This is a genomic window from Hamadaea sp. (assembly GCF_013362815.1).
Taxonomy (GTDB): Bacteria; Actinomycetota; Actinomycetes; order Mycobacteriales; family Micromonosporaceae; genus Hamadaea.
The window spans coordinates 1-651,253 of record NZ_JABFVK010000013.1; the positions used below are offsets into that span (position 1 = coordinate 1).

Here is a 651,253-nt window from a genome sequence, read left to right on the forward strand (position 1 = left end):
CCTGTTGTACATCGCGGTGGCGCAGCGCACTCATGAGCGCTCGCACGCGGCCTTTCAGCGTACGGCTCGTGCGGTGGAGGCCCATCGAATCCGGGAGGTCGCCGGATGACGACCCGTCCCGAAGAAGCTTCGGCGCGGCGGCCTGCCGAGCCGCAGAACCCTCACCAACGAACCCTTTACCGAGGAGACACCATGTCCCACACCAGCCTGAACCGCCGTACGGTCCTGCGCCGTGCCGCGGCCGCGGGTCTGCTGGCGACGCCGGCCGCCGGGTTCCTCGCGGCCTGCGCTTCCAGCGACAGCACCGGCGACGGCAACGGCGGCACCGCCGCCAAGACGAAGGACAACCCCTTCGGCGTCGACGCCAAGAAGAACCTCGACGCGGTCGTCTTCGACGGCGGCTTCGGCCAGGAGTACGCCAAGGGCTACGCCTCGCTCTACGAGCAGAAGTACAGCGGTTCCAAGGTCGGCATCACCTGGTCCAAGGAGATCCTGACCGACATGCAGCCCCGGTTCACGGGGAACACCGCGCCGGACGTCATCAACAACTCCTCGCCGAAGACGCTCGACCTGGCGACCATCGTGGACCAGCTCACCGACCTGACCGAGCTGTACGACGCGCCGAGCGTCGACGACCCCAACGTCAAGATCCGCGACACCCTGCTCGCCGGCACCATCGAGTCGGGCCTGTTCAACGACAAGCCCTACACGCTGAACGCCGCCTACACGGTGTACGGCTTCTTCCACGACCAGACCCTGTTCGACACCAAGGGCTGGAAGGTTCCGACCACGTGGGAGGAGTTCCTGGCGCTGGCCGAGAACGCCAAGAAGGAGGGCATCGCCGCCTTCACCCACCAGGGCAAGTACCCGTGGTACATGTACAACGTAATCACCGACTGGATCTGGAAGGTGGGCGGCAAGGAGGCGATCTTCGCGATCGACAACCTGGAGCCCAACGCCTGGACCTCCGACGCGGTGAAGACGGTCATCGACCACATCCACGAGATGCTGGGCAAGGGTTACGTCCAGGCCGGTGCGGCCGCGCTGGACCACACCACCACCCAGCAGGCGGTCATCGACCGCAAGGCGCTGTTCATCCCCTGCGGCACCTGGCTCGAGGGCGAGATGGCCAAGACCCTGCGCTCGGACACCAAGCTGGAGGTCAGCGCGCAGTGGAGCCTCACCGCGTCGGACAAGAGCCCCTACGGCACCGTACGCGCGGCCGCCGGTGAGGGCTGGATCGTCCCGAAGACCGGCAAGAACCCGGCCGGTGGCCTGGAGTTCCTGCGGATCATGCTGTCGAAGGCGGGCGCCCGTAAGTTCGCCGAGCTGACCAAGTCGCTGCCCGTCGTCAAGGGCGCGGCCGACGGACTGACCGGCTCGTCGCAGTTCGTCTCGGCGAACAAGGTCCTGGCCGCCGCCGGCACCAACGTCGTCAGCGTCCGCTTCGACGGCTGGTACAAGGACCTCTACACCGCCCTCGAGGGTGCGATCACCAACCTCATGTCGGGCAAGGGTGGCTCCGCGGAGTTCACCACGGCGATGCAGAAGGCGGCCGACAAGATCGCGGCCGACCCGAACGTCAAGAAGCAGCCCAAGCGGACTGCCTGACCATCGGCTGGATCAGGGTTCCGGGTCGGATCGTGACCCGTGATTCGACCCGGAACCCTGATCCAGCGCCGAAAAGGACCCGACCTAAGGAAATCGCCATGAACCACGGCAGAGCCCGCTTCATCGTGGGCTTCCTGTTCTTCCCCGTGCTGCTGTACGTGGTCTACGTGATCTGGCCGTACCTGCAGACCATCGGCTACTCGCTGACGGACTGGAACGGCTTCACGCCGGAGGTGCCGTACGCCGGCTTCGGCAACTACGCCGACCTGCTCAAGGACGAGACCTTCCTGCGGTCGCTTTACCACAACGCCGTGATCCTCGTGGTCTATCCGATCGTCACCATCCTGCTGGCACTGTTCTTCGCGTTCATGCTCAACGTTGGCGGCCGGGGGGACAAGGCGGGCGTACGCGGAGTGGCCGGATCCGGTCTGTACAAGACGATCTTCTTCTTCCCACAGCTGCTGTCGATCGCGATCGTGGCGATCCTGTGGAGCCGCATCTTCGAGAGTTCCACCGACACCGGCTTCCTCAACGCGCTGCTGGCGAAGGTCGGCATCGTCGACCCGCAGCGGCCGTTGCTGTTCCTCGGCGAGACGAACTCATGGCTGCTCCCGGGCATCCCGTTCGGCGACACCATCCTCGACGCGCCGGTCGTCCTCTGGTGTCTCATCGCGATCGCCGTCTGGGGCGGCGTCGGGTTCTACCTCGTGCTGTTCTCGGCCGGTATGCAGTCCATCCCCCGGGACATCTTCGAGGCGGCGCTGCTCGACGGTTCGACTCGCGGGCAGACGTTCTTCCGCATCACCCTGCCGCTGCTGTGGGAGCAGATCTCGGTCGCCTGGGTCTACCTGGGCATCGCGGCGCTGGACTTCTTCCTGCTCGCGTACGCGATCGCGCCGCCGAGCATGCAGGCGACCGGGGCCAGCCACGTGATGAGTTCGTGGATCTATCACACCGCCTTCGGCAGCAGCCGTTACGACAAGTTCGGGTACGCCTGCGCGATGGCGGTGGCGATGGCGGCGTTCACCTTCATCTTCGCGCTGATCCAGTTGCGGATCACGCGCCGGGAAAAGATCGAGTTCTAGGGCGGCCGCAGATGACGACGACAACTTCGAAGCACGAGCTGCCGACCGCGTCCGGGCCGGTCACGACGACGGAGAAGCGCAAGCCCGAGGGCCGCTTCCTCACCGGTTTCTCCCACGTGTTCCTCGCCGTGTGGGGTCTGATGGTCGGCGTACCGCTGATCTGGGCGACGGTCCAGTCGTTCCGGTCCGACGACGAGATCCTGCACCAGCCGCTGAGCCTGCCGACCTCGTGGCACATCGGCGCGTTCGGCCGGGCGTGGACCAAGGGGCACATCGGGGAGTACTTCTTCAACACCATCGTCGTGATGACGTTCAGCGTGACGCTGAGCATGCTGTTCGGCGCGATGGTCGCGTATGTGCTCGCCCGGTACCGCTTTCCCGGCAACCGGGCGATCTACTACCTGTTCTTCACCGGGCTGGTCATGCCGATCTTCCTCGGCCTGATCCCGCTCTACAAGACGGTGCAGAACCTGGCGGCCATGCTCGGGCTGTCCAGCGTCATCGGCCTGAACACCTACGGCGGGCTCATCCTCGTCTACATCGCGTACTCGTTGCCGTTCACGGTGTTCTTCCTGCACTCGTTCTTCCGTACGCTGTCCACCGACGTGGCCGAGGCGGGCCTGATCGACGGGGCGAGCCACACGACGCTGTTCTTCCGGGTGATGCTGCCGATGGCCAAGCCCGGCCTCGTCAGCATCGGCCTGTTCAACATCATCGGCCAGTGGAACCAGTTCATCCTGCCCAACCTGCTCATGAAGCCGCAGAGCGGCTTCGAGGAGGGCAAGTTCGTGCTGACCCAGGGCCTGCTGAACCTCGTGAACAACTCGAAGTACGAGACGGACTGGGCGCGCCTGTTCGCCGGCATGACGCTGGCCATGCTGCCGATCCTGGTCACGTACCTCGTCTTCAATCGCCAGATCCAGGCTGGGCTCACCGGCTCGATCACCAAGTAAGGCCCGCTGGGCCCGGCTCACAGGCTGGGCACAGCTTGCCCCTAGCGGGCACATACGCGCCTTGGGGATCCTCGACGGCGTGAAGACGAAGCGCTGGTCGGCCGACGCGGCCGGATTCGCCGCCGGGCTGACGATGATCGTCGTCGCCGCGCTGTGGGTCCGGCAGGGCGGCGTACTGGAGGTCGCGGGCGGCGGCTGGGCTGCGGTGGCCGCGATCGGGCGGCTGGCCGGGTTGTTCGCCTCCGACTTGATGCTGCTGCAGGTGCTGCTGCTCGCCCGGATCCCCTGGGTCGAGCGGGCGTTCGGCCAGGACCAGCTGGCCCGGTGGCATCGCTGGGTCGGATTCACCTCGTTCCACCTCATGCTGGCGCACATCGTCCTCATCACGCTCGGGTACGCCGGCCCGGTGCAGGACAACGTGCTGCACACCTTCTGGGACTTGATCACCAAGTATCCGGGGATGCTGCTGGCGGTGGCGGGAGCGGCGGCGATCGTCATGGTCGTGGTGACCTCGATCAAGGCGGCCCGGCGTCGGCTGCGCTACGAGTCGTGGCACCTGCTGCACCTTTATGCATACCTCGGGGTGGGGTTGGCGCTGCCGCATCAGTTGTGGACCGGCGCGGACTTCCTCGCCTCGCCGCTCGCGCGGGCGTACTGGTGGACGCTGTGGGCGGGGACGGCGGCGGCCATCGTGATCTTCCGGCTCGGGCTGCCCGCGTGGCGTACCGCCCGGCACCGGCTGGAGGTCGCCGAGGTGGTTCCCGAAGGACCGGGGCTGACCTCCGTCTATCTCAAGGGCCGCTTCCTCGACCGGCTGCCGGTCCACGCGGGGCAGTTCTTCCAGTGGCGGTTCCTCGACGGTCCGGGCTGGTCACGGGCCCATCCATACTCGTTGTCCGGGCCCCCGCGCAGGGACAGACTGCGGATCACCGTCAAGGATCTCGGCGACGGCAGCTCCCGCGTCGCGACCCTGCGGCCCGGCACCCGCGTCCTGGTCGAAGGCCCCTACGGCCGGCTCACCGGCGAGGTCTACGACGGTGGCCCGGTCACGATGATCGCTTGCGGTATCGGCATCACCCCACTGCTCGCGCTGCTGTGGGACCTGCCCTACCGCGACGGTGAAGCGACGCTCGTCTATCGCGCCCGGTCCGCGCAGGAGCTCGCCTTCCGGTCCGAGATCGAGTGGCTCGCCGCGCGACGCGGGGTCCGTGTCGTTCCGCTGCTCGGTCCGCGAGTCCAGGATTCGTGGTTGCCGCACGGGTACGCCGAAAGCAGCGGTCGATCGGGTGAGTTGGCAGCGCTGCGTCGCATCGTCCCGGATCTGCGGGGTCAGCACCTCTATGTCTGCGGCCCGGACGAGTGGACCGCCGGCGTGCGCCGGACGGCCGCCGAGGCCGGGGTCGCACCGGACCGGATCCACCTCGAACACTTCGCCTGGTAGCTCATCCGTAGCAAGCTCTGCAGAGAAAGGGAGACGATGCGGCGCATCACGCTGTGGCTGCTGTCCACTGTGGCTATTACGGTGCTGTTGTTCAGCTACCGCACCAGCACCATGGGGTCCGGCGGCGGCGACACGGTCGCGGTGACCCCCGCGAACAACAAGTCGAACAACGACTCGGGCGGCTCTACGGCCGGCTCGACCCAGACCGGCACTTCGACGGGGAACAGCACGGGGAGCAAGACCTATGAAGGATCGGTGGCGCAGACCCGGTGGGGTCCCGTGCAGGTGCGCATCACCGTGGCGAACGGCAAGATCACCGACGTCGAGGCGATCGAATACCCGACGGAGAACCACCGTGACCAGGAGATCAACCAGTACGCCCTCCCGATCCTGCACGACTCCGTGATCTCGAAGCAGAGCGCGCAGATCGACACCGTGTCGGGTGCGACGGTCACCAGTGAGGGGTACATCGAGTCGTTGCAGGCGGCCCTGGACTCCGCCCATTTGTCATGACGACCGCCAGGCAGAATCAGCGGGCCTGGGTCGAGCAGATCATGGGGCTGCCGATCAGCGTGAATCTGCGGGGACCTGGGCTGACGACTCCCGCCGTCGAGACGCGGGTCGCGGCGTACTTCGCCGAGTTGCGGCGGATCGACGAGATCTTCAGCACCTATCGACCCGACAGCGAGATCAGTCGATGGCAGCGCGGCGAGCTGACCCTGGCTGCCGCCGATCCGCTCCTCGGGCACGTACTCGCGTTGTGCGACCGCGCCTTTGTGCGTACCAGTGGATTCTTCGACGCGCGATCCTTGCCCGACCCACTGGGCGGAGCCACGCGGACCGATCCTTCCGGCCTGGTCAAAGGCTGGGCCGTGGAGCGAGCGACCCGGCAGCTGCCCGTGGGCCTGGGCTGGTGCGTGAACGCGGGCGGCGACGTGCTGGTCACCGCGGCGGACGGTCAGCCCGCGTGGCGTGTGGGGATCGAGGACCCGTCGCGGGACGGCAAAATCCTGCGGGCCGTGACCCTACGGCGGGGCGCGGTCGCGACCTCCGGGACCCGCCATCGCGGTACGCACATCGTCGACCCGCGCACCCGCCGCCCGCCTACGGGACTTCGCCAGGTCAGCGTGCTGGGGCCGGAGCTGCTCTGGGCGGACGTGTACGCCACGGCGGCGTTCGCGCGGGGCGGGAGTGCGCTGGAGTGGCTCGCGGAGCTGGACGGGTACGAGGGGCTGGTGGTGTCGGCGGACGGCCGGATCTCGAGTACGCCGGGCTGGCCGATCGCCTGAGCGGGTTTGACCGGCGGCGGCCGTGGAAAGGGGAGGGTATGACTAGTGTTCTGCCTGCTCCCAACGCCTCCGCAACCAGCACATCGGGTAGCACCCCGAGCGGCGCTTCGGGCAGCGCCGAGGCAGACGTGCGGGCGATGTTGCGACTGTGGACCACCGCCGAATACCGCGGCCTGGTCGACGTCGTCGAGGAACTGCTGACCGACGACTTCCTCGGGGTCGACCGCGCCGGGGAGGTGCTCGACAGACAAGACTGGCTCGCCCGGCGACGGGACGGGCGGCTGTTCCACACCACGTTCACCCTGAACGCCGTCGACGTGCGGGTGCACGACGACGCGGCGATCGCGGTGGGTGACCATGAATGCGCCGGTCACGACCAGGGCGAGACGTTCGGCCGGCACTGCCGGATCACTGCGGTCGGCGTACGCGACGGAAAGTTGTGGAAGCTCGCCTCGGTGCACATCAGCGAAGTGCCGGATCACTGATCGGAATCACCGCAAAAGTGTCGGGGCCTCCCCGGGCGGGTACAGCCTGGGGTGAACGGAGGCCCGACAATGGAAGAGATCCTGATGACGGGACCGCCGGCGGTCGATTCCCGGCCGGCGATCGCCGCCACCGGTCTGACGAGATACCTGACCCTCGACGGGCACGGCGCGCCCGACGCCTTCCCCGCGTACGCCGACGCGCTGCGGCGTGTCGCCACCGCGCTGAGACTGGCGGTGCACCCGACGGAGGCGTTGTGGTGGTCCGCCGACGGCGGCCCGATGCGCCCGGAACGGATGCACACCTGGCGGTGGACGCTGTTGCAGCAGGTGCCGCTGGAGACCTCGACGGCTGACGTGGCGCGGGCGTCGGCCACGCTGCGCGGCATCGTCCCCGACGGTCTGCTCTCCGAGATGGGCGTGACCAGTCTCGACGAGGGCACCGTCGCCCAGGTGCTCTACACCGGTTCGCTGCGGGACAAGGCGCCCGCCTTGCGGATGTTGCGGGATTTCGCCCGTACGCACGGCTATGCCGTCCAAGGGAAGTATCACGAGATCTATCTGGACGATCCGGGTCCGCATTCGCCACCGGACGCCCGGACGATCCTCCGGCTGCCCCTCGTCCGGACGGCCTGACTCGCGGCACGGCTCCCACCTGCCTCTCGTTGAGAGAGGGAAGGCTGTCTCATTCCCGCCGACAGCGTGGATGAGCAGTGCGAACGCGAATCAGGGAGGCCGTGATGGCTCGCAAACGACGCACGGCGGTGGCGGCCGCGGTCCCACCGCCGCCGGTCGAGCGGCATCCGGTGGTGGCGCCGGACAGTCCGCTGGCGGTGACCGCCCGGGAGCTGCTGGCAGCGCATACGCCGCCGGAGGGAAGCACGACGTGCCCGCGATGCGACGTGCCCGATCCGTGCCCGACGGCTCGGCACGCCAGCATCGTCTGCCTCGCCGCGCGGGATCCGGCCGAGGAGAACGCGCTGACTCCAGCCAGTGCCGGTTAGCGGTCCGGCCTCCCGCCCGCGCGGATAGTGGACCGCGGCTAGTGGACCGCAGCTAGTGGGCTCGGCCCGGGCTCGGCTGGCGAATGCCTTCCGGGCCGGGCTGTTTGGCCTCGCGATCGACCCGGGCTCGGAAGTCCAAGTCGGCGCAGTAGACGGCCAGCATCGCGCGCAGGCGGGAGGCGGGTGAGACGCCGTCGCCGAGGCGGAAGGCCTTCAACGCCAGATCCTCCTCGACGGTCAGCGTGACGCTCACCCGTTCGGGGCGTTTGGCGAGCGGCCGCGGTTCGCGTACCGCGCGGCGGGTCTGCGTCGCGTCGAGGAATCCCCGTTGGTAGTCGCGACCATGCCGGGCGGACAAGGCCCGCATCGCGTCACGGAGCAGGGTGGTTCCCCCACCGAGGCCGTGCCGCCAGCGGTGGCCGTCGTCCGTCTCCAGCCAGGCCCGCCCCATCCGGCTGCCGGCTTCGTACTCGTCGGTCGTCACGGAGAGCGCGCTACCCAATCCGGCGAGGATGAAACCCGCCTGCACTCGATAGTGGGACCACGCGGGACTACAGTCAAAACATCCATCGCCGTCCACTCCCCACGGACGGGCCCGGCTCCGCCCAGAGCCGCCGGACGGCGCGACCCGAAAGGATGTCCCGTGCGCGTGCCTCGTCTGAGGCGCGTGACCCTGCTGCGCTCCACGGTCATCGCGGCTGCCCTGCTCGTCGTCGGCTACGCCGGCGCCGCGCTCGCGCTGCCCGATCCGCCCGCGCCGGTCACCGCCAACGCCACCTGGTTCGATGCCCTCGGTTCGCCGTACGGCGGTTGCGGGCTGCCACAGGCCAATTTGGACAGTCAGAACTTCGTCGCCCTCAACGTGTTCAACACGCCCGGCGACTACGCGTACTCGACGCGGCCGGTGCCCGACGCCGCCAAGACCGGGATGTGGGAGAACGGGCACAACTGCGGCCGCTGGGTCCAGGTCTCGATCGCCGACTACTGCACCGGCGTCAACGACGGCGCACCGAACCAGCCGTTCTGCCGGAACGGTTCCTGGGTGAGCGACGCGTACAACGGCGGCACGCTCACCATGCTCGTCGCCGACAGCTGCGGTGACGGCAACGCGTGGTGCCGTGACGACCCGTATCACCTCGACCTCGCGAAGGGGTCGCTGAGCAAGTTCGTCAAGAACGGCACGACGCTGACCGACCTCTACCCGGACCACTGGAACAACCGGCACATCAGCTGGAAGTTCGTCCCCGCGCCCAACTACTCGGGGGACATCAACATCGGCTTCCTCCAGGGCGCTCAGCAGTGGTGGCCGGCGATCGCGGTCTCGCACCTGGCCAACGGCATCCACGGAGTCGAGTACCTGGCCGACGGAGCCTGGCACACCGCCACCATGAACAGCGACATGGGGCAGTCCTACATCATCGGCGGGCTCACCTCGGGTGCGACGAACTTCCAGATTCGCGTACGCGATGTCAACGACGCGCTGATCAACGGCGGGCGGGTGTACTCGTTCAGCCTGCCGTGCTCGTCGCAGTGCTCGGTGCCCTACACCGCGGCTGCGTACACGACGTCCCGCGGCGGCTCTGGATCGCCGTCGGCTTCCCCCTCGGCCTCCGTTTCGCCGTCCGCTTCCGCGTCGCCGTCTGCCTCGGTGTCCCCGTCTGCTTCGACGTCGCCGTCTTCATCGGGGGCGTGCTCGGCGGCGTACCGGATCACGAGCTCCTGGCCGGGCGGCTTCGGCGGTGAGGTCACCGTGACGGCGGGCAGCGCCCCGATCACGGGCTGGACCGTGAAATGGACGTACGCCAACGGGCAGGCGATCACCCAGCTGTGGAACGGCACGCTCACCACGAGCGGGTCGTCCGTCACCGTGAAGAACGTGTCCTACAACGGCTCGCTCGGTGCGGGCGGGACGGCGACGTTCGGCTTCAACGGCACCGCCGGCGGCACGAATGGCATTCCGACGTTGAGCTGCACCAGCCCCTGACGCGTTTTGGGCGCTGGATCAGGGTTCCGGGTCGAATCTTGCCCCATGATCCGACCCGGAACCCTGATCCAGCGCGCCACACATTGACGAAGGTGCGTGCTGAAATATTTAATAAAGCTTCCTTATAGGTTCCCCGGTCACTCTGCTGGAGGAGCGATGATGAAGCTAACGCGCATCACGGCGCTGGTCGCAGCCGCCGTTCTCTTGATCACGGCACCGGCGGCCCCCGCGATCGGGGCCGAGCTACTGTCCAACGGCGGCTTCGAGACGGGTGCGCTCAGCCCGTGGAGCTGTTCGGGCGGGCTGGGTAGCGTCGTCACCACGCCGGTGCGTACGGGGACGAAGGCGTTGCGCGGAGCGGCGTCCAGTTCGGACAACGCGAACTGCACGCAGACCGTTCCCGTCGTGTCCGGCACCTCCTACACCCTCACCGGCTGGGTTCGCGGCAGTTACGTCTACCTCGGCGTCACCGGGGGATCGTCGACGTGGACGCCGAGCGCCACGAACTGGACGCAGCTGACCGTCACCTTCACCGCGTCGAGCAGCAGCGTGCAGGTGTTCCTGCACGGCTGGTACGGCACCGGCGACTACTTCGCCGACGACGTGTCGTTGCAGGGCACGGCCGGGGCCGGCGTGCCCGGCGTCCCCGGTACGCCGGCCGCCGGGACGATCACGAACACCTCGGTCGCGCTGAGCTGGGCCGGGTCCACCGGGACGGTCACGGGTTACCGGGTGTACGAAGGCTCCACGGTGAAGTCGAGCGGCACCGGCACAACGGCGACGATCTCCGGGTTGACCGCCTGTACCAGCCACACCTACGACGTGACGGCGTACAACAGTGTCGGGGAGTCGGCGCACTCGGGGAGCGTCACGATCACCACGACCGGCTGCGGCACCGGAGTCCCGGGCACGCCCGGGAATGCGCGCGTGACGTCCACAGCGGATACTTCGCTCGGACTCGCCTGGGACGCGTCGAGTGGGACCGTCACCGGCTACCGGGTGTACGAAGGCACCACCGTGCGGGCGACTGTGACCGGCACGACGGCGACGATCTCCGGGCTGACCGCCTGCACAAGCCACACGTACGCCGTTCGCGCGTACAACGGCAGCGGTGAATCGGGCTCGGCGAGCGTGACCGGCACGACGACCGGATGCACCACGGGCACCTTGCCGAAACACCTGCTCACGGGCTACTGGCAGAACTTCACCAACGGCGCTACGCCGCTGCGGCTGTCGTCGGTCCCGACGACCTACGACATCGTGGCGATCGCATTCGCCAATGCCGACCCGAACTCGGCCGGCGGCGTGACCTTCGGCGTCGATTCCGGCCTGTCGAGCGCGCTCGGCGGTTATACCGACGCGCAGTTCAAGGCGGACGTCGCGACGCTGCACTCGCGCAACCAGAAGGTCATCCTCTCGGTCGGCGGCGAGAAGGGCACCGTCTCGGTCTCCAGCTCGACGGCGGCGACCAACTTCGCCAACAGCGTGTACGCGATCATGACCAGCTACGGGTTCGACGGCGTCGACATCGACCTGGAGAACGGGCTGAACGCGACCTACATGGAGCAGGCGTTGCGGTCGCTGCGGTCGAAGGCGGGCACGAACCTGATCATCACGATGGCGCCGCAGACGATCGACATGCAGTCGACCGGGTCGACGTACTTCGCGCTGGCCCTGAACATCCGCGACATCCTGACCATCGTGCACACGCAGTTCTACAACTCGGGCGGCATGCTGGGCTGCGACCAGATGTTCGCGTACGGGCAGGGCACGATCAACTTCCTGACCGCGCTCGCCTGCATCCAGCTGCAAAGCGCGCTGCGGCCGGACCAGGTGGCGCTCGGCCTGCCGTCGTCCACCTCGGCGGCGGGCGGCGGTTACGTCAGCCCCGGCGTGGTCAACAACGCGCTGGACTGCCTAGCCGCCGGGACGAGCTGCGGCAGCTTCGTTCCCCCGGCGAAGTGGCCGAGCATCCGTGGCGCCATGACGTGGTCGATCAACTGGGATGCGAGCAACGGGTACGCCTTCGCCAACACCGTCCACTCGCACCTCGTCGCCATGCCGTGACGCTGTGGGCGCACTGATCGCCGAAGCCTGGCGATCAGTGCGCCTCGCCTCGCCTGTGAGTGCTGTCGAACGCGCTGATCGTCGGAAGCCGACGATCTTGGAGGTTCGCGGTTCCTTGATCGTCGGCTTCCGACATTCGTGGCACGAATCGTGCACTGATCGTCGGCTTCCGACGATCATGGTGCGGCCGGCGAGCAGGCCACGGCCAGGCGTCAGGCCACGGCCAGGCGTCCGGCCACGGCCAGGCGTCAGGTCGCGGGTGGGAAAGCGGCCGCGCCCGGGCGAAGGGGCCGACGCGTCACTCAGCCGACGTGGCGGCGCGCTGGAGCCCGGCGTTCTCGGTCGCCAGTGCCTTGGCGAAAGTCTTGCCCAGCAACGTTCCGAGGAGCTTGGCACCCGGTCCGGCCAGCTCCAGGACGAGAGTGTTGCGGCACCCGTCGCCCTCGTCGGCGAGCAGATGCCGTCCGGTCATCGTCACCCCGAGCCGCCGCGTCTGCCAGGTGAACTCCCGTACCGGCGTCAGCCGTGTCACCGTCCAGATCGCCGGGGTCTGCGCCGGCTGCCAGATCTTGGCCTGGCTGCCTTCGTGGATCGGCCCGTCGTCGAGGCGTACGACCCGGCGCATGGTCGGCGTCACCGACGGCAGGTTCTCGACATCAGTGGTGAGGTCCCAGACGCGCTCGGTCGGCGCGTCGATGGTGACCGTGTTCTCCCAACGCATGACGTCAATGTACCATTCGGTACATGTCGAGTGCGCGGGCGGAGACGCTGGACCGGGTGATGGCGTACGCGGCCGCCAACGGCATCGGTGGCAAGAGTCTCCGGGAGATCGCCGACGGGATCGGCAGCAGTCATCGGATGCTCCTCTACCACTTCGGTACGCACGAAGGACTGCTCGCGGCGCTCGTCGAGGCGGTGGAACAGCAGCAGCGGGACCTGATGACGGAGTTGGCCGCGCGGCACCAGTCGGCCCAGGAGTTGATGCTCGCCCTGTGGGAGCGCGTCAGCAGTCCCGAGGTACGCCCCTTCGTCCGCCTGTTCTTCGAAGTGCTCGGCTTGGCGGCGCAAGGGGCGGCCGGAACGGACCGATTGCTGAGCGGGCTCACCGAACCGTGGCTGGACAGCGGAGCCGCGCTGGCGCCGGGCGTACGCCGGGAGGCGGTGCGGGTCGGTGTCGCAGTCGTCCGCGGACTGCTTCTCGATCTGGTCGCCGGAGCGGATCCGGCCGATGTGGACCGAGCCTATCGGCTGTTCGCGGGGTCCTTCGAAGACCTGACCCGGAACGGATGACGTCGATGCCAGTCAATTAGGTGACGGAGAGGAGTCATTCCCTCACTCCGGGCGTACGGTGCTTGCAACCCCAACGCCTTTCGCCAGAATCGAGGGTGCAATGAGCAACGTTCAGAAGTGGGGCTACGCCAGCTTCGGCGTCGGCCTGGTCCTCGCGGCGGGCTGCTACATCGGGTTCGCCGCCGCGTCCGGTGCAGGTGTCAAGACGACCCTCCTGGTCGCCGCCACCGTCTTCACCGTGGCCGCAGCGAACGGCCTCGGCGTCGGCATCGCCGACAGCGTCACGACCGGGAAATGGGTCGGCCTGATCGTCGGGGCGGTCGGCTTCGTCGCCTGGGGCATCGCCTGGCTCGCCACGAGCGGCGCGCTGAAGGATTCCTTCGGGTGGGCTGCCGTCTTCGCGGCGATCGCGGCGCTCGCCTCGATGCTTCCGGAACTGTTCGGCGGGAGCAGCGCACCCGCTACCACCAACTGACAGAGGAGACGTACGCCCGGCCCGGCGGCGAGAAATCGCGTGCCCGGCCGGGCGTACGCGCGTATCGTGGCCGCGTCTTGTGAAGCGACTACCTGATGAGGTGCATTGGATGACGGTTCAGGCAGCGTCGGCCCCGGTGGCCGGCCGACCCCACGGTTCTGTCCTGATCCCAGCCAATCCAAGGAGCATCCATCGTGGATCTTCCACGCCACTTCGTCATCCGCGAGAGCGGTCACCGCATTCACAACCCGTTCAGTCCTGAAAAACTCGCCATCCTCGGGCGGGCCCTGGGCCTGACGCCCGGGACCACCGCCCTGGACCTGGCCTCCGGCAGCGGCGAGATGCTGTGCACCTGGGCCCGGGACCACGGTCTCACCGGGACCGGAGTCGACATCAGCACCGTGTTCACCGCGGCCGCCCAGGCGCGCGCCGCCGACCTGGGCGTCGCCGACCGCGTACGCTTCGAGCACGGCGACGCGGCCGGACATGTCGCGGCCGAACCGGTCGACCTCGCCGCGTGCATCGGCGCGACCTGGATCGGCAACGGCGTCGCCGGCACGGTGGAGCTGCTGCAACGCAGCCTCCGTCCCGGTGGCCTGATGCTGATCGGCGAACCCTACTGGCGGATCGACCCGCCGGACCAGGAGACCGTCGAGGCCAATCACACGGCCAGCAAGGACGACTTCCGGGCGTTGCCGGAGTTGCTCGAACAGTTCGGCGACCTCGGCTACGACGTCGTCGAGATGGTGCTGGCCGACCAGGACAGCTGGGACCGTTACTCGGGGGCGCAGTGGCTTTCCATCCGCCGCTGGCTCGACGAGAACCCCGACGACGAGCTGGCCGAGTCGTTCCGCGCCGAACTGCGCGACGGACCGGCGAGGTACGCCCGCTTCCGGCGTGAGTACCTCGGCTGGGGCGTGTTCGCACTGATGCGCCGCTAACGCTGATCCCCGCGCTGGATCAGGGTTCTGGGCCGAATCATGAACGAAGATTCGACCGGGAACCCTGATCCAGCGCCCGCAGAGAAAGCGCCGTCGGTTGTAACGTGCGCGTCAGTGCGGTGAAAGGGCCGTGACAGGCGGTCCGCCGAATATTCTCGGCATGCAGAACACACTTACTCCCAGCGCCGCCGCCACTACGAAGGCCGCGCGCCCCAACCGTTTCGTCGAGCTCCTGCTCGCCGACCGCCACTCGATCCCGCTGTCGATCGCGCTGCATCTCGTGCCCGGCGCGCTGATCGTCGCCGCGTACTTCCTCCTCGCCGAACCGTTCGTCAAGGCGATCGATTATCCGATCTTCTTCGCCTGGGCGGTCGCCCTCGTGATCGTGCTCGTGCCGGTGCTCTTCGGCCTGTTGTGGCTGGGCCGGCGGCGTAACGGCCGGTTCTCACTGCGCGGGGTCGTCGGATACGCGGACAAGCCGATCCCGCGCCGGAAGGTCATCGGCATGATGGCGGGTCTGCTGGTGTGGATGACCGTGGTGTCGCTCGCCCTGACCCCGCTGGACAACTTCGTCTTCGACCACTTCTTCACGTGGGTTCCCTTCGAGGGAGCGGGCGGCAGCGCCACCACCTATCTCGACGGGTACTCGCATTCGCAGCTGGTCATCACGATGCTGGTGTGCTTGCCGCTGACGGGGTTCAGCCTGCCGCTGATCGAGGAGTTCTACTTCCGGGGCTTCCTGCTGCCGCGCATCTCCCACCTGCGCTGGGGCGCGCCGGTGCTCAACACGGTTCTGTTCTCGGTGTACCACTTCTGGGCGCCGTGGACGGTGCTGTCCAAGCTCGTCTTCCTGTTCCCCGGCATCTGGCTGGTCTGGCGCAAGCACGACATCCGGCTCTCGATCGGCATGCACCCCGGTTCCGCGCTGCTCATGGCTACGGTCGGGACCGTCTTGGTCGTGCTCGGCCTGGTCTGACGAAGACCGGTGATTTCGCCGATGCGCCCGGCGCACGCCATCCAAAACAATCGCACCTGTCAATGTTTTCCGACCCGGCCCGCCGTCGCTCCCTAGGCGGGCCGGGCTCGACTCCCGGGAGGACAGATGCACCTTCGCAGATCCCGGCTTCTGGCCACGTTGTCGCTCGCGCTTACTCTCGCGGTCGGCGCGGCCGTGGCGAGCCCGGCGCACGCGCTCAACCCGTACCAGCGGGGACCCAACCCGACGGCCGCGATCCTCGAGGCGGGCAGCGGGCCCTACGCGACCTCCTCGATCGGCGTCCCGTCGACCGTGCTCGGATTCGGCGGCGGCCGGATCTACTACCCGACGACCACAGCCGACGGGACGTTCGGCGGCATCGCCATCTCGCCCGGCTTCACCGCCACCTGGTCCAGTCTCGCCTGGCTCGGCCCGCGCCTGGCCTCGCACGGTTTCGTGGTGATCGGCATCGAGACCAACACCATCTACGACCAGCCCAGCAGCCGGGGCCAACAGCTCCTCTCGGCCCTCGACTACCTGGTCAACTCCAGCTCGGTGCGCAGCCGCGTCGACTCCTCCCGGCTCGCGGTGGCCGGTCATTCGATGGGCGGCGGCGGTACGCTTTGGGCAGCGAACGCCCGACCCTCGTTGCAGGCGGCGATCCCGCTCGCGCCGTGGAACACGGACAAGTCGTGGGGTGGCGTACAGGTGCCGACGATGATCATCGGTGGCCAGTCCGACACGGTCGCACCGGTCGCGACGCACTCGATCCCGTTCTACACCAGCATTCCGGCGTCGTCGGAGAAGGCGTACCTGGAATTGCGGGGGGCGAGCCACTTCTTCCCGCAGGCGGTGAACACGACCGTGGCGGTGTCGATGGTGTCCTGGCTCAAGCGATACGTCGACGACGACACCCGCTACGAACCTTGGTTGTGCCCGGCTCCGTCCGGGTTGGCCATCTCCGACTACCGCGACACGTGCCCCGCCTGATCTTCGGCGCACACCTGGGGTGGCCGTTCGCGGTCACCCCTTCCCATGTCGTTACCTGTGGGTAACACTGGACCGCATGGTATTTGCATCGACAGTGCATGTATCTAGGTTGCGCGGCCGGACCCGGGAGACCGAGGCCGTCGCGGCAGTGCTCGCCGGAGCCGCTGTCGGGCGGGGCGGGGCGCTGGTCTTCGCCGGCGAGCTCGGTCTCGGCAAGTCCGCGCTGCTTCAGCACGCTGTGCGTACGGCGACGGGGTTCCTCGTGTTGCAGACGGCGGGCGTGGCCGCCGAAGCTCATCTCGCGTACGCCGGACTCATCCGCCTGCTGGAACCGTTGGCCGACGGCGTACCCCGGTTGGCCGAGGAGCACCGACGCACCGTACGCCGAATGCTGAGTGGCCAGAGCTGCCCGGACGCCGATCGGCTCCCGCTCCGGCTCGCCGTGCTGGAGCTGCTCGGTTCGGCCGGTCGTCCGGTGCTGTGCTGTGTGGACGATGTGGACGCCGCTGATCCCGCGACGGCAGACGTGCTCGCGTTCGTCGCCCGGCGGGTGGCCGACCGGCCGGTCGCGATGCTGCTCACCGCCGGGGACGGCGTCGACGGCGTACGCACGCTCCAGCTTGAAGCGCTCGACTTCGCCGACAGCCGTGCGCTCGTCGCCGATCGGGCCGATCTCGTCGACGATGCCGTCGCCGCGCACCTCGCCGAGGTCGGCTGCGGCAATCCGCAGGCCCTCGTCGATCTGGCCGAATCGCTCACTCCCGGGCAACGGGCGGGCGCCGCACCGTTGCCGAACGGGTTGCCCGGGGCCAGTTCGCTGCGGCAGGCGTACCGGGCGAGGATCGCCGGACTGCCTACGGAGACTCGGGACCTGCTTCTTCTGACGGCGGCCGAGGCGGCGGCGACGGCGGAGTCCCTGCCCACCGCCATGCTCGCCCGGGTGGCCGAGGTACGCGATCTCGCGCTGGGCTCGCTGAGTCCGGCCGAACTGTCCGGCGTCGTACGCGTCGCCGACGGCGTGGTGTCCTTCGCGCAACCGCTCGTCCGGCAGACCGCGTACGAGCTCGTCCCGCTGGCCCGGCGACGGGCGGCGCACCGGCTCCTCGCCGAGCAGGCCGATCAGCCGGCTGACCGGCTGCGTCGCGTCCTGCACCTCGCGGCGGCCGGTGATGCGCCCGATCCGGTGTTGGCCGAGCGGCTGGCCGAGGTGGCGGCGGATGCCGTTCGGCCCGGTCCGGCGGCCATCGCCTTCGAAGCCGCGGCCGAGCTGGCCGGGGATTCGCAGACCGCCGCCGCGTACCTCATCGCCGCAGCTCGCTCCGGGTGGCTGGCCGGTCGTCCGGCGTACGCCCGCCGCCTCATCACCCGAGTCCGGCGTACGCTCGCCGACGTCCCGCGTACGCCCGAAGCAGACCGCGTCCTCGGCCAGACCGACCTGCTCCTCGGCGAGATCGAGCTGCGCTCCGGTGCGACCGCGGCCGCCCTGGACGCCCTGCTCGCGGCGGCCGACCGCCTCGCCCGACAGCACCGGGAGCTGGCCGTGAGTGTCCTCATGCGAGCGTCGGAGGCGGCCCGCTTCTCCGGCGAATACCCGCGGATAACCGAGGTGCGCGCTCGGGCGGAGGCGCTGCGGCGGCCGGGTGACTCGCTCCGGCTGCGCTTCGTGTTCGCCCAGATCGAGGGGTTCGCCGCGACCTTCACCGGCCGCTTCGACCAGGCGAAACCGGCTCTGCGGGAGGCGATCGCCCTCAGCGAGCGGCTCGGCGAACCGGGCGCGCTGACCGCCGCCGGAGCAGCTGCGTTACTGCTCGGCGACGATCACACCGCGTTGCGGGTGACCGAACGGGCCTGTGCCTCGGCCGACGCCGCCGGAGACCGGGCGGTCTTACCGGTGACGCTCGAACTGACGGCGTACGCCCAGTTCTGGCTCGGCCGCCATGACGCCGTCCGGCAGTCCTGTCTGGCCGGACTCCGGGCGGCCCGAGCCGGTGGGCAGGAGAACTACGCAGGCGACCATCTCGGTCTGCTCGCCGTGCTGGCCGCCGTACGCGGTGACGCCGACGAATGCCGATCGCAGCTGGCCCGGCTGCGTACGCCGATCGAGGCGGGCCGGGTCAGCCGGCCGCGTGTCCTGCGGGACTGGGCGCTCGGAGTGCTCGACTTGGCCGCGGGCCGGCCTGCCGAGGCGTTGAGCCGATTCGCGGGCATCGCCGATCCGGCCACCGGCCACGGGCACGTGGTCGTCCAGGTGCTGGCGACACCGTGGCTGGTCGAGGCGGCCGCTCGAAGTGGGGCCGGTGACCTGGCCCGGCCCGCCTGGCAGGCGTACGACCAGTGGGCGGAGCTCACCGGCGACCCAGTACGCCGTGCGCTGTCCCGGCGATGCCGAGCGCTGTTGGCGGAGCGGGGGAGTGCCGAGGCCGAACGGCATTTCCGGGTGGCGCTGGAGTTGCACGGTTCCTCGGACGCCGACTTCGAACACGCCCGTACGCAGCTGCTGCTCGGCCAGGACCTCCGGCGTACGCGGCGGCCCCGGGACGCCCGGGAGCATCTGCATCGGGCGGCCGACCTGTTCCAGTCCGCCGGCGCGGACTACTGGATCGACCAGGTCCGGGCCGAACTGCGGGCGGCGGGCGAACCGGTCGCGTCCCCCGGGCCGGACGCGACCGCCGCGCTGACGGCGCAACAGTTGCAGATCGCGCAACTGGTCGCCGACGGCTCGACCAATCGCGAGGTCGCGGCGCAGCTGTTCATCAGCACCCGGACCGTCGACCATCACATGCGCAACATCTTCCACCGGCTCGGCATCCGCTCGCGGACCGAGCTGGTACGCGCCCTGCGTTAGAACATGCCGTACGGGGTCTCCGACTCCGGCGGCACCGGCTGGACGACATCCCAGTGTTCGACGATCTTGCCGTCGGCCAGCCGCCAGATGTCGACCACCGCGAGCTCCTCGGTAGGCGTACTCATCCGGTAATGGAGGACGACGAGGTCGTTTTCGGCGATCACACGCTTGAGGTCGAGTTTCGCCCCCGCGACCGGCGCAGTCTTCATATACGCGACGAACGCGTCCCGGCCGGACGGATTGCCCGGGCTGTGCTCCACGAAGTCCTCGTGCAGCAGCGTATGCAGGATGTCGATGTTGCCGGCGGCGAACTCGGCGAAGCCGTTGAGGACGAGGTCCTTGTTGCTGTGCGTCATGTGGATCACGCTCGCAGCAAGCGCCTTGCCCGGTCTATTACCTCACAGGTAACGCGGAATAGGCCGCCGCCGATCGGCGTTGCAGCGCACGTTCCACCATCGAAGGGAGAGTGCGATGAAGGTTCGCAGCTCACTGCGGTCGCTCAAGCAGAAGCCGGGTTCGCGGGTCGTCCGCCGGCACGGCAAGCTGCTGGTGATCAACAAGCGGGATCCGCGGCTGAAGGCCCGCCAGGGCTGACGCGGCATTCGTGAGACAGTGGGGGTATGCCAGTCGCGGAGACCGCGGATCGGCTCGCCCCGGCGTACTTGCGGCATGCCGTCGGGATGTACCGCGGGTATCACTACAGTGGCCAGCAGCCGGGCGTACACCGCGGGCTGCCGTCACTGGGCGTCACCGTCGTCATCAGCCTCGATGCCCCGACCCTGGTCGCACTGGACGCGGGGGAACCCGCACTCGGCTACGCGTCGCTCGCCTCGGGGATGACAGTCGGTCCCGCTTACATTCCGCACGACGGCTCGCAGTACGGCGTACAACTTGAATTGACTCCGGCTGGAGCACGTGACCTGCTGGGGCTGCCCGCGGCCCCGCTGGCCGCTGCCGTCGTGCCGCTTCCGGACCTGCTGGGCCCGGACGCGCGCGAGCTGATCGATCGACTGGCCGCCGCGCCTGATTGGCCGCGACGGTTCGACGTGCTCGACGAAATCCTCACGCGGCGGCTGGATCGCGCTCCGCGGCGCGATCCAGCCGCGGAGGTCGCGCAAGCTTGGGACATTCTCGTCGCCCAGCAAGGAGTGGTACGCGTAGAGCAGCTGGCGAAGGCGGTCGGTTGGAGCAGACGCCACCTGTCAGCGCGATTCGCGGCCGAATTCGGCGTCTCGCCCAAAGACGCGGCCCGCATCGCCCGGTTCGACCGATCGCACCGGCTGCTTCGCGCCGACCGGAAGCTGTCGCTGGCCGACATCAGCGCGCGATGCGGCTACTACGACCAGCCCCACCTCGACCGCGAATGGCGAGCGTTGGCCGGAGCCGCGCCGACCACCTGGCTCGCCGAGGAGAACCTGCCGCTGCGCCCGCTCGATTGAGCTAAGCCACCGGTGGGTGGCCGAGCGCGTCGTCGACCACAGCCTCCCACGGATGCGGCTGCTTCCACGGCGGGGCCAGCCGTGGCCGCAGCCAGGCCAGCTGTTCGTGATCCAGGTGGGCGACGGCGTCGACGAAGTCGCTCCGGTCTTTCTCCCTGGCGTCCCTCGCCTTCAAGAGGAGCACAATCTCCGGTGTGAGGTAAGGGATTCCACCGGGGCTCCGCCGGATGAGGTCCGCCAGCGGCCAGCGGATCTTCCCGCCCCGATGGAAGATCCAGTCCGAGTCGTCGCTCGACGCGAAGAGCACCTGGACGTCGCCGCACTCCGGCGGCAGATCCTTGGTGAACGAGACGGTCATCCGGCCCGGCTCGATGTCGAAGCCCTGTTCGGCGGGCCGGCTCTCGTTCGTCTGCTCGTCGGTGACCACCGGCCCGAACGGCCGCATCACCTCGAGGAGATGGGCGAAGTCGGCGGCCAGGACCAGCACGTCGAGATCGGAATGGTCTCGGCGTACCGCACCGGTGAGGAAATCCACCGCCCAGCCGCCTGCGATTCCGTGGAGTCGCCGGTATCGAGTGAACAGCTCTTGGAATGCGGTGATCTGCGGATGCTCATCGGGATGCACGGTCGGATTCTGCGCCCGATTTCCCATTCGTCCAAGCCTTGGCGGTCGCGACGCGGGACCCTGAGGACATGAGCGAAATCAAGACGGCCGTTTGGCCGGTACTGCGGTATCAGGACGCCGCCGAGGCGATCCGGTTCCTCGTCGAGGCGTTCGGGTTCGTCGAGAAAGCGGTATACGCCCGTGACGGCGGAGGCGTCGACCACGCCGAGCTGACCTGGCCCAACGGCGGCGGAGTCATGCTGTCGAGCCGGTCGGCCGACGGTGACGAAGTGCGTACTGCGCCTGGAATGGGCTCGGTGTATCTGGTGACCGACGAGCCCGACCAGCTCCACGATCGGGCGGTCGCTGCGGGGGCGAAGATCGTGCGCGGACTGCGCGACGAGGACTACGGCTCGCGGGGTTTCACCGCTCGTGACCCGGAAGGCGTGGTGTGGAGCTTCGGCACGTACGCCGGAGAACCCGACTGATCATGGGCGGCCATGATCAGCGGAAGATTCGCGGTGCCATAACCCCGCATTTTCTCCGTTGATCTCCGCCAAGCACGTCGGACGCCGGACCGGCCCCGACAACCGGTGGCCGGGTCGGGACGATGCCACGCAAGCGCGATACTGGCCGGCATGACGGGTAGGAGACGAGGGCGTGGCGGCGTCAGCGAGCCGGTCGACTTCGGCACCGCGGATTTGATCCCCGACGCTGACCATCCGTCCAGTTGGACCCTGCTGTACGACGGTCGGCCTCAGTCACATGTCGATCTTGCGAATCCGGCCCGGCTGCACTTCGAGTACATGCGCCACCTCGCCGCGATAATCGACACGGCCTGGGCGCCGGGCCTCCCGTTGCGTGTGCTGCACCTCGGCGGCGGCGCGCTGTCGCTGCCGCGCTACGTGGCCGCGACTCGGTCCCGATCGGCGCAGCTCGTGATCGAGCGTGACGGCGCCTTGGTCGCGCTGGTTCGCGAGAACGCCCCGTTGCCGCCGAAATCCAGCATCCGGGTACGCATCGCCGATGCCGTCGCCGCCTTGCCCACCATCGCCGACGCCCGATTCGACCTCGTCATCGGTGACTTCCCCGGGCAGCCGGCCGAGCTTACTCCCGACATTGCCCGGGTGCTCGCACCGCAGGGTATCTACGCGGCCAACGTGATCGACGGCCCGCCCCTGCGCGAGACTCGGCAGCATGTGGTCGCGGCGAAGGCCGCCTTCGACGACGTCTGCCTGCTGGCGGACCGGGCGGTCCTGCGGCGTCGGCGGCCCGGCAACCTCGTGCTGGCCGCGAGCAAGGAGCGCCCGCTGCCCATGACCGAGCTCAACCGCCTGGCGGCCAAGGAGCCTCAGCCCGTCCAGCTCGTGCACGACTTCGGTGACGCCGACTTCTCCTTCGGATGATCACCGTCGTGGCGCTATCCTCCATGATCGTGACGGTGGCGGAGGACATTCTGGCTCGGGTGCTGGCCCGCCCGGCGGTGAACGGCGTACGCGTGATCGGGGTGGACGGCGGAGCCGGGGGCGGTAAGAGCACCCTCGCCCGGCAGCTCGCCGAGCTCTCCGGCGCAGGGCTGGTCGAGATCGACGACTTCGTCTCATGGGACGACTTCGCGGGCTGGTGGCCCCGGTTCGACGAGCAGGTGCTCGAACCGCTTCTGGCCGGCAAGGACGCCCACTACCAGGTACGCGACTGGATCAACGACTGGCGCGGTGGTTCGCTGGGCGGCTGGAAGACGCTGCCGTGGCAGCCGCTGGTCGTGATCGAGGGGGTCACCTGCACCCGGCTGGCGACCGAGGGGCGGCTCGCGTACGGGGTCTTCGTGGAAGCGCCCGCCGACGTGCGGATGGCGCGCGGACTGGCCCGCGGTCACGGGCAAGAGTATGACGTCCGGTGGCTGTGGGAACGGTGGCTCGTCGAGGAGGGCGAGTTCTTCGCCGCCGACCGTACGCGAGAACGCGCGGATGCGGTGCTGGACACCGGTTGCGACCCGGCCACGGTGACGTACCGAGTCTGACCGGTCCACCTACGGTTCCACCCAGGTTCCACCCGTGGGTGGCAGCCTTCCGACGCCGAGATCCCTAGCGTCGAGCGCATGAATTACGCGCAGATCCTGCTCATCGCCGCCCTCATCGTGTGGACCATGGTCCGCCGGATGGCCGGGCAGCCCGTCCAGAGCCGTCGCATGCTCATCATCCCGTTGGGCGTGACGGTCGCGGGCGTGGCCCAGCTGGACGCCGGTCATCTGGCCACAGTGGACTTGGCGATCCTCGTGGTGCAGGCGGCGCTGTCGATCGGCCTCGGTCTTGCCCGGGGCGCGTCGGTCCGGCTGTACCTGCGAGACGGGGTCGCATGGTCCCGGTACCGCTGGCTGACCATCGGACTCTGGGTCGCGACCATCGGCGTACGCGTCGTCTTCGCCGTGATGACCGGCGCGCTCCGCTCGGGCGCCGCTGCGAGCGCGATGCCGTCGCTGCTGATCGGGCTCGGCGTCGGGCTGCTGGCCGAGGCGGCGCTCGTGCTCTTCCGGGTCACCACGAGCGAGCTGCCGCTGGCTCCGGACGATCGGGCGGGGCGTACGAGCCGCCGTCAGCCCATCCTGTAGAACACAGATCATGTGGTTCACCACCATCCGTGGCCTGCTCGTTCTCGGGCTGGTCACGGTGGGCACCGTCAACAACGCCCCGGCGGGCCGGCTTCCGCTCACGGTCGGCCTGGTAGCCGTGGCGGCGTTGGGCTGGCTTGCCTGGTTGATCCGGCCGGACGACGACCACTGGCTGATCGCCGGATCGGCGGTGGTCGGCGTTGGCGGGGTGCTGCTGTGGGTCACGCCGAACGGGGTGGCTTTCGGATTCGTCGCCGCCGCCGCTGTTCGCGCTGCCCGCCGGCTGCGCCCGGCGTACTCGTTGATGGTGACGATGGGGCTCGCGGTCCTGTTCCTGATCGCGTGCCTGGTCACCGGGCGTGATCACGTGCTTTTGGGCGCGGGCCTGGGCGTGCTCGCGATCAGCGAGCTGGCGGGGCTGGCCCGGCGGCAGGCCGATCAGCTCCGCGAGCAGAGCCAGCTGGCCCAGGCCGAGCAGGCGCGGGCCGAGGCGCTCGCCCAGCGCGCCCAGCTCGCGCGCGAGGTGCACGACGTGCTCGCGCACTCGCTCGGCGCGCTCAGCGTGCAGCTCGAGTCGGCCGATGCGCTGCTCGAGCACGGCCGCGCGGAGCAGGCTCGCGTGGCGATCGGCCAGGCGGGACGTCTGGCCCGCGACGGCCTGGCCGAGACCCGGCGGGCGATCGGCGTGCTGCGCGGTGATTCCGTCCCGTTGTCTCAACTGGTACGCGATCTGGCCGCCGCGCACGAGGATCTCGTGACGGTACGCGTAGCGGGCGAAGAAGTCCTGCTGGACCCGCAGGTCTCGCTCGCGCTCTACCGGACGGTGCAGGAGTCGCTGACCAACGTCCGCAAGTACGCACCCGGCGCGACGGTGACAGTGCAGCTGACCTACGAGCCGAAGCAGGTCGGGATGACGGTCACCGACACCGGCCCGGTACGCCCGACCGGAGTGCTCGCCACGACCGGCGGCGGATTCGGGCTGACCGGGCTGCGGGAGCGGGCCGAGCTGCTCGGCGGCACCTTCACCGCAGGCCCTTCGGAGGGTCGCGACATCGGGTGGACGGTGAGTGTCAGGATTCCCCTGTGATCAAGGTGGTGGTGGCCGACGACCAGACGACGATCCGCGAGGCGCTCGCGCTGATGCTCGACCTGTTCGAGGACTTCGAAGTGGTCGGCACGGCGGCCGATGGTGACGAGGCGGTCCGGCTGGTGGTCGAGCGCGGAGCCGACGTCGTCCTGATGGACCTGCGGATGCCCGGGACCGACGGCGTCGCCGCCACCGCCCGCATCCGACGGGATCACCCCCAGACTCAGGTCGTGGTGCTGACGACGTACTCCGATGACGCCGATGTCCTCGCCGGGCTGCGCGCCGGTGCTCTCGGGTACCTGACCAAAGACGCCAACCGAAATCAGATCGCCCAGGCGATCCGGGCCGCCGCCGAAGGCACCTCGGTTCTCGATCCCGAGGTCAGCCGCAAGTTGCTGGCCGCCTTGGACTCACCGGCAGCTCCTCCCGGCGGCCCGCTGCCGGACGGGTTGAGTGCCCGGGAGGCCGAGGTGCTCACGTTGATCGCGGCGGGACTGGCCAACCGCGAGATCGCCGCACGGCTGTTCGTCACCGAGGCGACCGTGAAATCCCACATCAACCGGCTCTTCGCCAAGATCGGCGTGACCGACCGCGCGCAGGCGGTGCGGTATGCGTACCGGCACGGGTTGAAAACGCCCGGCTAGGGCTTTCGCCCCGGCCGGCTCGCTCGGTGGTACGCCATCGACGCTTCGGCGGTCCGGAGACGTCGACGGCGTACCACCGAGCGCGGCGGATCAGGCCGCACGAACCCCGCTAATCCTCGTAGGGATTCCGGGCGGGCACGTGGCGGAGCCACTCCGGGCGTACGCCGGTCGCTTCGGGGCGCTCACCCCATTCGCAGGCAGGCCCGACTTCTTCATTGATCTTGAGTGCCGACGTCGCGGGGTCGGCGGCGAAGCGTTCGAGGTCGTCGGCGTACCGGTGAAGGAGGTCTGTCCACGATGGAGCCAGAACGTCCCAGGTGCCGCACTCGGGATCGACCCGGACGACTTGGCCGGGCGTACCACCGGCGGGGGGATCCAGGTCGAGCAGCCACCACACGTCGCCGTTCATCGTGCCGACGACCACGCGGTTCTCGGCGCTCAGCGTCGGGCGTACGGGTCCACTGGCGCGCAGCTCGCCCTTGTCGATCAAGTACGCCAACACCCCGGGATCGGTCCAGAGTGGATCGTCGTCGGAGTTGTCCCGCCACATCCCGGTGGCCTCGACGATCTCCTCCGTCGAGTAGAGGTTGTCCAGCGGCACCGCGCTCGGTTGATACCCGGTCCCGTCGTGCACTCGGAGGCTGGCCCGGAAGTCAGCCGGCAGCGCCAGGCCCAACTCCGCCGCCACGGCGTCGATCGCCGCGTCGGTGGCGGGCGGGCGCAGCATCGGGACCGCCGCCGGCAGTACGCGGAACAGCGCGTACTCGACGCGTGTCCACGCCTCGGCGGCGGCCCGATCCAGGTCGGTGTCGATCACGCCAGGAGTCTACGAGCCCGGTCGCCGAACATCAGTGCGGCGCCGGTCGACAGCACGGCCAAGGCGAGGCACAGCCCGACGGTCACGCCGAGCGTCGTCCACGGGACCACCATCGGCACCGTCGCGCCGAGCTGGGCCGACAGCCCGCGGGCCAGCGCTGCCAACGCGGCTACTGCGACGCCGAGCCCGAGTCCGCCGCCGACGACCACGACCGTTGCCGTCTCCGCACTCAGCATGCCCAGCACCTGCGTGCGGGTGGCCCCCGACAACCGCAGCAGCCGCAGATCACCTGCCCGGGCGGCGCTCGCCATCATCGTGGTGTTGACCACGGCGAGCAGCCCGAAGCCGGCAGACACGGCGATCAGGATCACGGTGAACACCCAGACGAGCCGGTCGTCTTCGTCGGCGGTGCTCTGGGCGTACGCCGCACCGCTGAGTTCGCGCGCGCCGAGCCCGGTCAGCCCGCTCGCCCCGCTCGCGGTGCGGTAGACCGACGCCGTCAACGCAGACGAGTCGAGTTTGCGTACGGTGTCCCGGTCGAGCAGGACGCTCGCCGGGGTCGGCCCCTTCGTCACCACCGCCGCGACGAGCAAGGTGTACGCGCGTCCGTCCACTGCGGTCACCGGATGCGTACTGCCGAGTTGCCAGCCCGCCTGATCGGCGTACCAGTTGGTGACGGCGATGGGGATGCGCGGACCGGGACGGTGGATCGCGGTCAGGTCGCCGGAGCCGATCGTGAACAGCGAGTCCTCGGCGGCGCTGATTCCGGCCGCCGCCAAGGGTTCCGAGCCGGAATACACAGTGGTGGGCAATGTGGACAGTCCGGTGGCGGCAGTTACCGCGGCATCCGACAGACCCGGCACGCCGTCGGGCACGACGACCGCAGCGGCCCCGGCGGCGGCGACCCGACCGATGCCGTAGGACGCGGTCGACGTCTGGACCAGGCCGCCGACGAGGACCGCGAAGGCCACGCTGAGCAGGATCGGAGCGGCGGTCGAGGCGGTCCGGCGGGCGGCGGTCCGGGTGTGCTGCCGGACCAGGAGAACCGTCGCACCCCGATCGCGCGCGAACGGCGCGGTCAGCAGCCGCACGGCGAACGGCAGGATCGCCGGTGCCAGCAGGCTTCCCGCCGTCGTCAGGGCCATCGCCGCATACAGCGCGTACGTGCCGAGGTCCGCCCCCGAAGCGCTGGTCGCGGCCACGCCGAACAGCCCGGCCACGGCCACCGCGAGCAGCCCGGTCACCCAGCGCATCCGGCTCATCGGCCGATCGTCCAATGCGGACTCACGCAACGCGTCGAGCGGGCTCACCCGGGCCGCGCGCCAGGCCGCGGCGATCGCTCCGGCAAGGCTCACGAGCATTCCGGCGGCAATCGCGGCGATCGGCACCCACAACTGGTACGCGATGACGAAAGTCCTCGGTTCGAACCCGGTACGCACGAGCCACCGCCCGACGAGGGCGGCCGTCGCCAGCCCGAGCGGCGCTCCGGCCAGTCCACCGGCGAGGCCGACGAGCAGCACTTCACCGTGGATCATGCGCCGGATCTGCCGGGGCGCGGCCCCCAGCAGCCGTAGCAGCGCGAGTTCCCGATGCCGTCGGCGGGTGGCGAAGGCGAACGCCGAGGCGACGATGAACACCGAGACGAACGCGCCCAACGCCGAGACCGCCAGCAGCACCTGCATCCCGATCCAGCGCGTACGCGCGTCCGCCACCGGTTCCAGCGCAGCGCGCTGCGAACCGGTCAGCACCTCGCCGTCGGATCCGACGACGTCGGCGATCTTCGCCGGGTCCACCGATCTCGTGCCGAGCACACCGATGACGCGTACGCCGCCCGCCCGCTCCCGGGCCAGCGCGTCGCCCACCCAGAGACCCGGCCCGTCGGCGGTGCCCGACACCGTGAACGTCTCCGGCCCACGCGCGGTCAGCAGCGTGACGGCCGAGCCGGGAGCGATCCCGAGCCCGCTGTCCACCACGACTTCATCGGCCTTCTCCGGAATGCGCCCTGCGGTGACGGAGTACCCGCCGAGCGCGGCAGCCGACCAGCCGGACGCGTCCGCTACCTCACCGACGGGTTTGCCGTAGCGGATGAGCTGGGCGTAGAAGCGATGCTCGGGCACGACCCGGTCGACGCCCGTGATTCCGGTCAACTGGAGCGCCAGCGCATCGGCCTGATCGGCGGACCACGGGCGCGGCTCGGTGAACGCCTCCGGGTCGGTGGGCGGGATCGGGCGGACCAGGGCGGGGGCAGCGGCGTACCGGTCGGGCAGCACCGGCCCGGCCGAGGTGAGCAACAGACCGCAGATCGTCAGCAGCGCGACCGCGATGGCGAGCGTGACGGTGGTGCCGAGCAGGCTGCGCCACCGCTGCCGCAGGGAGGCCAACGCGATCATGCCCGCACCTCCGCCCGGACGAGACGGGCGGCGATCCGGGCCGGGTCGGCGCCGGTGATCTCGTCGACGATCTGCCCGTCCGCCAGCACGAGTACGCGGTCCGCAGCCGCCGCCGCGACCGCGTCGTGGGTCACCATCACGACGGTCTGCCCGTGGGTGTCGACCAACCCGCGCAGGGCCCGGAGCACCACGCCGGAGCTGGCGCTGTCGAGCGCGCCGGTCGGCTCGTCGGCGTACAGGACGGCCGGGCGGGTGATCAATGCCCGGGCCAGCGCCACCCGCTGCTGCTCGCCGCCGGACAGCTGAGCCGGGTAGTGCCCGGCGCGGTCGGCCAGCCCCACTTCGGCCAGCGCGCGGGTCACCTCCGCCGGATCGAGGGCGCGCCGGGCCAGGCGGTGGGGCAGCGCCACGTTCTGGGCGGCGGTCAGCGCCCCGACCAGGTTGTACGCCTGGAACACGAACCCGATCCGGTCGCGGCGCAGCAGCGTACGGCCGTGTTCGTTCAGCCCGGCCAGATCGGTGTCGCCGATCGTGACCGTGCCGCTGTCGGCGATGTCGAGCCCGGCCGCGCAGTGCAGCAGGGTCGACTTGCCCGAGCCGGACGCGCCCATCACGGCGGTGAAACTGCCGGCGGTGAACTCGGCGCTCACCCCGGCCAGGGCCGTCACCGCGGCGGGCGGAGTTCCATACGTCTTGCGGACCGCGGTCAAGCGGACCGTCACGGTGGATGTCATGGGGACAACTCCACCCGGCCGAGCGCCTCGGCACATTGGCGTGGGAGCGAGGATCGGAACTACACCTAGCACTACTGTGTGCCGCGTTTACGCAGGCTAGGGTCATTCCCGTGACTGCTCGCACCGCTCTGGCCGCCGCCGCGTCGCGACCATGGCGGCTCCTGCGGTCGGCCTGGCCCTGGCGGTCGCTGGCGTACCTGGTGACCGGGCTGATCCCGGCTGCGCTGCCGCTGGCGTTGCTCGGCGGCATCGAACTGCTCCGTCCGGAGCTGACGCCGCTGGTCGGGCTCCTGCTGGCCGCCCTGCTGATCGTGGTGGCCGCCGGTCCGGTGCTCGCCACGTTCGAGCGACGGCGGTTGCGACTGGTCGACGCCCGGCCGCTGCCCGCCCGGCCGCCCGTCCGGCTCGGCGAGCCCGGTCTGTGGCGGGAGATCGCGTGGGCGGTCCTCACCGCCTGCGTCGCCTGGTTCCTCGATCTCGCGGTGATCGCGTTGTCGCTGTTCCTGCCGCTGTTGCTGCTCTCGGCGCCGCTGCAGCCGGCCGACCCCGGCGCGGAGGTGCCGACCGCGTGGTGGGTACGCCTCGCACTCTTCACGATCGGGCTGGTGCTGCTGCCCTTCACGGCGTACCCGATCACCGCGTGGGCGGGTGCGCGGGCGGCGATCGCCCGGGCGGTGCTGGCCCCGGCCGATGCCGAGCTGGCCGACGAGCTCGTCGAGGTCCGGCGTTCCCGGGAGCGCCTGGTGGACGGGTTCGACTCCGAACGCCGCCGGATCGAGCGCGACCTGCACGACGGCGCGCAGCAGCGGCTCGTGGCGCTGAGCATGACGCTCGGGCTGACGCGATTGCAGCTCGCCGACGACCACCCGGCCGTGGCGTTGCTCGAGCAAGCCCGGGAGCAGACCGCGCTGGCCCAGGCGGAGCTGCGCGAACTCATCCGGGGCGTGCATCCGCAGATCCTCAGCGACCGCGGGCTCGCCGCCGCCCTCCGGGACGTCGCCGGGCGCTCGCCGATCCCGGTCGACCTGCGGTTGCGGCTCGACGGGCGGCTCCCCGCGCCGGTCGAGATCACGGCGTACTTCGCCGTCTCCGAGGCGCTGGCGAATCTGGCCCGGCACAGCGGAGCCGCGACCGGATCGGTGTCTGCCTCGGTGCAGGGGGACACGCTGGTCGTCGAGGTGTCCGATGACGGGACCGGGGGAGCCGATCCGGCTCGGGGCACCGGCCTGACCGGCCTGGCCGACCGGGCCGCCACCGTCGGCGGGCGGCTGCTGCTGGCCAGCCCGCCCGGCGGCCCGACGCTGCTGCGGGTGGAGCTGCCGTGCGCGCGCTGAGGATCGTGCTCGCCGAGGACTCGGTGTTGTTGCGCGAGGGGCTGACCAGCCTGTTACGCCACTTCGGCCACGACGTCGTGGCGGCGGTCGGCGACGCCGACGCGTTACGCCGGGAGACACCGGCCGCCGAGCCGGACATCGTCGTCACCGATGTACGCATGCCGCCCGCGTACGGGGACGAGGGCCTGCGGGCGGCTTTGGCGCTGCGGGTGGACCGTCCACAGTTGCCGATCCTCGTCCTCAGCCAATACGTCGAGCAGACGTACGCCACCGAGCTGATCGACGCGGGCCGGTCCGCGGGCACGGGTTACCTGCTCAAGGACCGGATCGGTGAGGTGGCCGAGTTCGTCGACGCGCTGGTGCGGGTGGCCGACGGGCATACCGTGATCGATCCGGAGGTCGTCCGTCAGCTGCTGGACCGCCGCCGTGATCCCGTGAGCCGGTTGACTCCCCGCGAACGGGAGGTGCTGGGACTGGTCGCCGAGGGCCGGTCCAACGCCGCCATCGCCCGGCGGCTCGTGGTGACCGAAGCCGCCGTCGCCAAACACATCGCGGGGATTCTGACCAAACTCGACCTGCCGCCGGATGCCGACGACCATCGGCGGGTGCTCGCGGTGCTGGCGTACCTGCGGGCCTGACGCGAACTCTTGACATGTGGACGTAGGTCTATCATTCTCTGCGAGAGAGCGCTCTCCAGCAAGATCCGCCGGTTTCCCACCGGCCGTCCCCGCACGCCCCGGTGGACGGCAGCGACGCCGCCGCCGGGCGTACCCGCACCCCCTGGAGATGCCCCATGAGCCTCCGCCCAGGCCTGCTCCGCCCACCCCGCATACGTCCACGCTGGACGATCCTGGCCGCGTCCGCCGTCCTCGTCGTGGCCACCTCGCTCGTCGGCGCGGCCCAGCCCGGCCACGCCGCCTCCGTCCTGCTGTCCCAGGGCAAGCCCGCGACCGCCGCCACCGCCGAGAACGCCGGAACTCCGGCGAGCGCCGCCGTCGACGGCGACACCGGCACCCGCTGGTCGAGCGCATTCAGTGATCCACAGTGGATTCAGGTCGACCTCGGCGCGACCGCGACGATCGATCAGGTGATCCTGCGCTGGGAGACGGCGTACGCGACCGCGTTCCAGATTCAGGTGTCGGCCGACGCCGCGACCTGGACGTCCATCTACTCCACGACCAGCGGCACCGGCGGGACCCAGACCCTCACAGTCGCCGGGACCGGTCGCTATGTCCGCATGTACGGCACGGTCCGGGCGACCGGCTACGGCTACTCCCTGTGGGAGTTCCAGGTCTACGGGTCCGCCGGTTCCGGCAGTTGCGGCACGACCAACGTGGCGCTGAACAAGACCGCGACCGCGTCCTCCGCGGAGAACGCCGGCACCCCGGCGTCGGCCGCCGTCGACGGCAACACCGGTACGCGCTGGTCCAGTGCGGCGAGCGATCCACAATGGCTCCGCATCGACCTCGGCTCGTCGCAGACCATCTGCAAAGTCGGGCTGAGCTGGGAAGCGGCGTACGCGACGGCGTTCCAGGTGCAAGTGTCGGCCGACGGTGCGACCTGGACGTCGATCTACTCGACGGCTACCGGAACCGGTGGTTCGCAGAGCCTCACCGTCACCGGAACCGGCCGCTACCTCCGCATGTACGGCACGGCGCGGGCGACCGGCTGGGGCTATTCGCTGTGGGAGTTCACGGTGAACACCACCGGCGGCGGTGACGGGGGCGGCGGGGGAGTCACCGGCCCGATCATCTCGCAGTACGCCCCGGTCAAGGCGTCCTCGTACGAGGGGGGCAACGCGCCCGCCGCCGCGCTCGACGGGCGTACGACGACGCGGTGGAGCAGCGCGTTCGGCAGTGATCCCCAATGGATCCAGGTCGATCTCGGGGGCACCGCGTCGATCACCGGCGTCGTGCTCAACTGGGAGTCGGCGTACGCGTCGGCGTACCGGGTCGAGGTGTCCGGCGATGCCATGACGTGGACGTCGATCTACTCCACGACTAGCGGGCACGGCGGGATCGAGAACCTCGGGATCACCGGCAGCGGCCGCTACCTGCGGCTGTACGGCACAGCTCGGGCGACCGGCTACGGCTATTCGCTCTGGGAGCTGGAAGTACACGGCACAGTGGACACGAGTGCCAGCACTCCGCCGATGCTGTCCGGGCCGACCAAGCCGCCCGCCACCACCGGTCAGTTCGCCCTGTCCGTCCCGGCCGACGCCGCGATGATCACCAGTACGCGTCGCCCGACGTTCGGCTGGGCGGCGGTCTCCGGCGCGGTGCGCTACCAGGTCTGGATCAACCTCAGCCGAACCGACTACGACTTCGCCGCCAGTGGGAGCCTCCTCGACCTCTACACCAAGGTCGCCGAGCCCACCGGCACCAGCTACACCCCGAACTGGGACATCCCCGACCGGTGGACCTACAAGTGGTACGTCACCTCGGTGTCCGGCAGCGGCGCGACCACCACGTCGGCCATCCGGACGTTCAGCGTCTACGTGCCGGTGCTCGCCTCCGGCGACGGCGTGAACCTCGTCAACGGCAGCCGGGACCTCAACAAGAACGGTTCCATCGAGCCGTACGAGGACTGGCGGTTGCCCGTCGCGACCCGGGTGGCCGATCTCCTGTCGCGGATGACGCTCGCGGAGAAGGCGTACCAGATGTTCTACAACGCCCAGACCTACCCGCAGTCGGGCTGGCACTTCGGCCCGGCGCAGGCCGCGGACCTGGACACCTATCTGCGGGCCTCGGCCACCACGCGCCTGGGCATTCCGTTCGTCAGCGCCGGGGACACGATCCACGGCTACCAGACGACGTATCCCACGCAGAGCGCGCTGGCCGCGAACCGCGACTACCTGCTGGATTACAAGCTCGGCGACGTGCAGCGCCGCGAGCAGCTCGAAGTCGGCACGCGCGGCGTCCTCGGCCCGCTGGCCGAGGTAGGTACGAAGGTCATCTATCCCCGCATTCAGGAGGGCAACGGGGAGAACGCGGAGGTGGCCGCGGCTCAGGTCCGCGCGCTGGTCGCCGGTCTCCAAGGCGGGCCCGAGCTCAACCCGAAGTCGGTCCTGGCCACGGTCAAGCACTGGCCCGGCGAGGGCGCGGGCGGTGAAGCGGGCATCACCTACGACGCCGTCACGATCAAGTACCACATGATTCCGTTCCGGGCCGCGATCGAGGCCGGCGCGGTCAACATCATGCCCGGGTACGCCGGAAGCTCGTTCCTGGATCCGGGCGGTCCCGGAGCCGGCAACAGCGCGCCGATCCTGAACTACTTGCGGACGAACCTCGGTTACACCGGCCTCATCACGACCGACTGGCTGCCCGCCGGGGACCCGTGGATCTCCGCCGCCAACGCCGGATCGGACGTGATGGGCGGAGCTGACCCGGGCGCGGCCGGCTTCTCGATGACCACGTTCACGTCGAGCGTCGCGGCGAGCCGGATCGACGACGCCGTACGCCGCATCCTGACCCTGAAGTTCAAACTGGGGGTGTTCGAGAACCCGTACGGCGACCCCGTCAACGGGCCCTATCGGATGCATCAGCCCGCGTACGCGCAGCTCGCCAACCAGGCCGCGCGGGAGTCGATGACCCTCCTGAAGAACACGGGAGCCGTCCTGCCGGTACGCCTCAACGCCGGAGACAACCTCGTCGTCGCCGGCGCTCGGGCGGCCGACGGGCTGGCCTGCTGCGTCTGGACGAGCTACTTCCATCAGGAGTACGGCTCGATGACGTTCTTCGACGCGATCAAGGCGAGGGGAGCGGCGGCTGGGATCAACGTCTACCAAGACTCCGCGCCGACGAAGCCGAAGCTGGCGATCGTGGCGGTCGGCGAACCTTCCTACACCCACGCCACCGCGTGGGCGAAGGAGCAGCCGTACCTCCCGGCGGATCAGGTGGCGCTGATCCAGAACTTCAAGAACCAGGGCATCCCGGTCGTCGTCCTGCTCGTCCTGCCCCGGCCCTATGTGATCAGCGACTGGAACGGCCTCGCCGACGCCATCGTGGTCACCTATCGGGGTGGCGAGGAGATGGGACCGGCCGCGGCGAGCCTGCTCTTCGGTGACTACACCCCGCGTGGGCGGCTGCCCTGGCAGCTTCCGCGTACGCTCGACCAGGTGCTCAAGCCGGGCGGCACGGATGTGCTCGCCGATGCGAACGAGCATTGGGACGTGCCCTATGACCTCGGTGCCACCGATGCCGAGGTGACGTCCATCCGCACGTATATCAACAATGGACAGACGGTGCCGACGACCTTCGGCAACCCGCTCTATCCCTACGGAGCCGGCCTGCAAGGCTGGTGACTTGCTGCCATGATCAGCGGAGGAAATGTGGGGTTATAACCCCACGAAATCTCCGCTGATCATGGCCGCCCATGATCATGCCCGCTGAGGGGCCAGGCGGAGAAAGCGGGCGAGGTCTTCGATCTCGTGCCGCACCTCGGCCGAGAGCTTCTTGGTGAAGGGCACATCCTGATGGATCGCGTCCACCCGGAACACGCCGCGTTTGTGGTCGGCGGTGGCGTCGACCTTGCCGACGAGCCGGTCGCCGTGCAGGATCGGCAGCGCGAAGTAGCCCCAGCGACGTTGCGCCACCGGCTTGTACATCTCCAGCTGATAGTCGAACTCGAACAACTCGGTCATCCGCTTGCGGTCGTAGACGAGCCGGTCCAGCGGCGACAGCAGCGCGGTGCGTCCCTCGAACGGCCGGCCGAGCTGCTCCGGATCGACCCGCCACTTTCCGCGTACGCCCTCGATCACGGCCGGCTCCCCGGCCACGTCCACATCGGCCGGCTCGATCTGATGCTCGGTGGACTTGCCCCGGGCGATGCCCAGCGATCGCAGCCGCTTGTCGTCGCGAAGCCGGCGCGCCTCCTCACGCGGCACGACCCGATCGTCCGGGTAGATGCGTTCCGCGAGGTCCCACAGCCGCTCCCGGCCCTGCCGTCCGGCCGTCGCCACCTCGCCACGCCGCTCCATGAATTCGAGCATCTTCATGACGTTCTTGTCATTCGTCCAGCCGCTCGACTGCCACGGCACGACACACGTGTCCGGAATCTCCCGCGCGGCCAGCGGTCCGTCGGAGCGCAGCCGCTCCAGGATGTCGTGCCGGCAACCCCGGTTCGCGTCGACCCAGTCGCGCTGATACTCCTGCCAGTCGCGCAGCGGCTCCGGCCCCGGCCAGGCCGCCATGTCCGCGCGGTACAGCGCCAGGTCCTCGCGCGGCCGGATCAGGCCGAACACCTCGACCAGCGTCTGATTCCCCAGGCCCGTCTCCAGATCTTTCGACTGGTACGCCGCGGAGCCGAGCCGGCTCCACAACACGAGATCGGCGTTGGGCGCGACGGCAGCCGTCAGATCGACCTGCAGCAGGGTCAGCTGCCGGACGACGTCCACCAGGTCATCCGGCCGGGGACGATCGAGCAGCTGGGCGCGTACGGCGATGCGCCGCGCCTCCAGCCGGGACAGCTCGTGGATCATCCGCCGAGGATATGCCCCAGGTATGACCGACGGGCCTCGTCAGCGCCGCTGCGGCCGGCAGTCTGTGGTCTCGTTCAACGGTTGGTACTGGTTCTTCGTGCAGATGAGGTCGACCTGAGTCACGCCTGTGGTCTGAAACGGCTGTCCGTGGTCGTCGATGGTAAAGGTTCCGGTCTCGCCTTGCGAACTCCAATCGAGGTCGATGACCCAGCGGCAGAGGCACTTCGTGGCGGTGCCGAACACGGTGAAGACCTCGGCGTCGCCGATGGCAACCGTGTACGGGAACTTCACCGGCCCCCGGCGTTGCGGCAGGTCGCCCTCCGGATCCAGGGATTCGTCGTAACGGGAGCTCAGCTTAGGCGTCGGCGGATCCAGATTGGCCGATATCCATCGGTAGACGCCGTCGCCGCCGCAAGCCAACCCGTACGCCGTGCCTTTTGCCGGGGCGAGCCGCTCGATGACGCGGATGTGCATCCCGAGGAGCACCACCTGGGCGGTCGACCGTCCCTGGACGGTGAAGTCAACGCCTGAAGTCGTCGGGATGGCATGTTGGGCAGCCGCCCAAGTACGCCACTGGTCGTCCTCGTCCATCCCGTCGCCCGGCTTGACCCCTTGTCCGGCGGGCAGAACCCAGCCGACGCCGCACGGCGTGGTCCGGTCCCGGACGGCCACCGTGAACGGCGTCTCGGCCGGGGACCTGCTCGGCGACGGCGTTGCGGCCGCTGTCGCGGTAGCGGTCGCCGAGGTCCCCGCTCGGGTGACGGGACCGGACGGCTCCGACTTGAACAGCTGCACGAGCGTGACGACGAGGCTGAGCGCGGCGAGGATGCCGCCGACGGCGGCCCACCATCCGGCACTGTGCCAGCGGGCCGGTGGTTTCGCCGCCACAGGTGTGTCCTTCGTGGGCGTAGGCCCGTTGGCAACGGCCGGCCGCCGACGTTTCGCCACGTCATACCTCGTCTCGTGTCGGGAGGACCCGGACTCGGCTCAGTCTGACGTGGACTCCGGCCCGCCGGAGTCGCCTACGCGGCAGATCAATGCGATCGAGGAGGCGGTCCGCCCGTTCGGGGGTGACCGGTCGGCCCGGCGTCACCCTCGCCCTCCCCCTTCGGCTGGGGCGCGTGGCGTACGCTCGGGGCCTTCGCGCTCACAGCCGCGGAACCACGGTTGTCAAGAGTGTGACGGGCTGGTGGTGGGAGCCCGTCCTCGGCGTGGGCCGCTCTCCGCTCTCGGCGGGGACCGGTCCACGCCGCTTCTTCGGCCGGGCGTCCTTGATCAGCGGAGTTTTCGCGGTGCCATGACCCCACGAAAACTCCGCTGATCAAGGACGCCGTTTGCCGCCGGGGGCGAAGGAGTTTGCCGAGCACGTCGGTGGGGTAGCCGTAAGACAACCGTCCGAGGGGAGACCCCCATGTTTACCCGTAGACATGATCGCACCGCGGAGTGGTGGCACAGCCTGTCCGAGGCCCTGTCCGACGCCCGCGACTCCGCATCCGACCGAGCCCACGACGTCGGCGGTAAGTTCGACGACGCGACGTCGGAGGCTCAGCGCCGCGCCGTACGCGCGTGGGCGGCGCTGTCGGGCAAGCCGGTTCGCCCGGCCTGGCCGATGATCGCGGCCGCGGTCGGCGCCGGAGTGGCGCTCGGCTGGCTGGGCGCGCAGGCGTACCGGCGGCCGCAGATTCGCCGGGCGCTGGCCTCGGCCGAGGAAACCGCCCAGGAACGCATGGAGGATCTCACTGCGGCCGCCGGCGAACGTGTCCGGCAGGCCAAGGCGACGTCCAACAGCCTCCTGGACAAGGCCCAGGGCCGGGTGTCCTGACGGACCGCGCGGGGTCGGGAGTGCATCCCGACCCCGCGCGCCGTGCAGTGGGTTACAGGGTCGCCTCTCCGGGGAGCCCGAAGAAGTCGTGCCACTTCACCCCGCCGTTGAACGAGCTACCGGTGGACAAGCCCACCCAGACGTCGTTCGTCGAGCCCTTGGTGAAGGTGATCGCGTCGGCTTTGCCGTCGCCGTTGTAGTCGCCGAGGAACGGGAACTCGCCGGACAGGCAGAAGTAGTCGCTCCACTTGACCCCGGTGCCGACGAAGGACGTCCCGTTCGACAGCGCGACGTACGCGTCCGCATTCGCGTCGCAGGTGAAGCTGACGATGTCGGCCTTGCCGTCCCCGTTGACATCACCGACGCGCGGCTGCTCGTTGCCGACCGCGAACAGGTCGTGCCACTTGCTCGACGCGGCGAACGAAGTGCCGGTGGACAGTGCCACCCAGACGTCGGCCAGGGTGTCGCCGGGCCCGCGGGTGAAGGTGATGATGTCGTCCTTCCCGTCGCCGTTCACGTCGGCCGAGGCGGGGATCTCGCCGGTCAGGGCGAAGAAGTCGTGCCACTTGGTGGACGCCGTGAACGAGGTGCCGGTCGACAGCGCTACCCATACGTCGCCCTCGGAGTTGTGGGTGAACGAGATGATGTCGTCCTTGCCGTCGCCGTTCACATCGCCGACCGCGGGCACCTCGGAGCCGGGCGCGAACCAATCGTCCCATTTGACGCCGCCGGCGAAGGACGTGCCGGTGGACAGTCCTACGTAGACGTCCCCGAGCGCGCCGCCGGTGAACGTGATCGCGTCGTCCTTGCCGTCGCCGTTGAAGTCCCCGGCCAGCAGGGTCTCGCCGGTCAGCCCGAAGTAGTCGTTCCACTTCACCGAGGTTCCGGAGAACGAGGAGCCGGTCGAGGTGGCCACGTACGCGTCGTTGAGCGTACCGAGGGTGAAGGTGACGATGTCGTCCTTGCCGTCGCCGGTGAAGTCGGTCGACGCCCCGGCCACCAGCTGGCCGCCGGAGTTGACCAGCGACATGTAGTAGTCCCAGTTCCAGTACGCGCCGGGGTCGGTGTGGTCGTTGCCCGGCATCTCGTTGTGACCCTTGATCGCGGTCCGGTTCTTCGGCAGGCCCCACTTGTCGGCCAGATACCGGGTCAGCGCGGCCGATGAGCGGTACATCGAGTCCGTGAACCATCCGGGATCGTCGATGTAGCCCTCGTGTTCGATGCCGAGCGCGTACGAGTTCGCGTCCCGTACGTGGTAGGCAGTGTCCTCCTCGCGCACCATCTGGGTGATGTCGCCGTCGCTCGAACGCACCACGTAATGCGCGCTGACCTGCGCCGACGGGTTCTGGAACCAGCTGATGGTTCCCGCGTACGAGCCCTGTGTCACGTGGATGACGATCGTCGTGATCGCCGACGAGCGGCCCGGCGAGTAGTTGCTGCCGCTCGCGGGCACCCAATGCGCCAGCGGATACTGCGGCACCGCTGCCGCCAGCGCTTGCGTCTGCCCGGTCGACAACTGCCCGGCCGGCGCGACGTCCGCGTACCGGCCCAGCTCCGGGCGCACCGGCTGCGGCGCAACGCGTACCGGTGCGGCGATGCCCTGCCGCAGCAGGTCGTAGACGTGATCGGCGGCCACCCGCGCGGTCGAGTCACTGCTCGCGCCCGCGAAGGCGGCCACGGCGGGATACCAGGCCGCGATCCGCTTCCGGTCACTGCGGCTCATTCCGTTTTCCTTGGCGTACGCCGAGAGCACGGCGGCCGCCCCCCGCACGTTGGCGGCGACGTCGGACTTGAGCCGGGCGACGCCGACGCCGGTGAGCGCGGCCGCCTTCGCCAGGCTGCGGTTGGCCGGGTTGTCGGCGAGGTGCATCACGCCGTATCCGTTGTCCTGACTGGGTTTCCCGGCATGATCGAGCAGCCGGGTCTCGCTGAAGCCGACGGCGACGAGCAGATCCCTGGGCACGTCGTACGCCGCCGCCGCGCGGGCGAACGTGGTGGCCAGGTCGGGTGCGGCCGGGGCGGCGACGGCGGGTGTCGCGGGAAGAAGCAGGATCGCCGCTCCCACGAGGACGGGTATGCGTTTCATCGAAGTCTCCTTTAGAGGGTGGTCTCGCCGGGGAGGCCGAAGAAGTCGTGCCACTTCACTCCGCCGAGGAATCCGGAGCCGGTGGACAGCCCAACCCAGACGTCATTGGTCGAGCCTTTGGTGAAGGTGACGGCGTCGTCTTTGCCGTCGCCGTTCACGTCGGCGAGATAGGGGAATTCGCCGCCGAGACAGAAGTAGTCGCTCCACTTCAGACCCGTACCGGTGAAGGAGGACCCGGTCGACAACGCGACGTACGCGTCCGCGTTCGCATCGCAGGTGAAGCTGACGATGTCGGCCATGCCGTCGCCGTCGACGTCACCCACCCGGGGCAGCTCGTTCCCGACCGCGAACAGGTCGTGCCACTTGGCCGAGGCGGCGAAAGTGGTGCCGGTCGACAAGGCAACGTAGACGTCGGCCGCAGTGTCGCCGGGTCCTTGGGTGAAGGTGACGATGTCGGCTTTGCCATCGCCATTCACATCCGCGACGGCCGGGTACTCGCCGGTCGGCGCGAACCAGTCGTGCCACTTCGTCGAGCCCGCGAAGGAGGTGCCGGTGGACAAGGCCACCCAGACGTCGCCGAGCCCGTCATGGGTGAACGAGACGATGTCGTCCTTGCCGTCGCCATTGACGTCACCCGTCGCCACCAGTTCGGCGTGCGGCGCGAAGAAGTCGTGCCACTTCGTCGAGCCCGCGAACGAGGTGCCCGTGGACAAGGCCACCCAGACGTCGGCGTCGTCGCCATGGGTGAAGGTGACGGCGTCGTCCTTGCCGTCGCCGTTGAAGTCGCCGGTCAGCGCGGTCTCGCCGCCGAGGGAGAAGTAGTCGTTCCACTTGACGGACGTCCCGGTGAACGTCGTGCCGGTCGACGTCGCCACGTACGCGTCGGCCAGCGACCCCTGCGTGAAGGTGACGATGTCGTCCTTGCCGTCGCCGGTGAAGTCGGTGGGGGAGCCCGCCGAAGTCTCGACGATCCGCCGAGCCGCCGCGAGCAGTTGCCGGGCGGTGCCCTCGGCCTGGTCATAGCGGTCGGGGAACCCGGATCCCTGCACGCATTGGGCGACCTGCCCCGCCGTGTACGCCGGATGATCCCGGTCGCAGCCGATCGCCCGGGTGAAGAACTGGGTCGAGGCGTATACGGGGTCCATGATCTGCTCGGGCGTGCCCCATCCGTAGTCGTAGCGCTGCTGGAAGACGCCGAGCGAGGTCTTGTCACCGCACGGCAGGTTGTTCATGTGCGACTCGACCCAGCCCGCCTCGAATCCGGCGAGCAGAGCCTTGTCCGAGACGTTCAGGTTCCGGCCGACGCGGTGCACGACGACAATCACCGCCGGGTCCGCAGTGGACGGAATCGAGGAACAGGTGGCGAACGCGGGGGTGGGATCGAGCACGGCCACGCCGCCGGCCGTGCCGAGGGCGCAGAGGATCGCGAGGAGACGTCGCATCGAAGCTCCTGGATGAAAGATGGGCGCACTCGTCCAAGGCGAGCGCGATGAGCAGGGAGTTCAGCGCGGCCGGGAAGACGGGGGCGCTGCGTCAGGCGTACACGGAATGGATGGAGGTCGAATTGTTGCGGGCGAAATTAGCAACCGCTCCGAAGTCGCGTCAAGTGACGAATTTTCGATCACCCGTGTTCACGCAGGCCGGACCGAGCTTTCCCGGATCTTGAGCTCGGTCTGCAAGGTCACCGTCGACGGAGGACGGCTCGGCTCGGCGATCCGCTCGGCCAAGAGCAGGGCCGCGGTGCGGCCGAGCTCGTACGTGGGCTGGACGACCGTGGTCAGCGATGGGCGTACCAGATGGGCCCAGGGAATGTCGTCGAAGCCCACGACGCCGAACCGGGCCGGGACCGAGACCCCCCGGTCCACCAGGCATTCCATCGCCCCGACGGTCATGAGGTTGTTCGCGCCGAAGACGGCGTCAGGCTCGGCGCCGGAGTCGAGCAGCGACGCCATCGCGGCGTAACCGCCCTCCTCGCGGTAGTCCGCGTGCCGGATGAGCTGGTCGTCGACCGGTCGCTTGTGGCGCTTGAGCGCGTTGGTGTAGCCGCGAAGCCGCTGCTGGGCGGTGGGCGTCTTGCGGGGGCCGGTGATGCAGGCGACCCGCTGGTAGCCGGCCCCGATGAGGTGCGATGTCGCGGCGTCCGCGCCGTGCTCGTTGTCGGACAGCACCGTGTCCACATTGGCGCCCCGGACCTGCCGGTCGATCGCGACCACGGGCGTGCCCGACTCGACGAGCCGGGTGATCGCCGCGAGCTTGCCACTGGAGGAGATGATCACGCCTGCCATCTGCTCGGCGAGCGCGGCGGTGACGTAGCGGTCCTCTTTGGTGGGATCTTCGTCGCTGTTGCAGAGGACCACGGAGTAGCCGGCCGCCTGGGCGACGTCCTCGACGCCGCGCACCAGCGAGGTGAAGAACGGGTTGCCGATGTCGGAGATGATCACGGCCCAGATGCTCGTCTGCTGGCGGCGCAGGTTACGGGCGACCGCGTTCGGGCGGTAATCGAGATCGCGCATCGCCTGGTGCACCCGGGCGGCGAGCGCGCCGTCAACCGTCGTACGCCCGTTGACGACGCGCGAGACCGTCGCGGCGGAGACGCCGGCATGCCGTGCCACGTCGTAGATCGTTGCCATGCGCCCTCGCCTTCACCTGCGAACCGGGTGAAGCCTAACAGGAGAAATCGATCCCCCGGACCGCAGCCCCGGCGGGGTTCGGAAATCGATATCGCCTTCGTTGACCAGGCATCTCGTCCGAGACATCCCCTGCTAACAGCGACGAAACGAGCTGTTGACAACCCTCGTTGCCGAGCCTAGTCTCTGGAAATCGATTTCTCGGCTGTACCTCAGAACCCCCGGTTAGGAGCACCGTGACGACGCAATCGGCGGACGGGCCCGCTCGCCTCGATCCCGGACTCGGCGATCCCGGCATCACTGCGGCCCGCCAGGCGCTGCGCCACGAGGCCGACGCGGTGGCCGCCCTCATCGGACGGCTCGGACCGCAGTTCAGCGCGGTCGTCGACGCGATCCTCGAATGCCGCGGGCGCGTGGTCGTCTCCGGTCTGGGCAAGTCCGGCATCATCGGCCGGAAGATCGCGGCGACGCTGGCGAGCACGGGAACGCCGACGGCGTTCGTGCACGCGGCGGAGGCGCTGCACGGCGACTCCGGCATGGTGGCGCCCGGCGATCTGGTGATCGCGTTGTCAGCCTCTGGCGAGACCGCCGAGGTCTGCGACTTCGCCGAGATGGTGACGGCGCGAGGCATACCGGTGGTCGCGTTGACCGGACGTCCCGAGTCCACCCTCGCGACACTGGCCAAGCACATCCTCGACGTGGCGGTCGAACGCGAGGCGGACCCGTTGAACGTCGCGCCGACGGCGTCCACCACGGCGACCCTGGCCATGGGCGACGCGCTCGCCTCGGCGTTGATGGTGCGCCGCGGGTTCACCTCGCAGGACTTCGCCGGCTTCCACCCGGGCGGATCACTCGGACGCCGCCTCACCGGGGGTGCCCGATGATCCCGCAGCAGACCTCCTCGGCCGGTGACCAGTTCGACGTTTGCGTCCTGGGCAGCTTCATGAAAGACCTGGTCACGCAGGCTCCCCGGCGACCGCGGCCGGGCGAGACGATCCGCGGCCGCGCCTTCGACGAGTACCTCGGCGGCAAGGGCTTCAACCAGGCGGTTGCGGCCACTCGGGCGGGAGCGCGTACGGCGATGATCGGTCGCGTCGGCGACGACCGGCACGGCGCGGAGTTCCTGGCGATGCTCGCCGACGAGGGCGTCGACTCGGCGTACGTGCGGCGCGACGCGGGCTGGGGAACCGGTGTCGGGCTGCCGGTCGTCGAGCCGGACGGGAGCAACTCCATCATCGTGGTGCCCCGGGCGAACGACGCCGTGACCGCCGACGACGTGCTGTCCGCCGCCCCGGTCATCCAGCGCAGCCGCGTACTGCTGGTGCAGCTGGAGGTGCCGATGCCGGCCGTGCTCACCGCGTTGCACCTGGCCCGGTCGGCCGGAGTGCTGACCGTCTTGAACCCGGCGCCTTCGGCGCCGCTGCCGGAGGACATCGGCGCGCTGGTCGATGTGGTGGTCCCGAACGAGGTCGAGGCCGAGAGCCTGACCGGCCTGCTCTGCCACGGCGACGCCGTCCTCGGCACCGCCCCGACGCTGCGGCGACGGCTGGCCCGGCGCGGTGCGATCGTCACTCTCGGCGGCCGCGGCGTCGTGGTGGTCGACCGGCGCGACGGCGACGAGGTGCCGCCGGACGCGGTCGACGAGTACGCCGGCTGGCGGACCAGCGTGCTGAACCCGATAGCGGTCGACACCATCGACACGGTCGGAGCCGGCGACGCGTTCTGCGGAGCGCTCGCCGCCCGCATCGCCGCCGGGGACGACCTGCTCAGCGCAGCCGAATACGCCAACGCGGCCGGCGCGCTCGCCACGACTCGCCGGGGAACCGCACCGGCCATGCCCCGCGCCGACGAAATCGACGCGCTGCTCACCCGTACGACCGTCTCCGGCGCCACCGTCGGAGAGCGTGCACTGTAACCCCGTTGGAGGTGGTGCTCGATGAAGACCCGGACCCTCTGCGCCGCGGCGACCGGCGTACTGCTGATGGCACAACTGGTCGCGGTCGCTCAACCGGCCGCGGCGACGACCGCGACGTCACCGGCGATCGTGGTGGCCAAGGTGACCGGCCCCGGGTCGGTCAGCTCGACCGACACGGCCTGGAACGTCAAGGCGACCGATCTCGGCATCATGTGGGACAACGGCGCGGGCGAGATCCTGACCGCGTTCGGCGACACCTTCGGCGCGGCGGCCACCCCGCCGGGCGCGAACGGCGACGACTGGCGCAGCCAGGTCCTGTTGCGCAGCAGCGATCACAACCTCTGGGACGGCATGTCCTTCAGCAGCGCGGCCACCGACGCCCCGGGGCACGCCAAGCAGCTCATCCCCAGCCAGAAGGTCGACAACTCCGAGATCACGGTCATCCCGACCGCGGGGGTCTCGGTCGGCTCGCGGCAATATCTCGCCTACATGTCGGTACGCCATTGGGGCGCGCCCGGTTACTGGGACACGAACTACGCCGCGATCGCGTACTCGGACGACAACGGGCAGAACTGGGTGACCTCGGGCGGTCCCCGCTGGGACAACCCCTCCGGCAACGACCACTTCCAGATGGCCGCGATGGTGCGCCGCTCGGGGTACGTCTACCTCTACGGCACCCCGAACGGCCGTAACGGCGCACTGTACCTGGCCCGGGTGCCGGAGGCGTCGGTGCTGACGAAGTCCGCGTACGAGTACTGGACGGGCAGCGCCTGGCAGACCGGCGCGGACACGCTGGCGACTGCGATCGTCGCCGCGCCGGTGTCCGAGCTGTCGGTGCAGTTCAACGCGTACACCGGCAAGTGGCTGATGACCTATCTGCAGGGCAGCGACATCGTGCTGCGTTCGGCGACCGCGCCGACCGGCCCGTGGAGCGGACCCAGTGTGCTGGCCTCGTCGGCGGACTATCCCGGGCTGTACGGCGGGTTCATGCACCCCTGGTCCAGCGGCTCCGACCTGTATCTGACGATGTCGGACTGGACGCCGTACAACGTGTATCTGATCCGCGTGACGCTGAACCCGGACGCCACGATCGGCAACTCGAACCTCGTCCGGGATCCGAGCTTCGAGCGGCAGACCAGCGGATCGGTCGCGTGGCCGTGGGCGGCCGTCGGCAACGGCGGGATCGACCACGATACCTGGAGCTTCACCGGCGACCGCAACGGATTCGTCCGGTACAACAGCGGTTGGCACGATCTGCACCAGGTGGTGAACGTCGCCGCGAACACGAACTACGTGCTGACCGGCTGGCTGCGTACCTCGGGCAACAACGACAACGGCTTCTTCGGCGTACGCAACGTCAACGGGCCGCCGTTCGCCGAGGTCAACTTCCACGCCGTGGGTTCGTGGACCCGCTTCACGGTGTCGTTCAACAGCGGCGGGCGTACGCAAGTCGAGGTGTTCGCCGGAATCTGGACCGACAACGGCGACATGTGGCTCCAGCACGACGACTTCGCCCTGGTCAAGGCATAGATCATCCTGCGATCATCGGATCGGTCCGCACGGCAGCGTCGCCGCCGGGGCCGCTAGAGAGGGGACAGCGTGAACTACGGTTCATACGGAAGCAGCCTTCGGGACCTGCCCCGGTTGCGGCCGCACCGCCGCCGGCGCGAGTCGAGCTGGGACCGCAGCGGCGGCAACGACGACCGAGTCACCGTCCACCCCGGTGAAACCGTCACGCTCGCCGACATCGAAGGCGCCGGCTCGATCAATCACATCTGGATGACCGTCGCCCCGCGGGACGCGGCCACGCCGGCCACTGCTGACCGGGACTTCCTGCGCAAGCTGGTCCTGCGGGTCTACTGGGACGACGCGGAGCACCCGAGCGTGCTCGTGCCGCTCGGCGACTTCTTCGGGGTCGGCCACGGCCGCACCGCCAACTTCGTTTCGGCGCCGCTCCAGATGAGCCCGCAGGACGGCAAGGCGTTCAACTGCTTCTTCCACATGCCCTTCGCGACCCGGGCCCGGTTCGAACTCACCAGTGAGTGCGAGTCGGAGGTCCTGTGGTTCTACTACTACATCGACTACGACCAGTTCGACGAGCTGGGCGCGGATCTGGGCCGATTCCATGCGCAATGGCGGCGGGAGTGCCCGACCGACGGCATCGAACAGGGCGAGCTGTCGAACTCTGACTGGCTCTTCTCGGGAAGCAACCTCGACGGCGCGGGCAACTACACGATCCTCGACGCCGAGGGGCGTGGTCACTATGTGGGCTGCGTGCTCAACGTGACCAACCTCCGCCAGACCGCCGACTGGAACTGGTACGGCGAGGGCGACGACATGATCTTCATCGACGGCGAGGCGTTCCCTCCGAGCCTGCACGGGACCGGGACCGAGGACTACTTCAACACCGCCTGGTGCCCGAGCGAGAGCTATCACGCGCCGTACCACGGGATCACGCTGCCGGGCGGGGAGAACTGGAGCGGGCAGATCTCGCTCTACCGCTTCCACATCGAAGATCCCGTGCCGTTCCGCAGCTCCATCCGGGTGACCATCGAGCACGGGCACGCCAACCGGCGCAACGACGACCTCTCCTCGGTCGCGTACTGGTATCAGGAGCTGCCCCACAAACCGTTCACGTTGCCGCCGGTCGGCCGGCGACTGCCCGGGCTGTGATCCGCCGAGCCCGAATGTCCGCTCTGCTCGCGGTGGCGCTGCTCGCCACCGGGTGCACGAGCTCGTCAGGAGAGACCGTGACCGTGCTGGACCCGCGTACCGACAAGCCGTTCGTGCTGACCGGCGTCGGCAACCTGACCGAGATCGGCCAGGTCACCGGTGTGCCCGGCGGCACTGACGCGTATGCGGTGCACGGGACCGATCTCGGCTCGGTCTTCACCGCCGGGGACACGACGTACCTGGTCTTCGGCGACACCTTCGGCGAACGGACAGCCGAGCAGACCGGCGCGGGCGGCAGCTTCTGGCGGTCGAACGTGCTCGGCTACACCACCGATCGCGACCTGTCCGACGGCGTACGCCTGACGGGCATGATCACCGACGAGACCGGGCTCGCCAAGGAACTGCTGGACAGCAAGAAGGTCGACGGCGTTGAGATGACCGTCATCCCCACTTACGGGTTTGCCGTCGGCCCGAACGCTCGAGCCGGGAGTGAGGACGAAGGGCCGACCAATGGCGGCACAGCGGGGAAGACCTTGTACCTCTATTACATGTCGGTGCGGCACTGGGGCGACCCGGGCCGCTGGGATGCCAACCACGCCGGGCTGGCCCGCTCCACCGACGGCGGGCAGAACTGGACCCGGCTGGAACAGACGACGTGGCCGGGTGACTCCGGATTCATCCAGGTCAGCGTCGCCCATGTCCTCGAAGACGGGGTGGACCAGCTCTACTTCTGGGCCATCCCGGCCGGCCGGTTCGGCGGCGTACGCCTCATGCGCGTACCCGCCGCGCAGGTGGAGGACCCGTCGGCCTACCGGTACTACGCCGGAGCCGACTCCACCGGTCCGATCTGGGCCGCCGAACGGGACCGGGCGGTCCTGATCGTCGACGACACCATCGGCGAGCTTTCGGTGGCGTACAACTCGTATCTCGACCGGTGGATCATGATGTATCTCCGCGAGGGCGACGGCGTCGTGCTGCGCGAGGGCATCACCCCCTGGGGGCCGTGGAGCGAGCCGCGGACCGTCGTGGACGCGGCCGGACATCCCGGGCTCTACGCGCCCTTTCAATACCCGGTGACCGGCGAAGACGGCCGCCGAATCTACTTCAACCTCTCCCTCTGGGGACCGTACAACGTGTTCCTCTACTCAATTGATCTTGAGAAATCCTAGGAGTCGCGATGAAGCGCAGAGCTCTGCTCGGCGGCCTGGCCGGCGCGGCCGCTCTCGCCGCCGCCGGATGCGGCAGCGGCAAGGACAGCGGATCGGGTGGCAAGACCGAGGTGACCATCTGGCAGCAGAAGTTCACCGACCAGGAGGACGCCTGGTACAAGAAGGCGGTCGCCGCGTACAACGCCGCTCAGGACAAGGTGAAGGTCGTGCACCAGATCGTGCCGGCCGACGCGTGGGACCAGAAGATGAAGGCCGCCCAGGCGGCGGGGAAGGCGCCCGACGTCTTCACCCTGAACTACAACAAGGTGCAGGGCTTCGCCCGGACGAGCCAGATCCAGGCGCTCGACGGCGTCATCGCCGCCGACAAATGGTCGGGCCTGCAGGATTCCGTGGTCGGCTCGATCACCTACAAGGGCAAGAAGTACGGCTACCCGATGCTCGTCGAACCGTCGGCCGTCCTCTACTACCGCAAGGACCTGTTCGCCAAGGCCGGGCTCGACCCGGAGAAGCCCCCGGCGAGCTGGGCCGAACTGATCGACTACGGCAAGAAGCTGACGACCAAGCAGGTCTCGGGCTTCTCGACGGCCGGCAACCAGATCGACATGGGCTGGTCCACCTGGGGCCTGCAGTGGAACGCCGCCGGACACCTGCCGATCAGCGACGACTGGTCGCAGCCCCGGGCCACCGACCCGGCGTACAAGCAGCTGCTGCAGGCGTACCAGGATCTGTACAAGCAGGGCGTCATGCCCAAGCAGCCGCTCGCCGCGTACGCCGACGCGACCCCCTTCGGTCAGGGCAAGGCGGCCATGATGGCCTGCGGTTCCTGGGCGGCCAGCGTGCTGCTGTCGGACTTCCCGAAGGTCGTGGGCAACGTGGCCGCCGCGCCGATGCCCTCGTTCGACGGCGACGCCACCAAGCCGACCGCCACCCTGGGCGGCTGGACCTGGGTGATCGACGGCAAGTCGACCAAGGCGCAGGCGGCGGCCGACTTCATCGCGTACGTGCTCGCCGGTGACCCGGCTCTGCTGGTCGACTACTTCAAGACGACCAAGTTCTCGAAGTACTCTCCCCGCACCGCGGTCGCCGACACGATCAGCAGCGACCCGGCCGCGAAGGAGAACCCGTGGGCGCAGACGATCCAGGACAAGGTGGTCAAGTACGCCAAGCCGGAGCCGACCTACGACTGGTCGATCAGCCTGGCGTTCGGCAAGGCGATCGAGAAGGCCCTCCAGGGCAAGGACATCGACACGGCGCTGAAGGAGGCCGACGCCGAGATCAAGGACATCATCGCGAAGAACAACCTGGCCGGACAGGGCACGACGTCATGACGACCACGGCCGGTGCTGCGACCTCGGTCGCAGCACCGGGCACCCGTGAAGTGTCCGGGGCACGGTCCCGGCGCCGGCGGCACGGCGACACCAAGGTGGCGTTTGTGATGCTCGCGCCACTGGTGGTGCTCCTGGCGATCTTCGTCATCTGGCCGCTGCTGCACGCCGTCTACATCAGCTTCTTCACCTGGAGCTTCTACGCCTCGTCAGAGTTCGTCGGGCTCGACAACTACGTGAACGTGCTGACCGACCAGGCGTTCCTTGCCTCGGTGCTGCGCGGACTCGGGTTCGCCGCGATGGTGGTCCCGGCGCAGCTGGTGATCGCCTTCGCGTTCGCCAACCTCGTGAAGTCGTTCAGCGGGCGCATGGCCGGTCTGCTCAAGGTGACGATCTACGTCCCGGCCGTGATCTCCGAGGTCATCGCCTCCATCATCTTCACCATCATCTACGCATACCGTGGGGGCATCCTGAACTGGGCCTTGAGCCTCGTCGGCCGCGACGACACCGCGTGGCTGGGCGAGACCGGGACCGCGTTGCCCGCGATCGCGGTGCCGGCGATCTGGATCGGGATGGGCATCGCCTCGCTGATCATGCTGGCCGGGCTGCTCGACATCCCCGAGGCCTACTACGAGGTGGCCTCGCTCGACGGGGCGGGCTGGTGGGCCAAGATGGTCCACATCACGCTGCCGCTGATGAAGAACATCTTCCTGTATCTGCTGGTCACCGGGTTCGCCGGGTCGTTGCAGTTCCTCGTGGTGCCGCTGGTGATGACCAACGGCGGGCCGCTGGAGTCGACCACGCTGCCGAACCTGTTCATCTTCCGGCACTTCACCAACGACCTGTACGCCGGTTATCCGATCGCCGCCGCCCTCCTCCTCTTCCTGGTGCTGGGTTCGGTCTCGGCGGTCATCTTCCGGCTGGTCCGCTCCGAGAAGGCGGTGGATGGATGACCCGGCTGCTCGTGACGATCGGCAAGGTGTTCCTCGCCGGGCTGTTCTTGCTCAGTGCCCTGTTCCCGCTGGCCTGGATGCTGATCGCGGGATTCAAGAGCAAGACGGAGGTAGTGCAGACCCCGTTCCAGTTCTTCCCCGAGGTCTGGCGCTGGGAGAACTACACTCAGATCCTCGAGGACCCGGCGTTCCTGCGCTCGATCGGCGTGACCTTCGTCGGTGCGCTGCTGTTCGCCGCACTGAGCCTGGTGGTCAACTCGCTCGGGGCGTACGCCTTCGCCCGGCTGGACTTCGCGTTCAAGCGCACCCTGTGGGTCGTCGTCATCACGACGATGTTCATCCCGGGGATCGCCATCATGCTGACCTCGTTCATCGTGGTGACGCAGCTGCACATGCTCGACACGATGGCGGTCCTGGTCGTTCCGGGTGCGGCGTCGGGCTTGCAGGTGTTCTTCCTGCGGCAGTACTACCTGGGGGTGCCGGTCGCGCTGGAGGAGGCGGCCCTCATCGACGGCGCCGGGCGCTGGCGGATCTTCCTGCACATCTTCACGCCGATTTCCAAGGGCGCGCTGGTGGTCGTCGGGGTCACCTCGTTCCTGGCGTTCTGGAACGCGTACGTGTGGCCGGTGCTCACCATCACCGATGCGAACCTGTTTCAGATCCAGCAGTATCTGGCGACCTTCCGATCCGACCGCTCCTCCGAGCTCGGCCTGCTCATGGCGGGCTCGACGCTCGCCGCGCTGCCCGTCATCCTGCTCTTCCTGGCCTTCCAGAAGCAGATCATCGGCGGCATCCGGATCTCGGGGATGAAATGAGTTCTCTCGAACGCGCGCGGCCGATCCGGCACGACGAAGGGCGCTTCGTCGCGCTGCCGATCGGCGGCATCGGCACCGGCGGGTTCGCGCTCGGCGCGGACGGCGGGCTGCGGCAGTGGCAGCTGCAGAACGTCGGCAACCATCGCGGGGAGTTGCCGGGCACGTTCTTCGCGCTGCGGGTCAGCCAGATCGAGCCGCCGCTCGACCGGACCGTCGTCCTGCAGGCACCGGTCGAGCCCGGCCCGCCCACGCCGCTGGTCAACGACGATCTCGTGCCCGATTGGCAGCGTGAGTTGTCGGCCACTTACCCGGGCGTGGAATCGACGACGTTCCGCGGGCTGTATCCGTTCGCCGAGATCGACTACCACGGGCTGCCGGTGGAGGTCCGGCTAACGGCGGTCAACCCGCTGATCCCGCTCGACGTCGAACGGTCCTCGCTGCCCGTGGGAATGTTCACCTTCACCGTCACCAATCCGTCTGATGTGGACGCTCACGTCTGGCTCGGGGCGGCGATGCAGAATCCGGTCGGCCACGACGGCACCACGCCGATCGACGGCGTCAACGGGCGCGGCTACGGCGGCAACACGAATCGCGTACGGCGGGAGAACGGCTGGACCTCGCTGGTCATGGACAACCACGCGATCGATCCACTCGCGCCCGGCGCCGGCCAGGCGGTGCTGTCGATCGACTCGCCGTCCGCGGCGACCCTGCCACAGTGGCAGGACGCCGATGAATTCCTCGGCTTCCTCGGCTCGCGAGCGTTCTATGTGGACACGTCGACCGTGGTCCCGCACGGCTTCGACTACCAGCCCAGTGGGCCCGCGCCGGCCTTCGGGCCGAGCGGCCCCGGCCGCACGTGGAACGGCGGGGTCGCGGCCGTCCTCGACCTCAAGCCGGGGGAGAGCGGCACCGTCCGCGTCCTGCTGGCCTGGCATTTTCCCAATCGGTACGCGAATTTCGTGCAGTTCGGTCCGCCGAACCCCCAGTGGGGGCCGACCCGGTTCTGGCTTGGCAACGCCTATGCGCAGCGGTACGCCGACGCCGTGTCCGTCGCGTCCCACGTCACCTCGTCGTGGGACGCCCTGGTCGCCGGTACGCACGCCTGGACCTCGGTGCTCGCCGAGAGCGACCTCGACGACGAAGCCGTCGAACATCTCGCCGCTCAGGCGGCGATCCTGCGCAGCCCGTCCTGCTTCGTCACCGCCGACGGCGCGTTCTTCGGGTTCGAGGGCGTCCTCGGGGCGTCGACGGTGATGTGGACCGGCGACGTCGGCGGATCGTGCCCGCTCAACTGCACCCACGTGTGGAACTACGCCCAGACCGTCGCGCGGCTGTTCCCCGAGCTCGAACGCAGCATGCGGCAGACCGAGTACGACGTGATGCAAGCGCCGGAGGGCTATCTGCCGCATCGGGTCATCTCGCCGACCTACCTGCCGCAATTGTGGGACAAGCCGATCGGCGGCCCCGTCGAGCCGGCCCTCGACGGGATGCTCGGCAGCGTCCTGAAGACTTATCGCGAGATACGCAACGGAGCCGGCCTCGACTGGCTACGCCGATACTGGCCCTCCGTGCAGCGGTTGCTGGACTACGTCCGCGAACGGTGGGATCCCTCCTCGACCGGGGTGCTGCGCGGCGTACAACCGTCCACACACGACATCGACTTGTGCGGCGTCAACAGCTTCATGGGGACGCTGTGGCTCGCCGCGTTGCGGGCTGCCGGCACCATGGCCGACCTGATGGGTTCTTCGCGGGACCAGTTCGACGAGCTGTTCGAGCGAGGCTCCGCAGCCTATGACAAGTTGCTGTTCAACGGCTCCTACTACGTCCAAGTCCTCGACGAGGGGGAGTCCACGGACTACCAGTGGCTGGACGGCTGCCTCGCCGACCAGCTCATCGGCCAGTGGTGGGCGCATCAGCTCGATCTCGGCTATCTGTTGCCGCGTGACCACGTCGTCAGCGCGCTGCGCTCGGTCGTGGCGAACAACCTCCGGACGGGATTCGACGGGTTCGACCACATCTACCGGGTCTTCGCCGACCGGGACGACACCGGGCTGCTCATGTGCACCTGGCCCGACGGCGGCCGTCCGGCGGTGCCGACGCGCTACTGCGACGAGGTGTGGACCGGTAGCGAATACCAGGTGGCGGCGCACTGCCTCTGGGAAGGACTCGACGACGAGGCGTACGCGATCCTCCGGGGGATCTGGGCTCGCTATGACGGGCGGCGGCGCAATCCCTACAACGAGATCGAGTGCGGCGACCACTACGTACGCGCGATGGCGGGCTGGTCAGTCGTCGACGCGTTGTCCTCGCGACCCGGGACGTGGCCGCTGATCACTCCGACCGGGTGGGGGACCGTCACTCGCTCCGCCGACGGCGTCGCCGTCTCGTGCCGCTACGGCGACCTTTCCTAAGCGGGAAGCCTGCAGATCACGGATATGCAGGCTTCCCGCGCTCTTTTAGCCTGCATATCCGTGATCCGGTGCCCGGCGGTCAGCCCGGGAGCGGCTCGGGAGCGGCCGGTCCATAGGGGACGCCCGCCTGCAGGATGACGTTGGCGTACGGAGTCACCTCGCCGGTGCGCACGATCGCCCGCGCCGTACGCGTGATCCGCTTGAACTCCTCGTGGCTGACCCGTCCGATCCGTTGCGCCGGAACGAGACCGGCGATGCCGTCGGCGATCGTGGCATCGGACAGCTCCTCGGCGATGGTGGCGTGTTCCACCACGAACTCGCCGAGGATCTGCCGGAGCACGGGAAGGAAGGCGGGTTCGCCGGACCGCCAGGCGAGGTGGACGACCTCCACTCCGGGCGGGGCGGGCAGTCCGGCGTCGCAGACGACGATCAGATCGGTGTGGCCTGCGCTCGTGAGGATCTCCAGCAGGCGTGGATGCCACAGACCGTCGTGCCGCATGTCTTCCTCCAGCTGCTCACCACACTCGGGAATTCGATTTCCCGGCAACGCTAAAGAATCGGCTTTCGCGTGTCAACCGGCGGGCGTCAGGGCCGCGACGATGCCCGGGACGTCCTCGCGGAAGTTGCGCGCCCAGTGCTCACCGGTATGCGTACCGGGGTAGTCGTGGAAGGCGTTGGGAATCCCGGCGTCGAGCAGGCGCTGGTGGAACGCCGCGTTCTGGTAATGCACCACCCGCTCCTGGACGTCGCTCATCCAGGCGTCCGGCGTCACGTCGGTCAGCCCGGCGTACAACGCGATTCGCTTGCCGCGGAAGCTTTCCACGCGATCCCACGGATTCTCGGCGGTCATGATGTCGTGCCGTTCGCCGATGCCGCCGTAGACCGCGCCGGGGAACTGCCCGTCGGCGGCCGGGGTCACGAAGATCCAGCTCTCGATGTCGGCTGCAAGGTTGTTCGACGGGCCTGAGTAGGACGACACCGCCGCGAACCGATCCGGGAACTCGGCGGCGTACTTCTGCGCGCCGTAGCCGCCCATCGACAGTCCGGCGACGGCACGCCCGGCAGCGCTCCCGGTGGTCCGCAGGTTGGCGTCGATCCACGGGATCAACTGGTAGATGTGGAAGTTCTTCCAGTTCAGCGGGCCGAGCAGCGGGCGGAGGTGATTCGCGTACCAGCCGATCTTGTAGCAGTCGGGCATGACCACGATGACCTCCAGCCCGGCGGTGGAATCCACCGCGCCGAGTTCCATGTGCCACTGGCGGAAGTCGGTGTTGCCGCCGTGCAGCAGGTAGAGCACCGGATAGCGGCGGGCCGGGTTGGCGTCGTAGCCGTCGGGCAGCAGGATGTTGACACCCGGATCGCGAGTCAGCTCGGTGCTGCGGAATCGCACGTACGCCAGGCGCGCGTCCCATCGCTGGTTGTCGAGCACGGTCAGCCCGAATCCGTTGCCGACCGGCAACCCCGCAGCATGTGCGGGCGAGCCGAGCTGCCCGGCGGCAGCCGTCGCGGCGACGGTGGCGGCGGTGCCGGTCAGCAGGCGACGGCGCGAAACGGTTGGTCGCATGAGTCCTCCCCAAGACGATGTGAGAAATCGATTGCAGGGACGCTCCATCGTGCCACAGGTATCGACGATGGCGAAAGCCTCAATCGCGTGGCGGCGGTCCACCCCCGCCACTACCGTTGGCCCATGATCCCGGTTACCTACCGTTCGGCGACCATGGCGGACGCGGCCCGGCTGGCCCGATTGCGGTCGGTCATCCGTGAGACGACCGGCCATGGCCGCCCCGCCACCGAGGCAGACGTGATCCGCGAGTTCACCGTGTACGCCGAACCCGAGGCGTTCCTGCTCGCCGAGGTGGACGGCGACCTCGTCGGCTGGGGATTCGCCGCGCCGGACAAGAACGGCGGACGCAGCTTCCTGGGCGGCGGCGTGCTGGCCGAGTACCGGGGCCGGGGCATCGGTCGGCATCTGCTGGGCTGGCAGCTCGACCAGTGCAGCCCAGCGGACCTGCCGATCGTGGGCTGCCGCAGCACCGACCAGGCGACGCAGTCGCTGGTGCGGCGGTTCGGCCTCGTTCTGGAGCGTGGCTTCATCTGGATGACCCGTGACGTGGCGTTGCCGACTGTCCCCGCGACGACCGACCTGCGGATCGCGGCGTACGCACCCGGCGACGAGTACGCGTTGTGGGTGGCGCACCAGGAAGGCTTCGGCGAGCACTTCGGATTCCATCCGACGCCGTTCGAGGAGTGGGCCGCTCGCTTCCCGCAGGACGAACGGTTCCGCCCCGACCTGTCGTACGCCGCCTGGGACGGCGACGAACTGGTCGCCTTCGCGCTGTGTTACGTGCCCTCGGTGACTCCGGAGCCGCCGAAGACCGTCGTCATCGAGCAGGTCGCGACGCGTACGCCGTGGCGGGGCCGCGGAGCGGCCGGTGCCCTGCTGGCGACGGTGATCGACGCGGCCCGGGCGGCCGGCGTACCGGAGTTGGCGTTGAACGTCGACGGGGAGAACCCGACCGGCGCGGTACGCCTCTACGAGAAAGCCGGGTTCGTCGAGTCATTCCTCCGGCTCCAGTTCAGCCGCCGGAACTAGGTCCACTCAGCGATAGATCGCCGACAACCACAACTGCGTCAGGGTGTCGACCAGGGTCTTTCGATCGTCGAAGGGCGGAACCCCACAGGCGGCCAGGTAGTAGAGCCGTTCGCCGGTCCACGTCAGCGTCGCGGCGAGCGCGCGTACGTCGACCCCGTCGAGCCGGGCCGCGACTGCCGGATCGGCCTGCCGATCGGCTTCGATCCGGCTGATCGTGGCGTCGGTGAACGTCTTCATCTGAGTGAGCCAGAGTTCGCGTAGCTGCGGATCGGAGGCCCAGTTCTCGACGATCGCGCGTAACACCGCCGCATTGGCGAGCCACAGTTCGGCTCCGGCGTCGATGCCCGACCGGAGTGTCTCGTGCGGACCGGCCTTGGCTTGGGTCCATGGTTCCGCCGCCTCGTGGCCGGCCCCAACTGCGCGTCGTACGAGTTCGGCCAGCACCGCCGGTTTGCCGGCGAAGTAGAAGTAGAAGCTGGCGCGGGAAACTCTGGCCGCAGCGATGATCTCCGCGACGCTGAGCGCGTCGAAAGCGCGGTCGGCTAGGAGGTCGCGGGTCGCGTCGAGAATGCGCTCGCGCAGGTCGGCGTCGTTTCCTTGAGGTTCGTCGCGTCTGGCCATCACGGTCGACAGCCTAGCGGACGTCGCGTCTAGACATGATGACCAGACACGCTGTATGGTCGCTCGCATGACACAGCTTGCCGTACATCTCGTAGTGAACGATCCCGACGCTGCGGCCGAGTGGTATGCCGAGGTACTCGGCGCGCGGGAGACCAGTAGAGTGCCGTTGCCGGATGGGCGGCCGCTGACGGTCGAGCTGATGATCGGCGACACTGTGCTGGCCATCGCAGGCGAGTGGCCCGATCGCGGGCTCCGGACGCCGGCCGCGCTCGGCGCGAGTCCGGCCGCCTTCCACCTGCCGGTGTCCGACGTCGACGCGGTTTACGAGCGTGCGATCGCCGCCGGAGCAACCTCGTTCGAGCCGCCGAACGACGCGTTCTGGGGCGATCGCACGGCGCAGTTCCTCGATCCGTCCGGACACCGGTGGGCGGTCGACCGCCACTTGCGCGACGTCTCCGCCGAGGAGCTCGCCGAGCGCGTCGCCGAGATGTTCGCCGGATAAGCCGAGATGTTCGCCGGATAGGCGACGTTCGGCGGGTCCCCGGCGATCCCGCCGGGGTGCTACGTTCCCGGACGTCACCACCATGGACCGTACGCAGGAGCGCCGATGAGCGACGACAACCTCGATCTCGACGTGGAAGTGGGGATCGTCGGCGAGCCTCACATGGTGAGTGACTTCCTGGTCTGGGCCCGGGAGAACTCCTGCTCGGTCCGGAGTCGCGCGAAGGCCGGCGACGGGTTCGAACGCGTCGTGATCGTCTATCGCGGCCCGGCGACCGGGGCCGAAGCGCAGCTGGCCGAGGAGAACCTCCATCGCCTCTGGCGTCGCCATGCCCGGCGGCCGGCCAAGATCCGGGTCAGCTTCGTGCCGAGTCCGGGTGAGGCGTGGCAGCAGAAGTACCCGCAGTCCTGGGCCGGCTAGCGCGGCGCATGAGCAGGTGCTCGGCGCCGAGCTGGCCGGTGATGACGGCCAGCACGATCAGGTCGACCGCCAGGATCGGCAGGCTGCCGACAGCCGCGAGGCCGAGCAGCGCGAGGCCGGCAGCGGCCCGGCTCCAGACGCGTAGGTCGCCGGACGGGCGCGTGACCGTCCAGCGGATCACCGCGAGCACGAGGAAGTAGGCGGCTGCGCCACCGCATAGGCACCACCGTGCGGCCACTTCGTGCGGCGGCTCCTGGCTGGCGAGCAGCACGCCCACCCCGTACGCCGTGATCGCGGGGAACAGCACGAGGTGTCCATAGACATAGGACTGTCCACTCACGAGCCAACGCTGGAGCGGCGTACCGTCGACGCAGTCGAAGTAGTGCCACCAGAGCGCGCCGACGCCGAGGAACCCGACTGCGGCCGCGACCAGCGTCGGGGCTCCCAGCGTACTGCCGCCGAGCCCGGCCACCCCGAGCGCGACCGCCTCGCCGAGCACGATGATGACGAACAGCCCGAACCGCTCGGGGATGTGCGACCGGTGGAACGCCACCCGGGAGATCGCCCGTGCCGACACCAGGGGCGTGGCCAGCTCGACGACGAAGCCCGCCACCCACAGCCAGTGCCGTTGCGGCAGCGATACGCCCGCCGAGCCCAGCCACAGCAGCAGCCCGATCGTGAAACCCAGCAGATATCGCCCGGTCAGCGGCCGGGCCGCCGGATCGGTCCGCCACGCTCGTGCGTACAAGATGATGAGCAGGAGCCGGACGGCGCTGTAGCTGAGCGCGAATCGGATGGAGCCACGGTCGCCGGTGAAGGCGTGCGGGATCGCGAGCGCGAGAAACGCGACCATCAGCATCGCGATGATCATCAGCGCCTTGTGCGGCGCGTCTTCGCGTTGCCAGCGGTCGGCGAAGAAGGTGTAGCCCACCCAGGCCCAGCAGACGGGCAGGAAGAGGGCCACATACCGCACGAAACCGTGCACGGTGGGGTGATGTTCGAGCGTGTTGGCGAGTTCCGCGACCGCCACCACGAAGATCAGGTCGAAGAACAACTCCAGCCAGGAGCCGTGCCGTTCCTCGGCGTCACCCGCCACCCCGAAGCGCAGTCGTCGCGTCACCGGGGAACGGTAGCGAAGATCAGCGGCGCGAAGCGAATCCCGTGCCCAGCGCCTCCGCGATCGGTCCACTGTAGAGACGATCGGGATCCATCTCCGGATCGTAGATGCCGACGTCGGCTCCGATCACCCGATCGTCTGCGGCCAGCCCGGCCAGCAGCTCGGTGAGCTGCGCGAAGTCCAGTCCCGGCGAGCCGGGGGAGTCGACGGCCGGCATGACGGCCGCGTCCAGGATGTCGACGTCGAGGTGCAGCCAGATCCGGTCCAGGCGGCGCTCGTCGAATCGCTCGATCGTGCGCGCGACGGTCGTCGCGATGCCGTGCGCGAGCATCTGCTGCGCGGTGAAGCACACGATCGCCGAGTCCTCGACCGCCGCCCAATGGGTCTGCGTGGCGGGCACGTCGGTCTCCCGGTCGCCCAGCTGCACGACGTCCGCGTCGGTCACGAGCGGCGTGCCGATGATCGGCCAGTGGGTCAGCAACGGCTCGCCGCGCCCGGTCGCCAGCGCCAGGTCCATGCCCGCGGCCGAGCCCAGCCGAGCCGCAGTGTCGTAGTTGTTCGGGTGGAAGAAGTCGTTGTGACCATCGAGGTGCGCCAGCCCGCAGCGCCCGTCGCGCCGCGCGCCGGCCAGGCTTCCGAGCAGATTCGAGCAATCGCCGCCGACCACCACCGGGAATCGGCCCGCCGCCAGGGCCGTGCCCACTACTTCTGCCAAGATCATCGAGTACGCACGCAGCCCGTGCCCGTTTCGTAGCCGAGTGAGGGGCTGGGCCTCGAAGTCATAGTCGGGATGCTCGAGGGTGACGACGTGGTGCGCCCCGAGCTGGTCGGCCAGCCCGGCGTCCAGCAGGACTTGCGGGGCCTGCCAGGCCCCGGGTTCGTGCCCGGGAGTGAGCGGACGCAGGCCGAGGCTGGACGGCGCGGTGATGAGCTCGATCATGCGGTCAGCGTACCAGTAAAACGCTGTTTACTGGTTGCATGATCGAGTATCCTCGGATCATGCAGGTGCGTGCGCACGACTTCCGGCCCCGGGATCTGGTCGCCGGCGACCTCGTGCTCGACTTCGTCAACACGGTCACCGCGCGCGACACCGAGCCGATCGACTGGCTCGACGCGTACGCCGCCCTGCTGTCCTGGGCCCGCTTGGCCGGGCTGCCGCCGGCCGCGCTCGCCGGGCTCGCCGCCGAAGCGCAGGCTCACCCGCGCCGGGCGGCTCGCGCGCTCGCCGACGCGAAGGTGCTCCGGGAAGCGCTGTGGGAGCTGCTCACCGCGCTGAGCGAAGAGGACACCCCGCCACCCGGAGCCCTCGTGCGCCTGACCGAATCGTGGCGCGCGGCAGCGGCCGCGGTCGTGCTCACTGACCTGGACGGTCGACTGGAAGCGACCGTCACGCCCGAGACCTCCGGACTGGCCTACCCGGAGCACTACGTCGCCCTGCGAGCGGTACGCCTCCTGGAGAACCTGCCGTCGCCACGCCTGCGGGTCTGCGGTGGCATTCACTGCGGCTGGCTGTTCCTCGACACCTCCAAGGCCGGTCGCCGCCGCTGGTGCGACATGGCGACCTGCGGAAACGCGGCCAAGACTCGTCGTCATCGATCTGTCGTACAGCCCTGACACGATCCGGAACCATGGAGATCATGAACGACGGACGGCACGACTTCGACTTCATCTTCGGCCGGTGGCAGGTGCTGAACCGCAAACTCGTGGATCCGCTCGATCCCGCTTGTGACGAATGGGTGGAGTTCGGCGCGCACGCGGTGGCCGAGCCGATTCTCGGCGGGCTCAGTCACGTCGACCGGATCTGGGCCGACGCACCGCCGGGCGGGACCGCGTTCGAGGGCTACACGCTGCGTCAGTTCGACCCCGAGGCGAAGGTCTGGCGGATCTGGTGGGCGTCCACCCGGCAGCCCGGCCACCTGGATCCGCCGGTCGAAGGTGCCTGGTCGGACGGTCGCGGCGTGTTCGAGTGCGACGACGTGCTCGGCGGGCGGCCCACGCGCGTCCGGTTCGTCTGGACGCACGACCGGCCCGACGAAGCCCGGTGGGAGCAGTCGTTCTCCGTCGACGGCGGAGCCTGGCGGAGGAACTGGGTCATGGAGTTGACCCGCGTGGCTTGACCCCTCGGGGCGAGATCATCAGGGCGCGACCAGGGGTTCCCCCGAGGTCGGCGGGGGCCGATCCGGACGACGATGGCAATAGAGATCACGTCGTACGGGAGGAACCGACATGGCTGCACAATGGACCGTTCCAGACGGGCTGCGGACCGCCCCGCCGAGGCTGCCGGTCGAGGGCGTGCTGCCGTCGTTCGCCGGTGCGCCCGCCGATCTGCGCGGTAAGGTGGTGCTGGTCAGCTTCTGGACCTACACCTGCGTCAACTGGCTGCGCCAACTGCCTTACCTGCGCGCCTGGGCGCACAAGTACGCCGCTCACGGCCTGGTCGTCGTCGGTGTGCATACGCCGGAGTTCGAGTTCGAGGCGTCGACCGGCAACCTGCGCCGGGCGGTGCGGGAGCTGGGCGTGGACTATCCGATCGTCGCCGACGACGACTACGCGATCTGGCGCGCGTTCGGCAACTCGGCCTGGCCCGCGCTCTACCTCGCCGACGCCGAGGGCCGCATCCGCCGCCATCACCTCGGTGAAGGGGAGTACCAGCAGACCGAGGCGGCCATTCAGGCGCTGCTGACCGAACGCGGCTCGGCGGGCTTCGACCCGGCCCCCGTCAAGGTCACTGCGCAGGGGATCGAGGCCCCGGCCGACTGGACGACCCTGCGGACGGCCGAGACCTACACCGGATACCAGCGGACGGCATACTTCGCTTCGCCGGGCGGGCTCGTTCCTCAGCGGCAGCACGGTTATCGCGTACCGGCCGACCTCGCGGTGGACTCGTGGGCGCTCGCCGGGGACTGGATCGCCCAACCGCAGGCCGTCGTGTCGGCCGCGCCCGGTGGGCGGATGGCGTACCGCTTCCATGCGCGCGATCTGCACCTGGTGCTGGCTCCGGCCACGCCGGGGGTGCCGCTGCGGTTCTGTGTACGCCTCGACGGCGAAGCGCCCGGTCCGGCGCACGGGCTCGACGTCGACGCCGAAGGCCATGGTGTCCTCGTCGAACCCCGGCTGTATCAGCTGATCCGGCAGCCCGGCGACATCGCCGACCGGACTTTCGACATCACCTTCGCCGACGCCGGTGCCGGGGCGTACGCCTTCACCTTCGGCTGAGCCCGGGCCCTTCGCGCCGGGCGGGTCTTGCGTTCGGCGGTCGGGTCTTCAGCGTTCGGGGTTCGCGTCTTCGGCGGTCCACGGCGCGAGTTTCTCCGGGTTGCGGACCGCCCACACGCGCCGGATCAGGTCGCCGGCCAGCTCGAACGCGAACACGGCCACGGTGACGCCGTCGCGCCGGCCGACCAGTCCGGGTTGGCCGTTGACCGTCCGCTCGACCAGCGTCAAGCCGGGTGCCTGCGTCGCGATGTAGAGGGCGAACTGAGCCACCTGCTCCGCGCCCTGCACCGGGCGTACCACCGTGTTCACCAGACCGCCGCCGTCGGCGACCACAGTCACGTCCGGATCCAGCAGCCCGACGAGGGCCGGGATGTCCTGAGCCTCCCAAGCCTGCTTGAACTCCCGGACGACGGTGGCCAAGTGGGTCGCCGGGGCGGGCGACGGCTGCGCCGAATCGAGCCTGCGGCGGGCCGCGGTGGCGAGCTGGCGGCAGGCAGCGGGCGTACGCCCGACGATGTCGGCGACTTCCGTGAACGGATACCGGAAGACGTCATGCAGGATGAAGGCGACTCGTTCGGCTGGCGTCATCGACTCCAGGACGACCAGAAACGCCATGCTCACCGACTCGTCGAGGGTGACTCGATCGGCGGGATCGGCCGGCGACTGATCCGGCAGCGGCTCCGGAATCCACTCCCCGACATAGCGCTCCCGGCGTACGCGGGCCGACCCGAGCACGTCGAGACAGATCCGGCTGGCCACCTTCGTCAGCCACGCGCCCGGCGACTCCACCACCGCCTGCTGCTCCGGCGACATGGCGTACCAGCGGGCGTACGTGTCCTGGACGACGTCCTCGGCGTCCGCCAGCGAACCCAGCATCCTGTACGCCAGATTGATCAGCTGGCGTCGTTCGGCCGCTACGGCGCTGATGTCGGGAGTGCTCATGTCAGTACCGACGATATAGCCGCCCGGAATGTGAGCCGCGCCTCCCTGCCTCACATTCCGGGCCGCCAGGTCGTCGGATCTGATGACAACATCCACGTCGACTGACAGGAAAGTCTGATGCGTAAGGTCTTCGCCGCCCTGGCCGGAATCCTCGTGCTCCTGGTGGTGGCCCAGTTCTTCTTCGCCGCGAGTGGCGGCTTCAGCACGCGCCCGGGCGAAGAGGCGTACCGGGGACACCACGCGCTCGGCTATGTGATCTTCCTGTGGCCGATCGTGATGATGATCGTCGCCGCCATCGGGCGTATGCCCGGCCGCCTCATCGGCCTGACCGCGGTGATCCCGGCACTGACCGCGTTCCAGGTGGTGGTCGCGAAGGTCGCCATCGGCATGAGCGACAGCGGCGGCAGTACGGCGTCGGAGCTCGTCTTCGGCCTGCACGGCATCGGCGGCCTGCTCACCGGGGTGTTCGCCGGGCTCATCCTGCGGCAGGCTCGGACGCTCGCCCGCCCGGCCCCGGTTTCTTGATCTGGTCTCTGCGCGGGGCGGGCAGGCGCGGCCTCCTCGCCCCGCTAGTTGTGGGCGTCGGTGCCGCGCTGGAATTCGAGGCAGTGGTCGCCCGGGTCGATCGCCTGGATCACCTGCGCGCCGATCTCGGCGAGCTGGCGGATCTGCTCCGGAGTGAGCGCGTCGAAGACGTACTTGCGAACAGCGGCGACGTGCCCGGGAGCGGTCTCCACCACCTTGTCCCATCCCGCGTCGGTGAGCAGTGCGAGGGTGAAGCGGCCGTCGTCGGGGTCGGGCGCCCGGCGGACCCAGCCACGCTTCTCGAGACGGCCGACGACATGGGACAGCCGTGACAGGGAGCCGTTGGCCAGCACGGCGAGGTCGCTCATCCGCATGCTGCGGCCCGGGCGCTCGGACAGCCCAGCGAGCACCTGATATTCGAAGTGGTTCAGCCCGGAATCTCGCTGCAGCTGAGTGTCCAGTGCGTACGGCAGCTTGATCATGACGGCGGTCAAGGCCAGCCAGCTGCGCGTCTCCTCGCTGGTCAGCCAGCGCGCCTCGGCCGGGGTACCCATGGGCACGATCGTACCCGGTAGCCCGATTTCGGACGGTTGACGCTTCAAGTAATTGCGGCTACGGTTCGCTTGAAGGTTCAAGTCATCGAAGAAACGGATCCCCATGAACGTCGTGCTCTGGATCGTGGCCGGCCTGCTTGCGCTGGCATTTCTCGGCTCCGGAATCATGAAGCTGAGCCAGCCGCCCGCGAAACTCGCGACGATGGGCCTCGCCTGGGCCGGTGACTTCCCGGCAACTGCAGTCAAGACCATCGGTGGGCTGGAGCTGCTGGCGGCTATCGGCCTGATCCTGCCGGCCGTCCTCGACATCGCCCCCGTGTTCGTCCCACTGGCCGCCCTCGGCCTCGTCCTCGTCATGATCGGCGCGATCGTGGTGCACGGCCGGCGTGGGGAACTGAAGCAGTCGCTGCCGATCAACCTGGTCTTCCTCGTGCTCGCCGCTGTCGTCGTCTGGGGCCGGTTCGGGCCGTACGCCTTCTGACCCGCTTCGCCGCGCGTTCGCTTCGTCGCGCTCGCGCGCGTTGACCGCGCTATCCGGGGATAGCGCGGCCTTTCTGCGCTGCGAGGGGACGTTATCCCGGGATAACGCGCACCGCCCGGGCGCGCCGCCCCTCGGCTGGGCGTTGGCCCGCGCTTCGCCGGGCGTCGGCCTGTTCGGTGCGTCCGTCCAAGCGTTCGCGCATCCGCCCACGCGTTATCCGGGGATATTGCGGCTATCTCGCGCCGGAAGGGGACGTTATCCCGGGATAACGCACACCGCCGGGCCGCCGCCGGGCCGCCGCCGGGCCGCCGCCCGAGCGTCGGCACTCCGGCGTACAACGCGGCCCCGTCGCGCAGGGAGATCACGCCCGTAGGATGCACCGTGTGCACCGGCTCTACACCGTAGTGGTGTTCGTGATCCTCGCCTCGCTGGACAACGTCGCCGCCGGGCTGGTGCCGCCGTTGTACAGCCCGATCAGCGCGGATCTCGGGGTGCCGGAGGCGGCGATCGCCGCGGTCACCGCGACCGGGTTCCTGGTCTCCGCGGTGGTGGCGGTCGGGTGGGCGTACGCCGGTGATCATTTCAATCGGCGTTGGCTGCTGATGGCCGGCACGACGATCTGGGCCGCGGGCACCTTCGGAACCGCGCAGGCGCAGAGTTATCCGGCGTTCTTCGCCGGGCAGCTGGTGGCGGCGGTGGGGCTCGGCGCGGTCGGTTCGGTGGGCTTCTCGGTCGTCAGCGACTTGATCTCGCCCCGCCGGCGGGGACTGATCATGAGCCTGTTCGGGCTTTCCCAAGGCGTCGGCACGCTCGCCGGGACGTTGATGGGCGGTGTGCTCGGCGCGGCCGACTGGCGTCGCCCGTTCACCCTGCTGGCGGTGATCGGCGTGGCCGCGACGGTGGCGTACCTGCCGACGGCGAGCATCCGGCGCGGCCAGAGCGAACCGGCGTTGCAAGAGGTGTTCGAGGCGGGTGGGGAATACGACTACCGGATCAGCCGCGCCGACCTGCCCCGGATTCTGTCCCGGCGGACCAACGTCTGGCTGGTGTTCCAGGGCCTGACGGCGCAGCTGACCTTCGGTTCGCTGGTCTGGCTGCCGCGGCTGTTGCAGGCGAAGGCGGAGGCGCAGGGGTACCCGCAGGAGACGGCGATCGTCGTCGGCACCATCTTCGCCACGATCTTCCAGCTCGGCGGAGCCTTGTCCATCATCGGCGGGCTCCTCGGCGACCGGCTGCAACGGCGTACGCCGAGGGGACGGGCGCTTGTCGCAGCGGTCGGCGTACTCGCTGGAATTCCGTTCTATGTGTTCCTGTTCTTCCTGCCGTTGCGGGTCGACATCGCGGCCGACGCCGGGGCGGGCGGGGTCACCACGAGCGTCCTGCGCAGCCTTGTGACCGAGCCGCTGATGGGTCTGTCGGCTCTGATGGCGCTGGTCGCGCTCGCGCTGACCTCGGCGAACTCGCCTAACTGGTTCGCTCTGATCGCCGACGTGAACCTGCCCGAGCATCGAGGAACCGTCTACAGTGTCGGGAACCTGGCCAACGGCGTCGGCCGGGCGGCCGGCAACAGCCTGGTCGGCGTGACCTTCAGCGCGCTGTCCCGGGCGCTGCCGCCGCCGTGGAACTACGCGACCGGGCTCGCACTGTTCCAGATCTTCTTCATCCCGACGGGCGTCATGTATTGGCTCGCCTCGAAGACCGCGCCGAAGGACATCGCCGAGGTGGATCACGTGCTCCACGAACGGGCCGAGGAACGGGTCAGCCTGGCGTGAAGCTGGTCCGCAGCCGATAGCGAGATCCGGCGTACGCGACGACGGAGAGCATGACCGGCTGCCCGGACGGCGCGACGATGACCTGATCGAGGTGCAGCACCGGCGAACCCTCGGCCACCTCCAGGTGCCCGGCCAGGTCGGCGTCGGCGGGCCGGGCCTCGATCGCGACGTCGGACCGGCCCAAGGCGACACCTCGGGCGGCGAGTTCGGTGAACAACGACGCCTCGGTGAAGTCCATTTCTTCCAGGCCGGGTGCAGCAGCGGCTGCCACCAGCGAAGAGTCCACGGCGACGCGTACGCCGTTGAGCAGCCGGACGCGGCGGAGGTGCAGCAACGGCGTACCGGCCGGAAGTTCGAGCGCCTCCGCCTCGTCGAGGGTGGCCGGGCGTACTTCCTGAGTCAGCACGAGGGAGCTGGCGGTCAGGTTCTTGCGGCGGGCCGTGGCGGTGAACGACTCCAGTTCCTGCGGCCAGTCGCGGGTGGCGGGCGGCGGCACGGCGACGAACCAGCCTCGTCCGTGCGACGGCGTCACCAAGCCCCGCTCGTCCAGCTCGACCAGCGCCTTGCGCAGGGTCACGCGGGAGACGTCGAGGCGCTCGCACAGCTCCCGCTCGGCGGGCAGCCGGTCACCTGGCCCGAGCCCGTCGCGGGCGATCTGGCCGAGAATCTGGTCCGCGGTCTGCGCCCAGAGAGGTGCGGCGGTCATGACGCCAGAGAATACCACTGCATACCAATCTTGACGATACGCAGACCACCGCATACCTTTGCCGGGTGCAGGTGCTCACCTCCCATCTCGGCTACCCGGCGTACGGCCCCAAATCGGCCGTCGTCCTGGGGACTCCGTCGACCGCCGAGTTGGTGGGTCCTCAGACGGAACCGCTCGTCATCGGCCCGGCCGAGCACGTCGACCGCTGGCATCTGGGCCCGTTCACTCGGATCGAGCTGCCGCTCCGGCTGGCTCCGGGCACCTATCGCGTCGTGGCCGACGGCGTCGAGTCCGAGCCGTTCGCCGTCGCCGCCGACCCGTTCCTCGCCACCTTGCCCGACGTCGTGGCGTACTTCCGCGCCATGCGCTCCAGTGGCGAGATCGACGCCAAGGACCGCCACGCCGAGCTGTGGGCGGACCCGCGCGGCAGCACCGTCGACGCGAGCGGCGGCTGGCTCGACGCGAGCGGCGACACCAGCAAGTTCCTCAGCCATCTCACCTACACGAGCACGATGAGTCCACAGCAGATTCCGTTGTGCGTCTGGGCGATGCTCGTGTCCTACGAGGAGACTGGCGATCCGGCGCTCCTCGAAGAAGCCTTGTGGGGAGCCGACTTCCTGCGGCGGTTCCGCTCGACCGAGGGCTACTTCTACACCGGAGTGTTCGACGCGCTGACGAAGCGGCTCGATGAGCGGTTCGTCACCGCGCCCCTGGCCGACTGTGTGCGTACGTCGCGGTATCAGGCCGGTTATCGGCAAGGCGGTGGTTTGGCGATTGCGGCGCTCGCCCGCGCGTCCACCTTCGACGCCGGTCTGCTGCCGATCGCGATCGAGGCGTTCGAGCACTTGGAGGCGCACAACCGGGAGTACTTGTTCGACGGTGAAGAGTCCATCGTGGATGACTACTGCGCGCTCCTCGCCGCGGCCGAGCTGATCGGCGCGGGTCATGCCGCAGCAGCGCCGGCCGCCGAACGTCGGGCCCGCTCGCTTCTCGCGCGCCACGCGGGTTGGTTCACTGTGGATAGACGCCCGTTCCATCACGCGGCCGAGTCCGGCCTTCCGGTCCTCGCGCTGCTGCGGTTCGCGGCGGTCCAGCCCGCCGCAACGTGGGCCCGTTCCGGTGCGCTGCAAGCGATGTCCGCGCTCCTGACGGGTACGCACAACGCAGTGAACCCGTTCGGTTATCCCCGGTTCGGCGCATTCTTCTTCCCTCATGTCAACGACACCGGCTATTGGTGGCAGGGGGAGAACGCGAACATCGCCTCCCTCGCGGCGGCGGCGTACGCCTGTGCCGGGCACGATTCGGACAATCGCGCCGAGCTGCTCGCCTTCGCCGAGGACCAACTGGCCTGGATCGCCGGGCGGAACCCGTTCGACGTCTGCATGATCCACGGCCAGGGCCGCAACAACGCCGTCTACTCGGTGGACTTCCCGCCGAAGCCGGGCGGGATCGTCAACGGGATCACCTCCGGCTGGACCGACGAACGGGACATCGCCTTCCTGCCACCGGATGCGCCGGAGGGCGACGCCTGGCGCTGGGCCGAGCAGTGGATCCCGCATTCCGCCTGGTATCTGCTGGCCGTTGCCACCGGAGCCGCCTTCCGAAAGGACACCCTCGCCTCATGACCCGGATTTCGTTCGCCGACGGCCGGGCCGCCCAGCCCGAGGCGCTCGACCGCATCGTCAGCCGCCTGCGCGACGCGCTCGACCTGCCCCCGGTACGCCGCCCGCTGTTCTGCGGCATCGGCGCCTCGTACGCAGCGCTCGCCGTACCGGTCGAGGCGCTCCGGCGTCGTGGCGTGCCGGCGTTTCGGGTGCAAGCGAGCGAGGTCGCCGAGTATCCCGAGGCATTCGACGCCGACGTCCTGATCGGAGTGTCCCAGGGCGGCAAGAGCTCGGAGACGATAGCCGCTTTCGAGCAGACCCGGGCCGCCACCGTCGCCCTCGTCAACGTCAGCGACTCACCGCTGGCCGTGCTCGCCGAGCACCTCGTGAGCCTGGGCGACGAGCCCGACTCGTACGCCTCGACGGTCGGGTTCACCGGCACGGTCGTCGCGCTCGACCTGATCGCCGCCGCCGTGGTCGGAGACATGGCCGCCGCCGGGAAGTGGGACGGGATCGCCGAACTCGTGCACAGCGTTGGGCGTATCCCTGAAGTGGGCTCTTTCGTGGCTGCGGACGTCGTGGCCGCCGGCGCGTCGCGAGCCTCGGCGGAGGAGGCGGCGCTGTTGTTGCGTGAGGTGCCGCGAGTGCCGGCCGCCGCTTCCACAACGCGCACGTATTTGCATGGCGAGATGGAATCGGCGGGGGACACGCTGCACCTAATCTTCGGCGCGGACCGGGAGATCGAGCTGGCCCGGACGCTTGCAGGCGCAGGCCATCGGACGGTGCTCGTCACGACGGCCGATGTGGACAGTGACGGCATGCTTTCCGTCGTGCGTCTGCCCGATGTGGACCCAGCGGTACGCGTGGTGCTGGAAACCGTTGTGGCGCAGAATCTGGCCGCGACGCTGGCGGAGGAGCGCGGCATCAAACCGGAGTCGTTCGTCTTCGCCAACCACGACACCAAGCTCGGCGGTGTCGATCCCGTGGACTTCGGAGGTACGCGATGATCGTCGGCGTCGACGTGGGCGGCACCAAGACGCACATCCGCTCGTCGTCCGGAGTGGACGTCGTTCTGCCGTCCTCCGGATGGTCGGTAGTGGACGGAGCGCGGTGGTTGCTGGAACGGCTTCCGGCGGGCGTGACCGCGCTCGCTGTCGGCGCGCACGGGGCGGAGGACCGTGCGCAATGTCAGGCGTTGCAGGAGGCGCTCGCCGCCGTCTTGCAGGTGCCGGTCGCGGTAGTGAACGACGGTGAGCTGCTGCTTCCGGCGGCGGGCCTGCGGTCGGGCGTCGCCGTCGTGGTCGGCACCGGCTCCATCGCGCTCCACGACGACGGGTCCGGGACGGTACGTCGCGCGGGCGGCTGGGGCTGGCTGCTCGGCGACGACGGCAGCGCCTCGGCCCTCGTACGCGAAGCGGCCCGCGCCGTCCTCGCCGCCGACGACCAGGGCTTGCCGCCTTCTCGCCTGGCCGAGGCGCTGACCGAGTCCTTCGCGGTCGCCACCGTCCTGGATCTGGCGTACGCCCTCGGCCTCGACCCGGACACGTGGGGCAGGCACTGCTCAGCCGTCTTCGCCGCGTACGCCGCCGGCTGTCCGCTCGCCGCTTCGGTAGTCCGCTCTGGTGCGTCCGCCTTGGTATCCCTTGTGGACGTCTTCATCCGGCGGGGGCTCGCCTTCTCGGACGTCGTCTTCGGTGGCGGGCTGGTCACGGGGGTTCCGGCGTACTGGGCGCTCATCCAGGACGCCACGCCCACCGGCGTACGCCTTCACCTGCTGACCGCTCCGCCGGTCTCGGGCGCGCTCGCCCTCGCCGCCCGCCTCGCACCCTGATCCGCCCCGTTGATCCGAGCGGCCGCCCGCGCCAGGGCCGCATCGCGCCGTTCCAAGATCGAGTTGCAGAATACTGTCGAGAACGGCCTCCCAGAACAGTATTCGCTCACTCGATCATGGAACGCCGCCTCGTGGGCGCGGCGGGCCGGCCCGTTCAGCTCTAACGGATGTAAAGCTCGCTTGACACTCGCGCGGGTGTCAAGCATGCTTGACACATGCACAATCTACTCTCGATGGTGCTGACCGCGGCGATCGCGGTCCAGCCCGCGACTCACCCCGTGAAAGACCTCGAGCAAGCGCTGCAATCGGTCCGCGACGCCGGTGCGCCGGCCGCGATGGTCCTGGTCCGCGACGATCATGTCGTACGCACCGCGACTGCCGGGGTGGCGGACACGGTCACCGGGCGTCCCGCGAACGCCGTGGATCACTTCCGCGCCGGGAGTGTCACGAAGACCTTCGTCGCCACCGTCGTCTTGCAGCTGGTCGCCGAGCGACGGCTCGCCCTCGACGACCGGCTCGGCACGCTGCTGCCGGGCGTACTGTCCTATGCGGACACCATCACCGTCCGCCAGCTGCTCAATCACACGAGCGGGGTGCCCGAGTTCCTCGGAATCGTCATCCAGAAGTACGCCGAGGAGCCGCAAAGCTGGTACCGCGAATGGTCCCCGGCCGAGCTGGTGGGGCTCATCGCCGACCAGCCGCCGCAGTTCCCGGCGGGCACCGACGGGCACTATTCCAACACCGGATACATCCTCCTCGGAATGATCGTCGAGAAGGTGACCGGCCGGTCGCTGGCCACCGAGATCCGCCACCGCATCAGTCAGCCCCTCGGCTTGCGTGGCACGTCGTTGGCGGAGCGCACGACCTTGCCCGCGCCCGCGATGCACGGGTACGCCCCGATGCCCGGAGCCGATCCCGTCGACGTCACGGAGTGGAACCCGTCGGCGGCCTGGGCGGCCGGTGCGCTGGTCAGCACGTTGTCCGACCTCGCCCGGTTCTATCGGGCCCTCCTCGGCGGCGCGTTGCTGCCCCGGCCGCTGTTGCGGCAGATGCTGACCACCACCGACGTCGACGGAATCGCGTACGGGCTCGGCATTTTCCAGGCGCAGACGCCGTGTGGTGTCGTGTGGGGCCACAACGGCGCGGTCTTCGGCTACATCACCGACGTGTTCACCAGCCCGGACGGCTCCCGCCAAGTGGTGCTGGCCGAGAACTACTACGACGAAGGGGCCTGGCGCGCCCAGGAATCCTTGATCGGGTCGCTGCTGTGCTCGAACTGACCGGCAACGACGTCCGGGAGCTGCGTACGCGGCGGCAGCTCTCGCAGGCCGAACTCGCCTCCGCCATGGGGGTTTCCCGCCAGACCGTCAACTCGATCGAAGTGGGCCGGTACACCCCGTCGTTGCCGCTGGCGATCGCGCTGGCCCGCTTCTTCGAGACCACTGTGGAGGAGATGTTCCATGTCAAGGAGCAGTAAGAGCGTCACCACGTATTGGGCGACCCCGGCGATCTGCGTCGTGGGCGGGCTTGCGTACCTGATCTCGGCGTGGATCGGCGGCCGGCCCGGGCTCGGCCTGCTGCTTCTGCTGATCATGCTCGGCTTCGGCGGCGTCGTGCTGCTCGCCGGGCGTAAGTCGGAGACCGTCCGGCATCTGCTCGACCGGCGGGACGAACGCATCACTGCGATCGACCTGCGGGCCAGCGCCGCAGCCGGGGGAGTCCTCATCGTCGCCGTGCTGATCGGCGCGTTCGTCGAACTCGGACGCGGGCACTCCGGCGAACCGTTCACCTGGCTCGCCGCCATCGCCGGAGTCGCCTACATCGTCGCGGTCATCCACGGTCGCGTACGCGGTTAGCCGGGTCAGTCCTGCTTGTCCCGGTGGTAGTCGGTCACCCGGGTCAGCAGGTCGATCAGCGTACGCCGGTCGGCGGCGGACAGGGGCGCCAGGTACGCGTCCTGCGCCGCGCCCAGCAGTTCGTCGAGCTGGGCGAGTTGCCGCCGGCCGGCCGAGGTCACGGAGACGATGTTGCGCCGCCGGTCCTCCGGGTCGGGGACGCGCTGGACGAGTCCCCGGTCGGCGAGGTCGTTGACGGTCGCGACCATGTCGCTGCGGTCGATGCCGGTGCGGCGGCCGAGTTCGGCCTGACTGGTCGGACCGGTCTCGTCGAGCGCCGCGAGCAGCGAATAGTGATATCGGCGTACGCCGACCTGGGCCAGCGCCTTGTCGACGATCCGGTTGGCCGTCAGCGCCGCCTGATTCGTCAGCCTGCTCGGCAGCGCTCGGAGCCGTCGCGGCGTCGCTTCTCCCGGGTTCACCAGGCGAATCTAGCAAACTGTTGGCAAGACCCACGATTGCCGATATGGTTGGCCGTACCAACGTTGGCGCAGCCAACGAAAGCGATGGGGAGAGCTGACATGCTGGACAACGACATTCGCGGACGCGTTCTCTACCCGGGCGACGAGGGGTTCGCCGACGCCGTCTCCGGGTTCCTGCTGACCGTCACGCATCGGCCCGCCGTGGTCGTGCTGCCGGCCGACGCGGGTGACGTCGCCACCGCCGTCCGGTTCGCGGTGGACACGGGGCGCCCCGTCGCCGTGCAGTCGACCGGGCACGGCAAGTCTGTCCCGGCCGATGACGCCGTCCTCATCGCGACCGCCGGTCTGCGCGAGCTGACGATCGACCCCGGTGCGCGTACCGCCCGGATCGGGGCGGGCCTGCGCTGGGGCGAGGTGGCCGCCGCCGCGGCCGAGCACGGTCTCGCGCCGCTGATGGGTTCGTCGCCGCAGGTCGGCGTCATGGGTTACCTGACCGGCGGCGGGCTGCCGCTGACCGGTCGGACCTTCGGGTTCGCCGCCGACTACGTCCGGTCGCTCGACGTCGTCACCGCCGACGGAGTGCTGCGGACGGTGTCGCCGACGGAGGAGCCGGACCTGTTCTGGGCGGCGCGCGGCGGCAAGAGCAACTTCGGCTGCGTGGTCGCCGCCGAGATCGACCTGGTTCCGTTGCGCACCGTCTACGGCGGCGAGCTCACCTTCGCGGGGGAGGATCCGGCGTACGCCGCCCGCGTGCTCGGCTCCTATGTGGAGTGGACTCGCCGGCAGCCGGAGGAGATGTCGTCGTCGGTGACGTTGCTGCGGTTCCCCGACGCTCCGCAGTTGCCCGCCGAGTTCCGTGGCCGATCCCTGATCCAGGTACGCGTCATCTACGCGGGCGAGCAGGAGCGGGGAGCGGAACTGCTGACGCCGTTGCGGGAGCTCGGGCCGGAGAAGGACACCACCGCCGAGGTTCCCTACGAGGAGATCACCGAGATCTATCAGGACCCCAAGAACCCCGTCCTGGCTCACCTGCGCAGCGCCTTGCTGCGTGACCTCGACGACGACGCCGTACGCGAACTCGTCGCGCTCATCGACCCGTCGTCGAGCGGCGGACCCTTCCCCGGCGTCGAGATCCGTCATCTGGGCGGAGCGCTGGACCGGGCTCCCCGGCGCGCACACGCCGTCAGTACGCAGGGCGCTGCGTTCCACCTGTGGTCGCGGATGCCGGCTCCGCCGGACCGGGCCGACGCCGTCCGTCAGGTCAGCGACGAGGTGCTGGCCCGGCTGGCGCCCTGGGACACCGGGGCGAAGCTGCCGGGATTCCTCTTCGACCACGACTCGGCTCCCGAGCTCGTGCGGCGGGCGTACACGGCGGAGAACTATCGGCGGCTCGCCGAGCTGAAGGCGAAGTACGACCCGGACCAGCTCTTCCGGATCAACCACAACATCCCGCCCGCCTGAGCGTGCGCAGTGGGGCGGGTGATGGCACCCGCCCCAAGCCCGCGTCGAGAACGTCAGGCGTCGCGCAGCCGGAACAGGATCGCTCCGGCGAGCACCGCCGCGGCGGCGTACGCCGAGAGCAGGCCGAGCCCTGCCCAGGGCCCGATGTGCGTCGTGACCGCGAAGTCCCTTGTGGACGTGATAGCCAGACCGGCGTCCATCGGCGAGAACCGGTGAATCCGGTGCTGCCACTTGGCGTCCGTCACGAACATGGCGATCAGCGGCGAGCCGTAGAAGAGCATCAGAACGGCCGCGACGGTGCCGCCGGTGTCCCGGATGACGAACCCGAGCCCGGCGCTGAGCACCGCGACCAGTCCCAAGTAGAGGATCGATCCCGCGTACGCCCGCAGGGTCAGGTGGTCCGACAACGACAGATCGGCGTACCCGTTGGCGGGGGTGAATCCCTTGTGAGGCAGGACCGCGCGGGCGGCCAGCAGCGAGCCGGCCACCCCCGCCATCCCGGCCAGCGCCGACAACCCGGTGACGACCGTCATCTTGCTCAGCAGCACCCGGAGACGTCCCGGCGTGGCGGTCAGCGTCGGCCGGATCGTGCGGGTGGCGTACTCGGAAGTGACGGCGAGGGCGGCCAGGATCGCCACCGCCGCCTGCCCGAGGCGTACCCCCATCAAGCTCATCCGGGTGAGGTCCTCGTGACACTCGTTGAGGCAGTGATCCGCGTCGAGTGAGCCGGTGACCGCGAAGCCGAGGGCGGCCGTGGCGACGACCACCGCGAGCAGCAGCCAGCCGGTGCTGGGCAGCGACCGCAACTTCGTCCACTCGGCCCGCACGGTCCTCACACGTCCCTCCGCCGCAGCGACCACCAGGCGAGACCCAGCGCGACGGCGGTGTACGCCGCGACCACGCTGAGGCCGGCCCACGGCCCGATGAGCGACCACGGTTCGGCGAGGGTCTGTGACGGCGGCTTGGCCCGCTGAGTCGCCATGCCCCCGGCGAGAGTGGCGTACATGAGCAGCTTCGGCAGCACCGTGCCGGGCAGAATCGAACCGACGATGATCGGCAGGATCACCAGCACGATCGTGAGCGTGATCGCCCCCGCGCTGTGCCGCAGCAGCAAGCCGACCGCCATCGCGAACACCGTGAGCAACGCCATGAACGCCGCCGACAACACCAGTACGCGGATCACCACGGGGTCGGTGATGGACTCGTCCGGGAAGGCAGGCGGGGCGAACCCGTTCTTGCGCAACGCCGGCCGGGCGATGAGATACCCCGCGACCACCCCGACGAGGCTGAGGACGAACGCCACGCCCCCGAGGACCACCGCTTTCGCGGCCAGCACCCGGCCCCGGCGCGGTTCGGCGGCGAAGGTGGTGCGGATCATGCCGCGCCGGTACTCGGAGGTGGCGAACAGGACTCCGACCGCGATCAGCGCCATGATTCCGGCGATGACGCCGAGCAGCGAGGACTCGACCGGATCGTCGCCGACGTCCTCCGGCCCGATCCGGCCGATCCCGGTGACGGTGTAGGTGCCGCCGGACTCGCTGAACGCGGTGACCTCGGGCATCCCCTTCTTCTGCAGGATCTCGTCGTCCTGGGGCTGTTTGACCGCCTCGGTCTGCCACGCCGCCGCAGTCGCGCCGGTCATCGTGACGTTGTCGAAGGTGCCCGTCGCCAGGGTTGTGCGCGCGGCTACCGACGACCCGCCGGCACCGCGGGAGACGTACAGCGTGGGGGAGGAGGAGACGTAGAACCCGATCTCGGCGGTGGCCGGCAGGTGGGCCGGCGTGACCTCGCCGATCTTCTGCCAGGAACCGCCGTCGGCCGACTGATACGCCGTCACGACGTTCCCGGTGCGGGTGAGTCGCAGCCATTGCGGGGCGGTCGAGGACTTTCCGGCGATGTCGGTGTGGAAGTCGGACTGGAGGCGTACGCCGTTCTCGGAGGAGACGGAGACCGCGGCGTAGGACGCGCCGGACTGCGTACCATCCTTGATCATGAGGCCGGCGAAGGCGCCCTTCCACGGTGACGGGTCCTTCAGCTTCGTCATCTTGCCGTCGCGCGAGTCCCGCTCATCCGGCTCGTCCTGAGGCACGAGCGAGCCGACCTTGACCGTGAGAGTCACGTCGCCGGTCACCGGCTGGTGGACGAAGGCGAACGCGTCGGCGACGGCGGTCCCGGCCGGCCCGATGACGAAGTTCGGCTTCTCGTTCACGTCGGTGCTGGACCCGTTCGCGCCCAGCAGGCTGATCCCGATGGTCAGCACGGCCGCGCCGAACAACGTCAGCAGCCAGCGGTTGACCGACCGCAGTTTGACCCATTCGGCCCGAAGCAGCCCACCGAACCCGCTCATGCGATCACCGTCCTACGGCCGGCGACCGCATGAGTGCGACTGTGCTTGCTGATGATCGACCTGCGGTCGCTCATGCTTCACCGCCAGCGGGAGCGGCGGTGAACTCCACCGACGAGCGGGTGAGTTCCATGTACGCCTCTTCCAGCGTGGCCCGGTGCCGCCGCAGTTCGCTGAACGGCACTCCGCCCTCGGTGAGCAGCCCGCCGATCCCCTCCGCCGCGAGTCCCTCGACGATCACGGTGTCCGCACCGGTGATCGACACGGTGGCTCCGGCGTTCGCAAGCACTGTCATAGCCTCCGTACGCTGCGTCGTGCGTACCTCGACGCGGTCCTTCGACGCGGCGGCGAGCAGCTTGGCGACGCTGGTGTCGGCGACGAGCTTCCCGCGTCCGATAATGATCAGATGGTCGGCGGTGTCCTCCAGCTCGCTCATCAGGTGACTGGAGACGAGCACGACTCGTCCCTCAGCCGCCAGCGACCGCAGTAGTCCCCGGATCCAGACGATGCCGTCCGGGTCCAGCCCGTTGACCGGCTCGTCGAGCAGCAGCACGGGCGGGTCGCCCAGCAGCGCGGCGGCGATGCCGAGCCGCTGCTGCATACCCAGGGAATAGGTGCCGGCCCGCCGTTTGGCCGCCGACGCCAGGCCGACCTGGTCGAGCACCTCGTCGACCCGTTTGCGGGGGATTCCGTTGCTGTGCGCCATCCACAGCAGGTGATCACGGCCACGCCGGCCCGGGTGCACCGCGCCCGGGTCGAGCAGCGCCCCGACATGGGTCAGCGGCGCGCGCAGGGTCCGGTAGTCGGCCCCGCCGACTCGCGCGGTGCCGCCGTCGGCCGCGTCCAGTCCCAGGATGAGCCGCATCGTCGTGGACTTGCCGGCTCCGTTCGGGCCGATGAAGCCGGTCACCTCGCCGGCTCGGACCGTGAACGACAGCCCGTCGACCGCTGTCGCGCCGCGATAACGCTTGCGCAGGTCGCGTACCTCGATGGAAGTTTCCATGCCGAGGACGCTAGGTCCGGCGGTGTGCGGAAGTCGTCACACGCTGACGTGGTCTTGTCATGGACGTCTCCCTCCCGTGGGGGACGCGCGCACCCCTGGCCAGGAGGACGACATTACCTCCAGCCGCAGGTAAGAATGGCTGCCGTGAGGTGGACGGCGAATCTGACGGCGGGCTGGCCGTGGCTCGGTGCGGTCGTGCTCGGGGTCGCCGCCGTCGCCGAGAGCGCCGTGCGTACCAGCGAGCATCCGGATGTCGCCAGCTTCGCGGCGCTGACCGCCCTGGCCATGGCCGCGCCGCTCGCGCTCGCCCGGCTCTGGCCCGGCATCGCGGCCGCCCTCTCCGGGTCCGCGTGCCTGCTCGGCCTGTTCCTGGGCGCGTTTCCGCCCGCCGCCGGGCTCGTGGCACTCACCGTCCTCTATCTCAATGCAGGGATACGCCGAGAGCCGTGGACGGGGCTCGTGCTCGTCCTGCCGTTCGCGGCGTACGCCGTCACGCCGGTGGCCGCCGACCGGCCCGGTGGGCGTACGCTCGCCGTCGTCCTCTTCGCGATCACCGCGCTCACCGTCGCCGGGGGAGCGGCGTACCGGGCTCGGGGTGAGGCGCAACGGCAGGCGGCGGCGAACCAGGCGGTCCAGGATTCGCTGCTCGAACACATCGCCCGGGGCGAACGGGCCCGCATCGCCCGGGAACTCCACGACGTCGTGGCGCACCACATCTCGCTGATCGCCGTGCAGGCCGAAGCGGCCCGGTTGACCACGCCCGGTATGCCGCCCGAGGGAGCCAAACGCCTGGTGGCCATCGGTGACACCGCCCGGACGGCGCTGACCGAGATGCGGCGGCTGCTCGGCGTACTGCGCGAGGACACCGCAACCGCGCCGGTGACCCCCGTACGCCGACCGCAGCCGACCCTGCAGAACCTGACCGAACTGCTGGACGAGGTACGCGACCTCGGCTCGGGGAGCGCCCGGCTCATCGTGTCCGGCCCGGTCGCCCCGTTGGATCAGGGGATCGAGCTCACGGCGTACCGCATAGTCCAAGAGGCGTTGACGAATGCCCGGCGGCATGCCGCGGGCGCCGCGGTCGACGTGGAGCTGCATTATCGACCGGACGCCCTGCTGGTCCGGGTACGCGACAGCGGGCCGGGACCATCGGTCGCCGCGCCGGGGCACGGTCTGGCGGGCATGCTGGAGCGGGCCGCGATGGCCGGCGGGCAGCTGATCGCCGGACCGGGACGTACCGGGGGTTTCGTGGTGGAAGCGGTCCTGCCGATCGCGAAAGGGGACCAGTGACAACGCGCATCGTCGTCGTGGACGACCAGGAGGTGGTGCGGGCGGCGTTCGCGGCGTTGCTGGCGACGCAGCCCGACTTCGCGGTGGTCGGCGCGGCGGCCGACGGTGCGCAGGCCGTCCGGGTCTGCCGGGAGCAGCGCCCGGACGTCGTCCTGATGGACGTACGCATGCCGGTGGTCGACGGGATCGAGGCGACCCGCCGCATCCTCGCCGATGCCGGGGACAGCCGGGTCGTCATCCTCACCACGTTCGACCTGGACGAACACGTCTACGACGCGCTGGAAGCGGGCGCCAGCGGGTTCCTCCTGAAGGACGTGACCGCCGAGCGTCTGTTCGACGCCGTCCGCGTGGTCGCGGCCGGGGACGCCCTCCTCGCCCCGGCGGTGACCCGCCGGCTCGTCGCCGAGTTCGCCCGGTTGCGCGTACGCCGTCCGACCGCCCCGTCGAGTCTGTCCACATTGACTCCCCGGGAGACGGAGGTGCTCCGGCTCATCGCGGAGGGATTGTCGAACCCGGAGATCGCCGCCCGCCTGGTCGTCGGCGAGGAGACCGTCAAGACGCATGTCAGCCGGGTGCTGGCCAAACTCGGTCTGCGCGACCGGACCCAGGCCGTCGTGCTGGCCTACGAGTCCGGCCTCATCGTCCCCGGAGATTCGCGTTGATCATGAACCTAAGGTCCGCTTCGGCGGCGTGTCACCGCCCCCGTGGTCGTGATCAACGCGGCGTCGCCGCCGCTGTTGATCACGACCCTAGGGGGCCGACGCGCCGCACAGGTGGGACCTTAGGTTCATGATCAACGCGGCAGCGCGGGGAGGTCAGGCGGCGAGGCCGCGTTCGACGGCGGCGATGATCTGCGGGCGCAGCTCCTCCGGCCGGATGATGGCGTCGACCGAGCCGACCTCGACCGCCCGCTGAATGCTGTGCACGCGGTCGAACTCCGCCGCCACCTCGCTCAGCTTCTCCGTGCGTACGCTCGCGCGTACCTCGGCGAGCTGGCTGATCAGCGCGGCCCGCTCGGCTCCGGCGGCGGCCGCGATCGCCTTCTCCAGATCGGTCACCCGTGGGTCCTTCGCCGTACGCCCGTTGACGTCGTTGACGAATACCACGGCCGCAGCCGGCGCGCCGCCGATGACCGAGGCGAACGAGCCGTCCACCGCGAGCACCGTCATCGACGGGTTGAGCGCCTTGGAGAAGACCACGAACGCTCCGCCGTGATAGCGGGAGATGACGGTGAAGACGATCGGACCCTGGAAGTTGACGATCGCCCGGCCGATCTCCGCGCCGTACTCCAGCTGGAGTTTGCGCATCGACTCCGGGGAACCGTCGAACCCGGACAGGTTCGCGAGCACCACCAGCGGCCGGTTGCCGCTGGCGGCGTTGATCGCCCGGGCGGCCTTCTTCGACGACTGCGGGAACAACGTGCCCGCCGTGTAGGTGTCGGGGCCGTCGGTGGGCGGGAAACCGCGCCGTGACACCGAACGGGACTCGATGCCGAGCAGGGTCACCGGGATGCCGCCCAGGTGGACGTCCTGCACGACGGCCGTCTCGGCGTCAGCCATGCCGGCCCAGCGCTCCAGGATGGCGTGATCCTGATCGGCCAAGGCCCGCATGAGCGTACGGATGTCGAAGGCCTTCTTCCGGTCGGGGTTGTGCTCCTTGGAGAAGATCTCCCCGACCGTCGTGAAGTCGCTGTCCGGCACCGAGTGCGGGTACGCCGAGACGTCGCGGTCGGCCGGGTCGCTGGTGACCGCCCGCCGTGGCCGGGTCTCCCCGGGAGCCACGTACGCGTGGTCGTAGTGCGCCATCAGCACGTCCCGCGCGCTGCGGAGGTCCGGAGCCCAGTACTGGGCCTGCCCGTTCGGGCCCATGACCCGGTCGTAGCCGCCGATGCCGAAGTTGTCCTCGGCCGAGACGCCGCCGGAGAAGTCGAGCGACTGCTTGCCGGTCAGCACCATCGCCGAGTCCGGCGTCATCACGAGGATGCCCTTGGTGTGCATGAGCATCGTCGCCTCGGCGTTCCAGTACGGCTGAGCGCCGACGGTGATGCCCGCGACCACGATGTTGATCTCGTGCCCGGCCTGGGTGAACTCGACGATCCGCTTGAGCGCGGCGGCCACCCAGTCCATGTTCTCGGTGCCCGAGTCCATCGAGATCCGGGCCCCGGCCGACAGGGCGAACCAGTCGAGCGGCACCTGCATCCGCTCGGCCAGGTCAAGCGCGGCGATGACCCGGGCGCACTCGGGTTCGGAGAGCGCGCCGAGCGCCTTCGTCGGATCGCCGAGCAGGACCACCCGGGTGACGCCCTCGGGATACCGCTCGGTCGGCGTACGCACGACGCCCGCGACGATGCCCGACTTGTTCTGCCCCTTCGGCCGGTCGACGGGCACCAGCGTGCCGGTGTCGTCCAGATCGTGCTCGACGAAGGTGCCCTCGGGCCCGGCGAGCATGTCGGTCAGTTCGTACGGATAGGTCGTGCCGCGCCGGCGAGCCGCCAAGACCTTCTGCCGGTAGTCGTCCAGCGGCTGGATCGGCTCGTTGGTCGGCTCGGCCGCCGAGATCTGCATACCCTGGTCGTAGGAGATCTTGACGGCGATCTCGATCAGCTCACCGGTCGCCTCGTCGCGCTGGCGGCCGATGAACAGGACCTCCTCCAGCCCCGCGCCCGCCGTGATCGGCAGTACGCGGTGTGCCACGTCGTTGAGCTCGGCGACGCTCAGCTCGATCGGCGGCCACACGTAGAGGGTGATCCGGTTGGTGTCGAACCGCTTCTTGGCCGGTCGCTGGGCCTGCGCCTTGCGGATGGCGTCGAGGCAGGCGTCGAGCGCGCCCTCGACGGCGGGCAGGGCGATGATGCGGCCCTCGCCGTCGCGTAGCGGGGTCAGGTCCCGGACCTGCGCCATCGCCGCGATCCGCTCGTCGGCCGGGTTGCCCGGCGCGACGCAGTGGAAGACGTAGACCTCTTCGTCGGCCGACGGCAACCGGGTCAGCGTGAAGTTCCGCAGACGCGGCAGTTGCAGGCGCTCGGCGATCAGCGGATGCAGCCCGCGGATCACCAGGTCCTCCCCGGTCCCCGGGCGGAAGGTGAAATGGTGGTGCATGGCCGCGCCGGTCGCCCCGGCGACGGTCATGGTGACCCGCTGGACGACCTGGAGCAGACCGGACTCGTCCAGGGCCTGCCGCAGGTTCGCCGCCATCGTGTCGGCGTCGGGCTGGTCGTCCCACATGACGTAGACGTCGGTCACAGTGTCGTTGTCGGACAGTGCGGCCACCGCGGCCAGCGTCGTGGCCAGGTCGGCGTGGTCCGTGGCGGTCGCCACCAGCCGGAACCGTTCGCCGTCGCGGTCGTATGCTGCGGTGAAGAACGCCCGATCGGTGCAGGTCGCTTCGACCAGTCCCCGGCTGCCGTAGTAGCGGCGGCTCAGCACCTCCAGCATCGGGCCGTGGTCGGCGCCGGTCCGGCCGATCCGCTGGCCGAGGAGCCGTACGAGGGGCTCCGGGGTGGCGACCATCTTGGCGATGCGCTCGGCGCGGTCGGCCGCGTCCGGGTGCTCGTCGAGGTAGCGCAGATGGCTGCGGACGTCGGCGTACACCTCGGCCCGCTTGCGGCGCAGCATCGGCTGGGCGGCCCAGCGGAAGACGATGCTGCGGGCCAGGTCGGCGACGGCCGGGAAGCGCAGCTGGGTGGCCGCGATCAGATGTTCCAGCGCCTGGCCGACCTGCTCGCGCAGGTTCTCCGGCGGCAGCGGCTCGGTCAGCCACTGCTGGAGGAAGGTGACGATGAGGGCGACGTCGGCCGACGCCCGCTGCTGCGCCAGGAAGATCCGGAAGACGGCGTCTTCCAGCTCCGGCGTACGCTCAAAGTCGTCGATGCCGTAGTGGGCGAGCGCCCGGCCCAGCCGGGTGCGGAAGGTCTCGGACAGCCCGGCCCGCTCGACGTCGAGGCTCTGCAGGTAAGTGTGGAAGTACTCGCGGGGGCTGTGCACCCGGGTGTCGGCCTTGTTCTCCTCCCCGGCCGGCCGGTTGCGGCTCAGCTCGGACAGGTCGGCGAAGACCTGCAGCAGCCCGGCTTCCCGGCGCAGCGGCCGGTAGCCCAGCTCGGTCCGGGCCGCCAGGTAACTCGACAGCGCCCGCCGCTCGTCGCGCGGATCGAGGTCGTATCCGAGCAGCAGGCTGGTCAGATCGGCGATCCCCCGGGTGACCCGCTCCTCGATGGTCCGGTCGGTCGGCTCCGGCGGCAGGTCAAGGTCGACCGCCTCCGATTCGGCTTCGGCCTCGGCGGCGTCGCCGATGGGCTCCAGTCGCAGCAGCGGCGCTCCGGTCTCGACCTGGCTGCCGACCGAGACGAGGCATTCCTTCACCCGTGCCTTGACCGGCGCTCGCAGCACCGTCTCCATCTTCATGCTCTCCAGGACGAGCACGGGCGCGCCCGCCTCGACCTCGTCGCCGACCGCCAGCGGCGTCGCGACGACCAGCGCCGGGGCGGGGGAGCGCAGCACGCCGCCCTCGTCGTGGCTGACCCGGTGGGTGACGCCGTCGACCTCGACCAGATGGATCGGCCCGTGCGTGTCGGTGACCAAGCGGTAACGGTGGCCGTTGACGACGATCCGGCCGGTGTGCTCGTCGAACCGCTCCAGCTCGACGTCCACAGTGGAGGAATCGCCGTCTCCGACGCAGACGCGGAACCGGCCCGGCCCGGTCTGGGCCACCGTCACCCGGTAGGTCGCGCCCCGCAGCTTCAGGTCGATCGGGCGGCCACTCTCGTGCTGCACCTGCGGACGGCCGCCGTGTGCGGTGGACAGCAACCGCTGCCGCTCGACCGCCGCCTCGTCCTCGTACGCCTCGATCGCGGCGGCGGCCAGCGCCACCCCGGAGTGCTGCGTCGACATGAGCCGGCCCTCGGCGCGTACCCGGTCGATCCAGCCGGTGTCGGCGCTGGCGTCGATCACCTCGGGCTCGCCGAGCAGGTCGAGCAGGAAGCTCTTGTTGGTCGCGCCGCCCTCGATGATGACCGTGGTCTCGGCGACCGCCCGGCGCAGCCGCGCCAGCGCCTCGTCGCGGGTCCGCCCGTACGCGATGATCTTGGCGATCATGGAGTCGAAGTCGGCCGGGATGACGTCGCCTTCGCTGACCCCGGTGTCGACCCGTACGCCGGGACCGGCGGGCAGGGTCAGCCGTTCGATCCGGCCGGGCGACGGCGCGAAGTCGCGATCGGGGTCCTCGGCGTTCAGCCGGGCTTCGACGGCGTGCCCGATCTCGGTCGGCGTACGCTCGCCGAGCCGCCCGCCGGAGGCCACGTGGATCTGCGCCTTGACCAGGTCGAAGTCGGTGGTCGCCTCGGTGATCGGGTGCTCCACCTGCAACCGGGTGTTGACCTCGAGGAAGGCGAACAGCTTCTCGCCGGGGTGGTAGAGGAACTCGACGGTCCCCGCACCCCGATACTCGACGGCGAGGGCCAGCCGCTCGGCCGCGCCCTTCAGCTCGGCGACCTGCTCGGGAGCGAGCAACGGCGAGGCGGATTCCTCGATCACCTTCTGGTTGCGCCGCTGCACCGAGCAGTCGCGTACGCCGAGCGCCCAAGCGGTGCCCTGACCGTCCGCGATGACCTGCACCTCGACGTGGCGAGCGCCGGTGACCAGGCGCTCCAGGAAGACGATGCCGCTGCCGAAGGCGCGTTCGGCCTCCAGGCTGGTCCGCTCGTACGCGTCGTCCAGCTCGTCGTCGCTGCGCACCACCCGGATGCCCCGGCCGCCGCCACCGGCGGTCGCCTTGAGCATGAGGGGGTAGCCGATCTCGGCCGCCGCGCGCTTGGCCGCTTCCAGCGTCTCGACCGCGCCACGGCTCCACGGCGCGACCGGTACGCCGACCTCCTCGGCGATCAGCTTCGAGCCGATCTTGTCGCCCAGTTTGCGCATCGCCTCCGGGCTCGGGCCGATGAAGGTGACCCCGATCTTCTCGCAGAGCTCGGCGAAGGCCGGGTCCTCGGCCACGAAGCCCCAGCCGACCCAGGCGGCGTCGGCGCGCGTCTCGATCAGCGCGCGCTCCAGGACGGCGTGGTCCAGGTACGGGCGGGCCGACGCGGGCCCGATGCAGAAGCTCTGGTCCGCCTCGCGGACGAAGGTCGCCGTGCGCTCGGCCTCGGTGTAGAGCGCGATGGTCTCGATCGGCCGGGTGCCCGGCTCGGCCTCGGCGTTGAGCTCGCGGACGGCGTGGATGAGCCGCATCGCGGCCTCTCCCCGGTTGACGATGGCGATACGGCTGAACACCGAGTAAGCCTCCCAAAGCTGCGTACGCCGATGGACGGGACCTCCCGGGTGTGGAGTTCCCTAGGTCAACCTTCGTGGTTACTCGTCAGTAGCGAATCGCTGGACTCGCCAGCTCGTCTCGGCGAAAGTTGTGGAGATCCTCCAACAGAAGGTGTGGGATTGGTCAGTCCGACCCCGGCGCGCATCCAAGACCGTCAAGCGCCTGTGCCTGGTGCGTACCGGTTGAGCAGGTCGTCAGCTCAGGAGGGTGGTCGCGGTCACCGGGGTCAGACCGCGGCGGCGCAGGGCCGCGACCAGCTCGGGCAACGCCTCGACGGTTCCGGGATGGCCGAGGTGCAGGCTCACGATCGATCCATTGTGTACGCCGTTGAGCACGTTCGCGACGATCGCGGCCGGACCCGGATCGGTGTAGTCGAGGGAGTCGACGTCGTACGCCAGGCAGGTCGGGTATCCCGCGCGCTGCGCCTGCTTCTGCACAGCGGCGGTCGCTCGGGGAGCCTGGGAAGGCCGGAACCAGCGCCCGGCCGAGCCGGTCAGCCGCCGGAGCACGGCGGCGCAGCGGCTGATCTCGGCGTACTGCCCGGCAGCGTCGAGGCTGCTGATGTCAGCGTGTGAGTAAGTGTGGTTGCCCAGCTCATGACCACCGTCGAGGATGGCGCGCGCCAACGCCGGAGACTGCTCCAGCCAGCTGCCGACCGCGAGGACGGTCACCGGCGCGGCCGACTGCGCCAGCACGGTCAGCGTTGTGCGTACCAGTCGATCATCGCCTTGGCCGTGGAAGGTGAGCGCGACTTGGGCGCGGTCGCGAGGGCCGTGAACCACCTCGGACGGCAAGTGGGAGGCGGACGGTGCGGCCGACGGACTCGGGCTGGGCGAGGCGGTGAGCTGGGCCTCGGTGCTGCACCCCGCGAGCGTGAGGGCGCCCGCCGCAAGGGCCGCACGGCGGGTGAGCTGCATGAACGCGAGCTTAGGCGGACCGGGTGGGGTGACCGGACCGGCACGCCGTCTACTTCGGAGGACGAACCCGCCCTTGCCGCGGGATTCACGATCGGCGAGGATAGGGCGACGGAACGTGACGGAGGCTGGGATGGTGATCGCGACGTCGGCTCAGCTCCGGCTGCCGCTGGACCACAGTGCCCCCGCGATCGCGCGGCACGGCGCTAAACCCGTCCTGATGAACTGGGGCTTCATCGATGAGCATTGGCTCGGTGACGCCGCCGTCGTGATCAGCGAACTCGTCTCCAATGCGATCATCCACGCCGACGGCTGCGTCGAGCTGAGCCTCGAACTGCGCCGCGGGCGGGTCTGGATCGGTGCGGCGGACCGCTCGTCAGCCGTTCCCCGGCGGCGGGCGGCGACCGTCGACGGCGGGCACGGGCTGGCCATCATCGCCGACCTCACCGTCCAGCTGCACGTTCAGCGGTATCACCGCGGCAAGCGCGTGTGGGCGGTGTTGCGGCCCTGCCCGGTCGCGGACTGACGCGACTCTCATCGTCTTCTCATGGAGCTCTGGGCAAAGTCTTCAGCGTGCCCGATACCCGCGACTCCCGGCGAAGGTCCACGGCCGAGCGCCGTCCCCCGGCGCGTGTGCCCTCAAGCGCGCGCTGGACGGCCCGGTTCGTCGCCCTCGCCGGCGTCGTCGACCTGCTGACCGTTCTGCTGCCGCCGGCCCGATACCGGCTGCACCTGCTCACCGAGGTTGTGCCCCTGACCGGGGTGCAGACCGCCCGGGCCGCCACCGCGGCCGTCGGCCTGCTGCTGATCTATCTCAGCGTCGGGCTGCGGCGACGCACTCGCGAGGCGTGGTTCCTGGCGGTCGCCCTGGCCGTGGTGAGCGCGGGACTGAACGTGCTGAAGGGACTGGATCTGGACGCGGCCGCCATCTCGGCGGGTCTGCTGGCCGCTCTGCTGAGCGGGCGGCGGGACTACTGCGCGGCCGCCGGGCGATCCAGCCGGTGGCGGGCACTTGCGGCACTGGCCGGGTTCGGTGGGGCGGGCCTGGCGTTCGGGGTGGCGGAGATCGCGGTCCGATCCCACGCCCTCGAACCCGGCCAGTCGCCGCGACTGTGGGTGGTGCACGCGGCGGAGGGGATGGTCGGCGTGACCGGGCCGCTGCGCTTCACCCGCCCGGCGGTGGCCGACGCGGTGTCGCTGACCACGGGGACGATGGGCCTGCTGGCGGCGGCCGTCGCCCTGGTGCTGCTGCTGCGCCCGCTCGGCCGCCGCCCGGGGCATACGCCGGACGACGTGCAGCGCATCGGACGGCTGCTCGCCTCGCACGGGCACCAGGACTCGCTAGGCTACTTCGCACTGCGGCCGGACAAGTCGGTGATCTGGTCGGCCACCGGCAAGGCCGGCGTGGCGTACCGGGTGATCTGGGGGGTCAGCCTCGCCTCGGGCGATCCGATCGGCGACCCCGAGGCGTGGCCGGGTGCGATCGAAGCATGGCTCGCGGACTGCCGGCTCAACCGGTGGACTCCGGCGGTGCTCGGCTGCGGCGAACGGGCCGGACTCGCGTACGCACGACAGGGGTTGAACGCCATCGAGCTCGGTGACGAGGCACTGGTGGACGTGGCGGGCTTCTCGCTGGAAGGCCGGCCGATGCGGGCGGTACGCCAAGCCGTCGGCCGGGTCGAACGGGCCGGCTACACCTGCCAGATCGCCCGGCAGAAGGACCTGCCGCCGGAGGTGCTCGCCGAGGCCCGGCGCGCCTGCCACCAGTTACGCGATGGCGACGTCGAGCGCGGCTTCTCGATGGCCCTGTCCCGCGTCGGCGACCCGGCCGATGGCGACTGCCTGCTGGTGCTCGCCCGGGACGTCGAGGGACGGCTGCGGGGCATGCTCCAATTCGTCCCGTGGGGCCCGGACGGGCTGTCGCTCGACGTGATGCGCCGCGACCGCGCGGCCGACAACGGGCTGATCGAGTACATGGTGGTCACGCTGCTCCGGCAGGCGGCCACGGTCGGCGTCGCGCGGGTGTCACTCAACTTCGCCGTGCTCCGATCGGTGTTCGCCCGGGGCGACCGGCTCGGCGCCGGACCGGTCCTGCGTCTTTGGTATCAGGTCCTGATGCTGGCCTCGCGGTACTGGCAGCTGGAGTCGCTCTACCGAGCGAACGCCAAATACCTGCCCACGTGGCTGCCTCGGTACCTCTGCTATCCGGCGCTCGCCGACCTGCCCCGGATCGGGCTCGTCGCGTTGCGCGCCGAGGCTTTCCTGACCGTGCCGCATTTTCGGGTTCGGCAGCGTACGGCTCCCACCCCGGCACCGTCCGTGGAACGGGTGACGGCGTGGGGCTGACGAGTCTGCTTCTGACCATCCTCGTCGCCCTCGGCACTGTCGCCGTACTCGCCGGTCTCGTGCTGCTGTGGCGGCGACTGCGCGGACCTCTGCTGCCGGTGCGGATCGTCGGCATCCTGCTCGCCGAGTCGCTGTTGCTCGTCGCCGTCGGCCTGACGATCAACCGGGCCGGCGACTTCTACCCCAACTGGGCGTCGCTGCTGGGCGAGACCACCCCGGTACGCCTGCCCGCGACCGAATCCGTACACCTGACTCCGCAACTGGCCGCGCAGGCATCGGCCGGACGGGAGAACGGCTTGGTGTTCCCTTGGCATCCGGCGGGGGAACGCGACTGGCGCCTGGCTGGGTCACCGGTCGCGTATCTCCCGCCGGAGTCCTTCCAACCGGCCGGTGCCGCCGTCCCGGCGATCGTGGTCGTGTCGACGGCCCCGCTTCCGGCGGCCAACGCGGTCTCCGAGCTGGCCAAGCTTGTGGGCGAACCTGTCGCGGTGGTGTTCGTCCGGCTGGCCAAGACGACTGCGATCCCGGTGCTGGCGACCGGGCTGGCCCGGGAACTCCCGGCGTCGTTACCGGTGCTGGGGCACGGCTGGGTGCTCGCGGGTTCCGGCCCAGCCGCGCTGAGCCTGTGGCAGGCCGCGCAGCAGCGCTTCGTCGCGCTCGCTCTCACGTCGCCCACGGACGGGGTGACTGTCCACAAAGCACGTTTTGCGGTGCGTACGCGGTTGTGGGTGGGGCCTGACCTGTCCAGTGCGCTGCGCTGGGCCGGTACGCAGACTCCGCCTCCACTCGCTCCGCCCGTCGCGCTGACACCGCTTTCGCCGTCGCCCACCGCACGGCCGGGCGTTCACGCCGGCCACGCTAGTTGATCACGGCGCTGAGGGACTGACCATGGTGCTGTGGACGCGACACTCCGGTCGAGCACGTCCGAAAGTTCATGATCGCGCAGAGAGAGGAGGTGGCGCGGAGTGGCGCCGGACGGTCGGCTGACCCAGTTCGCTGCGGTCACGGCGACGATCCTGGTGGCCGTCGCGACGGCGGTCGGCTGGGATCGCGTACGCGTCATCGCAATGCGGGTGATCGCAGTGGTGGCCTGCCTGGCGACGGCGTCGATGGCGGGCTTCGTCACCGTGGACCGCACCTTCGAGTTCTACGGAAGCTGGACCGACGTCCTCGGCCTGACCGCTTCGAACCAGCTGGCGATCCCGGCGAAGCAGGCGGTCGACTCCGCGCACAGCCAGATCGTGCCGTTCACCGTGACGGGCACCGCCAGCCACCTCGACCTGCCCGCGTACGCATACCTCCCAGCCGGGTATGCGAAGGAGACCCGGAAGCTCCCCGTGGTCGAGGCGCTCGACGGATTTCCGGGCAGTCCCCGGGTATGGCTGCGGTCGCTGCTGGCGCAGCAGGTGCTGGACCAGGAGATCGCGGCCCATCGCATACCGCCGATGGTCGTGGTCTTCCCGACGCAGACGGTGACCGCCCAACGGGACTCCGAGTGCGTCGACGCCGTCGGCGGGCCCGCGATGGACACCTTCCTCACGACCGACGTACCGGCCGCCGTCGAGCACCGGTTCCGCGTACGCACCGACGCCGCCGGTTGGGGGTTGATCGGATACTCGACCGGCGGTTTCTGCGCCGTCAACTTGGCATTGCGCCACCCCGACCGGTACGCCGCCGCAGCGAGCCTGTCCGGATACTTCTCCGCGATCACCGACCGCACCACCGGGGATCTCTACCGGGGTTCGCCGCAGACCCGGCTCGATAACTCACCACTGTGGAGGGTCACCTCGCTTCCCGTCCCGCCGCTGGCTCTTTACATCGCCACCGCACAGGACGATCGGCCCGGCTATCTGCAGTTACGCCGCTTCACCGACGCCGCCCGGCCGCCGCTGCGGGTGACGACCGCGACGATCCCCGTCGGCGGGCACAGCCGGAAGGTGTGGCGGCAGATGGCGGCCCCGGCCTTCGACTGGCTCGCGTCGTGGTTGGCCGGCCCCGAATGAGCTCAGCCCGTGCTGAAGCGGTAGCCGGCCCCGCGTACGGTCTGGATCGTGTCGCGGGCGAACGGCCGGTCGACCTTCTCGCGCAGGTACCGGATGTACACGTCGACCACATTGGACCCCGTGAGCTGGTCGCTGTCCCACAGCTTGTCGATCAGGTAAGTCCGCGTCAGCACCTGGTCCGGGTGCCGCATCAACTCGTGCAGCAGCGCGAACTCCCGGGCCGACAGCGCCACCGGCTGCCCGTCGCGGGTCACCGTCCGGCGCGCCGGGTCCAGGGCCACGCCCGCCAGCTCCAGCACCGCCGGTCGCTGGCTGGGCGCGCGCCGGGTCAGGGCTCGCGCTCGGGCGTACAGCTCCGCGAGCGCCACCGGCTTGACCAGGTAATCGTCCGCGCCGGCGTCGAGCGCGGTCACCCGGTCGGCCACGGCGTCGCGCGCGGTCAGCACCAGGATGGGGGTCCAGCGCTCCTCCGCCCGCAACGTCCGGGTCACGGTCACCCCGTCGGCGCCGGGGATCATCAGGTCCAGCACGATCAAGTCGTACGCGAATTCGCGCGCGGCCCACAGCGCTTCCATCCCGGAGACGGCGAGGTCGACGGCGTACCCCTCGCCGAGCAGTCCCCGCCGCAGCGCCCCGGCGAGCGTCGTGTCGTCCTCCACCAGTAGCAGCCGCACGGGGACTACCGTACGCCGAGTGAAGTCGCTGTTCCGGCGGTGGACGCCCGGCTCGCTACGCGGGCGGATCACGGCGGTGTACCTGGTCGCGCTCGTCGTCACCCTGACGGGGTTCGGTGTCGTGGGCTCGCTGCTGTTCGTCAGCGACCTGCGCCAGGGCGACACCGACGAGGTGACCGCGCGGGTGGGCGATCTCGCCGCGGCCGTCCGGGCGGGCGATCTCACGCCGGTCGAGCAGGACCCGTACGCCCAGGTCATCGACGGCCGGAAGGTGACCGTGCGGTCGTCGGCCGCTCCGGATTCGCCCGTCCTCGACGACGCGGAGTTGACCGCGGCGCGGCAGGAGAAACTCGTCGTGCACAAGAACGTCCCCGGGCTCGGTGACGACGCCGTGCTCGTGGCGACGCCGTTGCCGGGTGGGAAAGTGGCGGTCGCCGGGGCCAGCCTCGACACGGTGAACACGGCCGCCCGCCGGCTCATCACCGGACTGGCGCTCGGGCTGCCGATCCTGCTGCTGCTCCTGACCCTCGGCGTACGCCGTCTGCTGGGGTCGGCCCTGCGACCGGTCGCCGGGTTGACCGCGGAGGCGCAGGAGATCAGCACCGCCGACCCCGGACGGCGGTTGCCGGTGCCACCCGGGGAGGACGAGATCGCCTCCCTCGCGCGTACCCTCAATGGGATGCTCGACCGCATCGCGGCCGCGACGAAGCGGGAGCGCACGTTCCTGGACGCGGCCGCGCACGAACTGCGTACCCCTGTGGCGACCTTGCGCGCGGAGCTGGAACTGGGCCTCGCGGGCGGGGAAGAACAGGCCCAGGAGGCCTTGCGGGGCGCGTTGCGCGAAGCCGACCGGCTGGCCCGGCTGACCGCGGACATGCTGACTCTGGCCCGCGCGCGGGCCGGGCAGCTGCCGCTGGAGCGGATGCCGACCGACGTCACCGACCGGGTACGCGAGATCGCGCGCCGGGTCGCGGGGGTGTATCCGCTCAGCGTGCGAGTCGTGGGGGAAGAGCTCGTCGGCGACGTCGACCCGGTACGCCTCGACCAGGTGGTCACCAACCTCGTCGCGAACGCCGCCCAAGCCGGCGCGAGTCAAGTGACGGTCGGCGTACGCGGTGAGCCGCCCGCGACCGTGGTGATCACGGTCGACGACGACGGCCCCGGCTTCCCCGCCGCGATGCTGCCGGTGCAGTTCCCCGAACCCGGGTCGGTGCCGCGCCACGATTCGAGCGGCACCGGCCTCGGGCTCACGATCGTCGACATGATCGCCCGCGCGCACTCCGGATCGGTGCTGGCGGCCAACACCTCACCGCTCGGCGGTGCGCACGTCGAGGTACGCCTCTAGGTGGTCAGTCCACGTCGCGTAAGTACTCGGCGACCTTGTGACTGTGCTTGGAGCGGGAGTGCGCCACCTTGTCGGACGCGCTCAGCCCCTCCTCGTCAGCGGTACGCAAGCGCACCGAGCGCAGCACCTCGGGCAGGTTCTCGTAGGTCGCCAACGGGAGCCCGCGCAGCACGCGCCGGGTCTCCGGATCCGCCCCGGCCTGCTCGGCGTGGGCGGCGATCTCTTGCTTGGTCGCCGGATAGTGGAGGTCGGTCAGGGACTGCTTCAGCAGCTCGTACGGATCAGCCACGAGTGCCAATCTACGCCGAGTCCGACAATTCGCCAGGCGAACCGGGCTGCCGGTCTTGCTCTCGCGGCCCCCTTCAGGGCTGGATCAGGGTTCTGGGCCGAGTCTTGCCTCATGATTCGGCCCAGAACCCTGATCTTGCTCGGCCATTGAGCGGCCGCCGGCGGCACGTACCATCGGGCGATGATCACCTCCGCGGTCTCGATCGGCGTACTCGTTCCGTTGAGCCGTCCCGGTTGGGTCGAGGCGGGTGAACAGCTGCTCGCCGGGCTGGAGCTGGGCGTACGCGACGTCAACGAGGCGGGTGGAATCGGCGGAACGCCGCTCGAACTGGTGATACGAGACACCGCCGCCGATCCGCAACGGGCCGCCGAAGCGGTGGACGAACTCACCGCTCTCGGCGTGGCGGCGTTGGCAGGGGAGTACCACAGCGTCGTCGCCCGCGCTGCCGCCGACCGCGCGGATGCGCTCGGCGTACCGTTCCTGTGCTCGTCCGCGGTGCTCGACGAACTCACGGAGGTACCGACGAACTGGGTCGCCCGGCTCCCTCCGCCGCAGTCGCGCGGTTGGCAGGCGTACGCGGACTTCCTGCTCGACGTGGGTCACCGCTACGTCGCCGTCGTCCGTCAGCCGAGCGTCTATTGGGATTCCGGTACCCGCATTCTGCGGAAACACTTCGCTGCCCACGGCGGTTCGGTCGTCGACCTCAGTTTGACGACCGTTGCCGAGCTGTGCGACGACCTCGCCGAGACCGGCGCGACGGCGCTGTTGTTGCTCGTCGGGCACCCCGATCCGGCGGTACCGATCGTCCGCGCCGTCCGAAGCGATCGGCGGCTTTCGGAGCTCTTGATCGGTGCGCCTGCTGGACAGCCGGAACTCGCCTCCTGGGCGGCGGCTCTCGGCGACGACGGTGCTGGGATCCCGTTCCTTCGTTACCTGCCTTCGCGGTTGACTGCGGTCGGCGTACGCGTCGAGGCGGCATTGCGCGAGCAGTTCGGCGCAGAGCCGTCGTTCGTCGCCTTCGAGGGTTACGACACGATCGCCGTGCTCGCCGAGATCCTGCGTACGCCGTCGGATTGGTCGTCGGTCTCGGTGACTGGCACTCGTGGCGACATCGGCTTCTCGCGTACGCCGGGCGTCAGCGTCTGGCAGTGGGCCGGCGCGCCGATTCAGGTCGTCGATCGCGATCCCGCCGACACAGGCCGCTTCCGAGTCCGGTACGCCGTCAGCTGACCCGCAGTTTCCAGTCCGCCTGGATGTAGTCCGCATCGGTGACCGACGGATTGAGCTTGAGCAGCTCGCCCACTGTGGTGCCGTGCCGCTCGGCGATGCCGCTCAGCGTGTCACCGGAGACGACCGTGTAGTTCTTCACCGTCTTCTTGGGCGCGGCCGCGGTCTTCTTCTTCGCAGTCGCGGTCTTCTTCTTCGGGGCGGCGGCCTTCTTCGGCGGCGCCCCGGTCTTCTGCAGCTTCTGCAGCAGCTCGGTCGCCGCCTGGTGTGACATCGCCAGGTGCACGTGATTGAGGTGATCACCCGGCTCGTTGTAGAACCCGGCGTCGACGGACTTGCCGCGCTTGACATAGAAGCCGTTGTCGTCCGCGAACGGCGTGCTGTGGATCAGCTCGAGGTAGTACCCGCGCCACTGCCACAGCCACCGCGCGAACTCCCGCATGTTGCGGCTGCCCCGGTCGCCGTCGTACGCGTCGTAGAAGTCGACCGCGTTGCCGAAGTCGTGGTAGTCCGACGAGCCGTTGCGTTTGGTGCTCGACACCTTCATCTTCGGGCTGCCCGGGAAGTACTTGGCGATGTCGGTCATGACGCGGTACGCGTCGCCGTCGTTCGGCGGCCAGCCGGGATCGTAGACAGGCATCAGGCGCTCCCTATGCACGCATGGTGATCATGTCGGCGAAGTCGTCGAGGGTGCCGCGGAAGACGTTGGCGTCGCAGGTGTGCTGGCCGCCGATGACCGCGTCGGAGGCGTACTGGAGGATGTGGGGCTCCCGGCCGGACATCGCGGCGAAACCCTGGTTCGCGTCGTGGACCGCCACCCGGTCCCATTGGTCGCGGAAATGCGCCGGATCGCCGGAGCCCCGGTAGTCGCTGTTCCAGAGTGGACGGTCACCCGGCAGTCCGTCGCCGTACGCCCAGCGCGGCGCGTACAGGACGGCCCGGTGGCCGGTCAGCTGTTCGAGCTCGGTCGCCATCGCCTCGCCCAGCTCAGCTTCGACCTTGTCGTAGTCCCAGTGTTCGAGGTCGACCTGCCAGAAGAAGCCGCGGAACCCGTCCGGCGCTTCGAGCAGGAACGGGGCGTGCGTACGCACGAACTCCACAGCGGTGGCGGCCTGCTCCGTCGGCGCAACCCCGGTCCGGACCACGGCGTACGCCCCCAGAAATGGAATACCGGCCTCGCGGGCGGCGGTGATCTTCTCCCCGAAGTGGCGACTGGCGAACACGGTCTTCGGCGTCTGCTCGGTCGCCTTGTGCGTGAAGAAGCCGACGCCGTCGGCCGACGCCGCGTGCAGATGCTCGGCTCGCATCCCCCGCTCGTGGTCGTAGTCCGACGCGTCCCAGCCGAAGATCACTCTCCGAGGTTAACCGGACGATCCGTAGATCGAACCCGAAATCCGCAGCTCAGCCGGCAGTCCGAGGGTGATCACGGCGTCGGGGGATCGATCAGGGCGCTGCGGGCATGACACGCCGGGCGATCAAGACCACAGACCCGTCGGTAAAGGTTCGGGGCGCGCGCAAAGATCACGTGCCCGTGGTCTGCGATTTCGGGCCCGAATTGATGATCAAGTTCCCGTGGTCTGCGGAAATCGGCCTGCTGGCGCATACCACGGGCACATGTCGGCCGATGCGAGCCGGAAATCGCAGACCGAGGGAACATGATCATGCCCAAGTCCTGGGCGGCGCTCTGCTGGAGCTGGGTTGGAGCATGATCGTCGGAAGCCGACGATCAGCGCGCTAATTCTTCCAAGAACGTCGGAAGACGGCAGTCCGAAGGTGATCACGGCGTCGGGGGATCGATCAGGGCGCTGCGGGCATGACACGCCGGGCGATCAAGACCACAAGTTCATGATCGCGCGGCGGAAGTGATCGGGCGGCGGAAGCGATCGCGCAGCGGAAGCGATCGCGCAGCGAAGGCCGACCGCGTGGCATGGATCAGCCCGGGGTGAAGCTTTCGGCGATGTCGTCGCGCACAGCGGCGACTGCCCGGCCAACGAGGTCGTCCAGCTGCTCCCGCGCGCAGTCGCCGAGCACCGCGAGGTCCACCCGACTGCGAGCGTCCGGCAACGGCGTGATCACCAGGTTGGCGTACCAGGCGTCGCCGGAGTCGGTGGCGACGGGGAGCACGCGTTGGTGCCGCAGTCCCGGGTCACCGGTGCCGTCCGCGTCGGTGGTGTGCAGGCGTACGCGCAGCAGCCCGGGCCCGTCCTCGTCGAGTCGCAGCGGGGCGGGCAGCCATCGGGCGACCCGGCCCGGATCGGTCAGCGCCTCGAAGACGAGTTCCGGGACGACCCCGAAGTCGACGACGGCATGCGGGCGGGTCTGAACGGCCACGTTCACAGCTTGGCGCGTACCCGATCACTCGGGGACCGAAACGCCCGATTTCACCGGGCCGAGGAGGCGTTCGAGCAAGCGCGGCTCGCCCGGCCAGGCGGCCAGCAGGACGTCCCGAGGCACTTGGCGGCCGGCGTACCGGAGACAGAGGGCGACCACGACGATGTCGTCGAGCGGGCCGATGACCGGGATGAACTCGGGGATGAGGTCGATCGGGCTCGCCACCCAGAGCCCGGCGAACACGATAGCGATCTTGGCTTTGCGGGGGACGCGCGGATCTTTGCGCAGCCGGCGTACGGTCGTCACGCAGTCGGGGATGAACGCGGCGAGGTCGCGGAGGATGCCGGGCGGCAGTCGCCGGGCCAGCAGGATCAGGATGCCCCACGACGCGATGACGACGGCCACCGCGACACCGAGCCAGATCAGCCAATCGCGCACCTTCCCATGGTAGGGCCTCAGGATCCAAGATGATCAGCATGAATATCGACGCATCTCGCGGGGCGCTGCGGGTCGCGGCCGCGGGTGGGCTCGGCTTCGACCTGCTCTACGTCGTGCACCGGCTGCTGCAAGGCTTCGGGCCCGACGACGCCAGCCCCGCCGGCATCGCGGCCTACAGCGCCGCGCATCGCGGCCGGCTGCTCGGTAGCGAGGTCGCGCTCGGTCTCGCGCTCTTCGCGTTCGTCGGGCTGATCGCAGGTTTGACCCCGGTTGTACGCACAGCGGGGCAGGACGTGCTGGCGACTGCGGTCGCCGTGACCGGGGCCGTCTTCGTCGCCCTGGGATTTCTGTCCCAGGCGGCCGAGACCGCATTGACGAACGTGAGCGATCCGTCCGCTGTGCTGGCGTTGAACCAGCTCCAGGGGCGTACGCCGAACGTCTGGGCGATCACGGCGCTGACCGCGGTCATGTCGTCGGCCGCGTGGCGTACGCGCTTGGTGCCGAAGTGGCTGGCGATCGCCGGGTTCGTGGCGGCCGGGGTGTTCGCGCTCGGCGCGTTCTTCAGCGTCTTCGGCCGGGAAGTGGAGGGCAACTCGTCGCTGTTCGGCGTGGGGCTCTTCGTCGTCTGGCTGTTCGTCGTGGCGGTGTTCCTGCTGCGCGGCAGCTCAGAAGCCCGCGAGGAACAGTAAGCCGGACACGACGAGTCCGGCCTCCACGAGCAGGACGAAGAGCCGGTCGCTGACCCGCGTCAGGATCTTCTTCCCCGTCCACGCTCCGGCGAGCACAGCCGGAGTGAGGGCCAGTCCGTAGACCAGCACGGTTCGAGTGAGCAGGTCGCCCGTCCCGTACGCCGTGAGCTTGGCGAGGTGCATGGTCAGCGCGCTCGCCGCCTCCGTCCCGATGTACGCCGCCCGGGTCAGCCCATACGCGAGGAAGAACGGCGCGGTCAGCGGTCCGACCGAGCCGAGCAGTGCCGACCCGAACCCGGACGCTGCGCCGACGGCGGCGAACGCCGGGTCCTTCGGCTTGCCCGGCCGGGGGCGTACGCGCCGCCAGACCACCAGGCCGATGAGGAAGACCCCGAGGACTCGCTTCAGCGGACTGAGTGGGGCATGAGCGAGCAGGATGCCGCCCGCGATCGCGAAAGGGACCGCACCCAGCGCGAACCAGCCGATGAGCCGCCAGTTCAGATCGTGGCGGTTGAGCCAGACCCGCGCGCCGTTGCTCGACAGCTGCGTCAGGGTCAGCATCGGCACGGCGACCCGCAGCCCGAACAGCGCGCTGAACACCGGGAGCAGCAGTACGCCGCCGCCGAACCCGGCCACGGCCGACAACAGCGCGAGCGCGTACGCCGCAACGGACGCGCCGAGCAGCATCGGCCAGTGATCGATCGGCATCCGGCCACGATGCCACAGCGGCCGGATGCCGATGAACCGTCAGACGGTGAATCCGCCGTCGACGTTGACGGACGCGCCGGTCAGGTAGCGGCTGTCGGGGCGGGCGAGGAACGCGATCGCCGCCGCGATGTCGGCGGGGTCGGCGTAGTGGCCGGTGGCGGTGAACCCGGTGACGACTGTCGCGTTAGGACCGTCAGCCGGATTCAGCTCCGTGTCCGTCGCGCCCGGGTGCACCAGGTTCACCGTGATGCCGCGCGGGCCCAGTTCCCGGCCGAGCGCCTTCGTGAGCCCGGTCAGCGCCGTCTTGCTCAGCGAGTACAGCGAGAAGCCCGGAAACACCACGCGCTCCGCCGCGTTGCTGCCGATCATGATGATGCGACCGCCGCCGGTCAGATGCCGAAGCGCTGCCTGACTGGCCACGAACGGCGCGCGTACGTTGACCGCGACGGTCTGCTCGAAGTCGGCGAGCGACAGGTCCTCGATCGGGCCCAGGCGGAACTCGCCCGCGTTGTTCACGAGGATGTCGAGCCGGCCGAAGTCGGCTGCGGTCGCATCGACGGCGGCGACGACCTCGGCCGGGTTCGCGCTGTCCGCGCGGTGTGCGACCGCCCGGCGGCCGAGCGCCTCGATCTCCTTCACGACGTTCTCGGCGGCCTGCGCGTCCCGCTGGTAGGTGATCGCGACGTCCGCGCCGTCTTGCGCGAGCCGCAGCGCGATCGCCGCGCCGATCCCGCGCCCTCCGCCGGTCACCAGGGCTGCCTTGCTGTCCAGTGCAAAGTTCATGATCACTACACTGGTACGCCGAAAGCCGAGCGTCTGGCGGAGATCGGACGGGACAGTTCAGCTGAGAAGGACGGGGAGGGACTCGACCCCGTACACAATGGACGCGGGACGGAAGCGGAGATCGCCGGGTTCCACGGCGAGCCGCATCTCCGGGAAGCGCCGGACGAGCGCCGGGTATGCCGCCCGCAGCTCCATCTTCGCCAGCTCCGCGCCGATGCAGCGATGGAGGCCGTGCCCGAAGGCTAGGTGGGAGACCGGCTTCCGGGTGGGATCGGGGTGTTCGAGGTCCGGGCCGAGCGCCGGATCGCGGTTGGCCCCCGACAGCGACACGATCACCACGTCGCCGCGGCTGATCGGCGTACCGGCGATGACGAGGTCGTCGCGAGCGAAGCGGGGGAAGGCGACCTGCACGACGGCCAGATGCCGGAGCACCTCCTCGACGAAGGGCGCTGCCGCTTCGTCCGTTGTGCGTACCAGTTGAAATGCTTGTGGATCTTGAAGCAGGACCAGTGCGCCCAGCGCGAGCATGCTCGCGGTCGTCTCGAAGCCCCCGGTCAGCACGCCGTCCGCGAGCCCCGCGAGTTCTTCGTCGGTGACCTCGTCGCCGTGCTCGCGGATGATCATGCCGATGAGCCCGTCGCCGGGTTCGCGCCGCTGAGCCTCGACCACGGTACGCAGATAGGCGAGCGACTCGCTGATCGCGCCGAGCGGTGCGCCCGCACCCGCGAAGACGTCGAACCGGGCCATGGCCAGGCGCTGGAAGTCGGCGCGGTCGGCATAGGGCACGCCGAGCAGCTCGCAGATGACCAGCGACGGGATCGGCAGCGCGAACTCGGCGACCAGATCGACCGGGCCGGGTGCCGCGGCCATCGCGTCGAGCCGGTCGGTGACGATCGCGTGGATGCGCGGCGTGAGGCGGGCCAGCCGGCGCATCGTGAACTCGGGCGTGAGCAGTTTGCGCAGCCGGGTGTGCTCGGGCGGGTCGGCGAAGCCCAGACCGCCGGGGCCCGCGATGTCCGGCGCGAGGTTGGCGAAGTCGGTCGAGAAGCCGTCGCCGTCGGCGAGCACCTGTTTGGCGGCCTCATAGCCGGTGACCAGCCAGACCCGCAGGCCGAACGGCACCGGCAGCCGGGAAACCGGCGCCTGATCGCGGATCTCGCCCAGCGTGGGCACCGGATCGATGCCCACCCGCCGCAACGGGACCAGCGTCCGGTCGGGCAGCATGCCGACCTTGGCCAGGTCGAACCCGCCCTTGCGGCCCAGATAGCGCCGGGCGGCCGCGGCCACGATGCGCGACGTCAGCTGCCTCACCCGCGCGACGGTACTGGACATCCGTCCTGTTCGGGAACCTGATCGTTGGATTCGCAATAGCGGGGAACTTTCCCGCGCCCCGTGGCGACTACCTGTGGTTAGAGCCAGTCCCGCTTCCGGAACAGGATGTAGAGGCCGACCGAGAGCACGGCGATGACGGCGCTCGACACGAGGAAACCCGACAGATGCCCGAAACCGGGATAGGGCACGTTCTGGCCGTAGAAGCCGGTCACGGCGGTCGGCACGGCGATGATGGCGGCCCAGCTCGTCACCTGCTTCATGATCACGTTGAGCCGGTTGCCGCGCAACGTCAGCTGTGTCTCCAGAATCGTGCTGACCAGCTCCCGGAGCGTGTCCGTACGCTCGACGGCCCGCCGGGCGTGGTCGTAGACGTCTTCGTAGTAAGGCTCCATCGCCTCGTCGAACGCGCGCCCCTCCCGGCGTAGCCCGTCGACCAGCTCCTGCGTCGGCACGACGACGTGGCGGAGGCGTACGAGGCTCTTGCGCAGCTCGTACGTACGCTTCTGCATGTCCCGCGTCTGAGTGGGCTTGTCGGCGAACAGAGCGTCCTCGAGATCCTCGATCTGCTCGTCCAGCGCCTCGCTCGCGTCGCTGATGGTGTCCACCACGTAGTCGATCAGCCCGTGCAGCAGGTACGCGACCCCATGCTTGGCCAGCTGCGGCAGCAGGTCCCAGCGGCCGGTCACCTCGGCGATGTCGAACGAGTCGTCCGGCCGGATCGTCACGAGCGCATTCGGGGTCACGAACGCGTTCACCGTGGCCTTGGTCAGCTCGCCGGTCTGCACGTCCAGCGTCACCGCGTACGCCGTGACGAACAGATGGGAGGCGTACCGGTCGATCTTGGGGCGCTGATGCTCCGTGAGCGCGTCCTCGACCGCCAGCGGATGCAGGCCCAGCTCCTCGCTGACCGAGTGCAGCTCGTCCGGGGTCGGCCGCAGCAGATCGAACCACACCGTGTTCGCCGAGTCGGCCAGCCGGTCGGAGACCTCGGCGATCGGGAAGCCCTGCGCGGCGAGTACGCCGTCGCGGTAGAGGCGGGTCAGCGGCATGATCCCACCTTCCCACACGGTGCTCCCTCGTGGTGTTCTGCTTTTGTCCGATTCCTACGGGTTCTCTCCGTGATCTTGGCTGATTTCGGTTGCTATGGCAGCCGAAACTCGCCAAGGTCAACTTTGTCCGTGTCGGATGCTCCGTGCTTCCGCCGCGCTTGCGACTCTGCCCGTCGGGAGTGGACGATTCGCGCGTGGATATTCTCGTGATCGGCGGCAGCGGTCTCATCGGCTCCCATATCGTCGACGTGCTCCGTGAACGCGGGCACGCCGCCCGGCCGGTCGCGCGTACGCCGGGCCCGGACGTCGAGCACGTCGCCGACCTTGCGACGGCCACCGTCGACGAGCTGCGCCCGATGCTGCGAACCTGCGACGGGGTGGTGTTCGCCGCGCGTACCGATGAGCAGAAGCCCGTCAAGAAGCCGCTATATCCGGTGTTTCGTCGCGATCTCGTCGACCCCGTCGTCCGCCTGTTCACCGCCGCCCGCGAGGAAGGTCTCACCCGCGGCGCGATCATGGGTTCGTACTACACCTACTTCCACCGTATGCATCCAGAATGGACGCTTCCGGAGTGCCACGCGTACGTCCGCTGCCGCCTGGAGCAGGCCGCCGAGGCGCGCGCGGCAGCCGGGCCGGACCTGCCGGTGACCGTGATCGAGTTGCCGTTCGTGTTCGGCGTGGGCGGCGGCCGCCGGCCCAACTGGTCGGGGCCGCTGGACCGCTGGGCCCGCTCCGCCTGGCCGCTGCTCATGCCGGACGGCGGCACGGCTGCCACGACCGCCCGGCACGTCGCCGAGACCACCGTCGATGCGCTGGAAAACCGCGCCGCCGAGGACCTTCCGATCGCCGACGAGAACCTCACCTGGCGCGACATGCTCGCGCGCATCGCGGAAAGCGTCGGACGGCCTCGTCGCGTACGCCGGCTGCCGATCGGCCTCGCCCGCGGGGCCATGCGGCTCGGCGGAGCACTGCAAGCCTTGGGCGGCAAGGAGACCGGCATCAACCTGCGCCACCTCGACCGGCTGATACTCAGCGAGCTCTTCGTCGAGCCGCTCTCCGGCCGCCCGCTGGGAGACGCGGTCGCGGCAACCTTCCCGGCCCGGCAGCCGTGACGGTTGAGCCCGTCTGTCAGTCGAACTTCCGCCATCGTCCTTCGGAGACCACCTCGACGGAGCCGTCGACGACCTTGATGGCGGTCTGTTCGTCGATGGCATAGGCCGGGACCCCGATGTCGGCGGCCCACCGCTCGGCGTCGGCCATGGTGTTCGTGGGGAAAGCGTCGAGGTGCGGGAAGATCGAGAAGTCGACGACGCCTAAGGTGCGGTCGTCCGGCGCCGACGGCCACTCGACGAAGTCCGCGCCGATCCGAGGCGTCATCACCATGCTGCCGGCGCTGACTCCCGTCCAGACCTTCTCCGGCAATGAAGGCAGCAGATCGGCCAGGCCGGACTCCCGCATCCAGTGACAGAGGTAGGTCGCGTCGCCGCCGTCGACCAGGAGGACGTCGGCCTCCTGGACCCACGGGACCCATCGTTCCGCGCCGATGGTGGGCAGCGCAGTGAGTTCGAGGACCCCGAGCGACGCCCAGCCCAGGCCGGAATGGTGCTGCCACGTGGACTCGGCGGCGATGAATCCGCGCACCGATTTCGGGCCGCACATCGGATGACCCCATTGGGCCGTCGGTACGCACAGGGCGTGGCACTCGGCGATCGGTTTGCCGAGAAGCTCCACGAGTGCGGAGTGGATGCTGGGGTTCGTGACTCCGCCCGACGTGAGCAAGAGCTTCAAGGTTCCTCCAAGAATCGTGCGCGGGCCAGGTCGCCTTGCTTCACAGTCGGTAGGTGGTCTGGCTGAACGGGCCGCCTTTGGCGAAGGCGTACGCCTTGTCCAAGGCCACCTCGAAGACGACGAGCTGGACGCCGGGCGTACGGGAAACCACGGCGCCGTCGTGGACGTCGAGGTGCCAGCGGCCGTCCCAGCGATCGCGGTACAGCACGGAGAGCCGAGTCAGCAGGGCGTCGTCGGACACCGCGACGGCGGTCCCCTCGACGGCCACGTCCAGGCCACGGTCCCAGGCAGTGTCGCCGGTCAGCATCAGCACGTGCGGATTGGCTTGGAGGTTCGCGTACTTCACCTCGTTGCTGCCCGTGTGGAAGTACACCGTCCGCTCATGGACGAGAGGAACCACGGGCGTCGCATGGGGACGGCCGTCGGGCCGTACGGTCACGAGCCAGGCGACCTGTGCCGCGGTCAGCCTGGCTTCGGTCTCGCTCCAGGGGATCGCCTCGGCTTCTTCGTCGCTGTAGCGACGGTCGAGGTGTTCGCGTACCGGTTGCATCGTGCCTCCTCGTGAAGAGCGTTCATCACCACAACGAAGCACTCGCGCCGGATCCGACACTCTCCAGCAAAGTTTTCTGACGCTGATGCGTGCGCCGGCCGGCCCCCGTCGGTCCGACCGGGAGTCCCCTCGACACGTTATCCGGGGATATCGCGGCTTCGGCGCGCTCGGGTTCAAGGGGACGTTATCCCGGGATAACGCGCCCAGCGCGGCCGGGTGTGTTAGCCCGGTCACGCGACCTGACAGTTCGGTGAGGTGCGCCGTCGATGGAGGCGAGACCACATCGAGGAGGCACCACCATGGACCTGCAGACCGTCGCCGACCGAGTCGAGATCGAGGCGCTGCGCGGCGAGTTCACCGACGCGGCGATGATGCGCAACCGGCCGCGTCTCGCTGCGCTGTTCACCGAGGACGGCGTACTGCGGATGCCGAACGTCCCGGTCGAGTTCACCGGGCGGGAGGCGATCCTGGCCGGCGGCGAGAAGCTGCAGGCGCAGTGGGACTTCTTCGTCCAGAACACGCATCCGGGGAGCATCCAGCTGGCCGGTGACAGCGCGACCGGGCGGACCTACATGCACGAAGTCGTGCGTACGCTCACCGGCCACGAAGGGATCAACTTCGCGATCTACCACGACCGCTACCAGCGGACCGCCGACGGCTGGAGGTTCGCCGAGCGGGTGTATGAGGTCCGTTACCTCGACCCCTCCCCGCTGGCGGGCGGCGCTCCCGAGGCTAAGCCGAGCGAACCAGGATTCGCCGTCGCCGCAACGGATGCGGCTCTCGATCGCACTGTCGCTGCGTTGACGGCGAACGGCTTCACCGCCGAGATCGTCGACGATCTGCCGGCTGCGCGTACGCGGGTCGCCGAGCTGATTCCGGCCGGAGCCAGCGTCTTCACCAGCGCCAGCGAGACGCTCCGGCTGTCGGGGATCGACGACGACATCAACCGGGGCGATGCGTACGACCCGGTGAAGCCCCGGCTGTACGCGATCGACCGGGCGACGGGAGCCGACGAGATCCGGCGGCTCATGTCCATCCCGGACGTCGTGGTGGGCAGCGTCGCGGCGGTCACCGAAACCGGGTCGCTCGTCGTCGCCTCCGCCACCGGGAGCCAGCTTCCGGCGTACGCGGGCGGGGCGGCGAAGGCCATCTGGATCGTCGGAGCGCAGAAGGTGGTGCCGGATCTGAGCACCGCGCTGCGCCGGGTCGAGGAGCACGCACTGCCGCTGGAGGACGCGCGGGCCAAGCTCGTGTACGGCAAGTCGAGCGCGATCAACCGGCTGCTCGTGCTGAACGCGGAGAACCCTGGTCGCGGCACGGTGGTGCTGGTCAGGGAGGCGGTCGGCTTCTGAACCGGCGTCAGGGCGGGCGGATCGTCATCCCGGTTGGACGAGGAGCCCGCCCATCGCCGGAGCCGAATCCGTGACGAGGTCCCAGAGCAACGGATCGCCGAGCGCGACGAGCGCGACGAGCGGATCGGTCTGCCGCAGGTACGCCAGGTGGCGGCAGGCGTGCGCCGCCACGTCCGCGACGTCGACGTCCGTCGATGCCGGAGCGAGTGGATCTGCGGCGTACGGGAGTGGCCGCGACGGGTCGAGCGGCAGCGCCCCCGACGGATCGGGATCGGGCAGGGCGGCGTAGGTCAAGATGACGCGGCCGCCGTCGAAGCGCCAGGACGTCGAGTGCAGCAGGCCGTCGGCCAGGCCGGTCAGGGTCCGGGCGAGGGCGTCGGGATGTGCCCCGTGCGGCAGGTCGGCGCGGCGGGTCCGGAAGCGCAGCCGGCCGTCTGGGGCGCTGAGCAGGACGGTCTCGACGACGGTCGAGGAAGTCATGGGATTCCTTCGGGCGTGCGGCGGATCGAGTTCAACGAGGGCGAAGTCGATCAGCGACAACACAGGGCGGCGGCCACGCGCCCGAAGTCGACGTGGCCGCGCCGGGTCAGCATGATCCGCACGGGCACCCCGAAACTGTATCCGACGAGGCGGCCGACCGGAAGCACCGGCGGTTGACAGCGCTCCTAGGGCGCGGCATGATGCAAATCCGTCAATGTTTGATGCGATCATCGCGTCAAGCCCGCGCGTTCCGGGTGCGCAGCGGATCCTCACCTCCACGGAAGGACACCGCCCATGCCCGGAAGTCATCCCTCGCGCCGCCCTGCGCTCATCGCCGCGTACACGTTGGTTCTGCTGGTCTTCGGCCTGCCGATGTCGGCGACGGCCCGGCCCGCCCCCGAGAAGACGTGCGGCGCGGGCCTGCAGGCCATCGTCACGACCGCGCACGTCGTCTGCACCCACGGACCCGACGCGGCCCCGCCCGGCCTCGACATCCACCGGCCGGTCGCGCCGCTCGCAGCCTCGCTCACCGTCTCGGCCCTGCCCGTCTGCGAGGGCGACGGGGTCACCGGCAAGCGGGTCGAGGTGCTCTACGTGCACGGCTCCACCAGCCGGTACGCACAATATCTGGAAACCTTCCGGACGTTGGCCGAAGGCGTGGACGCGATCTACAACGCGAGCGCGGCCGAGACCGGCGGCGAGCGGCACGTCCGCTTCGTCACCGAGACCGTCAACGGGCAGTGCCGCCCGGTGGTACGCGACGTGCAGATCGCCGATTCCGCGCTCAACGCCAACGACTGGGCGCCGTTGCTCAACGCGGTGCAGGCGGCCGGTTACACGCGGACGGACCGGAAGTATCTGCAGTTCGTGGACGCGACCGTCTACTGCGGAATCGGCGGCTTCGCCGGGGACACCACCAAGAGCGACAGCAACCGGTCCAACGTCGGACCCGAGTACGCCCGGGCCGACAGCGGCTGCTGGAACGCCGGTGTCGCCTCGCATGAGCTCGGCCACACCCTCGGCGCGGTGAACAACAACGCGCCCAACGCCTCGGGCAACGCGCACTGCGTCGACGAGTGGGACGTCATGTGTTACAAGGACGCCGACAACGTGACGCTGGTCTACCGCTGCACCGACCAGTCCCACGACAACCGGCTCGACTGCAACCACGACGACTACTACAACACCAACCCGCCCGCGGGCAGTTACCTGGCGAACAACTACAACGTCGCCGACAACCTGTTCCTGATCAAGGGTGGCGGCGGCACCACGCCTCCGCCGTCGACGACGTTCAAGCTGACGAACGGGGCTTCGGGCACCTGCCTCGACGATCCCGGCGGCAGCACGACGAACGGCGTACAGCTGATCCTGTGGACCTGCAACGGCGGCACCAACCAGACCGTCACCCAGAGCGGGGCTGCGCTGCAGATCCTGGGCAAGTGCATCGACGCGTACGGGGCCGGGACGGCCAACGGCACGAAGGTCATCCTGTGGACGTGCAACGGCGCGACGAACCAGCAGTGGACGCTGCGCTCCGACGGCTCGATCGCCGGGGTGCAGTCCGGCCGCTGCGTCTCGCCGCTCAACGGCGCGACTGCGAACAACACGCAGCTCGTCTTGTTCGACTGCAACGGTCAGGCGTACCAGCGCTGGACGCGTAGCTGACCCGACGCCCGGCCCGCCCGCCGCGTGTGGGCGGGTCGGGGAGTCAGGCTTGGCCGGTGGCGATCTGGCCGATCTTGCCGTCGACGATCGTGAACCGCCACCGCGTACGCATCTCGCCCCAGGTGTCGTTGCGATACCGGGCGGTCAGCGCCAGCCCGTCGTCGTCCTGCTCCTGGATCTCCAGGTGCCCGTTGACGGTGAAGATCTCGCGGTCGATCCACTCCTCGAGGTCCTGCTGAGTGCCGTCGTCGGACAGCGTGGCGTCCGGCGTCAGCGCCGACAGGAACCGCGGCCGGTCGCCGGAGTTGATCGCGTCGACCAGCTCGCGGACGACCGGGTGGATGGCTGTCTCGCTCACCTTCGCATCGTAGGCAGGCCGCCTGGCACCCCGCCCGAGGTTGCGAGATTCCGACCGGCCGGCGGTGATCGAGTACCCGTGGTCAGCGATTTCCGCCCGGTTTACAAGGTCAAGTACCCGTGGTCAGCGCAAAACCAGGGCTTGAGCGCTGACAGGGGGTACTTGATCTTCGAAATCGAGCCTTGAGCGCTGACCCGGGGCACTTGATCTTGAAGCAAGGCCTCGGGTGGGAGAGGCCCGGATGGTCGACCCTCGAAAGTGGACGGTCAGGCGGCGTCGCGGGCGCGGGCACGCAGGGCGCGTACGACGCCGTCGCGGCCGTCCATGACGACGCGGCGCAGTGCGGCCGGCCGGTCGGATCCGGCGAGCCAGGCGTCGGACGCTTCGAGGGTCGCGGCCGAGATCTGGAGGCTCGGATAGGTCGCGTTGGCGAACCAGAGGCCCATCTGCGCGTCGAAGGTCGCGTACGCGTCCTGCACCTCGGCGAAGTAGCGGTCGGCGTACGGCGCGGTCACGTCTTCCTGGCCGGTGTGCTGGAAACCGCTGCCGAGGCTCATGACCTCCCAGTTCGCCCGGCCAGGTCGGGTCAGCCGCTCCCACGCGTCCGCCTTCGCCGCCGCGGTGGGCAGCAGCGCTCCGGAGTGAGCGGCGTGCTGACGGCCGCTCGCGGTCGAGTCGCGTTCCAGTTCGGCGGCGATCCCGGGGGAGTCGATCGCGCCGAGGGCGGCCAGCGCCTTGACGACGTGCCAGCGCAGGTCGACGCCGAGGACCAACCCGTCCGGTACGCCGTCTCCGCGCAGCCAGCCGAGGAGTACCGCGATCTCGGCGGGCGTGCGGGCCGAGTCGGCGTACGTGCGCGCCCACACCTGCTGCAGGTCGCTGCCCGGCTCGGCTCGATCGAGCGCCGTCCGGGTCGCGGAGTGCAGCGTCGCCCAGCCGGTCGGCTGCCACCCGGGGTCGGTGAACCGGGCCAGTGCCCGGCGCGCCTTGGTGAGCACGGCCGAAGCGAGGTTGGCGTCGGACTCGGCGGGCAGGTTCGCCGCGACCTGACCCACGTACGCGCGGGCGGGCAGTTCGGCGTCGCAGACCATGTCCCAGGCGGCCGACCAGGCGAGCGCGCGCTGCATCGGGTGCGGAAACGCCGACAAGTGCCGGAGCAGCGTGGACGCCGACCGGTCGTCCAGCCGGACCTTGGCGTACGCGAGGTCGTCGTCGTTGAGCAGCAACACGTCGGGCTGCTGCTGACCACGGAGGTCGGCGACGTCGGTGCGGTCGCCGGTGACGTCGGCCTCGATCCGCGTACGCCGGACGAGCCGGCCGTCGGTCAGGTCGTAGAGGCCGATCGCAATGCGATGGTCGCGTAGCGTCGGGTGGCTCTCCGGGGTCTCCTGCCGGATGACGACCGCGCGATACGCGCCGTCGGCGTCCACCTCGATCTCGGGCCGCAACGTGTTCACCTCGGCCGTACGCAGCCAGCGGCGCGCGTACTCGCCGAGATCCCGGCCGCCGGCCTGTTCGAGGGCCCGCAGCAGGTCGGCGAAGGTGGCGTTGCCCCAGGCGTGCTCGGTGAGATGGGCGCGCACGGCGGCCAGGAACGTCTCCTCGCCCACGTACGCGACGAGCTGCTTGAGGACGCTCGCGCCCTTCGAGTAGGTGATCGCGTCGAAGTTGCTCTCGGTGGCGAGCGTGTCGGGCACTTCGGTGTAGATCGGGTGCGTGGAGGAGAGCTGATCCTGCCGGTACGCCTCAGCCTTGGCGGTGGCGAGGAAGGTGGCCCAGGCTCCGGTATGCCGGGTGACGCTCGTGACGGCCCAGTAGCCGGCCCAGTCGGCGAACGACTCGTTCAGCCACAGGTCGTCCCACCAGCGCAGGGTGACCAGGTCACCGAACCACATGTGGGCCATCTCGTGCATGATGACCATCGCCCGCCACTCGTACTCGACATCGGTGGCCTTGGATCGGAACAGGCACAAGTCCTCGGAGAACGTGACGCAGCCGAAGTTCTCCATCGCGCCCATGTTGTACTCGGGCAGCAGGAGCTGGTCGTACTTGGGCAGCGGATAACGGATGCCGAACGCGCCCTGGAAATGGTCCAGACCCCGCTTGGTCACCTCGAGGAACTCGGCCGGGTCGAGGTGCTCGGCGACCGACGCCCGGCAGTACAGGCCCAGGTCGATGCCGTCGTGCTCGTCGCGTACCTCGTGGAACGGGCCGGCGCAGACGGCGGCGACATAGCTGCTCATCCGCGGCGAACGCTGGAAATGCACGACTTTGGCACCGTCGTCGAGCGGCGTGATCTCGGCGACCGGCATGGTGGAGGTGACCAGCCAGTGGCCGGGGACGGTGACGTGCCAGGTGAACTCGGCCTTGAGATCGGGCTGGTCGAAGCAGGCGTACGCCCGCTGGCTCTCGGCCGGGCAGAACGAGGAGTAGACGTAGACCTCGCCGTCGACCGGGTCGACCGCGCGATGCAGGCCCTGCCCGCTCGACGAGTACGCGAACTCGCCCTCGACGACCAGGACGTTGCTGCCGAACTCGGTCGGCAGCGGGTATCCCTTCACGGAATCCAGATCCAGCGGCTGCGGCTGCCCGTTGAGGGTGACCTCGATCAGCCGCTCGGCGGCGATGTCGATGGCCGTCTCGGTGCCGTGGCACAGGAAGGTGACCTCGGTCCGGGAGCGGAAGGTGCCTTCGCCCGGCCCGCCGTCGCCGTCGGTCAGATCCAGCTGGATGTCGTAATGCGCCACCTCCACGGTGGCGGCCCGCTCGACGGCCTCCGTCTGCGTGATGTTGCGAATCGCGGCCACGTCGCCTCCCCCGTCCGGTTGCTCCCAACCTAGTTGATCGGCCGCGATCATGGGAGGGCCCCGCGCCTCGTCGAAGCGCGGGGCCCAGCGGCGACGCCGTTACGAGGTGAAGGCCTTCACCTCCAGCAAGCCGAGCGACGCACTGCCGGTCGAGGTCAGCACGACGCGTAGGCGGGTGGTCGAGACTCCGGTGAAGGTGACCGTGTTGTACGCGTTTTTGGTGAGCGTGTACGCGCTCGGCCCCGGCACGTCCACGTACGCCGAACCGTTCCAGTACTGCAGCTTCCACGCCGACGGCATGTCGATGCCCTGATCGTCGTCGAAGAAGTAGACCTGGGCGCGGCTGACCGACTGGGCGGCCGGCCACTGGAGTTCGGCCCACTGCGTACCGGTCTCGGGCCAGGTGCCCCATCGGTTGCCCTGGTTGGTGCCGCCGTAGTTCGAACTGGTCGGCTCGTCCCCGTTGTTGACGGCCGCACAGCTTTCCCAAGACGACGTGTAACTGCACACGGGGGTTGCCGACAAGGCGAGGTTGGAATTCGGCGGCGGCTGCGTACCACCGCGGTTGAAGATCTTGATCTCGGTGAGGCCCGTCTTGGCGCCGGACGCGTTCGTCGCCAGTACGCGTACCCGTTGGGCACTGATGGCCGGGAAGGTCACCAGGTTGTAGTTGGCGCGGGGAGCGCCCGGCGACTTGGCCTGGCTGGGGACGCTGACCCAGGCGGACCCGTTGTAGTACTGGATGTCGTAGGACGACGGCGCGCGATAGGTCGACGAAGCCGGTCTGCTGTCTTTGAAGTAGAGCCGGACCTCGTTGAGCGTGCGCGCGGTGCCGAAGTTGACCTCGTACCAGTCCTGGCTGTTCGGCGAGCCGCCCGCGCCCCAGAAGGGCTCGTTGATCGGGAAGCCGTCGACGGCGGCCGAGGTGCTGGTGCCGGAGCCGTTGTAGGAGGCGCTGACCGTCGCGCCGCTGGCGAGGTTGGTCAGGGCCGGGAGGGTGGTGTCGACGCCGGCCTTGGCCAGCTCGTCGAGCACCCGGGCGTCGCTCTGGACGACCTGGTTGGGGGCCTGGAGCGACGAGTAGGAGGTGTTGTAGCCGACGCTGCCGGAGGTGGTGACCGCGCCGGTCGCCGGGTCCCAGGTGAAGGGGACCAGCGAGTTGACGGTGGCGACCCGCGAGCCGTTGATGAAGATCGAGTAGCCCTCGGGTACGCCGGGGTACCGCACCACGCCGTCGGCCGGGTCGTCCCAGACGATGCTCAGGTCGGCGTTGCGGTAGCGGATGTTGTTGACGGTGAAGTAGCTCCAGCCGATGTTGATCGGCGACAGCTCGACCTTGGCGTCGTTGCGCGGCCGCAGCCCGGCGACGTCCTCGATCATCGTCCAGTTGCCGCTGCCCAGGATGTTGTGGTGGATCCAGGAGCGGTAGGTGATCGACGAACCGTTCCAGTTCGCCCAGAACTCGTTGGCGTCCGGGTACGCCGTGTTGCCGTTGACGTATTGGGCGTACGTGTTCCAGTACAGGAGCTTCTTGTACCAGTCAGCGGTGATCCACGAGTTCGGGTAGTTGCGCAGCACCGAGCTGATCAGCCGGAACTGGACGGTCGAGTTGATGGTGGAGAAGTTGTTGCTGCCCGTGCCCGCAGCCGCCTTGTCGGCCTGGTTCGCGGTGTAGAACGGGAAGATCGGGTACTGGTTCGGGTCGTCGAACAGCCGCAGCGCCTGCTTGTAGGTGGTCGTGTTCGGGATCGCGCCGACCGCGAACGGGTAGTAGATGTTGATCTCCTTCCAGGGGTTGAACGCCCCGTCGGAGACCATCCGGTTCTCGAACAGGTTGTGGCTGGGGTTCCACAACACGTTCACGATCGCGTTGCCGATGTCGGCGGCGAGCTGGCGCATCTCGGCCGCCTTGGCGGTGTTGCCGGCCGCCTCGTACGCCTGCGCCGCGGCGAGCGCCCCGCTGTACTGATACGCCGCCTCACCCCGGTCCATCCGGCCGGAGCGCCAGTCGAACGACACCGCGTCGGCGTCGTTGCCCGTCAGCGCGCCCCAGTCGTACTCGATGAGCTTGTTGTTGTTGGTGTCGTAGTAGGACAGCTGGCCCTTGACGTCGCCCTCGGCGTACTTGGCGAGGTTCGCCGCGATCGCCGGCTGGCCGCCGTGGATCTGGTAACTCTTCCAGGCAGCCTCGGCGATGTACTGGGTGTAGCTGTTGGACCAGTTCTCCGGGTCACCCGGATTGTCGACGAACCGGCCGCTCTTGCTGACCTGCCCGGCCGACAGCCAATCCCCGTACGCGTACAGGGGTGTGCGGAGGTACTTCAGGTCGTCGATGTGCATCGGCTGGGTCAGCACGATCGCGTTGTTGTAGCCGAGCGCGCCCTCGACGGAGATCGGGAACTGATAGGTCTGCCCCGGGATGTCCGCGTCGAGGTTGTTGAAGCGCATCAACCACCAGCGGTAGTAGTAGTTCTTCTTCAGCGCCGGTTCGGGCGAGTCGAAGTACGGGATGTTGTCCGCCCACCACTTGTTGTACGCCCGCACGTGGGTGGCGAACGCGGTGGCGTTGGAGTACCCGGCGTACGCGGTGTACTCCGACGACGACTCGGGGATCTCGTTGGCGATGAACCCCATGACGACCTTCGCCGTGGCGGTGGCCCCGGCTCCGATCGTGATCGAGCGGTTCAACCCTCCACTAGAGACGGTGAACCCGTCGCCGGTCAGCTTCGTGGTCAGGTTCGTCAGGCTGTTCTTGACCCCGGTCGAACCGGTGAGCTCGCTCCCGCTGCCGCTCGTGGCGTACGGGGAGACCGCTCGCAGGGTCAGCGTCGTGGACGCCGATCCGGAGTTGGTGATCGACAGGTTCGTCACCGCGACGTTGTTGTTGGTGATGAACTTCTGCTGGGTGATCGTGATCGAGCCGCTGGTGAAGACGTTCTTCGAGTACGAAGGGGCCTGCCAGCGCTGTGACGGCTGCTCCGAGAACGTCCCCGGGCTCGCCGTGATCGTGTACGCGTTGTTGTCGCTGATGCTCTCCCAGTACGCGACGTGCCCGGCGAAGCCCATCGTGCCCGGGGTGTACGTCTTCATGAACAGGGCCCGGCCCCGCGTCATGAGGATCGCGCCGTCGGCGTCGGCCGGGTCGCTGCCGCCGCTGCGCGACAGCAGCCGATCCATCCAGAAGTCGGTGCCGCCGCTCTCCGCGTTGTAGATCGCCTGCATCATGTTGCCGGTGGTGTAACCGACCGGGGCGGCCGGGATCGCCGGTCCGGTGAAGGTCGGCAGTCCGATGGTCTGGGCGGCGTAGCTCGGCGTGGCCTGCGCGGTGAGCAGCGCCGCGCCTAGCGTCGCTACTGTTAATGCCGCGACGCGGCGCCGGAAGGTGGTGCCGGTGGAGCCCATGCGCGTCACCTCCTGATGACGTCGTTGGTGGGGGTTGTCGTGCGTGGATGACCGGCGGGCGGCGGCGGGATGCCGGGTACATCCCGCCACCGCCCGCCGGGGCTCAGGTGCCCGACGTGTACAGCGCGGCGATCTCGCTCGCGCTCAGGGCACGGCTGTAGAGGCGCAGTCCGTCGACCGCGCCGTCGAGGTACGGGTCGGCGTACTGCGAGCGGCCGATCCGGTTGGCGGTGGTGCTGCCCAGACTCGCCGGGGTCAGGGTCAGCCCCGTGCTGCGGGCGACTTCCGCGCCGTTGACGTAGAGGATGCCGACGGATCCGTTGAGCGTCACCGCGACGTGCGTCCAGGCACCGGTGGGCAGTGCGGCGGGCGCGTTGATGCGCTGCTCGCCGCCGGAACCACTCGTCGTGATGGCGAACCGGGCGGTGCCGGAGCTGCTGCGCGGAGTCAGGAACATGTTGACCGACGTGCTGCTGCCGAAGTCGAACAGCCGGGACCAGGTCGTCAGCGTGTCGATGCGGACCCAGGTCGCGATCGTCGCGGCGGCCGCACCGGCGAGGATGCCGGAGGGCAGCGTGACATGGCCGGTCGAGCCGTTGAGATCCACCGCGTTGCCGCTGCGCCCGGCCACCCAGGCGGTGCCGCCGGACAGCGTCGCCGTCTTGCCGTTGCCGGTCGCGTCGGCCGCCGAGGTGCCGCTGGTCTCGTCGAACTTGTACCAGGCCACGAACTCGGGCAACGGCTGCGTCGAGCTGACGTTCCAGTACACGGTGTACCGCTGGTGGTGCATCTTGTAGAACGGCAGCAGCGTTACCGTGCCGGTGCTCGCGGTCGCCATGTACTGCAACGGCGTCGAGGTCGCGGTGATGGTCGACGGGTTCAGCGTCGGCAGCGCCGACAGGTTGCTGGTGCCGTAAGCGCCCGCGAGCACGATCGGCCCGATCTTCACCGCCTGCGTGGTCGCGCTGTCCGGCGCGGCCGACCGGGTCAAGGCCATCGGCATCGTCATCGCCACGACGTCGCCGGTGGTCCAGGCCCGCGTGATGACGACCTGGGTTCCGGGGGTGGCCGCGACCGCGGTTCCGTTCAAGGTCACCGTCGCTCCGGTCGCCCATGAGGGTACGCGCAGCTTCAGCGTGAAGGAGGCGTCCCCGGTGACGGTCAGGCGCGTCGTGTTGGACTCCGGGAAGGTGGTGTCCTGGCGGATCGTCACGCCCTTCGCGGCCCAGTTCACAGTGGACGCAACGAACAGGTTGACGAAGATGGTGTTCGCGTTGTCGTGGAAGTAGATCGTGTCGGCGAACTTCGTGTGCGTCTCCATGCCGGTGCCGTGGTCGCACGTGAAGTCGTTGTAGTCGTTGCTGTAGGTCTTGATGCCGCCGGCGCGCAACGGCGTGTAGTAGGTGACGAAGCCGTGCGCGGAGTCGGGGTCCTGCTCGCCGAGCATCTGGTTCCACAGCGTCCGCTCGTAGTACTCGAGGTAGTCCAGCCGCGCCGGGTTGGTGAAGTACAGCTGCCGGGTCAGCTTGAGCATGTTGTAGGAGTTGCAGACCTCGCAGGTGGAGTCGGAGAGCTGGCCGGCGATCCGGTCCGGGGCCTTGAAGTACTCGCCGTCGGAGTTGCCGCCGATGACGTAGGTGTGGTGGCCGACCACGATGTCCCAGAAGTTGACCGCGATGTCGCGGTACCGGGTCGTGCCGGTCGCGTGGTACTCGCGGATCGCGCCGATCGCCTTCGGGATCTGCGTGTTGGCGTGATAGCCGTTGAGCGCGTCGGTGTTGCTCGCCAGCGGGTCGAAGATCTCCGCGTGGTCGAAGTACTGGGCGGTCGTCAGATGGTTGGCGTCGCCGGTGACCTGATACAGGTTGGCCAGCACCTCGTTCATGCCGCCGAACTCGGTGTCTAGCATGTTCTGCCGCTGGGTCTGGGTGAGCCGGTCCATCCGGAACTTCACCCAGGCCGCCATCGCGGTGAGCACCGTCAGCGCTTGCGCGTTGCCGGCCAGCAGGTGCATGTCCAACAGCCCGGCCATGATCTTGTGCAAGGTGTAGTAGGGCGCCCACACGGACTGCCGGGCCTCGACGCGGTCGATGAAGCTCTCGGGGTACGCCGACAGGAAGCCGGTGTTGAAGCCGGCCGTCGTGGCCCGCGCCTGGCATTGGGCGAGTACGCCGACGATGTAGTCGCCCTTGGTCTTGAACGCCGAGTCACCGGTGTTGGCGTACGACTGGGCGAGTCCGGTCAGCAGATGACCGGTGGAGTGGCCGCGCAGCTCGGTCGTCGGCGACTCCCAGCCGCCGCACGCGGTGGCGGTCGAGGAGAGCCCGTAGTTGAGCCGGAAGGTGTGCAGCAATCGGTCGGCGTCCACGAACTTCAGGTACGCCTGCGTACGGCCCTGGTTGTTCAAGAAGGGGCCGGCGAGCAGGGTGACGGCCGACAGCGGGAACGCGTACGCGGAGACGCCGGTGTCGGGCCGGGCCGCGTACGCCGCATCCCCGGAGAACAGGGGTGCCGTGGTCGCGGCGACACCGGCCGCGACGCCGGTGGCGAGCAGGGTACGCCGGGTGACGGGGGAGTCGTGCATGTGCCTCACCTTTCGTTGGGCGAAACGACGAGGGATTTCCGTTGCCGTGGCGCACCCGGAACGCCACGGCATCGGGCGGGGTCAGCCTTTCAACGCGCCAGAGGCGAACCCGCGGACGTAGCTGCGTTGCATGAACGCGAACAACAACAGGCAGGGGACGGCCATGAAGACCACTCCCGCCTCCAGCGCCGCGTAGTCGATGGAACCGTGACTGGCGGTACGCATGTTGACCACCGCCAGCGTGGTGGTGAACTTGTCGGTCGAGTTGAGCAGGATCAGCGGGGCGAAGAATTCGTTCCACGAGGCGAGGAAGGCGAACAGGCCGACGGTGATGAGCCCGGGGCGTACCGCCGGGAGCATGATGCGCAGCAGCGTGGAGAAGCTGTTGCAGCCGTCGACCTGCGCCGACTCCTCGAGTTCCCGGGGCACCGCCTCGAACGAGTTGCGCATCATGAACAGCGAGAACGGCAGCTGGAACATGATGAGCACCAGGCTCAGCCCGATCAGGCTGTCCTGCAGGCCCAGCCAGCCGAGCAGCACGTAGAGCGCGATCAGGATCGTCGCGTACGGCACCATCAGGATCGCCAGCGTGAGCAGGAACAGCGCGTCCCGGCCGGGAAAGCGGAACCGGCCGAAGGCGTACCCGCCGAGCGTGGCGACGACCAGCGTGCCCCCGACGGTGAGCGCGCTGACCGTGAAGCTGTTGACCACGTGATGCAGGCGGATGCCATTGTCGGAGGTGAACAGCCGGTCGTAGTTCTCGAGGCCGAAGCCGCTGTTGGTGCGCAGCGACGCGTAGCCGCTCCACAGCAGCGGGAACAGGAAGAGGATCGCGAGCGCGCCGCCCGTCACGCCGTACCCGGCTTTACCCCAGATCTTCATGGGTCAGCCCCCTCAGTGAGAACGCCGGCGCAGGACGCCGAGCTGGACGACGTTGACGATGACGAGGACCGCGAGCAGGGCGACCGACAGCGCGGCGGCCGATCCGAGATCGAGCCGGATGAACGCCTCCCGGTAGATCACCATCACCAGCGAGGTGGTGCTGTTGTCGGGGCCGCCCCGGGTGAGGATCCAGAACTGGTCGAAGGCGAGGATCGAACCGGTGATCATCAGCGTCAGGACCAGGGCGATCGTCGGCCGCAGGAGAGGCAGCGTGATGCGCCGGAAGGTCTGCCAGCGGCTGGCCCCGTCGATGCGCGCGGCCTCGTAGACCTCCAGCGGGATTGCCTGGAGACCGGTGAGCATGATCAGCATGTTGAAGCCGGCGAACCGCCACAGCACCAGCACGACCGTCGAGCCGAGCGCGGAGTTCGCGCTGCCGGACGTCCAGGAGACGTAGCCGTCGACGAGCCCGACCGCCCGCAACGCGTCGCTCACCGGGCCGACCTCGTCGGAGAGCAGACCGAGGAAGAGCAGCGACGCGCTGGCGAACCCGACCGCCATGGGCAGGAAGAACGCGGTACGCAGAAAGCCCACCCCGCGACGGCGGTTCTGCACCAGCAGCGCCAGGCCGAGGGCCAGCGAGAAGAGCAGGACCGTCATGATCACGGTGTACTTCAGGGTGAACCAGACAGCCGAGCCGACGAGCTGGTTGTCGCCGATGCCGGCGTAGTTGTCGGGCAGGTTGAACGTCGGCTGGCCCAGCAGCGGCCACTTGTGCAGCGACATCCACACGACGAGCAGCAGTGGCGTCACGAAGAACAGCCCGACCATGACCGCCGTGGGGGCGGCGTACGCGGCGCCGATCAGGCTCCGCGTGCGGGTCCGGCGGTTGGTGGGAGCGCGGCGCGGCGCCGGTCCCTGTGCCGGCGGCGCCGGGCGCTGCATCGTCATGGACATCAGTTCTCCGCTACTCGGCTCGGGACCCGGCCGTCCGGTGTGGACGGCCGGGCCGGACTGGTCAGCCTTGCTGAAGCGACTTGGTGATCGCGGCGTTTCCGTCGGCGAGCGAGGAGGCCGCGTCGCCGAACATCGCCCCGCGTACCGTTTGCAGCCACGGGCTCTGCGGGTCGTTGAACGAGGCGTTGAAGTTCTTCGCGTACGGCGTCTTGCCCTTCGCGACGAGGCTGTTGATCGTCACGATGCGCGGGTCGGCCGAGGAGTACTTGTTCGAGGCGAGGTCGGTGCGGATCGGGACGCCCTTGTTCTTGGCGATCACCTCGACCTGGGCGGCCTCGGACATCGTCCAGTTCAGGAAGTCCCAGGCCTGCGCCTGCTTGGTGCTGGTCGCGCCGATGCCGATCGAGTCGCCGCCGATGAAGGTGGACTCGCCGCCGTCGAGGCCGGTGATCGGGGCGACGCCCATCTTCACGCCCTTCTCCTCGATCATGCCGAGCCACACCGACGGCCCGGGTGCGATACCGATCTTGCCGCTCTGGAGCGCGCCGAGCCAGGTCGGACCGGCCTCGTCCTTGGACGCCGGCGCGGCCACGCCCTCGTCGTAGAGCGAACGGTAGAGGGCGAAGACGTCCGCCATCTCCTTCGAGTCGATCTTCGCGGCGGTGCCCTTGTCGTCGAGCACGTTGCCGCCGGACGCCCAGACCGACGGCCAGAAGGTGAACTCGACGCACCCGCCGCAGTTCCCGCCGAAGTAGGTGCCGTTGACGTCCCCGCCCAGCTTGTCGATCTTCCGAGCCTGCTCGGCGAACTCCTTCAGAGTCGTCGGCGGCTTCTCCGGGTCGAGCCCGGCCTTGGCGTACAGGTCCTTGTTGTAGAGCATGACCGACATGTCGACGGTGTGCGGCACGGCGTAGGTCTTGCCTTCCCAGGTGCCGGCGCGGACGTGGCCGGGGGAGACCTTGTCCTTCACCCCGCTGGCGTTGAACCGGTCGGTGATGTCGGCCCACAGCCCCTGCGAGGCGTACTGCGGCGCGAAGACGACGTCGGTGGCGAACAGGTCGGGCAGCGCCTTGGCGCCGGCCGCCGAGGCCAGCTTCGCCGGGTACTCCTCGTTCGGGTACGCCGTCACGGTCACCTTGTTCTTGTGACCGGCGTTGTACGCGTCGGCGTACGCCTTGGACACCGACTCGGTGGCGGCCCGCGTCCACAGCGTCAGCTGTGCGCCGTCGTCGACGCCGGCGGTGGAGTCCCCGCCGGTCGCCTTGTCATCGCTGCACGCCCCGAGGACGGCGGTCAGCAGGACCGCGACCGCCACGGCGGCCGGGGCTCTCAATGATCTCACGATCTCTCCTTCGATTCGGGATACAGCGGCTCGGGCGGCCGGGGTCGGTCAGGTCTTGGGCAGCCAGATCCGCATCGTGGCCGGTCCCTGGCGGCCCCAGCGGTGATAGGGAATCAGTCGCAGCGTCGTCGGGGTCCGGGCTCCGCCCGCCGCCGCGTCGCCGTAGGGCCACGCGGCGGGAGCGGTCTGTTCGAGCACGGCGGAGACGGAGACCGTGCTCTGCTCGGGGTTCTTCTCGTGCTCCGCCGGGGAGACGGCGGCGTAGTCCGCCGGGAGAACGGCGGTGTCGACCCGCACCCGGTCCAGGTCGAGCTGCGCGTCGAGCGACTCGGCGCACAGGACGATCGGGCCGCGTTCGACCGCGACACAGTCGCGCACGGCGTCGATGCGAGGGTCGGGGTGCGTGAACCGGGGGTGGATCGGCAGCCAGAGGACGATCTCGTCGCCCGCCCGGAACTGCCGCCGGACGACCACGCGGCCTACTGAACCGACAGCATCGCCCGATACGGGCTGCGGAACTCCGTTGACCGTGAGGGTGGCCCCGCTACCGGCCCAGTTCGGCAGCCGCAGGCCCACCCCCCATTCGCCGCCGGAGGTCTCGGTGACCCGGATCCGGACGCCCCCGCTGTCCGGGTACGCGGTCGTCACCGAGAGTCCCACCGGCCGCCCGTCGGCCAACCGCGTACGCACCTCGGCGTCGCCGTATTGCAGGAGGTGCACTTCGTCGTCGGTGGCCGCGGCGAAGTACGCCGACAGGCTGGCGATCAGCCGCGCGGTGTTGCCGAGGCAGCAGGACACCTCGAACCAGGGCGCGCGGGGACCGCCGCCGAAGCCGAGTTGTTCCTGGTCGTCCGGCACCACCGCGGTCGGCGTACGCTGATGCAGCGTGTTGGCGTAGAAGAAGGACCGGCCGTCGTCGCCCAGCGAGGTCGCGACCACGTTGTACAGCACGCGTTCGATGACGTCGGCGTACCGGGACCGGCCGGTGGCGAGCAGCAGCCGCCAGGCGAGCATGACGGTGGCGACGCCGGCGCAGGTCTCGGAGTAGGCGCGGTCCGACGGCAGGACGAAGTCGTCGCCGAAGGCCTCGTCTTCGTGCCGCGAGCCCATGCCGCCCGTCAGATACGTACGCCGGGCCAGCGTGTGGTCGAACTGCTCGATGATCGCGCCCAGCAGGTCGTCGTCGCCGGTCTCGACCGCCACGTCCACCGCGCCGGCGGCGAGGTAGAGCGCGCGGACGGCGTGACCGCGGAAGGTGTGCGCCTGCCGGATCGGCACGTCGTCGCTGAAGTAGGACCAGCCGAACTGATGCGGCGGCAGGCTGCGGTGGCCCCGGCGGCGCAGGAACAACGCAGCCTGGTCCAGGTATCGCTGCTCGCTGGTGACCCGGGCGAGCTCGGCCAGGGCCGGCTCGATCTCGGGGTGTCCACACACGACGGCCGGACCGTCCGGGCCGAAGGTCTCGCAGACGTGGTCGGCGGCCCGCTGAGCGACGGTCAGCAGATCGTCCCCGCCGGTCGTACGCGTCCGCGCCACGGCCGCCTGCAGGAGGTGCCCGGTGCAGTAGAGCTCGTGCCCCCAGGACAGGTCGCTGTAGCGGGCGCGCTGCCCGGGGCCGCCGAACGCGGTGTGCAGGTAGCCGTCGGCGGCCTGAGCCCCCGCGAACAAGGTCGTCAGCTCGGCGATCTCGCGGTCGCGGCCGGGCGTCGGCTGCCGTCCGTTCTCCCAGGACATCGCCTCGACGAGCTTGTACACCTCGGAGTCGGTGAACTCCCGGCCCCGGCGGTCGGCGTTGGCGTCCCCGTCGCGCAGGAACGATCCCGTCCAGCCGAGCTTGTCCATCCACACTCGACCGTGGTCGAGCGTCGCACTGCCGATCAGGTGCTGCCGCCGGCTCCAGAAGCCCCCGGTGATCCGCACCTCGGCCAGGCCGAGCGGGCGCAGCGCGCCGCGTGACGGCACGACAGGCCGCCCTCCCGTGAGGTCGGCGGGGCGGGCCGTCACCGTCATCGTGGCCTCCTTGGCGTCTTCGGCGGTCAGGTGTGTAGGACACGATGCGCGCCGAAAACCTTTTCGGCAATACGTCCCCCGCGTTACGAACTGATAACGGCACATCGAGCGATCACAGGGATTGACAACGTCGTTACGCTGACCGCAACGTCGAAATCAATTCGAAAGGCTTTCGATGGGCAGACGGCGGTCGCAACAGGTGACCCTCACCGACGTGGCGCAGCTGGCGGGCGTCTCGGTCGCCACCGCATCCAAGGCGCTCAACGCCAAGGGCGAAGTCGCGCCGGACACGAGGCAACGCGTACTGCAGGCCGCCGAGCAGTTGGCGTTCCAGCCGAACGTGCTGGCGCGCGGGCTGATCTCGGGGCGTACGCGGACCATCGGACTGCTCACCGACGAGCTCGCCGGCCGGTTCTCCATCCCCATCCTGCTGGGCGCGGAGAACGCCCTCGGCAACGAACAGATGTCGGTGCTGCTCTGCGACGCCCGCGGCGATGCCATCCGCCGCCGGCACTACATCCGTACGCTGGTCGCACGCCAGGTCGACGGGTTCATCGTGGTCGGCGACAGCAACGACGTGACCCCGTCGCTGGGCCGGGAGATCCCGGTCCCGGTCGTGTACGTCTACGGCCAGTCGACCGATCCCGACGACCTGTCGCTGCTGGCCGACGACGAGGGCGGCGCGCGCCTGGTCGTGGAGCACCTGATCGCCCAGCGCCGCCGCCGCATCGGGCACATCACGGGACCGGAGACCTACCGCGCCGCCCGGGACCGGGTGACCGGCGCCCGGGCCGTGCTCGCCGAGCACGGTCTGAGTCTGGTGGGCGGCGAGCCGCTCTACGGCGAGTGGTCCCAGCGCTGGGGTCGGCACGCCACCCGGCAATTGCTGACCGCGCATCCGGAGACCGACGCCTTGTTCTGCGGCAACGACCAGATCGCCGTGGGCGCTCTGCAAGTGCTGCAGGAGATGGACCGCCGCGTTCCGGACGACGTCGCCGTGGTCGGCTACGACAACTGGGAGGTCCTGGCGGCCGACTGCCGGCCGCCGTTGACCACAGTGGACTTGAATCTGGAACAGCTCGGCGCGACCGCCGTCCGGCATCTGTTCGCCGCCCTCGACGGCAAGCCGACCACCGGGGTGCTCCGGCAGCCCTGCCGTCTCGTCGTACGCGAGTCGACCGGTCCCGCGCCGGCCTGATCTAGATCGCGGAAATCATGACCACGATGAATTTCAGGGTTTCCCGGAGCCAGCCGGGCGTGTCCGGCGAGCCGATGATGGAGGCGACGGCGAGCCCCGCTGTAGTCCACACGGGTATGAAGGTCAGCTCTGCGGCGCCTCTGAGGCGCAGGTACCGAGGGTCCTTTTCGCCGAGCTCCTTACGCCGGCGCGAGGTGACGCGGCAGAGCTGGATGAACCCGAGGACGACGACCAGTGCGAAACAGCGTAGATCCGGTTTGCCGAGCAGTTTCCACAACGAGTAGGGGAAGGCCATCACAATCGCGAGGAGCAGCAGGTACAACAGCCCGTAGAGGCCGCGGGCCAGCACCGAGTACACGCCGTGGCCGCTCTGGTACTCGACCTCGTCTGCCGCCTCCGGTAGAAGGATCATGACGGGAAGCATCAGGAACTGCATCGCGAGGAAGGCGACCGCGACGTCGATCCGCAGGAGGCCGAAGGCGGCCAGGGCCAAGGCGACCGCCGCCGCCGCGACCAGGTTCGCAGCGAGTTCGATGGAGATGGTCCGGGCGAGCCGCGCGGTGCGATCCGCGTGCCGTCGGGAGGCCCGGACGTCGACCGTCACCAAGACGGCCAGTGCGGCGGCCGGAAGAAGCACGCCCGCCACCGCCGCGACGGTTATCGGCAGGCTGCTCGCCACCGAGCCGTCCGCCACGGCGATCAGCCACGAACCGCTCAGCACGACGACGGTGCTCAGTAGATTGACGCCGACGTCGCGAGCGAACTTGAACCAGATCAGCAGGGGGAGCGCCAAGATCAGCGCGGCCGCGATGACCATCTCCGGACCCGGCCCGATTCGGCCGGTGACCAGCAGGAGCAGCCAGACCAAGGCGGCGGCGAACAGGTTCGCGACGACGTTGACGCCGAGGTCGCGCAGCTTGCCCAGCAGAGGGTCGCTCTCCCACCAGGTGATGAGGACGGCCGCCCCGATGGCGCTGACGACGGCGACCGTCACTGCGATGGCGGCGATGCCGGTGGAACGGGGAAGGTGTGCCAGTCCACGATCGGCGGCGATCAGCCAGCCGCCGACGAGCATGGCGAGGGTGCCCGACGCGTTGAGGACCACGTCGCGAGTCAGTGGTGCTCCGTCAGCGCGGAGCCGTTGCAGTACGCCGGATGCCACGCGTTAAGAGATGCCATGCCGAGTGGCTTCACGTCTAGTCGGTTCGTACGCCGGGGCGGCCGCGATATCGGTATCGATACCGATCTGTCGACAGCACTTGAAGTTGTCGAAAGCTTGTGGCAATGTCGTCGATACGTTCAATGTGAACGTTAACATCCATGGCCGTGGGTCGCCCACGAAGCGGCCGCAGCCCCGTCCCCCTCCGCACGAACATCCACGGCGGGATCGATCCACTGTGACCGGTCCCGGGCGCCCGATCCGCCCAGATCGACGCCCGAACCCTCAAGGAGCACCCATGGGACTCCATGCTGCCCGCAGCACCTTCGGCAAGCCCCGTGCTTCCCGGAGAACCCGCTTGATCGCGATCTCGTCGGCCGCCGCTGGACTGGCCGTTCTCGCCGCCGCCGTCTTCGGCCCCGGCCTCGCCCAGGCGGCCAGCACCCTCGGCGCCCAGGCGGCGCAGTCCGGCCGCTACTTCGGCACCGCCGTCGCAGCTTTCAAGCTCAGCGACACGACCTACTCGTCCATCCTCGACCGCGAGTTCAACATGATCACGCCGGAGAACGAGATGAAGTGGGACGCCACCGAGCCGTCCCGCGGAAACTTCAGCTTCGGCTCGGCGGATCAGATCGTCAATCACGCCTTGTCGCACAACCAGCGCATGCGCGGTCACACCACGGTGTGGCATCAGCAACTGCCGTCCTGGGTCAGCTCGATCACCGACGCCAACACCCTGCGTAGCGTGATGAACAACCACATCACGACGGTGATGACCCACTTCAAGGGCAAGATCTACGCCTGGGACGTCGTCAACGAGGCGTTCGCCGACGGGTCGACGCAGCACCGCAGCTCGGTGTTCCAGAACCTCCTCGGCAACGGGTTCATCGAGGAGGCGTTCCGCACCGCCCGGGCGGCCGATCCGGCCGCCAAGCTCTGCTACAACGACTACAACATCGAGAACTGGTCCGACGCCAAGACTCAAGGCGTCTACTCGATGGTGCGCGACTTCAAGTCGCGGGGCGTACCGATCGACTGCGTCGGCTTCCAGAGCCACTTCGGCACCGGCGGACCGCCGTCGAGTTTCCAGACGACGCTGTCGAACTTCGCCGCGCTCGGGGTGGACGTGCAGCTCACCGAGCTGGACATCGCCGGAGCCTCCGCAACCGCATACGCGAACACCGTCAAGGCCTGCATGAACGTGTCCCGCTGCACGGGGATCACGGTGTGGGGCATCCGGGACAGCGACTCCTGGCGTACCGGGCAGAACCCGCTGCTGTTCGACAACAACGGGAACAAGAAGGCGGCCTACGACGCGGTCCTCACCGCGCTGGGCAGCGGTACGTCCACCAGTCCCTCCGCTTCGGCGTCGGCGAGCCGCAGTCCGAGTTCCAGCCCGAGCGCCAGCCCGAGTTCGAGCGCCAGTGCCAGCCCGAGCGCTTCGACGCCCGGACCGGGGAAGTCCTGTTCGGCGGCGTACGCCATCACGAATCAATGGCAGGGCGGCTTCCAGGCGGCCGTGACCGTGACCGCCGGATCGTCGGCGATCACCTCGTGGACCGTGACCTGGCAGTTCGCCAACGGCCAGACGGTCACCCAGTTCTGGAGCACCGACATCACCAGCAGCGGCGCGGCCGTGACCGCCCGGAACGTGAGCTACAACGGCTCGCTGGCGGCCGGCGCGAACACCCAGTTCGGTTTCCTCGGCAGCTGGAACGCGACCAATTCCGTGCCGTCCCTCAGCTGCTCTGCGGCCTGATCCCGGGTATTGACCACAAAGGACTGACATGACTTCGCTCAGACTCCCACATCGACTGATCATCGCCACCACGGCGGCCGTCACAGTGGCCGCGGCCGGAGTGGCCGTCGCGACCTCCGCATCAGCGGCGGCCGGCTGCCAGGTCGCGTACGCGATCACCAACCAGTGGCCGAGCGGCTTCGGTGCGAACGTGACGATCACCAACCTCGGCGACGCGGTGAACGGCTGGCGGCTCACCTGGTCGTTCACCGCCGGGCAGACGGTGACCCAGCTGTGGAGCGGCTCCTACACCCAGTCGGGTTCGCAGGTCACCGTGACCAACGCCGACTGGAACGGCGGCATCCCCACCAACGGCACGGCGAGCTTCGGGTTCAACGGAAGCTGGAACAACTCCAGCAACCCGGTGCCGGCGTCGTTCGCGCTCAACGGCGTCACCTGCACCGGCGGCACGAACCCGTCGCCGACGGGGTCCGGTACGCCGACCTCCACCCCGACGTCGACGCCGAGCTCCAGCCCGAGTTCGAGCCCCAGCTCGAGTCCGAGTTCGACGCCGACGAGCACTCCACCGCCGACCTGCAGCCTGCCGTCGACCTACCGCTGGACCTCGACGGGTTCGCTCGCGAACCCGAAGTCGGGCTGGGTCTCGCTCAAGGACTTCACGACGGTGCCCTACAACGGCAAGCACCTGGTGTACGCGACTACGCATGACACCGGAAGCAGCTGGGGCTCGATGAACTTCAGCCTCGTCACCAACTGGTCGGACCTGGCTACGGCCAGCCAGAACGGGATGTCCTCGGGCACCGTCGCGCCGACGCTGTTCTACTTCGCCCCCAAGAACATCTGGGTGCTCACCTACCAGTGGGGTGCGACGGCCTTCTCCTATCGGACGTCGAGCGATCCCACCAACGCCAACGGCTGGTCAGCGGCGCAGCCGCTCTTCTCGGGAAGCATCACCGGATCGGGCACCGGGCCGATCGACCAGACGCTCATCGCCGACGACACCACGATGTACCTGTTCTTCGCCGGCGACAACGGCAAGATCTACCGAGCCAGCATGCCGATCGGCAACTTCCCGGGCAGCTTCGGCAGCTCGTACACGACCATCATGAGCGACACGACGGCCAACCTCTTCGAAGCGCCGCAGGTCTACAAGGTCAAGGGGCAGAACCAGTACCTCATGATCGTCGAGGCGATGGGGAACAACGGCCGGTACTTCCGCTCGTTCACGGCTACCAGCCTGGGCGGATCGTGGACGCCGCAAGCGGCCACCGAGGCCAATCCCTTCGCGGGCAAGGCGAACAGCGGCGCGACCTGGACCAACGACATCAGCCACGGCGATCTGGTCCGCAGCACCGCCGATCAGACGATGACGATCGATCCCTGCAACCTTCAGCTGCTGTACCAGGGACGGTCGCCCAGTTCCGGCGGTGACTACGGGCTGCTCCCGTATCGGCCGGGCGTCCTGACCCTTCAGCGGTAGGAGAGACCGCAATGGAACGGGGCCGCACCCCCCGAGGGTGCGGCCCCGTGACTACCGGATCAGGACAGCTTGTACACCGCCATTCCGTGCGGCTCGTTGCCTGACAGGTAGAGTCCGCCGCCAGACATCTCGGTGACCGTGTCGAGTCCGATCATGTCCTGGTTCAGGCCGATCACCTCGTCCACGCCGTCACCGTCGAGGTCGATGATCACGGCCACGCCGGTGGTGTAGGTCGCGTCGCTGATCAGTGGGCTCGGGTAGCTCGCCGGGCCGGTCAGGATCGAGACGTCCCAGCCGGTCACGTCGGATTCGTTGCCGGATACCACCAAAGACTGCCCGCCGACGCCGCGGGCGAAGCCGCCCGAGTACGGCATGGGCAGTTGGTTGCGGTGATACACCGTGCCGTCGGGCGCGACGAGGGTGAACGCCGCGTTGCGGAACTGCAGCAACCCGGCCGGGCCGGACGCCCACGCGTGATGGGTGAAGGTGCCACCGTCGGTGAACGTCTTCACCACGCCGCCGTTCCGGGCGTCCACCAGGTCGACCTGAGTCGGCCCGACGAGTGACCCAGGTGGCGCGGTCAGCCAGGTGAGCGCCACCGTACGCCCTTCGGCGAGGGTCAGCGTCGGCGCGGCGGCGACACCCTGCCAGAGCTGAGCGCCCTTGATCGTTCGGCCGTCCGCTCCGGACGGAGTGGTCGACCACCGGACGTCACCGGTGTCCGCCTTCACTGCAATCGCGCCGACCGCCGAGCTGGCGAGCTGAATGCTGTCGGCGGTGTTGTAGGTGGCGATCACCGCCCCGTCCGCGACGACCGCGTTCGAGAGGCGTACGCCGTCAGCCGGACGCTGGGTCCACAGGCGGGTGCCGTCACCGGCGTACGCCCGCAGCGCGTCGGTCGGCACGACGAGTTCGGCACCGGCCTTGCCGTCGAGGTCGGCCGTGGTGACCGTCCAGACGTAGTCCCCGCCGATCGTCGTACGCACGCCGCCGGTGCGCGGATCGAGCACCTGAGCGGCGTCCGTCGCCGCAACGACGACCTCCGGTACGCCGTCCCCGGTGACGTCGGCGAGCTGCAGCTGGTGCACCGCACCCGCAGTCACCTGCCGCCACAGCACCTTGGGGTTCTCCGCTGAAGCCGGAGAGGTGCCGAGCGAAGCGCCGTCGAGTGCGAAGACGCCCCGGGATTCGCCGCCGACGATGAGGTCGCTGACCCCGTCGCCGTTGACGTCGGTGGCCACCGCCGCCGACAGGTCACCCAGCAGCGGCGTGGTCTGCGCGACCTGACCGCCACCGGCGGCGTACCGGTAGAGCGTCTGGTTCTGCGCGATCCCCACGACCTGACCGTTTTGCGCGGTCAGCACGAGCGGCTGGCCGACGTCGCCGGTGGCGCTCCACCGCACGCCGCCGTTCGGGCCGTCCATCGCGATGATCGAGGTGAACCGGTCACCGGTCCGGTTGCTCGCGGTGCCGAGCTTCTTCGGCTCCCACTGCCCGGCGATCACCGTACGCCCGGAGGTGGTCAGGCCCAGCGAGATCGGGCCGTCACCGGCCGACGCCGTCCGCTTGACCGTCCGCGCCCACAGCTGCGTGGAGCCGTCGTCGCCGTCCACCGCTCGCGTTTGAGTGGTATTGGCGGCCATCGTTGTGTCGAAGAACGTCTCGTTGACGACGTACTCCGGTGCGGCCGATCCGGCGACGTCGGCGACCACGATGTTGGTCGGCAACGCGTTGACCCGGCTGCTGCGCAGGGTCCGAGCGCCGTTCGCCAGGTCGTAGGTGGCCAGGTCGTACTGGCCACTGACGGCGTACGCGTCTTGGGTGCCGACCAGCTGCTCTAGCGCCACCAGCCGATTGCGGCCGGCGTCCAGCCGCAGGAACCGGGCGAATGCCGGGTTGGCCACATCCCACCGGACCGCGCCGGTGGCGCTGTCGACCAGCACCGTGTGACTGACCACGGTGGCTCCGCGGTACGACTCGATCCACGCCGCCGCGACCTGACCCGGTCCGGCCGTCTCCAGCGTCGAGAAGACCGCCGTCCGCGAGCCGGTCGAGACCGTCCACTCACGATCCACGGCCATTCCGGCGGTGAACCGCCAGCCGTGCAGTTCGGTCTTCTGCGCGGCCGGAGTCTGCGTGTTCGTCCCGGCGATCACCGTCGCGACGAGTGTGCCGTCGGAGATCGCCACCTGGTAGGCGTCCGGCAGCAGAGTCGACCAGGTGGTCGCCCCGGTCTGTCCGTTCAGGACGGTCAGGAAGGTGCCGGTGTTCAGGCTCGATCCGGGCACGGTGATCGGCCGATACGGCGTCACTCCGACCTGCGCGAGGAACGCCACCTCGGGGATTCCGTCGCCGGTCAGGTCGCCTACGGCGTACGACTTGGAATCGATCGTGGAGAGCGGACCGTAACCGAGGAAGATGCGCGAGACGTTGGGCGCGACCTGCCAGGGCCGGACCGGCTTGGCCTGCCAGTCGGCGTGCATGGACATGGTGCCGCGCCGCCAGACGGTCTCGCCGGCCGCGGTCATCCGCGCGACCGAGCCGCTGCTGTGCACGACGAGCAGGTCACCGCCGGGCAGCGCGCTGGTCACCGCGGTCCCGCGCACCGTCTCGACCAGTCCGGTTGCCTTCATGCCGGTGGTCGTGGTCGCGGCCGTCGCCTCGGTCGCCGCAGAGGTCTCGGCGGTGGTCTCGGTCGCGTCCAGACGCCGGGCCGCCGCGGCCACCTCGGCCTCGCTCGGGCCGGTCGGGTCCGTCGCGTCCGTCACGGTGGTCGCGCCGAGCGGGGCGGTGAAGGTGATCGCCTGGTCGCCCTTCAGGACTACCTCGTTATACGCGTAACGCAGCCCGTCGGTGCCCGCGACGTTCTCCAGACCGATCGTCGCCCCACCACCCCGGGCGGCGGCGGACCCGCCGACCTGGTGGTACTGCAGGGTGATGTCGCCGTTCTCGGCGAACACGACCTCGGCGCTGACCCGAGTACGCCCATCGGACGCGAGCAGCGCGTCGTCCCACTCGACGACGAACCGGCGATCCCCGGTCCGCCCGAGCAGCGCGGTCTGCACCTTGGCCCGGTCGTCGATGATCAGGTCGTCCCAGAACGCCGCGATGACACCGTTCGGGTTGCCCAAGCCGGGCAGGATCGTGTTGTTGTAGTCGCCCAGCCGGGGCTCGGCGAAGTTGACGAGCCCGTTGGTCGTCACGTACGCCGTCTTCCGCTCGACGCCGTAGAAGGTCACCGGGAACGGCAGCGTGACGGCGGTGACGTCCTCGTCGCCCTTCAGCGGCAGCCGGTCGTGCGCGTCGATCCAGTCCACACGCGACGGTGTGCAGGTGTAGCCGTAGCGGTCGCTGCGGTTGGGCAGCGCGAAGTCGAGCGATGCGTCCGCGCCGACGGTCAGCGACCGCGACATGGGCGCGTTGCAGAGCACCGGCGCGGCCGGGCTCGCCACGACGTCGTACGCGCCCTCCGCCACGGCGGCGAAGGCGTACCGGCCGTCGGCGTCGGTGGTCGCCTCGTCGAGCGGGGTGTTCGCCACGCGTACGGCGGCTCCGGCGAGCGGACGGCCGAGGACGTCGTAGACCCGGCCCGACAGCGCGTGCGACGGCGCGGCGGCGAGGGCGAAGTCCCGGCGGGTCGCCGTGTTGGCGGTGATGGCGACTCCGGTGGCCTGGGCGTCCACCCGGCCGTAGAGGTGCGCCGAAACCGTGTACTCACCGGCGGGCAGGTAGATGAGATAGGAACCGTCGGCCAGCGTACGCACCGAGCGCGTGGTCCCGTTGGACGTCGCGGTGACGGTGACACCCGTCAGCGGGCTGCCCGTGGCCGGGTCGGTGACGGTGCCCGTCGCGGTGCCGACCTCCCGGCGTGGCGCGGCGGTGACCGCGGCGTACACGTCGAGGCGGCCCTCGCCGAACACGTTGTTCTTCGCGGCGGTGCCGCCACAGGTGAGGTTGGCGGTGTCGATCGCCGTCGAGTCGAGCAGCTGTTGCGTCTGCGTGAGGTCACCGACCAGCGACGGCGCAGCCGACCACAGCAACGCGATGGCGCCCGCCACATGCGGCGCGGCCATCGAGGTGCCGTTCATCGCGGTGTAGCCGTTGCCCGGGTACGCCGACCGGATGTTGGAGCCGGGGGCGGCGATGTTCGGCTTGGCCAGCCCGGCGACCGACGGGCCCCGGCTGGAGAAGCTGGAAATCGCGTTCGTCGAGGTGAACGAGCCGACGGCGTACGCGTCCGCGTTGTCACCCGGCGAGTTCGCGGTGCCACAGGCCGGCCCGCTGTTGCCGGCGGAGAACACGGGGAAGATCCCGGCCGCCCGCCACGCGGCGATCATGTCGGCGTACCAGAGGTCGTTCTGCCCGCCGCCCCACGAGTTGTTGACGATGTTCGGGGCGAGGTCGGGCCGGGGGTTGGCCCCGGTGCTGTCGGTCGGCGCGAGAATCCACTGGCCTGCGAGCAGCAGCGACGACTCCGAGCAGGAGTCGGTCTCGCAACCCTTGGCGGCGATCCACTTCGCGCCGGGTGCGACGCCGATGCCGCCCGCTCCGACCATCGTGCCCATGGTGTGGGTGCCGTGACCGGCGTTGTCGCAGGGCGCGACGGTCGGGCAGATCCCGGCCGGGTCGTACCAGTTGTAGTCGTGCGAGTAGCGGCCGCCGCCGAGCGTGCCACGGTACGCACCGGCGAGCGCCGGGTGGTCGAACTGCACGCCGGAGTCGATGCTCGCCACGACGACGCCCTCACCGGTCGTGCCGTACTCGCTCCACACCTGCGGCGCCCGGATGCGGTCGATGCCCCACTCGACGGCGGTGGTGCTCGCGGTCGCGTCCACGGCGGCGGTGTCGGGCAGCTGGAAGACCTTCTCAGCGGTGATCGACTCGACGTCGGGCCGGGCCGCGATCGCCGCGAGGACGTCCGCGTCTCCGGTCACGCGGACTTCGTCGGTGATCCAGAACGCCGTGTACTTGGCCTTCGCCTTGTCCAGCTGCTCCCGCAGTCCCTTCTGGCTGTTGTCGGCGTGCTCGGTCAGCGCCCGGTACGCCGCCTTCGCCTTGCCGGCGTGCGTACGCTCGGCCTGGGCGTCCGAGAGGTCGGCGGAACCCTTGAGGCGTACCAGGAACGTGGCCTGGCCGTCGGCGGCGAGGTCGGCCTGGACGGCCGGGTCGACGGTGGCGGTCGAGGCGGCGGCGGTCGCCGGTATGGACCCGGACGCGACCGCGCCGGCCGTCGTGAGCAGGGCTACGGCGACCGGCAACGCCCATCGCCGTAGGAGCTTTCGTGACATGAGGAGTGTCCCTTCCCGGCCGCTGGGGGGTTCGCGGCATGGTGGGACTATTCGCCCTCGGCGGGAAGATCCGCTAGGGGCTGGGATGGCCGATCCCCGCCAATGACCGGTGTCGGCCAGTTCCCTGATAGGACGGTCAGACCCAGCCCCGTCGACTGGCTTGAATGCCCGCCTGGAACCGGCTCGTCGCACTCAGCCGATCCAAGAGGCGGGTGATCCGCCGCCCGAGCGTACGCGCGCTGACGCCGAGCTGCCGGGCCATCGCCTCGTCCTTGAGTCCCGAGCCGAGCAGCGTCAGCAGCGCCCGGTCGATGTCATCGAGGTCGTCGGGCAGCCCCGAGGCGTCCGTACGCAACGGCGCAGCCCGCTCCCACAACGACTCGAACAACGCCGCCAGCGCCGAGGCGAGCAACGACGGATGCACCACGATGACGCTGTGGATGCGGCCCTCCCGCACCGACAGCGGCAGCAGCGCCCGTTCGCCGTCGACGACGATCAGCTTCAACGGAACGTCCGCCACGGTCCGGGCCTGCTCACCCGAGCGGATCGCCGCCATGATCACGTCGTACCGGCCCGGCAATTCCAACGCGGCCGTCGCGTAGATGGCCCGGTTGCGGATGTTCCGCGCGAAGGCCGACTCCTCAGCCTTCGCCGACGCGTCGTGATCCACGTACGGCGGCGCGTCCAGCACCGCCACCTCCCGAGTCGCCGACCCGACCAACTCCATCATCATGTCGACGGCCGCCCGTTCGCCGTCGACGACTTCGGCCAACCGGCTCGGCTCGCCGCGGGCGATGCCTTCGGCGTACTCGGCGGCCAGCGCGGACGCCGTCTGCAGGGCGTGCTCCAACGCCTCCTGCCGACCCCGGACCAAGGCGGCGATCCCGACTTTGGGATCGCGAGCCCGATGACCACCGTCGCCGAGTTCCACCAACTCGGCATCGATCAGCTCACCGACCAACTCGGCCAGCCGCGCTCCGGGTATCCCGACCTCCTCGGCCAACCCGCCGTCGACCGGACGACCCGGCGACCGCAGCATCGCGCGATAGACGCGTACGGCGGCCGCCGAGACACCGACCGCGTCCAGCGGCCCGTCAGAGGTGATCATCGCGACAGGCTAGCCGCTGCCAGTGGCTCGGTGGGCCCCGCTCCACCGCACCACGACGGGCGAGAGCATCGCGATCGCGACATGGAAGGCGGGCATCCCACCTGGCTTGGTGGTGTCCAGCTCCTCGCAGAACGTGAGTCGCTACCGGGACAGTCGCCAGCGCGGCACGGGGGCCTTTCCCCGGGCCGGCCTCCGCCCGAACGACTTCGAACATCTCCGAACGCCGTCCTATGTCGACACGCGGATACCCACGTGTTTCGATGCCTGAAGATCTAGGCCTGATCTCCTATGACCTCCCTCGACGTAAGGCGAAACCGTGAACATGAAGCACGTCACGTTCCTATCCGTGGTGAGCGCGATCCTCGCCGCCGGACTCGCGGCACCCGCAGTCGCCGCACCGGACAGTCACGGCATCGCTGCCGCCGGCACCCAGTGCTATCCGAACACGAAGACCTTCAAGCGGGGCACCACGCAGCGCACGGTAACGATCAACCTGTGCGTGCAACGGATCGGCTCGAGCACGTTGCGCGCCTATGCCGACATCTCCATGGGCAAGAAGTCAGGCACTCCGGACATCGTCTACGATGCCACGCTCAACGTCCGGCTCGAACACAACGACGATCCCATCGAAAGCACCGCAGACAGCATGGGCTACGAGATCAATGACGAGTCCGCTTCAGCGTGGGGCTGGATCGTCTCCACCGACGAGTTCTCTTCCACGGTGGTGGGTGGATGGTCCGCCGACGGTGTCGTCTACTACGACCTCGTCGGCGACGGTCTCGGCACACAAGCCTGGGAGCTACACGGCTCACCCACGATCTAGTAGCCAGATGACCTGGGATATCGGCGGTTGCTGCCCGATCACGGGCAGCAACCGCCCGGGTGGACTCCGTCGGCCGCGCGGGCCCGATGGACCGCGAGCCGGGAATCGGACATTTTGGTACTGGCCGTCTGTGGCAACAGGCAACGTCGGCGGTGACTGATCAGCCGCGCCTGTCGGTTGCTGGGGCGAGTCTGGCCAGCCTTTGCGGATCGGCCACTATGTCGATGTGCAAGATTCTTTCGTCGGCGGTGACGGTTAGGAGCAGGATCAATGCCAGTCGCCCGCCCGGGGCCACCTCGATTGCGGGTTCGCCGTCGATCAGCGCGATATGGGCGTAGGCGGCTTGGTGGGAGAATGCCAGCGCATGCCGTGCTACCGAGTCGGGACCGCGCACCGTTACGGGCACGTTGTTCGGTGCTGCTGTGGCGTCGGCGCGTGCGGTGACCTCCGGGTCGAGCAGGTCTAGTAGATCCTGGTAGTCGCCGTTGCGGGAGGCGGCAAGAAACGCCTCGACGACCCTGACCCGCCCGGCCAGATCGGTGTCCGACGGCGCAGGGTGGCGCACGCGGTGGCGTGCCCGGCTGGCCAGCATCTTGGTGGCCGGTATCGAGCGGTCCAGAATCTGCGCGACCTCCGCGAACGGCACCACGAACAGGTCATGCAACACGAAGGCCAGCCGCTCGGCCGGGGACAGCTTGTTCAGGACGACCATGAGGGCCTCGCCAACGGTGTCGGCCAGCGTGACTTCCTGCTCCGGACCGGGCACGTCAGCCGGCATGGCCGCGTCGAGGGAGACCTCGGCATGGGTGGCGCGTGCTCGCAGCATGTCCAGGCAGATCCGCGCGACCACGGTGGTCAGCCAGGCACGGGCATTGCGCACGTCGCCGCCATCGGCCCGGGCAAGACGCAGCCACGCCTCCTGGAGCGCGTCGTCGACGTCGCTGGCCGACCCCAATATCCGGTACGCCACCGCACGCAGATGTTCGCGGTGCGTGCTGAATTCCTCGGACAGATCCACGCGTTACCTTCCGTGCCCGGTGCCCGTCTTCCATGGTGACGCCCGACGGCCCGTCAAGGTAACAAGGAGGAACTGATGTCTGCTCTCGTATCCACGATCGAGATCGACTGCCCGCCGGACAAGGTCTTCGCCGTTGCCACCGACCCGCACCGGTATGCCGATTGGCAGCGTGACGTGGTCGGCGTACGCATGACCGGCGTGAGCACCTTCGTGACGACCCGGCGGTTCGCCGGCGCGAAGCGGGCCATGACGCAGGAGGTCACCCGCAACGAGCCGCCATGTAGCTTCGCTGTGCGGGGTGTGGACGGCCCGGTTCGGGCGCACGCTTCGATCGAAGTCGAACCGCTCGACGAGGGCACCCGATCGCGGGTGACGTTCACCCTCGATTTCGACGGTCACGGCGTCGGCACGGCGTTGATCCCTCTGGTGCGCCGGCAGGCCGCCAGGGGAGCCCCGGTCAGCTACGCCAACCTCAAGCGCCTTCTCGAACAGAGCCCATAGCCGCCACCGTAGCCATTTATGGACGCAGACCGGCGCGGCGCAGGACACGGCGTATTCTGCTAGCGCCGCCGCATCGGCCGCCTGACACGATCATGCGTGCGGGGGCCAGACGGTCACTTCCATCTTCGTTCCGCTGACGAACTTGATGAACACGATCTTCCCTGGATCGGTACGCATACAGAACCGCGCGCCCTTGTAGTACGTGGGTGCCTTCCCGCCGGTGTCATGGCCCTCGCGATTGACCAAGCCGGCGCACTGTTCCTGGGTGGGATCGGCGGTCTCGGTCCAGTCGGCGATCCGGGAGGCGCTGCTGGTGGCGATCTTGCCGCCGGCGTCGTAGGCGTCGGAGCCGTCGTCGGGGTGCACGATCGGCTCCGGCTCATGGTCGAAGTCGACGCCGTTGTTCGTGAACAACAAAGTGGTCTTCGACAGGTACGCGACTCCACCACCGGACGGCGCACTCGGACTCGGCGACGTGCCCGTGGACCCCTGCGACTGGGTGACCTGGTTGGCCGAGGCGGAGTTCCCGGCGACGGCGGGGGAGTCGTCCTTGCCCGAGCCGGCGATCTGATAGATGAAGGTACCGACGCCGACGAGGGCGGTCAGCAGGCCGGCGACGGCGGTGAGCAGACCGGGCAGCGACGTCCAGAAGGACGAGCCCTTGGCCTGCTCCGGCGGGGACGAGGGTTCTACGCTCACGAGCTTCGGACTCCCAGGACACGGCGATGTGAAGGCTATACTGGTCTAGGCCGATACCGGCCCGGGCTGATTCTGCCATGCCGATCGATCGCCCCGCCGAGGGCCGTCAGTCCACCCACGTGACGATCGGCTCCCGAGCGGCCGCCGCGGCTTGGAAGAAAGTGACGAGCAGCCGGTAGTATTCCTCCAAGTAGGACAGTGCCTCGGGCTGCCCCCAGATGTCGGGCGTCACCCCGGCAGCCGACATCTTCGCGGGCGAATAGCGCCGGGCGAGCACCTTGAACGGTGTCTTGGCCAGGAAACGGGCCGCCGTGGCCACATCGTCGACCGGGAACAGGTGCAGAAGTTCGTCCAACGGCTCGCCGCCACCGATCACGTCGACCGGCGGCCGCGTCTTGCGCAGGAGCCACCACAGGCCGTCCCACGCCTTGTCGAGGTCGATCCCGCGCGACGAGATCTCCTCGTCGAGGTCACCCAGCCGCAGGTCCGCGGCGTACGCGTGGGCTGCGCGCGGCTGGGTAGCCAGCAGCCGCCGCAGTTCGGCAAGTTCCTGTGGCCGCAGCCGTGCGTACTCCAGAACCGTGCTCACGAACCTCATCGTGCCGCAGAGCGGCATCCACCGCTCGCTTGTGGCACGAAGCTGATCCCGGTCATGATCAGCGGAAGTTTCGCGGTGCCATAACCCCACGAAACCTCCGCTGATCAAGGCGCTCCATACGGCCGCAGGGCTAGGAAGCAGGCTCACCCGACGGAGCGGTGAGCGTCACCCCGAGCCCGACCGGCGTGCCGAAGTTCGGCGTACCGTCGGCGTTCCAGGAGATCTTCTGCGCCCGGGTGGACCGGTTCATGTCGCAGCCACCGGAGACGGAGCTGTTGGCGTGGTAGACGACCCAGTCTTCGGTGCCGTCGGGAGACTTGAAGAATCCGTTGTGGCCGGGACCGAAGACGCCGGCGCCGTCGTTGCGGGTGAAGATCGGGTTCGGCGACTTGATCCAGGAGGACGAGTTCAGCGGGTCGCCGCCGTTCCAGGTCAGCAGGCCGAGCTTGTAGTCCGGGGTCGAGCAGTGGCTGGCGGAGAAGACGATGAAGGTCTTGCCGCCGTGCTGGAGGACTTCCGCGCCCTCGTTGACCGCGCCGCCGACCGTCTCCCAGCTGTAGGTGGGTGTGGACAGCAGATGCCGCGTGCCTGCGGCGGTCCACGGGTTGCTCAGCTGGCGGATGAAGTTCGGCTGGGATCCGTTGTAGTAGGTGCCCAGCAGGTAGAGGTTGCCGTTGAGCTGCAGGATGCTCGGGTCGAGTTCCCAGGTGTTGTCCGAGGTCGGGTCGAGCAGGTCGGCCTTGAAGGTGTAGGGGCCCATCGGGTCGAGACCCGAGCTCTCCAGGACGTGGATACGCTGGGTGCCGAGGTCGTAAGGCTCGCGCCCGGCGACGTAGTACAGGTACCAGCGTTGCCCGTTGGGACCGTTGAGCAGATGGAACTCGGGCGCCCACATGGTGCCGGCCCCGTTGGGGTTGGTCAGGTTGAAGATGACCTGGTCGGTGGCGCTGGCCAGGCCGCGCAGGGTCGTCGCCTTGCGCATGGTGATGGTGCGGTTCCACGTTGTCGTGGCCAGGTAGTAGTACCCGTTGTAGTACTGGAGCCAGGGGTCCGGGCCTTGCGCCTTCAGCGGGTTGGCGAAAGTCCCCGGGGTGGGCGTCGTGCCGCCATTGAATCCGGCGAGCCGCCAGACCCGGCTGGTGGCGGTGCTGCACGGCAGCTGGACGAGGCCCGTGTTGGCGGCGGACGAGCCGCCGCTCGGCACGATGCACTTGCCGGAGCTGACCGAGACCACGTTGTACGTCTTGTCGGTGCCGCTTACCGTCACGGCGGTCAAGCGCCATTGCTGGTTGGTGCCGCTGTGGCAGGTCCACTGGATGATGGTGGCATTGTCCGCAGTGGACGCGCCGTAGACGTCGACGCACTTGCCGGCGTTGAGGGTGTTGATGGTGTAGCGGTCCGTGGTTCCCGACACCGGGGTGAAGGTGAAGGTCTGATTGGTGCCGGAGTTGCAGCCGTACTGCAACAGCTGCACTCCATTCGTGGCGGAGCCGTTGGGCACGTCCATGCAGTTGCCGCCGTTCTGGTTCACGGCGGAGCTGCTGAACGTCACGATCGCCTGGGCGGGCGTCGGGAATCCCAGGCACGCCAGCACCATCAACGGTACGGCGAGCAGGGACAAGCGGCGGGGACTTCGCATCGGTCCACATCCTTCGGGCGGGTAGGCGGAAGCTGACAGCCTCGCGGTGAAAGGCTGCCGAAACCGGCCGCCTACCCGGACACCGCTGTGGTCGTCCCACTATATCAGTGAATCAACTGATATCGAACTGATCTGTCGCGTTGACCATGAGGTTCGGGGCGTCGACACGCCGTCAGACGGGACCCTAGGTTCATGATCAACGGGGGGGCAACGCGGGTGGGGTCGACGCCCCGAGGGTCGGGGGATCAACGGGGGCGGGGGGAGCGGGCGGCGATGAGCCGCTGCAACAGGATGAACACGAATAGCAGGATGCCGATGACCATCTTGGTCCACCACGAGGAGAGCGTCCCCTCGAAGGTGATGATGGTCTGGATCAGCCCCAGCGACAGCACGCCGAGCATGGTGCCCCAGACGTACCCGGTGCCGCCGGTGAGCAGCGTACCGCCGATGACGACGGCCGCGATCACGGTCAGCTCCATGCCGATGGCGTGCAGGCTGTTGCCGGACGGGAGGTAGAAGGTGAACAGGACCCCGCCCAGCGCCGAGCACAGCCCGCTGATGGTGTAGACGGCGATCCGCGTACGCCCGACGGGCAGGCCCATGAGCAGCGCGGACTGCGGGTTCCCGCCGACGGCGTACGCGTCGCGCCCGAGCTTGGTGAACGCCAGCACGAGCGCGGCGATGATGACCACCGCGACCGAGATGAGCACGCTCCAGGTCACCTTCAGCGAGCCGAACTTCAGCGACGTCCCCATGTACGTCCAGAAAGGATCGTTGATGGGGATGGACGATGTGCTGATGGCGTAGCAGATGCCCCGGGCGAGGAACATCCCGGCGAGGGTCACGATGAAGGGCTGGATTTCGAAGAAGTGGATGATGCAGCCCATGCCGAAGCCGAGCGCCGCCCCGGCCAGCAGCCCGGTCAGGATCACCAGCGGCACCGGCCAGTGCGCCCGTTCGAGCAGCACCGCCGTCAGCATCGTGGTCAGGGCGACGACCGAGCCGACCGACAGGTCGATGCCGCCGGTCAGGATCACGAACGTCATCCCGACCGCGACCACGAGGATGAACGCGTTGTCGATGAAGACGTTCAGGATGATCTGCGGGTCGTTGAAACCGATGTAGCGCAACGATCCCAGGCCGTACATCAGGGCCAGCAGGCCGAGCGTCGCGAGCACCGGGATGTGCCGTTCCTGCGGCCGCCAGCGAGATCGGACGGGCATCGTGGTCATGCGGGCACCTCGATCTTGGCCGGTTCGGCCGGGGTCGTCGGGGTCGGTCGCGGGCGTCTGCCGAAGACCTTCGCTCGGAACGCGGGGGACTGGATCAGGCAGACGACGGTCACGACGACCGCCTTGAACAGCATCGTCGTCTCCGGCGGGATGCCCACGGTGTAGACGGTGGTCGACAGCGCCTGGATGATCAGCGCGCCGAGCACGGTCCCGCCCAGCGAGAACCGGCCGCCGCCGAGCGACGTCCCGCCGATCACGACCGCGAGGATCGCGTCCAGCTCGTACCACAGGCCCGCGTTGTTGCCGTCCGCGCTGTGCACGTTCGAGCTGATCATCAGGCCCGCGATGCCTGCGCACAGACCGCAGAACAGATAGACCATGACCATGATGCCGCGGGCCCGGATGCCCGCGAGCCGGCTGGCCTCCGCGTTTCCTCCGGTCGCTTCGATGAGTACGCCTAAAGCAGTGCGCCGGGCCAGGAAAGCGGTGAGGGCGATCATGACGACGGCGACGAGCACCGAGAACGGGAAGGTGGCGAGGTAACCGCCGCCGATGAGCTCATAGGGATCGCTGTTGATCGTGATGATCTGCCCGTCGGTGATGAGCTGGGCGATGCCGCGTCCGCCGACCATGAGGATCAGCGTGGCGATGATGGGCTGGATGCCGATCCCGGCGACGAGGAAGCCGTTCCACAGGCCGAGCACCAGGGACAACGCCAGCGCCAGCCCGACGGCGACCAGTACGCCGCCGACCGAGTTCTGGTCGCCGGAGTCGCTGATCACGAGACAGGCCAGCGCGCCGCTGATGGCGATGGTCGAGCCGACCGACAGGTCGATGCCCCGCGTGGCGATGACGACGGTCATCCCGAGCGAGACGACGACCAGGGGCGCGCCCAGCCGGAGGATGTCGATGAGGCTGCCGTAGAGGTGGCCGTTGCGTACCTCGATGTGCAGGAAGTTGGGCGTGAACGCCACATTGCCCAGCACGAGGACGGCGAGCACGGCGGCCGGCCAGAACAGGCGATGGGTCACGGCGGTCCGCGCCGCCGCGGTGAAGCGGGTCATGATGCGGCTCCTGATGCTGCGTCTGATCCGTGTGCGATCGTCTGCAACACGCGATCGGCGTCGAGGTCGTCGGTGTTGGCCAGCTGGGCGACGAGCCGGCGGTCCCGCAGCACCCCGACCTTGTGGCTCAACCGCAGCACCTCCTCGAGTTCGGCCGAGATGAACAGCACCGCGAGCCCGTCGCGGGACAGCCCGGCGACGAGCTTCTGGATCTCGGCCTTCGCGCCGACGTCGATGCCGCGGGTCGGCTCGTCGAGGATCAGCAGCTTGGGTTCGGTGATGAGCCAGCGGGCCAGCAGGACCTTCTGCTGATTGCCGCCGGACAGGTTGCGCACCGGCAGATCGGGATCGGCCGGCCGGATCTGCAACGCCGAGATGTACTTGGCGACCAGTTCGTCCTGTACGCGTCGCGGAATCGGGCGCGTCCATCCGCGTACCGCTTGAAGTGCAAGAACGATGTTCTCGCGGACCGTGAGCTCCTCCACGAGCCCTTCGGTGCGACGGTTCTCGGAGCAGTACGCGATCGCGTGCGCCATCGCCGCACGGGGAGTGCGCAGGGCGACCGCCTCGCCGTCGAGCAGGACCCGGCCGTGATCGGCGCGGTCGGCGCCGAACAGCAGCCGCGCGACCTCGGTACGCCCGGAGCCGAGCAGACCGGCCAGGCCGACCACCTCGCCCGGGTGAATGGTGAGGTCGAACGGTGCGATGGAGCCCTTGCGGCCGAGCTCGACGGTCTCGACGAACGGGCTGCCGGACTCCAGGGCGGACAGCTCGGGGCGCTGCTCCTCCTCCAGCTGTTCGAGGGTGGACAGCTCCTTGCCGATCATCGCGGTGACGAGGTCCACATGGGACATCTCGGCCGTCGGATACTCGCCGACGAGGCGGCCGTTGCGCAGCACCGTGATCCGGTCGGCGATCTCGTAGACCTGATCCAGGAAGTGCGTGACGAACAGGATCGCGACGCCCTCGTCCTTGAGCTCCCGCATGACGTCGAACAGCTGCTGCACCTCGGTCGCGTCGAGGCTGGAGGTGGGCTCGTCGAGGATGAGCACCTTGGCCTCGATGTCGATCGCCCGGGCGATCGCGACCATCTGCTGCACCGCCAGCGAGTACGTGCCCAGCGCGGCGGTCACGTCGATGTCCAGCCGCAGCCGCCGGAGCAGGTCCCGCGAGCGCCGCCGGATGGCCGCCCAGTCGATCCGGCCGAACCGGCGCGGCTGGCGGCCGATGAAGATGTTCTCGGCGACGGACAGGTTGGCGCAGAGGTTGATCTCCTGGTAGACCGGGCTGACCCCGGCCTGCTGCGCCTGCAACGGGCTGCCGAAGCGCACCGGGTGCCCGGCGAGCGTGATGTCGCCGGAGTCGATGCTGTACGCGCCGGTCAGCACCTTGATCAAGGTGGACTTGCCGGCGCCGTTCTCCCCCATGAGGGCGTGCACTTCACCGGGGAACAGCCGGAAGTCGACTCCGTCGAGGGCGCGTACACCCGGGAACTGCTTGCCTATCCCGGTCATGGTGAGGACCGGTTCGCTCATGTCCGCCATTCCAATCTCCGGTACGCGGGCGGGGCGTCACCGCCCCACCCGCGTAGTCCGATCAGTACTTGCGCTCCGGGAGCACGGCCTTGGCCTTGTCCTGGGTGAAGGTGGTCTCGTTGGTGACGATGCGCTTCTCGACGCTCTCGCCGGCCTTGACCTTCTTGACGAGCTCCATCAGCTGCGGGCCGAGCAACGGGCTGCACTCCGCGATGAAGTTGATCTTCCCGTCGGCCAGGGCCTGCATGCCGTCGTGGACGGCGTCGATCGTGATGATCTTGATGTCGACGCCCGGCTTCTTGCCGGCCGCCTCGATCGCCTCGATCGCGCCGAGACCCATGTCGTCGTTGTGCGCGAAGAGCACGTCGATGTCCTGGTGGGCCTTGAGGAAGGCCTCCATGACCTCCTTGCCCTTGGCGCGGGTGAAGTCACCGGTCTGCGAGGCGATGATCTTGAACTTCGGGTCCTTCGAGATGACGTCGCCGAAGCCCTTCTTGCGGTCGTTGGCCGGAGCCGAACCGGTGGTGCCCTGCAACTCGACGATGTTCACCGGGTCGTTCTTGCCCTCGTACTGCTTGGCCAGCCACTCGCCGGCGAGGGTGCCTTCCTTGATGAAGTCGGAGCCCAGGAAGGTCTGGTAGAGCGAGGTGTCCGGGGAGTCGATCGCCCGGTCGGTGAGGATGACCGGGATCTTCGCCTCCTTCGCCTCGTTGAGTACCGCGTCCCAGCCGGACTCGACCACCGGCGAGAAGGCGATGACGTCGACCTTCTGCGCGATGAACGAGCGGATCGCCTGGATCTGGTTCTCCTGCTTCTGCTGGGCGTCGGAGAACTTCAGGTCGATCCCCGCGGCGGTCGCCGCCTCCTGGATCGACTTCGTGTTCGCCGTACGCCATCCGCTTTCGGCGCCCACCTGGGAGAAGCCGAGGGTGATCTTGCCGTCGTTCGCGGAGCCGCCGCCCGGTTCCTTCTTCGAGCAGCCGGCCAGCGCGCCGACCGCGATCACGGCGGCTAGCAGGACGGTTGTAGACTTCCTTAACACTGTTCACTCTCCTTCAAGGCCGGACCCGGTCGGCAAACCGGGCCGCCGAAACAGGCTGACCTTTGTCCTTTGTGGAGCCGTGTCCGCTGGAGCGGTGTGCGGTGGTACGCGGCCGGCGGGTTCAGCGCCGGCCGCTCTTTCCTTGCTCGCCGCCTGTGCCAACTGCCGGTGGCGGCGCGTCTTCGGGTGGTGCGGGGCGAGCCGGTGGTCCGGGCCGCCGGAACGGTCAGGTGGGCGTCGACTCCCACACCGACCGCCGTCCCCTCCGGCGGCCCGGCCCACACGGCGGCTGAAGGCTGCCGGAACAGCGGTGCTCGATGTTAGCGCTCTCATTCATCGGGACGAGTCTCCTGCGTCGCGCGGAACTGGGGAGTCAGCGCAGGTCGCGCGTACTGTCGCGGACCTGCAACGTGGGGGTGAGCAGGATCTGCCCATGCGGGCGATCGCCGGTGGCGAGTTCCACCAGCAGTTGCATGCTGCGCCGGCCGACCTCGCCGAAGTCCTGCTGGACGGTGGTCAGCGGCGGGATCATGAACGGCGCCTCGGGGATGTCGTCGAAGCCGACCACGCTGACCTCCTCAGGCACCCGGCGCCCCGCCTCGTGCAACGCGCGCAGCAGACCGAGCGCCATATGGTCGTTGGCGCAGAACACCGCGGTCACCGACCGATCGGCGGCCAGCCGCCGGCCGGCTTCGTAGCCCGACCGGGAACTCCAGTCGCCGTCGAGCGCCTCGGGTTCGGGCGCACCGGCTTCGGCCAGCGCCTCCCGCCAGCCCGCCCGGCGCTCCCGGGCTTCCGGCCATCCGGCCGGTCCGGCGATGTGATGCACGGTGGTATGCCCCAGGGCGAGCAGATGGCGAGTCGCCGTCGCCGCCCCGGCGGTGTTGTCCACGCCGACCATCGGCACCCCGGAGGTGTGTCCGATGCCGACCCCGACCAGCGAGATGCCCGCCGGGACCGCGTCGAGCGCCTCCGCGGCCGAGTCCTTCGGCACGATCGCGACGATGCCCTCGACCGACTGCTCGCGCAGCCGGTTGATGGCGTCGAGGACCGTACGCCGGCCGAGCGCGTTGATGCTCGCGATGCTGACGAAGTAGCCCGCCGCCCGAGCGGCCTGCTCGATGCCGTAGACCATCGAGGCCGGGCCGAACAGCGTGCTGTCGAAGGTGACGATGCCCAACGTGTTGGAACGCTTGGTCACCAGGGTCCGGGCGGCCGAGTTGGGCTGATAGTCGAGCTGCCGCATCGCCTCGAGGACCCGCTCGCGGGTCTCGGGACGCACCTTGGTGTGATCGTTGAGCACCCGGGAGACGGTCTGATGGGAGACCCCGGCCAGCCGCGCGACATCCGTCATCACCGCGGAACGCGGCTGACTGGAACGGGCGCGGGCCATGGCTTTCCCCTCGGGTGAACGACGTGTTGCGGGGGTGTTGCGCCCATAGTGTTAACGCTCACATCGGGTGTCGTCAACCCAAGTGGATCTTCCGTTACCGTCCCGTTCCCGGACCCGTGAAGTTCGCCTGATCTTGGTGCGGACGTCAACCTCCGTTGCGACGGGCGGACGAGATTGCCGTGACATGGGACTTGGACATCACCATCACGATCACGCACACGGTCACTCGCACGACTTCGCGGTGACCGGATCGGACCTGCCGGCCGCGCTCGATCTGAGCGTTCCGGATTCGGAGCTGTCGCCGTCGGACACCTCTCGGCGTACGTTCCTGCGCGGGGCGGGCCTGCTCGGCGCGGGTGCGGCCGTGGGCGGCCTCGTCGGCGCGCCCGCCTTCGCCGAAGGCGGTGACCGCGTCGAGACGTCGGCAGCGGCGTACAACCAGCACGAAGGTGCGGCGGGCGATCTCGTCTGGCTCGCCGGCGACCACCACATCCACACCCAGCACAGTTCGGACGCGCAGTACCGGGTTATCGACCACGTGAAGCACGCCCACGCGTACGGGCTCGGCTGGATGGTCATCACCGACCACGGCAGCGTCGCGCATGCGAAGATCGGCGTCGAGAAGGTCAACCCGGACATCCGCGCCGCCCGCGACCAGGTGGACGACATCCTCGTCTTCCAGGGGCTGGAGTGGAACATCCCGGCCGCCGAGCACGGCACGGTCTTCGTGCACCCCGGCCGGAACGAGGTAGCCGTCCTCAAGGAGTTCGAGAACGCCTTCGACGGCGTGGTCACCAACACCACCGGGTCGACCTCGGCCAACGAGGCGCTCGCCATTGCGGGCCTGAACTTCCTCAACGACGCGGTCACGAAGAAGCGCGTACAAGACGCGATGTTCTTCGCCAACCACCCGGCCCGCAAGGGAATCGACTCGCCGCACGAGATCCGGGGCTGGCGGGACGCGGCTCCGCGCGTCGCGTTGGGCTTCGAGGGCGCGCCGGGCCACCAGGCCGCGGGCATCGCCGCACCGCTGGGACCGGGCTCCGGCCGGGGGTACTACGACAATTCGCCGTCGTCCGCGTCGTTCCCCGGCTACCCGTTGGAGAGCTACCGGACCTGGGGCGGCTTCGACTGGATGACCTCGACGGTCGGCGGCCTGTGGGACAGCCTGCTGGCCGAGGGCAAGCCGTGGTGGATCACCGCGAACTCCGACTCGCACTCGGTCTACGGCGACACCGTCGTCAACGGCGGCGGCGACTTCGCCGCCAACGGCCGCTACGACGACCCGGTCTACAAAGGACCGGCGATCCTCACCAACGGCGACTTCTGGCCCGGTTACTACAGCCGTACGCACGTCGGCGCGACTCGCCCGTCGTACGCGGCGGTCATGGCCGGTCTGCGGGCGGGCCGGGTCTGGGTCGACCACGGCGGCCTGATCGACGGGATCGACGTACGCGTCGGCACCGCCACCCTCGGTGGCACGTACGCCGTGCGTACCGGGCACGACGTCCAGGTGAAGATCAAGATCAAGCTGGCGAGCGGTTCCAACTGGGCGCAGTTCGTCCCGAAGCTGGCCCGGGTCGACCTCATCGCCGGCGAGATCACCGGACCGGCCGCCGACAAGGATGTCTTCAGCACGCCGAAGACCAAGGTCGTCAAGTCCTTCGACGTCTCCTCGTCGACCGGCACGGTCACCCTGACGTACACCTTCCCCGACGTCGAGAAGCCGTTCTACCTGCGGCTCCGCGGCACCGACGGGAAGCGTACGGCGGTGGGTCTCAACGGGGCCACGGTGGACCCGGTCGGCCCCGCGATGGACGTCGTCGGCGCCGCCGACCCGTGGCAGGACCTGTGGTTCTACACGAACCCGATCTTCGTCCTCCCGCTGGGCCGATGATCTCGGGCCTCGACCTGGGGCACGCGAGCGTCACGGAGGCCGAGCACTGGCTGCGGGAGACCGCGGCCGGGCTCGGCCTCGCCGACCTCGTCGCCTGCACCCACCTCGTCCATGGCGACCATCCCCGCGTCGCCGTCTCGCTGTCTGCCGCCGGTTCCTGGCCACTTCCCGTCGACGTGGAGGTCGCCGTGCAGGTGGCCGCGCTCCACGAGACCCGGCAAGGCGGCCGGGCGGTCCTCTATCCAGGGGTGGACGCGCTGGTCGGGACTCTTCCGGTCGCGGAGCTGCTCGCGGTCAGTGCGATTCAGGAGGTACGCGTACTGGGCGGGCCGGTTTCGCAGCCCGAGCCGCAGACCCTGGTCGACACCAGGGACTTCGTCCGCCCCCAGTACGCCGACGGCCGCCTGGTCCTGATGGCGATGCCGGCCCCGGACGGGCGGATTGCGCCTTTCGAAGTGCCCAACCCCACGCCGTGCTGCGCGTTCCACTGACGCGCCCTTCGACCGCCGGGCTCCGGCTCCGGTGGGATCTTTCGCCCTGACGATGTCGTCAGCGGGCCCTGACGACATCAGGAGGGCGAAAGTCAGAGACGCTCGTAGTCGGCTTCGGTCGCTTTGCGTACGCCGGTCGGCGGGGCCACCTCGACCTTGGTCCCGAAGTCCTTGAAGCGCATGCTCAGGTTCATCCGGCAGACGGCTTGGCCGCACATCAGGTACGCATCCGACAGCGTGAAGTCCAGGATGCGCTTCTCGTCGTCGACGTGGACGACGAAGGTCGCCGGGGAGGGTGAGGTCTTCATCCCCGTGATCGCGGCGTCGTAGAAGTCCGCCAGCCAGGGCGTCATCTGCACCATCTCCATGATGCGGCGGGCCTTCGCGAAGTCGATGGTGCCGCGGAACGTGCCCGGAATGGTCTGCTTCACGTCGGCCGCCCCGTCCAGCAGGCCGAGATTCACCGTCGGGTCGACCGCCAGGCGGAGCGGGCTGGCCACGAAGGCCAGCTGATCGAGGTCGATCTGGGCGTACTGCCGATCGGCTGGGGTCCACTTCACGTAGGGCTGGTTGTCGACGACCAGGATCTCCACGTCATCGGTCACGCGCGTCTGCGACAACTGCAGCCGGGCGTTGTGCTTGCCGCCGTCCAGTACGCCGGTGACCTGCGTGTTGATCCAGAGGCGGCCGCCCGAAACGTTCTGCTGGATGTAGACGGACGACGATTGGTGTGACGACCAGGCCAGTGCCGCCACGAGTTGGAAGGAGTCGGAGGGTGGCGTGGCGGTCGGCTTCGCAGCGCTCCCCGTGGGTCCGCCGGAGCAGCCCGACAGCGCCAGCGTGGCCGCCGCCAGTAAAGCAGCAACCGTCCGCCGAGCGCGTCTCAATACCGATCGATCATCCATCGCAACCCCCGTGAGCAGGCAAGCACCGGGCCCGACCCGGCTTGCGATGGATCATGAAACGCTATCGCCGGCCGCTCGTCAAGCCTGGGGGAGTGCGGCGTCCGGCACGTCGTTGCGCAGGCCGACCTGGCAAAGTGGTTCGCCCGCCAGCATCACCGTGTGAATTGTGCGATAGCCGTCCCGTGCATCCCGGCTGATCAGGAAGACCGGGTTGCCGTCGCCGACCGACTTGATCCCGGGCAGCTCGGACTCGATGAGCGAATTCCAGGCGACGATGTCCTGAAAGGACGGTTCGGCGACCGCGTAATCGGTGTGGTGTTTACGGAGCCAGGTCGCCGCCTCGGAGGAGCACGATCCCCAGTACTCACCCTCGTAGGAGTGGTGCGCCTGCGCGTACCCGCCGACGACCGGGCTGAAATAGGCGTACTCGTAGGGATAGATCCGGAGACTGGACACCACGGCCTCGGCCTGCCCGAGGACGGCGAGCCCGACGAGCGCCGCCGCCAGGACCCGGCGCCCGGAGCCGGCCAGGGCCCGGACCGCCGCGAGCAGGACGCCCGTGGCGATCAGAATGATGCCGGGGACGATGTAGAGGAACTGGCGCAACGAGTTGTAGAGCGTGGGGCGGAGCACGATCAGCAACAGCAACGGAACCGCCACGTACGCGGCGAGCACGAGATAGCGCCCGTCGGATCGCTCGCGTCGCCACAGGACCGCCGCAGCCGACGCGATCACGAACAGGATCACCGGCAGCGGCGAGCCGATGATGAGCCACACCGGCGCGTAGTGCCACGGCAAGTCCGGCGCGAAAACCATCTCGCCGCGATAGAGGATCTCGTGGTTCCACTGGTACTTCGTCATCGAGGCGATCGAGTCCAACGCGCCGGAGATCGGCCGGACGAGCAGGTAAGGCCAGGTCAGCGACATGACGAGATAGCAGGTGGAGCCGATGAGCAACAGCGAGCCCAGCTGCCGGGAGATTTCCGTCCGGATGGCCGCCGCACCCTCGGGCCGACGCCGCACCCAGTACGCGATGAGCAGCACGGCGATGATGGCGAACCAGGCGAGCGCGTTGATCCGGATCGCCGCCGCAAGGCCGATCGCCGAGCCGAGCGCGGCATCCCAATAGAGGTCGAACCGGCGCTCGGTGTCGTTCCAGCGGCGTACCGTCCGCAGAACCAGCCACAGCACGACGATCATCGCGACCGTGAACGGGATGTCCTTGGAGTTGTTGAAGATCGAGCCGGTGTACCGCGGGTAGAGGGCGAGCCCGGTGGCTGCGACGAACGCACCCCACGGTCCGGCGACCTCCCGGCCACACAGCGCCATCGCGAGAATGCCGATCACCCCGGTGATGCCGCCGACCACCGACCGCGTATGCCATTTCTCGCCGGTCAACTTCTGAATCGCCGAGACGAGCAGCTCGTACGCCGAACCGTGCTGCGGCATGTACAGCTCGGGCTGCATCTCGAGGAACGACCGGTCCTGGCCGCCGCTCAGGTAGAAGGCCAGCACCCGCTGGCCGTAGTCGTCCTGCATCCATTCGTCGAAGGTCCGGCCGTGCACGGCATACTGCGTCGCGACGAACAACGTCAGCAGTGTGAACAGCAATGCCAGCAATAGGTACGGCAGGCGTGCGTACCGGCTGACAGCAATCCCCGTCGATGATGTCACCCGAACTGTCTACGGTAGTACCCGCCGGTCAGGAAGTTCCGTCCCACTTCGTAGACGATTCCGAGCAGACAGTGGGACGCGGAAGGGTCACGGATGCTCGCTGATCAGCCGGGTCAGCGAGAGCCGGAAATGGTGAGCGCTCGTCGCGCCTTCGACTCGTACGATCCAGCTGTCGACGCCGTGCTCGAAGATGCGCCGCCCCCGGTCCGACCACGGGTGCTTCGGCTGATAGGTCCGAGCGAGCTGAAGCGCGCCGGCGACCGCCTCGTCTCGATCCAGGCCGAGGTCGTACATGTTCGTCAGCTTCCAGTTGGCGTACTGACCGGTGCTGGTGGTCTCCTCGATCAGCCCGTACCACCGGCCGACCTCCATCAGGACACCGTCTCGAGGACGGCCACCGTGACCCGGAAGTGCCAGGTGCTCATCGCGCCCTCGACCACCACGACCCAGGTGTCGTCGCCGATCCGGAAGACCTGGCGGCCCTTCTCCTGTGCGGGGTGCACCGGTCGATGGGTCGCCGCCGTCTCGGCCGCCAGCTCCAGCGCGCCGGCCCGCTCCGGGCCGAGCACTCGGGTCTTCGTCAGCCGCCATTTGGCGGAGTCGCCGCCACCGGAGTTCTCCTCGATCAGTGCGTACCAGTTGCCCGGGGTCCCATGCATGCGACCGATGATCGCATCGTCTCGCAAACTCAGTCGAGCAGTGCGGCGGCAACCGCGTGGGCGAAGCCGTCCACGTTGTCGATCATGATGTTGTGCCCGCAGTCGGGAATCGGCACGACCCGAACACCCGCCGCCGCAAGACGGTCGGCGTCCGATCGGAGCCCGTCGCTCGCCGGATACAACAGCGTACGCGGAATGCTCACCGATTCGAGGTGTTCCCGGGCGGTCGGATCGCCGCCGCTCAACGCGCTCATCGCGGTCCGGTAGAGCGCCCGCGGATCGCCTAAACGCATGGTGGCCGCCCAGTCCGGGCCGACGTGCGCCAAGGTCTCGGCCCAACCGTGGTCGAGGAACTCCGCCTCGGTCCGGTAGACCCCGATGCCCGAACTCCCCGGGCGCTTGACGGTCGGCAGCGGGTGCACCGGATCCAGCGCCGGATCGACCAGCACCAGTCGGCGTACCAGTTGGGGATGACGGCCCGCGAGCACACTCGCGACCGCGCCGCCCACGCTGTGCGCGACCACATCGGCCGGGCCGGTCACCGCTTGTTCCAGCACGCGGGCCACCAGGTCCGCGTGCATTTCCAAGGTGTACGCCTGATCGGCGGGCCGGTCGCTGATGCCGAAGCCGAGGAGATCCAGCAGTAGGGAACGGTGACCGGCGAGCGCCCGGGAGACGCTGACCGAACTGGACCGGCTCAGCGCCCGGCTGTAGCGAAGTCGCGCTCTTCGGCGCGTGCCTCGACCTCCGGTGGCCGGGGCGGGTACACCCACGCAACCATCACCACCGAGATGATCATCAACAGGAACCAGGAGCCGAGCTTGCTCGGTGACACGAGATGCCAGCCGGCCGTCTGACTCGGATACGACCAGGCGTGCGACCACGTCGCGATGTTCTCGGCGAGCCAGATGAACACCGCCACCAGCCCGAATCCCACCAGCAACGGCATACGCAGCCGACGCCGGAAGATCCGGAAATGCATCACGCATCGGCCGAACACCAACGCCACCACGGCGGTGATCACCCACCGGAGGTCGGCGATGTAGTGGTGGCTGAAGAAGTTCACGTAGATCGCGACGGCCACCCCGACCGTCACCCATTGCCGTGGATAACGGACGAATCGCAGGTCGAACAGGCGATATACGCGTACCAGATAGGAGCCGACCGCGGCGTACATGAAGCCGGAGAAGAGGGGGACGTGACCGAGCCGCAGCACGCCCGCCTCCTCGTACGCCCACGACCCGACCGCGGTCTTGAACAGCTCCATGCCGGTGCCCACGACGTGGAAGAGGATGACGACGCGCAGCTCACGCAGTGTCTCCAGGCGAGCCGCGACCATCACGATCTGAATGACCACGGCGGCGAGGGTGAGCGCGTCGTTGCGGGCGAGCGGCGCCGACTCGGGCCACCAGAGCCGGGCGGCGAAGATCACCGCGAGCATGGCCGCGCCGAAGACGCAGGCCCACGCCTGTTTGGCGGTGAACGCGACGAACTCGACCAGCCAGCTGTCTCGGGAGCGATCCAGCCAGCCGTGGGCTCGGCGATCGAGGGCGCTTTCGGCGCTGGTCAGCGGGGGTTCGAGCACCCGACGGAGTCTAGCCGCCCTTTTTTGTGCTGGATCAGGGTTCTCGGTCGAATCTTGGCCGGAATACGACCCAAATCCCTGATCCAGCGCGGGCGAGCGCCGTTATCGGACGCCGTTATTGGACCCAGAGGCGGTAGCTGCCCGGGTGGCCGAGCGCCATGTTCGCGGGAGTCACGGTCTCGCAGTACCACTGGGACCACTGGTGATTGGTGACGCCGGCCTGGCCGTAGTAGGAACACTGGTCGGGCCAGCCGTACAGGCCGGCCTGCGTCCAGGTCCCGGCGACGGCGGCGGTGGCGGCCGCGAAGATCATGGTGGCGGAGAGGGCCGCGACGGCGGCCACGCGGGCGAACGAAGTACGCATGGCAGGAACTTAGCCATTTCAGTAAAGAAACAGATCAGTTTCTTGGCTGTCGATGTAAGACCGGGTGGAGGATTCCGGGATAGGTCGGCGGTGGCCGGGCGTCTGAAAGGGTGGAAGGAGGTCGCATGGATGAGCACGATCGGTTCGCCGAGTTCGCGCGGGTGCGTACGCCCGCGTTGATTCGGGCGGCGTACCTGCTCACCGGGGATCAGCATGCCGCCGAGGACCTGGTGCAGTCGGCACTGACCAAGACGTACGCGCGCTGGGGCCGGGTCCGCCACGAGGATCCCGAGGCCTATGTGCGTACGGCGATGTATCGCGAACAGGTCAGCTGGTGGCGTCGCCGGTCGCGGCAGCGGCAGCTCGCGCCGACGTGGGCGACGCCGGAGCGGCAGGCCGATCCGGCCGATCACACCGGACTGCGGCTGGCGATGCAAGAGGCGTTGCTGCAACTGCCCCAGCCGCAACGAGCGGTGATCGTCCTGCGCTACTACGAGGACCTTTCGGAGACCCAGGTCGCCGAGATCCTGGGCTGCTCGGTCGGGACCGTCCGCAGCCGGGCCAACCGTGCCGTCCACCGACTGCGCGCGTCGCTGCCGGCGTTCGAACCGCTCCTGGAGGTGCGGGCATGAACCGTTTCGACGACTTCCTCCGGTCCACCCTGTCCGAGATCGCCGAGGAGGCAGTCCCAGTGAACCTCACCCAGCGGGCCGTAGGCGCGGCCCGGCGCAAGCGCGTCACGACTCTCACGGTCGCGGGAGTCGCGGTCGCCGCAATTCTCATTGGTACGCCGATAGCAGTGGCCGCCGCTGGTGGCGGGTCGACGCCCGGAACGCCGGCCCCGTCGCCTTCGCCTTCGGTTGCCGTGCCTTCCCCTTCTCCTTCGGTGAGTGCGCCGGTCCCTTCGCCCTCGCCGACGAAGGGCGCCCCGACGCCTTCCCCGTCGCCGTCGAAGCCGAAGACGTCCGGACTGCCCGACAACCCGACGCCGACGCCGACCTCGGCGTACCCGTCGAACTATCCGAGCCCGTCGCCGTCGCGCTGAACCGTCGGTGTGACGTTGCGCAGGTATCGCGCCCCGAGATACCTGCGCAACGTCACAGTCGACTACAGGCCCACCCGTCCGAGGTACGCGAGCAGTCGCCGGTGGGCCGGAGCCTTGTCGTCGGCCGGTTGTGCCGGACCGAAGGCGCCCATCCGCCGGAACGGTTCGATGTCCATGCCCTGCATCGTGGTCAGCAGCTGCTCGCACGCCTCGTCGTCGACGAGCTCCGTTCGGCTGCTCGCCACGGCGAGATCGGCTCCGTGCACGAGCACCTCGGTCAGGTGGATCAACGCGGCGACCGGCCCGGGCGTCGGCCCAAAGGACAGCAGTACCGTCCGCTCCAACGCATCCGGCTGCCACCACGCGGCTCGGTCGAGTGCGGCAGCGGTGGCGTACGCGGTCAGGTGGTCGTCGCCGAGCCAGTCGTCGTGGTGATCACCGCCGGCCGGGGTTCCGGTGAGCTCGGCGGCGAAGATCCGCATACCGCCGACGAGGTGATTCAGTTCGTGGCGGAGGTCCCAACCGGCACACGGTGACGGACCGTCGAGCTGCGCAGCGGTTATTCCACGGACGATGCCGCCGGCCATGCCGATGGCGGCGTCGATCCGGTCGATCACAGTCATGTGCCACTCCTAACGCAGCCGTTCACTGCTTTAGGACGTTAGGCGGGCCGGATTGCTAACGCAAGTGTGAGCTGCGTTAAGATCGGACCATGGCGGAGAAGGCGCGGCGACCCGGCGGCCGGAGCGCACGCGTACGCACAGCGGTGCACCAGGCGGTGACCGAGCTGGCCGCCGAACGGGGCTATGGCGCATTCACCATCGGTGAGGTCGCCGCGCGGGCGCAGGTCGCCGACACCAGCATCTACCGGCGATGGGGCACCTTGGAGGCGCTCACCGCCGACGTCGCGCTCGACTGGCTCACCGCCTCGTCACCCATCCCGAACACGGGAAGCCTGCGCGACGATCTGCGGGCGTACGCGACGGGGGTGACCCGGGACGTCAGCGGTCCGGCCGGGCTGGCCGTGCTGCGCCTCGTCATCGCCTTGTCGTCCGCCGGTGATGCCGGAGTGGCCGCCCGCGACCGGTTCATCGCCGAACGGGGCGGCCAGCTGCAACAGATGCTGGATCGGGCAGTTTCCCGGGGCGAGGAGGTGCCGTCCACACTGGACATAGTCGATCACGTCCTCGCGCCGCTGTATGTTCGCGTGCTGTTCGGGCTTGGCCCACTGACCCCGGCGTACGCCGAAAGCCTCGTGGACCGGCTACTCAAGGGCACAGGTCCAGGCCTAGAGTCCGGGTCATGACCCGATCCCGGATCGCCTTCGGATCCTGGGTCGCCAGTTCGAAGCTGAGGACCCGTCCGTCGACGGCGCTGTCGGTGATCTGGATGCCAGGCACTCCACCCATCGAGCTGAAGGTGTTCATCGCGGCCGACCGCCCGTCCCGGTTCGCCTTGGCGGTGTGCTCGTCCGTGAAGGCCAGGGCGTCGAATCCCGCCGTGCCGGTCGGCGTGGTCACCGCCGTGAGCTGCGCCTGAGGAGTGGTGAATGTGCCGGGGAACTTTGCGCGTACCGCCTGGATCATTTCGGGAGTGGCTCGGCCCTTGCTGATCACGTCGGCAAGCTGCACGCAGGTCGCCGATCCGACGGTGATCGCGGCGGTGACCACGCGACGGGATTGGGCCGCGGCCAGCAGGGGAGTCAGAGCTTCCGCGCGGCTGAGCGGGTGCGGCGTGGCCGTGAGCATGGACCGGACGAGCTTTTCGTCGGTTCCCACAACGAGCCGGTGGCGGCCCGGGTCGGTCCCGATGAAGCGGGCACCGATCGTCCACAAGCGACTCTCATCGATCTTGCCGGTGTAGACGGAGCCGTCGGCGTGGTAGCCGAACCGGGCGAGTCTGCCGGGCAGACCGCTCAGATCGAGATCGGCGAACTGCAGCACGGCCGTCGAGGCCTTGCCGGGCTGCCACACCTCCAGTTCCCATTCCGCGTCGGTGGGGTGGAATCCCAGGTCGCGCTGCACTTGGTCATCGATGTCGACAAGTTTGGCGGCGAACACATCGGAACGCTGATGCCCGTACGCCGCCCAGTCGGTGAACATGACCGTGCCGTCAGCCAGCTCGGGAAGGCCGTCGAGTGCGGTGACCAGCGTCGAATCGGTGTCCACTCGCGACTTCGGCGCGGCGGTGGACGAGCAAGCGCTGATCGTCATAGCGAGCGCGCTCGCGAGCAGAAGCCGTCGAACGGAAGCCATCCCCAAGACCCTAAACGGTGTCGCTTCCGCGCGCCTGCCCGCCAGTCGATCTCGTGGGTGGAACGTTTCGGGGCCTGTGGAGATTCGCCCACCCCGCAAACGTTCCACCCACCAGGTTCAGCTCCGGGTCAGGCCGTGACCTCGGCTCGGGTCCAGCGCGGCGACTCCGGGCCGATCGGGTGGACCGGCCCGACGAGCTCCGTGCGTACCTGGACGTGCCGGTCGCTGCTGGTGCCGACCCACAGGTCGACCGCACCGGGTTCGACCACCCGCCGATAGCTGCGATCGGAGAACGCGAGCCGGGTGGTGGGCACCATGAACCGTACGGTCGCCGACTCGCCGGCCGCCAGGCGTACGCGTTGATAGCCGAGCAGCTGCGCGACCGGGCGCGTCACCGAGCCGGTGAGATCGCGGGCGTACAACTGGACGACGTCGTTGCCCGCGATCGGTCCGGTGTTGGCCACCCGCACGACGACCGGCAGGTACCCGTCGGTGGGCACCTGTTCCGGTGCGGTCAGGTCGGCGTACGCGAAGGTCGTGTAGGACAGCCCGAAGCCGAACGGGGCGGCCGGCGTGGACGACAGGCTGGTGACCTCGTCGCCTTCGCCCAACGCGACGTGCAGATACGAGTACGGCTGTGCGCCGGCCGAGCGAGGGACGCTGACCGGCAGCCGGCCGGACGGGTTGATCCGTCCCGACAGGACGCCCGCGACTGCTCCCGCGCCTTCCTCGCCGGGGAAGAACGCCTGCACGACTGCGGCGCACCGCTGCATCGCCCAGTCGACGGCGTACGGGCGGCCGGTGATCAGCACCAGCACGGTCGGAGTGCCGGTGGCGAGAACCGCTTCGACGAGTTCCCGCTGAACGCCCGGCAACTCCAGGTCGTCGCGGTCGCAGCCTTCGCCGACCGTGCCCCGCCCGAACAGCCCCGCGTGGTCGCCCATGACGAGCACCGCGACGTCTGCCTCGGTCGCAGCTGCGACTGCGTCGGCGAATCCGGAGCGGTCGTCGTCGTCGACCGCGCAGGCGGCGGCGTACGCGACGTCGCCGAACTCCTCTCGAAGCGCTTCGAGGACGGTCGGCGCGACGACCCCCGGATCGGTACCGGGATGTTGCGGCAGCACGTGATTGACGAACGAGTAGCAGCCGAACAGTGCACCCATGCGGTCGGCGTTCGGCCCCAGGACGGCGATCCGGCGCCCGGCCGGCAACGGCAGCGTGCCGTCGTTGTGCAGCAACACCACCGACTGCTCGGCGAGTTCCCGGGCCAGCGCCCGATGCCGGGGCGAGTCGAGGTCCACCCCGGTCGGCGGTTCGTCGGAGAACTTGGCGTCGAGCAGGCCCAACTCCAGCTTCTCGGCCAGCACGCGCAAGACCGCCCGGTCGACGTACGCCTCGTCCACCTTCCCGGAGCGGACGGCTTCGGCGAGCGGGGCGGCGTACGCGTCGCCGGTGGGCAGCTCGACGTCGAGCCCTGCGGTCAACGCCTGAACCGCGGCGTCACCGAGGTCGCTTGCGATGTGGTGCAGCAGGTGCAGGAACGCGACGCCGTAGTAGTCGGCGACCACGGTGCCTTCGAAGCCCCACTGGTCGCGCAGCGTACCGGTGAGCAGCGTGGGGTCGGCGGCCACCGGGACGCCGTCGATTTCGGCGTACGAGTGCATGACCGAACGCGCGTTGCCGTCGAGGACGGCCATCTCGAACGGCGGCAGCAACACGTCCGCGACTTCCCGCGGACCGGCGTGGACCGGGGCGAAGTTGCGCCCGGCGCGCGAGTTCGAGTAGCCGACGAAGTGCTTGAGCGTCGCGTGGACGCCCTGCGCCTGCAGGCCCTGAACGTAGGAGGTGCCGATGGTGCCGACGAGATAGGGGTCCTCGGCGATGCATTCGTCGACGCGTCCCCAGCGCGGATCGCGGATCACGTCGAGCACCGGCGCGAGCCCCTGGTGTACGCCCAGCGCCCGCATGGATTCGCCGATCGACGCCGCCATCTCCTGGACGAGGCCGGGATTGAACGCCGCGCCCCAGGCGAGGGGAGTGGGGAAGGTCGCGGCCTTCCAGACGGACAGCCCGGTGAGGCACTCCTCGTGCACGATGGCGGGTATGCCGAGCCGGGTGTTGGCGACCAGGCCGCGCTGGAACTCCCACAGCCACCGAGCCCGTTCGTCGGCGTCGACCGGTTTGGTCCCGTACGCCCGCGTGAGGTGGCCGAGCCCGTGCCGGGCGAAGCTGTCCAAGGTGGGTGGTTCGCCGAAGTCGCCTTGCAGCGGGGCGACCGCGTCGCCGTCGTCCTTCTCCCAGAAGCCGACGATCTGGGCCAGCTTCTCCTCCAGGGTCATCTGGGCGAGGAGGGCGAGGAGGCGTTGCCGCGGTTGCGGGCCGACGTCGGCCAAGGCCGAGACCTCGGTCATGTTGTGCTCCTTCGTACCTTGTGGCGCAAGAACTTTCGGGACACGGGAACGTTGCAGGGCACTAGCCCTTCACCGCGCCCTGGAGCCCGCCGACGATCTGCCGTTCGGCGAGGCTGAAGAAGAGGAGCGCGGGCATCATCGCCAGCGAGGTGAACGCGAGGATTCCGGCGGTGTCCTGGCTGTGCTCGGCCGAGAAGTTCTGCACGCCCAGCGGAAGGGTGTGCATGCTCTCGTTCTGCAGCACGAGCAGCGGCAGCAGGAACGAGTTCCAGCTGGCCACGAAGGCGAGCACGGCGACGGTGACGAGCGCGGGCCTGGACAGCGGCAGCAGGATGCGCCAGAAGAAACCGAGCCGGTCCGCGCCGTCGATCGAGGCGGCGTCTTCGAGCTCGGCCGGGAAGGCGGCCAGGAACGGGCGCAGGATCACGATCGTGATCGGCAGCTGGAAGGCCACCTGCGGGATTATCACGCCGAGATACGAGTTGGCCAGATCGAGGTCGCGCAACAGCAGGTAGAGGGGCAGAATCCCGGCCGCGGCCGGGAACAGCAGCCCGATCGTGAAGTACGTGTACAGGGCCTCGCGCCCGCGGAACTTGTACCGCGAGAGCACGAAGGCCGCGCACACCCCGAGGACCACTACGCCGAGCGTCGTGCCCACGGCGATGAGCGTGCTGTTCAGCACCTCGGCCCAGAACTTGGACTGGCGGATCACGTTGGCGTACGTGCTCCAGACCCAGGGATCGGGCAGGGCGGCGGGTTCGGCCGCGATCTGGCCGGTGGTGCGGAATCCGCCGAGGATCACGTAGATGACCGGGGCGAAGGAGATCGCCGCGACGGCCAGCGCGAGCGCATAGGTGAGGGGATTGCCCCACGAGAACGGCCGCCGCTGGCTCGGTTGCGGCATCGTGGTGGTGACCATGGCCGATGTCATCCCTTCCGGGTGGTCAGGGCGCCCTCGACGTCACGACGGAGCACGAATCGCTGGAACACCACGGCGGCGACGAACGAGATGACGAACAGGATCACCGCGACGGCGTTGCCGTAGCCCCATTCGCGCGAGTTGAAGCCGTGGTCGACCATGTAGGTGGCCATCGTGTTGGAGGCGCCGAGCGAGCGGACGGCCGGCGACGACGCGACCCAGATGACGTCGAAGACCTGCAACGACCCGATCATCGACAGGAAGATCCAGATGCGGATCGTCGAGCCGAGCATCGGGAGGGTGACGTGCCGCTGGGTCTGCCACCAGCTCGCCCCGTCGATCGCCGCCGCCTCGGTGAGCTCCGGCGGGACGTTCGCCAGCCCGGCCAGGAACAAGATCAGGGCGAACCCGGTGTACTTCCAGGTCAGGATGAACAGCATCGTCCAGATGACCACGGACGGATCGGCCAGCCAGCCGGTGACCAGGTCGCCGAGGCCGAGACTCTGCAGAACCGAGTCGGCCGTGCCGTCCCGCAGCAGGATCAGCTGCCACATGATGCCGACGGTGACCTCGGACAGCACGTAGGGCACGAAGACGAGCAGCCGGAAGACGGATCGTCCCCGGAAGTTCCGGTTGAGCAGCAATGCGATGCCCAGCGCCAGCGGTCCCTGGATCACCAGCGACCCGACCAGGATGATCGCGTTGTTGCGCAATGCGTCGAGGAAGATCGGATCCTTGAACGCGCCGTACTCGCCGAAGTAGTTGTCGAGTCCCTTGAACTCCGTCGGCCAGCCGTAACCGCTCCAGCGGTAGAGGCTGTAGTAGACGGCGAACGCCATCGGTGCCAGGACGAACACCGTGAAGACGATCACCGCCGGCCCGGTGAGACCGATGATCTCGTACCACTTGCGGCGGGTCCGGGCGGCGCGGCTGGTCCCAGTGGGACGGGGCCTCGCCGGCCGCGCGTCAGCGCGACCGGCGAGAACCGTTGGTCCGGTGGTCGTCACCGGGCTGTGGCCTTCTTCAACGCGTCGACGACACCCTGCGGCGTGCCCTTGTCGGCGAAGATCGCGATGATCGCGTCGTTCATCGCGGTGCCCGCCTTCGCGCCGAACGCCGTGTCCAGCCAGAGCTGCGTTCCCTCGGCCGACTGCGTGGCCTGCGCGATGGTCTGCATCACCGGGTCGGCCAGGCCGCTCTCGGCGCCCTTGACGGTGGGGATGCCGGAGCCGGTGCCTGCGAAGCCCTTCTGCACATCCAGGCTCACGATGTACTTCAGGAACTCGACGCACTCGGCCGGGGCCTTCTTGGTGCAGGCGAAGCCGTCACCGCCGCCCATCATGGTCTTCTGGCTGCCGCCCGCGCCGGGGACCGACGGGAACGGGAACCAGCCGAGGAACTTCGGCTCCTTCTGGTCCGGGGTCAGCGTCTGCATGGTGCCGCCGTTCCAGTGGCCCATCAGCTCCATGCCCGCCTTGCCGTTGGCGAGCAGACCAGCCGAGCTGGTCGCGCCGACCTGGCCGGAGGTCGCCAGGAAGTCCTTCTGGAACGGGGACGTCGCCAGGAAGGTCTTCAGGTCCTCGCCGGCCTTGACGAAGCACGGGTCGTCGAACTTGGCGTCGCTGGACGCGGCCGCCAACGCGGTGGCGGGGCACTCGCGTACGGCGAAGTTGTACCACCAGTGCGCGGCCGGCCACTTGTCACCGGCGCCGACCGCGATCGGCGTGGCGTTGACCGCCTTGAGCTTGGTGACCGCCGCGTTCAGCTCGTCCAGGGTGGTGGGGGGAGCGGAGATGCCCGCCTTGGTGAAGAGGTCCTTGTTGTACCAGAAGCCCTCGATGCCGAACGAGAACGGCAGACCGTACTGCTTGCCATTCACCGACCAGATCTTGGTCGCGGGGCCGATGCTGTCGACCTCGGCCTTGGTCTCGGCGGTGATGTCCTTCAGATAGTCGGACTTCACCTGCTCGACCATCTCGCCGCCGCCCCAGGCCTGCATGATCTCGGGCGGGCTGCTGCTCAGCAGCGCGGCCGGGATCCGGTTGCGCTGCAGTTCGTTGGTCTCGATCGCCGTGATCTTGATCGTCACGGTCGGGTGGAGCTTGTGGAAGTCGTCGGCGACCTTCTGCCAGTACGTCTGGAGCGGACCGGCCTGGTTCGCGTTGTGCCACCAGTTCAGCGTGACGGGGTTCTTGTACAGCTCACCGCTACCGGACGAGCCGTCGTCGTCTGCGCTGGAACACCCGCTGGCAGCCAGGCCCACCGTCGCGACCAGCGCGAAGATGACGCCTGTGCGGCGCTTGGTTCTCATGGGATCTCCCTAAAGGTCGTCCTGAGGCGCTCATGTGGGCAAGAGTTTTACAGTCCCGAAACGGACTGTCAATCGATGTCGATAACGTTTTCTCAACGGGCGCGAACATCTATGATCCCTTGCGTGGAGATCCGCCAGCGCGTGAAGATGTCGGACGTGGCCCGAACGGCCGGCGTCTCGGTAGCCACCGTGTCCAAGGTCGTGAACGGGCGCTGGGGCGTCTCGCAGTCGACCGTGGACCGGGTTCAGCAGGTCATCGAAAGCCTCGGCTACGAGGCCAGCCTCGGTGCGCAAAGCCTGCGCAGTCATCGGACGCACGTCCTCGGCATCCTCGTCGCCGAGTTCGAGCCGTTCTCCACCGAGCTGCTCAAGGGCGCTTCGGCGGCGGCCGAGCAGACCGACTACGAGCTGCTCGCGTACGCCGCGGGCACGCGCGGGTCGAAAGTCGGCTGGGAACGGCGATCGCTGGCCCGGTTGTCGGGCACCCTGATCGACGGCGCGATCCTCGTGACGCCGACGGTGCTCGAGGCGAAGCAAGGGGTCCACGTGGTCGCCATCGACCCGCACACCGGGCCGTCGGGCATGCCCACGATCGACTCCGACAACTTCGCCGGAGCCCAGCTCGCGACCAACCACCTGCTCGAACTCGGCCATCGGCGGATCGGGTTCATCGGCGGCCGGCCCGATCTCGAGTCCGCCCGGCTCCGCGAGGTCGGCTTCCGGCAGGCGATGGCCGCGGCCGGGATCACCGTGGACGAATCGCTCGTCCGCGTCGGCGGCTACCGCATCGAGACGGCGGAGGGCCCGGCCCGGGAGGTGCTCAGCCAGCCCAATCGGCCGACCGCGGTGTTCGCCGCGAACGACTTGTCCGCGATCGCGACCGTGCACGCGGCCAACAGCCTCGGCCTCAGCGTCCCCGGCGACCTGTCGGTGATCGGCTTCGACAACGTCCCCGAGTCCGCGATGGCCTCACCGCCGCTGACCACCATCAAGCAGCCGCTGCAACAGATGGGCGCGGAGGCGTTGAGCCTGCTGGTCGACCTCATCGCGGGCGTCGAGCGCGACATCCACGTGCGGCTGCCCACTGAACTCGTCGTCCGCGCGAGCTGCCGCCGGCTGGATTAGGCGTCAGGCCCCGCGCCCGGTGCTTCCGCAGGCGAGCGGATCATGGGACGCTCACGCCATGAAGATCTTCGTCTCGCTGGACCTGGAGGGTGTCGCGGGCATCGTCGACTGGCAGCAGTGCGTCGCCGCCGGCGACGACTACGCGGTCGGCCGCGACCTTGCGCTCGGCGAAGTCAACGCGGCGATCGAGGGCATCATCGCGGCCGGGAAGATTTCGTCGGCCGGTGGGACTTCGCCGGCCGGTGGGCCTTCGTCGGTCGGTGGGACGTCGCCGGTCAGTGGGACCGAGATTCTGATCAACGACGCCCATTCGGTGATGCGCAACCTGCCGCCGTCGTTGCTGGCCGGTCGGGCGGCGTACCTGTCCGGGCGGTTCAAGCCGCTCTACATGATGCAGGGCCTCGACTCCTCGTTCGACGCGATCGTCTTCCTCGGCTATCACTCGGCCGCCGGAACGCCGGGGATCCTCTCGCACACCTACAACCCCAAGGCCATCGCCGACGTGCGTCTCGACGGCGTATCGACCGGCGAAGCGGGATTGAACGCGCTCGTCGCACAGCATTTCGGGGTTCCGGTCGCGGTAATCACCGGTGATCAGTACGTCGGCCCGGAAGCCGAGCCGTTCTGCCCCGGCGTGACCACCATCGTCGTCAAGGAGTCGATCAGCCGGTACGCCGCCGTCAGCGTCCACCCGGAGACGGCTCGTGAGTTGGTACGCGACGGCGTACGCGAGGCATTGGCTCAGCGAGGCGGATTGGTCGCGCCCCAGATCGCCATGCCCGCCACCCTCGAGGTGCGGTTCACCTCGCCGGACATGGCCGAGCAGGCGACCTGGATCCAAGGCGTCCGCCGCTTGGACCACGTCACGGTGGCGCTTACCGGCGACGAGCCGCTGGCCCTCTACCAGGCCTTCATCGCGCTTGTGTACCTCACCCGGTCCCTGGTCGAGAACTGACTTCGGCCCGCGTCCGTCCGGTGCCTACGGCCGAAGCGATTCCAGCCACGCGTGCAGGCGCGTGCCCTCGCGCGTCATCACCTCCGGCTCGCGCAACGCGTTCGCCATCAAGCTCATGCCTTGGTACGCAGAGACCAGAGTGAGTGCGTGGCCGGCTGGATCGGGTACCTGAGCGGCAGTGAACTGCTTCTCACACCAGTCCAGCAAAAGCCGCATGACGCGGCCGGCCTCGGCGTCGAGGTCTCCCTCGTCGCGCTTGTCGATCTCGGTGGCCAGCGAGCCGGTCGGGCACCCGTAGCGGGCGGCGATCTCGCGCTGACTGATCCAGGCGTCGATCAGCCCGTGCAACCGGTCGATCGGGTCCGCCGTCTCCTCCAACACCGCCGTCAGCTCGGCGAGCGTCTGCGCCTGCTCGGCGAGGGCGGCGTGGACCAGGTCGTCCTTGGTCTTGAAGTAGTAGTAGACGTTGCCGACCGGAACGTCGGCGGCGCGGGCGATGTCGGCGATCGTCGTGCGTTCGACGCCGCGCTGGTGCAGCACCTGGGCGGCGGCCGCGGACAGCCGGCGGCGCTTAGCAGACGATCGCGCCTGGGGCATTTCTGAGTTAGCCATCTCACTTAGCGTATCGCGATCTTCGTGTGATTCGGTAGCGTCCTCCTCAAGTGAGTCAGCCAACTAACTTAGGAGTACGAGATGATCGTCATCACCGGAGCCACCGGCAACGTCGGCCGCACCCTCGTCCGCCTGGTCGCCTCAAGCGGCCAAGCCGTCACCGCGGTGTCCCGGGGCATCCAGCCTGCCGACGTGCCGGCGGGCGTCCGAGCGGTCGCGGCCGATCTGGCCGACCCCGCGAGCCTGCGACCGGCACTCGACGGCGCGGACACCCTGTTCCTGCTGGTGGCAGGGGAGGACCCGGAGGGCATCGTCGCCGAGGCGAAGGCGGCGGGCGTACGGCGCATCGTGTTGCTGTCCTCGCAGGGCGCGGGCACCCGGCCGGGTGCGTACGCCCACGCGGTCGCCTTCGAGAACGCGGTCACCGGATCGGGCCTCGACTGGACTCTGCTGCGTTCGGGTGGGCTCGCCTCCAACGCGTACGCCTGGGTGCAGCCGATCAAGACCGCCCGGGTCGCCCCGGCCCCGTTCGGCGACGTCGGCCTGCCCTTCATCGACCCGGACGACGTCGCCGCCACCGCCGCAGCGGTGCTGATCTCGACCGGCCCGGCCGCTGATGTCCATAAGGGACAGACCTACGTCCTCACCGGACCGGCCATCACCACTCCGCGCCAGCGAGCCGAGGCCATCGCCGAGGCGCTCGGCGAACCCGTCGAGTTCGTCGAGCAGACCCGCGACGAGGCGTACGCCCAGATGACGCAGTTCATGCCGGCGCCGGTCGCCGAAGGGACGCTCGCCATCCTCGGTGCGCCGACCGAGGAGGAGCAGCAGATCAGCCCGGACGTCGAAAGCATCCTCGGTCGCCCCGGTACGCCGTTCGCCGAGTGGGCGCATCGCAACGCCCCTGCGTTCCGCTGAAATCGCTTGTCGGACCGTCTTCCGAAGGCCTACCTTCCGTACTCGTGGAGGAGGCCTTCGGAAGATTCGTCAACGTCGTCGACGTCGAGGCGACGTGCTGGACCGGTCAGCCGCCGCCCGGCGAGACGAACGAGATCATCGAGATCGGCGTATGCGTCGTCGACACCGCCGACTGGCGGCGTACCGAACGGCATCGCATCATCGTCCGGCCCCGCCGCTCGCGGGTGAGCCCATTCTGCACGGAACTGACCGGGCTGACCCAGGCCGAGGTCGACCGGGGAGTGGACTTCGCGACGGCGTGCGCGCAGCTCGACGGCGAGCTTCTCGGCCGCTTCCGCACCTGGGCCAGCTGGGGCGACTACGACCGCCACCAGTTCGAGCGCCAATGCGGTCCGGGTGGGGCCGCGTACCCGTTCGGCAGCCGCCACATCAACATCAAGCAGCATTTCGCCGACGCGTTCGGGCTGCGTCGCGGCATCGGCATGAGCCAGGCGCTCGACAAAGCGGGACTGCCGTTGGAAGGCCGTCATCATCGAGGCGACGACGACGCCTGGAACATCGGCGCGCTGGTGATCGAACTGGCCCGGCTCGGCCACCCGATCACCGCCGCGACGACGACGAAAGCGGACTTCACCTCTTGACGTTCTTTCCACCCTGGCGGGCGGAAATCCCCTCCGCCCCGCGCAGTTTCGCGCGCAGGGCCCGGGCGGAAACCTGCTTCGCAGCGCGGTGCCGGTACGGGTACCGGTCTTACCTGCGCTCCACGGGCGTTTGACTTGTCCCAGCTTCCCTGGGCCAATACGTTCAATGCCGCGTTAAGGTCGCGGTCGTGGGTGACACCGCACAGGCAAGTCCACGTTCGGACGGAAAGCGGTTTGGGGCCATCGAGCCGACCACATGCCGAGCACCTCTGAGACGTAATGGCCTCGACCTGGCCCGAATCGAAGGCCTGCGCCTCTAGCGCCGGGGCAACGCCTTGCTGGCGAAGCCCACATCGTAGGGTGAGCGCCGTGACGCAAGCCGAGCCCGCTGAATCCCCATGGACGCAGGTTGCACTGACTAGTCGCAGGTCGGCGGCGGTCGAGCGGCTCATGGCTGTCCTGATCGTCCTCACGGGAGTCGGGATCGCCGCCGGGTTCGGCGTCGCCCAGCGCGACCGGTGGTGGCTGGTCGCGCTCCTGGCCTTCGCTGCCGTTGTCTGCGTCGCCCTCGGCGTCGTCATCTGGCTGGGAGCCGGAGCGAACGCCGATGCGACGAAGCAGTTGCAGAGCACCGGGACGCGGATGTCCCTACCGGTGGTCGCGGGAACCGAGACCACCGAAGACTCGATCAGGTATCTGCTCGAGTTGCAGATCACGCCGCCCGGACAGCAGACCGTACTGGTCGAGCATGCGTGTGGGCACGGCACCTGCGTCGCGGCCGCGCGGACCGCGCCGGACTCCCAGGTGCCGGCGATCGTCGACGTCCAGGGTCGGGCGTGGGGAGTCGTCCACGACTGACCAGGCCCGCTCAGGCGATGCCGGGCAGGTCGAGAGTCGCCAGCCGGGCCGGATCGACGATGGCCGTGATGCCGGTGATCCGGCCGTCGGCGACGGTGAAGGACAGCAGTGACATCGGGCTGCCGTCCGCGCGCCAGGTGAGCATGCCGAGCAGTCCGTTGACGAAGACCGCGCGGCCGGCCGCGGCGGATCCGCCGCCCCAGCGGGCCCCGGCGGCGACCTTGGTGGCGCCGAGGACGACGATCTCGCCGTCCGGGCCGTCGACGGTCAGCCGGACCTCGGGATCGAGTACGCGCAACAGCCCGTCGAAGTCGCCGTCCCGGGCCGCCGCCAGGAAGGCGTTGACCACCTCGCGCTGTTCGGGACCGGCCGCCGTGTCGCGGTCGTGCGAGCGCACCTTCCGGCGAGCCCGGCTGGCCAGCATCTTCGTCGCGTCGGCCGATTTGCCCAGAATGCGGGCGATCTCGTCGAACGGGACGGCGAACATGTCGTGCAGCACGAACGCCAGGCGCTCGTTCGGTCCGAGCGAGTCGAGGACGACCAGCAGTGCCAATCCGACCGAGTCGGCCAGTGCCACGTCATCCTCGACATCCTGACCGTCGTCGGGCACGACGATGAGGTCGTAGGAGGCCTCGGGATGAGCCCGGCGCGACCGCAGCAGGTCGAGGCTGATCCGGCCGACGACCGTGGTCAGCCAGGCCGCCAAGTTGTCGATCGTCGCCGGATCTTGGCGGGAGAGCCGAAGCCAGGCTTCCTGGACGACATCCTCGGCGTCGGCGCGCGACCCCAGCATGCGGTACGCCACCCCGCGCAGCCGCTCGCGTTCGGCCTCGAACGCCGCCGCCGTCGGATCCGGGCTCGTGTCGGACATCTTGTTACCTTTCTCGGGACTGCTCCGTCATGGGTGACGACGAGCCCGACCGGGCGAAGGTAACCGAAGAAGGAGCACAAACTGATGGAAGCACGGCTGACCGGCGCGCCCAACGTCGATGTGATGACCGCCATCCAGCATCTCCACAAGGCGATCCAGGCCGGCGGGGTCGACCAGGGCGTACTCGAACTGGTTCATCTGCGGGCCAGCCAGATCAACGGCTGCAGCGTATGCGTGTTCTCCGGGGTCGCCTCGGCGAAGAAGCACGGGGAGACCGACGACCGACTCCACGGAGTCGCCGCTTGGCGGGAGATGCCGTTCTTCACCGACGCGGAGCGCGCGGCACTGGCCTTGACCGAGGCGGCAACCCGGATCCAGGACGGTGAACCGGGCGTCAGCGACGAGATCTGGGCCGAGGCGGCTGCTCACTTCGAGGACCAGCAGTTGTCGGCGATCGTGTTGAACATCGCGCTGACGAACTTCTTCAACCGCATCAACCGTACGGTGAAGGAACCCGCCGGCCGGACTTGGTGAGTCACGGTCTTGATCATGGTCATTTCCGGGCTGTGATGGCGACCTGGAAATGACCATTCCGCGTTGCGGACCGCTACCTCGCGGAACGGTGGTCCGCGGTGGTCTCCTTGTGTTCGACAGCGATCGATCGAATCGTCGCGCGAAGCTACGCAAGTGGAAGGAGCCCGCCATGTTCCGGGTGACCGCGGCTGTGGCCGCAATCGTGCTGGGAGTGGCCATGCTGGCACTACCCGGGCCCGCGTACGCACAGGACTTGATCGTCTGCAGCGGATCAGTGACCGTGCACTATGCTCCGCCGCTCGGTCCGCTGCCGCAGTCGACCACACAGGAAGTCACCGAGCGGCTGGGCGCGGACGATGACGGCAGCTGCACCGGGCCGTTCGCCGGAGGAATCGCCAGCACCGTGTTCGTCCAGCAAGTCAGCTGCCTGGCCCAGGGACTCGGCGACACGCTCGTGGCGAACGTCGTCACCTACAACTGGCACAACGGGCAGTTCAGCACCATCACCTACACGGTGACGACCGTCGTCCACGCCGCCAACCAGCTGATCGTGACTTCTACGGGCACCGTGACCAGCGGATACGGTCAAGGGCGGCTGTCGGAGCGGATCGCGGTCTACCTCGACCTCGACGTGCTCAGCTGCCTCGCGTCGAGCGTCGACCAGCAGACTGGAACCCTGTCGGTGACCATCGCCTGACCCGGTGAGCCACCGGCCTTGATCATGGTCATTTCCCCGTCGCTATCACGACCCGGAAATGACCATGATCATGCGAGCAAGGCGCTAGGAGTACACCGAAATCTCCGCCTGGTTCGCGCGCAACTGAACCTCCGTGACCGTCTGCCGCCAGTGTCCGACTTCAATCACGTAGACGCCGCGCCCGCCGGGGATGCCGTCGATCGCATACGTCTGACGACAACCGGTGTCAGGAGGTCCCGGACTGGTCAGGATCTTGCCCGCCGCGAGCTCGGTGCCCTCGGTGGTCAGGATCTTGATGGGGTCGCCCACCGTGAACCACCCTCCGGCGGAACCGCTGCATTCGCCGCTGATGGTCCAGCCGCCGCCGGTGAACGTCGCGACCGGCGGGGGAGTGGGCTCACCGGGGCCGCGGGCGATCCAGCCGATCAGCCCGGCCACCGCCGCCACTGCGACGAATGCGCTCGTCAACGCGATGATCTTCCAGCGCCGGAGCTCGCCCGGCCCGTCCCCCGCTGTCATGGGCGGCACGATAACGCATGCCGGCTAGCCTCGGTGCTAGCTGAGGGTGGGGGAAGGCGGGCTGGCCAAGGTGGCCCGCAGCTCGCTGTGACCGCCTTCGGAATCGAGTTTTCGCTCGGCGCGGGCGATGCGGGCATCGCTGGGATAAACGGCCCCGAAGAACAAGATCACGCTGACGGCGCCGCAGATCAAGTACGGCACCATGCTTTCCTCGACGAAGCTGCCCGCTAGGGCGGCGAGAGCGGGTGCTTGGGCTCCGGCCATCTGCCGGAACATGGCGACGACAAAGGCGTTCCGGGCGTCATTGCGTGCCTTGGCGTCCGAGACTCCTATGGGCAGCGGCTTGAGGCGGCCGAGCAGCGGTACTGCGCCGATCGAGATCACCGACAACGCAAGCGGGAGGTACAAACCTGGCCCACCGGTCCAACGCAGGGGCAGTACAAGGGCGACTACGACCGCGAAAAGGACCAACGAGATGCCGACGTTACGCATCATGCGCCGTAACGACTGGAGCTGATCGGTACCGGTGACCGCCATAGGCGTCAGGGTATCTCTATGTGTCACGCTAATCTGCAACCGCGGCGACCGCCTGCGTCATAAGGCTGCTCAGCGCGCTCTCAGCTGGGCAAACGCTATCGTTGTCGAAATGCGCGCCCCCGAAGTCGACTCGTCTAATCGTTCCCCGGCCCGTGCGGATGGCGGTCTTCGGCGGCGTGACGGTGGTCGGGCGGCGCGCCGCCTAGCCGTGGCGGCGGTCGTTGCGTACGTCTTGTCCGGCTGTTCGGGCGGCCCGGCCCGCCCGGAAGCAGGCAAGCCGACACAAATCCCTACTGCTTCGTCGACCGCGTCTGCCGAGTCTCGAAGCCCTGAGCCCAGCCGGATCGGCAATGCCACCGCCGCACCGTCCTGGCTGGGAACGCGAGTGCTCCCGGTAGGGCCGCAAGGGTTCGCCGCAGCCCGGCCGACGCCGTCCGAATTGCGTAATCGCTCGATCATCACCGTCGACGACCTGCCACCACCGGCGGACGGCCGGTTTCATGCAACCATCCAGGCGGTGCCGGCCGGCGTACTCGCTCGATCGAGCTGGACCAAGGACTGCCCGGTCACTGCCGCAGACCTGCGCTATCTCACGGTCAGCTTCCGCGGCTTCGACGGCCACGCCCACACCGGTGAGTTGCTGGCCAACTCCCGGGTGGCAGACGACCTGGTCACCGTGTTCAAGCGACTGTTCGCCGCAGGCTTCCCGATCGAGCGTATGCGGATCTCCAGCACCGAAGAACTGAACGCAGCGCCGACGGGCGACGGCAACACCACCGAGGCGTTCGCCTGCCGACCGGTACGCGGCCAAACGGGGTGGTCGCAACACGCGTACGGCCTCGCCGTGGATCTCGACCCGTTCCAGAACCCGTACCACAAGGGTGAGGTCGTCCTGCCGGAGCTCGCCACCGCCTACCTCGACCGAGCCGACGCACGACCCGGAATGGTGCGACCCGCCGGGCCGGCTGTCCGGGCGTTCGCTGCCATCGGCTGGAAGTGGGGCGGCGACTATCGATCGCTGAAGGACTACATGCATTTCTCCGCCACCGGCGGCTAGCCCGGTCCACGCCCGAGCCGTGGGAAGAAATCGACGCCGTGATGCCACTGTGGAATCATCGCCTTGGACAGGGCGCAGCGGGGGAGGCACGGTTTGCTCGGGAGGACGTTGCGCGAGCGGCGTGCACTGTCGGGTTTGTCCCAGGATGACCTGGCGCGGGCGGCCGGCATCGACGTCAAGACCATCCGCAACATCGAAGCCGGGCGGAACAAGCCTCGACCGTCGACCCTGCGCCTGCTCGCCGACGCGCTCGGCATCGAGGGCAAGGACCGGGACCGGTTGTTCGCCGCTGCGGCTCCGATCCGGTCGGCCGTCGCGCAGACGACAGTTCCGACGCCCGCGCAGCTGCCCGCTGACGTGCGATTCTTCGCTGGCCGCGACGCGCACTTGGCGACTATCCACGCAGCGCTGGACGTTGCGGCGACTGGCGGCAGCAGCACTGCTGCAGTCCCCATCGTCGCCATCTCGGGTAGCGCCGGCGTCGGCAAGACCGCACTCGCGGTGCATTGGGCCCACCGCGTCCGGGACAGGTTTCCCGGCGGCCAGCTCTACGTCAACCTTCGCGGGTTCGGCCCGTTCGGCTCGGCCGTTCAGCCGGCTGAGGCGATCCGCGGCTTTCTCGACGCGCTCGGCGTGCCGCCGCAGCGGCTGCCGGTCGACCTCGACGCGCAGGCAGCGCTCTATCGCAGCGTGCTGGCCGGCAAGCGGATGCTGATCGTGCTGGACAACGCGAGGGATGCCGAGCAGATCCGCCCGTTGCTGCCGGGCGTGGCCGGCTGCGCGGTGGTCGTGACCAGCCGCCGGGCGCTGGTCGGGCTCGTCGCGGCCGACGGTGCACATCCGGTCGTGCTGGATCTGTTCACGCACGCGGAGGCGCGCGAACTGCTGACCGCTCGGCTCGGCGACCGCCGGATCTCGGCGGAACCCGCCAGCGTCGACGAGCTCATCGACCGGTGTGCCCGGCTGCCGTTGGCGCTCGTCGTCGCGGCCGCCCGGTTGGCCACTCGACCAGACCTGCCGCTCACCTCGCTCGTGGAGCACCTTCGGCAGGCCAAGGCGGGGCTGGACGCATGGGCCGCCGACGATGCGCCGACCGACGTCCGGACGGTGTTCTCCTGGTCTTACCGGCAGCTCAGCATGCCCGCGGCACGACTGTTCCGGCTGTTGGGCCTGCATCCCGGGCCGAGCCTGTCCGCATCGGCTGCGGCCAGCCTCGCCGGAGTCGGGCTCGACGAAGTCCGGCGATCGCTGCGCGAGCTGACCGGCATGCATCTGCTCGCTGAATACACACCGGGCCGGTACGCGTTCCACGACTTGCTCCGTGCGTACGCGGCTGAACTGGTGAACGCCGACGACGAGGACGGCGACCGGGATCCGGCAGTACGTCGCGTACTCGACCACTACGTGCACAACGCATTCGCTGCGGCTCGGCTGCTCAGCCCGCATCGTGATCCGATCGGCGTACCGGGGTCGTCCGAGCACGTCCTCCTGGAAACGCTCGGCGATGGTCCGCAGGCGATGCGCTGGTTCGCCGCGGAGCACCAGGTACTCCTGAGCGCACTGGATCTCGCGATCCACCGTGGACTTGACGCGTACGCCGAACCCTTCGCCTGGTCGGTGACCGACTACCTGCAGCGCAAAGGACATTGGCAGGACCAGGCGGCGGTGCACATCACCGCTCTGGCCGCCACGCGGCGACTTGATGATCGCAGGGGGCAGGCGCGGGCGCACCGTCACCTGTCTCGCGCCTTCATCTTGATGGGCCGGCTGGACGACGCGTACGCACACTGCCAGCAGGCGCTGGAGCTCGCCGAGCAGGTCGGTGACGTCCCCGGCCAGGCGCACATGCACCTCAACGCCGCCAACCTGCTTGAGCAGCGGGGGGACCTGCCGGAGGCGCTCGTCCACGCGCAACGAGGTCTCGAACTGTTCGCCACGGTCGAGAACAAGTCCGGCCAGGCGAGAGCCCGCAACATGGTCGGCTGGTTCCACGCCCGGCTCGGCCGTTACCGTGACGCGCTGACTCATTGCGAGCTCGCGTTGACCGAACTGCTGGACATCAACGACAAGCAGGGCCAGATCTTCACCTGGGACAGCATGGGCTACATCCACCATCATCTCGGCCGGCACGAGCAGGCCGTCCTCTGTTTCCAGCACGCCCTCGGTCTGGCTCAGCAGTCCGGCGACCAGCATTCGGCTGCGGTCGTCCTCAACCACCTCGGCGACAATCACGAGTCGGCGGGCGATCTCGTGTCGGCACGTGACGTCTGGCAAGAGGCCCTCGACATCTTCACCGAGTTGAGCCACGCGGACGCCGACGAGATGCGCGCCAAACTCGCACGCCTAGGCACATCGAGCACTCCTCTCTGACCGGGTCGGGTCACGGATCGACCCGGCAGCTCCCCGGGCGGAAGCCGCCCAAGTGGACCCTGCCGACGACGGCTTCGCCGTGCGCTCGATGCTACGGGCCGCCAAGCGCCAGGCGGCCGACTACTCGCGTAGTTCCCGGCTAATTGCCGGTCAGTGCCCTCGTCCCGGCCGCCGCGGCAGTGGATCCTCACAAATCAGCGATTGGAAATGGATCCGCTCGATCTCAACTCCGCCATGGGATTGGAGACCTCGTGTCGCACGGCGATGAACGATGTGTGGTGCCCCTGATCAGGCCGCCGGGCAGGCGACAACCCTCGCGGTTGGCAGCAGTCCTGAGCCTGGTGACGTTCCTGCTGCTCGGGTTCGCCATGTCCGCACAAGCCAAGCCGCCTACCACCGAGCCACCGGCCGGCACATCGACGACCGTGAACCAGCCCGGTGGCGTGGACCGGTCAACCGTCGCGCCGGCCGACCGCGACCGGATCTTGCCGCCTCGTTGGCGCAGCTCGAAAGACCTCGCCTGGACCACATCCGGCGATGCGACCGGCTTTCATCTGCTGGTCGCCGAGGCGAGCACCGGCTACACCTGGCGGACCGTGGCGAGCCTGGCCGAACCGGGATTCGAGACCGACCGCTGGATCGGCAACGTCTGCTTCACGGGTTCGGGCAATCGGGCCATCGTGGTCTACGCGCCACGGCAGTTCACCAACCGAGACGACTTGTTCACGCGCGGCGGTTTCGCCGCCATCGTCGACGTCCGAACAGGCAAGGTCACCAAGCTCGCCATCACCGCGAGTCTGGCCTATTACAACCCTGGATGCGGCACGGCGGAGACCGGCGTACTAACGCAATCCGGCTATGCGCAGTTCGGCAAGACGCGCCTCTACGTCGCCGACGCAGCGACCGGCGCAATCGTCCGCAGCCACGAACTGCCCGGCCAGATCACGTCGGCCGTGCCGACCGGAGACGGCATAGTCGCAGCCGGCGGCCACGGCCTTATCGAGATCTCCCCGACCGGACGGCAGCGTACCGTCGCCACGACCGCAGGCGCCCCGTTCGCGTTGCACTCGGGCAGCAACGGCGTCACCTTCCTGGAGGCGCGCGGCGACACCGACGCCGTCGTGTCCACCATGGAGGGCGGCCGGGTGAAGGAGCTCGCCACCGGCCGCCTGACGGGCATCGGTCTCGCGTCGGGAACCGAAGGACGGGTGTTCATCACCGGGACGGCAACGGCGACGTCCGCGCTTCCGTCCGGAGTGCGGCTGCTCCCCGTACCGGCCAATGCCGAGATCTCCACCCACGGAGACGTCTCACTGACCCATGTCGCCGTCACCGGTGCGCAGGGCCAGGCGATCACCGCGCTCACGCCCGTCGCGCCGGACGCGGCCCAGCCGGTCGGGCTCCGCATGAGCGTGGACCGTACAAAGGCCACCGTCGATTTCCGAGTCGTACCTGGACAGCGAGCCCCGGCCACCATCGCTCAAGGGGGCGTCGAGGGACCCGCGATCAAGCCCGCGCAGCCCACGGCATACGGGGTCACCGCGGACTACAGCGGTACCACCACCGACCCGGACCGCACGTGCGCTGTGGCGCGCAACGACGTCGCAAGCCAGGTGTACCAACCGTCCTGGACCCAGGTCGAGTGGGCGGCCGACCTGGCGGTGCAAGGGGCGTTGACCGTCCAGCGTCCAGGCAACTGGCGCTACTCGCAGCTCGCGGCATGGTCGCCGCAGGCGATGTTCCCCCGCCGTGGACTCGTCAGCGGGTCTCAAGACCGGGTTCCGGCTCCGATCCTGCTCGGTGTGCTGGCCCAGGAGTCCAACCTGTGGCAGGCCTCCAACCACATTCTCGAAGGTGACGCCGGCAATCCGCTCGTCGGCAACTTCTACGGCCGGGCGCGCTCGTCCGACGGCGGCGCCGACACCTGGGCGATCCACTGGGCGGACGCCGATTGCGGATACGGCGTCGCACAGGTGACCGACGGCATGCGCCAATCCGACACGTCGCGAACCACCGCGCAGAAGCGTGCCATCGCGCTCGACTACGCCAGCAACATCGCCGCCGGACTGCAGATCCTGGAGGAGAAGTTCAACCAGACCTGGTCGTACAACATCAAGGTCAACAGCGGTAATCCGAAGTGGATTGAGAGCTGGTTCGCCGCGCTCTGGGCGTACAACACCGGGCTGCAACCACGCGATGCGGCCTCCGGCAACCCCGGTTGCCCGCCCGGGCCGACGTGCACCGACCCGGACGGCAATTGGGGCCTCGGCTGGGCCAACAACCCCATCAACCCGGACTACCCGGCCAACCGGCCGGCCTTCCTCGACGGCAACCAGTACGACCAAGCTCGCTACCCGCAGCAATGGCCGTATCCGGAGAAGGTGATGGGCTGGGCCGCGTACCCGATCGTCAAGAGCGACCCGTGGACCGGCGCGAACTATGCCGGGTACAAGCAGGCATGGTGGACCGACGCCTACTTCCGTACGCAGGTCAAGCCGCCGCGCAGCTTGTTCTGCAACATCGGTGCCAACCACTGCGATCCCAGCAGCGCCAACCCGTGCCAGCTCGCCAACTTCCACTGCTGGTGGCACGAGACCGCGATCTACAAGCCGTCCTGCCTGGGCCAGCTACCCGGCAGCACCACCACGCAGGTGTCCTGCGGGCAGGAGAGCATCACGTTCAAGCCGGGCGACCCGGAGCCTGCCGAAAAGCGGGACTGGTACCGGCCGGACTGCTCGCTCTCCGGCGTCCCGAGCGGCGCGTACATCATCGACGACGTCCCCGACTACGTCCCGGCGATCCACGACACGACCTGCTCGCCCAAGCCGTATACCAGCAGCGGCAGTATTCAGTTCAATTTCCAGTCGGACAACGCCGGCCTTTACCGATCCAAGGTCGACTTCCATCAGGTGGGCGGCGGCTTCGGCGGTCATTTCTGGTTCGCCTCCTCGCAGGTGCTCCTCGGCAGCGAGGAGTTCCGGGTGACCGGCACGTGGACGCTGAACCGGCAGCTGCTCGACACCTGGGCCCGGGTCCTGGTCTACATCCCGGACCACGGCTCCCGGACCCAACAGGCCCAGTATTACGTCAATCTCGGCGACGGCAGCGCCCCGAGACTGCGAGTGGTCAACGCCAAGAACTATTGGCAGACCAAGAAGGGACGATGGGTCCCGCTGGGTGCGTTCCACTTCAACGGAACCCCCTCGGTCAGCCTGAGCAACGGCATCAAGGACGAAAGCGGAAGCAAGAAGATCGCCTGGGACGCGATCGCGATCCAGCCGCTGCCGTCCAAACCGAAGAACTTCGTCGTGTCGATGGGGGACTCGTACTCCTCTGGCGAGGGGGCGACCAACGACCTCGTCACCGGGGCGGACTACTTCCGCGAAACCGATGCCGACGGCGACAGCGTGCTGGAGCAGAACGCCTGCCATCGCTCCAAGCTGTCGTGGACCCGCAAGGCGACCCTCAAGGACATGCCGGAGATCCCGATCGGATCCCGGGCCGACACACTGGACGCCGACCTGGACTTCCATGAGGTCGCCTGCTCAGGCGCGCTCAGCCACAATCTGCTTCCCTACGGCGAGACCAACGCCTTCGGGCGTACCTCGACGGGCCAATACAGCGAGGTCCCTCAGATGTCGGCGGGATATCTCGACGAGAACACCACCCTGGTCACGTTCTCCATCGGAGGCAACGACGTCCGCTTCTCCGACGTGCTCCAGCAATGCATCACCAGCATCACCGACTGCCAATACACCACCCTGTCCGGGGACACGGAACCCTTGGCGCAGGCGGAGAACCGGCTGATCTACGACCGGTACATGCCGAGCCTGCAGAAGGTGATCCAGCGGGTCCACGACCTCGCCCCCAACGCCAAGATCATGGTGATGGGCTACCCGGAACTCATCTCCAACGGTGGCACCTGTCTCAGCCCTCTCACGGTCCACGACCCCGATACGGGACTTCCGATAGGCACCGCCGGCATCAGCCCGACCGAGACCCAGTGGATCAGCAGCATGGCGGGCACCCTCGCCGAGGCCGAGCGTTCGGTGGCGGTCACCGAGTGGAACCTGCGCTACATCCCCGTCAAATACATCGATCCCCGGCAGTACTTCGCCGGTGAAGGCGTCTGCGGCGATCCCCACGAGTCGATCCACGGCCTGGTCTTCAGTTACACCCCCGGGGAGAGTCCACAGGTCCACCTGCCCGAGAACCCATGGTGGCGCATCGGCATATCCCAACAGTCCTTCCACCCGAATCCCGACGGCACCACCGACTACGCGAACGCGCTGATCACCACGCTGCGCCTTCCCGAGGTCGACCAATAATCCCGCCCAACTGTTCAGGAGGAACAATGCGCAAACTCGCCGCACGCACACTAGTCAGCGCGCTCATAGTGGCACTGATGGCAACTCTCGGAGTGACGGTCACCGCCGCCCCGGCGTCCGCGTCCACCAGCATCTCCTTCCAGAATCCGGGAGGCGACGTCTGGGGCACCGTGACGTTCTACAACGGACACAGCGTCAGCATCAGCGGCCACGTCTACGGCTGGAGCGCCGGTCCCGGCTACGAGACCCAGGGCATCTACTGGGTGGGAAACGGCCGGTACGGCTGCACGTCGACCCCGCTGCACCGCAACTACTCCGACGGCATCACCCGCTCTTACTCGGAGAGCATGAACTGTAGTTACGCCAACATCCAGGCCGTCTTCATCATGTATTACCTGTACAGCGGAGTCTTCACCACGCAGTACATCTACAACCCCTACGCATAACGCATCCCGGCTGCTGTGGATGGTGCGATGCGGCACCATCCACAGCGCCTTGCGTGGCAGTCGTCAGAGCCGCGACGGCTTCCGATCGTCCGGCGCCTCATCCCTCCGCTCGGCGTCGGTGCCAGTCCTCGGCCGCCGCGAGCATCGTCGTGCCCAGATAATCGAGGAGATCGCTGGTGTCGCTCAGGCGCGCTCCGGCCGGGGTCTCCGGGCCTAGGACGGCCGCACCCTGAGCGGCGAATCGGGCCAGCGCGATGTTCTGCTGTGCGCTGGCGATCCACGACTTGTGCCAGACATCGCCGTTGACGTGATACCGATCGTGCCGGGCACCGGGTTCGCGTTCACGCCGAGTGAGTTGCGCCTGCTCCAGATCGCCGATCGCCTTGGAGATCGTGGCTGGGCTGACACTGAGCTGGGCGACGAGCTCGGCGGCAGTGAGACTGCCGCTGTCGGTCGTGTACAGACAGGCCAGGATTCCGGCAGCCACGCGGCTCAACCCGGTTTGCATGCTCACCTCGGTGAGTTGTTGGCGGAAGGCACGGACCGCCTCGGGGTCGCGCCCGAACGACGTCGCATCCGCGTTCGGCGCCTGTGGCGTACTTGCGGATCGCCGTTTGGCGCGAGTGCCGGCCGTGCGGTGCGCCTGATCGGCTCGGTACGCGCGAGCGCCACCGTTGCGTTGCACTTCTCGCGTGACCGTCGAAGTCGGACGATGCAGCTCGCGGGCGATTTCTGCGAATCCCTGGCGGCTGGCGAGGCCGGCTGCGATCCGGCGCCGATCCTGCAGAGTGAGCCGTTCTCCGGGCATGCGGAAAAGTATGCCCTCGCAGTCGAGTGATAGCAACGCCGTCGATGCATTAGGCGGCATGTCGTTGCAACGATTAAACATAGGCACGCTGCTGATATGTTGCACAGTGGACGATTCAGCATTGCCTGAAGGCTGAACGCAACCTACCTTGTGAGACATGAACGCATCGACACCCTTCCGCACCTGGCACCGTCCACTGATGATCAACGTGACCCTCATGCTCGGGCTTGTCGCCGTTTCCGTCGCCGGTCTGGTCATCGATGACCGGGTGCTGCTGGGCGAGTCGGTCTGGGTGAAGCCGCTGAAGTTCGGGCTGGCGTTCACCCTGTACTCCGGCGTGCTGGCCTGGCTGCTGACCAAGCTGCACAAGGCCCGTCGGCTCGGCTGGTGGACCGGGACCGTCTTCGCGATCGCTGCGACACTGGAGGTCGCGGGCATCACGGTGCAAGCCGCGCGGGGAACCTTCAGCCATTTCAACGCCAACTTCGCCGACTCCGTGACCGTGGCGATGACTCAGCTGTTCACCTACGGTGTCGCGGCGATCCTCATCGCCCAGCTGGTCATCGCCGGGGTAGTGCTGGCGCAGCGTTCCCTCAGCAAGCCGCTCACCCGAGCAGTCCGGTACGGAATCGGCCTCGCCACGGTCGGCATGCTCGTCCCGGTCTGGTGGATGATCACCAACGTGCGCCAGCGCATCGTCGTCGACGCCAACGGCGACGAAATCACCATGTATCAAGGACACGGGATCGGCGATCTCGACGGCCACGGGATGTTCCTGACCAACTGGAGCGTCACCGGCGGCGACTTCCGCGTACCGCATTTCGTCGGCCTCCACGGAATCCACGTCCTGCTGCTGACCGCCTTCCTCGTCGGCCGGCTCGCCCGCAAGGTTCCCGCCTTGCGAGACGAGCTCGTGCAGGGGCGGCTGCTGACCGTCGCCGGGCTGGCGTACGCCGGACTGCTCGCGGTCCTGATCTGGCAGGCCGGGCGGGGACAGTCGCTGATCCATCCGGACGCCGCGACACTGCTGGGCTTCGGAACGGTCGCCGTCATCGCAATCGTCGGCGCCGCAACGGTATTGGCCGTCGCGCGCCATCGGCAGCTGGTCCTCCTACCGCCTACCGCCCGCGGGTGATCCCTCGTACTCGAGCGCGGACGTCGACTGCGACGTCCGCGCTCCCGTCCGCTTCACAGCTGCGAAGGGTGTCAAACCGCTTCGTTGAGCCAGGTCGGCAGCGGTTCCCGCGCCGACAGCCAGTCGGCCGGAATACCGTCGACTCCCGTGTAGGACGCGACGACGCCACCCGCGATCGCGGCGGTCGTGTCGATGTCGCCGCCGACGCGTACGCAGGTGCGGATCGTCTCGGCGTAATCGTCGAGGTGCTTCGCCGCCGCCCACAACGTGAAAGGCACGGTGTCCTGCGCGGTCACCAAATTGCCGTTGCCGAGCTCGTAAGCGACCTCGTCCGGCGACAGGTGCAGCATGCGCCTCGCTCGCGCGATGCCTTTGCGTACCGTGCTTTCCGGGGTCAGCGCCAGCACCGCGTCCAGGAACGGGCCCGGCTTCGTGCGTACCCCTGAAACTCGACCGGAGGCCGCGACACTCGCGGCCACCGCGACCGCGACGGCCCCAGCCACCCCCTCGGCGTGCGCGTGGGTGACTTCCGCGGACAGCGCGGCCTGCGCGGCGGCTCGCTCCGGTTCACCCACGTGGTACGCACCCAGCGGCGCGACCCGCATCGCTGCGCCGTTGCCGCACGAACCTTGACCGTCGAAGGCCGCCGCCGCGGCATCTCGCCACGGCACCCCCTTGCGAATGCTGTGCAGGATGACGAACGCGCCGACGCCGTAGCCGCGATTGGGTTCGCAGCGTTCGGCGAAGACCTCGGCGAGCAGATCCTGATCGATCTGCTGCTTCTCCTGCAGCAGCCAGAAGACGGAGCACGCCATCTCGGTGTCGTCGGTCCATTCCCAGACCGGAGGCGGCGTGATGCCGTTCAGCAGATCGTCGACCCGGCGGCCGACCATGAAAAACTGGGCTCCAAGCGCATCGCCGACCGAAAGGCCGGCCAAACTGTCTGCGGCGTAATTGAGCCGCGTCCCCTCGTGTAGAACAACTCTCATCGTGCCGACCATCCTGGCCGGAAACGTCGGCCGGGGCAACCGAACTATCAGCCGATCCAGCCCCGGCGCGCGGCTTCGTGACCTAGCTGGAAGCGAGTCACCGCGCCGGTCCGCTCCATGAGGCTGCCGATGCGGCGTTGCACGGTACGCAGAGACTTGCCGAGCTGGCTGCCGATGGCCTGGTCGGTGATCCCGGCGAGGAGCAGCCCGAGGATGCGGGCGTCGGTTTCGTCGATGTCCTGGGCGGCGAGTTCGGTGATGCCGGTGGGGCTGGGCAGGATCTCGTTCGCCTGGGCCCAGACCAGCTCGAACAAGGTGATCAGGGCATCCAGAAGCCCGCTCGGATGGATCAGCAACGCCCCCGATTCGCGCTGCCCGGCTCCGGTGAGCAGCGGCAGCAACGCCAACGAGTGGTCGGCGATCACCATGCGTAGCGGGACTTCGCCGGTGACGCGGATCGTTTCGCCGAGGCGGAGGGAGTCGGCGGCGCGCTCGACGAACCGGGGGTCGGCGAAGGCGGCCCGGTCGACGACGACGCGGTAGCGTACGCCGCGTTCGAGGGCGATGTCCTCGTCGGTGTTCTCCTCGGCGGAGACGACCGCTTCGGCCGGTTTGAGCAGTGCGCGTACCTCGGTCTTGGCCGAGCGCTGGAGCTGGGCGAAGCGCTGGGCGATGGCCTGCCGTCCGCGTACGACGTCCACCACGTCGACGTCCGAGCGGGCGGCTGCCTCGGTCCGGTACTGCTCGGCCAGGCGCATGATCTCCAGCTGGGCGCGCCCGATGTCGTCCTGCCGCTGGACGATGAGCGAACCGAGGGCGACGTCGGGTGGTGCGGCGACATAGTGGCTGGGCGTCGCGGTGGACCGGGCGACCAGCCCCTTTTCTTCCAGCAGGGTGAGTGCCTCGCCGACGGCGGCCGGGTCCGCCTGAATCGCTGTGGCCAGGTGGTCCGATGCCGCCGAGGCCAGTGCGAGCAGGCGGCGGTACGCACGCTCCTCGAGCGACGACAGGCCCAGGACATCGAACATCGGCACCTTCCCGGTGATCAGGAAAATGGCGGAGATGTGTCATGGCACGTATCCGCCATTGAGCAGCGTACGCCGGACGTGAAAGCGTCTTGCCGACCCGGTGGTTCCCCTCGAAAGGCAAGGGCATGTCCAGATTCCCGCGAGCGTGGTCGTTCGGCTTCGCCGCGCTCATGGCCGCCGCGGCCCTCGCCGCCCCGGGTACGCCCGCAGCCGGCGACCCGGAAACGCCCGCGCTCGCGACAACGGAGGCGAGCACGGTGACCCTGGTGACCGGTGACGTCGTGAGGGTGACGACGCTGGCCGGTGGCGCGCAGACGGCGGAGATCACCCGGCCGGACGGGGCGACCGGCGGCGTACGCCTCCAGCAGCTCGACGACGACCTCTACGTGCTCCCCGACGAGGCGGTGCCCCTGATCGACGCGGGCCGGCTCGACCGGCGGCTGTTCGACGTCAGCGACCTGATCGAGATGGGCTACGACGACGCGCACACGGTCGAAGTTCCGCTGATCGCGGCGTACGCGCCGACGCCAGCGGCTCTAACCGCCGGCAAAGCGAGCACCGACACGAGCCGGGGAGCGCCGAAGGGCAGCCGCCTCGTCCGCCAGCTGCCCAGCGTCAGCGGTGCTGCGTTGGCCGCCCCGAAGTCGCAGACGCGCGCGTTCTGGACGGCGATCGCCGGTGACGGTGTGCTGAAGGGCGGGCTGGCCAAGGTCTGGCTGGACGGCCGCGTACAAGCGGATCTGAAGGAGAGCGTGCCGCAGATCGGCGCGCCGACCGCGTGGGCCGCCGGGTACGACGGCAAGGGCGTCAAGGTCGCCGTGCTCGATACCGGTGTCGACGTGACCCACCCGGACCTCGCCGGTCAGATCGACGAGAAGGTCAGCTTCGTGCCGGGCGAGGACACCTCGGACGTCAACGGCCACGGCACGCACGTCGTGTCGACCATCGTCGGCACCGGAGCCGCCTCGGGCGGTGTCTACAAGGGAGTCGCGCCGGGCGCAGACCTGATCTTCGGCAAGGTTCTCGGCGGGGCCGAAGGCTTCGGGCAGGACTCCTGGGTCATCGCGGGTATGCAGTGGGCCGCCGAGTCGGGCGCGGACGTCGTCAGCATGAGCCTGGGCGACTCGCTGCCCTCGGACGGTTCCGATCCGATGTCCATGGCGGTGAACACGCTGACCGAGCAGTACGGCAGCCTGTTCGTCATCGCGTCGGGCAACGCCGGGCCCGAGACCATCGCCGCCCCGGGCGCGGCCGCCGCCGCGCTCACCGTCGGCGCGGTCGACAAGAAGGACCGCCTCGCGAGCTTCTCCAGCACTGGTCCGCTCACGATCACGGGAGCCATCAAGCCGGATATTTCCGCGCCCGGCGTCGACATCACCGCTGCCCGTTCGCAGCAGATGACCTCCGGCAGCGGCTGGTACCGCACGATCAGCGGCACGTCGATGGCCACTCCGCACGTCGCCGGGGCGGCCGCGATCCTGGCCCAGCGTCATCCGGACTGGTCGGCCGCCCGGCTCAAGGACGCGCTGATGAGCAGCAGCAAGGGGCTGGCGTACTCGCCGTATCAGGTGGGGACCGGCCGGGTCGACGTCGCCGCCGCGATCACGCGTACGGTCCAGGCCACCGGATCGGTGTTCCTCGACAACTTCACCTGGCCTCACGAAAGCTCCGACGCGCCGGTGGGCAAACCGGTCACCTTCACCAACTCCGGCGACACCGATGTCACTCTCACGCTAGCCATCGCCGGGACCACGCCCTACTCGATCAGCAGCCCGTCCGTGACCGTCCCCGCCGGGGGCTCGGCGTCCGTCACCGTCACCGGCGACCCACAGGCGGCAGGGGTCGGCACGACCAACGGCGCTTACCTCGTCGGCACCGATGCGTCGACCGGGATCGCCGTCACGCGTACCAGTCTGGCCTTGCTCAAAGAGGCTGAGCGATATGACCTGAAGCTGAAGGTCATCGGCCGGGACGGACGGCCGGTCTCTTCCTACGTGGTCCTCAACAAGGCCGGCGGGACATCGCCGGGCAGCTATCTGGTCGACGGTGAGCGGACCTTGCGCCTCGCGCCGGGCACCTACACCGCGGAGACGTATCTCGATGTTCCAGGTGAGGCGCCGGACCGGCTCGGCAAGGTCTTGATGGTCGCGCCGGAGGTCTCGCTGACCGCGTCGGCCGAGGTGGTGCTGGACGCGCGGACCGCGCGGCTGGTCGACGCGCACGCGCCGCAGCAGACCGCGAACCGTCAGCGCCGCCTCGACTACCAGGTGCGTTACGGCGAGGGCGGCCAGTTCCGCGAGTCGTTCCTCACCGCCGCCACGGTCGACGACCTCTACCTGACGCCCACGCCCGCGACCAGCAGGGCCGCGTTCACCCTCGCCACCCGCTGGCGGCAGGGCGAACCGCAGGTCACGCTCGCGGCCTCGGGCGTGCCGGGCATCGAGGCCACGATCCAGTCGGGCAGCACGCTCTCCGCGAGTCAGGCAAATCTTCCCATCTTGTACGCACACCGCGGCGCGTCCGCCGACTACGCCGGCCTCGACGTCACCGGCAAGGCGGCGATTGTCGACCGCACCGACGCGGTCACGCCGGCTGCTCGCGTCGCAGCGGCCGCAGCCGCCGGAGCGAAGCTGCTCGTGGTCGTCAACGACGGGGTCGGAAACCTGAATGAGAGCGTCGGCGCGTCACCGATCCCGGTCGTCGTGGTGCATCGCGACACCGGCGCGGCGCTGATTCGTCTCGCGGAGGCGGGAACGCTGCGGCTGAACGTCAAGCTGACGCCGTACGCGAGTTACGTCTACGACCTGCTGCGCACGTACGCCGGGCAGGTGCCGGACCGGGATCTCACGTACGCGCCGACGCAGGACGAGCTGGCCCGCATCGACGCCCGCTACCACGCCGTGGCGGACGTGCTCGGCCAGGGATTCCGGTACGACATGACGTTCACGCCGTCGGCCGGACTCGAGGAGCGCGAGTACTACCCGGGCACCCGCACCGAATGGGTGACACCCGCCGTGACCTGGCACGAGGGGCACACCCAGGCGGGAGTCTGGGAAGACCGCGCCAACCTCAACGCGTACGCCCAGGGGACGCGGACGGTGCTCGACTGGTTCAAACCGGCTGTGCACCCGTCGTTCGGGCAGGGCTTCTCGGTCCGCAACGCCCGGACCGTGGACCGCATGACCTTCAACGTCCAAGCTTGGACGGCATCGGGGGAGGTCATCGACCACGGCGGCACCCTGGGCGGGACGGTTCCGGAGAGCCTGAAGCTCTATCAGGGCGACACCCTGATCCGGCAGTCCTCGTCGAGCGCGCTGCAGAACGTCACCGTTCCGTCCGGCGTACGCGCCTTCCGGCTGGTGCACGACGCGTCCCGCCCGGCCGACATCTGGCGGCTGTCGACGCGTACGCACACCGAGTGGTCCTTCACCTCCGGCACGACGACCGCCAATACGCCGTTGGCGCTGCCGGAGCTCGATTACGACCTGCCTGCCGACCTGCACGGCGACGTCAACGCGGGCAGTACGCAGCACATCCGGCTGGAAGCAGGTCCGCAGCTCGGCGGGGGAGTCGACGGTGGCCCCGTGACGACGGTGACGCTTCAGGTGTCCTACGACGACGGTGCCACCTGGACACCGGTCACGTTGACCCAGCGGTCCGGCGGTTGGGAGGGCGACCTCAAACTGCCGAAGCAGGCGGGATTCGTCTCGCTGCGGACGGCGGCGACTACTGCGGACGGCTGGACCGTCGCGCAGGACGTCATCCGCGCGTACGGGGTTCGGTAGGGGCCGTTCTCGCCGGGGCCGGTTGCCCCCTCAACCGGCCCCGGCTCACGGACGCGCACCTACGTCTGCCGCTCCAGGCAGGTGACCGAGACGGGAGTCAGCGCGATGCCGGAGAGCAGGCTCTCCGGCGTCCCGCAGAAGAACTTCTCGGTGTCGCGCCCGTGAACGGTGAACTCGCCGGCGACTGTGCCTACCGCCGGAGCTCCGTTCAGCGGTACGCAGTTCCCGGCTCCGGTGCCCGTCGATCCGAGGACCGTCACGGTGTCGCAGAGATAGTCGCGCAGGGCCGCATGGGCCGGTGCCGCGATGAAGACGGCGCTTGCGGCCGTGGCCAGCGCCGCCGCGAGCGTGAGGCGTACTGTGCGCTGTCTGGTGGATCCCATGGGCTACTCCTTCAGGTTGCTCGAAACATCGACGTAAACACCCGGCTCAATGTGCGGCAAGACGTCGTTCCGGGTCACGGAACGGCGTCTTAAGGAACTCTCAGTAGTTGGCCGATTACGAATTGTAGTTTCGCCAGCGTGTTATGCCCGGGATGCCGGGCCGGGGTCTGGTAGATCATCTACGTGTCCTTGCGTTTCCTACGTCCGGCCGTCCGGGCTGCTCTTGCTTTCGGCCTGCTGCTCTCCGTCATTCCGATGGTTCCGGCGTCGGCGGCCTCGTCCCGCCACGGGCGGGTCGCCCGCGCGGCCGGTACGCCCGGCGTACCGCAGGACCCGATCGTCATGTACGCCGAGGACTTCGAGCACGATCCGGCCGACACCCCGATCCGGCTCACCGCGTACACCGGAGCCGCGCCGCTGAGCCAGACCTACACGGCGGACGCCGGCTGGCTCAAGGGGTGCAACGGCTGGGTGCTGGACGACAGCTCGACTTCGGACGCGTACAAGCCGGGCATCGCCGACTGCGGCAACAGCACGAAGTTCTGGAACCAGATTCGCGATTTGGCGGACGTGCTGGGCGAGTTCAACGGTTCGGCCGACTCGAACGCCAATCACGCGGTTGCCGCGTTCACCTGGACCGCGCCCGCGGCCGGCAGCGTGGAGTTCGAGACCGACAAGCCCATCCCGCTCACTGCGTCGAACCGGTTCCTGACGTTCTCGGTCAATTCCGTCGCGGTCAACTGCTCGGTGTCTGCGCCGAAGTTGAGCTTCTCGTTGCTGAACGGCTCCGCCGCGACGTCGGTGACCGCCAAGCCGGTGAACCCGTGCACCGACCCTGATGCCAAGAGCTACACCTCCGACGTCGCCGGGACGGCGAAGGCCGTGCGCGGGTACGCCGACAAGCCACTATTGTTCACCGGGAACGAAGTCGGCATCCGGATGACGAACGGCAACGGCAGCGGCACCGGCAACGACGCGGCGTTCGACGACATCGAGCTGGTGGACGTCACGCCGCAGATCGACAAGGCGTTCAGCCCGGCGGCGGTCGCCTCCGGCGGGACCACCACGCTGACCTTCACGATCACGAACACCTCGGACCTGCTGGCCAAGCCCGGCTGGTCGTTCACCGACGCGCTGCCCGCCGGGATGACCGTGGCCGCGCCCCTGACCACCTCGACGACCTGCGCCAACGGGAAGGTGACGGCGACCGCCGGGGGAGCGTCGGTCGGGCTGGCCGGGGATCTGAAGGAGGACCAGGCGTCGTGCACGCTGAGCGTCGGCGTCACCGCGCCGAAGGGCACTTATCGCAACTGTGCCGCCAACACGTCCGAGCTCGTCGGGGTGAATCCGCCCGACTGCGCGACGGTGCTGTTCGACGATCCTTCGTACGCCATCAGCAAGGTTTCCTCCCCGCCGTCGGGAACCGCCGTGCAGCCGGGGGAGAAGGTCACCTACACCGTGACGGTCACCAACACCGGGCGGGTGCCGGTCGACGCCACGGTGGCCGATGACCTGTCCGGCGTACTGGACGACGCGTCTTACAACGGGGACGCGGTCGCTGGAACGGGGAAGCCCGCGTACGCCGAACCGAAGCTGCTCTGGGCGCACACGTTGCCGGTCGGCGGCTCCACCACGATCACGTACTCCATCACCCTGCACGATCCCGGCAGCGGGGACGGCGTACTGACCAATCAGGTGACCGGATCGGACGAGTCGAACTGTCCTACTGGGACCGAGCCGGGCTGCACCACGACCGTCGGCCCGGCGAAGCTGAAGATCGTCAAGACCGCCGACGCCACGACACCGGTCCAGCCGGGGCAGAAGATCACCTACACGCTGACCGTCACGAACACCGGGATCGGCACCGCCACCGCGGTGACCGTCACCGACGACCTGGGCGGCGTACTCGACGATGCGGCCTTCTCCAGTGCCGCCGCCTCGGGTGGTGCGGTCGGCTTTGACAGCCCGACGTTGACTTGGAAGGGCGACGTCACCGCCGGTACCCCGGTCACGATCACGTACTCGGTCGTCGTCAACGCGACCGGTGGCGACCGTACGCTGAAGAACGTGGTGACCGGGCCACCCGGCTCGAACTGCGAGCCCGGCTCGGACGATCCACAGTGCACGGTGTCGCTCGGCGTGCCGCGACTGGACGTCCGCAAGTCGGCCACGGCGTCAGCGACACCCGTGATCCCCGGAACGACCGTCACCTACCAGGTCACCATCGCCAACACCGGCGGAGTGGACTATGCGAAGACGACGGTCACCGACGACCTGTCCGGCGTACTGGACGACGCCTCCTACAACGGCGACGCCGTCGTCTCGTCGGGCGAGGCCACGTTCGCGAGCCCGGTTCTGTCGTGGACTGGGGACGTCGCCGTCGACGCGACCGTCACGATCACCTACACCGTGACGGTGAAGAATCCGCTCAGCGGCGACGGCAAGCTGGGCAACGTCGTGACCGGCCCGCCCGGCTCGAACTGCCTGCCGGGCTCGGCCGATCCGGCCTGCTCCGCCCAGCCGAAAGCCGCGGCACTGACGATCCACAAGTCGGCGAACACCACCACCGCGAAGCCCGGCGACGTCGTCACGTACACGGTCACCGTGACCAACACCGGGGCAGCCTATCCCGACGCGCAGGTCACCGACAACCTCAGCGGCGTCCTCGACGACGCGGTCTACAACGGCGACGTGACCGCCGACAGCGGGAAGACGGCGTACGAGCAGCCCACGCTGACCTGGACCGGCGACGTGCTCGCCGGTGCGACCGTGACCGTCAAGTACTCCGTCAAGGTCCGGCAGCCGGTCCCCGGGGACCATGTGCTCGGCAATATCGTGACCGGGCCGCCCGGGTCCAACTGCCCGGCGGAGCCTGCCGACCCCGCCTGTTCCACCACGGTGAACGTCGCCGACCTCGTGGTCGGCAAGTCGGCCCATGCATCGGCGACTCCGCTGACGCCGGGGGCGACCGTCACCTACACGATCACCGTGGCCAACCCCGGCACCGCGGCGTACGCCGGAGCTGCGGTAACGGACGACCTGAGCCGAGTGCTCGACGACGCCGGCTACAACGGCGACGTGACCGCCGACGGCGGCAAGGCCGCGTACGAACGGCCCACCCTGAGCTGGTCGGGTGACGTGGCGGCGGGTGCGACGGTGACGATCACGTACAGCGTAACGGTCACCGGCGGCGGGGACGGTCTCCTGGCCAACGGCGTGGTGGGTCCCGGCCCGTCGAACTGCGCGCAGAACTCCCTCTGCGGTACGCCGAACCTCCCCGTCGCCGAACTGCGCATCGCGAAGTCGAGCGACGGCCCGGCGCTCGGCCCGCTCGACCCCGGAGGCATCGTCAAGTACACCGTGACGATCAGCAACATCGGCACGGCTGCGTACCCGGCGGCCGAAGTCGCCGACGACCTCACGAACGTGCTCGACGACGCGGCGTACAACGGCGACGTGGCTGCCGACGCCGGGAAGGTCGCCTTCGAAGCGCCGACGCTGACCTGGACGGGCGACGTCGCGGCGGGCGCTACGGTCACGATCACCTACTCGGTGACCGTCGATGACCCGGATGCCGGTGATCGCATACTGACCAATGTGGTCACTGGACCGCCGGGATCCAACTGCGCCAACGGTTCCAGTGATCCGGCGTGCCGGGAACGAGTGCCACGGGCCGACGTCGCGGTGGCCAAGACCGCCGACCGTACGCACGCCGGTCCCGGCCAGATCGTCACCTACACCGTGCGCATCACCAATTCCGGCAAGGCCGCCTATCCCGCGTACGCGATCTCCGACGACCTGTCCGGCGTACTCGACGACGCGGTCTACGACGACGACGCCTCCGCAGATTCGGGGCATGCTTCCTATGCCCAGCCGACCTTGTCGTGGACCGGTGATGTCCCGGCCGGGTCGACGATCACCGTCACGTACTCCGTGACCGTCGGCAACCCGCTGCCCGCCGGGGACGACAAGCTGATCAACGCGGTCACCGGCCCGCCCGGCTCCGGCTGCGCGCCGGCCGACCCCGGTGACGGCTGCACCACAGTGGTCGACGCGCCGCGCCTGGACTTCGGCGATCAGCCCGACAGCTACCAGACGACTCGGGCCACTGGTGGGGCGTACCACCGGATCGTCGCGACCTTGCGCCTGGGCGCGGGCATCACGGCAGACTCCGATGGCCGACCGTCGGTGCAGGCCGACGGCGATCAGGACGACGGTGTCGTGGCGGTACGCGGCGCGACCGCGGGCAGTGACCAGCTGAGCGTGGACGTCCGTGCCACCAACCTTGCGTCGACCGAGGCGGTCCTGGCCGGTTGGGTGGACTTCGACGCGGACACCGACCTGGATAGCGTCGAGGCGCAGCAGGTCGTCGTCCCCGCCGGAACGAGTGCCGCGACCTTCACGCTGACCTGGCCCACGCACATCACAGGTGGGCAGGTGCTCCGGCTGCGGCTGCGGTTGTTCGGCGACCTGCCTTCGGTCGAGTCGATGGCGCGGCTGGAGCTGACTCCGGCGATCAGCCCGATCGGCTTCGGCGGGGCGGGTGAAGTCGAGGATTACGTCTGGGACATCCCCGGCACGCCGCCGTCCCAGTACGCGGACCGGCCCGACCAGTTGAGCGACACCGGTGACGACGTCCTCGGCCTCGCGCAGTCCGGAGCCGCCCTGATCCTGGTCGGAGCCTTCCTCGCCGCAATTGGTCGACGGCGTTGTGCCGCTAGCTGAGCACGATGGACACGGCGCCGGACGGAACCCGACACCTGCGGTGAAGGTGAAGTGGGACGGGCTGGTGCCGCTGTTGGTCCAGTCGATGCCGCCCGAGCCGGACGAGGACTCGGTCCGCGACGCGGAACGACATCACGCGCGCATTCGCCCGCGCGGCCGCGGCGTTCCGTAGCGTGGCACGGCACCTGGACGAGCCGACCGAAGGCCACCAGGCTCCGACGGTAACCGGCATCGATGTCGTTTCTCGCTGAGTCGATACGTGGCTCAGTGCCGAAAGGAGAAACTGGATATGGCATTCACTCCGCGCCGGGCGTGGTCCCGGCTGGCTGTCGCGGCTGCGGCCGCCGCTCTGGTGGTCACCGGTCTGGCGGTGCCCGCCTCGGCGAACACGACGGTCATAAACTGCACCGGCGAAGTCGAACTCGCCTTCTCGCCCGGTCTGACGTACAGCGACCAGACGGTGTCCTACACCGGCGAGGACCGTGCGACCTCCTGCATCAGCGTGACCCACCCGTACCTGCACTCGTTCGTCGGCCCGTTCAGCGGCACCGCGACCCAGTCCTGCGGAACCCTGCTGGACGACGGCGTCGGCACCGAGGTTCTCTATTGGAACGGCGGCACCACGCTGACCAGCACGTGGACCTACAGTTACGTCGCGCAGCAGCTGGCCAGCGTCGTCGTCTTCACCGTCACCGGCACCGTCACGAGCGGCGTCGCCGCAGGTGCTGTGCTGAACCAAGTCAACGTCATCCCGCTCGCCGACTTCCTGGCCTGTTCGCAGCCTGGCGGGTTGCAGGGCTACACGGGTGCGTCCACCTGGGTCTTCACCGGCTGAGACTGCTGTTTCGTCGGCCGGGGAGCAGCCGGATGCGACAGCCCCTGTATCAGGCAGCCCGGATCCCGGCTGGCGACGAGTCGGACCACAGGGATGGTGGTCCGACCCGTCGCCGTTTGGCGTTCGGCGTTTGGCGTCGAGGATCAGGCGACCGTTCCGGGCTGGGCGGACAGGAGGTATTGGGTCCAGCCGGAGGTGTCGACGGCACCTGCGCCGGTGATGTCGGATCCGCTGCCGTTGAACGGGTTGGTATCGATGTAGCGGAACAATGAGCCCTCCGGTCGGTGCCCGAAATAGACACCACCGCCGGGCGAGAGCAGGTTGTCGAAGACATTCCACGTGGAGGACTTCAACTCGTAGCCCTTCCAGCTCCCCGCGCCGTTGATCTTGTAGGAGAGGAGGCGGCCGTCGCTCGCGGTGCCGAGGATCCAGTCCGGTCCGGTCGTGGTAAGGGTCTTGAGGGTGAAGCCGCTGTCGATTTTGGTGTTGTTCGTGATGTCACCGGCCTCGGGTTTGGCGGCGCTGACTGTGTAGCGCCGAAGGACGCCGTCGGCGATGCCGAACAACGACCCGTCACCGTCGTAGGCCAGCAGGTCGTGCGTCCAGCCGGAACCCAGATACGCCGGTCTCTCGAACACGAGCTCGTCGTTGTTGGTGATCACGTTGATCCGGTACAGGTTTCCGAAGTTGCTCGTGACCAAGACGGTGCTGAAGTTGAGCGTCGCCATGGCCTTGGGTGCGAAACCGATCGAACTCGCGGAGACGACGGCACCGTGCGTTCGATCACCGCTCGCCACGTCAACCGCGGTGTACGTCATCTTGCCATCGCTGAGGAAGCCGTAGATCTTGGCAGTGCCGCGTGGTTGCCCGCCCCATTGGCCGAAGTCCGTGGAGCGCGCCTCGTTGCGGTCGCAGTCGGCGCCGTCGACGGTGATGCCGTTCTGCACCTGGCGTAACTGTGCCCGGCTGTCCCAGCTGCCGCCGGACCAGGCGTAGGTCTGCCAGCCCCAGGTGATCTTGCCGGCGTCGAAGAGACGGTCGATGACGTAGTAACCGCCGTAGGCGCCGGTGCGGCTGCGACCGAGCACCGAGGCCACACCGTCGAAGTAGGAGTTGATGGCGGACTGCTGCGCCTCGGTGGCGTCGAAGTCGACACTGAAGTAGATCGGCCGGTCCGCCGGCATGCCGCAGGCGATCGCCTGGCGCTGCGCCTCCTTGGCGTTCTCGAGGCCGGCGGAGTACCCGTTCAGCGCCTCGTTCGCCGAGTACTCCCAGTTGACGACGATGTCGAGACCAGCAGCGCGTAGTGCGTCGGCCTCGCTACGGGTGAGGTTCTTGCCGGTGGTGCTCCAGCTGACATAGCGGCAGACGAAGGAGTATCCGGCGGCGGCGATGGCGCTGGGATCGGGGCGGCCCCAGGAGTAGTCGATGCCTTGCCGTGTCGCGGCGTGGGCTGGCGAAGCCAACGACAATCCCGTTACGGTGCCGAGTGCGGTCGCCCCAGCGGCACCCAGCAGCGCTCGGCGAGAGATGTGTGTCATCGCCGTCAGCCCTCTACCAGGCGGGTGGAAGGGAGCATTGGGGCTCTGCCAGTGTGGTCGACGGCGCCGGCCGCAGCAGCGACCGCCACCATGCCCGGCAAACGCGAATGGAGGTTCGGTGTCATGCCAGGCAGAGTCGGGTACGAGGCTTGAATCGTCCTTGAACAATTCTTGAATGCCCTGAGTGCGGGACGGCAGGCTGGAGGCGGAACCGCTGTCCCAGGTATCCATCGAGCTGGGTCTACTTGACGGCGACCTCGTCGCGTACTCCCGAGGGCATGGCGTCGCAGTTCTCCCGCCTCGTGCCGTGGGTGGACGCAGCCAGGCAGGTTGCCGCGGCGAACGCGCGCCAGGGCTGTCCTGGGACATCTACAACTTCTACGACGACAACGCCAGCCTCACCGACAACGAGACGATGGCCGAACACCAGCTGCGCCGCCCGAGTCTCGCCACGACGCTGGCCCGAGGCAAGCAGTTCGCGATCAGTGAGCGGTGCAAGATCTACGATGCGAACGACGTGCTCGTACTGAAGCCCGCCACGGCGGCATTCACTACAGCCCCCTAACCCATCCCCCCAGCGTCCCCTCACCGCCTGCGGGGCTGCGAGGGGACGCTGGTGGATGGTTAGGACAGCTTCACGATGCCGGGAAGACCCTTCTCCACGTAGTAGATGTCGCTGAAGTACACCCGGCAGTTGCCGTCGGTGGCGTTTCCTCCGGCGTGGACCCCTCGCGCGATGACCGACGACGAGCCCGTCTTGATCGTGTACACCGGAGCGCCGGAGTCCCCACCGCGCGTACATTTGCCGGTGCTGTTGCCGCGCATGGCGTTGCGCATGGTGGTGCCGTCGGACCAGCGCACGACGAGGCCGTAGCTGGTGACGGTGAACCCGCAGACCTCGCCTTGGGTCTTACCGCTGACGCAGAACTTGGTGCCCATGCTGGTCGGGACCGTGCTGCGGCCGACGACCGCGCGTGTCGTGCTCGAGGTCGGCCCGCCACTGAACACGCGTGGCGATGAGCTGTAGGAGGAGTAGAGCTTCACGAGCGACGCGTCGCCGACGTAGTAGCTCTGGCCGTGCACGCGGACCGATCCGGTGGAGTTGTTCCAGGTGTCCTCGACGACTGTGCCCACGTGGTAGCTCCATGTCCAGCCCTCGCCGTTCAGGGAGGTGCAGTGTCCGGCGGTGAGGATGTAGGAGACCCCTTCGTGCGTCCAGGAGAAGCCGGTGCTGCAGACCTCGGCTCCCGAGAAGTAGCCGCCGCCCTTGAATGGGCTGCTGTCGTACTGGCGGCTCTCCCGTTCCGGTGCGACGAGCCCGGGAACCAGCTGGATCGCGATCGCGCTCGTTCCGTACGCAGTGGCCAGGCCCTCGCGCAGCGCTTCGTCGACCGCGGCCGCCGTCACCACGACGCGGTTCTTGTCCGGCTGCAGGTACGCCTCGCGCAGCAGATCCCACGACGGAATGTCGCGCCGATCGAGCACGGTGTCGAGGATGCCGTCCAAGGCGGCGTGACTGTGCGCCACCCGATACACCGACGGGTAGACGAAAACCATGGTCGGCGTACCAGCATTGGTCTCGTCGAGCGGCGAGCTGTCGATGGACATGGCCTGGCTGGCCTTGTCCATGGTGGTGGCGCTGGCGGCGTAGCTGAGGGGAACCGCCAAGTAGCCGGAGTTGGAGATGTAGGGCGTCGCGTATTCGGTCGGGTTCGCCCGTGCCCGATCCATCGCGATGTCCCACGCCCGCTGGACCTCAGGGGCGACGGTGGACTGATCGACGTAAGGATCGGTGGTGAAGACCTCGACCGCGGTCGAGGTGGCGGGCTGATCGCCGGCGGCAGCGGCCGGAGCGGACCAGGTGGGGACCGTGAACACAGCCATGGCGAGCGCCACGGCCAGACCGTACGGGAGAGATTTCCGCATCGGCTGAGCATGCCTGACGATTTGGCTCAAGATCTACACGGGCGGGTGCGCGCATTTTCGGTCACCCGTCCCCGCAGCAGAAGGATCCGCCCTCCTCGGAAGCGGCCACCTGAGCGCACTTCTCAGGTGGCCGCTGGAACTACCGGAACTAGAGGTCGTACTCGGCGCGGATCACCTTGACCAACGCCGGAAATGATTCCTGGTCGCCCCCGACCATACGGTTGTGGGTGAAGGCGAAGGCGAATCGGCGTTCCGGGTCGGCGAATCCGACCGAGCCGCCGGAGCCGTTCATACCGTAGATCGTCGTTCGGGTGCCCCAGTCGGAGAACGGGTTGCCGAGGAAGAACCCGTACGCCTTCGGGATCGGCGCGCCGAAGACTTGGTCCGGGGCAGCGGTGCGCTGCCGAGTGGCCCGTTCGACGACGCCCGGGGAGGTCAGCTCGCCCGTCATGAACTTGGCGTACAGCGTGGCCAGGCCGTGGGCGGTCACCGTGCCGGAGGCCGGCAGGCATGCGCTGCGTACGAGCTCGCGGTTGGTCAGCTCGGCCACCGGTAGCACCAAACGGGGCGCGACGCGATGGAAGTTCGGGGGCAGGCCAGGCAACATCGCAGCCCAGTTGCCCTCGTAGAGGGTGGCGGCCGGGACATCTGCGGGAAGGCCGAAATAGAGTTCGCCGGACACGCCCGCCGACGCGGCGACGTCGCGTAGAACGTCCTCGATGGAACATCCGGCGGCCCGTTGCACGATTTCGGCGGTCAGATGCCCGTAGGTCCAGCCGTGGTATCCAGTGGCGGTGCCAGGCTCCCATTCCGGCGTCTGTCCGGCCAGCCAGGCGGCGACCGAGCGTACGTCGACGAGCTGTTCGGCTGTGATGTCTGCGGGCAGGTACGGCACACCGGCCTGGTGGCTGAGCACATGTCCGAGCGTGGTAGAGCCCTTGCCGTTGGCGGCGTACTCCGGCCAGAACTTGGCCACCGGGTCGTCGTAGTCCAGGACTCCGCGATCGACGAGGGTGGCCACGACAATCGCCGCTGCGCCCTTACCGGCCGAATGCGACGGAAACAGTGTGCGGGTGTCGACCGGTGTTCGGGTGTCGAGATCTGTGACACCCGCGGCTGCGTTGACGACGAGCTGTCCGTCCACATAGGCGGCGACCTGTACGCCGATCTCCTGGCCGGAAGCGACGAGCTCGTCGAGGTGGTTCTGGATCGACATGATGGTTCCTCCCCTGATCTTGTACTAAGACGAATATTAGACTGAGTACAAGATATTCGCAAGGTTGGCCGCGGGGTTCGTCGCGCTGGAAGGGCTCAGCAACTGGACAGTCGCACCGCCGGCTCGATCTCCGCGCTTGTGAGCGTGGAACGACAGAGCCAGGCAGGTCTGCGGTACGGAGAACTTGAGCTCTCGGTGTCCATTGCGGAGACGGCTCTCGATGTCTATGAGTCGGACGTCGCGCACCGCGCTACGCCGGTGCCGACCGGCAGCCGGGTGGCCGTCGGGCTGTCCATCGTCGTGCCCTGGGACGAGTATTCCTTCCCGCCACGTCCCGTCGCCTCTTCACCGGACCCGACAAGGGAGGCGTTCTGCGGCAAGCCGTGGATCGCCTCGGCCCCGGATCCCACACAGCCACGGTCTGGCGTCTTCACGTGGAACAAGCCGATCGAGGTCACGGTGCGTACCGGCGCGCCGATCGAACTTGACGTGTTCGTCGGCGACAGACTCCTCACGACCTGCCGGAGCTGGACCTATGCCGAGTTCGCATGCGCCTTCGACATCGGGCCGAACAATTGGGCAGCCTCGGCCGGATTGACCCCCGGCGTCGGCGTCCAAGTGACCGTCACCGTGGTTCCCCGGCACGCCACCGATCCGTGGGCGATGTACTTGATGGGAAGCGCGCCACCGTCTCGCTGATCCGGCGGTGCATTCCTGCCCGGGGTGTGCGCGAGCCGCCGGACGAGGCAAATCAGCTGATCGCGGCATATCGGGCTCGTCCTCGTCGCATAATCGGGTTCCGTGGCAGCGGCGGTCGCGCCGCATGAAGGGCGCGGCGGCGCGTCCGGAGGGAGTCCGATCGTGGCAGCCGTCGACGCCGCGGCCGTCGAGCGCATGACGACCAACCTCTACATTCGGCGGCCCTGGAACAGCCCGAGCTCGACCCGGTTCTGGGTGTTGCTGATCTTGGCGTCGATCATCGCCACCGCCGGAGTGGTCGCCGACTCGACCGCCACCGTGATCGGCGCGATGATCGTCGCGCCGCTGATGACGCCGATTCTCGGCACGGCGCTCGCGCTGGTGCTGGCGGACCGATGCCGTCTCGTACGCAACGTGCTGCTGGTGCTGGCGGGTGCTGCCGCCGTGGTGGTCATCGGGTACCTCATCGGATTCCTCGCTGCCCCGCCCGACGCGTTCGCGACCAACAGCCAGGTGTCGTCCCGGATCAGCCCGAAGCTCATCGACCTGCTCGCCGCCCTGGCCACCGGCACGGTCGGCGCGTTCGCACTGGTGCGCACGGACATCTCCGACGCGCTGCCGGGCGTGGCGATCGCCATCTCGCTGGTGCCGCCGTTGGCTGTCACCGGTCTGCTGATCAACGTCGGCCGGTATCACGACGCGTCCGAATCGGCGCTGCTGTTCGGCACCAACGTTGCGGCGATCATCGCCACCGGCACCGTCGTGTTCCTGCTCTATCGCGTACGCGGAGCGGCCGAAGCCGCGGGACGCCCGGTCGGACGGCTCCGGGGGCCGACCCTCGCCGTCGTCTGCCTGCTGATTCTCCTCGTCGCCGTCCCGTTGACGGCGGGCAGTCTGGCCGTGGCGCGCGACGAACGACTCGAAGCCGAGGTCAAGCCGCTCGCGGCGAGCTGGGCCCAGGCGGCCGACTGGCAGATCGCGTCGGTCGACGCCCGCAACGGCGTCGTCACCGTGACCGCGCTCGGCCTGCCGCCCGAACTGGACGCCGCGACACTGCGTCAGGCCATGGACGACGCCGGACTGGCCGGCACCGATCTGCGTATCCGTCTCGTCGGCGGCAACACTCGATTGTGCTCGGCCCGGCAGACAACGTGCGTGATCGTCGCCGGTTCGTAGTCCGAGGATCGGATCCGTCTGATCTCCACATCGAAGTCCAGGAACGGGCTATCGCCTGCTGCTCGCAATGAGGCGGTCCTCGGGCGGGCGTATGCCCCTTGGGCTCAGTCGACGCTCCGCGTATTGAGGCGCGTTCTTGATCCGCCTGGTATGGAGAATTTGCAGTTCTCCCACCTGGTCCAAGCGAGGTACGTGATTCTGAACTGAGCATCGCCGTGTCCGAGTGCAGACGGTGGCTCGGCGGTGGACATTGTCGCGGGGGCGGGTGGTGTTCGGTGGCGGACGAGGCGGGTCCGGCGTGGCAGGCGGACTGGGTGCCGGTGGAGCGGCGGTGGCTCGGCCTTGATCGGCGTACGCTGCTGCCCGCTGGGCTGGTGGTCTTGCTGGTGCTGATCGCTGGTTGGATCGTGCCGGCGATCAACAAGTCGGTGCAGGTCGACGACCCGATCCAGGCGGGCGAGATCGTGCAGGTCGGGCCGGGGGTGCAGTTCACGCCGGTGGCGGGGGCCAACCTTGCCGCGGGGCTGCGCCAGAGCCCGGACACTCCCGCTGGGGAGTATCCGAAGACGGCGGCGGTGACCTATCAGGGTCTGGTGTTCGAGGTCGTCACCGACACCTACCACGGCACGCCCACCCAACTCCTGGAACAGATCAAGACCAACGCCAAGGGCTTGCGGGGTGCGGCGGCCGGTTTCCAGGTCACCAGCGATCCGATCATCATCGCCAACTCGGCGGGCCAGCATGGGGTCGCCGCGCACTATGACGGCCTGGGCCAGACCGGTCTCGTCGCCGCGTTCGTGTTCGGCGACACCGGTGTGGAGATTCAGCTCTACGGCCCGCCGAACTTGCCGGACACGCTCAGCCAGCCGGTCGCGGCGATGCTGCAGTCTGTACGCCCCGTCGACAGGAGCGGATCATGACGGCCGTTTCGCAACCCACGGCGGCGGTCGCCGCCCGCAAGGCGGCGATCGATCAGACCGGTTGGGGCCGGCCCGTGTCGCTGTGGCAACCGCGCAACGCCTGCACGTGGGTCTACCTCATCGGTGTCAGCTACGGCGTATGGACGCTGATCGGCCTGCTCAATCAGCGCATCCGGCTCTATGCACCGGCTCTGACCGTCAGCGCTGTGGTATTCGCCTGCTACGCGGTGCTGTTCTGGTGGTTCACCGCCCGCATCGACCGCTACTCCCGTCAGCCCCTCGTACTCGTCGTGGCCGCCTTCGTATGGGGCGGGTTCGCCGCGACGTGGGGGATCGCGCTGTCGGGCAACGGTGCGCTGCTCGACCTCTACGGCAAACTGTTCGGCCCGACGTTTCAGCAGAACTGGGGCGCGGGGCTGGCTGCGCCGATCTTCGAGGAGTTCGGCAAAGCCGCCGGAATCCTGCTGCTGATGTTCATCGCCCCCCGTGTGGTCCGCACCGCCTACGACGGGTTCATCCTCGGCGCATTCTGTGGCCTCGGGTTCGAAATCATCGAAGACATCTACTACGGTCTGAATGCCGGAGCGGAGGAGTTCGGCTCCCAACAGGTGTCCACCGCCCTGCATGTCGTCGTGCTGCGGCTGCTGACCGGCTTCACCTCCCACATCCTGTACTCGGCCATCGCCGGAGCCGGAGTCGTGTACCTCGTCGGCACCGTCGCCCAACGCCGCCGCATCGGCCTGGGCATCGGGCTCGTCGCGACCGCGATGATTCTGCACGGTGTGTGGGACGCCAACTCCGGACTCAGTGGTGGCAACGGCGGTCTGATGATCGCGCTGCTGATCATCGAGATCATCGTGGCGTTCGTGATCGTGATCGCCGTGTTCCACCTGACCGTCAAACCCGAACGCGAAGCCATGCGCGCCGTCATGAGACCCGAAGCCGACAGCGGCGTGATCACCGCCGAGGAACTCGACGCTCTGTCCGGCGGCTGGAAACAACGCCGTGCTTATCGCAAGGCCGCAATGGGCCGCGCGAACCGTCGTGCCCGGCGTCACCGGCTCGAAGCCGCCCACGACCTCGCCGACCAACTCGGCGCCGCCGCGGGTACCGACAGCGAACAGGTTCTGTTCGCCCGAGCCGAGCTCCAACGACTCCCATTCGGCGTACCGTCTGGAACGACACCTACGGGCCACTCGTAGTAGTAGGCGGGGTCGGCGTGAAGCCAGTGTGGTTGCGCATGCCCGGGCTGATTCCTTTCCCAGGGATGGATCAGGGTAGTCCCTGGTTGCCTGGCACTCGTCGATCGTGGTTGCGTTGGCGGATGCTCAAGAGCTTTGGTAAGGCGTCGGGGTTCCTCGTCGCGGCCGTGGCCTCGATGGTGATCGCGGCCGTCGTCGTCGGGATGTTCGCCCCGGCGTGGGCATCGCGCGACGGGCAGCCGTGGCCGGTGATGGCGGTGGGTGCCTCGCTGATCCTTGGCGTGACCGCACTGTGCCTTCGCCTCGAGCGGCGCGGCTGGGCGACCGTGGGACTGCGACCGGGGTGGGCGTGGCTGCGTCAGTTCGCGTTGGGGCTGTTCATTGGTGCCGGGCTTGTCGGCGGGCTCGCGTGGCTGCTCATGCTCGGCGGCGGCCTTTATTGGCAGCCGAATCGGCCGTTCACGACAGGACTGATGCTGTCCGGCACGACGTATTTCGGGTTCGCGGTGCTGGTCGAGGAGCTTGTCTTTCGCGGTTACGCGTTGCGGCGTCTCGCTGAAGGCATCGGCGAGGTCAAGGCGATCGTGGTCATGGCGGCCCTATTCGGTGGTTACCATGTCCTGAGCATCGGTTCGAGCATGTCGGTGAAAAGCGGCGGCAGCGAATTGGTGTGGACGGCGGTGGGTCCGCTGGCCGGCGCGATTGTCTTCGGCGTGGCCGCGTTGCGTACCGGCGGCATCGCGCTCCCGCTCGGACTCCATCTGAGCTGGAACTGGACGCAGTGGCATTTCTTCACCTTCCCAGGCGACGACAATCCGATCGGGCTGTGGAACCCGATCGTCACCGCGCGCTATGCGGACCACCCGGCGGTGTTTCGCGTCGGCTATCTCTCGGCGATGACCGTGGCGCTGCTGGTGGTCCTGGCCCTCACTCGTAAGAAGCAGGGCTTTCGGGCGCCGACGCTAGGGGTAGCCGGTCTGGGTTGAGCGATGGTCTGACGCGTGTGCTCAACACGGTCTGTCGCAGTCTTGTGACGATGGTGAGATTCATTGACCATTCTCGACGCTGACGTGCGCCCTGGCCGGCGTATGCCCTGGGACTGTGCGCACCAGCGCTGACAGGTCGATGACGCCGGTCGGTCGACCTCGAAACAGGTGTTCGGCGCGGCAGACCCACCTCCCGGCAATGCCGCGGCCCGCCGCGCGGTCAACGCGTTCGTACCGGCCGCGCAGCGGTCGGAAGGGAGGCGGAACCTCAACCACAACCGACAGCCCGGCTCACTTGCGGGGAGGCCATACGCTGCATTCGAAAATAGCCATCTGACGATCTTTGACGAGGACTTCGCCCATGTTCCTGTTCATGATGATCGCTGCGTGCTACGGCGTGCTCCAGCTCGCCGTGCTGGGGTCGCCGACGCGATCGGTTCGGATCGCCAACCTACTACTGGCCGTCACGGTCGGGCTCTACGGTTGCGGCGCGGTCGCCGTCGTCCTGCAGTTGCTGTACACCCGCAGTGTCGCGGCGCTGACGAGTACGCCGGTCGGCGAGGTGGTACGCACGGCTAGTTTCACGATGGACCCGATCATCGAGGAGGTCGTGAAGGTCCTCCCGCTGCTGATCCTGGTGCTGTCCCGTCGTATCCGGGCGCAGTGGAGCCTTACCGACTACCTGCTGATCGGGGCGGCCACCGGGGCGGGCTTCGCGCTCGTCGAGGCCACCATGCGCTGGAGCCACCGGGCCGGCCAAGCCGTCGGCGACGTGTTCCACGGCTACACCGTTGGCGCGGGCCTCTTCGGCGGTGGCCAGCACATTCCCGGCCCGCTCAGCACGCTGCTGTCCTGGCTGCCCGCGCCGGTCGGTGACGCCGAGGCGTACCTGCTCAACGGCTCGTTGACGACTAACCTGCATCTGGCCTGGAGCGCACTGGCCGGGTTCGGCGTCGGGCTGCTCGTCCGCGGCCGCGGCTGGCAGCGCTGGCTCGGCGTACTCCCGTGGGCGTTCGCCGCGCTCGATCACATGGCGTTCAACCATGAGCTGGTCCACCCGGGTGAGGGCGGGATCTGGTTCTTCGTCGGCGGGGTACGCCTGCTGGAGCATGTGCTGTGGTTGCTTCCGCTGGCCTTGCTCGCGGTCGCGGTGGTGGTGGACTGGCAACAGTTGCGGGCTGGCAAGGCCGCACTGCCCGACGTGTTGTTGCCCGGGGAGCGGACGGGACAGCCGAGTCTGGCCGTATTGGGCAGGTTCGCCACCGTCGGCCTGCCCTGGACGCCTTTCATCGCGATGCGTTTCGTGCTCGTACGCCGAGCCCTTGTGTACGCCCACGCACGCGACACGACAGTCGCCGACGGACTGCTCGGGCAGGTACGCGCGGTGCGGGAGCAGATGGAGCGGGCAAGTGACGCGGCGGTCTGGCGTGCGATGGCGGCCCGCCGGGCACAGGCCGCCCCGGCGCGCCCGCGAGGGAGTCTGCTCGGCCGCTACTGGAAGGTCGGCGTGTCGCTGATCCTCGCGGTGCCGTCCGTATTCTTTCTGGTCCTCGGCGGGTTCCCGGCGACCTCGGGCATCCAGAAGCTGATGGCGACCGAGGTGGTATTCGCCGTACTGACGATCTTCTCGATCGCCGCGCTCGCCATGGTGGCGTGGAGCGTGTTCGTGACGGCTCGCCGGATGCCCGCCGCCTTCCGGGAGGCGTACGCCGACCCGGCCGTCAGCACCTCGTTCCGCACGGGGGTAGGGGCAGGCTCCCTCGGTGTGGGCCTGCTGGGCATGTCGAAGGTCATCGGCGGAGCCGGGGCGACCGGGCACCCGGTATCCAATGTGCACATCCTCGACGCGATCAGCCAGATGACCAACATTCTGGCGTTGGGCCTGCTTGCACTGTCCCTGTTGGCACTGTTCGCGGCCTTCATGGGTGGCACTGGTGGGCTCGGCGGCGCGCTCGTCATGGCGGCTGCCCGGATCAGCATGCTGGAACTGCTGCAGATGATCGCCATCGCCGGCATGAGCGTCATGGGCGCGCTCGGTCTCATCCTCGCCATGGCTGCCGGCGGTGGTTCGGGCACTGGCTCCGGCGAAGGCGAAGGCTCCGGAGAAGGGGAGGGTGAGGGCGAGGGCGAGTCGGAAAGCGAACGCCAAGCCCGCGAACAACGCGAACGCCGACAGGAGTACGAGGACAAGTACGGCGAGGAATACGGCGAAGAGCCGGGCGGTGACCAGCGCATCAGCGACGGCAACAAGATGGAGCTGGAAGACTCCGGCTGGCTCAAGGACGAGGTGCCGAACCCCGACGTACGCCGCAGGTTCATGGACTGGCTGCAGCGTGGCCACGAAGTCGGCGAGGAACACGTCCACCTGCGACCCGGATCCCGGGAAGCCGCTCAGGCTCTGGAGGAGTTCTTCCAGGAGTTCCCGGAGCTGCGGCCGTGAGCGTCATCCTGAGGTGTACGGGGACGAAATGCCGCGGGCACGGGCCGGGCCGTGCTCACGGAGCATGGCCAGGAGCCCGGGGAAGCGTTGTTCCACCTCGTCGTAACGTAGCGTCACCAGCCGACGGATGCCGTCGACGCGCGTGCGGATGAGGCCGGCATCGCGCAGCACCTTGATGTGGTGCGACAGGGTGGACTTACCGATGGTGACGCCGGTTTCTCTGAGGACGTCGCTGCCGCAGGTCCAGTCCCCGGCCGCGTCGAGTGCTCGCACGAAGGTGAGCCGTACGGGGTCGGCGAGCGCGCTGAGCACGACGTCGATCGTCACGGTCTCGATGGCGGGTTCGGTCACCTCGGTCACGAGACGAAGCGTAGCCGCCTCTTGCGTAAAGTTCGACTGAGGTCGTACGGTACGATGCAGATCGAACCGTACGACGCAAATCGAACATTGGACGGATCATGAAGGCGATCATCTACCGCGACAACGGCGGCCCCGACGTTCTCCAACTCGTCGAACGTGACCAACCCACACCGCAGCCCGGCACAGTCCGCGTCCGGGTCGCCGTGTCCGGGGTCAACCCAACCGACTGGCAGGCCCGCTCCGGCACCGCCCACCGCAAGCTCTTCCCCGAGATCACCCCGCACCTCGACGGCGCAGGCGTGATCGACGCCGTCGGTGAGGGCGTCGATGTCGGCCGGGTCGGGCAGCGCGTGTGGCTGTTCATGGCCGCCGCCGGGAGACCCACCGGCACGGCCGCCGAGTTCACCGTCGTGCCCGCCGAGCAGGCCGTGCCGCTGCCCGACGAAGCCGGCTTCGACGTCGGTGCGTCGCTCGGCGTACCCGCGCTCACCGCACACCGTGCACTGACCGTCGCCGAGGACGGGCCGCGCCGCCTGCACCCCGGCGCGCTCGACGGCAGGGTGGTGCTCGCCGCCGGCGGGGCCGGTGCGGTCGGGCACGCGGTCATCCAGCTCGCCCGATGGGCAGGCGCCACCGTGATCAGCACGGTCAGCGGCCCGGAGAAGGCAAAGCTGGCCACCGCGGCCGGCGCCCATCATGTGATCAATTATCGCGAGACCGACCCGGCCGCCGCCATCCGTGCGATCGCCCCCCACGGCGTCGACATCGTCGCCGAGGTGGCGCTGGGCGCGAACCTCGCCCTGGACCTGGCCGTGCTGCGTACACGCGGCACGATCGCGACCTACGCCAACGAGGGCGGACAACCGGTCGAGCTGAACGTGGGGCAAAACATGGTGCTGAACACCCGCTTGCAATTCCTCGTGCTCTACACGGCCGGCCCGCAAGCGCGCGCCACAGCCGTCGAGGACGTCGCCGCAGCGGTCCACGACGGTGCCCTGCCGGTCGGCAAGGAGCACGGCCTGCCACTAATCCGCTTCCCGCTGCATCGCACCGCCGACGCCCATCGGGCAGTGGAGACCGGCACGGTCGGCAAGGTGCTGGTGGACGTCACACCCTGAGATTCAGCCAGTAGCCGCAGCTCCGACGTCGGCGTTCGAGCCGACGATCAGTCAGGGGCTTACCGACCCCGCTGGCAATCGCCGGTGAGGACCTGGGATCGTGTCACACATGATCATGCTGGATGCCTTCCGGGCTGCTGCCCAGCAGCAGGCGATGCCACACGATGACATCGAGTGGTGGCTGCGACTCGCGCGCCCCTGCCTGTACCTGAGCCGTGATGGGTCCGGCCCGGTGGTCGGATATTTCGGCGGCCGCCCGGCGCTGCCCGCCACGGTCGTCTGGCCTGAGGGAATGGTTCACCTGGCTACGCTCGACCTGGCCGCAGTCCCACACGGCTCGACGGACCTCGATCTTCCCGCTGACGGCGCCCTGCTGTTCTTCGCCGCGCCGAGCATGACCTCCACTGTCGGTCGCGTCATCCACGTGCCGGCCGGTGCTGCGGTCGTCGAAGCCGAGCCACCCGGCTCCACTGTGTACGACCGCTTCCCCCTGCACGCCAACGCGGACTGGAGCTTGCCGGGGGATCCCACCGACAGCCCCGAGTACCGACACGATCGACCGGACGAGGACGAGTACATCGACATCGTGTGGTATCTCGACCGGCCCGAGGCGGCGTTGATCCTCGGTGGGTACGGCACTTCGAACACCGGTGGATTGGGCGTTCCGGTCCGGTCTCCGGAAATCGAGGTGTTGCTGGCTCAGTTCTATCTGGGTGAGGTCGAGGTCGGCGAGGACTTCGAGACCGACCTCGCCACCGTCTTCTACGTGATCGGTCGGGACGATCTCGCCGCTGCTCTGTTCGATCGAGTTTCCATGTCCACCGACTTCCACGGGTGAGCAGAACGGAATCGGTGTGATCATCAGCCGCCGGCGGGCTGAAACAACTCGATCAGATTGAGGGCCGGGTCGGCGAGCAGGATCTGTCGCCCGCCCGGTCCGGACACCAGGTCGCTGCTGAACGCGACGCCTGCCGTTCGCAGCCTTTCGACCTCGGCGTCCAGGTCCTCGACGACCAGGTGGATGCGGTTACGGCCGGGAGTCGCATGGTCGGCGGGCGTGGCGCGGGCGCCAGAGCTGGCCGGGCCCGAGACAAGCAGCCGCAGCGAACCCCGAATGACGTCGGCGAACGCAGACCCGGCACTCGTGTTCTCCCGGAATCCCAGATGCGTGGTGTAGAACTCGACGGCGGCCTGCACGTCGTCAACGATGTAACGGACACTGACGTACTTATCCGCTTCGGACATGGGGACCTCCTCGGGCGGGCTCTGGCGGCCTGTACCCGCGGTCCCGCGCGCATAACCCGGCCGGTCGGCGGCTGACCGGCGCACGCCGGTCGTCGCGGCGTCGGCCGGGATGTCGGGGGTGGTGGAGGCGGCATTCACCATGGGCGACCTGCCGCCTCGCACCCACCGGAAGGAACCTCAGCGCTCCGCAGACCGCGTACGCCGCCGGGCCGCCACGCCGAGCAAGACGACACCGGCGAGCACCAGCCCGATCGCCCACCACAGCACGCGGCCGACCTGATCGCCGGTGTTGGCCAGGGTCGGACCGGTCGGCGAGACCGACGGCGCGGGCGAGAAGGTGTTGGTGATCGTGACCGTCGCGTCCTCGTCGAGTTCGAACTCGGGGTACTGGGCGCTCGGCTGGCCGTCGCCGACGGTGTAGGCGACCGTCCACCCGGCGGGCAGGGAGGCGTTGTCCTCCTGGACGGCGCACGTCGAACCGACCGCGATGTCGGAGACCTGGACGGTGCCGCCGGCAGCGACGTCGACAACCTGCGGGGTGACCTGCCCGTTGATCTCGCCGGTCGGGTCGCCGTGGTCGTCCTCGCAGGTGATGCCCACGGTGAAGCCGGCCGGGACGGTCGTGCCCGTCGCGTCGACCACCTTGGTGACGTTCAGGCTGGTCTTCTCCACGTCGATCTTGGAGTAGTTGTTGACGACGACCGCGACGAGCGGGTCGTCGCCCTTGACCACACCGGTCGTCGCCGCGCTGGCCGGGATGTAGGTGACGGTGCTGCCGTCGGGGAAGGTGTCCGTGTTCTGTTCGGCGACGGTGCATACGGTGCCGTCGGGGATCAGGTCCAGCTTCTCCTGCCCGGCGATCGCCGCGCCACCACCGGAGTTGAAGGTGACGTCGAACGGCGGGAAACCGGTGCAGCTGACCGTCACGGTGTAGGTGGTCGGCAAGTCCTCGACCGGTACGCCGGGGGGCGGGATCACGACCTTGCTCAGGACGGCGTGCTCGTTCGTGCCGGGCTGTTCCTCGAGGTGGTAGCAGACGAACCAGTGACTGATGTCGGGGACGTTGCCGCCGTTGGTCAGCGGCGACTGGTAGTTCTGGTCCGGCGGCAGCGTCGGCGGCACATACGGCGCGCGGTAGACGTTGTAGCCGTCGCCGCCCTTGACGACCACGGCGTCGACGACCACGCCCGCCGCGGTGCCGGCCGGGGTGATGGCGACGTTGACGTACTTGCCGCCGGAGGTCGTCCCAACCACGTACTGGTCCTGGGCGCCGGCGTCGCCCTGCCCGCCGACCTGGATGTCGTCGTCCGGTACGCCGGTCAGAGCCGCGCACGTGGTCACGTTGCCGTCGTGGAATTCGGCGCGGCTGTCCGACGGCTGGGCGTACACCTTCGGCGGCTGGAAGCCGGGGGCCTGAGCAGTTGCCCCGGTCGGCAGGGCCAACGCGGCCGCCAGCGCCAGGATTCCGATGCCGATGGCGCGTCCTCGGCGTGTCGTCATGTGAAAGTTCCCCTTGATTCGGATCTCGGCGGCTTCTCCGCGATGTGACCAGCGGGAATGCTCGACAACGCGACCAGCCGGAGTGTGCTGGGGCGCGACCGGCGGATGTTCGGCAGCGCAACCAGCCGGACAATACCGGCATAGGATGCCTATATGGAGGTTCTGCCTCGGTGAGTCGCGCCGCGAAACCGCCGACATGAGATGTTTTGCGCGCTTATCCTGGCGGAACGTCGCCCTAGATGTCGGCGCGACAGGATGCGGGGGAGGGCGCTGGCTCATGAGACCGCGGCTGGGCCGTCCACGCCCCGGCGACGTCGGAGCCGGGCTGGTGACCGGGCTGTTCAGCATCCCGGAGGGCATGGCGTACGCCTCGATCGCGGGTTTCAATCCGATCGCTGGGCTGTTCGCGGGAGTGGTGCCCGCCGTCGTCGGCTCGCTGACCGCCCGGACCGTCCTCATGGTCACCACGCTGACCAGCGCGATCGCGCTCACCGCCAACAGCGTGCTCACCGACGCCCGGCTGGAGTTCACCGCCGGGAACATCGCCGCGCTCGCGGTGCTCACCGGCCTCGTGATGCTCCTGCTAGGACTGTTGCGGCTCGGCGTCGTGCTCAATTTCGTCTCGCACGCTGTCATGACCGGCTTCTCGCTCGGCATCGCGGTGCAGATCATCGTGGGGGTCCTCAAGGACGCGACCGGCTACCACCCGCAAGGCGGCAACAAGCTGGTCCAGCTCGCCGACGCGCTCACTCACATCGGCTCCTGGCAGGCCGCGGCGGTCGCGGTCAGCGCCGGCACCGTCGTGGTCTGGGCCGTTGCTCATCTGGTACGCCGACTGCAAACCGTCGCCCTCCTGGCCGCGATGGTCGTCGTGACCGCGGTCGTGGCAATCCTCGGTACGCACGTCGAGCTCGTCTCCGACATCGCCGACATCCCCGCCGCCCTGCCGAAGCTGAGCCTCCCCGACTGGGGCAGTATGCCGACCCTGGCCGGGGGAGCAGTGGCGGTCGCCTTGGTCGCGCTCGCGCAGGCGGCCAGCATCGCACCCAGTGTGCCGAACCCCGACCGATCGCGTACTGACACCAATAGCGACTTCGTCAGCCAAGGGTTGGCCAACGTGGCGGGCGGGCTGTTCCAGGCGCTGCCGGTCGGTGGGTCGTTGTCGCGTACCGGGGTGTCGGTGTCCGCTGGGGCGAAGACGCGCTGGGCCGGCATCTTCTCCGGCGTCTGGCTGGCCCTCATCGTGCTCGCCTTCGCGCCGCTCGCCGAGCGCATCCCGATGCCGGTCATCGGCGGACTCATCATGGTGGTCGGAGCGGAGATCATCTACGGGCGGCGGCGCGACGTCGCACTGGTCTGGCGTACCTCGAAATTGTCGACCGCGGCGATGGTGGTGACCTTCCTCGCCACCACCGGCCTGCCGCTCCAGCGGGCGATCATCCTCGGCGCAGTGCTGTCGCTGCTGCTCTACTGCGTGCAAGCCGCCCGCCAAGCTCACTTGGTCGCCCTTGTCCAGCAACGGGATGGCAAATGGCGTACCAGTGAAGTTCCGAAGAGATTGCCCGGACGAGCCGTGACCGTCTTGCACTACGGCGGCGCGAGTCTGTTCGCGGAGCTGCCGGGCATCGACCAGCAGTGGCCCGATCCCGAGCCGGCCTCGGCGTCGCCGGGAGCGGGACCGGTGGTCGTGCTGTCGTTCCGCGGCCTGCCCGACGTGCCCTCGGCGACCATGATCAAGGTTCTCCATCGCCGAGCCGATCAGCTGCGCGAAGCGGGCGGCCGGCTCATGATCGCGGGCGCGACTCCGTTGCTCGCGAAGACCCTGGAGGCCTCGCAGCTGACCGACGCGCTGGGGCCTGACTCGGTGTTCGTCGCGGACGAGACGATCTTCGCGGCCCTCGACCACGCGGTCGCCGGCGCGACCACCTGGCTGCAGCACCCGGCACAATGACGGTGTGATCACGCGGGTGAGGTGGCTGACAAAGGGCCTTCGATCACAAGGTTCAGTGACTGCCGTCCGGACTTGATCCCTCCGCAATCCGCCCAGACGTGAAAATCGGTCTCAAAGCGCAACCCCTGCGGATCGGTGTGCTGAACGCCTTCGAGGTTGAACGTCACGACGGTTCCCGCGTTGATGGCGGTTGGAGCGCCCACCAGCCCACGGCCGAGGTCGGACTCGGCGATACAGGACACGGCGTCGTCGCTGCCGCGATTGACGACATCGAACCAGACCTTCACCTCCTGATCGCCCGTCCGGCTGACCGACCCCACCTTGTCGACGTGGGCCTCGGTGACTTCGAGGACCACGTCTGGACTCGCCTGGAGCGACCGCATGACGACTGCCGCCGCAAAGAGGAGCACAGTGCAAGCCGAGGTGGCGATCAGGACGCGTACGCCGGTCGACATTGCAACCTCCGAGTGCGCGGGTGGCACGAACCGTAGCACCACGGCGCACCTTCGACGCTGCTGTTCCGCGGGACAGCCCTCCTTCGCGGGAGATGCCGACGCCGGTGGTACGCCATCGACGTTTCCGGAGCCCGGAGACGTCGATGGCGTACCACCCGAGCGGAGCCCGACCTCGGCCGGCGCGTTCGAGACGGGAACGCCCAACGCGGAAGCGGCTATGGTGGCCCCCATGAATCGGGGAGAACTCACTGCCAACGGCGTACGACTGTCCTTTTTGGAGGAAGGTGACGCAGGCGAGCCAGTAGTACTCCTATTGCACGGGTTGCCGAGCGACGCGACCACGTGGGAGCACACCATGTCCGGGCTCGCGCCGACGCACCACGCGTACGCGCTGGATCAACGAGGCCAGGGACGCAGTGATTGGCCGGGGGAGTACTCGTTCGAGCTCATGCGCGACGATGTGCTCGGCTTCGCTGACGGGCTCGGGCTGCGGGAGGTGACGCTGGTCGGTCACTCCGCTGGTGGGACCGTCGCGTGCCTGGTCGCGCAGGAGCGCCCGTCGTGGCTGGCGCGGCTGGTCGTGGAGGACTCGCCGCCGCCGCGTCCGGGTGCATTCGTCATCCCGGTGCCGGATCGGCCCGAGCACGAGCTGGACTACGACTGGCCGGTGATGCCGAGCCTGCTCAGGCAGCTCAACGAGCCAGATCCGGCCTGGTGGGAGCGGCTGGCGGAGATCGCCGTGCCCACCCTGCTGATCAGCGGAGGCGCAACGAGCCCGCTGCCGGTTGGGCTGGCTGCCGAAGCGGTGGCGCGGATTCCCGACGCCAAGCTGGTCACCATCGAGGCGGGACACCAAGTGCACCGCGTACGCCCGGAGGAGTTCCTGGCCGAATTGCGGGCGTTCCTGCCGCTGTGATCGGCGTACGATCTTCGGTCATCTGATGGTCCTGCCCGAGCGCCGGAAGCTGAGTGAGTAGCGGCGGGGTCAGCGCGGTTGCACGTCGCTCAACGGCACTGACGCATCGGCGAGTACGCCGAGGTCAACCGGCTGGCGAGTGCGGATCAGCCGCTGGATGTCGTCGGTGACGTCCCAGACGTTGACGTTCATCCCGGCGAGCACCCGCCCACTCCGCGTCCAGAATGCGACGAACTCGCGCCGATCGAGGTCGCCCCGGATCACCAGTTCGTCGGCGTCGCCGGGCGCGGCGAATCCGGCGTACTCCGCGCCGAGGTCGTATTGGTCGGTGAAGAAGAACGGCAGCCGATCGCCGGGCACCGGCAGGCCGAGCATCGCGCGCGCCGCCTCGGGTCCGCCGTCGAGCGCGTTGGCCCAATGCTCGGTGCGGATGTGACGGCCGAAGACGGGATGGAACGCACACGCGACGTCGCCCGCGGCGAAGATGTCCGGGTCGGAGGTGCGGTGTTGCGAGTCGACGACGACACCGTTGCCGACGTCGAGGCCCGCGCGTACGGCGAGGTCGTCGTTCGGGCGCGCGCCGACGCCGACCACCACGACGTCCGCGGGCAGCGTAGTGCCGTCCGCGAGCACGACCGATCGCACGCTGCCGTCGCCGTCGAACCGGCTGACCTGCGCGTCGAAATGGAATCGCACGCCGTTCGCGCGATGCAGGTCCGCGAAGACGCGCGCCAGGTCAGCGCCCAGCACGCCGAGCAGCGGCAGGCTCGCGGTCTCCACGACCGTCACGTCGGCGCCGCGCGTGCGGGCCGCCGCGGCGATCTCCAGGCCGATCCAGCCCGCTCCCACGATCAGCACGTGTACGCCGTCAAGCAGTGCACTGGATATGCGATCACTGTCAGCCAGAGTGCGCAGATAGCGCACGCCGTCCAGGTCGGCTCCGGGTACGCCCAGCCGCCGCGGGCTGGAGCCCGTCGCCAGCAGCAGTTTGTCGTAGCCGAGCTGGTCACCGGCCTCGGTCGTGATCCGGTGCGCGTTGCGGTCGATGTCGACCACGGTCGTCGCTGTCCGGACCTGGACGCTGCTTTCGGCGTACCAGTTGGATTTGTGCACGTAGATCTCGTCGCGCGGCGTCGAGCCCAGCAGGAGGCCCTTGGACAGCGGCGGCCGTTCGTAGGGCAGTTCGGCCTCGGTGCCGATCAGCGTGATGTCGCCGTCGAAGCCCTCGTCGCGGAGGGTTTGCGCGGCCTTGGCCCCGGCGAGCCCGGCGCCGATGATGACGTGTCGCATGTGGACGTCCTTTCGAGACGGTCAGCGGGGCTGAGTCAGCGCGAGGAATTCGGCGCGGGAGCGGGCGTCGTCGCGCAGCGCGCCGAGCAAGGTGGAGGTGACGGTGGTGGCCCCGGTCGCCTGGACGCCGCGCAGCGTCATGCAGAGATGCTCGGCCTGGATGACCACCCCGACGCCCTTGGGAGCCAGCTGCCCGGACAGCCAGTCGGCGATCTGTTTGGTGAGGCGTTCCTGCACCTGCGGGCCGTGCGCGAACAGTTCGACGACGCGGGCGAGTTTGGACAGCCCGATGATGCGCTCGCCCGGCAGGTAGCCGACGTGCGCGACGCCGACGAACGGCAGCAGATGGTGTTCGCACACGGATCGGATCGGGATGTCGCGGGCGAGCACGAGTTCGTCGTAGCCCTCGTCGTTGGGGAATGTCGTCGGCCGGAACGGGCGGGGGCTGAGCAGGTCGGCGTAGGCGCGGGCCATCCGGGCCGGCGTCTCGCGCATGCTCTCCGAGTCGACGTCCAGCCCGAGCGCCGTCAGGAACGCGGTCGCCGCCACCTCGGCGGCGACGAGGTCACGGTCCGCCCGCGGCCGCACGGCAGTCAGCTGCATGATCACTCCCATGTTTTCGCCAACTGGAGTTGGTCTTAATCGCATCCTGCATCCGGAGCGCCGTTATTTCAATAGCCGACACTGGTGATATTCTGTCGGCGTGGCGGAACAGGTGTGGCAGTCGGTGTCGGCGCTGGCCGACCCGGTCCGGCGCGCCCTGTTCGACCACGTACGCCGTCAGCACCGCCCGGTGACGCGGGAGGAGGCCGCCGACGCCTGCGGCGTCTCACGCAACCTCGCCGCGTTCCACCTCGACAAACTCGCCGAGACCGGACTGCTGCGCACGGCGTACGAGGCACCCGCGGATCGGCCTCGGGGCCGGGGGCGGACCCCGAAGGTCTACTCGGCCGGGGACGACTTCGAAGTCGTGATCCCGCCCCGTCGCTACGAACTCATCGCCAGCGTCCTCGCCGCTGCGGTCGCCCGGCAGCCGGCCGACGCCGGCCAGGCCGCCCGGGAAGAGGCGTACGCCCGCGGCCAGCTGCGCAGCAGTTCGGTCAAAGGCCTCGACGCGGCCGCACAGACGCTGGACGACCTCGGCTTCGAACCGGCGCTCGAATCCGGCGAGACCGACCGGCTGATCCTGCGCAACTGCCCGTTCCACGCGCTGGCCGCCGAGCAGACCGACCTCGTCTGCGGGCTGAACCATGCGTACGTCGAGGGACTGCTGTCGAACGATCCGTCGCTCACCGCGCGGTTGGCTCCCCGGCCGGACGCGTGCTGCGTCGAGATCTGCGGCCGTTCGGGTACTTAGAGCCTGTTGATAGGGCCATGATCAGCGGAAGATTCGCGGTGCCATGACCCCACATTTTCTCCGTTGATCTCCGTCAAGAACGTCGGACGCCGAGCGTGGCTCCGGCCGACGCGGCCACGACGGACAACACGGCGATCCACTGGGACCAGTCCAGTGACTCCTGCAGCACGACGAGGCCGATCAGCGCGGCCACCGCCGGTTCCAGGCTCATGAGGATGCCGAAGACGCTCGGCGGGATCCGGCGCAGCGCCTCGAGATCCAGGGTGTAGGGGATCACCGAGGACAGCAGCGCGACGCCGACGCCCGCGATCAGCACCCAGGGCTGCAGCAACGAGGTCCCCGCATCGACGACGCCGAACGGCACCGCGATGCCGGCTGCGATCGCCATGCCCAGGGCCAGCCCGTTGCCTTCGGTCGTATGCCGACCCAGCGCCGCGCCGATGAGGATGTACAGACCCCACAGTGTTCCGGCGGCCAGCGCGAACAGGAAACCGGCGAGGTTCAAGCCCCCGCCGCCCTCCATCAGCAGGACCACCCCGCCGCCTGCGAGCGCGACCCAGACGACGTCGAGCCAGCGCCGTGATCCGGCCAGCGCCACCGCCAGCGGCCCGAGGAATTCGACGGTCACCGCGATGCCGAGCGGGATCCGGGCCAGGGCCAGGTAGAAGCACAGGTTCATCAGGCCGAGGATCACGCCGTAGCCGAGCACGATCGTCCAGGCCCGGCGGCTCAGGCGTACCGAGGGTCGCCAGACGAGCAACAGCACCGCCGCCGCGAAGAACAGGCGCAGCGCCACCGTCCCGAAGCTGCCCACCGCGGGAAACAGGTGCTTGGCGACGGCCGAGCCCAGCTGGACGCTGACGATGCCGAGGAGCACCAGCACCGTGGGCGGAACCGCGCCGAAGACGCGGCTGCTCGGCGACGGATTCGGATCAGGCACGGCTCGACGATAATCGGATCATGGAGGAACTTGCTGAGCAGGTCACGCCGACCGAGGTGTTCCACCGCCTCGTTCACGCGGTGTGCGACGAGCGCTGGGACGATGCGATCGCCCTGTACGCCGACCGCACGCACGTGTCGCATCCGTTCGCGGAGGATCCGGGGCCGATGCTGAGTCAGGAGGAGCTCCGGCACCATTTCACGCCACCGCCGGGCTGGGTCTCGCCGATCCGGCGGCAGCCCGCCGACATTCTCGTACACGAGACGGCGGATCCCGAGGTCATCGTCGCCGAATTCGCGTACCGGGGCGTCAATGTCGCCAGCGGTCAGCCGTTCGCCATCCCGTGTGTGTTCGTCATGCGTGTGCGCGACGGACTGATCGTCGAGTCCCGCGACTACATCGACCATGTTCGGTCGGCTCGGGCCCGATCCTGAGCTGTCCCGTTCTGTTCCGTACTGCCCCGATTCACAGTGTGCTGTATTCAGCAAGTGCTGTACTGTCATCGATGTGAGGACCCTCGACGAAGCCATCCCCGTGGCCACCCGTGGGCAGGTGCTGGCCCGGTTCGGCCACGCCCTGTCCGACCCGACCCGGGCCCGGCTGCTGCTGGCGTTGCGGGAGGGCCCGGCGTACCCGTCGGACCTGGCCGACCTGCTCGGGGTGTCGCGGCAGAGCCTGTCCAACCACCTCGCCTGCCTGCGCGGCTGCGGGCTGGTCGTCGCGGTCGCCGAGGGTCGCCGCTCCCGTTATGAGCTGTCGGACCAGCGGCTGGCGCACGCCCTCGGCGACCTGCTCGGCCTGGTGCTGGCGGTCGACCCGACGGTCTGCCCCTGACCTTTCCACTGATCGCACACCCATCCGGTGATCTTGGCGAGAAACGGCTGTCCTGACCGCCATTTCTCGCCAAGGTCACCTCGCACGCGACCCGGGCGGCTTCAGCCCTGTCGGGTTCCGCAGTGGCAGGTCTCGCACTGGTTCCGGCAATGATCAGGCGTTTCAGCTACGCCCGGTAAGCTGCGTCCGCTCTTGACCTTGCTTGCTGGATCTGACTTGAGGTGACGTGAACGGTGCCGCCGATGCGTGATCGTCTCGCCGGTTGGCCGGCCCGCCTGCTGCTGCGAGTCCTGGTCGTCGTCGCTGCGTCGGCCGGTGTGGTGTGGCCGGCGTCGGCGGCGCAGGCGCACGAGGTGGCCGGGGCCGGGGCGACCAACTTCCGCACGACGTTGTCTGCGCTCGCTCCGGCGGTCAGCGGAGTCAGCCTCTCTGTGGTGGAGAACGGATCGCGGCTGCAGGCGGTCAACGTGACCGGCGAGGACCTGATCGTCCAGGGCTACACCGGTGAGCCGTACGCCAAGATCGGCCCGGACGGCGTGTTCGTCAACGACAACTCACCGGCCACCTACCTCAACACCGACCGGTACGCGACGACGGTGGTTCCGTCCGGAGTGGACGGCAAGGGCGAGCCGCGCTGGCGGAAGGTGTCGAGCGAAAACGTCTACCGATGGCACGATCACCGCATCCACTGGATGCTCAAGACGCTCCCCGCGCCGGTGGCCGCCGATCCGTCGGCCGAGCATCGGGTGAGCGACTGGACGGTGGCGCTCGACTACGGCGGCCAGACGTTGACGGCGACCGGATCGCTGGACTGGGTGCCCGGCCCGTCGCCGACGCTGTGGCTGCTTCTCGCCATGGCCATTGCGATCCTCGTCGGCGCGGGCGGGATTCTGCCGCGTGGCGGCTACCGGTTGCTCGCGGCCGGAACAGGTCTGCTGCTCGCCGCCGACCTGCTGCACTCGGCCGGAGTCGCGGTCGCCGAGACGGGCAGTCTGGCGCAACGCCTCGGCGCCCTCTTCGGAGCCGACGCCATCGCGCTGTTCGTCTGGCCGTTCGGCATCCTGGCTGCTTGGCGGCTCGCGTACGCGTCCCGCTTCGCCGCGGTTGTGGCCGCGTGCGTCGGAACACTGCTCGGCTTCTCGATGGCGTTGGACGACGCCCCGGTGTGGTGGCGCTCCTCCGCGCCGACCGGACTCAGCATGACGGTCGACCGGGTGACCGTCGCGGTCGTGATCGGGGCGAGCGCCGGGCTGATCATCGCCGTCGCCGCGCTCGGCTTGCGGTCGGCTCTTCGGCGCGCCGCGGCGGTCACTGCCGCTGAGGCGGCCGCTGCTGTGGCGCGCTCGGGCACGGCGACTGGTGAGTCCGATGTGGACGCGGCGACGCAGCCGGCGAGCGAGCCCGTCGGGTCTCTTTCCCGCGATGACGGCGACGAGGGCGGCGACACCGGCCGTGGGGCGGCTAGCGACGGCGGTGGCAGGGAGGGCGATGTCGTCGCCGTCGGAGAGAGCGGGCCGTCCGGGGTCGCGCGGCGCAGCGTCGCAGGTTATCTGGCGGCCAGTGGCGTAGGCGTCGTCGCGGGTGCAGCGGTCGGAATCGGGCTGCGTACGGGGGATGCTCCGGTTTCGGCGTCCACCTCCACAACCGGTCCGGCGCTGTCTGACGTCGGTGCGGCGCGAGTGGCGTACCACGGATTGCGTCAGGCGGGCATCGCGGTGCCGGTCCGGCCGCAGGCGCACAGCTGGGTGGCCGCGTTCGACCTCGTCGACGGCGTCGACGCCAAGGCGTTGCAAGGCCTGCTTCGGCAGTGGTCGGCGGCTGCCGCCCGGCTCGCCGACGGGCAGGGTGTCGGCCAACCCGACGATCACCTGGTCACCGGCTCGGGACCCTGCGCGCTGACGGTCACCTTCGGGTTCGGGCCGAGCTTGTTCGGCAAGGCAGGCATACCGGAGACGGCGCGACCGGTTGCGCTCGCTCCGCTGCCCGCGTTCACCGGCGAGCGGCTCGATCCGGGGGCGAGCGACGGTGACCTCGGCGTCGTCGTGGCGGCCGACGATCCGCTGGTGGTCTTTCACGCGGCGCGGGTGCTGGAGCGCATCGCCGCGCCGGTCGCACGGGTGCGCTGGCGGCAGACGGGGTTCGCCGCGACGCCGGGCGCGACCGCGCTGGGCAGCACCGGCCGCAATCTCATGGGCCAGGTGGACGGCACTAACAATCCGAAACCCGCGGACCCAGACTTCGCCGCCAAGGTGTTCGTCACCGGCGACGATCAGCCGGCCTGGCTGCGCCAGGGCTCCTACCTGGTCGTACGCCGCATCCGGATGCTGCTCGACGACTGGGATCGGCTGACCCTGGACGCGCAGCAGAAGGTCATCGGCCGACGCAAGGACACCGGCGCGCCGCTGTCCGGTGGACAGGAGACCACCCCGGCCAACTACGGGACTACCCAGGCCGACGGTTCACCAGTGATCCCGGTGAACGCCCACATCCGGATGGCGGCACCGGCGTTCAACAACGGCGCGGCCATGCTGCGACGAGGCTGGTCGTACGCCGACGGCGACCGGGCCGGGTTGCTCTTCTTGGCGTACCAGGCTGATCCGAGACGTGGCTTCATCCCGGTCCAGCAACGGCTGGCCGGCAACGACGCGCTGTCGAGGTTCATCCGGCACGAGGCGAGTGCCTTGTTCGCCGTTCCGGGTGGCGTACCGGACGGCGGATTCGTCGGCCAAGACCTGTTCGGGAAGGACGCGGCATGATCCGGCGGCTGGTCGCTCTCCTCACGGTGGTGAGCCTGTCCGGATGTGCGATCTGGGGCACCGAGGGCGGTCCCAGTGGTGCCGGAGCGGCGAAGCCGACTGCCACGGCGGAGGCGTCGTCCGTGCCGGTGACCGCTTCGCGAGGGGCGGACGGCGTACAGCGCATCGAGATCACCATCGGTGACGACCTGCGACTGCGACCCGACACCGTACGCGCGACCACCGGCACGATCGAGATCACCTTCCGGAACAGCGGTGTCACGCCGCACGACATCAGCGTCGACACCGTTCCCGCGGTGGACGGCGGGAACGTCAACGGCGGGGACACCCGGACGGTCACCGTCACCGTGACGCAGCCCGGCACCTATCCGATGCCGTGTGCGTACCACGTGACGTCGGGCATGCAGGGCACGCTTGAGATCGTCGATCCGTCCTAGCGGCGGCCGGTCAGTCTCGCCCGGGCCGCGGCGTACGCGTCGTCGTCGATCTCGCCGCGCGCGTAGCGGCGGTCGAGGATCTCCAGCGGGGATTCCCGGCGGGCGCGCACTCGCACGGCTTCCTGGCGGGGGAGCAGTCGCGCGATCGCCCAGATGCCGGCGGCGACCAGCGCGATCCATACCAGCGGCATCAGCATCATCCAGCCGCTGCCGAGCCCATATCCGCTCATCATGGCCCTGCCTCCCAACCGCCGATCCGTCTGGACCTACCTCCAGGGTGGCCCGGACGAACGCCGGGTGCAAGGGGACAAAGTCCCGCCGTATGCGTATCCTGGCGCGGTGCGGATGATCGACAAGGCGCGCCCGGCTCTGCCGCTGCGGTTGCTGCTGATCATCCTGCTGCTCGTCGGGCTCGCGTACGCGACGGGGCGGCACTGCGCCGAAGACCACGCGCTCGGCGTTCCCGCGACGACGGCGGCGACGGTGGATCACCTCCCGGGTCTGCACACCGATTCACACCATCCGGCGACGCCCGGTGAACTGCTCGGACTTTGCCTCACCATGCTGGCCGGGATCGCGGGCGCGATGGTGCTCCTCACCGCCCCGGCCCGCCGGTGGGCCGGACTAGGCGTGCCACGCGCTGTTCGGGTCGTCCGGATGGCGGCCGATCGATCTCCGGTTCTGGCGCAACTAGGCATCTCGCGCACGTAGGAGCGGCGCGTCACGGCGTTCCCATACGCGGAACGCGACGCTGCCTGCCGTCCGCTGCCGTTGATCCCTTCAGAACCCCGCGTACTCCCGCGGAAACGGAGACCCCCGTAATGCATCGACTTCTGCGTGCCATCCTCACACTTACCGCCCTGGTCGCCGCCACGATCGGCCTGGGTGGCCCGGCCGCCGCCGCACCGTCCGTCGCTGAACTCGAGCGGCAGATCGACGCCGCCTGGAACAAGCTCGAGCCGATCATCGAGCAGTACGACATGATCCACGGACAACTGACCGCGAACCGGGCCAAGGTCGCCACGCTCAACAAGCAGCTCGGCCCGCTCGAACTGCAGATCCACTTGTCCGCGGCGGGACTGAACGACGCGGCGGCCACCATGTACATGGGTGGCCAGATGTCACGGCTCAACGCGCTGTTGTCCGCGCCCGATCCGGGCGACTTCGCCGACAAGATGACCACGCTGGAACTGCTCGCCCAGTCCGAGCGGCAGCAGATCGCAGGCGTCGTCGTGATGCGCGACAAGTACGCCGCCGACAAGGCGAGACTGGACGCGCTCGTAGCCGAGCTGGCGGGCCAGGACACCGCGTTGGCGGCGCAGAAGAAGACGATCGAGAAGCAGATCTCGGCGTTGCAGAAGTTGCGCCAGCAGGTGTACGGCTCATCCGGCGCGGTCGGCAAACTCAAGCCCGTCGCGTGCCCGGTCGACTATCTCGGCGGCCCGGGCGGCACCGCGGCCAAGAAGGCGTGCAGCCTCATCGGCAAGCCCTACATCTGGGGCGCGGCCGGGCCGAGCGGCTACGACTGCTCCGGTCTGACGCTTACCGCATGGAAGGCGGCCGGCGTCACTCTGCGTCACTACACGAAGTGGCAGTGGGAGGACAACAAGCCGGTCTCCCGGGCCGACCTCCGCCCCGGCGACCTCGTGTTCTTCTTCTCCGACCTGCACCACATGGGCATCTACGTCGGCGGCGGCTGGATGGTCCACGCACCTACCACCGGCGATTTCGTCCGCATGGCGAAGATCGACAGCGCGTACCTGCCCATCGCGGGCTATCGGCGGGTGCCGGTGTGACGCAACCGTACTTGAACGTGTTCAACTCTGCACTCTAAGCTCGGCTCGTGACCGTTCTGGTGAACATCGTTTCGGCTTTCGGCGTACTCGTTGTGCTGCCTTTGGGCTTGGCACTGATCGAGGCGCCGGGCCTGATGCCGCTGCGACGCTGGTGGCTGGTGGGCGCGATACCTGGTGCCGCGTCCGTCTGGCTGCCGCGCGGTGGCGTCGCGGTGCTGCTCGCGGCGGCTTACCTGGTGCCGGCCGCGTGGCTGGCGGTGTGCGCGGGGCGTCGCTTCGCGCGCGATCGGCGAGTGACTGTGCTCGATGTCGCGGCGCTGACGGCGCTGGTCACACCGCTGGCCGGGGCGATCGCGCTGGTTGCGGAGCGGGGCGGCGTGCGGCTGTTCGGCTTCAGCCTGGGGATCTTGGCGCTGACGCTGCCGCACCTGCATTTCGCCGGTTTCGCGGCGGCGCTGATCGCGGGCCTGACCAGCCGCGCCGCCGGGGACGGGCGAATGCCGACGCTGTCCGCGCTGGCGGTTCCGGTCGGCACGCTGCTGGTCCTGGCCGGATACTTCGTGAACGACGCCGCCGAGCTCGCGGGCGCGATCGTGCTCACGGCCGGCTTGTGGACGACGGCGTGGTTGCTGTGGCGCTCAGGCGTCGCGCGGATCGCGGCCGTCACGGTCGCGGTCACGATGGCGCTCGCGCTGAGCTGGGCGATGGGGGAGGCGACCGGGCTGCCCCACCCGTCGATCCAGTGGATGGCCGCCACGCACGGGCTGGCCAACGCCGTCGGCTTCGCGCTGTGCGCGCTGCTCGCGTACCGGTCACGCCAGGTGGGTCCACTGTGAACCTGACATATGCCGAGGTCGGAGGATCGCTCCAGGAGGAGCTTCCCGCTCACTACAATCACCTTCGAGTACGCGTACCGGTCGGGCCGCCGCAGGTGTATGCGAACGCGGTGCAGGCGGTGCTCTCCTGGCGGATGCACAGCCGAGCCGGATTGTTCGTCGACGCCGAGATCGCCCGGCCCGGACTGCGCGTGACCGGCCGGCTCGGCCATCCGAGATTCGGGATGCCGGTCGTGTGCGAAGTCGTCGCGGTCGTCGACGAACCGAATCGCGCCGGATTCGCGTACGGGACGGTGGCGGGGCATCCCGAATGCGGCGAGGAGGCGTTCCTCGTGGTCGTCCGAGACGGGCAGACGTGGCTGGAAGTCGTCGCGTTCAGCCGCCCGGCCGCGTGGTACGCCCGTCTCGCCGGTCCGGTCGTACCCCTGATTCAGCGGGCGTACGCCCGGCGGCTCGGCCGGGTGCTGCGCGCCCTCGTCGCCGAGCGGTGAGCGTGCCCGTCCCGCGCTCGACTGCGCCGGCCCCGCGCTCGGCTGCGCCGGCTCCGCGCTCGACTGCGCCCGTCCCGCGCTCGACTGCGCCGGATCACGGATAACGGTCGAATCATGGCCCAAGATTCGACCCAGAACCGTGATCCAGCGCGAAACGGCCAGCGCGAAACGGCCAGCGCCAAACGGCCAGCGCCAAACGGAGCGTGCCAGCGCGGTCGACTAGGGCGAGCGCTGGCGGCGCTTACGCTCGGTTGATCAGGCCGTTGGGGAGTTGATCAGGGTGCTGGGGGCGCGACACGCCGGACGAGCGGGACCATAGGTTCATGATCAACGCGACGGCGCGCGGAGGGCGGCGGCGACAAGGGCTTCGGCCTCGGCGGCGGAGGGAAGTCCGTCGGTGTCGCCCGGTCGCGCGACGATCGCGGCGGCGAACTGCCCGGCCAGCCACGCGGCTCCGGCCGGGTTCGCGCCCCGCGCCCGTCCGGCCAGGTAGGCGCCCGCGAACGCGTCACCGGCGCCGACCGGGTCCACCACCGACGTGGCCGCGCTGGGCAGGTGGGCGGGCGCGTCGCCGTCGGCGTACCAGCACCCTTCGGGTCCCGCTTTCAGCACCGTCTCGGCCACGCCCGCCGCCCGCGCCGCCCGGAAGACCGCCGCCGGGTCCGACGTTCCGAACAACGGCTCGGCCTCGTCCGCGCCGATCAGCAACATCGAGACGTGGGGGAGCAGGTCACGCGCTTCGGCGATCTGCGCGTCCAGGTCACCCAGCGCCGGACGAAGGTTCGGATCATAAGCCACTTGTACGCCGAAAGCCCTGGCCTGCGCCAGCAGGGTGCGTACGGCCTCCCGGGCGGAGTCGCTCAACGCCGAGGTGATGCCGGAGACCGCCACCATCCGGGGACGCGCCGCCAAGGCGCGCTGGACATCCTGTGTGGACAGAGCGGAGGCGGCCGAACCGCGCCGGTAGTAGTGCACGCGGCGTACGCCGTCGGGCCGGACGTCTTTGAGGAACAGCCCGGTCGGCCGGTCGGCGTCGGTGGTCACCAGATCGGTCGCGATCCCGAACGACGCGGCGTGGTCGAGGACCTTCTCGCCGAGCGGGTCGGCCCCCACCCGACTGCAGTACGCGGTCCGCAGCCCGGCGCGGGCTGCCGCAGCGCACAGGTTGAGCTCCGCTCCCGCCACGTGCACGGTCGCGTGCGTCGCCGTACGCAGTGCGCCGTCGGGTTGGAAGAGCACCATCGCCTCCCCGAACCCGACGAGATCGAATCTGCTCATAGCCACCGTTCGCGGAGGTCGTCGCGCAGGAACGCCGCCGGGGAGGCGATCGACAGGCCACCGTCGACCGGCAGCACGACGCCGGTGACGAACCCGGCTCCGGCCAGGAAGTGCACGGCGTCGGCGACTTCGGCGGGCCGGCCCGTGCGGCCGAGCGGATAGCCCGCCGCCTTCGCCGGATCGGAGCCGTCGTCGATGAACCCGGGCGCGACTGCGTTGACGCGTACGCCGCGGGGGCCGAAGTCCAAGGCGAGCTGGCGGACCAGTCCTTCGAGACCTGCCTTGGCGGCCGCGTACGCCGGAAGCCCGGGTGCGGCGAGGGTGGCGTTCACGGAGCTGACCGCGACGATCGCCCCGCCCGGCGACAGGATCGGCAACACCGCCCGGCATACGGCGAACGCGGTGCCCAGGATCGCGTCGAACGCGGACTGCCATTGGGCGTCGGTCGTCGTGGTGATCGGCGCGACCGGCATGACGGCGGCGGCCAGGACCACGACGTCGAGCGAGCCCGCTCGGTCGACGACCGTCTGCACTGCCGCCGCAGCACCGGCCGCCGTCGAGCAGTCGGCCACCAGATCGGCCGGTTCGTCGAGCGCCACTCCGACGACGGTGTCCCCGGCGAACCGGGTCTGGATCGCCTGGCCGATCGGCGAACTGGAACCGACGACCAATACCCCGCGACCCTGCGGCGATGCGGGGTTCACGCCACAAGTCCCAGGTCGCGGAGGATGTCGTCGAGCCACGCCAGGGTCTGCGCGTCGGCGTCCACCGCCGGTGGCCGCACTGCGGACGACGTGATCAGCTCTCGGCGTACCAGCACATGCTTGTGAATGGACCACGCGATGCCCGGCTGCAGGCCGAAGCGGATGAGCGGCAGGAGCCGGGCGAAGGACCCGCGAGCCGCCGCCGTCTCGCCGGCGTGCCACTGGCGCAGGACCGGTGCGAGCAGGTCGGGGAACTCGCAGGCGGGCATGGTGCCCTCGGCCCCGCGCGCGTATTCCTCCAGGACGAACAGGGCGTTCTGACCGCCGAGGACCACGAAGTCGGCGGCGGTCGCCTCGCGGACCGCGCCCACCTTGGGCGTGGTCGGCTGCGGCTCGATCTTGACCGAGTCGACACCGTCCAGCTTGGACAGTTCGGCGATCAGCGGCACGGGCATCGTGACGCCCGTGGAGCCGGGGGCGTCCTGGATCATGACGGGCAGACCGCCTTCGGCGGCTACGCGGCCGTAGAAGTCGACGAGCTGCGCCGGGCTGGGCTTGACCATGAACGGCGGCACGACCATCACCACGCTCGCGCCGTTGTCGGCAGCCGCCCGGACCTGGTCGATCGCCTCCTGCGTGCCGGTGGCCGCGACCCCGGCGACGACCGGCAGCTCGGGCCCGGCGGCCGCGGTGACGGTACGCAGAATGTCCGCGCGATCAGCCGCGGTGAGCGAGAACCCTTCGCTGGCGAATCCGAACACGGCGACCCCGTCCACCCCGGCGGCGATCTGGAACTCGACCAGCCGGTTCAGCGACGCGGCGTCGAGGTCGCCGGTCGCCGTGAACGGCGTGGCCAGCACCGGGATCAAGCCGCGGACGTCGGACGAGCGGGTCATTCTTCCTCCTGAAGGGTGGTGGGGTCGACCTCGACGCCGAGGCCGGGACTCTGTGGTAGGGCGAAGCTCACCGGACCGCCGACCAGCGGTGCGGTGAGGATGCGATTGGCGACGGTCATGGTGGTGGGCTGGAACTCGAACGCGGGCATCGCCTCGATCGCCGCGCTGACGTGCAGACCGGCCGCGACGGCGACGCCAAGGCCGACGGAGTGGTGCGGTGCGACCGGAATGTGGTGCGCCGCCGCGATCTCGGCGATCGCCATGGCCTCGGTGATCCCGGTACGCCCGACGTCCGGCTGGCACAAGTCGACCGCTCGGGCTTCGAGCCAGGCGCGGAACTCGAATCGGTGCCGCATCGCCTCGCCGACGGCGACCGGGGTTCGCAGGGCGGCGGCGAGTTCCCGGTGCGCGGCGAGATCCTCGGGGACGAGGGGCGCTTCGAGGAACCACGCGCCTCGCTCGTCCAGTCCCTGGCCGAGCCGCAGCGCGTCGGCGAGGGCGTACGCCCAATGCGCGTCGACGGCCACCTTCAGTTCGGGATGCACACTCTGCACGGCGTCGAAGGTTGCGAGGTCTTCGTCCACTCCATTGCCGAGGTGGAGCTTGATCGCGCGTACGCCCTTCGACACCCACTCGCTGGCCAGCTCGGCGCGTTCGCCGTCGGTCGAGCGGGGCAGTCCCGAGACATACGTGGGGATGTCGTCCCGGTACGCCCCACCCAGCAACGCATGCACCGGTACGCCGTACGCCTTGCCCGCGAGGTCCCAGAGCGCGATGTCGACGGCGGCCAGCGCATCGGCCTGATGCCCGCCGAGGTGACCGCGTTCGCGCATGAGCCCGGTCAGCGTGGTCCACAACGGGCGTACACGGCGCGGGTCTTGTCCGATCAGGACAGGTGTGACGAGCCGGTCGACCACCGCTTGGGCGATCTCGGGCGCGACCGGGGCCAGCGCCTCACCCCAGCCGGTGATGCCGTCGTCGCAGGTCACTCGCACGATCAGCGTCTCGAAGCGGTCGGAGTACAGGCTGCGCCACGGTGGGCGTACGTAATAGCTGTCGCCGTTCGCGCTGCTGGGACGCACGCCGAGGTATGCCTCCGGTGGGCGGAGCTTGACGACATAGGACTCTACGGCCACTACTTTCACAAGCTTCTCCCGTTCACTGGTTGACCGCTTGCAACATGCGGGATATCTTGCCGTATCACGCAAGCGAAATCCAGAGAGGGTGGAACCCGATGGCTTCGGAAACCGGCACGCAGAGCGTCGAACGAGCGCTCGGTGTGCTGCGCGTCTTCACCGCCGGCCGCTCTGAGCTGCGGGTCTCCGACGTCGCCAGTGCGGTCGGGCTGTCGCTGTCGACCGCGAGCCGGTTGCTGCAGACGCTGGAGGCGGCCGGCTTCGTCGACCGCGATCCGGTCAGCGGCCTCTACCGGCTGGGACTGGACATGGTGTCGTTCGGCGGTGCCGTCCTCAACAGCCACCCCGTGCATCGGGAGGCCCGGCAGGTGGCGCAGAACCTCGCCGCCGAGTTGGGCCTGGGCGCCAACGTCGCGGTACGCCGTGGCGACGAGCTGTTCTACCTGCTCAACTTCGAAGGCCGGCTCGCGCCGCGCCCGTTCGTGCTGGCCGGGCAGCGCAATCCGTTGCACGCCACCGGTCTGGGCAAGGCACTGCTGTCCGGGCTCAGCCCGACCGAGCGGCGGGTGCTGGTCGAGGACCTGCACGCGTACACGCCACGGACGATCGTCACGCATGACAAGCTCGACGACGCCATCGCGCTCGCCGTCGCCCGGGGGTACGCCACTGAGGTGGAGGAACTCGCGCTCGGCCGGGCCTGCGTCGCCGCGCCGATCCGTGACGCGTCCGGCGCGGTGGTCGCCGGGTTGTCCGTCTCCGGGCCGCTGTCGGCGATCGACCTGCCGAACCGGGAAGCCACGCTGGCCAGCGCCGTCATCGAGGCGGCCGACTCGATCAGCATCGGGCTCGGGTATCACGGGCCGGCTCGCGTACCTCTGCAATCGGCGGTGTCGGAATGACTCTGGCGTCTTCCGCACGGCCCGGTTCTTCCGCGCGTCATCCGGGAAAACGTCCCCTTCCGGCGGGCGGAGACCGCGATATGCCGGATAACGCGCGGCAACCAAAGCACCTGTCGGACCGTACGTTCGGGTTCCTGCTGACACTGCCCGCAGTGGTGCTGTTCGCCGCGATCGTGCTCTACCCGCTGATCGGGTCGCTGACGACGAGCCTGTTCCAGCAGAGCCTCGTGATCCCCGGGCGCAGCTTCGTCGGGCTGGACAACTTCCGCCACGTGCTCGACGACCAGTTCTGGCCAGTGCTCCAGAACACCCTGGTCTTCACGGTGTTCAGCACGGCATGCCCCTTCATCCTCGGCTTCGCCCTGGCTCTGGCGTTGAACACGCGCCTGCCGGGCCGGGCCGTCCTCCGGGGAGCGTTCCTGTTCCCGTGGGTCATCCCCGGGGTGGTCGTCTCGTTCGCCTGGCTCTGGATCTTCAACGCGAACTACGGGCTGCTCAACGGCGTACTCGTGCAGCTGGGGCTGATCGACGCGCCGGTCAGCTGGCTCGGCGACCCGACGACCGCGATGCTCGCCGTCATCGTGGCCAAGACCTGGGCCAGCTTCCCCTGGATCATGGTGATGCTGCTGGCCGGGCTCCAGACGGTGCCGGCCACGTTGCACGAGGCGGCCGCGATGGACGGCGCGGGCACGCTGCGCCGGTTCTGGCACATCACCCTGCCGCACCTGCGCGGCATCATCGGCATCGTCGTGCTGCTGGAAGTCATCTGGAACTTCCAGCACTTCGACATGATCTACGTGCTCACCGGCGGCGGGCCCGCCGGAGCCACGACCACGTTCGCCGTGGCCGTCTACGAGACCGCGTTCAAGGGCTTCGACCTCGGCCGGGCCGGCGCGCTCGGCGCACTTTGGCTGCTGCTGCTCCTCGTGCTGGTCGTCGGCTACGTACGCCTCGCCGAGCGGGAGGAGAAGCGATGACGACCCTGACAGTTGCCGCGCCGCCGCAGACACGGAAACCGCGCAAACCCCGGCCGTGGCTGGCGATGATCGCCGTGATCGTGATCGGGCTGTTCGCCTTCGGCCCGGTGTATTGGCTGATCGTCACCGCGCTGACGCCCAGTGGCGACGCCTTCCAATTCCCGCCCCGGTTGTGGCCGCGTACGGTCACCTTCGAGCACTTCGCCAACCTGGCCGACAATCCCGTGCTCGGCCGGTACCTGGTCAACTCCCTGATCGTGTCGTCGCTGACCGCCGTGCTGACGGTGCTCGTCTCGGCGTACACGGCGTACTCGTTCAGCAAGTTCCGCTACCGCGGCCGCCGATCGCTGATGTCGCTGATCCTGGCCTCGCAGATGTTCCCGCAAGCGCTCCTGCTCATCACGCTCTACCTGCTGTTCAGCGCCTTCGGACTGCTCAACTCCTACCTGGCGCTGGTCCTGTCGTTCACCACGTTCACGTTGCCGCTGTGCGTCTGGATGCTCAAGGGATTCTTCGACACGATCCCCGACGAGCTGCTGGAGGCGGCCAAGGTGGACGGAGCCGGCCAGGGCAGCGTCATCCACCGCATCCTGTTGCCGGTCAGCCTGCCCGGCCTCGTCGCCACCGGCCTGTTCGCGTTCATCCGAGGCTGGAACGACTTCATCTTCGCCCTCACCCTCGCCGGTCCGGAGAAGCAGACCCTGCCGCCCGGCCTGGTCAACACGTACCTCGGCGAATTCCAGGCCGCCTGGCCCGACCTGATGGCCGCCTCGCTGGTGGTCTCGCTCCCCGTCGTCGGCGGATTCGTCATCCTGCAGCGCTACCTCGTCGCCGGACTTGTCAGCGGCGCGGTCAAGGGCTGACCCCTCCCACCTCTTCAGGAGTACGCCATGTCCCACCCGATTACTCGCCGTGACCTCGGCAAATTCTTCGGTCTGGCGGCCGGCGCCACCGTCCTCGGCGCATGTGCCCCCGGCACCAGCAGCCCCTCGAAGTCGTCCGGCGATCCGTTCGCCGACAACGGCGTCAAGGACTTCAGCTTCACCGCGTGGTCGCTGAACGAAGCGTCCACCAAGGACGTGCTCACCACCATGGTCAACGCGTACGCCGGCAGCGCCGGGGCGAAGGTGACCACGGCGTCGTATCCCTACAACGACTACCTGAACCAGCTCCTGCTCCAAGTACGCGGCGGCACCCTGACCGGCGTGATCCAGACCGACGTCGCCTGGCTGGCCACCCTCGCCGCCACCGGCAAGCTCGTCGACCTGGGCCCGATCGCGGGCAAGGGCGGCTACACCGACGCAGCGCTCGGCATCGCGAAGGCGAGCGGCAAGCAGTACGGACTGCCGTGGACCACCGCGGGCATCGGCCTGATCGGCAACAAGGAACTGCTGGAGCGGGCCGGCGTCGCCCAGGCGCCCACGACGATCGCCGACTTCGAGAACGCGCTGCGAGCATTGAAGGGCCTCGGCGGCGGGGTCGTGCCATGGGCCGCGATGACCAAGGTGGACCAGCTCAAGGACTTCATCCCGTGGATGTGGGTCTTCGGTTCGCCGGTCGTGGACAACGGCACGATCACCGTCGGCGACGACGCCAGCGTCGAGGCGCTGACCTGGTACAAGAAGCTCTACGACGAGAAGCTCATCGCGCCGGACGTCAACCGGTTCGACGCGCGGGCGCTGTTCGCCCAGGGCAAGGTCGGCTACTACGAGGACGCGATCGGCGGACGCGGCGCGGTCACGAAGGCCTCGGCCGACAAGTCGCTCGGCGACAAACTCATGCCGATCTCGCGGCCGGTCAAGAACTCCGGCGACAAGTCGCGCCACCTCGCCTGGGGCCACGCGCTCGCGGTCCTGCAAGGCGACAGCTCGGCCGCCGCGGCCAAGTTCGTCAGCGCGATGACCAGCGACCCGACCTACACCACGCAGTGGTACAAGGGCGCCGGGCTGCCGCCGACCACCACGGCCGGGCTCGCCAGCGCCGAGGTCAAGGCGGATCCGTTCGTAACGGCGTTCACCAGCGCGATCGGCGCGCACGCCACGCCGGACCCGTTCTGGATCTACCCCAAGTTCGCGCAGATCGAGACCGCGCTCGCCAACGCGGTCCAGTCGGCGCTGATCGGCAAGGCCAGCCCGAAGGACGCGCTCGCCACCGCGAAGTCGCAGATGGCGGCGCTCACCTCATGACCAGCGCCGGGGAGGCTCTCGGCCGAGCCGCCAGAAGTGCGGTCAGCTTCGGCCGGGTCATCGCCATCATCCGGCTGCCGTCGGCTGAAGGTGCGGCCCGCGTCGGGGAGATCCTGGCCGACGCGGGACTGCCCGCGGTCGAGGTCACGCTCACGACACCCGGCGCGCTGTCCGCGATCCGCGAGCTGCGCGCCGCGGTGTCAGGCGCGTGTCTTGTCGGAGCGGGAAGTGTACGCACAGCGGAGCAGGCGGTCTCGGCGCATGAGGCCGGCGCACAGTTCCTCGTCACCCCAACGGTTCGGCCGGCCGTCCTGTCGGCGACCGACCTGCCGGTGGTGTGCGGGGCACTGACGCCGACCGAGATCGAGACCGCCGCCCTGGCCGGAGCGGCGTTGGTGAAAGTGTTCCCGGCCAGCGCCTTCGGGCCGGGGTACGTTCGCGAACTGCTGGCCCCGATGCCGGAGCTGCGGCTCGCCCCGACCGGCGGGATCACCGCCGACTCGGTCGCGGCGTACGCCGCCGCCGGCGCGGTGGCGGTCGGGGTCGGCAGCGCTCTCGTCGACCCCCGTCTCGTCGCCGCCGGCGATTGGGGCGCGCTGCGCTCGCGCGCCGCCGGCTTCCTCGCCGCCGCCACCTCCGCCTTTCCCGTTGATCATGAACCCAGGGTTCCATCTGACGGCGTGTCGCCGCCCCCAACCTCATGATCAACTGACCGCACCGAGGCGGCCCGAACCACTTTGTGAGGACACATGCGCCTGATGCGCGTAGGCCCGTTGGGCGGGGAACGTCCCGCCGTGATGGACGCCGACGGCGTGGTCTACGACCTGTCGCCGCTGACCGCCGACATCGACGAAGACTTCCTCGGCGCGAACGGCGTCGTCGCCGTCGAGCGGGCGCTCGCTGCGGAAGCGCTGCCACGTCGTGCCATCACCGGTGAACGGATCGGCGCGCCGGTCGCCCGGCCGGGCAAGGTCATCTGCGTCGGCCCGAACTATCGCAAGCCGCCCCCATTCGAGCCGCCGGTGGAACCTGCACTGTTCCTGAAGGCTCCGGACACCGTCGTCGGTGCGTACGACCAAGTTTTGATTCCCCGTGGCGGCACCGCCGTGGACTGGGAGATCGAGCTGGCCGTGGTCGTCGGCGCGACCGCCCGCTATCTGGACGGGCCCGCGGACGCCAAGGCGGTCATCGCCGGGTACGCGATCTCGCACGACGTCTCCGAACGCGCCTTCCAGCACGAACGCGGCGGAACCATCGACAAGGGCAAGTGCTGCGAGACCTTCAACCCACTCGGACCCTGGCTCGTCACCCCGGACGAGCTGAGCGATCCCACCGACCTGCGGCTGAGGCTGTGGGTCGACGGCGAGGTACGCCAAGACGCGTCCACTCGCGACATGATCTTCGATCCCGCGCAGCTGGTCTGGTACGCCAGCCAGTTCATGGTCCTTCGTCCCGGCGACATCCTCAACACGGGCACTCCGCCCGGCTGCGCGATCGGCCTGCCCGGCCGTCCTTATCTGCGGGCGGGTCAGATCGTGGAGCTGGAGGTCACCGGGCTGGGCCGGCAGCGCCAGGTCATCGGCACGGCATAGCACTCCTTCCATCCACAAAGGAGAGACATGCGCAGACCCCTCGCCCTGCTGACGGCGGCGGTCCTGCTGCTCCCGGCGACGCCCGCCGCCGCAGCCGCCTCCCTCACCCTCGTCCCGTACGCGATCGACTCGTCGAACCAAGCCGGCTGGTGGTCTCCGCTGGAGACCTATTACAGCGGCAACGAGTACGCGTACCTGGCCTTCAACGAGCCCGGCTCCACCGCGGGCACACACAAGGTCGCCATCGCCCGGCGCGACAACGCCGGAAACTGGACGCGCCTGCCCGCGCTGAACGGCACGACGCAACCGGAGTTCACCGACGACATCGGCCACAACCAGCCCTCGATGGCCCGCGACGGCAGTGGACGCTTCCACGTCTTCGCGTCCATGCACAACAACACCTGGCGGTACTTCCGCTCGGACACGACCGGCGGCGTACCGCAATGGCACGCCGCCGACCTGCCGGATCAAGGCATCGGCGTCACGTATCCGGTGGTGACGACGGCGCCGAACGGGGACCTCTACCTCATCGCCCGGCTGGACGGCACTACCGCTCGCTCGGGCCGGCTGTACCGATGGGACAACGCGGCCTCGACGTGGAGCCGGGTGGCGATCTTCGCCCAGTCCGACAACCGCGCGGTCTACCCGGACGACCTGCAGTTCGACTCGGCCGGCAACCTGCACATCCTGTGGGAGTGGGGGATCTACCCGGCGACCACCTATCGGCACGAACTCAGCTACCTGCTGTATTCGCCGTCCTCCGGGACGTTCCGCGACCACACCGGCGCGGCCGTCACGACCCCGGTCACGACGGCGACCGCCGACGTCATCCAGCCCCTGATCTCGGGGGAGGCGTACGGGAACGACACCGGGCCGTCGGTGCAGAGCGCCAAGCTGACCGTCGACGGCACCAGCCCGAAGGTGGTCTACCGATTCCGGCAGGCCACGAACTTCGACGTCTGGTACGCGTACCTCTCGGGCAGTTCGTGGGTTCGGGACGTCGTCTACAACGGCGGGCAGACCACCGCCGCCGTCGACATCACCTGGCATCCCACCGACGGCAAGCGGATCTACTACGTCACGAGCACCGGCACCGATCGGGCATTCGTGGCCACCAAACCCGATACGGCGTGGACGGCCACGTCTCTTGCGCCGGGCGTACCGGTCGAACGGCTCGCCGTCGAACGCGACGGGGCCGGCGTCGACATCCTCTATCTCGTCGACCTCACCAATCTGCGCCTCTACTACGGGAGGAACTGATGCGTCGCTCAACACTCGCACTCGTCGCGCTTTCGCTGACGGTGGCCCTGATTCCGGCTCCTGCTCACGCCGATCCGGTCGGCGGCACCGGCTGGACGCTCGCCTTCAGCGACGACTTCTCCGGCACCGCGGTCGACACCGCCAAGTGGAACTACCGCACCGACGTCAAGGCGTACAGCGCGCAGCGGCCCGAGAACGTGTCGGTCGCCGATGGGCTCATGACCATCAACCTCAAGCAGGAGGCGTACGCCGGCAAGAGCTTCACCGGCGGCGGCCTGATCAGCAAGCAGAGCTTCCGGTACGGGTACTACGAGACGCGCGCGAAGATCAACGACGGGGTCGGCTGGCACAGCTCGTTCTGGTTGATGTCCGGTGATGGCAGCACGACGTACTCGGCGACCGCGCGTACGGAGATCGACGGGTTCGAGATCGACTCGAAGTCGTCGCCGACCGCCCTGACAGGCAGCCACTCCGGCGTCCTCACGTGGAAGGGCAACGGCGTCGCCGGTCCCTACAGCTCCGGCTCGAACTACAACACGGGCCTCGATCTGCGGCAGTGGCATGTCTACGGCATCGACTGGGCGGAGACGTCGGTCAAGTTCTATGTGGACGGTCTGCTCAAGTACACCGCCCCGTACACGCCGAGCCAGTGGACCCACGATTACACCAACATCTGGCTGACCTCGATCGGCTACGGCACCTCGCCGGATCCGGCGTTCCTGCCGTCGGCGGTGCAGTTCGACTACATCCGCTACTGGCAGAAGGACTATTACGTCGACAACGACGGACCGGCCGCGTACGGCTACAGCGAGACCGGCACGTGGTACGACTCGTCGCTGACCGGCTGGACCTACGCCTCGCCGACTCGGTACGCCGCGTGCGGCGTCGCCGGGGCGACCGCCACCTGGCGGCCGAACATCGGCGCGGCAGGCACGTACCAGGTGTACGCCCACAAGATCGTGGCCGCCAACAGCGACGCCAACGCGCGGTATGACGTCGCTGGAACGACCACCTACGTGAACGGCACCACGGGTACTTCGGGCTGGGTGTCGCTGGGCAGCTTCAGCCTGCCCGCCGGAACCTCGACCGCGGTGAAGCTCACGTCCAGCGGCACCGGCTGCGCCCGCGCGGACGCGGTGAAGTTCGTCCGGATCTGACGTGCTGCTCGCCGGGTGCTACACACCACCCCGAGGGGAGGGCGCGGGCGTCGTCCGCGTCCTCCCCGATCGGCGCGTACGCCTCCTCGCCGGGCTGCCGTCGCCGTCGTTCCTGGCCCCGCACCCGAGCCTGCCGATCGTCTACGCCACTGACCCCGACTCCTGTCACCTCGCGGTGGTCGGCGACCACCTCATGACCGCGCAATACTCGGCCGGAACCGTCCGAGTGCATCCGTTGACGGCCGACGGCACGATCGGTCCGCCGTCCCGGGTGCTCGACGGGTTCGTGCACCCGCACATGATCTCCGCATACGCCAGCGAAGTGCTGGTCAGCGACCTCGGGCGCGACGTCGTCGGGAGTTTTTCCTTGGACGGTGATTCGCTGACGATGCTGGGGGAGTACGCCGTCCCCGGTGGCCCCCGGCACTTCCGGCGGCTCGGCGACACCTGGTTCATCACCTGCGAACGAGACGGCGCGGTGGCGTCCTTCGACGCGCAATGGCGACCGATCGCCCGGTACGCCGGCCTGACCCGACCGTCCGAAGTGGCCGGATATCGGGACCGCTTCCTCTACGTCGCCGATAGAGGACCGGATGTGGTCGCCGTGCTTACTCCGCAGGATCTGCGGCTGGTGGCGGAGTTTCCCAGCGGCGGCGCCTGGCCACGGCACCTCGCGGTCGACGGCGACCTGTTGTACGTGGCGCATCAGCACTCCGGGGACATCACGACGTTCCGGCTCGATCCCGAGACCGGGTTGCCCCGGCGACTCCGATCTGCGTCCGTTCCCGGTGCTTCCTGCGTGCTGCCGCTTTCGCGCGTACGCCGGGCGAGTCAGCTACGCGTACTAGCGCCGGTCATCGGCGGGGACTGACGCCAAGCGCTCGCGGCTGAGATAACGAACCGGCTTGCCAAGCGACTCTGCGTAGGCGATCTCCCGTCGGGTCGACTCACCCACATAGCCGCCCGGATCCACGATGTACACCTCGTCGGCCATACGAATCTTCTGGAAGTGCAAGGCGCCAAGCCGTTCCTTCAGGTCCGAGCTGTCTGCCGCCCAGCCGCAGTCCGCCGGATCGGGGAGGCTGAACATCCCGAGGCTGATGACGACGCAACCTTCCAACGTCAGCCTCTGGCTCACCTTCGCGAAGTCAGTCTCAAACCTGGTCGAGCCGCACAGCGTGACGACCTTCGCCTCGCCCTCCGCCGACTGCGGTGCCTGCTGGTTCTCCCTCATGTCGCGAGCATAAGAGCCTGTTGGCAAAGCATGAGAGGCCATGATCGTCGGTTCCCGACAGTTTGGTGGATCGCGCGCGGATGATCGTCGGCTTGCGACGTTCTTGGCGGAGATCAACGGAGAAAATGTGGGGTCATGGCACCGCGAATCTTCCGCTGATCATGAAGCTCGGACAATTCGGCAACGGCGAACAGGCTCTATGCGTCTCCATGCCGAGTCATCGGCGGATGATCCCCAGATCGGCTGCGCTCGCGACAGCCGCCGTACGCGACTCCACGCCGAGTTTGGTGTAAACGCGCGCTAGGTGTGACTTGACGGTGCCCTCGGTGAGGTGCAGCCGACTGGCTATGCCCTGATTGGACAGACCATCGGCGACGAGGGTGAGGACTTCGATCTCGCGTCGGGTAAGAGTGACGGCGGGGGAGCGGAGCCGGCTCAGGAGCCGGTCGGCAACGGTCGGCGCCAACGTCGTACGCCCAGCGGCTGCGGTGCGTACGGCGGCGGCGAGGTCTTCCGGCTCGGCGTCTTTGAGCAGGTAACCGCTCGCGCCGGCTTCGATGGCAGGCAGGGTGTCGGCGTCGGTGTCGAAGGTGGTCACGATGACGACGCGGGGCGCGCTCGGCTGCGCGGTGATGGCGGCGGTGGCTTCCGCGCCGGTCATGCCCTTGCCGAACTGGAGATCCATGAGGACTACGTCGACGTCGCCTTGACTCGCGCGGGCTACCGCCGCTTCTGCGGTGGCGGCTTCGGCCACGACGACCAGGTCCGGCTCGGTTTCGAGGACTGCCCGTAGTCCCGCCCGCACGACGGGGTGGTCGTCGGCCAGGAGGAGCCGGATGCGCGGGTCGCTCACCGGCGTCCGCCCTTGGCTACGGGCGCTGCGGGCGCTGTGTCCGGGATGGGCGCAGGCGCTGGATCAGGGATGTGGGTCGAATCTTCGGCCAAGATACGACCGTGAACCGTGATCCGGCGCGGTCCGCCGGATGCGCCCGGGGCCAAAGCGGGCGGTCCGCCGAATGCGCCCGGCGCCAATGCGGGCGGTCCGCCGAATGCGCCCGGCGCCAAAGCGGGCGGTCGATCGGCGGCACCCGGCGCAGAAGAGTGCGCGTCGGTGGAGCCGAGGGGCAGCGCGGCGGTCAGGACGGTGCCGCGTCCGGAGGCGGACTCGACAGCGAAGGTTCCGCCGAGAGCCTCGGCGCGGGAGCGCATCGTGGTCAGCCCGAATCCGTCGCTTAACTGCGCCAGGTCGAAGCCGCGTCCGTCGTCGGTGACGACGAGGGCGACGTGGCCGTCGCGAAAGCAGAGCGCCAGCTCGACGAAGGTCGCCTCGGCATGCTGGACCGTGTTGGCGATGGCCGACTGCGCGATGCGGAGCAAGGCGACCTCGCGTCCGGTGGGCAGCGGAACCGGCTCGCCCACGACGCGGAAGCGTACGGCGATCTTGTGCTGGCTGCCGGTGGTGGCACAGAGCCGTTCCAAGGCGGCCGCCAGCGTCGCGTCGTCCAGCGCAGGTGGGGCCAGCGCCGCGACGAACCGCCGAGCCTCGCCGAGATTGTCGGCGGCAGCCTGCCGGGCCTGCCCGAGGTAGCGAGCGGCGCTGTCCGGGGTGCTCAGCAGCGCCCGTTCGGCCGCGCGGAGCAGCAACTGGATGCTGGACAGGCCCTGGGCCAGCGTGTCGTGGATCTCCCGGGCCAGGCGCTCCCGTTCAGCGAGTACGCCCGCCTTGTGCTGAGCAGCGGCGAGATCGGCCCGGGTTGCGGTCAGCTCCTCGATCAGCCGCCGTCGCTGTTCGCTCTCTCGATAGAGCGCCTGATAGCCCCACGCGACGGCGACGGCGACCGCCGCACCGAGAACCGGCCCGATGACGATCGCCACGCTCATCGAGCCCTGGTGGGCGGCGTACCCGCCGACTGCGAGCGCAGCCGTGGCGGCGACGGCGGCCAGTCCCGCTCGCCGTGGCAGCAGATGCAGTTGAAGGAAGTACAGCGGGAAGGCCAGCCACACCGCGTCGGCGGTGAGCATCAGGAGCAGCAGCCATGCGACGCCTAATCCGATGATCCAGGCGACGGCGGCCCGGCGCGTACGCATTCTCCGGAGCAGTAGGGGCCCCGTGGCGTACACGATGAGACAGACGGCGGCCATGGCGACGACCGGGGTGCCGATCGCGCGGACGGCGACCACCGCCAGCAGCCCGAAGACCAGAAGGTGCAGACACCACGCCAAGATCCCGGTGGTGGGCGTCAGGGCGCGAGTTTCGGTGTTCATGGCCCTACCAGCGTAGACAGCTCCGGCCGGGACGGCTTGTGTCGAAAGTTAGAACCCGAATCCAGTCGTACGCCAGACGCGGTTGAGCGCGCTGCCGAGCACCGTGGAGAACGTGTTTGTTGCCTGGAGAGACCTGAGGTTCGCGAAGGGGCGTTTCGTCCTGATCGGGCTGGTCATCGTGTTGATCACCTTGCTGGTGGGATTGCTGTCGGGGCTGACCGCCGGACTCGGCCGGCAGAACGTGTCGGCCATCATGGGTCTGCCTGCCGACAAGATTGCCTTCAATGCTCCGTCCGCCGGGCAGAGTCTGTCCTTCGCCAACTCCGTCGTCACCGAGGCGCAGTGGCAGCGGTGGGCCGCCACCCCCGGCGTACGCAGTGCGCAGCCGCTGGGGATCGCGACGACGAAGGCGACTGCCGGCGACCGCAACGTGGCGGTTTCCGTGTTCGGCGTGCTGCCCGGTTCTGGCCTGGCTCCGGCCGGTGACCGGATCGGGGATCGCGCCGTGGTGCTGTCGGATGCGGCCGCCGCCGATCTCGGCGTCACGACCGGCGACTCCGTCACCCTCTCCGGGCAGACCGTGACGGTCGCGGCGGTCAGCGGCGACGCCTCGTTCAGCCACACCCCGGTCCTCTGGGCCGACCTCGACCTGTGGCGGCAGCTCGCGCCACCGACCGGGTCGTCGGCGAGCCAGACCGCCACCGTGATCGCCCTGACCGTCGGCGACGGCACGGATCTTCGAGCCGTCGACAGCGAGGCCGGCACCAAGACCGTCGACCGGGCCGACGCGCTCTCGGCGATCGGCTCCTACACCTCCGAGAACGGGTCGCTTCAGCTGATGAGAGGCTTCCTGTTCGCGATCTCCGCGCTGGTCATCGGGGCCTTCTTCACCGTCTGGACCATCCAGCGCAGCGGCGACGTGGCGATCCTCAAGGCGCTGGGCGCGCCCACCCGAAGGCTGCTGACCGACGCGCTCGGCCAAGCAGTAGTGCTGCTGGGATTCGGCACGTTGATCGGCACCGGTCTGGCCGCCGGGTTCGGCGCGTTGATCGCCGGGACGAAGATCCCGTTCGAGCTGACGCCCGCCACCGTCCTGGTTCCCGCCGCCGTCATGATCGCCCTCGGCGCGGTCGGCGCGGCGCTGCCACTACGCCGCATCGCCTCCATCGACCCGCTGATCGCTCTGGGAAGTGCCCGATGAGCCTGTCTTTGACCGACGTCACCCTCACCTACCCGGACGGCGACGGCCGGTTGACCGCGCTGGACTCGGTCAGCCTCGACGTGCCGCGGGGTAGTCTCACCGCCGTGGTCGGGCCGTCCGGCTCCGGCAAATCGAGCCTGCTCGCGGTGGCGGCCACCCTGATCACCCCGGACACAGGCACGGTCGTCATCGACGGCACCACCGTCCCGGGGCTGTCCCGGGCGGCATTGACCGAGCTGCGCCGCCACAAGATCGGCATCGTCTTCCAGCAGCCGAACCTGCTGCCTTCGCTGACCGCCACCGAACAGCTGCAGGTCATGGCACACATCGACGGCCGCTCCGCGACATCGGCCCGCCGCCGTGCCGGCGAATTGCTCGACGCGGTCGGGCTGACCGCCGAGGCGAACCGCCGCCCACATCAACTCTCCGGCGGCCAGCGTCAGCGGGTCAACATCGCCCGCGCGCTCATGAACGACCCGACCCTTCTGCTGGTCGACGAGCCCACCAGCGCGCTGGACCACGATCGCGGCGCAGCCGTCATCGACCTCATCGCCCGCCTCACCCGGCAACGGGCAACCGCGACAGTGCTCGTCACGCACGACCACACGCATCTCGAAGCGGCCGACCAAGTGGTCGGTGTCCACGATGGACGACTGCGCGTACCGGCCCAGAGCTCGTGATCCCGGGCTTCAGGCCAGGGCGAACGAGCGTACGGTCACCCAGGGCTGGGAGCCGGAGGCTCCTTGCAGAAGGCGTACCTCGGTTGCGTCGACGGTGATCGGCAGGTGCGGGGCGACCGCCTGCTCGGCGGCGTCCAAGGCTTCCCGCCCGGCGTCGTGCCCGATCGTGAGATGGGGGACCACGTCGTCGAACGTCCCGCCATAGGGCGGCGCCTGCGGGAACCGTCGCCACAGCGCATCGGTCAAGTCGCGGAACGGCTGGTCGGGCTCCGGAGCCAGCCACACCACGGCGTCGCCGAACCAGCGGACGCTCGCCAGCTTCGTCGTGAACCGTGGGGTCGCTGCGCATACCTCGGCCACCGCCGCGAGCGCATCGTCGGTGAGCTGCTCCGGCGGCAGGAACGGGTACAGCACCGTGATGTGGGCCGGCACGCCCCAGGCCGCGCTGCTGTCCAGCCGCGCGCGCAGCGCGCCGACCGCCGGTTCCGCTTCGGGTATCGGCACGATCAGGGCGGTCTCCAGCTCGGTCATTGCCGCAGCGTACCCGTCATCTTCCGGGTGGTTTCATCACTTGTACGCAGCGCGCGTCGTCGAAGGCTCGCGCGTCTGTACCGTTCCGGTCGTGTGGGCGCGCGAACACCGTCGCGAAGAAGCACAGGATCCAGCCGGCGCCGGTGCGATGGTGGGGCAGTGTCAGGCTGAGCATGCGGTGGTGGTGCCGATCGGGGACGGCGGCGAAGGCCAGCATCTCGGCTCGCTTCTCGTCGTCGGCCGGCTCGATGATCAGGGGGTCGTATGCCATGGCGTGCAACTGCATAGCCTGGACCCCGCCGAACAACACCGAGTAGCTCTCAGGTTCGCCGGTTCTGGCGTACGAGTGCAGGATCAGCCTTCCGTGGCCGACCCCGAAGTGCCAGAGGCGGAAGGGCCGTTCCATCGTCCATCGCTCCACCCGACCCATGGTGCGCCGGGGAAACCCTTTCGGCCAGGCTCGCGTACGCCACTGAATGTCGGTCCCGGCTGCGATGATGTCCTCATGGCGTACGACGAAGATCTGGCCGAACGCGTGCGCGAATTCGCGCAGAGTGAGCCGGGCTGGTCCGAGAAGCGCATGTTCGGCGGGCTGGCCACGCTGATCGACGGCAAGCTGGCCGTCGCGGTCAGTACGCACGGCGGCCTGCTGGTCAACGTCCCGGCCGCTGAAGCCGAGGCCGCGCTCGAGGAGCCGGGAGCCGAGCTCGCGATCATGGGGGGCCGTGAGATGCGCGGCTGGGTGCGAGTCGACGAGTCGGTCTGCGCCGACGACGCCGCCCTGGAACGATGGGTCGGGCGCGGAGTCGCCGCAGCGCGCAACCGCAAGAAGTCCTGACCGGAGGTCAGACCGGGCATTCACCGCTGCGCCAGTTCGCGACCATCCACCGGTAGACCAGTTCGAGCGCCTCGACCTGTGCCTCCGAGAGTGGTGGCATCTGTCGTTCCGCGTGGGTCTGCCGGACGCGCCGCCGCTGCGGGAGGCGGAACGAGCCGTCGGCGGGTATGCGATTCATGGTGCGGCTCCTTCCGAGGAGTGTCGCTTGCGGCAACCGTACTGAGTGGATCTACAACAGTTCTACAACCGCACGATGCTGCGACCGTCGCCCCAATGGGGCGCTCGCGTTGGCGAGGTGCTCGCGGGGCGCTTGCGCTGGCGGGATGTTCGCGTTATCCGGGGATATCGCGGCCTCAGCGGCGACGATAACCGCGATATCCCGGGATAACGCGCGCGATCATGAGCGGGACAGCCCGCGACCATTAACGGGAAAACCGGTCAGCGCGAACCCCAGGGCGACGATCCGCCGCTGCTCGCCCCGGCGGAGGTCAGGTCGGCGAAGGTGCCGCTGGTACTGGTCTTCCAGTCACTGGACCAGGGAGTCGCCTCCGGCTCGGACTCCGACCGCCAGCGCTTGCCGCTGAACACCGCCATCAGCAGCGCAGCTCCGAGGATCGCGATGACACCCGAGGTCAGCGGGCTCAGGAGGGACACGTCGTGACCGAAGAGATCTTTGCGTACGCGGTCGAAGACGTCGAGGCCGTTCTTCGGGGAGAAGATCAGCAAAGCGGTGCTGGCCAGGTAGAACACGGAGATCACCAGCGGACCGACGGGCGAGATCCGCAGGCAGGCGAGCGTGCCCACGACGAGTCCGACAGCTGCGAACGCAGCCCCGGCGAGCACGAGTTTGCTCGACTGGCCGGTGAGCGGACCGGCGGTGACGGCGTCGTGGATGACGGCCTGACCGAAAGCGATGACTGCCCAGCCGAGCGGGGCGATCACGACACCGGCTAACAGGCTCCAGAGATGACGCATGCGAAATCCTCCAATGCGGCCGCATGATCTTCGCCGGTCATCCTGCCGGAGGGTGCAATCCCCGTCAACGCGACAATTATGGACGCAACCGTGACGCGGCCACGACAGAGGGCGATCGCGCGACGTCAGCCGTATGACGCGCCGGGAGGAAAGCGCGTGTGACGCGCCATAAGGCGGCTACTTGAAAACCAGAGCGAAGTACTCCGTCAGAACGGTCGCGTCCGCGATCGATGCCAGCCCCCACTCCGCGAGGTGCGGCTCGTATATCGCCCGATGCACTCGCCGCCAGTGCTCGAGCGACAGGTCGCCTTCGCCTTCGGCCACGGCGATCTCTGGCGGCACGTCGTAGAACTTGTGCTCCACGATCTTCTCGGTCCGCAGGAGACAGCCCGGCTCCTCGCGGCTGTTCAGCAGGATCCAGAAGTTTCCGACCTTTGGCAACGGGTCGCCCGCAGCGATGAAGTCTTCCTTGATGCTGCTGCCCGCGGTCTTGCGCCCCGTCAGATACAAGCTGAGGAGCTCGTCCGTCGACTCCCGGGGCCCGGCGAAGGACGCCTCGACGAAGGGCTCGGCCGGTCGGCTCTCCGGCGGGAGAGTCTGCAGGTAGGCCTGCCAGAACAACAGCTCCGGCTCGTTCAAATGCCTCATATCAGGCGGTCCAGACTCGGTCGGCGTACGCGAGGAAGTTGCGGCCCATGATCTTCTCGATCCGGTCGCTGCTGAAGCCACGCCGTTCCAGGAGTCCGATGAGTGTGCGGAACTGGTCGACGCCACGGAGGTCGACGACGAACGGATAGGTGTCGGCCCGTTCCCCGGCTGCGCCGACGCCGGCCGCCTTCCGCTGGGCGACGTGCTCGGCCAGCCGGGCCCGGTACGCGTCCAGGTCGTCGATCGACGTGACGGTGCCGTCGGTGCCGATGCCGACGTGGTCTTCGCCGCAGACGTTCACGGCGTGCACGATGTGCTCGACGACGTCGTCGGCTCGGGCGTGACCGGTCGGGTGGACGAACGGCATGAAGTAGATGCCGACGAACCCGCCCGCCTCGGCGACGAGGCGCAGCTCCTCGTCGGTCTTGTTGCGGGGCAGGTCGACCAGCGCCCGGCAACCGGTGTGGTTGATCGACACCGGCAGCTTCGCGTGGCGGATCGCATCCAGGCAGGTGTTCTCGCCGCTATGCGACAGGTCCACCATGATGTGGCTGTCGCACAACGCTTCGACGGCTTCCCGGCCGAACGGGGTCAAGCCGCCGTTGGCGGGGGCCATCGCGCCGTCGCCGAGGTGGTTGGCCTGGTTGTAGGTGAGCTGGATGACGCGTACGCCGAGATCGCGGAACTGGTGCACCCGGCTCAGGTCGTAGCCGAGGGCGACGGTGTTCTGGAAGCCGTAGACCACGCCGATGCGGCCGTCCCGCTCGGCGGCGCGGATGTCGTCCGGCGTACGCACCTGCACAAGGTCGGGGTGCGAGGCGATGATCCGGTCCCACACCTCGATCTCGTGCAAGGTATGCGAGTAGGGCTCGGCGTCGCCGATCGTGTACCCGAGGGTGATCGTGACGGCGGTGAGCCCGGAGGCGTGCGCGTCGGCGAGCGTACGCGCGTCGATCGTCAGGTCTTCGCTGTCCTGCACGAGCTTGTGCGCGGCGGAGAGTGAGCCCGCCGCGTTGGGGTTATCCAGGATGCCGAGCGCGTTGATGATCATGCTCGCCCCTCGACCGAGAAGAAGGAGTCGCGGTCGAACCGTCGGCCACGTTTGACCGTGAACACGACCTGACCGAGACGGGAGATGTCGGCGATCGGGTCGGCGGCGAGGACGACGAAGTTGGCGAGCTTGCCCGGTTCGACCGTCCCCATGACGTCGGACGCGCCCATGCTCGCCGCCCCGATCGCGGTGGCACTGCGGATCGCGTCGGCCGCCGGAATGCCGCACCGGTTCACCAAGTACGCCAATTCACTGTGCAACGCGGGAAGCGGCTCGGCCGGATCGTTCTCGTAGTCGGTCCCGGCGCTGATCGGCACCCCGGCCCGGAACGCGTCGGCAGTCAGCTTCGCCGACAACCGGTCGTTGGCCAGCGCCCGTTCCTTGGCTTCGGCGTCGTCGGCCTGATCGGCGACCCACAACCACATCCCGGCGGTCGCGTCGAGGACCGTTCCTCGGCGACCGAGTTCTGCATACAGCGCGTCGAGGCGGGGATCACCCGACTCGATCAACCGCTCGATGTCGAGCAGCGGCTTGGTCTTGTACGACGACAGCGGCTCGTCAGCCGTCTGCTGAGCCAGCAAGGTCACATGGGAGACCGCGTCCACCCCGGCGTCGATCACCTCGGCCGGGCTCGCCGGGAACACCGCGGCGTGCGCCCACACCTGAATGCCCTGGCGGTGCGCCTCGGCGACGACGGCCGCCACGGTCTCACCCGGCAGGTCGGCGTACACCTTGATTGCTGTGGCGTGTGTCCCGCGCGCCATCGCGACCGCGAGCGGCAGATCGGTGCCCTGGTCCACGGCCTGCATCCACGGGACGTGACCGGGCGTCTCGCCTTGGGAGACCTGCCAGGTGCGCGGGTCGTCGAAGAAGCCCGGACCGGCCATGAGCGCCGCGTAGTGGATGTCGGGCCCGGCGATCTCGCCCACGCGCGTCGCCCGCGCCAGGTCGCCGATCTGGCGCAGGTCGTCGGCCATGTCGCGGATCGCGGTGACGCCCGAGTAGACCTGGCGGCGCAGCGCGGCCTCGGCGACCGGCCGGTTGGGCGGCGTCGCGAGATGCTGATGGGAGTCGATGAGCCCCGGAATCACGAACCGGCCCGCCAGGTCCACGACCTGCGCGCCCTCCGGCGTGGCCAGCTGCTCGTCCGGCCCGACGCTCGCGATCACAGCGCCGTCGACAACCACGGTGGTACGCGGACGCGGCGCGCTCTGGGTGCCGTCGATCAGCGTCCCACCGCGATAGACGGTGACCGAACCCGAGGCGGGCGGTGCGTACGGGGTCGGCGCGGGTTCGTCCATCGAGCGACTCCTCGGTCCAGCCGTGTTACAACAGACGTAACATGTGTATCGTTTAACGCAACGCGAGAACTGTACCGCAGGAGGCCGCCCGTGCCGAGATCCGCCAGCTCCGCGGTCGACAAAGCGCTCGACCTCGTCGAGGCGGTGGCGCGCGCCGACCGCCCTCAGCGCTTGGCCGAACTCGCGCAGACCGCCGGACTGCATCGGGCGACGGCGTACCGGGTCCTGCTCGATCTGGTCCGCCGCGGCTGGGTGATGCGAGTCGGCGAGCACTACCTGCCCGGTCCCACCGCCATCGGGCTGTCCGCCGCCGCGACGAACCACTCGCTGACCGCGCTGTGCCGCCCGACGCTGATCGACCTGGCCGAACGGACGGAGATGATGGTGAACCTGCAAGTCCTGGAGACCGACCGGTCGCGCGTCATCGACGTCGTCCGGCCCAGCCGCCTCGGCATGATCAGCGACTTGCTCGGCGAGCAACTTCCGGTGCACCGCTTCGCCGGTCCACTCGCCCTCGTCGCCGCGCTCGACGGCCCCGCTCGGGATCCGTATGTGGCGGTCGCCCAAGCGCAAGGCCACGATCCGGCGGACATCGCCGCCGACCTCGATCGCGTACGCGCCGACGGATTCGCCGTGGAACACGGGCGCAACGACAAACTCATCGCCTCCATCAGCCGGGCCGTCGTCGCTGCCAACGGCCGTCCGCTCTGCGCGGCGACGATCGTCGGCCCCGACGCCGAGTTCACCCAGACCCGGTTGCGTCAGCTCCGGCGTGAACTCACCGCCGCCACCGCTCAGGTCTCCACGGTCCTCGGCGAGGTGGCCGAACGATGAGGGTCCTCGACGCCGCGCAGACCCGGGCCGCGCTCGACCCGCAGCGCGTACTCGACGCGGTGGCGCTCGCCCTGATCGCGCTCAGCCGCGGCGAAGTCTCAGCTCCGCCTCGCATCGCGGCTCTCGCTCCGGCCGGCCTGCTCGGCGCGATGCCCGCGTACGTGCCCGGTCTCGGGCTCGCCGCCAAGCTCGTCTCGGTCTTCGCCGACCCCGCGAAACCCGGTCGCAGCAGCCATCGCGGCCTGGTCGCGCTGTTCGACGAACACGACGGCCGCCCACTGTCCGTGGTGGACGCCGAGCCTCTCACGGCGGTACGCACAGCGGCGTCGGCGACGTTGAGTCTGCGCGTACGCGGACGGCAGCCGGACTGCATTGCCATCGTCGGCACCGGCGTGCAAGCGACCGCACAGCTCGCCATGTTGGCCGTCACTCGACCGCAGACGCCCGTCATCGTGGCGGGACGCGACCCCGAGCGCGCCCGCGACTTGGCCCGCCTTCATCCTCACGCCGACTCAGCGTCCATTGAGGACGCCGTACGCGCATCCGACGCGGTGTTCTGCTGCACGGGTGCGCGCGAACCGGTGCTGCGGCGCTCCTGGCTGCGTGCGTACGCCCACGTCAGCTCGGTCGGCGGATCACATGGGCACGAACTGGACGCCGAGACGATCCACGACGGACTCCTGTACGCCGAATGGCTAGGCGCGGCCACGTCGGCCCCGCCGGCCGGGGCGTACGAGCTGCAAGGCATCGACCCGGCGCGGATCGTAATGTTGGGCGCGGTCCTTGCCGGCGACCACCCGGTCGTCGACGACCGCCTGACCGTGTTCAAGTCGACCGGCCACGGCGCGTTGGACGTCGCCGCGGCCGCCGTCGTCGACGCCTCGTTCTGACTGCATCGCAGCCCCGGATAACATTGCGCCCACGTATGAGGAAGCGATGCGGCTGCGCCTCGCGCGGGGAGGGAAGGGGCTGGCTGTGCCTCGGGCGACAGCGATGGATGCACCCGAGTGGGCCACGATCGTTGATCCGTCCGCGAAGTTCGAGCCAGAAGAGCTGAACCGGGTGGTACGCGAGTCTGCGTCGATCGAGCTGGCGCGGCGCGAGCGGGACGAGCGCCGGTCGTGGTTCGGCAAGTTCCTGGTCGCGGCGTCATACGTGGTGATGATCTGCGGGCTGGTCGTGTCTGGCATCGCATTTCTGATGGTTCTCCGGGTGCGGCCCGAGGAGTTCGAGGCAGGCTTGCAGATCTTCTGCGCCGCCGGCTTCCTCATGGGTTGCCTCACGGTTCTGCACTGGTGGGTCGACTGGCTGACCACGCCGTACCGGCAGTGGAGCAGGACGATCCTCGGGATCGCTGCGATGGAAGGTGCGTGTGCTGTCGGTTCGCTAGCCGCCCTGTACGCAAGGCTCCCCGAGCTGTCCGACCGCTGGTTGCTGATGATTCCCATGTGGCTGCTTCTGCTGCTTGCCATCGCATCTGTGCCACTGGTATTTCGCTGCACCTACTACGGGAAGCCGCCAGCGGTGGAGCTTGAGTCCCTGACGCCGACGCAGATCGAATACCTCATTGCGTATCGACGTAAAGCGCTGAAGGTGCTCAGGTCTCGGAGCATCGTCAGCTACGTCCTGTTCAACGAGCTAGACCAAAGCCCCTTGACCTAACCTTCTCGGCTGCGGCGCCGTCGTCGTTGCGATCCACGGCGGACTCCTGTAGGGCGTTCGCGCTGCGAGGCATCGACCCGGCGCGGATCGTTCTGTTGGCCGCGGTCCTCGCCGGTGATCACCCGGTCGTCCGCGCCTCGTCATGACCGACCGTTCGGGGATCAAGATCAAGTGCCCTGGGCCAGCGGAAACGCGGCCATTCTGGTGATCAAGTTCCCATGGTCTGCGCATAACCATGCCCTCCGCGCTGATGGTGGGCACATGATCTTCGAAATCGGCTGCGAAACGCTGGCCACGGGTACTCGAGCTTGCCAGACGACTCCGCATCGACCTCGCGGATCGTCCTGCTGGCTGCGGTAGTCGCTTGCCCAAACTGGATTCACCTGCCGGATTCGGACGAGTCCGTTTTGTGATCTTGACGGTGGGCCATGCTGAGCCCGATGCAATGCTCCGGCATTGCCGTCTGACTTTGTCGAGGTGTGTCGGATGTTCACGGGGGATCGATCGGTTGTCAGCGTGCCCGCACGCAGGTTTGGCCTGCGTGGTGGTGTCGCCCGCCTGCTGACCGTAACGCTGGTCGCGGGCTTGGTCGGGGTGCTGCCTGCCAATCCGGCTTTGGCACAGTCGGCGACGGCATCGTCGTCGGACAAGTCGGTCGCGGTGGCGAATATGTCGGCGAATGCGACGCCGAAGGCGCAGGCGATGCCGGCGTGGCAGGCGCAGACGCCGGTGTGGCCGACCGCCGCTTCGGCGGTGGTTGACCTGCCAGTGGCGACGGATGGTCTGACGCGATCGGCTACCTCGACGACGGTGGGTGGACTGCCGGTTCGGGTCGAGCCGGTGATCCCGGCTGCGGGCGATGTCGCTGCGGCTGATCGTGCCGCTGCGGTGGCGGCGGCGCCGGCCCGGGTCCGGGTGGAGGTCGCGCCCCTGGATAAGGCATCGGCGGCTGCGGTGTCGCTGGTATTGCGGGTTTCGCGTGCCGATGGGGTGGCGTCGTCGGCGCGGGTGAAGGTCACCGCTGGTTATGGCGCGTTCGCCGATGCGTACGGAGCGGACTGGAAATATCGGCTGCAACTGGTGCAGCTTCGAGCGTGTGCGCTGACGACGCCAGACGTGCCCGAGTGCGTCGCACGCACGCCGTTGAACGCGGTCAACAACGCAGCCGATCGTACGGTCTCCGCGGAGCTGGACCTCGCTTCGGCGGACGCCGCTGTTTCGGCCGATGATGCCGGAACTGCAACTGCGCAGACCGAGTCGGCCGAAGCCGTCGACGCTTCGGAGACGGTCGTGGCGACCGATTGTCGAGTTCGAATATGGGGGGAGTACCTACCGAATGGCGCTTACGACAGGGAGCAATGGGTACATCGTGGGAGCGAACTTCCGGTCATGAAATCAGTCAAAGTGATGCCAGAGTATGGATGCTATCCTCTTTGGCTGAACGGAGTGGATATTTCTCCCCATGATTTTCCGCTTTCTACCGAGCTAAGGGATGAGCTGCTTTCCTGGTCGGAGGAATATGATTCCACCTTGGATATTGATAATCCGGCTGATTCGGGCTTCGTCACCGTGGGACAGAAGGTTGATTTTGCTGAACGAGGCAAACGTCTCGCTGAACGAGTAAAAGAGGAGCTCGGTCTCGATTGGCGCGTAGTTTATTTTGACGAAATACATCAGGTTGATTATGAGATTCGGTGATCGAGCAGAAGGATATCGACGACGTTGGCACTGCCCCGTAACCCGTCCCACTACGACTTCGGCGACGATCCATCCATGAGTGCTTCCGGCCGTCCGCGACGCGTCCCGTCCCGTCCCGGACCCGTCACTCTGCGGGGCGGGACGCTTCACGTCCGACTGCGCTCGGACCGGCGTTCGCCTGCGATGTAGGCCATCCGTTGAGGGAGCGTCGATTGCGCGGCCGCCGGTCGGGCATCATGATCACTCCTGTCTTCGTCAACTCCGTCACGATGGCGGTGCGGAAATCGGCCGCCGCCATCACGATGTCGGATGCGATCTCGAGGTCGCTGCGATCCAATGGCCGGCTGTCGCCGATCGCTCGGAGCGCGATGCTCACCGCCGCCGCATCAGTGCGGATCCACAGCGCGGGTGGGTCGTCTCCCTGGTCGGCACCGATCCGTGTCTCCGGTGACAGCTGCAGGCTGATCTCGATCGCCGACCGGGCGTCCGCACCGCCTGGCTCAGTTGCGAACGACGGCCACAACCACTCGGCCGAGACCCCGAGGACATCGGCCACCCGCTGCGCCCGCTGCCGACGAGGCACGCGGCCTTCGTTGCACCATCGCTGAGCGGTCTTGAGATTGCAGCCAACTCTGGTCGCCAGAGCTAGGTAGGTCAGACCAGCGGCCTTCATCGCGTTGCGCAGCCGTTGGTTTCTCCGTTCGTCCATCGCCCCTCCCACTGTGAGGGCTGACGCAGCCCCGGCGCATATTGGCGTTCCGCGAAACGCCCCGCCGCGACGATAGGGATCGCACGTGGGACGTTGGAACGCCCATTGGGACGTCTGTTCGGACACTTCAACGGTCTCGAAACGTCCCGCCTGCGTCCGCTACCGTGGACAGCGTGAGTCCGCGCCTGCGTACGGCGATGCTGAGAGCCCAGTTCGACTCCGCTGGGCTCGCCTCTGCCGTGTCGGTTGACGTCAAGACAGTCAACCGATGGCTGGCCGGACGCGTCCCACACCAGCGAACCCGGATCGCCGTCGCCGTGGTCCTCGGCGAGAGCGAGGCCGATCTCTGGCCGCAGTCCCGGCCGGACCTCGCGCCTGGCGGCAACGTCTTGGGAGAGGTGGTCGGCGCGTACGCCCACCGCGCCGACATCCCACAGGCGCTCTGGGCGACGTTGCTGTCGGGCGCGGGCGACCGTGTCGACCTGCTCGGCTACGCCTACCCGTTCATCGTGGAGACCATGCCCGAAGCCGTTCCCCTGCTCACCGCCAAGTGTCAGGCTGGAATGCGACTGCGGATGGCGTTCGCCGACCCTGACTGCGCGCACGTCGCCGAACGCGACCAGCTCGAACAGATGGGCGGCACTTTGCCCGGCCGCATCCGCAACGCCCTGAACTTCTTCGGCCCGCTCCTCGACGTCAGCGGCGTTCAGGTCGGCCTGCACACGGTTCACCTGTACAACGCGGTGTTCCGCTTCGACACACAGATGATCGTCACCCCGTACCTGTACCGGGCACGCGGCTACCAGCACACCGCGCTGCACCTGCGCGAGCTGTCCCCGCACGGAATCTTCGCCTCGTACGCCGACCAGTTCGAGCAGATCTGGCAAACCGTCACCCCGTACCCGCCACGGGCAGGCACATCTTGACCGGCCGACGCGACTACTACCACGACCCGAACGCCCCCCAGGCGACGACCATCGTTGCTGGCGGCTCGGCCATCGTCACCGATCAACTAGGCCGCATTCTGCTCCAACGCCGAGCCGACTCCGGCAACTGGGCGCTACCCGGCGGGGTCATGGACATCGGCGAAACGCTCGAACAGTGCGTCATCCGGGAAGTACGCGAAGAGACCGGCCTCGACATTGAGATCACCGGCCTGGTCGGCATCTACACCGACCCCGCCCACGTGATCGCGTACGACGACGGAGAGGTCCGGCAGCAGTTCAACATCACTTTCACCGGCACGGTCACCGGCGGCGAACTCCAACGCAGCAACGAGTCCACCGATGTTCGCTTCGTCCACCCCGCAGACCTCGACGCCCTGCCCATGCACGAGACAATCCGGCTCCGACTGCGTCACTTCGCCGAACGACGCTCGACTCCATACCTAGGCTGAACAGCGCGACCCGGCGTATCCGGCCGACCCGGTGCCGCCGTACCAGGTCGGCTTCGGCTTGGCCGGGTCACATGGCGAGGCCGGACTCCTGTCGGTCGGCGGATCGCGTCTCCGACATCGGCGGGATCACGCCGACCTGGGTCAGCGCGCCGAGCAGGTCGTAGTTGACCCATTCCTCGACGATCCGGTCGCCTTCCCACTTGTCCATGGTCAGGCCGGTCATCACGTAGCTCTTGCCGGTCGGCGGAAGCCCCCGGAACTCGTTGCGCGCGGTGCCGCCGCACGTCCAGCGGGCGCAGGTCAGGTCACCGTCCATGATCACTTCTTGGACGTCCATGTGCAGGTCGGGCTGAGCCGCCCGAAGTTCACTGACCTGTTGTTTCATCCCGGCTACGCCGTCGATCGGGAAGCTCGGGTCGTGGAACGAACAGTTGCTGGCGAACATGTCGTCGCAGATCTCGAGGTTGCCCTTGTTCCAGAGCTCGTCGGTCATCCGCCGGATCATGTCCTTGTGATCCATCGAAGCCATTGCGTGCCCCCTCACGCTGTGCTCGACGTCCCGGTGGTGGACGCCATAACACCAGCTCAGACCCATTACGGCTGCGCGTCAAGGGTCCATTGGGCCAATTGCGGGCCCCGCGCCGGGCGGGCGAGCGGCATACAGTGACGGCATGGCCGAACCGGTTCGCGTGATGCTCGAACAGGGCAAGAAGAAGCGGCTGGTCGCGTGCGCGTTCGACTGGCCGGGCTGGGACCGGAGCGCCCGGATCGGTGCGGATGCGCTCGCCGTCCTCGCCACCTATCGGCCCCGGTACGCCCGAGTCGCCGAACTGGCCGGGTATGGCGCCGAGTTCACGGCCACGGGCGATTTCGAGGTGATCGAGCAGCTCGACGGAATCGGGATGACCGACTACTACGGTGTCTCCGGCCGGGCGGCGACCCCGGAGACCGAACCGATGACCGACGCCGAGTGTGAGCGGAAGATCGCGTTGCTACGGGCGTCGTGGATCCTGTTCGACACCGTCGCCGCACGGGTCTCGGCCGAACTCCGCAAAGGTCCACGGGGTGGCGGCCGGGAGCGAGACGAGATCATCTGGCATGTCAACGGCGCGGAGATCGGCGAGTTCGCGCCGAAGGTCGGCGTGAAGGTGCCGCGGGAGACGATCGGCGGCGCGGAGGCTCTTCGTGCGTACCGGATGGAATTTGTCGAGGAGATCCGGGAGCATCACCGCAGCGGCGAGCCGGCGCGATCGTGGGCGCTGCAATTCCTGATCCGGCGGTGCACCTGGCACATGCTCGACCACGCGTGGGAGCTGGAGGACCGGGATCTGACTCTCACTGATTGAGCAGATGACCAGACCGGACGCCACTTGCGACGGGCTGCCGCCACACTGAATTCATGAGCACTGCGACGCGGCACCCGTTCGGCACGACTCCCGAAGGCACGGAGGTCGGCCGGTGGCGGCTGGACAATGGGCACGGCGTGACGGCCGACATCCTCACCTTCGGTGCGACGTTGCACGGGTTCGCGGTCGACGGGGCGCCGCTTGTGCTGGCGCTACAGGACATCGACGCGTACGCCGGACGGCACCCGTATCTCGGTGCGGTCGTCGGCCGCTACGCCAATCGCATCGCTCGTGGTCGCTTCGAGCTCGACGGTCAGGCGTACGCGGTGGCCGCCAACGAAGGCGACACCACGCTGCACGGCGGGCCGGACGGCTTCGACCGTCGCATCTGGACAGACGAGGCGCTGGACGGCGCTGTGGTGCGGCTGACGTTGACGAGTCCCGACGGCGACCAGGGATTCCCCGGTACGCTCACCGCCTCCGTCACGTACTCGCTCGACGAGCACGGTGTTCTGGCGCTCGACTACGAAGCGCGTACGGATCGGCCGACCGTGGTGAACCTGACCAACCACGCGTACTTCAACTTGGCCGGGTCCGACTCCGTGCTCGGCCACGAACTCGTGGTGGACTCCGAGGCGTACCTCGCGATCGACGAGGCGGCCATCCCGTTCGGCCCGTCCACCCCGGTCGCCGGTACGCCCTTCGACTTGCGCGTACCGCAGCTCATCGGCGACGCCCTGAAGGCCGACGATCCGCAGTTGGCCGTCGCGGGCGGGTTCGACCACTGCTGGCTGCTGCCGGCGACCGGCCGGCCGCGCCGGGCCGCCCGGCTGGCCGACCCGGTCAGCGGTCGTTGGCTGGAAGTGTGGACGACCGAGCCCGGAATCCAGGTTTACACGGGCAACCGGCTCGACGGCGAGCTCTTTCCCCAGTACGCCGGGATCTGCCTGGAGACGCAGCGACTGCCGAACTCGCCCAACGAACCGGCGTACCCGAGTGCGACGCTGCGGCCCGGCGAGGACTATCGCAGCCGCACGGAACTGCGAGTCGGCTGACCTCGCGGAGTCGGGCTTGCACGTGGCCGGCGATCAGGCAGCCGCGCTCTTCCCATCGAGAGGCTGCCCTGACTCCCCGGGAGGATGCGCGACACCGGTCCAGCATGCGAATTCGAAGGTCTTAGTGTTCGCCCAGAACCGCATCTTCTGTCCATACCAGGCGAACCCGATGGCTATGAAGGCGGAGAGCACCGTGCAAGTCATGGCGAGAAGGTGCCGCGGTCCCGCGATGGATTCCACCATCGCGACGGTCGTCGCCGCGGCCATCGGTACTACCGCGCTGCGGAGCATGAGTCCTGTCGCGCGGAACCTACTGATCTCAGCTGCAGCATCGAGGTGGCTCAACTGGATTCGGGCGAGCAGCAACATGACGTCCATCCGTGGTACCGCCGGTGCACCTGCTCGCTGTGCGGCACCAGCAACCTTCTCCCACGCGTCCGATGCGTCCTTGCGAAACCCGAACGTCGTCACGCGGTCCACTAATCCACTCACCACGTAGGTGGTGTGGCCAAGAAGGTAACTGGCGATCAGTACGGCCGCGAGCTGCAGAACACCGGACGCCGAGGTGATCTGAGACCAATCGACAAGGTCGAGTCGGACGGCGAGGTACAGCAGGACCGCGAGTTGCATCGCGCCGGGAATCGCATAGGTGAACAGCTCGAAGATCCCGAGTGCGAACGTCATGCATCAATCCTCGGGCATGACGTCAAACCACGAGGGTGCGATGGGCCCGAGTCCGTCATGACGCATTTCGGCCGCTACGCCGAAAACCAGGGGCGTCGTCGATGATCGTTCCGCGATAATGGCCGTCGTGGATGAGGTTCAGGTCGTCGTAGCGCATTCCGAGCGCGCGACCCTGCGCGTCGGCGACGTGTTCCTGAAGGTCGACGCCGATCAGACGCGTATCGACGTCGAGGTCGAGGCGATGGCCTTGGCGCCGGTCCCGACGCCGACGGTGCTGTGGCGCAAGCCGCCCGTGCTCGCGCTCGCGGCGGTGCGGGGGACTGCTCTGGGCCGCCTCGGCGAGCCGTCGCCCGCGTCGCCGTCCGACTGGGCCGCGGCGGGTGCGGCGATACGGGCGTTGCACGATGCGCCGTTGCCGCCCTGGCCTGGGAAGAATCTCGACCAGCTTGTCGCTCGGCTGGACAGCGAATGCGAGTTGCTCCTGGCGGACGGCGTCCTTCCCGCCGATCTAGTCATGCGCAACCGCGAGGTCGCTGCGGCGGCGTTGCGGCCCTGGAAACCGGTGTTCATACACGGCGACCTGCAGATCACCCACGTGTTCGTCGAGAACGACGCGGTTACCGGTGTGATCGACTGGTCGGAGGCCGCTCAGGGCGACGCCATGTACGACCTCGCCGTTCTGACGCTCGGGCACGAGGAATGCCTGGACGATCTGCTCGGCGGCTACGGCACCGATGCCGACCCTGACGTGATCCGCGGATGGTGGTCGTGGCGCAGCCTGGTGGCATCTCGCTGGCTGATCGAGCACGGCTTCGACCCCGACTCGCCCGGCTGCGAGTTCGACGTGCTGCGCGCCCGGATGTGACTCGCTGGAGGCAGGTCAGGAAGCGGACTCGATGACCTCGTCCAGCACGTGGCGGAGACGGACACTACATCGCCGGCACGACGCTTGCGGTCGACGGCGGCTACACCGTCTGACCCGTCAGAAGGGGTTGCTGCACACCTTCCAGGCGTCGCCCTCCTTGGTCAGGACGATGATCGTCTGCTTGGTGCTGCCGTCGGCGAGCGTCAGGGTCGCGGTGACGGTTCCCGAGGTCTTGCCGTTGGTCGAGTTGACGGAGACACCGGTGATCTTGTGATCCTTGGTTCGTCCGCGCTGCTCGATGCGCGACTCGAACTGGCTCTCGGTAGCGATCTGCTTCATCGAGTCGCAGAACATGGCGTACGCCCCGGCGTCGTCGCCGGCTTCGACGTCGTCCAGGAACGCCGCGGCGGCGTCGCGCGCCGGGGTGACCGCATCTCGGACAGTGTCGAACAGCTTGTAGCCGCCGAGCGCGAGACCGCCGCAACAAAGGACTACGACGATGCCGACCGCGATCAGAATCTTCGGAAGGGTGAAGAAACGCTTCTTCGCCGGTGGGGCCGGCGGCATCGGAGAACCGTAGGGAGGCGGCGGTGGAACAGTCATGAGGTCAGCCTAGGTGGCGGGGCCAAACGACTGCCTTCGCGGCACCACGGCATGTCGCGTGCGGAGTAGCGTGCGTACGTGTTCGCTGACATCGCCGTTCAGTTCGCGACCGTCTTTCTGGGGGCTTACCTGGCCTTCGCGGCGGAGGAGTACCGCCAGCGGCGGCAGACCCGGCATTGGGCTCGAACGCATCTGCGGCAGTTGTCGGTGCTGTTCCACGCCGAGACTGATTCGTCGCACCTGGCGGACGGCGTGCTGGGCGAGCAGATGGTCGCGTTGGACGTCTGGCTCGCTGCGCGTACCCCTGAAGATGTGACCGAGACCCAGTGGGTGGCCGCGGTGAACACGGTCAGTGCCCGCGGCTTGGATTTGAGCTCTTTGTTGCGCGGCGAGCCGGTGGCGCTGCTGCCGCCGGACCTCGCGCTGGCGCTGGCGGCGGTCGAGCGTGTGGGCCGTGAGCTGGAGCTGGCGTTCGGGACGGTCAGTTCGCAGCGCGAGCGGGTGATCTCGCTATGGGCCGAGCGCCGGGTGCCGCTGGCCGACGCCGACCGGCGGCTGGTCGAGCTTTACCGGAGCTCGGTGGCGGATTACGCGGTCGTGATCGAGCGGGCGGTCGCGGCCGTGCGGGTGGCGGTCGGGCAGATCGACGCGTGGGTGGGACAAGCGCGTTGACGCAGCACACGGGGTTGTTCACGCCGCGGACGGCCTGGAGCGATTCGCCTGTGCCGCTGCGGGCGGCTGTGTCCGAGGCGCTCGGCAGCGCGATCGTCGGTCATCGGGATCTGCACGGCGGGATGTCGCCGGGTCCGGCCGCCGCGTTGGAGCTGGCCGACGGGAGACGTGTGTTCGCCAAGGCGATCTCGTCCGAGGTCCGGGCGCACAACCACATGCTGCTTCATCGCGAGTCGGCCGTCCTCGACGCACTGCCTAAAACGGTGCCGGCCGCGCGCCGCCTTGCGACCGTCGAATGGGGAAGCTGGGTCGCGCTCGTGACGACATGGGTGGACGGAACGTTCAACGGGCCGTGGACCGACGAGTCGATCAAGGCGGTAGTGAGAGCGTGCCGGATCGTCGGCGAACATCGAGCGCCGAACGTGTTGCGGCCGGTCGTCGAGCGGATCTTCGACTTCGACGGCTGGGAGCGGGTGCTCGCGTTGGGACCGGCGGACGATTGGGAAGCCGAATACGCGGGCCGCGCCGCCGAGGTGGTGGCCGGCTGGGAACGGTGGACCTCCGGCGACGCGCTGGTCCATCGCGACCTGCGTGCCGACAACACCGCGGTGGACGCGAAGACTGGTTCGGCGACCTTGCTGGATTGGGCGTACGCGGCTGCCGGCTCGCCCTGGCTGGACCTCGCCCAGTTGGCCGCCGACATCGTCGGCACCGGTCACATCCACGGTCCGCAGGTGGCGACCGATCGCGCGTACGCGCTGATCCAGATGTTGCCAGTCGACGCGGCGCGGTTCGTGGTGGCGCAGAGCGGCGTGTGGCGCATCAGAGCGGCGACGATTCCGGACACCGTCATGCCGATGATCTCGACGTGGCGGCGCGAACGGGTGCAGGCACTGCGGCCGCTGGTCACGAGGTTGATCCGTTCGCTCTGAGGTGGCATTCGCCGGGCGCGCCTTACTCGCGGGCGCGCCTTACTCGCCGGTCGCGCCGTCGATGCGCTGCCGGAGCAGATCGGCGTGGCCGTTGTGTCGGGCGTACTCCTCGATCAGGTGCGCCAGCACGTAGCGCAGGGACACCTCATCACCGTCGCTGTATCGAAGGACCTTGTCGAGGTCGTGCGCTGCGACGATGCGCCGTGATTCGACGACCTGGGCCTGCCAAGCCGCCAGAGCGGCCGCCACGTCGGCGGTGTCCACCTCGTCGAAGGACGCCCCGCCGGTGCCGTAGATCATCGTCGGCTCGCGGTCGTCCCATTCGGCCAGCCAGCCGTCCTCGACTCCGGTCAGGTGACGGACGAGGCCGATCAGCGAGAGCGTCGCCGGTTCCACCGATCGCAGCCGAAGCTGCTCGTCGGTCAGCCCCGAGCATTTCCACATCAGCGTGGCGCGATGGTTGTCCAGCATGGTGGTCAGCAGGTCGCGCTCGCCGAGCTGGTACATGGCGTCGGGTTTCACCCGATCGGAGGTCATCTCTGCTCTGTCCTGCTTCCTGGTCAAGATCGACATCCGGTTTCGTGTCATCAACGGAGCCTTCTGTGACACTTTTCGGGCTGTCGATCATGCGGCGTGTCCGTGCATGAGGGCGCTCAGGGCCGGTCGAGGGGCCGGGCGAAGCCCAGCAGGTCCCGTAGGGCGCATCGAGTGGTCGCCCAGATCGACAGGTCGCCTCGGGTGTCTCGGATGGCCATCAGCGACAGGCTGGTCAGGAGCAGGCCATAGAGGATCAACACGAACCCTGCCAGCACCGTGACCAGGGCGGTCACGAGGTGGCCGACTTCGCCGAGCACGGCCGAGACGCCGCAGGTGAGAATGCCGGACAGCGCGAGCCGTAGCCCGGCCAGGTGCAGCCGGTACTGCCTGGTGCGTCTCACCTCGGACGACATGGGGCCAACAGTAGGCCAACCCACCGACACCGCGTACGGCACCTGCCTTCACACCTGCACCCTCCTCGGCCACCACGTCCTGGGACCGAGATCGAGCGCGAGCGCCGGCACGAGGAGAGTGCGGACGACGAAGGTGTCGACGAGGACCCCGGCTGCGACGAGGATGCCGATCTGCAGGTTGAGAACGACCGGTGTGGCGATCAGAACCGAGAAGGTGGCTGCGAGCACGAGCCCTGCGCTGGTGATGACGCCACCCGTGCCGACGAGCGCCTGCCGCACGCCTTGGCGGTGCCCGGCTGACTCGGCCTCCTGCCGGGCTCGGCTCATCAGGAAGATCGCATAATCCGCGCCTAGCGCCACGAGGAAGATGAAGCCGAGGAGCAGCGCGGCCGGGTCGACGACGGGGTGGCCGATCGCGGCGAGCACCAGGCCGGCGATGCCGAGGCCGGCTCCGGCCGACGACAGGACACAGCCGACCAGGACCGCGGCGGCGACCGGGGTCCGCAAGAGCAGGGCCAGGACGATCGCGATGCCGAGAATCGTCAACGGCACCACCGTCCGCAGGTCAGCGATCATGGCCTCGTTCTGGTCGAGGGTGGCTGCTGTCCGGCCGCCGACGACCGCGTCCGGCGTGATCTCCGCCGTCATCGCGCGCAATTGGCGGATGGTACGCCGAGCGGCGGTCGAACCCGGATCGTCGGCCAGTACCACCGTGATCCGTGTCCATGAACCATTCGGAGAGACCTCTGAGTCGGTCACCTCTGCGACGCCGGGGACACCGGTGACAGCGGGCCGAATGCGGTCGGCGTACGCGGTGGGCGCGAAGATCTGGGCTGGTGACACGGAACCGGACGGGAAATGCCGGGCCAGGATCTGCTGCCCGGCGACGAACTCCGGCGTACGCGTGAACGCCTGCGCACCTTGCGGCGCAGCGATCGTGAGCAGCAGCGCGCCGAAGGAGAGCGCTCCGAGCGCGAGCGCGGACGTCGTCCACACCTTGCGTGGGTTGCGGTCGAGTGACTCGGCGAGGCGCTGCCACCCGCCGCTGGAACGGGCTGATGCCTTGCGGGGCCAGAAGGCCAGCCGCCCGAACAGGAGCAGCACGGCCGGCAGCAACGTCGTCATCACGGCCATCGCGCAGAGCACCCCGATCAGCACTATCGGCGCGAGACTGCGCGTCGAATTCATCCGGGCGAGCAGGAGTGCGAGCGAGGCCGCGATCACCGTGGCGGCTGCCCCGAGCACGGTCGGCACGGTGTTGACCGTGGTTCGGGCCATCGCAGCGGGCCGATCCGGCTCGATCGCCTGCTCCCGCCGATAGCGGGAGATCATCAGCAGCGCATAGTCCGTTCCCACCCCGAGGATCAGAACTTCCAGCAGCACCAGACTGCTGCCGTTGACGTTCAGTCCGGCGTACCGGGCGAGGGTCGCCACCAGGGCCTGGGCTGTGACGCTGGCGAGGGCGACGCAGACGAGCGGCACGACGACGAGTATCGGGCTGCGGTATGTCGCCGCAAGAATCAGTGCGACGAGTGCCAGCGTCACGATCAGGAGCCCGGTCTCCACCGTGCCCGACGCCCGCGTCGTGTCCGCCCGTGACGCGGCGGGACCAGTGGTGAGGACGGTGAGCCCATCGCGGGCAGAGCCGGCCAGCACGTCCCGAGCGGCATCCACAATGGACTCCACCTCGCCGGTCTCCAGCGTGGAGCTCGCGATCGGAACGGTGATCAGGAGCGCCCTCCCGTCCGATGAGCGCGTCACCGGACCGATCGGCGTGTCCGCGTACGCCGTCAGCCGACTTCGATCGGCCTGTGCTGTCGCCAGGTCCCCGCTCGTCAGCCCGGATGCCCGTTCGTACACGACGAGCAGGTCGGCGGGGTCGGCTGCGGGGAACTCGGTCTTCTGAATGTCGACGGCCCGGGTCGACTGCGCGCTCCTGGGCAGCCAACTGCGCTCGTCGTTGGCCATGATCTGGCCGATCGTCCCCGCTACCGGCGTCGCCGTGGCAGTTGCCGCCAGCCACGCCGCCACGACGATCCATTTTCCGGGCCGGTGGGACGGCACCAGACCGATTCGCTGCCACAGAGTTCGCATGCGTCGAGGGTGTGCCGCCGGCGCACCTACGTCGTCAACGTGGGGTGGGTCTTCGGCTGCACACTGCGCCGAGCAGCGTTTCAGATCTCGGGGATCGGCAATCCGCCCCGGTACGCGCGTACGACCAGCTGCGCACGGTCCCGCGCACCCGTCTTGGCCAGCGCGCGGCTGATGTGCGTACGCACCGTCGCCTCCGAGACGACCAGCCGGGCGGCGATCTCGTCGTTGGACAGCCCGACCGCGAGCAGACCCACGACCTGCCGTTCCCGCTCCGTGAGGGTCGACAGGGCCGGATCAGGGCGGGACGTCCCGCCGTGGGCCGCCAGCCGACGGATCACAGTACGCGTCACCTGCGGCGACAGTAGCGCGTCGCCCGCGGCGGCGACCCGGACGGCTCGTAGGAGCTCGGCTGGTTCGGCGTCCTTGAGCACGAAGCCGCAGGCTCCCGCGCTCAGTGCGTCCAGGACGTACTCGTCGAGATCGAAGGTGGTGAGCACGACGACGCGTACTGCCGCCAACTCGGCGTCGGCCGCCAACCGGCGAATCGCCTCGATCCCGTCCATCCCCGGCATACGGATGTCCATCAGGACGACGTCCGGGCGTTCCTGCCGGATCATTCGCAGCGCCTGCGCGCCGTCGGCTGCCTCACCCACCAGCTCCAGATCTGATTCCGTCGACAGCAACACCCGCAACCCCATGCGGAGCACCGACTGATCGTCGACGACGGCAACCCTGATGGTCATCGCTGTGCCTCCACGTCGTCGGTGCGAGTGCCGGTGGTGCTGTTCACGGGCGCACCTCGTAGGGCAAGGTGGCCCGCACGGCGAACCCGCCGCCCTCCTGTGGCCCGGCCGACAGCGTCCCGCCGAGTGACGACGCGCGTTCCCGCATTCCGGCCAGCCCGCGGCCTTCGAGGAAGGCGACTTCGGCGGTGCCGTCGTCACAGATCGACAGGGTCAGCTCGGTCGGCGCGAACGCGATGCCCACCTCGGCGCGGGTCGCCTGGGAGTGCCGCAACACGTTCGTCAGCGCTTCCTGAATGATCCGGTACGCCGCCTGATCCACCGGTTCGGCGACGCGAGCGGCGGTGCCGGTGAGCGTGAGGTTGACGGTCAGACCGCCGCCGGACACGTTGCGTACCAACGTCGGCAGCGAGCCAAGTCCACCCTGTCGACTCGCGGCGGCCGAGGGAAAGGCTGCCAACGTCGCTCGAAGCTCGGCCAGCGTCTGGCCGCTCACCTCTCTGATCACCCGCAGCGCCGCTTCGGCCTCCTCCGGCCGGTCGGCGAGCACGTGCAACGCGACGCCGGCCCGCATGCTGATCACCGAGAGACTGTGCCCGACGGCATCGTGCACTTCCGTCGCCATCGCGAGCCGTTCCCCGGCGGCCGCCGCCAGGCGCTGACCCCGGACCAGCTCGTCGCGTACTCGTCGGTATGCGCGTACGGCGACGCCTAGGCCCCACGGTAGGGCCAGCCAACCCAGGAGGAACAGGAACAGGGCGGAATCCCCCCGCGCCAGAATCAGAGCGCCGCCCACCGCCAAGAGGCAGGCTGCTGCCGACGTCTTCAGCGGACGCCAGGCGGCGACGGTGTAGAGCGCGAACCCCGGCAGCTGCACGACAGGGCCGGGTGGCAGCCCTACGCTCAAGTACGCAGCGGCCGCGCCGTAGGTGACCGCCAGAACCGCCATCGGCCACTGTCGGCGTACGGCCAACGTCCCCGCCGCCACCACGACCAGGGCGACGGCGAGAGTGTGCTCCGCGGCGGTCCGGCCCGCGCCGCCGACCGCCGACGACGTCAGCACCGAGACGCCGGCCACGGTCGCGATGGCGCCGTCGACCGCGACCGGGTGCGCGGCGGCGAGTCCGCGTACGCGGTCACTCAGCCGGGCCGCCCAGCCCTCCACACTCCGTGCCGCCGCCTCGCTCACATCTCGACGATACGAGCAACCGACCGCCCCGGACGTGCACTCCATGCGTACGCCGTGTCCACACCTCGCGTACCTAGTGACTGGCTACGGGCAGTCGCGGGAAGCGGTAGATGCCAAGACCTGACCGCGACGCAGTGCGTCTTCTCGATCATGCCTTCAGCCTGCGCCTTCTCCCGAGGGTCACGCCTGCCCCAGGAGAGCGGCCACCATCCCTGCACGAGGGAGGCGCACACGCTCCGGCCCTGACGGTTTGCAGATCTGGATCATCGATCTCACCGCGATGGTCAGCCGGTGAAGGACTCGGGACCGAACCGGCCCCAGGCAAGGAAAATGGCAAGCGCGAGGTAGATCAGGTCGGGTGTGACGGTCGCTCGTTCGCCGCGGCGGAGCCGCATGGTCACGGCCCCGGCGAAGAGCGCTGCCACGCATGTGGCCGTGATGGGTACCAGGATCGGGGCGATGTTGAGTGCCGCGGGCAGGATCAGTCCCGCTGCGGCCAGGAGTTCGAGCGAGGCGATGGTCCGGAGCGCGGTGGGGCTGAAGTCCAAGACCCATTGCGCGGCGGTACCGCCCACAGCGGCGATCTTCTCCCGGGGAATAAACATTTTGGACGTGCTGACCAGCAGGATCGCGGCCAGCAAGCCGGCGAAGATCCATAGGGTTGTGTTCATCGGCGTGCCCTTTCATGGTTGTCTGGCTTCGCGTGGCAGGGACGCGCTCCGTTCCTGCTCACCAACAGAGACGAAGCGGCCTTGGACCCTATGAACGGCAGTCGGCCAGGTCACACAGCGCTGCGGCCTGGCAGGAGTCTGCGCAGGCGGCAGCCCGAGCAGGTCATGTGACGGGGGTTCTGGCGCAGCAGGTTCTGCTCGCCTAGCTTGCCCAAGAATCCGGCGACACCGCGGATGCGCTCCTGCTGGCCACCGACGTGCGGAGGTGGGCGGCGGTGATCGGTGCGACTCGACTGGTTGCCGAGGCCGACTCATTCCCTTCGAAAACCGGTGCGCCTCACGCCGGGCCGTGATGGGCGAGAGCCACGGACAGCGTGCCTACCGCGAGGGCGAAGAAGATCGCCCAATTGATCCAGTTGTTCAGGTTGGTGTCGTGGACCCGAAAGTGAGCCACCGCCGCACCGGTGAAGTAGAGAACCAGGCCGCAGGCGGCGACCGTGCCCAGGGCCGGGATGACGAATCCGGCCACCAGGCCGAGGGATCCGGCCGCCAGTGCGGCACCGAGCGGAACCATCCACGACGTCGGCACTCGGACGGCCTCGGCAGTTCGAATCACGGACGGGTGGCCGGTGATGCTCAGGACGGCGGCACAGGCGAAGACGATCGCTGCCGCGACGGTGATCACAACATATGCAACCAGCATGGGAGGTGCTCCTCTCGCCGCTTTGCGTGACGTCACCGCCCATTTTCGAACGGGCGGCGGGTGCCGCGCTGGACACCTTCCGGCTCAGCATCGCCGACTTCGATGTCCTGAATACGCTGCACCGCATCGGCAGTCCTGACGGCAGCAAGCCGACCGACCTGGCTCGTGCCGCGCTCATCACCACGGGGGCCATGACCGCTCGACTGGACCGGCTCGAGCGGGCCGGACTCATCCGTCGCCGGGCCGACCCGGCTGACCGCCGCGGATCGCTGGTCAGGCTCACCGCGAAGGGTGGCAAGGTCGCCGACCGAGCGCTCCGCGCGTTGATCGACGTCAACGAGTCGTATCTTGAGCCGTTGTCAGCTGGGCAGCGTGACGCCCTGGCGTCGACGCTGAGGATCTTGTTACTACGGCAAGAGCGCGTACTCGGCTGATGGGGTGGCCCAATCTTGGAGGTGTCGTGAAGACAGTCGTCATCGGAGCCAGTGCCGGCCGGACCAGGGACGAGATCATGGCGGTCTATCCGCGGCACAAGCAGCTCGTCGAAGAATTCCAGAACCGTGGCGAGATCATCGGCATCGGCCCGTTCACGGACGGCGGCAACATGGCGATCTTCCGCCACCGCGCGGCGGCCGAGGAGTTCGCCGAGCGAGACCCGTTCGCGCTGGAAGGCTTGGTCTCGTCCTACGAGCTGAAGGATTGGGCGGACGAGATGCTCTCGTGATGCCTGCGCTTTAGTCCACCGTCGAGTCGTCAACCGGCAAACTCATCAGCCGGGTCAACCGGCGCGCAGCGGCGGGCTGGTGGACGGCCGCTGCCAGCGCCCAGTTGCTGACCGCGAAGCGCGCTGAGTCGCGGTCGCCGTTTGCTCCGTGGAGCCGGTGCCGGTGGCGACGACCGCGGCAGCGGCAGCGGCCGCCGGTGTACGGTGCGCGCCGAACACGACGACCGTGCCCCATCGGTGTGACGATCCGATGACGAATCGCAGGTCGCCGGGGGAGGACCTGGTTAGAAGGTCGTCAGCAAGGCGTCGCGCATACGGTGCGCCAGCCAGCGCCGGAAAGTGTCCTCGGCCCACCCACGCTGAAGCACGAGCGCGGCGTACAGGGCGGGATCGTTGAACACCCACAAGGCGTCTGCCGCCGTGTCGGTGTCGAGCCCGGGCGCCAGATCGCCCAGTGTCCGGACATGGTCGACGACCATCTTCGCGCCGATTCGACGGTTGCGCTGCAGGGTGGTCCAAAGCTCCGCGACTTCTGGCCCGTCGTCGGCCGCTTGCCTGACGACTTCGAACAGGCGGGCGGCTCGGCCGCCGATGAGGACGCAGACCTCCGCGTACGCGTCGAGCACAGCGCCCGGCGTCGTAGCGTCCCAGACGGGTCGGTACCAGGGGCGATCGGCGACGGCTACGGGCTCGTCATCGCCGGCGAGCGCCTGGTCGAGTACCTGACGTAGCAGCGCCGGCTTGGAACCGAACGAGGCGAACACGGTAGGTCGCGCGACCCCGGCGACGGTCGCGATGTCCGAGAGCGACGTGGCGGCGTACCCACGTTCGGTGAACAGCTCGGCCGCCGTGGTCACGATGGCCTGCCGGGTGCGCCGGGCTCCTTCGTCACGGGTGGGGGATCGATAGCTCCGCCGCTTCTTGGCGCTGTTGACATCACTCATGCTTCTGCCATACTAGCAACATATTCACTAGACGGCAGTACGATGAATTGGGAGCAGATCATGATCCAGTCTGAATCGGTTCGTCCCTATGTGCTGCGCGACGGCGAGGGCGAGGCGCTCTGGTTCTCCGGCAGCTTGATGACGGTCAAGGCGACCGGCGCCGAAACGCACGGTGCGCTCACGGTCGTCGAGTTCGTCAATCCGCCCGGATTCGCCCCGCCGCTGCACCGGCATCTGAAGGAGGACGAGCTGTTCTACGTCGTGTCCGGCACCGCCGAGTTCCGGTGTGACGGCGAAGCGTTCTCGGCCGGGCCCGGCGACTTCGTCCTGCTGCCCGCCCTGCTGCCGCATACCTTCATCGTCGGGGCCGGGGAACCGTTGCGGGTCCTGCAGATCACCACGCCACCCGGCTTCGAGCAGTTCGCCGCCGAAGCCGGTGAACCGGCGAAGACGCGGCAGATACCGGAACCCGGCCCGATCGACCCCATCGCGCTCGGCCACGCCGCGGCACGGCACGCGATCGAGCTGCTGGGTCCGCCGCCTACTCACTGAGGCGTCGAAACCGTGATCTGCTGGCGAGACGGGTAGTTAATAGTCCACGCCAGCGAGATAGTCCCGGGCGCGGTGGGCGGTGTCGCGGGCGATCGCCGACGCGAGCCCGGTATGCGCAGTGGGGGCGAGCAGCCGGCGTAGGCGCGCCGGGTCGAGATGTCCGGTCACGCGAGGATCGTGGCCGAGGACGTCGAGGAAGTCGCCGCCGACGAGGACCGCTTTCGTCGCGTCGTCGTGCACGATGGTGTGGGCGTGGTCCCGGCCCACGAACTCGGCCAGCTTGATCATGACCGCCTCGGAGGAGATGAGCCCACCGGTCAGGCGGAGGTTGTCCCGCATGCGATCGGGGAAGATCTCCAGCCCGGTGAGGATGTGGCGCAGCCGCACCAGGAGGTCTCCCGTCGCGATGAGCGACCGTTCGAGGATGTCGGTCATGAGCGCGGTGGCCGCCCCGTCGGCCTCGCTCGGCCGGACGAGCATCTCCAGCGCGGCTGGGGTGAGCGCACGGATCTCGGCCGACAACTGGATGACGTCATAGGTGAGCTTCGGATTGCGCTTGTGCGGCATCGTGGAACTGCCGACGGACGCGTCGGGGACGGGCTCGCTAAGTTCACCGAACTCGGTCTGCATGAGGGTGGCGATGTCGGCGCAGATCCGGGCGCCGGCCGCCGAGGCGATCGCCAGCGCGGTGGCGTACCCGGCGAAGGGGTCGAGCAGCGCGCGCGACGGCACCGGCATCGCGTCGAGCCCGAGATCCTCGGCGATCAGCTCCTGAATCTGGGGACCCGGCTCGCCGAGCGCGGCGAACGTCCCGACTGCGCCGCCCATCATCACGGTCAGACAAGGCCGGACAGCCGCTTCGGTACGCCGATGGGCGCGGACGAGCTCGTCGAGCCAGCCCGCCGCCTTGAAGCCGAACGTGATCGGCACCGCGTGCTGGCCGTGCGTCCGGCCGGCCATCAGCACCTCCGCGTTGTCCTCGGCCAGATCCGCCACGCAGGCGATGACCTCGCGATGCAGTCCGGAGACGATGGCATGCGCCCGCCGGAGGAGCAGCGCGTGCCCGGTCTGCATGATGTTCTGCGAGGTCGCTCCCCAATGGACGTAGCCGCCCGCGGGATCACCGGCGACCCGGGCCAACTCGGAGATCAGCGGCATCAGGGGATGCTCTTGTTCGGCCAGCGTCCGGCGTACTCGTCGGGTGTCGATGCGGCTCAGCTGAGCCGCCTCCTCGATGATCGCGGCCTGCTCGGCCGGGACGAGGCCGACCTTCGCCTGGGCGCGCGCGAGAGCCGCCTCGACATCGAGCCACGCCTGCCAGACGCTGTCGGTCGTGAACAGCGGGCGGATTCCCGCGTCCGGGAGGTTGTAGTCGGTGAACCGGGTGGCTTTGCCCGCGACTTCGGCGATGGTCGGTGCGGTCGTGTGGGATCTGTCAGTTGTGGAGCCCGCCGTCATCTATCCTCGAACCCCCATGCGGCGTAGGCGTCGGCGACCGTGTTCGAGCCGGTTGGAGACGACCAGAATGATGAAGATCAAGACGACCTGGAGCGTGCCGTACGCCGACGCGGTGCCGAAGTCGGCCGCATAGATCCGCTGATAGATCGCGACCGACAGGGGAGCGAAGCCGACCGGGTAGACGATTACCGACGCGACGTATTCACCGACTCCTTCGACGAAGGCGAGCAGGGCGCCTGCGATGACACCCTTCGCGATCAACGGAAGCACGACGGTACGCAGAGCCCGTAGCGGCGACGCGCCCAAGGATTGCGCTGCCTCGTCGACGGAGGGGTCCACCTGAGCGATGGCCGCACCGGTGGAGCGGAACACGAGCGGCATGAACCGCACGAAATACGCCACCGGCAAGATCGCGATCGAGCCGACCAGGACGAGCCCGAGCGACCACGGCGACTCCCCGCTGAAGGCGGTCACCAGGTTGATGCCGATGACCGTGCCCGGCAGCGCCCACGGCACCATGACCGCCAGATCCAGCAGCGAGCCGCCTCGGCGAGCCGGCCACCGGGCGATGATCCAGGCCGCCGTCACGCCGATGACCAAGGCCACCCCGGTGGCGATGAGGCTGGTCTGAACGCTGACGTTGATGGGAAGCAGGCTGCCCGGATCGGTGAAGATCCGCGCGTAGTTGCCGACCGTGTAATCGGGCGGGAGCACCTGGATCGTCCAGGTACGGTCGACCGAGAACGACACGAGCACGATCACCGCGATCGGGGCCAGCAACACCAGGCTCAACGCGACGCTGCCCGCTAGAGCCAGTCCGGAACGCCAGCCTCTGGTGGTGGTACGCGATCGCTGGATCCCCTTGGACAGGCTGCGGTGAATGCGTCGGCCCTGGTACCACCGCATCAGCAGCAGGAAGCCGATCGAAACCACGGCCAGCACGGTCGACTGCGCCGCGGCGAGCTCATACATGCCACCGGTACGCGTCGCGACGATCTGCATCGTGAGGGTCTGGACGTTGTAGAGCTGCGGTGCGGTGAACGAGCCCATCGACCGCATGAAGGTCAGCAGACCGCCCGAGACCAGAGCCGGGGTGAGCATCGGCAGGACGACGGTCGCCCATACCTTCCATCGCGAAGCGCCGAGGTTCTGCGCCGCCTCCTCCAGCGACGGGTCCAGACCGGCGAGACCGGCCGCGACCGTGAGATAGAAGTAGGGGTACATCGTGAACGTATGCACGAGCAGCACCCCGGCGACGCCGGTGACCGAGACGCTTCCGGCGCTGACGCCGAGCAGTTCGTGCGCCGCGCGGGGCACGATGCCCGTCTCGCTGAACAGCAGGACGAACGAGACCGCGCCGATCAGCGGCGGCAACGCCATCGGCAGCACGGCCAGCACCTCGAGCGCCCGGCGGCCCGGGAAGTCGAACCTCGTCAGCAGTACCGCGAGACCGGTGCCGACGAGGGCGCACAGGACGACCGAGCCGAGCGAGGTTCCGATGGACAGCATCAGCGCCGTACGCGCGCTGCCCGAAAGGAATGTCCCGTAGTTCCCGGACAGCCCCTTGCCTTCTGCGCTCATCGCCGCGGTATGCAGCATGGGCACCACGACGAAGAACGCGATCACCAGGAAGACGGGCAGCGTCAGGAGGTAGATGAATCGGTCACCCGCGGTCGTCCGTCGCCGTGATCTTCGCGGTGCCGGTCCGGCCGCGGTCGCCGTGGCCGCGGTGGGGGGCGAGGTCTCAACGTCGGTCGTCATTGCGGAATCAGCCAGGTGTCGTTCTCGTCGACGGCCAGGCCCACCCGTTCACCCGGTTGGGGTGCGGTCTGCCGTTCGGGAGCTGACACGACGACGGTCGTCGTGCCAAGGTCGACGGTGGCGGTCACGGTCGCGCCCAGGTACTCGACGCGCTTCACCTCGCCGTGTAACTGCGCTTCGGACTCGGCCACCAGCTTCAGCGCCTGGGGGCGTACCGACAGCTGTGCCGTGGCCCCGGCGGCGACGGTCATGGCGGGTGAGCGCGGCACGGTGAGGGCCGGGCCGTCCTCGGACAGCGAGACGGAGGCGGTGTCGTCGCCGACGGCGGCCACCCGGACCGGGAGAACGTTGCTACGGCCGATGAATCGGGCCACGAACGACGTCGCCGGTCGGCGGTAGATGAGGCGTGGTTCGTCGATCTGGTGTGCCCGCCCGTCGGCGAGCACGGCGATGCGGTCGCTGACCGCCATCGCCTCCGCCTGGTCGTGGGTCACGTAGACCGTCGTGATGCCGCTGCGTTCTTGGACCTCGCGGATCTGGGTGCGGGTCTCCTCGCGCAGCTTTGCGTCCAGGTTGGACAGTGGCTCGTCGAGCAGCAGCAGATCCGGCTGGATGACCACCGCCCGGGCGAGCGCGACCCGCTGCTGCTGGCCCCCGGAGAGCTGGTCGATGCTCCGATCACCCAAGCCGTCCAGCCCGACCATCGACAGCGCCGAAGCCACCTGGGCGTGGCGGAGGTCCTTCGCGGTACGCCGCATCTTCAGCCCGTACGCGACGTTCTCGGCGACCGACAGGTGCGGGAACAGCGCGTAGTTCTGGAAGACCATCCCGATCCCGCGTTTGTGCGGTGCGAGCCGGGTGACCTCGCGGTCGCCGAACCAGATGGAGCCGCTCGTCGGCGCGATGAATCCGGCGACCATTCTGAGCAGGGTCGACTTGCCGCAGCCCGACGGGCCGAGGAGGGTGAAGAACTCCCCGGCCCGGATCGTCAGATCCGCCGAGATGGTGGGCTCGGCCGCCGCCAACGCGGCGTAGGTCTTGCTCACCCGGTCGAGCCGGATGGGGATCATGGGTGCTCCCTCAAACCTGGCGAACGCGACCGGCGTCAGCCGCGGTTCTTGATGTTGTCGATCCAGTACTGGATCCACGTCTCGGAGTTGGCGGCGATCACCTTGCTGTCGACCGGCAGCTCCGTGTACGTGAGCTGAGCCAGCCAGTCCGGCTTCTCGGCGATCGCGGCCGTGGGGATCTGGAAGGCGTTCTTCGCCAGCCACGCCTGAGTCTTGTCTGAAAGCAGGAAGCCGGCGAACGCGTCCGCCCCGGCGGCGTTCGGGCCGCCCTTGACCTTCGCCAAGCCGTCGAGATTGATCGGAGCGCCGGAGGCCGGAACCTTGATCGAGAAGGGCGCGCCCTTGGCCGCCTGGGCGAGGATGTCCTGCTGATTCCAGATCGTCAGCGCCGCTTCCTGCCGTTGCAGGCGCAGATAGAGGTCGGACGGGTTCGCCGCATAGTCCTTGGTGTTGGCGTCCAGCTTCTTCAGGAAGTCATATCCCGCCTGCGGCGAAGAGGTCTTCGCGTACTGCTGGTAGATGAGGGCGGAGAAGACGCTGCGCATCGTGCCCGAGGGCGCGACGTCGCGGATGAGGATCTTGTCCTTGTACTGCGGCAGGATCAGGTCGGCCCAGTCGCCGGGGACGTCCGATTCCTTGAGCATGTCGTGGTTGTACGCGATGAGCTGCAGCTGCTGCTGTTCGGCCAGCCAGGCGTCGCCGCTGCCGTGGAACTTGGCCGGCACCCGGGACAGCACGTCTGCGCCGAACGGGGTGAGCAGTCCCTTGGCGGTGGCGCCCTCGAACTGCGTAGGCGTGCCGCCCCACCAGATGTCGGCCTGGGGACGGCCCTTCTCGGCGTTGACCCGGTCGGCGACCTCCTGTGCACCGAGGGTCAGCAGCTGCACCTTGTACTCGGGGTGGGCCGCCTGGAATTCCTTGACCACGTAGTCGGTGATGGTGCTCGGACGAGGGGAGTAGACGGTGACCGTGGTCTGGCCCGGGGACTGCGCCGTGCCGTCGGACAAGCCGCAGCCGGCCGTCGTGAACGCTGCCACTGCCACCAGCGCGGACAGGGCGGTGAATCTGTACGCTAGGCGCCTCATGCCTGCCTCCTTCACCTCGTCAGGACGTGCTGTCGACATCGGGTGGTGACCGGGTCCGCGATTGGTGGATCGATTCACCACGTCGGGCACGAGGTAACCAGGCGGATCAGTTCGTGTCAAGAGCGTTGCCGGGATGCTGCGGGCATCAGCTGCGTCTTACCTCGTCGGCGCGTCCTCGCCGGAGTGGTCGCCGCAGGATTCCCGGACGATCAGCCGGGGCTCCGTCAGGTGCGACCGCACGGCGGGCTCCACGCCGGAGATGACTGCGAGCAACGCCCGCGCGGCCGTCTCACCGAGGAGGCGGCCGTTGGTCGCGACGCTCGTGAGCGACGGCACCGACGCCTGAGCGGCGGCGACGTCGTCGTAGCCGATGATCCGGGTCGCTCCTGAGCGACCGGCGTCGAACAGGGCCCGGGCGAGCCCCATCGCGATGCTGTCGTTGTGGCAGATGATGCCGTCCGGCAGCTCGCGGCGGGCAAGTTCTTGTCCGGCCCGGATGCCGGCCTCCACGGTGGACTCGCTGGTCAGGTCGACGAGGCTCACCTCGGACCGGGACTCGGCCAGCGCCCGGCGTACGCCGTCGAGCCGGTCGATCCGCGCGACGCCCCGCTTCGGCCCGCCGAGATAGGTGATCGATCGGCAGCGGTGCGCGCGGACGAGGTGCTCCGCCGCCAGATATCCACCCCGGACCTCGTCGGAGCCGACATAGGGCTCGGCCGCCCCGGCGATGTAGCGGCTCAGGAACACCGTGGGCACATCCCATGAGCGGAGGTCGTCGACCAGGTCATGATCGCTGCCCGTGGCCGGGATGATGGCCAGTGCCGCCACCTGGTGCTCCCGCAACATCCGCAGCAAACGCGCTTGCTGGTCGAGCTGATCGCGGGTCGACACCATCAGCGACATGTAGCCGCTCTCGGTGAAGGTCGACTCCACCCCGATCAGAACCTCGCCGAAGAACGGGCGGTCGATGTTGGGGACGACGACGCCGATGGTCCGGCCTTTGCGCCGCAGCGACGCCGCGCCCTCGTTGTACACATACCCGAGTGTGTCGATCGACGCCAGCACCCGCTCCCGGGTGGCCGCCGACACCCGGCCCGTGCCGGTGATGACATACGAGGCAGTAGTCCGGGACACTCCCGCGTGCCGAGCGACGTCGATCAAGGTCACCCGTCTGCCCATGCGATCACGCTAGCAGGCACGGCGCAAGACGGGGTCGAAGGGCGGACGACCGCCGACCTTCGACCCCGCATCTACCGGAAGTGCTTGTCGTGCGTCAGACTGCGCGGACGTGGAAGATGGCTAGCCGGGCGTTGTGCGAGTCGACGTTCATGTCGATCGTCTTGGTGGTGTTCAAGGTGATCTGCACCGAACCGTCGCCGGGCAGCCAGTGCAGGCGATCGATGCCGGTGCCGAACGCCTTCTGCTCCGCCGCCAGGTCCGAGGCGGTGCCGAAGTCCGGGCGGTTGGTGTCGGCGCCCCAGATCACCAGCCGGCCAGCGTTGTGGTGCGCGAGCGCCCGGGCCTTGTGGACATCCCGCATCAGCCACCACTCGTCGCGCAGATCCGTGCGCTGATCGCCGTTGAACGCGTTCGCGATGTAGTGGGTGTTGAGCACCGCGAACTCGACGGCCGAATAGTCCTGGTGCCGGACGACGACCTCGTTGAACCATCGCGGTGGGGTCACGCCGGTGATGCCGCCGTGCACGAAAGTGGTCTTGGCGGACACGACGATCCACGGCCGCCCGACGCAGATCGGGATCCGGAACGACGTCTCGTGGCGCAGGAACGCCTTGGTGTAGAGCGGCCCGAAGTAGTGGTCGATCATGTCTTCTTCGCCGGTGTCGCCCTCGCTGATCTCTTGGAAGCAGACCAGCGGCCGGTTGTCGCCGTCGGAGTTGCGAATGGCGTCGAACGCGGCGTCCCGGGCGCCGAGGTTGTCGCGGCCGATGTTCGCCGTGATCACCGGCAGCCGAAACCAATCGGTAGCCGCCGATGCGCTGCCCGCGCCCGCGAGGGCGCCGGCGAGCGCGCCGCCGCCGAGGGCGAGCGCCTTACGCCTGCTCATGTTGCTGTTCATGGTGAGACTCCCGTCAATTACGTGGTTGGACACGAGGGGCAAGAAGGGTCGCCGGTCTGTCACTCGACGTAGAAGCCACTGGAGTCGAGCTTGAGCTCGCCGATGATCGGGTGGCGCTTGCCGGTCGCCGTGTCGTACCAGGCCCAGACGACGCACCTGCGGTTGCCTTCGGTGTAGAACGCCGCCATGGCACCGGGGCCGGTGTGGTTGCCGGGCAGACCCCGGTACGGCCCGAGCCCTCCGCTGCCGGTGTAACCGAAGTAGGGCTGGTTGGCGCCGTCCTTCAGCAGGGTGCATCGGCCGGACGGGATCGGGCTCGTCCCGCAGTCGGCGATGCCGGTCGCGTACCGGGCGCTGTTCCAGTTGTTCCCGGAAAAGAGCAGGTAGTAGTGGCTCGCTCCGCCGACGAAGATCGACGGATTCTCGATGACGTGGGTCTCGCCGGAGTCGTTGACGGTGTCCCAGACCAGGTCGGTGCTCTTCAGCGCGTCGCGGCGGGTGCTCCAGAGGGCGAAGCCGTCGGAACCCACCTGCACGATGGAGATGCCGGTCTCCGGGTAGGAGGTGATCGCGTCGTCGCGATAGGCGACGTAGAGCTTGCCGTTCGCGACGAACGGGTTCGGGTCGATGGCCCACCGGCCGCCGCTCGGGCAGGCCCATTCGCCCTTGTTCGTGAAGGGGCTCTTGGCTCCGCCGGAGGTGGCCAGCCCGATGCACTTCTGGCTGGTGCCGGCCTTCGTCGCCGCGTAGTACATGTAGTACGTGCCGTTGAACTCGGCTACACCGGGCGCCCAGACGGCGCCGTTGTCGACTGCCCACGAGCCCGGCCCCGAGGGGAGCGCGTCGCCCGCGACGCAGTCGGACATCCCGACCGTGTCACCCGATCCGTGGTTGAGGAACGGCACGTACAACGTCACGCCGCTCGCCGCGCCGCAACGGGGTCCGGCACCTGAGCCGACGGTGGTGCCGTAGGTGACGTAGGTGCCGTCGTGGGCTTGCACGGTGCTCGGGTCGGCCAGGCTGAACGACGATGATCCGGTGGACGCCAAGGCCGCAGCCGGCCCGTCGGGTGCGCCCAACGCCACCGCTCCCGTGGCTGCCAGCACCACCGCCAATGCGGCTGCGAGCAGCGGATTCTTCCGTGATCTGGTCATAGATCCTCCCTCTTCGAACCCGGGGGTCCTCGTCCCGGGACGCGAAAATCCGTCACATCTTGACCGACGCCGATGAAAAATGGAACCAGGTTGGGCGACTTTCCATCAAACGATGGAAATTTTTCGAGGTTTACCCAGGTCCCGGCGAGTGACGGATGCCGGAGTGCATTCTGCCCCTTGCTTAATCGATTCATCAACCGCTAACTTTCTCTCGAACTCCGTCCGGGTGCCCGCGTTCGAGAGGAGTCCGTTATGGACCGTCGTCACCGCCGTGTGCTGGTCGGCCTGCTGCTCACCGTGTCGATGCTGCTGGTCAGCGCCATGCCGCAACCGGCGACCGTCTTCGGTCCGGTGGATCTGGAGGTGAGCTGGCTGTGGTCGTGGCTGACCGCGCCGTCGGCCTTCGCCGGCGGCAAGCCGATCGGTCCCGGGCAGGAGAGCGGCTCAGCTGCGGGGAAGAGCCACTACGCCGCGTACGCCGAAACGAAGGCGACCGGCGGGGCGGGCCGGGCCCCCGACAAGGGACCCGCCGAACGGCAGGACGGCAAAGTCCAGCAACTGACCACACCGGACATCAAGGGCTTCGAACCCGGCCGGAGCGTACGCAGCGCGAAGGACTCGAACGCGGGATCCGACCTGTTCGCCAACCCGGACGGCTCCTACACCCGGGAGGTGTCCCAGGGCACCGTCAACTTCCGGGATGCCAAGGGCGACTGGCAGAAGATCGACGCGCGCGTCACGTCGGCGGGGGAGCGGCTCGGCCAGCGGGCGAACCGGCTGGGACTGCAGTTCGCCCGCCGAGGCGACGATCAGCGGCTGGTATCGGCGTCGTTCGACGGAGTCGGATTCGGCTACTCACTGCGCGGCGCGGCCGGTGTTCCGGCGCAGACCGGGGCGTACTCGGTGACCTATGCCGGGGTGCTGCCGGGGACGGACCTCGTCGTGGAGTCGCGGGAGAGCGGGGTCAAGGAGTCGATCGTGCTTCAGCAGCGCGGGGCGCGGCACGAATGGGTCTTCCCGCTCCGGCTGGACGGGCTCCTTCCCGCGCTCGACACCAGCGGCGGCGTCGTGCTCACCGACGCCCAGGGCACCGTGAAGGGCCGCATCCCGCCGGGCCTGATGCACGACTCCAAGTTCGACACCGCCAGCGGCGAGTTCACCACGTCGAACGCCGTCCGTTACGAACTGGTCGAGGTCGACGGTGGCATCGGCCTGAAGGTGATCGCCGACGAGCAGTGGCTCGCCGCGCCCGAGCGGGTCTACCCGGTGACGGTCGACCCGACCGCGGAGTTCATGAACACGTCCGACACCTACGTGTACTACGGCAACGACGTGGACCACTCCGGTGAGGACAACCTCGCGGTCGGCACCTGGGACGCCGGTACGCACCGAGGCAAGGCGCTGATGGCGTTCTCCGGTTTCGCCGGCACGTTCAACGGGCTGCGGATCACGTCGGCCCGCCTGTACCTGTTCCTCACCTGGCAGGGCAGCTGCACCGCGCAGCCGTACTCGGTGCACCGGGTCAACGAGTCGTGGTCGCAGAGCACCGTCCGCTACGGCACCGTCGACTACTCCGGCCCTGCCTACAGCGCGGAGATCGGGCGGCAGACGCCGACGAGCTATTCGCAGGCGTGTGCCAACACCGGCGGTGATCGGACGGTCGGCGAGTGGACGAGCGTGGCTTTGGACAAGGCGACGCTCGACGGCTGGCTCAACGGCACGATTCCCAACTACGGCCTGCTGGTGAGCGCCAACCCCACCCAGACGACCGACTTCAAACGGTTCACGTCGCGCAACGGCCCGTCCGGTGCGGTGTGCGACAGTCACACGTGCGCGCCGTTCCTGTCGGTGTCCTACACGCCGAACATCGCGCCGCAGATCGACGCGCAGTACCCGCCGCGCGACTACCAGGCGACGTCGCTGACGCCGGAGTTGCTGGCCCGCGGCCACGATCCGGACGTGTGGCCGAAGGCGATGCAGTACAACTTCAAGGTCAACGACGCGTCCGGGGCTCTCGTCGCCACCTCGGGCTGGACGAGCTCGTCGAGCTGGACGGTGCCGGCCGGCAAGTTGCAGTGGTCGAAGACGTACTACTGGTGGGTCGTGTCCTACGACGGCTGGGCCACCAGTCCTGATCCGCTGAACGTCGCGTACTACTTCCCGCTGTCGACGCCACCACCGCAGCCCCTCGTGACCTCGGGCCTGTCGCAGGACGACGGCGGGCGCGGCTTCGAGCCGAGCGTCGGCAACTACACGACGGAGGCGATGGACGCCCAGGTCGCCACCGTCGGCCCGGCGCTGGCGATCCAGCGGTCGTACAACAGCCGCGATCCGCGTACCGGGTCGGCGTTCGGCGCGGGCTGGTCGACCGTGGTGGACGCAACCGTCGTCGAGCGGTTCACGTCGGCGAACGCGAAGACGGCCGTGATCACCTATCCGACGGGCACCGAGGTGGCCTTCGGGCGGAACGCCGATGGGAGCTTCACCCCGCCGTCCGGCCGGTTCTCCGTGCTCACCGCCGTGACGGGCGGGTATTCGTTGCTGGACAAGGACGGCACGACCTATCTGTTCACCCGGCGAGTGTCGGGCACAGCGGGCAGCACCGCGGCGTACGGGCTCACCTCGATCAAGGATTCGGCAGGCCGGGCGCTGACTTTGGCGTACGACGCGGCGGGCCAGGTCGAGACCATGACGTCCGCCTCCGGCCGCGCGCTGCATCTGACGTGGTCGACGCCTGCGGGCGCGAGCGAGGCCCACGTCGCCACGGTCGCGACCGACCCGGCCGTCGCGGGCGACTCCAGCTCCGTCTCCCTCTGGTCGTACGCGTACAGCGGCGACCAGCTCACGAAGGTGTGCCCGCCGACCGACGCCACGCACTGCACGACCTACGAATACGGGACGGGATCGCAGTATCCGACGGCGTTGCTCGACGCGGGTCCACGCTCGTACTGGCGGTTGGCGGAGGCGGCAGGAGCGGCCAAGGCGACCAGCACCGTGCTGGACAACGCCGGAACCGATGCCGCGACATACAAGAACGTGACACTGAGCCAGCCGGGATCGCTGCCCGGGTCGTCGGCGACGGCGGCCGGGTTCAACGGCACGTCCTCCTACGTCGAAATGCCGGCCAAACTGGTGACCGCGGCGAGCTACCAGTCGCTGAGCATGTGGTTCAAGACCACGACGCCCGAAGGCGTGCTGTTCAGCTATCAGAAGGACCCGATCACCAACGGCACCAGCTCCGCCAACTACGTTCCGGCTCTATACGTCGGCACGAGCGGAAAGCTGCACGCGGAATTCTGGAACGGCGCGTCCGCCAGCGCGATGAGCTCGCCGAACGCCGTCACCGACGGTGCCTGGCACCACGTGGTGCTGGCGGCGGCCGGCGACACCCAGACGCTCTACCTCGACGGGACTGCGGTCGGCACCGTGGCCGGGCTGATCAAACTGGCCGACGCGAGCAGCACGGCGCACGAATACGTCGGAGCCGGGTACATCGGCGGCAGCTGGCCCGATCAGCCTCATCCGGGCGAGGCCGTCGCGACGTACTTCGCCGGCTCGATCTCGGATGTGGCGCTGTTCGACCGAACGCTGACCGCGGCTGACGTGGCGAGTTTGCGGGGTACGGCTTCGGCGGCCGCTCATCCGCTGACGAAGATCGTACGGCCGTCTGGGGCGACGGCGACGCAGATCTCCTACGACCCGGTCAGCGGCGTCGTGACTCAAGTGATCGACGAGCACAACGGCACCTGGAAGATCAGCACCCCGGCAGTGGCCGGATCGTCGCAGATCTACGCCGCGTCGGTGCTGTCCGGCGGCCCGGCCGACTACCTGCGGATGAACGAGACCGGTGTCTCCGAGGCGGTCAACGAGGTCAACGGCGGAGTGGCGACCTACAACACGGTGACCCTCGGCTCGCCGGGCCCGTTCGCCGACGCGACGGCGGCCAAGTTCAACGGGACCACCTCCTACCTGCAACTGGCGGCGACCGAGATCCCCGGGACTGCGCCGGACTCGGTCTCGATGTGGTTCACCATGCCGTCCGGATCGACCAAGGGCGGCGTGCTTTACGCGTACCAGAGCATGTCCATGGAGGACGTGGACGCGGCCGGGAGCTGGGTTCCGGCGCTGTATGTGGGCGTGGACGGCAAGCTGCGCGGTGGTTTCTGGACCGGAACCGCCGCGAACGTCTTGACCACCGCGGCCTCGGTGGCCGACGGCAAGTGGCACCACGTGGCGTTGGCCGCGAGCAGCAGCAGCCAGTCCCTCTACCTGGACGGGACGCTGGTCGGCACTCGCAGCGCGACCCGGGTCGCACCCTCCACCGCGCCCGCGTACGCCTACCTCGGCGCGGGCAAATGGTCGTCAGTGTGGGCGGGCTACGACGGGGACTCGTCCGGCTACTTCCCGGGGTCGATCGGCGAATTCGCGTTCTTCACCTCGCAGTTGACGGCCGCTCAGGTCGCCGACCAGGTGGCAGCGGGCAAGAACGCCTCGGCCAACGCGGCGGGCGCGGCGTTGGCCAAGAAGATCGTGGTGACCGATCCCCTCAACGCGACGACGACTTACCTGTACGACGTGGACAACGGCAGCCGTCAGGTGGCGGAGATCTGGGCCGACGGCGGCTCCGAGCGGCAGACGACGTACGGCTACAAGGACGGTTTCCTGCGTACGGTGACCGACCCGAACGGCAATGTGACCACCAGTGAGTACGACGCGCGGGGCAACACGATCTCGGAGCAGACCTGCCAGGACCGGTCGGCCGGGAAGTGTTCAACGGTTTATTACTCGTACTTCCTGAACACTGCCTCCGCCCTCGATCCTCGCAACGACCAGTTGACCGAGGTACGCGACGGCCGGTCGGCCGGCGCGACCGACAACACATACCTCACCAAGTTCGAGTACGACGCGTTGGGCAACAAGACGAAGACGACCGACGCGTTGGGCCGGATCGCCAAGACCGACTACACCGACGGTACGACGATTGCGGCAGCCGACGGCGGGTTCGCCCCGGCCGGACTGCCGTGGCGTACGACGTCACCGGGTGGTCAGGTGCAGACGATCACGTATTTCGCCAACGGTGACGTGGCGCAGGTGACCGATCCGGCCGGGCTGGTGACGAAGCTTGCCTATGACGGCCAGGGTCGGGTGGTCTCGAAGACGGAGATCTCCGACGGGTATCCGAACGGTGTCGTGACACAGGTTGTCTACGACAAGCTCGGCCGGATCGTTCGGCAGACCGATCCGGCGACGACCAACCGGGTGACGGGCGCGGTCCACACTGCGGTGACCACCACGACGTACAACTTCGACGGGCAGATCACCCAGCAGACGATCAGCGACGCGACCGGCGGGGACGCTGCGCGTACGTTGAAGAACGGTTATGACGCCCTCGGCCACATCGCCTCTGCGACCGACGAGACCGGCAAGGTGACGACGTTCGGGTATGACCTGTACGGCAACATGACCAAGGAGGTCGACGAGACCGGCGTCGAGACCCGCTACACGTATGATGCGAACGGGCACCTGCTGACCACCACGCTCATCGGCTACACCGGCGACCCGAACAATCCGTCGCCCGCGGCCGATCGAGTCACCGAGTCGCGGGCGTACGACCCGGCCGGGCGGCTCGCCTCGATCACCGACGCGATGGGCTTCGTCACCGCGTTCACCTACACCGACAACAACCTCGAAGTCGCTGTCATCCAGCGCAACGCGGACGGCAGCCAGTCGTTCATCGCCGAGCAGACCGAGTACGACGCGGCCGGCAACGTGATCCGCGAGCTGGACAACAACAACGTCACCGAGACCAAGTACACCGTGGACGCGGTCGGCCGAGTCACCGACGAGACGCTCGACCCCAACGGCGTCGCACGTAAAACGCAGTACAAATATGACAACGACGACAACGTGACGATGAAATGGAACGGCGACTACACCGGCTACTTCAGCGCGGCGGGCGCCACGTTCGACACCGCGGGCCGGATGACGTCGGACTTCGTCCGGTCGTCGGGCCCGCTCTCGCCGACCGGCTGGTGGAAGCTCAACGCGACCAAGGGCACCGAGGTGGTCGACAGTTCCGACCACGACTTCACGGCGGCGGCGACGAGTGGTGTGACCTGGTCCGGCGGTGCGGCCGCATTCAACGGCAGCACGGGCTGGGCCACCACAGCCGAGCCCGTCCTGAACACCACGCAGAGCTTCACCGTCATGGCCTGGGTCAAGCTCGCGGCGAATTCCGCGGTCCAATCCGTCGTGTCGCAGGACGCGAACGTCAATTCCGGCTTCGAGCTGCAGTATCTGAAGACGGAGAACCGCTGGTCGTTCAGCCGGAACCTGACCGATGCGACTGCGGCGCCCACCGCGACGGCGCAGTCCACCGCCGCACCGACTCTCAACACCTGGACCCACCTCGCCGGCGTCTACAACGCCGCCGACGGCAAGATGACGCTCTACGTCAACGGCATCGCGCAGGGCACGGCCACCGACACCACGCCGATCGCCTCCACCGGATCGCTGGCGATCGGCCGCTCCAAGTACAACGGGGCGACCGAAGCACCGTTCACCGGGTCGATCGCCCAGGTGCAGGTCTACCAGCGGCCGGTGTCGGCGTCGGACGTGTCCATGCTGTACGGCCGGGGATGGTCGGAGGTCCGGGCCCTCGGCGACGTCATCAGCAGCACGAGCTACACCTACGACCAGCGTGGCCTGCCGCTGTCGGAGACCGACCCGCTGGGCAATACCGAATACTACGAATACGACGAGTCCGGCAACCTGGCCGTGACCACCGGCGTACCGGTCAACGCGGAGACCAACGGCGGCACTCCGGTGTCGGCCCGGCCGGTCACCATCACCGGGTACGACACGTTCGGCGACGAGGTGGAACTGCGCGACCCGGACGGCAGCATCACCATGGTCAGCCGGGATGCGGCGGGCCGGCCGCTCGCCACGAGGCTGCCCTCCTACACGCCTCCGGGTGGCACGGCGATCACCGGCGCCACCGTGTCGCGGACGTACGACGGCTCGGGCAACGTCACCTCGACCACCGACCCGCTGGGCTTCGTCAGCAGCTATGTCTACGACCAGTTCGGGCGGCTGGCCAAGACGACCGAGCCGAACGGCGCGGTGACGACCTACGCGTACGACCTCAACGACGATCTGCTCAAGACCGTCGACCCGCGGGGTGCGTACACCCAGTCGACCTTCGACTATCTCGGGCGCAAGGTCACCGACTCGTCTTTCGAGCGGGCAACGTCCAGCACTTTCACCAACTTGTATGCGTACAGCAGCGCCGGTTTCCTGCAGAAGGTGACGCAGCCCTCCGGGTCCTACGTCAGCTACGCCACCAACGCAGCCGGTGATCTGATCACGCAGACCGACGCGGCCGGCAACGCGACACAGTTCAAGTACGACTATCTCGGGCGCCCGGTCGGCGTCATCGCACCGGACGGCTCCAAGCGCACCACGGTCTACGACGAGCCGGGCAACAACATCGCGACGAAGGCGTACGCAAGCACCGGTGCGCTGATCTCGAAGATCTCGGCTGGATATGACGTAAACGGGAACCTGCTGTCCTCGACCGACTCGTTCGGGCATACGACGTCGTTCGCCTATGACGCGACCGGGATGGTGACAGGGGAGACGCAGCCGATCTCGGCGACCGCCTCGATCACCACGTCGTTCGGGTACGACCTGGAGGGCCGCCGGACGCGGTACACCGACGGGCGTGGGAACAAGCACATCTCGACCTACAACTCGTGGGGTTTGCTGGAGTCGCAGATCGAGCCGGCGACGACGGCGAATCCGAACGACCGCACGTGGACGATCTCTTACGATGCGGCCGGGCGGGCGGTCAAGCAGAACCTGCCCGGTGGGGTGGTGGTCGACAACAGCTATGACGCCGTCGGCAACCTCACCGCGCAGACAGGTGCCGGGGCCGAGGCGGCGACGGTGCAGCGGACCTTCGGCTACGACCTGGCCGGGCAGCTGACGTCGATGAAGGCCGGCCCGGGGACGGACACGTTCGCGTACAACGATCGCGGCTTGCTGACCTCGGCGACCGGCCCGTCGGGAAGCTCGTCGTTCGGGTACACCCCGGACGGTCTGGTCGCCTCGCGCACGGACGCCGCGGGGACGAGCACCTACTCGTACGACACAGTGGACCGGTTGTCGGGGGTTACGGACTCGTCGACGGGGCAGACGGTGGCGTACACGTATGACGGCTTGTCCCGCGTGACGAAGCTGGCCTACGGCGCGGGCGACTATCGCAGCTTCGGTTACGACAGCGCGAGCCGGTTGGCGTCGGACACCTTGAAGACTTCGGCGGGCGCGACGGTGGCGTCGATCTCGTACGGCTATGACGTGGAGGGGCGGGAGACGTCGAAGACGACGGCCGGGTTCGCCGGTTCGGCGGCGAACACCTACGGCTATGACTGGGCTGGTCGCCTGACATCGTGGAACAACGGCACGACGATCACGAATTACGCCTATGACGCGGCGGGCAACCGTACGCAGATCGGCGCGAAGACCATGGTCTACGACGAGCGTGATCAGCTGGTCGGGGACGGCTCGACGACCTACACCTACACGGCGCGGGGAACGCTGAGGTCCACCCAGACCGGGTCGGGCACGCAGACTCTGACCAGCGACGCATTCGGCCAGCAGGTCAGCGTCGGTACGCAGGCCTACACCTACGACAGCCTCGGCCGGGTGCTCACCGCCGGGTCGACGACGCTGGCGTACTCAGGCCAGGGCAACGACGTGGCCGCAGACGGCACGGCCACCTACAGCCGTGACCCCGACGGTGACGTCCTCGGCGTCAAACCCACCTCCGGCGCAGGAGTGTTCGCCTGGGCCGATCTGCACACCGACCAGGTCGGGCAGTTCACCGCGACCGGGACGGCGCTGGCCGGGTCGGTGACCTACGACCCGTTCGGCACGGTGACGGCCAATGTGGGCAAGGTTGGCAGCCTGGGCTATCAGTCGGAGTGGACCGACAGCGTCGCCAACCGGGTGAACATGCACGCGCGCTGGTACAACCCGGCGACCGGCCAGTTCGACAACCGCGACACCGTCGACAACGACCCGATCCCGGACTCTATCGACGCGAACCACTACCAGTACGGCGACGGCGACCCGCTGCAGACGATCGACCCGACCGGGCACTGGGGCTGGCATCCGATCAAGTGGGCGAAGAAGGCCTACAAGAAGGCGAAGCAGGTCAAGCGTACGGTCTTCCACACCGCCATAAGCCTCGGCAGGTCCTTCTATCACACGACGAAGCGGTTGGTGCACTTCGGCAAGAAGTTGGGGCATGCCGCCAAGAAGAGCGCCTACAAGGCCTACCGAGGGATCAAGCACACCGTCAGCCGGGGCTACCACTATGCGAAGAAGAAGTACAGAACAGCAGTAACCAAGGTCAAGCGCACCTACCACCGGGTGAAGCACAGCGTCGCCAAGCAGATCAACTACGTCAAGCACAAGGTCAAGAAGGCGTACCACCGAGTCAAGCAGGCCGGTCAGCGGATCGTCCACAAGGTCACCAAGACCGTCAAACAGGTCGCCAACAAGGTCAAGGACGCCTACCACGCCACCGCGAAGTGGGTGAAGGAGCACAAGGACACCCTCATCCAGATCGGCGCGATCGTCGCCGGGGTGGCGGCCGGGCTGGCCTGCACCGCGGTCACGGCCGGAGCCGCCGCAGTCGCCTGTGTCGTCGGAGCGATGGCGGTGATCAACCTCGGCAAGGACGCCGCTCAGGGCAACATCCACGGCTTCAAGGATGCGTTGGGTTCACTCGGCCAAGGCGCGCTCCAAGGCGGCATCAGCATCGTCACCGGCGGCGTCGGCGGCGTAGTCGCCGGCAAGATCGCCGGAGCGCTGGGCGGATTCGCCGCCAAGGTCGGCGGCCGGATGATCGCCGGGTCCGTCGACGGCGCGGTCAGCGAAGCCGGTAGCCAGTTGATCACCACCCGACGTGTCGACGTGGTCGACGTTGCCCTCTCCGCAGGTGAAGGTGCGCTGACCGGCGTAATCCGAATCCGCCGCCGCGGTGCCGACGACGGTCCGTCTCCGGCCTGCCGGGACTGCGTGGACAGAACGAGGATCGACAACGATCGCGAATCGCGTTCGAAGGACGGTCTGCCTGAAGAAATCTACGATGAGTCCAAGAAAAGGACAGAGCGTAAGACGGCCGGGCAAAGCATGACCAAGACCGTCACGGAGCTTTCGTACAAGTCAACCAGCGATCAGTTCTTCGCGCACACCGCCCCCGTGGACCCCGGGCAGAGTCTGGCCCTCATCCCGGCGGCCGTCGTCTTCGCCGGCAGCACGGCGATCCGCGCGTGGAGACGGCGGTAAAGGATGCGTCGTTGTGATCAACTGTTACGAATACGTGATCGCTGTCGGCGACCACTTCGGACGGATCTTGAGTAACCTTCGCGTGGATTGCACCTCTCAGGAAGAAAGGCGGAGTTGTCCATGTCGCGCATGAAGAAGGCGCTGTTCGTCGCCACCGTCGCCGTCGCAGGGGCCGTCGCACTGCCGACCTCGGCCAGTGCTGGGATCTACACGTGGAAGTACGCCGGGAGCTACCCGTCGTCGGCGGCGTGCCAGAGCGCCGGCCCTGACGCCGCCGCAGCGCAGGACGCCGACGCGTGGCGGTGCTCGGCAACCAGCACCGGCGCGAACCTCTACCTCGGATACATCTGGTAGGGACAACAGGTGCGTGAGGGTGCCCTTGTCGGCACCCTCACGCACCACTGCCCGACCTAGCGACCTGACTGCAGTGTCAGCTCCTGCAAGGCGAGCCGGGCGTCATCGGCCTCCGGACGACCGAGATCGTCGAGGATCGTGATCGCCTCGGTCAGAGATCGGGCGGCCGTGCCGGGATCGCCGAGCGCCTGGTAGCACGCGCCGAGCTGGATGAGCGTCTGGGCTTCGGCGAACCGGTCGCCGTTGTCCCGGTGCAGGGAAAGCGCCTCGCCGCAACAGTCGATCGCCCGCCCCGGTACGCCTAGGCGCAGGTGGATGACGCTGAGGCTGTCCAAGGTTCCCGCTTCGCCGTAACGATCGCCGGTCTTGCGTTGCAGGATCAACGCCTCCTCGCAGGTGGCCAGCCCGGCGTCGGGTTCACCCAGCTGGGCTTGGCACCAGCCCACCGCGTTCAGAGCGGTGGACACGCCGTGAACGTCATCGATACTGCGGAAGACGGCAAGCGCCTGGAGTGCGTACGCGTGCGCGGAGGCGAAGTCACCTTGCATCTCGTGGATCTGCCCTAGCGAGAGGTGTGCGTGCGCCGCGCCGGCCTCATCGCCGAGTTCGATGAACAGCGGCAAGGCTTGACTCAGCTGCTCGCGCGCGTCCGCGAAACGACCGAGTTCGCGGTACGCCCGAGCCAGGCCCCGGTGAGCCCAGGCGATCTCCAGCCGATCACCGAGTCGTCGGACGGCCCGTAGTGCCGTGAGCCGATTGTCGGCCCATTCACTGCGCCGGCCGCTGCGAGCCAGGTAGCCGTCGATCGCCCACGCGAGCTGGATGGCCTGATCGTCCAGTCCGGACCGCACCATGGCGGCCAGGGTGCCTCTCAGCACCTGGTGTTCGGCCGCCAGCCAGGCGAGGGCCTGCCCGGTGTCGCCTGGACTCTCGGGAATCACGCCGACTGGCAGTTCAGCGCGGCTCGTGCGTCGTCCCGGCTGGTGGACACGATGCGGATTGAGCTGATGGCCCGCCGTCAGTGCACTGTGCAGATAATGGCAGTACATCCGCTGTACAGAGCATTGACGCTCCGTCGCCGGCTCTTCGGCGTTGACCAGTTCCACGGCGTACGCACGAAGCAGGTCGTGGAAGGCGTATCGGCTGGGACTGATCTCGGTCAGCAAGTGCAGCTGCGACAACTCTGCCAGCGTCGCTCGCGCCTGGGTCTTGCCGACCCCGGCGAGGCTGGCCGCCGCCGCAGTCGACACCTCCGGGCCCGGATGCAGTCCGAGCAGCCGGAACATTCGTGCCGCCGCAGTGCTGAGCGTCCGATAGGAACAACCGAGCACCGTACGCAGATCGGTCACCTCGTCGGTGCCGGCCAGCGCATCCAGCCGGTGTGGTGGTTCCGCCAATTCGGCGGCCAGCGCCGCCAGCGGGAACTTCGGGCGGACGGCTGCCCTGGCCGCGACGATGCTCAGCGCGAGAGGCAGCCGGCCGCAGCTGGCGATGATGTCCTCGGCCGCCCTCGGTTCGGCGGCCACCCGGTCGGCGCCCAACCGTCCGACGAGTACGCGGCGGGCTTCCCGGCTGGACAGCAGATCGAGCATCAGCGGCCGGGCCGCCTCGGCCGCGACCAGTCCGGTGAGTTCGTTGCGGCTGGTCACCACGACGAGGCAGGACGGACTGCCCGGAAGCAGCGGCCGAACCTGCTCGGCGTCCCGTGCGTTGTCGAGGAGGATCAGCATCCGCCGGTCGGCCAGCACCGACCGGTACAACGCCACCTGGGCGTCGAGGGTGGACGGAATGCGTTGCGGCGGCACGTCGAGCGCTTCGAGGAACCCGCGGAGGGCGTCGGACGCCGTCATCACTTGGCCCAACGGATGGAACCCGCACAGATTGACGAACAGTTGACCGTCGGGAAAGCGGTCGGCCACCCGGTGGGCCCAATGGACCGCCAGTGTGGTCTTGCCTACCCCGGCCATCCCGTCGACGACGATGCTCGTCGCCGGGCTCACACCGCAGAGCCGATTGAGGTCTGCGAGTTCGCGCGCTCGGCCGACGAAAGGCGCTACCTCGGCGGGCAGCTGACGCGGGACAGCCGAACTATGCGACAGGGCACGGCTGGAAGCACCCGGATCGCTCGACCCGGTCAGGATCTGGTGATGCAGCCGCTGAACTGCATGCCCGGGTTCGATGCCGAGTTCGTCGGCGAGCATCCGGTAGAGCCGTTGATAGGCGGCCAAGGCGTCTGCCTGCCTGCCCCCGCGATCGAGCGCGGTCATGAGCTGACCCCACAGACGCTCCCGCAGGGGATGCCGGGCGGTCAGATCCTGAAGCTCGGCGACGAGTTCTGCCGCTGCATCCGACTCGAGATCGAGGTCGATGCGCCGCTCCACCGCGGCCAGATACCGTTCCGTCAAACGGACCGATTCGACGGCCGCCAGCCAGGACGATTGCAGGCCGTCGAACGGAATTCCGCGCCACAACGCCAACGCCCGTACCAGGCTCGCGCGCTCGGCCGCGGGATCATCGGGGTTCGGCGGAATATCGAGAAAGCGCTCGAACGCAACGGCGTCCACCCGCTGGGGATCGACGGCCAACCGGTAGCCGACCGGAGACGTCACGATGGCTTGCGGTCCGAGTACCTGACGCAACCGGGTCACATAGGTCTGCACCGTACGCCGGACATGGGCGGGTGGTCGCTCATCCCAGACGATGCCGGCCAGCCGGTCGACCGACACCACTTCATCGGCTGACAACGCCAACGCCACCAACAGCGTGCGCAGGCGAGCGGCAGTGATCTCCACCGGCCGACCGTCCACGGACACCGACAGCGGGCCGAGGACCCTGATGGTCAGACTCATGTCCCGATACCGGTGTGCATCATGCCTCCCGTGGCCGACGATCCCGGCCGTACGCGGCGCGGGCCACGACGGCTGATCGGCTATCGAGCGTACCGGTCGGGGCAATGCGCAGAGGTCGCGCCGAACGCTTGACGCCGCGCTCGACAATGGCGCTGTGCCCGCCTCCTTGGATGTCGATGCTCTGATCGCTGGTCTCCGGCGAAACCGCCTGGCCGAGGAAGTCGTCGGCACGGTCTGGTCTCCGCTAGTTGCCGCCCTGCGAGACGTGTACGCCCACCCTGCGCTGCTCGCGTTGCCGGACGCTGCGCGGGTCGATCGAATCGTGGCGGGCTGGGCAGTCGCCTGGTGCCAGGTGGAGGTAGGCGTATTCCCCTGGGGGAGTGGCATCGTTCTCGCCGAAGACCTTGCCCGCCGACCGGACGGAAGTCGCGAGCAGACACGAGAAGCCATGCTCGACTGCCTGGCCCAGATCGCTGAGGACCCGGCGACCAGCGTCGAAGCACGGTCGCTCATCAGCTATGTCCTCGTCGCCGAGAAACGGAAGCCTGAGTCGGATCTGGTGCGGCTGCCCGACACCCGCTCCGCGGCGATCACACCCGGCCGGATCGTGCCGGAGCCGCAGGACAGCCAGCCGTCGCACTTCGTCCGGCGACTCGCCCGGCGTCGGCCCGGCGAGCTGGCTGACCGTCTGCGCGGCGAGATTCCAGCGCCGGGCGTCGTGCTGATCGACTGGCTCGGATATTCCGAGCTCTGGGCGGACAAGCACTCCTGGGCCGTCGCCGTCACGCTCGATCGGGCGGCGGTGCCGAACGCCGACGACCCGGGCCGGCTGCCGGCCGTGATGCCGGCCGTCCGCTTCCGGCCCTCGATCGAGGCGTACCTCGCCGGGGTGCTCACCTCCGTGAGTCGTCGCCATGCCTCCGGGCTGGGTGCGTACGACAGCCGTTTGACAGCGGAGACCGTGGCGCGTGACGCCGTGCTGTTCCGCTTCGCCTACCTGCTGGCGGCTTGGGCCCGGACGGAACGGCTTCGCGCGGCCGCGAACATCCTGATCCACCTGACGGTTCCCGTCGTCAAGCTCATGAACCCCCGGGGCGCCGACCCGGGCGCGGCCATCGCGGCGGCGGCCGCGACCGCCCGGCGGGCCCGTCGGCGATTCCTCGCCTTGCTGCCCCTCATCCCGATCGTGGCGCTCGCCGCCGGAGCGGTCCAGCATCTGTTGCCAGAAGTCGTGGCCGGGGTGGTCTTCCCCGTGACCTTGGCCGGATCGATCCAGCTCGTCCGGCGATGGTCCGGGTTCCGTGACTGGCTGGGCTGGCGGATCTCCGTGGCGGCGGCGTTGGTCGTGGGGGTGGCCTACATCGGCGGACAGCTGACCGCGGCGTCGTCCACGACCGGTGCTGTCCTGATCGCGGCCGGGCTCACCGCGCTAGCGAGCGTGATCTCACTGCGATCACCGTGGACTCGCGCCTCGTTGCCGGAACCGTCGGAGTTCCTGCCGGACGACGTGCTGCCCTCGGACGTCACCGACGCGCTGGACGATCTCGCCGAACGTCGGTGATCCGTGTCGCGTTCACCCAGCACGCCCTGGGGCGCGAGGATGTGGGCATGAGCGCATCGCAACCCGAAGATCAGCGTTATCTGCTCGACAACGCCCGGGTGGAGGCGGGCGAGCGGTTCACCTGGCTCGCCGAGCTGTTCGACGGCGTCACTCGGGGGCATTTCGACCGGCTCGGTGTCCAGGCGGGATCGCGTTGCTGGGAAGTCGGCGCCGGCGGTTCCAGCATTCCCGAGGCGCTCGCGACGGCTGTCGGGCCGACCGGCCATGTGCTGGCCACGGACATCAATCCGGCCTGGCTGGACGCCCAGGCAGGCTATGAGGTGCTCCGGCACGACGTCGTCACCGACGCGCCACCGGAGCCGGGCACATTCGACCTGGTACACGCGCGGCTCCTGCTCGTTCACGTGCCCGACCGCGCCCGCGCATTGGCGACGATGGTGGCCGCGCTGCGGCCAGGCGGGTGGCTGCTGATCGAGGACGCCGACACCGAGTTGCAGCCGCTGGCGTGCCTCGATGAAGTCGGCCCGGCCCAGGAACGCGCCAACCGCCTGCGGCGGGCCGTGCGGGAGCTGATGACTCGCCGTGGCGCGGACATGCGCTATGGCCGTACGCTTCCGCGCGCGTTGCGGGCCGCGGGACTGGACGAAGTGTCCGCGTCCGGCTTCTTCCCGGTCGGCGGGACGGCCTGTGATCGCCTGGAAGCCGCGACGGTACGCATGGTCCGCCCCGAACTTCTCGCCGCCGGACTGGCCGACGACGCCGAGATCGACGCGCACCTCGCCGCCGTCGACGCCGGCGTTCTCGATCTCACGCTCGCGCCGCTGATCTCGGCTTGGGGACGCCGCCCGAGCTGAGCGGCCGCCGGCGGACCCCAGTCAAGATGATCTATTGACTGGGGTAAGATCTTCCGATACTTTTCCGGTAAAGCAAGCGTGAAGACCGCGTGGTGAAGCCGGGCCGTTGAGCCCGCGGTCGTTTCCCAACCATCACTGGTGGAGGAAGACATGGTTCCCTTGGCCCGGCGTCACATCCCTGGCCGGCAGACAGCCGCCACGGTCGAAGCGATCCTGTCATCGCGTCCGAGTTCGCTCACCCACGCGAATTCCTCCTGCTGATCATTTTCCGCTGAGCCCGAGTTCCGGGCGCTCGGCTCAGACCCGCTCGCATCGGCAGAAGGGTCGATTCCGCATGTCCTCGAAACCCAGGCGGCTGCTCGCGCTCGGGGTGGTCGCCGCGCTGATCGCGCTGATCGCCGGCCCGCCACCGGCGTACGCCGCCCCGGTCACCTTCAGCAGCACGCTCGTCAACCAGAACAGTCACACCTGCGCCGACCTGCCCAACGGCTCCACGGCCAACGGCACCCAGCTGATCCTGTGGTCGTGCTGGGGCGGCACCAACCAGAACTTCACGTTCACGCCGGTCACCGGCACCACCGACCAGTACGCCATTCACACCGCCACCAACGGCAGTTGCGTCGACGTCAACGGAGCCTCCACTGCCGACAATGCGGCGGTCATCCAATGGACCTGCCATACGGCGAACAACCAGCGATTCCGTCTCCAGGCTGTCTCCGGAGGATTCAACGTCGTCGCCGTGCACTCCAGCAAATGCATCGTGCCTAGTGGCGACGGCACCGCCAACAACACCGGCCTCGTGCAGTTGCCGTGCAGTACGGCCGCCAGCCGCACCTGGCAGATCCCGGGATACGACCCGGGGAGCAGCGGCTCGGCGTACACCAACCCGATCGTCTGGCAGGACTTCGCCGACGGCGACATCATCCGCGTCGGCGACGTCTACTACTACACGGCGTCCACCATGCATTACTCGCCGGGCGCGCCCATCCTGCGCTCCTACGACCTCGTCCACTGGGAGTACGCCGGACACGCGGTGCCTTCATTGGACTTCGGCTCGAACGCCTACAACCTGATCGGCGGCCGGGCGTACGTCAAAGGCATCTGGGCTTCGGCGTTCAACTACCGCGCCAGCAACAGCACCTACTACTGGCTCGGCTGTGTCGAGTTCAACCGGACCTACGTCTACACGGCGTCCGCAGTGGACGGCAGCTGGACGAAGCGCTCGCAGATCAACAACTGCTACTACGACGCGGGCCTGCTCGTGGACGACAACGACACCATGTATGTCGCGTACGGCAATACCAACATCAGCGTGGCCCAACTGTCGGCGGACGGCCTGAGCCAGGTACGCACACAGCAGGTCTACAGCTCGCCGTCGAACATCGGGACCCTCGAGGGATCCCGGTTCTACAAGCGCAACGGCTCGTACTACATCTTCGTGACCAAGCCGGCGAACGGCCAGTACATCCTCAAGTCCAGCAGCCCTTGGGGGCCCTACGAGGTCCACCAGGTGCTGCTGAACATGCCCGGGCCGGTGTCCGGCGGCGGGGTGCCCCATCAGGGCGGACTCGTCCAGACGCAGAACGGCGACTGGTACTACATGGCGTTCGTCGACGCGTACCCGGGCGGCCGGATCCCGGTGATGGCGCCGATCACGTGGACCGCCGACGGATGGCCCGTCATCACCACCGTGAACGGCGGCTGGGGCAGCTCCTACCCGTCGCCGAACCTGCCCACGCCGCCGCGCACGGTGAACCCGATGATCGGCAGCGACTCGTTCACGACCGCCACCCTCGGCCCGCAGTACGAGTGGAACCACAATCCCGACAACACGAAGTGGTCCACCGGCAGCGGCCTTCACCTGTCCACCGCCACGGTCACCAACGACTTGTACGCGGCCCGCGACACCCTGACTCATCGCATTCAAGGTCCGACCTCCACGGCCACGATCGTCCTCAACTACGGGGGTATGCGAGACGGCGACCGAGCCGGACTGGCGATGCTCCGCGACTCGTCGGCGTGGATCGGAGTCAAGCGGGACAACGGCGCGACCCGGGTCGTCATGACCAGCGGCTTGACCATGGACGGCAACTGGAACACCACAAGCACCGGGACGGAGGTAGCGGGAGCGGCCGTCTCCGGCGGTCGTATCTGGCTCCGCGTCAGTGCCGACGTCAATCCCGGATCGGGCCGGCAGGCGCGCTTCGCGTACAGCACCGACGGCGTCACCTTCCAGTCGCTCGGGACCGGCTTCACGTTGAACAACGCCTGGCAGTTCTTCATGGGCTACCGCTACGGCGTCTTCAACTACGCCACCCAAGCGCTCGGTGGCGCGGTCACCGTGGAGCGCCTCGACATCACCACCCCGTGAGCACAGGAGATCTCATGACACGCCTCTTGAGCCGGCTTCGGCCTGCTCGCACACCGATCCGCCTGTTAGTGGCGGCCGGGGCGACGCTCGCCACGATCGTGGCGGGCATGGCTGCCAGCGCAGTCCTCGGCTCCGCCTCAGCTGCCGACGTCCCCGCGCTCGCCGCGGCGACCGCCGGTTGCGGACGCAATCCCACCCTTGTCAACGGAACCAACACCATCTCCGTCGGCGGCGTCAACCGCACCTTCATCCTGCGCATCCCGGCGAACTACAACAACGCCAATCCCTATCGGCTGATCTTCGCCTACCACTGGCGCGGCGGCACCATGAACGACGTAGCCTCCGGCGGAACCAGCGGGGCCTCTTGGGCGTACTACGGCATGCAGGAGCAGTCGAACAACTCGGCGATCCTCGTGGCGCCGCAAGGCTTCGGCAACGGCTGGGCCAACAACAACGGCGAAGACCTCGCCTTCACCGACGCCATGGTCAGCCGGATCCAGGGCGACCTCTGCGTTGACACCGCCCAGCTGTACGCCATGGGCTTCAGCTACGGCGGCGGGATGAGCTATGCGGTCGCCTGTGCCCGGGCGAGCGTGTTCCGGGCAGTCGTCGTCTACTCCGGCGCGCAACTGAGCGGCTGTAGCGGCGGTACGCAGCCGATCGCGTACTTCGGCATCCACGGCGTCTCCGACAACGTGCTCAACATCTCGCTCGGACGATCGCTGCGCGACACGTTCCTGCGGAACAACGGATGCGCCGCGCAGAACGCCCCCGAGCCTGCCGCGGGCAGCGGAACCCACATCACGACCAAGTACTCCTGCCGGGCCGGATACCCGGTGCAGTGGGCGGCCTTCGACGGCGGTCACGGCCCGGGGCCGGTCGACGGCTGCTCGGGCTGCGAGGACGGCACCCGTACCTGGACCAAGGGCGAGGCCTGGCGATTCATCTCGCAGTTCGGCAGTGATTCGGGGAGTCCGTCGCCGTCGCCGTCGGTGACGTCGTCGGGTGGCAGCCGGCAGAACGTGATGGTCGTGGGTGGGGCGTCGGGCCGGTGTGTCGATGTGCCGGGTTCTTCGACTGCCAACGGTACGCAGGTGCAGTTGTGGGATTGTCACGGCAACACCAACCAGCGGTGGACCTACACGGCGAGTCGTCAGTTGACGGTGTACGGCAACAAGTGTCTGGATGCGTCTGGTCAGGGCACGTCCAATGGGACTGCGGCGATCATCTGGGATTGCAACGGTCAGGCGAATCAGCAGTGGAATCTGAACGTCAACGGCACGATCACCGGTGTTCAGTCGGGGTTGTGCTTGGACGCGGCGGGGACTGCGACGGCCAACGGCACCAAGATCCAGCTCTGGTCCTGCACCGGTGGCACCAACCAGCAATGGACCACCCGAAGCTGACACTCCTCGCCGGTGGCAGGCGGCCTGGGCGGGCCGCCTGCCCCCGGCCCTTCACGAAAGGGATCGATGGTGCGACGTAGCATCCGGCTGCGACTAGCAGCGAGCTTGTCGGCGGCTCTAGTAGCCGCCGTGGCCACAGTGGCACTCCTGTCCACGCAAAGCGCGCAGGCGTTGGAGAACGGCGTAGGGCGTACTCCGCCGATGGGCTGGAACAGCTGGAACACCTTCGGCTGCAACATCAACGAGTCGCTGATCCATCAGGTCGTCGACGCCATGGCGGCCAACGGCATGCGCGACGCCGGATACCAGTACGTGGTCATCGACGACTGCTGGTTCAACCCCAACCGCGACGGCAACGGCAACCTGCAAGGCGACTCGAGCCGCTTCCCGAGCGGCATGAAGGCACTGGGCGACTACATCCACGCCAAAGGCCTGAAGTTCGGCCTCTATGAGGCCCCGTTGACCAAGACCTGTGCGCAGTACTTCAACTCCTGGCCCGGATCGACCGGCAGCCAAGGTCACGAAGCTCAGGACGCCCGGCAGTTCGCCGCCTGGGGCGTCGACTATCTCAAGTACGACTGGTGCTCGCCGACCGGGACGATCGACGACCAGGTGCGAACCTTCTCGATCATGCGCGACGCGCTGGCCGCCGCCGGTCGGCCGATCTTGTACAGCATCAACTCCAACAGCATCCACTCCAAGACCGGTCCGCAGCGCAACTGGGGTGACGTCGCGAACATCTGGCGTACGACCGAGGACATCACCAACGCCTGGGACACCGGTCAGACCAACGGCTATCCCATGGGCATTCAGAACATCGTCAACGTCAACGTTCCGCTCGCCGGGTACGCCGGGCCCGGGCACTTCAACGACCCGGACATGATGGAGGTCGGCCGGGGCGGCATGACCGACACCGAGATGCGTACGCACTTCGCCCTGTGGTCGATGATGGCCTCGCCGCTGATCGCCGGAAACGACGTGCGTTCGATGGACGCCGCCACCCGGACCATCCTGCTGAACGCCAACCTCATCGCGATCAACCAGGACACCGTGGGGCAGCAGGCCAATCAGGTCTCCTTCGACGGCACCCGGCGGGTACTCGCCAAGCGGCTGTCCAACGGCGACGTCGCCGTGGCCTTGTTCAATCAGGGAAGCTCCGCGACGACCATCACCACCAGCGCAGCGGCGATCGGAAAGTCCGGCAGCTCGTTCACACTGCGCGACGCCTGGTCGAACTCGACGAGCACCACCACCGGGGCGATCTCCGCGAGCGTGCCGGGCCACGGCGCGGTCGTCTACCGAGTCAGCGGCGGCGGGACCTCGTCTCCTTCGCCGAGCGGGTCCTCGTCTCCTTCGCCGAGCGGGACCGTCACCGCCACCGTGGTGAGCGCCGCGTCGGGTCGGTGCCTGGACATTCCCAACAGCAACACCGCCAACGGCACCCAGCCGGTCATCTGGGACTGCAACGGTCAGGCGAACCAGCGGTGGACGTTCGACGGCCTGACGATTCGCGGCCTGGGCAAGTGTCTGGACGCTCCGCTCAACGCGACGGCCGGCGCCAAGGCGCAGATCTGGGACTGCAACGGCCAGTCCAACCAGCAGTGGAACGTCAACGCCAACGGCTCGATCAGCGGCGTCCAATCCGGACTCTGCCTCGACGTCAACGGCGGCAGCACCAGCAACGGCACTGCCGTGATCCTCTGGACCTGCCACGGTGGATCGAATCAGACCTGGACCCGTCGATAGCCCCGACAGGAGTACGCGCATGAGAAAGAAACTCTGGCGATCGGCGACGGCGACGCTGTCGCTCGCGGTCGCCTTCCTAGCCGTGCCGTCCGGTCCGGCGTACGCGGAGTCCAACGGCGGCGTCCGGGTCATGCCGCTGGGCGACTCGATCACCGAGGGCACCCAGGTGCCGGGTGGGTACCGGATCGGTCTGTGGCAACGACTGGCCACCGGCCGCTACACGGTCGACTTCGTCGGCTCGCAGTACAACGGCCCGTCGAGCCTGGGCGACCACGACCACGAAGGGCATCCCGGCTGGCGGATCGACCAGATCGACGCGAACATCACCGGCTGGCTGAACACGTATCAGCCGCATACCGTGCTGCTGCACATCGGCACCAACGACGTGCTGCAGAACTACAACGTGAGCACCGCGCCGAACCGGCTCTCCACACTCATCGACCACATAACGAACACCGCGCCGAATGCCGAGGTCTTCGTCGCGCAGATCATCCCGCTGGCCAACAGCGGTCAGGAATCCGCGGTACGCACCTTCAACGCCGCGATTCCGGGCATCGTCCAGAGCAAGGTGAACGCGGGCAAGCACGTGCACCTCGTAGACATGCACAGTGCGCTGACGACGGCGGATCTGACCGACGGCGTACATCCGACCGCCACGGGTTACGACAAGATGGCGGCGGTCTGGTACCAGGCGTTGCTCTCGGCCTCGGGCAGTATCGGTTCTCCGGGCACCGGCGGTGGCACGTCGAACGTGGAGATCGTCGGAACCGCCTCCTCCCGGTGTGTCGACGTGCCTGGATCCACTACGACCAACGGAACCCAGACGCAGCTGTGGGACTGTCACGGCGGAACCAACCAGCGCTGGACGTACACGTCGAGTAAGCAGCTGACGGTCTACGGCAACAAGTGCCTGGACGCGAGCGGCCACGGGACGACCAACGGCACTGCTGTGATCATCTGGGACTGCAACGGCCAGACCAACCAGCAATGGAACGTCAACGCCAACGGCACCATCAGCGGTGTGCAGTCCGGGCTCTGTCTGGACGCGAGTGGAGCCGCCACCGCCAACGGGACGAAGCTCCAGTTGTATGCCTGCTGGACCGGCACGAACCAGCAGTGGAGTCTGCGAAGCTGAACCACACCTGCACAGCAACGAGGGGGGCGTGCGAGGCACGCCCCCCTCGTTCGGCTAGCTCAGCGGGGTGTGAAGTCCTGGTTCGTTGCGGGTGCGTTCTTGCATTGCCATTGATCGAGTTGCTGGCCGAGCGTGCTGTTGGCGCCGTAGACGTCCAGGCACAGCCCGCTGTTCTGGTTCTTGAACGAGTAGGAACCGTCGGACTGCTGCACGGGCAGCCAAAGGCTGTTCGGCGCGCTGTTCGGCGCCTGCTGGACGATGTTCGGCGTACCAGCCGCCGTCGAGCTGTTGGCGACGGCCACGTCATAGCCGGAATGCTGCGCCTGCAACCGGCCGTAGCCGCCGGACACCGGGACGAACTGGAACTGCTGGTTGGTCTGCCCGCTGCACGTGTATTGCGTCACGGCCGCGCCGGCCGCGGTCGAGGCCCCGCTCACGTCGAGGCACAGGCTGTTGTTGCCGATCACGAGCGGGTGATACCCGGTCGGATACCCACCACCGGACGGTCCACTGGCGAACTGCCACCAGTTCAGGTTGAACAGGTACCCGCTGCCGCCGGTGAACCGTAGATACAGGTCGTGCGTACCGGTCGCTCCGTTGGTAGCGCAGGTGACCGTGGACCACGTTTGCCAGCCGCCGGTACCCGGGACGGCGCACGTCCCGACGACCGTGCCGGTGGCGCTGTCCAGCCGCAGCTCGATGGAGCCACCGCTGGTTCCGGACGCGACGCGGGCCGAGAAGGAGGACGCGCCCGTACCGAACCCGACGCCCTTCACCTTGATCCAGTCACCGCTCTGAATCCACCCGACGTTCATCCCGCCCTCGCTCGCGGGTTCGGTCTCGACACCCGACTCCCACGCGATGGTCTCGGCCTCCTGCCGCACGTACGGGTCCAGCACGCCGACCTGGGGCGCGCCCGTCGTCGTCATGTTGATCGTCGGGATCGTCCCGTCGGCGTTGTAACTGAACTTCTCCACTGCGACGGACCGTGTGTATCCACCGCCGCCGGACAGCGCGCCATTGTGGTAGAAGAAGTACGAACCGCCGTTGAAATCGACGAGTCCGGGATGGTTGGTGAAGCTGCTGCCCTGGGTCGGCATGATCGTTCCGCGGTAGGTCCAGGGTCCGGTGGGCCCAGGCGCGGTGGAGTACGCGATGAACTCCGAACAGCACTTGGCCGCGAACACCATGTAATACAGGCCGCCGCGCTTGTAGAACCACGGCCCTTCCTCATACAACGTGGGGCGGTTGGCGTCGCCGGTCCGGGTGCCGAACCCCGCTGTGGTGAGCGGGATCTGCGTCGGGCTGCCCGAGTAGGAGATCATGTCGGCGTTCAGCCGCACGTACCACAGATGCGGATTGCCGTAATAGAGATAGGCCTGGCCGTCGTCGTCGATGTAGACCGTCGGATCGATCTCGGCGTTCTGGATCAGCGGGTGGCCGAGGGCGTCCCGGAAGGGTCCGGTGGGGGAGTCGGCGACGCCCACGCCGATGGCCTGCGATCCGTTGGACATCCTTACGGGGACGTACCAGTAGAACTTGCCGTTGCGGTAGACCGCTTGGCCGGCCCACGCGTCGGAGCTTGCCCAGCTGAACGTGGACAGACTCATGGGTGAGCCGTGGTCGGTCCAGTTCACCATGTCCGCCGACGACCAGACGCGCCAATTGCGCATCGTGAAGTAGGTCGAGCCGTCCTCGTCATGTCCGGTGTAGAGGTAGACCCGGCCGTTGTAGACGAGCGGCGCGGGGTCGGCCGTGTAGATGGTTTGAACGATGGGATTGTCGGCCCGAGCCGGGCCGGGAACCAGCACGACGCCGACCAGCAACGTCGCGATCACAAATCTGAGGATCTTCCTCATCGAAGCCGCCTTGAGTCGAAGAGTCGAAAGGCCGTGAGCGTAGGGACGAGGGCACGGGACGTCCCTACGCTCACGGGTCTGCGGGATCGGTCAGCTACGAGTGCTCCATTGCTGGTTGGTGCCACCGGTGCAGGACCAGAGCTGGATCTTGGTGCCGTTGGCCGTAGCGGTCCCCGCCGCGTCCAGGCACAACCCCGACTGAACACCGGTGATCGTGCCGTTGGCGTTCAGATTCCACTGCTGATTCGCCTGACCGTTGCAATCCCAGATGATCGCCGCAGTCCCATTGGACGTGCCCTGACCGGACGCATCCAGACACTTGTTGCCGTACACCGTCAACTGACGGCTCGCCGTGTAGGTCCACCGCTGGTTGGTGTTGCCGTGGCAATCCCACAACTGCACCTGCGTACCGTTGGCAGTCGAAGAACCCGGCACATCGACACACCGGCCCGACGCCCCACCCACGACCATCACGTTCTGCCGGCTGCCACCCGACGACGTCACCGACGGCGACGGCGACGGACTCCCGGTGCCACTACCGAACTGGGTGAAGAACTTCCACACTTCGGGCTTGACCCAGCTGCGGGCGCCGCTTTCGCAGCCCGAGCATCCGTCGACCGGGCCCTGCTGGTGGCCGCCGTCGAAGGCGGCCCAGACCACCGGGTACCCGGCTCGGCATCCGGAGTACGTCGTGATGATGTGGGTCAGGCTTCCGGCCGCCGGCTCCGGTGCGTTCTGCGCCGTGCAGCCGTTGTTCCGGACGAACGTGTCACGCAGAGCGCGCCCGTTCTGGATGTTGTCACTGACACCGTGAATGCCCATGTACGCGATCGGCTGCGTACCACCGCTGCACCCGCTGATGGCTCCGGGAGCGGCGATGGCCGCGACCGCCCGGAACACCGTGGCGCGAGCACACGCCAGGGCGTAGCTCATGGCTCCGCCGTAGCTGAAGCCGACGGAGAACAACTGCGTGGTGTCGACGCACAAGTCGTTCTCGATGAGCCGGATCATGTCGTCGGTGAAGGTGACGTCCTCGCCGTTGCTGTTGCCCCAACCGTTGTTGAGGCCTTGCGGCGCAACGAAGATCGTCGTGTGGTTGGTGTCCTGCGACAGCATGCCGTAATAGGCCCACGCGTACCCGTCGGTTCCGCCGCCGGCCACCTGATCCATCGTGCCGCCGAGCCAGTGGAAGCCGAAGGCCAGGCGGTGCGGGGAGGTGTTGTCGTAGCCGTCGGGGATCTTGAGGATGAAGCTGCGGTTCTTGCCACCGCTGGAAATGGTGCGGGTGCCGCTCGTCAGCGTGGGCGTCTTGCCACAGCCGCTACTGGCGGCGGCGAGCGACGCGTCGGCCGCCAGTGCCGTGTGAGTGATCGTGGCGGCGAAGGCCGTGGCGGCCACTGCGGCGACGAGCGCTATCAGCGCGGCGAGCCACCGGGCGCGGGGCCGCCGCTCTTGGGCGGAGTCGGTCATGGTCGGATTCCTTTCGTGGCGTCCGTGGAGACGGTTGTGCCGAAGCCGGGGGCCCGGAGCCCGGCCGATTTCACCCCGTTGTCCGGGGCGCTATGAGGAGTCGCTGACCGTCCTGTCACGACGGTCAGCGACTCGGGGGATCAGCTACGCAGGGTCCATTGCTGGTTGGTGCCGCCGGTGCAGGCCCAGAGCTGGATCTTGGTGCCGTTGGCCGTAGCGGTTCCGGCCGCGTCCAGGCACAACCCGGACTGCACTCCGGTGATCGTGCCGTTGGCGTTCAGATTCCACTGCTGGTTCGGCTGTCCGTTGCAGTCCCAGATGATCGCCGCAGTGCCATTGGACGTGCCCTGACCAGACGCATCCAGACACTTGTTGCCGTACACCATCAACTGTCGGCTCGACGAGTACGACCACCGCTGGTTCGAACCACCGTTGCAGTCCCAGAGCTGAATCTGCGTACCGTTGGTCGTGCTCGCACTGGGCACGTCGACGCAGCGGCTGGACTGCGTGCCGACGAGGGTTCCCTGCCGGCTGCCGTCACTGCCCGGCGGCGGTGGCGTCACCAGCGCCGGGGCGGCGGACACGACCATGGCGCGGTCGAGTGCGACCGCTCCGTCGCCGACGACGCGTACCCGGAGGGTGTGCGTACCCGGCGTGAGAGTGCCGCTGGTGTAGAGCGCCACGTTGGTCCGGCGCGCCGAAGCCCGGAAGCCGATCGTCTGCTCCGGTCCACCGTCGACGGAGACGGCTGCTGAGCCGTGCGTAGGATCTTGGATGCCGTACAGGACGACCCGGTTGCCGGTGAAGCTCAGCGTCGCCGTGTCGCCTGCGGTCGAGCTCCAGGTGTTGTCCTTGCTGAACGCCTGGTTGTCGGTGCCCGCCTGCCAGGTTCCGGCGTACGCGAAGCGTTGCCGGTCGTTGACGTCGGTCGGGAAGCCGAACGTGTAGGCGCTCCCGCCCGGGACCACCGCGTCGGTGAACGCGTTGACGTTCACATTCGCGTTCGCCGAGGTCAGGCCGGGCGACGAGGCGGTGAGCGTGAGCGCGCCGGTCTGCCCCAGGGTGCTCTTGAGGTAGACCGCTCCGGTGCCGGCCTCCAAGGTCAACGGGCTCTCGCCCACGACCGCACCGGGACCGGTGAGCGCGAACGTGACCGGGGAACTGTTCGTCGGGACGACCTGGTTGTTGCTGTCCAGGGCCCGGACGACCACCCGGGTCATGTCTGAGCCGTCGGCCTTGATCGCCGAGTCGTCGGCCACCAGCGCCAGGTGGGTCGCCGCGCCCGGGGTGTACCGCGTGTCGGTCGCCGCGATCTGGCCGCCGATCCAGCAGTCTGCCCGCAGTTGCCCGGCAGCCACTGTCAGGCCGGTGAACTGGAACAGCGGATGCGGCAGGCTTGTGTAAGCGTTCGGGTTGATCCGCCCGCGAGACACTCCGTTGGCGAACAGCTCCACCTGCTGGCAGTTGCCCGCCACCTGGATGGTGCTGCTGGAGACGCCCGGCTGCCAGTAGCTGAGGATCGAGACGTACGCCCCGTACAGCGCCGGATCGCGCTGGGAGGCGAAGGCCGCAGCGTCGAGCTTCGGAATCCGGAAGATGTCCGAGACGCCGTGGTAGCACGTGTAGTCGACGCAGGACGGTGGCGTGGCGAACGTGGTGTTGTAGTCGAACGCCGCCCAGCCCATCGCGCCCGAGATGTTCGACTTGCTGGCGGCGGTGTTCTGCACGTTCAGGTGTACGCGCATGGTCCCCAACAGCGCCGACTCCGAATCCCAGGACCGGACGGGGGCAGTGTGGCCGACCGATTCGGTGATCAGCCAGGGCAGGACCGTCGGATCGCTGGCGGTGCCGGAGAAGTCGTTGTAGGTGTAGACGTCTTCGAGGAACTCGCTGCCCTTGAAGTTGCGTACGCCGCCGGTCGGCCGTGACGGGTCGAGCTGGTGGGCCAGATCGTTCGTACGCGTGTAGAACCCGTGGTTGTCGCCGGATTCGTTGATGCGTACGCCCCACAGCACGATGGACGCGTGGTGACGATCGCGGGTGATCATCTCGCGTACGTTCTCCACCGCGAGGTCTTGCCAGGCGGTGTTGCCGATGTACTGCCAGCCCGGGATCTCCTCCATGACGAGCAGACCGATCTCGTCCGCCCGGTCGAGGAACTCCGGATCCTGCGGATAATGCGACGTACGCACGATGTTGACGCCGAGCTCGTTCTTCAGGATGTCGGCGTCTTTGACCTGCAGCCGGTTAGGAGCGGCCCGGCCGATGTAGGGGTAGGACTCGTGCCGATCGAGGCCACGCAGCTTCAGCGGCTGCCCGTTGAGGTAGAACTTGCCGTCGCTGCGACTGAACTGGATGGTGCGGATGCCCAGCCGGGTCTTGTGCTCGTCGACGTACGCCGTCCCGTCGCGTACCTGCGTGTAGATCGTGTACAGGTACGGGTGATCCGGATGCCAGGTGTTCGGGTTGCTGATGCTGCTGGTGTTGTAGGAGAACTCCGCGGCCGACTGCCCGGCGATGGTCTGAGTGCCGGTGCCGGTCGCGACGACGTTGTTGGCGGCGTCGACGACCTGCGTCACCACGGTGACCGACTTGGCGGCCGAGCTGTCATTGCGTACGCGAGTCCGCGCGTTGACGGTGTTGAGGGTCGGCGTTGTGGCGAAGACCCAGTCGACGTGCACCGGATCGGTGATGATCATGTTGACGTCGCGGACGATCCCGCCCCAGACGTAGTAATCGATGGAACCACCCTCGGGTGGGATGTCGTTACGCGTCATGGAATCGACCTTCACGGCGATGACGTTGTCCGCGCCGCCGACGGTGACGTACTGCGTGATGTCGTAGGTGAACGAGGTGTACGCGCCTTTGTGCTGGCCGATGAGGGTGCCGTTGACGTAGACCTCGGCGACCTTGGCGACGCCCTGGAACTCGACGGCGATCCGGCGGCCCGCGTACTGACTGGGCAGGGTGAAGTGTCGGCGGTACCAGGAGGCCGGCACTTCGAAGTCGCCCTTGGGGAAACCTTTGTGGGGGTGAGTCCGGAAGTAAGGCAGGCTGACCGGGACGAAGACGCTCTCGTCGAGGTTCGTCGCCTGTCCGGCTCCGTTGGGCACGTCGCCGGCGAACAGCCATTGAGTGTTGAAGTTGAGCACGGAACGGTTCGAGTTCTGGGCTACGTAGGGCGCGGCGGCGGCCGGTCGCGGCAATGCGGCCAAACCCACCACGGCGACGCACAGCGCTGTCAGCGCAGCGGCGAGCCTTCGCATGGTGACTCCCGATGAGGTGATCGGACGGGCAGGTTTGCTCAGCTGCGCAGGGTCCACTTCTGGTTGGTGCCGCCGGTGCAGGACCACAGCTGGATCTTCGTGCCGTTCGCGGTCGCGGTTCCGGCCGCGTCCAGGCAGAGCCCGGACTGCACGCCGGTGATCGTGCCGTTGGCGTTGACGTTCCACTGCTGGTTCGGCTGACCGTTGCAATCCCAGATGATCGCTGCGGTGCCGTTCGAGGTCCCTTGACCGCTGGCGTCCAGACACTTGTTGCCGTACACCGTCAATTGGCGGCTCGACGTGTACGTCCAGCGCTGGTTGGTGTTCCCGTGGCAGTCCCACAGCTGCACCTGCGTGCCGTTGGTGGTGCTGGAACTCGGCACGTCGACGCACCGGGAAGACGCAGTGCCGACGATCGTCACGTTCTGCTGGCTGTTGCCGCCGTCGGGCTGGACACCGGCCGACGCCATGACCGACTGGGCGCCGGCGGGCCAGGCGCCGTTGCTGACCTGGACGTTGCCGGAGACGGTGTTGCTGTGCCCGGGGTCGGTCAAGTTGGTGCTACCGCCGTCGTACCAGTTGTTGGTCAGCGTGACCGTGCCGGTGTTGCTGTTGCAGCAGTAGTTCATGGTCGCCCAGTGGTAGCCGACGTTGGTGGAGAAGACGTTGGAGGTGGCCGTGAAGTAGCGCGAGCCCTCGTCGAAGTACACCCCGAAGTAGCCGTGCAGACGCAGGCAATAGTTGTCGCGGATCACGCCGTTCGGATTCGCCGACAACGTGTAGATGCAACCGCCGTCGTTCATCGACTGCATGATGTCGTGAATGTAGTTTCCGGTCACCTGGTAGTTCGACGCTGTGGTGGCCGTGGTGTAGCGGGGCTGGTAGTTGTACAGGCCGCGGTTGGCGTAGTCGTTGCTGCCGCCCGCGTCGTTGGCGCCCCACCCGTAGCCGACGGTCAGCCCGGAGTAGGGCATGTTGTAGATCTCGTTGTGCGTGATGGTGGCGTTGGTGACGTAGGTGGGCAGGAACGAGGAGATCCCGCGGTAGTCCAGCCCCATGTCGTGGACGACGTTGTTGCTGAAGGTGAGGTCACGATTGGTCATGCGCGAGTCGCTGGGGTGATGCGCGTTGGCCTGGACACCGCCTGCGACGACGCCACCAGCCGCGCCACCGGCGAACGTCGACCGGGTGACCGTGATCGAAGCCGCTCCGAGACCGACACCACTGGCATGGGCATTCGGGTCGTTGCCGATGCCGAGGGCGGTCTGCCCCAGGTTGACGAACTGGTCCTGGCTGAAGGTGACGTTGTTCGCCGCGGACACCTGCACGGCTGCCGGCATCTGCCGCCAGGCCGGCCGGGTGGCCTCGAACTGCGTACAACCCGAGGTGCAGGATCCGAAGCCCGGCCAAGACCAGTTCCCGGCGATGTAGGAGCCGGTCTGCTGGTCGGCGTACCCCTGGTTGCTACTGGCCCCCAGCCAGCTCGTGCCGGTGAAGGTGATGCCCGAGAAGGCGAGGTGATGGGCCGGAGCGTCATACGTGCCGGCCACCTGGACCAGCGAATCGAGCCCGGGCAGCTCGACGCTCGCGCTGCTCATGCTCTCGCCGGATCGCGGGATGTAGTAGAGCGTGCCGGAGCCGGTGTCGAGGTACCACTCACCGGCCGCGTCCAGGAACTCGTACGCGTTCTCGATGTACAGCGGGCCGGCCCGGAATGGGCTCCAGAAGGTGTCATAGCCGAAGTTGTTGTTGTTCCACGCCGGTTGCTGCATGGTGATGAAGTTCCCGGCGATGTTCTGCACGGGCACGTACCGGTCGGTGAACGATCCGATGCTCTCCAGTTCGACCCGGGTCTTGTTGGCCAGGCTGTTCAAGTAGGTCAGCGCGCCGTTGCTGAAGGACAGGCCGCTGCCGTTAGCCGTGAAGTCCGAGCGGTTGAGCGTCGTACGCGCCCGGACCGCAGCTGACCCGTTCACGTAGAGGTGGCGGCTGTCGATCCCGGTGCCGACGTTGGCGCGCCAGATGTTGCGGCCGGAGTCGGCCAGCGTCCATCCGGTGACGGAACGAGCGCCGGTGATCACCGGTCGAGCGGAGGCGGCTGCCTGCCATCGCACGGTGTGGCCGTTGGTTCCCGAGTCGGCGGCGGTGAACCGCAGCGGCGCCGACAGCCGATAGGTGCCGTCGGCCAGCTGGACCACGATGTCGTCGGTCATGGCGCCGCTGATCGAGCGGACCGCCGTCTGGGCGGCGGTCAGCGAGCACGGTTGTGTTGCGGAACAAGCGGTTCCCGTGCCGGTCGGTGCGGCATAGAGGGTCGTGACGGCGGCGGATGCCGGGCTTGCGCCGGCGACTGCGGCGATGACTCCGGCCGCGGCGGCCACCGAGAGGGCGAGGATTCTGCCTATGGAGCGTACGGGATGGGACATGGGAGCTCCTCGATCGCATGGGCGTGCGTCCAGCGACGCGCCCGAGGAGCCGGGCAGAACCCCGGGCACGTCGATGCCCGAAAACATAAGTCGTATGACGTATGCTGTCAATCGGAGGACATAAAAAGGTAAGTTTGTAGATGTCGATGCGGCCGGAGCCGCCGGTGTGACGCCCCCACGTCCGGAAGATCGGGCACTACAGTCCAGCCATGGCTGAATCGTGGATCGCGCACACACCAGGCGGTGCCGTCGTCGTACGCCGGGTGGACGGGGAGCTCGTCGTCGACCTTCCTCGCGACGAGGTCTTCCGGGCTCCGTTGACGCCGATCGAGCCGCCGCCCACCGACTTCCGGCGCCACGTCGGCTGGTATGCCGTCGGCGACCGCACGGTCCTGGTCACGCAGTATCCGGAGCCGTTCTTCGGCGAGCCCATGCTGATGTGCTGCGACGGCGACGCCGTCACCCGGCTCTACCCGGTTGCGGACGGAACGCTGATGGGCGAGGACGGCAGCGTCCTGGACCTTTCGAAGGTTGTCCGATCGAGCGCCTACGTCGAGCACGACTTCGGCACTGGCACTCTGATCCTGCCCACCGGGCCCGGTCCGCACGCCGTCGCTATCCAGGTGCACGGTGCGGCCATCGTCAGCCGTGACTTCAACCGCCTGTTCGCCCAGCCGTTCCTCGACGCCGGGATCGGCGTCTACGTCTACGACAAGGCTCCCGAGGGCACGATCTTCAGCTGGGCCGACGGCGTCGAGGCTGCCATCGATCAACTCGCCGCATCGCCCCTGGTGGACGCGGCCCGAGTCGGCCTTGCGGGGTTCAGCAACGGCATGTGGTCGGTGCCGATCGTCGCCGCGCGGCGGGAGGTCGCGTTCATCGCCGGGATCGGCGCACCGGGCGTCTCCATGGCGGGTTCGGAAACGCACCGACGCATCAAACTGCTGCGAGATGCGGGCGTCAGCGCAGAGTCCGCGGAGGTGGTCGGCACCGCTTGGCGCCTCGTCTTCGCGATCGCCGGCGCTGGATCCGCCACGCCCGAGCAGACCGCGCAGCTGTCCGCGGCGCTGGCTGCCGTGACCCGGCTGCCCGACCTCGACCGCTACGTCGCGCCGGAGTACGTGCGTAACAACCCGATGCTCTCTCCGCTGCCGCCGTCGTATGACGCCGGTGAACTCATCGGATTCCTCACTGGACCCGGCGATCCGGAACTCAATCATGACCCCGCCGCCGACTACGCGCAGCTGCGCTGCCCGATCTATCTCCAGTACGGCGAGTTCGACACCTCCGTGCCCGTGGCTGATTCCGTCGCGAGGATCAGCGCCGCCAATCTGGCTGTCGCGGTCTCGGTCTACCCAGGTCTCGAGCACATGCTCAACCGGCTGCCCGCCACGCTGCCCGCCGCGCTTGCGGGCACTTCCATCGGCGGTTTCCACGGCTTCCGGTTCGGCGAAGGCGTACGCGCCGACCTCACGGCGTGGCTCAAGAAGAACGTCAGCTGACCCCGGCCTCCCGCGCGTGGCCTGGCCGGTGACCGTGAAGCTCCGGTGAAGCTGATCTGAAGCAGCCGATCTCCATGCTTCGGCAATGAGGAGACTGAATCGGAGGCTGCGCCGCTTGGCGGCCGCGGTCTGCACCTTTCTGTCGGCGTCGACGACTTCGGTCGTGGTGATCGCCGGCGCAGCGGGGCCGGCCGCGGCCGGCGTTCCCGCCGGGGGGATGACGGCCGCTCAGGTGAGCTCCATGTTCACCGAATACGGGAACGCGGGCGGGCATTGGACCGGCGGGGACAGCACGGTGTCGGTGCTGTTGCCCGACGGTCGCGTGGTGTGGCTGTTCTCGGACACGTTCCTCGGCACGGTGAACGCCGACAGCACCCGGCCGGACAACGCGCCGATGGTGAACAACAGCATGGTGATTCAGGACGGCACCACGCTGACCGAGACACTGCACGGTGGGTCGGCCGCCTTTCCGGAGGCGCTGGTGAAACCCGCGTCGGAAGGCGAGTTCGCCTGGGTCGCCGACGCGGTCGTGGAGTCCGGTGCGTTGAAGGTGCTGTACAACCGCTTCCGCCGGTTCGGCGCCGGCAGCCTCGATGTCGAGCTGATGGGCACGTCGCTGGCCACCTTCGCGCTGCCCGGCCTCACCCAGACCGCGCTGATCGATCTGCCGGTGGGCCGGTCGATCCAGTGGGGTTCGGCGCTGCTCGGCGACGGCTCGTACACCTACATCTACGGCACGTCTTCCGGGCTGGCCGGAATGAAGTTCGCGCACATCGCCCGTGCTCCGGTCGGCAGCTTGGGCGCAGCCTGGCAGTACTGGACGGGGACTGGGTGGTCCGGGTCCGAAGCCGAGGCCAAACGTGTGATGAGCGGCGTCGGCAACTCCTTCGCGGTGCAGAAGGTCGGCAGCCAGTACGTGCTGGTGACGCAGGAGACCAACGCGGTGTTCGACCCGCAGTTCGTGGCATACACGGCGACCTCGCCGACCGGCTCGTTCGCTGGGCCGGTACAGCTGCTGACCGCGCCGGAACAGCAGGCCGGTACGCAGAAGATCGTGTACACCGCACGGCTGCATCCCGACCTGGCCCGTTCGGGAAAGCTGCTGATGTCGTACGACGTCAACAGTCTCGACAGCGCCGACAATTACGCGGACGCCCGCCTCTACCGGCCGCGGTTCGTCGAACTGGATTGGCCCCGGCCCCAGCCGGATCCCTCCGCATTGCCGGCGGCACCCCTTGGGCTGACCGCCACCTCCGACGCCGCTGGCGTCGTCCACCTCACGTGGCCCGCGGTAAACGGGGCCACCAAGTATTTCGTCCACCGGCGCGACGTGACCAACGGTCAGACGCACGCGGCTCGCCAGCCGCAGCCGGTGACGCAGCCGTCGGCTGACGTCACTGGGCTGATCAGCGGCCACCGATACGAATTCACGGTCACCGCCGCGAACTCGGTCGGTGAGGGACCGTTCTCGGTCACAGTCGCGGTCGTGCCACAAGCGCAACGCGACGCCACTGCGATCCGGCTGGCGAACCTGCCCGAATCGCTGCCGGGCCGCTACATCGTCGGGCTCAAGACCAGCGCCGCAGCACGCGGGCGTGGGGTGGAGGCCGTGGCTCGTGAGCTGGTGGCGCAGACCGGGGGCACGGTGAGCGATTTCTTCCCCGACCGGTCCCTGGTGTTCAGCGCGACCTTGACCGAGCGGCAGGCGATCGACCTCGCCGGGTATCCGGACGTCGAGGACGTCGAACAGGACCGCGAGATCGAACTGGCCGCCAGCGCGGGAGGCGAACAGCAGGGCGCGCCGTGGGGTCTGGATCACATCGATCAACGGACGCTGCCGCTGGACGGCCGATACCGCTATCCGAACGTCGCCACCGGGGTGCACGCGTACGTGCTCGACACGGGGATCAGGTCGACGCAGGCCGACTTCGGCGGACGCATCGGCAATGGCATCAACACGACAGGGATTCCCTCCACGACGGACACCGAGGACTGCTCGGGCCACGGTACGCACGTCGCGGGGATCATCGGCGGTACGCAGTGGGGCGTCGCGAAAGACGTTCAGCTGCATCCGGTGCGGGTGTTCTACTGCTATGTCGACCCGTTGGACGGCAAGTTCAAGGTAAAGTCCACCGCGTCCTCAGTCGAACGCGGCGGGCGGTGGGTCATCGCCTCCGTTCAGCGGCCGGCAGTGATCAACATGAGCCTCGGGGCGTTCGCCGGTTCGGGCCGCACCAGCATGGATCGGGCGGTACGCGACGCCACCGCCAGCGGCATTCCGGTCGTCGTCGCGGCCGGCAACCGCCGCCCCGGGCAGCAGGCAGCCGACGACGCATGCGACGTGGCACCCGCGCACGCCGACAAGGTCAATCAGTCGGACGAGGTCATCACCGTCGGCAACATGAACAAACTCCAGTCGCGTGACCCCTCGAGCAACTACGGGGCCTGCATCGACATCTGGGCGCCGGGGACCGACATTCCATCGGCGGACTACGCCACGGACGCGCTCTTCCCGCCGAAGGTGCTCACCGGCACGTCGATGGCGGCACCGCATGTGGCCGGCGTCGTCGCGCTCATCCTCGACGCTCACCCGGCGTACACGATCGCCGAGATTCAGGAAGCCTTGCGGCTGGCGGCGACGCGGGACCGGCTGACGGATCTCGGTGGCGCCCCCAACCTGTCGGTGTTCGTCGAGCAGCGCCCCGCGAATGCGCCCACCGCGCTGGCGGCCACTTCGCTCGACGACGGCACGATCAAGCTGGCCTGGACGGCAGTGCCCGAGCCGGACGTCCGGTATCTGATCTCGCAACGTGATGTGAGCGAGGGCGAGACCACCTTCACCCGGCGCAGCGAGAAGATCTCCGGCACCACCGCCATCGCCAAAGACCTGCAGGAAGGACACACGTACGAGTTCACCGTGGCGGCGTTCACCAGCACCGGCATCGGCCCGGACTCGACGCCGGCCGGCGCGGCCGCCCGGACCCAGCCGCCCGCCCCGCCGACCGGCCTGACCGCCACCGCGAACCCGGACGGAACCATCAAGCTCGACTGGCATCCCCCCGCGCCCGACGTCTGGTACCAGGTCTACCAGCGTGACGTCACCGCAGGCGAGAGCGCCTTCCCCCAGTTGCCGGCTCCGGTCGTGCAGTGCTGCACGATGACGGCCCAGTACCTGATGCACGGGCATGAGTACGAGTTCCAGGTGTCGGCCACCAACCGCGGCGGCGAGAGCCCACCGTCGAACACCGCGCGGGCCGTCTCAACGTATCCGGTCCCGCAGCCACCCACGGGACTCACCGCGGCCGCAGGCGACGGCATGGTGACCCTGACGTGGACGGCCAGCCCGACTCCGTACGTCTGGTATCGGGTGTATCGGCGCAACGTGACCGCAGGCGAGACTGCGGCCAGCCCGCTGCCCTGGCCGGTAGCCGATTGCTGCACCGTGTCGATCGGATATCTCGACAACGGTGACGAGTACGAGTTCACCCTCACCACGACCGGCCAGGGTGGCGAGTCGGCGCCGGCCAACCTCGTGCGCGCAACTCCGCAGAAGCCGTTGCCGGGCAAGGTGACCGGGCTGACCGCGACGCCGAAGCCGGACGGCACGATCGTCCTCACCTGGAACGAGCCGGCCAACGGACCCCACTGGTACGACGTCTATCAGCGGGACGTGACGGCGGGCGAGACATCGTTCACGAAGATCGGGCTGCCGGTGACGACATGTTGCACCTTCACGGTCAGCTACCTGACCCATAACAGCCGGTACGAGTTCAAGGTGGGCGCCACCAACGGCCGACCCGGTCCGCTGTCCGACCCGGTCCAGGCGGTCTCCGCGTACGCCCCGCCGGCCGCGCCCCGCAACCTCACCGGCCAGGCCGCCGGGGACGGCTACGTCGACCTGGACTGGGATCCGCCCGCCGAGGGAAACTTCTACTACTGGGCCTATTACCGCGACGTGACGGCCGGGCAGGCCGGATTCATCAAACTCGGTCTGCCGACCGAGAAGACGTCGGTGTCGATCGGCCCACTCGTCCACGACCACGAATACGAGTTCAAAGTCACCGCGTCCAATCAGGGCGGTGAAGGACCGGCTTCGGCCATCATCCAGGTGAGGTCGATCGGTGGGCTGCCGCTGGCTCCGAGCGGGCTGACCGCCCAGGCCGGTGACGGCAAGGTCACACTGCGCTGGGCCGCAAGTCCCACCCCCAGCGTCTGGTACCTCATCGAGTACCGCCCGGTCGGCGGTGCGTGGCGGCGGATCAGCGTGCCCAACACGACCTGCTGCACCAGTACGGTGTCGCTGCTCGACAACGGCACGACGTATGAGTTCCGCATACGGGCCACCAACGCCTCGGGCAACAGTTCGGCGTCGAACGTGGCGACGGCGCGGCCGATGCCGCCGTTGCCGCAGCCGCCGAGCGGTCTGACCGCGCAGGCGGGGGACGGGCGGGTGACGTTGCGGTGGACGGCCAGCCCGACGCCGAACGTGTACTACTGGATCGAGTACCGGGCCAACGGCGGCGCGTGGCGGCGGATCAGTATTCCCGTCACCACCTGCTGCACCAACACCGTGTCGTTGCTGACCAATGGAGTCACTTACGACTTCCGGTTGCGGGCGACCAACATCACCGGCGATTCGACGCCCTCGAACGTGGCGACGGCGCGGCCGATGCCGCCGTTGCCGCAGCCGCCGAGCGGTCTGACCGCGCAGGCGGGGGACGGGCGGGTGACGATGCGGTGGACGGCCAGCCCGACGCCGAACGTGTACTACTGGATCGAGTACCGGGCCAACGGCGGCGCGTGGCAGCGGATCAGCATTCCCGTCACCACCTGCTGCACCAACACCGTGTCGTTGCTGACCAACGGAGTCACCTACGACTTCCGGTTGCGGGCGACCAACCTGTCCGGGGACTCCGCCCCTTCGAATGTCGCCACGGCACGTCCGCTGCCGCCGACCCCCGCGCCACCGTCCAACCTCGTGGCGGCTGCGAGGTACAACTCGGTCAGCCTGAGCTGGAAACGCAGCCCATCAGCGAATGTCATGTACTACGTTTACTACCGCAATGTGGACCGCAACGGACCATGGCTCAGGACGATGTACCCGACGCCGTCGACGTGGATCACGCTGAACTACCTCAACATTCACACGACCTACGACTTCCGGGTCACCGCGGCCAACTCCTGGTTCGAGAGCGCCCCGTCCAACACCGCACGGGCCACGACCCACACCGGCGGTTGCACGACGATCGCAAGCACTCCGAGTTTCCGGGAACTGAGCGGGGAGACTTACCTGATCTCCGCCACCAACACCGCGAGTTGCCGCGGAGTGGTGTTCAACGTCCAGGTGATCGTGCGGATCCTGGGAATGCTCGACATCGACTTCATCGAGTGGACCTGGTGGGAGATGAACATCGAGAACTGGGGAACCGTCGGGGACTACCGGGCCGGCACGAGCACCGCGCAGCTGAAGTTGCTCTACGACCAATGCAGGGCTTTCCTCACCCACGCCACCACGAGGTGGACGGACGGGTATGGGAACTGGATCGAGACATCCGCGTACTCACCAGAGGTGAGAAAGGTGCTGTGTCAGTGATCTCCGGTCATACGATGGCTCCCATCCGGGCGAGCAGCCCGGGTGGGAGCCGCCCCGCGCCGTTTTGGGCGACGCCGGCCCGATTCGGCTAGCGCTGGAGGCGTACCGGATCGCCGGATGCGGCTCTGCGGACCAGCCACGCCTCGGTGATGTGCCGGAAGACCGCGTCGGAGGCGCCCGCCGGATCGTGTGCGGCGATGCGTTCGTAGATGCGCCGATGTCCCTGGTTCGACGCCACGCACAGCTCGCGTGCGGTCCGGCCGGTGTACCGGGCGGTGTTGATGACCTGGCTCTCCAGCGACCGCACGACGGCACGGGCGATGCGGTTGCCGGAGGTCTGCATGACCACGTCGTGGAAGGCGCGATCGTAGTCGGCGTACTTCACGGGGTCGCTGACGAGCTCGTCCATCTGATCCACGAGTACGCGCAGCCGCTCGACCACGTCCGCGTCGGCCAGCTTGGCCGCCATGTGGGCCATGTCCGACTCCAGCAGGCGCCGGGTGACGACGACATCGTCGAGGATGGCCAGCGTGTCGTCGACGGCGATGGTCGCCGCCAGGACCAGTTCGTCGAGCATGTTCCAGCCGGTCTGCGGGGTGATGACGGTGCCCGCACCTTGGCGAACCTGAACCAGCCCCTTCTCCTGCAGCATCTTCACCGCTTCGCGGACGACGGTGCGGCTCACTCCGAACGTTTCGCACAGGGCGGGCTCGGGTGGCAGGGGAGAGCCGGACGGGTGCCGGCCCTGGACGATGCGCTCGACGAGTTCGGCGGCCAGCGCATGGGCGAGGTTGGCGGGCCGTTGCACCCAGGCCGGCGGCTGTGGCGTACTGGCTGTCGGTCGCGCTGCCCTCATGATGTCCCTCCGGTCCGGCGCTTCGAGCCGTGCCCAAAGTCGTCGGTAGTCTACCCGCCCACGGTGTTGACATCATACATCATACGACTTACGTTTGGACATCCGTCCATCCGGCCGGGACGCACGGCCTTTTCGAGAGTGAGAGCCATGAGTCAGCGAGCAGTGTGGCCCGCGCTGCTGACAGCCCTGTTGGTCGTAGCAGGCTGTGGCAGCGCGTCGGGAACGGGTTCCTCCTCCGGCCAGCCGAGCGGCAAGCTCGTGGTCTGGGACTGGAAGTCCGGCGACAAGGCAGCCAGTGGTTATGTGCAACAAGCGAAGGCGGACTTCGCCAAGAAGCATCCCGGCGTCACCGTGGAGTTCGTCGCGCAGCCGTTCGACCAGTACTACACCTTGCTCGGCGCGGCAGTCCAAGCCGGCAAGGGGCCTGACGTCGTCCTGTTCAACGGCGGTGGGCAGATCCGCGATCGCGCGGCTTCGCTGTCGCCGCTCGACCAGTACGTCGCGCAAGACAAGACGCGGCTGGCGGGCTGGGACGCCTTCAGCAAGGAAGGCAAGATCTACGCGGCACCGGTGACCCTGCAGGGACACCCGATCTACTACAACAAAGCGTTGTACGCCAAGGCCGGACTCGACCCGGAACACCCGGCCGCTACGTGGGCCGATTTCGTGGCCGGATGCGGGGCCATCAAGAAGGCGACCGGCGCGAGTTGTCTCAGCCTGGGCAACAAGGAAGGCTACGGAATCCAGTTCTTCATGTCGGGGCTGGGCTCGGGCATCCTGACGCCGGGGGAGTACGACGACTGGATCGCCGGTAAGCGGGACTGGCAGTCCCCGAACGTCAAGCGGATCTTCCAGCTGTGGAAGGAGGCCAACGACGCCGGCCTGAACAACAAGGGTCCCAACTCGACGGCGATGTTCAACGACTCCTTCTCCCTGTTCGAGTCGGGCAAGGCCGCCACGGTCATCGGCCTGATGTCCGACATCGGGCACTGGAAGGACTTCGGCGAGTTCCTCAAGCCGGAGAATGTCGGGGCAACCCTCGCGCCGGTCGTGACTCAGGGCGCGGTGCCCAGCCTCGCGTACGACGGCGGCATCGGCTACGGGATCATGAAGTGGACGAAGGACCCGGCCCTCGCCGCCGACCTCGTACGCTCGTTGACCTCGACGGATGCGCTGAAGGCCTTCTACACCGGAGCCGGGGCCATCGTGTCGGACACCACCATCGACGCCTCGGGCAGCGGACCCGCCGCGGCCAAGATCGTGGCGGCCATCAAGACCGGCAAGCCCGCGCTGCACGTGGCGCTCTCGGCCAAGACGCTGGATCTCATGGGGCGGTTGTCCCAGCAGCTCCTCGCCGGCTCGGTCACGGTCGACGCGGCGATGAGCCAGCTCGCGGCGTCCGACAAATCGAGCTGAGGCCGATCGATGACAGGCGCACGGCTGCTGGTCCGTTCGGAGAGCGGGCGGACCAGCAGCTCCACCTCCATCAACCGTGCGCGACGCGTACGCCCGGAGCGGCTGGCCGCCTATGTGCTGGTCGCTCCGTCCGTCCTCGTGATCGTCGGTCTCCGGCTCTGGCCGCTGTTGCTCGGTGTGAACTTCTCGTTCACCGGTGACGGCGATCGCGACGGCCTGGCGGTCGGTCTGGACAACTACGCCGAACTGCTGCGAGATCCCGTGTTCCGGATCGCCTTGCGCAACGTCGGGTTGCTGGTGTTGCTGCTGCCGGTGGCGGTCGCGATCCCCGGTCTGCTCGCCACCTTCCTCTATCTGCGGGTACCTGGGGCACGGTTGTACCGGGCGGTCTACTTCTTCCCGGCGGTGTTGTCGCCGGTGATCGTGGGCTCCATCTTCACCTTGCTTCTGGCGTACGACGGGCCGGTGAACGCGGCGCTGAAGACCGTGGGGCTGGAACCGGTGGACTGGCTCGGCGATCCGGGCGTCGCGATGTTCACCGTTGCGGCCGTGCACATCTGGGCCACCTTCGGCATGGCATTGGTGGTGTTCCTGGCCGGGTTCGCCACTCTCGACTCCACGCTGATCGACGCCGCGCGAACGGACGGCGCAGCACTACGCCAGGTGATCTGGCACGTCATCGTTCCCGGGCTGTCGCGCACCATCCAGTTCGTCTTCGTCACCACCATGATCGGGATGCTGACCTCGATGTTCGGCCTGCTCTACGTGATGACCAGCGGCGGACCGGGCGGCGCCACGTATCTGCCCGAGTACTACATCTGGATCCAGCAGGGCCAGATGAACCGGCCCGCCCTCGCTTCGGCCGCCTCGACGGTGCTGTTCCTGGTGATGCTCGTCGTCGGCCTGGCGCAGATCGCCCTGCTTCGCAAAGCCACGAGGGAGGACTGATGCGGACGGCTCGAACCACCCGCTGGCTGGCGACTGTGCCCATGGCGGCCCTCGCCGTCGCAACCGTGTATCCGCTCGTGTTCACGACCAACGTCGCGCTCAAGACCCGGCACGACTACATCCTCGACAGGTTCGCGCCGACCCCGGCCGCGCACTGGGACAACTTCGCGGAGGCCTGGGCGAACGCCGGAGTCTCGCAGTACTTCGTCAACTCGCTCATCGCGGTGACTTGTGCTGTCGTGCTCCTGCTCCTGCTCGGATCGATGGCCGGGTTCGCCTTGAGCCACCTGCCGTTCCGTGGCTCGCGGGCGTTGTTCCTCGCCTGTCTGGCCGCGCTGTTCATCCCGTTCCAGGTCATCATGGTGCCGCTCGCTCGCACCATGACCGGCATGGGGCTGATCGACACCTATCCGGGGCTCATCCTCGCCTATGTCGCGCAGTTCCTCCCGTTCACGATCTACTTGATGACCAGCTATTACAGTGGGATTCCCGCCGACATCGTCGACGCCGCCCGCATCGACGGCAGCAGCGTCTACGGGGTCTACCGGCGCATCATGCTTCCGCTCGGCGCTCCGGCCTTGCTGTCGGTGGGCGTACTCGACGCGTTGTTCTGCTGGAACGACGTGCTCATCGCCTTGCTGCTGATGCCGTCGGCGCAGCATCGCACGCTCATGGTCGGCATCACCTCGCTCCGCGGGCAGTACTCCGACGACATCCCCACATTCGCCGCGGGCGTGCTCATCGCGGCTGTTCCGATCCTGGTCGTCTATCTGGTGTTCCAGCGCCAGATCGCCGACGCCGTCACCGCCGGTGCCACGAAGGGCTGACATGCGCATCACCGGATACCGCACCATGTTCACCGTTCAGGATTGGGGCAGAGTCGTCGGGGACGTCAACGGCGTGTTCGACAAGGGAACCACGACCGTGCCGATCGTCGTCATCGACACCGATGAGGGAATCTCAGGCGTGGGCCTCGGCCCGCACACCGACATCGAGGCGGTCTTCAGCGCCATCGACGGTGAAGACCCCAGGGCGGTCACGTCGCTCTACGACCGCATGCTGCGGCGAACCTTCAAAGCCGGTCACGCCGGGGCGGTGTTCGGCACCATCGGCGCCGTCGACACCGCACTGTGGGACATCAAGGCGAAGGCGGCCGGCCAGCCGTTGTGGCGGCTGCTCGGCGGTCGGGACCGGCGGGTTCCGGCGTACGCGTCCGGGCTCGACTTCGGGCTGACCGACGACGAGCTGCTGACTGCGTACCAGTTGTATGCCGAACGTGGCTTGCGTGCCGCGAAGCTGAAGGGTGGCGCGGACGTCGACCGCGACCGTGATCGGCTGCTCTTGGTCCGAGACGTGCTCGCCGCCGCCGGAAGGGGCGCCCGGCCTGGGCTGATGCTCGACGCGAACGAGTCGTGGAACCGCAAGCAGGCGGTGCGGCACGTCGCGGAGCTGGAGCGGCACGTGGACCTCGTGTGGGTCGAGGAGCCGGTACGCCGCTGGGACGCCGACGGACTGGCCGCGGTGGGGCGCGGAGTTCGTGCCGCGGTCGCGAGCGGGGAGAACCTGACGGGGCTCGAACAGTTCCGGCCGCTGCTCGCCGCGTCCGCGCTGGACATCGTCCAAACCGCGGCCGTCTGGGGCGTGACGCACTTCCTGCGCGTCGCGACGCTGGCGCACTCGCACGACCTGCCGGTCAGTCCGATCGGCACCACGCCGATCGGACTGGTGCACGCGGCCACCTCGATCCCGAATCACATCGGCAGCGAGTTGCAGGACCTCCAGCCGCCGATGGGCCTGTCGCTTGACATGTCCATCGAGGACGGCGCGTTCGTCCTCGGGGACTCGCCAGGCCTCGGCGTCGAACTCGACGAAGACGCGATCACGGCGCTCGCCCACCGGCCCGAAGCGACCGGCAAAGGGCCGCACATCAGGCCGGAGCGGGCTGGGCAGCGGCTCGTCGCGGACAGCGGATGAGGGTGCTTCTTGAGGAGTTCGAGCTGGTCACCGAGGCTGTCGTTCAGCGATGGCCGCCCAGTCGTCGTCGCCGCGCCCGTCGGCGATCGACTGGGCGAAAACCTCGCGCAGCAACTCGCCGATCGGGAGCGGGACCCGATGATCGGCGGCGGCGTCGAGCGCCAGGTGCAGATCCTTGCGGCCGAGGACGGTGGTGAATCCGGCGGGCTGGTAGCGCCGCTCGGCGATAGCCGAACCGTAACCTGCGTAGACGGGCCCCGGGAACAGCGTCGCCGACAGGAGCTCGATGAGCGCTCCGGCGTCGATCGCGGCGGCCTCGGCGAGGCTGACGGCTTCGCCGAGCGACTGGATCGCGCAGGCGATCAGGTAATTGCCGAGAATCTTCACGAGGTTGGCCTGCTCAGGCCGTTCGCCCATGCGCCAGGTCCGAGTGCCGATCACGTCGAAGTAGGGCTGCACCCGGTCGATCAGGTCCGGCTCGCCCGCCGCGAGGATGTTCAGCGCACCCGCCTCGGCCACGGGAACCCGGCCGAAGACCGGTGCCGAGAGGTACCCGACTTCGTGTTCGGCGTGCGCGGCCGCAGCTCGGTGCGCCAGGCCGGGACTCACCGTGGCGAGGTTGACGTGCACGGTTCCGGACGGCGCGTGGGCGAGAACGCCGGAGTCGAGGAACGTCTCGGTCACGGCCTGGTCGTTGGAGAGCACGGAGAACACGACCGGCGCTTGCATGGCCTCCGGCACCGACGCCGCGCGCTGCGCCCCCGCCGCGGCGAGTTCGTCCATCGCCGCGGCGCTGCGGTTCCAGACCAAGACGTCGTGACCTGCCGCGACGAGATTGCGCGCGATGGGCCGGCCCATCGCTCCCAGCCCGATGACCGCGATGTCGCTCATGGAACTCCCTCAGTGAATCGGCTGAGACGCCGGTGGTGCAGTGCTGCCCCGCACGACAAGTGTCGTGGCGAGCTCGACGCGGGTCCGCTTCGGGGTCTCCCCGGCGGCCAAGGCGACGGCGAACTTCGCGGCGGCGGCGCCCATCGCCGCGAACGGCTGCCGCACCGTGGTCAGCGGCGGTGCGCACCAGGCGGCTTGTTCGACGTCGTCGAACCCGACGACGCTGAGCTGGTCCGGTATGCACCGGCCGGCGAGCCGGGCGGCCTCGTAGACGCCCAGCGCCTGCAGATCGTCGCCGCAGACGACGGCGGTCGGCGGCTCCGGCAGCCGCAGGAGTTCGATCGCGAGGTCGCGTCCCTGCTCGAAGGTGAACAGTCCATGTCGGAGAAGCTGCTTGTCGAGCGGTACGCCCGCTGCGTCCATCGCCGCCCGGAAGCCGTCGAGGCGAGCACGGGAGGCGAGGTCCTTGACCGGTCCGGCGAGCACTCCGATGCGCCGATGGCCGAGGTCGAGCAGGTGCCGGGTGGCGTTGAGCGCGCCGCTCCAGTTCGTCGAACCGATCGAGGGCGTGCTGTGCAGGTCGCTGGTGGGGTCGAGGGCGACCAGCGGGATGCCGTTGCCCACCAGGGTCTCACGGTGCTCCGGAGTGACGGCGGAGGAGACCGCGATCACCGCTGCGGGCTGCCGGATCAGCAATGTGTCCACCCACAGCGAGCCCGTTCTGCCTCGCCGGTGCACGTCGAGGTAGCCGAAGGTCATGTCGTGGGCGGTGGCGACTTCTTCGATGCCACGCATGATCTCCATGGCGATCGAGCTCAGCATGCCGTGGAACACGACCTCGAGGTGGCGCGACGACGGGGCGGATCCGGAGTTGCGGAAGCCGTGGTCTCGCAGCAGGGCCTCCACGCGCCGACGGGTCTCCTCGCTGACGCCGGCCCGGCCGTTGAGCACTTTGGACACGGTCGGCGCGGAGACGCCGGCGAGTTCGGCGATCGCGGTCACGGGCAGGTCGCCACCGCGCCGTCGCCGGTGGGGACCGGGGCTCTCCGACATGGCAGCGAGTGTACGCACGAACGCGCTGAGCATCCGGCCTGAGGGAGGCAGTTCACGAAATTTCTGTTCCGGCTGTTCCGGGCGGCCGCTCTCGGGTTCGGTTGCTGACCAGCTTCTCGACAGTGATCGGCCTGGTCGGCTTCGGTCGCGTCGCCGAACGGATCGCCTGTCGCCACTTGAATGTTTCGAAATGGTCTGGCAACCTCACGGTCCTGAAACGCGAGCGCCACCGCCGGTTGGCTGCATTCTCCGAAACCCCGATGCCCAGGGGCCGAAACTTCCGAAGAACGTTAACGCACACATTTCTGGTAGCCATCGACGTCAGGCCCGACTTTCTTCACGGCCTGATGCCTATCTGCCTGCTCTTTTGTGGACCGCCACGGTTCCAAATTTGTTTCCGGAACTTTTCCGAAAACTCTTGCCTGAAACGAGGGGCGGTGGCAGCATTGGCGCGAATAAATCTCTCGACAAGGACGTCCCAGCCGTCTCGCTGAGCCGGCTCGGACGCTGGCCAATGAGGAGGCCAAGGTGGCTATCAGCCCCTCCGTCCACCATGGTGAGAGCCGACGGCCGAGAACGCTCATCGTCAGAGCGCTCGTCGCCGGTGTGGTCAGTGTCGTGGCAGTGGCCACGGCTGCGGTGATGATGCCGTCGGCCGACGCTGCGGAGACCACGCTCGGTGCTGCGGCTGCGCAGTCGGGCCGGTATTTCGGCACGGCGATCGCGGGTGGCCGGCTCGGTGATTCGGCGTACACGACGATCGCGGCTCGTGAGTTCAACATGGTGACGGCCGAGAACGAGATGAAGATCGACGCGACGGAGCCGCAGCGTGGGCAGTTCACGTTCAGCGCCGGTGACAACATCTACAACTGGGCCACCCAACGCGGAATCAAAATGCGTGGCCACACCCTGGCCTGGCACTCCCAACAGCCCGGCTGGATGCAAAGCCTGTCCGGCTCCACCCTCCGTCAGGCGATGATCGATCACATCAACGGTGTGATGGCGCATTACAAGGGCAAGCTGGCCGCGTGGGACGTGGTGAACGAGGCGTTCAACGAGGACGGCAGCCGCCGTCAGTCGAATCTGCAGGGCACCGGCAACGACTGGATCGAGGTGGCGTTCCGCACGGCTCGTAACGCCGATCCGTCGGTGAAGTTGTGTTACAACGACTACAACATCGAGAACTGGTCGTACGCCAAGACGCAGGGCGTGTATCGGATGATCCAGGACTTCAAGTCCCGGGGCGTGCCGATCGACTGCGTCGGTCTGCAGACGCACTTCACCGGCGGCAGCTCGCTGCCGAGCAACTTCCAGACGACCCTGTCGAGCTTCGCCGCGCTCGGCGTGGACGTGGCGTTGACCGAGGTCGACGTCACCAACGCGTCCACGTCGCAGTACGCCGGGTTGACCCAGGCGTGCATGAACGTCGCACGGTGCATCGGGATCACGGTCTGGGGCGTACGCGACAGCGACTCGTGGCGTTCCAGCGAGAGCCCGCTGCTGTTCGACGGCGGCGGCAACAAGAAGGCCGCGTACACGTCGGTCCTGAACGCCCTCAACGCGGTCAACCCGACCACCTCGCCGTCGTCGAGCCAGCAACCCAGCGGATCCGGCACGATCGTCGGGGTTCAATCCAACCGGTGCATCGACGTACCCAACGCCACACAGACCAACGGCACGCGGGTGCAGCTCTACGACTGCAACAACCAGGCGAACCAGAAGTGGACCTACACCGCCAGCAAGCAGCTGACCGTCTACGGCAACAAGTGCCTCGACGCGAACGGGGCGGCCACCGCCAACGGTACGGCGATCATCATCTGGGACTGCAACGGCGGATCGAACCAGCAGTGGAACATCAACTCCAACGGCACCATCAGCGGCGTACAGTCCGGCCGGTGCCTGGACGTGTGGGGGACCGGCAACGGGCAGCAGATCCAGCTGTACGACTGCCACGGGCAGGCCAACCAGCAGTGGCGTACGCAGTTCGGCAGCACCTCGCCGTCGCCGTCCTCGTCGACGTCGACCGGCTGCACCCTGCCGTCGACGTACCGCTGGACTTCGACCGGCGCGCTGACGAATCCGCAGAACGGGTGGGTCTCGCTCAAGGACTTCACCAACGTCGTCTACAACGGCAAGCACCTCGTCTACGGGTCGAACGTCAACAGCAGCGGACAGTACGGCTCGATGAACTTCAGCACGTTCACGAACTGGTCCGACATGGCCTCGGCCACCCAGACCGGAATGAGCCAGGGGACCGTGGCCCCGACGCTGATCTACTTCGCGCCCAAGAACGTCTGGGTGCTGGCGTACCAGTGGGGTCCGAACTCGTTCAACTACAAGACCTCCAGCGACCCGACCAACGCCAACGGCTGGTCCTCGGCGCAGGCGCTGTCCACCGCAACCCTTTCCGACGCTCCGTACGGCGTGATCGACCAGACGCTCATCGGCGACGACCAGAACATGTACCTGTTCTTCGCCGGGGACAACGGCAAGATCTACCGGCAGAGCATGCCGATCGGGAACTTCCCGGGCAGTTTCGGCTCCAGCTACACGACCGTCATGACCGACTCCACGAACAACCTGTTCGAGGCGGTCGAGGTCTACAAGGTTCAGGGTCAGAGCCAGTACCTGATGATCGTCGAGGCGATCGGCTCGAACGGGCGCTACTTCCGCTCGTTCACCGCCAACAGCCTCAGCGGTTCGTGGACTCCGCAGGCCGCCAGCGAGAGCAACCCCTTCGCGGGCAAGGCCAACAGCGGTGCGACCTGGACCAACGACATCAGTCACGGCGACTTGGTCCGCACCAACCCGGATCAGACCAAGACCGTCGACCCGTGCAACCTTCAGCTCCTCTACCAGGGCAAGAACCCCAGCGCCGGCGGTGACTACAACCTGCTGCCGTGGCGGCCGGGCGTGCTGACCCTGCAGCGCTAAGCGACGGACGGCCGCCCAGCGGCCGCTCCGTTCGCCCACCGCTCGGGCGTGTCCGGCTTCGGCCCGGGCCGGACACGCCCGTTGTCGCTCCGCTCCGCTCACGACGACCTTCGGAGGACCGTGTGAAGCGCCTCATCACAACCGCAGCCATCGTCGCCACGGCCATGCTCTTGGTCACCGGCTGTTCGCCGGGATCGGGCGGCGGTGGGTCCGGCGATTCGAAATCGTTCGAGTTCTGGTCGTTCACCGGGATCAACCAGAAGGCCGACGTCGAGGTCTACAAGAAGGCCCATCCGGACGTGGAGATCAAGCTCACCGAGGTGGGCAGCACGACGGAGACGGCTCAGGCGCTCACCACCGCGTTGGCCGGCGGGAAGGTGCCCGACCTCGTGCTGATCCAGGGTGACGACCTGCCGAAGTTCATGCAGTCCGCCGACAACTTCGTCGATCTGGCCAGCCTGGGCGCAGACCAGCGGAAGGGGGATTACCTCGACTGGGTCATGAAGCAGTCGGTGACCCAGGACGGCAAGATCATCGGCATTCCGACGGACGTCGGCGGCATGGCGATCGCGTACCGGACGGATCTGTTCAAGGCCGCCGGCCTGCCCACCGACCGGGACCAGGTGTCCCAGTTGTGGCCCACCTGGGACGGGTTCCTGGAGACGGGCAAGAAGTACGTCCAGGCCACCGGCAAGCCCTTCCTGGACAACACGTCGACGAGCGTCTTCTTCCAAGCGGTCAACCAGGGGACCGAGCGTTACTACGACGCGGACCACAAGCTGTCCTATGACAAGAACCCCCAGGTCAAGGCGGCCTTCGACCTGGCGCTGAAGATTCACAAGGCGGGCATCACCTCCAAGATCACCTCGTGGTCGACCGGCTGGACGGCCGGCATGGGCAAGGGCGACTTCGCGGTGGTCTCCGCGCCGTCGTGGATGCTCAACGCCATCCACACCAACGCTCCCAACACCGCGGGAAAGTGGGACGTCGCCGCCATTCCCGGGGGCTCGGGGAACTGGGGCGGCAGCTACCTCGCCATCCCCAAGCGGGCGAAGAACCCCAAGGCGGCCTGGGCGTACATCGCCGAGATGCAGTCGCCGAGCGGCCAGCTCGCTCACTTCCTCCAGCAGGGCGCACTGCCGACGACCCCGTCGGTCTACTCAGACCCACAACTTGTCGCCAAGACCGATCCGTTCTTCTCCAACGCGCCGATCGGCAAGATCTACACCCAGTCCGTGCTGGGCATCAAACCGTTCTACATCGGACCGGAAGATGCCACGGTCGGCTCGGAGATGCTCAACACCCTGGTCAGTGTCGAGCAAGGCAAGGTCGCCCCAGACGACGCGTGGAACACGGCGTTGACCAACGTCAAGAACGCTCTTCGCGGTTGAGACGACTGATGCCGAGCGGCCGGGACCTCCCGGCCGCTCCATCGGGAAGGTGCCCGTAGTGACGACCATGCTCAACCCGGCCCCGACCGCCGGTGCGACCGCTCCGCCGCTGCGGAACCGTCGCATCCGGCAGGGCGTACGCGAGAGACTGGCGCCGTACGCCTACGTGGCGCCGTTCTTCGTGCTGTTCCTCGTCTTCGGGCTCTTCCCATTGCTGTTCACGTTCTACGTCGCCCTCTTCGACTGGAACCCCATCGGCGAGCACCATTACGTGGGACTTGAGAACTTCAGACAGCTCGTGGACGACCCGCGGTTCTGGGGCGCGCTGCGCAACACGGTCAGCATCTGGTTGCTGTCGACGATCCCGCAGCTGTTCGTCGCGCTATTGCTCGCGCATGTGCTCAACCACCTGCGGCTGCGGGCGGCGACGCTGTTCCGGATGTCGGTTCTCGTCCCCTACATCACCTCCGTGGCGGCGACGACGATCGTGTTCGCCCAGCTCTTCGACCGCGACTACGGCATGCTCAACTGGTTTCTCCAGCTGCTCGGGTTCGATCACGTCGACTTCACGGCGTCGGTGTGGGGCAGCCACCTCATGATCGCCACGATGATCATGTGGCGGTGGACCGGCTACAACACGTTGCTCTATCTCGCCTCGCTCCAAGCGGTCCCGCGCGAGCTGTTCGAGGCGGCCGCCGCCGACGGCGCGAACGGCTGGAAGCAGTTCCGCCACATCACCATCCCCTCGCTGCGGCCGATCATCGTGTTCACCGTCGTCACGTCGACCATCTACGGACTACAGGTCTTCACCGAGCCGCTGCTGGCCAACTCGGTGGGCGGGCTCACCTGTGGCGCGGCCAGGCAATGTCAGACCCTCACGCTCTTCCTCTACGAGCAAGGCTTCGGCCGATTCCACTTCGGCTACGGCGCGGCCATCGGCGTCGCGCTCTTCGTCATGGTCGTGATCGCCGCCGCGCTCAACTACCTGCTGGTCACCCGAATCCGCTCGGAGCGCCCTTGACATTCTCTCCTCCCCAATGGGAGGCGAATCCAGCGGTCACCCGCTGGGTTTCCTGTTTCACTGCCGACTGCCCCGTCCGGGAGGACTCCCGTTGAGGTCTTACACCGGCTCCACAGGCCGACACCGCCTGCCCGGCGGCCAGAATGTTCTTCGCGGCGTTCACATCGCGTTCGTGCCGTGCGCCGCAGTCTGCGCACGTCCACGAACGTATGTGCAAGGGCAGCTTTCCGTGGACCGTCCCGCAGGCTCCGCACAGCTTGCTGGACGGGAACCATCGATCGACAACCACGAGTTCGCGCCCGTACCAGGAGCACTTGTACTCCAACTGATGTCGCAACTCGCCCCAGCCGCAGTCGCTGATGGCACGTGCCAGGGAACGATTTTTAACCATGTTGGACACGGAAAGGTCCTCGATCACGATCGTTTGGTTCTCACGAACGAGCCGAGTCGTCAGCTTATGCAGGTAATCCCGTCTGCGGTCGCTTATCCGCGAGTGCACGCGAGCGACCTTGAACTTGGCCTTCTCCCAGTTCTTCGAACCCTTCGCCTTGCGGGCCAATGTCCGTTGAGCCGCGGCGAGCCGGGCGCGGTCGGCACGCTCATGCCTGGGGTTTGCAATTGTCTCGCCGGTGGAGAGCGTCACCAGGTCGGTCACACCGACGTCCACGCCGACCGCTCGGTCAATCCGGCGGAGCGGAGTGACGCTCTCCTCGACCAGCAGGGAGACGAACCATCTCCCGGTCGCGTCTCGCGACACGGTCACCGTGGACGGGTCCGCGCCCTCAGGGAGTGGCCGCGACCACACGATAGCCAAGGGAGTGTTCATCTTGGCCAGCGTCAACTGCCCGTCCCGATACCGGAATGCGGACCGGGTGTACTCGGCACACGCACGAGACTTCTTCCTGCTTTTGAAGCGTGGATACCTCGCTGTGCCGGCGAAGAAGCTCGCGAACGCGCTTTGCAAGTGCCGCAATGCCTGCTGGAGCGGCACGGACGACACTTCGGAAAGGAACGCCAAGCCGTCGGTCTTCTTCCATGCGGTGAGCGCGGCAGACGACTGGGTGTAAGAAACGCGGCGTTTCTCCTCATTCCATGCGCGGGAACGTTCCTCCAGGGCCATGTTGTACACCAGGCGGACACAGCCAAACGTGCGGGCGAGCTCGGCCACCTGCTCGTCCGTGGGATAGAAGCGGAACTTGTAGGCCCGCTTCACCGGCTGCGCCACATCGCACAGCCTACCCAACCCCTAGGACGTCCGTGGGCTACCAACGGCGAACACCGAATCGCCCTCAGGCCACAGCTGGGGATAGAGAAGGAGCGCTCATGAACCGCAGGCCTTCCATCGCCACAAGGCCACCGCGACGTCGGCGCGGCGTCAACCGCGCGTCCTTTTGGGCGTACGCGTTGCTGGGCATCATGGTGTTCGTCAGTGTGTTCCCGCTCTACTGGATGTTCGTTGTGGCCACGACGGACTCCGCCGCGGCCACGAGCTTGCCTCCGCACGTCGTGCCCGGTGACAACTTCCTGCATCTGGCCGGGCTCGTGTTCGACACCGTGCCTTTCGTGCAGGCGCTCCTCAACAGCCTGTTCGTCGCGACCGCCATCGGCGTGGGCCAGGCGGTGCTGTGCGCGCTGGCCGGGTTCGCCTTCGCCAAACTGTCCTTCCCCGGCCGCGACATCCTGTTCCTCATCGTCGTGCTGACCATGACGGTGCCGGCTCAGCTGGCGGTCATCCCGCAGTACCTGATCATGTCGGAGCTCGGCTGGGTGGACACCCTTCAGGCGGTGATCGTCCCCGGGCTGGTGAGCGCGTTCGGCATCTTCTGGATGCGCCAGCACATCGGCAGCGCCATCGACGACGAGCTGATGCACGCCGCCCGGGTGGACGGCGCGACGACGTGGCAGGTGTTCTGGCGTATCGCCTTCCCGCTCGTCCGTCCGGTCGCGTTGGTCCTCGGCCTGTTCGGCTTCGTCAACGCCTGGAACGACTTCCTGTGGCCGTTCATCGTGCTGAAGTCGCCGGAGCGGTACACCGTCCAGATCGCCATCAAGGCCCTGCAGAACAACCGGGACATCGACCTCGGACTGGCGATGTCCGGCTCGTTCCTTGCCACCGTGCCGTTGCTGATCCTGTTCGTCTTCGTCGGCCGGCGTCTCGTGCAGGGCATCATGGAAGGGGCGTTCAAGGGATGACCCGCGCCGACTCCGCGCCGCTGCTGATCGCCGGAACTCGGCGTCCGGACGCGGACCCGGCGTCTCCTTCGGACTGACCTCACCCGTCGCATCCGAGCGACCTGGGAATGTGCCACGTTCGACGAAGAGTCTTGACGACTATATTGAAACGTTTTAACTTTGCTTGAGGTTGAGACGGCCAGAGTTGTCTCAGCTGTCCCTTCTGGAGCCGGAGATTCGCCAGCGCCCACTGGCCCGGCCAGCCACCCATGTCGTGCAGGAGCCCACGGATGCACCGATTTCCCAGCTCGCCGCGCCCGCCGGATCGCGGGTGACCGTCGTAGCCGACGGTCCACAACTCTCGCCCTGATGATCTAGGGCTTCTTCGCCACCTCCAGAGCTCCTCTGGAGCACTGACGCCTGCCGTCAACCGTGAGCGCTCACGACTCATCCCGCACCATCGACCTCCGAGGAGTTCCATCGTGCTTTCGCTGAGACAACGGGCTGCCCTGGCTTCGGCCGGCGCCGTCACAACCATGGCCGCGGTGATCGTGGTCATGACGGCGGACGCGTCCGCCGCCGGCACGCGCTACGAAGCGGAGACTTCGCCCGCGGTGTGCACGGGCACCATCGACTCGAACTGGTCCGGCTTCTCCGGTTCCGGGTTCTGCAACGGCACCAACGCCGTCGGTGCGTACGCGCAGTTCACCGTGACGGCGGCCGCGGCGGGAACGGCGACCGTCGACGTCCGGTACGCCAACGGCGCCACCGCCAGCCGCCCGGCCGACGTGCTGGTGAACGGTGTGACCCGGGTGGCCGCCGTTGCGTTCGACCCGACCGGCGGTTGGAGCACATGGGTGACGAAGACCGTCACGGTGCCCGTGAACGCCGGTTCGAACACCATCCGATTGAGCCCGACGACGAGCAACGGGTTGCCCAACGTGGACTATCTCGACCTCGGCCCCGGTGCTTCGCCCTCGGCGAGCGCGACCCCGCCCGGCCGCCCGCCGCAGTGCACGGGCAGCGCCCCGATCACCTGCCACTTCGACGTCAACCCGGGCAACTACACGGTCACCGCGTGGATCGGCGACCAGGCGTCGGCTGGGAACACCTCGATGTCGGTGGAGGCACGGCGGCGGATCCTGTCCGCCGTCACCACCGCGGCCGGGACCATCACGCAGTACGTCTTCACCGTCAACGTTCGGCAGCCGGAGGGCCAGCCGACCGGACAGGGCGGCACCGGTACACCGGGGTTGGACGTCACGTTCGCCGGGTCGTCGCCGCGGCTGTCCGGACTGACCGTCCAACCGGCGAGCAGTCCGCTGGTGGTCTACCTCGCCGGCGACTCCACGGTCTGCGACCAGCCGACCGCTCCGTACACCGGCTGGGGTCAGATCCTGCCGACGCACGTCTCGGCCGGGGCCGTCGTCGCCAACTACGCCGACTCGGGGGAGAGCTCCGGCAGCTTCCTGAGCAACTCGGCGCTGTTCCCGACGATGAAGCCGCTGATCAAGCCGAACGACCTGGTGTTCATCCAGTTCGGGCACAACGACAAGACCACCACGGCGTCGACCTTCCGCAGCAACCTGACCTCGATGATCAACCAGGTACGCGAGAAGCGCGGCGTACCGGTCCTGATGACGCCGCCGGTGCGGCGGTTGTTCAGCGGCAGCCAGCTCACCGACACCGCGCTGCACGTCAACAGCGTCGGGGTCAACCTCCCCGCCGAGATCCGCAGTCTCGGATCGTCGCTCGGGGTGCCGGTGATCGACCTGACCGCCAAGAGCGAAGCGCTGGTGGAGTCGCTCGGCCCGACCGCCTCCGCCGCGCTCTATCTGCAGCAGTCGGTCGACGGCGTCACCGACAACACGCACTTCTCCGAGTACGGCGCAGGCAGGATGGCCGACCTCGTAGTGCAAGGCATCCGCGAACGCAACCTGTCGCTCGTCGGTTACCTGCGCTGACCGATCGAGCCGCCTGGTCTCGGCCGCGCCGGGGGCGCGGCGCGGCCGACCCTCTTGCTTCACACCAACCACACCAGAAAGGCACGTCATGACCACAAGATCAAGTTCGATGTCGAAACGATGGGCGGTGCTGATCGGGGCGGCGCTGTTCGTGTCAATGGCCGCGCCGGCGTCTGCGAGCACAGTGGCCACTGATTCCCGGGCTCCGCTCCAAGCGGCGTCTACCGACAGCCTCGGCCAACTGTACGGCCGCGTCTCCGGATACCGAGCAGAAGACTTCACGGCGGGATCCTGGGCCGCGTTCTCCGCGAGCAGAGACGCCACCGGCACGTTGCTACGTGCGACAAGCGACCAGCGCGCAACTGCAGAAGCCGGCCTCCGGGTCGCCACCGGCGGGCTGGTGATGGTACGCGGCCTGAAGACCCTGGTCGCCGACTATGCGGCCCGCCGCCCGGGGGACTACTCCGAAAAGTCGTGGGCACCGTTCGCCAAGGCGCTGACGACTGCGACTACTGTGGCCGCGGATCCTTCGGCGACCACCTCTGATGTGGCAGCGGCGAAGACCGCTCTCGTGAGTGCCGCGGGGGACCTGGCACCGCTCGCCGCTGGGACGTTCGAGACGATCACCAACGACACGTTCTGGAACGACACCAGCGGAAACCCCATCTACTCGCAGGGTGGGGGAGTCTTCAAGTTCGGTGACACGTACTACTGGTACGGCGTGCACTACACCGGTGCCGAGTACTACCGGGCCAACCCGACGAAGTCGTACAGCGGCGACGTGTCGTTCGTGTCCATCCCGGTCTACACCTCCAAGGACCTCGTCCATTGGACCTTCGCCAACAACGTGGCCACCCGGTCGACCGCTTTGGCGAACGGGGCGACTCTCGGCCAGGCCGGTTGGGTCGGGCGTCTCGGCGTCTCCTACAACGAAACGACCGGCAAGTACGTGCTCGTCGTCCAGGTGTACCTGCCGTCGCTCGGCGGGGACGGCAACGGCGTGCTCTTCTTGCGAGGCGATTCGCCCACCGACAATTTCGACTACGGCTATTACCAGAACCAGATCGTCAATTCGCCCACCACCGGCACCGGCGACCAGACGGTCTTCACCGACGACGACGGCAAGGACTACCTGATCTTCTCCAACCGGTCGGGTCGTGCCCGCTCGTTCGTTTCGAAGCTGCGCGACTCGGACTCCCTGCGAGCCGAACCGGCTGTGCAGATCGGCTACAACGCCGCTGGCCGCGAAGGCAACGCAATGTTCAAACTCGACGGGAAGTACTACCAGGCGACCTCGGATCTGCACGGCTGGAACAGCTCCGTCGCGCACGTCGTCGAGTCGACGTCGAGCAACATCCAGGGCACCTACAGCAGTGAGTACACGATGGCCGGCACCGAGATGGACTACAGCCACGTGACGCAGACCGGATTCTTCGTGACGGTCAAGGGAACCGTGCAGACCACGGTGATCTTCGCCGGTGACCGCTGGTCGGACTTCGCGTGGAACGGCATCGGATACAACCAGTGGATGCCGGTGACCAAGCCGGGGTCGCGGCCGCAGATGAGCTCGGTGAGCCAGTGGGAGTTCAACGCCACCACCGGCGAATGGCGGGTCGGGCCGCAGAACAACTACATCCTCAACCCGGATTTCCAAGCCGACCGCGTCACCGTCTCGACGCTGACCGGTTGGATCAACACCGGCGGGACCGTGACCAACGTCAGCCCCGGCGCGAACGGCAGCCGTTTCGCGCTGCAGCTCGGCTCCGGTTCGGCCGGCGTGCGCCAGCAGGTCACCATCCCGGCCGGGACCTACACGCTGTCGGCGTCCACCAAGACCGCCGGCACGATCAGCGGAGCTGAGGTGTCGATCACGGATGCCGGCGGCGCTACGCGTACGCTTAGCATCCCGTCGTCCAGCAGCTGGACTCGTCGCGAACTCGCGGGCATCTCGCTGGCCGCCGGAACTGCGACCGTCACCGTCCGGACCGGTGGCGGAACCCTCACCGTCGACGGTCTCTCGCTAGTCAAGACCTCCGGCGGGACGCCGTCGACCCGATACGAGGCCGAGACCGCGCCGGCGGTATGCCAAGGCACGATCGACTCCAACTACTCCGGATACTCCGGCACCGGCTTCTGCAACGGCGACAACGCCATCGGTGCGTACGCCCAGTTCACCGCCAACGTGTCGGCAGCAGGCACGGCAACGCTGGCGATCCGCTTCGCCAACGGCACGACCAGTGCCCGGCCCGTGAACCTGGTCGTCAACGGTTCGACGGTGACGACCCTTTCGTTCGAGCCGACCGGAGCGTGGTCGACCTGGGCCACGAAGACAGTGACCGTTCCGCTCAGCAGCGGCGCCAACACCATCCGGCTCGATCCGACCAGCACGACCGGCACGCCGAACGTGGACTACCTCGACGTCACCACCACCCCCTGACCGCCGATCAGTCTGGAAACCTTTGCCCGGTCGCGCTTCCCGCGTGGCCGGGCTCCACGGAGGATGTGATTCATGCGACGGATGGCTGCGATCGCGGCTCTTGGCGCCGCCCTGGTGGGGTCGGCATCCTGTAGTGCCGACCGCCCGGCATCGGTTCCAACTGCCGTGACTCACCGCGCCGGAGAGGTGAAAGAGGTATCGCCGGAGAAGAAGGCCACCTGCGACTCCTTCACCGCCGCCGAGGCTCAGACCACTGCGGCCGTCCGTCCGGTGGTGGATCGGCTGATGCACCAGCTGTCCGATCCGGCAGGCACCCCGACCGCGGTCGACGAACTGAAGGCTGTGCTCACGGCGTACGAGCGGAAGCTCGTCCCGATCGCCGACGCGGCCACCGATCCGCAGCTGCAAGCGACGATGCGGCTAGAGGTGGAGCAAGTACGCACGGCCCGGGCAGACCTCGACGCGGCGAAGGGAGACCGGGTGAAGCTGGCGGAGCTCGCGGACAAGATCGTCGAGAAGCGCATGGACACCGCCGACACGGTGCAGAATCTCTGCCACCTGTGACCCACCGGCGAGGGTACGCCTGCCTGCGGCGCTCGAGACGACTACAGTCGGAACCGGCCTACCAGACCCACTCGTGCCGGAGTGCCCGTGCCCCAGGTGTTCGACGTCGACGACATCCTGCCCGACCGGGCGGCCGAAGCCGTCCGGCTGCCGCGCAGTCAGGAGGGCTCGCCGCAGGGCTTGACCATCACGTTGATCGCCGACTACACGTTGAGCCGGCGCGCCTGGCTCCCCTCGGCGGCCATCGTCGACCTGCTCGGGCAATTCGGCGTGACCAGCAGCGCCGCCAGGGTGACCATCAGCAGACTGGCTCGAAGGGGAGTCCTGGAGGGCCGGCGGGACGGCAGGCGTAGCGCCTATCGCCTGACCGCGCCAGTGGCGGCCAGTCTCGCGATCGGCGGCGTCGAAGTCGCGGCGTTCGGGGGAGAGCCGGATTCCTGGGACGGAATGTGGACCGTCGTAGCTTTCTCGATGCCTCAGGAAGAAGGCAACCAGCGGCGCGCGATCCGGGACTATCTGCGGTGGCACGGATTCGCACCGCTCTATGACGGGGTGTGGGTCTCGCCTCGCCCGATGAGCCCGGAGCGGCAGGGCAAGCTGGCCGCGAACGCCTCCAGCGCCATCACCTTCATGCGTAGTAGCTGTCTGGAACTGCCGACCTCGGCGAACCGGACGCCGATCGAAGCCTGGGACCTCGCGGCGATCGCCGAGCGCTACCAGGACTTCATCCGGCAATGGAGCCGCCTCGCGTCAGCGTCCGCTGTCCGCCGTGTCTCCGGCGTCGCCGCCGTCCAGGCGCGTACCGAGGTGATGGACGCGTATCGCAGATTCCCCGGCCTCGACCCACTGCTGCCCCTGGAGCTGCTGCCGGCCGGCTGGCCACGTCTACGCGCACGTCAGGTGTTCGTCTCCGTGTATGACGGGTTGGCCCAGTCCGCCACGAGACACATCCGAGAGGTGGTCCGCCGGACTGACGACGGCGACTGGTCCGACATCCGGGCCCACAGCGTCGCCGAGATGGCCGCCGGAGTCGGTGAGCAAGCCCCGGCGGCGATTGGGAAGTAGGTCATCCCTTCAATCCTGAGCTGACGATTCCCCGGATGAAATAGCGCTGGGCGAACAGGAAGACCGCCAGCACCGGAACCACGTAGAGGGCCGCTGCGGCCGCCTGCACGGTGTCGTCGGGATTTCCATGGGGATCGAGGTAGAACGCGGAGATGGCGACCGCCAGCGTGGTGTGGTCCGGGTCCAGGAACAGGGCCGGTGCGATGTAATCGCCCCAGATCCAGGTGAATGAGAGCACGAAGGACGTCAGCAGCACCGGCTTGGACAACGGCAGGAAGATCCGCAGGAAGATGCGGGCGTACCCGCAGCCGTCGATGATCGCCGCGTCCTCGAGTTCGGTGGGGATCGCGGCGAAGAACTGCCGGAACAGGAACACCAGATAAGGGGATCCGGCTAGGCCCCACAAGACCCAGGGCCAGTAGGTGTTGACCAGTCCGGCGCGGGCGAACAGAACGTACGTGGGAATCAGGGTGAGGATCTGGGGCAGCATCATCGTCGACAGCAGCACCACGAACAGGGGCCGTTTGCCGAACCCCCGTAGGCGGGCGAAGCCGAACCCGACTGCCGCGCTGGACAGGGTCACCAGGGTCGCGTACAGGAACGACAGGAACAGCGAGTTGCCGAGGTACGCCGGGAAGTTGATCTCGGTGAGGGCCGCCGTGAAGTTGTCCCAGCGTGGGGTCTCGGGGAGCATCTTCGCCGGAATCGCCACCCACTCGGTCTTCGTCTTCAACGCCGCCAGCACAAGCCAGGCGAACGGGCCGGCGAACACCACGGCGAGCGTCATCAGCAGCAGATAGGTGCCCGTGACGCCGGCCGTAGGCCGCGGTCGCCGCGTGAGGGTCATCGGTCCGCCTCGCCGTCTACCTCGTAGTACACCCATAGCCGGCTGGACCGCAGGACGACGAGCGTGACCGCCAGGATGACGAGGAAGAACATCCACAGCATCGCAGAGCCGTATCCGTATCGGTTGCCGGAGAAGAACTCCTGATACACCTGCACCATGAACAGATGGGTGCTCTGTGGCACCTCCGCGACCCGGCCGACCTGGTTGGTCTGGGCCAGCAGCAGCGGCTGGATGATGACCTGGAACGATGCGATGACGCCGGTGACGACCTGGAAGAAGATGACCGGGGAGATCATCGGCACGGTGATGTGCCGGAACACGCGCCACCGGCTGGCCCCGTCGACGAGCGCCGCCTCCTCCAGTTCGGACGGTACGCCTTGCAGCGCGGCGAGCATGATCACCATGCCGCCGCCGAGTCCCCACAAGGTGAGGATGATCAGCGCGTAGAACGCGTTCGGATCGACCAGCCAGGAGATCGGGGTGACGCTGATCTTCTCCAGGATTGCGTTGAGAATTCCGGCGTCCCGGTTGAAGATCAGCTTCCACATGATCGCCATGGCGACCACGGGGACGACCGAGGGCAGGAAGAAGATCGTCCGGAAGAGGCCGACCGCCTTGAGCCGCCGGTTCAGCAGCACTGCCAAGCCGAGCCCGCCGCCTACGGTGAGCGGCACCGCGATGGCAGTGTAGGCGAGGGTGCGGAGCAGACTCGCGATGGCGTCGGTGTCGCCGAGCAGCTCGGCGTAGTTGCGCAGGCCCACCCAGCGCCACCGGTCGCTGACACCGTTGAAGTTGGTCAGGCTGATCCCCAACGCGTACACGAGCGGCAGGGCAGTGAGCAGGCCGAAGCCGAGAACCCAGGGCGCGACGAACAGGTAGAAGGTGCGGCTGGAGTACCGCCTCCAGCCGCGCCTCGTCGCGGGCGATGCTGTCGCGACCATCAGCCGATCTGGTCCTTGCCCTGCTTAAGCAGCTTGTTCATGTCGTCGGTGATCGCCTTCCCGGCCGCCTCAACGGTGATCTCGTTCTTGATAGCGCGTTGAAGGTGCTTGTCGAGCACGGGATTCCACGCCCCGGCAGCGCCCACGTAAGGCGAATCGGGCAGCTGCCCGGCGTACTGCAGCTCGGCCTGCTGCGTCTGGTAGACCTGCTTCTGGTACGCCAGCTGCTGCGGCATCAGGGAAAGCTGTGACTTCAGCGCCGGAATGCCCCAGCCGCTCTTGGCGCGCTCCTCCGACGGCGGTCCGGCCATGAAGTACTCCATGAGCTTCCACGCCTCGTCCTTGTGCTTGGCCTTCGCCGGGATGTACGCGCCCCAGCCCGCGTACGTGGGGCTGATCCGTTTGTCGCCCATCACCGGCGCGGGGGCCATGGCGATGGAATTCCTGACCGCGTCGGACTCCTTGGCGAAGTTGCCCCCGTACCAGTAGCCGTCCTGGGTGATCGCCATGCGCTGGGCGAGGAACAGCGACAGGTCCGCCCCGTCCGGAGCCGGATCGAGCGAGGTCGGCCCGACGCCGGCGCGCGCGAACTCGACGTACCACCGCAGCGCCCGCACCGCCTGGGGTGTGGTCATGTCAGTCTCGGTCTGATCCGTGTTGTAGAGCAGGCCACCCTGCTGGACGATCATCATCGAGATGGGCGCCCACAGGTTCCAGGCCCATTCCACGCCGAGTCCGTAGACCTGTGTCTTGCCGCCGGTCTTCTTCGTCAGCTTCTTGCCGATCTCCAGCAGTTCGTCGTAGGAGATCGGCTCGGTGGTGCTGAGCATCTTGATCTTGGCTTCCGCGAACAGCGCCTGGTTGTACCAGAGCGTGGCGTCCTGGCTCCAGTCCTTGACGATGCCGTAGTACGGTCCCTGGCCGATCTGTTTGCCGTCCCACCGGAAGCTGTCGTTGGCCGGAAGCAGGTCGTCCTTCTTCAGCACGGAGCTCTTGTCCAGATACGGATCCAGGTTGGTGGCCAGCTTCTGCGCGTTGCCGCTCGCACTGCCGACCGCCGCTCCGCGAACGAAATCGGGTGGCTCGTTGGAGGCGAGCATCGCGTTGAGCCGTGTGCCGTCGTACTCGATTAAATCGATCTTGATGCCTGGGTTCTTGGCCTCGAAGCCGGCGACGTGCTCCTTGGTCAGCTCGTTGTTCTTGTACATCACGGTCAGCGTCACCGTCTTGCCGTCGCCGTGCGAGCCGCCGGAACCGGCGTCGCACGCCGCCATCAACGGCGCTGCCACAGCGCTGCCCGCAACTAAAGCGGTACCAGACAGCAGGCCGCGACGGCTGAGGGGTCTATCGAGCATCACGGGTCTCCTAATCGGGGGAGTGGAAGACGTTCTGTGAGCGCTCACAGATTCACTCAAGGTCTTATATGTGTCAAGTGCGTACTCGGGCGCGTTGATAACTGTTATACGTCGTGCTAAGCCGGTCGCACGTCGAGATAGTCCACGTTGGGCAGTCCGGCCGCCGTCGTCGGATCGAGCCGGACGGTGTTTCCGCCGCTGGTCAGCGGAACTGTCAGGGTCTTCGTGAGCCAGGCCGCCCAGCTGCCGGTCGGCTCGAACACCACCGTGGTGATAGTGGACCCGTTGACGGACAGGTTGACGGATCGGCCGGCGGTGGATCCGTTCGCGAATCCGATCGTCAGTGTCGCCGTGCCCGTGGCTGAGGCGTTCACCGCGAACTGGGCGTACGCGCCGACGGCGTTGCTGCCGTTGCAGAATCCGCTGCCGGAGAAGCCGGCGTAGTTGGAGTCGATGGTGCCGTGGCAGGTCGCCGGGGCGGTTTCCGCCTCGTAGCGTTGCGATGCGGTGCTGGTCGCCGTCTCGAAGGCGCCGAGATCGGGCGCGGCCCCGGTGTACGGCAGGCCGACGTTCGTGCCTTTGTCGATCATTGTGCTGCTGGCGGCCAGCCGCAGGTGGGGGAGTCCGGGCAGGCTGCCGTCCGCCTGGCGGGGTGCGTCCCAGCCGGAGGTCGACACGCTCTGGAATTGGGAGTCGGACAGGGCGATGCCCAGATCCCAGGAGTTGTACGCCGAGCTGGTGCCGGTCATGTTCGACGTCAGCGTGCCGGTGTACGCGATGTTGTTGCGCAGATTCCCGCGTCCGACGGCTGCGCCGTTCGAGTCGACACCCAGCATGTCGAAACTGGGGTGGTTGCCGAAGCCGGTGTTGTTGAAGTAGTCGTTGGCCACGGGATGGTGGTTGGAGTAGAAACCGGCCGCCTTGTTTCCGAACGCGACCGAGAAGCGGACGGTGTGTTTGACCGCGCCGGCGTCGTAGGCGCCGCCGAAGCCGCCCATCTTGAAGCCGTTGCCGTTGCCGGAGCTCGTCGTCGTCCCCGGGATGTAGCCGTTCCGCCACGCCCATGAGTTCTCGATGATCACCGAGGAATACGTGTGGATGAGATCGAAGCCGTCGTCGGAGTTCCACCAGGCACGGCAGCCTCGGAACACGTTCGGCGCCTGCCCGGCCGGGGTGTAGTGCGAGCCGAACCCGTCCGCGCTCTCGCCCGCGCCGTTGGAACTGCGGGAGTCGAAGTTGTCGTGGGAGTCCGAGTTGAGGACGAGGTTTGCGGCTCCGCCGCTGATGAAAAGCCCCGGTCCCATGTGGTGATGGGTGTTGATCAGCTCGAAGACGTTGTTGTTCCCGGAGATCCAGATCCCCCAGGATTCGTGGTTCAGATCGTTGTTCTGGCGCACCCCGGTGACCTCGAGGCCCTTGAGATGAAGGTAGCTCCCGGTCACGTCGAATCCCTTGATCCGGCAGTCGTCGCGTACACCGGAGAAGTCGAAGACGGGCCGTTCGCCCGGGTACGCCCAATAGCGGATCGGGCTGCCGGAGGTGCCGCTCTTGTTCAGGGTGATCGCGTCGACTCTGGCGGTCTGACTTGTGCAGCTGCTGTTGGCGCGGACGTACGCATAGGTGCCGCCGCGGAAGTAGACCGTGTCACCGGGCTGCGCGACCGCCTGCGCATGGGCGATCGATGCCCACGGGGCGGACTGCGTGCCGGCAGCGCCGTCGTTGCCGCTGGGTGACACGTAATAGAGCTGGCCGGCCGCCTGGGCCGGCGACGCGAACGCTCCGGCCGCGCCGATCATGACGATCGCCAAGGACAAGGCCGTCGAGCGGGGGTTGATCCGTAGACCGCGACGCGGAAGCAGGTTCATGAGCACTCCACTCAGGAAGGGGTGTGCAAACGCTTTAACATTTCTGCCATCAGGAAGGTAGATCTCGACATAGGTCGATGTCAACAAGAAGGTCTTGACGCTGCCGCCGGGGAGCACCATCCTTTCTGTATCCGTTTTCGGAAACTTTCTGCGGCAGGGCTGATGATGCGGCGCGCGAGCCAACCCGAGGGCAGCCGGCGATCGACCATCCGTGAGGTGGCCGCCCTGGCCGGGGTATCGGTCGCGACCGTCTCCCGAATCCTCACCGGCACCTATCCGGCTTCGCCTGCTACACGGGCCCGGGTACTACGGGCGGCGGAAGAGCTGGACTACGTCGCCAACGCACATGCCCGCAGCCTCGCCGGAACTGCCAGCAGATCCGTGGCCATCGTGATCAACTCGGTGATCTCGCCGCACTACGCCCACGTCGCTCAGGGTGTGGAGGCGCAGGCGACCGCCGAAGGCAGACTGTGCCTGATCGGCACGACGGGCGGCGACCCGAAACGCGAGCTCGCGATGGTCAAGCACATGCGTGAGCAGAACGCCGAAGCCGTCATCCTCGTGGGCAACGTCGTGGCCGACGACGACTATCGAGACCGGATGCGCCAGTACGCGCAGGCGCTCAGCGCCGTGGGTTCACGGCTCGTCCTGTGTGGACGTCGGCCGCTCGGCCCGGACGTGCCCGCGGTCGTTGTGGAGTACGACAACGCCGGTGGTGCGTTCGCGGCCACCAGCCACCTGCTGTCCGCTGGCCACGAGCGCATCTTGTTTCTGGGCCGCCGCCCGGGCTACACCACCGCCGAAGGACGGCTCGACGGGTATCGCAAGGCCCTCACGGCGTACGGGCTGCCGCTGGATCCCGGACTCGAGGTCGAGGGCATGATGGAGTGGAACGAGGGCTACCGCATGATGAAGCAACGGCTGCTCGCCGGGCCGCCCGACTTCACCGCCGTCTTCGCCATCAACGATCTCATCGCCGGTGGCGCTCACCGGGCGATGGCCGAGCACGGCATACAGGTTCCACGCGACGTGTCGATGGTCGGGTTCGACGATCTGCCGCCGTCGCCGGACATCGGGCTGACCACCGTGCACCTGCCGCACGAGGAGATCGGCCGGATCGCCGTGCGTCTCGCACTGGAACACGCGGGCCAGGGCGGCGAGCCGCCGCATGTCGTCCTCGGTACGCACCTGGTCATCCGCGACTCGGTCCGGCCGCGCGTGCAGTGAAACCGGGCGGATCGCCGAACCGGCGGGGCCCGATTTCGAATGCCTAATTGAAACGATCCAAGGTGGCAGGGGCCTTCAAGCGGGCGTGATCTCCCGGCGATCCGGGGTGCTGTCGCGCAGAACGACCTGCGTCGCAACCGCCACGGCTCCGTGCTCCTGACCGGACAGCGCCATCTGCAACGCTTGGAGCCCCACTTCGCGCAGCGGTACGCGTACCGTCGACAGCGCGGGCGAGACGTCGAGCGCCGAGCCGATGTCGTCGAATCCGGCTACGCCGATGTCGGTTCCCGGGATGCGCCCGGCGTCACGCAGCGCCGTCATCGCGCCGATCGCCATCATGTCGTTGGCCGCGAAGATCACTTCGACGTCGTCCAGGCCGCGCCGCGCCAATTCGCGTACGCCCTCGATTCCCCCTTCGCGAGTGAAAGCGACCTCGATCGACCGATCGGCGTCCACCGTTAGACCGGCCTCCCGCAGTCCATCGGTGAACCCGGTGCGGCGGTCGTGCGAGGTGCGAATGGCGTCGGCGGCGTGCAGCATGGCGAATCTGTGGTAGCCGCGTTCGGCCAGCGCGATGGCGAGGCTACGAGCGCCGCCGCGGTTGTCGATCGCCAGGGTGTCGAACGGCAGGTCGTCTTGGCTGATCACCACCACCCGCCCACCAGCCGCCTGATACGCCATCAGTTCCTCGATGAGCGCCGCCCGGGTGTCGGTCCCCGCTATGCGGCTCCCGGCGATGAGGACGGCTCGGGGTCGCTGGCCGCGCAGTGTCCGCACGATCTGCAGCTCGAGGTCGGGCGACCGGTCGGCGACGGCCATCGTCACGATGAGGCCGGTGGCCTCGGCTGCCTCGGTCACTCCGGCCGCGATCGAGGAGAAGTACGGATCCTCGACGTCGCTGACCACCAGTGCGACGGTGCTGGTCGAGCCACGTGCGATCGCCTGGGCGGACAGATGCGGCGCGTACCCCAGCTTCTGCGCGGCGGCCTTGACCCGGTCGGCGTACTCGGCGCGGACGACGCGATCGCTGCCGTTGAGCGCCCGGGACGCGGTCGCATAGGACACGCCCGCCTCGCGCGCGACGTCGTGCAGCGTCACACGCCGGCGGCCCACCGCTGGCGGGGCTGCGTCCTCCACGCCGCCATTGTGCCATCGGCGGCTGGCTGGTTTGACGCCGTCCGAGGCGATGCTGGAAACGTTTGTCGCCGGCTCTCCGGCGTGCGGATATTCTTTGCGCGTGCCGCATCCATCCAGGCCGACGGTCACCTTGCACGACGTGGCGGCTGCCGCCGGCGTCTCGCTGGCCACCGCCTCGCGTGTGCTGGGTGGCAGCTCTCGCCGGGTCGCGCCGGAATACGAGCGTAAGGTGCTCGCGGCGGCGGCCTCGCTGCGGTACGTGTCGGATTTGTCCGCCCGCGCGATGCGACGCGAGACCGACACCGTCGCGCTGGTCGCCGACGACCTCACGACCCCGTCGATCGGCCTGGTGGTCGCGGCGATGGAGCGCCAGGCGCGGACCGTCGGCGCGTTCGTGACGGTCTCCTCGACCCGGGGAACCCCGGAGCGGCAGTACGAGACCGTCCGGACGCTGTGCGCCTTCCGTCCGCGCGCTCTGGTGCTGACCTCGGCGCGGATCCTGGCGCAGTCGGCCGGGGGCCGGCTGCTCGACGAGTTGCTCGCGTACCAGCAGCAAGGTGGCCGGGTGGTGATCTTCGGGGTCACCGACATGCCGTTCGACTCGATCAGCGTCGATGACCGGGGATCGGCCCGGCTCATGGGCGAGCACGTGGCGGCGACCGGTCACCGCCGGGTCGTGGTCCTCGCCGGGGCTCGCGACCGGATGAACGTGTCGTCGCGTACGTCGGGATTCGTGGAAGGCCTGCTGGCCGGAGGCCTCGACATCCAGGACATCCGCATCGAGAACTGCGAGGTCAGCCGGCAAGGCGGTCTGGACGCTGTGAGGCTGCTGCTGGAGCGAGGCCTGGGCGATACCGACGCGATCGTCGCCGCGAACGACCTCATCGCGATCGGCGCGTTGACCGCTTTGCGGGCGGCGGGCGTCGATGTGCCCGCGCGGCTGTCGCTGACGGGCTTCGACGACATCCCGCTCGCCGAAGACCTCACCCCGCGGCTGACCACGATCGCCCTGCCGTTGGCCGACATCGGCGCGGAGTCGATTCGGATGGCGCTCGCGCCGTCGCCTGGCGGCCCGGTCCGCCAGACCGTGGGCGGCACGCTCGTAGTCCGCGAGAGCACCGTCAGTCGCTGAATCGGCGGAACCGGCCCGAGCGCATCGGGGTCTTGACGCCGCAGCCGTCGGCATGCAGACTCCGGAATACGTTTTCCCACTCGCGGGAATCCACCTTAGGAGGGCTGGGTGTCAGGCCTGAACACGCCTCGGCTTCGAGCGCCCGCGCGCCCGCGGCGCAACCGGGACGACAAGTCGTTTCGAACGCCCGCGCGCTCGCGGCGCAACCGTGACAACAAGGCGGCGGCGCTGTTCCTGCTGCCGTGGTTCGCCGGCCTCGTGCTCATCACCCTCGGCCCGATCGCCGCCTCGCTGGCGCTGGGCTTCACCGACTACAACCTGATTCAGCCGGCCAAGTTCAGCGGCCTGCACAACTTCAGCCGGATGCTGTCCGACGAGCGGCTGCACCAGGCGCTCGGTGTGACCTTCACGTACGTTCTGGTGTCGGTGCCGCTGCAACTGGGCTGCGCGCTCGGTCTAGCGCTGCTGCTCGACCGGGGACTGCGCGGGCTGGCCTTCTACCGTTCGGCGTTCTACCTGCCGTCGCTGCTGGGCTCCAGCGTCGCGATCGCGGTCCTGTGGCGGCAGATCTTCGGTGCCGAGGGAATGGTCAACCAGGTGTTGGACCTGGTCGGAGTGCAAGGACGCGGCTGGATCTCCGACCCGAGCACCGCGTTGTCCACGCTGATCGTGCTGAACGTCTGGACGTTCGGCGCGCCGATGGTGATCTTCCTGGCCGGGCTGCGGCAGATCCCCGTCATGTACTACGAAGCGGCCTCCGTCGACGGCGCCACCAGGTGGATGCAGTTCCGCAAGATCACTCTGCCGCTGTTGTCACCCATCGTCTTCTTCAATCTGGTGCTGCAGATCATCCACGCGTTCCAGTCGTTCACCCAGGCGTTCGTGGTATCCGGCGGCAGCGGCGGACCGTCGGACTCCACTCTGTTCTTCACGCTCTACCTCTATCAGCGCGGCTTCAACAACTTCGACATGGGCTACGCCTCGGCGCTGGCCTGGCTGCTGCTGATCATCATCGCCGGGTTCTCCGGCATCAACTTCTGGGCCGCCAAGTATTGGGTCTTCTACCATGACTGAACTTTCCCTGCGGCGATCGACGAACAGCCCTGGTCGCGTGCGTACGGTCGTCAAGCATGCCTCTCTGATCCTGATCGCGCTGATCATGCTCTATCCGGTGCTGTGGATGGTGGTCAGCTCGCTGCGGCCGAACAACGAGATCTTCCGCAGTCCCGGTCTCGAACTGGACGGGCTCCAGGTCCACAACTACACCGACGGCTGGACTGCGCTGTCCTCGCCCTTCGGGCACTATCTGCTCAACTCGGCGATCGTCGTGCTCGGCGCCATCATCGGCAACCTGGTGTCGTGCTCCATGGCGGCGTACGCCTTCGCCCGGCTGGAGTTCACCGGCAAACGCTGGTGGTTCGCGATCATGCTCGGCACGATCATGCTGCCGATCCACGTGATCATCGTCCCGCAGTACATCATGTTCTCGCAGGTCGGCTGGGTGAACACGTTCCTGCCGCTGATCGTGCCGAAGATGCTGGCGACCGATGCGTTCTTCGTGTTCCTCATGGTCCAGTTCATCCGGGGCCTGCCCCGCGAACTGGACGAGGCGGCCCGCATCGACGGCGCCGGCCACCCCCGCATCTTCCTGCGGATCATCCTGCCGCTGATGCTCCCGGCCCTGGCCACGACGACCATCTTCACGTTCATCTGGACCTGGAACGACTTCTTCAGTCAGTTGATCTACCTCACCGATCCGAACATGTACACCGTCCCCGTCGCGCTGCGTTCCTTCGTGGACTCCACGGTCGACTCGTCGTGGGGCTCGATGTTCGCGATGAGCGTCGTCTCGCTGGTGCCGATCTTCCTTGCCTTCCTCATCGGCCAGCGTTACCTGGTCAAGGGCATCGCCACGACCGGGATCAAGTAAGTCGCACACCCTCTTCCGCTCACCTGCCCCGTCCCCGAAAGGACGCGAGATGCCTTACAGACCCACCCGCCGCGAACTGCTCGCGCTCGCCCTCGCACTGCCCACCGTGGCCGCCCTCGACGCCTGCGGCACCGGCGGCGACTCCGGCTCGGAACTGTCCAAAGACCCGGTCACGCTCCGCTTCACCTGGTGGGGATCGGACGCCCGCCATCAGCGTACGCAGAAGGTCATCGAAGCGTTCCAGAAGGCGCACTCGACCATCACCGTCAAAGGCGAGTTCAAGGAGTGGAACGGCTACTGGGACAGCCTGGCCACCACCGTCGCCGCCAACGACGCACCCGACATCATCCAGATGGACGAGCTCTACCTCGCCTCGTACGCACAACGTGGCGCCCTGCTCGATCTGGGAACGACGGGCAAGTACCTCAAGACCGCCGACTTCGACGCGAACGCCCTGGCGACCGGGGCGATCGACGGCAAACAGTACGCGCTGCCGGTCGGCCTCGGCACGTACTCCATGGTGGTCAACACCGACCTGCTGACGCAGCTCAACATCCCGATGCCCGACGACGCCACCTGGACCTGGGAGGACCTCAAGACGATCGGCAAGCAGATCTCCCAAACCGGCGGCGGCAAGATCACCGGCGTGCAGTCGTGGGGCTTCGACGCCGGCGGCGTCAACATCTGGGCCCGGCAGGCCGGCGCGTCGCTGTACGACGACAAGGGCAACGTCGCGATCCCACCGCAGGTGCTCGCCGACTACTGGAGATACTTGCTGGACTTGGCCAAGAGCGGTGCCGCCCCGCAACCGTCGGTGACCATCGAGCGCGCCGGCGCGGGACTCGACCAGTCCGGGACCGCCACCAACACGTCGGTCTTCGGCACCTGGTGGAACACCCAGATCACCTCGCTGACCAAGGCCAGCGGCAAGAGCCTGAAGCTGCTCCGGCTGCCCGGCGAGGCCAAGTCCGCCGCCCCGGCCGCCTATTACAAGCCGTCCATGTTCTGGTCGATCTCCTCCCGGTCCAAGCACGCCGCCGAGGCCGCGTTGTTCGTCGACTTCCTCGCCAACAGCCAGGAGGCCGCCGACATCCTGCTCACCGACCGGGGCGTACCGGCCAACACCACGATCCGCACCTCGATCAAGTCGAAGCTCACCGGCACCGACAAGGCGGCGGCCGATTTCCTCGACGCAGTCAAGGTCAGCAAGCCGCCACGGGTCACGCCGAACGGCGCGAGCACCATCGAGGCCATCCTCAAGCGGCACACCGAGGAAGTCTTGTTCGAGCGCGCAACCCCCCAGCAAGCGGCGGACAAGTTCATCGCCGAGCTGCAAGCCGAGATCAAGGCCGCTTCCTAACCGCAAGAACCCGGGTGCGCCGGCAACGGGGGCCGGTGCACCCGTCGCACCGAACGAAGGAGCTCCACACACTCATGCCACAGCCGAGATACCGGACTGCCATCGTGGGGACCGGCGCGATCGCGACCGCCCACGCTCAGGCGGTGCGCGTACACGATGATCGGGCCGAACTGACCGCGGTCGTCGATGTAGACCGCGACCGCGCGGCCGCGTTCGCCGCGACCTGGGACGGACCCCAGGTGTACGCGAACTTGACCGACCTGCTCAGCGACCAAGCGGTGGACCTGGTGCACGTCTGCACGCCCCCGGCGTCGCACGCGGCGCTGGCGCAGGAGTGCCTGAAGGCGGGCGTCACGGTCCTGCTCGAGAAGCCGCCGACCCTGTCGCTCGCGGAGCTTGACGCACTCGCGACGGCGTCAGAGGCGTCCGGAGCCCATGTCGCGACCGTCTTCCAGCACCGGTTCGGCGCGGGCGCGGCCCGGCTGCGGCAGCTGGCGGGAGCGGGTGAGCTGGGCCGGTCGCTGCTGGCGACATGCGAGACGCAGTGGTACCGCGACGCGGCCTACTTCGAGGTGCCGTGGCGTGGGCGGTGGGAGACCGAGGGGGGCGGGCCCACGATGGGGCACGGCATCCACCAGTTCGACCTGCTGTTGTCGATCCTCGGCCCGTGGGAGACGGTGACGGCGGTGGCCGCGCGCCGCGCGAGGCAGGTCGACACCGAAGACGTGTCGATGGCGTTGGTCACCTTCGCCGACGGCACGGTCGCCTCTGTCGTCAACTCGGTCGTGTCGCCGCGCCAGACGTCCCGGCTGCGCTTCGACTACGAATACGCCACGGTCGAGCTCGACCACCTCTACGGGTATTCCGACGCCGACTGGACGGTCACGGCCGCCCCGGGCCACGCCGCCGTCGAGCAGCAGTGGTCGGCCGCCCTGTCCGACGAGACGAGCGGCCACACGGGGCAGCTCACCGTCGTCTACGACGCGCTCGACGCGGGGGTCGCGCCGCCGGTCACCCTCGCCGACACCCGCCGGACCATGGAGTTCGTCGCCGCCCTCTACGCGTCGGCCTTCACCGGCCAGCGCGTTCACGCCGGTCAGATCGGCCCCGACCATCCCTTCGCCCAGCAGATGAACGGAAACCGGACCCTATGACCCTGCTCCTGCATCACGCGCTTGGCCGTTCGGTCACCGTCCGCGCTGGTGAAGTTCCGCTTTTCACCTATGTGTACGCACCCAGCACCGACCGGATCGAGTCGCCCAAGCCCTACCTCCACCCGATCCACACGCTGGCCGGTGACCTCGTGTCGTTGTTCCGCCCGCACGACCACGTGTGGCACAAAGGCATCGCCTGGTCGTTGCCACACGTCGGCGAGCACAACTTCTGGGGCGGTCCCACCTACGTGCACGGGCAGTTCTACGTGCAGCTGGACAACAACGGCAGCGCCGTGCACCGGGAGATGACGGCTCTGTCGGCCGACGGTGGCCGAGCCGACGCCGCGCACCGGCTCGACTGGATCTCCCAAGCCGGGCAGAAGGTCATCGAGGAGCAGCGGGCCCTCACCGCCACCGTCCTCGACGACGTCAGCTGGGCGCTGATCTTCGACACCGCCATGACGAACGTGTCCGGCGACACGCTGGACTTCGGTTCGCCGACCACCAAAGGCCGGGAGAACGCCGGCTACGGGGGCCTGTTCTGGCGCGGACCGCGTTCGTTCACCGGTGGCGTCGCCCAGTCGCCGCACGGCGTCGGCTCCGACGACCTGCGGGGTACGCGAGCCGACTGGTTCGCGTACCGGGGCCGCCACGACGAATCGGGCCGCTCCTCGACGATCGTCATGATCGACGACGCCGACAATCCGCAGCATCCGCCGCAATGGTTCACCCGCAGCGAGGAGTTCGCCTGCCTGTGCCCGGCGCCGTTCTTCAGCGAGGAGCTGAGCCTGGAGCACGGGCGTACCCTGCGGTTCCGGTACGCCGTCGTCGTCGCCACCGGCGATCACGGCGTAGGCGGCACGATCTCCCTGGCCGAGCAGGGTCGATCGGTGCTCGCGGCAACCGTGCCGGCGTCGCCGAGCGGGGGAGTGGTCGCGTGACCGGGTTCCCGGGCGGCACGTCGATCTCGCGGCTGTCCGTCTACGAAGGACAGTGTGCCGACGGGCTCGCCGGGGGAACGCCGCATCTGCATACCGCGTCCACCGAGGCGTACGTGGTCGTAGCCGGGGCTGGTGAGCTGCACACGCTGGACGCCTCGGGGTTCACGGCGACACCGTTGCGGGCCGGTTCGACCGTCTGGTTCACCCCCGGCACGATTCACCGGGCGATCAACCACGACCGCCTGCACGTCGTGGTCATCATGCAGAACGCCGGACTGCCCGAGGCCGGCGACGCGGTGATGACCTTCCCGACCGAGGTCGTCGCCGACCCGTCGGCGTACGCCCAAGCCGCGGCGTTGCCGCTCGACGCCGATCCCACCACGATCTCCGACGCCGTCTACCGGCGGCGCGACCTCGCTGTCGAAGGCTTCACCCAGCTGGTCACCGCCGCCCAGCAAGGTGACTTGACCCCACTGCACGACCTGTACGCCGCCGCCGTCGCCCTCGTCCGCCCGAAGATCGCCGGCTGGCGCGAGACCTGGACGGCGACCGTCGAACGGGAGACCCACCGCACCGATCAACTGCTCGACGCGCTCGCTCGCGGGAACGGCGAGCATCTGCGTCACTCGGTGCTCTACGAGTCACCGTCCACCGACCCGCCGCGCTGGGGGATGTGCGGTCGCCTCGGCGCCCACGACGTCACCCACCCGACGGTCCTTTCAGGAGTCCCATCACCCTGACTCATCTCACCCGAGGAGCACGCCCATGTTCCGAACCTGCGCCCGGCGGCTCGCCACCGGGGCCGTTCTCGCTCTCGTCAGCACGGGTATCGTCACCGCGATGCACACTCCGGCGCTGGCGGCGAACACGACGTACTACGTCGACGCCTCGGCCGGCGCCGACGCCAACAGCGGCCTCGACCAGAGCCATCCCTGGAAGAGTCTCAGCAAGATCAACGCCACGACCTTCGGCGCCGGCGACAAGATCCTGCTCAAGGCCGGCAGCGTCTGGACCGGCCAGCTGTGGCCGAAAGGCTCCGGCGCGGCCGGTTCGCCGATCGTCATCGACTCCTACGGCACCGGCAGCAAACCCCGGATCAACGGTGCGGGCACGGTCGCCGACGCCGTACGCCTGTTCAATCAGGAGTACTGGACGATCCGCAACCTCGAGGTGACCAACACCGTGCCGCCCACCGGAACGCCCGGCGCGAACCTCGGCGACTTCCGCGGCATCCACGTCAGCGGCGACAACAGCCAGACACTCGACGGATTCGTCATCGACGCAGTCACCGTCCACGACGTCACCGGCCAGGTCAACTGGATCGGCGGCGACACTGCGGACAACCAGCCCGGCATCACCTTCCAGACCGGCTGGGACAAGTCGAAGCGTACGGGCGGGATCGTCTTCGACACCACCGTGCCCAACATCGCGGCCCCACCGAGTACGCCGACGATCCTCAACGGCATCACGGTGCAGAACTCGTCGATCTCGAACACGTCGTTCGCCGGCATCGTCGTCAAGCAGTACACCGGATCCAGCTCCGGCGCGGTCGCCACCGGCTGGGGAACCCGCACCGGCGCCAGCGACACGACGTTCAAGCCGCACACCAACGTGACGATTCGCAACAACTACATCACGCAAGCTGCGACGGCGTACGGCTGCAACGGCATCTACCTCACCGACGTCCGCGGCGGCACCATCGAACGCAACGTCGTCGACAAGACCGGCACCTCCGGCATCGAGACCTACTTCGCCGACAACGTGACGATCCAGTTCAACGAGGTCTTCGGCACGTCGCAGAAGGCCGGAGGCGCCGACTCCAACGGCATCGACACCGACAAGGGCACAACTGGCCAAGTCGTCCAGTACAACTACGTCCACGGCAACGGCGACGGCATCCTGCTGTGCCAGTTCGCCTTCGGCAACGTCGTCCTGCGCTACAACGTGATCACCAGCAACACCCGCTACCAGATCTACCTGCACTCCGACCCGGCGGCGCGGGCCCAGATCTACAACAACACCCTGTACAACGACGCCAGCAACTATCTGATCTACGGCTACGGCACCTACCTGACCTCTGTTTACGCGATCAGCAACAACATCCTCTACTCCACCCGGGCCAACGCCACCATCTCGACGGGCTCCACCATCACCTACAGCCACAACTTGTACGGCGGCGCGACCCTGACCGTGCCCAGCGGCGACACCGGAGCCGTGGTGGCGAACCCGCAGTTCGTCTCAGCCCCGATCAACGCCCCGTCCGGTACGCAGGCCACCGGCCCGGCGCTCGCAGCTGCGTACGAGCTGAAGGTGTCGGCGGGCTCGCCCGCGGTCAACGGCGGTGTCACGATCTCCGGCAACGGCGGCCGCGACTACGAAGGCAACACCCTCTACATCGGCGCCGCCGACATCGGCGCGTTCGAGCAGCCCACCGGCTCGACCACCCGATACGAAGCCGAAACCGCTCCGGCGGTCTGCACCGGAACGATCGACTCGAACTGGTCGGGGTACTCGGGTTCGGGATTCTGCAACGGTGACAACGCCGTCGGTGCGTACGCCCAGTTCACGGTCAGCACCCCGGCGGCCGGCACGGCCACGTTGAGGGTGCGATTCGCCATCGGCGGCACGACCGGCCGCTCCGCCGACGTGATCGTGAACGGGTCCACGGCGGCCACTGTGTCGTTCGAGGCCACCGGCGGATGGAGTACCTGGGCCACCAAGACGCTGACCGTCTCGCTCAACGCCGGAAGCAACACGATCCGGTTCAACCCGACCACCTCCAACGGCCTGGCCAACCTCGACTACCTCGAAGTCGCGACCACGCCATAGCGCCTGCTCCACGGACGAGAACAGGGCCCGGCTGCGTTGGTACGCAGCCGGGCCCTCCTGCATTACGCCGCCCCTCGTCGTCGCTCCGCTGATCACGCCGTGGCGGACCGGCGGAGTAGCGCCCCGGTCAGCACGGGCACATAGAACTCGGTCATGCCCCCGAGGTTTGGATGCGTGCCGGTGCCGCCGGTGCCTGGGAAACCGTTGACGAGGCTGTCGAACGTGTAGGCAACTCGTTGAGCATCGACGCGGGTGTCGAGCGTCGTGTCCGCGAAGACGTCGGCTACGACCACATTCCACTTCTGCGCGGCCTGCAGAGTCACCTGACGGAGCGGCAGTTGAGTGTCCCAGTCTCGCGAGCCCAGCTTGTGGACGGCCACGTAGACGATCTGGGCGGCCGGCCACTTCTGCTTCATCGCATAGATGGTGGCCTCGAGCGAACCGGCGTACGTCCGGGTGTCGAAGGTCGCCGGATCTTGGGACGGGCTGACCACGCCGATCACGTACGTGTGCTGATCATGGATCTCGATGGCGTCGTTGGTTCCGCCGTCGAACACCACGAACGCCGGCGATACGGTGCTGGCGTTTCGCACCTGCGTGATGATCTGCCCGCCAGAAGCGGTGGACGGTCCGATGGTCGCCCCGTTCCTGGCGTACTTGGTCAGCGTCATCTTCTCCCGTTCCGCGACGAGATTGACAAAGCTGCGCGGATACTGATGCCCGTAGACGATGCTGTCGCCGAACGCGTAGACCGACGACCCGGCCAGTGAACCGTTGGCGGCGTACGCGGGACGGGTCAACCGGAAGTTGTCGATCGACTGCACGCCGGATCCGTAGTAGTTGCAAGCGACGACCCGGGCGAGGTTGGTCCCGGTGATGGTCGCCGTCGCCGAGGCGATCACCCGTGGTGAAGTCCCTTTGCTGGTGATCGTGTACTGGATCCGTCGGAGGGTGAGGTGAAGATCGACGGTGTACCACTTGGTGCGGTCGAAGCTCGTCCTGATCCACGTCGGGTTGAGCGAATCGGGAGCCGAGGTGGAGGCTGAGTCCGGTCCGGCCACCGCATAGCGGAGCTCCGAGGCGGTCGCCGCGATGGCGAAGACGAGATGCCCGTTGCCGTCGCGGAACTCGACGCCGGTCTTCATTGCATCGCTAGTGATCGCCGTCTTCCAGTCGAACCGCAGGTCGAGCGTCCGCTCGGTCAGGATCGACGCCGACAGCGGGCGTACCGAGGTCGTGTAGTTCTTCATGCCTTGCGTGACGTTCAGTACGCCGTTGCTGATGCTGGCTCCGATGGGGAACCCGAAGTTCGGCGGATCGGTCTGAGCAGCGAATGTTTCGTACATCAACACTGTGCCCGTGGCGTCGGAGGCCGAGGCGTCATCCGGCACGACGGCCGGGCAGAACGCGACGATCCCCGCGACGACGAGCCTGGTCCATATTACGAGCTGGCTTCCGGTTCTGCGAATGACGATAGGCATGCGAGGGGCTCCTCTGACGACGCGGGGATCTGTGGCGCTATTTGCGCTCGAGGGCCCAGACGGTGGTGCTGTCGGTCGACCCGGTGTTCCACTTCAGCTCGCCGCCCGCGGTGGCGTACATGTAGTCGCGGTCGGAGCGGCTGTTGTTGAGGCGGTAGCCGCCAGTGGCCGGTTCCAAGCCCCAGAGCGAATCGGCGATCACTTCGCCGGAGTTCCAGAGGACGGCGTTGTTGGCGCCGTCGGTGTCCAGGTAGTACCGCCCGGTCCTGACGTTGCGGATCGTCCACGCGCCTGAGGGGTCCTGGGTCACGACCCAGTCTTGGTCGTCATAGGAGCTCGCTGGCGCGACCGTCATGACGCCACTGGCCTCGGAGTCCAGATATCTGCCAGTCGCCACATTCCGGATCTTGTACGTGGCGCCACTGACGACGCCGCCTGTGTCGGCGCGCTTGTACGCGCGAAAGTAGTCGACGACGAATTCCTTCGGCTGAGTCGCGTTCGGATCCACGGTGCCGGTCCAGCCGGCGTTCTCATAGATGCCCAGCAGGAACACCGACGGGTACGCGGGGGACGCGTTGATGGTGTCCTTCAGGACGTTGTCCACGTAGAGCTTGATCTGGGTGGGGTTCCATTCGAGGGCGTAGATGTGAAAGTCGGCGGTCATGTCGAAGCCGACGGACACCGTGTTCCCGGCTTCGGGAAGGTTCGGGTCGGACCACTTGTGGAGGTTGTAGTAGAAGCTCTGCAGCCCGTGTACGCCCGGCGCGTGCTCGACGACGTCGATCTCGGCCCGCTGCGTCGAGGTGTCCTGCTTGCCGACCGTCCAGAACGCAGTGTGAATACCGGTACGCGCGGACGACTTCGCGCGGATCTCGAAGTATCCGTACTGGGGCGCGTACTTCATGACCGTGGGAATCGAGTGATCGAACGGCGACGTCTGATGCAAGCCGGTCCGCTGTCCCGTCTGGATGCTGGAGACCTTCATCGGATTGTCGGCGTAGTAGGTCGGCTGGTCATTGTCGATCCGCAGGACGAGAGCGTTGTCCCGGAAGCCGTAACGCGCCCGGGAACGCCACTCCGGCGTTCGCGATTCGAGATAGTTCGTGACCCACAGCCCGGTGTCGAGGCTGCCGTCGAACTCGTCATGCCGATCGAGAATCCAGCCAGGCTTGTCCAGCGGATTCGGTTGGACGCCGGCTGCTTGGAGCGGTTGAGCACCGGTCATGGCTACCACCAGGCCCGAGGTGAGCAACGAGAGTGCGGCCGCCAGCGCCGTACGCCGGCGGACATCGGTCTTCGCATTCATGACGATTCGCGGTCTCCTTTAACTATGAGCACCCTGAGCGACTTCTGGGCGCGTGGCAGCGCGGGCGGCGGATGGCCATGTGCCGATGGCCGGTCCTCCGTCCTTGGTCACGGAGCAGCAGCATGGGGCTCGTGCCGAACCCCATGTCGGAAAACGTATTCCGTAGTCTGGTGACACATTTCGATCGTGTCAAGGGTCGATGTCTGGAGGACCGGACCTGCAGATGCGTGGGCGAGCGATCGGCGCTCCGGTGGAGTGTCGCAAGGGGACGGCAGGCCGGGGATCTGGCGGCGTCTGCTCACGCTGACCTGCGGTCGCAGTCTGGTGTGCCGCGGGCGCCGGCACTGATGGGCCAGACGGGCATTGCCATCGACGTCTCGCCGAACTTGGTGCCCGTCATCTCCTTGATGGGCGCAGCCGACAGGGGAGTGACCCCGACGGGTGCTCCTCCGGTTGGAGCAAAAAGCGGAGAACTTCGATTGACACTTAAATGAGCGTAGGGCAATCTATCTGTTGCATATCCGATTCGGGCCGACAGCGGGAAACCCGCCCCGCGTCGGCGAGGGTGCCGCCGCCCTTTCAGATCCGCACCGGACCGGACGGTAAACAGCTGTCAGCTGTCCGCTGTCGCTGGGCGGACCGCGCACGGTCCGTGGGCTTTCGCGGGTCGCCCCTTTGCCATGCCCACCGAGAGATCAGTCGGTCCCACACACCTCAACTACCGCAGGACGCCAGGAGGCATCGTGTCCATGCAACGACGAACCGTCCTCAAGCTCGCAACCACGGCAGCAGCCGGAACAGGTCTGTCTCTACTCGGAGCCGGCCAGGGCTACGCCGACCCCGCCCCGGCGACGCCCTTCGCCGTCGGCGTGCGCCAATACAGCTGGACCCGCGGCAGTCGCCAGATCACCACCTACGTGTACTACCCGGCCACTGGAACCCCCGGGGGCAGCCCGGTCACCAACGCCCCGGTCGCTCCCGGCGTCTTCCCCGTCTACAACTTCACCCACGGATACAGCAGCAGCCCCCAGAACTCCCTGTTCGTGATCCGCCCGCTGGCGGCCGCAGGTTTCATCGTGCCCGCCCCGTACTTTCCCAACATCAACATCAACGACGTCTACAACGGCAACATGTCGATGGATGTCTCGGAAGTCCTCACGCGAACGCTGGCACTGAACACCTCCAGCGACGCTCTCGCGGGACACATCAACACCGGCATCGGGGTGGGCGTATCAGGTCACTCCATGGGCGGCATGACCACCCACGGTCTGCTGACGGCCTGGCCGGACTCCCGGATCGTGTCCGCCAACCCGCAGTCGTGCGTCGACATGGGCAATCCGTCCACCAGCGTGCACGCCAAAGTCCTGTTCGTCCACGGCGACAAGGACACCACCTGCGCCTACAGCTCCGCCCGGCAGGCGTACTCGGAACTGCCCGCGCCCAGGGGATTCCTTACCTTCGTCGGCGGAAGCCACACCAGCTTCTGGAGCGACACCAAGTTCCCGAACACCGTCGTGGACTGGGCACGGTGGAGCATGTATGGCGACACCACGGCCCGGGACCGGCTCGCCGGTGATGCCACCTCCTCCTCCACCCGATGGGAGTTCGTGGACGGCAGCACACCCCCGGGTACCACCTACTACAACCTGGTCGCCCAGCACAGCGGCAAGCTCGCCGACATCAACTCGGCATCCACTTCCGCCGGCGCGCTGCTCATCCAGTGGCCGTCCACTGGACGCACCAACCAGCAGTTCGAGTTCGCCGACACCGGTGACGGTTACGTGCGTGTCAAGGCCCGCCACAGTGGGCTCGTGCTGCAGGTCGCCGGCAACTCCTCCGGGGCTGACGTCACCCAGCAGCCGGTCGGCACCGCCGCGAGCCAGCAATGGCGCCTCGTCGACCAGGGCAGCGGCGTCATCAGCCTGATCAACCGGCAGTCCGGATTGGCTCTGGACGTGTGGGAGGCCTCCACCGCCGACGGAGCGCGGATCTCGCAGTACGCGTACAACGGCAACGCCAATCAGCGGTTCGCGCGCCGGGCCGTTTGACCCCGTCGCAATCGGCATGACGGCACCATCGGCACCTGTCGGCCCGCGATCGTAACGGCGGGCCGACAGGTCGGCGTCACGCGTCAGGCGTAGATGAACCAGTAGCCTGAGGGGTAGCTTCCGCCGGTCGGGTACCAGACGCACTGCAGCGGTCCGGTCCAGCCGTAGTTCTCGATGCCGTAATTTCCGATCCGGACGCATTCTGAGTAGTCGTAGACGACGCCGCGAAGACTCGTCGCGGCGTGTGCTGGCGTGGCCCCGACGAACACCGTCGAACCGGCCAGGATCGTCGCCACGACCGCCATCTTGACTCTGCGCATACTACCTCCATCGATAGAACGATGTGCATGATAATAGATATAGGTCGATCAGAGGGGATCGTCCGATTCGGCGACATGTTTCGGCAAACCATTGGCCTGATTCGACTTTAGGCGGTGTGCGCCTCCAAATGGACGCCGCCGGGTCCGTCGAGCTGAATCCGCGCGATCTCGGTCACGGCCCGATACAGCGGGTAGCCCTCGACCGCGTCGCCGTGGCGTACCTGGCACGCGCCGCTCGGATGGGCCACGCCGTCGCGGTCGATGACGGTCATCCGATACTCGCCGTCGGTGGGCGCACCGGCCAAACTGACCAACAGCCACGACGGTTCGCCCTGGTAGAGGAACACGGTTCCGGTTCGGACGCCGGTGCTGCTGAGGATCGGCAAGGCTTTCAGATACCGGCCGCCGGCCACGCTCAGCGTCTGGCGATGTTCGGCGGCCAGTCGCCGGTCCGTCGCCGTCGCCTGCCAGACCACCGCGCCGGTGAGCACTGCCGCCACCAGCACCGCGCATACGACGGCCAAGTGGCGGGTCCAGCTCCGCTTCGACATGGGGGTACGCCGTGCGGGGCGGGCTTCGTGAAGCCGGTTGAGCACGGCGGATTCGAAGCCGGTCGGCGGCTCGTGAGCCGGGGCGAGCAGGAGCAGCTCGTCGGCGGCCTTGGCCAGCCCGGCCAGCTCGGTGCGGCAGGCGTCGCAGGTCGCAGTGTGCAACAGGACGGCCGCGCGTTCGGGGCCGGTGGCGGCTCCGGTCGCGACCTCGGCCAGCAGCGGCCGTACGCCTTCGCAGTCCGGGCGGTCAGTCATCGGTCACCTCGAGCTGGTCGCGCAGCCGGATCAGACCGAGCCTGATCCGGGTCTTGGCGGTGCCGAGCGGGATGTCCTCCCGTTCGGCGATCTCCCGGGCGGTGAGCCCGTAGAACGTGGCGAGCACGACGGCGACGGCCTGCTCATGGGGCAGGCCGTGCAGGGCTGTGCGGACCCGGTCGGCGTCGGGCCAGCCTTCGAGCGGCCGTTCGGCTTGCGGATCGAGCAGCCCGAGCAGAGTGTCCGGCTCGTAGGGCCGTTCGTGGCTGACGCGTACGACATCGATGGCGGCGTTCCGGGTGATCGTGAGCAGCCAAGACGCGACGGCTCCGCGGCGCGGGTCGTAGCCGCCCGCGTACCGCCAGGCCCGCAGGAACGCCTCTTGGGCGACCTCCTCGGCGGTCGCCGGGACGCCGACGATCGTGAGCGCCAGACCGAAGACGCGCGCCTGATATCGGCGTACGAAGGCCGCGGCCGCCTGGGAGTCGCCGGCCGCCATTCCGGCGACCAGTCCCTCGTCTGTCACCGCCATGCAAGGTACTACGGCTACGGGCCGTCCGCAGATTTCTCCGCCGCCGAGAAATCTCCATCGAGCGGCCAGGCCGTAGAACTTGTATGAACCGACGTGAGGTGAGCAAGTTCGGCGTCACCGCGCTGGTGGCGATCATGACAGCGGCGTTGCCGGCCGCGTGCGGCTCCGACGGCGACGCCGGAACGATGTCTTTGTCGGTACGCGAACCGGCGGCGGACGCGACGGTCACGGTGCCGTTCGCGGTCGCCTTCGACAGCAGCGTCCCGCTCGGCGACGAAGCCTCCGGCCTGCACCACGTGCATCTGTACTTCGACGACAACAGCAACGACTACCTGATCGTGGAGTCGACGAGTGTGCAGGTCACGAACGCTCCGCCCGGCCGGCATGTGATGCACCTTTCCTTGCGCAACGCCAACCACTCGGCGGCCGGAGTGGAGACCCAGGTGACTCTGATCGTCTCCGGCACCCCTGGGCCGTCCAGCCCCGCACCCCAACCGAGTGCCTCTTCCGACGGCGGGGGGTACGGCTACTGATGGCCTTCATCGAGCGCTACTCCCGGCGTACCAGATGGTTCCATGCGGGCATCTATGTCGCGGTGCTGGTGCTGCTCGCGACCGGATGGTGGCTGGCCCTGGGCCGGGAGGGGCGCCCGAGCCCGCTGGCCCGCGTGACCGGCCTGGCCGACACCACCGTGCACCTGTGGACGGGCTGGGGTTTGGCGGGGCTGGCGGGCGTGGCGGTGACCGTGGGGGTACGCGCGGCCGGGACGTTCCTCGTCGAGTCGGTCCGCTTCCGCCGAGGCGACCTCCGCTGGTTCGTACGCTGGCCCGCGGCAGTTTGGACGGGCCGTTTCGCGTCGCACGACGGCCATTTCGACCCCGGGCAGCGCGTGGCGAACCTGGTGCTGACGGGATGCCTCGCCGTGCTCATCGGCAGTGGAGTCGGTCTGGCCTTCATCGACGGCGGAATCGGATTCGTCGTGCTGCGCCAGATTCACCGCTGGGCGACGTTCGCACTCACCCCGGTCGTGGTCGGACACATCGTGATCGCCAGCGGCATCCTGCCCGGCTATCGAGGCGTCGCCCGATCCATGCACGGCGGCCGTCTCCGTGTCGAGACTGCTAAACGAGTCTGGCCCGGCTGGCTGCACCGGACGCAGAACCGCTGACTTGCTGTCGGCCGGAACGCACGCGAGGGAGACAGGCCCTAGGGTTTGAGGAGGACCGCGACGAGCTCATGCCGGCTTCGCACGCCTGTCTTCGCGAAGATCGATTTGAGGTGGTCGCGGACGGTGTGCGGGGACAGGTACAAGCTGTCAGCCATCTGCGCCGTGGACCGGCCCCGGAGAACCAGCTCGGTGATCTGACGCTCGCGCGGCGACAGCCCGTGATTTTCGAGCACAGCCTCGCCAGCCTTGTCGGAGTGCCTGCTTCCGATGGAGACGCCGACACGCACCGGCCCGTCGAGCCGCCAGGCGTGGAAGGTCGCCCACCGCCTCGTGCGGGTAGGCACCCGCACCGCCATGGGCGCGGAGCCCGCCGTTTCGCTGACAGCCGCGGCCAGTGCGTACACGACCGCAGGCAAAAGTGGTTGTGTCGCGCCACGCTCCACAAGTTCGGCCAACAACGTCTCCGTGCCGGCCGACATGGAAACGATCTGGTAGCCCTCGTCCAGGAGCAGCAGTCCTGGAGACGCAGACAAGGAGCCCGCACCGGTTTGCGATCGGAGCAGACTCCGGCGTACGCCTCTTGCCAGCACGCGGCCGAGACTCGTCACGAACCGGCTGTCGGTCTGCGTGAACGGCGGTGACGCCGGTTCCCGGAGAAAAACGAATCCGCCCCACGCCCTTGCCTGGTCGAGCAGGACCATGCGCAGTTCGTGTGCGTACCCGGAGGGTTTGAGGATCTCGTGGAAGCGTTCGCTGGATCGGTGATCGGTGAGGATCGCCGCCGGGCGGCCGGTGCGGGCCAAGTCGACGAACCTGGTGGAGTCACCGGGCCGGTACTCCAGAGTGGCGAGGTGGCCGAAGAGCGCCGGAGACAGGCCGGCCTCGTGCACACCGGCCGTCTTGACCAGCATGTCTGGATCGAGGGTGAAGCCACACCAGCCTTCGGCGGGTACCGCGCGGCGGATGACCTTGCCTGCGGCCGACAACAGCTCGTCCACATCGGAGGTCGACTCGGCGATCCGTTGCACTTGCGTACGGACAGTTCGGGCCGTGATCGTGTTCACCGGCTCAACGGTATCCCTCGTCTGCGGGGTACTGGCGCGATCGCGGGTAAACCTATGGTCGCGGTCATGACCCTCGCACAAACACCGCAGCAACTACACGAGCTCTTCCTGGAAGGCGTCAACAACAGCGACGTCGATGCACTGCTTGACCTCTATGAGGTGGACTCCCTGACGGTGAACCTCGACGGCAGCCGGGTCCACGGCGAAGCGGCCCTGCGTACGATGCTGACCGAGTTCGTCACCGCGGTCGACAAGCTCGAAGGCGGCACCCGCAAGGTCGTCGCGCACGGAGACATCGCCCTGATGTCGGCCACATTCTCCGGAAACGGCGGCGCAGTCGCCGGTATCACCGGCGAGATCGCCCGTCGCCAGCCGGACGGCGGTTGGCGGTTCCTCATCGACGACCCGACTTTCGGCGTGGTGTCCTCGTAGGCGGATGTAGGACGCGCGGACCGGGCCATCGTGCGGTGACCCGGTCCGTCCTGGGTGAACCATCGGCAGGTAGCTGCCGTGCAGCGTGGCGACCCTTGCGTCTGACGTCGTGTGCCTGGCCGATCGCATTGCAGAACTTCGGTATGTTGGCGCGGGGCACCACAGGGCAGGGGAGGGCCGGTGGCACAGGTCGTCGATGGTCTGACAGTCGCCGTTCTGGGACCGCTGCAGGTCTCGGTAGCCGGCCAGCCGGTGGAGCTGACCGCCGGTCGGCTGCGCACACTGCTGGTGGTGCTCGCGCTGTCGGCCGGCAGGACGGTGTCGGTCGACCGGATGGCGGCCGGGTTGTGGGGCGAGGAACCGCCGACCAATGCCCGCCGTGCGATCCATACCTACGTCACCCGGTTACGCGGTGCGATCGGCACCGACTTGATCGCGACCGAACCGTCGGGATACCACCTGCGGGTCGAATCGAACCGGGTTGACGCCCTCCGGCTGAACCACTTGCTGGAGACTGCCACGCGGACATCGGACCCGGCCACCGAAAGGGACCTGCTGGATGAGGCGATCGACCTTTGGCGAGGCGACCCGTTCGACGGGCTGGACTCCGACTGGCTGGCCGGGTCGGAGGGGCCACGCCTGGTCGAGCGATATCTCGCGGCGATCGAGCGCCGAACCGACCTGGAGCTGGCGAACAGGGGGTCCGTCGACCGTGCCGGCGACCTTGCCGCCGAGCTTCGGAAGCTGACAGTCCGGTACCCGCTACGGGAATCGCTCTGGGTTCGGCTGATGGCCGTTCTCGACCGTGGTGGCCGGCCGGCGGAGGCGCTCGAGCGGTACGAGATCATCCGGCTCCGGCTCGCCGAGGAGTTGGGCACCGATCCGGGACCGGAGCTGCGCCAGGCGTACGCGGGACTGCTGGCGGGCCGGCCGCTCCCGCAGTCTGCTCCCGCCGCGTCGGTGCCCCGGCAGCTGCCCGCCGACGTCGACGGCTTCGTCGGCCGGGCGGACGCCCTCAAGCTGCTTGACGCGTACGCGGACGAACTGGACGGCCGCACCGCTCGGGCGACCGTGATCGCCGCGATCGGCGGGGCCGCCGGAGTCGGCAAGACGACGCTGGCGGTGCACTGGGCGCATCGGGTGACCGAACGATTCCCCGACGGTCAGCTTTACGTCAACCTGCGCGGCTTCGACGCGTCCGCGCCGACGATGGCGGCAGCGGACGCCGTTCGTGCTTTCCTCGAAGCCCTCGACACTCCGCCGCAGCGGATGCCGTCCACGGTCGACGCGCAGGTGGCACTGTATCGGTCGCTGATGGCCGACCGGCGGATGCTGATCCTGCTTGACAACGCCCGCGACGCCGAACAAGTCCGGCCGCTGCTGCCCGGAAGCTCGTCCTGTCTGGTCCTGGTGACCAGCCGCAACCGGCTTACCGGTCTCGTCGCCGCGGAAGCCGCCCGGCCGGTGCACCTCGATCTGCTGTCCAGTGACGAATCTCGGCGGATGCTGGCGCGCCGCCTGGGCGCGGATCGGCTGGCCGCCGAACCGGAGGCGACGGACGACATCGTCACGCGCTGCGCCCGGCTGCCGTTGGCGCTGGCGATCGCGGCAGCCCGGGCAGCCACCCATCCGCATTTCTCCCTGTCGTCGATCGCCGATCAGCTCCGGGACGCGCTCGGCGCGCTGAGCGGCGAGGAAGCGGCGACCGACGTCCGGGCCGTGTTCTCCTGGTCGTATCGGGCACTGCCGGAAGACGCGGCGCGACTGTTCCGCTTGCTCGGGCTGCATCCCGGGCCGGACGTGACCGTCGCGGCCGCGGCGGACCTGGCGGGCGTACGCCGGTCGCGGGCTGCTCATCTGCTGGGCGAGCTGACCCGCGTGCAGTTGCTCACCGAGCACGTCCCGGGCCGGTTTGCGGGTCATGACCTGCTGCGGGCGTACGCCGCCGAGCTGGCCGAACCGGCTGAGAGCGGTCCGGCCCGGCAGCGGCTGTTGGACCACTACCTGCAGACAAGCCGGGCCGCCGCGTACCTGGTCAATCCGCACCGGGATCCCATCACGCCGACGCCGCCGCTACCGGGGATCAGACCGGACCGGCTCGGCGACAGTGAACAGGCGTTCGCCTGGTACGCCGCTGAGCACGCCGTCCTACCGGCGGTGCTCGCGGACGCGGCCGCCACCGGTTTCGACCGTCACGCGTGGCAGCTCGCCTGGAGCATGGAGGAGGTCCTGTTCCGGCGCGGCTATTGGCAGGAGTGGTACGCCTCGCAGCAGACCGCCCTCGACGCCGCCCGTCGCTGGGGTGATCGGCGGGCGCAGGCGTTGTCGCTGCGCAGCATCGCCAACGCCGCCGGCCGGCTGGGTCGCTACGAGGACTCGCTGACCCATCTGGAACAGGCGCTGGAGCTGTTCCGCGCGCTGGAGGACAAGGTCTTGCAGGCGCATACTCATCTGGCGTTCTCATCTGCGCTGAGCCCGCTGGGCCGGCTGGCGGAGGCGAGTGGCCATCGGAATCAGGCGCTCGCGTTGTACGCCGAGTCGGGCGACCGGCTCGGGCAGGCCCGGGTGCTCAACAGCAACGGCTGGTACCACGCCGAGCAGGGCCGGTACACCGCCGCGCTCGTCGAGTGCCGGCGAGCCTTGACGCTGTTCCAGGAGGTCGGCGAGCGTTCCGGGGAGGCGGAGACCTGGGACAGCCTCGGCTATGCGTACCACCGGCTCGGCGAGCACGCCCAGGCGATCAGCTGCTACTCGACGGCGGTGGCGATGTTCGAGGAGATGAACGCGTCCTACTTCCTCGCGGAGAAGCTGATCAACCTCGGGGATGCCTACCTGGCCGCTCAGGACCCGGCCAACGCCCGGACGGTCTGGCGCCGGGCGTTGACCATCTTCCAGGCGGCGGGCCAGCCGGAGGCCCACGGGGTCCTCGATCGGCTGGCCCGCCTCGATCAGCGGTGACGCATCAGCAGTGACTGGTTCCGTGGCATTGGTTGGTCATGACGTTCCACGCGAGGTTGTCGGCGAAGCTCTGCCAATTGTGCTGCGCGATCGTCTTGTTCACGACGTCGGGCACCGCCGAGCTCTGAACCCACGCCGTCACGCGTAGTTGCAGCCGTCCGTCGCTGCCGTTCTGGAACTGGAACCGGATGACCGATCCGGGCGCGTCGAAGTGTCCCTTCTGGGCGATGAAGTAATACCCGTCGTTGATGGCGTACGCGCGGACCGGCGCGCCTTTGCAGAGGGCGGTGAGACACGCGTTGAGCGGGATGAACTCGCCCGTGCCCGGGAAGTGCCCAGGGGCGTTGTCGATCGGGAAGCTGCAGTTGAAGCAGCGGTTGAGCTCGTTCATCGCGTCCAGCGGAGAGGCGTACAGCGGGTCGAGGGTCTGGGGGTAGCCTCCGGCCTTGTCGGTGTCTTGGGAGATGTCGTGCGGGGTGCCGACGTCGAACGTGATGTCGTAGAACAGCGGCAGGTCGCCTGCGGCCTGGGTGAACCGCTGCTGGTTGCGGGCGCGCCCGCGGGCTTGAGCGTCGGCCATCTGCTGATCGCGGTCGTGCTGCCAGGCGCGCCGGGTCGCGGCCCGGGTCGCCCGGAGCTGCCGCTGCCACTTGTCGTACATCGGTTTGTACATCGCGATGCGCTTCTGCACCCGCTTCATCGCGGCCGATGTCATGTGCTTGGCGCTCGGTGCCTCGATGTAGCCTCCGGCGTCGACGAAGTACCGCCGACCGTCCGGGTCGCTCATCGAGGTGGGGTTGTTGTTGGCGTACGCGTAGGAGTTCATCTGCTGTGGATCGGCGGGGTCGACCACCGGGTCGACGGAGATGAACTTGCCCAGCGTCGGGTCGTACTCCCGCGCGCCGAGCCGGGTCAGTCCGGTCGCCTCGTTCGCCGTTCCGCCGACGAAGCCTCGATCGCCGCCCGGCCAGCCGGCGCCCGCGGTCAGCGCGCCCGCCGTGAGCCCGGCAGTCGAGCGCGGGTTGCCGAACAGGTCGAGCCGTCGCTGAGTGGGGGCGAGGGTGGCGCTGTCGATCGCGGTCTGCGACGTGCCGTGCTGGTCGGCGACCAGCCAGGTCAGGCCGCTGCCGGTGCGGCTGCCGACGCCGTCGTACTGCCGGGTGCCGGTCTTGCCGCCGGTCGCCGTGTCCAGGGTGATCTCGTCGGAACCGAGGAAGAGCGTGACCTTGCCCGGATCCCGGCGGAGCAGCTGTACTCCATTGGCGTCATAGACGTACGAGGTGCGGCCGTCTGCCGAGGCACCCGCCTGGATCGAGCCGAGTAGCCCGTCGTCGGTCCAGGTCAGGGTCTGCGTAGCCGCCGAGCCGTCCGGCGCCGGGCGACTGATCGTGTTCCCGGCCGCGTCGTAGCCATAACTGTCTACATCGGATCCCGTCTGGATGCTGGTGACCGCATGCGGCCGATCGACTCCGGCACCCCCGGTGGGGTACGCGTACGTGCTCGTCCGGTCGGCTGTGCCGGCGAAGCCCTTGGCCGTCATCGACGTGCGGTTTCCGACGGCGTCGTAGGCGTACTGAGTCCAGTAGGGCGCCGGTCCACCGATGAGGCCGGCCGCCGGCATGGTCGCGGCACAGCCGTCGGTCGGCGTCCAGGCGGCCTGGACTCGGCGTAGGTAGTCGTAGGTGAAGCACTGGGCGTCGGCGGCGGAGCCGGCCGCCCGTTCGGCGATCTTGGTGACGTTGCCGGTCGGGTCGTACGCGTACGAAAGGTCGTCGACCATGACGCCACCGGCCTGTTCCCGCTCGGTGAGGACTTCGGTGACCCGCCGGGTGCCCTCCTCGCGGTAAGTGGTCTGCCACAGCCGTTTGCCGGTGACGCCGAGTTCCAGCTGGGTCGGTTCACCCAGCGCGGTGTACTCGGTGTCGGTGATGTAGGTGGTCGCGCCGGTGACCGTGTCGGGCAGCCCGAGATCGTCGTAGCCGTAGACGAGTGTCTCGGCCGGGACGTCGGCGCCCAGCGCGGGCAGCTTCTTGGTCGCGACACTGCCGTCCACCGTGTATGTCAGCTCTGTCGGGTATGCGCCCGCCAGGGCGCCCTCGACGCCGGGCAGGCTGATCGTCTCGCCGGTCGGATTCCCGGCGGCGTCGTAACCGCCGACCGTCCGGGTGTAGGCGTCATCGCCGACGAACCGGGTGGAGGAGGTGAGCGAGCCCTTGGCCAGTGTGTCGAAGACCGTCCGGGTCAGCAGGTGGCCGTCCTCGGCGGCCAGCCGGGTCTCGGTCTTGCGGCCGAGGGCGTCGTATCGGGCGTACACCGTCTTCTGCCGGGCATCAGTGGCTGTGATCAATTGTCCCGCGTCGTCGTAGGTCATGGTGGTGAGCCCCTGGTCGGGGCTGTCGGCAGTGAGCTGGCGGCCCTGTACGTCGTAGGTGTACCGCCAGACGTTGCCGGCCGGGTCGGTGGTCGTGGCCAACTGCCCCCGCTTGGTGTACGCGTACGTGGTCGTGTCGGCCGTTCCGGTCGGCGGCCCGCTCTGCGGACGCTGCCGATACTGCAGCAGGCGGGTGGTGTGCCCACGAGCGTCCACATAGGTCGTCGTGGCGGTGCTGCCGATGGGCGGTACGACGCTGGTGTAATCACCGCCGTAGTAGGTCCGCGTGCGCCATTTCTCGGAGTTGAGCCGGAGGAAGATCGCGTCGGTCGGCCGCTCCGCGCCGTCGTACACGGTCACCATGGCTTGCGGAACCGCCCCGGCGTCGGGCAGGAATAGCGAGGTGCCCGCCGGACTGTCCGCGTTGTAGTACGCCGCGCGAGTGATCGCGAGCAGGCCCCGCGAGTCGTAGATCTTGTCGGTGAGGATGCGGCCCCCGGCCGGGCTGGGCGCTTGGGTCTGCCGTTCCCGGAGGAAGCCGTCGTACAGGGTGTAGGTCGCCACAGCGTTGCCGTTGGCCTTGAGGGTGTCGGTGCGGAGATAGCTCGGCGCGGTCGCCCGGATCTGATACGTGTAGCGCAGATGTGGGCTGTCGCCGTTGTCCGGGCTGCGGCCGGGCAGCCAGGCCTTGACGAGCCGGCCCAGCCCGTCCCGGTCCAGCCGGGTCACTCGCTGATTGGGGTCGACGATCCGGGTCGGTTCGCCCCAGGCGGGGTCCATCGTCGTCGTGGTGACGTGGTTCAGCGCGTTCGTGGTCGTGGTGGTCGTGGTCAGTCCGTTCGTCTCGGTGTACGCCGTCGTGGTCGGGCGGCCGAGCGCGTCCTTGGCGATCAGGACCCGGCCGTATCTGTCGTACGTCGCGGTGCTGTCCTGGAGATAGGCCGGCGTGCTGCCGGAGTAGCCCCTGACGGTTTCGGTGCTGGTCACATCGCCCTTGTCCGGCGCACTGTCCAGGCCGCCGCCGTCGTAGTAGGTGTGCGTCACGGTGATCGCGTCCGACGGATAAGACGGCGTGGCGCCGCAGGCCACCGCGACGGTGGTGACCGTGCGCGGAAGGTTCACGAGCAGCGTGGCCGGATCCTGGGCGTACGCCGTGGTCGTGCACTGGTTGTCAGCGGCGTCGGCGAGGTCGCCAGCGTCGTCGACCTGGGTGGCGTTGCCGTAGTGGTCGTAGGCGGTGTCGATCTGGGTGGTGCGGAACGTTCCGGCGGCCAGCCGCGTGCGGCTGAGTACGCGTGACGTCTCCACCTGGTAGGCGGTCAACCCGTCGCGAGTGGCCGTCGTCCGGGTCCACGGCGTACGGATCTCCCCGGTCACCTCGGTTCCGCCGACGCCGTCACGGGTGATGGTCTCCCGCAGGAAACCGGCTAGCGGTTCAGCGTCGGCGACCGCAGCACCGGTGGAGTCGGTGACGGTGACCGTCTTCGTCCCACCGCCGGCGAGCCGGTCGCCGTTCATGCCCCGGAAGTACTGGAACTGCGTCCACGACTCCGGCTTGTTCAAGTCGTTGACCGGATCGCCGCTGCGGACGACGACCTTCTCGTAGCCGCGCCACTGCGACCAGGTCCGCTTGGCCGGTTCGATCAGTGGGTTGTCGTCGTACGCCCACGCGCCGTCGCCCGCGTACTCGTAGGTGGTCACCTCGTCCTTGTTGCCGCCGACGGTGTCGTCGGCGACGACCTTCGCGACCACGTACCGGTGGAACCAATCCTCTCGGACGGTCGGCGACGGCGGCAACGCCCAGCGCACCGGGAAGCACCGCTTGGGGTTGCGGTCGACCGGCGGGGCGGCCGCGCCGTCGGCGCAGTCGGGCTCGGCGTAGGTGACGCTGATCGCGCCGCCGGATTCGTTGTGGATGCCGGTGAGCCGGTATTTGTTGAGCTTGGGCAGTCCGTCGGCGGCGGCGTTCACGCGGTTCTGCTTCATCGTCCCGTCGAAGGTGACGTCGGGCAGCGTCGCCGCCGTGGTGGCGGCGAGCCCGGCGTGGCCGATGCGGCTCAGCCACAGGCTCGCGGTCGTGCCGTCTCCCGGCACGGGGAACGCATGGGTGAACGTCCATTGCTCGACGTTGCGATAGTTGCCGTTTCCGGTGGACACCTGGGTCGTGATCTTCGCCAACCGTTGGGTCGACCAGAAGGTCGGCGCGATCTGGGTCGAACAGGTTCCGGACAGGCATTGCTGGTCCCAGGGCACGTCGGGCCAACTGGTCGCCGTATGCGTGGCGCAATTGGCCAGGCAGCGGTCGGCCACGTCGAACCAGACCCGGGCCGGCGCCTGGCCACTTTCGCCTTCGCGGGTGCCGTACTCGATGCGCTCCAGCGTTCCGCCGCGGGTGTAGGCGGCGGTCCGCTTGGCCAGGTTCACGCCATAGTTGTTGGTCTCTTCGCGGTAGAAGTAGCTCATCGAGTTGCCATGCCGGTCGACGACGTGGTCGAGGTTCCACCGGTACGCCTGGTCGCAGCTCGACGCGTCGAAGGTGGATTTGTTGCAGGGTTCGTCGGCGTCGTTGCCGAACACCGGCACGGTCCACGTCGAGTCAGCGCGTCGGCCGAGGAAGTATTGGGTCCCGTCGGTCGTCGTGATCTTCCAGTACTCGGAGTTGTCGTCGCCGTTGGCCGCGCCGATCAGATGTTCGATCCTGGTTCCATCGTCGTCTTTGAGCCGCCACGTACCGTTGGCGTTCCATGTGCCATCGACGAGGACTAGCTGACCGGAGTGTCCGTCCAGGGACATCGTCGCGTTGTCGGTCTCCCAGCACAGGTCGCCGGTCTTGGTGGTGGCGTTGTTGCCGCCCAGGTCCTCACCGCAGCTCTTGTAGGAGCGCTCGATGAAGCCCGGCCACATGGACCAGCCTTCGCCGAGCCAGGACGGTTGGCTGTTGGTGGACACGGTGTGCCCGTCGACCGTGTTCGAGTTGTATGCGGCGGTCAGCGTCGGCTGCAACCCGCCTGGGACCGGCGGCGTACGCATCTCGTAGGACCAGCTGAACGCGCCGGTCTGGGCGGACACCTGCCACGATCCGGACGGTGCCAACGAGGTGGCGCGATAGCTGCCGGTCGACCCCTCCGCGTCTGCCGCCACCGCGAACGTGGCCTCGCTCGATCCCACCGCGACGTCGGCGGACAGCAGGCTCGCCGCCAGGTCGTTGCGCAGCCCCGTGACCGGGGATCCGTCCTGGGCTACGACCCGCAGGCGGGCGGCCCAGTCACCTCCGTACTGATCCTTGAAGCGCGAATAGTCGATGGTCAGCCGTAGCGGCCCTTTCGTCGCCGAGCCGTCGGTCCGGCGTAGCCCCAGGAACAGGCTGTCCGTTCGCGCGGCCGCGCCTGCCGGACGTTCAAGGACCCGCACGTCGACGGTGGCCGGGGCGGCGCCGGTCGTGGCCTGGACCCAGACCGGCAACGCGCCTGCACGGGCTGCGGTGGACCGCTGAACGCCGACCGTCGCCGCGCCCGCCGTCGGCCAGGTGACCGCGGCCGGCCGGGGGGCTGGGAAGTCGGTCTTCACCGTGGCGACCGGCGGCGCGGCGTGGCCGCTGACGGATTTGACCACGTCGGGCCGGCTCGGCAAGACAGCCGGGGCGGCGAACGCCCGGACGGGTACCGCGGCCGACACGGCGATCATGACGAGGGTGCTGGTCGCGGCGGCCCACCGCCGCGCGCGTTTCGTCGGATGGCGCATCAGGTTCCCTTCAGACTCGATTGAGGAGATAGCCCAGCGATCGGTCGAACGTCTGCCGTTCGCAGCCCGGATCGCGTGAATCGAAGCGGTCGCCCGCGGCCGTGCGGCAGCGGAACAACTCGGCGGCCGAAGTCCCTTCCGGCGGCGTGGTCCAGACGTATCCGGTCCAGCGCACGACTGTCGCGCCTTCGCAGTCGGCCTGGGTGGACGAGAAGGTCTCCGTGCCCGTGCGGCAGGTCCACAACGCCGTCGCGCCGGACCGCGAGGTGAGCGCGACAAGGCCGAGCGAGCCTTCCGCCCGGTACTGCGCCCCCGTGATGAAGTTGCTGCTCAGGTGGTCCCCGTCAGGTGACGAGTAGCTGCGCACGAGGTAGCCGTAGGCCCGCGTGTAACCGAGCAGCCCCTCGGTCGTCCGGCCTTCGCACGCCGGGTCGGGCGACGCGAAATGGCTGTGCCCTGGGATGTTGCAGCGGTACACCGGCATCGCGCCGTCGGCGGGCGGATTGACGTAGAAGGCGCCGGCCGTGCCCAGTTTCGTGAAGCCTTCGCAGGTCGCCACCGTCGCCAGGAAGTAGTCGTCGGCACCGAGGCGGCAGGCGTACACCACCCGGGTCCCCGGCGTGCCGATCGGCGCGGTCAGGCCGAGGCCACGCTCGAAGTGATAGCCATTGGGTACGCGTTCGGTCGTGACGATGTGGTGGCCGTCGGCGCTGACGTACCGGCTGAGCTGGTCGCCGCCGTAGAGGGGTACCCGGCGCGTGGCCGGTTTGAGGTACTCGTTACGGATCTCGTCACCGGTGCGTACGCCGCTCCAGACGTGGACGTCGTCGACCACGCCCGCGAACATCGCGGCGGTCGTCTGGTCGCGCCCGACCCGGAACGGTCCGGCGGCGTTCCAGCCCGAGTACGCCGTGACCTCCGGGCCGGCCAGCGCGCCGTTGACGTACAGCCGGATCTTGCGGCTGCCCGCGTCGTACACCGCCGCCAGATGCGTCCATTCCCCGTCGAACGCGCCGTCGGCCGCGTTCACCGTGGCGGCTTGGCCGGCGTCGGTGGCGGACTGGTTCAACCCGAACGACCATGTCCCGTTGCGGTACCGCAGAACGAAACCGCTGTACTGGACGCCGTCTTGGCTGAGGACGGTCTGCGTACGCCCGTCGGCGGCGTCGAGCAGCGCCCAGGCGGTCACGGTGAAGCTGTTGTCCGTACGCACCACGGGCCCGGTCGTTCGTGCTGCGCCGGTCGTGCCGTCCAGCCGCAGCGCGCCGTCGCCGACGCGTCCGGTCGTCCACGTTGCCGCGCCCTCGACGACGGCCGGCCGGTAGATCCCCGACATGTCCAGCGCGGTCGGCGTGTCGGCACCGTCCCGGGCGCCGTCGTCGAGCGGCAGGAACAGCTCCTCCGTCGCAGGCAGCCCGGCGAGGTCGTGGATCTCCTCGACCGACAGTGCCCGGTCGTAGGCGCGTACCTCGTCGACGCCGCCGGTCCAGAAGTCGGACGGGGCTCCGTTCCACCGGGAGCGGCCGATGGTCAGCGGACCGGTCGCCCGCCAGCCCGCGGCCTTGGCACCGGTCGCGGCCAGCGCGCCGTTGACGTAGAGCCGCATCTCGCTGCGCCCCGCGTCGTAGACGCCGACCAGGTGCGTCCACGCACCGGTGGTGGCCGGCGTGGCCGACACGATGCGGCTGTGGACCGAGCCGCCGCCCGCCACGTCGGCGGCGAACATGGCGAACGCCCAGTTCCCCGAGGGCGAGGCCTGTAGCTGGAATCCTGGGGATTGGACGCCGTCTTCGGACACGACTGCCGGATAGCCGCCGACGTGGTCCAGCCATGCCCAGGCGGACACGCTGAATGTGCGGGAGGTGTCCACTGCCGGCCCCTTCCCGGTGACGACCGCCGCGTCGGCGGTGCCGTCGAGCCACAACGCGTCCCCCAGCCGGCCGGCCCGCCACTCGGCCGGTCCGATGACCGTCGTGCCGTCGTGGTGGCGTTGCTCGTCGCGGACCTCCGGCTCGCGCAGCCCTTCCATCCGCCAGCGCGAGACCGGCGGCGATCCCGCGCCGACGATGAAGTGATACCGCTGGATCGGGCCGACGTTGCCGGCCCGGTCGACGCTGCGCGCGTACAGATCCATCGGACCGTCTTCCGGCGGCGTCACCAGCCCCTGCGCTACGCCGTTGACCGCGGCGACGTAGGTGGCGGGCTGGTCGTGCAGGTCGTAGCGGAAGCCCGCGACGTCGGCCGTGCCGTTCGCCGTCAAGGTGAACGCGCCGGTCCGCCCGATGCCGCCCCCAGTCGGGCACGGATCGTAGTCCGGCGGGGCGCATTCCGGATAGGTCGTGGAGCTCACGCCGGGCAGGGTGGCCGGTGCGGTCCGGTCGATGGTGACGTCGCAGTACGCGCTCCAGGGTCCCCAGTCGACGCCGTCGTACCCGATGGAGCGGTAGGACAGCTTCGCGCCGTCGGTCGCGTACTGGGCCGGGATCGACGCGCGGAAGGTGGACCCGGAGCCCTTCGCGGCCGTGTTGACGCCGCCGAGGCGTACGTGGTCGCGGGTGTACCACTCGAACCCGCCGATGACGTTGCCGCCGTCGTAGTCGGAGATGACCGAAGCCAGCTCGGGCCCACGCGATCCCTTCGCCGGATCGTTGTCCACGTACGGGTTCACGTAGGGCTCGTTCGGCTGCCCGGCGCACGGCTTGCCCTCCACAGTGGGCAGCGACGGTGCGTTCGGGTAGGAGTTGTAGTGCACGGTCAGCGTCGGGTTGGTCGCGAACTTCTTCCACCCGTAGTCGTCGGCCTCGTTCTCGGCCCGCAGCATGATCGTGGTGGCGGTCTTGCCCAGGCCGACCGACCAGTTCACGATCGGGGCGGCGTCCCAGCCCACCCAGTCGGCCGGGCAACCCGACCGCCCATACGCGACGGTCCGGGTGCCCAGCGCGATGCCGGTGCCCGGCCACCACGGCTGATTGCTCCACGTGGTTCCGGTCCCGACCGTGTCCGTACCCCACGCCTGGACGGGCTTGGCGGTGCACGACGCGGACCAGGTCTCCAACGCGTTGAACTCGGCGCCCAGAATGTGCCGGCCCACCAGGAAACCCGTAGAGAACTGGAAGTAGGAACGGGCGTCGCCGATGCCGTTGCAGAAGCCGTCCAGGCTCGTCGGGCATTGGCCGACCTTGGCGATGCCGTCCCCGTCACCGCCCCAGAAGGACTGCCCGGCGTAGGCGGCGCCGGAGAAGACCAGCGCCCAGCCCGCCCCGCCGGCCGGGAAGTCGGGGTCGAGGTAGACCGGGAAGACCGCCGCCGGATCGGTCAGCAGCGCCCGATTCGGCCGCAGGACCAGGGCATCGTCGTCAAGCCGCAGGCCACCGGTGGTACGCCGCCCGCCGGAGTCCCACATCATCGGCGCGCCGGTGCCGAAGACCTGCTTGCCCGCCGCATCGGCGAAACCGATCGCACCGTGGTCGTCCGTACGCGCGGACAGCCCGTCGGTCGTCACCGGGAACCTGATCTCGGTCAGACGATCGGCGGCGTCCCGGTTCTTGACGACGAGCACCTTGGCGAAACCGTCGGCGGTGGCCTTCATCCGCAGGTCGACGCCCGGAAACACGTCCGGGTAGGTCGCGGTGTCGCCGCTCAGGCTGGGCACCGGCAGGCGGCCCGGCCAGCGCAGGATCACGCGGTGGCCGTCCTTCGCGACGGTGACCAGCGGCTGGTCGCCGCCCCCGGAGAACACCACCGACCGGGTAGTCGCCGCCGGGGCGACACTGCCGTCCGCCTGGCGGCTCAGGGTCGCGTCGATCGGCACCCAGCGACCGTCCTTACGAGCGCGTACCGGGACGGTATGCAGCACCGATGTGAAGGAGCCGTCCGGCTCGGCATACACGTCGCGTGCCTCGTCCAAATCATTGAGCACCTCGACGCGATGACCGAGACGCCGTGCTTCCGCACTCGCATCACTGGCGTTCGCCCGCTCGCCGCCGTTCGTGCCGGCGGCCGGTTCGGGATCGCTGATCGAAAAGGCCAAGCCAGCGACCATCACCGCGAGCAAGCCGGAAACCACACGCCGGACGTGCACCGAACCTCCATGGGGAATACCGGAAGTCCCGTCCGGCTGCGAACCGGTCAGGCCGCCTCGAACCGAGGCGTACCACCGAATATCGCGGCATGCTGTTTCAGATCGCCTTCATGGTGCCTTCACGCAGTTCCAAGGCGCTCTGGTCCTCGTGCAGGTTGGCGAGCTGCGGCACAAGTGGCGGCGTACCGATGATTCCGGCGTGTCAGGCGGGCCACGTCCCCGTGCGAGACTGCTGACATGGTTGCTCCCGTACGCCCGACTGGTGCACCTCGCGACGTCGCAGGTCTGCGCATGAATCGGCTTCCCAGTACGAGTTCCGGTGCGGCGGTCGGTCGCGTCGACGCGCGGCGGCGGATCGGCCGTCCATCATGAGTGGAATCGTGTGGGAGCCCCGCGACGACGGTCTGCTTCTGCGATGCGGTCGTCTCGCCATTCGCGCGTCCTGGCAGGCGCCAGGGATCCTGCGGATCGCTGCGCTCCCGGCCGGCGTCGGGGAGCCGGGACTCGCTGACGGGCCGATGCTCGATCCTCGGCGGGTACGCGGGCACGTCCGCTTCGATCTGCATCAGTCATCGGACGAGCTGGTGATGTCCGATGGAATCTTGAGCCTGCATGTCAACGGCGCGACGGGTGCCTTCGCGTACCGCAATGCCCGGGGAGAAGTGCTGTTCCAAGAGCCCGAGGGTGGCGGAAAGCTCCTGATGCCACGGCGCGACGAGCTCACGGCGAATGGCTATCGCACGCAGCTGGACTTCCAGTTCTCGCCAGGGGAGTCGCTGTACGGGCTTGGTCAGCATGAAGACGGCAAGCTCGACTATCGCGGCCGATCGCAATATCTGTACCAGCACAATCTCAAGGTCGCGGTGCCGTTGCTGGTCTCCTCGCGCGGATGGGGGCTGCTGTGGAACGGCTACTCGGCGATGACCTTCCGCGACGACTCGTCCGGCTCCTGCCTGCGGGCCGAGTACGCCGAACAGATGGATTACTTCGTCATCGCAGGCGACGGTCTCGACGACATCATCCGAGGCTACCGACACCTGACCGGGGCAGCACCCATCCCGCCGCGATGGGCGTTCGGATTCGTCCAGTCGAAGGAGCGCTACCAGGATCAGGAAGAGGTGCTCGACGTCGCCCGCCGATACGCCCAGCTCGGCCTACCGCCGGAGTGCATCGTCCTGGACTGGCAGTACTGGCCGGACGGCCAGTGGGGTCAGAAGTCGTTCGATCCGCCGCGCTTTCCTGATCCCGAAGCGATGAGCGGGGAGCTTCACGACATGGGCACACGGCTGATGGTGTCGGTCTGGCCGCATCTGCACAACGATGGTGCCGACCGACTGGAGTTCGCGGCCGCAGGCAAGCTACTCGGCAACGATTTCACCTATGACGCCTTCGACCCCGACGCCCGGGCCATGTTCTGGAACCAGGCCGAGCGAGGCTTGTTCGCCAACGGAGTCGACGCCTGGTGGTGCGACTGCTCGGAACCGTTCGAGGCGGACTGGACCGGCTCCGACCGGCCGTCGGATGAGGAACGGTGGCGGGTCAACGTCGAAATGGCCGAGCGGTACCTCGGCCCGCAGTGGGCCAACGCCTATTCGCTGGCGCACAGCCAGGGCGTGTGGGAGGGGCAGCGTGCGTCGGGCAGTCCCAAGCGGGTGCTCAATCTGACCCGCTCCGCGTGGGCCGGGCAGCAGCGCTACGGCACTTTCGCCTGGTCTGGCGACGTCAACGCATCCTGGGAGACCCTGCGCCGCCAGGTGCCCGAGGGGCTGAACTTCTGCGCTTCCGGCCTCCCATATTGGACCACAGACGTCGGTGGCTTCTTCGCCGCTTCACGAGAACCGTGGTTCTGGCGCGGTGACTTCGACGCAGGGGTCGCCGACCTCGGCTACCGCGAGCTGTTCCTGCGCTGGTTCCAATACGCGACGTTCCTGCCCATGCTCCGGGCCCACGGCAGCGACACCCCGCGCGAGATCTGGCATTTCGGCGAACCGGGCAGCCCGATCTACGACACGCTCGTGCGATTCATCCGGCTACGCAAAGCCCTAGTGCCATACCTGTACGCGGTTGCCGGTGCCGTCCACCTCGACGGATACACGATGATGCGCCCGCTGGTCTTCGATTTCGCGCACGACGCCGAGGCGCTGCGAATCGAAGACCAGTTCATGCTCGGCCCGGCGCTGCTCGTCTGCCCCATCACCACCGCCCAGAAGTTCGGGCCGAACTCTGTTCCCATACACGGCGCGTCGACAACCCGGCCGGTGTACCTTCCGACCGGCGGGCCGTGGGTCGACGTGTGGGACGGAACCGTGCATCACGGTGGCACCCACATCGACGCCGCCGCACCCCTGGACACCATTCCCATCTACGCGCGGGCCGGATCCATCGTTCCCCTCGCCCCCGCCCAGGGCGAGTCCGCTGATCTAGATCTGCTGGTGTTCCCAGGAGCCGACGGTTCCTTCGTCCTGTACGAAGATGAGGGCGACGGTTGGCACTACGAAGCGGGCAGCTACGCGCGCACTGAACTACGCTGGATCGACGCAACCAGAACGCTCATCATCGGCGCCCGCAACGGCTCATACCCCGCAATGCCGCTACAGCGAACCATCCGCGCGAGACTCGTAGCCGCCGGATCAAGCTGGCAAAACGATCCCGCCGCCGAATGGGCGTCCGTCCGGCACCGAGGCGACGAACTGCGCCTCCAGCTCTGATCAGAGCGTGGTCTAGTGCCTATGGGCGCTGTCGGTGAGGCCGATCCGGACGGCGAGGATGGCGAGCTGAACCCGGTTGGCGCTTCCGGTCTTGGTCATGAGGTTGGCGACGTGGGTCTTGACGGTGGTGACGGCGAGCCGGAGCCGTTCGGCGATCTCGGCGTTGGACAGTCCCGCGCCGAGCAGGGCGAGCACGTCTTGTTCGCGTTCGGTGACGTCCACGGCCGCGATGCTGGGCCTGGTGGTCGGGCTGGCCCGGGAGGTCAGAGCCTGTTGGACGACGCGGCGTAGCACGTCGGGGCTGAAGGGGTTCTCGTCGCGGGCTGCCCGCCGGATGCCGTCGAGAAGTTCACCCGGGGTCGCGTCCTTGACCAGGAACCCGCACGCGCCCACGCCGAGCGCCGGGTACAGATGATCGTCGTCGTCGAATGTGGTCAGTATGACGATCCTGGCAAGTGGGCGGCGCGCCAGGATGGCCGTCGTCGCGGTGATGCCGTCCATGCGTGGCATGCGCAGATCCATCAGGACGACGTCGGGGGCGAGCCGATCGGCGAGGCGGACGGCTTCCTGACCGTCGGCCGCCTCGCCGACGACCTCGATGTCTTCCTCGGCCGCACACAGAGCGCGCAGGCCGGCGCGCACAAGGCGCTGGTCGTCGACGAGCAGTACGCGGATGGTCACGCGGCCACCGTCAGCCGAACGCGGGCGGGCAGGACGGCCAGCAGACGCCAGCCCGTCCGACCTGGCCCGGCCTCCAGACGGCCGCCGAGCAAGGTCATTCGCTCGTGCAGGCCCATCAGACCGTGACCGCCACTGGGGATGAGCCCGTTGCCGGCCGGGCCGCCGTCATCCGTGATCTCCACTTCGACCTCTCCTTGCGCGGTCGCGGCGACCCGTAACGTCGCCGTCGCGCCGGCTCCGGCGTGTTTCACAACGTTGATCAAGCCCTCCTGGGCGACGCGGAGCACGGCAAGGCCGCGTACGGCATCGAGGTGAGTCAACGCGTCATCGATGACCACGGTGACCGGGAGGCCGGCTTGGCGGATCCGGTTCACCGCCTGGTCCAGGGAGTCGGGAAGGTCGGCTGGGTCGAGCACCGGTGCGTGCGGGTCGTCACCGGCGGCGATGGGGTCGCGCAGCACGGCCACGAGGCGGCGCAAGTCGTCGAGAACGGCCGTGCCGGTGGCGTGGACGTCGTCGAGGGCCGCCTTCGTCTCTTCGCTGTCCTTGCCACCGAGATGCCGCGCGACTCCGACGCGCAACACGATCGAGGCTACGTGATGCACGACGATGTCGTGCAGTTCGCGGGCGATGGCCGTCCGTTCGACGGCCCGCGCCGCTGCGGTCTCCGCCTCCTGCCTGCGTTCCAGGTCCAAGGCTCGCTCAGCGGCCTCGGTGGCGATGCGACGGGCGGTCGCCAGCCGCATTCCGAACAACACCGGCGCACCCACGAGGCAGCAGAACACCACAGCGGTGATGGGATAGAAGGGCGTCGGCAGCTCGGTGAGCGGCACGTCGATGACCGACACGAACATGCCGGCCGTGGCCACGGACACGCCGAGGGCCAGCCGCCAGCCGCGCCGGGCCAGCGACAAGTCGATCAGGCCGATCATCGTTGCCAGGAGCACAACGAAGTCAGCCTGCGTACCCAGGTAGTCGGTGAGGATCAGCAGGCCCGTCAGGCCGCAGATGGCGACGAACGGCATCCTGCGGCCGGCCAGGGGCAGGGCAGCTGCCGATAGTCCGGCCACCCAGGCCCAGCCGTCGACGGGCTGTCCCGGCTGGCCGGCGACCGACAGATAGCACACCGCGAACGCGACAGGCAGTAGCCGGACGAGCGCTGACCGCGGAATGCGGCGGACGGTAACCCTCACGCCACGATGGTAGAAGCCCTGCGACCTGGCCGTATCCTTCCTTGGGAGGAGGCGCTCGTGCCATCGGCCGCCTGGATCAGGCTCGCAATGATGAGGCGGCGTAGCGGCGTACGCAGCAAGCTGATCTTCGTGACGATGAAGACCAGCGACCTGCTCACCTTCCTGGGCGTGGCCACCCGCCACCCGCGCACTGTGGGTGCCATCGCGCCGAGCGCCCGTGCCCTCTGCCGCCGTCTCGCCCAGATCGTTCCGAGCGTACGCCCATCGACGGTTGTGGAGCTCGGCGCCGGAACGGGGGCGGTCAGCGATGCGATCAGGCAACGCCTTCAGCCCGGTTCCCGCCACATCGCCCTGGAGATCGACAAGGAGTTCGCCACGCGCCTGCGCCGCAGCCGACCCGACCTGGAGGTCATCAACGCCGATGCCACCAGCCTCGGGTCCATCCTCGAAGACCGTGGTGTCCACCAAGTGGACGCGATTGTCAGTGGTTTGCCCTGGTCGTTGTTTCCGCCCGCACAGCAGCGGAAGATCCTCAACGATGTCGGGTGGCTCCTCGCGCCCGATGCCGCCTTCACGACTTTCGCGTACCTCCACGCGTTGCAGCTTTCCGGCGCGCGCCGGTTGCGGCGAAACCTGCACGAGTCCTTCGACGAGGTCATCACGAGCCGGAGCGTCTGGTGGAACGCCCCGCCTGCGCTGACCTACGTCTGCCGGCGGCCGCGTCAGCGGGCTTGGCGCGGCGCGCGTGTGTAACCGAGCATGGCGACGGCGCTGGGTTACAGATCGCCGCCAAACCGGGACTCGGCTTGCGCCTCGATCTGCTCACGAGTCACGATGCTTTCCGCGAGCTGGAGTGGGACAAGTCTGGTGGCGGCCGGAACCATCCAGGTGTCGCCATTCTCTGCGGTGCAGTGCAGCCACAGCCGGATTGGATTGGTGTATCTCTCCCATTCCTCCGTGGACGCGGCTCGCATGTAGAGGGTTTCATCTCCGCCGGGATGCAGCCGGAACGTCTCGGTGTCGATGGGACCGTCGTAGTAGGGGCTGTCGTCATCCCAGACATATGGCCCGAAGTCCGCCTCGGTATCGGTGCGGCCAAAGACGCGAGGCCGAACTGAGGCGATGACATCGACCCAGGCGAGTGACCTCGAGTCGGTCAAGGTGATGCTGCAGGCGGCCAGCCGGTTGTCCATGACCAGGCCCTCACACTCCAGCTGAAACTCCGGGCGGTTCTCGGCGTGCCACCGTGCCTTCTCAATCTCCGTCAACACGGCAGTCGCGTCCGCAGCATTCTGCGCAGCCCGCCAGGAGAAGTAGGCGACGATTGCGGCAATGACAGCCACAGCGACACTGGCAAGCGAACCGATTGCACTGACGAGATCGGCGTCCACGACCCACCCTAACCCGGTCGGGTGATCTTGGCGGCTACGCTGGGCGGATGGACGAGAGCCTGGCCCGCGCCTGGGTGGACGGATGGGTGCTGTCGCGGGGAGCGGCCCCGCCGCAGGAAGTCGACGGCGGTCTGTTCATCGACGTCGGCCTGACGACGCACGTCGGGCGCTACGTTCTGTTCGACGCCGACGAGGCTCGCGTACGCCGGCTCACCGAGACGGTCACCGCGCCGAACACGTGGATCAAGACCTTCCTCGAACCGGAGACCATCGGCTCCTGGATCGCCGACGGGACGGCCTGGCGCGTCGACGATCCGGTCTTTCTCATGAGCACCGAACTCGACGCCCATCGCGACCGGCCTGCGCCGGCAGGGTACGAGCTGCGACTGTGGACCCGAAACGGGATCACCAAGGCGCTGATCGTCACCGAAGACGGCTCCTTCGCGGCGCGCGCACAGACTGCTGCGGCCGATGAGGCGTACACGGTGGTCTTCGACATGGTGGAGACGGCGGCCGAGCATCAGCGTCGTGGCCTAGGCCGATGGGCCATGACCGCACTCGCGGAGGCTGCGGTCGCCCGGGGAGCGCGAGCGGGCGTGCTGGCCGCGACCGTCGAGGGGCGTGCGTTGTATGAAGCGCTGGGATGGTCCGTGGCCGCGCCGTTCGGCGGCCTGGTCTTGTAGCGGAACCCGCGGACAGCGACGCCGCCCGCGGGTTCGGGCTGTCAGGCGTTGACGCCCTTCCAATCGGTGCAGTTCTTGAGCTCGCCGTCGATGTAGCGGCAGGCCTTGAAGCTCAGCAGACTGCCTTCGTGGTAGTCCTTGTTACAGGTGCCCCAGTGCCCGGCCGTCAGCTTGTTGATGCAGATGCCCTGGCGGTAGAACTCGCCGTTGTAGTGGTTCTGCCAGTACACGACGCTCGGGTAGCCGTCGGACTCCATGTCCTTGACGAACCAGATGTCGCCGTCCTTGCGGAAGCACGCCTGGGCGTAGGTGTTGAGCATGCATCCGTCGGTGACCGGGTCCATGCCGTAGGACACGGCCTCGTTCCACTCGGTGGGCGGGGGAACGACGGCTGAGGCGGGCGTCGCCACGGCGGTGACCGCGGTGAGCACCCCGATCACGACGATGGCGATTCGTTTGGCGATACGCATCGGGGTAGCATGCCAGACTTCAACATCAACTGGCCATCTTGGACGATCATTTTCTGGTACGCCCCCGGGGCCCGAGCTGGTAGCCCACGTCGCTGGTGGGGCCGAGGTGCCGCAGCTTCTCCGGATTGACGACCGAGTGGATCGACCGGATCTGTCCGTCGGCGATGTCCAGCCCGATGGCTGCGACGATGTGGTCCTGCGGATCGAACAGCAGCGCACCGGGCTGACCGTTGACGGTGGCCGGCTGGACGCGTACGCCGAACGGGGCGAGCGTCGACAGACCGAGCACCAGCACCCGGGCGACGTGTTCGCGGCCGGTGACCGGGCGGCCCATGGCGGGTACCTTGCCGCCGCCGTCGCCGTGCAACGCCGCGTCTGTGGCGAGCAGTTCCTCCAGCTCGTGCAGGTCGCCCTGCTCCGCTGCGGCGAAGAAGCGCCTGGTCAGCTCCTCATGCTCGCGAGCGGACGCGTGGTATCGCGGTCGCCGCTGCTCAAGATGGGCACGCGCCTTCGCGACGAGGTGCCGGGTGGTGTCGACGTCGGTTCCGATGATCTCGGCGACATCGGCGTACGGGTAGTCGAAGACCTCCCGGAGCAGGAAGGCCGCCCGTTGCGGCGGGGTCAGGTTCTCCAGCAACACCAGGAAGGCCAACGACAGGGAGTCCGCGGTTTCGGCCTGATCGGCCGGAGACGGATCGGTGACCAGTGGCTCGGGCAGCCACTCGCCGACGTACTGCTCCCGGCGTACGCGGGCCGACCGGAGCTGGTCGATCGCCTGCCGGGTGACGAGGGTGGCGATGTACGCGCGCGGCGAGGCGATCGGCTCGTGCCGCCCCAGCGTCTGGTGCATCCGCAGGAACGCCTCCTGCACCACGTCCTCGGCGTCGGCGACGCTCCCGAGCATCCGGTACGCGATGGCGAACGCGCGGGGCCGCAGCTCGCTGTACAGATCCGTCTCCGTGGTCACGGTTCAGCCCAGTCCTTCGCGGAATCCCGTACGCCAGCTGGGGTAACGCAGCGTCCAGCCCAACTCTCGTTTGGCCTTCTCGCTGGAGATGCCGCACGCCTTCGTCATGAGGTGCACCGGAGCCTCCCCGGCGACCAGGCGAACCAGCCAGCCCGGTATGCGTCGCGGCGGCTTCGCCCCGAGTGCCCGGGCAAGTTCCGGCAGCCACACCGCGACCGGCGCTGGGTCGTCGTCGGCGACGTGATAGATACCGGCCGTGCCCCGTTCGATGGCCGCCACGGTCGCGGTCGCCGCGTCGTGGATGTGCACCATCGACCACACGCCGGAGCCGCCCCCGACGATCGGGAACTTGCGACGGTGTATCTGCTCGGCCATGGGAGCGCCGGGTTCGCTGCTGAGGCCGGTGCCCGGACCATAGAACCCACCGTACCGAAGGGCGATGCCGTCGGCCCAGGTGATGCCGGTGACGGCGTCCTCGACATGTCGCAGCGCGTCGACCGCCTCGCGAGCGTTTGCCGGTGGGTTCGGCTCGATCCGGGCGGTCTCGTCGGCGATCGGGCCGTCGTTCACGTCGCACCACAATCCGTTGCTCTGCGCCACGAAGGCGCGTACGCCGACCGCCCGGGCCGCGGCGAGCAGATTGTCGGTGCCCTCGGTACGCAGCCGGTCGGTCGCGAGCGCCATCTGCTTGGTGTGCCGGAAGTCGAGCGGTCCGCTCAACGCCGTCATCTGGTGCACCACGACCTCCGGTTCGGCCTTGGCGACCGCATCGGCCACAGACTCCGGATCGAGCGCGTCGACGACGACGGGTTCGGCCCCCAACTCCCGCAAGGCGCGCAGCTTTGCGGGCGTACGCGTAGTGCCGACGACCTCATGGCCCCGAGCCACGAGCTGGGTGACGAGATGGCTGCCGATCGCGCCGGACGCTCCGGCCAGGAAGATCTTCATACAAGGGAGACGAGACAGCCCAGCCGGCTATGAACAGCGGTAACCCAGGTCACACCAACCTCAGCCGGGCATCCCGTAGTGATCCGGGTCCTTGGCCTCTGTCCGCAGCACGGCCCAGCTGGTTGGCTGAGACGAGTATCCGTGATCGAGGTGATCGTCATGACGCTGTCCACTCAGCCTCGTGCCAAGACGGCCACGGAAGGCATCCGGGTTCGGTCGGGACTGCCGCGGCTCGCCGCTGCGGCCGCAGCGGCGTCTGCGGTGCTGCTTCCGATCCAGGTCGGAGTCTTCCTGGTGTGGCCACCGCCCCTGGACGGCACCGCGGCCGACTGGTTCGCGTTGCTCGCTGACAACCGTCTTGCCGGAATGGTGGATCTGGATCTGCTCCTTGTCCTGGACAATGTTCTCCTCGTGCCCATTCTGCTGGCGCTGTTCGTCGTCTTGCGGCGGCTCCGGGAACCGATGATGTTGATCGCGACCGCGGCGGGTTTCCTCGGCGTGATCATGTTCATCGCGATGAACCCGGCAGTCCAGATGGTCGGGTTCAGCGAGGACTATGCCGCAGCGACGTCCGACGCGGCGCGGGCCAATGCCGTCGCGGCCGGCGAGGCGGTGCTGGCGAATTGGCAGGGGACCGCGTTTCACGTCGGCTACCTGCTCGGATCGCTCGCCGGCATCCTGATCGGCGTCGTCATGCTTGGCAGCTCGGTGTTCGGCCGGGTCACGGCTTGGCTGGCGATTCTGGCGAACACCGCCGGGTTGGGTCTGTACCTGCCGGGCGTCGGCGTGTACGTGGCAGTCTTCTCGGTCCTGTTCTTGGAGATCTGGTACTTGCTGGTGTCGAGGGCGTTGTGGCGGTTCGCCCGGGACGGCGTACGCCCGACGGCGTGAAGCTGAAGCCGAGATTCCGTCACCGGGGCTTGCCGACTGTTCGAGATGCCAAGGACCGGATCCACCGGGACTTTCGCCCCTGCCGTCGGCGAGCCAGGTGAGGTGCCATGGGGGCATGGTGGTACTGACCGGCTTGACCGAGCTCGTCGCGCGGCTGCGCGCCGAGGGTTACCGCGTCGTCGGCCCCACTGTCCGGGACGACGCGATAGTGCTCGACGAGATCCAATCCGCCGATGAGCTTCCCTACGGATACGGTGTGGACGCCGCGCCCGGTCGTTACCGGCTGCGCCGCAGGGGAGATGCGGCCGCCTTCGGGCACTCGGCGGGACCGCAGTCGTGGAAGCAGTTCCTTCATCCGCCGCGCCGTCAGCTCTGGACAGCTGATCGGGACGGCGGGTCCTTCACGGTGACAGAACCGGCGAATCCGGATGAACGGCTCGCACTGTTGGGCGTACGCCCATGCGACCTGGCCGCCATCGCCGTCCAGCGCCGGGTGTTCGGCGAGGACAGCGACTATGCCCGGCGGATCGATCAGGCCTTCGTCATCGCGGTCAACTGCACGGAACCGGCCGAAGTCTGCTTCTGCGTATCCGCCGGGGGAGGACCGCGCGCCGACACCGGATACGACCTCGCGCTGACCGAACTCGCCAATTCGCGTTATCTCGTCGAGATCGGGAGCGAGACAGGCTCGGCCCTGCTGAGCCAGGTGGTGTACGCACCGGCCGAGCCCGGCGACATCGCGACCGCGAACGATCAGATTCGCACAGCGGAGAACCGGATGAGCCGGGCGCTCCCCGACACCGACCTGCCGGGTCTGCTGCGCCGCGCGGCCGAGTCGCCGCACTGGGACGACGTCGCGTCCCGCTGCCTGACCTGCGGCAACTGCACGATGGTATGCCCGACGTGCTTCTGCACGTCCGTGGTGGACACCACCGACGTCACCGGCGACCATGCCGAACGGTGGCAGGGGTGGGCGTCCTGCTTCGACCTCGACTATTCCGAGTTGCACGGCGGGCAGGTGCGGACATCGGGGGCGAGCCGTTACCGGCAGTGGCTGACGCACAAGTTCGGTACTTGGCACGCTCAGTTCGGCCAATCCGGCTGTGTCGGATGTGGGCGCTGCGTCGCGTGGTGCCCGGTCGGCATCGACGTCACCGCCGAACTGACCGCGCTGGCCGCGACCTCTGACATAGATCAGCCAGTGCCGTCATGACCACCACGCCGTACACCATGACGCCGCTGCGCTATCGCGTCGTGGCGCGTCGGCCAGACACCGCTGACGTGGTCACCCTCGACCTCGATCCGCTGGGTTCGCCGGTGCAGTCCTGGGCACCCGGCCAATTCACCATGGTGTACGCCTTCGGTGTCGGCGAAGTTCCCCTCTCGGTCAGCGGCGGCGAGGGGCACCGGATCGTCCACACCGTACGGTCGGTCGGCGCGGTCACCGCCGCGATCTGTGTGGCTCCGGTCGGAACGGTGCTCGGCGTACGCGGGCCGTTCGGCCACGGCTGGAGTCTGCCCGACCGCGGCGACCTGGTCCTGGTGGGTGGCGGCATCGGGCTGGCGCCGCTGCGACCGCTGGTGCGTACGGTGATGGCCCGACGACACCGGTTCGGCGAGGTCGACTTGCTCGTCGGCGCGCGTACGCCGGACGACCTGCTGTTCACCGACGAGTACGACCGCTGGCGGGAGTCGGGCATCAGTGTGCACGTCATCGTAGATCGAGCTGGTAGGCACTGGTCCGGACAGGTCGGCGTGGTCACGAGTCTGCTCGACCGGCTGCGGCTGGATCCCGAGATCACGACCTCGTTCCTGTGCGGGCCGGAGATCATGATGCGAGTAATCGCCCGGAACCTGACCGATCGAGGACTGACCGCGGGTCAGGTCCAGGTCTCGCTGGAGCGCAACATGCGCTGCGGCTACGGAGTTTGCGGGCATTGCCAGTACGGCCCCTTGATGGTCTGCCGGGACGGTCCGGTCACCGACTACGCCACGGCCGAGCCGCTGATGGCAGTCCGGGAGCTGTGATGAACACCCCCGAGGAGCGACCCACGTTGGCGGTCTGGAAATTCGCCTCCTGCGACGGCTGCCAGCTGGCTCTGCTCGACTGCGAGGACGAGTTGCTGACGCTGGCGGACCGCGTGCAGATCGCCCATTTCACCGAGGCCACCCGGGCGACGGTCGCCGGACCCTACGACGTTTCGCTGGTCGAAGGCTCGATCACCACACCGGCCGATCGCGACCGGATCATGCGCATCCGTCAGAACTCCCGCCTGCTGGTCACCATCGGAGCCTGCGCCAGCGCCGGCGGCATTCAAGCGTTGCGCAACTTCGCCGACGTCAGCGAGTTCCGGTCGATCGTCTACGCGCGTCCGGACTACATCGAGACGCTGGACCGGTCATTGCCGATCGGTGAGGTCGTGCCGGTCGACGCCGAACTGCGTGGCTGCCCGATCGACCGCGGCCAGCTGCTGGACCTGCTGACCGCGATGCTGGCCGGTCGCCGCCCGCATCTTCCGGACCGGCCGGTGTGCGGCGAATGCAAACTGCGCGGTACCAGTTGCCTGCTCGTCACCGGGCGGGCGCCCTGCCTGGGGCCCGTCACCCGGGCGGGCTGCGGCGCGATCTGCCCGGCCGCGAACCGCGGCTGTTTCGGCTGCTACGGGCCCATCGGCGACCCCAACACCGCAGCGCTCATCCCGGCGCTGCGGGCGGCCGGGCTCGACGAGGACGGCGTACGCCGGATCTTCCGCACGTTCAACGCCGCGGCGCCCGCGTTCGCCGACGCGGCTCGAGGCGAGGAAGGCGAACAACGATGACGCATCGGCATGATCGGGTGCTTCGAGTCGACGCCCTGGCCCGAGTCGAGGGCGAAGGCGCGCTGCACATCCACGTACGCGACGGCAAAGTCGGCGAAGTCCAGCTCGAGATCTATGAACCGCCCCGGTTCTTCGAGGCGTTTCTGGCCGGGCGGGACTACGCCGAAGCCCCCGACATCACCGCCCGGATCTGCGGGATCTGCCCGGTCGCATACCAGATGTCGGCCTGCCAGGCGATGGAGGACGCCGTCGGGATCACCGTCGGTGGAGCCATCGGGAAACTGCGGCGGCTGCTGTACTGCGGCGAGTGGATCTCCAGCCACGCTCTGCACATCTACCTGTTGCACGCGCCGGACTTCCTGGGCTTCGACGGGGCGATCGACATGGCTGCGCGGCACCGGGATCTGGTCGAACGCGGCCTGCGGCTGAAGAAGACGGGCAACCAGCTCATGACGGCGGTCGGCGGACGGGCCATCCATCCGATCAACGTTCGCGTTGGCGGCTTCTACCGGGCACCGGCGCCGTCAGAGTTGTCCGCGTTGCTCGACCCGTTGCGGCAGGCCCTGGACGACGCGATCGCCACCGTCGGCTGGGTCGCCGGTTTCGACTTCCCCGACTTCGAACACGACCACGAGTTGCTGGCGCTCGTCCGCGAGGGAACCTACGCGATCGAGCACGGCGTTCCGCACACCGACCGGGGACTCGTGTTCCCGGTGTCCGAACTCGACCACCTGGTGCTGGAACATCAGGTGCCACACTCGACGGCCTTGCACGCGACATTGGCCGGCCGGGACCGATACCTGACCGGGCCGGTCGCCCGGTACGCGCTCAGCGGGCGATGGCTGTCCCCGCTCGCCCGCCAGGCCGCCGCCGAAGCGGGGTTGCCGGCGGTGTGCCGCAACCCGTTCCAGAGCATCGTCGTGCGCGCGGTCGAACTCGTCTACGCCATCGAGGAGGCGATCGCCCTGATCGAGGCGTACGAGCCGCCGCATCCGCCCGTCGTCCACGTCGATCCGGCAGCCGGCGTCGGCTACGGAGCCACCGAGGCGCCCCGCGGCACTCTGTTCCACCGGTACGACCTCGACGATCGCGGCGTGATCCGCAGCGTACGGATCGTGCCGCCGACATCGCAGAACCAGGCATCGATCGAAGACGACCTACTGCGGTTCGTCGCCACGCGGCTCGACTACGACGACGCCCGCCTGACGAGCGTCTGCGAGCAGGTCATCCGTAACTACGACCCGTGCATCTCGTGCGCGACGCACTTTCTCACGCTCGACATCCACGAGGGGGAGCTGCCATGAACACCGTGGTCATCGGCATCGGTGACGCGTATCGGCACGACGACGGCGTCGGGCTGATCGTCGCCAAGCGGCTGCGCGACCTTCGCCCGCGGGCGGTCGACTTCGTCGAAAGCGACGGGGAGCCGACCGGACTCATCGACGCGTGGGACGGGGCTCCGTTGGCCATCGTCATCGACGCCGTAGACGCCGGCGAGGGCGTCGTACCAGGCCGGATCTATCGGCTCGGCCTGCATCATCCGGCGCTGTCCGGCGGCGGCGGACCAGCCGGCTCCCACGGCGTACCCCTTGGTGATGCCGTAGCGCTCGCGCGGGCCCTGGACCGGATGCCCCGGCGGATGTTGCTGTTCGGCGTGCAGGTCGCGGACGTGAGCCAGGGTGTGGGTCTGTCTCCGCAGGTCGAATGGGCCGCGGGGCTGGTGGTGGAGGAGATCGCGGAGCTGCTCGTCACCCAGCGATGGGCGGCCCGCTGATGTGCACCGGCCTGCCCGCCCGAGTTCTGCACTCTGGGGCCGAGGTGGCCGAGGTCGAGGTCGACGGCCGGGTTCGGCTCGTCTCGCTCGCGGTCCTCGACGAAGCGGTGACAGACGGTGAGTGGCTGCTGATCCACGCGGGCGTCGCGCTGCGCCGCTTGACCGACGACGATGCCCGGCTGCTTCAGCTGGTGAGAGGTGAGCGAAGATGAATCGGACTTCCGCCCGCGGCGCGGTGACGGCGGCGTTCGTCGCTGCGGCGATCAGCGGCCTCGCGGTCTTTCTCAACGGCTACGGCGTGCGCGCGGTGCCCGACGCCACCGTCTACACCACGGCGAAAAACCTGGTGGCCGCCGCGATACTCGGCCTTATCGGCCTGGTCGCGGCCGTTGTGGCCCGTTCTCGGCCCCAAGTGGTACGCACGACGCACCGCCCGGTCGCGTGGCTTGGTCTGGCCGCCCTGGGCCTGATCGGCGGGAGCATCCCGTTCGTGCTGTTCTTCGAAGGTCTCGCGCGGGCATCGTCGACCCATGCCGCTTTCCTGCAGAAGAGCCTGGTCGTCTGGGTGGCCGTGCTAGCGGTGCCCATGTTGGGGGAGCGGCTGCGGGTGACTCATGTGGTGGCGCTACTGCTCCTGCTCGGTGGCCTGGTCGTGCTGGACAGCGGCCTCGTGGGCTTCGGCTTCGGCCCGGGCGAGGGTCTCATCCTGGTGGCGACGCTGCTCTGGGCGGTCGAGGTGGTCCTGGCCAAGCGCCTGCTGCGCGGGTTCTCCCCGCAGACGGTGGCGATCGCGCGAATGGGGCTCGGCGTGCTGGTGCTGCTCGGCTGGGTCGCCGTCAGCGGCCGGTGGCATGCGCTGACCGCGCTGTCCGCCGAAGGCTGGCGATGGGCGATGGTGACCGGAGTGATTCTGGCGGCATACGTCGGAATCTGGTTCACCGCCCTGGCTCGGGGCGCTGCGATCGACGTGACCGCCGTCCTGGTCGCCGGGGCCGTCGTCACGGGCGCATTGAACGTCGCGGTCAAAGGCATCACGTTGGCACCGGTCAACCTGCTGGCGTTGGCAGCGTTGCTCGGTGGCGCGATCATCGTCGGAGTCGGGGCAGCACGGCGCCCGCAACCTGTGCTGGCGGACCGGCGATGACCGCGTCGGGTCCGGTGTTGTTCGCCCGGTACGCGTACCCGCCGAACGCGCTCGGCTACTGCGGCCCGGGTGACAGCCGGGCTCTGCTGGAATACGCCGACGCCGAGACGACCGACGGTGGACTCGTAGAGCTGGCACGCCGATTCGAGGGCGCTTGGCCGTATCTGGCGCTGATCGCCGGGGCGGCCGGCCGGGCCGACCCGCTCGACCGGGCCGTCGTCGAGGCGTACTGGATCGGCGGGACGCTGCTCGACGCGGTCCCACCACGGCTCTTGGCCGCGAGCCTGGAAGAGCGCTTCCGGCCCCAGTTGGGCTCGGCCGCGGACGACTTGGCGGCGATGGCGATCCGCGGTGGCCGCCCGCAGCACAGCTTCCACGTGTTCGCCGTGTATCCGTGGGTCGGCATGCTGCGCGCCGGTTACTCCCTCGAGCCGCTACGGGTTCTGGACTCATGCCGGATCCGCTGGGGCGCGGTCGTCGACGCCGACCTGGAGTACGCCGTCGTGCGTACCCGGCCGTTGCGGTGGACCGGTAGTGAGCTCGTCCTGGACCCGCCACGGGCGGAACGTGTCCGGCTTCGCGAGGACGGCTACGGGCTCGCCTGCGGCGTGCGGCGTGGAGCATTGGTGAGCATCCACTGGGACTGGATCTGCGACGTCCTGACTGAGGCGCAGGCCACGACGCTGGCCCGGTCGACGATGCAGGACTTGGCGTTGGTCAATGCGGTTCCGCAGAGGGTCGGGCCGCTCTGCGGGTGAGGAGACGACGATGGCCGAGACGACGTTCGACCTGTTGAAGCGGCATCCCTTCCTCGAAGGCATGCCCGACGAGCACCTCCATCGGCTGTCGGTGTGGGCGCACGGGTCCATCCTGCACGGCGGCGCGCGGGTTCTGGACGAAGGCAGCCGCGCCGACCGGTTCTGGCTGATCCTCGACGGCCACGTACGCCTGGAGACGCACCTGCCCGGACCTGGCGACGTCACTGTGGAAACCCTCGGTCCCGGCACGGTGCTCGGCTGGTCCTGGATGTTCCCGCCCTATCGTTGGCACTTCTCGGCGACCGCCGTCGATCTCGTCCACGCCGTCGTCGTCGACGGTGGCGGAGTCCGCCGCCTGTGCGAGGAGGACCCCGCCTTCGGATACGAGCTGACTCGGCGGTTCATGGAGGTCGTCGTGGACCGCCTGCAAAAGACACGGATGCGGCTGCTTGACCTCTACGCGCCGCCCGACTGGCTCATCGGAGGCACCCCATGACCGTGCTCATCATCTACGAGTCGATGTACGGCAACACCGAGTCGATCGCCCGGGCGATCGCCGGCGGGTTCGGACCCCAGGCGGGCGTACGCCTCGTCGAGGTGTCCCAGGCACCCGTCGACCTTCCTGACGACGTAGAACTCGTCGTCGTGGGGGCACCTACGCATGGGCACGGGCTGAGCCGCCCGCAGTCGCGGGCGGGCGCCGCCAAGGAGAAGCCGGTGATCTCGGCCGAAACAGGAGTCCGCGAATGGGCCGCAGCCGTCGGCATCTCCAGCCGGAGGCCGGCGATGGCCACCTTCGACACTCGCTTCGACAAGCCGCGATGGCTCACCGGATCGGCAGCCGCGAGCCTCGCCAAACTGCTGCGTCGCCGCGGATTCGCAGTGCAGGAGCCGCCACAGAGTTTCTTCGTCGAACACACCCTCGGCCCGTTGCGCGACGGCGAGATGAATCGTGCCCACGCGTGGGCCGCGACCCTGGCCGCCGACCTGCGCTCGGCTGGAAAGGAGCCCCTATGACAACCACGATTTCGCCGCTCGGGCTGCACGACCTGCGCGAGCTCGTCCGGCCGACGACGCCCGTCGCCTCCGTCTACTGGGGACCGCACAGCGACCCGGCTGACGACGGGGACCTGGAGTTCCTGCTGCGCCGCCGGGCCATCGCCCGCCAGCTCGGCGACCAGGGCGCGGACAACGCGACCGTCGACGCCGTCGGCGGCCACCTGGCCCGAATGCCCGAGTACGCCGGTGGCTGCGCCGTCTTCGCCCGGGGCGCCGACATACTGCTGTCTCAGGCGATGCCCGACACGAGCGTCCCTGACCTGGCGGCATACGGTGTTCCGCCTCGGGTCGTCCCGTTGCTGGCCTGGCTGCACCGGCATCCGGCGCACGTCCAGGTAGTCGCCGACCGCGCAGGAGCAGAACTAGTGGCGTACCCGGCCGGAAGCATGGTCGGGCTCCCACGGACCGTGACCGGTCCCGACGACGACATCCGCCGTCGCTTTCCCGGTGGCGGTCAGCAGCCACGTCTACAGCGGCGAGCCGAGGATTCATGGCGGCACAACGCGCTCGCCATCGCGAGCGCCTGCCAGGAGGAACTGGCTCGCGTGCACGCCGAGCTGTTGCTGATCAGCGGTGACCCGCGGATCGTGCAGTTGGTCAGCGATCGGCTCCGGAGCGGTGGACGTCCGCCGGCCCTGCGATACCTGCCGGGTGGCGGATCCGGCGACACGTCCGCCGTCACCGAAGCGCTCACCGCGTACGCGGCCGCCCGTTCGGCCGCGCTCGTGGAGCACGTGGTGGACCACGGCGGACCGTGCGGAGACGCGGTTCGAGGCGCGATTCGGACCGCCGCGGCATTGGCCGAAGGCCGCCTCGGGACCCTCCTGGTTGTCGACCATAGCGGCGACAGCCGGCTCGGCTGGTTCAGCCCCGAGCTATTGTGCGCCGTCGATAAGCCCGCACCACCTCTGCTGGAAGGCCATCCGAAGGCAGGTCGCCTCGTCGACGTCGCCGTCCGGGCGGCGCTGCTGTCCCGAGCCGAGATCAGGGTGCTGACCCCGGCTCAGGGAAGCCGACTGCAGGACGGCATCGGGGGACTGGTGCGGCATGTCTGAACCTAGGCCGCAGCGCTGTCAGCCAACGAGCGGGCCGCGCCTTCGCGCGATGCCCGCTCGGCAGCGGACGACGGCCGGCGGACGATCATCACGGGGCAATGCGCCATCCTGATCAGTGCCTGCCCGACGGATCCGAATAGGTACCCCGTCAGCGCGCCCCGGCCCCGGCTGCCTACCACGACCAGGCACGCCTGGCGGGAGAAGCCCAGCAGGGCCGCCCGTGGATCGACCTCCACCGGCACTCGGCGCAGGGCGACGCCCGAGAGCAGCTCGTCATCGGCGAGCGGTCCGCTGTGCAACGGATCCGGGGTCCGGTCCGAATAAGCCGACTCGCGCATCGTCGCATGCACCGCGATCAGCGGCGCCGAGCGTAGCCTCGCCTCGGCGATGGCTGCCGTGGCGGCGGCTTCCGAGCTGGGCGTGCCGTCGACGCCCACCACCACCGATCGGGCTGATCGCTGGGAGAACTCTGGCAGGCCCGGCACGCGAACAACCAGCAGCGGTACCGTCAACGTCGGTAGCAGGTGCAGTGCCACGGAATGACGCATACCTGCCAGCTCGCCCCGGCCACGGTTGCCCAACACGAGCAGTCCGCAGTCCGCGGTGTAACTCCGCAGAACCTCGTCCGGATTGCCCAGACCAAGCACGGTGGACACGGGTACGTCGGGCTGCCGACGGCGTACGCGCTCCGCGGCCGTCGTGAGCAGGTCGAAGCCGTTCGATGGGCCGAGCGGCCGATCCGGGTCCAGCGCGTACACCAGGCGCAATGGCCAACCGCGCAGCTTCGCCTCCTCGGCGGCCCGGTCGGCCGCGAGGAGGCTGTTGCCGGTGCCGTCGATGCCGGCGACGACGAAGAGGCGTTCATCCATACCTCGAGCCTGGTCTCGCGAGGTGTCGCCAGCCAGGGACCAAAGACCTCCACCTGGCTGCCGCCGGACCCGTGACGGGCCCAGGCCAGCGCTCCTACCGTGAGGGCATGAACGCGAAACTCGGTGATCGGCTGATCCTGGAAGGCACGCATGTCGGCGACCGGCGGCGCGTCGGGATAGTGATCGAGTTGCGGCACCAGGACGGTACACCGCCGTACGTCGTGCGGTGGCTCGACGACGGACACGAGGCGCTGGTGTTCCCCGGCAGCGATGCCCGGATCGAAACCGCGCACAGCGCGGTCTGACGGCCTTCACCGGACCCGGCCGCGAATGTGGCCGGGCTCGATGTGCAGTTCGGGCCCGAGGTCGACGACGACCGTCGTTCCGCCGCCCGGTGTCGGTCCGACGGTCAGCCGCCCGCCGGCCGCGCTCGCCGTCCGGCGGGCGATGTCGAGGCCCAGTCCGGTAGAGCCGTCGCCGCTGGCCCCGCGCTGCAGCGGGAGTGTCGCCGGGATGCCGGGGCCGTGGTCGGTGATGGTCAAGCCCACCCGTCCAGAACGGTCGTCTCGGACCAGCTCGGCTCGAAGCGACGTGCCTTCGCGCGTGTGAGCGAAGACGTTTCCCAGCAAGGCGTCGACGCATACGCCCAGCTCGTCGGCGGAAAGTCCGATCATCATCGGGCCGGTTGGCAGCACCACGTCGAAGCCGCGTTGTTCCTCCTCGGCAAGCGGCGACCAGAACTCCATCCGATCCCGGACCTCGCGTACGGCGTCGCAAGAACCGGAATCGGTCGGTAGAACGGGCCGGCGCGCCAGCCGGATGACATCGTCGACCGCCTTCTCCAAGGCGGCCGTGTCGGCCGCGATACGAGCGCGTTCGGCCGGATCGGCAAGCGCCTCGGCGTCGATGCGCAGGGCCGTCAGCGGGGTTCGGAGGCGATGGGACAGATCCGCCGCCGCCTCCCGTTCGTGAGTCACGAGGTCCCCGATCCGGGCTGCCATCCGGTTCAGGCCCAGGGCGACCTGGCGTACCTCGCGGGCACCGGTGACCTCGCCGCGTGCCGTCAGGTCGCCGGTCGCCAGACGCTCGGCCAGCCGCCCGACCCCGGCCAACGGCCGCACCAGGGCGTTGGCCAGACGATCGGCCACGACGACGCTGACGAGCAGCACGCCCAAGCCCAATCCACCCAATACGAGCCACGACTGCGCGACGCCGTTCGTGAGCTCGTCGTCCGCCACGTACGCGCGGATCACGGCCGTGCCGTCGGCTCGGCCCTGCACCGCGACGAGCACCTCGCGGCCACCCGGCACGTCGCCGGTCAGGCTGCGTCCCGAGGAGGCTTCGGCGACTGCGGCCGTGCGGACCGCCGGCACGCCGAGCGTGGCTCCATCCGGCAGGAACACCGTCAGTGGATGTGCGGCCGAGACATTGGCTTGATCGAGAGCTTGGCGGATCGTCTCGTCGGTGCCGGCGGCGACGGTCGGGACGAACGTCTGGGCCTCCAAGGAGGTGGCCGCCACGGCGCGGTCGGCGGCCGCCGACCGGACGAGCAGCGCGAGCGGCACGAGAAACCCGACCAGCACCAGCGAGCTGGTGGCCACGGCCAGGAGGATCAGGCGTACGCGCATCTACCGGTCAGTCCTCGTCGCCGGGTGCGGTCAGCCTGACGCCGACGCCCCGCACGGTATGCAGGTAGCGCGGCGCGGCCGCCTGCTCTCCCAGTTTGCGCCGGAGCCATGACACGTGCACGTCGACGGTCTTGTCGGCCGAGCCGAACGGCTGACGCCAGACCTCGGTGAGCAACTCGCGCTTGGTGACCACGGCTCCGGGGCGCTGAATGAGGTAGCTGAGCAGATCGAACTCGCGTGGCGTCAGCTCCACCGCCCGGCCGTCGATCGAGACCTCACGAGTGACCGGGTCGAGTACCAGACCACCGACGGCGATCGGGCCACGGGTGGCCGCCGAACCGCCCCGCCGCAGCACGGCTCGAATACGAGCGTCCAGCTGTGCTGCTCCGAAGGGCTTGTGCACGTAGTCGTCAGCGCCGAGGTCCAGGGCTTCCACGACGGCCGGCTCGCCGTCGCGTGCGGTGGCCACGATCACCGGAACGTCGCTGACCGATCGCAGCATGCGCAGCACGTCGCGGCCGTCGACGTCCGGCAATCCCAGATCCAGGACGATCAGGTCAGGGCGGCTGTCGACGGCGGCCTGCAGCGCGGCGAAACCGCTGGCCGCGCTCGCGACGGAGTGACCCCGGTCCGACAACGCGCGGATCAGCGCGCGGCGGATCTCCGGGTCGTCCTCGACCAGCAGCAGATGGGCCACGCAGCCACACTAGTGGCCGGGCCGTCGGCCACCTAGCGCGGCGGAAATCTATGTCGTGCTTAACCGCGCCTTATCCGACGATGTGTCATCGTTGCCGGTATGCGATGGAGGCCGAGCCGCGCTGTCGGCGGGGTGCTCGCCTGGGGCGCCGGTGCGGTCACGGCGATCGCTGTGGGGGTGCTCGCCCTGTCACTTATCGGCAGCTCGCTCGTCGACCGGCGATTGCCCCCGACCACGATGCGGCTCGACCCCGCTGGATCCGCGTCATCGCCGTCGATCGTACCCACCATCGACCCAGCCCCGACCGCGGTGGAGCGCACGCTGACGACAGCCGCGGGCTCGGTGGTGGCTCGATGCGCGAACGGTCACGCTTACCTGGTGTCATGGAGCCCGGCCCAAGGCTATCGCGCCGAGAATGTGCGCCGGGGCCCGGCACAGACCGCTCGGGTCGAGTTCGAGTCCCGGTCGGAGGCGGCCGTGCTCCGGGTGACTTGCGCGGGCGGTACGCCGCAAGTAGCCGTGGGCCACGATGACGAACACGATCACTGATAGCTGGCGTCGACGACCGGCAGACCCGCTGAAACGTATGCGTGTCCGTCCGCGGTGATCGCCGCGGACTCGTAGCCGTCGAGCGCGCCCAGCCAGGCCAAGCCCTTGTGGCCCATCGCCACCGCCGCTGTGGCGTACGCGTCGGCCGTGGCCAGGTCCGCGCCCACGACTGTGACGGATACGAGTTCGTCGGCTCCGCGGCCGGTGAACGGGTCGATCACGTGCAGGCCTCGTTCATATGTGCCCGATGTCGCCACGGCGGTGCCGGTGAGCTCGAGGACCCAGGCCACCTGATCCTTCTCCCAGGGGTGTTGAATACCCACACGCCACGGTTGCCCGGAGCCGGCGTGGCCTCTGGCGTAGACGTCACCGCCGGCGTTGACGCAATGGTTGGGGGCGCCTGCGGCGGCGAGCGCGTCGGACGCGACCTGAACCGACCAACCCTTGACATAGCCGGACGGGTCGAGCCGCCCGGGGGCGAAGACGTCGAAGTAGCCGCCGGTGACCCGCCACAGCCGGTGGCATTCGTCCAGGACGTGCCGCAGCGGTAGCGAACGGTCGTCCGACCTGATCTCGCCGCGGTGCACCCGGCAGATCTCGCTGTCAGATTTGTAGGTGCTGAACCGCGCGTCGACCTCCCGGAACCAGTCGAACGCCGCCGTCACCAGATCGTGCGCGAGGTCGCCCGCCAGCGGGTCGGCGATCTCGATACTGATGGCGGTGCCCATGATCTGCTCGACGCGGTGCACGCCGGTGTGCGTATCCCTGCTCATGCGCGGGCCTGGTTGATCGCGGCCGCAAGCGACTGCTTGTAGGCCGAGCTGGTGTAGGTCGCGCCGGAAACGGACTGGATGCTGGCGCTTTGCGCCGTCAGCACGCGGGCGTTGAGCTTGCCGATGGCGTTGGAGCTGATCGACGCGGACTCGCCCTCGCAGGGATTGGTGCAGGTGGCCGAGGCGTTGGTGATCCTTCCGCCGCTGACGACGATCGTCACCTTGATCACGCCGTAGCGTTCGGTGACCCCGGCACCCGCGAAAGTGCCGTTTCGCAGGCCGGTTGCGGCCGTCGTGGCAGGCGTTGCCGGTCGTGTCGGCGAAGCGGCCGGGCGAACGCTCGTCGTCGCGGACGGTGGGGCCGCGCCGGGGCTGGACTTCGTGGGCAGCGGCGATCCCGACGGGAGTGCCGACGGGGTGGTCTCGGCGCTCGCCGACTGGGTCGCGAGCGTGCCATCCGCTGGGGCGAGCACGTCCGCGGGCAGGTCGTCGGGCTCGTCAGCGTGATGGCCCAGCTTGGCCCCGATCATCAACATGGTGCCCAGCACGGTGGCGAAGATCGCCGCGACTCCTCGGCGCATGTGCGCTTCTCCTGACTTGGCCGGTGTGGTTGCGGATGCTCAGAATTCGAACGGGTCGAGGTGAATCTGCCGACGCGGAACGCGCAGTCGCCGCAGAGTCTCCAGCGACGCGCCCACCAGGCCCGGCGGCCCGCACAGGAAGACGTCGCGCCGGGTGACGTCCGGGATGAGCTTTTTCATGCCAACCGGAGTGAAAAGGTGCCTGGGGCCCGGTTCGTCGCGACCGCCGATGACGTACCAGACCTCGGCTCCCCGTTCGCTGGCCAGCCAATTCAGCTCCCGCCGGAAGACCACGTCGGCGGGTGTGCTCGCGCGATAGAGCATGATCGTGCCCGGCGGAAGGTCCTCCAGTAACGCGCGGATCGGCGCGATGCCACTTCCGCCGGCGATGAGCAGTGCCCGGCGTTTGACCCTGCGGTCCGCGGTGAACACCCCCGACGGACCCTCGGCGAGGACTCGGACCCCGGGCTCCAGGTACTGCAGCTCTTCGGTATGGTCGCCGACCACCTTCACCGTGAGCCGCAGCCACTCGTGGTTCGGCGCCGCCGACAGCGAGAACGGATGCGCCTGCCACCAGCAGCCGCGGGCCAGGAAACGCCACCGGAAGAACTGGCCGGCGCGGGCGTTGATCCGGTCGAGCCGCCGGCCGCCGATGTAGATCGAGATCATGTCCTGGCCCTCGGGGACCACCCCGGTGACGCGCAGACGATGGCGGGCGTTCAACGCCAAGGGAGCCAGCAGTCGACCCCACGCCAGGTTGGCCAGTACGAAGACGTACAGGGCGATCCAATAGGAACGCGCGAAGCCGGGCATCGAGAGCTCTTGGCCGGTCGCGAACTGGTGCCCGTAGCCGAGGATCAAGATCAGATAGCTGGCCAGGTGCAGGTAATACCACGTCTCGTAGCGCATCAACCGGCGTATCGCCCGGATCGCCAGCAAGCCGATCGCGACCAGGATGCCCGTCGCCGCGGTCGCGCTCAGCATGTCCTCGTAGGTGGTGACCATCGTCCAGGTCTCGTGAAGCACCGGCTGGTGGCTGAGCAAGGCGTACCCGACGATCGTGGCGGCGACGTGGGCGAGGATCGCGAACAGCAGATAGCCGCCGAGGGCACGGTGCCAGATCAGGAGATCGTGCGCGCCGATCCAGCGCTCCAGCCAGCCGGCGCGGCTCATCGTGAGCACCTGGAACAGCAGAATGAAGCCGCCGGCCAGGCCGGTGATGCGTCCGGTCGCGATCCAGACGTCAGCCGGGCTGGTGAGCGAGCGCGCCGGGGTGTCCAGCCACCACAGCTCCAGGCTCGTCATCAGTGTGAACCAGAACATGATCTGGAAGAACGACCGGCCCGATCGGCTCGACGACCCTGAAGGCTGTTCCGGAGGGCCGGATCGCTGGGTGGGAACGGCGCGCGACGCGGGGGCTGAGCGCACCCGTTCGCCCTGGTCGAGAGCTTCGGTGGGCCTGGAGGGGAGCGTCGCGAGGGTCGTCGTCGGAGCCAGCCCGAGCCAGTCGCGCATCGACTCGGGGTCAGGCTCCCGTGACCACCCTTGGTCGGACCAGCGGGCGTCGAAGCTGTGCGGTTCGGTAGGGCGACGATCCGCCCGGGCCGTGTCGAGCGGTCCGGGCGAGGCGCGGTGCAGCGATCGGGTGTTGTCCATCGCCTTCGGTCCTACCAACCGCCGTCGGCGCTCACAACGGCTGAACGGAAGCCTTGTAGGAGCATTAACCCTGTCTTGAGAGTGGCGGCCCCCCCTCGGGAGGGGTGCTCAGGCGCAAGCCCAGACCGGGGACGGTGTGCAAGTAGTACGGCGAGGCCGGCGACTCGCCCAGTTTCCGGCGCAGCCGGGAGACGTGCACGTCGATGGTGCGGTCGTCGGAGCCGACGGGGCGTTGCCAGACCCGGGTCAACAGCTCACGTCTGGTCACCACCGTGTCCGGACGCCGCATCAGGTAACCGAGCAGATCGAATTCCCGGGGCGTCAGGTCGAGCGGCCGGCCGTCCAAGGTGACCTCGCGTAGCGTCCGATCGAGGATCAGGCCGCCGAAGGTGATCACCGGATACGAGTCGACGCCTTTTCCGGACTGCGTCCGCCGTGCGGTCGGCAGAGCGGAGAACTGGGCCGTCGTCGCCCGGACGGTCGCCCAGACGATCTTGCCGTCCGCGACCGCACGCATGCCCCACGCAGTGGCGGCTGCCGCAACCCGCTGAAGCCCAGCTGAAGCCCATGAGCGTGCTGCTGTTCCCAATCCCGGATCGAAATGGTCGGGCGCAAGACGGGCATCCGGACGCTGTGGTCGTGTACGCGGATTCGGAGGAGGTCCGATTGCAGCGAGACGGTGAGTTCCGCGCCGTCCCCGGCGTGGGCGATCGCGTTGGCGACCAGCTCGGTCGTGATGCGCCGAGCGGCGTCCTGGAGCCAGGGCACGTCCCAGTTCAAGCAGGCCGCGCCAGCCTGATTGCGGGCGTAGTTGACGGTTTCGGGATGCGGCTCCAGCGCGAGATGGAGCCAACGGTGGGGCGTGATCCTGGTGGCGACGAACCGAGCCGCGGCGACGGTGGGAGAAGTGGTCAGACGCCGGCCGACCGGGGTGCGAGCCAGCTCGTCTTCCGGCAGCACCACGACCAGAAGGACGCCGTGGCGAGCAACCCAGCGTTGCTCGGTGGCGAGCGCGACCGGCATCAGCGCATCGGCCGTCGGCGTCACGCCGGTGACGTCGACGACGATCGCGGCGGGGTCGTCTGCGAGGCATTTGCGAATCAGCCGCCGTAGGTCGGCGTGGCCGGCGCGGTCGTAGTCACCGGTCAGCGTCGCCAGCCAGACGCCCTCCTGCCAGTCGTGCTCGATGGACGAGGTGAGCACGGTTCCAACGTTACGCTCCACGGCCATCGCGGGAGCGTCTGGACGGACTATGTCTTGTCGGGCCTCCGGGACGGCAGGCCACCTGCACCGAATCACCTCGTTTGGGGCTTGCGGGGACGGATGGTCCCATGGGGGTCGCCAGTCACCGGACGTCGGCGATTTCGGCGATCGAGACCTCGTGCGTGGCTAGGAACGGCCATACTTGCCGGACACGAATCCGGTCCGGCGAGTTCTTCGCCGACACCCAGTACTCGTTCGTTCCGGTGATCCGGGTGATCAGCGGATCGGTCCAGCCGTAAACCTGCCTCGCGTACGCGGCGACGACCGAACTGCGCCACGGCATATGACCCTCGTCGAACGCCGATTGCACCGCCTTGGCCTGGGCCAGGCTGGTGTCCGGCCACATCCGCCACAGTGGCTGGTGCGCGACGTCGATCACAAGCCGGTCCGGCGACGCCAGCCTCGTGACGGTGAATCCGGCGACCCGGTCGAGGCCCACCCCGAAGCTGAGCACGTTCTCGTAATCCCCGGAGATCGTGATCTGCTTCAAGGTCGCGTACGCCGGCGTCGCGCTGTCGGGACCACTGAAGTGCGGACTCTGGCCGCCCCAGCGGGCGTACGCGTCATGGACGGTCACCTGAAGGAACGCGTTGCCCGTCAGCGGTACGGTCGCATCCGAGGGATCGGCGTGCACGACCGGCACGTACGCCACCCGTACCGAACCGAAATGTCCGGTGAAATCGAAGACTACACGGTCGTAGGTTTCGTGCCGGCCGGTCCGGACGGCGGTCAGCGCAGGCGCCTTCGTCGGGGTCGAAGCGGTGAGAGTCCGGATGTCCAACGGCCATACCGGCCCGCTTGGGGCTGTGGTCGCCGTGCTGGGTGTGGGGGTCGGCGAGATCGAGGGACTCGCCGTGGCCGTTTGCGATGCCGTTGGACTGGGCGACGGCGTGCCATCCGCTCCGGTTTGGTGGCGTGCGCATGCCGCTGCGAAGAAAGTAAGACTGAAGCTCGCGACGACGATCAGCAGTCGCGAGCGTGACGATGTGTTCATCGAGTTTCGCCTCCTGGCCGCGCGGACACGCGGCTCCACCTTCGACGGTCCGCTTTCCGGTGCCGGCTCGGCAGGGGCGAACGTACTCATGGAGGAGAGTCGATCGGCATCACTTCGGTGCTCGTCGGCCTGCTCGGGTGGCTCGGCCGGCTCGGATAGCGAGGCGGGTACTGGGCGGGACCTTATGCCCTGGTCCGGCTTGGCATGGCGGGTCAGGGTGGAAATGGGGTTCTGTGACAGGAGGTGAGACCCATGGTCGTCATGGGAACTCGTCATCCCGCCCGGTCGCGGTGGAAGGTCTGGAACGCCTTCACCGTCTGGATCCTGCATTCGCCGAGGCTCCACCGGCTCGCCGATCGTCAGGTGTGCGAGCTGCGCTTCCGAGCTCGGCGTAGCCGTAGGGAGATCGCGCTGCCGGTCATGTACGCCCAGCACGGCGACACCCTGGTCATCCTCGTCGGCCGGCCGGATGCCAAGCGGTGGTGGCGAAACTTCCGGCAACCGCATCGGACGGAGGTGCTTCTGCGGGGCGTCGTGCGTACCGGAACGGGCCGAATCGTCGGTGTCGATGCACCGCAACGGAGCGACGCCGCCCGCATCTACGCTTCGCGGTTTCCGGATCTCGCCGTCGAAGACGACCCGCTGGTGGTCATCGACCTAGATCCGGCCACATCATGAGCCCGGAGGGTCACGTCCGACCGATGTGACGCCTTCGTCGCGAAAGACGGGGCCCCACGGCGGACCGTCGAAGGACTTTGGGCCCTGCTGCTCGGCTTGTCGCGTGTGGCTCACTGGGACCGGCGGTCATTCCGCCGGAAGCCGGCAGAGAACGGCGGTGGCCTGATGCTGTACGTATTGTTGATCTTCGCAATGGTGTACCTCATCGCCTTCGCCTTGACGAGTGCGATCGGGCGGGTATATCGAGTGCCGGCCCGCGATGACACGCCGGTTGAGGCCCCGCCGATCAGTGAGGACGAGGCCGCCGAACTCGCCGAGGGGCTGCTCACTCGCCGGCTGCTCGACGGAGCGTTGACGCAAGGAATGTATCGGCACGCGTTGGAGAGGCTGGCATCGCGGGATGAGGCCCGACACCCGTTGCGCATGTAGCAGCCGGGCGGACTCCGCAGCCCGCCCGGCCCATGGTGCGCCATCACGGTGTTCTGGTCGGTGTTCTAGTCAGGGCATGTTCGGAGGGCTGCCGCGAGGCGGTTCGCGGCCGGACCGCGCGCATCAACCGCGCGCTCACGACGGCCAACGCGATGATGAGAACGCCCGTGATCGCCAGCGTGGCGGGAACGCCGAGCTGGTCGCCGAAGTAGCGGATCACCACGGCGGTGACATAGCCGAAGGTCGCCAATGTCCCCAGCCCGAGGAAGAGCGGGTTGCGGGTGGGTACGCTCAACGCCATGACCGCCGCCGAGCTAGTGATCGCGACGGCATACAGCCAACCGTGGTCGGCGACTCCGATGCTGGGCGCCGTCAGCGCAAGCACTGTTCCCAGCGGTAGCCCGGTCCAGAGCGGCTCGATGACGTGCCGCCACGCGAGCACGGCCCATCCGGTGCCGAACGCCCACAACGCCAAGACGAACGATGGCGACGGAGGAGTGTCGCCGACCGCGACGAGGTTCACGCCGACGATGGTCACGACGAACGCGGTGAACAGGGCGGCATTCTGCAGCGCGGCGCGATGGATCAACCAGAGGACGGCCGCGTACGCCGAGGTCGCCAGTCCTACCGAGAGCGTTGTGGTTTCCGCCGTCCAGCCGGCGACCTGATATGCGGCGAATCCGACCGCGCCGGCGACTCCGGCTGTCGAGAGCAGCCAGACCACGCCGATTACGCGCTGCACAGCGGGCTCGCGTACCCGCCTGACAAGCAGTCCGATGATGAGGAAGAACAACGCCGCTCCGGTGAAGACGGCGACGTGACCCCAGTCGGTCATGTCGTCCCAGCGTTGGCCGACCGCGGTGATCGCGCCGGCGAGCACCAGGATGGACCCGACGTAGGCCATAGCCTCGGTGATCAACGAGATGCGCCGTCCGCCGGTGGATGCGGATGACCCTGGCGTGGCGGAGCGATCACGACGTCGCTGCGCCCAGTAGTAGAAACCGCCAATGATCAGCGCGACGACGATTACCGGCGGCAGAAGTCCCAGCATGGCAACCTCCTTGGTATTGCGGGGTTTCAGTTCGCGGCGAAACGCTCGACGACCTCGGTTGTCGCCTGAGACTGCGGATGCGGCGCGGGGACGACCACGACCGGTCGGAGGGAGCGGCGGACGCAGAACTCGGCGACCGAACCCAGCACCGCTGAATGCAGGCGACCTCGCCCGTGACTGCCGACGACGAGAAGGTCCGCGTCGGCGGCCGCCTCGCTCAGCTTGCGGCCCGGTGAGCCCAAAACGGCCTCGGCTGCGATGGCCACGTCCGGGAACTCTTGCCGCACATCTGCGACTGCGGCATTGACGATGTCCTCGGCCCGCCGCCGCTCGCCATCGGGCCCGAGCCCCGCCAACAACGCGGCCTCGGTTCCGGCCCAGTCGTAGACAGACATCGCCTGCACGGTTCCGTGATGTACGCGCGCCTGCTCTGCGGCCCAGTGAAGAGCTCGAGCGCCGCTGGGTGAGCCGTCGACGCCGACGACGATGCGGTACGTCTTCATGACAAGCCTCCTCGGCGTGCCGCGATCACTCGCGGACGATCATCAGCGGGCAGTCGGTGTGACGCATGAGGTGCAACCCGACGGAGCCCAGGAGCAGACCGGTGAAACCGCCGCGCCCGCGGTGACCGACGACCACGAGCTGGGCGCGCTCGGCCGCGGCGATCAAGGCTGAACCGGCTGACCCGGCGACCAGACGCAGACCGACCGAGACATCCGGATACTGCTTCGCCAGTGGGTCGACCCGGCTGTGCATGACTTCTCGTTCGGCACTCTCGATCTCGGCGATCTCCTCAGCCCGCCACGGTTCGCTCGTGCGCGGACGCGGCAACGGCGGGCGCCATGCGTGCACCACCGTCAACGGAGCCCGGCGTACGGCTGCCTCGACGAGGGCCCGTTTGACGGCCGACAGTGCGTGGGCCGACTCGTCGAATCCGGCCACCACCGGCAGCGAAAGGCCTTCCGGCAATCGCCGGATCAAGACGACCGAACACGCGGCATGCGTGGCGACGGCGACGGCGACCGAGCCCGCGAGCATGCCGGTGAAGCCGCCGAGCCCACGGGATCCGAGAACGATCAGACCCGACTCCGCCGATAGTTCACGCAGAACCGTGATCGGATCGCCGACGATCACCTCGGCGGTGATGGACAGCCGCGGACTGCGTTCCACCGTCTCCGCCCGAGCCAGCTCGACCATGCGAGTCGCCGGATCGATCAACTCAACCTGCCATGCCGCCGGGTCGTAAGGCGGCGGCAGAACGTGGACCAACCGCACCGGATCGCCGGTACGCAACGACTCGTCGGCCGCCCAGCGGAGCGCCCGATCGGCGTACGCGGATCCGTCGTAGCCCACCACGATTGCTTGATGGACATTCGTCTCCATGGTCTTACCTTCGCTGCCGCACTGTGCGCCAGGTAGGGCCGATGGTGCCTCCCGTCAGGGCTTTGTACCTGGGCCGGTGCCGGATCAGCCGACGGGACGAAGGTCCGCGCAGGACATGCCGCAAGGCCGTGGACGAAGCGATGAGCATCGGCGATCCTAGATGTAGGCACCCGCCGACGAAGAAGGCGACAGTGGCCACAACGGACCGAGATCAGCAGTCGACCTGCAAGATCCACCATCATCAAGATGGGATAGCCGTCGGACACACTGCTCGTCTTCACCGCGCCGACGGGTGCCTTCGCCGTGGCTTGCCGAAGCAGCGAACGGCGGCCGTCGCGGCCGCCGTTCGCGTCAGTCTTCGCGGTCTCACCCAGCGATCGGGCCGGTCGCCCGCAGTAGTCCGAGGACATTGCCGCTCGGGTCGGCGAACATCGCGAACGAAGCGGTCGGATTGATCTCGGTGGGCGTCACGATCGTGTGCCCACCGAGCTCGGAGATCTCGGCGAGCTTCGCGTCGAGATCATCCACCTGGGTGTAGATCGTCACGTACGACGGCATGCCGGCGCGCGTCTGCATGATGCCCCCGCCCAGGCCGTTCTCGGCCGCCGGGACCATGGTGTATTCGGGCCCGGCGTCGGTCATCGTCCAGCCGAAGGCCTTCGCGTAGAACTCTCGTGCGGCCGCTGCGTCGTCGGTGCCGATCTCCCAATGCACGACTGGATGCGCCATGACGGCCTCCTTCCTCTGTTCGGCGCTTCGGCGGTGGACCGAAGCCTCCTCTCACTGAGCGTTGTCCGGCCATGCTCAGCGCACCAGAGATCTGGTCCTCCTTCGCGGGGACGTTGGTCCCGCCCGCGCTGTCAGCTGCTGTCCGGTTTGGGACGTCCGATCCGGCGAATACGGGCCGGCCGGTACAGCGGACACGGGACCTCAGCGCCTAGGACGCCCGACGAGGACGGCGTGGAATTGCAGGTAAGCGTTCAAAGAGCTGCCGGAGGAAATCATGTTCACCCAGATCACAACCCAAGTCATGACGATGACACGCGAAGAGGCGACAACCACCATGGCGAAGGCGCCGGCGAGCGGGCCGGCCACCCAGCCCGGCTGCTGCCCCGACCGTCGCCGCGCGCGTCGGTCCACCGGCCGATCGGCGCGGTGGATGCGCTGTCCGAGGCGTTAGGTAGGAGGAGACCATGACGATCTTCGTGCAAGCCCCGGAAGCGGCCCCCAAGGTGGAGGACGAGCAGTCGCCCATCCACCAGTCGGCTGCCGAGATGGCCGCGTACGCCTATTTCGTGGCGGTCCGCGCGACAACACAATTCGTCAACGCGCTGCCAGGTACGCCGACCAAGGCGGACCTCGCGCAGTACACGAGCCTGCTCGAGCGGGAGAACATCGCCTGGCAACGGCGGCGCGAGGCGTTCGCCGCCCTCGGCCTGCATCACGAGCCGGAATCGGTCTACGAAGAAGGCGCGTGACCTTCTGCCCTGTCGTGACGGCCGGTAGCCTCGTGACACCCGGTGTCTCAGGGGATGAGCTGAAGGCATGACCGGCAACGTCGCGGTGCTCGCGGTGCTCCGAAGCCCGCTCCACACATTTCTAGACAGTCGCCTCTGCGCCCTGCGCTACCTCGGACCGCAGACCGGACGGCTCCACACGTTCCCCGTTCAGTACGTCACCGAAGGCGAAGGCGCGGTTCTTGTGGCCGCCGGACATGCCGACCGCAAGTCTTGGTGGCGGATCATGGGTTCACCCTGGCCGGTGCAACTGCTGTTGGACGGGCGTTGGCACGACGGTGTCGCGCAGCTGGTGACGGGTGCACAGGCAGCCGCCGCTCGCGCGGCGTACCGGCGGGTGTTCCGGCGTACGCCGGATGGCGTCCCGGTGGTCAGAATCGTCTTCGTGGTGGGCGCCGCGCCGCGTCTCACCGAGTCGGCCGCGGATACGACGCCAGCGTACGCAGATAGTTAGCCCGCTCGTACGCCGTCGGATCGGCCGTACCTGGGCGGCTGACGCTGCCGCGGGCCTGGCCGACGGTCTGAAAGTCCTGCTGGATCAGCCACGCCTCGAGCTCGGATTCGATCCGGGCGAGATAACGCGGCCCGTGCCGGAGGAGGACCGAGGCCATCATGACCGCGTCGGCACCGGCCAGGATCGCCTTCGCCGCGTCGAAGCCGCTGTGCACCCCCGTCGTGGCGGCGAGTCCCACGCCGGGCAGTTGAGCCCGGATGATCGCGAGCCAGCGCAACGGCAGGCGAAGCTCGGCCGGCTGCGACAACTCGATCTTCGGGCGCACTTCTCGGGTGCTGAGGTCGATGTCGGGCTGGTAGAAGCGGTTGAACAGCACGACCGCGTCCGCCCCGGCGGTGGCGGCCCGGCGGGCGAAGTGGGCGGTCGCGGAGAAGAACGGGCTGAGCTTGACCGCCAGTGGCACGTCGACCCGGCTGCGGACCAGCTCGATCACCTTCAGATAGTCCTCCTCGACCTGTACGCCGGACCGATGCGCGTCAGCGGCGACCGCGTACAGGTTGAGCTCGATCGCGTCGGCTCCGGCGTCGGCCAGCGTCTCGGCGTACCGGGTCCAGCCGCCGGGGGTGACGCCGTTGACGCTGGCGATGACCGGCACGTGCACGGCGTCCTTCGCCGCGCCGAGCAGTTTGACGTGCCCGTGCACCCCGGAGTCGCCGAAGTCGAAGTCGGGGAAGAACCCGGAGGCTTCGGCGAAGGAGTCGGTGTGGGTGTCGAGGAGATGGTGCAGGCGCCAGGCTTCGGCCTCCACCTCCTCTTCGAACAGCGACGGGAGGACGACGGCGGACGCGCCCGCCTCCACGAGTTCGATCAGCGTGTCGATGCGACCGGTGAGCGGTGAGGCGGAGGCGATCAACGGCGTACGCAGTCGCAGTCCCAAGTACATGGTGGTCAAGTCGGTCATCACGGCTCCCCGGTGGTCGGCAGCGACCGTTCCTCGGCCGCCAGCTGTTCGTAGTAGTGCCACCGCTCGTCGACGTCGGCCTGGGCCAGCCGCATCAAGTGATCGGCCCGATCAGGGTCGCTTCGTTCGAGCATGCTGAACCGCGCCTCGTCGCGGGTGAAGTCGACCAGCGGCATCGTGGGCCGCTTCGCGTCCAGCTGGAAGGGACGAGCACCCTCGGCCGGGCTGGGGTGGTATCGGTAAAGCGGCCAATAGCCGCTGGCCACGGCGGTCTTCTGGTGACTCATCGAGGTGGCCATGTCGATGCCGTGCGCGATGCAGGTGCTGTAGGCGATGACGAGCGAGGGCCCCGGCCAGGCCTCGGCTTCGCGCAGCGCGCGTACCGTCTGCATCTGGTTGGCTCCCAAGGCGATCTGGGCGACGTAGACGTCGCCGTACGCGCGGGCGATCGCGCCGAGGTCCTTCTTCGGGGTGGCTTTGCCGGAGGACGCGAACTTGGCGGCCGCTCCACGGGGAGTCGCCTTGGACGCCTGGCCACCGGTGTTCGAGTAGACCTCGGTGTCGAGCACCAGCAGGTTGACGTCGCGCCCGCTGCCCAGCACATGATCCAGGCCGCCGAAGCCGATGTCGTACGCCCAGCCGTCTCCGCCGACGATCCAGAACGTCTTGCGTACCAAGGCGTCAGCGAGTTCGAGCAGCCGCTGGACGTCGTCGCCGGGCTCGCGCGCCGCCAGCCGGTCCCGCACCTGCGTGACGCGTTCGCGCTGGGCCGCGAGGCCGGCCTCGGTCGTCTGGTCGGCGTCGAGGATCGCCCGGACGAGGTCCGCGCCCACGGTGGGCGTGAGCTGAGCCAGCAGCCGGTGCGCCTCGTCGACCTGCTGTTCGTAGCCCAGCCGCAGGCCGAGGCCGAACTCGGCGTTGTCCTCGAAGAGCGAGTTGGCCCAGGCCGGGCCGCGTCCAGCTTGGTCGCGCGCCCACGGCGTGGTGGGCAGGTTCCCGCCGTAGATCGAGGAGCAGCCGGTGGCGTTGGCGACGATCAGCCGGTCGCCGAACAGCTGCGTCAGCAGCTTGAGGTAGGGCGTCTCGCCGCATCCGGCGCACGCGCCGGAGAACTCCAGCAACGGCTGGAGCAGCTGAGATCCCTTGACCGTGTCGGATCGCACGGCGGCCCGGTCCACCTCGGGAATCCGCTCGAAGAACTCCCAGGCCGGGCGTTCGCGGTCCCGATGCTCCAGCGCGGACGCGAGGTTGATCGATTTGTGGGAGGAGTCCGACTTGCTGATCGCCGGACAGACGTCGACGCAGATCCCGCAACCGGTGCAGTCGTCCGGCGCGACTTGCACCGTCAGCAGGGAACCCTTGAGCTCAGGCCCGCTGAAGTTCTTGTGCGGGAAGCCCTCGGGAGCACCGTCCAGACCCGACGGATCGTAGACCTTCACGCGGATCGCGGCGTGCGGGCAGACGATCGCGCACTTGCCGCAGTCGATGCAGATGCTCGGGTCCCAGATCGGAATCTCCTGAGCCAGCGCGCGCTTCTCGTACCGCGCGGTCCCACTCGGAAAGGCGCCGTCGACCGGCAGCGCGCTCACCGGCAGCAGATCGCCCTCGCCGGCCAGCAGACGCCGGGTCACCCTCCGCACGAAGTTCGGCTCCAGATCCGGCTCCGGCAATGCGCCGGGTTCAGCTTCCTTCTCAACTGGTACGCACAACGGTGTGAGTTCGGCCAGCGCGCGATCGATTGCGGCCTGATTGCGTTCGACGATCGGCTCGCCGCGTTTTGCGTACTCGGTGGCGACGGCCGCCTTCAGCACGGGTGCGACCTCCTCCGCAGGAAGGATCCGGGCGAGGGCGAAGAAGCAGGACTGCATGACGGTGTTGATGCGCCCGCCCAACCCGACCTCCCGGGCGATCCGGTACGCGTCCACGACGTGACAGTCGAGGCCCTTCTCCTGAATCTGGCGTCGCACCTCGGGTGGCAGCCGTCGCCAGGTGTCCTCGGCGGGGTACGGGCTGTTCAGCAGGAAGGTAGCGCCGGGGCGGGCGACGTCGAGGACCTTCATCCGGTCCAGGAGGCTGAACTGGTGGCAGGCGACGAAGTCCGCCGTGTCCACTAGGTACGCCGATCGGATGGGGTCGGGCCCGAACCGCAGATGCGAGACGGTGACGGCGCCGGCCTTGCGGGAGTCGTAGACGAAGTACCCCTGCACGTGCTGCCCGGTATGCCGGCCGATCAGTTTGATCCCGACCTTGTTCGCGCCGACCGTTCCGTCGCTGCCGAGTCCGAAGAAGACCGCCTGGGTAGCTCGTGTCGGCACGCGGAACGACTGGTCCGGGACGATGTGCGTACCGGTGACGTCGTCGACGATGCCGACGGTGACGTGTCGCCGGGGCAAGGGCTGCGTCAGCTCGTCGAACAGGCCTCGCACCATCGGCGGAGTGAACTCCTTGCTGGCCAGCCCGTAGCGCCCCCCGATCACCTCGATGCCGGTCCGGCCGTGTTCGGCCAGCGCGGCGAGCACGTCGAGGTACAGCGGTTCGCCGGCGGACCCCGGCTCCTTGGTGCGGTCCAGCACGGCGATCCGGCGGACGGTCGACGGCAGCGCCGCGACCAGCTGCGCCGCCGGGAAGGGCCGGAAGAGGCGCAGCGTCACGACACCCGTCCGCTCGCCGATGCGATTCAGCTCCTCGACCGTCTCGGTCGCAGCCCCCACGCCGGATCCCATGAGGATCACCACCCGGTCGGCGTCGGGCGCGCCGGCGTACTCGACGAGGTCGTATCGGCGGCCGGTCAGCGAAGCCAGCTCGTCGAACACGTCGGCGACAGCGGTCGGAACCGCTTCGTAATACGGGTTGGCGGCCTCGCGGGCCTGGAAGAAGACGTCGGGATTCTGCGCCGAACCTCGCAGCGTGGGGTGGTCGGGCGACAGTCTCCGCCGTCGGTGGGCGAGCACGTCGTCCTCCCGGACAAGGTTCCGAAGATCATCCCGGCTGAGCGGGTCGATCCGGCCGATCTCATGGGAGGTGCGAAAGCCGTCGAAGAAGTGGACGAACGGCACCCGCGTACGCAGAGTGGCCGCATGGGCGACGAGCGCGAAGTCGTGGGCTTCCTGGACGGTGCCCGAGCACAGCATCGCCCAGCCGGTCGCGCGGGCCGCCATGACGTCACTGTGATCGCCGAAGATCGACAGCGCGTGTGTGGCCACGGCCCGTGCCGCCACGTGAAGCACGGCTGGGGAGAGTTCACCGGCGATTTTGAACATGTTGGGCAGCATCAGCAACAGCCCTTGCGACGCCGTGAACGATGTGCCCAAGGAACCGGACATCACCGCGCCGTGCAACGCTCCGGCCGCACCTGCCTCGGACTGCATTTCGACCACGCGGGGGACCGAGCCCCAGAGATTCGGCCGTCCGGCGGCGCTCCAGGCGTCGGCGAACTCGCCCATCGGTGAGGCGGGGGTGATCGGATAGATGGCGACGACCTCGGAGAGCGCGTACGCGATTCGCGCGGCCGCCTCGTTGCCGTCGACGAGCGCATACTCATCGTCCATTCTTCGACGCTAGGTCCGGCCGGGCCACAGTCGTAGAGCCGGAACGCACCGGTGGCAAGGGTCTTTCGGCCCGCACCAGCCCACCACCCCGGGCCACCGTCACGGATCCAGTGTGGTCAGCGCTCGCGGGTCGCCGCGGCCGGGGTGTTCTGCCACACGGCTTTCGCGCCGGAGTCTCCGATCCGATAGACCTGGACGAGGTTCGCGATGGCGATGGCGATGGCCAGCACGGCGAAGGTCGCCGCCGCGGCTTTGCCGGCAGCCGGGCGTGCGACCGCATCGTCGGATGTGGACTGACGGCGGCGGCTCGTCCAGTACAACGCGATGGCGATCGCCAGCAGGGGCAGGGCGAACCAGATCAACGAGTCGCCGAGTTCGGCGTGTACGCCGGGCCGGCCGACCTGGCGCTCGAGGTTTTCGCCGCTCTCGGTGGCCAGCGGGATGGTGAGGCTCGCCCCGAGTGTCACGAGGGCGACCAGGCCGGCGTACTTGCTTCGCCAGGCGGGCCGGGCTGCTACGGCGATGACGCCGAGGGCGGCCAGCGGCAGCAAGACGACGACGGCGTGTACGACGAGCGGATGCAGCGGCAGCCCGTTGACGGTCTCCGGCACGGCGGAACCTCCCTATGTCGGTTACCGCCGATCCTGGCCGTGAATCTTTGGAGTTCTCTTGGACGCCGCCTCAGGGCACAGGCTTTGCCAGCGGGATCCGCAGGGTCAGTGTCGCGCCGTCGCCGAGGTTCGCGGCGCCGACCGAGCCGCCGTGCCGGTCCGCGATCTCCGCGACGAGTGCGAGGCCCAGCCCATAGCGACGTTCTCTCGCCTCACCGGAGGAGGCGAATCGGTCGAAGATCCGCTCGGTCATCGTCGGGTCGATTCCCGGACCGTCGTCGCTCACCTCGACGATCGCGTCACGGCCGTCGGTGCCGGTCGTCACGAGGACGCGACTTCGCGCATGGCGTACCGCATTGTCGATGAGCGAGGCCAGCGCCCGATGAAGACCGCCTGCGGTGCCACGGACGGGAACTACCTGGTTCGGTGATCGGTGCTCGATGACGACTGCCTCGCGAGCGTCGGCCCGCGCGGCCTCGCACGCCCGCAGCACTGGTTCCCGCAGGTCTAGCAGTCGAGTCGGAGTGTCGCCGCGAGGGTCGGCGGCGACGAGCAGATCGTCGAGGATGTCGGCGAGCCGGCTGCTGTCGTCGACCAGGGCGTCGAGGTCCGCATCGGCCCGGGGATCGAGATCCGCCCCGGTCCTCATGCGCCGCCGAAGCAACTGCGCCCGCGTATGCAGCAAGGTGAGCGGAGTGCGCAGCTCATGGCCGGCGTCGGCGACGAACCTGCGCTGGAGTGCGGCAGCGGTGGCCAAAGGCTGGACGGCCCGATGCCCGAGCCAGGCCCCGCCCGCGGCAGCCAGAATCAGCGCCAGCACGCCGCACAGCAGGAGCGCGTCGAGCAGCGTACGCCGCTCGGTGTGGTCGGTGCTCAAATCGAGTGCGGCCTGCCGGACGGTGGTGCCGTCTCGTTCGGTGAGAACCCGGTACTCGACTCCACCCACGTGCAGGTCGTCGAAGCCGCGTCCGGCGGCGGTCAGCGCGGCCTGCGCCGGGAGGTCGGGAAGTCCGGGAGGCAAGCCGGGTGTCGCCGACCGCCCGCCAGGTGTGTCGATGACGACCCATACGCCGTTCGGCGGATCGGCGACGTCTTCGGCCCGGGTCAGCGCACTGGTGAGCAGCTGGTCGGCCGCGGCGTGCTGGGCGCGTACCACCACGAGGGTGGCGACACCGGCCAGCAATGCGACGATCACTGCGACCGTCGCGGCGGCTTGCAGTCCTAGCCGTACTGCGGTGCGGCGGAGTAGTGCCCGTTCTCGGCCGCTCACGCGCGGCCGAGCCGGTAGCCGCGTCCGCGGACTGTAGTGATGACCTCCGGTCCCAGCTTTCGGCGGAGGTAGTGCACGTAGGTGTCGACCGCCACGTCGCTCTCGGCGTCGACGAAGACGGCGGAGCGCAGCTCAGCTCGGCTGACGACCCGCGACGGCCGGGTGGCCAGGTACGCCAGAAGCGAGCTTTCCCGGTCGGACAGCCGCACCGGGTCGCCGGGCGACGAGGAGCAGACCTCCCGGCTGTCGAGATTCAGCCGCCGATCGCCGATGCGCACGATTCGGGCCTTCTCGAGGTGCCTGCGCCGTAGCGCCCGCAGCCGTGCCAGCAACTCGTCGATGTCGAACGGCTTGGCCAGGTAGTCCTCGGCCCCGGCGTCGAGGCCCTCCACCCGGTCGGCTGGATTGCCCAACGCTGACAAGACCAGAACCGGGCAGGTGACGCCGTTGTGGCGCAGCCGGGCGAGGAGATCCAGGCCCTCCAGCGCGGGCAGCCCGCGATCCAGGATCAGAACGTCATAGGCGTACGTCAGTCCGAGGTGAAGCCCACGTTGCCCGTCGAGGGCGACCTCCACCGCGTAGCCTTCGTCGGTCAGGAGCTCCGCAAGCATGGCAGCCAGGCGAGAGTCGTCTTCGACGATGAGGACCGAGGGTGCGGGCGTGGAGTGCACGACATCCATGATGCCTCGCCTTCGAGCCGGCACCCTTGGGACCTTCGGCACTGTGCAGGCCTCGTGCCCGGCTGGCAGCGTTGGTGGAGATCTTCGGGCCGAGGAGGTGACCGGCATTGCCTGACCTGGCCGGGAAGTCCGGTGCCGTCCGGTTGTGGGCGGTCCGCGACAGCCTGCTGTTCGGCCTGACGGTCGTCCTTCTCCTCGGCGGTGTCGTCGCCGTCGTCCTCGGCGCACACGACCTGGCCACCGGTCTGTGGATCGCCGCGACCCTGGTCGGGCTGGCGTATTCCTCGGTGACGATCGCGGTGTCCCTGCGCCGCCGTCAGCCGTCGGTGGACGTGATCGCCTGGCTGGCGCTGATCGGAGCCTTGCTCGTCGGCGAGCCGGTCGCTGGAGCCGTCATCGCGGTCATGCTGTTCACCGGCGGTGTGCTGGAGGCGCGGGCGTCCGCGCGCGCCCGCCGCGAGCTGAGCTCTCTGGCAGCGCGGGCGCCGCGATCCGCTCGTCGCCAAGAACACGACTCGATCCAGGAGATCCCCGTCGAGCAGGTCGTGGTGGGAGATCGGCTGCTGGTCGGCGCTGGGGAGATCGTGCCCGTCGACGGACGCCTGATCGGCTCGGGGGTGTTCGACGAGTCCGCGTTGTCCGGGGAGGCGAATCCGGTCGACCGGCAGGCAGGCGAGGACGTGCGAAGTGGCGTTGTCAACGTTGGTTCGGCCGTCGGTGTCATCGCCACGCAGAGTGCCGCCGAGTCCACGTACGCCGGGGTCGTGCGCCTGGTCGAGCAGGCGCAAGCCGGTAGCGCGCCGTTCGTGCGGCTCGCCGACCGGTTCGCTTTGGCATTCGTGCCCCTGACGCTGGCGGTGGCCGGTTTGGCCTGGGCCGTCACCGCCGATCCGGTCCGCGCCGTCGCCGTACTAGTAGTCGCCACTCCGTGCCCACTGCTCCTGGCCGCTCCGATAGCGATCATGTCCGGGTTGTCGCGCGCGGCGCGGCATGGCGTGATTCTCAAGGGAGGGTCCGCGCTGGAACGTCTCGCAGCCGGGCGGGTACTACTGTTCGACAAGACGGGCACCTTGACCCGCGGATGGCCGGCTCTGACCGGCATCATCACCGCAGGCACCGAACCGCCGGAGGAGATCCTCCGCCTGGCGGCCTGCGTCGATCAGGCGTCCGCGCACGTGCTCGCGGCGACCATCGTCACCGCCGCCCGCGATCGTGGCCTCGAACTGATCGCCGCGTCAGGCGTGCGGGAAAGACACGGTTATGGCATCGAGGGCACGGTCGGCGGCCGGGCGGTGCGGCTCGGCAAAGCCGCCTGGATCGTGGACGGTCCGATTCCCGGCTGGGTACGCCAAGCCCGGCGTCGAGCCGCGTTGGACGGCTCCCTGACGGTGTTCGTGGCCGTCGACGGCCGGCCGGCCGGAGTGCTTCTGCTGACCGATCCGCTGCGGCCGGACGCCCCCCGCATGATGCGCGCACTGCGTCAGGCGGGCATCCGGCGTACGGTCCTGGTCACCGGCGACCGTGCCGACATCGCGGAAAGCATCGGCCGCATCGTCGGTGTGGACACCGTGTTCGCCGACCGGGACCCGGCCGAGAAGCTGGCCATCGTACGTGCTGAACAGCAGGCCGCCCCGACGGTCATGGTGGGCGACGGCATCAACGACGCGCCCGCGTTGGCCGCCGCCGGAGTCGGCGTCGCGTTGGCCGCCCGGGGAGCGACCGCGTCAGCCGAGGCGGCCGACGTCGTGCTGACGGCAGACCGGGTCGACGGCCTCGCCGACGCCATCCTCATAGCCCGGCGCAGCCATGGCATCGCTCGTCTCGCCGCCGGGATCGGCATGGCACTCTCTCTGGCGGCGATGATCCCGGCCGCCGCCGGGTTGTTGTCACCGACCGCAGGCGCCATCCTCCAGGAGGTCATCGATGTCGCCGCGATCGCCATCGCGCTGACGGCGCTGCTTCCGACGCGGACGCATACGGTCACGCTTTCGCGAGCCGACCTGGCCATCACCCGCCAGTTGTACGCTCAGCACGCAGCGACCCGTCCGCTGGTCGAACGGCTTCGCACGGTCGCCGATGATCTGGGCGGCGACAAACTTGACTTGACGATGGTGCGCGAGCTGGTGGACCGGTTGGACCGCGTCTTGCTCCCCCACGAGCAGGCTGAAGAGCAGGATCTTCTGCCGATCCTCGATCGTGCTCTGGGGCCTGATCCGACGGCCGCGCTCAGCCGTACCCATGCCGAGATCGAGCACCAGGTACGCCGCCTCCGCCGCGCCTGCGAAGACCTGGGCGATCAGGCCGACCCGGACGAGATCACGGAGATCCGCGCCATGCTCTACGGCCTGTACGCGATCCTCAACCTGCACAACGCGCAGGAGGAGGAGAACGCGTTCAGCCTCATGCCGAGTTGACGGGCGTCGTGCGGCAGACGTGCACATGGCGAGCCGCTGCGACGGCCAGAACGGCACATCCCGCGCCGAGGACGAGGCGACCGCTGAGGGTGCCCGCGAGGGCATGGCGCACCGCCGCCGGCGCTTGTTCCAGCAGGACCGAGGCGGCCATGACGACCAGAAACCAGCCGAAGCCGGTCCGCAGCAACCGCGCGGGAATCCGGGTGCCCAGTCGGGCGCCGACCACGGCACCGGCGACAGCCAATGTGGTGACGATCCCGGTGAGCGTCCAGTCGATTGTGGCGTGCTGCAGCTGCCCGGCGAGGCCGGCGGCGGCCTGCAGCGTGATGACTAGCAGCGATGTCCCGACAGCTGTCGCCATGGGCAGACCCGCGACCAGCACCAGTACGGGAACGATGACGAAGCCACCACCGGCGCCGATGAGACCGGTGACCAGCCCGACTGTGCAGCCGAGCGTGAGGAGCGCTGGTAGCCGGCCAGTGTGCGAGCGCACCCGTAACGGCCGGCGGCAGGAGCGGATCATCAGTGTGGCGGCGGTCGCCATGAGCAGCCCGAACCCGGTCAACAGCATGGTCGGGGGAAGATGTGCCGCCAGCCGTCCGCCGGCGTACGCCCCGGCCAAGCCTGCGGTGCCGAGCACGAGGCCGGTGCGCCACTCCAGACGCTGGGCGCGCGCGTGCGGGACGAGTGCTGCGGCGCTGGTGACCGCGACGACGAAGAGCGACGCGGGGATGGCGGCATCCGGTTGCTGCCCGGCCAGATAGACGAGCACGGGCACGGTGAGGATGGAACCGCCGCCGCCGAGCAGGCCGAGCAGCAGGCCGACGACGACGGCTGCGGCGAGAACCACGGCGAAGGTCACCTCAAGCCCCTATGCCATGGCCTGGCGGAAATCGTCATCGACGTGCACGACGTTGCGCCCGGCCGCCGAGAGCATCGAGGAGGCGATCGAAGCGCGATAGCCGGAGGCGCAATGGATCCACAGCTCTCCGTCCGGGATCTCGGCGATGCGCTGCGGCAGGTCGTGCAGCGGGATGTGGATCGCGCCTGGCAGATGTGCCTGCTTCCACTCCAGGGCACGCCGGACATCGAGAACCACGACCGGCCGGTGGTGCCGGACCTGCGCGAGCTCGGCGAACGTCGCTCGCGGATAACTAGCCAAGGGCCGGCCGTCGACCCAGCCGGTCGGATCGCCGGTCGCCTGGGCCACCGGCCGGTCGATGCCGATGCGCACCAGTTCCCGCTGAGCCTCGGCCACTTGACCAGGTGTCGCACCGAGCAACGTGACCGGGGTGCCCCACGGGATGAGCCAGCCTAGGTAGGTGGCGAAGCTGCCGTCGAGGCCGAAGTTGAGTGTGCCGGCGACGTGACCGGCGGCGAACGCGACTCGGTTGCGGAGGTCGATTACCCACTCGCCGTCGGCGACACGCCGTCGTAGCTCGTCGGCGTCGGCGTCTTCGGGCGGCGACAGGTCGGGTGCGGTCGCCCCCGCCGTGTTGGCCGTGGCCATGTGGGCGTAGTACGCGGGCCAGGCGTCCAGCCCGGCCAGGATGGCGTCGATGAAGCCCTGTTCGTCGTTGGTCAAGACCGGATTGCTCGCCGACTCGTACGCCACAGTGGAGGCGGCGGCATCCGACTGGGTGGCGGAACAGAAGCTGCCGAAGCCGTGCGTCGGGTAGACGGCCGTTTCCCCGGGCAGATCGGCGGCGAGCCGGTGAGCCGACGCGTACTGATGGCGTACCAGTTGGTCGGTTTGATCGGGGCCGAGCAGGTCGGGGCGGCCCACTGAGCCGTAGAGCAACGAGCCGCCGGTGAACACCGCGACCTGGCGGTCGCCTTCGGACAGGGCGTAGGCCAGATGGGTGAAGGTGTGACCGGGCGTCGCCAGGACGGTGACCCGCATGCGGTCACCGACCTCGATCTGGTCGCCGTCGGAGACCGGTACGCGCTCGAAGGCCACGGGGTCCGCCGCGTTGACGTGGTACGCCGCGCCGGTGGCCTCGGCGAGGGCGAACCCCCCGGTGACGTAGTCGTTGTGGATGTGCGTCTCGAAGACGTGGGTGATCTGCACGCCGGCCTCGGCGGCCAGGGCGAGCACTCGGTCGATGTCGCGCTGCGGATCGACGACGAATGCAGCCTGCCCGTCGTGGACGAGATAGCTGCGATCGCCCAAGGTCGGGGTGTCGATGGGCACGATGTGCATCACAGGGAGTCCTCTCGGAGCTGTCAGACGGCGGTGGGGCGTGGACCGAGGACGACGGCTCGGCCGGCTCGCTGCCACGCGTTCGTGCCGCCGGCGACGGAGACCGCGTCGTGGCCGGCGCGGGCGAGGACGTTCGCCCCAGCCAGACTGCGATTGCCGGACGCGCAGATCACGTAGATCCGTTCGCCGCGTGGCAGCTCGTTCAGCTGCTCGGGCAAGCGGCCCAACGGGATCAGGCGAGCTCCGGGCACGTGCCCGGCGACGTACTCGGCCGGCTCTCGGACGTCGACGACCGTTGCACCTTCGGTCTGGGCGGCGACGAACGCCAGCTGATCGATTTCGCGCATCAGTGCTCCCTTCAAGATACCCCCGGGGGTATCCTTCATCTACGGCCCAATACCTAGGGGGGTATCGGATCACCTCCACCATAGCCCGGCGATCCGGGGGATCGTCAAGCCGGGAACAAGGCTGGGACCTCGTCGGACAGGTCACACGAGCGGCTGGAATGCATACCCCCGGGTGTATGTTGAACCCGACGTCCAACGACTGGGGGGAGCCCGTCATGCAGATCGAAGCCGACGCCGTGGGCGATGTCGTACGCCGCTTGCGGCGCGCCGAGGGCCAGATCCGCGGCGTCATCGCGATGCTTGAGGACGGCCGCGACTGCGCCGACGTGGTCACGCAGCTGGCCGCGGTATCCCGGGCGCTGGACCGCGCCGGATTCAAGATCGTCGCCAGTGGCCTGCAGCAGTGCATGACAGCCAAGAACGCAGGCGAGGACCAGACGGCCAACCTGGAACAGATGGAGAAGCTGTTCCTGTCCCTGGCCTGATCCGCAAGCTTGGCGCCGGCCATGCCTGGCGCGTTTTCAGATTTCATCAGAAGGGAGCCGCGCATGTGCCGGCAAGTCACCTGTCGCACCTGTGGAAAGGCCACGTACGCCGGCTGCGGAATGCACGTCGAGCAAGTCCTCGCCGGGGTGCCGCAAAGCCGGCGGTGTGACTGTGCCGCGGCCGCCGACAAGCCGGCCCGTGGCCTGCTGTCTTGGTTTCGGCGACGCTGAAACAGCCGTCAGGCGACCAGCCGGGTGACGCGTTTGGCCATCTCGTTGACGCCGACGTACGCCACGGTCAGGCCGGCGAGTGCGGCCAGCAGCGCGGCCGGCGGCGGAGTCAGCCCGAGCGCGTCGGCGAGTACCGGCAGATAGGGCAACGCCAGCGTCACCGCCATCACGACCGCGCTGGACAGCAGCAGCAAAGTGGACGGACGGCTGCGCGAGATCGGGCGGGCCGAGCGCAGTACGAGCATGACCACCAGTTCGGTGGCCGTGGACTCGATGAACCAGCCGGTCCGGAACAATTCGGGTCCGGCCGAGAAGCCCCACCGCAGGACGGCGAAGGTGGCCAGGTCGAACAGGGAACTGAGCAGTCCGAACACGATCATGAAAGTGCGGATGCCGGCCAGGTCCCACCGTCGGGGCGACGCGAGTTGTTCGGCGTCCACGCTGTCGGTGGCGATCGTGGTGCCCGGCACGTCGGTGAGCAGGTTCAGCAGCAGGATCTGCCGGGGGAGCAGGGGAAGGAACGGCAGGAACGCCGAGGCGGCGGCCATCGACAGCATGTTTCCGAAGTTGGCGCTCACGGTCACTCTCACGTACTTGAGGGTGTTCGCGAAGGTCCGCCGCCCCTGGCGTACGCCGTCGGCGATCACCCGCAGATCCTTCTCCAGCAGCACTATCGACGCGGCCTGCTTGGCGACGTCCACGGCGCTGTCGACGGAGATGCCGACGTCGGCGGCGTGGAGCGCGGGCGCGTCGTTGATCCCGTCTCCCAGAAAGCCGACGACTTCGCCCCGAGCCCGGAGCGCTCGCACGACACGTTCCTTGTGCAGCGGCTCGACTTCGGCGAAAACGTGCACGTCGGCGATTTTCTCGGCCAGTTCGGCGTCGCCGAGTGAGTCGATCTCCGATCCGACGAGCATCTGGCCACGCAACCCGACCGCTTCCGCGATGTGCCCGGCCGCCAGCCGGTTGTCCCCGGTCACCAGGCGGGTGGAGACGCCGAGCGCGGAAAGGTCGCGGACCGCGTCGGCCGCGTCGGCCTTCACGGGATCGTGGAACGCCAACAGCCCGTCGAGGATCAGCCCGGTCTCGTCGGCCGGGCCGATGTCGTGCCGGTTCGGCATCGCCCGGCTGGCGATGGCCACAACCCGATAGCCGTGTGCACTCAGCTGCGCCAGGCGCTCTTCGACGTCACGCCGGACGAGGTCCAGTGGTACGACTCCGTGAGCGGTCCGGGCCTGGCCACACGTCGACAGAACACCGGAGACCGCGCCTTTGCAGATCATCAGGGGGCCATCGGCGTCATCGACCAGGACTGACAATCGCTTGCGCGTGAAGTCGTAGGGTGCTTCGTCGATCAGCTTGACACGCGATGGCAGCGGTTCCGCCGCCGTGACGATGGCCTCGTCCATCGGATTGGCGAAGCCGCGTTGCAGTCCGGCGTTCAGCGCCGCGAGCCGCAGGACCGCCGGACTGTCGGCGCCGTCGAGGCTGATCGCCCGGTCCAGCCGGACCGAACCGGCCGTCAGCGTGCCGGTCTTGTCGGTGCACAGCACGGTCATGCCGCCGAAGTCCTCGATCGCGTCGAGGCGCTTGACGATGACCTTCTCCGCGGCCATCAAGCGGGCGCCCGCGGCCAAGCTGAGCGCCACAATCGCGGGGAGCAGCTGTGGTGTCAATCCGACCGCCAAAGCCAGCGAGAACAACACAGCGTCCAAGGCCGGTCGGCCGAGCAAGAGATTCACGACAAGGATCACCGTGACGAGCACCGCCATCGCGCGTACGAGCAGAAGACCGAAGCGGGTCATGCCCCGCTCGAAGCTGGTCGTGACGTCGCGCCCGGCAAGTCGCTCGTAGACCGCCGCGAACTCGGTGGCGCGGCCGGTTTGCGCGACCACCGCGGATCCCGCGCCGCTGATCACATGGGTGCCCATGAACAGCGCGTCCGTGCGCTGCGCCAGCTCGGCCTGCGGGTCCGCGGGCCGGTCGGACTTCTCGACGGGAAACGACTCGCCGGTGAGCGCCGACTCGTCCACGAGGAGGTTGCGCGAGGTCAGCACCCGGCAATCGGCGGGCACAATGTCGCCGGCCCGCAGCACCACGACGTCGCCGACGACGACCTCCTCCAGCGCCACGGGCCGCTCACGACCGTCGCGCAGCACGTCGGCATGCACTTGTACGCGAGCAAGCAGTGCGTCGACAGCGCGACCGGCGCGGTGGTCCTGCCAGAAGCCGAGTGTCCCACTGGCGGCGATGATGGCAAGGATGATCACGCCGTCGGTCAGGTCGCCGAGAAGCATCGCCAGGACGGTCGCGGCGACGAGGATCAGGATGATCGGATTGGTGAACTGAGCCAGCAACAGCCGGACACCCTGCTTGCGAGGAGCACCGGCGATGCGATTGGGACCGTACGCAGCGAGCCGGCGCGAGGCCTCTGCCGAGGTCAAGCCGTCGGCGGTCGCGCCCGCGTCCGCCAGCGCCGCCGCGGTCGAACCGGCCCAGAACGCGCGGTTTGCCATCCCATCACCCCTCCCGGCAAGTCTGGAGGTTCGACGCCGGACTGGTCAGCGGCGCAATGCCCCGGCAGACCGGGCCTTTGGTCCCGGTGGCCGGGCATCAGAGCCGGCGGCTCGCCGGTCGTAGCCACCAGGAGAGCATCGTCAGCCCGGCGAACGACAGCGGCGCGAGGATGTTCGTCCAGCCGGTGCCGGCTGGAGTGCTTCCCGCCCAGGTTCAGGGGTCAATCCCAGCGCGGTGGCATCTCGGCGCATCGCCGACAACAGGATGGGCAGATCCGGATAGCCGTCGGCATCGGCCTGCACGGCGATGGTCAGCCGCCCGGCGTACGAGAGGGCCAGAAAGCCGATGCTGATATTGCCCACCACGGTGCCGATCGGGACGACCTCGACGATCGTCGTCCCCAGCAACCGAACGTCGTCAGGCGGTCCGGCGACGTTGCTCTCCACAAAGTGGATCATGCGCTGATGGCGGCTGAACCACCTGAGCAGACCGAGCCGGGACAAGCCGATCAGCAGACCGTTGCTGGCCGTCGGCAGCTGACGTGCTTTCGCCTGAGCGCTCCGCCAGGCTATGTCGGCCAGCCGATCGTGGACGTCGGCCGACAACGGCACCCGTACTGCGACGCCGCCCGTGCGGTTGCCGTTCGCCGTGTCCGCCGTGTGTTCGGTGTCCCGCAAGGACATGGCGACGGTCGCGTGCAGGTCCACGTCGTCGACCACCTCGCCTCGCGTACGCAACAGCCCGCGTAATCCGCCTGCAGCCAGGGCCAGCACGACATCGTTGACCTTGCCACCGTGCCGATGCGCCGCGGCCTTCGCCTCCTGGAGATCCACGGTCACGGTGTCCAGACGGCGCCGCACCCCGACCGGAGCGGTCAGCGACGTCCGCTGCGCGTGCCGCAACGCCGCCATCTGACGCCACTGCGAGACGTCCGGCAGGCGGACCGCCCGCAATGCCGCCAACCGGCGAGCGAGGTTGTCCTGGGCCAGCGTCGCCCAGCCCGGCCGAGGCGTCGGCGTCGGCGTCGGCAGGGGGCGAGCCCCGTCCGCGAGCGCGCTGAACAGGCGTACAGTCGTCAGCCCGTCAGCGACCACATGATGCATCGCGAACACCACCGCTGCCCGGTCGCCCCCGGTCAGGCCGGTGACCAGCCAGACACGCCACAGCGGGCGGCCGGGGTCGAGCGGCTCGTTCGTCAGGCGTACCGCGAGATCAGTCAGCCGCTCGGTTCCGGGCAGGGCGATCTGCCGTACGTGATAGGCGAGGTCGACCTCCGGCGCGTCTATCCAGATCGGCCGGCCGGCGAACCACCGCGGCCGGTAGACGACCTGCCGCAACCGGGGAACTCGCGGCGCGCGCTCGGCGATCCGCGTACGCAACTCGTCCAGCGAAGGCGTACCGTCCAGCAGCGCCAGCGCGCCGACCCGGGCCGGCGCCGCGGGCGTCTCGACGTACACGTTGATCAGATCGGTGGGCGTCAGCCGCTCGATCGCCGTCATGTCTCCAGCCTTCGCGGGACCGATGGGCTCCGGCCAGGGCCGTTCGACCCTGATGGGTCCCGTTGTCGCCCCCCTAACGTCAGCCCCATGGGACACGCACGCACGCGGCCGCTGTACCGGCTGAAGAGATGGATGTACCCCCACAACCGGCCGAACTGGCTCGCCCGGGCATTGAACAACGTGTCGGTCGCCCAGTTCCGCTCCGGTGTGCTCGCGAACCGCCGATGGGTCGTCATGGAGGTGCCCGGGTTCCGGTCCGGCCGAACGGTCTCGTGTCCCCTGGTCGTCGCTCCGGTGGCGGGTCATCGATACCTGGTGTCGATGCTGGGTCCCGACTCGAATTGGGTGCGCAACGTGCGCGCCGCCGACGGGCATGTCGTACTGCGGCATCGCGACCGGGAGACGGTTCAGCTCGTCGAGGTCCCGGTCGCGGACCGGGCTCGCATCATCAAGCGCTACCTGGACTTCGCGCCTGGCGCACGGCCGCACATCCCGGTCGATCGCCACGCCCCGCTGGAGGAGTTCGAGAAGATCGCCGACCGCATCCCCGTCTTCCGCATCACCGCCGACGCTGCGGTCGACGCCGCGGCTCGGCGGATGCCGGCGATCTCAAGGTGAAGGAGGACCGTGATGGCCCGCATGACGATACGCCACCTCGACGGTGACGCGTTCTCCGTCGACATCCGGCAGCACCGGCTGTTCGTCGACCAGCGTACGGGGACGGGCGCCGAGCGGGGACCGACTCCGGTGGAGCTGTTCGTCGCCAGTCTGGCCGGCTGCGCCGCCTACTATGCCCATCGCTACCTGCTGGAGCAGGGCTGGCCGGACGAGAAGCTGACGGTCGAGTGCGACTGGCTCATGAGAGCCGGGACACCGCATGCCGTCGGCAGTGTCCGGCTGCGCGTGACGACTCCCGGCCCGATCCCGGCGACGCTCCGGCACGGTCTGCTGAGCGCGATCGACGCCTGCACCGTCCAGAACTCGATCCGGCCGCCCCTGCCGGCTGTCTCCGTGGAGTTGGCCGACGGCACCGCCGACCCCATCAGCGTCCAGGACATCCTGCACCACCAGGCGAACGCCGTTTGAGCGGTGTGGCCCTGCCGGGCGGGACCATCGCCTCTGCTCGTCGCCGAGGCCACAGGCGCAGCCTCAGATCACAGCACATTTGCCAAGGAGGTTGACATGAACTTCGGCATCGTCGTCGGCGTCGACGGCTCTGAAGCCGGTCGGCGTGCGTTGCGCTGGGCGGCCACCGAGGCCGAGGCTCGGGGTGGCACCGTTCACGCGGTCATCGTCTGGACATGGGACGGCACCGGAACCTTCGCGCCGATGGCCACTTCGCCTGACGAGGAACGTGAGCGCGCGGAGACTGTGCTCGCCAGGGACATCGCCCCCATAATCAACGACTTCCCGACGATCACCATCGCCGCCGACGTGATCGAGGGCCGCCCCGCTCGTGAGCTGACTCGGGCCGCTCGCGAGGCGGACTTGCTCGCCGTCGGCAGCCACGGTCACAGCCATCTACACCAGGCGGTGCTCGGCTCAGTCAGCGAGGAGTGCGTACGCGCGGCCACCTGCCCGGTCGTGGTGGTGCCCGCGGCGCGTGCGGAGGCCATAGCGAAGCCGGAAGCGCTGGTCAGTGCCCGGTGAACCGTGAGCCGACCGGCCACCGGGCCGGTCGGCTGAGCTCGCTGGAGACGGTAGGCGATCGAGGGGAAGGGGACAGCCATGGTGAACAAGCCCGTAGTCGTCGGGGTCGACGGATCGCCGGAGAGTCTGGGCGCGGCCGAAGCTGCCGCGCGTGAGGCCGTTCTGCGGCGAGTGCCGCTCGATGTCGTGCATGGATTCATCTGGCCCTACATGCGTACTGTCCCGCTTGGTCCGTCCGATCTGGGCCCGATCCAGGGCGGCCTGGAAAACGAGGCACGTCAGCTGGTCGACGACGCCGTCGCCCGAAGCCGGAAGGCCGTTCCCGGGGCGGAGATCACGGGCCGGGTGGTCACCGGCTCCGCTGCGCAAGTGCTGATCGCCGCTGCCCATGAGGCGTCCCTGGTCGTCGTGGGCGACCGGGGGCTGGGCGCGTTCACCGGGCTGCTCGCCGGTTCCGTCGCCGTCCACGTCGCTGCTCACGCCGCGTGCCCGGTCCTGGTCGTACGCGGAGACGCCGACCCGGTCGCGCCAGTGCTGCTGGCGACCGACGGCTCTCCGTCGGCGGATCCTGCCGTGGGCTTCGCGTTCGAGGAGGCGTCCTTGCGTGGCACGGCCTTGATCGCTCTCCACGCCTGGCGGCATCCGATGTCGGCCCGGCCGGGCGACATGCAACCCCTCGTCTACGACGAGGCCGTCGGCCGGGAGGAAGAGGAGCGTGTCCTCGCTGAGGCGCTGGCCGGATGGCGGGAAAAGTTCCCCGACGTCGTGGTTCGCCAGCAGGTGACGCACGGTCGGATCCGCCGCACGATCATCGACGCGACCGCCGCCGCCCAGCTCGTCGTGCTCGGCAGCCGTGGCCACGGCGGCTTCACCGGTTTGCTGCTCGGCTCGGTCAGCCAGGCCGTCTTGCACCACTCGGCTTGCCCGGTCGTCATCGTTCCCAGTGCCGTCCGGCATTGACTTCTCAGGGAGGTCGTCATGACCAGCACCTATCGCATCGTCGTCGGCGTCGACGGGTCACCGGCCTCCGTCGCCGCTCTCCGCTGGGCCTTCCGACAGGCGTACGCCCGCCGGGGCAGCGTGCTGGCGGTCTGCGTCTGGCCCTGGGATCCCCGGCGGGAGGTCACTCACGCTGAAGCGACGCACGCGCAATGTGAGGCGTTGCTGAGCGAGGCCATCACGGTCGCGCTGGCCGACAACCCCAGAGTGCCGGTCAGCGGCCGGGTGGTCGTCGGCCGGGCTGCGTACGAGCTGGTCAAGGTGGCTCGGGTAGCGGATCTGCTGGTGCTCGGCAGCCACGGCCGTGGCCGAGTCAGCCGCGCGATGCTCGGATCGGTCACCGAAGCCTGCGTCCGGCTTTCGACGGTTCCAGTCGTGGTTCTGCCCCACCGGGCGCCGGTGCCCGCTACGCAGCCCGCGCGGGCTCTCACCGCCGCAACGGTCTGATCGCATTGCTTGCCAAACCGTCGGCTGACCTGACGGCACAGCATGACCCGCGCACGACACGGCCGCCGGAATCGCCTCGGCGGCCGTGTCGTGCCGGTCACCGCGTAGCTTGCGCCAGTTCGTCCGCTACGGCCGCCGCGAATGCTTTCACCTGGGCCGGATTGCGCCAGTCGCCCGCCCTCGTCTTCGCCATCGCTGACGCGACGAGACCCTTGGCGTCACGGGCGAGCCGTCCGCCGAACGTCATCGAGCCTCGGGCCCCGACAACCGCGGCGGCCTTCGCCACCTGGGACACGGGCGGCAACGTTCCCTGGTTCGCGGAGTCGTCGAGCGGTCCGCTCGCGATCAACCACACCGGAATCGACTGCAGGGCGGAACGGAACCGGTTGACGAATCGGCGAGCGTCGCGATGCCAGCGGCTGTTGTACAGCGCTCCGGCGACGATGACGCCCTTGTAGCCGTCGACAGAGAGGATCCTGGCTGCCGGTCGGACGTCGACGCGCAGCCCGTGCGCGATGAGCTCGGCGCCGATCATGTCGGCCAAGCCGGCGGTGCCGCCGCGTTTCGAACCGTACGCGATCAAGATGGGTCATCCTACGTTCTCCTCTCGAAGCCTTACCGTCAGCGTTCGGCCGAGCTCAGGCGATGGCGAAGCCAGCGCAGGGCCAGGTCGGTGGCCAGATGTCGCTCGCTCGGGTCATCCAGCGGCCGAGCCGACGCGATGACGTCGAGCAGGACCGGGCAGCGCAGACGTCGTTGTGCCACGCGGTTGGCATCGAGGAGTTGAGTGTCGGAGACGCCCGCCACCAGCAGCGTCGGGGCGCGCACGGCGCGAAGGCGCTCGGGCGCGAGTGCGACCTGGCCGTTCACCGAGACGATGGCCGCAACGTCGGCTCCCGGCTCCCCGGCGGCCCACAAGGCTGCGGCCGCGCCGGATCCGGTTCCACACCATCCGATGGGCGTCGCCGCCGACCAATGCCGACGGCGCAGCCATTGGTCGGCGGCGGCCAAGCGGGTGGCCATGAGTTCGATGTCGTGTGCAGGCGCGCGTTCCAGATCCTCAGCCGGCGTCAGCAGATCGAGTAGGACCGTTCCCAGCCCGGCGTCGTTGAAGCGTCGTGCCGCCAGGACGTTGCCGGCGTCGTACCGTCCGCCGGAGGACGCGAGCGCGAAGATCACCAGGCCGTCGGGCGGCAGCGGAGTGAAAAGATCGCCTGTCAGTGTCACGCCGCACACGTCGATCGTGAGCGACGAGCGCAGCCGAGCCGGACTGTCCGGAACCGCCGTACGCACACTAGTCATCGCTGTCTCCCGGAACATCGGTTTGGTCGCCTCCAGCACATCGCGGAAAGCCGAGCCCGCACAGTGTCGGCAGTCCCGCCGAGGACCCGCCGAAGGTCCCGACCGGCCGGATGCCCCCTGCGCCCCTGGATGCACACGCGCCCCAACCGTGCGCGTGACCCGGCCGGTCGGGCTCCGCCGGCGGGACTTTCGTCCCGATCGCCAGGTCTGCCGCCTGGTGCGCCGGGGGACACGGCTCGGCGAGCCTGTAGGTGGAGGTGGCCATCGTGTACGTGACCTTCTTGGGCGCCGCCGGTACCGTGACCGGCAGCCGGTTTCTGGTGGAGCAGGGCGAGACCCAGCTCCTGGTCGACTGCGGGATGTTTCAGGGCGAGCGTGAGTTGCGCCGGCGCAACTGGGACGCGTTTCCCATCGCGCCCAGCGGGCTGGCGGCCGTCGTGGTGAGCCATGCGCATCTGGATCACATCGGCTGGTTGCCGCGGCTGGTCGCCGAGGGGTTCACCGGGTCGGTGCTGCTCACCCCGGACACCGGGCGGCTCGGCTCGATCGTGCTGAGAGACGCGGCTCACTTGCAGGAGGAGGATGCCGAGTACGCGCGGCGAGCCGGGTATTCCAAGCATCGTCCGCCGCTTCCGCTGTTCGACTCGGCCGCCGCCGAGAAGGCGATCGCGTTGTTCCGGCCGATCGATCACGGTCGGCGTACGCAGGTAGCCCCAGGCGTCGATGTCATGCTGCGCCGAGCCGGTCACATCCTCGGGTCGGCGACCATCGAGGTTCGGGCCGGCGGACGATCGGTGGTGTTCAGCGGCGACCTCGGCAACCCGGATCATCCACTGCTCCGGCCACCGGAACCGCCCCCAGCGGCCGACGCGATCGTCGTCGAGTCGACCTACGGTGATCGAGACCGCCCGCCACGCGACCTCGGCGACTTCGCGGCCGCATTGACCAAGACGCTCGGTCGAGGCGGAGTGGTGCTCATCCCCGCGTTCGCCGTGGACCGCACCGCAGTCCTGCTCACCGAGCTGCGCTCGCTCATGCTCAGCGGCCGGATCCCGAATGCGCCGATCTATGTGGACAGCCCGATGGCGTTGGCCGCGCTGGACGTGTATCGCCGGGCGCTCACGAACGGCGGGCCACAGATGAGGCCTCAACCGGCAACCGGTGACCCGTTCGAGACGGGCACGCTCCACGCGTGCCGGACCGTGGACGAGTCCAAGGCACTCAACGAGACGCGGATGCCGTGCATCATCATCTCGGCGTCCGGCATGGCGACCGGCGGCCGGGTCGTCCATCACCTCGCCGGGCTGGCGCCCGATCCGCGCAACCTGATCGCCCTGGTCGGCTTCCAGGTCGCCGGCACCCGCGGCCGGGCGCTGCTGGACGGCGCGCATGTCATCAAAGCCCATGGCCGCTACATCCCGGTGCGGGCGCAGGTCGAGGGCTTCGACGAGTTCTCGTGCCACGCCGACGCCGACGAACTCCTCGCGTGGCTGGCCGCCGCGCCGCGACCGCCGCAAACCTGCTTCGCCGTCCATGGTGAGGTTCATGCGGCTCAGGAGCTGGCCTCCCGAGTGGACCAGGAGCTGGGCTGGTGCGCAGTCGTGCCGCGGCCGGGCGAGCGGGTCCGGATCTGACGCGGCCAGGGGATCCCGGTTCATTCACGGCGTGTCCGGCGTGCGCGTACCGTCTTCGCGATCGCGTCCGCGGCCAGCACGGCGGGTATCGCGAGCGAGGCCATCGCCCAACCGAGCGCGCTCGGCCAGGATCCGCCGAGCAGCTCCGCGACCCACGGCACGCCGAGGAAGCCGACCAGCAGCACCAATTCGACCCCGATCGCCCCCAGCAGCAACGGATTGTGTCCCCGATCCAGCCGCCAGGGCGGGCGACTCTCACTGCGGCAGGCCAGCGCGTTCGCCAGCTGGCCCAGCACGATCGCCGCGAAGGCGGTGCCGGAGGCGACCGTCTGGAGCTCGGTCGGTGGCGTCTGCCCCCAGCGCCAGCCACCGGCCAGCAGGACCACGGCGAACGCCGCCATGGAGGTGAGCACCTCCGTCGGCCCGAGTACGCCGAAGGACCGGATCAGAACCTTGCGATCGAGCAGGCGGCCCTGGCTGGCTCCTCGGCGGAGGGCCCGGCGCCCCGGCGGCTCCGCGCCCAGCGCCAGTGCCGGCAGCAGGTCGGTGCCGATGTCCAGCGCGAGCACCTGCAGAACACCGATCGCCAGCGGGAACATGCCACCGGTCAAGGCCCACAGCACGAACGGCGCCAGTTCCGCCACATTGTCCGTCAGATGGTAGGTGAGGAACCGGCGGAGGTTGGCGAAGGTTGCCCGGCCCAGCTCGACCGCGGCCACGATGGTGCCGAAGTGGTCGTCGAGCAGCACCAGGTCAGCAGCCTCGCGGGCGACGTCGGTCCCAGTGGCGCCCATCGCGACACCGATGTCGGCGACCCTGAGGGCTGGGGCGTCGTTGACCCCGTCGCCGGTCATCGCCACGACATGACCCCGGCCTTGCAGCGCCTGGGTGATCCGCAGCTTGTCCTCGGGGCGTACGCGGGCGACCACGACCCCGTCGCGGTCGAGCAGTTCCGCCAAGGCCCGTTCGTCGGCGGGCAGATCGGCTCCCGTGAGCACGAGCCCGTCCGAGCCGAGCAGGCCCACGTGGTCGGCGACAGCACGGGCCGTACCCGGATGATCGCCGGTGATCATTGCGATCCGGATGCCGGCCGTCCGGCATTCCGCGATCGCCTCGGCGACGTCGCTGCGCGGCGGATCCAGCAAACCCACCACCCCGAGCAGCGTCAGTTTCGCCTCGGCGGTCTCCGGCGCGTTCACCGGTCCAGACAAGGCGCGCGCCGCCACTGCCAGCGTACGCAAACCCCGGCGGTTCATTTCGGCGGCCGCCAGACCGGCCTGTTCAAGGGGCTGGCCGGCCGAACAGCGCGCCAGGACCGCTTCGGGCGCACCCTTGACGTAGAGCTCCGTACCCGCGACGGCCGATGCCAGTAGACGGCGGTGATCGAACGGATACCGCTGGATGGTCGGCTCATTGAGCTTCTGGGTCGACAGGTCGATCCCGGCTCGCGCCGCCAGGACGTAGAGCGCGACCTCCGTCGGATCTCCAGCGGGCACCAGCCGCCCGTCGATCCGCCGGAGGTGACCGGTTGACGCCCGCGCTGCCGCGTACGCCAAGCGGCGTACGGCCGCCATCACGGGGATGTCTGCGGAGATGTCACCGACGGGTTCGTAGCCCACGCCGGCGACCCGGGCGACGCCGATCGGCGTCCACACCTCTACGGCTGACATCTCATTGCGAGTGAGGGTGCCGGTCTTGTCGGTGCAGATGAAGGTGACCGAGCCGAGCGTTTCGACCGACTCCAGCCGTTTGACCAGCGCCTTGCGCTCGGCCATCCGGCGGGCGCCCCACGCGAGCGACAACGTGACGGTCGGCAGCAGTCCTTCCGGCACTAATGCGACGGTGACCCCCAATGCGAGCAGGAAGCCGTCCATGGGCGCCATCCCCAGCAGGACGGCAAGTGCGAAGAAGACGATTCCGGCGACGACGGCCACTGCCGCGATGACGCGGACCACCGTGTTCAGCCGTAGAGCCAATGGGCTCGGGGGACGGCGGGTGCGGCGGGTCAGTGCCGCGATCCCGGCCAGCCGGGTTTGGCTGCCCGTCGCGACGACTTCTGCCTCACCGGCTCCTTCGACGATGAAGGTGCCGGCGTACATCAGCGCCGACTCCGCATCGGCCGGGTTCACCCGGCGAGGGACGCTCTCCCCGGTCAAGGTGGACTCGTCGACGGACAAGCCGTGCCCGGCATACGTCCGCATGTCGGCGCTGACTTGGTCTCCGGCCTCCAACAGGACGATGTCGCCCGGAACCAGGTCGATCGCCGGGACCGGCTGCCGGCGGCCGTCCCGGCGAACCGCGACGGACACCGGCAACAGGTCGCGTAGCCGGTCGGCGGCTCGATCGGCTCGATATTCCTGGATGAAGGCGAAGATCCCGTTGACGACGATGACCAGCGCGATCGCCACCGACAGCTGGGGCAAGCCGGCCAGCCACGCCAGACCCACGGCCGCCCAGAGCAGCAGGGCGAAGAAGTGGACGACCTGCTTGATCAGGAGAAGCGGCGCCGACGGGCGACGCGCGGTCGGCAGAGAGTTGGCGCCGGTCTCGGCCAGTCTTTCAGCGGCCTCGGCGGAGCTGAGTCCTTTCCGATCGCCCATCACGGCTGGCGCGACGACAACGCTCACTCTCTGACCTTGCACAGCGGTTCACCCGATCGGACAGTGCCGACCTGCCGTCTCTGCCCGGACCTTGGACCCTGGGCGGAACCCGACAACGGGCGCAGGCTGGTCGATGTCCCCCCCGCGTGACGGTCACCCCTCGGCACGCGGTTGCCTTCGACAGCCGTGAGGTGATCCCGATGGCCGAAGTCGTCATCGCCGAACTCAGCAAGGTCTTCCCCGGCGGAAGCGTCGCCCTGGACCATGTCGACCTGACCGTCGCAGACGGCGAATTCCTCGTCCTGGTCGGCCCGTCGGGCTGCGGCAAGTCCACGCTGCTGCGGGTGGTCGCCGGCCTCGAGGATCCGACCGAAGGCACCGTCAGCATCGGCGGCAAGATCGTCAACGACCTGCCGCCGAAGGCACGCGACATCGCGATGGTCTTCCAGAACTACGCCCTCTATCCGCACATGAACGTCGCCGAGAACATGGCGTTCAGCCTCAAGATCTCCCATACCCCGCGGGACGACATCCGCCGCCAGGTGCACGAGGTCGCCGAGACCCTCGCCCTGGAGCCGTTGCTGGAACGTAAGCCGAAGGCGCTGTCCGGTGGTCAGCGCCAGCGGGTCGCCATGGGCCGGGCGATGGTCCGACGGCCGAAGGTCTTCCTCATGGACGAACCGTTGTCCAATTTGGATGCCAAGCTACGGGTCGCGATGCGAGGCGAGCTCATCCGTCTGCACCAGGAGTCCGGGACGACCACGATCTATGTCACGCACGACCAGGTCGAAGCGATGACTTTGGGCGACCGTATCGCCGTGCTCAACGAGGGCCGGCTTCAGCAGGTCGGCACGCCGGACGAGCTCTACCGGCATCCAGTCAACGTCTTCGTCGCCGGATTCATCGGTTCGCCCGCGATGAACCTCGCCCACGCGCGGATCGAGTCGGTCGGCGACGCTGTCGAGCTGATCGTCGGCGATCATCGCTGGCTGGTTCCGGAGGCCGTGCTGAACCGACTTCCCGATCTCCGGCACCTATCCGGACATCGAGTCGTCGTCGGACTGCGCCCGGGCGCGCTGGGGTTGCTCGGTCCGGTCGACGACATCGACGTACCCCGGATCAGCGTTGCCGCAGTCAGCGTCGAGTCGCTCGGCGACGAGAAGAACGTCCTGTTCCTGCCCCCCTTCGAGGTTCCGGAGGTGGTGGCACGGCACAACGAGACCGAGACCGAGCTGACATCGATGTGGACGGCACGGGTTGAACCGGACGCCGCCGTCTTCACCGGACAGGAAGTCACCCTCCGGCTTGACCTGGCGCAGGCCTACTTCTTCGATGCCGACTCCGGGCAAGCCTTCGCGTCGGAAGCGTCGGCTCGGGCCGACGGGACCTTGGTCCCCTGATCACAGGCCCGCGCACCCTGTCACCTCACGTCGGCCGGGTCGATTGTGAAGGCATGAACACTCTGTATGCCACACGTCCGGTCGTCGTCGGCGTCGACGGATCGCCGTCGAGCCTGGCGGCTGTCGCCTTCGCGGCCCGGGACGCCGTATGGCGGGGTGTGCCGCTCCGTCTGGTGTATGCGCACGAGTCACCGCTGTACGGATATCTGCCGGTCGGCATGGTGTCGTACTCCATCGCCGAGGCCGAGCATTTCCAGGAACAGGTCGCCAAGCTGCTCGCCGACACGGTCGAGCGGATTCAGCGACAGTACCCGGCGTTGACCGCAGTCGAATCGAAGGAGATCGCCGGAGTTCCCGCGGGCGTCCTGATCGAAGAATCGCGTAAGGCCGCCCTGACGGTCGTCGGCTCACGCGGGGTCGGCGGCTTCACGGAACTGCTGCTGGGCTCGGTGTCTGCCCAGGTCGCCGCGCACGCCCACGGCCCCGTGGTCGTGGTCCGCCCGCCGGAGAGCGACGTCGAACCTGGACCAGAACAGCCGCCGCCTTCCGCCGGCCCCGAAGCACCCGTCCTAGTGGGGTACGACGAATCGGTTGCCGCGCGCGCGGCGCTGGTCTTCGCCGTCGACGAGGCCCGCCGCCGTGACGCTCCGCTGATCGTCATGAACGCGTGCGTGCCCAGCGAGCAGACCGATGCTGCGAAGATGCTCGCGAACGCCGTCGCCGCGTACGCAGAAGGCGGCATCACGGTGCAGACTCGGGTGAAGGTCACCGGCAACGTCGAAAAGGCGATGGTCGACGCCTCGGCCGACGCGGCATTGACGGTCGTTGGATGCCGGGGCCGCGGTGGCTTCGCGGGGCTGCTGCTCGGCTCGGTCAGCCGCGCACTGGTTCATCACGCCCACCACCCGGTCGCCGTGATCCACCCGTCCGAAGACTGACCGGGTCCCAGTGACTGTCGGGGGTTCAGCGCGCCGACCGAGCGCATTCGTCAGCGCACGATCGTGATCACCTCGCTGCAGGGGCGGCGAGCTGTCGGCCGGAGTTCTCCGCCACTCGCGTTCAGCCCGAACCGCACGGTCAGCTGCGGAAACTCCGCGGGGGCGACGACTGCGCGAAGCAGCGCTCTGGCCCCGGGCACCTCGACGACCTCACTCAACACCGATGAGGCGATGCCCAGCGTCGTTGCTGTCAACAACATGGCGCTGACCGCTTCGCCGGTGCGTAACCAGTCCCATCGGGTGTCGGTGTCTGTGGCCAGGGCGAGATAGGTCGTGTACCGGTCGTCACCCGGCCCAGGCTCCAGCAGCGGTACGCTGTCCGGCGCGAAGTCGCGCACCGGGACAGGACGAGGCACCTGCGGCACCGCCGCTGTGGGTGGAACGCCGTCGCGCTGAGCGGGATCTCGATACGTGGTCCAGGCCGCCATCTCCTCGCGGTAGGAATCGCTCTTGGCGTGAATGTGAGCCGCCGCCTGCGCGGCGTGTCCCAGTAGGCCGATTTCCGCGGGATCGAAAACATGGGTGCTTACCTCGAACGGCACCGCCGACTGGCGCAGCAGGTCGACTATCGCGTCCGGCAGCGGCCGGATTCCCCGGAAGGGCCGGCGATCGGTGCGCCGGATGCGTAGGGCGTGATGCATTCTCATGTCCTCGGCACTGACCCGCCGCGAGCCGGTCAACACCAGCCGTGCCAGCAGGGCGGGATCCGACGGGTCGTCGACTCGTTCGATGGTCGCCGCTGCCCCCAATGCCGCGAGAGCCACGGAGGCGTGATGCAGCAACGCCCCGCAACTCGTCACCATCAGTTGGCCGTGCGGGTCCGCGACCGGCAGCTGCCGTGACTGGTCGCACCGCAACTCGAGGACATCGCCGTCGATGCGCCACAGCCACGGCTGCGAGTTCGCGATCGACGGCGCACGACATGCCACGCAAGCTACTTCGAAGAGCAGGTCCTGCGGCGAGATCGTCATCGGCTCGGCGCCGAGCATGTCAACTCCAGCGGATGAACTGTGTCGCTGGCAATCCGCGACGTTTGCCAAATGATACGCGAATCATAATAAACGGCTCCAGGCGCGATGTATCTGACTTTCGCCTCCTTGAATACGACAATTGGCAGCTGAGGGCGCCGGATCAGCGGCTAACCTCGCGTCTGCTCGGCGGTAAGTCGCCTTAGCGGGACGCTGTTGTATTGCTCAAGAGGCTGTCAAGACCAGGTGATCACTTGCCGACGTTCGAGGATGCGGGATTGGAGCGCGTCGGAGTCGATGTCCTGCACATCGATCTGCTTGGCGAGGGCCTGTACCGCGGCGACTGCGGCGGATTCGGCCAGTACGCAGAACACGGGCTCCATCCGGGTGGCGGCGTAGCCGACGTGGGTGGCGGAAAGGCAGACGGGGACCAGGAGATTGCCGCAGTCGGACCGCTTCGGTGTGATCGCCCGGTAGGAGATCGGATACGGCGTGCCGGTGCCCATGTGCCCGCCGATGAACATGTCGCCTTCGGTCGCCACGCCGAGCTGCCCGGTACGCGGATGGCGATGGGGAATCCGCCGGGTCGGATAGATGTCGACCCCGAAAAGCGCGAGACCGACGCTGTCGGCGGGATCTGTGTGGTTCAGCACGTCAGCGTGCGTGACCGTGTATTGGCCGTGGAGCCGGCGCGACACCCGTACGTACAGCTGAGGCGGCCAGCCGTAGGTGTCTGGGAACACGGACGCGTCGAGCCCGTACGCGGCGGTCTCGGCCCGGAATTCGGTGGGGACGGCCGGATCGGTCGACAGGAAGTGGTGCAGGCCGCGGAGATAGTCGATGTGGAGTCGCCAGATCCGCGATCGTTCATCCCAGTCGCCGTCCTGGTAGGCCCGGCTCAGGCCGAGGGGAGCGTTGCTGAACAGGGAAGCCCGCTGGTAGTTGTACTCGCCCGAATTGAGCCAGCCGGGGAAGACGCCGCGCAGTGCCTCCAGGTCATCGCCCTGGTGGCGGACGTATCGCCGGATCAGCTCGTAATCGGCGGGGTCGTAATCGGCGGGTGGGGTGAATTCGGCTCGCCTCGCGGGATCGGTGGTGGCGTACCAGCGGAAGTTGTACGCCTGCGTGTACTCGTCGGCGGCACCGACGGGTCGCCCGTGATCTGCTTCGAGGTGGGGGAGCAGCCCACTGCCGCTGTCGCCGGGCACGGCGTACGGGTCGATGGGGGTCCAATTCGTGACCGGGCACACCCCGGCGACCTGTTCGCCGAAGGCATCCCGCGATTCGCGCCCGGTGCGGTAGGGCACACCGGCCAAGGCCATCACGTCGCCCTCGTACGAGGCGTCGATGAAGACGGAAGCCGCCACGACGACGTCGGCGACCGACTCGGAGGCGGGTAACGGCACACCCCACCGGTCGGGCTGGGAGGTTTCGAGCTGGAGGGCGACGATGCGGTTGCCGTCTCGGCGTACCGAGCGGACGCGACGCTCGAAGATCACGGGGAGGCCGGCGCCGGCGATCCATTCGTGGAAACCGCGCAAGATGTCGCGCGGGTCTTCGCCGAGCTCCAGGATGACGTCGCGGGTCAGGCCCCCGACCGCCGCCGGAACCGGGCAGTCCTGTCGCGGCTTGATGCCGGCGCTGAGCATGCCGCCGAGCCACCGGCTCGGCTCGATGAGGATGACGGACGCGCCCTCCTGATGGGCGGTCATCGCGGCAACGCAACCCGCCGGTGTGCCTCCGTAGACGCAAACGTCGGCCGTCTTCGTCGAAGTCATGGCATGTACTTTCGCTGAGCGAAGCATTCCCTGTACATAGCGACTTTGAGCATGAGCATGTACTTTCTTGCCATGATCGAGCTGGACGGTTACCTGCTGGCTCCGGTTCGGGACCGGTTCAGCCGAGCCGTCGACACCTACGAGACCTGGTGTCTGCTGCTGGCCCGGACCGGGTCGTTCGCCTTCGAACTGTCGACGGGTGGGCAGGGTGTGGCGCAAAGCCACGACGTCGTCGTCTGCCCGCCCGGCGGAACACTCCGGCGGCGGATGCTGACACCGACATCCTTATTCCACGCTCGCTTCCGCACGGAGCTGGAGCCGCCGAGCGGGCTCACCCGCGTACGGGATCTCGATCGGCTCCGCGTCGATCTCCGGATGCTCGAAGCGGCCCGGGCGCACGCCGATCTGGTGGCGGCTCACGTCGTCGCCGACCTCGTCCTGATGGTGCTCGGCCAGTCCGAAGCGCCCGAGGACGACCTGGTCCGCCAGGCGACGGCGTACCTGCTGGATCAGTTCGCCCGGCCGGATCTATCGCTCAACCGGCTCGCCGCCGAGCTCGGGATCAGCCCGGCGCAGCTCTCGCGGCGGTTCCGGGCCGTACGTGGCGTCACCCCGGCGGCGTATCTGCGCGGGGTCCGGCTGCAGAAAGCCCGTGAGCTGCTGGTGGAGACCGACGACACCCTGCAGGCGATCGCCGAGCGGTGCGGATACCGCAGCGCGTTCTACCTCAGCCGGGTCGTCAGCGCGCGTACCGGGCAATCACCGTCGCGATACCGGGAAGACAGCCGAGTGTGAGCGGCGGCGGACCGTCCCGCCGCCGCTCAGCAGCCATGTCAGGGACAGATGAGTGGTGGGTACGGCACCCGCCGGACCTGGTACGCCGGCCGCCCGTCGGCATCCACCACCGAGGCGTCGACGGTCACCTTCCCCGCCGAAAGCGCGACCGATCCGGCCATGAATGTCTGAGTGGCGCGCGTACCGGGCGCGACGTCGCGGAATTCCTTCGTGCCCCACGGCGTGGTGACGCGTACCGTCGCCGGTGACTTCTCGCGGTTCGTCGCCTCCACGGTGACGGCACTGCCGGAGGTCTGGCAGACCGAGAGCGCACGGGTGGACAGGTCGACCTCGTCCCCGCCGGGCGGCATGAGCCGCAAGGCGTGGAACAGGCTCGGGTTCTTCGACTCGGCGACGCCCTTGCCCCAACTGCTCCAGCCTCGGCGGCCGGAGCCGTCGTTCTCGTTGACGGCGACGGTCGCGGCCATGACCCGGTCGGCCGGGTCGACGCCGAGTGCGGCCCACGTCGCTGCGAGCTCGTAGGTGGTCGTCTTCGCCGCCTCGTCCCGCTTCACCATGGCGGTGAGGCCGGTCGTGCCGCCGCTGACCGGTAGCCAGCGGGTGAGGTCGACCGGTCCGGCGTCGGTCAACGCGGTGCCGATCTCACCCACCGGCGAGATGCCCTCGCCGGGCCAGCCGGGTGACGAACCGAGCTGGAGGCTGTCGCCTTGCCAGATGGAGGCATCGCGCGCCGGCTGCGTGTGGACGTCGTCGGTGATCCGGGCGGTGATGTAGAGGCGGTCGTCGTCATGGGTGATCCACAGGCTTCCGCTCATGTCGGATAGCCCGCCCCAGCCGGTGATCGTCTGCTCGGCCGCGCCGAGGGTCTGGGCGGGCAGGTTCGCCAGCGCGGAGTCCACGACTCCGTCGACCGTGACAGCCTGGTAGGGCACGTCCACCGCGGCGGCGCCGGCCGGCACGACGACGCCGGTCGCCGTATCAGTTGACGGCCCGGCGACGGTCGCCGACCAGGTTCCGAAGGTCGTCAGCGGAATGTCTTGCACGGCAGTGGCTCGGCCGTCGATCTGCGTCCCGGCGAGCACTGTTCCGCTGGTTCCGCCGACGTTCCAGGCGACGCCGTCAAGGCGTACGGCGTGGCTGCTGCGGTTGAGGACCTTGAGTCGCAGCACGTCAGCACCAGTCGCCGAGAGCGCGTGCGTGCCGGTCAGTTGTAACGCGGGCTGGACCTGCGCAGTCGCCGCCAGTACGCCGATGGTGTGCCCGCCTTCCTGAACGACCGCGGCCCACGTACGCGTACCGACCGAGGACGGCGCCAACTGAGCCGGCACGTCCTGCGTCGTCGCGGCGGGCACGGTGGCCGTCGTCGTGAGCCCGTCCGAGACGAGCGACAGGCTACGGGCGGAGCTACCCGGGTTGGCGATGCGCCAGGTCGCGTCGGGTGCGACCCCACCGACCGCTTCGGTGACGGTCAGCGAGAACGGTGAGGCGGTCGCGACCTGACCCAGCGCGCCCTGCAGGTAGACCGGCTCGGGACCGACCGAGACGTGTACGCGCCCGTCGGCGTCCGGCTCGACGACCGCGGCGCTGCCATAGAGGCTGGTGACGCTGACCGGACCGGTCGCCTGAACGCTCCAGGTCTGCGGGGTCAACGCCCACAGCGCCTGCATCCGCGTCGCGCTCGGTTCCCCCGTACGCGGGCCGAACTCGACGCCGTACCGGCCGGTGCCCACGGACAGCACACTGCGTACCGCGCGGTCGGCGGTCTGACGAGTGAGCACGCCTTGTGCGGTGAACGCCGGCTTCGGGGCGTACGCCCCCCGCGCGTCACTCTGGTTGCGGATCATCCCGAAGTTGTGCTCGGGATCGGTCGGGCTGGTGCCGTCGTCCTTGAAGTCGTAGACGGTGTACCGGCCGATGCCATTGCCGAGGGCCAGCAACTGGGCTCGGGCGAGGTTGCGGGCTTGGACCCCCGCTGTCACACCGGGCGGGGTGGCAGTCGTGTACCAGCCCTGCTCGGTGAACCAGATCGGCATGTCCGCATGGCCGGCCGCGGCGAACTTCTGCCGCAGGATCGCCACGTGCGCTTCGAAAGCCTCGGGCTCGGCGGTGAAGTTGTAGGGGTGGGTGGTGGAAGCGTCGATGTAGTCCAGTCCGCCTGCGGCGATGAAGCCGTCGAGCCAGCTCTGCCAGTCGTTCATCGGCGCGAGCGCGGGACCGGCGATGATCGCGTCGGGATGCGCGGCCTTCACCTTGGTGGCGGTGGCGGCCAGCAGCGCGACGTAGTTCTGCGGTGTGGCCCCGGCGGGGCCGGTGGCGTCGCGGATGTTCCACTCGTTCCACACCTCGTACGCGGCGTGGGTAGTGCCGAAGTGGTCGGCTGAAGCGAGGGCGTACCCGGCGAATCCGGCGCGCCCGGCGTCGGTCGCCGGTGCTTCGCCGGAGTGGTAGAGGGCGTTGCCGTAGTCGAGGATCTGCAGGGAGTCGACGTCGTTCGCGCGCAGCGCCGTAACGGCGTTGTCGACTCGAGCCGGGAAGGCGTAGACGCCCTTGGTCTGCTCGACCTCCGACCAGTACGCCTCATCCCGTGCGAAGCCGAGACCGGCTTCGCCGAGCAACGGGGCGGACGCGGCCGGCCAGGTTCCGCCGTAGTGGGCGGATGCGCCGATGCGCCGTTCGCGCAGCGTACTGGCGGGCAACACCGAGATGTCGGTGCCGCCGGTGACGGTGCTGCCGTCGGGCTGGACGGCAGCGATGGCGACCGTGTACCAGCCGGTCGGCAGCGTGCCCAGGGTGATGGTGTTGCCGAGCTGGGCGGGAGTGCCCGAACCCGAAGCGACGACCGCTCCGTACGCGTCGCGCGCCGTCCAGCTGAGCGACGTGGCGGCGGTGTCGACGCCGAAGGCCACGGTGTCGCCGGTGGAGAAGGCGTTGCCGAGCGTCGTCGGCCGGATGGCCAGGGCCGGCGGCGGTCCTTGGACCACGACGTCATCGACGTCCAGCGTCACCGTCGGGCCGGGCTTGATCCGGAAAGCGTCGATGAGCAGGGAGATCTGGGTCAGGGGACCGTGCCAGACGCCGTCGTTGGCGCCGCCCCAGTGCCCGTACTGCAGCCCTCCGGCGAAGGTGGTGATCGAGAGCTTCTGCCACTGCGTGCCGGGGGAGAGCGTGAGGGTCTGCTGATGCGCCTGCCCGGTGCTGTCGGTCAGGCGCAGCACGAGCCCGGTGAGCTCGGCACTGCGTACGGACAGGTCGAGTCGCTGCAGGTCGAGGGAGGCGACCGAGCGCGCCATCTCGACGGTTCCGGTCGGCGCGTTCGCCTGTATGCGAGCCGAGGCGTTGCCGCCGGCCGGGGAGTCGGTGGTGGTGCCGAGGGTCGCAGTAGCACCACTCGAGGTGACGGGGAACCAGGGACTGGTGCCGTTTTCGAAGTCGCCGATGACGACCGGGCCGGTGGCCGCGGCGGCGGGCTGGGGCGGCGCCGCCAGCGCGAGGACAGCGGCCAAGCACGACAGCAAGGCCAGCTTCGGACGAGGGCGAGGTAGTCGGACGGGGACAGGCATGGGCACTCCTCAATGAGCGTCGGACGAGCGCGTTGCTGAGGGTGATGAGGCTGCGAAAGCGGTTTCGCGCTGGGGCGATTTTGCGCGGGTGCCCGCACCGCTGTCAACGGCTTCGCGTCGGTATGCTTCCGATATGCCGTCGGACCGCAACATCCGGTTGAGCGACATCGCGGCGATCGCCGGGGTGTCGCTGTCCACCGCGTCGAAAGCCCTGAACGGGGGCGATCGCATCTCGGAGGAGACCCGGGCACGCGTACGCGAGATCGCCGAACGGCTCGATTTCCAACCGAACGCGCTGGCCCGTTCGTTCGCGCTCGGGCGCAGCCGCACGATCGGCGTGCTGACCTACCGGGCGGCCAGCACGTTCGCCGGGCCGGTCCTCATCGGGGCGGTGCTCCAGCTCGGCGAACTCCAGCAGGCCTCACTGGTGTTCGACGAGGACCTGCTCGTGCCTCGCGAGATCACGAACAGCATCCGTGAGCTGCAGGCGCGTCGCATCGACGGTCTGCTCGTCGTCGGCGACGGCCACGAGCGGGTCTCGCCCTCGGTGACCCATCATTTCAGCGTACCGGTCACCTACGCGTTCGCCGCGTCCGACCATCTCGACGACGTCGTCTACCTTCCTGACAACGAGGGGGCCGGGCGGCGTGCGACCCGGCATCTGATCGAGCGGGGCCGCACCCGCATCGCACACATCACCGGGACGGCCGGCAGCATCGCGGTCCAGCTCCGCGAGCGGGGGATGCGCGCGGAACTCACGGCAGCCGGGCTCCAGCAGGCCGGGCCGACCCGGTTCGGGACCTGGGCCAGCGACTCCGGCGCCGATGCCATGTCCGCGTTGCTCGACTCGGGCGCTGAAATCGACGCCGTGTTCTGCGGCAACGACCACATCGGGCTGGGCGTACTGGGCGTCTGCCAAGCTCGGGGCCTCCGGGTGCCCGAGGACGTCGCCGTGGTCGGCGTCGACAACTGGGAAGGCGTGGTCCTCGACCAGAGCACCCGCCGGCTCACCACCGTCGACCTGGAACTGCACCGGCTCGGGCGGCTGGCCGCGGCCGACGTGCTCGCGCCCGATCGCACGCCGGGCGAACATCTCGTGCCGCCGACGCTGGTGCTCGGCCCCTCTTCCTGACGCGACGCCCCTCTTCCTGACGCGACGCCCCTCTTCCTGACGCGACGCCCCTCTTCCTGACGCGACGCCCGTCTTCCTGACGCGACGTCCGTCCCGCCAGATCACGGATCTGGGTCGTATTCCGGCCAAGATTCGACCTGGAACCCTGATCCAGCGCCGAAGCGGGGCCGCGCATGACCGTCCTACCAGGACGGTCATTTTCTTGTGCGCCGGTCGTAACCGGGTGTTGACATTGCCGAAGGACGTGTGTTTCTCTGCTGCGAAAGCAGTTTCGCAAAATCCATCTCGACTGTGAGGTTGACGCGCGTGCCGAAGCTCATCCCACCCGCCCGGGTGTTGGTCACCGGCGCCGACGGGACGCTCGGTCGGCCCACGGTGGAGGCGCTCGCCGATCGCGGCGTCGCGGTCACCGGGCTGTCTCGCACCTGGTCCGCGCCCACCCGGGCGGACCGGGTCGTCACCGGCGACGCCGCCGACGAAGACCTGGTACGCGAGGCGCTGGCCGACGTCGACGCCGTCGTCCACCTCGCGGCGACGGCCCATCCGAGCCTCGACACGCCCCGGGCGGTGTTCGTCGGCAACACCTCGGCCACCTTCACCGTCCTCGCGGCGGCCGGTGAGGCGGGCGTACGCCGGGCGGTCATCGCCAGCTCGATCAACGCGTTCGGCGTACCGATGAACCGGCACGACGTCAAACCGGCGTACTACCCGCTGGACGAGGCTTCACCGGAGGCGCACGACGACGCGTACTCGCTGTCCAAGTGGGTGGACGAGCGCATCGGCGCGTACGCCGCCAGCCGCTGGGACATGACCGTCGTCGCGCTCCGTTTCCCGCTGGTGCGAGAGCTGGACGTCCTCCGCAAGACGGTGCCGCAAATGCTCGCCGCCCCCGGTGAGGCCGCCCGCCTCGCCCGGGAGGGCTGGGCGTACCTGGAGATGACGGACGCCGTGGACGCCATCCTCCGCGGTCTGACCGAGCCGGTCGCCGGGATGCACACCTTGCTCGTCACGGCGGCGGACACGATCATGGCCGAACCCACTGAAGACCTGCTAGACCGGTATGCCGACGGTGTCGAACGCCGCCGGACCTTCGCCGGGCGGCAGGCGCCGGTCGACACGTCGGCCGCGCGCCGGGTCCTCGGCTGGGCCCCCACCATCTCGATAAACGCCCCCACCATCTCGATAGACGCCCCCACCATCTCGATCGACGACAGCCAGACCCTGGAGGCATCCGCATGAGTACGCAGCCGGTGCTGCCCGCCTTCGCCCAGCCCTGGGAGGCGCCCGACGACGTGCGCATCACCCGGGTGCGGGCGATCGCGACCGCCCCCGAAGGGATTCCGCTGCTGGTCGTGAAGGTCGAGACCAGCGACGACGGCCTGTACGGGCTGGGCTGCGCCACCTTCACGCAACGCTGGAAGGCCGTCGCCGCCTACGTCGAGGAGCACCTGGCCCGGCTGGTCGTCGGGCGGTATCCCGGCGACATCGAGGACCTGATCCGGCTCGCGCGGTTCTCCTCGTACTGGCGCGAGGGACCGGTCGGCAACAACGCCATCTCCGGTCTCGACCAGGCGCTCTGGGACATCGCGGGCAAGCGCGCCGGGCGTCCCGTGCACGAGCTCCTCGGCGGCAAGGTACGCGCGGCCGCCGACACCTACTTGCACGCCGCCGGGGCGACTGTGGCGGAGACCCTCGATCACGCCGAACGGCTTCGTGAGCAGGGTCTGCGGCACATCCGCCTGCAAACCGGACAGGCAGGCACCGGTCACTACGGCGCACCTGCCCTCCCGTCGACCGCCTCCGACTACGCGTACGCCGATGGTTGGGACGTCGAGGAATACCTCCGGCGTACGCCGGAACTGTTCGCGGCCGCCCGGGATCGGCTGGGACCCGACATCGCCCTGCTGCACGACGTGCATTCGCGGCTTACTCCGAAACAGGCTGTCGTCCTCGCGCGCTCGCTTGAGGCGTACCGCTTGTTCTTCTTGGAAGACGTCGTCGCGCCGGAGCACTGGGACCGGCTGCCGGAAGTCCGCGCGGCCTCGCCGGTGCCCCTGGCCGTGGGTGAACTGACCACCTCGCTCACCGATGCGGCCCGGCTGGTGCTCGGCGGCGGGGTGGACTTCATCCGTTCGCACATCTCGGGCATCGGTGGGCTCACCGCGGCCCGGAAGATCGCGGCCGCCGCGGAACTGGTCGGCGTCCGCACCGCCTGGCATGCGCCGGGTGACACGTCGCCGATCGGCGCGGCGGCCAACGTCGCCTTGGATGTGACGAGCCCGGCGTTCGGCATCCAAGAGGGGCACGTGTACGCCGATGCCGTCCACGAGGTCTTCCCCGGCACGCTGCGCATCGAGCGTGGCTGGCTGCGTCCCCACGAAACGCCGGGCTGGGGCATCGACCTCGACGAGACGGCCGCCGCCCGCTATCCGGCCGGTCTGGCCGGTCATGACGCCTGGGCCGCGCGCGTGCGCGGCCGAGACGGGGCGCTCATCGCGCCCTGATCCACGCACCGCTCCCACGGGGATCCAGCCCAACGAATTCTGCGAGGAGACTCATGAGAAGCACCAGAAGACGGATTCTCGCGCCGGCAGTCCTCGCCGTCGCGGCCCTCGCCCTGGCCGCCGGCTGCAGCGGGTCGGACAACGAGAAATCCGGACCAGTATCGATCACCGTCGCCGGCATGCCGACGGCCCAGCAGCCGAAGCAGCTGGACGCCTTCAAGCGCAAGATCACCGACTTCACCGCGGCCAACCCCGACATCAAAGTCGTCGGCGACGAAGCCGTCTTCGACATCCGCACCTTCCAGGCCCAGCTCGCCGGGGGCAAGCTGCCGACCGTCTTCTACGTTCCGTTCACCGAGATGCAGGGCCTGATCGCCCGCAAGCAGATCGCCGACATCACCAGCGCGCTGCCCGCCGACTCGGCGGTCAGCCGGATCAACCCGGCCATCCTCAAGGTGACCAAGGACTCCTCCGACCACATCTACGGCGTGCCGATCCAGGCGTACAGCATGGGTCTGCTCTACAACCGCGACCTGTTCAAGAAGGCCGGCCTGGACCCGGACAAGCCCCCGACCACCTGGGACGAAGTGCGGTCCGCGGCCAAGGCGATCCAGACGGCGACCGGTGTGCAGGGCTTCGCCAGCATGACGAAGGACAACACGGGCGGCTGGGTGCTCACCACGATGAGCTACGCCAACGGCAGCACCATCCAAACGGTGGACGGCAAGAAGGCCACTGTGGACAATGACGCCACTCGCAGTGCCTTGCAGTTCTACCGATCGCTGCGCTGGGACGACAACACGTTCGGCTCGAACTTCCTGCTCGGCTACAACGACGCCATGAAGGCGTTCGCCGGTGGCAAGGTCGGCATGTTCGTGCAAGGTGCGGACGCGTACTCGATGGTTGTGTCGAACATGGGCATGAAGCCCGACGACTTCGGTCTCGCGCCGCTGCCGCAAGCCACCAACGGCCTGGGCACGCTTGGCGGCGGCACGGTGGCGATCATCAATCCGCGGGCGTCGGCGAACGAGGTCAAGGCCGCGATCAAGTGGCTGGAGTTCGACAACTTCCGCAAGTACAGCAGCGAGCAGGAGGCCGTCGCCGACGCCAAGGCGAAGGCCGCGGACAAGCAGCCGGTCGGCGCGCCCGCGCTGCCGCTGTTCGACCAGGCCACCACCGACAAGTACCTCGCCTGGGTCAAGGACTACGTCAACGTTCCGCGCCAGAACTACGCCTCGTTCTTCGCCACCGCGCAGAGCGTGGCTCTCGTCCCCGAGCCGCCAGTCAAGGCTCAGGAAACCTACGGCACCCTCGACACGGTGATCCAGGCCGTTCTCACCCGCAAGGACGCCGACATCAACGCCCTGCTGGCTGACGCCCAGCGCAAGGTCCAGGCGATCATCGACGCTGGCTGACCATCGACCGCTCAGTCGCCGCGCCGCGTGAATCCGCGGCGCGGCGACACACCGAGACACGAGGTGATTGCCCTGACCGCTCCGACTCGGTCCCGCCCGCGCGGTCCCCTTCAATGGGTACGCCGAGGGGGGCTGTCCACACTGGTCTTCTTCTTGCCCATGCTCATGGCGTTCGGATTGTTCTCCTGGTGGCCGATTCTGCGGTCGCTGCCGCTGAGCGTTCAGCGCACCAACTTCCTGACGACCGAATGGGTCGGCCTGGACAACTTCAGCCGGGTCTTGCAGGATCCGCTGCTGATCACGGCGTCGCTGAACACCCTGTGGTTCGCGGTCCTGGCGTTGGTGATCGGCTTCCCGGTGCCGATCCTGTTCGCGGTGGTCATCGCCGAGCTGCGGCGTACTCGCGGACTGGCCTCGGTCCTGGTCTACCTCCCGGTGATCTTCCCGCCGGTCGTGGCCGTCCTGCTCTGGAAGGCGTTCTTCGACCCCAGCCCCACCGGCGTGCTCAACACCGCGCTCGGGTGGTTCGGGCTCGGGCCGCTGGCCTGGCTCAACGACGGCGATCTCGCGATGCCGTCCATCGTGCTGCAGGCCACCTGGGCGTCGTTCGGCACGGCGACCATCATCTATCTCGCCACTCTCATGGGTGTACAGACCGAGCTATACGACGCCGCCGAGACCGACGGCGCCGGTGCGTTCCGCCGGTTCTGGCACGTCACTCTGCCGCAGATGCGCGGCGTACTGCTCGTCATGCTGTTGCTGCAGCTGATCGGCACCTTCCAGGTGTTCACCGAGCCGTACATCATGACCAACGGCGGTCCCGAGAACCACACCGTCACCATCCTCATGCTGATCTACCGGTACGCCTTCGTATCCGGCGACTACGGGCGCGCGACCGCGCTGAGCCTGCTGCTGGCGGCCGCGTTGTCGGCGTTGTCCTGGATCTACCTGCGGGCGACCAAGCGATGGAGCACGTCATGAGCGCCGAAACCGAACGCAGCATCCTGTCCCGCCTCGACCGGCGGCGACCCGGCGTACGCGTCGCGCTCGGCGTCGTCCGAGTGCTGGTGTTCACCGTGCTCGTCGTGCTGTGCGTCGGGCCGCTGTTCTGGCTGTTCAAGGCGGCCACCTCCACGTCGACTGAGACGCTGTCCGCGCCGTTCTCGCTGTGGCCGAGCGGCGTTCACTGGGGCACCTTTGCCGAGGTGTGGACGAAGGTCGACTTCGCCCGCTACTTCGTCAACACCCTGTGGCTCATGGCCGGATCCCTGTTCTTCGGACTGCTGGTCGCGACGACGGGCGGCTACGGGCTGGCCGTCCTCAAACCCCGGTACGCCAAAGCGGTCTACGCTGCGATCCTCGCCACCCTGTTCATCCCCGGCGTCATTTCACTGGTCTCGCTCTACCTGACCGTGATGGACGTGCCGTTCCTGCACACCAACCTGATCGGCACCCTGTGGGCGGTTTGGCTGCCCGCCTCGGCCAACGCGGTCAACGTCCTGCTCATGCAGCGCTTCTTCGCCGCCATCCCGGGCGACCTGTTCGAGGCCGCCCGGATCGACGGCGCCGGCCCATTCCGGATCTTCGTCTCGCTCGTCCTGCCGATGTCCCGGCCGATCCTGGGCGTGGTGAGCCTGCTGACGCTTGTCGGCGCGTATAAGGAGTTCCTGTGGCCGCTGCTGGTGCTGCCGAACCCGGAGGATCAGCCGATCTCGGTGGCGCTGCCGCGCCTGGAGACCTCCGGGGACTTCGCGCAGTTCATGGCGGCGCTGTTCATCTCCGTGATCATCCCGGTGGCGTTGTTCCTCGTTTTCCAGCGGCAGTTCCTGCGAGCGGCCGGCAACTCGGGAGCGCTGAAGGGGTGAGCGTCCGGATCGGAACGGACCGGCTGGACGCTGAGATCCTCGCCGACGGCGGGTGTATCTCCTCAATCCGCGCCTCCGGTCGTGAATTGCTGCTGCGTACGCCGTGGGCCGGGCTCGACGACGGGCCGCCGATGGCCGGTTCGGCAGCCGAATGGCACCGGCGTTACCGGGGCGGATGGCACCTGCTGCTGCCCCGTCCACTCGGCCCGGCAACGGTCGGCACCATCGCGCAGCCGTTCCACGGCGAGGCGGCCTGGCGGAGGTGGCGACTCGAGCCGGTCTCGGCCACTGGCTGCCGCGCGTCGGTGCTTCTGCGTACCGTGCCGCTGTCCATCGACCGCGCGATCGAGGTCAGGCCCGGCGCTGTGCGGGTCACCACGACGGTACGGAACGTTGGTCCGGCCGAGGTCCGCTTCGGCTGGGCCGAACATCCGTCCTTCGACGCCGCAATCTTCGACGGCGGGCAGGTGGAGCTCGACGACACGAAGGTGGCCGTCGTCCCGCTCGGAACCGGCGCCTTCGAGGATCGGCCCGTCGCGACAGGCCACGCGCGCATTCTCGGTTCGAGCGGCGTCTGCGTCGAACTCGACTGGGACGTCGGGCTGCTCGGGCGGGCGTACGTGTGGCAAGAACGCCGCGCCACCACCGGATTCCCCTGGTACGCCGCCGCCGACGCGCTCGCGGTGGAACCGGCCTCCCAACGTTACGACCATCCCGCCGACGAGCTGGGAACGGTGACGCTCGCCCCCGCGGCCGTCGTCACCTCGACGGTCACCCTCACTGTCCATACCGGACGCTACTGAACGGAAAGCCATGCCCCGCTTCGACTTTAGCCTCGACGAGCTTCGCGCGTACCGGCCTGACATCCGCCAGCCCGCCGACTTCGACGAGTTCTGGACGCGTACGCTCGCCGTGGCGCGCGCCGGCGGTGACGAACCGGCGTTCACGCCCGTCGGCACGCCGCTGACCGCCTGTCGCGTCTTCGACGTCCGGTTCTCCGGGTACGCCGGTGAGCCGATCGCCGGATGGCTGCTGATCCCGTCCGGCGCAGACGGTCCGGTGCCGGTCGTCGTGCAGTACCTCGGCTACGGCTCGGGCCGTGGTCTGCCCCACGAATGGCTTCCGTGGGTGGCGGCGGGTTCCGCGTGCTTCGTCATGGACACCCGGGGCCAGGGCGCGATGTGGGGCGTCGGCGGGGTCACTCCGGACCCGCACGGCAGTGGACCGGCGGCCAGCGGTGTCATGACTCGGGGGATCGACGACCATGAAGGTGGTGCGGCGAGTCAATGGCCTCTGCAGGCCGAGTTCGTCGCCGCCCGGGTGGCGTCGTGACCGAGCTCCGTTACGGCGTCAACTACCTGCCCAGCCGCAACTGGTGGTACGCCTGGGTCGACTGGAACGACCGCGACATCGCCGAGGACCTGGACGTGATCCGGGAGATGGGCTTCGACCACATCCGCATCCAGTGCCTGTGGCCGCTGTTCCAGCCGAACCCGGCGTACGTGTCTCCGGTGATGCTGACCCGGCTCGTCCAGCTGCTCGATCTCGCCCACGAACGCGGGCTCGCCGTCTGCCCGACCGTGCTCGACGGCTGGCTGAGCGGATTCGACTTCCGGCCCGCCTGGCTGCGGCACAACGACCCGTTCACCGACCCCGTCGCCGTTGAGGCGGCCGCGTCCCTCGTGTCGGAAGTCGGCCGGACCGTCGCCGGACACCCCGCCCTGTGGTGCCTCGACGTCGGCAACGAACCCAACGTCCTCATGCGACAAGCGAACCTGCCGCCTGGTAGCTGCGACGATTGGGCGCATCGCATGCTTGCCGCCGCCCGCGGCGGGGCTCTCGGCGTACCAATGACTGTCGGCGTGGATCATGAGCCTTGGCTGACGGGTGATTGCGCGCTCACCGCGGATGCCGTCGTGGCGGGGTCGGACCTGGTGGCGATCCACGCGTGGCCGTATTTCACCGGGGCCTTGCGCCGCTTCGGTGAGCTGGAGCACGGCGCGTGGGCGATCCCCGACTACCTTGCGCAGGTCGCACTGGCCGCTATGGACGGAACGCGCAAACCTCTGTGGGTGCAGGAAGTCGGCGTGTCCGAGCTGTGGCTCGAGCATTCCACCGTGCCGGACTTCGCCGAGCGGATGCTGCGCCGGATCGCCTCGATCCCCGAAGTCGAGGCGGTGACCTGGTGGGCGTCGCATGACATCGACCGCCGCTTCACCGGTTTCGACGAGCTGGAATACGGCCTGGGCCTGATCGACGCGACGAACAGGGTCAAGCCAGTCGGCGCACGCGTCCGCGACGTCATCGCCGACCTGCGCACCCGGGACACGCGGGTGGGTCCCGGGCCGGAAGCTTTGGTGCTGCCCTTCGACACGGTCCCGGACCTGGACTTCGCAGAGCAGTGGTTCGCACAGCTGCGCAGCGACGCCGGGCCGCGCATCGTACGCGAGAAGGCGAGCGCCGCATGAGTTCCGAACTGCATGCCGAAGTTCTGATCGTCGGCGGGGGAGTGGGCGGTGTCGCCGCCGCCCTCGCTGCGGCCAAGCTGGGCCGTACCGTGATCCTCACCGAGCCCACCGAGTGGCTCGGCGGCCAGCTGACCAGCCAGGCGGTGCCACCAGACGAGAACACCTGGATCGAAACCCCACTCACCGCCGCCGGGTACGCCGACTTCCGGCGCCGCATCCGCCGCTATTATCGCGACAACTATCCGTTGACCGCTCACGCAGCCGCCGATCCGCACCTCAACCCAGGCCTCGGGCACGTGAGCCGGCTCTGCCACGAGCCCCGGGCCGCCGTGGCCGTCATCTACCAGATGCTCGCGCCGTGGCGTTCTGCCGGTCGCGTGACGGTTCTGCTCCGCCACGAACCGACGGCAGCCGAAACTGCCGGAGACCGGATCACCGCCGTCACCCTGCGCCGCCCCGACGGTACGCCCATCATCGTCACGGCCGACTACATCCTCGATGCCACGGAACTCGGTGACGTGCTTGCCCTCGCGGAGGTCGAGCACGTCATCGGTGCGGAAGGGCAGGACACCACCGGCGAACCACATGCACCAGCCGTCGCCGATCCGCTCGACCAGCAGGCGATCTCCTGGTGCTTCGCGATCGAACACCGACCGGGCGAAGACCACACCATCGACCGCCCCACCGGATACGACTTCTGGCGTACGGAGATGGCTCCGTTCTGGCCCGGACCACAGCTGTCCTGGACCGACGTCGAACCGATAAGCCTCCGGACCCGTCACCGGCCACTGTTCGTCGGTACGCCGGGCGGCGACGACCTGTGGCACTACCGGCGCATCCTGGCCGCCGGCCAGCTCACCGGCCCGGAATTCACTGACATCACATTGGTCAACTGGCCACAGATCGACTATTGGCAGAAACCTCTGCTCGGCGTCGACGAAGCAACGCGCACAGCCGCGCTCGACGGCGCACGCGACCTGTCGCTGTCCTTCCTCCACTGGATGCAAACCGAAGCCGGCTACCCCGGCCTGCGGCTGCGCAGCGACGTCACGGGCACCTCCGACGGACTTGCACTCGCCCCATACATCCGCGAATCGCGCCGCATCCACGCCGAATTCACCATCCTGGAGCAACATGTCGGGGTCACCGCCCGCCCACCCGGCGCGGGCAGCGAAATCTTCGCCGACAGCGTCGGCATCGGCCACTACCGCATCGACCTGCACCCCAGCACCGCCGGGCGAACGTACGTCGACATCGAGTCCTACCCGTTCCAAATCCCGCTCGGCGCACTCATCCCCCGCCGAGTCGACAACCTCATCGCCGCCGGAAAGTGCATCGGCACCACCCACATCACCAACGGCTGCTACCGCCTGCACCCGGTCGAGTGGAGCGTCGGTGAGGCGGCCGGGGCGCTTGCGGCGTACTGCCTCGACCGGAAGACGGCTCCTCGGGCGGTTCGCTCCGATGTCATCGAACTCCGGGAATACCAGCGGGTTCTTACCGGGGTTCTGGGCGTGACGCTGTCGTGGCCCGAGGATGTCCGCACCCACCGGGTGTATTGACGGTGTAGGCCGAAGGTCCCAACGGCGGAGGCAGGCAGACACTGGGTTCGGGCCATTCCGTGCGCGCACCCTGGAATCGTGAGCCAATGGGAAGTCCACCACGCCGTGCGTGACGATTGGACGGTCGCGGCATTCAGCGACCAGCGGCATGCCGAGCGAGGTGTGGAGGAATGTCTACCAGCGGTAGATGGCCTCAGTCGACAAGAACTCATTCATACCCATCTCCCTCTTGCTCGTCGGCTCGCCGCTCGATTCCGGCAGCGAGGTGAGGAGATGGACGACCTGACTCAGGTCGCGGTCGTCGGCTTGATCACTGCGGCTAATCGGTTCGACCCGGGATTGGGCAGGCCATTCGTCGCGTTCGCGGTCCCCACCATCGTGGGCGCCCTGCGCCGTCACTTTCGCGATCATGGCTGGATGTTGCATGTGAGCCGTGGTCCCAAGGAACACTACGTGGCGATATCTGCCGCTTTCCCGGACATATGCCAGCGGCTGCAACATACGCCGACCGCTGCGGAGATCGGCGCGCAACTCCACCTTTCGTCGGCAGAAGTCCGGGAGGCGATGCAGTGCGCGTCTGCCTACACGGTCCACTCGATAGACGCCCCGACGCAACCTGGCGGCGGGTATCTCCTCCGCGAAGTGCTCGGGCATCCCGACCCAGCGATCGAGCAAATGCTTGACCGGCAGGTACTCCGCCAGGCAGTAGCCAGCCTCCGGCCACGCGACCAGGAGATCCTGCGGCTTAGGTTCATCGAGCACATGACACAGCGGCAGATCGCCGACCGGATCGGGGTCAACCACATGCAGATCTCACGGCGGCTCTCCCGGATTCTTGCGACGTTACGCGGCCAGTTCGCTGACGGATGACCCCGAACCGCCTCCGGGCGGTTCGGAGGGCGCCGCCGTGCGTACGGCGGCGCCCTCCTCGGCGGACTTGACGGGCCGGTGAACGTCAGCGGGTCAGGACGACCTTGAGCGCACCTGAAGTCGCGGCATCGCCGAAGACCTCGTACGCCTGGGGGAATTCGTCGAGCGTGAACCGGTGCGTGACCATGCGCTCGACGTCGAGCTGTCCGGCTTCGAGCATCGTGAGCAGAGCCGGAGTCGAGTAGGTGTCGACCAGTCCGGTGGTGATGGTGACGTTGCGGATCCAGAGGTCCTCCAGATGCAAGGTGGCCGCCTTGCCGTGTACGCCGATGTTCGCCACGTGTCCGCCAGGGCGCACGAGGCTGGTGCACAGCTCGAAGGTCTCCGGGATGCCGACTGCCTCCACGACCACGTCTGCGCCGAGGCCGCTGGTGATCGAGCGCAGCACCTCCAGCGGGTCGCCGTCCGGGCGTACGGTGATGTCCGCGCCGAACTGCTTGGCCGCCTGTAGACGGCTGTAAGCCTTGTCGACGACGACGATGTGACTCGGTGAGAACAACTTGGCGGTGAGCACCGCGGCGAGCCCGATCGGTCCCGCGCCGACGATGGCGACGACGTCGCCGGGCCGCACCTTGCCGTTTAGGACACCCACCTCGTAGGAGGTCGGGAGTATGTCGGCCAGCATCACGGCCGCCTCGTCGGAGACCTGCGCCGGCAGCTTGTAGGTGGAGAGGTCCGCGAACGGCAGGCGGGCGTACTGCGCCTGAACGCCGTCGACTTTGTGTCCGAGAATCCAGCCGCCTCCGCCGAGGCACTGGCCGTAGCTGCCCTGACGGCAGTAATGGCAGGTCCCGCAGGCGGAGATGCACGAGGCCAGAACCCTGTCCCCTTCGGTTAGGCCGGTGATCCCGCTGCCGACGTCGACGACGGTGCCCACTGCTTCGTGGCCGAGGACTCGGCCGGGCTCGACGGCGGGGACGTCGCCCTTGAGAATGTGCAGATCGGTGCCGCAGATGGTGACCGCGTCGATCCGGATGATCGCGTCGCGCGGATCCTGGACGACCGGGTCCGGGACCTGGGTCCAGCTCTTCTCTCCGGGGCCGCCGAAGACGAGCGCCTTCATGTCCAACCTCCTCGATTGGTGTGGATCTTCTGCTCCTCTAGCGTTTCGCTTCGGCCAGGCGGCGATGAGGGGCGAAGAGGATACACCTGCGGGCCGAAGGTCCTGCTCACACCGCGACGAGCCCGGCCGCTTCGAACTGCCGGCGTACGCGATCCACGACCTCGGCCGGGGGCGGAGCGACCTCGGCGAGCGGGAATCGCAGGCCCAGGCGCGCGTACTTGGGCGCACCCAAACGATGGAACGGCAACACGTCGACGCGTTCGACGTTTCCCAGCGAGGCTGCGAACTCGGCGATCCCATCGACCTGCGCGGCGTCGTCTGTCCAGCCGGGCACCACCACGAAGCGGATCCACACCGGCTTGCGAGCCGCAGCGAGCCGCCGGGCGAATGTGAGCGTCGGAGTCAGCGCGGCGCTCGTGAGCGCGCGGTAGGTCTGTGGCTGCCAAGCCTTGATGTCCAGCAGTACCAGATCCGTCGCGTCAAGCAATGCTTCGTCGGCGCGTGCACCCAGGAAGCCCGAGGTGTCCAAAGCGGTACGCAGACCCAGCTCCCGGGCGCCGGTCAACAGCGCTCGAGTGAGGGCCGGTTGCAGGAGCGGTTCGCCGCCGCTGACGGTGAACCCGCCCCCGCTCACCTCGATGAACCGGCGGAATGGGGCGGCCCGGTCGATCAGTTCGCCCGCACTCGCCGGTACGCCGTCGCGCAGTCGCCAGGTCTCGGGATTGTGGCAGTACAAGCAGCGCAGCGGGCAACCCGCGGTGAACACGACGAATCGCGTACCGGGGCCGTCTACACCGGTGGAGATGTCCCACGAGTGCACCTTGCCCTCGACCGTCCGCCACGCCGCCATGACTGCCTCACATCGACTGGTGGAAGGTCCGGCTGAGCACGTCGCGCTGCTGCTCCGGAGTGAGCCGCACGAAGTTCACGGCGTACCCGGACACGCGGATCGTCAGCTGGGGGTACTTGTCCGGATGCGCCATCGCGTCGAGCAGCGTCTCGCGGCGCAGAACGTTGACGTTCATGTGATAGCCACCGGTGTCGGCGTACGCGTCGAGGACGCCCGCGAGATTGGCCACCCGCTCGTCCGGCGTACGCCCGAGGCTGTCCGGAATCACCGTCGTGGTAAGGGAAATCCCGTCGCGGGCGTGGTCGAACGGCAGCTTGGCCACCGACAGCGCCGAGGCGACGACACCGTGCCGATCGCGCCCGTTCATCGGGTTCGCCCCGGGCGCGAACGGCTCGCCGGCCCGCCGCCCGTCCGGGGTGTTGCCGGTGTGCTTGCCGTACACCACGTTGGAGGTGATGGTGAGCACCGACAGCGTCGGGATCGAGGCCCGGTAGGTGGGCTGGCGGCGTACTTTCGCCATGAACGCCTCGACCAGCTGAACGGCGAGGTCGTCGGCTCGGTCGTCGTTGTTGCCGTACGCGGGGAAGTCGCCCGTGACCATGTAGTCGACGACGAGGCCGGTCTCATCGCGGACGGGGCTGACCTTCGCGTACCGGATCGCCGAAAGGCTGTCGACGGCGACGGAGAGCCCGGCGATCCCGGTGGCCAGGAAACGCCGAACCGGGTAGTCGTGCAGCGCCATCTGGACGCGCTCGTAGGCGTACTTGTCGTGCATGTAGTGGATGGTGTTCAGCGCGTCCACATAGGTCTCCGCCAGCCAGTCGAGCACCTGGTCGTACGCCTGCCACACCTCCTCGAACCCGAGCACCTCCCCGGTCACCGGGGGAGTCGGCGGGGCGACTTGCGCTCCGGTCATCTCATCGCGACCGCCGTTGATCGCGTACAACAAGGCCTTGGCGAGATTGGCGCGTGCGCCGAAGAATTGCATGTCCTTGCCCACCCGCATACCCGAGACGCAGCAGGCGATGGCGGTGTCGTCGCCGAGGTACGGGCGTAGCAGCTCGTCGTTTTCGTACTGGATGGCGCTGGTGTCGAGTGAGACCTGCGCGCAGAACTGCTTGAACGCCTCGGGAAGCCGCGGCGACCACAGCACCGTGAGGTTGGGTTCGGGGGCCGGGCCGAGGTTGTACAGCGTCTGCAGGAAGCGGAACGAGGTGCGGGTGACCAGCGTGCGACCGTCCTCGGCCATCCCGCCGAGGCATTCGGTGACCCAGGTCGGGTCGCCGGAGAACAGCTGGTCGTATTCGGGTGTCCGCAGGAATCGGATGATGCGCAGTTTGATGACGAAATCGTCGATCAGCTCCTGGGCCGCGGATTCGCTCAGACGGCCCTCGGCGATGTCGCGTTCCAGGTAGACGTCGAGGAAGCTCGAGGTGCGGCCGAGCGACATCGCCGCGCCGTTCTGCTCCTTGGCAGCCGCGAGGAAGCCGAAGTACAGCCACTGCACCGCCTCCCGGGCCGTCTGCGCCGGGCCGGAGATGTCGCAACCGTACGCGGCGGCCATGCGCTTAAGCTCGTCGAGCGCACGGATCTGCTCGGCCAGCTCCTCCCGATCGCGGATCACGTCGGCGCTCGCGCGTCGAGGGTCCAGGCGCGCCCTCTCCGCCCGCTTGGCCTCGGCCAAGGCGTCGACGCCGTAGTGCGCGACGCGGCGGTAATCGCCGATGATGCGACCCCGGCCGTACGCGTCCGGCAGGCCGGTGATGACGCCGGCCTTGCGGGCGGCCAGGATCTGCGGCGTGTACGCGTCGAAGACGCCGTCGTTGTGGGTCTTGCGATACTTTGTGAAGATCTCGCGTACCTTCGGGTCCGGCCAATAGCCGTACGCCCGCAGCCCGGCCTCGACCATGCGGTATCCACCGTTCGGCATGATGGCCCGGCGCAGCGGTGCGTCGGTCTGCAGGCCGACGATCAGTTCGAGATCGGCGTCGATGTAGCCCGGCGCGTGCGCGGTGATGGACGCGGGGGTGCTCGCGTCGACGTCGTAGAGGCCGCGGCGGCGTTCCTCCGCGAACAGCCCGGTCAGCTTGTGCCACAGCGTCGTGGTGCGCTCGGTTGGCCCGGCGAGGAAGGCGCCGTCGCCTTCGTACGGCCGCATGTTCTCCCGGATGAATCCGGCGACGTCGATCTGGTCGCGCCAGGCGCCGCCGCGGAAACCGCGCCAGGCGGCAGTCGCTTCGACGCCATCCCCGGCAGGCCATTGCGTTCTGGTGATGAGGCTCATCTTCGATCCCTTCTCGGGTCCGCGCTCAGCGTCGCAACTGAGGGCTACGCCGGGTAGGGACCAAGGTCATCGGCGCGGTGTGAGCCTCACCGCGGCTCGGGACCTTAGGCCCGCAGCGGGGGACCGGTGTCTCTGACCGGCTCCCGGGAGTGCTCGTAGCTTCAGATGTAGGGACGCGCGGCGGCAGGAGGCCGCCGGGGCCCGCCAGTACAGGAGGGTGATCATGCGCGATCTGGTCATCCTTGGCGCCGGCACCGCCGGCACCATGGTCGCCAACCGCCTGCGTCGACGTCTTCCCCGACGCGAGTGGCGGATCACGGTCGTCGATCATGAGGTGGCCCACCTGTACCAGCCCGGCCTGCTGTTCGTGCCGTTCGGCGGCGGGAAGGCGCAGAAGCTGGTCAAGCCACGGAGACGCTCGCTGGATTCCGGCGTGGACTTCGTGGTCGGCGACGTGGACCGGATCGAACCGGCAGCTCGCCTAGTCCACCTGGCCGACGGCCATCGGCTCGACTACGACTTCCTCGTCATCGCCAGCGGCACCCAGCCGCGTCCCGACCAGACTCCCGGCATGCTCGGAGATCTTTGGCGCAAGTCGATCCACGAGTTCTACACGTACGACGGGGCGATCGCGTTGCGCGAGGCACTGGAGGGCTTCGCGCGTACCGGCGGCCGCCTCGTCGTGCACATCGTGGACATGCCCATCAAGTGCCCGGTCGCTCCGCTGGAGTTCGCGTTCCTCGCCGACGCCCACCTTCGCGCGCTTGGCATACGCGACGAGGTCGAGATCACCTACGTGACTCCGTTGCCGGACGCCTTCACCAAGCCGGTGGCGGCGGCGACGCTCGGATCGATGCTGACGGACCGCAAGATCCTCCTGGAGACCGATTTCCTCGTCGAGCACATCGACGGCGAAGCCCGCGAACTCGTCTCCTACGACGAGCGTCGTATCCCGTTCGACTTGCTGGTGACGGTTCCGCTGAACATGGGCGCGGACTTCGTGGCTCGCAGCGGCCTCGGTGACGAGCTGAACTACGTGCCGGTCGACCGGCATACGCTGCGGTCCAAGGCGTACGACACGATCTTCGCCATCGGCGATGCCGCCGACCTGCCGACCTCGAAGGCGGGCTCGGTCGCCCACTTCGCCGCCGACGTCTTCGTTGCGAACTTCGTCCGGCTCGCCCGAGGCGATCCGATGACCGAGTCCTTCGACGGACATGCCAACTGCTTCGTCGAGGCCGGTGACGACAAGGCGCTGCTCATCGACTTCAACTACGACACCGAGCCGCTACCGGGCACGTATCCACTGCCCGCCGTCGGGCCGCTGCGCCTGTTGCGCGCCACCCGACTGAACCACTGGGGCAAGCTCGCGTTCGCCTGGCTCTACTGGCACGTTCTCCTGCCCGGCCGGCCGCTGCCGCTGCCGGCGGAGATGTCGATGGCAGGCAAGCGCCGCCCGAAGGAGGAATGAGATGTCCGTCGCCACCATCAACGGCACTGAGTTCCATGTCGACGCCGAAGGCTTCCTGACCGATTACGACCAGTGGGATCAGGCGCTCGCCGAGGACCTGGCCCAGGCGATCGGGATCGAGCTGACCCCGCGCCATTGGGAGATCATCGCCTTCCTTCGCGAGGACTACCTCGCTGAAGGCGAGACGCCGACGTTGCGCCGTACTGCGGCCGGGACCGGCATCTCCATCAAGCAGCTGTTCGAGCTGTTCCCCGGCAAGCCCGGCAAGAAGATGGCCTACATCGCCGGACTGCCCAAGCCTCGCGGCTGCGTCTGACGCCGCGTCCGACCCACGTGAGGGGAGACCGTCATGATCACAGTTGAGCGGAACGTCCCGTCGATCGTCCCCGACTTCGGCGACACGAAGCCGACGACGCGTAAGCTGGCCATCATCTGTTCCAAAGGGACGCTCGACATGGCGTACCCGGGCCTCATTCTCGCCAACGCGGCACTTGGCGAAGGGGTCGAGACCCATCTGTTCTTCACCTTCTGGGGCTTCGACATCATCACCAAAGCCCGTCTGGACCATCTGAAGTTCACCCTGCTGGGCAACACCGCGACGCATGTGCCGCAAGGCTTCGGCGGGCTGCCCGGGATGACCGCGATGACGACGCACCAGATGAAGAAGCAGATCGCCGACGTCGGCGTGCCCGACATCCGCGAGATGCTCGGCCAGATCGTCGACTCCGGCGGCCACCTCTGGGGTTGCCGCATGTCCGCCGACATGATGCACATCGACGAGAACGACCTCTACGAGCCGGTCGAGGGCATCATCAGCGCCGCCGATTTCATCGAGAAGACCGAAGGCGCGCAACTGCTGTTCATCTAGCTCCGTTCGGGGAGCACACATCCGTCAAGGAGGCTGACATGAACTTCCGCATCGTCGTCGGCGTCGACGGCTCCGAAGCCGGCCGCCGCGCGCTGCGCTGGGCCGCGACTGAGGCCGAGGCCCGGGGCGGCACGGTCCAGGCCATCACCGTCTGGAACTGGGACGGCACGGGCTCCTTCGCTCCCATGGCCACATCCCCGGCCGAGGAACGCGATCGCGCGCAGGCGGTGCTCGCGCGCGAGATCGATCCCGTCGTCACCGACTTCCCCACCGTGACCATCGCGGCCGACATCATCGAGGGCCACCCCGCTCGTGAACTGACCCGGGCCGCGCGCGACGCCGACCTGCTCGCGCTGGGCAGCCACGGGCACAGCCGGTTGCACCAGGCCGTCCTCGGCTCGATCAGCGACGAGTGCGTACGCGTGGCGACCTGCCCCGTCGTGGTGCTCCCCGCGCCGCGGACACAGCCGATCGCACCCGCCGAAGCCCTCGCCCCCACCAAGTGAGAACCGAGCCGGCCGGCCTGTGGGCCGCCGGCTCGGCCGTCCGCTAGAACAAAGCGCAGGAGAGTGACGTCATGAAGACCACTGTCGCCCGGCGTACTCGGCTGACAGACCAGCGAGTCGCCTCGATCATGTCTCGCCCGGCCGTCGCCGTCCGGCAGTACGCGACGCTGAGTGATGCCCTCACCGCGTTCGCCGTCTCCGGCCTTCGCCACCTCGTCGTAGTAGACGCGGAGGGACGCTGTCTGGGATTGCTCAGCGACCGGCTGGTCGCCGGCGCGTGGGCGGCGAATCCGACGTGCTTCGACGAGGTACGCGTCACCGAGTTGCTGACGGTCGATCAGCCGCTGATCCTCTCGACGGGGACGATCGGCCAGGCAGCCCAGGAAATGCATCGGCTCGGCACCGACGCCGTGGTGCTCGTCGACGCCGTCGCCGAGCCGGTGGGCGTACTCACTGCCGCCGACCTCATCGCGTTACTGGCCAAGCCAGACCACCAGGACTGATCGGTTCCCATCATCACGCCGCCTTCTGATCGCTGTGGGTGCGGGTGAGGTCGGTTGAGCGTTGCCACTGGTTCCACCACATCGGATCGGGTAGTTCTCCCGCGATGGTGGCCAGCCGTTCCGCTGTGGCGGCGAACGTTTCGGCGTCCGGCACGCCGGTTGCGGCCACGAGGTCGGACAGCAGTTGCCGGCGCAACGTCATTGCCTGCCCGACGAGGTCCTTGCCCGCGTCGGTGAGCGCCACCCAGACCACGCGCCGGTCGGTGTCGTCGGGCTGGCGGCGGACCAGGCCGCGTGCCACGAGCCGGTCGCACATCCGGCTGACGGTCGAGGGCCGCACGCTGACCTCGCGGGCCAGGTCGGCGGTGCGCTGCGGGCCTTGCGATGCCAGCACGATCAGCGTGCGGTACTGGGTCAGCGTGACGTCGGTGCCGAGCTCGTTGAGGGACCGCACGGTGAGTGCGACCATCGCGCGGCTCAGCGCCATCAGAGCGTCGACGGCCGGTTGCGGTGGGGTGCTGGCGCGACGACCGCGCGACGAGTAACGTGCCACCTGGTAATAGTTGCATACTAGCAACGATTCGGCTACCGGTGTCGGCGGTTTCTGCGCCGAGGCCGCGGGAGCGCTGATGGAGGTGACCATGCAGCAGACGCCGATTCGGCTGCGCGGGCTGACGAAGCGGTTCGGCTCGCTGACCGCGGTCGACAACGTCGACCTCGACGTGCCCGCCGGGGCGATCATGGGATTCCTCGGGCCCAACGGCGCGGGTAAGACCACGACCATGCGGCTGCTCATCGGCGCGCTGCGCCCCACGTCGGGCACGGCGCAGGTACTCGGAGCCGACCTGGCCGCCGACGTCACGTCCCGTCGCCGGGTCGGCTACCTGCCCGGTGACCTGCGGGTCGACCCGAAGCTGACCGGGATGCAACTGTTCGCCTGGTACGGCAAGCTCCGCGGCGGGCTCGACACCCGGCGGGTCGTCGACCTGATCGAACGACTCGACCTGGACCCTGACCGGCCGTTCGGCACCCTGTCGAAGGGCAACCGGCAGAAGGTCGGCATCATCCAAGCTTTGCAGCACGACCCGGACGTGCTGATCCTCGACGAACCCACCACCGGCCTGGATCCGCTCGCACAGCGGGAATTCCTCACCCTCCTCCGTGAGGCGGCCGCCCGTGGGACGGCGGTGCTGTTCTCCTCGCATGTGCTGCCGGAGGTCGAACGCATCGCCGACACGGTGGCCATCATCCGCGCCGGCCAGATCGTGACCCGGTCCACCATCGACGAACTACTCGACCGGGCTCGTCGCCGCCTGGAACTGCGCTTCGCCGAGCCGATCGCTGCGGGCGTCTTCGACGGCGTACCCGGTGTCGTCGACGTGCAGATCGACGACCACACCGCCACGCTGACTGTCGAAGGCGCAGTCGGCCCGGCCCTGCACGCGGCCACCAGCCACGCTCTGCTCGTGCGCATCAATCCGGCCGGCGACGACCTGGAAGACCTGTTCGTCTCCCTCTACGGCACACCCACCCCGACCCAGGAGCGGTGAAGACATGCTCAGCGTCTGGATCCACATGCTGCGCCGGCGCACCACCGCCGCCATCTGGTGGGCGGTGAGCCTGGCAGCCCTTGGCGCGCTGTTGGCCGTCGCCTATCCCACCGTGCGCGGCAACAGCGAACTGGACAAGACCTTCGCCGACCTGCCGCCGTCGGTGGCCGCCTTGCTCGGCCTGTCCGACGGAAACCTGCTCACCTCACCGGCCGGCTATCTGGACAGCCAGTTCTACGCCAACATCCTGCCGCTGACCCTGCTCATCTTCGCCGTCGGCGCGGCGGCGTGGACGATCGCCGGCGACGAGGCCGGCGGCACCCTCGAACTGCTCACCACCAATCCGATCAGCCGCACCCGCATCGCCGTGGCCCGCTACGGCGCGCTGCTCACCCTCCTGACCGTCCTCGCCGTGGTCTGCTGGGCCGCGGTCGCCGCACTCGCCCCGTCCACCGGACTGACCGCCGGACTCGGCATCGTCCGGCTCGCCGCGGCGACACTTGCCTGCGCCCTGCTCGCGCTCGTGTTCGCCACTATCGCGTACGCCGTCGGCGCGGCCACCGGCAGCAAACCCGCCGCCACTGCGGTGGCCGCCGGGCTGGCCGTCGCCGGCTACGTCGCAGAAGGACTGTCCCACCAGGTCACCGCCCTGCGCGCGGTGAGATACGCCAACCCGTGGCACTGGCTGCTCGACGCCGACCCGCTGCGCAACGGCCTGACCTGGCAATCCACCGTACTACCGGTCGCGGTCAGCGCCATCCTGGTGATCGTGGGCCTGGCTGTGTTCCGCCGACGCGACCTTCGCTGACACCAAACGCACCGGTAACCGGGCAGCCGAAAGTGCTGCCGCGCATTCTCCCGGGTGCACAGGTTGTGTAGATGGTCGCCTCTGCTTCTCCAGGTCGAAGCCCGGCTGACTTCGCCGGCCCGGCTTTGCCGACCTTCGGAAACGTCGTCTCATGCGGCCAACAACAGCGGCAGCGTGACCAGGTAGACGACCAGCAGCACTGCGCCTTCGGTACGCGTGAGCCGCAGCCGGCGAGCCAGCAGCGCCCACGCCAGGAGCGTCGCGCCGAGCATCGCCGCCACCAGCACGATCGACGCCCGCGCGGTATGCGTACCCGCCGCGACGCCGATCAGCGCACCTCCGGCGAGGCTGTTGAACAGGTTGCTGCCGAACAGGTTGCCTACCACGAGTTCGGTCTCGCCGCGTCGTTGTGCTTGGACGGTGGTGACGAGCTCGGGCAGCGACGTGCCGAGCGCCACCAAGGTGAAGCCGATGATGATCTGAGGTACGCCGAGATCTTCGGCGATCGCCGAGGCGTTGGCGACCAGCAACTGGGCACCGCCGAGCACTCCGGCCAGGCCGAGCACGGTCCGCACGGGTTCGAGCCACGGCCTGGTCTGGCGGGCGGGTGGGGCGACGACCGCGCCGCCTTCGGCAGTGAAGTCGGCGACGTCGGCGGCCAATCGCTGGTTGCCCATGGAACGGGCCCATCGGAGAAGCATCACCAACGCGGCGGCGAGGCCTGCGGCGAGCACGGCACCCGTGATCGGTGACAAGCCGATGGTGGCCAGGACAGCGAACGCGAGCACGGAAGCGACGGCGAGTGGGACCTCACGCCGAATGACGGTGGAACCGACGGCGAACGGGGTGACAAGCGCGGCGACGCCCAGGATCAGGGTCAGGTTGAGGATGTTCGACCCGACGATGTTGCCGACGGCGATGCCGGTGTCGCCGCGTCCGGCGGCCAGGGCCGAGACGAGGAACTCCGGGGCGCTGGTGCCGAGACCGATGACGACGACGCCGACCACGACTGGACTGACGTGCAGGCGTTCGGCCAGCCGGGACGAACCGAGGACGAGGTGGTCGGCTGCCACTGTCAGCAGGCCGAGTCCGGCGAGGGCGAGCAGGATCTGCACGAGCATGTCGGGCCTCCAGGAGGGGAGCCGGGCCGCCGGAACGGCCGGGCCTGGTGGTCAGAAGAAGCGCAGGTACAGGTAGGGCACGCAGATCGCGACCGTGATGACGGTGACGATCAGCCCGTACTTGGTGAACTGCCAGAACGAGATCGGTTTGCCCGAGCGTTCGGCGATGCCGAGCATGACGACGTTGGCCGACGCACCGATGGCCGTCGCGTTTCCACCGAGGTCCGCGCCCAAGGCGAGCGCCCACCACAAGACGTTGCCTCTCGGGCTGCCGTCGGCGTGCACGAGGTCGGCGACGATCGGGCTCATCGTGGCAACATAGGGAATGTTGTCGATGATCGCCGAGAGCGCCGCCGAAGCCCACAGTAGGAGCATGGTCGCTCCCCACAGCCGGCCCTCGACCGCTTCGGTAGCGGCGTGCGAGACGGTGTCGATGACCCCGGTGTTGACCAGCGCACCCACCATGACGAACAGTCCGGCGAAGAAGATCAGCGTATGCCACTCGACGTCGCGGGCGACCTCGTCGGGGTCCAACCGCGATGCGGCGAGCAGAATCAGCCCGCCGACGATCGCGACCACCGAAGGTTCGAGGTGCACCACCGAGTGAAGCAGGAAAGCGGTCAGCACGATGGCCAGCACGGCCAGGCTCACGGTCAGCAGACGCGGATCCCGGATCGCCTCCCGTTCGCGCATCGCCATCACGGACGCGACGCGGCTGCTGTCGGCCCGGAACGCGTCGCGGAACAGCCACCGGCACAGGACGAGGAACACCACCAGCAGGATCAGGACGATCGGCGCCAGCACCGACAGGAAGTCATTGAACGTCAGCCCGGATCGGCTGGCGATGATGATGTTCGGGGGGTCGCCGATCAGGGTCGCCGTGCCGCCGATGTTCGACGCCATGACTTCGGCGATCAGGAACGGCGCGGCGGGCAAGCCGAGCCGGTCGCACACGAACAGCGTCACCGGGGCCACGAGCAGAATCGTGGTCACGTTGTCCAGGCCCGCCGAAGCGATGCCGGTGATCAGCACCAAGATGACCATCACCGGGTACGGCCGGCCGCGAGCGCGTTTGACCGCCCAGATGGCCAAGTACTCGAACAGGCCGGTGCGGCGCAGCACGGCCACGATCAGCATCATGCCGACCAAGAGGAAGATCACGTTCCAGTCGATGCCGGACTCGGGGGAGAAGAACGCCTCCTCGGCGTTCGTGGCCCCGATGAGCAGCATCGCGATGGCCCCGCCGAGCGCGGCGGCGACCCGGTGGACCCATTCGGTGGCGATCAGGACATACGCTGCGGCGAAGACGGCCACCGCCAGCCAGGCCTGAACGCTCATGCGGGCAGCACCCGGTCCAGCAGCGCGTGCAGGGTGACCGCGCCCAGCAGTTCGCCGTCCACGACCGCCACCAAGGGGCTGCGCGTACGGGCCATCAGGGCGGCGATCTCCAATGCGGTCGCCTGCGGGCGTACCACCGGCAGCTCGTGCGGCTGGGGCGGCAGCAACTCCCGCACGGTGCGCTCGCCGAGCTCACGGATGAACACGTCGGCCGCCGCCTCGTCAACCATGCGCGCCAGCGGGGGATCGTCCTGACAGTAGGACGGCACCGCCATTCGGAGCACCTGCGTACCGGGTAAGACGGCGAACGGCTTGCCCTTGTCGTCGAGGACTATGAGTCCGGGCAGATCGGCGTCAGCCAACGTCCGGGCGGCTTCGATCGCCGGAGTCGAGAGAGTGACCGTCGGGTACGGCTGAACGAGGTCGGCTGCGCGCACGGGAATCTCCAAGGGTCGGCGAACACTGTGCCGACCAGACTTCCCGGCGCTCCGGTGATCATCCTATCGGTTGCGTGACGCGTATGCGACTTGCCGTGTTCGTGGCGCGAGATCTTACCGACCGATTACCTGGGCAATACCGACCTATTGCGCAAATAGCCGAGGACGGTCGGCGGCCGGAACATGAACGTAAGCGGTCTTCTCGTGGTTGGAGGAAACCATGCGTCTACTCGATCCGCTCAACAGCCTGGCTCCCGCCGCCGTCGCCACCGGCGGTCCCGGATCACGCCGCATCGACTTGTTCTTCACCGTCCCCGAACTCGCCCAGCTGGGTCGGCCCAACCTCTGGCATCGCTGGTGGATCGAGGGCAGCGGCTGGCACCCGTCCGGCGGGTGGCGGCAACGCGGTGGCCTCTGGGCGTCGGCCGTCAGCGCGACGGCGTACACCGGCGGCCGGATCGACCTGTTCGGCCTCGGTCGCAGCCACCGGCTGTATCAGGCCGTCGGCAGCGGAGACCTCGACGCCCGAGGCGAATGGCCACGTACCAATCACGGCCGGCCCGGCGACCGGGACATCATCTCTGCGCCCGCTGCGCTCGCCAGCGGTCCCGGCAGAACAATCGTCGCCCTGCGTACCGTCCGGGTTGTCGAGGACGGTCCCGACGTCCGCGGTGTGTGGTTCCGGGTGCTCGACGTGCCGATCGAATCCATCCCGACCACGTCCGATCCCTGGCGGTGGCGCCGGCAGCTCGCGCCCGGCTGGCCGGCGAGCCGCGCCTCGCTGCGAGCCGCGCCCGGGCTCGCCTCGCGCGCACCGGGGTCGCTCGACCTGTTCGGGTTGACCCAGGGCTACGGGCTGCAGCGCACCTGGATCGGCGGCGACCAGGCCCACGCCTGGGAGACCTTCGACGAGCCCGGCGAAGGCTTCCTCACGAGTACGCCGTCGGTCGCTGTGTGGCAGAACCACGAACGGCCGGAGCTCAGTGCGATGCATGTCGCCTGCTGCTATGGGCCGTTCGGCCCGCTACCGGGAGCCGTGGCGATGAAGAGCTGGCTGGGCCGTCATTGGAACAAGCAGCACCTCATCTACGTCGACGGCAGCACCGACGGCCGTGGCGTCGCCGGGCCACCGGTGCTGGTGTCCTGGGGCAAGCCGCGTCTTGACGTGTTCTTCCTTTCGCAGGCCAACCTCGTGGGTGCCGGCCTGGGCATCACGCACGGTGTCAGCGAGGACGGCCATAGCTGGGACTTCAGCGAGATCCTGCCGGTTCCCGATCTGGTTTGACACCGCCCGGGGCGTTACGAGCAGCTCCGTGGATCTACGCTCGTCATCATGTCGACAGTGCTCATCAGCGGCGCTGGCGTGGCCGGGCCGACCCTCGCGTACTGGTTGGCCCGCGCCGGATGGCGTCCGACGGTGGTCGAGCGCGCGGCCGGCCAGCGCTCCAGCGGCAGCCCGGTCGACGTGCGAGGCCCGGCTCTTCCGGTGGTCGAGGCGATGGGTGTGGTCGACGAGCTGCGCGCTTCGGCCACCCAGGCGACCGGCATACGGTTCGTCGATTCGGCGGGCCGGCTGAGCCGCCCCAGGTCGATGCCGGTCAGCCGCAGTGCAGCCGGTACGCGCGAGATGGAGGTGCCGCGTACAGATCTGGCTCGGATCCTGTGCGCGGCGGTTCGTGACGACGCGGAATTCGTCTACGACGACACGATCACCCGTCTCGATCAGGACGACAGCGGAGTGGACGTCTGCTTCGAACGTGGTCCGGCACGACGATTCGATCTCGTCGTCGGTGCGGACGGACTGCATTCGACGACGCGGCGGCTCGCCTTCGGTCCCGAGCACGACTTCGTCTGTCACCTCGGCATCTACATCGCGACCACACCGCTCGGCGAGGCGCCCGAGTATCCGCACGACGTGCTGTTGCACAACACACCCGGACGGCTCGTGGCGATGCATCCGGTACGCGGTGAGGCGGGGGTCGCGTTCATCTTCCGTCGCCCGGCGGTGCCGGGATTCGACCATCGTGACACCGCCCAACATCGCCGGATTCTCGCCGAGGCGTACGCCGGACAGGCCGGCTGGCGAGTGCCCGAGCTGCTGAGCCGGGCGCTCGACGCCGATGACCTCTACTTCGACGCGGTCAGCAAGGTCGCTCTCCCGTCGTGGTCAGCCGGGCGAGTCGTGCTCCTCGGTGATGCGGCGGCGTCGGTGTCGCTGTTCGGTGACGGCTCGAGCCTCGCCATCGCGGGTGCTCGGGTGCTGGCCGATGCGATCGCCGACAGTGACCACGTCACGGCGTTCCGGCGCTACGAGACCGAGCACCGCCGTCATACCGCCGCCCGGGCCCGGGGAGCGGGGCTGGTGGCGGGCCTGTTGGTTCCCAAGACTCGCCTGGGCATCCTCGCGCGCAACGCGGCAGCCAGACTCCTCCCGCGAGCGACGGTTGCTTGATACGCGCGATTGGGCGTGCGGCGGCTGGAGCTGCGCAATGGCGTCGGGTGCTCAAGACCTGGCGGCGGCAGGTTCATGCGCGGGCGGACAGCCACTCCTCCAGCAGGTCGGCTGCCTGATGGGCCGCCCGTTCGGCAGTCTGGACGGTTGCGCCAGCCAGGTGTGGTGTGAGCACGACGTTGGGTGCGCTCCGCAGGGGGGATCCGGCGGGCAGCGGTTCGACGTCGAACACGTCGAACGCGGCTGCGCGCAGGTGTCTCGTGTGCAGGGCGTCGGCGACAGCGTCGTAGTCGAGCAGGCCGCCCCGCGCCGAGTTGACCAGGACCGCCCCGGGCCGCATCCGGGCGATCTCCTTGGCGCCGATCATGCCCCGTGTCTCGGGAGTCAGCCGGGCGTGCAGGCTGATCACGTCGCTGCGGTGCAGGATCTCCTCAAGGGTCACCGGTTCCGTGCCGTCGAGGGTCGCCGGATCGGCGTAGGGGTCGTGGATCAGGACGGTTGCGCCGAACGCGCGGAGGATGCGGGCCACCTGGCGACCGATCGCGCCGTAACCGATCAGGCCGACGGTCGCGCCGCCGAGTTCCGAGCCGACCTCGTCGAGCGCATACAGGTCGGACCGCCACTGTCCGGCGAGGACGGATGCGTGGGTGCTGGGGATGGCGCGCATTGCGGCGAGCAGCAAGGCGATCGTGTGCTCGGCAGCGGCCGGGGCGTTGCGGCCGGGGGTGCTCTTGATCTCGATGCCACGCGCCTGGGCGGCGTCGGAGTTGACGTTCACGGGGCCGCCGCGAGTCACGATGACGAGTCTGAGGTCGTCGGCGGCGGCGAGCACCCGCTCGGTAAGCGGCGCCATCTGGGTGATCAGCACTTCCACACCGGGGAGTCGGCTGATGAGCTCGTCCTCGATGTCGGAGGCTTCGTCGACCTCACCGACGGGACCGAACGGCGTACGCGGCCAGGGCCCGAGGTGAGTGCGTACATCGAGCTCGCCGAGTCGGCCGCGGCGAGCCTCGAGCGCGGCGGTGACGAGGCCGGGAGTGACGAAGTGGTCGCCGGCGACGAGCACACGGGTCATGGTGATGTCCTCCAGGTGGTGCGAGCATGGGTGACGGTGTCGAGGTAGGCGGCATATCGGTCCTCGTACGCATCGGCGCGTGCGGGCTCGACCACGGTCGGTCGGGCCGCAGTCGGCATCGGTGGGACTCCGATTGCCTGAAGCGCCGCCTGTGCCGCGCCCCGCGCACCGGCCTCGTCGCCGGTCAGGATCCGGATTGGCCGGCCCAGCACGTCGGCGAAGATCTGCGCCCAGGCGGTGGTGCGCATCCCTCCGCCGCAGGCGGTCAACTCCCCGGTCAGGCCGGCGGCGCTCAGGCAATGCCGAGCGCTGAAGGCGATGGCCTCGCAGGTGGCGCGAACGATGTCGGCCCGGCCGACGCCGGTGTGCAGGCCGTCGATGCGGGCCCGGGCGGTCGGCGCGACGAATGGTGCGCGCTCACCGCCCTCGGCGAAGAACGGCAGTACCGACAGCCCTTCGGAACGGCCTTGGACGAGTAGCGACGGCAGGTCTTCGATCCGAGCGCCGACGAGGTCCAGAATCCAGTCGATGGTCGCGGTGCCGACCATGGCGGGCATGGCGCGCAGCCACCGGCCCGGCTGCCACGTGCTCAGGGTGAACCCCGCGGGTTCGCCGACTCCGATTCGATCGGTCATCACCTGACAGGCCAGCGTGGTCCCGACGATCAGCAGGCCGTCACCGAGTTCGTCGACGTCCGCGCCCCAGGCGGTGGCGGGCAGGTCATAGGGGGCGGCCACGACGGGCGTACCGCTCGGCAGGCTTCCGACGCTCGTGCGCAGGTGCCCGGTGGGTGCGGATTGGACGCTCGGCAGCAGGTCCCGACGGTGAGCGAGCCCAGCGGCGGTGATGAGTCCGGCGTCGTAGTCGCGGGTGCGTGGATCGAGAAAGGGCACGGACGCGTCGGAGACGTCGGTCGCCCGTAGCCCGGTCAGCTGCTGTACCACGACGTCCTTGCACCGCGCGGCGGTCGCGGCCTTGTCGAGGCTGCCGGGCTCATACCGGTCCAGCCACGCCAGCAACGGTCCGGTGTTGCCTGCGTACGGCAGGCTGCCGGTTCGCTCGAAGAGAGTCTCGAGTAGTCCCGCCGCCTCCCATTCGGCGACGATGTCCGCGGCCCGGCCGTCGAGCCAGGAGATCGCCGGGCGAATCGGCTCGCCATCGCGGTCGACGAGCCACAGCCCGTCTCCCTGGCCGGTGACACCGACGGCGATGGCCGGTCCCGGGTCCAGTTCGGCGAGCACTTCGCACACCGACCGGAAGACGGTGCGGACGTCCTGCTCGTACCGCCCCGGGCCGTCGCGGTCGACGACCGTCGGCCGGGCGGCCCGGCGCAGCGGGGTGCCGTCCGCCGCGTACACCACGGCTTTGGTGAGCGTGGTGCCGACGTCGACGCCGACGACGTAGGGGAGGGTCTGGCTAGGCGATTTCATATCGCACGCCGTTCTCACGCATCTCCACGAGGGATTCGGGGGAGGCCTGACTGTCGGTGATGACGAGATCGATGTCCGACAGGGGGGCCAGGCGATGCAGCGCGACGCGTCCCATCTTCGTGTGGTCGACCATCAACACCGAGCGCTGCGCCGCGCGGATCATCGCCCGCTTGACAAGCACGATCTCCTGTTCCTGGTGGTACGTGTAGCCGCCGGAGACCGCCGACGTGGAGGCGAAGAGCATGTCCACACGGAGCGCCTCGATGGCGTCGATGCAGGGCACGCCGAGGAATGAGTCGTGCGTCGGAAAGTAGTCGCCGCCGAGGGCGAGCAGCCGTACGCCGCGGATCGTGCTGAGCAACTTGATGGTCTCCAGGAAGTTGGTCATCACGGTGATCGGTGCCGCGTCCTCCAGCAGACGCGCGAGCTCTAGCGTCGTGGTGGAGTCGTCGAGCATGATCGCCATGCCCGGTTCGATGAGCTGTCGCGCCTTCTGGGCGATGGCGATCTTCTCGGCCCGGGCCGCGCGTAGCCGATAGGACACGTTGCTTTCGAAGACGCTAGACGGCTGGGCGCTGACGCCGCCGCGGTGTTTGCGGACGACGCCCTGGCGCTCGAGCTCGTCCAGGTCGCGATGAATGGTCATCAGACTGACATGGAACAGCTCCGCCAGCTCGTTGGCGGAGACAGAGCCGTGCTGCAACACATGCTCGAAGATCTCAGCCTGGCGCTGGGCCGGGCGGCTACGTTCGGTCGGATCGCTAGTCATAGCAGCCATCTTCCTATTGCCGCCCGTCATGACCGGCCGTTGTAGGCGAGTAGAGCGGAAGGTGTGCCGTCGTCGGACAGCCCTAGGACGACCGTTCCGGTCGGCGCCAAGCTCGGCAGCCGGCGACGGTACTCGGCGAGCGGCAAGCCGAGGGCGGCGCAGACGACCAGTCTGATGATGGTGCTGTGGCAGACGACCAGGGCGGTGCCCTGGGCCGCCGCCGTGACGTCGGCCAGTCCGGACTGGAACCTGCGGACCGCGTCGGCTGGGTGTTCCCCATGCGGGAGGTGGTGAGCGACGGGGTCACGGCGGAAGGCCGCGGCGACGTCGGGGTCCATCTCGTCCAGAGTCGCCCCTTCCGCGTCACCGAAGTCCAGCTCACGCAGCCGCGGATCAGTACGCAGATGCAGGCCCGTGGCGGCCGCTACCGGCATCGCGGTGGCGACCGCACGGACGAGGTCGGAGGCGGCCAGTGCGGTGAAACCTCGGCCGGTCGCCCACCGGGCCAGCGCTGTGGCCTGCTGCTCGCCGACCTCGTCGAGCGGAATGTCGCTCCGGCCGGTATAGCGATTGGGATGGTGCCACGCGGTGCGGCCGTGACGGACGAGTACGACTGTCTTCACGCGAACTCCAAGGCATTCCGGGACAGGTCTTCGTCGATCCAGCCGCGGGTCGTCAACGCGGCGACGAAGTCCGCGTACGCGGAACTGAACCGGTCGCCGGCTGCTGGACGCGGCGGAACAAGGGTGCCGGGCTGGATCATGCGGCGGGCGGTGGCGTTGAGCGGGCCGTCCCCGGCTGCGGCCAGCACGGCCATGCCGAAGGCCGGTTCGGCGGAAAAGGGCAGTTCGAGGGGAACACCGAGAATGTCGGCGCGAAGCTGATTCCAATATCGGCTTCGGGTCGCTCCACCGGTGATGTAGTGCCGGCCGTCGGTGGCTGCGCCGAGTCGGCGCAGATGGGCGTACGTCAGTTTCTCGACGTAGGCAACCGCCTGAAGAACCGCGGCGTAGCGGTCGTCGTCGTCGGTGAAATGACCGGAATGGAAGGCTGCCGCGTCGGGTCGAACGAAGGGGAACCGTTCGCCTCGTCCCGCCAGCGGATACAGGATCCCGCCGGCGGGCTCGTACTTGGCGGCGGAGGCATCGCTCAGCTCGTGGTTGATGCCAGGGAACCATTGTTCGATCACGCCGGCCCCGACGCTGGAGGCACCGCCGGGCAACCAGCCTTGGTCGGGATGACGATGGCTGTAGACGACCCCCGCCGGGTCGGTGAGGGGCTGCTGGCTGACGCCCTTGACGACCAGTGTCGTGCCAAGGACGGAGTTCCAGGAGCCGGGATCGAGGGCGCCGGCGGCGATCTGGGCGGCACAACCGTCGGTCATTCCCGCGCGTATCGGGGTTCCCGCCACGAATGCGCTGTGCTCTGCCCCGGCTAGGCCGACGCTGCCGATGGTGCTTCCGGGTCGCACGACCTCGGGCAAAAACCGCTCCGGCAGACCGAGGAGGTCCAGTGGGCCGGTCGCCCAAGCCTGCTTACCGGCGTCATAGCCGGTTTTCAAGGCATGACTCCAGTCGGTGGCCACGCGATGCCCGGTCAGGCGCTCGGCGATGTAGTCGCCGCAATGACGTAGGCCGAGCTGTCCTGCGCCCATCTCCCGACGAAGCTCCGGCGATCCATGTTCCAGCAGCCAGGCGAGCCGCGGGAGCGGCCACGTCGGCTGGGCCGGATGCCCGACGGAACGCCACCGGTCGGCATCGAAGTCAGCGGCCGCCCGAGCGTCGTCGTACATCAGACCCGTCGTCTGCGGTCGTCCGCTGGCATCGGCGAGCAGAAAGGTGCCCGACGTGGCGCAGATGGCGAGGGCGCGAACGCGCTGTGCGGCAGGTCTTCCAGCCGAATCGGCTTCCTGCAGGGCCGCTCGGCTGGCCTCGCAGAACACCAGCCACCACTGCTCTGGGTCTTGTTCATGCCGGGTCCCGGCGCGAGAGCTGCTCAGCTGCCCCGCCCCGCGTCCGACGACGTTTCCGTGCTCGTCGCACAGCATGACGCGAATGCTCTGCGTCCCGACGTCGACGCCGGCCCACAGGTCTGGGCCGGTTGGATGCTGTGTTCCCATGCGCGCCGCAGCTTCCGTTCGTTGTTAAGAGAACAACCTTGAGCGTTATGATAACATCGACTTAACGTCGGCGCTAGCTGGTGTCATCGGATAGTCGTTCCCCTGCAGGCAATTCGCTAGCCCGGCCCTTCGGCCGCGCGGCCACCGTGCTTCGTGAGATTTGACATTGCCGATGTAATCTTCACATCGCGGAGGTCAGGTGTCGTTCACTTCGGTCGCCGTCTTGGGCATCGCTGCACTGTTCGCCACCTTCGCAGGTTTCAACGACGCCGGCGTCCTGGTCGGCATCGGCAGCGGGATACGAGGACTGCGTCCTTTCGCCGCGCTGATGCTGTTGACCGCGGCCGTGATCGGCACGCCCTTGATCGTCGGAACGGCGGTTGCCGCCACGCTGGACGGCCGGCTGGTGCCGTCCGGTTCGGACGATGGACCGGCGCGCGCGCAGATGCTCTGCGGCATCGTCGCTGCGGTTGCGGTCACCGTGTCGCTGGCGGCTCGACGGCTGCCGACCAGCCTCACGCTCGCCCTCATCGGCGGCATCGCCGGTGCCGGGCTCGGGGGACGGATGGCGGGAGCGGACGCCGGCTCGGCCGACTGGGCGGTCGTAGGACGGGTCCTCTGCCTCGCGGCGGCGGCGCCGTTGGCCGGAGCGGCGTTAGCCGTCGCGGTGGGCCGGCTGCTGGCGGTGGTCCCGCCGGCTGTCCACGGCCGGGCTGGCCGAGATGGCGCAGGACGTCGGCTGCAGTGGTTGCACATGGGCGGCTTCGGCGCGATCTGCCTGGCCTACGGCGCGAACGACGGCCAGAAGATGCTGGCGGTGTACGCCGCCTTGCTGGGCGGGGAGCCCGACCGGTACGCGCGCTCGCCGCTGGCGGCGGGCCTGATCGCGGGATGTTTTCTGCTCGGCGGCGCGGTCGGCCTGCGCAGGTTGGGGCCGTTGGGCGGCGGGCTCGCCGTTGCCCGGCAGGACGGCGTCGTGCTGACGGAGCTGTCCAGCGCCGGTGTCGTACTGGGCACCGCGGCCGTCGGCGCGCCGGTGAGCATGACGCAGTCCATGTCGGGAGCACTGGTGGGAACGGGATTGCGCCGAGGAACGAGGAGAGTGCGATGGGCGAGAGTCGTAGGTTTGGGTTGGGCGTGGATGCTGACGTTGCCGATGGCGTTTCTCGCTGGTGGCGTAGGCGCCGTGATCGTGGTGTCGGTGGCGTTCTGAGCCGGGTTCCGGGCTTGGTCAGGCAGCTGTCCGGCGGCAACGACCGCCTGCTGGTCGGGCACGTCAGCGATCAGATCGGGTGCGCCGGCCGAGGTGTCGACCTGGCGCGGCGGTTGGCGGACGGCCAGGTGCCATCGGGCCAGGCCCGGCAGATCATCGCCGAGATCGAGCACGAGGGCGACGCGCGTCGTAGCGACCTCATCGGACGGCTGCGAGGCAGCGTGACCTCTCCGGTGGACCGCGAGGACCTGTTCCGCGTGTCGCGGGGAGTCGACGACGTGCTCGACGCGGTCCGCGATTTCGTCCGCGAGTTCGATCTGTTCGACGCGGTGCCGCTTCCGTTGTACGGACCGGTCCTGGACCGGCTGGCGGATGCCCTGGTGCGGCTCGACGCGGCGGTGGCGTTGCTGGTGGCCGGCCCGCGGGAGGCGGCGCTGGCAGCGGTGGCCGCCAAGAAGCCCGGTGTCCGGGCGGCGTATCAGGTGGCCCTCGCCGATGCGCTGGCCGAGCCCGTCGTCGCCAGGCAGGTGGCGACAGTGTTGCTGCTCGGACGGCTCGACGTAGCCGGCCAGCGGTTGGCGGCAGCGGCGGACGCGTTGGCGGACGGTGTGATGAAGCGGTTTCAGTGATGCGATGTTCGCATAATGTATGTGCAATTCTCACTGCCCCGAGGCGATCTTGCGGTGCGGGTTCCGTGCCGTTACGGTCGCTTAACCTCGGCTTTTTGTTTCCGCCAAGTTCTCCAATGATGAGAGTCTTGTGAAAACAACGTTCTGGATGTTAAATCTCACATGTGCCGCTCACCCCGATCGCGGGCCCTCGCCGCGACGTAGCGGTCTATCTGGAGGAGACCCATGTTGCATAGACGCCACCTCGCTGCGGCCCTGGCCGCGGTGACCGTGTTCGGCCTCGGCGCGTGTGGCGGCGGGGAGGACGACGCCGCCGACGGAATGCAGACCGTGACCTTCTGGCACTCCATGGCCGGGGCGAACGGCGAGGCCGTCAATCACCTCGTCGACCAGTTCAACCAGCAGCACAGCGGGAAGATCAAGGTTGAGGCGACGTTCCAGGGCAAGTACAACGACTCCCTTACCAAGCTCAAGGCATCGGTGCAGTCACGGCAGACGCCCAACCTGGTGCAGGTCTTCGAGATCGGCACTCAGCTCATGGTCGACACCAAGGCCACCGTGCCGTTCGCGGACATGGCGTCGCAAGCCGGCATCGCCATCGAAACGATCGAGCCGGGCATCGCCAAGTACTACACGATTGGTGGGAAGCTGCAATCTCTGCCCTTCAACGCGTCGGCGCCGGTCCTGTTCTACAACAAGACCGCCTTCAAGAATGCCGGGCTGGACCCGGCCAAGCCGCCGACGACCATGAGCGAGCTGGCTGAGGCGGCCAAGAAGCTGACCGTCAGCTCCGGCGGCAAGGTCAGCCAGTACGGCGTGGTGGCTTCGATCGACGGCTGGCTGGTTGAGCAGATGCTCGCCGCGGGCGGCGTCCAGTACTGCGACCAAGACAACGGCCGTACGGGCCGGGCGACCGGCGTGACTTGGAACAACGAGCAGCTGCGCAGCGTGGTCACCACCTGGGCCGGGCTCGTCAAGGAGGGCAACCTGCTCAACGTCGGACGAAACAACACCGATGCGTCGGCGGCGTTCCAAGCGGGCCGTGCGGCGATGCTGCCCTTCACCTCGGCCAACTTGCGCGACATCATCAAGGGCTCGAAGTTCGAGGTGGGGGTCGCCAACTACATCCGGCCGGACGGCACCCAGCCCAGTGGCGTGTTCAACGGCGGCGCGTCGGTCTGGACGATGGCCGGGCACCCGAAGGCCCAGCAGACCGCGGCCGGTGAGTTCCTCAAGTACCTCGCCTCGCCGGAGGCACAGGGCTACTGGGCCGCGCATACCGGCTACATCCCGGTGGTGACGGCTGCGGCGCAGACCAAGGAATTCACCGACGTCCTAACGACCTACCCGGACTTCGCCAAGCCGGGCGCCGAACTGCGCGACGCCGCCACGACCCCGGCGAGCAGCGGCTGCCTCATGGGTGTCATGCCGCAGGCCCGGGACAAGATGAACGACGTCGTCGAGTCGGTCATCCTCGGCAAGGCCACGGCGGACAAGGCCATCACCGACGCTCAGGCGGCCATGACGGACGTGATCGCCGCCTACAACAAGTCCGTCGGCAGCTGAAGGAGCGCAACGTGACGACATTGGTCGGACACCGGGGCGCTCCGACGCTCCGGACGGAGAACACTCTCGCTTCTCTGCGACTGGTAGGCGGCCTCGGGGCCGACGCTGTGGAGTTCGACGTCCGCTCCAGCCGCGACGGTACGCCGATCCTGCTGCACGACCGGACTCTCGAACGCTTCTGGGGGGTGCCCCGGTTGCCCGGCGAGTTGACGCTCGACGAGCTGCGGCAGTTGCGTACTGGCGCCCCGGACGAGCGCATCGCGACGCTCGCCGAGGTTGCCGAGAGTGTGCCGATCGGCCTGGTCGTCGACAACAAGGAGCCGGATCTCGTGCCGGCCGTGACGGCTGTCCTGCGCGCCGGCGGTGCGTTGGAAAGATCCCTGTTCATCGGCGAGTGGCAGGTGCTGACGGTGGTCCGTGAGCACCTGCCCGAAGCCGAGATCGTGCTTTCGTGGGTGGGCCCCGAGCTGCCGCCGGCGCAGTTGCTGCGATCGGTCCGGCCGCAGGCGGTCAATCTACGGTTCGACAGCCTGACGGAACGATCGGTGGAACAGGCTACTGAGCTGGGCCTTCGCATGTGGACGTACTGCGTGGACGACTCCGCCGCGGCCGGTCGCGCGCTGGACTGGGGTGTCGACGGTCTGATCAGCAACGACCTGGCCGCGGTGCGGCCTTCCCTGACGAATGCGAATCGATCATGAACAGTCTCGTCGAGTTGCATGATTTCGCCGTCGGCCTAGCCCAGACGGCGATGACGATGATGGCCGCCGCCCGACCACGGCCGGACGACGCCGCGACCAAGAAGGACCCGGCAGACTGGGTGACTCCGTTCGACCAGGCTATCGAGCGTCATGTCCGGCAGCAGATCGCCGAGTGCCATCCCCGGCATCGGGTGATCGGCGAGGAGTACGGAGTCACCGACGACCCGCCGGAGGCGACGTTCACCTGGTATGTCGATCCGATCGACGGCACCACGAACTTCGTCCACGGGCTGCCATGGGCGTCGTTCAGCCTGGCCGGCTGCGATGAACAGGGTGTGGCCGTCGGCGTAGTGGCCGACGCCGCTCGTGCGCAGGTGCTCAGCGCCGTGCGCGGTGGTGGCACGTGGATCGACGGCGAGCCGGCCCGATGCGCGCCCGGCACCGGCTTGGCCGGCGGCATCCTGCTGACCGAATGGTCCGGCGGGCAGCCGTGGCCGGGCATGTTCGACGTGCTGACCGGCGTGTCGGCCCGATTCGGCGCAACGCGCATCATGGGCTCCTGCGCGCTCGCTCTGGCCAGCGTCGGCGTGGGCCGGGCCACCGCAGCGCTGCTGCCGGGTCGATACAACATGTGGGACGTCGCCGCGGGAGCCCTGATCGCCCGCGAAGGCGGTGCGCAGATCTGCGGCCGGGGCGGCCTGGACGACGCGGTGCCGGCCGACGGCATGCTGGCCGCCGTGCCAGGAGTGACGGAGGAAGTCTTCGGCCTGTGGCGGGCCGCCGCCTTCCCGGCACCGGTCGGTGCGCCATGACCGCGGTGCTCGAGCCGACGACGACGGCCAGGTTGACGCCAGCGCGGCGCCGACCGCGGTATCGACCGGCGGAGATCGGGATCGCCGCCGCGTTCCTCGTGCCCTCCACAGTCGTGTTCGCTTTGTTCGTTTTCTATCCGCTGGGCCGGACCATCTGGCTGAGCGTGCACGGCAGCGATATCTTCGGCAACGCCACCGGTTTCGTCGGCCTCGAGCGATACCTCGACTTCCTCAGCGATCCGCAGTTGCGCGCGGTCCTGCCGGTGACGTTGTTGTTCGCGCTGTGCACCGTGGTGCCGACCGTGGTCATCGGACTCGGGCTGGCGGTGGCACTGCAGGCCAAGGTCAAAGGCGTCGGATTCTTCCGAACCCTGATGGCTACGCCGTTCGCGTTCTCGGCGGCGTCGGCAGCGGTCGTGTTCGACGCGTTCTACAGCCCGAGCCTGGGTGTGTTCAACGGCATCTTGAGTCACGTCGGCGTGTCCGGGGTCGACTGGCTCACCGATCCGGCCACCGCTCTGCCTGCAGTGGCGGCGGTGTCGGTGTGGCGCGACCTCGGCTACGCCGTGCTGGTCTTCTCCGCGGGTCTGCAGGCGATCCCCGAGGAACTGCTGGAAGCCGCCCGACTCGACGGCGCCGGCCGGTGGCGCATCCTGCGCGGCATCATCCTGCCGCTGCTGACACCGACCATCTTCTTCATGCTGGTCGTTTCGACGATCGGCTCCCTGCAGACGTTCGGGGAGATCAACATCATGACCGGCGGCGGTCCGGACGGTGCAACCACCACGCTGGTCTACGGGCTGTACAAGTCGGCGTTCGCGTTCGGCGCCTCCGATTTCGGCCTGGCCTCCGTTCAGGGCGTCGTGCTGCTGCTTCTGGTCACATCCATCACCGCCATCCAGTTCCGGGTGCTGCAACGGAAGGTGTTCTACTCGTGATCCGGCTGCGCCGCGCCGGTACCGTCGCCGGTCTCGCCGTTCTCGTGGCCGTGGTCGTCTTCCCGCTGTATTACGCGGTGGCCGGCTCGGTCATGAGCCGCGACGATCTCACACGGTTTCCGCCCGCTCTGTTCCCGACGAGCCTGCACTCGGGCAGCTTCGCCGATGTGCTGCACGCGATCCCCCTGGCTCGCCAGTACGCCAACAGCATTCTGGTGTCGTTGGTGATCGTCGGCGGCGTGCTGATCACATCGGTGTTGTCGGGCTACGTGTTCGCGTTCTTGAACTTCCCGCTCAAGAAACTCGCATTCGGCATGTTCCTGGCGACGATGGCGGTGCCCGCCGAGTCCATGATCATCCCGAACTATCTGACGATGGCCGACTGGGGTCTGATGAACACGTTCCCCGCGCTCTTCCTACCCTTCCTCGCGGCCGGCTTCGGCACCTTCCTCATGCGGCAGTTCTTCTTGAGCTTCCCGCGGGAGGTGTACGAGGCGGCCAAGGTCGAAGGCTGCGGGCATCTGCGGTTCCTCTGGCAGATTCTGGTGCCGCTGTCGCGTCCCGCCCTGGGCACGCTGGCCATCCACGCGTTCATCAGCAGCTACAACCACTACTTCTGGCCGTTGCTGGTCACCAGCACGCCGAAGATGCAGACCCTGCAGATCGGGTTGGCCCAGCTCAACTCCGTCGAGGAGCGGGCACCCGACGTCATTTTCGCCGGCGTCGTGCTGGCCATCATCCCGATGCTGATCATGATCTACGTCTTCCAGCGCCACCTCGTGCGTGGACTGACGGCCGGAGCAGTGCGATGACCGTCGAGCGTACGCTGGCCGCCGGAGCGGTCGTCGGCGTCGGCACCGCCGCCCCGTACCACCAGCTGCGGTACGCCGCAGGCGAGATCCATTCGACGCGGACCGACTTCGTGGCGGGACCGGCGCCGCAGCGCGGTCAGACGCACATCGCCACTCTCGGGCATCTCACCGATCTGCACATCGTCGATCCGGGCACCCCGGCGCGCCTCGACTTCGCCATGCGGACTGGTGCCGGTACGCCGGGCTGGGGAGGCCTTGTCGATTGGGTCTTCCGTCCACAGGAGACCCTCGCGCCGCATGCGGCCGCGGCGATGATCCGGACTTTGGCCGAGCTCGACCTCGACGTCTGCGTCGTCACCGGCGACAACATCGACAACGCTCAGGTCAACGAGCTCACCGCGTACCTGGCGTTGCTCGACGGCGGACGAGTCGAGCTGAGCTCGCACGGCTATCACGGGCCCCAGCGCCTGGACTGGGCCGACCCCTGGTACTGGCGGCCGGACCCCGGCGATGATCGGTACAAGGACTTGTGGGGCTTTCCCACTCATCCGGGTCTGCTGGAGGCGGCGGCGGCCGAATTCACCGCACCCGGGCTGGGTCATCCTTGGCTGGCTTGTCTGGGAAATCACGACCTGCTCGTCGGTGGCACCGCCGCGACCGGACCGGATCGGGCTGATCTCTCGGCGCTGGCCGTGGGGGACAGCAAACCGGTCGCGCTGCCTGGTCGGCACCATCCGCAAGCACTACAGCAGTTCCTGGCCGATCCGGCGGCGTTGCTGTCCGGCCCCTCCCGGCCGGTTCCAGCAGTGCCCGGCCGCCGGTTCACCTCCGTCGCCGACTTCGTCTTGGCCCATAGTCATGCCCATGCCCGACCGGCCGGACACGGCTTCACTGCGGCCAACCACCAGAACGGGACGGCCTATTACACCTACGATCCTGTGCCAGGCCTGCGGCTCGTCGTGCTGAACACCGACAACCCGCACGGCCACTGGGACGGCAGCATCGACCGGCCGCAACTGGACTGGCTCGCCGACCAGCTGCGTGCTCAGGGCCCGGACGACCCGCTGATCGTCTTGGCTTCACATCACGCCACGAGCTCGCTCCGCAACGGCTACGGAGTCTGCCCGGACCATCCCGGTGAGCGCGCGTACGCCGACGAGTTGCTCCGGTTGGCGACGGGATGCCCCAACGTGATTCTGTGGCTCAACGGCCACCACCACGCCAACCGGGTCGTGGCGCATCATCGCGGCGATGGCGGCGGACTCTACGAGGTGACGACCGCGGCGATCGCCGACTGGCCGGTACAGGCCCGCACACTGCAGATCGCCCGCGAATCCGGCGGTGGCCTCTGCATCACCAGCACCCTGATAGACCACCTAGCGCCGGCCGCGCCGGGCCCCGACCGTCACACGTCCCCCTGGCTGGCCGCGCTTCATCGCGAGCTGGCCTACAACGACGCCGTCCGCGCCGGGCGCACCGGGGCGGTCGGTGGCGCGCTGGACCGAAACGTCCGGCTGCGCCTGCCAGCACGTTCCACCTAGGGCACCGTCCACCCTCGAAGGGAGCTCCATGCGCCGCCCCCTCCTGGCACTGGCTCTGGTGGTCCTGACCGCGACGAGTTCCGGGATTCTCAGCCCGGGCCTCGCAGCGGCCAGCACCGTCACCGTCACCAGCGGTTCCACCAAGGTCCTCTTCCTGCGGCCCAACCTCGATCCCGCGCCTGACTCCGCGTACGCCACGCCCGACCCGTACAAGACCGGTTCGCAGTTCACCCCCTATCAGACGACCGGGCTCCGCGATGAGATCGACGCGCTAGTGCAGGCGTCATCGGCGGGTTCCACGCTTTACGCGTCCCTGTACACCTTCACCGATCAGCCGATCACCGACCATCTGCTGGCGGCGCACGCCCGCGGAGTCAAGGTGCGGCTGCTCGTGGAGGCATGCCTCGACGGCGACCCGCTGGACTGCGACCAGTCGGCCCAAGCCGACTCGCTGGTCGCCGGACTTCCGGCGTATACCAGCGGGGCCACCGGCTCTTGGGTGAAGCAGTGCTACGCCTCGTGCGCCGGCGGTGGCGTGGGCATCGACCACAACAAATTCTGGGTCTTCAGCGCATTGTCTGACGGCCGTACCGAAGTCACGGTCGTCGGGTCGTACAACCCGACCAATCCGCAGCAGCAGATGTTCCAGAACATGGTCGAGGTCTCCGGCAACGCGGCACTGGCCACTGCCTACCGTGACTACGCCGGACGCAAGGCCGCCAACACCGGGACCACCAAGGTCTACGAGACCGGGCACGTGGACGCCGGCGCCTTTCGGATCTGGTTCTCGCCGCGCAACTCGCCCAGCACGGCCGAGGACACCGAGATCACCTCGTCGTTCAACCCGCAGAGCACGCGGCACGACGTGTTCGCGGCCGCCATCGACGACGTCCAGTGCTCCACCACCGCCACCGACGACGTGATCCGCATGGTGATGTGGAGCTTCCGGGCCGCCCGCCCGGAGGTCATCGATGCTCTGGGCGACAAGGCCGACGCCGGATGCACCGTCGAGGTGGCGACCGGTGAGCATCAAGACGCCATCGCCGGTCTGGCCGCTCGGGGCATCCGGGTCTACTCCATGGATCCGGGCGGCTGTCGGCAGTCGTTCTTCGCTGTCGGCTCCGGCGTCAACAGCGAATGCTCCGACGGCAGCGCCCATTCGAAGTACCTGCTCACCCAGGGCGTGTCACGTAAGGACAATGCGACCCATTCCTACGTCTACACCGGCTCGCACAACCTGACCAACGGTGCGCTGAAGAAGAACGACGAAACCCTGATCCGCGTCGACGACGTCGCCGTCTACAACGGGTTCGTCGCCGACTACGACGCGATCAAGACCGCCGTCATCGACATCTCCCCGTCGCGCTACCCCGACAGCCTGTTCTCCACCGCCAACGCCAGCGCCACCGGTGACCAGTTCGAGCCGGCGGTCGCGTCCTACCGGGGCGCGGACGGGCACACCACCAGCTTGGTCGCGTTCAGCTCCGGCCTCCTGACCGGCACGGGTAATGAGATCCGTCTCGGCCGGTTCGTCGACGGGGTACGCCAATCCGAGGTCGTGGTCCGGACCGGCGGCACCACCGGCTGGAACTACAAGACACCCGACGTCGGGCTGGCGTCCAACGGCGACGCAGTGGTGGTCTGGGCCGACGACAGCAACGGCAACGGCGGCTACGAGATTCGATCCCGGCGGGTGCATCCCGACGGCACGATGACGTCGATCGTCAACGTCAACAGCCTGGCCGACGGCGACCAGAGCCGGCCGTCGGTGTCCGTGCTGCCGGACGGCCGGTTCGCCGTCGCTTGGGAAGACCTGTCCACCGCCGGGTCGAGTTCCATCCGCTACGCGGCGTTCTCCGCGGCCGACGCGCGGTTGTCGGCGGTCACCGGCGGATATGACGTCGCGGTGCAGGCCGTCGCCGGTGGCACCTACCACAAGCCGGACGTTGCCGTGAACTCGTCCGGCACCGCCGTGCTGGCCTGGGAAGACGACGAGGACGGCAACGGCGGTTACAGCATCCGCGGCATCACCGGCACCCTCACCGGGGTCTTCGGCTCCATCGTCGCGGTGCACACCGGCGACCTGTCCGATGGCCAGCAGTGGGATCCCGCCGTCGCCATCGGCTCCACCGGAACCTGGTACACCACCTGGACCGACGACTACACCGGCCGGACAGGCTCCGACGGCAACCCGCAGCAGCTGATCTATGTGCGGGGATTCACCGGCGGCACCGCGGCGTTCGCGGCTCGCCCTGTCAGCGGGCCCGTCTATCAGTGGACCGTGGACACCGCTGGCGCTTACGCGGTGACCACGCAGACGGCGTACCAGTCCGACCGGGTCGGTCGCCAGACGCACTCCGACGTCGCCGTGGACGGCTCCGGCAACGCCGTGGTCAGTTGGCAAGAGACCGGACAGGCAACGGGACTCACGAGCGCAAACAGTGGGTCCGAAGTGTGGGCGCGTGGCATCGGAGCAACCGGCACGACGACGAACCTGTTCCCCGAAAGCCGACTGAGCGTCTTCACCGCCAACCGCCAGGACGACGCCGCGATCGGCGTCGACCAGAACGGAACCGTCACAGTGGTCTACGTCGACGACTGGGACGGCAACGGCGGAACACAGCTCTATCTCCGCTACGGGCTGCGTAACTGCGCGCAGACCTGCTAGCCCGGCAGCACGCAGCAATCCGGCCCGGCGACGCTTGTGCGTCACCGGGCCGGATCGGGTCGGCTCACTTCACCGAGGCCTTCTCCCGTTCGGGCTCGACGACGGCGAAGCCGGTCGTCTTCGGGGTGGTGAACGCGTGGGCCAGACCGGCCAGGGCCAGCAGAAGCATCAGGGCGGCCGCGCCGTACGCCACGAGGGCGGCCTGAGCGGCCTTGGCGCCGAACTCACTGAAGCCGTAGCTGGTCAGCAGCAGACCTCGCAGGGTCTCACCCTTGAACACCGTCTCGCGTTGCTGGGTGACGTCGGCCAACTGCTTGGTCAGGTCGTCGACCTTGGCCTGGTCGACCGGGGTCGCCTTCTGCGCCTCGGTGAGCTGGTTCTTCAGCTGCGTCTGGGGGATGCCGAGGTCGGCGTAGGTCTGGCCGTTGGCGATGGACTTCAGGTGCAGTCCGATGAATTCGTTCGCGTAGCACTCGGCCTGCTTGCCGGTGGTCATCGGCTGGCCGGCGTACTCGGTCAGGCAGGGGGCCTTCTTCTCTTCGCCGGTGAGGGTGTCGGCGGTTTTGAAGGTGATGTGCTGGGCGGCGAGCTGGTCGTGGACGTAGTTGTTGGCGAAGCTGGCGTTGGCGCTCAGAACGATGCCGGCGACCAGGAGGAGGGCGGCGATGGCGAGTCCGCCGATGCTGAACAGGATGTCGAGGGTGCGGCGCTTCATGGTGTGCTCCTTGAGGAGGGGAGAGAAACACTTCGTTGCCCTCACAGCATCGGCTCGGGGCGAGCGACGTGGCAGAGACCGAGTTCCCGGATTCGGTGGGACCAAAGACACCGACCACGCGGGACCGAACGGCCCTCGGCCCGGGAATGCAAAGTGCGGTGTGGTCCTCGAAGGACCACACCGCCACGTCCGGCGTACGGCTGACCCGCATTCCCACGCGGGTGTCCGCCCAGGCCCTCCTCGCGGGAAGCCGTCGTCCGGACCAGTCCATCAGACCGCATCGGTCCGGCCTTCGGGCAGAGCACAAAGTCCCCGCCGACCAACCCGCACGGCCCTGGCCCGTCGAACCGTCTGCGGCGACCGTGGAGGGATGAGAACGGCAATCTTCGCCGAATGCCTGAACGCCGCGGTCGCGGCTCCGTCCATTCACAACACGCAACCGTGGCGGTTCCTGCCGCGCGAACATGCCATCGACGTGTACGCCGACCGCAGCCGGCGACTGGCGGTGATCGACCCGGACGGCCGGGAACTGACGATCTCGATCGGCGCTGCGGTCCTGAATCTGCGCGTCGCGTTGCTGGCGCGTGGATACGAAGCGCTCTACGCGCTGTTGCCCGACAGGTCGCAGCCGGACCTGATGGCGAGGTTCACCATCGGCGGGCGAATCCGGCCCACCTACCTGGCCCGGCGGCTGGCGGGCGCCATTCCGCGTAGACATACCAACCGCCGGCCGTTCCGGACCGCCGAGCTACCGGACGTCGTCCTCGAAGAACTCGGCCAGGCGGCCCGGGCAGAGGACTGTCATCTACTGATCGCCGATCCGCCGTTGCGCGACGGAATACTGGGGGTGGTCCGCCGGGCCGAGACCCTCCGCCGGGCCGACCCGGAGTACCTGGTGGAGCTGGCCGAATGGACGGCTCCCGCGCCCGGTCGCCGGGAGGGCGTGCCGGCGGTGGCGTACGCCGCGTCAGACCCCGACGAGCGCATCCCCTTGCGGGACTTCGGGCTCGCCCGTCCGGCGCGGTACGCCTGGCCTGCCGTCTTCGAAGACGATCCCACTGTGGCGGTGCTCTACAGCACCGGCGACTCGCCGTACGCATGGCTGCGGGCCGGGCAGGCACTGGAGCGCGTACTGCTGACGGCGACCGCGAACGGCGTTCAGAGCACGCTGATGACTCAGCCGCTCGAGTACGCCGACCTACGGGCATTGTTCGACGACAGTGCGCAGGGCCGGGTGGCGCAGGCGATCATCCGGCTCGGCTACGCCCATGAGGCACCGCCGTCGCCCCGCCGGGCGCTGGCCGACTGCGTCATGGAAGGCGTGGAGGACAGCGGCCTGCCGGACGTGTCCGGCTGATCGGCCGTGGATTCAGGCGGGCTCCACGATTTCGATCACCTGGTCGGCCGAGAGCCGGGGGGTGTGCGGAGGCAGCCGGTGCTCCGGATCGGTCGCACCCAGCCGGAGCACGAGATACGGGTGGCCCAGACCGGACAGGACTCTCGCCGCCAGCGTTTCGCGTACCGGTGCGACCTCGACGACCGAGCTGAACGGCAACACTGACAGGCCGAGTTCGGTCGCCTTCAGCCAGGCCGAGGCCAGCGCCTGTCCGGCCCGCAGCCAGTCGGCCGGACCGTCGCCCGGCCCGAACAGCATCAGATAGGTGGCGTACGCGTCGTTGCCGTCGGCCGGGTCGAGACGGCCGGCCCGGACGTAGTCCCGGCCGGGAACCGGACCGGCGGTCGGCTCAGACGGAACGACATCTAGGGGAACCCCAGTCGAGTCGGGGTGGTCACCGCCGACCCAGTACGCCAGCTCGGCCCGCTGCCGAGGATCGAGAAGCTCGCTGTGATCGGCGTGCGCGGCGGCCACTCCGAGTTCGGATACCTGCTCGGGTCGCAGCAGGTGCACGTCGACGCCGGGCATCGTGCCCGCCCGGCGTACTTCGGCGATGGCGCTCGGTTCGGCGGCGGCGGAGACCGGTCGCCGGTCGGTATGCCGTAGACGCATGTCCTGGACTGTCCGCATGGCCTGGCCGGTCACCTCCTGGCGCCCCGCGACGCGTACGCGGGCGAGCAGATCGTCGTCGGCGACGAGTTCGACGTCGGCCGTGACGCCTTCGGCCGCGAGCGCCAGAACCGCGTGCTGCAACGCCGCTCCGCAGCTGATGGTGAGCAGCCGCCCTTCGGGGTCGACCGCCCGCATCTGCCGCGCCCGATCGGCGTAGAGCTCCAAGACGTCGCCTAATACGCGCCAGCGCCAGGGTTGCGTGTTGAGGATGGACGGCGCGTAACCGGCGGCGGCCGCCGCCTTGGCGAGTAGCGCCGCAGGTTCGGAGCGGGTGATGTCCACGACGATCTCCTCCGGATGAGACGGCCGCATGCTGAGCCGGTTCGGTCTCAGCATGCGGCGAATCTGGTGATCAGCGGGTGACTTTCTCGCGATCGATCAGGTCGTGCAGATCGCGGTCGGTGATCCGGGGACGCGACTGAGTCAGGTGGCGTACCGTCGCCGCGACCCACAAACCCGCCGTCGTCGCGACCAGGGCCATGAGCGCTATCGACGAGCCGCCGATAAGGGCGACACCGGCGGCGATGACCGCCGCGGCCGCGAGCGTGCCGACCCACCGGCCGTAGGTCGCCGACGCGGCGTCGAGAGGCCAAGCCGCGATGACGCAGGCCAGCACGCCGAGCCCGACGACGACTCCGGCGACCGGCCGGACGGCGTGCAGGCCGGGCAGCCCGGGTCCGGCGGCCTGGGCGAGATACACCCCGACGGCAGTTCCGACGAGCAGCGTGGCGACCGTGTCCCGCCAAGGGATCCTCATGATGATCACTTCTCCTCTCCGGCAGGCCGAGGCCGGCGTACGCGGACGCCGGCCTCGGGTGGGTTGGTCACTTCAGCCACGGCAGACGCTGGACCAGTGAGGTTCGAGACCACCAGGCGCCGAACCCGAGGGTGTCGCCCGCCGAGATGAGGGCGAGCCCCACCAGGACGCCCGCCTGGATGAGGTGGTCGTCGAGGAACGGGTTGGTCGCCGGGTGCAGCACGACACTCCACATGAGAACGTAGAGCACGGTGCCGGCGACGGCGGCGATCCGCATGCCGATGCCCAGGATCAGGGCCAGGCCGATGCCGAGCAGTCCGGCCATGAACAGCCAGTCGGCCCACCAGGTGCCGGCGGCGTTGTGCCACAGATCGGTGAACGGGCCGGTGGCGGACTTGCCGAGGAATCCGGCGGTCGGGTGGCCCCCGTTGATCCAGGCGTTCTTGTCCGGTGTCGAGATCCCGAGACCGAACAGCTTGTCGAGGAACGCCCAGAGGAACGTCCAGCCGATGCCGATCCGCACACCGGCGAAGACGTAGCGGGCGGCCTTGTGCGCACCGGTCTCGGCGACCGGGCGGTGTGGGCCGGCGGTAGGCGCCGTGGCGCTGGGCCGGCTGGCGAGCGTGGTCATTGTCGTCTCCTTCGCGAGACACTTGATGCCTGCACTCACCATCGCTCCGGGCCGCCGACCGCCGTCAGTGCCGGGCGGCCCCGTTCGGGCGGCCGAAGGTCCCGTCAGCCGAGTGGCACCGACCACACGATGCGGGTGCCTTCGCCCAGCGGAGAGGTCAAGGACAGTTCGCCACCCCGCTGCCGGGCCCGTTCCCGGGCGTTGACCAGCCCGCTGGCCTCCCTGGCCCCACCTTGACCGTTGTCGTACACGGTGATCGTCAATCGTCCGGATCGGATCGCGACAGCCATCTCCACCTCGGTCGCCTGCGCATGGCGTACCACATTGGACAAAGCCTCGTTGATCACGGCCAGCACATCACCGTGGAGCTCGACCGGCACTGCGGAGTCGATGGGCCCGTCGAGCCGCAGCGCCGGACGGAAGCCGAGACCTTCGGCCGCGCGCTCGGCCAGGCCGCGGATCTCGGCCCGCAGCGAGGTGGAGGCCGGGGCGCGCAGCTCGAAGATCGCGCCGCGGATGTCGCGGATGGTGGCGTCGAGGTCGTCGACGGATTGATGGATGCGGGTCGCGACCTCGGGTTTCGTGGCCAGCGCGGCCACCGTCTGGAGCTGGAGGCCGGTCGCGAAGAGCCGTTGGATGACCACGTCGTGCAGATCCCGGGCGATGCGCTCCCGATCGGAAAGCAGCAGCAACTGCTCGCGGTCGAGGTGCGCCTGAGCGCGGTCGAGCGCCAGTGCGGCCTGGCTCGCGAACAGTCCGACGAGCCGCAATTCCTCGGTCTCGCGGGGCTCGCCGGCGTAGGCGACGATGAGCGCGCCACGCGAGTGCCCGAACGGAGAGATCGACGCGCGCAACTCTGGAACTGCGACGGGCCAGCTGGCGGCCTTGCCGACGTGCTCGACTTCGAGCTGCTCGCCGCGGGTGATCGCAGCCTCGACCGACGAGCCTTCCAACGCGATCGTGGCCCCGGCGAGGCCGTCGAGCGGATCGATGGAGTCGCACGCCGCGATCGTCAGGCTTTCGCCGTCGTCGTCGAGCAGGACTACGGTCGTGAACACCGCGTCGGCCGCCTCGCGGGCCTTGCGGACGACGATGGCCAGCGGATCCTCCGCGTCGTCCACGTCAGCGATCGCGGCCGCCACCTCGGCGGTGGCCTGCAACCAGCGTTGCCGACGCCCGGCCAGGGCGTAAAGGCGCGCGTTCTCGATCGCGGCTCCGGCGGCGGCGGCGAGGGCGACCATGATCTCCTCGTCGTCGTCGGAGAACTCGGGCGCGCCCTGCTTCTCGGACAGGTACAGGTTGCCGAAGATGTGGTCGCGTACGCGGATCGGCACGCCGAGGAAGCTGTGCATCGGCGGATGGTTGGGCGGGAACCCCGCCGACTGCGGATGGCGGGTGATGTCCGGCAGGCGTACCGGGCGAGGGTCGCCGATGAGCAGACCGAGCACTCCCTTACCGGTCGGCGGATTTCCGATCCGGGCATGCGTCTTCGGGTCCATGCCGTGCGTGATGAACTCGATGAGCTGCCGGTCGCCGCCGATCACGCCGAGCGCGCCGTACTTGGCGTCGGCCAGATGGCAGGCCGACACGACGATCCGCTCCAAGGTGGCGTGCAGATCTAGATCAGTGCCGATGCCGACCACCGCGTCGAGGAGGCTGCGCAGTCGCTCCCGGCTGTTCATCACGTCGCCTACGCGGTCCAGCAGCTCCTGAAGCAGCTCGTCCAGGCGTACGCGGGACAGCGGGGACAGACCGAGTGAACTCCACTGCTGTTCCACAGATGAATGGTACGGCCGTCCGGCGGCCGAGGAGCAGCCGCCGGACGGAGGGGATGGTCGTCACTTGGCGGGAATGGCGACCGGGATCTGACGGCTGGTCGGCTTGGGCTCCGTCAGCGGAACCTTCACCTCGAGGATGCCGTCGGCGTACTTCGCGGAGATCTTCTCCTCCTTGACGGCGCCGGGCAGCCGGATCGCCCGCTGGAGCACGCCGTACCGGAATTCGGTCCGGTCGTGCGCCTGCTTCTGCTCCTCACGGGTGCACCGGATGGTGAGCAGCCCGTGGTCGACGCCGACCTGGATGTCCTTCTGCGGGTCGCAGCCGGGCAGCTCGGCCCGGACCAGGTACTCGGTCTCGGTCAGCCGATCCTCGACCCGGATCAGCTGGCCCGGGCGAGTCAGCGTGTCCGGGTCGAACCAGTCGAACAGCTCTCCGAAGAATCTCGGCATCAGAGTGGTCATGGAACACCTCCCTTTTCTCTTCCATCCCATCGCTGCTCAGCGGCCTCAACCATGGACAGAAGTCCCGAGAACCCCGGCATCCGGCAGGGCCTTTGGTCACCCGAGCAGAGGCCGGCGCGCCCTGTCGCAGACGACCGGGCCGATCGATCGTCAGAACATGAGCACCGCCTTTGGCACTCGACCGGGGGTCGACCGGCCATGGTGACCCGCCGGGTTCTTCTCACCGCTGGACTGTCCACGGTCGGCGCAGGACTTACCGGCTGTGGGCCCCGGCGATCGAACGCACTGGTGTCACCGTCGAGCAGCCAAGTCGCTGCGGCCGAGTCGGCCCGGCGTCCCGGGCCGGAACACCTCGTCGTCCTCGAGGCATCGCCAACCGAGGTGGATCTCGGTGGTCTGACCGTGCCCGCGTGGGCCTACGGCGGGCGGCTGGCCGGACCGGCGCTCCGGTTGCGTGCCGGTGAGCAGCTCGTTGCGACGGTGCGAAACCGGCTGCCCGCGGAGACGACGGTGCACTGGCACGGCGTCACGTTGCGTAACGACGCGGACGGCGTACCGCATGTCACGCAGGAGCCCATCCCGGCCGGAGGTGAGTTCGTCTACCGATTCACCGTCCCCGCCCCAGGAACCTACTGGTTCCATCCGCATAGTGGACTGCAGCTCGACCGAGGGCTGTCCGGCCCGTTGATCGTCGACGACCCACAGGAGCCGCTGGCCTACGACCACGAGTGGATCGTCGTCCTCGACGACTGGCTCGATCGCACGCCCGAGGCGATCTACGCCGAGCTGATCCGCACCGGCGGCAGGACGGGTCCGGGCGGGATGATGGGCCGCGGGGTCATGGGCACGGTCGCCTACCCGCATCACCTGATCAACGGACGGTTGCCGGCCGACCCCGACGTGCTGCACGCGCGGCCGGGCGACCGGATCCGGCTCCGGCTGATCAACGCCGGCGGTGACACGGCGTACCGGGTGGTGCTGGGTGGTCATCGAATGACCGTCACGCATACCGATGGGCTGCCGATCCGGCCCGTCCCGGCCGACACGTTGCTGATCGGGATGGGGGAGCGCTACGACGTCCTGGTCACCGCCGCAGACGGCGTCTTCCCGCTCGTCGCTCTGGCCGACGGCAAGAACGGCGGTGGACTGGCGCTGCTGCGTACCGGCGGAGGGATGCCGCCGCCTGCGGGCGTACGCCCCGGCGAACTCGGCGGGCTGCTCCCGGCGTACGAGCAGATGAAAGCCGACGACAAGACGGCGCTGACGGACCGGGACGGGGCGCGGACCCTGCGCACGCGCCTGACGGGCGGCATGATGCGTTTCGAGTGGGGGTTCGACGGCCGGGTGTTCGACCATGACCGAGTGGACCTCGTGCTGTCTGCCGGCGAGCGGATACGTCTGGAGATCGCCAACACCACGATGATGTGGCATCCCGTTCACTTGCACGGTCACAGCTTCGCCGTGGGCGATCCTTCCGGTCCGCGCAAGGACACCGTCGGCGTGTTTCCCGGGCGCACCGTGGTCCTGCTGTTCGACGCGGACAATCCCGGCCGGTGGATGCTGCACTGTCACAACGCTTACCACGCGGAGGCGGGGATGATGACCTTGCTCGGTTACCGGGCCTAAAGACCCGGCGGTCGCGGGACCGGCGGCACTGCCACCGATCGGCTGGCGGCCGGAGGCTGAAGGTATGGCGACCAAGGAAGCTGACCGCGAAACCGCAGCCGCCGAGCCGGAGCGGCCCCGGAAGTCACAGGAGCACCTTCTCCGGTATCTGCGCGGCGTGGTCTACCACGATGACGAGGAAGAAGCGCGGTCCGAGACGACTGGCCGGCGGCCCCGGTGACCGCGACGGCTGCGCCGATCACCGGGTTGAGCAGTGCCGAGGCGACCGCCCGGCGCGATCGGGAGGGTCCGAACGAGGTCAGCCGGCCGCGCCCTCGTCACCTGGTGTCGCGAATCCTGGACCAGCTGCGTGATCCACTCGTGCTGTTGCTGCTCGCCGCGGTCGTCGTCACGATCGCCCTCGGCGATCTGCCCGACACGGCGATCATCGCTCTGGTCGTGGTGCTCAACACGGCCATCGGCGTGGTCCAGCAGGTCCGCGCCGATCATGCGATCGCGGCCCTGGACACGCTGACCGCGCCGACTGCGCGAGTGGTCCGCGACGGCCACGACCTGGTCGTTCCCGCAGCCCAGCTGGTACGCGAGGACTGGGTCCGCCTGGAAGCGGGCGACATCGTCCCGGCCGACGTGAGCATCGTGTACGCCCATCGGTGCCAAGCCGACGAGGCGGTGCTGACTGGTGAATCGCTGCCGGTCGTCCGAGAGCCCGGTGACGAGCTCCTGTCGGGCACGGTGCTGGTCACCGGCCGGGCCGAAGGACCGGTGCTGCGCATCGGCGGAGACAGCGCGCTCGGCCGGATCGCCTCGCTGGCCCGGGGAGCCAAGGCGGGACCGACGCCGCTGCAACGGCGGCTGGCCGGGCTAGGGAAGATCCTCGGCGCGGCGATCGTGACCGTGAGCGTCGTCGTGGGGGTCCTGGGTGTTCTCGCGGGTCGGCCGATCGTCACGATGGCGCTCGTCGCGGTCAGCCTCGTCGTGGCGGCCGTGCCGGAGTCGCTGCCTGCCGTGGTCACGTTGGCACTGGCACTCGGTGCCCGGCGCATCGCCCGGCACCAGGCCATCCCGCGGAATCTGCACGCGGTCGAAACGCTCGGTTCGGTGACCGTCCTGGCCTCGGACAAGACCGGTACCGTCACCGAAGGGCGCATGACCGTACGCCGGGCGGTCAGCGAAGGCGTCGCCTACGAGGTGCATGGCGCCGGGTATGAGCCGGTGGGTGTGGTCGTTCCCGAAGCGGAGCCTCCGTTGCGGGAGCTCGCGTTGGCCGGGATGCTGTGCTCCGACGCGGTGCTGCTTCCGCCGGATGACGACCACCCACAGTGGTACGCAGTGGGGGATCCCGTCGAGGCTGCGCTCGTCGCCTTCGCCGCCCGCTGCGGCCTCGATCCGCAGCCGGAGCGCACGGCGTGCCCACGGATCGCAGAGCGCCCCTTCGACCAGGCCACCCGTCGGATGACGACCGTCCACAAGCGAGGCACGGGGTACTACGCCGTCTGCAAGGGTGCGCCGGAGACAGTCTTCACGCCGCCGGTGGTCACGGGGGACGTCGAGGAACTGCGCCGAGCCGCCGCCGCGCTGGCCGCCGAAGGGCTCCGCGTGGTCGCTGTCGCGGCCGCGAGCGCCGATACTCCGATCGACCCTGCTGATCCACGGGGGCTGTGGCCGCTGGGGGTCATCGGCATCGGCGATCCGTTGCGGGCCGGAGCCGGCCGCAGCGCCGACGCGTTCGGGCAGGCGGGCGTACGCATGATGCTGATCACGGGGGATCATCCGAACACCGCGGCCGCAATCGCCGGACAGTTGGGCATCTGGCACGACGGTGACGGCGTCGGCACCGGCGACCATCCCGAGCGGGCGCACGATGTGCGGGTCTTCGCGCGTACGCGGCCGGAGCAGAAACTGGACATCATCGCGGCGCTTCAAAGCCGCGGCGAGGTCGTCGCGATGACCGGCGACGGCGTGAACGACGCGCCGGCGCTGCGCCGGGCCGACATCGGCGTGGCGATGGGCGGCGGGACCGAGGTCGCCCGGCAGGCTGCCGACCTCGTGCTGGTCGACGACAACCTGGACACGGTGACCGCCGCGATCGGCGAGGGCCGGCGCGTCTACGACAATATTCGTCGCTTTCTGCGCTATGCCCTGGCCGGTGGCGTGGCCGAATTGCTGGTCATGCTGGCGGGGCCGTTCCTCGGGTTGCCGGTGCCGCTACTGCCCGGTCAGATTCTGTGGATCAACCTGCTGACTCACGGGCTGCCTGGAGTCGCACTCGGCGCGGAGCCGGCCGAACCCGACGTGCTCAGGCGTCCACCGCGCGCGCCGGGGGAACAGGTGCTCGGCGGCGGACTGGGGCGCACGATCCTAGGCGTCGGCACCCTCGTGGCGTCGGTGTCGGCCGGACTCGCCGCGGTCGCTGCGAGCACCGGGCTGCCTTGGCAGAGCATGTTGTTCGTGACGCTGGGCCTGGCCCAGCTCGGCGTCGCGCTGGCGGTACGCGCCCGGCGCGACCGCGCCGATCGCTGGGCGAATCCGGGTTAGCTGCTGGCGGTAGCACTCTCCGCGATCGCACAGGCCGGCGCGGTGCTGGCCGAACCGCTGCGGGCGCTCCTGCGTACGGAGTCCCTCACCGGCAGCCAATTGCTGGTGTGTGCCGCTGTGGCCGCGTTGCCCGGCCTACTGCTGTGGGCCGTGAGCCGCCGCTGAGCGGCTCAGCTGACGCCGTTAGCGGGCTCGGCTTCGATGGAGCGTTCGGTGGAGAGCTCCGTGGCGAGCAGCCGCGCCCGGGTGTGCCGAAGCCGCTCGGCGATCACACCGGTGAACCGGCGCATCAACTCGTAGCCCAGTTCGGGATCGGCGGCGCAGAGTTCCCGTACGCCGGGGCCGTCCAACGCGACGGCGTGCACCAGGTCTTCGGCGGTGCCGGTGAACTGCCACCGATAGGGCGCGAACAGCCAGGACCAGCCGATGACCGAGCCGGGGCCGAGGGTCTCCACGACGACCTCGCCTCGACCCGGCAGGATGGTGCTCAGCTCGACGTGCCCGCCGTCGACCAGCCAGAAGCGATCAGCGCGTCCGCCCTCGGTGAACAGCCGGCTGCCCCGGTGGAAGATCGTGGTGTAGCCCCACATGGACAGGCGGTCGAGCTGCCGGTCCGACAGACCGGTCAGGAACGGGTGGGACCTCAGGGTCTGAAACGTCGTCTCGATCATGATGAACACCTCCACTGTTCACGACTGTTCACGGTGCGAATGACAGTGGCGTGACAGGCCCGGCGGACCATGTCACGCCACTGATCGGCCGGGTCAGGCCGATGGATCGGCGGATCCGGACCATTTCCAGTCGCGGATCCAGGGGTGGTCCTCGCCGTAGCGGCGGGTGTAGTCGCGGCAGATCTGGCGGGCGTCGGTCATCTGCTGGCGTAACGCGGCCGCGCCGACCGACAGGCCGGGCACCCGGTCGATCACGTCGGTGACCAGGTGGAACCGGTCGAGGTCGTTGAGCATGACCATGTCGAACGGGGTGGTCGTGGTGCCCTCTTCCTTGTAGCCGCGCACGTGGATGTTGTGGTGGTTGTGCCGCCGGTAGGTCAGCCGGTGGATGAGCGTCGGATACCCGTGGTAGGCGAACACGACCGGCTTGTCGAGGGTGAAGATCGCGTCGAACTGGCCGTCGGGCAGCCCGTGCGGGTGTTCGGTGTCCGGTTGCAGGCGCATGAGGTCCACGACGTTGACGACGCGGACCTTCAACTCGGGCAGATGCCGGCGCAGCAGGTCGGCCGCGGCCAGGGTCTCCAGGGTGGGCACGTCTCCGGCGCAGGCGAGCACGACGTCGGGTTCGCCCGTCCCGGCGGTGCCGGCCCAGTCCCAGATGCCCAGCCCGCGGCGGCAGTGCAGCTTGGCGTCGTCCATGGTCAGCCAGTTCGGCGCGGGTTGTTTCCCGGCGACGACGACGTTGATGTAGTGCCGGCTGCGCAGGCAGTGGTCCATCGTGGACAGCAGCGTGTTGGTGTCCGGTGGCAGATAGACCCGCACGACCTCGGCCTTCTTGTTCACCACGTGGTCGATGAAACCGGGGTCCTGGTGGGAGAAGCCGTTGTGGTCTTGGCGCCACACATGGCTTGACAGCAGGTACGTCAGCGACGCCAGGGGCTGCCGCCAGCCGATCTCGCGGGTGGTCTTGAGCCATTTCGCATGCTGGTTGACCATCGAATCGACGATGTGGATGAACGCCTCGTAGCTGGTCAGCAGCCCGTGCCGGCCGGTGAGCAGGTAGCCCTCCAGGAATCCCTGGCACAGATGCTCACTGAGCACCTCGATCACCCGCCCGCTGGGCGCGAGGTGATCGTCGCCGGGCACGATCCGGCCGGTGAACGCCCGGTCGGTCACCTCGAACACCGCGTTGAGCCGGTTCGAGGCGACCTCATCCGGGCCGAACAGCCGGAACCGATCCGGGTTCGCCCGGATCACCTCCGCCAGCCACGCTCCGGTGAACCGGGTGGCCTCCGCCGTCGTGCCACCCGGTGCGGGGACTTCGGCGGCGTACTCGTCGATCTCGGGGATGGCCAGGTCGCGTACCAGCGCACCGCCGTTGGTATGCGGATTCGCCGACATGCGCCGGGAGCCCTTCGGCGCGTTCCCCGCCAGCTTGACGGCGGGTACGCCGTTCGGGCCGAACAACTCGTCCGGCCGATAGGAACGCAGCCACTGCTCCAGCTGCTTCCGGTGCTCTTCGTTCTCGCGTACGCCGGGCAGGGGCACCTGATGCGCCCGGAACGTGCCTTCGACCGGTACGCCGTCCACCTCCACCGGACCCGTCCAGCCTTTCGGCGTACGCAGAACGATCATCGGCCACCGCGGCCGGCTGCCGTCCTCCCCCTTTCTCGCCCGCTGCTGGAGGCGCGAAATCTCGTCGAGCGCCCAGTCGAGCGCGCGTGCCATCTCATGGTGCACGGTCTCCGGATCGTTTCCGGCGACCACGACGGGCTGGTAGCCGTAGCCGCGCATGACCTGCAGCAGGTCTTCCTCCGGAATCCGGGCGAACAGCGTCGGGTTGGCGATCTTGTATCCGTTCAGTTGGAGGATCGGCAGGACCGCTCCGTCGGTGACGGGGTTGAGGAAGACGTTGCCGAGCCAGCTCGCGGCCAGCGGACCGGTCTCGGCCTCGCCGTCGCCCACGACGCACGCCACCACCAGGTCGGGGTTGTCGAACGCCGCCCCGTACGCGTGCATCAGCGAATAGCCGAGTTCGCCACCCTCGTGGATCGACCCGGGGACTTCGGGGGCGACGTGGCTGGGGATGCCGCCGGGGAACGAGAACTGGCGGAAGAGCTTCGCCAGGCCTTCCTCGTCTCGCCCGATGCTGGTGTAGACCTCGCTGTAGGTGCCCTCGAGCCAGGTGTTCGCGACGATGGCCGGGCCGCCGTGGCCCGGGCCGGTGACGAACAGCGCGTCGAGGTCGCGCGCCACGATCGCCCGGTTGAAATGCGCCCACAACAGGTTGAGCCCGGGACTGGTCCCCCAGTGCCCCAGCAGCCGGGGTTTGATGTGCTCGGCCGACAGCGGCTCCCGGAGCAACGGATTGCCCATCAGGTAGATCTGCCCGACGGTCAGATAGTTGGCTGCTCGCCACCAGGCGTCGACGGTGTCCAGCTCCTCGGCGGTGAGGTAGGTGGCGACGTCTTCGAAAGTCATCGTCATAGCCCGATCTTCGCGGGCCCGGCGGCCTGAGGTCAGTGCCGAAATGTGGACGGTGACGGGACCAAAGACCCGTCGGCGAACTGAAACCCGGCGCAAGGGAGAGCCGCCGGCCCGAAGCGCCGACGGCCCTCTGGTGGGACGGCTGGGGTTACTCGACGGGGTGAATGACGGCGACCGGCCCGTGCGCGTGATGGACGAGGGCACGGCTGACCGAGCCGAGGAGCAGGCCGGCGAAGCCGCCGCCGCCACGGCTTCCGACGACGGTGAGACCCGCCCGGATCGTCTGGTCGATCATCGCCTTCTCGACGTTCTGCGCCGCTATGGTCCGGGTCTCGATGTCGACGCCAGGCTGGTGGAGCCAGGGGCTGACCGCGTCGAACAGGATCTGCTCGGCGGCTGCCTCGTCCTGGCGTACCTCGTTGTAGGGCTCACCGCGGCCGATGGGGAAGGCATACACGGCGATGATCGCGGCGTTCCGGAGACGGGCTTCTTCGACGGCCCACTTCAGCGCGATCTGGGCGCCGGTGGAGCTGTCGACGCCCACGACGATCGGCCCGTCCAGCGGAGGGGGCATCGGCGGCTGCTCGGGACCGGATCCGACCGTGATCGGCGGCCGCACGACGACGACCGGCCCGTGGGCGTGTGCGGCGACCTGTGCCGACACCGATCCGAGTAGGAGCTCGGTGAAGCCGCCGAGTCCCCGGCACCCCACGACGGTGACCTGAGCGTGCCGCGATTCTTCGAGCAGTACCGCAGCGGCACCGCCGGACACCGCCCGGGCGCTGATGTCGCCCACAGCCGGGTGGTCCTCCGTCAGCTGTTTGACCACCGAAGCCAGCATGGTGTCGGCGTCGGCCCGCATGGCCTGGTCGTCCACGGCGTACCGGTCGGCGACCCCGATCGGCAGGTATCCGTATGCGGGGATCTGCAGACCGTAGACGAGCGACAGCGGCGCGTCGCGGAGCTCGGCCAGGTGGGCGGCATACCGGGCGGCGGCCAGGCTAGCGGGAGAGCCGTCGACGCCGGCGACGACCGGCCGACGGGCAATTTGGCGGGACATCGAAGCCTCCTACAGCTCGACATAGTGGGACGACTACAGCTCGACAGAGAAAGTGGGACGACTGGACGGCGACCGGGTGCGTCGTGTCAGCCCGTCAGGTTGACGACTTCGCCCAGCCGGCGCCGTGGGCTGGCCGGTGGCGTGCCGGCCGGCGGGTAACCGATCCGCAGGGCCAGCTGAGGCGCGCCGATTCCCGCCAGGACGTGGCGCAGGCGTTCCCGGGTCAGGGTGTGTTCGGTGACGTCGCTGATCGGCGAGCCGGCCAAGCCGGCGGCGGTGGCGGCGAGCAGCAAGGCCGACAAGGCCTGCCCAGCTCGAAGCCACGCGGCTGGGCCATCCTCGTCGGAGAACAGCACGGCGTAGAGCGTTCCGGCGTCGGTGCCGTCGCCTGGATCGAGAGTCGGAAGGCCCGGTGGGGCGAACTCCCGGATCGGAACTCGGCGCGGCGAGGGTGACACGGCTGTCTCGGCCGGTACGCCGGAGCCGTTGGCCGGAGCGTTCGGCGCAGCCGTCCAGGCCGCCAGCTCGTGCCGGTACGCCGGATCGGCGAACTGCAACTCCGCCGCCCGCGCGGCGAGGATAGCCAGGTCGTCGATTTCGCCGCCCCGGAGGACCGCCAAGTGGGTGCCTTCCCGTTCGGCCAGCGCGATCAATCGCTGGACAACCAGGACGGGGACGGGTTCTCCGGTGAACGCCCGGCGGTCGGTGCGCCGTTGTGAGATGGCCGCGTACGCCGCGCGCTCATCGGACGTGGGCTCGTGGTCAGGCCCGATGCGGACTTCGGCGAGCAAGTCAGGCTCCGCGGGATCGGGCATCAGCTGGACGTCGGCGGTATGACCGGCGACAGCCAGTGCCACCTTGGCGTGATGCAGCGCGGCGCCGCAGCTCACCGTCAGCAGGCGACCGTCGGGATCGGCGACCAGCAGCTGCCGGGCGCGATCGGCCCACAGCTGCATCGACTGCTCCTCGACGACCCACCGCCATGGCTGCGTATTGAAGATCGACGGGGCGTTGAGCGCGACTTGTGCCGCGACCCGGAGGGTACGGCCGGTCGCCGGTCCGTTCGTGGTCATGAGATCACGATGCGCTCGACGTCAGCTCCGGGGTCAGAGCCACCAGGGGTAACCCCATAGGCATCTTGTCCCCTTCGATCATGGGACTAAAGTCCCTGTGCGGACCGGCCCGGACGCTGGCAGACTGAGTGAATGATCCGCGTCTTCCTCCTCGACGATCACGAAGTCGTCCGTCGTGGCCTACGTGAGCTGCTGGAGGCCCAGGGTGACATCGAGGTGATCGGCGAGGCCGGTCTCGCGACCGAGGCCGCGCACCGGGCTCCGGCGTTGCGGCCCGACGTCGCGATCTTGGATGCACGGCTGCCCGACGGCAGCGGCATCGACGCGGCCCGGGAGATCCGCTCGGTCGACCCCGGCATCCAGGTGCTCATCTTGACCTCCTATGAGGATGATGAGGCACTGTTCGCGGCGATCATGGCCGGAGCCGCAGGCTATGTGCTCAAACAGATCAAGGGCACGGATCTGGTCGACGCGGTCCGCCGGGTGGCGGAAGGCCAGTCGCTGTTGGACCCGGCGGTCACCGCACGGGTGCTCGATCGCATCCGTAATCCTCAGCGCGAGCCGGCGCAATTGCGTGGGCTGACCGAGCAGGAACGCAAGATCCTCGACTACATCGCCGACGGCTTGACGAACCGCCAGATCGCGGCGCAGATGTTCCTCGCGGAGAAGACCGTCAAGAACTACGTGTCGAGCCTGCTCGCCAAGCTTGGCCTGGAGCGGCGAACGCAGGCTGCCGTGTTGGCGACCAAGCTGCGCGAGAGCCGCTGACTCACCGCAACCGGAACAGGTAAGGGTCCGGTTCGTCGCCGACCGTTGCCAAGCGCAGCTTCGCGTCGACGACGACCAGGCCGTCCGGTCCCGCGACGACCGGATTGAGATCCAGTTCCGCGACCTGCGGAAGATCCGCGGCGAGCCGGCCGAGCCGGTGGACCAGTTCCTCGACCGCCGCCGTGTCGACGCCCGGCGCGCCGCGATAGCCGGTCAGCAACCTGGCCGCGCGCAGCGACCGCCACATCAGTCGTCCGTCGCGGTCCGACATCGGCGTCAACCGGTAGACCCGGTCGTCCAGCAGGTCCGTGAGCACACCGCCCAAACCCAGCATGACGAGCGAACCGAACAGAGGGTCATGCACGACGCCCGCCGCCAGCTCCACCGGGCCGAGGGCCATCGGCTGCACGAGCACCGGCGGCTGCGCTGTGTCCAAGGCCGTGGCGATCAGCTGGTACGCCTGACGCACTGCCCGGGCGTCGGTGAGGTTGAGCCGGACCGCCCCGACATCGGTCTTGTGCACGAGGTCGGGGACGGCGGCCTTGACCACCACCGGGTAACCGAGCTCATCCGCCGCTGCGACCGCCGCATCCTCGCTGATCGCGGTGGCCTGAGCGATCTGCGGGATGCCGTAGCAGCGCAGCAGGTCGGCGACTACGTCAGCCGGTTGCCAGCCCTCGCCAGCCGCGGCGACCGCGGCTTCGGCGGCGGGGGCGTCGACACCGTCGAGAATCGGCGGACCGCCCAGGGGTTCCCGAAGCCAGGCGGCGTACCGGGCTGCGTGCCCGATCGCCCGGATGGCTCGTTCCGGCAGGTCGTACGCCGGACGTTCCGGGCAGGCGGCCACATGAGACACGTCCCACCGGCCGACGACGACGCCGGCGGCGGGCAGATCGGGGTGGGCGTCGAAGACCTCTCCGGCCGCAGTGAGCATCCCGGGCACATCGTTGGCCCGAGTCGCGGCGGCGACGACGACGATCGCGTCGACCTCGCCGGATTCGGCGAAGGCCGTGAGCGCGGCCTGCAACGTCTGGGGAGTCGCCTCGGCGCCGAGGTCGAGCGGGTTCTGCCCGGCCGGGCCGAGCCGGGCGGCCAGCTCCGGGCTCACCGCCGGCACCGCCAGCTCGACGGCCTCGGCCGCGTCTACTGCCAGCACGTTGACCCCGCCGGCGTTGCCCACGACGGCGATCCGGTTGCCTGCCGGGAGCGGCTGGCCGACGAGCATCCGCGCGGCGTCGATCAGCTCACCCAGGTCGTCACACCGGATGACACCCGCCTGGGCGAACAGACTGTCCACCGCCACGTCCGGGGCGGCAGCGGCCGCCGTGTGCGACGCCCCGGCCCGCTGTCCAGCCGCCGACCGGCCGCTTTTCACGGCGAGCACCGGCTTTCTGCGGCTCAGGTCCCGAACGATGCGGGCGAACCGGCGCGGGTTGCCGAACGATTCCAGATACAGGGCGACCGCCTTCGTGGCCGGGTCGTCGTACCAGTAGGCCAGCAGGTCGTTTCCGCTGATGTCAGCCTTGTTCCCGAGCGACACGAACGACGAGACCCCGCATCCGCTGCGGGCCAGATGATCGAGCAGACTGATGCCGACTGCCCCGGACTGCGAGGCGACGCCGAGCCCGCCCGGTACGGGGGGAGCACCCGCGAAGGTGGCGTTGAGGCGTACCGATCGATCGGTGTTGAGCAGCCCCAAGCAGTTCGGGCCGAGCAGGCGCATGCTGTGTTCGCGCGCGACGCGTACGGCCTCGGCCTGGAGGGCCTGGCCGTGTTCTCCTGCCTCACCGAAGCCGGAGCTCAGCACGATGGCGGCACGTACGCCGGACTCGCCGGCCTCACGCAGCGCCTCCGGCACTACGGCAGCCGGCACTGCGATGATCGCCAGATCGACGAGTCCCGGGAGTTTGCGCAGCGACTTGACCGACGGGACCCCGGCGACGCTGTCGGCGTGGGGGTTCACCGCGAACAGGGTGCCGTTGAAGCCGTACTCGGCTAGCGCCCGCAGAGTCTGATGGCCGACCCCGCCGGTGCGGCTCGCACCCACGACGGCGACCGACCGCGGAGCGAGCAACGGCCGCAGTGAGAGCCGTTCGGCCGTCCGATGCCGCTGATCCGCCGCGCTGATCGCGGCTGCCCGGGCACCCGTCGGCAGATCCACATCCACTACCTGCGCCTCGTCGTCGGTACGCGCGTGCGCCGCCATGTCGCGGGCGACCCGCAGCATCGAGGAGTTCACGGGCAGCACTTCACCCGACAGCTCGCTGACGCCGTTCATCTTGGCCAACGCGGCCAGGTGTTCCAGAAGCACGGTCCCGACGCCGCGGCCTCGTTGATCTTCGGCGACGAAGACCGCGAACTCGGCTGCTGACGGGTCAGGTCCGCATTCATACGACGCCACGCCGACGATGCGACCGACCTCCACCGCGACGAGTGCTGCGTGATCGGCCGATCGCGGTCTGGTCAGCCGGGCCACTTCGGTCGCGACGACGGCCGGTCCCGGGACGGCGAAGAACCGCAACCGCAACGCGTCGGCGGAACTCGTCTGGAACATGGCGGCCAGCTCATCCCGGTCGGCTGCGGCGGCCGAACGGAGGTGAACGATGCGGCCGTCGGCTAGCAGCGCGTCGGCCACGGTCGTGCCGGGCCGGTCGGCGGTAGTCGTCATGGTCTCAGGCTTCGGCATGGCAACACGGCGCGGTAAGTGCCGCTCAGCCCGATCGGCTGGGACCTTCGTCCGTGTCAGGACGTCAGCGTCCACGCGAGTGCCGTGGTGGGGAACCGGCGGGTCCACGTGATGGGAGCCGTCGCATAGTCGGCTTTCAGGTGTTCGACCGGGTCGACCACGAGCGTGCCGCTACTGATCGACTCCGGTACCTCGAACAGCAGCGGCTGGCTGGTGATCAAGGCCGACGCAGCCGGGCGTGGGAGGGGAGCCGAGCGGCCACCGGCGTACGTCAGCGCGAACATCGCAACACGGTCGGGGACGTATTGGAAGGTCAGCAACGTCGCCAAGAGCAGCCGGTCGTCGATCTCCCTTGCGTTGTCCGTGTACACGCGGCCCTGGACGTCTGCTTTCGGGATGTAGAGCCAGAGATGCCCCTTCGCCGCCCAGCCGATGTCCGGCAGCCAGGGCTCCAGTGTGCCGCCGTTGTCGCCCAGGCTGACCGTCACCGTGGCGACCAGCCGCGCCGCCCGGTAGCGGCTGGCGGCCGAGCCCTGATACGACGACGGTGTGAAGCTCACGCGCTGCGGCCGGTAATACGCCTCGATCGCGTCCGTCCCGCGTTCGCCCGTACGTAGGTTGAGCGACTGCGTACGGGCCTCGTCGGTGATCTGAAGATAGGCGTCGTGTCCTAACGGGACACTCGCGCTCACCCCGAGGTACGGGACCTGGGGCAGCTCCCGGCGTACGCCGTCGACCACGATCACGGCCTTAGGGACGGAATCGGCGGTCGCGAATCTCGGCGGGATCAGGTCGAGTTCGGCGTAGAGCGTCACCAGCTCGTAGCCCTTCGCGGCGTACCGATAGTCGTTCGTGTGATCGCTGACCTCGCCGCTCGTGTAGCGCACCTCGAAGTGCGGCCCGACCAACCTCGCGGCGTCGGCGTCGACCGGTTTGCCGCCGCCCAGGTCGCCATACGCCGCGCCGACGTAGTCCGCGGGGAGCCGGTCGTCCTGGTCGGAATTCCGGCAGCCCGTCGCGCCGAGCATCAGCAGCCCGGTCATGACCGTCGCGAGAATCCTCGAAGTCCTTGTCACGCTGGGCAACGCTACGGCGATCCCCGGCGGCTCCGAGGGCCCGGACAGCGCGCGGACAGCGTTCGGTGAGTGGCGTACGGCAGGCTCCGACGCCGGACCGGCAAGGCGCGAAGGTCCACATCGAACGAGGGGGAGGCGGTCCGATGATCAAGCTTTGGGTGATCGTGTTGTTCGTGCCGATGTTCTTGGTCACCGGTGTGCTCATGAACGTGACATCGATGCCGAGAGGATGGGCGTTGGTGACCGCGGCCTGGATCACCTTCGCGGTGTATCTCCCGATCGACTACCGCAATGTGCGGACCGGGCCGTTCAGCACCGCTTTCTCGCAGGTCACGGTCACGATGGCGGGAATTCCGTTTCTCGGCCTGGCGATCTGGGTCGGCTATCTGCTCAACGGCGCGGGGCTCGGCAAGGGCTGGGTGATCATGCTGACCATAGTGACGCTGGCCGCCGAGGCGGTCGTGCTGTTCGCCGTCGTGATTCCGCTGTGGCAGCGGGTCGCCGACAGGGTGCGAGCCCGGCGGCAAGCGTCGTGAGCAGGGCGCTGAACCGGCGCAGCCCGGTCGTCGGGCTCCTCGTCGCCCTGCTCCTGGTGCTTGTCGGCACGCCCGTTCTCGGCGCGCCGACGCCGACGGCATCGCCGGCGCGGGTGGAAGTTCCGCTGCCGCCGCTGACCGGACGGGAGACCTCGCCGCCGAGGCTGGTGCCGTATATGTACTTCTACGACTCGATCGAGGCGTACCGGACGGAGATTCCGTGGAACAGCCCCGAGCTCGCATGGTCCAACGTCGACCGGAGCACTCCACCGTGGAAGCCGTTCAAGGAGCGCGGAACGCTCAACTCATTGCTGCATGCGTGGAAACTCAAAGTCCTTGACGAGCAAGCCAAGGGAAACAACTTCTACGGATCGCAAATGAGCGACGAAGACAAGAAGGAGATGTGGGACAAGTTACTGGACAAATTCATCTACGGGGTGGACAGCAACGAACGGGGCGCAGCCTTTGAGAGGGCGTATGCCGACTACTTTCATTTGAAGGATCTCGGCTACACGCTCGGTGCAAAGTACCCAGACTCCGGCTTCGAGGTCGACGCGTACGTCATCGGTCAGGTGGCTCTGGAGATGAAGTCGGGCCCGTTGCCTAAGGACGGCCAGCCCGAAAGATACGCCGGACTGATGCGTCAGGTGCCGACCCTTCGGGTGATTCACATCTTCGGACAGCGACCTGACAGCGACACGCTCGACGCCCTCGACAGGCTCCACATCGAATATCGCTACTGGCCCTCGTTCGCCATACGTCGGCGCCATCCGAACATGCCGCCGCCCGGTTCACTCGGGACACCGGGCGGGGGCACGGTAAGTATCCCGATCCCGTCCGGACCGGTCGGCCCCAAGTCCTCGTCAGGCGCCATTCCCGCGCCCGCCGGATCGCTCGCCGCGTCCGGCCAGAACGTCGAGCCGAGCGCTTCGACCGACGCCATCGCCGAGTCGCCGAGTTCGCCCGAGGACAAGGCCGAGCGGGACGAGATGGTGACCGACATCGCCCGGGACATGGGGTACGAAGATCCGGCCGACGCGCCGGGCGCGGCCGGCGATCTCGGTGGCGTGGACTTCTCGACGCTGGAGCTGAGGTACGTCTCCGACACCTACCGCTCGAGCCTGGGCACCGGCGTCCAGTACGCGTACAAGGTCGACGCCAAGCCGGGCGAAAAGGTCGCCTACGGTGGACGAGAGGCCGCACAACTCGCCGCGGATTCATTCTTCACGTGGCTGGTACTGCCGGCGTCCAGCTTCACCGTCAATCTCAATCCCGACGAACCCGACCGCATCATCGACGACCGGCTCGGCAAGACGGACGCCGGTCGGGTGCTGCTCGAAGCCGACCTGCAGATGAAGAAGTCGGTCGGCCGGTTGATCCATCCGGATACCCCGCTCGGCAAATCGTTCTGGGGACTGCTGCACGGCGACCAGAAATGCATGTCGATGCGGCAGTGGATCGTCCCGCGTCCGGCGGTCGTCCGGGAGAGCGGCAACGAGCTGTACATCCTCCAGGCCCCGCTCGAGGTCAAGATGGAATCGGAGTACCTGGCCACGGAGGGGGTTTCCCGAGGCTTCGGTTGTGAGAAACAGAATGCCGCCGACACGGCGTACAACGAGGAGATCTATCGCCGCCGGATCCTGCCGGAACTGGAGAAGGCGGTGAACACCGCGTCGGCCTACGCCGATCTGCGGCGGGTGTACGCGAGCCGCATCGCGGCCGAGTGGTACCGCCAGCGGAGCAAGACCAAGACGACGGCGTACAGCGGGCTGGTCGACTCGGGCGACGCCAGCGCCTGGCCGGCGCGGGTGCCGTGGAGTCCCCAGGGGGTGTTCGCGCGCTACCTGAAGTCCTACCGCGACGGTGAGTTCCGAGTCGAGCACCGTACGCGTCAGGGCAACTACACCGTGACCATCGTCTACGTGTACGGCGGAGTCGACCTCACGAACATACCCAGGAAGCTGATCAGCGCGGCCCAGTTCGCCCGGGAGCACCCGAGGCTGGATTCGACCGTCCACGAGGCCGCGCAGTCGCCGATTCTTGGCGACGGTGATGCGCTGACCTGGTTCGGGGGAACTTCGGCGGAGTTGCCGATAACGTCACCGAGGTCGTTGCCGGGGTCGCCACTACGGACTCCACAGTTCTGGGGTCTGGCCGGGTTCCCGATCGTGTTGTGGCTCGCGCTCGGCGCGTTCATGGTGCGGCAGCGCCGAACGGAGGTGACCGGGCGATGATCGCACCAAGCCGGCCGGGCATCCTGCTCTACGCGCTCTACCTGTACTGGGGAGCGGCGGCCCTGTGGCTCACCTCAGCCATCGGTGCCCTGTTCGCGATCCCGCAGTATCGCGTCTACTACGCCGACCTGCATCAAGATCCGCGCGGCGGCTCGCTGCCTGCGCTGCTGCTCGCCGGTGTGGCAGTCGTGGCCTCGACCGGCGGCGCGGTGATCGTCTTGTGCACGGTGCTCGATGCGTACGGCTGGCCGATCGCGCGCTGGCTCACCTGGACCTACAGCGTGTTCGCCGCGGCGATCGCGGGCATCGTTCTGCTCGTGAACTCGCGGGCGGTGATTCCGTGGCATCGCTGGTCGATCACGGTGACGGCCGTGCTCAGCCTGTTCGCCGTGGCCGGCGGGTCCATTCTGTTGGCGCAGCCCGCTTCCGGGCGGTTCTTCTCGGACTGCCAAGCCCGCCGGCGCGGAGCCGCCCGGCAGCGTGCCGTCGCATGGCAGCAGCGCCGGATGATGGCGAGATCCCGATGAAGCGGTATGCGCTCCTCATCGCCGGGCTGCTCATCCTCGCCATCTGTGGCATCGCCGAGCTGCAACGCTTCGAGCCACCCGCCGAACCGACCTGCGACGGCAAGACCATGGAGCCGGGAGATACCTGCGACATCTACGTAGTGGGCGGGGGTGATTTCCGGAAGGACGACACTCGGGATTACTACGAGCAGCAAGAAGCGCAGCGTGTGCTGCCACCATTATCCTCACTGGACGGAGTGTGCCCGGCGATCGGGCTGGTGCTCGTGGGGGCAGGGGTGTGGGTCATTCGCCGGAGGAGATCGGCGTGACCGTCGAGACACGCGCTTGCCGTTCGAGCTCCCGATATCCGTGCGCCCGCGCGAGTTCCGCCGCCTCCCGGGCGCATTCGGTGGCCGCGTCGGGCTTGCCGGTACGCGTACGCACTATGGCGAGCCCGATCAACGCCTGTGCGATCCGCCAGGGTGAGCCGATCGCGCGCGCATCCTCGATGGCCAGCGTGTACGCCGTCTCCGCTTCGGTTGCCCGGCCGGTCAGCTCATCGAGGGTCGCCAACGCGTGATGGCCCTCCGAGCGCAGACTCATGCGGCCCGTTTCATCGGCGCGATCGATGACCTCCGTGAGGAGCGCACGGGCCTCGTCGTGCCGGCCGAGGTCGCACAGGGCCAGGCCAAGTTCCAGCTTCGCAGAGTCGGCATGACGGGAGCCGCCGACGCGCAGGGCGATCTCGCGCGCCTCGACGGCGAGGTCCCGGGCGGTGCTCGGGTCACCGGCCAGCCGAGTCGTGCGGGCGAGATGGGTGAGCGCCGACGCCTCGCCCGTCATCGCACCGATCGTCCGGTACGCCGAAAGCGCGTCGTTCTGCGCCTGCGCCGCCGGAGCGAGATCTCCGATCATCACGTATGCGTATCCGATGTTGATGGAGTTGACGGCGACTCCGTCGAGCCATCCGTGACGGCGATTGATGGCCAGTGCCTCCCGTAGCCGTCGTAATCCTTCGGCTGGTTGGTTCTCGCAGTAGATCCCGCCGATGTTGCCGAGAATCGCCGCCTCGGCCTTGTCCCAGCCGGCACGGCGGGCCTCTTCGAGGGCGGTTTCGCCGTGCCGGAGGGCGTCGGTGAGATCGCCTCGGGCGGTGCTGACCAGCATCCGGCTCAGCAGTGCCACCGTCCGGCCCTCGGGTGCGTCGAGCGCGTCGGCGGCGACCAGGGCGGCGTCAGCGATCTCGCCCCACTGCGGAAGCAACGGCCGGGCGTTGAACTGACCGCGCAAGGCGTCCGTGAGCCGCCAGAGGAGCGGATCGGGGCCACGCTCGGCCTGGTCCCGGATCCACGCGACGACGTTCGGCAGCTCGGTCGCGAGCCGGTCACGCGCCGTCGACGCGCTCTCGGCAGTGGGCGGGGACGGCTGGTGCGGCAGGCGTAGGCGTTCCGGGTAGAGCAGCCGGTCCGCAGTGTCCACAGTATTCAGGTACCAGGCTCCTAGCGCCCGGTACGCCGCGGTCCGATCCGACGGCGACAGTTCCGCCTGGCACCGTTCGCCGGCGAAGGCTCGAACGAGATCGTGCAGGTGGAAGCGGCCGGATCGGCGTACCTCGACCAGATGCAGCGCGACGAGGCGGTCGAGGTGCTCCGCGGTGGCGGCTGCGGGCGTACCCGCGAGTGCGGTGGCGGCATCCAGCGGGAAGTCCGCGCCCGGCACGAGACTGAGCAGGCTGAGCAGTCGTCGGGAGTCGGCGGCGATCGCCTGGTACGACCGGGCCAGGGCCAGCCGGACGCCGATGGACTCACCGGGCAACGACAACGCGTCCAGTCTGCCGTCGCGCAACCGGTCGACCTGGTCGGCGATCCGCTGGTGGGGCTGATCCGCGAGTTGCGCGCCGACGACGCGCAATGCGAGCGGGAGGCGGTCGCAGGCTTCGGCGAGCTCGACGACGGCGGCTGGTTCGGCCGCGACCCGGTCGCCTCCGACGATCGCGGTGAGCAGATCTCGTGCCTCGTCTGCATCGAGCCCGGCAAGCGTCACCCGGTGAGCGGCGTACGCGGCGACGAGGCCGGTCATCCGATCGCGGCTCGTGACGAGGACGAGAGATTCGCCCGCTCCGGGGAGCAGCGGAACCACCTGGTCGGCGGACTTGGCGTTGTCCAGCAGGACGAGCACACGCCGGTCGGCAAGTACCGATCGGTACAGTTTGGCGGCGTCATCCACCGAGGACGGAACCCGTTCGCCGGCGACGCCGAGCGACTGGAGCAGCTCGGTCAACGCCCGGATCGGCGGAGTGGGCGCGGTGCCGTCATAACCGTGGAGGTTGACGTAGAGCTGTCCGCCGGGATAGCGATGGGTGACGCCGTGCGCCCAGCGAAGGGCCAGCGCCGTCTTGCCGACGCCACCCGAGCCGCAGATCACGGTGACGACGGCCGGCGCGACCGCGTCCAGCGAACGGAGTTCTTCGTGGCGGGCGACGAAATCGGGGGGAGCGGCCGGAAGCTCACGCGGCACGACTGCGGCTTTCGGCGTACCAGTGGAAACCGACGGTGATGGTGAGTCGCGGAGCGCACGCACATGCGCGGCCTGGACCTCCGGCCCGGGATCGGTGCCGAGCTCGTCGGCGAACCGGCGGCGGATCGCGGCGTGGTGGCGCAGCGCTTCGGCCCGCCGCCCGGACGCGGCCAGCAGATCGATGAGCCGTGCCTGCAACGGCTCGTCGTAGGGCGAACCGGCGAGTAGCGCGGCGACATGCGGCAGCACAGCGGCCGCATTGGGACCTGGCTCGGCCAGATCCGCAGCATCGAGGACGGCGCTGCGCCGGGCTTGGCGCAGCGCGGCCGCCGCGGGCAGATCCCGCAGCTCGGCCAGATCCGCGAGCACCTCGCCGCGCCACAGGGCCAGCGCGTCGAGCAGAGCGCTGCGGCGGGACGGGGGAGTAGCGGCGCAGAGCTGATGGAATCGCACAACATCGATCTGCGCTGTTCCCGCGTGAAGCACGTAGCCCGCCGGCGTCAGCGTCACGCTGACGTCACCGCCGATGTCGGACAGCCAGCCGCGCAACCGGGACACGACCATCTGCACCGAGCCCTTGGACCCCGCGCCGATCAGCTCGGCGACAGTCTCGACCGGGACCGGCTGCCCGGGGGTCAGGAGCAGGGCGCCGAGGAGACGACGGACCGTCCACCGGGTGATCTCGACCGGCTCGCCGTCTACCCGGACGCTGAGCGGTCCCAAAGCTCCCAGCCAGACTCCGGTCACAATGCCCCCCACATCGCCCGCGATCTTAACGAGATTTCCCCGGGCGCGGGCTGTCGATTCCCGCTTCCTCGCCCGACGTAATGGTGAGTACGCCCGAAGGCGGCGTACCAGGCGAAGGGAACACCTCATGAGCCAGGTCGCGACGGCGATGCCGGACATCGTCTCGGCGGACGAATGGGCGAAGGCACGCGAGGAACTGCTGATCGCGGAGAAGGCGGCGACCCGGGAACTCGACGCGCTGGCCGCTCGGCGGCGTCGCCTGCCGATGGTCGAGTTCGACAACGAATACGTCTTCGCCACCCCGAACGGCCCGCGTACGCTGCTGGAGCTGTTCGAGGGCCGTTCGCAGCTCGCCCTCTATCAATTCATGGACCGGGGGCCGGACGAGTTCTGTCAGGGCTGCACGGCGTTCGCCGACAACGTCCCGGCCGCCGGGCCGCGCCGGCTCGCCGTCCGGGACGTCACCTGGGCGATGGCGTCGGACATGCCCCTGGCGCAGATCGAGGCGTACAAGGAACGGATGGGCTGGACGGCGACCTTCGTGTCTTCGCACGGCAGCACGTTCACCCGGGACTGCGGGGTCGGCGAGGGGTTCCTGCTCAGCGTCTTCCTCCGCGACGGCGAGCGCGTCTTCCGCACCTACACGACGACCTCGCGAGGGGTCGACCGGATCCTGTGGGGCCACAACATCCTCGACCTCACCCCCTACGGGCGGCAGCAACCATGGGAGGACTCGCCCGCAGGCTGGCCGCAGGCATTCTGACGGCACACGATCATGCTGAGCATGGCGTACGCGGTGCTGGCGGTGCGCTTCACGGCCACGGCACTGCGACCGGGGGTCGGCGGCCAGCGCGTCGGCCCCCTCCTCCACTTGCTGATGTGCGCCGACATGGCCATCATGGCGGCGGCCGGTCCGCTGCCCGACCCGCTGGGCCTGCAAGCCGCCGCCTTCCTGCTCGCGTCCGGCTGGTGGCTGCTGCGGGCGCTGCCCGTCCGGCCGGCGACCGGGCACGACCGGATGGGCTGTGTCCAGCATGGGTTCGGCGCGGCCGTCGCTGTTTGGATGACGTTCCCGCATTCTCATCTGGATCATCCCCATGGATCGGCGTCGGGCATCGTGCCCGTGCTCTGCGTCGGGCTTGTGATCAGCGCCGGTTGGTGGCTTCGGGAGGCCTGCTGGCTTCGCAGCTGCGGAACCGACCGCCCCGCTCCGAATCTCTCCACCGCCATGAAGCGCGCGGTCTCCGGTCCGGCCGCGGGGGCCGTGGCACACGCTGCGATGTCCGTCGGGATGGCGGTCATGCTGCTTTGACTCACCGGCATCGCCACACCATCGCCGCGGACGCCAGCGAGTCGGCTGGGTCGTAGCGGGTGCCGACCACCACCGTGCCGTCGTCACTCACCCCCACCGCCTCGTCGAACCTGCTCGCGGTCGGCAGCGGCAGGCGTATCAGCGCGCCCGCGGTCAGCAACACCGGCCCGTCGGCGCCACGGCCTGCCCGCCAGCCGCGCGCGTTGACGACCTCTCCCGGTCCGATCTGGTCGCTCAAGGAGACCTCCTTGGTACGCAGATTCCACAGCACGGCATACATGGCGTCGCCGCGGGCGGTCCGGATTCGGGCGGTGCCACTCACCCAGCCGTTGCGGACGGAGGTGGCCCACGCGCTCGTGACCGGACCGGCGTCGGAGTGGGGGATCGGCAGAACCTGGGCGGTGCCGTCCGGACTCCACGCGTACGCCCAGGCGACGGCCTCGTCACCGGCGTGGGCGCCCGGTGTCGTGACCGAACCGACGACGGTCCCGTCCTCGTCGATCCCCCGCGCGTCACCGAACACGGTGACGTTCGGCACCGGAAGACGCTGCGCCGCAGTCGAACCGGACCGCCAGACCACCGGCCGATCGCCGGCCGTTCCGGCTACGTCGCCGCGCTCGTTGACTGTTGTGGCGGCGGCGTCCTGCTCCGGCAGCCGGACGAAGACGCCGTTCTCATACCGGTATGCCCGGCTGCGTCCGCCGTCGTAGCTGCTGCCGACGGCGAGGCCGTAGGTCGTCACGTCCCGCAGCTCGTCGCCGCTCCCGGGAAGCTCCACAACGGATGGTCTGCCGTCCGTCCACATCACCATCCGGGCCTGACCGGATTCGTAGGCCCGGCCGAGCACGAAGCGTCCGGACGGATCGCCGCCGATCGCGACACTGCGCCCGGCGAAGCCGGATGGAACCGGCAGCACACTGCCCACGCACGCCGACGGGCCGACGACCGACCCCGAATCGGTCGGGGAAGCGCCGACGGGGGCGGTGGCGACCGGTCCGGACGGCCGCACGCTGGGACCCGGCTCCGGACCGGCGGCGGCGTACCCGGCACCGAGGACGGTCACCACGCCGACGGTCGCCAGCGTCGATCCCACGCGCCGGTGACGCCGCCGACGTCGTAGCCCCTCGGCGATGGCCTTGTCGAGCACCGTGTACGGGCGCGACTCCGCCGCCAGTTCCATCAACGCCCGTCTGACCTGATTCATCGCACTCCCGCCCCGTCCAGCCACAGGTGCTCGAGTTCTGGGGCAACTTGCCGCAACTTGGCCAGCGCCCGATGCGTCTGGCTCTTGATCGTGCCGAGCGTGCAGCCGAGGATGCGGGCCGACTCCTCCTCGGTCAGGTCCTCGAAATAGCGCAGGACGACGACGGCCCGTTGCTTGGGAGTCAACCGAGCCAGCGCCTGCTGGATCACCAGGCGGCGCACGACATGGGCCGCCTCGTCCCGCCCCGACGCGTACGCCGACAGATCCTCCTCGGCGTACGCGGTGATGCGGCGTCGGCGTCTCCGCCAGAGGGAGACATGCTCGTTGTAAAGCACCCGCCACACGTAGTGCCCGGGATCGCGGAGTTCATGGATCCGCGGCCAGCGGGCGGTGACCTTGACCAGCGCAGCCTGGAGCAAGTCCTCGGCGTCGTGATGGTTGCCCGTCAACAGGTACGCCGTCGCCGACAAGCGATCGAGGCGAGCCGCCAGAAACTCGCGTAGCTCGTCGTCATGGGCCATCTGGTATCCCCCGGGGTGTCGGACCGCAACCTCTACAAACGCCCCCGAGGTGGAGAAGGTTGGCGGAGTCCGGCGACTTTCCAGATCGCGCCTTCGCGCGGGTCTCGCGCGTTGTGCGGCCTAACGCGTTGTGCGGCCACGCGCGCTTTGCGGCCGCGCGTAATGCGGCGTCGCGCGTTATGCCGGATAACGCGGCCTCCCAGTCTCGGAAGGCCGCGTTATCCGCGGATAACGCGAGGACGTCAGCGTAAGACGTCAGGGAGGATCAGCCGGCGGCCTTCACGAAGTCGGTCGTGAAGGTCTTGCTCAGGTCGATGGAGCCGGCCTTCTGAACGTCGGGGTTGGACTCCTTGAGCACGTCGAGCACGGTCTGCGGGCCGTCGGCCGGCATGACGCCGTCGGCGGTGAACATGCCCTTGGAGTCGTTGATCGACTGCTCGTACAGCTTCACGTCGCCACCGGCGTAGTCGGCGGGCATCTTCGCGGCGATCTCGGCGGCGGTGTGCGTGTTGATGAAGTTCAGCGTCTTGACGAACGCCGTCGCCATCTTCTGGATGGCCTCCTTGTGCGAGGACACGTAGTCACACGGCATGTACAGCGACGCACCCGGGTAGAGCCCGCCGAGGGCCGCCTTGGTGCCCTCCTCGGTACGCAGGTCGATGATGACCTTGCCCTTGCCGGTGCTGACCAGCTTGGCGATGGTCGGGTCGGTGGTCATCCCGGCGTCGATGCCGCCGTTGTCGATCGCTGCGATGAAGGTGGCTCCGGCACCCGCCTTGACCGTGGTGTACTGCGACTTCTGCACGCCGTTGCGTACGGCCAGGGCCTGGGTGAGCATGTCGGTCGAGGAGCCGGGGCTGGTCACACCGAGCTTCTTGCCCGCGAAGTCCTTGGCGGACGACAACGTCGCGGCCTTGCTCGTGGCGACGACCTCCGCCTCGCCCGGCACGTCGGCGAACTGCACGACGCTTTCGACGCACTTGCCCTTGGCCTGCAGGTGGACGGTGTGGTCGTAGAAGCCGACGACGCCGTCGACCTGGCCGGCGAGCATCATCGTCTCGGCGTCCGCGCCGGACGGTTCGCTCTTGAGTTCGACGTTGACGCCCGCGTCCTTGAAGTAGCCGAGCTGCTCGGTGAGCTTGGCGGGCAGGTAGATCACCTTGTCGAGGCCGCCGACCATGATCGTGATCGTCTGGGTCGAGCCGCCGTCGGAGGAGGCCGCCGGGGACTGGCCGCGGCAGGCCGACAGGCCCAGCGCGAGGGCCGGGACGGCCAGCAGTGCGATGGATTTACGCATGAGTGGTCCAATCTCGAAAGGAGGGAGGGGTTCAGCGAGGCTGCCAGCGGGTCAGCCGGCGCTCGACGAGGGTGAGGACCGCCTCGGCGAGCAGCGCCAGCGCGGTCATGATGATCATGGCGGCGTAGATGCCGGCCGAGTCGAAGGTGCCCTGCGAGTGCGCGATGAGCATGCCGAGGCCCTTGTCGGCTCCGGTGTACTCGCCGACGATCGCGCCGATCAGGGCGAAGCCGAACGCGGTGTGCAGACTGGCGAGAATCCACGAGGTGGCGCTCGGCAGCACGACCGTACGCATCATCTGCAGCCGGGAAGCGCCGAGGATGCGGCTGTTGTCGTCGATGACCTTGGGCACCTCCCGCGCGCCTTGGAAGGCGTTGAAGAAGACGCCGAAGAAGACCAGGACGAACGCGGTGGCGACCTTCGAGCTCATCCCGAACCCGAACCAGATGACGAACAGCGAGGCCAGCACGATGCGGGGGATGGCGTTGGCCGCCTTGATGAACGGCGCGAGCACGTCGGACAGGAACCTTGAGCGGCCCAGGACGACGCCGAGCACGACGCCGACGATCGCGCCGAGCGCGAAGCCGTACACCGCCTCCTGGAGGGTGTAGCTGATCTGGAGCCAGATGCTGCCGTACGAGGTGCCCTCGGTGAACCAGTCGACCAGCTTCTGCCAGATCAAGCTCGGCTTGGAGTAGAAGAACGGATCGATCCAGTAGGTCCCGGCGACCTCCCACGAGCCGAGCCACAACGCGACCAGGACGAGGCGGCCGGCGTACACCCGCCAGCGGCGCTCCTTCAGAGGCTGGAGAGTGATCTCGGCGGGACGGTTGTCCACCATTGCGATACCGACGTCAGCCACGGCGGGCACCCCTCTCGCGGGCGATCTCGACCTCTTCGCGCAGGGAGTCCCAGACCTCGCGGTAGAGATCCAGGAAGGCGGGGTCCAGCCGGATCGCCTCGACGTCCCTCGGGCGGGGCAGCGTCACCGGGACGATGCTCTTGATCGTCGCCGGGGCGGCGGTCATCACGACGACCCGGTCGGCCAGCGCGATCGCCTCGGTCAGGTCGTGGGTCACGAAGACGACCGCGGCTCCCGTGCCGGCCCACAGCCGCAGCAGCTCTGCCTGCATCAGCTCGCGCGTCTGCACATCGAGCGCGCCGAACGGCTCGTCCAGCAGCAGGATCTGCGGCTCGGTGATCAACGTCTGCGCCATCGCGACGCGTTTGCGCATACCGCCCGACAACTGGTGCGGGTAGTACTTCTCGAAGCCACGCAGGCCGACGCGGTCGACCCACTCCTGGGCCCGTTCGCGCGCCTCGGCCTTCGGCACCCCGCGATAGCGCAGGCCGAGGGCCACGTTGTCGACGACCGTCCGCCACGGCAGCGTCGCGTCCTGCTGGAACATGTAGCCGACGTTTCCGGGGATGCCGGTGACCGGCGTACCGGCGACGGCCACTTCACCGGCGCTCGCCGGTTCCAGCCCGGAGATCAACGCCAGCGTGGTGGACTTGCCGCAGCCGGTCGGGCCGACCACGGTGACGAACTCGCCCGGCGCGACGTCGAGGGTGACCTCGCGCATGGCGGTGAAGGTGCCGCCCCCGGCCGCGGGGAACACCTTGGTCGCCCGTTGCAGCCGGATGGCGGATGTGGTCTGGGTCATAGCGGCAGACCGTAAAGGTGGCCGGAAGGTTTCCGCGCGGTTTCGTCCATTGCGCGGCCAAGTTACGTAGATGGCGTTCTGCTCATTCTGCTCACCGCGTTTTCCCAGGTACTTTGACTGGCATGAGCCGCCGCCCCCTCCGCCTGGCCACGCAGACGATGCTGCTGCAAGTGGTCGTGGTCGCCATCGTGGCGGCGGCCGGATTCACCCTCGCCGTGCTGTTGCTGCGGCATGAGATCGAGCAGCAGTACGAGGAGCGAGCCCTCGCCGTCGCCCGGTCGGTGGCGCAGGAGCCGGGGCTCGGCGATCAGGTCCGTTCCAGTCGGCCCGATGTCGATGGGCCGGTCCAGGTCTATGCCGAGCGGGTCCGGGCCGCGAACAAGGCGTTGTTCGTCGTGATCACCGACGTCGACGGCATCCGCTTCTCGCACAAGGAACCGGACCGTATCGGCCAGCGGGTCAGCACCGATCCGACCGGTCCGCTCCAGGGTCGCGAGGAAGTCAACATCGAGCGCGGCACGTTGGGCCTGTCGGCGCGCGGCAAGGTCCCGCTGCGCGATTCGACCGGCGCGATCGTGGGCGAGGTCAGCGTCGGCATCCACGCCGACGACATCGGCAATCGCCTCGATCAGATCCTGCCGTGGGCCATCGGCTTCACGGTGCTCTCGCTCGCCGTCGGCATCGGGGGAGCGGCTCTGCTCGCGGTCCGGCTCAAGCGGCGCACGTTCGGCCTCGAGCCCGCCGATCTGGCTGATCTGGTACGCGAACAAGTGGCGGTTCTGGAGGGCGTACGCGACGGGGTGCTGGCAGTCGACGTCAGTGGCCGGGTCGGCGTATGCACGGAGCAGGCCGCCCGGCTTCTGACGCAACCGGTCGCCTCCGGATCACCGGCCACCGACGAGATCCGTGCCCTCCTCGAAGACCGGTCGCCGCTGACGAGCGGACTGCGCATGCTGGGTGAACGGGTGGTGGTGGTGACCCGCCGGCCGGTCCAGCGGGGCGGCCAGGATCTCGGCACCGTGCTGACCCTGCGCGACCACACCAACCTCGACGACATGGCCCGGGAGCTCGAAGCCACCCGGGCGCTGACCGATGCCCTGCGCGCGCAGGCCCATGAGCACACGAATCGGCTGCATACGCTCGACGGGCTGTTGCAACTCGGCGAGACCGACCGGGCGCGGGCGTACATGCGGGAGCTGTCGGCGACCGCAGCCGCCGGAGCGCCGCCGGGGCAGGTCGGCGATCCGTACCTGGACGGGCTGCTCGCGGCGAAGGGTGCCGTGGCCTCCGAGGCGGGTGTGACTCTGCGGGTGGGCGAGGACACCTGGATCCCCGGCCGGCTCACCTCACCGCTGGACGTCGTGACCGTCTTGGGCAACCTCGTGGACAACGCGATCCGGGCCGCCGCGCTGGGCTCCCGGGAACCCGCTTGGGTGGAGGTCAGTCTGCTCGCCCACGACGAAGACCTGCACGTCTACGTGGCCGACAGCGGCGACGGCGTCACCCTGCCCGACCCCTTCGCGCCGGGCGCCTCGACCAAGGACTCCCCGGGGAGCGGCCTCGGGCTGGCGCTGGCTCGCCGCACGGCTCGTCACCACGGCGGCGACGTACGCCTCGGCCCGCCCGGCGACGGCGGTGGCGCGGTCTTCGTCGCCGAGTTGCCCGGAGTGCTCAGTCCGGCGGCCGCCCTCACGTGGCAGGCGCCATGATCGGCGTACTGGTCGTCGACGACGACTTCCGGGTCGCGGCGCTCCACTCTTCCTTTGTGGACAAGGTGCCGGGATTCCGCTCGGTCGGCGTCGCGCATACGGCCGCCGCCGCGGTGGCCGAGTGTGATCGGCTGCGCCCCGATCTCGTGCTGCTGGACCAGTATCTGCCCGACGGGCTGGGCACGGGCGTCGTCCGGCGGCTCGACGCCGACGTCATCATGCTCACCGCCGCGGGCGATGCCGCCACCGTCCGATCCGCCCTCTCGACGGGTGCGCTGAACTACCTCGTGAAGCCGTTCACCGCCGCCCAGCTCTGGGAACGGCTCTTGGCGTACGCGCGATTCCGTGGCCATCTGGCCGGGGACCGCGAGCTGGACCAGGCCGAGATCGACCGGGCGGTGGCGATGCTCCACGACGCCGACGCGCCCACGGGCGCGCTGCCGAAGGGCCGATCGGCCGTGACCGCGCAGCGCATCCTCGAGGCGCTACGCGCCGCGCCGGGACCGGTGACGGCGATCGACGTGGCCGACGTGACCGGGGTTTCGCGGGCGACGGCCCAGCGGTATCTCGCGGACCTCGCCCACAGCGGGCGGATCGAGCTGGATCTGCGGTACGGATCGACCGGCCGCCCCGAGCACCTCTATCGATGGCGGGGCGGACGCGTCGGCTGATTACGCGATCTGCGCGCGGCGGCTCAGCAGGAACACGCTGAGCAGCAGTACGCCACACGCCGCCTGCTCGATCTTCAGCCACATCGGGAACAGCCCCGGCAGCGCGACGATCACGATGATGGCGACCGTCATCGCAGCGGACAGGATGCGCAGTCGGCGGAGTGCGCCGACCGATCCCTGGGCGGCGCGTACCGCGAAGAGGGTCACGAGGATCGAACTGGCGACGACGATGCCAGTACGCACCCAGACGGCGTCGGTGACGATGTCGGCGTGGTGGCGCAGCAGGATGACGGCGGCGAAGGTGAGGACGCTGAGACCGAGGTAGCCGGCCGCGAGAAGTTTGACAGTACGCATACCCAGAAGCGTGCCGTCGCGCGCCGTTCCGGTCTTCGGCGTCGGAGTGGACCTTCGTCTCCACCCGTGGGTGGAGGAGCCGGACTCAGCGGCCCAAGGTGCTCTCCCGAGCCTGCAAGGTGAAGTCGGCGGGCACCTCGACGGGCTCGGTGGTGTCGCCGTCGAGACGGTTGGCCAGCAGTTCCACCGCCAGGCGGGCGATCTGCTCCTTGTCCGGGCTGATCGTGCTGAGGCTCGGCGTACTGTAGCGGCCGTCTTCGATGTCGTCGAAGCCGATGATCGCGATGTCCTCCGGTACGCGTACGCCGTGCTGCAACGCCGTCCGTAAAGCGCCCAGGGCCAGCAGATCGTTGTAGCAGAACACGGCGTCGGGCGGGTCGGCCAAGGCGAGCAGTTCCGCCATGGCGGCCGCCCCGTCGGCGCGGTGGAAGAACGACGTGGACCTGAGGAGGACCGGGTCCACTCGCAGCCCCGCCTCCGTGACCGCCTGCCGGAAGCCGAGCGTACGCAGCCGGGCGGTCTGCCGGGTCTCGTCGTTCTGGTCGCCGATGGCGGCGATGCGCGTACGCCCCAGCTCGATCAGGTGCCGGGTGGCCAGTCCGGCCGCCGTCACGTTGTCGATCATGACGTGGTCGAGGCCGACGGCGCTCGCCCGTTCGCCGAGCAGCACGACCGGGGTGGTGACGGTGCGGTCGCGGAGGTCTGCGCCGCCCAGCGCGATCGGGCTGAAGATGACGCCGTCGAACAGGTTGGCGGTGGTGCCGTTCATGATGAGCTCGCGTTCGCGGGTGGGGTCGCCGTCGGTCTGGTCGACGACCACCGTGTAGCCACGGGCGGCCGCGTGTTCGATGACGAACCGGGTCAGCTCGGCGAAGTACGGGACGTCCAGTTCGGGGACGACGAGGGCGAGCATGCGGCTGCGGCCCTGGCGCAACGAGCGGGCGACCGTGTTCGGGCGGTAGCCGAGTTCGGCGACCACCTGCTCGACCCGGGCGCGGGTCGCGGGCGCGACGTGGGCGAAGCCGTTGACGACGTTGGAGACGGTCCGGATGGAGACACCGGCTCGTTCAGCGACGTCGCGCAGCGTGGGGGACAAATCGCGCCGCCCTTCCCTCAAATCCGAGGCAACTTTCGCCGACCATGGTATTGCATCGTTGCAAACTAGTGTGCATCATGGGCTTGCAACGTTGCAAACTTGCTCGACCTGGCAAGCTAGCCCCCTCGACAGCACGGAGTACGCCCAGCTCCGGCCCGCCCCAAGGGATTGAATGATCATGAAGGATGACCGTCTTCTCTCGCGCCGCACGATGTTGCGGGGCATAGGTGCGGCCGCGCTCGCCGGTGGCACCGTCGGCGGTGCGGCCGCCCTCGCCGGGTGCGCCCCGTCCGCCAGCACCAACCAGCAGCCGCTGGGTACGCCGAGCTTCTCCGCCCCGCCCGCCGGCGAAGTGACGATCTGGGACCGCTCCGGCGACCTGTACAAGGTGTTCGACAAGGCGATCGCGTCGTTCACGGCGAAGTACCCCCAGGTCAAGGTCAATCACCTGGCCGTCGACATCAACGCCAAGCTGCCCAGCACGCTGATCTCCGGAGCCGAAGTGCCCGACGGCGCGTTCTACGACGACGCCCTCATCCCCGGCATCGCACCGCAGCTGTTCGACCTCAGTACGCTCATCGAGCCCTACAAGAAGGACATCGCGCCGTACAAGCTGGGCGTGGTCACGGTCGAGGGCCGGGTGGTGGCCGTGCCGTGGGACCTCGACCCGGGTCTGCTGTTCTACCGGGCCGACCTCGTCGAGCAGGCGGGCGTCGACCCCGCGAAGATCGCCACCTACGACGATCTGCTCGCCGCCGCGCGGACGGTGAAGGGCAAGTTCCCGGCGAGCAAGCCGCTCCACCTCGAGGCGAACGAGTACCTGAGTCAGCTCTGGCTGGACATGTTCGTCAACCAACAGGGTGCGGCCATTGTGGACAGCGCGGGGAAGCTGGCGGTGGACACGACGCCTTACCGAACCGCGTTGACCTGGCTGGACAAGGTACGCGCCGAAGATCTCGGGACGCTCGCGAAATACTTCGAGCCGACCGACGTCAACACCCTCGACAACGGTACGCAGGTCTTCGTGCCGTGGGCGCAATGGTTCGTCTTCGGCCCGCAACAGCTGCTCAAGCAGACCAAGGGCAAGTGGCGGGCGACCGCGTTGCCCGCTTGGCAGGCCGGTGGCGCCCGCGGCGGCGTCATGGGCGGCTCGTCGTTCGTGATCCCCGCCAAGGCCAAGAACCCGCAGCTCGCCTGGCTGCTGTACGAGCACTTGACGTTCAGCAAGACGGGGTACACCGCCGTCTACGGGCCCAACGACGTCTACCCGGGTGGCATCAACACCTCGGTGCCGTCGTACCTGCCGGCGCTGTCGGGCGAGGCGTTGTTCAAGCCGGTCGCCGAGCTCGGCGGGCAGGACCTCTGGAAGGTCGCGACCGACGCCGCCAAGCAGGTGCCCGGCGGCTACACGATCCCGGTCTGGTGGGGCAAGGCGGTCGACTACCTCGGCGTCAACCTGCAGCGCATGCTCAACGGGCAGATGAGCCCGGACGACGTGCTCTCCACGTCGGCCCAGCAGATCCAGAAGAACCTCGTCGACCGCCCATGAACATGCGCCGCCGGCGTCGAGTGCCGCTCGCGCCGTACCTGTTCGTGCTGCCGTTCCTGGCGATCTTCGTCGGGTTCGCGCTCTATCCGATGGGCTTCGCGCTGCGCCTGAGCTTCACGAACTGGCGCGGCGCGGGCCTGCTGGAATCGGTCGGCCTGGCCAACTACCGCTACCTGTTGACCAGCGAGGACTTCTGGGGTTCGCTGGGCGTCTCGGCGGTGCTGTGGCTGCTCGTGGTTCCGCTGCAGGTCGTGCTGGCGCTGGCGATCGCGGTCGCGCTCAACCGCGCCCGGCTGCGCGGGCTGTTCATCGGGGCGCTGGTCGCGCCGTTCGTCACCCCGCTCGTGGCGATGTCGCAGGTCTGGATCGTGTTGTTCGACAAGGACTTCGGCGCGGTCAACAGCGCGCTCACGGCCGCGGGACTCCCGGCCGTGGGCTGGCTCACCGACCCCACCTGGGCCAAGCCCACGCTCGCGCTGCTCGTCCTCTGGAGAACCACAGGGTACGCCGTCGTGCTGCTCCTGGCCGGGTTGCAATCGATACCACCGGAGGTCTACGAGGCGGCTCGCCTGGACGGGGCCGGGGCATGGACCCAGTTCTGGCGGGTCACCCTCCCGCTGGCGATGCGCACGATCAGCTTCTACGTCGTCATCGCCACGCTGACGGTGTTCCAGCTGTTCGCCGAGCCGTACGTGGTCACCGACGGCGGCCCGTTCAACAGCACCCGCACCGCCGGGCTCTACCTCTACGGCCACATCACGAACTCCGACCTGGGGCTTGGCGCGGCCAACTCGTTCCTGCTGGTGATCCTGGTCTTCGGCCTGTCGCTGGCGTCCATCCGCATCCTGCGCCCCCGGGAGGACTCGTGAAACGACTGGGGAGTGCCGGCCGGTACGCGTTTCTCGTCGTCGCCGCGCTGGCGAGCCTGGCGCCCTTGCTGTGGATGGTCGCGTCGGCGTTCAAGCCGGGGGCGAGCATCATCACCGACCCGTTCACCTTCGATCCGCGTACGGCGACGCTGGGCAACTTCCGGGAGATGCTCGACACCGTCCCGATCGGGGTGGGGTTCCGCAACACCGCGATCGTCGTGGCGGTCAAGGGCGCGATCACGATGCTGTTCTGCCCGCTGGCCGGGTTCGCCTTCGCCAAGTACTCGTTCCCAGGCAAGCGGCTGTTGTTCGGCGCGGTCCTGATCACCCTGATGCTGCCCACGCTCGTCCTGCTGGTGCCGTTGCTGTTGCAGATGAGCGAACTCGGCTGGGTCAACACCTTCTCGGCGCTGATCCTGCCGGGCGCGGTCGACGCCTTCGGGGTGTTCTGGATGCGGCAGGTCATCGCGGCGATCCCCGACGACCTGCTCGACGCGGCCCGCATCGACGGCTGCGGCGATCTGCGGCTGTTCGGGTCGATCGTGCTGCCGGTCATCCGGCCCGGGCTGGCGGCGCTCGGCGTACTGACCTTCATCAACATCTACAACGACTTCGTCTGGCCCGTCGTGGCCGTCAACGACCAGCAGCACCAGACCCTGCAAGTCATGCTCGCCACCCTCGGCCAGAGCATCACCAGCCATCAGCTCGGCGCGGACTGGGCCAGTGTCTGGGGCCAACTGCTGGCCGCCAGCACGCTCGCCGCCCTGCCCGTGTTCGTGATCTTCATCGTCCTGCAACGCCAGCTCATCAAGGGCGTCATGGCCGGCAGCCTCAAAGGCTGACGCCGCCGGCACTGCACAGCCCGCACAAACGATCCGCCCGCAACGCACCTGGGAGTCCACTCGTGACCACGCCTCGCCCCGAGTACCCGCGACCGCACTTCGACCGTTCAGCCGCCTGGCTGAGCCTCAACGGGACCTGGGACTTCTCCGAAGAACCATCGGCCGACTCGCAGGCCGATTGGGGGACCGTCATCGTGCCGTTCCCGTGGGAGCACCCGGCTTCCGGCGTCGGGCGGCACTGGCAATCCGTCGGCTGGTACCGGCGGGAGATCCGCCGCCCGGCCGAGTGGGCCGGTCAGCGTACGATCCTGCACTTCGGCGCGGTCCATCATCGGGCCGAGGTGTGGGTCAACGACGTGCCGGTGGTCTCGCACGAAGGCGGCTATCTGCCGTTCGAGGCGGACATCACCGACGCGCTCGACACGGCGGGTGCCGGAGTTCTCGTCGTACGCGTCGAGGCCCCGGTCGACAAGCTCCGGATTCCCCACGGCAAGCAGCGCAGTCTGCCCGCCGACGACTACGACGGGTGCGCCTTCGGCGCGTCCAGCGGCATCTGGCAGCCGGTCTGGCTGGAGCCCCGCCCGGCGACCCACCTGGTGCGGCTGGATCTGACGCCCACCCCGGACCTCGACGGCATCGAGGTCATCCTCGCCCTAGCCGGTCCGGAGGCCGACGCCGCCACCATCACGCTCGCCTGGGCGGACCAGACGGTCACCGTCGACGATCCGGCGAGTCCGATCACCCTGCCGATCGCGGAGCCTCGCTTGTGGACGGTCGAGGATCCGCACCTGTATTTCGTCACGGCCACGGTCACCAGTCCATCCGGTGTGGACACCGTGACGGCGTACGCGGGTCTGCGGAGCGTCGGCTGGCACGACCGGCTGCTGCATCTCAACGGCGTACCGGTGTTCCTGCGGGGCGTGCTCGACCAGGGCTTCTGGCCGGAGGGCGGGCACACCGCCCCCGACGACGACGCCTTCCGGCGCGATTTGGAACTGGCCAAGGCGGCCGGCTTCAACCTGGTCCGCAAGCACCTCAAGGCCGAAGATCCCCGCTGGCTCTACTGGGCCGACCGGCTCGGCGTACTGGTCTGGGCCGAACCGGCCTCCACCGGGCGGTTCCACGCTGACGCGGTCGCCGCCTTCGAAGACGGCCTCACCGGGATGATCCGCCGGGACCGGAACCACCCGAGCATCGTCATCTGGGGCGCGTACAACGAGGAATGGGGCCTCGACTGGGACGTGCCGGGCGACACCGCCAAACAAGACGCGGTGCGCCGCGCGTACAAGCTGGTGAAAGACCTGGACCTGACGCGGCCGGTAGTGGACAACTCGGGCTGGACCCACGTCGAGACCGATCTGGTCGACTGGCATTACTACGACGACGACGCGGTGTCGTGGGCGCGGACACTGACCCGGCTGGTGTCGGGCGCGGACCCGGGTTTCCCGGTACGCCTCGGCCCGGACCACGTCGTGACGAAGCTGATCAACGTGCCGGGATTCGACGAGAGCGGCCGCCCGTGGCTCAACGGCGAGTACGGCGGCGGCGCGACCAGTGTGGAGCGTGGCTGGCACCAGCGCTGGCAGACGCAGGAGCTGCGGCGGCACGAGCGCGTCGCCGGATACATCTACACCGAGCTCTACGACATCGAGCACGAGACGGTCGGGGTCTACACCTATGACCGGCGCACCAAGGACCTGGGCGGCGTCGACCCGGCCGACGTCCACGCCGACACGGTGCTGATCGCCGACGTCGAACCGCAACGCCCTGGCCGCGATCTCGTCGTTGCCGGGCCGACCCAGATCGCCGTACGCGTCTCGCACCACGGCGGCGAAGCGGTCGACGGGACGCTGCGGCTGGCCTGGACCCCGCGCTTCGGTGACGCTCCCGCGCCCGGATCGCCCGCCTGGCAAACCACCGGTACCTCCACGCACGTCAAGCCGTACCAGCTGAGCGAGCCGGTCACAGTCCTCGTGAACCTGCCCGACGGCTGGGCCGACGGCCGCCTGCACCTGCTCTTCGAGGCGGCCGGTCGCACCGCCGCCCGGACCGCGATCGACGTCGTCGTCGACTCGGCCCCGGCGGACTGAACCCCGTCCCCATCGACGTGAGGAGCACGCCTGATGTCTGTCCGCATCGGACGGATCGGGCTCGCCGTCGCGATGGTTCTCGCCACGCTCGCCGTGGCGGGAACCATCGGCGCGACCCGATCCGCACCCGCCTTCGCCGCCCCGGCGGGGCAGGTGCTGTACGCGCCCAACCTCACCACCTATCCGCAGGGCGACGCGAGCTACCCGCGCGCCGTCCGCCTCGACCACGACGGCAGCTCCGGCGCCACCATGCTGGCCACGTTCGCCCGCCGCAACCACGGCGGCCCGACGACGCTGCCGATCTACCGCAGCACCGACGGCGGTCAGAGTTGGACCGCCGCACCGATCTCCAGCATCTCCTCGCACACCGCGGGCTGGTCCATCGAAGCCCCCGTGCTCTACGAGGTACCCCGCACCGTCACCGGACTGAACGCCGGTGACCTGCTCGCCGCCGGGACCGCCTGGGTGCCCGGTAACTACACGACGCAGAAGATCGAGGTCTTCAAGAGCACCGACCATGGGCTGACCTGGCAGTACCTGTCGAACTGCACGCAGACCAGCGGCCTTCCGAACACCTGGGGCCACGGCATCTGGGAGCCGTGGTTCCTGCTCACCCCGAGCAACACGCTGGCCTGCTTCATCTCCGACGAGCGTCCGGCCAATACGGCGACGAACAACCAGATCATCGGGCACTACACGTCGACGAACGGCGGTGCATCCTGGAGCGGCTCGATCACGCAGGACGTGGCGCTCGCCGACAACCTCGCCCGGCCCGGCATGTCCATCGTCGTCCCACTGCCCAACGGGACGTTCCTGATGGCGTACGAGTTGTGCCGGGACGCGACCGATCCCGACCACGCCTGCGAGGTCTACGTCAAGACGAGCAGCGACGGGCTGTCGTGGAATCCGTCCAGCGCGGGAACGCTGGTGCAGACCACCGACGGCCGGGAGTTGCTGCACACGCCGTACGTGACGTGGGTGCCGGGCGGCGGGTCCAACGGAACCCTGCTGCTCTCCGGTCAACGGGTCGTCGCCGGGCCGACCGGCGACAAGACCGTCCTGGTCGAGTCGGGCACCGTGCTGTTCGCCAACACGAACCTCGGCGTCGGGGCGTGGCACGAGATCGAAGCGCCGGTGGCGATCAACCCCACCGGCGGGTACGCAGCGGGCGTGCCGTCGTGTCCCGGGTACAGTTCCCCGATCGTCGGCCGGGCGGACGGCACCTCGGTGCTGTACCTGGCGGCGACGCAGCTCACCGGCAACCAGTGTCAGGTCCGGTTCGGCACCGGTACGCTCGGCGGCCCGGTCGGGCAGATCACCGGCCCGGCAGGCTACGGCAAGTGCGTGGACGTCGACACCAACACCGCCGTCAACGGCAACAAGGTGCAGCTGTGGGACTGCGGGATCGCCACCGGCCAACGCTGGTCGATCCGGGCCGACGGCACCGTTCGCGCGTACGGCAAGTGCCTGGACATCAACGGCAACGGCACCGCCGCCGGGACCAAGGTCATCCTCTGGGAGTGCAACGGCGTCGGCGGCCAGCAGTGGCGACCGCAGGCCAACGGGTCGCTGCTGAATCCGCAGTCCGGCCGTTGCCTCGACAGCCCGGCGGGCTCCACCTCCAACGGCGCGTGGCTGCAGATCTGGGACTGCAACGGTCTCTACCCGCAGGTTTGGAACCTCCCCGGCTATCCGACCGGGCCGATCGGCGGCCCCGACACCGCCGGCAAGTGCGTCGACGTCGACACCAACACCCCCGTGAGCGGGAACAAGGTGCAGCTGTGGACGTGCAGCGGCGTACCGGGGCAGCAGTGGGAGATGCGGGCCGACGGCACGGCCCGCTCGTTCGGCAAGTGCCTGGACGTCGTCGGCAACGTGACGGCCAACGGCAGCAAGGTCCAGTTGTGGGACTGCAACGGCGTCGGCGGCCAGCAATGGGTGCCGCAGGCGAACGGGTCGCTGCTGAATCCGCAGTCCGGACGCTGCCTCGACAGCCCGAACGGGTCGACCGCCGACGCCGCTTGGCTCCAGATCTGGGATTGCAACGGGACCGCGGCGCAACGCTGGAAGGTGCCGGTCTAGCCCCGTCTCCTCGGGATCGCCGGGCCGCGCTTGCGCAGCCCGGCGATCCGCTTGTGGTGGCCCGCCCGCTTGTGGTGGCCCGCCCGCTGGTGGTGGCCCGCCCGCTTGTGGTGGCCAGCCGACGCGCGCCGTATGGTCGACTCGTGGTGACGCCGTCCACCTTCGACGACTCGCTGCGCCGGGAGGAACCGGTGCTGCGCTGGCTCCGGCTCCTGGTGCCGGCGGTGCTGCTCGTCGTCGTCTGGACCGTCGCCGCCGCCATGCCGAGACTGGGCCTCAACCTGACGGGCCTGGCGTTCGTGGTTCTCGTCGCCGGGAGCGTGGGCGTCGTGGCGACCCTCTGGCGGCCGAAGCCGGTCCCGCTCGTGTTCGTGGTCGCACTGCTGGCCGCCTCGGTCACCCTGACGTGGCTGCACGCGGGAGTGGCGATCGCCGGGATCTTCGTCGGGATCTCGATGCTGGGACCTCGCCTGCGCGGTCGCACCCCGGCGCTGCTCGCCGTCCTCGGGCTCGTCTGTCTCGGTCTGCTCGCGACGACCGTCCTGCACCGCTCGATCGCCGAAGGAGTGCTCAACGCGGTCTTGATCGGCGCGTTCTACGGCATGTTCTTCCTCGCATTGCGGCTCAACGAGGCGAACCGGCGCTCCGCGCGGCTCCTCGCCGAGCTGGAGAGCAGCCGAGCCGGTGAGGCACGCGCGGCCGGGCTGGCCGAACGCCAGCGCCTCGCCCGCGAGATGCACGACGTGCTGGCCCATTCGCTGTCCGGCCTCATCCTGCAGCTCGAAGGCGCGCGGATGCTGGCCGCCGGGGACCCCGCCGATCCGCGTCTGCCGCAGGCGGTCGACCGGGCGCATCACCTGGCGAAGTCCGGGCTCGACGAGGCTCGCCGGGCGATCGGGATGCTGCGCGGTGACGAACTGCCGGGCCCGGAGGGGCTCGCCGGGCTCGCCGCCGGATTCACCGAGGCGTACGGGATTCCTTGTCAGTACACCGTTTCCGGGCAGGCCCGTCCGCTCGGCACGGAGGCGAGAGTCGCCGTGTACCGGGTCGCCCAGGAGTCGCTGACGAACATCACCCGGCATGCCCGCCCGGAGCGGGTCGCCATCACGTTGACGTACGAGGAGACGTCGGCGCGGCTCGTAGTCGAGGACGTCGGCTCGCCACCACCGGCTGACGCACAACCCCGTCCGGGGGAGGGCTACGGCCTCACCGGGATGCGAGAACGAGCCGAACTTCTCGGCGGCTCGCTGACGGCCGGGTCGACGCCGGCGGGCTTCCGGGTCGAACTAGGGGTGCCCGCATGATCCGAGTCCTGGTCGCCGACGATCAACGGGTAGTCCGCGAGGGACTGTCCCTGGTGCTCGGCCTGCTGCCGGACGTCGAGGTCGTCGGCACGGCCGCCGACGGGGACGAAGCAGTCGCGCTCGCCGCCGAGCTGGCTCCCGACATCGTGCTCATGGACCTGCGGATGCCCCGCTGCGACGGCGTCGAGGCGACCCGGCGGCTGCGGGAGGCGTACCCGGAGATCAAGGTGGTCGTGCTGACGACCTACTCCGACGACCGCTCGGTCCTGGAGGCGCTGCGGGCCGGGGCGAGGGGCTACCTCACCAAGGACGCCGGTGGCACGGAGATCCATGCCGCCCTCCGACGCGTACGCGACAACCAGGCGGTCCTCGATCCGGCCGTCCAGCACCACCTCGTGTCGGCGGTGGCCGCACCCGTGCCCAGCCCGCTCACGCCCCGGGAGACGGAAGTGCTCACCCTCATCGCCGAGGGGCTGTCCAACGCCGAGATCGCAGCTCGCCTCTACATCTCCGAGGCGACGGTGAAGACCCACATCAACCACCTGCTCGCCAAGATCGGGGTACGCGATCGGGCCCAGGCGGTCGGGTACGCGTACCAGCAGGGGCTCATTTCCGCACGCTAGAGCGGCCGTAGAGTAGGCACATGGCCCACACCGGCGCCCGTGTATCGACTCGATCCGCCGACGACCGCAGCGGACCGGGCCCGTTCGCCACCTGGCGACGCCGGCCGGCCGGCGTGCCCTGGTCCGTCCTGGGTGTGATCTCACTCGGCGGCGTTCTGGGGGCTTCCGCGCGGTTTGGGCTCACTGGGGTGTTTCCTGGGCCGCCCGGCGGCTTCCCGTGGACGGTCTTCGCCATCAACGTCACCGGTTGCCTGCTCATCGGCGCGCTCACGGTCGCCGTCACCGACGTCTGGCCTGCTCAACGCCTCGTGCGGCCGTTCCTCGGCACGGGTGTCCTCGGCGGCTACACGACGTTTTCCACCTACGTCGTCGACGCCCAGCACCTCATCGACCGCGGGCGGCCCGGCACCGCATTGGCGTACCTCGGGCTGACGCTGATCGCCGCCCTGCTCGCGACCTGGGCCGGTGTGACCGTCACCCGCACACTCACCGCCCGCCGCCGCACAGGGGAGCACGCATGAAGATCGAAGGACCCGCCGTCCGGCTGACCATCTTCATCGGCGAGGACGACCAGTGGCACCACCGGCCGCTCTACACCGAGATCGTTCACCGGGCCCATCAGTACGGCCTGGCCGGGGCGAGCGTGCTGCGGGGGATCGAAGGCTACGGCGCTTCGTCGCGCGTACACACCACGCGGCTGCTGTCGCTGTCGGAGGATCTGCCGATCGCGATCGTCATCGTCGACAACGAGGAACGAGTCCGCGGCTTCCTGCCGCAGCTGGACGAACTGGTCGCCGAAGGCCTGGTCATCATCGACCCCGTCGAGGTGATCCGCTACGTCGGCCGCCCCGGAGACAAAGCATGACCGGCCGCAGGCTGGTCATCGGGCAGCTCAGTCTTGATCATGCGGGCGCCGGCCGCAGGTCGGTGATCGCATGACCTGGTTGCTTGTGGCGCTGGGGGCCGCCGTCGGCGCGCCGTTGCGCTATCTCACCGACCGCATGGTCCAGGCGCGACACGACTCGGTGTTCCCGTGGGGCACCTTCGCGGTCAACATCACCGGAAGTTTCATCCTCGGCCTGATCACGGCGAGTACGCTGCACGCCTCCGCGCCGGTGCTGGCCCTGGTGGGGACCGGACTGTGTGGAGCGCTCACCACCTACAGCACCTTCGGCTACGAGACCTTGCGACTGTTCCAGGAGAAGGCCCGATCGCTCGCCGTCCTCAACGCGGTCGCGAGCGTCGTCGCCGGGTTGGGTGCGGCGTACGCCGGAGCGGCGGTCGCCCAGGCGCTCGGCGGCTGACGGTCCACTGGCGACGGTCGCCTACGGGGTGCTGAGACGGCGGCGCAGCTCTTGTTCGAAGCCCTCGTACGCCGGGAGCACGTCCTCGAGGTCCAGCTGCGGCGGCAGATCGTCGGCGCGTTGGCGGGCCAGCAGGAAGTCGATGGTCTCCTCGACCACCCGCACCGTGGGTACGCCGTCCGGCGCGAGCTGCGCGACGGCGGCGGGCGAAGCGCGTACTAGAACTTCGACCGGGCCTTCGTCGAAGGGGATCTCGACGAGATGGCGCTCGTCGTCGATCGCTTCGATCTTCACCTGGGTCACCTCCTCAGCCGCGGGCGGCTACGGATCATGCTATGCCCGCTCATTTCTCGGCGGCGAGCCGGGCGAGGACGCGGCGGAAGATCGTCCAGTCGTGGTCGCCGATCTCGTCCCGCCAGCGTTGCTCGGTTCCGGCGAAGATCTCCAGGATTCGCTGCTGCATCCGCAGACCCTTGGCGGTGGGGCGCACGATCCGGGCCCGCCCGTCTGCCGGATCCGGACTGACGTCGAGGAAGCCCGCCTTCTGCATGCTCGCCACGAACTCACCGAGCGACTGCTTCGTCATGCCCATGACCCCGGCCAGCTCGGTCGGCCGGATGCCGTCGGCCGGCGTCAGCGACAGCAGACGCAGGTGCGAACCGCGGAGGTGCTGAGGTTCGTCCGCGACTTCGGCCTCCATCTGCCGCCTGGCCACTGTGAGAGCGGCGCCGAGCAGGTCGAACACGTGGCCTCGGGACTCGTCGTTGACGGAGGTCATCAGGCTACCTTACTATCTCGAAGTAGTCAGGTTGCCTTACTAGCGGGGAGCGGGCTCATGGACGTCACAGCCGCCGATGTCGCCCAGGTCGCGGCGCAGATCTTCGGCGAGCCCGTGGTGGTGGCGACGTGGCAGGGCCGGCCGGTCGCGTACGAGTCCGGGTCGCCCGCCACCGGCGGTCTGGTGCGGGTGAACGGCAGCACCGCCGACGGGCGTACCTTCCGGGTCTTCGTCAAGCTGGTGCAGCACGCGCGGCACTGGCCGCGGCTCGGGCAGTTGCCGCCGCAGTTCCGCGACGCCTTCACCGCGCAGTTCCCGTGGCGGCAGGAGCTGGCCGCCTGGGACCACGATTTCGCCGGGCGGCTGCCGGACGGCCTGCGCGTGCCCGTCCTCTACCGGATCGCCGACCTAGGCGACGACCGGCTCATGGTCTACATGGAAGACGTCGACGCCTGCGCCGACAGCACCTGGGATCTCGCGCGGTACCGGCGCGCCGCGAACCTGCTCGGTGGCCTGGCGGCGTTGCGCGGTACGCCGGAGGCGATCGCGGCCAACGCGCACGCTCCGGGCTGGGGCCTGCGGGGATACGTCGACGGACGGGTCCGGCAGGGCGCGGTCCCCTCGCTCGCCGACGACGAGCTGTGGGCACATCCCCTGCTCGCGGCCGATCCCGCATTGCGGGCCGACCTCCGGCGGATCGCCGACGCCCTGCCCGAGATCCTCGATCGTCTCGACGCGCTGCCGCAGGCCATCCCGCACGGCGACGCCAGCCCACAGAACCTGCTCGTTCCGGTGGACGATCCCGAGGCGCTCGTCGCGATCGACATCTCGTTCCAGGGCCCGCACGCCGTCGGCTTCGACCTCGGCCAACTGCTGATCGGGCTGGCCCACGCGGGCATCGTCCATACCGGACTCCTCGCGGACATCCACGACGAGCTCGTGCCCGCGTTCCTGGCCGGGCTGCGGCAGCACGGTGGCACCGCCGACGCCGACGAGGTCGCTTACGGCTACCTCGGCAGCCTCGTGGCCCGGGCCGCGTTCACCTCACTGCCGTTCGAGCTGCTGGCCGCGCCGCCGTCCGCCGAAACCGATGCGGTGCTCCAGCACCGCGTGGCGCTCACCCGTTTCCTGGCCGACCTCGGTCTCACTCTGCTCTGATCGCTCACGCCCGGGCATTCGCACATTCCACGGGTACGCCGTCGCTGCGCGAAAGTTCGCGGTTTCGTGGGGTCCCCCCAATCGATCGAAACGCCACGATGAAGCGGATTCCGCTGGTATCGCGGGTGGTTCGGGGGTGGGGAGGCAGGATGCCCGAATCGGACGTCCATCGAGGCGTGTCCCGGCGCGCCGTGCTCTACGGCGCGGGCGCGCTCGTGCCGGGGTTGCTCCTGAACGTCGACGGCACCGTCGCGGTGGCGGCCGCAGCCGACCTCGACGGCGGGTTCTCGGCGCAGGCGTACGCGTGGCGCCCGGCCGAGCCCGGTGGGGTTCCCGCCACGGGGGTCGAGTTCACGCTGCTCGCCGACGGACGGCCGATGGCCGGGCGCGTGCGGTTCTCGATCAGCTCCGCCGACGCCGTGAACCGCAGCGTGTGGTTCGAGACGGTGGACGGGCTCAAGCAGCCCCGCCGGCACGGTTACGTCGATCTCGAACTGGACGGCCGGGGCGGCGTACGCCTGGACGACCGGCTTCGCGTCGGGCCGGTGCCGACCGGCGACACCGGTGCCGATCCCGTTCTGCGCGCCCAATTGGTCGGTTCCGAAGTCCTGCTCGCCGTCGCCCACCTCTCGGTGGCCGAGCCGCTGAACCGGAGAGCGGCCCCGCCTCAGGACCGGAGAGTGGCCGGGCCGCTGAACCGGAGGGCGGCCCGATGACGAGAACCGTCGCCGGGGCCGAGTCCTGGGCCCGTCAGCACGTCACCGACGCCGGCGGAAGCGGCTTCTACAACGGCTACAACTGGTCCGGCATGTGCCAGGCGTTGCTGTTCCGCGCCTGCGATCTGGCCGGTTCGGCTCCGACCGCGTTCCAGGCGTACCTCGCGTCCGGGACCGACCACCACGACTACTCGGCCGCGCCGCGGGGTGCCTTCCACTGGTGGGGCGATCCCGGCGACCCGGGCCATGTCGCGCTGGATCTCGACGGCGGCGGCACCCGCTGCCTCATGGCCACCTCGCATCTGTCCGGGGGAGAAGACTTCGGCCCGGGCGGCTATTGCATCGGAACGCAGTCGATCGCCCGCTACACCTCGCTGACTGGGCTCGTCTATCTGGGGTGGACACTCGACAACGTCGGCTCCCGGATGGCGGACGCCGGTACTCCCGGGCCGGGCGGTGACCCGTACGCGCTGACGACCGCCGATCAGAAGGTGCTGCAAACGCTGGCCCAACGCGGCGGCTACAGCGGCCCGGTCGACGGGATCATGGGCGTGAACAGCTGGAAGGGCGTACAGGCGGCCGTTCGCGGTTACGGCTACACGGGTCCGGTCGACGGCGTACCCGGGCCCAACACCTACCGCGCGATCCAGAGCCTCGCCCGCGACGGCGGTTACACCGGGCCGGTCGACGGCATCCTCGGGCCCAACACCATCCGGGGCGTGGCCACCTGGCTGGCCGCGCATCCGCCGTCGGCACCGCCCGCGCCGGGCCCCGCACCCACGCCGCCGGACGGCAGCCTGATCTACGGCATCGACGTCGGCACCAGTCAGTCCAGTCTGGACTTCCTGGCCGCGCGCAGCGCCGGTTTCCGCTTCTGCGTCGTCAAATCCGGCGGCTCCAACGACGGTACGCATCTGCCGTACACGTCGCCGTACTACGCGCGGCAGGTCGACGCCGCTCGCGCGGCCGGCCTCCTCGTGAGCCATTACTGGATGACCGGGTGGGGCACGGCGTCCGGCGACGCCGACTACTTCCTCAGCCACCTGCACGACTACCGGCCCGGCGACCCCCTGATGGTCGACGTCGAAGGTGTCGATCAAAGTCCGGTGTGGACGGACGCGCAGACGGCGAGCTTCATCGGCATCGTCCGGTCCCGCCTCGGTGCGACGCCGTTCCTGTACACGTATTCCGCGTTGCTCACCTCGCGTACGTGGGCGCAGACCCAGGCGACCGGGGCGAAGCTGTGGATCGCCGACTACGGCGCGCCGGCCGGCAGCCCGCGAATCGGCTCCGCCTACCCGTCCTGGGCGATCCACCAGTTCAGCAGCTCCGGCTCGGTCAAGGGCGTCACCGTCGACATGAACTTGGCGAGGGCCGACGCGTTCGGCTCGGCGAGTCTTCCACCCGCCGGGCCGAACCCGGTGCCCGATCCGACGCCCGACGTCTCACTGTCGGACGGAGTCACCCTCCAACGCATCGCGCAACTCGGCGGCTACACCGGCCCGGTCGACGGCGTACTCGGGCCCAACAGCTGGCGGGGCGTTCAGACTCTGCTCCACCAACTCGGTCTCTACGGCGGGCCAGTCGACGGCGTCCCGGGGACGTACACGTACCAGGGACTTCAGCTCCTGGGGCAGCGCGGCGGGTACGCCGGGCCGGTCGACGGCGTGCTCGGCCCCAATTCGTACGCCGGACTGCGTGGCTATCTGAACCAGGTGGCCGGCGACGTGACCATCGGAATCACCGACGTCAAGACTCTGCAGCAGATCGCCCAGCGCGGCGGTTACGCCGGACCGATCGACGGAATCATGGGCGTCAACAGCTGGAAGGGTGTGCAGATCGTCCTGTCCCGGATCGGGTACTACTCCGGGCCGATCGACGGCGTACCCGGGCCGGAGGCATACAGCGGTCTCCAGCGGCTGGCGGCCGACTACGGCTACACCGGGCCGATCGACGGCGTACCCGGACCGAACACCTTCGCGGGCCTGCGTACCTGCTTGAGCGTGACCAACGGTGGTCCCGGGCCGATCTCGACCACCGACGGCGCGGTTCTGCAGCGGATCGGGGTGGCCGGTGGGTACGCCGGGCCGATCGACGGCGTACCCGGCGGCAACACCTGGAAAGGCGTCCAGACGGTGCTGCGGGGCTACGGGTACGCCGGACCGCTGGACGGCGTGCCGGGCGCCAACACCTACAAGGGCCTGCAGACGCTGGCCATCGCCGGAGGCTACGCCGGACCGGTCGACGGGATCATGGGCGTCAACAGCTGGAAGGGTGTGCAGACCGTGCTGCGCCGGTTCGGTTATGCCGGGCCGATCGACGGGGTGCCCGGCACCAACACGTACGCCGCGATGCAGCGCCTGGCCGAACTGGGCGGCTACAGCGGGCCGGTCGACGGCGTACTGGGACCTTACAGCTGGCGGGGCATCCAGTCGTGCCTCCGGGGGTCCGGCTACGCCGGGCTCCTCGACGGCGTGCCGGGCTCGGGGACCTACCTGGCTTTGCAGCGGCTGGCGCAGATCGGCGGATACACCGGCCCGGTCGACGGCGTACCCGGGCCGAACACCTACCGGGCCTTGTCGAACTTGGTGTGACGGCCGGCCGGCGGCCGTCTGCCAGGGATAATCGAGCTGACCAGGCGCGAGGGACACGGAGGGCGGCCCGATGAGCGAGGACCAGGTAGCACCGGAGTCGAGAGGCGTCACGGTGGAGTTGCTGACCACCGTCGACCTCGGTCCCGAGATCGACGGCATGGCAGGCCGTGAGCTCCGGATGCGCATGGTGACCATCCAGCCCGGTGGCGTCTTCGGTCCCACTCATGATCACAGGGGCCGGCCGGGAACGGTCTACGTCCTCCAGGGGACGATCACCGATCACCGGGACGGCGTCGCGACCGACTACGGCCCGGGCGTCGGCTGGCCCGAGGACCACGCCACCCTGCATTGGCTCGAGAACCGGGGGACGGTCCCGGCGGTGGAGATCTCCGTCGACATCGTCCACCGATAGAGCTCTATGTGCACTGATCGGCGGGAGACCTGCTCGCTCTGTCCGCAAACCTACAGGTGACGTGCTCGGGGCCGGCGTACCGGCACAATGACGTGATGTTCATCGAGACGATCTCCGAGCAAGCCGCGACCGGCGCCACCGCCGAGTACTACCAGCAGCAACGCGACGCGTGGGGGTTCCTGCCGAACTACGCGGGTGCGTTCGGCCGCCGTCCCGAGGTCGCCCAGGCGTGGAACACCCTCAATCTCGCGATCCGGGGCGGGATGGACCGGCGGCGGTTCGAGATCGCCACCATCGCCGCGGCGCGGGCGTTGCGGTCGACGTATTGCACCGCCGCGCACTCGAAGTTCCTCCGCGACGTGTGCGGTGACGAGGCCTCACTGCACCGCATCGCCGAGACGCCGGACGGCGAAAGCCTGGACGAGCAGGACCGCGCGGTTTATCGGTTCGCTGCCAAGGTCGCCACCGACGCCACCTCGGTGGATCAGAAGGACGTCGACGAGCTGCGCGCGGTAGGTCTGGCCGACGGCGACATCGCCGACGTCGTGTACGCCGCGGCCGCCCGCAGCTTCTTCACCCGCGTACTGGACGGGCTGGGCGCGCGGCTCGACACCGAGATCGTCGAGCAGTTCGACCCCGCGTTGTACGCGTCCATGGTGGTCGGTCGCCGAGCCGCCGAACACTAACCGCATCGACTCTCGGCGAGCCCCGGCGCGTGCAGTAGATTGACGGCGCACTTCGGTAGCGCTCATCTTGGGGGCCACGATGGCAGGGCGGAACGCGCGGTGGCGTGTCGCTGATCTGCCGACGACCCAGGTCGGCGTCGAGCGCGTGTTCACCTACTTCATCGCGGGCGTGCGGCTGGGGACCGTCGCCCAGATGGTCCCCGCGATCCAGGACGGCCTCGAAACGTCGCCCAACGAGACTGCCTATCTGGCGTGCTGGCTGGCTGCGGCGGGTGCGTCCGTCGCGGTGACCGTGGTGTGCCTGATCCATCGCCGTCCGCTCGGCGCGGCGGCGTCCACTGCGGACTTCGCGCTGGCCTGCGCGCTCCTGCTGCTCGCGCCGATGGTTCTGGTGCCGGGGGAGCGCTTCGGAACCTGGGTCGCCTTCCAGGCGGCGTACGCGCTCTCCGTCATCCTCACCGCCAGCGGCGTACGCAGCATCCTGCTGTGGGCGGGCGGGATGCTCAGCGTCATCGTCTGCTATCTCGTGTTCATCGGCCACACCGGTACGCACATGACGACCACCGCGATCGGCAACGAACTCACCTACGTCGTGTACGCCGTCGTGGCGCGGATGTTGTTCAACTACATCCGGCGCATCGCCCAGGACGCCGACGCCTCCCGGGCGCTGGCCGCCGAGCTGGCCCGCCGCGAGGAGGAGCGCCGAGCCCGGGTGCTCATGCACAACGGCGTCGCCGTCATGCAGATGCTGGCGCACTCGGGCTCCGACGCGTCCCGGTCCGGCCTCGTCGGCCTGGCCGAGGTCGAGGTGCAACGGATGCGGGCGTACCTGCGGGGGCGTACCACATCATCGGAGCCGGAGTCCGGCGCGCCGGGAGCGGGCGACGATCCGATCGCCCTGGCCCCCATGGTCGAGCGGACCTGCGATCGTTTCGCGGACCTGCATCTGGACGCACTGCTGGACCTCGGCGCGGCGGTACGCCTGCCCCGCGCGGACGCCGAGGCGGTCGAGCGGGCGCTGGAGAGCCTGTTGCTCAACGTACGCGCGCACGCGCGAGCCGAGAACGTCGTCGTGCACCTGGATGAGGACGCGACGGGCGCATGGGCGTTGACGGTGAGCGACGACGGCGTCGGATACGACCCGGAGTCGGTGCCGCCCGGCGTCGGACTGCGCGACGTCGTGATCGGCGAGCTGAACCGCCGGGGGCTGGACGTGACGATCGCGTCGGCGGAAGGGGAGGGCACGACGGTGACGATCGTTCGAGAGACGGGTGCGCAATGAGACCGACGGTCGCCGTCGTCGACGACGCGTCGTTGATCCGCGACTCGCTGGGTCTGCTCATGGCCGGCCTGGACGTCGTTCTTACCGCCGCGACCGTGGAGGACCTCTTGCGGGCGAGTCCGGCGGTGGACCTCGTGCTGCTCGATCTGCACCTGGTCAACCTCGAGCAGCAGCCCGGCGTCCGGCAGGGGATCGCCGCGATCCGCGCGTTGACGGCGCACGGCTACCGGGTGTGCGTCTACAGCCAGGAGGAGCGGCGGTTCGTGCTGGCGGCCTGCATCGCCGCCGGGGCGAGCGGGACGGTCTCGAAGGTGCTGCCGACGGATCAGGCGCAGCGGATGTTCCTCGAAGTCGCCGCGGGTGGGACCGTCGTGCCGCAGTCGGTCGTGGGCATCCTGGAGGTGCTGGTACGCCGTGACTGCATCACCGTGCTCAGTGAGCGTCAGCGCCAGATCCTGCACGGGCGCGCGCGTGGTCTGACGTACGCCCAAGTCGCCAAGCAGTTGTACGTCAGCGAGTCCACCCTGCGGGGCTATTGGCAGGACCTGACCAGATCGCTTTCGGAGTCGTTGCGCAGCCTGACCGCCGCCGAGATCGAGCGCGCACTCGGCTTGGCACCCGGCGACCTGCTGGAATTCTGGGCGGAGGACGTCACGGACACCACCGGCTGGTGGCGCGTACGCCGCCGGCCATAGCGCGTGGCCGACCCGAGCTCATGGCCGACCCGAGCTCATGGACAGCCCGAGCTCATGGACCGCCCGGCGAACGGGTCACGCGCCGGTCAAGGGTACGCACCGAGCACGTCACGGCGCGAACGAACTTGCATGCGTTGCCGTCTCAGCGTCATGACCAAGCGACGTGATCTACTGATGTGGACCGCGCTGGCTGCGGCCGCCGCTACCGTGGCGGGCTGCGAGCCGCGGCACGACCGATCGACGGCCGGGGGAGGCCAGGGGCGCCTGGGGTACGAGTACCGATTCCCAGGGCCGTACCGCTTCAAAGTAGGCGGTGGAACCGCCGGGACCTTCCGGCTGATGGCGTCGGGGAACTTCGACGCGCGTACGGGGTGCGCGCTGATGGTGAACGCGTTCGGCTCGTTGCCGAGGCCGTTCCCATTGTGGTTCCTCGTCCTTCCGGGTCGGGTCTGGGTACGGGTCGACGGCGACCCGGGCCGGCGCCTGCGCGGATGGAAACCGCAGTACGCCAACGAGTGGCTTCAGCTGGAGCCCGTCGACCTGCCGCCGTCGATCGTCGCGCTCACCTCGCTCGGCAGCGACCCCACCGGCGTCTCCGCGGTCCTCGCCGCGATGACGGACGTGCACCAGATCGCCCGGCCCGCCCACGGACCGGCGAGCCCGGAGACCGATGTGGACCCGGTGTGGCGCGAGGGGTACATCCCGGACCACAGCTTCCGCCAGGGCCGGGTCGATCTCGACGGGGTCTCCGCGCCGATCACGAAGCTCGTCCCGGCGATGTGGCGGCCCGATCCCGGCAGCCCATCCCTGGTCACCGTCGACCTGGAATACGGCGCCAACGACCGGCCCAGCCTGATCTGCTATCCGGGCACGGAGCCGTCACCCGGCGAGATGCCGCGTTCCTGGTACGGCGTCGTGATCGACCGCTTCTACGACGCGCTGGACCTCCAACCCCCGGAGCAGATCCGAGGCACCCTGACTGCTGAGACGATGGGTGCGCTCATGGAGGCCGCCGGACTGCCCGCGGAGTGAGCGAGCCGAGGCACACGGCCCTACTGCTATCGGATGCTCGGCTCGGCCTTCGACGCCGGCCGGCTCGACGCGTGACCCCGGCCGCTCGAGACGGATCAGGAACCGCGCAGCCAGGTCAGCACGTCGCGGGTCGCCGCGAAATGACCCGCGTGGGCGGCTTCCGGGTCGATCACCAGGGTGGCGTCCGGGATGCGGTCGGCCAGCCATCGGCTGTGCGCCGCGGGAACGAGTTCGTCCAGGTCACCGTGCCACAGGCGGGTGGGCACCCGCACGGTCCGGGGGTTGAAGCCCCAGGGCAGGCCGTACAGCGCGAGCACGTCGTCGACCCAGCCGGTCACGCCCGGCGCGAGCGCCTCGGCCATCGCGGGCTGGACCATCGCCGCGATCGCCGGGTCGGCCAGCACCGCCTGGTCACGCTCCGGCAGGCGCAACGGCTCGGTCGCCGCCCGCTCGAGGTGCTCGGTCAGCACACCACGGCCACGGCGAGCGGCGGCCGCGCTCTCCTGGTTGCCCGCGGTCATGCCGGCCGTCCATTCGAGCCCGTCCGCGTCGCAGGGCGCGAGGCTCGCGAGGGTCGCCACTCGCGAAATTCGGTGAGGGTACGCCGCGGCGGCGGACAGGGCATGTGGCCCGCCGCCGGAGACCCCGAAGACGGCGAAGCCGGCCAGCCCGAGGGTGTCGGCGATGGTGACCACGTCGTCGGCGGCGTCCGCCACGATCCGACCGGGGGCCGACGTCGAGCGGCCGAAGCCCGGCCGGTCGTAGGTGATCAACCGGATGCCGAGGTCGGCGAACATCTGGTCGTCGGGATGACGGGCGAGCCGGCTCATCGGCGTACCGTGCAGATAGACCACGGGCACGCCGTCGGGAACGCCGTACTCCTCGACGGCGAGCATGCGCCCGTCGGAGGTGATCACCGAATGCATGGGAGCCGACCCTACCTTGTTCCGTCGCCGTGGGGTGCGACGACCGGCTCTGCTGACAGTGAACGCAGGTCCCAGTGGAACACGTCGCTGACCTGGTGCCCCGGTCCCAGGACGGGGTCGAAGGTGGCCTGCAGCTGCGGCAGCACGTCTCCGCAGCGGTAGACCACGATGGCGTCGGCCTGCCAGGTGCGTAGCTGGCCGAGGATCTCGGCTCGCTGGGCCGGCGTGAGCTGGACGGACCGGCGGTGACGGGTGACTTCGAGCAGCACCGAGTTGACCGGTCCCGGCGCGGGCTGGTTCGTCGCGACCTTCGAGGGGTCCTTCGGCCCGACGAAGTAGCCCTCCGGCAGCCGGAAGTCCATGTTCGCCGCGATCTGCCAGTGCAGCGCGTCGACGGTCATCCGCCCGGCGGCGGTCATGACCGGCACCGGCACCACGGTGTGGTTCCTCCTGATGTACTGCTTGTAGACGCCGTCGGCGAAGAATCGCGGCACCGGATCGCGACCTACTACGGGCAGGGGCACGGGCAGCAGCGGCACCAGCGCCGCAGCCAAGGCGGCGTCCCACGCCAGCCGGGAGTTCGCCGTCCAGTCGGGTGCGGCTCTGACGATCCGGTCGGTGGCGAGCGCGAGCAGCACACCCAGCGCCACCACGGTGATGAAGGTGAACCGGCCGATGTTCAGGGAGTCGAGGACGGGTAGTGGCCGGAACAGCCGCCACGGTCCCGGAATCCCGGTGTTCGACCCCCTCCACGTGATCGTGGGGCCGAGCGAGAGGATCAGGCCGATCAGGCCGAGCAGGCCGACTGCGCGGGCGAGCCGCGTACGCCGGAACCAGACTGCGACGACCGTGCCGAGCAGGAGCAGCGGCCAGCCGAAGTACGCGTTCTCCTCGGCGTAGTTGGTCGAGGTCAGCGGATCGCCCGCGTTTCCGAGCGAGTTCGTCGAGTACCGGAACAGCGTGCTGAGGTCGTTGGTCACGTAGGCCAGCCCGCCGAGGGTGTCGTAGTGCCGGGGACCGGCGAACTGTACCCACAACGGGTACGCCAGCAGCACGCCGGCCACGGCGAACGCGACGCCGATGCCCCGGGAGAACCGGCGGAGGAGATCGGACAGCCCGGGCAGCGGGGGCAACGCGTACAAGATCACGAAGAGGAGGAGTGCGATCGCCGTCATCAGGAGGATCTCCGCGCCGACGAAGAACTGGTAGCTGACGAGGAGGCCCAGTGTCACGCCGTCCCGGACCGGCCGATGTGAGTGGAACAGCCGCAGTGAGGACCGGACGATCCACGGGACCAGGAACATCGAGATCAGGTTCAGGTGTGCGTTCGCATGCGAGACGACGGCCGGGGCGTACGCCGTGACAGCGCCGCCCAGAACAGCCGCCGCCCGGTGCAGCCCGAGTTCGCGGTGCAGGATCAGGTACCACCCGAAGGCGGTCGCGCACAGGCTGAGCGTTGTCGCGATGACGAACGCGACGCTGGGTCCGAAGAGCATGGTGACCGGCAGCAACGGCAGCGCCAAGCCGAGGACGCTGGCGTTGCCCAGGAGGTTGACGCCCATGCCTGCGTTCTGGAAGTCCGTGAAGAACGGATTCTTGAAGTGCAGGAGGTTGTAGGTGTCCACGGCGAGGAACCACTCGAACTGCGAATGGTCGTTGTAGCTGTGGGACAAGTAGCGCTCGCCGGGAGCCGGCCAGAGATGCCCCAGCACGTAGCCCGCGAAGGCCAGGTATATGACCAGCACCACGAAGTCGGCTCGGCGGCTCGATCGGCGGCCGACGACCCGACGGTGGTGAGCGATGTCGTCGTCTGCCGTAGACGCGACGTCAATAGTGGACATAGCGGATACTCTAGGTGATCTAGCCGCAAAACCGCCGCCGCCGTGCGGGCACCCCGATCCGGTGGCCCTGGCAGGCTCGATCTCGGAAAGATTTCACCGGCGCAGTATCGTCGATGTTATATATTCACGTTTCTGTTATCATTCGTACATCTGACGTCGGTTAGCTGCCGATCATGGTTGCGGAGATCAAGCGCAGCCCGGCAACGTCGCCACCGGAGGTCTCGGCCTCCACGGCGAGTAGCCGTGCGCGACGGGGGCGGCGACGCCGGGCACGCCGCGAGGCGGCGATCTTCCTGGCGTTCGCCGTGCCCAACCTCGCCCTGATCGTCCTTTTCACCTACCGTCCGCTGTTCCTCAACATGTACTACTCGACTTTGGACTGGACGCTGGGTGCGCCGACGGCGCGACCGGTGGGCCTGGCCAACTACGTCGAGTTCTTCCGCTCGTCGGAAGCGGGGGAGGTCTTCCTCACGACGGCGGTGTTCACGTTGTCGACCGTGCTGCTGTCGATGGCGCTGGGCCTGCTCGTGGCGCTGGGCCTCAACCGCAAGGTACGCGGAGCGGGGCTCGCCCGCGCGACGGTGTTCTCGCCGTTCGTGCTGTCCGGCGTCGGGGTGGGGCTGGCCTGGCAGTACATCTTCGACCCCACGGTCGGAGCGCTCGGCGCGGTCCTGCGCAGCTTCGGGGTCGACAGTCCGCAGTGGTTCAACAACGAGACGCTGAGCCTGATCATGGTGGTGCTCGTCTACGTCTGGAAGAACCTCGGATACGCCGCGGTGATCTATCTGGCCGGGTTGCAGGCGATCTCCTCGGACGTCCTGGAGGCGGCCGCGATCGACGGTGCGAACGCCCGGCGCAAGTTCTTCTCGGTGGTGTTCCCACTGCTGTCGCCGACGACGTTCTTCCTCCTGGTGACCAGTACGCTCAGCTCGCTGCAGGCCTTCGACCTGATCCGCGTGATGACCCCGTTGGGCCGGGGCACCACGACGCTCATCTACGACGCCTATCTGCGGGCGTTCGGCGGCTACAACCAGGCGGGCTACTCGGCGATGTTGTCGACCGTGCTGTTCGTGCTCCTGGTGATCCTGACGCTGCTCCAGCTGGTCTTCCTCGAGAAGCGGGTGCATTACCGGTGACCGTCGATTCCCGACCCCTGTCGCGCCGCAACCTCGTCGCGGCGCTGATCGCCGACTACGTGCCGATCCTGCTGGCCATCCTCGTCGTGGTCCTGCCGTTGGCGTACCTGGTCCTGTCGTCGTTCAAGACGCCCGCCGACGTGGTCACGCAGAGGCTCGTCGTGCTACCCGACCCGTGGCACCCGGGCAACTATTCCGACGCGGCCCGTATCGTGCCGTTCGCGCGGCTGTTCGTGAACTCGGCGGTCGTCACGGTGGTCGGTGCCGGGATCAAGGTGCTGCTCGCCGTCTTCACGGCGTACGCGTTGGTCTTCGTCCGGTTCCCGGGCCGCAAGTACGTGTTCTGGGCGGTGCTGGCGACGCTCATGGTGCCGCCGCAGGTCAGCGTGGTCCCGAACTTCGTGTTCATCAGCGGCCTGGGCGGGCAGGACACCTATTGGGGGATCATCCTGCCGGGTCTGGCCACCGGCTTCGGGACGTTCCTGCTGCGGCAGGCCTTCCTGACCCTGCCCACCGACGTGATCGACGCGGCGGAGGTCGACGGCGCGGGCCACTGGCGGCGGCTCTGGCACATGGTGGTGCCGATGGCCGCGCCGAGCATCGCCACGGTCGCGCTGGTCAACATCGTGTTCGAGTGGAACGACTACCTCTGGCCGCTGGTCATCGTCTCCGACCCCGAGATGATGACCCTGCCGGTGGGCTTGACCCTGTTGCAGAACAGCGAGAACTCGGCGTCCGCGTACGGCATCGTCATGGCCGGCACCGTCATGGTCCTGCTGCCCGTCCTCGTCGTGTTCGCCGCGCTGCAAAGGCACATCGTCACCGGCCTGACCCAGGGCGGTGTCAAGGGATGAGTCATCCATCAACCAGGAGGTGCACCGTGTCCCAGTCGGATCCCGCCGAGAGTTCACGCGAGCTGAGCCGGAGAGGATTCCTCGGTCTGGCCGCCGCCGGGCTGTCCGCGACGGCCCTGTCCGCCTGCACCGGGCCGTCGACCTCCACCGACAACGGCGGCGGCGACGCCGCGAAGCTGGACTTCACCGGCGTCAAGCCGGCCGGGGAGATCACCTTCTGGTCGTCGAACCCGGGGGCGTCTCAGGAGGTCACCCAGCAGATCATCGACGCCTTCCACGCCAGCCAGTCCGACATCAAGGTGCAGCTGGTGACGGCCGGGTCCAACTACGAGGACATCGCGCAGAAGTTCCAGGCGGCCCAGGCCGGCGGCAAACTGCCCGACCTCGTCGTCCTGTCGGACGTGTGGTGGTTCCGCTACTACCTCCAGGACTCGATCATCCCGCTCGACACGCTGTTCACCGCGCTCGACTGGGACACCAGCGACTACCGCGACCAGCTGCTCACCGACTACAAGTACGGCGGATCCATCTGGGCCGTTCCGTGGGCCCGATCGACGCCGCTGTTCTACTGGAACAAGGCGCACTGGCAGGCAGCCGGTCTACCCGACCGTGCCCCGAAGACCTGGGACGAGTTCGCGGAGTGGGCGCCGAAACTGAAGTCGGCCAACGCGGGTACGCAGAACGCGTTCCAGCTCCCGGCGCTCGCCGGGTACGCGGGCTGGAGCTTCCAGAACGTGCTGTGGGGCCGGGGCGGCAGCTGGTCGGCCAAGGACAGTTTCGACATCACCTGCGACAAGCCCGAAGCCGTCGCCGCGTTGCAGTTCCTCGCCGACGCGGTCTACAAGAACAAGTGGTCCGGCGTGGCCGGCAAGGACTCGACCAACGACCTGTCGGCCGGTGCGGTCAGCGCGACCGTCGGTTCGACCGGCAGCCTCGTCGGCATCCTCAAGGTCGCCAAGTTCGACGTCGGAGCGGGGTTCCTGCCCGGCGGCCCGGCGGCCACGAGCCCGGTCTGCCCGACGGGCGGAGCCGGCGTCGGCATCCCCAAGAAGATCAAGCCCGAGAACCAGCTCGCCGCCGCCACGTTCATCAAGTTCCTGACCACGCCCGAGAACACCCTGAAGTTCGCCCAGGCCACCGGATACATGCCGGTACGCAAGTCGGCCGACCCGTCGTCGCTGATCGCCAAGGCTCCGCAGGCGAAGGTGGCGATCGATCAGCTGGCCGTCACGCGTAACCAGGACTGGGCCCGGGTGTTCCTCCCCGGTGCCGATCAGGAGATGGCCAACGCCTGCGCGGCGATCCTGACCAAGAACGGTGACGTGCAGAGCGAGTTGAGCAACCTCAAGGCCAAGCTCGAGGGGATCTACAGCTCGCAGGTGAAGCCGCACCTGCGGTGATCGTCGGCCCCGTCGGGTGGTTGCTGCCACGGCCGCCCGACGGACGCCGGTCGCCCCCGTGATCTAGGCTGCGGGCCGTGGGCTTCCGCATCCGCAAGACCTTCCAAGTGCTGCCGGGCGTACGCATGACGCTGTCCAAGAGCGGCATCGGCTACTCCGTCGGCGTACGCGGCGCGCGGCTGACGAGGACGGCACGGGGCCAGGTCGTCGGCACGATCGGCATACCCGGGACGGGGTTGTCCTACGTCAAGACGTTGCGCGGTTCGGCCAAACAGGCCCGCAAGCCGGCCAAGTCCACGGCACCGGTGCAGGCCGAAGCCCCGGAGGTGGAGGGCATCCCCGCGCCGCCGCAGCCGGCCCTGTTCGCGCCGCGGGCCGAGAAGCGGCTGTACCGGGCGCTGATCAGCGATCCGGATCCGGCGGCGATCGCCGAGATCGGGGCCGACTATCCGGAGTGGGAACCGCTGTGCGCGGCGCTCGACGGTCTGCTCGCGTACCGGGATCAGGACTTCGACCGTGCGGAGGAATCGCTGGCGGTGGCGTTCGACTCCGGTCGCGATGCGGCCCGTCATCCGTTCATCCGACGGTACGCGCCGTACGCGAGCGTGGAGCTGGAACTGGCTCCAGGCGTCGAGGTGATGCTGCCGATCAGCCGGGAAGCCGTCGGGTTGACCCTGGCCGAGCTGTACCAGTACAGCGACCGGCTCGGGCTGGCGATCGAGACCGTCGAGCAGCTCGAACCGACGTTCTCGGCGGCGGTCTCGCTCGCCGAGCTCTACAGCGAGGCCGGGCACCACGACGAGGTCGTCGAGATGACCAACGGGCTCGCCCCGGAAAGCGACGGCCACGCACTGCTCATGGTGTTGCGCGGGCGGGCTTTGAAGGAGCTCGACTACTTCGAGGCCGCGCGTGAGGTGCTCAAACAGGTGGTGGCGAAGCGTACCGTCGACGTCGAGATCCGGCATCGGGCGTTGCTGGAACGGGCCAACACCTACCTGGCCGAGCGGAAGATCGCGTACGCCCGCAAAGACCTGCAGCGAATCCTCGCCGAAGACGCGACCTACCCGGGGCTTGCCGAAGCGTTGAAGGAGCTGGACGCGGCGAGTTAGCCGCGCGGCCGGAAGATGCCCATCCGGTCGCTGCCCTCCTGGATGACGCCGTAGGAGTTCTCCGGCACCGCGTTCCAGGCCCCTTCGAGCGCGCCGAACGGTTCCGAGACGATCAGCCGCGACTCGTCCGAGGCCTGCTGCAACCAGCCGTGGTCGGGATACAGCTCGCGCAATGCGCGGACGTCCGTGCTGAAGAACAACGACCGCGAGTGGCGGGCCGTCGAGTAGCGGAACGCCCAGATCCGCTCGCCGTCGGAGGTGGCGACGGTCATCTGCAGAGCATCTGGTACGCCGTGCGCGGCGGCGGTGGCCTCGACGAGCCCGGCCATCCGGGCGACCGCGGTGGGCGGGTCGTCGGCGAGACCGAACGTCAACGCGAGGAAGAACATCAGCTCGGAGTCGGTCGAACCCTCGATCGCCGGATAGAGCTCCGGGTCGACGGCCAGGACGAGGTCGCGCTTCAGTTTCGCGAACTGGGCGATGGAGCCGTTGTGCATCCACATCCACTTGCCGTGGCGGAACGGATGACAGTTGCTCTCCTGGACGGGGGTGCCGGTCGACGCCCGGATGTGCGCCAAGATGATCGGCGATTCGATGTGCGACGCGAGGTTGCGCAGGTTGCGGTTGTTCCAGGCCGGGTCGACGCTGTGGAACACGGTCGGCTCGCGCCCGCTGTACCAGCCGACGCCGAAACCGTCGCCGTTGGTCGTCTCGACGCCCAGCTTCGAGTGGAGGCTCTGGTCGATCAGCGAATGGCTGGGCTTGTAGATCAGCTCGTCCAGCCGGATCGGCGAGCCGTAATAGGCGAGCCAGCGGCACATGTCCTCACGATGATCCGCCCGGCCGGGTGGCGGCCTCACCCGTTGCGGGTGATCCGACCGTGACATCGGGGGTTCCCGCGGGCTGGTGACGCAGCGCGGGCGGAGCAGTAAGATCACCCTTCTGAAAGCGCTTTCCAAGCGGCTGACCACACACGTCGAGGAGTCACATTGGGTCGCGACCGGACGCCACCGTCCGTGGTACTCGTGGGTGCGCACGGGCACGGGCGGGGGCACTTGGAACAGCTCGCCGCGCGGACGGCCACCGGCCGGGTCCGGCTCGCCGGGGTCGCCGACGTACGCCCGCTGGACGACCAGCAGCGCAGCCTCGCGGGCGACTGCCGCTTCGACACCGACGCCGGCCGGCTCATCACCGAGGTCCGACCGGACGTCGTGGTCATCTCGACGCCGATGCACACGCATTCCCAGCTGGCCCTGACGGCCTTCGCCGCCGGAGCCCACGTGCTCCTGGAGAAGCCGCCGACGCCGACGATGGCCGAGTTCGACACGCTGGCCGCGGCGCAGAAGGCGGCCGGAGTCGCCTGTCAGGTGGGCTTTCAAGCCTTCGGCTCCGGGGCGTACGCCGAACTGGCGAACCTGATCGCCGCCGGGGCCCTCGGCGAGGTACGCCGCATCGGCATGATCGGCGCCTGGACGCGTACCGAGTCGTACTACACCCGGGCGGCCTGGGCCGGTCGGCGTACGCTCGACGGGGTCCCCGTCATGGACGGGGCGCTGACCAATCCGTTCGCCCACGGGGTGGCGATGGCGTTGCGGCTCGACGGCTCGTCCGGCGCGGACTCGGTGGACGCGGTCGAGGTGGACACCTATCGCGCGCACCCGATCGAAGCCGACGACACCGCCAGTGCACGAATGACGACCGCGAGCGGGACGCCGGTCACCGCCGCGGTGACCGTGTGCGCCGAAACCTCACGCGAGCCGGTGATCGAAGTGGTCGGCTCGGCCGGGCGGGCCGAGCTCTGGTACACCGAGGATCGGCTGCGCACGGCGGACGGCGAACGTCGCTTCGACCGGGCCGATCTGCTGGACAACCTGCTGGACCACGTCGCCGACGGGGTGCCGCTGTTCGCGCCGCTGGCCGAGACGAGGTCGTTCATGCAGATGGTGGAGGCGATCCGGCTGGGCCCGGCCGCCACGCCCATCGACGCCCGGTTCCAGCGGCTGGACGGCCACCGGGTGATCGTGCCCGGCGTCGACGACGTCGTACGCCAGGCGGCCGACAACGGCGCGCTGTTCTGCGAACTGCCCGTCGCGTGGGCCACGGGCAAGCCGTTCCGGTGGAGTGAGGGCGACGACAATGCCGTCGGCTGACCGCGTCCGATTCGCCGTCGTCGGAGTGGAACACCCGCACGCGGCCAACCTGGCCTCGGGGCTGCTCGCCGCGGGCGCGGAGTGCGCCGGGTTCCACAACCGGGCGGGGGAGAGCGACGGCGCGGTCGCCCGGGCGTTCGCGGCGGCCTTCCCGCAAGTGACCGAAGTGGACGATCCGCGCCGGCTGCTCGACGATCCCTCGATCTCGCTGATCGTGACGGCCGACGTGCCGGACCGGCGAGCCGCGGTCGCAGTGGCGGCGCTGCACTCCGGCAAGGACGTGCTCGCCGCCAAGCCCGGCTGTGTCAGCCTGGACGAGCTGGCCGCGATCCGGCAGGCGGTCGCCGACACCGGCCGGTTCTGGTGGGTGTGCTTCTCCGAGCGCCTGCACGTACGCTCGGTCGTCCGGGCGTCGCAGGTGGTCGCCGAGGGCCGGATCGGGCGGGTCGTGCAGACCATCGGACTCGGCCCGCATCGGCTGTCGGCCCCCACCCGGCCGGAGTGGTTCTTCGACCAGGCGCGGGGTGGCGGCATCCTGACCGATCTCGCCTCGCATCAAGTAGACCAGTTCCTGCATTTCACCGGCTCGACTCAGGCCGAGGTCGTCGCGAGCACCGTCGCCAACCACGCGAATCCCGGTCGGCCCCGCTTCGCCGACTTCGGCGAGCTGCTGCTCCGGGGCGACGCCGGGCACGGGTACGCCCGCGTCGACTGGTACACCCCCGACGGTCTGCCGACGTGGGGCGATGGCCGGCTGACCGTGCTGGGAACGGACGGCTACCTGGAGATCCGCAAGTACGTCGACGTGGCCGGCGTACCAGGTGGGGACCATCTGTTCGTCGTCGACGGGGCGCAGACTGAGCGTGTCGACTGCACCGACGTCGAGCTGCCGTTCTATCCCGACCTCGTCCGCGACATCACCGACCGCACCGAACGCGCGATGACGCAGTCGCACTCGTTCCTCGCGACGGAGCTGGCCATCCGGGCCGACCTGCTCGCAACCCGGGCCGGGCACCTGGCGTAGCGGCATTTTGTGTAGCGGTTAACGGCGGGCGCGTGTGCCGCTCACTGTGGATTGGCGTACGACGAGCTGCGGCTGGAAGACGACGTGCCGGTGGCCGTGTCGGGCGGGATCTTCGGCTTCTTCGAGCAGCAGTTCGGCGGCGGTGCGGCCGAGCTGCTCGCGCGGTTGCCGGACGGAGGTCAGCGGCACGGCCGCCGCCGCGGCGAAGTCGATGTCGTCGTAGCCGACCAGCGCCATGTCCTCCGGTACGCGGAGCCCACCGGCGGTCAGCCCTTGCAGCACACCGAGCGCGAGCAAGTCGTTCGCACAGAAGATGGCGGTCGGCCGGGTGGCGGCCGGTTGGACGCAGATGCGTTCGGCGGCGTCCCGTCCGGCGGTCACCGACAGCGAGCGCGTCTCGACCACCTGAAGACTCGTTCCCGGGTACGCCTCGAGAGCGGCGGCCGCCCCGGCATGCCGGTCTTCGACCTGCCGGATCGACGCCGGCCCGCCGACGAAGGCGATCCGGCGGTGCCCCTCGTCGGCGAGGTGCTGCGCGGCCAGCTGACCGCCGAGCACGTCGTCCACCGCGACCGAGCACCGATTCGGCTGCCCCGTACCGCGGTCGACCAGCACCACCGGAATGCCCCGGTCGATCAGTCGCTCGAGGCGTTCGTGGCGGGCGTCGTCCACCGGCGTGATCAGCAGCCCGCGTACGCGTTGCTCTTCGAGCATGTCGAGATGGCGTTCCTCCCGAGCTCGGTCTTCGCCGCTGTTGCAGACGATGAGCATGCCGTCCGCGTCCTCGACGGCTCCCTCCGCACCTCGGACGACGTCGGTGAAGAACGGGTTCGACACGTCGAGGACCACGATCGCGACGGTGCGGCTCTGCCCGGCCCGCAGATGGCGAGCCGAGTCGTTGCGGACGTAGCCGAGCTGGCTGATCGCGTCGAGTACGCGTTTGCGAGTCTGCGGAGCCACCGCTTCCGGCCGGTTCAGGACGTTGCTGACCGTCCCCAGCGACACGCCCGCCAGCCGGGCGACCTCCTTGATGCTCGCAGCAGCCATCTTCCCCTCGCTGAATCTTGAAGTGGTGGTTGAAACGTCTCACCCTTTCCGGTGGCTCGTCAACCAGCCATTCAGTGGTCGGCCGCCACCGAAGCGGGTCGATCATGAGGTTGGGGGCGGTGACACGCCGACGATCGGGACCATGGGTTCATGATCAACGCGAAGAAGTTCGGCGGGGAACCTCTTGACGCGCTGGGGATCGCTCTCTACCGTTCATGTCAGCCGATGGTGAAACGTTTCATGCGTTGGCGCGGCGCGGCGTGCCATCGGCTCACCCCCTCCGGCCCAACCCACCCCAGGAGGCCCCGCGTGCGCCGGATCTGTTTCACCCTTCAGGTCAAGCCCGATCGGCTGGAGGAGTACCGGCGCCGCCATGCCCAGGTGTGGCCGGAGATGCTGGCCGCCTTGCGCGACACCGGCTGGCACGACTACAGCCTGTTCCTCCGGGAGGACGGCCTGCTGGTGGGCTACCTGCTCACCGACGACTTCGAGGCCGCGCTGGCCGCGATGGACGCGACCGAGGTCAACGCGCGCTGGCAGGCGCAGATGGCCGAGTTCTTCGACTCGGGCCGGCCGGACCAGCACATGCGCGTGCTCACCGAGGTGTTCAACCTCGACGATCAACTGAGTGACGATCAACTGGGAGACTTGCGATGAGCGACGGTGTGCCGATCAGGGCGGCGTTGGGTGGGCAGCGGATCGAGACCGCGTCGTGGGCGTACGGGAACTCGGGAACCCGGTTCAAGGTGTTCGCGCAGGAAGGTGTGCCGCGCGACCCGTACGAGAAGATCGCCGACGCCGCGACGGTGCACCGGTTCACCGGCGTCGCTCCTTCGGTGGCGTTGCACATCCCGTGGGACAAGGTGGACGACTACGCCGACCTGGCCCGGCATGCCGAGAATCTCGGCGTACGCCTCGGCACGATCAACGCCAACGTCTTCCAGGACGACGACTACAAGCTCGGCAGCGTCACCAACCCCGATCCCGGCGTACGCCGGAAGGCGATCGCGCATCTGATCGAGTGCGTCGACATCATGGACGCGACCGGGTCGCGCGACCTCAAACTGTGGTTCTCCGACGGAACCAACTATCCCGGCCAGGACGATGTGCGTACCCGTCAAGGAAGACTGGCCGACGCGTTGGCCGAGACCTATGCGCGGTTGGGTGACCAGCAGCGGATGCTGGTGGAGTACAAGCTGTTCGAGCCCGCGTTCTACATGACCGACGTGCCCGACTGGGGGACCGCCTACCTGCACTGTGTCGCGCTGGGTGACCGGGCGCAGGTCGTGATCGACACCGGGCACCACGCGCCGGGCACGAACATCGAGTTCATCGTGGCGATGCTGCTGCGCGCGGGCAAGCTCGGCGGCTTCGACTTCAACTCGCGCTTCTACGCCGACGACGACCTGATGGTGGGCAGCGCGGACCCGTTCCAGCTCTTCCGGATCATGCACGAGATCGTGCTGGCGGACGAACTCGACAAGGGCATCGCGTTCATGCTCGACCAGTGCCACAACCTGGAACCGAAGATCCAGGCGGTGATCCGGTCGGTGATGAACGTGCAGGAGGCGACAGCGAAGGCGCTGCTGGTCGACCACGACACGCTCGCCAAGGCGCAGGAGTCCGGTGACGTGCTGGAGGCGAACGCGGTGCTGATGGACGCCTACAACACCGACGTACGCCCGCTGCTGCGCGAACTGCGCGAGGACATGGGCCTCGATCCCGACCCGATCGGCGCTTACAAGCGGTCCGGCTACTTCGAGAAGGTCAAGGCCGAGCGGGTCGGCGGCACCCAGGCTGGTTGGGGCGCGTGATGAGCGGGAAAGACCTGATCGCCCGGTCGCGCCGGCTCGGAGCCGATCCCCGCAACACGAACTACGCGGGCGGCAACACGTCGGCGAAGGGCACCGCGGTCGACCCGGTCACCGGGACGCCGGTGGATCTGTTGTGGGTCAAGGGTTCCGGCGGCGACCTCGGTACGCTGACCGAAGCCGGCCTGGCGGTGCTGCGGCTGGACCGGCTGCGTGCGCTCACCGCCGTCTACTCGGGCGTGGACCGCGAGGACGAGATGGTCGCGCTGTTCGACTACTGCCTGCACGGCCGGGGCGGAGCCGCGCCGAGCATCGACACCGCGATGCACGGCCTGGTCGACGCCGAGCACGTCGACCACCTGCACCCCGACGCCGGGATCGCGCTGGCCACGGCGGCCGACGGCGAGGCGCTGACCAAGGAGTGCTTCGGCGACCGGGTCGTCTGGGTGCCGTGGCGGCGTCCGGGCTTCCAGCTCGGCCTCGACATCGCCGCGATCAAGGAGGCGTACCCGCAGGCCATCGGCTGCATCCTCGGCGGCCACGGGATCACCGCCTGGGGGTCCACAAGCGACGAATGCGAGCAACGGTCGCTGGAGATCATCCGGACCGCGCAGGCGTTCATCGACGAGCGCGGCCGGTCCGAGCCGTTCGGCCCGATCACGACCGAGCCGCTGCCGGAAGCCGACCGCCGCGACCGGGCAGCCACGCTCGCGCCGATCATCCGTGGCCTGGCCTCGACGGACCGTCCGCAGGTCGGCCATTTCACCGACGACCCGGCCGTCCTGGACTTCCTCAGCCGCGCGAAGCATCCGCTGCTGGCCGCGCTCGGCACCTCCTGCCCCGACCACTTCCTGCGGACCAAGGTCCGGCCGATGGTGCTCGACCTGCCGCCGACCGCCCCACTGGACGAGGTCGTGACGCGGCTACGCGAACTGCACGCCGAGTACCGCGTCGAATACGCGGCCTACTACGAGCGGCACGCCGATCCCGACTCACCGCCGATGCGCGGCGCGGACCCGGCGATCGTGCTGGTCCCGGGCGTGGGCCTGTTCAGCTTCGGCCGCGACAAGCAGACCGCGCGGGTCGCCGCCGAGTTCTACGTCAACGCGATCAACGTGATGCGGGGCGCCGAGGCGATCTCCAGCTACCAGCCGATCGCCGAGTCGGAGAAGTTCCGCATCGAGTACTGGGCGCTCGAAGAGGCCAAGCTCGCCCGCATGCCCAAGCCCAAACCTCTGGCCACGCGGGTCGCGTTCGTCACCGGCGGCGGCTCGGGCATCGGCAAGGCCATCGCGCTGCGGCTCGCGGCCGAGGGCGCGTGCGTGGTGATCGCCGACCGCGACGCCGAGGCGGCGGCGCAGGTCGCGGCTTCCCTGGGCCCAGACGTGGCGCTCGCGGTCACGGTCGACGTCACCGACGAGCAACTGGTACGCACAGCGCTGCGCCAGGCGTCCGTCGCCTTCGGCGGGGTGGACCTCGTCGTCAACAACGCCGGCCTGTCGATCAGCAAGTCGTTGCTGGACACCACCCTGGCCGACTGGGACGTGCAGCACGACGTCATGGCCCGGGGCTCGTTCCTGGTCGCCCGGGAGGCCGCCCGGATCATGATCGAGCAGGGGATGGGTGGCGACCTCGTCTACATCGCCAGCAAGAACTCCGTGTTCGCCGGGCCGAACAACGTCGCGTACGGGGCGGCTAAGGCCGACCAGGCGCATCAAGTGCGGCTGCTCGCCGCCGAACTCGGTTCCTTCGGGATCCGGGTCAACGGCGTCAACCCCGACGGCGTCGTCCGGGGCTCGGGGATCTTCGCCTCGGGCTGGGGCGCGCAACGCGCGGCGGTGTACGGCGTACCGGAGGAGAAGCTGGGGGAGTTCTACGCCCAGCGGACCCTGCTCAAGCGGGAGGTGCTGCCCGAGCACGTCGCCAACGCCGTGTTCGTGCTCGCCTCGGCCGAGCTGTCGCATACCACCGGACTGCATGTGCCCGTCGACGCCGGGGTCGCCGCGGCGTTCCTCCGATGAGGGATCAGCTCACCGTCGCGGCGGTCGATCTCGGCGCGTCCAGCGGCCGGGTGATGACCGCTCAGGTCGGCGGCGGCACGCTGCGGCTGTCCGAGGCGGCCCGGTTCCCGAACGAACCGGTCCGGGCCGGCGGCACCCTGCACTGGGACGTCCTGCGGCTCTACCAGGGCATCCTGGACGGGCTGCGAGCGGCCGGACCGGTCGACTCGATCGGCGTGGACTCGTGGGCGGTCGACTACGGACTGCTCGACGACGATGGCCGGCTGCTGGGCAACCCGGTCCACTACCGGGACGCGCGTACCGACGGAGTCGTGGAGCACGTGCTCAAGCAGGTGCCCGCCGAGCAGTTGTACGCGACCACGGGCCTGCAACTCCAGCCGTTCAACACGATCTTCCAACTCGCCGCCGCCCGGGGAACCGCACAGCTCGCGGCGGCGAAGACGCTGCTGCTGATACCGGATCTGATCGGATACTGGCTGACCGGCCAGATCGGGGCGGAGCGGACGAACGCTTCCACCACGCAGCTGCTCGACGTCCACACCGGACAGTGGGCCGACGTGGGGGCGGCGCTCGGACTGCCGCGCTCGATCCTGCCGCCGTTACGCGACCCCGGTACGCCGATCGGCGTACTGGGGCCGGAGATCGGGCTCGGCCCGGTTCCGGTGACGGCGGTCGGATCGCACGACACCGCCTCCGCCCTCGTCGGCGTACCGGCTTCGGGGGAGCGGTTCGCGTACATCTCGTGCGGGACCTGGTCGCTCGTCGGGGTGGAGCTGGCTGCGCCGGTCCTCACCGACGACAGCCGCCGGGCCAACTTCACCAACGAAGCCGGCGTCGACGGCACCATCCGTTATCTGCGCAACGTCATGGGACTCTGGCTCCTGCAGGAGTGCCTGCGGGATTGGGGCGATCCCGATCTCGGCGAGCTGCTGCGGCAGGCGGGCGGCGTACCGGGGTTGCGGGCGGTGGTGGACGCCGGGGACGCCGTGTTCCTGCCACCCGGGGACATGACCGGCCGGATTCGGGCTGAGTGCGTACGCCGCGGCCAGCGGGCGCCCGAGGGCCCGGCCGAGGTGGTGCGCTGCATCCTGGACAGTCTCGCGCTGGCCCACCGAGCTGCCGTCCACGACGCCCAACGGCTTTCCGGTCAGGCCGTCGACGTCGTGCACATCGTCGGCGGCGGCGCGCGCAACGAGTTGTTGTGTCAGCTGACCGCCGATGCCTGCGGGCTGCCCGTCCTCGCCGGTCCGGTCGAGGCGACCGCGCTGGGCAACGTGCTGATCCAGGCCCGCGCGGTCAGCGGCGAGCCGCTGAGCCTGACCGAGCTGCGCACCCTGGTGCGGACGACCCAGTCCGTACGCCGCTACGAACCGCAGGGCGGCGAAGCTCGCTGGCGCGAGGCGGCCGCCCGGCTCTGAACTGTCGCACGCCCCTGAGTTCCGGAGGCGAAACATGGTGTACCACAACGCGTTGAGCTCTCCCGCCGACCTCGCGGGCTTCCGGCTGGAGGGCGACGGCGCGCTGTCGTTCCCACGCGGGCGGCTGCGGCTGGAGAGCCTGCGCCCGCCCGAAGACGGCCAGGACGCCAACATAGTCCTGTGGTGCCCGGCGGACTTCGGTCCCGACATCCGGGTGGAGTGGGACTTCTGGCCGATCCACGAGCCCGGGCTCTGCATCCTGTTCTTCCATGCCCGGGGACGCCAAGGCGAGGACCTGTTCGACCTCAAGCCCCGGACCGGCCCCTACGACCAGTACCACCACGGCGACCTGGACGCGTACCACGTCTCCTACTACCGCCGGATGTGGCCGTCCGAGCGCCGGCTGCACACCTGTAATCTGCGGAAGAGCTACGGCTTCCACCTGGTGGCGCAGGGGCCGGACCCGTTGCCGGCGGCGCTGGACGCCCAAGGCCCGTACGCCATGCGCCTCACTGTCCGCAGTGGCGAGGTGACGTTCGAGGTCGCCGACCTGGTCTCGTTCCGCTGGCGGGACGAGAATCCGCTGGTCGGCGGGAAGATCGGCTTCCGCCAGATGGCCCCCATGATCGGCGAGTATGCCAACCTCCGGGTCACGGATCTCTAACCCTTCTGTGGCGGGGCTCTGAGCATCCAATATGGACGTTGACATTGAGACGATTCAAAGCTAACGTCACGCTACCTTTTCCCCCGTAACCTCCTCGTCACAAGGCAGGTGGCCGGTGCAGCGACATGTTCCTCCGCACGGTCTCGCCCCATCCGATCGGTGGCGGCGATGACCACCTCTGCCTGGTCGGTCCGGCTTTACGAAGCCACCGACGAACTGCTCTGGTCGATCAAGCTCACCCTGATCTGGCTCCTGTTCACGCTGATCGGCGGCGTGGTGCTGGGAGCCGGGCCGGCGACGCTCGCGGCGTACACGGTGGCTCGTCGGCACGCTCGAAATGAATCGTTTCATATCTGGCCGGCCTTCACGGCGGCCTACCGCCGCGACTTCGGCCGCGGTCAGCTGACCGTCCTCCCGCTCGCCGGGGCGGCCTTGTTGCTGGTCACGAACTACCACTACTTCGCCGCCATGGGGCCGGGCGGTTCGCCGGCCCGGGTCGCCACCGGGGTCGCCCTCGTGCTGCTCCTCGTGGTGGCGGCGTACCTGCTGCCCATGCTCGTCCACTACGACCTGCGGCCCTTCGCGTACCTGCCGAAGGCGTCGCTGTTCGCCCTCACCCGTCCGGGCGCGTCGGCGTTGCTGCTGCTCGTCCTCTCGGCCCTGGCCTTCGCCGTCCAGCTGTTCCCCCTCCTGGCGGTCGCGGCGATCGGCGGGTGGATCCAGCTCGACACCTGGCTCTGTCTTCGCTTCTTCGCGGAGAACGAGGCGCGTCTTCAATCGAAAGGACTTTCATGACGAAACCGACTCTGCGGCGCCGGCTTCTCGCGGCCGCGCTCGGGCTGACGAGCGTCCTGGGTGTCGCCGCCTGCGGCGACGAACCGGAGCAGTCGTCGCTCGACACGATCACCATGATGACCCGGCTCTTCGGCACCGCCCCGGATTCGAACGGGGAGCTGCAGAAGGCCGTGGAGAAGCTGATCGGCAAGAAGCTCGACATCTCGTGGGTGCCGAACGCGGACTACACCGACAAGACCAACGTGGTGCTCGCGTCGAACAAGATCCCCGACGTGATGGCCGTGGACGAGAAGTCCCCGACGTTCGTGAAGGCCGCCGAGGCCGGCGCGTTCTGGGACCTGACCGGCAAGCTCGACAAGTATCCGAACCTGAAGGCCACGGACAAGCAGGTCGAGCGCAACTCCTCGGTCAACGGCAAGGTGTACGGCATCTACCGGATCCGCCCGCTGCTGCGGTCGGCCGTCGTCATCCGCAAGGACTGGCTGGCGAAGGTCGGGCTGACCGAGCCGCAGTCGGTCGACGACCTCTACAAGATCGCCAAGGCGTTCACCGAGCAGGACCCGGACGGCAACGGCAAGAAGGACACCTACGGCCTCATCATCCCGAAGTGGCCCGGAAACTACGCGAGCTCCAGCCCGTACGACGTGCTCGAGACGTGGTTCGGGGCCCCGAACGGCTGGGGCGAGCGCAACGGCAAACTCGTGCCGGGCTTCGACACGGAGGAGTTCATCCAGGCCAACCGGGAGCTGCGTAAGTGGATCAGCGAGGGCCTGGTCAACAAGGACTTCGCTACGCTCGACAGCGCCAACTGGAACGACCCGTTCGTCCAGGGCAAGGGCGGCATCATCATCGACGTCAACGTCCGGGCGAACCAGCTGATCGACCTGTTCAAGCAGAAGACCCCGAACGACTTCGACAAGGTCACCATGGTCGGCAACCTGAAGCGGTCGGACGGCCAGAAGTTCTCCTCCCCGTTCACCGGCTACAACAACGTGCTCGCGATCTCCAAGCAGCACGTGCGCACCGAGAAGCAGCTCGACGAACTGCTCACCGTGCTGGACAAGCTGGAGTCCAAGGAAGGCTCCGCCCTGCTCAGCAACGGCATCGAGGGCCGGAACTACAAGGTCGAGAACGGCAAGGCGGTTCCGATCAACCAGACCGACCCCCAGGTGAAGATCATCCAGAACGACGTGGACAAGGCGTTCATCCAGCTCGGCACCCGGGCGAGCGTCGGCATCGGCCAGTACGCCCCGGCGTACACCGACGAGGTTTCGCAGAAGCTCTACGACCTGCGCGCCACCCTGATGAACGAGGACCTCAAGACGGCGGTCCACAACCCGGCGCTGGCGGTCATCTCGCCGACGCTGGTGCAGAAGGGCGCGACGCTGAACCTCATCATCCCGGACGCCCGGATCAAGTTCCTGTCCGGTCAGATCACCGAGGAACAGCTGCGGGCCGAGGTGAAGCGCTGGTACGACAGCGGCGGCACGCAGGTCGCCCAGGAAACCAACGACCTGGTGTCGAAGCTCAAGTGACGGTCTCGGAGGGTCCGGCGCGTCAGCCGGGCCCTCCCCACCCCTCGATGGGAGGCCGCCGTGGCCACCGACCTCGTCCCCGGTGTGACGCCGGAGACCCCGAAGACCAGCCCACCGCCGCCGGACAGCGCGCGACGGCGGCAGCGGGCTCGCACCATCGCGTCCGCACTGCGGCATCGCTGGCTCTACGTCATGCTGCTGCCCGGCGTGGCGTACTTCCTGGTCTTCAAGTACTGGCCGATGTACGGCCTGCACATCGCGTTCAAGGAATACCTGCCGTTCCTCGGCTACTCGGGCAGTCCCTGGGTCGGCTTCCAGCAGTTCGAGACGTTGTTCTCCGGGCCGGACTTCGACCGGCTCATGCTCAACACGCTGATCCTGGCGCTGCTGACGATCGTCTTCGTCTTCCCCGCGCCGATCGTGGTCGCGCTGCTTCTCAACGAGCTGCGTACGGTGTTCGTCAAGCGCTCGATCCAGTCGCTGATCTACATCCCGCACTTCTTGTCGTGGGCCATCGTGGCCTCGCTGACGTACCTGCTGTTCTCGGTGGACTTCGGGGTGCTCGCCGGGTTCATCCACAGCATCGTCGGCGGGGAGCAGACCGACTACGTGGCGCAGGAAAGCTGGTTCCGCCCGATCATCGTCCTGCAGCTGCTGTGGAAGCAGACCGGCTGGGGCACGATCATCTACCTCGCCGCCCTGGCGGGCGTGGACACCCAGCTCTACGAGGCGGCCCGGGTCGACGGCGCGGGCCGGTGGCGGCAGCTCTGGCACATCACCCTGCCCGCCATCCGGCCGGCGATCGTCGTGATGGCCATCCTGACCTCCGGCCACCTGCTGGACTCCGGATTCGAGCAGATCTGGCTCATGACGACGTCGCTCAACCGGTCGGTGTCCGAGGTGTTCGACACGTACGTCTACTACATCGGCATCACGCAGGGCGCATACAGCTATTCCACGGCCGTCGGGCTGTTCAAGGGCGTGATCGGCGTACTGCTGATCGCGGGCTCGAACTGGCTGGCCAAACGACTCGGCCAGCGCGGCCTGTACTGAGGGGACGCCGATCATGGCAATCGACAACGTCGCCGGTCCGGCGGCCCAGCGACGCCGCGCGCGGCAGCACGAATCGGTCGGCAGCCGCGTCTTCGACGTCCTCAACGTCGTCATCCTGACGGCGTTGGCGGCCGTGACCGTCCTGCCGATGCTCTACGTGCTGGCCGGGTCGTTCGCCACCGAGGCGGAGATCGACTCGCGCCCGTTCTTCCTGTGGCCGCAGCACTTCGCCACGGACGCCTACGACTACATCTTCACCGGTGGGACGTTCGTACGCGCTCTGCTGACGACGATCTGCGTCACCGCGGTGGGCACCGTCATCCAGGTCGGGCTGACCCTGACGATGGCGTACCCGCTGTCGAAGCGGTTCCTCCCGGGCCGGACGCTGGCCATCAACCTGGTCGTCTTCACGCTCGTCTTCAGCGGCGGCATGATCCCGACCTACCTCGTCGTCCGGGACCTCGGCCTGCTCGACAGCTACTGGGCGCTCATACTGCCGCTCGCGATCAACCCGTTCTACCTGCTGATCGTCAAGAGCTTCTTCCAGGAGCTCCCGGAGGCGCTGGAAGAGGCGGCCCGGATCGACGGCTGCAACGAGCTCGGGGTGTTCTGGCGCATCGTCCTGCCGTTGTCCAAACCGGTCATCGCCACGTTCTCGCTCTTCTACGCGGTCGCCATCTGGAACGACTACATGTCGCCGCTGCTCTACATCGAAGACGAGCACAAGTGGACGCTCCAGGTCCTGGTCCGCCAGCTCACCGCGCCCAACGCGGACTCGGAGAACGCGCTCAACGCGTTGGAAGGCGCGTTCTTCCCGCAGCAGGGCGTGAAGTTCGCGATCATCGTGCTCGCGACGCTGCCGATCCTGCTGGTGTATCCGTTCCTGCAGAAGCACTTCGCCAAGGGCGTGCTGATCGGCTCGGTCAAAGAATGAGCGGTCCGACGACGGTGTCGTGGTTGGACGGTCCCCGTCGGCACGGCGCCACCTGGGGAGTGCCCTGGCCACGGGGCACGGTCGCGGCGGACAGCCGGTTCGCGCTGGCCGACGGCACTCCGGTGCAGAGCTGGGTCACGGCGACGTGGCCCGACGGCTCGGTCAAGTGGTCGGCCCACGCCCTTTCCCCAGCCGGTCCGCCGCTTTCGGCGTACCAGTTGATTCCCGGACGCGAACCGAGCGTGCCCCCGGAGCCGGTCTCCGTGCGGGATTCGGAGGGGGAGGTGCGGGTCGCGACCGGGCCGGTGACCTGGACGTTGCGCGCGCCGTGGGTGATCGCGGCGATCGAGCACGACGGGCGTCCGATCGTGCGCGAGGTGCGGCCGGTGAGCCTGCGGCAGCACGAGCCCGACGAGGGCGGCAGCCGCGAGCGCGTGCCGGGCACCGGCGTGGTCGAGCAGGTCACGGTGGAGCAGGACGGGCCGGTGCGGGCGGTCGTGCGGCTCGACGGACGGCACGGTGACTGGCTGCCGTTCAGCATCCGGCTCTACTTCTATGCCGGGCAGAGCGACGTCCGGATGGTGCACACGTTCGTGTGGGACGGTGATCCGGAGCGGGACTTCCTTGCCGGCCTGGGCCTGAGCGTGGAGGTCGTCCTGCGCGACCCGCCGCACGATCGCCACGTGCGGTTCGCCGGGCCCGAAGGCTTTCTCACCGAGGCGGTTCGCGGGCTCACCGGGCTGCGCCGCGATCCCGGCGAGAGCGCGCGGCAGGCGCAGATCGCCGGGCGTGCGGTGACCGAGATCGAGCCCGGCGTTGCGGAGTTGCTGGACCTCGTCCCGGTCTGGAACGACTACACGCTGGACCAGACCAGCGCCGACGGATTCCTGCTGCGCAAACGGACCGCGCCCGGGCATGCCTGGGTCACGATTCCGGCCGGGACCCGTTCGGACGGGTACGCCTATGTCGGCGGTGTGAGCGGCGGGCTGGGCTTCGGCCTGCGCGACTTCTGGAAGCTGCATCCGACGCGGCTGGACGTGCGCGGCGCGGCGGGTGACGTCGCGACGGCGACGGTGTGGCTGTGGTCGCCGAGCGCGCCCGCGATGGACCTGCGGTACTGGCACGACGGTCTCGGCCAGGACACGCATGCCGAGCAGCTGCGTGGCCTGGAGATCACCTACGAGGACTACGAGCCCGGATTCGGTACGCCGCATGGCATTGCGCGTACGCACGAGCTCAGGTTGCGGGTGTATCCGGCGACTCCGTCGCATGAGGAACTGGCCGACGAGGTGGCCGAGCTGAACGCGCCCGGACTGCTGGTCGCCGACCCGGCGCGGTTGCGCGCGGCGAACGTCTTCGGCAGCTGGGCGTTGCCCGATCCCCGGCACTCCGACATCGAGGACCGGCTGGACTTCCTCTTCCGGCACTACGCCGATCAGCAGGAACAACGGCGCTGGTACGGGTTCTGGGACTACGGCGACGTCATGCACACCTACGACGCCGACCGGCACACCTGGCGCTACGACGTCGGCGGGTACGCCTGGGACAACTCGGAACTGTCGCCCGACCTGTGGCTGTGGTACCAGTTTCTGCGTACCGGGCGGGCGGAGATCTTTCGGTTCGCCGAGGCGATGACTCGCCACACCGGCGAGGTCGACGTCTACCACCTGGGCCGCTGGCGCGGGCTCGGCACCCGGCACAACGTGCAGCACTGGGGGTGCAGCTGCAAGCAGCTGCGCATCTCCAACGCGGCCTACCGGCGGTTCTACTACTACCTGACCGCCGACGAGCGTACGGGTGACCTGCTCGACGAGCTGACCGACGCCGAGGCGACCTTCCTCGCGATCGATCCCATCCGCAAGATCCGAGCCGACGCGTACGCCCCCGACCCGCGCGCGGTCTCCATCGGGCTCGGCACCGACTGGGGCGCGCTCGCCGCCGCCTGGCTGACCCGGTGGGAGCGGCACGGCGACGCCCAGGCCCGGGATCGGCTGCTCGGCACGATGGCCGGCATCGGTGCGCTGCCGCACGGCTTCCTCACCGGGGAAGCCCTCTTCGACCTGGTCACCGGCGATCTCCGGGCGGCCCGGCCGGGGATCTCGGTCTCGCATCTGTCGGCCGTCTTCGGGCTGCCCGAGATCATCGCCGAACTGCTGGACCTCGACCTCGGGGTGCCCGAGTTCGAAGACGCCTGGCTGGCGTACTGCCGGCTCTATCTCGCCTCGCCGGAACAGCAGGCCGCCGCCGTCGGCGCGCCGCTGACCGGCGTCTCCCTCGTCCAGGCGCACAGCCGCCTGGCCGCGTACGCCGCCGCCCGCACGGGCGACGCCGAGTTGGCCGCCCTCGCCTGGCGCAAGTTCAGCCTCGACGAAGGCGACCAGCTCAACACCAACCCACTGCAACGGCAAGCGCAGTGGCAGACCACCCGGATCACCGGCCCGCAAGTGCTCATGCCCGTCACGGAGGCGTCCTTCGTGAGCACCAACGACGCCGCCCAGTACGGGCTCGCCGCAATCCAGTTGCTCGCGCTCGCCGCGGACAAACGCCCAACTGCATTCGGAGGTCCCGACCCGTGGAGCCGATCAAACGACGTACCGTCCTAGCCGGTCTCGCCGGCGTACCGCTGACGACGATGCTGCCCGATCTCGGGCCGCTCGCCGGCCTCACCCCGACCGCCGCGTACGCCGCGGCGCCGATCCCCGACGTGAAGCTGACCTGGCTCGAAGGCGCGCCAGGCAGCTCCGCCACCACCACCTGGGGTACGCCGTGGCCCCGCGGAACCGTCCCCGGCGACCAGTCCTTCCAGCTCACCGCCCCGGACGGCAGCGCGGTGCCGGTGCAGAGCTGGCCGTTGGCGTACTGGCCGGACGGGACGCTCAAGTGGAGCGCGCACGCGACCGCCGTGGCGAACCCGGCCGCCTCCTACACCCTGGCCGCGGGCGCTTCGGCGAACCCGGCAACCGCCGTGAAAGTCACCGATCAGCAGAGTTACCTCGACGTCGACACCGGCGTCATCCGGGCACGCATCCGCAAGAGCGGCCGCGAACTCATCAGCCAGATCTGGCGTGGTGACGTCGAGATCGCTCGCAAGGGCGTACTGGTCAACCTGCGCCAGGACCACATCGAGGAGGACGAGGAGAAAGCCGTTCCAAGGGAGCGCTTCGAGAGTGCGATCAGTTCGGTGACGGTCGAGCAGTCCGGCCCGGTCCGGGCGGTCGTCCGGATCGAGGGCACGCATTCGAACGAACGCGGGAAGTCGTGGCTGCCGTTCACCGTCCGGCTGTACTTCTACGCCGGCGCGGAGAACGTCCGCATGATGCACACCTTCGTCTACGACCGCGACGGCAGCCACGACTACATCGCCGGACTCGGCGTACGCTTCCGGGTCCCGATGCGGGACGCGGCGTACGACCGGCATGTGCGCTTCGTCGGCGACGGCCACGGCATGCTCACCGAGGCGGTCAAGGGCATCACCGGCCTCCGCCGCGATCCCAGCGCCTCGGTACGCGCAGCCCAGGTCGCCGGAGCGAAACTGGCTGATCCGTCCACTTGGGACCAGCGGGTCACGACGCGGCTTCAGTACGTCCCCGAGTGGGGCGACTACACGCTGAGTCAGCTGTCCGCCGACGGGTTCACGCTCAAGAAGCGGACCAAGAAGGGCTACGGCTGGATCGGCGTCGACCAAGGACGCCGCGCCTCCGGCGTGGCCTACGTCGGCGGCGTGAGCGGCGGCTTCGCCTTCGGCCTGCGCGACTTCTGGCAGCGGCACCCCACGCAGCTCGACATCCGGCAGGCCCACACCGACGAAGCCGAGGTCACCGTCTGGCTGTGGTCACCCCAGGCCGAACCGATGGACATGCGGTTCTACCACGACGGCATGGGCCAGGACACCTATCCCGAGCAGCTCGAAGGCCTCAACATCACCTATGAGGACTACGAGCCCGGCTTCGGCACGCCGTACGGCATCGCGCGTACCAGTGAGCTGACCTTCTGGGCGCTGGCGGCGACTCCGTCGGCCGACCGGCTCGCCGACATCGCGGATCAAGTGCGTACGCCGCCGCAGCTGATCAACCCCGTCGCACACCTCGTCGACAGCAAGGTCTTCGGCGGGCTGTTCGCGCCGGTCGACCGCACCCACCCGGTCAAGGCGGTCATCGAAGACCACCTGGACTTCCTGTTCGGCTTCTACCAGCGTCAGGTCGAGCAGCGGCACTGGTACGGCTTCTGGGACTACGGCGACATCATGCACACCTTCGACGAGGACCGCCTGGTCTGGCGGTACGACGTCGGCGGGTATGCCTGGGACAACTCCGAGCTCTCCCCGGACCTGTGGCTCTGGTACGCCTTCCTCCGCTCCGGCCGCGCCGACATCTACCGGTTCGCCGAGGCGATGACCCGGCACACCGGCGAGGTCGACGTCTACCACCTGGGCAAGTGGGCCGGTCTCGGCACCCGGCACGGGGTGCAGCACTGGGCCGACAGCGCCAAACAGCAGCGCATCAGCACGGCGGTGTACCGGCGCGTCTTCTACTTCCTCACCGCCGACGAGCGTACGGGTGATCTCCTGTCGTCCCTGGTCGACTCGGATCGCACGTTCCTCGTGCTCGACCCGCTTCGCAAGATCCGCACCGAGCCGTACACGCCGGACCCGCACGCGCTGTCCATCGGGCTCGGCACCGACTGGAGTGGACTCGCCGCCGCCTGGCTGACCGAATGGGAACGCAACGGGCCCAAGGCCGACATCGCGAAGGCGAAGCTCACCGCGACCATGGAGACGATCGCGGCGATGCCGAACGGCTTCGTCACCGGCAGCGGCCTCTACGATCTCGACACCGGCCGGTTCGCCCCGGTGGCCGACAAGACCGTCAGCGTCTCCCACCTGAGCGCGATGTTCGGCCAGGTGGAGATCTGCGCCGAGGTCATCGCGCTGCTGGACGTCGCCGGGTTTGAGAACGCCTGGCTCCAGTACTGCCGGCTGTTCAACGCGTCCAAGACCGAACAGGCTGCCGAGTGCGGGGCCAACTTCGGCAACCTGATCCTCAAGCAGGGGCATGCCCGGCTGACCGCGTACGCGGCCGTCCGGCTCAACCGCGACGACCTGGCCGCTCGTGCCTGGAAGGAGTTCTACACCGGCGACGGCTACGGTCCCGCACTGCCCTGGACGAGCACTAAGGTGACATCCACCCTGAATCCGAGCGAGGCCGCCACCTGGGTGTCGACCAACACGACTGCGCTTTACGGGTTGGCCGCCATCCAGAACCTGGCCCTGATCGGCGACAAGATCGTCGCCCCCTAGCCCCCGCGCCTCTCGCGTTGATCATGAACCCAGGGTCCGGCTGGACCGGCGTGTCGTCACTGGAAACTCCATGATCAACGCGATGGGCGGTGCGCATGGTGGATTGCGGGCGGCCTCCGGTTGACAGGCAACGTCAAGTGCCCGTGATCTGCGCTCGGAGGCCGATTTTCAAGGTCAAGTTCCCAAGGCATGCGCTCAAGGGCCGCTTCGGCGCAGATCCAGGGAACTTGACCTTGAAAATGGGGTCGGAATCGCATACCGGAGGCATTGGATCTTGTGACGAGCCGGTGGGGCTCAGATCATGAGGTCGTGAAGGCGACGTCCAAAATGGAGTCGAGGACGAGGTAGCCGCCGAGGCCGACAACGGCGATCGGCGCGATCGCGGCCAACCCGAGCAGCCGCTCCCGGCCCGAGCGGCCCAAGGCCAGGGGAACCACGTCGACGGCAGTTCGGCGACTATGGCTCTGCGGATCGGCTGGCGGCGGCCGACTTCTTCGTCGTCTTAGTCTCCTGTGTGGATGTTTCGCCTGAGGTAGCGCGATCGCCCGGGATAGGTACACAATGTCCGACGTCCCTCGACATCGGAGCGAATTAATGCGTTGGAAGAACACCCTCGTCGTCCTCGCCGCCACCCTCGCTGCCACGGCCTGCGCCACCCTGATGATCCCCGGGCAGGCGTCCGCGCACACGTCCGTCGTCAGCGGCTCCGCGCCGTGCGACCAGGCCGGCAAGCGCACTGTGACCTGGACCATCAAGAACAACTGGCACAGCGAGGAAACGGTGAAGAACCTCTCGCTGAGCCCCAAGCCGCTGGGCGGGGCCGAACCCGGCCTGCCGACCACCATCAAGGAGAACGGCAGCTACACGTTCTCGTATGAGGTCCCGGCGGACGTCTCCAAGATCTCGATCTCGTTCACCGCGACCTGGCCCGACCGGTATCAGGAGGACGTCAAGGGATCGATCGACAAGGTCCCCGCCTGCCCGAGCCCGAGTCCGACGCCCAGCCCGGTACGCAGTAGCGCGACCCCGGTGCCGCCGAGCCCCACGCCCAGCAAGCCGACGCTGCCCACCACTGGTGTGGCGATGCCGCTGCTGTTGGGCGGTGCGCTCGTGCTTATCAGTGGGGGCGTGCTGTTCGCCCTGATCGGCCGTCGCCGCCGCCTGCAGGAGTCGTAGTCCGGGCGGCGCTATCCCGGGATGACGCGCCATCCCGGGATAGCGGGCCGGCTCGCGCGCCTGGGGAAGCATCATTCCGGGATGGCGGGCTGGGCCCGCGCGCGCCGGGAAGCGCATCCCGGGATAACGCGGTTATTCGTGCGCGGATAACGACGTTGTCCCGGGATAACGCGCTAAACCCCGTGCGCCAGACCCGTGTGCCAGCCCCCGCGCGCCAGCCCCCGCGCGCCAGCCCCCGCGCGCCTGACCCCGCGCGCCGGACCCGCGCGCTAAACCCCGCGCGCCGCGCCGGCAGCGGAGGCGTTGAATAACGCGTTGCCCGGTTCGTAGCTCACTGCCATGATCGGCTCGTGGATCTTGATCAAGAACTCTTCGACGCCGCGGTCGCGCAGCTGGAGCGCCGTTGGCCGGCCGACGAGCCCGGTGGCGCAGCGGCGATGTATCTGGACGACGGCCGGATCGTCACGAGCGTCGGGCTCGACAACGTCAACGGGGGAGTGACGCTGTGCGGTGAGACCGGCGCGATCTGTCAGGCGTACACGTTGGATCGGCGGGTCACCGCGTCCGTCTACGTATACCGCGAGGTCGGTGGCGAGCCGAAGGTGCTCGCGCCGTGCGGCATCTGTCAGGAGCGGCTGGCCATGTGGGGACCGGATGTCCAGGTCGCCGTCCCCGATCCCGACGCACCGGCGGGATGGTCGGTCCACACCCTGGCCGAGGTGCATCCGTACTACTGGGCGAAGGCGTTCGCGGACGGTCAATGGCCGCCGACCAGCCTGCACACCGCACCCTGACGGGAAGCACGGTGGGGGCCGTCGGTCGGACGGCCCCCGCGACTGTGCTGGTCAGGAGGCGTACGTCTCGAATTCGCCGACTCGGGGCGTCGCGCTCGAACTGGTGATCCGGAAGACGACCTTGGTCATCGAAGTGGCGGTGAAGGTGATGGTGCCCGCGCCGCTGCCCGACTTCAGGACTGCGCCGGTGTCGTTGTTGATGAGCTGCCAGGACCCGATGGCTCCGACGCCGCCGGAGGCCTCCCGGATGACGACTCGCGAGATGGTCTTGGCGGTGCTCCACTTGATCGCGATGTCGCCGGTCGACCCGGCGGGTGACCAGTAGGTGCTCATGTTGGCGTCCCGGACGTTGCCGTAGCTCGTCCCGTCGGCCTTGCTCGACCCGTCCGAACCCGCGCCGATGCTGAGGTTGGTCCCGCTCGGCGAGCTGGTGGGCGAGCTGGTGGGAGAGGTGGTCGGCGACGCCGACGCGGTGGGTGACGGCGTCGCGGAGCGACTCGGGGAAGCCGTCGGAGACTGCGCGCTGCAGCTGCCGTTGGACTCCAGCAGACCCTTGTTCGCCCCCGCAGTCTGGCTGACGATGCTGGGTACGCAGCTGGCCGCGTCGAGCTGGTACGCGTACGGGATGCTCACCGTGGTGGTGGACGGCATACCGGGGCCGGCCGGGTTGGTCTCGCTGTCCGGGCTCGACCACGTCACGTTGTCGAGGATGTTGCCGCTGGCCTGCCAGGTGCCGGCTGCGCTGGTGTAGAACGTGCCCAGGACGTCGTGCGAGTCCTTGAAGTAGTTGTTCTCCACCTTCGCCTTGGCGCCGGCCCGGGAGTTGATGCCGGACTCGTTCAGGCTCACGTAGGAGTTGTTGTAGATGTGCGCGATGCCGCCCCGCAGCAACGGCGTACGCGAGTCGATGTTGGTGTACAGGTTGTGGTGGAACGTGACGAAGCCATTGGTCGTGTCGGTCTCGCTCGACCCGATGAGCCCACCACGTCCGGAGTTCCGCAGGATGCTGTAGGACAGCGTCACGTACTGGGTGTTGTCCTTCATGTCGAACAATCCGTCGAAGCCCTCGGCCTCACCGCCCGATGCCTCCAGGGTGGCGTGGTCGACCCAGATGTTGCGGACGTCGGTCTCCATGCCGATGGCGTCGCCGCCGTTCGAGGTGGGCGAACCGGACTTCTTGACGTTGCGTACCGTCACGTTGCGGATGATGATGTTGCGCGACTCTCGGATGTGGATGCCCAGCTGGTCGAAGATCGCGCCACTGCCGACGCCGATGATCGTGACGTTGCTGATCTGCTTCAGCTCGATCTTGTCGGCCGCGGTGTTGCAACTCGCGCCGGAGACCTGGGTCGTGTTGCCGTGGTTGATCGTGCCCTCGACCTCGATGATGATCGGGGTGCTGCTGCTGGCGCGGTTGCAGAGCGCGGCGTGGATGGCGGTGCCGGTGGTGGCGCGTACGGTCTGCCCGCCCGCTCCGCCGGTGGTTCCGCCGTTCTGGGTCGCGTAACCCGTGGCGGCGCCGGTGGCGGCGGACGCCTGAAGCATCGGCAGGGCCACCCCGGCAGCAGCGGCGGCCAGCGAGGCGGCGGCGGCCGCGAGCCAACGCCATGCGATCGGTCGTTTCATTCCTGTCTCGCCTTCGTAGCGGGTGGACTGCGGAGGGCACCCGGGGCAGGGTGGTCATACCGCAGGGGGAAAGCGCTTTCCGGCAGCTGGACGATATCGGCGCATGTGAAAACGTGTCAACGAATTGCGGGAATCCTGCAACAAACCTGCACATGGCCCGATGGTCGCATCGATTATTCGCACTATCGGACGTCAGAATGTCAGGACAATGAGTTGACATCGCGCTTGTGGGCTAGAAACCTAGCCACGTAAGCACTCGGGTCTTGGGGAGGAGTTCGAGGATGCGGACGGTCAGCCACGACCTCGTCACCGTCGGCCGGATCGGGATCGACCTGTACCCGCTGCGATCGGGCGTACCACTGTCCGAGGTGGACACGTTCGCCCGGTTCCTCGGCGGCAGTGCGACCAACGTCGCCGTGGCGGCGGCCCGGCTCGGGCTGCGCTCGGCCGTCGTCTCGCGTACCGGGGACGATCCGTTCGCGGGGTTCGTCCACACCGCCCTGCGCGGCTACGGCGTAGACGACTCCTTCGTCACCCCGGTCGAGGGCCGGAAGACCCCGATCACCTTCTGCGAGATCTTCCCGCCCGACGACTTCCCCATCGTCTTCTATCGCGATCACGCTCCGGACCTGGTGATCCGCCCGGAGGAACTCGACGCCGACGCCCTGGGCGCGGCCCGGATCGTCTGGCTGACCGGCACCGGGCTCTCGGCCGAACCGAGCCGGTCCGCGCACGCGGCGATCCTCGGTCTGCGCCGGGGGAACGCCGGGGAGACTGTGCTCGACTTGGACTACCGCCCCATGCTGTGGCCGGATCGTGCCACCGCCGAGCGGGAGGTACGCCAGGCGCTGGCCGCCGGTGCGGTCACCGTCGCGGTCGGCAACCGCGAGGAATGCGAAGTCGCGACCGGGCGGAGCGATCCCGATCAAGCCGCGGACGTGCTCCTCGGACACGGCGTACGCCTTGCGATCGTCAAGCTGGGCCCGGCCGGGGTGCTGGCGAAGACGTCCGTCGGGCAGCGTCTCGTGGTGCCGCCCCGCCCGGTCGAGGTGGTCAACGGGCTCGGTGCCGGGGACGCCTTCGGCGGCGCGCTCTGCCTCGGGCTGCTCCGGGGCTGGCCGCTCGACGAGACCCTGCGCTTCGCCAACGCCGCCGGTGCCTACGTCGCCGCCCGATTGGCCTGCTCCGACGCCATGCCCACCACCGACGAGGTGTACCAGTTGATGGGAGAGACCCGATGAGCTCCGACGACGAGATCCGGTCGCTGGTCCGGCAACGTGCCGGGCGGCCGGAGCAGGTGGCCGAGGCCGCCGCCGGTCGCCGCCGCCCGGTGGGCTGGGGTGAGCAGCGGCTGATGATCATCGCTGCCGATCACCCGGCGCGCGGCGCGATCGGCGTACGCGATCGGCCGGACGCGATGGCGAGCCGGGTGGATCTGCTGCGGCGGCTGCGGACGGCGTTGTCCCGGCCCGGCGTGCACGGTGTGGTCGGCACCGCCGACATCGTCGAGGACCTGCTGCTCATGGGCGAGCTCGACGACCGGCTCGTGATCGGTTCGATGAACCGGGGCGGGCTGACGGGCACCGTGTTCGAACTGGACGACCGGTTCACCGGCTACGACGCCCGGACGATCGCCGAAATGGGGTTCGACGGCGGCAAGATGCTGTGCCGCATCGATCCCGGCGACCCGGGCACCGCCAGCACCTTGGAGTCCTGCGGCCGGGCGGTCACCGAACTGGCCCGGCTGAAGATGATGGCGATGGTGGAACCGCTGCCCGTGCGGCGGGCCGACGGCCGGGCGGTGCTGGACGCCGATCCGGACGCGCTCATCCGTGCTATCGGCGTCGGGCAGGCGCTCGGGGCGTCGTCGGCGTACACCTGGCTCAAACTGCCCGTGGTCGAGGACATGGACCGCGTGCTGGAGGCCACGACGCTGCCCGTCCTGTTGCTCGGCGGCGACTCCGGCGGTGAGCAGACCTATAACGCCTGGCAGAAGACGCTGACCAACCCCGGCGTCCGCGGCTTGGTCGTGGGGCGCGCGCTGCTCTATCCGCCGGACGACGACGTCGCGGCCGCAGTCGACGCCGCTGCGGCGATGGTGCGGTGAGCGCCGTGTACCTGCCGATCGGTTCCGCCTCGGGCGGCTCGCAGACGCCGGTCGCCATCACCCCCGAGCGGGCCGGCTGGACCTATTGCGGCCTGCGGATCGTCGAGTTCACCGGCTCGTTCAGCCTGTCGACCGGCGGCGACGAGATGCTCGTCGTGCCGCTGTCCGGCGGCTGCGAGGTCGTCTGCGATGGCTCCACTGTGGAGCTCGAGGGCCGCGCCGACGTCTTCGCCCGCGTCACCGACTTCGCGTACCTGCCCATCCAGGCCGAGGTCACGCTCCGGTCCGCGGGCCCGGTCCGGCTCGCGCTTCCGTCGGCCCGGGCGGCCCGGCGGCTGCCTTTCCGGCATGCCAAGGCCGAAGACATTCCCATAGAGGTACGCGGAGCGGGGCCGGCGAGTCGGCAAGTCACGAACTTCTGCGCTCCGGAAGCCTTCGAGTGCGACAAGTTGGTGGCGGTCGAGGTGCTGACGCCCGGCGGCAACTGGTCGTCGTATCCGCCGCACAAGCACGACGCCGAAGGACCGGGCGAAGCCGTGCTGGAGGAGATCTACTACTTCGAGACGCCGGGGCTGGCGTACCAGCGGGTCTACGGCACCACCGAAGTGCTGGCGGAGGTGTCGACCGGCGACGTCGTCCTGGTGCCCGACGGGTACCACGGCCCTTCGATGGCCGCCCCCGGCTTCGACCTCTACTACCTCAACGTCCTCGCCGGACCCGCCCCGGTACGCACGATGGCGTGCACCGACGATCCGGCGTACCACTGGATCCGGGAATCGTGGCGGGAGCAGGGGATCGACCCCCGGACGCCGATGACGTCACATCGAGGGAGGCTTTCATGAGGATGACGGTGGCGCAGGCGACGGTCGCCTTTCTGGCCAGCCAGTTCACCGAGCGCGACGGCGTACGGCGGCGGTTGATCGCCGGGACGTTCGGCATCTTCGGCCACGGCAACGTCGCCGGGCTCGGCCAGGCGCTTCTGCAAGCCGGTCCGGCGATGCCCTATCACCAGGCGCGCAACGAGCAGGCGATGGTGCACACCGGCGCCGCGTACGCCCGTGCCTCGCTGCGTACGTCGACCTTCGCGTGCACGACGTCGATCGGGCCGGGTGCGACCAACCTCGTGACCGGAGCCGCACTGGCCACCGTCAACCGGCTGCCGGTGCTGCTCCTGCCGAGCGACGTCTTCGCCACCCGGGTCGCGAGCCCGGTCCTGCAGGAACTTGAGGACCCGCGATCGTTCGACGTGAGCGTCAACGACACACTCCGTCCGGTCAGCCGTTACTGGGATCGGATCAACCGACCGGAGCAGCTGCCCGCCGCGCTGCTGGCGGCGTGCCGGGTGCTGACCGATCCGGCCGAGACCGGGGCGGTCACCGTCTGCCTGCCGCAGGACGTGCAGGCCGAGGCGTACGACTTCCCGGACGAGCTGTTCCGGACCCGGGTGTGGCGGATCAGGCGGCCCCGGCCAGATGCGACCGCTCTTCGCGACGCCGCCGAGCTGCTGCGGTCCGCCGAACGCCCGGTGATCATCGCCGGTGGCGGAGTCGTCTACAGCGCCGCCTCCGAGGAGCTGGCCGCCTTCGCCGAGGCGACCGGCATCCCGGTGGTGGAGACGCAGGCCGGCAAGGGTTCGCTGCCGCACGGCCGGCCGATGCTCGCCGGATCGGTCGGCGTCACCGGATCGGATGCGGCCAACGCCCTGGTACGCGCCGCCGACGTGGTCTTCGGGGTCGGCACCCGGTTCAGCGACTTCACCACCGCGTCGCGAACTCTGTTCGCCGATCCGGCCGTACGCTTCGTCACCCTCAACGTCTGCGGCTTCGACGCGTACAAGTTGAGTTCTTCGGTGCCATTGGTGGGTGACGCGCGCGTGGGTCTGGCGGAACTGCGGACACTGCTCGAAGGCTGGACCGCGCCCAAGCGGAGCTGGCGCGACGGCGTGGCGAACTGGGAGGCACGCATCGACGCGGGCCGCGCGACGGCGGGTCCGCTGACCCAGACCCAGGTGATCGGCGTGGTCAACGACGCGGCCGAGCCGGCGGACATCATGGTGTGCGCGGCCGGGTCGATGCCCGGCGACCTGCATCGGCAGTGGCGCGCGGCGCGGCCGGGGCAGTACCACGTCGAGTACGGCTATTCGTGCATGGGCTACGAGATCGCGGGCGGGCTGGGCGCGAAGCTCGCCGCCCCCGACGCCGAGGTGTTCGTGCTGGTCGGCGACGGTTCCTACCTGATGATGGCGCAGGAGCTGGCGACCGCCGTCGCGGAGAACATCAAGCTGACCGTCGTCCTGGTCGACAACCGCGGCTTCGCGTCGATCGGCGCGTTGTCGCAGAGCGTCGGTGGCGAGCGGCTCGGGACGTCCTACGGCTATCGCTCGCCCACGGGCGGGTTCGACGGCGGCGACCTGCCGGTCGACCTGGCCGCCAACGCGGCGAGCCTGGGCGCGGCGGTGCTCGTCGCGACCACTGTGGACGAACTGCGATCGGCGCTGGACAAGGCGCGGCAGTCCGATCGCACGACGGTCGTGTACGCCCGCACGGCGCTCATCGGCGATCCCGCTCCCAGCTCGGACGCCTGGTGGGACGTGCCGGTGGCGCAGACCGGGTCGACGCCCTCGCTGCCCGAGGCGCAGGCCGCCTACCGGACCGGCAAGGCGAGCCAGCGCGGTCACTACTGAAGCAGGTCGCTTCGCCGACCGGCCGCCGGTGTCACGCCGGCGGCCGGTGCTCTTCGCGTACGCCGGGATCAGGCCGCCGCGGCCGAGCGGAAGACCGGGTAGTAACCACCGGACTGCCCGCTGGCGAACGGGTGGTAGGAGACGCTGAGTTCGGCGAAGTTGAGCGCATGCAGCCACTTGTCACCGCTGCACAACTGGTGCCCGACGAAGATCGACCGCACATCGGCGAACACGAATCCGCTCGCCTGCGCGGCCGTCTTGGTGATGTTGTCGATGAGGTTGATGCCCTCGTCGATCTTCGCGTGCGAGGTCGCGCTCAATCCGACGCAGAACGTGTTGAGCTGGTAGAACACCGGGTAGGACAGCACGACGACCTTGGCGTTCGGCGCCTTGGCCCGGATCTTGCCGTACAGCGTGGTCAGCAGCCCGTTGAGCGTCGAGTTCGCCTTGTCCTCCGCGGCCTGTACGGACGCCACGCATTCGGTGGTCCCGTACAGCGCGCAGGTTCGCATGATGGTGGAAAAGCCCATGTCGTTGCCGCCAATGGTGATGCTGACCAGCGTCGTGGTGCTGCTCAACGCGGACAGCTGGCTGCTGGCGACGGTCGACGTGGTCGCGCCGGAGCAGGCGACCGACACATAGGACGCCGGGGCGTTGGCCGCCGCCCAGAGCGCGGAGTACGCGTTCGTGCTGCGCTGGCACGAGCCGCTTTCGGCGGTGTAGCTGCCGGCGCCGACGCCGGAGGAGTAGGAGTCGCCGAGGGCGACGTAACGGACGGTGGACGCCGCGTTGGCGGGGGTGGCCACGAGGCCGACCAGCACTGTGAGGGTGGTTGCGAGGCTGGCCGTCAGCGTGAGCAGACGCGATCGAGTCAAGGGGGCCTCCGGGTCGGGGGTGAACTCGGTGGTACTCGGTCGCATATAGATATCAATAAACGCGCCAGTTGGGAAGATCGTGATGCGCAAGGAGTGACGCGTCGCGTGCTTGAATGAGACCGTGGGCGGAGCGGTAGAACCGGAGAACCGGGAACCTTCACTGGCGGAACGCGTACCGCCGTCGCTGGTCTTCCGGTGGGCCGTCGCGGCCGCCGCGGGCGCCGTCGCCGTCGCGGCCGTCGTGCTCGGCCTCTACACCGTCCGCAACATCCTCGTGCTGGTGCTGATCGCGCTGTTCGTCGCGGTCAGTCTCGACCCGGCCGTCCGCTGGATGGTACGCAAGGGGCTGCGCCGCAGCTGGGCGGTCAGCATCGTGGTGCTGCTGCTGGTCGCGCTGTTCGGCTTGTTCGTGTGGTCGATCGTGCCGCCCGTCGTCGACCAGAGCGGGACGTTGCTGCAACGGCTGCCCGGCTACGTGCAGACGCTGTCGGAGAAGTCGCGGGCCATCCAGGAGGTCACCGACCGGTACAACCTGACGGATCGGCTGACGGCGCTGGCCGGCGAGCTGCCCGGACGGCTGGCCAACGGCGCGCTCGGCTTCGTCCAGAAGCTCTTCGGGACGATCGCCGCCGCGCTGACCGTGCTGGTCCTGGCGATCTACTTCATGGCGGACATGCCCCGGCTGCAACGGGGCGTCGTGCGGCTGTTCCCGCCGGCCCATCGCGCGCGGGGTGCGAACATCGTCTCCGTCGTGGTCGACAAGGTCGGCGGCTACATGATCGGCAACATCGTCATCTCGCTCATCGCCGGAGTGGTGTCGTTCATCTGCTTCCAAGCCGTCGGCGTCCCGTACGCCGTCCCACTGGCGGTCACGGTCGCCATCACCGACCTCATCCCGATGATCGGCGCCTCTCTCGGGGCGGTGATCGGCGTCGGGGTGTCTCTGCTGACGGTCGGGCTCTGGCCACGCTCGATCATCGTGCTGATCTTCTTCATCGCGTACCAGCAGTTCGAGAACTATGTGATCCAGCCCCGGGTGATGCGCAACGCCGTCGACCTGTCCGCCGTGGCGGTGCTGGTGGTGGCGCTCGTCGGCGGGACCGTGCTCGGCCTCGTCGGCGCGCTCATGGCGATCCCGATCGCCGCCGCCGTCAAGGTCGTGCTCACGCCGATGGTCGCCGGGGACGAGCTGTCCGACGACGAGGAGCCGGAGACCGCGGTCAGCTGACCGCCCGGGTCACTGGCCGACGCGGCCGTCGATCCGTTCGCGCAGCAGGTCGACGTGGCCCATGTGGCGGGCGTACTCCTCGACCATGCCGAGCACGACGTCCCGATAGGACAGCGAGCCACCGCCGCTGCCGTGCTTGTTCTCGGGATCGTCGACGATCGCGTCGAGGCTCGGCGCGTCGGCGAGGAACCGGGTGGAGAACTCGACCTCGGCTCGCCACGTCGCCCAGGCCTCGGCTACCACCTCGGGGTCGGCGACCGCGCCGTCGAAGTCGCCGTCACGGTTGGTCTCGGAGCAGTACAACTTCGGCACGTCCTGCCCGGCGAGCAGTACGCGGAACGTCCCGCGCTCCATCTCGGCGAGGTGCCGCACGAGCCCGAGCAGCGACATCGTCGAGGGCTCGACCGAGCGCCGGGCCATCTGCCCGGCGTCGAGACCGGCGCACTTCAGCTCCAAGGTGAGGCGTTGACAGCGCAACGACTCGGCCAGCGTGGTGCGCTCGTCGGCCATCGCGGGGCCGTGCTCGCGGGGATCGTCGTCGGAAGGCCGGCCGTCGGAGGTGAACATGTCGGCCCGTCGCATCGAGGTCATGTCGCCATCGTGGGCCGGGCGTTGTGCGTATAACAACCGAATTTATCCGAGACGCCGCGCGGCATTGACGAGGCCGACGTGGCTGAAGGCCTGCGGCGTGTTGCCGAGCTGGCGCTTCGCGGCCGGATCGTACTCCTCGGCGAGGATGCCCAGGTCGTTGCGGAGCGTGAGCAATCGCTCGAACAACTCCACCGCCTCGCGGTCGCGGCCGATGCCGGACAGCGCCTCGGCGAGCCAGAAGGTGCATGCGATGAACGCGCCCTCGGTGCCGGGCAGGCCGTCCACGCCGCCGTCGGCCCGGGGGTCGTAGCGCAGCAGGAAGCCGTCGTGACTGAGCTCGCGCTGCAACGCGTCCACCGTCCCGGCGATGCGCGGGTCGTCCCACGGCAGGAAGCCGACGCGGGGCATGAGCAGGAGCGCGGCGTCGAGCCCGCGCGAGCCGTAGAACTGCGTGAACGTGTTGCGCGCTGAGTCGAAGCCGCGCTCGCAGACCTCGGCGTGAACGGCGTCGCGGGCGGCCCGCCACCGATCCGCGTCGCCCGGCAGCCCGAACTTCTCCACGGCCTGGACCGCGCGGTCGAAACCGGCCCACGCCATCACCTTCGAGTGGACGAAATGCCGCCGGTCGCCGCGGACCTCCCACAAGCCGTTGTCCGGCTCGTCCCAATGGCTTTCGAGGTAGTCCAGCAGCGCCCGTTGCAGGTCCCAGGCCTCGTCGGTCGCGCCCATGCCCACCGCGCGTGACTGGTGCAGCCCATCGAGGACCTCGCCCCACACGTCCAGCTGGAATTGGCTCGACGCGGCGTTGCCGACGCGTACGGGGGACGACCGTTCGTAGCCGGGCAACCAGTCCAACGTGTACTCGGTGAGTCGGCGGGTACCGTCGATCCCGTACATGATCTGCAGATCGGCCGGATCGCCGGCGGCCGCCCGCAGCAGCCACTCGCGCCAGGCCTTGGCCTCCGCGACGAACCCCGTCCCGAGCAGGGCCTGCAAGGTGAACGTCGCGTCGCGGAGCCAGCAGTAGCGGTAGTCCCAGTTCCGGGGACCGCCCGGCTGCTCCGGCAACGACGTCGTGGCCGCGGCGAGGATGCCACCGGTCGGGGCGTAGGTCAGCGCCTTGAGCAGAATCAGCGACCGGCGTACGGGCTCCTGCCAGCGCCCGGTGTAACGGAAGCGCGCCATCCAGTCCGCCCAGAACTGCTCGGTGTCGGCCAGCGCCCGGTACGGATCGACGTGCTTGGGCCGGGGCTCATGCGACGGCCGGTAGGTCAGCACGAAGGGCACCCGCTGGCCGGCGCTCACGGTGAACTCCGCGTAGCTCGTGAAGTCCTCGCCGTGCACCACGACCGGGCTGCTCAGCCAGGCGGCGTCCGGTCCGGCGATGGCCGCCAGCTGACCGTCGAGGTGGCGTACCCAGGGGACGATGCGGCCGTAGTCGAAGCGCAGGCGCAGCGCCATCTTCATCGGTACGCTGCCGCTGACGCCCTCCACGATCCGGACGACGTCGGCCGCCTCGCCGCGCGGCGGCATGAAGTCGACCACCCGGACCGTGCCGCCCGCCGACTCCCACTCCGACTCGAGGATGAGCGAATCGCCGCGATAGCGCCGTCGCTGCGCCGGGCCGCCGTCCGCCGGAGCCAGCCGCCAGAACCCGGCGGGCTCCCCGCCGAGCAGCGCGGCGAAGCACGCCGGGGCGTCGAACCGCGGCAGGCACAGCCAGTCGACCGAACCGTCCCGACCGACGAGCGCGGCGGTGTGCAGATCCCCGACAAGCCCGTAATCCTCGATACGCTGCGGCATGTCCCCATGATCCCCCTCCGTCGCCCGGCGCGGCGGTGCACGACGCGGTGTCGGCACGACATCGACGGTTCGTCCCATCGTCGACCGGGTCCGGTCGGTCACGGATCGAGGTTCTTCGGCGGAGGTCGCCGGGCCCATCACCAGGCATCCTCGTACGCGTGCCCCAGCTCAAACTCGGCGCGGTGCTGCGCGCCATGCAGACCGCGTACGCCGATCTCATCCGCGACTTCATCACCGACCGCGTCCGTAGCCGGACCGGCCGACTCCTGTTCGCCCTCGTCGTGCTGATCGTCGGCGCTCTGACCGGCGGGAACGTCCTCGTCCAGGGGTACGCCGAAGGCAGCGCCCTCGTTCGTGTCGTCGCTGTGGTCGCCGCCGCTTCGTGGGTGCTCGGGTTCGGGCATACCGCTGCGCTGATCGCTCGGCGGTAGGTCCTCGCGCGCTCGTCTCTGCGCGTTACCCGTGGCGTCCAGCCCCGTGTTGTGCGTTATCCGGGATAACGTGCCTATTCCGCGCGGGATAACCGCGATGTCCCGGGATAACGCGACGGCACCGGGCACCGCAGCACCTGGGATAACGCGACGGCAGCTGGGTAGCCAAGCGGGCACACGACACGTTTCGGGCATCAAGGACAACGCAGGTTAGCCGGGCGGCGTGGCAGGGTAGTCGAGCGATCCGGAAGTGCCCGCCGACGGGAAGGACGGCATGCCCGACTCTGATGACCGCCCGCTCCTGGACCGGCACCGGGTGCGTTTCGACGGCCCGTTCACCTCGGCGGATCTGGAGCCCATCCGGCGTCGGCTCGACGCGGAGTGCGCGGGGTGGGGCGTACCGGCCCGGTTCCGTTCGGTGCTCGAGCTCGTCGCGACCGAGCTCGTGGCCAACATCGTGGTGCACTGCGAGGGCGAAGGCCGCCTGCAGGTCTCCCTCTATCGCGGACGGCTCATCTGCCAGGCGCTCGACCAGGGTCCGGGCATACCTCGGAGTCATCGGGCGGGCTGGCGGCCGCCGTCGCCGTCCGCACCGGGCGGCCGCGGGCTCTGGCTGGCCCGCGTCTTCGCCGATCGGTTCGCCGTGGACTCCAGTCCGCTCGGCACCACGGTCACCGCGGTGATCGACGTACGCGGAACGATGTCCACGCAATCACCAAGTTGAGGTAGTGATCAAACACGTTAGGGTGTAGCGATGTTGAGCGTCGAGATCTCCGGCGATGCCGCCGTGACCAGGGTCGCCCTGGCCGGCGAGCTCGACCTGGCATCGAAGGCGCTGTTCGCGCAGGCCGTGCGCGAAGCGCCCGCGGAAATCGTGGAACTGGACCTCGCCGCGCTGACCTACTGTGATTCGGCGGGGATCGGCGCCCTCGTGGCGGCGCAACGGCTGGCGCGCGACGACGGCCGCGCCCTCTACGTCGTCAACGTACGCGGGATGGTGCAGACGGTGCTGCAGGTGTCCGGCGTACTCACCGAATTGACGCAGCGCGCCTAGGTCTGCTCGACCGGGCACCACCAGGTGGTGCGGGTTCCCACGACGCCGACCTGCAACGCGGCTCCGCAGCGGGGGCAGGTGCCACCGGCCCGGCGCGCCGGAATGAACGACAGCGTATGCACACCGCCGTTGGCGAGGCTGTCGGCGACGGACTCGCGTACGGCGTCGTAGAGGCGGTCGACGTCGTCGGTGGACAGCTCGTCGACCGGTCGCGACGGCCGGATCCGGGCGGTCCACAACGCCTGGTCGGCCAGCAGGTTGCCGACTCCGGCCAGCGCCTCCTGATCCAGCAGCCGCGCCTTGACGGGTGCGGTCCCACGGTGCATCGCCGACTGGAACTCCTCCCGGGTGACCACCGCGGCGTCCGGCCCGAGCTTCTCGACCGGCGGATCGAGGCGTACGCGGCCCAGCCGTCGCGGGTCGACCAGGACGAGGAAGCCGCCGTCGGTAAAGGAGAGCCGGAATCGGCTGAACCGCAGGTCGCCGGGCTTGCGGCCACGTTCCCAGTAGTCGCCGCCGTCCACCTCGGACCCGTTCGCCTTCCCGACGACGATCTTGCCGGACATGCCCAGATGGAAGCCGAGCAGCGGACCTGGTTTACGGGAACGGCCGACTCCCGTGGTCTCACACCACATGCTCTTGCCCCGGCGATGGACTGCCGACAGCCGCCGGCCCAGCAATGCCGACCGGATCTCGCCCGGCGTATGCGGCCGGCACACGTAGGTGTCGGAGTCGTCGACCTCTTCGATCACCCGGCGGAGTGCGTACTGGTCGATGATCCTGCGGGCGGATTCGACCTCCGGCAATTCGGGCATGTGCCCAAAAATAGCGGGTGCCGCCCGCTGGCTCACGAGCGGCACCCGCTGGTGCTTCCGATCGGGTCAGTGGCGGCCGGGTTCGAACCGCCGGAGCGCGAACCGCGCCGCGACCAGCAGAACAACGATGTGCAGCAGCAGGACGGCGACAGCCCGCCACCAGTTGAACGGTGTCGGCGCCCAGATCGCCTCCGGGAACGGGAACCCGACCAGGTTGGTCGTGGCCGCTCCGGCGGCGAAGCCCCACCGTGACGGGTCGATCGCCGAGATGATCTCCAGGGCGCGCTGGCCGCTGATCTCGAACAGGCCACCCGAGAGAACCAGCTGGAACATCACGCTGACGACCAGGATCGGTGTCGTCTGCTCCGTTGTGCGTACCAGTGCGCTCGCGAGAAGGCCGAGGGACGTCGAAGCGATGGCGACAAGCGTGGCCGCCACCGTGATCTCGATCATCGGATCGCCGAGCACCAGCGCCGCGGGCGGCTTGGGCCGGTCGAACATCGCCAGGTAGACGAAGATCGCACACTGAACCGCGTCGATGATGAGGAAGACGACGACCTTGGACAGCAGGTAGGCGGTGGGGGACAGGCCGATAGCCCGTTCCCGCCGATAGATGGACTGCTCGTTGACGATCTCGCGGATCGCGACCGCCACGCCCATGAACGCCGCGCCGATCACGAACACGACGATCAGCCGTTGTCCCTCCAGCGCGAAGCCGTCCGGGTCCGCGCTCAGCCCCTTGTCGCCGGGCACCGCGCGGCTCAGCACCGCGAGCGCCAGCGGCAGGCCCAGCAGGAACGCGGCATACCCGCGGTCCGAGGCGATCACGGCGACCATTCGCCAGCACAGCGTCAGGAAAGCCCGCAGCGGCGCTCGCGGATGCCGAGCCCGCTGTGTCATGGACAGATCTTGTACGCCGGAAGGTGCGGTCTGCGTTGGTTTGGCGGCATCGGCGAACCGGGTCGTCTCCGCCTCCGGCGGACCGGCCTGTCGTGGCACTGAGGGGACCGTCACGGGTTCTTCGACGGCGACGGGCTCGGCAACCGGGGCGGGGTCCTCGACGGGAGCGGGTTCCGCAACCGGAGCAGTGGCCACGGTGACGAGTTCCCGGCGGGCGTCCTCGACGCGAGCGAGTTCCTGGGCCACCTCACCGATGTACCGGCGATAGACCTCGGAGTTGCGGAACTCCTGCGACCAACGGCGGGGCTCGTTGGTGACCTTGTGGAAGACATCGGCGTAGTCCTCCGCGCCGAAGAACGGCAGCACCTCGTCGGGCGGGCCGAAGAAGCCCATGTGACCGCCCATGCACATGACCAGGACGCGGTCGCAGATGTCCAGGTGCAGCACGCTGTGCGTGACCACCACGACGGTACGCCCACGGTCGGCGAGCAGCCGCAGCTCGCGCATGACCTCCTTGTCCAGGGCGGGGTCGAGGCCCGAGGTGGGCTCGTCCAGGGCCAGCAGGGACGGCTCGGTCAGCAGCTCCAGCGCGACCGAGGTTCGTTTGCGCTGGCCGCCGGAGAGCGTGTCGATCCGCTGCCGGGCGCGCTCGCGCAGACCGAGAAGCTCCAGCACATCGGCGACGCGTTGCTTGCGCTGCCTGCGCGGCACGTCGTCGGCGAACCGCAGCGAGGCCGAGAAGCGCAGCGCCCGCTGGACGGTCAGCTGCCGGTGCAGCACGTCGTCCTGCGGCACCATGCCGATGCGGTGACGCAGCTCGGAGTAGTGCTCGTAGAGGTCGCGCCCGTCGTACAGCAGCCCGCCCCGCGACGGCTTCTGGAAGCCGGTCATCGCCTTGACCAGGGTGGACTTGCCGCAGCCGCTCGGACCGATGATGCCCAGCAGAGTGCCCTGCTGCAACGCGAAGCTCACGTCGTCGAGCAGAGTCGCCTTGCCGACGTCCACGGTGATGTCGTCCGCGACGAAGGACGTCGGACCCTGGTCGTCGTGCTGGTACAGCCGGCTGCCGTCGAACAGGAACTCGTGCCGCCCGACGGTGAACCGGTCACCGGGCTTCAGGTCCCCCTTCTGGACGCGCCGTCCATTGTGGTGGATGCCGTTGGTGCTGCCCAGGTCCACCAGCTGATGCCCGGAGCCGACGCGCCGGATCTCCGCGTGCGAGCCGGAGACCCAAAGGTCCGGCAACACGATGTCGTTACCCGGATCGCGACCGATCCGGATTCTGCCCTTGTCGTCTAGCACTGCCACCGGTGTGAGGGCGTCGGTGCCAGCGTGGCCGCTCGAAGTCACCGGCCTATCATGCCGAAGCCGTCAAGCCCCCACCTTCACGCCTCCTCCCGGTCGGTCCGGCTCGATGCGGGCGTCAGCCCGCGAGGACCGGGCTCGACCGGCACAAATGGCTCGGCTCGGTCCGGCTCGATGCGGGCGTCAGCCCGCGAGGACCGGGCTCGACCGGCACAAATGGCTAGCCCAGGATCGCGGTGAGCTGCGCGGCGAACTCGGGCGCGTGCGCGGCGAAGCCGCCGTGGTCCCCGGCGAACTCGACCGGGGTCAGTCCCAAGTGGCCCGCGAGCACCTCGGCGCACCGCCGCGCGAACTGTCCCTCCGAGGCCACGCCGACGCCGACGACTATGCGTACCGGCGATGTGCGCAAGGCTTCGAGGTCGGGCACGAACGCCGTGGTCTGCCGGATCAGGTGACCGAAGAACACCTTGTTCGTGAACTCCATATGGGCCAGCTGTTCCGGCGACGGCTCCCAGCGCGGGACGTCGTCCTGCTGGCCCAGGCCGCCGAGTCCGGCGTACGTGAGGAACATGTTCAACGCCGGCATGCTGCCCTGCGCCAGATAGGTCTGGTAGATCTCCTCGAACTTCGCGTGCACTTCCGCCGAGTCGGGCAGCGTCTCGACGACCGGGGGCTCGTGGGCGACGAGCGTACGCACATCGCCCGGATGGGCGGTGATCAGCGCCAGCCCGACGACCGCGCCGCCGCTGCTGCCCAGATACTCGACCGGCCCGCCGCCGAGCGCCTCGATCAGCCGGTGGACGTCGTCGGCCTGCATCTCGGGGGTGATGTCCTCATCGGCGTCCTCGCGGGTGCTCTTGCCGATCCCCCGGGGGTCGTAAGTCACGACCGTGTGCCGGTCCGACATCACCTGGGCCAGCGGGGCGAAGCCGGTGCTGTCCATCGGCGAGCCGATGAGCAGCAGCAACGGGCCCTCGCCCTGGGTCTCGTAGTACAGCCGGGCGCCGGGGACATCGAGAAAGCTCATGGCTCGGACGCTACCCGCCCGGCGCGCCTCCCGCCCGCGACGACCTCGGCGCGGCGGCTCAACCCTGAACGGCGGCGGGTTCGCGTACGGGGATCGGCCGGGCGGCGACGGCTTTCGCGATGCGCTCGGCGTCACGACCGGCGCCCTGCACCATGCCCGACGAGAAGGCGTACAGGAAGTGCAGTCCGGTGAAGTAGAGCCCGGGGACCTCCGGCACGATGCCCCGAACGTGGCGGGGCTCCGTCCCGTCGAGGATCGGGATGTTCAGCCAGGAGAAGCCCGGCTGATAGCCGGTGCACCACACGACGTTCGCCGCCTGGATCACCTGGCCGTCTTCGAGCAGTGGTAGTCCATCTTGGACACCGGTCATCCGGGCCGTGCGGACCACACCCGCCGCCGCCAGCTCCTGCGGCCGAGTCCGGATCAGCGGCGCACCACCGGCGCGTGCCGTCCGGGCTTTGCGGCCGATCGGGGTCGCCACCGTCAGCAGCCGATGGAACACGAACCGGATGACGATGCGGCTCAGCAGCAGGCGGCTGAGCGTACCGCCGATGCGGAACGGCACGTGCCCGGTGTCCCGGCCGGCCAGGACGACTTCGTGCGTACGCGCGAGTTCGACGCCGATCTCGGCTCCCGAGTTGCCCGCCCCGACGATCAGCACCCGGCCGGCGCGCAGCTGCTCGGGATTGCGGTACGCCGACGAGTGCAGCTGGACGATCGCCGGATCGAGATCGGCGGCGTACGCGGGCAGCACGGGCTCCTGCATCGTCCCCATCGCGACGACGACGTTGTCCGCGGTGTACTGCCGAGGCCCGGCGTCGACGAGGAACCCGTCGCTGGTCTTGGTGACCCCGTCGACGCGTACGCCGGTCTGCACGTCCAACGCGAAGCGTTCGGCGTACGCCCGCAGGTAGTCGGCCATCTGGTCCTTGGTGGGGAAGGAGAACCCGGGAGCGGGGAACGCCATTCCGGGCAGGGAGTCGTAGCGGGCCGGTGTGAACAGCCGCAGCGAGTCCCAGCGCTCCCGCCAGACCTCGCCGACCTCGTCGTGCGCGTCGACGATGAGGAACGGCCGGCCGAGCCGGCGCAGGTGGTATCCGGTGGACAGACCGGCCTGACCGGCCCCGATGATCAGTGTCTCGACATGATTCGTACCCATGCCCCGACGCTATGAGCGACGGTTGCCTCCGCGCTTCGGCAGAATCCCGCATGCCGCCGCGTACGCGCTGAGGGAAATCCCTCAGGACACCAAGTGCTGCTGGAAGGCGTACGCCGTCGCAGCGGCCCGCGACGAGACGCCGATCTTGGTGAAGACGTTGCTTAGATGGCGCTCTACCGTCTTCTCCGACAGCGACAGCTCCCGCGCGACGGCGCTGTTCGTCTTGCCGGTCGCCACCAGCCGCAGCACTTGGAGCTCGCGAGCCGTCAGGCCGCTCGGCGCAGTCGGAGCGCCCAGGAGAGCGGCCACTCGATCGGCGTCGGGCCGGGCTCCGAGCTGGGCGAAGGCTGCCTCCGCAGCGGTCAGTTCGCCGATGGCGGTGTCTTCGTCGCCGAGCGCCCGGCAGGCCTGGGCGATCAGCACCCGGGCTCGGGCCGCCTCGTAGGGCACGTCGAGTTCACGCCACAATGCCGCCGCCGTCCGCAGGTCGGCCAACGCCGGTCCCGGTCGCTCTTCGGCGAGGAGGACTGCGCCTTGGGCGTACCGGACTTGGGCCCGCAGGGCCGGAGTGGCGTAAAGCTCGGCGATCCGGGCCAACTCGGCCGCCGCGTCCCGGGCGCTGGGGAGATCGTCGGCGGCCAGCTCCACCTCGACCTGGGCAGGCAGGAGGCGTACGCGACGCAGGCGGTCCGTCGTCTCGCCCAGGGCCCGGCGCAGCGCTGATCGTGCCGCGGCGAGGTCGCCCTGGGCCCAGCGCAGCAGCGCCAGCCCGGGACACGGGTCGTGGCCCCATTCCCCGGCGGCCCGATAAGCCTGCTCGGCTGCCTCGTAGTCGCCCCATCGGCGCAGCACTTCGGCCTGCTGATACCGCGCGCCGCCGCTCGACGTCACTTCCGGGGAGAGGGCGAGCCGATCACAGGCCCGCTCGGCCTCCTCGACCGCGCCGGGCCAGTCGCCGTGCAGCTGCCGCAGCTCGGCGCGGTGCACGAGACACCGCCCGGAGAACACGATCATGTTGTGGTGCTGGTCGAGCCAGCCGGTGAGCGCGTCGGTCCACTCCTGCGCCCGGCGGATCTCGGCCATCTCGCTGAACACCGAGATGACGACGCAGTAGACCGTCCCGGCGGCGATGGGGGAGATCTCGCGGCTCACCACGGCAAGCATCGCCTCGTCGAGGATCGGCACCGCCTCCGCCACCTCGCCGAGCCGGACCAGCGCGCCACCACACTGCGCCGAGGCCATCGCCAGGACGTCGGGATCACCGGCCCGCCGGCCGATCTCGACCGCCTGCCGGGCGAAACCGGCGCCGCGCTCGAACTCACCCGCCGCGTTGCTGCGAAACGCGTGGGCCGACAACACGAGGCCACGCTCGGCGCAATCAGGGCCGTCCTGCTCCAGCAACGCCTCGGCGCGGGCCAGCCAGGCGCTGGCCTGGCCGATCTCACCGCGGTTGCCCAGCGCGAAAGACATCCAGAAGGCGGCCCGCGCGGCTCGGCGCGTGTTGATCGATTTTTCCATCTCGTACGCCTGACGCAGCGCGTCGACGCAAGCCGAGACCTCGCCGCGCAGGTACGCCGCAGTGCCGAGCAGGTAGAGGTCGTCGGGGGCCAACGGTCGGGCCGCCGCAGCGCGGGCGAGCGAGGCGTACGCGTCGGCCCACACATGCCGGGCCGCCGCCGATCGACCCTCGACGAGGTCGCGGGCCGGGCCGGTCTGGTCGATCGCTGCCACGCGTACCCGCTTTCATGCTCCGTGCCCGGAAAGTGCCCTCGCCGGTCAGGATACGTCCGGCGTACCCCGAGGGAGTGTCGGCGCTGCTCACGGCGCACGGAATGCCCTATATTCGACGGGCGCGCATCCTCAATGGACGCGGCTTCGACGGACGGGTGGCCACGTGGCTGGATCGATCACGGTCTACTATCGGGCCGGTAAGGGCCCCCTGCAGGGCGGTTACGTCTACGACTTCGGGCACGTCATGGTCGAGGTCCGCGACGACGCGACGGGGAAGGTCAGCAGCCTCGACGTCTGGCGAGCCGCCGACGGGTCGATGTACGTCAACCCCGCCGTCGACGACGCGCGCCGGGCGGAGTTCGCGAAGGTCACCTTCAAGCTCACCGACGCGCAGGTCGCGGCCGGTCAGCAAGCCATCGCCGAGAAGGCCGCGCATCCGGGTCAGTACGATCTGGACGTCAACAGCTGCGTCACCGCGACCGCCGGCATCCTGAAGTCGACCGGCCTCATGGACTACCACAAGCCGTACTCGACACCGTCCGACCTGTGGCGTGAGATCTGGCGGCGGATCGACGACCATCGGCTCATTCCGACCTCGACCGGTCAGCCGACCGTCGTCGGGCACGGTCAGGCGGGCGAGTCGGCCGACATCGGGCTGAGCGGCGAGACCGGTCACCTGGCGCAGCTCGCCGACGTCGGGAACGCCGGGCACATCGCCGAGATCGGCCTGGCCGGCGAACTGGCGCAGGTCGGCCACTTCGCCGTCGGGCCGGTTGGCCACGGCGGCGAGGTCGGACCGGTTGGCCCCGGCGGTGGGCAGGGCGAACTCGGCCCGCTCGGCGGCCACGTGGGCCACCACGCGGAGTTCGCCGAGACCGGTCAAGTCGCCCACCACGCGGACTTCGCCGAGCTGGGCTCTCAGTTCGCCGAAGAGGGTCAGACCGGCCAGATCGCCGAGATCGGGCAGGCGGCCCAGTCGGCGCAGCAGGCCGAGTTCGCCGAGCTGGGCGGCCAGTTCGCCGAGGAGGGCCAAACCGGTCAGCACGCGGAGACGGGGCAGGCCGGTCAGCACGCAGAGCTGGGCCAGGCCGGCCAGCACGCCGAGACCGCCGAGACGGGAGAGCTCGGGTCGCAGTTCGCCGAGGAGGGCCAGGGAGCGCAACTCGCCGAGCTAGGCGAGGTGGCGCACCACGCCGAGCTGGGGGAGACGGCGCAAACGGCCGAGATGGCCGAGCTAGGCTCGCAGTTCGCCGAAGAGGGCCACGCGGGTGAGTTCGCCGAGTTGGGTCAGCACACGGAAACGGGCGAGCACGCGGAGACCGGCGAGACTGGCGAGCAAGCCGCTCAAGGCCAGAGCGGGCAGGCCGGGCAGACGGGGCAGTCCGGCGAGACCGGCGATCAAAGTCAGGGCGGCGGCGAGCAGGGACCCGGCGGCGAGCAGGGCGACTTCGGCGAGTGGGCTGATCTCGGCGAGGGCGGCGAGGGCACGGAACAAGGCGATCAGTCCGAGCAGGGCCAGTCCGCAGAGACGGGCGAGTCGGGCGAGTCCGCGGAGACCGGTGACAGTGGCGAGGTCGGCGTGAGCGCCGAGTTCGGTGACGGCGGTGACTTCGGCGATGGCGGCGAGTTCGGCGATGGCGGCGAGCTCGGTGACGGCGGTGTCTTCTGGCCTGGCGGAGAAGTGAAGGTCGTCAAGGCGAAGACGGAGTTCGACGAGGTGGAGGCCTTAGGCGCGAGGGTCGGCGAGACCGAGAAGGCCGGTCGGCCGCGTGACGTGCTGCCCAGTGCCGAGGACGTCATCGAGTCGCTCGACCGACCGGCCGAAGGCTGACCGCCGTGCGTACGGCGATCGCCGTAGTGCTCGTCGGCGTCTTCGCGCTGTGGGCGGCGGCCTCAGCGATCTCTCAGATCCGGCGGCCAGGCGTACGCCGGCTGCGGCGGTTCGACGTGCTCGGCCTCGTTCCGGTGTGGAACCTGTTCGGTCCGCGACCCATCGTCTCGGACTACTTCGTGAGCTACCGGGCGTGGGACGAGGCCGGGCAGGAGGTCCACGACTGGCGACGGCTGCCGCTGCCGGGTCGGCGGCGGGTGCTCGACGCGGTCATGAACACCCGCCGGCGGGCCCGCAAGGCGCAGTGGGGCAGCGCGAATTACCTGCTCAGCCTGCGTCGGCCGCCAGTCACGACGCCGAGCTATCTCCTCCTGCTCGGCGCGGTCACCCGGGACGCTCGCCGGGACGAGGCGGCGTACACGGTGCAGTTCCGCGTCGAGTGCGTCGCCGGGCACTATTCCGAGCAGCCGCGGCGGATCGGGGCGTACGAGTCCGAACGGCACCTCGTGTGACGGCGACCGGCTGGACGGCGGGGGAGGTGCTGGACCTGGGATGTCGCCTGGCGGCGCTCGCCCACGCGCACACCGCGTTACAGATTCTCCTGACTCGCCGGGACTTCGCGCCCGGTGGCGCCCTCGATCCCCGGCTGACCGGGCGGCGGGTGGGCAACCCGCTCGATCGGGCGTTCCGGCGGCTCGTCGGGCTCCGGCGAGCCCGGGCGACCGTGGTCCCCGTCGCACTGGCCCGGTTCGCCGGAGCGCTCGTGGTCCTCGTCTTCCCCCGCGCGTGGCCCGTGCTGCTGCTGTTGTGGCTCACCGAACTGGCGGCGCAACCGCTAGTGCGGCCCGGCCTGGACGCCGGGGACGAGATGCTCCGCGTGGTGACGATAGTTTTCACCCTGCGGGCGTTGACCAGCAGCGACGCGGTGCAGGTGGCGGCCGCCGGCTTTCTTACATTCCAGCTGTGCCTCGCGTACGCCGTCGCCGGGCTCTCCAAAGGACAGTCGGCCATGTGGTGGTCGGGTGTGGGTCTGCGAGGGGTGCTCGCGACGGAGTACTTCGGCATCGGCCGGATCGCTCGCCGCCTGGCCCGTTCGCCGGGGCTCGCCCGGACGCTGGGCTGGGCCACGATCGTCGGTGAGTCGTTGTTCTTCGTCGCCATCCTCGCCGGACCGGTCGCTACGGTTATCGCCCTGGCCGGGGCGGTGGCCTTCCACACCATGTGTGCCGTCGTCATGGGGCTGGACGGCTTCGTGCTCCCGTTCGCGGCTACTTTCCCGAGTGCGTACTGGATCTCGGCCGCCCTCGCCGACGAGGTGCCCGGCATCCTTCGTCTCCTGATCGGTGCGGTCCTCGTCTGCGCCGTGACCGGGTGGCTGGCCCATTGGCATGCGACCGAGTCGGTGCGTACGCGGTCGCGGAGCTGACAAGGTCATTGCGTCAGCCGAGTCACCGAGGCTGACGCAATGATCCAGCGAAGGGTCAGGCAGGCAGCGGTTTGCGCAGCCCCGGGCTCACCAGCGCGACGGCGGCCACCGTCAGCGCGCAGATCGCGGCGGCGGCGATGCGAGCGGCGGCCGGGACGTCCGGCACGAAGAACGCCGGGACCGCCGACAGCGCCGACAGCAGCCGGGTGACCACCACGGCTACGGTGGCGATCCGGTTGCCGCGCCAGGCGTACACCGCTGACCCGATGGTGATCAGACCCAGGGCGGCACCGGCGATCGCCACCCCCATCGGCGGGAAGTCACCGCCGCTGAACGGTTGGGCGACGTCGGCCAGGCCGAGCAGGACGGCGAGCACCAGACCAGTACGCAGAGCAGTCATCGGAAGATTCCTTTCAGGCGGAGGGACCGAGGTCCCAGTCGTCGTTCGAAGTGCGCAGTACGCGTACCGCCGCGACGGCGAACCCGAGCGCGGTGAGCCCCCAGGCCGCGGCGTCGCCGATCGGGTTGGGCACGATCGCGGCGAACACGAGATGCAGCGGCTGGGAGACGATCAGGGCGATTCCGGCCCACGCCGGGATCGCGCCGGACCGCCACAGGGCGGTGCCGAGCAAGATCGCGCCGAGGATGTGCCCGGCGACGAAGAGCACCCCGGCGGCCAGCGCCGCTCCGTGGGAACCGGCGGAGTCCAGGATGCGCAGCGCCGCTGTGCGATCGGCGTCCGCCGCGGCTGTGCGTACCAGGATGTCGTTGTTGACGATGGGCAGCACGAGATAGGCCGGCACGAGGAGTGTGAGGCCCGCGAGCGTCAGCCTGGGCGCACGGCGTTGCGCGAGGCGGCCGGCGGCGAGCGCGGACGGCACGAGCGTGAGCGTCGCGAGCAGGCCGAGCCAGACGACGGCGTCCAAGCGGCCGAGCGCGGACGCCGAGTGATCGAGCAGGTCCGGGCCCTCGTCCGTGGTGTGGTACGGCAGGATGCCGCGCAGGACGGCGACCGTCAGCGGGCCGAGCGGCAGCAGGACCGCCGCCGCGACCCGCCGCACCGTGCGGGTGTCGGCCCGCGCCGTGGCCGATGGGCGAGTGAGTGTCGTAGTCATGGGACTGACGCTCCGCCGGAGCCGCCCCCGAGCGCCCGGGGCTCCGCCGCCGCCTGTGCCGGGAAAACGCCCGGGACGCGTAGGGGCAGGACCCCACCCACTCAGGCCCAGCAGGCCCCACCATGGAGACGTGACCAGAACGCGACCGCTCGCCTGGCTGCTCCTCGGAGTGGCCGCCGCGCTGCTGGTCGCCGCCGTCGCCGGGGCGGCGGCCCTGCGGCTGTCCGCGAGCGACGTCGTGGACAGCTACCTGCTCACGAACTCGGCGATGGGAGTCGGATTCGCCGTCTGCGGCGGCATCCTCGCCGTGCAGCGCGGTCGCAATCCGATCGGCTGGCTGCTGCTCGCGGCCGGGGTCGCCCACCTGCTCACCGCGGCGAGCGGGGCAGTGGGCGCCTACGGCTTCGATCAAGGCTGGCCGGAGCCGGTGCTGCGGATTCTGGCGAGCCTGTTCGTGTTCGGCTGGCCGTGGGGGATCTGTCTGCTCCTGCCCTTGTCGCTGCAGCTGTTTCCGGACGGCCGTCCGGTCACGCCCCGGTGGCGCTGGCTCGTGGTCGTGACGGTGATCGCCGGAGTCGGCTTCGTCGCGGCGATGTCGCTCGACTCGGTTCCGGTGGAATTCCGGTCCGGCGTCGCCGTCCGCACCTACCTCGGGCTGCCGTTCTACCATCAGCTCAGTCCCTTGTGGACGGCCGCCAACACTGCGCCGCTGCTCGGCCTGCTCGGCGCGATCTCCGGCCTCGTGGTGCGTTATCGGCGCGGTGACGAGCGCCTGCGCCGCCAGCTGCTCTGGCTCGTCCTCGCGCTCATCGCGGCGGTCGCGGTCAACCTGCCACGCTGGATCGTCGGTGACGGCCCCATCCTGCTGCTGCTCGCGGTGCCGCTCGTCCCGATCGCCATCACCATCGCGATTCTGCGGTATCAGCTGCTCGACATCCGGCTCGTCGTCTCGCGCTCGCTGCTCTACCTGTTGCTCACGCTCGGCGTCGTGGTCGCGTACCTGGGCCTGGTCGCGCTTTTCGACGCCCTGCTGCGCGGTGCGGGGGCGCCGCTCGTGGCCACGTTGCTCATCGCGATCCTCTTCAATCCTGTGCGGGTACGCCTTCAGCGGGCGGTCGATCAGCTGCTGTACGGGTCGCGGTCCGACCCGGTCGCCACGGTGTCCGCGGTCGGGGCCCGGTTGGCCGCCGACGATCTCGGGGGAGTGCTGACCGGCATCCGGGAGACGTTGCGGCTGCCCTTCGCGACGCTGCGCTCCCGATCCGGGGAGGTCGCCTCGGCCGGTACGCCGCCCGGCCGCCTGGAGACGGTGGCGCTGACCTACGGCGGCGAGCGCGTCGGCGACCTGCTCGTCGGCGTACGCGCCGGGGACAAGGCGCTCGGGGACGCCGACCGGGCGGTGCTGAACCTGCTCGCCGCACCGCTGGCCGCCGCGCTCCATGCGACCGAGCTGGCGGAGGAGGTCCAGGCCAGCCGCGAACGGATCGTCACCGCGCGCGAGGAGGAACGCCGCCGCCTGCACCGGGATCTGCACGACGGGCTCGGCCCGACGCTGACCGGGGCCGGGTACAAGGCCGACGCCGCCCTCAACCTGTCCACCTCGGACCCCGACCAGTCGCGGCTGCTCCTCGGCGAACTGCGTGCCGACATCGGCACCGCGATCGACGACGTACGCCGTCTGGTCTACGGGCTGCGTCCGCCCGCGCTCGACGAGGTCGGCCTGATCGGAGCGCTGCGACGGCACTGCGAGCGCCTGCCGCTGGAGGTCACCTTCGCAGCGCCCGCTCAAGTGCCGGCGCTGCCCGCCGCGGTGGAGGTGGCGGCGTACCGGATCGTCACCGAGGCGCTGACGAACGTGACCCGCCACGCGGCTGCCACCGCCGTCACCGTCACGATCGCCGTCGGCACCGAGGTCGAGGTCTCCGTCGTCGACAACGGCCGCAACGGCGGTCCGTGGCCGGCCGGCGTCGGCCTCACCTCGATCCGGGAGCGTGCCGCCGAACTCGGTGGCCTCTGCACGGCCGGTCCCGGCCCCGGCGGCGGGCGCGTCATGGCAGTCTTGCCCCTGGAGGTTTCCGCATGATCCGGATCGTGGTGGCTGACGACCATCCCGTCGTACGCGACGGGCTGCGCGCCCTGTTCACCTCGCTGCCCGGCACCGAGCTGGTCGGCGAGGCGACGAGCGGGCGGGAGGCGATCCGGGCCGCCGTCGTCGAGCGCCCGGACGTGCTGGTCATGGACCTGCGGATGCCCGACGTCGACGGCATCGCCGCCACGGCCGAGATCCGCCGGGTCGCACCCGAGGTCGCCGTCCTCGTCCTGACGATGTTCGACGACGACGAATCGGTGTACGCCGCGATGCGCGCCGGAGCGCGCGGCTACCTCGTCAAAGGCGCGGCCCAAGACCAGATCTCGCAGGCGATCACCACGGTGGCCTCAGGCGGGGCGATCTTCAGCCCCGGGGTCGCCCGCCAGATCCTCGACTACTTCACCGGCCCGGCGCCGGCGGCGCAGACCGAGCCGTTCCCGGAGCTGACGGCCCGGGAACGCGAGATCCTCGACCTCATCGCAGCGGCGCTGCCCAACGCGGCGATCGCCACCCGGCTCGGGCTCGCCCCGAAGACGGTCGGCAACCACATCTCGGCGATCTTCGCCAAGCTGCAGGTCGCCACCCGGGCCGAAGCGATCGTCCGGGCCCGGGAGGCCGGCCTCGGCCGCTTGTGACCCGCGCCTTTTCCGCGCTGCGCTTGAGAGCTGCGCTTTTTGGCGCTGGATCAGGGTTCTGGGCCGAATCTTGGCGCGCATAAGACCCAGAACCGTGATCTGGTGACGACCCTCAGGTGGTCAGTTTCGGAGAAGCCACCGCCACCGGCGTCTCCCTAGGCTTACCGTCACAGGGAGCAAGATTCACAGGGAGGAAGCTGGCATGGCCACTGCGAAGAAGGCGACCCCCAAGGGCGGCAAGTCCTACGACGGGTTCACCGCCGAAGAGCGCGCGGCGATGAAGGAGCACGCCAAGGAGATGAAGGCGGCTCAGGCCGGCGCCGACGCGGAGGCCGAGGTCCTGGCGAAGATCGCCGAGATGGACGGCTCCGATCGGGCGATGGCGGAGAAGATCCACGCCATCGTCAAGAAGGTCGCGCCGGAACTCACCCCGCAGACCTGGTACGGGCAGCCCGCGTACAAGAAGAACGGGAAGGTCGTCTGTTTCTTCCAGGCGAAGGCGAAGTTCAAGACGCGGTACGCCACCTTCGGCTTCCAGGAGGCCGCCCAGCTCGACGAGGGCGGCATGTGGCCGACGTCGTACGCCTTGACCAAGCTCAGCGCCGCCGACGAGAAGCGGATCGCCGAGCTGGTCAAGAAGGCGGCGGGCTGATGGCTCCGTCCTAGGGGGACGGCGTCGGGGAGACGCCGTTGGCGAGGGGGAAGTCGATCCGGCCCACGTGAGACGGTCCGGCGAGCTTCTCCTTCGGCATACCCGTGCTGTAATCGGCGACGACGCCCGACCAGATGCGGAAGGGCGCGGTCCCGGCCGTGATCGTCGCCTTGGTCAGCGGGTCGACCACCGGGGCGGAGCCCGCGGCGTTGCCGGTCCAGATCGCGACGGTCACCTGCTTGGTGAAGCCGACGACCCAGGCGTGGGCGTTCTCGGGCGTCGGCTGGAGCTTGCCGTCGCGCAGCACCGAGCCCTCCCACGTCCCGCCGACCGTGGCGATCTCTCGGCCGTCCACGGCGGCGGTCCATCGCCGGTCGGCCGCGACCTGCGTCATCGCGTAGGTGACGTCGCCCGCGACGGCCGGGCGCATGACCTGCTTCGGGGCCTGCTTCGCCCCGACGCCGGCGATGGGCAGGTAGCTTCCCGTGACGGGGTCGCGCTTCTCGACCTTCTGCACGAAGTACGGCTTGTTGTAGACGCCGCCGTTGGCGATCGTGCCGATGCCGGCCGCGTTGTCCAGCACGGTGACCGCGTACTGGCCGTAGCCGACCGGGCGGTCGAACGGAAAGCGGCTGTTCGGGCTCTGAACCGAGGCGCGCGCGAGCTGCTCCTTGCCGTCGGCGTCCCACATGCAGCGGATGCCCGCCTGGTACGCCGTCTTCACGATCGCGCCCGGGCCGAGCTGCCGGGCGACCCAGTAGAACGGCACGTTGTACGACTTCACGAAGCTTTCGGTGAGCGTGCAGTACTCCTTGCAGGGAGCGGAGGACGCTCCGTTGTTGCCGACGCGGATCTTGTCGGTGGGATCGGTGTAGGGCAAGGATCTCCAGTGCGAATCCAGCGAGGCTCCCGCCTCCAACGCTGCCGCCAGCGTATAGGCCTTCATCGTTCCACCCGCCGGGTGTCCGCCGACCAGCGCATTGTCCACCGTGTTCAGTCCGGCGAGGTCCGGGCCGTTGCCGTCGAGCCCGCCGTAGTACGCGAGGACCGCCCCGGTGGCGTGGTCGAGGACCACCCCGGCCGCTTCGAGATCCTGCTGCACCTTGCCGTTCGCGTCGCGTACCACCTTGGTGCCGTAAAGCTCGGAATCCTTGAGATCCGGCCGGGCGGCCTGTTCCAGCAGCAGCTGCGCGCGTGGGTCGATCGTGGTGTAGACACGGTAGCCGCCGTTGCGCAGGTCCGTCGGCTCGATGCCCTGCTGGCGGAGCTCCTCGTATACCTGGTTCACGACGTGGCCGGTCGCGCGTCCCGCGTTCTCGCCGGGCTTGACGACGATGCCCCACTCCGCGGTCGGCGTCACCGTGGCGTACGCCCGGACGGAGGGGAACGCCTGCTGCGACCGCTCGTCCGGCGTGATCCACCGCCCGACCAAGTTGTCGAGCACGTACGCCCACCGGTCCTTGGCCTCCGCCGGATGCGCTTCGGGATCGAACGGGCTCAGCCCGCCGTCAGCGGCGTACGGCTCGTGCAGGACACTGCCGAGAACGGCCGCCTCCGCCACCGTCAGATCCTTGGCCGGCTTGCCGAAGTACGCCTGCGCCGCGGCCTCCACGCCGACGGCTCCGCGGCCGAAGTCGACCGAGTTCAGGTAGAACCCCATGATCGTCAGCCGGTCGTATTGGTCCTCGAGCTTGCGGGCGAGCACCGTCTCCCGATAAGAGTTGCCGGTCATCTGGGTGGCGAGCCGCACATACCGGTGAGTGAGCTCCGAGCCGCGGAAGGAGTCCTTGAAGAAGTCCCGGTCCTCACCGGCGATCAGCGCGCCGCGCACCTTGTCGGGGATCACCGTCATCGGGACGGCGATCCGGTTCACCGTGCCGAGCTGGGCGAGCTGCGTCTTGCCGTCGGCGGCCATGATCGTTGTGACGCCCGCAGACTGGAAGCTCTCCGGTTGCAACGCATCGACACTGTCCACATAGTACGTCGTGACCAGGAGGCCGCCACCGAGCAGCACGGCCAAGGTCGCCGCCAGCGCCACGACAACCCGATACTTCCGGCTCCGCCGGCGTTTGCGCCCAGCTGGTTCTGCCGACACCTCCGGTGCTGCTGGTGTGATCGCCTGCGGTTCCTCGTTCGCCGTCATCTGCACCCCGTTTCCGTCCCGACCGTGCGTACGCCGAGAGGCCAGACGCGCGGAGCACCGTCGATGGTTGCCGGTCCGCGTCAGACTACGGAAACCTGCCATGCCGCGGGGGCCCGTCGCTCGGTGCGTACAGGCCCCCAGGGTTCGCGGCCAACTCAACCCTGCTGCTGGGCAGCCCACTCGGCCACCCGGCGGGCGCTCTCCTCGGGGGAGAGGTCCTCGACTCGGGTCATGATCGACCAGCGCACCCCGAACGGGTCGCGGATCGACGCGTACCGGTCGCCGGAGACGAAGGTCGACAGCGGCTCGCGTACCGTCGCCCCGGCCGCCTCGGCCCGCGCGACGAGGGCGTCGGCGTCGGCGCAGTAGAGGCCCATCGAGTAGCAGTCGTCGTCGCCCTCCGGGGCAGCGACCAGGTGATATTCCGGGCTGGGCTCGCCGAGCTGCAGGTGGCCGTGGCCGAAGTCGAGGTCGGCGTGCGCGACGACCTCACCGAACTTCGTGACGTCGACGACCTTCGCGCCGAACACCTCTTCGTAGAACTTGATGGCCCCGGCTGCGTTCGGAATCGCGAGGAAAGGCGTGAGGCTGGTGTGGCCGTTGGGAATGCCGTTGGTGGTGTGCTGTCCGTTCATGTGTTCGACCCTATTCGCGCCGGCGCCCGCCGGGCTTGGAGATTCGCGCCAGGTACGCGCAGGCCGGCTCGCCGAGAACGGCCAGTAGGCTGGGCCGGGTGAGTGGCGAGAACCGCGGCATCCTCTATCCGGCCCGGCTGCCGGACCTCCAGCGGCTGGCCGCCCCGGACTCGGTCGCCGAGCTGGTTCGGTGGTTCTGGATCCCCGAGTGGGACATCGCCCCCGGGCGTACCTCGCGGCAGCATCTGGTGTCGTTCCCGGCGAGCAACCTGGTCGTGCAACCGGACCTGGTGATGTTGTCCGGCCCGCAGACGCGGGCGTCCCATCGCGACCTGACCGGCCGAGGCTGGGCGGTCGGCGCGCTGCTGCGCCCGGCGGCGACTCCGTCGTTCACCGAGGCACCGGCCGATCTGCGCGACACCGTACGCCCGTTCGACGCACCTGAGCTGCAGGAAGCGGTCGTGGCGGCGATGACCGTCGCCGATCGCGACGAACGGCACGCCGCCGCGGTGGACGCCTTCTCGACGTGGCTGGACAAGAACTTCCAGCCCGCGACGGATCAGGGTCGCCAGGCCAACGATCTGGCCGACCTGCTGGACGGTGACGCCACGGTGCGTACGCTCGACGACGCCGCCGCGCGGCTGCACCTGGCCCCGCGTACGGTGCAACGCCTGGCCACCCGCTATGTGGGGTTGTCCCCGGTGGAGATGATCCGCCGCCGTCGCCTGCAAGAGGCGGCTCAGCGGGTGCGTACCGAGCCGGGGGTGAGCCTCGCCGGGATCGCCACCGAACTCGGCTACGCCGACCACGGCCACCTGACCCGGGAGTTCCGCGAGCGGCTGGGTTTCACCCCGAGCGGCTACCGCGCCGAGGCCGATTAGGCGCTCAGACGACGAGCTGCTGGTGGTAGGACCACTCCGCGCCGCCGTAGCCCCGGGGCGTCTCGTGATCCGGCCGCCCCTCCGGGCCGAAGTCGTGGTCGGCCACCGACAGGCCGTTGTGCTCGGACGCGAAATCCGGCTCCCACGCGAGCTCGAGGGCCTCCTCGGACCGGTTCGGCCCGGTTTCGCGGGGTTGTTCAGCGTCGACCATGGTCACCACCCCGTATGCCAGTGTGCCCCGCCGGACGCTGTCGCGCTGGGGAAGGCGCGGACTCTAGTCCAGCGCGGCGGTGAATCGGGCCGCGACGGCAGCGACGGCGGCCCGCAGCTCCGGTCCGCCCACGACCCGGAACGCGAACGGGACGGCGGCCAGCCATTCCTGGGCGTACATCGCGGGGTTGTTCGTCGTGCCGACCACTCGGCAGCCGTCGCCCCACGGTTCCAGCCGGCCCATCGTCGGGCGGATCCACGGCGCGACCTCGGCCATCGGCGCGTCGAACACCACCTCGGTCGCCATCGGCCAGCCCGATCCCAGGTTCTCGGCCAGCGCGCGGACGGGGTCGAGGTTCTCCGGCGGGATGAACTGCTGATCCGTCGGCTCGACGGCGCTGATGCGGTCGATCCGATAGGTACGCACGGCGTCCGCCCGATGTGAGTGGCACAGCAGGTACCAGCGTCCATATCGGACGACCACCGCCCAGGGGTCCACATCGGATTCCCAGTCGGTGTCACCGTCCGGCCGCCGGGTACGCGGGCTGCGATAGGTCAGCCGGACCCGCCGATGCTCGGCGACGGCGGCGACCAGGACGCTGGTGGTAGCCGGATCCGGGCGGGAGGCGTACTGGTCGGGGGTGGCCGCGATGTTCTCGCGGAGGGCGGCGGCCTGACGGCCGATGCCCTCCGGCAGCGCCCGGATGACCTTGCCGAGGGCGGAGCCGACCGTGTCGTCCGAATCGGTCGCGGCGGGTCGGCCGTCCAGCACCGCCATGACGAGCGCCAGCGCCTCACCCTGCGAGAACACGATCGGTGGCAGGCGTACACCCCGGCCCAGCCGGTAGCCGCCGTGCGGGCCGCGCAGCGAGTCCACCGGTACGCCCGCCTCGCGCAGGATCTCGACGTAGCGACGGGCCGCGCGCTCGGTGACGCCGAGCCGTTCGCCGAGCTCCTCGGCGGTGACGCCGGGCCGGGTCTGCAGGATCTCCAGCGTGCGGAGCGCGCGGGCGGTCGGGCTCGGTTGGGCGGACATCCGGCCAGCGTAAACCGACTGAATCACAAACCGGAAGTAGAACGTCCGGAATCGGGTCTACGGTGACCGGGTAAGCCTCACAGGGACACCCGGCAGAAAGCGATCACGACATGGACATCCTGCTCATCGGCGGTCTTTGGCTCAGCGGAGCGGCTTGGGACGAGGTGGTTCCGGCGCTCGAGGACCTCGGTCACCGCCCGATCCCGGTCACGCTGCCCGGCCAGGGCGCGGAGCCGGCCGACGCCACGCTCGACGACCAGGTGGCCGCCGTGGTCGCCGCCGTCGACGGAGCGTCCGGCCGGCCGCTCGTCGTGGGTCATTCCGCCGCCTGCTCGCTGGCCTGGCTCGCCGCCGACGCCCGGCCGGACCGGGTCGCGAAGACGGCTCTGATCGGCGGCTTCCCGTCGGCCGACGGCGACTTCTACGGGCCTTCCTTCGACATCGTCGACGGGGCAATGCCGTTCCCCGGCTGGGGCCCGTTCGACGGACCGGACTCCGCCGACCTCGACGAGGCGGCCCGGCAGCGGCTGGCCGACGCCGCCATCCCGGTTCCCGAGGGCGTCGCCCACGCCGTCGTACGCCTGACCGACGAGCGCCGCTACGACATCCCGGTGGTGCTGATCTGCCCGGAGTTCTCTCCGGCCCAGGCCCGGGAATGGGTCGACGGCGGTGAGGTGCCGGAGCTGGCGAAGGCCAAGCACGTCGAATACGTCGACATCGACTCGGGACACTGGCCGATGGTCAGCTGCCCGGTCGAGCTGGCCCGCGTCATCGCGGCGGTCGCCGACGCCAAGTGAGCGCGCGGGCTGCCCTCACCATTCGGAGGGCAGCCCGAACCACCGCAGCGATCGGTCGTCGAACCTGGTCAGGGCGGCGATCCGGGAGCCGCTCAGGGTCGCCGCCATCACCCCGATCCCGGTATGCGTACCGTCGTCCGCGGGGCGGTAGATGCCGAATGCCGGTGATCCGTTGGCCCGCGTCGGCAGCAGAGCGTAGTGCCGGCCGGTGCTGAACACCGTCTCGCAGAACCTGGTGGCGGCGGCGATCCCGATGTACTCGAACGGCACCGGCGGCATCGAGATGAACACGTCGTCGGTCAGCAACGCCACGAGCGCACCGACGTCGGCCGACTCGTACGCGCTGACGAACTTCGCGACGATCGCGTCCTCGGCCGCCGACGCCGTCGGCGGCGCGGGCGCGCGGTCGCTCGGGTCGGGCAGGCGGGTCTGCAGACCGGCCCGGGCTCGGCGGAGTGCGCTGGTCACCGACTCGACCGTCGTGTCGAGCATGTCGGCCACCTCGGCGGCGTGGAAGCCGAGCACGTCCCGCAGCACGAGGACGGCGAGCTGGCGCGGCGGCAGGATCTGCAACGCCGTCACGAAGGCCAGCGAGATGGACTCGGTCTGCTCGTAGCGGGCCTCCGGCCCGATCGGCACGCCCGAGGCGCCCGCCAGCAACGCGTCGGGATACGGCTCCAGCCAGGGCACTTCGCCGAGCTGGGTGGGCTCGGGCGGGCTCACCCCCGGAAAGCCCCACTCCGTGGCCGGTCGCCGTCGCGCCGAGCGGAGCGTGTTGAGGCACCGGTTGGTGGCGATCCGGTAGAGCCAGGTCCGGATCGACGATCGCTCCGCGAATCCGGCCAGGCCCTGCCAGGCGGCCAGCATGGTGTCCTGCAACGCGTCCTCGGCGTCCTGCACCGAACCGAGCATGCGGTAGCAGTGCACGTGCAGTTCCCGCCGATACGGCTCGGTGAGCGCCCGGAACGCGTCGCCGTCGCCGGCCCGCGCCCGGGAGATCAGATCCGTCGTGACCACAATCCCGTCCTTCCGCCGTCTACGCCCATCCTGACCACATCGTCAGCGGCTCGCCGTGGCACTCTCCGACGAACCGGCGCTCTGCGAAGGAGTGGACACCGCCGGGGTCGCGAACTGGGCGGTGATCCGGCGGCCGAGCGTACCGGTTCCGGCGAGGGCCGCCCCGACGGCGAGCGCCGCGCAGCCGACCAGCGCCGGAGTGAACCCCCCGACGAAGTCGGCGGGCGAGGCGTACCCGCCGGCGACGGCGAACACGGCGACGACCGCCGCCACGCCGAACGCCCCGCCGAGCTGCCGCAACGCGCCGTACGCCCCGGACGCCTTGCCGAGATCGGGCGGAGCGACCGCACCGAGCACCGCGCTCTGCGTCGCCGGGATCGAGGCGGCGACCCCGATGCCGGACAAGATCAGCGGCGCCACGAGCTCCCAGTACGCGACCCCGGGCGCGGCGACGGCGGCGATCCACACCATCGAGAGGCCGTGCAGCAGCATGCCGCCCACGATGAACGGGCGCTCGCCGTACCGGGGGATCAGCGAGCCGACCAAACGGGGGACCAGCGCCGTCATCGCACCCCACGGCACCAGCCGCAACCCGGCCTCAAGCGGTCCCGTCGACAGCCCCACCTGGAAGAACTGTGCCATGAAGTAGACCGAGCTGAAGGCCGACGCCCACACGAAGAAGATCGCGGCGTTGCCCGCCGCGAAGGCGCGTACGCCGAACAGCCGCAACGGCAGCATCGGCTGATCGGTCCGGCGCTCCACCAGGAGGAAGGCCACCGTCAGGACGACTCCCGCGCCCAGCGTCAGCAGCGTCTCCGGGCCGGTCCACCCGGCGGTGTTGGCCCGGACGAGGCCCCAGACGAGCCCCAGCGCCGCCCCGCTCGACAGCAGCAGTCCGGGCAGGTCCAGGCGTACCTTCACGCCCGCGCTGGGCGAGATCCGGGTCAGCACCAGCCCGATGAGGATCGCCGCGAGCGGCACGTTGATCCAGAAGATCCAACGCCAGGACGTGCCGTCGGCGATCGCGCCGCCGAGCACCGGCCCGAGCGGGACGGACGTGCCGACGACCGCGGAGAACATGCCCAGCGCGCGGGCTCGGGTCGCTGGGGAGACCGCCGCGCCGAGCAGTGTCAGCGCCAGCGGCATGACGGCCGCCGCGCCCGCGCCCTGGACCGCGCGGGCGGCGATGAGCCAGCCCGCGTCCGGTGCGGCGGCGCAGCCCGCCGAGGCCACGGCGAAGACGGCGAGACCCAAGAGGAAGATCCGCCGCCGGCCGAACCGATCGCCGAGCGCTGCCGCCGTCAGCAGCAAGACGGCGAAACTCAACGTGTACGCGTTCACCGTCCACTCGAGTTGTTCGGTGGACGCGTGCAGATCCAGGCGCAGTGTCGTCAACGCGGTCGCCACGACGGTGGTGTCGAGCCCGACGAGCAGCGCGGAGATCGCCGTGAGCCCGACGACCCAGCGCTGCGAGGTGGTCAGAGAGTGGTGAGTCATGGCGATGGTGACACCGCCGCCGGCCCGAACTGGGCGGCGCGCACCCGCGAATGAGACGGCCGTCACGGTCGCGCTCTCATTGTGTGCGCTCCCATTAGGGTACGCGTGTGCGAACGGTCAAGGTCGAAACCCCCAGCGGCCAGACGTGGGGCGTACGCGTGGTGTGGCAGCCGCGGTGGAGCGCGCTGGTGCGGCGGTTCGGGGCCTGGCGGCGCAAACGCAAGGGCGAGAAGAGCTCCGGTGTCGGCGACTTCAGCGGCTGTGGTGACGTCGGGGGCTGCGGCGGCGACGACTTGGGCGCGATCGTTCTCGGGATCGTGCTGTTCATCGTCGGCGTACTGCTCTTCTGGTTCATCCTGCTGCCGTTGCTGCTGCTCGTCGTCGACATCCTCGTCATCGTTCTGCTGCTCCTGGTCGCCATCCCGGCCCGGGTGCTGTTCCGTCGTCCGTGGACGGTCGAGGCGGCGTACGACGACGGGCAGAACGAGCAGATCTTCTCCACCGACGTCGTCGGCTGGCGGCGCGCGCTGGCGACCCGGGACGACATCGCGGCGAAGTTGGCGCAGGGCTATCCGGTGCCGGTCGTGGGCACGCTGCGTACGCGGCTCAGCGGCCCGCCCGCCGAGTCATGACCACCACCGAGACGCGGGCCGCCGCCGGTCGGCTCGGGCGCGCGATGCTGCCGCTCGCGCTCGTCTTCTTCTCCGTCGGCGTCTCGACCGCGCTGGTCTACCCGTTCCTCGCGCTGTTTCTCGACACCGCGGTGCACGCCAGCCCGCTCCAGATCACGGTGTTCCTGGTCGTTTCGCCCCTGTCCGGCGTCTTCGCCGCCAGCGCGCTCGGCCGGTTGTCGGACCGGCGGGCCGTCCGGCGCGGGCTCATGCTCCTCGCAGCGGTGGGCGGGTTCGCCAGCGCCGGGCTGACCGCCGTCGTCCGGAACTACTGGCTGCTGCTCACGCTCGCGGTGACTGGCTGGGCCCTGGCCAATGCGCTCTTCCCGCAGACTTTGGCGTACGCCCGCCAGGTGCTCGTGCGCGATCGGCCGGATCGGGCCACCCTGGGACTGAGCGCACTGCGGACGGTGTTCTCCGTCGCCTGGGTCGTCGGCCCGTCGCTGGCGGCGTTCGTCATGAAGGCCGGCGGCTTCACCTGGTTGTACGCCTTCGCCGGAGCGATGTACGCCGTCGCCGGGCTGCTGGTGTTCTTCCTGTTCGACTCCGATCAGCCCCAGCCGAAGGCCACCCCGTCCGGCGCGGCCGACGCCGACGTCCCGCTGGAGACCTCCTGGTGGACGCTGATGGCGACCGCGGCGGGGTTCACGTTGCTGCAAGCGCCGCTGACGCTGATCTCCCAGGTCCTGCCGATCTACATCGGGCGGTACCTCGGCGGCGACGTCACCGACACCGGCCTGATCCTCGGCGTGTGCGCCTTCCTGGAGATCCCGTTCATGCTCGGCCTCGGCGCGATCACCAGCCGGATCAGCGTACGCACGGTGGTGCTCGCCGGCAGTTGCTGCGGCGTGGCGTACTTCGCCCTCGCGTCGACGGCGACCGCCGTCTGGCACCTGGTGGCCGCGCAGATCCTGAACGCGCTGTTCATCTCGGCCGTCGCCGGAGTCGGCATCTCCTACATGCAGGGCATGCTGCCCCGGCATCCCGGGCGGGCCACCGCGCTGTTCACCAACTCGTTCCCGATCGGGGCGATGGTCGCCGGGCCGCTGTTCGGCGTGGCCCAGCATTTCGGGTTCCGGCTGGCCTGGCCGATCGCGACCGCCGTCTGCGCCGTCGGCCTGCTCCTGCTGTGGACCACCCGGCCGACGCCGGCTGCCGAACCGGCCGTCACGTAGCGCCGGTGGACTGGTCTGACGCCTTCTCGATCTTGAATCCGGTGATGCCGTACAGCACGCTCAACGCCGGGCTCGCGTAGTTGAAGATCGCGTACGGCAGATAAGACAGCACCGGTACGCCCAGCACCGCGCCCATGAACGCCCCGCACGAGTTCCACGGCACTAGCGGCGAGGTGACCGTGGCGCTGTCGGCCGCCAGGCGGGACAGGTTCGTCGCGGCGAGGCCCCGCTTCTCGAACTCCAGGCGGAACACTCGCGACGGCAAGACGAGCGCGATGTACTGGTCGCCGGCGACGACGTTGAGCCCGAAGCCGCAGGCGAACACCGCGAGGAACAGCCGGCCGGTGCTGCTCGCCGCCCGGATCAGTGGATCGACCAGCCGGTTGATCAGGCCGAACTCCTCGAGGATCGCGCCGAAGGTGACGGCGCCGATGATCAGCCAGAGGGTGGGCAGCATGCTGTCCATGCCACCGCGCGACAACAGCCGGTCGATTTCGCCGATGCCGGAGTCGATCTCGAACCCGTTGGCCATCGCCCGCCAGATCCCCTTGATCGAGCCGACCACCGGATTCTCGGCCGTGCCGACGAAGTCCCGCATGACCTGCGGTTGCAGGAACGCCCCGAGGATGCCGGCGAACAACGCCGAGATCATCAGCGCGAGGGTGGCCGGGACCTTCCGGACGGACAGCACCGCCAGCAGCACCAAGGGCAGCAGATTCCACGGGTTGATGTGGTAGATGTCGCCGAGACTGGCCAGCTCCACCTCTTTGCCGACCGGATTGTGCACGTCCGGTGCGCGTACCAGACTCAGAACCAGAAAGGCCACCGTGGCCAGGACGAACGCGGGGACCGAGGTCCAGGCCTGGCGTTTGATGTGCTGATGGACGTCCACCTTGACCATCTGCGCGGTCAGGATGGTGGTCTCGGACAACGGCGAGAGCTTGTCGCCCAGGTATGCCCCCGAGATCACCGCGCCCGCCGTGATGGCGGGGGAGACGCCGAGCATCGCCGCCACCCCGATGAGCCCGGCCCCGATCGTTCCCGCGGTCGTCCACGAGCTGCCGATGCTCATCGCGACCGCGCCGCAGATGATCGCCGCCGCGGCGTAGTACCACGACGGCGACAGCGCTTGAATGCCGTAATAGACCAGCGTCGGGATGGTTCCCGAGAGGTTCCAGATGCCGATCAGCGCGCCGACCGCGAGCAGGATCAGCACCGCGCTGGTGATCGAGGTGAACGCGTTCTGCGCGGCCCGTTCGACGTCGGCCCAGGTGTGGCCGTTCTTCATGCCGATCAGCCCGGCGACCAGCACGCAGACGATCAACGCGGCCTGGATCGGGCCGTCGAGCGCGTCGAGGCCGAACATGGCCAGCGCCGCGGCGATCAGACCGGCCAGGACGACGAGCGGAACGATCGCGTCCAGGAGCGACGGCTCCCGCTGCTGTCTCGACATGCTGCCCCCTGGTCGTGACTGTACGGACGCGGCAGCTGTTCTGGGCGATATCTGGGATAAGGTGCCGAGACTCGGGTAACGATGGCGGTATGACCGAGATGCCGCAGTCCGGCGACAAGGCGCCCGACTTCACCCTGCCGTTCGGCCCGGGAGAGACCGTCAGCCTCAGCTCGCTGCGCGGACGCCCGGTCGTGCTCGCCTTCTATCCGGCTGACTTCAGCCCCGTGTGCAGCGACCAGATGGCGCTCTACCAGGCGGTCAAGAGCGAGTTCGACCGGTACGACGCCCAGCTGTTCGGGATCTCCGTTGACGGCGTCTGGTGCCACCGCGCGTTCGCCGACAGCCGCAATCTGCGGTTCCCGCTGCTGTCGGACTTCGAGCCGAAGGGCGAGGTGTCGCGGGCGTACGGGTCGTATGACGCCGAGCTCGGCGAATCGTTGCGCAACCTGTTCGTCATCGACGCGTCGGGCACGGTGTTCTGGAGTTTCGCGTCGCCGAACGGGGTGAATCCGGGTGCCGACGGCATACTGTCGGCGCTGGAGGCGATGTCGGGCGGGGATGCGTCATGACCACCCCGTTCGAGATCCAGACCGGGCGGCTGACCATCCCGGTCGGCGCGGGCGATCACATCCGCGGTTCCGAGTCCGCCCCGGTCACGCTCGTGGAATACGGGGATTACCAGTGCCCGTACTGCGGGGCGGCGTACCCGATCGTCGAGGAGCTGCTGAGAGAGCGCGCCGACGTCGTACGCCTCGTGTTCCGCAACTTCCCGCTGAGCGACATCCATCCGTCCGCCGAGCCGGCCGCGGAGTTCGCGGAGTCGGCCCCGCCCGACCGCTTCTGGGACGCCCACGACTGGCTGTTCACGCATCAGGACCGGCTCGATCCGCCGCATCTGGCGTCGGCCGCCGCCGAACTGGACCCGTCCGGTCAGATGGTGAAGTCGATGGCCGGCCGCGTCTTCGCCGACCGGATCCGCCACGACTTCCTCGGCGGCGTACGCAGCGGGGTAAACGGGACGCCGACGTTCTTCGTCAACGGCGTACGCCATGACGGCGGGTACGAGCTGTCCGAGCTGATCGCGGCGGTCGACGCCGCCCGCCCGATGTGACGGGGAGGCGACGCCGTACGCCTTCGATGCGCTACCGGCCGTTCTGGTCACGCTCCTCGATCACGTGATCGATGAGGCCGTACTGCTGGGCGGCCACAGCGGTGAACACGCGGTCATGGTCGGTGTCGGCGCGCAGAGTCGCAGCACTCTGCCCCGTATGCCGGGCGAGGACCTCCTCGATGTCGGCCCGGACCCGGACCACCTCGTCGGCCTGGAGGATCAGGTCGGGGATCGCGCCGCGTCCCTGTGCGGCGGGTTGATGCAGCACGATGCGGGCATGCGGCAACGCCGCGCGCTTGCCGGACGTACCCGCCGCCAGGAGCACCGCGCCGACGGCGACCGCCTGCCCGACACAGATCGTCGCGATCTGCGGCCTGATGTAGCGCATCGTGTCGTAGACGGCCAGCATCGCGCTGGGATCTCCGCCCTCGCAGTTGATGTAGAGCTGGATCTCGCGCTCCGGGTTGTCCGCCTCCAGGTGCAGCAGCTGTGCCACGAGCGCGTTAGCGACTCCGGCGTCGAGCGCCGTGCCGAGATAGACGACGCGCTCGGTCAGCAGGTGCGAGTAGACGTCCATGACGCGATCGCCGCGCGGATGCTGGGCGATGACGTTCGGGATCATGTAGCTGCTCATCGAGACGCCCCCTCCTCGGTCGCGCGGAGACCGACGTAGCGGCGGCGGCCCCGAGGCGCGATGTCGTCGAACTCCGCCACGATCTCGTCGATGAACCCGTACTCGAGCGCCTCTTGGGCGGTGTACCAACGGTCGTGCAAGGAGTCCTCGAACACCCGCTCGACGGGCTGGCCGGTGTCCTCGGCGATCAGGCGCAACACCGTGTCGCGCGTATGCCGCAGGTCGTTGGCCTGCAACTCGACGTCGACCGCGGTGCCTGCGATGCCCGCCGAGCCTTGGTGCATGAGGACCCGGGCGTGCGGCATCGCCCGGCGCTTGCCGCTGGTCCCGGCTGAGAGCAGGAACTGGCCGGCGCTGTAGGCGATGCCGAGCGCCAAGGTCGACACGGCGCACGGAATCAGCCGCATGACGTCGCGGATGGCCAGCATCGCCGGGACCGACCCGCCCGGCGAGTGAATCCACAGTGCTATGTCGGTGGACGGATCATCCATCGCCAAGGTGATCAGTTGTGACGTCAGGAGGGTGCCGTTGTCGTCGTCCAGCGGGCCGTCTAGGACGAGGACGCGCTGCTCGTACAGCTCGCGCCGGACGCGCTCGGTGAACATCAGGGGCTTGTGCTCATCGCTCATGCGTCCACCCTGCCCGCCGCATACGGCCGAACGCGGGCTCGTCTGCCGTCGGCAGATCTGCTCACAGCAGCGAAGAACGCGTTCGGCTGTGGGCGGAAGAGCCGCTCGTGGGGCCCTTGCCCGCCTTACGATGAGGCGTGGCTGAGACCCCCCGGACAGACGACACTTCCGCCGGCCGCGAGCCGCTGTGGCGGCACGCCCTCGGCGAGCAGCTCCGATCGCTTCGCCAGGAGCGTGGGGAGACGCTGGCCGAAACGGCGGGACGGGCAGGAGTGTCGCCGCAGTACCTCTCCGAGATGGAGCGCGGCACCAAGGAACCGTCCAGCGAGATGATCGCCGCGGTCACCGGAGCGCTGGACGTCGCTCTCGTCGACGTCGCGGCGGCGATCGCGGAGAACCTCAGGAACCTGCGGCCGAGCGTGTTCACCGGGCCGACCTGCCGGGCGGCGTACGCACTAGCCGCCTGACCGCCCAAACCTCAGCGCAGGACCGAGTCGACGATCGTGCGTACCGCCTCCGGCGTGGGCGGTCCGGCGCTGCGGTCGGCGAACCGCAGGTGAGCGGTCCCGATCAGCATCGCGCCCAGGGTCTCGGGGTCGGCGTACGCGTCGACCCGGCCCAGGCGCTGTTCCGCGGCGAGGTATTCGCCGAGCATGATCGCGCCGTCGGTCAGCACCGGAATGCCGGCCGGCCACGTTTCGCGCAGCCGCGTACGCAGTTCGTCCCGGAACGTCACCAGCGGCACGATGGCGAGCGCGACCGAGCTGAACAGGGCGGTCAACGCGTTCGTGACGTTCTCCGCGACGGAACCGACGCCGACGAGCTCCGGAAGATCACCGGTTGCGGTCTGCTGGAACCGGTCGAGGACGAAGTCGGCGAGGAACCCGTCGAAGTCGGCGAAGTGCTTGTGCAGTACGCCTTTCGCCACCCCCGCCTCGTCGGTGACCGCCCGGCTGGTGAGCGCGCTCGGCCCGTCCCGCAGCAGGATGCGCTCGGCGGCGTCGAACAGCTGTTGGCGTACGTCGCGTAGGGCCACGCCGGTCGGCACAGGTCTCTCCCGTTGCTAAGTGGGCAAGCGCCCACTAGTGTGGGCACATGCCCATTCTAGAGCCGCACCAGAACCGGCAGATGGCGGAGTCGTTCGGCGTGGACGCGGTCCGCTACGACCGCACACGTCCGGCGTACCCGGCGGAGATGATCGCCCGGATCGTCGAGCTCAGCCCCGGGCCGGCGGTCCTCGACGTCGGCTGCGGCACCGGCATCGCCGCCCGGCAGTTCCGGGCCGCCGGGTGCGTGGTGCTCGGCGTCGAGCCCGATCCCCGGATGGCCGCGTACGCCGAAAGCACGGGGATCACCGCCGAAGTGGCGACCTTCGAGAGCTGGGACGCGGGGGAGCGACGATTCGACGCGGTGGTCGCCGGAACGGCGTGGCATTGGATCGATCCGCTGGCCGGCGCACGGAAGGCGGCCGACGTACTGCGGCCGGGCGGCGTACTGGCTCCGTTCGGGCACGCCTTCGAGCCACCGGCCGAGATCGGGCGGGCGAGCGTGGCCGTGATCCGCCGGATCGCGCCGCAGCTGCCGGTGCCGCCGCCGGACGTCTCGGTCCTCGACGGCTACCAGGGCATGTACGCCAAGTTCGCCGAGGTGGCCGGTCAGACCGGCCGATTCGGGGAGCCGAAGCCGTTCCGGTTCGACTGGGAGCGCGCGTACACCCGAGACGAATGGCTTGCGCAGCTGCCCACGTCGGGCGGTCTCACCCGCCTCGCGCCGGAGCAGCTGGCCGAGGTGCTGGCGGCGACCGGCGCGGCGATCGACGAGCTCGGCGGCACGTTCACGATGCGCTACGCCACCGTCGGCTTCACCGCCGTCCGCGACTAGCACGGAAATGCGTCAGCCGATTCCGCTTAGGAGGCGCGCCAAGCCGTACTGGAAGAGCCGGTCGAACCGGTCGGCGGCGTGTGGCGTCTCGGCCTCCAGCATGATCCGGCTGAGCTCGGGATACCGCCCGCTGCCCATGATGGACTCGCCGTACGCGCTCTGGATGTCGAGCCAGCCGCGCAGATCCTGCCCGGAACGCCGGACGGCCTCGCGTTCGGCGAGTTCCTCGATGACGTGGCCGCGGACGAAGGTCAGCACGGTCTGCACCCGGAGCAGCGTCTCGTCGGCGGTCAGCCCGAGTCCGGCGAGGGTGGCATAGGTGGCCTCCTGCCAGGCCAGCCCGTTCGGGCCGAGCGACGGCCGGGACGCGGGGAGGCCCGCCAACCAGGGATGCCGCAGGGCGAGCTCGCGTTGCGCGGCGGCCACCGCCGAGAGATCCGTCCGCCAGTCGCCGGACGGCTCGGGTGGCCGAGCCTCCCCGAGGACGGCGTCCACCATCAGGTCGAACAGCTCGTCCTTGTTCACGATGTAGCGGTACAGCGTGGCCGGGCCGGTGCCGAGCTCGGTGGCGACCCGGCGCAGGGACACTCCGTCGAGGCCCTCGGCGTCGGCGAGGCGTACCGCCGTCGCGGCGATGTCTTCCCGGCGATGGGCCGGCCGGGGACCCCGAGCGCCTCGTTCGGGGCGCAGCCAGATCGGTTCGGTCACGCTCATCACCCCATTATTGCGATCACTGTACGCGGTAAGCTACCGTCGCATTATGCGAACAGCGTTCTCAGTTTCTCAGGAGTCGGTGACCTCCGCCGACGGCACCGTCATCGGATACCGGCTGCTCGGCGACGGACCCCCGATCCTGGTCCTGCACGGGAGCATGCTCGCGGCGCAGCACATGATGCGGCTGGCGTACGCGCTCGCCGGGGACTTCACGGTCGCCGTTCCCGATCGGCGGGGACGTGGCAGTAGCGGACCGCACGGTTCGGAGTACCAGCTGGCTCGGGAAGTGGAGGACGTCGCAGCTCTCGCCGAAGCGACGGGAGCGACCCGGATCTTCGGGTTGAGCTCGGGCGGCCTGATCGCCCTGTACGCGGCCCGCACGCTGCCGCAACTTGACCGAGTGGCGGCCTACGAGCCGCCGCTGTCGGTCGGCGGCTCCGCCCCGACCGCCTGGCTGGACCGTTTCGACCGCGAGATCGCCGCCGGGAAGTCGGGCAAGGCGCTGGTGACCGCGCTCAAGTCGATGGGCGTCGAGCCGCTGTTCAATCGCGTGCCCCGGCCGGTGCTGGACCTGCTGATGCCGCTCGCGGTCCGGCTGCAACGCGATGTCCCGGCGGGCGATGTGTCGATCGAGGCGCTCACGCCGACCATGCACTACGACATGGCGCTCGTTCGCGAAGCCGCGGACACTGCGGGCCTGTTCGCCCAGCTCGACGCCCGCGTGCTGCTCCTCGGCGGCAGCCGCAGCCCGGCGTACCTCGGAGTCGCGCTGGACGCGCTCGCCGCCGTCATCCCCGGCGTCAGCCGACGCACAATGCCTGGTCTCGGCCATTCCGGACCCGAGAACGACGGCCGGCCCGAGCAAGTGGCCGAAGTCCTCCGCGACTTCTTCGCGTAGGGCCCCGCCCGCGACGCCAACCCCGGTACGCTTCGGCGCCGGCCGAACCGTCGCCGAGGCATCATGGGACGGTGACCACGCCTGACCTGGCCGGATTCGCCTCTCTGCTCGCCGACCGCACCCGCGCCGGGTTCTGCCTGGCGTTGCTGGACGGCCGGGCCTGGACCGTCTCCGAGCTGGCCCGGCAGGGCGGGGTGGCCGCGTCGACCGCCACCGAGCATGTGCACCGGCTGGTCGCCGGGGGCCTCCTCGTCGAGCAGCGCCAGGGACGGCACCGATACGTCCGGCTGCGCGACACCGATACGGCCGCCCTGATCGAGGCGATGGCGCAGGCGGCACCGAAGATTCGCGTACCGGTGCGGGGGCTGGCCGACGACCGGCGCGGCCAGGCGCTCGCGTACGCCCGGACCTGTTACGACCATCTCGCGGGCGCGCTCGGCGTCACCATCGCCCGAGCGATGACCCGGCACGAGTTCGTCACTTGGACGGATGGCCCGGCGCTGACCGACCGCGGCTCCGACTGGCTTGCCGAACTCGGTGTCGTGCTGCCCGCCCCGTCGCGGCGGCCTCCGCTGCGTGGCTGTCTGGACTGGACCGAGCGCGTCGAGCATCTCGGCGGCGCGATCGGTGCGGCGTTGTGCGCTCAGGCCAAGGCCGACGGCTGGGTCACCCCGATCGGCACCGGGCGGGCGCTCGCCCTGACTTCGCGCGGCCGGGCCGTCCTCGAGCCCTGGGACGCCGTTCCCTGAGGTATCGGCAAGATCCGCATCCCGATACGTGTCACAATCCGGGCCAGCGGTGACACTTTTCGGGCTGATGATCTCGCATCGTCGCTTGTGGACGGCTCCGTCACCGGCCGTCCACGCGACGGCCGGCTTCGCCGAACACCCAGTCGCTGGTCTGCGCGATGAACTCGGTGGGGAAGCCGACGGAGAAGTCGGCGGCTTCGGTCAGACGGCGTACCACATGGTCGGGAAGCGTGAGGTCGAGCGCGCCGAGATTGTCGTCGAGCTGGGCGAGGGACCGCGCGCCCACGATGGGGTGTACGGACCGTGAGCGGGCGCGGACCCAGGCCAGCGCGACCTGCGAGGGGGTCGCGCCGAGCTCGTCGGCGGCCTGTTGGACCGCGTGGGCGACGGTGTGATCGCGCTCGGACAGATTCGCCGCGGTGAGACGGCTCGACGCTTCGGCGGTCCCGGCGGTGTACTTGCCGGACAAGATGCCGCCCGCGAGCGGACTCCACGCGGCGACGGTCATCCCGGTGGCCTCGGCCATGGGCAGCAGTTCGCGCTCGATGTCGCGATTGAGCAGGCTATATGGGACTTGCAGACCGGCGAACGGCGTCCAGCCGCGCCACTGCGCGAGGACGTTGGCCCGCGCCACGACCCACGCCGGAGCGTCGGAGATGCCGATGTACAGCACCTTCCCGGCCCGGATCACGTCGTCGAGCGCACGCATCGTCTCCTCGACGGGCGTGTGGCGATCCCAGAGATGCACCCAGTAGACGTCGAGGTAATCCGTGCGCAGCCGTCGCAAGCTGGTCTCCAGCGAACGCACCAGATTCTTGCGATGATTCCCGGCGGCGTTCGGGTCGCGGCCGTCGCGCGAGACGGTGTACTTGGTCGCCAGCACGAACTCGTCGCGGCGACCGTCGAGCAGCTCACCCAGGAACTCCTCGCTCGCCCCGCCCCGGTAGTTCACCGCGGTGTCGACGACGTTGCCGCCTGCTTCGGCGTACCGGTCGAGGATGCGGCGACACTCGTCGAGGGGCGCGCCGACGCCGCCTTGCTCGCCGAAGGTCATCGCGCCGAGGAACAGTTCGGAGACTCGCAGGCCGGTATTGCCGAGGAGGCGGTAGCGCATGATCATCAGCCTAGCGCGTGTCGTTCTCCGGCCTCGAGGGTGATCCGCTTGCGGCGTCCACTCCAGACGACGTCCACAGTGGCCGGAGCAGTGGCGAGCAACCGGGCGCGGGTGAGCTCGCCATCGGCCCAGGTCAGCTCCTCGACGGTGACCCCACCCCGGGCGCGCAGTCCGGTGACGCGGCCGGACGGCCACGCCGACGGCAGCGCCGGAAGCAGCTCGATCACTGGTACGCCGTCGGCCCGCCCGTGGCTCTGCACGAGCAGCTCGGCGATGCCCGCCGTGACGCCGAAGTTGCCGTCGATCTGGAACGGTGGATGCGCACAAAGCAGGCTCGGATAGACCCCGCCGCCTTCTCCCGTGGTCGGCCGCAGGTATTCGCCCAGCAGCCGATGGGCGGCGTCGCCGTCCCGGAGCCGCGCCCAGAGCCCGATCTTCCAGGCGATGGACCAGCCCGTTCCGGCGTCCCGCCGCAGTTCCAGTGACCGCCGCGCGGCTGCTTCGAGCGCTGCGTCCCCAGTGGACGTACGCCCGGGGAAGAAGCCCACGAGATGCGACACGTGCCGGTGATGCGGCTCGACCTCGGTACGCTCGGCCGACCACTCCAGCAGCTGGCCCTGACTGCCGATCCGCAGCGGTGCCAGCCGGGCGAGCGCCTGCCGGGCCTCCTCGATCGTGGCCCGATCCTCGGGATCTCCCTCTTCGGCTGGCCCGAGCGCGGCCTCGGCCCTTCCGGCTGGCCCGAGCGCGGCCTCGGCCTCGATCAGGAACTCGAAGAGTTCCCGGGCCAGCACGAGGTCCATGACCGTGCCCTCTTCGACGCTGGCCGGACCGGCCGGGGTAACGAACTGGTTCTCCGGGCTGGTCGACGGGGAGGTGATCAGGTGGCCGTCGGCGTTCTCGACGAGCAGGTCGAGGACGAAGCGGGCGGCGTCGGCCGCGATCGGCAGCGCTTGCCGCAGGAAGTCCAGATCCCGCCCGAACCGCCAGTGCTCGGCCAGGTGCGTGACCAGCCAGGCCCCGGCCATCGGCCACTGCGCCCACATCGGGTCGCCCTGGCCGAGCCCGACCGGCACGGTGATCCGCCACAGGTCGGTGTTGTGGTGGCAGGTCCAGCCGCGGGCGCCGTACAGCTCGCGGGCGGTCGGCCGGCCCGCCTGGGCCAGCTCGCCGATCATCCGCAGCAGCGGCTCATGACAGTCGGCGAGCGCCGTCGTCTCCGCCGGCCAGTAGTTCATCTGCGTGTTGATGTTCACCGTGTACTCACAGTTCCACGGTGGGACGACGTGCGGGTTCCACAGGCCTTGGAGGTGGGCTGCCTGCGTACCGGGGCGGGAGGAGGCGGCCAGCAGATAACGCCCGTATGCGAAGGCGAGCACCGGCAGCTGCTCGTCTGGCTCCCCGGCGGCCCGGCGGCGTAGGCGTTCATCGGTCGGCTGCGCGGATCGGTCGTCTTCGGTGTCGAGGGTCAGCGTGACCCGGTCCATCAGCGCTCGATGCTCCGCGATGTGCGCTGCTTTGATCGCCGTCCAGCCTGCTGCTCGGGCGCGGTCGAGGTCAGCGCGGGCCGCCTGTTCGTAACCGTGTTTGGACGGTGGCCGATCCCAGCCGTCGAAGCTCGTCCGGATCGCGACGTAAACGGTCGCCGACCGCGCCTGCCGGATGCTCACGGTGTCCACAGTGGTCTGGACACTGCCGCCGTCCGTGGCCACGTGGAAGACGGCGTACGCCCGCATCGACCCGTCGTCGGCGGGGACTTCGCCATCGCGGCGAGGCCAGGGAATGACGTGCCGGGGTGCGGCCACCTCCAGGACGAGACCGTCGCCGTCGGGCCGGATCTCCGCTCGCTGCTGCGGCGTCCTCCAGCGGAGGTCGGCGTCCACGCCGCCGTCCAGACGGATGGCGATGACCTGATAGTCGGCGCTGGCCAGGACTTCCTGCCGGAAACCGCCGCAGTCTCCGCGTTCGGCGGCCTTCTCGCGTTCGGCGGTCGCGATGCCGTCGCGGAGGTCGAGCGTTCGGCGGTAGGTACCGCCGCCGGCCGGCTCCACGTGCGTGATCTCCAGATCACCGACCGGCTGGTACGCCTCCGCATCGGCGCCCTGCGTACGCCGGAGGAGGTCGCCCGCCGCGACGAACTCGCCTGCTCGAATGAGGCGGCGTACCTCGTCGAGCAGGCCCGCCGGGACATCGGGGACGGTGGTGTCGCCGGGGCCGGACCAGAACGTGTCCTCGTTCAGGCTGATCCGTTCGACGGGGAAGCCGCCGTACACCATCGCGCCCAGGCGGCCGTTGCCCACCGGGGTCGCCTCTTCCCAGGTGGCGGCGGGGGATACGAAGATCAGTTCCGGCACGGCCGACAGCCTAGACTTCGTCGGGCGCCCGGCCAACGGCACTAGGTCGTCAGTGGGCCGGGTACCGCATCCGCGGATTCGATCGCGCGGCGCATGTCGGCGATGCCGTACTCCATCCGCGTGCGTACCTCGGCTGCGCGGTGGGGCGGCAGAACTCGGGCGGTCCACACGAGCCGGCTGCGCCCTTCGCCGGCGGGAAACACCTGGAACTCCGCCTCGTGATGATCTAGCGGCGGCCGCGCGCCCTCGGCGACGGCGTACGCCAAGCGCCGGGAGTCCTCCTCGATCGACCGGATGACCTCGCGGATCACGTGGCCGTCGGGGAACGTCAGGAACCGCTGGTCGCCGTCGATCCGCGTACCGGCGACCCGGGTGGGCAGCAGGCGGCGGTGCACTGCGCCGACATCCCGGACGACATCCCAGACCTGCTCGGGGTGTACGCCGATCTCGGTCTCCACGACGATCGCGGTGGGCTCGGGCTGGCGCGGCATCGGGTCAGCCTACAGTCGGAAATGCGCCACTCCTTGAGGCCGCGGGCCGCCACACTCTCCAGGTGAGGTTCATCAGGCTCGTGGCGCCGTTCGTGATCATGGCAGTCCTCGTGTCCGGCTGCGGTGGCAAGCCGGCCGGAACGGCTGCGCCTTCGGAGACGCCGACGGGTACGCCCGCGCCCCAGGAGACGGTCGGCATCTCGGCTACCACGGCTCCGTCGGTCGCCGGCTCCTCGAAGAGCCCCACGGCGAAGGCCTCGACCCAGCGGCCGGGACGCAAGATCAAGGTAATGGTGCTCGGCGACTCCATCTCCGCCGGAGCCCAGGACGAGGTGATGAACGGCTACCGCCTCGATCTGCTGAAGAAGCTTCCGGCGTACGCCATCGACTACGTCGGCTCGTACAAGCGGGGCGACAGCCGCCTGGCGGACAAGGACATGCAGGCCGAAGGCGGTGCCTGCATCCACGCGACGCCGTGCAACAGCACCAGCATGTACGAGGAGACGGCGGGCTGGATCACCGCCGCCCAACCGGAGGTGGTCATCCTCCAAGGCGGCGGCAATGACTACTGCTGCGGGCGCAACGACCAGCCCGATTCGGTCGTGATCCAGGCGATGACCGACTGGATCAACCTCATCTTCAAGACCAAGCCGGGGGTCTACATCGTGGTCATCGGCATGACCGACTACCACTACGGCTACAAGGACTGGATCCCGAAGTACGTCAAGAGCCAGGCGGCGGCGGGCAAGCGCATCGCGTTCGTGTCCTACGACGGAGTGTCCACATACGACACCGTCCACCCGAACATCGCCGGATATCAGCAGCTCGCAGGTCGCATCGCGCTGGTGGTCAAGCCGATCTTCGACAAGCTCCTCGCCTAGACTGGGGCGCATGGCTGATCAGCGACCGCCCCGCCTCGTCACCGGCGAACGGGAGACCCTCGTCCAGTTACTCCAGTTCCAGCGTGAGTCGATGGTCCGCAAGGTCACCGGCGTCTCCGACGAGGCCGCCCGCCAATCCCCGGTCGGCAGCGGCACAAGTCTGTTGTGGCTGCTGAAACACCTCACGCAGACCGAGTACTCGTGGTTCCGCCGGCGGTTCGCCGGCGAGGAGGTCGAGTTGCCGTCCGAGGAGGTGCTACCCGGCGACACCGTGTCGTCCGCGGTGGCGGCATATCAGCAGTCCTGGTTGGACGTCGCGCCGATCCTGGAGCAGGGTGACCTGGACGCCGAGTGCGGGCAGCCCGGTCCGCAGCCGCCGTCGAACCTGCGCTGGGTTCTCGCCCACATGCTGGAGGAGACGGCCCGGCACGCCGGTCACGCCGACATCATCCGCGAGCTGATCGACGGCTCCACCGGCCGCTGACCTCTCCGCTGCAGATCACGGTTACGCATGCTTCCGCCGGCGGTTTTGGCCTGCGTAACCGTGATCCGCAGGGAATGCGCCCGGTCGGAAATCCGTTGCCAAGGTCGAAGTCGGCGACATCGTCGGGTTGCCCGGCCCCGGACCGCCACCAAGGTGAAGCCCGAGGCCGGCTCCGCTTAGCCCTGGAGGGGGAGCCAGGTCCCGTGCGGGGCGGTGCGGAGCAGCGACGACAGGCCCGCGTCGTCGAATGCGCGCTCGATCTCGGCGAGACCTTGGGCGAAGTGCGTCCAGCCGTCGTAGTGCGCGGGCACCACGATGCCGGCGCCGAGCACTGCCGCGGCCGCCGCGGCCCGGTCACCGTCGAGAGTCAGCGCACGACCGTTGAATCGCGCTGGTACGCGGGCTGCCCCGACGTTGAGCACGGCGACGTCGATCGGCGGTACGCGCCGGGCGATCTCGGCGACCGTGCGGATCGAGGCGTTGTCCCCGCTCAGGTAGACGGTCGGCAGCCCCGGTCCGGTGAGGACGAACCCGGCGACCTCGCAGTTGACGTTGCCGTCGGCGTCGCGTTCGGCGTCCTCGGGACCATGCACGGCCGGCACGACCTGGATGGTCAGCTCACCGCCGTCCGGCCGGGCGACGACGTGGGTGTCCCAGGGGCGTACGCCGATCGCCGGCGCGCCGAGCCGCCCGGCGGTCACCGGACCCGCCACCACCAGCGGCGACTTCAGGGCGTACGCGCGACCGCGGTCGTCGAGGTTGTCGGGGTGCAGGTCATGGCTGACGAGCACGACGTCGGCCGGGCCTACGACGTCTTCCGCCACGACCGGACCGGCCGTCTTGGTGAGAATTCCGTGCGGTCCGGCGTCGTCGAAGGTCGGGTCGACGACGACGCGCAGGCCGCCGAGGTCGAGGACGGCGGTCGGCCCGCCGAGGACGGCGATCGCGGCGTCCTGACGAGTCAGGCTGATCTTGGCTTCCACGGCCCGACAGTAACCATCACCAGCTCGGTACGCCGAGCCCACGTCAGCTTCGTCACGTCTGTTGGTGCGTACGATATGCGCTTTCGTGTATGCGCACCGTGGACTATGGTCGCGCGCATGACGGGGATGGAACAAGTTCCGCGCAGCGTACGCCTCGCGGTCGCGATGATCTGGCTGTCAGCAGCGGCCGGGCTACTGCTCGTGCTGGACGGATTGCTCGAGCTTTACTGGTGGAGCACCGACGACGCGGCGAAGCTGTCCGGTGTCTTCCGGCAGATCGCCGCCGAGTACGGATTGCAGATCCCGGCGCTCATCCGTGACCGGGGCGGCGCGGTGGAGCTGATCGTCCTCGGACTGATCTGCCTCGCCGGAGTGGTGCTGGCGCGATCGGTACGCCGCGGCTCGGCGAGCGGCCGCACCTATGCGCTGCTGCTGGCCGGGGCGACGCTGCTCTTCGGGCTGTTCGGCATCGGATCGGACCTCAGTGTCACGCTCCGGCTCGGCGACTATCTCCATCAGATGACGACGCTGGCCTCGTCGGCCCGCATCCCGGAGATCGAGGCGCTCGTCTATCCCGCCTGGTACGCCTGGCTCGAAGACCTCGCCCAGGGGCTGCAAGTCCTGGCCGCGTTGGCGGTGCTCGTCACTCTCGCGTACGCGATGATCTGGCATCCGCAGCACTTCGTCGACCGGAGGCAGACCGCAGCCGTGCCCGGCGATGCCTGGGGTGATGCGCTTCAGCGCATCCGGAAGCAGCGCGCCGAGTCCCAAACCGACGCCTGACCGTAGGTCTGCGGGTCACGCGTCCGATCGACGGACCGAGTCCTTCAGGACGGCCAGGACGTCGCCCCACATCTTCTCCGAGTGCCGGACCTCTTCCTCGCTGCCGGCGTTCGTCTGGGTGATCGTCACGGTGGTCTCGTCACCGACCGGCACCAGGTCGAACGTCACGACGTGGTAGTTGTCCGGCTCGTCGGGCAGTCCCGAGAGCGGGCTGAAATGGGTGAACCGGAGATACTGCCCGGGCTCGGCGTCGAGGATCTCGCCGTGGTCGTGGAACTCGCGGCCCTCCCAGTCACCGTCGAACCGGATCGGCGATCCGGGCTGCCAGTCCGTCGTGACGTCCGCTCCGAAGAACGCCTGGCTGACCGTCGCCGGATCGGTCAGCGCGCCCCACACCGCGGCGGGGTCGGCATCGATGGTGACGCTGGTGGTGGCGACAAGCTTGGTGGCCATGACAGCCCCATTCCCCGCTGGCCCCGCGGCAAACACCGGGCACGTTCGGGAACATGATCGTCGGGTGCCGACGATCAGTGCACGATTTGGCCCACGAATGTCGGAAGCCGACGATCATGCAGGTGCGGACCGCCAAGAAAGGAGCAGACTGGTACGCATGCCGAACGTGGCGCAGAAGCTCATCGCGGCCCACCTGCTGTCCGGCGAGACCACCCCGGGCGCCGAGATCGGGCTGCGCATCGACCAGACGCTCACCCAGGACGCCACCGGCACCATGGTGATGCTGGAACTGGAGGCGCTCGGCCTCGACCGCGTACGCACCGAGGTGTCGGCGCAGTACGTCGACCACAACCTCGTGCAGGCCGACGAACTCAACATGGCCGACCATCTGTTCCTGCGTTCGGCCTGCCGCCGGTTCGGCCTCTGGTATTCCGGCCCGGGTAACGGCGTCTCCCATCCGACGCACATGCAGCGGTTCGGCGTACCAGGGAAGACTTTGATCGGGTCGGACTCGCACACGTGCGCGGCCGGATGCCTCGGCATGCTCGCGATCGGGGTCGGCGGCCTGGAGGTGGCGATGGCCATGGCCGGGCAGCCGCTGTTCGTGCGGATGCCGCAGATCTGGGGCGTACGCCTCACCGGTGAGCTGAAGCCGTGGGTGAGCGCCAAGGACGTGATCCTGGAGATGCTGCGCCGGCACGGTGTCGGCGGCGGCGTCAACAAGATCATCGAGTATCACGGGCCGGGGCTGGCCCGGTTGACCGCGATGGATCGGCACGTGATCGCCAACATGGGCGCGGAATTGGGCGCGACCGCGACGGTGTTCCCGGCCGACGAGCAGGTGGCGGCGTTCCTGCGCGGGCAGGGGAGGGAGCAGGATTTCGTAGAGCTGCTCGCCGACCCCGACGCAGAGTACGACCTGACGGACGAGATCGATCTGTCGACTGTGGAGCCGTTGATCGCCGCCCCGCAGTCGCCCGGCAACGTGACTCCGGTACGCGAGGTCGCCGGGCAGCCGGTGCATCAGGTCGTCGTCGGTTCCTCGGCCAACCCCGGTCTGCGGGACGCGGCGATCGTCGCCGCCATCGTGGCCGGGCGGCGTACGCACCCGCAGGTGTCGCTGGACGTCAACCCCGCGTCCCGGCAGACCCTCGCCGAACTCACCGCCATGGGTGCGACACTCGAGCTGATCCGGGCCGGGGCCCGGCTGCATCAGACCGGCTGCCTCGGCTGCATCGGCATGGGTCAGGCTCCCGCGCTCGGGCGCAACAGCCTGCGTACGTTCCCGCGCAATTTCCCCGGCCGCTCGGGAACGCACGACGATCAGGTGTGGCTCTGCTCCCCGGAAACGGCGGCCGCTGCCGCGCTCACCGGCGAGATCACCGACCCTCGGGACCTGCCGTCGCTGCTCGGCATCGACTTCCCGAAGCTGCGCCTGCCCGAGCCGATGCCGGGGATCGCGGCCATCGAAACGCCGCTGCCGCCGGATGAGGCCGCCGAGGTCCCGCTCGACAAGGCCCCGAGCATCGGCCGCCTGCCCGATCTCGACCCCCTGCCCGACCGCCTCGACCTGCCCGTCTCGCTCAAGCTCGGCGACGACGTCTCGACCGACGAGATCATGCCGGCCGGCGCGCGAGCATTGCCGCACCGCAGCGACATCACGCGACTCGCGGATTTCGTCTTCGAACAGATCGAGCACGGGTACGCCGGACGGGTGCGGTCTTTGGGCCCGCATGCCATCGTCGCCGGGAACAACTACGGGCAAGGCTCCTCGCGAGAGCATGCGGCGCTGGCGCCGCGCCATCTGGGACTGCGCCTCGTCGTCGCCCGTTCTTACGCCCGCATCCATTGGCAGAACCTCGCCAATTTCGGGGTGCTTGCCCTGGAGTTCGCCGACCCGAGTGACTACGACCGCCTGAACGCCGGAGACGTGCTCGTGCTGGACGGCGTACGCGAGGCGCTCGCCGCCGGGCCGGAGCTGGAGGCGTCCACAAGCGACGGTCAGCCCCTGCGGCTGCGGCACCGGCTGTCGGAGCGTCAAGTCGCCATGGTGCTCGCCGGTGGACAGATCCCGCTGCTCCGGCAGCAGGAGCAGGCCGGTCCTCAGTAGCCGGCGGATCAAGCGTTGCGGTGGACCACCGCGACCGGACCGGCGGCGTGGTGGGTCAGCGCCCGGGAAGTCGAACCGAGCAGCAGGCTGCGGAGCCCGCCCAGTCCCCGGCAGCCGACCACGGTGAGGACGGCTCCGGCGGACGCCTCGATCATCGCCTGATCCGTGCGCCCGGTGTAAACGGGCCGCAGCTCGATGTGCAGGCGCGGATGCAGTCCGGGCAGGTCGGCAGTCACGTCGGCGAGCAGGCGCTCGGCTTCGGCCTTGCCCTCGGCCGCCGCGTCCGCCGTTCGCGGATGCAACGTTTCGGTGTACGCGTTCAGCACGACCAGGTCGGTGTTGCGCAAGGCGGCTTCGGCGGCGGCGTACCGGAGGGCGCGGGCGGCATGGTCGGACGCGTCGACGCCGACGAGGACCGGGCCCCGGTCGGGCGCCGGCCCGCGTACCACGATGATCGGGCCGAGCCCGTGCACGGTCACCTGGTCGGCGACCGAACCGAGCAGCAGATGGGTGAACCCGCCGTCGCCCCGGGCGCCGACGACGGTGGCGATCGCCTCGCGGGAGGCCTCGACGAGGACTGCCGTCCCGCCGCCGATCTCCAACTGGGTGTCGATCTCCAGCCCGGCGTACGCCGCCCGCAGCCGATCGGCCGTGGTGGCCAGCATGTCCTCGGCGTTCCGGCGGGCCCGGGCGTCGAAGTTCTCCATCTCCCCGAGCGAACCGATCGGGGAGTATCCGTATAGCGGCAAGTGATAGCCGTAGACGCAGCGCAGCGACGCACCGTGGCGGACAGCGTACGCGGCCGCCCAGCGGGCAGCCTCCATCGCCGCGGGTGACCCGTCCACGCCGACCACCACCGGGGGTTTGGCATCCACGTGATCACCTTCTCTGGTAGTCGCGTACCCGGGCGTGTACGCCCACAAACCTAGGCTCGCCGAGCGCAGGGCTGACACCGATGCCGGGATCGTGACGTGATGATGGTGATCATGGTGGCCGTCCGGCCGAGTCTCGCGGCGCGGGCGGCGCTCTAAGGTCCAAGATCGAGCGGGCGTTCACCCCCCTGGCGCGCCCGGCTCGTTGCGGGTCATGGTTCTCCCGCCGTCTGGGCGGCTGCTTCGCCAACCCCCACCCCCCAGGTGGAGCGGCCGCCCAGACGCACTACGGTCACCTTCTTGCCGACTTGTCCCGCCCTCAGGAACGGACTGGGCGAGCCCGGGCAACGGACTCGGCGAGCCCGGGCGTCGTATCGGCATGACCCTGATCGACTTGGACGTCGCGCCGCCGCCGGCCGACGACGACCGGCCCTCCCGGCTGCACGGCGTACGCGCTGCGCTGCGGCGGCAACGGTTGGCTGTCGGCGGTGGACTGCTCCTCGCCATCGTGCTGGCGACCCAAGCGGGCGCGGCGCCCGGCGTACCGGCGATCGCACCGGTGCGTCTTCCGGCCGTCTCGGCGGACGGGCCGGTCCTCGTCTCCGGCGATCGGGCGTACGTGGTGACCCAGAAGGACTTCGAACTGCGGGCGTACTCCCTGATCACCGGTACGCAGCTGTGGGCGTACCAGTCGGGCCGGCCGATCGAAGACCTGCGCGCCGTCGGTGACCTGGTGCTCGTGGTGAGCCGGCAGGCCACCCGGGTGGTCACCGACGACGGGTCGGTGATGCGGATGGAGGTGACTCCGGGCCTGACCGTCGCCCTCGACGGCCGCCGGGGAACGGCGCGCTGGCAGCGCTCGGGCGCGCTGGCATCGAATGCGCCGTCGGCCGGAGTCGTCGTGATGCAAGACGAGACGGGGCTGGTCGGCGTCCGCGCGGATGACGGAAGCGAGGTGTGGCATGACGACAGCGCCCACGTCTATCCGGCGTACGCCGAGTCGCCGGCGGTTCTCGCGGGAACCTATCTGCCCATGGAGGACAGTTCGTTAGGTGGCCGGATCCAGTTGAGCCTGCTGGACGTGGCGACCGGGCGGAGCCGCCTGCTCGGTTCGGTGCGGGAGGCCGTCGTGCCGATCCTCGCGGTCGGGTCGTCGGCCGTGCTGGTCTATTTCGGAGACAAAGGCGTGCTCACGTACGGACTGGCCGCCGTCGGATCGGACCCGGTCGCGATCATGCCGATCACGGTCGTCGCGCCGAACGCCGTCCCGAACGCGACCCCCGACGTCATCGGCGATCCCCGGTGCGGCCCGCTGATGTGCCTGACCATCGATTCGGACCTCGTCGCCGTCGATCCGGAGACCCGGATCGCGCAGTGGCGGCGGACGACGTCGTGGTCGCACACCCAGATCGAGCTGGGCGGACGGGTCTTGCTGCCGGTCTTCCAGACGACGACCGCCGCTCTCGTGGACGCGGCGACCGGGCACGTCGACGTCGAACTGGGCGTCTGGCGGGTCGGCGGCGTGCTCGGCGATCGGCTCTACACCCTCTACGAGCCGCGCCGTGGCGGCCATGCCTGGCTGGGCGTGGTCGACGGAAGCCGAGTCCGGGCCGTGGCCGACCTCGGCGACGCGCGCGAGTGCCAGGTGGCCTCGGGCTGGCTGTTCTGCGCCGGCGACGGCAAGTCCGCCGCCAAGGCCTGGCGAGTGGCGGGGGTGCGTTGACACGGGAAATACTAAGCGCGCATACTAGTTATCGTGAAGACGATCGCTACCGCTCGAATCACGTCCGCCGCACCGGCCGCCGCGTTCTTCGCCCGCTGGGCCGACATGGCCACCTGGCCGGAGTGGAACACCGACACCGCTTGGGTCCGTCTCGACGGGCCGTTCCGCACCGGAGTCACCGGTGTGCTCAAACCCAAGGGCGGGCCGGAGGTGAAGTTCGTCGTGGCCGTGCTGGAGCCCGGGCGCGAGTTCACCGATGTCTCGCTGCTCGCCGGAGCCAAGCTGACCTTCCGTCACCTGGTCGGCCACGACGCCGACGGGCGTACGACGGTCGACGTCGACGTGACCCTCGGCGGACCGCTGGCTTTCATGTGGTCCGTGATCCTCGCCAAGGGCATCCGCGAGAGCCTCCAGGCCGACCTCGACCGGCTGAATGCCGTGTGCTCGGCGGAGTCCGCGGCGGTGGCGTGATGACGACTCACTGGCTGGGTGTCGTGTGCCGCGACCACGTACGCCGCGGGACCGGGCTGGGCATCGCGCAGCTCGGGCACGGCAAACGCGACGGGCTGGCCCGGCTCGCGCCGGGGGACTGGCTCGTCTACTACTCGCCCCGGACGAGTCTGCGCGGCGGTACGCCGTTGCAGGCGTTCACCGCTCTCGGCGAGGTCGCCGACGACGTGATCTGGCAGGCCGACGAGGGTGACTTCCATCCCTGGCGTCGTAAAGTGTCCTACGTGGAGGATGCTCGGGAGATCCGGATCATGGACGTCGACCTGGACCTGACCCGGGCACGGAACTGGGGCTACCAGTTGCGCCGCGGTCTGATCGAGCTGACCGAGGCCGACTTCGAGCAGATCCGGGCGGCGATGGCGGGCCCGGCGTGAGCGGACTGGCCACGGAGTTCGGCAGCGCCGAGGAGAGCCCCGGCCTGCTGCTGTGGCAGGTGACCAACCGATGGCAGGCCGCCATCCGGGCCGCCCTGAAGCCCTACGGCCTGACGCATGTGCAGTTCGTCCTGCTCGCGGCGTTGACCTGGCTGCAGGACTCGGGACCGGTGACGCAGAAGGCGCTGGCCGACCTGGCGGCCACCGACCCGATGATGACCTCCCAAGTTCTGCGGGCGTTGGAGTCCCGCGGCCTGGTGCACCGGCCGCCGCATCCGCAGGATCGCCGGGCGCGCGCGATCGCCGCGACCGACGAGGGCCGGGCGCTGGTCAACCAGGCGATCGTCGCGGTCGAGGCGTGCGACCGGGCGTTCTTCGGGGTGCTAGGCGACGCCGTGGGCGGTTTCGCCGGTGCGCTCCGGGCGCTACGCCGCACCTGACGAGCGCCGAAGTTTACGGCTGGTGGCCGGGGGTACGCCGGGTTTCGTGGATTTCTTACTTTGGATCATCGCGGTAGTTCTCGTGATCGCCGGGATTCTCGCCATCGTCCGGCGGCAGATCATCTGGGGCATCGTGCTCATCGTGCTCGGCCTGCTCGTCGGGCCGGGCGGGGTCAGCCTGTTCAGTTGACCGCCACGGCTGGCGCAGGCTCGACCGTCGTAGGCGCGGCGGCTCCCATTCCGGGCTGCCGTCGCGCCCACCACAGGAGACCGATGTAGGTCAGGTCGAAGACGCTGCATCCGATGCCGAGCGTCAGGATGAACGCGGAGTGCTCGTACGCCCCGAAGACGATCGTCGGCGCGAGCGTCCCGATCCATTTGGCGACCGCGATCAGCATGGTCTGACCGCGTACGCCGCGCCGGGCCGCGAACATGGCGATGAAGAGCCCGGACATCAGCAGATTCTGCAGGAACGCCGAGTACCGCGAGGCCAGGTGCCAGTCGAACTCGACGACGAACAGCCATTGCACCACGAATCCGGTGGCGAACACGAGCACGCTGAACGCCGCGAACATGGCCCCCGACAAGAAGTCCGGGAGTTCGCGGCGGCCGAAACGCAGGAACGTGTAGACGATGACCGCGTCGGCCAGCGCCCAAACCACGTTCACCACGCCCTGCAACGACACGCCGTCGAGCAGGCCGTGCACCCCGTAGATCCACTCCCAGCCGATGTTCAACGCCAGTGCGACCAGGGGCATCGCGTACGTGCGCTGGCGGAAGCCGATGCGGATCGAGTCGATGTAGACGATCGTCCACGCCAGACCGCTGAGTGCCGTGAGGAACGTGACCACGGCGGCAGCGTAGCGGAGTTCACGGCCATCCGGCGCCCGGCACCGTCACCTCGACCGCCAGCACCTGGCCGCTGCCGGGCCGCACCGGTTCAGTCTCCGTCATGCCCTGCCAAACGGCAGCGACGACGAAGAGTGTCGTGCCTGCCGGACCGCCGAGCGCGCACGCGAATGCGCCGCGGTCCAGCTCGATCGTCTGCCGCACGCCGCCGCCTTCTGCCACGCGTACGACCCGGCAGTTGGGCACGTCGGCGTACCAGACGGCGTTCTCGGCGTCCACGCAGATGCCGTCGGGCGCGCCACTGCCCAGGTCCGCCCAGATCCGTCGGTTCTCCAACGTCCCGTCCGCGGCGATGTCGAAGCCCCACAGGCGATTGCGGAACGAGTCGGCCACGATCAACGTCGAGTTGTCCGCCGTCACCGCCATCCCGTTCGGGAACAGGATGTCGTCGGCGACCTGGCGTACGGAGCCGTCCGGGGTGACCAGCGAAACCGACCCCGGCCGGACCGGCTCCCCGGCCATGGGATCGAAACCGGCCCGGTTCACGTAGACGTTGCCCCGTCCATCGGCGACCACGTCGTTCCACCCGGGTTGTCCGAGATCTGAATAGCCGGTGAGGACGCCGTCGGCGGCTCGGACGAGCAACCGCCCGGCGACCGACGAGACGACCGCCATCCGGCCGTCGGGCAGCCACGCGGTGCAGAGCGGCAGCGACGCGACGCGCGCGACCACCTCGCTCCGGCCCGCCAGGTCGGTCGCGAGAACCTCGCCCGCCGACCAGTCCGAGAAGTACAGCCGATCACCGTGCCATCGCGGGGACTCCACCAAGCCCCGGCCGTCCAGCACCATCCGAACGTCGCTCATCTGCCGACCACCTCACTCATCAGTCTCACCTGCTATACGAACGAGCCCCCGCCGAATCGACACTCGCTCCGGCGGCTACGGTCGCGATCATGGAAAACACGCCCCGGGCTCCCTGGCCGCTGGCCAGCCTGCTGCTGCTCGCGGGTGGGACCTTCCTCTCGGTCACCACCGAGATGCTGCCCATGGGCCTGCTCAGCTCCATCAGCCACGACCTTCGCGTCAGCGAGTCGTCGGTCGGCCTGCTCGTCACCGGGTACGCGCTGATGGTGGCGCTCTTCGCGGCTCCGCTCGGCCGGCTGACCGCGCGGCTGCCTCGGCGTGCGCTGTTCGTCGGCACCCTCATGGCGTACGCCGGAAGCAACGTCGCGATGGCGGCGAGCGTGAGCTACCCGATCGCGACGGTCGCGCGCCTCGCGGGTGGACTGACGCACGGGGTGTTCTGGGCGATGGTCGCCGGCTATGTCGCCCGGCTGGTCCCACCGGAGCGGTTGGGCCGGGCGGTGACCGTCGTGTTCACTGGCGGAACCGTGGCGGTGCTGGTCGGAGTGCCGCTCGGCACCGGGCTCGGCGTCGCGGTCGGCTGGCGGGCGTCCTTCCTGCTGCTCGCGGCGGCGACCGCCGTGATCGCACTGGTGGCCTCCCGCCTCCTCCCGGCAATGCCCGGGGAGTCGTCGGCCGACGAGACCAGCCTCTTCCGCGTCCTGCGTACGCCGTCGGTGGCGGTCGTCGCGGTCACCACCGCGCTGACGATGCTCGGCTACTTCGCCTTCTACACCTACATCTCGCCGTTCCTGCAGGCGTCCGGAGTCGCCGAGACGTCGCTGGGCCCGGCATTGTTCGGCTACGGAGTCGCCGGCGCCGTCGGGCTCTTCCTCGCCGGGCTCCTGGTCGACCGGCGACCCAGGTTGGCGATGCTGACCGGTGGCTCCCTGCTCACCGCCGCACTCGCGTACCTGTCCATCGCTCCGGACGGAGCCGTCTTCGCCGTGGCGGGTTTGATGGTGGCCGGCCTTGCCCTCAACGGGCTCGCCGTTCTCGTTCAGGCGGCCATCTTGCGCGCGGCTCCGCCGCAGGCGGGGGACACGGCGTCGGCGCTCAATGCGTCCGCGTTCAACCTCGGCATCGGCGGTGGCGCGTTGCTCGGCGGGCAGGTGCTCGCCGCCGCCGGCACCGGTGCGTTGCCGATGGTGGCCGCGACACTGACCGCGGCCGGTCTGATCGGCGTCCTTTATGGACGGCGCGACGGCTTCCCGGCGCTCGCCGGTTGATCGACGTGGCGCATCGCTTCGGCGGCGACGGTGTGCCCGTGGTCCTCAAGTCCGTCGATGACGCCGCTGACGTCGGCGGCTGACCGGTTCTGACTGAGCTTGGCCTTCGCCTCGATCCGGTGGATGACGAGCTCGACGCCGACGATGGCGCGGGCCTGACCGGCGACGTACGCGGCCGGCGCGTCGTCCACCGACCACGGATGCGCCATCGCGGCCTCGTGATGGTCGGTCAGGCGGCGGACCAACCCGGTCACCCAGTCGACGTCGTCGTGGACGATCAGTTCGCCGTAGACATGGGCGGTGACGTAGTTCCAGGTGGGGACGACCCGGCCGTGCTCGGCCTTGGTGGCGTACCAGGACGGGCTGACGTATGCGTCCGGACCCCGGACGATGGCCAGCGCCGCACCGAGAACCGGCAGCTTCCACTGATCGTTCGTACGCGCGAGGTGCCCGAGCAGCGCGCCCTGTTCACCGATGGACGGGTCGAACAGCACGGGGAGCATCGTCGCGACCAGGCCCCGATCCGTCGAGGTGATCAGGTCGGCCGCGCCGGGACGCTCCAGCAGCTGCCGGACCGTTGTGTCATCTGCGGCGAAATGGGTGGGAATGTACATCGATGTCGTCCTCGCTCGAACGGCTGCGGCCTCCACCAGCCTGTCATACGGTGAGGGCTGACCCGACACCCGACGAGGGAGTGCCTGATCATGGAGATGCAGCACGACAACGGCACGATGGCACAGGGCGTGTCGGCGGCCCTGGAGTGTCACCGGATCTGCGAGGAGACCATCAACTACTGCCTTCAGCAGGGCGGTCGCCACGCCGAGGCGGCGCACATCCGGCTCCTGACCGACTGCGCCGACATCTGCCGCATGGCGGCCGACTTCATGGCCCGGTCCTCGGAGTTCCACCCGGCCATCTGCACCCTGTGCGCCGACGTATGCCGTCAGTGCGCGGCGGCCTGCGACGCGTTCGACGACGACCTGCAGATGCAGCGCTGCGCCGACGCCTGCCGTGAGTGCGAGCGGTCCTGCCGGCAGATGGCGGTCGCGCACGCCTGAGGTGGCGGCCGGAGCCGGATCGGGGAATGCTTGCCGGCATGACCTTCGCCATCGGCGGTACGCTGCCGGTCGACCGGCTCGGCTTCGGCGCGATGCAGCTCACCGGACCGGGGATCTGGGGTCCGCCGCGTGACCACGATGAGGCGGTACGCGTCCTGCGGAGAGCCGTCGAGCTCGGCGTTACCTTCATCGACACCGCCGACTCCTACGGTCCCGGGGTGTCCGAGGAGCTGATCCGGGCGGCGCTGCGCCCGTATCCGGAGAACCTGGTCATCGCCACCAAGGCGGGTCTGCTTCGGACCGGGCCCGACGAGTGGCACACCCTCGGGCATCCGGCGTACCTGCGGCAGCAGGCCGAACTGTCGCTGCGCCGGCTCGGGCTCGACCGCATCGACCTGTTCCAGCTGCACCGCATCGATTCGGCGGTGCCCCTGGCCGACCAGCTCGGAGCCCTGACCGACCTGCAGAAGGAAGGCAAGATCCGCCACATCGGACTGTCGCAGGTCTCGGTGACGGAGATCCAGCAGGCACAGGCGTACGCCGACATCGTGACCGTGCAGAACCTCTACAACGTCGCCAATCGGCGGGCCGACACGGTGCTCGACTACTGCGAGACCGAAGGACTCGGGTTCATCCCGTGGTTCCCGATGGCGACCGGCGAACTGGCCCGGCCCGGTGGGCCGCTCGACGCGCTCGCGACCGAGACCGGGGCGACTCCGGCTCAGCTCGCGCTGGCCTGGCTGCTGCGCCGCTCTCCGGTGATGCTGCCCATCCCGGGCACCTCATCGGTGGCGCACCTGGAGGAGAACATGGCGGCGCGCGACATCGCGCTGACCGACGAGCAGTTCCGCGCCGTCTCCTGAAAACAGCGCCGCCTGAGTCAGTGCCGCCGTTCCCGGAGGAACTCCGCCCACGTCTTCCGGCCGACCGCCCGATCCGGCGCGGTGATCGCCCCGGCCGCGATCGCATGGGCGGCGGCACCCGGGACGGGGATCGGCAGCATGGCCCGGCGTTTGCCGGTCGCCCGCAGGTACTCACGGAGGAACACCGCCATGTCGGCGGCGTCGGGCCCGGCGACGTCGGGGGCCAGACCGGCCGGTTCGGCACGGATGAGGCCGGCCATGTGATCGGCGACCGTCTCGACGTCGACCGGCTGGAACTTGAGCCCGCGGAACGTCGGCACGACGGGCGACTTGGCCAACGTGCTCGCCACGGTCTCGATCAGTTCGAAGAACTGGCTCGCCCGCAGCACCGTCCACGGCAGACCGGACTGCTGGACCACCCGCTCGGTGGCCAGCTTCATCGCGAAGTAGCCGAACAGCGTCCGGTCGATCCGGCCGCGCATCGGCACCCGGTCCGCGCCCACCACCGACACCGACACGATGTGCGGCTCACCGGCTCGCCGGGCGGCGGTCACCAGCGTCCGGGTCAGATCCTCGTCGCCCTTCGGGCCACCGGCGCAGTGGGCGATCACGTCCACTCCGGTCACCGCCTCGGCGATGCCGCGGCCGGTCGCGAGATCGCCGACGACATGTTGTACGCCGGGCTCCGACGGATGCGGGTGCCGGGACAGGACGCGTACGTCGTCACCGTTGCGGCTGACCCGCTCGGCGACGTGGCGGCCGAGCGTACCGGTGCCGCCGGTGATCAAGACGAGGGCCACAGCGAGAAGCCTACCCCTGGCACCGCGCGGCAAACCGTCATTCGTCCAGCGAGAGCATGACCTTGCGTAACAGGGTGTTGAGCTGCACCAGTTCCTTCTCGGTCAACGCCGACAGCAGCTTGTTCTCGCGTTCCAGGCCTTCGGTGAGATGGTGTTCCCACACGGTCCGTCCGGCGGGGGTCGGCCGGATCAGGATGCGCCGGCGGTCGGTGGGCTCGCTCTCCCGAGTCACCAACCCGGCCTTCTCGAGCCGGTCGAGTCGGCTGGTCATGGCGGCCCGGGTGACCGCCGTGGCCTCGGCGAGCTGCCCCGGGGTCGCCTCATGAGGATAGGAGTCGACCATCAACGCGTGCAGCGTCTTGTAGTCCTCGATCGTGAACTCCGAACCGGCGAAGGCGGCCACGTCGTCGCGGCGCATCCGGCGCAGGATGTGTCCCATCCGGATCATCGCCGCCTCGACCTGGGGTGAGAAGGCCGGATTGTCGCGGAGATAGTCGGCCCAGCGCGCTGCGTGGTGGTCGGCGGCGTCCCGCTCGTCGACCCGGTCCGGCGTGCTCATGGCTTGATGATGGCATAGCCGGCCCAGATGGCACGACGTCTGATAATTAGTTGTCAAATAGTTCGACGGTGAACTACTCTTCGCGGCATGAGACACATGAGCCGCGACTTCCGGTTGCTGGCCATCGGACAGGGCCTGTCCTGGCTCGGCAACGGCTTCCAGACGGTGGCCCTCGCCGTCGCCATCCTGCTCGCCGGTGGCGGTGCGAGCGACCTCGGCCTGGTCATGGCCGCGTCCATCGTGGCGATGCTCGCCGGAACCCTCTTCGGCGGCGTCTGGGCCGACCGGATGCAGCCCCAGCGCGTCATGGTCCTGTCCGACATCGTCCGCGCCGCCGCCGCGGCTGGCATCGCGCTCGTCTTCGGCACCGGGCAGTACGCGTTACCCCTAGTCATGGCGCTCGCGGCGATCTCGGCCGGCGCCGGGTCGTTCTTCGGACCGGCCTTCACCTCGCTCAAGCCCATGCTCGTCTCGCCCGAGCAACGGCAGTCCGCCAATGCAACGCTCAGCCTGCTGCAGACCTCCTGCGCCGTCCTCGGCCCGGCCCTCGGCGGCCTGGTCGTCGCCCGATTCGGTGCAACCACCGGCTTCGCCGTGAATGCGGCCAGCTTCGTCGTCTCGACCGTCACCGCGCTGCTCATCCGGGCGCGCGTCACCCGTCCGCCGCGCGAAGGCATGCTGCGCGAACTCGGCGCGGGCTGGTGGGAGATCCGCCGCCGCGACTGGCTGCTGGTCGGCGTACTGGCCGCCACCGTCTATCACATCGCCAACGGGGTGGTCCTCGTCCTGATCCAGGTCCTGGCGATCGAACGCCTCGGCGGCGCGACCGCGGCCGGTCTCGTGGCGGCGGCCGAAGGACTCGGCGGGGTGGTGGGCGCGGCCGTCGGCCTGCGCTTCAAACCCCGGCGGCTGCTGCGGGCCGGATGGCTCACCCTCTTGCTGATGCCGGCCTGGGTCCTGGTCTACGTCTGGCCCGGCGTGCTCACCGCCGTCCTGGCCGGAGCCGTCGTCGGGTACGCCGGACTCGCCTTCTTCTCGGTCGCCTGGGACACCGCGTTGCAGGACCACATCCCGCACGACAAACTTGCCCGGGTCGCCTCGTGGGACATGCTCACCTCCTTCCTGGCCATGCCGATCGGCAACGCCCTCGCTGGACCGCTGGCCTCGACGTTCGGCTATGACCCCGTCCTCGTCGTATGCGCATTGGTGCTGTTCGGGGCCGGAATGGCGCCGCTGTTCGTCGCCGGTACGCGCCGCCTGGCACGGTCCATATCGGAGCCCGCCCCGTCGCCGACGCCTGAGGTCGTAGAAGTGGCCTGACGCAGGCACGCAGCGGCTGGCACGATGGTCGCATGATCGACTCGCCGCGCCTGATCCAGTCCACGCCGAACGCGTCCTGGCTGCCCGAGGGCGGTACGGCGGAGGTCTGGGCGGGCGCGGAGCTCGAAGTCCCGGAACCGGCGGTGATCGTGCGCCTGCTCCTCCTCCGGGAAGGCGGGCAGGAACTGTTCTGCGTACGCACCGAGAAGGGGTTCGACCTCCCGACCTTGTTCCTCGGCGGTGACGGCGGCTGGCGGTCGGTCGCGTACGGCATCGGCGAGCTGACGACGCGGTATCTCGGTCACATCGCGCCGGTGAAGTGCGTCGGCTTCGTGCGTAACGTGGTCCGAGAAGCCGATGCCGCGTACCGCCTGCCGGTCCCGTTCGCGCATGTGCCGGTGTTCACGCCGACCGAGCCCTACGCTGGGTGGGCGGACCTAAAAGGCGAAGGCGTGTGGATCGGCGTCGCCGACGCACCCGTGCTGCTCAGCCAGCGGCATTGGTGGCCCATCGCCCGCGTGCGGCTCGCGTCTCGGCCGGGCTGACCGACCCGTAGGCCCCGGCGATCGCTACTTCGGGGCGGTCTTCGCCCATTCGGCCCAGTCGGCGAGCGCCTGATAGATCCGCACGGCTGCCTCGATGGTGATCCGCATCGACCGGGTCTGCGGGCTGTCGCCGAAGTCGCCCCGGTCCTTGGCCTCGGCGTACGCCCGATAGCGCGCAGCGGCGTCGGCGAAGAACCGGGCCTCGTCGTCGAGATGGCGGCGGAGGTCGTCCGGCTCCATGAGCCAGAAGAACAGCGATCGCAGCAGCGACTGCAGGCGCATCGTGTGATCGACGTCCTCCGTGCTGAGCCAGCGGCGGATCTCGGCCTCGCCGGCTTCGGTGATCCGGTACGCCTTCCGCCGCCGGGGGCCTTCGCTGTCCACCTCGATCAGGCCCTCGTCGGCGAGGCGGCCGAGTTCGGCGTAGATCTTCGGATGCTGGGCGGGCCAGATCTGACCGAGCACCTCCTGGAACCGCCGGGCGAGGTCGTATCCGCTGGCGGGGCCCTCGGCGAGCAGGCCGAGCAGGCCGTGGCGCAACGACATGTGGACCTCCCGTTAATTCTTTCGCTCCATCTTGACATGTCCCCTGGGACATGTGCATGCTGGCTCACATGTCCTTTGGTACATGTCCTCTGGTAGGTGTGAAATGACGGAGCCGACGACCGAAGCAGTCCTCGTGACAGGCGCCGCAGGCGGCATCGGAGCAGCAGCCGTCCGGTCTCTGGCCGGTCACGGCATGCGGGTGTACGCGACAGTGCGAGGCGACGACGAAACCAGTCGATCCTTGGCGAAGATCGCGAACGTGCGGCTGATCACGATGGACGTTTCCGAACCGGCGAGCGTCGAGGCCGCCGTCGAGACGATTCGCCGAGAGTCTCCGGCCTTGCGGGCGGTGGTCAACAACGCCGGCGTCATCGTCCAGGGGCCGCTGGAACTCGTCCCGCCCGCGGAGCTGCGCCGGCAGTTCGAGGTGAACACGTTCGGCCCGGCCTATGTCGTTCAGGCTTTTCTGCCGCTGTTGCGCGCAGGCGGTGGCCGGATCGTCAACGTCGGCGCCCCGACCGGCCGGGTGGCGATGCCCTTCCTCGGTCCGATCTCGGCCAGCAAGGCGGCACTCGAGTCGTTCAGCAACGCGCTGCGACTTGAGCTGGCAGCCTGGAACATCCCGGTCTCGGTGATCGAGCCGGGCAGCACCCAGACCCGGATCTTCGACAAGGCGGGCTCGGCCGAGAAGGCCGCCCGGCGGCTCTCCGACCCGCAACGGGTTCGGCTCTACGCCGATCACCTGGCTCGCATGGACAAGGCGCAGGCGGCGATGAAGCAGGACCCCGTCCAGCCGGTGGCCGACGCCATCGTCCACGCCGTCATCGCGCGTACGCCGAAACGCCGGTATGTGGTGGGTGGCGCTCGCGCCATCGGGCTTCTGCTCAAGATGCCCACGGGACTACGCGAACGACTGCTGATGTCGTCGTTGGGGCTGCGTGGGGTGGCGGCCGGACGATGAAGACGATCGTCCTGATCGGAGCGACCTCTGGGCTCGGCCGGCAGGCGGCGTTGCAACTGGCCGCAGCCGGCCACCGGATGGTCCTCGTCGGACGCGACCGGCAGCGGTCCGACCGGCTTGCCGCAGAGGTGCCGTCGGCCACGGTGATCTCGGCGGACGTGTCGACGGCCGCAGGCGTGGACGCGGTGACCCAGCAAGTGACCGCCCTGGTCGACCGGGTGGACGTGCTGGTCAACAACGCCGGGGTGATGACACCCACCCGTCAGATCACGGCCGACGGAATAGAGCTCAACCTGGCGGTCCATCACCTGGCTCCCTACTCGATGACCAGCGGGCTGCTGACCCTGCTGCAGCGCGGCGAGGGCCGGGTGATCAATGTGAACTCCGAGGGCCACCGAGCGCCGATGCGGGGATCTGGACCGATCGTCCTGGACCTCGCCGACCTCAACGCGGAGCACGACTTCGACCCGTTCCTGACCTACAGCCGGACGAAGCTCGCCAACCTGTTGTTCTGCTACGAACTTCAGCGTCGCCATCCCGAGTTGACCGTGGCAGCACTGCATCCGGGTATGGTCCGCACGAATCTCGGTCGGCGGTTTCCCCGGTTGCAGGTCGCATTGCTCACGGCGTTCCTGCTCCCCGCCCGGGAAGGCGCGCGACCGGTCGTACGCCTGGCGACGGACGCTGAGGTGGTCGCCGGCGGCTACTACAACCGCTTCACCTGCACGCCGTCCTCGGCCGCGTCGTATGACATCGTGACCGCCCGAGGACTGTGGGAGGCGACCGCCGGACTCCGCGGCCCGTTCGCCTGAGAACGCCGCACCCGCCGAGCCGGCCGCCGTCCCCGGCGGTCGGCTAGTGTCGAGCGATGGATCATGAAGACCCGGAGGTGCACGGCTCCTCCTTCGGCGCGGCAGCGATCGCGTACGCCGAACACCGGCCGGACTATGCGCACGCCGCAATCCGATGGGCGCTCGAACCCGCACCAGGCCTGCGAGTGCTCGATCTGGGCGCGGGGACGGGCAAGCTGACCGCGACGCTGACGGAGCTCGGCGCGGAGGTCACAGCGGTCGAGCCCGACCCGGCGATGCTCGCCGAGTTGCGGCGGGGACTGCCGGACGCCCACGCGTTGCCGGGGAGCGCGGAGGAGATTCCGCTGCCGGACGCGTCTGTCGACGCGGTGGTGGCCGGCAACGCGATGCACTGGTTCGACATGTCCGTCGCCGGGCCGGAGATCGCCCGCGTTCTGCGGCCCGGCGGCGTACTGGCCGGACTGTGGAACGTCATCGACGACCGGATCGCCTGGGCGGCCGGGCTGGAGACGGTCGGCGGCAGTGCGGCGATCGGACCTCGTGACACTCTCGGCAACTGGCGGGCGGCCACGGCGAACCTCCACCTGCCCAAGAACGGTGGATCGGCGCGATTCGGCTCGCCGGAGCAGGCCGAGTTCCCGCACGGGCAGCGGCGTACGGCGGATTCGCTGGTCGCGACGCTCGGGACGCGGGCGGGCATGCTCGTCATGCCGGCGGCGGAACGAGCGGCCACGCTCGGCCGGATTCGGGGATACCTCGCGAGCCGCCCGGAGACCGCCGGTGGCGAGTTCACGCTGCCGATGCTGACCGGTGTGCTCCGCGTACGCCGGATCTAACGAGCGGGGGAGATGAACCCCGACTCGTACGCGAGGATGACCGCCTGAATCCGGTCCCGCGCGCCGAGTTTGGCCAGGATGTTGCCGACGTGGGTCTTCACCGTCTCGACGCCGACGTAGAGCTCGGTGGCGATCTCGGCGTTGCTGCGGCCCTCGGCGAGGAGGCGGAGCACCTGCGCCTCCCGTTCGGTCAGCGATCGCAGAACTGCGGCGTCGCGATGTACGCCGAAAGCGGCGGCGAGACGGCGCACGGAGGCGGGGAAGAGCAGGGAATCGCCGCTGGCCACAGTGCGTACGGCGGACAGGAGTTCGTCGGGGCGCGAGCGCTTGAGGAGGAAGCCGTTCGCGCCCGCCTGGAGAGCCGCGAAGACGTAGTCGTCGTTCTCGAACGTGGTGATCACGATGATCTTCGGCGGCTGCGGCATCCGGGCGAGGATCGTGCGGGTGGCCTCGATGCCGTCGACGCCCGGCATGCGTACGTCCATGAGGATCACGTCCGGTTGCAGTGTTCGCGCCTGCGAGAGGGCCTCGGCGCCGTCGGACGCCTCGCCGACGACCGTGAGGTCCGCCTCGGCGTCGACGAGGACGCGCAAGCCCGCCCGGATCAGTGGTTCGTCGTCGGCGATCAGCACCTTCAGCGTCATGGGTTCCCCTCGTAGGGCAGGACGGCGCGCACCCGCCAGATCCCTTGCACGGCACCGGCTTCGGCCCGTCCGCCGACCGACGACGCGCGCTCTCGGATGCCGACCAGCCCCCGCCCGCCGTCCGGCCGGGTCCGCCCCACCGGCCCGTCCGGCAGCGGGTTCTCCACCGTCAACGTGGCCTGCTCTGTGCGTACAAGTAGCCGGAGAGTGACCGGACCTCGGCCGTGCCGGATCGCGTTGGTGAGCGCCTCGCGGGCGATTTGCTGCAGCTCGTGCGCGGTCTCGGGCGGCACGCGAGCCTCATCGCCCTCGATGTCCGCGGTCAGGTCGAGGCCCGAGCGCCGCGCAGCGTCCACGAGATGCGCCATGCGCGGCTGCTCGCGAAGCACGCCCAGCACGTGGTCCAGCTCCGCCTGAGCCGTGCGCGCCGCTTCTTCGATGGCAGTCAACGCGGTACGCGCGAAGCCAGGATCGGTGTCGAGGACTCGCACGGCCGCTCCCGCCTGCAGCATCACGACGCTGAGCGTGTGCCCGACCGAGTCGTGCAGATCGCGGGCGAGCCGGTTGCGATCGGCGAGTTGTTCCGCGGTACGCCGGAGCACGGCGATCCGGTCGTTCGCCGACGGGCCGAGCAGCCGGGGCGCGAGCTTTGCCAGCAGCGCACCGGCCCCGGCAGCCGCCCCGATGAGTAGCGCGAGCAATGCGATCCCGGCGATCGGCTGCGCCGGGCCGAGCGTGTCGATCCAGACGGGCGGAACCGCCCAGCCGATGTCGCCCAGGAACGGCGAGAGGATGAGCAGCACCGCGCCGGGCGGAATCGCCAGCGTCATCGCCGCGACGACGCTGCCGAGGAAGAGATGCAGGAACCAGAACAATGCGGTACGCCCCCGGCCGCCCCGCCCGGCGGCGTCGAGCGCCTGGGCGGGGCCGCCGAGCAGCGTCCGGACGGTGGGGATCTCGATGGTGCGTACGACCGGAACCAGTCCGGTCACCGCCACGAGAGGCAGTGCGGCGGCGTAGACGACGGGGTCGGGATTGAGCACGCCGCGGACCAGGGAGGTGTTGACCTCGAGCGCGACTTCCATGAGCAGGACATACGGCATGATCAGCGCGCCGCCGAGGATCAGGTACAGCCATCGCCGCGCCAGTACTCCGACCCCATGTCTCACACTGTCAGCCTCTCATCCCCGGCTGTCCGATGCGCCTGGTGTAGCGGGGCCCGCTCGTCGGCGTCTTGGGGTGGTGCCGGCTCGTTCGCGGACGAGTGGCTCGGCTGGGCGAGCTGCGTCGCGGCGATCAGGCCGACCGCCGTGCCCGCGAGCAGGCGCAGCAACGAGACGAGTCCGAGCAGCCCGAGCGGCTGATCCCCGCCGGACAACGGCGAGTCGATCACGAGGTTGAGCGTCAGCCACAGCCCCCACGCGAAGTTGGTCCCCGCGCCCACCCAGGCCAACGTGAGGGCCGGCCACGTGGGACCGGGCCGTAGGCGAAGCAGGCCGAACGCGCCCGCCCCGGACAACAGCCCGAACACGGCCAGCAGGAAACGGCCGGAGAAGCTGGTCGAACCAGCCGGCAGTCCGGCGTCGCCGCCGAGCCCCCAGTAGAGGCAGATCAGCCCGAGGAGGGCTTGCATGCCGACCATGCTCTTGGCGAGCAACCCCAACTCCGACGGGAGAGGCCCGCCCGGGAGCCGCGGCCAGCGCTCGCGGGCGTACAGGACGAAGGCGGTCAGCAGGCCGACGCCCTGGCTCACGAACCCCACGTAGACCACCGCGTACACCCACGGCTCGACGATTCCGCCGCCCTCCGCGAACACGTTCACTCCCCGCAGGGCGCTGATCGCCGCAGCCGCCGGAAGGGCGAGGACGATCGCGCCGAGGAAGCCGATGCCGACCCACATCGGGAACAGGATCAGCGGAGCGGGCAACCGTCGGCCCCACCGGCGCGTGAACGCCAACGCGAGGAGGACTGCCGTGGCGTCCATCAGCACGGTGAAGAGGTTCATCGCGTAGAAGGTCGCATCATCCGGAGTGGACGCGTTCGTGCCGATGGTGCTGCCGGACAGCCACATGATCTTCAGGACCAGATACGGCGATGCGGCCGCGACGGCCGCGTACGCCGCGATGTTCTTGGCTTTCGTCATGCTCTCAGCGTCGTTCTTCAAGAGCGCGGGCGACTCCCGAGCAGGCGGGAACCGCCTCCCCCGCGCGGGGGATCTTCCCTTCCGCGCGCTACTGGTGGGCCTCCAGGCGCTACGGGTGGGCTTCCGCGCGCGTTATCCGGGGATAACGTCCCCTCGCAGCGAGGAATAACGACGTTATCCCGGGATGTCGCGCGAGATGGAGCGGGGGATGTCGCGCGTGAAGGTGCCGGGGACGACGAGCCCACCCTCGTACGCGGCGATCACCAACTGAGCGCGGTCACGCGCGTCGAGTTTCGTCAGCAGATGGCCCACATGCGTCTTCACTGTCGCGGCCCCGACGTGCAGCCGATCGCAGATCTCCGCATTGGACAGTCCCCGCGCGATCAGTTCCAGCACTTCGCGCTCGCGGTCGGTGAGCGGCAGATCCGAACGTGGCACGGGCTGGGGACGGCGGGCGAACTCGGCGATGAGCCGACGGGTGACGCCAGGCGCGAGCAACCCGTCGCCGGCTGCGACGACTCTGATCGCCGCCAGCAGGTCGGCCGGGGGCGTGTCCTTGAGCAGGAAGCCGCTCGCTCCCGCCCGCAGGGCGGTGAACACGTACTGATCGAGGTCGAACATGGTCAACATCAGCACCTTCGCCGTGCTGCCCGGGTCGGCGCAGATCTGCCGGGTGGCTTCGATGCCGTCGAGGCCCGGCATGCGTACGTCCATCAGGATGACGTCGGGCCGCTGGTGGCGGGCGAGGCGTACGGCTTCGTCTCCGGTGGCCGCCTCGCCGGTCGCCACCATGCCCGGTTCGGCGTCGACGAGCACCCGCAAGCTGCCGCGCAGCAGGGTCTGATCGTCGGCGAGCAGCACCTTCAACGGCTCGGTCATCGCGCGGCCTCGTAGCGCAGGGTGGCCCGGACGGCGAAGCCGCCACCGGGTTCGGGACCGGCAGTGAGCGTGCCGGCGTACATGGCGACCCGTTCGCGCATGCCGATCAGGCCGTGTCCGTTCGCACCCGGCTGCGGCGGGTTCGTCCCGTCGTCGATCACGCTCAGGCGCACCTCGCCGTGGTCCGCCTCGACGTCGATCGCGCAGCGTGCGTGCGGTCCCGCGTGCTTGGCCACGTTCGTCAGCGCCTCCTGCACGATGCGGTGCACGGCCAGACCCACGCCGTCCGGCAGATCCGCGAGCCCATGCGCGGTCAGCTCGGCTCCGGCCCGCCGCGCCAGGTCACCGAGCGCTTCCGGTCCGGGCGCGGGCGCGAGGTCCGCGGGTTCTTCTTCCGATCTGAGTACGCCGAGCATCCGCCGCATGTCGTTGAGGGCGTTCCGGCTGGTCTGCTCGATGACGCGTAACGCCTCGTGGGCTTCTTCCGGGCGGGTGCGGACGACGTGGTTGGCGACCCCGGCCTTCACCGCGATCAGGCCCATGCTGTGGGTCACCACGTCGTGCAGTTCCCGGGCGATGCGCAGCCGTTCTTCGTCGGCCGCTTCCCGGGCGATGCGCTGCGCTGTGCGTACGGCGTCAAGGCGGCGCTGCCGGGCGGCCCGGCCGAGTTCGGCGGCGGCGAGCAAGGCCAGGAACCCCAGGATCAGCAACCCGGCGTTACCCCGCCACCAGTCGCGGCCCGGTTCACCGGCCACCCCCAGCGTGGCCGCCCCGACCAGTACGCCGATCGACAACCCGGCCAGCCACCGCTCCGCCCAACTCCGGGGCGTACGCGTGGCGGTCACGGCATACAAGGCGTACGCGGCGGGCAGCAGAGGATCCCAGAGATGGTCCCGGAGGACGGCGACCACGCTGATCGTCAGCGTCACGAGGTACACCGGCAACGGCCAGATCCGGCGTACGACGAGCGGCAGGAGAGCGGCCCCGGCCAGGGCGAACTGCTCCCACGCGGGACCGGTCGCCGGGCGCGCCGCCGAGGGGCCGACCGGGCCGGTCGCGAGCAGCACGACCGCGTACGCCAGCACGACGACGCCGTCGAAGGCGATCAGCCGGGCGGGCCGGCTCTCGGGCTGCTCTGCGGGATGCACCGGTCGACAATAGTCACGGCCAGGGCGGATACGCCTCCGCCCACGGGTGGAGGAAGGGCCGGACGAGGTCCGACCCCGGTCCGATGCGCGCGGGCGGGCCGGCGAGCCACGATGGCAGCCATGATCGAGGTCTCTCAGCTGACCAAACGTTATGGGCGGGCGACCGCCGTGGACGACCTGACCTTCACCGTCCGGCCCGGGGTCGTGACCGGCTTCCTCGGCCCCAACGGCGCGGGCAAGTCGACGACGATGCGGCTGATGCTCGGCTTGGACCGCCCCACCGCCGGTGAGGTACGCGTCGCCGGCCAGCCCTACGAGCGCCTGAACCGGCCACTGCACACGGTCGGGGCGCTGCTCGACGGCCGGTCCGTCCACCCGGGACGATCCGCGCACAACCATCTGCGCTATCTGGCTCGCAGCAACGGGATCGGGCGTTCCCGCGTACAAGAGGTGATCGAACTGACCGGGCTGACGACGGCGGCCAAGCGGCGCGCGGGCAAGTTCTCCCTCGGCATGGCGCAGCGGCTCGGGCTGGCGGCCGCGCTGCTCGGCGATCCGGCGGTGCTGATCCTGGACGAGCCGGTCAACGGCCTGGACCCGGAGGGCGTCCGGTGGATTCGCGACCTGCTGAAGGGGCTGGCCGGGCAGGGCAGGACGGTGCTCGTGTCGAGTCACCTGATGAGTGAGGCGGCGAAGACCGCCGACCACCTCATCGTGATCGGGCGCGGACGGCTGCTGGCCGACACCGCCACCGTGGACTTCGTCGGGGGAGCGGAATCGCTGGAGGACGCGTTCCTGCGCCTGACCGCGGACGCCGTCGAGTACCGGGGGCAGCTGTGAACCTGCTCGCCGCCGAATGGATCAAGGTACGCAGCGTCCGCTCGACACTGTGGACACTGCTGGCGACGATCGGGCTGGCCGTTGGGCTGAGCGCCTTCGTCGCCGCGAACTTCCGGGCGAACATCGAGCGGGTGCAGAACTTCGACCCCATCGTGACCTCGCTCTACGGGCTCACCCTCGCCCAGCTGGCGCTCGTCGTGTTCGGGGTGCTCACCGTCGGCTCGGAGTACGCCTCCGGCTCGATTCGGCCGACCCTGGCGGCGGTGCCCCGGCGGGGTCGGTTCTACGCGGCGAAGACAGCCGTCATCGGGCTCGTGGCGCTCGCGGTGTCGGCCCCGTCCGTCCTGGCCGCCTTCGTCGTCGGGCAGCACGCGCTCGGCCCGTACGCCGTAGCCGCAGGCGATCCCGACACCGTGCCCGCCCTGCTCGGTGCGACGGCGTACCTGCCGTTGATCTGCCTCTTCGCGGCCGGGGTCGCGACGATGGTACGCAGTTCCGCGATCGCGCTCGGCGTCCTCGTCCCGGTGCTGTTCCTCGGCTCGCAAGGGCTCGGCAACGTGCCCGGACTGCGGCCGGTGCTGCAGTACCTGCCGGACCAGGCCGGGATGGAGCTCATGCGGATCGCCGGTGGCCCCGACAGCCGCTTCGGACCCGCGTACGGGCCTGGCGTCGCGCTGGTCATCCTGGTCGGGTGGACGGTTGCTGCGCTGGTTGGAGGATTCCTCGTGCTACGTCGCCGTGACGCGTAACGGCTTCCGCGCGAGGTCACGAAGCGGGCAGCGTCACGCATACTTGCAAGCCGCCCCCGGGGCGGGGGACCGCGCTCACATCGCCCTTGTGCGCCTGAGCCACCGCACGCACGATCGACAGCCCGAGGCCGCTGCCACGAGCGGAGCCGACCCGGTCGATGAGGCGGCGGAAGGGCTCGAACAACGTCGGCACCTCGTGGGGGGCGATGACCGGGCCGGTGTTGACCACCATCACCTGGACTTCGTGAGCGAACGACCGGGTGTGCACCTCGACGCGTCCACTGGGGATGTTGTAGCGGACGGCGTTGTCGACGAGGTTCCGGATGACCTGTTCGAGCAGGATCGCGTCGCCGACCGTACGCGCCGGTCGCAGGTCCGAAACGACGACCGCGTCTTGGGTGTCGGTGGCTGCGATCGCCGATTTGGCCAGGTCCGCGAGGTCGGCCGGGCGTGGCTGAGTGATGGCGTGCCCGGCGCTGGCCAGGGTCAGCAACGCTTCGATGAGACGTTCGTGCCGGAGGTTGATCTCGAGCAGGTTCTCGCCCAGCGACTGGATCTCCGGCGGGGCGGTGCGTTTACGCATCGCGACTTCGACCAGCGTACGGTTCATGGCGATCGGCGTTTTGAGCTCGTGTGCGGCGTTGGCGATGAACCGCTCCTGGCCGGCGAACGCGTCGTCGATCCGGTCGAGCATGCTGTCGAACGAGTCGGCCAGGGTCTTCACCTCACCGGGCGGATGTCGCAAGGCGATCCGGCGATGCAGCGTACGCCCCGCGATCCGTTGCGCGGCCGCGGTGATCGCATTGAGCGGCCGAAGCACCCGACCCGCGAGGAACCAGCCCGTCGCGGTGGCCACCAACCAGACTCCGATGACCGCCGCGCCACCCTTCTTGAGCAAGTTGGTCTGCATACTGTCGATGATCACGGCCTTCGAGACCTGGTCGGCCTCGAACTGGTCGTAGACCTTCTCCTTGTCGAGCGGAATCCGGCCGTCGACCCCGCTGTACTTCGACTGGATCGCGCCGTTGAGGGCATAGCTCATGCTGTTGCGGACGAGGATCACCGAGCCGAACAGCACCGCCGCGCCGCCGATCAGAAAGATCAGGCTGAAGGCGACAGTCAGCCGCAGCCGCAGGCTTCCCGAGGCGAACGAGTTCATCGGATGCGATATCCCACGCCGGTGACCGTCTCGATCAGCTGCGGATCGCCGAGCTTGCGGCGCAGGGAACTCAGGGTGACGCGGACGATCGTGGTGAACGGGTCGGTGTTCTCGTCCCACACCTTCTCGAGCAGGGTCTCGGCCGACACCGCGCCGCCGCCGGCCCGCAGGAGCTCCTCCAGCAGCGCGAACTCCTTGCGGGACAGGCTGACGTAGCGGCCGTCACGGTAGGTCTCGCGGTGGTGCGGATCGAGCCGCAGCCCGGCCCGTTCCAGCACCGGCGGCAGGGCCGGGCGGGCGCGCCGGCCCAGTGCCCGGATCCGCGCCACCAGCTCGTCGAACTCGAACGGCTTCGGCAGGTAGTCGTCCGCGCCCAGGGACAGCCCGCGTACGCGCTCGGCGACCGTCCCGGACGCGGTCAGCATCAGCACCCGCACCAGGCCGTCGCCCGCCGCCAACTGCCGGCACACCTCGTCGCCGTGGATCTTGGGCAGGTCCCGGTCCAGGACCAGCACGTCGTAGTCGTTGATCGAGAGCCGCTCCAGCGCCGCCGCGCCGTCGTGCACGACGTCGACCGCGAACGCCTCGTCCCGCAGACCGTCGGCGATCGCCGCGGCCATCAGGGGCTCGTCCTCGGCTACCAGTACTCGCACCTGCGCAAGTATGCCAGCGGCGTGTTAGCGCAGCGTGAGGACTTTTGCTCGCGGCCGGTTCACACCCGGTCTGGTGGACTCACGCCATGATCGAACAGACGGCCCGGCTCACGGTCGATCTCGCGGCCGTGCGGGCCAACGTCCGCGCCATTTCGGCTTGTACGCGAGCCGCAGTGATGGCGGTCGTGAAGGCGGACGGCTTCGGGCACGGCGCGGTGCCGGTCGCCCGGGCGGCCCTGTCGGGCGGTGCCACCTGGCTCGGTGTGACGTCCGCCGCCGAGGCGTTGCGGCTGCGCCAAGCCGGGATCGACGCGCCCGTCCTCAGTTGGTTGCACCCGATTGACACCGATTTCGAGCCGTTGATTCGCCGGGAGGTGGATCTGGGGGTTTCCACGGTGGCCCATCTGCGCCGGATCGCGGGTGCTGCCGAAGCCGCGGGCCGGGCTGTGCGCGTACACCTGAAAATCGACACGGGCCTGAACCGCAACGGAGCGAGCGCGAACGACTGGCCCGAGGTGGTCGCGTGGGCCGCCAAACTCGTGGCCGAGGGCTGGCTGAGCGTGACCGGCGTGTGGTCGCACCTGGCCGCGGCCGACCTGCCCGGCGACCGGATGACCGACCTGCAGCTGGCGGCGTTCCGCGACGCCGTCGCCGCCGTGCATGCCGCCGGTCTGCGCCCGGAGCTGCTCCACCTGGCGAACTCGGCGGCCACCCTGACCAGGCCGGACACGCACTTCGACCTGTGCCGCGTGGGCCTGGCGCTCTACGGCGTCGAACCGGTCGCGGGGCGGCGGCACGGGCTGCGCCCGGCGATGACCCTGAGCACGAATGTGATCAACGTCAAGCGCGTGCCGGCCGGGACCGGCGTCTCCTATCGGCACGAATACACCGTGCGGCGGCCGAGCACGCTGGCCCTCCTGCCTCTCGGGTACGCCGACGGCCTGCCCCGCACGGCGGAGGGCCGGGCGCACGTGTGGCTCGGCGGCCACCGTTGCCCGATCGTCGGCCGGATCACGATGGATCAATGCGTGGTGGACGCCGGGGGGCTGCCGGTGGCGATCGGCGACCCGGTGACCGTCTTCGGCCCCGGCGACGACGGCGAGCCGACCGCCGCCGACTGGGCGACCTGGGCGGGGACGAACCCGCACGAGATCATGACCGGCGCGGGCGCGCGGGCCGAACGAACCTGGGAAGGCGCATGAGCATCCGAAGGATGATCATCAGTAGGCACGGTTGGACTCATGCGGTCGCCGGCCGCAGGACGGTGATCGCATGAGCATAAAGATCGGTGTGTTGTCGGGCGGCCGAAGCGGCGAGCACGACGTGTCGCGGAACTCCGCGCGGAGCATCATCGCCCACCTCGACCCTTCGCGGTACGCCGTCACCGACGTCGTCATCGAGCGCGACGGTTCCTGGCTGGTGGACGGGGTGCCGGCGTCGTTCGGGCGAGCCCTCGGCGTGCTGACCGAGCAGCAGGTCGTGCTGCCCGCGATGCACGGCCCGAACGGCGAGGACGGGACCGTTCAGGCGATGCTGGAACACCTTGGCGTGACCTACGTCGGCAACGGCGTCTTCGCCAGCGCGGCCGGCATGGACAAAGAGTTCACGAAGAAACTGCTCGCCGCGGACGGCCTGCGCGTCGCGCCTGGCGTAGTTCTGCGGCGCGGTTCGGTCCTGCCGGACTTCCGCTTCCCGGTTTTCGTCAAACCGGCCCGCGCCGGCTCCAGCCTGGGCGTCTCCCGGGTCGCTCGGGCCGACGAGCTCGCGACCGCCGTCGAGCACGCCTTCCGTAGCGACGACAAGGTGCTGGTCGAACCGGAGATCGCCGGACGTGAGGTCGACGTCGCGGTGCTGGAGTTCCCGGACGGCCGGGTCGAGGCCGGGCCCCCGCTGGAGATCCGGGTGATCGGCGACGGATTCTTCGACTACTCGGCCAAGTACGCGGCCGGAGCCGTCTTCGACATCCCGGCCCGGCTCTCGCCGGAAGTCACGGCCTCGTTGCAGGCGCTGGCCGTCCGGGCGTTCCGGGCGCTCGACTGCCGAGGCCTGCTGCGGGTCGACTTCTTCCTCCCGGCCGACGGC

590 protein-coding genes and 4 pseudogenes are annotated in these 651,253 nt (G+C 68.8%); 332 read left to right on the forward strand and 262 right to left on the reverse strand.

Translation table 11 applies throughout. The features are described 5' to 3' along the window. The 10 genes and pseudogenes from HOV77_RS05005 to HOV77_RS05050 form a co-directional block, all read left to right on the forward strand. Nucleotides 1-109, forward strand: a pseudogene (locus HOV77_RS05005) (RpiR family transcriptional regulator); the annotation flags it as partial. A gap of 83 nt (nucleotides 110-192) precedes the next feature. After that, the gene (ngcE, locus tag HOV77_RS05010; RefSeq protein ID WP_290858068.1) at nucleotides 193-1,611 is read left to right on the forward strand and encodes an N-acetylglucosamine/diacetylchitobiose ABC transporter substrate-binding protein; all 1,419 of its coding nucleotides are present in this window, start codon (nucleotides 193-195) and stop codon (nucleotides 1,609-1,611) included. Between the two features lie 98 nt (nucleotides 1,612-1,709). Continuing rightward, nucleotides 1,710-2,696, forward strand: a complete 987-nt coding sequence (locus HOV77_RS05015) for a sugar ABC transporter permease (protein WP_290858072.1) — start codon at nucleotides 1,710-1,712, stop codon at nucleotides 2,694-2,696. Nucleotides 2,697-2,707: 11 nt separating this feature from the next. Further along, entirely contained in the window at nucleotides 2,708-3,649 is a 942-nt protein-coding gene (locus HOV77_RS05020; protein WP_290858075.1) for a carbohydrate ABC transporter permease, read from the forward strand. Nucleotides 3,650-3,728: 79 nt separating this feature from the next. Continuing rightward, a complete protein-coding gene (locus tag HOV77_RS05025; RefSeq protein WP_363259666.1) occupies nucleotides 3,729-5,090 on the forward strand; it encodes a ferredoxin reductase family protein in 1,362 nt (453 codons plus the stop codon). A gap of 36 nt (nucleotides 5,091-5,126) precedes the next feature. Then, nucleotides 5,127-5,603: an FMN-binding protein gene (locus HOV77_RS05030; protein WP_290858078.1), complete on the forward strand. Its 477-nt coding sequence runs from the start codon at nucleotides 5,127-5,129 to the stop codon at nucleotides 5,601-5,603. Continuing rightward, nucleotides 5,600-6,379: an FAD:protein FMN transferase gene (locus HOV77_RS05035; protein WP_290858080.1), complete on the forward strand. Its 780-nt coding sequence runs from the start codon at nucleotides 5,600-5,602 to the stop codon at nucleotides 6,377-6,379. The genes HOV77_RS05030 and HOV77_RS05035 overlap by 4 nt, the downstream gene beginning before the upstream one ends. Nucleotides 6,380-6,417: 38 nt before the next feature. Further along, nucleotides 6,418-6,864: a nuclear transport factor 2 family protein gene (locus HOV77_RS05040; RefSeq protein WP_290858083.1), complete on the forward strand. Its 447-nt coding sequence runs from the start codon at nucleotides 6,418-6,420 to the stop codon at nucleotides 6,862-6,864. 69 nt (nucleotides 6,865-6,933) lie between these two features. Beyond that, nucleotides 6,934-7,497: a GyrI-like domain-containing protein gene (locus HOV77_RS05045; RefSeq protein ID WP_290858100.1), complete on the forward strand. Its 564-nt coding sequence runs from the start codon at nucleotides 6,934-6,936 to the stop codon at nucleotides 7,495-7,497. 104 nt (nucleotides 7,498-7,601) lie between these two features. Beyond that, nucleotides 7,602-7,865 (forward strand): hypothetical protein, encoded by a 264-nt coding sequence (locus tag HOV77_RS05050; protein ID WP_290858103.1) that lies wholly within the window; start codon nucleotides 7,602-7,604, stop codon nucleotides 7,863-7,865. 52 nt (nucleotides 7,866-7,917) lie between these two features. Here HOV77_RS05050 and HOV77_RS05055 read toward each other — a convergent pair whose 3' ends face one another. Then, nucleotides 7,918-8,349: a hypothetical protein gene (locus HOV77_RS05055; RefSeq protein ID WP_290858109.1), complete on the reverse strand. Its 432-nt coding sequence runs from the start codon at nucleotides 8,347-8,349 to the stop codon at nucleotides 7,918-7,920. Nucleotides 8,350-8,532: 183 nt separating this feature from the next. Here HOV77_RS05055 and HOV77_RS05060 point away from each other — a divergent pair, with 183 nt between their 5' ends. From HOV77_RS05060 to HOV77_RS05070, 3 genes and pseudogenes are all read left to right on the forward strand, one after another. Then, nucleotides 8,533-9,849, forward strand: a complete 1,317-nt coding sequence (locus HOV77_RS05060) for a cellulose binding domain-containing protein (protein ID WP_290858111.1) — start codon at nucleotides 8,533-8,535, stop codon at nucleotides 9,847-9,849. A 159-nt stretch (nucleotides 9,850-10,008) separates the two neighbouring features. Next, nucleotides 10,009-10,956: pseudogene (locus HOV77_RS05065) on the forward strand (carbohydrate binding domain-containing protein); the annotation flags it as partial. Nucleotides 10,957-11,016: 60 nt separating this feature from the next. After that, a pseudogene (locus HOV77_RS05070) lies at nucleotides 11,017-11,916 on the forward strand (chitinase); the annotation flags it as partial. 298 nt (nucleotides 11,917-12,214) lie between these two features. Here HOV77_RS05070 and HOV77_RS05075 read toward each other — a convergent pair. Next, a complete protein-coding gene (locus HOV77_RS05075; protein WP_290858114.1) occupies nucleotides 12,215-12,637 on the reverse strand; it encodes an SRPBCC family protein in 423 nt (140 codons plus the stop codon). Between the two features lie 23 nt (nucleotides 12,638-12,660). Here HOV77_RS05075 and HOV77_RS05080 point away from each other — a divergent pair, with 23 nt between their 5' ends. The 6 genes from HOV77_RS05080 to HOV77_RS05105 all read left to right on the forward strand — a co-directional run bounded on the left by HOV77_RS05080 (nucleotide 12,661) and on the right by HOV77_RS05105 (nucleotide 19,433). Further along, on the forward strand, nucleotides 12,661-13,206 hold the full coding sequence (locus tag HOV77_RS05080; RefSeq protein ID WP_290858116.1) for a TetR/AcrR family transcriptional regulator: 546 nt from the start codon (nucleotides 12,661-12,663) through the stop codon (nucleotides 13,204-13,206). Between the two features lie 100 nt (nucleotides 13,207-13,306). Then, the gene (locus HOV77_RS05085) at nucleotides 13,307-13,681 is read left to right on the forward strand and encodes a hypothetical protein (RefSeq protein WP_290858118.1); all 375 of its coding nucleotides are present in this window, start codon (nucleotides 13,307-13,309) and stop codon (nucleotides 13,679-13,681) included. A 194-nt stretch (nucleotides 13,682-13,875) separates the two neighbouring features. Beyond that, the gene (locus HOV77_RS05090) at nucleotides 13,876-14,622 is read left to right on the forward strand and encodes a class I SAM-dependent methyltransferase (RefSeq protein ID WP_290858120.1); all 747 of its coding nucleotides are present in this window, start codon (nucleotides 13,876-13,878) and stop codon (nucleotides 14,620-14,622) included. A gap of 160 nt (nucleotides 14,623-14,782) precedes the next feature. Then, the gene (locus HOV77_RS05095; RefSeq protein ID WP_290858123.1) at nucleotides 14,783-15,598 is read left to right on the forward strand and encodes a CPBP family intramembrane glutamic endopeptidase; all 816 of its coding nucleotides are present in this window, start codon (nucleotides 14,783-14,785) and stop codon (nucleotides 15,596-15,598) included. Between the two features lie 126 nt (nucleotides 15,599-15,724). After that, nucleotides 15,725-16,588, forward strand: coding sequence for an alpha/beta hydrolase (locus tag HOV77_RS05100; RefSeq protein ID WP_290858125.1), 864 nt, complete (start codon nucleotides 15,725-15,727; stop codon nucleotides 16,586-16,588). Nucleotides 16,589-16,682: 94 nt separating this feature from the next. Further along, the gene (locus HOV77_RS05105) at nucleotides 16,683-19,433 is read left to right on the forward strand and encodes a LuxR family transcriptional regulator (RefSeq protein WP_290858128.1); all 2,751 of its coding nucleotides are present in this window, start codon (nucleotides 16,683-16,685) and stop codon (nucleotides 19,431-19,433) included. On the opposite strand, the gene HOV77_RS05110 is transcribed toward HOV77_RS05105, so the two are convergent. Then, on the reverse strand, nucleotides 19,430-19,789 hold the full coding sequence (locus HOV77_RS05110; RefSeq protein WP_290858135.1) for a nuclear transport factor 2 family protein: 360 nt from the start codon (nucleotides 19,787-19,789) through the stop codon (nucleotides 19,430-19,432). The two genes, HOV77_RS05105 and HOV77_RS05110, sit on opposite strands and share 4 nt — an antisense overlap. Nucleotides 19,790-19,904: 115 nt before the next feature. Between HOV77_RS05110 and HOV77_RS05115 the strand changes: the two genes are divergently transcribed. Together HOV77_RS05115 and HOV77_RS05120 are read left to right on the forward strand one after the other, a co-directional pair. Further along, entirely contained in the window at nucleotides 19,905-20,027 is a 123-nt protein-coding gene (locus HOV77_RS05115; protein WP_290858140.1) for a ribosomal protein bL36, read from the forward strand. 26 nt (nucleotides 20,028-20,053) lie between these two features. After that, a complete protein-coding gene (locus HOV77_RS05120) occupies nucleotides 20,054-20,872 on the forward strand; it encodes a helix-turn-helix domain-containing protein (RefSeq protein ID WP_290858143.1) in 819 nt (272 codons plus the stop codon). Nucleotide 20,873: 1 nt separating this feature from the next. Here HOV77_RS05120 and HOV77_RS05125 read toward each other — a convergent pair whose 3' ends face one another. After that, nucleotides 20,874-21,497 carry a hypothetical protein gene (locus tag HOV77_RS05125; protein ID WP_290858145.1) on the reverse strand — a complete coding sequence of 208 codons (624 nt, stop codon included), beginning with the start codon at nucleotides 21,495-21,497 and terminating at the stop codon, nucleotides 20,874-20,876. Between the two features lie 68 nt (nucleotides 21,498-21,565). On the opposite strand from HOV77_RS05125, the gene HOV77_RS05130 reads away from it, so the two are divergent. The 6 genes from HOV77_RS05130 to HOV77_RS05155 all read left to right on the forward strand — a co-directional run bounded on the left by HOV77_RS05130 (nucleotide 21,566) and on the right by HOV77_RS05155 (nucleotide 25,815). After that, a complete protein-coding gene (locus HOV77_RS05130; RefSeq protein ID WP_290858147.1) occupies nucleotides 21,566-21,964 on the forward strand; it encodes a VOC family protein in 399 nt (132 codons plus the stop codon). A gap of 150 nt (nucleotides 21,965-22,114) precedes the next feature. Next, nucleotides 22,115-22,882: a fused MFS/spermidine synthase gene (locus tag HOV77_RS05135; RefSeq protein WP_290858149.1), complete on the forward strand. Its 768-nt coding sequence runs from the start codon at nucleotides 22,115-22,117 to the stop codon at nucleotides 22,880-22,882. Between the two features lie 8 nt (nucleotides 22,883-22,890). Then, nucleotides 22,891-23,496, forward strand: a complete 606-nt coding sequence (locus HOV77_RS05140) for a hypothetical protein (protein ID WP_363259673.1) — start codon at nucleotides 22,891-22,893, stop codon at nucleotides 23,494-23,496. A 78-nt stretch (nucleotides 23,497-23,574) separates the two neighbouring features. After that, nucleotides 23,575-24,084 carry a hypothetical protein gene (locus tag HOV77_RS05145; RefSeq protein WP_290858153.1) on the forward strand — a complete coding sequence of 170 codons (510 nt, stop codon included), beginning with the start codon at nucleotides 23,575-23,577 and terminating at the stop codon, nucleotides 24,082-24,084. Between the two features lie 10 nt (nucleotides 24,085-24,094). Further along, nucleotides 24,095-25,171, forward strand: a complete 1,077-nt coding sequence (locus tag HOV77_RS05150) for a histidine kinase (RefSeq protein WP_290858158.1) — start codon at nucleotides 24,095-24,097, stop codon at nucleotides 25,169-25,171. After that, nucleotides 25,168-25,815, forward strand: coding sequence for a response regulator transcription factor (locus HOV77_RS05155; protein ID WP_290858165.1), 648 nt, complete (start codon nucleotides 25,168-25,170; stop codon nucleotides 25,813-25,815). The genes HOV77_RS05150 and HOV77_RS05155 overlap by 4 nt, the downstream gene beginning before the upstream one ends. 109 nt (nucleotides 25,816-25,924) lie before the next feature. On the opposite strand, the gene HOV77_RS05160 is transcribed toward HOV77_RS05155, so the two are convergent. From HOV77_RS05160 to HOV77_RS05170, 3 genes are read right to left on the reverse strand one after another with little or no spacing between them, the layout of a single operon-like run. Further along, nucleotides 25,925-26,632: an SMI1/KNR4 family protein gene (locus HOV77_RS05160; RefSeq protein WP_290858167.1), complete on the reverse strand. Its 708-nt coding sequence runs from the start codon at nucleotides 26,630-26,632 to the stop codon at nucleotides 25,925-25,927. Then, the gene (locus tag HOV77_RS05165) at nucleotides 26,629-29,022 is read right to left on the reverse strand and encodes an ABC transporter permease (protein ID WP_290858169.1); all 2,394 of its coding nucleotides are present in this window, start codon (nucleotides 29,020-29,022) and stop codon (nucleotides 26,629-26,631) included. The genes HOV77_RS05160 and HOV77_RS05165 overlap by 4 nt, the downstream gene beginning before the upstream one ends. Then, the gene (locus HOV77_RS05170; protein WP_290858172.1) at nucleotides 29,019-29,756 is read right to left on the reverse strand and encodes an ABC transporter ATP-binding protein; all 738 of its coding nucleotides are present in this window, start codon (nucleotides 29,754-29,756) and stop codon (nucleotides 29,019-29,021) included. The genes HOV77_RS05165 and HOV77_RS05170 overlap by 4 nt, the downstream gene beginning before the upstream one ends. 110 nt (nucleotides 29,757-29,866) lie before the next feature. Here HOV77_RS05170 and HOV77_RS05175 point away from each other — a divergent pair, with 110 nt between their 5' ends. The 3 genes from HOV77_RS05175 (at nucleotide 29,867) to HOV77_RS05185 (ending at nucleotide 35,393) form a co-directional block, all read left to right on the forward strand. Continuing rightward, a complete protein-coding gene (locus HOV77_RS05175) occupies nucleotides 29,867-31,090 on the forward strand; it encodes a histidine kinase (protein ID WP_290858174.1) in 1,224 nt (407 codons plus the stop codon). After that, on the forward strand, nucleotides 31,078-31,728 hold the full coding sequence (locus HOV77_RS05180; RefSeq protein ID WP_290858176.1) for a response regulator transcription factor: 651 nt from the start codon (nucleotides 31,078-31,080) through the stop codon (nucleotides 31,726-31,728). The genes HOV77_RS05175 and HOV77_RS05180 overlap by 13 nt, the downstream gene beginning before the upstream one ends. Before the next feature lie 155 nt (nucleotides 31,729-31,883). Beyond that, nucleotides 31,884-35,393, forward strand: coding sequence for a discoidin domain-containing protein (locus HOV77_RS05185; protein WP_290858178.1), 3,510 nt, complete (start codon nucleotides 31,884-31,886; stop codon nucleotides 35,391-35,393). A gap of 75 nt (nucleotides 35,394-35,468) precedes the next feature. Here HOV77_RS05185 and HOV77_RS05190 read toward each other — a convergent pair whose 3' ends face one another. After that, nucleotides 35,469-36,569, reverse strand: coding sequence for a crosslink repair DNA glycosylase YcaQ family protein (locus HOV77_RS05190; protein ID WP_290858181.1), 1,101 nt, complete (start codon nucleotides 36,567-36,569; stop codon nucleotides 35,469-35,471). A 39-nt stretch (nucleotides 36,570-36,608) separates the two neighbouring features. After that, nucleotides 36,609-37,457 (reverse strand): hypothetical protein, encoded by an 849-nt coding sequence (locus HOV77_RS05195; RefSeq protein WP_290858187.1) that lies wholly within the window; start codon nucleotides 37,455-37,457, stop codon nucleotides 36,609-36,611. A 523-nt stretch (nucleotides 37,458-37,980) separates the two neighbouring features. On the opposite strand from HOV77_RS05195, the gene HOV77_RS05200 reads away from it, so the two are divergent. Beyond that, nucleotides 37,981-38,391, forward strand: coding sequence for a hypothetical protein (locus tag HOV77_RS05200; protein ID WP_290858193.1), 411 nt, complete (start codon nucleotides 37,981-37,983; stop codon nucleotides 38,389-38,391). 52 nt (nucleotides 38,392-38,443) lie between these two features. Here HOV77_RS05200 and HOV77_RS05205 read toward each other — a convergent pair whose 3' ends face one another. The 3 genes from HOV77_RS05205 to HOV77_RS05215 form a co-directional block, all read right to left on the reverse strand. Beyond that, entirely contained in the window at nucleotides 38,444-40,477 is a 2,034-nt protein-coding gene (locus HOV77_RS05205; RefSeq protein ID WP_290858195.1) for an N-acetylmuramoyl-L-alanine amidase, read from the reverse strand. Nucleotides 40,478-40,488: 11 nt separating this feature from the next. Then, complete coding sequence (locus HOV77_RS05210) at nucleotides 40,489-41,919, reverse strand: VCBS repeat-containing protein (protein ID WP_290858198.1); 1,431 nt, start codon at nucleotides 41,917-41,919, stop codon at nucleotides 40,489-40,491. Nucleotides 41,920-42,108: 189 nt separating this feature from the next. Further along, nucleotides 42,109-43,107, reverse strand: coding sequence for a LacI family DNA-binding transcriptional regulator (locus tag HOV77_RS05215; RefSeq protein WP_290858200.1), 999 nt, complete (start codon nucleotides 43,105-43,107; stop codon nucleotides 42,109-42,111). A gap of 233 nt (nucleotides 43,108-43,340) precedes the next feature. Here HOV77_RS05215 and HOV77_RS05220 point away from each other — a divergent pair, with 233 nt between their 5' ends. The 9 genes from HOV77_RS05220 (at nucleotide 43,341) to HOV77_RS05260 (ending at nucleotide 54,365) form a co-directional block, all read left to right on the forward strand. Further along, entirely contained in the window at nucleotides 43,341-43,988 is a 648-nt protein-coding gene (locus HOV77_RS05220; protein WP_290858203.1) for an SIS domain-containing protein, read from the forward strand. Further along, nucleotides 43,985-45,019: a ribokinase gene (locus HOV77_RS05225; protein ID WP_290858205.1), complete on the forward strand. Its 1,035-nt coding sequence runs from the start codon at nucleotides 43,985-43,987 to the stop codon at nucleotides 45,017-45,019. Before HOV77_RS05220 ends, HOV77_RS05225 begins: the two co-directional genes overlap by 4 nt. A 21-nt stretch (nucleotides 45,020-45,040) precedes the next feature. Next, nucleotides 45,041-46,549: a DUF4185 domain-containing protein gene (locus tag HOV77_RS05230; RefSeq protein ID WP_290858207.1), complete on the forward strand. Its 1,509-nt coding sequence runs from the start codon at nucleotides 45,041-45,043 to the stop codon at nucleotides 46,547-46,549. A 69-nt stretch (nucleotides 46,550-46,618) separates the two neighbouring features. Then, nucleotides 46,619-47,692 (forward strand): glycoside hydrolase family 172 protein, encoded by a 1,074-nt coding sequence (locus HOV77_RS05235; RefSeq protein ID WP_290858209.1) that lies wholly within the window; start codon nucleotides 46,619-46,621, stop codon nucleotides 47,690-47,692. Between the two features lie 14 nt (nucleotides 47,693-47,706). After that, nucleotides 47,707-48,861: a DUF4185 domain-containing protein gene (locus tag HOV77_RS05240; protein WP_290858212.1), complete on the forward strand. Its 1,155-nt coding sequence runs from the start codon at nucleotides 47,707-47,709 to the stop codon at nucleotides 48,859-48,861. A gap of 8 nt (nucleotides 48,862-48,869) precedes the next feature. Further along, nucleotides 48,870-50,189 (forward strand): sugar ABC transporter substrate-binding protein, encoded by a 1,320-nt coding sequence (locus HOV77_RS05245; protein WP_290858214.1) that lies wholly within the window; start codon nucleotides 48,870-48,872, stop codon nucleotides 50,187-50,189. Next, nucleotides 50,186-51,139 (forward strand): sugar ABC transporter permease, encoded by a 954-nt coding sequence (locus tag HOV77_RS05250; protein WP_290858217.1) that lies wholly within the window; start codon nucleotides 50,186-50,188, stop codon nucleotides 51,137-51,139. The genes HOV77_RS05245 and HOV77_RS05250 overlap by 4 nt, the downstream gene beginning before the upstream one ends. Next, entirely contained in the window at nucleotides 51,136-51,954 is an 819-nt protein-coding gene (locus HOV77_RS05255) for a carbohydrate ABC transporter permease (protein WP_290858220.1), read from the forward strand. Before HOV77_RS05250 ends, HOV77_RS05255 begins: the two co-directional genes overlap by 4 nt. Then, entirely contained in the window at nucleotides 51,951-54,365 is a 2,415-nt protein-coding gene (locus tag HOV77_RS05260; RefSeq protein ID WP_290858223.1) for a GH116 family glycosyl-hydrolase, read from the forward strand. The genes HOV77_RS05255 and HOV77_RS05260 overlap by 4 nt, the downstream gene beginning before the upstream one ends. A gap of 79 nt (nucleotides 54,366-54,444) precedes the next feature. On the opposite strand, the gene rbsD is transcribed toward HOV77_RS05260, so the two are convergent. Further along, nucleotides 54,445-54,864, reverse strand: a complete 420-nt coding sequence (gene rbsD, locus HOV77_RS05265; RefSeq protein ID WP_290858226.1) for a D-ribose pyranase — start codon at nucleotides 54,862-54,864, stop codon at nucleotides 54,445-54,447. A 72-nt stretch (nucleotides 54,865-54,936) separates the two neighbouring features. Next, nucleotides 54,937-55,929: an alpha/beta hydrolase-fold protein gene (locus tag HOV77_RS05270; RefSeq protein ID WP_290858228.1), complete on the reverse strand. Its 993-nt coding sequence runs from the start codon at nucleotides 55,927-55,929 to the stop codon at nucleotides 54,937-54,939. Between the two features lie 123 nt (nucleotides 55,930-56,052). Between HOV77_RS05270 and HOV77_RS05275 the strand changes: the two genes are divergently transcribed. Continuing rightward, nucleotides 56,053-56,958, forward strand: a complete 906-nt coding sequence (locus HOV77_RS05275) for a GNAT family N-acetyltransferase (protein ID WP_290858231.1) — start codon at nucleotides 56,053-56,055, stop codon at nucleotides 56,956-56,958. Between the two features lie 6 nt (nucleotides 56,959-56,964). On the opposite strand, the gene HOV77_RS05280 is transcribed toward HOV77_RS05275, so the two are convergent. Then, nucleotides 56,965-57,579, reverse strand: a complete 615-nt coding sequence (locus tag HOV77_RS05280) for a TetR/AcrR family transcriptional regulator (protein ID WP_290859674.1) — start codon at nucleotides 57,577-57,579, stop codon at nucleotides 56,965-56,967. A 67-nt stretch (nucleotides 57,580-57,646) separates the two neighbouring features. Here HOV77_RS05280 and HOV77_RS05285 point away from each other — a divergent pair, with 67 nt between their 5' ends. After that, nucleotides 57,647-58,081, forward strand: coding sequence for a VOC family protein (locus HOV77_RS05285; protein WP_290858233.1), 435 nt, complete (start codon nucleotides 57,647-57,649; stop codon nucleotides 58,079-58,081). Nucleotides 58,082-58,186: 105 nt separating this feature from the next. Beyond that, a complete protein-coding gene (locus HOV77_RS05290; protein WP_290858236.1) occupies nucleotides 58,187-58,501 on the forward strand; it encodes a hypothetical protein in 315 nt (104 codons plus the stop codon). On the opposite strand, the gene HOV77_RS05295 is transcribed toward HOV77_RS05290, so the two are convergent. Both HOV77_RS05295 and HOV77_RS05300 read right to left on the reverse strand, forming a co-directional pair. Beyond that, nucleotides 58,437-59,621 carry a low temperature requirement protein A gene (locus HOV77_RS05295; protein WP_290858238.1) on the reverse strand — a complete coding sequence of 395 codons (1,185 nt, stop codon included), beginning with the start codon at nucleotides 59,619-59,621 and terminating at the stop codon, nucleotides 58,437-58,439. The genes HOV77_RS05290 and HOV77_RS05295 overlap by 65 nt on opposite strands. A gap of 19 nt (nucleotides 59,622-59,640) precedes the next feature. Further along, nucleotides 59,641-60,558, reverse strand: coding sequence for an arginase family protein (locus HOV77_RS05300; protein ID WP_290858240.1), 918 nt, complete (start codon nucleotides 60,556-60,558; stop codon nucleotides 59,641-59,643). A 38-nt stretch (nucleotides 60,559-60,596) separates the two neighbouring features. On the opposite strand from HOV77_RS05300, the gene HOV77_RS05305 reads away from it, so the two are divergent. The 3 genes from HOV77_RS05305 to HOV77_RS05315 all read left to right on the forward strand — a co-directional run bounded on the left by HOV77_RS05305 (nucleotide 60,597) and on the right by HOV77_RS05315 (nucleotide 62,834). Further along, the gene (locus tag HOV77_RS05305; RefSeq protein ID WP_290858243.1) at nucleotides 60,597-61,232 is read left to right on the forward strand and encodes a CGNR zinc finger domain-containing protein; all 636 of its coding nucleotides are present in this window, start codon (nucleotides 60,597-60,599) and stop codon (nucleotides 61,230-61,232) included. A gap of 14 nt (nucleotides 61,233-61,246) precedes the next feature. Continuing rightward, nucleotides 61,247-61,735 carry a hypothetical protein gene (locus HOV77_RS05310; protein WP_290858246.1) on the forward strand — a complete coding sequence of 163 codons (489 nt, stop codon included), beginning with the start codon at nucleotides 61,247-61,249 and terminating at the stop codon, nucleotides 61,733-61,735. 109 nt (nucleotides 61,736-61,844) lie between these two features. Next, nucleotides 61,845-62,834: a redoxin domain-containing protein gene (locus tag HOV77_RS05315; RefSeq protein ID WP_290858248.1), complete on the forward strand. Its 990-nt coding sequence runs from the start codon at nucleotides 61,845-61,847 to the stop codon at nucleotides 62,832-62,834. Between the two features lie 48 nt (nucleotides 62,835-62,882). Here HOV77_RS05315 and sigJ read toward each other — a convergent pair whose 3' ends face one another. Beyond that, on the reverse strand, nucleotides 62,883-63,776 hold the full coding sequence (gene sigJ, locus HOV77_RS05320) for an RNA polymerase sigma factor SigJ (protein WP_290858251.1): 894 nt from the start codon (nucleotides 63,774-63,776) through the stop codon (nucleotides 62,883-62,885). A 117-nt stretch (nucleotides 63,777-63,893) separates the two neighbouring features. Between sigJ and HOV77_RS05325 the strand changes: the two genes are divergently transcribed. After that, complete coding sequence (locus tag HOV77_RS05325) at nucleotides 63,894-64,301, forward strand: DUF6220 domain-containing protein (protein ID WP_290858253.1); 408 nt, start codon at nucleotides 63,894-63,896, stop codon at nucleotides 64,299-64,301. Between the two features lie 44 nt (nucleotides 64,302-64,345). Here HOV77_RS05325 and HOV77_RS05330 read toward each other — a convergent pair whose 3' ends face one another. Continuing rightward, nucleotides 64,346-64,855 carry a MarR family transcriptional regulator gene (locus HOV77_RS05330; RefSeq protein WP_290858256.1) on the reverse strand — a complete coding sequence of 170 codons (510 nt, stop codon included), beginning with the start codon at nucleotides 64,853-64,855 and terminating at the stop codon, nucleotides 64,346-64,348. Between the two features lie 103 nt (nucleotides 64,856-64,958). Here HOV77_RS05330 and HOV77_RS05335 point away from each other — a divergent pair, with 103 nt between their 5' ends. Beyond that, nucleotides 64,959-65,336 (forward strand): DoxX family protein, encoded by a 378-nt coding sequence (locus tag HOV77_RS05335; protein ID WP_290858259.1) that lies wholly within the window; start codon nucleotides 64,959-64,961, stop codon nucleotides 65,334-65,336. Between the two features lie 374 nt (nucleotides 65,337-65,710). Then, nucleotides 65,711-67,108 carry an MFS transporter gene (locus tag HOV77_RS05340; protein WP_290858261.1) on the forward strand — a complete coding sequence of 466 codons (1,398 nt, stop codon included), beginning with the start codon at nucleotides 65,711-65,713 and terminating at the stop codon, nucleotides 67,106-67,108. On the opposite strand, the gene HOV77_RS05345 is transcribed toward HOV77_RS05340, so the two are convergent. After that, on the reverse strand, nucleotides 67,095-67,814 hold the full coding sequence (locus HOV77_RS05345) for a GntR family transcriptional regulator (RefSeq protein WP_290858264.1): 720 nt from the start codon (nucleotides 67,812-67,814) through the stop codon (nucleotides 67,095-67,097). The genes HOV77_RS05340 and HOV77_RS05345 overlap by 14 nt on opposite strands. 65 nt (nucleotides 67,815-67,879) lie before the next feature. On the opposite strand from HOV77_RS05345, the gene HOV77_RS05350 reads away from it, so the two are divergent. The 6 genes from HOV77_RS05350 to HOV77_RS05375 all read left to right on the forward strand — a co-directional run bounded on the left by HOV77_RS05350 (nucleotide 67,880) and on the right by HOV77_RS05375 (nucleotide 73,105). Further along, the gene (locus tag HOV77_RS05350; RefSeq protein WP_290858267.1) at nucleotides 67,880-69,439 is read left to right on the forward strand and encodes a glycoside hydrolase family 9 protein; all 1,560 of its coding nucleotides are present in this window, start codon (nucleotides 67,880-67,882) and stop codon (nucleotides 69,437-69,439) included. Continuing rightward, the gene (locus HOV77_RS05355; protein WP_290858269.1) at nucleotides 69,436-70,425 is read left to right on the forward strand and encodes an SIS domain-containing protein; all 990 of its coding nucleotides are present in this window, start codon (nucleotides 69,436-69,438) and stop codon (nucleotides 70,423-70,425) included. The genes HOV77_RS05350 and HOV77_RS05355 overlap by 4 nt, the downstream gene beginning before the upstream one ends. After that, entirely contained in the window at nucleotides 70,422-71,249 is an 828-nt protein-coding gene (locus HOV77_RS05360; RefSeq protein ID WP_290858272.1) for a BadF/BadG/BcrA/BcrD ATPase family protein, read from the forward strand. The genes HOV77_RS05355 and HOV77_RS05360 overlap by 4 nt, the downstream gene beginning before the upstream one ends. Nucleotides 71,250-71,464: 215 nt before the next feature. Then, complete coding sequence (locus HOV77_RS05365) at nucleotides 71,465-72,529, forward strand: serine hydrolase domain-containing protein (RefSeq protein ID WP_290858274.1); 1,065 nt, start codon at nucleotides 71,465-71,467, stop codon at nucleotides 72,527-72,529. Beyond that, nucleotides 72,517-72,726: a helix-turn-helix transcriptional regulator gene (locus HOV77_RS05370; protein ID WP_290858276.1), complete on the forward strand. Its 210-nt coding sequence runs from the start codon at nucleotides 72,517-72,519 to the stop codon at nucleotides 72,724-72,726. Before HOV77_RS05365 ends, HOV77_RS05370 begins: the two co-directional genes overlap by 13 nt. Further along, complete coding sequence (locus HOV77_RS05375) at nucleotides 72,710-73,105, forward strand: hypothetical protein (protein ID WP_290858279.1); 396 nt, start codon at nucleotides 72,710-72,712, stop codon at nucleotides 73,103-73,105. The genes HOV77_RS05370 and HOV77_RS05375 overlap by 17 nt, the downstream gene beginning before the upstream one ends. A gap of 5 nt (nucleotides 73,106-73,110) precedes the next feature. Here the strand turns inward: HOV77_RS05375 and HOV77_RS05380 are convergent, their stop codons facing one another. Then, nucleotides 73,111-73,566, reverse strand: a complete 456-nt coding sequence (locus HOV77_RS05380; protein WP_290858280.1) for a MarR family transcriptional regulator — start codon at nucleotides 73,564-73,566, stop codon at nucleotides 73,111-73,113. A 99-nt stretch (nucleotides 73,567-73,665) separates the two neighbouring features. Here HOV77_RS05380 and HOV77_RS05385 point away from each other — a divergent pair, with 99 nt between their 5' ends. Continuing rightward, on the forward strand, nucleotides 73,666-75,027 hold the full coding sequence (locus HOV77_RS05385; protein WP_290858281.1) for an FAD-binding oxidoreductase: 1,362 nt from the start codon (nucleotides 73,666-73,668) through the stop codon (nucleotides 75,025-75,027). 53 nt (nucleotides 75,028-75,080) lie between these two features. On the opposite strand, the gene HOV77_RS05390 is transcribed toward HOV77_RS05385, so the two are convergent. The 3 genes from HOV77_RS05390 to HOV77_RS05400 form a co-directional block, all read right to left on the reverse strand. Next, nucleotides 75,081-75,863 carry an ABC transporter permease gene (locus tag HOV77_RS05390; protein WP_290858288.1) on the reverse strand — a complete coding sequence of 261 codons (783 nt, stop codon included), beginning with the start codon at nucleotides 75,861-75,863 and terminating at the stop codon, nucleotides 75,081-75,083. Then, nucleotides 75,860-77,374 carry an ABC transporter permease subunit gene (locus HOV77_RS05395; RefSeq protein WP_290858294.1) on the reverse strand — a complete coding sequence of 505 codons (1,515 nt, stop codon included), beginning with the start codon at nucleotides 77,372-77,374 and terminating at the stop codon, nucleotides 75,860-75,862. The genes HOV77_RS05390 and HOV77_RS05395 overlap by 4 nt, the downstream gene beginning before the upstream one ends. 70 nt (nucleotides 77,375-77,444) lie before the next feature. After that, nucleotides 77,445-78,374 carry an ATP-binding cassette domain-containing protein gene (locus HOV77_RS05400; RefSeq protein ID WP_290858297.1) on the reverse strand — a complete coding sequence of 310 codons (930 nt, stop codon included), beginning with the start codon at nucleotides 78,372-78,374 and terminating at the stop codon, nucleotides 77,445-77,447. Nucleotides 78,375-78,518: 144 nt separating this feature from the next. On the opposite strand from HOV77_RS05400, the gene HOV77_RS05405 reads away from it, so the two are divergent. Together HOV77_RS05405 and HOV77_RS05410 are read left to right on the forward strand one after the other, a co-directional pair. Beyond that, entirely contained in the window at nucleotides 78,519-79,664 is a 1,146-nt protein-coding gene (locus HOV77_RS05405) for a sensor histidine kinase (protein WP_290858300.1), read from the forward strand. After that, nucleotides 79,661-80,326, forward strand: a complete 666-nt coding sequence (locus tag HOV77_RS05410) for a response regulator transcription factor (RefSeq protein WP_290858302.1) — start codon at nucleotides 79,661-79,663, stop codon at nucleotides 80,324-80,326. The genes HOV77_RS05405 and HOV77_RS05410 overlap by 4 nt, the downstream gene beginning before the upstream one ends. 153 nt (nucleotides 80,327-80,479) lie before the next feature. Here HOV77_RS05410 and HOV77_RS05415 read toward each other — a convergent pair whose 3' ends face one another. Beyond that, nucleotides 80,480-85,927, reverse strand: a complete 5,448-nt coding sequence (locus tag HOV77_RS05415; RefSeq protein ID WP_290858305.1) for a carboxyl transferase domain-containing protein — start codon at nucleotides 85,925-85,927, stop codon at nucleotides 80,480-80,482. 234 nt (nucleotides 85,928-86,161) lie between these two features. Next, nucleotides 86,162-86,884 (reverse strand): polysaccharide deacetylase family protein, encoded by a 723-nt coding sequence (locus HOV77_RS05420; protein WP_290858307.1) that lies wholly within the window; start codon nucleotides 86,882-86,884, stop codon nucleotides 86,162-86,164. 130 nt (nucleotides 86,885-87,014) lie between these two features. Between HOV77_RS05420 and HOV77_RS05425 the strand changes: the two genes are divergently transcribed. From HOV77_RS05425 to HOV77_RS05440, 4 genes are all read left to right on the forward strand, one after another. Beyond that, nucleotides 87,015-87,407 carry an ATP-binding protein gene (locus HOV77_RS05425; protein ID WP_290858309.1) on the forward strand — a complete coding sequence of 131 codons (393 nt, stop codon included), beginning with the start codon at nucleotides 87,015-87,017 and terminating at the stop codon, nucleotides 87,405-87,407. Nucleotides 87,408-87,454: 47 nt separating this feature from the next. Then, nucleotides 87,455-89,227, forward strand: coding sequence for a phosphatidylglycerol lysyltransferase domain-containing protein (locus tag HOV77_RS05430; RefSeq protein ID WP_290858314.1), 1,773 nt, complete (start codon nucleotides 87,455-87,457; stop codon nucleotides 89,225-89,227). Then, the gene (locus HOV77_RS05435) at nucleotides 89,218-90,093 is read left to right on the forward strand and encodes a hypothetical protein (RefSeq protein WP_290858319.1); all 876 of its coding nucleotides are present in this window, start codon (nucleotides 89,218-89,220) and stop codon (nucleotides 90,091-90,093) included. The genes HOV77_RS05430 and HOV77_RS05435 overlap by 10 nt, the downstream gene beginning before the upstream one ends. A 99-nt stretch (nucleotides 90,094-90,192) precedes the next feature. Continuing rightward, entirely contained in the window at nucleotides 90,193-91,230 is a 1,038-nt protein-coding gene (locus HOV77_RS05440; RefSeq protein WP_290858321.1) for an alpha/beta hydrolase-fold protein, read from the forward strand. Nucleotides 91,231-91,232: 2 nt separating this feature from the next. Here the strand turns inward: HOV77_RS05440 and HOV77_RS05445 are convergent, their stop codons facing one another. After that, complete coding sequence (locus tag HOV77_RS05445; protein WP_290858323.1) at nucleotides 91,233-91,904, reverse strand: response regulator transcription factor; 672 nt, start codon at nucleotides 91,902-91,904, stop codon at nucleotides 91,233-91,235. A gap of 19 nt (nucleotides 91,905-91,923) precedes the next feature. Between HOV77_RS05445 and HOV77_RS05450 the strand changes: the two genes are divergently transcribed. Continuing rightward, complete coding sequence (locus tag HOV77_RS05450) at nucleotides 91,924-93,249, forward strand: HAMP domain-containing sensor histidine kinase (RefSeq protein ID WP_290858325.1); 1,326 nt, start codon at nucleotides 91,924-91,926, stop codon at nucleotides 93,247-93,249. A gap of 4 nt (nucleotides 93,250-93,253) precedes the next feature. Here the strand turns inward: HOV77_RS05450 and HOV77_RS05455 are convergent, their stop codons facing one another. Then, on the reverse strand, nucleotides 93,254-93,538 hold the full coding sequence (locus tag HOV77_RS05455; protein ID WP_290858328.1) for a DUF2795 domain-containing protein: 285 nt from the start codon (nucleotides 93,536-93,538) through the stop codon (nucleotides 93,254-93,256). Between the two features lie 180 nt (nucleotides 93,539-93,718). Here HOV77_RS05455 and HOV77_RS05460 point away from each other — a divergent pair, with 180 nt between their 5' ends. Next, complete coding sequence (locus tag HOV77_RS05460; protein ID WP_290858331.1) at nucleotides 93,719-94,768, forward strand: ABC transporter substrate-binding protein; 1,050 nt, start codon at nucleotides 93,719-93,721, stop codon at nucleotides 94,766-94,768. Here the strand turns inward: HOV77_RS05460 and HOV77_RS05465 are convergent. The 4 genes from HOV77_RS05465 to HOV77_RS34745 all read right to left on the reverse strand — a co-directional run bounded on the left by HOV77_RS05465 (nucleotide 94,761) and on the right by HOV77_RS34745 (nucleotide 97,534). Beyond that, on the reverse strand, nucleotides 94,761-95,405 hold the full coding sequence (locus HOV77_RS05465; protein ID WP_290858333.1) for a LysM domain-containing protein: 645 nt from the start codon (nucleotides 95,403-95,405) through the stop codon (nucleotides 94,761-94,763). The genes HOV77_RS05460 and HOV77_RS05465 overlap by 8 nt on opposite strands. A 10-nt stretch (nucleotides 95,406-95,415) precedes the next feature. Next, nucleotides 95,416-96,117 carry a hypothetical protein gene (locus HOV77_RS05470; protein WP_290858336.1) on the reverse strand — a complete coding sequence of 234 codons (702 nt, stop codon included), beginning with the start codon at nucleotides 96,115-96,117 and terminating at the stop codon, nucleotides 95,416-95,418. 580 nt (nucleotides 96,118-96,697) lie between these two features. Then, nucleotides 96,698-97,096 carry a hypothetical protein gene (locus HOV77_RS05475; RefSeq protein ID WP_290858343.1) on the reverse strand — a complete coding sequence of 133 codons (399 nt, stop codon included), beginning with the start codon at nucleotides 97,094-97,096 and terminating at the stop codon, nucleotides 96,698-96,700. A gap of 24 nt (nucleotides 97,097-97,120) precedes the next feature. Next, nucleotides 97,121-97,534 (reverse strand): DUF1232 domain-containing protein, encoded by a 414-nt coding sequence (locus HOV77_RS34745; protein WP_363259693.1) that lies wholly within the window; start codon nucleotides 97,532-97,534, stop codon nucleotides 97,121-97,123. 38 nt (nucleotides 97,535-97,572) lie between these two features. Between HOV77_RS34745 and HOV77_RS05485 the strand changes: the two genes are divergently transcribed. Further along, a complete protein-coding gene (locus HOV77_RS05485) occupies nucleotides 97,573-98,223 on the forward strand; it encodes a DUF4386 family protein (protein ID WP_290858348.1) in 651 nt (216 codons plus the stop codon). Here HOV77_RS05485 and HOV77_RS05490 read toward each other — a convergent pair. The 4 genes from HOV77_RS05490 to HOV77_RS05505 all read right to left on the reverse strand — a co-directional run bounded on the left by HOV77_RS05490 (nucleotide 98,200) and on the right by HOV77_RS05505 (nucleotide 102,095). Next, nucleotides 98,200-98,931, reverse strand: coding sequence for a sulfite exporter TauE/SafE family protein (locus HOV77_RS05490; RefSeq protein ID WP_290858350.1), 732 nt, complete (start codon nucleotides 98,929-98,931; stop codon nucleotides 98,200-98,202). The genes HOV77_RS05485 and HOV77_RS05490 overlap by 24 nt on opposite strands. A gap of 39 nt (nucleotides 98,932-98,970) precedes the next feature. Further along, on the reverse strand, nucleotides 98,971-99,714 hold the full coding sequence (locus tag HOV77_RS05495; RefSeq protein WP_290858352.1) for an SDR family oxidoreductase: 744 nt from the start codon (nucleotides 99,712-99,714) through the stop codon (nucleotides 98,971-98,973). 57 nt (nucleotides 99,715-99,771) lie between these two features. Then, entirely contained in the window at nucleotides 99,772-101,025 is a 1,254-nt protein-coding gene (locus HOV77_RS05500) for a cytochrome P450 (protein WP_290858354.1), read from the reverse strand. 98 nt (nucleotides 101,026-101,123) lie between these two features. Beyond that, nucleotides 101,124-102,095, reverse strand: coding sequence for a magnesium transporter CorA family protein (locus HOV77_RS05505; RefSeq protein WP_290858356.1), 972 nt, complete (start codon nucleotides 102,093-102,095; stop codon nucleotides 101,124-101,126). Nucleotides 102,096-102,289: 194 nt separating this feature from the next. On the opposite strand from HOV77_RS05505, the gene HOV77_RS05510 reads away from it, so the two are divergent. Beyond that, on the forward strand, nucleotides 102,290-103,207 hold the full coding sequence (locus HOV77_RS05510; protein WP_290858359.1) for an NAD(P)H-binding protein: 918 nt from the start codon (nucleotides 102,290-102,292) through the stop codon (nucleotides 103,205-103,207). A 16-nt stretch (nucleotides 103,208-103,223) separates the two neighbouring features. Here HOV77_RS05510 and HOV77_RS05515 read toward each other — a convergent pair whose 3' ends face one another. Both HOV77_RS05515 and HOV77_RS05520 read right to left on the reverse strand, forming a co-directional pair. Then, entirely contained in the window at nucleotides 103,224-103,883 is a 660-nt protein-coding gene (locus HOV77_RS05515; RefSeq protein ID WP_290858362.1) for a Type 1 glutamine amidotransferase-like domain-containing protein, read from the reverse strand. A 40-nt stretch (nucleotides 103,884-103,923) separates the two neighbouring features. Continuing rightward, nucleotides 103,924-104,433: a pyridoxamine 5'-phosphate oxidase family protein gene (locus HOV77_RS05520; RefSeq protein ID WP_290858376.1), complete on the reverse strand. Its 510-nt coding sequence runs from the start codon at nucleotides 104,431-104,433 to the stop codon at nucleotides 103,924-103,926. A gap of 299 nt (nucleotides 104,434-104,732) precedes the next feature. Between HOV77_RS05520 and HOV77_RS05525 the strand changes: the two genes are divergently transcribed. Further along, nucleotides 104,733-105,785, forward strand: a complete 1,053-nt coding sequence (locus tag HOV77_RS05525; protein WP_290858379.1) for an LUD domain-containing protein — start codon at nucleotides 104,733-104,735, stop codon at nucleotides 105,783-105,785. A 24-nt stretch (nucleotides 105,786-105,809) separates the two neighbouring features. Here HOV77_RS05525 and HOV77_RS05530 read toward each other — a convergent pair whose 3' ends face one another. Beyond that, nucleotides 105,810-106,265, reverse strand: coding sequence for a hypothetical protein (locus HOV77_RS05530; RefSeq protein ID WP_290858381.1), 456 nt, complete (start codon nucleotides 106,263-106,265; stop codon nucleotides 105,810-105,812). Between the two features lie 294 nt (nucleotides 106,266-106,559). On the opposite strand from HOV77_RS05530, the gene HOV77_RS05535 reads away from it, so the two are divergent. Further along, nucleotides 106,560-107,930, forward strand: coding sequence for a ricin-type beta-trefoil lectin domain protein (locus HOV77_RS05535; RefSeq protein WP_290858387.1), 1,371 nt, complete (start codon nucleotides 106,560-106,562; stop codon nucleotides 107,928-107,930). Nucleotides 107,931-107,973: 43 nt separating this feature from the next. On the opposite strand, the gene HOV77_RS05540 is transcribed toward HOV77_RS05535, so the two are convergent. The 8 genes from HOV77_RS05540 to HOV77_RS05575 form a co-directional block, all read right to left on the reverse strand. Further along, nucleotides 107,974-108,288, reverse strand: coding sequence for a nuclear transport factor 2 family protein (locus HOV77_RS05540; RefSeq protein ID WP_290858393.1), 315 nt, complete (start codon nucleotides 108,286-108,288; stop codon nucleotides 107,974-107,976). Between the two features lie 266 nt (nucleotides 108,289-108,554). Continuing rightward, nucleotides 108,555-111,095 (reverse strand): aminopeptidase N, encoded by a 2,541-nt coding sequence (gene pepN, locus HOV77_RS05545; protein WP_290858395.1) that lies wholly within the window; start codon nucleotides 111,093-111,095, stop codon nucleotides 108,555-108,557. Between the two features lie 99 nt (nucleotides 111,096-111,194). Then, nucleotides 111,195-114,497 carry a discoidin domain-containing protein gene (locus HOV77_RS05550; protein WP_290858397.1) on the reverse strand — a complete coding sequence of 1,101 codons (3,303 nt, stop codon included), beginning with the start codon at nucleotides 114,495-114,497 and terminating at the stop codon, nucleotides 111,195-111,197. A 103-nt stretch (nucleotides 114,498-114,600) separates the two neighbouring features. Continuing rightward, nucleotides 114,601-117,081, reverse strand: a complete 2,481-nt coding sequence (locus HOV77_RS05555) for a beta-L-arabinofuranosidase domain-containing protein (protein ID WP_290858400.1) — start codon at nucleotides 117,079-117,081, stop codon at nucleotides 114,601-114,603. An 81-nt stretch (nucleotides 117,082-117,162) separates the two neighbouring features. Continuing rightward, nucleotides 117,163-117,963, reverse strand: coding sequence for a carbohydrate ABC transporter permease (locus HOV77_RS05560; protein ID WP_290858403.1), 801 nt, complete (start codon nucleotides 117,961-117,963; stop codon nucleotides 117,163-117,165). A gap of 12 nt (nucleotides 117,964-117,975) precedes the next feature. Beyond that, nucleotides 117,976-118,920, reverse strand: coding sequence for a sugar ABC transporter permease (locus HOV77_RS05565; protein WP_290858406.1), 945 nt, complete (start codon nucleotides 118,918-118,920; stop codon nucleotides 117,976-117,978). Nucleotides 118,921-118,981: 61 nt separating this feature from the next. Then, nucleotides 118,982-120,262, reverse strand: a complete 1,281-nt coding sequence (locus HOV77_RS05570) for a sugar ABC transporter substrate-binding protein (RefSeq protein ID WP_290858413.1) — start codon at nucleotides 120,260-120,262, stop codon at nucleotides 118,982-118,984. A gap of 48 nt (nucleotides 120,263-120,310) precedes the next feature. Beyond that, nucleotides 120,311-122,272 (reverse strand): beta-L-arabinofuranosidase domain-containing protein, encoded by a 1,962-nt coding sequence (locus HOV77_RS05575; protein WP_290858417.1) that lies wholly within the window; start codon nucleotides 122,270-122,272, stop codon nucleotides 120,311-120,313. A gap of 175 nt (nucleotides 122,273-122,447) precedes the next feature. On the opposite strand from HOV77_RS05575, the gene HOV77_RS05580 reads away from it, so the two are divergent. Beyond that, a complete protein-coding gene (locus tag HOV77_RS05580) occupies nucleotides 122,448-123,470 on the forward strand; it encodes a LacI family DNA-binding transcriptional regulator (protein ID WP_290858419.1) in 1,023 nt (340 codons plus the stop codon). A gap of 1 nt (nucleotide 123,471) precedes the next feature. On the opposite strand, the gene HOV77_RS05585 is transcribed toward HOV77_RS05580, so the two are convergent. Then, nucleotides 123,472-124,632 carry a hypothetical protein gene (locus tag HOV77_RS05585; protein WP_290858422.1) on the reverse strand — a complete coding sequence of 387 codons (1,161 nt, stop codon included), beginning with the start codon at nucleotides 124,630-124,632 and terminating at the stop codon, nucleotides 123,472-123,474. Nucleotides 124,633-124,927: 295 nt separating this feature from the next. Between HOV77_RS05585 and HOV77_RS05590 the strand changes: the two genes are divergently transcribed. Then, nucleotides 124,928-126,388 carry an endo-1,4-beta-xylanase gene (locus HOV77_RS05590; RefSeq protein WP_290858425.1) on the forward strand — a complete coding sequence of 487 codons (1,461 nt, stop codon included), beginning with the start codon at nucleotides 124,928-124,930 and terminating at the stop codon, nucleotides 126,386-126,388. A gap of 28 nt (nucleotides 126,389-126,416) precedes the next feature. After that, complete coding sequence (locus HOV77_RS05595; protein ID WP_290858427.1) at nucleotides 126,417-127,868, forward strand: non-reducing end alpha-L-arabinofuranosidase family hydrolase; 1,452 nt, start codon at nucleotides 126,417-126,419, stop codon at nucleotides 127,866-127,868. A 59-nt stretch (nucleotides 127,869-127,927) separates the two neighbouring features. On the opposite strand, the gene HOV77_RS05600 is transcribed toward HOV77_RS05595, so the two are convergent. Further along, nucleotides 127,928-133,156, reverse strand: coding sequence for a S8 family serine peptidase (locus tag HOV77_RS05600; RefSeq protein WP_290858429.1), 5,229 nt, complete (start codon nucleotides 133,154-133,156; stop codon nucleotides 127,928-127,930). 136 nt (nucleotides 133,157-133,292) lie between these two features. Further along, a complete protein-coding gene (locus HOV77_RS05605) occupies nucleotides 133,293-134,264 on the reverse strand; it encodes an Lrp/AsnC family transcriptional regulator (RefSeq protein ID WP_290858433.1) in 972 nt (323 codons plus the stop codon). A gap of 346 nt (nucleotides 134,265-134,610) precedes the next feature. Here HOV77_RS05605 and HOV77_RS05610 point away from each other — a divergent pair, with 346 nt between their 5' ends. After that, complete coding sequence (locus HOV77_RS05610) at nucleotides 134,611-135,087, forward strand: hypothetical protein (protein ID WP_290858440.1); 477 nt, start codon at nucleotides 134,611-134,613, stop codon at nucleotides 135,085-135,087. Nucleotides 135,088-135,247: 160 nt separating this feature from the next. On the opposite strand, the gene HOV77_RS05615 is transcribed toward HOV77_RS05610, so the two are convergent. Continuing rightward, nucleotides 135,248-136,105, reverse strand: coding sequence for a sigma-70 family RNA polymerase sigma factor (locus HOV77_RS05615; protein ID WP_290858441.1), 858 nt, complete (start codon nucleotides 136,103-136,105; stop codon nucleotides 135,248-135,250). A gap of 75 nt (nucleotides 136,106-136,180) precedes the next feature. Between HOV77_RS05615 and HOV77_RS05620 the strand changes: the two genes are divergently transcribed. Continuing rightward, nucleotides 136,181-136,606, forward strand: a complete 426-nt coding sequence (locus tag HOV77_RS05620) for an SRPBCC family protein (RefSeq protein ID WP_290858444.1) — start codon at nucleotides 136,181-136,183, stop codon at nucleotides 136,604-136,606. Between the two features lie 90 nt (nucleotides 136,607-136,696). Here HOV77_RS05620 and HOV77_RS05625 read toward each other — a convergent pair whose 3' ends face one another. The 8 genes from HOV77_RS05625 to HOV77_RS05660 form a co-directional block, all read right to left on the reverse strand. After that, a complete protein-coding gene (locus HOV77_RS05625) occupies nucleotides 136,697-137,305 on the reverse strand; it encodes a hypothetical protein (RefSeq protein WP_290858446.1) in 609 nt (202 codons plus the stop codon). A gap of 106 nt (nucleotides 137,306-137,411) precedes the next feature. Then, nucleotides 137,412-137,894, reverse strand: coding sequence for a YfbM family protein (locus HOV77_RS05630; RefSeq protein ID WP_290858448.1), 483 nt, complete (start codon nucleotides 137,892-137,894; stop codon nucleotides 137,412-137,414). 139 nt (nucleotides 137,895-138,033) lie between these two features. Next, nucleotides 138,034-139,542: a family 43 glycosylhydrolase gene (locus tag HOV77_RS05635; protein ID WP_290858451.1), complete on the reverse strand. Its 1,509-nt coding sequence runs from the start codon at nucleotides 139,540-139,542 to the stop codon at nucleotides 138,034-138,036. A gap of 245 nt (nucleotides 139,543-139,787) precedes the next feature. Next, a complete protein-coding gene (gene yjfF / locus HOV77_RS05640) occupies nucleotides 139,788-140,774 on the reverse strand; it encodes a galactofuranose ABC transporter, permease protein YjfF (protein ID WP_290858454.1) in 987 nt (328 codons plus the stop codon). After that, complete coding sequence (locus HOV77_RS05645; RefSeq protein WP_290858457.1) at nucleotides 140,771-141,838, reverse strand: ABC transporter permease; 1,068 nt, start codon at nucleotides 141,836-141,838, stop codon at nucleotides 140,771-140,773. The genes yjfF and HOV77_RS05645 overlap by 4 nt, the downstream gene beginning before the upstream one ends. Next, the gene (locus HOV77_RS05650; protein ID WP_290858472.1) at nucleotides 141,835-143,373 is read right to left on the reverse strand and encodes a sugar ABC transporter ATP-binding protein; all 1,539 of its coding nucleotides are present in this window, start codon (nucleotides 143,371-143,373) and stop codon (nucleotides 141,835-141,837) included. Before HOV77_RS05650 ends, HOV77_RS05645 begins: the two co-directional genes overlap by 4 nt. Before the next feature lie 61 nt (nucleotides 143,374-143,434). Then, entirely contained in the window at nucleotides 143,435-144,415 is a 981-nt protein-coding gene (locus HOV77_RS05655; protein ID WP_290858475.1) for an ABC transporter substrate-binding protein, read from the reverse strand. Between the two features lie 373 nt (nucleotides 144,416-144,788). After that, entirely contained in the window at nucleotides 144,789-145,808 is a 1,020-nt protein-coding gene (locus tag HOV77_RS05660; protein ID WP_290858477.1) for a LacI family DNA-binding transcriptional regulator, read from the reverse strand. 184 nt (nucleotides 145,809-145,992) lie between these two features. On the opposite strand from HOV77_RS05660, the gene HOV77_RS05665 reads away from it, so the two are divergent. Both HOV77_RS05665 and HOV77_RS05670 read left to right on the forward strand, forming a co-directional pair. Then, nucleotides 145,993-147,705, forward strand: a complete 1,713-nt coding sequence (locus HOV77_RS05665) for a PHP domain-containing protein (RefSeq protein WP_290858479.1) — start codon at nucleotides 145,993-145,995, stop codon at nucleotides 147,703-147,705. Continuing rightward, nucleotides 147,702-148,196 (forward strand): hypothetical protein, encoded by a 495-nt coding sequence (locus HOV77_RS05670; protein WP_290858487.1) that lies wholly within the window; start codon nucleotides 147,702-147,704, stop codon nucleotides 148,194-148,196. Before HOV77_RS05665 ends, HOV77_RS05670 begins: the two co-directional genes overlap by 4 nt. A 92-nt stretch (nucleotides 148,197-148,288) precedes the next feature. Here HOV77_RS05670 and HOV77_RS05675 read toward each other — a convergent pair whose 3' ends face one another. The 7 genes and pseudogenes from HOV77_RS05675 to HOV77_RS05705 all read right to left on the reverse strand — a co-directional run bounded on the left by HOV77_RS05675 (nucleotide 148,289) and on the right by HOV77_RS05705 (nucleotide 153,383). Continuing rightward, nucleotides 148,289-149,083 (reverse strand): hypothetical protein, encoded by a 795-nt coding sequence (locus HOV77_RS05675; protein ID WP_290858494.1) that lies wholly within the window; start codon nucleotides 149,081-149,083, stop codon nucleotides 148,289-148,291. 96 nt (nucleotides 149,084-149,179) lie between these two features. Next, the gene (locus HOV77_RS05680) at nucleotides 149,180-150,775 is read right to left on the reverse strand and encodes a hypothetical protein (protein ID WP_290858497.1); all 1,596 of its coding nucleotides are present in this window, start codon (nucleotides 150,773-150,775) and stop codon (nucleotides 149,180-149,182) included. 87 nt (nucleotides 150,776-150,862) lie between these two features. Then, the gene (locus HOV77_RS05685) at nucleotides 150,863-151,147 is read right to left on the reverse strand and encodes a hypothetical protein (protein ID WP_290858500.1); all 285 of its coding nucleotides are present in this window, start codon (nucleotides 151,145-151,147) and stop codon (nucleotides 150,863-150,865) included. Continuing rightward, nucleotides 151,147-151,434 carry a hypothetical protein gene (locus HOV77_RS05690; RefSeq protein WP_290858502.1) on the reverse strand — a complete coding sequence of 96 codons (288 nt, stop codon included), beginning with the start codon at nucleotides 151,432-151,434 and terminating at the stop codon, nucleotides 151,147-151,149. The genes HOV77_RS05685 and HOV77_RS05690 overlap by 1 nt, the downstream gene beginning before the upstream one ends. Before the next feature lie 29 nt (nucleotides 151,435-151,463). Next, complete coding sequence (locus HOV77_RS05695) at nucleotides 151,464-152,207, reverse strand: alpha/beta fold hydrolase (protein WP_290858505.1); 744 nt, start codon at nucleotides 152,205-152,207, stop codon at nucleotides 151,464-151,466. Continuing rightward, nucleotides 152,186-153,019: pseudogene (locus HOV77_RS05700) on the reverse strand (DUF817 domain-containing protein); the annotation flags it as partial. The gene HOV77_RS05695 and the pseudogene HOV77_RS05700, both read right to left, overlap by 22 nt. Before the next feature lie 115 nt (nucleotides 153,020-153,134). Then, nucleotides 153,135-153,383 carry a hypothetical protein gene (locus HOV77_RS05705; protein ID WP_290858507.1) on the reverse strand — a complete coding sequence of 83 codons (249 nt, stop codon included), beginning with the start codon at nucleotides 153,381-153,383 and terminating at the stop codon, nucleotides 153,135-153,137. 125 nt (nucleotides 153,384-153,508) lie between these two features. Between HOV77_RS05705 and HOV77_RS05710 the strand changes: the two genes are divergently transcribed. Together HOV77_RS05710 and HOV77_RS05715 are read left to right on the forward strand one after the other, a co-directional pair. Then, complete coding sequence (locus HOV77_RS05710; RefSeq protein ID WP_290858510.1) at nucleotides 153,509-154,015, forward strand: SigE family RNA polymerase sigma factor; 507 nt, start codon at nucleotides 153,509-153,511, stop codon at nucleotides 154,013-154,015. Beyond that, nucleotides 154,012-154,428 carry a hypothetical protein gene (locus HOV77_RS05715; RefSeq protein WP_290858512.1) on the forward strand — a complete coding sequence of 139 codons (417 nt, stop codon included), beginning with the start codon at nucleotides 154,012-154,014 and terminating at the stop codon, nucleotides 154,426-154,428. The genes HOV77_RS05710 and HOV77_RS05715 overlap by 4 nt, the downstream gene beginning before the upstream one ends. A 62-nt stretch (nucleotides 154,429-154,490) precedes the next feature. Here the strand turns inward: HOV77_RS05715 and HOV77_RS05720 are convergent, their stop codons facing one another. Further along, nucleotides 154,491-155,051: a TIGR03086 family metal-binding protein gene (locus HOV77_RS05720; RefSeq protein ID WP_290858514.1), complete on the reverse strand. Its 561-nt coding sequence runs from the start codon at nucleotides 155,049-155,051 to the stop codon at nucleotides 154,491-154,493. Nucleotides 155,052-155,140: 89 nt separating this feature from the next. On the opposite strand from HOV77_RS05720, the gene HOV77_RS05725 reads away from it, so the two are divergent. After that, nucleotides 155,141-155,734, forward strand: a complete 594-nt coding sequence (locus HOV77_RS05725; protein ID WP_290858516.1) for a TetR/AcrR family transcriptional regulator — start codon at nucleotides 155,141-155,143, stop codon at nucleotides 155,732-155,734. Here the strand turns inward: HOV77_RS05725 and HOV77_RS05730 are convergent. The 5 genes from HOV77_RS05730 to HOV77_RS05750 all read right to left on the reverse strand — a co-directional run bounded on the left by HOV77_RS05730 (nucleotide 155,697) and on the right by HOV77_RS05750 (nucleotide 162,324). Beyond that, entirely contained in the window at nucleotides 155,697-156,683 is a 987-nt protein-coding gene (locus HOV77_RS05730) for a hypothetical protein (protein WP_290858518.1), read from the reverse strand. The two genes, HOV77_RS05725 and HOV77_RS05730, sit on opposite strands and share 38 nt — an antisense overlap. 128 nt (nucleotides 156,684-156,811) lie before the next feature. Then, the gene (locus tag HOV77_RS05735) at nucleotides 156,812-159,094 is read right to left on the reverse strand and encodes a glycoside hydrolase family 3 N-terminal domain-containing protein (RefSeq protein ID WP_290858521.1); all 2,283 of its coding nucleotides are present in this window, start codon (nucleotides 159,092-159,094) and stop codon (nucleotides 156,812-156,814) included. Between the two features lie 61 nt (nucleotides 159,095-159,155). Further along, the gene (locus HOV77_RS05740; RefSeq protein WP_290858523.1) at nucleotides 159,156-160,013 is read right to left on the reverse strand and encodes a carbohydrate ABC transporter permease; all 858 of its coding nucleotides are present in this window, start codon (nucleotides 160,011-160,013) and stop codon (nucleotides 159,156-159,158) included. 8 nt (nucleotides 160,014-160,021) lie between these two features. Then, entirely contained in the window at nucleotides 160,022-161,020 is a 999-nt protein-coding gene (locus tag HOV77_RS05745) for a sugar ABC transporter permease (protein WP_290858526.1), read from the reverse strand. Beyond that, nucleotides 161,017-162,324 (reverse strand): extracellular solute-binding protein, encoded by a 1,308-nt coding sequence (locus HOV77_RS05750; protein WP_290858528.1) that lies wholly within the window; start codon nucleotides 162,322-162,324, stop codon nucleotides 161,017-161,019. The genes HOV77_RS05745 and HOV77_RS05750 overlap by 4 nt, the downstream gene beginning before the upstream one ends. 123 nt (nucleotides 162,325-162,447) lie before the next feature. Here HOV77_RS05750 and HOV77_RS05755 point away from each other — a divergent pair, with 123 nt between their 5' ends. Together HOV77_RS05755 and HOV77_RS05760 are read left to right on the forward strand one after the other, a co-directional pair. After that, on the forward strand, nucleotides 162,448-163,449 hold the full coding sequence (locus HOV77_RS05755; RefSeq protein ID WP_290858530.1) for a LacI family DNA-binding transcriptional regulator: 1,002 nt from the start codon (nucleotides 162,448-162,450) through the stop codon (nucleotides 163,447-163,449). Between the two features lie 58 nt (nucleotides 163,450-163,507). Continuing rightward, nucleotides 163,508-164,404, forward strand: a complete 897-nt coding sequence (locus tag HOV77_RS05760; protein WP_290858532.1) for a M55 family metallopeptidase — start codon at nucleotides 163,508-163,510, stop codon at nucleotides 164,402-164,404. A gap of 24 nt (nucleotides 164,405-164,428) precedes the next feature. On the opposite strand, the gene HOV77_RS05765 is transcribed toward HOV77_RS05760, so the two are convergent. Next, a complete protein-coding gene (locus HOV77_RS05765; RefSeq protein ID WP_290858535.1) occupies nucleotides 164,429-165,016 on the reverse strand; it encodes a TetR/AcrR family transcriptional regulator in 588 nt (195 codons plus the stop codon). Nucleotides 165,017-165,097: 81 nt separating this feature from the next. Here HOV77_RS05765 and HOV77_RS05770 point away from each other — a divergent pair, with 81 nt between their 5' ends. Further along, the gene (locus HOV77_RS05770; protein WP_290858537.1) at nucleotides 165,098-165,934 is read left to right on the forward strand and encodes an NAD(P)H-binding protein; all 837 of its coding nucleotides are present in this window, start codon (nucleotides 165,098-165,100) and stop codon (nucleotides 165,932-165,934) included. A 44-nt stretch (nucleotides 165,935-165,978) separates the two neighbouring features. Beyond that, nucleotides 165,979-166,575, forward strand: coding sequence for a 3'-5' exonuclease (locus HOV77_RS05775; protein WP_290858539.1), 597 nt, complete (start codon nucleotides 165,979-165,981; stop codon nucleotides 166,573-166,575). Here the strand turns inward: HOV77_RS05775 and HOV77_RS05780 are convergent. Further along, nucleotides 166,464-167,027 (reverse strand): zinc ribbon domain-containing protein, encoded by a 564-nt coding sequence (locus HOV77_RS05780; RefSeq protein ID WP_290858541.1) that lies wholly within the window; start codon nucleotides 167,025-167,027, stop codon nucleotides 166,464-166,466. The genes HOV77_RS05775 and HOV77_RS05780 overlap by 112 nt on opposite strands. On the opposite strand from HOV77_RS05780, the gene HOV77_RS05785 reads away from it, so the two are divergent. After that, complete coding sequence (locus HOV77_RS05785; protein ID WP_290858543.1) at nucleotides 167,026-167,433, forward strand: hypothetical protein; 408 nt, start codon at nucleotides 167,026-167,028, stop codon at nucleotides 167,431-167,433. The two genes, HOV77_RS05780 and HOV77_RS05785, sit on opposite strands and share 2 nt — an antisense overlap. Before the next feature lie 10 nt (nucleotides 167,434-167,443). Here HOV77_RS05785 and HOV77_RS05790 read toward each other — a convergent pair whose 3' ends face one another. Beyond that, nucleotides 167,444-168,304, reverse strand: coding sequence for a sigma-70 family RNA polymerase sigma factor (locus HOV77_RS05790; RefSeq protein WP_290858545.1), 861 nt, complete (start codon nucleotides 168,302-168,304; stop codon nucleotides 167,444-167,446). 84 nt (nucleotides 168,305-168,388) lie between these two features. On the opposite strand from HOV77_RS05790, the gene HOV77_RS05795 reads away from it, so the two are divergent. Next, complete coding sequence (locus HOV77_RS05795; RefSeq protein ID WP_290858547.1) at nucleotides 168,389-168,838, forward strand: carboxymuconolactone decarboxylase family protein; 450 nt, start codon at nucleotides 168,389-168,391, stop codon at nucleotides 168,836-168,838. Between the two features lie 169 nt (nucleotides 168,839-169,007). After that, nucleotides 169,008-169,535, forward strand: coding sequence for a hypothetical protein (locus HOV77_RS05800; RefSeq protein ID WP_290858549.1), 528 nt, complete (start codon nucleotides 169,008-169,010; stop codon nucleotides 169,533-169,535). An 84-nt stretch (nucleotides 169,536-169,619) separates the two neighbouring features. Here the strand turns inward: HOV77_RS05800 and HOV77_RS05805 are convergent, their stop codons facing one another. Both HOV77_RS05805 and HOV77_RS05810 read right to left on the reverse strand, forming a co-directional pair. Beyond that, nucleotides 169,620-170,054, reverse strand: coding sequence for a hypothetical protein (locus HOV77_RS05805; protein ID WP_290858551.1), 435 nt, complete (start codon nucleotides 170,052-170,054; stop codon nucleotides 169,620-169,622). Nucleotides 170,055-170,090: 36 nt separating this feature from the next. Further along, a complete protein-coding gene (locus HOV77_RS05810; RefSeq protein ID WP_290858553.1) occupies nucleotides 170,091-170,591 on the reverse strand; it encodes a hypothetical protein in 501 nt (166 codons plus the stop codon). A gap of 385 nt (nucleotides 170,592-170,976) precedes the next feature. Between HOV77_RS05810 and HOV77_RS05815 the strand changes: the two genes are divergently transcribed. The 4 genes from HOV77_RS05815 (at nucleotide 170,977) to HOV77_RS05830 (ending at nucleotide 178,792) form a co-directional block, all read left to right on the forward strand. Continuing rightward, on the forward strand, nucleotides 170,977-171,648 hold the full coding sequence (locus HOV77_RS05815) for a M15 family metallopeptidase (protein ID WP_290858555.1): 672 nt from the start codon (nucleotides 170,977-170,979) through the stop codon (nucleotides 171,646-171,648). 108 nt (nucleotides 171,649-171,756) lie between these two features. Continuing rightward, nucleotides 171,757-174,018, forward strand: coding sequence for a tetratricopeptide repeat protein (locus HOV77_RS05820; protein ID WP_290859677.1), 2,262 nt, complete (start codon nucleotides 171,757-171,759; stop codon nucleotides 174,016-174,018). Between the two features lie 320 nt (nucleotides 174,019-174,338). Beyond that, nucleotides 174,339-178,346 carry an SGNH/GDSL hydrolase family protein gene (locus tag HOV77_RS05825; protein WP_290858557.1) on the forward strand — a complete coding sequence of 1,336 codons (4,008 nt, stop codon included), beginning with the start codon at nucleotides 174,339-174,341 and terminating at the stop codon, nucleotides 178,344-178,346. A 77-nt stretch (nucleotides 178,347-178,423) separates the two neighbouring features. Continuing rightward, complete coding sequence (locus HOV77_RS05830) at nucleotides 178,424-178,792, forward strand: hypothetical protein (protein ID WP_290858560.1); 369 nt, start codon at nucleotides 178,424-178,426, stop codon at nucleotides 178,790-178,792. Between the two features lie 97 nt (nucleotides 178,793-178,889). Here the strand turns inward: HOV77_RS05830 and HOV77_RS05835 are convergent, their stop codons facing one another. Continuing rightward, complete coding sequence (locus HOV77_RS05835; protein ID WP_290858562.1) at nucleotides 178,890-179,600, reverse strand: helix-turn-helix domain-containing protein; 711 nt, start codon at nucleotides 179,598-179,600, stop codon at nucleotides 178,890-178,892. 157 nt (nucleotides 179,601-179,757) lie between these two features. On the opposite strand from HOV77_RS05835, the gene HOV77_RS05840 reads away from it, so the two are divergent. Further along, the gene (locus HOV77_RS05840; protein ID WP_290858565.1) at nucleotides 179,758-180,735 is read left to right on the forward strand and encodes a hypothetical protein; all 978 of its coding nucleotides are present in this window, start codon (nucleotides 179,758-179,760) and stop codon (nucleotides 180,733-180,735) included. 71 nt (nucleotides 180,736-180,806) lie between these two features. Here the strand turns inward: HOV77_RS05840 and HOV77_RS05845 are convergent, their stop codons facing one another. Continuing rightward, nucleotides 180,807-181,724, reverse strand: coding sequence for an ADP-ribosylglycohydrolase family protein (locus HOV77_RS05845; protein ID WP_290858571.1), 918 nt, complete (start codon nucleotides 181,722-181,724; stop codon nucleotides 180,807-180,809). A 47-nt stretch (nucleotides 181,725-181,771) separates the two neighbouring features. Further along, complete coding sequence (locus HOV77_RS05850; RefSeq protein WP_290858584.1) at nucleotides 181,772-182,752, reverse strand: helix-turn-helix domain-containing protein; 981 nt, start codon at nucleotides 182,750-182,752, stop codon at nucleotides 181,772-181,774. Between the two features lie 125 nt (nucleotides 182,753-182,877). Between HOV77_RS05850 and HOV77_RS05855 the strand changes: the two genes are divergently transcribed. Continuing rightward, entirely contained in the window at nucleotides 182,878-186,537 is a 3,660-nt protein-coding gene (locus HOV77_RS05855; RefSeq protein ID WP_290858592.1) for a S8 family serine peptidase, read from the forward strand. Between the two features lie 59 nt (nucleotides 186,538-186,596). On the opposite strand, the gene HOV77_RS05860 is transcribed toward HOV77_RS05855, so the two are convergent. Continuing rightward, the gene (locus HOV77_RS05860) at nucleotides 186,597-186,920 is read right to left on the reverse strand and encodes a hypothetical protein (RefSeq protein WP_290858595.1); all 324 of its coding nucleotides are present in this window, start codon (nucleotides 186,918-186,920) and stop codon (nucleotides 186,597-186,599) included. Nucleotides 186,921-187,103: 183 nt separating this feature from the next. Here HOV77_RS05860 and HOV77_RS05865 point away from each other — a divergent pair, with 183 nt between their 5' ends. Together HOV77_RS05865 and HOV77_RS05870 are read left to right on the forward strand one after the other, a co-directional pair. After that, nucleotides 187,104-191,645, forward strand: a complete 4,542-nt coding sequence (locus tag HOV77_RS05865) for a GEVED domain-containing protein (RefSeq protein ID WP_290858607.1) — start codon at nucleotides 187,104-187,106, stop codon at nucleotides 191,643-191,645. 289 nt (nucleotides 191,646-191,934) lie between these two features. After that, nucleotides 191,935-192,480 (forward strand): hypothetical protein, encoded by a 546-nt coding sequence (locus HOV77_RS05870; protein WP_290858614.1) that lies wholly within the window; start codon nucleotides 191,935-191,937, stop codon nucleotides 192,478-192,480. Nucleotides 192,481-192,623: 143 nt separating this feature from the next. Here the strand turns inward: HOV77_RS05870 and HOV77_RS05875 are convergent, their stop codons facing one another. Next, a complete protein-coding gene (locus tag HOV77_RS05875; protein ID WP_290858618.1) occupies nucleotides 192,624-194,021 on the reverse strand; it encodes a DUF1906 domain-containing protein in 1,398 nt (465 codons plus the stop codon). 184 nt (nucleotides 194,022-194,205) lie between these two features. Here HOV77_RS05875 and HOV77_RS05880 point away from each other — a divergent pair, with 184 nt between their 5' ends. Continuing rightward, nucleotides 194,206-194,586 (forward strand): hypothetical protein, encoded by a 381-nt coding sequence (locus HOV77_RS05880; RefSeq protein WP_290858620.1) that lies wholly within the window; start codon nucleotides 194,206-194,208, stop codon nucleotides 194,584-194,586. A 59-nt stretch (nucleotides 194,587-194,645) separates the two neighbouring features. Here HOV77_RS05880 and HOV77_RS05885 read toward each other — a convergent pair whose 3' ends face one another. Next, nucleotides 194,646-195,947: a S1 family peptidase gene (locus tag HOV77_RS05885; RefSeq protein ID WP_290858622.1), complete on the reverse strand. Its 1,302-nt coding sequence runs from the start codon at nucleotides 195,945-195,947 to the stop codon at nucleotides 194,646-194,648. Nucleotides 195,948-196,095: 148 nt separating this feature from the next. Continuing rightward, nucleotides 196,096-197,163, reverse strand: coding sequence for a serine hydrolase domain-containing protein (locus HOV77_RS05890; RefSeq protein WP_290858624.1), 1,068 nt, complete (start codon nucleotides 197,161-197,163; stop codon nucleotides 196,096-196,098). A 144-nt stretch (nucleotides 197,164-197,307) separates the two neighbouring features. Here HOV77_RS05890 and HOV77_RS05895 point away from each other — a divergent pair, with 144 nt between their 5' ends. From HOV77_RS05895 to HOV77_RS05920, 6 genes are all read left to right on the forward strand, one after another. Continuing rightward, a complete protein-coding gene (locus tag HOV77_RS05895) occupies nucleotides 197,308-197,862 on the forward strand; it encodes a hypothetical protein (RefSeq protein ID WP_290858630.1) in 555 nt (184 codons plus the stop codon). A 162-nt stretch (nucleotides 197,863-198,024) separates the two neighbouring features. Next, on the forward strand, nucleotides 198,025-199,038 hold the full coding sequence (locus tag HOV77_RS05900; RefSeq protein WP_290858633.1) for a DUF389 domain-containing protein: 1,014 nt from the start codon (nucleotides 198,025-198,027) through the stop codon (nucleotides 199,036-199,038). Nucleotides 199,039-199,313: 275 nt separating this feature from the next. Continuing rightward, on the forward strand, nucleotides 199,314-199,958 hold the full coding sequence (locus tag HOV77_RS05905) for a hypothetical protein (protein WP_290858635.1): 645 nt from the start codon (nucleotides 199,314-199,316) through the stop codon (nucleotides 199,956-199,958). Further along, nucleotides 199,955-201,160 (forward strand): PrsW family intramembrane metalloprotease, encoded by a 1,206-nt coding sequence (locus HOV77_RS05910; RefSeq protein ID WP_290858637.1) that lies wholly within the window; start codon nucleotides 199,955-199,957, stop codon nucleotides 201,158-201,160. Before HOV77_RS05905 ends, HOV77_RS05910 begins: the two co-directional genes overlap by 4 nt. Before the next feature lie 38 nt (nucleotides 201,161-201,198). Then, nucleotides 201,199-202,146 (forward strand): type II CAAX endopeptidase family protein, encoded by a 948-nt coding sequence (locus HOV77_RS05915; RefSeq protein WP_290858639.1) that lies wholly within the window; start codon nucleotides 201,199-201,201, stop codon nucleotides 202,144-202,146. 373 nt (nucleotides 202,147-202,519) lie between these two features. Next, complete coding sequence (locus HOV77_RS05920; RefSeq protein WP_290858641.1) at nucleotides 202,520-204,586, forward strand: PrsW family glutamic-type intramembrane protease; 2,067 nt, start codon at nucleotides 202,520-202,522, stop codon at nucleotides 204,584-204,586. Between the two features lie 3 nt (nucleotides 204,587-204,589). On the opposite strand, the gene HOV77_RS05925 is transcribed toward HOV77_RS05920, so the two are convergent. After that, complete coding sequence (locus HOV77_RS05925) at nucleotides 204,590-204,946, reverse strand: metalloregulator ArsR/SmtB family transcription factor (RefSeq protein WP_290858643.1); 357 nt, start codon at nucleotides 204,944-204,946, stop codon at nucleotides 204,590-204,592. Nucleotides 204,947-205,044: 98 nt separating this feature from the next. Between HOV77_RS05925 and HOV77_RS05930 the strand changes: the two genes are divergently transcribed. Continuing rightward, a complete protein-coding gene (locus HOV77_RS05930) occupies nucleotides 205,045-206,064 on the forward strand; it encodes an NADPH:quinone reductase (protein WP_290858645.1) in 1,020 nt (339 codons plus the stop codon). A 109-nt stretch (nucleotides 206,065-206,173) separates the two neighbouring features. Next, nucleotides 206,174-206,902, forward strand: a complete 729-nt coding sequence (locus HOV77_RS05935) for a DUF1963 domain-containing protein (RefSeq protein ID WP_290858647.1) — start codon at nucleotides 206,174-206,176, stop codon at nucleotides 206,900-206,902. Between the two features lie 23 nt (nucleotides 206,903-206,925). Here HOV77_RS05935 and HOV77_RS05940 read toward each other — a convergent pair whose 3' ends face one another. Both HOV77_RS05940 and HOV77_RS05945 read right to left on the reverse strand, forming a co-directional pair. Next, on the reverse strand, nucleotides 206,926-207,450 hold the full coding sequence (locus HOV77_RS05940) for a VOC family protein (RefSeq protein WP_290858649.1): 525 nt from the start codon (nucleotides 207,448-207,450) through the stop codon (nucleotides 206,926-206,928). A gap of 36 nt (nucleotides 207,451-207,486) precedes the next feature. Beyond that, nucleotides 207,487-208,809, reverse strand: a complete 1,323-nt coding sequence (locus HOV77_RS05945) for a DUF5979 domain-containing protein (protein WP_290858651.1) — start codon at nucleotides 208,807-208,809, stop codon at nucleotides 207,487-207,489. 277 nt (nucleotides 208,810-209,086) lie between these two features. Here HOV77_RS05945 and HOV77_RS05950 point away from each other — a divergent pair, with 277 nt between their 5' ends. After that, entirely contained in the window at nucleotides 209,087-210,760 is a 1,674-nt protein-coding gene (locus tag HOV77_RS05950) for a SulP family inorganic anion transporter (RefSeq protein ID WP_290858653.1), read from the forward strand. Between the two features lie 8 nt (nucleotides 210,761-210,768). Here the strand turns inward: HOV77_RS05950 and HOV77_RS05955 are convergent, their stop codons facing one another. After that, nucleotides 210,769-211,215 carry a hypothetical protein gene (locus HOV77_RS05955; RefSeq protein ID WP_290858655.1) on the reverse strand — a complete coding sequence of 149 codons (447 nt, stop codon included), beginning with the start codon at nucleotides 211,213-211,215 and terminating at the stop codon, nucleotides 210,769-210,771. 229 nt (nucleotides 211,216-211,444) lie between these two features. Between HOV77_RS05955 and HOV77_RS05960 the strand changes: the two genes are divergently transcribed. Beyond that, complete coding sequence (locus tag HOV77_RS05960; RefSeq protein WP_290858657.1) at nucleotides 211,445-212,131, forward strand: alpha/beta hydrolase; 687 nt, start codon at nucleotides 211,445-211,447, stop codon at nucleotides 212,129-212,131. Between the two features lie 69 nt (nucleotides 212,132-212,200). Here the strand turns inward: HOV77_RS05960 and HOV77_RS05965 are convergent, their stop codons facing one another. Both HOV77_RS05965 and folE read right to left on the reverse strand, forming a co-directional pair. Continuing rightward, nucleotides 212,201-213,421: an FAD-dependent oxidoreductase gene (locus HOV77_RS05965; protein WP_290858659.1), complete on the reverse strand. Its 1,221-nt coding sequence runs from the start codon at nucleotides 213,419-213,421 to the stop codon at nucleotides 212,201-212,203. Between the two features lie 21 nt (nucleotides 213,422-213,442). Beyond that, nucleotides 213,443-214,024, reverse strand: a complete 582-nt coding sequence (folE, locus tag HOV77_RS05970; RefSeq protein WP_290858662.1) for a GTP cyclohydrolase I FolE — start codon at nucleotides 214,022-214,024, stop codon at nucleotides 213,443-213,445. Between the two features lie 100 nt (nucleotides 214,025-214,124). Between folE and HOV77_RS05975 the strand changes: the two genes are divergently transcribed. Beyond that, entirely contained in the window at nucleotides 214,125-214,778 is a 654-nt protein-coding gene (locus tag HOV77_RS05975) for a helix-turn-helix domain-containing protein (protein WP_290858664.1), read from the forward strand. A gap of 73 nt (nucleotides 214,779-214,851) precedes the next feature. On the opposite strand, the gene HOV77_RS05980 is transcribed toward HOV77_RS05975, so the two are convergent. After that, the gene (locus tag HOV77_RS05980; RefSeq protein WP_290858666.1) at nucleotides 214,852-215,718 is read right to left on the reverse strand and encodes a DMT family transporter; all 867 of its coding nucleotides are present in this window, start codon (nucleotides 215,716-215,718) and stop codon (nucleotides 214,852-214,854) included. 20 nt (nucleotides 215,719-215,738) lie between these two features. On the opposite strand from HOV77_RS05980, the gene HOV77_RS05985 reads away from it, so the two are divergent. From HOV77_RS05985 to HOV77_RS06000, 4 genes are all read left to right on the forward strand, one after another. After that, nucleotides 215,739-216,152 carry a nuclear transport factor 2 family protein gene (locus tag HOV77_RS05985; RefSeq protein ID WP_290858668.1) on the forward strand — a complete coding sequence of 138 codons (414 nt, stop codon included), beginning with the start codon at nucleotides 215,739-215,741 and terminating at the stop codon, nucleotides 216,150-216,152. A gap of 94 nt (nucleotides 216,153-216,246) precedes the next feature. After that, on the forward strand, nucleotides 216,247-216,552 hold the full coding sequence (locus HOV77_RS05990; protein ID WP_290859679.1) for a metalloregulator ArsR/SmtB family transcription factor: 306 nt from the start codon (nucleotides 216,247-216,249) through the stop codon (nucleotides 216,550-216,552). A 242-nt stretch (nucleotides 216,553-216,794) separates the two neighbouring features. Next, a complete protein-coding gene (locus HOV77_RS05995) occupies nucleotides 216,795-219,308 on the forward strand; it encodes a Dyp-type peroxidase (RefSeq protein ID WP_290858670.1) in 2,514 nt (837 codons plus the stop codon). Next, complete coding sequence (locus tag HOV77_RS06000; protein WP_290858673.1) at nucleotides 219,305-219,745, forward strand: cupredoxin domain-containing protein; 441 nt, start codon at nucleotides 219,305-219,307, stop codon at nucleotides 219,743-219,745. The genes HOV77_RS05995 and HOV77_RS06000 overlap by 4 nt, the downstream gene beginning before the upstream one ends. Here the strand turns inward: HOV77_RS06000 and HOV77_RS06005 are convergent. Further along, nucleotides 219,742-219,978, reverse strand: coding sequence for an SHOCT domain-containing protein (locus HOV77_RS06005; protein ID WP_290858675.1), 237 nt, complete (start codon nucleotides 219,976-219,978; stop codon nucleotides 219,742-219,744). The genes HOV77_RS06000 and HOV77_RS06005 overlap by 4 nt on opposite strands. Nucleotides 219,979-220,084: 106 nt before the next feature. Between HOV77_RS06005 and HOV77_RS06010 the strand changes: the two genes are divergently transcribed. The 4 genes from HOV77_RS06010 to HOV77_RS06025 all read left to right on the forward strand — a co-directional run bounded on the left by HOV77_RS06010 (nucleotide 220,085) and on the right by HOV77_RS06025 (nucleotide 222,868). Beyond that, complete coding sequence (locus tag HOV77_RS06010) at nucleotides 220,085-220,456, forward strand: hypothetical protein (RefSeq protein ID WP_290858677.1); 372 nt, start codon at nucleotides 220,085-220,087, stop codon at nucleotides 220,454-220,456. A gap of 110 nt (nucleotides 220,457-220,566) precedes the next feature. Beyond that, a complete protein-coding gene (locus HOV77_RS06015; protein ID WP_290858679.1) occupies nucleotides 220,567-221,541 on the forward strand; it encodes a C40 family peptidase in 975 nt (324 codons plus the stop codon). Nucleotides 221,542-221,588: 47 nt separating this feature from the next. After that, nucleotides 221,589-222,377, forward strand: coding sequence for a YndJ family protein (locus HOV77_RS06020; protein ID WP_290858681.1), 789 nt, complete (start codon nucleotides 221,589-221,591; stop codon nucleotides 222,375-222,377). Continuing rightward, complete coding sequence (locus HOV77_RS06025) at nucleotides 222,374-222,868, forward strand: DUF1990 domain-containing protein (RefSeq protein ID WP_290858683.1); 495 nt, start codon at nucleotides 222,374-222,376, stop codon at nucleotides 222,866-222,868. The genes HOV77_RS06020 and HOV77_RS06025 overlap by 4 nt, the downstream gene beginning before the upstream one ends. A gap of 327 nt (nucleotides 222,869-223,195) precedes the next feature. Here HOV77_RS06025 and HOV77_RS06030 read toward each other — a convergent pair whose 3' ends face one another. Genes HOV77_RS06030 through HOV77_RS06045 form a run of 4 tightly spaced genes read right to left on the reverse strand, consistent with a single transcriptional unit; the run spans nucleotide 223,196 to nucleotide 226,891 of the window. Then, nucleotides 223,196-224,146 (reverse strand): sugar kinase, encoded by a 951-nt coding sequence (locus tag HOV77_RS06030; protein ID WP_290858685.1) that lies wholly within the window; start codon nucleotides 224,144-224,146, stop codon nucleotides 223,196-223,198. Continuing rightward, a complete protein-coding gene (locus tag HOV77_RS06035) occupies nucleotides 224,143-224,850 on the reverse strand; it encodes an SDR family oxidoreductase (protein ID WP_290858688.1) in 708 nt (235 codons plus the stop codon). Before HOV77_RS06035 ends, HOV77_RS06030 begins: the two co-directional genes overlap by 4 nt. Beyond that, nucleotides 224,847-225,746, reverse strand: coding sequence for a dihydrodipicolinate synthase family protein (locus tag HOV77_RS06040; RefSeq protein WP_290858690.1), 900 nt, complete (start codon nucleotides 225,744-225,746; stop codon nucleotides 224,847-224,849). Before HOV77_RS06040 ends, HOV77_RS06035 begins: the two co-directional genes overlap by 4 nt. Further along, the gene (locus tag HOV77_RS06045) at nucleotides 225,743-226,891 is read right to left on the reverse strand and encodes a mandelate racemase/muconate lactonizing enzyme family protein (protein WP_290858692.1); all 1,149 of its coding nucleotides are present in this window, start codon (nucleotides 226,889-226,891) and stop codon (nucleotides 225,743-225,745) included. Before HOV77_RS06045 ends, HOV77_RS06040 begins: the two co-directional genes overlap by 4 nt. An 89-nt stretch (nucleotides 226,892-226,980) precedes the next feature. Between HOV77_RS06045 and HOV77_RS06050 the strand changes: the two genes are divergently transcribed. The 9 genes from HOV77_RS06050 (at nucleotide 226,981) to HOV77_RS06090 (ending at nucleotide 235,824) form a co-directional block, all read left to right on the forward strand. Further along, on the forward strand, nucleotides 226,981-227,781 hold the full coding sequence (locus HOV77_RS06050) for an IclR family transcriptional regulator (protein WP_290858695.1): 801 nt from the start codon (nucleotides 226,981-226,983) through the stop codon (nucleotides 227,779-227,781). 152 nt (nucleotides 227,782-227,933) lie between these two features. After that, nucleotides 227,934-228,758, forward strand: a complete 825-nt coding sequence (locus HOV77_RS06055) for a sugar ABC transporter permease (RefSeq protein ID WP_290858718.1) — start codon at nucleotides 227,934-227,936, stop codon at nucleotides 228,756-228,758. Then, nucleotides 228,755-229,621, forward strand: a complete 867-nt coding sequence (locus HOV77_RS06060) for a carbohydrate ABC transporter permease (RefSeq protein WP_290858720.1) — start codon at nucleotides 228,755-228,757, stop codon at nucleotides 229,619-229,621. The genes HOV77_RS06055 and HOV77_RS06060 overlap by 4 nt, the downstream gene beginning before the upstream one ends. A gap of 27 nt (nucleotides 229,622-229,648) precedes the next feature. Continuing rightward, nucleotides 229,649-230,944 carry an extracellular solute-binding protein gene (locus HOV77_RS06065; RefSeq protein ID WP_290858722.1) on the forward strand — a complete coding sequence of 432 codons (1,296 nt, stop codon included), beginning with the start codon at nucleotides 229,649-229,651 and terminating at the stop codon, nucleotides 230,942-230,944. After that, complete coding sequence (locus tag HOV77_RS06070; protein WP_290858724.1) at nucleotides 230,941-231,648, forward strand: bifunctional 4-hydroxy-2-oxoglutarate aldolase/2-dehydro-3-deoxy-phosphogluconate aldolase; 708 nt, start codon at nucleotides 230,941-230,943, stop codon at nucleotides 231,646-231,648. Before HOV77_RS06065 ends, HOV77_RS06070 begins: the two co-directional genes overlap by 4 nt. A 93-nt stretch (nucleotides 231,649-231,741) precedes the next feature. Beyond that, entirely contained in the window at nucleotides 231,742-232,536 is a 795-nt protein-coding gene (locus tag HOV77_RS06075; RefSeq protein WP_290859681.1) for a fumarylacetoacetate hydrolase family protein, read from the forward strand. A gap of 27 nt (nucleotides 232,537-232,563) precedes the next feature. Then, nucleotides 232,564-233,796 carry a BNR-4 repeat-containing protein gene (locus HOV77_RS06080; protein WP_290858726.1) on the forward strand — a complete coding sequence of 411 codons (1,233 nt, stop codon included), beginning with the start codon at nucleotides 232,564-232,566 and terminating at the stop codon, nucleotides 233,794-233,796. Next, nucleotides 233,796-234,953 (forward strand): glycoside hydrolase family 16 protein, encoded by a 1,158-nt coding sequence (locus HOV77_RS06085; RefSeq protein WP_290858728.1) that lies wholly within the window; start codon nucleotides 233,796-233,798, stop codon nucleotides 234,951-234,953. Before HOV77_RS06080 ends, HOV77_RS06085 begins: the two co-directional genes overlap by 1 nt. Nucleotide 234,954: 1 nt before the next feature. Further along, a complete protein-coding gene (locus HOV77_RS06090; protein ID WP_290858730.1) occupies nucleotides 234,955-235,824 on the forward strand; it encodes a beta-propeller fold lactonase family protein in 870 nt (289 codons plus the stop codon). Here the strand turns inward: HOV77_RS06090 and HOV77_RS06095 are convergent. The 3 genes from HOV77_RS06095 to HOV77_RS06105 form a co-directional block, all read right to left on the reverse strand. Then, on the reverse strand, nucleotides 235,798-236,187 hold the full coding sequence (locus tag HOV77_RS06095; RefSeq protein ID WP_290858732.1) for a hypothetical protein: 390 nt from the start codon (nucleotides 236,185-236,187) through the stop codon (nucleotides 235,798-235,800). The genes HOV77_RS06090 and HOV77_RS06095 overlap by 27 nt on opposite strands. A 217-nt stretch (nucleotides 236,188-236,404) precedes the next feature. After that, nucleotides 236,405-237,040 carry a response regulator transcription factor gene (locus tag HOV77_RS06100; protein WP_290858734.1) on the reverse strand — a complete coding sequence of 212 codons (636 nt, stop codon included), beginning with the start codon at nucleotides 237,038-237,040 and terminating at the stop codon, nucleotides 236,405-236,407. Further along, complete coding sequence (locus HOV77_RS06105; RefSeq protein WP_290858738.1) at nucleotides 237,037-238,452, reverse strand: sensor histidine kinase; 1,416 nt, start codon at nucleotides 238,450-238,452, stop codon at nucleotides 237,037-237,039. Before HOV77_RS06105 ends, HOV77_RS06100 begins: the two co-directional genes overlap by 4 nt. 112 nt (nucleotides 238,453-238,564) lie before the next feature. Here HOV77_RS06105 and HOV77_RS06110 point away from each other — a divergent pair, with 112 nt between their 5' ends. Together HOV77_RS06110 and HOV77_RS06115 are read left to right on the forward strand one after the other, a co-directional pair. Further along, a complete protein-coding gene (locus tag HOV77_RS06110; RefSeq protein WP_290858744.1) occupies nucleotides 238,565-239,653 on the forward strand; it encodes an ABC transporter permease in 1,089 nt (362 codons plus the stop codon). Then, nucleotides 239,650-240,333: an ABC transporter ATP-binding protein gene (locus HOV77_RS06115; protein ID WP_290858746.1), complete on the forward strand. Its 684-nt coding sequence runs from the start codon at nucleotides 239,650-239,652 to the stop codon at nucleotides 240,331-240,333. Before HOV77_RS06110 ends, HOV77_RS06115 begins: the two co-directional genes overlap by 4 nt. Nucleotides 240,334-240,342: 9 nt before the next feature. On the opposite strand, the gene HOV77_RS06120 is transcribed toward HOV77_RS06115, so the two are convergent. Both HOV77_RS06120 and HOV77_RS06125 read right to left on the reverse strand, forming a co-directional pair. Then, on the reverse strand, nucleotides 240,343-240,864 hold the full coding sequence (locus HOV77_RS06120) for a 2'-5' RNA ligase family protein (RefSeq protein WP_290858748.1): 522 nt from the start codon (nucleotides 240,862-240,864) through the stop codon (nucleotides 240,343-240,345). A gap of 16 nt (nucleotides 240,865-240,880) precedes the next feature. After that, nucleotides 240,881-241,270 carry a hypothetical protein gene (locus HOV77_RS06125; protein WP_290858750.1) on the reverse strand — a complete coding sequence of 130 codons (390 nt, stop codon included), beginning with the start codon at nucleotides 241,268-241,270 and terminating at the stop codon, nucleotides 240,881-240,883. A gap of 99 nt (nucleotides 241,271-241,369) precedes the next feature. Here HOV77_RS06125 and HOV77_RS06130 point away from each other — a divergent pair, with 99 nt between their 5' ends. Then, the gene (locus HOV77_RS06130) at nucleotides 241,370-241,702 is read left to right on the forward strand and encodes a TfoX/Sxy family protein (protein ID WP_290858753.1); all 333 of its coding nucleotides are present in this window, start codon (nucleotides 241,370-241,372) and stop codon (nucleotides 241,700-241,702) included. Nucleotides 241,703-241,709: 7 nt separating this feature from the next. On the opposite strand, the gene HOV77_RS06135 is transcribed toward HOV77_RS06130, so the two are convergent. From HOV77_RS06135 to HOV77_RS06155, 5 genes are all read right to left on the reverse strand, one after another. Next, a complete protein-coding gene (locus HOV77_RS06135; protein WP_290858754.1) occupies nucleotides 241,710-241,880 on the reverse strand; it encodes a hypothetical protein in 171 nt (56 codons plus the stop codon). A 260-nt stretch (nucleotides 241,881-242,140) separates the two neighbouring features. After that, the gene (locus tag HOV77_RS06140) at nucleotides 242,141-242,677 is read right to left on the reverse strand and encodes a hypothetical protein (RefSeq protein ID WP_290858758.1); all 537 of its coding nucleotides are present in this window, start codon (nucleotides 242,675-242,677) and stop codon (nucleotides 242,141-242,143) included. 177 nt (nucleotides 242,678-242,854) lie between these two features. Next, on the reverse strand, nucleotides 242,855-243,325 hold the full coding sequence (locus HOV77_RS06145; RefSeq protein WP_290858766.1) for an ASCH domain-containing protein: 471 nt from the start codon (nucleotides 243,323-243,325) through the stop codon (nucleotides 242,855-242,857). Between the two features lies 1 nt (nucleotide 243,326). After that, a complete protein-coding gene (locus HOV77_RS06150) occupies nucleotides 243,327-244,376 on the reverse strand; it encodes a membrane dipeptidase (protein WP_290858768.1) in 1,050 nt (349 codons plus the stop codon). After that, entirely contained in the window at nucleotides 244,373-245,677 is a 1,305-nt protein-coding gene (locus HOV77_RS06155) for an amidohydrolase family protein (RefSeq protein WP_290858770.1), read from the reverse strand. Before HOV77_RS06155 ends, HOV77_RS06150 begins: the two co-directional genes overlap by 4 nt. Nucleotides 245,678-245,767: 90 nt before the next feature. On the opposite strand from HOV77_RS06155, the gene HOV77_RS06160 reads away from it, so the two are divergent. The 4 genes from HOV77_RS06160 (at nucleotide 245,768) to HOV77_RS06175 (ending at nucleotide 249,871) form a co-directional block, all read left to right on the forward strand. Further along, entirely contained in the window at nucleotides 245,768-246,511 is a 744-nt protein-coding gene (locus HOV77_RS06160) for an IclR family transcriptional regulator (RefSeq protein WP_290858772.1), read from the forward strand. Further along, nucleotides 246,508-247,401 (forward strand): NAD(P)-binding domain-containing protein, encoded by an 894-nt coding sequence (locus HOV77_RS06165; protein ID WP_290858774.1) that lies wholly within the window; start codon nucleotides 246,508-246,510, stop codon nucleotides 247,399-247,401. Before HOV77_RS06160 ends, HOV77_RS06165 begins: the two co-directional genes overlap by 4 nt. A gap of 46 nt (nucleotides 247,402-247,447) precedes the next feature. Next, entirely contained in the window at nucleotides 247,448-248,173 is a 726-nt protein-coding gene (locus HOV77_RS06170) for a hypothetical protein (protein WP_290858776.1), read from the forward strand. Nucleotides 248,174-248,659: 486 nt separating this feature from the next. Next, a complete protein-coding gene (locus HOV77_RS06175) occupies nucleotides 248,660-249,871 on the forward strand; it encodes a hypothetical protein (protein ID WP_290858779.1) in 1,212 nt (403 codons plus the stop codon). 124 nt (nucleotides 249,872-249,995) lie between these two features. On the opposite strand, the gene HOV77_RS06180 is transcribed toward HOV77_RS06175, so the two are convergent. Beyond that, on the reverse strand, nucleotides 249,996-250,592 hold the full coding sequence (locus HOV77_RS06180) for a helix-turn-helix domain-containing protein (RefSeq protein ID WP_290858784.1): 597 nt from the start codon (nucleotides 250,590-250,592) through the stop codon (nucleotides 249,996-249,998). Between the two features lie 185 nt (nucleotides 250,593-250,777). Here HOV77_RS06180 and HOV77_RS06185 point away from each other — a divergent pair, with 185 nt between their 5' ends. Further along, nucleotides 250,778-251,506, forward strand: coding sequence for an XRE family transcriptional regulator (locus HOV77_RS06185; RefSeq protein ID WP_290859683.1), 729 nt, complete (start codon nucleotides 250,778-250,780; stop codon nucleotides 251,504-251,506). Beyond that, nucleotides 251,503-251,976 carry an NUDIX domain-containing protein gene (locus HOV77_RS06190; protein ID WP_290858789.1) on the forward strand — a complete coding sequence of 158 codons (474 nt, stop codon included), beginning with the start codon at nucleotides 251,503-251,505 and terminating at the stop codon, nucleotides 251,974-251,976. Before HOV77_RS06185 ends, HOV77_RS06190 begins: the two co-directional genes overlap by 4 nt. Nucleotides 251,977-252,043: 67 nt before the next feature. On the opposite strand, the gene HOV77_RS06195 is transcribed toward HOV77_RS06190, so the two are convergent. After that, entirely contained in the window at nucleotides 252,044-252,505 is a 462-nt protein-coding gene (locus HOV77_RS06195) for an ester cyclase (protein ID WP_290858791.1), read from the reverse strand. Nucleotides 252,506-252,647: 142 nt separating this feature from the next. Between HOV77_RS06195 and HOV77_RS06200 the strand changes: the two genes are divergently transcribed. Together HOV77_RS06200 and HOV77_RS06205 are read left to right on the forward strand one after the other, a co-directional pair. Then, nucleotides 252,648-253,322: a hypothetical protein gene (locus HOV77_RS06200; RefSeq protein WP_290858794.1), complete on the forward strand. Its 675-nt coding sequence runs from the start codon at nucleotides 252,648-252,650 to the stop codon at nucleotides 253,320-253,322. Nucleotides 253,323-253,375: 53 nt separating this feature from the next. Further along, a complete protein-coding gene (locus HOV77_RS06205) occupies nucleotides 253,376-254,377 on the forward strand; it encodes an aldose epimerase family protein (protein WP_290858795.1) in 1,002 nt (333 codons plus the stop codon). Nucleotides 254,378-254,410: 33 nt separating this feature from the next. Here the strand turns inward: HOV77_RS06205 and HOV77_RS06210 are convergent, their stop codons facing one another. Beyond that, on the reverse strand, nucleotides 254,411-255,061 hold the full coding sequence (locus HOV77_RS06210) for a hypothetical protein (protein ID WP_290858796.1): 651 nt from the start codon (nucleotides 255,059-255,061) through the stop codon (nucleotides 254,411-254,413). 118 nt (nucleotides 255,062-255,179) lie between these two features. Here HOV77_RS06210 and HOV77_RS06215 point away from each other — a divergent pair, with 118 nt between their 5' ends. Continuing rightward, a complete protein-coding gene (locus tag HOV77_RS06215) occupies nucleotides 255,180-255,926 on the forward strand; it encodes a phosphotransferase (RefSeq protein ID WP_290858798.1) in 747 nt (248 codons plus the stop codon). Nucleotides 255,927-256,043: 117 nt separating this feature from the next. Here HOV77_RS06215 and HOV77_RS06220 read toward each other — a convergent pair whose 3' ends face one another. Continuing rightward, on the reverse strand, nucleotides 256,044-256,493 hold the full coding sequence (locus HOV77_RS06220; protein WP_290858800.1) for a DUF4878 domain-containing protein: 450 nt from the start codon (nucleotides 256,491-256,493) through the stop codon (nucleotides 256,044-256,046). Between the two features lie 114 nt (nucleotides 256,494-256,607). Between HOV77_RS06220 and HOV77_RS06225 the strand changes: the two genes are divergently transcribed. Together HOV77_RS06225 and HOV77_RS06230 are read left to right on the forward strand one after the other, a co-directional pair. Beyond that, nucleotides 256,608-257,201 (forward strand): hypothetical protein, encoded by a 594-nt coding sequence (locus tag HOV77_RS06225; protein WP_290858802.1) that lies wholly within the window; start codon nucleotides 256,608-256,610, stop codon nucleotides 257,199-257,201. Further along, complete coding sequence (locus tag HOV77_RS06230) at nucleotides 257,180-258,133, forward strand: phosphotransferase (RefSeq protein ID WP_290858804.1); 954 nt, start codon at nucleotides 257,180-257,182, stop codon at nucleotides 258,131-258,133. Before HOV77_RS06225 ends, HOV77_RS06230 begins: the two co-directional genes overlap by 22 nt. A 39-nt stretch (nucleotides 258,134-258,172) precedes the next feature. On the opposite strand, the gene HOV77_RS06235 is transcribed toward HOV77_RS06230, so the two are convergent. The 7 genes from HOV77_RS06235 to HOV77_RS06265 all read right to left on the reverse strand — a co-directional run bounded on the left by HOV77_RS06235 (nucleotide 258,173) and on the right by HOV77_RS06265 (nucleotide 264,483). Then, on the reverse strand, nucleotides 258,173-258,670 hold the full coding sequence (locus HOV77_RS06235; RefSeq protein ID WP_290858808.1) for a DinB family protein: 498 nt from the start codon (nucleotides 258,668-258,670) through the stop codon (nucleotides 258,173-258,175). Between the two features lie 116 nt (nucleotides 258,671-258,786). Continuing rightward, complete coding sequence (locus HOV77_RS06240) at nucleotides 258,787-259,083, reverse strand: hypothetical protein (RefSeq protein ID WP_290858809.1); 297 nt, start codon at nucleotides 259,081-259,083, stop codon at nucleotides 258,787-258,789. A gap of 48 nt (nucleotides 259,084-259,131) precedes the next feature. Further along, on the reverse strand, nucleotides 259,132-261,177 hold the full coding sequence (locus HOV77_RS06245) for an MMPL family transporter (protein ID WP_290858811.1): 2,046 nt from the start codon (nucleotides 261,175-261,177) through the stop codon (nucleotides 259,132-259,134). An 80-nt stretch (nucleotides 261,178-261,257) separates the two neighbouring features. Then, entirely contained in the window at nucleotides 261,258-261,920 is a 663-nt protein-coding gene (locus HOV77_RS06250) for a response regulator transcription factor (protein ID WP_290858813.1), read from the reverse strand. A 43-nt stretch (nucleotides 261,921-261,963) separates the two neighbouring features. Then, entirely contained in the window at nucleotides 261,964-263,109 is a 1,146-nt protein-coding gene (locus HOV77_RS06255) for a sensor histidine kinase (protein ID WP_290858815.1), read from the reverse strand. 284 nt (nucleotides 263,110-263,393) lie between these two features. After that, nucleotides 263,394-263,750, reverse strand: coding sequence for a DoxX family protein (locus HOV77_RS06260; protein ID WP_290858817.1), 357 nt, complete (start codon nucleotides 263,748-263,750; stop codon nucleotides 263,394-263,396). Nucleotides 263,751-264,117: 367 nt separating this feature from the next. Continuing rightward, the gene (locus tag HOV77_RS06265) at nucleotides 264,118-264,483 is read right to left on the reverse strand and encodes a DoxX family protein (RefSeq protein WP_290858819.1); all 366 of its coding nucleotides are present in this window, start codon (nucleotides 264,481-264,483) and stop codon (nucleotides 264,118-264,120) included. Here HOV77_RS06265 and HOV77_RS06270 point away from each other — a divergent pair. Next, on the forward strand, nucleotides 264,471-264,917 hold the full coding sequence (locus HOV77_RS06270; RefSeq protein ID WP_290858821.1) for a MarR family transcriptional regulator: 447 nt from the start codon (nucleotides 264,471-264,473) through the stop codon (nucleotides 264,915-264,917). The genes HOV77_RS06265 and HOV77_RS06270 overlap by 13 nt on opposite strands. 26 nt (nucleotides 264,918-264,943) lie before the next feature. After that, nucleotides 264,944-265,207, forward strand: a complete 264-nt coding sequence (locus HOV77_RS06275; RefSeq protein ID WP_290858823.1) for a YciI family protein — start codon at nucleotides 264,944-264,946, stop codon at nucleotides 265,205-265,207. Between the two features lie 284 nt (nucleotides 265,208-265,491). Here the strand turns inward: HOV77_RS06275 and HOV77_RS06280 are convergent, their stop codons facing one another. Then, nucleotides 265,492-266,151 carry a TetR/AcrR family transcriptional regulator gene (locus tag HOV77_RS06280; protein WP_290858825.1) on the reverse strand — a complete coding sequence of 220 codons (660 nt, stop codon included), beginning with the start codon at nucleotides 266,149-266,151 and terminating at the stop codon, nucleotides 265,492-265,494. 60 nt (nucleotides 266,152-266,211) lie between these two features. Here HOV77_RS06280 and HOV77_RS06285 point away from each other — a divergent pair, with 60 nt between their 5' ends. Continuing rightward, a complete protein-coding gene (locus tag HOV77_RS06285) occupies nucleotides 266,212-266,703 on the forward strand; it encodes a quercetin 2,3-dioxygenase (RefSeq protein ID WP_290858827.1) in 492 nt (163 codons plus the stop codon). A 36-nt stretch (nucleotides 266,704-266,739) separates the two neighbouring features. Here HOV77_RS06285 and HOV77_RS06290 read toward each other — a convergent pair whose 3' ends face one another. The 7 genes from HOV77_RS06290 to HOV77_RS06320 form a co-directional block, all read right to left on the reverse strand. Continuing rightward, a complete protein-coding gene (locus tag HOV77_RS06290) occupies nucleotides 266,740-268,161 on the reverse strand; it encodes an adenylosuccinate lyase family protein (protein WP_290858834.1) in 1,422 nt (473 codons plus the stop codon). Beyond that, nucleotides 268,162-269,922, reverse strand: coding sequence for an iron ABC transporter permease (locus HOV77_RS06295; protein WP_290858839.1), 1,761 nt, complete (start codon nucleotides 269,920-269,922; stop codon nucleotides 268,162-268,164). Continuing rightward, a complete protein-coding gene (locus HOV77_RS06300; RefSeq protein ID WP_290858841.1) occupies nucleotides 269,919-270,992 on the reverse strand; it encodes an ABC transporter ATP-binding protein in 1,074 nt (357 codons plus the stop codon). Before HOV77_RS06300 ends, HOV77_RS06295 begins: the two co-directional genes overlap by 4 nt. Nucleotides 270,993-271,027: 35 nt before the next feature. Continuing rightward, a complete protein-coding gene (locus HOV77_RS06305; RefSeq protein ID WP_290858843.1) occupies nucleotides 271,028-272,077 on the reverse strand; it encodes an extracellular solute-binding protein in 1,050 nt (349 codons plus the stop codon). Between the two features lie 156 nt (nucleotides 272,078-272,233). After that, nucleotides 272,234-273,256, reverse strand: a complete 1,023-nt coding sequence (locus HOV77_RS06310; RefSeq protein ID WP_290858845.1) for a LacI family DNA-binding transcriptional regulator — start codon at nucleotides 273,254-273,256, stop codon at nucleotides 272,234-272,236. A 94-nt stretch (nucleotides 273,257-273,350) separates the two neighbouring features. Further along, the gene (locus HOV77_RS06315) at nucleotides 273,351-274,142 is read right to left on the reverse strand and encodes a hypothetical protein (protein WP_290858847.1); all 792 of its coding nucleotides are present in this window, start codon (nucleotides 274,140-274,142) and stop codon (nucleotides 273,351-273,353) included. Between the two features lie 71 nt (nucleotides 274,143-274,213). Next, entirely contained in the window at nucleotides 274,214-275,308 is a 1,095-nt protein-coding gene (locus HOV77_RS06320) for a family 43 glycosylhydrolase (protein WP_290858849.1), read from the reverse strand. A 252-nt stretch (nucleotides 275,309-275,560) separates the two neighbouring features. Between HOV77_RS06320 and HOV77_RS06325 the strand changes: the two genes are divergently transcribed. Next, on the forward strand, nucleotides 275,561-285,664 hold the full coding sequence (locus tag HOV77_RS06325) for a LamG-like jellyroll fold domain-containing protein (RefSeq protein ID WP_290858851.1): 10,104 nt from the start codon (nucleotides 275,561-275,563) through the stop codon (nucleotides 285,662-285,664). A 120-nt stretch (nucleotides 285,665-285,784) separates the two neighbouring features. Continuing rightward, nucleotides 285,785-286,018, forward strand: coding sequence for a hypothetical protein (locus tag HOV77_RS06330; RefSeq protein WP_290858853.1), 234 nt, complete (start codon nucleotides 285,785-285,787; stop codon nucleotides 286,016-286,018). Nucleotides 286,019-286,074: 56 nt separating this feature from the next. On the opposite strand, the gene HOV77_RS06335 is transcribed toward HOV77_RS06330, so the two are convergent. Continuing rightward, nucleotides 286,075-288,867 carry a BTAD domain-containing putative transcriptional regulator gene (locus tag HOV77_RS06335; protein ID WP_290858856.1) on the reverse strand — a complete coding sequence of 931 codons (2,793 nt, stop codon included), beginning with the start codon at nucleotides 288,865-288,867 and terminating at the stop codon, nucleotides 286,075-286,077. A 154-nt stretch (nucleotides 288,868-289,021) separates the two neighbouring features. On the opposite strand from HOV77_RS06335, the gene HOV77_RS06340 reads away from it, so the two are divergent. From HOV77_RS06340 to HOV77_RS06365, 6 genes are all read left to right on the forward strand, one after another. Further along, nucleotides 289,022-290,428, forward strand: a complete 1,407-nt coding sequence (locus HOV77_RS06340; RefSeq protein WP_290858861.1) for a hypothetical protein — start codon at nucleotides 289,022-289,024, stop codon at nucleotides 290,426-290,428. Between the two features lie 47 nt (nucleotides 290,429-290,475). Beyond that, nucleotides 290,476-291,282 carry a methyltransferase domain-containing protein gene (locus HOV77_RS06345; RefSeq protein ID WP_290858866.1) on the forward strand — a complete coding sequence of 269 codons (807 nt, stop codon included), beginning with the start codon at nucleotides 290,476-290,478 and terminating at the stop codon, nucleotides 291,280-291,282. Between the two features lie 334 nt (nucleotides 291,283-291,616). Beyond that, on the forward strand, nucleotides 291,617-293,653 hold the full coding sequence (locus HOV77_RS06350) for a family 43 glycosylhydrolase (protein WP_290858868.1): 2,037 nt from the start codon (nucleotides 291,617-291,619) through the stop codon (nucleotides 293,651-293,653). A gap of 107 nt (nucleotides 293,654-293,760) precedes the next feature. Beyond that, nucleotides 293,761-295,059 carry a ricin-type beta-trefoil lectin domain protein gene (locus HOV77_RS06355; protein WP_290859685.1) on the forward strand — a complete coding sequence of 433 codons (1,299 nt, stop codon included), beginning with the start codon at nucleotides 293,761-293,763 and terminating at the stop codon, nucleotides 295,057-295,059. A gap of 66 nt (nucleotides 295,060-295,125) precedes the next feature. Further along, nucleotides 295,126-296,805 carry a ricin-type beta-trefoil lectin domain protein gene (locus HOV77_RS06360; RefSeq protein WP_290858870.1) on the forward strand — a complete coding sequence of 560 codons (1,680 nt, stop codon included), beginning with the start codon at nucleotides 295,126-295,128 and terminating at the stop codon, nucleotides 296,803-296,805. A gap of 19 nt (nucleotides 296,806-296,824) precedes the next feature. Further along, nucleotides 296,825-297,940 (forward strand): ricin-type beta-trefoil lectin domain protein, encoded by a 1,116-nt coding sequence (locus HOV77_RS06365; protein WP_290858872.1) that lies wholly within the window; start codon nucleotides 296,825-296,827, stop codon nucleotides 297,938-297,940. Nucleotides 297,941-297,999: 59 nt separating this feature from the next. Here the strand turns inward: HOV77_RS06365 and HOV77_RS06370 are convergent, their stop codons facing one another. The 4 genes from HOV77_RS06370 to HOV77_RS06385 form a co-directional block, all read right to left on the reverse strand. Beyond that, complete coding sequence (locus tag HOV77_RS06370) at nucleotides 298,000-299,799, reverse strand: family 43 glycosylhydrolase (RefSeq protein ID WP_290858875.1); 1,800 nt, start codon at nucleotides 299,797-299,799, stop codon at nucleotides 298,000-298,002. A 90-nt stretch (nucleotides 299,800-299,889) separates the two neighbouring features. Further along, complete coding sequence (locus tag HOV77_RS06375) at nucleotides 299,890-301,269, reverse strand: ricin-type beta-trefoil lectin domain protein (protein ID WP_290858877.1); 1,380 nt, start codon at nucleotides 301,267-301,269, stop codon at nucleotides 299,890-299,892. 140 nt (nucleotides 301,270-301,409) lie between these two features. Next, nucleotides 301,410-304,535, reverse strand: coding sequence for a ricin-type beta-trefoil lectin domain protein (locus tag HOV77_RS06380; RefSeq protein ID WP_290858879.1), 3,126 nt, complete (start codon nucleotides 304,533-304,535; stop codon nucleotides 301,410-301,412). 38 nt (nucleotides 304,536-304,573) lie between these two features. Continuing rightward, nucleotides 304,574-306,961, reverse strand: a complete 2,388-nt coding sequence (locus HOV77_RS06385) for an RICIN domain-containing protein (RefSeq protein WP_290858881.1) — start codon at nucleotides 306,959-306,961, stop codon at nucleotides 304,574-304,576. Nucleotides 306,962-307,170: 209 nt separating this feature from the next. Here HOV77_RS06385 and HOV77_RS06390 point away from each other — a divergent pair, with 209 nt between their 5' ends. Next, nucleotides 307,171-308,463: a hypothetical protein gene (locus tag HOV77_RS06390; protein WP_290858883.1), complete on the forward strand. Its 1,293-nt coding sequence runs from the start codon at nucleotides 307,171-307,173 to the stop codon at nucleotides 308,461-308,463. A gap of 85 nt (nucleotides 308,464-308,548) precedes the next feature. Beyond that, the gene (locus tag HOV77_RS06395) at nucleotides 308,549-314,056 is read left to right on the forward strand and encodes a fibronectin type III domain-containing protein (protein ID WP_290858885.1); all 5,508 of its coding nucleotides are present in this window, start codon (nucleotides 308,549-308,551) and stop codon (nucleotides 314,054-314,056) included. An 88-nt stretch (nucleotides 314,057-314,144) separates the two neighbouring features. Here HOV77_RS06395 and HOV77_RS06400 read toward each other — a convergent pair whose 3' ends face one another. Then, complete coding sequence (locus tag HOV77_RS06400; RefSeq protein ID WP_290858887.1) at nucleotides 314,145-314,912, reverse strand: FadR/GntR family transcriptional regulator; 768 nt, start codon at nucleotides 314,910-314,912, stop codon at nucleotides 314,145-314,147. Nucleotides 314,913-315,059: 147 nt separating this feature from the next. Here HOV77_RS06400 and HOV77_RS06405 point away from each other — a divergent pair, with 147 nt between their 5' ends. The 4 genes from HOV77_RS06405 to HOV77_RS06420 are packed head-to-tail and all read left to right on the forward strand — an operon-like array spanning nucleotide 315,060 to nucleotide 319,250. Further along, nucleotides 315,060-316,328 (forward strand): extracellular solute-binding protein, encoded by a 1,269-nt coding sequence (locus tag HOV77_RS06405; RefSeq protein WP_290858889.1) that lies wholly within the window; start codon nucleotides 315,060-315,062, stop codon nucleotides 316,326-316,328. Between the two features lie 9 nt (nucleotides 316,329-316,337). Then, complete coding sequence (locus HOV77_RS06410; RefSeq protein ID WP_290858891.1) at nucleotides 316,338-317,276, forward strand: sugar ABC transporter permease; 939 nt, start codon at nucleotides 316,338-316,340, stop codon at nucleotides 317,274-317,276. Further along, complete coding sequence (locus tag HOV77_RS06415; RefSeq protein WP_290858894.1) at nucleotides 317,276-318,103, forward strand: carbohydrate ABC transporter permease; 828 nt, start codon at nucleotides 317,276-317,278, stop codon at nucleotides 318,101-318,103. The genes HOV77_RS06410 and HOV77_RS06415 overlap by 1 nt, the downstream gene beginning before the upstream one ends. A 1-nt stretch (nucleotide 318,104) precedes the next feature. Then, complete coding sequence (locus tag HOV77_RS06420) at nucleotides 318,105-319,250, forward strand: mandelate racemase/muconate lactonizing enzyme family protein (protein ID WP_290858896.1); 1,146 nt, start codon at nucleotides 318,105-318,107, stop codon at nucleotides 319,248-319,250. Nucleotides 319,251-319,277: 27 nt separating this feature from the next. Here HOV77_RS06420 and HOV77_RS06425 read toward each other — a convergent pair whose 3' ends face one another. Beyond that, nucleotides 319,278-320,141: an NAD(P)-dependent oxidoreductase gene (locus tag HOV77_RS06425; protein ID WP_290858898.1), complete on the reverse strand. Its 864-nt coding sequence runs from the start codon at nucleotides 320,139-320,141 to the stop codon at nucleotides 319,278-319,280. A gap of 9 nt (nucleotides 320,142-320,150) precedes the next feature. Then, nucleotides 320,151-321,194, reverse strand: coding sequence for a LacI family DNA-binding transcriptional regulator (locus tag HOV77_RS06430; protein WP_290858900.1), 1,044 nt, complete (start codon nucleotides 321,192-321,194; stop codon nucleotides 320,151-320,153). 528 nt (nucleotides 321,195-321,722) lie between these two features. Between HOV77_RS06430 and HOV77_RS06435 the strand changes: the two genes are divergently transcribed. From HOV77_RS06435 to HOV77_RS06445, 3 genes are all read left to right on the forward strand, one after another. Continuing rightward, nucleotides 321,723-324,128 carry a non-reducing end alpha-L-arabinofuranosidase family hydrolase gene (locus HOV77_RS06435; RefSeq protein ID WP_290858903.1) on the forward strand — a complete coding sequence of 802 codons (2,406 nt, stop codon included), beginning with the start codon at nucleotides 321,723-321,725 and terminating at the stop codon, nucleotides 324,126-324,128. 122 nt (nucleotides 324,129-324,250) lie between these two features. Further along, nucleotides 324,251-325,519 carry an extracellular solute-binding protein gene (locus HOV77_RS06440; RefSeq protein WP_290858905.1) on the forward strand — a complete coding sequence of 423 codons (1,269 nt, stop codon included), beginning with the start codon at nucleotides 324,251-324,253 and terminating at the stop codon, nucleotides 325,517-325,519. Nucleotides 325,520-325,586: 67 nt separating this feature from the next. Then, nucleotides 325,587-326,540 (forward strand): sugar ABC transporter permease, encoded by a 954-nt coding sequence (locus tag HOV77_RS06445; protein WP_363259833.1) that lies wholly within the window; start codon nucleotides 325,587-325,589, stop codon nucleotides 326,538-326,540. Here HOV77_RS06445 and HOV77_RS06450 read toward each other — a convergent pair. Further along, nucleotides 326,512-327,765: an RNA-guided endonuclease TnpB family protein gene (locus tag HOV77_RS06450; protein WP_290858909.1), complete on the reverse strand. Its 1,254-nt coding sequence runs from the start codon at nucleotides 327,763-327,765 to the stop codon at nucleotides 326,512-326,514. The genes HOV77_RS06445 and HOV77_RS06450 overlap by 29 nt on opposite strands. Before the next feature lie 98 nt (nucleotides 327,766-327,863). On the opposite strand from HOV77_RS06450, the gene HOV77_RS06455 reads away from it, so the two are divergent. From HOV77_RS06455 to HOV77_RS06475, 5 genes are all read left to right on the forward strand, one after another. Further along, a complete protein-coding gene (locus HOV77_RS06455; protein WP_290858911.1) occupies nucleotides 327,864-328,733 on the forward strand; it encodes a carbohydrate ABC transporter permease in 870 nt (289 codons plus the stop codon). Nucleotides 328,734-329,194: 461 nt separating this feature from the next. Further along, nucleotides 329,195-330,676, forward strand: a complete 1,482-nt coding sequence (locus tag HOV77_RS06460; RefSeq protein WP_290858914.1) for a GDSL-type esterase/lipase family protein — start codon at nucleotides 329,195-329,197, stop codon at nucleotides 330,674-330,676. A 109-nt stretch (nucleotides 330,677-330,785) separates the two neighbouring features. Then, complete coding sequence (locus HOV77_RS06465; protein ID WP_290858916.1) at nucleotides 330,786-333,113, forward strand: family 43 glycosylhydrolase; 2,328 nt, start codon at nucleotides 330,786-330,788, stop codon at nucleotides 333,111-333,113. Nucleotides 333,114-333,185: 72 nt separating this feature from the next. Further along, the gene (locus HOV77_RS06470) at nucleotides 333,186-333,677 is read left to right on the forward strand and encodes a hypothetical protein (protein WP_290858917.1); all 492 of its coding nucleotides are present in this window, start codon (nucleotides 333,186-333,188) and stop codon (nucleotides 333,675-333,677) included. Nucleotides 333,678-333,764: 87 nt separating this feature from the next. Further along, nucleotides 333,765-334,742, forward strand: a complete 978-nt coding sequence (locus tag HOV77_RS06475) for a PaaX family transcriptional regulator C-terminal domain-containing protein (RefSeq protein ID WP_290858919.1) — start codon at nucleotides 333,765-333,767, stop codon at nucleotides 334,740-334,742. A 1-nt stretch (nucleotide 334,743) separates the two neighbouring features. On the opposite strand, the gene HOV77_RS06480 is transcribed toward HOV77_RS06475, so the two are convergent. From HOV77_RS06480 to HOV77_RS06495, 4 genes are all read right to left on the reverse strand, one after another. Next, a complete protein-coding gene (locus HOV77_RS06480; RefSeq protein ID WP_290858921.1) occupies nucleotides 334,744-335,589 on the reverse strand; it encodes a carbohydrate ABC transporter permease in 846 nt (281 codons plus the stop codon). Then, nucleotides 335,586-336,530 carry a sugar ABC transporter permease gene (locus HOV77_RS06485; protein ID WP_290858923.1) on the reverse strand — a complete coding sequence of 315 codons (945 nt, stop codon included), beginning with the start codon at nucleotides 336,528-336,530 and terminating at the stop codon, nucleotides 335,586-335,588. The genes HOV77_RS06480 and HOV77_RS06485 overlap by 4 nt, the downstream gene beginning before the upstream one ends. Then, nucleotides 336,530-337,819, reverse strand: coding sequence for a sugar ABC transporter substrate-binding protein (locus HOV77_RS06490; protein WP_290858925.1), 1,290 nt, complete (start codon nucleotides 337,817-337,819; stop codon nucleotides 336,530-336,532). The genes HOV77_RS06485 and HOV77_RS06490 overlap by 1 nt, the downstream gene beginning before the upstream one ends. Nucleotides 337,820-338,001: 182 nt before the next feature. After that, nucleotides 338,002-339,750: a carbohydrate-binding protein gene (locus tag HOV77_RS06495; RefSeq protein ID WP_290858927.1), complete on the reverse strand. Its 1,749-nt coding sequence runs from the start codon at nucleotides 339,748-339,750 to the stop codon at nucleotides 338,002-338,004. A 216-nt stretch (nucleotides 339,751-339,966) separates the two neighbouring features. Here HOV77_RS06495 and HOV77_RS06500 point away from each other — a divergent pair, with 216 nt between their 5' ends. Further along, nucleotides 339,967-340,977, forward strand: coding sequence for a LacI family DNA-binding transcriptional regulator (locus HOV77_RS06500; protein ID WP_290858930.1), 1,011 nt, complete (start codon nucleotides 339,967-339,969; stop codon nucleotides 340,975-340,977). A gap of 75 nt (nucleotides 340,978-341,052) precedes the next feature. Here the strand turns inward: HOV77_RS06500 and HOV77_RS06505 are convergent, their stop codons facing one another. Then, on the reverse strand, nucleotides 341,053-342,114 hold the full coding sequence (locus HOV77_RS06505) for a LacI family DNA-binding transcriptional regulator (protein WP_290858932.1): 1,062 nt from the start codon (nucleotides 342,112-342,114) through the stop codon (nucleotides 341,053-341,055). A gap of 100 nt (nucleotides 342,115-342,214) precedes the next feature. Here HOV77_RS06505 and HOV77_RS06510 point away from each other — a divergent pair, with 100 nt between their 5' ends. From HOV77_RS06510 to HOV77_RS06545, 8 genes are all read left to right on the forward strand, one after another. After that, entirely contained in the window at nucleotides 342,215-343,246 is a 1,032-nt protein-coding gene (locus tag HOV77_RS06510) for a LacI family DNA-binding transcriptional regulator (RefSeq protein WP_290858934.1), read from the forward strand. 108 nt (nucleotides 343,247-343,354) lie between these two features. Next, complete coding sequence (locus HOV77_RS06515) at nucleotides 343,355-344,320, forward strand: sugar ABC transporter permease (RefSeq protein ID WP_290858936.1); 966 nt, start codon at nucleotides 343,355-343,357, stop codon at nucleotides 344,318-344,320. After that, on the forward strand, nucleotides 344,313-345,176 hold the full coding sequence (locus tag HOV77_RS06520) for a carbohydrate ABC transporter permease (RefSeq protein ID WP_290858938.1): 864 nt from the start codon (nucleotides 344,313-344,315) through the stop codon (nucleotides 345,174-345,176). Before HOV77_RS06515 ends, HOV77_RS06520 begins: the two co-directional genes overlap by 8 nt. 49 nt (nucleotides 345,177-345,225) lie before the next feature. Continuing rightward, entirely contained in the window at nucleotides 345,226-346,536 is a 1,311-nt protein-coding gene (locus tag HOV77_RS06525) for an extracellular solute-binding protein (protein WP_290858940.1), read from the forward strand. Between the two features lie 74 nt (nucleotides 346,537-346,610). Then, nucleotides 346,611-347,690 carry a Gfo/Idh/MocA family oxidoreductase gene (locus HOV77_RS06530; RefSeq protein ID WP_290858943.1) on the forward strand — a complete coding sequence of 360 codons (1,080 nt, stop codon included), beginning with the start codon at nucleotides 346,611-346,613 and terminating at the stop codon, nucleotides 347,688-347,690. Beyond that, entirely contained in the window at nucleotides 347,687-348,631 is a 945-nt protein-coding gene (locus HOV77_RS06535; protein WP_290858945.1) for a PmoA family protein, read from the forward strand. Before HOV77_RS06530 ends, HOV77_RS06535 begins: the two co-directional genes overlap by 4 nt. Then, entirely contained in the window at nucleotides 348,628-349,371 is a 744-nt protein-coding gene (locus tag HOV77_RS06540) for a cupin domain-containing protein (RefSeq protein ID WP_290858947.1), read from the forward strand. Before HOV77_RS06535 ends, HOV77_RS06540 begins: the two co-directional genes overlap by 4 nt. 25 nt (nucleotides 349,372-349,396) lie before the next feature. After that, a complete protein-coding gene (locus HOV77_RS06545) occupies nucleotides 349,397-351,460 on the forward strand; it encodes a right-handed parallel beta-helix repeat-containing protein (RefSeq protein ID WP_290858949.1) in 2,064 nt (687 codons plus the stop codon). 92 nt (nucleotides 351,461-351,552) lie between these two features. Here HOV77_RS06545 and HOV77_RS06550 read toward each other — a convergent pair whose 3' ends face one another. Continuing rightward, nucleotides 351,553-352,941: an SGNH/GDSL hydrolase family protein gene (locus tag HOV77_RS06550; RefSeq protein WP_290858951.1), complete on the reverse strand. Its 1,389-nt coding sequence runs from the start codon at nucleotides 352,939-352,941 to the stop codon at nucleotides 351,553-351,555. Nucleotides 352,942-352,978: 37 nt separating this feature from the next. Beyond that, nucleotides 352,979-354,247, reverse strand: a complete 1,269-nt coding sequence (locus tag HOV77_RS06555; RefSeq protein ID WP_290858953.1) for a family 16 glycosylhydrolase — start codon at nucleotides 354,245-354,247, stop codon at nucleotides 352,979-352,981. A 749-nt stretch (nucleotides 354,248-354,996) separates the two neighbouring features. On the opposite strand from HOV77_RS06555, the gene HOV77_RS06560 reads away from it, so the two are divergent. Continuing rightward, nucleotides 354,997-356,295, forward strand: a complete 1,299-nt coding sequence (locus tag HOV77_RS06560; protein ID WP_290858955.1) for an RICIN domain-containing protein — start codon at nucleotides 354,997-354,999, stop codon at nucleotides 356,293-356,295. Nucleotides 356,296-356,378: 83 nt separating this feature from the next. Here HOV77_RS06560 and HOV77_RS06565 read toward each other — a convergent pair whose 3' ends face one another. The 3 genes from HOV77_RS06565 to HOV77_RS06575 form a co-directional block, all read right to left on the reverse strand. Continuing rightward, nucleotides 356,379-356,615 (reverse strand): hypothetical protein, encoded by a 237-nt coding sequence (locus HOV77_RS06565; RefSeq protein WP_290858957.1) that lies wholly within the window; start codon nucleotides 356,613-356,615, stop codon nucleotides 356,379-356,381. A 107-nt stretch (nucleotides 356,616-356,722) separates the two neighbouring features. Further along, entirely contained in the window at nucleotides 356,723-357,421 is a 699-nt protein-coding gene (locus tag HOV77_RS06570) for a zf-HC2 domain-containing protein (protein ID WP_290858959.1), read from the reverse strand. Continuing rightward, on the reverse strand, nucleotides 357,414-357,947 hold the full coding sequence (locus HOV77_RS06575; protein WP_290858962.1) for a sigma-70 family RNA polymerase sigma factor: 534 nt from the start codon (nucleotides 357,945-357,947) through the stop codon (nucleotides 357,414-357,416). Before HOV77_RS06575 ends, HOV77_RS06570 begins: the two co-directional genes overlap by 8 nt. A gap of 89 nt (nucleotides 357,948-358,036) precedes the next feature. Here HOV77_RS06575 and HOV77_RS06580 point away from each other — a divergent pair, with 89 nt between their 5' ends. Next, complete coding sequence (locus HOV77_RS06580) at nucleotides 358,037-358,486, forward strand: hypothetical protein (protein ID WP_290858964.1); 450 nt, start codon at nucleotides 358,037-358,039, stop codon at nucleotides 358,484-358,486. After that, nucleotides 358,486-359,121 (forward strand): cytochrome b/b6 domain-containing protein, encoded by a 636-nt coding sequence (locus tag HOV77_RS06585; RefSeq protein ID WP_290858966.1) that lies wholly within the window; start codon nucleotides 358,486-358,488, stop codon nucleotides 359,119-359,121. The genes HOV77_RS06580 and HOV77_RS06585 overlap by 1 nt, the downstream gene beginning before the upstream one ends. 38 nt (nucleotides 359,122-359,159) lie before the next feature. Here HOV77_RS06585 and HOV77_RS06590 read toward each other — a convergent pair whose 3' ends face one another. Beyond that, nucleotides 359,160-360,185 (reverse strand): helix-turn-helix transcriptional regulator, encoded by a 1,026-nt coding sequence (locus HOV77_RS06590; RefSeq protein ID WP_290858968.1) that lies wholly within the window; start codon nucleotides 360,183-360,185, stop codon nucleotides 359,160-359,162. 66 nt (nucleotides 360,186-360,251) lie between these two features. Between HOV77_RS06590 and HOV77_RS06595 the strand changes: the two genes are divergently transcribed. Beyond that, a complete protein-coding gene (locus HOV77_RS06595; protein WP_290858970.1) occupies nucleotides 360,252-360,617 on the forward strand; it encodes a nuclear transport factor 2 family protein in 366 nt (121 codons plus the stop codon). Between the two features lie 180 nt (nucleotides 360,618-360,797). After that, complete coding sequence (locus HOV77_RS06600) at nucleotides 360,798-363,575, forward strand: BTAD domain-containing putative transcriptional regulator (protein ID WP_290858972.1); 2,778 nt, start codon at nucleotides 360,798-360,800, stop codon at nucleotides 363,573-363,575. Nucleotides 363,576-363,579: 4 nt separating this feature from the next. Here HOV77_RS06600 and HOV77_RS06605 read toward each other — a convergent pair whose 3' ends face one another. Both HOV77_RS06605 and HOV77_RS06610 read right to left on the reverse strand, forming a co-directional pair. Further along, the gene (locus HOV77_RS06605) at nucleotides 363,580-369,687 is read right to left on the reverse strand and encodes an RHS repeat-associated core domain-containing protein (protein WP_290858975.1); all 6,108 of its coding nucleotides are present in this window, start codon (nucleotides 369,685-369,687) and stop codon (nucleotides 363,580-363,582) included. Between the two features lie 10 nt (nucleotides 369,688-369,697). After that, on the reverse strand, nucleotides 369,698-373,717 hold the full coding sequence (locus HOV77_RS06610) for a LamG-like jellyroll fold domain-containing protein (RefSeq protein ID WP_290858977.1): 4,020 nt from the start codon (nucleotides 373,715-373,717) through the stop codon (nucleotides 369,698-369,700). A 419-nt stretch (nucleotides 373,718-374,136) separates the two neighbouring features. Here HOV77_RS06610 and HOV77_RS06615 point away from each other — a divergent pair, with 419 nt between their 5' ends. Then, nucleotides 374,137-376,476: a TIM-barrel domain-containing protein gene (locus HOV77_RS06615; protein WP_290858979.1), complete on the forward strand. Its 2,340-nt coding sequence runs from the start codon at nucleotides 374,137-374,139 to the stop codon at nucleotides 376,474-376,476. A 12-nt stretch (nucleotides 376,477-376,488) separates the two neighbouring features. On the opposite strand, the gene HOV77_RS06620 is transcribed toward HOV77_RS06615, so the two are convergent. Further along, the gene (locus HOV77_RS06620; RefSeq protein WP_290858981.1) at nucleotides 376,489-377,157 is read right to left on the reverse strand and encodes a response regulator transcription factor; all 669 of its coding nucleotides are present in this window, start codon (nucleotides 377,155-377,157) and stop codon (nucleotides 376,489-376,491) included. Then, complete coding sequence (locus tag HOV77_RS06625; RefSeq protein WP_290858983.1) at nucleotides 377,154-378,350, reverse strand: histidine kinase; 1,197 nt, start codon at nucleotides 378,348-378,350, stop codon at nucleotides 377,154-377,156. The genes HOV77_RS06620 and HOV77_RS06625 overlap by 4 nt, the downstream gene beginning before the upstream one ends. A gap of 90 nt (nucleotides 378,351-378,440) precedes the next feature. On the opposite strand from HOV77_RS06625, the gene HOV77_RS06630 reads away from it, so the two are divergent. Continuing rightward, complete coding sequence (locus HOV77_RS06630) at nucleotides 378,441-379,103, forward strand: methyltransferase domain-containing protein (protein ID WP_290858986.1); 663 nt, start codon at nucleotides 378,441-378,443, stop codon at nucleotides 379,101-379,103. A 23-nt stretch (nucleotides 379,104-379,126) separates the two neighbouring features. Here HOV77_RS06630 and HOV77_RS06635 read toward each other — a convergent pair whose 3' ends face one another. Beyond that, nucleotides 379,127-379,741, reverse strand: a complete 615-nt coding sequence (locus HOV77_RS06635) for a hypothetical protein (RefSeq protein WP_290858988.1) — start codon at nucleotides 379,739-379,741, stop codon at nucleotides 379,127-379,129. Between the two features lie 47 nt (nucleotides 379,742-379,788). Between HOV77_RS06635 and HOV77_RS06640 the strand changes: the two genes are divergently transcribed. Beyond that, on the forward strand, nucleotides 379,789-380,424 hold the full coding sequence (locus tag HOV77_RS06640; RefSeq protein ID WP_290858990.1) for a GNAT family N-acetyltransferase: 636 nt from the start codon (nucleotides 379,789-379,791) through the stop codon (nucleotides 380,422-380,424). Between the two features lie 41 nt (nucleotides 380,425-380,465). On the opposite strand, the gene HOV77_RS06645 is transcribed toward HOV77_RS06640, so the two are convergent. The 3 genes from HOV77_RS06645 to HOV77_RS06655 are packed head-to-tail and all read right to left on the reverse strand — an operon-like array spanning nucleotide 380,466 to nucleotide 382,809. Then, nucleotides 380,466-380,894, reverse strand: coding sequence for a hypothetical protein (locus HOV77_RS06645; protein WP_290858993.1), 429 nt, complete (start codon nucleotides 380,892-380,894; stop codon nucleotides 380,466-380,468). 46 nt (nucleotides 380,895-380,940) lie between these two features. Beyond that, the gene (locus HOV77_RS06650; RefSeq protein ID WP_290858997.1) at nucleotides 380,941-381,861 is read right to left on the reverse strand and encodes an RNA polymerase sigma-70 factor; all 921 of its coding nucleotides are present in this window, start codon (nucleotides 381,859-381,861) and stop codon (nucleotides 380,941-380,943) included. A 3-nt stretch (nucleotides 381,862-381,864) separates the two neighbouring features. Further along, nucleotides 381,865-382,809 (reverse strand): NAD(P)-dependent oxidoreductase, encoded by a 945-nt coding sequence (locus HOV77_RS06655; protein WP_290859011.1) that lies wholly within the window; start codon nucleotides 382,807-382,809, stop codon nucleotides 381,865-381,867. Nucleotides 382,810-382,950: 141 nt separating this feature from the next. Between HOV77_RS06655 and HOV77_RS06660 the strand changes: the two genes are divergently transcribed. The 12 genes from HOV77_RS06660 (at nucleotide 382,951) to HOV77_RS06715 (ending at nucleotide 392,309) form a co-directional block, all read left to right on the forward strand. Beyond that, on the forward strand, nucleotides 382,951-383,700 hold the full coding sequence (locus HOV77_RS06660) for a hypothetical protein (protein ID WP_290859013.1): 750 nt from the start codon (nucleotides 382,951-382,953) through the stop codon (nucleotides 383,698-383,700). A gap of 115 nt (nucleotides 383,701-383,815) precedes the next feature. Then, the gene (locus tag HOV77_RS06665) at nucleotides 383,816-384,913 is read left to right on the forward strand and encodes a 4Fe-4S dicluster domain-containing protein (RefSeq protein ID WP_290859019.1); all 1,098 of its coding nucleotides are present in this window, start codon (nucleotides 383,816-383,818) and stop codon (nucleotides 384,911-384,913) included. Further along, a complete protein-coding gene (locus HOV77_RS06670) occupies nucleotides 384,910-385,728 on the forward strand; it encodes an FAD/NAD(P)-binding protein (protein WP_290859024.1) in 819 nt (272 codons plus the stop codon). Before HOV77_RS06665 ends, HOV77_RS06670 begins: the two co-directional genes overlap by 4 nt. Further along, nucleotides 385,728-386,519 (forward strand): oxidoreductase, encoded by a 792-nt coding sequence (locus tag HOV77_RS06675; protein ID WP_290859026.1) that lies wholly within the window; start codon nucleotides 385,728-385,730, stop codon nucleotides 386,517-386,519. The genes HOV77_RS06670 and HOV77_RS06675 overlap by 1 nt, the downstream gene beginning before the upstream one ends. Beyond that, nucleotides 386,516-387,823 carry a Ni/Fe hydrogenase subunit alpha gene (locus tag HOV77_RS06680; protein WP_290859027.1) on the forward strand — a complete coding sequence of 436 codons (1,308 nt, stop codon included), beginning with the start codon at nucleotides 386,516-386,518 and terminating at the stop codon, nucleotides 387,821-387,823. Before HOV77_RS06675 ends, HOV77_RS06680 begins: the two co-directional genes overlap by 4 nt. Then, the gene (locus tag HOV77_RS06685) at nucleotides 387,820-388,293 is read left to right on the forward strand and encodes a hydrogenase maturation protease (RefSeq protein WP_290859029.1); all 474 of its coding nucleotides are present in this window, start codon (nucleotides 387,820-387,822) and stop codon (nucleotides 388,291-388,293) included. The genes HOV77_RS06680 and HOV77_RS06685 overlap by 4 nt, the downstream gene beginning before the upstream one ends. Then, nucleotides 388,278-388,505, forward strand: a complete 228-nt coding sequence (locus HOV77_RS06690; RefSeq protein WP_290859031.1) for a HypC/HybG/HupF family hydrogenase formation chaperone — start codon at nucleotides 388,278-388,280, stop codon at nucleotides 388,503-388,505. Before HOV77_RS06685 ends, HOV77_RS06690 begins: the two co-directional genes overlap by 16 nt. Beyond that, nucleotides 388,502-389,437 (forward strand): EamA family transporter, encoded by a 936-nt coding sequence (locus HOV77_RS06695; protein ID WP_290859033.1) that lies wholly within the window; start codon nucleotides 388,502-388,504, stop codon nucleotides 389,435-389,437. The genes HOV77_RS06690 and HOV77_RS06695 overlap by 4 nt, the downstream gene beginning before the upstream one ends. After that, nucleotides 389,434-390,195 carry a DUF6390 family protein gene (locus HOV77_RS06700; protein ID WP_290859035.1) on the forward strand — a complete coding sequence of 254 codons (762 nt, stop codon included), beginning with the start codon at nucleotides 389,434-389,436 and terminating at the stop codon, nucleotides 390,193-390,195. The genes HOV77_RS06695 and HOV77_RS06700 overlap by 4 nt, the downstream gene beginning before the upstream one ends. 10 nt (nucleotides 390,196-390,205) lie before the next feature. Continuing rightward, on the forward strand, nucleotides 390,206-390,691 hold the full coding sequence (locus HOV77_RS06705) for a Crp/Fnr family transcriptional regulator (protein WP_290859038.1): 486 nt from the start codon (nucleotides 390,206-390,208) through the stop codon (nucleotides 390,689-390,691). Continuing rightward, on the forward strand, nucleotides 390,688-391,212 hold the full coding sequence (locus HOV77_RS06710) for a flavodoxin domain-containing protein (protein WP_290859044.1): 525 nt from the start codon (nucleotides 390,688-390,690) through the stop codon (nucleotides 391,210-391,212). Before HOV77_RS06705 ends, HOV77_RS06710 begins: the two co-directional genes overlap by 4 nt. After that, the gene (locus HOV77_RS06715) at nucleotides 391,209-392,309 is read left to right on the forward strand and encodes a hypothetical protein (protein WP_290859048.1); all 1,101 of its coding nucleotides are present in this window, start codon (nucleotides 391,209-391,211) and stop codon (nucleotides 392,307-392,309) included. The genes HOV77_RS06710 and HOV77_RS06715 overlap by 4 nt, the downstream gene beginning before the upstream one ends. Nucleotides 392,310-392,311: 2 nt before the next feature. Here the strand turns inward: HOV77_RS06715 and HOV77_RS06720 are convergent, their stop codons facing one another. Further along, on the reverse strand, nucleotides 392,312-393,178 hold the full coding sequence (locus HOV77_RS06720) for a universal stress protein (RefSeq protein ID WP_290859051.1): 867 nt from the start codon (nucleotides 393,176-393,178) through the stop codon (nucleotides 392,312-392,314). Between the two features lie 107 nt (nucleotides 393,179-393,285). On the opposite strand from HOV77_RS06720, the gene HOV77_RS06725 reads away from it, so the two are divergent. Continuing rightward, nucleotides 393,286-393,483: a DUF1918 domain-containing protein gene (locus tag HOV77_RS06725; RefSeq protein WP_290859053.1), complete on the forward strand. Its 198-nt coding sequence runs from the start codon at nucleotides 393,286-393,288 to the stop codon at nucleotides 393,481-393,483. A gap of 6 nt (nucleotides 393,484-393,489) precedes the next feature. Here HOV77_RS06725 and HOV77_RS06730 read toward each other — a convergent pair whose 3' ends face one another. Continuing rightward, complete coding sequence (locus HOV77_RS06730; protein ID WP_290859055.1) at nucleotides 393,490-394,806, reverse strand: HAMP domain-containing sensor histidine kinase; 1,317 nt, start codon at nucleotides 394,804-394,806, stop codon at nucleotides 393,490-393,492. A 7-nt stretch (nucleotides 394,807-394,813) separates the two neighbouring features. Next, the gene (locus HOV77_RS06735; RefSeq protein ID WP_290859057.1) at nucleotides 394,814-395,503 is read right to left on the reverse strand and encodes a response regulator transcription factor; all 690 of its coding nucleotides are present in this window, start codon (nucleotides 395,501-395,503) and stop codon (nucleotides 394,814-394,816) included. Between the two features lie 99 nt (nucleotides 395,504-395,602). Between HOV77_RS06735 and HOV77_RS06740 the strand changes: the two genes are divergently transcribed. After that, nucleotides 395,603-396,052, forward strand: a complete 450-nt coding sequence (locus HOV77_RS06740) for a hypothetical protein (protein ID WP_290859059.1) — start codon at nucleotides 395,603-395,605, stop codon at nucleotides 396,050-396,052. Here the strand turns inward: HOV77_RS06740 and HOV77_RS06745 are convergent. From HOV77_RS06745 to HOV77_RS06770, 6 genes are all read right to left on the reverse strand, one after another. After that, nucleotides 396,046-396,825, reverse strand: coding sequence for an FAD:protein FMN transferase (locus HOV77_RS06745; protein ID WP_363259765.1), 780 nt, complete (start codon nucleotides 396,823-396,825; stop codon nucleotides 396,046-396,048). The genes HOV77_RS06740 and HOV77_RS06745 overlap by 7 nt on opposite strands. Beyond that, entirely contained in the window at nucleotides 396,822-397,406 is a 585-nt protein-coding gene (locus HOV77_RS06750) for an FMN-binding protein (protein ID WP_290859061.1), read from the reverse strand. Before HOV77_RS06750 ends, HOV77_RS06745 begins: the two co-directional genes overlap by 4 nt. A gap of 39 nt (nucleotides 397,407-397,445) precedes the next feature. After that, on the reverse strand, nucleotides 397,446-398,729 hold the full coding sequence (locus HOV77_RS06755; RefSeq protein WP_290859063.1) for a ferredoxin reductase family protein: 1,284 nt from the start codon (nucleotides 398,727-398,729) through the stop codon (nucleotides 397,446-397,448). A 397-nt stretch (nucleotides 398,730-399,126) separates the two neighbouring features. Continuing rightward, a complete protein-coding gene (locus HOV77_RS06760) occupies nucleotides 399,127-399,459 on the reverse strand; it encodes a winged helix-turn-helix domain-containing protein (protein ID WP_290859065.1) in 333 nt (110 codons plus the stop codon). Next, the gene (locus HOV77_RS06765) at nucleotides 399,456-400,265 is read right to left on the reverse strand and encodes a hypothetical protein (protein ID WP_290859067.1); all 810 of its coding nucleotides are present in this window, start codon (nucleotides 400,263-400,265) and stop codon (nucleotides 399,456-399,458) included. Before HOV77_RS06765 ends, HOV77_RS06760 begins: the two co-directional genes overlap by 4 nt. Nucleotides 400,266-400,407: 142 nt before the next feature. Then, a complete protein-coding gene (locus tag HOV77_RS06770) occupies nucleotides 400,408-401,106 on the reverse strand; it encodes a hypothetical protein (protein WP_290859073.1) in 699 nt (232 codons plus the stop codon). Between the two features lie 465 nt (nucleotides 401,107-401,571). Between HOV77_RS06770 and HOV77_RS06775 the strand changes: the two genes are divergently transcribed. Both HOV77_RS06775 and HOV77_RS06780 read left to right on the forward strand, forming a co-directional pair. After that, a complete protein-coding gene (locus HOV77_RS06775) occupies nucleotides 401,572-401,997 on the forward strand; it encodes a hypothetical protein (protein ID WP_290859078.1) in 426 nt (141 codons plus the stop codon). Nucleotides 401,998-402,162: 165 nt separating this feature from the next. Continuing rightward, entirely contained in the window at nucleotides 402,163-402,426 is a 264-nt protein-coding gene (locus tag HOV77_RS06780; RefSeq protein ID WP_290859080.1) for a hypothetical protein, read from the forward strand. Between the two features lie 43 nt (nucleotides 402,427-402,469). On the opposite strand, the gene HOV77_RS06785 is transcribed toward HOV77_RS06780, so the two are convergent. The 4 genes from HOV77_RS06785 to HOV77_RS06800 all read right to left on the reverse strand — a co-directional run bounded on the left by HOV77_RS06785 (nucleotide 402,470) and on the right by HOV77_RS06800 (nucleotide 405,589). Further along, nucleotides 402,470-403,477, reverse strand: coding sequence for a hypothetical protein (locus HOV77_RS06785; RefSeq protein ID WP_290859082.1), 1,008 nt, complete (start codon nucleotides 403,475-403,477; stop codon nucleotides 402,470-402,472). A 26-nt stretch (nucleotides 403,478-403,503) separates the two neighbouring features. Next, nucleotides 403,504-403,980 carry a universal stress protein gene (locus HOV77_RS06790; protein ID WP_290859084.1) on the reverse strand — a complete coding sequence of 159 codons (477 nt, stop codon included), beginning with the start codon at nucleotides 403,978-403,980 and terminating at the stop codon, nucleotides 403,504-403,506. Between the two features lie 25 nt (nucleotides 403,981-404,005). Next, the gene (locus HOV77_RS06795) at nucleotides 404,006-404,860 is read right to left on the reverse strand and encodes a universal stress protein (RefSeq protein WP_290859086.1); all 855 of its coding nucleotides are present in this window, start codon (nucleotides 404,858-404,860) and stop codon (nucleotides 404,006-404,008) included. A gap of 366 nt (nucleotides 404,861-405,226) precedes the next feature. Further along, nucleotides 405,227-405,589 carry a VOC family protein gene (locus HOV77_RS06800; RefSeq protein WP_290859088.1) on the reverse strand — a complete coding sequence of 121 codons (363 nt, stop codon included), beginning with the start codon at nucleotides 405,587-405,589 and terminating at the stop codon, nucleotides 405,227-405,229. A gap of 464 nt (nucleotides 405,590-406,053) precedes the next feature. Between HOV77_RS06800 and HOV77_RS06805 the strand changes: the two genes are divergently transcribed. Beyond that, nucleotides 406,054-406,338: a hypothetical protein gene (locus tag HOV77_RS06805; protein ID WP_290859089.1), complete on the forward strand. Its 285-nt coding sequence runs from the start codon at nucleotides 406,054-406,056 to the stop codon at nucleotides 406,336-406,338. Nucleotides 406,339-406,405: 67 nt separating this feature from the next. Next, nucleotides 406,406-406,831, forward strand: a complete 426-nt coding sequence (locus tag HOV77_RS06810) for a nitroreductase/quinone reductase family protein (RefSeq protein WP_290859091.1) — start codon at nucleotides 406,406-406,408, stop codon at nucleotides 406,829-406,831. Here HOV77_RS06810 and HOV77_RS06815 read toward each other — a convergent pair. From HOV77_RS06815 to HOV77_RS06835, 5 genes are all read right to left on the reverse strand, one after another. Beyond that, a complete protein-coding gene (locus tag HOV77_RS06815; protein WP_290859092.1) occupies nucleotides 406,785-407,792 on the reverse strand; it encodes a dihydroorotate dehydrogenase-like protein in 1,008 nt (335 codons plus the stop codon). The genes HOV77_RS06810 and HOV77_RS06815 overlap by 47 nt on opposite strands. Continuing rightward, nucleotides 407,792-411,340 carry a pyruvate:ferredoxin (flavodoxin) oxidoreductase gene (gene nifJ, locus HOV77_RS06820; RefSeq protein WP_290859093.1) on the reverse strand — a complete coding sequence of 1,183 codons (3,549 nt, stop codon included), beginning with the start codon at nucleotides 411,338-411,340 and terminating at the stop codon, nucleotides 407,792-407,794. The genes HOV77_RS06815 and nifJ overlap by 1 nt, the downstream gene beginning before the upstream one ends. 116 nt (nucleotides 411,341-411,456) lie before the next feature. Then, nucleotides 411,457-411,951, reverse strand: a complete 495-nt coding sequence (locus HOV77_RS06825; RefSeq protein ID WP_290859094.1) for a DUF2231 domain-containing protein — start codon at nucleotides 411,949-411,951, stop codon at nucleotides 411,457-411,459. Nucleotides 411,952-412,021: 70 nt separating this feature from the next. Beyond that, nucleotides 412,022-413,221 carry a HAMP domain-containing sensor histidine kinase gene (locus HOV77_RS06830; RefSeq protein ID WP_290859095.1) on the reverse strand — a complete coding sequence of 400 codons (1,200 nt, stop codon included), beginning with the start codon at nucleotides 413,219-413,221 and terminating at the stop codon, nucleotides 412,022-412,024. Further along, nucleotides 413,218-413,892: a response regulator transcription factor gene (locus HOV77_RS06835; RefSeq protein WP_290859096.1), complete on the reverse strand. Its 675-nt coding sequence runs from the start codon at nucleotides 413,890-413,892 to the stop codon at nucleotides 413,218-413,220. Before HOV77_RS06835 ends, HOV77_RS06830 begins: the two co-directional genes overlap by 4 nt. Nucleotides 413,893-414,008: 116 nt before the next feature. Between HOV77_RS06835 and HOV77_RS06840 the strand changes: the two genes are divergently transcribed. Continuing rightward, nucleotides 414,009-416,315 (forward strand): heavy metal translocating P-type ATPase, encoded by a 2,307-nt coding sequence (locus tag HOV77_RS06840; RefSeq protein ID WP_290859097.1) that lies wholly within the window; start codon nucleotides 414,009-414,011, stop codon nucleotides 416,313-416,315. Here the strand turns inward: HOV77_RS06840 and HOV77_RS06845 are convergent. From HOV77_RS06845 to HOV77_RS06855, 3 genes are read right to left on the reverse strand one after another with little or no spacing between them, the layout of a single operon-like run. Next, the gene (locus HOV77_RS06845; RefSeq protein WP_290859099.1) at nucleotides 416,302-417,177 is read right to left on the reverse strand and encodes a sulfite exporter TauE/SafE family protein; all 876 of its coding nucleotides are present in this window, start codon (nucleotides 417,175-417,177) and stop codon (nucleotides 416,302-416,304) included. The two genes, HOV77_RS06840 and HOV77_RS06845, sit on opposite strands and share 14 nt — an antisense overlap. Before the next feature lie 9 nt (nucleotides 417,178-417,186). Beyond that, nucleotides 417,187-418,518 carry an MBL fold metallo-hydrolase gene (locus tag HOV77_RS06850; RefSeq protein ID WP_290859101.1) on the reverse strand — a complete coding sequence of 444 codons (1,332 nt, stop codon included), beginning with the start codon at nucleotides 418,516-418,518 and terminating at the stop codon, nucleotides 417,187-417,189. Between the two features lie 23 nt (nucleotides 418,519-418,541). Next, nucleotides 418,542-418,865, reverse strand: coding sequence for a rhodanese-like domain-containing protein (locus HOV77_RS06855; protein ID WP_290859103.1), 324 nt, complete (start codon nucleotides 418,863-418,865; stop codon nucleotides 418,542-418,544). A gap of 215 nt (nucleotides 418,866-419,080) precedes the next feature. On the opposite strand from HOV77_RS06855, the gene HOV77_RS06860 reads away from it, so the two are divergent. Beyond that, on the forward strand, nucleotides 419,081-419,350 hold the full coding sequence (locus HOV77_RS06860) for a metal-sensitive transcriptional regulator (RefSeq protein ID WP_290859107.1): 270 nt from the start codon (nucleotides 419,081-419,083) through the stop codon (nucleotides 419,348-419,350). A gap of 239 nt (nucleotides 419,351-419,589) precedes the next feature. Here HOV77_RS06860 and mgtA read toward each other — a convergent pair whose 3' ends face one another. After that, on the reverse strand, nucleotides 419,590-422,097 hold the full coding sequence (gene mgtA / locus HOV77_RS06865; RefSeq protein ID WP_290859123.1) for a magnesium-translocating P-type ATPase: 2,508 nt from the start codon (nucleotides 422,095-422,097) through the stop codon (nucleotides 419,590-419,592). Nucleotides 422,098-422,238: 141 nt separating this feature from the next. Continuing rightward, the gene (locus HOV77_RS06870; RefSeq protein WP_290859124.1) at nucleotides 422,239-423,597 is read right to left on the reverse strand and encodes a wax ester/triacylglycerol synthase domain-containing protein; all 1,359 of its coding nucleotides are present in this window, start codon (nucleotides 423,595-423,597) and stop codon (nucleotides 422,239-422,241) included. An 87-nt stretch (nucleotides 423,598-423,684) separates the two neighbouring features. Between HOV77_RS06870 and HOV77_RS06875 the strand changes: the two genes are divergently transcribed. The 5 genes from HOV77_RS06875 (at nucleotide 423,685) to HOV77_RS06895 (ending at nucleotide 426,693) form a co-directional block, all read left to right on the forward strand. Next, entirely contained in the window at nucleotides 423,685-424,215 is a 531-nt protein-coding gene (locus tag HOV77_RS06875; RefSeq protein WP_290859126.1) for a nitroreductase family deazaflavin-dependent oxidoreductase, read from the forward strand. A gap of 21 nt (nucleotides 424,216-424,236) precedes the next feature. After that, nucleotides 424,237-424,683: an OsmC family protein gene (locus HOV77_RS06880; RefSeq protein ID WP_290859128.1), complete on the forward strand. Its 447-nt coding sequence runs from the start codon at nucleotides 424,237-424,239 to the stop codon at nucleotides 424,681-424,683. A gap of 96 nt (nucleotides 424,684-424,779) precedes the next feature. Next, the gene (locus HOV77_RS06885; RefSeq protein WP_290859130.1) at nucleotides 424,780-425,247 is read left to right on the forward strand and encodes a universal stress protein; all 468 of its coding nucleotides are present in this window, start codon (nucleotides 424,780-424,782) and stop codon (nucleotides 425,245-425,247) included. 78 nt (nucleotides 425,248-425,325) lie between these two features. Beyond that, a complete protein-coding gene (locus tag HOV77_RS06890; RefSeq protein ID WP_290859132.1) occupies nucleotides 425,326-426,207 on the forward strand; it encodes a universal stress protein in 882 nt (293 codons plus the stop codon). A gap of 18 nt (nucleotides 426,208-426,225) precedes the next feature. After that, entirely contained in the window at nucleotides 426,226-426,693 is a 468-nt protein-coding gene (locus tag HOV77_RS06895; protein WP_290859134.1) for a universal stress protein, read from the forward strand. Between the two features lie 97 nt (nucleotides 426,694-426,790). Here the strand turns inward: HOV77_RS06895 and HOV77_RS06900 are convergent, their stop codons facing one another. Both HOV77_RS06900 and HOV77_RS06905 read right to left on the reverse strand, forming a co-directional pair. Continuing rightward, nucleotides 426,791-427,276: a flavodoxin domain-containing protein gene (locus HOV77_RS06900; protein ID WP_290859136.1), complete on the reverse strand. Its 486-nt coding sequence runs from the start codon at nucleotides 427,274-427,276 to the stop codon at nucleotides 426,791-426,793. 38 nt (nucleotides 427,277-427,314) lie between these two features. Further along, the gene (locus tag HOV77_RS06905) at nucleotides 427,315-427,995 is read right to left on the reverse strand and encodes a hydrolase (protein WP_290859139.1); all 681 of its coding nucleotides are present in this window, start codon (nucleotides 427,993-427,995) and stop codon (nucleotides 427,315-427,317) included. A gap of 266 nt (nucleotides 427,996-428,261) precedes the next feature. Here HOV77_RS06905 and HOV77_RS06910 point away from each other — a divergent pair, with 266 nt between their 5' ends. Further along, nucleotides 428,262-429,629, forward strand: a complete 1,368-nt coding sequence (locus tag HOV77_RS06910) for an MBL fold metallo-hydrolase (RefSeq protein WP_290859141.1) — start codon at nucleotides 428,262-428,264, stop codon at nucleotides 429,627-429,629. Nucleotides 429,630-429,649: 20 nt separating this feature from the next. On the opposite strand, the gene HOV77_RS06915 is transcribed toward HOV77_RS06910, so the two are convergent. Next, nucleotides 429,650-432,256 carry a cation-transporting P-type ATPase gene (locus HOV77_RS06915; RefSeq protein ID WP_290859143.1) on the reverse strand — a complete coding sequence of 869 codons (2,607 nt, stop codon included), beginning with the start codon at nucleotides 432,254-432,256 and terminating at the stop codon, nucleotides 429,650-429,652. A gap of 173 nt (nucleotides 432,257-432,429) precedes the next feature. On the opposite strand from HOV77_RS06915, the gene HOV77_RS06920 reads away from it, so the two are divergent. Continuing rightward, on the forward strand, nucleotides 432,430-433,629 hold the full coding sequence (locus tag HOV77_RS06920; protein ID WP_290859145.1) for an ABC transporter ATP-binding protein: 1,200 nt from the start codon (nucleotides 432,430-432,432) through the stop codon (nucleotides 433,627-433,629). Between the two features lie 62 nt (nucleotides 433,630-433,691). Continuing rightward, nucleotides 433,692-434,567: a universal stress protein gene (locus HOV77_RS06925; protein WP_290859690.1), complete on the forward strand. Its 876-nt coding sequence runs from the start codon at nucleotides 433,692-433,694 to the stop codon at nucleotides 434,565-434,567. Nucleotides 434,568-434,617: 50 nt separating this feature from the next. Here the strand turns inward: HOV77_RS06925 and HOV77_RS06930 are convergent, their stop codons facing one another. Both HOV77_RS06930 and HOV77_RS06935 read right to left on the reverse strand, forming a co-directional pair. Then, nucleotides 434,618-435,616, reverse strand: a complete 999-nt coding sequence (locus tag HOV77_RS06930) for a nitroreductase (RefSeq protein WP_290859147.1) — start codon at nucleotides 435,614-435,616, stop codon at nucleotides 434,618-434,620. 215 nt (nucleotides 435,617-435,831) lie between these two features. After that, on the reverse strand, nucleotides 435,832-437,400 hold the full coding sequence (locus HOV77_RS06935) for an FAD-dependent oxidoreductase (RefSeq protein WP_363259772.1): 1,569 nt from the start codon (nucleotides 437,398-437,400) through the stop codon (nucleotides 435,832-435,834). Between the two features lie 45 nt (nucleotides 437,401-437,445). Between HOV77_RS06935 and HOV77_RS06940 the strand changes: the two genes are divergently transcribed. Then, nucleotides 437,446-438,168: a helix-turn-helix transcriptional regulator gene (locus HOV77_RS06940; protein WP_290859152.1), complete on the forward strand. Its 723-nt coding sequence runs from the start codon at nucleotides 437,446-437,448 to the stop codon at nucleotides 438,166-438,168. Nucleotides 438,169-438,206: 38 nt separating this feature from the next. Here HOV77_RS06940 and HOV77_RS06945 read toward each other — a convergent pair whose 3' ends face one another. Further along, nucleotides 438,207-441,728, reverse strand: coding sequence for a hypothetical protein (locus HOV77_RS06945; RefSeq protein ID WP_290859154.1), 3,522 nt, complete (start codon nucleotides 441,726-441,728; stop codon nucleotides 438,207-438,209). A 133-nt stretch (nucleotides 441,729-441,861) separates the two neighbouring features. Here HOV77_RS06945 and HOV77_RS06950 point away from each other — a divergent pair, with 133 nt between their 5' ends. The 11 genes from HOV77_RS06950 (at nucleotide 441,862) to HOV77_RS07000 (ending at nucleotide 453,544) form a co-directional block, all read left to right on the forward strand. Further along, the gene (locus HOV77_RS06950) at nucleotides 441,862-442,860 is read left to right on the forward strand and encodes a LacI family DNA-binding transcriptional regulator (protein WP_290859156.1); all 999 of its coding nucleotides are present in this window, start codon (nucleotides 441,862-441,864) and stop codon (nucleotides 442,858-442,860) included. Between the two features lie 306 nt (nucleotides 442,861-443,166). Further along, nucleotides 443,167-444,099 (forward strand): NAD(P)-dependent oxidoreductase, encoded by a 933-nt coding sequence (locus HOV77_RS06955; protein WP_290859158.1) that lies wholly within the window; start codon nucleotides 443,167-443,169, stop codon nucleotides 444,097-444,099. Beyond that, nucleotides 444,096-445,364, forward strand: a complete 1,269-nt coding sequence (locus HOV77_RS06960) for an enolase C-terminal domain-like protein (RefSeq protein WP_290859160.1) — start codon at nucleotides 444,096-444,098, stop codon at nucleotides 445,362-445,364. The genes HOV77_RS06955 and HOV77_RS06960 overlap by 4 nt, the downstream gene beginning before the upstream one ends. 53 nt (nucleotides 445,365-445,417) lie before the next feature. After that, nucleotides 445,418-446,779, forward strand: a complete 1,362-nt coding sequence (locus HOV77_RS06965; RefSeq protein WP_290859162.1) for a sugar ABC transporter substrate-binding protein — start codon at nucleotides 445,418-445,420, stop codon at nucleotides 446,777-446,779. 63 nt (nucleotides 446,780-446,842) lie between these two features. Beyond that, nucleotides 446,843-447,760: a sugar ABC transporter permease gene (locus tag HOV77_RS06970; protein WP_290859164.1), complete on the forward strand. Its 918-nt coding sequence runs from the start codon at nucleotides 446,843-446,845 to the stop codon at nucleotides 447,758-447,760. Beyond that, entirely contained in the window at nucleotides 447,757-448,644 is an 888-nt protein-coding gene (locus HOV77_RS06975; RefSeq protein WP_290859167.1) for a carbohydrate ABC transporter permease, read from the forward strand. Before HOV77_RS06970 ends, HOV77_RS06975 begins: the two co-directional genes overlap by 4 nt. Beyond that, nucleotides 448,641-449,447, forward strand: a complete 807-nt coding sequence (locus HOV77_RS06980) for a hypothetical protein (RefSeq protein WP_290859169.1) — start codon at nucleotides 448,641-448,643, stop codon at nucleotides 449,445-449,447. Before HOV77_RS06975 ends, HOV77_RS06980 begins: the two co-directional genes overlap by 4 nt. 10 nt (nucleotides 449,448-449,457) lie before the next feature. Then, nucleotides 449,458-449,976 carry an acetylxylan esterase gene (locus HOV77_RS06985; RefSeq protein ID WP_290859171.1) on the forward strand — a complete coding sequence of 173 codons (519 nt, stop codon included), beginning with the start codon at nucleotides 449,458-449,460 and terminating at the stop codon, nucleotides 449,974-449,976. Further along, entirely contained in the window at nucleotides 449,973-451,112 is a 1,140-nt protein-coding gene (locus HOV77_RS06990; RefSeq protein WP_290859173.1) for a cellulase family glycosylhydrolase, read from the forward strand. The genes HOV77_RS06985 and HOV77_RS06990 overlap by 4 nt, the downstream gene beginning before the upstream one ends. Continuing rightward, nucleotides 451,109-452,674 carry an FAD-dependent oxidoreductase gene (locus HOV77_RS06995; protein WP_290859175.1) on the forward strand — a complete coding sequence of 522 codons (1,566 nt, stop codon included), beginning with the start codon at nucleotides 451,109-451,111 and terminating at the stop codon, nucleotides 452,672-452,674. The genes HOV77_RS06990 and HOV77_RS06995 overlap by 4 nt, the downstream gene beginning before the upstream one ends. 162 nt (nucleotides 452,675-452,836) lie before the next feature. Continuing rightward, nucleotides 452,837-453,544, forward strand: a complete 708-nt coding sequence (locus tag HOV77_RS07000) for a SigB/SigF/SigG family RNA polymerase sigma factor (protein ID WP_290859692.1) — start codon at nucleotides 452,837-452,839, stop codon at nucleotides 453,542-453,544. 85 nt (nucleotides 453,545-453,629) lie between these two features. Here HOV77_RS07000 and HOV77_RS07005 read toward each other — a convergent pair whose 3' ends face one another. The 3 genes from HOV77_RS07005 to pflB form a co-directional block, all read right to left on the reverse strand. Further along, nucleotides 453,630-454,667, reverse strand: a complete 1,038-nt coding sequence (locus tag HOV77_RS07005; RefSeq protein ID WP_290859177.1) for a zinc-dependent alcohol dehydrogenase family protein — start codon at nucleotides 454,665-454,667, stop codon at nucleotides 453,630-453,632. Nucleotides 454,668-454,773: 106 nt separating this feature from the next. Further along, a complete protein-coding gene (gene pflA, locus HOV77_RS07010) occupies nucleotides 454,774-455,517 on the reverse strand; it encodes a pyruvate formate-lyase-activating protein (protein WP_290859180.1) in 744 nt (247 codons plus the stop codon). Nucleotides 455,518-455,524: 7 nt separating this feature from the next. After that, nucleotides 455,525-457,801 (reverse strand): formate C-acetyltransferase, encoded by a 2,277-nt coding sequence (gene pflB, locus HOV77_RS07015; protein ID WP_290859182.1) that lies wholly within the window; start codon nucleotides 457,799-457,801, stop codon nucleotides 455,525-455,527. A gap of 223 nt (nucleotides 457,802-458,024) precedes the next feature. On the opposite strand from pflB, the gene HOV77_RS07020 reads away from it, so the two are divergent. The 5 genes from HOV77_RS07020 (at nucleotide 458,025) to HOV77_RS07040 (ending at nucleotide 461,149) form a co-directional block, all read left to right on the forward strand. Beyond that, a complete protein-coding gene (locus HOV77_RS07020; RefSeq protein ID WP_290859184.1) occupies nucleotides 458,025-459,272 on the forward strand; it encodes an FAD/NAD(P)-binding oxidoreductase in 1,248 nt (415 codons plus the stop codon). Between the two features lies 1 nt (nucleotide 459,273). Next, nucleotides 459,274-459,588, forward strand: coding sequence for a TusE/DsrC/DsvC family sulfur relay protein (locus tag HOV77_RS07025; RefSeq protein WP_290859186.1), 315 nt, complete (start codon nucleotides 459,274-459,276; stop codon nucleotides 459,586-459,588). A gap of 33 nt (nucleotides 459,589-459,621) precedes the next feature. Continuing rightward, nucleotides 459,622-460,140, forward strand: a complete 519-nt coding sequence (locus HOV77_RS07030) for a DsrE/DsrF/DrsH-like family protein (RefSeq protein WP_290859188.1) — start codon at nucleotides 459,622-459,624, stop codon at nucleotides 460,138-460,140. A 38-nt stretch (nucleotides 460,141-460,178) separates the two neighbouring features. Further along, the gene (locus HOV77_RS07035; protein WP_290859190.1) at nucleotides 460,179-460,646 is read left to right on the forward strand and encodes a universal stress protein; all 468 of its coding nucleotides are present in this window, start codon (nucleotides 460,179-460,181) and stop codon (nucleotides 460,644-460,646) included. 71 nt (nucleotides 460,647-460,717) lie between these two features. Next, nucleotides 460,718-461,149, forward strand: a complete 432-nt coding sequence (locus tag HOV77_RS07040; protein ID WP_290859192.1) for a CBS domain-containing protein — start codon at nucleotides 460,718-460,720, stop codon at nucleotides 461,147-461,149. 13 nt (nucleotides 461,150-461,162) lie between these two features. On the opposite strand, the gene HOV77_RS07045 is transcribed toward HOV77_RS07040, so the two are convergent. Continuing rightward, nucleotides 461,163-461,792, reverse strand: a complete 630-nt coding sequence (locus tag HOV77_RS07045; RefSeq protein ID WP_290859194.1) for a MarR family transcriptional regulator — start codon at nucleotides 461,790-461,792, stop codon at nucleotides 461,163-461,165. On the opposite strand from HOV77_RS07045, the gene HOV77_RS07050 reads away from it, so the two are divergent. Both HOV77_RS07050 and HOV77_RS07055 read left to right on the forward strand, forming a co-directional pair. Further along, the gene (locus HOV77_RS07050) at nucleotides 461,791-462,699 is read left to right on the forward strand and encodes an ABC transporter ATP-binding protein (protein ID WP_290859196.1); all 909 of its coding nucleotides are present in this window, start codon (nucleotides 461,791-461,793) and stop codon (nucleotides 462,697-462,699) included. The genes HOV77_RS07045 and HOV77_RS07050 overlap by 2 nt on opposite strands. Nucleotides 462,700-462,703: 4 nt before the next feature. Beyond that, nucleotides 462,704-463,507 (forward strand): ABC transporter permease subunit, encoded by an 804-nt coding sequence (locus HOV77_RS07055; RefSeq protein WP_290859199.1) that lies wholly within the window; start codon nucleotides 462,704-462,706, stop codon nucleotides 463,505-463,507. Nucleotides 463,508-463,656: 149 nt separating this feature from the next. Here the strand turns inward: HOV77_RS07055 and HOV77_RS07060 are convergent, their stop codons facing one another. From HOV77_RS07060 to HOV77_RS07070, 3 genes are read right to left on the reverse strand one after another with little or no spacing between them, the layout of a single operon-like run. Then, nucleotides 463,657-464,628, reverse strand: a complete 972-nt coding sequence (locus tag HOV77_RS07060; protein ID WP_290859201.1) for a calcium/sodium antiporter — start codon at nucleotides 464,626-464,628, stop codon at nucleotides 463,657-463,659. A gap of 51 nt (nucleotides 464,629-464,679) precedes the next feature. Beyond that, on the reverse strand, nucleotides 464,680-465,966 hold the full coding sequence (locus tag HOV77_RS07065) for an ArsB/NhaD family transporter (RefSeq protein ID WP_290859203.1): 1,287 nt from the start codon (nucleotides 465,964-465,966) through the stop codon (nucleotides 464,680-464,682). Continuing rightward, the gene (locus tag HOV77_RS07070; protein WP_290859206.1) at nucleotides 465,963-466,403 is read right to left on the reverse strand and encodes a CBS domain-containing protein; all 441 of its coding nucleotides are present in this window, start codon (nucleotides 466,401-466,403) and stop codon (nucleotides 465,963-465,965) included. Before HOV77_RS07070 ends, HOV77_RS07065 begins: the two co-directional genes overlap by 4 nt. A 220-nt stretch (nucleotides 466,404-466,623) precedes the next feature. Here HOV77_RS07070 and HOV77_RS07075 point away from each other — a divergent pair, with 220 nt between their 5' ends. Continuing rightward, entirely contained in the window at nucleotides 466,624-467,688 is a 1,065-nt protein-coding gene (locus HOV77_RS07075; RefSeq protein WP_290859208.1) for a hypothetical protein, read from the forward strand. Between the two features lie 48 nt (nucleotides 467,689-467,736). Beyond that, the gene (locus HOV77_RS07080) at nucleotides 467,737-468,855 is read left to right on the forward strand and encodes an FAD-dependent monooxygenase (protein WP_290859210.1); all 1,119 of its coding nucleotides are present in this window, start codon (nucleotides 467,737-467,739) and stop codon (nucleotides 468,853-468,855) included. A 73-nt stretch (nucleotides 468,856-468,928) separates the two neighbouring features. Here HOV77_RS07080 and HOV77_RS07085 read toward each other — a convergent pair whose 3' ends face one another. From HOV77_RS07085 to HOV77_RS07105, 5 genes are read right to left on the reverse strand one after another with little or no spacing between them, the layout of a single operon-like run. After that, nucleotides 468,929-469,930 (reverse strand): 2-hydroxyacid dehydrogenase, encoded by a 1,002-nt coding sequence (locus HOV77_RS07085; RefSeq protein ID WP_290859212.1) that lies wholly within the window; start codon nucleotides 469,928-469,930, stop codon nucleotides 468,929-468,931. Continuing rightward, the gene (locus HOV77_RS07090) at nucleotides 469,927-471,360 is read right to left on the reverse strand and encodes an FGGY-family carbohydrate kinase (RefSeq protein WP_290859214.1); all 1,434 of its coding nucleotides are present in this window, start codon (nucleotides 471,358-471,360) and stop codon (nucleotides 469,927-469,929) included. Before HOV77_RS07090 ends, HOV77_RS07085 begins: the two co-directional genes overlap by 4 nt. Further along, nucleotides 471,347-472,129: a DeoR/GlpR family DNA-binding transcription regulator gene (locus HOV77_RS07095; protein ID WP_290859217.1), complete on the reverse strand. Its 783-nt coding sequence runs from the start codon at nucleotides 472,127-472,129 to the stop codon at nucleotides 471,347-471,349. Before HOV77_RS07095 ends, HOV77_RS07090 begins: the two co-directional genes overlap by 14 nt. Before the next feature lie 26 nt (nucleotides 472,130-472,155). Further along, nucleotides 472,156-472,752, reverse strand: a complete 597-nt coding sequence (locus HOV77_RS07100; RefSeq protein ID WP_290859223.1) for a histidine phosphatase family protein — start codon at nucleotides 472,750-472,752, stop codon at nucleotides 472,156-472,158. Continuing rightward, entirely contained in the window at nucleotides 472,749-474,248 is a 1,500-nt protein-coding gene (locus HOV77_RS07105; protein WP_290859227.1) for an FGGY family carbohydrate kinase, read from the reverse strand. The genes HOV77_RS07100 and HOV77_RS07105 overlap by 4 nt, the downstream gene beginning before the upstream one ends. Before the next feature lie 199 nt (nucleotides 474,249-474,447). On the opposite strand from HOV77_RS07105, the gene HOV77_RS07110 reads away from it, so the two are divergent. The 9 genes from HOV77_RS07110 to HOV77_RS07150 all read left to right on the forward strand — a co-directional run bounded on the left by HOV77_RS07110 (nucleotide 474,448) and on the right by HOV77_RS07150 (nucleotide 485,128). Continuing rightward, nucleotides 474,448-475,461, forward strand: a complete 1,014-nt coding sequence (locus HOV77_RS07110; protein WP_290859229.1) for an inorganic phosphate transporter — start codon at nucleotides 474,448-474,450, stop codon at nucleotides 475,459-475,461. A 14-nt stretch (nucleotides 475,462-475,475) separates the two neighbouring features. Further along, the gene (locus HOV77_RS07115; protein ID WP_290859232.1) at nucleotides 475,476-476,090 is read left to right on the forward strand and encodes a DUF47 family protein; all 615 of its coding nucleotides are present in this window, start codon (nucleotides 475,476-475,478) and stop codon (nucleotides 476,088-476,090) included. Nucleotides 476,091-476,315: 225 nt separating this feature from the next. Next, entirely contained in the window at nucleotides 476,316-477,656 is a 1,341-nt protein-coding gene (locus HOV77_RS07120) for an ABC transporter substrate-binding protein (protein WP_290859234.1), read from the forward strand. 11 nt (nucleotides 477,657-477,667) lie between these two features. Continuing rightward, nucleotides 477,668-478,357: a glycerophosphodiester phosphodiesterase gene (locus HOV77_RS07125; RefSeq protein WP_290859236.1), complete on the forward strand. Its 690-nt coding sequence runs from the start codon at nucleotides 477,668-477,670 to the stop codon at nucleotides 478,355-478,357. Further along, nucleotides 478,354-479,169: an inositol monophosphatase family protein gene (locus HOV77_RS07130; protein ID WP_290859238.1), complete on the forward strand. Its 816-nt coding sequence runs from the start codon at nucleotides 478,354-478,356 to the stop codon at nucleotides 479,167-479,169. The genes HOV77_RS07125 and HOV77_RS07130 overlap by 4 nt, the downstream gene beginning before the upstream one ends. Beyond that, a complete protein-coding gene (locus tag HOV77_RS07135; RefSeq protein ID WP_290859240.1) occupies nucleotides 479,166-480,107 on the forward strand; it encodes a sugar ABC transporter permease in 942 nt (313 codons plus the stop codon). Before HOV77_RS07130 ends, HOV77_RS07135 begins: the two co-directional genes overlap by 4 nt. Further along, nucleotides 480,104-480,919, forward strand: a complete 816-nt coding sequence (locus HOV77_RS07140; RefSeq protein WP_290859242.1) for a carbohydrate ABC transporter permease — start codon at nucleotides 480,104-480,106, stop codon at nucleotides 480,917-480,919. Before HOV77_RS07135 ends, HOV77_RS07140 begins: the two co-directional genes overlap by 4 nt. After that, a complete protein-coding gene (locus HOV77_RS07145) occupies nucleotides 480,916-482,460 on the forward strand; it encodes a metallophosphoesterase (RefSeq protein WP_290859243.1) in 1,545 nt (514 codons plus the stop codon). Before HOV77_RS07140 ends, HOV77_RS07145 begins: the two co-directional genes overlap by 4 nt. 28 nt (nucleotides 482,461-482,488) lie before the next feature. Continuing rightward, a complete protein-coding gene (locus HOV77_RS07150) occupies nucleotides 482,489-485,128 on the forward strand; it encodes a phospholipase D-like domain-containing protein (RefSeq protein ID WP_290859246.1) in 2,640 nt (879 codons plus the stop codon). 64 nt (nucleotides 485,129-485,192) lie between these two features. Here HOV77_RS07150 and HOV77_RS07155 read toward each other — a convergent pair whose 3' ends face one another. Next, nucleotides 485,193-485,843, reverse strand: coding sequence for a hypothetical protein (locus HOV77_RS07155; protein ID WP_290859253.1), 651 nt, complete (start codon nucleotides 485,841-485,843; stop codon nucleotides 485,193-485,195). A 370-nt stretch (nucleotides 485,844-486,213) separates the two neighbouring features. Between HOV77_RS07155 and HOV77_RS07160 the strand changes: the two genes are divergently transcribed. Further along, nucleotides 486,214-487,200 carry a nitroreductase family protein gene (locus tag HOV77_RS07160; protein WP_290859255.1) on the forward strand — a complete coding sequence of 329 codons (987 nt, stop codon included), beginning with the start codon at nucleotides 486,214-486,216 and terminating at the stop codon, nucleotides 487,198-487,200. Between the two features lie 12 nt (nucleotides 487,201-487,212). Here HOV77_RS07160 and HOV77_RS07165 read toward each other — a convergent pair whose 3' ends face one another. From HOV77_RS07165 to HOV77_RS07185, 5 genes are all read right to left on the reverse strand, one after another. Continuing rightward, a complete protein-coding gene (locus HOV77_RS07165) occupies nucleotides 487,213-488,247 on the reverse strand; it encodes a nitroreductase (protein WP_290859257.1) in 1,035 nt (344 codons plus the stop codon). A 16-nt stretch (nucleotides 488,248-488,263) separates the two neighbouring features. Beyond that, nucleotides 488,264-488,668 carry a hypothetical protein gene (locus HOV77_RS07170; RefSeq protein WP_290859259.1) on the reverse strand — a complete coding sequence of 135 codons (405 nt, stop codon included), beginning with the start codon at nucleotides 488,666-488,668 and terminating at the stop codon, nucleotides 488,264-488,266. 67 nt (nucleotides 488,669-488,735) lie between these two features. Beyond that, entirely contained in the window at nucleotides 488,736-489,299 is a 564-nt protein-coding gene (locus HOV77_RS07175; protein ID WP_290859261.1) for a DoxX family membrane protein, read from the reverse strand. A 104-nt stretch (nucleotides 489,300-489,403) separates the two neighbouring features. Beyond that, nucleotides 489,404-490,981 (reverse strand): GAF domain-containing protein, encoded by a 1,578-nt coding sequence (locus HOV77_RS07180; RefSeq protein WP_290859694.1) that lies wholly within the window; start codon nucleotides 490,979-490,981, stop codon nucleotides 489,404-489,406. 156 nt (nucleotides 490,982-491,137) lie between these two features. After that, nucleotides 491,138-491,539 carry an Hsp20/alpha crystallin family protein gene (locus HOV77_RS07185; protein WP_290859263.1) on the reverse strand — a complete coding sequence of 134 codons (402 nt, stop codon included), beginning with the start codon at nucleotides 491,537-491,539 and terminating at the stop codon, nucleotides 491,138-491,140. 288 nt (nucleotides 491,540-491,827) lie between these two features. Here HOV77_RS07185 and HOV77_RS07190 point away from each other — a divergent pair, with 288 nt between their 5' ends. The 4 genes from HOV77_RS07190 to HOV77_RS07205 all read left to right on the forward strand — a co-directional run bounded on the left by HOV77_RS07190 (nucleotide 491,828) and on the right by HOV77_RS07205 (nucleotide 495,865). Further along, nucleotides 491,828-493,165: a multicopper oxidase family protein gene (locus HOV77_RS07190; protein ID WP_290859265.1), complete on the forward strand. Its 1,338-nt coding sequence runs from the start codon at nucleotides 491,828-491,830 to the stop codon at nucleotides 493,163-493,165. A gap of 64 nt (nucleotides 493,166-493,229) precedes the next feature. Continuing rightward, nucleotides 493,230-493,385, forward strand: a complete 156-nt coding sequence (locus HOV77_RS07195; protein ID WP_290859267.1) for a hypothetical protein — start codon at nucleotides 493,230-493,232, stop codon at nucleotides 493,383-493,385. Further along, nucleotides 493,382-495,700: a cation-translocating P-type ATPase gene (locus HOV77_RS07200; RefSeq protein WP_290859269.1), complete on the forward strand. Its 2,319-nt coding sequence runs from the start codon at nucleotides 493,382-493,384 to the stop codon at nucleotides 495,698-495,700. Before HOV77_RS07195 ends, HOV77_RS07200 begins: the two co-directional genes overlap by 4 nt. Before the next feature lie 42 nt (nucleotides 495,701-495,742). Further along, entirely contained in the window at nucleotides 495,743-495,865 is a 123-nt protein-coding gene (locus HOV77_RS07205; protein WP_290859271.1) for a hypothetical protein, read from the forward strand. Between the two features lie 5 nt (nucleotides 495,866-495,870). On the opposite strand, the gene HOV77_RS07210 is transcribed toward HOV77_RS07205, so the two are convergent. From HOV77_RS07210 to HOV77_RS07225, 4 genes are all read right to left on the reverse strand, one after another. Beyond that, on the reverse strand, nucleotides 495,871-496,371 hold the full coding sequence (locus HOV77_RS07210) for a cyclic nucleotide-binding domain-containing protein (protein WP_290859273.1): 501 nt from the start codon (nucleotides 496,369-496,371) through the stop codon (nucleotides 495,871-495,873). Nucleotides 496,372-496,464: 93 nt separating this feature from the next. Continuing rightward, entirely contained in the window at nucleotides 496,465-498,852 is a 2,388-nt protein-coding gene (locus HOV77_RS07215) for a phosphoketolase family protein (protein ID WP_290859696.1), read from the reverse strand. A gap of 154 nt (nucleotides 498,853-499,006) precedes the next feature. Further along, a complete protein-coding gene (locus tag HOV77_RS07220; RefSeq protein WP_290859278.1) occupies nucleotides 499,007-499,918 on the reverse strand; it encodes a universal stress protein in 912 nt (303 codons plus the stop codon). A gap of 86 nt (nucleotides 499,919-500,004) precedes the next feature. Beyond that, nucleotides 500,005-500,991 carry a nitroreductase family protein gene (locus tag HOV77_RS07225; RefSeq protein ID WP_290859282.1) on the reverse strand — a complete coding sequence of 329 codons (987 nt, stop codon included), beginning with the start codon at nucleotides 500,989-500,991 and terminating at the stop codon, nucleotides 500,005-500,007. Nucleotides 500,992-501,123: 132 nt separating this feature from the next. On the opposite strand from HOV77_RS07225, the gene HOV77_RS07230 reads away from it, so the two are divergent. Continuing rightward, on the forward strand, nucleotides 501,124-501,759 hold the full coding sequence (locus HOV77_RS07230) for a response regulator transcription factor (protein WP_290859284.1): 636 nt from the start codon (nucleotides 501,124-501,126) through the stop codon (nucleotides 501,757-501,759). A gap of 1 nt (nucleotide 501,760) precedes the next feature. Here HOV77_RS07230 and HOV77_RS07235 read toward each other — a convergent pair whose 3' ends face one another. Then, on the reverse strand, nucleotides 501,761-504,427 hold the full coding sequence (locus tag HOV77_RS07235) for a GNAT family N-acetyltransferase (protein ID WP_290859286.1): 2,667 nt from the start codon (nucleotides 504,425-504,427) through the stop codon (nucleotides 501,761-501,763). A 74-nt stretch (nucleotides 504,428-504,501) separates the two neighbouring features. After that, nucleotides 504,502-505,521: a hypothetical protein gene (locus tag HOV77_RS07240; RefSeq protein WP_290859288.1), complete on the reverse strand. Its 1,020-nt coding sequence runs from the start codon at nucleotides 505,519-505,521 to the stop codon at nucleotides 504,502-504,504. Nucleotides 505,522-505,664: 143 nt separating this feature from the next. Between HOV77_RS07240 and HOV77_RS07245 the strand changes: the two genes are divergently transcribed. From HOV77_RS07245 to HOV77_RS07260, 4 genes are read left to right on the forward strand one after another with little or no spacing between them, the layout of a single operon-like run. Beyond that, on the forward strand, nucleotides 505,665-506,057 hold the full coding sequence (locus HOV77_RS07245; RefSeq protein ID WP_290859290.1) for a hypothetical protein: 393 nt from the start codon (nucleotides 505,665-505,667) through the stop codon (nucleotides 506,055-506,057). Then, nucleotides 506,054-508,291 (forward strand): hypothetical protein, encoded by a 2,238-nt coding sequence (locus HOV77_RS07250; protein ID WP_290859292.1) that lies wholly within the window; start codon nucleotides 506,054-506,056, stop codon nucleotides 508,289-508,291. The genes HOV77_RS07245 and HOV77_RS07250 overlap by 4 nt, the downstream gene beginning before the upstream one ends. After that, nucleotides 508,288-508,818: a hypothetical protein gene (locus HOV77_RS07255; protein ID WP_290859294.1), complete on the forward strand. Its 531-nt coding sequence runs from the start codon at nucleotides 508,288-508,290 to the stop codon at nucleotides 508,816-508,818. The genes HOV77_RS07250 and HOV77_RS07255 overlap by 4 nt, the downstream gene beginning before the upstream one ends. Continuing rightward, nucleotides 508,782-509,126, forward strand: coding sequence for a hypothetical protein (locus HOV77_RS07260; protein ID WP_290859296.1), 345 nt, complete (start codon nucleotides 508,782-508,784; stop codon nucleotides 509,124-509,126). The genes HOV77_RS07255 and HOV77_RS07260 overlap by 37 nt, the downstream gene beginning before the upstream one ends. Here HOV77_RS07260 and HOV77_RS07265 read toward each other — a convergent pair. Then, complete coding sequence (locus tag HOV77_RS07265; RefSeq protein WP_290859302.1) at nucleotides 509,101-512,061, reverse strand: tetratricopeptide repeat protein; 2,961 nt, start codon at nucleotides 512,059-512,061, stop codon at nucleotides 509,101-509,103. The genes HOV77_RS07260 and HOV77_RS07265 overlap by 26 nt on opposite strands. 127 nt (nucleotides 512,062-512,188) lie before the next feature. Between HOV77_RS07265 and HOV77_RS07270 the strand changes: the two genes are divergently transcribed. After that, the gene (locus tag HOV77_RS07270; RefSeq protein ID WP_290859308.1) at nucleotides 512,189-512,824 is read left to right on the forward strand and encodes a DUF899 family protein; all 636 of its coding nucleotides are present in this window, start codon (nucleotides 512,189-512,191) and stop codon (nucleotides 512,822-512,824) included. A gap of 21 nt (nucleotides 512,825-512,845) precedes the next feature. Further along, nucleotides 512,846-513,373 (forward strand): DUF5134 domain-containing protein, encoded by a 528-nt coding sequence (locus tag HOV77_RS07275; RefSeq protein WP_290859310.1) that lies wholly within the window; start codon nucleotides 512,846-512,848, stop codon nucleotides 513,371-513,373. Between the two features lies 1 nt (nucleotide 513,374). Here the strand turns inward: HOV77_RS07275 and HOV77_RS07280 are convergent, their stop codons facing one another. The 5 genes from HOV77_RS07280 to HOV77_RS07300 form a co-directional block, all read right to left on the reverse strand. Then, the gene (locus tag HOV77_RS07280) at nucleotides 513,375-514,577 is read right to left on the reverse strand and encodes a hypothetical protein (protein WP_290859313.1); all 1,203 of its coding nucleotides are present in this window, start codon (nucleotides 514,575-514,577) and stop codon (nucleotides 513,375-513,377) included. Then, nucleotides 514,574-515,098 carry a SigE family RNA polymerase sigma factor gene (locus tag HOV77_RS07285; RefSeq protein WP_290859315.1) on the reverse strand — a complete coding sequence of 175 codons (525 nt, stop codon included), beginning with the start codon at nucleotides 515,096-515,098 and terminating at the stop codon, nucleotides 514,574-514,576. Before HOV77_RS07285 ends, HOV77_RS07280 begins: the two co-directional genes overlap by 4 nt. 265 nt (nucleotides 515,099-515,363) lie before the next feature. Continuing rightward, nucleotides 515,364-516,395: an ABC transporter substrate-binding protein gene (locus HOV77_RS07290; RefSeq protein WP_290859317.1), complete on the reverse strand. Its 1,032-nt coding sequence runs from the start codon at nucleotides 516,393-516,395 to the stop codon at nucleotides 515,364-515,366. Nucleotides 516,396-516,426: 31 nt separating this feature from the next. After that, a complete protein-coding gene (locus HOV77_RS07295; RefSeq protein WP_290859319.1) occupies nucleotides 516,427-517,257 on the reverse strand; it encodes an ABC transporter permease in 831 nt (276 codons plus the stop codon). Beyond that, entirely contained in the window at nucleotides 517,250-518,059 is an 810-nt protein-coding gene (locus HOV77_RS07300; protein ID WP_290859321.1) for an ABC transporter ATP-binding protein, read from the reverse strand. The genes HOV77_RS07295 and HOV77_RS07300 overlap by 8 nt, the downstream gene beginning before the upstream one ends. 122 nt (nucleotides 518,060-518,181) lie before the next feature. Between HOV77_RS07300 and HOV77_RS07305 the strand changes: the two genes are divergently transcribed. Both HOV77_RS07305 and HOV77_RS07310 read left to right on the forward strand, forming a co-directional pair. After that, nucleotides 518,182-519,768, forward strand: a complete 1,587-nt coding sequence (locus tag HOV77_RS07305; protein WP_290859323.1) for a sensor histidine kinase — start codon at nucleotides 518,182-518,184, stop codon at nucleotides 519,766-519,768. Beyond that, a complete protein-coding gene (locus HOV77_RS07310) occupies nucleotides 519,765-520,439 on the forward strand; it encodes a response regulator (protein ID WP_290859330.1) in 675 nt (224 codons plus the stop codon). Before HOV77_RS07305 ends, HOV77_RS07310 begins: the two co-directional genes overlap by 4 nt. Here HOV77_RS07310 and HOV77_RS07315 read toward each other — a convergent pair whose 3' ends face one another. Next, entirely contained in the window at nucleotides 520,440-520,793 is a 354-nt protein-coding gene (locus HOV77_RS07315) for a hypothetical protein (RefSeq protein ID WP_290859335.1), read from the reverse strand. It lies immediately after the preceding gene. Between the two features lie 85 nt (nucleotides 520,794-520,878). Continuing rightward, nucleotides 520,879-521,889 carry a LacI family DNA-binding transcriptional regulator gene (locus HOV77_RS07320; protein ID WP_290859337.1) on the reverse strand — a complete coding sequence of 337 codons (1,011 nt, stop codon included), beginning with the start codon at nucleotides 521,887-521,889 and terminating at the stop codon, nucleotides 520,879-520,881. Between the two features lie 178 nt (nucleotides 521,890-522,067). On the opposite strand from HOV77_RS07320, the gene HOV77_RS07325 reads away from it, so the two are divergent. The 10 genes from HOV77_RS07325 to crcB all read left to right on the forward strand — a co-directional run bounded on the left by HOV77_RS07325 (nucleotide 522,068) and on the right by crcB (nucleotide 532,552). Then, nucleotides 522,068-523,438, forward strand: coding sequence for an extracellular solute-binding protein (locus tag HOV77_RS07325; RefSeq protein WP_290859339.1), 1,371 nt, complete (start codon nucleotides 522,068-522,070; stop codon nucleotides 523,436-523,438). Further along, entirely contained in the window at nucleotides 523,435-524,307 is an 873-nt protein-coding gene (locus tag HOV77_RS07330; RefSeq protein WP_290859341.1) for a sugar ABC transporter permease, read from the forward strand. Before HOV77_RS07325 ends, HOV77_RS07330 begins: the two co-directional genes overlap by 4 nt. Beyond that, nucleotides 524,304-525,149, forward strand: a complete 846-nt coding sequence (locus HOV77_RS07335; protein ID WP_290859343.1) for a carbohydrate ABC transporter permease — start codon at nucleotides 524,304-524,306, stop codon at nucleotides 525,147-525,149. The genes HOV77_RS07330 and HOV77_RS07335 overlap by 4 nt, the downstream gene beginning before the upstream one ends. Nucleotides 525,150-525,211: 62 nt before the next feature. Continuing rightward, the gene (locus HOV77_RS07340; protein WP_290859345.1) at nucleotides 525,212-527,239 is read left to right on the forward strand and encodes a glycoside hydrolase family 2 TIM barrel-domain containing protein; all 2,028 of its coding nucleotides are present in this window, start codon (nucleotides 525,212-525,214) and stop codon (nucleotides 527,237-527,239) included. A gap of 33 nt (nucleotides 527,240-527,272) precedes the next feature. After that, on the forward strand, nucleotides 527,273-529,321 hold the full coding sequence (locus tag HOV77_RS07345; protein ID WP_290859347.1) for a ricin-type beta-trefoil lectin domain protein: 2,049 nt from the start codon (nucleotides 527,273-527,275) through the stop codon (nucleotides 529,319-529,321). Nucleotides 529,322-529,464: 143 nt separating this feature from the next. Beyond that, nucleotides 529,465-530,625, forward strand: coding sequence for a sensor histidine kinase (locus HOV77_RS07350; RefSeq protein WP_290859349.1), 1,161 nt, complete (start codon nucleotides 529,465-529,467; stop codon nucleotides 530,623-530,625). After that, complete coding sequence (locus HOV77_RS07355; protein WP_290859351.1) at nucleotides 530,622-531,248, forward strand: response regulator transcription factor; 627 nt, start codon at nucleotides 530,622-530,624, stop codon at nucleotides 531,246-531,248. The genes HOV77_RS07350 and HOV77_RS07355 overlap by 4 nt, the downstream gene beginning before the upstream one ends. A 20-nt stretch (nucleotides 531,249-531,268) precedes the next feature. After that, nucleotides 531,269-531,769 (forward strand): CrcB family protein, encoded by a 501-nt coding sequence (locus HOV77_RS07360; protein WP_290859353.1) that lies wholly within the window; start codon nucleotides 531,269-531,271, stop codon nucleotides 531,767-531,769. Then, a complete protein-coding gene (locus HOV77_RS07365) occupies nucleotides 531,766-532,113 on the forward strand; it encodes a DUF190 domain-containing protein (protein WP_290859355.1) in 348 nt (115 codons plus the stop codon). Before HOV77_RS07360 ends, HOV77_RS07365 begins: the two co-directional genes overlap by 4 nt. Nucleotides 532,114-532,183: 70 nt before the next feature. Further along, nucleotides 532,184-532,552 carry a fluoride efflux transporter CrcB gene (crcB, locus tag HOV77_RS07370; RefSeq protein ID WP_290859357.1) on the forward strand — a complete coding sequence of 123 codons (369 nt, stop codon included), beginning with the start codon at nucleotides 532,184-532,186 and terminating at the stop codon, nucleotides 532,550-532,552. A gap of 21 nt (nucleotides 532,553-532,573) precedes the next feature. On the opposite strand, the gene HOV77_RS07375 is transcribed toward crcB, so the two are convergent. Both HOV77_RS07375 and HOV77_RS07380 read right to left on the reverse strand, forming a co-directional pair. After that, nucleotides 532,574-532,846, reverse strand: a complete 273-nt coding sequence (locus tag HOV77_RS07375) for a hypothetical protein (protein ID WP_290859363.1) — start codon at nucleotides 532,844-532,846, stop codon at nucleotides 532,574-532,576. A gap of 49 nt (nucleotides 532,847-532,895) precedes the next feature. Then, on the reverse strand, nucleotides 532,896-533,330 hold the full coding sequence (locus HOV77_RS07380) for a MarR family winged helix-turn-helix transcriptional regulator (RefSeq protein ID WP_290859367.1): 435 nt from the start codon (nucleotides 533,328-533,330) through the stop codon (nucleotides 532,896-532,898). 57 nt (nucleotides 533,331-533,387) lie between these two features. On the opposite strand from HOV77_RS07380, the gene HOV77_RS07385 reads away from it, so the two are divergent. From HOV77_RS07385 to HOV77_RS07420, 8 genes are all read left to right on the forward strand, one after another. Then, complete coding sequence (locus HOV77_RS07385; RefSeq protein WP_290859368.1) at nucleotides 533,388-534,488, forward strand: hypothetical protein; 1,101 nt, start codon at nucleotides 533,388-533,390, stop codon at nucleotides 534,486-534,488. 149 nt (nucleotides 534,489-534,637) lie between these two features. Continuing rightward, nucleotides 534,638-535,204: a hypothetical protein gene (locus HOV77_RS07390; protein WP_290859369.1), complete on the forward strand. Its 567-nt coding sequence runs from the start codon at nucleotides 534,638-534,640 to the stop codon at nucleotides 535,202-535,204. Then, nucleotides 535,201-537,798, forward strand: a complete 2,598-nt coding sequence (locus HOV77_RS07395; protein WP_290859371.1) for a GH25 family lysozyme — start codon at nucleotides 535,201-535,203, stop codon at nucleotides 537,796-537,798. The genes HOV77_RS07390 and HOV77_RS07395 overlap by 4 nt, the downstream gene beginning before the upstream one ends. Before the next feature lie 70 nt (nucleotides 537,799-537,868). Further along, nucleotides 537,869-538,210: a cupin domain-containing protein gene (locus HOV77_RS07400; RefSeq protein WP_290859373.1), complete on the forward strand. Its 342-nt coding sequence runs from the start codon at nucleotides 537,869-537,871 to the stop codon at nucleotides 538,208-538,210. 95 nt (nucleotides 538,211-538,305) lie between these two features. Further along, a complete protein-coding gene (locus tag HOV77_RS07405; RefSeq protein ID WP_290859375.1) occupies nucleotides 538,306-538,896 on the forward strand; it encodes a peroxidase-related enzyme in 591 nt (196 codons plus the stop codon). A 79-nt stretch (nucleotides 538,897-538,975) separates the two neighbouring features. Then, nucleotides 538,976-540,178 carry an ATP-binding protein gene (locus HOV77_RS07410; protein WP_290859377.1) on the forward strand — a complete coding sequence of 401 codons (1,203 nt, stop codon included), beginning with the start codon at nucleotides 538,976-538,978 and terminating at the stop codon, nucleotides 540,176-540,178. Further along, entirely contained in the window at nucleotides 540,175-540,873 is a 699-nt protein-coding gene (locus HOV77_RS07415) for a LuxR C-terminal-related transcriptional regulator (RefSeq protein ID WP_290859379.1), read from the forward strand. Before HOV77_RS07410 ends, HOV77_RS07415 begins: the two co-directional genes overlap by 4 nt. Before the next feature lie 150 nt (nucleotides 540,874-541,023). After that, nucleotides 541,024-541,905: a hypothetical protein gene (locus HOV77_RS07420; RefSeq protein WP_290859381.1), complete on the forward strand. Its 882-nt coding sequence runs from the start codon at nucleotides 541,024-541,026 to the stop codon at nucleotides 541,903-541,905. A 95-nt stretch (nucleotides 541,906-542,000) separates the two neighbouring features. Here HOV77_RS07420 and HOV77_RS07425 read toward each other — a convergent pair whose 3' ends face one another. Further along, nucleotides 542,001-542,831 carry an alpha/beta hydrolase gene (locus HOV77_RS07425; RefSeq protein WP_290859383.1) on the reverse strand — a complete coding sequence of 277 codons (831 nt, stop codon included), beginning with the start codon at nucleotides 542,829-542,831 and terminating at the stop codon, nucleotides 542,001-542,003. An 11-nt stretch (nucleotides 542,832-542,842) separates the two neighbouring features. Then, nucleotides 542,843-544,672 (reverse strand): hypothetical protein, encoded by a 1,830-nt coding sequence (locus HOV77_RS07430; protein WP_290859385.1) that lies wholly within the window; start codon nucleotides 544,670-544,672, stop codon nucleotides 542,843-542,845. A 173-nt stretch (nucleotides 544,673-544,845) separates the two neighbouring features. Between HOV77_RS07430 and HOV77_RS07435 the strand changes: the two genes are divergently transcribed. From HOV77_RS07435 to HOV77_RS07450, 4 genes are all read left to right on the forward strand, one after another. Beyond that, the gene (locus HOV77_RS07435) at nucleotides 544,846-545,808 is read left to right on the forward strand and encodes a sugar ABC transporter permease (RefSeq protein WP_290859391.1); all 963 of its coding nucleotides are present in this window, start codon (nucleotides 544,846-544,848) and stop codon (nucleotides 545,806-545,808) included. Further along, nucleotides 545,805-546,662, forward strand: a complete 858-nt coding sequence (locus tag HOV77_RS07440; RefSeq protein ID WP_290859397.1) for a carbohydrate ABC transporter permease — start codon at nucleotides 545,805-545,807, stop codon at nucleotides 546,660-546,662. Before HOV77_RS07435 ends, HOV77_RS07440 begins: the two co-directional genes overlap by 4 nt. A gap of 26 nt (nucleotides 546,663-546,688) precedes the next feature. Next, a complete protein-coding gene (locus tag HOV77_RS07445) occupies nucleotides 546,689-548,062 on the forward strand; it encodes an ABC transporter substrate-binding protein (RefSeq protein WP_290859399.1) in 1,374 nt (457 codons plus the stop codon). A 77-nt stretch (nucleotides 548,063-548,139) separates the two neighbouring features. Beyond that, nucleotides 548,140-549,171 (forward strand): DUF4236 domain-containing protein, encoded by a 1,032-nt coding sequence (locus HOV77_RS07450; protein WP_290859402.1) that lies wholly within the window; start codon nucleotides 548,140-548,142, stop codon nucleotides 549,169-549,171. On the opposite strand, the gene HOV77_RS07455 is transcribed toward HOV77_RS07450, so the two are convergent. Next, nucleotides 549,168-549,992 carry a class II glutamine amidotransferase gene (locus HOV77_RS07455; protein WP_290859404.1) on the reverse strand — a complete coding sequence of 275 codons (825 nt, stop codon included), beginning with the start codon at nucleotides 549,990-549,992 and terminating at the stop codon, nucleotides 549,168-549,170. The genes HOV77_RS07450 and HOV77_RS07455 overlap by 4 nt on opposite strands. Nucleotides 549,993-550,160: 168 nt before the next feature. Here HOV77_RS07455 and HOV77_RS07460 point away from each other — a divergent pair, with 168 nt between their 5' ends. Both HOV77_RS07460 and HOV77_RS07465 read left to right on the forward strand, forming a co-directional pair. Then, the gene (locus HOV77_RS07460) at nucleotides 550,161-551,321 is read left to right on the forward strand and encodes a Gfo/Idh/MocA family oxidoreductase (RefSeq protein ID WP_290859406.1); all 1,161 of its coding nucleotides are present in this window, start codon (nucleotides 550,161-550,163) and stop codon (nucleotides 551,319-551,321) included. After that, on the forward strand, nucleotides 551,308-552,345 hold the full coding sequence (locus HOV77_RS07465) for a Gfo/Idh/MocA family oxidoreductase (protein ID WP_290859408.1): 1,038 nt from the start codon (nucleotides 551,308-551,310) through the stop codon (nucleotides 552,343-552,345). The genes HOV77_RS07460 and HOV77_RS07465 overlap by 14 nt, the downstream gene beginning before the upstream one ends. A gap of 18 nt (nucleotides 552,346-552,363) precedes the next feature. Here the strand turns inward: HOV77_RS07465 and HOV77_RS07470 are convergent, their stop codons facing one another. Further along, nucleotides 552,364-553,392 carry a LacI family DNA-binding transcriptional regulator gene (locus tag HOV77_RS07470; protein ID WP_290859410.1) on the reverse strand — a complete coding sequence of 343 codons (1,029 nt, stop codon included), beginning with the start codon at nucleotides 553,390-553,392 and terminating at the stop codon, nucleotides 552,364-552,366. A gap of 150 nt (nucleotides 553,393-553,542) precedes the next feature. Here HOV77_RS07470 and HOV77_RS07475 point away from each other — a divergent pair, with 150 nt between their 5' ends. The 11 genes from HOV77_RS07475 (at nucleotide 553,543) to HOV77_RS07525 (ending at nucleotide 568,919) form a co-directional block, all read left to right on the forward strand. After that, complete coding sequence (locus HOV77_RS07475; RefSeq protein WP_290859411.1) at nucleotides 553,543-554,049, forward strand: L-rhamnose mutarotase; 507 nt, start codon at nucleotides 553,543-553,545, stop codon at nucleotides 554,047-554,049. After that, nucleotides 554,046-555,206 (forward strand): L-rhamnose isomerase, encoded by a 1,161-nt coding sequence (gene rhaI / locus HOV77_RS07480; RefSeq protein WP_290859412.1) that lies wholly within the window; start codon nucleotides 554,046-554,048, stop codon nucleotides 555,204-555,206. The genes HOV77_RS07475 and rhaI overlap by 4 nt, the downstream gene beginning before the upstream one ends. Beyond that, nucleotides 555,206-557,224, forward strand: a complete 2,019-nt coding sequence (locus HOV77_RS07485; protein WP_290859413.1) for a bifunctional aldolase/short-chain dehydrogenase — start codon at nucleotides 555,206-555,208, stop codon at nucleotides 557,222-557,224. The genes rhaI and HOV77_RS07485 overlap by 1 nt, the downstream gene beginning before the upstream one ends. Further along, nucleotides 557,221-558,642: a rhamnulokinase family protein gene (locus HOV77_RS07490; RefSeq protein ID WP_290859415.1), complete on the forward strand. Its 1,422-nt coding sequence runs from the start codon at nucleotides 557,221-557,223 to the stop codon at nucleotides 558,640-558,642. The genes HOV77_RS07485 and HOV77_RS07490 overlap by 4 nt, the downstream gene beginning before the upstream one ends. 34 nt (nucleotides 558,643-558,676) lie before the next feature. Next, nucleotides 558,677-559,306, forward strand: coding sequence for a DUF1961 family protein (locus tag HOV77_RS07495; RefSeq protein ID WP_290859417.1), 630 nt, complete (start codon nucleotides 558,677-558,679; stop codon nucleotides 559,304-559,306). Nucleotides 559,307-559,474: 168 nt separating this feature from the next. Then, nucleotides 559,475-560,101, forward strand: coding sequence for a DUF624 domain-containing protein (locus tag HOV77_RS07500; RefSeq protein ID WP_290859420.1), 627 nt, complete (start codon nucleotides 559,475-559,477; stop codon nucleotides 560,099-560,101). Continuing rightward, nucleotides 560,098-561,636, forward strand: coding sequence for an extracellular solute-binding protein (locus tag HOV77_RS07505; protein WP_290859422.1), 1,539 nt, complete (start codon nucleotides 560,098-560,100; stop codon nucleotides 561,634-561,636). The genes HOV77_RS07500 and HOV77_RS07505 overlap by 4 nt, the downstream gene beginning before the upstream one ends. 60 nt (nucleotides 561,637-561,696) lie before the next feature. Continuing rightward, nucleotides 561,697-562,689 (forward strand): ABC transporter permease subunit, encoded by a 993-nt coding sequence (locus tag HOV77_RS07510; RefSeq protein WP_290859424.1) that lies wholly within the window; start codon nucleotides 561,697-561,699, stop codon nucleotides 562,687-562,689. Nucleotides 562,690-562,702: 13 nt separating this feature from the next. Then, nucleotides 562,703-563,623: a carbohydrate ABC transporter permease gene (locus HOV77_RS07515; RefSeq protein ID WP_290859427.1), complete on the forward strand. Its 921-nt coding sequence runs from the start codon at nucleotides 562,703-562,705 to the stop codon at nucleotides 563,621-563,623. Beyond that, nucleotides 563,620-566,226: a hypothetical protein gene (locus tag HOV77_RS07520; protein ID WP_290859429.1), complete on the forward strand. Its 2,607-nt coding sequence runs from the start codon at nucleotides 563,620-563,622 to the stop codon at nucleotides 566,224-566,226. The genes HOV77_RS07515 and HOV77_RS07520 overlap by 4 nt, the downstream gene beginning before the upstream one ends. After that, entirely contained in the window at nucleotides 566,196-568,919 is a 2,724-nt protein-coding gene (locus HOV77_RS07525; RefSeq protein ID WP_290859431.1) for a hypothetical protein, read from the forward strand. The genes HOV77_RS07520 and HOV77_RS07525 overlap by 31 nt, the downstream gene beginning before the upstream one ends. A 299-nt stretch (nucleotides 568,920-569,218) precedes the next feature. Here the strand turns inward: HOV77_RS07525 and HOV77_RS07530 are convergent, their stop codons facing one another. After that, entirely contained in the window at nucleotides 569,219-569,356 is a 138-nt protein-coding gene (locus tag HOV77_RS07530) for a hypothetical protein (RefSeq protein ID WP_290859434.1), read from the reverse strand. Nucleotides 569,357-569,513: 157 nt separating this feature from the next. Here HOV77_RS07530 and HOV77_RS07535 point away from each other — a divergent pair, with 157 nt between their 5' ends. After that, nucleotides 569,514-570,095: a hypothetical protein gene (locus tag HOV77_RS07535; RefSeq protein WP_290859436.1), complete on the forward strand. Its 582-nt coding sequence runs from the start codon at nucleotides 569,514-569,516 to the stop codon at nucleotides 570,093-570,095. Between the two features lie 350 nt (nucleotides 570,096-570,445). Beyond that, nucleotides 570,446-570,889 carry a cytidine deaminase gene (locus tag HOV77_RS07540; RefSeq protein ID WP_290859438.1) on the forward strand — a complete coding sequence of 148 codons (444 nt, stop codon included), beginning with the start codon at nucleotides 570,446-570,448 and terminating at the stop codon, nucleotides 570,887-570,889. Between the two features lie 51 nt (nucleotides 570,890-570,940). Here HOV77_RS07540 and HOV77_RS07545 read toward each other — a convergent pair whose 3' ends face one another. Continuing rightward, the gene (locus HOV77_RS07545; protein ID WP_290859441.1) at nucleotides 570,941-572,515 is read right to left on the reverse strand and encodes a pectate lyase; all 1,575 of its coding nucleotides are present in this window, start codon (nucleotides 572,513-572,515) and stop codon (nucleotides 570,941-570,943) included. 281 nt (nucleotides 572,516-572,796) lie between these two features. Between HOV77_RS07545 and iolC the strand changes: the two genes are divergently transcribed. From iolC to iolD, 4 genes are read left to right on the forward strand one after another with little or no spacing between them, the layout of a single operon-like run. Next, nucleotides 572,797-573,756, forward strand: coding sequence for a 5-dehydro-2-deoxygluconokinase (iolC, locus tag HOV77_RS07550; protein WP_290859443.1), 960 nt, complete (start codon nucleotides 572,797-572,799; stop codon nucleotides 573,754-573,756). After that, nucleotides 573,753-574,622, forward strand: a complete 870-nt coding sequence (locus HOV77_RS07555) for an aldolase (protein WP_290859445.1) — start codon at nucleotides 573,753-573,755, stop codon at nucleotides 574,620-574,622. The genes iolC and HOV77_RS07555 overlap by 4 nt, the downstream gene beginning before the upstream one ends. Next, nucleotides 574,619-575,464, forward strand: coding sequence for a 5-deoxy-glucuronate isomerase (gene iolB / locus HOV77_RS07560; protein ID WP_290859447.1), 846 nt, complete (start codon nucleotides 574,619-574,621; stop codon nucleotides 575,462-575,464). The genes HOV77_RS07555 and iolB overlap by 4 nt, the downstream gene beginning before the upstream one ends. Further along, a complete protein-coding gene (iolD, locus tag HOV77_RS07565; protein ID WP_290859450.1) occupies nucleotides 575,461-577,305 on the forward strand; it encodes a 3D-(3,5/4)-trihydroxycyclohexane-1,2-dione acylhydrolase (decyclizing) in 1,845 nt (614 codons plus the stop codon). The genes iolB and iolD overlap by 4 nt, the downstream gene beginning before the upstream one ends. 68 nt (nucleotides 577,306-577,373) lie before the next feature. Here iolD and HOV77_RS07570 read toward each other — a convergent pair whose 3' ends face one another. Beyond that, a complete protein-coding gene (locus tag HOV77_RS07570; protein ID WP_290859452.1) occupies nucleotides 577,374-578,225 on the reverse strand; it encodes an SGNH/GDSL hydrolase family protein in 852 nt (283 codons plus the stop codon). A 76-nt stretch (nucleotides 578,226-578,301) separates the two neighbouring features. On the opposite strand from HOV77_RS07570, the gene HOV77_RS07575 reads away from it, so the two are divergent. After that, nucleotides 578,302-579,408, forward strand: coding sequence for an AI-2E family transporter (locus tag HOV77_RS07575; protein WP_290859454.1), 1,107 nt, complete (start codon nucleotides 578,302-578,304; stop codon nucleotides 579,406-579,408). Between the two features lie 9 nt (nucleotides 579,409-579,417). Here the strand turns inward: HOV77_RS07575 and HOV77_RS07580 are convergent, their stop codons facing one another. Both HOV77_RS07580 and HOV77_RS07585 read right to left on the reverse strand, forming a co-directional pair. Further along, entirely contained in the window at nucleotides 579,418-579,999 is a 582-nt protein-coding gene (locus HOV77_RS07580) for a DinB family protein (RefSeq protein ID WP_290859456.1), read from the reverse strand. A gap of 42 nt (nucleotides 580,000-580,041) precedes the next feature. Further along, nucleotides 580,042-581,802, reverse strand: a complete 1,761-nt coding sequence (locus tag HOV77_RS07585) for a glycoside hydrolase family 15 protein (RefSeq protein WP_290859458.1) — start codon at nucleotides 581,800-581,802, stop codon at nucleotides 580,042-580,044. Between the two features lie 158 nt (nucleotides 581,803-581,960). Here HOV77_RS07585 and HOV77_RS07590 point away from each other — a divergent pair, with 158 nt between their 5' ends. The 3 genes from HOV77_RS07590 (at nucleotide 581,961) to HOV77_RS07600 (ending at nucleotide 583,287) form a co-directional block, all read left to right on the forward strand. Then, nucleotides 581,961-582,233, forward strand: a complete 273-nt coding sequence (locus tag HOV77_RS07590) for a hypothetical protein (RefSeq protein ID WP_290859461.1) — start codon at nucleotides 581,961-581,963, stop codon at nucleotides 582,231-582,233. A gap of 274 nt (nucleotides 582,234-582,507) precedes the next feature. Continuing rightward, nucleotides 582,508-582,957: an ATP-binding protein gene (locus tag HOV77_RS07595; protein WP_290859463.1), complete on the forward strand. Its 450-nt coding sequence runs from the start codon at nucleotides 582,508-582,510 to the stop codon at nucleotides 582,955-582,957. 30 nt (nucleotides 582,958-582,987) lie between these two features. Continuing rightward, nucleotides 582,988-583,287 (forward strand): STAS domain-containing protein, encoded by a 300-nt coding sequence (locus HOV77_RS07600; RefSeq protein ID WP_290859466.1) that lies wholly within the window; start codon nucleotides 582,988-582,990, stop codon nucleotides 583,285-583,287. On the opposite strand, the gene HOV77_RS07605 is transcribed toward HOV77_RS07600, so the two are convergent. From HOV77_RS07605 to HOV77_RS07625, 5 genes are all read right to left on the reverse strand, one after another. Then, nucleotides 583,284-584,102: a DNA-formamidopyrimidine glycosylase family protein gene (locus HOV77_RS07605; RefSeq protein ID WP_290859468.1), complete on the reverse strand. Its 819-nt coding sequence runs from the start codon at nucleotides 584,100-584,102 to the stop codon at nucleotides 583,284-583,286. The genes HOV77_RS07600 and HOV77_RS07605 overlap by 4 nt on opposite strands. Before the next feature lie 66 nt (nucleotides 584,103-584,168). Continuing rightward, a complete protein-coding gene (locus HOV77_RS07610) occupies nucleotides 584,169-586,352 on the reverse strand; it encodes an ATP-binding cassette domain-containing protein (protein ID WP_290859470.1) in 2,184 nt (727 codons plus the stop codon). A gap of 175 nt (nucleotides 586,353-586,527) precedes the next feature. After that, complete coding sequence (locus HOV77_RS07615; protein ID WP_290859472.1) at nucleotides 586,528-587,334, reverse strand: alpha/beta hydrolase; 807 nt, start codon at nucleotides 587,332-587,334, stop codon at nucleotides 586,528-586,530. A gap of 58 nt (nucleotides 587,335-587,392) precedes the next feature. Next, nucleotides 587,393-588,493, reverse strand: coding sequence for an NAD(P)/FAD-dependent oxidoreductase (locus tag HOV77_RS07620; RefSeq protein ID WP_290859474.1), 1,101 nt, complete (start codon nucleotides 588,491-588,493; stop codon nucleotides 587,393-587,395). An 81-nt stretch (nucleotides 588,494-588,574) separates the two neighbouring features. Then, complete coding sequence (locus HOV77_RS07625; RefSeq protein ID WP_290859476.1) at nucleotides 588,575-590,224, reverse strand: LuxR family transcriptional regulator; 1,650 nt, start codon at nucleotides 590,222-590,224, stop codon at nucleotides 588,575-588,577. Nucleotides 590,225-590,387: 163 nt separating this feature from the next. Here HOV77_RS07625 and HOV77_RS07630 point away from each other — a divergent pair, with 163 nt between their 5' ends. The 3 genes from HOV77_RS07630 to HOV77_RS07640 are packed head-to-tail and all read left to right on the forward strand — an operon-like array spanning nucleotide 590,388 to nucleotide 593,481. Further along, the gene (locus tag HOV77_RS07630; protein WP_290859478.1) at nucleotides 590,388-592,055 is read left to right on the forward strand and encodes a hypothetical protein; all 1,668 of its coding nucleotides are present in this window, start codon (nucleotides 590,388-590,390) and stop codon (nucleotides 592,053-592,055) included. Between the two features lie 5 nt (nucleotides 592,056-592,060). After that, nucleotides 592,061-592,567, forward strand: a complete 507-nt coding sequence (locus tag HOV77_RS07635) for a hypothetical protein (RefSeq protein ID WP_290859480.1) — start codon at nucleotides 592,061-592,063, stop codon at nucleotides 592,565-592,567. After that, nucleotides 592,564-593,481, forward strand: a complete 918-nt coding sequence (locus HOV77_RS07640) for a hypothetical protein (RefSeq protein WP_290859482.1) — start codon at nucleotides 592,564-592,566, stop codon at nucleotides 593,479-593,481. The genes HOV77_RS07635 and HOV77_RS07640 overlap by 4 nt, the downstream gene beginning before the upstream one ends. Before the next feature lie 55 nt (nucleotides 593,482-593,536). Here the strand turns inward: HOV77_RS07640 and HOV77_RS07645 are convergent, their stop codons facing one another. Together HOV77_RS07645 and HOV77_RS07650 are read right to left on the reverse strand one after the other, a co-directional pair. Then, the gene (locus tag HOV77_RS07645) at nucleotides 593,537-593,881 is read right to left on the reverse strand and encodes a hypothetical protein (RefSeq protein WP_290859484.1); all 345 of its coding nucleotides are present in this window, start codon (nucleotides 593,879-593,881) and stop codon (nucleotides 593,537-593,539) included. A 13-nt stretch (nucleotides 593,882-593,894) separates the two neighbouring features. Next, the gene (locus tag HOV77_RS07650; protein ID WP_290859486.1) at nucleotides 593,895-594,596 is read right to left on the reverse strand and encodes a hypothetical protein; all 702 of its coding nucleotides are present in this window, start codon (nucleotides 594,594-594,596) and stop codon (nucleotides 593,895-593,897) included. Nucleotides 594,597-594,726: 130 nt separating this feature from the next. On the opposite strand from HOV77_RS07650, the gene HOV77_RS07655 reads away from it, so the two are divergent. From HOV77_RS07655 to HOV77_RS07665, 3 genes are all read left to right on the forward strand, one after another. Then, nucleotides 594,727-596,679 carry a histidine kinase gene (locus HOV77_RS07655; protein WP_290859488.1) on the forward strand — a complete coding sequence of 651 codons (1,953 nt, stop codon included), beginning with the start codon at nucleotides 594,727-594,729 and terminating at the stop codon, nucleotides 596,677-596,679. Next, a complete protein-coding gene (locus tag HOV77_RS07660; RefSeq protein WP_290859491.1) occupies nucleotides 596,676-597,320 on the forward strand; it encodes a response regulator transcription factor in 645 nt (214 codons plus the stop codon). The genes HOV77_RS07655 and HOV77_RS07660 overlap by 4 nt, the downstream gene beginning before the upstream one ends. A 202-nt stretch (nucleotides 597,321-597,522) precedes the next feature. After that, a complete protein-coding gene (locus tag HOV77_RS07665) occupies nucleotides 597,523-597,972 on the forward strand; it encodes a DUF1801 domain-containing protein (protein WP_290859493.1) in 450 nt (149 codons plus the stop codon). Between the two features lie 10 nt (nucleotides 597,973-597,982). Here the strand turns inward: HOV77_RS07665 and HOV77_RS07670 are convergent, their stop codons facing one another. Continuing rightward, nucleotides 597,983-600,115 (reverse strand): transglycosylase domain-containing protein, encoded by a 2,133-nt coding sequence (locus HOV77_RS07670; protein ID WP_290859496.1) that lies wholly within the window; start codon nucleotides 600,113-600,115, stop codon nucleotides 597,983-597,985. A gap of 155 nt (nucleotides 600,116-600,270) precedes the next feature. Beyond that, nucleotides 600,271-600,750: a VOC family protein gene (locus HOV77_RS07675; RefSeq protein WP_290859498.1), complete on the reverse strand. Its 480-nt coding sequence runs from the start codon at nucleotides 600,748-600,750 to the stop codon at nucleotides 600,271-600,273. Nucleotides 600,751-600,905: 155 nt separating this feature from the next. Between HOV77_RS07675 and HOV77_RS07680 the strand changes: the two genes are divergently transcribed. Further along, the gene (locus HOV77_RS07680; protein ID WP_290859698.1) at nucleotides 600,906-601,631 is read left to right on the forward strand and encodes a helix-turn-helix transcriptional regulator; all 726 of its coding nucleotides are present in this window, start codon (nucleotides 600,906-600,908) and stop codon (nucleotides 601,629-601,631) included. A gap of 4 nt (nucleotides 601,632-601,635) precedes the next feature. Here the strand turns inward: HOV77_RS07680 and HOV77_RS07685 are convergent, their stop codons facing one another. Then, nucleotides 601,636-601,842, reverse strand: a complete 207-nt coding sequence (locus HOV77_RS07685; protein ID WP_290859501.1) for a hypothetical protein — start codon at nucleotides 601,840-601,842, stop codon at nucleotides 601,636-601,638. A 63-nt stretch (nucleotides 601,843-601,905) separates the two neighbouring features. Continuing rightward, a complete protein-coding gene (locus tag HOV77_RS07690) occupies nucleotides 601,906-602,877 on the reverse strand; it encodes a WYL domain-containing protein (RefSeq protein ID WP_290859503.1) in 972 nt (323 codons plus the stop codon). A gap of 110 nt (nucleotides 602,878-602,987) precedes the next feature. Here HOV77_RS07690 and HOV77_RS07695 point away from each other — a divergent pair, with 110 nt between their 5' ends. Then, nucleotides 602,988-603,674, forward strand: coding sequence for an alpha/beta hydrolase (locus HOV77_RS07695; protein ID WP_290859505.1), 687 nt, complete (start codon nucleotides 602,988-602,990; stop codon nucleotides 603,672-603,674). Between the two features lie 15 nt (nucleotides 603,675-603,689). Here the strand turns inward: HOV77_RS07695 and HOV77_RS07700 are convergent, their stop codons facing one another. Next, entirely contained in the window at nucleotides 603,690-604,691 is a 1,002-nt protein-coding gene (locus HOV77_RS07700) for a sigma-70 family RNA polymerase sigma factor (RefSeq protein WP_290859507.1), read from the reverse strand. Between the two features lie 42 nt (nucleotides 604,692-604,733). Next, the gene (locus tag HOV77_RS07705; RefSeq protein WP_290859509.1) at nucleotides 604,734-606,188 is read right to left on the reverse strand and encodes an MFS transporter; all 1,455 of its coding nucleotides are present in this window, start codon (nucleotides 606,186-606,188) and stop codon (nucleotides 604,734-604,736) included. A gap of 107 nt (nucleotides 606,189-606,295) precedes the next feature. Between HOV77_RS07705 and HOV77_RS07710 the strand changes: the two genes are divergently transcribed. Both HOV77_RS07710 and HOV77_RS07715 read left to right on the forward strand, forming a co-directional pair. Continuing rightward, the gene (locus HOV77_RS07710; protein ID WP_290859511.1) at nucleotides 606,296-606,820 is read left to right on the forward strand and encodes a hypothetical protein; all 525 of its coding nucleotides are present in this window, start codon (nucleotides 606,296-606,298) and stop codon (nucleotides 606,818-606,820) included. Further along, the gene (locus HOV77_RS07715; protein ID WP_290859513.1) at nucleotides 606,817-608,034 is read left to right on the forward strand and encodes a sugar efflux transporter; all 1,218 of its coding nucleotides are present in this window, start codon (nucleotides 606,817-606,819) and stop codon (nucleotides 608,032-608,034) included. Before HOV77_RS07710 ends, HOV77_RS07715 begins: the two co-directional genes overlap by 4 nt. On the opposite strand, the gene nhaC is transcribed toward HOV77_RS07715, so the two are convergent. Then, nucleotides 608,027-609,487 (reverse strand): Na+/H+ antiporter NhaC, encoded by a 1,461-nt coding sequence (nhaC, locus tag HOV77_RS07720; RefSeq protein ID WP_290859516.1) that lies wholly within the window; start codon nucleotides 609,485-609,487, stop codon nucleotides 608,027-608,029. The genes HOV77_RS07715 and nhaC overlap by 8 nt on opposite strands. An 89-nt stretch (nucleotides 609,488-609,576) precedes the next feature. Between nhaC and HOV77_RS07725 the strand changes: the two genes are divergently transcribed. Both HOV77_RS07725 and HOV77_RS07730 read left to right on the forward strand, forming a co-directional pair. After that, nucleotides 609,577-610,056 carry a redoxin domain-containing protein gene (locus HOV77_RS07725; protein WP_290859518.1) on the forward strand — a complete coding sequence of 160 codons (480 nt, stop codon included), beginning with the start codon at nucleotides 609,577-609,579 and terminating at the stop codon, nucleotides 610,054-610,056. Continuing rightward, nucleotides 610,053-610,598, forward strand: a complete 546-nt coding sequence (locus HOV77_RS07730) for a thioredoxin domain-containing protein (protein ID WP_290859520.1) — start codon at nucleotides 610,053-610,055, stop codon at nucleotides 610,596-610,598. The genes HOV77_RS07725 and HOV77_RS07730 overlap by 4 nt, the downstream gene beginning before the upstream one ends. A 31-nt stretch (nucleotides 610,599-610,629) precedes the next feature. Here the strand turns inward: HOV77_RS07730 and HOV77_RS07735 are convergent, their stop codons facing one another. Continuing rightward, nucleotides 610,630-611,232 carry an ATP-dependent Clp protease proteolytic subunit gene (locus tag HOV77_RS07735; protein WP_290859523.1) on the reverse strand — a complete coding sequence of 201 codons (603 nt, stop codon included), beginning with the start codon at nucleotides 611,230-611,232 and terminating at the stop codon, nucleotides 610,630-610,632. Then, nucleotides 611,229-611,861 (reverse strand): ATP-dependent Clp protease proteolytic subunit, encoded by a 633-nt coding sequence (locus HOV77_RS07740; RefSeq protein WP_290859530.1) that lies wholly within the window; start codon nucleotides 611,859-611,861, stop codon nucleotides 611,229-611,231. The genes HOV77_RS07735 and HOV77_RS07740 overlap by 4 nt, the downstream gene beginning before the upstream one ends. A 137-nt stretch (nucleotides 611,862-611,998) precedes the next feature. Here HOV77_RS07740 and HOV77_RS07745 point away from each other — a divergent pair, with 137 nt between their 5' ends. Continuing rightward, on the forward strand, nucleotides 611,999-612,328 hold the full coding sequence (locus HOV77_RS07745) for a helix-turn-helix transcriptional regulator (RefSeq protein ID WP_290859535.1): 330 nt from the start codon (nucleotides 611,999-612,001) through the stop codon (nucleotides 612,326-612,328). 11 nt (nucleotides 612,329-612,339) lie between these two features. Here the strand turns inward: HOV77_RS07745 and HOV77_RS07750 are convergent, their stop codons facing one another. Continuing rightward, complete coding sequence (locus HOV77_RS07750) at nucleotides 612,340-612,909, reverse strand: TetR/AcrR family transcriptional regulator (protein ID WP_290859537.1); 570 nt, start codon at nucleotides 612,907-612,909, stop codon at nucleotides 612,340-612,342. Nucleotides 612,910-612,956: 47 nt separating this feature from the next. Here HOV77_RS07750 and HOV77_RS07755 point away from each other — a divergent pair, with 47 nt between their 5' ends. Beyond that, nucleotides 612,957-613,742 (forward strand): class I SAM-dependent methyltransferase, encoded by a 786-nt coding sequence (locus tag HOV77_RS07755; protein ID WP_290859539.1) that lies wholly within the window; start codon nucleotides 612,957-612,959, stop codon nucleotides 613,740-613,742. Between the two features lie 12 nt (nucleotides 613,743-613,754). Here the strand turns inward: HOV77_RS07755 and HOV77_RS07760 are convergent, their stop codons facing one another. Beyond that, a complete protein-coding gene (locus HOV77_RS07760) occupies nucleotides 613,755-614,450 on the reverse strand; it encodes a TetR/AcrR family transcriptional regulator (protein ID WP_290859541.1) in 696 nt (231 codons plus the stop codon). A 52-nt stretch (nucleotides 614,451-614,502) separates the two neighbouring features. Between HOV77_RS07760 and HOV77_RS07765 the strand changes: the two genes are divergently transcribed. Then, nucleotides 614,503-615,354: an alpha/beta hydrolase gene (locus tag HOV77_RS07765; RefSeq protein WP_290859543.1), complete on the forward strand. Its 852-nt coding sequence runs from the start codon at nucleotides 614,503-614,505 to the stop codon at nucleotides 615,352-615,354. A gap of 71 nt (nucleotides 615,355-615,425) precedes the next feature. Further along, nucleotides 615,426-616,103: a winged helix-turn-helix domain-containing protein gene (locus HOV77_RS07770; RefSeq protein ID WP_290859546.1), complete on the forward strand. Its 678-nt coding sequence runs from the start codon at nucleotides 615,426-615,428 to the stop codon at nucleotides 616,101-616,103. 100 nt (nucleotides 616,104-616,203) lie between these two features. On the opposite strand, the gene HOV77_RS07775 is transcribed toward HOV77_RS07770, so the two are convergent. The 3 genes from HOV77_RS07775 to HOV77_RS07785 are packed head-to-tail and all read right to left on the reverse strand — an operon-like array spanning nucleotide 616,204 to nucleotide 620,062. Continuing rightward, entirely contained in the window at nucleotides 616,204-617,217 is a 1,014-nt protein-coding gene (locus tag HOV77_RS07775; RefSeq protein ID WP_290859548.1) for an aldo/keto reductase, read from the reverse strand. Nucleotides 617,218-617,222: 5 nt separating this feature from the next. Further along, complete coding sequence (locus tag HOV77_RS07780; protein ID WP_290859550.1) at nucleotides 617,223-619,571, reverse strand: glycoside hydrolase family 95 protein; 2,349 nt, start codon at nucleotides 619,569-619,571, stop codon at nucleotides 617,223-617,225. 41 nt (nucleotides 619,572-619,612) lie between these two features. Continuing rightward, nucleotides 619,613-620,062, reverse strand: a complete 450-nt coding sequence (locus HOV77_RS07785; RefSeq protein WP_290859552.1) for an SRPBCC family protein — start codon at nucleotides 620,060-620,062, stop codon at nucleotides 619,613-619,615. Between the two features lie 62 nt (nucleotides 620,063-620,124). Here HOV77_RS07785 and HOV77_RS07790 point away from each other — a divergent pair, with 62 nt between their 5' ends. Continuing rightward, nucleotides 620,125-620,943 (forward strand): GDSL-type esterase/lipase family protein, encoded by an 819-nt coding sequence (locus tag HOV77_RS07790; protein WP_290859558.1) that lies wholly within the window; start codon nucleotides 620,125-620,127, stop codon nucleotides 620,941-620,943. A 10-nt stretch (nucleotides 620,944-620,953) separates the two neighbouring features. Continuing rightward, nucleotides 620,954-621,427, forward strand: a complete 474-nt coding sequence (locus HOV77_RS07795) for a DinB family protein (RefSeq protein ID WP_290859562.1) — start codon at nucleotides 620,954-620,956, stop codon at nucleotides 621,425-621,427. Nucleotides 621,428-621,603: 176 nt separating this feature from the next. On the opposite strand, the gene HOV77_RS07800 is transcribed toward HOV77_RS07795, so the two are convergent. Then, the gene (locus HOV77_RS07800) at nucleotides 621,604-622,410 is read right to left on the reverse strand and encodes an MBL fold metallo-hydrolase (RefSeq protein ID WP_290859565.1); all 807 of its coding nucleotides are present in this window, start codon (nucleotides 622,408-622,410) and stop codon (nucleotides 621,604-621,606) included. Between the two features lie 117 nt (nucleotides 622,411-622,527). Here HOV77_RS07800 and HOV77_RS07805 point away from each other — a divergent pair, with 117 nt between their 5' ends. Next, complete coding sequence (locus HOV77_RS07805; RefSeq protein ID WP_290859567.1) at nucleotides 622,528-623,193, forward strand: hypothetical protein; 666 nt, start codon at nucleotides 622,528-622,530, stop codon at nucleotides 623,191-623,193. A gap of 15 nt (nucleotides 623,194-623,208) precedes the next feature. Here the strand turns inward: HOV77_RS07805 and HOV77_RS07810 are convergent, their stop codons facing one another. Continuing rightward, on the reverse strand, nucleotides 623,209-623,646 hold the full coding sequence (locus HOV77_RS07810; RefSeq protein ID WP_290859569.1) for an SRPBCC family protein: 438 nt from the start codon (nucleotides 623,644-623,646) through the stop codon (nucleotides 623,209-623,211). 157 nt (nucleotides 623,647-623,803) lie between these two features. Here HOV77_RS07810 and HOV77_RS07815 point away from each other — a divergent pair, with 157 nt between their 5' ends. Continuing rightward, a complete protein-coding gene (locus HOV77_RS07815) occupies nucleotides 623,804-625,756 on the forward strand; it encodes an aconitate hydratase (RefSeq protein ID WP_290859571.1) in 1,953 nt (650 codons plus the stop codon). A gap of 8 nt (nucleotides 625,757-625,764) precedes the next feature. Here the strand turns inward: HOV77_RS07815 and HOV77_RS07820 are convergent, their stop codons facing one another. Beyond that, nucleotides 625,765-626,631 carry a universal stress protein gene (locus HOV77_RS07820; RefSeq protein ID WP_290859573.1) on the reverse strand — a complete coding sequence of 289 codons (867 nt, stop codon included), beginning with the start codon at nucleotides 626,629-626,631 and terminating at the stop codon, nucleotides 625,765-625,767. 376 nt (nucleotides 626,632-627,007) lie between these two features. Between HOV77_RS07820 and HOV77_RS07825 the strand changes: the two genes are divergently transcribed. The 5 genes from HOV77_RS07825 to HOV77_RS07845 are packed head-to-tail and all read left to right on the forward strand — an operon-like array spanning nucleotide 627,008 to nucleotide 629,865. Next, a complete protein-coding gene (locus HOV77_RS07825) occupies nucleotides 627,008-628,351 on the forward strand; it encodes a PQQ-binding-like beta-propeller repeat protein (protein ID WP_290859576.1) in 1,344 nt (447 codons plus the stop codon). A gap of 33 nt (nucleotides 628,352-628,384) precedes the next feature. Continuing rightward, nucleotides 628,385-628,822 (forward strand): SRPBCC family protein, encoded by a 438-nt coding sequence (locus HOV77_RS07830; RefSeq protein ID WP_290859581.1) that lies wholly within the window; start codon nucleotides 628,385-628,387, stop codon nucleotides 628,820-628,822. Further along, the gene (locus tag HOV77_RS07835) at nucleotides 628,822-629,235 is read left to right on the forward strand and encodes an EVE domain-containing protein (RefSeq protein ID WP_290859587.1); all 414 of its coding nucleotides are present in this window, start codon (nucleotides 628,822-628,824) and stop codon (nucleotides 629,233-629,235) included. The genes HOV77_RS07830 and HOV77_RS07835 overlap by 1 nt, the downstream gene beginning before the upstream one ends. Beyond that, nucleotides 629,232-629,675, forward strand: a complete 444-nt coding sequence (locus HOV77_RS07840) for a MarR family transcriptional regulator (RefSeq protein ID WP_290859590.1) — start codon at nucleotides 629,232-629,234, stop codon at nucleotides 629,673-629,675. Before HOV77_RS07835 ends, HOV77_RS07840 begins: the two co-directional genes overlap by 4 nt. 46 nt (nucleotides 629,676-629,721) lie before the next feature. Beyond that, a complete protein-coding gene (locus HOV77_RS07845) occupies nucleotides 629,722-629,865 on the forward strand; it encodes a GPGG-motif small membrane protein (RefSeq protein ID WP_290859592.1) in 144 nt (47 codons plus the stop codon). Here the strand turns inward: HOV77_RS07845 and HOV77_RS07850 are convergent. Then, nucleotides 629,858-630,526, reverse strand: a complete 669-nt coding sequence (locus HOV77_RS07850) for a hypothetical protein (protein WP_290859594.1) — start codon at nucleotides 630,524-630,526, stop codon at nucleotides 629,858-629,860. The genes HOV77_RS07845 and HOV77_RS07850 overlap by 8 nt on opposite strands. A 19-nt stretch (nucleotides 630,527-630,545) precedes the next feature. Beyond that, nucleotides 630,546-631,388 (reverse strand): SMP-30/gluconolactonase/LRE family protein, encoded by an 843-nt coding sequence (locus HOV77_RS07855; RefSeq protein ID WP_290859596.1) that lies wholly within the window; start codon nucleotides 631,386-631,388, stop codon nucleotides 630,546-630,548. A gap of 89 nt (nucleotides 631,389-631,477) precedes the next feature. On the opposite strand from HOV77_RS07855, the gene HOV77_RS07860 reads away from it, so the two are divergent. Continuing rightward, complete coding sequence (locus HOV77_RS07860) at nucleotides 631,478-632,656, forward strand: MFS transporter (RefSeq protein ID WP_290859598.1); 1,179 nt, start codon at nucleotides 631,478-631,480, stop codon at nucleotides 632,654-632,656. Here HOV77_RS07860 and HOV77_RS07865 read toward each other — a convergent pair. Next, the gene (locus tag HOV77_RS07865; RefSeq protein ID WP_290859600.1) at nucleotides 632,617-633,270 is read right to left on the reverse strand and encodes an FMN-binding negative transcriptional regulator; all 654 of its coding nucleotides are present in this window, start codon (nucleotides 633,268-633,270) and stop codon (nucleotides 632,617-632,619) included. The two genes, HOV77_RS07860 and HOV77_RS07865, sit on opposite strands and share 40 nt — an antisense overlap. Nucleotides 633,271-633,360: 90 nt before the next feature. Here HOV77_RS07865 and HOV77_RS07870 point away from each other — a divergent pair, with 90 nt between their 5' ends. Together HOV77_RS07870 and HOV77_RS07875 are read left to right on the forward strand one after the other, a co-directional pair. Further along, nucleotides 633,361-633,714: a four-helix bundle copper-binding protein gene (locus HOV77_RS07870; protein ID WP_290859602.1), complete on the forward strand. Its 354-nt coding sequence runs from the start codon at nucleotides 633,361-633,363 to the stop codon at nucleotides 633,712-633,714. 38 nt (nucleotides 633,715-633,752) lie between these two features. After that, nucleotides 633,753-634,577: an aldo/keto reductase gene (locus tag HOV77_RS07875; RefSeq protein ID WP_290859605.1), complete on the forward strand. Its 825-nt coding sequence runs from the start codon at nucleotides 633,753-633,755 to the stop codon at nucleotides 634,575-634,577. 17 nt (nucleotides 634,578-634,594) lie between these two features. Here the strand turns inward: HOV77_RS07875 and HOV77_RS07880 are convergent, their stop codons facing one another. Both HOV77_RS07880 and HOV77_RS07885 read right to left on the reverse strand, forming a co-directional pair. Then, a complete protein-coding gene (locus HOV77_RS07880) occupies nucleotides 634,595-635,377 on the reverse strand; it encodes an SDR family oxidoreductase (protein WP_290859612.1) in 783 nt (260 codons plus the stop codon). A 37-nt stretch (nucleotides 635,378-635,414) separates the two neighbouring features. After that, nucleotides 635,415-635,936 (reverse strand): MarR family transcriptional regulator, encoded by a 522-nt coding sequence (locus HOV77_RS07885; protein WP_290859616.1) that lies wholly within the window; start codon nucleotides 635,934-635,936, stop codon nucleotides 635,415-635,417. 87 nt (nucleotides 635,937-636,023) lie between these two features. Between HOV77_RS07885 and HOV77_RS07890 the strand changes: the two genes are divergently transcribed. Both HOV77_RS07890 and HOV77_RS07895 read left to right on the forward strand, forming a co-directional pair. Continuing rightward, nucleotides 636,024-637,256, forward strand: a complete 1,233-nt coding sequence (locus HOV77_RS07890; RefSeq protein ID WP_290859618.1) for an MFS transporter — start codon at nucleotides 636,024-636,026, stop codon at nucleotides 637,254-637,256. Nucleotides 637,257-637,288: 32 nt separating this feature from the next. Beyond that, entirely contained in the window at nucleotides 637,289-637,801 is a 513-nt protein-coding gene (locus tag HOV77_RS07895; RefSeq protein WP_290859621.1) for a hypothetical protein, read from the forward strand. 24 nt (nucleotides 637,802-637,825) lie between these two features. Here the strand turns inward: HOV77_RS07895 and HOV77_RS07900 are convergent, their stop codons facing one another. Continuing rightward, nucleotides 637,826-638,347: a PadR family transcriptional regulator gene (locus HOV77_RS07900; RefSeq protein ID WP_290859623.1), complete on the reverse strand. Its 522-nt coding sequence runs from the start codon at nucleotides 638,345-638,347 to the stop codon at nucleotides 637,826-637,828. A 133-nt stretch (nucleotides 638,348-638,480) separates the two neighbouring features. On the opposite strand from HOV77_RS07900, the gene HOV77_RS07905 reads away from it, so the two are divergent. Genes HOV77_RS07905 through HOV77_RS07915 form a run of 3 tightly spaced genes read left to right on the forward strand, consistent with a single transcriptional unit; the run spans nucleotide 638,481 to nucleotide 640,956 of the window. Next, a complete protein-coding gene (locus tag HOV77_RS07905; RefSeq protein ID WP_290859625.1) occupies nucleotides 638,481-639,308 on the forward strand; it encodes an SDR family NAD(P)-dependent oxidoreductase in 828 nt (275 codons plus the stop codon). Continuing rightward, nucleotides 639,305-640,120 carry an SDR family NAD(P)-dependent oxidoreductase gene (locus tag HOV77_RS07910; RefSeq protein WP_290859626.1) on the forward strand — a complete coding sequence of 272 codons (816 nt, stop codon included), beginning with the start codon at nucleotides 639,305-639,307 and terminating at the stop codon, nucleotides 640,118-640,120. The genes HOV77_RS07905 and HOV77_RS07910 overlap by 4 nt, the downstream gene beginning before the upstream one ends. A 56-nt stretch (nucleotides 640,121-640,176) precedes the next feature. Further along, nucleotides 640,177-640,956, forward strand: a complete 780-nt coding sequence (locus tag HOV77_RS07915; protein ID WP_290859628.1) for a class I SAM-dependent methyltransferase — start codon at nucleotides 640,177-640,179, stop codon at nucleotides 640,954-640,956. Here the strand turns inward: HOV77_RS07915 and HOV77_RS07920 are convergent. From HOV77_RS07920 to HOV77_RS07940, 5 genes are all read right to left on the reverse strand, one after another. Then, on the reverse strand, nucleotides 640,953-641,600 hold the full coding sequence (locus tag HOV77_RS07920) for a response regulator transcription factor (RefSeq protein ID WP_290859630.1): 648 nt from the start codon (nucleotides 641,598-641,600) through the stop codon (nucleotides 640,953-640,955). The genes HOV77_RS07915 and HOV77_RS07920 overlap by 4 nt on opposite strands. Next, a complete protein-coding gene (locus HOV77_RS07925; protein WP_290859637.1) occupies nucleotides 641,597-642,769 on the reverse strand; it encodes a histidine kinase in 1,173 nt (390 codons plus the stop codon). Before HOV77_RS07925 ends, HOV77_RS07920 begins: the two co-directional genes overlap by 4 nt. Beyond that, the gene (locus HOV77_RS07930) at nucleotides 642,766-643,743 is read right to left on the reverse strand and encodes a hypothetical protein (protein WP_290859640.1); all 978 of its coding nucleotides are present in this window, start codon (nucleotides 643,741-643,743) and stop codon (nucleotides 642,766-642,768) included. Before HOV77_RS07930 ends, HOV77_RS07925 begins: the two co-directional genes overlap by 4 nt. A 174-nt stretch (nucleotides 643,744-643,917) precedes the next feature. Continuing rightward, the gene (locus HOV77_RS07935) at nucleotides 643,918-644,622 is read right to left on the reverse strand and encodes a response regulator transcription factor (protein ID WP_290859642.1); all 705 of its coding nucleotides are present in this window, start codon (nucleotides 644,620-644,622) and stop codon (nucleotides 643,918-643,920) included. Next, nucleotides 644,619-645,770 carry a sensor histidine kinase gene (locus tag HOV77_RS07940; protein ID WP_290859645.1) on the reverse strand — a complete coding sequence of 384 codons (1,152 nt, stop codon included), beginning with the start codon at nucleotides 645,768-645,770 and terminating at the stop codon, nucleotides 644,619-644,621. Before HOV77_RS07940 ends, HOV77_RS07935 begins: the two co-directional genes overlap by 4 nt. 120 nt (nucleotides 645,771-645,890) lie before the next feature. On the opposite strand from HOV77_RS07940, the gene HOV77_RS07945 reads away from it, so the two are divergent. Both HOV77_RS07945 and HOV77_RS07950 read left to right on the forward strand, forming a co-directional pair. After that, a complete protein-coding gene (locus HOV77_RS07945) occupies nucleotides 645,891-646,610 on the forward strand; it encodes an ATP-binding cassette domain-containing protein (RefSeq protein WP_290859648.1) in 720 nt (239 codons plus the stop codon). Further along, the gene (locus HOV77_RS07950; RefSeq protein ID WP_290859651.1) at nucleotides 646,607-647,359 is read left to right on the forward strand and encodes an ABC transporter permease; all 753 of its coding nucleotides are present in this window, start codon (nucleotides 646,607-646,609) and stop codon (nucleotides 647,357-647,359) included. The genes HOV77_RS07945 and HOV77_RS07950 overlap by 4 nt, the downstream gene beginning before the upstream one ends. 16 nt (nucleotides 647,360-647,375) lie before the next feature. Here the strand turns inward: HOV77_RS07950 and HOV77_RS07955 are convergent, their stop codons facing one another. Together HOV77_RS07955 and HOV77_RS07960 are read right to left on the reverse strand one after the other, a co-directional pair. After that, a complete protein-coding gene (locus tag HOV77_RS07955) occupies nucleotides 647,376-648,518 on the reverse strand; it encodes an ATP-binding protein (protein WP_290859653.1) in 1,143 nt (380 codons plus the stop codon). Then, nucleotides 648,515-649,171: a response regulator transcription factor gene (locus HOV77_RS07960; protein ID WP_290859655.1), complete on the reverse strand. Its 657-nt coding sequence runs from the start codon at nucleotides 649,169-649,171 to the stop codon at nucleotides 648,515-648,517. The genes HOV77_RS07955 and HOV77_RS07960 overlap by 4 nt, the downstream gene beginning before the upstream one ends. Before the next feature lie 86 nt (nucleotides 649,172-649,257). Here HOV77_RS07960 and alr point away from each other — a divergent pair, with 86 nt between their 5' ends. Continuing rightward, the gene (gene alr / locus HOV77_RS07965) at nucleotides 649,258-650,373 is read left to right on the forward strand and encodes an alanine racemase (RefSeq protein ID WP_290859657.1); all 1,116 of its coding nucleotides are present in this window, start codon (nucleotides 649,258-649,260) and stop codon (nucleotides 650,371-650,373) included. Nucleotides 650,374-650,443: 70 nt separating this feature from the next. After that, nucleotides 650,444-651,253, forward strand: an 810-nt coding sequence (locus tag HOV77_RS07970) for a D-alanine--D-alanine ligase family protein (protein WP_290859663.1), incomplete at its 3' end; no start/stop codon positions are given.

Bases quoted from the DNA above. Each gene is read 5' to 3' on its own strand.
- HOV77_RS06730 (WP_290859055.1), bottom strand. From the start codon at position 394,806: ATGCGCGTACGCCTGATCCTCCTGGCCGTGGCCACCAGCTCGCTGGTG.
- HOV77_RS05205 (WP_290858195.1), bottom strand. From the start codon at position 40,477: ATGAAACGCATACCCGTCCTCGTGGGAGCGGCGATCCTGCTTCTTCCC.
- yjfF (WP_290858454.1), bottom strand. From the start codon at position 140,774: ATGACCACGATGCCCGTCCGATCTCGCTGGCGGCCGCAGGAACGGCAC.
- HOV77_RS06485 (WP_290858923.1), bottom strand. From the start codon at position 336,530: ATGGTCGCGACAGCATCGCCCGCGACGAGGCGCGGCTGGAGGCGGTAC.
- HOV77_RS05555 (WP_290858400.1), bottom strand. From the start codon at position 117,081: ATGCACGACTCCCCCGTCACCCGGCGTACCCTGCTCGCCACCGGCGTC.
- HOV77_RS06030 (WP_290858685.1), bottom strand. From the start codon at position 224,146: ATGAGCAGATTCGATCTCGTCGGGTTCGGGGAGGCGATGGTGCTCTTC.
- HOV77_RS06300 (WP_290858841.1), bottom strand. From the start codon at position 270,992: ATGATCCCCATCCGGCTCGACCGGGTGAGCAAGACCTACGCCGCGTTG.
- HOV77_RS05955 (WP_290858655.1), bottom strand. From the start codon at position 211,215: ATGTCGACCGGCGTACGCGTCCTGATCGCCACCTCGGCTTGCACTGTG.
- HOV77_RS06330 (WP_290858853.1), top strand. From the start codon at position 285,785: ATGTCGCGCATGAAGAAGGCGCTGTTCGTCGCCACCGTCGCCGTCGCA.
- HOV77_RS06445 (WP_363259833.1), top strand. From the start codon at position 325,587: ATGCTCAACCCGGCCCCGACCGCCGGTGCGACCGCTCCGCCGCTGCGG.
- HOV77_RS05030 (WP_290858078.1), top strand. From the start codon at position 5,127: ATGCGGCGCATCACGCTGTGGCTGCTGTCCACTGTGGCTATTACGGTG.
- HOV77_RS05650 (WP_290858472.1), bottom strand. From the start codon at position 143,373: ATGAGCGAACCGGTCCTCACCATGACCGGGATAGGCAAGCAGTTCCCG.
- HOV77_RS06880 (WP_290859128.1), top strand. From the start codon at position 424,237: ATGACGATACGCCACCTCGACGGTGACGCGTTCTCCGTCGACATCCGG.
- HOV77_RS07235 (WP_290859286.1), bottom strand. From the start codon at position 504,427: ATGACGACTACCGCCGACCGGCCCGGCACGACCGTGGCCGACGCGCTG.
- HOV77_RS07485 (WP_290859413.1), top strand. From the start codon at position 555,206: ATGAGCGGGAAAGACCTGATCGCCCGGTCGCGCCGGCTCGGAGCCGAT.
- HOV77_RS07310 (WP_290859330.1), top strand. From the start codon at position 519,765: ATGATCGGCGTACTGGTCGTCGACGACGACTTCCGGGTCGCGGCGCTC.
- HOV77_RS06270 (WP_290858821.1), top strand. From the start codon at position 264,471: ATGCAACCAGCATGGGAGGTGCTCCTCTCGCCGCTTTGCGTGACGTCA.
- HOV77_RS05530 (WP_290858381.1), bottom strand. From the start codon at position 106,265: ATGACTTCCTCGACCGTCGTCGAGACCGTCCTGCTCAGCGCCCCAGAC.
- HOV77_RS05645 (WP_290858457.1), bottom strand. From the start codon at position 141,838: ATGACCCGCTTCACCGCGGCGGCGCGGACCGCCGTGACCCATCGCCTG.
- nifJ (WP_290859093.1), bottom strand. From the start codon at position 411,340: ATGGACGATGAGTATGCGCTCGTCGACGGCAACGAGGCGGCCGCGCGA.
- HOV77_RS07520 (WP_290859429.1), top strand. From the start codon at position 563,620: ATGAGCGGTCCGACGACGGTGTCGTGGTTGGACGGTCCCCGTCGGCAC.
- HOV77_RS07855 (WP_290859596.1), bottom strand. From the start codon at position 631,388: ATGAGCGACGTTCGGATGGTGCTGGACGGCCGGGGCTTGGTGGAGTCC.
- HOV77_RS06975 (WP_290859167.1), top strand. From the start codon at position 447,757: ATGAGCGCCGAAACCGAACGCAGCATCCTGTCCCGCCTCGACCGGCGG.
- HOV77_RS05725 (WP_290858516.1), top strand. From the start codon at position 155,141: ATGGCGGAGAAGGCGCGGCGACCCGGCGGCCGGAGCGCACGCGTACGC.
- HOV77_RS05580 (WP_290858419.1), top strand. From the start codon at position 122,448: ATGGGCAGACGGCGGTCGCAACAGGTGACCCTCACCGACGTGGCGCAG.
- HOV77_RS05770 (WP_290858537.1), top strand. From the start codon at position 165,098: ATGATCGTCATCACCGGAGCCACCGGCAACGTCGGCCGCACCCTCGTC.
- HOV77_RS07305 (WP_290859323.1), top strand. From the start codon at position 518,182: ATGAGCCGCCGCCCCCTCCGCCTGGCCACGCAGACGATGCTGCTGCAA.
- HOV77_RS05460 (WP_290858331.1), top strand. From the start codon at position 93,719: ATGATCACCTCCGCGGTCTCGATCGGCGTACTCGTTCCGTTGAGCCGT.
- HOV77_RS05165 (WP_290858169.1), bottom strand. From the start codon at position 29,022: ATGATCGCGTTGGCCTCCCTGCGGCAGCGGTGGCGCAGCCTGCTCGGC.
- HOV77_RS05935 (WP_290858647.1), top strand. From the start codon at position 206,174: ATGATCATGCTGGATGCCTTCCGGGCTGCTGCCCAGCAGCAGGCGATG.
- HOV77_RS07730 (WP_290859520.1), top strand. From the start codon at position 610,053: ATGACCACCCCGTTCGAGATCCAGACCGGGCGGCTGACCATCCCGGTC.
- HOV77_RS07050 (WP_290859196.1), top strand. From the start codon at position 461,791: ATGCAGCAGACGCCGATTCGGCTGCGCGGGCTGACGAAGCGGTTCGGC.
- HOV77_RS07410 (WP_290859377.1), top strand. From the start codon at position 538,976: ATGGCAGGGCGGAACGCGCGGTGGCGTGTCGCTGATCTGCCGACGACC.
- HOV77_RS07170 (WP_290859259.1), bottom strand. From the start codon at position 488,668: ATGAGGATCCCTTGGCGGGACACGGTCGCCACGCTGCTCGTCGGAACT.
- HOV77_RS05760 (WP_290858532.1), top strand. From the start codon at position 163,508: ATGAAGATCTTCGTCTCGCTGGACCTGGAGGGTGTCGCGGGCATCGTC.
- HOV77_RS06560 (WP_290858955.1), top strand. From the start codon at position 354,997: ATGCAACGACGAACCGTCCTCAAGCTCGCAACCACGGCAGCAGCCGGA.
- HOV77_RS05790 (WP_290858545.1), bottom strand. From the start codon at position 168,304: ATGTCCGACACGAGCCCGGATCCGACGGCGGCGGCGTTCGAGGCCGAA.
- HOV77_RS07025 (WP_290859186.1), top strand. From the start codon at position 459,274: ATGTCCGTCGCCACCATCAACGGCACTGAGTTCCATGTCGACGCCGAA.
- HOV77_RS07865 (WP_290859600.1), bottom strand. From the start codon at position 633,270: ATGTACATTCCCACCCATTTCGCCGCAGATGACACAACGGTCCGGCAG.
- HOV77_RS07090 (WP_290859214.1), bottom strand. From the start codon at position 471,360: ATGAAATCGCCTAGCCAGACCCTCCCCTACGTCGTCGGCGTCGACGTC.
- HOV77_RS06920 (WP_290859145.1), top strand. From the start codon at position 432,430: ATGGCCGAAGTCGTCATCGCCGAACTCAGCAAGGTCTTCCCCGGCGGA.
- HOV77_RS06940 (WP_290859152.1), top strand. From the start codon at position 437,446: ATGATCGAGCTGGACGGTTACCTGCTGGCTCCGGTTCGGGACCGGTTC.
- HOV77_RS05130 (WP_290858147.1), top strand. From the start codon at position 21,566: ATGAGCGAAATCAAGACGGCCGTTTGGCCGGTACTGCGGTATCAGGAC.
- HOV77_RS06385 (WP_290858881.1), bottom strand. From the start codon at position 306,961: ATGTCCCATCCCGTACGCTCCATAGGCAGAATCCTCGCCCTCTCGGTG.
- HOV77_RS07740 (WP_290859530.1), bottom strand. From the start codon at position 611,861: ATGAGCGATGAGCACAAGCCCCTGATGTTCACCGAGCGCGTCCGGCGC.
- HOV77_RS05710 (WP_290858510.1), top strand. From the start codon at position 153,509: ATGGATGAGCACGATCGGTTCGCCGAGTTCGCGCGGGTGCGTACGCCC.
- HOV77_RS05605 (WP_290858433.1), bottom strand. From the start codon at position 134,264: ATGATCACCTCTGACGGGCCGCTGGACGCGGTCGGTGTCTCGGCGGCC.
- HOV77_RS06665 (WP_290859019.1), top strand. From the start codon at position 383,816: ATGGTGGTACTGACCGGCTTGACCGAGCTCGTCGCGCGGCTGCGCGCC.
- HOV77_RS07040 (WP_290859192.1), top strand. From the start codon at position 460,718: ATGAAGACCACTGTCGCCCGGCGTACTCGGCTGACAGACCAGCGAGTC.
- HOV77_RS05360 (WP_290858272.1), top strand. From the start codon at position 70,422: ATGATCGTCGGCGTCGACGTGGGCGGCACCAAGACGCACATCCGCTCG.
- HOV77_RS06325 (WP_290858851.1), top strand. From the start codon at position 275,561: ATGGACCGTCGTCACCGCCGTGTGCTGGTCGGCCTGCTGCTCACCGTG.
- HOV77_RS06060 (WP_290858720.1), top strand. From the start codon at position 228,755: ATGACGACCCTGACAGTTGCCGCGCCGCCGCAGACACGGAAACCGCGC.
- HOV77_RS05080 (WP_290858116.1), top strand. From the start codon at position 12,661: ATGTCGAGTGCGCGGGCGGAGACGCTGGACCGGGTGATGGCGTACGCG.
- HOV77_RS07910 (WP_290859626.1), top strand. From the start codon at position 639,305: ATGAAGACGATCGTCCTGATCGGAGCGACCTCTGGGCTCGGCCGGCAG.
- HOV77_RS06690 (WP_290859031.1), top strand. From the start codon at position 388,278: ATGGGCGGCCCGCTGATGTGCACCGGCCTGCCCGCCCGAGTTCTGCAC.
- HOV77_RS06555 (WP_290858953.1), bottom strand. From the start codon at position 354,247: ATGAATGCGAAGACCGATGTCCGCCGGCGTACGGCGCTGGCGGCCGCA.
- HOV77_RS06405 (WP_290858889.1), top strand. From the start codon at position 315,060: ATGAGTCAGCGAGCAGTGTGGCCCGCGCTGCTGACAGCCCTGTTGGTC.
- HOV77_RS06850 (WP_290859101.1), bottom strand. From the start codon at position 418,518: ATGCACATCGTGCCCATCGACACCCCGACCTTGGGCGATCGCAGCTAT.
- HOV77_RS05660 (WP_290858477.1), bottom strand. From the start codon at position 145,808: ATGGCCCGCGCCCGTTCCAGTCAGCCGCGTTCCGCGGTGATGACGGAT.
- HOV77_RS05255 (WP_290858220.1), top strand. From the start codon at position 51,136: ATGACCCGGCTGCTCGTGACGATCGGCAAGGTGTTCCTCGCCGGGCTG.
- HOV77_RS06525 (WP_290858940.1), top strand. From the start codon at position 345,226: ATGCCTTACAGACCCACCCGCCGCGAACTGCTCGCGCTCGCCCTCGCA.
- HOV77_RS07685 (WP_290859501.1), bottom strand. From the start codon at position 601,842: ATGGTCGACGCTGAACAACCCCGCGAAACCGGGCCGAACCGGTCCGAG.
- HOV77_RS06145 (WP_290858766.1), bottom strand. From the start codon at position 243,325: ATGAGGCATTTGAACGAGCCGGAGCTGTTGTTCTGGCAGGCCTACCTG.
- HOV77_RS06995 (WP_290859175.1), top strand. From the start codon at position 451,109: ATGAGTTCCGAACTGCATGCCGAAGTTCTGATCGTCGGCGGGGGAGTG.
- HOV77_RS06645 (WP_290858993.1), bottom strand. From the start codon at position 380,894: ATGCGTATCGCCAAACGAATCGCCATCGTCGTGATCGGGGTGCTCACC.
- HOV77_RS06150 (WP_290858768.1), bottom strand. From the start codon at position 244,376: ATGATCATCAACGCGCTCGGCATCCTGGATAACCCCAACGCGGCGGGC.
- HOV77_RS05215 (WP_290858200.1), bottom strand. From the start codon at position 43,107: ATGGCAACGATCTACGACGTGGCACGGCATGCCGGCGTCTCCGCCGCG.
- HOV77_RS05740 (WP_290858523.1), bottom strand. From the start codon at position 160,013: ATGGTCACCACCACGATGCCGCAACCGAGCCAGCGGCGGCCGTTCTCG.
- HOV77_RS05910 (WP_290858637.1), top strand. From the start codon at position 199,955: ATGACGGCCGTTTCGCAACCCACGGCGGCGGTCGCCGCCCGCAAGGCG.
- nhaC (WP_290859516.1), bottom strand. From the start codon at position 609,487: ATGTCGAGACAGCAGCGGGAGCCGTCGCTCCTGGACGCGATCGTTCCG.
- HOV77_RS07795 (WP_290859562.1), top strand. From the start codon at position 620,954: ATGGCTGATCAGCGACCGCCCCGCCTCGTCACCGGCGAACGGGAGACC.
- HOV77_RS05890 (WP_290858624.1), bottom strand. From the start codon at position 197,163: ATGTCGATCCAGAACCACCTCGACGAGCTCGTCGCTTCCGGCCAGGAG.
- HOV77_RS05780 (WP_290858541.1), bottom strand. From the start codon at position 167,027: ATGAGCCGCTCGACCGCCGCCGACCTGCGACTAGTCAGTGCAACCTGC.
- HOV77_RS07665 (WP_290859493.1), top strand. From the start codon at position 597,523: ATGGCCACTGCGAAGAAGGCGACCCCCAAGGGCGGCAAGTCCTACGAC.
- HOV77_RS05810 (WP_290858553.1), bottom strand. From the start codon at position 170,591: ATGGCGGTCACCGGTACCGATCAGCTCCAGTCGTTACGGCGCATGATG.
- HOV77_RS07425 (WP_290859383.1), bottom strand. From the start codon at position 542,831: ATGCATTCGGTGATCACCTCCGACGGGCGCATGCTCGCCGTCGAGGAG.
- HOV77_RS07535 (WP_290859436.1), top strand. From the start codon at position 569,514: ATGCGTTGGAAGAACACCCTCGTCGTCCTCGCCGCCACCCTCGCTGCC.
- HOV77_RS07935 (WP_290859642.1), bottom strand. From the start codon at position 644,622: ATGACCGAGCCGTTGAAGGTGCTGCTCGCCGACGATCAGACCCTGCTG.
- HOV77_RS07660 (WP_290859491.1), top strand. From the start codon at position 596,676: ATGATCCGGATCGTGGTGGCTGACGACCATCCCGTCGTACGCGACGGG.
- HOV77_RS07180 (WP_290859694.1), bottom strand. From the start codon at position 490,981: ATGAACAGCCGGGAGCGACTGCGCAGCCTCCTCGACGCGGTGGTCGGC.
- HOV77_RS05495 (WP_290858352.1), bottom strand. From the start codon at position 99,714: ATGAACTTTGCACTGGACAGCAAGGCAGCCCTGGTGACCGGCGGAGGG.
- HOV77_RS06195 (WP_290858791.1), bottom strand. From the start codon at position 252,505: ATGGCTTCGATGGATCACAAGGACATGATCCGGCGGATGACCGACGAG.
- HOV77_RS06050 (WP_290858695.1), top strand. From the start codon at position 226,981: ATGGCTTCGGAAACCGGCACGCAGAGCGTCGAACGAGCGCTCGGTGTG.
- HOV77_RS07095 (WP_290859217.1), bottom strand. From the start codon at position 472,129: ATGACTAGCGATCCGACCGAACGTAGCCGCCCGGCCCAGCGCCAGGCT.
- HOV77_RS07555 (WP_290859445.1), top strand. From the start codon at position 573,753: ATGAGCTCCGACGACGAGATCCGGTCGCTGGTCCGGCAACGTGCCGGG.
- HOV77_RS05715 (WP_290858512.1), top strand. From the start codon at position 154,012: ATGAACCGTTTCGACGACTTCCTCCGGTCCACCCTGTCCGAGATCGCC.
- HOV77_RS06455 (WP_290858911.1), top strand. From the start codon at position 327,864: ATGAACCGCAGGCCTTCCATCGCCACAAGGCCACCGCGACGTCGGCGC.
- HOV77_RS07045 (WP_290859194.1), bottom strand. From the start codon at position 461,792: ATGGTCACCTCCATCAGCGCTCCCGCGGCCTCGGCGCAGAAACCGCCG.
- HOV77_RS05870 (WP_290858614.1), top strand. From the start codon at position 191,935: ATGGCATTCACTCCGCGCCGGGCGTGGTCCCGGCTGGCTGTCGCGGCT.
- iolC (WP_290859443.1), top strand. From the start codon at position 572,797: ATGCGGACGGTCAGCCACGACCTCGTCACCGTCGGCCGGATCGGGATC.
- HOV77_RS05385 (WP_290858281.1), top strand. From the start codon at position 73,666: ATGCTGGACAACGACATTCGCGGACGCGTTCTCTACCCGGGCGACGAG.
- HOV77_RS05635 (WP_290858451.1), bottom strand. From the start codon at position 139,542: ATGCGAAGTCCCCGCCGCTTGTCCCTGCTCGCCGTACCGTTGATGGTG.
- HOV77_RS05665 (WP_290858479.1), top strand. From the start codon at position 145,993: ATGGGACTTGGACATCACCATCACGATCACGCACACGGTCACTCGCAC.
- HOV77_RS05310 (WP_290858246.1), top strand. From the start codon at position 61,247: ATGGAGATCATGAACGACGGACGGCACGACTTCGACTTCATCTTCGGC.
- HOV77_RS06670 (WP_290859024.1), top strand. From the start codon at position 384,910: ATGACCACCACGCCGTACACCATGACGCCGCTGCGCTATCGCGTCGTG.
- HOV77_RS05950 (WP_290858653.1), top strand. From the start codon at position 209,087: ATGAGACCGCGGCTGGGCCGTCCACGCCCCGGCGACGTCGGAGCCGGG.
- HOV77_RS07345 (WP_290859347.1), top strand. From the start codon at position 527,273: ATGTCTGTCCGCATCGGACGGATCGGGCTCGCCGTCGCGATGGTTCTC.
- HOV77_RS05985 (WP_290858668.1), top strand. From the start codon at position 215,739: ATGGAGGAACTTGCTGAGCAGGTCACGCCGACCGAGGTGTTCCACCGC.
- HOV77_RS05670 (WP_290858487.1), top strand. From the start codon at position 147,702: ATGATCTCGGGCCTCGACCTGGGGCACGCGAGCGTCACGGAGGCCGAG.
- HOV77_RS06290 (WP_290858834.1), bottom strand. From the start codon at position 268,161: ATGACGGCGGGCTCCACAACTGACAGATCCCACACGACCGCACCGACC.
- HOV77_RS07465 (WP_290859408.1), top strand. From the start codon at position 551,308: ATGCCGTCGGCTGACCGCGTCCGATTCGCCGTCGTCGGAGTGGAACAC.
- HOV77_RS05355 (WP_290858269.1), top strand. From the start codon at position 69,436: ATGACCCGGATTTCGTTCGCCGACGGCCGGGCCGCCCAGCCCGAGGCG.
- HOV77_RS06065 (WP_290858722.1), top strand. From the start codon at position 229,649: ATGTCCCACCCGATTACTCGCCGTGACCTCGGCAAATTCTTCGGTCTG.
- HOV77_RS07215 (WP_290859696.1), bottom strand. From the start codon at position 498,852: ATGACTTTCGAAGACGTCGCCACCTACCTCACCGCCGAGGAGCTGGAC.
- HOV77_RS06580 (WP_290858964.1), top strand. From the start codon at position 358,037: ATGAACCGACGTGAGGTGAGCAAGTTCGGCGTCACCGCGCTGGTGGCG.
- HOV77_RS05400 (WP_290858297.1), bottom strand. From the start codon at position 78,374: ATGGAAACTTCCATCGAGGTACGCGACCTGCGCAAGCGTTATCGCGGC.
- iolD (WP_290859450.1), top strand. From the start codon at position 575,461: ATGAGGATGACGGTGGCGCAGGCGACGGTCGCCTTTCTGGCCAGCCAG.
- HOV77_RS05395 (WP_290858294.1), bottom strand. From the start codon at position 77,374: ATGAGCGGGTTCGGTGGGCTGCTTCGGGCCGAATGGGTCAAACTGCGG.
- HOV77_RS07260 (WP_290859296.1), top strand. From the start codon at position 508,782: ATGGCAGCAGCGCCGGATGATGGCGAGATCCCGATGAAGCGGTATGCG.
- HOV77_RS06380 (WP_290858879.1), bottom strand. From the start codon at position 304,535: ATGCGAAGGCTCGCCGCTGCGCTGACAGCGCTGTGCGTCGCCGTGGTG.
- HOV77_RS06570 (WP_290858959.1), bottom strand. From the start codon at position 357,421: ATGACTGACCGCCCGGACTGCGAAGGCGTACGGCCGCTGCTGGCCGAG.
- HOV77_RS06280 (WP_290858825.1), bottom strand. From the start codon at position 266,151: ATGAGTGATGTCAACAGCGCCAAGAAGCGGCGGAGCTATCGATCCCCC.
- HOV77_RS06085 (WP_290858728.1), top strand. From the start codon at position 233,796: ATGCGTCGCTCAACACTCGCACTCGTCGCGCTTTCGCTGACGGTGGCC.
- HOV77_RS06715 (WP_290859048.1), top strand. From the start codon at position 391,209: ATGACAACCACGATTTCGCCGCTCGGGCTGCACGACCTGCGCGAGCTC.
- HOV77_RS07290 (WP_290859317.1), bottom strand. From the start codon at position 516,395: ATGCGTAAATCCATCGCACTGCTGGCCGTCCCGGCCCTCGCGCTGGGC.
- HOV77_RS05145 (WP_290858153.1), top strand. From the start codon at position 23,575: ATGAATTACGCGCAGATCCTGCTCATCGCCGCCCTCATCGTGTGGACC.
- HOV77_RS06185 (WP_290859683.1), top strand. From the start codon at position 250,778: ATGCTGAGAGCCCAGTTCGACTCCGCTGGGCTCGCCTCTGCCGTGTCG.
- HOV77_RS05835 (WP_290858562.1), bottom strand. From the start codon at position 179,600: ATGCCCGGAGAACGGCTCACTCTGCAGGATCGGCGCCGGATCGCAGCC.
- HOV77_RS05765 (WP_290858535.1), bottom strand. From the start codon at position 165,016: ATGGCTAACTCAGAAATGCCCCAGGCGCGATCGTCTGCTAAGCGCCGC.
- HOV77_RS07650 (WP_290859486.1), bottom strand. From the start codon at position 594,596: ATGACTACGACACTCACTCGCCCATCGGCCACGGCGCGGGCCGACACC.
- HOV77_RS06285 (WP_290858827.1), top strand. From the start codon at position 266,212: ATGATCCAGTCTGAATCGGTTCGTCCCTATGTGCTGCGCGACGGCGAG.
- HOV77_RS06235 (WP_290858808.1), bottom strand. From the start codon at position 258,670: ATGACCTCCGATCGGGTGAAACCCGACGCCATGTACCAGCTCGGCGAG.
- HOV77_RS05850 (WP_290858584.1), bottom strand. From the start codon at position 182,752: ATGTTCGATGTCCTGGGCCTGTCGTCGCTCGAGGAGCGTGCGTACCGC.
- HOV77_RS07135 (WP_290859240.1), top strand. From the start codon at position 479,166: ATGACCGCGGTGCTCGAGCCGACGACGACGGCCAGGTTGACGCCAGCG.
- HOV77_RS06215 (WP_290858798.1), top strand. From the start codon at position 255,180: ATGGCCGTCGTGGATGAGGTTCAGGTCGTCGTAGCGCATTCCGAGCGC.
- HOV77_RS06130 (WP_290858753.1), top strand. From the start codon at position 241,370: ATGGCGTACGACGAAGATCTGGCCGAACGCGTGCGCGAATTCGCGCAG.
- HOV77_RS06410 (WP_290858891.1), top strand. From the start codon at position 316,338: ATGACAGGCGCACGGCTGCTGGTCCGTTCGGAGAGCGGGCGGACCAGC.
- HOV77_RS06655 (WP_290859011.1), bottom strand. From the start codon at position 382,809: ATGAAGATCTTCCTGGCCGGAGCGTCCGGCGCGATCGGCAGCCATCTC.
- HOV77_RS05015 (WP_290858072.1), top strand. From the start codon at position 1,710: ATGAACCACGGCAGAGCCCGCTTCATCGTGGGCTTCCTGTTCTTCCCC.
- HOV77_RS07595 (WP_290859463.1), top strand. From the start codon at position 582,508: ATGCCCGACTCTGATGACCGCCCGCTCCTGGACCGGCACCGGGTGCGT.
- HOV77_RS07085 (WP_290859212.1), bottom strand. From the start codon at position 469,930: ATGACCCGTGTGCTCGTCGCCGGCGACCACTTCGTCACTCCCGGCCTC.
- HOV77_RS07075 (WP_290859208.1), top strand. From the start codon at position 466,624: ATGCGTCTACTCGATCCGCTCAACAGCCTGGCTCCCGCCGCCGTCGCC.
- HOV77_RS06105 (WP_290858738.1), bottom strand. From the start codon at position 238,452: ATGAACACCGAAACTCGCGCCCTGACGCCCACCACCGGGATCTTGGCG.
- HOV77_RS05315 (WP_290858248.1), top strand. From the start codon at position 61,845: ATGGCTGCACAATGGACCGTTCCAGACGGGCTGCGGACCGCCCCGCCG.
- HOV77_RS06930 (WP_290859147.1), bottom strand. From the start codon at position 435,616: ATGCTCGGCGCCGAGCCGATGACGATCTCGCCGCAGGACCTGCTCTTC.
- HOV77_RS07415 (WP_290859379.1), top strand. From the start codon at position 540,175: ATGAGACCGACGGTCGCCGTCGTCGACGACGCGTCGTTGATCCGCGAC.
- HOV77_RS05110 (WP_290858135.1), bottom strand. From the start codon at position 19,789: ATGACGCACAGCAACAAGGACCTCGTCCTCAACGGCTTCGCCGAGTTC.
- HOV77_RS07690 (WP_290859503.1), bottom strand. From the start codon at position 602,877: ATGTCCGCCCAACCGAGCCCGACCGCCCGCGCGCTCCGCACGCTGGAG.
- HOV77_RS05525 (WP_290858379.1), top strand. From the start codon at position 104,733: ATGGACCTGCAGACCGTCGCCGACCGAGTCGAGATCGAGGCGCTGCGC.
- HOV77_RS06530 (WP_290858943.1), top strand. From the start codon at position 346,611: ATGCCACAGCCGAGATACCGGACTGCCATCGTGGGGACCGGCGCGATC.
- HOV77_RS06360 (WP_290858870.1), top strand. From the start codon at position 295,126: ATGGTGCGACGTAGCATCCGGCTGCGACTAGCAGCGAGCTTGTCGGCG.
- HOV77_RS06985 (WP_290859171.1), top strand. From the start codon at position 449,458: ATGCCCCGCTTCGACTTTAGCCTCGACGAGCTTCGCGCGTACCGGCCT.
- sigJ (WP_290858251.1), bottom strand. From the start codon at position 63,776: ATGAGCACTCCCGACATCAGCGCCGTAGCGGCCGAACGACGCCAGCTG.
- HOV77_RS06080 (WP_290858726.1), top strand. From the start codon at position 232,564: ATGCGCAGACCCCTCGCCCTGCTGACGGCGGCGGTCCTGCTGCTCCCG.
- HOV77_RS05245 (WP_290858214.1), top strand. From the start codon at position 48,870: ATGAAGCGCAGAGCTCTGCTCGGCGGCCTGGCCGGCGCGGCCGCTCTC.
- HOV77_RS07390 (WP_290859369.1), top strand. From the start codon at position 534,638: ATGCCCGAATCGGACGTCCATCGAGGCGTGTCCCGGCGCGCCGTGCTC.
- HOV77_RS07870 (WP_290859602.1), top strand. From the start codon at position 633,361: ATGGAGATGCAGCACGACAACGGCACGATGGCACAGGGCGTGTCGGCG.
- HOV77_RS05485 (WP_290858348.1), top strand. From the start codon at position 97,573: ATGAATATCGACGCATCTCGCGGGGCGCTGCGGGTCGCGGCCGCGGGT.
- HOV77_RS05565 (WP_290858406.1), bottom strand. From the start codon at position 118,920: ATGTCCATGACGATGCAGCGCCCGGCGCCGCCGGCACAGGGACCGGCG.
- HOV77_RS06350 (WP_290858868.1), top strand. From the start codon at position 291,617: ATGTCCTCGAAACCCAGGCGGCTGCTCGCGCTCGGGGTGGTCGCCGCG.
- HOV77_RS05240 (WP_290858212.1), top strand. From the start codon at position 47,707: ATGTCCGCTCTGCTCGCGGTGGCGCTGCTCGCCACCGGGTGCACGAGC.
- HOV77_RS06640 (WP_290858990.1), top strand. From the start codon at position 379,789: ATGGACGAGAGCCTGGCCCGCGCCTGGGTGGACGGATGGGTGCTGTCG.
- HOV77_RS05600 (WP_290858429.1), bottom strand. From the start codon at position 133,156: ATGTCACGAAAGCTCCTACGGCGATGGGCGTTGCCGGTCGCCGTAGCC.
- HOV77_RS05620 (WP_290858444.1), top strand. From the start codon at position 136,181: ATGTCTGCTCTCGTATCCACGATCGAGATCGACTGCCCGCCGGACAAG.
- HOV77_RS06470 (WP_290858917.1), top strand. From the start codon at position 333,186: ATGCGACGGATGGCTGCGATCGCGGCTCTTGGCGCCGCCCTGGTGGGG.
- HOV77_RS06395 (WP_290858885.1), top strand. From the start codon at position 308,549: ATGAGGAGACTGAATCGGAGGCTGCGCCGCTTGGCGGCCGCGGTCTGC.
- HOV77_RS07570 (WP_290859452.1), bottom strand. From the start codon at position 578,225: ATGCGACCGAGTACCACCGAGTTCACCCCCGACCCGGAGGCCCCCTTG.
- HOV77_RS07505 (WP_290859422.1), top strand. From the start codon at position 560,098: ATGACGAAACCGACTCTGCGGCGCCGGCTTCTCGCGGCCGCGCTCGGG.
- HOV77_RS05965 (WP_290858659.1), bottom strand. From the start codon at position 213,421: ATGCGACACGTCATCATCGGCGCCGGGCTCGCCGGGGCCAAGGCCGCG.
- HOV77_RS06120 (WP_290858748.1), bottom strand. From the start codon at position 240,864: ATGACCGAGCTGGAGACCGCCCTGATCGTGCCGATACCCGAAGCGGAA.
- HOV77_RS06155 (WP_290858770.1), bottom strand. From the start codon at position 245,677: ATGGACGAACCCGCGCCGACCCCGTACGCACCGCCCGCCTCGGGTTCG.
- HOV77_RS06165 (WP_290858774.1), top strand. From the start codon at position 246,508: ATGAGGGTCCTCGACGCCGCGCAGACCCGGGCCGCGCTCGACCCGCAG.
- HOV77_RS07585 (WP_290859458.1), bottom strand. From the start codon at position 581,802: ATGCCGCAGCGTATCGAGGATTACGGGCTTGTCGGGGATCTGCACACC.
- HOV77_RS06220 (WP_290858800.1), bottom strand. From the start codon at position 256,493: ATGCCGCCGGCCCCACCGGCGAAGAAGCGTTTCTTCACCCTTCCGAAG.
- HOV77_RS07620 (WP_290859474.1), bottom strand. From the start codon at position 588,493: ATGGGTACGAATCATGTCGAGACACTGATCATCGGGGCCGGTCAGGCC.
- HOV77_RS07080 (WP_290859210.1), top strand. From the start codon at position 467,737: ATGTCGACAGTGCTCATCAGCGGCGCTGGCGTGGCCGGGCCGACCCTC.
- HOV77_RS05595 (WP_290858427.1), top strand. From the start codon at position 126,417: ATGACTTCGCTCAGACTCCCACATCGACTGATCATCGCCACCACGGCG.
- HOV77_RS05335 (WP_290858259.1), top strand. From the start codon at position 64,959: ATGAACGTCGTGCTCTGGATCGTGGCCGGCCTGCTTGCGCTGGCATTT.
- HOV77_RS05940 (WP_290858649.1), bottom strand. From the start codon at position 207,450: ATGGTGAATGCCGCCTCCACCACCCCCGACATCCCGGCCGACGCCGCG.
- HOV77_RS07600 (WP_290859466.1), top strand. From the start codon at position 582,988: ATGTTGAGCGTCGAGATCTCCGGCGATGCCGCCGTGACCAGGGTCGCC.
- HOV77_RS06200 (WP_290858794.1), top strand. From the start codon at position 252,648: ATGGCCGAACCGGTTCGCGTGATGCTCGAACAGGGCAAGAAGAAGCGG.
- HOV77_RS05840 (WP_290858565.1), top strand. From the start codon at position 179,758: ATGAACGCATCGACACCCTTCCGCACCTGGCACCGTCCACTGATGATC.
- HOV77_RS06805 (WP_290859089.1), top strand. From the start codon at position 406,054: ATGACGATCTTCGTGCAAGCCCCGGAAGCGGCCCCCAAGGTGGAGGAC.
- HOV77_RS07155 (WP_290859253.1), bottom strand. From the start codon at position 485,843: ATGAAGCGCCGCACCCTCGACATCCTGTTCAGCATCGGCGGACTCGCC.
- HOV77_RS06115 (WP_290858746.1), top strand. From the start codon at position 239,650: ATGAGCCTGTCTTTGACCGACGTCACCCTCACCTACCCGGACGGCGAC.
- HOV77_RS06205 (WP_290858795.1), top strand. From the start codon at position 253,376: ATGAGCACTGCGACGCGGCACCCGTTCGGCACGACTCCCGAAGGCACG.
- HOV77_RS07435 (WP_290859391.1), top strand. From the start codon at position 544,846: ATGGTTGCGGAGATCAAGCGCAGCCCGGCAACGTCGCCACCGGAGGTC.
- HOV77_RS05845 (WP_290858571.1), bottom strand. From the start codon at position 181,724: ATGAGAGTTGTTCTACACGAGGGGACGCGGCTCAATTACGCCGCAGAC.
- HOV77_RS06965 (WP_290859162.1), top strand. From the start codon at position 445,418: ATGAGAAGCACCAGAAGACGGATTCTCGCGCCGGCAGTCCTCGCCGTC.
- HOV77_RS07150 (WP_290859246.1), top strand. From the start codon at position 482,489: ATGCGCCGCCCCCTCCTGGCACTGGCTCTGGTGGTCCTGACCGCGACG.
- rhaI (WP_290859412.1), top strand. From the start codon at position 554,046: ATGAGCGACGGTGTGCCGATCAGGGCGGCGTTGGGTGGGCAGCGGATC.
- HOV77_RS06480 (WP_290858921.1), bottom strand. From the start codon at position 335,589: ATGACCCTCACGCGGCGACCGCGGCCTACGGCCGGCGTCACGGGCACC.
- HOV77_RS07900 (WP_290859623.1), bottom strand. From the start codon at position 638,347: ATGTCGTTGCGCCACGGCCTGCTCGGCCTGCTCGCCGAGGGCCCCGCC.
- HOV77_RS07130 (WP_290859238.1), top strand. From the start codon at position 478,354: ATGAACAGTCTCGTCGAGTTGCATGATTTCGCCGTCGGCCTAGCCCAG.
- HOV77_RS05095 (WP_290858123.1), top strand. From the start codon at position 14,783: ATGCAGAACACACTTACTCCCAGCGCCGCCGCCACTACGAAGGCCGCG.
- HOV77_RS07420 (WP_290859381.1), top strand. From the start codon at position 541,024: ATGACCAAGCGACGTGATCTACTGATGTGGACCGCGCTGGCTGCGGCC.
- HOV77_RS07405 (WP_290859375.1), top strand. From the start codon at position 538,306: ATGTTCATCGAGACGATCTCCGAGCAAGCCGCGACCGGCGCCACCGCC.
- HOV77_RS06615 (WP_290858979.1), top strand. From the start codon at position 374,137: ATGAGTGGAATCGTGTGGGAGCCCCGCGACGACGGTCTGCTTCTGCGA.
- HOV77_RS07160 (WP_290859255.1), top strand. From the start codon at position 486,214: ATGAGAACGGCAATCTTCGCCGAATGCCTGAACGCCGCGGTCGCGGCT.
- HOV77_RS05170 (WP_290858172.1), bottom strand. From the start codon at position 29,756: ATGACATCCACCGTGACGGTCCGCTTGACCGCGGTCCGCAAGACGTAT.
- HOV77_RS05020 (WP_290858075.1), top strand. From the start codon at position 2,708: ATGACGACGACAACTTCGAAGCACGAGCTGCCGACCGCGTCCGGGCCG.
- HOV77_RS05260 (WP_290858223.1), top strand. From the start codon at position 51,951: ATGAGTTCTCTCGAACGCGCGCGGCCGATCCGGCACGACGAAGGGCGC.
- HOV77_RS07030 (WP_290859188.1), top strand. From the start codon at position 459,622: ATGATCACAGTTGAGCGGAACGTCCCGTCGATCGTCCCCGACTTCGGC.
- HOV77_RS06780 (WP_290859080.1), top strand. From the start codon at position 402,163: ATGCTGTACGTATTGTTGATCTTCGCAATGGTGTACCTCATCGCCTTC.
- HOV77_RS06945 (WP_290859154.1), bottom strand. From the start codon at position 441,728: ATGCCTGTCCCCGTCCGACTACCTCGCCCTCGTCCGAAGCTGGCCTTG.
- HOV77_RS06710 (WP_290859044.1), top strand. From the start codon at position 390,688: ATGACCGTGCTCATCATCTACGAGTCGATGTACGGCAACACCGAGTCG.
- HOV77_RS06535 (WP_290858945.1), top strand. From the start codon at position 347,687: ATGACCCTGCTCCTGCATCACGCGCTTGGCCGTTCGGTCACCGTCCGC.
- HOV77_RS05805 (WP_290858551.1), bottom strand. From the start codon at position 170,054: ATGACAGCGGGGGACGGGCCGGGCGAGCTCCGGCGCTGGAAGATCATC.
- HOV77_RS07890 (WP_290859618.1), top strand. From the start codon at position 636,024: ATGAGACACATGAGCCGCGACTTCCGGTTGCTGGCCATCGGACAGGGC.
- HOV77_RS06315 (WP_290858847.1), bottom strand. From the start codon at position 274,142: ATGAGCAGGCGTAAGGCGCTCGCCCTCGGCGGCGGCGCGCTCGCCGGC.
- HOV77_RS07270 (WP_290859308.1), top strand. From the start codon at position 512,189: ATGAGCCAGGTCGCGACGGCGATGCCGGACATCGTCTCGGCGGACGAA.
- HOV77_RS06305 (WP_290858843.1), bottom strand. From the start codon at position 272,077: ATGAGGCGCCTAGCGTACAGATTCACCGCCCTGTCCGCGCTGGTGGCA.
- HOV77_RS07330 (WP_290859341.1), top strand. From the start codon at position 523,435: ATGAACATGCGCCGCCGGCGTCGAGTGCCGCTCGCGCCGTACCTGTTC.
- HOV77_RS07805 (WP_290859567.1), top strand. From the start codon at position 622,528: ATGACGGGGATGGAACAAGTTCCGCGCAGCGTACGCCTCGCGGTCGCG.
- HOV77_RS06015 (WP_290858679.1), top strand. From the start codon at position 220,567: ATGCATCGACTTCTGCGTGCCATCCTCACACTTACCGCCCTGGTCGCC.
- HOV77_RS07475 (WP_290859411.1), top strand. From the start codon at position 553,543: ATGATCAACGCGAAGAAGTTCGGCGGGGAACCTCTTGACGCGCTGGGG.
- HOV77_RS05425 (WP_290858309.1), top strand. From the start codon at position 87,015: ATGGTGATCGCGACGTCGGCTCAGCTCCGGCTGCCGCTGGACCACAGT.
- HOV77_RS06675 (WP_290859026.1), top strand. From the start codon at position 385,728: ATGAACACCCCCGAGGAGCGACCCACGTTGGCGGTCTGGAAATTCGCC.
- HOV77_RS07165 (WP_290859257.1), bottom strand. From the start codon at position 488,247: ATGCTGAGACCGAACCGGCTCAGCATGCGGCCGTCTCATCCGGAGGAG.
- HOV77_RS07645 (WP_290859484.1), bottom strand. From the start codon at position 593,881: ATGACTGCTCTGCGTACTGGTCTGGTGCTCGCCGTCCTGCTCGGCCTG.
- HOV77_RS07300 (WP_290859321.1), bottom strand. From the start codon at position 518,059: ATGACCCAGACCACATCCGCCATCCGGCTGCAACGGGCGACCAAGGTG.
- HOV77_RS07385 (WP_290859368.1), top strand. From the start codon at position 533,388: ATGGACGTCACAGCCGCCGATGTCGCCCAGGTCGCGGCGCAGATCTTC.
- HOV77_RS07315 (WP_290859335.1), bottom strand. From the start codon at position 520,793: ATGCGTACTGTCAAACTTCTCGCGGCCGGCTACCTCGGTCTCAGCGTC.
- HOV77_RS07360 (WP_290859353.1), top strand. From the start codon at position 531,269: ATGGCCCACACCGGCGCCCGTGTATCGACTCGATCCGCCGACGACCGC.
- HOV77_RS05590 (WP_290858425.1), top strand. From the start codon at position 124,928: ATGGGACTCCATGCTGCCCGCAGCACCTTCGGCAAGCCCCGTGCTTCC.
- HOV77_RS05135 (WP_290858149.1), top strand. From the start codon at position 22,115: ATGACGGGTAGGAGACGAGGGCGTGGCGGCGTCAGCGAGCCGGTCGAC.
- HOV77_RS07195 (WP_290859267.1), top strand. From the start codon at position 493,230: ATGGCGACCAAGGAAGCTGACCGCGAAACCGCAGCCGCCGAGCCGGAG.
- HOV77_RS06810 (WP_290859091.1), top strand. From the start codon at position 406,406: ATGACCGGCAACGTCGCGGTGCTCGCGGTGCTCCGAAGCCCGCTCCAC.
- HOV77_RS05365 (WP_290858274.1), top strand. From the start codon at position 71,465: ATGCACAATCTACTCTCGATGGTGCTGACCGCGGCGATCGCGGTCCAG.
- HOV77_RS05275 (WP_290858231.1), top strand. From the start codon at position 56,053: ATGATCCCGGTTACCTACCGTTCGGCGACCATGGCGGACGCGGCCCGG.
- HOV77_RS07945 (WP_290859648.1), top strand. From the start codon at position 645,891: ATGATCGAGGTCTCTCAGCTGACCAAACGTTATGGGCGGGCGACCGCC.
- HOV77_RS07105 (WP_290859227.1), bottom strand. From the start codon at position 474,248: ATGGGAACACAGCATCCAACCGGCCCAGACCTGTGGGCCGGCGTCGAC.
- HOV77_RS06345 (WP_290858866.1), top strand. From the start codon at position 290,476: ATGAGCGCATCGCAACCCGAAGATCAGCGTTATCTGCTCGACAACGCC.
- HOV77_RS05885 (WP_290858622.1), bottom strand. From the start codon at position 195,947: ATGCGGAAATCTCTCCCGTACGGTCTGGCCGTGGCGCTCGCCATGGCT.
- HOV77_RS07120 (WP_290859234.1), top strand. From the start codon at position 476,316: ATGTTGCATAGACGCCACCTCGCTGCGGCCCTGGCCGCGGTGACCGTG.
- HOV77_RS07815 (WP_290859571.1), top strand. From the start codon at position 623,804: ATGCCGAACGTGGCGCAGAAGCTCATCGCGGCCCACCTGCTGTCCGGC.
- HOV77_RS07230 (WP_290859284.1), top strand. From the start codon at position 501,124: ATGATCCGCGTCTTCCTCCTCGACGATCACGAAGTCGTCCGTCGTGGC.
- HOV77_RS05685 (WP_290858500.1), bottom strand. From the start codon at position 151,147: ATGGAGGTCGGCCGGTGGTACGGGCTGATCGAGGAGACCACCAGCACC.
- HOV77_RS07355 (WP_290859351.1), top strand. From the start codon at position 530,622: ATGATCCGAGTCCTGGTCGCCGACGATCAACGGGTAGTCCGCGAGGGA.
- HOV77_RS06375 (WP_290858877.1), bottom strand. From the start codon at position 301,269: ATGACCGACTCCGCCCAAGAGCGGCGGCCCCGCGCCCGGTGGCTCGCC.
- HOV77_RS06250 (WP_290858813.1), bottom strand. From the start codon at position 261,920: ATGACCATCAGGGTTGCCGTCGTCGACGATCAGTCGGTGCTCCGCATG.
- HOV77_RS07725 (WP_290859518.1), top strand. From the start codon at position 609,577: ATGACCGAGATGCCGCAGTCCGGCGACAAGGCGCCCGACTTCACCCTG.
- HOV77_RS06695 (WP_290859033.1), top strand. From the start codon at position 388,502: ATGAATCGGACTTCCGCCCGCGGCGCGGTGACGGCGGCGTTCGTCGCT.
- HOV77_RS06465 (WP_290858916.1), top strand. From the start codon at position 330,786: ATGTCGAAACGATGGGCGGTGCTGATCGGGGCGGCGCTGTTCGTGTCA.
- HOV77_RS06595 (WP_290858970.1), top strand. From the start codon at position 360,252: ATGACCCTCGCACAAACACCGCAGCAACTACACGAGCTCTTCCTGGAA.
- HOV77_RS06855 (WP_290859103.1), bottom strand. From the start codon at position 418,865: ATGCGCGAAATCGATCAGCTGGCGTTCGTCGCCGCCCAGACCGAAGGT.
- HOV77_RS06390 (WP_290858883.1), top strand. From the start codon at position 307,171: ATGGCTGAATCGTGGATCGCGCACACACCAGGCGGTGCCGTCGTCGTA.
- HOV77_RS05035 (WP_290858080.1), top strand. From the start codon at position 5,600: ATGACGACCGCCAGGCAGAATCAGCGGGCCTGGGTCGAGCAGATCATG.
- HOV77_RS07835 (WP_290859587.1), top strand. From the start codon at position 628,822: ATGACGACTCACTGGCTGGGTGTCGTGTGCCGCGACCACGTACGCCGC.
- HOV77_RS06605 (WP_290858975.1), bottom strand. From the start codon at position 369,687: ATGCGCCATCCGACGAAACGCGCGCGGCGGTGGGCCGCCGCGACCAGC.
- HOV77_RS05855 (WP_290858592.1), top strand. From the start codon at position 182,878: ATGTCCAGATTCCCGCGAGCGTGGTCGTTCGGCTTCGCCGCGCTCATG.
- HOV77_RS06750 (WP_290859061.1), bottom strand. From the start codon at position 397,406: ATGCGCCGAGGAGTCGCGGCGATCTTCGCCACCGTGCTGGGCACCATG.
- HOV77_RS05920 (WP_290858641.1), top strand. From the start codon at position 202,520: ATGATGATCGCTGCGTGCTACGGCGTGCTCCAGCTCGCCGTGCTGGGG.
- HOV77_RS05190 (WP_290858181.1), bottom strand. From the start codon at position 36,569: ATGATCCACGAGCTGTCCCGGCTGGAGGCGCGGCGCATCGCCGTACGC.
- HOV77_RS07605 (WP_290859468.1), bottom strand. From the start codon at position 584,102: ATGCCCGAATTGCCGGAGGTCGAATCCGCCCGCAGGATCATCGACCAG.
- HOV77_RS06860 (WP_290859107.1), top strand. From the start codon at position 419,081: ATGCAGATCGAAGCCGACGCCGTGGGCGATGTCGTACGCCGCTTGCGG.
- HOV77_RS05465 (WP_290858333.1), bottom strand. From the start codon at position 95,405: ATGCCTGTCTACGATCCCGGCTGGCCGCCGAACGACGGCGACGCGTAC.
- HOV77_RS05250 (WP_290858217.1), top strand. From the start codon at position 50,186: ATGACGACCACGGCCGGTGCTGCGACCTCGGTCGCAGCACCGGGCACC.
- HOV77_RS05230 (WP_290858207.1), top strand. From the start codon at position 45,041: ATGAAGACCCGGACCCTCTGCGCCGCGGCGACCGGCGTACTGCTGATG.
- HOV77_RS05795 (WP_290858547.1), top strand. From the start codon at position 168,389: ATGGAAGCACGGCTGACCGGCGCGCCCAACGTCGATGTGATGACCGCC.
- HOV77_RS06520 (WP_290858938.1), top strand. From the start codon at position 344,313: ATGACTGAACTTTCCCTGCGGCGATCGACGAACAGCCCTGGTCGCGTG.
- HOV77_RS06775 (WP_290859078.1), top strand. From the start codon at position 401,572: ATGGTCGTCATGGGAACTCGTCATCCCGCCCGGTCGCGGTGGAAGGTC.
- HOV77_RS05375 (WP_290858279.1), top strand. From the start codon at position 72,710: ATGTCAAGGAGCAGTAAGAGCGTCACCACGTATTGGGCGACCCCGGCG.
- HOV77_RS05085 (WP_290858118.1), top strand. From the start codon at position 13,307: ATGAGCAACGTTCAGAAGTGGGGCTACGCCAGCTTCGGCGTCGGCCTG.
- HOV77_RS05930 (WP_290858645.1), top strand. From the start codon at position 205,045: ATGAAGGCGATCATCTACCGCGACAACGGCGGCCCCGACGTTCTCCAA.
- HOV77_RS05505 (WP_290858356.1), bottom strand. From the start codon at position 102,095: ATGCCGCTGACCCGCCTCTACCGCGACGGCGTACTCGCCGCGCAGGGC.
- HOV77_RS06790 (WP_290859084.1), bottom strand. From the start codon at position 403,980: ATGAAGACGTACCGCATCGTCGTCGGCGTCGACGGCTCACCCAGCGGC.
- pflB (WP_290859182.1), bottom strand. From the start codon at position 457,801: ATGAGCCTCATCACCAGAACGCAATGGCCTGCCGGGGATGGCGTCGAA.
- HOV77_RS07930 (WP_290859640.1), bottom strand. From the start codon at position 643,743: ATGACGAAAGCCAAGAACATCGCGGCGTACGCGGCCGTCGCGGCCGCA.
- HOV77_RS05875 (WP_290858618.1), bottom strand. From the start codon at position 194,021: ATGACACACATCTCTCGCCGAGCGCTGCTGGGTGCCGCTGGGGCGACC.
- HOV77_RS07735 (WP_290859523.1), bottom strand. From the start codon at position 611,232: ATGAGCAGCTACATGATCCCGAACGTCATCGCCCAGCATCCGCGCGGC.
- HOV77_RS06355 (WP_290859685.1), top strand. From the start codon at position 293,761: ATGGCTGCCAGCGCAGTCCTCGGCTCCGCCTCAGCTGCCGACGTCCCC.
- HOV77_RS05340 (WP_290858261.1), top strand. From the start codon at position 65,711: ATGCACCGTGTGCACCGGCTCTACACCGTAGTGGTGTTCGTGATCCTC.
- HOV77_RS06245 (WP_290858811.1), bottom strand. From the start codon at position 261,177: ATGCGAACTCTGTGGCAGCGAATCGGTCTGGTGCCGTCCCACCGGCCC.
- folE (WP_290858662.1), bottom strand. From the start codon at position 214,024: ATGCAGCTGACTGCCGTGCGGCCGCGGGCGGACCGTGACCTCGTCGCC.
- HOV77_RS07825 (WP_290859576.1), top strand. From the start codon at position 627,008: ATGACCCTGATCGACTTGGACGTCGCGCCGCCGCCGGCCGACGACGAC.
- HOV77_RS06630 (WP_290858986.1), top strand. From the start codon at position 378,441: ATGAGGCGGCGTAGCGGCGTACGCAGCAAGCTGATCTTCGTGACGATG.
- HOV77_RS06425 (WP_290858898.1), bottom strand. From the start codon at position 320,141: ATGAGCGACATCGCGGTCATCGGGCTGGGAGCGATGGGCCGGCCCATC.
- HOV77_RS07775 (WP_290859548.1), bottom strand. From the start codon at position 617,217: ATGCGCTACCGCCTCCTCGGCAATACCGGCCTGCGAGTCTCCGAACTG.
- HOV77_RS06320 (WP_290858849.1), bottom strand. From the start codon at position 275,308: ATGACCAGATCACGGAAGAATCCGCTGCTCGCAGCCGCATTGGCGGTG.
- HOV77_RS06720 (WP_290859051.1), bottom strand. From the start codon at position 393,178: ATGGATGAACGCCTCTTCGTCGTCGCCGGCATCGACGGCACCGGCAAC.
- HOV77_RS06890 (WP_290859132.1), top strand. From the start codon at position 425,326: ATGGTGAACAAGCCCGTAGTCGTCGGGGTCGACGGATCGCCGGAGAGT.
- HOV77_RS07915 (WP_290859628.1), top strand. From the start codon at position 640,177: ATGGATCATGAAGACCCGGAGGTGCACGGCTCCTCCTTCGGCGCGGCA.
- HOV77_RS05520 (WP_290858376.1), bottom strand. From the start codon at position 104,433: ATGCAACCGGTACGCGAACACCTCGACCGTCGCTACAGCGACGAAGAA.
- HOV77_RS05325 (WP_290858253.1), top strand. From the start codon at position 63,894: ATGCGTAAGGTCTTCGCCGCCCTGGCCGGAATCCTCGTGCTCCTGGTG.
- HOV77_RS05735 (WP_290858521.1), bottom strand. From the start codon at position 159,094: ATGACCGAGGTCTCGGCCTTGGCCGACGTCGGCCCGCAACCGCGGCAA.
- HOV77_RS07400 (WP_290859373.1), top strand. From the start codon at position 537,869: ATGAGCGAGGACCAGGTAGCACCGGAGTCGAGAGGCGTCACGGTGGAG.
- HOV77_RS06495 (WP_290858927.1), bottom strand. From the start codon at position 339,750: ATGAACCTGCTTCCGCGTCGCGGTCTACGGATCAACCCCCGCTCGACG.
- alr (WP_290859657.1), top strand. From the start codon at position 649,258: ATGATCGAACAGACGGCCCGGCTCACGGTCGATCTCGCGGCCGTGCGG.
- HOV77_RS05550 (WP_290858397.1), bottom strand. From the start codon at position 114,497: ATGGGCTCCACCGGCACCACCTTCCGGCGCCGCGTCGCGGCATTAACA.
- HOV77_RS07715 (WP_290859513.1), top strand. From the start codon at position 606,817: ATGACCACCACCGAGACGCGGGCCGCCGCCGGTCGGCTCGGGCGCGCG.
- HOV77_RS05200 (WP_290858193.1), top strand. From the start codon at position 37,981: ATGTTTACCCGTAGACATGATCGCACCGCGGAGTGGTGGCACAGCCTG.
- HOV77_RS06125 (WP_290858750.1), bottom strand. From the start codon at position 241,270: ATGGAACGGCCCTTCCGCCTCTGGCACTTCGGGGTCGGCCACGGAAGG.
- HOV77_RS07755 (WP_290859539.1), top strand. From the start codon at position 612,957: ATGCCCATTCTAGAGCCGCACCAGAACCGGCAGATGGCGGAGTCGTTC.
- HOV77_RS06550 (WP_290858951.1), bottom strand. From the start codon at position 352,941: ATGCCTATCGTCATTCGCAGAACCGGAAGCCAGCTCGTAATATGGACC.
- HOV77_RS07885 (WP_290859616.1), bottom strand. From the start codon at position 635,936: ATGAGCACGCCGGACCGGGTCGACGAGCGGGACGCCGCCGACCACCAC.
- HOV77_RS07705 (WP_290859509.1), bottom strand. From the start codon at position 606,188: ATGACTCACCACTCTCTGACCACCTCGCAGCGCTGGGTCGTCGGGCTC.
- HOV77_RS07285 (WP_290859315.1), bottom strand. From the start codon at position 515,098: ATGGCCCATGACGACGAGCTACGCGAGTTTCTGGCGGCTCGCCTCGAT.
- HOV77_RS06905 (WP_290859139.1), bottom strand. From the start codon at position 427,995: ATGACTAGTGTGCGTACGGCGGTTCCGGACAGTCCGGCTCGGCTGCGC.
- HOV77_RS05535 (WP_290858387.1), top strand. From the start codon at position 106,560: ATGCCCGGAAGTCATCCCTCGCGCCGCCCTGCGCTCATCGCCGCGTAC.
- HOV77_RS07470 (WP_290859410.1), bottom strand. From the start codon at position 553,392: ATGGCTGCTGCGAGCATCAAGGAGGTCGCCCGGCTGGCGGGCGTGTCG.
- HOV77_RS07515 (WP_290859427.1), top strand. From the start codon at position 562,703: ATGGCAATCGACAACGTCGCCGGTCCGGCGGCCCAGCGACGCCGCGCG.
- HOV77_RS06870 (WP_290859124.1), bottom strand. From the start codon at position 423,597: ATGACGGCGATCGAGCGGCTGACGCCCACCGATCTGATCAACGTGTAC.
- HOV77_RS07060 (WP_290859201.1), bottom strand. From the start codon at position 464,628: ATGCTCGTGCAGATCCTGCTCGCCCTCGCCGGACTCGGCCTGCTGACA.
- HOV77_RS07500 (WP_290859420.1), top strand. From the start codon at position 559,475: ATGACCACCTCTGCCTGGTCGGTCCGGCTTTACGAAGCCACCGACGAA.
- HOV77_RS06175 (WP_290858779.1), top strand. From the start codon at position 248,660: ATGTTCACGGGGGATCGATCGGTTGTCAGCGTGCCCGCACGCAGGTTT.
- HOV77_RS05785 (WP_290858543.1), top strand. From the start codon at position 167,026: ATGGCTGTCCTGATCGTCCTCACGGGAGTCGGGATCGCCGCCGGGTTC.
- HOV77_RS05750 (WP_290858528.1), bottom strand. From the start codon at position 162,324: ATGAGAACCAAGCGCCGCACAGGCGTCATCTTCGCGCTGGTCGCGACG.
- HOV77_RS06240 (WP_290858809.1), bottom strand. From the start codon at position 259,083: ATGTCGTCCGAGGTGAGACGCACCAGGCAGTACCGGCTGCACCTGGCC.
- HOV77_RS07255 (WP_290859294.1), top strand. From the start codon at position 508,288: ATGATCGCACCAAGCCGGCCGGGCATCCTGCTCTACGCGCTCTACCTG.
- HOV77_RS05120 (WP_290858143.1), top strand. From the start codon at position 20,054: ATGCCAGTCGCGGAGACCGCGGATCGGCTCGCCCCGGCGTACTTGCGG.
- HOV77_RS06310 (WP_290858845.1), bottom strand. From the start codon at position 273,256: ATGGGCAGACGGGTGACCTTGATCGACGTCGCTCGGCACGCGGGAGTG.
- HOV77_RS06095 (WP_290858732.1), bottom strand. From the start codon at position 236,187: ATGAGGGAGAACCAGCAGGCACCGCAGTCGGCGGAGGGCGAGGCGAAG.
- HOV77_RS05720 (WP_290858514.1), bottom strand. From the start codon at position 155,051: ATGACTGTGATCGACCGGATCGACGCCGCCATCGGCATGGCCGGCGGC.
- HOV77_RS07065 (WP_290859203.1), bottom strand. From the start codon at position 465,966: ATGAGCGTTCAGGCCTGGCTGGCGGTGGCCGTCTTCGCCGCAGCGTAT.
- HOV77_RS05960 (WP_290858657.1), top strand. From the start codon at position 211,445: ATGAATCGGGGAGAACTCACTGCCAACGGCGTACGACTGTCCTTTTTG.
- HOV77_RS07955 (WP_290859653.1), bottom strand. From the start codon at position 648,518: ATGAACTCGTTCGCCTCGGGAAGCCTGCGGCTGCGGCTGACTGTCGCC.
- HOV77_RS05150 (WP_290858158.1), top strand. From the start codon at position 24,095: ATGTGGTTCACCACCATCCGTGGCCTGCTCGTTCTCGGGCTGGTCACG.
- HOV77_RS06685 (WP_290859029.1), top strand. From the start codon at position 387,820: ATGAACACCGTGGTCATCGGCATCGGTGACGCGTATCGGCACGACGAC.
- HOV77_RS06400 (WP_290858887.1), bottom strand. From the start codon at position 314,912: ATGAGGGCAGCGCGACCGACAGCCAGTACGCCACAGCCGCCGGCCTGG.
- HOV77_RS05575 (WP_290858417.1), bottom strand. From the start codon at position 122,272: ATGACGGTGACGGCCCGCCCCGCCGACCTCACGGGAGGGCGGCCTGTC.
- HOV77_RS06075 (WP_290859681.1), top strand. From the start codon at position 231,742: ATGGACGCCGACGGCGTGGTCTACGACCTGTCGCCGCTGACCGCCGAC.
- HOV77_RS07545 (WP_290859441.1), bottom strand. From the start codon at position 572,515: ATGAAACGACCGATCGCATGGCGTTGGCTCGCGGCCGCCGCCGCCTCG.
- HOV77_RS05945 (WP_290858651.1), bottom strand. From the start codon at position 208,809: ATGACGACACGCCGAGGACGCGCCATCGGCATCGGAATCCTGGCGCTG.
- pflA (WP_290859180.1), bottom strand. From the start codon at position 455,517: ATGGCGGCGTGGCGGACGGTCGAGGGCAAGGTGCACTCGTGGGACATC.
- crcB (WP_290859357.1), top strand. From the start codon at position 532,184: ATGACCTGGTTGCTTGTGGCGCTGGGGGCCGCCGTCGGCGCGCCGTTG.
- HOV77_RS06430 (WP_290858900.1), bottom strand. From the start codon at position 321,194: ATGTCGGAGAGCCCCGGTCCCCACCGGCGACGGCGCGGTGGCGACCTG.
- HOV77_RS07765 (WP_290859543.1), top strand. From the start codon at position 614,503: ATGCGAACAGCGTTCTCAGTTTCTCAGGAGTCGGTGACCTCCGCCGAC.
- HOV77_RS06935 (WP_363259772.1), bottom strand. From the start codon at position 437,400: ATGCTTCGCTCAGCGAAAGTACATGCCATGACTTCGACGAAGACGGCC.
- HOV77_RS07220 (WP_290859278.1), bottom strand. From the start codon at position 499,918: ATGTCCCGCCAAATTGCCCGTCGGCCGGTCGTCGCCGGCGTCGACGGC.
- HOV77_RS06000 (WP_290858673.1), top strand. From the start codon at position 219,305: ATGATCCGGCGGCTGGTCGCTCTCCTCACGGTGGTGAGCCTGTCCGGA.
- ngcE (WP_290858068.1), top strand. From the start codon at position 193: ATGTCCCACACCAGCCTGAACCGCCGTACGGTCCTGCGCCGTGCCGCG.
- HOV77_RS07920 (WP_290859630.1), bottom strand. From the start codon at position 641,600: ATGACGCTGAAGGTGCTGATCGCCGACGACGAACCACTGATCCGGGCG.
- HOV77_RS05995 (WP_290858670.1), top strand. From the start codon at position 216,795: ATGCGTGATCGTCTCGCCGGTTGGCCGGCCCGCCTGCTGCTGCGAGTC.
- HOV77_RS06365 (WP_290858872.1), top strand. From the start codon at position 296,825: ATGAGAAAGAAACTCTGGCGATCGGCGACGGCGACGCTGTCGCTCGCG.
- HOV77_RS05115 (WP_290858140.1), top strand. From the start codon at position 19,905: ATGAAGGTTCGCAGCTCACTGCGGTCGCTCAAGCAGAAGCCGGGTTCG.
- HOV77_RS06040 (WP_290858690.1), bottom strand. From the start codon at position 225,746: ATGACCCGCTCGTCCGACGTCCGCGGCTTGATCCCGGTGCTGGCCACG.
- HOV77_RS05285 (WP_290858233.1), top strand. From the start codon at position 57,647: ATGACACAGCTTGCCGTACATCTCGTAGTGAACGATCCCGACGCTGCG.
- HOV77_RS07280 (WP_290859313.1), bottom strand. From the start codon at position 514,577: ATGAATCAGGTCAGACGGGCGTTGATGGAACTGGCGGCGGAGTCGCGC.
- HOV77_RS07615 (WP_290859472.1), bottom strand. From the start codon at position 587,334: ATGAGCTTTCTCGATGTCCCCGGCGCCCGGCTGTACTACGAGACCCAG.
- HOV77_RS07580 (WP_290859456.1), bottom strand. From the start codon at position 579,999: ATGACCTCGATGCGACGGGCCGACATGTTCACCTCCGACGGCCGGCCT.
- HOV77_RS06140 (WP_290858758.1), bottom strand. From the start codon at position 242,677: ATGCGTCATCTCTGGAGCCTGTTAGCCGGTGTCGTGATCGCCCCGCTC.
- HOV77_RS05050 (WP_290858103.1), top strand. From the start codon at position 7,602: ATGGCTCGCAAACGACGCACGGCGGTGGCGGCCGCGGTCCCACCGCCG.
- HOV77_RS06745 (WP_363259765.1), bottom strand. From the start codon at position 396,825: ATGAGCAGGGATACGCACACCGGCGTGCACCGCGTCGAGCAGATCATG.
- HOV77_RS06135 (WP_290858754.1), bottom strand. From the start codon at position 241,880: ATGAATCGCATACCCGCCGACGGCTCGTTCCGCCTCCCGCAGCGGCGG.
- HOV77_RS07695 (WP_290859505.1), top strand. From the start codon at position 602,988: ATGGACATCCTGCTCATCGGCGGTCTTTGGCTCAGCGGAGCGGCTTGG.
- HOV77_RS05730 (WP_290858518.1), bottom strand. From the start codon at position 156,683: ATGGCTTCCGTTCGACGGCTTCTGCTCGCGAGCGCGCTCGCTATGACG.
- HOV77_RS05225 (WP_290858205.1), top strand. From the start codon at position 43,985: ATGATCCCGCAGCAGACCTCCTCGGCCGGTGACCAGTTCGACGTTTGC.
- rbsD (WP_290858226.1), bottom strand. From the start codon at position 54,864: ATGCGGCACGACGGTCTGTGGCATCCACGCCTGCTGGAGATCCTCACG.
- HOV77_RS05330 (WP_290858256.1), bottom strand. From the start codon at position 64,855: ATGGGTACCCCGGCCGAGGCGCGCTGGCTGACCAGCGAGGAGACGCGC.
- HOV77_RS07275 (WP_290859310.1), top strand. From the start codon at position 512,846: ATGGCGTACGCGGTGCTGGCGGTGCGCTTCACGGCCACGGCACTGCGA.
- HOV77_RS07895 (WP_290859621.1), top strand. From the start codon at position 637,289: ATGATCGACTCGCCGCGCCTGATCCAGTCCACGCCGAACGCGTCCTGG.
- HOV77_RS07395 (WP_290859371.1), top strand. From the start codon at position 535,201: ATGACGAGAACCGTCGCCGGGGCCGAGTCCTGGGCCCGTCAGCACGTC.
- HOV77_RS05690 (WP_290858502.1), bottom strand. From the start codon at position 151,434: ATGCATGGGACCCCGGGCAACTGGTACGCACTGATCGAGGAGAACTCC.
- HOV77_RS05280 (WP_290859674.1), bottom strand. From the start codon at position 57,579: ATGGCCAGACGCGACGAACCTCAAGGAAACGACGCCGACCTGCGCGAG.
- HOV77_RS06335 (WP_290858856.1), bottom strand. From the start codon at position 288,867: ATGAGTCTGACCATCAGGGTCCTCGGCCCGCTGTCGGTGTCCGTGGAC.
- HOV77_RS06070 (WP_290858724.1), top strand. From the start codon at position 230,941: ATGACCAGCGCCGGGGAGGCTCTCGGCCGAGCCGCCAGAAGTGCGGTC.
- HOV77_RS06370 (WP_290858875.1), bottom strand. From the start codon at position 299,799: ATGAGGAAGATCCTCAGATTTGTGATCGCGACGTTGCTGGTCGGCGTC.
- HOV77_RS06545 (WP_290858949.1), top strand. From the start codon at position 349,397: ATGTTCCGAACCTGCGCCCGGCGGCTCGCCACCGGGGCCGTTCTCGCT.
- HOV77_RS05800 (WP_290858549.1), top strand. From the start codon at position 169,008: ATGTTCCGGGTGACCGCGGCTGTGGCCGCAATCGTGCTGGGAGTGGCC.
- HOV77_RS07325 (WP_290859339.1), top strand. From the start codon at position 522,068: ATGAAGGATGACCGTCTTCTCTCGCGCCGCACGATGTTGCGGGGCATA.
- HOV77_RS06700 (WP_290859035.1), top strand. From the start codon at position 389,434: ATGACCGCGTCGGGTCCGGTGTTGTTCGCCCGGTACGCGTACCCGCCG.
- HOV77_RS07430 (WP_290859385.1), bottom strand. From the start codon at position 544,672: ATGTCCACTATTGACGTCGCGTCTACGGCAGACGACGACATCGCTCAC.
- HOV77_RS05305 (WP_290858243.1), top strand. From the start codon at position 60,597: ATGATCGAGTATCCTCGGATCATGCAGGTGCGTGCGCACGACTTCCGG.
- HOV77_RS07055 (WP_290859199.1), top strand. From the start codon at position 462,704: ATGCTCAGCGTCTGGATCCACATGCTGCGCCGGCGCACCACCGCCGCC.
- HOV77_RS07035 (WP_290859190.1), top strand. From the start codon at position 460,179: ATGAACTTCCGCATCGTCGTCGGCGTCGACGGCTCCGAAGCCGGCCGC.
- HOV77_RS06705 (WP_290859038.1), top strand. From the start codon at position 390,206: ATGGCCGAGACGACGTTCGACCTGTTGAAGCGGCATCCCTTCCTCGAA.
- HOV77_RS05300 (WP_290858240.1), bottom strand. From the start codon at position 60,558: ATGATCGAGCTCATCACCGCGCCGTCCAGCCTCGGCCTGCGTCCGCTC.
- HOV77_RS07860 (WP_290859598.1), top strand. From the start codon at position 631,478: ATGGAAAACACGCCCCGGGCTCCCTGGCCGCTGGCCAGCCTGCTGCTG.
- HOV77_RS06420 (WP_290858896.1), top strand. From the start codon at position 318,105: ATGCGCATCACCGGATACCGCACCATGTTCACCGTTCAGGATTGGGGC.
- HOV77_RS05420 (WP_290858307.1), bottom strand. From the start codon at position 86,884: ATGCAGCTCACCCGCCGTGCGGCCCTTGCGGCGGGCGCCCTCACGCTC.
- HOV77_RS07145 (WP_290859243.1), top strand. From the start codon at position 480,916: ATGACCGTCGAGCGTACGCTGGCCGCCGGAGCGGTCGTCGGCGTCGGC.
- HOV77_RS07210 (WP_290859273.1), bottom strand. From the start codon at position 496,371: ATGATCGAGACGACGTTTCAGACCCTGAGGTCCCACCCGTTCCTGACC.
- HOV77_RS06795 (WP_290859086.1), bottom strand. From the start codon at position 404,860: ATGGAGACGAATGTCCATCAAGCAATCGTGGTGGGCTACGACGGATCC.
- HOV77_RS06815 (WP_290859092.1), bottom strand. From the start codon at position 407,792: ATGACCGACTTGACCACCATGTACTTGGGACTGCGACTGCGTACGCCG.
- HOV77_RS05185 (WP_290858178.1), top strand. From the start codon at position 31,884: ATGAGCCTCCGCCCAGGCCTGCTCCGCCCACCCCGCATACGTCCACGC.
- HOV77_RS06210 (WP_290858796.1), bottom strand. From the start codon at position 255,061: ATGACGTTCGCACTCGGGATCTTCGAGCTGTTCACCTATGCGATTCCC.
- HOV77_RS05830 (WP_290858560.1), top strand. From the start codon at position 178,424: ATGGCAACTCTCGGAGTGACGGTCACCGCCGCCCCGGCGTCCGCGTCC.
- HOV77_RS07380 (WP_290859367.1), bottom strand. From the start codon at position 533,330: ATGACCTCCGTCAACGACGAGTCCCGAGGCCACGTGTTCGACCTGCTC.
- HOV77_RS06170 (WP_290858776.1), top strand. From the start codon at position 247,448: ATGCGGCTGCGCCTCGCGCGGGGAGGGAAGGGGCTGGCTGTGCCTCGG.
- HOV77_RS06960 (WP_290859160.1), top strand. From the start codon at position 444,096: ATGAGTACGCAGCCGGTGCTGCCCGCCTTCGCCCAGCCCTGGGAGGCG.
- HOV77_RS06740 (WP_290859059.1), top strand. From the start codon at position 395,603: ATGCGATGGAGGCCGAGCCGCGCTGTCGGCGGGGTGCTCGCCTGGGGC.
- HOV77_RS05100 (WP_290858125.1), top strand. From the start codon at position 15,725: ATGCACCTTCGCAGATCCCGGCTTCTGGCCACGTTGTCGCTCGCGCTT.
- HOV77_RS05210 (WP_290858198.1), bottom strand. From the start codon at position 41,919: ATGCGACGTCTCCTCGCGATCCTCTGCGCCCTCGGCACGGCCGGCGGC.
- HOV77_RS06565 (WP_290858957.1), bottom strand. From the start codon at position 356,615: ATGCGCAGAGTCAAGATGGCGGTCGTGGCGACGATCCTGGCCGGTTCG.
- HOV77_RS06585 (WP_290858966.1), top strand. From the start codon at position 358,486: ATGGCCTTCATCGAGCGCTACTCCCGGCGTACCAGATGGTTCCATGCG.
- HOV77_RS05040 (WP_290858083.1), top strand. From the start codon at position 6,418: ATGACTAGTGTTCTGCCTGCTCCCAACGCCTCCGCAACCAGCACATCG.
- HOV77_RS05915 (WP_290858639.1), top strand. From the start codon at position 201,199: ATGCCCGGGCTGATTCCTTTCCCAGGGATGGATCAGGGTAGTCCCTGG.
- HOV77_RS07670 (WP_290859496.1), bottom strand. From the start codon at position 600,115: ATGACGGCGAACGAGGAACCGCAGGCGATCACACCAGCAGCACCGGAG.
- HOV77_RS07490 (WP_290859415.1), top strand. From the start codon at position 557,221: ATGAGGGATCAGCTCACCGTCGCGGCGGTCGATCTCGGCGCGTCCAGC.
- HOV77_RS06785 (WP_290859082.1), bottom strand. From the start codon at position 403,477: ATGCTGGGACTTCTGCCGCCGGTAATCGTCGTCGCGCTGATCATTGGC.
- HOV77_RS06295 (WP_290858839.1), bottom strand. From the start codon at position 269,922: ATGACGACCGACGTTGAGACCTCGCCCCCCACCGCGGCCACGGCGACC.
- HOV77_RS07875 (WP_290859605.1), top strand. From the start codon at position 633,753: ATGACCTTCGCCATCGGCGGTACGCTGCCGGTCGACCGGCTCGGCTTC.
- HOV77_RS06800 (WP_290859088.1), bottom strand. From the start codon at position 405,589: ATGGCGCATCCAGTCGTGCATTGGGAGATCGGCACCGACGACGCAGCG.
- HOV77_RS07185 (WP_290859263.1), bottom strand. From the start codon at position 491,539: ATGACCACTCTGATGCCGAGATTCTTCGGAGAGCTGTTCGACTGGTTC.
- HOV77_RS05860 (WP_290858595.1), bottom strand. From the start codon at position 186,920: ATGGGATCCACCAGACAGCGCACAGTACGCCTCACGCTCGCGGCGGCG.
- HOV77_RS07455 (WP_290859404.1), bottom strand. From the start codon at position 549,992: ATGTGCCGCTGGCTCGCCTATTACGGCTCGCCGATCCGGCTGGACGAG.
- HOV77_RS06885 (WP_290859130.1), top strand. From the start codon at position 424,780: ATGAACTTCGGCATCGTCGTCGGCGTCGACGGCTCTGAAGCCGGTCGG.
- HOV77_RS07785 (WP_290859552.1), bottom strand. From the start codon at position 620,062: ATGCCGCGCCAGCCCGAGCCCACCGCGATCGTCGTGGAGACCGAGATC.
- HOV77_RS07365 (WP_290859355.1), top strand. From the start codon at position 531,766: ATGAAGATCGAAGGACCCGCCGTCCGGCTGACCATCTTCATCGGCGAG.
- mgtA (WP_290859123.1), bottom strand. From the start codon at position 422,097: ATGGCAAACCGCGCGTTCTGGGCCGGTTCGACCGCGGCGGCGCTGGCG.
- HOV77_RS07245 (WP_290859290.1), top strand. From the start codon at position 505,665: ATGATCAAGCTTTGGGTGATCGTGTTGTTCGTGCCGATGTTCTTGGTC.
- HOV77_RS05705 (WP_290858507.1), bottom strand. From the start codon at position 153,383: ATGCGTACTTCGTTCGCCCGCGTGGCCGCCGTCGCGGCCCTCTCCGCC.
- HOV77_RS07175 (WP_290859261.1), bottom strand. From the start codon at position 489,299: ATGACCACGCTCGCCAGCCGGCCCAGCGCCACGGCGCCTACCGCCGGC.
- HOV77_RS07020 (WP_290859184.1), top strand. From the start codon at position 458,025: ATGCGCGATCTGGTCATCCTTGGCGCCGGCACCGCCGGCACCATGGTC.
- HOV77_RS06950 (WP_290859156.1), top strand. From the start codon at position 441,862: ATGCCGTCGGACCGCAACATCCGGTTGAGCGACATCGCGGCGATCGCC.
- HOV77_RS07495 (WP_290859417.1), top strand. From the start codon at position 558,677: ATGGTGTACCACAACGCGTTGAGCTCTCCCGCCGACCTCGCGGGCTTC.
- HOV77_RS06755 (WP_290859063.1), bottom strand. From the start codon at position 398,729: ATGTTCTGGTTCACACTGATGACGAGCCTGGAGCTGTGGTGGCTGGAC.
- HOV77_RS06875 (WP_290859126.1), top strand. From the start codon at position 423,685: ATGGGACACGCACGCACGCGGCCGCTGTACCGGCTGAAGAGATGGATG.
- HOV77_RS05345 (WP_290858264.1), bottom strand. From the start codon at position 67,814: ATGACCGCCGCACCTCTCTGGGCGCAGACCGCGGACCAGATTCTCGGC.
- HOV77_RS07225 (WP_290859282.1), bottom strand. From the start codon at position 500,991: ATGACCACGAACGGACCGGCGACCGGCCGTACCCTCCGGGTCGCGGCA.
- HOV77_RS05560 (WP_290858403.1), bottom strand. From the start codon at position 117,963: ATGAAGATCTGGGGTAAAGCCGGGTACGGCGTGACGGGCGGCGCGCTC.
- HOV77_RS06680 (WP_290859027.1), top strand. From the start codon at position 386,516: ATGACGCATCGGCATGATCGGGTGCTTCGAGTCGACGCCCTGGCCCGA.
- HOV77_RS05270 (WP_290858228.1), bottom strand. From the start codon at position 55,929: ATGCGACCAACCGTTTCGCGCCGTCGCCTGCTGACCGGCACCGCCGCC.
- HOV77_RS06005 (WP_290858675.1), bottom strand. From the start codon at position 219,978: ATGATGAGCGGATATGGGCTCGGCAGCGGCTGGATGATGCTGATGCCG.
- HOV77_RS07675 (WP_290859498.1), bottom strand. From the start codon at position 600,750: ATGAACGGACAGCACACCACCAACGGCATTCCCAACGGCCACACCAGC.
- HOV77_RS05290 (WP_290858236.1), top strand. From the start codon at position 58,187: ATGAGCGACGACAACCTCGATCTCGACGTGGAAGTGGGGATCGTCGGC.
- HOV77_RS07810 (WP_290859569.1), bottom strand. From the start codon at position 623,646: ATGGCCACCAAGCTTGTCGCCACCACCAGCGTCACCATCGATGCCGAC.
- HOV77_RS06725 (WP_290859053.1), top strand. From the start codon at position 393,286: ATGAACGCGAAACTCGGTGATCGGCTGATCCTGGAAGGCACGCATGTC.
- HOV77_RS05075 (WP_290858114.1), bottom strand. From the start codon at position 12,637: ATGCGTTGGGAGAACACGGTCACCATCGACGCGCCGACCGAGCGCGTC.
- HOV77_RS06415 (WP_290858894.1), top strand. From the start codon at position 317,276: ATGCGGACGGCTCGAACCACCCGCTGGCTGGCGACTGTGCCCATGGCG.
- HOV77_RS06265 (WP_290858819.1), bottom strand. From the start codon at position 264,483: ATGCTGGTTGCATATGTTGTGATCACCGTCGCGGCAGCGATCGTCTTC.
- HOV77_RS05490 (WP_290858350.1), bottom strand. From the start codon at position 98,931: ATGCCGATCGATCACTGGCCGATGCTGCTCGGCGCGTCCGTTGCGGCG.
- HOV77_RS07005 (WP_290859177.1), bottom strand. From the start codon at position 454,667: ATGAAGGCGCTCGTCTTCGGCGGCCCCGGAGAGAAGAGCTGGACCCAG.
- HOV77_RS05045 (WP_290858100.1), top strand. From the start codon at position 6,934: ATGGAAGAGATCCTGATGACGGGACCGCCGGCGGTCGATTCCCGGCCG.
- HOV77_RS06895 (WP_290859134.1), top strand. From the start codon at position 426,226: ATGACCAGCACCTATCGCATCGTCGTCGGCGTCGACGGGTCACCGGCC.